The sequence below is a fragment of the Embleya sp. L77 genome (assembly GCF_055557415.1).
Genome location: NZ_CM145709.1, coordinates 2,009,410 through 2,919,970, shown reverse-complemented (window position 1 = coordinate 2,919,970; position 910,561 = coordinate 2,009,410). Strand labels below are relative to the sequence as shown.

At 70.9% G+C, this 910,561-nt stretch carries 809 protein-coding genes, 15 tRNA genes, 9 pseudogenes and 4 riboswitches (1 of these 837 cut by a window edge); of the genes and pseudogenes, 520 read left to right on the top strand and 313 right to left on the bottom strand.

All coding sequences use genetic code 11. The features are described from left to right. The 3 genes from ACZOOI_RS12260 to ACZOOI_RS12250 form a co-directional block, all read left to right on the top strand. On the top strand, window positions 1-298 hold the final stretch of the coding sequence (locus ACZOOI_RS12260) for a sulfurtransferase (protein ID WP_465280686.1). 542 nt of this gene lie to the left of the window's left edge; the window shows 298 of its 840 coding nt (coding positions 543-840); its start codon lies off the left edge, out of view; its stop codon occupies window positions 296-298. A 42-nt stretch (window positions 299-340) separates the two neighbouring features. Next, entirely contained in the window at window positions 341-634 is a 294-nt protein-coding gene (locus ACZOOI_RS12255) for a DUF1416 domain-containing protein (RefSeq protein ID WP_020552259.1), read from the top strand. Window positions 635-864: 230 nt separating this feature from the next. Next, window positions 865-1,188, top strand: coding sequence for a DMT family transporter (locus tag ACZOOI_RS12250; RefSeq protein ID WP_465280685.1), 324 nt, complete (start codon window positions 865-867; stop codon window positions 1,186-1,188). Between the two features lie 24 nt (window positions 1,189-1,212). On the opposite strand, the gene ACZOOI_RS12245 is transcribed toward ACZOOI_RS12250, so the two are convergent. After that, the gene (locus ACZOOI_RS12245) at window positions 1,213-1,575 is read right to left on the bottom strand and encodes a DsrE family protein (protein ID WP_465280684.1); all 363 of its coding nucleotides are present in this window, start codon (window positions 1,573-1,575) and stop codon (window positions 1,213-1,215) included. A 241-nt stretch (window positions 1,576-1,816) separates the two neighbouring features. On the opposite strand from ACZOOI_RS12245, the gene ACZOOI_RS12240 reads away from it, so the two are divergent. The 3 genes from ACZOOI_RS12240 to ygfZ all read left to right on the top strand — a co-directional run bounded on the left by ACZOOI_RS12240 (window position 1,817) and on the right by ygfZ (window position 3,830). Next, entirely contained in the window at window positions 1,817-2,332 is a 516-nt protein-coding gene (locus tag ACZOOI_RS12240; protein ID WP_465280683.1) for a heme-binding beta-barrel domain-containing protein, read from the top strand. A 75-nt stretch (window positions 2,333-2,407) separates the two neighbouring features. Next, complete coding sequence (locus ACZOOI_RS12235; RefSeq protein WP_465280682.1) at window positions 2,408-2,833, top strand: Fur family transcriptional regulator; 426 nt, start codon at window positions 2,408-2,410, stop codon at window positions 2,831-2,833. Window positions 2,834-2,879: 46 nt separating this feature from the next. Beyond that, complete coding sequence (ygfZ, locus tag ACZOOI_RS12230; RefSeq protein ID WP_465280681.1) at window positions 2,880-3,830, top strand: CAF17-like 4Fe-4S cluster assembly/insertion protein YgfZ; 951 nt, start codon at window positions 2,880-2,882, stop codon at window positions 3,828-3,830. A 23-nt stretch (window positions 3,831-3,853) separates the two neighbouring features. Here ygfZ and ACZOOI_RS12225 read toward each other — a convergent pair whose 3' ends face one another. Together ACZOOI_RS12225 and dtd are read right to left on the bottom strand one after the other, a co-directional pair. Then, window positions 3,854-4,042 carry a hypothetical protein gene (locus tag ACZOOI_RS12225; RefSeq protein ID WP_465280680.1) on the bottom strand — a complete coding sequence of 63 codons (189 nt, stop codon included), beginning with the start codon at window positions 4,040-4,042 and terminating at the stop codon, window positions 3,854-3,856. 121 nt (window positions 4,043-4,163) lie between these two features. Next, the gene (dtd, locus tag ACZOOI_RS12220) at window positions 4,164-4,589 is read right to left on the bottom strand and encodes a D-aminoacyl-tRNA deacylase (protein WP_360319310.1); all 426 of its coding nucleotides are present in this window, start codon (window positions 4,587-4,589) and stop codon (window positions 4,164-4,166) included. Window positions 4,590-4,671: 82 nt separating this feature from the next. On the opposite strand from dtd, the gene ACZOOI_RS12215 reads away from it, so the two are divergent. From ACZOOI_RS12215 to ACZOOI_RS12200, 4 genes are all read left to right on the top strand, one after another. Beyond that, window positions 4,672-5,193, top strand: a complete 522-nt coding sequence (locus tag ACZOOI_RS12215; protein WP_360319312.1) for an RsiG family protein — start codon at window positions 4,672-4,674, stop codon at window positions 5,191-5,193. 192 nt (window positions 5,194-5,385) lie between these two features. Next, window positions 5,386-5,826 carry a helix-turn-helix domain-containing protein gene (locus tag ACZOOI_RS12210; RefSeq protein ID WP_465280679.1) on the top strand — a complete coding sequence of 147 codons (441 nt, stop codon included), beginning with the start codon at window positions 5,386-5,388 and terminating at the stop codon, window positions 5,824-5,826. Between the two features lie 8 nt (window positions 5,827-5,834). Next, entirely contained in the window at window positions 5,835-6,329 is a 495-nt protein-coding gene (locus ACZOOI_RS12205) for a hypothetical protein (protein ID WP_465280678.1), read from the top strand. Window positions 6,330-6,470: 141 nt separating this feature from the next. Beyond that, window positions 6,471-6,794 carry a DUF2516 family protein gene (locus ACZOOI_RS12200; RefSeq protein ID WP_465281171.1) on the top strand — a complete coding sequence of 108 codons (324 nt, stop codon included), beginning with the start codon at window positions 6,471-6,473 and terminating at the stop codon, window positions 6,792-6,794. A gap of 16 nt (window positions 6,795-6,810) precedes the next feature. Here the strand turns inward: ACZOOI_RS12200 and ACZOOI_RS12195 are convergent, their stop codons facing one another. The 4 genes from ACZOOI_RS12195 to ACZOOI_RS12180 all read right to left on the bottom strand — a co-directional run bounded on the left by ACZOOI_RS12195 (window position 6,811) and on the right by ACZOOI_RS12180 (window position 10,826). Next, on the bottom strand, window positions 6,811-7,254 hold the full coding sequence (locus ACZOOI_RS12195) for a response regulator (RefSeq protein ID WP_465280677.1): 444 nt from the start codon (window positions 7,252-7,254) through the stop codon (window positions 6,811-6,813). After that, on the bottom strand, window positions 7,251-8,882 hold the full coding sequence (locus tag ACZOOI_RS12190; protein ID WP_465280676.1) for a sensor histidine kinase: 1,632 nt from the start codon (window positions 8,880-8,882) through the stop codon (window positions 7,251-7,253). The genes ACZOOI_RS12195 and ACZOOI_RS12190 overlap by 4 nt, the downstream gene beginning before the upstream one ends. A gap of 38 nt (window positions 8,883-8,920) precedes the next feature. Further along, window positions 8,921-10,294, bottom strand: coding sequence for a PP2C family protein-serine/threonine phosphatase (locus tag ACZOOI_RS12185; RefSeq protein WP_465280675.1), 1,374 nt, complete (start codon window positions 10,292-10,294; stop codon window positions 8,921-8,923). 67 nt (window positions 10,295-10,361) lie between these two features. Then, the gene (locus tag ACZOOI_RS12180; protein WP_465280674.1) at window positions 10,362-10,826 is read right to left on the bottom strand and encodes a MarR family winged helix-turn-helix transcriptional regulator; all 465 of its coding nucleotides are present in this window, start codon (window positions 10,824-10,826) and stop codon (window positions 10,362-10,364) included. 61 nt (window positions 10,827-10,887) lie between these two features. Here ACZOOI_RS12180 and ACZOOI_RS12175 point away from each other — a divergent pair, with 61 nt between their 5' ends. Further along, window positions 10,888-11,403, top strand: a complete 516-nt coding sequence (locus ACZOOI_RS12175) for an O-acetyl-ADP-ribose deacetylase (RefSeq protein ID WP_465280673.1) — start codon at window positions 10,888-10,890, stop codon at window positions 11,401-11,403. Window positions 11,404-11,464: 61 nt separating this feature from the next. On the opposite strand, the gene ACZOOI_RS12170 is transcribed toward ACZOOI_RS12175, so the two are convergent. Further along, window positions 11,465-12,826, bottom strand: a complete 1,362-nt coding sequence (locus ACZOOI_RS12170) for an NlpC/P60 family protein (protein ID WP_465280672.1) — start codon at window positions 12,824-12,826, stop codon at window positions 11,465-11,467. Between the two features lie 288 nt (window positions 12,827-13,114). Next, window positions 13,115-13,999: a class I SAM-dependent methyltransferase gene (locus tag ACZOOI_RS12165; protein WP_465280671.1), complete on the bottom strand. Its 885-nt coding sequence runs from the start codon at window positions 13,997-13,999 to the stop codon at window positions 13,115-13,117. Between the two features lie 228 nt (window positions 14,000-14,227). On the opposite strand from ACZOOI_RS12165, the gene mshA reads away from it, so the two are divergent. The 5 genes from mshA (at window position 14,228) to ACZOOI_RS12140 (ending at window position 19,106) form a co-directional block, all read left to right on the top strand. Next, window positions 14,228-15,547: a D-inositol-3-phosphate glycosyltransferase gene (gene mshA / locus ACZOOI_RS12160; protein WP_465280670.1), complete on the top strand. Its 1,320-nt coding sequence runs from the start codon at window positions 14,228-14,230 to the stop codon at window positions 15,545-15,547. Window positions 15,548-15,566: 19 nt separating this feature from the next. Beyond that, entirely contained in the window at window positions 15,567-16,094 is a 528-nt protein-coding gene (locus ACZOOI_RS12155) for a type III secretion system chaperone family protein (RefSeq protein WP_465280669.1), read from the top strand. Between the two features lie 34 nt (window positions 16,095-16,128). Further along, window positions 16,129-16,887, top strand: coding sequence for a phosphoglyceromutase (locus ACZOOI_RS12150; protein WP_396008289.1), 759 nt, complete (start codon window positions 16,129-16,131; stop codon window positions 16,885-16,887). Between the two features lie 351 nt (window positions 16,888-17,238). After that, window positions 17,239-18,429 (top strand): sensor histidine kinase, encoded by a 1,191-nt coding sequence (locus ACZOOI_RS12145; protein ID WP_391588171.1) that lies wholly within the window; start codon window positions 17,239-17,241, stop codon window positions 18,427-18,429. Next, window positions 18,426-19,106, top strand: a complete 681-nt coding sequence (locus tag ACZOOI_RS12140) for a response regulator transcription factor (protein WP_020552235.1) — start codon at window positions 18,426-18,428, stop codon at window positions 19,104-19,106. Before ACZOOI_RS12145 ends, ACZOOI_RS12140 begins: the two co-directional genes overlap by 4 nt. A 111-nt stretch (window positions 19,107-19,217) precedes the next feature. Here ACZOOI_RS12140 and ACZOOI_RS12135 read toward each other — a convergent pair whose 3' ends face one another. Continuing rightward, window positions 19,218-19,916 (bottom strand): hypothetical protein, encoded by a 699-nt coding sequence (locus ACZOOI_RS12135; protein ID WP_465280668.1) that lies wholly within the window; start codon window positions 19,914-19,916, stop codon window positions 19,218-19,220. Window positions 19,917-20,303: 387 nt separating this feature from the next. On the opposite strand from ACZOOI_RS12135, the gene ACZOOI_RS12130 reads away from it, so the two are divergent. From ACZOOI_RS12130 to ACZOOI_RS12105, 6 genes are all read left to right on the top strand, one after another. Next, entirely contained in the window at window positions 20,304-20,786 is a 483-nt protein-coding gene (locus ACZOOI_RS12130; protein WP_020552233.1) for a CarD family transcriptional regulator, read from the top strand. Between the two features lie 57 nt (window positions 20,787-20,843). After that, on the top strand, window positions 20,844-21,641 hold the full coding sequence (ispD, locus tag ACZOOI_RS12125) for a 2-C-methyl-D-erythritol 4-phosphate cytidylyltransferase (protein WP_465280667.1): 798 nt from the start codon (window positions 20,844-20,846) through the stop codon (window positions 21,639-21,641). Further along, window positions 21,631-22,140 (top strand): 2-C-methyl-D-erythritol 2,4-cyclodiphosphate synthase, encoded by a 510-nt coding sequence (gene ispF / locus ACZOOI_RS12120; protein ID WP_465280666.1) that lies wholly within the window; start codon window positions 21,631-21,633, stop codon window positions 22,138-22,140. The genes ispD and ispF overlap by 11 nt, the downstream gene beginning before the upstream one ends. Before the next feature lie 67 nt (window positions 22,141-22,207). Next, window positions 22,208-23,617: a cysteine--tRNA ligase gene (gene cysS, locus ACZOOI_RS12115; RefSeq protein ID WP_391588175.1), complete on the top strand. Its 1,410-nt coding sequence runs from the start codon at window positions 22,208-22,210 to the stop codon at window positions 23,615-23,617. Window positions 23,618-23,754: 137 nt separating this feature from the next. Next, window positions 23,755-24,732, top strand: a complete 978-nt coding sequence (gene rlmB, locus ACZOOI_RS12110) for a 23S rRNA (guanosine(2251)-2'-O)-methyltransferase RlmB (protein ID WP_465280665.1) — start codon at window positions 23,755-23,757, stop codon at window positions 24,730-24,732. A gap of 83 nt (window positions 24,733-24,815) precedes the next feature. After that, window positions 24,816-26,099 carry a TQO small subunit DoxD gene (locus ACZOOI_RS12105; RefSeq protein ID WP_465280664.1) on the top strand — a complete coding sequence of 428 codons (1,284 nt, stop codon included), beginning with the start codon at window positions 24,816-24,818 and terminating at the stop codon, window positions 26,097-26,099. A gap of 74 nt (window positions 26,100-26,173) precedes the next feature. Here the strand turns inward: ACZOOI_RS12105 and ACZOOI_RS12100 are convergent, their stop codons facing one another. Together ACZOOI_RS12100 and ACZOOI_RS12095 are read right to left on the bottom strand one after the other, a co-directional pair. Then, on the bottom strand, window positions 26,174-26,602 hold the full coding sequence (locus ACZOOI_RS12100) for a PPOX class F420-dependent oxidoreductase (protein WP_465280663.1): 429 nt from the start codon (window positions 26,600-26,602) through the stop codon (window positions 26,174-26,176). 1,061 nt (window positions 26,603-27,663) lie between these two features. Next, window positions 27,664-28,773, bottom strand: a complete 1,110-nt coding sequence (locus ACZOOI_RS12095) for an ABC transporter ATP-binding protein (RefSeq protein WP_391588179.1) — start codon at window positions 28,771-28,773, stop codon at window positions 27,664-27,666. Between the two features lie 236 nt (window positions 28,774-29,009). Here ACZOOI_RS12095 and ACZOOI_RS12090 point away from each other — a divergent pair, with 236 nt between their 5' ends. Continuing rightward, window positions 29,010-30,035 (top strand): LacI family DNA-binding transcriptional regulator, encoded by a 1,026-nt coding sequence (locus ACZOOI_RS12090; RefSeq protein WP_465280662.1) that lies wholly within the window; start codon window positions 29,010-29,012, stop codon window positions 30,033-30,035. Between the two features lie 165 nt (window positions 30,036-30,200). Here ACZOOI_RS12090 and ACZOOI_RS12085 read toward each other — a convergent pair. Then, window positions 30,201-30,274: transfer RNA gene (locus ACZOOI_RS12085), tRNA-Thr, on the bottom strand. Window positions 30,275-30,445: 171 nt separating this feature from the next. Between ACZOOI_RS12085 and ACZOOI_RS12080 the strand changes: the two genes are divergently transcribed. Both ACZOOI_RS12080 and ACZOOI_RS12075 read left to right on the top strand, forming a co-directional pair. Beyond that, window positions 30,446-30,709: a GlsB/YeaQ/YmgE family stress response membrane protein gene (locus ACZOOI_RS12080; RefSeq protein ID WP_465280661.1), complete on the top strand. Its 264-nt coding sequence runs from the start codon at window positions 30,446-30,448 to the stop codon at window positions 30,707-30,709. Between the two features lie 71 nt (window positions 30,710-30,780). After that, window positions 30,781-31,656, top strand: coding sequence for an acyl-CoA thioesterase (locus tag ACZOOI_RS12075; RefSeq protein ID WP_465280660.1), 876 nt, complete (start codon window positions 30,781-30,783; stop codon window positions 31,654-31,656). A 16-nt stretch (window positions 31,657-31,672) separates the two neighbouring features. Here the strand turns inward: ACZOOI_RS12075 and ACZOOI_RS12070 are convergent, their stop codons facing one another. Further along, on the bottom strand, window positions 31,673-32,152 hold the full coding sequence (locus ACZOOI_RS12070) for a flavin reductase family protein (protein WP_465281170.1): 480 nt from the start codon (window positions 32,150-32,152) through the stop codon (window positions 31,673-31,675). A gap of 164 nt (window positions 32,153-32,316) precedes the next feature. Then, window positions 32,317-33,777, bottom strand: coding sequence for a class I adenylate-forming enzyme family protein (locus ACZOOI_RS12065; RefSeq protein ID WP_465280659.1), 1,461 nt, complete (start codon window positions 33,775-33,777; stop codon window positions 32,317-32,319). A gap of 404 nt (window positions 33,778-34,181) precedes the next feature. Here ACZOOI_RS12065 and ACZOOI_RS12060 point away from each other — a divergent pair, with 404 nt between their 5' ends. Both ACZOOI_RS12060 and ACZOOI_RS12055 read left to right on the top strand, forming a co-directional pair. Beyond that, complete coding sequence (locus tag ACZOOI_RS12060; protein WP_465280658.1) at window positions 34,182-35,825, top strand: diguanylate cyclase domain-containing protein; 1,644 nt, start codon at window positions 34,182-34,184, stop codon at window positions 35,823-35,825. A gap of 415 nt (window positions 35,826-36,240) precedes the next feature. Further along, window positions 36,241-37,008, top strand: a complete 768-nt coding sequence (locus ACZOOI_RS12055) for a carbohydrate-binding protein (RefSeq protein WP_465280657.1) — start codon at window positions 36,241-36,243, stop codon at window positions 37,006-37,008. Here the strand turns inward: ACZOOI_RS12055 and ACZOOI_RS12050 are convergent. The 6 genes from ACZOOI_RS12050 to ACZOOI_RS12025 form a co-directional block, all read right to left on the bottom strand. Then, complete coding sequence (locus tag ACZOOI_RS12050) at window positions 36,992-37,759, bottom strand: SAM hydrolase/SAM-dependent halogenase family protein (RefSeq protein ID WP_465280656.1); 768 nt, start codon at window positions 37,757-37,759, stop codon at window positions 36,992-36,994. The two genes, ACZOOI_RS12055 and ACZOOI_RS12050, sit on opposite strands and share 17 nt — an antisense overlap. 9 nt (window positions 37,760-37,768) lie before the next feature. Further along, on the bottom strand, window positions 37,769-38,116 hold the full coding sequence (gene trxA / locus ACZOOI_RS12045) for a thioredoxin (RefSeq protein ID WP_465280655.1): 348 nt from the start codon (window positions 38,114-38,116) through the stop codon (window positions 37,769-37,771). Then, entirely contained in the window at window positions 38,113-38,595 is a 483-nt protein-coding gene (locus tag ACZOOI_RS12040; protein ID WP_465280654.1) for a MerR family transcriptional regulator, read from the bottom strand. Before ACZOOI_RS12040 ends, trxA begins: the two co-directional genes overlap by 4 nt. A gap of 110 nt (window positions 38,596-38,705) precedes the next feature. Then, complete coding sequence (locus tag ACZOOI_RS12035; protein WP_465280653.1) at window positions 38,706-41,090, bottom strand: glycoside hydrolase family 65 protein; 2,385 nt, start codon at window positions 41,088-41,090, stop codon at window positions 38,706-38,708. After that, complete coding sequence (locus ACZOOI_RS12030) at window positions 41,087-41,866, bottom strand: HAD family hydrolase (RefSeq protein WP_465280652.1); 780 nt, start codon at window positions 41,864-41,866, stop codon at window positions 41,087-41,089. Before ACZOOI_RS12030 ends, ACZOOI_RS12035 begins: the two co-directional genes overlap by 4 nt. A gap of 149 nt (window positions 41,867-42,015) precedes the next feature. After that, complete coding sequence (locus ACZOOI_RS12025; RefSeq protein ID WP_465280651.1) at window positions 42,016-42,798, bottom strand: SDR family oxidoreductase; 783 nt, start codon at window positions 42,796-42,798, stop codon at window positions 42,016-42,018. Window positions 42,799-43,224: 426 nt separating this feature from the next. Here ACZOOI_RS12025 and surE point away from each other — a divergent pair, with 426 nt between their 5' ends. Continuing rightward, entirely contained in the window at window positions 43,225-44,178 is a 954-nt protein-coding gene (surE, locus tag ACZOOI_RS12020) for a 5'/3'-nucleotidase SurE (protein ID WP_465280650.1), read from the top strand. A 377-nt stretch (window positions 44,179-44,555) separates the two neighbouring features. Here surE and ACZOOI_RS12015 read toward each other — a convergent pair whose 3' ends face one another. Then, window positions 44,556-45,287, bottom strand: coding sequence for an acyltransferase (locus ACZOOI_RS12015; protein WP_465280649.1), 732 nt, complete (start codon window positions 45,285-45,287; stop codon window positions 44,556-44,558). A 195-nt stretch (window positions 45,288-45,482) separates the two neighbouring features. On the opposite strand from ACZOOI_RS12015, the gene ACZOOI_RS12010 reads away from it, so the two are divergent. Beyond that, a complete protein-coding gene (locus ACZOOI_RS12010; protein ID WP_465280648.1) occupies window positions 45,483-46,526 on the top strand; it encodes an alcohol dehydrogenase catalytic domain-containing protein in 1,044 nt (347 codons plus the stop codon). A 1,969-nt stretch (window positions 46,527-48,495) separates the two neighbouring features. After that, a complete protein-coding gene (locus tag ACZOOI_RS12005; protein ID WP_465280647.1) occupies window positions 48,496-49,506 on the top strand; it encodes a YidB family protein in 1,011 nt (336 codons plus the stop codon). A gap of 1,218 nt (window positions 49,507-50,724) precedes the next feature. Here ACZOOI_RS12005 and ACZOOI_RS12000 read toward each other — a convergent pair. Further along, window positions 50,725-52,026: a cytochrome P450 gene (locus ACZOOI_RS12000; RefSeq protein ID WP_465280646.1), complete on the bottom strand. Its 1,302-nt coding sequence runs from the start codon at window positions 52,024-52,026 to the stop codon at window positions 50,725-50,727. A gap of 226 nt (window positions 52,027-52,252) precedes the next feature. Further along, entirely contained in the window at window positions 52,253-53,014 is a 762-nt protein-coding gene (locus tag ACZOOI_RS11995; RefSeq protein WP_465280645.1) for an SDR family NAD(P)-dependent oxidoreductase, read from the bottom strand. A gap of 214 nt (window positions 53,015-53,228) precedes the next feature. Between ACZOOI_RS11995 and ACZOOI_RS11990 the strand changes: the two genes are divergently transcribed. From ACZOOI_RS11990 to ACZOOI_RS11980, 3 genes are all read left to right on the top strand, one after another. Next, the gene (locus tag ACZOOI_RS11990) at window positions 53,229-53,738 is read left to right on the top strand and encodes a MarR family winged helix-turn-helix transcriptional regulator (RefSeq protein WP_465280644.1); all 510 of its coding nucleotides are present in this window, start codon (window positions 53,229-53,231) and stop codon (window positions 53,736-53,738) included. Window positions 53,739-54,213: 475 nt separating this feature from the next. Then, window positions 54,214-55,740 carry a putative PEP-binding protein gene (locus ACZOOI_RS11985; protein WP_465280643.1) on the top strand — a complete coding sequence of 509 codons (1,527 nt, stop codon included), beginning with the start codon at window positions 54,214-54,216 and terminating at the stop codon, window positions 55,738-55,740. Window positions 55,741-55,888: 148 nt separating this feature from the next. Continuing rightward, the gene (locus ACZOOI_RS11980; RefSeq protein WP_465280642.1) at window positions 55,889-56,467 is read left to right on the top strand and encodes a pyridoxamine 5'-phosphate oxidase family protein; all 579 of its coding nucleotides are present in this window, start codon (window positions 55,889-55,891) and stop codon (window positions 56,465-56,467) included. Window positions 56,468-56,649: 182 nt separating this feature from the next. Here ACZOOI_RS11980 and ACZOOI_RS11975 read toward each other — a convergent pair whose 3' ends face one another. After that, on the bottom strand, window positions 56,650-57,327 hold the full coding sequence (locus tag ACZOOI_RS11975; protein WP_465280641.1) for a hypothetical protein: 678 nt from the start codon (window positions 57,325-57,327) through the stop codon (window positions 56,650-56,652). 372 nt (window positions 57,328-57,699) lie between these two features. Between ACZOOI_RS11975 and ACZOOI_RS11970 the strand changes: the two genes are divergently transcribed. The 7 genes from ACZOOI_RS11970 to ACZOOI_RS11940 all read left to right on the top strand — a co-directional run bounded on the left by ACZOOI_RS11970 (window position 57,700) and on the right by ACZOOI_RS11940 (window position 63,958). Then, window positions 57,700-58,887 (top strand): thiolase family protein, encoded by a 1,188-nt coding sequence (locus ACZOOI_RS11970; protein ID WP_465280640.1) that lies wholly within the window; start codon window positions 57,700-57,702, stop codon window positions 58,885-58,887. Window positions 58,888-58,897: 10 nt separating this feature from the next. Further along, window positions 58,898-59,776 carry a protocatechuate 3,4-dioxygenase subunit beta gene (gene pcaH, locus ACZOOI_RS11965; RefSeq protein WP_465280639.1) on the top strand — a complete coding sequence of 293 codons (879 nt, stop codon included), beginning with the start codon at window positions 58,898-58,900 and terminating at the stop codon, window positions 59,774-59,776. After that, entirely contained in the window at window positions 59,773-60,357 is a 585-nt protein-coding gene (gene pcaG, locus ACZOOI_RS11960; RefSeq protein WP_465280638.1) for a protocatechuate 3,4-dioxygenase subunit alpha, read from the top strand. The genes pcaH and pcaG overlap by 4 nt, the downstream gene beginning before the upstream one ends. Beyond that, window positions 60,347-61,705 carry a 3-carboxy-cis,cis-muconate cycloisomerase gene (gene pcaB, locus ACZOOI_RS11955; RefSeq protein WP_465280637.1) on the top strand — a complete coding sequence of 453 codons (1,359 nt, stop codon included), beginning with the start codon at window positions 60,347-60,349 and terminating at the stop codon, window positions 61,703-61,705. Before pcaG ends, pcaB begins: the two co-directional genes overlap by 11 nt. Continuing rightward, a complete protein-coding gene (gene pcaD / locus ACZOOI_RS11950; RefSeq protein WP_465280636.1) occupies window positions 61,702-62,502 on the top strand; it encodes a 3-oxoadipate enol-lactonase in 801 nt (266 codons plus the stop codon). Before pcaB ends, pcaD begins: the two co-directional genes overlap by 4 nt. Window positions 62,503-62,548: 46 nt before the next feature. Continuing rightward, window positions 62,549-62,917 (top strand): 4-carboxymuconolactone decarboxylase, encoded by a 369-nt coding sequence (pcaC, locus tag ACZOOI_RS11945; RefSeq protein ID WP_465280635.1) that lies wholly within the window; start codon window positions 62,549-62,551, stop codon window positions 62,915-62,917. 231 nt (window positions 62,918-63,148) lie between these two features. Continuing rightward, window positions 63,149-63,958, top strand: coding sequence for an IclR family transcriptional regulator (locus ACZOOI_RS11940; RefSeq protein ID WP_465280634.1), 810 nt, complete (start codon window positions 63,149-63,151; stop codon window positions 63,956-63,958). 80 nt (window positions 63,959-64,038) lie between these two features. Here the strand turns inward: ACZOOI_RS11940 and ACZOOI_RS11935 are convergent, their stop codons facing one another. Together ACZOOI_RS11935 and ACZOOI_RS11930 are read right to left on the bottom strand one after the other, a co-directional pair. After that, the gene (locus ACZOOI_RS11935; protein ID WP_465280633.1) at window positions 64,039-64,674 is read right to left on the bottom strand and encodes a hypothetical protein; all 636 of its coding nucleotides are present in this window, start codon (window positions 64,672-64,674) and stop codon (window positions 64,039-64,041) included. Window positions 64,675-64,799: 125 nt separating this feature from the next. Continuing rightward, window positions 64,800-65,483 (bottom strand): hypothetical protein, encoded by a 684-nt coding sequence (locus ACZOOI_RS11930; RefSeq protein ID WP_465280632.1) that lies wholly within the window; start codon window positions 65,481-65,483, stop codon window positions 64,800-64,802. Between the two features lie 232 nt (window positions 65,484-65,715). Here ACZOOI_RS11930 and ACZOOI_RS11925 point away from each other — a divergent pair, with 232 nt between their 5' ends. Beyond that, entirely contained in the window at window positions 65,716-66,894 is a 1,179-nt protein-coding gene (locus ACZOOI_RS11925; RefSeq protein ID WP_465280631.1) for a 4-hydroxybenzoate 3-monooxygenase, read from the top strand. 264 nt (window positions 66,895-67,158) lie between these two features. Here the strand turns inward: ACZOOI_RS11925 and ACZOOI_RS11920 are convergent, their stop codons facing one another. Continuing rightward, window positions 67,159-67,734 (bottom strand): TerD family protein, encoded by a 576-nt coding sequence (locus tag ACZOOI_RS11920; RefSeq protein ID WP_465280630.1) that lies wholly within the window; start codon window positions 67,732-67,734, stop codon window positions 67,159-67,161. Window positions 67,735-67,983: 249 nt separating this feature from the next. Here ACZOOI_RS11920 and ACZOOI_RS11915 point away from each other — a divergent pair, with 249 nt between their 5' ends. After that, the gene (locus ACZOOI_RS11915) at window positions 67,984-68,487 is read left to right on the top strand and encodes a flavin reductase family protein (RefSeq protein WP_465280629.1); all 504 of its coding nucleotides are present in this window, start codon (window positions 67,984-67,986) and stop codon (window positions 68,485-68,487) included. A 6-nt stretch (window positions 68,488-68,493) separates the two neighbouring features. On the opposite strand, the gene ACZOOI_RS11910 is transcribed toward ACZOOI_RS11915, so the two are convergent. Beyond that, window positions 68,494-69,126, bottom strand: coding sequence for a response regulator transcription factor (locus ACZOOI_RS11910; RefSeq protein WP_465280628.1), 633 nt, complete (start codon window positions 69,124-69,126; stop codon window positions 68,494-68,496). Further along, window positions 69,123-70,322: a sensor histidine kinase gene (locus ACZOOI_RS11905; protein ID WP_465280627.1), complete on the bottom strand. Its 1,200-nt coding sequence runs from the start codon at window positions 70,320-70,322 to the stop codon at window positions 69,123-69,125. The genes ACZOOI_RS11910 and ACZOOI_RS11905 overlap by 4 nt, the downstream gene beginning before the upstream one ends. A gap of 581 nt (window positions 70,323-70,903) precedes the next feature. Between ACZOOI_RS11905 and ACZOOI_RS11900 the strand changes: the two genes are divergently transcribed. Beyond that, window positions 70,904-71,959 (top strand): cupin, encoded by a 1,056-nt coding sequence (locus ACZOOI_RS11900; RefSeq protein ID WP_465280626.1) that lies wholly within the window; start codon window positions 70,904-70,906, stop codon window positions 71,957-71,959. 87 nt (window positions 71,960-72,046) lie between these two features. On the opposite strand, the gene ACZOOI_RS11895 is transcribed toward ACZOOI_RS11900, so the two are convergent. Continuing rightward, the gene (locus ACZOOI_RS11895) at window positions 72,047-74,314 is read right to left on the bottom strand and encodes an ATP-binding cassette domain-containing protein (protein ID WP_465280625.1); all 2,268 of its coding nucleotides are present in this window, start codon (window positions 74,312-74,314) and stop codon (window positions 72,047-72,049) included. Between the two features lie 394 nt (window positions 74,315-74,708). Between ACZOOI_RS11895 and ACZOOI_RS11890 the strand changes: the two genes are divergently transcribed. Then, entirely contained in the window at window positions 74,709-75,551 is an 843-nt protein-coding gene (locus tag ACZOOI_RS11890) for an AfsR/SARP family transcriptional regulator (RefSeq protein ID WP_465280624.1), read from the top strand. Window positions 75,552-75,691: 140 nt separating this feature from the next. Here ACZOOI_RS11890 and ACZOOI_RS11885 read toward each other — a convergent pair whose 3' ends face one another. Next, window positions 75,692-76,612, bottom strand: coding sequence for an NADP-dependent oxidoreductase (locus ACZOOI_RS11885; protein ID WP_465280623.1), 921 nt, complete (start codon window positions 76,610-76,612; stop codon window positions 75,692-75,694). A gap of 83 nt (window positions 76,613-76,695) precedes the next feature. Between ACZOOI_RS11885 and ACZOOI_RS11880 the strand changes: the two genes are divergently transcribed. After that, window positions 76,696-77,685, top strand: coding sequence for a helix-turn-helix domain-containing protein (locus ACZOOI_RS11880; RefSeq protein ID WP_465280622.1), 990 nt, complete (start codon window positions 76,696-76,698; stop codon window positions 77,683-77,685). A 42-nt stretch (window positions 77,686-77,727) separates the two neighbouring features. On the opposite strand, the gene ACZOOI_RS11875 is transcribed toward ACZOOI_RS11880, so the two are convergent. Together ACZOOI_RS11875 and ACZOOI_RS11870 are read right to left on the bottom strand one after the other, a co-directional pair. Next, on the bottom strand, window positions 77,728-78,921 hold the full coding sequence (locus tag ACZOOI_RS11875) for a UDP-N-acetylglucosamine--N-acetylmuramyl-(pentapeptide) pyrophosphoryl-undecaprenol N-acetylglucosamine transferase (protein WP_465280621.1): 1,194 nt from the start codon (window positions 78,919-78,921) through the stop codon (window positions 77,728-77,730). Between the two features lie 271 nt (window positions 78,922-79,192). Beyond that, the gene (locus ACZOOI_RS11870) at window positions 79,193-80,539 is read right to left on the bottom strand and encodes a helix-turn-helix domain-containing protein (protein WP_465280620.1); all 1,347 of its coding nucleotides are present in this window, start codon (window positions 80,537-80,539) and stop codon (window positions 79,193-79,195) included. Window positions 80,540-80,717: 178 nt separating this feature from the next. Here ACZOOI_RS11870 and amcB point away from each other — a divergent pair, with 178 nt between their 5' ends. Together amcB and amcA are read left to right on the top strand one after the other, a co-directional pair. Next, window positions 80,718-81,830 carry a cyclophane-forming radical SAM peptide maturase AmcB gene (gene amcB, locus ACZOOI_RS11865; protein WP_465280619.1) on the top strand — a complete coding sequence of 371 codons (1,113 nt, stop codon included), beginning with the start codon at window positions 80,718-80,720 and terminating at the stop codon, window positions 81,828-81,830. Beyond that, on the top strand, window positions 81,827-82,036 hold the full coding sequence (gene amcA / locus ACZOOI_RS11860; protein WP_465280618.1) for a multiple cyclophane-containing RiPP AmcA: 210 nt from the start codon (window positions 81,827-81,829) through the stop codon (window positions 82,034-82,036). Before amcB ends, amcA begins: the two co-directional genes overlap by 4 nt. A 30-nt stretch (window positions 82,037-82,066) precedes the next feature. On the opposite strand, the gene ACZOOI_RS11855 is transcribed toward amcA, so the two are convergent. The 3 genes from ACZOOI_RS11855 to ACZOOI_RS11845 form a co-directional block, all read right to left on the bottom strand. After that, on the bottom strand, window positions 82,067-82,726 hold the full coding sequence (locus tag ACZOOI_RS11855; protein ID WP_465280617.1) for a pentapeptide repeat-containing protein: 660 nt from the start codon (window positions 82,724-82,726) through the stop codon (window positions 82,067-82,069). A gap of 76 nt (window positions 82,727-82,802) precedes the next feature. Beyond that, window positions 82,803-82,985 carry a DUF397 domain-containing protein gene (locus tag ACZOOI_RS11850; RefSeq protein WP_465280616.1) on the bottom strand — a complete coding sequence of 61 codons (183 nt, stop codon included), beginning with the start codon at window positions 82,983-82,985 and terminating at the stop codon, window positions 82,803-82,805. Next, on the bottom strand, window positions 82,982-83,809 hold the full coding sequence (locus ACZOOI_RS11845) for a helix-turn-helix domain-containing protein (protein ID WP_465280615.1): 828 nt from the start codon (window positions 83,807-83,809) through the stop codon (window positions 82,982-82,984). The genes ACZOOI_RS11850 and ACZOOI_RS11845 overlap by 4 nt, the downstream gene beginning before the upstream one ends. A 915-nt stretch (window positions 83,810-84,724) precedes the next feature. Here ACZOOI_RS11845 and ACZOOI_RS11840 point away from each other — a divergent pair. Together ACZOOI_RS11840 and ACZOOI_RS11835 are read left to right on the top strand one after the other, a co-directional pair. Continuing rightward, a complete protein-coding gene (locus tag ACZOOI_RS11840) occupies window positions 84,725-85,501 on the top strand; it encodes a phosphotransferase (protein ID WP_465280614.1) in 777 nt (258 codons plus the stop codon). A gap of 346 nt (window positions 85,502-85,847) precedes the next feature. Next, a complete protein-coding gene (locus ACZOOI_RS11835; protein ID WP_465280613.1) occupies window positions 85,848-86,609 on the top strand; it encodes an SDR family oxidoreductase in 762 nt (253 codons plus the stop codon). A gap of 240 nt (window positions 86,610-86,849) precedes the next feature. Here the strand turns inward: ACZOOI_RS11835 and ACZOOI_RS11830 are convergent, their stop codons facing one another. Then, the gene (locus ACZOOI_RS11830; RefSeq protein WP_465280612.1) at window positions 86,850-88,433 is read right to left on the bottom strand and encodes an AMP-binding protein; all 1,584 of its coding nucleotides are present in this window, start codon (window positions 88,431-88,433) and stop codon (window positions 86,850-86,852) included. Between the two features lie 155 nt (window positions 88,434-88,588). Here ACZOOI_RS11830 and ACZOOI_RS11825 point away from each other — a divergent pair, with 155 nt between their 5' ends. The 4 genes from ACZOOI_RS11825 (at window position 88,589) to ACZOOI_RS11810 (ending at window position 93,146) form a co-directional block, all read left to right on the top strand. Then, a complete protein-coding gene (locus ACZOOI_RS11825; RefSeq protein WP_465280611.1) occupies window positions 88,589-89,584 on the top strand; it encodes a Zn-ribbon domain-containing OB-fold protein in 996 nt (331 codons plus the stop codon). After that, window positions 89,584-90,693 (top strand): lipid-transfer protein, encoded by a 1,110-nt coding sequence (locus ACZOOI_RS11820; protein ID WP_465280610.1) that lies wholly within the window; start codon window positions 89,584-89,586, stop codon window positions 90,691-90,693. Before ACZOOI_RS11825 ends, ACZOOI_RS11820 begins: the two co-directional genes overlap by 1 nt. Then, the gene (locus tag ACZOOI_RS11815; RefSeq protein ID WP_465280609.1) at window positions 90,690-91,847 is read left to right on the top strand and encodes a thiolase domain-containing protein; all 1,158 of its coding nucleotides are present in this window, start codon (window positions 90,690-90,692) and stop codon (window positions 91,845-91,847) included. The genes ACZOOI_RS11820 and ACZOOI_RS11815 overlap by 4 nt, the downstream gene beginning before the upstream one ends. Window positions 91,848-92,021: 174 nt before the next feature. Beyond that, the gene (locus tag ACZOOI_RS11810) at window positions 92,022-93,146 is read left to right on the top strand and encodes an NAD(P)H-dependent flavin oxidoreductase (protein WP_465280608.1); all 1,125 of its coding nucleotides are present in this window, start codon (window positions 92,022-92,024) and stop codon (window positions 93,144-93,146) included. Window positions 93,147-93,492: 346 nt separating this feature from the next. Here the strand turns inward: ACZOOI_RS11810 and ACZOOI_RS11805 are convergent, their stop codons facing one another. After that, entirely contained in the window at window positions 93,493-94,623 is a 1,131-nt protein-coding gene (locus ACZOOI_RS11805; protein WP_465280607.1) for an Rv3169 family protein, read from the bottom strand. Window positions 94,624-94,942: 319 nt separating this feature from the next. Here ACZOOI_RS11805 and ACZOOI_RS11800 point away from each other — a divergent pair, with 319 nt between their 5' ends. Next, a complete protein-coding gene (locus ACZOOI_RS11800) occupies window positions 94,943-96,004 on the top strand; it encodes a tetratricopeptide repeat protein (protein ID WP_465280606.1) in 1,062 nt (353 codons plus the stop codon). Between the two features lie 225 nt (window positions 96,005-96,229). On the opposite strand, the gene ACZOOI_RS11795 is transcribed toward ACZOOI_RS11800, so the two are convergent. Beyond that, window positions 96,230-97,198 (bottom strand): MHYT domain-containing protein, encoded by a 969-nt coding sequence (locus tag ACZOOI_RS11795; RefSeq protein ID WP_465280605.1) that lies wholly within the window; start codon window positions 97,196-97,198, stop codon window positions 96,230-96,232. Window positions 97,199-97,242: 44 nt separating this feature from the next. Continuing rightward, window positions 97,243-98,340 (bottom strand): P1 family peptidase, encoded by a 1,098-nt coding sequence (locus tag ACZOOI_RS11790; protein ID WP_465280604.1) that lies wholly within the window; start codon window positions 98,338-98,340, stop codon window positions 97,243-97,245. A 141-nt stretch (window positions 98,341-98,481) separates the two neighbouring features. On the opposite strand from ACZOOI_RS11790, the gene ACZOOI_RS11785 reads away from it, so the two are divergent. After that, window positions 98,482-99,777, top strand: coding sequence for an MFS transporter (locus ACZOOI_RS11785; RefSeq protein WP_465280603.1), 1,296 nt, complete (start codon window positions 98,482-98,484; stop codon window positions 99,775-99,777). Here the strand turns inward: ACZOOI_RS11785 and ACZOOI_RS11780 are convergent. Further along, window positions 99,714-100,451 (bottom strand): annotated as a pseudogene (locus tag ACZOOI_RS11780) (TetR/AcrR family transcriptional regulator); the annotation flags it as partial. The gene ACZOOI_RS11785 and the pseudogene ACZOOI_RS11780 sit on opposite strands and share 64 nt — an antisense overlap. Before the next feature lie 85 nt (window positions 100,452-100,536). Here ACZOOI_RS11780 and ACZOOI_RS11775 point away from each other — a divergent pair. Then, on the top strand, window positions 100,537-102,060 hold the full coding sequence (locus ACZOOI_RS11775) for an MFS transporter (RefSeq protein WP_465280602.1): 1,524 nt from the start codon (window positions 100,537-100,539) through the stop codon (window positions 102,058-102,060). Between the two features lie 240 nt (window positions 102,061-102,300). On the opposite strand, the gene ACZOOI_RS11770 is transcribed toward ACZOOI_RS11775, so the two are convergent. The 4 genes from ACZOOI_RS11770 to ACZOOI_RS11755 form a co-directional block, all read right to left on the bottom strand. Continuing rightward, on the bottom strand, window positions 102,301-102,879 hold the full coding sequence (locus ACZOOI_RS11770) for a DUF4383 domain-containing protein (protein WP_465280601.1): 579 nt from the start codon (window positions 102,877-102,879) through the stop codon (window positions 102,301-102,303). Between the two features lie 100 nt (window positions 102,880-102,979). Next, window positions 102,980-104,185 (bottom strand): cytochrome P450, encoded by a 1,206-nt coding sequence (locus ACZOOI_RS11765; protein WP_465280600.1) that lies wholly within the window; start codon window positions 104,183-104,185, stop codon window positions 102,980-102,982. 665 nt (window positions 104,186-104,850) lie between these two features. Further along, the gene (locus ACZOOI_RS11760; protein WP_465280599.1) at window positions 104,851-105,339 is read right to left on the bottom strand and encodes a Rieske (2Fe-2S) protein; all 489 of its coding nucleotides are present in this window, start codon (window positions 105,337-105,339) and stop codon (window positions 104,851-104,853) included. After that, window positions 105,269-106,783 (bottom strand): sensor histidine kinase, encoded by a 1,515-nt coding sequence (locus tag ACZOOI_RS11755; protein ID WP_465280598.1) that lies wholly within the window; start codon window positions 106,781-106,783, stop codon window positions 105,269-105,271. Before ACZOOI_RS11755 ends, ACZOOI_RS11760 begins: the two co-directional genes overlap by 71 nt. A gap of 558 nt (window positions 106,784-107,341) precedes the next feature. Here ACZOOI_RS11755 and ACZOOI_RS11750 point away from each other — a divergent pair. Then, complete coding sequence (locus ACZOOI_RS11750) at window positions 107,342-108,325, top strand: trypsin-like serine peptidase (RefSeq protein WP_465280597.1); 984 nt, start codon at window positions 107,342-107,344, stop codon at window positions 108,323-108,325. 76 nt (window positions 108,326-108,401) lie between these two features. Here ACZOOI_RS11750 and ACZOOI_RS11745 read toward each other — a convergent pair. Then, a tRNA-Arg gene (locus ACZOOI_RS11745) sits at window positions 108,402-108,474 on the bottom strand. A 72-nt stretch (window positions 108,475-108,546) separates the two neighbouring features. Beyond that, window positions 108,547-108,876, bottom strand: coding sequence for a cupin domain-containing protein (locus ACZOOI_RS11740; protein ID WP_465280596.1), 330 nt, complete (start codon window positions 108,874-108,876; stop codon window positions 108,547-108,549). 240 nt (window positions 108,877-109,116) lie between these two features. Here ACZOOI_RS11740 and ACZOOI_RS11735 point away from each other — a divergent pair, with 240 nt between their 5' ends. The 4 genes from ACZOOI_RS11735 to ACZOOI_RS11720 all read left to right on the top strand — a co-directional run bounded on the left by ACZOOI_RS11735 (window position 109,117) and on the right by ACZOOI_RS11720 (window position 113,214). Continuing rightward, window positions 109,117-109,869 (top strand): GNAT family N-acetyltransferase, encoded by a 753-nt coding sequence (locus tag ACZOOI_RS11735; RefSeq protein ID WP_465280595.1) that lies wholly within the window; start codon window positions 109,117-109,119, stop codon window positions 109,867-109,869. Between the two features lie 165 nt (window positions 109,870-110,034). Beyond that, entirely contained in the window at window positions 110,035-111,564 is a 1,530-nt protein-coding gene (locus tag ACZOOI_RS11730) for an MFS transporter (protein WP_465280594.1), read from the top strand. Window positions 111,565-111,906: 342 nt separating this feature from the next. After that, entirely contained in the window at window positions 111,907-112,884 is a 978-nt protein-coding gene (locus ACZOOI_RS11725; RefSeq protein WP_391588251.1) for a sigma-70 family RNA polymerase sigma factor, read from the top strand. 108 nt (window positions 112,885-112,992) lie between these two features. Beyond that, window positions 112,993-113,214 (top strand): hypothetical protein, encoded by a 222-nt coding sequence (locus tag ACZOOI_RS11720; protein WP_465280593.1) that lies wholly within the window; start codon window positions 112,993-112,995, stop codon window positions 113,212-113,214. Between the two features lie 233 nt (window positions 113,215-113,447). Here ACZOOI_RS11720 and mscL read toward each other — a convergent pair whose 3' ends face one another. The 6 genes from mscL to ACZOOI_RS11690 form a co-directional block, all read right to left on the bottom strand. Then, on the bottom strand, window positions 113,448-113,933 hold the full coding sequence (gene mscL, locus ACZOOI_RS11715) for a large conductance mechanosensitive channel protein MscL (RefSeq protein WP_465280592.1): 486 nt from the start codon (window positions 113,931-113,933) through the stop codon (window positions 113,448-113,450). A 125-nt stretch (window positions 113,934-114,058) separates the two neighbouring features. After that, window positions 114,059-114,772: an SAF domain-containing protein gene (locus tag ACZOOI_RS11710; RefSeq protein WP_465280591.1), complete on the bottom strand. Its 714-nt coding sequence runs from the start codon at window positions 114,770-114,772 to the stop codon at window positions 114,059-114,061. A gap of 361 nt (window positions 114,773-115,133) precedes the next feature. After that, complete coding sequence (locus tag ACZOOI_RS11705; protein WP_465280590.1) at window positions 115,134-115,973, bottom strand: S-methyl-5'-thioadenosine phosphorylase; 840 nt, start codon at window positions 115,971-115,973, stop codon at window positions 115,134-115,136. Window positions 115,974-115,976: 3 nt separating this feature from the next. Beyond that, window positions 115,977-116,339: an FmdB family zinc ribbon protein gene (locus ACZOOI_RS11700; RefSeq protein WP_465280589.1), complete on the bottom strand. Its 363-nt coding sequence runs from the start codon at window positions 116,337-116,339 to the stop codon at window positions 115,977-115,979. 46 nt (window positions 116,340-116,385) lie between these two features. After that, window positions 116,386-117,657 carry an MFS transporter gene (locus tag ACZOOI_RS11695; protein WP_465280588.1) on the bottom strand — a complete coding sequence of 424 codons (1,272 nt, stop codon included), beginning with the start codon at window positions 117,655-117,657 and terminating at the stop codon, window positions 116,386-116,388. A gap of 267 nt (window positions 117,658-117,924) precedes the next feature. Continuing rightward, on the bottom strand, window positions 117,925-119,427 hold the full coding sequence (locus ACZOOI_RS11690) for a potassium/proton antiporter (protein WP_465280587.1): 1,503 nt from the start codon (window positions 119,425-119,427) through the stop codon (window positions 117,925-117,927). 297 nt (window positions 119,428-119,724) lie between these two features. On the opposite strand from ACZOOI_RS11690, the gene ACZOOI_RS11685 reads away from it, so the two are divergent. Next, window positions 119,725-122,901: a penicillin acylase family protein gene (locus ACZOOI_RS11685; protein WP_465280586.1), complete on the top strand. Its 3,177-nt coding sequence runs from the start codon at window positions 119,725-119,727 to the stop codon at window positions 122,899-122,901. A gap of 18 nt (window positions 122,902-122,919) precedes the next feature. Here the strand turns inward: ACZOOI_RS11685 and ACZOOI_RS11680 are convergent, their stop codons facing one another. After that, window positions 122,920-123,507 carry a 5-formyltetrahydrofolate cyclo-ligase gene (locus tag ACZOOI_RS11680; protein WP_465280585.1) on the bottom strand — a complete coding sequence of 196 codons (588 nt, stop codon included), beginning with the start codon at window positions 123,505-123,507 and terminating at the stop codon, window positions 122,920-122,922. 91 nt (window positions 123,508-123,598) lie between these two features. On the opposite strand from ACZOOI_RS11680, the gene ACZOOI_RS11675 reads away from it, so the two are divergent. The 9 genes from ACZOOI_RS11675 to ACZOOI_RS11635 all read left to right on the top strand — a co-directional run bounded on the left by ACZOOI_RS11675 (window position 123,599) and on the right by ACZOOI_RS11635 (window position 131,666). Beyond that, window positions 123,599-124,342, top strand: coding sequence for a GGDEF domain-containing protein (locus ACZOOI_RS11675; protein ID WP_465280584.1), 744 nt, complete (start codon window positions 123,599-123,601; stop codon window positions 124,340-124,342). A 9-nt stretch (window positions 124,343-124,351) separates the two neighbouring features. Next, complete coding sequence (locus ACZOOI_RS11670) at window positions 124,352-125,278, top strand: UTP--glucose-1-phosphate uridylyltransferase (RefSeq protein WP_465280583.1); 927 nt, start codon at window positions 124,352-124,354, stop codon at window positions 125,276-125,278. Beyond that, window positions 125,275-126,495 (top strand): molybdotransferase-like divisome protein Glp, encoded by a 1,221-nt coding sequence (gene glp, locus ACZOOI_RS11665; protein WP_396008212.1) that lies wholly within the window; start codon window positions 125,275-125,277, stop codon window positions 126,493-126,495. Before ACZOOI_RS11670 ends, glp begins: the two co-directional genes overlap by 4 nt. A 252-nt stretch (window positions 126,496-126,747) precedes the next feature. Continuing rightward, window positions 126,748-127,215, top strand: a complete 468-nt coding sequence (gene moaC / locus ACZOOI_RS11660) for a cyclic pyranopterin monophosphate synthase MoaC (protein ID WP_396008357.1) — start codon at window positions 126,748-126,750, stop codon at window positions 127,213-127,215. An 8-nt stretch (window positions 127,216-127,223) separates the two neighbouring features. Further along, window positions 127,224-127,901: a MogA/MoaB family molybdenum cofactor biosynthesis protein gene (locus tag ACZOOI_RS11655; RefSeq protein WP_465280582.1), complete on the top strand. Its 678-nt coding sequence runs from the start codon at window positions 127,224-127,226 to the stop codon at window positions 127,899-127,901. Further along, complete coding sequence (locus ACZOOI_RS11650; protein ID WP_391588265.1) at window positions 127,886-128,515, top strand: GNAT family N-acetyltransferase; 630 nt, start codon at window positions 127,886-127,888, stop codon at window positions 128,513-128,515. Before ACZOOI_RS11655 ends, ACZOOI_RS11650 begins: the two co-directional genes overlap by 16 nt. Before the next feature lie 409 nt (window positions 128,516-128,924). Beyond that, complete coding sequence (sepX, locus tag ACZOOI_RS11645) at window positions 128,925-130,097, top strand: divisome protein SepX/GlpR (protein WP_465280581.1); 1,173 nt, start codon at window positions 128,925-128,927, stop codon at window positions 130,095-130,097. 49 nt (window positions 130,098-130,146) lie between these two features. Further along, a tRNA-Ala gene (locus tag ACZOOI_RS11640) sits at window positions 130,147-130,220 on the top strand. A 600-nt stretch (window positions 130,221-130,820) separates the two neighbouring features. After that, entirely contained in the window at window positions 130,821-131,666 is an 846-nt protein-coding gene (locus ACZOOI_RS11635) for an SGNH/GDSL hydrolase family protein (RefSeq protein ID WP_465280580.1), read from the top strand. 355 nt (window positions 131,667-132,021) lie between these two features. On the opposite strand, the gene ACZOOI_RS11630 is transcribed toward ACZOOI_RS11635, so the two are convergent. Then, window positions 132,022-132,600: a TetR/AcrR family transcriptional regulator gene (locus tag ACZOOI_RS11630; RefSeq protein WP_396008193.1), complete on the bottom strand. Its 579-nt coding sequence runs from the start codon at window positions 132,598-132,600 to the stop codon at window positions 132,022-132,024. Between the two features lie 200 nt (window positions 132,601-132,800). After that, window positions 132,801-134,525: a dolichyl-phosphate-mannose--protein mannosyltransferase gene (locus ACZOOI_RS11625; RefSeq protein WP_465280579.1), complete on the bottom strand. Its 1,725-nt coding sequence runs from the start codon at window positions 134,523-134,525 to the stop codon at window positions 132,801-132,803. A gap of 58 nt (window positions 134,526-134,583) precedes the next feature. Between ACZOOI_RS11625 and rsmI the strand changes: the two genes are divergently transcribed. The 12 genes from rsmI to ACZOOI_RS11565 all read left to right on the top strand — a co-directional run bounded on the left by rsmI (window position 134,584) and on the right by ACZOOI_RS11565 (window position 148,924). Then, the gene (gene rsmI, locus ACZOOI_RS11620) at window positions 134,584-135,459 is read left to right on the top strand and encodes a 16S rRNA (cytidine(1402)-2'-O)-methyltransferase (RefSeq protein WP_465280578.1); all 876 of its coding nucleotides are present in this window, start codon (window positions 134,584-134,586) and stop codon (window positions 135,457-135,459) included. Between the two features lie 302 nt (window positions 135,460-135,761). Next, window positions 135,762-136,154 (top strand): hypothetical protein, encoded by a 393-nt coding sequence (locus ACZOOI_RS11615; protein ID WP_465280577.1) that lies wholly within the window; start codon window positions 135,762-135,764, stop codon window positions 136,152-136,154. A gap of 87 nt (window positions 136,155-136,241) precedes the next feature. Beyond that, entirely contained in the window at window positions 136,242-137,858 is a 1,617-nt protein-coding gene (gene metG, locus ACZOOI_RS11610; protein ID WP_465280576.1) for a methionine--tRNA ligase, read from the top strand. Window positions 137,859-137,862: 4 nt separating this feature from the next. Continuing rightward, a complete protein-coding gene (locus tag ACZOOI_RS11605; RefSeq protein ID WP_465280575.1) occupies window positions 137,863-138,759 on the top strand; it encodes a TatD family hydrolase in 897 nt (298 codons plus the stop codon). A 152-nt stretch (window positions 138,760-138,911) separates the two neighbouring features. Then, window positions 138,912-140,072 carry a ubiquitin-like domain-containing protein gene (locus tag ACZOOI_RS11600; RefSeq protein WP_465280574.1) on the top strand — a complete coding sequence of 387 codons (1,161 nt, stop codon included), beginning with the start codon at window positions 138,912-138,914 and terminating at the stop codon, window positions 140,070-140,072. Beyond that, window positions 140,069-141,067: a 16S rRNA (adenine(1518)-N(6)/adenine(1519)-N(6))-dimethyltransferase RsmA gene (rsmA, locus tag ACZOOI_RS11595; RefSeq protein WP_465280573.1), complete on the top strand. Its 999-nt coding sequence runs from the start codon at window positions 140,069-140,071 to the stop codon at window positions 141,065-141,067. Before ACZOOI_RS11600 ends, rsmA begins: the two co-directional genes overlap by 4 nt. Window positions 141,068-141,169: 102 nt before the next feature. Continuing rightward, on the top strand, window positions 141,170-142,111 hold the full coding sequence (locus ACZOOI_RS11590) for a 4-(cytidine 5'-diphospho)-2-C-methyl-D-erythritol kinase (protein WP_465280572.1): 942 nt from the start codon (window positions 141,170-141,172) through the stop codon (window positions 142,109-142,111). Window positions 142,112-142,163: 52 nt separating this feature from the next. Continuing rightward, window positions 142,164-143,945 (top strand): ABC-F family ATP-binding cassette domain-containing protein, encoded by a 1,782-nt coding sequence (locus tag ACZOOI_RS11585; protein ID WP_465281169.1) that lies wholly within the window; start codon window positions 142,164-142,166, stop codon window positions 143,943-143,945. A 245-nt stretch (window positions 143,946-144,190) separates the two neighbouring features. Continuing rightward, a complete protein-coding gene (locus ACZOOI_RS11580) occupies window positions 144,191-144,613 on the top strand; it encodes a hypothetical protein (RefSeq protein WP_465280571.1) in 423 nt (140 codons plus the stop codon). A 48-nt stretch (window positions 144,614-144,661) separates the two neighbouring features. Then, the gene (locus tag ACZOOI_RS11575) at window positions 144,662-146,098 is read left to right on the top strand and encodes a WXG100 family type VII secretion target (RefSeq protein ID WP_465280570.1); all 1,437 of its coding nucleotides are present in this window, start codon (window positions 144,662-144,664) and stop codon (window positions 146,096-146,098) included. Window positions 146,099-146,698: 600 nt separating this feature from the next. Then, window positions 146,699-148,237 (top strand): polysaccharide biosynthesis protein, encoded by a 1,539-nt coding sequence (locus ACZOOI_RS11570; RefSeq protein WP_465280569.1) that lies wholly within the window; start codon window positions 146,699-146,701, stop codon window positions 148,235-148,237. Between the two features lie 258 nt (window positions 148,238-148,495). Further along, window positions 148,496-148,924 (top strand): pyridoxamine 5'-phosphate oxidase family protein, encoded by a 429-nt coding sequence (locus tag ACZOOI_RS11565; RefSeq protein WP_391585511.1) that lies wholly within the window; start codon window positions 148,496-148,498, stop codon window positions 148,922-148,924. Between the two features lie 83 nt (window positions 148,925-149,007). Here the strand turns inward: ACZOOI_RS11565 and ACZOOI_RS11560 are convergent, their stop codons facing one another. The 4 genes and pseudogenes from ACZOOI_RS11560 to ACZOOI_RS11545 form a co-directional block, all read right to left on the bottom strand. After that, the gene (locus ACZOOI_RS11560; protein ID WP_465280568.1) at window positions 149,008-149,274 is read right to left on the bottom strand and encodes a hypothetical protein; all 267 of its coding nucleotides are present in this window, start codon (window positions 149,272-149,274) and stop codon (window positions 149,008-149,010) included. A 324-nt stretch (window positions 149,275-149,598) separates the two neighbouring features. After that, window positions 149,599-149,781 carry a DUF397 domain-containing protein gene (locus ACZOOI_RS11555; protein WP_465280567.1) on the bottom strand — a complete coding sequence of 61 codons (183 nt, stop codon included), beginning with the start codon at window positions 149,779-149,781 and terminating at the stop codon, window positions 149,599-149,601. A gap of 41 nt (window positions 149,782-149,822) precedes the next feature. Continuing rightward, window positions 149,823-150,371, bottom strand: a pseudogene (locus tag ACZOOI_RS11550) (DUF5753 domain-containing protein); the annotation flags it as partial. 534 nt (window positions 150,372-150,905) lie between these two features. Continuing rightward, window positions 150,906-151,337: an ATP-binding protein gene (locus ACZOOI_RS11545; RefSeq protein ID WP_465280566.1), complete on the bottom strand. Its 432-nt coding sequence runs from the start codon at window positions 151,335-151,337 to the stop codon at window positions 150,906-150,908. Window positions 151,338-151,562: 225 nt separating this feature from the next. Here ACZOOI_RS11545 and ACZOOI_RS11540 point away from each other — a divergent pair, with 225 nt between their 5' ends. Together ACZOOI_RS11540 and ACZOOI_RS11535 are read left to right on the top strand one after the other, a co-directional pair. After that, the gene (locus tag ACZOOI_RS11540) at window positions 151,563-152,402 is read left to right on the top strand and encodes a helix-turn-helix domain-containing protein (RefSeq protein ID WP_465280565.1); all 840 of its coding nucleotides are present in this window, start codon (window positions 151,563-151,565) and stop codon (window positions 152,400-152,402) included. After that, window positions 152,399-152,599: a DUF397 domain-containing protein gene (locus ACZOOI_RS11535; protein ID WP_465280564.1), complete on the top strand. Its 201-nt coding sequence runs from the start codon at window positions 152,399-152,401 to the stop codon at window positions 152,597-152,599. The genes ACZOOI_RS11540 and ACZOOI_RS11535 overlap by 4 nt, the downstream gene beginning before the upstream one ends. A gap of 31 nt (window positions 152,600-152,630) precedes the next feature. On the opposite strand, the gene ACZOOI_RS11530 is transcribed toward ACZOOI_RS11535, so the two are convergent. From ACZOOI_RS11530 to ACZOOI_RS11510, 5 genes are all read right to left on the bottom strand, one after another. Beyond that, window positions 152,631-153,110, bottom strand: a complete 480-nt coding sequence (locus ACZOOI_RS11530) for a hypothetical protein (RefSeq protein ID WP_465280563.1) — start codon at window positions 153,108-153,110, stop codon at window positions 152,631-152,633. Between the two features lie 1,318 nt (window positions 153,111-154,428). Next, on the bottom strand, window positions 154,429-154,938 hold the full coding sequence (locus tag ACZOOI_RS11525) for a hypothetical protein (RefSeq protein WP_465280562.1): 510 nt from the start codon (window positions 154,936-154,938) through the stop codon (window positions 154,429-154,431). Window positions 154,939-154,952: 14 nt separating this feature from the next. Next, complete coding sequence (locus ACZOOI_RS11520) at window positions 154,953-159,368, bottom strand: DUF6531 domain-containing protein (protein WP_465280561.1); 4,416 nt, start codon at window positions 159,366-159,368, stop codon at window positions 154,953-154,955. Between the two features lie 64 nt (window positions 159,369-159,432). Continuing rightward, complete coding sequence (locus ACZOOI_RS11515) at window positions 159,433-159,783, bottom strand: hypothetical protein (protein WP_391585500.1); 351 nt, start codon at window positions 159,781-159,783, stop codon at window positions 159,433-159,435. Beyond that, window positions 159,776-160,150 (bottom strand): SseB family protein, encoded by a 375-nt coding sequence (locus tag ACZOOI_RS11510; protein ID WP_391585499.1) that lies wholly within the window; start codon window positions 160,148-160,150, stop codon window positions 159,776-159,778. Before ACZOOI_RS11510 ends, ACZOOI_RS11515 begins: the two co-directional genes overlap by 8 nt. Before the next feature lie 280 nt (window positions 160,151-160,430). Between ACZOOI_RS11510 and eno the strand changes: the two genes are divergently transcribed. From eno to ACZOOI_RS11490, 4 genes are all read left to right on the top strand, one after another. Then, window positions 160,431-161,711, top strand: coding sequence for a phosphopyruvate hydratase (gene eno, locus ACZOOI_RS11505; RefSeq protein ID WP_391585498.1), 1,281 nt, complete (start codon window positions 160,431-160,433; stop codon window positions 161,709-161,711). Window positions 161,712-161,767: 56 nt separating this feature from the next. Then, on the top strand, window positions 161,768-162,403 hold the full coding sequence (locus tag ACZOOI_RS11500; protein ID WP_465280560.1) for an FtsB family cell division protein: 636 nt from the start codon (window positions 161,768-161,770) through the stop codon (window positions 162,401-162,403). Between the two features lie 115 nt (window positions 162,404-162,518). Further along, entirely contained in the window at window positions 162,519-163,037 is a 519-nt protein-coding gene (locus ACZOOI_RS11495) for a DUF501 domain-containing protein (RefSeq protein WP_391585496.1), read from the top strand. Continuing rightward, entirely contained in the window at window positions 163,034-163,990 is a 957-nt protein-coding gene (locus tag ACZOOI_RS11490) for a Ppx/GppA phosphatase family protein (RefSeq protein ID WP_465280559.1), read from the top strand. The genes ACZOOI_RS11495 and ACZOOI_RS11490 overlap by 4 nt, the downstream gene beginning before the upstream one ends. A 39-nt stretch (window positions 163,991-164,029) precedes the next feature. Here the strand turns inward: ACZOOI_RS11490 and ACZOOI_RS11485 are convergent, their stop codons facing one another. Both ACZOOI_RS11485 and ACZOOI_RS11480 read right to left on the bottom strand, forming a co-directional pair. Continuing rightward, window positions 164,030-164,299: a type II toxin-antitoxin system RelE family toxin gene (locus ACZOOI_RS11485; protein WP_465280558.1), complete on the bottom strand. Its 270-nt coding sequence runs from the start codon at window positions 164,297-164,299 to the stop codon at window positions 164,030-164,032. Next, window positions 164,296-164,568 carry a type II toxin-antitoxin system Phd/YefM family antitoxin gene (locus ACZOOI_RS11480; protein ID WP_391585493.1) on the bottom strand — a complete coding sequence of 91 codons (273 nt, stop codon included), beginning with the start codon at window positions 164,566-164,568 and terminating at the stop codon, window positions 164,296-164,298. The genes ACZOOI_RS11485 and ACZOOI_RS11480 overlap by 4 nt, the downstream gene beginning before the upstream one ends. Window positions 164,569-165,022: 454 nt before the next feature. Between ACZOOI_RS11480 and ACZOOI_RS11475 the strand changes: the two genes are divergently transcribed. Then, window positions 165,023-166,372, top strand: coding sequence for an NAD(P)/FAD-dependent oxidoreductase (locus ACZOOI_RS11475; RefSeq protein ID WP_465280557.1), 1,350 nt, complete (start codon window positions 165,023-165,025; stop codon window positions 166,370-166,372). A gap of 63 nt (window positions 166,373-166,435) precedes the next feature. Here the strand turns inward: ACZOOI_RS11475 and ACZOOI_RS11470 are convergent, their stop codons facing one another. Continuing rightward, window positions 166,436-167,212, bottom strand: a complete 777-nt coding sequence (locus tag ACZOOI_RS11470; RefSeq protein ID WP_465280556.1) for an ABC transporter ATP-binding protein — start codon at window positions 167,210-167,212, stop codon at window positions 166,436-166,438. A 341-nt stretch (window positions 167,213-167,553) separates the two neighbouring features. Between ACZOOI_RS11470 and ACZOOI_RS11465 the strand changes: the two genes are divergently transcribed. After that, window positions 167,554-167,635 (top strand) — tRNA-Leu (locus ACZOOI_RS11465). Window positions 167,636-167,957: 322 nt separating this feature from the next. Next, window positions 167,958-168,812, top strand: a complete 855-nt coding sequence (locus ACZOOI_RS11460) for a Bax inhibitor-1/YccA family protein (protein ID WP_465280555.1) — start codon at window positions 167,958-167,960, stop codon at window positions 168,810-168,812. A gap of 179 nt (window positions 168,813-168,991) precedes the next feature. Here the strand turns inward: ACZOOI_RS11460 and ACZOOI_RS11455 are convergent, their stop codons facing one another. Then, window positions 168,992-169,225, bottom strand: coding sequence for a DUF4287 domain-containing protein (locus ACZOOI_RS11455; RefSeq protein ID WP_161360502.1), 234 nt, complete (start codon window positions 169,223-169,225; stop codon window positions 168,992-168,994). Between the two features lie 169 nt (window positions 169,226-169,394). On the opposite strand from ACZOOI_RS11455, the gene ACZOOI_RS11450 reads away from it, so the two are divergent. Next, window positions 169,395-169,766 carry a hypothetical protein gene (locus ACZOOI_RS11450; protein ID WP_465280554.1) on the top strand — a complete coding sequence of 124 codons (372 nt, stop codon included), beginning with the start codon at window positions 169,395-169,397 and terminating at the stop codon, window positions 169,764-169,766. 92 nt (window positions 169,767-169,858) lie between these two features. Here ACZOOI_RS11450 and ACZOOI_RS11445 read toward each other — a convergent pair whose 3' ends face one another. The 3 genes from ACZOOI_RS11445 to ACZOOI_RS11435 all read right to left on the bottom strand — a co-directional run bounded on the left by ACZOOI_RS11445 (window position 169,859) and on the right by ACZOOI_RS11435 (window position 173,124). Beyond that, window positions 169,859-170,446: a hypothetical protein gene (locus ACZOOI_RS11445; protein ID WP_465280553.1), complete on the bottom strand. Its 588-nt coding sequence runs from the start codon at window positions 170,444-170,446 to the stop codon at window positions 169,859-169,861. Between the two features lie 197 nt (window positions 170,447-170,643). Next, window positions 170,644-171,864 carry an acetyl-CoA C-acetyltransferase gene (locus ACZOOI_RS11440; protein WP_020549366.1) on the bottom strand — a complete coding sequence of 407 codons (1,221 nt, stop codon included), beginning with the start codon at window positions 171,862-171,864 and terminating at the stop codon, window positions 170,644-170,646. Window positions 171,865-172,020: 156 nt separating this feature from the next. Continuing rightward, window positions 172,021-173,124 carry an SGNH/GDSL hydrolase family protein gene (locus tag ACZOOI_RS11435; RefSeq protein ID WP_465280552.1) on the bottom strand — a complete coding sequence of 368 codons (1,104 nt, stop codon included), beginning with the start codon at window positions 173,122-173,124 and terminating at the stop codon, window positions 172,021-172,023. Between the two features lie 252 nt (window positions 173,125-173,376). Here ACZOOI_RS11435 and ACZOOI_RS11430 point away from each other — a divergent pair, with 252 nt between their 5' ends. The 6 genes from ACZOOI_RS11430 (at window position 173,377) to ACZOOI_RS11405 (ending at window position 177,462) form a co-directional block, all read left to right on the top strand. After that, the gene (locus ACZOOI_RS11430; RefSeq protein ID WP_391585485.1) at window positions 173,377-174,753 is read left to right on the top strand and encodes a cystathionine beta-synthase; all 1,377 of its coding nucleotides are present in this window, start codon (window positions 173,377-173,379) and stop codon (window positions 174,751-174,753) included. Window positions 174,754-174,908: 155 nt separating this feature from the next. Next, a complete protein-coding gene (locus tag ACZOOI_RS11425) occupies window positions 174,909-175,472 on the top strand; it encodes a GNAT family N-acetyltransferase (RefSeq protein WP_465280551.1) in 564 nt (187 codons plus the stop codon). A 192-nt stretch (window positions 175,473-175,664) separates the two neighbouring features. Then, complete coding sequence (locus tag ACZOOI_RS11420; protein ID WP_465280550.1) at window positions 175,665-176,294, top strand: helix-turn-helix domain-containing protein; 630 nt, start codon at window positions 175,665-175,667, stop codon at window positions 176,292-176,294. Window positions 176,295-176,366: 72 nt separating this feature from the next. Continuing rightward, window positions 176,367-176,489, top strand: coding sequence for a hypothetical protein (locus tag ACZOOI_RS11415; protein WP_391585482.1), 123 nt, complete (start codon window positions 176,367-176,369; stop codon window positions 176,487-176,489). 55 nt (window positions 176,490-176,544) lie between these two features. Beyond that, complete coding sequence (locus tag ACZOOI_RS11410) at window positions 176,545-176,865, top strand: hypothetical protein (protein ID WP_020549360.1); 321 nt, start codon at window positions 176,545-176,547, stop codon at window positions 176,863-176,865. A 354-nt stretch (window positions 176,866-177,219) separates the two neighbouring features. After that, complete coding sequence (locus tag ACZOOI_RS11405; protein ID WP_465280549.1) at window positions 177,220-177,462, top strand: chaplin; 243 nt, start codon at window positions 177,220-177,222, stop codon at window positions 177,460-177,462. A 299-nt stretch (window positions 177,463-177,761) separates the two neighbouring features. Here the strand turns inward: ACZOOI_RS11405 and ACZOOI_RS11400 are convergent, their stop codons facing one another. Next, window positions 177,762-178,532 carry an SDR family NAD(P)-dependent oxidoreductase gene (locus ACZOOI_RS11400; protein ID WP_391585479.1) on the bottom strand — a complete coding sequence of 257 codons (771 nt, stop codon included), beginning with the start codon at window positions 178,530-178,532 and terminating at the stop codon, window positions 177,762-177,764. Window positions 178,533-178,765: 233 nt separating this feature from the next. On the opposite strand from ACZOOI_RS11400, the gene ACZOOI_RS11395 reads away from it, so the two are divergent. Beyond that, on the top strand, window positions 178,766-179,257 hold the full coding sequence (locus ACZOOI_RS11395) for an Asp23/Gls24 family envelope stress response protein (RefSeq protein ID WP_465280548.1): 492 nt from the start codon (window positions 178,766-178,768) through the stop codon (window positions 179,255-179,257). Between the two features lie 252 nt (window positions 179,258-179,509). Here ACZOOI_RS11395 and ACZOOI_RS11390 read toward each other — a convergent pair whose 3' ends face one another. Continuing rightward, a complete protein-coding gene (locus ACZOOI_RS11390; RefSeq protein ID WP_465280547.1) occupies window positions 179,510-180,562 on the bottom strand; it encodes a hypothetical protein in 1,053 nt (350 codons plus the stop codon). Between the two features lie 211 nt (window positions 180,563-180,773). Here ACZOOI_RS11390 and ACZOOI_RS11385 point away from each other — a divergent pair, with 211 nt between their 5' ends. The 6 genes from ACZOOI_RS11385 to add all read left to right on the top strand — a co-directional run bounded on the left by ACZOOI_RS11385 (window position 180,774) and on the right by add (window position 188,131). Further along, window positions 180,774-181,658 carry a menaquinone biosynthetic enzyme MqnA/MqnD family protein gene (locus ACZOOI_RS11385; protein WP_391585476.1) on the top strand — a complete coding sequence of 295 codons (885 nt, stop codon included), beginning with the start codon at window positions 180,774-180,776 and terminating at the stop codon, window positions 181,656-181,658. 127 nt (window positions 181,659-181,785) lie between these two features. Beyond that, window positions 181,786-182,976: a cyclic dehypoxanthinyl futalosine synthase gene (gene mqnC, locus ACZOOI_RS11380; RefSeq protein ID WP_396009281.1), complete on the top strand. Its 1,191-nt coding sequence runs from the start codon at window positions 181,786-181,788 to the stop codon at window positions 182,974-182,976. Window positions 182,977-182,999: 23 nt separating this feature from the next. Beyond that, window positions 183,000-184,244 (top strand): amidohydrolase family protein, encoded by a 1,245-nt coding sequence (locus ACZOOI_RS11375; protein WP_465280546.1) that lies wholly within the window; start codon window positions 183,000-183,002, stop codon window positions 184,242-184,244. Window positions 184,245-184,761: 517 nt separating this feature from the next. Continuing rightward, window positions 184,762-185,460 (top strand): demethylmenaquinone methyltransferase, encoded by a 699-nt coding sequence (locus ACZOOI_RS11370; RefSeq protein WP_465280545.1) that lies wholly within the window; start codon window positions 184,762-184,764, stop codon window positions 185,458-185,460. 95 nt (window positions 185,461-185,555) lie between these two features. After that, window positions 185,556-186,896 carry a geranylgeranyl reductase family protein gene (locus tag ACZOOI_RS11365; protein ID WP_465281168.1) on the top strand — a complete coding sequence of 447 codons (1,341 nt, stop codon included), beginning with the start codon at window positions 185,556-185,558 and terminating at the stop codon, window positions 186,894-186,896. 209 nt (window positions 186,897-187,105) lie between these two features. Beyond that, window positions 187,106-188,131, top strand: coding sequence for an adenosine deaminase (gene add / locus ACZOOI_RS11360; RefSeq protein WP_465280544.1), 1,026 nt, complete (start codon window positions 187,106-187,108; stop codon window positions 188,129-188,131). A gap of 234 nt (window positions 188,132-188,365) precedes the next feature. Here add and ACZOOI_RS11355 read toward each other — a convergent pair whose 3' ends face one another. Beyond that, the gene (locus ACZOOI_RS11355; protein WP_465280543.1) at window positions 188,366-188,746 is read right to left on the bottom strand and encodes a sigma factor; all 381 of its coding nucleotides are present in this window, start codon (window positions 188,744-188,746) and stop codon (window positions 188,366-188,368) included. 159 nt (window positions 188,747-188,905) lie between these two features. Between ACZOOI_RS11355 and ACZOOI_RS11350 the strand changes: the two genes are divergently transcribed. The 3 genes from ACZOOI_RS11350 (at window position 188,906) to ACZOOI_RS11340 (ending at window position 193,669) form a co-directional block, all read left to right on the top strand. Then, on the top strand, window positions 188,906-189,229 hold the full coding sequence (locus tag ACZOOI_RS11350; protein ID WP_020549346.1) for a PadR family transcriptional regulator: 324 nt from the start codon (window positions 188,906-188,908) through the stop codon (window positions 189,227-189,229). Next, window positions 189,226-190,650: an HAAS signaling domain-containing protein gene (locus tag ACZOOI_RS11345; RefSeq protein ID WP_465280542.1), complete on the top strand. Its 1,425-nt coding sequence runs from the start codon at window positions 189,226-189,228 to the stop codon at window positions 190,648-190,650. The genes ACZOOI_RS11350 and ACZOOI_RS11345 overlap by 4 nt, the downstream gene beginning before the upstream one ends. 571 nt (window positions 190,651-191,221) lie before the next feature. After that, on the top strand, window positions 191,222-193,669 hold the full coding sequence (locus ACZOOI_RS11340) for a BTAD domain-containing putative transcriptional regulator (protein WP_465280541.1): 2,448 nt from the start codon (window positions 191,222-191,224) through the stop codon (window positions 193,667-193,669). 261 nt (window positions 193,670-193,930) lie between these two features. On the opposite strand, the gene ACZOOI_RS11335 is transcribed toward ACZOOI_RS11340, so the two are convergent. Continuing rightward, window positions 193,931-194,872 carry an SGNH/GDSL hydrolase family protein gene (locus ACZOOI_RS11335; protein ID WP_465280540.1) on the bottom strand — a complete coding sequence of 314 codons (942 nt, stop codon included), beginning with the start codon at window positions 194,870-194,872 and terminating at the stop codon, window positions 193,931-193,933. Between the two features lie 411 nt (window positions 194,873-195,283). Between ACZOOI_RS11335 and ACZOOI_RS11330 the strand changes: the two genes are divergently transcribed. Next, window positions 195,284-196,477, top strand: a complete 1,194-nt coding sequence (locus ACZOOI_RS11330; RefSeq protein ID WP_465280539.1) for an RsbRD N-terminal domain-containing protein — start codon at window positions 195,284-195,286, stop codon at window positions 196,475-196,477. A 146-nt stretch (window positions 196,478-196,623) separates the two neighbouring features. Continuing rightward, entirely contained in the window at window positions 196,624-197,454 is an 831-nt protein-coding gene (locus ACZOOI_RS11325) for a MerR family transcriptional regulator (RefSeq protein WP_465280538.1), read from the top strand. Between the two features lie 433 nt (window positions 197,455-197,887). Here ACZOOI_RS11325 and ACZOOI_RS11320 read toward each other — a convergent pair whose 3' ends face one another. Further along, window positions 197,888-198,334 (bottom strand): MarR family winged helix-turn-helix transcriptional regulator, encoded by a 447-nt coding sequence (locus tag ACZOOI_RS11320; protein WP_465280537.1) that lies wholly within the window; start codon window positions 198,332-198,334, stop codon window positions 197,888-197,890. 87 nt (window positions 198,335-198,421) lie between these two features. Here ACZOOI_RS11320 and ACZOOI_RS11315 point away from each other — a divergent pair, with 87 nt between their 5' ends. Then, window positions 198,422-198,793 carry a cupin domain-containing protein gene (locus tag ACZOOI_RS11315; protein WP_465280536.1) on the top strand — a complete coding sequence of 124 codons (372 nt, stop codon included), beginning with the start codon at window positions 198,422-198,424 and terminating at the stop codon, window positions 198,791-198,793. Between the two features lie 127 nt (window positions 198,794-198,920). Beyond that, on the top strand, window positions 198,921-199,295 hold the full coding sequence (locus ACZOOI_RS11310) for a cupin domain-containing protein (protein ID WP_465280535.1): 375 nt from the start codon (window positions 198,921-198,923) through the stop codon (window positions 199,293-199,295). A gap of 604 nt (window positions 199,296-199,899) precedes the next feature. Here the strand turns inward: ACZOOI_RS11310 and erm are convergent. Continuing rightward, on the bottom strand, window positions 199,900-200,703 hold the full coding sequence (gene erm / locus ACZOOI_RS11305; RefSeq protein WP_465280534.1) for a 23S ribosomal RNA methyltransferase Erm: 804 nt from the start codon (window positions 200,701-200,703) through the stop codon (window positions 199,900-199,902). A gap of 984 nt (window positions 200,704-201,687) precedes the next feature. Then, entirely contained in the window at window positions 201,688-202,032 is a 345-nt protein-coding gene (locus ACZOOI_RS11300; RefSeq protein ID WP_465280533.1) for a hypothetical protein, read from the bottom strand. 820 nt (window positions 202,033-202,852) lie between these two features. On the opposite strand from ACZOOI_RS11300, the gene ACZOOI_RS11295 reads away from it, so the two are divergent. The 19 genes from ACZOOI_RS11295 to ACZOOI_RS11205 all read left to right on the top strand — a co-directional run bounded on the left by ACZOOI_RS11295 (window position 202,853) and on the right by ACZOOI_RS11205 (window position 225,227). Continuing rightward, window positions 202,853-203,212 carry an NADH-quinone oxidoreductase subunit A gene (locus ACZOOI_RS11295; protein ID WP_391585460.1) on the top strand — a complete coding sequence of 120 codons (360 nt, stop codon included), beginning with the start codon at window positions 202,853-202,855 and terminating at the stop codon, window positions 203,210-203,212. Between the two features lie 94 nt (window positions 203,213-203,306). After that, entirely contained in the window at window positions 203,307-203,927 is a 621-nt protein-coding gene (locus tag ACZOOI_RS11290; protein ID WP_020549326.1) for a NuoB/complex I 20 kDa subunit family protein, read from the top strand. A 158-nt stretch (window positions 203,928-204,085) separates the two neighbouring features. Then, on the top strand, window positions 204,086-204,808 hold the full coding sequence (locus ACZOOI_RS11285) for an NADH-quinone oxidoreductase subunit C (protein ID WP_391585538.1): 723 nt from the start codon (window positions 204,086-204,088) through the stop codon (window positions 204,806-204,808). Beyond that, window positions 204,808-206,145: an NADH-quinone oxidoreductase subunit D gene (locus tag ACZOOI_RS11280; protein ID WP_391585458.1), complete on the top strand. Its 1,338-nt coding sequence runs from the start codon at window positions 204,808-204,810 to the stop codon at window positions 206,143-206,145. Before ACZOOI_RS11285 ends, ACZOOI_RS11280 begins: the two co-directional genes overlap by 1 nt. Further along, the gene (nuoE, locus tag ACZOOI_RS11275) at window positions 206,142-207,026 is read left to right on the top strand and encodes an NADH-quinone oxidoreductase subunit NuoE (protein WP_465280532.1); all 885 of its coding nucleotides are present in this window, start codon (window positions 206,142-206,144) and stop codon (window positions 207,024-207,026) included. The genes ACZOOI_RS11280 and nuoE overlap by 4 nt, the downstream gene beginning before the upstream one ends. Continuing rightward, on the top strand, window positions 207,023-208,360 hold the full coding sequence (gene nuoF, locus ACZOOI_RS11270; protein WP_396009299.1) for an NADH-quinone oxidoreductase subunit NuoF: 1,338 nt from the start codon (window positions 207,023-207,025) through the stop codon (window positions 208,358-208,360). Before nuoE ends, nuoF begins: the two co-directional genes overlap by 4 nt. A 1-nt stretch (window position 208,361) precedes the next feature. Next, window positions 208,362-210,968: an NADH-quinone oxidoreductase subunit G gene (locus ACZOOI_RS11265; RefSeq protein WP_465280531.1), complete on the top strand. Its 2,607-nt coding sequence runs from the start codon at window positions 208,362-208,364 to the stop codon at window positions 210,966-210,968. A gap of 11 nt (window positions 210,969-210,979) precedes the next feature. After that, window positions 210,980-212,308: an NADH-quinone oxidoreductase subunit NuoH gene (gene nuoH, locus ACZOOI_RS11260; RefSeq protein ID WP_465281167.1), complete on the top strand. Its 1,329-nt coding sequence runs from the start codon at window positions 210,980-210,982 to the stop codon at window positions 212,306-212,308. Window positions 212,309-212,312: 4 nt separating this feature from the next. Next, window positions 212,313-212,897: an NADH-quinone oxidoreductase subunit NuoI gene (gene nuoI, locus ACZOOI_RS11255; RefSeq protein WP_465280530.1), complete on the top strand. Its 585-nt coding sequence runs from the start codon at window positions 212,313-212,315 to the stop codon at window positions 212,895-212,897. Beyond that, complete coding sequence (locus ACZOOI_RS11250) at window positions 212,894-213,898, top strand: NADH-quinone oxidoreductase subunit J (RefSeq protein WP_465280529.1); 1,005 nt, start codon at window positions 212,894-212,896, stop codon at window positions 213,896-213,898. The genes nuoI and ACZOOI_RS11250 overlap by 4 nt, the downstream gene beginning before the upstream one ends. Continuing rightward, complete coding sequence (gene nuoK / locus ACZOOI_RS11245) at window positions 213,895-214,194, top strand: NADH-quinone oxidoreductase subunit NuoK (protein WP_020549317.1); 300 nt, start codon at window positions 213,895-213,897, stop codon at window positions 214,192-214,194. The genes ACZOOI_RS11250 and nuoK (ACZOOI_RS11245) overlap by 4 nt, the downstream gene beginning before the upstream one ends. 70 nt (window positions 214,195-214,264) lie before the next feature. Then, the gene (nuoL, locus tag ACZOOI_RS11240; protein ID WP_465281166.1) at window positions 214,265-216,199 is read left to right on the top strand and encodes an NADH-quinone oxidoreductase subunit L; all 1,935 of its coding nucleotides are present in this window, start codon (window positions 214,265-214,267) and stop codon (window positions 216,197-216,199) included. Between the two features lie 64 nt (window positions 216,200-216,263). Beyond that, window positions 216,264-217,901, top strand: a complete 1,638-nt coding sequence (locus ACZOOI_RS11235; protein ID WP_465280528.1) for an NADH-quinone oxidoreductase subunit M — start codon at window positions 216,264-216,266, stop codon at window positions 217,899-217,901. Between the two features lie 2 nt (window positions 217,902-217,903). Further along, on the top strand, window positions 217,904-219,490 hold the full coding sequence (gene nuoN, locus ACZOOI_RS11230) for an NADH-quinone oxidoreductase subunit NuoN (protein WP_465280527.1): 1,587 nt from the start codon (window positions 217,904-217,906) through the stop codon (window positions 219,488-219,490). A gap of 43 nt (window positions 219,491-219,533) precedes the next feature. Next, complete coding sequence (locus ACZOOI_RS11225; protein ID WP_391585450.1) at window positions 219,534-220,544, top strand: polyprenyl synthetase family protein; 1,011 nt, start codon at window positions 219,534-219,536, stop codon at window positions 220,542-220,544. Window positions 220,545-220,791: 247 nt separating this feature from the next. Next, entirely contained in the window at window positions 220,792-221,862 is a 1,071-nt protein-coding gene (locus ACZOOI_RS11220) for a LolA family protein (RefSeq protein ID WP_465280526.1), read from the top strand. Continuing rightward, complete coding sequence (locus ACZOOI_RS11215) at window positions 221,859-222,812, top strand: ABC transporter ATP-binding protein (protein ID WP_465280525.1); 954 nt, start codon at window positions 221,859-221,861, stop codon at window positions 222,810-222,812. Before ACZOOI_RS11220 ends, ACZOOI_RS11215 begins: the two co-directional genes overlap by 4 nt. Next, window positions 222,799-223,725 carry an ABC transporter permease gene (locus ACZOOI_RS11210; protein ID WP_465280524.1) on the top strand — a complete coding sequence of 309 codons (927 nt, stop codon included), beginning with the start codon at window positions 222,799-222,801 and terminating at the stop codon, window positions 223,723-223,725. The genes ACZOOI_RS11215 and ACZOOI_RS11210 overlap by 14 nt, the downstream gene beginning before the upstream one ends. 89 nt (window positions 223,726-223,814) lie before the next feature. Beyond that, entirely contained in the window at window positions 223,815-225,227 is a 1,413-nt protein-coding gene (locus ACZOOI_RS11205; protein WP_465280523.1) for a S8 family serine peptidase, read from the top strand. Between the two features lie 120 nt (window positions 225,228-225,347). On the opposite strand, the gene ACZOOI_RS11200 is transcribed toward ACZOOI_RS11205, so the two are convergent. Then, window positions 225,348-225,968, bottom strand: coding sequence for a DUF6058 family natural product biosynthesis protein (locus tag ACZOOI_RS11200; protein WP_465280522.1), 621 nt, complete (start codon window positions 225,966-225,968; stop codon window positions 225,348-225,350). Window positions 225,969-226,110: 142 nt separating this feature from the next. Here ACZOOI_RS11200 and ACZOOI_RS11195 point away from each other — a divergent pair, with 142 nt between their 5' ends. Together ACZOOI_RS11195 and ACZOOI_RS11190 are read left to right on the top strand one after the other, a co-directional pair. Continuing rightward, a complete protein-coding gene (locus ACZOOI_RS11195; protein ID WP_465281165.1) occupies window positions 226,111-226,605 on the top strand; it encodes a hypothetical protein in 495 nt (164 codons plus the stop codon). 124 nt (window positions 226,606-226,729) lie between these two features. Beyond that, window positions 226,730-227,203 (top strand): GtrA domain-containing protein, encoded by a 474-nt coding sequence (locus ACZOOI_RS11190; protein WP_465280521.1) that lies wholly within the window; start codon window positions 226,730-226,732, stop codon window positions 227,201-227,203. 96 nt (window positions 227,204-227,299) lie between these two features. Here ACZOOI_RS11190 and ACZOOI_RS11185 read toward each other — a convergent pair whose 3' ends face one another. After that, a complete protein-coding gene (locus tag ACZOOI_RS11185) occupies window positions 227,300-227,641 on the bottom strand; it encodes a VOC family protein (RefSeq protein WP_465280520.1) in 342 nt (113 codons plus the stop codon). A gap of 164 nt (window positions 227,642-227,805) precedes the next feature. Between ACZOOI_RS11185 and ACZOOI_RS11180 the strand changes: the two genes are divergently transcribed. The 4 genes from ACZOOI_RS11180 (at window position 227,806) to zapE (ending at window position 230,525) form a co-directional block, all read left to right on the top strand. After that, entirely contained in the window at window positions 227,806-228,354 is a 549-nt protein-coding gene (locus ACZOOI_RS11180) for a Uma2 family endonuclease (protein ID WP_465280519.1), read from the top strand. Window positions 228,355-228,372: 18 nt separating this feature from the next. Continuing rightward, window positions 228,373-228,651 carry a hypothetical protein gene (locus ACZOOI_RS11175; RefSeq protein WP_465280518.1) on the top strand — a complete coding sequence of 93 codons (279 nt, stop codon included), beginning with the start codon at window positions 228,373-228,375 and terminating at the stop codon, window positions 228,649-228,651. 106 nt (window positions 228,652-228,757) lie between these two features. Beyond that, window positions 228,758-229,261: an ArsR/SmtB family transcription factor gene (locus ACZOOI_RS11170; RefSeq protein WP_465281164.1), complete on the top strand. Its 504-nt coding sequence runs from the start codon at window positions 228,758-228,760 to the stop codon at window positions 229,259-229,261. A 139-nt stretch (window positions 229,262-229,400) separates the two neighbouring features. Beyond that, complete coding sequence (zapE, locus tag ACZOOI_RS11165; RefSeq protein WP_465280517.1) at window positions 229,401-230,525, top strand: cell division protein ZapE; 1,125 nt, start codon at window positions 229,401-229,403, stop codon at window positions 230,523-230,525. A gap of 37 nt (window positions 230,526-230,562) precedes the next feature. Here zapE and ACZOOI_RS11160 read toward each other — a convergent pair. The 5 genes and pseudogenes from ACZOOI_RS11160 to ACZOOI_RS11140 form a co-directional block, all read right to left on the bottom strand. Then, window positions 230,563-230,766: pseudogene (locus ACZOOI_RS11160) on the bottom strand (hypothetical protein); the annotation flags it as partial. A 104-nt stretch (window positions 230,767-230,870) separates the two neighbouring features. Continuing rightward, window positions 230,871-231,863 carry a 2-oxoacid:ferredoxin oxidoreductase subunit beta gene (locus ACZOOI_RS11155; RefSeq protein ID WP_465281163.1) on the bottom strand — a complete coding sequence of 331 codons (993 nt, stop codon included), beginning with the start codon at window positions 231,861-231,863 and terminating at the stop codon, window positions 230,871-230,873. A 67-nt stretch (window positions 231,864-231,930) separates the two neighbouring features. Beyond that, the gene (locus ACZOOI_RS11150) at window positions 231,931-233,793 is read right to left on the bottom strand and encodes a 2-oxoacid:acceptor oxidoreductase subunit alpha (protein ID WP_465280516.1); all 1,863 of its coding nucleotides are present in this window, start codon (window positions 233,791-233,793) and stop codon (window positions 231,931-231,933) included. Between the two features lie 279 nt (window positions 233,794-234,072). After that, window positions 234,073-234,717 carry a response regulator gene (locus tag ACZOOI_RS11145; protein ID WP_465280515.1) on the bottom strand — a complete coding sequence of 215 codons (645 nt, stop codon included), beginning with the start codon at window positions 234,715-234,717 and terminating at the stop codon, window positions 234,073-234,075. A 119-nt stretch (window positions 234,718-234,836) separates the two neighbouring features. Continuing rightward, window positions 234,837-236,171, bottom strand: a complete 1,335-nt coding sequence (locus ACZOOI_RS11140; RefSeq protein WP_465281162.1) for a sensor histidine kinase — start codon at window positions 236,169-236,171, stop codon at window positions 234,837-234,839. 269 nt (window positions 236,172-236,440) lie between these two features. On the opposite strand from ACZOOI_RS11140, the gene ACZOOI_RS11135 reads away from it, so the two are divergent. The 13 genes from ACZOOI_RS11135 (at window position 236,441) to ACZOOI_RS11075 (ending at window position 248,683) form a co-directional block, all read left to right on the top strand. Continuing rightward, a complete protein-coding gene (locus ACZOOI_RS11135) occupies window positions 236,441-236,812 on the top strand; it encodes an NADH-quinone oxidoreductase subunit A (RefSeq protein ID WP_465280514.1) in 372 nt (123 codons plus the stop codon). Beyond that, window positions 236,803-237,405 (top strand): NADH-quinone oxidoreductase subunit B, encoded by a 603-nt coding sequence (locus tag ACZOOI_RS11130; protein WP_465280513.1) that lies wholly within the window; start codon window positions 236,803-236,805, stop codon window positions 237,403-237,405. The genes ACZOOI_RS11135 and ACZOOI_RS11130 overlap by 10 nt, the downstream gene beginning before the upstream one ends. Then, a complete protein-coding gene (locus ACZOOI_RS11125; RefSeq protein ID WP_465280512.1) occupies window positions 237,402-238,349 on the top strand; it encodes an NADH-quinone oxidoreductase subunit C in 948 nt (315 codons plus the stop codon). The genes ACZOOI_RS11130 and ACZOOI_RS11125 overlap by 4 nt, the downstream gene beginning before the upstream one ends. Beyond that, the gene (locus ACZOOI_RS11120; protein ID WP_465280511.1) at window positions 238,346-239,302 is read left to right on the top strand and encodes a complex I subunit 1/NuoH family protein; all 957 of its coding nucleotides are present in this window, start codon (window positions 238,346-238,348) and stop codon (window positions 239,300-239,302) included. The genes ACZOOI_RS11125 and ACZOOI_RS11120 overlap by 4 nt, the downstream gene beginning before the upstream one ends. Then, the gene (locus ACZOOI_RS11115) at window positions 239,302-239,856 is read left to right on the top strand and encodes a NuoI/complex I 23 kDa subunit family protein (protein WP_391585434.1); all 555 of its coding nucleotides are present in this window, start codon (window positions 239,302-239,304) and stop codon (window positions 239,854-239,856) included. Before ACZOOI_RS11120 ends, ACZOOI_RS11115 begins: the two co-directional genes overlap by 1 nt. After that, window positions 239,853-240,413 (top strand): NADH-quinone oxidoreductase subunit J family protein, encoded by a 561-nt coding sequence (locus tag ACZOOI_RS11110; protein ID WP_465280510.1) that lies wholly within the window; start codon window positions 239,853-239,855, stop codon window positions 240,411-240,413. The genes ACZOOI_RS11115 and ACZOOI_RS11110 overlap by 4 nt, the downstream gene beginning before the upstream one ends. 7 nt (window positions 240,414-240,420) lie before the next feature. Continuing rightward, window positions 240,421-240,744: an NADH-quinone oxidoreductase subunit NuoK gene (gene nuoK, locus ACZOOI_RS11105; RefSeq protein WP_391585432.1), complete on the top strand. Its 324-nt coding sequence runs from the start codon at window positions 240,421-240,423 to the stop codon at window positions 240,742-240,744. Beyond that, complete coding sequence (locus ACZOOI_RS11100) at window positions 240,735-242,633, top strand: NADH-quinone oxidoreductase subunit 5 family protein (protein WP_465281161.1); 1,899 nt, start codon at window positions 240,735-240,737, stop codon at window positions 242,631-242,633. The genes nuoK (ACZOOI_RS11105) and ACZOOI_RS11100 overlap by 10 nt, the downstream gene beginning before the upstream one ends. Window positions 242,634-242,685: 52 nt before the next feature. Continuing rightward, window positions 242,686-244,197 (top strand): complex I subunit 4 family protein, encoded by a 1,512-nt coding sequence (locus tag ACZOOI_RS11095; protein WP_465280509.1) that lies wholly within the window; start codon window positions 242,686-242,688, stop codon window positions 244,195-244,197. 1 nt (window position 244,198) lies between these two features. Next, window positions 244,199-245,788 carry an NADH-quinone oxidoreductase subunit N gene (locus tag ACZOOI_RS11090; RefSeq protein ID WP_465280508.1) on the top strand — a complete coding sequence of 530 codons (1,590 nt, stop codon included), beginning with the start codon at window positions 244,199-244,201 and terminating at the stop codon, window positions 245,786-245,788. A 181-nt stretch (window positions 245,789-245,969) separates the two neighbouring features. Further along, complete coding sequence (gene htpX / locus ACZOOI_RS11085; RefSeq protein WP_465280507.1) at window positions 245,970-246,830, top strand: zinc metalloprotease HtpX; 861 nt, start codon at window positions 245,970-245,972, stop codon at window positions 246,828-246,830. Between the two features lie 193 nt (window positions 246,831-247,023). Continuing rightward, the gene (locus tag ACZOOI_RS11080; RefSeq protein ID WP_391585428.1) at window positions 247,024-247,428 is read left to right on the top strand and encodes a YccF domain-containing protein; all 405 of its coding nucleotides are present in this window, start codon (window positions 247,024-247,026) and stop codon (window positions 247,426-247,428) included. 274 nt (window positions 247,429-247,702) lie between these two features. After that, window positions 247,703-248,683 carry a glycosyltransferase family 2 protein gene (locus tag ACZOOI_RS11075; protein ID WP_465280506.1) on the top strand — a complete coding sequence of 327 codons (981 nt, stop codon included), beginning with the start codon at window positions 247,703-247,705 and terminating at the stop codon, window positions 248,681-248,683. Between the two features lie 292 nt (window positions 248,684-248,975). Here the strand turns inward: ACZOOI_RS11075 and ACZOOI_RS11070 are convergent, their stop codons facing one another. Continuing rightward, the gene (locus ACZOOI_RS11070) at window positions 248,976-249,464 is read right to left on the bottom strand and encodes a YajQ family cyclic di-GMP-binding protein (RefSeq protein ID WP_026217952.1); all 489 of its coding nucleotides are present in this window, start codon (window positions 249,462-249,464) and stop codon (window positions 248,976-248,978) included. Between the two features lie 174 nt (window positions 249,465-249,638). Between ACZOOI_RS11070 and ACZOOI_RS11065 the strand changes: the two genes are divergently transcribed. Next, window positions 249,639-249,721: transfer RNA gene (locus ACZOOI_RS11065), tRNA-Tyr, on the top strand. A gap of 194 nt (window positions 249,722-249,915) precedes the next feature. On the opposite strand, the gene ACZOOI_RS11060 is transcribed toward ACZOOI_RS11065, so the two are convergent. The 12 genes from ACZOOI_RS11060 to ACZOOI_RS11005 all read right to left on the bottom strand — a co-directional run bounded on the left by ACZOOI_RS11060 (window position 249,916) and on the right by ACZOOI_RS11005 (window position 259,825). Then, the gene (locus ACZOOI_RS11060; protein ID WP_465280505.1) at window positions 249,916-251,388 is read right to left on the bottom strand and encodes a tyrosine-type recombinase/integrase; all 1,473 of its coding nucleotides are present in this window, start codon (window positions 251,386-251,388) and stop codon (window positions 249,916-249,918) included. Then, window positions 251,367-251,546, bottom strand: coding sequence for a helix-turn-helix transcriptional regulator (locus tag ACZOOI_RS11055; RefSeq protein WP_465280504.1), 180 nt, complete (start codon window positions 251,544-251,546; stop codon window positions 251,367-251,369). Before ACZOOI_RS11055 ends, ACZOOI_RS11060 begins: the two co-directional genes overlap by 22 nt. 286 nt (window positions 251,547-251,832) lie before the next feature. Beyond that, window positions 251,833-253,005 carry a DUF3631 domain-containing protein gene (locus ACZOOI_RS11050; protein WP_465280503.1) on the bottom strand — a complete coding sequence of 391 codons (1,173 nt, stop codon included), beginning with the start codon at window positions 253,003-253,005 and terminating at the stop codon, window positions 251,833-251,835. Further along, window positions 253,002-254,066, bottom strand: a complete 1,065-nt coding sequence (locus ACZOOI_RS11045; RefSeq protein ID WP_465280502.1) for a bifunctional DNA primase/polymerase — start codon at window positions 254,064-254,066, stop codon at window positions 253,002-253,004. The genes ACZOOI_RS11050 and ACZOOI_RS11045 overlap by 4 nt, the downstream gene beginning before the upstream one ends. Before the next feature lie 83 nt (window positions 254,067-254,149). Beyond that, on the bottom strand, window positions 254,150-254,380 hold the full coding sequence (locus ACZOOI_RS11040; RefSeq protein ID WP_465280501.1) for a hypothetical protein: 231 nt from the start codon (window positions 254,378-254,380) through the stop codon (window positions 254,150-254,152). A 16-nt stretch (window positions 254,381-254,396) separates the two neighbouring features. Next, the gene (locus ACZOOI_RS11035; protein WP_465280500.1) at window positions 254,397-254,627 is read right to left on the bottom strand and encodes a hypothetical protein; all 231 of its coding nucleotides are present in this window, start codon (window positions 254,625-254,627) and stop codon (window positions 254,397-254,399) included. Window positions 254,628-254,660: 33 nt separating this feature from the next. Beyond that, window positions 254,661-254,945, bottom strand: a complete 285-nt coding sequence (locus tag ACZOOI_RS11030; RefSeq protein WP_465280499.1) for a hypothetical protein — start codon at window positions 254,943-254,945, stop codon at window positions 254,661-254,663. 141 nt (window positions 254,946-255,086) lie between these two features. After that, window positions 255,087-257,312, bottom strand: a complete 2,226-nt coding sequence (locus tag ACZOOI_RS11025) for a cell division protein FtsK (RefSeq protein ID WP_465280498.1) — start codon at window positions 257,310-257,312, stop codon at window positions 255,087-255,089. 74 nt (window positions 257,313-257,386) lie between these two features. Continuing rightward, the gene (locus tag ACZOOI_RS11020) at window positions 257,387-257,770 is read right to left on the bottom strand and encodes an RRQRL motif-containing zinc-binding protein (RefSeq protein ID WP_465280497.1); all 384 of its coding nucleotides are present in this window, start codon (window positions 257,768-257,770) and stop codon (window positions 257,387-257,389) included. Continuing rightward, window positions 257,770-259,137 carry a hypothetical protein gene (locus ACZOOI_RS11015; protein WP_465280496.1) on the bottom strand — a complete coding sequence of 456 codons (1,368 nt, stop codon included), beginning with the start codon at window positions 259,135-259,137 and terminating at the stop codon, window positions 257,770-257,772. The genes ACZOOI_RS11020 and ACZOOI_RS11015 overlap by 1 nt, the downstream gene beginning before the upstream one ends. Continuing rightward, on the bottom strand, window positions 259,134-259,559 hold the full coding sequence (locus ACZOOI_RS11010) for a DUF3307 domain-containing protein (RefSeq protein ID WP_465280495.1): 426 nt from the start codon (window positions 259,557-259,559) through the stop codon (window positions 259,134-259,136). Before ACZOOI_RS11010 ends, ACZOOI_RS11015 begins: the two co-directional genes overlap by 4 nt. Beyond that, entirely contained in the window at window positions 259,556-259,825 is a 270-nt protein-coding gene (locus ACZOOI_RS11005) for a hypothetical protein (protein WP_465280494.1), read from the bottom strand. Before ACZOOI_RS11005 ends, ACZOOI_RS11010 begins: the two co-directional genes overlap by 4 nt. Before the next feature lie 401 nt (window positions 259,826-260,226). On the opposite strand from ACZOOI_RS11005, the gene ACZOOI_RS11000 reads away from it, so the two are divergent. The 6 genes from ACZOOI_RS11000 to ACZOOI_RS10975 all read left to right on the top strand — a co-directional run bounded on the left by ACZOOI_RS11000 (window position 260,227) and on the right by ACZOOI_RS10975 (window position 266,217). Next, window positions 260,227-260,574, top strand: coding sequence for a GntR family transcriptional regulator (locus ACZOOI_RS11000; RefSeq protein WP_465280493.1), 348 nt, complete (start codon window positions 260,227-260,229; stop codon window positions 260,572-260,574). 280 nt (window positions 260,575-260,854) lie between these two features. Then, entirely contained in the window at window positions 260,855-261,868 is a 1,014-nt protein-coding gene (locus tag ACZOOI_RS10995; RefSeq protein WP_465280492.1) for an AAA family ATPase, read from the top strand. Then, window positions 261,865-262,458: a P-loop NTPase family protein gene (locus ACZOOI_RS10990; RefSeq protein WP_465280491.1), complete on the top strand. Its 594-nt coding sequence runs from the start codon at window positions 261,865-261,867 to the stop codon at window positions 262,456-262,458. The genes ACZOOI_RS10995 and ACZOOI_RS10990 overlap by 4 nt, the downstream gene beginning before the upstream one ends. Continuing rightward, window positions 262,455-263,291: an NAD(P)-dependent oxidoreductase gene (locus tag ACZOOI_RS10985; protein ID WP_465280490.1), complete on the top strand. Its 837-nt coding sequence runs from the start codon at window positions 262,455-262,457 to the stop codon at window positions 263,289-263,291. Before ACZOOI_RS10990 ends, ACZOOI_RS10985 begins: the two co-directional genes overlap by 4 nt. 186 nt (window positions 263,292-263,477) lie before the next feature. Then, on the top strand, window positions 263,478-264,785 hold the full coding sequence (locus tag ACZOOI_RS10980) for a restriction endonuclease (RefSeq protein ID WP_465280489.1): 1,308 nt from the start codon (window positions 263,478-263,480) through the stop codon (window positions 264,783-264,785). Window positions 264,786-265,200: 415 nt separating this feature from the next. Then, on the top strand, window positions 265,201-266,217 hold the full coding sequence (locus ACZOOI_RS10975) for an NUDIX hydrolase (protein ID WP_465280488.1): 1,017 nt from the start codon (window positions 265,201-265,203) through the stop codon (window positions 266,215-266,217). Window positions 266,218-266,648: 431 nt separating this feature from the next. On the opposite strand, the gene ACZOOI_RS10970 is transcribed toward ACZOOI_RS10975, so the two are convergent. From ACZOOI_RS10970 to ACZOOI_RS10950, 5 genes are all read right to left on the bottom strand, one after another. Beyond that, window positions 266,649-267,092, bottom strand: a complete 444-nt coding sequence (locus ACZOOI_RS10970; protein ID WP_465280487.1) for a nuclear transport factor 2 family protein — start codon at window positions 267,090-267,092, stop codon at window positions 266,649-266,651. Window positions 267,093-267,374: 282 nt separating this feature from the next. Continuing rightward, entirely contained in the window at window positions 267,375-269,093 is a 1,719-nt protein-coding gene (locus tag ACZOOI_RS10965; protein ID WP_465280486.1) for a beta-N-acetylhexosaminidase, read from the bottom strand. A gap of 7 nt (window positions 269,094-269,100) precedes the next feature. Beyond that, complete coding sequence (locus tag ACZOOI_RS10960; RefSeq protein ID WP_465280485.1) at window positions 269,101-269,988, bottom strand: carbohydrate ABC transporter permease; 888 nt, start codon at window positions 269,986-269,988, stop codon at window positions 269,101-269,103. A 74-nt stretch (window positions 269,989-270,062) separates the two neighbouring features. Further along, window positions 270,063-270,923 (bottom strand): carbohydrate ABC transporter permease, encoded by an 861-nt coding sequence (locus tag ACZOOI_RS10955; RefSeq protein ID WP_465280484.1) that lies wholly within the window; start codon window positions 270,921-270,923, stop codon window positions 270,063-270,065. Window positions 270,924-270,994: 71 nt separating this feature from the next. After that, complete coding sequence (locus tag ACZOOI_RS10950) at window positions 270,995-272,287, bottom strand: extracellular solute-binding protein (protein WP_465280483.1); 1,293 nt, start codon at window positions 272,285-272,287, stop codon at window positions 270,995-270,997. Window positions 272,288-272,652: 365 nt separating this feature from the next. Here ACZOOI_RS10950 and ACZOOI_RS10945 point away from each other — a divergent pair, with 365 nt between their 5' ends. The 5 genes from ACZOOI_RS10945 to ACZOOI_RS10925 all read left to right on the top strand — a co-directional run bounded on the left by ACZOOI_RS10945 (window position 272,653) and on the right by ACZOOI_RS10925 (window position 277,831). Further along, the gene (locus tag ACZOOI_RS10945; RefSeq protein ID WP_465280482.1) at window positions 272,653-274,200 is read left to right on the top strand and encodes an N-acyl-D-amino-acid deacylase family protein; all 1,548 of its coding nucleotides are present in this window, start codon (window positions 272,653-272,655) and stop codon (window positions 274,198-274,200) included. 10 nt (window positions 274,201-274,210) lie between these two features. Next, entirely contained in the window at window positions 274,211-275,074 is an 864-nt protein-coding gene (locus tag ACZOOI_RS10940) for an IclR family transcriptional regulator (RefSeq protein ID WP_465280481.1), read from the top strand. Continuing rightward, the gene (locus ACZOOI_RS10935) at window positions 275,071-276,267 is read left to right on the top strand and encodes a type III PLP-dependent enzyme domain-containing protein (RefSeq protein ID WP_465280480.1); all 1,197 of its coding nucleotides are present in this window, start codon (window positions 275,071-275,073) and stop codon (window positions 276,265-276,267) included. Before ACZOOI_RS10940 ends, ACZOOI_RS10935 begins: the two co-directional genes overlap by 4 nt. A gap of 149 nt (window positions 276,268-276,416) precedes the next feature. Beyond that, complete coding sequence (locus tag ACZOOI_RS10930) at window positions 276,417-277,391, top strand: sugar kinase (RefSeq protein WP_465280479.1); 975 nt, start codon at window positions 276,417-276,419, stop codon at window positions 277,389-277,391. Window positions 277,392-277,450: 59 nt separating this feature from the next. Continuing rightward, complete coding sequence (locus tag ACZOOI_RS10925; RefSeq protein ID WP_020549267.1) at window positions 277,451-277,831, top strand: RidA family protein; 381 nt, start codon at window positions 277,451-277,453, stop codon at window positions 277,829-277,831. 19 nt (window positions 277,832-277,850) lie between these two features. Here the strand turns inward: ACZOOI_RS10925 and ACZOOI_RS10920 are convergent, their stop codons facing one another. The 3 genes from ACZOOI_RS10920 to ACZOOI_RS10910 all read right to left on the bottom strand — a co-directional run bounded on the left by ACZOOI_RS10920 (window position 277,851) and on the right by ACZOOI_RS10910 (window position 279,058). Beyond that, on the bottom strand, window positions 277,851-278,213 hold the full coding sequence (locus ACZOOI_RS10920; protein WP_391585417.1) for a VOC family protein: 363 nt from the start codon (window positions 278,211-278,213) through the stop codon (window positions 277,851-277,853). A 185-nt stretch (window positions 278,214-278,398) separates the two neighbouring features. Beyond that, the gene (locus ACZOOI_RS10915; RefSeq protein ID WP_465280478.1) at window positions 278,399-278,644 is read right to left on the bottom strand and encodes a chaplin; all 246 of its coding nucleotides are present in this window, start codon (window positions 278,642-278,644) and stop codon (window positions 278,399-278,401) included. A 117-nt stretch (window positions 278,645-278,761) separates the two neighbouring features. Further along, window positions 278,762-279,058 carry a hypothetical protein gene (locus tag ACZOOI_RS10910; protein WP_465280477.1) on the bottom strand — a complete coding sequence of 99 codons (297 nt, stop codon included), beginning with the start codon at window positions 279,056-279,058 and terminating at the stop codon, window positions 278,762-278,764. Window positions 279,059-279,282: 224 nt separating this feature from the next. On the opposite strand from ACZOOI_RS10910, the gene ACZOOI_RS10905 reads away from it, so the two are divergent. The 11 genes from ACZOOI_RS10905 to ACZOOI_RS10855 all read left to right on the top strand — a co-directional run bounded on the left by ACZOOI_RS10905 (window position 279,283) and on the right by ACZOOI_RS10855 (window position 294,431). Continuing rightward, on the top strand, window positions 279,283-280,134 hold the full coding sequence (locus tag ACZOOI_RS10905; protein ID WP_465280476.1) for a DUF4132 domain-containing protein: 852 nt from the start codon (window positions 279,283-279,285) through the stop codon (window positions 280,132-280,134). Continuing rightward, a complete protein-coding gene (locus tag ACZOOI_RS10900; protein ID WP_465280475.1) occupies window positions 280,131-285,017 on the top strand; it encodes a hypothetical protein in 4,887 nt (1,628 codons plus the stop codon). The genes ACZOOI_RS10905 and ACZOOI_RS10900 overlap by 4 nt, the downstream gene beginning before the upstream one ends. Further along, window positions 285,017-286,177 (top strand): ATP-binding protein, encoded by a 1,161-nt coding sequence (locus ACZOOI_RS10895; RefSeq protein WP_465280474.1) that lies wholly within the window; start codon window positions 285,017-285,019, stop codon window positions 286,175-286,177. Before ACZOOI_RS10900 ends, ACZOOI_RS10895 begins: the two co-directional genes overlap by 1 nt. Before the next feature lie 4 nt (window positions 286,178-286,181). Next, window positions 286,182-289,994, top strand: coding sequence for a vWA domain-containing protein (locus ACZOOI_RS10890; RefSeq protein ID WP_465280473.1), 3,813 nt, complete (start codon window positions 286,182-286,184; stop codon window positions 289,992-289,994). Beyond that, window positions 289,991-291,832, top strand: coding sequence for a hypothetical protein (locus ACZOOI_RS10885; RefSeq protein WP_465280472.1), 1,842 nt, complete (start codon window positions 289,991-289,993; stop codon window positions 291,830-291,832). Before ACZOOI_RS10890 ends, ACZOOI_RS10885 begins: the two co-directional genes overlap by 4 nt. Window positions 291,833-291,900: 68 nt before the next feature. After that, window positions 291,901-291,973, top strand: a tRNA-Thr gene (locus ACZOOI_RS10880). Window positions 291,974-292,018: 45 nt separating this feature from the next. Next, a tRNA-Met gene (locus ACZOOI_RS10875) sits at window positions 292,019-292,094 on the top strand. 76 nt (window positions 292,095-292,170) lie between these two features. Then, window positions 292,171-292,335 carry a 50S ribosomal protein L33 gene (gene rpmG / locus ACZOOI_RS10870; RefSeq protein ID WP_004571794.1) on the top strand — a complete coding sequence of 55 codons (165 nt, stop codon included), beginning with the start codon at window positions 292,171-292,173 and terminating at the stop codon, window positions 292,333-292,335. Window positions 292,336-292,450: 115 nt separating this feature from the next. Then, the gene (locus tag ACZOOI_RS10865; protein WP_465280471.1) at window positions 292,451-292,912 is read left to right on the top strand and encodes an FAS1-like dehydratase domain-containing protein; all 462 of its coding nucleotides are present in this window, start codon (window positions 292,451-292,453) and stop codon (window positions 292,910-292,912) included. A gap of 2 nt (window positions 292,913-292,914) precedes the next feature. Then, a complete protein-coding gene (locus ACZOOI_RS10860) occupies window positions 292,915-293,343 on the top strand; it encodes a MaoC family dehydratase (protein ID WP_391585407.1) in 429 nt (142 codons plus the stop codon). Between the two features lie 35 nt (window positions 293,344-293,378). Continuing rightward, the gene (locus ACZOOI_RS10855) at window positions 293,379-294,431 is read left to right on the top strand and encodes a UDP-N-acetylmuramate dehydrogenase (protein ID WP_465280470.1); all 1,053 of its coding nucleotides are present in this window, start codon (window positions 293,379-293,381) and stop codon (window positions 294,429-294,431) included. Between the two features lie 30 nt (window positions 294,432-294,461). Here ACZOOI_RS10855 and ACZOOI_RS10850 read toward each other — a convergent pair whose 3' ends face one another. Together ACZOOI_RS10850 and ACZOOI_RS10845 are read right to left on the bottom strand one after the other, a co-directional pair. Continuing rightward, window positions 294,462-295,535 (bottom strand): adenosine deaminase, encoded by a 1,074-nt coding sequence (locus tag ACZOOI_RS10850; protein WP_465280469.1) that lies wholly within the window; start codon window positions 295,533-295,535, stop codon window positions 294,462-294,464. A 204-nt stretch (window positions 295,536-295,739) separates the two neighbouring features. Further along, complete coding sequence (locus ACZOOI_RS10845; RefSeq protein ID WP_465280468.1) at window positions 295,740-296,990, bottom strand: pyridoxal phosphate-dependent aminotransferase; 1,251 nt, start codon at window positions 296,988-296,990, stop codon at window positions 295,740-295,742. 195 nt (window positions 296,991-297,185) lie between these two features. Here ACZOOI_RS10845 and ACZOOI_RS10840 point away from each other — a divergent pair. From ACZOOI_RS10840 to truA, 49 genes are all read left to right on the top strand, one after another. Then, window positions 297,186-297,258, top strand: a tRNA-Trp gene (locus ACZOOI_RS10840). A gap of 119 nt (window positions 297,259-297,377) precedes the next feature. Beyond that, the gene (gene secE / locus ACZOOI_RS10835) at window positions 297,378-297,704 is read left to right on the top strand and encodes a preprotein translocase subunit SecE (protein ID WP_079026295.1); all 327 of its coding nucleotides are present in this window, start codon (window positions 297,378-297,380) and stop codon (window positions 297,702-297,704) included. Between the two features lie 66 nt (window positions 297,705-297,770). Further along, a complete protein-coding gene (nusG, locus tag ACZOOI_RS10830; protein WP_465280467.1) occupies window positions 297,771-298,625 on the top strand; it encodes a transcription termination/antitermination protein NusG in 855 nt (284 codons plus the stop codon). A gap of 174 nt (window positions 298,626-298,799) precedes the next feature. Further along, window positions 298,800-299,234, top strand: coding sequence for a 50S ribosomal protein L11 (gene rplK, locus ACZOOI_RS10825; protein WP_020549250.1), 435 nt, complete (start codon window positions 298,800-298,802; stop codon window positions 299,232-299,234). A gap of 130 nt (window positions 299,235-299,364) precedes the next feature. Next, complete coding sequence (rplA, locus tag ACZOOI_RS10820) at window positions 299,365-300,081, top strand: 50S ribosomal protein L1 (protein WP_391585402.1); 717 nt, start codon at window positions 299,365-299,367, stop codon at window positions 300,079-300,081. A gap of 188 nt (window positions 300,082-300,269) precedes the next feature. Continuing rightward, window positions 300,270-301,250 carry an SCO4651 family lipoprotein gene (locus ACZOOI_RS10815; protein WP_465280466.1) on the top strand — a complete coding sequence of 327 codons (981 nt, stop codon included), beginning with the start codon at window positions 300,270-300,272 and terminating at the stop codon, window positions 301,248-301,250. A 315-nt stretch (window positions 301,251-301,565) separates the two neighbouring features. Continuing rightward, a complete protein-coding gene (gene rplJ, locus ACZOOI_RS10810) occupies window positions 301,566-302,129 on the top strand; it encodes a 50S ribosomal protein L10 (protein WP_396009330.1) in 564 nt (187 codons plus the stop codon). A gap of 93 nt (window positions 302,130-302,222) precedes the next feature. Further along, window positions 302,223-302,609: a 50S ribosomal protein L7/L12 gene (gene rplL / locus ACZOOI_RS10805; RefSeq protein ID WP_391585400.1), complete on the top strand. Its 387-nt coding sequence runs from the start codon at window positions 302,223-302,225 to the stop codon at window positions 302,607-302,609. A 670-nt stretch (window positions 302,610-303,279) separates the two neighbouring features. Continuing rightward, entirely contained in the window at window positions 303,280-306,759 is a 3,480-nt protein-coding gene (rpoB, locus tag ACZOOI_RS10800) for a DNA-directed RNA polymerase subunit beta (protein WP_391585399.1), read from the top strand. 138 nt (window positions 306,760-306,897) lie between these two features. Next, window positions 306,898-310,773, top strand: coding sequence for a DNA-directed RNA polymerase subunit beta' (locus ACZOOI_RS10795; RefSeq protein WP_391585398.1), 3,876 nt, complete (start codon window positions 306,898-306,900; stop codon window positions 310,771-310,773). A gap of 157 nt (window positions 310,774-310,930) precedes the next feature. Then, window positions 310,931-311,431, top strand: coding sequence for a DUF4190 domain-containing protein (locus ACZOOI_RS10790; RefSeq protein WP_465280465.1), 501 nt, complete (start codon window positions 310,931-310,933; stop codon window positions 311,429-311,431). A 449-nt stretch (window positions 311,432-311,880) separates the two neighbouring features. Continuing rightward, the gene (gene rpsL / locus ACZOOI_RS10785) at window positions 311,881-312,255 is read left to right on the top strand and encodes a 30S ribosomal protein S12 (protein ID WP_020549242.1); all 375 of its coding nucleotides are present in this window, start codon (window positions 311,881-311,883) and stop codon (window positions 312,253-312,255) included. Then, complete coding sequence (rpsG, locus tag ACZOOI_RS10780; RefSeq protein WP_020549241.1) at window positions 312,255-312,725, top strand: 30S ribosomal protein S7; 471 nt, start codon at window positions 312,255-312,257, stop codon at window positions 312,723-312,725. The genes rpsL and rpsG overlap by 1 nt, the downstream gene beginning before the upstream one ends. A gap of 42 nt (window positions 312,726-312,767) precedes the next feature. Next, complete coding sequence (fusA, locus tag ACZOOI_RS10775) at window positions 312,768-314,897, top strand: elongation factor G (protein ID WP_391585396.1); 2,130 nt, start codon at window positions 312,768-312,770, stop codon at window positions 314,895-314,897. A 129-nt stretch (window positions 314,898-315,026) separates the two neighbouring features. Then, on the top strand, window positions 315,027-316,220 hold the full coding sequence (gene tuf / locus ACZOOI_RS10770) for an elongation factor Tu (RefSeq protein WP_391585395.1): 1,194 nt from the start codon (window positions 315,027-315,029) through the stop codon (window positions 316,218-316,220). Window positions 316,221-316,744: 524 nt separating this feature from the next. Beyond that, the gene (rpsJ, locus tag ACZOOI_RS10765; protein ID WP_020549238.1) at window positions 316,745-317,053 is read left to right on the top strand and encodes a 30S ribosomal protein S10; all 309 of its coding nucleotides are present in this window, start codon (window positions 316,745-316,747) and stop codon (window positions 317,051-317,053) included. A gap of 13 nt (window positions 317,054-317,066) precedes the next feature. Continuing rightward, the gene (gene rplC / locus ACZOOI_RS10760; protein ID WP_391585394.1) at window positions 317,067-317,711 is read left to right on the top strand and encodes a 50S ribosomal protein L3; all 645 of its coding nucleotides are present in this window, start codon (window positions 317,067-317,069) and stop codon (window positions 317,709-317,711) included. A gap of 5 nt (window positions 317,712-317,716) precedes the next feature. Continuing rightward, a complete protein-coding gene (gene rplD, locus ACZOOI_RS10755) occupies window positions 317,717-318,394 on the top strand; it encodes a 50S ribosomal protein L4 (RefSeq protein WP_020549236.1) in 678 nt (225 codons plus the stop codon). After that, window positions 318,391-318,732 (top strand): 50S ribosomal protein L23, encoded by a 342-nt coding sequence (rplW, locus tag ACZOOI_RS10750; protein ID WP_020549235.1) that lies wholly within the window; start codon window positions 318,391-318,393, stop codon window positions 318,730-318,732. Before rplD ends, rplW begins: the two co-directional genes overlap by 4 nt. A 34-nt stretch (window positions 318,733-318,766) precedes the next feature. Further along, complete coding sequence (gene rplB / locus ACZOOI_RS10745; protein WP_020549234.1) at window positions 318,767-319,603, top strand: 50S ribosomal protein L2; 837 nt, start codon at window positions 318,767-318,769, stop codon at window positions 319,601-319,603. 11 nt (window positions 319,604-319,614) lie between these two features. Then, window positions 319,615-319,896: a 30S ribosomal protein S19 gene (gene rpsS, locus ACZOOI_RS10740; protein ID WP_020549233.1), complete on the top strand. Its 282-nt coding sequence runs from the start codon at window positions 319,615-319,617 to the stop codon at window positions 319,894-319,896. Window positions 319,897-319,939: 43 nt separating this feature from the next. After that, window positions 319,940-320,284: a 50S ribosomal protein L22 gene (rplV, locus tag ACZOOI_RS10735; protein ID WP_026217944.1), complete on the top strand. Its 345-nt coding sequence runs from the start codon at window positions 319,940-319,942 to the stop codon at window positions 320,282-320,284. Beyond that, on the top strand, window positions 320,284-321,159 hold the full coding sequence (gene rpsC / locus ACZOOI_RS10730) for a 30S ribosomal protein S3 (protein WP_355532993.1): 876 nt from the start codon (window positions 320,284-320,286) through the stop codon (window positions 321,157-321,159). The genes rplV and rpsC overlap by 1 nt, the downstream gene beginning before the upstream one ends. 5 nt (window positions 321,160-321,164) lie before the next feature. Beyond that, window positions 321,165-321,584, top strand: a complete 420-nt coding sequence (gene rplP / locus ACZOOI_RS10725; protein WP_020549230.1) for a 50S ribosomal protein L16 — start codon at window positions 321,165-321,167, stop codon at window positions 321,582-321,584. Further along, window positions 321,584-321,817 carry a 50S ribosomal protein L29 gene (gene rpmC / locus ACZOOI_RS10720; protein ID WP_020549229.1) on the top strand — a complete coding sequence of 78 codons (234 nt, stop codon included), beginning with the start codon at window positions 321,584-321,586 and terminating at the stop codon, window positions 321,815-321,817. The genes rplP and rpmC overlap by 1 nt, the downstream gene beginning before the upstream one ends. Window positions 321,818-321,831: 14 nt before the next feature. Then, window positions 321,832-322,095, top strand: coding sequence for a 30S ribosomal protein S17 (gene rpsQ, locus ACZOOI_RS10715; protein ID WP_406283464.1), 264 nt, complete (start codon window positions 321,832-321,834; stop codon window positions 322,093-322,095). Between the two features lie 62 nt (window positions 322,096-322,157). Beyond that, window positions 322,158-322,526, top strand: a complete 369-nt coding sequence (rplN, locus tag ACZOOI_RS10710) for a 50S ribosomal protein L14 (protein ID WP_078975728.1) — start codon at window positions 322,158-322,160, stop codon at window positions 322,524-322,526. Between the two features lie 15 nt (window positions 322,527-322,541). After that, window positions 322,542-322,865 carry a 50S ribosomal protein L24 gene (rplX, locus tag ACZOOI_RS10705; RefSeq protein ID WP_026217943.1) on the top strand — a complete coding sequence of 108 codons (324 nt, stop codon included), beginning with the start codon at window positions 322,542-322,544 and terminating at the stop codon, window positions 322,863-322,865. Continuing rightward, window positions 322,865-323,434, top strand: a complete 570-nt coding sequence (gene rplE, locus ACZOOI_RS10700) for a 50S ribosomal protein L5 (protein WP_020549225.1) — start codon at window positions 322,865-322,867, stop codon at window positions 323,432-323,434. Before rplX ends, rplE begins: the two co-directional genes overlap by 1 nt. Window positions 323,435-323,478: 44 nt before the next feature. Next, window positions 323,479-323,664 (top strand): type Z 30S ribosomal protein S14, encoded by a 186-nt coding sequence (locus ACZOOI_RS10695; protein ID WP_020549224.1) that lies wholly within the window; start codon window positions 323,479-323,481, stop codon window positions 323,662-323,664. A gap of 188 nt (window positions 323,665-323,852) precedes the next feature. Next, window positions 323,853-324,251, top strand: coding sequence for a 30S ribosomal protein S8 (gene rpsH / locus ACZOOI_RS10690; RefSeq protein WP_020549223.1), 399 nt, complete (start codon window positions 323,853-323,855; stop codon window positions 324,249-324,251). 18 nt (window positions 324,252-324,269) lie between these two features. Beyond that, window positions 324,270-324,809 carry a 50S ribosomal protein L6 gene (gene rplF / locus ACZOOI_RS10685; RefSeq protein WP_020549222.1) on the top strand — a complete coding sequence of 180 codons (540 nt, stop codon included), beginning with the start codon at window positions 324,270-324,272 and terminating at the stop codon, window positions 324,807-324,809. Between the two features lie 2 nt (window positions 324,810-324,811). After that, entirely contained in the window at window positions 324,812-325,195 is a 384-nt protein-coding gene (rplR, locus tag ACZOOI_RS10680) for a 50S ribosomal protein L18 (RefSeq protein ID WP_020549221.1), read from the top strand. Between the two features lie 46 nt (window positions 325,196-325,241). Then, the gene (gene rpsE, locus ACZOOI_RS10675) at window positions 325,242-325,847 is read left to right on the top strand and encodes a 30S ribosomal protein S5 (RefSeq protein ID WP_020549220.1); all 606 of its coding nucleotides are present in this window, start codon (window positions 325,242-325,244) and stop codon (window positions 325,845-325,847) included. Further along, window positions 325,847-326,029, top strand: a complete 183-nt coding sequence (rpmD, locus tag ACZOOI_RS10670) for a 50S ribosomal protein L30 (RefSeq protein ID WP_020549219.1) — start codon at window positions 325,847-325,849, stop codon at window positions 326,027-326,029. The genes rpsE and rpmD overlap by 1 nt, the downstream gene beginning before the upstream one ends. 1 nt (window position 326,030) lies before the next feature. Beyond that, a complete protein-coding gene (gene rplO, locus ACZOOI_RS10665; protein ID WP_391585393.1) occupies window positions 326,031-326,489 on the top strand; it encodes a 50S ribosomal protein L15 in 459 nt (152 codons plus the stop codon). A 350-nt stretch (window positions 326,490-326,839) separates the two neighbouring features. Then, on the top strand, window positions 326,840-328,162 hold the full coding sequence (gene secY / locus ACZOOI_RS10660) for a preprotein translocase subunit SecY (protein ID WP_020549217.1): 1,323 nt from the start codon (window positions 326,840-326,842) through the stop codon (window positions 328,160-328,162). Further along, window positions 328,163-328,816 (top strand): adenylate kinase, encoded by a 654-nt coding sequence (locus ACZOOI_RS10655; protein WP_391585392.1) that lies wholly within the window; start codon window positions 328,163-328,165, stop codon window positions 328,814-328,816. It begins immediately after the preceding gene. Between the two features lie 144 nt (window positions 328,817-328,960). Further along, window positions 328,961-329,752, top strand: a complete 792-nt coding sequence (map, locus tag ACZOOI_RS10650; RefSeq protein ID WP_465280464.1) for a type I methionyl aminopeptidase — start codon at window positions 328,961-328,963, stop codon at window positions 329,750-329,752. Window positions 329,753-329,822: 70 nt separating this feature from the next. Beyond that, window positions 329,823-330,428 carry a DUF1707 SHOCT-like domain-containing protein gene (locus tag ACZOOI_RS10645; RefSeq protein ID WP_465280463.1) on the top strand — a complete coding sequence of 202 codons (606 nt, stop codon included), beginning with the start codon at window positions 329,823-329,825 and terminating at the stop codon, window positions 330,426-330,428. Window positions 330,429-330,463: 35 nt separating this feature from the next. After that, window positions 330,464-330,844 carry a DUF1707 SHOCT-like domain-containing protein gene (locus ACZOOI_RS10640; protein WP_465280462.1) on the top strand — a complete coding sequence of 127 codons (381 nt, stop codon included), beginning with the start codon at window positions 330,464-330,466 and terminating at the stop codon, window positions 330,842-330,844. 197 nt (window positions 330,845-331,041) lie between these two features. Beyond that, the gene (infA, locus tag ACZOOI_RS10635) at window positions 331,042-331,263 is read left to right on the top strand and encodes a translation initiation factor IF-1 (RefSeq protein WP_018382544.1); all 222 of its coding nucleotides are present in this window, start codon (window positions 331,042-331,044) and stop codon (window positions 331,261-331,263) included. Between the two features lie 116 nt (window positions 331,264-331,379). After that, window positions 331,380-331,493, top strand: a complete 114-nt coding sequence (gene rpmJ, locus ACZOOI_RS10630) for a 50S ribosomal protein L36 (RefSeq protein ID WP_009740505.1) — start codon at window positions 331,380-331,382, stop codon at window positions 331,491-331,493. 182 nt (window positions 331,494-331,675) lie between these two features. Continuing rightward, entirely contained in the window at window positions 331,676-332,056 is a 381-nt protein-coding gene (gene rpsM, locus ACZOOI_RS10625; RefSeq protein ID WP_020549212.1) for a 30S ribosomal protein S13, read from the top strand. A 67-nt stretch (window positions 332,057-332,123) separates the two neighbouring features. Continuing rightward, window positions 332,124-332,525, top strand: a complete 402-nt coding sequence (rpsK, locus tag ACZOOI_RS10620) for a 30S ribosomal protein S11 (RefSeq protein ID WP_020549211.1) — start codon at window positions 332,124-332,126, stop codon at window positions 332,523-332,525. Between the two features lie 28 nt (window positions 332,526-332,553). After that, window positions 332,554-333,180 (top strand): 30S ribosomal protein S4, encoded by a 627-nt coding sequence (rpsD, locus tag ACZOOI_RS10615; protein WP_020549210.1) that lies wholly within the window; start codon window positions 332,554-332,556, stop codon window positions 333,178-333,180. Between the two features lie 100 nt (window positions 333,181-333,280). After that, on the top strand, window positions 333,281-334,297 hold the full coding sequence (locus ACZOOI_RS10610; RefSeq protein WP_020549209.1) for a DNA-directed RNA polymerase subunit alpha: 1,017 nt from the start codon (window positions 333,281-333,283) through the stop codon (window positions 334,295-334,297). A gap of 98 nt (window positions 334,298-334,395) precedes the next feature. Then, on the top strand, window positions 334,396-334,917 hold the full coding sequence (rplQ, locus tag ACZOOI_RS10605) for a 50S ribosomal protein L17 (RefSeq protein WP_465280461.1): 522 nt from the start codon (window positions 334,396-334,398) through the stop codon (window positions 334,915-334,917). Between the two features lie 55 nt (window positions 334,918-334,972). Beyond that, complete coding sequence (gene truA / locus ACZOOI_RS10600; RefSeq protein ID WP_465280460.1) at window positions 334,973-335,860, top strand: tRNA pseudouridine(38-40) synthase TruA; 888 nt, start codon at window positions 334,973-334,975, stop codon at window positions 335,858-335,860. A gap of 24 nt (window positions 335,861-335,884) precedes the next feature. On the opposite strand, the gene ACZOOI_RS10595 is transcribed toward truA, so the two are convergent. After that, a complete protein-coding gene (locus tag ACZOOI_RS10595) occupies window positions 335,885-336,757 on the bottom strand; it encodes a hypothetical protein (protein ID WP_465280459.1) in 873 nt (290 codons plus the stop codon). Window positions 336,758-337,297: 540 nt separating this feature from the next. Between ACZOOI_RS10595 and rplM the strand changes: the two genes are divergently transcribed. From rplM to glmM, 3 genes are all read left to right on the top strand, one after another. After that, window positions 337,298-337,741 (top strand): 50S ribosomal protein L13, encoded by a 444-nt coding sequence (gene rplM / locus ACZOOI_RS10590; protein WP_020549205.1) that lies wholly within the window; start codon window positions 337,298-337,300, stop codon window positions 337,739-337,741. A 41-nt stretch (window positions 337,742-337,782) separates the two neighbouring features. Next, window positions 337,783-338,268 carry a 30S ribosomal protein S9 gene (rpsI, locus tag ACZOOI_RS10585; protein ID WP_020549204.1) on the top strand — a complete coding sequence of 162 codons (486 nt, stop codon included), beginning with the start codon at window positions 337,783-337,785 and terminating at the stop codon, window positions 338,266-338,268. A 161-nt stretch (window positions 338,269-338,429) separates the two neighbouring features. Next, window positions 338,430-339,797 (top strand): phosphoglucosamine mutase, encoded by a 1,368-nt coding sequence (gene glmM, locus ACZOOI_RS10580; protein WP_465280458.1) that lies wholly within the window; start codon window positions 338,430-338,432, stop codon window positions 339,795-339,797. A 57-nt stretch (window positions 339,798-339,854) separates the two neighbouring features. Here the strand turns inward: glmM and ACZOOI_RS10575 are convergent, their stop codons facing one another. Both ACZOOI_RS10575 and coaA read right to left on the bottom strand, forming a co-directional pair. Next, window positions 339,855-340,829: a DUF389 domain-containing protein gene (locus tag ACZOOI_RS10575; protein WP_465280457.1), complete on the bottom strand. Its 975-nt coding sequence runs from the start codon at window positions 340,827-340,829 to the stop codon at window positions 339,855-339,857. 19 nt (window positions 340,830-340,848) lie between these two features. After that, window positions 340,849-341,817, bottom strand: coding sequence for a type I pantothenate kinase (gene coaA, locus ACZOOI_RS10570; RefSeq protein ID WP_391585383.1), 969 nt, complete (start codon window positions 341,815-341,817; stop codon window positions 340,849-340,851). A gap of 93 nt (window positions 341,818-341,910) precedes the next feature. Between coaA and glmS the strand changes: the two genes are divergently transcribed. Continuing rightward, complete coding sequence (glmS, locus tag ACZOOI_RS10565) at window positions 341,911-343,761, top strand: glutamine--fructose-6-phosphate transaminase (isomerizing) (protein WP_391585382.1); 1,851 nt, start codon at window positions 341,911-341,913, stop codon at window positions 343,759-343,761. A gap of 99 nt (window positions 343,762-343,860) precedes the next feature. Here the strand turns inward: glmS and ACZOOI_RS10560 are convergent, their stop codons facing one another. Further along, window positions 343,861-344,400 (bottom strand): MarR family winged helix-turn-helix transcriptional regulator, encoded by a 540-nt coding sequence (locus ACZOOI_RS10560; RefSeq protein WP_465280456.1) that lies wholly within the window; start codon window positions 344,398-344,400, stop codon window positions 343,861-343,863. 112 nt (window positions 344,401-344,512) lie between these two features. On the opposite strand from ACZOOI_RS10560, the gene ACZOOI_RS10555 reads away from it, so the two are divergent. The 6 genes from ACZOOI_RS10555 to tsaE all read left to right on the top strand — a co-directional run bounded on the left by ACZOOI_RS10555 (window position 344,513) and on the right by tsaE (window position 350,623). Then, window positions 344,513-345,484 (top strand): EamA family transporter, encoded by a 972-nt coding sequence (locus tag ACZOOI_RS10555; RefSeq protein ID WP_465280455.1) that lies wholly within the window; start codon window positions 344,513-344,515, stop codon window positions 345,482-345,484. A 166-nt stretch (window positions 345,485-345,650) separates the two neighbouring features. Further along, the gene (locus ACZOOI_RS10550) at window positions 345,651-346,019 is read left to right on the top strand and encodes a holo-ACP synthase (RefSeq protein WP_391585379.1); all 369 of its coding nucleotides are present in this window, start codon (window positions 345,651-345,653) and stop codon (window positions 346,017-346,019) included. 12 nt (window positions 346,020-346,031) lie between these two features. Next, window positions 346,032-347,498: an NAD(P)H-hydrate dehydratase gene (locus ACZOOI_RS10545; protein WP_465280454.1), complete on the top strand. Its 1,467-nt coding sequence runs from the start codon at window positions 346,032-346,034 to the stop codon at window positions 347,496-347,498. A 131-nt stretch (window positions 347,499-347,629) separates the two neighbouring features. Continuing rightward, complete coding sequence (alr, locus tag ACZOOI_RS10540) at window positions 347,630-348,805, top strand: alanine racemase (RefSeq protein WP_465280453.1); 1,176 nt, start codon at window positions 347,630-347,632, stop codon at window positions 348,803-348,805. Further along, window positions 348,802-349,944 carry an alpha/beta fold hydrolase gene (locus tag ACZOOI_RS10535; protein ID WP_465280452.1) on the top strand — a complete coding sequence of 381 codons (1,143 nt, stop codon included), beginning with the start codon at window positions 348,802-348,804 and terminating at the stop codon, window positions 349,942-349,944. Before alr ends, ACZOOI_RS10535 begins: the two co-directional genes overlap by 4 nt. 160 nt (window positions 349,945-350,104) lie before the next feature. Continuing rightward, complete coding sequence (gene tsaE / locus ACZOOI_RS10530; RefSeq protein ID WP_465280451.1) at window positions 350,105-350,623, top strand: tRNA (adenosine(37)-N6)-threonylcarbamoyltransferase complex ATPase subunit type 1 TsaE; 519 nt, start codon at window positions 350,105-350,107, stop codon at window positions 350,621-350,623. 54 nt (window positions 350,624-350,677) lie between these two features. Here the strand turns inward: tsaE and ACZOOI_RS10525 are convergent, their stop codons facing one another. Then, window positions 350,678-353,002: a transglycosylase domain-containing protein gene (locus ACZOOI_RS10525; protein WP_465280450.1), complete on the bottom strand. Its 2,325-nt coding sequence runs from the start codon at window positions 353,000-353,002 to the stop codon at window positions 350,678-350,680. A gap of 180 nt (window positions 353,003-353,182) precedes the next feature. Further along, window positions 353,183-353,806, bottom strand: a complete 624-nt coding sequence (locus ACZOOI_RS10520) for a L,D-transpeptidase family protein (protein ID WP_465280449.1) — start codon at window positions 353,804-353,806, stop codon at window positions 353,183-353,185. A gap of 212 nt (window positions 353,807-354,018) precedes the next feature. On the opposite strand from ACZOOI_RS10520, the gene tsaB reads away from it, so the two are divergent. The 5 genes from tsaB (at window position 354,019) to ACZOOI_RS10495 (ending at window position 358,291) form a co-directional block, all read left to right on the top strand. Further along, a complete protein-coding gene (gene tsaB / locus ACZOOI_RS10515; protein WP_465280448.1) occupies window positions 354,019-354,702 on the top strand; it encodes a tRNA (adenosine(37)-N6)-threonylcarbamoyltransferase complex dimerization subunit type 1 TsaB in 684 nt (227 codons plus the stop codon). A 551-nt stretch (window positions 354,703-355,253) separates the two neighbouring features. Next, window positions 355,254-355,742 carry a ribosomal protein S18-alanine N-acetyltransferase gene (gene rimI / locus ACZOOI_RS10510; RefSeq protein WP_465280447.1) on the top strand — a complete coding sequence of 163 codons (489 nt, stop codon included), beginning with the start codon at window positions 355,254-355,256 and terminating at the stop codon, window positions 355,740-355,742. Further along, window positions 355,735-356,778 (top strand): tRNA (adenosine(37)-N6)-threonylcarbamoyltransferase complex transferase subunit TsaD, encoded by a 1,044-nt coding sequence (gene tsaD / locus ACZOOI_RS10505; protein ID WP_391585370.1) that lies wholly within the window; start codon window positions 355,735-355,737, stop codon window positions 356,776-356,778. Before rimI ends, tsaD begins: the two co-directional genes overlap by 8 nt. A 45-nt stretch (window positions 356,779-356,823) precedes the next feature. Then, window positions 356,824-357,099, top strand: a complete 276-nt coding sequence (locus ACZOOI_RS10500; protein ID WP_465280446.1) for a hypothetical protein — start codon at window positions 356,824-356,826, stop codon at window positions 357,097-357,099. 295 nt (window positions 357,100-357,394) lie between these two features. Continuing rightward, window positions 357,395-358,291: a polysaccharide deacetylase family protein gene (locus tag ACZOOI_RS10495; protein WP_465280445.1), complete on the top strand. Its 897-nt coding sequence runs from the start codon at window positions 357,395-357,397 to the stop codon at window positions 358,289-358,291. 105 nt (window positions 358,292-358,396) lie between these two features. Here the strand turns inward: ACZOOI_RS10495 and ACZOOI_RS10490 are convergent, their stop codons facing one another. Continuing rightward, window positions 358,397-359,575, bottom strand: a complete 1,179-nt coding sequence (locus ACZOOI_RS10490; protein WP_465280444.1) for a THUMP-like domain-containing protein — start codon at window positions 359,573-359,575, stop codon at window positions 358,397-358,399. 245 nt (window positions 359,576-359,820) lie between these two features. Here ACZOOI_RS10490 and groES point away from each other — a divergent pair, with 245 nt between their 5' ends. From groES to ACZOOI_RS10475, 3 genes are all read left to right on the top strand, one after another. Next, window positions 359,821-360,129 carry a co-chaperone GroES gene (gene groES / locus ACZOOI_RS10485; protein ID WP_161359282.1) on the top strand — a complete coding sequence of 103 codons (309 nt, stop codon included), beginning with the start codon at window positions 359,821-359,823 and terminating at the stop codon, window positions 360,127-360,129. 134 nt (window positions 360,130-360,263) lie between these two features. Continuing rightward, window positions 360,264-361,892 (top strand): chaperonin GroEL, encoded by a 1,629-nt coding sequence (gene groL / locus ACZOOI_RS10480; protein ID WP_465280443.1) that lies wholly within the window; start codon window positions 360,264-360,266, stop codon window positions 361,890-361,892. 177 nt (window positions 361,893-362,069) lie between these two features. Beyond that, window positions 362,070-362,888: an SDR family oxidoreductase gene (locus tag ACZOOI_RS10475; protein ID WP_465280442.1), complete on the top strand. Its 819-nt coding sequence runs from the start codon at window positions 362,070-362,072 to the stop codon at window positions 362,886-362,888. Window positions 362,889-362,994: 106 nt separating this feature from the next. Here ACZOOI_RS10475 and ACZOOI_RS10470 read toward each other — a convergent pair whose 3' ends face one another. Next, complete coding sequence (locus tag ACZOOI_RS10470; protein ID WP_465280441.1) at window positions 362,995-363,339, bottom strand: WhiB family transcriptional regulator; 345 nt, start codon at window positions 363,337-363,339, stop codon at window positions 362,995-362,997. Window positions 363,340-363,840: 501 nt separating this feature from the next. Here ACZOOI_RS10470 and ACZOOI_RS10465 point away from each other — a divergent pair. From ACZOOI_RS10465 to ACZOOI_RS10415, 11 genes are all read left to right on the top strand, one after another. Beyond that, window positions 363,841-364,452: a response regulator transcription factor gene (locus tag ACZOOI_RS10465; RefSeq protein WP_020549179.1), complete on the top strand. Its 612-nt coding sequence runs from the start codon at window positions 363,841-363,843 to the stop codon at window positions 364,450-364,452. 233 nt (window positions 364,453-364,685) lie between these two features. Further along, window positions 364,686-365,279, top strand: coding sequence for an RNA polymerase sigma factor ShbA (gene shbA, locus ACZOOI_RS10460; RefSeq protein WP_391585530.1), 594 nt, complete (start codon window positions 364,686-364,688; stop codon window positions 365,277-365,279). Further along, window positions 365,276-365,482 (top strand): hypothetical protein, encoded by a 207-nt coding sequence (locus tag ACZOOI_RS10455; RefSeq protein ID WP_020549177.1) that lies wholly within the window; start codon window positions 365,276-365,278, stop codon window positions 365,480-365,482. The genes shbA and ACZOOI_RS10455 overlap by 4 nt, the downstream gene beginning before the upstream one ends. Window positions 365,483-365,705: 223 nt before the next feature. After that, on the top strand, window positions 365,706-367,208 hold the full coding sequence (gene guaB / locus ACZOOI_RS10450) for an IMP dehydrogenase (protein ID WP_465280440.1): 1,503 nt from the start codon (window positions 365,706-365,708) through the stop codon (window positions 367,206-367,208). Between the two features lie 151 nt (window positions 367,209-367,359). Next, window positions 367,360-368,475 carry a GuaB3 family IMP dehydrogenase-related protein gene (locus tag ACZOOI_RS10445; RefSeq protein ID WP_391585362.1) on the top strand — a complete coding sequence of 372 codons (1,116 nt, stop codon included), beginning with the start codon at window positions 367,360-367,362 and terminating at the stop codon, window positions 368,473-368,475. 208 nt (window positions 368,476-368,683) lie between these two features. Beyond that, window positions 368,684-370,390: a glycerol-3-phosphate dehydrogenase/oxidase gene (locus ACZOOI_RS10440; RefSeq protein ID WP_465280439.1), complete on the top strand. Its 1,707-nt coding sequence runs from the start codon at window positions 368,684-368,686 to the stop codon at window positions 370,388-370,390. 266 nt (window positions 370,391-370,656) lie between these two features. After that, the gene (locus ACZOOI_RS10435; RefSeq protein WP_465280438.1) at window positions 370,657-372,501 is read left to right on the top strand and encodes a serine/threonine-protein kinase; all 1,845 of its coding nucleotides are present in this window, start codon (window positions 370,657-370,659) and stop codon (window positions 372,499-372,501) included. 326 nt (window positions 372,502-372,827) lie between these two features. Then, window positions 372,828-374,534, top strand: a complete 1,707-nt coding sequence (locus ACZOOI_RS10430) for a serine/threonine-protein kinase (protein WP_465280437.1) — start codon at window positions 372,828-372,830, stop codon at window positions 374,532-374,534. Between the two features lie 250 nt (window positions 374,535-374,784). Beyond that, the gene (locus ACZOOI_RS10425; protein ID WP_465280436.1) at window positions 374,785-376,635 is read left to right on the top strand and encodes a serine/threonine-protein kinase; all 1,851 of its coding nucleotides are present in this window, start codon (window positions 374,785-374,787) and stop codon (window positions 376,633-376,635) included. 201 nt (window positions 376,636-376,836) lie between these two features. Next, the gene (locus ACZOOI_RS10420; protein ID WP_465280435.1) at window positions 376,837-378,222 is read left to right on the top strand and encodes a dihydrolipoyl dehydrogenase family protein; all 1,386 of its coding nucleotides are present in this window, start codon (window positions 376,837-376,839) and stop codon (window positions 378,220-378,222) included. A 185-nt stretch (window positions 378,223-378,407) separates the two neighbouring features. Then, a complete protein-coding gene (locus ACZOOI_RS10415) occupies window positions 378,408-379,988 on the top strand; it encodes a succinic semialdehyde dehydrogenase (protein ID WP_465280434.1) in 1,581 nt (526 codons plus the stop codon). Between the two features lie 1,016 nt (window positions 379,989-381,004). Here ACZOOI_RS10415 and ACZOOI_RS10410 read toward each other — a convergent pair. Further along, window positions 381,005-381,289: a chorismate mutase gene (locus tag ACZOOI_RS10410; protein ID WP_465280433.1), complete on the bottom strand. Its 285-nt coding sequence runs from the start codon at window positions 381,287-381,289 to the stop codon at window positions 381,005-381,007. A 289-nt stretch (window positions 381,290-381,578) separates the two neighbouring features. On the opposite strand from ACZOOI_RS10410, the gene guaA reads away from it, so the two are divergent. Next, window positions 381,579-383,168 carry a glutamine-hydrolyzing GMP synthase gene (guaA, locus tag ACZOOI_RS10405; protein WP_391585354.1) on the top strand — a complete coding sequence of 530 codons (1,590 nt, stop codon included), beginning with the start codon at window positions 381,579-381,581 and terminating at the stop codon, window positions 383,166-383,168. A gap of 303 nt (window positions 383,169-383,471) precedes the next feature. After that, window positions 383,472-384,668: a hypothetical protein gene (locus ACZOOI_RS10400; RefSeq protein WP_465280432.1), complete on the top strand. Its 1,197-nt coding sequence runs from the start codon at window positions 383,472-383,474 to the stop codon at window positions 384,666-384,668. 105 nt (window positions 384,669-384,773) lie between these two features. Here ACZOOI_RS10400 and pcrA read toward each other — a convergent pair whose 3' ends face one another. Continuing rightward, entirely contained in the window at window positions 384,774-387,290 is a 2,517-nt protein-coding gene (gene pcrA / locus ACZOOI_RS10395) for a DNA helicase PcrA (protein ID WP_465280431.1), read from the bottom strand. Window positions 387,291-387,411: 121 nt separating this feature from the next. On the opposite strand from pcrA, the gene ACZOOI_RS10390 reads away from it, so the two are divergent. Both ACZOOI_RS10390 and ACZOOI_RS10385 read left to right on the top strand, forming a co-directional pair. Next, window positions 387,412-388,131, top strand: coding sequence for a PIG-L deacetylase family protein (locus ACZOOI_RS10390; RefSeq protein ID WP_465280430.1), 720 nt, complete (start codon window positions 387,412-387,414; stop codon window positions 388,129-388,131). A 452-nt stretch (window positions 388,132-388,583) separates the two neighbouring features. After that, window positions 388,584-388,719, top strand: a riboswitch (cyclic di-AMP (ydaO/yuaA leader). Window positions 388,720-388,728: 9 nt separating this feature from the next. Then, on the top strand, window positions 388,729-389,811 hold the full coding sequence (locus tag ACZOOI_RS10385; protein ID WP_465280429.1) for a C40 family peptidase: 1,083 nt from the start codon (window positions 388,729-388,731) through the stop codon (window positions 389,809-389,811). Window positions 389,812-389,976: 165 nt separating this feature from the next. Here ACZOOI_RS10385 and ACZOOI_RS10380 read toward each other — a convergent pair whose 3' ends face one another. Beyond that, a complete protein-coding gene (locus tag ACZOOI_RS10380) occupies window positions 389,977-390,333 on the bottom strand; it encodes a hypothetical protein (protein WP_465280428.1) in 357 nt (118 codons plus the stop codon). A gap of 348 nt (window positions 390,334-390,681) precedes the next feature. Further along, a riboswitch (cyclic di-AMP (ydaO/yuaA leader) is annotated at window positions 390,682-390,811 on the top strand. 9 nt (window positions 390,812-390,820) lie between these two features. Here ACZOOI_RS10380 and ACZOOI_RS10375 point away from each other — a divergent pair. Beyond that, window positions 390,821-391,942, top strand: a complete 1,122-nt coding sequence (locus tag ACZOOI_RS10375; protein ID WP_465280427.1) for a C40 family peptidase — start codon at window positions 390,821-390,823, stop codon at window positions 391,940-391,942. Window positions 391,943-392,053: 111 nt separating this feature from the next. Here the strand turns inward: ACZOOI_RS10375 and ACZOOI_RS10370 are convergent, their stop codons facing one another. Both ACZOOI_RS10370 and ACZOOI_RS10365 read right to left on the bottom strand, forming a co-directional pair. Further along, on the bottom strand, window positions 392,054-392,734 hold the full coding sequence (locus ACZOOI_RS10370) for a LuxR C-terminal-related transcriptional regulator (protein ID WP_465280426.1): 681 nt from the start codon (window positions 392,732-392,734) through the stop codon (window positions 392,054-392,056). Next, on the bottom strand, window positions 392,731-393,993 hold the full coding sequence (locus ACZOOI_RS10365) for an ATP-binding protein (RefSeq protein ID WP_465280425.1): 1,263 nt from the start codon (window positions 393,991-393,993) through the stop codon (window positions 392,731-392,733). The genes ACZOOI_RS10370 and ACZOOI_RS10365 overlap by 4 nt, the downstream gene beginning before the upstream one ends. Before the next feature lie 133 nt (window positions 393,994-394,126). Here ACZOOI_RS10365 and ACZOOI_RS10360 point away from each other — a divergent pair, with 133 nt between their 5' ends. Then, window positions 394,127-395,413 carry a PspC domain-containing protein gene (locus tag ACZOOI_RS10360; RefSeq protein WP_465280424.1) on the top strand — a complete coding sequence of 429 codons (1,287 nt, stop codon included), beginning with the start codon at window positions 394,127-394,129 and terminating at the stop codon, window positions 395,411-395,413. Between the two features lie 64 nt (window positions 395,414-395,477). Beyond that, a complete protein-coding gene (locus tag ACZOOI_RS10355) occupies window positions 395,478-396,035 on the top strand; it encodes a hypothetical protein (RefSeq protein WP_465280423.1) in 558 nt (185 codons plus the stop codon). Window positions 396,036-396,099: 64 nt separating this feature from the next. Here the strand turns inward: ACZOOI_RS10355 and ACZOOI_RS10350 are convergent, their stop codons facing one another. Next, a complete protein-coding gene (locus ACZOOI_RS10350; protein WP_465280422.1) occupies window positions 396,100-397,017 on the bottom strand; it encodes a glutathione S-transferase family protein in 918 nt (305 codons plus the stop codon). Window positions 397,018-397,087: 70 nt separating this feature from the next. Beyond that, window positions 397,088-398,743 (bottom strand): M23 family metallopeptidase, encoded by a 1,656-nt coding sequence (locus tag ACZOOI_RS10345; RefSeq protein WP_465280421.1) that lies wholly within the window; start codon window positions 398,741-398,743, stop codon window positions 397,088-397,090. Between the two features lie 375 nt (window positions 398,744-399,118). Here ACZOOI_RS10345 and ACZOOI_RS10340 point away from each other — a divergent pair, with 375 nt between their 5' ends. The 3 genes from ACZOOI_RS10340 (at window position 399,119) to ACZOOI_RS10330 (ending at window position 402,581) form a co-directional block, all read left to right on the top strand. Continuing rightward, window positions 399,119-399,529 carry a cobalamin B12-binding domain-containing protein gene (locus ACZOOI_RS10340; protein ID WP_391585341.1) on the top strand — a complete coding sequence of 137 codons (411 nt, stop codon included), beginning with the start codon at window positions 399,119-399,121 and terminating at the stop codon, window positions 399,527-399,529. Window positions 399,530-399,618: 89 nt separating this feature from the next. After that, window positions 399,619-400,971: an SWIM zinc finger family protein gene (locus ACZOOI_RS10335; RefSeq protein WP_465280420.1), complete on the top strand. Its 1,353-nt coding sequence runs from the start codon at window positions 399,619-399,621 to the stop codon at window positions 400,969-400,971. Window positions 400,972-401,102: 131 nt separating this feature from the next. Continuing rightward, window positions 401,103-402,581 (top strand): DUF5691 domain-containing protein, encoded by a 1,479-nt coding sequence (locus ACZOOI_RS10330; protein WP_465280419.1) that lies wholly within the window; start codon window positions 401,103-401,105, stop codon window positions 402,579-402,581. A 25-nt stretch (window positions 402,582-402,606) separates the two neighbouring features. Here ACZOOI_RS10330 and ACZOOI_RS10325 read toward each other — a convergent pair whose 3' ends face one another. Continuing rightward, the gene (locus ACZOOI_RS10325; RefSeq protein ID WP_465280418.1) at window positions 402,607-403,185 is read right to left on the bottom strand and encodes a Uma2 family endonuclease; all 579 of its coding nucleotides are present in this window, start codon (window positions 403,183-403,185) and stop codon (window positions 402,607-402,609) included. Between the two features lie 220 nt (window positions 403,186-403,405). Here ACZOOI_RS10325 and ACZOOI_RS10320 point away from each other — a divergent pair, with 220 nt between their 5' ends. The 7 genes from ACZOOI_RS10320 (at window position 403,406) to sucD (ending at window position 410,990) form a co-directional block, all read left to right on the top strand. After that, window positions 403,406-404,482, top strand: coding sequence for an ATP-binding protein (locus ACZOOI_RS10320; RefSeq protein WP_465281160.1), 1,077 nt, complete (start codon window positions 403,406-403,408; stop codon window positions 404,480-404,482). Next, window positions 404,482-406,785 carry a DUF5682 family protein gene (locus tag ACZOOI_RS10315; RefSeq protein ID WP_465280417.1) on the top strand — a complete coding sequence of 768 codons (2,304 nt, stop codon included), beginning with the start codon at window positions 404,482-404,484 and terminating at the stop codon, window positions 406,783-406,785. The genes ACZOOI_RS10320 and ACZOOI_RS10315 overlap by 1 nt, the downstream gene beginning before the upstream one ends. Beyond that, a complete protein-coding gene (locus tag ACZOOI_RS10310; RefSeq protein ID WP_465280416.1) occupies window positions 406,782-407,945 on the top strand; it encodes a VWA domain-containing protein in 1,164 nt (387 codons plus the stop codon). The genes ACZOOI_RS10315 and ACZOOI_RS10310 overlap by 4 nt, the downstream gene beginning before the upstream one ends. A 40-nt stretch (window positions 407,946-407,985) precedes the next feature. Further along, on the top strand, window positions 407,986-408,240 hold the full coding sequence (locus ACZOOI_RS10305; RefSeq protein ID WP_391585335.1) for a hypothetical protein: 255 nt from the start codon (window positions 407,986-407,988) through the stop codon (window positions 408,238-408,240). Further along, window positions 408,237-408,587, top strand: a complete 351-nt coding sequence (locus ACZOOI_RS10300) for a type II toxin-antitoxin system PemK/MazF family toxin (RefSeq protein ID WP_465280415.1) — start codon at window positions 408,237-408,239, stop codon at window positions 408,585-408,587. The genes ACZOOI_RS10305 and ACZOOI_RS10300 overlap by 4 nt, the downstream gene beginning before the upstream one ends. Window positions 408,588-408,913: 326 nt before the next feature. Next, window positions 408,914-410,089 carry an ADP-forming succinate--CoA ligase subunit beta gene (gene sucC, locus ACZOOI_RS10295; RefSeq protein WP_360307845.1) on the top strand — a complete coding sequence of 392 codons (1,176 nt, stop codon included), beginning with the start codon at window positions 408,914-408,916 and terminating at the stop codon, window positions 410,087-410,089. Window positions 410,090-410,105: 16 nt separating this feature from the next. After that, window positions 410,106-410,990, top strand: a complete 885-nt coding sequence (sucD, locus tag ACZOOI_RS10290; protein WP_078975663.1) for a succinate--CoA ligase subunit alpha — start codon at window positions 410,106-410,108, stop codon at window positions 410,988-410,990. Window positions 410,991-411,093: 103 nt separating this feature from the next. Here the strand turns inward: sucD and ACZOOI_RS10285 are convergent, their stop codons facing one another. Further along, window positions 411,094-412,245 carry an RNA polymerase sigma factor gene (locus tag ACZOOI_RS10285; RefSeq protein ID WP_465280414.1) on the bottom strand — a complete coding sequence of 384 codons (1,152 nt, stop codon included), beginning with the start codon at window positions 412,243-412,245 and terminating at the stop codon, window positions 411,094-411,096. Between the two features lie 130 nt (window positions 412,246-412,375). On the opposite strand from ACZOOI_RS10285, the gene ACZOOI_RS10280 reads away from it, so the two are divergent. Continuing rightward, complete coding sequence (locus tag ACZOOI_RS10280; protein WP_465280413.1) at window positions 412,376-414,253, top strand: cell division protein PerM; 1,878 nt, start codon at window positions 412,376-412,378, stop codon at window positions 414,251-414,253. Window positions 414,254-414,535: 282 nt separating this feature from the next. On the opposite strand, the gene ACZOOI_RS10275 is transcribed toward ACZOOI_RS10280, so the two are convergent. Further along, window positions 414,536-415,198, bottom strand: coding sequence for a hypothetical protein (locus ACZOOI_RS10275; RefSeq protein WP_465280412.1), 663 nt, complete (start codon window positions 415,196-415,198; stop codon window positions 414,536-414,538). A gap of 311 nt (window positions 415,199-415,509) precedes the next feature. Between ACZOOI_RS10275 and purN the strand changes: the two genes are divergently transcribed. Together purN and purH are read left to right on the top strand one after the other, a co-directional pair. Then, window positions 415,510-416,154 carry a phosphoribosylglycinamide formyltransferase gene (purN, locus tag ACZOOI_RS10270; protein WP_465280411.1) on the top strand — a complete coding sequence of 215 codons (645 nt, stop codon included), beginning with the start codon at window positions 415,510-415,512 and terminating at the stop codon, window positions 416,152-416,154. Next, complete coding sequence (purH, locus tag ACZOOI_RS10265) at window positions 416,151-417,740, top strand: bifunctional phosphoribosylaminoimidazolecarboxamide formyltransferase/IMP cyclohydrolase (RefSeq protein ID WP_465280410.1); 1,590 nt, start codon at window positions 416,151-416,153, stop codon at window positions 417,738-417,740. Before purN ends, purH begins: the two co-directional genes overlap by 4 nt. A 100-nt stretch (window positions 417,741-417,840) precedes the next feature. On the opposite strand, the gene ACZOOI_RS10260 is transcribed toward purH, so the two are convergent. Beyond that, window positions 417,841-418,458, bottom strand: a complete 618-nt coding sequence (locus ACZOOI_RS10260; protein ID WP_465280409.1) for an RDD family protein — start codon at window positions 418,456-418,458, stop codon at window positions 417,841-417,843. A gap of 235 nt (window positions 418,459-418,693) precedes the next feature. On the opposite strand from ACZOOI_RS10260, the gene ACZOOI_RS10255 reads away from it, so the two are divergent. The 3 genes from ACZOOI_RS10255 to ACZOOI_RS10245 all read left to right on the top strand — a co-directional run bounded on the left by ACZOOI_RS10255 (window position 418,694) and on the right by ACZOOI_RS10245 (window position 422,257). Beyond that, window positions 418,694-420,883 (top strand): FUSC family protein, encoded by a 2,190-nt coding sequence (locus tag ACZOOI_RS10255; protein WP_465280408.1) that lies wholly within the window; start codon window positions 418,694-418,696, stop codon window positions 420,881-420,883. Beyond that, window positions 420,880-421,737 (top strand): bifunctional methylenetetrahydrofolate dehydrogenase/methenyltetrahydrofolate cyclohydrolase, encoded by an 858-nt coding sequence (locus ACZOOI_RS10250; RefSeq protein ID WP_465280407.1) that lies wholly within the window; start codon window positions 420,880-420,882, stop codon window positions 421,735-421,737. The genes ACZOOI_RS10255 and ACZOOI_RS10250 overlap by 4 nt, the downstream gene beginning before the upstream one ends. Before the next feature lie 121 nt (window positions 421,738-421,858). Further along, a complete protein-coding gene (locus ACZOOI_RS10245; RefSeq protein WP_465280406.1) occupies window positions 421,859-422,257 on the top strand; it encodes a DUF3017 domain-containing protein in 399 nt (132 codons plus the stop codon). 132 nt (window positions 422,258-422,389) lie between these two features. Here the strand turns inward: ACZOOI_RS10245 and ACZOOI_RS10240 are convergent, their stop codons facing one another. Continuing rightward, a complete protein-coding gene (locus ACZOOI_RS10240) occupies window positions 422,390-423,769 on the bottom strand; it encodes a type I glutamate--ammonia ligase (protein ID WP_465280405.1) in 1,380 nt (459 codons plus the stop codon). A gap of 232 nt (window positions 423,770-424,001) precedes the next feature. Between ACZOOI_RS10240 and ACZOOI_RS10235 the strand changes: the two genes are divergently transcribed. Next, window positions 424,002-424,991, top strand: a complete 990-nt coding sequence (locus tag ACZOOI_RS10235) for a malate dehydrogenase (protein ID WP_465280404.1) — start codon at window positions 424,002-424,004, stop codon at window positions 424,989-424,991. A gap of 213 nt (window positions 424,992-425,204) precedes the next feature. On the opposite strand, the gene ACZOOI_RS10230 is transcribed toward ACZOOI_RS10235, so the two are convergent. Next, a complete protein-coding gene (locus ACZOOI_RS10230; RefSeq protein ID WP_465280403.1) occupies window positions 425,205-426,164 on the bottom strand; it encodes an ADP-ribosylglycohydrolase family protein in 960 nt (319 codons plus the stop codon). Between the two features lie 179 nt (window positions 426,165-426,343). Here ACZOOI_RS10230 and ACZOOI_RS10225 point away from each other — a divergent pair, with 179 nt between their 5' ends. Next, complete coding sequence (locus ACZOOI_RS10225; RefSeq protein WP_465280402.1) at window positions 426,344-426,838, top strand: MarR family winged helix-turn-helix transcriptional regulator; 495 nt, start codon at window positions 426,344-426,346, stop codon at window positions 426,836-426,838. A 690-nt stretch (window positions 426,839-427,528) separates the two neighbouring features. On the opposite strand, the gene ACZOOI_RS10220 is transcribed toward ACZOOI_RS10225, so the two are convergent. Next, on the bottom strand, window positions 427,529-428,833 hold the full coding sequence (locus ACZOOI_RS10220) for a cytochrome P450 family protein (RefSeq protein ID WP_465280401.1): 1,305 nt from the start codon (window positions 428,831-428,833) through the stop codon (window positions 427,529-427,531). Continuing rightward, window positions 428,830-429,063, bottom strand: a complete 234-nt coding sequence (locus ACZOOI_RS10215) for an SCO4848 family membrane protein (RefSeq protein WP_465280400.1) — start codon at window positions 429,061-429,063, stop codon at window positions 428,830-428,832. Before ACZOOI_RS10215 ends, ACZOOI_RS10220 begins: the two co-directional genes overlap by 4 nt. 106 nt (window positions 429,064-429,169) lie before the next feature. On the opposite strand from ACZOOI_RS10215, the gene ACZOOI_RS10210 reads away from it, so the two are divergent. Further along, a complete protein-coding gene (locus ACZOOI_RS10210) occupies window positions 429,170-430,378 on the top strand; it encodes a D-alanyl-D-alanine carboxypeptidase family protein (protein ID WP_465280399.1) in 1,209 nt (402 codons plus the stop codon). Window positions 430,379-430,474: 96 nt separating this feature from the next. On the opposite strand, the gene ACZOOI_RS10205 is transcribed toward ACZOOI_RS10210, so the two are convergent. Genes ACZOOI_RS10205 through trpS form a run of 3 tightly spaced genes read right to left on the bottom strand, consistent with a single transcriptional unit; the run spans window position 430,475 to window position 433,139 of the window. After that, the gene (locus tag ACZOOI_RS10205; RefSeq protein ID WP_465280398.1) at window positions 430,475-431,515 is read right to left on the bottom strand and encodes a YihY/virulence factor BrkB family protein; all 1,041 of its coding nucleotides are present in this window, start codon (window positions 431,513-431,515) and stop codon (window positions 430,475-430,477) included. Between the two features lie 42 nt (window positions 431,516-431,557). Beyond that, window positions 431,558-432,100 (bottom strand): 2'-5' RNA ligase family protein, encoded by a 543-nt coding sequence (locus tag ACZOOI_RS10200; RefSeq protein WP_391585317.1) that lies wholly within the window; start codon window positions 432,098-432,100, stop codon window positions 431,558-431,560. 10 nt (window positions 432,101-432,110) lie between these two features. Next, complete coding sequence (gene trpS / locus ACZOOI_RS10195; protein ID WP_465280397.1) at window positions 432,111-433,139, bottom strand: tryptophan--tRNA ligase; 1,029 nt, start codon at window positions 433,137-433,139, stop codon at window positions 432,111-432,113. A 467-nt stretch (window positions 433,140-433,606) separates the two neighbouring features. Between trpS and ACZOOI_RS10190 the strand changes: the two genes are divergently transcribed. Together ACZOOI_RS10190 and rocD are read left to right on the top strand one after the other, a co-directional pair. Beyond that, window positions 433,607-434,428 (top strand): dimethylarginine dimethylaminohydrolase family protein, encoded by an 822-nt coding sequence (locus tag ACZOOI_RS10190; protein ID WP_465280396.1) that lies wholly within the window; start codon window positions 433,607-433,609, stop codon window positions 434,426-434,428. Between the two features lie 186 nt (window positions 434,429-434,614). Next, entirely contained in the window at window positions 434,615-435,883 is a 1,269-nt protein-coding gene (rocD, locus tag ACZOOI_RS10185) for an ornithine--oxo-acid transaminase (protein ID WP_465280395.1), read from the top strand. Window positions 435,884-436,127: 244 nt separating this feature from the next. Here rocD and ACZOOI_RS10180 read toward each other — a convergent pair whose 3' ends face one another. Next, the gene (locus tag ACZOOI_RS10180; RefSeq protein WP_465280394.1) at window positions 436,128-436,325 is read right to left on the bottom strand and encodes a DUF397 domain-containing protein; all 198 of its coding nucleotides are present in this window, start codon (window positions 436,323-436,325) and stop codon (window positions 436,128-436,130) included. Between the two features lie 83 nt (window positions 436,326-436,408). Beyond that, window positions 436,409-437,080, bottom strand: a pseudogene (locus ACZOOI_RS10175) (Scr1 family TA system antitoxin-like transcriptional regulator); the annotation flags it as partial. A 309-nt stretch (window positions 437,081-437,389) separates the two neighbouring features. On the opposite strand from ACZOOI_RS10175, the gene ACZOOI_RS10170 reads away from it, so the two are divergent. Further along, window positions 437,390-437,968 (top strand): hypothetical protein, encoded by a 579-nt coding sequence (locus tag ACZOOI_RS10170; RefSeq protein ID WP_465280393.1) that lies wholly within the window; start codon window positions 437,390-437,392, stop codon window positions 437,966-437,968. A gap of 58 nt (window positions 437,969-438,026) precedes the next feature. Here the strand turns inward: ACZOOI_RS10170 and ACZOOI_RS10165 are convergent, their stop codons facing one another. Both ACZOOI_RS10165 and ACZOOI_RS10160 read right to left on the bottom strand, forming a co-directional pair. Beyond that, window positions 438,027-438,629, bottom strand: coding sequence for a TetR family transcriptional regulator (locus tag ACZOOI_RS10165; protein WP_391585312.1), 603 nt, complete (start codon window positions 438,627-438,629; stop codon window positions 438,027-438,029). Between the two features lie 58 nt (window positions 438,630-438,687). Continuing rightward, on the bottom strand, window positions 438,688-439,653 hold the full coding sequence (locus ACZOOI_RS10160) for an acyl-CoA desaturase (protein WP_465280392.1): 966 nt from the start codon (window positions 439,651-439,653) through the stop codon (window positions 438,688-438,690). 344 nt (window positions 439,654-439,997) lie between these two features. Between ACZOOI_RS10160 and ACZOOI_RS10155 the strand changes: the two genes are divergently transcribed. From ACZOOI_RS10155 to pth, 5 genes are all read left to right on the top strand, one after another. Next, window positions 439,998-440,070: transfer RNA gene (locus ACZOOI_RS10155), tRNA-Gln, on the top strand. A gap of 172 nt (window positions 440,071-440,242) precedes the next feature. After that, window positions 440,243-441,781, top strand: coding sequence for a bifunctional UDP-N-acetylglucosamine diphosphorylase/glucosamine-1-phosphate N-acetyltransferase GlmU (gene glmU / locus ACZOOI_RS10150; RefSeq protein WP_465280391.1), 1,539 nt, complete (start codon window positions 440,243-440,245; stop codon window positions 441,779-441,781). Beyond that, window positions 441,778-442,755 (top strand): ribose-phosphate diphosphokinase, encoded by a 978-nt coding sequence (locus tag ACZOOI_RS10145; RefSeq protein ID WP_020554595.1) that lies wholly within the window; start codon window positions 441,778-441,780, stop codon window positions 442,753-442,755. Before glmU ends, ACZOOI_RS10145 begins: the two co-directional genes overlap by 4 nt. A 410-nt stretch (window positions 442,756-443,165) precedes the next feature. Beyond that, window positions 443,166-443,747: a 50S ribosomal protein L25/general stress protein Ctc gene (locus ACZOOI_RS10140; protein ID WP_465280390.1), complete on the top strand. Its 582-nt coding sequence runs from the start codon at window positions 443,166-443,168 to the stop codon at window positions 443,745-443,747. A 43-nt stretch (window positions 443,748-443,790) separates the two neighbouring features. Beyond that, complete coding sequence (gene pth / locus ACZOOI_RS10135; protein WP_465280389.1) at window positions 443,791-444,387, top strand: aminoacyl-tRNA hydrolase; 597 nt, start codon at window positions 443,791-443,793, stop codon at window positions 444,385-444,387. A gap of 76 nt (window positions 444,388-444,463) precedes the next feature. On the opposite strand, the gene ACZOOI_RS10130 is transcribed toward pth, so the two are convergent. Both ACZOOI_RS10130 and ACZOOI_RS10125 read right to left on the bottom strand, forming a co-directional pair. Next, a complete protein-coding gene (locus tag ACZOOI_RS10130) occupies window positions 444,464-444,946 on the bottom strand; it encodes an SUKH-3 domain-containing protein (protein WP_465280388.1) in 483 nt (160 codons plus the stop codon). 1 nt (window position 444,947) lies between these two features. Further along, window positions 444,948-445,418, bottom strand: a complete 471-nt coding sequence (locus tag ACZOOI_RS10125) for a YwqJ-related putative deaminase (RefSeq protein ID WP_396005086.1) — start codon at window positions 445,416-445,418, stop codon at window positions 444,948-444,950. A 334-nt stretch (window positions 445,419-445,752) separates the two neighbouring features. On the opposite strand from ACZOOI_RS10125, the gene ACZOOI_RS10120 reads away from it, so the two are divergent. The 7 genes from ACZOOI_RS10120 (at window position 445,753) to ACZOOI_RS10090 (ending at window position 452,919) form a co-directional block, all read left to right on the top strand. Then, window positions 445,753-446,811 (top strand): Gfo/Idh/MocA family protein, encoded by a 1,059-nt coding sequence (locus tag ACZOOI_RS10120; protein WP_465280387.1) that lies wholly within the window; start codon window positions 445,753-445,755, stop codon window positions 446,809-446,811. Beyond that, entirely contained in the window at window positions 446,811-447,776 is a 966-nt protein-coding gene (locus tag ACZOOI_RS10115) for an NAD-dependent epimerase/dehydratase family protein (RefSeq protein ID WP_465280386.1), read from the top strand. Before ACZOOI_RS10120 ends, ACZOOI_RS10115 begins: the two co-directional genes overlap by 1 nt. A gap of 97 nt (window positions 447,777-447,873) precedes the next feature. Continuing rightward, complete coding sequence (locus tag ACZOOI_RS10110) at window positions 447,874-449,037, top strand: DegT/DnrJ/EryC1/StrS family aminotransferase (RefSeq protein ID WP_465280385.1); 1,164 nt, start codon at window positions 447,874-447,876, stop codon at window positions 449,035-449,037. Then, a complete protein-coding gene (locus ACZOOI_RS10105; protein WP_396005082.1) occupies window positions 449,037-449,747 on the top strand; it encodes an acetyltransferase in 711 nt (236 codons plus the stop codon). The genes ACZOOI_RS10110 and ACZOOI_RS10105 overlap by 1 nt, the downstream gene beginning before the upstream one ends. Next, the gene (locus tag ACZOOI_RS10100; protein ID WP_465280384.1) at window positions 449,737-450,873 is read left to right on the top strand and encodes a DegT/DnrJ/EryC1/StrS family aminotransferase; all 1,137 of its coding nucleotides are present in this window, start codon (window positions 449,737-449,739) and stop codon (window positions 450,871-450,873) included. Before ACZOOI_RS10105 ends, ACZOOI_RS10100 begins: the two co-directional genes overlap by 11 nt. Next, window positions 450,870-452,393, top strand: a complete 1,524-nt coding sequence (locus ACZOOI_RS10095) for an MBL fold metallo-hydrolase (protein ID WP_465280383.1) — start codon at window positions 450,870-450,872, stop codon at window positions 452,391-452,393. Before ACZOOI_RS10100 ends, ACZOOI_RS10095 begins: the two co-directional genes overlap by 4 nt. A 370-nt stretch (window positions 452,394-452,763) precedes the next feature. After that, window positions 452,764-452,919: a hypothetical protein gene (locus tag ACZOOI_RS10090; RefSeq protein WP_391585299.1), complete on the top strand. Its 156-nt coding sequence runs from the start codon at window positions 452,764-452,766 to the stop codon at window positions 452,917-452,919. Between the two features lie 193 nt (window positions 452,920-453,112). On the opposite strand, the gene ACZOOI_RS10085 is transcribed toward ACZOOI_RS10090, so the two are convergent. The 3 genes from ACZOOI_RS10085 to ACZOOI_RS10075 form a co-directional block, all read right to left on the bottom strand. After that, complete coding sequence (locus ACZOOI_RS10085) at window positions 453,113-454,369, bottom strand: nucleotide sugar dehydrogenase (protein WP_391585298.1); 1,257 nt, start codon at window positions 454,367-454,369, stop codon at window positions 453,113-453,115. Window positions 454,370-454,425: 56 nt separating this feature from the next. Then, window positions 454,426-455,055 (bottom strand): hypothetical protein, encoded by a 630-nt coding sequence (locus ACZOOI_RS10080; RefSeq protein ID WP_465280382.1) that lies wholly within the window; start codon window positions 455,053-455,055, stop codon window positions 454,426-454,428. 201 nt (window positions 455,056-455,256) lie between these two features. Further along, window positions 455,257-456,723, bottom strand: a complete 1,467-nt coding sequence (locus ACZOOI_RS10075) for an aldehyde dehydrogenase family protein (protein WP_465280381.1) — start codon at window positions 456,721-456,723, stop codon at window positions 455,257-455,259. 264 nt (window positions 456,724-456,987) lie between these two features. Here ACZOOI_RS10075 and mfd point away from each other — a divergent pair, with 264 nt between their 5' ends. From mfd to ACZOOI_RS10060, 3 genes are all read left to right on the top strand, one after another. Then, window positions 456,988-460,545: a transcription-repair coupling factor gene (gene mfd, locus ACZOOI_RS10070; protein WP_465280380.1), complete on the top strand. Its 3,558-nt coding sequence runs from the start codon at window positions 456,988-456,990 to the stop codon at window positions 460,543-460,545. 195 nt (window positions 460,546-460,740) lie between these two features. Then, on the top strand, window positions 460,741-461,460 hold the full coding sequence (locus ACZOOI_RS10065) for a SurA N-terminal domain-containing protein (RefSeq protein WP_465280379.1): 720 nt from the start codon (window positions 460,741-460,743) through the stop codon (window positions 461,458-461,460). A 21-nt stretch (window positions 461,461-461,481) separates the two neighbouring features. Beyond that, window positions 461,482-462,534 (top strand): nucleoside triphosphate pyrophosphohydrolase, encoded by a 1,053-nt coding sequence (locus tag ACZOOI_RS10060; protein ID WP_465280378.1) that lies wholly within the window; start codon window positions 461,482-461,484, stop codon window positions 462,532-462,534. 79 nt (window positions 462,535-462,613) lie between these two features. Here ACZOOI_RS10060 and ACZOOI_RS10055 read toward each other — a convergent pair whose 3' ends face one another. The 4 genes from ACZOOI_RS10055 to sdhC are packed head-to-tail and all read right to left on the bottom strand — an operon-like array spanning window position 462,614 to window position 466,006. Beyond that, a complete protein-coding gene (locus ACZOOI_RS10055) occupies window positions 462,614-463,396 on the bottom strand; it encodes a succinate dehydrogenase iron-sulfur subunit (protein WP_391585528.1) in 783 nt (260 codons plus the stop codon). Beyond that, a complete protein-coding gene (gene sdhA, locus ACZOOI_RS10050; protein WP_465280377.1) occupies window positions 463,393-465,150 on the bottom strand; it encodes a succinate dehydrogenase flavoprotein subunit in 1,758 nt (585 codons plus the stop codon). Before sdhA ends, ACZOOI_RS10055 begins: the two co-directional genes overlap by 4 nt. 27 nt (window positions 465,151-465,177) lie before the next feature. Next, window positions 465,178-465,624, bottom strand: coding sequence for a succinate dehydrogenase hydrophobic membrane anchor subunit (locus tag ACZOOI_RS10045; protein ID WP_465280376.1), 447 nt, complete (start codon window positions 465,622-465,624; stop codon window positions 465,178-465,180). Between the two features lies 1 nt (window position 465,625). Further along, window positions 465,626-466,006: a succinate dehydrogenase, cytochrome b556 subunit gene (gene sdhC / locus ACZOOI_RS10040; RefSeq protein WP_355542205.1), complete on the bottom strand. Its 381-nt coding sequence runs from the start codon at window positions 466,004-466,006 to the stop codon at window positions 465,626-465,628. A gap of 394 nt (window positions 466,007-466,400) precedes the next feature. Here sdhC and ACZOOI_RS10035 point away from each other — a divergent pair, with 394 nt between their 5' ends. From ACZOOI_RS10035 to ACZOOI_RS09990, 10 genes are all read left to right on the top strand, one after another. Continuing rightward, window positions 466,401-468,308: a methylmalonyl-CoA mutase subunit beta gene (locus ACZOOI_RS10035; RefSeq protein WP_465280375.1), complete on the top strand. Its 1,908-nt coding sequence runs from the start codon at window positions 466,401-466,403 to the stop codon at window positions 468,306-468,308. Then, on the top strand, window positions 468,305-470,521 hold the full coding sequence (gene scpA / locus ACZOOI_RS10030) for a methylmalonyl-CoA mutase (RefSeq protein ID WP_465280374.1): 2,217 nt from the start codon (window positions 468,305-468,307) through the stop codon (window positions 470,519-470,521). Before ACZOOI_RS10035 ends, scpA begins: the two co-directional genes overlap by 4 nt. Continuing rightward, window positions 470,521-471,519: a methylmalonyl Co-A mutase-associated GTPase MeaB gene (meaB, locus tag ACZOOI_RS10025; RefSeq protein WP_465280373.1), complete on the top strand. Its 999-nt coding sequence runs from the start codon at window positions 470,521-470,523 to the stop codon at window positions 471,517-471,519. The genes scpA and meaB (ACZOOI_RS10025) overlap by 1 nt, the downstream gene beginning before the upstream one ends. Window positions 471,520-471,682: 163 nt before the next feature. Further along, window positions 471,683-472,912, top strand: a complete 1,230-nt coding sequence (locus tag ACZOOI_RS10020; protein ID WP_465280372.1) for an amidohydrolase — start codon at window positions 471,683-471,685, stop codon at window positions 472,910-472,912. 400 nt (window positions 472,913-473,312) lie between these two features. Continuing rightward, window positions 473,313-474,425, top strand: a complete 1,113-nt coding sequence (locus tag ACZOOI_RS10015) for a BMP family lipoprotein (protein ID WP_465280371.1) — start codon at window positions 473,313-473,315, stop codon at window positions 474,423-474,425. A 128-nt stretch (window positions 474,426-474,553) separates the two neighbouring features. After that, window positions 474,554-476,176, top strand: a complete 1,623-nt coding sequence (locus ACZOOI_RS10010) for an ABC transporter ATP-binding protein (protein ID WP_465280370.1) — start codon at window positions 474,554-474,556, stop codon at window positions 476,174-476,176. Then, window positions 476,173-477,501 carry an ABC transporter permease gene (locus tag ACZOOI_RS10005; RefSeq protein WP_465280369.1) on the top strand — a complete coding sequence of 443 codons (1,329 nt, stop codon included), beginning with the start codon at window positions 476,173-476,175 and terminating at the stop codon, window positions 477,499-477,501. The genes ACZOOI_RS10010 and ACZOOI_RS10005 overlap by 4 nt, the downstream gene beginning before the upstream one ends. Before the next feature lie 29 nt (window positions 477,502-477,530). Beyond that, on the top strand, window positions 477,531-478,847 hold the full coding sequence (locus tag ACZOOI_RS10000; protein WP_465280368.1) for an ABC transporter permease: 1,317 nt from the start codon (window positions 477,531-477,533) through the stop codon (window positions 478,845-478,847). Window positions 478,848-478,851: 4 nt separating this feature from the next. Next, complete coding sequence (locus ACZOOI_RS09995; protein ID WP_465280367.1) at window positions 478,852-479,241, top strand: cytidine deaminase; 390 nt, start codon at window positions 478,852-478,854, stop codon at window positions 479,239-479,241. A 131-nt stretch (window positions 479,242-479,372) separates the two neighbouring features. Beyond that, window positions 479,373-480,659: a thymidine phosphorylase gene (locus ACZOOI_RS09990; protein WP_465280366.1), complete on the top strand. Its 1,287-nt coding sequence runs from the start codon at window positions 479,373-479,375 to the stop codon at window positions 480,657-480,659. A gap of 84 nt (window positions 480,660-480,743) precedes the next feature. Here the strand turns inward: ACZOOI_RS09990 and ACZOOI_RS09985 are convergent, their stop codons facing one another. Next, window positions 480,744-481,100, bottom strand: a complete 357-nt coding sequence (locus ACZOOI_RS09985; RefSeq protein ID WP_465280365.1) for a putative quinol monooxygenase — start codon at window positions 481,098-481,100, stop codon at window positions 480,744-480,746. A gap of 59 nt (window positions 481,101-481,159) precedes the next feature. Here ACZOOI_RS09985 and ACZOOI_RS09980 point away from each other — a divergent pair, with 59 nt between their 5' ends. Beyond that, the gene (locus ACZOOI_RS09980) at window positions 481,160-481,525 is read left to right on the top strand and encodes a MerR family transcriptional regulator (protein WP_465280364.1); all 366 of its coding nucleotides are present in this window, start codon (window positions 481,160-481,162) and stop codon (window positions 481,523-481,525) included. A 33-nt stretch (window positions 481,526-481,558) separates the two neighbouring features. On the opposite strand, the gene ACZOOI_RS09975 is transcribed toward ACZOOI_RS09980, so the two are convergent. Beyond that, window positions 481,559-481,729: a hypothetical protein gene (locus ACZOOI_RS09975; protein WP_465280363.1), complete on the bottom strand. Its 171-nt coding sequence runs from the start codon at window positions 481,727-481,729 to the stop codon at window positions 481,559-481,561. A gap of 64 nt (window positions 481,730-481,793) precedes the next feature. Next, window positions 481,794-483,023 (bottom strand): MFS transporter, encoded by a 1,230-nt coding sequence (locus ACZOOI_RS09970; RefSeq protein ID WP_465280362.1) that lies wholly within the window; start codon window positions 483,021-483,023, stop codon window positions 481,794-481,796. A gap of 135 nt (window positions 483,024-483,158) precedes the next feature. On the opposite strand from ACZOOI_RS09970, the gene ACZOOI_RS09965 reads away from it, so the two are divergent. The 3 genes from ACZOOI_RS09965 (at window position 483,159) to ACZOOI_RS09955 (ending at window position 486,108) form a co-directional block, all read left to right on the top strand. After that, window positions 483,159-484,097 (top strand): LysR family transcriptional regulator, encoded by a 939-nt coding sequence (locus ACZOOI_RS09965; protein WP_391585276.1) that lies wholly within the window; start codon window positions 483,159-483,161, stop codon window positions 484,095-484,097. A 237-nt stretch (window positions 484,098-484,334) separates the two neighbouring features. Continuing rightward, a complete protein-coding gene (locus tag ACZOOI_RS09960) occupies window positions 484,335-485,468 on the top strand; it encodes an adenosine deaminase (protein ID WP_396005060.1) in 1,134 nt (377 codons plus the stop codon). Window positions 485,469-485,667: 199 nt separating this feature from the next. Continuing rightward, window positions 485,668-486,108: a hypothetical protein gene (locus ACZOOI_RS09955; RefSeq protein WP_465280361.1), complete on the top strand. Its 441-nt coding sequence runs from the start codon at window positions 485,668-485,670 to the stop codon at window positions 486,106-486,108. 223 nt (window positions 486,109-486,331) lie between these two features. Here ACZOOI_RS09955 and ACZOOI_RS09950 read toward each other — a convergent pair whose 3' ends face one another. The 5 genes from ACZOOI_RS09950 to ACZOOI_RS09930 all read right to left on the bottom strand — a co-directional run bounded on the left by ACZOOI_RS09950 (window position 486,332) and on the right by ACZOOI_RS09930 (window position 490,822). Further along, window positions 486,332-487,366, bottom strand: coding sequence for a trypsin-like serine peptidase (locus ACZOOI_RS09950; protein WP_465280360.1), 1,035 nt, complete (start codon window positions 487,364-487,366; stop codon window positions 486,332-486,334). A gap of 133 nt (window positions 487,367-487,499) precedes the next feature. Next, entirely contained in the window at window positions 487,500-487,691 is a 192-nt protein-coding gene (locus tag ACZOOI_RS09945) for a PspC domain-containing protein (protein ID WP_391585272.1), read from the bottom strand. Window positions 487,692-487,791: 100 nt separating this feature from the next. Beyond that, window positions 487,792-488,289, bottom strand: coding sequence for a hypothetical protein (locus tag ACZOOI_RS09940; RefSeq protein ID WP_465280359.1), 498 nt, complete (start codon window positions 488,287-488,289; stop codon window positions 487,792-487,794). Window positions 488,290-488,465: 176 nt separating this feature from the next. Further along, window positions 488,466-490,148, bottom strand: coding sequence for an ATP-binding protein (locus ACZOOI_RS09935; RefSeq protein ID WP_465280358.1), 1,683 nt, complete (start codon window positions 490,146-490,148; stop codon window positions 488,466-488,468). Then, window positions 490,145-490,822, bottom strand: a complete 678-nt coding sequence (locus tag ACZOOI_RS09930) for a response regulator transcription factor (protein ID WP_174861367.1) — start codon at window positions 490,820-490,822, stop codon at window positions 490,145-490,147. Before ACZOOI_RS09930 ends, ACZOOI_RS09935 begins: the two co-directional genes overlap by 4 nt. Before the next feature lie 166 nt (window positions 490,823-490,988). On the opposite strand from ACZOOI_RS09930, the gene ACZOOI_RS09925 reads away from it, so the two are divergent. The 5 genes from ACZOOI_RS09925 to ACZOOI_RS09905 all read left to right on the top strand — a co-directional run bounded on the left by ACZOOI_RS09925 (window position 490,989) and on the right by ACZOOI_RS09905 (window position 494,505). After that, the gene (locus tag ACZOOI_RS09925; RefSeq protein ID WP_391585269.1) at window positions 490,989-491,612 is read left to right on the top strand and encodes a SigE family RNA polymerase sigma factor; all 624 of its coding nucleotides are present in this window, start codon (window positions 490,989-490,991) and stop codon (window positions 491,610-491,612) included. 273 nt (window positions 491,613-491,885) lie between these two features. After that, window positions 491,886-492,218, top strand: coding sequence for a hypothetical protein (locus ACZOOI_RS09920; protein WP_465280357.1), 333 nt, complete (start codon window positions 491,886-491,888; stop codon window positions 492,216-492,218). 97 nt (window positions 492,219-492,315) lie between these two features. After that, window positions 492,316-493,182: a hypothetical protein gene (locus ACZOOI_RS09915; protein WP_465280356.1), complete on the top strand. Its 867-nt coding sequence runs from the start codon at window positions 492,316-492,318 to the stop codon at window positions 493,180-493,182. Further along, entirely contained in the window at window positions 493,179-494,201 is a 1,023-nt protein-coding gene (locus ACZOOI_RS09910; protein ID WP_465280355.1) for an endonuclease/exonuclease/phosphatase family protein, read from the top strand. Before ACZOOI_RS09915 ends, ACZOOI_RS09910 begins: the two co-directional genes overlap by 4 nt. 148 nt (window positions 494,202-494,349) lie before the next feature. Further along, on the top strand, window positions 494,350-494,505 hold the full coding sequence (locus ACZOOI_RS09905) for a hypothetical protein (RefSeq protein ID WP_465280354.1): 156 nt from the start codon (window positions 494,350-494,352) through the stop codon (window positions 494,503-494,505). 106 nt (window positions 494,506-494,611) lie between these two features. On the opposite strand, the gene ACZOOI_RS09900 is transcribed toward ACZOOI_RS09905, so the two are convergent. The 3 genes from ACZOOI_RS09900 to deoC are packed head-to-tail and all read right to left on the bottom strand — an operon-like array spanning window position 494,612 to window position 497,899. After that, a complete protein-coding gene (locus ACZOOI_RS09900) occupies window positions 494,612-495,490 on the bottom strand; it encodes an aldehyde dehydrogenase family protein (protein WP_391585264.1) in 879 nt (292 codons plus the stop codon). After that, complete coding sequence (locus ACZOOI_RS09895) at window positions 495,483-496,919, bottom strand: aldehyde dehydrogenase family protein (RefSeq protein ID WP_465280353.1); 1,437 nt, start codon at window positions 496,917-496,919, stop codon at window positions 495,483-495,485. The genes ACZOOI_RS09900 and ACZOOI_RS09895 overlap by 8 nt, the downstream gene beginning before the upstream one ends. A 5-nt stretch (window positions 496,920-496,924) precedes the next feature. Next, window positions 496,925-497,899 (bottom strand): deoxyribose-phosphate aldolase, encoded by a 975-nt coding sequence (gene deoC / locus ACZOOI_RS09890; RefSeq protein ID WP_465280352.1) that lies wholly within the window; start codon window positions 497,897-497,899, stop codon window positions 496,925-496,927. 94 nt (window positions 497,900-497,993) lie between these two features. Between deoC and ACZOOI_RS09885 the strand changes: the two genes are divergently transcribed. Further along, window positions 497,994-498,578, top strand: a complete 585-nt coding sequence (locus ACZOOI_RS09885; RefSeq protein ID WP_465280351.1) for a PH domain-containing protein — start codon at window positions 497,994-497,996, stop codon at window positions 498,576-498,578. 269 nt (window positions 498,579-498,847) lie between these two features. On the opposite strand, the gene ACZOOI_RS09880 is transcribed toward ACZOOI_RS09885, so the two are convergent. The 5 genes from ACZOOI_RS09880 to ACZOOI_RS09860 all read right to left on the bottom strand — a co-directional run bounded on the left by ACZOOI_RS09880 (window position 498,848) and on the right by ACZOOI_RS09860 (window position 503,149). Then, window positions 498,848-499,189 carry a hypothetical protein gene (locus ACZOOI_RS09880; protein ID WP_465280350.1) on the bottom strand — a complete coding sequence of 114 codons (342 nt, stop codon included), beginning with the start codon at window positions 499,187-499,189 and terminating at the stop codon, window positions 498,848-498,850. A gap of 227 nt (window positions 499,190-499,416) precedes the next feature. Continuing rightward, window positions 499,417-501,111, bottom strand: coding sequence for a phospho-sugar mutase (locus ACZOOI_RS09875; RefSeq protein WP_465280349.1), 1,695 nt, complete (start codon window positions 501,109-501,111; stop codon window positions 499,417-499,419). A 48-nt stretch (window positions 501,112-501,159) separates the two neighbouring features. After that, a complete protein-coding gene (locus ACZOOI_RS09870) occupies window positions 501,160-501,969 on the bottom strand; it encodes a purine-nucleoside phosphorylase (RefSeq protein WP_465280348.1) in 810 nt (269 codons plus the stop codon). A 171-nt stretch (window positions 501,970-502,140) separates the two neighbouring features. Further along, window positions 502,141-502,632, bottom strand: a complete 492-nt coding sequence (locus tag ACZOOI_RS09865; RefSeq protein ID WP_465280347.1) for a hypothetical protein — start codon at window positions 502,630-502,632, stop codon at window positions 502,141-502,143. 76 nt (window positions 502,633-502,708) lie between these two features. Next, window positions 502,709-503,149 (bottom strand): gamma-glutamylcyclotransferase family protein, encoded by a 441-nt coding sequence (locus ACZOOI_RS09860; RefSeq protein ID WP_020552649.1) that lies wholly within the window; start codon window positions 503,147-503,149, stop codon window positions 502,709-502,711. 36 nt (window positions 503,150-503,185) lie between these two features. On the opposite strand from ACZOOI_RS09860, the gene ACZOOI_RS09855 reads away from it, so the two are divergent. Continuing rightward, window positions 503,186-504,604 carry an NAD(P)H-quinone dehydrogenase gene (locus ACZOOI_RS09855; RefSeq protein ID WP_465280346.1) on the top strand — a complete coding sequence of 473 codons (1,419 nt, stop codon included), beginning with the start codon at window positions 503,186-503,188 and terminating at the stop codon, window positions 504,602-504,604. Window positions 504,605-505,284: 680 nt separating this feature from the next. Continuing rightward, window positions 505,285-506,103, top strand: a complete 819-nt coding sequence (locus ACZOOI_RS09850; RefSeq protein ID WP_020552647.1) for a DeoR/GlpR family DNA-binding transcription regulator — start codon at window positions 505,285-505,287, stop codon at window positions 506,101-506,103. A 21-nt stretch (window positions 506,104-506,124) separates the two neighbouring features. Here the strand turns inward: ACZOOI_RS09850 and ACZOOI_RS09845 are convergent, their stop codons facing one another. The 3 genes from ACZOOI_RS09845 to ACZOOI_RS09835 form a co-directional block, all read right to left on the bottom strand. Next, window positions 506,125-506,901: a hypothetical protein gene (locus tag ACZOOI_RS09845; protein WP_465280345.1), complete on the bottom strand. Its 777-nt coding sequence runs from the start codon at window positions 506,899-506,901 to the stop codon at window positions 506,125-506,127. A 165-nt stretch (window positions 506,902-507,066) separates the two neighbouring features. Next, window positions 507,067-508,833 carry an acetyl/propionyl/methylcrotonyl-CoA carboxylase subunit alpha gene (locus ACZOOI_RS09840; RefSeq protein WP_465280344.1) on the bottom strand — a complete coding sequence of 589 codons (1,767 nt, stop codon included), beginning with the start codon at window positions 508,831-508,833 and terminating at the stop codon, window positions 507,067-507,069. A gap of 214 nt (window positions 508,834-509,047) precedes the next feature. After that, the gene (locus ACZOOI_RS09835) at window positions 509,048-509,260 is read right to left on the bottom strand and encodes a hypothetical protein (RefSeq protein WP_465280343.1); all 213 of its coding nucleotides are present in this window, start codon (window positions 509,258-509,260) and stop codon (window positions 509,048-509,050) included. Window positions 509,261-510,004: 744 nt separating this feature from the next. Here ACZOOI_RS09835 and ACZOOI_RS09830 point away from each other — a divergent pair. After that, the gene (locus ACZOOI_RS09830; RefSeq protein ID WP_465280342.1) at window positions 510,005-510,538 is read left to right on the top strand and encodes a GNAT family N-acetyltransferase; all 534 of its coding nucleotides are present in this window, start codon (window positions 510,005-510,007) and stop codon (window positions 510,536-510,538) included. Between the two features lie 552 nt (window positions 510,539-511,090). Here the strand turns inward: ACZOOI_RS09830 and ACZOOI_RS09825 are convergent. Continuing rightward, complete coding sequence (locus ACZOOI_RS09825; RefSeq protein WP_465280341.1) at window positions 511,091-511,921, bottom strand: helix-turn-helix domain-containing protein; 831 nt, start codon at window positions 511,919-511,921, stop codon at window positions 511,091-511,093. Between the two features lie 77 nt (window positions 511,922-511,998). Further along, entirely contained in the window at window positions 511,999-512,454 is a 456-nt protein-coding gene (locus ACZOOI_RS09820) for a hypothetical protein (RefSeq protein ID WP_465280340.1), read from the bottom strand. A 426-nt stretch (window positions 512,455-512,880) separates the two neighbouring features. Here ACZOOI_RS09820 and ACZOOI_RS09815 point away from each other — a divergent pair, with 426 nt between their 5' ends. Continuing rightward, window positions 512,881-514,557: a hypothetical protein gene (locus tag ACZOOI_RS09815; protein WP_465280339.1), complete on the top strand. Its 1,677-nt coding sequence runs from the start codon at window positions 512,881-512,883 to the stop codon at window positions 514,555-514,557. Between the two features lie 33 nt (window positions 514,558-514,590). Here the strand turns inward: ACZOOI_RS09815 and ACZOOI_RS09810 are convergent, their stop codons facing one another. The 4 genes from ACZOOI_RS09810 to ACZOOI_RS09795 form a co-directional block, all read right to left on the bottom strand. Then, window positions 514,591-515,199: a nucleoside triphosphate pyrophosphatase gene (locus ACZOOI_RS09810; protein ID WP_465280338.1), complete on the bottom strand. Its 609-nt coding sequence runs from the start codon at window positions 515,197-515,199 to the stop codon at window positions 514,591-514,593. A gap of 43 nt (window positions 515,200-515,242) precedes the next feature. Beyond that, window positions 515,243-515,359 carry a morphogenic membrane protein MmpB gene (mmpB, locus tag ACZOOI_RS09805; protein ID WP_379990984.1) on the bottom strand — a complete coding sequence of 39 codons (117 nt, stop codon included), beginning with the start codon at window positions 515,357-515,359 and terminating at the stop codon, window positions 515,243-515,245. 223 nt (window positions 515,360-515,582) lie between these two features. Further along, window positions 515,583-515,780, bottom strand: a complete 198-nt coding sequence (locus ACZOOI_RS09800) for an acyl-CoA carboxylase subunit epsilon (RefSeq protein WP_355538307.1) — start codon at window positions 515,778-515,780, stop codon at window positions 515,583-515,585. A gap of 91 nt (window positions 515,781-515,871) precedes the next feature. Continuing rightward, window positions 515,872-517,458 carry an acyl-CoA carboxylase subunit beta gene (locus tag ACZOOI_RS09795; protein WP_391585245.1) on the bottom strand — a complete coding sequence of 529 codons (1,587 nt, stop codon included), beginning with the start codon at window positions 517,456-517,458 and terminating at the stop codon, window positions 515,872-515,874. Between the two features lie 103 nt (window positions 517,459-517,561). Between ACZOOI_RS09795 and ACZOOI_RS09790 the strand changes: the two genes are divergently transcribed. After that, window positions 517,562-518,380, top strand: coding sequence for a biotin--[acetyl-CoA-carboxylase] ligase (locus tag ACZOOI_RS09790; protein WP_391585244.1), 819 nt, complete (start codon window positions 517,562-517,564; stop codon window positions 518,378-518,380). An 11-nt stretch (window positions 518,381-518,391) separates the two neighbouring features. On the opposite strand, the gene ACZOOI_RS09785 is transcribed toward ACZOOI_RS09790, so the two are convergent. Together ACZOOI_RS09785 and ACZOOI_RS09780 are read right to left on the bottom strand one after the other, a co-directional pair. Next, on the bottom strand, window positions 518,392-518,943 hold the full coding sequence (locus ACZOOI_RS09785) for a transposase (protein WP_465280337.1): 552 nt from the start codon (window positions 518,941-518,943) through the stop codon (window positions 518,392-518,394). Next, window positions 518,916-519,509: a helix-turn-helix domain-containing protein gene (locus ACZOOI_RS09780; RefSeq protein ID WP_465280336.1), complete on the bottom strand. Its 594-nt coding sequence runs from the start codon at window positions 519,507-519,509 to the stop codon at window positions 518,916-518,918. Before ACZOOI_RS09780 ends, ACZOOI_RS09785 begins: the two co-directional genes overlap by 28 nt. Before the next feature lie 364 nt (window positions 519,510-519,873). Here ACZOOI_RS09780 and ACZOOI_RS09775 point away from each other — a divergent pair, with 364 nt between their 5' ends. Together ACZOOI_RS09775 and ACZOOI_RS09770 are read left to right on the top strand one after the other, a co-directional pair. Next, the gene (locus ACZOOI_RS09775; RefSeq protein ID WP_465280335.1) at window positions 519,874-520,404 is read left to right on the top strand and encodes a PH domain-containing protein; all 531 of its coding nucleotides are present in this window, start codon (window positions 519,874-519,876) and stop codon (window positions 520,402-520,404) included. A 58-nt stretch (window positions 520,405-520,462) separates the two neighbouring features. After that, window positions 520,463-521,554, top strand: coding sequence for an adenylate/guanylate cyclase domain-containing protein (locus ACZOOI_RS09770; protein WP_391585242.1), 1,092 nt, complete (start codon window positions 520,463-520,465; stop codon window positions 521,552-521,554). 28 nt (window positions 521,555-521,582) lie between these two features. Here ACZOOI_RS09770 and ACZOOI_RS09765 read toward each other — a convergent pair whose 3' ends face one another. Beyond that, complete coding sequence (locus ACZOOI_RS09765) at window positions 521,583-521,978, bottom strand: SRPBCC family protein (protein WP_391585241.1); 396 nt, start codon at window positions 521,976-521,978, stop codon at window positions 521,583-521,585. A gap of 459 nt (window positions 521,979-522,437) precedes the next feature. On the opposite strand from ACZOOI_RS09765, the gene ACZOOI_RS09760 reads away from it, so the two are divergent. Next, a complete protein-coding gene (locus tag ACZOOI_RS09760) occupies window positions 522,438-524,153 on the top strand; it encodes a sensor domain-containing diguanylate cyclase (RefSeq protein WP_465280334.1) in 1,716 nt (571 codons plus the stop codon). 54 nt (window positions 524,154-524,207) lie between these two features. On the opposite strand, the gene fdhD is transcribed toward ACZOOI_RS09760, so the two are convergent. Beyond that, window positions 524,208-525,053, bottom strand: coding sequence for a formate dehydrogenase accessory sulfurtransferase FdhD (fdhD, locus tag ACZOOI_RS09755; RefSeq protein ID WP_465280333.1), 846 nt, complete (start codon window positions 525,051-525,053; stop codon window positions 524,208-524,210). Window positions 525,054-525,254: 201 nt separating this feature from the next. Here fdhD and hutH point away from each other — a divergent pair, with 201 nt between their 5' ends. Together hutH and ACZOOI_RS09745 are read left to right on the top strand one after the other, a co-directional pair. Beyond that, the gene (hutH, locus tag ACZOOI_RS09750) at window positions 525,255-526,787 is read left to right on the top strand and encodes a histidine ammonia-lyase (RefSeq protein WP_465281159.1); all 1,533 of its coding nucleotides are present in this window, start codon (window positions 525,255-525,257) and stop codon (window positions 526,785-526,787) included. A gap of 153 nt (window positions 526,788-526,940) precedes the next feature. Further along, the gene (locus ACZOOI_RS09745; RefSeq protein ID WP_465280332.1) at window positions 526,941-527,801 is read left to right on the top strand and encodes a MurR/RpiR family transcriptional regulator; all 861 of its coding nucleotides are present in this window, start codon (window positions 526,941-526,943) and stop codon (window positions 527,799-527,801) included. 73 nt (window positions 527,802-527,874) lie between these two features. Here the strand turns inward: ACZOOI_RS09745 and ACZOOI_RS09740 are convergent, their stop codons facing one another. Beyond that, a complete protein-coding gene (locus ACZOOI_RS09740) occupies window positions 527,875-528,201 on the bottom strand; it encodes a hypothetical protein (RefSeq protein WP_465280331.1) in 327 nt (108 codons plus the stop codon). A gap of 207 nt (window positions 528,202-528,408) precedes the next feature. Here ACZOOI_RS09740 and hutU point away from each other — a divergent pair, with 207 nt between their 5' ends. The 7 genes from hutU (at window position 528,409) to ACZOOI_RS09705 (ending at window position 537,034) form a co-directional block, all read left to right on the top strand. Further along, window positions 528,409-530,082, top strand: a complete 1,674-nt coding sequence (hutU, locus tag ACZOOI_RS09735; protein ID WP_396005032.1) for a urocanate hydratase — start codon at window positions 528,409-528,411, stop codon at window positions 530,080-530,082. Window positions 530,083-530,099: 17 nt separating this feature from the next. After that, on the top strand, window positions 530,100-531,287 hold the full coding sequence (locus tag ACZOOI_RS09730; RefSeq protein WP_465281158.1) for an allantoate amidohydrolase: 1,188 nt from the start codon (window positions 530,100-530,102) through the stop codon (window positions 531,285-531,287). Continuing rightward, complete coding sequence (locus ACZOOI_RS09725) at window positions 531,284-532,621, top strand: formimidoylglutamate deiminase (RefSeq protein WP_465280330.1); 1,338 nt, start codon at window positions 531,284-531,286, stop codon at window positions 532,619-532,621. Before ACZOOI_RS09730 ends, ACZOOI_RS09725 begins: the two co-directional genes overlap by 4 nt. Window positions 532,622-532,682: 61 nt before the next feature. Next, entirely contained in the window at window positions 532,683-533,849 is a 1,167-nt protein-coding gene (gene hutI / locus ACZOOI_RS09720; RefSeq protein WP_465280329.1) for an imidazolonepropionase, read from the top strand. 248 nt (window positions 533,850-534,097) lie between these two features. Beyond that, a complete protein-coding gene (locus tag ACZOOI_RS09715) occupies window positions 534,098-535,294 on the top strand; it encodes an acyl-CoA dehydrogenase family protein (RefSeq protein WP_465280328.1) in 1,197 nt (398 codons plus the stop codon). 200 nt (window positions 535,295-535,494) lie between these two features. Beyond that, window positions 535,495-536,379 (top strand): alpha/beta fold hydrolase, encoded by an 885-nt coding sequence (locus tag ACZOOI_RS09710; protein WP_465280327.1) that lies wholly within the window; start codon window positions 535,495-535,497, stop codon window positions 536,377-536,379. A gap of 154 nt (window positions 536,380-536,533) precedes the next feature. Further along, window positions 536,534-537,034 (top strand): YflT domain-containing protein, encoded by a 501-nt coding sequence (locus ACZOOI_RS09705; protein WP_465280326.1) that lies wholly within the window; start codon window positions 536,534-536,536, stop codon window positions 537,032-537,034. Window positions 537,035-537,262: 228 nt separating this feature from the next. On the opposite strand, the gene corA is transcribed toward ACZOOI_RS09705, so the two are convergent. Beyond that, the gene (gene corA / locus ACZOOI_RS09700; protein ID WP_465280325.1) at window positions 537,263-538,339 is read right to left on the bottom strand and encodes a magnesium/cobalt transporter CorA; all 1,077 of its coding nucleotides are present in this window, start codon (window positions 538,337-538,339) and stop codon (window positions 537,263-537,265) included. Between the two features lie 478 nt (window positions 538,340-538,817). Between corA and ACZOOI_RS09695 the strand changes: the two genes are divergently transcribed. Beyond that, the gene (locus ACZOOI_RS09695; protein ID WP_465280324.1) at window positions 538,818-539,426 is read left to right on the top strand and encodes a suppressor of fused domain protein; all 609 of its coding nucleotides are present in this window, start codon (window positions 538,818-538,820) and stop codon (window positions 539,424-539,426) included. Window positions 539,427-539,580: 154 nt separating this feature from the next. On the opposite strand, the gene ACZOOI_RS09690 is transcribed toward ACZOOI_RS09695, so the two are convergent. The 5 genes and pseudogenes from ACZOOI_RS09690 to ACZOOI_RS09670 all read right to left on the bottom strand — a co-directional run. Continuing rightward, window positions 539,581-540,009 carry a universal stress protein gene (locus ACZOOI_RS09690; protein WP_465280323.1) on the bottom strand — a complete coding sequence of 143 codons (429 nt, stop codon included), beginning with the start codon at window positions 540,007-540,009 and terminating at the stop codon, window positions 539,581-539,583. A gap of 105 nt (window positions 540,010-540,114) precedes the next feature. Next, window positions 540,115-541,290, bottom strand: a complete 1,176-nt coding sequence (locus ACZOOI_RS09685; protein WP_465281157.1) for an MFS transporter — start codon at window positions 541,288-541,290, stop codon at window positions 540,115-540,117. A gap of 412 nt (window positions 541,291-541,702) precedes the next feature. Then, window positions 541,703-542,149, bottom strand: coding sequence for an NUDIX domain-containing protein (locus tag ACZOOI_RS09680; protein WP_465280322.1), 447 nt, complete (start codon window positions 542,147-542,149; stop codon window positions 541,703-541,705). A gap of 65 nt (window positions 542,150-542,214) precedes the next feature. Then, a pseudogene (locus ACZOOI_RS09675) lies at window positions 542,215-542,295 on the bottom strand (DUF397 domain-containing protein); the annotation flags it as partial. Beyond that, window positions 542,274-543,072, bottom strand: a pseudogene (locus tag ACZOOI_RS09670) (hypothetical protein); the annotation flags it as partial. The pseudogenes ACZOOI_RS09670 and ACZOOI_RS09675, both read right to left, overlap by 22 nt. Before the next feature lie 377 nt (window positions 543,073-543,449). Here ACZOOI_RS09670 and ACZOOI_RS09665 point away from each other — a divergent pair. Beyond that, entirely contained in the window at window positions 543,450-543,956 is a 507-nt protein-coding gene (locus ACZOOI_RS09665) for a MaoC family dehydratase (protein ID WP_020552598.1), read from the top strand. A 272-nt stretch (window positions 543,957-544,228) separates the two neighbouring features. Here ACZOOI_RS09665 and ACZOOI_RS09660 read toward each other — a convergent pair whose 3' ends face one another. Both ACZOOI_RS09660 and ACZOOI_RS09655 read right to left on the bottom strand, forming a co-directional pair. Next, the gene (locus ACZOOI_RS09660) at window positions 544,229-545,158 is read right to left on the bottom strand and encodes a ribokinase (protein WP_465280321.1); all 930 of its coding nucleotides are present in this window, start codon (window positions 545,156-545,158) and stop codon (window positions 544,229-544,231) included. 41 nt (window positions 545,159-545,199) lie between these two features. Further along, window positions 545,200-545,601, bottom strand: coding sequence for an NUDIX hydrolase (locus tag ACZOOI_RS09655; protein ID WP_465280320.1), 402 nt, complete (start codon window positions 545,599-545,601; stop codon window positions 545,200-545,202). A 189-nt stretch (window positions 545,602-545,790) separates the two neighbouring features. On the opposite strand from ACZOOI_RS09655, the gene ACZOOI_RS09650 reads away from it, so the two are divergent. From ACZOOI_RS09650 to ACZOOI_RS09635, 4 genes are all read left to right on the top strand, one after another. Continuing rightward, window positions 545,791-546,426 carry a DUF6758 family protein gene (locus tag ACZOOI_RS09650; protein WP_391585219.1) on the top strand — a complete coding sequence of 212 codons (636 nt, stop codon included), beginning with the start codon at window positions 545,791-545,793 and terminating at the stop codon, window positions 546,424-546,426. Between the two features lie 255 nt (window positions 546,427-546,681). After that, entirely contained in the window at window positions 546,682-547,530 is an 849-nt protein-coding gene (locus ACZOOI_RS09645; RefSeq protein ID WP_465280319.1) for a PHP domain-containing protein, read from the top strand. A gap of 181 nt (window positions 547,531-547,711) precedes the next feature. Next, complete coding sequence (locus ACZOOI_RS09640) at window positions 547,712-548,797, top strand: S-(hydroxymethyl)mycothiol dehydrogenase (RefSeq protein WP_465280318.1); 1,086 nt, start codon at window positions 547,712-547,714, stop codon at window positions 548,795-548,797. Beyond that, window positions 548,797-549,420, top strand: a complete 624-nt coding sequence (locus tag ACZOOI_RS09635) for an MBL fold metallo-hydrolase (protein ID WP_465280317.1) — start codon at window positions 548,797-548,799, stop codon at window positions 549,418-549,420. Before ACZOOI_RS09640 ends, ACZOOI_RS09635 begins: the two co-directional genes overlap by 1 nt. A gap of 115 nt (window positions 549,421-549,535) precedes the next feature. On the opposite strand, the gene ACZOOI_RS09630 is transcribed toward ACZOOI_RS09635, so the two are convergent. Further along, window positions 549,536-549,700 carry a hypothetical protein gene (locus ACZOOI_RS09630; RefSeq protein WP_391585215.1) on the bottom strand — a complete coding sequence of 55 codons (165 nt, stop codon included), beginning with the start codon at window positions 549,698-549,700 and terminating at the stop codon, window positions 549,536-549,538. Between the two features lie 312 nt (window positions 549,701-550,012). Here ACZOOI_RS09630 and ACZOOI_RS09625 point away from each other — a divergent pair, with 312 nt between their 5' ends. Then, window positions 550,013-551,101, top strand: coding sequence for an NYN domain-containing protein (locus tag ACZOOI_RS09625; RefSeq protein ID WP_465280316.1), 1,089 nt, complete (start codon window positions 550,013-550,015; stop codon window positions 551,099-551,101). 9 nt (window positions 551,102-551,110) lie between these two features. Here ACZOOI_RS09625 and ACZOOI_RS09620 read toward each other — a convergent pair whose 3' ends face one another. From ACZOOI_RS09620 to ACZOOI_RS09610, 3 genes are all read right to left on the bottom strand, one after another. After that, window positions 551,111-552,178 (bottom strand): class I SAM-dependent methyltransferase, encoded by a 1,068-nt coding sequence (locus ACZOOI_RS09620; RefSeq protein ID WP_465280315.1) that lies wholly within the window; start codon window positions 552,176-552,178, stop codon window positions 551,111-551,113. Window positions 552,179-552,449: 271 nt separating this feature from the next. After that, window positions 552,450-553,343 carry an alpha/beta fold hydrolase gene (locus tag ACZOOI_RS09615; protein ID WP_465280314.1) on the bottom strand — a complete coding sequence of 298 codons (894 nt, stop codon included), beginning with the start codon at window positions 553,341-553,343 and terminating at the stop codon, window positions 552,450-552,452. Window positions 553,344-553,450: 107 nt separating this feature from the next. Further along, entirely contained in the window at window positions 553,451-555,040 is a 1,590-nt protein-coding gene (locus ACZOOI_RS09610; RefSeq protein ID WP_465280313.1) for a DEAD/DEAH box helicase, read from the bottom strand. A gap of 437 nt (window positions 555,041-555,477) precedes the next feature. Between ACZOOI_RS09610 and ACZOOI_RS09605 the strand changes: the two genes are divergently transcribed. Beyond that, on the top strand, window positions 555,478-556,158 hold the full coding sequence (locus ACZOOI_RS09605; protein WP_465280312.1) for a ferritin-like fold-containing protein: 681 nt from the start codon (window positions 555,478-555,480) through the stop codon (window positions 556,156-556,158). Between the two features lie 157 nt (window positions 556,159-556,315). On the opposite strand, the gene ACZOOI_RS09600 is transcribed toward ACZOOI_RS09605, so the two are convergent. From ACZOOI_RS09600 to ACZOOI_RS09590, 3 genes are all read right to left on the bottom strand, one after another. Continuing rightward, a complete protein-coding gene (locus ACZOOI_RS09600) occupies window positions 556,316-556,546 on the bottom strand; it encodes a DUF3107 domain-containing protein (protein ID WP_465280311.1) in 231 nt (76 codons plus the stop codon). A gap of 187 nt (window positions 556,547-556,733) precedes the next feature. Next, a complete protein-coding gene (locus ACZOOI_RS09595; protein WP_465280310.1) occupies window positions 556,734-557,372 on the bottom strand; it encodes a TetR/AcrR family transcriptional regulator in 639 nt (212 codons plus the stop codon). Between the two features lie 219 nt (window positions 557,373-557,591). Further along, complete coding sequence (locus ACZOOI_RS09590; RefSeq protein ID WP_465280309.1) at window positions 557,592-557,837, bottom strand: hypothetical protein; 246 nt, start codon at window positions 557,835-557,837, stop codon at window positions 557,592-557,594. A gap of 311 nt (window positions 557,838-558,148) precedes the next feature. On the opposite strand from ACZOOI_RS09590, the gene ACZOOI_RS09585 reads away from it, so the two are divergent. The 3 genes from ACZOOI_RS09585 (at window position 558,149) to moeZ (ending at window position 562,277) form a co-directional block, all read left to right on the top strand. Beyond that, window positions 558,149-559,006, top strand: coding sequence for an alpha/beta fold hydrolase (locus ACZOOI_RS09585; protein ID WP_465281156.1), 858 nt, complete (start codon window positions 558,149-558,151; stop codon window positions 559,004-559,006). Window positions 559,007-559,016: 10 nt separating this feature from the next. Next, window positions 559,017-560,939, top strand: coding sequence for a DUF3152 domain-containing protein (locus ACZOOI_RS09580; RefSeq protein WP_465280308.1), 1,923 nt, complete (start codon window positions 559,017-559,019; stop codon window positions 560,937-560,939). A gap of 156 nt (window positions 560,940-561,095) precedes the next feature. Further along, window positions 561,096-562,277, top strand: a complete 1,182-nt coding sequence (gene moeZ / locus ACZOOI_RS09575) for an adenylyltransferase/sulfurtransferase MoeZ (protein ID WP_465280307.1) — start codon at window positions 561,096-561,098, stop codon at window positions 562,275-562,277. Window positions 562,278-562,467: 190 nt separating this feature from the next. On the opposite strand, the gene ACZOOI_RS09570 is transcribed toward moeZ, so the two are convergent. Then, entirely contained in the window at window positions 562,468-564,810 is a 2,343-nt protein-coding gene (locus ACZOOI_RS09570) for a lysylphosphatidylglycerol synthase transmembrane domain-containing protein (protein WP_465280306.1), read from the bottom strand. 214 nt (window positions 564,811-565,024) lie between these two features. Here ACZOOI_RS09570 and ACZOOI_RS09565 point away from each other — a divergent pair, with 214 nt between their 5' ends. The 5 genes from ACZOOI_RS09565 (at window position 565,025) to ACZOOI_RS09545 (ending at window position 574,755) form a co-directional block, all read left to right on the top strand. Beyond that, on the top strand, window positions 565,025-565,369 hold the full coding sequence (locus ACZOOI_RS09565; RefSeq protein ID WP_465280305.1) for an MGMT family protein: 345 nt from the start codon (window positions 565,025-565,027) through the stop codon (window positions 565,367-565,369). Between the two features lie 236 nt (window positions 565,370-565,605). Beyond that, window positions 565,606-568,851, top strand: coding sequence for an ATP-dependent helicase (locus ACZOOI_RS09560; protein ID WP_465280304.1), 3,246 nt, complete (start codon window positions 565,606-565,608; stop codon window positions 568,849-568,851). A 144-nt stretch (window positions 568,852-568,995) separates the two neighbouring features. Then, window positions 568,996-569,709, top strand: a complete 714-nt coding sequence (locus ACZOOI_RS09555; protein WP_465280303.1) for a hypothetical protein — start codon at window positions 568,996-568,998, stop codon at window positions 569,707-569,709. 109 nt (window positions 569,710-569,818) lie between these two features. Further along, on the top strand, window positions 569,819-573,478 hold the full coding sequence (locus ACZOOI_RS09550) for an ATP-dependent helicase (protein ID WP_465280302.1): 3,660 nt from the start codon (window positions 569,819-569,821) through the stop codon (window positions 573,476-573,478). A 188-nt stretch (window positions 573,479-573,666) separates the two neighbouring features. Next, on the top strand, window positions 573,667-574,755 hold the full coding sequence (locus ACZOOI_RS09545; RefSeq protein ID WP_465280301.1) for a PP2C family protein-serine/threonine phosphatase: 1,089 nt from the start codon (window positions 573,667-573,669) through the stop codon (window positions 574,753-574,755). 15 nt (window positions 574,756-574,770) lie between these two features. Here the strand turns inward: ACZOOI_RS09545 and ACZOOI_RS09540 are convergent, their stop codons facing one another. Continuing rightward, window positions 574,771-575,619 carry an endonuclease/exonuclease/phosphatase family protein gene (locus ACZOOI_RS09540; RefSeq protein WP_465280300.1) on the bottom strand — a complete coding sequence of 283 codons (849 nt, stop codon included), beginning with the start codon at window positions 575,617-575,619 and terminating at the stop codon, window positions 574,771-574,773. Window positions 575,620-575,716: 97 nt separating this feature from the next. On the opposite strand from ACZOOI_RS09540, the gene ACZOOI_RS09535 reads away from it, so the two are divergent. After that, the gene (locus ACZOOI_RS09535; RefSeq protein WP_465280299.1) at window positions 575,717-577,168 is read left to right on the top strand and encodes a dipeptidase; all 1,452 of its coding nucleotides are present in this window, start codon (window positions 575,717-575,719) and stop codon (window positions 577,166-577,168) included. 126 nt (window positions 577,169-577,294) lie between these two features. Next, window positions 577,295-578,215, top strand: a complete 921-nt coding sequence (nudC, locus tag ACZOOI_RS09530) for an NAD(+) diphosphatase (protein WP_465280298.1) — start codon at window positions 577,295-577,297, stop codon at window positions 578,213-578,215. A 73-nt stretch (window positions 578,216-578,288) separates the two neighbouring features. Here the strand turns inward: nudC and ACZOOI_RS09525 are convergent, their stop codons facing one another. Continuing rightward, window positions 578,289-578,558: a mycoredoxin gene (locus tag ACZOOI_RS09525; protein ID WP_465280297.1), complete on the bottom strand. Its 270-nt coding sequence runs from the start codon at window positions 578,556-578,558 to the stop codon at window positions 578,289-578,291. A gap of 150 nt (window positions 578,559-578,708) precedes the next feature. Here ACZOOI_RS09525 and ACZOOI_RS09520 point away from each other — a divergent pair, with 150 nt between their 5' ends. The 4 genes from ACZOOI_RS09520 (at window position 578,709) to ACZOOI_RS09505 (ending at window position 582,263) form a co-directional block, all read left to right on the top strand. Then, on the top strand, window positions 578,709-580,907 hold the full coding sequence (locus ACZOOI_RS09520) for an ATP-dependent DNA helicase UvrD2 (protein ID WP_465280296.1): 2,199 nt from the start codon (window positions 578,709-578,711) through the stop codon (window positions 580,905-580,907). Window positions 580,908-581,082: 175 nt separating this feature from the next. After that, window positions 581,083-581,505, top strand: a complete 423-nt coding sequence (locus tag ACZOOI_RS09515; RefSeq protein ID WP_465280295.1) for a hypothetical protein — start codon at window positions 581,083-581,085, stop codon at window positions 581,503-581,505. Window positions 581,506-581,580: 75 nt separating this feature from the next. Continuing rightward, window positions 581,581-581,982: a WhiB family transcriptional regulator gene (locus ACZOOI_RS09510; RefSeq protein ID WP_465281155.1), complete on the top strand. Its 402-nt coding sequence runs from the start codon at window positions 581,581-581,583 to the stop codon at window positions 581,980-581,982. A 59-nt stretch (window positions 581,983-582,041) separates the two neighbouring features. Further along, the gene (locus tag ACZOOI_RS09505) at window positions 582,042-582,263 is read left to right on the top strand and encodes a hypothetical protein (protein WP_355541032.1); all 222 of its coding nucleotides are present in this window, start codon (window positions 582,042-582,044) and stop codon (window positions 582,261-582,263) included. 115 nt (window positions 582,264-582,378) lie between these two features. Here the strand turns inward: ACZOOI_RS09505 and ACZOOI_RS09500 are convergent, their stop codons facing one another. Beyond that, on the bottom strand, window positions 582,379-583,746 hold the full coding sequence (locus tag ACZOOI_RS09500; RefSeq protein ID WP_465280294.1) for an ABC1 kinase family protein: 1,368 nt from the start codon (window positions 583,744-583,746) through the stop codon (window positions 582,379-582,381). Further along, window positions 583,743-584,849, bottom strand: a complete 1,107-nt coding sequence (locus tag ACZOOI_RS09495; protein WP_465280293.1) for a ThiF family adenylyltransferase — start codon at window positions 584,847-584,849, stop codon at window positions 583,743-583,745. The genes ACZOOI_RS09500 and ACZOOI_RS09495 overlap by 4 nt, the downstream gene beginning before the upstream one ends. 220 nt (window positions 584,850-585,069) lie before the next feature. Between ACZOOI_RS09495 and ACZOOI_RS09490 the strand changes: the two are divergent. The 4 genes and pseudogenes from ACZOOI_RS09490 to ACZOOI_RS09475 form a co-directional block, all read left to right on the top strand. Next, window positions 585,070-585,681, top strand: a pseudogene (locus ACZOOI_RS09490) (M48 metallopeptidase family protein); the annotation flags it as partial. Window positions 585,682-586,114: 433 nt separating this feature from the next. Then, window positions 586,115-587,920 (top strand): TerD family protein, encoded by a 1,806-nt coding sequence (locus ACZOOI_RS09485; protein ID WP_465280292.1) that lies wholly within the window; start codon window positions 586,115-586,117, stop codon window positions 587,918-587,920. Window positions 587,921-587,927: 7 nt separating this feature from the next. After that, complete coding sequence (locus ACZOOI_RS09480; protein ID WP_465280291.1) at window positions 587,928-588,614, top strand: AIM24 family protein; 687 nt, start codon at window positions 587,928-587,930, stop codon at window positions 588,612-588,614. Window positions 588,615-588,636: 22 nt separating this feature from the next. Next, window positions 588,637-589,392 (top strand): AIM24 family protein, encoded by a 756-nt coding sequence (locus ACZOOI_RS09475; protein ID WP_465280290.1) that lies wholly within the window; start codon window positions 588,637-588,639, stop codon window positions 589,390-589,392. A gap of 82 nt (window positions 589,393-589,474) precedes the next feature. Here the strand turns inward: ACZOOI_RS09475 and ACZOOI_RS09470 are convergent, their stop codons facing one another. Together ACZOOI_RS09470 and ACZOOI_RS09465 are read right to left on the bottom strand one after the other, a co-directional pair. Continuing rightward, window positions 589,475-590,005, bottom strand: coding sequence for an NUDIX hydrolase (locus ACZOOI_RS09470; RefSeq protein ID WP_465280289.1), 531 nt, complete (start codon window positions 590,003-590,005; stop codon window positions 589,475-589,477). Beyond that, window positions 590,002-591,495, bottom strand: a complete 1,494-nt coding sequence (locus tag ACZOOI_RS09465; RefSeq protein ID WP_465280288.1) for a zinc-dependent metalloprotease — start codon at window positions 591,493-591,495, stop codon at window positions 590,002-590,004. The genes ACZOOI_RS09470 and ACZOOI_RS09465 overlap by 4 nt, the downstream gene beginning before the upstream one ends. 398 nt (window positions 591,496-591,893) lie before the next feature. Here ACZOOI_RS09465 and ACZOOI_RS09460 point away from each other — a divergent pair, with 398 nt between their 5' ends. The 4 genes from ACZOOI_RS09460 (at window position 591,894) to ACZOOI_RS09445 (ending at window position 595,067) form a co-directional block, all read left to right on the top strand. Then, the gene (locus tag ACZOOI_RS09460) at window positions 591,894-592,961 is read left to right on the top strand and encodes an NAD-dependent epimerase/dehydratase family protein (protein WP_465280287.1); all 1,068 of its coding nucleotides are present in this window, start codon (window positions 591,894-591,896) and stop codon (window positions 592,959-592,961) included. A 214-nt stretch (window positions 592,962-593,175) separates the two neighbouring features. Further along, a complete protein-coding gene (locus ACZOOI_RS09455) occupies window positions 593,176-593,598 on the top strand; it encodes a molybdenum cofactor biosynthesis protein MoaE (RefSeq protein WP_465280286.1) in 423 nt (140 codons plus the stop codon). Between the two features lie 132 nt (window positions 593,599-593,730). Further along, window positions 593,731-593,967: a hypothetical protein gene (locus tag ACZOOI_RS09450; protein ID WP_465280285.1), complete on the top strand. Its 237-nt coding sequence runs from the start codon at window positions 593,731-593,733 to the stop codon at window positions 593,965-593,967. 47 nt (window positions 593,968-594,014) lie between these two features. Next, window positions 594,015-595,067 (top strand): YlbL family protein, encoded by a 1,053-nt coding sequence (locus tag ACZOOI_RS09445; RefSeq protein WP_465280284.1) that lies wholly within the window; start codon window positions 594,015-594,017, stop codon window positions 595,065-595,067. Window positions 595,068-595,095: 28 nt separating this feature from the next. Here the strand turns inward: ACZOOI_RS09445 and ACZOOI_RS09440 are convergent, their stop codons facing one another. Continuing rightward, window positions 595,096-595,638 (bottom strand): PPA1309 family protein, encoded by a 543-nt coding sequence (locus ACZOOI_RS09440; RefSeq protein ID WP_391585181.1) that lies wholly within the window; start codon window positions 595,636-595,638, stop codon window positions 595,096-595,098. A 192-nt stretch (window positions 595,639-595,830) separates the two neighbouring features. On the opposite strand from ACZOOI_RS09440, the gene ACZOOI_RS09435 reads away from it, so the two are divergent. After that, on the top strand, window positions 595,831-598,845 hold the full coding sequence (locus ACZOOI_RS09435; protein ID WP_465280283.1) for a UPF0182 family membrane protein: 3,015 nt from the start codon (window positions 595,831-595,833) through the stop codon (window positions 598,843-598,845). 112 nt (window positions 598,846-598,957) lie between these two features. After that, a tRNA-Met gene (locus tag ACZOOI_RS09430) sits at window positions 598,958-599,031 on the top strand. A gap of 222 nt (window positions 599,032-599,253) precedes the next feature. Here the strand turns inward: ACZOOI_RS09430 and ACZOOI_RS09425 are convergent. Continuing rightward, window positions 599,254-599,526: a hypothetical protein gene (locus tag ACZOOI_RS09425; RefSeq protein ID WP_465280282.1), complete on the bottom strand. Its 273-nt coding sequence runs from the start codon at window positions 599,524-599,526 to the stop codon at window positions 599,254-599,256. 320 nt (window positions 599,527-599,846) lie between these two features. Between ACZOOI_RS09425 and ACZOOI_RS09420 the strand changes: the two genes are divergently transcribed. The 3 genes from ACZOOI_RS09420 (at window position 599,847) to ACZOOI_RS09410 (ending at window position 603,695) form a co-directional block, all read left to right on the top strand. Further along, window positions 599,847-599,923 (top strand) — tRNA-Met (locus tag ACZOOI_RS09420). Window positions 599,924-600,062: 139 nt separating this feature from the next. Then, window positions 600,063-601,988 (top strand): tetratricopeptide repeat protein, encoded by a 1,926-nt coding sequence (locus ACZOOI_RS09415; protein ID WP_465280281.1) that lies wholly within the window; start codon window positions 600,063-600,065, stop codon window positions 601,986-601,988. Between the two features lie 699 nt (window positions 601,989-602,687). Continuing rightward, window positions 602,688-603,695 (top strand): hypothetical protein, encoded by a 1,008-nt coding sequence (locus tag ACZOOI_RS09410; RefSeq protein ID WP_465280280.1) that lies wholly within the window; start codon window positions 602,688-602,690, stop codon window positions 603,693-603,695. A gap of 16 nt (window positions 603,696-603,711) precedes the next feature. Here the strand turns inward: ACZOOI_RS09410 and ACZOOI_RS09405 are convergent, their stop codons facing one another. Continuing rightward, window positions 603,712-604,128 carry a Fur family transcriptional regulator gene (locus tag ACZOOI_RS09405; RefSeq protein WP_465280279.1) on the bottom strand — a complete coding sequence of 139 codons (417 nt, stop codon included), beginning with the start codon at window positions 604,126-604,128 and terminating at the stop codon, window positions 603,712-603,714. 123 nt (window positions 604,129-604,251) lie between these two features. Between ACZOOI_RS09405 and ACZOOI_RS09400 the strand changes: the two genes are divergently transcribed. Further along, window positions 604,252-605,709 (top strand): catalase, encoded by a 1,458-nt coding sequence (locus ACZOOI_RS09400; protein WP_465280278.1) that lies wholly within the window; start codon window positions 604,252-604,254, stop codon window positions 605,707-605,709. Between the two features lie 88 nt (window positions 605,710-605,797). On the opposite strand, the gene ACZOOI_RS09395 is transcribed toward ACZOOI_RS09400, so the two are convergent. Next, entirely contained in the window at window positions 605,798-606,199 is a 402-nt protein-coding gene (locus ACZOOI_RS09395; protein ID WP_391585174.1) for a CBS domain-containing protein, read from the bottom strand. Window positions 606,200-606,439: 240 nt separating this feature from the next. Then, window positions 606,440-607,237 carry a histidinol-phosphatase gene (hisN, locus tag ACZOOI_RS09390; RefSeq protein WP_465280277.1) on the bottom strand — a complete coding sequence of 266 codons (798 nt, stop codon included), beginning with the start codon at window positions 607,235-607,237 and terminating at the stop codon, window positions 606,440-606,442. 194 nt (window positions 607,238-607,431) lie between these two features. Between hisN and ACZOOI_RS09385 the strand changes: the two genes are divergently transcribed. From ACZOOI_RS09385 to ACZOOI_RS09370, 4 genes are all read left to right on the top strand, one after another. Then, window positions 607,432-607,983, top strand: a complete 552-nt coding sequence (locus tag ACZOOI_RS09385) for a hypothetical protein (protein ID WP_465280276.1) — start codon at window positions 607,432-607,434, stop codon at window positions 607,981-607,983. A 105-nt stretch (window positions 607,984-608,088) separates the two neighbouring features. Beyond that, the gene (locus ACZOOI_RS09380) at window positions 608,089-609,198 is read left to right on the top strand and encodes a ferritin-like domain-containing protein (protein ID WP_465280275.1); all 1,110 of its coding nucleotides are present in this window, start codon (window positions 608,089-608,091) and stop codon (window positions 609,196-609,198) included. An 83-nt stretch (window positions 609,199-609,281) separates the two neighbouring features. Beyond that, a complete protein-coding gene (locus tag ACZOOI_RS09375) occupies window positions 609,282-609,971 on the top strand; it encodes an HAD family hydrolase (protein ID WP_395866234.1) in 690 nt (229 codons plus the stop codon). A 73-nt stretch (window positions 609,972-610,044) separates the two neighbouring features. Continuing rightward, entirely contained in the window at window positions 610,045-610,590 is a 546-nt protein-coding gene (locus ACZOOI_RS09370) for a DUF2087 domain-containing protein (RefSeq protein ID WP_391585169.1), read from the top strand. Between the two features lie 65 nt (window positions 610,591-610,655). Here ACZOOI_RS09370 and ACZOOI_RS09365 read toward each other — a convergent pair whose 3' ends face one another. Then, on the bottom strand, window positions 610,656-611,432 hold the full coding sequence (locus tag ACZOOI_RS09365; protein WP_465280274.1) for a DUF4097 family beta strand repeat-containing protein: 777 nt from the start codon (window positions 611,430-611,432) through the stop codon (window positions 610,656-610,658). 234 nt (window positions 611,433-611,666) lie between these two features. Between ACZOOI_RS09365 and ACZOOI_RS09360 the strand changes: the two genes are divergently transcribed. Further along, window positions 611,667-612,182, top strand: a complete 516-nt coding sequence (locus ACZOOI_RS09360; protein ID WP_465280273.1) for a DUF2231 domain-containing protein — start codon at window positions 611,667-611,669, stop codon at window positions 612,180-612,182. An 18-nt stretch (window positions 612,183-612,200) separates the two neighbouring features. Here ACZOOI_RS09360 and rsgA read toward each other — a convergent pair whose 3' ends face one another. Both rsgA and aroA read right to left on the bottom strand, forming a co-directional pair. Continuing rightward, the gene (gene rsgA, locus ACZOOI_RS09355; protein ID WP_391585166.1) at window positions 612,201-613,241 is read right to left on the bottom strand and encodes a ribosome small subunit-dependent GTPase A; all 1,041 of its coding nucleotides are present in this window, start codon (window positions 613,239-613,241) and stop codon (window positions 612,201-612,203) included. Between the two features lie 13 nt (window positions 613,242-613,254). Further along, entirely contained in the window at window positions 613,255-614,532 is a 1,278-nt protein-coding gene (gene aroA, locus ACZOOI_RS09350) for a 3-phosphoshikimate 1-carboxyvinyltransferase (protein ID WP_465281154.1), read from the bottom strand. Window positions 614,533-614,601: 69 nt separating this feature from the next. On the opposite strand from aroA, the gene ACZOOI_RS09345 reads away from it, so the two are divergent. The 5 genes from ACZOOI_RS09345 (at window position 614,602) to ACZOOI_RS09325 (ending at window position 617,927) form a co-directional block, all read left to right on the top strand. Beyond that, window positions 614,602-615,372 (top strand): SOS response-associated peptidase, encoded by a 771-nt coding sequence (locus tag ACZOOI_RS09345; RefSeq protein ID WP_465280272.1) that lies wholly within the window; start codon window positions 614,602-614,604, stop codon window positions 615,370-615,372. Between the two features lie 67 nt (window positions 615,373-615,439). Continuing rightward, window positions 615,440-616,117, top strand: a complete 678-nt coding sequence (locus ACZOOI_RS09340; protein WP_465281153.1) for an alpha/beta hydrolase family protein — start codon at window positions 615,440-615,442, stop codon at window positions 616,115-616,117. Window positions 616,118-616,265: 148 nt separating this feature from the next. Next, on the top strand, window positions 616,266-616,901 hold the full coding sequence (locus tag ACZOOI_RS09335; protein WP_063744985.1) for a sigma-70 family RNA polymerase sigma factor: 636 nt from the start codon (window positions 616,266-616,268) through the stop codon (window positions 616,899-616,901). Continuing rightward, window positions 616,898-617,218, top strand: coding sequence for a mycothiol system anti-sigma-R factor (gene rsrA / locus ACZOOI_RS09330; protein ID WP_465280271.1), 321 nt, complete (start codon window positions 616,898-616,900; stop codon window positions 617,216-617,218). The genes ACZOOI_RS09335 and rsrA overlap by 4 nt, the downstream gene beginning before the upstream one ends. 493 nt (window positions 617,219-617,711) lie before the next feature. Continuing rightward, complete coding sequence (locus ACZOOI_RS09325; RefSeq protein ID WP_355535427.1) at window positions 617,712-617,927, top strand: biotin/lipoyl-binding carrier protein; 216 nt, start codon at window positions 617,712-617,714, stop codon at window positions 617,925-617,927. Window positions 617,928-617,978: 51 nt separating this feature from the next. Here ACZOOI_RS09325 and bsaP read toward each other — a convergent pair whose 3' ends face one another. From bsaP to ACZOOI_RS09295, 6 genes are all read right to left on the bottom strand, one after another. Continuing rightward, on the bottom strand, window positions 617,979-618,173 hold the full coding sequence (bsaP, locus tag ACZOOI_RS09320) for a biotin synthase auxiliary protein BsaP (protein WP_020557291.1): 195 nt from the start codon (window positions 618,171-618,173) through the stop codon (window positions 617,979-617,981). 16 nt (window positions 618,174-618,189) lie between these two features. Then, window positions 618,190-618,756 carry a GNAT family N-acetyltransferase gene (locus ACZOOI_RS09315; RefSeq protein WP_465280270.1) on the bottom strand — a complete coding sequence of 189 codons (567 nt, stop codon included), beginning with the start codon at window positions 618,754-618,756 and terminating at the stop codon, window positions 618,190-618,192. 23 nt (window positions 618,757-618,779) lie between these two features. Continuing rightward, window positions 618,780-620,471: an acetolactate synthase gene (locus ACZOOI_RS09310; protein ID WP_465280269.1), complete on the bottom strand. Its 1,692-nt coding sequence runs from the start codon at window positions 620,469-620,471 to the stop codon at window positions 618,780-618,782. Between the two features lie 148 nt (window positions 620,472-620,619). Next, complete coding sequence (bioB, locus tag ACZOOI_RS09305; RefSeq protein WP_465280268.1) at window positions 620,620-621,654, bottom strand: biotin synthase BioB; 1,035 nt, start codon at window positions 621,652-621,654, stop codon at window positions 620,620-620,622. Between the two features lie 5 nt (window positions 621,655-621,659). Then, entirely contained in the window at window positions 621,660-622,385 is a 726-nt protein-coding gene (gene bioD / locus ACZOOI_RS09300) for a dethiobiotin synthase (protein WP_465280267.1), read from the bottom strand. Window positions 622,386-622,548: 163 nt separating this feature from the next. Beyond that, window positions 622,549-623,334: a GntR family transcriptional regulator gene (locus ACZOOI_RS09295; protein ID WP_391585159.1), complete on the bottom strand. Its 786-nt coding sequence runs from the start codon at window positions 623,332-623,334 to the stop codon at window positions 622,549-622,551. 323 nt (window positions 623,335-623,657) lie between these two features. Between ACZOOI_RS09295 and ACZOOI_RS09290 the strand changes: the two genes are divergently transcribed. From ACZOOI_RS09290 to ACZOOI_RS09270, 5 genes are all read left to right on the top strand, one after another. Continuing rightward, the gene (locus ACZOOI_RS09290; protein WP_465280266.1) at window positions 623,658-624,950 is read left to right on the top strand and encodes an extracellular solute-binding protein; all 1,293 of its coding nucleotides are present in this window, start codon (window positions 623,658-623,660) and stop codon (window positions 624,948-624,950) included. A gap of 244 nt (window positions 624,951-625,194) precedes the next feature. Beyond that, the gene (locus tag ACZOOI_RS09285; protein WP_465280265.1) at window positions 625,195-626,175 is read left to right on the top strand and encodes a carbohydrate ABC transporter permease; all 981 of its coding nucleotides are present in this window, start codon (window positions 625,195-625,197) and stop codon (window positions 626,173-626,175) included. After that, complete coding sequence (locus tag ACZOOI_RS09280; protein ID WP_465280264.1) at window positions 626,172-627,005, top strand: carbohydrate ABC transporter permease; 834 nt, start codon at window positions 626,172-626,174, stop codon at window positions 627,003-627,005. Before ACZOOI_RS09285 ends, ACZOOI_RS09280 begins: the two co-directional genes overlap by 4 nt. A 6-nt stretch (window positions 627,006-627,011) precedes the next feature. Further along, window positions 627,012-628,478, top strand: a complete 1,467-nt coding sequence (locus tag ACZOOI_RS09275) for a glycoside hydrolase family 3 protein (protein WP_465280263.1) — start codon at window positions 627,012-627,014, stop codon at window positions 628,476-628,478. 388 nt (window positions 628,479-628,866) lie between these two features. Further along, window positions 628,867-629,937, top strand: a complete 1,071-nt coding sequence (locus ACZOOI_RS09270) for an SIS domain-containing protein (RefSeq protein WP_465280262.1) — start codon at window positions 628,867-628,869, stop codon at window positions 629,935-629,937. Window positions 629,938-630,941: 1,004 nt separating this feature from the next. Here the strand turns inward: ACZOOI_RS09270 and ACZOOI_RS09265 are convergent. The 3 genes from ACZOOI_RS09265 to ACZOOI_RS09255 form a co-directional block, all read right to left on the bottom strand. Then, window positions 630,942-631,217, bottom strand: a complete 276-nt coding sequence (locus tag ACZOOI_RS09265; protein WP_465280261.1) for a DUF4235 domain-containing protein — start codon at window positions 631,215-631,217, stop codon at window positions 630,942-630,944. A gap of 73 nt (window positions 631,218-631,290) precedes the next feature. Then, window positions 631,291-632,445, bottom strand: coding sequence for an N-acetylglucosamine-6-phosphate deacetylase (nagA, locus tag ACZOOI_RS09260; RefSeq protein ID WP_465280260.1), 1,155 nt, complete (start codon window positions 632,443-632,445; stop codon window positions 631,291-631,293). Window positions 632,446-632,826: 381 nt separating this feature from the next. Then, on the bottom strand, window positions 632,827-634,005 hold the full coding sequence (locus ACZOOI_RS09255) for an 8-amino-7-oxononanoate synthase (protein WP_465280259.1): 1,179 nt from the start codon (window positions 634,003-634,005) through the stop codon (window positions 632,827-632,829). A 78-nt stretch (window positions 634,006-634,083) separates the two neighbouring features. On the opposite strand from ACZOOI_RS09255, the gene ACZOOI_RS09250 reads away from it, so the two are divergent. Next, complete coding sequence (locus ACZOOI_RS09250) at window positions 634,084-635,553, top strand: sensor histidine kinase (RefSeq protein ID WP_465281152.1); 1,470 nt, start codon at window positions 634,084-634,086, stop codon at window positions 635,551-635,553. Between the two features lie 169 nt (window positions 635,554-635,722). Here the strand turns inward: ACZOOI_RS09250 and ACZOOI_RS09245 are convergent, their stop codons facing one another. Together ACZOOI_RS09245 and ACZOOI_RS09240 are read right to left on the bottom strand one after the other, a co-directional pair. Next, on the bottom strand, window positions 635,723-635,977 hold the full coding sequence (locus ACZOOI_RS09245) for a WhiB family transcriptional regulator (RefSeq protein WP_020557388.1): 255 nt from the start codon (window positions 635,975-635,977) through the stop codon (window positions 635,723-635,725). Window positions 635,978-636,292: 315 nt separating this feature from the next. Continuing rightward, window positions 636,293-637,222, bottom strand: a complete 930-nt coding sequence (locus ACZOOI_RS09240) for a diacylglycerol/lipid kinase family protein (protein ID WP_465280258.1) — start codon at window positions 637,220-637,222, stop codon at window positions 636,293-636,295. A gap of 74 nt (window positions 637,223-637,296) precedes the next feature. On the opposite strand from ACZOOI_RS09240, the gene ACZOOI_RS09235 reads away from it, so the two are divergent. Further along, window positions 637,297-637,731 (top strand): hypothetical protein, encoded by a 435-nt coding sequence (locus ACZOOI_RS09235; RefSeq protein WP_465280257.1) that lies wholly within the window; start codon window positions 637,297-637,299, stop codon window positions 637,729-637,731. A 103-nt stretch (window positions 637,732-637,834) separates the two neighbouring features. Here ACZOOI_RS09235 and ACZOOI_RS09230 read toward each other — a convergent pair whose 3' ends face one another. The 3 genes from ACZOOI_RS09230 to ACZOOI_RS09220 all read right to left on the bottom strand — a co-directional run bounded on the left by ACZOOI_RS09230 (window position 637,835) and on the right by ACZOOI_RS09220 (window position 640,094). Then, entirely contained in the window at window positions 637,835-638,728 is an 894-nt protein-coding gene (locus ACZOOI_RS09230) for an RNA polymerase sigma factor SigF (protein WP_465281151.1), read from the bottom strand. Window positions 638,729-638,820: 92 nt separating this feature from the next. Continuing rightward, window positions 638,821-639,264 carry an ATP-binding protein gene (locus ACZOOI_RS09225; RefSeq protein WP_391581152.1) on the bottom strand — a complete coding sequence of 148 codons (444 nt, stop codon included), beginning with the start codon at window positions 639,262-639,264 and terminating at the stop codon, window positions 638,821-638,823. A gap of 263 nt (window positions 639,265-639,527) precedes the next feature. After that, the gene (locus tag ACZOOI_RS09220) at window positions 639,528-640,094 is read right to left on the bottom strand and encodes a CGNR zinc finger domain-containing protein (RefSeq protein ID WP_465280256.1); all 567 of its coding nucleotides are present in this window, start codon (window positions 640,092-640,094) and stop codon (window positions 639,528-639,530) included. Between the two features lie 373 nt (window positions 640,095-640,467). Between ACZOOI_RS09220 and ACZOOI_RS09215 the strand changes: the two genes are divergently transcribed. From ACZOOI_RS09215 to ACZOOI_RS09205, 3 genes are all read left to right on the top strand, one after another. Further along, window positions 640,468-641,661, top strand: a complete 1,194-nt coding sequence (locus ACZOOI_RS09215; RefSeq protein ID WP_465280255.1) for an NAD(P)-dependent malic enzyme — start codon at window positions 640,468-640,470, stop codon at window positions 641,659-641,661. Between the two features lie 171 nt (window positions 641,662-641,832). Beyond that, window positions 641,833-642,795 carry a zinc-binding dehydrogenase gene (locus ACZOOI_RS09210; RefSeq protein ID WP_465280254.1) on the top strand — a complete coding sequence of 321 codons (963 nt, stop codon included), beginning with the start codon at window positions 641,833-641,835 and terminating at the stop codon, window positions 642,793-642,795. A gap of 51 nt (window positions 642,796-642,846) precedes the next feature. Further along, window positions 642,847-644,436, top strand: a complete 1,590-nt coding sequence (locus ACZOOI_RS09205; protein WP_465280253.1) for an ABC transporter substrate-binding protein — start codon at window positions 642,847-642,849, stop codon at window positions 644,434-644,436. 519 nt (window positions 644,437-644,955) lie between these two features. Here ACZOOI_RS09205 and ACZOOI_RS09200 read toward each other — a convergent pair. Together ACZOOI_RS09200 and ACZOOI_RS09195 are read right to left on the bottom strand one after the other, a co-directional pair. Beyond that, entirely contained in the window at window positions 644,956-645,783 is an 828-nt protein-coding gene (locus ACZOOI_RS09200) for a PadR family transcriptional regulator (protein WP_465280252.1), read from the bottom strand. Further along, a complete protein-coding gene (locus ACZOOI_RS09195; protein WP_465280251.1) occupies window positions 645,780-646,646 on the bottom strand; it encodes a DUF4097 family beta strand repeat-containing protein in 867 nt (288 codons plus the stop codon). The genes ACZOOI_RS09200 and ACZOOI_RS09195 overlap by 4 nt, the downstream gene beginning before the upstream one ends. A 214-nt stretch (window positions 646,647-646,860) precedes the next feature. On the opposite strand from ACZOOI_RS09195, the gene ACZOOI_RS09190 reads away from it, so the two are divergent. After that, a complete protein-coding gene (locus ACZOOI_RS09190) occupies window positions 646,861-647,745 on the top strand; it encodes a DUF4184 family protein (protein WP_465280250.1) in 885 nt (294 codons plus the stop codon). A 70-nt stretch (window positions 647,746-647,815) separates the two neighbouring features. Here ACZOOI_RS09190 and ACZOOI_RS09185 read toward each other — a convergent pair whose 3' ends face one another. The 4 genes from ACZOOI_RS09185 to ACZOOI_RS09170 form a co-directional block, all read right to left on the bottom strand. Beyond that, window positions 647,816-647,998, bottom strand: a complete 183-nt coding sequence (locus ACZOOI_RS09185; RefSeq protein ID WP_465280249.1) for a DUF6104 family protein — start codon at window positions 647,996-647,998, stop codon at window positions 647,816-647,818. Between the two features lie 115 nt (window positions 647,999-648,113). After that, a complete protein-coding gene (locus ACZOOI_RS09180; RefSeq protein ID WP_465280248.1) occupies window positions 648,114-651,947 on the bottom strand; it encodes a multifunctional oxoglutarate decarboxylase/oxoglutarate dehydrogenase thiamine pyrophosphate-binding subunit/dihydrolipoyllysine-residue succinyltransferase subunit in 3,834 nt (1,277 codons plus the stop codon). Between the two features lie 239 nt (window positions 651,948-652,186). Then, a complete protein-coding gene (locus ACZOOI_RS09175; RefSeq protein ID WP_465280247.1) occupies window positions 652,187-653,296 on the bottom strand; it encodes a HAMP domain-containing sensor histidine kinase in 1,110 nt (369 codons plus the stop codon). Beyond that, on the bottom strand, window positions 653,245-653,955 hold the full coding sequence (locus ACZOOI_RS09170) for a response regulator transcription factor (protein ID WP_465280246.1): 711 nt from the start codon (window positions 653,953-653,955) through the stop codon (window positions 653,245-653,247). Before ACZOOI_RS09170 ends, ACZOOI_RS09175 begins: the two co-directional genes overlap by 52 nt. Before the next feature lie 416 nt (window positions 653,956-654,371). On the opposite strand from ACZOOI_RS09170, the gene ACZOOI_RS09165 reads away from it, so the two are divergent. The 5 genes from ACZOOI_RS09165 to ACZOOI_RS09145 all read left to right on the top strand — a co-directional run bounded on the left by ACZOOI_RS09165 (window position 654,372) and on the right by ACZOOI_RS09145 (window position 661,470). Further along, window positions 654,372-655,271: a phosphatase PAP2 family protein gene (locus ACZOOI_RS09165; protein ID WP_465280245.1), complete on the top strand. Its 900-nt coding sequence runs from the start codon at window positions 654,372-654,374 to the stop codon at window positions 655,269-655,271. Window positions 655,272-655,449: 178 nt separating this feature from the next. After that, window positions 655,450-656,982, top strand: a complete 1,533-nt coding sequence (locus ACZOOI_RS09160; RefSeq protein ID WP_465280244.1) for an MFS transporter — start codon at window positions 655,450-655,452, stop codon at window positions 656,980-656,982. Between the two features lie 41 nt (window positions 656,983-657,023). Beyond that, window positions 657,024-657,824 carry an enoyl-CoA hydratase/isomerase family protein gene (locus ACZOOI_RS09155; protein ID WP_465280243.1) on the top strand — a complete coding sequence of 267 codons (801 nt, stop codon included), beginning with the start codon at window positions 657,024-657,026 and terminating at the stop codon, window positions 657,822-657,824. Between the two features lie 983 nt (window positions 657,825-658,807). Continuing rightward, window positions 658,808-660,106, top strand: a complete 1,299-nt coding sequence (locus ACZOOI_RS09150; RefSeq protein WP_465280242.1) for a hypothetical protein — start codon at window positions 658,808-658,810, stop codon at window positions 660,104-660,106. A 173-nt stretch (window positions 660,107-660,279) separates the two neighbouring features. Beyond that, a complete protein-coding gene (locus ACZOOI_RS09145; protein ID WP_465280241.1) occupies window positions 660,280-661,470 on the top strand; it encodes an ABC transporter substrate-binding protein in 1,191 nt (396 codons plus the stop codon). Window positions 661,471-661,795: 325 nt separating this feature from the next. Here ACZOOI_RS09145 and ACZOOI_RS09140 read toward each other — a convergent pair whose 3' ends face one another. The 3 genes from ACZOOI_RS09140 to ACZOOI_RS09130 all read right to left on the bottom strand — a co-directional run bounded on the left by ACZOOI_RS09140 (window position 661,796) and on the right by ACZOOI_RS09130 (window position 664,928). Continuing rightward, window positions 661,796-662,938 carry a phosphotransferase family protein gene (locus ACZOOI_RS09140; protein ID WP_465280240.1) on the bottom strand — a complete coding sequence of 381 codons (1,143 nt, stop codon included), beginning with the start codon at window positions 662,936-662,938 and terminating at the stop codon, window positions 661,796-661,798. Further along, window positions 662,935-664,227, bottom strand: coding sequence for an acyl-CoA dehydrogenase family protein (locus tag ACZOOI_RS09135; protein WP_465280239.1), 1,293 nt, complete (start codon window positions 664,225-664,227; stop codon window positions 662,935-662,937). The genes ACZOOI_RS09140 and ACZOOI_RS09135 overlap by 4 nt, the downstream gene beginning before the upstream one ends. A 242-nt stretch (window positions 664,228-664,469) precedes the next feature. Continuing rightward, the gene (locus ACZOOI_RS09130; RefSeq protein ID WP_465280238.1) at window positions 664,470-664,928 is read right to left on the bottom strand and encodes a MarR family winged helix-turn-helix transcriptional regulator; all 459 of its coding nucleotides are present in this window, start codon (window positions 664,926-664,928) and stop codon (window positions 664,470-664,472) included. 403 nt (window positions 664,929-665,331) lie between these two features. Between ACZOOI_RS09130 and ACZOOI_RS09125 the strand changes: the two genes are divergently transcribed. Then, window positions 665,332-665,946 (top strand): hypothetical protein, encoded by a 615-nt coding sequence (locus ACZOOI_RS09125; RefSeq protein ID WP_465280237.1) that lies wholly within the window; start codon window positions 665,332-665,334, stop codon window positions 665,944-665,946. A gap of 59 nt (window positions 665,947-666,005) precedes the next feature. On the opposite strand, the gene ACZOOI_RS09120 is transcribed toward ACZOOI_RS09125, so the two are convergent. From ACZOOI_RS09120 to ACZOOI_RS09085, 8 genes are all read right to left on the bottom strand, one after another. Further along, complete coding sequence (locus ACZOOI_RS09120) at window positions 666,006-667,250, bottom strand: ABC transporter substrate-binding protein (protein ID WP_465280236.1); 1,245 nt, start codon at window positions 667,248-667,250, stop codon at window positions 666,006-666,008. 22 nt (window positions 667,251-667,272) lie between these two features. Then, window positions 667,273-668,412, bottom strand: coding sequence for a branched-chain amino acid ABC transporter permease (locus ACZOOI_RS09115; RefSeq protein ID WP_465281150.1), 1,140 nt, complete (start codon window positions 668,410-668,412; stop codon window positions 667,273-667,275). A gap of 64 nt (window positions 668,413-668,476) precedes the next feature. Further along, entirely contained in the window at window positions 668,477-669,367 is an 891-nt protein-coding gene (locus ACZOOI_RS09110; protein WP_465280235.1) for a branched-chain amino acid ABC transporter permease, read from the bottom strand. Continuing rightward, a complete protein-coding gene (locus ACZOOI_RS09105) occupies window positions 669,364-670,317 on the bottom strand; it encodes an ABC transporter ATP-binding protein (RefSeq protein WP_465280234.1) in 954 nt (317 codons plus the stop codon). The genes ACZOOI_RS09110 and ACZOOI_RS09105 overlap by 4 nt, the downstream gene beginning before the upstream one ends. Continuing rightward, window positions 670,314-671,147 (bottom strand): ABC transporter ATP-binding protein, encoded by an 834-nt coding sequence (locus ACZOOI_RS09100; protein WP_465280233.1) that lies wholly within the window; start codon window positions 671,145-671,147, stop codon window positions 670,314-670,316. The genes ACZOOI_RS09105 and ACZOOI_RS09100 overlap by 4 nt, the downstream gene beginning before the upstream one ends. A gap of 182 nt (window positions 671,148-671,329) precedes the next feature. Beyond that, window positions 671,330-672,529, bottom strand: a complete 1,200-nt coding sequence (locus tag ACZOOI_RS09095; protein ID WP_391581177.1) for a PucR family transcriptional regulator — start codon at window positions 672,527-672,529, stop codon at window positions 671,330-671,332. Between the two features lie 193 nt (window positions 672,530-672,722). Beyond that, on the bottom strand, window positions 672,723-673,514 hold the full coding sequence (locus ACZOOI_RS09090; protein WP_465280232.1) for an SDR family NAD(P)-dependent oxidoreductase: 792 nt from the start codon (window positions 673,512-673,514) through the stop codon (window positions 672,723-672,725). Beyond that, window positions 673,511-674,257, bottom strand: coding sequence for an SDR family NAD(P)-dependent oxidoreductase (locus tag ACZOOI_RS09085; RefSeq protein WP_465280231.1), 747 nt, complete (start codon window positions 674,255-674,257; stop codon window positions 673,511-673,513). Before ACZOOI_RS09085 ends, ACZOOI_RS09090 begins: the two co-directional genes overlap by 4 nt. A 153-nt stretch (window positions 674,258-674,410) precedes the next feature. On the opposite strand from ACZOOI_RS09085, the gene ACZOOI_RS09080 reads away from it, so the two are divergent. The 7 genes from ACZOOI_RS09080 to ACZOOI_RS09050 all read left to right on the top strand — a co-directional run bounded on the left by ACZOOI_RS09080 (window position 674,411) and on the right by ACZOOI_RS09050 (window position 682,805). Then, window positions 674,411-674,686 (top strand): FmdB family zinc ribbon protein, encoded by a 276-nt coding sequence (locus ACZOOI_RS09080; protein WP_465280230.1) that lies wholly within the window; start codon window positions 674,411-674,413, stop codon window positions 674,684-674,686. Between the two features lie 45 nt (window positions 674,687-674,731). Further along, window positions 674,732-675,994 (top strand): formamidase, encoded by a 1,263-nt coding sequence (gene fmdA / locus ACZOOI_RS09075; RefSeq protein WP_465280229.1) that lies wholly within the window; start codon window positions 674,732-674,734, stop codon window positions 675,992-675,994. A 110-nt stretch (window positions 675,995-676,104) separates the two neighbouring features. Further along, a complete protein-coding gene (locus ACZOOI_RS09070; RefSeq protein ID WP_465280228.1) occupies window positions 676,105-677,874 on the top strand; it encodes a hypothetical protein in 1,770 nt (589 codons plus the stop codon). Between the two features lie 58 nt (window positions 677,875-677,932). Then, window positions 677,933-679,690 (top strand): hypothetical protein, encoded by a 1,758-nt coding sequence (locus ACZOOI_RS09065; protein WP_465280227.1) that lies wholly within the window; start codon window positions 677,933-677,935, stop codon window positions 679,688-679,690. Between the two features lie 88 nt (window positions 679,691-679,778). Next, a complete protein-coding gene (locus ACZOOI_RS09060) occupies window positions 679,779-680,336 on the top strand; it encodes a putative glycolipid-binding domain-containing protein (protein ID WP_465280226.1) in 558 nt (185 codons plus the stop codon). A 101-nt stretch (window positions 680,337-680,437) separates the two neighbouring features. Further along, window positions 680,438-681,268, top strand: coding sequence for a sirohydrochlorin chelatase (locus ACZOOI_RS09055; protein ID WP_465280225.1), 831 nt, complete (start codon window positions 680,438-680,440; stop codon window positions 681,266-681,268). 298 nt (window positions 681,269-681,566) lie between these two features. Then, window positions 681,567-682,805: a CapA family protein gene (locus ACZOOI_RS09050; protein ID WP_465280224.1), complete on the top strand. Its 1,239-nt coding sequence runs from the start codon at window positions 681,567-681,569 to the stop codon at window positions 682,803-682,805. 194 nt (window positions 682,806-682,999) lie between these two features. On the opposite strand, the gene ACZOOI_RS09045 is transcribed toward ACZOOI_RS09050, so the two are convergent. Then, window positions 683,000-683,638, bottom strand: coding sequence for a thiaminase II/PqqC family protein (locus ACZOOI_RS09045; RefSeq protein ID WP_465280223.1), 639 nt, complete (start codon window positions 683,636-683,638; stop codon window positions 683,000-683,002). 332 nt (window positions 683,639-683,970) lie between these two features. Between ACZOOI_RS09045 and ACZOOI_RS09040 the strand changes: the two genes are divergently transcribed. The 3 genes from ACZOOI_RS09040 to ACZOOI_RS09030 all read left to right on the top strand — a co-directional run bounded on the left by ACZOOI_RS09040 (window position 683,971) and on the right by ACZOOI_RS09030 (window position 686,400). Then, on the top strand, window positions 683,971-684,615 hold the full coding sequence (locus ACZOOI_RS09040) for a Crp/Fnr family transcriptional regulator (RefSeq protein WP_396006806.1): 645 nt from the start codon (window positions 683,971-683,973) through the stop codon (window positions 684,613-684,615). A 103-nt stretch (window positions 684,616-684,718) separates the two neighbouring features. Continuing rightward, window positions 684,719-685,417, top strand: a complete 699-nt coding sequence (locus tag ACZOOI_RS09035; protein WP_465280222.1) for a hypothetical protein — start codon at window positions 684,719-684,721, stop codon at window positions 685,415-685,417. 452 nt (window positions 685,418-685,869) lie between these two features. Then, a complete protein-coding gene (locus ACZOOI_RS09030; RefSeq protein ID WP_391581194.1) occupies window positions 685,870-686,400 on the top strand; it encodes a F0F1 ATP synthase subunit B family protein in 531 nt (176 codons plus the stop codon). 181 nt (window positions 686,401-686,581) lie between these two features. Here the strand turns inward: ACZOOI_RS09030 and recQ are convergent, their stop codons facing one another. Both recQ and ACZOOI_RS09020 read right to left on the bottom strand, forming a co-directional pair. Then, a complete protein-coding gene (gene recQ, locus ACZOOI_RS09025) occupies window positions 686,582-688,663 on the bottom strand; it encodes a DNA helicase RecQ (RefSeq protein WP_465280221.1) in 2,082 nt (693 codons plus the stop codon). Window positions 688,664-689,421: 758 nt separating this feature from the next. Next, window positions 689,422-690,981, bottom strand: coding sequence for an aldehyde dehydrogenase (NADP(+)) (locus ACZOOI_RS09020; protein ID WP_465280220.1), 1,560 nt, complete (start codon window positions 690,979-690,981; stop codon window positions 689,422-689,424). A gap of 195 nt (window positions 690,982-691,176) precedes the next feature. Between ACZOOI_RS09020 and ACZOOI_RS09015 the strand changes: the two genes are divergently transcribed. Continuing rightward, window positions 691,177-691,632 carry a Uma2 family endonuclease gene (locus tag ACZOOI_RS09015; RefSeq protein ID WP_465280219.1) on the top strand — a complete coding sequence of 152 codons (456 nt, stop codon included), beginning with the start codon at window positions 691,177-691,179 and terminating at the stop codon, window positions 691,630-691,632. Between the two features lie 173 nt (window positions 691,633-691,805). Here the strand turns inward: ACZOOI_RS09015 and ACZOOI_RS09010 are convergent, their stop codons facing one another. After that, window positions 691,806-692,852 carry a LacI family DNA-binding transcriptional regulator gene (locus tag ACZOOI_RS09010; RefSeq protein WP_465280218.1) on the bottom strand — a complete coding sequence of 349 codons (1,047 nt, stop codon included), beginning with the start codon at window positions 692,850-692,852 and terminating at the stop codon, window positions 691,806-691,808. 375 nt (window positions 692,853-693,227) lie between these two features. Here ACZOOI_RS09010 and ACZOOI_RS09005 point away from each other — a divergent pair, with 375 nt between their 5' ends. The 6 genes from ACZOOI_RS09005 (at window position 693,228) to ACZOOI_RS08980 (ending at window position 698,515) form a co-directional block, all read left to right on the top strand. After that, on the top strand, window positions 693,228-694,886 hold the full coding sequence (locus tag ACZOOI_RS09005) for an amidohydrolase (protein ID WP_465280217.1): 1,659 nt from the start codon (window positions 693,228-693,230) through the stop codon (window positions 694,884-694,886). A gap of 338 nt (window positions 694,887-695,224) precedes the next feature. Further along, entirely contained in the window at window positions 695,225-695,659 is a 435-nt protein-coding gene (locus tag ACZOOI_RS09000) for a MarR family winged helix-turn-helix transcriptional regulator (RefSeq protein ID WP_465280216.1), read from the top strand. Between the two features lie 51 nt (window positions 695,660-695,710). Next, entirely contained in the window at window positions 695,711-697,390 is a 1,680-nt protein-coding gene (locus ACZOOI_RS08995) for an SWIM zinc finger family protein (RefSeq protein ID WP_465280215.1), read from the top strand. A 218-nt stretch (window positions 697,391-697,608) separates the two neighbouring features. Next, on the top strand, window positions 697,609-697,947 hold the full coding sequence (locus ACZOOI_RS08990; RefSeq protein ID WP_465280214.1) for a DEAD/DEAH box helicase family protein: 339 nt from the start codon (window positions 697,609-697,611) through the stop codon (window positions 697,945-697,947). Further along, entirely contained in the window at window positions 697,881-698,162 is a 282-nt protein-coding gene (locus ACZOOI_RS08985) for a hypothetical protein (RefSeq protein ID WP_465280213.1), read from the top strand. Before ACZOOI_RS08990 ends, ACZOOI_RS08985 begins: the two co-directional genes overlap by 67 nt. Further along, entirely contained in the window at window positions 698,126-698,515 is a 390-nt protein-coding gene (locus ACZOOI_RS08980; protein ID WP_465280212.1) for a hypothetical protein, read from the top strand. Before ACZOOI_RS08985 ends, ACZOOI_RS08980 begins: the two co-directional genes overlap by 37 nt. A 45-nt stretch (window positions 698,516-698,560) precedes the next feature. Here ACZOOI_RS08980 and ACZOOI_RS08975 read toward each other — a convergent pair whose 3' ends face one another. The 3 genes from ACZOOI_RS08975 to ACZOOI_RS08965 form a co-directional block, all read right to left on the bottom strand. After that, window positions 698,561-699,073 (bottom strand): hypothetical protein, encoded by a 513-nt coding sequence (locus ACZOOI_RS08975; protein ID WP_465280211.1) that lies wholly within the window; start codon window positions 699,071-699,073, stop codon window positions 698,561-698,563. A 42-nt stretch (window positions 699,074-699,115) separates the two neighbouring features. Then, window positions 699,116-699,544, bottom strand: a complete 429-nt coding sequence (locus ACZOOI_RS08970; protein WP_465280210.1) for a hypothetical protein — start codon at window positions 699,542-699,544, stop codon at window positions 699,116-699,118. A gap of 539 nt (window positions 699,545-700,083) precedes the next feature. Beyond that, a tRNA-Arg gene (locus tag ACZOOI_RS08965) sits at window positions 700,084-700,155 on the bottom strand. Window positions 700,156-700,286: 131 nt separating this feature from the next. Between ACZOOI_RS08965 and ACZOOI_RS08960 the strand changes: the two genes are divergently transcribed. The 25 genes from ACZOOI_RS08960 (at window position 700,287) to ACZOOI_RS08840 (ending at window position 727,745) form a co-directional block, all read left to right on the top strand. Further along, window positions 700,287-700,727, top strand: coding sequence for a response regulator (locus ACZOOI_RS08960; RefSeq protein WP_465280209.1), 441 nt, complete (start codon window positions 700,287-700,289; stop codon window positions 700,725-700,727). 618 nt (window positions 700,728-701,345) lie between these two features. Further along, window positions 701,346-702,998: an arginine--tRNA ligase gene (gene argS, locus ACZOOI_RS08955; protein ID WP_465280208.1), complete on the top strand. Its 1,653-nt coding sequence runs from the start codon at window positions 701,346-701,348 to the stop codon at window positions 702,996-702,998. A gap of 224 nt (window positions 702,999-703,222) precedes the next feature. Further along, on the top strand, window positions 703,223-704,611 hold the full coding sequence (gene lysA, locus ACZOOI_RS08950; RefSeq protein ID WP_465280207.1) for a diaminopimelate decarboxylase: 1,389 nt from the start codon (window positions 703,223-703,225) through the stop codon (window positions 704,609-704,611). Between the two features lie 424 nt (window positions 704,612-705,035). Then, on the top strand, window positions 705,036-706,325 hold the full coding sequence (locus ACZOOI_RS08945; protein ID WP_465281149.1) for a homoserine dehydrogenase: 1,290 nt from the start codon (window positions 705,036-705,038) through the stop codon (window positions 706,323-706,325). Window positions 706,326-706,332: 7 nt separating this feature from the next. Further along, window positions 706,333-707,415 carry a threonine synthase gene (thrC, locus tag ACZOOI_RS08940; RefSeq protein WP_465280206.1) on the top strand — a complete coding sequence of 361 codons (1,083 nt, stop codon included), beginning with the start codon at window positions 706,333-706,335 and terminating at the stop codon, window positions 707,413-707,415. Window positions 707,416-708,091: 676 nt separating this feature from the next. Then, window positions 708,092-709,006 (top strand): homoserine kinase, encoded by a 915-nt coding sequence (gene thrB / locus ACZOOI_RS08935; protein ID WP_465280205.1) that lies wholly within the window; start codon window positions 708,092-708,094, stop codon window positions 709,004-709,006. Between the two features lie 574 nt (window positions 709,007-709,580). Continuing rightward, the gene (gene rho / locus ACZOOI_RS08930; protein ID WP_465280204.1) at window positions 709,581-711,689 is read left to right on the top strand and encodes a transcription termination factor Rho; all 2,109 of its coding nucleotides are present in this window, start codon (window positions 709,581-709,583) and stop codon (window positions 711,687-711,689) included. Window positions 711,690-712,052: 363 nt separating this feature from the next. Next, the gene (gene rpmE, locus ACZOOI_RS08925; protein WP_355543038.1) at window positions 712,053-712,277 is read left to right on the top strand and encodes a 50S ribosomal protein L31; all 225 of its coding nucleotides are present in this window, start codon (window positions 712,053-712,055) and stop codon (window positions 712,275-712,277) included. A 156-nt stretch (window positions 712,278-712,433) separates the two neighbouring features. Further along, complete coding sequence (gene prfA, locus ACZOOI_RS08920; protein ID WP_465280203.1) at window positions 712,434-713,501, top strand: peptide chain release factor 1; 1,068 nt, start codon at window positions 712,434-712,436, stop codon at window positions 713,499-713,501. A gap of 10 nt (window positions 713,502-713,511) precedes the next feature. After that, window positions 713,512-714,357, top strand: a complete 846-nt coding sequence (gene prmC / locus ACZOOI_RS08915) for a peptide chain release factor N(5)-glutamine methyltransferase (RefSeq protein ID WP_391581225.1) — start codon at window positions 713,512-713,514, stop codon at window positions 714,355-714,357. Between the two features lie 136 nt (window positions 714,358-714,493). Next, entirely contained in the window at window positions 714,494-715,141 is a 648-nt protein-coding gene (locus ACZOOI_RS08910; protein WP_465280202.1) for an L-threonylcarbamoyladenylate synthase, read from the top strand. Continuing rightward, the gene (locus tag ACZOOI_RS08905; RefSeq protein ID WP_379988075.1) at window positions 715,138-715,788 is read left to right on the top strand and encodes an arsenate reductase/protein-tyrosine-phosphatase family protein; all 651 of its coding nucleotides are present in this window, start codon (window positions 715,138-715,140) and stop codon (window positions 715,786-715,788) included. Before ACZOOI_RS08910 ends, ACZOOI_RS08905 begins: the two co-directional genes overlap by 4 nt. A gap of 141 nt (window positions 715,789-715,929) precedes the next feature. Further along, the gene (locus tag ACZOOI_RS08900) at window positions 715,930-717,213 is read left to right on the top strand and encodes a serine hydroxymethyltransferase (RefSeq protein WP_465280201.1); all 1,284 of its coding nucleotides are present in this window, start codon (window positions 715,930-715,932) and stop codon (window positions 717,211-717,213) included. Window positions 717,214-717,438: 225 nt separating this feature from the next. Further along, entirely contained in the window at window positions 717,439-718,794 is a 1,356-nt protein-coding gene (locus ACZOOI_RS08895) for an MraY family glycosyltransferase (protein WP_465280200.1), read from the top strand. A 236-nt stretch (window positions 718,795-719,030) separates the two neighbouring features. Beyond that, the gene (locus ACZOOI_RS08890) at window positions 719,031-719,396 is read left to right on the top strand and encodes a hypothetical protein (protein ID WP_465280199.1); all 366 of its coding nucleotides are present in this window, start codon (window positions 719,031-719,033) and stop codon (window positions 719,394-719,396) included. Window positions 719,397-719,529: 133 nt separating this feature from the next. Next, window positions 719,530-719,712, top strand: coding sequence for an AtpZ/AtpI family protein (locus ACZOOI_RS08885; RefSeq protein ID WP_020549132.1), 183 nt, complete (start codon window positions 719,530-719,532; stop codon window positions 719,710-719,712). 86 nt (window positions 719,713-719,798) lie between these two features. Next, window positions 719,799-720,614 (top strand): F0F1 ATP synthase subunit A, encoded by an 816-nt coding sequence (gene atpB / locus ACZOOI_RS08880; RefSeq protein ID WP_391581230.1) that lies wholly within the window; start codon window positions 719,799-719,801, stop codon window positions 720,612-720,614. A 79-nt stretch (window positions 720,615-720,693) separates the two neighbouring features. Then, a complete protein-coding gene (gene atpE, locus ACZOOI_RS08875; protein WP_201260819.1) occupies window positions 720,694-720,927 on the top strand; it encodes an ATP synthase F0 subunit C in 234 nt (77 codons plus the stop codon). A 32-nt stretch (window positions 720,928-720,959) separates the two neighbouring features. Continuing rightward, window positions 720,960-721,517: a F0F1 ATP synthase subunit B gene (locus ACZOOI_RS08870; protein WP_465280198.1), complete on the top strand. Its 558-nt coding sequence runs from the start codon at window positions 720,960-720,962 to the stop codon at window positions 721,515-721,517. Beyond that, the gene (locus ACZOOI_RS08865; RefSeq protein ID WP_465280197.1) at window positions 721,517-722,332 is read left to right on the top strand and encodes a F0F1 ATP synthase subunit delta; all 816 of its coding nucleotides are present in this window, start codon (window positions 721,517-721,519) and stop codon (window positions 722,330-722,332) included. The genes ACZOOI_RS08870 and ACZOOI_RS08865 overlap by 1 nt, the downstream gene beginning before the upstream one ends. 145 nt (window positions 722,333-722,477) lie before the next feature. After that, window positions 722,478-724,121 carry a F0F1 ATP synthase subunit alpha gene (gene atpA / locus ACZOOI_RS08860; protein ID WP_465280196.1) on the top strand — a complete coding sequence of 548 codons (1,644 nt, stop codon included), beginning with the start codon at window positions 722,478-722,480 and terminating at the stop codon, window positions 724,119-724,121. Between the two features lie 20 nt (window positions 724,122-724,141). Further along, a complete protein-coding gene (locus ACZOOI_RS08855; RefSeq protein ID WP_355543075.1) occupies window positions 724,142-725,050 on the top strand; it encodes a F0F1 ATP synthase subunit gamma in 909 nt (302 codons plus the stop codon). Window positions 725,051-725,055: 5 nt separating this feature from the next. Beyond that, complete coding sequence (gene atpD, locus ACZOOI_RS08850; protein WP_391581234.1) at window positions 725,056-726,504, top strand: F0F1 ATP synthase subunit beta; 1,449 nt, start codon at window positions 725,056-725,058, stop codon at window positions 726,502-726,504. A 206-nt stretch (window positions 726,505-726,710) separates the two neighbouring features. Further along, complete coding sequence (locus tag ACZOOI_RS08845; RefSeq protein ID WP_360318886.1) at window positions 726,711-727,085, top strand: F0F1 ATP synthase subunit epsilon; 375 nt, start codon at window positions 726,711-726,713, stop codon at window positions 727,083-727,085. 84 nt (window positions 727,086-727,169) lie between these two features. Next, on the top strand, window positions 727,170-727,745 hold the full coding sequence (locus ACZOOI_RS08840) for a DUF2550 domain-containing protein (protein ID WP_465280195.1): 576 nt from the start codon (window positions 727,170-727,172) through the stop codon (window positions 727,743-727,745). Window positions 727,746-727,786: 41 nt separating this feature from the next. Here the strand turns inward: ACZOOI_RS08840 and ACZOOI_RS08835 are convergent, their stop codons facing one another. After that, window positions 727,787-728,359: a cob(I)yrinic acid a,c-diamide adenosyltransferase gene (locus ACZOOI_RS08835; RefSeq protein WP_465280194.1), complete on the bottom strand. Its 573-nt coding sequence runs from the start codon at window positions 728,357-728,359 to the stop codon at window positions 727,787-727,789. A gap of 115 nt (window positions 728,360-728,474) precedes the next feature. Between ACZOOI_RS08835 and murA the strand changes: the two genes are divergently transcribed. The 4 genes from murA (at window position 728,475) to ACZOOI_RS08815 (ending at window position 733,590) form a co-directional block, all read left to right on the top strand. Beyond that, entirely contained in the window at window positions 728,475-729,755 is a 1,281-nt protein-coding gene (gene murA / locus ACZOOI_RS08830; RefSeq protein ID WP_391581237.1) for a UDP-N-acetylglucosamine 1-carboxyvinyltransferase, read from the top strand. Between the two features lie 111 nt (window positions 729,756-729,866). Then, on the top strand, window positions 729,867-730,715 hold the full coding sequence (locus ACZOOI_RS08825) for a 3-hydroxyacyl-CoA dehydrogenase family protein (protein WP_465280193.1): 849 nt from the start codon (window positions 729,867-729,869) through the stop codon (window positions 730,713-730,715). Window positions 730,716-730,944: 229 nt separating this feature from the next. Further along, window positions 730,945-731,250 carry an STAS domain-containing protein gene (locus ACZOOI_RS08820; protein ID WP_465280192.1) on the top strand — a complete coding sequence of 102 codons (306 nt, stop codon included), beginning with the start codon at window positions 730,945-730,947 and terminating at the stop codon, window positions 731,248-731,250. Between the two features lie 351 nt (window positions 731,251-731,601). Next, window positions 731,602-733,590: a protein meaA gene (locus ACZOOI_RS08815; protein ID WP_465280191.1), complete on the top strand. Its 1,989-nt coding sequence runs from the start codon at window positions 731,602-731,604 to the stop codon at window positions 733,588-733,590. Between the two features lie 210 nt (window positions 733,591-733,800). Here the strand turns inward: ACZOOI_RS08815 and ACZOOI_RS08810 are convergent, their stop codons facing one another. Continuing rightward, window positions 733,801-736,821, bottom strand: a complete 3,021-nt coding sequence (locus tag ACZOOI_RS08810; protein ID WP_465280190.1) for a LamG-like jellyroll fold domain-containing protein — start codon at window positions 736,819-736,821, stop codon at window positions 733,801-733,803. 1,044 nt (window positions 736,822-737,865) lie between these two features. On the opposite strand from ACZOOI_RS08810, the gene ACZOOI_RS08805 reads away from it, so the two are divergent. Beyond that, window positions 737,866-739,854 (top strand): hypothetical protein, encoded by a 1,989-nt coding sequence (locus tag ACZOOI_RS08805; protein WP_465280189.1) that lies wholly within the window; start codon window positions 737,866-737,868, stop codon window positions 739,852-739,854. Between the two features lie 54 nt (window positions 739,855-739,908). Here ACZOOI_RS08805 and nucS read toward each other — a convergent pair whose 3' ends face one another. After that, window positions 739,909-740,568 carry an endonuclease NucS gene (gene nucS / locus ACZOOI_RS08800; RefSeq protein WP_465280188.1) on the bottom strand — a complete coding sequence of 220 codons (660 nt, stop codon included), beginning with the start codon at window positions 740,566-740,568 and terminating at the stop codon, window positions 739,909-739,911. Between the two features lie 159 nt (window positions 740,569-740,727). Between nucS and ACZOOI_RS08795 the strand changes: the two genes are divergently transcribed. From ACZOOI_RS08795 to ACZOOI_RS08770, 6 genes are all read left to right on the top strand, one after another. After that, entirely contained in the window at window positions 740,728-741,132 is a 405-nt protein-coding gene (locus ACZOOI_RS08795) for a WXG100 family type VII secretion target (RefSeq protein WP_465280187.1), read from the top strand. Window positions 741,133-741,137: 5 nt separating this feature from the next. After that, complete coding sequence (locus ACZOOI_RS08790; RefSeq protein ID WP_465280186.1) at window positions 741,138-743,276, top strand: hypothetical protein; 2,139 nt, start codon at window positions 741,138-741,140, stop codon at window positions 743,274-743,276. 38 nt (window positions 743,277-743,314) lie between these two features. Further along, window positions 743,315-743,839 (top strand): hypothetical protein, encoded by a 525-nt coding sequence (locus ACZOOI_RS08785; protein ID WP_465280185.1) that lies wholly within the window; start codon window positions 743,315-743,317, stop codon window positions 743,837-743,839. Window positions 743,840-744,030: 191 nt separating this feature from the next. Then, on the top strand, window positions 744,031-744,423 hold the full coding sequence (locus ACZOOI_RS08780; protein WP_465280184.1) for an SCO5389 family protein: 393 nt from the start codon (window positions 744,031-744,033) through the stop codon (window positions 744,421-744,423). A gap of 158 nt (window positions 744,424-744,581) precedes the next feature. Beyond that, the gene (locus tag ACZOOI_RS08775; RefSeq protein WP_465280183.1) at window positions 744,582-746,123 is read left to right on the top strand and encodes a long-chain-fatty-acid--CoA ligase; all 1,542 of its coding nucleotides are present in this window, start codon (window positions 744,582-744,584) and stop codon (window positions 746,121-746,123) included. A gap of 238 nt (window positions 746,124-746,361) precedes the next feature. Then, the gene (locus ACZOOI_RS08770) at window positions 746,362-746,826 is read left to right on the top strand and encodes a hypothetical protein (RefSeq protein WP_465280182.1); all 465 of its coding nucleotides are present in this window, start codon (window positions 746,362-746,364) and stop codon (window positions 746,824-746,826) included. Here the strand turns inward: ACZOOI_RS08770 and ACZOOI_RS08765 are convergent. After that, on the bottom strand, window positions 746,810-747,109 hold the full coding sequence (locus ACZOOI_RS08765) for an ATP/GTP-binding protein (RefSeq protein ID WP_465280181.1): 300 nt from the start codon (window positions 747,107-747,109) through the stop codon (window positions 746,810-746,812). The genes ACZOOI_RS08770 and ACZOOI_RS08765 overlap by 17 nt on opposite strands. Before the next feature lie 142 nt (window positions 747,110-747,251). After that, window positions 747,252-749,027, bottom strand: coding sequence for a 3-hydroxyacyl-CoA dehydrogenase family protein (locus ACZOOI_RS08760; RefSeq protein WP_465280180.1), 1,776 nt, complete (start codon window positions 749,025-749,027; stop codon window positions 747,252-747,254). Window positions 749,028-749,494: 467 nt separating this feature from the next. Between ACZOOI_RS08760 and ACZOOI_RS08755 the strand changes: the two genes are divergently transcribed. After that, complete coding sequence (locus tag ACZOOI_RS08755) at window positions 749,495-750,505, top strand: LLM class flavin-dependent oxidoreductase (RefSeq protein WP_465280179.1); 1,011 nt, start codon at window positions 749,495-749,497, stop codon at window positions 750,503-750,505. Between the two features lie 754 nt (window positions 750,506-751,259). Here ACZOOI_RS08755 and ACZOOI_RS08750 read toward each other — a convergent pair. Continuing rightward, window positions 751,260-752,729 carry an MDR family MFS transporter gene (locus ACZOOI_RS08750; RefSeq protein ID WP_465280178.1) on the bottom strand — a complete coding sequence of 490 codons (1,470 nt, stop codon included), beginning with the start codon at window positions 752,727-752,729 and terminating at the stop codon, window positions 751,260-751,262. Window positions 752,730-752,820: 91 nt separating this feature from the next. Here ACZOOI_RS08750 and ACZOOI_RS08745 point away from each other — a divergent pair, with 91 nt between their 5' ends. After that, window positions 752,821-753,390 (top strand): TetR/AcrR family transcriptional regulator, encoded by a 570-nt coding sequence (locus tag ACZOOI_RS08745; protein ID WP_465280177.1) that lies wholly within the window; start codon window positions 752,821-752,823, stop codon window positions 753,388-753,390. A gap of 362 nt (window positions 753,391-753,752) precedes the next feature. On the opposite strand, the gene ACZOOI_RS08740 is transcribed toward ACZOOI_RS08745, so the two are convergent. From ACZOOI_RS08740 to mce, 13 genes are all read right to left on the bottom strand, one after another. After that, the gene (locus ACZOOI_RS08740; RefSeq protein WP_465280176.1) at window positions 753,753-754,064 is read right to left on the bottom strand and encodes a TrmO family methyltransferase domain-containing protein; all 312 of its coding nucleotides are present in this window, start codon (window positions 754,062-754,064) and stop codon (window positions 753,753-753,755) included. Next, entirely contained in the window at window positions 754,065-754,250 is a 186-nt protein-coding gene (locus tag ACZOOI_RS08735; protein WP_465280175.1) for a hypothetical protein, read from the bottom strand. A 17-nt stretch (window positions 754,251-754,267) separates the two neighbouring features. Continuing rightward, window positions 754,268-754,861 (bottom strand): GTP-binding protein, encoded by a 594-nt coding sequence (locus tag ACZOOI_RS08730; protein ID WP_396007093.1) that lies wholly within the window; start codon window positions 754,859-754,861, stop codon window positions 754,268-754,270. Between the two features lie 40 nt (window positions 754,862-754,901). After that, window positions 754,902-755,222 carry a DUF742 domain-containing protein gene (locus tag ACZOOI_RS08725; protein WP_052174010.1) on the bottom strand — a complete coding sequence of 107 codons (321 nt, stop codon included), beginning with the start codon at window positions 755,220-755,222 and terminating at the stop codon, window positions 754,902-754,904. A gap of 73 nt (window positions 755,223-755,295) precedes the next feature. Next, a complete protein-coding gene (locus tag ACZOOI_RS08720) occupies window positions 755,296-755,751 on the bottom strand; it encodes a roadblock/LC7 domain-containing protein (RefSeq protein ID WP_391581256.1) in 456 nt (151 codons plus the stop codon). Beyond that, window positions 755,748-757,574 carry a sensor histidine kinase gene (locus ACZOOI_RS08715; protein WP_465280174.1) on the bottom strand — a complete coding sequence of 609 codons (1,827 nt, stop codon included), beginning with the start codon at window positions 757,572-757,574 and terminating at the stop codon, window positions 755,748-755,750. Before ACZOOI_RS08715 ends, ACZOOI_RS08720 begins: the two co-directional genes overlap by 4 nt. A gap of 314 nt (window positions 757,575-757,888) precedes the next feature. Next, the gene (locus ACZOOI_RS08710; protein ID WP_465280173.1) at window positions 757,889-758,809 is read right to left on the bottom strand and encodes an ABC transporter permease; all 921 of its coding nucleotides are present in this window, start codon (window positions 758,807-758,809) and stop codon (window positions 757,889-757,891) included. Between the two features lie 27 nt (window positions 758,810-758,836). Continuing rightward, entirely contained in the window at window positions 758,837-759,952 is a 1,116-nt protein-coding gene (locus tag ACZOOI_RS08705) for an ATP-binding cassette domain-containing protein (RefSeq protein ID WP_465280172.1), read from the bottom strand. Window positions 759,953-760,120: 168 nt separating this feature from the next. Next, the gene (locus ACZOOI_RS08700) at window positions 760,121-761,596 is read right to left on the bottom strand and encodes an AI-2E family transporter (RefSeq protein WP_465280171.1); all 1,476 of its coding nucleotides are present in this window, start codon (window positions 761,594-761,596) and stop codon (window positions 760,121-760,123) included. Window positions 761,597-761,782: 186 nt separating this feature from the next. After that, entirely contained in the window at window positions 761,783-762,724 is a 942-nt protein-coding gene (locus tag ACZOOI_RS08695) for a coiled-coil domain-containing protein (RefSeq protein ID WP_020555437.1), read from the bottom strand. Window positions 762,725-762,833: 109 nt separating this feature from the next. Further along, the gene (locus ACZOOI_RS08690; RefSeq protein WP_465280170.1) at window positions 762,834-767,459 is read right to left on the bottom strand and encodes a hypothetical protein; all 4,626 of its coding nucleotides are present in this window, start codon (window positions 767,457-767,459) and stop codon (window positions 762,834-762,836) included. A gap of 139 nt (window positions 767,460-767,598) precedes the next feature. Continuing rightward, the gene (gene ccrA / locus ACZOOI_RS08685) at window positions 767,599-768,936 is read right to left on the bottom strand and encodes a crotonyl-CoA carboxylase/reductase (protein ID WP_391581263.1); all 1,338 of its coding nucleotides are present in this window, start codon (window positions 768,934-768,936) and stop codon (window positions 767,599-767,601) included. 249 nt (window positions 768,937-769,185) lie between these two features. Next, window positions 769,186-769,626, bottom strand: a complete 441-nt coding sequence (gene mce, locus ACZOOI_RS08680; protein ID WP_465281148.1) for a methylmalonyl-CoA epimerase — start codon at window positions 769,624-769,626, stop codon at window positions 769,186-769,188. A 262-nt stretch (window positions 769,627-769,888) separates the two neighbouring features. On the opposite strand from mce, the gene ACZOOI_RS08675 reads away from it, so the two are divergent. Further along, window positions 769,889-771,076, top strand: coding sequence for an acetyl-CoA C-acetyltransferase (locus ACZOOI_RS08675; RefSeq protein ID WP_391581264.1), 1,188 nt, complete (start codon window positions 769,889-769,891; stop codon window positions 771,074-771,076). A gap of 191 nt (window positions 771,077-771,267) precedes the next feature. Next, on the top strand, window positions 771,268-772,218 hold the full coding sequence (meaB, locus tag ACZOOI_RS08670; protein WP_391581265.1) for a methylmalonyl Co-A mutase-associated GTPase MeaB: 951 nt from the start codon (window positions 771,268-771,270) through the stop codon (window positions 772,216-772,218). A 385-nt stretch (window positions 772,219-772,603) separates the two neighbouring features. On the opposite strand, the gene ACZOOI_RS08665 is transcribed toward meaB (ACZOOI_RS08670), so the two are convergent. Next, on the bottom strand, window positions 772,604-773,110 hold the full coding sequence (locus tag ACZOOI_RS08665; RefSeq protein ID WP_465280169.1) for a MarR family winged helix-turn-helix transcriptional regulator: 507 nt from the start codon (window positions 773,108-773,110) through the stop codon (window positions 772,604-772,606). A 184-nt stretch (window positions 773,111-773,294) separates the two neighbouring features. On the opposite strand from ACZOOI_RS08665, the gene ACZOOI_RS08660 reads away from it, so the two are divergent. The 4 genes from ACZOOI_RS08660 (at window position 773,295) to ACZOOI_RS08645 (ending at window position 776,698) form a co-directional block, all read left to right on the top strand. Further along, on the top strand, window positions 773,295-773,870 hold the full coding sequence (locus ACZOOI_RS08660; protein ID WP_465280168.1) for a MarR family winged helix-turn-helix transcriptional regulator: 576 nt from the start codon (window positions 773,295-773,297) through the stop codon (window positions 773,868-773,870). 188 nt (window positions 773,871-774,058) lie between these two features. Further along, window positions 774,059-774,385 carry a DUF3817 domain-containing protein gene (locus ACZOOI_RS08655; protein ID WP_465280167.1) on the top strand — a complete coding sequence of 109 codons (327 nt, stop codon included), beginning with the start codon at window positions 774,059-774,061 and terminating at the stop codon, window positions 774,383-774,385. Window positions 774,386-774,497: 112 nt separating this feature from the next. After that, window positions 774,498-774,815, top strand: a complete 318-nt coding sequence (locus tag ACZOOI_RS08650; protein WP_391581269.1) for a DUF3817 domain-containing protein — start codon at window positions 774,498-774,500, stop codon at window positions 774,813-774,815. Window positions 774,816-775,081: 266 nt separating this feature from the next. Further along, complete coding sequence (locus ACZOOI_RS08645) at window positions 775,082-776,698, top strand: acyl-CoA mutase large subunit family protein (RefSeq protein ID WP_465281147.1); 1,617 nt, start codon at window positions 775,082-775,084, stop codon at window positions 776,696-776,698. Window positions 776,699-776,892: 194 nt separating this feature from the next. Here ACZOOI_RS08645 and ACZOOI_RS08640 read toward each other — a convergent pair whose 3' ends face one another. Beyond that, a complete protein-coding gene (locus ACZOOI_RS08640) occupies window positions 776,893-777,603 on the bottom strand; it encodes a TetR/AcrR family transcriptional regulator (protein WP_465280166.1) in 711 nt (236 codons plus the stop codon). A 291-nt stretch (window positions 777,604-777,894) separates the two neighbouring features. On the opposite strand from ACZOOI_RS08640, the gene ACZOOI_RS08635 reads away from it, so the two are divergent. From ACZOOI_RS08635 to ACZOOI_RS08625, 3 genes are all read left to right on the top strand, one after another. Then, entirely contained in the window at window positions 777,895-778,848 is a 954-nt protein-coding gene (locus tag ACZOOI_RS08635) for a tetratricopeptide repeat protein (RefSeq protein WP_465280165.1), read from the top strand. A gap of 522 nt (window positions 778,849-779,370) precedes the next feature. Next, window positions 779,371-780,006, top strand: coding sequence for a DUF6230 family protein (locus ACZOOI_RS08630; RefSeq protein WP_020555424.1), 636 nt, complete (start codon window positions 779,371-779,373; stop codon window positions 780,004-780,006). Between the two features lie 76 nt (window positions 780,007-780,082). Continuing rightward, window positions 780,083-781,777, top strand: coding sequence for a DUF6114 domain-containing protein (locus ACZOOI_RS08625; RefSeq protein ID WP_465280164.1), 1,695 nt, complete (start codon window positions 780,083-780,085; stop codon window positions 781,775-781,777). 88 nt (window positions 781,778-781,865) lie between these two features. Here the strand turns inward: ACZOOI_RS08625 and ACZOOI_RS08620 are convergent, their stop codons facing one another. The 10 genes from ACZOOI_RS08620 to ACZOOI_RS08575 form a co-directional block, all read right to left on the bottom strand. Further along, window positions 781,866-782,609, bottom strand: coding sequence for an SUKH-3 domain-containing protein (locus ACZOOI_RS08620; protein ID WP_465280163.1), 744 nt, complete (start codon window positions 782,607-782,609; stop codon window positions 781,866-781,868). Next, the gene (locus ACZOOI_RS08615; protein ID WP_465280162.1) at window positions 782,606-783,028 is read right to left on the bottom strand and encodes a YwqJ-related putative deaminase; all 423 of its coding nucleotides are present in this window, start codon (window positions 783,026-783,028) and stop codon (window positions 782,606-782,608) included. The genes ACZOOI_RS08620 and ACZOOI_RS08615 overlap by 4 nt, the downstream gene beginning before the upstream one ends. Before the next feature lie 32 nt (window positions 783,029-783,060). Then, the gene (locus tag ACZOOI_RS08610; protein ID WP_465280161.1) at window positions 783,061-784,068 is read right to left on the bottom strand and encodes an SMI1/KNR4 family protein; all 1,008 of its coding nucleotides are present in this window, start codon (window positions 784,066-784,068) and stop codon (window positions 783,061-783,063) included. Window positions 784,069-784,133: 65 nt separating this feature from the next. Further along, window positions 784,134-784,622: an SMI1/KNR4 family protein gene (locus tag ACZOOI_RS08605; protein WP_391581277.1), complete on the bottom strand. Its 489-nt coding sequence runs from the start codon at window positions 784,620-784,622 to the stop codon at window positions 784,134-784,136. After that, window positions 784,619-790,138 carry a toxin glutamine deamidase domain-containing protein gene (locus tag ACZOOI_RS08600; RefSeq protein WP_465280160.1) on the bottom strand — a complete coding sequence of 1,840 codons (5,520 nt, stop codon included), beginning with the start codon at window positions 790,136-790,138 and terminating at the stop codon, window positions 784,619-784,621. The genes ACZOOI_RS08605 and ACZOOI_RS08600 overlap by 4 nt, the downstream gene beginning before the upstream one ends. Continuing rightward, window positions 790,138-790,464, bottom strand: coding sequence for a WXG100 family type VII secretion target (locus tag ACZOOI_RS08595; RefSeq protein WP_396006874.1), 327 nt, complete (start codon window positions 790,462-790,464; stop codon window positions 790,138-790,140). The genes ACZOOI_RS08600 and ACZOOI_RS08595 overlap by 1 nt, the downstream gene beginning before the upstream one ends. Window positions 790,465-790,643: 179 nt before the next feature. Continuing rightward, window positions 790,644-792,923, bottom strand: coding sequence for a 1,4-alpha-glucan branching protein GlgB (gene glgB, locus ACZOOI_RS08590; RefSeq protein WP_465280159.1), 2,280 nt, complete (start codon window positions 792,921-792,923; stop codon window positions 790,644-790,646). A gap of 47 nt (window positions 792,924-792,970) precedes the next feature. Continuing rightward, window positions 792,971-794,422: a maltokinase N-terminal cap-like domain-containing protein gene (locus ACZOOI_RS08585; protein WP_465280158.1), complete on the bottom strand. Its 1,452-nt coding sequence runs from the start codon at window positions 794,420-794,422 to the stop codon at window positions 792,971-792,973. Beyond that, window positions 794,419-796,113: a maltose alpha-D-glucosyltransferase gene (treS, locus tag ACZOOI_RS08580; protein WP_355532028.1), complete on the bottom strand. Its 1,695-nt coding sequence runs from the start codon at window positions 796,111-796,113 to the stop codon at window positions 794,419-794,421. The genes ACZOOI_RS08585 and treS overlap by 4 nt, the downstream gene beginning before the upstream one ends. Next, window positions 796,110-798,374, bottom strand: a complete 2,265-nt coding sequence (locus ACZOOI_RS08575; protein WP_465280157.1) for an alpha-1,4-glucan--maltose-1-phosphate maltosyltransferase — start codon at window positions 798,372-798,374, stop codon at window positions 796,110-796,112. Before ACZOOI_RS08575 ends, treS begins: the two co-directional genes overlap by 4 nt. A 419-nt stretch (window positions 798,375-798,793) precedes the next feature. On the opposite strand from ACZOOI_RS08575, the gene glgP reads away from it, so the two are divergent. After that, entirely contained in the window at window positions 798,794-801,406 is a 2,613-nt protein-coding gene (glgP, locus tag ACZOOI_RS08570; RefSeq protein WP_465280156.1) for an alpha-glucan family phosphorylase, read from the top strand. A 357-nt stretch (window positions 801,407-801,763) separates the two neighbouring features. After that, window positions 801,764-802,963: a L,D-transpeptidase gene (locus tag ACZOOI_RS08565; RefSeq protein ID WP_465280155.1), complete on the top strand. Its 1,200-nt coding sequence runs from the start codon at window positions 801,764-801,766 to the stop codon at window positions 802,961-802,963. Between the two features lie 118 nt (window positions 802,964-803,081). On the opposite strand, the gene ACZOOI_RS08560 is transcribed toward ACZOOI_RS08565, so the two are convergent. Next, window positions 803,082-805,376, bottom strand: coding sequence for an MMPL family transporter (locus ACZOOI_RS08560; protein WP_465280154.1), 2,295 nt, complete (start codon window positions 805,374-805,376; stop codon window positions 803,082-803,084). 430 nt (window positions 805,377-805,806) lie between these two features. Here ACZOOI_RS08560 and ACZOOI_RS08555 point away from each other — a divergent pair, with 430 nt between their 5' ends. From ACZOOI_RS08555 to ACZOOI_RS08545, 3 genes are read left to right on the top strand one after another with little or no spacing between them, the layout of a single operon-like run. Next, window positions 805,807-807,132: a sensor histidine kinase gene (locus ACZOOI_RS08555; RefSeq protein WP_465280153.1), complete on the top strand. Its 1,326-nt coding sequence runs from the start codon at window positions 805,807-805,809 to the stop codon at window positions 807,130-807,132. Further along, on the top strand, window positions 807,089-807,769 hold the full coding sequence (locus ACZOOI_RS08550) for a response regulator (RefSeq protein WP_465280152.1): 681 nt from the start codon (window positions 807,089-807,091) through the stop codon (window positions 807,767-807,769). Before ACZOOI_RS08555 ends, ACZOOI_RS08550 begins: the two co-directional genes overlap by 44 nt. A 47-nt stretch (window positions 807,770-807,816) precedes the next feature. Then, entirely contained in the window at window positions 807,817-808,956 is a 1,140-nt protein-coding gene (locus tag ACZOOI_RS08545; RefSeq protein ID WP_465280151.1) for a Fic family protein, read from the top strand. A gap of 97 nt (window positions 808,957-809,053) precedes the next feature. Here ACZOOI_RS08545 and ACZOOI_RS08540 read toward each other — a convergent pair whose 3' ends face one another. From ACZOOI_RS08540 to ACZOOI_RS08530, 3 genes are all read right to left on the bottom strand, one after another. After that, window positions 809,054-809,827 carry an enoyl-CoA hydratase/isomerase family protein gene (locus ACZOOI_RS08540; protein WP_465280150.1) on the bottom strand — a complete coding sequence of 258 codons (774 nt, stop codon included), beginning with the start codon at window positions 809,825-809,827 and terminating at the stop codon, window positions 809,054-809,056. A gap of 125 nt (window positions 809,828-809,952) precedes the next feature. Continuing rightward, window positions 809,953-811,230: a L,D-transpeptidase gene (locus ACZOOI_RS08535; protein ID WP_465280149.1), complete on the bottom strand. Its 1,278-nt coding sequence runs from the start codon at window positions 811,228-811,230 to the stop codon at window positions 809,953-809,955. A 197-nt stretch (window positions 811,231-811,427) separates the two neighbouring features. Next, complete coding sequence (locus ACZOOI_RS08530; protein ID WP_465280148.1) at window positions 811,428-811,892, bottom strand: NAD(P)H-binding protein; 465 nt, start codon at window positions 811,890-811,892, stop codon at window positions 811,428-811,430. A 434-nt stretch (window positions 811,893-812,326) separates the two neighbouring features. On the opposite strand from ACZOOI_RS08530, the gene ACZOOI_RS08525 reads away from it, so the two are divergent. From ACZOOI_RS08525 to ACZOOI_RS08515, 3 genes are all read left to right on the top strand, one after another. After that, window positions 812,327-812,674, top strand: coding sequence for a hypothetical protein (locus ACZOOI_RS08525; RefSeq protein ID WP_465280147.1), 348 nt, complete (start codon window positions 812,327-812,329; stop codon window positions 812,672-812,674). A 147-nt stretch (window positions 812,675-812,821) separates the two neighbouring features. Then, window positions 812,822-815,053, top strand: coding sequence for a glycogen debranching protein GlgX (glgX, locus tag ACZOOI_RS08520; protein ID WP_465280146.1), 2,232 nt, complete (start codon window positions 812,822-812,824; stop codon window positions 815,051-815,053). Window positions 815,054-815,264: 211 nt separating this feature from the next. Next, on the top strand, window positions 815,265-816,044 hold the full coding sequence (locus ACZOOI_RS08515; RefSeq protein ID WP_465280145.1) for a tyrosine-protein phosphatase: 780 nt from the start codon (window positions 815,265-815,267) through the stop codon (window positions 816,042-816,044). Between the two features lie 147 nt (window positions 816,045-816,191). On the opposite strand, the gene ACZOOI_RS08510 is transcribed toward ACZOOI_RS08515, so the two are convergent. From ACZOOI_RS08510 to gcvT, 9 genes are all read right to left on the bottom strand, one after another. Further along, the gene (locus ACZOOI_RS08510; RefSeq protein ID WP_465280144.1) at window positions 816,192-817,202 is read right to left on the bottom strand and encodes a hypothetical protein; all 1,011 of its coding nucleotides are present in this window, start codon (window positions 817,200-817,202) and stop codon (window positions 816,192-816,194) included. An 87-nt stretch (window positions 817,203-817,289) separates the two neighbouring features. Next, complete coding sequence (locus ACZOOI_RS08505) at window positions 817,290-817,673, bottom strand: type II toxin-antitoxin system death-on-curing family toxin (protein WP_465280143.1); 384 nt, start codon at window positions 817,671-817,673, stop codon at window positions 817,290-817,292. Continuing rightward, on the bottom strand, window positions 817,670-817,792 hold the full coding sequence (locus tag ACZOOI_RS08500) for a hypothetical protein (protein WP_465280142.1): 123 nt from the start codon (window positions 817,790-817,792) through the stop codon (window positions 817,670-817,672). Before ACZOOI_RS08500 ends, ACZOOI_RS08505 begins: the two co-directional genes overlap by 4 nt. An 85-nt stretch (window positions 817,793-817,877) precedes the next feature. Continuing rightward, a complete protein-coding gene (locus ACZOOI_RS08495) occupies window positions 817,878-818,453 on the bottom strand; it encodes a Uma2 family endonuclease (protein ID WP_465280141.1) in 576 nt (191 codons plus the stop codon). 88 nt (window positions 818,454-818,541) lie between these two features. Continuing rightward, window positions 818,542-819,153: a hypothetical protein gene (locus ACZOOI_RS08490; protein WP_465280140.1), complete on the bottom strand. Its 612-nt coding sequence runs from the start codon at window positions 819,151-819,153 to the stop codon at window positions 818,542-818,544. A gap of 103 nt (window positions 819,154-819,256) precedes the next feature. Beyond that, on the bottom strand, window positions 819,257-819,664 hold the full coding sequence (locus ACZOOI_RS08485) for a hypothetical protein (RefSeq protein WP_465280139.1): 408 nt from the start codon (window positions 819,662-819,664) through the stop codon (window positions 819,257-819,259). Between the two features lie 267 nt (window positions 819,665-819,931). Continuing rightward, window positions 819,932-821,236 (bottom strand): serine hydroxymethyltransferase, encoded by a 1,305-nt coding sequence (locus tag ACZOOI_RS08480; protein ID WP_391581301.1) that lies wholly within the window; start codon window positions 821,234-821,236, stop codon window positions 819,932-819,934. Continuing rightward, window positions 821,233-821,607, bottom strand: coding sequence for a glycine cleavage system protein GcvH (gcvH, locus tag ACZOOI_RS08475; RefSeq protein ID WP_391581302.1), 375 nt, complete (start codon window positions 821,605-821,607; stop codon window positions 821,233-821,235). The genes ACZOOI_RS08480 and gcvH overlap by 4 nt, the downstream gene beginning before the upstream one ends. 130 nt (window positions 821,608-821,737) lie before the next feature. Continuing rightward, on the bottom strand, window positions 821,738-822,838 hold the full coding sequence (gcvT, locus tag ACZOOI_RS08470; RefSeq protein WP_465280138.1) for a glycine cleavage system aminomethyltransferase GcvT: 1,101 nt from the start codon (window positions 822,836-822,838) through the stop codon (window positions 821,738-821,740). Between the two features lie 240 nt (window positions 822,839-823,078). Beyond that, window positions 823,079-823,198, bottom strand: a riboswitch (glycine riboswitch). Next, window positions 823,199-823,292: riboswitch (glycine riboswitch) on the bottom strand. Between the two features lie 223 nt (window positions 823,293-823,515). Between gcvT and ACZOOI_RS08465 the strand changes: the two genes are divergently transcribed. From ACZOOI_RS08465 to ACZOOI_RS08405, 13 genes are all read left to right on the top strand, one after another. Further along, window positions 823,516-824,247 (top strand): AAA family ATPase, encoded by a 732-nt coding sequence (locus ACZOOI_RS08465; RefSeq protein WP_465280137.1) that lies wholly within the window; start codon window positions 823,516-823,518, stop codon window positions 824,245-824,247. A 29-nt stretch (window positions 824,248-824,276) separates the two neighbouring features. Beyond that, window positions 824,277-824,993 carry an enhanced serine sensitivity protein SseB gene (locus ACZOOI_RS08460; RefSeq protein WP_465280136.1) on the top strand — a complete coding sequence of 239 codons (717 nt, stop codon included), beginning with the start codon at window positions 824,277-824,279 and terminating at the stop codon, window positions 824,991-824,993. 236 nt (window positions 824,994-825,229) lie between these two features. Continuing rightward, window positions 825,230-825,958 (top strand): enhanced serine sensitivity protein SseB C-terminal domain-containing protein, encoded by a 729-nt coding sequence (locus tag ACZOOI_RS08455; RefSeq protein ID WP_465280135.1) that lies wholly within the window; start codon window positions 825,230-825,232, stop codon window positions 825,956-825,958. Between the two features lie 309 nt (window positions 825,959-826,267). Further along, the gene (locus tag ACZOOI_RS08450; protein ID WP_465280134.1) at window positions 826,268-827,263 is read left to right on the top strand and encodes an ABC transporter permease; all 996 of its coding nucleotides are present in this window, start codon (window positions 826,268-826,270) and stop codon (window positions 827,261-827,263) included. 37 nt (window positions 827,264-827,300) lie between these two features. Next, a complete protein-coding gene (locus tag ACZOOI_RS08445) occupies window positions 827,301-829,070 on the top strand; it encodes an ABC transporter substrate-binding protein (RefSeq protein WP_465280133.1) in 1,770 nt (589 codons plus the stop codon). Window positions 829,071-829,172: 102 nt separating this feature from the next. Continuing rightward, on the top strand, window positions 829,173-830,180 hold the full coding sequence (locus tag ACZOOI_RS08440) for an ABC transporter permease (RefSeq protein ID WP_465280132.1): 1,008 nt from the start codon (window positions 829,173-829,175) through the stop codon (window positions 830,178-830,180). Next, on the top strand, window positions 830,180-831,280 hold the full coding sequence (locus ACZOOI_RS08435) for an ABC transporter ATP-binding protein (protein WP_465280131.1): 1,101 nt from the start codon (window positions 830,180-830,182) through the stop codon (window positions 831,278-831,280). The genes ACZOOI_RS08440 and ACZOOI_RS08435 overlap by 1 nt, the downstream gene beginning before the upstream one ends. Window positions 831,281-831,423: 143 nt before the next feature. Further along, window positions 831,424-832,770 (top strand): ABC transporter ATP-binding protein, encoded by a 1,347-nt coding sequence (locus ACZOOI_RS08430; RefSeq protein WP_465280130.1) that lies wholly within the window; start codon window positions 831,424-831,426, stop codon window positions 832,768-832,770. Between the two features lie 36 nt (window positions 832,771-832,806). Further along, window positions 832,807-833,481, top strand: a complete 675-nt coding sequence (locus ACZOOI_RS08425) for a trimeric intracellular cation channel family protein (RefSeq protein ID WP_391581312.1) — start codon at window positions 832,807-832,809, stop codon at window positions 833,479-833,481. 118 nt (window positions 833,482-833,599) lie between these two features. Next, window positions 833,600-833,842 (top strand): hypothetical protein, encoded by a 243-nt coding sequence (locus tag ACZOOI_RS08420; protein ID WP_465280129.1) that lies wholly within the window; start codon window positions 833,600-833,602, stop codon window positions 833,840-833,842. Window positions 833,843-833,855: 13 nt separating this feature from the next. Next, window positions 833,856-835,043: a cysteine desulfurase family protein gene (locus tag ACZOOI_RS08415; RefSeq protein WP_465280128.1), complete on the top strand. Its 1,188-nt coding sequence runs from the start codon at window positions 833,856-833,858 to the stop codon at window positions 835,041-835,043. Between the two features lie 160 nt (window positions 835,044-835,203). Then, entirely contained in the window at window positions 835,204-836,316 is a 1,113-nt protein-coding gene (mnmA, locus tag ACZOOI_RS08410; protein WP_465280127.1) for a tRNA 2-thiouridine(34) synthase MnmA, read from the top strand. A gap of 426 nt (window positions 836,317-836,742) precedes the next feature. Then, window positions 836,743-837,933, top strand: coding sequence for a DUF2330 domain-containing protein (locus ACZOOI_RS08405; protein WP_465280126.1), 1,191 nt, complete (start codon window positions 836,743-836,745; stop codon window positions 837,931-837,933). 24 nt (window positions 837,934-837,957) lie between these two features. On the opposite strand, the gene ACZOOI_RS08400 is transcribed toward ACZOOI_RS08405, so the two are convergent. Further along, window positions 837,958-839,148, bottom strand: a complete 1,191-nt coding sequence (locus tag ACZOOI_RS08400) for an amidohydrolase family protein (protein ID WP_465280125.1) — start codon at window positions 839,146-839,148, stop codon at window positions 837,958-837,960. Between the two features lie 453 nt (window positions 839,149-839,601). Between ACZOOI_RS08400 and ACZOOI_RS08395 the strand changes: the two genes are divergently transcribed. After that, entirely contained in the window at window positions 839,602-841,458 is a 1,857-nt protein-coding gene (locus tag ACZOOI_RS08395) for a glycoside hydrolase family 71 protein (protein ID WP_465280124.1), read from the top strand. A gap of 165 nt (window positions 841,459-841,623) precedes the next feature. On the opposite strand, the gene ACZOOI_RS08390 is transcribed toward ACZOOI_RS08395, so the two are convergent. The 5 genes from ACZOOI_RS08390 to ACZOOI_RS08370 form a co-directional block, all read right to left on the bottom strand. Then, the gene (locus ACZOOI_RS08390; protein WP_465280123.1) at window positions 841,624-843,732 is read right to left on the bottom strand and encodes a putative bifunctional diguanylate cyclase/phosphodiesterase; all 2,109 of its coding nucleotides are present in this window, start codon (window positions 843,730-843,732) and stop codon (window positions 841,624-841,626) included. Window positions 843,733-843,863: 131 nt separating this feature from the next. After that, entirely contained in the window at window positions 843,864-846,062 is a 2,199-nt protein-coding gene (gene ligA / locus ACZOOI_RS08385) for an NAD-dependent DNA ligase LigA (RefSeq protein WP_391581323.1), read from the bottom strand. Window positions 846,063-846,144: 82 nt separating this feature from the next. Further along, window positions 846,145-847,149 carry a methionine synthase gene (locus ACZOOI_RS08380; protein WP_465281146.1) on the bottom strand — a complete coding sequence of 335 codons (1,005 nt, stop codon included), beginning with the start codon at window positions 847,147-847,149 and terminating at the stop codon, window positions 846,145-846,147. Between the two features lie 70 nt (window positions 847,150-847,219). Further along, window positions 847,220-848,812, bottom strand: coding sequence for an MDR family MFS transporter (locus ACZOOI_RS08375; protein WP_465280122.1), 1,593 nt, complete (start codon window positions 848,810-848,812; stop codon window positions 847,220-847,222). Window positions 848,813-848,860: 48 nt separating this feature from the next. Continuing rightward, window positions 848,861-849,454 (bottom strand): NADPH-dependent FMN reductase, encoded by a 594-nt coding sequence (locus ACZOOI_RS08370; RefSeq protein ID WP_465280121.1) that lies wholly within the window; start codon window positions 849,452-849,454, stop codon window positions 848,861-848,863. Window positions 849,455-849,614: 160 nt separating this feature from the next. On the opposite strand from ACZOOI_RS08370, the gene ACZOOI_RS08365 reads away from it, so the two are divergent. Continuing rightward, window positions 849,615-850,400 carry a TetR/AcrR family transcriptional regulator gene (locus ACZOOI_RS08365; RefSeq protein WP_465280120.1) on the top strand — a complete coding sequence of 262 codons (786 nt, stop codon included), beginning with the start codon at window positions 849,615-849,617 and terminating at the stop codon, window positions 850,398-850,400. A gap of 99 nt (window positions 850,401-850,499) precedes the next feature. Here ACZOOI_RS08365 and ACZOOI_RS08360 read toward each other — a convergent pair whose 3' ends face one another. Continuing rightward, on the bottom strand, window positions 850,500-851,435 hold the full coding sequence (locus tag ACZOOI_RS08360; protein ID WP_465280119.1) for a serine hydrolase: 936 nt from the start codon (window positions 851,433-851,435) through the stop codon (window positions 850,500-850,502). Beyond that, on the bottom strand, window positions 851,432-852,379 hold the full coding sequence (locus ACZOOI_RS08355) for a LysR family transcriptional regulator (protein ID WP_391581330.1): 948 nt from the start codon (window positions 852,377-852,379) through the stop codon (window positions 851,432-851,434). The genes ACZOOI_RS08360 and ACZOOI_RS08355 overlap by 4 nt, the downstream gene beginning before the upstream one ends. Window positions 852,380-852,489: 110 nt before the next feature. On the opposite strand from ACZOOI_RS08355, the gene ACZOOI_RS08350 reads away from it, so the two are divergent. Beyond that, the gene (locus ACZOOI_RS08350; protein ID WP_465280118.1) at window positions 852,490-854,244 is read left to right on the top strand and encodes a penicillin-binding transpeptidase domain-containing protein; all 1,755 of its coding nucleotides are present in this window, start codon (window positions 852,490-852,492) and stop codon (window positions 854,242-854,244) included. Window positions 854,245-854,472: 228 nt separating this feature from the next. Here the strand turns inward: ACZOOI_RS08350 and ACZOOI_RS08345 are convergent, their stop codons facing one another. Continuing rightward, entirely contained in the window at window positions 854,473-855,393 is a 921-nt protein-coding gene (locus ACZOOI_RS08345) for an alpha/beta fold hydrolase (RefSeq protein WP_396006919.1), read from the bottom strand. A 360-nt stretch (window positions 855,394-855,753) separates the two neighbouring features. On the opposite strand from ACZOOI_RS08345, the gene gatC reads away from it, so the two are divergent. The 6 genes from gatC to ACZOOI_RS08315 all read left to right on the top strand — a co-directional run bounded on the left by gatC (window position 855,754) and on the right by ACZOOI_RS08315 (window position 862,944). Then, a complete protein-coding gene (gene gatC / locus ACZOOI_RS08340; protein WP_355535084.1) occupies window positions 855,754-856,050 on the top strand; it encodes an Asp-tRNA(Asn)/Glu-tRNA(Gln) amidotransferase subunit GatC in 297 nt (98 codons plus the stop codon). Window positions 856,051-856,055: 5 nt separating this feature from the next. Further along, window positions 856,056-857,549: an Asp-tRNA(Asn)/Glu-tRNA(Gln) amidotransferase subunit GatA gene (gatA, locus tag ACZOOI_RS08335; RefSeq protein ID WP_465280117.1), complete on the top strand. Its 1,494-nt coding sequence runs from the start codon at window positions 856,056-856,058 to the stop codon at window positions 857,547-857,549. A 17-nt stretch (window positions 857,550-857,566) separates the two neighbouring features. After that, entirely contained in the window at window positions 857,567-857,803 is a 237-nt protein-coding gene (locus ACZOOI_RS08330) for a hypothetical protein (RefSeq protein ID WP_465280116.1), read from the top strand. Between the two features lie 14 nt (window positions 857,804-857,817). Then, window positions 857,818-859,302, top strand: a complete 1,485-nt coding sequence (gene gatB, locus ACZOOI_RS08325) for an Asp-tRNA(Asn)/Glu-tRNA(Gln) amidotransferase subunit GatB (RefSeq protein WP_465281145.1) — start codon at window positions 857,818-857,820, stop codon at window positions 859,300-859,302. Between the two features lie 370 nt (window positions 859,303-859,672). Next, window positions 859,673-859,897: a hypothetical protein gene (locus tag ACZOOI_RS08320; RefSeq protein ID WP_465280115.1), complete on the top strand. Its 225-nt coding sequence runs from the start codon at window positions 859,673-859,675 to the stop codon at window positions 859,895-859,897. A gap of 101 nt (window positions 859,898-859,998) precedes the next feature. After that, the gene (locus ACZOOI_RS08315) at window positions 859,999-862,944 is read left to right on the top strand and encodes a helix-turn-helix transcriptional regulator (RefSeq protein ID WP_465280114.1); all 2,946 of its coding nucleotides are present in this window, start codon (window positions 859,999-860,001) and stop codon (window positions 862,942-862,944) included. Window positions 862,945-862,961: 17 nt separating this feature from the next. Here the strand turns inward: ACZOOI_RS08315 and ACZOOI_RS08310 are convergent, their stop codons facing one another. After that, the gene (locus tag ACZOOI_RS08310; protein WP_465280113.1) at window positions 862,962-864,794 is read right to left on the bottom strand and encodes a hypothetical protein; all 1,833 of its coding nucleotides are present in this window, start codon (window positions 864,792-864,794) and stop codon (window positions 862,962-862,964) included. A gap of 82 nt (window positions 864,795-864,876) precedes the next feature. After that, window positions 864,877-866,001, bottom strand: coding sequence for a PQQ-dependent sugar dehydrogenase (locus ACZOOI_RS08305; RefSeq protein WP_465281144.1), 1,125 nt, complete (start codon window positions 865,999-866,001; stop codon window positions 864,877-864,879). A gap of 127 nt (window positions 866,002-866,128) precedes the next feature. Here ACZOOI_RS08305 and ACZOOI_RS08300 point away from each other — a divergent pair, with 127 nt between their 5' ends. The 16 genes and pseudogenes from ACZOOI_RS08300 to cimA all read left to right on the top strand — a co-directional run bounded on the left by ACZOOI_RS08300 (window position 866,129) and on the right by cimA (window position 889,443). Beyond that, window positions 866,129-867,100 carry a 2-hydroxyacid dehydrogenase gene (locus ACZOOI_RS08300; RefSeq protein ID WP_465280112.1) on the top strand — a complete coding sequence of 324 codons (972 nt, stop codon included), beginning with the start codon at window positions 866,129-866,131 and terminating at the stop codon, window positions 867,098-867,100. Between the two features lie 164 nt (window positions 867,101-867,264). Continuing rightward, a complete protein-coding gene (locus tag ACZOOI_RS08295; protein ID WP_465280111.1) occupies window positions 867,265-868,728 on the top strand; it encodes a DUF2079 domain-containing protein in 1,464 nt (487 codons plus the stop codon). A gap of 582 nt (window positions 868,729-869,310) precedes the next feature. Continuing rightward, window positions 869,311-872,064, top strand: a complete 2,754-nt coding sequence (locus tag ACZOOI_RS08290; RefSeq protein WP_465280110.1) for a putative bifunctional diguanylate cyclase/phosphodiesterase — start codon at window positions 869,311-869,313, stop codon at window positions 872,062-872,064. Between the two features lie 275 nt (window positions 872,065-872,339). After that, window positions 872,340-874,112 (top strand): annotated as a pseudogene (locus ACZOOI_RS08285) (acetolactate synthase large subunit); the annotation flags it as partial. A gap of 42 nt (window positions 874,113-874,154) precedes the next feature. Continuing rightward, window positions 874,155-874,682: an acetolactate synthase small subunit gene (gene ilvN, locus ACZOOI_RS08280; RefSeq protein ID WP_391581341.1), complete on the top strand. Its 528-nt coding sequence runs from the start codon at window positions 874,155-874,157 to the stop codon at window positions 874,680-874,682. A 140-nt stretch (window positions 874,683-874,822) separates the two neighbouring features. Next, on the top strand, window positions 874,823-875,821 hold the full coding sequence (gene ilvC, locus ACZOOI_RS08275; RefSeq protein ID WP_396007100.1) for a ketol-acid reductoisomerase: 999 nt from the start codon (window positions 874,823-874,825) through the stop codon (window positions 875,819-875,821). 152 nt (window positions 875,822-875,973) lie between these two features. Next, window positions 875,974-876,207, top strand: a complete 234-nt coding sequence (locus ACZOOI_RS08270) for a hypothetical protein (protein ID WP_465280109.1) — start codon at window positions 875,974-875,976, stop codon at window positions 876,205-876,207. Between the two features lie 1,895 nt (window positions 876,208-878,102). After that, window positions 878,103-878,618: a SigE family RNA polymerase sigma factor gene (locus ACZOOI_RS08265; RefSeq protein WP_391581342.1), complete on the top strand. Its 516-nt coding sequence runs from the start codon at window positions 878,103-878,105 to the stop codon at window positions 878,616-878,618. A 175-nt stretch (window positions 878,619-878,793) separates the two neighbouring features. Then, window positions 878,794-880,473: a protein phosphatase 2C domain-containing protein gene (locus ACZOOI_RS08260; protein ID WP_465280108.1), complete on the top strand. Its 1,680-nt coding sequence runs from the start codon at window positions 878,794-878,796 to the stop codon at window positions 880,471-880,473. Between the two features lie 55 nt (window positions 880,474-880,528). Further along, entirely contained in the window at window positions 880,529-881,359 is an 831-nt protein-coding gene (locus ACZOOI_RS08255) for a hypothetical protein (protein WP_020553308.1), read from the top strand. A 31-nt stretch (window positions 881,360-881,390) separates the two neighbouring features. Continuing rightward, complete coding sequence (locus tag ACZOOI_RS08250; RefSeq protein WP_465280107.1) at window positions 881,391-882,212, top strand: FHA domain-containing protein; 822 nt, start codon at window positions 881,391-881,393, stop codon at window positions 882,210-882,212. An 85-nt stretch (window positions 882,213-882,297) separates the two neighbouring features. Further along, the gene (locus tag ACZOOI_RS08245) at window positions 882,298-882,690 is read left to right on the top strand and encodes a hypothetical protein (RefSeq protein WP_465280106.1); all 393 of its coding nucleotides are present in this window, start codon (window positions 882,298-882,300) and stop codon (window positions 882,688-882,690) included. Between the two features lie 249 nt (window positions 882,691-882,939). Then, window positions 882,940-884,529: a phosphoglycerate dehydrogenase gene (gene serA / locus ACZOOI_RS08240; RefSeq protein ID WP_465280105.1), complete on the top strand. Its 1,590-nt coding sequence runs from the start codon at window positions 882,940-882,942 to the stop codon at window positions 884,527-884,529. A 494-nt stretch (window positions 884,530-885,023) separates the two neighbouring features. Further along, window positions 885,024-886,067 (top strand): 3-isopropylmalate dehydrogenase, encoded by a 1,044-nt coding sequence (locus tag ACZOOI_RS08235; RefSeq protein WP_465280104.1) that lies wholly within the window; start codon window positions 885,024-885,026, stop codon window positions 886,065-886,067. Between the two features lie 246 nt (window positions 886,068-886,313). Next, window positions 886,314-887,444, top strand: a complete 1,131-nt coding sequence (locus tag ACZOOI_RS08230) for a branched-chain amino acid aminotransferase (RefSeq protein ID WP_465280103.1) — start codon at window positions 886,314-886,316, stop codon at window positions 887,442-887,444. A gap of 370 nt (window positions 887,445-887,814) precedes the next feature. Beyond that, the gene (cimA, locus tag ACZOOI_RS08225; protein WP_465280102.1) at window positions 887,815-889,443 is read left to right on the top strand and encodes a citramalate synthase; all 1,629 of its coding nucleotides are present in this window, start codon (window positions 887,815-887,817) and stop codon (window positions 889,441-889,443) included. A gap of 18 nt (window positions 889,444-889,461) precedes the next feature. Here the strand turns inward: cimA and ACZOOI_RS08220 are convergent, their stop codons facing one another. The 5 genes from ACZOOI_RS08220 to ACZOOI_RS08200 form a co-directional block, all read right to left on the bottom strand. Further along, the gene (locus ACZOOI_RS08220) at window positions 889,462-889,920 is read right to left on the bottom strand and encodes a hypothetical protein (protein WP_465280101.1); all 459 of its coding nucleotides are present in this window, start codon (window positions 889,918-889,920) and stop codon (window positions 889,462-889,464) included. 310 nt (window positions 889,921-890,230) lie between these two features. Next, entirely contained in the window at window positions 890,231-890,821 is a 591-nt protein-coding gene (locus tag ACZOOI_RS08215; RefSeq protein WP_161364843.1) for an ATP/GTP-binding protein, read from the bottom strand. Beyond that, window positions 890,802-891,281: a DUF742 domain-containing protein gene (locus ACZOOI_RS08210; RefSeq protein WP_391581351.1), complete on the bottom strand. Its 480-nt coding sequence runs from the start codon at window positions 891,279-891,281 to the stop codon at window positions 890,802-890,804. The genes ACZOOI_RS08215 and ACZOOI_RS08210 overlap by 20 nt, the downstream gene beginning before the upstream one ends. After that, window positions 891,173-891,601: a roadblock/LC7 domain-containing protein gene (locus tag ACZOOI_RS08205; RefSeq protein ID WP_020553297.1), complete on the bottom strand. Its 429-nt coding sequence runs from the start codon at window positions 891,599-891,601 to the stop codon at window positions 891,173-891,175. Before ACZOOI_RS08205 ends, ACZOOI_RS08210 begins: the two co-directional genes overlap by 109 nt. Further along, the gene (locus ACZOOI_RS08200; RefSeq protein ID WP_465280100.1) at window positions 891,598-895,506 is read right to left on the bottom strand and encodes a sensor histidine kinase; all 3,909 of its coding nucleotides are present in this window, start codon (window positions 895,504-895,506) and stop codon (window positions 891,598-891,600) included. The genes ACZOOI_RS08205 and ACZOOI_RS08200 overlap by 4 nt, the downstream gene beginning before the upstream one ends. Before the next feature lie 728 nt (window positions 895,507-896,234). On the opposite strand from ACZOOI_RS08200, the gene ACZOOI_RS08195 reads away from it, so the two are divergent. The 5 genes from ACZOOI_RS08195 (at window position 896,235) to ACZOOI_RS08175 (ending at window position 897,813) form a co-directional block, all read left to right on the top strand. After that, complete coding sequence (locus ACZOOI_RS08195; RefSeq protein WP_465280099.1) at window positions 896,235-896,420, top strand: hypothetical protein; 186 nt, start codon at window positions 896,235-896,237, stop codon at window positions 896,418-896,420. Between the two features lie 86 nt (window positions 896,421-896,506). Next, on the top strand, window positions 896,507-897,307 hold the full coding sequence (locus ACZOOI_RS08190) for a fumarylacetoacetate hydrolase family protein (protein WP_465280098.1): 801 nt from the start codon (window positions 896,507-896,509) through the stop codon (window positions 897,305-897,307). 184 nt (window positions 897,308-897,491) lie between these two features. Beyond that, window positions 897,492-897,563 (top strand) — tRNA-Gln (locus ACZOOI_RS08185). 51 nt (window positions 897,564-897,614) lie between these two features. Next, window positions 897,615-897,690, top strand: a tRNA-Glu gene (locus ACZOOI_RS08180). 50 nt (window positions 897,691-897,740) lie between these two features. Further along, a tRNA-Glu gene (locus ACZOOI_RS08175) sits at window positions 897,741-897,813 on the top strand. A gap of 197 nt (window positions 897,814-898,010) precedes the next feature. Here ACZOOI_RS08175 and ACZOOI_RS08170 read toward each other — a convergent pair. Then, window positions 898,011-898,736 carry an IclR family transcriptional regulator gene (locus tag ACZOOI_RS08170; RefSeq protein ID WP_026218813.1) on the bottom strand — a complete coding sequence of 242 codons (726 nt, stop codon included), beginning with the start codon at window positions 898,734-898,736 and terminating at the stop codon, window positions 898,011-898,013. A 219-nt stretch (window positions 898,737-898,955) separates the two neighbouring features. Here ACZOOI_RS08170 and leuC point away from each other — a divergent pair, with 219 nt between their 5' ends. From leuC to ACZOOI_RS08150, 4 genes are all read left to right on the top strand, one after another. Beyond that, a complete protein-coding gene (gene leuC / locus ACZOOI_RS08165) occupies window positions 898,956-900,368 on the top strand; it encodes a 3-isopropylmalate dehydratase large subunit (protein ID WP_465280097.1) in 1,413 nt (470 codons plus the stop codon). 3 nt (window positions 900,369-900,371) lie between these two features. Further along, on the top strand, window positions 900,372-900,968 hold the full coding sequence (gene leuD, locus ACZOOI_RS08160) for a 3-isopropylmalate dehydratase small subunit (protein WP_391581357.1): 597 nt from the start codon (window positions 900,372-900,374) through the stop codon (window positions 900,966-900,968). 122 nt (window positions 900,969-901,090) lie between these two features. Next, window positions 901,091-901,372 carry an SCO5555 family protein gene (locus ACZOOI_RS08155; protein ID WP_052173824.1) on the top strand — a complete coding sequence of 94 codons (282 nt, stop codon included), beginning with the start codon at window positions 901,091-901,093 and terminating at the stop codon, window positions 901,370-901,372. Between the two features lie 116 nt (window positions 901,373-901,488). Then, entirely contained in the window at window positions 901,489-902,295 is an 807-nt protein-coding gene (locus ACZOOI_RS08150; RefSeq protein WP_391581358.1) for an HU family DNA-binding protein, read from the top strand. A gap of 150 nt (window positions 902,296-902,445) precedes the next feature. Here ACZOOI_RS08150 and ACZOOI_RS08145 read toward each other — a convergent pair whose 3' ends face one another. Further along, the gene (locus ACZOOI_RS08145) at window positions 902,446-902,658 is read right to left on the bottom strand and encodes a hypothetical protein (protein WP_360310697.1); all 213 of its coding nucleotides are present in this window, start codon (window positions 902,656-902,658) and stop codon (window positions 902,446-902,448) included. Between the two features lie 47 nt (window positions 902,659-902,705). Beyond that, window positions 902,706-903,425, bottom strand: a complete 720-nt coding sequence (cofC, locus tag ACZOOI_RS08140) for a 2-phospho-L-lactate guanylyltransferase (RefSeq protein WP_465280096.1) — start codon at window positions 903,423-903,425, stop codon at window positions 902,706-902,708. A 253-nt stretch (window positions 903,426-903,678) separates the two neighbouring features. Here cofC and ACZOOI_RS08135 point away from each other — a divergent pair. The 3 genes and pseudogenes from ACZOOI_RS08135 to ACZOOI_RS08125 form a co-directional block, all read left to right on the top strand. Next, a pseudogene (locus ACZOOI_RS08135) lies at window positions 903,679-904,422 on the top strand (lysophospholipid acyltransferase family protein); the annotation flags it as partial. A 233-nt stretch (window positions 904,423-904,655) separates the two neighbouring features. After that, window positions 904,656-905,651 (top strand): NAD(P)H-dependent glycerol-3-phosphate dehydrogenase, encoded by a 996-nt coding sequence (locus tag ACZOOI_RS08130; RefSeq protein ID WP_391581360.1) that lies wholly within the window; start codon window positions 904,656-904,658, stop codon window positions 905,649-905,651. Window positions 905,652-906,153: 502 nt separating this feature from the next. Next, window positions 906,154-907,296: a D-alanine--D-alanine ligase family protein gene (locus tag ACZOOI_RS08125; RefSeq protein ID WP_391581361.1), complete on the top strand. Its 1,143-nt coding sequence runs from the start codon at window positions 906,154-906,156 to the stop codon at window positions 907,294-907,296. Between the two features lie 60 nt (window positions 907,297-907,356). Here ACZOOI_RS08125 and ACZOOI_RS08120 read toward each other — a convergent pair whose 3' ends face one another. Continuing rightward, window positions 907,357-907,860, bottom strand: a complete 504-nt coding sequence (locus ACZOOI_RS08120; RefSeq protein WP_465280095.1) for a DUF3515 family protein — start codon at window positions 907,858-907,860, stop codon at window positions 907,357-907,359. Between the two features lie 44 nt (window positions 907,861-907,904). Continuing rightward, window positions 907,905-908,141, bottom strand: a complete 237-nt coding sequence (locus ACZOOI_RS08115; protein ID WP_391581363.1) for an Lrp/AsnC family transcriptional regulator — start codon at window positions 908,139-908,141, stop codon at window positions 907,905-907,907. A gap of 164 nt (window positions 908,142-908,305) precedes the next feature. Between ACZOOI_RS08115 and ACZOOI_RS08110 the strand changes: the two genes are divergently transcribed. Then, window positions 908,306-909,256: a thiamine-phosphate kinase gene (locus ACZOOI_RS08110; RefSeq protein WP_396006942.1), complete on the top strand. Its 951-nt coding sequence runs from the start codon at window positions 908,306-908,308 to the stop codon at window positions 909,254-909,256. 46 nt (window positions 909,257-909,302) lie between these two features. Beyond that, entirely contained in the window at window positions 909,303-910,103 is an 801-nt protein-coding gene (thiD, locus tag ACZOOI_RS08105; protein ID WP_465280094.1) for a bifunctional hydroxymethylpyrimidine kinase/phosphomethylpyrimidine kinase, read from the top strand. A 127-nt stretch (window positions 910,104-910,230) separates the two neighbouring features. On the opposite strand, the gene rpmB is transcribed toward thiD, so the two are convergent. After that, window positions 910,231-910,416: a 50S ribosomal protein L28 gene (gene rpmB, locus ACZOOI_RS08100; RefSeq protein ID WP_079026714.1), complete on the bottom strand. Its 186-nt coding sequence runs from the start codon at window positions 910,414-910,416 to the stop codon at window positions 910,231-910,233. Window positions 910,417-910,561: the final 145 nt, after the last annotated feature.

Below are 910,561 nucleotides of genomic sequence, written 5' to 3'. Positions count from 1 at the left end.
GGAGCAGTCGCAGAAGGCCGGCCACGTGCCGACCGCGAAGAACATCCCCTGGTCGAAGGCCGCCAACGACGACGGCACCTTCAAGACCAACGAGGAACTCACCGCGCTGTACGAGGGCGAGGGCGTGGACCTGTCGAAGGACACCATCGCCTACTGCCGGATCGGCGAGCGCTCCGCGCACACGTGGTTCGTCCTGCACGAGCTGCTGGAGCAGGGCAACGTCCGCAACTACGACGGTTCGTGGACCGAGTACGGCGCGCTGGTGGGCGTGCCGATCGAGCTCGGCGACGGCAAGTGACCGACGGCTACACCACCTACCCGACTTCAGGGAGCAAGAACGATGTGCGGTGCGAAGGCCGGCGGCCCGGATCTGGCAGGAGTTGACGTGGCGAAGGAAACCATCATCCAGGGGGCGGTGACCAAGGGCGGGCAGCCGATCAACGGCTACGTGCGCCTGCTCGACGCGGGCGGCGACTTCACCGCCGAGGTGCCCACGTCCGCGACCGGCCAGTTCCGGTTCTTCGCGGCGCCGGGCAACTGGACCGTGCGGGCGCTCGTTCCCGGCGCGACCGTGGACCGCAGCGTCGTGGTGTCCGAGAAGGGCACCGTCGCCGAGGTCGAGATCGCGGTCTGACCCCGACGGGGCGGGTCTCCTTCGGACGTACACCCTCGGACCCCGCAACCCGATCGGCGGAAAAACGGCTCCACCCCTCCCCACGTGCTCGGGGGAGGGGTGGAGTCGTTTGGTGTGTGCCCCGGGTCGCCCGGGCAGAAAGGTTTCCGTATCTTCGGTGGATCTGCCGGGGGGCAGATCCTTCGGAGTGCGGGGCACCGAAGGCAACGCGCGACGCCGGGAGGCAACACGTGGCATGGGTGATCGTGATCATCGCGGGGATCCTGGAGACCGGCTTCGCCATCATGCTCAAGCAGAGCCACGGATTCACCCGGTTGTGGCCCACGATCGGCTTCGCCACGTGCGCACTGGGCAGCTTCGGGCTGCTCACCTATGCGCTCAAGTCGCTGGAGGTCGGCCCCGCGTACGCCGTGTGGACCGGAATCGGCGCGGCGGGCACCGCACTCGTGGGCATCTGGCTCCTGAACGAGGGCGCGTCGCCGCTCAAGCTGATCTCGATCGGCCTGGTCCTGCTCGGCGTGATCGGCCTGAACATCTCCGGAATCAGCCACTGATCCCGGACCCGTGCGGGCGCACGGTCAGTACACGAGCGCCTGGGCGTCGTCCGCGAGCGCTTCCTGGACGAACACCTGGGCGCCGGCGATCCGGATCCCGGGCAGCACGTCGTCACCGGTGATCTCCCGGCGCGCCGCACACTGCGTGCACAGGGTCACCCGGCCGCCCGCGATCAGCGCGTCGAGCAGGTCCGGCAGCGGCGCGGCATGCGGCAGTTCGAACGCGGCGGCCCGCCCGGGCAGCGCGAACCAGGAGGACTCGCCGGTGAGCCACAGCGACACGTCCACCCCGGACGCGAGCGCCACCGACGCCACCGTGAACGCCTGGGAGCAGCGCTCCGGTGCGTCCTGACCTGCGGTGACCTTGACCACGAGAGATCGCTTCACGGCCCGCAGCCTATACACTGAGGCCGTTTGGCACCCGGCCGGGACGACCTGGCCCACCCGTTCGAAGCACGAGGAGCACCCGGGCGATGCACATCTTCTTCATTGCACTGCTGGCCGTGGTCGGCGTCCTCGTCGCGTGGTTCGCCGCGCTGACCGTGTCCAAGCTGTACAAGGGCCAGAACTGAGCGCGGGCCCGGTAGGCTGACCCGCCGTACCCGACCCCGGAAGCGGCCGCCCCACCATGATCGAAATCCCGGACGACCTGCACTTCGACGCCGTCCCGCTCGCGTTCCTGCTCGGCACCTGGGAAGGTGCCGGTGTCGGCGACTACCCGACCATCGAGGCGTTCCGCTTCGGCCAGCAGATCACCTTCGGCTACATCGCGAACAAGCCGTTCCTCACCTACACCTCGCGCACCTGGCTGCTCGACGACGCGGGTGAGCGGGTGCGTCCGCTCGCGACCGAGACCGGCTTCTGGCGTTCGAAGCTGGACGGCTCGATCGACGTGACCCTCGCCCACCCCACCGGGATCGTGGAGATCTGGTTGGGCAAGGTGGACGGTCCGCGGCTGGAGATGCGCACCGACGTGGTCGCGCGCACCGAGGACGCGAAGGAGTACACCGCCGGACACCGGCTGTACGGCCTGGTCAAGGGCGAGTTGATGTACGCGTACGACATGGCCGCGATGGGCCGGCCGCTCCAGGCCCACGTTTCGGCCCAACTCAAGCGCGTCGACGCGGACCTCGCGGCCGAATAGCGCCGCGCGGCACCGCACCGGACCCGACCACGACGCGTGGCCCGGGGACCGGTTCGCGCTCGTAGACTTTCGTGCGTGAGCACTGACTGGAAGCACGAACTTCGGGAGAAGGGCTACCGGCTCACGCCGCAGCGCCAACTCGTCCTCGAAGCGGTGAACACCCTGGGCCACGCGACACCGGACGAGATCCTGGTGGAGGTGCACAAGACCGCCGGCGGGATCAACATCTCGACCGTCTACCGCACCCTCGAACTGCTCGAACAACTCGACCTGGTCACGCACACCCACCTGGGCCACGGTGCGCCGACCTACCACCCGGCCGACGTCGGCGGCCATCTGCACCTGGTCTGCCGGGACTGTCGGCGGGTGATCGAGGTGGGCACCGAGGTGGCCGCCGCGATGGGCGAGCGGCTGCGGACCGAGCACGGGTTCGACATCGACCTCGCGCACTTCGCGATCTTCGGTCGCTGTGCCGACTGCACCGCCGCCCGGGTTCGCTGAGACCGCGGCAACGGTGTCGGCCGGGCCGGTCTCGTACTGTGGGGACATGCCCACGAGCCCTTTGTTGTCCCTGCCCGGCGCGGTCGCCGCGGAAGCCCCCGACGCCGGCGTCGCCGCGCATTACGGCGATCCCCTGCGCGAACAACGTCGGCTGGAAGCGGGCGAGGGTTTCGTCGACCTCTCGCACCACGACGTGATCAAGGTGAGCGGCCCGGACCGGCTGAGCTGGCTGCACTCGCTCACCACACAACACCTGACCGACCTGAAGCCGCATGTGGCGACGATGACGCTCGTGCTGAGTCCGCACGGGCACATCGAGCACGCGCTGTACGGCGTGGACGACGGCGAGGCGTTCTGGGCCCACCTGGAGCCCGGCGAGGCGCCGGCCCTGGTCGAGTTCCTGGACCGGATGCGCTTCATGCTGCGGGTCGAGGTCGCGGACGTGTCCGCCGACTTCGCGATCGTGCACGAGGCGGGCGACGGCGGCGACACACCCGCGGACGTGCTGGTGCGCGAGGCCGCCTACGGGCGCGAGTTGTTCCTGCCGCGCGAGCGGCTGGAGCAGTACGGGCGCGAGCACGCGCACCCGGCCGGCATGTGGGCCTACGAGGCGCTGCGGATCGCCGCGTACCGGCCTCGGCTGGGCCTGGAGACCGACCACCGCACGATCGTGCACGAGCTGGGCCTGATCGACACCGCGGTGCACCTGGACAAGGGCTGCTACCGGGGGCAGGAGACGGTCGCGCGCGTGCACAACCTGGGTCGGCCGCCGCGCCGGCTGGTCTTCCTGCACCTGGACGGCACCCCGGAGGCACTGCCCGAGCACGGCGCGCCGGTCGAACTCGCGGGCCGCCAGGTCGGCTTCGTCACCAGCGCGGTGCGCCACCACGAACTCGGCCCGATCGCGCTGGCGCTGATCAAGCGCAACACCGCGGTGGACGCCGAACTCCTGGCCGGCGGCGTGCCGGCGACCCAGGAGGTCGTGGTCCCCGCGTGACCCCAGGCCCGCGGGCCCGGGCCCTAGCGGATCTCGCGGCGGCGGATGCGGTGCAGGCGCCGCCGCTGCGAGCGGTCCAGGGCGAAGTAGGCGACGACCGGAAGGCCGATCGCGACCGCCACGATGGTCCAGGCGATCCACGAGGGCAGCACGATCAGTGCGATGACGGCGACGACGATCCCGGCCGCGATGTACGGCCCGCGGTGCGACATGGTCCAACCCCTTCGGTCGGTGTACCCGACGCCCATTCTCCTTCCCCGTTCCGCCGCGGAACATGGGGAGAACCCCCGGAACCGGTGAATCCCGGACCCGGCCCCGCGCCCACGGCCGAGGTCACATGTCCACGACGAGGGTCATCGGGCCGTCGTTGACGAGTGCGACCTTCATGTCGGCGCCGAACACCCCGGTGGCCACGTCGGCCCCGAGCGCACGCAGCGCCGCGACCACCTCGGCCACCAGCGGTTCGGCGACCGGACCCGGGGCGGCCTCGTTCCAGGTCGGCCGACGACCCTTGCGGGCGTCGCCATAGAGGGTGAACTGGCTGATCACCAGCAGTGGGGCGGACAGGTCCGAACAGGACTTCTCGCCGTCCAGGACGCGCAGGCTCCACAGCTTGGCGGCCAGCCGGCGGGCGATCTCGGGAGTGTCGGTGTGCGTCACGCCGACCAGGACGCACAGCCCGGGGCCCACGATCGAGCCGACCACCTCCCCCTCGACGGTCACGGATGCTTCGGTCACGACCTGCAGGACGGCACGCATGAGCCCATTCTGCACACCCGTCCGGACCGATTCCGTGGCATCTGGCACGCGATGGTCTGCCCGACATGACACGATGCGTCTCATGGTGGATCTTCCCGACGGAGTGGCCCCGGAGGCCATCCGCGCACTCACGCTGAGTCGGGTTCGCGAACTCATGCGTGACGCTCAGCGCGAGGAGAACGATCTGTCCTATCTGCGGAGGCTGCTCCAGGGGCGGATCGACATCCTGCGTGCCGAACTGGCCCGGCGATCCGGCCGGGACGGCGCCGAGCCGACCTCACCGGTGGTGGGCCGGCTGCCCGAGATCCTGTCCGAGTCCAGACCGCCCACCCGCGGCGCGCGGCACGTCAACGTCCAGCCGCCGCGCACCGATCGTTACCGCAGCTGGATCGAGCAACTGCTCGCCGACGTGGGCCTGTCCGACCTCGCCGCGCACACCGACGCGGAACTGGGCGAGGCGCTGGACAAGCTCGGCACCCACGAACAGGAGGTGTCCTCGCGCCGGCACCGCCTCCAGCGCACCGCCGACGACTGCGCCGCCGAGATCACCCGTCGCTATCGCGAGGGCGAGGCGAAGGTGGAGGACCTGCTGTCGGGTCGCTGACCGCCCCGGCGCGGGCCACCCACCCCGAGCGCCCCGCCGCGATCGTCCACCCTGCGCCCCCGTTCGATCGCCGGCCCCGACCCCGTCCCGTTCCGGCGCTCCCGCCCCGACCCGCCGCTCCGATCACCCGTTTGCATGCGACTGCAAGCAGGGTGCTTGCAATAGCAAGCACGGTGTGTGCATGCTGGAGTCATGGCTGGTCTGAACGTCGGCTCGCTGGGTGAGTACATCCGGGAGCAGCGCCGCAACGCGCAGTATTCGCTTCGGCAACTCGCCGAGGCGGCCGGGGTCTCCAACCCCTATCTGAGTCAGATCGAGCGCGGTCTGCGGCGGCCGAGCGCGGAGATCCTGCAGCAGATCGCCAAGGCGCTCCGCATTTCGGCCGAGACGCTCTACGTGCAGGCGGGCATCCTCGACGAACGCGAGGAGGGTGACCGTGAGGTGCGCACCGCGATCATGGCCGATCCGGCGATCAACGACCGCCAGAAGCGGGTCCTCATCGAGATCTACGAGGCATTCCGCAAGGAGAACGCGCAGGACGGCGTCGTGCGGGACGAACGGGGCGCCGCCGACGGAACCGAGAACGGCAAGGCCGGCCGGGCCGTAACCGACCACCTCGATCCCGAGGAGTGAGGAACACCATGGCAATCGCCACGGAACTGAAGAAGACCCTGACCGACACCACCCCGCTGTACGCCGTCGCCGGCGCCGGCGACCTGGTGGTGGAGAAGCTGCGGGAGCTGCCCGAGCGCTTCCGCGCCGAGGTCACCACCGACCCGAAGGTGCTGCGCGAGCGTCTCCAGACGCTCCCCGACCGCACCCAGACCTTCGCCAAGTCCCAGGTGGACCGGGCCAAGGAGCTCTACGACGACCTCGCGGCACGCGGCGAGAAGCTGGTCAAGCGGGTCGACCGGCAGGAGAGCACCAAGCAGGCCAAGACGGCCGTGCGCACGACCGAGAGCAAGGCCAAGGCGACCTCGACCGCGGCCAAGCGCGGCGTCGCCAATGCCAAAACCCAGGCCAAGTCCGCGGCCACCGCCGCCGGCAAGGCCGCGGACGCGGCGGCGGTGGCGGTCGAGCAGGCCGCCCGCAAGGTCGGCGATTCGAACTCCAAGCCCGCCGGCTCGAACGCCTGACCCTCGGCACGCCATCCACCCGATGCCGCCTCGGCAACCCCCGAGGCGGCATCGGGCATGCCAGACTGGAATCCCGCACGACGTGGCGGCACGGGGCGGCCGCGCAGAGGAGGATCGATGGAACTGGCCATGGCCGATGGTCTGCTGACGGCCAAGTTCGACCAGGTGCTGACGTGGCTCTTCCTCGGCATTCTGCTGCTCAAGGTGTTCTGCCTGTTCGACGCCGCCTTCCGGCGCGAGGACGCGTACCGCGCCGCGGACAAGAAGAAGAAGTCCTTCTGGCTGATCCTGTTGGGTCTCGCGGTCGTGGTCGACGTGCTGCCCACCGGCCTGGGCCTGATGCTCATGCTCGCCGGCCTGGTCGCGGCGATCGTCTACCTCGTCGACGTGCGGCCCGCGCTCAAGGAGGTCGCCGGCGGTCGCGGCGGGGGCCGCAACAACATGGGACCGTACGGTCCCTGGTGAACCGCCCCCGCCGCGCTCAGCGTGTGGGCAGCTTGACCACCGAGACGAAGAACTCGTCGATGTGCCGCACCACGTTGATGAACTGCTCGAAGTCCACCGGCTTGGTGACGTAGGCGTTCGCGTGCAGGTGGTAGCTGCGCAGCACGTCCTCCTCGGCCTCGGACGTGGTCAGCACGACCACCGGGATCCGGCGCAGATCCTCGTCCGCCTTGATCTCCTCCAGTACCTCCCGGCCGTCCTTGCGCGGCAGGTTGAGGTCCAACAGGATCAGGTCGGGGCGCGGCGCGCCGGCGTACTCGCCCTCGCGCCGCAGAAATGCCACCGCCTCGACTCCGTCGCTGACCACGTGCAGCGAGTTGCGCACCTTGTTGTCCGCGAACGCCTCGCGCGTCATCAGCACATCGCCCGGGTCGTCCTCGACCAGCAGGACCTCGATGGCTCCCGCGACGGGTTGGGTCATGCGTTGCTCCCTCGTACCGCTTCTTCTTCCGCCGGTCCCTGGGACTGCGGCTCGGACGTCTTCGGTTCCAAATCCGGCGCGGACTCCGACCCGTTGGCCGGGGTGGCCGTCGGTGCGGATTCGCGCGGTTCCGGCAGTTCGGTGGGCGGCGGGCCGGGCAGGGTCCAGCGAATCGTGGTGCCGCCGGTGACCTCGGGGTCCAGCCAGATCCGGCCGCCGTGGTACTCCACGATCTTCTTGCACATCGCCAGGCCGATGCCGGTGCCGCTGTAGGCGTCCTTGGGGTGCAACCGCTGGAAGATCACGAAGATCCGGTCGGCGTACTGCGGTTCGATCCCGATGCCGTTGTCGACGCAGGCGAACTCCCACTGCTCGCCGTCCCAGCGGGCCCCCAGATGTACGCGCGGGACCTCCCGGGCGTGGAACTTGATCGCGTTGCCGACCAGGTTCTGCACCAACTGGCCCAGCAGCACCCCGTCGCCCGGCACCGTGGGCAGCGGGTCGGCAGTGATCTGCGCGCCGCTCTCCTCGCGGGCGACGGCCAGCGCGTGCAGCGCGTGGTCCAGGCACTCGTGCAGGTCGACGTCGCCCTTCTCGGTGTCCAACCGGCCCACCCGAGAGAACGCGAGCAGGTCGTTGATCAGCGTCTGCATGCGTTTGGCGCCGTCCACCGCGAACGCGATGTACTGGTCGGCGCGCTCGTCCAGTTGGCCCTTGTACCGCTTCTCCAAAAGCTGGCAGAAGCTGGCCACCTTGCGCAGCGGCTCCTGCAGGTCGTGCGAGGCCACGTAGGCGAACTGCTCCAACTCGGCGTTGGACCGGCGCAGATCCTCGGCCTGCTCGTCGATCAGTACCCGGGCCGCCTCGGTGCTGTGCAACTCCTCGACGATCCGGTCGCGCATCGAGTTCACGTCGTGGGCGAGCGCGGTGATCTCGGCCGGCCCGCGACCGGTCAACACCTGGCTGTATCGGCCCTCGGTGACCTGGCGGACCTGCTCGCCCAGATGTTCCAGCGGGCGGGTGACCATCCGTCGAAACAGCAGCGCTATCAGCAGGACCAGCGCGGCGAACAGCGCGGCCACCGCGATCAGCGTCGCGGTCAACATGGTCGCGTCGCTTGTGAGCTCGTGCCGGGCGCGGGCCCGCTCGTCGCCCAGGTCGGCCTGCTGGGCCGTGGTCGCCGCACGCACCGCGTCGAACATCTGCTTGCCCTGATCGGGCACCGCGCTCGCGGCCGCCCGGTCGGCGAGCGCGGGTTCCGCATAGGCCGCGCGCCAGACCCGCGCCCGGGTGCCGACCTCGGCCAGGTCGGCCCGCAGCCGGTCGCCCTCCGCCGAATCCGGCAACAACCGCTCCAGGCTCGCGTACGCCCGCTCCTCCTCGGCCCGGCCCTGCGCGTACGGCTCGCGGAAACTCGGGTCGCCGCTGATGATCCAGCCGCGGACGCCGGTCTCCTGGTCGATCAGCGCGTTCTCCAGCCGCAGTGCCGCGTTGGCGGCCGGTTCCAGCCGGTTGAGGACGGTGTGCCGCGAGTCGTTCAGCCTGGATATCGCCAGCGCGCCGACCACCGCGGAGATCACGATCACCAGTGCGAGCAGCCCCAGACCCAGGCCGACGACCTGGCGCATGCGGGGTCCGCCCCGTTGCTCCCGCGTCCGGTCGTTGCTCACGCCGTACCGTCCTCACCCGTCGTCTGGCCCGGCAACACCGGATGTCCGCCCTGCACGCCGTGCAACGGGCGATCCGGGTCGTGCCGCAGCAGCAATACCGCCACGTCGTCGTTGAGACTGCCCCCATGCAGGTCTTCCACCGCGGCGACCGCCGAATCGATCAGGTCGTAGCCGGAATGCCCGGCCGCCAGCAGCCGGCCGATCAGCGGCAACAGGCCGTCGGTGCCCAGCCGCTCCGGGCCCGGGCCGATCCGGCCCTCGATCAACCCGTCGGTGTACAGGAGCAGCGACCAGTCCGTGCCCAGTTCCATCGACTCGTGGCTCCACCGGCCGTCCGGGAACAGGCCCAGGGCCGGGCCGGTGGCGCCGTCGGACAGCGGTGCGATGCCCCTGGGGGTGAGCAGGAGCGGGGCCGGATGACCCGCGAGGTAGACCCGGCCGCGCCGCCGGTCGGGCTCGATGATGGTCATGCACAATGTGGCGAACATCTCGTCCGAGCGCCGCTCGTGTTCGAAGATCCGCTCCAACGTGGTGAGCAACTCGCCGCCGGTGAGGCCGGCGAAGATCAGCGAGCGCCAGGCGATCCGCAGGTTGACCCCGAGCGCCGCCTCGTCCGGACCGTGGCCGCAGACGTCGCCGATCATCACGTGCACGCGCCCGTCGGCGGTCTGCACCGCGTCGTACAGGTCCCCGCCGAGCAGCGCACGCTGTCGCCCGGGCCGGTAGCGCGCGCGGAAGTCCAGCGACGGGTCGCGCAGGATCGGGGCGGGCAGCAGCCCGCGCTCCAGACGCGCGTTCTCCTGCGCGCGCAGCTCCGACTCCACCAGCCGACGCTGCGACTCGTCGGCCCGCTTGCGCTCCAGGGCGTAGCGGATCGCCCGGGACAACAACGAGCCGTCGATCTCCTGCTTGACCAGGTAGTCCTGGGCGCCGGCGGCCACCGCGGCCGAGCCGCGGTGCGCGTCGGACAGACCGGTGAGCACGATCACCGCGGTCCGCGGCGCGAACAGCAGCAGCCGATGCAGCCCGTTGAGCCCCTCGGCGTCCGGCAGGCCCAGGTCCAGCAGGACACAGCCGATGTCCTCGCCGAGCTTGACCATGGCCTCGGCCATCGACCGGGCCCAGACGATGTCCATCGGATCCGGCGAGTCGGCGAGCAGTTCCTCGACCAGGAAGGCGTCCCCCGCGTCGTCCTCGATGAGCAGGACGCGCAGCGGATGCGCGGCGACCGGGTCCGATGCCGAGGAGGCGGGCATCGGTACCGTGCGGTAGTCGGTCCGTTCGACCGCTCCGCCGTCGCCGCCGTACGCGGGGCGCACGCCACCACCTCCGGGATTGATGTCGCCGTACGAATCGTTGTCGTTCGGCAATCGAAAAAGGACGATAGCGCGGCCGGGTGCAAGCGGGTAACCGTAGGCCGTACGGGGCGCGCCGGACTCAATCCCGGCCGCCGGCCCGTTCCGCCGCGTTGCGCAATACCGAGAGGGATCGCACGAGCGAGTCCAGCTCGTCCGCCTCCAGGTGTATCAAGACTTGGGCCAGGGCCTGTCGTCGAGCCGATCGCAGCTCCTCCACGAAGCCCATCCCCTCGGGCGCCAGCCGCAGTACCACCTCCCGGCGGTCGGTCGCGCTCAGCTCGCGTACCAGCAGGCCGGCATCCTCCAAGCGGTCGCACAGCCGGCTCGCCGAGGACGGGATGGCCCGTAGCCGGGCGGCCAACATGTTCAGATTGATGCCGTCGTGGTCGGCGATCACGAGCAGGGCCCGCAGCTGGGACGGCGACACCCGACCGCGCAGGTCGCCGTGTGCGTGGGTGCGTACCGCGGCCATCCACTCGCACAGTGCGTCCACACGATCGAGCAGCTCCGCGGGTAGGTCCCCTTCTCCTCGGGCCACGGACATCCGGCCACTGTGCCGGCTAATGGAGTGGGAGCGCCACGTCCGGGCCGGCAGGCTGATGCACATGACACCGATAACGCTGGTTCGCGGAGACATCACCGAGCAGCACGTGGACGTGATCGTGAACGCCGCGAATTCGTCCCTGATGGGCGGCGGCGGTGTCGACGGCGCGATCCACCGCAGGGGTGGTCCGGAGATCCTGGCCGAGTGCCGGGCGCTGCGTGCGGCGAAGCTGGGGCGCGGCCTGAAGACGGGCGCGGCGGTGGCCACCACCGCGGGCCTGCTCCCGGCGCGGTGGGTCGTGCACACGGTGGGCCCGGTGTACAGCCACGCCGAGGACCGGTCCGCGCTGCTGGCGTCCTGCTACCGCGAGGCGCTGCGGGTGGCGGACGAGCTCGGCGCGACCTCGGCGGCGTTCCCGGCGATCTCCGCGGGTGCGTACGGCTGGCCGCTGGAGGATGCGGCGCGGATCGCGGTCGAGACCGTGCACGCGACGCCGTCCGGGGTGACCGAGGCGCGCTTCGTGCTGTTCGAGGCGCGGGCGTACGTCGCGTTCGAGCGGGCGGTCGCCGCGTTGTAGGCCCCGGACATGCGGGTGGGCCGGACCCGAAGGCCCGGCCCACCCGCATGTCCGGATCCCGTCAGGTGCCGGTTGTGGTGGCCTTGGCACTGCCCGACGGGGAGCCCGACCTCGAGGTGCTCGGCGCACCGGTCGACGGCGGCGTCGACGTGGGCGGCTTCGAACTCGGCGGCGGCGTCGTGGGCGGCTCGGTGCTCGGCGGCGGCGTGACCGGCGGAGTGGTCACCGGCGGCGTGACCGGCGGTGTCGTCACCGGCGGGGTGACCGGCGGCTTGGTCGGCGGCTTGCTCGGCGGCGGAGCCGGGACGTTGGGGATCGCCGGGGCGTTCACCGTGCCCGCGCCCGCATCGGGACGCACCACGCCGAGGATCGGCATCGAGCCGGCATTGGCCACGGTGATCGTGCGGCCCGGTCGCGGCGCGTGCACCATCTTTCCGTTGCCCAGGTACATGCCGATGTGGCTGGCGTCGGAGTAGTAGACGATCAGGTCGCCCGGTCGCATGTCGGCGACCGGCACGCGCGGCAGCGACGCCCACTGCTCCTGGGAGGTGCGCCGGATCGGCACCCCCGCGAACGCCCACGCCTTCGACGTCAGACCGGAGCAGTCGTAGCCCACGGGTCCCACGCCGCCCCAGATGTACGGCTTGCCGATCTTGTCGATCGCGAACGCGATGGCCAACGCGGCCTTGGGGGTGGTCTGTTGGTCCGGCTTGCCGATCAGGGTGTTCAGCTGGGCCTGGCCGGCCTCCGCGGACAGCGCCTCCATCCGGGCCAGTTCGGTGAGCTGCTCGGGGGTCAGGCCGGCGAGTATCTTCTCGGCCTCGGCGATCCGGGCCTGGATGTCGGCCCGCGAGGCGGCGGCCTCCTGCTCCAGCCGACGGCTCTCGGCGAGCTGGGTGTCCGCGCTCTTCTGCATCGCGGTGAGCTGGAGTTCGGCCTGCTTGGCCCGGGTGATGGTGTCCAACTGGGTCTGCGAGATGTGCTCGTACGCCGGCGCGTCGCGCAGGAAGCCCTGCGGGTTCGACGACAACATCAGGGTGAGCAGCGGGTCCATCCCGCGGGTGGTGTACTGCAACCGGGCCAGCCGACCGAGGTCTTCCTTGGCCTTCTCGACGTTCTGCCGGGCCCACACCACGCCCGCGTTCACGTCGTTGACCTTGACCTGCGTGCGGCCGAGCTGTTCGGTGGTGGCGTTGAAGCGCTCGGTGGCCTGCTCGGCCTGGCGGTACAACTCCTGCACCCGGGCCTGGGCGGCCAGCAGGTCCTGCACCGACGTGATCGCGGTGTTCGCCGGCGGCGGCACGGGCGGGACACCCGGGTCCGCCCACGCGTTGCCGCCGAACAGGGCCGCGCACAACAGCGCCACGCCGCAGCTGGTCACAGCCCGGGTTCGCAGGCCGATACGGCCCCCGAGTTTCACCATGCTTTCGCCCTTTCGGAACTCGATGCTCGCCTGCGACGTACGGGCCGATTCCATCCGACGACGTCGATTCGAACCGGAACCGGTGCTCTCGGAAAGGCAGTTACCGAGCACCGACTCAGCGTCGGATCCTTGCATGTTCCGGCGACGATGGGCAGAGGAGAATTCGTGATCGTCCGGTTATCGGAACGGACGAATCCGGCTATTCACGGACGACACGCCGAGCCGAACCGCGGTCAAGTGAACGCGGTGTGCTCAAGATTTCATGTGCCGTTCCGGATCGGACACGAGTCACCGGAATGTATCAACGGCGCCGGCTGATATGTCGGTGCCCGGCGGCGCCACCGCCGACCACGCCACGGTCACCTCGCCCTGCCGCCGCCGCGCCGGCCCGTCGCACACCGGCCAGTCCCGGGCCAGGGTCTCGGTCGCCGCGAGCCAGCGCTGCCGGGCGCCGAACGCGGCCAGCGGCGCGTGCAGATCCCAGGCCCGGTCGAACGCGGCCAGGAACGCGTGCACCGGCTCGCCCGGCACGTTGCGGTGGATCAACGCCTTGGGCAGCCGCTCGGCCAACTCGGACGGGCGCCCGAAGCCGGCCAACCGGGTGGCGAAGGTGACCGTGCGCGGGCGGGCGTCCGACCCGATGCCCAGCCAGACCGCACGCCGGCCCAACTCGTCGCATGTGCCCTCGACGAGCACCCCCTCCGGGGCCAACCGGGCACACATCCGGGTCCAGGCCGCCGGCACCGCGTCCTCGTCGTACTGCCGGAGCACGTTGAACGCCCGGATCGCGGTCGCCGAACGGCCGGCCGGCAGCGGCACCTCGAAGCCGCCGCGGGCGAAGCTCAGCCCGTCCCGGGCATGGGGGAGCGCCGCGGCCACCCGCTCCGGATCGATCTCGAACCCGATCACCTCGACGTCGGCGCGCACCGTGCGCAGCCGGCGGAGCAACTCGAGCGTGGTCACCGGCGACGCGCCGTAGCCGACGTCGACCACCAGCGGATCCACCGCGCCGCGCAGCAGCGACCCGTGCACCCCGGTCAACCACCGGTCCACCCGGCGCAGCCGGTTCGCATTGGTGGTGCCCCGGGTGATCACCCCGCTGGGCCGCGTCCGGGCGGCGGCCCGCAGTCCCGCTCCCGGGGTGCCGATTCCCGACATGCCGCGCGTACCCATGCTCGCAGGGTAGGGGAACGCCTCCGTGCGCCCCCGCGAGCGGTCCGGATCACACTCCGGCGGGGAATCTGCTCCCATCACGATGGGTTGGTTCTTGAGTTGGGCCGCCAACCCATGGACGGGCGGTCCACGATCGGTAGTAGCTCTGTACAACTAGTAGCTCTGTGTACACGTGGTAGCTCTGTACACCGGACAACCCGACACGGGGCCGGCCTGGGAGGTCAACGAGTGAGCCACCACGTCCAGCGCGCGATCACATTGGGAGCGCGCCGGGGGGCACCTCGTCGAATCGCGACGCTGAGCGTTCACACCTCCCCGCTGCACCAACCCGGCACCGGCGATGCCGGGGGCATGAACGTCTACATCGTCGAACTGAGCAAGCGGCTGGCCGCGCTCGGCATCGAGGTGGAGATATTCACCCGCGCCACCGGCAGCGACCTGCCGCCGGTGGTCGAGATGGCACCGGGCGTCCTGGTCCGGCACGTCACCGCCGGGCCGTACGAGGGCCTGTCCAAGGAGGACCTGCCGGCCCAGCTGTGCGCGTTCACCTCCGGGGTGCTGCGCACCGAGGCGATGCGCGATCCCGGGCACTACGACCTCGTGCACTCGCACTACTGGCTCTCCGGCCAGGTCGGCTGGCTGGCCAAGGAACGCTGGGGCGTGCCGCTCGTGCACACCATGCACACGATGGCCAAGGTCAAGAACGCCTCGCTGGCCGGCGGCGACGCCCCCGAGCCCCGGGCCCGGGTGATCGGCGAGTCCCAGGTGGTCGAGGCGGCCGACCGGCTGGTGGCCAACACGATCGAGGAGGCCGATCAACTGATCGACCTCTACGACGCGGCGCCCGATCAGGTCGCGGTGGTCAACCCCGGCGTGGACCTGGAGACGTTCTGCCCCGGTGACATGGCCGACGCGCGTCGCCGGCTGGGGGTGCCGGTGGACGCCACGGTGATCCTGTTCGCCGGTCGCATCCAGCCGCTCAAGGCCCCCGATGTGCTCCTGTACGCGATCGCCCACCTGCTGCAGGCGGATCCCGCGCTGCGCGACTCGCTCGTGGTCGCGGTGGTCGGCGGGCCCAGCGGCAACGGCATGGCGGCGCCCGAGCACCTGCACAAGCTGGCCGCGACGCTGGGCATCCACGACGTGGTCCGGTTCCAGCGACCGGTTCGTCAGGACGTGCTGGCCGACTGGTACCGCGCGGCCACCGTCGCGGTGGTGCCCTCCTACAACGAGTCCTTCGGCCTGGTCGCCATCGAGGCCCAGGCATGCGGGACCCCCGTGGTCGCGGCGGCGGTCGGCGGCCTGCCCACCGCCGTGCGCGACGGCGTCTCCGGCACCCTGGTGCGCGGCCACAACCCGGTGGACTACGGCCTGGCCCTGCGCGACCTGATCCGCGCCCCCCGACTGCGCCAGGACTACTCCGGCGGCGCGGTCCGGCACGCGGCGGCCTTCGGGTGGTCCTCGGCGGCGGCCTCGATGGCCGAGGTCTACGCCGACACACTGGCCCGCAGCGCGGCCCCGCGTGGGCGGGTCGTGGGCGGGCAGTAGCGTCGAGGCGTCGAGACGAATGGGGTGGGTCGTGGGAGCCGAACAGGATCGGGCCGCGGAGACCGTCCGCGCGGCCCTGAAGGACGCCGGCATCGAATGGGAGCAGTCCGCGCCGACCACGTTCGTCGCGGTGCTGCCGGGCACCCGCAAGCTCAAGACGGCGGTCTCGCTCACGGTGGGCGCACACACCCTGGCGGTGAGCGCGTTCGTGATCCGGCACGCGGACGAGAACCACGCGGCCTTCTACCGCTGGCTCCTGGAGCGCAACGTGCGGATGTACGGCGTGGCCTTCGCCGTCGACAAGCTCGGCGACGTCTACCTCAACGGCCGGCTGCCGCTGGCCGCGGTGAGCGTCGACGAGGTGGACCGGATCCTGGGCGTCGTGCTCCAGGCCGCCGACGACAGCTTCAACACCCTCCTGGAGATCGGCTTCGCGACCTCGATCCGGCGCGAATGGGACTGGCGCGTCGAACGCGGCGAATCCCTGAAGAACCTGGAAGCCTTCGCCCGCTTCGCCGCCCCGGAGAACCGCGAACAGGCGCCGTGACGGCGGCTCGATCGGCTCGATTAGGCTCCTGGGCATGGCTGATGCTCTCTACAAACTGATCCTTCTGCGGCATGGCGAAAGCAAGTGGAACGAAGCCGGACTTTTCACCGGCTGGGTCGATGTCGACCTGACCGACAAGGGTGAGAAGGAGGCCGCGCGCGGCGGGCAACTGCTGCTCGACGCGGGCGTGCTCCCGGACGTCCTGCACACCTCGCTCCAGCGCCGCGCGATCCGCACCGCCCAGCTCGCACTGGACGTGGCCGACCTGAACTGGCTGCCCGTGCGTCGCTCGTGGCGGCTCAACGAGCGGCACTACGGCGCGCTCCAGGGCAAGGACAAGAAGCAGACCCTGGAGGAGTTCGGCGAGGAGCAGTTCATGCTCTGGCGCCGCTCCTACGACACGCCGCCGCCGCCGCTCGCGGACGACGACGAGTACTCGCAGTTCGCCGACCGCCGGTACGCGTCGCTGCCGGAGGAGATCCGACCGCGCACCGAGTGCCTCAAGGACGTCGTCGAGCGCATGCTCCCGTACTGGTACGACGCGATCGTGCCGGACCTGCTCGGCGGCGACACCGTGCTGGTCGCCGCGCACGGCAACTCGCTGCGCGCGCTGGTCAAGCACCTGGACAAGATCTCGGACGCCGACATCGCGGGCCTGAACATCCCCACCGGCATCCCGCTGCTGTACGAGCTGGACGCGAACCTGCGTCCGCTCACCCCGGGCGGGCGCTACCTCGACCCCGAGGCCGCCGCGGCGGCGATCGAGGCGGTCAAGAACCAGGGCCGCAAGTAGACCCGAACATCGGGTGAACATCGATCGGCTTCGCGCGGGGCGCCCACCTGTCACGGAAGGGGTCGGGCGCCCCGCACGCGCCGGGCTGTGGGCCCGAGCGCCGGTTCAGCGACCGCAACTGCCCCCACAATTGCATGCGGAACCGGACTTGCATCCACAGCCGCAGCTTGCCGGGCAGTTGCAGCCCGGCGTGGGGGCCTGCGGCTGGGGCGGGGTCTGCGGGTCGGACATGACGACCTCCGAACGATCACCGGTGACAGGCGTGGCGCACGGATGAACGACACATGAAGATCTGCACGAAGGACCCTCTGGACGGTTTCACCCGTTCGGAGCAGCTCTACCCTGGAACGTGTGGACGTGAACGTTGCTGCTGCCGCTTTGGCCGCCGTATCCGGATTGGCCGTGGGTGTGGCCGGCACCCTGGCCTTCCGCTGGAGTGAGCGCGCCCAGGGCAGAGGCACGGCCGTGGCGCCCGCCACGGGCCCGTCGCTGCCGCCCGGAGTGGCCACGGTGTTGTCCGTGTTGCGCTCCTCGGCGGTGGTCCTGGACGAGTTCGACACCGTCGTGAAGGCGAGTTCGGCCGCCTACAAGTTCGGCCTGGTCCGCGGGGACCAGCTGGTGCCCGACGATCTGCTCGCGATGGCGAAGGAGACCAGACGCGACGGCGAGATAAGGCAGCGGGACCTGTTGTTGGCCCGCGCCGACGGCGAGGCGCACGAGTTCGAGGTGTCCGCCCGGGTCGCGCCGTTGGGCTCGCGGCTGGTGCTGCTGCTGGTCGAGGACCGTACCGAGGCCCGCCGGGTGGACGCGGTGCGCCGCGACTTCGTGGCCAACGTGAGCCACGAACTCAAGACCCCGGTCGGTGCGCTGTCGTTGCTGGCCGAGGCGGTCATGGACGCCAGCGACGACCCCGAGGCGATCATCCGTTTCGCGGGGCGCATGCAGATCGAGTCGGCCCGGCTGACCAATCTGGTGCAGGAGCTGATCGACCTGTCCCGGGTGCAGAACGACCATCCGCTGCATCACGTGGGCCCGGTGCCGCTGGACGAGTTGGTGGCCGAGGCCGCCGACCGCTGCCGCCAGGCCGCCGAATCCAAGCAGATCACGCTGGCGATCGGCGGGGATCGCGAGCTGATCGTGCCGGGGGACCACAATCAACTGGTGATGGCACTGGGCAACCTCGTCGAGAACGCGGTCAATTACAGTCCGGCACGGACGAGGGTCGACATCGAGGTCAGAGCCGAGGCACGGATGGCCGTCATCACCGTTTCCGACCAGGGGCTGGGCATTCCCCAGCGCGACCTGGATCGCATTTTCGAGCGGTTCTACCGCGTCGATCCGGCCCGTTCGCGGGCCACCGGCGGTACCGGCTTGGGTCTGTCCATCGTCAAGCACATCGCGGCGGGCCACGGGGGAGAGGTAACCGTGCGCAGCCTGGAGGGTGTGGGATCCACCTTCACCCTGGTGCTGCCTTTCAAGTCCAGTACCTCTCAATCGATGTCGATGACATCGTCGACCCCATCCATGGAGGCTTCACGATGACCCGTGTGCTCGTCGTCGAAGATGAAGAGTCCTTCAGCGACGCGCTGTCGTACATGCTTCGCAAGGAAGGCTTCGAGGTGGCCGTCGCCGCCACCGGACCCGAGGCCCTGGAGCTGTTCGACCAGGGCGGCGCCGACCTGGTGCTGCTCGACCTGATGCTGCCCGGGCTGCCCGGCACGGAGGTGTTCCGCGGGCTCAGGGCCAAGTCCAACGTGCCGGTCATCATGGTGACGGCCAAGGACAGCGAGGTGGACAAGGTCGTCGGCTTGGAGATCGGCGCCGACGACTACGTCACCAAGCCCTATTCCACGCGCGAGCTGATCGCCCGGATCCGCGCCGTGCTGCGGCGTCAGGGCGGCGAACCCACCGACGAGCCCCGGGCGATCGAGGCCGGGCCGGTGCGGCTCGACGTGGAGGCACACCGGGTCACCGTGGAGGGTCGGCGGATCGACCTCCCGCTCAAGGAGTTCGACCTGCTCGAAGTGCTGCTGCGCAACGCCGGCCGGGTGCTGACCCGGATGCAGCTGATCGACCGGGTGTGGGGCGTCGGCTACGTCGGCGACACCAAGACGCTCGACGTGCACGTGAAGCGGCTGCGCGCCAAGATCGAGCCGGACCCGGGCGCCCCGCGCTACCTGGTCACGGTGCGCGGTCTCGGGTACAAGTTCGAGCCCTGACCGGGCCGGGGGCCACCCCCCTTCCCTACGACGGCGCCCGCGCCGCCCACCGTTGACCGGGGGCGGCGCGGGCGCCGTCGTATGTACCCGTCGTGCGGGTGCCGGGTGCGATCAGCCGCCGGCCGGGGCCGACGAGCTGTTGCGCGGGGTGCCGGTCGTGCCGGTGTTGCCCGTCGCGGGCGCCGTGGCGTTGCCCGTGCTGTTGACGGGAGCCCCCGTGGCGGGAGCACCCGTGGCGGGCGCCGTCTGGGTCGGCGGCGCGGGCGGGGCCGGCGGCGGCGGGGTGAACGCCGGGGTCGGCTTGAGCTGCGCGTAGTAGCTCGTGGGCGCGTGCACCGACACGTCCAGCGAGGTCTCGCCGGCGGTGCCGAACACGAACGTCACCCGACGGAACGAGCCGGCCTGCACCTTGGCGGCGTCCGGGAAGACCAGCGGGCCGAGGTAGGTCTTGCCCAGCGGGCTGTTCGCGGCCACCTCCTTGGGCGGGTCGACCATGTACACGGCGCCGCCGGCCGGGATGGTCAGCGGACCGCCCAGGGCCTGACCCGCGCCGTCGACCGTCACCTTGGTGATCGTCTCGGGCTTGGTGCCCTCGTTGAACAGCGCACCACCGAGCGCGACCAGGTTCTTGCCCGGATCGCCCGTCACCAACTGGACGTTCTGGATCTTGAGCGAGCCGAACGCCGTATTGGCGGTGTCGGGCTTGATCTCGTTGGTCTCGGCGTCCTTGCCACTGGCGCAGCCCGCGGCCAGGGGAAGGACGACGGCGACGGTGGCGGCGAGGGCGCCGCGTCGAAGGCTGCGGCTCACGGCGGCGGCATCTCCTTGAAGATCTTGGATCGAGGACCGGTCAGGACGACCGGGGACAGCGTACTCAGGCCGGGCGGACGACTTGTACGCGGCTCACCGCCCCGCCGCCCCGGCGGCGACCGGGACGAGCCCGCTCGATGATCTCGAACACGGGGCCGACACCGGTGGGACCCGTGTGACATATGGGTCGCGCGAGAGTGGCCGGCTCGCGACCGGGAGGGGCTGTTTGTCGGTTTTGTTCGAGTCCTGCGGGTGTGGGGTTCCCTGTCCCAGCACGGCCACAGGCCCGTTGTCAAGCCCCGACTAAGGCTCTGACCTGCGCAAACGTCATTCAGTAGGGGCGTGTCCCGTGTTACCCTAGAAAGCCACGGAAGGGGTACCTGTCACATGACGTTCAAGGTTGGCGACACCGTGGTCTACCCCCATCACGGGGCCGCGCTGATCGAGGCGATCGAGCAGCGCACGATCAAGGGTGTGGACAAGACCTATCTGGTGTTGAAGGTCGCCCAGGGTGATTTGACCGTCCGCGTGCCTGCGGACAACGCGGAGTTCGTCGGTGTTCGGGACGTGGTGGGCCAGGAAGGGCTCGACCGCGTCTTCGAGGTGCTGCGCGCTCCGCACACCGAGGAACCGACGAACTGGTCACGACGTTACAAGGCGAACTTGGAAAAGCTCGCTTCCGGTGACGTTATCAAGGTCGCGGAGGTCGTGCGCGATCTATGGCGCCGCGAGCGTGACCGCGGCCTGTCGGCAGGCGAAAAGCGCATGCTGGCAAAGGCTCGGCAGATCTTGGTGAGCGAGTTGGCGCTCGCCGAGAACACGAACGAGGACAAGGCCGAGGCCATCCTCGACGAGGTTCTGGCTTCCTGAGCCGTAGGATCCGCCCGTCGATGACGGACGGATCCGCCGGTGCGGTGTCGACGCCACATGGCGTCGGCGCCCGGGTGGTTTGAGGGGACTTCGTTGAACGCTGCGGTCCTTGTGCCCGCTGCAGGGCGTGGTGAACGGCTCGGTCCCGGTGCGCCCAAGGCGTTGCGTGAGCTTGGGGACATCCCGATGCTGGTGCACGCCGTCCGGTCGCTGTTGGCTGCCCGCGGGGTAACCGCGGTCGTGGTCGCCGCACCGCCGGACGGTGTCGCCGGTGTCCGGGACATTTTGCGTGCGCATTTGCCTGCGGAATCACCCGTACGGGTGGTCGCAGGCGGTGCGACACGCCAGGAATCGGTGCGATTGGCGCTGGCTGCCGTGGCGCCCGAGCACGATGTCGTGCTCGTGCACGACGCTGCGCGGCCGTTCGTGCCGGCCCGGGTGGTGGAGGCGGTGATCGCCGCCGTCGCCGACGGGGCCGACGCGGTGGTGCCCGCCATGCCCGTGGTGGACACGGTCAAAGAGGTTTCCTCGGTCGACGGCGCGGAGACGGTGGTGCGCACGGTCGACCGGTCGCTGCTGCGCGCCGTACAGACCCCACAGGGTTTTCGGCGGGCCGTGTTGGCGCGCGCGCACGCCGAGGCCGGCGGATTCGGCGGGGAAGGTGCCACCGACGACGCGGGCATGGTCGAACGCCTCGGCGGCACGGTCGTGGTGGTGCCCGGTTCGGAAGAGGCGTTCAAGGTGACCCGCCCATTCGACCTGCTGCTCGCCGGCGCGCTGTTGGCGCGCCGCGCGGCGGCGGCGGACGGGCCGGCGATCGGCGCGGAGAGTACGGAGATCGACGTTGTCCGGTGAACACACCGCCCCGGTCGGGCTGCCCCGCACCGGGATCGGGGTGGACGTGCACGCCTTCGAAGAGGGCCGCGAGTTGTGGGTGGCCGGTCTGCACTGGCCCGGCGAGACCGGGCTGGCCGGACACTCGGACGCCGACGTGGTCGCGCACGCCGCGTGCGACGCGTTGTTCTCGGCGGCCGGAATCGGCGACTTGGGCGCGCACTTCGGCACCTCGCGGCCACAGTGGTCGGGAGCGTCCGGGGTGACGCTGTTGACCGAGGCGGCGCGACTGGTGCGGGCGGCCGGGTTCGAGATCGGCAACGTCGCCGTCCAGGTGATCGGGGTGCGGCCGAAGGTGGGCCGGCGCCGGGCCGAGGCCGAGGCCGCGCTGTCGGCCGCGGTCGGTGCGCCGGTGTCGGTGTCGGGCACGACCACCGACGGGCTCGGTCTGACCGGGCGAGCCGAGGGGGTGGCCGCGATCGCCACCGCGCTCGTGGTGGCGACCGGAGTCCACCGGTGACGATCGTTGTTCGAACCGAGGGATAACGGGGAACGCCGCGCCGCTCCGACGCTCTAAGCTTGCGCGTGTGAGCATGCGCCTGTACGACACCAGCACCCGCACGGTCCGGGACTTCGTGCCGCTTGTCGAGGGACAGGTCTCGATCTACTTGTGTGGTGCCACCGTGCAGGCACCGCCGCACATCGGGCACATCCGATCGGGGCTGAACTTCGACGTGCTGCGCCGGTGGTTCGCCCACCGCGGCAACAACGTCGTGTTCTGCCGCAACGTCACCGACATCGACGACAAGATCATCGCGAAGTCGTGCATGCAGGAGATTCCGCACTGGCAGCTCGCCCAGACCAACGAGCGTGCCTTCGCGGACGCCTACACCGCGCTCGGCTGCCTGCCCTCGACGGTGGAGCCGCGGGCGACCGGGCACATCCCCGAGATGATCGCGATGATGGAGCGGCTGATCGCCACGGGGCACGCCTACCCGTCCGGCGGCGACGTCTACTTCGACGTGTCCTCGTTCCCCGCCTACGGCGCGCTTTCGGGTCAGAAGCCGGACGCGATGCGCGAGGCGGAGGACGCGGGCGCGGGGGCGGCCGGCAAGCGGGATCGGCGCGACTTCGCGCTGTGGAAGTCGGCCAAGCCCGGCGAGCCCTCGTGGGAGACGCCGTGGGGGCAGGGTCGTCCGGGCTGGCACCTGGAGTGCTCCGCGATGGCGCACAAGTACCTGGGGCCCGCGTTCGACATCCACGGCGGCGGGCTCGACCTGGTGTTCCCGCACCACGAGAACGAGATCGCCCAGTCCAAGGCGGCGGGCGACCCGTTCGCCAACTACTGGATGCACAACGCATGGGTCACCCTCAGCGGTGAGAAGATGAGCAAGTCGCTCGGCAACTCCGTGCTCGTGACGGAGATGCTCAAGCGCTGGTCGCCGCTGGTCCTGCGGTACTACCTGGCCACCCCGCACTACCGGTCGATGATCGAGTACAGCGAGGAGGCCCTGCGCGAGGCCGAGGTCTCGTTCGGGCGGATCGAGGGTTTCCTCGAGCGCGCGGGCGAGCAGACCGGGGTGATCGAACCGGCGGCGCAGGTGCCGGCGGTGTTCGCGGCGGCGATGGACGACGACCTGGGCGTGCCGCAGGCGATGGCGATCGTGCACAACACCGTGCGCGACGGCAACACCGCACTGGCGGCGGGCGACAAGGACGCCGTCGTGCGGCATGCGGCGGACATCCGGGCGATGCTGGGCGTGCTCGGCATGGACCCGCTGTCGGAGCAGTGGACGGCGGGCGCCTCGGCCGGTCGTTCGGACGAGCTGCGCGGGGTGGTCGACCACCTGGTCAAGCTCGCGCTCCAGCAGCGCGAGGCCGCGCGGGCCCGCAAGGACTACGCCGCGGCGGACGCGGTCCGGGACAGCCTCACGGCCGCCGGGGTCGTGGTCGAGGACACCCCCGACGGCCCCCGGTGGACGCTGCACCGGGACTGAGCCGACAAGGGCCCGCCGGGCCCGACGAGAACGTGCCGTACGGCCGGATCGCCACGAGGTGGCGGGCCGGCCGTACGGTTGTAGTGGCGGTCGCCCTCCGGAGCGGCCGGGGATCGCAACGAAGGGATGTACCCGTCATGGCCGGCAACACGGAGCGCCGTAACAAGCGCAACGAGGGAAGCAAGAAGGGGCCCTCGGTCGGTACTGGTGGGCACAGCCGCCGGGCGCTCAAGGGCAAGGGGCCGACGCCGCCCGCGGAGATGCGCAAGGGGCACGCCAAGCAGCGCGCCGCCAACGCCGCCGCCAAGCGCAAGGCCGCGGCGCCGGCCGCCCGCCGGGCTCCCGGCGGTCGTCCCGGACGTGGCGGCAAGAGCTCGAACGAGCTGGTCGCGGGTCGCAACTCGGTGCTCGAGGTGCTGCGCGCCGACGCACCGGCCACGTCGCTGTTCATCGCGCAGTACATCGACAGCGACGACCGGGTGCGCGAGGCGATGAAGATCGCCAACGTCCGGGGCATCCCGCTGATGGAGATCCCGCGTCCCGAGCTGGACCGGATGACCGACGGCGCGATCCACCAGGGCCTGGTGCTCCAGATGCCGCCGTACGAGTACGCGCACCCGGACGACCTGGTGGTCGAGGCGCACGAGCGCGGCGAGACGCCGATCATCGTCGCGCTCGACAGCGTCACCGACCCGCGCAACCTCGGTGCGGTGATCCGCTCCGCGGCGGCCTTCGGCGGCCACGGCGTGGTCGTGCCGGAGCGGCGGGCGGCCGGGATGACCGCGGGCGCCTGGAAGTCCTCGGCGGGGGCGGCCACCCGGGTGCCGGTGGCCCGCGCGGCCAACCTGACCCGCGCCCTGGAGGCGTACAAGAAGGCGGGCCTGACCGTGGTCGGCCTCGCCGCCGACGGGGACATCTCGCTGGAGGAACTGGCCGCGGCGACCGACCCGATCGTGGTGGTCGTCGGTTCCGAGGGCAAGGGCCTGGGCCGGCTGGTCCAGGAGACCTGCGACATCACCGTGCGGATCCCGATGGCGGGCGGCAACGAGTCGCTCAACGCCGGTGTCGCGGCGAGCATCGTGCTCTACGAGGTGGCCAGGCGGCGCGCAGTGTAGCGCTGCACGGGGGCGGTATGGGCCCACATCGGGTAATACGCGAAGGGCCGCATCCTCGGGGGACCTCGCGCGGTTATTGATGCGTGGACACCAGAACGGAAGGCAGCTTCGGCGGTGCTGTCGGGCTGTTGCCCTCGCCCTCGGCGGTGCGCGACCCCGGCGATCCGGCGTCGCTCGCCACTCCCACGAAGACCTTGCGGGTGGTGATCGGCGGTCCCCGGACCGGCGGCGCCGGCAAGCCCGCGCCCGGAGCGGGTGGAGCGGCGGACGACGCCACCACACGGCTGCCGGTGATCCGGGACGACGCCCCCCGGCGGCGGGTGCCGCCGGCGCGTCGCGAGCCGGGCGCCGGGCGTGAGCGGGACGGCACCGCGACGCCGGTGCCCGCGCACGCGCGCCGGGCGACCCTCCAAAGCGGCACGGTGCTGTTGCCGCTGCGACTGTTCCTGGGCGGGGCGTTCCTCGTCGAGGGGCTGCGCAAGCTCTACGCACCGGGCTTCCTGGACCCGAGCTCGACCGACTCGTTCGGGCATCGGATCGGAGTGCTGCGCGAGGGCAGCCTGTCGCCGTCGGTGATGGACCTGGCCGCCGACCACGCGATCGCGGCCGGCCTGCTGTTCGCGTTCGGGCAGGTGGTAGTCGGCTTCGCGGTCATGCTGGGGTTGTGGACCCGGCTCGCGGGCCTGCTCGGCATGCTCCTGTCGCTGGGCGTGCTGATCGCGGTGGGCACCGGCTCCTCGCCCTATCACGCGCCCTACGTGGTCTTCCTGGCCGCGTTCAGCCCACTGGCGCTGGCGGGAGCGCCGATGTACTCGGCGGACGCGTGGTTGTCGCTGCGCACCTGGCGCGGCCCGATCATCACTCCCGTGCGGGCCCGGCGGCGCAAGCTCGGCTACGGCTCGATGCTCGCCTGCGCGGGGGTCGGCGCGACGCTGCTCGCCGGGTCGTTGCTCGGCGGCGGTCACCGGCAACTCGACGAGTCGGACACCGGCAGGGTCGGCGACCAAGAGGGACCCGCCGCCTCCATGGCCCCGGCCGCTCCCGCGACCGGGCAGCCCGGCGGTGCGGTGGCGACCCAACCGCGGCCGCCGGTGACCGAGCCCTCGGCGGCGCCCGCGCCGGGCGGCCGGGAGAACGCGCAGCCGCAGAACACGCCGCGCGCGACGAACACCCCGCCGCCCACCATCAGGACCGGCACGGGCACGGCCAAGTCGGCCTCCCCCGAGGGCGGTACGGAGAAGAAGTCGGCCCGGCCCTCGACGCCGGCCGCCGGGCCGGCCGGCTCCACGGGCTCGACCGCGGGTTCCTCCGGCGTGGGCGCCCCCGGCCCCGGCGCCGGCAAACCGCTGGGCGGCCTGCTCGGCTGACCCCCGAAAGCACGACACGGCGCCGGGGCCCGCACACGATGCGGGCCCCGGCGCCGTGTCCTGTCCGGTCGCGGTCAGCCGGTGATGTTCCGGTCCGCGACCACGTGGTGGATGTGCACATGGACGACCTGTTCGCCGTCGACCGGCTCCCGGTCGACCACCTTGTCCGCGCCCATGTACCGCGCGGCGATGCGACTCGGCCAGATCCGCAGGTCGGCCGGATCCGCCGAGATCCGAGCCTCACCCTCGACCACGACGTACGCATACGGCGGCCGGTCGTCGTCCACACACAGGCTCACCCGCGGGTCGTTGGCGAGGTTACGACCCTTGACCGAGGACGCGAACGTGGTGAAGACGAGTTCGACGGTGTCGCCCCGATCGTCGAGATCGAACCAGATCGGCGCCACGTGCGGTCGTCCGTCGACCCGTACGGTGGCCAGCTTCCCGGTACGCGGCCCGGCCAACAAAAAGGCCCGCCATTGGCTCTCGGTCATCCGCTCCATCCCCCGAGTCTGCCCGCTCCCACCCCGAATCCGATCCAACGCCACCAGCCCCGACCGCCCGGGACCGGCGCAAGGCCGCGGTTCGAGGCCCAAACCCGCCAATGCCCCAAGCCGAGCCCCACCCCCGAGCCCCACCCCCGACCCCCGACCCGCCTCCCCACTCCTCCAAACCCCCGGCGCGTCAGCGCCCCCGACCCGCGCCCCCCACGCGATCGACGCGCGAAGCGCGGAGAGCGGCGGAGCCGCAAAACCAAGACTTCGTGACCCGGAGCGAAGCGCAGGGACACGAAGTCACGAGCGAGGGGCCACTTTTTTCTCGGAGGAGCGAAGCGGGGGAGAGAAAAAAGTGGTGCCTCGCGAGCCGGCGCCGAAGGCGCCCAACAAGCAGCAACGCCGCACCCCCGACTCCGGCCGCCCGGTTTCGCAGTGCCCTCGACGTCGGTGGGCCAGGCTCGCCGCACCCGCGACTCCGGCCGCCCGGTTTCGCGGCACCCTCGACTCCGGTGGGCCGGGCTCGCCGCACCCCCGACTCCATCACCCAGGCTCGTTGCGCCCGTGACTTCGGTTGCCGGGGTTCGTGATGCCCCCGACTCCGGTCGCCCGGATTCGTGGCGCCCGCGACTTCGGTGGGCCGGGTTCGTGATGCCCCCGACTCTGGTCGGCCCGGGTTCGTGGCGCCTCTAGTCGGCCCGGGTTCGTGGCGCGCACGCCCCGTGGACCGGGCTCGTTGCGCCCACGACTCCGGCCGACCCGGTTCGTGGCGCGCACGCCCGGTTCGTGGCGCCCGCGACTCCGGTAGGGCGGGTTCGTGCTCCATCCCCGCTCGACCAGGTTCGTGGTGCCCGCGTCTCCGGTCGCCCGAGTTCGCCGTCCATCCCCCCGGCCGACCAGGCTCGTGACGCCCCGACTCCGGTCACCCTGGTTCGTGACGCCCCGACTCCGGTCGACCGGGTTCGTGGCGCACACGCCCCGGTCGACCGCCCTCGTCAGATCCGCGCCCCGCGCACCCGCGCAGGACCCGCGCCCCGCGCAGACCCGCGACCAATCCCCCAACAATCCAATCAGTCGTGCAGTCGCTCGCCGGTCTTCGTCGAGAACAGGTGCGTCTCGCCGCCGGTCGGGACGACGTGCAGGACGCCGCCCTTCTCCGGCACGTCACGGCCGGGCACGCGGACGACCAGGGGCTTGGTCTCGCCGTCGATGGTGACCGAGCCGTAGACGAAGGCGTCCGAGCCGAGTTCCTCGACCACGTCCACCGAGACCGCGAGGCCCTTGCTGTCCTTGGACAGGCCCTCGGCCGAGTTGATCTTCAGGTGCTCGGGGCGCACGCCCAGGGTGACCTTCTTCGCGCCTTCGGCGACGGCCGCCTCGCGGGCCTCGCGGGAGACCGGTACGACCGCGTCGCCGAAGCGGATGCCGTCCTCGGCGAGGTCGACCTCGATCAGGTTCATCGCGGGCGAGCCGATGAAGCCGGCCACGAACACGTTGGCCGGGCGGTCGTACATGTTGCGCGGGGTGTCCACCTGCTGGAGCAGACCGTCCTTGAGCACCGCGACGCGGTCGCCCATGGTCATCGCCTCGACCTGGTCGTGCGTGACGTACACGGTGGTGATGCCCAGGCGGCGCTGCAGGCCGGCGATCTGGGTACGGGTCTGCACGCGGAGCTTGGCGTCCAGGTTGGACAGCGGCTCGTCCATCAGGAAGACCTGCGGCTCGCGGACGATCGCGCGGCCCATCGCGACGCGCTGGCGCTGACCGCCGGAGAGCGCCTTCGGCTTGCGGTCCAGGTACTCGGTGAGGTCGAGGATCTTCGCGGCCTCTTCGACCTTCGCGCGGATCTGCTTCTTGTCGATGCCGGCGATCTTGAGCGCGAAGCCCATGTTCTCGGCGACCGTCATGTGCGGGTACAGCGCGTAGTTCTGGAACACCATCGCGATGTCGCGGTCCTTGGGCTCCAGGTTGGTGACCTCGCGGTCGCCGATGTGGATCGAGCCGCCGGTGACCTCCTCGAGACCCGCGAGCATGCGCAGGGAGGTGGACTTTCCGCAGCCGGAGGGACCGACCAGAACCAGGAACTCGCCGTCCGCGATCTCCAGGTCCAGCGCGTTGACGGACGGGCGCTCGGCGCCCTTGTAGGTACAGGTCGCCTGCTTGTAGCTGACCGTGGCCATGGTGATGTGTCCTTCCACCGGCAGGAACGTGCCGGACGATCCGAGTGGAGGGTGAAGTACCCGGTGCTGATTGCCCGTGTGTCGCGCTGGGCAAGTGGTCTAGTCCATTCTTGACGGACTGCGATCACCGTACCCGGGCGCACGGGATCTGTCAGCAGTCGGGATCGCCGGAAATGTTTTGCGTGACCCGCAAAGCCCTGCGAAATCCTGCTGAAAGTCTCACTAGGCTGCGGGGCATGAAGGCTCGGCTGGCGGACATCGCAACGCAGGCAGGGGTCAGCGAGGCGACCGTGAGCCGGGTGCTCAACAGCAAACCCGGAGTCGCGGACGACACTCGGCGGGCCGTCCTGACCGCACTCGACGTGCTCGGATACGAACGGCCCGCCCGGCTTCGGCGCCGCAGCGCCGGCCTGGTCGGGTTGATGCTCCCGGAGTTGGACAACCCGATCTTCCCGGCGTTCGCGCAGGTCATCGAGCGGGCGTTGGCGCATCACGGGTACACGCCGGTGTTGTGCACGCAGACCCCGGGCGGGGTCACCGAGGACGACTACACCGAACTGCTCCTGGAACGCGGGGTGTCCGGGATCGTGTTCGTCTCCGGTCTGCACTCGGACTCCGGCGCGGACCTGTCCCGCTACCTGCGCCTGGTCGAGCGCGGCCTGCCGATGGTGTTCGTCAACGGCTTCGCGCCGGGCGTGGACGCGCCGTTCATCTCCAGCGACGAGGCGGTCGCGGTGGAGTTGGCGATAGGGCACCTGGCCTCGCTGCGGCACACCGCGATCGGGCTCGCCGTCGGACCGGAGCGGTACGTGCCCACCGCGCGCAAGATCGCCGGCTTTCGGCGCGGGCTCGCCGAGCGGTTCGGGGTCGAGGACGCGGACGGCTGGATCGAGCGGTCGCTGTTCTCGGTCGAAGGTGGGCAGGCGGCAGCCGGCGCGCTGTGGGAGCGGGGGGCGACGGCCATCGTGTGCGGCAGCGACCTGATGGCACTCGGCGCCGTGCGGGCGGCGCGCGAGCGCGGCCTGCGGGTGCCGCAGGACGTCTCGGTGGTGGGCTACGACGACTCTCCGCTGGTGGCGTTCACCGATCCGCCGCTGACCACGGTGCGCCAGGCGGTGCAGGCGATGGGTGCGGCGGCGGTGCGAGCGCTGCTCGACGAGATCGGCGGGGGCCGGGCGCCGCGTACCGAACTGATCTACCGCCCGGAACTGGTCGTCCGGGCCTCCACCGGGCCGGCGCCGGACATCCTCCGCCGAACGTAGGCGCATTCGCAGGCGAAATCGTCGGCGGCATCGGGGCCGGCACGTGGTTCGTGGCCGGCTCCATGTCCGGGGGGCACAACACCCGCCCGGCGCGTGCCGTTACACCCAGGCGGCCGAAACGAAAACCGGCCACCGACCGCGTTTCCGCAGGCCGGTGGCCACGTGAGCCCCGAGTCGGGTTCGAACCGACGACCCCGCGCTTACAAGGCGCGTGCTCTGGCCAACTGAGCTATCGGGGCGTGTACTGGACCATTTTGCACCGTGGCCACCCGGCAGGCGCAACCACCTTAGGGCTTTGTGGCTCGGGTGTGTTCGCGTTAACGCGTGGTGATCGTGGGGAACAGGAGACACCTGCCCGGAAAAGTCCGGGTCGAGGTGTTTTGTTCGACTGCCGCCGGCTGGAGGAACCCGTGACGTTCGTTGGTTTGATCATCGCCGGCATCATCATCGGCGCGCTGGGGCGGCTCTTTCTCCCCGGCAAACAGAAGATCGGCTTCCTGGCCACGATGGCGGTGGGCATCGCGGGCACGCTGATCGGCTACGGCATCGCCGCCGGGCTCGGTGTCGAGGAAACCAGGGGAATCGACTGGCTCCGGTGGATCATCAGCATCGCGGTGGCCGCGTTCCTGGTGTCGCTGGTCGTGAAGTTCACCGGAAGGGGTGCGCGACACTGACCCCGATCCGGAACTGACGATCCGTCAGGGGTGCTGCCGGCCGCGGCCCGACGGGCTGCGATCATGCGCGCATGGCTGGTGGAGTGTCGATGTGGCCGAGCATCGCGACGGACGACCTGGTGGACGCGCTGGAGTTGGCTCCGGTGGGGCCCGCGGACCCGGGCGGGCCCGGCGCGGTGGTCACCTTCCGGGCGCGCAACATCGTGACCCCGATCCCGCGCACGCTGGGCGCGCAGGTGCTGGCGCAGACGGTGGTGGCGGCCGAACGGGTGGTTCCGCACATGGCGGTGCACACGCTCCAGGGCGTGTTCCCCCGGGCGGGCGATCCGGCCGAGCCGGTCGAGGTGCGGGTCGAGCGACTGCACCAGGGCCGGTCGGCGGCGATGCTCCAGGTCGGCTTTCGCCAGGGCGCGCACGAGCACTACCGGGCGTTCGTGACGCTCGGCGTGCGCGGCCCCGAACTGGTCCGGCACGCCGACCCGTTGCCGGTGCAGGTGCCGGGGCCCGAGGAGTGCGCCGAGTTGCCGGTGCCGATGTTGCCGTGGGAGGTGCGCACGGCCGGCGGGTCGGCCGCCTTGGCCCCGGAACTGGCCGGGCCGCCGCGGCTGGACCTGTGGACGCGCTGCGCGCGGGTCGAGGACACCGCGACCATGGCCCGGGCGATTCTGGCCTGGACGACCGAGGGCTTCCTGGGTCCGGTGGCGCTGCGGCCGTATCCGCGCGCCGAGATCGAGCGGCGCGGCGGGCGGTCGATGTCGGTGGCGCTGGCCCAGAACATCACCTTCCACGAGGAGTTCTCGGCGCACGAGTGGCTGCTGCTGCGATGCGCGAGCGAGTACGCGGGCGACGGGCGCATGCACGGGCGGATCCGGGTGTTCACCCGGGCCGGACGCCTGGTGGCCTCGGTGACGGCGGACGGCCTGATGCGGCCGGGCCCGCGGCCCTGAGGATGCTGCGCCGGGCTCAGCCCAGGCTCTGGTAGCGGCCCCGGAAGTGCAGCAGCGGCGGGCCCTCCGGGCTGGGCAACTCCACGTCGAGCACCGTGCCGACGTACAGGATGTGGTCGCCGGCCTCGACCACCTCGTGGGTGCGGCATTCCAGGGTGGCCAGGGCGCCGCCGACCAGCGCGGCGCCGGAGATCGGGCCGCGGCGGTGCGGGATGTCGGCGAACATCAGTCGGTCGCTGATCCGACCGGGGATCGCGAAGCGGCCGGCGATGTGCCGTTGGCTCTGCGAGAGCAGCGACACCGCCCACAGCGGCTGCTCGTCCAGCACGTCACGCATCCGGGCCTCGCGGCGCAGGCTGATCAGCACCAGCGGCGGGTCCAGGGACACCGACATGAACGCGGTCGCGGTCATTCCCACGTCGTCCACGGGACCGCCGTCGTCGGGGTCGCCCTCGACGGCGGTGATCAGCACCACGCCGGCGGCGAATCGGGACATTGCGGCCCTGAAGGCGGCTTCGTCGACGGGCGGCGGCAATGGCTGGGACACGGGTCCAGGGTAGGCGGCCCGGCCGCCGGGTCCGGGATCGACCTCGCCGGTGGCGTGCAATCGCCCGGCGGCGGGCGGGTCCACGCGGGTCCACGCGGTGCAGCCGGCCCCGGTCAGCGGCCTGCGGTGATCTCCCGGGTCAGGTCCTCGCGGCGGCCGGCTCCGGAGGGCAGTTCGTCGGCGTAGAAGACGCGTGCCGGGTGCTTGTGCTCGGCCAGGCCGGCCTCGGCGCAGGCGGTGCGCAGGGCGCCGGGGCCCGGCACCCGGGCGGGGTCCTCGGCGACCACCACGGCGCCGAGCACGTGGCCGTCGGTGGGGTGCGGCAGGCCGATCACCGCCACGTCGCGGACGTCCGGGTGGGCCTTGAGGACCCGCTCCACCTCGCCCGGGCCCACCGTCCGGGTGCCGACCCGGATCAGCTCGGCCGCCCGGCCGGTCACGGTCAGGACGCCGGAGGTCTCGTCGAGCACGGCCAGGTCGCCGGTGCGGTACCAGCCCTCGGCGAGCACCTCGGCCGTGGCCGCCGGGTCGTCGGCGTAGCCGTCGAACAGCAGCGGTCCGCGCACGCACATCTCGCCGTCCGGGTCGAGCGCGACGTAGTGCAGCGGGCCGGGGATCCCGCAGGCGCCGGGGTGGGCGAACGCCTCCGGGCCGGTCAGCGCGGTGAGCGGGCCGGTCTCGGGCGTGTCGTGCACGACCCGCACGCTCGCGTTCGGCGCGATCCGGGCGATGTCCGCGAGCACGGCGGCCTCGGTCGGCTCGGTGTCGGCGTAGCGCAGCGTGTCCAGCACCTCGTCGGCGGTGGGCTGCTCGGCCTCGGTCTCGGCCAGGGCACGCCACACGGCGGGGCCGGCGGTGAGCCGGGTCGCGGCGTGTTCGCGCACCGCCGCGCGCAGGGCCGTCGGATCGCCGCCGGGTACCAGGACCAGGGTGTCCCGGGCGTGCCATTGGGCGAGTGCGAGCGTCCAGGTCCGGCCGTCGGCCAGGTCGGCCGCGAGCACGTGTGTCCCGCGCGACTCGGCGAGGGCGCCCGGGTGCGAGCGCAGCACCAGCACCCGGTGCGACAGCAGCACGCCGCGTCGGCCGGCCGGCGCGATCAGGCACGGGTCGGTCTCGGCCGGTTCGACGTCCGGCGGCTCCGGCAGGTCCTCGGGGTCCTCGTCGTCGAGGTCGGCGATCAGCGCGTCGGCCTGTTCGGCCGTGGCCAGGACCAGGGCGGGCGCGAATGCGTCGGGGTGTCCGGGGTCGGCGGGCACCAGCACCGCGCCCAGCCGGGCGAGCGCGGCGAACAGCGGCACCGCCGCGATGCCCGCACCGGTGGAGATTGGGCCGCAGCCGACCCGGTCACCGGCCGCGAGGCCCAGGGCGAGCAACCGGCGCAGGCCGAGTTCGGCCGCCGCGTCCAGTTCGGCGAAGGTCAGCGAGCGCTCGCCGAGCACGACCGCGGGCCGGTCCGGGACGGCCCGGGCCGCGGTCGCGAAGACCTCCCCGACGACCAGTCCGGTCATCGCCCCACCCCCGTCGTTCGACGCGCCGTTGTATTCGTCGTACCGGCCTTCGCGACGTGCGCGCAAGATCGTACGGAAACCTGACGGACGTACCGTAGGGACTTCGTATGCCCACTGGGAAGAGCCGCCCGTGATCTTGCTCCGGATCGACTGTGCCTCAGCTCGCTGACGCATAGCGAAGCACCCGTTCGGAATCTGATTGGTCGTCAGGTGGACTCGGCGAACACTGGGGTTAGTGCCCGAAAATGGGCCCCCGCCTCGTACGATGCCCGGTGGATGCCGGCGGAGGGAGCGATTCCGGGGCGGCTCGGCGGTCCGACTCGATACGGTATGAAGCGTGAGGTGGCTCACAGTGACAGTCTGATCGATGACGGAACGTCGCCAATTCGAAGCCCGCTGTGATTCAGTTTCTCTGGTAAACGGACGATATCTGTTCAGAAGACACCGGCGTCGACCCCTGGGGGAGACCCATGACAGCCGAGACGGAGACCCACGTCCGGTTGGCGACTTTGCGCCTTTTGAACCGCGTCGTCGCCGACCTGAACGCCACGCGCGACCTCAAGGACACCCTCCAAGCCGTCGTCGACGGCGTGGTTTCGGGCCTCGGGTTCGGGGTCGCTGCGGTCAATCTCGTCCGCGCCGACGGCGACCTGGAGGTCGCGGCGGTGGCCGGCAACGACGAGCTGCGCAAGGCGATGGCCGGCCAGATCGGTTCGCGGGAGGGCTGGGATCGCATCCTGGCCGCCGCGGAGCCGTGGGGACCGCTGCGCTTCCTCGGGCACCGCTCGGGGCTGGCCGACGTGGGGGACGTCCCGAGTTGGATCCCCGACCTGCCGATCGGCGACCACCCCGAGGCGTGGCATCCGCGCGATGCGTTGCTCGCGCCGTTGCACACGCCCGAGGGAGACCTGGTCGGCGTGTTGTCGGTGGACCTGCCGGTGGACGGCCTGCGGCCGGCTCCCTGGCGGCGCGAGGTGCTGGGGATGTTCGCCGCACAGGCGGCGATCGCGGTGGACAACGCGCGGCTGCGCAGCGACATGCAGCGCGCGGTGGCCCGACTGGAGCGCGAGCAGTTGGCGCTGCGGGCCAGCGAGGAGAGTTTTCGGCAGGCCTTCGAATATGCGCCCAGCGGCATGGTGATGACCGGGGTGCGCGGGCACGAACAGGGCCAACTGCTGCGTGCCAACGACGCGCTGTGTCGGATGCTGGGCTACCCCGCGCCGGTGCTCAAGCGGCTCGGGCTCGGCGCGTTGGCGCACCCGGAGGATCGCCCGCTGCTCGCCGGGCACCTGGGCGGGACGGTCCCGGTGGCGGGCTGTACCGAGCTGCGTCTGGCACGCAGCGACGGTACGTATCGGTGGGTCTCGCTGCGCACCTCGCAGGTCGCGGACGGGCTCGGCGACCTGCGGTTCGGGTTGACCCACGTGGAGGACATCGAGGACCGCAAGCAGCGCGAACAGGCGCTCGTGCACGAGGCCAGCCACGACCCGCTCACCGGCCTGCCGAACGGGCGGGAGTTGCGGGCCAGGCTGGCCGCGCGATTCGGCCCGGGTGCCGCGCTGCCCGACACCGCGCCGGTCCCGGCCGGGTCGGTCGGGTCGGTCGGCGAGGTGCGCGAGCCGTACGCGGACGAGTGGGCGATGCCCGCCGGCGCGATCCTGAGCATCCCCGAGGGTGCGGTCGTGGTCGTGGACGAACCGCCCGCCGCCGAGCGCCGGGGCGTCGCGCTGCTGTTCTGCGACTTGGACGGGTTCAAGCACATCAACGACAACTTCGGCCACCACATCGGCGACGTGGTGCTCAAGGCGGTCGCCGAGCGGCTCACCGCCGCGGTGCGCGAGGGCGACACGGTGGCTCGGCTGGGCGGCGACGAGTTCGTCGTGCTCGCCGACGGGATAGGGCGCGAGGAGGCGGAGGAGATGGCGGTGCGGCTGCGCCGCGCGCTGTCCGTGCCGATACCGGCCGAGGGCCTGGCGGTGCCGCTGGAGGGCGCGAGCTTCGGGATCGGCTGGGCGGAGGAGGCCGCCGAGCCCGAGGACCTGCTGCGGATCGCGGACGAGCACATGTACGCGAACAAGCGTCGCCGGGACCGGGCCCAGCGTCGGGCGGGCTGAGCGGGGCCGACGGGCGGGGAACGGCCCTGGCGCGGGCCACCTTGACAGTGGCGGACGTCTTGGGCGTCCCGGGTGAATTCGGTCACCGAATGGATGGATGGTTCGGGTCGTGCGCCGGTGGTGCGGACGGGCCGCAGGCGGGTGTGCGCCCGGCCGCCATACGCATCAGTAGGGCCTTTTCGTGACAGTCCCGTCACGCGGACAACGCCACTTGCCCCGCCCGTCGCCCGTTAGTGTGATGCCTGGTATTGACAAAGATTGGCCTGGCGAACGTAGGGAGGACTACCCGATGACGGCGGGTACCAACGGTGAACCTGAAGACCCGTACGGGTACCTCTATCGGCCGGCGCCGGGTGAGGAAGCGGCCGAGGGGACAGGGACGACCGGTGCGTACGGTTCTTCCGCCAATCGCATGATGCCGCAATACGTGCAGGTCGGGCAGATGAATTACGCGCAGCCCCCCGCGCATACGCAGCCCCAGGCGGCGATTCCGGCGCAGCACGAACACGGTGGCGCACAACCGCCGCCACAGTCCCCGCCGCACGGCGGTGGGAGCGGTGGCGGCGGGCGTGGCGCGGTGATCGGTGCGGGTGTGGCGATCGTGCTCGTGATCGCGGTGATCGCGGGCGTGATGTTCATGCGTGGCAACGACGACAAGGACAAGAAGGCGTCGCCGACCACGCCCGGTGCGGGACAGACCAGCGCGGCCCCGTCGCAGACGGCGCCGCCGTCCTCGGCGCCCTCGACGGCTCCCGGTGGCAAGTTCGCGGTGCAGGAGGCGGAGGACGCCTCGCCCAGCGGTGGCGCGGTGGCGGTGGCGGGGGTGACCAACTCGACCGGCAGCGGCATGGTCGACATGCAGGCGCCCGGTTCGACCGTGACGGTGAAGCTGACCGCACCCAAGGCCGGCACGTACTACCTGGCGGTGCGCTACGTCAACGCCGCGGCCAAGGACGACATCCAGAGTCTGTCGATCCTGGTCAACGGGACCGATTCGAAGAAGAAGTCCAACCTCAAGTCCTGGGGCACGCCGAACAGCGTCACCGGCACCTGGAACAACGTGACCCTGGTCGACGGGGCCAACGAGGTCGCGCTCACCTGCGCCGCCGGCGACAAGTGCAAGGTCTCGCTGGACCAGATCTGGCTGTCCGACCAGAAGCCGGACTTCAACAAGAAGGACTGACCCGGACCCGGTCGCCGGCCCGTACGCCCAGCAGTTCGGCCGCGTCGCCGCCGTTGACCGAGACGGCCAGCAGACCGTCGGAGTCCTCGTAGCCGACGAGTTCCCCGGCGGGCACCTCGCCGAAGGTGTTCCGCAGGGGAACCCGGTACGCGCGATCTCCCACCTCGACCCGCAGCAGGTCGGCGCCGGCGAAGTCGGCGACCGCGTGCGCGAGTTGCACGTTGCCGAAGTGGTCCACCACGAGCACCTCGCCGGGCACCGGGGCGGGCAGCTCGACCGGGTCGCTCGCGGGCGGGCCGACCTCGGCGAGCGGTGTGCCGAGCGCGAGGTGGGCGGCGACCGGCGCGAACACGTCCCGGCCGTGGAAGGTCCGGGAGACCCGGGCCAGGGTGAGCGCGGGATTGGTGATCTCGCGGATCTCCTCGATCCCGCCCAACGCGTGCGCGGCCCACGGGAGCAGGCCGTTGTCCGGCCCGACCAACAGGTGGCCGCCCGCGCGCAGCACGATCGCCCGCCGCGCGGTGCCCACGCCGGGGTCCACCACCGCGACGTGCACGCTGCCCGCCGGAAACCACGGCACGGTCCGGGCCAGCACCAGCGCACCGCGGCGCACGTCGCCGGGCGGCACGAGGTGGGTCACGTCCACGACCGGTACGGCGGGCGCGAGGCCGGCGATCACGCCGTGGCACGCGGCGACGAAGCCGTCGAGGAGCCCGTAGTCGGTGGTGAAGGTGATCCGGTGAGCGGCCATTCCCGGAAGCTACCCGGTGACGGCCGGGTTCTCCCCGAGCACCTCGGCGAGTTCGGCCAGGATCCGACGCTTGGGACGGGCGCCGACGAACTGCCGGACCGGTTCGCCGTCACGGAAGACCATGAAGGTCGGCATGGACAACACGCCGTAGCGGGCGGCGGTGCCGGGGTTGCGGTCGACGTCGAGCTTGGCCACCGCCAGGCCCGGTTCCTCGATCGCGATCTGCTCCAGCACCGGCGCCATCTGGCGGCACGGACCGCACCATTCGGCGGTGAACTCGACCAGGGTCGGGCGGTCGGCGCGCAGCACGGCGGCCTCGAAGTCGGCGTCGGTGGCTTCGTGGACGTTCGTGGTCATCGGGACTCCTTGGTGAGCGGGCTTGCCGTTGGGCCCAGCGCGCAGCGGGGCTCCGGCGGGTCGGGCAGGACGGCGGCGGCCGAGGCGGCGGGCGTGGCGGGCCGGTCGGCGCGCTCGCCGGTGGCGTGCGCGCGCTCGGTCTGGTCGAGTTGGGCGATCAGGTGGGCCCGGATGCCCTGCATGCGGTCGATGCAGGCGTCCAACTCGGCGAGTTTGCGTCGGTAGACCGCGACCGAAGCGGGGCACTCGTCGCCCGCGTCGTGCCCGGCGCGCAGGCACTCCACGAACGGACGGGTCTCCTCCAGATCGAAGCCGATGCCCAGGAGCGCTCGGATCTCGCGGACCAGCCGGGCGTCGTCCTCGTCGTAGTCGCGGTACCCGCTGCTGTTGCGCCGAGCGGACAGCAGACCGCGTTCCTCGTAGTAGCGCAGGGTTCGGGTGCTGGTCCCCGCGCGCTCCGCCAGTTCTCCGATGCGCATGTCCGAAACGGTAGACCTTGACGTTGACGTGAAGGCCAGAGGCGTCGGCGGGGCACCGCTCGCGGCGCGCCGGCCGAGTGCGGATGCCCGGCCGGCGGGTGGGGCGGCCGTCAGCCCGGGGTCGGGCCCGTGGGGTGGGTGTCGGGGGCGCTCTGGCGGCGCACCGGGGCGCGGCCGGTGGGCTGGCCGGGCGGGGTGTCTCGGGTGAGCGACGGGATGGCCAGGGTTATCGGCTTGCCCGGGATCAGCACGTGCCGCTCGCCGTGGTGCAGGATCGGCATTTCGTCGCCCTCGCGCAGCGTGTACGTGGCGTGCTCGTGGGTGGTCTCCACCCGCAGCCGGGCGCCGCGCACCGACAGTGAGAACGCCAGGCCGGTCAGGCCGACCGGCAGACGCGGCTTGAACGCCATGCACTCGCCGTGGTCGCGCAGCCCGCCGAAGCCCGCGACCAGTGCCACGCAGGTGCCCGCGAGGGAGGCCATGTGCAGGCCGTCCTTGGTGTTCTTGGCCAGGTCGTGCAGGTCCATCAAGGCGGCTTCGGCGGTGTAGTCCAGGGCCAGTTCGAGGTGGCCGACCTCGGCCGCCATGACCGCCTGCGTGCAGGCCGACAGGGACGAGTCGCGGACGGTCAGCGTCTCGTAGTAGTCGAAGTTGCGGCGCTTCTGCTCGTCGGTGAACGCGTCGCCGCGCACCTGCATGGCCAGGACCAGGTCGGCCTGCTTGACCACCTGCTTGCGGTAGATGTCGAAGTACGGGTAGTGCAGCATCAGCGGATAGTGGTCGGGCGGGGTGTTCTCGAAGTCCCAGATCCGGTGCTTGGTGAAGCCGTCGGCCTGCGGGTGTACGCCCAGGTCCTCGTCGTAGGGGATGTACATCGCGTGAGCCGCGTCGCGCCAGCTCGCGGTCTCCTCGGAGTTCACCTCCAGCGCGCGGGCCTCGTGCGGGTGGCGTGCCACCGCGTCGGCCGCCGCCAGCAGGTTGGACTGCGCCATCAGGTTCGTGAACACGTTGTTGTCGGCGAGCGCGCTGTACTCGTCCGGGCCGGTCACGCCGTTGATCCGGAACAGGCCGGCCGCGTCGTGGTGGCCGAGCGAGCGCCACATCCGTGCCGTCTCGACCAGGATCTCCAGGCCGAAGTCGCGTTCGAAGTCCCGGTCGCCGGTGGCCCGGACGTAGCGCGCGACGGCGACCGCGATGTCCGCGCCGATGTGGAACGCCGCGGTGCCCGCCGGCCAGTAGCCCGAGCACTCCTCGCCGCGGATCGTCCGCCACGGGAACAGGGCGCCCTTGAGCCCGAGTTGGGCGGCGCGCTCGCGGGCCAACGGCAGGGTCGAGTGTCGCCAGCGCAGCGCCTGCGCGACCGCGTGCGGCAGCCCGTACGTGAGCACCGGCAGCACGAAGACCTCGGTGTCCCAGAAGCAGTGCCCGTCGTATCCGGGCCCGGTCAGACCCTTCGCCGGGATGGCCCGCTCCTCGGCCCGGGCGCCGGCCTGGAGCACGTGGAACATCGCGAACCGCACGGCCTGTTGCAGCTCGACGTCGCCCTCGACCTCGATGTCGGAGTTGTCCCAGAACCGCTTGAGATAGCCGCGCTGCTCGTCGACCAGACCGTGCCAGCCGGTGTACCGCGCGGCGGTCAGGGCCGCGGCGACCTGGTCGCGCAGCGCGGGCAGCGAGCGGGTGGAGGACCAGCCGTAGGCGATGTACTTCACGATCCGCAACTTCTGCCCGCGGTCGAGCACCGTGGTCACGCTGAACCGGGCCAGGTCGGCGGTGCTCTCGGTCTCCACGTACATGCTCTCGGGACCGTCGATCTCGTGGTCCATGCCGACCGCGACGCGCAGTCCGCTGTGCTCGGTGCGGTGCACCAGGATCGCCTTGGTGCCGTTGTGCGTGTGCTCCTCGGCGCGCAGCGGCGCCTCCAGCACGGCGGCGGCGCGTGGGTCGGCGTTCGGCAGCGGGAGTTCCTCGTTGGTGACCAGCTCCGACTGGAGCACGATCCGGGCCGGGCCGTCTATCGGTTCGATCTCGTACTCGATCGCGGCGATCGAGCGCTGGGTGAGCGAGACCAGCCGCTTGGAGGTGACCCGGACGGTGCGACCGGCCGGTGAGGTCCACAACGCGCGGCGGTGCAGGACGCCCTCGCGGAAGTCGATCGTGCGCTCGTGGTCCTGGGTCTGGCCGTAGCGCAGGTCGAACGGCTCGTCGTCGACCAGGAGCCGGATGATCTTGCCGTTGGTGACGTTGATGACGCTCTGGCCCGACTCGGGGTAGCCGTATCCGGCTTCGGCGTAGGGCAGCGGGCGCAGTTCGAAGACGCCGTTGAGGTAGGTGCCGGGCAGGCCGTGCGGCTCGCCCTCGTCGAGGTTGGCGCGCAGGCCGATGTGGCCGTTGGAGAGTGCGAACACCGACTCGGACTGGGGCAGGTGATCCAGGTCCAGGGTCTGTTCGGTGATTCCCCACGGCTCGACCGTGTAGGGGTGTCCGATGCTCATGCCGTGCCTTCCGCCGCGGTCCGCCCGCTCGCCGGGTCGTCGGGTGCGTCGTCCAGGAGTTCGTCGAGATCCGCCACGACCACATCCGCGCCGTGTCTGCGCAGTTCCTCGGCCTGACCGACCCGGTCCACGCCGATCACGTGGCCGAAGTCGCCGGCCCGGCCGGCCGCGACGCCGGCCAGTGCGTCCTCGAACACGGCCGCGTTCGCGGGGGCCACGCCCAGGGTTTTCGCACCGGCCAGGAAGGTGTCCGGCGCGGGCTTGCCCGACAGGCCGTCGCGTTTTGCCACCACGCCGTCCACGATCGCATCGAACAGGTCGTGGATGCCCGCCGCGCGCAGCACGTCCTCGCAGTTCGCGCTGGAGGACACCACGGCACAGGGCAGCTTCGCGGCGCGGGCGGCGTGCACGTAGCGCACCGAGCCGGGATACACCTCCACGCCCCGGTCGTGGATCAGTTGCAACACCAGGTCGTTCTTGGCGTTGCTGAGCCCGTGCAGGGTGGACGACCCGGGCGGGTCGTCCTCGTCGCCCACCGGCAGCTCGATGCCGCGCGACTCCAGGAAGGAGCGGGTGCCGTCCAGGCGGGGCTTGCCGTCCACGAAGGTGTCGTAGTCCCGTCTTGGGTCGAACGGGGTGAAGTCGGCGCCGTCGCGTTCGCGCAGGAAGTGATCGAACATCTCCTTCCAGGCGACGCCGTGCACCTTGGCGGTCTGGGTCAAGACCCCGTCGAGGTCGAAGAGAAGCGCGTGGATGGTGTTCGGCAGCCCCAACATGGCGGGTTTACTGCCCCCGATGCGGGCTGGTTATCCGTGCGGTGATCTTTTCGGCTGACACCCGGGACGAAATGGCGTGTCACGTGTGGTGCTTGAGCACGTTTTGACCGAAATAAGGTTGAATTCCAGAAGTGGCACGCGTGGGGCGGCTACCGGACCACATGGCCCGCATTGACCAGAAGCATCTGGCCGGTGATGGCCCTGGCACGGTCCGAGAGGAAGAAGACGACGGCCTCGGCCACGTCGGCGTCGGTGGCCATTTCGGGCAGGGCCATCGGCGCCACGAGGCCGGCGAGGACTTCCGCGGCCGGCACCCCCGAGGCCTGCGCCTGGTAGTTCACGAAACCCTCCACCGGCGGTCCCCACATCCAGCCCGGGGCCACCGAGTTGACCCGGATCCGGTACGGACCCAATTCGTGCGCGAGGGCGTAGGTGGCGGAGGTGAGCCCGCCCTTGGAGGCGGCATAGGCCATCTGCGGCGCCTGCGGCGGCGGGACCAACTGGGACTGGGTGGCGATGAAGACCACCGCGCCGCCGCCGGCCTTGAGCGCGGGCAGGGCGGCCTTGGTCATCGCCAGGCTGCCGACCAGGTTGACCTCGACCACCCGGCGCAACTCGGCGAAATCGGTCGCCTCCAGGCCGCCGAACACGGTGTCCAGCGCCGCGCAGTTGACCAGCCCGTCCACCGCGCCGAAGCGCTCCACGGCCAGCTCGACCAGGGCCCGACAGGTCTCGTGCTCGGTGATGTCGGTCACGGCCCAGGCGACCCGCTTGCCGGTGGGATCGACCTCCTCGGCGGCCTTGACCAGATTGGCCTCGGTCCGTGCGCCGAGCACCACGTTGGCGCCGTCGCGTGCGGCGGCCAGGGCCACCCGGCGGCCGAGACCCGGGCCCACGCCCGAGACGATCACGGTTTTGCCGTCCAGGATCATGGCAGCTCCGCCCACTGGTGCCGGCCGAGCCGGTCGACTTGGCTGATGATCCGTCAGATTACGTTCGGGGCAAGGGCTTTGGCCAGACCCGGGCGACGGGGGTGGCGGCGCGGTGGCGGACCGCGCATCCGGACGAAACACCCGGCTCCGCCCATTGCAATGTCCGACCGATGACCCTATTTTCGCTATCCGCCGGCTGACACGTGTCGAATCGCAGGGTGCATTCCGTCCGATTCACCCCTCCGTACACGTTGTTCGACCCGAATTTCACTCGACCGTCCCGGTCGGGTCGGTAACGGGTTTCGTGCGGCCGGCTGCGCTTCACGCATTCACGCATTCACGCGTTCACGCACGAGACCCGAGTCGTCGAGCCCCACGGTGCGACGCTCCTCGGACGTGCGGACCTTCTTGCCTACGGAGGACGAGATGGCCAGTTTCGGCAGGAAACACGTGTTCACCCTCGCGGCGGGCGCCACCGCCGGCGCGCTGCTCGCGGCGAGCGCGCCCGTCGCCCTGGCGAGCGACGACGCGCGCGGCACCCAGGCGCCGCGCCGGCTCGGCATCCTGATCAGCAACGACGACGGGCAGCAGGGCCCGTTCATCCGCGCGTTGCAGCGGGCGCTCAAGGCGGCCGGCCACGACGCGGTGATCGTCGCACCCGCCACCGACCAGTCCGGCAAGGGCACCGGGATCAATGCGACCCCCGGGTCGATCGTCAAGGCCGCCGAGGTCGAGCCGGGCATCTGGTCGGTCGAGGGCACCCCCGCCGACTCGGTCTCCTTCGCCCTTGCGAACGTGTTCCGGGACAAGAAACCCGACCTGGTGGTCACCGGCATCAACCCGGGCCAGAACATCGGCGCGACCACGAACCACTCGGGCACGGTCGGCGCCTCGATCACGGCCGCGGAGAAGGGCATCCCGGCGGTCGCGTTCAGCGCCGAGTACAACATCGCCGATCCGCGCAACCCGTTCCCGCAGATGGCCCAGGCGACGGCGTTCGCGACCCGGTTGGTGGACCGGCTCGCGGCCACCGCGAAGCGGACCGGGCCGGTGCTGCCCGTGCACACCACGCTCAACGTGAACTACCCGGCCAAGCCGACCGGCCGGGTGGAGACGACCAACGTGGGCGAGGCCGACGCGCTCAAGGTGAGCTACGTCAAGGACCCGTCCTGCGACACGTGCTACAAGCTCGATCTGGGCCTGGCCCCGGGAGCGACCGAGCCGGTGCGCAACGCGGACACCACCGCGATCGCCCGGGGGTCGGTGTCGATCTCGATGCTGGACGCGGACTGGACGGTGCCGGGTTGGCAGTGGGGGCAGCAGACGCGCGTGTTGGACGCGGTGGGCGTGCAGCTGCGGCTGTCCGGTCTGAAGGCGTGACTTCGCGCTCGTGACTTCAGCGCTCGTGACTTCGCGCTGATGGGGGCGGGGCCGGATCGGCGGCCCCGCCTGGGGTGGTGGGGTGGCGGGCCGTGGTGCCTGGCTTGGTGGGGGCGGCTCGGGTTCGGCGGGCCGTGGTGCCTGGTTTGGTGGGGCGGCCGGGCCGGGGGGTTGCGGTGCCGAGTTGGGTGGGCCGGCCCCGGTCGGCGGGGATCGGTGCCTGGCTCGGTCGGCCGGGCCGGGGTCGGCGGGTTGCGGTGTCCGGCTCGGTTGCCCGGTCCGGGTCGGTGGGCTGTGGTTTCGGGCTCGGCCGGGGTTTCGCGTGGAACTCGGGCGATGGGCCGTCGCGGGGCCGGCGGGGGTTTCCGGGGCGGGGTCTACTGGCCGCCGGAGGCGTCGTACTCGGTCAGCAGGGCGACCAGTTCGTCGTGGGTGATTCCGTCCGGGAGTGGTGTGGGGGTGTGCCGCAGCGGCGGGTCCCAGCCGGATTCGGTGCGTCGGCGGACCACCTTCGCGGGCACGCCCGCCACCACGCAGTGGTCGGGGACCGTGCCGCGGACCACCGAACCGGCGGCGACCACCACGTTCCGGCCGAGTTTGGCGCCGGGCAGGATGATCGCGCCCGCGCCGATCCAACTGCCCGGGCCGATTTCCACGGTGTCGTTGATCGGCCACTGGGTGCCGATCGGTCGGTCCGGGTCGGCGTAGCTGTGGTTCTGGTCGGTGATGTAGATGTACGGCCCGGTCCACACGTCGTCCGCGATGGTGATCGAGCGGTGTCCGACGATGTGGCTGCCGCGCCCGATCGTGCACCGGTCGCCGATGGTGACCACCGCCGCCGTGCCCAGGTCGTGGCCCGGGGCCAGCCCCGCGGACAGCGTGACGTGTTCGCCGATGATGCAGCCGGCGCCCACCGTGATCCACTGCTCGCCGAAGACCGAGCCGACCGGGAAGGCGAGCTTGCTGCGCGCGCCCAACTCCCGGAAGCGATACGGGCCGGGCTGCTCCGGGGTGATCGAGGCGGCGCGTTGCAGCGCACGCCAGCCTCGGTGCGCGGCGCGCGCGAGAGCGCCCCGGGCGTGCCCGCGCAGGGCTTGCGACAGCGACATGGCGATCACGGTACCGACGCTCGCGCGAGGGTCGGCCGGACGTGGGACGAACGTCACGCCGGGCCGATCCCAGCCGGTCCGGGGTTGGCTTCCGAGGGCTTCTGTAACAGTGTTACTGCCGCAGGGAACAGCGTTACTGCCTGCCGAGTCCGGGTTTTCCGGCCTCGGGTGAGTGAACCGGTCAGGGGAGTGGACATGCGTGCCGTCGTCATCAACGGAACCCGGGACGTGAGCGTCGAGAAGGTCGCGGACCCGGTGCTCACCGGTCCGGACGGGGCGATCGTGCGGGTCGAGGCGAGTGCGGTGTGCGGCTCGGATCTGCACTTCTACGAGGGCGAGTTCCCGGCCGCCGGGTTGCGGCCGGGGCACGAGGTGGTGGGCACGGTGATCGAGACCGGCGCCGAGGTGGGCCGGATCGCGGTGGGCGATCGGGTCCTGGTGTCGCCGGTGCTCGGCTGCGGGCGGTGTGCGGGCTGCCGGGCGGGCAATCCGATCGACTGTGTCGGCGGCGGCATGCGGGTGCTCGGCGGCGACCTCGGGCTGCCCGGCGGCCATGCCGAGGCGGTGGCGATCCCGGCGGCCGACGCGTGGTTGCTACCGGTGCCCGAGGACGTCGCGGTGGACCACGCGGTGCTGCTCACCGACGCGTTGCCGACCGGCTGGACGGCGGCGACCCGGGCCGACATCACGCCCGGCGCGACGGTGCTGGTGATCGGGCTCGGACCGGTCGGCCTGTACGCCCTCCAGGCGGCCCAGGTGCTCGGCGCGGGCCGGATCCTGGCCGCCGACCGGGTGCCGGAGCGGCTTGCGATGGCCGAACGCCTCGGCGCGGAGCCGATCGACGCGGGTTCGGGCGACCTGGTCCAGCAGGTCATGGCGGCCACCGGCGGCCGAGGCGCGGACGCGGTGATCGAGGCGGTCGGGCAGGACGCGACGCTGGCCGCGGCGATCGCCTCGGTGCGCACGTCGCGCACCGTCTCGGTGGTCGGCGTGGACGCGAACTTCGCATTCCCGCTCGCGGTTCCACTGCTGATCATCCGCAACGTGACGCTGCGCTTCAGCACGGCGCCGGTGGCCTCCACCTGGCCGACGCTGATCCCGCTGATCCGGCACGGCCGACTCGTCCCGGTGGACGTCTTCACCCACCGGCTGCCACTGACCGAGGCCGCGCACGGCTACCGCACCTTCGCCGACCGCGCGGACGGCTGCCTCAAGGTGCTGTTCGACCCGACCTGCTGACGGTCTTGGTGGGCGCTTCGTCGCGCCGGGGCGCGAGGGGCCAGGGAGTCCATGCTTGCGGCTTCGCGGGTTGGCCACTGGGGTGGAGTGGAGTGGGGTGGGGGTGGGCGTGGGTCGGGGCGCTGGGCTGCGTTGGGGGAGTGGGGTGGTTGTCGCGGTCGTGGGTGGGGCGGGTTTGTTTGGGCGGGTTGTGGGCGGGTTGTGGGCGAGGTGAGTTGGGCCTGCCGGGGTTTTGGGGGAAGCGGGTCGGGGGGCCGGGGCGCGGGTGTGGTGGGCCGGGGGTTGGCGTGGTGGGTGTGGTGGGCCGAGCCTGGTCGACGGGGGTCGGGGGTGCCACGGGCCGGGCCGACCGGGGTCGAGGGCGCGGGGGAGGGGGCGGGCCGGGCTTGGGGGTGCGGCGGTGTAAGCCCGCCAGAGTCGGGGATGCGGCGGAGTGGGTGCGCCAGGGTCGAGAGCGCGGCGAAGCAAGCCAGCCAGAGTCGCGGGCGCAGCGTTGCTGCTTGTTGGGCGCCTTCGGCGCCGGCTCGCGAGGCACCACTTTTTCTTTCCTCCGCTTCGCTCCTCCAAGAAAAAGTGGCCCCTCGCTCGGGACGGTGTGTCCCTCCGCTTCGCTCCGGGCCACACCGTCCACAATTTGCGGCTCCGCCGCTCTCCGCGCTTCGCGCGTCGATCACTGTGGGTGGCCCGGGTCGGGGGCGCTGACGCGCCGGGGGTGGGTGGGGTGGTGGGCCGGGGTCGCGCGTGTGGCCCGCGCGACGGACCGGGGTCGGGGAGGGGAGCCCTCGTTGCGGGCCGAAGTCGGGGACGCCGACGTGGCGGGGTGGGCGTCGGGTGTGGGGCGGGTTCGCGGGTCGGCGGCCGGGATGCGTGGGTCGGGGCGCCGAACCGCGGCTGAACTCGGCGGCCCCGGGCCCGCCACGAATCGGCACCCGAAGCGGCTCACCAAAACCGGGCAACGCCACCCTCCCGACTCGGGCATCCCACCCCGCCGTCCCCACGACCCCCCTCTCCCCGACCCCCCACCCCCCGGCGCGTCAGCGCCCCCGAGGCGGGCCGCCCACAGTGATCGACGCGCGAAGCGCGGAGAGCGGCGGAGCCGCGAAACCAAGACTTCGTGGCCCGGAGCGAAGCGGAGGGACACGAAGTCACGAGCGAGGGGCCGCTTTTTTCTCGGAGGAGCGAAGCGGGGGAGAGAAAAAAGTGGTGCCTCGCGAGCCGGCGCCGAAGGCGCCCAACAAGCAGCAACGCCGCGCCCCCGACTCTGGCGGGCTTGCTTCACTGCGCTCTCGACTCTGGCTGGCTTGCTTCGCCACGCCCCGACTCTGGCGCACCCGCAGTGGTGCCTCGCGAGCCGGCGCCGAAGGCGCCCAACAAGAAGCAACGCCGCGCCCCCGACTCTGGCGGGCTTGCTTCACTGCGCTCTCGACTCTGGCTGGCTTGCTTCGCCACGCCCCGACTCTGGCGCACCCGCAGTGGTGCCTCGCGAGCCGGCGCCGAAGGCGCCCAACTAAGAAGCAACGTTGCGCCCCGACTCTGGCTGGCTTGCTCCACCGCACCCCCGACTCTGACGCACCCGCTTCGCCGCGCCCCCGACCCCGGCACACCCGCTCCGCCGCACCCCCGACCCCGGCGCGCCGAAAGGACGTCGGGGTCGGCCGGGGCAAAGGTCGTTGTCGTGCCGGGGGCGTAGGGATCCGGGATAGGGGCCGGTGTGCGGCTCAGGCGGTCTGGCCGCCGGTGGCCCCGCACTCCGTTCGTCAAGCGGTGGGCGGGTCTGTCGTCGGGGCGGGCGGGCGTCGAGGTGGCGGGGGGAGTGCTCTGACGCTCGGCCGGTGCGCACCGCGGACCCGTCAGAGAGGGGCTGCTTAGTCGCCCGATGGGCCTACTGTCGACGTGCCCACCGCAAAGTACTGTCCTATTTACCCCACTATGGGAGCCGGATATGGCGACCTGCGCAGGGAGAAGACGGATGAGCAGCGGCGGAATGGGCCTTCCCGGTGGACTCGGCGGCCTGCTGGGCGGCCTTCTCGGTGGGCGGGGCGGCAGCGGGGATCAGGGGCTGGTTCGGGTGGTGCTGGGCATGCTGACCAAGCAGGGCGACTCCGGCGGGCTGGGTACGTTGTTGCACACGCTCCGAGCCGGCGGCCTGGGGGAGCAGGTCGAGTCATGGGTGGAAACCGGTCGCAATCAGCCCGTGAGTGGCAAGGAGATCACCGACGCGCTCGGTGAGGAGGAGATGGTCCGCCTGGCCGGCCAGGCCGGGATGACCAAGGAGGAGACTGCCGCGGCGCTCGCGGCGACGTTGCCGCGGGTGGTGGACGCGGTGACGCCCGAGGGCGAGGTACCGGCCCCCGAGCAGATCGATGCGCTGATCGACCCGGCGGCGGCCCCGGGCGGGCCGGCGGAGCGAGCCGGGGCCGAGGCGCCCACCGAAGGCGCGCCCCCGACCACCCCGGGCGGGCCCAAGGCCCGGGAGGTAGAGGAGGCCGAAGCGCCCAGCGAGGCCGAGGCCAAGCCCGTATCCGGTGAATCCGAGGCCAAGGCCAAGGCGAAGGCCAAGGCCGGGTCCGCGTCCGGGACCGACGCCAAGCCCCGCTCCGCATCCGCCGTCGAAGCTGAGCCCGGTCCCGCATCCGGGGCCAAGCCCAAGCCCGGCCCCCCGTCCGGGAGCAAGCCCAAGCCCGGTCCTCCGTCCGAGGCCAAGTCCGGGTCCGAATCCGGCGCCGAGCCCAAGCCTGGGTCCCCGTCCGGAGCCGAGGCCAAGCCCGAGCCCCCGTCCGGGAGCAAGCCCAAGCCCAAGCCCGGTCCTGCGTCCGGGGCCAAGTCCGGGTCGGCGTCCGGGACCGAGGCCAAGCCTGGTCCCGCGTCCGCGCCCAGGCCGGCGTCCAACACCGAAGCCAAGCCCGGGCCTGCGTCCAAGTCCGGGACCGAGTCCGCATCCGACGCCAAGCCCGGTCCCGCACCCGGGACCAAGCCCTAGCCTGCGCTCGCGTCCCGGGCCAAGCCCGCACCCCGTGAGGCCAAGCCGTCCCCATCCGACACCGCGCCCGCGCCCGGCCCACCCCCCGGCGCGTCAGCGCCCCCGAGGCGGGCCACCCACAGTGATCGACGCGCGCAGCGCGGAGAGCGGCGGAGCCGCAAAGTGTGGACGGTGTGGCCCGGAGCGAAGCGGAGGGACACACCGTCCCGAGCGAGGGGCCGCTTTTTCTTGGAGGAGCGAAGCGGGGGAAAGAAAAAGTGGTGCCTCGCGAGCCGGCGCCGAAGGCGCCCAACAAGCAGCAACGCCGCACCCCCGACCCCGGCACACCACCCCGCCCCACCCGCGAAGCAGATACACCCCACACCCACATCCCACGCCCAACGCCACCCACCACCCGACGTCGCCCCCGCCGCCCCCGACCCGCCGCCCCCGGCCCCGGCAGGCTCGACTCGCCGTTCCCGTCCCGTTCCCGTTCCCGGCCCCGGCGCCCGGCGTCGGTGTCCGCGTGCGCCTCGGCGCCCCAGTCGGCCTGCCTCCCCTGGCAGGGCTCGACTCCGCGCACCCCCGACTCCGGCACACCACCCCGCCCCACCCGCGAAGCAGATACACCCCACGCCCGACGGCGACCCCGGCGCCCCCGACCCGCCGCCCCGGCCCGGCAGGCGCGACTCGCCGCACCGCGAGTCCGGCGCCGAGCGTCGGTGTCCGCGTGCGCCTTTGGCGCCCGACTCGGCCTGCCACTCCTGGCAGGGCTCGATTTGCCGCACCCCGCCCCCGGCGCCCAGCGTTGGCTTCCGCGTGCGCCTTGGCGTCCGACGTCGGCCTTCGGTGTGCGCCTTCGTGCCCGGCGTCGGCCTTCCGCGTGCGCCTTCGTGCCCGGCGTCGGCCTTCCGCGTGCGCCTTCGTGCCCGGCGTCGGACTTCGTACGTGGCTTCGTGCCCGGCGTCGGACTTCGTGCGCGCCTTCGTGCCCGGCGTCGGACTTCGCGTGCGCCTTCGCGCCCCGCGTCGGCTTCCGCGTGCGCCTTCGTCCGGGCGCCGGCCTTCGCGCGCGCCTTCGCGCCCGACGCCGGACTCTGCGTGTGCCTTCGCGCCGGCGTCAGTCTTCGCCGCGCCTTCGCGCCCCCGCGCCACACCCAGGCGAGCCTGCGTGCGTCTTCGCGCCCCGCCCCCGCGCCCCCCGTCCCGCGCCCCCGCCCCCGCCCAGTCGAACCCGACGTCAGGTTCGGTGGGTTGGGGTGAATTCGCAGGTCATGTGTTTGATGCCGTTGATGAAGCTGGAGCGCAGGCGTTGGGGTTCGCCGATTACCCGGATGTCCGGGAGTCGGGCCAGCAACTCTCGGAACAGCAGGGTGATTTCGCGGCGGGCCAGGTGTGCGCCGAGGCAGAAGTGCGGGCCGCGGGCGCCGAAGCCGACGTGTGGGTTCGGGTCGCGGGTGAGGTCGAACCGTCCCGGGTCGGCGAACACCGCCTCGTCCCGGTTCGCCGACCAGTAGAACAGCAGCAGCTTGTCGCCGTCGCGCACCTGCTTGCCGTTCAGGTCGGTGTCCCGGGTGGCGGTGCGCCGCATCCACACCACGGGGGACGCGAGTCGGACGATCTCCTCCACGGCGGTCGGTGCGTAACGCTCGAAGTCGGAGAGCCAGAGCAAGCGTTGGTCGGGATTCTCGGTCAGCAGCCACAGTCCGTGCGAGATCGCGTTGCGGGTGGTCTCGTTGCCCGCGGCCAGCAACAGGATGAAGAACGAGGCGAGTTCGTCCGCCGTCAGGTTCTCCCCGTCGATCTCGGCGTTCACCAGCGCCGAGGTGACGTCCTCGGTGGGGGTGCCGCGCCGGAACTCGGCCAGGTCCTTCATCAGTTCGGCGAGTTCGGCGCCCGCGGTGAGCAGTGCCTCGATGTGGCCGCCGCCCTCCTGGGGCACGTACTCCGGGTCCGCGACACCGAGGATCACGTTCGAGCGGTCGAAGACGAAACGATGATCCTTCTCCGGTACGCCCATCATGTCGCAGATGACCCGGAGCGGCAGCCGGGCCGCGACGTCGGTGACGAAGTCGCACGAGCCGCGCTCGGCCACCTCGTCGACGATCGTCCTGGCGGTGCGGTCCACGTCGTCCGAGAACTTCTTGATCATTCTGGGCGTGAACGTGCGGGCGACGATCCGGCGCAGCCGCTGGTGTCGGGGGTCGTCCATTTCGATCATCGAGCCGAAGAACTCACCGAACCCCGGGGGGAAGTCGGGGATGTGGGTCGCACCGCGACCCGAGCAGAAGTCCTCGGGTCGGCGGGTGGCCTCCGCGACGTCCGCGTGCCGGGTCAGCGCCCAGAAGCCGGGGCCGGGCTCCAGTGGGCTCTCCGGCTCCGGGTAGTACGGCATCGGCCACGTCTCGCGCAGGTGCGCGAAGCCTGCCTCGCGGGCGGCCAGGGGTCCCGACCAGAAGTCCAGGTCGGCGAGCGGGACCTGCGCGGGCCAGGTCCGGGGATTGGGGTCGGTGGTGCTCGGTCCAGCCGTCTCGGCCGTCATGCCGGTCACTCCGATCGCGCGTTGTTACTCGCGGGTTCGGTATCAGTGCAGCACACATGCGTTCGCCGATCCAGGGCTCCCGGGTGATCCGCGGCCTCCCGGGTGATTCGAACTCCCAGGTGGTCCGGCCCAGTCAGTCCGGCCCCCAGACGGTCCGACCCCGGACGGTCCGCCCCCAGGCGATCCGGGCGCTCAGCTGATCCGAGCGCTGAGCTGATCCGGCCTCTCAGGTGGTGATCGCGCCGCCGTTGACCTGGATGGTCTGGCCGGTGATCCACGCGGCCTCGTCGGAGGCGAGGAAGACGCAGGCCGCGCCCGCGTCCTCGGGGGTGCCGAGCCGGCCGACCGGGATGTGCTTGGCCTGGTCCGCGGTGTGCGCGAGTTCGCGGCCGCTGGGACGGGGATCCATCAGGCCCAGGGCGACGGTGTTCGCGGTGACGCCGTCGCGGGCGCTCTCCATCGCGAGGTGGCGCATGAACGCGATGGCGCCGCCCTTCGCGGCTCCGTACAGCGAGATGCCGAACGACTGACCGCTGACCCCCGCGGCCGATGCGATGGTGATCACCCGCCCGAAACGGCGCGCACACATCCCGTCCAGCACCGCCTTCGTGCAGGCCATCACGCCGAACAGGTTGACGTCGGCGAAGCGTTGCCAGTCCTCGGGCACGCTCCGGCGGAATGTGGTCGGGCGAAAGCCCTCGGCGCCGCCGTTGCCCGCGTTGTTGACCAGGATGTCGATCGGGGCGACGGTGCGTTCGAAGGTGCGTACGGCCAGGAGTGCGGCCTGCGGGTCGGTCACGTCGAACGCGGCGGTGAACGCCCGGCCGCCGGCGTCGCGGATCGTGGCGCACGTGTGTTCGGCGCGCTCGGGGTCGAGGTCGTTCACGGCGACGACCGCGCCCTGCGCGGCGAGCAGGCGGGCGATGCCCGCGCCGACGCCCTGGCCCGCGCCGGTGACCATTGCCGACCTGCCGTCGAGTGCGAACACGCGGGCCCCCCGGGGTGATCGATGAGCTCGACGGCGGCGCTCACGCACGGCGTCGATCTTGACGCGCGCAGCCAACCACCGGCCTCTACACGTGTCAATGCTGGACTCCATCAATTACCTTCTGTGGGGTCGGGACGCACACCTAGACTGTGGAACGCCCGCCTCCGCCATACGAAACCGTATGGCGTTGCTTCCCCTCCGGAGGACTCGCCCAGTGCCCCCGTCAGCCGAGTTGCCCACCCCCTCCTCGGAACGACACGAGTCGCGGCATCACGTCCAGACCGCGCTCGAACGCCTGATCCGACTCCAGCAGAGCCGCCGCGTGCACGGCGAACTCACCAGCGCCTCGCGCGCACAGGTCTCGCAGCCCGCGGTGGTGTTGCTGACCCGGTTGCAGGCGGGCGGCGGCGGGCTGGCCATCGGCGATCTGGCCAAGCTCGCCCGGATGGACATGTCGCTGGTCAGCCGGGAGTTGCGCAAGCTGGAGACGGACGAACTGGTCACCCGGACCACCGACGCGCGCGACGGCCGGATCACCCGGGTGGGACTGACCCCCAAGGGCCGAGGCGTGGTCCGCCGGTTGCGCCGGGTGCGCGACCGGCACTTCGAGGAGGCGCTGTCCGGCTGGACGGACGACGACCTGGCCACGCTCGGTGCGCTGATGGGCCGCTTCGTGGACGACCTGTCCGCGGTCCGCTATCGCGAGGCCGACGAGCCCGGCTGAGCCGCTGGCCCATCCGAGCGGGCCCGCCGGCCGGGCCCGACGATTCGTGCCCGAAGAGTCCGGCCGAGTCGGCGCGCCCGAGCGCACCCGAGCAAGCCCGAGCGCACCCGGCCGAGTTCGCGCACCCGAGCAAGCCCGAGTACACCCGAGCGCACCCGAGCAAGCGGGCCCGACGACTCCGGCCGAGTCCGCGCCCGCGTCCCCCACTTCCCCCTCCGTGCGCCCCACCGTCCCCATCCGCCCCCTTTGCGTGCGGCCGGGCTGGACACGGTCCGTGTGTCCACCAGACTGTGTCGCGAGACCGGGCGGTTGTCTTGCGCCGGGTCGAACCGGTGTCGTGCCGGCAACCGTTACCGGTCGCGGCGCCCGCGCGCCCACCGGCGCGCGTCGACGTGCGGCGGTTGGACGACGTGGGAAGAAGGGGACGCACCGTGGGAGAGCTGCACTGGACCGGTCGCGACCGTGCCCGGGTCGCATGAGCGCGGTACTGCGCGGCACGGGGGCCGCACCGGGTTCCGCGGTCGGCCGGCTCGTGGTGGCCCGGGTCGGTGCGGGCGGTGTGCCGACCCCGGCGGCGCCGGCCGACATCCCGGAGGCGCTGGACACCGTGGCCCGGCACATGGACGACCTGGCCGGCGCGCTGCGTACCCGCGGGCGGCCGGCGGAGGCGGACATCGTCGAGTTCGCCGCCCTGATCGCACGGGATCGGGAACTGCGTGACGGCGCCGCGCGACACCTGGCGGCGGGCCTGGCGCCGATCGACGCGCTGGCCGCGGCCGTACACGACTTCGCCGACCTGCTGGCCGGCTTCGACGACGAACTGATCGCCGAGCGTGCGGTGGACGTGCGCGACGTGGGCCGACAGGCCGAGGCGCTGCTGCGCGGCGAGGACCCGACCGGCGGGCAACTCCCGGGCGGCGCACCCGCGGTGCTGGTCGGCGCGGAGCTTGCGGCGGTGGACCTGCTGCGCGGCCCGCAGCCGGCCGCGGCAGTCTCCGAGCGGGGCGGACCGACCGGGCATCTGGCCATCGTGGCAAGGTCGTTGGGGATACCGCTGGTCCTGGGCATCCCGGTGGCCGCGCTGGCCGAGCTGGCCGAGGACCTGATCCTGGTGGACGGCGAGGCGGGCACGGTCGAGGCCAACGCCGGCGCGCGGGTGCGCACCATCCCGGCGCCTCGGCGGGTGCCCGGTGGCGGTGCGGGGCAGGCGATGACCCGGGACGGGCGGCGGATCCGGGTCCGGGCGAACGTGGCCACCGTCTCGGACGCGCTCGCGGCGACCGAGGCGGGCTCCGAGGGGGTCGGCCTGCTGCGGACCGAACTTCCGTTCCTCACCGAGGAGTCGGGCTGGCCGGACGAGGAGCGACAGGTGGCCGTGCTGGCACCGGTGCTGGCCGCGGTGCCGCCGGGGCCGGTCGTGGTGCGCACCCTGGACTTCACCGGCGACAAACGGCCGCCGTTCCTGCGCGACCGGCGTATCACGCTGCCCGGATCGGACGCGTTGACCGCGCAGTTGCGCGGCATCATGCGCGCGGCGGCGGAGACGGGCGTCGAGGTCGCGCTGTTGTTGCCGATGGTCGACCATCCCCGGCGGATCAAGCATGTCCGGGGGTTGCTCGCCGCCGCCTGTGCGGAACTGGGGCTGGCCCCACCACCGTTGGGCGCGATGGTGGAACTGCCCCAGGTGCTCGACCAGGTGGACGACCTCGCCGAGCACGCCGACTTCCTGTCGCTGGGCACCAACGACCTGACCTCCCGGCTGCTCGGGCTGAGCCGGGACGACCCGCGGCTGACCCCCGCCTCGGCGGCGCATCCGCGGGTGTTGGACGCCATCGCGCAGACCATCCGGGCCGGGCACGCGCGCGGTCGCGCGGTGTCGCTGTGTGGGGACGCCGCGGCGGATCCGGCGGTGCTGCCGCATCTGGTCCGGCTCGGCTGCGATGCGGTGTCGGTCGCGCCCACCGCGCTGTCCCGGGTGCGAGCGGCGGTGCGGGCGTACTGAGACGCGCCGTCCGGGACGGAGGCGGGGCGGCCGGGGACGCGCGGGACGGCCGGACGGGCCGGCTTCCGAGATCGGGCGGGGTGTCCGTGGTTCGAGACCATCGGACGATTCGATGGGGTCGATCGGGGCCGGCCCGGATAATGCGGACATGGGAAAGACGTATGCGCACATAGACGGCCGCCTGCGAGCGTTCATCGAGGCCCAGCCGGTCTTCTTCGTGGCGAGCGCGCCGCTCGCCGAGGACGGGCACGTCAACGTGTCGCCGAAGGGCCGTTCCGGCACGCTCGCCGTGCTGGACGACACGACGGTGGCCTACCTGGACTTCGGCGGCAGCCACGCCGAGACCATCGCGCACCTGCGGGAGAACGGCCGGATCACGCTGATGTGGTGCGCGTTCGAGGGCCCGCCGAAGATCGTTCGGGTGCACGGGGTCGGCGAGGCGGTCTTCCGCGACGATCCGCGCTTTCCCGACCTGGTGGCCCGGTTCGGCGACGCGGACGGGGACGGACTGCGGGCGGTCGTGGTGGTGCGCGCGACGCTGATCAGCGACACCTGCGGCTACGCGGTCCCGTTCATGGACTACCGCGAGGAGCGCACGCTGCACGAGGAGTTCATGTCCCGCAGGACCGACGCGGAATTCGTCGAGTACACCGGCAACAAGCCCTACAACGCAGCCAGTATCGACGGCCTGCCCGCCGTCCCGCTGCCCCTTCCGCTGCGCGGCTAGGCCGTATCCGCCGGACACGGCCTACGGCCTACGGCCTGCGTGGCCGGGTCCTGTCCGGCATCCGCCCGCCACGCCGGCGGGTCGGCGCCGGGGCGTGGGTGGGTCGTCCTTCGTCGTCGGGACGTCGGGTTCGCCGGATCGACGCCTGCCGCCGGGGGCGTGAGCAGGCGGGGTGGGTTGGGTCAGCCGGTATGCGGGCCGCCCTGTTGGGGGTATTGCGCGTACGGGTTCGGGGCCTGGGGCGGGTAGCCGGCGGGAGGCTGCGGCGGCCCGACCGGGTACGGGTTCGCGGCCTGCGGCACCTGGGGGGTCTGGCCCGGGTACTGGTTCGGCGGCTGCGTCGGCTGCGGACCCTGGCCCGGGTACTGATTCTGCTGGGGTGCGTGCTGGTTGGGGACCTGGGCGCCGTACGGCTGCTGTTGGCCGCCGGAGGCGTTGTACGCATCGATCAGGAAGCGGAAGATCCATTCGCCCTCGGCGCGCCAGGGGCGGGGGAAATTGAGCTTGGCGGGGCGGTCCCGGCCGGGGAACCAGAAGTGCATCCGGCTCCAGGTCCTGTTGATCTTCAATTCGGAGACCAGCGCGCCGGCCTGGGCGTGGGTCAGCGCGTAGGCGACCTCCTTGGGCCTGCTGGAGAGCGCGCTCGCCTTGTGGAACATCACCCCCTGCTGGGTGACCGTCAAGAAGTAGTAGTCGGACATCGACGCCCCGATCAACGCGCCGATCCCACCGAACAGCGCGAACAACATCGGGTTCGGGCCGCGGACCACGAACATCGTGGCGAGCGGCTGATCACCCGGGTTGGCGGCGGCCACCGCCTCCGCGATCTGTCGTTGCATCGTTGCCTTGCGCACCGCCATGTGCGTCGCCTCCCCGTGGAGCCACGCCGCAGTTGCGGCAGGGCGATCAGAGGCTAGCGCCTCGCCCGGCAACGTTCACCCCGTCGCGGCGCCCGGCACGGCACCTCGCCGCCCCGCCGAAACGTCCGAGTACTACGTTCCGGCGGCACGCCGATGCACCGCACCGAACACCGCGACAGGGCAAACGTTGCCGGGCGCGGCACTAGCGGTGCGACCCCGGCCCGGTGGTCGCGGTCGGGCAAAAATCCGGGATCGAACCGGGCGCTCCGGGGCACCGGCTTCCGCTGAGCGGAAGGCGAGCGGCCCGCGGCGGGAGGCGACCGGGCACCGTGTGCGGGAGGGACACCGCCGCCGGCACAGAGGGGAGACCGCATGAACGGGCTCAGGGACGTCTATCTCGTGGACGCCGTACGCACGCCCATCGGCCGCTACGGCGGTGCGCTCGCCGAGGTGCGGCCGGACGACCTGGCCGCGTCCGTGCTGCGCGCGCTGGTCGACCGTACGCCCGGCCTGGACCCCGCGCGGATCGACGACGTGGTGTTCGGCGCCGCCAACGGCGCCGGCGAGGACAACCGGGACGTGGCGCGGATGGCCGTGCTGCTCGCGGGCCTGCCCACCTCGGTGCCCGGCGTGACGGTGAACCGGCTGTGCGGATCCGGCCTGGAGGCGGTGATCCAGGCGGCGCGCGCCGTCGCGGTCGGTGACGCGTCGATCGTGGTCGCGGGCGGCGTCGAGTCGATGTCGCGCGCGCCGTGGGTGCTGGCCAAGCCCGGCAGGGGCTACCCCGCCGGCCACGAGACTCTGCACTCGACCACGCTCGGTTGGCGGCTGGTCAACCCGCGCATGCCCGCCGAGTGGACCGTCGGCCTCGGCGAGGCCACCGAACAACTCGCCGCGAGGTACGGGGTGACCCGGGACGCCCAGGACGCCTACGCGGCTCGCTCGCATGCCAGGGCCGACGCCGCGTGGACCGCCGGCGCGTTCGCCGACGAGGTGGTGCCGGTCGCCGGCGTGGACCCGGCCCGGGACGAGTCGATCCGGCCCGGCAGCACCGTCGAGGTGCTGGCGAAGCTCAAGCCCTCCTTCCGGCCGGACGGCACGATCACCGCCGGCAACGCCTCACCGCTCAACGACGGAGCCGCCGCGCTCCTGGTCACCGATGCGGCGGGTCTGCGCGAACTCGGCCGCGAACCGCTGGCCCGGATCACCGCGAGCGGCGTGCACGGCGTCGAGCCGCAGTACTTCGGGATCGGCCCGGTCGAGGCGGCCCGTCGGGCGCTGGCCAAGGCCGGCCGCGGCTTCGCCGACCTGGACGTGGTCGAGCTCAACGAGGCGTTCGCCGCCCAGGCGCTGGCCTGCCTGGGCGAATGGAGCGACCTGGACCCGGCCGTGGTCAACCCGCTCGGCGGCGCGCTCGCGCTCGGCCACCCGCTCGGCGCTTCCGGCGCCCGGGTGCTCGGCACACTCGCCCACCAACTGCACCGACGCGGCACCGGTTTCGGGATGGCGGCGCTGTGCATCGGGGTTGGCCAGGGCCTGGCCGTCACGCTGGAGAAGTGAGGACTTTCGGATGAGCACTACGAGCAGTACGAGCGGCCCCGGCGGCCCCGGCGGTGCCGCCGGCGCAGGTGGTACCAGCGGTGCTCCCGGGTTCGCCGGCACCAACGGCACCAACGGCGCCGGCGGCACCAACGGCACGAACGGCACGAACGGCCCCGGCGGTGCGACCCGCGCCGGCGCCACGGACGGTGCACAACCGCGCCCGGAGGCCACCCCGCACCGACTCCCCGAGTTCGACTTCGCCCCCTACAAGAGCACCCGACTGCGCAGCCCCCGACAGCCGTTGGTGATCCCGCCGAGCGGTGACACCGAGCTCACCGGCCCGGTGTTCGGCGTCGCCGACGTGCACCCGCTCGACTTCGATCTCACCCGGCAACACGTCGGCGAACCGCTCGGCGAGCGGATCATCGTCACCGGCCGGGTGCTGGACGAGTCCGGCCGCCCGCTGCGCAATCAACTCGTCGAGGTGTGGCAGGCGAACGCGGCCGGCCGCTACCTGCACAAGGGCGACCAGCATCCGGCGCCGACGGACCCCAATTTCACCGGCGCGGGCCGCTGCCTCACCGACGCCGAGGGCCGCTACCGGTTCGTCACGATCAAGCCCGGCGCCTACCCCTGGCGCAATCACCACAACGCCTGGCGACCCGCGCACATCCACTTCTCGCTGTTCGGCACCGCGTTCACCCAGCGTCTGGTCACCCAGATGTACTTTCCGGGCGACCCGCTGTTCGCGTACGACCCGATCTTCAACGCGGTCCGTGACGACCGGGCACGCCGCCGGATGATCGCCGCGTTCGACATGGACACCACCGAGAACGAGTGGGCGCTCGGCTATCGGTGGGACATCGTGCTCGGCGGCGCGAGCGCGACCCCGACGGAGGACCGATGAACACCTGGCCGACCGGCACACAGGGCGCCACGCCGAACCCGGACGGCGGGCTCACCCCGTCCCAGACCGTCGGGCCGTTCTTCGGCTACGCGCTGCCGTACGCCGGCGGCCCGGACCTGGTCCCGGCGCACGCTCCGGGCGCGATCCGGGTGCACGGCACCGTGTACGACGGCGCGGGCGAACCCGTCCCGGACGCCGTCCTGGAGATCTGGCAGGCCGACGCGGCGGGCCGATTCCCGCGTGCGCAGGGTTCGTTCGCGCGCGACGGCGGCACGTTCACCGGGTGGGGCAGGGCGGCGGTGGACCGGCTCGGGAGGTACGCGTTCAACACCGTGCGGCCCGGCGCGCCGAGCGGTGACGCGAACCCGTATCTGGCGATGTCGGTGTTCGCGCGCGGCATGTTGCGCAGGGCGGTCACGCGTGTGTACTTCCCCGAGGACGACCGCCACGCGGACCCGCTCTTCGCACTGGTTCCGCCGAGTCGGCATGAGACGCTGATCGCGGTGCGGGAGGAATCGGGCTCCTACCGCTTCGACGTGCACATCCAGGGCGAGCAGGAGACCGTTTTCCTTGCTGTTTGACGCTGATTCAGCCGATGCGCTCGACGCCGGGCTGCTGGAGCCGGTCCGGGCCGGGACCGCGGTCGAGGCGGTCACGAGCGATGCGGCCCACCTGCGGGCCCTGCTCGACGTCGAGGTCGCGCTGGCCCGGGCCCAGGCTCGGATCGGGCTGATCCCGGCCGCCTCCGCCGCCGCGATCGAGGCCGGCTCCCGGGCCCGGTTCGACGTGCTCGACCTGGCTCGCCGGGCGCGCGGCGCGGGCAACCCGGTCGTACCGCTGGTGCGCGAGTTGACCGCGGCGGTCCGGGCGCTCGACCCGGCCGCCGCCGAGCACGTGCACCTGGGCGCGACCAGCCAGGACGTCGTGGACAGCGCCGCGATGCTGGTGGCCGCCCGCGCGCTGGACGCGACCCTGCCCGACCTGGCCCGGACCGCCGCGGCGCTGGCCGACCTCGCCGAGCGGCACCGGAGCACGGTCATGGCCGGCCGCACACTGACCCAACACGCCGTCCCGACCACCTTCGGGCTCAAGGCCGCCGGGTGGTGCGTCCTGGTCACCGACGCCTACGCCCGCACCCGCGCGGTCCGCGCCGCGCTGCCCGCGCAACTCGGCGGTGCGGCGGGCACCCTGGCCGCGCTCGGCGAGCACGCGATCGCGCTGCTCGCACCGTTCGCCGCCGAACTCGCGCTGGCCGAGCCGGTACTGCCCTGGCACACGCTGCGCACCCCGATCCTGGACCTGGCCGGCGCCTGTGCCCAGGTCACCGGCGCGCTGGGCAAATTCGCCGGCGACGTCGCGCTGCTCGGCCAGACCGAGGTGGGCGAGGTCGCCGAACCGGCCGGCGCGGGTCGAGGCGGCTCGTCCGCGATGCCGCACAAGCGCAATCCGGTGCTCTCGGTGCTGATCGTCTCGGCCGCCCGGCAACTGCCCGGGTACGTGTCTACGCTGGCCGCGTCGATGGCCGGCGCCGAGCACGAGCGGCCGGCCGGCGCGTGGCACGCCGAGTGGCAGCCGCTGCGCGCGGCACTGCGGCTGGCCGGCGGCGCGGCCGAGACGGCGGCCGAACTGGCCGAGGGGCTTGAGGTCCTCCCGGACCGGATGCGGGCCAACCTGGAGCTGACCGGCGGGCGGATCGTGTCCGAGCGGCTGGCCGGCGAGTTGACCGCCGAACTCGGCAAGGAGGCGGCGCAAAGCCTGCTCACCGACGCATCCCGGACCTCGGCGCGGACCGGCCGGCCCCTTCGTGATCTGCTGGGGCGGTTGGACGAGGCGGTTTTCGACCCGGCCGCCTACATCGGCTCGGCCCCGGCTCTGATCGACCGGGCGCTCGCGCACCATCGCACCGTGTTCCAAGAGAAGGACCAATGACGATCGCCACGCTCAACCACCGCTTCGACGGCCCGGCAGACGCCCCGGTGTTGATCCTCGGCCCCTCGCTGGGCACCGAACTGGGTATGTGGGACGCGCAGATCCCGGAGCTGTCCCGGCACCACCGGGTACTGCGCTACGACCTGCGCGGACACGGCACGTCCCACCCGGTACCGGGCACGGCGTCGGTCGGCGACCTGGTCGGCGACGTGCTCACGTTGGCCGACTCGTACGGCATCAAGCGGTTCGCCTATGCCGGTGTCTCGCTCGGCGGCGCGGTCGGCCTGTGGATGGGCGTGCACCATCCCGAGCGGCTGACCGCCCTGATCGCGTGCTGCTCCTCGGCGCGCTTCGGCGAGCCGCAGGCGTGGCTGGACCGGGCTGCGACGGTGCGCTCGCAGGGCATGCGGCAGCTGGCCGACACGGTGATCCAGCGCTGGTTCACGCCCGAGTACGTCAAGCGCGAGCCGGCGGCCGTGCAGCGGATCCTGGACATGTTGTACGCGTGTCCGCCGGAGGGGTATGCGGGCTGCTGCGATGCGCTGGCGCGCTACGACCTGCGTGCGGAGCTGGGCCGGATCGCCGTGCCCACGCTGGTGATCGGCGCGGAGCGGGATCCGTCGACGCCGCTGGAACACGCACGCGAGCTGGCGGCCGGGATTCCCGGCGCGACGCTGGTCGAGGTCCCCGACGCGGCGCACCTGGCGAACATCCAGCAGGCGGAGACGGTCACCTCGGCGATGGGTGCGCACCTGGCGGCGACGCGCTCCCGCTTGGCGGCGGAGGCCCGAGGATGAGCCATTCCGAGGGTGTGCGCTCGCGCCTGGCGGCGGGGGTGGCCGGATGAGCCACGCCGAGGGTATGCGGGTGCGGCGGGAGGTTTTGGGGGACGCGCATGTGGATCGGGCGGTGGCCGGGACCACCGAACTGACGGCCGACTACCAGGATCTGATCACGCGTTACGCGTGGGGCGAGATCTGGACTCGGCCCGGGTTGGATCGGCGCACGCGCAGCTGCATCACGCTCACGGCGCTGGTCGCGCACAACCACATGGACGAGCTCGCGATGCATCTTCGCGCGGCGCGCACGAATGGGTTGAGCTGGGACGAGATCAAGGAGGTCCTGTTGCAGACGGCGATCTATTGCGGGGTGCCGGCGGCGAACAGTGCCTTTGCGGTGGCGCAGCGGGTGCGCACGGAGTTGGGCGAGTAGGCCCTGGCCTGCGGCCGGCCGTTGTCCTCAAGCGCCGGACGGGCTGGGGTTGGTGGGCCTGGTGGGGCGGGCTGCGGTTTGGTGGGCCGGCGGTGGGTTGTGCTCAAACGCCGGACGGGCTGATTTCGGTGGGGTTCGGGGGATCGGCTGTGGCCGGGGTGTGGCGGGGATTTGGTTTGGTGGGGGAGATGGGTTCCACTGAATGGAAGTTCCCGGCACGGAGGTGGGGCTATGACGCCGGTTACGGTTACCGGCAAGGTGATGGCCATCCTCGGTGCGTTCGCGGCCGGGGATGGGCGGTTGAGTCTGACCGAGGTGTGTCGGCGGGCGGATCTCGCGCTGGCCACCGGGCATCGGCTCGTCGCCGAGTTGGTCGGCGGCGGGCTGCTGGAGCGGCTGGACGACGGGTCGTACCGGGTCGGGGTCAAGCTGTGGCACATCGGTGCCCAGGCGCACGCCGCGACCGACCTGCGTGATCTCGCGTTGCCGCACATGGAGGACCTGTACGAGGCGACGCACGAGAACGTGCAGCTCGCGGTGCTGCGCGAGGGGAAGGCGCTCTACCTGGAGCGGCTGCGCGGCACCCGCTCGATGCCGATCGTCACCCGGGTGGGCACCGAACTGCCGCTGCACGCCACCGGCGTCGGCAAGGTGCTGCTCGCGTACGCGCCGAGGCAGTTGCGCGAGCGGGTGCTGACCGAGCCGCTCGCGCCGCACACGACGCGCACCATCACCGACCCGGGCCGGCTGCGCGAGTGCCTGACCGAGATCCGCCGTACGGGCGTGGCCACCACGTCCGGCGAGATGACCGTCGGCGCGCACTCGGTGGCGGCGCCGATCCGGGACCGGCACGACACGGTGGTCGCCGCGCTGTCGTTGGTGACCGGACGCCGTACGGCCGACCTGCGTCGGCTGGTCCCGACCGTGACGACCGCCGCCAGGGCCCTGTCGCGGGATGTGGCGCAGCACTGGACCGGGAGCGGGGACATCGGCGGCGACGCGGACATGCGTGCGGGCGGGGACTGTCACCCACGTGGGTGAAAATCCCCGCCGCTTGGCCCCGAGTGTGCGGTCGTGCCCGCGCCTCGCGCCTCGTGCCTGATGGCTCGTGGCTCGTGTGCTCAGAGCTTGAGCATGCTCTGCAGGAACGTCCGGTACTTGTGCAATGCGAGCCGCAACTGCTCGGTGTCCCCACCGGCAGTGCGCTTGGTCTGCTCCAGTTCGGTGCGTCGGGTCTGAATCGAGTCGGTCACCAGCTTGGTGACCTGGGCCGCGATGTCGTCCGCCTCCGAGACGGCGTCCGCGGGGCTGTCCACGAATCCGGCGAGTGCCTCGCGGAAGCGGTGGTTGAGCTCCTCGGCGGCGGCCCGGTCGAACATGGCCGCATCGTCGTCGTGGACGTCGTCGCCGCCTCGACGGCCGGAGTCGTCCGTCCGGGTCCGGTCCTTGGTGGACCCGGCGCCGGACGTGTCCCGCGGACCGGCCCCGGCCGGCGGGCTCGTCGGCGAGGGCGGCGTGTCGCGGCCGGCCCCGGGTGTCGGGTGCACGGTGGTGCCGTAGGGCTCCGCCTGGTCGTGCTGCTGGTGCGGCATGGCACGGGCGGGCGACTCGGGCGGGCTGTCCACGCTCGGACCGGGGCCGTCGGTGACCCTGGCCTGGCGGGCGGCGCGGTCTCGTTCGTCGCGCTCGACTATGGGTGCGTCGTCCCGGCTGGGACCGGAAGCGCCCGGCCCGTTCGGGAAGTTCTGCTTGCGCATCGGTGTGGTCCTCTCGTCCGGTACGACGGATGTCGCGCCGCTGCGCGAGACGTCCCGGTGAGGACGCCCCGGCGGGTGAATCCCTTGTGGCGGCCCGGCCGACGAGGTGTCGGCCGAGCCGAAGATCAGCGTTGTTCGGGCTTCGAGGCATCCAGACGGGGCGAGTTCGCCTCGCCCGGCGCGGCCTGCCACTGGTCGGTGTGGCCGTCGTGCGTCGTGGGAGCCGAGTCGGCGGAGTCGGATGTCGACGTGGTGCCGGCGCGACGCGGCCGGTAGGGCTGCCCCAGCAGGTCGTCGAACAGGGCGCGGTGGTGGATCATCGCCTGGCGCAGGTCCTCGGTCTGGGCCTCGCCGGCTTCACTGCGCCGGGCGATCTCGTGCGCCTTGCGGTAGTGGTCCAGGGTGTGCCCGTGCTCGACGGACAGCAGTTCCATGCGCTTGTCGTGCGCGCCGGTGGGGTAGCCGCGTTCGTGCATCAGCCGGGTGATCAGTCCGTCCGCCTCCTGCACCGCGTCGTCGGGAGCGTCGACGAACCGCTCCTGGACCGCGGTCCACTCGGTGGCGTACTTCTCCCGCGCGGCGGGGTCCAGCGGCTTGAGCGTGAGTTCGCTGTGCCGACGCTCGCGCTCGACCAGGTTGCGCTCGGCCTCGCGCCGGTCGCCGTACTGCTCGACGGCCCGGTCGTACTCGGGGCCGAATCGAGCCTGAAGGTGCCTGCGCCGCATCATCGGACGGCCCGCGAAGAAGGCCGCGGCGGCGAGGACGACGACGATCACCACGATCAGGATGACGGTCGCTGTCGTGTTCACGGGAACTCCCAGATGGGTTGGGTCTCGGATCGTGCATTTAGGTATAACAGCGGACGCACTCCGTATATCGGGGGTTTCCGCTCATGCTCGACGTCTCATGCCTTGCCGGGTCTGGGCAGACCAAACGCTGCCCACGGATCGGGTTTCCGGCCACCGGAAGGCGATGGGGTGTCGGGAGGGCGGGATGGGCAAGCCTGGGGCGGATCGGTACAGCGGTGTGAGGAGCGGACGGATGCGGACACAGGTCGCGATCATCGGTGCGGGCCCGGCGGGTCTGCTCCTGTCGCAGCTGCTGCACAACCGGGGGATCGACTCGGTCGTGTTGGAGGCGCGCAGCCGCGAGTACTGCGAGCAGCGCCAGCGCGCGGGCATGTTGGAGCAGGCCACCGTCGACGTGCTGCGCGAGGCGGGCGCGGCGGACCGGCTGGATCGTGAGGGCCTTGTGCACCACGGAATCCACCTGCGGTTCGCCGGGCGGGACCGGCACATCGACTTCCCGAGTCGGACCGGCGGTCGGTCGGTGACCGTGTACGGGCAGACCGAGATCGTCAAGGACCTGATCGCCAAGCGCGTGGACGAGGGCGCGCGGCTGTATTTCGACACGCCGGTGACCGCGATCGAGGGCATCGAGGGGGACGCGCCGCGGATCCGGTTCGTCCGGGACGGGGTCGAGGAGACTCTCGAGTGCGACTTGGTCGCGGGATGCGACGGGTTCCACGGGGTGTCCCGGCCGACGATTCCGGCGGATGTGCTGAAGACCTACGAGCGCAGCTATCCGTTCGCGTGGCTGGGCGTGCTGGCGGACGTCGCGCCGTCCACCGACGACCTGATCTATGCGTACAGCGACCGCGGGTTCGCGCTGCACAGCATGCGGTCGGCGCAGGTGAGCCGGTTGTACCTCCAGGTGGACCCGGATGCGAAGCTCGCCGACTGGCCGGACGAGCGGATCTGGGCGGAGCTGCGCGAGCGGCTCGCGGTGCCGGGGTGGACGCTCGACGAGGGGCCGATCAGCGAGCGCGGCATCACCCCGATGCGGAGCTTCGTGGCCGAGCCGATGAGCTTCGGACGGCTGTTCCTGGCCGGGGACGCGGCGCACATCGTGCCGCCCACCGGGGCCAAGGGGTTGAACCTGGCGATGGCGGACGTGCGGCTCCTGGCGGATGCGTGCGGGGAGTGGTTCGGGAGCAGCGGCTCGCGGGACGGGCTGGACGCGTACAGCGATGCGTGTCTGCGGCGGGTGTGGCGGGCCGAGCACTTCTCGTACTGGATGACCACGCTGCTGCACACGGGCGCGGACGCGTCCGAGTTCGATCGGCGGTGCCAGGTGGCGCACCTGGAGTACGTGGCGGACTCCGACGCGGCGATGGCTTCGCTGGCCGAGAACTATGTCGGCTACGCCTGGGGTTCGTGAACACGTCTCCTGTGGCGGCCTCGGTGGCCTCGGTGGCCTGCCGGGCGATGTGGCCTCAAGCGCCGGCCGGGCTGGGTGGCCTCAAACGCCGGCCGGGCTGGACTTGCCTGGCTGAGGGTTTCGGCATGCGGGGTATCGGGGGCGCAGAAACGCCGGCCGGGCTGTGAACAGCCCGGCCGGCGTTTGAGGCCACCGGGGCCGAAGGCGAGGCCGCCCGCAGCCCAAGCCGCGCTTGAGGCCGCCGAGGCCACCCACGGTGCGAAGTCAGACGCTGACGCCGAAGTCCTTGGCGATGCCCGCGAGGCCGGAGGCGTAGCCCTGGCCGAGGGCGCGGAACTTCCAGTCGGTGCCGGCGCGGTACAGCTCGCCGAAGAGCATCGCGGTCTCGGTGGACGCGTCCTCGGAGAGGTCGTAGCGCGCGAGCTCGACGTTGTCGGCGGCGTTCAGCACGCGGATGAAAGCGTTGCGGACCTGGCCGAACGACTGCTTGCGGGTGTCCGCGTCGTAGACCGAGACCGGGAAGACGACCTTGTCGACGTCCGCGGGCAGCTGGGCGAGGTTGACCTTGATCTGCTCGTCGTCGCCCTCGCCCTCGCCGGTGCGGTTGTCGCCGGTGTGCTCGACGGTGCCGTCCGGGGTCTTCATGTTGTTGAAGAACACGAAGTGCTGGTCGGAGTAGACCTTGCCGGCCGCGTTGACCACGATTGCGCTCGCGTCGAGGTCGAAGTCCTCGCCCGTGGTCGTGCGCAGGTCCCAGCCGAGGCCGACGACGACCGCGGTCAGGCCCGGGGCCTCCTTGGTCAGGGAGACGTTTCCGCCCTTGCTCAGGCTCACGGCCATGGGTGTTTCCTTCCGGAGGATGTATGACGTCGCGGACGACGCTACTGCTACTGATCCGGACGTGCAGCAGGCACGCGTAAGTTCCCGAACGCGCCGAAAGGGGCCGTCAAGGTGGCGGTGATCACGGGGCGGAAGCCCGGTCGAGGTTATTGACGGTTCGTCAGTTCCGCCGTTCAATGGCCGAGACAAACAGGCATACGACTATTAGTCATATGCAGGAAATCCAGCTTCGGACCCCTGGGGGCAGCCATGTCCAGCGCCACGACGCCGTCGGCCGGGATCGATCAGGCGCGGATGCGTCAGGTCATGGGCCACTTCGCCACCGGCGTCACGGTGGTCACCGCGATCCACGACGGTGCGCCCGTGGGCATGGCGTGCCAGTCATTCACATCGCTGTCGCTGGAACCGGCGTACATCTCGATCGCCCCGGCGCTCACCTCGACGACCTACCCCCGGGTGCGCGCGGCCGGCCGGTTCGTGGTCAACATCCTCGCCGAGGACCAGCAGGACGTGTGTCGTGCGATGGGCCGCAGCGGCGGCGACAAGTTCGTCGGCGTGGACTGGGCCCCCGCCGGCAACGGCGCTCCGCGGCTGGCCGGGGCGGTGGCCTGGATCGAGTGCGACATCGCGCACGAGTTGCCCGGCGGCGACCACGTGATCGTGATCGGCGCGGTCACCGCCCTGGACCTGCCGCGGGACACCGCGCCGCTGATGTTCCACAAGGGCCGGTATGCGCGCCTGATCGCCGAGTAGCGCGCCTCACCCGCCCGCGCCGGGCAGGAGCCCCTCCGCCATGGCCACCGTGACGGCGGCGGTGCGGTCGTCCACGCCGAGCTTGTTGAAGGTGCGCATCAGGTGCGTCTTGACGGTGGCCTCGCCGATGTACAACTCCCGGCCGATCTCGGCGTTGGTCATCCCGCGCGCGACCAGGCCGAGCACCTGCGTCTCGCGCGGGCTCAGTGCGTCGCGGACCGGTGTCTTCAGCCGGGTGACCAGCTTCGCGGCCACCGGCGGCGCGAGCACCGTCTCGCCCCGGGCGGCGGCGCGGACCGCGGCGGCCAGTTCCACCCGCGGGGTGTCCTTGAGCAGGTAGCCGGTGGCGCCCGCCTCGACGGCGCGCACGATGTCGCCGTCGGTGTCGTACGTGGTCAGGATCAGCACGTGCACCCCGGGCAGCTCGCGCACGATCCGCCGGGTCGCGGCGACGCCGTCGGTGCCCGGCATCCGCAGGTCCATCAACACCACGTCGGGCCGCAGCTCGGCGGCCCTGTCCACAGCCTGTGCACCGTCCTCGACGGAGGCGACCACCTCGAAATCGGCCTCGGCCGCGAGCATGCCCGCCAGGCCCTCGCGCACCACGGGGTGGTCGTCGGCGATGAGCAGACGGATCACTGCGGTACCTCCACCCGTACGGTCGTGCCCCGGCCGGGCGCCGAGACCAACTCGACCTCGCCGCCGACCTGTGCCAGCCGCGCCCGCATTCCCGGAAGACCGTATCCCCCCTTCCCGTTCCCCGGCTCGAAGCCTCGTCCGTCGTCCGCCACGGTCAGCCGGGTGGCGAACGGACGGTAGGCCAACTCCACCGCCACGCACCCGGCGTCGGCGTGTTTGCGGATGTTGGCCAGCGACTCCTGAAGCACCCGCACCAGCACCACCTGGACCGTCGAGGACAGCTCGTGCTCGACGCCGGTGACCGTGAACGTCGCGGCCACCTCCAACTCCTCGCCGAGCCCGGCGACGGTGCGGCCGAGCAATTCGGCGAGCGGCTCGGCGCGGTCCTCGCCGTTCACCGGCCCCTGGGCGGCGACCAGGGCACGTGCCTCGGCGAGGTTGTCCCGGGCCACCCGCTCGGCCAGTTCCAGGCGTTTGCGGGTGGCGGCGGCGTCCGAGTCCACGGTGATCCCGGCCGCCTGGAGCAACATCAGGATGCTGGTGAACCCCTGCGCGAGGGTGTCGTGGATCTCGCGGGCCATGCGCTCGCGCTCGACCCGCACACCCGCCTCGTGGTGCGTCTCGGCCAACTCGGCCCGGGTCGCCTCCAACTCGCGCACCAGCCGGCCGCGCTCCTCCACCTTGTCGGCCAGCCAGTTGATGGTCCAGGCCATCAGAAAGCTGAAGCCGAGCGCGATCACCATCTCGACCAGGATCCTGGCCACCCGATCGTGCGCCCAATGCGCCCCCCGGGCCTGGAGCGCGCCGTTGACGCCGAAGAGATATACGCCCGCCAGCATCGCCGGGAGCATGCGCTCGATGAACGTGAAGGTCAGCGGCATCAACACGTACATCAGCGCGATGCCGCCGGGATCGACCAGACTCAGCGCGGTCACTCCGGCGTACGCGAGCACCAGGTGCACCTGCCCGCGCCGATCCCACACGCTCGGATCCACACCGGGCGGAAGCAGCAGCCAGAACGAGACCGGCAGCAGTACGAGCACCACCGGGCACCACGGCGGTTGGTCCGTGCCGAACTCGGCGGCGGTGGCCGCGGCGAGGATGAGGTATGTATAGCGGTACGCGCCGAGCAGCCTGCTTCCGAAGAGGTGCGCCTCCTCGTCGTCGACCAGGGTGGATCGGGGCGTGATCGGCACACCGGCCGCATCCGCTCCATTCACCGCATTGCTGCCTTTGCCGTGTTCACCGCTCGTTCCCGCTCCAGTCGAAGGTCGTGATCCACACGACCAAGCCGAGCACACCCCACCCGGTGAGCACCAAGGCCACCCGGCCCGACTCCCAGGTGCCGCCGGCTCGACTGCCTGGAACGTGATCCCCGGCAGCTCCGGCGGAACCCGCGCACCGTGATCGCCGATTCGACGCGGGTGCCGGCCGGGTGCGTTCGCCGCGGGGTCATGCCTCGACGATGGCGGGTGCGGGCCGGGTGCCGGGACGTACGAACGACGGACATCGCCTGTCCGTCGATCGGGGGACAGGCGACGCGTGGACGAGTGGGTATGGTCGGCCTCGGCCGGCGCGGGCGGGCTTTTGGCCGGGGCGGGCGTGCGGCGCACCGGCGCGGTGGGCGTCAGGCGGGTCCGCGCGGCGGGCGTGCGGCGTACGATGTCGCGGATGTGAGGCGTACCGCGTGGCGAGTGTGAGACTTCCCGCTCTCCACGGCGACCGGGCCGATGGCACCATGGCAGGACCGGGGGAGTCGCTTGCGAAGGGATTTCGGATGACCGCGCAGCCCGAGGTGACGGCCGATCAGCACCGGTCCGGAGAGCGGGAATCCGCCCTCTTCGACCCCACCGTGGCGGCGCCGCCGCTGGTCGACGTGGCCCGATTCGGCTTCGAGGGACCGCTTGCCGCGACCGCCGCCGCGTGGAGTGAGGACGCGGTCTACTGGGAGTACACGAAGGCGGCCAACCCGATCGGCGCCGGATACACGACGCCCGTTCCGGTGGAGCGTTTCCCGGCCGAACTGCACGCCGGTGGAGCCACCCGGGTGATTCCGCTCGACCTTGCCGGGCCGATGCGGATCGCGGGCGGCCCGGCGACCAGTCCGGCGCTGCTGGCCAACTTCGTCCGGATCAACGCGGGCGACCGGCTCGAGGTGCGGCCGAACGCGACCTCGCAGCTCTACTACGTGATGTACGGCCGGGGCATGTCGTTGGTCGGCGGCCAGGCGGTGGAGTGGGAGAAGGGCGACTTCCTGGTCCTGCCGGATCTGGGCGAGATCACCCACCACGCCGCGCAGGACGCGTTGTTCTACTGGGTGCACGACGAGCCGCTGCTGCGCTACCTCGGGGTCACCCCGAATCGGGCCCGGTTCCGGCCGACCAAGTTCTCCCGGCATCGTGCGGTGGAGGAGCTCACCCGGATCGCCGAGGCGCCCGGCGCCAACGCCAAGAACCGGGTCAGCGTGTTGCTGAACACGATCGACCAGGACCAGACGCTGACCGTCACGCACACCCTGTGGGCGATGTTCGGCCTGCTCCCGGTGGACCAGATCCAGCGTCCGCACCGGCACCAGTCGGTCGCCCTGGACCTGATCCTGGACTGCGAACCGGGCTGCTTCACCCTGCTGGGCGATCGGCTCGACGAGCACGGGGAGATCGTCGACCCGCAGCGGGTGGACTGGCAGCCCGGCGGCGCGTTCGTGACGCCCCCCGGGAAGTGGCACGCGCACCACAACGAGTCCGGCAGTCCCGCGCACCTGATCCCGATTCAGGACGCGGGCCTGCAGACCTATCTGCGCAGCCTGGACATCCGCTTCAGCGACCGGCGCTGAGATCTCGGCGACCGGGCCTGTGCCGAGACGGGCCCGGCCGCCGCTCTCGGCCGCCGGCCCCGCTCGGCTACGGTTCCGCGCTTCCGGCTACCGCCGGTTCGCGTCCCGGTCGAGGTTGCGGTTGAGGTATTCGCCGGTCAACGAGTGTTCGGCGGCCAGGAGTTGCCGGGGCGTGCCCTCGAAGACCACCGTGCCGCCGTGCTTGCCGCCGTCCGGACCCAGGTCGATCACCCAGTCGGCCCGGCCGACCACGTCCAGGTTGTGTTCGATCACCAGGAGCGTGTTTCCGCCGTCCACGAGCCGGTCCATCAGCGCGATCACCGTGTCCACGTCGGACATGTGCAGTCCCGTGGTCGGCTCATCGAGCACGTACACGCTGCCGGTCTTGTGCAACTCACCCGCCAGCTTGAGCCGTTGCCGCTCACCTCCGGAGAGCGTGCCGAGCGGCTGGCCCAGCGTGACGTATCCCAGCCCGACCTCGGCGAGCGCGGCCAGGTGCGGCCGGATGCGCTTCTCGGTGAAGAACTCTTGCGCGTCCTCGACGGTGAGCGCCAGCACGTCGATGATCGACTTGCCGCGCAGCGGGTGCCCCAGCACCTTGTCGTCGAAGCGCCGTCCCTCGCAGCGCTCGCAGATCGTGGTCACCGGGTCCATGAAGGCCATCTCCACGGTGACCGAGCCGCGCCCCTGGCAGGCCGAACAGGCGCCGGCCGAGTTGAAGCTGAACAGGCCCGGCTTCTCGCCGCTCGCCTTGGCGAACAGGGCGCGGATCGGATCCATGATCCCGATGTGACTCGCGGGAGTGGAACGCGAGTTGGCCGTGATCGCGGTCTGGTCGATGACGATCGTGTCGGGATGCGCGGCGGTGAACACCTCGGACACCAGCGTGCTCTTGCCGGAACCGGCGACGCCGGTGAACACGGTCAGCACCCCGGTCGGGATGTCCACGTCGACGTGCCTGAGGTTGTGCAGGCTCGCGCCGCGGATCGGGATGTGCCCGGTGGGCGTGCGGTAGTCGGTCTTGACCACCGTGCCCCGGTTCAGGAAGCGGCCGGTGAGCGTGTCCGACTCGATCAACTCCTTCACCGTGCCGGCGAAGACGAGTTCACCGCCGTGCGAGCCGGCGTGCGGACCCATGTCGATCACGTGGTCGGCGACCGCGATCACGTCCGGATCGTGCTCGACCACGAGCACGCTGTTGCCCTTGTCCCGCAGCGCGACCAGGAGTTCGTTCAACCGGTGTACGTCGCGCGGGTGCAGGCCGACACTGGGCTCGTCGAAGATGTAGGTCATGCCGGTGAGGCTGGAGCCGAGGTGGCGGACCATCTTGAGCCGCTGCCCCTCGCCGCCGGAGAGCGTGGAGGTCTCCCGGTCCAGGCTGAGGTAGGACAGACCGATGTCCACGATTCGGCGCAGGGCGGCCGAGGCGGCCTCGGCCACCGGCCGGCCGATCGGATCGTCGATCGCGGCCAACACCTCGATCAGGTCGCCGACTTCGAGCGCGCAGTAGTCCGCGATGTTGCGCCCGTCGATCCGCGCGGCGAGTACGGCCGGGTTGAGTCGGGCACCGGCGCAGTCCGGGCACGGGCCCTCGGTCAGGTATGCCTCGACCGTCTCCCTGGTCCTGGCGCCGAGCGTGGACACGTCACGGTTGAGGTAGAGCCGGTCGAAGCGGCTGTACAGGCCCTCGAAGGTCACGTTGACCGTGCCGTCCGGGGTGACCCACTTGAACTTGATCACCCGGTCCGGATCGCCTCGGGTGAGCAGCGCGAATTCGGCGTCGGTGTAGTCGGCGATCGGCTTGTCGTTGTCGAACAGCCCGGACGCCTGGTAGATCCCGACCCCGAGCAGGGCGAGCCGGAACGCGCCGTCGTTGAGCGACCTGGACCGATCCAGCAGGCGGGTGTAGTCGGCCCGTACGGTCCGACCGAGGCCGTCGCACGTGGTGCACATGCCGCCGGGGTCGTTGAACCCGTACACCGCGGGGGTGCCGGCCGAGGGTTCGGCGATGCGGGAGAACAGCACGCGCAGGAGTGGATTGATGTCGGTCATCGTGCCGACCGTCGAGCGGGAGTTGGACCCGATCGGCTTCTGGTCCACCACGATGGCGGGCGACACGTTCTCGATCGCGTCGGCGTGCGGGCGCTCGTAGCGCGGCAGGAACTTGCGTTCGAATGCCGAGAAGGTCTCGTTGAGTTGCCGCTTCGACTCGACCGCGACGGTGTCGAAGACGATCGACGATTTGCCGGACCCGGACGGACCGGTGAACACGACGATCCGGTCCTTCGGGATGCGCAGCGACACATCCTTGAGGTTGTTCTCGCGCGCGCCGGTGATGACGATGTCCTTGATCATGCGGCTCCGTTGCTCTTCGATGACGGACCCCGACGGGCCCGGCCCGGGTCGCGCGGCGGCAGGGGCGGGGGCGCGACCGAACCAGCGAGCGTACGGGACGAGGCCGACAACGACGGTGGGACCGGTGCAGGTGCAGGTGTCGGCACCGGGAGCGACCGACACGGCGGTAGCGGCACCGAAACCTGCTTCGGCGGCGCGGCCTGTTCGTGAGCGGAGACGGTGTGGAGCAGCCTGAGGGACCCTCGACTCGGCACGAAAGCGGAACCCCATCCCGGGTTGTGTCGTCACTTCCCATATGACGAGGGGGATTCCGTCGCGCGGGCAGGTTGGGGAGCCACCGCGCAGCGATGAGTCGGGGGGCTTGTCCTTCCAAGTGTTGGGACCTACCCGGGTTTTGGGTCCCGACGGAAGCGAACTGAACATCGGCCCGAGGCGGCAGCGCGAGTTGTTGACGCTGCTGCTGTTGCGGCCCGGGGTCGCGGTACCGGTGGACCGACTGGCCGAGGAACTGTGGAACGGACGCCCGCCGCCCGGCGCGCGATCGACGCTGCACGCCTATCTGTCCGGCCTGCGACGGGTGTTGGAGCCGGGGCGGCGAGCGCCCTATCGGGTATTGACTACGCGCGATGACTCGTACGCCCTGGAGGTGCCGGCCGGGCGGCTGGACACCACGCGGTGGCATGCGTTGGCCGAGGCGGGCCGGGCCGCGGGGGCCGCCGGTGCGCTCGATCGGGCGGACGAACTGCTGCGGGCCGCACTGGCGTTGTGGGTCGGCGACGCGTTCGCGGAGCTGGCCGATCACGATGTGGCGCAGGCCGAGCGGGCGCGGTTGGCCGAGGAGCACACCGGGCTGTTGGAGGAGGCGGCCGAGTGCCGACTCGCGCTGGGCGCACACGCGTCGGTGATCGGGGATCTGATGGCGCTGGTCCGGGAGCATCCGCTGCGGGAGCGGCCTCGGGCGCAACTCGCGCTGGCGCTCTACCGATCGGGGCGGCAGGCGGAGGCGTTGGCGGTACTGGAGGCCGGACGGCGGTTGTGTGCGGAGGAGTTGGGTCTGGATCCGGGTCCGCGGCTGCGTGACCTCCAGGCCGCGATCCTGCGCCAGGATCCGATGCTCACCGCTCCGGATCGGCCGCCGTCTCCGGTGGCCTCCGTGTGCTCGGGCCGCCGGAACATGATGGCGGCTCGTCCGCATCGGCCCTGTCCGCATCGGGGTGCGCCGCACCGGCGCCGGTAACGGGCGGGTCGGCAGCGGAGGCCGTCCGCGGGCCGGTTGTATACGCCGTCGTGTATGCAACCGGCCCGCTCGGCAAGCGGCGATTTCGTGCCGCGGCAGGGCGGAGATCCGCGACCTGTGCGGCCTTGCCCGAGCGTGGGTCAGACCGTCAGGACGATCTTGCCGGCGACCCGGCCGGTCTCCCCGCGCTCGTGTGCCTTGGCCGCGTCCGTCAGGGGGAACACCGAGTCGATCACGGCGCGCAGCCGCCCGACCTCGGCCAGGGCCGCGACCTGCTTCATGGACGCGTGGTCGGCCTCGACGAGCATCTCCGCGGCGCGGACGCCGTACCGCTCGACCTCCAGGTCCGCGACGTTGTTCACGATCGCGACGAGGATGCCGCCCCTGCGCAGCGTCGGCAACGAGCGCGGGCCGTATGCGCCGCCGACGCCGTCCAGCACCACGTCCACGTCCCGCACGGCCTCGGCGAAGTCGGTCGTGGTGTAGTCGATCATCTCGTCGGCGCCCAGCTCGCGGACGAGGTCGTGTTTGGGTGCGCGGGCCGTGCCGATGACGTAGGCGCCGCGTGCCTTGGCGATCTGTACAGCCAGGTGGCCGACCCCACCCGCCGCGGCATGGATCAACACCCGCTGCCCCTTCCGCAGGTCGGCGGTGTCCACCAGAGCCTGCCAGGCGGTGAGCGCGGCCAGCGGCAGTGCCGCGGCCTGTACGTGGTCGAGATTCGCGGGCTTGCGCACCAGGTGACGGGCCGCCGAGACGACGTACTCGGCGTGCGACCCGTTCCCGTACGGGTACTTCAGCATGCCGAACACCTCGTCGCCCGGCCGATGGATCGTCACCCCCAGGCCGACCGCCGCCACCACACCCGACAGCTCCCATCCGAGCACGAAGGGCGGCCGGCCCAGGATCAGGCCCGTGGCCCGGTGTATCCAGTCGGTCGGGTTGACGCCGGCCGCGTGCACCTCGACCAGCACCTCGCTCGGGCCGGGCCGCGGCCGCTCCAGCTCGACCTCCCCGAGCACCTCGGGGCCGCCGAGAACGTCCTGACTGATGGCGCGCATGTCACTTCTCTTCCGGTCCGAAGGATCCCCTCGGACATCGTGACGACCGCTCGGGGATCGGCGCGAGCGTCCGGAACGACACGATGCGTACAATTCCGGACGTGAGCACAGTTGCGATAGCCGTCGCCGACGGGATCCTGCACTTCGAACTGGCCCTTGCCTACGAGCTGTTCGGCACGGCCCCGCCGGTTCCGGTCGAGGACTGGTACGAGCTCGTCATCTGCGGGGCGGGCACCGTGCGGGCCGACGACCGCTTCCTGCTCGAACCCGACTGCGGTCTCGACCGGCTCGTCCTGGCCGACACCGTGATCGTCCCCGGGTGGGCCGACGTCGACACGGACCCGCCGGCGGACCTCGTCGACGCCGTACGCGCGGCTCACGAGGCCGGCGCGCGGGTGGCCTCGCTGTGCACGGGCGCTTTCGTGCTGGCCGCCGCCGGCCTGCTGGAGGGGCGCCGGGCCACCACGCACTGGGCGCACACCGAGGTGTTGGCCGCGCGCTTTCCCGGCGTCGAGGTCGACCCGGACGTGCTCTACGTCGACAACGGCAGCGTGCTCACCTCGGCGGGCAAGGCCGCCGCGATGGACCTGTGCCTGCACCTGGTCCGGCGCGACCACGGCTCGGTGATCGCCAACGCGCTCGCCCGGAGGCTGGTCGTCCAGCCACACCGGCCGGGAGGCCAGGCCCAGTTCGTCGCCACCCCGATGCCCGAACAGCCCGACCACCCGCTCGGCGAACTGCTCGCGTGGGCGACCCGACGACTGGATCAGCCGCTGACGGTGGAGGACTTGGCCCGCCGGGCGAACATGAGTTCGCGCCACCTCGGCCGCCACTTCCGGTCGATGACGGGCACCACCCCGTTGCAGTGGTTGCTGACCCAGCGGATCCACCGGGCCCAGGAGCTGTTGGAGACCACGGACGACAGCGTGGACGCCATCGCGGAGGCCACCGGCATGGGCACCGGCGCCACCCTCCGCCGCCACTTCAACCGCACCGTCGGCGTCCCCCCGGACGCCTACCGCCGCACCTTCCACCGCCGGCGGGCCGACGGCACGGCCGGCGGCCCCGGGTGACCGTCATCGACACCGGGGGCGCACGACACTCCCGGTAGAGCCCTATCGGCCGCCGGCGACGGACAGTACGACGTCGGCCAACTGCTCGGCGGCGTCGGGACGGCCGTGTTTCCGGGCCTGCCTGGCCATTTCGGTGCGCCGGTCGGGGTCGGTGAGCAGGGGTTCCACGGCGTCGCGAAGGGCTTGCGGGGTGGCCTCGCCGAGCAGGGCCGCGGCGGCGCCGGCATCGTGCAGGTGGCGGGCGTTGTGGGCCTGTTCGTTGCCCGCGGAGGTGGCCAGCGGGACGAAGACGGCGGCCTTGCCCAGCGCGGTGAGTTCGGCGAGCGTGCCGGCGCCGCTTCGGGAGATCACCACGTCGGCCAGGGCGAGTACGTCGGGCAGTTCGGGGCCCACGTAGTCGGTCAGCAGGTAGCGGGGGGCGACGTCGGCGGGGAGTGTCGCGGTGTGCTGCCGAAGGTCGGCCAGGTTGGACGGGCCGCACTGGTGGATCACGTTGGCGTGGGACAGCAGCCACGGCAGGATGTCCCGCACCAGGGTGTTGATCTGCTGCGATCCCTGCGCTCCGCCGGTGACGTAGACGGTGGGGCGGCGCCGGTCGAAGCCGTCCAGGCCCAGGACTTGGATCGCCCTGTCCGCCTGCCCGGACAGGACTTCGGGCCGAACCGGGTTGCCGGTGACCACGGCGCTCGCACGGGCCGACTCGGGGAGAAGCGGCAGGGTGGATTCGGAGGACACCGCCACGCGGGTCGCCCGGCGGGCGAGGGAGCGGTTGGCCAGGCCCAGTCGCACCGTCTGCTCGTGGACCACCAGGGGACGACGGGTCAACCGGGCGGCCAGGCCGACCGGGACGGCGACGTAGCCGCCCGTGGCGAGGACGACGTCGGGACGGAAGCCGGCGACGATCCGGCGCGCCTGGGCGATGCCGAGCGGTACGCGGATCATGTCCTTGATGTTGGCCGGGGAGATCATCTTCAGGGGATTGGCGGAGCGCCGGATCTTGCCGGTCGCGACGGAGGCGAACCGGATCCCGGCACCGGCGGCGACCCGGGCTTCCAGGCTGTCGGCCGTCCCGACCCACAGGACATCCAGCGTCCCGCCGGTGGCCGCGAGCCTGGCCTGAAGCGCACGCACGGTGGTGAGCGCCGGGTAGGTGTGGCCCCCGGTCCCGCCTCCCGTGACGATGAGCCGCAGGGTCGAACCGGGACCGCCTGCAAGGCGGTTGACGTCGCTATCCACGAAGGAGCTACCAATCTGACTGCACCGGCCCTCGGCCCGTGCCGCGGGAGTGAACCAGTCGCGGACGATAGCAGCCGCCCGGCTCGGACCCGGGACCTCTTGCTGACGCGAGCGCATCCTGTGGCGGCATCGGAAGGCCCGGCCATCGAGCGCCGATCGAGACGAACGGGCGGGCCGTCGCGGTGCATTCGCCGTTTTGCGAGCAGCCGACCGGTGCGGGCTCACGGCCAAGGTGTATGCGAACCGGCTTGCTCGGTCTACCGGATTCTTGTCAGGCCGCAGCTGTGCAGCGCCCGGCGAGTGCACGGGCCTCGTTGGAGTGAGGGCGAGCGTTTGCGAGTTTGCGGGCAAGGTCACCGACGGAAGCGCGGTGGACTTCCTCGGGCGCGAATCGTTCGGCCTGGAGCAAAGCCGTGACGGCGCCGTCGGGGGAACCCTGGGCGGCCCATGCGCGGGCGATGTCGACCGCGAATCGGGCGCGGCGTTGCGGCGTGGGCAGGCTACGTGCGTCGAGGCGTGCCGCGTGGTCCAGCGCGGATGCGGGATCGAGGTGGGTACGAACGCCGACCTGGTACTGGACAACGAACGCCGCGTCGAAGCCGGGCGTCCCGGTGGGTAGCCGGGTGGCGGCTTGGGCTGCCTCTTTGATCAGCTCCAGGGCCTGAGTCCCCCGATGTGCCTTGGCAGCGGTGTAAGCCGCCGTGGACAACAGTCGGCTGTATACGGCGAGCGTCGCCGATTCGGCCCGGGAGAGGTCGAAGCCGAGGGCGGTGTCGACGAGCAGGTCGATGGCGTCCGCCGTATGGCCGTGGCGGCGTAGGGCGATGCCCAGGCAGCGCGCAGCCTCGGCAAGGAATACCGGGTCGGCGCTGCGCTGGGCGGCGGTGAAGGCGCGGTCGGCGGCGACCCATGCCATGCCGTCCTCGTTGAGCTTGACGGCCAGTTCGGAGGCCAGGGTGTACGCGTTGGACAAGATGCGAAGGCGTCGCTCGCGAGCACCGAGGGCCAGATCGTCGATGCCGGATTCAAGCTGACCGACGAGGGCGGGCAAGCGGCGCGAAAGCATCTCGTAGCTGCACTCGTCGAACGAGGCCCATGCCCGGACCAGGTCCCGACTCAGCACTTCTGTCGGCGCAGAGCCGGACACCGTGCGGGGGAGGAGGAGGGTGCGCAGCGAGGCGGCTCTCGGATCGGCGGAGGGGGAGGCAGTTGCCGTACCGATGCCAAGGGCCAAGGTACCGGTCAGGGCGGAAACACCGGCCAGGAGTTCGCGTCGGTCCACCGCGTCGCCACCACCCTCGGATTCGCCTGCCGATTCCAGGCCCACCCTAGCCGCGACTTCGCCCCGCTCGACCATGCTCGACCCGTTTGGGTCAACGGTGAGCGGGCGTGATCGACACCGGCCGGATGCCAGTCCGAACTGTGCGGCGTCGAGGTCCAAAGCCTCTGTGAACAACCTGATCGTCGGTACGTCCACCAACGGCCGTCGACCACTCTCGATCCGCGAAACGGTGGCGGCGGAGAACCCCGTACGTGCCCCCAACTGGCGTTGGGTCAAGCCCCGGTCGCTGCGAGCCTTGCGGACGATGTTGCCGTGATGGGTGGCGCCGGCAGCCATGGATCCCTCCGGAATGCACACGCGTAGTAACGCAACGTACGCGCAAATGGCATGGCGGGCCATATGGTTTGCGATATTCGCAAATCGCATTCACTCTGCGTAAGACACCTGTACCGGACTTGCGATCGGGCGTTGCCTGGAACACGAGATATCCACCCATCTGCCCAGGGGGAACATCGTGCCGGGTCGGACCGCACCACGGACGTCACCTGCCCCAAAACGCCGGCTTGGGCACGTCCCGGCCGCGGTCGTGATGCAGCCCACGACCTTGTGCCAACTCGACTGCAGCTACTGCTACCTGCCGTTCCGGCGGTCGGACCGACGTATGCCCATCGAGGTCGCAGAGGCCGTCGCCGGCCCGGTCAATGAGTGGGCGGCTTCCTCTGCACGCGCTTTCGAGGTGATTTGGCACGGCGGCGAGCCACTGGCGACCGGCCGCCGGCGGCTCGCCGAACTCATGGGCCCGTTTGTCGGAGTTCAACACAGTCTCCAGACGAACGCCGCCCTCATCGACGACGCATGGTGCAGGTTCTTCCGGGATCACGGCATGCATGTCGGCGTCAGCATCGACGGTCCCGAAGGACTCGATGTCCGACGAGTGGATCGCAGCGGCCGACCCGCCCATGCCCGCATCATGCGCGGTATCGAATGTCTGGTCGCCAACGACATTCCGTTCTCGGTCATCGCGGTGCTGACCGATCCCGCTCCGGACGAGGCGGCACACCTGTACGCCTTCTTCGCCGGTCTTGGCTGCACCACCGTGGGCCTCAATATCGAGGAACGTGAGGGTGTCAACGCCACGGCGATCGAGGCAGACCCGGCTCGCATCGCCGCATTCTGGGCGGCTTGGGCTCGTGCATGGCAGGCCGACCCGGTCATCCGCTCCCGCGATGTCGACCGGGTTCTGGGTTATGTCGGAACGATCCTCGACGGCACCGACTATCTGCCGTCGACGATCGATCCTTTCCCCACCATCGCCCATGACGGCTCGGTGGTCTTGCTCTCCCCCGAACTCGCGGGCTTCCATCACCCCACGTACGGCGACTTCACCACGGGCAACGTCCTCACCACACCGCTGCCCGAACTCCTTTCCCAGGCTCGAAGCCGGACATCATGGGTTGCCGAGTTCGAGGGCGGCGTCGAGGCGTGCCGACGCGCGTGTCCCTACTACGCGTTCTGCGGAGGAGCCCACCCGGCCAACCGGTACTTCGAAAACGGCCGTTTCGACGGCACCGAGACCGCCTACTGCCGAGCCACCAAGATCGCCCTCGTAGAAGGAGTTTTGACGTGACCACATGTGCATTCACCTCGCCCGCCGATCGTGTCATTGCCGAAGCCGGACGGTGGCGCGCTCTTCTGGAAACGGCGCAAGACCCCGAAGGGGCGGCCTATGGCTTCGACAGCCGGCCAACGTGGGACAACGCGACTCCGAAGTTCGACAACCGGCCGACCTGGGACAACTGGTCCAACCGCAACCCGCGGCCCACGAAGAAGTGATCCGTATCTCGACCGTGATCGGGGCGCGGCTCACGACCGTACGTCGAGCCCCGCCTCGCGCGCGAGTGCCACGGCGAGTCGGAGTGCCTGATCCTCGTCGATTCGCGCGCCGTGCAGCGACAACAGGCCGGTGGCCGCGTCCATGTTGCTCGTGCGCAGGTCGAGTCTGCGCGCCGATGTGAGCGCGAAGTCGGTGCCGGTGAAGTCGCAGTCCAGGAAGACTGCGGCGTCCCAGTTGCCGGACAGCCGGGCCTCGCGGAACGAGCAGTTCGAGAACGCCACTTGTCCTTTTGGCCGGCCGAGAGCGAGTTGCGCGTAGTCCAAGCGCGAGCCTTCGACCCATACGTCCGCGGCTTCGGCCAAGTCGAGGACCCAGCCCAACGCCCTGCAACCGATCAGTTCCACCCGGGCGAACGTCGCCGACCACCGCGCGTTGGATACGTCCACGTTGACCATCGCGACGTCCGTCAGGCGCAGTTCGGTGAACGAGGATTCAGACAAGACGACATCGATCAGCCGCGAGCGACCCACCTCGCCCTCACCCGTGACCCCGGTGTGGTTCTCGTTCGTCAAGCGGCGCGAGTGGACGTCGAGTGGCCCTTTGAAGGAGCCGACGTAGGGTTCCAGGTAGTCGTCATCGATCGACGGACGCTGCACGGAACGGTCCTCACCAATGTCACGAAACTCCATGAAGCGACCGTAGCCACCGAAGGCCGTCGACCCGATTCGGCACGCGGCAACACCACGATGCCCACGACGGAGGTGGTCAGCCTTTGAGCCCGCTCACGAGCGCGGTCCAGGCGGTGGGGCTGAGTTCGAGGTGGCCGTGGCTTCGGTTCTTGGTGTCGCGGATACCAGTGGCCGTTGGGAGAGGGGCGACCTCCACGCATGCATCGTTGTGCGCCGACCGCTGACTCTTGCGCCAGGCGTACGTCTCAACCGTGCTCAAAGAACGTCCAATCTCTTCAAGATCATCTGTCGCGATTCGTCCTCGGTTGCGGCGGCGAGTCGAACGTACTCAAGACTGCGGCGGTACCGTTTGATGCTTCGAGCATCCTTGAGCAGTTGTGATCCGCCTTCATACTCCACGTGTGCAACGGTGGAGTCGGCTTCGGGAAGCGTCAGCATGGTGATTGGGCCCAATGACGGGGCGATCAGTGCGTCGAAAGGCACGACGCGGATGCTGACGTTGTCGAGTCGACTGAGTTCCACCAGATGGTGCAACTGCGCTTGCAAGGCTACCGGTCCACAGAAACGTTGCCAAAGGGCCGCTTCGGACAGTGTCACAGTCATCTGTGCACTTCCGTGCGTGATGATCTGGCGGCGTTGAAGCCGCACTTCCAGAAGCATCTCGGCGTCATCGGGATCGGGAACGAACGCCGATCGCATCATTGTCGCTCGCGCATAGCCCTCGCATTGCAGAGGGCCGGGAACGAGCGTGGACGCGACGTCGATGCTTCGTGCCCGAGACTCCAGGTAGATGAGCTCTTCGTACTTGTCACTCAGCACTTCGTGGTACTTCACCCACCATTGGTTTGGCTCGCGCACGATGCCGAGCATCCGCTCCAGGCGCATCTGTGCGACAGGAGTCAGGCGCAGGGGGCCGGCAAGCTCGGCCACATGGCGGGGTTGAACGGGAGTTACGCCTGTTTCCAACCGGGACACGCTGCTCTTGTTCCAGCCGACATCCGAAGCTACGTCTTCGATCCGTCGTCCGGCCTCAAGGCGTAGGCGGCGCAACTCTGCTGCGATGCCATGCGGCGGTTTCCTCATGTCTGCTCCTATGCATCACGCCTGCCACGCTCGGAACTTGCCGGCGCACGCACTGGGTTGCGACGCCTTGATGCAACGATATTTGCGTGCAAGGCTGAATGTGAGCGATTCGCTACATGTGGTGACGTCGTCCCTCTTTGGTTGTACTTCTCCTTGCTCTGACGGGAGGCCATGTCCTGTGGCCGAGATTCCCCAACCAACTGACGCTGCGGGTATTTACGCGCATCTGTGCAACCACCCGGGTGCCTGGATTCGGGATGGCAGATCCGGCTTGTGTGGTACCTGCGTGTCGTCGACGGAGCTGCTCGTGGTCGCTCGAACGCCTGGTGGTACGTGCTTTCGCACCCGGTTGCTCGATGTCGAGATCTTGGCGACGGAGGTAGCTTTCGCCGTCTTGTACACGCCGCCAGTCGGGCCATCGAATTCCCTTTTACCTCGGGCTGATTGAGCCGAGGAGGGCGCGCCGGCATCAACTGCCGGTCGCGTGGCGATCAACTTCGTCGCTCTACTTCCAGACAGCGGCCGGGATTCTCGATTGGACCCGTGAGCCCGGCCGCTGTCTCCATCTATCCACCGTGAGGCAGTGATGGAGATTCAAGAATATCCAGCCGACGGGCGGTTGCCGATCCGTGTCGGGTCGCGGGTTCGGCACGTCGACGAGCATGCGGACTTGCCCGACGGGACGATCGTTGCGCTTCCGGCGGCCTCGGAGCGGGTTGCCGTCGTGCAGCCGTGGCAGGTGGGGCGGTCGCCGTACCTGTGTCCGATCGGGCATCTGGTCGTGGTTGATCCGGATGTCGAATTGGCGGCCGTGACACGTCAGTTGCGGCGCGTGGACGAGTTCGGGTGTGCCGTGGGTCGCCCGGTCTCGGTGCCGATCACGCCCGACGCCGGCGCATCCGTTCGGGAGGCGAAGTGACCAGGCGTTATGCGTGGCGGGAACTACCCTGCCAGGTCATCGAATTCGTGGAGAAGGCCACCGGGCCGGTCCACGCGGTCGAAACCGTTGCCGGTCCACACACCAGTTCCTTCGCCGCGACCGTCACCACCTCCACCGGCCTCGTGTTCGTCAAGGCCGCCGAGGAGGCCACCGCGCCCCTGTCCGCCCGCGCCCAGACCAGCGAAATCGCGGCGAGCGCCGTCACCGGCATCCTGTCTCCGCGCCTGTTGCACCACGGCACGGTCGACGGGTGGCGGGTCCTCGTGTTCGACCACGTCGAGGGCCGGCCCGTGCAGTTGCGGCTCGGCTCGCCCGACCTGGCCCAGGTGGTCGGGGTCGTGGACCGCATCGGGCGTATCCAGCCCGGCCGCAGTGCCGGCCTGCCCACCCTCGTCGGCCGGCTCCGGGAGCATCTCCCGACCGCCCGGACCGGCCCACTGTGCGGCAACCGCCTCCTGCACACCGACCTGACCTCGGCCAACATGATCATCCGGTCCGACGGCCGACTCACCGTCGTGGACTGGGGTCAGGTGGCGCTCGGCCCACGGTGGGCGGAGATCGGCTTCCTCGGTGCGGCGCTGCTCCACGAGGGCCACAACCTCGGTGAGGTACGTCGTTGGATGTGGCGCTTCCCCGACTGGCGCCGCACCTCGCCGACCGCGCGGCGCGTCCTCGCCGAGGCGATGATCGGCCACACCGACGGCCACGACACCTGGTGGATCAGCCTGGTCGAAACACCCATCGCGGGTTGACCCACCGAACCGACCCGGCGAGCGGAGGCCACGTCCTCGGCGGCCTCCGCTCGCCGGATCGAACCGGAACCACAGGCTTCATGCACAGCCTGTGGACAACCCTGGGCACGACTTCGCCGGTCCTGTGGACGGCAACGCGGACGAGGCCGCCCGGCCGGTCCGATAGCCGCCGAGCGGCCTCCCGCAGACCGGCCCCGTGCCCCCGACAGCGCTCGCAAAAATACTTTCCCGTCCGCCCGTCACACTTTTTTCGGCCCGTCCGTCAGGGAAGCAGGAGCCCGGCAAGGGCCCCGCGGAGAGACCGGGAAGCGAATCCGAGACCCGGTCCGAACAACGGGAGCAAGTGATGACGAAGTCGATTCTGGTCACCGGTGGCACGGGCACCCTCGGCCGTCTGGTCGTTCCGATGCTGCGCGACGCGGGCAACAACGTCCGCGTGCTCAGCCGCACCGGCGGTGGTACCCACGAAGGCGTCGAGTACGTGACCGCCGACCTGCTCAAGAACGAGGGCGTCGAAGCCGCCGTCGCCGGGATGGACACCATCCTGCACCTGGCGGGCGGCCCCAAGGGCGACGACGAGGCCACCCGCAACCTGGTCCGGGCCGCGAAGGACGCCGACGTACGGCACCTGGTCTACATCTCGGTGGTCGGCGCCGACCGCGTTCCACTGGGCTACTTCAAGGCCAAGCTGGGCGCGGAACAGGCGGTGGCGGAGTCGGGCCTGCCGTGGACCACGCTGCGCGCCGCCCAGTTCAACCAGTTGATGCTGACCGTGATGGGCAAGATGACGAAAATGCCGGTCGTCCCGGTCCCCGGCGGGGTCCGCCTCCAACCGGTCGACGTGCGCGATGTGGCCGACCGCATGGTCGAGTTGACCCTCGGCGAGCCGGCCGGCCTGGTGCCGGACCTGGTCGGGCCGAAGGTCTACACGATGGGTGAGGCGATCGGCAGCTACCTCACGGCCAACGGCAAGCGCCGCCCGAAGCTGCCGGTCCGCTTCCCGGGGAAGGCCGGCCGCGCCTACCGCGCCGGCGAGAACCTGACCCTGGAAGGCGCCACCGTCGGCACCCGCACCTGGGAGGCCGCCCTCACCGAACTCGTCGGCTGACCCTCCGCGGGCTGCCTCCCCACACCGCAACTCCGGTACGGGGGAAGCACAGACGCCCCCGCGAGCCACCGCCCGAACCGCCATCCCGAGCCACCGCCCCGAACACCGCGACGCGCGCGCGGTGCCCGGCGCGAAAGCTCCGACGCCCCGACCGACCAACGCCGACAACCCCAACGGTGCGATGCCAGGCGGCGATACCGCCACCGCCACCGCCAATGGCCAACCGCCAACCGCCAACCCTCAATTCACCTGCCGTCCACCCTCACCCCAATACCGCGCCCGCAGCGTCTTCTTGTCCGGCTTGCCCAGCGGCGACAGCGGAATCGAGTCGGTGAAGTCGATCGACTTGGGCGCCTGTACCGCGCCCTTGCGCTCCTTCACCAGCGCGATCAGCTCCGCCGGATCCACCTCGTGCCCGGGTCGCAGGACCACGACCGCCTTGACCGCCTCGCCCCACTTGTCGTCCGGCACCCCGACCACCGCGACCGCGGCCACCGCCGGATGGGCCGAGATCACGTCCTCCACCTCACGGGGGAAGACGTTGAAGCCGCCGGTGATGATCATGTCCTTCTTGCGGTCCACGATCGTCAGGAACCCGTCCGGGTCCGCCCGGGCGATGTCGCCGGTGTGCAACCACCCACCACGCAGCGCCTCTTCGGTCTGCTCGGGCTTGTTGAGGTAGCCGGCCATCACCAACGGGCCGCGTACGCAGATCTCGCCCGGCTCGCCCTGCGGCACCTCGTTCAGGTCCTCGTCGAGCAGCTTCACCGTCAGGAACGGCACCGGCCGACCGCACGAGGCAAGCCGCGCCGGGTCGTTCGGGTCGTGCTCGTCCCGGCGCATGACCGTGATCGTCATCGGGCACTCGGCCTGGCCGTAGTACTGGAAGAAAATCGGTCCCAACCGCTCGATGCCCTCCTTCAACCGCGCCGGCGACATCGCGGAGGCGCCGTAGAACACCGTCTCCAGGCTGGACAGGTCGTACTTGTCCAGGTCGGGGTGATCCAGGAGCACATACAACATCGTCGGCACCAGCATCGTCGCGGTGATCCGATACTTCTCGATCGCCGCGAGCACCTGCTTCGGATCGAAGTGCGGCAGCACCACGATCGAACCGCCGCGCAGCAGCGTCGGAATGAACGCCGACATGCCCGCGTGCGACAGCGGCGTGGCGACCAGGAAGCGCACCTCGTCCGGCCAGTCCCACTCGGCGAGTTGCACGGTCGGCAGGGTCACCCCGGAGCGATAGGTGGACATCACGCCCTTGGGCCGACCGGTGGTGCCGCCGGTGTACGCGTAGCCAGAGACTTCCTCGGCGCTCACCTCCGGCGGCGTGAGCACTCCCGGCTCGAACTTCGCGGCCAGCGCGAGCAGATCCACGCCCAGGTCGGCCGAATCCGGGCCGAAGGCCAGCAGCTTCAGGTGCGGCAGCCGCTCCTTCAGCGCCGCCGCCCGCTCGCCGTACGGCCCCGGGTCGTAGATCAGCGCCTCGACCCCGGCGTCGGCCAGAACGTACGCGTGGTCCTCCAGCGAGCCCATCGGATGCAGCGGCGTCGCGCGACAGCCGGTCAACATGTTGCAGCCGGTCGCGAACAGCACCTCGGGCCGGTTCGCGGACAACACCGAGACCATGGTGCCCTTGACCACGCCCAGCGACGCGTACGCCTGCTGGTATCGGCTGATCTCGTCGCGCACCTGACTGGCCGTCAAGACGCGGTCGCCGATGTACATCGCGGGCTTGTCGGCGTGCCTGGTCAGTGCGTGCAGGAGCAGATCGGGGACGAATACCGGGCGGTGCAGCGCGGCGGGCAGGTCGTACGACATCTGCGGCTTCCCCTCGGAGATGGCGGATGGTGGTGGACCGTGGCGCATGCCGAAGGCATCGCCACACGACAACATGTTTTCGCCATCCATTGACCTCGTCAAGGAACCTTACCTATCGTTCGGCCGGTGGCCGACCTCGTTCCCAGGCCGAGAGGATGACCGTGTCGACACAGACCGTCAGTACTATCCAGTTCCCCTACAAGCGCACACTCGGACCGGTCATGGGTCGCTTCTTCTCGGAGCTGACCGCCCGTCGGATCGTCGGGATCCGGTCCGGTGAGCGGGTGATCGTGCCGCCCATGGAGTACGACCCGGAGACCGGGAACGAACTCGCGCACGACTTCGTCGAGGTGGGTCCGGCCGGCACCGTCCGGTCCTGGACGTGGGTCGCCGAACCGATCGAATCGCACCCGCTGGACCGGCCGTTCGCGTTCGTCCTGGTCCGCCTGGACGGCGCCGACACCGACCTCGTGCACGTGCTCGACGCGGGCAGCGAGGACGCGGTGCGGACCGGCATGCGGGTCGCCCCGCGCTGGCGCGACGAGCCGGTCGGCCGGATCGACGACATCGTCTGCTTCGTCCCCGGCGAGCACGCCGAGAGTCCTGCCGGCGAGCCCGGCGAGTCGCAGGACGTGACGACCATGGAGTACTTCTCCAAGATCACCTACACCGACGTGCTCTCGCCCACGCTGGTCCGCTACGCGAGCAACCTGCGGGCCGGCCGACTGACCGGGCAGCGCTGTCCGCAGTGCAACCGGGTCTTCCTGGGCCGGGGCTACTGCTCGGTGGACGCCATCCTGCTCGGGCCCGAGCTGGACGAGGTGCTGCCCGACCGCGGGGTGGTGTCCAACTACACGATCATCACGCCCACGCCGTATCCGGGCCAGAAGGAGACCGAGCCGTTCGCGCGTGCCTCCGTCGTGCTCGAAGGCGACGAGATGGTGATCGCGCAGCAGCAGATCCTGGACCTCCCGGTGTCCGAGATCCGAGTCGGCATGCGGGTCCAGGCGGAGTGGATGCCCGAGGCCGAGCGGGACGCGGCGGAGATCACCAGCAAGGGCTGGGGCACGGTCGCCGGCTTCATCAAGGGCTGGCGGCACACCGGTGAGCCGGACGAGCCCGCCGAGCAGTACATGAACCGGGTGTTCTGATGACGGAGCGTCGAAACGCGGGCGAGACAAGGGAGACGGCAGTGCGGCAGGACAGCGACATCGCGATCGTCGCGACCGCGCAGCTCCCGGCGGTGCGCCGACAGGAGCTCACCGAGACCGAGATGCTGCTGATGGTCGTCGACGAGGTCTTGGATCAGGTCGGGCTCAAGCGCTCCGACATCGGGTTCAGCTGCCAGGGGTCGTGCGACTACATCTCCGGTGGCACGTTCTCGTTCGTGCCCAACCTGGACGCCATGGGCGCGTGGCCGCCGATCCACGAGTCGCACGTCGAGATGGACGGCGCGTGGGCGATGTACGAGGCGTGGGTGCGGCTCAAGCACGGCGACATCGACATCGCGGTCGCGATGGGCTCGGGCAAGTCCTCCACCGGCGACCCGGCCGCGATGTACCCGCTCGAACTGGACCCGTACTACCTTGCGCCGCTCGGCCTGGACCCGGTCTCGCTCGCCGCGCTCCAGGCCCGGCAGTTGATCGAGTCCGGCAAGACCACCGAACGCGAACTCGCCGAGATCGCCGCGCGCTCGCGCCGCGACGCGGCGGGCAACCCGAAGCAGCAGGTACGGAGCGCCGAGCAGGACGTGGACAAGCTGCTCGCCGAGGGCTACCTGCGCAATCCGCTGCGCAAGAGTGACCTGCCGCCGATCTCCGACGGCGCCTGCGCGGTCGTGCTCGCCCGCGGCCCGCGGGCCGCCGAACTGACCGAGCGCCCGGCCTGGATCACCGGCCTCGACCACCGCAGCGAGGTGCACAACCCGGCGCTGCGCGACCTGACCGACTCCGCCTCGACTCGGATCGCCGGGCAGCGCGCGGGCGGCGTGGCGGGTGTCGAAGTGGCCGAGTTGATGGCGCCGTTCACCGCGCAGGAGGTGATCCTGCGGCAGTCGTTGGGCCTGGCCGAGGACGTGGTGATCAACCCGTCCGGTGGCGCGCTCACCGGCAACCCGCTGATGGCCACCGGCCTGGTGCGGATCGCCGCGGCGGCCGACCAGATCCTGAACAACGGGCGCTCGCGCACGCTCGGGCACGCCACGTCGGGCCCGGCACTCCAGCAGAACCTCGTCTGTGTCCTGGAAGGTGACAACCGATGACCCATGAGCGCGTTGCCGTCGTCGGCATCGGCCAGACCAAGCACAAGAAGCGGCGCGACGACCTGTCCATCGCGGGTCTCGTCCGCGAGGCCGCCCAGCGCGCGTTGGACGACGCGCGGATGACCTGGAGCGACATCGACGCGGTGGTGATCGGGAAGGCGCCCGACATCTTCGAGGGCGTGATGAAGCCCGAGCTCTACCTCTCGGACGCACTCGGCGGGGCGGGCAAGCCGGTGTTCCGGGTGCACACCGCGGGCAGCGTGGGCGGATCCACGGCGATCGTCGCCTCGCACCTGATCAGCAGCCGGGTGCACAAGCGCGTGTTGGCCGTCGCGTGGGAGAAGCAGTCCGAGGGCAACGCGCAATTCGGCCTGGGCGGCGGCAAGTCCGGGTCGATCGGCGCGGGTGGCGCGTTCGCGCCATGGATTCGGGCGTACATCCAGAAGTCCGGGGCGCCCGAGCACATCGGCTGGCAGGTGGCGGTCAAGGACCGGCAGAACGCGCTGCGCAACCAGTACGCGCATCTCCAGCTCAAGGACATCTCGATCGACAAGGTCCGCGAGTCGCCGATGATGTGGGACCCGCTGCATTTCCTGGAGTCGTGCCCGTCCTCGGACGGTGCCGGCGCGATCGTGCTGACCGACGAGGCCGGCGGCGACGCGGCGGCGGCCGACGGCCGGGCTCCGGCCTGGATCCTGGGCACGTCGATGCGGTCCGAGCCGTCGTCCTTCAACGGCCGCGACCCGATCCGCCCGCAGGCCGGTGTCGACTGCGCGTGGGACGTGTACAAGCAGGCCGGGATCACCGACCCGCGGCGGCAGATCGACGTGGCCGAGTTGTACGTGCCGTTCTCCTGGTACGAGCCGATGTGGCTGGAGGGTCACGACATCGCGCCCGTGGGCGAGGGCTGGAAGATGGTCGACCGCGGCGAGACCGCCTTCGACGGCGACTTCCCGGTGAACCCGTCGGGCGGCGTGTTGTCCTCCAACCCGATCGGCGCCTCCGGCATGCTGCGCTTCCTGGAGGCGGCGCTCCAGGTCCGGGGTGCGGCCGGGGAGCACCAGGTGGACGGCGCGAAGGTCGCGCTGGCCCAGGCGTACGGCGCGGCGGCGCAGTACTTCGCGATGTGGGCGGTGGGCGCGGACAAGCCGTAGCCGCCGGTCACCACTCGGGACGCCGCTCGGTTCGGCACGCGGTTCGGTACCCGGGGCGGTGCCCGGGTCGGCGCCCGGGTCGGCGCCCGATAAATGGTAAGGCTCCTTGACCTTGATTTGGTCAAGGAGCCTTCCTATTCTGGGGCCTTCACCCGGTGACCGGAGGTTCTGGCGATGAAGCCCCCCATCTGCGTGAAGCTCGGGATCGACTTCCCGATCTTTGCGTTCTCCCACTGCCGCGACGTGGTCGCGGCGGTCAGCCGAGCCGGCGGCTTCGGCGTGCTCGGTGCGCTCGCGTTCGATCCCGAGCAGCTGGAGGTCGAGCTCGCCTGGCTCGACGAGCACACCGACGGCAAGCCGTACGGCGTCGACCTGGCGATCCCGATGGCGTACATCGGCAAGGGCGGTGGCGAGGCCGCACTGCCGAGCAACCTGGAGAAGCTGATCCCGGAGCAGCACTGGAAGTTCGTCGACGAACTCCTGGACAGCCACGGGATTCCGCCGCTGCCCGCCGACCTGGCGGACAAGCCGGTCAAGGCGGCCGGGCTGAACGTGGACCTGGAGTCGCGCGCGCAGATCCAGGTCTCGCTCAAGCACCCGCTGGTCAAGATGTTCGTCAACGCGCTCGGCCCGCCGCCGGCCGACATCATCGACGCGTGCCACGAGGCGGGTGTTCTGGTCGGCGCGCTGTGCGGCAGCCCGCGGCATGCGCAGAAGCAGGTCGAGGCGGGCGTGGACGTGGTGGTCGCCCAGGGCACCGAGGCCGGTGGGCACTGCGGCGAGATCTCCACGATGGTGCTCATCCCGCAGGTCGTGGACACGGTGGGCCCGGACGTCCCGGTGCTCGCGGCCGGCGGCATCGGTGGTGGTCGGCAGATGGCCGCGGCGCTGGCGCTGGGTGCGCAGGGCGTGTGGACCGGCAGCCTGTGGCTGACCGTCGCCGAGGCGGACACCCACGAGGTGTCGGTGCAGAACCTGCTGGAGGCCAAGTCCACCGACACGGTGCGCTCGCGGGCGATGACCGGGAAGCCGGCCCGCCAGCTCAAGAGCGCGTGGACCGAGGCGTGGGAGGACCCGGCCAACCCCGACCCGCTGCCGATGCCGCTCCAGGGCATCATCTTCAACGCGGCGTCCCGGCGCTTCACCCGGACCAAGAACAAGGAGCTCAACGGCTGGCCGGTGGGCCAGGTCGTGGGCATGCTCGACAAGGTCCGGCCGACCCAGGAGGTCGTGCTGTCCCTGGTCGAGGAGTGGATCGAGACCACGGAGCGGCTGAGCGCGCTCCTGGCCGAGGACTGAGCCCACCGGATCGCATCGTCCGGCCGAGACCTGCCGGGCCGGGCACGCGGGAGGACTCGCGTGCACGGCCCGGCGGTCGGCGGGTCACGGGAGTGAGTGACACCGGTCCCGCGTTTATGGGTATCGCGAACTGTCCCGGTATTTCCGCAACCTGCGCGTTCTCGGTATCTCGGCAACGGGTGCCCGGTAAAATCCGCCGGCTCCGCTCGCGATCGGCGCCAGGGGGCGGCCGGCGGCGCTGCGGCGGGCGGCCCGGGGGCCCGGACCAGGATCCGACGCGGTCGTCGGACCAGGGCCCGACGACCGCCGGCCCACGCCCGACGCGCCCGCCCCACGCCCGACCGTCCTACGGGGCGACCGAGTCCCACCCGGTGAAGCCCGACGGATCGTGTCGGCCGAACGTGCCGTGTTCGAAGATGCCCACACCCTCGGCGAGCAGCGCACCGTCGGGCCCGGTGAGTCGGGCGGTCGCGACGTGGTCGATCACGCCGAACGGGATGCGCTTGGCCACCTCGGGGTCCTTCTGCTCGTACACCGCGCCGTCGAGGTAGTCCTCGCCCTTCCACTGGCCGTGGCCCCAGTCCGGGTCGCCGCCGTAGCCCGCACCCACGTTGAGCGCGATGTACCCGTGGTTGTCCAGGTGCAGGGTGAGCGCATTGCGCTTGCGGTCGGTCAGGTGGATCGCGGCACCCTCGGGCAGCCGGGTCCCGGACACGTAGCGCACGTCGAACTCGGGCCAGCCGAGCTGCTCGGGCGCCTTGCCGGTGTCGATCGGGAAGATCCGGATCGCCTCGGTCAGGAAGCGGTGTCCCTCGGCCGACTCCTGGGCGATGATCATCAGCGCCTGGTCGCCGAGGTGGATCGGGATCCAGTTCCACCAGAATCCGGCGGTCTGCGCGGGCCGCCCGGCCGGCGGCACCTCGCCGGAGGGGCGGATGCCCCAGGAGCGGTCGCGCGAGCCGGACCAGGTCTGCGGCGTGACCGCGATCTCCTCGCCGTCCAGGGTCACCGTGCCGGTCCAGTCGCCGATCTGCACGAAGCGCGACGCGTCCAGGAGCGGCTTGAAGTCGCTGCGCTGCACGTGTCGAGGTTCCGGCAGGGGCGCGAACGGCGACGTGAAGGTGAGGTCGATCGAGATGCCCTGGTCCGGCGCGTCGCACACCACTCGCACGCTGGCCAGCGGCTCCAGCACCTCGATGCGGTACGGCCCGACCTCCTGCTTGAGCCGATCCGGGCCGAGCGCACCCGACATCCGCACCGCGTGCTGGCGGCCGTCCCTGCGGATCACCACGTAGGCGTCGATCACGCCCAGGTTCGGATAGACGCCGAGGCCGGTCGCGATCTGGATGCCACCCGCGCGGTCGTAGGCGTGCATGATGCAGCGGTCGTAGAAGTTCCGGTCGGTCGAGCCGACTTCGCTGTGGAACAACGGGACCTGGTGGACCGGGTATTCGTCCAGGGGCACGGGGATCGGCATCGGGTTCCTCCTGACCACGCGCCGACGAGGCGCCGACGCGTAGGCGCTGGTTGAGACGTCGTGCGAGTCTGCGCCAAATCATTGACGCAATCAAGCGTCTCGGCGGACGCCGGCCGCTGGGGGTCTCCCACGCGACCCGCCGTCCATGCGGCCCAATGCACCACTCGGTTGGACCTTCCCGCATCTGAGCGGTTGCCACGCTCCGTGAGACGCGTGTTACTGAAGGTGTCACTGTGAAGGATGTACCGCCGGGCCGCGCCGCTCCCATCCATGGGAGGAACGGGGTCGGGCGGGAGTCCGCGACGCGTCGGGAGAGATCATGAGTCACCAGCAAGACCTCGTCATCTGCCGCGAACTCGGCGACCGCAATGGCGAGGGACGGGCGTTGAACAACCTCGGTACCGCCCTCCAGCAGGTGCGGCGCTTCGACGAGGCCATCGACGCCCACCAGGAGGACCTCGCCCTGTGCCGCGAGCAGGTGGACCACCACGGCGAGGGTCAGGCGCTGGCCAATCTCGGTACCGCCCTCCAGCAGGTGCGGCGCCTCGACGAGTCGATCGAGGCTCATCGCCAGGCGGCCGCCCTGTTCGCGGACCTCGACGACCGCCATCGCGAGGGCCAGGTCCTCAACAACCTGGGCACCGCGCTCCAGGAGGTGCGCCGGTTCGAGGAGGCGATCGACGCCCATCGGCAGGCCGCCGCCCTGTTCGCGGACCTCGACGACTACCACCGCGAGGGCCAGGCCCTGAACAATCTCGGCATCGCCCTCCAGGAGGTGCGCCGGTTCCCCGAGGCGATCGACGTGCACCGGCAGGCGGCCGCCCTGTTCGACGAACTGGACGATCACCACCGCGAGGGCCAGGCTCTGAACAACTTCGGCATCGCCCTTCGGGAGATGCGCCGGTTCCCCGAGGCGATCGAGGCGCACCGGCAGGCGGCCGCCCTGTTCACCGAGCTCGACGACCACCACCGTCAGGGCCAGGCCCTGGACTACCTCGGCGCCGCGCTGCACCAGGTGCGCCGGTTCGAGGAGGCCGCCGCCGCTCACGAGCAGGCCGCGACTCTTTTCGCCAAGTTCGGCGACCTGCACCGCGAAGGTCAGGCCCTCAACAGCCTCGGGGCGGCGCTCCAGCAGGTGCGTCGGTTCGACGAGGCCGCCGAGGCGCACGAGCGGGCCGCGACCCTGTTCGGCAAACTCGGCGACCACGACCGCGAGGACCTGGCTCGCAACAGTCTGGGCAGCGCCCGAAAGCAGGCCGGCGGAGACCGACAGCGCCGACCGGGTCTGCGCCAGCGGCTCGCGGCCAGACGCCGAGAGCGCCGCGAACGCCCCTTCGACGCAGTCGCCGCCCTGGGGCCGGTGCTGGAACCGACGCAGTAGCGAAGACGGGGGTGACGGGAGCGATGGGGGCGCGCCGGCGGGTGCCGGAGCAGGGGCGGTAGCGCGGGCGTGCGGGGCGGGGCACGCGGCAGCCGAGAAATCCGGCGCGCAGCGTCCGGCCCCGCCTTCGGCACCCCGCCTCGGCGCCCTGCCTCCGCTTCCCGCCTTCGTCCGCTTCGCGCTCCTCGCGGCAGCCGACAGGATTCCGGAATTTCAAATTCCGGATCAGCGACCCGAACGGAAGTAATCGCGGGGGTTGTTTTCCGTTCCGAGCCGGTGGGACGGCCGTGCGCCGATCGGCCCGCCGGTCGCTGCCGCACCGAACCGGTTGTCCTCCAAGCGGGCCAACCTGGCGCTGAGTTCGTCTTCTTCCTTGATCTCGTCGGCGGACGGCGACAGCGCGACGATGAACAGCGTGATCACCGTGAAAAGGCTGATCCCGGTGATCAACGGCGCGAGGAATTGGGACGCCTCCACACCGTGCACCATCCCGTGCCGGCCCTCGGTGCGCACGCTCATTGCGGACATTCCCGTGTAATGCATTCCGCTGACCGCCAGTCCCATGATCAACGCGGCACCCGCGGTCGCCGCGAATCCGCTCACGTTGAGTGCGGCCCACAGCGCCGCGGTGGCCGCGACCACCGCGATCAGGATCGACAGGCCGACCCGGAACGAGTCGTATTCGACCGAGCCGTCCAGGCTCATCGCGGCCATGCCCATGTAGTGCATGATCGCCACGCCGCCGCCGGTGATCACCCCGCCGAGCACCAGCCCCACCGGGCCCGCGTTGCGCCGACCGGCGACCGCCATGCCGATGCCGACCACCACCACCGCGAGCACCAGCGAGGTCATCGTCTTGCCCACGTCGTATCGAATCGGGGTCTCGCGCACCGAGAATCCGAGCATGCCGATGAAATGCATGACCCAGATTCCGGTGCCACCGATCGAAGCCGCGCCCAGTACCAACCAACGCGCTCGCACCCAACCGTGTACCGCGCGCGCCCGTGTCGTGCAGAGCAGCCCGAGAGCCGATCCGACGCACGACATGAGGTAGGCGATGCCGGGGGTGACGGCACCATATGCAAAATGATCAACGTGTCCCATGCCGGCAAACCGCTCCGTTAGTCCGGGCCCCTTCGGAAGCGGGGAAACCTCATCGTCGAATCGCCGATGATAGAGCAGTCCGGCCGGCACTCCTCGGGCGGGTTTCCGAATTCGGAAAACGCCGCTCAAGATCGTTACCGCTCGTACGCGGAGCTGGAATTCGGATAAAGATCTCGATAGGCCGGGACTTCACCGCCACCCTTCGCGGCCAGCACGCCGTGCAGTACGGCTCGGGCGAATACGTCCGCCGCCGCCGCGTGGATCAGGGTCAGCGCGGCGGCCTCCGCGTTCACCCCGTACGGCGTGCCGGGATCGGGGGCGGGCAGCGGTACCCGGGCCGTGGACACGGCAAAGATGGTGTCGCCGTCGTAGAGCGTGTGCACCGGCCGGATCGCCCGGGCCAGCCCGTCGTGCGCGACACCGGCCACCTTCTGCGCCTGTGGCCTGGTCAGCACCGCGTCGGTGGCGACGATCCCGATCGTGGTGTTGAGCGTGGGCGGCATCCCGGCCGAGGCCGCGGCGCGGGCCAACGCGGCGGCGTGCTCGGCGTGTTCGGGCGCGGTCAGCGGGAACTCGGCGGGCAGCCCGAGGCCGGCCGCGTACGGCAGACCGCCGATCGGGTCCACCGCCGACCCGGCCGCGTTGACCACCGCGAGCGCGGCGACGGTGACCCCGCCCGGCAACACCACACTCGCCGTGCCCACCCCGCCGCGCAGCCCGCCGACCATCGCACCGGTGCCCGCGCCCACGCTGCCCATCGGCACCGCCGCGTGCTCCGGCTCGGCGTCGGCCGCCGCGATCGCCGCGCGCCCCAGCGCCGCATCGGGTCGGCGCGCCCAGTCGCCGCCGCGGCCGAGGTCGAACAACGACGCGGCCGGCACCACCGGCACCACCTGATACGGTTCCGTGCCCACCGGGAACCCCCGACCCCGCTCGGCCAGCCACGCCACCACGCCGCCCGCCGCGTCCAGGCCGAACGCGCTGCCCCCGCTCAGCACGATCGCCTCGATCCGCGGCACCAGGTTGCGTGGGTCGAGCGCGTCCAACTCCCGGGTGCCCGGCGCGCCGCCGCGCACGTCCACGCCGGCCACGAAGCCGCCGACCGGCCCGAGCAGCACGGTGGTTCCGGTCATCGCACCGGCGTCGGTGTAGGCGGCGTGCCCGACCCGCAGCCCCGCCACGTCGGTGATCGCGTTGCGCGGCCCGATCTTGTACGCCTCGATATCGAACATGTGGCCTCCCGAGTGATGGATCGTGCTGCGGTGGTCCTGTTCCCATGCTGCTCCATGGCCCATGTCTCATGATTCAAGATTTTCGTCTCAGTCCCTGAGAAAGCTTGTAGAGTGCACGGATATCGACGTGGAGGTGGCGCAGTGGGGGAGAGCCGGCGCTGGCTGATGCTGGCCATCGGGATGTGCGCACAGCTGGCGAGCTGCGTGTTCCTGTACGGCCTCGCCTACCTCGTCCCGGTGCTGCGCGCGGACGAGGGCATGTCGCTCGCGCAGGCCGGCACCGTCGTGGCGTGTCCGACGTTCGGCCTGCTGTCGACCCTGGTGTTGTGGGGCGCGGCGGCGGATCGCTGGGGCGAGCGCCGGGTGATGGCGGTGGGCCTGGCCCTGGCCGGCGGCGCGATCGCGGTGGCCCTGGCCGGCGACGGCGCGGTGTGGCTTGGTGGTTGGCTCGCGGTCGCGGGTGCGTGCTCGGCGGCGGTGAACGCGGCCAGCGGGCGGGTCGTGCTGGGCTGGTTCGCGCCCGAGCAGCGCGGACTGGCGATGGGCATGCGGCAGATGGCCCAGCCGCTGGGCATGGTGGCCGGTGCGCTGGTGTTGCCGCCGATCGGCACCCATGCGGGCTTTCGGGCCGCGCTGGTCTTCCCTGCCGTGCTGTGTGTCGTGGGCGCGGCGCTGGTCGCGGTGCTCGTCCGCGATCCGGCCCGACCCGCGCCCGTGGCCGGCGCGGCCCGACCGGCCTCTCCGTACGACTCACCCGTCCTGTACCGGATACACGCGGCCAGCGCGCTGCTGGTGGTGTCCCAGTTCGTCGTGGTGTCCTTCGCCGCGGACTACCTGGTCTCCGAGCACGGGTGGACCGCGACCGGGGCCGGCCGGCTGCTCGCGGCCGTGCAACTGGTCGCGGCGGGCACCCGGATCGCGGTCGGCCGCTGGTCGGACCTGGTCGGCTCCCGGCTGCGGCCGATGCGCACGCTGTGTGTGGTCAACGCCGTGGTGGTCGGCGCGCTCGCGCTGACCTCGGCGATCGGTGGGCCGGTGGCGATCGTCTTCCTGCTGCTTGCGTCGGTGGCCACGGTGAGCTGGAACGGGCTGGCGTTCACGGCGGTCGCCGAACTCGCGGGCAGCGCCTGGGCGGGGAGGGTGATGGGCATCCAGAACACCGGCCAGAACCTGACCGCCGCCGCCGGGCCACCGCTGTTCGGCGTGATCATCGGCGGCCCGGGCGGCTACGTCACCGCGTACACGATCTGCGCGGTGATCCCGGTCGTGGCCGGTTTCCTGACGCCGGGTCAGGATTCCCGTTCGGTGTACGCGATCATGCCGAGCAACAGCACGTCGATGCCGAACGCGAAGCGTTCGTCGCCGTCGCCGGAGGTGAGCGCGTCGCCGAGCGAGGTCAACGTCGGAAAGCGGGCCGCGGGCAACGACGCGAAGTAGTCGTGCACGCGGGTGTAGTAAGCACCCCGCTCCTCGTCGGTCGCTCCGTGCATGGTGTTCTGGCCGCCCATCTCCAGGCCGGACATCACCGTGTACATGGACAGCAGATCGGCCGCGAACGCGCTGACCTTCGCGGACAGTCCGCCCGCGCGCAGGATCGACAGCAGCCGCTCGGTGCAGTCCAGCGAGTTGGGCCCGATCGGCACCGAGCCGATCAGCGCGCGACCGAGGTCGCGGTGTGAGGCGTAGACGTCGCGGATCGCGAACAGCGCCTCGCGCAGCTGCTCGCGCCAGCGTTCGGGATCCGCGGTCGGGATCAGCACCTCCCCGTTGACCCGGTCCACCACCAGTTCCAGGAGCTCTTCCTTGCTCGCGACGTACGCGTACAGGGATGCCGCGCCGGTGTCGAAGCGCTGGGCGACCCGGCGCATGCTCAGCGCGTCCAGACCCTCCGCGTCGACGATCTCCAGCGCGACGGTGACGATCGCCTCCTGGGTCAGCGCCGGTTTGCGCGGCGACCGCTCCTTGGGCGCCGTGCGCCACGGCGGCACGGGTACTTCGGGAACCTCGGACACGGCGCCACCTCCTCGATCAACCCCTCGCCGATCACCCGGCTTTACGAACACTGTACTTGACGCGAACACCGTTCGCGAATAAAACGGTGTTCGAGCCATTAACGCCGTTCGGTGAACGAACATCGTTCGAACGTGCGGTGTTCGACGGCGACGACCGGCAGTGTGCGATCAGCAGGGGGAGACGATGGAAACCGAGATCAGCAAGGCGGCGGCGACCGCGGCGGAGCCGGGAGAGCGCCGCGCGCCCTACCCGCTCCGGTGGATCGGCCTCGCCGTGGTCATGGGCGCCGACATCATGGACCTGCTCGACGCGACCATCGTCAACGTGGCGGGCCCCGGTATCCGGGACGCCCTCGGCGGCAGTTCGACCCACCTCCAGTGGTTCTCGGCCGCGTACACGCTGGCGTTCGCGATGTTCCTGATCACCGGCGCCCGACTGGGCGACATTCTCGGCCGGCGCCGGATGTTCCTCGGTGGAGTGCTCGCCTTCACGCTCACCTCGGCGCTGTGCGGCCTGGCGCAATCACCGGAGATGTTGATCGGCGCCCGCGGCCTCCAGGGCCTGGCCGCCGCGATGATGGTGCCGCAGGCGCTCGGGCTGATCCGGGAGATGTTCGACGAGCGCGAGGTCGGCGCGGCGTTCGCGGTGTTCGGTCCGGCGATGGGCCTGGCCGCGGTGCTCGGTCCGATCCTGGGCGGGGTGGTGATGGACGCCGACGTGTTCGGCCTGGGCTGGCGCGCGGTGTTCCTGGTGAACGTGCCGCTGGGACTGTTCGCCTTCTTCGCCGGTGCCACCGTGGTGCCGCGACCCACCGCCGAGCGGGCCGATGCGCGCCGTCCGGGCCTGGACGTCGTCGGCATGATCCTGGTCACCGCCGCGATGGTGCTGCTCGTCTACCCGCTGGTCCAGGGCCGCGAACAGGGTTGGCCCGGCTGGACGTTCGCCTGCATGGCCGGTTCGCTGCCGGTGCTCGCGCTGTTCGCCTGGTACGAGGTGCGGAGCAGCCGCACGGGTCGGGACGCGCTTGTGGAGGTCAGCCTGTTCCGCAACCGCGCCTTCACCGGTGCCCTCGCCGTCGGCCTGATGATGTTCGGCTCGATGATCGGCCTGATGCTCGTGCTCGGCGTCTACCTCCAGGTCGGCCTGGGCTGGACCGCGACGCACGCGGCGCTCGCGCTGATCCCTTGGTCGCTCGGCTCGACGGTCGGCGCCGGGCTGGCCGGCGCGGTGCTCGCGGCCAAGTACGGGCGCCGGGTCCTGCACGCGGGCCTGCTGGTCGGGCTGCTCGGGGTGGTGGGCATCGGCGGCACCATCGCGGTGCACGACGGCCCGGTGAACGCCTGGATCCTGCTGCCGGCCACGGCGCTCGCGGGCTTCGGCTTCGGCCTGCTGATGGCGCCGTTCTTCGGGATCGCGCTCGCCGGGGTCGACGACCACGAGATCGGCTCGGCCTCGGGCGTGCTCAACGCGGTCCAGCAGCTCGCGGGTGCGCTGGGGGTGGCGCTGTTCGGCACGCTGTTCTTCGGCCATGTGGAGGACCACGTGGGCGCGGCGCACGGTGCGGAGGCAGTGCGCGCGGTGTTCGACGACGCGTTCACGATCGGTCTCACGGCCAGTGCGCTGGCGCTGGCCGCGGCATGGGGGCTCGCGTTCCTGATGCCGCGCTGGGAGCGCCCGCCGGGCGCGGAGGGCGGCGCGGGGCACTGAAGCCGGCGAAGCCGCGGATGCCGCCGGACGGGCAACGGCACGGGAGGGGCAACGGCGCGGGACGGGCAACGGCGCCGGCGCCGGCGGCGGAACAGGACTGGACGCGCGACGGCGCCGGACGCGCCAGGCGCCGGGGGCGCCACGGCACCGGACGCGTGACGGCGCCGGACCGGCTCGACCGAGCCGATCCGGCGCCGTGGCGCGTTCCGACCGCGGGACACGCCCTTCGCCGGACGGTGCCTAGTGGCTGCCGGCGATGCCGTGACGGTGTGGGCCGTCGCCGAGCGCCGATGCCCCGTCGCGGGAGAGCACCGAGGCCCGTTCGCGGAAGGCGTCCTCGCGGGCCGCCGCCTCCGGGTGGCGCGAGCGCCAGTACGGGTTGTCGTGGGGCAGATGGCCGCTGACCCTCCCGTACAGGCCGAACGTCATCACCAGCAGGCCGACCACGAAGCTGAAGATCACGTTCGGCATCTTGAACGACAGGTAGTTGATGTCCGGGCTGCCCATCAGGCCCAGGTTGACGAAACCGCTGATCACGAACAGCGCGCCCACCACGATGTTCACGGTCGAGGCGGTGTTGCCGCCGATGATCGCGCCGATGATCAGGATCGCGCCGACCACGACGGAGATCAGGCTCAGCGCGCCGTTGGTGGACATCCCGGCGACGTCGCGTCCGGTCGTGGAGAAGAAACCGACGTTGTTCGTGAAGCCCAGGACACCGAACGTGATCAGCACGAGGCCCATGAACCCGCCGCCGTACCGATAGACCCGTCCGAGCCGGTGATCGACCGGCAATCCTTCGTCCAACAAGCCCGTCATGGCCGCCTCCCAACACCTATTTTGTACGAATACTCCTCTTCATCCCTTTTCCCGGAAATGCCGGTTCAACGCCGTCGAGCGACCCGGCAGGGCGTGCGACTCAGCCGATCAGCTGCACATGCGCCTCGCGGATCCCGTACACGAACGCGTTCGGCATCTGGACCACCGCGCTGCCGGGGACCGGCCGCAGCTCGCGCACCCGGGCGAGCAACTCCTCGAAGAAGACCCGGATCTCCAACCGGGCCAACGGCGCACCGAGGCAGAAGTGGGTGCCGAAGCCGAAGGTGATGTGGTCGTTGGGCGTGCGCGTCACGTCGAACCGCTCGGGCTCGACGAACACCGCCGGATCGCGATTGGCCGAGCCGTACATCAGCACCACCTGGTGTCCGTCCGGAATCACCGTGTCACCGACGCGCTGGTCCCCGACGGCGACCCGGCACATGTTGTGGATGGGTGTGCTGTACCGGATGAACTCCTCCGTCGCGACCGCGAGGTCGGCGCCCGCGCGCAGCAGGTCCCACTGCTCCGGGTGGTCGAGCAGATACAGGAAGGTGCGCGCGATCACCGTGCGAGTGGTCTCCGCGCCGCCGTCGAGCAGCAGCAGGCAGTCGCTCGCCACGTCGGCCGGTCCCACCGGCTCGCCGTCGATGTGGGCCGTGGTCCACACCGACATCACGTCATCGGCCGGACACGCCTTCTTCGTCTCGTACAGCCCCAGCGCCGACCGGATGAACTCGCCCGCCGCGGCCCGCCCGTCCTCGCTCAGGTAGCGCGGACCGCCGCCGAGCGCGATGGTGCGCTCGGACCAGTCGCGCAGCCGCGGCCAGTCCTCGTCCGGGAAGCCGAGCAGGCGTCCGATCATCTTCGCGGGCAGCACGGACGCGAGATCGCCGACCACCTCCACGGTGCCCTTGGCCACGGCGGCGTCCAGGATCTGTACGCACGTCTCGCGCACGTGCTCCTCCCACTCGCGCACGCCGCGCGGGGTGAACCACTTGCTGACCAGCTTGCGCCGCTTGTTGTGCAGCGGGTTGTCCAGGCCGATGATCGCCGGGTCGGCGGGCAGGTTCGGGCGGTAACCACCCTTGTTGCGGTCGGAGTTGACGAAATGTTCGCTGCGCGCCTCGACGTCCTTGACGTCCGCGTGGCGAAAGATGCCCCACAGTTCGTTGCCCGCGTCCCAGGCGACGGGTTCGTGCTCGCGGAACCACGCGTAGTCCTGATAGGGGCCGTTCGCGTACCAGTCGCCGTCGAGCAGATCCAGACTCGGCCGCGGGGTCGGCGGCGTCTTCGTCACGGACGTCATGGGTGTCATGGGCAGGGTCCTCCGGATCGCGTCCTGGGCCCGGAACGGGCTCGGGTACGCAATCACGAAGCAGGAGCGGAAACCATAGCCGCGCGGACGGTCCGCGTCCGTCCGTCCGCGCGGCGCGGACCGGGCCGGGGGCCTGCCCGGGACCTCGCCCGGCGGATCGGGCGCCGGCCGCGCAGCGGACGCGTGACCCGGTCGGCGTGCCGGGGGTGCATGCCCGCTCCGCGGTCACGGTCGAGCCGTCCGCTACGCGCTCGGGATGCACGTCCGCTACGCGCCCGCCACCCCACACCACACGACCAACCGCCCGCAACGCCCGACCCGGCCCCGGCCGCGCAGCGGACGCGTGACCTGCCCCGTAGGGGCCGGGCAACCCGGCTCGGAGAGACCGGTCCGACCCCGAACCCGTAGGGGGCGCGCAACCGGCCGCGCAGCGGACGCGGGCGACAACCGGTCGGCGTGCCGGGGTTACATGCCCGCTCCGCGGTCACGGTCGAGCCGTCCGCTACGCGCCCGGGATGCACGTCCGCTACGCGCCCGCCACCCCACACCACACGACCAACCGCCCGCAACGCCCGACCCGGCCCCGGCCGCGCAGCGGACGCGCGACCTGCCCCGTAGGGGCCGAGCAACCCGGCTCGGAGAGACGGGCGACCGGCCTACGCGGGCTTCAGCACGACCTGCCCGTTCGTCACCGCGATCTGCTTCGCGGCGAGCGGGCGCGGGGCCGGGCCGCCGAGCACCGCACCCGTGCTCGCGTCGAAACTGCTGCCGTGGCACGGGCAGTCGATCTTGCCGGCGGCGACGCTGCGGACCAGGCACTGCTGGTGTGTGCACACCGCGCTGAACGCCTTGAAGTCGCCGGCGGTGGGCTGGGTGACCACGACCTTGGCGTCGTCGTAGACCTTGCCGCCGCCGACCGGCACATCGGCGACCGGCCCGAGCGTCTTGTCGCCGCCGGCGTCCCCGGGCGTCTTGTCCTTCGAATCGCCGTCGTCGCTGCCGCAGGCCACCAGGCCGACACCGGCGGCGGCCACGACCGCGCCGCAGACCAGGACTCGCCGGGTCGGCTCGGCCCTACCGGTCCGTGCGGCCGTGATCGTCGGTTCGGTGCCGGTCGGTTCGGTGTTCGGGTCGGTCGTGCGCATCGGGTGCCTCCGTCGTGGTGCCCGGCGCCGGCCGGTCACGCGGCGCCGATGCCACGGAAACGTACGCCAGTGGCTCCTGGTTCGACGGATCGGTGAAGCGAACGGGTTCGACGAGCGCGGAGTCGGCGGCGACCGGGTCCGCGGACCCGTCGGGCTCGGCGGCCCCAGCGGCCCCGGCCGGTTCCACCGGATGGCCGGCGGGAGCCGCGGCGGGGTCGAACTCGGCGCCCGGGCCCGGCGCGTCGGGCTCGTCGACGCGGCTCGGCAGGGTGAAGACGAGCCGGGCACCGTCGGTGTGGTCGGTGTCCACGGCGATCCGGCCGCCGTGCTGTTCGACGATCCGCTTGGCCATCGCGAGCCCGATGCCGCTGCCGGTGTAAGTCTCGCGCGGGTGCAGGCGTTGGAAGGCTGCGAACACCCGTTCCGCCGCCTCGGCAGGGATGCCGATCCCGTTGTCGGTCACGGCGATCTGCCACCCGCCCTCGGCGACGGGCTCGGCGTCCATCCGCACCAGCGGTCGCTCGTACGGGCGCTGGAACTTCACCGCGTTCCCGAGCAGATGCCGGATCAGCGTGGCCAGCAGCCCGGGATCGGCCCGGACCACCGGCAGTTGCCCGTGCTCCAGTTCGGCGCCGGTGTCCTCCACCTGGTCCGCCATGTCCAGCCAGGTCTGCCGGACCAGATCGCCCAGGTCGACCTCGACGATCTCCGCGCGCGAGCGGCCCACCTCGGTGAGGGTGACCATCTCGTCGATGAGCATCTGGAGGCGGCGGGCGTTGTCGATGGTGAAGTCGATGTACTGCCGACCGCGCCGATCCAGCACGTCCTCGTAGCGCTCCTGGAGCATCCGGCCGAACGAGACGATCCGGCGCAGCGGGTCCTGCATGTCGTGCGTCGCGGCGTGTGCGAACCGATCCAGGTCGGCCTGGGCGAGTCGGGCCCGGCGGGCGTGCTCCTCGACCCGGGTGCGCAGTTCCGCCAGGTCGCGGACCAGGTCGCGGGCCTGCTCGCGCTCGGCCTCCAGGGCGCGGTCCCGTTCGGCGAGCTGTTCGGTCAGCCGGGTGACCCGGGTGCGGTCGCGCTGCGCCCGGTCCTCGCCGGCCCGGGCCCGCTCGTGCAGGTTCGTCATGGTGGCGGCGATCAGGTCGAACTCACGGCTGTCGAAGCGCCCGCCCCGCGCCGGCTCCCGGCTCGGATCGGCCAGCCGGGCGAGCGGCTTCTCGACCGTGCGTCGCAGCGCGCTCTCGATCAGCACCGTCGACCCGACCACGAGCAGCAGATCGGTGCCGAGCACCAAGAGCAGGCCGCGCGCACGCGCGTCGCCGTCCAGGGTCAGGCCCACCACGAGCGCGGCGACGGTGGCGAGCATGACCGCCACACACGGCACCCAGATCAGCCGCAGCCGAGCACGCACGGTCCACCACGAGTCCTCGGAACCCGCCATCGGTACCCCGCCCTCTCCGGCCGCCCTCGTCCCGCCCTTGCCCGCGCGGATCCCCCCGCCGGCCGCCGATATGCAGAACCCCCTCGTGGAACAAGCAAATTGTGGCAGTGCCGGGCCCGGCGCACGAGGGCATGATCCGGCCGCCTGCATCCGGGGACCCCGGAGCGACGCGTTCCGAATCCCTTTCGCAAGCGTGGTCGGAAGGCGGCCGGACGCCCGCCCGGCAGCACGTTCGCAAGGGGTGCACGCGCCACGGAAGATTCTTAAGGCAGTCATAAATCACCCATACCGGGGTGCCGACGCCGCCGATCCTCGGGATACGGTCCAGGGGTCGGCCGGGCGCGTTTGGAGAGACGGCGCCGAACCGGCATGCGAAGAAGAGCGGGGGATTCCTGCGACCGTCGCCCACCTCCCACCCGTTGGGGCGACGGTCGGAGGAACACTTCGTCACGACCCGGTGACCGTGCGGGTGTCGGCCTGATTCCTCCCCACCGGGGTACCCATCCAGCCGGTAGCGTCCATGGCCCGAGGTGGTAACCCGCTGAGAATGGTGGTCGAGTGTCGCGACGGACTGCGGATGCCGAGGCGAATCCGCGCAGGCGTCGGATGGCGATCGGTACGGCGTTTTGTGTGGTCGCGGTGCTGGCGGTGGTCGGGCTGGCCTCGACCGGGCGGATATCCGGCCATCCTCGAGCGCGCGGCACCGGTGACGCGTCCCGCGGCTACCACCTCATGGACCCGGCCGAGGGCGACCGGATCGCGGCGAGCCTGCTGGGCGCGGCGCCCGCCGTTCCGCCTGCGGAGCCCGCGTTGCCCGTGCCCACGGGGTCCTCGACGGAGGTCGAGCCGCTGCCGGTGTCCGATCCGCTGGAGGCGAGCACGATCGAGGCGACTCCGGCGATCGGCGCGCTGCTGCACGCGGGGGAGGGGAACGACCCGGAACACTTCTGCACCGCAACCGTGGTGCAGTCGCCGAACCGGAACCTGGTGGTCACCGCCGCGCACTGCGTGTACGGCGACGCCTTCACGACCGACCTGGCGTTCGCGCCCGGCTACCACGACGGCGTGATGCCGTACGGCGTGTGGGTCCCGTCCCGGATCGACGTGGACCCGCGCTGGGTCACCGACCGGGACCCGGCCTACGACGTCGCCTTCCTCCAGGTCCGCCGCCCGGGCACGGACGAACGGATCGAGACCGTCACCGGCGCCGAACACCTCGACTTCGGCTCTTCGCCCGCGCGCCCGGCCCGGCTGGTCGGCTACCCGGACGACGCGAACGAGCCGATCGGCTGCCAGAACACCACCGCGGCCTACTCCGAGACCCAACTGCGCTTCGACTGCGCGGGCTTCCCCGCCGGCACCAGCGGCGGCCCGATGCTCACCGACATCGACCCCGCCAACGGCCGCGGCACGGTGATCGGCGTGATCGGCGGCTACCAGGAGGGCGGCGACGACCTCACCTCGTACAGCAGCTACTTCGGCCCCGACATCGCCACCCTCTACGACCGCGCAAGCACCGCCGAGGTAAGCCCCTCAACCTGACCCCCACCCACCCCCACCCACCCCACACACGACGAAACCCCGGCCGAAGCCGGGGTTTTCGCCTGTTCAGGCCGTGTGCCCCCAGCAGGATTTGAACCTGCGACACCCGCTTTAGGAGAGCGGTGCTCTATCCCCTGAGCTATGGAGGCTTCGGGGCCGTGTGGTCCCGCAGGACAGGGTAGCGGAACGGTTGCGGGGGTGGCCGGCGGCTTTGGGGTGGGTCAGGGTTTGCCGACGGTAAGGACGACGGCGGAGTCTTCGAGGGCCTCCAGGGAGTGCGGTGCCCGGGGGATGACCAGGAGGTCGCCGGAGGTGCCCTCGACCGATTCGTCGTCGGCGGTCAGGCGGATGCGGCCGGTCAGCACGATCAGCGAGGCTTCGCCGGGGCTCTCGTGTTCGGCCAGGGAGTTGCCGGCGGTCAGGGCGATCAGGGTCTGGCTCAGGTGGTGGCGGGAGCCGCCGGGCATGCTGACCGAGCTGCGGCCGGACGAGGTGCTGCGGGCCGAGGCGAGTTGCTCCCTGGTGGCCGTCCGGAGCGAGATTTTGTCCATGTATGCCAGTTTCGGGGGCGATCACTCTCCGCGCATGTTCTGGTGTGCCCGGGCGTGCGGGGACCGGTGGGTCGGGTGATGCTGGGCGGATGGGCGTGGCCTGTGCCGGCACGCCCGCGACGGCCGCCGCGGTGCTGCCCGGGGCCGGAATCGAGGCTGGGAACGGGGTCGGAATCGGGGTCGGAATCGGGGCCGCCGAGAGGAGGTAACCACTTGCTCGGGCATCGAAGAATGAAGCTCATGACCACAGACGAAAGCGTCCGCACGCGCGGAACCGTGTTCGATCGGGACGGGGCGCTGGTGGCCGACTACCGGCTGGGCAATCGTTCGGGTCGGCCGGCCGCGCTCGACCTGCGCCTGCACCGACTCCCGGCCGAGCTCGCCGCGCCCGCCATCCTGACCGCGCTGCCCGGGTGGGTCGTGTCGGCCCGCGAGGACGCCGGCGCGGTGCTGCTCGCCGCGGGCGGCCGGCTGCTTCGGCATCTGCATCGGTACACCCGGGAGCTGGGTCCGGACCTGGAGGCCGTCACCTGGGCCGAGCCCGGAATCGAGGTGCGCTCGGCGGCGTCCGTGCCGCCCTCGGAGCTGTACGACACCTGGATCGCCGCGTATCCGCCGGAGCACCCGGACAGCGGTGACGATGCGAGTCCGGAGAACCTGGAGGGGCTGTACGACGGCCGCTCGCTCGGGCCGCTGTTCGGGTTCAGCACGGTGGCGCTCGACGAGGGGCGGGTGGTCGGCGCGGTGCTGGTCAACGACGCCGAACAGCTCGGGCCGTGGATCACCGAGGTCTTTCGCGACCCGGATCCCAAGTACGCGGGGCTCGGCGGCCGGTTGTTGCGGCACACGCTCGGCCTGGCGCTGCTGGACGGGCTGCCCTCGATCGGGCTCGCGGTCACCGAGGGCAACCCGGCCCGGGCGGTGTACGAGCGGCTCGGATTCCGGCAGGGCGAGTCCTTCATGACCATCGTGCTGCCGGGAGGGGAGCGGTAGGCCCCGTTTCGGGGAAGGGCGGTCGGTCCGGCGGGAGCGAGGCGGCGAATCCACCGGGGTGGGAGCGGTACGGATCCCGCCGCAGCGGAGGGGAGCGGTGGACAGCGGTGGACACTCGTTCGATGGCGTGAGACATTTATGTCTCACAAGGATTGAGGATGTCTCATGGCCGGCTCCACCACCCCCCGCCCCACGCCCGACCCGCGGCGCTGGGCCGTGCTCGTGATCCTGTCGGGGAGCCTGCTGATCATCTCGATGGACGCGACCATCCTGAACGTCGCGTTCCCGTCCCTGGTCGCCGATCTGCGGCCCGGTTCGGTCGAGCAGTTGTGGATCATCGACTCGTACGCGCTCGCGCTGTCCGGCCTGTTGGTCACCGCAGGCGCGCTCGGGGACCGCTGGGGGCGCAAGCGGCTGCTGCTCGTCGGCTTTGCCATCTTCGCGCTGGCCTCGTTGCTCGCGGTCGCGGCGACCGCCGCGTGGCACGTGATCGCGGCCCGGGTGCTGCTCGGCGTGGGTGGCGCGGCGATCATGCCGTCCACGCTGACCATCCTGCGCCAGGTGTTCACCGACGCCCGCGAGCGGGCCTTGGCCTACGCCGTCTGGTCGGCGGTCTTCGGCGGCGGCATGGCCCTCGGGCCGGTGGTCGGCGGGCTGCTCGTGGAGTCGCACGGCTGGCAGTCGGCCTTCCTGTTGAACGTGCCGATCGCGGTCGCGGTGATCGGGTTCGGCCTGTGGTTGCTGCCCGAGTCGCGGTCGCCGCGCTCCGGCGCGTGGGACTGGCCCGGCGTCGGCCTGTCGATCGTCGGCATGGGCACCCTCGCGGGCGGCATCAAGCAGCTCGGCAAGGGCGGCGTCGGCGATCCGGCCGCGTGGATCCTGCTCGTGGTGGCCGCGCTCACGCTGACCGTGTTCGTCCGCCGCCAGCTGCGGCTGGCCAATCCGCTGCTCCAGGTCCGGCTGTTCACGAACCGCGCGTTCACCATGGCCGCGACGGCGATCTTCCTGGGCATGCTCGGACTGGGCGCGGCGCTGTTCCTGCTCAGCCAGTGGTTCCAGTACGTGCAGGGATACAGCCCGGTCTCCGCCGGTCTGCACCTGCTGCCCGCGCCGATCGGGCTGATCCTCGCGTCGATGTTCGTGCCCGGGCTGATGCACCGCTTCCCGCCCCGGAACGTGCTGGCGATCGGCCTGGCGCTGATGGCCGTCGGGCTCGCGCTGCCGTGGATCGGGCAACACTTCCGGGACGTGGACTACCCGCTGGTGGGCGCCTCGCTCGCGGTGGTCGGGCTCGGTGTGGGCACCTTGGCCACCGTCGCGTCGGTGGTGCTGATGTCCTCGGTGCCGGTCGCCGAGGCCGGTGGCGCGGCGGCGATCGACGAGACCGCGTACGAACTCGGCGCCGCGCTGGGGGTCGCGATCCTGGGCAGCATGGCATCCGCGCTCTACCGGGCCAACCTGCCCGACCTCGACCTCGACGCGGCCGACACGGCGGCGGTACACGAGTCGATCGGGGACGCCTCCGTGGTCGCGGATCGACTCGGCGCCGGCGGCATCCTGGGCCGGGCGGGCGAGGCGTTCACGTCCGGGATGACGCCGACCTTCCTGGCCGGCGGCGTGGTCGCGCTGATCGCCGCCGTCCTGGCCTGGCGGCTGATCCCGCGCGACCTGGAGCCCGCACCGGACGCGCACTGACGGCCGGCCGAAAGCAATCGATCGGGGTGGGGCACACCTTCGGCCCCGGGGGCCGATCGGGGTGCGCGAGCCGCTGCCCGCCGCACGATCGGGTGCCGCCCGGCGGGGTTCGACCTTGGGCACGCGGGCGCGGCGGGTCCCGGACTTCGGAACATCCGGGCCTCGCCGGCCGTTGACCGAATCGTAGGCACATCGAGTGTGCATGCGGGGCTCGACGCCGGGCAGGCGCTCTCAGGGGCCGCTATCGGCCAACCTTTCAACAGTACATCTCCGGACGGAATATCACAGGCTTCTCGTTCGTTCGAAATATTGACGAACGCGAATGAAAGCGAGGGCTAGAGCATGCCGACTACACGTGGTGTGGCCCGACAGGGCGCCGAGCGAGTGGCGGCTTCCCGCACGCGGAAGGCTGCCGACGTCGAGCGCGACACGGTCGGTGTGTACCTGGACGAGATCAGCCGCACGAAGCTGCTCGACGCGGAGCGCGAAGTCGAGATGTCCAAGGACATCGAAGCAGGGCTGTACGCACAGAAGCTGATCGACGAGGACGCGGTGCCCGAGGGCGTCGACCGGGCCGAGTTGGACCGGCTGATCGCGCGCGGCGCCGCGGCCAAGGAGCTGTTCATCCAGGCCAACCTGCGGCTGGTGGTGTCCGTCGCACGGCGCTACCCGCGTAGCGGGATGCCGTTCCTGGACCTGGTTCAGGAGGGCAACGTGGGCCTGGTCCGCGCGGTCGAGAAGTTCGACTACGCGAAGGGCTTCAAGTTCTCCACCTACGCGACCTGGTGGATTCGACAGGCGATCACCCGGGCGATGGCGGATCAGGCCCGCACCGTGCGGTTGCCCGTGCACCTGGTCGAAGAGCTGAGCAAGATCCGCCGGGTGCAGCGCGAGTTCGCTCGCGATCACGGGCGCGATCCCGAGATGGCGGAGATCGCCGAGGCGGTCGGCTCCACGCCGGAGCGCGTCGTGGACGTGATCGGTTGGGCGCGCGACCCGATCAGCCTGGACACCCCCGTGGGTGACGACGGCGAGACCGAGTTGGGCGAACTGGTCCAGGAGACCGACCCGTTGACGCCGGAGGACATCACCCTGGCGACACTGCGACGCGAGCAGATAGCGGACCTGGTGGGTCGGCTGGACGGTCGCACGGCCACGATCCTGCGGGCGCGTTACGGCATGGCGGACGGCAAGGAGCACACGCTGACCGAGGTCGGCAAGCAGCTCGGGCTCACCCGTGAGCGGATCCGCCAGATCGAGAAGCAGGCCCTGGTCGAGCTGCGCGAGCTGGCTACCGCCCAGGGGCTCGAAGCCGCGTGACGCTGCGCTGTGCCGGGGCGAGCCGGCTACGGCCCGGGCCCGGCCGGGGCCGCCATGCGCGGCTATGGCCGGGCCCGGTGCCGTTCCGGGCGCCGGCACACTGGTGGCATGGCGGAGCGGGCGAGGATCGAGACGACGGAGGCGCACGTGCGCGAGGCGAGTGGGCCGGCCGAGCCCGAGCGACGCGAGCGCGACCGGTTCGGTTGGGACGACCTGCTCCCCGAGGCGAGTTCGGACGAGACGGATGCCGGATGGGGCGAGGCCCGGCCTGCTGCCGACCCGGCGGATCTGCGCCGCTTCCTGGACGACAAGCCGCCGCATCACCTCTGAGCCGACAGGCAAAGGTGACCCGGCCCCCGAGGTGACCCGGCACCGCCAAGGTGACCCGTCACCCCCGAGGTGACCCGGCACCCCCGAGGTGACCGGCACCCCAAGGCGACCCGATACACAAAGGGCGGGTTCGCTCCTTCGTTTCATCCGAAGGAGCGAACCCGCCCTTTACCGTGTGTCCCGTGGCGCGTACCGGTGCGCGGTCGGCGGCTGAGCCGACCGGGGGCGACCGATCAGACGTCGGAGCGTGGGGAGACCAGTCCGGTTGCCCCCTGGCCGGGCGTCCGGCCGCCGTTCGCCGGCGGTTCGAGGCGCGCGGCGAGCAGGTCGCGAATCTCGGTGAGGAGTTCGGTGTCGCTGAGTTCCTTCGCGGCCGTCTGACCCAAGGCCTGCTTGCGCTTTTCCAGCATGTGGTTCAGCGGCAACACGAGCAGGAAGTACACGACCGCCGCGGTGATCAGGAACGTCAGCCCGGCGCCGAGTACGGAGCCCCACAACAGTTGGACGCCGGTCGCCTCGCCCTTCGCGTCGACCCCGCACGGGCCCTTGATGCAGGATGTGTACCCGTCCAGGTTCCTGGTGCCGAACGCACCCACGACCGGGTTGATCATTCCCTTCACGAACGCCGTCACCACCGCCGTGAACGCGGCGCCGATGACCACGGCCACAGCCAGGTCCACGACGTTTCCGCGCATGAGGAACTTCTTGAAGCCGCCCACTGCTGATTCCCATCGATTTCGATCGGTCGGAGCCTCGACGGGGCGGTCCGATCCATGATCAATACGGCCAATCGTAGTAATCGCGGAATACCCCTTGAAGCGGAACAACCCGCACGAGTCTGCTGTCATTCACCGCTCGTCGCAACAGGGTCGCTCACGAACCTGTGGATGGTATAGGTCAGGGCCGGCCCGTTCGCCGCACCGGCGAGTTCGCTCGCCGCCGCTCGTGGGACCTCCAAGATCAGCAGCGCCCCGGTCGACGACGCCCCGGTCGCGGCCGGACGGGCCACGACGAGTGCGGCGGGGACGATCAGCCGTGCCGGACCGGGGTGTTCGGGCGCGGGCGCGGCCAGCACGTCGATCCGGTCGCCGGGGCGCAGTACGGCCACCGCGTCGGCGTCCGCGAAGCGCGCGGGCAGGGCGACCGTGCCCGTGTCGTGCGGGCCGCCGGAGCGGGCCACCCGGACGTCGGTCACCGGCTCGCCCCGGCGCAGCGGGCCGGTCAGCGCGACCCCGGCGGCCTGCCCGACCGCATGCAGAACTCCGGCCGGATGCAGGGCCGTCGGCATCGCGACCAGGGTCAGATCGGCGACCCCGGGGGTGCTGCCCGCGGGCAGATCGCGCGCGGCCACCAGGATCGGGCCGGTCGGCGCGGGTGCGGGGCGGACCGCCACGATCACCGCGAACACCGCGACGGCGGCCGACAGCGCGGCCAGGCCGCGTCGATGGCGGGCCAGGACGCGCCGCCAGGGCCGCCGGGTGAGCGGGGCCGGCGCCGACCGGAACGGCGGGCCGAACGACGGACCGGGCGAGGCTCCGGACGATCTCGAAGCGGACATCACACCTCCAGCGCGGGCAGCGGGTGAGTGCGGCCCGACCCGCGTCGGAACCGGGGCAGGAAACGAGGGCCGAGCCGCGCCTCCACCGTGCCGCGCGGCGTCCCGACCCGGCCGGGCCGCCCCGAAGCCTGTGCACAACTCCGCCCCTGGGGACCACGACTTCCCCCACGTGAGTGACGTCCCCTCCACCACAAAGGCCGCCCCCCGGACTCGGGAAGCGGCCTTCACGACAAACGAACGGAACGAAAACAGGGCCGACGCTCCAGCGGCCGGACCCGCAACAGGCGGCGCCGAGCCGGCCGCAGCGAGCGCGCCGAGCCGGCCGCAGCGACCGACACTCCGCCGGCCGCAGTGAGCGACGCTACGCCGGCCGCTCGACCTCCGCCGTGCCGCACGTACACGAGCGTGTCTCGGGCAGCGCCGCGACCACGTCGAACAGCAGGGTGCGCAGTCGGTCGACGTTGGCCGCGAAGACCTTCATCACCTCGGCGTGGGTGACTCCCTCGCCCGCCTCGACGCCCGCGTCCAGGTCGGTGACCAGCGCGATCGCGGTGCAGCAGAGGCCGAGTTCGCGGGCGAGTACGGCTTCGGGGTGGCCGGTCATGCCGATGATCGACCAGCCCTGTGCCGCATACCACTTGGACTCGGCGCGGGTGGAGAAGCGCGGTCCTTCGATCACCACGAGGGTGCCGCCGTCCACCGGCTCCCAGCCCGAGGCGCGTGCCCGGGCGGCGACCACCGCGCGGCCGTCCGCGCAGTACGGGTCGGCGAACGTGGTGTGCACGACCGGCGGGATGGTCCCGTCGGCGAGCGGCAGCCCGTCGAAGAAGGTCTGGATCCGGCTCGACGTGCGGTCGATCAACTGGTCGGGGATCACGAGCGTGCCCGGGCCGAGTTCGGCGCGCAGGCCGCCGGTCGCGCACGGCGCGAGCACCTGCGTCACCCCTACGGCGCGCAGGGCCCACAGGTTGGCGCGGTAGTTGATCCGGTGCGGCGGGAGCGAGTGGTCGCGGCCGTGCCGGGGCAGGAAGGCGACCCGACGGCCGGCCACCTCGCCCAGGAACAGGGCGTCACTGGGCGCGCCGTACGGCGTGTCCACGCGCACCTCGACCACGTCGTCCAGGAACGCGTAGAACCCGGAGCCGCCGATGACACCGATCTCGGCCGGAGCCACCCCCGCCGGCAGCACGCCGGTCGCCATCGGTCAGGCCGCCGTCGACGTCGTACCGGAGGAGCCGGACGACGAGGAGGACGACGAGCCCGAGGACGACGAACCCGACGACGAGGACGACGAACCCGAGGAACCCGACGAACCCGAGGACGAGGAGCCGTCCGAGGACGACGAGGAAGCGCCGGTGGACGCGGTCGCCGGCGTCGAGGACGTGCTCGAACCGCGGCTGTCGGTGCGGTAGAAGCCGGAGCCCTTGAACACGACGCCCACCGCCGAGAAGACCTTGCGCAGCCTGCCCTGGCAGGCGGGGCACTCGGTCAGCGCGTCGTCCGTGAACTTCTGGACGGCCTCAAGGCCCTCGCCACAGGCGGTGCACTGGTACTGGTACGTCGGCACGGTCTGGTCCTCCTTCGACAGACAGGTCAGCTGGGTACTGGCACTCTCACCTGTCGAGTGCCAATGGTGCAGCATTCACCGGAGATCCGTCCACCACGGTCGCGGTCGACGGTGTAATGGGTGTCACATCCACGCCCGGACGCAGCAGTCGCTGCCCGCCGAGCACCACCAGGAAGCCGATGCCGGCCGCCGCCAGGGTGAGCGCGAAACCGGCGCCCGAACCGCGCGCGTCGGTGAGCATTCCGGAGAAGGTCGAACCGAGTGCGAGGCCCAGGCCGATCGCGCCGGTGAGCCACGTGAACGCCTCGGTCTTGGCCTCGGCCGGGACCAGGGTGTCGACCAAAGTGAACCCGGTGATCAGCGTCGGTGCGATCGCCAGTCCGCACAGCAACGCGACGGGCACCATGATTCCCACGCTGGGGATGGCCCACAGCGGAGCGGTGCCCGTGGCCAGCAGGGCGAACGTCACGAGCATGCGACGGTGCGCCGGCCGCCGCCAGGCGATCGCGCCGTAGACCGCACCGGCGACCAGGCTGCCGCCCGCGAAGACCGCGTACAGCGCGCCGGCGAGGCCGGGCTTGCCGACCTCCTCGGCGAACGCGGTGACCGAGACCTGAACGGTCCCGAAGACCCCGCCGATGCATACGAAGGCCACCACGAGCAGCCGCACGCCGCCGATCCGCAGTGCGGACGCCCGCGGTGCGTCGCCGGCCGCCCGGACCACCCGGCGCGGCGCGGTGCCGCGTTGCAGCGCGAACAACAGCGAGCCGACCACGGTCAGCGCCGCCTCGACGATCAGCCCGGCGGCCGGATGCACGCCGGTGGCCAGGAAGGTGGCCACCACCGGGCCCACCACGAAGGTGAACTCGTCGGTCACCGACTCGAACGCGAACGCGGTCGGCAGCAGCGGCGAGCCATCCAGGTGGGCGGCCCAGCGGGCCCGCACCATGGAGCCGATCTGCGGCACCGTCGCGCCGGAGAGCACCGCGGTGCCGAACAGCAACCACAGTGGCGCGTCGGAGAGGGCGGCCACGATCAGCGCGGACACCGCCGCGCCGTGCAGCAGCGCGCCGGGGACGACCACCGCCGCCTGGCCGAAGCGGTCGGCGAGCCGACCGGTCTGCGGGCCGACGAAGGCGAGCGCGACGGCGGCGGCGGCGGAGACCGCGCCGGCCGTGCCGTACGAGCCGGTCGTGTGCTTGACCAACAGCACGATGCCCAGGCCGAGCATCGCGTAGGGCAGCCGCGCGATGAGCGCGGGTGCCAGGAATCGCCATGCGGACGGGGTCCGCAGCAGCGAGGAGTACGTGGAGATCATGCGCACCGCTCCCCGCGAACGGGTGCGGCGTTCCGATGCGTGGGCATCGTGGCTGTCGCTTCCTGCCACCTGGTGACGCACATGGGAAACCCCGGTGCGCCGAGAGCTGTCCTCGAAAGCGTCCACCGGGGTAGATACCGAAGTCGTGCTTCGGCCGCCGTGCGGTCACGACGCCAGCCCTGCGTCAGGCAGAGTCGGTGTGTGGAGGGGATCGGCGATCGAGGCGCCCGGAGGCGCCCCGATGGCAATCAACCACATGATCGTACCTCAGGTGTCGCCCTTGACGCCGAACCAGCCCGCGAGCTTGCCACCCCGGCTGACCGCGCGCAGCCGATCCTCGGCGTCGTCGCGCACCGTGTCGGTGGCCACCACGAGCAGGTCGTCCCCGCGGCGGAGCACGGTGGTCGGCTCGGGCACGAAGCTCGCGTCGTCGCGCACGATCAGGGTGACCGCGGCCCCGCGTGGCAGGCGCAGCTCGCCGACCTCGACGCCGTGCATGCGCGAGCCCGGCGGCACGCTGACCGACAGCAGGTGCCCTTGGAGCTTCTCCAGCGGTGCGGACTCCACGCCCAGGTCGGTGGGCTCGTTCTCGCCCGCGAAACCGGCCTTGCGGGCTATCCACGGCAGCGTCGGCCCCTGCACCAGGGTGAAGACCACCACCAGCACGAAGGTGATGTTGAACAGCCGCTGGGCGTCCGGGACGTCCTTCACGATCGGGATGGTCGCGAGCACGATCGGCACCGCTCCGCGCAGCCCCGCCCAGGACAGGATCAACTGTTCGCGCCACGGTATCCGGAACGGCGTCGTGGTCACGAGCACCGACAGCGGCCGGGCGACCAGCAGCAGGATGGTGCCGATCACCAGCGCCGGGACCACCGCGCCGGCCAACTCGTGTGGGGTGACCAGCAGTCCCAACAGCACGAACAGGCCGATCTGCGCGATCCAGCCGAGTCCCTCGGCGAAGCCGCGGGTGGCGGGGCCGTGCGGGAGTTGCGAGTTGCCCAGCACGAGTGCGGTCAGGTAGACCGCGAGGAACCCGCTGCCGTGGGCCAGCGCACCGCCGGAGTAGGCGAGCACGCACAGCGCCATCACCGCGATCGGGTACAGCCCGGACGCCGGCAGCGCGACGTGGCGCAGGCCGAACGCGCCGAGCCGACCCACCGCGAGGCCGACCGCCATGCCGATGGTCAACTCCATGCCGATCTCGCCGAGGATCGTGTACCACGGTTCGACGTGACCCACGTGGGCGAACGTGACCACCAGGATCACCACCGGGGCGTCGTTGAAGCCGGACTCGGCCTCCAGCAGACCGGTCAGCCGATGCGGCAGCGGCAGCTTGCGCAGCACCGAGAACACCGCGGCGGCGTCCGTGGAGGAGACGATCGCGCCCATCAGGATCGCGGTCGACCAGTCGACGTCCAGCACTATCCGAGTGGCCAACGCGGTGACCGCGACGCTCACTCCGACCCCTACGGTGGACAGCACCGCAGCCGCCGGCACCGACGGCTTGATCTCCTTCCAACTGGTCGCTATCCCGCCCTCGGCGAGGATTACTATCAGCGCGGCGTAGCCGAGCGTTTGGGTCAGTTCGGCGTTGTCGAAACCTATGCCGAGGCCGTCGTCCCCGATCAGGATCCCGAGTCCGAGGTAGAGCAGCAGGCTCGGCAGTCCGGTTCTGGTCGCCAGGCGCACCGCTATGACGGCGGACAGCATGACGATGGCACCCAGGAGCAGGACCTGGTTGAGCTCGGGCACGGACACGTGCGTCACCTCCGGCGGTCGTCGGTCCGGCCACCCCCCAGGCGGCCGCACGGAGTGCAGAACATGAAGGCAGGCGACGACGGGCAGAGCCGGCGACGCCGCGATGCGCAGGCAATCAGCGAGCCGTGGGAAGGGGGGCCCAGCCGCGCCGGCGAACCGGCGATGAATTACCTACGCCTGGCAAATATTTTACCAAAGCGAAGGATCCATACCCCAGAGGGGTCCCGTCTCGTACCCGTGGCTGTGATGCCGACGACGCTCGGCTTTTAAGGTGTCCCTTGCCGCACCGACCGCATAAGGACCTTGATGCCTCCCTCGAAGACGCCCGACCCGGAGCAGCCCCCCGGTGGCCAGGACGCCTCATCCTCCGGGTGGGACGACTGGCCCACGGGCGAGTGGCCCACATCGCAGTGGGCCGCGGCGGATCCGGTCGCGGCCCAGCGGCGCGCGGAAGAACGCGCGGAGCGTGAGCGCCGGGCCGCGCCCGAGCCGTACGGCGAATCCGAGCCGTACGCGCCGCAAGAGCCGTATGCCGCGCAAGGACCGTACGCACCGCAGGAGTCGCACCCCGCCCAGGAGCCCTACTCGCCCCCCGAGCCGTACGCGGAGCCGCCCGCTCCCGTCGCCATCCCCGCGCCCGCCGCGCCGCCCGCGCCGCGAGCCGCCGAGCCGCCACGGGTCGAACCCGAGCCCGCAGCCGCACCGCAGCCCGCATCCCGGCCCGCACCGGCGCCCGAGCCCGAGCCCGAGGCCGCGGCCGAGGCGCCCGCGCCCGGCGGCACCGCCAAGGTCAAGGAACGACCGACGACCCCCAAGGGACCGTCCAAGGCGTGGCGCCGATTCCGGTTGACGGCCATCGTCCTGGTCGTGGTGCTGGCCATCGCGATCGGCGGACTGGGCTGGTGGGGCTGGCAGTTGTCGCGCGACTCGTTCCCGCAGACGTCCGGCACGGTCCGGGTGCCGGGGCTGACCGGCAAGGTCGAGGTGGTGCGCGACGCCCAGGGCATCCCGCAGGTGTACGCCGACACGTCCGAGGACCTCTTCCGCGGGCAGGGCTACGTGCACGCCCAGGACCGGTTCTGGGAGATGGACGTGCGCCGGCACATGACCTCGGGCCGGCTGTCCGAGATGTTCGGCTCCGGGCAGGTGGACAACGACAAGTTCCTGCGCACGCTGGGCTGGCGCAAGGTGGCGGAGCAGGAGTACGCGGCGCTGCCGCCGGAGTCGCAGAAGTTCCTCCAGGCGTACTCCGAGGGGGTCAACGCCTACCTCAAGGACCACAAGGGCGCCGACGCCTCGTTCGAGTACGCGCTGCTCGGCGTCGTGCACGACGGCTACAAGGCCGAGCCGTGGACCCCGGTCGACTCGGTCGCCTGGCTCAAGGCGATGGCCTGGGACCTGCGCACCAACATGCAGGACGAGATCGACCGGGCGTTGTTGTCCGACAAGTTGACGGTCAACCAGATCGACGAGCTCTACCCGCCGTATCCGTACGAGGTGAACAAGCCGATCGTGCGCGCCGGCGAAATCGTCAAGGACCCCAAGGACGGCAAGACCGAGCGCTTCGTCCAGGACGCGCCGCCCGCGGTGCCCTCGAAGAGCGCGCAGAACGTGCTGGCCGGCCTGTCCGAGTCGCTGGCCAAGCTGCCCTCGCTGTTCAGCGAGAAGTCCTCCGGCGTCGGCTCCAACTCGTGGGTGGTCGCGGGCAGTCGCACCACCACCGGCAAGCCGCTGCTGGCCAACGACCCGCACCTGTCCCCGTCGTTGCCCTCGGTCTGGTACCAGATGGGCCTGCACTGTCGCACGGTCGGGCCGAAGTGCCAGTACGACGTCTCCGGCTACACGTTCTCCGGCATGCCGGGCGTGATCATCGGCCACAACCAGAAGATCTCGTGGGGCTTCACCAACCTCGGCGCCGACGTGACCGACCTGTACCTGGAGAAGGTCCAGGGCGACGGCGTGCTCTACAACAACAAGTACGAGCCGTTCACCGAGGTCCGGCAGGAGACGATCAAGGTGGCCGGCGGCGGCGATCGGCACATCACCGTGCGCAGCACCCGGCACGGGCCGATCCTGACCGACGCGTCCGACGAGTTGGAGGACGTCGGCAAGGACGCGCCGATCCCGGACCTGAGCCCGCAGCGCGAGGAGGGCTACGCGGTCGCGCTGCGCTGGACCGCGCTGGATCCGGGCACCTCGATGGACGCGCTCTTCCAGCTGAACAAGGCGCAGAACTGGAACGACTTCCGGGCCGCGCTGAAGAACTTCGACGCGCCGTCGCAGAACGCGATCTACGCGGACGTCGAAGGGCACATCGGCTACCAGGCGCCGGGCAAGATCCCGGTGCGCCGCACCGGTGACGGCCGCTGGCCGGTGTACGGGTGGGACGCCAAATACGACTGGGCCGGCACCATCCCGTTCGATTCGCTGCCGAACGTGTACGACCCGCCGGAGGGCTACATCGTCACCGCCAACAACGCGGTGACCACGCCGGCGTACCCGTACCTGCTGACCTCGGACTGGGGCTACGGTTCGCGCAGTCAGCGGATCGAGGAGATGATCACCAAGGCGCCGGGCAAGATCGATCCGGCGATGATGCAGAAGATGCAGGCCGACGACCTCAACCCGGTCGCGCAGTTGCTGGTGCCGTACCTGCTCGCGGTCCGGGTCGAGGATCCCTGGGTGCGCGAGGCACAGGACCTGCTCCGGGGCTGGGACATGCGCAACCGGGCCGACTCCAAGTCGGCCGCGTACTTCAACGCGGTGTGGCGCCAGGTGCTGATGCTGGCCTTCGGCGACAAGATGCCGTTCTCGGTCCGGGCCGACAACGACTGTGCGAGCAACTCGTCGAACACCCGCGTGCAGTGCGGCGATCGGGACGACTCGACCGCGCAACCCGACGGCGGCGACCGGTGGAACGAGGTGGCCCGCACGCTGCTGGCCAGCCCGGAGAGCCCGTGGTGGAACATCTCCAAGAACCCGGGCTCGATCACCACTCGCGACGGTCTGCTGCACAAGGCGATGACCGAGGCGAAGAAGGACCTCACCTCCCGGCTCGGCAAGGACATCGACACCTGGTCGTGGGGTCGGCTGCACACGCTGACGCTGCGCAACCAGACGCTGGGCACCGAGGGGCCGGGCCCGGTCAAGTACATGCTCAACCGCGGCCCGTACCGGATGTCCGGCGGTGAGGGCCTGGTCAACGCGACCGGGTGGAACGTCGCGCAGGGCTATGAGGTGACCACCGTGCCGTCGATGCGGATGGTGGTGGACCTGGCCAACCTGGACGAGTCCCGCTGGATCAACCTCACCGGCGCGTCCGGACACGTGTGGCACGACAACTACACCGACCAGACCGACCTGTGGCGCGAGGGCAAGACCCTGCAGTGGGCGTACACGCCCGCGGCGGTGGACAAGGCGGCCAAACACCGGCTGACCCTGGAGCCCGCAGGCCCCGCCGCGCCGGCCCCGGGCGGACCGTGACGGCGGCCCGCGGCGGTGCTACCGGGTGAACCGGTACACCGCCGCGGGCGTCACCGCGATGTCCACGGGCACGTCGTGCGGCTCGGCCGGCACCCGGTCGAGCACCTCGTCGTCGTAGAGCAGCACCACCGTCACGGCCGAGGCCGGCACCCGGGCCAGTGCCCGGTCGTAGGACCCGCCGCCACGCCCGAGCCGCCGTCCGCGGCGATCCACCGCGAGACCGGGCACCACCAGCACGTCCGCCGTACGCACACCCTCGACGCCCAGCCGCGGCCCGATCGGCTCGCGCAGCCCCCGGCCGGCCGGCACCAGCGACGCGGGCCCCTCGTACACCGCCCAGTCCAGGTCGTTGTCCGGCAACAACACCGGCAGCAGCACGCGCCGCGTCGACCCGGCGGCGAGATCCTCGGCCAGATCCCGGCCGCCCGGCTCCGAACCCACCGGCACGTAGGCCGCCACGGTCGCGGCCGCGGCCACCTCGGGGAGCGCGAGGAGCGCGTTGCGGAGCGCGCGACTCGCCGCGACACGCCGATCCGACCCCGTGTGTGACCGTGAGTGCATCAACTGTGACCTCAGCGTGGCCTTGTCGTTGAGGATGTCCTTCATGCTGTTCCCTGAATGACGTGTTTGGACGGGTTATCGAAGGAGTCCGCGCAATCGACACAGTTCGCGCCACCGCACCTGACCCGGACCCCGCATGGGCCTGACTTTCGAACGTCTTCTGATCATCCTGCTCGTCGGCGCGCTCTCGGTCGCGGTCGGCTCGCTGGCCGTTGCCGTGCGCCGGTTGCGCGCGATCGCCGGCAACGAGCTGCCCGAGCTGCGGCACGAGGTCACCCGACTGGAACTCAGCCGCGCCGAACTGGAGCGGCTGTCGGTGACCGACCCGCTGACCGGCGTGTGGAACTACCGCTACCTGCAACTCGTGCTGGATCGCGAGGTGATGCGCGCGACCCGGTTCGGCCGACCGCTCGGGCTGCTCATGCTGGACCTGGACCACTTTCGCGACGTCAACGAGCGACACGGCCATCAGGGCGCGGGTTCGGTGCTGCGCGAGGTGGCCCAGCGGCTGGCCCTGGAGATCCGCCAGGTGGACACCATCGCCCGCTACGGCGGCGAGGAGTTCGTGATCCTGCTGCCCGAGACCGACGCGTCCGGTGCGGCCAAGGTCGCCGAACGCCTGTGCTACGCGGTCCGGCGCGGCAGCTTCGGCGCGACGGCCGACCCGGTGCGGCTGACGATGGCGATCGGCCTGGCCGTACTGCCCGAGGACGGCACGCACGCCGCGACCCTGCTGCGGGCCGCGGACCGGGCGCTGGGTCGGGCCAAACGGGCGGGCGGCGACCGGTTCTGCGGCCCGGATCCGGCCGAGAGCGGACCACCGGCCGACAACAGGCCAATCGCCGGGCTTCCCGGGACCCCCGGTGATCTCACCCGTTAGTGTGCGGCCATGCCTCCGCGTCGCTCGTTCCACATCACGAAGGCCGTCGTACCCGCCGCAGGTCTCGGCACGCGCTTCCTGCCGGCGACGAAGGCGACGCCCAAGGAGATGTTGCCGGTCGTGGACACGCCGGCGATCCAGTACGTGGTCGAGGAGGCGGTCGCCGCCGGGCTGACCGACGTGCTGATGGTCACCGGGCGCAACAAGCGCCCGCTGGAGGACCACTTCGACCGCGCGTACGAACTCGAACACGCGTTGGCCGCCAAGGGCGACCTGGAGCGGCTCAAGCTCGTTCGCGAGTCGAGCGAGCTGGCCGCGATCCACTACGTCCGCCAGGGCGACCCGCGCGGCCTGGGACACGCCGTCTCGTGCGCCCGCCCGCACGTGGGCGACGAGCCGTTCGCGGTGCTGCTCGGCGACGACCTGATCGACCCGCGCGATCCGCTGCTGAGCACGATGTTGCGGGTGCGCCGCGAACTCGGCGGCAGCGTCGTCGCACTGATCGAGGTCGACCCGTCCCAGATCCACCTCTACGGCTGCGCGGCGGTCGAACCCCTCGCCGAGGGCGTCTCCGAGCCCGGCGTGGTGCGGGTGACCGATCTCGTGGAGAAGCCCGAACCCGGCAGCGCGCCCAGCAACTTCGCGGTGATCGGCCGCTACCTGCTCGACCCCTCGGTCTTCGACGTGCTCGAACACACGCCGCCGGGCCGGGGCGACGAGATCCAACTGACCGACGCGCTGCGGGTGCTCGCGGGTCGCGAGTCGGCCGAGGGCGGCACGGTGCACGGCGTGCTGTTCTCCGGCCGCCGGTACGACACGGGCGACCGGGCCGACTATCTGCGTGCCATCGTGAAGCTGGCATGCGAGCGTGATGATCTGGGACCCGAGTTCCGGGCCTGGCTGAGGCAGTACGTGAACGAGGAGATGCAAGCATGAAAAGCGTCGAGGACCACCTGACCGGGATCCTCGGGCGGATCGCACCGCTGGCCCCCCTCGAACTGCAACTGCTCGACGCGCACGGCAGCCTCCTGGTCGACGAGGTCGCCGCGACCGGCGACCTGCCACCGTTCGACAACTCGTCGATGGACGGATACGCGGTCCGCCTCGCGGACGTCGCCGACGCGGGCGAGCGCTATCCGGTGGTACTCGACGTGGTGGACGACATCGCCGCGGGCAACGCGCCCAAGACCGCGATCGGTTCCGGCACCTGCGCCCGGATCATGACCGGCGCGCCGCTGCCGGAGGGCGCCGAGGCGATCGTGCCGGTCGAGTGGACCGACGCGGGCATGCCGACGGTACGGATCACCAAGGCGCCGGAGAGCGGCCAGTACATCCGCCGCCGGGGCAGCGACGTCACCGCCGGGCAGACCGTCCTGGACGCGGGCAGCGCGATCGGCTCGGCGCAGGTCGGCCTGCTCGCCGCGATCGGCCGCGAGCGCATCCGGGTGCGGCCCAAGCCGCGCGTGGTGATCCTGTCCACCGGCAGCGAGCTGACCCAGCCCGGCCGGCCGATCGGCCCCGGCCAGATCCGCGACTCGAACAGCTACATGCTCACCGCCGCCGCACGCGAGGCGGGTGCCATCGCGTACCGGGTCGGCAACGTGCCCGACGACCCGAAGATCCTGATCGACACGATCGAGGACCAGCTGATCCGGGCGGATGTGGTGGTCACCACGGGCGGCGTCAGCGCGGGTGCCTACGACGTGGTCAAGGAGGTGCTCTCCGAGCTGGGCACGGTCGAGTTCGGCAAGGTCGCGATGCAGCCGGGGATGCCTCAGGGCTTCGGCGTGATCGGTCCGGACGAGACGCCGATCTTCACTCTCCCCGGCAATCCGGTCAGTGCGTTCGTGTCCTTCGAGGTGTTCGTGCGTCCGGCGCTGCTGCGGATGCAGGGCGCCGAGGTCACCGAGCGGCCGATCGTCCGGGCCGGCTGCTCGGCGGCGCTGAAGTCGCCCGAGGGCAAGCGCCAGTACCTGCGCGCCTGGTACACCCCGCCGCCCGCGGGGGTCGGCGAGGGCACCGTGGACCCGGTCGGCGGCACCGGCTCCCACCTGCTCGGCAGCCTGGCCAAGGCGAACGCGCTGATCACCCTTCCCGCCGACGTCACCGAGGTCGCCGAGGGCGCCGAGGTGTCCGTGATGCTGCTCGGCTGAGCGCCGCGAACCCCGTCCGGGCGGCCCCGTGCATGCGGGCCGCCCGGTTGTGCCTCTAACGTTGCCCCAGCACGACACACGGCAGTTCGTTGCAGACGGCAGTTCGATACACAGGGCGGTCCGACGCATCGGGCGGTTCGATACACACGGCACTTCGACGCCCCACCGCACGGGGGGCTCACCGTATGGGGTGGAAAGTTGACGCGCGGCGCCAAGAACCTCACGCACCTCGACGAGGCCGGCGCGGCCCGCATGGTGGACGTCACGGCCAAGCAGATCTCGGTCCGCACGGGCTCGGCCTCGGGCCGGGTGCTCGTGTCGCCGCGCGTGGTCGAACTCCTGCGGGGCGAGGGCATGCCCAAGGGTGACGCACTGGCCACGGCCCGGATCGCGGGCATCATGGCGGCCAAGCGCACGCCCGACCTGGTGCCGCTGTGCCACCCGATCGCGCTGCACGGCGTCGCGGTGGACCTGACGGTGCACGACGACGCGGTGGAGATCACCGCGACCGTGCGCACCGCGGACCGAACCGGCGTCGAGATGGAGGCGCTGACCGCGGTCTCCGTCGCGGCGCTCACGGTCGTGGACATGATCAAGGCAGTGGACCCGGGCGCGGTCATCACCGACGTGCGGGTCGAGCGGAAGACGGGCGGCGCCTCCGGGGACTGGGAACGGGACACCGGGGCAGCGACCACACAACGGGACGGAGGGCAAGTCTGATGCGAGCCATGGTGATCACCGTGTCCACGCGGGCGGCGGCAGGGACCTACGGGGACGAGAGCGGTCCGGTGATCGTGCGCGGGCTGCAGGCACTGGGCTTCGAGACGCGGGGCCCGCAGATCGTGCCCGACGGCGAGCCGGTCGGCCAAGCGCTGCGGGACGCGGTCGCGGGCCACTACGACGTGATCATCACCACCGGGGGGACCGGGCTCAACCCGTTCGACCAGACTCCGCAGATGACCAGCCGGGTGATCAGCTACGAGGTGCCGGGCATCGCCGAGGCGATCCGGATGGAGAACTTCGACAAGGTGCCGACCTCGATCCTGTCGCGCGGCATCGCCGGCGTCGCGATCACCCAGGACTCGCACTGGACCTACCGCAGCCTGATCGTCAACCTGCCCGGCTCGCCCGGCGGCGCCCAGGACGGCATCAACGTGCTGGCCAAGGTGCTGCCGCACGTGGTGTCCCAGCTCCAGGGCGGTGACCACCAGCAGGGCGGCGGGTTCGGCGGTGGCGGTGGCGGCGGCGGCTTCGGCGGCGGCGGGCAGCAGCCCGCGCCCGGAGGCGGCGGCTACCAGGGCGGCTTCGGTGGCGGGGGCGGCTACCAGGGCGGCGGCGCGGGCGGTGGGTTCCAGGGCGGCGGGGGCTACGGAGGGGCGCAGCAGCCGCCATGGGGCACGCACTGACCCGCGGGTGGCCGGTGGAGCTCACCGAGGGCCGGGTAACCCTGCGCCCGATCCGCGCCCGGGACGCGGTCGCCTGGCAGGAGGTGCACACCCGCAACCGCGAGTGGCTGCGCCGCTGGGAGGCGACCGTGCCGCCGGGCTCCGCGGCCGGTCGGCGGCCGACGTTCCGGCAGATGGTGCGCTTTCTGCGGGCCGAGGCGGGCGCCGGCCGGATGTTGCCGTTCGTGGTGTTGTACGACGGGCAGTTGGTCGGTCAGGTCACGGTCGCCGGGATCACCTGGGGTTCGATGTGCTCGGCGCACGTCGGCTACTGGGTGGACGAACGGGTCGCCGGGCTGGGCGTGATGCCCACGGCGGTCGCGCTCGCCGCCGACCACTGCTTCTTCCGGCTGGGCGTCCATCGCCTTGAGGTGTGCATCCGCCCGGAGAACCGGGCCAGTCGGCGGGTGGTGGACAAGCTGGGGTTCCGCGAGGAGTGCCTGCGCCCGCGCTACCTGCACATCGACGGCGACTGGCGCGACCACATCGCCTACGCGTTGAACGCCGAGGAGGTCCCCGAAGGTCTCCTGATGCGGTGGCGCGCCTACCGCGAGAGCCGGGGCTTCACCTGGTAGCGGAATCTCTTCGAGATCGATCCCGCCATATCGACACATCGATCTTGCGATTTCGCTACTCTCCCGGAGATATGAGCGGTGTCACCTCGGCAGACCCCGGCGCATCCCGGAGAACGGCTGCCCGAGGGGCCTCGGGGGCCACGGCGGCCCCGGGTATCTCGGGTGTCTCGGCCGTCTCGGGCGTCCTGGTTGCGCCGGTTGCTTCGGTTGTTTCGGCCGGGTCGGGCTTCTCGGTGAATTCGGCCGTGCCGGGCTTCTCGGCTATTTCGGCCGCGCCGGACGGTTCGGTGGATTTGGTCGCCTCGGCAGTCTCGGCAGTCACATTCGTCACATGGGCATCACCGCGGATCGGGCGACACACCGTGCCTAATCCGACGATGCGGTGCCCATCCGGCTTAGCGTGTGAAGCGTGAACGGCAGCGGCCTGATCTACGCAGCGATCGTGGGGGCCTGGGCTGCCTATCTGGTGCCCATGTGGCTTCGCCGACAGGACGAGCTCAACGAGGCCCGGCCGACCGAGCGATTCACCACCGCGATCCGGATCCTCTCCCGTCGCGGCGCCTTCGAGCGCCGCTCCGCCCGTGCGCTCGCGGAGACCCGCGCGCCCGCGGAGGTCCGAACGCCCGCCGAGGACGGCACGGACGCGCCCGAGCGGCGCGGCCCGACCGAACCGCCGCGCGCTCGGCAGCACCCGACCAAGCCCGCCGCGCCGACGACGCCGCAGCAGGCCGTGATCCCCGGGCCGGCGTCCCCGGCCAAGGCCGGCAAGCCCGGCGCGGCCAAGCGCCCCGCCGCGTCGGTGCGCCGGGACAACGGCCGGGCGGCGCTGCTCACCCGGCGCCGTCGGGTCATCGCGACCCTGTTCGCGACCTTCACCGCCGGCGCGATCGTGGCCGGTGTGGCCGGTCTCGCGTGGGTGTGGCTGCCGGCCGTACCCGGCGTCCTGCTGTCCGCCTACATCGTGCACCTGCGTGTGCAGGAGCGGCGGCGCTACGAGGCCGGCCTGCGCCGGCTGGGCCGTCCCGCGGGCGGCAGGTCCGGCACGCCGGCCGACGGCGCCTCGGCCGCCGAATCGCGCCCTCGGGCCAAAACCCGCGAGACGCACGACGCGACGCCGCCCCAACCCCGTTCCGCGACCCCGCCGGCCGGCGGCGACGCGCGGCAGACGCGCACACCACGCTCGGGGTCGACCGGCTCGTCCGGGCCGAACGGCGCCTCGGGAGCCTCGGCGTCGGCCGGCCTCCGAGGCAGGCGCGACCGGGAGGCGGAGGAGCCCGCGCTGGCCGAGTGGATCGCCGAACTGGCCACCGGCGGCGACCCGCACGACCGCGACTCGTGGGACCCGGTCCCGGTCCCGCTGCCCACGTACGTGACCGCACCGGTGGTCCCGCGCGGCGACGTCGAACACGAGCCGGAACGCCCGCAGATCCATGCCGTCCCGGACCCCGTCCCGACCGAGGCACCGCGCCCGTCCACCCCGTTGTTCGACCAATACGCCGAGGACACCCGCGCCGGCTACGGCGCCTCGGTCGACTCGCTGCCCCTGTACGAACACGAGTGGCGCCGGGCCGTCAACGAGTGAATACCCGTGCACGACCCACTTCGCCGAGGTGGTAATGTTTCTCCTCGTTGGGCCTGTGGCGCAGTCTGGTAGCGCACCTCGTTCGCATCGAGGGGGTCTGGGGTTCAAATCCCCACAGGTCCACACAGCACGAAAGCCCCGCCGGTCCCACCCGGCGGGGCTTTCGTCATTTCCGCAGAAGCGCCGGCGGAAGGCTTCCGGCCCTACGGTGTGCCCCCTCGGGCCGCCGCGAGACCCGGGTCGGCGAAGCCTGCCCGGTGCGTGCCGGGAATTGGCCCACGTTGAGTTGTGGGCTGCCTTTGGGCTCGGAGCGCGGAGACCTTGGTCGCCCCGGCGTGGAACTCGCGTGCCTGTTCGGTCTGTATCGCCTGTGGTCACGCTCGACGTGATTCCGGTGTCGGGCCGCGTCCGGTCGGCCGGTATCGGCAACTCCGTTACCCGGGGTGGTAGTTGGCTGTCCTGGGCCGGCGGGATCGGGCACGGGGTGGGTGGGCTGTGGTCCTCGTCACCGCCATCCCGCCGGTCTCCGGATGGCGGGCCGGTGATGCGTGGGTGAACTGTGTCGCATTCTGCTCGGGGCGGGAATGGACGGCGCGGGATCGGCCTTGCCCGAAGAGTGCGCCCGCGATCTGGCATGCGGGTGTGCTGCCGCGTGTAGCGGAGTGTGTTCGGGTGGTTATTACGGTCGCGTAGGCGAGGTGAGCGATGCCAACATCGGGTGACATGGCCGAGGTAGTGAATCCGCGCGGGAACCTGTCCGAAATCAACTCTTATGTGGCCATCGGCGACAGCTTCACCGAAGGGGTGGGCGACCCCGGGCCCGACGGGCATTTTCTCGGATGGGCCGACCGGTTCGCGGCTCGGCTGGCGGTGGAGCGGCCGGGGTTGCGGTACGCGAATCTCGCGGTGCGCGGGAAGTTGTTGCACCAGATCGTCGAGGAGCAGGTGCCGCTGGCCATCGCGGCGCGGCCGGATCTGGTGACGTTGTGTGCGGGTGGCAACGATGTGCTGCGGCCCGGGAGTGATCCGGACAAGTTGGCCGCCGAGTACGAGGAGGCGGTCGCCGCGTTGACGGCGGCGGGCGCGCGGGTCGTGGTGTTCACCGGGTTCGACACGCGCTGGGTGCCGGTGCTCAAGCTGATCCGGGGCAAGGTCGCCACGTACAACGAGCTGTTGCGGGCGGTCGCGGATCGCTACGACTGCCTCGTCGCGGACATGTGGGGACTCACGTCGTTGCACGATCGGCGGGCCTGGAGCGAGGACCGACTGCACCTGTCGCCGGAGGGTCACGACCGGGTGGCGCTCAAGGTCGGGCGGGCGCTCGGGCTGTCCGCCGAGGGCGATCCGGACGCGCCGTGGCCGGCCGAGGAGGTCGAGGTCACTGCGGGTGCGGCGCGGTTGGAGAACGTGCATTGGGCGCGGGAGCACCTGGTGCCTTGGATCGGGCGGAGGCTTCGGGGGCAGTCGTCGGGGGATCACGTGACCGCGAAGCGGCCGGAGTTGGCGCCGCTGGAGATTGTCGCCGCGCCGTCGCCCGTTGGCGTGCCCGTGAGTCGTCAAGCCTCGTAGGGCGGGTCGGGCCCGTCCGGCTGGTCCTCATGCGCCGGACGGGCTGATGGGTTGGTCTGGGTTGGGTTGTCCTCAAGCGCCGGACGGGCTGATGGGGTTGGGTGCCCCGGTGTGCGTTGGTCTTGTGTGGGCTTGGGGTGTCCTCAAACGCCGGACGGGCTGGGTGGGTTGCGGACCCGTCTGTGCGTTGGTCTCGTGGAGGCTTGGGGTGTCCTCAAGCGCCGGACGGGCTGGTTGGGTTGTGTGACCGGCTGGGTGGGTTGCGGACCCGTCTGTGCGTTGGTCTCGTGGAGGCTTGGGTTGTCCTCAAGCGCCGGACGGGCTGTGCGGGGGCGGGGCTGGGGGGTGCGGCCGGCTAGGGGGAGCCTGGTTCGGCGGCGGCGCCGAGGATCAGGAGGCGGGCCGAGCGGGTTACCGTGTGTTCCACGTCGTCCATGGTCATGCGGCCGAAGGCCCAGCTGAACAGGGCGCCTTCCCAGGCTATTCCGAGCAGGTGGACGAACTCGTCGGCGCTTGCGATCTCGTCGGCGATCGCGGTGCGGAACATGTCGTTCATGATCCGGTTGATTTCGCGATGGCAGTCGCCCACGCCGGGGTCGGACGAGCCGAGGGCGTGGATCAGCGCGGCGGTCAGTCGTGGGTGGCGGGCCATCGTTCGGCACGTGTTGTGCAGGATCGCGCAGACCCGCTCGGCGGCGTCGGAGCCGTCCGGCCGGGCCGCGCCGCTGCGTTCCAGCGCGGCGATCCATTCCAGGTGGGTGGCCGCGAGCAGGTGGTCCTTCGAGGAGAAGTGCCGGTAGATGGTCGCCGAGGAGAGCCGGGACAGGCGGACCACATCGCGCATCTGCACGCTGTCGTAGCCGCCCGCCGCGGCCAGGTCGCGAGTCGCGTCGATGGCTCGCCTGCGTATGTCCTGCTCCCGCGCGACGGACACCGGCGCAGCCTCTCTCGGGGTCGACAACGGCGTGGACACGCTAGTGCCGCGCCCGGCAACGTTTGCCCCGTCGCGGTGTTCGGTGCGGTGCATCGGCGTGCCGCCGGAACGTTCTCGTACCGGAGTACTCGGACGTTTCGGCGGGGCGGCGAGGTGCCGTGCCGGGCGCCGCGACGGGGCAAACGTTGCCGGGCACGGCACTAGATCCAGGTGCTGAACCACATGCGATCCAACCATCCGCTGCGGGAGATCGTCTCACCGGTGAAGATCGGATAGAAGTACAGGAAGTTCCACGCGATCAGCGCGATGATCGCGACCACCCCGGCCGTGCCCCACGCGCGCCGCCGCTCGGATGCCCCCGGCGGGCCCAGCAGTGCGCCGAGCATCATGGTCACCGCCAGGCACAGGAACGGGACGAAGGCGACCGCGTAGAACAGGAAGATGGTCCGTTCCTGGTAGACCATCCACGGCAGGTAGGCGGCGGCCAGGCCGCACAGGATCGCCCCCGCGCGCCAGTCCCGTCGGCCGGCCCAGCGGAACAACAGGTAGCCGACCGCGATCACGCCGGTCCACCACAGCAGCGGCGTCCCGATGCCCAACACGGTCTGGTAGCAGTCCTGCTCGTCGCAGCCCGCCGTGCCCTGGTGCACGGTCTCGAAGTAGTAGGCCACCGGGCGACCCAGGACCAGCCAGCTCCACGGATTGGACTGGTACGGGTGCGGGCTGTCCAGGCCGGTATGGAACGACAACATTTCGGCGTGGTAGTGCCACAGGCTGCGCAGCGGCGCGGGCACCCACGACATGCCGAATTGGGGCAGTGGGATGCCGAACACCTCGTCCGGGGACAATCCGGCCCGGTCGTCGGCCCAGTGCCGGAAGTAGCCGCCGTCGGTCATGAACCAGCCGGTCCAGGACCAGATGTAGATCGCCACCGCGATGACCACCGTGGACAGGAACGCGAACAGCACGTCGTGGCGCAGCGCCGCGCGGTACGGCCGGCGTGCCCCGCACGCGCGTCGGGTGCCGGCGTCCCACAGCACGGTCATGACGCCGAATGCGGCCAGGACGTAGATGCCGCTCCACTTGGTGCCGCAGGCCAGGCCCAGACAGATGCCGGCCATGATCCGCCACGGCCGCAGCCCGAACTTCATCGAGGCCGCCCGCGCCGCGTCCGGGCCGGACTTGAACAGCTGGGCCGCGACCCCTCTGCTGTCGTCGCGGTCGATCAGCAGACAGCCGAACGCGGCCAGGATCCAGAACATCAGCACCAGGTCGAGCAGCGATGTGCGGCTCATCACGAAGTGCAGTCCGTCGAGCGCCATCAGCAGACCGGCGACGCAGCCCAGCAGCGTCGAGCGGAACAGGCGGCGGCCGATCCGGCACAACATCAGCACGGACAGCGTGCCGAGCACCGCGAGCGCGAAACGCCACCCGAACGGCGTCAGCCCGAAGAGTTGCTCGCCCAGCGCGATCGTCCACTTCCCGATCGGCGGGTGCACGATGTACGAGCCCTGGGTCTGCAGGGTGTCCGTCTGGCCGGCCAGGATCTGGTCGTTGGCCTCCTTGGGCCAGGTGCCCTCGTAGCCGAGCTTGAGCAGCGACCAGCCGTCCTTGGCGTAGTACGTCTCGTCGAATATCACCGCCCGCGGCTTGCCCAGGTTCCAGAACCGGATGAAGCCGGCCAGCAGCGTCACCAGGATGCAGGGCAGCCAGCCGCCGCCGGTGTACGGGCTGTTGTCGGTGTACGAGGGCACCAACCGCTCGCGCAGCGAGGTCTGCGGTGGCTCCCGGTATCCGAATCGGGCCAGCGACCAGGCCCACCCGCGCGGCTCCGGACGCGTGGTCCCGGTGCCGCCGGGGGACGCCACATCCCCCTCCGGAGGGTGCTTTCGGGTCGGCTGATCGGTCGCCACGTCACTCGTCACCCGAGCATCGTATTGACGCGCGGGCCAACCGGGGCGCGTCAAAGGGGAGGATGGCGCAGTGGAACACGAACAGCAGAGCACTCAGAGCGGCCTACTCGTACTGGCCGGCACCCCCATCGGTGACGTGGGCGACGCGCCCGCGCGGCTCGCCGTCGAACTCGGCGCGGCCCAGGTGGTGGCCGCCGAGGACACCCGCCGGCTGCGCAGACTGGCCGGCGCGCTCGGCGTGGAGGTGCCCGGGCGCGTCGTGTCGTACTTCGAGGGCAACGAGGCGGCGCGCACGCCGGAGCTGGTCCAGGCGCTGCGCGAGGGCAAGCGGGTGCTGCTGGTCACCGACGCCGGCATGCCGTCGGTGTCGGACCCGGGCTACCGGCTGGTCGAGGCGGCGGTGGCCGAGGACATCCGGGTGACCGCCGTACCCGGGCCCTCCGCGGTGTTGACCGCGCTCGCGCTGTCCGGCCTGCCGGTGGACCGGTTCTGCTTCGAGGGATTCCTGCCGCGCAAGGCGGGCGAGCGGGGTCGGCGACTGGCCGAGTTGGCCGCCGAGCCGCGCACGATGGTCTTCTTCGAGGCGCCGCACCGGCTCGCCGAATCGCTGGCCGCGATGGCCGAGGCGCTGGGCGCCGACCGGCGCGGCGCGGTGTGTCGCGAACTCACCAAGACGTACGAGGAGGTCCGCCGGGACACCCTGGCCGCCCTCGCCGAGTGGGCGAAGCCGGGAGTGCGCGGCGAGATCACGGTCGTGGTCGCCGGCGCGCCGCCCGCCGACCCCTCGAAGATCGGCCCCGCCGAGCTGGTCGAGCGGGTGGCCGGGCGCGAGGCCGCCGGGCAACCCCGCAAGGAGGCCATCGCGGCGGTGGCCGCCGAGGTCGGTGTGCCCAAGCGGGTGGTCTTCGACGCGGTGGTGGCGGCCAAGAAGGCCGAGAAGAGCTGACCTGCGGCGGCCGGGGGCCAAGATGTCGGGACGTTCCGTGCGGGCTCGGTGGCGCAACGTGTCCACCCTGCCGGGGCCGGTCCGGACGTACGCGGCTTCGACGGTCAAGCACTCGCAACGGGCAGGTACGGCACAGCACTCGATTGGGTGATGAGTCTTTCCGGTTCTCCATATTCCGTGTTGGCGCCCGTCAAGGAACCGTATGGGCCGATACGGAGGGCCGCCTTCGGGCATTCCATGGATACCGGTCACGGGAAGCCTCCTGAACGAGTCGGTGGGCGCACCCGTGTGAGGAGGTCGTCATGGAGAACCCGACGGTGGTGCACGAGTCCTACGCCTTCGTTTGTATGTCGTGTGGTCGAGGCTGGGAGCGCGACTACGAGATCCACCACGCGACCGATCTGCACGGATTGCGACTTTGCCGTTACTACTCCGAAGGGGCGTTGGTCCCGTCCCCGTTCACCAAGCCCGCATGCGAGCACTGCGACGGCACCCGCCTGCGCATACTCCCGGCCGGCCGGGTCGCCTCGGCGACCGGCACCTCGGGCGCCGGGGCGGTCGAGGCGGTCAAGGCCGGCAAGTCGATCAAGGCGGTGAAGCCGGTCAAGGCCGCGAAGGCCGACAAGCCGGCCGCGGTGCCCGCTCCGCGCGGGGCCTCGCGCTGGCATCTGCCGTCGTTGCACCGCTCCGCCTGAGCCCGCTTCGGGTCGCCCGCACGCCGTCGCCCGCCTCCGCCGATACTCGGGGGCGGGCGCCGTCGCGCCGGCCGTAGGATTCCGGGTATGGCGGCCACTGGAACCACTGACATCACTGCGGGCGAGCGCGAGAAGGCGTTCTATGTCACAACGCCCATTTACTACGTAAATGACGCCCCGCACCTGGGCCACGCCTATACGACCGTCGCAGGCGACGTGCTCACCCGTTGGCACCGCCAGCGCGGCGAGAAGGTGTGGTTCCTCACCGGCACGGACGAGCACGGTCAGAAGATCATGCGCACGGCTGAGGCGAACGGCGTCACTCCGCAGGAGTGGTGCGACAAGCTGGTCACGGAGGCGTGGAAGCCCCTCTGGGAGCACCTCGAGATCGCCAACGACGACTTCATCCGCACCACCGAGAAGCGGCACACCGACCGGGTCCAGGAGTTCGTCCAGGACCTGTACGACAAGGGCGAGATCTACAAGGGCGGCTACGAGGGCCCGTATTGCGTGGCGTGCGAGGAGTACAAGGCGCCGGGCGACCTGCTCGACGGCGAGGACGGGCAGAAGTTGTGCCCGATCCACAAGCGCCCGGTGGAGATGCTCAAGGAGGAGAACTACTTCTTCAAGCTCTCCGAGTACGGTCCCCGGCTGATCGAGTTCTACGAGGCCAACCCGGACTTCATCCAGCCGGCCTCGGCCCGCAACGAGGTCCTCCAGTTCGTCCGCCAGGGCCTGCAGGACCTGTCCATCTCGCGGTCCACGTTCGACTGGGGCATCCCGGTTCCGTGGGACCCCAAGCACGTCATCTACGTGTGGATCGACGCGCTGCTCAACTACGCCACCGCGGTCGGCTACGGCGCGGACGAGGCGAAGTTCGAGGGCACCTTCCCGGCGGACGTGCACCTGGTCGGCAAGGACATCCTGCGCTTTCACGCGGTGATCTGGCCCGCGATGCTGATGGCCAACAGCCTGCCGGTGCCCGGCCGGGTGTTCGCGAACGGCTGGCTGATGGTCGGCGGCGAGAAGATGAGCAAGTCGAACCTGACCGGCATCTCGCCGCAGCAACTCACCGACCACTTCGGTGTGGACGCCTACCGCTACTACTTCCTGCGCGCGATCCAGTTCGGCCAGGACGGGTCCTTCTCGTGGGAGGACTTCTCCGCGCGGTACACCTCGGAGCTGGCCAACGACTTCGGCAACCTCGCCTCGCGCGTGGCGGCCATGGTCGGCAAGTACTTCGACGGCGCGCTGCCCGCCTCCACCGCCGACGGGGACGCCGAGGGCGCGCTGCACAGCGCGCTGATCGAGACCGTGTCGGTCGCCGACGACCGGGTCCGGGCGCTCGACTTCCAGGCCGGTCTGGACGCGGTGTTCGGCTACGTGAAGCTGGTCAACGGCTACATCACGGAGCAGGAGCCGTGGAAGGTGGCCAAGGACGACAGCCCCGAGGGCCGGGCCCGGCTGGCCACGATCCTGTACACCTCGGCCGAGTCGCTGCGTGCGCTCGCCGTGCTGCTGAACCCGGTGATGCCGGCGACCGCACAGAAGTTGTGGGACTCGCTCGGCGCGGAGCCGCACCTGGGCCCGCTGGCCGCGCAGCACGTGCAGGACGCGGGCCGCTGGGGGCAGTTGCCGGCGGGGGCGACGGTCACCAAGGGCGCGGTCCTGTTCCCGCGCCTCGAAGAGAAGAAGGACGCGTGATCCGTTGAGCAAGCGCAAGCGTCGGGACGGCGGGGCCCGGGACACCACCCCGCCGCCCGCGCCCGAGCCGCTGCGGGTGCCCGTCTGGGACGCCCATACGCACCTGGATCTCCAGGAGGCGGGTGTGGCCGACGCGTTGGCGACCGCCGCCGAGGTCGGCGTGGACACGCTGGTCCAGGTCGGCATCGACGTGCCGTCCTCGGTGTGGGCGGCCGAGACGGCCGCCGCACACGAGCGGGTGCACGCGACGGTGGCGCTGCATCCGAACGAGGCGCCGCGGATCGTGCTCGGCGACCCGGACGGCTGGTCCGGGCAGCGCCGTGAACCGGGCGGCGCCGCCGCGCTGGAGGCGGCGCTCGCCGAGATCGACCGGCTGGCCGCACTGCCGCAGGTGCGCGGGATCGGCGAGACCGGCCTGGACTACTTCCGGACCGGCGACGAGGGTGTGGCCACGCAGCAGGAGTCCTTCCGCCGGCACATCGAGATCGCCAAGCGGCACCGCAAGCCGCTGGTGATCCACGACCGCGAGGCGCACGCGGACGTGTTGCGGATCCTGGCGGAGGAGGGCGCACCGGAACGGGTGGTCTTCCACTGCTTCTCGGGTGACGCCGAACTGGCGAAGACGTGCGCCGAACTCGGCTACGTGATGTCCTTCGCGGGCAACGTGACCTACCCGAGCGCACAACCGCTGCGGGACGCGCTCGCGGTCGCGCCGATCGACCTGATCCTGGTCGAGACCGACGCGCCGTTCCTGACCCCGGTGCCGTTCCGCGGCCGACCGAACGCGCCCTACCTGGTGCCGATCACCGTACGGGCGATGGCCGAGGTCAAGGGCCTGGCCGAGGACGAGTTGGCCGGCGCGCTCGCAGCCAACGCCGAACGTACCTTCGCTCCCGCCTAGTTCGCTGTTTGCCGCCCGTCACCCGGACGACCGGGGGACGGGCGGCGCCCGTTCCGCGCCGGTGTACAGTCCGATGCTCGTCGGGCGGAACAGCGCCCCGGCGCCCGGATCACCCCCGGAACCAGCCACTTCGGAATCCCCCAGGAGCACCGTTGAGTCGTTCCGCCGGCTCCGCCCGCAGGCGCAACACCGCCCGGGCGGGCAGGGGCGGCAGTCGCCCCGGACCCTCTCTGCGCACTCTCGTTCCGCAGGCCCTCGTGGTCGCCGTCCTGGTCGGCGGCACCACGGCCTTCGTCGCCTACGACAAGACGGTCAAGCTCGTCGTGGACGGCGAGGAGCGCACCGTGCACACGTTCGCCTCGAACGTCTCCGGGCTGCTCGACCGCCAGGAGGTCAAGGTCGGCGAGCACGACATCGTGGCGCCCGGACGCAAGGCGAGCCTGGAGGACGGCGACCGCGTCGCGGTGCGCTACGGCCGACTGCTGACGCTGACCGTCGACGGCCGACCGCAGCAGGTCTGGGTGACCGCGAAGTCGGTGGCCGAGGCGCTCGAACAGGTCGGCGTGCGGGCGGACGGCGCCTACCTGTCGGTCTCCCGCGACCTGCCGATCGGCCGGCAGGGACTCAACCTGGACGTGCGCACCGAGCGGGCGATCACCTTCCTCGTCGACGGCAAGACGGTGCCGCTGCGGACCAACGCGGCGACCGTGCAGGCCGCGCTGGAACAGGCCGGGATCTCGATAGGGCCGCAGGACCGGATCGACACGCCGACCGACTCGTATCCGCAGCAGGGCCAGACCGTCTCGATCCTGCGGGTCACCGGCACCACGGTGACCAAGGACGAGAAGATCCCGTTCAAGACCACCAAGCAGGACGACCCGACCCAGTACAAGGGCACCGACACGGTCGTCACCAAGGGCGAGACCGGACTGCGCCAGATCACCTACTCGTACGAGACGATCAACGGCGTCAAGCAGGAGCCGCGCAAGATCTCGGAGAAGGTGGTCAAGGAGCCGGTCACCCAAATCGTCAAGGTCGGCACCAAGGAGAAGCCGGACTCGGTGGCCGGGGCCGATCAGCTCAACTGGGGCGCGCTCGCGCAGTGCGAGTCGGGCGGCCGGGCGAACGTGGTGGACGCGTCGGGGACCTATCACGGGCTCTACCAGTTCGACGCGCAGACCTGGCAGTCGATGGGCGGCACCGGGGTGGCGAGTCAGGCACCCGCGTCCGAGCAGACATATCGGGCAAAGCTCATGTATGTCCAGAGGGGGGCGAGTCCGTGGCCGCTGTGCGGCAGTAGGCTCTTCTCGTGAGTGATCTTCCCGCGGGACCGGGACTGCTCGGTGCCGCGGACATCCGTGCGCTCGCCGAGGCCCTGGGTGTGCGCCCGACCAAGCAGCTCGGCCAGAACTTCGTGATCGACGCCAACACGGTGCGGCGCATCGTGCGCACCGCCGGCGTGCGACCCGAGGACGTCGTGGTCGAGATCGGCCCCGGCCTCGGTTCGCTGACCCTGGCCCTGCTGGAGAGCGCCGCACGGGTGGTCGCGGTCGAGATCGACCCGGTGCTCGCCCGCCACCTGCCGACCACCATCGCCGCCCGGATGCCCGAGCGGGCGGCCGACTTCGCGCTCGTGCACGCGGACGCGATGACGGTGACCGAGCTGCCCGGCCCGCCGCCCACCGCGCTGGTGGCGAACCTGCCGTACAACGTGTCCGTGCCGGTGCTGCTGCACATGTTGCAGACCTTCCCGTCGCTGGAGCGGCTCCTGGTGATGGTGCAGTCCGAGGTGGCCGACCGGCTCGCCGCGACGCCCGGCGGCAAGGTGTACGGCGTGCCGTCGGTCAAGGCCGCGTGGTACGCCGACGTCAAGCGTGCGGGCGCGATCGGGCGCAACGTGTTCTGGCCGGCGCCCAACGTCGACTCGGGCCTGGTCTCGTTCGTGCGCCGCGAGCCGCCGAAGACCACGGCGACCCGCCAGGAGGTGTTCGCGGTTGTGGACGCGGCGTTCGCCCAGCGCCGCAAGACGCTGCGGGCGGCCCTGGCGGGATGGGCCGGCTCCCCCGCCGGCGCCGAGCAGGCGCTGCGCGCGGCCGGGATCGATCCGCGCACGCGCGGGGAGGCGCTGGGCGTCGAGGCGTTCGCCAGGATCGCCGAGCACCGCCCCGGGGCGGGCGACCGTGCCGAGGCGGGTGGCGGCCCCGAGGCGGGTGGCGGCCCCGAGACAGGCGACCGTCCCGACCCGGTCGACCGCACGTCGCCGGGTGAAGCCGTACCTCCGGCCGGGTCGAACGAGCCCCGCGACTGAGGGCACGCCGGCGCCGTCGATACCATCGACGACGGTGCCGAGGAGTTCGCACGGCCCCCGTCCGAAGAGGCCCGGCAGGGCCACGAAGGAGTTCCACGAGCCGTGTCTTCCGTCACCGTCAGTGTTCCCGCGAAGGTCAATCTGCAGCTCGCGGTCGGTGGGGTGCGGCCGGACGGCTTCCACGAGCTGGTCAGTGTCTTCCACGCCGTGTCCCTGTACGACGAGGTCACCGTCACGCCCGCGGACCGGCTGAGCCTGGCCTGCGAGGGCGAGGGCATCGACGAGGTCCCGCTGGACCACAGCAACCTGGCCGCGCGCGCGGCGATCCTGCTCGCAGACCGGCTCGGCCGCGAGCCGAACGTGCGCATCCACATCCGCAAGGGCATCCCGGTCGCGGGCGGCATGGCGGGTGGCAGCGCGGACGCGGCGGCGACGCTGCTCGCGTGCGACACGCTGTGGCGCGGCGACACGCCTCGCGAGATGTTGCGCCGACTCGGCGCCGAGCTGGGCAGCGACGTGCCGTTCTCCGACCTGGGCGGTACCGCGATCGGCACCGGGCGCGGCGAGCGGCTGGCCTCGGTGCCGACCACCGCGCGCTTCCACTGGGTGTTCGCGCTGGCCGACGGCGGGCTCTCCACGCCGGCCGTGTACGGCGAGTGCGACCGCCTGCGCGAGGCGGCGGGCGAGGCGGTCGGGCGACCCGCGCCGCGCGAGGAGCTGATCGCCGCGCTGCGCGCGGGCGACGCGTACGCGCTGGGCGCCAACCTGGTCAACGACCTGCAACCGGCGGCGCTGTCGCTGCGGCCCGCGCTGGGCGCGACGCTGGCCGCGGGGATGGCCGCGGGCGCGGTCGGCTCGCTGGTGTCCGGGTCCGGGCCCACCTGTGCGTTCCTGGCGCCGGACCGGGAGACCGCGCATGTGGTGGCCGAGCAGCTGACCGGATCGGGCACCTGCCGGGCCGCGCGGGTCGCGTTCGGTGCGGTGCCCGGGGCCCGGGTGCTGCCGCGCCGAGTCGTTCCGGTGGAGCGCGAGAACACGGTGTAGCGCGGACCGTTAGAGTTGGTCGAATGCGAGCGTTGCGGTACGGCGGTTCGGTCTGATGGCGAACCTGGTCAATCTTGAGTCAGTCGGCAAGGCGTATGTCATGCGCACCCTGCTCGACGAGGTGTCCCTCGGCGTGGCCGAAGGCGACCGGATCGGCGTCGTGGGCCGCAACGGGGACGGCAAGACCACGCTGATCCGGGTGATGGCCCAGCGGGAGCCGGTCGATTCCGGCCGGGTCACCCACGTGGGCGGGCTCAGCCTGGGCATCCTGAGCCAGCAGGACGACCTGGATCCGGCGGCGACCGTGCGCCAGGAGATCGTCGGCGACCGCCCGGAACACGAGTGGGCGGGCGACGCCCGCATCCGCGACGTGCTGACCGGGCTGTTCGGCGGGCTGGGCATGCCCGGCTTCGAGAGCGGCATCGACTCGGTGATCGGCCCGCTGTCCGGCGGCGAGCGACGCCGGATCGCGCTGGCGAAGCTGCTGATCGAAGAGCACGACCTGATCATCCTGGACGAGCCGACCAACCACCTCGACGTCGAGGGCATCGCGTGGCTGGCCGGTCACCTCAAGACCCGGCGCTCCGCGCTGGTCGTGGTCACCCACGACCGCTGGTTCCTGGACGAGGTCTGCACCCGCACGTGGGACGTGCAGGGCGGCAAGGTGCACGACTACGAGGGCGGCTACTCGGCGTACGTGCTGGCCCGGGCCGAGCGCTCGCGGATCGCGAGCACCGAGGAGACCAAGCGGCAGAACCTGGTCCGCAAGGAGCTCGCGTGGCTGCGCCGCGGCGCCCCGGCCCGCACCTCCAAGCCCAAGTTCCGGATCGAGGCGGCGAACGAGCTGATCGCGGACGAGCCGCCGCCGCGCGACACCCTGGCGCTGCGCGGCTTCGCCAACGCGCGGCTGGGCAAGACCGTCTTCGAACTGCTCGACGTGCGGATCGAGGCGGGCCCCAAGACGCTGCTGGAGCACCTGACCTGGAACCTGGGTCCGGGCGACCGGATCGGCCTGGTCGGGGTCAACGGCGCGGGCAAGACCTCGCTGCTGCGCGCGCTCAAGGACGCGGCGTACGAGGAGAAGCAGCCGGCCGCCGGCAAGATCGTGGTCGGTCGTACCGTCAAGCTCGCCTACCTCTCCCAGGAGGTCGCCGAACTCCCGCCCACGCTGCGGGTCCTGGAGGCGGTGTCGCAGATCCGCGAGCGGGTCGAGATCGGCAAGGGCAAGGAGATGACGGCCGGTCAGCTGTGCGAGCAGTTCGGCTTCACCGGCGAGAAGCAGTGGACGCCGGTCTCCGACCTGTCCGGCGGCGAGCGGCGCAGGCTGCAACTGCTGCGGTTGTTGATGGACGAGCCGAACGTGCTGTTCATGGACGAACCGACCAACGACCTGGACATCGAGACGCTGACCCAGCTGGAGGACCTGCTGGACGGCTGGCCGGGTTCGTTGGTGATCGTCAGCCACGACCGGTACTTCATCGAGCGCACCACCGACACCGTGCTCGCGCTGCTGGGCGACCGCACGCTGCGGATGTTGCCGGGCGGCATCGAGGAATACCTCAAGCGTCGCCGGGATGCGGTCGAGGCGGGGGCAACCGCCGCGCCGACCCGGCGCGGTGGCGGCGACACCCGCGCGGCGAAGAAGGAACTCCAGCGGGTGGAGCGCCAGTTGTCCAAGCTGGCCGATCGGGAGAAGAAGGTGCACGACGGCCTGGCCGAGCACGCCACCGACTTCGACAAGGTCTCCGCGCTGGACGCCGAACTGCGGGCGATCCGGGACGAACGCGACGAGTTGGAGATGCGCTGGCTGGAGCTCGCCGAGGAGACCGAGTAGCCGGATCCCGGGCGGATCCTTCCGACAAAGGGTGCGCCGACGGTTCATCGAATCGGTATCCGGAGCGGGGGCGACGTGAGGGTTTCCCCGTACCCATGGGTCACATCCGCTATGTAGTCTGGGGAGACTGATACGGGTGTGCCGCGATGCGGCGCCTCGGAAAACGGGGCAACGTGCGGCGCGTTGGTGACTAGCTGCGTGGTGACGGGTGAGGTATCGGTTCCACGCACGGGGGAGTGTGGCAGATGCTCATCGCGGATATCGGGGACGGTGGGCCCACGGGGGTCTCCTCGTCGGACATGCAGGCGTTGTCCGTCGGGCTGGAATCGATGGTGCAGTTCCAAAAGGACGTCCAGCGCGCGCTGGACGACCTGGACGCATCCGCCGCGGCACCGCACAAGCTGGTCGACAACCGCGTCGAATTGGACGCCTCGGGCAACTTCGGTGAGGCGATCCAGCTGTGGTCGGCGTACGTCGGCGTGCGCCAGGAGCTGATCGATCTGTCGACGCAACTCAAGCGCCAGATCGAGGCGATGCAGATGACCGTCCAGTACGTGCGGGGCACGTACGAGGGCAACGAGGCGGAGTTCACCGCCAAGTACAAGGCTCTGCAAGAGGACTACGCGAACAACGCGCCGGCTCCCGCACCGCCGGCGAAGAAGCCCTGAGTGGCTCGAGATTCGACGTGACGGGAACTACGGGGACGGGGTGACGACATGCTGGATGCCGGCGGTGGCGGCGGCGGGTGGGGTAGTGGACCCACCAACTTCGAGGAGTACTCGCACGAAGCGCTGAAGGGCATGATCGACGGCGCACGGCCTGCCGAACTGACGGCGTCGGGAAAGGCGTTGCTCGATGCCAAGGAGACGTTGGAGACGCTGACGACGGCACTGGAGACGCGGATCAGCCGCCTCGAGTGGACCGGGAAGTCCGCGGAGAGCTTTCGTGAGTGGACCGGCAAGGTCATGGTCGCGACCCGCAAGTTCGCCGAGCACTCGGGCAAGGTCGGCACCGCGATGGACCACGCGGGCAGCGAGCTGAGCTTCGCGCTGCTGACCATGCCGGAGGTGCCCGCGAACGCCAAGATGATCGTGGACAGCAACGGCGAGAAGCGGCTGGTCTGCCAGCCGGGGGACACCCCGGACAAGAAGGCCATGGTGGCCTCGGCCAAGACCGAGTTGGAGAAGGCGCGGCAGGAGGCCATCCGTCGGATGGAGAGCCTGAGCAGCACCTACACGGTGGCCACCGAGACGCTGACCAAGGCACCTGCGATCGACTTCCCGCCACTGCCCGCGTTGCCGACGGTGTCGCACGGCGGCGGCGGTGGGACGTCCAACGGCCCTCGCCGGACCTCGAATTACTCGACGGTCAAGACGACCGTGGGCAAGGACGGCGGGACGCTGATCCCCGGCCACGGCCCTTCGGGCAACGGGGGCGACAACCTGATCGACGGGTCGAACGGTTCGGGCGGCGTCGGTTCGATCGGCGGCGGCATCGACGGCGGCGGGTACGTGCCGCCGAAGGACACCGGTCTGCTCGGCCAGGGGCCGTTCCAGAACGGCCCCGCGACCTTGCCCGATCCCGGTCCGACGGCCCCGGGCCCGATCGGCACCCCGCCCGGCGGCGCCAACCCGCAGGGACCGCCCAACGGTCTGCCGATGTTCCCCGGCGGCAAGACCGGCGGCTTCCCGCCCGGTGGCAAGACGGGTGGCTTCCCGCCCGGCAAGTCCGGCGGTTCGAAGGCGCAGTTGACCTCGAACCCGCCGGCCAACGGGCGCGGTCCGAACATGACCTCCCACGCCGAGGGCCTCACCGGCGGCCGGCCGACCGGGCGTGGTCCGACCGGCGGTGGCGCCGGCCACAACAACCCCGGCGGCGGCACCGGCCCGCGTGGGACCGGAGGCGGTCGGCGGTTCACCGGGCAGAGCGGCGGCGTGGTCGGCGGGACTCCGAGTGCCGCGGGCGCGGGCCAGTTCTCCTCCGGCGGCAGCGGCCTGGCCGGCCGGGGCGCGGCGGGCATGCGCGGCGGCGGTGGGACGGGCCCGGACGACGGGCGCGACCAGCGCAACCGGCGGCAGCGCGCGGACTACCTGCACGAGGAGGAGGAGACGTGGGTGGGCGACCGCACCACGGCTCCGCCGGTGGTCGACTGATCGGAATCCGTTGACCGCGGCCGACCTGGGCCTGGTGGTCGGGGTCGACTCGTCGGGGGCGGCTCATCGGGGTCGACCGGCCGGGTGAGCACGGTCGAACGGCGGTAATACGGCTGGGATTTCGGGTCGGCCCCATTCGCGATTGTCGCGAGTGGGGCCGATCCGTCGTATGTGGGGGCCGATTCCCCCGAGCCCGGGGGGAGTTCGGGCCGGCCGGGCACGCGACACGTGCCCACCTCGGGAGATGCGATGGAGCCGGGCACGGCGGGATGACGGCACGGGAACGGCCCGGGAAAGCCCCGACGATCACGCGGTGATCCTTTCCGGACACGGAAAAGGCGAAGTTGCGGGTGTTTGGGCAAAACCGCGACGGGGGCCGAGGGTGGGCCGTACGCTGAATCCCGAGTGCCGGTGGTTGCCTGCGCGGCTGTTGGTCCATCCGATGCGTCTGGGCCGCAAGTGACGTTGCAGGCTGTGGGGCCACCGGGGTCGTGGGGCAATTGGAGCAGTCGCGTACGACCGCCGGGGTGGGCGTGGTGCGATGGGGGACGCCTATCCGCACCGGCGTGTCGATGCCGCGTGTGGTCGGTGCACGATCCGATGCCGATCACGCTGCACCTGACCGAGGGGGGCTTGATGGGTCGGAGTTCTGCAGCGACGGATATTTCGGGAGCGGGTCTGCGGACCCTGGTCGTGGGGGCCGGGTCGGCGGGCAGCGCGTTGGCGCGAGATCTGTTGCGGACACCCGATTTCGGGTTGCGTCCGATCGGATTTCTCGACGACGACCCCGACAAGGACGGGATCCGGGTCGCCGACGTGGACAACCCGCAACATCTGCTTCCGGTTCTGGGCGGCCTGGCCGCCCTGACCGACGTGGCACTGGAGCATGGCATCGAGGTGGTCGTGCTGGCCATCCCGGGGCTTCCGCACGAGGAGTTTCGCAAAGTGGCCGCCGGGGCCGCCGCGATCGGCGCGGCCGTACGGTATCTGCCGTCCTTCCTGGTCGCGTTGCGACGCGACGTGGTCGGCAGCGACATGCGCATGCTCGACGTCAACCGGCTGATCGGCCGGCAGGAACTGCATGTGGTCTCGGCGTCGGTGCGTGAGGTGATCGCGGGCCGTCGGGTGTTGATCACCGGCGCGGGCGGCTCGATCGGCAGCGAGCTGTGCCGCCAGGTGTACGGCTTCGGGCCGAGCCGGATGTACATGCTCGATCACGACGAGTCCAACTTGCACCGTCTCCAACTGGACGTGTGGGGCGAGGCGTTGCTCGACGACGAGACGCTGGTCATCGCGGACATCCGGGATCGCCCGCGGATCGAGCAGCTCTTCCACGATCTCAAGCCGGAGGTGGTCTTCCACGCCGCCGCGCACAAACACCTGCCGCTGCTGGAGCGGCATCCGTGCGAGGCGGTCAAGTCCAACGTGCTGGGCACGGAGAACCTGGTGCGGGCCGCGCTCGACGTGGGCGTCGAGCGTTTCGTACTGATCTCCACGGACAAGGCGGCCGACCCGGTCTCGGTGCTCGGGGCGACCAAGCGGCTGGCCGAGTTGATCGTGCAGGCGAACACGCAGGCGCCCGGCGTCTTCGCGGGTGTCCGGTTCGGCAACGTGCTGGGCAGCCGGGGCTCACTGCTGTCCGTACTGGCCGAGCAGCTGCGCGCGGGCGGCCCGGTCACCGTCACCCACCCGGACGTCACCCGGTTCTTCATGACGATCGAGGAGGCCGTGGGACTGGTCCTGGAGGCCGGTCGGATGGCCCAGGGCGGCGAGATCTTCGTGCTCGACATGGGCGAGCCGGTGCGGATCGTGGACCTGGTGCACAAGTTCGCCGAGCAGGTGAACCTGCCGAACGTACCGATCCGCTTCACCGGCCTGCGGCCCGGCGAGAAGCTCAACGAGGCGCTGTTCTCGACCACGGAGGAACGCCTGCCCACCGAACACCGGCGGATCCAGGCGACCGTGCCGCCGGGCCAGGCACTGGACGCGGTGGTGCGGCTGCCGGAGCTGTACGACGCGGCGGCGGTCAACGACACGAAGGCGGTGCGGGCGCTGTTGTCCGAACTGCTGCCGGGCTACGTCACGCCCGAGCCGGCCGGGGCCGAGGTGTTGTCGGCGCCGTACCCGGACGACTTCTAGGCTAGAGGCGCTGTACTCGGACGACTTCCGGGGATCCTCGTGCGCCTGTGGGCGGTCTCCGTACACCGGTGGACGGTCTCGGCGCACGTCAAGACGATCTTCACAGACCTCGAGACGATCTCCGGACACCTCGAGACGATCTTCATTCACCTCGAGCCGATCTCCGTTCACCTCGTGGACGGTGATCACGTGACCGGTGGGGTGAAGGGCGCAGTACGGTGGCCATGAGGCCCCTGTGCTGCGAAAGGCGGATCCTCCATGATCGACCCCGAACTGAGGACGGCTCTGGACGCGATGCTCGGCGATCCGGAGCACTGGGTGCACGTGGGCACGGTGACCCCGACGGGGGAACCGCACGTGACGCCCGTGATGCTCGCGTACGACGACGAGTATCTCTACCTCAGCCTCACCGGCCGCACCAAGAAGGCGAATCTCGAGCACGACCCGCGCGTGTGCCTGTCGATGGCGCGGGACGGCGACATCGCGCACGTCATCGTGTGGGGCGAGGTCGCCATGCGCGAGGACGAGTGGGCCCAGGAGCGCTGGGAGTTCGCCATGCGTCACATCCTGGGCGAGGCGGGCCTGGCCCAACAGCGCCGCCCGCTCTCCCGCGAGGGCACGAGCCTGGGCGTGGTGACACCGAAACGCTGGCGGGTCTTCGGACTGGGCTTGGGCCCGGGGTCGTAGGGGGCTGCCGACCTGCCGGGCGTTCGGGGCGGGGGCGTCGCGCCGAGTCGGTCGAGGTGGTCGAGTCGGCCGACTCGGTCGAGTCAGCCGTGGAGGGCCTCGTCGGCTTCCCGGTGGATCTCGGCCTGGGCGAACAACACCGAGGCCACGTAGCACGGCAGGGCGATCAACGCGGCGACGAGCGCGACATCCTCGGCCCGAAACAAACTGGCGGCCACCCCGATCAGCGCGAGCCCGAACGGCAACCACCGCCGCCAGACCGCCAGTTCATACATGCGAGCCACCCGCGCGGCCCGGACGAGCACGCCTCCGCCGATGCCGGACACCAGAACAATCGCCAGCAACTCCACAGCAGTACAGAGCCTTTCCGGCTTCGGAGACGACATGGTCCCCCCAGCAAACCAGAAGTGACCGAATCCTGCGGTCCGTTCAGGCCGCGGATGCTGTCGGTCAACCTCGATCGAGGTCGTCGGCCCAGCCGGCTCGAAAGCAGCGAACCAGACCCGCCTGCCCCACACGAGTGATGTGCACCCGTTGTGCCCGCGACGCCCGTCGGCGGCCGTAACAGCGACGCGGACCCCCGAAGCGCGACCGGCTTGCGGAGCGTGCGCGGCCTGGGTGATAAGGAATGTGGGATGACGCGCGGCCCGGAATCCCGGCCGCGCGCATTGCGTTCAGCGCGGGCGGACTCCGTCGAGGAGCGCACGCCACGCGTCGGGGCGCACCGTGATCACCGGTCCGTCGGTGAGCTTGGAGTCTCGGACCCCGATGGGTCCAAGGTCGGCGACGGAAACGCAGTTCTCATTTCCGGAATGGCTGCTGACTGTCCAACGAACGAGCTTGTCGTCGTAGTCCATGCCTTCATCTCCGCTTCCCGGGCCCTCATGGCGATGAGTTCGATGGACTCGTCGACGCTCAGGGATGCCGCTTGCAGATGATCGTAGGCCAGGGAGTAGGCGGCGAGACAGGTCGGACGGGAAGTCCAGGAGCGGCCGGTGAGCCCCTCCAGATAGACGACGCGATCCTTCCCGAAGTCGTACCAGGTGAACGGTCCGGAGTTGAGCCCCGGATGGGCGCCCACATCGTCGGGAAGCACCTGGAGGCGCACGTCGGGCCGCCGCGAAAGGACGACCAGTATGTGGCCGAGTTGGTCGGCGAGGGTTTGCCGGCCGCCGACCGGATTGCGAAGCGCCGAATCGTGGACGATGAACCACAGCGACCGTCCTACGGGCGAGGACGCTCCGACGCGCCCGAGGCGTTCGATGCGGCGTTGCGTGCGTCGCAACACCTCGTCTTGCGACAGGGTGGGTGACCCGGCGCGGATGACGGCGAAGGCGTACTCGAACGTCTGCAACAGTCCAGGGAGCAGGGTCGGGAGATATTCCCGTACCGCCATGGCCGCCTGTTCCGCTTCAACAAGCCGCGCATAGTGCGCGTTTCCCGCCATCTCATCGGACTCGGTGCGCCACCAACCCGGCTGCTCCCGACCCTTGAGCTCACGGAAAGCCCGGCCCTCGCTCTCGGCCTGCTCGACGTCCACCATGTGCGCGGGGCGGACGAATCCGAGTCGATCGAGAGGCACGCCGAACATGGCCTCCAGCACACGCTCGTAGTCGGGCGTCGGCCAGGGAGGGTTCGCCGACTCCCAGCGCCGGATCTGTCGCACGCTTACGTCCAAACGCAGCCCCAGACTCGCCGCGCACTCCCGGAAAGCGGCCGAGAGATGCCGCTGCGCGAGCCATCCGTGCGCGTGTCGGGCGCGAACCAGCGCCGGATTGCCGGGTTTCGCCTGCATGACGTGCCACCCCCGAGGGCTGCATGGACCAATATCAGCCACGCTATCGACGGTATGGCCACAATTACGCCCGAATCATGATCTGCCCATCCCCGTCCTCAAGATGTCCGCCCCATGTCCGTGACCCGGCATGTCCTCGCCGGCGGGTGGGCAATGCCCGACGACGCCGCATACGGAGACGGCGTGCTATCCCGACGCCTCCGGGACCTTGAGAGCGAACCAGATTCGCTTGCCGCGCACGAGCGACTTGCAGCCGTGCGCCTGGGACAGCTCCTCCAGCAGTGGTACGCCTCGGCCGTGGTCGGCGAGACCACCCATCGGCAACCCGGTCCGTACCGGCAGGGCGCGGCTGCCGTCTTCGACGTCGACCACGATCCGTGCGCCGGGGCGGTCGTAGGACACTCGCACCCGGACCCGCGTCCGCGGGGCGTGCCGCACGGCGTTGGCGAACACCTCGGTGGTGAGCAACTCGCCCAGCCAGAGCAACTCTTCGTCCGCGATCCCGAGGCGAGTCAGTGCCGCCACGACGACCCCGCGCACGGCCGGGGCATACGGCGCGTCCGCCGTACACGTCAGCGAGGCGATCGGCACGCAGCCCTTGAGGATGGATGTGGACATGCGCGTCTCCAATGGGATCGATGCATGTCGCTTCGCGCAGAGTGGATAAGGCTCCACACAGCGTGAGCGGCTTTCGGCGGACGATAGTGCGCGCGCACATGTGCCCGCCAGGTTGCGTAGCTCGATCAGGTGGAACTTTCGTAACCGGACAAATGGAAGCGGACGTCCGGCGTACCCTGCCGCAGGATTCGAGCCCATCGGATTGATCAGTGGGGGTGGTTCGGGATGGCTTTGACGCCTACCTACGCACGTCGGAGACTCGGCGCCGAGCTCCGGCGGCTGCGAGTTCGCGCGGCCTTGACCGGCGAGTCGGTCGCGGAGACATGCGGCTGGAGCCACACCAAGGTCGTCCGGATCGAGACGGCCAAGGTCTCCTTGTCGCGCCACGACCTCAGCCGGTTGTGCGGACTGTACGAGGCAACCGAGGATGAGGCGGCACGTTTGGAGGGCTGGCGCGAGGACACTCGCGGCTCGCGCTGGTGGTTGGAGTACGAATCGATCCTCAGTGCCCGACTTCAGGAGTACATCTCGCTGGAGGCTCAGGCATCCTCCATTCACGCCGCAGGGTCGAGCGTGATGCCCGGATTGCTTCAGTCGAGAGGCTATGCACAGGCGCTGTTCGACACCGCCCCGTTGGTGCCCGATCCCGATGAAGCCGACGTCCTTCTCGAAGTGCGGATGCGCCGCCAGAAACTACTGGCGGGAGATGTGACAGTCTCCGTAACGATTGCCGCGGCACTGCTCTACGTGTACACCGGTGGGCGGGAGGTCTTGCGCGGGCAACTCGAACACCTGCTGAAGATCGGTAAGTTGCCGAACGTCGAACTTCACGTCGTTCCGTTCGAGTCCGCGTCTCGACCGATCGAAGGAGGGATCACACTCTTCGACTTCGCAAGCGCTCACGAACCGAGCGTTGCCGTATCGGAGCACCAAGGCGGTCTCGTGATTCGTGACGGCGACATCGAAGTCAGACGCTTCCGTCGCATTCTCGACCACCTGAAGATGCATGCCTTGTCGGCGGAGGCCACCGAGAGCTTGATCCGCCGACGACTGGAGGAACTGTGAGCAACGAGATCACCGGACCCTGGCGGACTTCGTCCCACTCGGCCGCCAGTAACGAGAACTCATGTGTGGAGGTGGCCCCGGCGCCCCTGGCCACCGCCGTACGGGACACCAAGTGCCGTGAGCGCGGCCATTTCTGCGTCCCCGCGGCGTCCTGGGAGATGCTCGTGCGAACCCTCAAGGGTGCGCGCGGCCGCTGAGCAGCGCACTTCGCTCGCAGCCGGGTCGTGGTCAGAACGGCGGTGCCAGTGTGCCGCCGTAGCGCGGTTTGCAGGTCGTGCACGGGATCGGGCGGCCCTCGTGGTCCTCGCCGCGCCAACCGCCCTTGCAGTCGCAAGGGGGTGGTGCCGCCGAGGTGGGTGTCGGGTCTCCGCCCAGGGATCGGCGGAAGGTCTCGCGCATCGTGGCGTGTATCGCGATCGCCTCGTCGAGGCGGTACAGCAGGACGGCCAGTGGTGAGCGGATTCCGGGGCCGGTGAGTGGTCCGCGGGTGCGGATGGTGTCGGCGAGATCGTGGATCAGGACGTCCCGGTCGGTGCGTTGGGCGAGCTTGAGCGCGACGCGGTGCAGGCCGGGCATCAGGAATTCGTGCGACTCGGGCGGGAGTTGTTCGACCAGGGCCTTCGCCGCTCGGAACGACGCGTTGTCCGGCGGGCTCCCGCGGGAGGGAGTGGGGGGAGACCCCGTTCCTTCCTCGATAGAGGTAACCACAGGGAGCGGCTCATCCGGGTGAACCGTTGAGGCGCCGTGGTGAGCGCTTGAGCGCCTGTGGGTGGTGTCGGGTGAAGGGCTCAACGGCTCATCTCCGTGGGCAGTTGAGTCGACGCTCAACGGTCCGTCCGGATGATCCGTTGAGGGAATAAGCAGGGCGTACTCGCTGAGCGACGAGTTGCCGTTCCCGAGCCGATGGCCGCGGTGGACCTGTAGCAGGAGCCCGCGTCGCTGCAACGTGTCGAGGGCGCGACGAACAGTGGAGAGATGGAAGCCACCGTCGTCGGCGAGTATGGCGTGCGTGACGCGGATGCCGGTGCCGTCGGACTTCGCGTAGGAAGCGAGCAACAGCGCGAACAACAGCAGCGTGCGCTTGACCTCCGGATCACGGCGCACGGTACCCAGCCACACGGCGCGACGCGCATTCGGGGGAATCCTGGCCGGATCGGTGGTCGAAGAGGGGTAGTTCAGGCATGCTTGTGGCTGAGGATGCGCCGGGAGCACGGCGTTGCCTTTCGGTTGGTCCGCTGCGTTGTACAGCGGGTTGACTAGCGGCGATCACCTTCTGAGGGGTGATCGCCGCTTTCCGTAGTCGAACCGTAACGGCCGCTTAATCGCCGATGCCCAACTTTCACCCGATCGAGCGACCAACCATTTTTTGACACCCCGTCACCGGCAAGACCGACGAACACGCACGAGCTAACGCGCCCTCCTCAGAGAACCGCATTCCCAAGGCGTCGAGTACGAGCGTTCAGCCGTTCATCACCGCAGGCCAAGCGAGCCTGTGCTCGACACCGTGACAGCGCGTCAGGCCAGGGTGCCGATTGCCGGGCTCGGCTCAAGGCGACGGGCACCTGCACCCTGGGCCGCGCATAGGGGCCCGTAGCGTGGCGCGGCTGACCATGAACGGACTGCGGCCAAGTTCGGCGGCGATCGTCCGGACTGCGGTGCCGTCCCTGAATCAACCCAAATGTGGAGGAGTTCGGCCTCCGACAGGTACCAGGAGGCCGAAGGCGCCCGCGGATCACACGCAAACGCCCTCGGCTGCTTCTTGCGACCGTCCGGCCGTCCAAGAAGCCATCTCCGGGCGGTCCGCTCCTTGATGGCGACGCGTTGACTCAGTTCGCGGATGGCGGCACCGTTCGCAACGGCGGGCCGCTGCCATGGACGGCGTGACTCCAACTCCCTCCAGCGACATCCTGTTTCTGGACGAGATGAACTCCAAAAATGCTCAACCTCTGAGCCTTGGGCGAGCCGTCGGTGTACTGCGAGGGCCACCGCGCAAGCTGTGAACGAGCATGGTGGCCTTGTCGCAGGATCAGCTGTAGACGAACCTGAATCCCCCGGCGTCGCTTCCTTCTTGATATCCCATGGCTTGGATCCGGCGAGAATTAGGAGGACGCTGGCTGAAAGCCATCAGAGGGTCGTCGATTTCGTTCACCTGCAATTCAGTCGGTGCTCGAAAAGAGACGCTTCGGTCGGCCAGCAACTCCCATGCGCGGTAGAGGAGGCTCAAAGTTGGGAGAACTTCACGCTGATCGTCGGTTGACTTCATCGCGACCAGAGCGGCGATGAGTCCTCTCTGCAGCGCTTGGGAATCTCGATTGCGGACAGCGAGCGAAGCCATTCGGGCAGCGTAGGTATCGAGAACCCCCCATCTCCCTTTCTCTTTTCCGAGTTCAATCGCATAGATCAGATCTTTGCTGTTCCCGACGAGATCGATGAAGGAACCGATAAGTCGATCCTTCTTGCTTTCCAGTGGACTGTCCCCGTAGTCGCGACTTTCGCGCGACTCCAAAGCCGAAAGTTGGGCGTTCGTTGGATCCATCGGTGATCTCTTTTCTAACGTTGTGGGGGCCTGAGGTAATTTCCGTCCCAAGTGTACCCCGCCTCGGTCAGCATTCTCACTTCTCGCGCAGTGACCGTTTCCCGTCCTCTTTCGGGCCGCCATAGGTTTTCGTGTGTGAGAGGTGACCCCAAATACACGTCTTGACGTCTGGCGATAATATCTTGAATCCATTGATCATTCAGTTCGATCGTCCAATTCGGATTATTAAGTACGTTATGATTCTCCCAGTCCTCCGCGGCAGCAGTGTCATCTCTACGTCCGATTACTGCGCAATTCTCGAGTCCTAGCGGGTCGAAATCGACCAGCGGATTGGTAGCGTATCCTCGTTCGTGTGGCGAAGGACCCAAGCCCAAGGGGTCAGGCGATAGATAGCTTGCTAAATGGTAGTTGTAGATGCGGAAATAGTTATAGTTCGCCTCGATTTCCGGGTCGAAGTATTGGCCCGGGAATCGCAGAGGGCACTGAACCTTCGGTTCGGCTTCGGCGAAGTATTCGCCCCATAGACTTGCTTGCCTTCGCAGTGCGATGTTTCCATCGTGAGTGACAAGTTCCGTCGGCGCACCGACGGAATCCGTTCGAATCCCGTAGGTCGTGCGGGCACGACCCTTCCTTTCGATGGTCTGAGTAACGGGGGTACCAGTGCTTGCCTGATACTCCCAGGTGAGGATCAAATCCATACTGCTCTGCGCGACGAGTCGACTCATGTCCCAGTCGAACTTGACCCTTTGTAGAACGCTGGAATCCTCCGCCAGTTCGTTTTTTTCCGTACGCCGCGATAGGCCGTCGTATAAATAGATCCATCGCCGATTTTCGGGTGTCAATATTCCGACGAGCCGGTCGTCGGGATCCCACTCGTAGATCCACCTTTTGATCTTCCCGGACAACGTCCTGCGCGATTGGCGGACCATCCGGCCTTGAGCGTCGTAGTAGTAGGTCGTACGGCCGGCGCGACGGACGAGCGTTCCGGTTATTTCGCGTCTTCCCTGGGTTTCGTTCTCCAGAGCTGGCCATGTAGCCTCCGTCTGATTTCCCGAGACGTCGTAGGCGTAGCTCTCCCTCCAGTGGTGCCCGCGAACCGCTGTGACGCGCCCAAAGCTATCCAGGTCGTAGTCTTTGGAGCCGGTCACACTGTCATGGATTGCGAGTATGAAGCCGTCTGCCCGGTAGGAGTAAGATCGACTTTCACCGTCCACGAATGCCGAGCTCGGATCGAGAATCGCAGCAAGCGGGCTGACTATTCTGTTAATCTCGATCGACTGCTCGATTATTCGATCGATGCGATCCCACTTCTGACTGAATGAAACGTTGCCAAACTTTCGTGACGTCTCTCGTCCCATGGAATCGAATTCGAATTCGATAACGAGATCGTCGGTGCTTAGCTTGGTTGGTTGGTCGGCGGGATCGTAAATCCATTTGCTGACATGACCGGAGGGGGTTTGCCGGCGTATTCGACGCCCCAATGCATCGTAGGCGCTGGTTAGGGTGCGGCCGTTGGCGGTTTCGCAGGTAACACGCCCTAAAGCATCGCGTGTCAACTCCAGATCCACATCGGGGCTAGTGATCCGAATTGGCCGCCCGATGGCGTCATAGCAATAGGTGGTTTCGCTCCCTGGCGCAACATGGCGCTGGGCGATGACTCGCCCCAAGGCATCGCGAACGTATGTGACCACTTCTCCGGCGCCGTTGATGCGCTGGGTCAGTCGACCGGCCGCATCGTGGCGATAGGTAAGTTCGCGTCCGTTGAAGTCGGTCTCGGCGATCGGCCGGCCGGCCTGGTCGTATTCGTATTGCCAGGTCAGGCCCATGGGGTTGGTGACCTTGGTGAGGCGGAGTTCGGGGTCGTAGGTGAACTCCAGCCTGGCGCCGTCGGGGCCGGTTTGGGCGGCCGGGAGGTCGAAGTGGGTTGATTCGTAACTGGTGGTGTAGCCGGCCGGGTTCACGTGGTGGCGGAGGTTGCCTTCGGCGTCCCAGGTCCAGGATTCGTGGGTGCCGTCGGGGCGTTGGCGCCAGGCGGGCTTGCCTTCCACGGTCCAGGCGGTTTTGGTGGTGCTGCCCATCGGGTCGGTCAGGGTTGTGGCTCGGCCGAAGGCGTTGCGGGTGAGGCTTGTGGTGGCGCCGAGGGGGTCGGTTACCGACACCAGGAGGCCGGCGGTATCCGAGGTGACCTCGGTGGTGTGGCCCAGGGCGTTGGTGGTGGCCGTCAGGTGGCCGGCCGGGTCGTAGGCGTAGGACGTGACGGCGCCGAGTTCGTCGGTGGCGGTGAGGAGGTTGGCGCGCTCGTCGTAGGTGTAGCGGCGCCGGCCGCCGTCCAGGCCGGTGACGAGGGTGGGGCGGCAGAGCAGCGGGTCGAAGTCGGCGACGGTGAAGGTGCCGTTGGGGAGGACGATGCCGACTGTGTTGCCCAGGGCGTCGTACGAGTACCGCGTGGTGTGGCCGAGTTCGTCGGTGACGGCCACTCGACGGTTGTAGGAGTCCCATTCCGTGGACCGGGTGCCGCCGAGGGGGTCGGTCTCGCGGACGACCTGGGACCAGTCGTTGTATTCGTATTCGCGGACCGCGCCGAGGGCGTCGGTCATCCGGGTTGTTCGGGCCGCGTCGTCGTACTCGAACGAGTTGTCCATAACGCCGTCGATGCCGGAGCCGCGTACGCAGCGACCCGCCTCGTCGTATTCGTACTGGTACCAGGTCCCGTTGCGGTCGGTCCAGGACGTCATGCGGTGGTGGTCGTCGTAGGTGAAGCGGAGTGGGCGGCCGGAGGAGTTGACGACCTCCGACAGGTCGCCGGACTCGCCGTAGGCGAAGGTGACCAGGGGGATCGAGGCCGTCGGGTTGTCGGATCTCATGTGGGTGACGGGGTCCGCGCCCAGCAACCGAAACCCCGTGATCAGCCCGCCCGCCGTGTCCACCGCGACCCGATACCCACCCGAGTGGGTGACCTCGCACGGCACGCCCGCGTCGTCGTACAGATAGTCGATCCGACTCCCGTTGCGATCGACCAGGGAGCGCACCGGTATTCGCCGCGAGAGCACCTCCGGCAGCGCCGCGAACGACCAACTCCGCCCCCGCTGCGGATCGGTCACCGTGAACGTCCCGTTCGGCGCCCCGTCCCAGACCAACGGCCACCGATAGCCGCCCATCGGCATGACCGGCTCGCCCGGCCGAGGCACCGGATACCGCAGCACCATCCCGTCGGCGGCCGTGAACGTGACCCGGTCCGCGCCCAGTTGCAGGTACTGGTCGAACGTCGACGCCCACCGCTCGCCGAACCACCGCCCGCCGCCGAACGCCGTCCGGTGATGCCGCTCCAAGACCAACGGCAGTGCCCCCGCGAGCGTCACATCGGTCTGCGGCAGCACCATCTCGCCGGTGACCACGTCGATCGGCTCGCCCTCGCGCGTACACGCATCCGCACCGCGGCAGCGCGGGTTGTCCCGCTTGGCGATGGCCTTCTCGGCCTGCTCGGCGGGCGTCAACGCCTTGTTGCCGCCGCGCGTCGCCAGCGTCAACGCCAGGTCGGGGGCGAGGTGGCCGAGGAAGCGCGCCGGGTTCTTCTTGAAGTCCTCCCACGAGGTGACGACGGTGTCCTGCGCGAACCCGATCGGGTCTCGGGCGATGCCGAGCATGCCTCCTGCGATGCCCTTCAGGTCCGTGGCGTAGGCGATCGGGTCCACGAAGATCCGGCCCGGGTCGAGCGTCCACGCGAAGCTCGCGAGTTCGAAGACCCCGGCACCGGCGCCCTTGACGAAGTCGATGCCCGCATTGCTGAGCGTCTTCCGGATGTCCGGGTCCAGGTCCAGCACACCGACCGACTTCCGCAGCTCCAACATCGCGTGCGCGTCGGCCTTTTCCACCCGCTCCCGGACCCGCCGCAACTGCTCCTGCGCCTCGCGCAACAGGTCGGCGCCCGGGTTTCCCTCGGGCTTGTGCGGTAGTTGCGGCAGGCACTCCTTGCCGACGCCGTTGGCCTTCTGTACGTCCTGGTTGCGCTTGGCGAGGTCGTACGACTCCTGCTCCCTCGCCTGCGCCTCGATCAGCCAGAACGCCTGCTTGGCCTTGGGGATGATCTCGTTGGCGCACTCGCCCTGGGCGAATCGCAGCACCTCGGCGAACTCGCGCAGCTTCTTGGCGACGCTCGGGTATTCCTTGCCGTGCAGCTTCAGGACGTCGGTGACCAGCTTCAGATCCTTGCGGAACCCGTCGGCGGCATCGCCCCGCCAGAGGTCCTTGCCGTCGACCTTGCCCAGCCGGTCCTCGGCCTCCAGCGCCTGGACCGAGAACCGGGTGAACACGTCCGCGACGGTGTGCAGTACTTCCCAGTCACCCGGTATCAGCCCCCGAGGCTGCGAATCGGGCGTGAGTGGTTCACCTGACACCAACACCGTGCAACCCCCGTCAGTCGGTCGATCCATCAGCCGGTCGGTCGGTCCGAGCAGTTCTTCAGCCGTCAGCCGTCAGCCGTCAGCCGTCAGTTCGTCAATCCGTCGTGCTCATGTCGTCGCCCGCGTGGATCGAGGCCGCGCCACCCGGCGTGAAGAACCTGGCCTCGGCGTCCCGTTCCGCCGCCTCGTACTGCTGTGCGGCCATCTCCAGCGAGATCGCGATGCTCTCGCCGAGGCTGACCAGCGCGGCCATTGCCTGGGCGGACTTGAGTACGATCTCGCCGGCCTGGTACGGCGAGGTGTAGTGCTTTTGCAGCGCCGCCAGTTGCCCCTGCAACGGCTGCTGCTTCTGGGCGATTTCCCGGGCGATCAGCAGCGCGTCGATCAATTCGGTACTCGCCCCGCGCACGAACGCGCTGTCGACCTTGAATCCGTCGTCACCCACCCGTGGCCTCCGTCTCCGGCTCGCCGTTCCACAGACTCGCCCGCAGCCGCACCGGTTGCGGGCCGGCCAGGTCCACCGCGATGTCGTAGCCCGCAGGCAGCAGCCGCACCAGGTCCCCGCCCTCCGTGGCGAACCAGTCGCACGCCCCGCCGACGAACAGCGCCAACTGCTCCTCGGAGGTGAAGACCGGTACGACCCCGCCACCGGGCGGCCCGATCGCGGCAAAGCCCACCTGCTCCAACCGCTCGCAGTACAACCGGGCCGCGAGCAACGCGGCCAGCAACGCGGGCGGATCGCCGTCCCCCGCGAGCAACCGGGCAATCTCCCGCTCCAGCGGCGAAGCAGCGCCGGCGCCTGACGCGCCCAACCCACCCGACGCCTCCGGCCCGCCCGATCCGCCCGACCGGTCCGACGTACCCAACCCGCCCGGCCCACGCGAAGCCTCCGGCCCGCCCGAAGCGCCCCCGCCCCCCGGTTCGATCATGTGTGCGCCCCCGCCCCTCGACCGAGCGTCACCCTAGCGAATGCGTTCACATCCGCGTCACCGATCGGTTGCCCACAGCTACCCGTTCCCGGGCGAACCGCACCGCAGGCTGCTACTAGGCTGGCCGAGCAGACCAGCGTGCCCCTTGATCAAGGAGAAACTCGTGCCGTCCATCGACGTCATCCACGCCCGGGAGATCCTGGACTCCCGAGGGAACCCCACGGTTGAGGTCGAGGTCGTCCTCGACGACGGCAGCTCGGGCCGTGCCGCCGTACCGTCCGGCGCTTCCACCGGTGCCTTCGAGGCCGTCGAACTGCGGGACGGCGACGAGGCCCGGTACGGCGGCAAGGGTGTGCAGAAGGCCGTCGACGCGGTCAACGAGCGCATCTACGAGGAGATCGCCGGCACCGAGGCCGACGACCAGCGGCTGATCGACCAGGCGATGATCGACCTGGACGGCACCGAGAACAAGGCCGAGCTCGGCGCCAACGCGATCCTGGGCGTCTCGCTCGCCGTCGCGCACGCCGCCGCCGAATCGGTGAACCTGCCGCTGTTCCGCTACCTCGGCGGCCCGAACGCGCACGTGCTCCCGGTGCCGATGATGAACATCCTCAACGGTGGTGCGCACGCCGACACCAACGTGGACATCCAGGAGTTCATGATCGCGCCGATCGGCGCGGAGACCTTCGCCGAGGCGGTGCGCTGGGGCACCGAGGTCTACCACTGCCTCAAGTCCGTGCTCAAGGCCCGCGGCCTGGCCACCAGCGTCGGCGACGAGGGCGGCTTCGCGCCGAACCTGGAGAGCAACCGCGCCGCGCTCGACCTGATCGTCGAGGCGATCGAGATGGCCGGCTACACCCCGGGTTCGGACATCGCGCTGGCCCTGGACGTGGCCGCGAGCGAGTTCCACTCGGACGGCGCGTACGTGTTCGAGGGCGCCAAGAAGACCTCCGCCGAGATGTCGGCGTACTACGCCGAGCTGGTCCAGGCGTACCCGCTGGTGTCGATCGAGGACCCGCTGGACGAGAGCGACTGGGAGGGCTGGGTCGCGCTGACCGCGCAGCTCGGCGACAAGGTCCAGCTGGTCGGCGACGACCTGTTCGTGACCAACCCGGAGCGGCTCGCGCGCGGCATCGAGGAGAAGGCGGGCAACGCGCTCCTGGTGAAGGTCAACCAGATCGGCACCCTGACCGAGACCCTGGACGCCGTGTCGCTCGCCCACCGCAACGGCTACCGGTGCATGATGAGTCACCGGTCCGGCGAGACCGAGGACACCACGATCGCGGACCTCGCGGTGGCCACGGACTGCGGCCAGATCAAGACGGGCGCCCCGGCGCGTTCGGAGCGGGTGGCGAAGTACAACCAGCTGCTGCGCATCGAGGAGATCCTCGACGACGCGGCGGAGTACGCCGGCCGTGGCGCGTTCCCGCGCTTCGACGGCTGACACCGGGTCGAGCGGAACATCGCCGGCGCCGAATCGACGGAACGGCGGGAGGACGCGTGAGCGAGCAGCGCGAGGGCGGCCGCAGGACGACCGCTCCGATCGGGGCCGCCCGCGCGTCCCGGGCCGTCGCACCGCCGCGTCAGGCGCGCGGTGACCGTCCGGCACGCGGAGAGCGTCCGGCGGCACCGGCCAAGCCGAAGGTCGTCGCCGCGGTCGGGTCCATCAAGGACTCGGCCGCGGCGGCGCGCCTGGGTCGGCTGCGCCGGCGCGGCGGTGGCAAGTGGATCGTGCTGACCCTGGTGGTGCTGAGCCTGGCCGTCGCGCTGGTGTACCCGCTGCGGCAATACCTGGACCAGCGGGCCGAGGTGGACGACCTGCGCGAGAGCACCCGCAAGCAGCAGGCCGAGACCGAACGCATGCGGTCCGACCTGGAGCGCTGGAACGACCCGGCGTACGTACGCCAACAGGCGCGCGAGCGGCTGCACTTCGTCTACCCGGGGGACACCGCCTACCTGGTGGTGCCGCAGCCGGGCGATCCGGGCAACCCGGCGCCGCCCACGCCCGCCCGGGCCGGTTCGCCGCCGTGGTACCGCAACCTGTGGGACTCCACGCGCGACGCGGACGGGGCCGGCATGCCGACCGCGAGCGCGACGCCCACACCCACCAGGACGCCGGCCGCCTCGATCGGGTAGCCCGCCGATTCCCGCGTCCAGCGGGACCGGGACTGCGCGCGCCGAGCGGGTCCGGGACGGCATCCGGATCGAACGTCGGTCCGAGTCACTCAGCGAAGCAGGAATACTTCCCTTCATGGATCAGCACGACATCGACGCCGTCAAGGCGCAGCTCGGCCGTACCCCGCGTGGTCTGCGCGGCGTCGCACACCGGTGCCCGTGCGGGCTGCCCGACGTCGTGGAGACCGCTCCGCGCCTGGAGGACGGCTCGCCGTTCCCGACGCTGTACTACCTGACCTGCCCGCGGGCGGCCTCCGCGATCGGCACGTTGGAGGCGAACAACGTCATGCGCGAGATGAGCGCGCGCCTGGCCGAGGACGAGGACCTCGCGGCCCGCTACGCCGCCGCACACGAGGACTACATCGCCCGCCGGGACGCGATCGAGGTGCTGGAGGGCTTCCCGTCGGCCGGCGGCATGCCGGATCGGGTCAAGTGCCTGCACGTGCTGGCCGGCCACGCGCTGGCCGCCGGGCGCGGCGTCAACCCGCTCGGCGACGAGACGTTGGACGCGCTGCCCGACTGGTGGGCCAAGGGCCCGTGCGTGTGTGTGGACGAGCCGGCCGACGCCGCAGCCCCGGAGGACGAGACCCGATGACCCGACGCGTCGCCGCGATCGACTGCGGCACCAACTCCATCCGCCTGCTCGTCGCCGACCTGGACCCGGCCGCCGGGACGCTGGTCGATCTGGACCGCCGGATGCGGATCGTCCGGCTCGGCCAGGGCGTCGACCGGACCGGCCGGCTGGCTCCCGAGGCGCTGGAGCGCACCTTCGCCGCGTGTCGCGAGTACGCCAAGGCGATCGGCGAACTGGGCGCCGAACGGGTGCGTTTCGTGGCCACCAGCGCGAGTCGTGACGCGGAGAACCGGGAGGTGTTCCGGGCCGGCGTGCGCGAGATCCTGGGCGTCGAGCCCGAGGTGATCTCCGGCGACGAGGAGGCCGCGCTGTCCTTCGCCGGGGCCACCCGGGAACTCGCCGGGACCGGCGCCGTCGAGACGCCGTACCTGGTGGTCGACATCGGCGGTGGGTCCACCGAGTTCGTCCTGGGCGTCGATCGGCCCGAGGCGGCGAGGTCGGTGGACATCGGCTGCGTCCGGATGACCGAGCGGCACCTGCGCGCGGACCCGCCGACGCAGGACCGGATCGCCGCCGCGACCGCCGACATCGAGGCCGCGATCGCCCGGGCCGCGGAGGTGGTCCCGATGGAGCGTGCCCGAACCCTGGTCGGCCTGGCGGGCTCGGTGACCACGGTCGCGGGCATCGCGCTGGACTTGCCCGAGTACGACTCGACGGCCATCCACCACTCGCGTCTGACCCTCGACCAGGTCCGTACGGTGACCGCCCGCCTCCTGGCGAGCACGCACGCCGAACGGGCGGCCATCCCGGTGCTGCATCCGGGTCGGGTGGACGTGATCGGCGCGGGTGCACTGGTGCTGCGCACGATCATGGAACGCACCGGCCTGACCGAGGTCGTGGTCAGCGAGCACGACATCTTGGACGGCATTGCCTGGTCTTCGGTGGAAGTCCCCGGTGCGGTGGGTGACCGGTAGCCGTGCCCCGAGCGCGCTGCCACGGGCCGGTCCGAGGGGTCAGAGATTTCGGTAGACGTCGCGGCGGTTGCCGACCTTGACCACGAGAATGACCAGCTCACCGTCTCGAACCTGGTAAGCGATTCGGTAGTTGCCGACTCGAAGCCGATACAGGCCGGACGGGCCGGTGAGCTTCTTGATGTCGGCATCCTCGCGATAGGGGTCGTCGCCGAGTGCGGTCAGCGCAGCCAGAATCCGCATTGCCGCAGGCCGGTCGATGGCTCGCAGTTGGCGTTGCGCGGCGGTGGTGAATCGGAACGCGTACTTCATGCGCTGCTTTCGCCGCGCTCGGTGAAAAGATCCGCCAGCAACTCGGCCATCGTCACGCTCGGGCCGCCCTCGGCCAGGACCGCCTCGGCCTCGCGCGCCAGCATTTCGTCGGCGGCTTCCTCCAGCGCGTCGAAGTCCGCGATCGGTACCAGCGCGGCCACCGGAGTCCCATTGCGGGTAATGACCGTCGAGGTGCCGTTTTCGGCACGATTGATGTGGTCCGCGAGGTGTGCGCGGGCTTCGCGTATGGTCACTGCGCTTTCGGTCATACCTCGCAGTGTACGCACGAGTGTGTACACGCGCTTCGCCGTCATCCGGGGTTTTTTGGCCGGCGGGGAACCAAGGGGTCGTGTCCAACGTTCGGACACTCGAAAAAGTTTGTGAATCCCTTCACATGGTCGGGGCGGCAAAACTTGGCCATGTGAGGCCGTTTTCCCCTTGTCGGACCGGTCGGGCGGCGGTATCGCCTTCGAATGCGGGGGTCGGCACCGGTTCGAGGTGGAGATCACATTGCGCCGTCCCCGGGGTCCTCGGGCAGGATCGACGCAGGTCATCGGGACCGGGTCGGCGGACGGGCCGGCCGAAAACGGTCGAGTGGATCTTCCTCGACGGCACACCGTGCACAAATGCACAAGCAAAAGGACGAAGGGTACCAGACGACCCCTTCGGTACTGCGCGCGGCCTCAAGGCACCGGTGGGTTCGATCGGTGGATACTTCCAAACATGAGCAACACGGATCGCCCTCGCATCCTTATCGTCGGCGGCGGCTACGTTGGTCTGTACGCCGCGCAGCGCATCCTCAAGAAGATGCGCTACGGCGAAGCGACCGTCACGGTCGTCGACCCGCGGTCGTACATGACCTACCAGCCCTTCCTCCCGGAAGCGGCCGCCGGCAGCATCTCACCGCGCCATGTCGTGGTGCCGCTGCGCCGTGTCCTGCCCAAGGCCGAGATCGTCAACGGCCGGGTCACCTCCGTCGACCACGACCGCAAGGTCGCGCTGGTCGAGCCGCTCGCGGGCGATTCCTACGAGCTCGGCTTCGACTACATCGTCATCGCACTCGGCTCGATCTCGCGGACCTTCCCGATTCCCGGCCTGGCCGAGAACGGCATCGGTCTGAAGACCATCGAAGAAGCCATCGCGCTGCGCAACCACGTGCTCGGGCAGCTCGACCTGGCCGACTCCACCACCGACGAGGAGATCCGCCGCAAGGCGTTGACCTTCTGCTTCGTCGGCGGCGGGTTCGCGGGGATCGAGGCGCTGGCCGAGGTCGAGGACATGGCGCGCGACGCGGTGCGCTACTACAAGAACCTCAAGCGCGAGGACATGCGCTTCGTGATGGTGGAGGCGGCCAACCGCATCCTCCCCGAGGTCGGTCCGGAACTCGGCGCCTGGACGCTGGAGCGCCTCAAGGCCCGGGACATCGAGTTCCACCTGGAGACGTCGCTCAAGTCCTGCGTCGACAAGCACTGTGTGCTCTCCAACGACATCGAGTTCGACGCCTCCACGATCCTGTGGACGGCCGGCGTCAAGCCGAACCCGGTGTTGTCGGAGTACGGCCTGCCGCTCGGCCCGCGCGGCCACGTCGACACCCGCACCACCCTCCAGGTGGTCGGCATGGACAACGTGTTCGCCGCCGGCGACAACGCGCAGGTGCCGGACCTCGCCGCGGGTGAGGGTGCCTGGTGCCCGCCGAACGCGCAGCACGCGGTGCGGCAGGCGCGGGTCCTGGGCGACAACGTCGTCTCGGTGATGCGTGGGTTCCCGCCGAAGGAGTACAAGCACAAGAACCTCGGCGCGGTGGCGGGTCTGGGCCTGCACAAGGGCGTTGCGGTGATGTTCGGCAAGTTCAAGCTCAAGGGGCTGCCGGCCTGGTTGTTCCACCGCACGTACCACGGGGCGATGGTGCCGACGTTCAACCGGAAGTTCCGGGTGTTCGCCGACTGGACGCTGTCGGCCTTCTTCCGCCGGGAGATCGTCTCGCTCGGGGCGATGGAGCACCCGCGGGACGAGTTCGCCGAGGCGGCACTGCCGGTGCCGCGACCCGCGGTCGAGCCTGCCGCGAAGGCCTAGTTTTCGGAAGGGGCCCGGCACACGCACGAAGTGCGTGTGCCGGGCCCCTTCGCGTTCGTGTGCTCAGACGGTTCGGGTGGCTTCGAAGCGTTTCATGCGTTCGAGGACGAGGTCCGAGGTGGGGGAGAGCATTTCGTCGACGATCTTGCCGTCGGCGAGGAAGAGCACCCGGTCCGCGTAGGACGCCGCGTTGGGATCGTGGGTGACCATCACGATGGTCTGGCCGCTTTCGCGTACCGAGGTGCGGAGGAAGGCCAATACCTCGGCGCCCGAGCGCGAGTCCAGGTTGCCGGTCGGCTCGTCGGCGAAGATGATCTCCGGCTTGCTCGCCATCGCGCGGGCACACGCCACGCGCTGCTGCTGACCACCGGACAGTTCACTCGGGCGATGCTTGAGCCGGTTCCGGAGGTCGACCGTCTCGATCACGTGGTCCAGCCATGCCTGATCGGGCTTCACGCCCGCGATGTCCATCGGCAGGGTGATGTTCTCCAGCGCGGTCAGCGTCGGCAGCAGATTGAACGACTGGAACACGAAGCCGACCTTCTCCCTCCGCAGCAGGGTCAACTGCTTGTCGTTCAGGGAGGACAACTCCACGTCGCCCAACCGGACCGAGCCCCCCGAGATCGAGTCCAGGCCCGCCATGCAGTGCATCAGCGTGGACTTGCCCGACCCGGACGGGCCCATGATCGCGGTGTACTCGGCCCGCCGGAATCCGACCGAGACGCCGTCGAGCGCTATCACCTGCGTCTCGCCCGTGCCGTAGACCTTGGTCAGGTCGGTGGCGACGGCGGCGGGCGCGCCGTTCGTCCCGACGCCCCTGTTGGGTTCGGTGGCGGTCACAGGAGACCTCTTTCGTCGCGATCGGATCCGATGCGGGGGGCGCGTACGCACTCCGTTGTTGCCGGACGACGAAGGTCCGGATCCGGACGATGGTGATCACCCAATGACGGTCGACCCGAGCGGACCCTCGACCCGGTGGTCCTACCCGGGTTCGGCGGCCGAATGCGGGATGTCCCCTGCTCAGCCGCCCCAAAACGCTCATTCGGCATCATCCGTATTGCATGCGGACGGGTCGCCTTCCGTCGCTCTCCGCGATCGAACAGGCCGACGACGGGGGTCCGCGGGGCCTCGAAACGCTTGGGGCACACCCGGTGCGCCGGGGCCGCTACGCTCAGCATCGCCCCCGGGTGGTGGAACGCAGACACGAGGAGCTTAAACCTCCTTGGCCGCAAGGCCGTGCGGGTTCGAGTCCCGCTCCGGGGACAACTCGAAGTAGCGGTTGACCTGCAAGAACGCCGTTTCGTCGCGGAGTTGCGACAGTGGGCCTCGGTGGTCTGGACCACCAACCGGATGCTTTCCCGGGCCCGCGGGCCACCCTCACTCGCGCATAGCGCAGGGTGTTCCCGTGCTGACAGCGATCGGGTTCACGATGGATACCATCCGACTTTTTATGACCGGACAGTGACCGCGGGCACAAAACGCGTGTCCGGACACGTTGTAGGGGAAAGATGGAAGCCCCGAGCGCTTTACTCGGGGATTACTCTCTTGAGCCAGGACCCCCACCCGGGGGCATGGAGGAGATGACATGAGGAGCAGCAACCCGGTGCTCACGCGGCGGGGGGCGTTCGAGACCGGCCGGCAGGAGCAGGCCGGTTACGGAGCGCCGCAGCCCGGGCCGCAGGGCGCCCCGTACGGCGCGCCGCAGCAGCCGCCGATGCAGCCGATGACCCCCGAGCAGCTTCAGGAGATGTACCGGGCGCAGTCCGCCGGTCCGCTCCAGACCGGCCGGATGACCATCGACGACGTGGTCGCGCGTACCGCGATGACGCTGTTGACGGTCGTCGTCACCGGTGCGCTGTCGTGGGCTTTCCTGCCGTTCGAGAACTTCGGCTGGGCGGTCGGCGCCGCGCTCGCCGCGTTCGTCGTCGCGATGGTCGTGACCTTCAAGCGTGAAGTCAGCCCCGCGCTGGTGCTGACCTACGCCGCGCTCGAAGGTGTGTTCCTCGGCGCGATCAGCCACGCGTTCGAGCAGCAGTACAGCGGCATCGTGGTGCAGGCGGTGCTCGGCACGGCCTCGGTCTTCGTCGGTGTGCTGGTGGCGTACAAGTCCGGCTGGATCAAGGTGACGAGCCGGTACGTGCGGATCGGCATGGCGATCGCGATCGGCTTCCTGATCCTCACCGTCGTCAACCTCCTGGCGATCCTGATCGCCGGTGGCGACGGCCTCGGCCTGCGCAGCGGTCCGCTCGGTATCGTGATGGGCATCCTCGGCATCCTCATCGGCGCCTTCTTCCTGTCGCTCGACTTCAACGAGATCGAGCAGCTGGTCGCCCAGGGCGTGCCGCAGCAGGAGTCGTGGCGGGCCGCGTTCGGTCTGACCGTGACCCTGGTGTGGATCTACCTGGAGGTGCTGCGCCTGCTGTCGATCCTGCGGGACTGACGCAGCGCCGCATGACGGCCCGACGTACGAAGTGGCGGTGCCCCCGGGAAGGGGCACCGCCACTTTCGCGTATGCGGAGATGCGCGCGGCTCTGCGGAGTCGACAGCGGTCGGCGAGTGGTCAGCGTGGCAGGGGTCTTCGACGGTGGATCGGCGGCGCGGCGGCCTCGAGGCGGGGAATCAGCTGACCCCGCCCGGCGCGTGCCGGCGGCGGTCGTGCTCGCGGACGATGGCGAGGGCGTGCCCGTGTCCGAGGTTGTGCTCGCCCTGGAGCCAGGAGACCCGGTCCTCGAATCGGGAGAAGGCCGGACCGGCCTCGATTTCCTTGAACCAGTCGGGAAGTTCGCGGCCGGTGCAGGCGGGCACCCGGGCCACGAGGTTCCGGTGGGTCTCTTCGGAGAAGTGCAAGGACATAAGCGCCTCCGGTGAGCGTTCCGTTACCCGAGCGTGCATGACGGGCGAACGGTTGGCAAGCGGTCGAAGCCGACCCGCACGCGGTGTGCGCACTGGGTACGCTCCGGTTATGTCGTCCCGCATCCCCATCCCCCCGGTCGGGAAACCGTCCGTTTCCCTCACGGTTGACGTGGGCCCCTTCGTGAAGGAGTCCGGCGCGGTCGCCGACCGACTCCGGCACCTGTCCGAGGCCCGGTTGAAGGCGCCGCTGACCGCCCGTCAGGAGACTTCGCCGAGCCGGGCGGGCGCGGCCCTCGCGCTGGCCCAGTGTCTGGCCGACCTGGCGGCCGCGGTCGAGGGCGAGCCGCTGCGCGAGATCCCGGATCTGGGCGTGTTCGTGGTGGGCGATCAGGTCGCGGTCACCTCCGGCGATCTCGCCTCGGCGCTGGGGCCGTTGGCCGAGGAGCACCCGCTGATCCTGCAGGACGGCGAGCCGACGACAGCCGGTGACGTGCTGCGTCGGGCGCGGGAGATGGTGCGCGAGTTGTCGGCGGCGATCTGAGCGACGCGGGGTGCGCCCGGTGTCCGCCGGACAGAGCCGGCGCCCTTCGTCGATCCCGCTTCGTGGTGCTCGGCGCGGGATCGTAGACGGACCTAGGCCGGCGGGCGGACGTACAGGCGGTCGGCCAGTGCGTACGTGGTGTCCTCGTCCATGCCGAAGGTCAGGGTCCAGCCGCCGCCGATCTCGGAGGTGCCGAGCAGGCGCACCGGCCGGCCCAGGGACAGTGCGACGTCGATCAGCGAGGCCGCCTCCGGGTCGCCCGGCATCACCACCAGCGAGCTGCCGTCGGCGAAGTCGAGCACGGCCGGCCCGCCGGCGCCGGGCGAGCCGGTGCGCACGCGGGTGATCGGGGTCGCGCCCGCGACCAGGCCGGTGAGGTACTCGCCGGTGAGGTGGGTGGGCAGCAGCGGGGTCAGGTTCTCCGACGGGTGTGGACGGCGGCCGGTCGCGTCGTCGTCCGGGTCGAGCCGGTCGGGGAAGTCGTCGCGCCCGGGCCCCGGGACGGTCAGCGGTGGTCGCTCGGCGTCCCGGCTGCGGAAGAGATGATCGAGGAACGCCTGGTCCCGGATCTCCGTGGTGGCGCGGGCGCGGAGCCGCCGGGACAGTCGGCGCACGAGGGTGGTCACCGCGACGGCGCATGCGGCGGTGATCAGGACGGGGACGATGTAAGCGTTCGGCATGACGTGATCCGCAACCCTTGGCCAACCCGAGGAAGAGCTTGTTCCTCCAGGGTCGCGCCGTCCGTGGCCGGCCGCCAGAGCGTGACGCCCCGAGTGGGTGGCATCCTGGGCCGACCCGGTCGGGTGGTGAGCGGCGAAGCCCGCCCGGGTTGTCCGGACGGGCTTCGCGCGGGTGTCGAATCGGGTCGGTGCTCGGGTCAGCTCAGGCGTTCGAGGACCATGGCCATGCCCATGCCGCCGCCGACGCACATGGTCTCCAGGCCCCACTGCTTGTCGTGCCACCGCAGGGAGTTGATCAGCGTGCTGGTGATCCGTGCGCCGGTCATCCCGAACGGGTGGCCGATCGCGATCGCGCCGCCGTTGACGTTGACCTTGTCCAGGTCGAAGCCCAGGTCCCGGTAGGAGGGGATGACCTGTGCTGCGAACGCCTCGTTGATCTCCACCAGGTCGATGTCCGCCGAGGTCAGGCCGGCGCGGGCCATCGCGATCCGGGAGGCCTCGACCGGGCCGTAGCCCATGATCTCCGGCGACAGGCCGGACACGGCGGTGGAGACGATCCGGGCGAGCGGGGTCAGGCCCAGCTCGCGTGCCTTGGTGTCCGACATCACGATGACCGCGGCGGCGCCGTCGTTGAGCGGGCACGCGTTGCCCGCCGTCACCGTGCCGTCCGGGCGGAAGACCGGCTTGAGCCCGGAGATGCCCTCCAGCGTGGTGCCCGCACGCGGGCCGTCGTCCTTGCTCACCACGGTGCCGTCGGCGAGCGTGACCGGGGTGATGTCCTCGGCCCAGAAGCCGTCGGCGATCGCCTGCTCGGTGCGGTTCTGCGAGCGGACCGCGAACTCGTCCTGCTCGGCCCGGGAGATGCCCTTGTGCTGGGCCAGGTTCTCGGCGGTGAAGCCCATCCCGATGTAGACGTCCGGGAGCAGACCCTGCTCGCGCGGGTCGGCCCAGGTCGAGCCCTTCTCGACGGCCTCGGTGGTACGGGTCGCGGCCTCGGCGAAGAGCGGGTTCCTGGTGTCCGGGATCGAGTCGCTGCTGCCCTTGCCGCGGGTGCTGGTGACCATTTCGACGCCGGCCGAGATGTACGCGTCGCCCTCGCCCGCGCGGATCGCGTGCATCGCCATCCGGGTGGTCTGCAGCGACGACGAACAGTAGCGGGTGATGGTGGTTCCGGGCAGGTGGTCGTAGCCCAGCATGACCGCGACGTTGCGGCCCATGTTGAAGCCCTGCTCGCCACCGGGCAGACCGCAGCCCAGCATCAGGTCGTCGATGTCCTTGGGGTCCAGCGCCGGGACCTTGTCCAGGGCGGCGCGGACCATGAGCGCGGTCAGGTCGTCCGACCGCAGGTCCTTCAGGGAACCCTTGAAGGCGCGACCGATCGGGGAGCGGGCGGTGGCGACGATGACTGCTTCGGGCATCGGGACTCCTTGTTGGTCTTTGCGGCCGTCGGTACGAGGACCCCGAAGGGACTCTCGTCGGTGCGGAAGCGCAACTGACGCTGAAGTTACTGCCTGGTAGTCAAAAATGGGAGGGGTGGATCATGCGACCTGCCCCACGCCATAACTGACGCCCAGTCAGATTTCTTCCGCCACATTACCCCGGGCGTCCCCGAACGGGGTTGGCGCAGTCCGCTCGACCTTCGCATCACCCTCGGCGGCGGGATCCGGTTCGGCATCCGACTCGGCGTCCGGATCCACCGTCGCGGGGGTGGGGATCTGCTGCCTGCGGCGGTGGCGCAGCAGCGCCCACCGGCCGCGCGGGCCGCGCTCGCGCCCGCCGACGTCGGTGCCGGTCACCTCGGTGCCGCCCTCGGCGGCGGCCTCGATCGCGGCCTGCGCGATCGGCAGCACGCCCTCGCCGCGGAAGCTGTCCGGGCTCACCTCGTCCAGCGGCCACAGGTCCAACGCGGCGCACAGGGACGGCAACGAGGCCATCGCGGCGGTCGCGTAGCCCTCGACCGAGGGGTGGAAACGGTCCGGCCCGAACATCGCCTTGGGCCGGGCCAGGAACTCGGGCCCGAGCAGCGAGCCGAGCGAGACGGTACGGCCGCCCGCCTCGACCACGGCGATGGTCTGCGCGGCGGCGAGGTTGCGGCTCCACTGCCGGGCCAGGTAGCGCAGCGGCTGTGCGATCGGCTCGATCGTGCCCAGGTCGGGACACGTGGCCACGACCACCTCCACGCCGGAGGCGATCAGTCGGCGGGTGGCCTGTTCGAGGTGGCGCACCGACTCGGCCGGGCGCATCCGGTGGGTGACGTCGTTCGCGCCGATCATGATCATCGCCACGTCGAGTTCGTGCCGCAGGGCGAGGGTGACCTGACGCTCCAGGTCCGAGGACTGGGCGCCGGAGAGGGCGACGTTGACCAGTCGTACCGGCACCTCGGCGACGGCGGCCAAGCCGGAGGCGAGCAACGCGCCGGGGGTCTGCATCGGGTCCTCGACGCCGAGGCCGGCGGCGGTGGAGTCGCCGATCATCGCGAACGTGATCGGCTCGCCGGGCAGGTCGCCGTACATCCCGTCGGCGCTCGGCGGATCGCCGTCGGGTTCGCCCACCGTGCGGCGGGCCATCTTCGCCTCGGTGTACAACACCGCGAACATCGCACCGGTCAGCACTCCCACGCCGCCGCCACCGAAGGCCGCGGCCGCCGCCACCCGGCGGGCCATCCGAGTGCGCATCATCGCCGGGCACCGCGGCCGGCCGTCGTGTACAAGACCTCGGGCTCCTCCCCGTCGCGGACTCCACGCCGACCCTAACCGACCGTCAGGTTCGTCGGCGGACAGCGGGGCGCGGTGCGGCGCGCGGCGTGGGCGTGGTCGAGGCCACAGCGCCCGGTCCGGCGGGAAGCGCCGACTAGGCTGGGAGAAGTTAGCGCAATGTGAGGATTTTGGGCCATCCGGCCCCGGCTGATGCGCACTCATGGCGGAGGTTCCGTGCGGTACCACGAATCCATGCTCGACCTGATCGGGGACACCCCCCTCGTCAAGCTCAACTCCGTCACCTCGGGGTTGTCGGCGACGGTGCTGGCGAAGGTCGAGTACTTCAACCCGGGCGGCTCGGTCAAGGACCGGATCGCCGTGCGGATGATCGACGCGGCCGAACAGTCGGGCGCACTGCGTCCGGGCGGCACGATCGTCGAGCCCACCTCCGGCAACACCGGAGTCGGGCTGGCGATGGTGGCGCAGCGACGTGGATACAAGTGCATCTTCGTCTGCCCGGACAAGGTCAGCATGGACAAGATCAATGTCATGCGGGCCTACGGGGCCGAGGTGGTGGTCTGCCCGACCGCGGTCGACCCCGAGCACCCCGACTCCTACTACAACGTCTCGGACCGGCTGGTGCGCGAGACGCCCGGCGCGTGGAAGCCCGACCAGTACTCCAACCCGGAGAACCCGCAGTCGCACTACCTCTCCACGGGTCCCGAGTTGTGGGAGCAGACCGACGGTCGCATCACGTGCTTCGTGGCCGGCGTCGGCACCGGCGGCACCATCTCCGGGACCGGACGCTTCCTCAAGGAGGTCTCCAACGGCGGCGTGCGCGTGGTCGGCGCCGACCCGGAGGGCTCGGTGTACTCCGGCGGCAGCGGCCGGCCGTACCTGGTCGAGGGCGTCGGTGAGGACTTCTGGCCGACCGCGTACGACAGCGCGGTGCCGGACGAGATCATCGCGGTGTCCGACCGCGACTCGTTCCTGATGACGCGCCGGCTCGCCCGCGAGGAGGGTCTCCTGGTCGGCGGCTCGTGCGGGATGGCCGTGGTCGCGGCGCTGCGTGCGGCCGAGCGGCTCGGGCCGGACGACGTGGTCGTGGTGTTGTTGCCGGACTCCGGGCGCGGCTACCTCAGCAAGATCTTCAACGACGAGTGGATGGCCGACTACGGCTTCCTGGACGCGGACCCGAACGAGGCCACCGTGGCCGACATCATGGCCCGCAAGCAGGGCGACCTGCCCGCCCTGGTGCACGTTCATCCGGAGGAAAGCGTCGGCGACTCGATCGCGATCCTGCGCGAGTTCGGGGTCAGCCAGATGCCGGTGGTCAAGCCCGGGGCGGGTCACCCGGACGTGATGGCCGCCGAGGTGGTCGGCTCGATCGCCGAGCGCGACCTGCTGGACGCGCTGGTGTCCGGTCGCGCGTCGGCGGGCGACCCGCTGGAGAAGTTCATGTCGGCACCGCTGCCCGTGGTCGGCTCCGGTGAGCCGATCGCACGGTTGGCGCGGGTGCTGGAACAGGCCGACGCGGCGCTGGTGCTGGTGCACGGCAAGCCGCAGGGCGTGGTCACCCGGCAGGACCTGCTGGGTCACCTGGCGGGCTGAGTCGGCCGTGTTTCGCCACCGGGGCGGCGACGTCACCGGATCGGTTCACCCCGGACACGTCCACGTAGTCGATGCGTAACACCGCCTCGACACCGTGGGGGTTCGGCGGGGAGGACCGCGAGGGGACCGCTCCGGTGGCGAGAGGCGGTAGGGACATGACGGCGATGTCGATGCGGGGCCGGGCCCGGCTCACCGTGGTGAGCTCGGTCGGCGCGGGCGAGTGGCCGTCGCACGTACGGGTGCGCGTGGCCCGTGCCGAGGATGCCGCGCAGGTGCGGGCGATGCACGAGCGGTGCTCTCCGGAGACCCGCCGATTGCGCTACTTCACCTCGGCGCCCCGGCTGCCGGAGAGCGCGCTGAGCCGGTTGCTGGTGCCGGAGCACGGGGTGAGCCTGGTGGCGGTCGCGCCCGACGGTGCGATCGGCGCGCTGGCCACCCTGTTCCACCCGGTGCCCGAGCCGGTCGCCGAAGTGGCGCTGCTGGTCGAGGACGGGTGGCAGCGGCAGGGGCTCGGTACCACGATGCTGCGTTCGCTGGTCGAGCACGCGGCCGTGCGCGGGGCGAGCGACCTGCGGGCGCACGTGTTGCCGTGGAACCGGCGCATGCTCGCCCTGTTCGATCGGGCCGGGCTGGTCAGTCGGCGCGGCTACGAGGACGGCGTGGTGCTGGTGGAGGCCGAGGTGCCGCCGGGGGTGCTCGCGCCGGGGCGTTGTGCGTGAGGGCCGCGGCCGGCTCGGTGTGGGTGACCGGGCGCGCTTGGCCCTGGCGTGGGTGAGGCCGGCGCGGCGTGGGTTTCCGGACGTGCCCGGCCGGCGCGGGGGATTTCGGGCCGAATATCCGATTTGCGGCGCGATATTTGCCTCTGAGGCAAGTTAATTGCCTCGGTGGTCGGGTCTGCCTAGCCTCGAAGCATGGTCGCCTCTCCAAGCTACGACACCGACGAGCCGGATTCGACACCCGCCGAGGCGGTACCGACCGGGCTCGGTGATCGGTTGCGTGCGGCCCGTCGGGCGAACGGCTTCAAGCTCGACGAGGCCGCGCAGCTGACCAAGCTCTCCGTCGCCTATCTCTCCCGGCTCGAACACGAGCGCCGACAACCGTCGTTGCCCGCCCTGTTGACGTTGGCCCGGGCCTACAACACCACCGTCTCCGAACTGCTCGGCGAGGACAGCGCGTCGGCCGAGCCGGTGGTCCGCGCCCGCGCGGCCGAGCCGGTCGAGGCACACGGCTGGACCTACTGGCGCGTGGGCAGTCCGCGCCGCGGCATGCAGGCGCTGCGGGTGCGGGTGCCGGCGGGCCGGGCGGACGGGCCCGGGCGGGTGCATCCGGGCGAGGAATGGCTGTACGTGCTGACCGGTCAGCTCCGGTTGACCCTGGACGGGGCCACCCATCTGCTCGCGCCCGGCGACGTGGCGCACTTCGACTCGGGTCTGGCGCATCGGATGGAGTCCGCCGACGCGTACCTGCCCGTCGAGTTCCTGATGGTCCATGCGGCGCCGGCGCTGGTCGCGTTCTCGCCGTGCCTGCCCGCTCATGTCTGAGCCGCTCGCCGGTGAGCCGCCCGCGGGTGAGCCGACCCGGGGCCGAGCCCGCCCAAGTCTGAGGAGTTCGCCGTGATGGAGAGTGAGAAGAGCCGGGCGAACGGGATGTGGATCCGGATCGCGATCTACATTCTCGGATTCTCCGTCGTGTTCGGGGCGCTGATGTTCACCGCGGTGACCTACGGCCACCGCTGAGCGCGCGGCGCGTCAGCGCGCGGGCGGCCGGTCGCGGGCCCGTAGGCTCGCGCTCATGGAAAACGCGACTTCCTCGGACTCCACGACCCGCTACATCCGGCTCAACCTCGAAATCGTGCTGGAGGTCACCGACGCCGACGCGCTGCGGGCCGCAGCGCTGGACAGTGTCAAGGCGGACGAGGAGCTGTCACCGGGCGACCGGGCCGACGCGACCGCCGCCATCGAGAGCGACCTGGCCGAGTCGGTCTCGTACCTGATCGACCCGTTCAGCCTCGTCGAGGACATCGCCGGCACGGAACTGAGCGAGGCGGGCTGGCAGTCCGAGGGCGCCGAGTACCTGCCCGAGGACGACGACGAGGACGACGAGGACGCCTGACGTCCCGACGGTTCGTGCCCCGGTCGACCGGGCGCGGCCTCGACCTCCGCAGACCGCACGCAGACCCCTTCGTCCCCCACGCCCCGCGAAGCCTCGGCTTTGCGGGGCGTCGATCGTTGGGGGCGGGGTCGGTCCGGGTCGGTCGGTCCGGGACGCGGGCGGGTCGGGGGCAGGTCGGTCGGGTTCGGTGGCGCGGGTGGTGCGCGGGCGCCTGCCACCGGCGTACGGCGCAAGTGTGCGTCCCCGCAGGGGTGAATCGGCGGCCAACCGGACGGTGGCACGTTGCTCATCGCCGCGGGCTTCGTTGTCCCACGTGCCGCATCCGTTCGTGCGGCACTGTGACATGGAGGAAGAATGAACACGGTCAAGAAGGCGGCCATCATCACCGCCGCCGCCGGTGGCATCCTTGCCGCGGGCATGGGTGCTGCAAACGCCAGCTCCGAGGCGGACGGCGCTGCCGTCGGCTCGCCGGGTGTCGCCTCGGGCAACAACATCCAGGTTCCGGTGCACATTCCGGTGAACCTGTGCGGCAACAGCATCAACGTGATCGGTCTGGTGAACCCGGCGTTCGGGAACGTCTGCATCAACCACGGCTGAGCTTGAAGCTTTTGGTGGGCGCTGTGCTGGGGGACCGGTACGGCGCCCTCTGTCGTGTTTGGTTCGCCACATGCGCACTCGGGCCTGGCGGCGCAAGGTTGGCCTCAAGCGCCGGCCGGGCTGTTTGGCCTCAGGCGCCGGCCGGGCTGGTTCGCCTCAAGCGCCGGCGGGGCTGGGTGGCCTCAAACGCCGGCCCGGGTGATTTGTCGCCGGTCGGGCTGGTTGTGCGGCGGTTGGGTTGGTGGGTGGGGGTGGGCCGCCGGCCGGGCCGGGCTGGGGTGGCTCGGCCGGCGGGTGGGTCAGGCGTGGGTGCCGCCGTCTATGCGGAGGGATGTGCCGGTGACGAATTTGCCGTCGTCGGAGGCGAGGGCGGCGATCATGCCGGCGATGACGTCGGGGTGGGCCATGCCCTCGCCGATGATCGGCATCAGCTTGCCGAAGAGTTCCCAGTCGGCGTCGTCGGGGACCTGGTTGGGGGTGTCGTCGACGATGCCGCTGGAGATGCTGCCGGGGGCGACGTTGACCGCGCGCAGGCCCTGACGGCTGTATTCGAGGGCGATCGCGTGGGTGAAGGCGTCGATCGCGCCCTTGCTGGCCGCGTAGGCCGCCATGTACGGGTGGGCGAAGCTCGCCGACGTGGAACTGAAGTTGATCACGACGCCGTTGCCGGTCTCCAGGAGCGGGGGCAGCGCGGCGCGGGTCATCAGGAACGTGCCCGTCAGGTTGACGGTGATGATCTGGTTCCACTTGTCGAGCGGGAACGTGTGGGTGTGTCCGGCGCGCAGGATCCCCGCCGCGTTCACCAGCACGTCCAGGCCGCCCAGGCGCTCGACCACCTCGGCCACGCCGGCGCCGACCGCGTCCTCGTCGGAGACGTCCAGGACGCCTGTGCTCAGCCGGGCGTCCACGCCCTTCTCCGCCGCCATCGCGCGGGTCTTCTCCAGCCCGTCGGCGTTGACGTCCGCCGCGTGTACCGTGCCCGCCTCGCTCAGCAGCCGCAGCACCGTGGCCTGGCCTATGCCCGAACCGCCACCGGTGACGATGATGCGCCGATCCTGGAACCGCTCCACAGTGTTTCCTCCTTGGACGGGGTGTACGGGTCCCATCACAAGCGGTTCCGATGCGCGGGAGCAAGCCTCCTGAACGGTTGGCCGGGAGTGAAATGAAACATGTTCCAGTTCACTTTCGCGGCCGATCGGATTAATTCGCCCGGATTGCGTGACGAATCGATCGGGAAGGGGTCACACCTCATGTGAGGGGAGCCCCCACCTCTCACGAAGCGGCGAAAGACGAGGTTCCAGCCATGGCAGACTCACCCGTCCGCACACCCGACAAGACCACCGTCCGTCCGGAACGGACCGAGCGATCGACGTCCGGCTCCGGACATCTCACCGAGGTGACCGCGCTGGCCACGGACCGAGGGCGGACCTCGATCGCCGACGGAGTGGTGGCCAAGGTCGCCGGGCTGGCGGCGCGCGAGATCCCGGGCGTGTACGCGCTCGGCAGCGGGGTCTCCCGGGCCTTCGCCGCGATGCGCAAGGCGGTACCGGGCGGTCGTCCGGACGTGGCCCGCGGAGTCAGCGTCGAGGTCGGCGAGAAGCAGTGCGCGGTCGACCTGAGCCTGGTGGTCGAGTACGGCGCACCGATCGCCGAGGTCGCCGCGGCGGTGCGCGAACACGTGATCGAGTCGATCGAGCGGATGACCGGCCTGGAGGTGGTCGAGGTGGACATCTCCGTGGACGACATCCACATCGAGCAGGACGACGAGGACACGTCCACGCGCAACCTGGAGTGAAACCCGGGCGGGCTTTGGAATGAGCCCGGCCCCGGGCGGGTCCGGGTGGGTCCGGGTGGGCTTCCGGGCCGACGGCGCCGAGGATACGCACGAAGGGCGGGACCGGATTACCCCCGGCCCGCCCTTTTGTGTGCACGCATTGTGAGTGCGCAGCAGGGTCGCGCCGTCCGGGGCGATGCCGTCCGGGGCGTATGCCGTCCGGGCCGTGTCCCTCGCGGTCGCCGCCCGCGCCCCCGCTGCTCGGCGCAGCCGTCAGCGTCGGCGGCCGCGCAGGCTCAGGCCGACCGCGCCCAGCACGATCGCCACGAGCGAGGCTGCGAACACCGACCAGGCCATCGTGGTCAGCGAGTCGGTGAACACGTCGTAGACGGCCTCGATGCCGTCCCGGTTCAGGGTGTTGCGGGTGGCCAGGTCGTCGGCGACCGGCCCGCGCGCGGCGGAGACCAGGAGCAGCAGCAGGCCGCTGGTGAGGAACAGGCCGACGCCGGTCATGATCAGCGCGCGGAACCGGTTCACCGCGACCGCCAGGCCGACCAGCAGCAGCACCACGGTCAGAATCGGCAGCCACTTGCCCGCGTCGTCGACGGCCTGGAACGCGTCCCGGCCCTGTTTGGCCTCGGAGGCGTGCGGCAGTTGGGCCAGGTCGATCGGGATGCTGGTGGGCAGGGCCGCCTTCGACACCGGGATGCCGGCCTGGTTCAGCCGGGGCACGATCGCGTCGAGCGGGCTCTTGAGGTTGACCACCACCCGGTCGCCGTCCGTCGTGACGTTCTTGCTGTCCCGGCCGAGGATGGACGACATCACCACGTCGTGCGCGGTGGCGATGCCGTCCTTCCAGACCGCCTTGAACGAGGGCTTGCCGATCTCCTCGGCCACCGCGCTCTGCACCACGCCGCGCGGCACCTGGCCGCGTACGCCCGGCGGCAGTTGCTTGATCACCTCGTCGGTCATCAGCCGGGCGACCTCGCTGCGGATCGCCGACTCGTCGATCAGCGCGACCGCGTTGTCGGTGAACCCCTGCTCGGAGACCACCTCCCAGCGCAGCCACAGCGCGGACAGCGCCGGGATCGTCAGCAGCACCGCCAGGACCAGGCTGATCCCGGCGACGGTGCCGCGCAGCGCGCCGTACGCGGGTCCCGAGGGCGGCCGAGGCGGAGGGTTGTGGGAGCCGCCGCCCGGACCGCCCGGCTGATACGGACCACCCGGGGCGTAGGCGGGGGGTGGGGCGGGCGTGGACGCATAGGGCGGGGGCGGGGGCGGGTAGCCGCCACCCTGGCCCGGATACGAGCCCGGGGACGAGTGCATCGCGCTTCCTCCGTCGTTGTAGTCGAACCGCCGTGGTCGAACCGCCGTGGAATCGGCCCGGCACCCGAGAATCTCACCCGTACACCGCTGCCACTGCCCCGCGTGCGGTGTTGTACCTGTTCGGTGACACCGTCCCGGGTCGGTACCGGTGATCCGCACGTCGGCCCGGGTCGGTAGGGGCGACCCACACACCCGGGCATAGCCTGCGGGGATGGACACTGTGGACAACGCGCCGCAAGCCGGCCGCCGGCGACCCCGGGTAGGCCATATCCAGTACCTCAATTGCCTGCCCATCTACTGGGGCCTGGCCCGCACGGGCTCGTTGGTGGATCTGGACCTGACCAAGGACACTCCGGACAACCTCAACGACGCCCTGGTGCGCGGCGACCTCGACATCGCGCCGATCAGCGTGGTCGAGTACCTGCGCCATGCGGACGACCTGGTGGTGCTCCCGGACATCGCGGTGGCCGCCGACGGACCGGTGATGTCGGTGATGCTGGTCAGCCAGGTGCCGATCGACCGGCTCGACGGTGCGCGGGTCGCGCTCGGTTCGCAAAGTCGCACCGGGGTTCGGCTGGCCCGGCTGCTGCTGGAGGAGAAGTACGGCGTACGGCCAGAGTTCTTCACCTCGGCCCCCGACCTGGGCCTGATGATGCAGGAGGCGGACGCCGCGGTGGTGATCGGCGACGTCGCACTGCGCGCGACGCTGTACGACGCGCCGCGGCTGGGCCTGCTGGTCTACGACCTCGCGTACGAGTGGAAGCAGTGGACCGGGCTGCCGTTCGTGTTCGCGGTGTGGGCCGCGCGTCGCGACTTCCTGGAGGCGTACCCGGCCGAGGTGCACGCCGTGCATCAGGCCTTCCTGGAGTCGCGCGACCTGTGCATGCAGGAGGTGGACAAGGTCTGCGAGCACGTGGCCCGGTGGGAGGCGTTCGACGCGGCCACGCTGGAGCGCTACTACACCGAGGCGCTGGACTACTCGCTCGGTGAGCGACACCTGCGGGGGATGGCCGAGTTCGCCCGGCGCACCGCGCACGACACCGGGTATCCGGCCGACGTGCGGGTGCGGCTGCTCGACGCCCCGCAGGTTTCGTGAGCGCGCCGGATAGGCTCGTTCACGAGCATTCGTGCCGCGCCCACCCGCTCGGCGCTCATCCGCTCGACGCGCACTCGTCGTACGCGCGACCGTTCCACTCGTATTCGTTCCATGCGGAGGCTTCCCCGTGATCAGCGATCTCCAGCCGGTCCTGGACCGGGCCGCCGGCGGTGGGCGGATCACGCCCGACGAGGCACTCGCCCTGTACGTGCACGCCCCGCTGCATGCGCTCGGCCGGGCCGCCGACGCCGCGCGGCGCATGCGCTACGCGGACACCGTCGACATCGCGACGTACATCATCGAGCGCAACATCAACTACACGAACGTGTGCGTCACCGCGTGCAAGTTCTGCGCGTTCTACGCTCCGCCCAAGAGCGAGAAGGGCTGGGTCCGGGAGATCGACGACATCCTGCGCCGGTGCGCGGAGACGGTCGAACTCGGCGGTACGCAGATCATGTTCCAGGGCGGGCACCACCCCGACTTCGGCGTCGAGTACTACGAGCGCTCGTTCGCCGCGATCAAGGCCGAGTTCCCGCAGCTGGTCATCCACTCGCTCGGGGCCTCCGAGGTCGCGCACATGGCCAAGGTCTCCGGAGTGGGCATCGAGGAGGCCATCACGCGCATCCACGCGGCCGGCCTGGACTCGTTCGCGGGCGCCGGCGCGGAGCTGCTCCCGGAGCGCCCGCGCAAGGCGATCGCGCCGCTCAAGGAGTCCGGCGAACGCTGGCTGGAGATCATGGAGACCGCGCACGGGCTGGGCGTGGAGTCCACCTCGACGATGCTGATGGGCACCGGCGAGACCAACGCCGAGCGGATCGAGCACCTGCGGATGATCCGCGACGTGCAGGACCGCACGGGCGGTTTCCGGGCCTTCATCCCGTACACCTACCAGCCGGAGAACAACCACCTGAAGGGGCAGACGCAGGCCACCCTGCTCGAATACCTGCGCCTGATCGCGGTGGCCCGCCTGTTCCTGCACAACGTCGCGCACATCCAGGGCTCGTGGCTGACCACGGGCAAGGAGGCCGGTCAGCTCACCCTGCACTACGGCGCGGACGACCTGGGCTCGGTCATGCTGGAGGAGAACGTGGTCTCCTCCGCGGGCGCCAAGCACCGCTCCAACCGGATGGAGCTGCTGCACCTGATCCGTGCCGCCGGCCGGATCCCGGCCCAGCGCGACACCACGTACAACCACCTGATCGTGCACGACGACCCGGCGAACGACCCGGTCGACGACAAGGTGATCTCGCACTTCTCCTCCACGGCCCTCGCCGGCGGCACCGCCCGCACCGAACTCAAGGTCGTCGACGCCCGCTGAAACCGGCTTGGGATGATGGGCGCATGTCTTTGACGCTGCATGTTGCGCCCGTTGTCCTGTCGATGGTCGATGCGGAGCCCATTCGCGACGGCGCCGTGCTCGTGGAGGACGGTCGGATCGTCGCGGTGGGTCCGCGGGGCGAGTTGGGCTCGGCGGGGGCGCGTGAGCGGGTGTGGCGCGGGGTGCTGATGCCGGGGCTGGTGAATGCGCACGCGCATCTGCAGTACACCGACTTCGGCGATCTCGCGCTGTCCGGGCTGGCCTTCCCGGAGTGGATTCGCACGTTGATCGAGCGGCGGGCCGACTTCTCCGAGGTGATGTGGCAGGAGAGCGCGCGCCGCGGGGTGCACCACATGTTGCGGTCGGGGACCACGGCGGTGGCGGACGTGGTCACCGACCCGTGCGTGCTCGTGCCGGTGGGCCGGTCGGGGCTGCGCGGGATCAGTTACGTCGAGGTGATCGCGGACGACGCGATGTGGGCCGCCGGGCGGCGGGCGGCCTTCCTGGACACGCTGGACGGGGCGAGCGGCGGGCGTGTGTTGGGCGTGTCGCCGCACACCCCGTTCACGGTCGGCACGGCGGTGTTCAAGGAGTGCGTCACGATCGCGCGCGAGCGCGGGCTGCGGCTGCACCCGCACCTGGCGGAGACCGCGCACGAGGCCGAGTTCATCCGGCACGGCACCGGTCGGTTCGCCGAACTGAACCGGGCCTCCGGGATGGCCCTGGAACTGCTCGACGGCGGCAGCGGCGGCGGCCCGGCGGCCTACCTGGCCGGGTTCGACGGGCTTGGCCCGGACGTCCACGTCGCGCACGGCGTGCACCTGGCCGCCGACGATCGCGCGCTGCTGCGCGAGCAGGGCACGGCGGTCGCGCTGTGCGTGCGCTCCAACACGATCCTGGCGGCGGGCGAGCCGCCGGTCGCCGACTATCTGGCCGAGGGCGCGCCGCTCGCGCTGGGCACCGACTCGCTCGCCTCCTCGCCGTCCCTGGACATGTGGGAAGAGGCGGCGGCGGCCCGGGAACTGGCGATCCGGCAGGGCTACCGCTCGGACGACCTGGACCGGCGCCTGGTCGAGGCGGTCACGGTCGGCGGCGCGGCGGCGATGGGCGGCCTCGACGGCGCCGGCACGCTGCGCCCGGGCGGCCCTGCCGACCTCGCGGTGTTCGACGTGCCGACGCAGGGCGACCCGTACGCGGCGCTGCTCGCCCACGGCACCGGGTCGTGCGTGGCCACGGTGCTCGGCGGGCGGCTCGTGCATCGGCGCTGAAGGCGCGTCGGCGGGTCGGCGGGTGGCGGGGCTCTGCGGGGCAAGGTGTCGGGGCGACCGGCGGCGGGTCTGCGGGCCGTGCGGCGACGGGGCGCACGATCGTTTTTGCACGACCACGCATAGCCGGGCGGACCCCGGGCAGGCGCCTGGTCGGAACGACACGGTCCCACAACTCACCTTTCCGACCCGGGCCCTGCCTGCTCGGGATGATTGAGGAGGCACACCATGTCCGTCGGTACCCGAATTCGCTCCATCGTCCATGCCGTGACGCCGCGTCGTCGGCGGGGCCGCCGCTCCGGTGGCGGCGGTGGTGGTGTGGGCATCGGCGCCCGCATCGGCCGCGTCGGCGGCGGTGTCGGAGCCAACAAGCGTGGCGTCGGCGGTGGCGTCGGGCGTCGGTGATCGCACCGCGCCGGCACGGCGCACACCGGGCGGGTCGCATGCGGTACGCGACCCGCCCGGTGCGTTGCGTGCCCCCAGGGCCCGGGGGCGGGCCCGGGCGCGAGATGATGGCCGGGTGACCCGAGCCTCCCTGGACAAGCAACCGCGTGAAGTCGCGTCGATGTTCGACGCGGTCGCGGCGCGCTACGACCTGACCAACACCGTGCTGTCGATGGGCCAGGACCGGTCCTGGCGCAAGGCCGTCGCACGCGCCGTGGACGCCCGCCCGGGAGAGCGTGTGCTCGACCTCGCGGCCGGCACCGGCACCTCCTCGCTGCCCTTCCGGGACGCGGGCGCGCAGGTCGTGCCGTGCGACTTCTCCGTGGGCATGCTGCGCGAGGGCAAGCGCAAGCACCCGGAGTTGCCCTTCACCGCGGGCGACGCGACCAGGCTTCCGTTCAAGGACGCCACGTTCGACGCGGTGACCATCTCGTTCGGCCTGCGCAACGTCAGCGACACCGAGGGCGCGCTGCGCGAGATGTTGCGGGTGACCCGGCCGGGCGGGCGACTGGTGGTCTGCGAGTTCAGCCGGCCCACCTGGCGCCCGTTCGAGACGGTGTACGTGGAGTATCTGATGCGCGCGCTGCCGGCGGTGGCCACCGCGGTCAGCAGCAACCCCGACGCGTACGTCTACCTGGCCGAGTCGATCCGCGCGTGGCCCGATCAGGCGGGCCTGGCGGCGCTGGTCGGCAAGGCGGGCTGGGCGCACCCGGCCTGGCGCAACCTCACCGGCGGGGTCGTCGCGCTGCACCGGGGTTTCCGGCCGTCCGAGTGAGCCACGGGCCGGTCCCCGCCCGGCGAGTGGCCACGGGCCGGCCGCCCACCCGCTCCTCATAGACTTGTCCGGCCGGAACCGTCCCGGTTTCGGCACTGCCGCAGAGACTTCCAGGGGAGTCGTCCGTGACCGACCAAGCGCCCGTCACAACCACCAAGCGCGCCGACTCGACGCATGAGGCCGACGTCATCGTGGTCGGGGCCGGTCCGGCCGGATCGACCACGGCGTATCACCTGGCCAAGTCCGGCGTCAGCGTGATCCTGCTGGAGAAGACCGAGTTCCCCCGGGAGAAGGTCTGCGGCGACGGGCTCACCCCGCGCGCCACCAAGCAGCTGATCGCGATGGGCGTGGACACCTCGGTCGAGGCCGGCTGGTTGCCGAACAAGGGTCTGCGGATCCTCGGCGGCGGCATGCGCCTGGAACTGGACTGGCCCGACCTGGCCAGCTACCCCGCGCACGGCCTGGTTCGCAAGCGGGCCGACTTCGACGAGATCCTGGCCCGCCAGGCGGCCTCCGCCGGCGCCAAGCTGTACGAGCGCGCCAACGTCACCGGTCCGATCCTGGACGAGCGCACCGGCCGGATCGTCGGCGTCAACGTGCGGATGAACGGCGCCAAGGAGGAGACAGTCTTCCGCGCGCCGATCGTGGTCGCCGCCGACGGCAACTCGACCCGGCTCTCGCTCGCGATGGGCCTGCACCGCCGCGAGGACCGCCCGATGGGCGTCGCGGTGCGCACCTACTTCAAGTCCCCGCGCAGCGACGACGACTACCTGGAGTCGTGGCTGGAGCTGTGGGACCGGCGCGACGGCCAGGAGAAGCTGCTGCCCGGCTACGGCTGGGTGTTCGGCATGGGCGACGGCACCTCGAACGTGGGCCTGGGCCTGCTGAACACCTCCTCCGCGTTCAAGGACATCGACTACCGCGACCTGCTCAAGGGCTGGGTCGCGGGGATGCCCGAGGAGTGGGGCTACACCGACGAGAACCAGGAGGGCCCGATCCGGGGCGCCGCGCTCCCGATGGGCTTCAACCGCCAACCGCACTACACCAAGGGCCTGTTGCTGGTCGGCGACGCGGGCGGGATGGTCAACCCGTTCAACGGCGAGGGCATCGCCTACGCGATGGAGTCCGGCGAGATCGCGGCCCAGGTGATCACCCAGGCGGTGGCCCGACTCACGCCCGAGGGCCGCGAGCGCGCGTTGCACGACTATCCGCGCATTCTCAAGCAGACCTACGGCGGCTACTACACGCTCGGTCGGGTGTTCGTGAAGCTGATCGGCGACCCGCGGGTGATGAACTTCGCCACCAAGCACGGCCTGCCGCACCCGATGTTGATGAAGTTCGTGCTCAAGATGCTGGCCAACCTGACCGACCCGCGCGGCGGCGACGCGATGGACCGGATCATCAACGGCATGGTGCGGATCGCGCCCGCGGCGTGATGCGGGGCGGGCATGCGGGCGCGGGCATGCGGGTGCGCGCGTGACGCCCGTGCGCGCGTGACGCCCGTGCCCGTGTGACGCCCGTGCCCGTGTGACGCGCACGTAGGGGCGGGCGGGACGCGCACGTGGTGTCGGTGTGGTGCGCGCGCGGTGGTGGTGTGCTTGGCTCGGCGGGCGCACCATCACTACGACTTCGGAGGACTGCTCCCATGCAAGACGCCCGCGACATGCGCGACTTCATCGCCGGACTGCCCAAGTGCGAGCTGCATCTGCACATCGAGGGCACGTTGGAGCCCGAGCTGAAGTTCGCGCTGGCCGAGCGCAACGGGATCGAACTGCCGTACTCCTCGGTCGAGGAGATGCGTGCCTCGTATCGGTTCGACAGCCTCGCATCCTTCCTGACGGTCTACTACGAGGGCATGCAGGTCCTGGTGCACGAGCCGGACTTCTACGATCTGGCCATGGCGTACCTGCGCAAGGCCGCCGCGCAGAACGTGCGGTACGTGGAGATGTTCTTCGACCCGCAGGCGCACACCGGACGCGGCGTGCCGTTCGACGTGGTCGTACGCGGGCTCACCCGGGCGATCGGGGACGCGCGCCGCGAACTGGGCATCCGGGCCCAGTTGATCATGTGCTTCCTGCGCGACTTCCAGGCCGAGTACGCGATGGCCACGCTGGTGCAGTCGCTGGCGTACCGGGAGTGGATCGTGGGAATCGGGCTCGACTCCGACGAGCGCGGCAACCCGCCGGCCAAGTTCGCCACGGTGTACGCGCGGGCGCGGGCCGAGGGCTTCCGGCTCACCATGCACTGCGACGTCGACCAGGAGAACAGCGTCGAGCACATCCGCCAGGCGATCGAGGACATCGGCGTGGACCGGATCGACCACGGCTCCAACGCCCTGGAAGACCCGAAGCTGGTCGCGGCGATCAAGGAACGCGGGCTCGGCCTGACGGTGTGTCCGGTCTCCAACTCCTTCGTGGTGGACGGGATCAAGGAGCAGGAGATCCGGCGGATGCTGGACGAGGGCATCCTGGTCACGATCAACTCGGACGACCCGGCGTACATGGACGCGTACGTGCAGGAGAACCTCGAACGCACCCAGGCCGTCCTGGGCCTGAGTCGGGCCGAGGTGGCCCGCTTCGAGTACAACGCGTTCGCGATCGCGTGGCTGCCGGAGGACCTGCGGGACGGGTATGTGGCGGAGTTGGACGCCTGGGTGGCGGCGGCGGGCTGACGCTGGAAGTGGGCTGACGGCGAAGGTGGGGTGGCCGATACCGGAAACGGGCGCAACCCCCTTGCTCGGCAAGGGAGTACGCCCGTCCCGTCCGGATGTGGTGTTCAGTTGAGCGGAGTTGTCGAGGTGTCCGGGCCGCGCAGTTTCCGAAGGTCGTCGAGGAGAACATCTCCCGGAGTGTCGAATAGGGCACCAGGTCGGTGTCGGTCACGCTCATCAGCACCTCGCAACCGTTCACCTTCGCGACCATGGTCGCGCCGCCGACGGGTGGCAGCACTCCGGCATCGGGGCGCGTGAAATACCAGGTGTCGTGCCCGGCGAGCACCGTGGCCGGAGCACTCTGCCCGATCCGGCCAAGGTGGCCGCTGTCCCCGGACATGAACCGGATGCGCGGCGCGCCCCGTTCCATCGGGGCCGCCAGAACTCGTTGGTGACCATCGTGCGGACGTAGGCGTCCGGTCGGTCCACCAGGGAACCGATGCGTTTCCAGCGCACGAGCGCCTTCGTCAGGGCTTCCTGGACGAGGTCGCGCGCCGACTCCCGATCCCCGCACAGCAGTGCGGCATAGCGCAGCAAGGCCGGCAGTCGAGCCGCCGCGAAGTCCTCGAACCGCATTCCGTCGCTCGTCTCCTTGCTCGAAGGCTTCCCTACTACAAATGCGAGTCCGGGCCGATCCGCTGTGCGGGCTGCGCCCGATATCGCGGGCGGCGGGTTCGGCCCGACCACTACTACGCATTGCGTGGTACCGTGCAACGCACAAGAGCTGGAGGGGTCATGGATCCGAGTCAGTTGCTCAAGGGAGTGCTGGACCTCGCGGTGCTTGCCGTGCTGCGCGAGGAGGACGGCTACGGCTACGACGTACTGCGCAGGTTGCGCAAGGCCGGCCTCGACGACGTCGGCGACGCGTCGGTCTACGGCACGTTGCGGCGGCTGTACAACGCCGGGCTCCTCACGTCCTACGTGGTGGCCAGCGACGAAGGCCCGAACCGCAAGTACTACGCCTTGAACGAGCCCGGCCGAGAGCGGTTCCGGGAGTCCACCGACACGTGGAACTCGTTCGCCCGGACGATGTCGGAACTGGTGGGGGAGACCCGATGAAGGACACCGCACTGCACCCCGTCGCGGAGGACTACCGCGTCGAGGTCGCCCGCATTCTGGCCGACCTGCCGGCCGCCGAGGCAGAGGAGATCCTGGACGACGTCGAGGTGAACCTGAGCGAGGTGGTCGCCGAACTCGACGGCGCGGTCTCCTCCGAGTCGCTGCGCGCACGTCTGGGCACCCCGCACGAGTACGCGGCCGAACTGCGCGCAGCGGCAGGCTATCCGCCGCTGACGCCGACCGGGTCGGGCCGCCTGTCCGGCTTCGGCAAGGTCGAACTCCTGTGCCTGGGACTGCTCGTCGCGCTCGGCGCGGCGTTCTTGACCGGGATCGCCATCGGTTCCGAGAAGGAGGAGGCGAACCGGTGGTGGATCTTTCCGTGTCTGCTGGGCCTGGCTGTGGAAGCGCTGAACGCACTGTGGTTGCGCGGCCGTGATGCGGGGCTGCCCGAGGTCGCCGCGCTGTCGGTCACCCGACGCGCGAGGGCTCTCGGGGAGTCCTTGCGCACCGGCCGATGGGCGGAGCCGGTGCGCTTCCTGATGGGTCTGCAAAGTGCCTGGTGGGTGGCGCGGGCGCTGATCGTGGCCGCGCTCGTGTGGGTCGTGGCGGGCGGCGTGTGGTGGCCGGTGGTTGCCGGCTTCCTGACGCTGGTCGGGTCGTTGTGGCTGGGCCCGCGCGCGGCGCGCGATCGGCGACTGGTGTGGGTGGCGGTGCCGATCAACGCGTTCCTGATCGGGGCCGGGATCGGGATGCTCGCCGCCGGGCAACTGAAGCCGGACGACCGCTCGATGCAGTCCGTGAATTATGGCCCGCCGCCGTACGAGCCGAGTTACCACAACATAGAGGGCCGCCAACTGGACGCCGGCACCCTGCTGGGCACGCTGGACGGGAAACGACTGCAGAACATCTATCCCTTCGACGCGCAGGGTCGTCCGCTCAAGGACGTATTGCTCTTCGACCAGGACGGCAAGCAACTCGGGCTCGCCCCCGCCGACTACGACTATCGGTGTGGGCCCGCGGGACCGAACCTGGTGCGCAACCGCGACAGCCTGCCGTTCCCGCAGCCGCGAGTGGTCGTGGAACCGGGCGCGGCCGGTTGCCGCGTCGAGGAGGGCACGGCGCCCTTCACGATCGCGATCCCGGTGCGACCGGGGGCACAGCCCTCGGCGAACCCGGTGCCGGGTGGGGGGACGCAGCCTGGCGGGACACCGCAGCCGGGCGGGGCGACGCAGCCTGGTGGGCAACTGCCGCAGGGGGCGCCGTCGTCGGGTGCGTCGGGTGCGCCGAGCGCGGTGAGCCCTCCGGTGGGTCCGGTGAATCCGACCACCCCGCCGGTGCCGCCGAACTCGGGTCCGCCTGCCTCGCCGGCGAGCCCGAAGACCGGGGAATCGGCGACCGCGCCTGCGCAGGGCGGGAGTTGAGGATCGGGACGCGTTGGACTGACTCGGGGCTTGGATCGGGTCCCGGCGCGGGGGTCCCGAGTCGGGCTCCGAGTCGGGCTCCCAGTCGGGCCCGGCTCAGGTGGGGGCCTCGTGACGTGGACTTCGGGTGCCGGGGCCGACTTGGTTCGGACGCGGGCTCCGAGTCGGGTCTCGGGATCGGCAGTCGTCGGCCGCTCGGGCTCGGGCTCGGGCGGTTGGGTGCGGTGCCGGTCGGTGATGTGCGGGCCGGGTGTCCGGGTCGGCCGGCTGTACGTCCGGGCGGATCGTACGTCCGGGCGACCGTACCTCCCGGCGACCGTACCTCCGGGCCGGGCGGTGTGCTTGGTCTCGGTTTGCGCTCGGCGGATCGGTACCGGGCGGCCCGGGGCGGGTGGATGGCGAGTGGGTGGCAGGACGACGGCAGGACGACGGCAGGACGACGGCAGGATGGCGGCAAGGGCGTTCATCGAGCGTCGAGTGGGCGTTGAACGCACCATGGGAGAAAGGCCGGACGACTTCAGCCCCGGCCGCCGCTCGGTAGCTCGTGACGCATCAGTAAGGTCTCTTATCCATGCTGACGTTTCGTGTTCTGGGAGCGCTCGAGGCGTGGGACGGTGACCGGCCGGCCGACCTGCGCGGCCCGCGCCATCGGGCCGTTCTCGCACGGCTCGTCCTGGCGCGGGGGCACGTCGTACCGGTCGACCGGTTGATCGAGGACCTGTGGCACGGCGAGTCGCCGCACCGCGCGCTCGGCTCCGTACAGACCTTCGTGTCGCACCTGCGCCGTGCGCTCGAACCCGACCGCGCGCCGCGTACGCCCTCGACGGTGCTGGTGACCGCGCCGCCGGGCTACGCCTTCCGGGTCGGCACGGACGAGGTCGACGCGTGGCGCTTCGAGGCGTTGGTACACCGGGCCGGCGGCCTGCTGGCGGCCGGCGCCGCCGCGGAGGCGCTGCGTGAGTTGACCGCGGCGCTGGACCTGTGGCGCGGGCCGGCATACGCGCAGTTCGCCGACGAGCCGTGGGCGCGGCCGGAGGCGGCCCGGCTGGAGGAGTTGCGTCTGGTCGCGGTCGAACGCCGGGCCGAGGCCGGTCTCGCGATCGGGCAGGCGTCCGGGATCGTGCCGGGTCTGGAGGCGCACGCGGCCGCGCACCCGCTGCGCGAGGAGAGTTGGCGACTGCTCGCGCTGGCGATGTACCGATGTGCGCGCCAGGGCGATGCGTTGGCGGTGCTGCGCCGGGTACGGACCGCGCTGCGGGAGGAGTTGGGGGTCGAGCCGGGGGCTCGATTGCAGCGCCTGGAGGCGGACATCCTGGCGCACGCCGCGGAGTTGGATGCGCCGGTGGCGGTGCCGGGCGCGGCCGGGGTCGGGGCGGGGATCACGGCGGGGGCCACGGCAGGGGCCGCGGTGGGGGCTGCGGTGGGGGTCGCGGTACCGCCGCTTCGGGAGGCGCCGGGGGCGGCGTGGATCGACCGCTCGGCTTCGTCCGACCCGGTTGGCGGGCAGGTTTCCGCGGATGGGCCCGACCTGGTGTACGGGCAGGTTTCCGCGGATGGGTCCGACCGGGCCTACGGCCGGGTTCCCGTGGATGGGTCCGACCCGGCCTTCGGTCGGGTCCACGGCCAGGTTCCCGAGCATGTTTCCGGTGCTGCGACGGGAGGCGGATTCGTGGCGCGTACGACCACCTTGATCGGCCGGGCCGAGGAGACCGCGACGCTGTTGGCCGCGGCGAAGCGCGCCGACGGGCGGCTCGCGGTCGCCTTGGTCAGCGGCGATCCGGGCGAGGGCAAGACCGCGTTGACCGAGCACGTACGGGAGTTGCTGGCCGCCGAGGGTTGGCGGGCCGCGTGGGGACGCTGCCCCGAGTCCGGCGGCGCGCCGGCCGGGTGGCCGTGGACCCAGATGTTGCGCACGCTCGCGGCGGTGAGCCCGCCGGACGAGGAGACCGCCCGGGTGCTGGCCCCGCTGCTCGCCGACTCGTTCGTCCCGGTGGGCGATCAGGCGGCGGCGAAGCTGAGGCTGCATCAGGCGGTGGTGGGCTACCTGGCCCGAGCCGGCGCCGAGACGCCATGGCTGCTGGTCCTGGACGACGTGCACCGCGCGGACGAGGAGACGTTGGCGCTGCTGTGCCACCTGGCCACCGACCGGGACGCGGCCGGGCGGGTGCTGCTCGTGGTCACCTACCGGCACAACGAGGTCGGCGACCTGCTCGCCGACGCACTCGCCCGGTTGGCGCGCTGCGGCCCGGAACGCATCGAACTCACCGGCCTGGCCCCGGAGGCGGTCGCCGACCTGGTGCGCGGCGCGGTCTCGGCGCCGATCGACGCGGACACCGTGCGGGCGATCGTGGACCGCACGGCGGGCAATCCGTTCTACGTCCTGGAGACGGCGCGGGTGCTCGCGGCGGAGGGGGCGCACGCGGCGGTGTCCGAGGTCCCGGTCGGGGTGCGGGACGTGATCCGGCGGCACGTCGCGGGATTGCCGAAGGCCGCCCAGGAGGTGCTCAAGCAGGCGTGCGTACTGGGTCGGGACATCGACGTCGACGTGCTGCTGGCGCAGGGCGGCACGGACGAGGACACGGTGCTCGACGCGGTCGAATCGGCGCTGCTGACCGGCCTGCTCGTCGAGCCGGATGCGGGCCAACTGCGGTTCACCCACGCGCTGGTCCGGGACACGCTCTACGAGGACCTGTCCCAGCTGCGCCGAGCCCGGATGCACGCCCGCACGGCCGAGGCGATCGAGGCCGTGCGGCCGCGGGACGTGGCGGCGCTGGCCCACCACTACCTGGCGTCGGCATCGCGCGCCACGGCGGCGAAGGCCACCCACTTCGCGCGTCTTGCCGCACTCGACGCGGAGATCCACTTCGCGTACCGCGAGGCGGCCGAGTTGTGGCGCGGCGCACTCGTGGCCTTCGACCGCTCGGGCGTCGCGGACGAGGCGGCCCGCAAGGAGATGGAGGCGGGAGTGGAACGCTCCCTCGCCCAGTCGGGCGACCACGGGTACGAGGCGGGCGCGTAGCGGGGGTGGGGGGTTGCGTGGTGGGTGATTGCGCGGTGTGTGGGGTGCGGGGGTGGGTGTGGTGCCTGCCTGGGTGAGGGTGGTGCGTCGTCGGTAGGTGTGGCTCGGGTGGGCGGTCGCTCGGGTGGGTGTGGCGCGCCGGTGGTGTGTGGTTCGGCGCGGGATTCGTGGGGCTTTCGGGTTGGCCGCCGGATCGCAGGGGTCGGCCGCGCGCCTCCGGAGGTCGGGTGGCGCGCGGCGTGGGTGTGCCGGGGCGGTCGGTTACGCGGGGATGTGGGTGGCGATGATCGTGGCGTAGTTGGCTTCGCCGCGGCGGTTGGGGTGCAGGGGGGCGGCCAGGTCGGTGGGGACGTAGCCCTCCACCCACTTGGCGGCGGGGGCCTGGCACGCATCGTGGCCGGCGCTGGGGCCCGCCACGTCCACGTAGTCGGCGCCATGTGCCGCGGCCTGGGCGGCGATTGTCGCGTTGAGGCGGTTCACGCTGCCCTGGAGGTAGTCCGCGTCGACCCCGAGGACCGGCTGGTACGGCCAGCAGCCGCCGGGCTTGATGTACAGGCCGTAGCCGGTGACCACGACCCGGGCGTGCGGGGCGCGCTGGTGGATGCCGGTCAGGACCGCGCCGAGTTTGGGCGCGAACGCATCGATGCGCTGGGCGATTCGGTCGACCCCGCCGGCCGTCCACTCGTCCCGGCACGGGGTCGCGAACGGGTTGAGCGTCGCACAGCCCTGGGCTACGCCCACCAGGCCCACGTCGTTGCCGCCGATGGTCAGGGTGACGAGCGTGGTGTCCGTACCGAGCGCGTCGAACTGCGGCGGCGCCTCACCCATGTCGACGCCGGCCAGGGACAGGTGTTGCGGCGACGTCATGTCGTTGCTGTCCGCGCCGCTGCACGTCACGTCCCGCAACTCGGCGACGTTCAGGCGCGCCGCGAGTAGGTGTGCGTAGTTGTTGGTGGACCGGCCGCACGCAAGCGGCCCGGTGATGTCCGGGATCAGCGGGCCCGAGGCCATCGAGTCGCCGAGCGCGACGTAGACCTGGCGATCCGCCGCGCCCGCCGGCGCACTTCCGGCGACCAGGCCGGCCAGGGCCAGTGCGCCGGCCGCGATCGCCGCCGCGGCGGCACGGGCGAACCCGCGCAGACGACGGCTTGGCTTCCGGGGACTGCTGTGCAGCCGACTCCTCGTGCGTGCAGAAGAGTTCATGACGACTCCCGCCGGTCGTGGAATGTCCCACGCGTCATCATGCAGACTCGGACAGAGCGGCTTAACTGGTGAGTAACACAGACTTTCCGGAGGGTCCCTGTGACACGTGACAACTCGCCGCGTGACCGGACGCCCACCACACACGGCGCAGGGGCCGCGGATGGGGCAAGGAACGTGGTCGGCGCAAGGACCGTGGCCGGCACGGCTGATGGGGCCGGTGAAGCCAGTGGAGCCGGTACGGCCGGTGGGCCCGGTGCGGCCCAAGTTCTTGGCGCAGCGGGCGCAGCCGGTGCTTCGGCCGCTTCGGCCGCGTCCGCCGCGTCCGCCGCGTTCGCCGCTTCCGGCGCGCCCGCCGTGCGATCGTGCTCGGATCGAACGCGCCCCGTTCCGCTGCGGATCGGCGGGCGGCCGGTGGCGGCCCGATTGCGGGCCGGCGCGCCCCGGTTGACCAGGGAGGTGCTGGATCGGCTGCCCGCCGAGTTGCCCGCGTACGCGGCGCTGCCCGCCGAGGAACTGGCCGGGGACATCGCCGAGATCGTGCAGCACACGGTGCGGCTGTTCGCCGACGTGGTCGAGGGCCGGCTGGCGGCGGGCGAGGCGAACCTCGCGCCGCAGCGCGCCTCGGCGGCCCAGCGGGCGGAGGAGGGCGTACCGCTCGACGCGATCCTGACCGCGTATCAGATCGGCGTCGAGATGTGCTGGCGAGAGACCACCGGACAGGCTCGTCCCGAGGAACTCGCCGACGTACTGGCCCTGTTCGCGGATCTGCTCGGCCTCCAGCGCGCCATCGTCGCAGCGGTCAGTTCGGCCTACCTGGAGGCCCGCCGACTGCTGGAGGGGCCGGAACAGAGCGGCCGACACGCGCTGTTGGCCGCCCTGCTCGCCGGCGAATCCGCGGACACGGTCGCCGGCCGGACGGGGGTGCGGCCGGCCGCCCGCTACCTGGTCCTGACCCTCGTCCTGGCCGCGCATCCGGACGAGGCCCGCCCGGGCCCGTGCGCCGCCATCGCCGCGCGGCGCAAGCTGCGCCGGATCCGGCAGGCCCTGGACGGCTTCACCGGCCGCCCCGCGCTGACCGCGCTCGACCCCGGCGGCGGGACCGCGCTGCTGCCGGTGGACGCCGCGCCCGACTGGCCGGACGTACGCGCCCTGATCGCGCACGCCGCCGACGCGGCCGACACCCCGATCACCGCCTCCGCCGCGCTCACCGAGCCGACCGGCATCCCGGACGCCGTGGACCGCAACACCGAGGTGCTCCGACTGATCCGCAGCACTGGCCGCGGCCCCGGCCTGTACCTGCTCGCCGACGTGCTGCTCGACTACCAACTCAGCCGCCCCAGCGCCGCGTTGGCCGGCCTGGCCGGTCTCCTCGCGCCGCTCGATCGCAGACCCGAGCTACTGCTGACGCTGGAGACGTACCTCACCCACGGCCGCGACCGCCGGGCCACCGCCGCCACCCTGCACCTGCACCCGAACTCCGTCGACTACCGCATCCGCCGAGTGACGGGCCTCACCGGCCTGTCCCCGAACCGCGCCGAAGACCTGCATCGACTGAACGCGGCCTTGGTGGCGCGGCGGACGTTGGCACCGGGGCCGGTGGCCTGAGGGGGAGTTGGGTGGGGGCGGGTCGCCGCGCCGCGCCGCGCCTCAGCCCACTCCGCTCGGTCGTCGGCTCCACCGGCTCACCCCGCCCGGCGTCGCCCCCCCCGGTTGACCCTGACACCGTGTCAGGCTCTGCACTGGGAGGCGTCATGTTCAGCATCGGAGACTTCGCCAGGCACGGTCGCGTATCGGTTCGCATGTTGCGGCACTACGACGCGATCGGGCTGCTGCGGCCCGCCCGAGTCGACCCGGACAGCGGCTATCGCTTCTACGAGGCCGGCCAACTCGCCCGGCTCAACCGGGTGATCGCGCTGAAGGACCTTGGCTTCACCCTTCACCAGGTGCGGAGCATCCTGGACGAGCGGGTGAGCGCCGAGGAATTGCGCGGGATGTTGCGTCTGCGGCAGGCCGAACTCGCCGCCACGGTGGCGGCGGACGCCCTGCGGCTGGCTCGGGTCGAGGCGAGGCTCCGGACGATCGAGGCCGAGGGACGAATGTCTGCCGACGACATCGTGGTCAAGCGCATCCCCGCAGTCCGGATTGCCGAGTTGACCGCCACCACCACCGCCAATGCGGACGGGCCGGAGGGGATCGGGCCGATCATCGGCCCGCTGTACGACGAACTGTGTCGCCGATTGGAGGCTGCGGGAGTGGCTCCGAACGGGCCGGGCATCGCCTACTACGAGGCCGCGCCGGACCAGGACGACACCGTCGTCATCCACGCCGGCATGACGGTCGCGACGGGGCCCCGAGCCGAATTCGGCTTTGCGATCGTGGACCTGCCCGAGATCGAGTGTGCCGCGACGTACGTCCATCGCGGCTCCATGGACAACGTGATGACCGGCGTCCAGGCGTTGGCCAGGTGGATCGATGCCAGCGGGTATCGCTCCCTGGGTTACGCCCGGGAGCTTTACCTCGAATGCCCGGACGATCCGGAAGAGTGGGTTACGGAACTCCAGGAGCCGATCGCCGCCGGCTGAACCGGGATGCCGGCCGGGTGATCGCACGCGGGCGGTGGTTGCGCGAGTGGCGAGTGATGCCGGCGCGTGGCGCGTACCGCTCGGTCTGCTCGGCCATGGGTACGCCCGGCGATGGGTGGTTCGTCAGGTCCCGATCGGGACCTGACGAGCCGGTCGCGCACGCACGCGCCCACGCATCCGCAGGTCCGTACATCGGGCCGCCCGGACGCCTGCCCGTCCGCCGGTCGGTCCGTCCGTTCGTCCGTACGCCCGTCTTCCCGTCAGTCCGCAGGCTGTCCTCCCGCCCGCGCGCACGCACGCCCGTCGGTTCGTCCGCCCGTCCGCCCGCACGTCCCCCCTCCCGCACGCCTGCCTGCCCGCACGTCCGCTTGCCCGCCCGCCCCGACGCCTGCCCGTGGGGCCGGTCGTTGCCGGCACGCCCAGCCGGGTCGCCTCACAGGGGCCGGAACAGGCGGGCCAGGTCCGGCCCGGTGGATGTGGTGACCATCGCGGCCAATACTCGGCGTACGGCGGCTACTTCGTCTGCGCCGACTTCGTGCTTCAACCTGGCTTCGTACTCGGCGTGGAACTCGCGTACCACCGCCAACATCGCAACCCCGCCCGGCGCCAGGTGCAATTGCTTCGCGCGCTTGTCCGCCGGGTCCGGGCGGCGTTCGACGTAGCCGAGGGCGACCATCTCGTCGATTACCTTCGCCGCGCCCTGTGCGGTGATTCCGAGTCGTTCGCCGAGCTGCGTCGCGGTCACTGCCTCCCGGTCCAGTGTGCGGAGCACGAAGCCGTACGACGACCCCACCGCCGGGAATCCGCGTTCCGCCAAGTGTGCGTGCAGCTCTTGAACGAAGGCCTGGTAGGCGTGCCCCAACAGCAGTCCGAAATCCATGCTTGACGCTCTCCCGTCAGATATGCTCAACTCTGGTTGCACACTTTAGTTGTACACCTTGGTTGAGCACTCTAACGGAGGAACCTCATGCCTCTCATCAAAGCGGCCGACGCGCCGGTCTTCGAAGCCCCGCTGATGACCGCCGTCGGACTCGCCGCCCCAAGTCGCGGCTCGAAGGAGAACAGCGTCTGGCGCTTCACCATGCAGCCGGGCAACCCCGGCCGCGAACACGCCGTTACCCGCGAGGAGATCTTCATCGCGATCAGTGGCAAGGCCGTCGTCACTCTCGACGGCGAAACCCGCGACTTCCACGCGGGAGACGCCCTCGTCGTCCCGGCACACGTGCTCTTCGGCATCGCCGTCCCGGGCGACGAGCCGTTCGAGGCGGTCGCGATCCTGCCGGTCGGTGGTCGGGCGGAGGTGGGCGGCGACCTGATCGATCCGCCGTGGGCCCAGTAGGGCCGGGCGTCTGGATCCACCCCGTCGTGGGCCCGGGAGAGCCGTCACGTCTGGATTCGCCGTAGGTCCGGTAGACCGCACACCTGCTTCTTTTCCGCCTTTGCTCTGCCTCCAGGAGACGATTGCCATGCCGTTCATCGCCGCCGCCGAAGCGCCTGTCTTCGACAACCCGCACGCGACCTTCGTCGGCCTCGCCGCCCCGAGCCGTGGTTCCACCGAGAACGCCGCATGGCGGCTGACCCTCAAACCGGGTACGTCGTCCCCGCCGCATGCGCTCACGCGCGAAGAGATCTTCGTCGCGTTGTCGGGTCGGCTCACCGTCACCATGGACGGCGACACGTTCGAGGTCGAACCGGGCGATGCGCTGATCGTCCCGGCCGACACTTCGTTCGCCCTGGCCAACCACGGCACCGACCCGTTCGAGGCCGTCGTGGTCCTTCCGGTCGGCGGCCAGGGACTCATTCCGGGCCAGGAGCCGTTCGTCGCCCCGTGGGCCCGGTAGCGCCGTGCGGATCCCCGGGGATCGACCGGGCCGGGGACGCCGATTACGAGGCCGCCGGACGAGGACGAGGGCGAGGACGGGACGGCGCCACCGTCATCCCCGCCGGCGTGAGCCGATTACGCCGACCTGAGCCGGCCGGCCGGGCGGGTGGTCGGCCGGGCGGGCGCGCGTTTCGTCGGACGGTGGTCGTGGGGCGCTGTGCCCCAGTTCCTTCCGCCGGTGGAATTCGCCAAGCGCAGCAATCGAGTTCGAGCGCCTCGATCCCTTGACGTCTCGATCGCGCGCCCGGAACGCCGACTCGGGGGAACGGTCCCTCCCAGAGAACAGACCCGTCCAGGGAACAGACCCGTCCAGGGAACGGACCCGTCCAAGGAACGGACCCGTCCAGGAACAGTTTTGCCCGTGCCTCCGGCTGCCGAACGCCGACATCGCGCCGGCCGACGGGCCGATGGACCCACAGGCCGACGGGTCGGCGAAAACGCCGATCCGCCGACCTCGACCCTCAGCCCCGGGTCCGGCCCCGCAGCCCATCGCACCGACACTCAGCCGCGACCCGTACGTAAGTGCACACCCACGCGCGTGAGAGCCATCGGGACGATCGTGCTCACCCGAGCCGGCCGCCTCGTTCTCGTCCCCGCGTACCGGTCAAACGCCACAGTGCGGCCCACTGGGTCGCCGTCAGATCCTTGGGCAGCGCGTGTGCCGGGACGCGCTGCTCCCGGAACCACCCGCGCAGCGCCGGACCTGCGAAGTGCCCCGTCCGGGGCAGGATTTCGCGCAGACCCCGACCCGGGCCGGTGAACACCTTTCGCACCAACTCCTGGTACGAGTCCCGGCGTTCCTCGATCAATGGCGCATCTCGGCGGGTCATCGACAGCAGCCCGCCGTCCACCGACGGCATCGGTCGGAACGCCCGAGCCGGTACCCGTGCGTGCAGCGTGAACTCGTACCAGGGCCACCAGGCCGCCGTCAGCATCGTGGCCCCGCCCACCCCCGCCCGCCGCCGAGCCACCTCCCACTGCACCAGCAATACCGCGTGCTGCCAATGGTCGGTCTCCAACAACCGCCGCAGTACCGGCGTGGTCAGGTGAAACGGCAGATTGCCCACCACGGTGTGCCGCTTGCGCGGAAACCGAAACCGCAGCACATCGGCGGCCACGACGTCGACATGCGCGGGCACCCGTCGCGCCAGCCGCCGGGCCCGCTGCGGATCGAGTTCGACCGCGGTGATGGGTCGCCCGGCTCGGCTCAGCGGCAAGGTGATGGCACCATCCCCGGGGCCGATCTCGACGATCGGCCCGGTGGTACGGGCGACGAGGTCCTCGAAGAGTGCGATCACCGCACGATCGACGAGGAAGTTCTGACCGAGCTCATGACGTCCACCATGAGTGGGATTGGGATAAGGCACGAGGGGGCTCCGCAAAGGCAGTTCGGAGCCGGGCAGCACGAAGGGGCCGCACCGGCGAAGGGACCCGAAGTGCGGCGGAACCAGGAGAGAAGAGGTTCTCGGCCCGCCGCTAGAAGCGGCGAGTCCTCGTGAAAGCGGAAGCGAACATCCCGCCACCCTAGCCGGCCCACCCGGCTCCCTTCACCCCATTTCCTCTCCGACGACGCCACCCGCCACGGCGCCATGGCACTACGTACCGACGTCACCGAAACCCCCACCCGAGCCCACGCCCCGTCCCGTGCCCTGACCCCACGCGCACGGCGCCACGGCCTTGGCAACCACGCCCCGTGCACCCCGCCCGCGGTGCGACGAATGCCCACGATCCCCGCAGCCCCGGCCGATACTCGACGTCGTCGAGCCGGTGATCGAGGATCCGGCGATCGGACGATCCGGGAAGCCGGCGCCGGCGGCCGTCGATGCGCCGCGCAGGCGCGAATCCCCAACCTGTGGGTAGCCGCGGGTCGGGGCGCGAGATCCTCCCGGCGGCCCGGCTGTTCGGCCGGCCGGCGCCGCTGGCCGGGTGACGCGGAGTGATCGCCGAGCTTTGGGCGCCCCGGTTCGAGATGCTCGTGCGCCCCGTGGACGGCAGACCCGCGAGGCTTTCCGCCGGAGAACGGAGAGCGGTGCTCCGCACAGGTTGGGGCGTTCGATGGTGTGACGGGCTCGCCTGATTCCGCTTCGGCGGTGGGATGTCCTCGCGCCGGGGCCGGCATCCCCATGAGCTCGGGATCGTGTCGGCGCCGCGTGGTGGGCGGGGAGGTCCCTGCGCTGGGGCGTTCACGGCGAGTGGGGGTTTTGCACGGCCGTGGGACGGAACGGAACCCGGGCCGGTTCCCATGGCATCCACGGCCCCACGGTTCCGAGACGGCGAGGACGAGCCAGGGGGTTCGGTTCCGCTCCAGGGGTGAGCGGGACTCGGATGAGTCGACCTGCCGGGCGCTCCGATCAGGATGCGCCGACCAACGCCACGGACTGGAGGACGACGCCGATGGCCAGGACGGGGAGGCCGACTCGCCAACGGACGTGGCGGGGGAGGATCGCGGTGAGGAAGAGGCTCAGGAGGGCTGCGGCGCCGCTGAGTTTGGCCAGGAGGACCAAGCGGTCGCTGCGGGCGGTGGTGTCGGTCGGGCACGAGTGGTCGCAGGTGTCGGCGTCGACGGCGAGGGTCAACAGTACGAACGCGTCCACCACGGCCATGGTGAGGATCGCGGCGACGACCAGGACGACGAACGCGACGATCGGGCCGCGGCCCGCCTTGTGGTCTTCGTTTGCGGCTGTGGCTTGGGACATGGCTCGACGTTATGGAGGGACGGGCTGCGCCGGCATGAGTGCTGGTACTCATTTCGCCGGGATGAGTAGCGCAGACGGCCATGGTGGAGGTGTCCATCGGTTGACCGCGTGGGTGGCCGGACTCCGGTATAAGGTGCCCCCCTTCCGGGGTCATGGCGCCGCCTGCACGACACGCGTGCGAGTGGTGTGGTGGATGGGGGAGTTGGTGCGGATGACCGAGACAGGACGCCACCCCACCTCGACTCGGGCCGCACGAACCGGAACCCACGATCGCGACCCCGTTTCCCGGCCGCCCCGACCCCGACCTCACCCCGATCCTGATCCCACCCTGCCCCTTCGCGGCCGCTGCGCACTCGGCGACACCCGGCGCGTCAGCGCCCACGACTTGATCGTCGACCAGTGATCGACGAGCGGCAGCGAGGAGAGCGGCCGGAGGCCGCCGGCGGCGTAGCCGCCACCGCGCGAAGCGCGGTTCCATCCGTGACGCTCCGTGTGCAACCAGGCGGATCGATTATCACAACCGATCACGCTCGACCAAATTTGATACCCCTCCGGAACGGGTGGTATAGGCGGATCCCATGATCAACATCGTCCGTGAGCGGCGGATCGTTTAGTCGGCCAAATTTCTCACCCTGTGTGATTTTTGTCTGCACGCAACCGTTTCTGATCGATCATCAGGTGGGGAAGATCACACCATGATCGTTCCCTACCCGTGTCGCAGATCACATCGGAAGGGGCCTAGGATGGGCGCCGTTCCGGCAGCTTGTGAACCCGGTCACATGCGTGACTTCGGGGGACTGAGAAGGGAGATGGGAGCGCGGTGAACCTGTACGCGCCGATCCTCGTGCTCGGGGGCATTGCCCTGGCCTTCGGAGTGGTCTCCCTCGTAATGGGGGCGCTCACCGGGCCCAAGCGCTACAACCGGGCCAAGCTCGAAGCCTACGAATGCGGCATCGAGCCGACGCCGCAGCCGATCGGCGGCGGGCGATTCCCGGTCAAGTACTACCTGACGGCGATGCTCTTCATCGTCTTCGACATCGAGATCGTCTTCCTCTACCCGTGGGCCGTGTACTTCGACTCCCTCGGGATGTTCGGTCTCGTCGAGATGGTCATGTTCGTTGCCGCGGTCTTTGTCGCCTACGCCTACCTGTGGCGGCGCGGCGGCCTGGAGTGGGACTGACATGGGACCGATCAACACCGTGGGACCGATGAGCCGAGACGCCCAGGCTTCCCCACAGGCTTCCCCCAACGACTGACGGAGAGAGGGCATCCGCGTGGGTATCGAGGAGAAGCTGCCCAGCGGCTTCCTGCTGAGCACCGTGGAAGGGCTGGCCGGCTACTTCCGCAAGGGATCCTTCTGGCCGGCCACGTTCGGACTCGCGTGCTGCGCGATCGAGATGATGGCGACCGGCGCAGGCCGCTACGACCTGGCCCGGTTCGGCATGGAGGTGTTCCGGGCCTCGCCCCGCCAGGCGGACCTGATGATCGTCGCCGGCCGGGTCAGCCAGAAGATGGCGCCGGTCCTGCGGCAGATCTACGACCAGATGCCCAACCCCAAGTGGGTGCTGTCGATGGGCGTGTGCGCGTCCTCGGGCGGCATGTTCAACAACTACGCGATCGTCCAGGGCGTCGACCACGTGGTGCCGGTGGACATCTACCTCCCCGGCTGCCCGCCCCGGCCCGAGATGCTGATGGACGCGATCATCAAGCTCCGCGAGGAGATCCAGGCGATGCCGCTGGGCGTCAACCGCGAGAAGGCGGCCCGCGCCGCCGAACAGGCCGCCATGAAGGCGCTGCCCACCATCGAGATGCTGCCCGCGAGCGCACGCCGAGGCGCGCACGAGCTCAACCCCGGCATCCCGGTCGGCCACGCACCCGAGGGAGGCGCCCGGTGACCACCCCCGGCAACGGCACCCCGAGCCCCAAGCCCGACTCGGGCCCGACGGCCACCCCGAGCCCCACGCCCGACTCGAGCCCCAAGCCCGACCCGGGTCCCACGGCCACCCCGAGCCCCAAGCCCACCCCGAGCCCCACGCCCGAGGAGAAGGCGCAACTGCCCGCCCCGCGCGACACGCACGGCGAACCGAGCGGCGAACCCATCGAGGTCCGGCACGGCATGTTCGGTGCGAGCGGATCGGGCGACACCTCCGGCTACGGCAAGCTGGTCCGCACCATCGCCTTCCCCGGCGCCGCCACCCGCCCGTACGGCGGCCCGCGCGGAACCGCGGAGGGCGAGGGCGAATTCGACCTGGTCGCCGACGAACTCTCCGGCGCCCTCGCGGAAGCCGGTATCGAGTTCGACGAGGCGATCGAGAAGGTCGTGGTCGACCGCGGCGAAATCACCTTCCACGTGCGACGCGAGTCGTTGCCGCGGATCGCGTTGACCCTGCGCAACGACCCGGCACTGCGCTTCGAGCTGTGCACCGGCGTCTCCGGCACGCACTACCCCCAGGAGACCGGCCGCGAGCTGCACGCGGTCTACCACCTGCGCTCGATCACCCACAATCGGGCGGTCCGGCTCGAAGTCTCGGTCCCGGACGCGGATCCGCACCTGCCGTCCCTGGTGAGTGTGTATCCCGCGCTGGACTGGCACGAGCGGGAGACCTACGACTTCTTCGGCCTCGTCTTCGACGGCCACCCCGCGCTCACGCGCATCCTCATGCCGGACGACTGGCCCGGCCACCCGCAGCGGAAGGACTACCCGCTCGGCGGCGTGCCCGTCGAGTACAAGGGCGCCCAGATCCCGCCGCCCGACCAGCGGAGGTCGTACAACTGATGAGCGATCAGACAACGACACCCCCATCCGCCGCGCACGCGCGGGAGACCACCGAGGGCCGGGTCTACACGGTCACCGGCTCCGACTGGGACGAAGTGGTCCAGGCCGCGGCGGACGCCGAAGAGCGCATCGTCGTCAACATGGGCCCGCAACACCCGTCCACGCACGGTGTGTTGCGGCTGATCCTGGAGATCGACGGGGAAAGCGTCACCGAGGCCCGGTGCGGAATCGGTTACCTGCACACCGGCATCGAGAAGAACCTGGAGTTCCGCAACTGGACCCAGGGCGTCACCTTCGTGACGCGCATGGACTACCTGATGCCGCTGCACAACGAGACCGCGTACTGCCTCGCGGTGGAGAAGCTGCTCGGCATCACCGACGACATCCCCGAGCGCGCGCAGGTGATCCGGGTCCTGCTGATGGAGCTCAACCGGATCTCCTCGCACATGGTCTGCCTGGCCACCGGCGGCATGGAGATCGGCGCGCTCACCGTGATGACCTTCGGGTTCCGCGACCGCGAACTGATCCTCGACGTGTTCGAGATGATCACCGGGCTCCGGATGAACCACGCCTACATCCGCCCGGGCGGTCTGGCCCAGGACCTCCCGCCGGGCGCCGTGGACAAGATCCGCGATCTGGTGAACATCCTGCCCGGCCGGATCCGCGAGTACGAGCTGCTGCTCAACGACAACGCGATCTTCAAGGGCCGCACCCAGGGCATCGGCTACCTCGACCTGGCCGGCTGCATGGCGCTGGGCCTGACCGGCCCGGTGCTGCGCTCCACCGGGCTGCCGCACGACCTGCGCAAGACGCAGCCCTACTGCGGCTACGAGAACTACGAGTTCGACGTCGCCGTCGCCGACTCGTGCGACTCCTGGGGTCGGTACCTGATCCGCATCGAGGAGATGAAGCAGTCGCTGCGGATCGTCGAACAGTGCCTGGACCGACTGGCCCCCGGGCCGGTCATGGTCGGCGACAAGAAGATCGCCTGGCCTGCACAGCTCGCGCTCGGCTCGGACGGTCTGGGTAACTCGCCCGTCCACATCGCGAACATCATGGGCACCTCGATGGAGTCGCTCATCCACCACTTCAAGCTGGTCACCGAGGGCTTTCGGGTACCGCCGGGCCAGGTGTACAGCGCGATCGAATCGCCCCGCGGCGAACTGGGCGTACACGCGGTCAGCGACGGTGGCACCCGCCCCTACCGCGTGCACTTCCGCGACCCCTCGTTCAACAACCTGCAGGCCATGGCCGCGATGTGCGAAGGCGGTCAGGTGGCCGACGTGATCGTGGCAGTGGCGGGCATCGACCCCGTCATGGGAGGTGTCGACCGATGAGTACGGACCTGGGCATGCCGATGCCCCCGCCCAAGCCGGCTCCGCCGTTCCCGCCCGAGGTGCGCGCCCGGCTGGAGGTGGACGCGAAGGAAGTGATCGGGCGCTACCCGCAGGCCCGCTCGGCGCTGCTGCCGCTGCTGCACCTGGTGCAGGCCGAAGAGGGCTACGTGACCGGCACCGGCATCGAGTTCTGTGCCGACATGCTGGGCCTGACCACGGCGGAGGTCTCCGCGGTCTCCACCTTCTACACGATGTACCGACGCCGTCAGGGCGGCGACTTCCACGTCGGCGTCTGTACCAACACGCTGTGCGCGGTGATGGGCGGCGACGAGATCTTCGCGAGCCTGAAGGACCACCTCGGGATCGGCAACAAGGAGACCACCGCCGACGGCGTGATCACCCTGGAGCACATCGAGTGCAACGCCGCGTGCGACTACGCGCCCGTGGTGATGGTCAACTGGGAGTTCTTCGACGACGCGACCCCGCAGTCGGCCAAGGAACTCGTGGACGACCTGCGCGCGGGCAAGGACGCGGTGCCCACGCGCGGCGCACGCCTGTGCACCTTCCGGGACACCTCGCGGATCCTGGCCGGCTTCCCGGACGAGCGGCCCGGCGCGGTCGACGAGGGCGGCGCCGGCGGCGTCGCCAGCCTGGTCGGCCTGCGGATCGCCAACGGCACGCACACCGACGGGGCGCCGCGCACCGACGAGGTGCCTCCGCCGCGCACCGCGCCCGCCCCCCGAGGCGCGGCCGGACGCGACGAGCAGCCGCCCGCGCCCAGTTCGCACGACGCCCCGGCGCGCACCGCCGAGTCCGACCCGGCCCACCCCGCGCCGCCCACCGGGGCCGCGACCGACCAGGACGGGGACCAAGCGCCGTGACCGAGCCCTCCCTCCTCACCCCCGTGCTCTCCGCGAACTGGGACGAGCACCAGCCGTGGACGCTGGACACCTACCGGCGCGGCGGCGGCTACGACGGCCTGCGCAAGGCGCTGGCGATGCACCCCGACGAGGTGATCCAGACCGTCAAGGACTCCGGTCTGCGCGGTCGCGGCGGCGCGGGCTTCCCCACCGGCATGAAGTGGGGATTCATTCCGCAAAACGACGGCAAGCCGCACTACCTCGTGGTCAACGCGGACGAATCCGAGCCGGGAACCTGCAAGGACATCCCGCTCATGTACGCCAACCCGCACGTGCTGATCGAGGGTGTGATCATCGCGTCCTACGCGATCCGCTCCGAGCACGCGTTCATCTACGTGCGCGGCGAGGTGGTCCCGGTACTGCGCCGACTGCACAACGCGGTCCGCGAGGCGTACGCCGCCGGCTACCTCGGCAAGAACGTGCTCGGCTCGGGCTTCGACCTCGAACTCACCGTGCACGCGGGCGCCGGCGCGTACATCTGCGGCGAGGAGACCGCGCTGCTCGACTCGCTGGAGGGCCGCCGGGGTCAGCCCCGACTGCGCCCGCCGTTCCCCGCGGTGGCCGGCCTGTACGCCTCGCCGACCTGCGTGAACAACGTCGAGTCGATCGCGTCGGTGCCGCCGATCCTGAACAAGGGCGTCGAGTGGTTCCGCTCGATGGGCTCGGAGAAGTCGCCCGGCTTCACGCTGTACTCGCTGTCCGGACACGTCAAGCGGCCCGGTCAGTACGAGGCACCGCTCGGGGTGACCCTGCGCCAACTGCTGGACCTGGCGGGCGGGGTGCGCGAAGGGCACCGGATCAAGTTCTGGACGCCCGGCGGCTCGTCCACACCGATGTTCACCGACGAACACCTGGACGTACCACTCGACTACGAGGGCGTCGGCGCGGCCGGATCCATGCTCGGCACCAAAGCGCTGCAGATCTTCGACGAGACCGTGTGCGTGGTGCGTGCGGTGCTGCGCTGGACCGAGTTCTACGAGCACGAGTCCTGCGGCAAGTGCACCCCGTGCCGCGAGGGCACCTACTGGCTCACCCAGTTGCTCACCCGGCTGGAGCGCGGCGAGGGCACCGAGGAGGACCTGGAGACGTTGCTCGACGTCGCCGACAACATCCTCGGCAAGTCGTTCTGCGCGCTGGGCGACGGTGCCGCGAGCCCGATCCAGTCCTCGCTCAAGTACTTCCGCGACGAATACCTGGCGCACTTCGAGCACGGCGGCTGTCCGTTCGACACCGCGGCATCCACCGCGTGGGCGAGCACAGCCCCCGCTTCAACCGGGGCAGGAGCGCACAGCTGACATGACAGTCACGACCAACACCCCCGCGGGTGGGCCGCCGGCCCCCAAGCCGGAGGACCTCGTCACCATCTCGGTGGACGGGATCGACGTCTCCGTGCCCAAGGGCACCCTGGTGATCCGGGCCGCCGAGCTGATCGGCATCCAGATCCCCAGGTTCTGCGACCACCCGCTGCTCGACCCGGTCGGCGCGTGCCGGCAGTGCCTGGTCGACGTCGAGGGCCAGCGCAAACCGCTCGCATCGTGCACCACCACCGTCACCGACGGCATGGTCGTACGCACCCAACTCACCTCCCCGGTCGCGAAGAAGTCGCAGGACGGGGTGATGGAACTGCTGCTGATCAACCACCCCCTGGACTGCCCCGTCTGCGACAAGGGCGGCGAGTGCCCGCTGCAGAACCAGGCGATGAGCGCGGGACGTTCCACCTCGCGCTTCGCCGAGGTCAAGCGGACCTTCCCCAAGCCGCTGCGGATCTCCTCCGAGGTGCTGCTGGACCGCGAGCGCTGCGTCTTGTGCGCACGCTGCACCCGCTTCTCCGAGCAGGTCGCGGGCGATCCGTTCATCGCGCTGATCGAACGCGGCGCACTCCAGCAGGTCGGGATCTACGAGAAGCAGCCCTTCGAGTCCTACTTCTCCGGCAACACGATCCAGATCTGCCCGGTCGGCGCCCTCACCTCGACCGCGTACCGCTTCCGGGCCCGGCCCTTCGACCTGGTGTCCTCCCCGACCACGTGCGAGCACTGCGCGTCCGGGTGCTCGCTGCGCGCGGACCACCGGCGGGGCAAGGTGCTGCGCCGGCTCGCCGGCGACGAGCCCGAGGTCAACGAGGAATGGAACTGCGACAAGGGTCGCTTCGCGTTCCGTTACGCCACGCAGCAGGACCGGCTCACCTCCCCACTGATTCGGGACGAGGAGAGCGGCGAACTGGTTCCGGCGTCCTGGTCCGAGGCGCTGAGCGTGGCCGCGCGCGGGCTCGCCGCCGCACGCGGCAACGCCGGCGTCCTGGTCGGTGGCCGGGCCACGCTGGAGGACGCCTACGCCTACGGCAAGTTCGCCCGGGTCGCGCTCGACAGCAACGACATCGACTTCCGGGCCCGGGAGCACTCCGCCGAGGAGGCCGAGTTCCTCTCCGCCAAGGTGGCCGGCACCGGACTCGGCGTGACCTACGCCGACCTGGAGAAGGCCCCCGGCGTGCTCCTGGTCGGATTCGAGCCCGAGGACGAATCGCCGATCGTGTTCCTGCGGCTGCGCAAGGCCGCCCGCAAGGGCCTGAAGGTCTACGGCATCGCGCCGTTCGCCTCGGCCGGCCTGGTTCGGATGAAGGGCACCCTGCTGCGCGCGGCCCCCGGCACCGAGACCGAGTGGCTCTCCGCGCTCGGCGACCCGGCGGTCGAGGGCGAACTCGCCCGCGGCGCCGCCGACCTGCTGCGCACACCGGGCACCATCGTGCTCGTGGGCGAGCGCCTGGCGGGCGTGCCCGGCGCACTGGCCGAGGTCACCGCACTGGCCGCGAGCACCGGCGCCCGCCTCGCCTGGATCCCGCGCCGGGCCGGCGAGCGCGGCGCACTCGACGCGGGTGCGCTGTACAACCTGCTTCCGGGCGGGCGACCGGTCAGCGACCCGGCGGCCCGAGCCGAGGTGGCCGCGGCCTGGGCGGTCGCCGACCTGCCCGGCGGCTACGGCCTGGACACCACCTCGATGCTCACCGCGGTCCGCGAACAGCGCCTGGCCGCCCTCGTGGTCGGCGGCGTCGACGTGGACGACCTGCCCGACCCGGCCGGCGCGATCGCCGCGCTGGACGCGGCCCGCTTCGTGGTCAGCCTGGAACTGCGGCACAGCGCGGTCACCGAACGCGCCGACGTGGTCTTCCCGGTCGCCGCGCCCGCCGAGAAGCCGGGCACCTTCGTCGACTGGGAGGGCCGGGAACGCCCGTTCGCCACCGTGCTGAAGAAGGACCAGCTCACCGGCGACCTGGCCGCGGTGATGTCCGACCTGCGGGTGCTCGACGCGATCGCCGAGGCGATGGCCGAGGAGCGCGAGGGCACCCCGATCGACCTGCCCTCGCTGACCGCCGCCCGCCGCGAACTGCGCCGGCTGGGCCGGTGGAGCGGCGACCGGGGGCCCGCCCCCGAGGGCCTGGCCCGCGAACTCCCGCGCCCCGGTGCGGGCGAAGCCGTACTCGCCACCTGGCGGCTGCTCCTGGACGAGGGCCGCGGGCAGGACGGCGAACCGCATCTGGCGGGCACCCGGCGTGCGCCGGTGGTCCGGCTGAGTGCGTCCACGGCCGCCGAGATCGGCGCCGAGGACGGGGGCGGCGTCACCGTGACCTCGTTGCACGGGGAGGTCACGTTGCCGCTGCGCATCACCGACATGACCGAGCGCGTGGTCTTCCTGCCCGCGAACTCGCCCGGCTCCTCGGTGCGGCGCGCACTGCGGGTGGGCGCGGGCGAGGTGGTCAAGATCCGGCCGGCCGTGGTCGATCTCGCCCAGGCGGAGGGCCCCAACGGAAAGGGGCACGAAGTGCTTCCGAACAAGGGTGACGACGGGCGACGGGCGGGCGTCCCCGGCCTCAACGGTCGGACCGCACACGTTCATGAGGAGGAGCGGTGACGGACAGCGGCATGCAGCTCGCCGCGGTCGGGTTCGGTACCGACGTCTGGTGGCTGATCCTGCTCAAGGCGGTGCTCATCTTCGCGTTCTGCGTCGTCATGACGCTGTTCGCGATCTGGTGGGAACGCAAGGTCGTGGCCTGGATGCAGATGCGCATCGGGCCCAAGTACACCGGCCCGCAGGGCCTGCTCCAGTCCCTCGCGGACGGCGTGAAGCTCGCGCTCAAGGAGGACATCACCGTCAAGGGCGCCGACAAGGCCGTCTACATCATCGCCCCGATCGTGGCGATGGTCCCGGCGTTCATGGCGTTCGCGGTGATCCCCTTCGGGCCCGAGGTCTCCATCTTCGGGCACCGCACGCACCTGCAGCTGACCGACCTGCCGGTCGCGGTCCTCTACATCCTCGCGGTCGCGTCCGTGGGCATCTACGGCATCGTGCTCGCGGGCTGGTCCTCCGGCTCGACCTACCCGCTGCTCGGCGGGCTGCGCAGCTCGGCGCAGATGATCTCGTACGAGATCGCGATGGGCCTGTCGTTCGCGGCGGTGTTCCTCTACTCCGGCTCGATGTCCACCTCGGAGATCGTCGCCGCCCAGCAGGACACCTGGTACGCGGTGCTGCTGCCGGTCTCGTTCATCATCTACGTCGTCGCGATGATCGGTGAGACCAACCGCGCGCCGTTCGACCTTCCCGAGGCCGAGGGCGAGCTGGTCGGCGGATTCCACACCGAGTACTCCTCGCTGAAGTTCGCGCTGTTCTTCCTCGCCGAGTACGTGAACATGGTGGTGGTCAGCTCGCTGGCGACCACGCTCTTCCTCGGCGGCTACCTCGCGCCGTGGCCGATCACCGCGGTCTGGGAAGGCGCCAACTCCGGCTGGTGGCCGTTCCTTTGGTACTTCCTCAAGGTCCAGGCCTTCATCTTCGTGTTCATCTGGCTGCGCGGCACGCTGCCGCGGTTCCGCTACGACCAGTTCATGAAGATCGGCTGGAAGGTGCTGATCCCGCTCTCGCTGGTGTGGCTGATGCTGGTGGCCACCGTGCGCGCGCTCAAGAACGAGGGCTACGAGCAGTCCCGGATCGTGCTGTGGGTCGCCGGCGGCGTGGTCGCCCTGCTCCTGCTGTCGATCCTGTGGGACGCGGTCACGCCGAACCGGGACGAGGAGGCGGACGCGAAGGCGGCCGGACCCGAACCGTTCGACCCGATGGCGGGCGGGTTCCCCGTACCGCCGATGCCGGGGCAACAGCTCCCGCCGGTGCCGCGCCGCAACGTGCGCAAACCCGAGCCGGTCGGGGTGCCGGCCGCGGCGGAGCCTCCGGCCGACCGCACTGAAGGAGAGGCATAGACCCGTGCCCAAGTTCCTCGGACCGGTCGCGGGGTTCGGTGTCACCTTCGCGACGATGTTCAAGAAGGCGAACACCGAGTACTACCCGTACGAAAAGAAGGTCACCGCACCGCGATTCCACGGCCGGCACCAGCTCAACCGGTACGCCGACGGCCTGGAGAAGTGCATCGGCTGCGAGTTGTGCGCGTGGGCGTGTCCCGCCGACGCGATCTTCGTGGAGGGTGCCGACAACACCGACGAGGAGCGTTTCTCGCCCGGTGAGCGGTACGGCCGCAACTACCAGATCAACTACCTGCGCTGCATCTTCTGCGGCCTGTGCATCGAGGCGTGCCCGACCCGGGCGCTGACCATGACCAACGAGTTCGAGCTCGCGGACACCAGCCGGGCGAGCCTGATCTTCACCAAGGAACAGCTGCTCGCGCCGCTGCACGAGGGCATGGTCCCGGCGCCGCACGAGATGTACCCGGGCACCACCGACACCGACTACTACCTGGGCAAGGTCACCGCGGCCGCGCCCGGCACGGTGACCCAGGGGCAGCCCCGCGAGGCGGCCGAGGCGCACGAGCAGGGGACGGAGGCGGGCCGATGAGTCCCGGAATCGACTTCGCGGCCGAGGTCACCAAGACCTCCACCGGCGAGGCGCTGCAGTTCTGGGTGCTCGCCACCGTCGCGCTGATCGGCGCCCTGGCCACCGTCTTCATGAAGAAGGCGGTGCACAGCGCGCTCGCGCTGGTCACCACGATGATGTGCCTGGCGATCTTCTACCTGGCCCAGGGCGCGGTGTTCCTGGGCATCGTGCAGATCGTGGTCTACACCGGCGCGATCATGATGTTGTTCCTGTTCGTGCTGATGCTGGTCGGCGTCTCCTCGGTGGACTCGCTCAAGGAGACGCTGAAGGGTCAGCGGATCGCCGCCGCCGGGCTGGGCCTGGGCTTCGGCATCCTGCTGGTGTCGGCCATCGCCAACGCGTCCATCACGCACTTCACCGCGCTGGCCACCAAGACGCCGGGCAGCCGGCCGGTGTACCCGGCCGAGACGAACGACGAGGCGGTGCGCGCGGCGGCCGAGGGCAACGTCCAGGGCCTGGCGCACCAGATCTTCACCAAGTACATCTGGGCCTTCGAGATGACCAGCGCGCTGCTGATCACCGCGGCGGTCGGCGCGATGGTGCTCGCGCACCGCGAACGCCTGGTGCCGCGCAAGACCCAGCGCGAGTTGTCCGAGCAGCGGGTGCGCGAGAACAAGCAGGTCGCGCCGCTGCCCACGCCCGGGGTGTACGCCCGGCACAACGCCGTGGACGTGGCCGCGCTGCTGCCGGACGGCAGCGTCTCGCAGTTGTCGATCAACGACACGCTGCGCGCACGCGGCCAGATCCGCGACGTCAGCGCCGAAGCGGTGCACAGCGTCGCCGAATTGGAGACCGCCGGCGCGGACACCGACGACGAGGCGTGGCCGGACGAGTCGGACGGTCCCGCGTCCGCACCGGTGCCCACCGCCCGGCAGGAACACGACGACGCCGACTCTTCGTCGGGCGACGGCTCGGGCAACGAGGTTGCCGCCGGCGCAGGCTCCAAGGAGGGGCGCCCGTGAACCCGGTGAACTACCTGTACCTGTCCGCGCTGTTGTTCACCATCGGCGCGGCCGGGGTTCTGCTCCGGCGCAACGCGATCGTCGTGTTCATGTGCGTCGAACTGATGCTGAACGCGTGCAACCTCGCGTTCGTCACGTTCGGCCGCATGCACGACAACCTCGACGGCCAGATCATCGCGTTCTTCACGATGGTCGTCGCCGCATGCGAGGTCGTGGTCGGACTGTCCATCATCATCGCCATCTTCCGCAGCCGCCGTTCGGCCTCGGTCGACGACGCCAGCCTCATGAAGTGGTAGGTCGGAACCGGTGATCGAAACCTCCTCCCTGGCCTCCGGCGTCGTGCTCGCCAACGAGGGTGGCGGCGGGCTGCACTCCGTCGCGGCAAGTGGCGCGTTCTCGGCGCTGTGGCTGGTCGTCGGCCTGCCGCTGCTCGGTGCGCTGCTGCTGCTCGTCGGTGGCAAGCGCACCAACGCCTTCGGCCACATCCTCGGCACCGCGATGGCCCTCGGGGCGTTCGTGGTCGGCGTGCTGATGTTCGTGACCATGCTCGGCAAGGACGACGCGGACCGCTCGGTCGACCAGCACCTGTGGACCTGGGCGCCGGTCAACGAGTTCCAGGCCGACATCGGCCTGCACCTCGACCAGTTGTCCATCGTGTTCGTGCTGCTGATCACCGGTGTGGGCTCGCTGATCCACATCTACTCGATCGGCTACATGGCGCACGACGAGAACCGTCGGCGCTTCTTCGCCTACCTGAACCTGTTCGTCGCGGCGATGCTGCTGCTGGTGCTGGCGAACAACTACCTTCTGCTGTACGCCGGTTGGGAGGGTGTGGGGCTTGCCTCCTACCTGCTGATCGGCTTCTGGCAGCACAAGCCCAGCGCTGCGACGGCCGCCAAGAAGGCGTTCATCATGAACCGCGTCGGCGACTTCGGTCTGGCCGTGGCGATCTTCCTGATGTTCACCACGTTCGGCACCTTCGACTTCGCCGACGTGCTCGGCGGCAGCGCGAGCGCGAGCGACGGCACGATGACCGCGATCGGCCTGATGTTGCTGCTCGCCGCGTGCGGCAAGTCGGCCCAGTTCCCGCTCCAGGCCTGGCTCGGCGACGCGATGGAGGGTCCGACCCCGGTCTCCGCGCTGATCCACGCGGCGACCATGGTCACCGCCGGCGTGTACCTGATCACCCGGTCCGCGGAGATCTTCAACGCCTCGCCGGACGCACAATTGGCGGTCACCGTCGTCGGCGCGATCACCGTGCTGTTCGGGGCGATCGTGGGTTGCGCCAAGGACGACATCAAGAAGGCGCTGGCCGCCTCCACGATGAGCCAGATCGGCTACATGATCCTGGCCGCGGGCCTGGGTCCGATCGGCTACGCGTTCGCGATCATGCACCTGGTCACGCACGGCTTCTTCAAGGCCGGGCTGTTCCTGGGCGCGGGTTCGGTCATGCACGGCATGAACGACGAGGTCGACATGCGCCGCTACGGCGGCCTGCGCAAGTACATGCCGATCACCTTCGTCACCTTCGGCCTGGGCTATCTGGCGATCATCGGATTCCCGCTGCTGTCCGGGTTCTTCTCCAAGGACAAGATCATCGAGGCGGCGTTCGCCAAGGGCGGCACCTCGGGGTGGATCCTGGGCGCGGTCACCCTGGTGGCGGCCGGACTCACCGCGTACTACATGACGCGCGTGATGCTCATGACCTTCTTCGGCAAGGAACGCTGGAAGGAGGCGCCCGCCGGCGCCCCGGCCGACTGGCACGAGCCGCACCCGCACGAGTCGCCGGTCTCGATGACCGGCCCGATGATCCTGCTCGCGTTCGGATCGGTGTTCGCGGGTGGCCTGTTCGTGCTCAACGAGTCCTTCGTGAAATGGCTGACGCCGGTCACCGGCTTCTCGCACGGCGACCTGCCGATGAGCGAGTGGGCGGTCACCGGTCTGGCGCTCTCGATGGTCGCGCTCGGCTCGGTGGTGGCCTACGTGCAGTACGCCCGCCGGGACGTGCCCGCGGTGGCGCCGGCCGCGAGCCTGGTCACCGTCGCGGCGCGGCGGGACCTGTACCAGGACGCGGTCAACGAGGGCCTGGTGATGCGGCCCGGCCAGTACCTGACCCGCCTGCTCGTGTGGTTCGACAACCGCGGCGTGGACGGATTCGTGGGCGGACTCGCGGCGTTCTTCGGCGGCACCTCGGCGCGCGTGCGCAAGGTGCAGACCGGATTCGTGCGTTCGTACGCGCTGTCCATGTTCGGCGGCACGCTGCTGGTCGTGGCCTGCACGCTGATGGCTCGGATGGCCTGAACATGACCATCCGGACACGACCCCAGATCGCCCACCCCGTAGGCGCCTTGGCGGAGGGACTTCGATGAACGGCCACTTTCCCTGGCTGACGACGCTCGCGGCGCTGCCGTTCGTCGGCGGGCTGTGCGTCGCCGCCGTGCCGGCCGGCAAGCGCAAGCTCGCCAAGAACGTGGCGCTGCTGTTCAGCCTGCTCACACTCGCCGTCGCGATCGTGGTCGCGACCAAGTTCGACAATCACGGCGACCGCTTCCAGATCACCGAGAGCTACAGCTGGGTCTCCTCGTTCGGGGTGCGCTGGTCGCTGGGCGTGGACGGGATCGGCCTGGTGCTGATCCTGCTCACCGCGGTGCTGATGCCGCTGCTGATCCTGGCCTCGTGGCACGACGCGGACGACGCCCCGGTGGGCGCCGACGGCGTGGTCGGCGCCGGCAAGGCCGCGCCGCGCAGCACGCACGCGTTCTTCGCGCTGATGCTGCTGGTCGAGGCCATGGTGGTGGTGTCCTTCGCGGCCACCGACGTGTTCATGTTCTACGTCTTCTTCGAAGCCATGCTGATCCCGATGTACTTCCTGATCGGCGGCTACGGCGGCGCGCAACGCTCGTACGCGGCAGTGAAGTTCCTGCTCTACAACCTGCTCGGCGGCCTGGTCATGCTGGCCGCCGTGGTCGGTCTGTACGTGGCCACCGCGAACCAGGGCATCGGGATCGACGGGAACGGCACCTTCGACTTCGTGAAGATCTCGCAGGCCGTGGCCACCGGTCAGCTGGACATCGACCCGACCGCGGAGAAGGCGCTGTTCCTGGGCTTCATGTTCGCGTTCGCGGTCAAGGCCCCGCTGTGGCCGTTCCACACCTGGCTGCCGGACACCATGACCGAGGCCACGCCCGGCATCGCGGTGCTGGTCACCGCGATGGTGGACAAGGTCGGCACGTTCGCGATGTTGCGGTTCTGCCTGGAGATCTTCCCGAACGCCTCGAAGTTCTTCGCTCCCGTGGTGATCACACTCGCGGTGATCGGGATCATCTACGGCGCGCTGCTCGCGGTCGGCCAGACCGACATCAAGCGGCTGATCGCGTACACGTCCATCTCGCACTTCGGCTTCATCATCCTGGGCATCTTCGTGATGACCAGTCAGGGCCAGTCGGGCGCGACGCTGTACATGGTCAACCACGGCTTCTCCACCGCGGCCCTGCTGCTGATCGCGGGCTTCCTGATCACCCGCCGCGGCAGCAGGACGATCGCCGACTTCGGCGGCGTGCAAAAGGTCGCCCCCGTTCTCGCGGGTACGTTCCTGGTGGCCGGACTCGCGACCCTCTCGATGCCGGGGCTCGCCCCGTTCGTGAGCGAATTCCTGGTGCTGGTGGGCGCGTTCGCGAAGTACAAGGTGGCCGCGATCTTCGCCACCACCGGCATCGTGCTCGCCGCCCTGTACGTGCTGGTGCTGTACCAACGCACGATGACCGGCCCACTGCGGCCGGGCAATGAAAAGCTCCGCGACCTGGTGCCACGCGAACTGGCGGTCGTGGTACCGCTGATCGCGTTCCTGCTCGTGCTCGGCGTCTATCCCAAGCCGGTGCTCGACGCGGTGAACCCGGCCGTGGACCACACGCTCAGCCGGGTGGAGCAGAAGGACCCGGCGCCCACCAAGCCCATCGAACAGGCCGCGGGCACCGAGGCGCACACCACTGGAGGCTCCAAGTGAGCATGAGCACCGCCGCAACGGCAACGCTCGCCGTGACGAAGGTGGACGCGCCCACCATCGAGTACGGCAAGCTCTCGCCGATCCTGATCATCGCGGGCGTCGCCGTGGTGGGCGTGCTGATCGAGGCGTTCCTGCCCCGACCGGCCCGCTACCGCGCGCAGCTCACGGTGGCCCTGGTCGGCATGATCGCCGCGTTCGGCGCGGTCGTCTGGCTCGCCCGGGACCTGCCGGACGACCACCGCGGCAGCATCACCGCGATGGGCGCGGTCGCCGTGGACGGCCCGTCGCTGTTCCTCCAGGGCACGCTGCTGCTGATCGGCATCGCCTCGGTGCTGCTGATCGGTGAGCGCAGGCTGGAACCGGCCGGCGGCGACGCGTTCGCCCCGCAGGCCGCGGCGGCGCCCGGCAGTCAGCAGGAGAAGGACGCGGCGGCGGCGGGCTGGACGCAGACCGAGGTCTACCCGCTGACCATGTTCTCGCTGGTGGGCATGCTGCTCTTCCCGGCGGCGAACGACCTGCTGATGATGTTCGTCGCGCTGGAGATCCTGTCCCTGCCGCTGTACCTGCTGTGCGGGCTGGCCCGGCGTAACCGGCTGCTCTCCCAGGAGGCCGCGCTCAAGTACTTCCTGCTCGGCGCGTTCTCCTCGGCGTTCTTCCTGTTCGGCGTGGCCATGCTGTACGGCTACTCGGGCAGCGTCTCGCTGGACAAGATCGGGGTCGCCTCGGCCGGTGCGATGGACAACGACGCGCTGCTGCTGATCGGGCTCGCGATGGTGGCCGTCGGCCTGCTCTTCAAGGTCGGCGCGGTGCCGTTCCACTCCTGGACGCCGGACGTGTACCAGGGCGCGCCGACCCCGATCACCGGGTTCATGGCGGCGGCCACCAAGGTCGCCGCGTTCGGCGCGATGATGCGCTTCTTCTACGTCGCGCTGCCGGGCATGCGCTGGGACTGGCGGCCGGTGATGATCGGCGTCGCGATCGCGACCATGGTCGCCGGCGCGATCATCGCGATCACCCAGACCGACGTGAAGCGGCTCCTCGCCTACTCCTCGATTGCCCACGCGGGTTTCATCCTGACCGGAATGATCGCGATGAACGACGCGGGCGTGTCGTCCACGATGTTCTACCTTGTGGCCTATGGGTTCGTCACCCTGGGTGCATTCGCGGTCGTCACATTGGTCCGCGACGCCCGCGGCGAGGCGACCCACCTGTCCCACTGGGCGGGTCTGGGCAGGCGTTCCCCGCTGGTCGCAGGAGTGTTCGCACTGTTCCTGCTCGCCTTCGCCGGCATCCCGCTGACCAGCGGTTTCGCCGGAAAGTTCGCGGTCTTCCAGGCGGCGGCGCGAGGCGGCGCGGGCAGCCTCGTGGTGGTCGGTGTGCTGTGCAGCGCGATCGCCGCGTTCTTCTACGTGCGGGTGATCGTGTTGATGTTCTTCTCGGAGCCCAAGGCCGACGGTCCGACGGTTGTCGTACCGAGCGTGATGACCACCGCTGCCATCGCGCTCGGGGTAGCCGTTACCGTGGTCCTTGGCATCCTCCCGCAGCCGGTACTGGACCTCGCGGACAAGGCAGCCTTGTTCGTCCATTAAGCAAGACGCAGAGACTCTGCGTGATCGACAGGAGAGAACCGTCATGGCGATCGTGGGGCCCTTCGGGCTGAGCGTCACGGACGAGACTCTCGACGCCGAGATCAGGGCGGGGATGGCCGCCGTGGAGCAGGAGCTCCTGGCGGCCACCAAGAGCGAGTTCCCCTACCTGACGCAGACCTCGCGGCATCTGGTCGAGGCGGGCGGCAAGCGGTTCCGGCCTCTGCTGGTGCTGCTCGCCGCCCAATTCGGCGACTGGCAGGCGCCGGGCGTGGTGCCGGCGGCGGTGGTGTGCGAACTGACCCACCTGGCCACGCTGTACCACGACGACGTGATGGACGAGGCCCCGCTGCGGCGCGGCGCACCCAGCGCCAACTCCCGGTGGGACAACTCGGTGGCGATCCTGACCGGCGACTTCCTGTTCGCCCGGGCCTCGGAGATCGTCGCCGACCTGGGCAACGAGGCGGTGCGGATCCAGGCTCGGGCGTTCGCCCGGCTGGTGACCGGGCAGATCCGCGAGACGGTCGGCCCGGGCCCGGGCGACGACCCGGTCGAGCACTACCTGTCGGTGATGGCGGACAAGACCGGCTCGCTGATCGCGGCATCCGGCCAGTTCGGCGCGATGTTCGCGGGTGCGGACGAGCACGTGGTGGACATCCTGACCCGGTACGGCGAGCGGTTCGGCGTCGCGTTCCAACTGGCCGACGACGTGCTCGACATCGCCAGCGAGGCGACCGAGTCCGGCAAGACGCCGGGGACCGACCTGCGCGAGGGCGTGCCCACGCTGCCGGTGCTGCACCTGCGGGCGGGGGTGACCGGTTCGTCGCCGGCGGCCGACCGGCACCTGCTCGAACTCCTGGACGGGCCGATCACGGACGACGACGAGCACGCGGAGGCGCTTTCGCTGCTGCGCGGGCATCCGGCGCTGGCGAAGGCCCGCGAGGACACGCGGCGCTATGCCGAAGCTGCTCGGGAGGTTCTGGCGCCGCTGCCGGAGTGCAGTGCCAAGCAGGCGTTGGCCTCGCTGTGCGAGTTGGTCGTGGAGCGTAGCGCGTAGTTTTTCGGTGCGGCCCGCCCACCCGTGACGTCGGGTGGGCGGGCTGCGGTCTTCTGCGGGAGTGCTCGGCGGCTGCTCCCTCGGGAGTAGCGCGTGGGGTGGCGAGTCAGCATCAAGTCCTGTGCTCGGGCGTACCGCACGTCTTGAGGTGGACGTTTTCCGGTGACGTTCGGCGGACGCCGAGTGGCCGGTCCCGATGATCCCCTTGTGGTGTCGCATTCGACACTCGAATCAGGGGGCAAGCTCCATGACTCGCACCACCCGCCGTTCCGTTCCGTGGCGCTTCGCGGTGCCGGCCGCGATCGCGGCGGCAACCGTCGGTGCCGTGACCTTCGGCCCGACCGCATTCGCCGACGACTCGCATCCGGGGCTACCGGAGCAGACCGCCGACCAACTCGTCGCCAAGGTGGCCGCCGCCCGGGCCGACGCGCTCACCGGCACCGTCCGCATCGACACCGACCTGGGCCTGCCCGCCCTGCCCGGCAAGGCCGGCGGCAACGGCCCGCAGGCACTGCTGTCCGGCACCAACAGGCTCCAGGTGGCCCTGGACGGCCCGGACCGGCAGCGCATCGGCATCATGTCCGACCTGGCCGAGTACAACGTCATCCACAACGGCCGCGACGTGTGGACCTACGACAGCCGCGCGCACGCGGTGACGCACGGCACGGTCGACCAGGGCCGGCCCGACGTCGCGTCGCTGGTGCCGACCACGCCGCAGGACGTGGCCCGGCAACTGCTCGACCTGGTCGGCCCGACCACCGACGTCCGGGCCGACGGGACCGGCCGGGTCGCCGGGCACGACGTGTACAAGCTGCGCTTCGCGCCCAAGGCCCAGGGCAGCCTGATCGCCGCCGCGACGGTGTTCGTGGACGCGAAGACCGGGGTGCCGCTGCGGGTGACGGTGGACACCGTCAAGGGCGGCAAGCCCGCGATCGACATCGGCTTCGAGCAGATCTCGTACGACAAGCCCGCGGCCGGCACCTTCGACTTCAAGCCGCCGGCCGGGGCGCAGGTCAAGGAGGTCGCACCGAACGAGGCACGGCCCCAGGCACCCGGCACGCCGAGCACGCCGGCGGCGCCGACCGGGGGGCATGCCGACCCGGGCCTGCTCGGTGCGGGCTGGGCGACCGTGGTCGAGCTGCCCGCCGGCGGCGACGCCAAGGAGGCCACCCGGCTGTTGGGCAAGCTGGGCAAGCCGGTTCCGGGCGGGACGCTGATCAACACGCGTCTGGTGAACGTGCTGAGCACCGACTCGGGCCGGGTCTTCGCCGGCGCGGTCGACGCCGACACGCTCCAGCGGATCGCGGCACAGCGATGACCGCGTCCACGGCGGCCGGCACCGCCGCGATCCGTACCGAGGGGCTGTCCAAGCGCTACGGCCGGGACCGGCTCGCCGTGGACGGACTCGACCTGACCGTGCCGGCCGGCTCCGTCTTCGGGTTCCTCGGGCCCAACGGTTCCGGCAAGACCACGACCATCCGGATGCTGCTCGGCCTGATCCGGCCGACCGGCGGTTCGGTCACCCTGCTCGACGGCCCCATGCCCGGGGCCGTCGGGCAGGTGTTGCCCAGGGTCGGCGCGCTGATCGAAGGCCCGGCCCACTACGGCTTCCTGACGGGCCGGCAGAACCTGGACCGACTGGACGCCGCCGACCCCACCTCAAACCCGCGCACGCGCGCCGCCCGGGTGGACCAGGCGCTGGCCAAGGTCGGCCTGACGGCGGTGGCCGGGCGCAAGGCGCGGGCCTACTCGCTGGGCATGAAGCAGCGGCTGGGCATCGCGTCCGCGCTGCTGCGACCGCGCGACCTGCTGGTGCTCGACGAGCCGACCAACGGCCTGGACCCGCAGGGGATGCGTGAGATCCGGGCGCTGATCCGCGGGTTGGCCGCGGACGGTACGACGGTGTTCCTGTCCTCGCACCTGTTGGACGAGATCGAGCAGGTGTGCACGGACGTGGCGGTGATGAGCCACGGCAGGCTGATCACGCAGGGCACGGTGGAATCCCTGCGCGCCGGCACCCGGGCCCGGCTGGTCGTCACGACTCCCGACGCGGAGGCGGCGGTCGTGGTGCTGGACAGGCTCGGCGCGACGGACATCGTCACCACCCGCGACGGCGTCGAGGCCGATCCGGCGCCGCTGGAGCCCGACGAGGTCTGCGCGGCGCTGGTCCGCGCCGACGTGCGCGTACGTTCGTTCACCCTGGCGCGACCGTCCCTGGAGGACGCGTTCGTCGCCCTGACCGGAGAAGGCTTCGATGTCACCGACTGACGCACTGCCCAAGACGGGTGTCCTGTCGCCCGCGTTCCGGTACTCGACGGCGAGCGAGACGTTCGGGTCCGAGCGGGCGCCGCGGCTGCGCGGGCTGATGCGCAGCGAGTTGCGCCTGGTCTTCCTGCGCCCGCGCACAGCCGCGATGCTGGGCTTCCTGGCCGTCGTACCGGTCATCCTCGGGGTCGCGTTGCGCTACTTCCACGACGGCCGCTCCTCGGGCGGGGGCGGTGGCGGCGGGTCGATGGACTTCGTGAACCAGGTGACCGGCAACGGGTTGTTCCTGGTGTTCGCGTCCCTGGCCGCCGCGCTGCCGTTCTTCCTGCCGATGACGGTCGGCGTGGTGGCGGGCGACTCGATCGCGGGCGAGGCGCACGCGGGGACGCTGCGTTATCTGCTGGTCGCGCCGGCCGGTCGCACCCGGTTGCTGGTGGTCAAGTTCGCCGGTGTGCTGGCGTTCTGCCTGGCCGCGACGCTCACGGTCGCGCTGTCCGCGCTGGTGGTGGGCGCCGCGCTGTTCCCGATGGGCGACGTGCCGCTGCTGACCGGCGACACCATCTCGATGGGCGAGGCGTCCTGGCGGGCGTTGCTGATCGCGCTGTGCGTGGCGGCCTCGCTGGTGGGCCTCGCGGCGATCGGGTTGTTCGTCTCGACGCTGACCACGGTGCCGGTGGCGGCGATGGCCACCACGGTCGGCGTGGTCATCGTGACCGCGATCCTGACCGGCATCCCGCAATTGTCGGCGCTGCACCCGTGGTTGTTCACCGACGGCTGGATGAGCTTCGGCGACCTGCTGCGGAATCCGATCCCGACCGACGAGATCATCCGCAACCTCGGTATCCAGACGGCGTACACGGCCATCTTCGGTGCGGCGGCCTGGGCCCGGATGACCGAGCGCGACATCACCACGTGAGCCGGACCGGGCCGGCCGAGGGCGGCGACTCGTCCGGGTGAATGTCCGGTTGGCCCGAGTGTCTCGTGTGCAAGTACGGCGATATGAGGATGCGCACGGCGATCGCGATGCTGTCGGCGGCCGCGGCCGCGGTGTTCGGGTCGGTGCCCGCAGCGGCATCGGCCGACGCCGCGTCGGCGCAGAGCTACTCGTACCTGGTGTTGACGCCCGCGGTCGGGACGGCCGGGACGGCGCTCGCCGAGTCGGCGGTGCGTCGGGCCGGGGGTGTGGTGGTGCAGGCGTACGGGCGGGTCGGTGTTGTGGTGGCGCACGGCGGGCCGGGGTTCGCGGCGGCGGTGCGTGGGCGGCCGGGGGTGGCGCGGGTGGGGGCCACGCGCACGGTGCCGCTGCGGACCGGGGCGGGCGCGGGGGAGCAGGAGCGGGGGCGGGCGGAGGCGCGGGCCGGCGGGGCCGTTTCGGATCCGGCCGAGGCGGCGCAGTGGAATCTGGCGATGGTGCGCGCGTACGAGGCGCAGCGGATCACCGAGGGCAGTGCGGACGTGGTGGTCGCGGTGGCCGACTCGGGTGTGGACGATCGGCATCCGGATCTGGCACCGAACTTCGATGCCGCACTGTCCGTGGACTGCTCGACGGGCCGGCCGATCCGGGCGGACGCGGCCTGGCGGGCACCGCGTTCGGATCACGGCACCCACGTGGCCGGCACCATCGCCGCGGCGCGGGACGGGAGCGGCGTGTTGGGGGTGGCGCCGAGGGTGCGGATCGCGGCGCTGCGGATCGGCGACGCGGACACGCTGTTCCACGGCGAGGCGAGCGTATGCGGGTTCGTCTGGCTGGCCGAACATGCGGACCGGGGGCTGCGGATCGCCAACCACAGCTACTACAACGATCCGTGGTGGCTGCTGTGTCCGGACGACGAGGACCAGGCGGTGATCCACGAGGCGGTGCGGCGGGCGGCGGCGTACGCGGCGGAGCGGGGCGTGTTGTCGATCGCGGCGGCCGGCAACGACGCCTACGACCTCGCCCACAAGACGGTGGACCCGCACAGCCCGAACGACGCGCCCACCGGCCCGCCGGCGCAACCGCGGCCGGTGACCGACGCGTGCCGCGAGCTGCCCGCCGAACTCCCGGGCGTGATCACGGTCGCCGCGGTCGGCGCGAACGGCCGGCGGGCCGGCTATTCGAACACGGGCCTGGGCGTGGTGGATCTGGCCGGACCCGGCGGCGACGTCGCGGCGGGCGGCGAAGGTGTGTTGTCCACGTCGGACGAGGGCGGCTGGGCCCGGAAGCAGGGCACGTCGATGGCCGCGCCGGCGGTGACCGGGGTGGCCGCGCTGATCGCCTCCACGCATCCGACGTGGGGGCCGGGGGCGATCACGGCCCGGTTGTACGCAACGGCGACCAGGCCGCCGTGCACGGCTCCGTGTGTCGCCGCGGGCGACGTCGACTCGTTCCACGGCCACGGCCTGGTCGACGCGTTGCGCGCGGTGCAGCCGGTGAGCTGACCGGGTCGTCGAGGCCGGTCCCGGTCGCCGGACGGAAGTGGGCCATGCTTTCGCGCACACACGCTCGCCGTGTGCGGCTTCTCGGGTGCGTCGAGGACCGTCGTCGACGCACTCCGGTCGTCACTGCGCGCCGACCGGCGGCCGGTGGGTGCGCAGGGCGGTGATGTGGGTGTCGCGGGAGACGGGGCCGCCGAAGCGGAGGCGGTCGTAGTCGGTGAAGTCCGGCTCCAGGGCGTCGAGTTCGTCGACCAGGGCAGACAGCGCGGCGGCCGGTGCGGGGGAGTTCGCGTCGGCTGCGGCCAGGGCGGCCTCGATCGCGGCGACCAGTTCGCCCTTGCGGCGGATCGTGGCCGGGGACACCGTGTGCAGGCAGACGTATCGGCCGCTGAGGTAGGCGTCCCACTCCTGTTCGCCCTCGTCCGCATCGGACCAGTGCCCAACGAACCAGGCCCGCAGCCGATCCGGGCCGCCGGCCGCGTCGGCGAGGGCGAACAGGTCGGCGGGCACCATCTCGGCGCCGTCCGAGCGCAGATAGGAGGGCAGCGGCAACGACCGGGCCAACATCAGTTCGCGTACCTCGTCCGGATCGCGCCCGACCTGCCTGCATAGCGCGCCCAGCTCGACGAACTGCCGATTCACGTACGCGTCGTCCGCCGGCGTCATCGCGTGGTCCCCGTTGACCTCCCGAAACCGCGCCGCCACGGCCCGCGCCGCCGCCCCCTCGCCACGCTGCCCCGCCATCGCCCACCTCCCACTCCGCCTCCGTCGCCGAAGGCCCTCCGTCGTACGCCCCGGACGCTAGACCCCCAACCCTTCGCCGCACGCCGAAGCATCCGAGTGCTACCCGGGGCCGACCTGCCACAGTGGTGAGGTGAGTGCCTCCATGCGCGACTACGGGTATGTCGGACCGGCGGACATCCGGGCCGAGGTCGTGCGGGCCGATTCCGCGGGCCGGCCGATCCGATCGGCGGCCGAATTCGCGACCTGGGTCGAGGCGCAGGAGCACGACGAGCCCTTCACGTATGTGGTGGGGCTGGACGGGCTGTTGCGGCTCGCGCCGCGGCGCAGTGAGCACGTGGCCTGCGCGGGTGGCGAGCGGGTGCTCGGCGCGGGGGAGATCGCGTTCGGGATCGAGGGTGGGGCGTGGGCGGTGGTCGAGGTCGGCAACCAGTCGACCGGCTACTGCCCGGAGCCGGGCTCGTGGCCGGCGGTGGCCGCGGCACTCGCGCGGATCGGGGTGGCGCACCCCGAGGGCTTCACTCACGAGTTCGTCTTCCGTCGGTGCCCGGATTGCGGCGAGCGCAACGTGGTCAAGGAGGGCGACTTCGTCTGTGCGTGTTGCGCGACGGAGCTGCCGGCAGACTGGAACTTCGGGTGAATGCCCAGGTCACAGGCGTGCGCTGACAGGCTGACGGGAGTCGGGGTCGGCGCTGACAGCGGGTTGTGGGGGTGGTCAGCGGTCTGTGCGGGGGCTGCCGGCGGTGCGGCGGATGCTCTTGGACATGGACACCACGAGCACCACCACCGCCAAGGCACCCGGAGTGATCGGCTCCTTCGTCCGCTTCGTCGTCTTCGGCGGCGGTGTCGGCCTCGCGAGCAGCGCGACGCTGGTCCTGCTGTCCGGCCACGTGCCGTTCGCCGCCGCCAACGCGCTGGTGACGGTCGGCTCGACGCTGATCGCGACCGAGCTGCACAGCCGGTTCACCTTCGGCCGGGACAAGCCCGGCAAGAGCGACCACGTCAAGGCGGCGCTGACGGTGTTGGTCTGCTACCTGTTCACCACCGCCGCGATGCTGATCCTGCGCGCGATCGAGCCGAACGCCGGCGTCCTGGTCGAGCAGGCGGTCTACCTCTCGGCCTCCGGCCTCGCCGGCATCGGCCGGTTCGCCTTCATGCGACTGGTGATCTTCGCGAAGAAGAGCCCGCAGGCCACGCCGCGCGTGCTCGCCCGCGAAGCGGTCGTGACGGCCGCCTGACCGGCCCGGCGACAACCGCGACGACCGACGGGTCGGCTCGCGGGGAACGGCGACTGTGTCCCGCCGACTCCCCGTTCGAGCCGACCCGTCGTCGCGTCAGCCGACGAAGCAGAACTCGTTGCCCTCCGGATCGAGCATCACCCGGAACGACCCCTGCTCGTCGGTGACCACGGGTCCGCGCGCACTCGCCCCGAGGGAGATCGCCAGCGCCACCGCCGCGTCCAGATCGGCCACCCGCAGGTCCAGATGCAGCCGGTTCTTCCCGGCCTTGTCCTCCGACACCGGCTGGAACGCCATCCGCGCCGAGCCGGGCGGTTCGACGTGCGACCAACCCCGCTCCCGATCCACCGGCTCCCCACCCAACAACCCGGCCCAGAACCGGACCAACACCCCCGGCTCCCGGGCATCCACAACGATCTGATGCAGGTCTATGCGCATACGCGAGAGCCTAGGACGTGTCTTCGATCCCCCACCGCTGCCCGATCGGGTGAACCGGATCGGGAAGGGTACTGCGGGGTCGGACCCGTAACTACGCTGAAGACGTTGCCTGGGGGAGAGGAGGGCCGGGTGTGATGACCGCCGGATCGGTGTATCCCCATCATGTGGAAATCGATGAGGAGCCGACGCCGCCGTTGTTGGCCGAGTTCTTCGCGCTGTCCGAGCGGCTGACGAACGATCGTGTGGAGTTCATCGGCGGGAACATCAACGTGGCACCACCGCCGGACGGAGACCACGAGACGATCGTCGATCAGCTGCGGCTGCAGATGTTGGGCTCCGCGATCGCGTTGAGCGCATCCGGCAACAAGGGACTCGCGCTGCCCAGCGGCGATTTCGTCGTTCCGGACGCGACCTACGTGGCGCACGGCGGACTACGACACGCGCCGTCGTGGATGCCGCCGGACGACGTGCTGCTCGTGGTCGAGGTGACGTCCTCCGACCCGACTCGCGATCGCATGAAGAAGTACCGCGCCTACGCCCTCGCCGGCATCCCCTTCTACCTCCTCGTCGATCGCCAAAACGGCAAGGTGATCCTCTTCTCCGACCCGGAGCGGGACGCCTACGCCGGCCGCAACGAGGTCGCCTTCGGTAAGAAGCTGACCCTCCCACCCCCGTTCTCCCTGACCATCGACACCGCCGACCTGGTCGACTGAGTGCCGGAAGGTGACGCCGTGACGGATGGGCCGGAGGGCGCCGACCAGGGCCTCAGCCCGTTGGCTCGGCGGGTGCTTGCGTGCATGTTGGCGGTGCCGGAGGGGATCAGGTTCACAGGCAAGGACGTGGCCGACGTGATGCCCGAGGGGCCGTATCGGGTGCAGAAGGCGCTGCGCGAGCTCGGCGCCACGGGGCATCGGACCGTGCGGCGGCTGAAGCGGGCCAACGGCCAGTTCTATGTCGAGGTCGAGTACCACGCGATACCCGTCCGGGCCGACGACACGTCGCTGGATTGAAGTGATTACGTAACTGCGTAACAATCGCGACGTGCCGAACCGAGTGCCGAATCGACCGGACGATCACGATGACGACGCTGCCGAGCGAGCCGCCTTGGCCGCGCGGGTGGATGCCTTGACCGAGCGGGTCGCGGCGCTGGAGGCCGCAGCCGACGCCGACGCCCGGGCACGGACCGGACCGGCCGACCCGCCCGCTGCGGGCCGGGACGAGCAGATGTTCTGGGCGCTGGAAGGGCTCAAGCAGCACTACGGGATCGGTTCGCTGCTCTACACCGGCGCACTGCAACTACCCAAGGGCACCCCTATCGAGTGGCAACTGGCCGCCGACGCGGACGAGTTGCTCGCCGAGGACTGGGCCCCCTTCGCGGAACACCTGGCCGCGCTCGGCCACCCCGTACGGCTGTCCCTGCTGCGCGAGATCCTGCGCGGCACCGACACCGCGGCCGAACTCGGCGCCCTGGAAGGCATGGGCACCAGCGGGCAGGTCTACCACCACCTGCGCCAACTGGTCGCCGCGGGCTGGCTGCGTACCGTCGGCCGGGGCCACTACGAGGTGCCCGCGATGCGGGTCGTACCGCTCCTGGTCGTCCTGTTCGCGGCCCGCCCCTGACCCGCACCACCCGCCCCGATCACGACGCCACGCCCGACGCGACCACGGCCCGACGCCACCTGACCCCACGCCACCCGTCCCCGGTCCCGGTCTCGACCAGGCGGCGAGGCCCGCGAACACGCGCCCTAGGATCCCGATCATGGGGCGAACGACGGTCGAGACGATGCGAGGCCACTTCCACGAAGCTGCGAACACGCGCGGCTTCGTGCTCGATTCGGCCCAGGAAGAGGCCGTCGATCGGCTCGCCGAACTCGGCGTCGCACTGAGCCGAGGGCGCAGGCACGGCCCGTTCCGCCGCCGGCCGGCCGCGGGGCTCTACCTGTGGGGCCCGGTCGGCCGGGGCAAGACCTGGCTGCTCGACGCGTTCTTCGCGGCCGTACCGCTGCCCGCCGAGCGTCGCACCAGGGTGCACTTCCACGCCTTCTTCCGCCGTCTGCACGAGGCGGTCGACCGGCACCGCGACGACCACGGCCACGAGCACAGCGCCGTCGACGCGGCGGTCTCCGAATTGGTCGGCGACGTGGACCTGTTGTGCTTCGACGAGTTCCACGTGCACGACCCGGGCGACGCGATGCTGGTGACCCGGCTGCTGCGGGAGTTGCACGCACGCGGCGTCGTCCTGGTCTGCACGTCCAACTATCCGCCCGCCGGACTGCTGCCCAATCCGCTCCACCACCACCTGTTCGAGCCGACGATCCGCGAGATCGAGGAGCGGATGGCCGTGGTCACCGTGGCCGGTCCGCAGGACTATCGGGCCCTGCCCCGGGGCGGGACCGTGGTCACCGGGTTCGGCCGGGGCGCGGTGTTGTGGCCCGGCGACCCCGAGCAGTTGCGCGGCCAGGGTCTGCTGCCGCCCACCCCCGACGAGGCGGTCACGCTACGGGTGAACCGCCGCGACCTGGCGGTCGAGGCGGCCCGGTCGGGGGAGCTGTGGGGCGGGTTCGCCGCGCTGTGCGAGGGCCGGACCTCGCCGCTCGACTATCTCGTGCTCGCCGAGACGTACCCGACGTGGGTGATCGGCGCGCTGCCGCCGCTGAAGACCGCGACCGCCGACGCCCGGCAGCGCTTCGTGAACCTGGTCGACGTCTGCTGCGACGCCGACGTGCGACTCTTCCTGTGCAGCGACCGCCCCCTGGCCGAACTCCTCGCCGGCGACGACCTGCCGACCGACATCGCCCGTACCGCCAGCCGACTCGGCCTGCTCCGTCGCGTGGGCCGGTCCGACGCTCCCGAGAGCACGTCGCAGGCGTCGAGCATGCCCTGATCCCGGCTGTCGAGTCGTCCGCAGGCGACCTCACCCGCAGCACCGCGAGGATCGCGTGGCTGACCGGCAGCAGCAGGGTGAAGGCGGCGATGCCGAGGTAGGGCACCAGCGCACGCGACATCTGCTCGGTGCCGTACGCCTCGGTCCCGCCGTACGCCTCGGTGCCGTACGCCGAGGAGGAGATGCAGTCCGAGGCCGGCACGCCCAGCGTGGTCGGATTGCACAACTTCTCGGCGCGCAGTCGCGAGCTGCGCTCGGCCGAACAGGGGCCGCAACGCGCGTGGGGCCCGACGGGCTGTCCGCCGGGCCCCACGCGCTGTCGCGGTCTCCGGACCGCTGTCCGACCTAGTTGATCGTCCAGGTGTCGTTGCCCCGGATCAGCGAGGACAGGTCACCGGCGCCGCTGCTCGCCGCCTCGGCCATCTGCGCCGACATCAACCGGTCGTAGACCGGGCGCTCGATGTCGCGGAAGACGCCGATGGGGGTGTGCGTGTTGCTGGTCAGGTCACCCAGCCGGGTCAGCGCGAACGCCAACTCCGGGTTGTCCGCGTGCGCGTCGTGCACCAGCAGCGCGTCCTCGCCGACCTGGGCGACCTCGGCCACGTCCAGCGAGCCGCGCGCGCCGCGGATGACGCCGAACTGGCCCTCCGAGCCGAACCGGATCGGCTGCCCGTGCTCCAGCCGGATGGTCACGTCGTCGCGCTTGTCGGGGTCCTTGAGCAGTTCGAACGCGCCGTCGTTGAAGATGTTGCAGTTCTGGTAGATCTCCACCAGCGCGGTGCCCTCGTGGGCCGCCGCGGCGCGCAGCACCGAGGTCAGGTGCTTGCGGTCGGAGTCGATCGACCGGGCCACGAACGACGCCTCGGCGCCGATGGCCACCGACAGCGGGTTGAACGGGTGGTCGAGCGAGCCCATCGGGGTGGACTTGGTGATCTTGCCGGTCTCGGAGGTCGGCGAGTACTGACCCTTGGTCAGGCCGTAGATCCGGTTGTTGAACAGCAGGATCTTCAGGTTGACGTTGCGCCGCAGCGCGTGGATCAGGTGGTTGCCGCCGATCGAGAGCGCGTCGCCGTCACCGGTGACCACCCACACCGACAGGTCCTCGCGCGAGGTGGCCAGACCGGTCGCGATCGCCGGGGCACGTCCGTGGATCGAGTGCATGCCGTACGTGTTCATGTAGTACGGGAAGCGGCTGGAGCAGCCGATGCCCGACACCCACACGATGTTCTCCTTGCGGAGACCGAGCTCGGGCATGAAGCCCTGCACCGCCGCCAGGATCGCGTAGTCCCCGCAACCCGGGCACCAGCGCACCTCCTGGTCCGACTTGAAGTCCTTCATGGACTGCTTGCCGTCGGCCTTCGGGATCAGCGACAGCGAGGGGAAGCCGCCGGCGCCGTTCGCAGACTCAAACACTCTCGATCACTTCCTGGATCACGTGAGCCAGCTCCTCGGACTTGAACGGCAGGCCGCGAACCTGGTTGTACGACATGGCATCCACGAGGAACTTCCCGCGCAGGAGCAGGGCGAGCTGTCCCAGGTTCATCTCCGGGACGATCACCTTGTCGTACGACTTGAGCACCTCGGCCGTGTTGGCCGGGAACGGGTTGAGGTGGCGCAGGTGGGCCTGCGCGACCTTGCCGCCCGCGGCCCGGACCCGACGCACGCCGGCGGCGATCGGACCGTAGGTGGAACCCCACCCGATCACGAGCACCTTGGCGTCACCGGTCGCGTCGTCGACCCACAGCGGCTCGATGTCGTTCGCGATGCCGTCCACCTTGGCCTGCCGGGTGCGCACCATCAGGTCGTGGTTGGCCGGGTCGTAGGAGATCGAACCGATCCCGTCGGCCTTCTCGATCCCGCCGATGCGGTGTTCCAGACCCGGCGTGCCGGGCACCGCCCACGGGCGGGCCAGCGTCTCGGGGTCGCGCTTGTACGGCCAGAACTCCTTGGTTCCGTCCGGCATCTCCTGGTTCGGCTCGGTCGCGAACTCGACCCGCAGGTCCGGCAGTTCGGACGTCTCCGGGAGCCGCCAGGGCTCCGAGCCGTTGGCCAGGTAGCCGTCGGACAGCAGGAAGACCGGGGTGCGGTACTTCAGCGCGATCCGGGCCGCCTCGATGGTGGCCGCGAAGCAGTCGGACGGGGTCTGCGGGGCCACGATCGGCACCGGTGCCTCGCCGTTGCGGCCGAACATGGCCTGGAGCAGGTCGGACTGCTCGGTCTTGGTCGGCAGACCGGTCGAGGGTCCGCCGCGCTGCACGTCGATGATCAGCAGCGGCAGCTCCAGGGAGACCGCGAGGCCGATCGTCTCGGACTTGAGCGCGACACCCGGGCCCGAGGTGGTGGTCACGCCGAGCGCGCCGCCGAAGGACGCGCCGAGCGCGGCGCCGATGCCCGCGATCTCGTCCTCGGCCTGGAACGTGCGCACGCCGAAGTTCTTGTGCTTGGCCAGCTCGTGCAGGATGTCCGAGGCCGGGGTGATCGGGTACGACCCGAGGTAGACCGGCAGCTCGGACAGCTGCCCGGCGGCCACCAGGCCGTAGGACAGCGCGAGGTTGCCGGTGATGTTGCGGTACGTCCCGGCCGGCAGCTTGGCCGGGGCCACCTCGTAGGAGACCGCGAAGTCGTCGGTGGTCTCGCCGAAGTTCCAACCCGCCTTGAACGCCGCCACGTTCGCCTCGGCGATCACCGGCAGCTTGGCGAACTTCTTGCGCAGGAACGCGATGGTCGCGTCGGTCGGCCGGTGGTACAGCCAGGACAGCAGACCGAGCGCGAACATGTTCTTCGCCCGCTCGGCGTCCTTCTTGGAGATCTCGAACTCGGCCAGCGAGCCGACCGTCAGCGTGGTCAGCGGGATCGCGTGCACGTTGTAGGCGTCCAGCGAGCCGTCGTCCAGCGGACTGGTCGCGTAGCCGACCTTGGCCATCGCGCGCTTGGAGAACTCGTCGGTGTTGACGATGATCTCGGCCCCGCGCGGCAGGTCGCGGATGTTGGCCTTGAGCGCGGCCGGGTTCATCGCGACCAGGACGGTCGGGGCGTCGCCCGGCGTCAGGATGTCGTGGTCGGCGAAGTGGAGTTGGAAACTCGACACACCCGGCAGGGTGCCCGCGGGTGCCCGAATCTCGGCGGGGAAGTTGGGAAGGGTCGACAGATCGTTTCCGAACGTCGCCGTCTCGGACGTGAAACGGTCGCCCGTCAGCTGCATTCCGTCACCGGAATCGCCGGCGAACCGGATCACTACCCGGTCGAGCTGCTTGACCTGCTTGGTCACGGGGAAGGACCTCCTCGGCGCTGCGGCGGTTGGTCCGCGCACCGCGCGGATGTCGCAGTTTTCATCGTACGGCGGTACAGATGGGGGCCGTGGCGCCCCCCGGAGCGGGCGAGGATCCGCCCTGGCGCGCGACGTGAGCGGCGTCACGCTTTTGACATGGCCCCTAGGGGGGCGCATATCCGGCTGTATCCGAGCAAAACGACAGCCCGCCCAGGTAGGGGACGGCTGCTCCGATCGACCGGATGATTGCATGGGTCCAGTAATTCGATCCCTACGATGTCAGGATCCGAGATACGCGAGTACCGCGAGGACCCGTCTGTGATCGGTGTCACTGGGCGCGAGACCGAGCTTCCCGAAGATGTTGCTGACGTGCTTCTCCACCGCGCCGTCCGACACCACCAGGGCCTGTGCGACCGCCGCATTCGTGCGTCCCTCGGCCATCAGGCCGAGCACTTCGCGCTCGCGCGGTGTGAGTTTTTCCACCACGTCGCGCTTGCGGGAACGGCCGAGCAGCTGGGAGACCACCTCGGGGTCGAGCGCGGTGCCGCCGCTCGCGACCCGCTCGACCGCCGCGACGAAGTCGCCGACGTCGGCGACCCGGTCCTTGAGCAGATAGCCGACGCCGCTGGTGTTGCCCGCGAGCAGTTCCGTCGCGTACTGCTCCTCGACGTACTGTGACAGGACAAGCACGCCCACCTCGGTCAGGGTCGCCCGCATCCGCACCGCCGCCCGGATGCCCTCGTCGGTGTGCGTGGGCGGCATCCGCACGTCCACCACGCAGACGTCGGGACGCAGGCGCCCCGCGACGGCGACCAGTTGCTCGGCGTCCCCGACCTCGCCCACGACCTCGTGGCCGCGAGCGGTCAACAGGCGGGACAAACCGTCTCTAAGTAGTACGGAATCCTCAGCGATGACGACGCGCACAGCGTTCACATCCCCCAAATCCGGTAGCCGCACCCGGAGAGCGGGTGCGGCTACAGTCTTCCGGATTCGAGCCGATGCGGCGTACCGCGGGCGGGTCGGATCTCAGGTCCGGCGGATCCTCACAGCGGCAGCCACACGGTGACCCGGGTGGGCCCGCCCTCGGGGCTGTCCACGGTGAGCGTGCCGTCCACTCCGCGCACCCGCTCGATCAGGCCGGCCAGGCCGGACCCCTTGCCCGTCGAGGCACCGCCCGCACCGTCGTCGGCGACGATCAGGTACATCCGGCCGTCCTGCCGGCCCACCGTGACCCACGCGTGCGAGGCGCGCGCGTGCTTGGAGACGTTGGTCAGCAGCTCGGACGCGCAGAAGTAGGCGACCGACTCGATCGGGGCGGGCGGGCGATCGGGCAGGTCCACCTCGACCCGGACCGGGACCGTGCAGCGCGCCGCGATCGAGGACAGCGCCGCGTCCAGACCCCGGTCGGTGAGCACCGCGGGGTGGATGCCCCGGGCCAGGTCGCGCAACTCCTGGAGGGCGAGCTTGACCTCGTCGTGCGCGGAGGAGACCATCCGCGCGGTCTCGGTGTCCCGACTCGTGCTCAGGTTCTCCTTCGCCATGCCCAGGTCCATCGCCAGCGCCACCAGTCGGGCCTGCGCACCGTCGTGCAGGTCGCGCTCGATCCGGCGCAGGTCGGACGCGGCGGTGTCGACGGCGGCACCCCGGGACACGGTCAGGTCGCGCACCTGCTCGGACAGCAAGGCCGGACCGAGCAGGCCGCGCACCATCACCCGATCCACGTTGGCCATCCCGCGGACCAGCCACGGGGTCGCGAAGAACAGCACCACCCCCAACGCCATGGTCAGCGACACCGGCCCCGGGCCGGCCAGATAGTGGTCCGCGCCGCTCTCGTGCGGCCCGTCGCCGGAGAGCATCGCGCCCGGCATGTCGGCCCGGCGATACAGCGGCTGGATGAGCGGATAGGTGATCGCGCTCAGCGAGGTCGCCCACAGCGCCGTCGTGACGGCGAAGGTGAAGACACCCCAGGGCAGTTGCAGGAACAGGTAGAGACTGGCCCGCCACCCGATCCGGTCGGTCAGGCCGGACCGGATCCACCCGGTGGGCCCGGGCCGGCGCCGAAGCGGCGCGGGCGCCCGTACGTGCTCGTCCAGCAGCGCACTCGCCCGGGCCCGCTCCACCCGGCCGAACGCCCGGCTGCCCATCAGGGTCAGCGCCAGCAGCGGCAACCCCAGCAGGCACAGCGGGGTCAGGCCGACGCCGAGCGCGATGAACACCGCGACATAGGTGAAGCCGACGATGCCGATGGGCAGGTTGAGTACCAGATGGATCGTGTCGGTCCACGTGCGCACCGTGAACGGCGCGCGCAGGATGCCCGGCCGCGTTCGGGCCGGGACATCACCTGTGGACCCGTCGTAGGCAGTCGCGGGTGAGGGCATGGACATGGAGTTGCCTCGCTGGGAGAGAAGCCGATCCGTTGGGTCAACTCTGCCGGGTGACCCGGGCGGGTCCCATGGCGCGGGTCGGTGTCTTGGGGGTGGGGTTGTCCCTACCACCTCCGGCTCGGGAGCGGTATCGCCGATCCGGCCGGTCGACCGGACTGGACACCGGGGACAGGTCCGGCGCAACCCCCCTAGACTCCCGTGCCACAAACGTACGCAACGACCACGCAACGTTCGGGCAATGTCGATCAGGAGGCGGGCGCCGGGTGGAGGGCTACTACGGAACGTACGCGCTCGTGGGTCTGGTGCTTCTCGTCGCGTCGGCCTTCGTCGCGGTGGCGTTCGTCGGCGGGCGACTGCTGCGACCGAGCGTACCCACGCACGAGAAGCTCACGACCTACGAGTGCGGCGTCGATCCGGTGGGGGTGGGGTGGGCGCAGGTCCACATCCGCTACTACCTCTACGCCTATCTGTACGTCATCTTCGCGGTCGACGTGATCTACCTGTTCCCCTGGGCGACGGTGTTCGACGCGCCGGGCTTCGGCGCCACGACCCTGGTGGAGATGTTCGTGTTCGTCGGCTTCCTGGCCACCGGACTGCTGTACGCGCGGCGGAAGGGCGTGCTCGCATGGACCTGACACCTGCACCGGTGGAGCGCACACCGGTCGACCTCCCACCGCCCCGACTCGGGGTGCTCTCCCGGCTCGCGCCGGACCCGGTGCGGCTGGTGCTGAACTGGGGACGCCGCTACTCCCTCTGGGTATTCAATTTCGGCCTGGCCTGTTGCGCGATCGAGTTCATCGCGTCCTCGATGGCCAAGCACGACTTCATCCGGCTCGGCGTGATCCCGTTCGCCCCCGGCCCCCGGCAGGCCGACCTGATGGTGGTGTCCGGGACGGTCAGCGACAAGATGGCGCCCGCGATCAAGCGGCTGTACGAGCAGATGCCCGAGCCCAAGTACGTGATCTCGTTCGGGTCCTGCGCGAACTGCGGCGGGCCGTACTGGGATTCGTACTGCGTGACCAAGGGCGTGGACCAGATCGTGCCGGTGGACGTGTACGTGCCCGGCTGCCCGCCGCGGCCGGAGGCGCTGCTCCAGGGGATCCTCAAGCTCCAGGAGCGGATCGCGGTGGAGAACCCGGCCACGCGCTACGCCCGCAAGCTGCCCGCCGCCGCGCTCGGCCGGCCGCTGGTGGCACCGCCCACGCCTCCCGCGGGGGATACCCGATGACGCCGGAGGAGATCCGTGCGGGCCTGGGCGAGGACCTGGTGCTCGCCGTGTCGGACGCGTACGGGTTGGTCACCGTCGACGTCGCGCCGGAGCACTGGGTCGCCGCGCTGACCGCCGCGCGGGACGGGCTCGGCTGCGCGTTCTTCGACTGGCTCACCGGGGTGGACGAACTCGCCGACGGGTTCGACGTGGTCGCGCACGTGTGCGCGATCCCGACCGGGCCCAGGTTGTTGCTGCGCACGCGCGTGCCGCGCGAGGTCGCGGTGCTCGCGACCGCGACCGGGGTGTACGCCGGGGCTCGCTGGCACGAGCGCGAGACGCACGAGATGTTCGGCATCGACTTCACCGACCACCCGGGCCTGGATCCGCTGTTGTTGCCGGACGGCTTCGAGGGACACCCGCTGCGCAAGGAGTTCGTGCTGGCCTCGCGGGTGGCCAAGGCATGGCCGGGTGCGAAGGAGCCGGGCGAGTCCGATCACGGCGCCGGGCCGGGCCGCGCCCCCGGCCGCCGCCGCACCCTGCCTCCCGGGGTGCCGGATCCGGCGACGTGGGGCCCGCACAAGGAGGAGGCGGCGGCCGAGGCCGCAGCCGCCGCCGAGGAACGCCCGCGCCGCGCCCGCGGCGCCGCGGCCGGCTCGGCAGGCCGGGCCGCGACCGACGGACCACCGGCCCGCCGCACCCGCAGCGCCTCCGCCGGCTCGGCGAGCCAGGCCGCCGAGGGCGCACCGCCCGCGCGCCGCACCCGCAGCGCGTCCCAGGGGTCGGCGAGCCAAACGCCGGCGACCCCTGCGGTCGAGCCCGAATCGCCCGCGCATCCCGAGCCGGTGCCCCCCGCCGGATCACCCGAGGATCCCGAGTCCGCCGCGTCGGCTTCGCCGCCCGAGGCGCCCACGCCCCGCGAAAGCGGTCCGCCCGACCCGTCCACCGAAGGGGACACCCCGTGAGTCTCCTCGACGTGTGCCTCCGGCTCGTTCTCGTGCTCGGGGCGTTCCTCGTGCTGCCCCTGCTGATCGGGCAGACCGAGCACAAGGTGATGGCGCACATGCAGGCGCGGGTCGGCCCGATCTACGCGGGCGCCTTCCACGGCTGGGCCCAGCTGGTCGCCGACGGGGTCAAGTTCGCGCAGAAGGAGGACATCGTCCCGGCCGGGGCCGACCGCAAGGTCTTCAAGCTCGCCCCGGCCGTCGCGCTGATCCCGTACTTCGTGGTGCTGATCGCCATCCCGATCGGGCCGAACGGCCTGATCGGCCGCACCGTCGACGCCGGCATCGTGTTCGTGCTCGCGGTGATGGGCGTCGGCGTGCTCGGCTCGCTGATGGGCGGCTGGGCCTCGGCCAACAAGTACTCGCTGCTCGGCGGCATCCGCTCGGCCGCCCAGTTGATGGCGTACGAACTGCCGATGCTGCTGGCCGCGGCCTCGGTGGCGATGGCCGCCGGGACCGTGTCGCTGACCGGGATCGTCGAGGGCTTCGAGTGGTGGTGGCTGCCCTGGCAGGCGATCGGCGGCGTGGTGTTCTTCACCGCCGGCCTGGCCGAGATCCAGCGCCCGCCGTTCGACATGCCGGTCGCCGACTCGGAGATCATCTTCGGCGCCTACACCGAGTACTCCGGCCTGCGCTTCGCGCTGTTCCTGCTGTCCGAGTACGCCGGGATCCTGATCGTGTGCGCGCTGACCACCGTGCTGTTCCTGGGCGGTTGGCACGGACCGTGGTCGGACTCGGTCGGCTGGTTGTGGACCCTGCTCAAGACCGGCGTGCTCGCGTTCGTGGTGATCTGGCTGCGGGTCAGCTACCCGCGACTGCGCGAGGACCAACTGCAAAAGCTCGCGTGGACGGTGCTCGTCCCGCTCGCGCTCGGCCAACTCGTCCTGACCGGCGTGGTAAAGGTGGCGACCTGATGAAGGGCCTGGCCAAGGGCCTCGCGGTGACCCTGAGGACGCTCACCAAGAGGTCCGTCACACAGTCGTATCCGGAGGTCCTGCCGGAGCTGCCGCCCCGCTCGCGCGGGGTGATCGCGCTGTTCGAGGAGAACTGCACGGTCTGCATGTTGTGCGCGCGCGAATGCCCGGACTGGTGCATCTACATCGACTCGCACAAGGAGGTCGTGCCCGCCCGCGAACCCGGCGCGCGCGACCGCACCCGCAACGTGCTCGACCGCTTCGCGATCGACTTCGCGCTGTGCATGTACTGCGGGATCTGCGTCGAGGTGTGCCCGTTCGACGCGCTGTTCTGGTCGCCGGAGTTCGAGTACGCGACCGGCGACATCCACGAACTCACGCACGAGAAGGACAAGCTGCGCGAGTGGATGTGGACCGTCCCGCCGCCCCCCGCGCTGGACGAGCACGCCGAGGACCCCAAGGAACTGATCCAGGCCCGCAAGGCCGTCGAGAAGGCAGAGAAGGCCGCGGCCGCGGCCAGGGCCGCCGCAGCGGAAGCGGAGGAGACCCCGTGAACCTCGCCGCCACCGAGCACGGCTTCCTCTCGCCCACCGGCGCCGAGATCGCCTTCGTGCTGATCGGCCTGGTCGTGCTCGGCTCCGCGCTGCTCGTGGTGAGCACCCGCCAGGTCGTGCACGCCGCGCTGTGGCTGGTGGTCACGCTCGGCGGCCTGGCCGCCGAGTACCTGCTGCTCACCGCCGAGTTCATCGCCTGGGTCCAGGTGCTGATCTACGTCGGCGCGGTCGTGGTGCTGCTGCTGTTCGGCCTGATGCTGACCAAGGCGCCGATCGGCTACTCCGAACCGCCCGACCCCGCCGCCCGGATCCCGGCCGCCGTGGTCGCGCTGGGCGCCACCGCGACCCTGCTCACCGTGATCGTGGACGCGTTCCGCACCGCCTACCTGCACCTGGGCGACGACACCGTGGGCAGCACCGAGGTCACCGGGCAGAGCCTGTTCAAGGTGTGGGTGTTGCCGTTCGAGGTGTTGTCCGTGCTGCTCCTGGCCGCACTGATCGGCGCCATCGTGCTGTCCCGTTCCCGCTCGCGCGCGCACTCGGGCCGGAAGGACTGACCCCGCGATGCATCTGGTCTATCCGCTCGTCCTCGCCGTCCTGTTGTTCGGCATCGGGCTCTACGGGGTGATCGCGCGCCGCAACGCGATCCTCGTACTGATGTCGATCGAGCTGATGCTCAACGCGGTCAACATCAACCTGGTCGCGTTCGACATGTACCTGCGCGACACGCTGCACGCCGGTCAGGCGCTGACCCTGTTCGTGATCACCATCGCCGCCGCCGAGATCGGCCTGGGCCTGGCGATCGTGCTGATGGTGTTCCGCAACCGGGCCACCACCGACATCCCCGAACTGCACGAGCTCGCCGAGCACAAGGAGGGATCGGTATGACGGTCGCCGCCGCGACGGCCACCGGCCTGCCCGCGCTCGCCGCCCTGCTCGGGCTGTTCCTCGGCCGCCGGGTGCGCCCGGTCCTGATCGCCGTGCCCGCCGCCCTGGTGGCTACCGGGCTCGCGATCGCCGTGGCCGTCGGCATCGGCGACGACGTACGCGAGTCGGCGGTGCGGCTGACCCCCACCGGCGCCCTGGACATCACGCTGGGACTGCGGGTGGACGGACTCGCCGCGCTGTCCGCGGTGCTGGTCACCGTGGTCGCGCTGCTGGTGCAGATCTACTCGGCCGCCTACCTGCGCGAGGATCCGCGCTACTCGTCCTACGCCGCGCTGGTGTCGCTGTTCACCGCCGCGATGTTGCTCGTCGTGTACACCGGCGACCTGATCGTGCTCCTGGTCGGCTGGGAGGTGATGGGCGTCTGCTCGTACTTCCTGATCGGCCACCACTGGGAGACCGAGGCCGCCCGCTCGGCCTCGATCAAGGCGTTCGTGGTCACCAAGTTCGGCGACGTGCCGTTCCTGATCGGCATCCTCGTGCTCGCCGCGGGCGCCGACTCGTTCCGGATCCGCGACGTGCTCGCCGCGGTGCCCGAGGGCGGCGCCGGGTGGGTCACCGCGGGCACCCTGCTGCTGCTCGGCGGCGTCGCGGGCAAGTCCGCGCAGGTACCGCTGCAGACCTGGTTGCCGGACGCGATGGCCGGCCCGACCCCGGTGTCCGCGCTGATCCACGCGGCCACCATGGTCGCCGCCGGCGCCTACCTGGTGGCCCGCCTGTATCCGGCCTTCCTGGCCGCGCACGCGACGCTGATCGTGCTCGCGGTGCTGGCCGCGGCGACCATGATCGGCTCGGCCCTGGCCGCGCTCGCCCAGGAGGACCTCAAGCGGGTGCTCGCGTGGTCGACGGTCGGCCAGCTCGCCTACATGACCGGCGGGCTCGCGGTCGGCGGACGCGACGCGGCGGTGTTCCACCTGCTCTCGCACGGCGCGTTCAAGGCGTTGCTCTTCCTCGGCGCCGGGGTGGCCATCCACGTCGCCGGCACCGGCGCACTGGCCGGCATGGGCGGACTGCGGCACCGCGCGCCGATCGCGTTCTGGACGATGACCGCCGGACTCGCCGCACTCGCGGGTGTGCCGCCGTTCGCCGGCTTCTTCAGCAAGGAGGCGGTGCTCGGCGCGGCCGAGCACACCGCCGCCGGGCACGGCCCGGTACCGCAGTCGGCCGGCTGGCTGGTCCTGGTGGCCGGGCTGCTCACCGCCGCGTTGACCGCGGCCTACGCGACCCGGGTGTGGCTGCGGGTGTTCCTCGGACCGGCGCGCGAGAGCGCGCCCGGCGCGGAGGTGCCCGCGCACGCGGACGCGGCGGACTACGGTAAGCCCGCGCACACGGGCGAGGCGCCCGCCGCGATGGTGTGGCCGCTGATCGTGCTCGCGGTGCCCACGGTGGCGTTCGGCTTCGTGGCCTTCCCGGGTCTGCCGTCCCTCGGCGGAGACTCGGGCTACGCCGAACTGACCCCTCACCTGCTGACCACGGTGCTCGCACTGGCCGCGTTCGCGCTCGGAGCCGGCGTGGTCGGCGCGCTGTGGCGGCGCGACCCGGCCGGCGATCCGGCCCGGGTACTGGGTCCGCTCCGCGGCCCGGCGCTGCGCGGATTCGATGTGGACGGGCTGTACGCCGCGCTGGTCCTGACTCCCGTGCGACTCGCCGCCAAGGCAAGTCGGTTCAGCGACGGCGCCGTCGTCGACACCTACGTCAAGGGCGCCGCGCAGAGCGCGTGGCTGCTCGGCGGCGGGATCCGCCGGGGCCAGAACGGCAACGCCCGGCTCTACCTGACCGGCCTGTTCGCGGGCGTGGTCGTGCTCGCCGTCGCCGTGGCGGTGGGCTCGTGACCCGCCGTCGAGTGTCGCCCCCGACGCCCTCTCATGCCCAGGAGACCTTGCGGTGAGCGTCGTGCTGATCCTCGTCGTGGCCGCGCCGCTGCTCGGCGCCGCCCTGCTCCTGCTGCCCGGGATGGCGGATCGCACGGCCCGGCTGGTCGGCGTCGGCGCGAGCGCGGCGACCCTGGTCGGTGCCGTGGTGCTCGCGTGCGGTTTCGACCGCGGACGCGGGATGCAGTTCGAGACCGACGCGTCCTGGGCGCCCTCGCTGGGCCTGCGCTTCCACCTCGGCATCGACGGCATCTCGCTGCCGTTGCTGCTGCTCACCGCGCTGCTCACGCTGCTGGTCGCCGTGCACAGCCTGTGGAACATTCCGCCCGGCGGCGACTCGCGCGCGTTCGTCGCGCTGTTCCTGCTCCTGGAGACCGGCACGCTGGGCACCTTCGCGGCGCTCGACCTGATCCTGTTCTTCCTCTTCTTCGAGGTCGTACTGGTCCCGATGTACTTCCTCATCAACCGCTGGGGGAGTCCGGGCGAACGCGGCCCGGCCTCGTACAAGTTCATCCTGTACACGCTGCTCGGCTCGGCCGTGATGCTGCTCGGTTTCCTGCTGATCCAGGCGAAGACCGGCACCTTCGACATGGTCGAACTCGCCGACCGGCACGGCGCGGGCATGTCGCACGGCGTCCAGGTGCTGGCGTTCCTGGCGATCGGCCTGGGCCTGGCGGTCAAGGTGCCGATGTGGCCGCTGCACACCTGGCTGCCGGACGCGCACACCGCCGCGCCGACGGCCGGCTCCGTGCTGCTGGCCGGCGTCCTGCTCAAGATGGGCACGTACGGCCTGATCCGGATCGCGGTGCCGATGTTGCCGGAGGGCGCCGAGACGTTCGCGCCGTATCTGGCCGCGTTCGGCGTGGTCGGCATCGTGTACGGCTCGCTGGTGTGCCTGGCGCTGCTGCGCGACCCGGACGGCGACCTCAAGCGCATCATCGCCTACTCCTCGGTGGGCCACATGGGCTTCGCCCTCCTGGGCATCGCGACGCTGACCCCGCAGGGCATCAACGGCGCGCTGTTCGTCAACATCGGCCACGGCCTGATCACCGGCCTGCTGTTCTTCCTGGCCGGCGCGGTCAAGGACCGGCACGGCACCGCCCTGCTCGGCCGACTCGGCGGCGGGATGTACGGACGCACACCCCGCCTCGGCGCGCTCGTCGCGTTCGGCGCGGTGGCCGGACTCGGGCTGCCCGGACTGGCCGGCTTCTGGGGCGAACTGCTCGCGATGTACGGCGCGTACGAGCCCGCGGCCGGGTTGTCCACCGGCGGCTACCGGACCTTCCTGGCCCTGGCCGGCCTGGGCACCGTGCTGACCGCGGCCTACATGCTCGGCCTGGTCCGCCGGTTGTGCATGGGCCCCGCGGGAGAGGCCCCGACCGGTCGCCCGGAGGTCGACGTGACCGGCCGCGAAGTCGTGGTGTGGACCCCGCTCGTCGCGCTGACCCTGCTCGCCGGACTGTGGCCGGCCACCGTGCTCGCGATCACCGACCCGGCCGTGCGTGCCCTCATGGGAGGCAGCTGACATGCCGTTCGACGTCCAGTCGATCGACTGGCTCGCGATCGGGCCGGTGGTCGCCGTCGCGGTCGCCGCGCTCGTGGTGCTGCTCGCGGACCTGTTCCTGGAGGGCCCGCGCAAGGCCGTGCTGCCCTGGCTCACGCTGGCCGGACTCGGCACGGCACTGGTGCTGTTGGTGCCGCTGCGCACGGACGACTCCGACGCGCGCGGCACGTTCTGCTCGCCGTCGGGCTGCTCGTACGTGGTCACCGACCTGACCCTGGTGCTCCAGTTGGTGCTGCTCGGCTCGGCGGTCGTGGTCGTGCTGTTGTCGATGCCGATGTTGTCGACGCCGAGGACCGGGCCGACCGAGGACGGCGAGGAGGGCGCCGAGAGCGACGAGAGCGAGGTGCCCGGCGGCGAGTACCAGTTCCTGCTGCTGTCCTCGGTGACCGGCGCGGTCGCCCTGGCCGGCGCGCGTGACCTGCTGACCCTGGTGGTCGCCCTGGAGACGTTGTCGCTGCCCGCGTTCGCGCTGGTGGGCCTGCGTCGGGACGGCCCGGGCGGCGAGGCCGCACTGAAGTTCTTCCTGCTGTCCGTGGCCGCCACGGCGGTGATGTTGTTCGGCGTGAGCCTGGTCTACGGCAGCACCGGCAGCGTGCACCTGGCCAGGATCGCGGGCGACCTGGAGCACCTGGACCCGCGGTTGACCACGGTCGCCGCGACCGGCGCGGTGCTGACCATGGTCGGATTCGCCTTCAAGGTCGCGGCGGTGCCGTTCCATTTCTGGGTGCCGGACACCTATCGCGGCGCGCCGATCCCGGTCGCCGCCTACCTCTCCGTGGTCTCCAAGACCGCCGGATTCGCCGGACTGCTGCTGGTCGCCGGCATCGCGTTCCGGCCGTACGCGCACATCTGGGGTCCGGCGCTCGCGGTACTCGCCGCGGTGACGATGACCGCCGGCAACGTGGCGGCACTGCGACAGACCGACGCGGTGCGCCTGTTGGCGTGGTCCTCGATCGCCCAGTCGGGTTACGTGCTGGTCCCGTTCGGGACCGCCGCCGGGCACGGCGAGGACCTGGCCGACACGCTGCCCGCGTCGGTCGCCTACCTCGCGGTGTACGCGGTGATGAACCTGGGCGCGTTCGCGGTGGTGACCCTGGTGACGCGCGAGCGCGGCGGCCTGGTCTCGGATCACCGCGCGCTGTTCCGCTCGCGTCCGGTCGGCGCCGCGGCGATGGCCTTCTTCCTGCTGTGCCTGGCCGGCATCCCGCCGGGTCTGGCCGGACTGTTCGCGAAGGTGACCGTGTTCCAGGCGGTGATCGACTCCGGCACCGGCTGGCTGGCGGTGGTGATGGCGGTCAACGTGGTGATCGCCCTGTACTACTACCTGGCCTGGACCGCGCAGCTGTTCGCCCCCGCCGTGCCGGGGTTGCCGAGCCCGTCCGGCGGCGCGTCCGGCCCGGGCGGCGGGCCGGACGGTGGTCTCCTCGGCGCCGCCCGGACACCGGCTCCGGTGGTTGCCGCGCTGGTGCTCACCGGGGCGCTCGGGGTGCTGCTCTCGGTCGCTCCGCAGGTGGTGCTGCACGTGCTCACGGTGCCGGGTCTGCTCGGCTGACCTGCGGTTCCGGTCCCGGGGCGGGGGTTGCGGCGGGGGGTTACGCCCGCTCCGGGAGGGAACTCTGCGAGGCGTTGTCCCGTTGCGAAAGAAGAGACAACGGGCAGAGGGCGACAACCCGGCGGATACCCCGCACGGGCCCGCATTGTCACCCCTGGGACGCTTGCGAGAGGACTCTGCCGTGCACGGCCAGCACAACGGACTGAAGACCGCCGTACTGCTCGGCGGCATGTCGGCGCTCATCCTGGTCGTCGGCAGCTTCTTCGGTCGGACCGGGTTGATCATCGCCCTGTTCGTGGCCCTGGCCACGAACGGCTACGCCTACTTCAACAGCGACAAGATCGCGCTGCGCTCGATGCGCGCGCGCCCGGTCAGCGAGGCGGAGAACCCCGAGCTGTACCGGATCGTGCGCGAGCTCTCCAACGACGCCCGGCAGCCGATGCCGCGCCTGTACATCTCGCCCACCGAGGCCCCCAACGCGTTCGCCACCGGCCGCAACCCGCGCAACGCGGCGGTGTGCTGCACGACCGGCATCCTGCGCATCCTGGACGCGCGCGAGCTGCGCGGGGTGATCGGACACGAGCTGTCGCACGTCTACAACCGGGACATCCTGATCTCGTCGGTGGCCGGTGCGCTGGCGAGCGTGATCATGTTCCTGGTCAACTTCGCGTGGCTGATCCCGTTCGGCCGCAGCAACGACGACGACGGCCCGGGCCTGTTCGGCATGCTGGCCATCATGATCCTGGGGCCGTTGGCGGCGGGTGTCATCCAGTTGGCGGTCAGTCGTTCGCGTGAATACCAGGCGGACGCCTCCGGGGCCCGGCTCACCGGCGACCCGATGGCGTTGGCAAGCGCGCTGCGCAAGCTGGACGCGGGCACCCAGGCGCTGCCGCTGCCGCCGGAGCCGAAGTTGCAGACCACGAGCTCGCTGATGATCGCCAACCCGTTCCGGCGCGGCGCGGGCGGGATGAGCAAGCTGTTCTCGACGCACCCGCCGATGGCGGACCGGATCGCCCGGCTCGAGGCGATGGCGGGGCACTGAGGCTCGGGGTGGGTCGGTCCGGTTCCGGGCGGCCCGTGCGGCTCGGGGTGGGTCGGTCCGGTTCCGGGCGGCCCGTGCGGCTCGGGGTGGGCCGGCGCGTTTGGGACCGGCGTGGTTCGGCCAGGTGGGTTTTGCTCCCGCCGTCAGTCCTGCGGGGGACGTCATCGGGCGCGGGGCGGGGTAGAACGAGTCCGTGAAAACTGTCCTGAACATCATTTGGCTCGTGTTCTCCGGCCTGTGGCTGGCCATCGGCTACGCCATCGCCGGCATCGTCTGCTTTCTGTTGTTCTTCCTCGTCGTGACCATCCCGCTGGGCATCGCATCATGGCGGATCGCGGTCTACGCCCTGTGGCCGTTCGGCCGCCGGGTGGAGTGGCGGCGCGACGCGGGTGCCGGGTCGATGCTCGGCAACATCCTGTGGATCGTGCTGTTCGGCTGGTGGCTGGCGCTCGCGCACCTGGTCACCGGCCTGATCCTGTGCATCACCATCATCGGCATCCCGCTGGGGCTGGCGAACTTCAAGCTCATCCCGGTCTCGCTCACCCCGCTGGGCCGCGAGATCGTCTCGACCGACGACCCGATGCACGTGGGCGTCTGAGCAGGCGGACGGAGCGACGGGCTCGGTGCCGGTCGGTCGGGTGCCGGTCGGTCGGGATGCTCGCCGGTCGAGGTGCTCGCCGGTCGGGATCACGGCCGCCCAGCGGCCGGCCGCTGGGCCCGGACAGGCCAATCGCGTGATCTCGTACGAGGGAGACCCGGGCCAACCGCTGTAGCCGCGCTCCCGGTGTGTCGATATGTCCCGGTAGGCCCGGGTAGAGGCACTACACCCCATACCGGGAAGCAGACCCACACCGGGAAGCGCGGAGGTTGCCGTGGCGGCGACGGTCAGTGTCATCGTTCCGACCCGCGACCGCACGGCCCTGCTGGCCGATGCCCTGCGCAGCGTGGCCCTCCAGGGCATGCGGGACATCGAGGTCGTCGTGGTCAACGACGGCGGCGCGGACGTCGCGGGCGTGCTGCCGCTGGGCGTCCGGGGGATGACCGTGCGGCTGCTCTCCTTCCCGCGCTCGCGCGGCCCGGCGGCGGCGCGCAACGCCGGCCTGGAGATCGCCACCGGGCGATTCGTCGCCTTCCTCGACGACGACGACATGTACCTGCCCGGCCACCTGGACCGGGCCCTGGCCGCGCTGGAGAGCACCGGCTCGGACGCGATCTACGCGGACTGCATCCTCAGCGGCGACCGGGCGAAGCCGGGTGAGACACCGGGCAGCCCGTACCACTACGACTTCCCCTACGACCCGGACATGCTCTCGGTGGCCAACTTCGTACCCACCACCGCCGTGGTCGCGCGCAATCCCGCGCACACCGCGCCCGCGTCCTGGTTCCGCTTCGACCCCGAATTGCCGCTCCTGGTCGACTGGTCGTTGTGGCTGCGCCTGGTGCACGACCGGGGCTGGTCGTTCGCCCGGTTGTCCCAGCCCGGCGTGGTCTACCACCGGGAACCCGTCGACTCGCGCCTGTCCGGCGGCGCGGCGGCCCAACTCGACTCGCTGGACCGGTACGAGGACACCTACCGCACGATCGTCGCCCGCTGGCCCGTGCCGCCCACCGGCCGCGTGGCGCGCTTCCGCCGACACGCCCTGACCATGTTCGCGATCGCCCGGGAACAACTCTCCACCGGCGCCCACCTGGCCCCGTTCGCCTACGAGGACGCCCTCCGCGTCCTGCACGCGGGCTTCACCGGCCGCCTGGAGGAGGACACCGTCCCCACTCGCCTGTCCGCAGCCCTGACCGGCGCCGACACCCCGACCATCGACGCCTGCGGACCACTGGTGGAGCGGGTGCAGCAGTAGGGCCCGGCGGCCCGGTGGTCGGGCGGCCGCGTGGTCGGGGGTACGTGGCCGGTCGCGGGCCCGGCCGTCCTCGGGAGCGGCCGTCGGTGGCCGTGGTGGCCGTCGCGGCCGGCGGCGGAACGCGGCATGCACAGCCGGGCAGCGGCATACCCGCACGGCATACCCGAAGGGCACAGCGAGGACCCTGGACCACCGTCGCCGGCGATCCGTCCTCGCTGTGCCCTCGAACCCGGGTACCCCCGAGCCCGCCGCCGCCGCGCCGCCGCGCGTGGCCGCAGGCCGACGGCCTCGGTCAGCGGTAGTTCACGAACTGGAGCGCGAAGTCCAGGTCCTTGCCCTTGAGCAACGCGATGACCTCCTGGAGGTCGTCCCGGTTCTTGGACGAGACCCGCAGCTCCTCGCCCTGGATCTGCGCCTTGACGCCCTTGGGCCCCTCGTCGCGGATGATCTTGGAGACCTTCTTCGCGTTCTCCTGGGAGATCCCCTCCTGGATCGACGCGAAGATCTTGTACTCCTTGCCGGACGCCTTCGGCTCACCGGCGTCGAGCGACTTGAGCGAGATGCTGCGCTTGATCAGCTTGCCCTGGAACACGTCGAGGATCGCGTTCACACGCTCCTCGGAGTTGGCGCGCATCTCGATCTGCTCGCCGGTCCAGCCGATGTGCGCGCCGACGTTCTTGAAGTCGAACCGCTGCGCGATCTCCTTCGAGGTCTGGTTCAGCGCGTTGTCGACCTCCTGACGGTCGACCTTGGACACGATGTCGAAAGAGGAGTCAGCCAAGGCTCGGAATCGCTTTCTGTGGGAACTGAGTGGGAGGGAAGGCAACCCCTCCAGCCTAGAGCGTCCCCCATCACCCCGACTCCGACCGCGCCCCACCCACCCGATCCGATACCGAGTGGCGAAGCACCCCGGGTGGTCCGCTATTGTTGTCCCGTCGCGCCGCAAGGCGCACACGGCGGGTTGCCCGAGTGGCCAAAGGGAGCAGACTGTAAATCTGCCGGTGTATGCCTACGTTGGTTCGAACCCAACACCCGCCACATCGAAACAAGAGCCCCTGACCAGCGGAAACGCGGTCAGGGGCTCTTGTCATTCGAGCGGTCGGGTCGATGCTCGAAAAGTACGGCTTGTCTCACTTTGTACCAGCATGTTGCGGGTGTGGATCAGCCGCTGAGGAACATGCGTGGAATTTTCTCCGGCCTCCAGAGGGCCGGACTGGGTTATCCGTGGCGTGTCACGACTCGTCTGTCCGCCACCTCCTCATGGCTTCCGAGATGCTCCGATTGGCCTGTTCGGCGACCCCCGGCAGGCACTTCGCGTACACGCGCAGCAGCACGTTCACGCTGTGCCCCGCCCGCCGGGCGACTTCCGTCGGGTCGACGCCGGAGTTGAGCCACAGCGACACGCATGCGTGTCGCAGGTCGTACGGCCGCTTCGCGAGCGGCGAGTCCACCTGTTCGGGCTTGAGGGTGGCCACACGAGCCCGTCGCCACACCTCGCCGTACCCGCTTTCCTGGACCATGCCGCCGCGGGCGGTCCGGAACAGGCGCCCGTCCGGGGCGGTGCCGTAGGCGTAGACGTGCCACCGGAGCATGGCGACCAGCTCCGGTGGTATCGGGACCGGGCGCGTTGCGTTCTTTGCACGGCCCTTGAGCGTGCGCTTGTCGTGGGTCTTCCCGTCGTCGGTCCACGCGGACCCCACCCGAGGGCGCGACTCCCGCAGGTTCAGGACGCCCCATCCGCGCTTGGGCAGCTTGCAATCCTTCTTCATCAGCCACACGACTTCCGCCGGGCGCATTCCGGCGTGATACATGCACCCGAAGAAAGCGGCCAGGTGCCTTCCGCGGGCGCTCTCCCCATACACGGCCGCGAGCAGCACATCGGCCTGGCGTGGGTTGACGACGCTCTCGGGCTCGACCTGCTCGGAGTTCTTCGGGGCGGTCCACTGGATGGTGTCGAGCGGGTTGGCCGGCAGGCGCCGGGTCTCGACGGCGAAGCCCAAGGCGTTGTGGAAGATTGCCCGTTTGCGCTGAACGGTGGAGGGAGCGGTGGAGCCACCGTCGAGCCGCTTCGTAAACGCGGCCAGCACCTTGCGCATGACGATCGCGTCATCCAGGGCGCTCATCGGAAGCGCGTGCTTCTTCACCCATCGCAGGGTCTCGACCACCTCGGCCGGAGCGTCCTCGCTCCACCGGTTCACGTTGAACGCCCACCCGTAAAGCGCGAGCCGTAGCGCTTCCGGCGTCGGCTTGCGCCTGGCGGTGGAGACGAGTACCGGTGTTGCGGTTGCGAGAGCATCCGCCAACGTCGTTCGCGTCTTCGCAGGCGACCCGGTCCACTTCATCTCGATGTAGTCGCGAGCGTGGGCGTACCAGGTGACGTCATCCAGGGCCCGAGCCTCGGGCATCGGCAGTCCGCTGATCTCATCGAACGCCGTGCCGTTCTGGACGAAAGTCATGAGCTGGGCACGCCTGTTGTCCGCGAGTCCCTTGCTCTTGTAGGTCTTGGAGCAGGGGTTGCCGCCGACCTTCCAGCGGACCTCGTACGTTGTGCCTTTAGCGCGCTCATGGACGCGCAGTTCCCAGATGCGAACCTTGAATGATGGCTTGAGCAAGCTGACATCCTCATGGAAGGACCCGGCCCGGTAACCCGGACCGGGCCGCAGCGATGGTGGGGGTCGGTCGATTAGTCGTTCAGGGACGCCCACCAGGCGTCCACGTCCGCGCGGCGGAACCTGAGCTGACCATTCGGGAGCTTCTTGGACTTCGGCGCTTCTCCCTTGGCGCGCATCCGATAGAACGAGGCGCGCGAGATCTCCAGCTCCTTCAGGACAGCGGGCAACTTCAACGTCGTCGGTCGACTCACCGGTGCACTCCTGTGGCTACTGACTCCGGCGGCACTCCTGATCACGGGCTCGCCGGTGGGTGACGGTCTCGGCGTCCCCACCCGGGAGTCCGCTACATCCGCTACATCCGCTACAGCGCAGGTCAGGGCCCTGTTTTCTGTAGCGGATGTGCTCGATGTAGCGGATGCGTGCCGCTACATCCGCCGGTCGGGGCTGTAGCGCGTAGCGGCTGAGTAGCAGAGATGTAGCGGCTGATTTCGAGCTATCCGCTACCGCGTTTCCGCAGGTCGGGTGGGGTTTTGAAGATCATGTAGCGGATGTAGCGGACTTTTCGGGGGGTGGGGGGCAGTACCGCGTCCATGCGTCCTGGAGATCGGCTGCGTAGTAGCCCTTCACGACCGTGCCGGACGCAGTCCTGATGTTCCGCGCGACGATGGGCGTGTTGTCGGCCGTTACGTAGTCGCGCAGCCACTTGGCGAGGCTGCGCGAGTCCAGGGGACGGCCGTTGACGTCGCCCCAGGGAGCGTCGTCCTTGGCGACGAGTTCAGCGAGGACGGCGACGGTGGGCACGCGGTCCGCGCCGTTGAACACGTGGTCGCGCAGGTCGGTCAGCAGCCGGATTCCGAGGGAACCCTTGTCGTTGGCCTTGGACGCTTCGACCAGTTCGACGCATGCCTTGCGGGCGCGTTCGGGCCAGTGACCACCGACGGCATCGGCGACGGCGAGCAGGGGTTCCCACACGTCCGCAGGCCGGTCGGTGACCCCTTCCGGCAGGTCGGGCCATGCTCCGGCGACGCGTTCGCGCACGGTGTCGGCCCACTTGGCGAGGCGGTCGCGCAGCGCGTTGCCCTCGGGGGTGTGGATGCGGGCGCGGAATGGGGTTACGTGCTCGTTCGGTGCGCGGCGGCGCATGCGCACGATGACCGAGCGGGTCAGGATCGTGTCCGGCAGGGAGCCGAGCCCGGCGACGGCGACGGCGCAGTACGAGGGGAATGCGACCACGGTTTGGTTCGATCCGTCGCCGACGCACCGGTAGGTGACGCCGGAGCGGCGGTGTCCTGCGTTGATCCAGCCGCGTAGTTCCTCGTTGTCCCCGGCCTTGGGGCCGAACACGGTGTCGATCTCGTCGAAGAGGATGGTCGGCGTGCTCTCCCCGGCCGAGACGGCGCGGAACAGCGCGGCAGCGGACGCGTTGACCGCGGGCATCGGGTTGGGCACCAGGGTTTCCACGATCTCCAGCGCGCGGGTCTTGCCGCTGCCCGGTTCGGGCGACAGGAACGCCATGCGGGGTGTGGAGTCGAAGCAGTCGAGCAGGTGCGCGTGAGCGTCCCACAACGCCACGGCGACGAAAGCCGATTCGACCGGGAAGACGTTGAAGCGCCGGTGGAATGCTTCGACTTCGTCCAGCAGCGCCGCGCCTTCCCCTCCCGGTTCGGGGACGGAGGGGCTGCTCTTAAGGGTGGAGGTCCGGATGCTCATGCGGCCCTCGTGACGTTGTGGGCGATCGACCAGTTCAGTGCGCTGGTGATGGCCGGGACGCTCTCTCGCTCAGTCAGGCCGGCCACCGATGCCCCCGCCTTAAGAGCGTCTTCGACCTCGCCGCGCGGCAGGTCGCCGGATGCCACGAACCGGCCCAGCGCCCGCGCGGCCCGTACGAGAGTTGCGTTACGCATGCCTTCCGGGGCACCGGTGACGTTCGCGGTCTCGTTGCGCAACGCGGCAGCGGCGTACCCGGACGCGTGGTGGGCGAGCGGGATCGCCACCGGGCCGCGCACGATCGGCGCGGGCCGCAGACGTTCGAGCAGCCATGAGGGGAGCGGCGCCGGTGGGGTGTCGTTGACGACGCGGTACGAGGAAGTGCCCGTGACGCTGCCGGGGGCGACGACGTATCCGCCGTGCGCGCGGGTGTCGATCTTCCACCCCAGCTTGCCGGTGCTGTTGCGCAGCTCGATTGCGTCGGGTGCGAGGAAGTACAGGTGTTGGCCGCCGCTCGCGGTGGCGACGGTGAACGTGTCGCCGGGGTAGGGCTGTTCGGCCTGGGCGGCGAGCAGGTAGAGCACGTCGAACCCGTCGGCGGCCTCCTGCTCGGCCCACTCGGCGGGCGGGACGTCGGTGTCGGACTTGGGCTTGTCGAGGTCGACCACGACCAGCCCGGACGGGCCGGTGGCGATGCCGACGTTGTACCGGCCGTGGTCCCAGCAGCGTGCGATGCGGTCCGGGTCGGTGGTTGCCCGGTGCTCCCAGTCGCGCACCATGGGCGGCTTCTTGCTGCCGGGCGTGATGGGGAAGACGCTCCAACCGCGCGCGGCGAGCGTGAGCGCGGTGGCCTTCAACGGGTTGTCGACGGTCACCGACGGCCGGGCATCCTGCCGGGCCGGGCCGGACAGGGAGGTGGGTGCGTGGGTGGGGCAGAAGTAGCCGTGCATGTAGCGGCGCATCCCCTCGGTCGCCGGGCACGGGTCGGCCGACCAGCGCGAGCAGACCGCGGCGCGCTTGGTCGGCGGGTTCGGGAGGGAGCGGTTCGAGTGGGCATGGGTCATGCTGGTTGTCTCCTGCTTCCTGATCGGTGCGGGAGCCCGGGGCGACCGGCGACTTGGCGGTAGACGGTCGCCCCGGGGCGGGTCTAGAACGGCGGTTCGTTGCTGTACTCGGTGTGCGGGCGGCGCCCGTACGGGATGCGGATGCGCGGCCCGTCGTTGCACGAGCAGGCGACCATGTCGGGGTCTTCCGGGTGGGTGGCGCTGCGTTCCCACCAGCCGCCTTCGCCGAAGCAGTCGGGGCAGTTGGGGTTCGCGCCCCGTTCGATATGGACGGCGCGGCGCTCGCGGTAGATGAACCAGCGGCGGATGCGCATGCGGTGTGGTCTCCGTTCAGCCGATGGCGGAGGCGAACGCGTCGACGGCGCCCGCGACGAACGTTCCGGTGGAGTTGCTGAGCGAGGCGGCGAACGCGGTCCCGGAGAGGTTGACTCCGGCGACGAACAAGCAGAACCCGGCGAGCTTGGGCGCCTTGTTCGAGGCAAGCAGGGCGAACGCGGCGGCGAGCAGGATGATCGGCAGGCCGATGGTCACGGTGGATCCACCGGCGGCGAGAGTGGTCATGGTCGGTCTCCTGACGGGTGGTCGGAGCGCGGTTCAGCGGGTGCCGTCGGCGCGGAGCCGACGTGCGTGGTTGTGGATGCGGCGGCCGATCCGCAGCCGGGCACCGGTGCCCTTGCAGCGGCGGCACGGCTTGCGGATGCTGCGGCGCTTGGGCCTGCTCGGCGTGCCGTTCGCGGCGCGGCGCTTGTCCAGCCAAGAGATGTGGTTACCGGTGCCGTCGCAGCGTCGGCACGGGCCGAACGGCGAGACGAAGCACAACAGGCTGTAACCGAGAGCGAAGGCGGCGATGGCCGCTGCGACGAGCATCGTGAGGGTCACGAGGTGCCTCCCAGAGGTGTTTTCGCTGGTTCCGGGCATGGCGGTGCTAGGGACTAGTGCTCTGGTCAGTGCGGGGATGGGTCGCTAGCGGGGTCGCTAGGTCTAGCAGGCGCGCCCGCTAGACCTAGCGACGAATCCGGGTCAGTCTCCGGCGCGATTTCCGTCACGCTTCGTGACAGCGGCGGCGATGTCGTCGCGGGTGATGCCGCGCCGGTTCGCGCCCTTGCCGCCCTCGGTCGTGGTGCCCCAGACCTGACCGGTGGCGACGCCGAACGGCTTGAGTGCGGTGGTCAGTTGCGCGGGCTTGGCCTTGACGTCGAGCGTGGCCCACGGACCGTAGACGTCGGGCCGCAGCTCGGCGAGCCGGTCGACCACCACGTCGTTCCACACCTTCGACTCGTGCGGTCCGACGACGGCGAGGATGTCGCCGAGCAGGTCGTGAGCCGGTACGCGTTCGGTGTCGCCGGTCTCTCCGATGGCGTGCCCGGCGAGGGTTCCGGCGGTGATGCGTGCGGCGCGGGCGCGTTCGCAGATCAGCTCTGCGGCCGGTCCGTCGATGTAGAACGAACGCGTGATCTGGGCTTCGGTGGCGTGGCCCACCAGGTAGCCGATGCCCTTGTCGTTCGCGGTGAACGTCGTCGCCCGAAGCCCGTTCTTGTAGGCCGACGTGCCCAACACCATGTCGTTCTCGGTCTGGCCCATGACCCGCAGGCAGAACCGGATGCCGACGTTCGCCGACACCCCGGTCGGCAGCGAGTCCTTGTCCGGGCGCTGAGTGGCGAGCACGAGCATCACGCCGAGCGCCGGGCCGCGCTTGATGATCGCGACCGACAGCGTCTCGGCTTCCCCACCGAACTTCGGGTGAGAGAACAGCTCTTGGCACTCGTCAATGGAGAACACCAACGGGTGCAACCGGAGCGACTTCCGCGCGGAGAGTTCGGGCGTGACCTTGTTCTCGGGGCACACGTCCTTGGGCAGGCCCCGGATCACCTTCGCCCGGCGCTCAAGCTCCTTGTACACGTACCGCAGGTTCTCCACGCACCGTTCAAGGGTCTCGTCGTCCGGGCCCGACCCGTAGGTCTGGGCGACCTTCTCCAGCGCGGACAGGTCGCCGGTGCCCTTGAGTTCCCACACGTGCAGCTCGGCGAGCACGTCCAGCGCGGCGGCGAGCAGCACGACCCGCAGCGCGAACGTCTTCCCGAACCGGGGCATCGCGCCGATGAGCAGGTTGGCGAACATCAGCGTGAACGCGATCGTGCGCCCGCGCTGGTCCGCGCCGAACGGGATCGACTTGAACAACGAAGTCGCGCCCGACGCTGCGAGCGGCCACACGGCGGGCGGGGCCTGCGACATGTCCTGATCGCCGACCCACAACACCAGCCGTCCGGCGTGCTGGTCGTGCGCGGGTTCGGGCCACACGCAGCCCATCGGGCGGCGCAGGCCGGACGCGAGCCGGTCGCGGCGCTCGATGATGTCGACGGCGGTCACGCCGTACGGCAGGTCGATGTCCGCGCGCCACCCGGGCCCGTCGCGGGTGATCGGGGCGACGAACGCGCGCGGACCCCAGCCCTTGGCCACGGCCTTGTTGATCTCGGCGATGCCGAGCGCGCCGAGCGCCCGCAGCACCATCCCACTGGACAGCTTCTCGGCTTGCGGCTTGACCACCGCCGGACCGATCACCGGCCGATCCTCCGGCGCGCCGGCCCACCCCAACCCGGCGACCACGCCGAGCAGGGTGACCACCAGGGCCCACGTGGGTCCGGCGAGCAGCAGTGCGGTGAACAGCAATCCTGCGGAGAGGACGGCCGCGGTGAGGATGGTGCCGCGCAGCTTCACTTTTCCGTCGCGGTGCTTGGCGAGCTTGAGGTACTCGGCGGCGTCCGCCTTGCGGACCGCTTCGGCGCGGACCGGGCGCCCGTCGGCGTCGGACACCCACCGCAGCGCGCCACCCACCAGACGCGCGGCGCCGAGCGGGGAGCGCAGCGCGAGCGTCCCGGCGTACACCGGGGTGCGCACCGCGTGGAACGCCAGCACGTGCTTGTAGTGAGCGAGCACCCACCGCGTCTGCTCACGCAACGCTTCACGCGAGCGCAGCCACGCGGGCAGGACGTCCCGGCGCTGTTCGCCCCGGACCGATTCGCTCCACGTGGGCTGCGACCGGCCCGGCGGGTCGACCGGCACCAGGTCGCCATTGTCGTCGTCGTGCTCGGCGTCGGTTTCCTCGGTGCGGTCGCGGTGGATCTCGGCGTCGGGGTCGACGGCGGTCTCACGCGGGAACGGGATCACCTCGCCGCCGGGCGGGGTGTCGTCGTCGCGGTCGGGTTCGTGGTCCTCGAAGTCGGGACCGTCGAAGGTGTCGTGCGTCATGCTGAACCTCTCCTCTTAAGAGTGGAGAGCGGGCACCGGCGAAAGCTGCCAGGCGAGAGCCGGTGCCCGCACGATCAAGCGGTGGCGCTGTACTCGAAGCCGTCCGCGCACGGCACGCACGCGCCGAGCCGGACGGAAATCACGTAGGTCTGCTCGATGCGGCAGGCGGGGCAGGTGCGGCGGGCGCGCATCGCGGCGGCAAGCGCCCGGTAACGGCCGACGGTCATCGGCCGGACCGGTCGGGCGCGGTCGACGCGGTACAGGTACGCGACCCGCAGGCCACGCGCCCGGGACTGCCACATCAGTTGTGCGGTCGGTTCCTGACCGCCGGGCCGCAGCCCTTCGGCGCGCAGCTGACGGCGCGTCATCAGCCCGTCCGGTGCTGCCCGCCACGGGTAGGTGGGTGTGCCGTAGCGGGCGCCGGTCGGGTCCCAGAACCGCGCCCGGAACCGGGCCATCAGCTCTCGGCCGCAGCGCCGGGGTCGACCACCAGGTGCAGCCCGGCAGCCGTGCGCTCGGCGAGCAGCGCATCCCGCAACGTCCGACCGTTCGCCGACGACGTGCGCACCGCCTTGCGGACCGCCTCACCCGTCAGTCGGTCGACCGGCCACCCGGCCGTCAACTTCCTCGCCTGTGCGAGTAGTTCGTCAGTCGAGCGGGTGCGGCTGGTCGACTTCGCGGCAGCCGGGACTTTGCCGGTTGCCCTGCGCGAACGCGCACCGGTCGACCGACTCGCACCCGACTCGGCCGTGTCTTTTTGCGTAGAAATGTGCTGATCAGGGGTCGACTGCTCTCCCTGAGTCGGCTCGGTCGAGTGGACCTTGCCGAGCAGTTCGGCGACCGGCCGAGCCGAGTCGAACGCGAGGATCAGCGCATCCCGAACCGCCTGATCGGAGTCGAGCACCGACCCGCCCGGCGCCATGTCGGCAAGCGTCGCGGTCGGGATCTGGACCACCGACAACGCGACCGGTTCACCACCCGACTCGGGCGCGGCGGCGAGCAGTTCGCCCACTCGCCGAACCGCCTTGTGGTGACGCTTGAGCGTTCGTCGGGTCACCCCCGGGTCGGCCCCGTGTACGGCCCTCCACGCGATGATCCACGCCGCGTCCTCTGTGAGACCGGGCACGGACGCGAGCAGGTCGCGCATGCGTCGGCTCACCCGACGGAACCGCGTCTTGCGGTACAACTCGGCGCGCAACTGGGCTCCGGTCTTGCCGCCCGTGTGCTCGGTCCGGCTGTGTGCGTAGGACTCCCAGAGCAGTACGCCGAGCATGGACGCGATGCCGAGCACGATCGCGAGCGGAACGCTCCGGTGGATCGTATGGGCGACGTTCAGAGCAGCGGCGGCGAGCGCCGAGCCCCACGTGATCGCTCGGTAGAGCCCGGTGGGACGACCGTCCTCGATCGCCCGGGAAGCCATCGCCGCGCCTGCCCACGCCGCGCCCTCGGACATCGCCGTCACCAGCACCGCGAGCGCCGGGTGCATGCCGAGAGCGAGATAGAACGACATCTGCGCGGGCCACGCCGTGCCCACCGACGCGACCATGATGGCGGTGACCATCACGAAGTCGCGCCGGGTGAGCACCGCCTCGAACCGCTTGCGCCACCGGCGGTTGCGCTCCGCGCGGGCGGACGCTTTGTCCTGCTCGGCGCCCGCACGCTCGGCCCGCTCGGCGTCGCGCTGAACCGCGGCGATCCGCGCTGCGGCTTCCGCCTGCTTGAGCGCCGATTCGGCCTGAACTGCCTGCGCTCCGGCCTGCGCTTCGGCGACCTTGGCCTTGTCGAGCTGACGGCCGGCGCGCATCGAGTAGACGGTGTCGGTCACGACGTCACCCCCGTGACGATCAGGGCGGCGACGAACAGCCACCCGATGTGCCAGGACTGATCGAGCAGGTACGGCGCCTGCGGATCGCGCTCCCACCACGTGCCCTTGCCGACCCGACGGGCCAGCTTGGCGAGGGTGTGCCTGCGGTCCGCCCACCAGTGCGACAACGCGTCGACCACCAGGCCGACGACCACCGCGAACGGGTTCAACGGCAACGCGAACACCAGCCACACCGCGGCGAGGAACACCACCTTGACCAGCGTCAACGACACGACGTGTCGCGCGGCCCAGTAGCGGCCCGACCAACCGGCCGCACCCTTGCCCAGCGCTTCCCGATCCGTCTGCACCCAGTGGTCACCCACCATGTGCGCGGCGTGCAGCGCGAACCCGACGGCGGCGAACGTGCCCGGATCGGCGCTCACGCGGCCCACCGCCGAGCCACGAAACGACGACTCGGCATGACCAGCACCCGCGCCGACTCGCACAACAGCCGCTCGGCGTACTCGGCCAACTCGGGCTCCTCGCGCCGCAGCGCGGTCAGGATGTCGCACGCGGCGTCGACCCGGGCCGCCCGCTCCTCGGCGGACTCCCCGTCGACTCCGAGGAACAGTTCCGGGTCGACGCCCAGCGCCAACTCGGTGAACTCGAAGCTCGTCACGGCCAAACGGCCGTTCACAATGGTTCTCACGGTCGTACTCCCCACATCGGAGTTGCGACCCACGGGGCGCCCGCCTTCCGCCAAGTCCGCGGGCGCCCCGGCACACATCGGTGTGCCCCGTCTTGAGAGACGAGTGGCCGTGACCCCCGACGCGCGTGTTCGTACCGCGCATCGAGGACCAAAAGCACTCGTTTCGATCCATTCGTCACACTGTTGAGTTCTCAAGGACCGAGCTGTCCCGGCACTTACGGGCGTACGGGCCGAAGCCGTCTTCCCTGGCAGGTCGCGAGGTTGATCGGTGGAACAGGTCCGGGCTTGCGCCCGTTCTCAGAGAGTGCTCTTAGAGCACTAAGAGCGTCAAGTAGTTCTCTGAAGATTCTTTGACGGGTGTGGTGGACTTGGAGCTACAGGTACCTACAAGGGGGACTGACGTGTCCGGAAGCGACGAAGCCGCCTACAGGCGGATCGCCACGGAGCTGAGCGCTCGTATCGCTCGCGGAACGTACCGGCCGGACGACCGGCTGCCGTCGCTCGCGGAACTTCAGACCGAGTTCCAGGTGAGCAACACCGTGATCAAGAACGCGCTTGCGATCTTGCGCAACGAGAACCTGATCGTGGGTCGACAGGGCAAGGGCGTTTTCGTTCGATCTGATGTCGTTCCCGGAGCGGTTCCGATGCCGGTCGACGTGACCGTGCTGGCTGCCCAGGTCGCGCAGTTGCAAGAGCAGGTCGGCATCCTGGCGGCGCGGGTCGCCGTCCTCGAAGACTCGGCTTCCTGACGTCTACGGCTGGGATGAGCCGCATCCCGAGCACATGCGCCCGCTGCTTGTCGTGATCGGGGGGAGGCTACTACCGCAGTTGCCGCACATCGGGCTTCTCCTTGAGTCGCTCTCGGCTGACATCACCAATACAACCGCTACTTACGGCAACTCTCCATCACTCATAGCTAATCGAGCGGACTAAACGAGCTTTCAACGAGTAGCTACACGGTTAGTTCGGCGATCTCCATCGGCCGATCATGCTTCTTATGATCGGTCTGACTGAAGCCTAGGAGGGGCAGTGACTCGGGGTCGAGAAGGCTGGAATTCTGAAGCCTTACGCAAAGCGCGGGAAGCATTGGGCCTGACTCAGGAAGATGTCGGCCAGGAGATACGCGATATCTCCGAGCGCAACCGCTGGAACTTGGCAGCCAACTTCCAGACCCTCTCGGCTCATGAAACGGGCCGATCGTACCCAGGGCCGCATTATCGGCGTGCCTACTGTCTCCTCTACAAGGCGACTGAACCGCAGCTCGGGTTCAGGAATCCACTGCCGATGGAGGAAGCACCGATGCCGGACTCGCGGCATGAAATCCCGCCCACGGATCCTGATGAACGGGCGATTGAGTCAGCGCTGAGCATGGTTAAGGCTGGTGTTCCGGAAGTATCCCTGTCCGAGCTAAGAGGTCACGTGCTCGGCTCGTGGCGGCGGCGGAGAGGGCTTTCGACGCAGGAACGGTCCACGACTCTGACCATGGTCGGCGGCTATGCAGGTTCAGGGAAATCGGAGCTGGCCAGATTTCTCGGCACGCTCACGGGTTGGTCGATTCTCGACAAGGATTCGCTTACGCGGCCGATGGTCGAGCAGTTGCTAACGGCCCTCGGTGCCGATCCGTACGATAGGCATTCGAGCCTTTACGCCGAGCGAGTCAAGCCACACGAGTATCGGTGCCTCATGGAATCTGCTTGGGATAACCTGGACTGCGGGATATCGGTGATCCTGGATGCGCCATTCGTGGCGCAATTCTCGGACCCGGATTGGATGCGGCGGGTTTTCAACAAGTGCCGATCCAAGCGTGTCACACCGCTGATTATCTGGGTTGAGTGTGATCCCGACTCGATGTACGAGTACGTCCAGTTCAGGGATGCGCCCCGGGATGCGTGGAAGCTTCAGAACTGGGATGTCTACTCTGCGGGAGTCGATCCGGAAATGCGTCCCGCCGGCCCGCACTTCCTTGTGGACAACCGGCATGGGGCGGCTGTTTCGCTTGCGGATCGTGCCCGCGACGCTCTCATGGGAGGAGGTCGGTGGTGAACCCGTCCGCCGTGGTCCTCTACGGCCCGCCCGCATCCGGCAAGGACACGGTCACGGCAGCCCTGTCCCGAGCGGACGCGTCGTTCGTCCACTTCCGGCGGCTGAAAGCCGGACCGGGCAGGTCGTCCGGATACCGCATGACGGACCCGCAAACATTGGCTGACCTGCGGCGGGATGGACTGATCGTCCACAGCAACCGGCGCTATGAGGCCGAGTACGCGACGGATACACCCGAGCTTGACCGACTCACGGTGCAGGGGCGGATTCCCGTGGTTCACGTGGGGCAGGTCGAGGCGCTCTCTGCGCTCGCGGCGTACCCAGCCCACTGGACCCGGGTTCTGCTTTGGTGCCCTCAAGAGGTCACGGCCAAGCGTTCTGCCAACCGGGGTGATGCCGATAGCGACGCTCGACTGAAGGTATGGGCGGAGACCTACGTGGACCTCGAAGCGCACCGCAACGTGCTGTGGTCTGTGATCGTGCGGACCGACCGCACAACGCCGGACGAATCCGCCGCACTGATTCGGCAGGCCGTGAGTGACAAGGCGCCGGACCGGTTCACCTCTGCCCACCTGCTCCAAGAGGCCACATGACCACGATCGGAGTTCTTCACCCAGGCAGCATGGGTGCGGCGGTTGCGGGAGAGCTGAGCAGCCGCGGGATTACCGTCCTGTGGTGTCCCACGGACCGTAGCGCGGCGACCAAAGCTCGGGCGGCCAAGTTCGGTCTTGAGCCCGTGGAGGAACTCGGCGAGTTGCTCGACCGCAGCACATACGTGATCTCACTTTGCCCACCCGGAGCGGCGGAAGCCGTGGCCCACTCGGTCGCCGAACGGCGGTACATCGGGCTGTACGTAGAGGCGAACGCAGTGAGCCCAGGCCGCATGGAGCGCATGGCCGCACTCCTCACCGCGGGAGGAGCCACCGTGGTAGATGGGGGCGTCGTTGGGTCACCGCCGTCCGAGACCCGATCGCCGCGCCTCTACTTGTCCGGTGCAGGGGAGAACGTGGCTCGCGTCGTGGGGCTGTTCGTCGATACCCGGGTGCAGGCGAAGAGTCTTCCCGGCGGGATCGGCCAGGCGTCCGGCTTGAAGCTGTCGTTCGCGAGCTACCAGAAGGCGAGCAGGGCTCTAGCCGCCGTGGCCCACGCGTTGGCAGACGAATACGGGGTCGGGGCTGAGCTTCTGGACATCGCCGAGCACCACTCGGGGCGGCACCTTGCCGACCTCGATTACACCGCCGACGTGGCCGCCAAGGCATGGCGGTGGGAGACGGAGATGAGAGAGGTTGCCGCAGCTCTAACCGCGGTTGGCCTGCCTGCCGAGATGGCACTTGGCGCCGCTGAGGTTCTCTCCCGATGGGCAACAGCGAAAGGTGCCGAACTTGACCCGGTCGAGGCGATCAAGCAGCTACGGAGCATCCCGTAGGGTTCACGCGTCAGCGCTCACAGCTGTGCAGTAGTCGGTGTCGAACTCCGCGGAAAGCTGATGAGAAGCCCCCTGTTGCGAACGACGGCGAGCAGGTTGTCCGAACATGGGCGGCTCACAGACTTGTGGGTCCCCCATGGGAGGGTGGGCTCAGCGTGTGATCCTCTTGGGGAAGTAGGTTCGCGAATGGGCGCGTTGCTGCGTGTTGGCCAAGTCTTTCGGTACGCATCTGGGAAGGACGCTTCAGAGCCGGTCGTTGGAGGCTTTCCGAATTTCTGGAATGCCACCACGACGATCGGAGCCAAAGGAGCGCAGCTGGAAAAGGGCATCAACCCCATCGCGGAGGTGCGTACCCAGGGTGCAATGCGCCGACCGGCAGTCCTCATCAGGGCCAGTCCATGGAAGGCCGGTAGCAACCAAACTCCTTGGCACGATGTGTTGGACCTTGAACACGGTCACGTTCGCTACTTCGGCGACCACAAGCATGGGCTGACTCAACCGACCGGTACCACACAGGGCAACGCAGCCCTGCTGAAGGCGTTTGACCGGCACCGGGCACCGACGAGAGATCAGCGCGTGTCGGCCGAACCGCTGCTGGTCTTCCAGAGCGTCACACGCGGCAAGAGCCCAAAGGGCCACGTCGAGTTTTGCGGTTTGGGACTCATCGAACGCGTGGAACGCGTCGTCCAGTGGGGCGGCGCCGACCGTGAAACGTTCGTGAACTACGTCTACGACTTGGCCATGCTCGACCTATGCGACGAAGGGGATCAGCTCGACTGGGCCTGGATAGACGCGCGTCGTGATCCCACGCAGTCGCCCGAGGAGACGTTGACTGCCGCTCCGCGGGCGTGGCGCGACTGGGTCAGAGACGGTCATGCAGCTCTACCGAAGCTTCGACGTCGCGTTGCTCGGTCGCGGGTCGTCAAGGTGAAGGATCAAAAGCCACGGCCAGGCACCTCTGAGGCCAAGGATCTAGACACGATCTACCACCACTTCGACGGGCGAAAGCATGACTTCGAGGCTGTCGCATCTGCCGTGGCAGCGCGTGTCCTCGGTGTTGGCGCGTCCTATCGGCAGGGATGGCTCACCCGCCGATCGGGCGATGGAGGCGCCGACTTCGTTGGCCGACTCGATGTAGGCCGAGGACTTGCAGGTACAAGCCTCGTAGTCCTCGGTCAGGCGAAGTGCATCAAGCCGGACAGCTCCGTCAGCGCTGACCAGATCGCCCGGGTCGTCGCTCGTTTGCGTCGCGGGTGGATCGGCGTTTTCGTCACAACCGGATCCTTCTCGGACGCAGCTCAACTTGAGATGGTCGAGGATCAGTACCCGATTGCGCTTGTCAACGGGCTTGATCTTGCTCGTGAGATTCGGACGATGGCCAACGAGGACCATCACAGCGATCTGGTTGCCTGCTTGGAGCACATCCTCCAGATGCAGGGAGCGGGCGGCGCGGTCATAACGGAACGGCGGCCTGAGGAGATTCTCCTCCTGTAACCGTGCTCCATGCCGCCGCGGCAGCATGCTTGCTGATCATGTGGAACGGCTGCGGAATGGATTGCCATTTTCGTCGTTCGCAGCATGCCCTTGGCTGGTCACGTGGGTGCAGACGTGGCCCGTTGGTCTCGCTGTAAATCTGCCGGTGTATGCCTACGTTGGTTCGAACCCAACACCCGCCACACCGTGAAAGACGGCTTCTGACCAGAGGTTTTGGTCAGGGGCCGTTTTTTGTTGCGTGGATTCGGGTGTGCGGCGTTGGGCTTCTCGGGGTGCTTGGGGCGGGGCGGCGCCTCGTAGGTGTGTCCCGGGGCCCGGAGGGTCGCGGGTCGTCGGGCCGCGCATCCGGTGCGTCCGACCGGTCGGCCAGGATGGAACCACGACTACCGGCGGATGTACGGGGGAGCGGATGAGCGTGAGCGGCGACGACGAACCGGTATCGCAGGAGCTGATCGACTATTGCGCGAACCTGCCGGGAGTACTGGTGGGCGCCTCGGTGCTGCTGCGGGATCGGCACGGCGGGCTCGTGGTGGTGGAGCCCAACTACAAGCCCGGCCTGGATCTGCCCGGCGGGATGGCCGAGCCGGGGGAGGCCCCGCACGAGGCCGCCGGGCGCGAGCTGCGGGAGGAGTTGGGCCTCGAACTCACCGTCGGCCGGCTGCTCGCGGTGTCCGCGACGACGTCCGGGACGTGGGGGCGGGTCGTACTGGATTTCCTCTTCGACGGGCCGACGCTGACCGACGAGCAGGTCGCGGCGCTGGCCCCGGCCGATGCGGAACTGGACGCGGTGTACGTGCTCACCCCCGACCAGGCGCTGCCGCGCTTTCCGGGGCGGACTCGGCGGCGGGTCTCGGTGGCGTTGGAGGCGTATGCGTCGGGGGCCTGCCTGTACATGGTCGACGGGCGTGAGTACCGGCCGGCGAAGAAGCGGGTGTGGCACGAGGACGAGCCGATCCCGGCCGGCACTCCGGTGGGTCGGGCGGCGGGATGGCTGTTCGATCCCGAGGGGCGGGTCCTGCTGGTCGGTGACCCGGACGGCGGGTACGCGCTGCCCGGCGGCGGCGCCGAGCCCGAGGACGCGGACGCGCTGGCGACCCTGACGCGCGAGGTCGCGGAGGAGGCCAACGCGGTGCTCGGGAAGACCACCCACGTGGGCTATCTGTCCGACCCGGACGGCGGCGACGTCAGGTCCCGCAGCGCCGCGCGGATCGCCGCACTCGGCCCGCTCGCCCCCGACCCGGCCACGGGCTGGTCGTGGAGCCGTGTCCTGGTCACCCCGCGCCGGGCCGTCGAGCTCCTCGGCGACGGCTACCAAGCGCGTCTGCCGCAGGCACTCGCCGCCCAGCGGATCGCCCACGAGCGCCTCGGCGTCCCGATCCTCGACGACGACAGCCGAGTCGACGTTCCCCCGGAAGGCGTCACCTTCGAGTAGCCGAGCGAGTGGGCCCCGAACGTACGGCGGCCGACACGCGATTCGAGCCGGACCCGACCCACCACCGCCCGAAGGGGCACCACCCGAAGCCGCCGAGCCCACCGCACGGACGACCACGAATCCGCAAGGTCCGGGAGGCGGAGGCCGGCGGCCGAGCCTCACGAACCCGGCCGCGGCGTGCGGTGCGCGAGCCCGGTGGCCCGAGGACCGAACCGGTCGCCTCGGAGGGAGTGCGAGTTCGCCGCCCGGGACCGGCAACCGGGCGACGGCGCCCAGCCGCGCGGCGTGCGGCCCGTCCGGTGTCGGCCGCTCGCGCTTCGTGGAGGCGAGCAGCACAACCGGACTCGCGGACCACCCCAAACGACGGCGAGCCCTTTGCCCGTGCTCGCCGCGCTCGCCGTGCTCGCCGTAGGGGTCGTTCGGCTTGCGTGCTAGAGCGGGTGGTTCAGGTGGTGGGTCAGGTTTCCGACGTAGTCGGTGATCATGTGGCGTCGGGTGAACCGCCATGTTCCGTCGGCCCGTTCGAAGGTGTCGTGGTAGCGGCCGGTGAAGATCGGCTGGAGGGGGAAGTCGGGCAGGGATTGGAAGACCGTCACGTAGCTGCGGCACGTGCCGGTGCCCGCTTCGTCGTCCACATCCAGGACCAGGTTCGTGGTCACGTGCCGGGTGTGCGGTGTGCCGTTGTCGGGATAGCGGCGCGTCCACGCCTCGAACATCGCGCGTGCCGCCGCCGCGCCGGCCACCTCCGGACCCTGGCCCTCGGAGGTGATCACCGCGTGTGCGAACAACTCGCCCACGCCCACGTAGTCGCCGGCGTCGATGCGCTCGGCGTACAGCCCGATCAGATTCGGAATCGCGTGGTAACCGGACGGCATGAAGGTGGCCTCCCGACCTCTCGACGGAGCGCCCCCGCGGCACGGCCGGCCGGCGGCCTCCGCGAAGCAAGCAACGAAGCAAGCAATGCAGGACCGGCCGACGGTAACTGACATGGCGTCAGATGTCTTCGGCGCAGACGGCCGATCCCCCGATGCCCACCCCGGCCGCGCCCGTCACCGCCGCCGACCGCCCGTAACCCCGGCGGGGAGCGCGCCTGTCACCACCGCCGACTGCCCGTAACCCCGGCGGGGAGCGCACCCGTCACCCTTGCCGACGTCCCCTCACTCCCCGCCGTCCACCCCGACCGCGCCCCGGATGTCCTTCGTCAACTCCAGCAACTCCGCCTCGCGGTCCGCCCGCTCCCGCGGCCACCCCGCCGCGTCCGGTCGGGTCTGCCACGGATGCGGCCCGTGCAACGGCCGGTACTCCACGCCCAACGCGTCCAGCCGAGCCAGATGCCCCGACGTCAATCGCGCCACGAAGTCGGCGAAGTCACCCGACCCAGGCCCAGACTCCGATTCCGACTCCGACCGCGACCCAGGCCCCGACTCCGACCCCGACCACACCGCCTCCGCGAACGCGCACAATCTCGGAAAGGCCATGTAGTCGATCCGCCGCACCGAGTCCATGTGCTCGGTCCAGATCTGCGCCTGCCCACCCAGCACCCGCGCGCCATCCTCGGCGGACAACGCCGACGGCACCGGCCGGAACGCGTACACGTCCGCCAGCGTCAGCAGCGGCCCGACCGGAATCGGCTCGTCCGCGCCCTCGTCCTGGCGGTAGTCGAGGTACACCGAGGTGTCCGGACACGCCACCACGTCGAACCCGGCCCGGGCCGCCGCGATCGTGCCGTGCTCTCCGCGCCAGCCGCCGATCAGCGCATTCGAGGGCACCGCCGCGCCGCCCGCCAACACCTCGTCCCAGCCGAACAGCACCCGCCCGTGCGCGGCCAGCATCCCGGCCAACTCGGCCACGAACCAGCCGCCGAGCGAGCTCGGGTCGGGATGACCCATCCGCTCCCACGGCCCGGTCGGCACCTCGTCGCCGCCCACGCACACATACCGGGACGGGAAGATCGCGCACACCTCGGCCAGCACGTCGCGGCAGAAGCCCAGCGCCTCCTCGGTCGGCGCGAGCACCCCGTCGGACAACCCGCCCCACCGGGTGCGCACCCCCTCCACCGGCACCGCGCCGAGCGACGGGTAGGCCGCCACCGCCGCCTGCACGTGTGCCGGCAGGTCGATCTCGGGCACCACGGTGATGTGCCGATCCGCCGCGTACGCGACGATCTCGCGCAGGTCGTCGCCCGTGTAGTAGCCGCCGTGCGGTCGCTCGTCGAACGTCTCGTGTTGCCGCGATCCGCGCATGCTGCCCGTGCGCCACGCGCCCACCGAGGTCAGCCGGGGCCACCCCGGCACCTCGATCCGCCAGCCCTGGTCATCGGTCAGGTGCAGGTGCAGCACGTTCAACCGGTGCACCGCCATCAGGTCCACGAAGCGCAGCACGTCCTGCTTGGGCAGGAAGTGCCGGGCCACGTCCAGCATCACGCCGCGCCAGCCGAAGGCCGGCTCGTCCTCGATCACGCACACCGGCAGCGACCACTCGGCCGTGCGCACCCGCGCGCGCCGGAACGCGTCCGCCGGCAGCAGTTGGCGCAGCGTCTGCAGGCCGGCGAACACCCCGGCCGCCGAGCCGCCGCGCAGTTCGACCGCCGAGGTGGTGACCTCCAACCGGTACCCCTCGGCCGGCAGCGCGTCCGGGTCGAGCAGCAGCGCGATGCCCGGACCGGGAGCCAGGAGGCATCCGGTCGCCGGGCCGAGCGCGCCGCGCAGCCACGCGGCCTCGGCGGCCAGCTCCGGCGGATGGGTCACCCCCGTGGCCGCCGTCAGCACGAACGCGCCCGCCCCCGGGACGACCCGAGCGGGCCGCGGCACCACGGACACCGCCGCCGCCGAGGCCGAGGACAACGAGGACGAGGAGGACGACGAGGAGGTGGTCATCAGGGAATCAGTCCTTCACCGCTCCGCCGAGCCCCGAGACCAGGTGCCGCTGTACCAGCACGAAGAAGATCAGGACCGGAATGGTCATCAGGGTGGACGCGGCCATGATGCCGCCCCAGTCGTTCTCGTCCGGCTTGAAGAACACCATCAGCGCCGCCGGCAACGTCTGGTGGTCGGTGTCCAGGATGAACGTCTTCGCGAACACGAAGTCGTTCCACGCGGTGATGAACGAGAACACCGACGTGGCCGCGAGCCCGGGCGCCACCAGCGGGAACAGGATCCGCCACAGGATGGTGAACCGGTTCGCGCCGTCGATCCGGGCGGCCTCCTCCAGCGATTCGGGGATCGCCTTGACGAAGCCGCGCAACATCCAGATCGCGAACGGCAGCGAGAACGCCAGGTTGACCAGCATCAGCGAGCCGAGCGTGCTGAGCCCGAACCCGGGCGCGACCGAGCCGATGTCGCGGACCAGGAAGAACAGCGGGATGGTCAGCGCCTCGACCGGCACCATCTGGGCCACCAGGAACATCACCAGGATCGTGGTGCGGAACTTGAAGTCGAACCGGGTCAGCGCCACCGCGGCCAGGAACGAGACCAGGCCGGAGAGCACGACCACCACGGTCGCCACGATCAGGCTGTTGAGGAAGTAGCCACCGAAGCCGCTGACCCCGAACGCGTCGCGGAAGTTGTCCAGCGTCGGATGCCACGTCCACGGCCGCGGATCGACCGAGTTGATCTCGCCGTCCGGCTTGAGCGCGGAGAGCACCATCCAGTACAGCGGGAACACGGTCAGCAGCGCGATCACGATCGCGGTGGTGTTGGCGATCCGCCGGGACACCTTCCGGTTGCCCCGGGTGCGACGGATCCCGGCCGAACGACCGGTGGCGGCTGCCACCGGCTTCGAGACGGAAGCGCTTCCGACGCCGGGGCCGGCCCCCGAGGAAGCGGGCGAAGAGGCGGACACAGTGCTCACAGCTCCTCCCCGGAGCGACGCAGCGCGCGGATGTAGAAGACCGTGACCACGAGCAGGATCAGCGTCATCAGCACGCCGATCGCCGCGCCCAGGCTGTAGTCCGAGGACGCGAACGCCTTTTGGTAGGCGTACACGTTGAGGACCAGGTTCTGGCCGGCGATGCCGCCGCCCCCGGTCATCACGTAGATCTGGGTGAAGACCTTGAAGTCCCAGATGATCGACTGGATCACCACGATGGTCAGGATCGGCCGCAGGATCGGCAACATCACGTGCCGGAACGTGGTCCACGTGGACGCGCCGTCCAGTCGGGCCGCCTCCAGGACCGAGACCGGGATCGACTCGATGCCCGCGTACAGCGAGATCATCACGAACGGGAACGAGTGCCATACGACCACGACGCCGACCAGCGCGAACGCGGACCACTTCTCGTAGAACCAGTTGTGGCCCTGCATGCCCAGGACCTCGTTGACCAGGCCCAGGTTGGTGTCGAACAGGAACATCCACACCGTCGAGCCGGTCATCGCCGGAGCCGCCCACGCGCCGAGCGCGGCGAACAGCAGCAGCAGCCGCGGCCACTTGCCGACCCGGGTCAGCAACACCGCGAGGGCCGCGCCCACCGCGAGGGTGGCCACCACGCAGGCCGCCGCGAAGATCACGGTCTGGAGCAGCACGTCCCAGAACTGGTCGTCGCCCAGCAGGGTCGAGTAGTTGTCGAAACCGACGAACTCGGCGACCTCGCCCGCCGACGCCTGCGGCTGGCCGAACTCGAGGAAGGAGAGCAGGCCGAGCTGGTAGAGCGGGTAGCCGAACAGCGGGATCAGGATGACCGCGGACGGCAGCAGCAGCCAGAACGGCATCCACGAACGGCGCCGCCCGGTCTTGGTCTTGTTCGTGCCGCCGCGCGGGCGTGGTGGTCGTGGTCACCGTGCTACTTCCCGGCGAACGCGTTGTCGATCGCGGTCTTGGCCTCGCCCGTCGCACCCGAGACGTCGGACTTGCCGGTGACCACCTTCTGGAACATGGTCGGCACCACGGACTGCGAGTCGATCTTGGCCCACGCGGCGTCCTTGGGCACGAACTTGGTGCCCGCGTTCAGGGTGTCGATGAACGGCTTGAGCCACGGGTCCCTGGCGACCACGTCACCACGTGCCGAGGCGAGCGTGGGCAGGTTGCCCATCGCGTCGAACATCTGGAGCTGGTACTTCTTGCCGCCCAGGATCTTCATGAAGTCGACCGCGAGCGAGCGGTGCTGCGAGGACTTCATCACGCCGAGGTCGTTGCCACCGGAGAAGGCGGGCGCGATCGAACCCGGGGTGTTGCCCGGCAGCGGGACGACCGCGTACTTGCCCTTGGCCACGCCCGACTCGACCGCGCTGCGCGAGGAGTTGGGCAGGATCGCCATGCCGGCGGTGCCGGCCGCGAAGGCCTCCACCGTCTTGCCGCCGGTCAGGTCGGCGCACTGCTGCGGCGGACAGATGTCCTTGGCGAACAGGTCGGTGTACGCCTTGACGCCCGCCTGCGACTGCGCCGAGTCGATCGTGGAGACGTACTTGCCGCCCTGCTGGGTGGCGATGTCGCCGCCTCCCGCCCACAGGAACGGCAGGCCGCCGAAGGTGTACTTGCCGCCGACCGCGATGCCGAGCATGTCCGGCTTGGCCGCACGCACCTTCTTCGCGGCCTCGACCAGCTCGGCGTACGAGGTCGGCGGCTTGATGCCGAGCTCGGTGAACACGTCCGTGCGGTAGTACAGCGAGCGCAGGCCCAGCCACCACGGCAGACCGTAGGTCTTGCCGTCGACCAGCGTGGTGTCCTTGAGGTCCTTGGGCAGGTCGCCCGCCTCGGACCAGCTGCCCAGATCGGCGGAGATGTCCGCGAGACCGCCGGCCGCCACGTAGCCGAACAGGTCGGTGTTGCCGAACTCGACCACGTCCGGCGCGCTGTTCGGGTCGTTGAACGCGCCCTTCATCTTCTCCGCGCGCGGGCCCGCGTCGGTCGGTATGTAGCCGATCTCGACGTTCACCTTCGGGTGCGCGGCCTTGAAGTCGGCCACGGCCGCATTGACGACCTTTTCCTTGGGCGCGCGGTTCGCCTCGTCGTACAGCCACACCTTGAGCGTGCCGGTCTGTTCGTCGGCGGACTTCGACTTGGACGCCGTGCCCGGCGCGCACGCCGCCAGCGCGATGCCGGCCACTGCGACGGCGGCCAAACTCCGGATCTTCACGACAATTCCTCCTGCGGCGAGGCAGGCCGGAGCGATCGCGGGCGATCCCGCGACCCGAGGGTCGGCCTGTACGTCTGGACGTCTGCATCAATCGACACGAACGGGCCGCAAGGGAGGAAACATCCGGTGCGGCGTGAGCGGGACGTTAGAAAGCGGCGCCGCGTTCCGACAAGGCGTCCCGGCGAACGTTGTGCACTGCAAAACTGTGTGCTGCGAAAGTGGCACCGGGCGCTCACGGACACGTAACGTCCGTGCTCGGTCGACCCGGCGACCGCCGCACCCGGCGGTCGCCGACACCCACCGCCCTCGGCAACCGGGCGGAGACCGGCGGATACGAGCGGACACGAAGGGTAGGGAGGGCGCGCATGTACGACGTACTGCTGCGCGGCGGGCAGGTGCTCGACGGCACCGGCGCACCCGCCTTCCGGGCCGACGTCGCGATCACCGGCGACCGGATCGCCGCGATCGGCCGACTGGACGGCGCACGGGCCCACACCGAGCTCGACGCGAGCGGCCGGTACGTGGCACCCGGCTTCGTGGACGCCCACGTGCACGGGGACGCCGCCGTGCTCGACCCCGAGGTCCAGCTCGCCGCCCTGCGCCAGGGCGTGACCACCTTCGTACTCGGCCAGGACGGCCTGTCCTACGCCCCGGCGACCCCCGCCGCGCTGGCCTACGTCACCCGCTACTTCGCCGCGATCAACGGCACCCACCCCGGCCTGGGCGAGGGCCCGGTCTCGGTCGCCGACCTGCTCGCGAGCTACGACCGCACCACCGCGGTGAACACCGCCTACCTCGTCCCGCACGGCACCGTCCGGCACAGCGCACTCGGCCCCACCGCACGCGCCGCGGACGCCGCCGAACTGGCCGCGATGACCAAGGCGGTCGAACAGGGCCTGAACGAGGGCGCGTGCGGGTTGTCCACCGGCCTGGAGTACGTGCCCGGCCGCTACGCCGACACCGCCGAGCTCGCCGCCCTGCTCGCCCCGGTCGCGGCCCGCGGCCTGCCGCACGTCTCGCACATGCGCGGCTACGAGGCCGCCGCCGGCCCGGCCATGCGCGAAATGCTCGACGTGGCCCGCGCGGCCGGGGTGGCCACCCACGTCTCGCACTACCACGGCCCGGCCGAGGAACTGATCGCGATGGTGGACGCGGCCCGGGCCGAGGGCCTGGACCTCACCTACGACGCGTACCCCTACCTGCGCGGCTGCAGCATCCTGGCGATGGTCGCGCTGCCGCGCGCGCTGGACGATCCCGACCCCGACAAGGTGGTCGCCGCGCTGGCCCGACCGGCCACCCGACGGCTCCTGGCCGACGAGGTGGACCCGGCCCTGTGGCCCCGGATCACCCTCGCCCACGTGCCCGCCGCCGACTTCCGCTGGGCCGAGGGCCGGCGACTCGTGGACGCCGCCGCCGAGGTCGGCGCGAGCCCGGCCGAGTTCTGCGCCGACCTGCTGATCGCCACCGACCTGGTGGCGAGCGCCGTGTTCGACCAGCCGCCGACCAACAGCGACGAGTCGGTCCGCGCGCTGCTGCGCCACCCCGCGCACATCGGCGGCTCGGACGGCATCTACATCGGCGGCAGCCCGCACCCGCGCGGCTGGGGCGCATTCGCCCGACTGCTCGCCCGGCACGTGGTCGAACTCGGCGACTGGACCTGGGAGCAGGCCGCGGTGCACCTCGCGTCGCACCCGGCCCGCCGCTTCGGGCTGAACGACCGGGGCCTGCTCCGGGTCGGCCTGGCCGCCGACATCGCGGTGATCGACCCGACCCGGGTGGCCGACCTCGCCGACTACGGCGACGCCCGCCGGCCCGCCGCCGGCATCGACGACGTGCTGGTGGCCGGCGTCCCCGTACTCTCGTCCGGAGCCCTGACGGGTCACACGCCCGGGCGCCCGGTCGGGCCGTCCTGAGGACATGCCAGTGAACACCCACGAGCACGAGCGCGGCGCCGACGAGGCGCCCGGCGAATCGCGCGGCGAGACCCGTGCCGGAGCACGCGCCGAGGGCCCGTCGACGCCGCCGCGCAACCAGTCGGCATCCCTGCGCCGCGCCCTCGCCGTCCTGGAACAGGTCCGCGACCACGCCGGTGCCGAGGGCCTGAACCTGACCGAACTCGCCGACGCGCTCGGCCTGTCCAAGAGCACCGTGCTGCGCCTGGCCCAGCCGCTCCTGGACACCGGGCTGCTCGCCCGCGACCGCCGGCACGGCCACTTCCGGCTCGGCCCCGGCGCGCTCGCGCTCGGCCAGGCGTACCTGGCCGGCATCGACCTGCGCACCGCCGCCGCCGAGGAGGCGCACCGGCTCATGCGCGAGGCCGGCGGCACCGTGCACCTGTGCGTGCCGGACGCGCCGCACATCGTCTACATCGACAAGGTCGAGAACGAGACCGCCGTGCGGATGGCCTCGCGGATCGGCAGCCGCGCGCCGATGTACTGCACGGCCGTCGGCAAGGCGATGCTCGCCTGGCTGCCCGAGGACGTGTTCGCCCAGGTGGTGGACGCGGGCCTGCCCATCGTCACCGCCCGCACCCTCACCGATCCCGTGCTGCTGCGCACCGAACTGGCCCGGATCCGCAACCGGGGCTACTCGGTGGACGACCGGGAGAACGAGCCCGAGGTGCGCTGCGTGGCAGCGCCTATCTTCGATCACAACGACGTCGTGGTCGGAGCCCTGTCGGTCTCCGGTCTCACGTCCCGCGTCACCGCCGCGCGGGTCCGCGAGCTGGGACCTGCGGTCGCGGCGGCGGCCCTCCGTGTATCGCGCACCCTGGGAGCGACCCGATGATCCTCGACTCGTACACCAAAGGCACCTGGCTGCCGTATGAGGAACTCACCGACGACGAACTCGGCGCCGCCGAACACAGCCTGTTCGACGGCCCGTTCACGTGGCCTGTGATGGTCGCGCGCAAGTCCGCGCTGATCGCGAACGTGGCCACGATGGCCGAATACACCGCGCGCCACGGCGTGTTGTTCGCGCCACACGGCAAGACCACCATGTCGCCCGAGTTGTTCGCCGAGCAACTGGCCGCGGGCGCCTGGGGGATCACCGTGGCGACCGCGAACCAGGCGCTGGCCGCACACCGGTTCAAGGTGCCGCGGATCATTTTGGCCAACGAGGTGCTGGACGAGAAGGTGCTGCGCTGGGCCGCGACCCGACCCGACCTGCTGTTCTACGTGGACTCGCAGGCGGGTGTGCAGGTGGCCGCCCGGGCGCTGGCGGCGGTGCCCGGCGGGAAGTTGTCGGTACTGATCGAACTGGGCCGCACGGGTGGGCGGACCGGCTGCCGCGGCATCGCCGAGGGCGTCGCGCTGGCCCGGGCCGCGGCCGAGGTGCCGGGGCTGACCGTGGCGGGCGTGGCCGGCTACGAGGGCGGCCTGCCGGACGCCGCGGCGGTGTCCGGGTGGTTGCGCGAACTGGCCGCCCTGGCCGACGGGATCGCCGACCTGGTGCCGGGCACGCCGATCGTCTCGGCGGGCGGCAGTGCGTGGTTCGACGCGGTCGTGGACGTGCTCGCGCCGGACGGCAAGCCGCTCGCGGACCGCACGATCATCCTGCGAAGCGGCGCCTACGTCACGCACGACGACGGCCTGTATGCCCGGGTGACCCCGTTCGTGCGGCACCCCGAGGAGGGCTCGCTCGCGGGCGCCCTGGAGGTGTGGGCGCAGGTGGTCTCCGCGCCCGAGCCGGGTCTGGCCGTGCTCGGCGCGGGTCGTCGCGACGTGCCCTTCGATCAGGACCTGCCGATCCCGTTGCGGGTGCGCGCGCTGGACGGGACACTGCGCGAAGCGGGGCCGGCACGCGTGGTCAAGCTCGACGACCAGCACGCGTACGTCGACCTCGGCGACAGCACGATGACCCCGGGCGAGCTGGTCTGCCTGGGGATCTCGCACCCCTGTACGGCCTTCGACAAGTGGCGCGCGGTGCCGGTGGTGGACGACGACCACCGCGTCGTGGACGTGCTGAACACCCACTTCTGAGCCGGGGGCGGGCGCGAACTCCGGCTCTCGGCCCAGGATCCGCCGCCCGACCCGAACTCGACCCGATCCGGACCGACCCGACCCGACCCGATCCCGGGGCGAGCCCGAATCCGATGCCACCGACGACGCGAACCAGGCGAGAGGACATCATGACCGCCGAACCCCGGGAAGCCCCGGACGTGGTCACGCTCGGCGAGACCATGGTGCTGCTCACCGCGCCGCACATCGGCCCGCTGCGGCACGCCCGCACGCTCGACGTCGCCACCGGCGGGGCCGAGACCAACCTGGCCATCGGGATCACCCGACTGGGCAGGCGGGCCGCCTGGATCGGTCGGGTCGGTGACGACGAGTTCGGCCGGCTCGTACTGGCCGTGCTCGGCGGCGAAGGACTGGACACGCGCGGCGCGGTGGTCGACCCGGACGCGCCCACCGGGCTGATGGTCAAGGCCCGGCGGACCAGCGCGGCCACCGACGTGCGCTACTACCGTGCGGGCAGCGCCGGTTCCCGGCTCTGTCCCGAGGACGTGGACCCCGCGCTGGTGCGCTCCGCCCGGATCCTGCACGTCACCGGCATCACGCCCGCGCTGTCGGCGACCGCGCGTGCGGCGGTGCGCGCGGCCGTGGCCGAGGCGAACGCGGCCGGCGTAACGGTCTCGCTCGACCTGAACTACCGGCAGGCGCTGTGGTCGGCCGAGGACGCGGCGACCGAGTTGCGGACGCTGGCCGCCGGTGCGGACATCCTGTTCGCCACCGAGGACGAGGCCCGCCTCGTGCTCAAGGCGCCGGCGCACGCCCCGGTGCTCGACCTCGCCCGCGAACTCGGCGCGCTCGGCCCCACCCAGGTGCTGCTCAAGCAGGGTTCGCGTGGCGCCGTGGCGATCGTCGACGGCCGCGTGCACGAGGTGCCGCTGCACCGGGTACACGCGGTCGACCCGGTGGGCGCGGGCGACGCGTTCGCCGCCGGCTACCTCGCCGAGCTGCTCGAGGGCGGGACGGTGGCGGCCCGGGTGGCCACCGCCGCCGCGGCCGGCGCGTTCGCGGTCACCGTGCCCGGCGACTGGGAGGGACTGCCCCGCCGGGACGAACTGCGGCTGCTCCAACAGGACGACGCGGTCGCCCGCTGAACCCTCGGCCCACATACCGTCCGGAACACCCGAGAAACCGATCAAGGAAGTGAACCACCATGGCCCACAAGGAAATCCGCACCGACGCCGCGCCCAAGCCCGGTGGCACGTACTCGCAGGGCATCGATGCCGGCGACTTCGTCTACACCGCGGGCATGGGCCCGATCGACCCGGCCACCGGGGCGACCGTCGGCGACGACGTGGCGACCCAGACCCGCCAGGTACTGGACAACCTCAAGGCCGTGCTGGCCGAGGCCGGTCTCGACTTCAGCCACGTGGTGAAGGTGACGACCCACCTGGAGCACCTCAAGCGCGACTTCGCCGGCTACGACGAGGTCTACCGCGAGTACTTCACCGCGCCGTACCCGGTGCGCACGACGGTCGGCTCGGACCTGATGAACATCCTGGTCGAGATCGACGTGGTGGCCCGCCGCCCCTGACCTCGGCGGGAGCGGTCGGTCACAGCGGCTGGAGGAATTCCAGCCGGTTGCCCACCGCGTCCTGTGCGTAGCACCGGCGGTGGCCGGGGAACTCCCCGTCGGGGACGACCTCGGTGCCGTTCGCGGTGAGCCGGGCGATCACCTCGTCCAGGTCGGAGACCAGGATGCCGGGATGCGCCTTGCGGGCGGGCCGGAAGTCGGCCTCGACGCCGAGGTGGATCTCCAGCGTGCCGGCGCGCACCCACAGGCCGCCGCGTGCGGCCAGGACCGGCGGCTTGGCCACCTCGGTCATCCCCAGGACGTCGAGGTAGAAGGCACGGCACGCATCCTCGCTGCCGGCCGGGATGGCGAGTTGTACGTGGTGCAGGGCGAAGGAAGTCATGCGTGCATGACTACTCCACCGCCGAACCGCTGCCAACCCCGTTTCCGGCCGGGCGCCGGGCTCCGGGTGATCCGCCGTCCGGCCCGGCATTCCGACCCGGCACACGGCCCGGCCCCGCTCGATGCGTGGAAGAACGCATCGAGCGGGGCCGTGGATGCTTTTCGCGGTGTTTTCCGGGGATTTCCTCAGCCGGCGTTGACGCAGGTGTTGCCGAAGGTCGGGTTGAGTACTCCGATGAGGATGTTCACGGTGTTGCCGCAGATGTTGACCGGGATGTGAACCGGAACCTGGATGTTGTTGCCGGAGAGCACGCCGGGCGAGCCGACGGCCGCGCCGTCCGCCTCGGCACTGGCCATGGCGGGGCCGGCAGCGCCCGCGAGAGCGGCGCCCACAGTGGCGGTCAGGACGGCGGCCTTGGCGATACGCGACATCTTGTGTCGGTCCTTTCGGTTCGTACAGTCCCACCCGCGGCGGGTGGACCCTGCACAACGCGCCAGAATGCGGTCGGATACGGCGAGGCGCCCGAACGAGCGGTTGCACCGGCGAAGTTACGCCGGATGGGCGGCGGCATGCAGCCGCAGGGCCAGTTCGCGAGCCACCTGTGCGAGTTCCGCGGGTGCGGTCGCGGCCAGTGCGCCCAGCACCTCCGCCGTCGCCTCGACGACCGCGCGCGGCACCGTCACCGGGGCCAGCCCCTCCAGCACCGAACGGGTCCGCGCCGCGACCGGCGCCGGCTCGAAGGCCGGCGCCGAAGTGGCCGAACCGGCCGTGTCGATCGGGTCCCCGTCCGGCCCGGGGCCGGGAATCAGGCTGCGCAGACCTCTGGGCACGGCGGGCACTGTCATTCCACGGAAGTTAGTGCAACCGCCGCCGCGAGTTTCCCCACCGGGCGCGATTTTCGGCCATCGCCCGTAGTTTCCCTCGGGGTTTCATCCTGTCGGGTGACGGCACTGTCGGATTCGGCGGCTAACGTTCCCGCCAACCTGGTCACCGGCGCCGAGCGCCTTGTGCCGCTTGGCATTTGACGAGGTGTCACCGACATTCGCGGACAGCAGTGGAGGGAACGATCGTGGGATGGATCCGGGCGGGCGACTATGAGGTCGCCCTGCAGGACGGCAAGGTGGTGTGCCGCAATGCCAAGGGGCGGCAACTGAAGTCGGTGCCCGGAAAACTCGCCGAGGACCCGGCCGTCGTGGGCCTGCGGCAGCTCGTCGAGTGGCTGGAGCGGCACGACCGCTCGTGCCTGGACGCGGTCGAGCGTTGGATGGTCGGCTCGCTCCCGGTCCCGGTCGCGCTGCTCTCCCGAGTGTGGCCGGATCCCTCCTGGCAGCGGGTCCTGCGCGACCTGGTGGTCACCGCCGACGGCGCCGACGTGGCCGGATTCCTGCGCGGCGCGGACCCCGAGCGCGGCGTCGGCATCGTCGACCCCGACGGCGACACCGTCTACCTCGACGCACAGACCGTCCGAATCCCGCATCCGGTACTGCTGGAGGACCTGGAGGACCTGCGCGAGTTCGCCGTCGAACTGGGCGTCGAGCAGCGGGTGCAGCAGCTCTACCGCGAGGTGTGGCACCGTCCCGCGGACCTGGACGGCTCCCGCAGCGCCGTCGAGGAGTTCGCCGGCGGGCGCTACGACCAGTTGCGCTTCTTGATCGGCCGGGCCACCCAGCTGGGCTACCAGGTGCGCGGCGGCCAGGCCGTGTGCGCGGTGCTCGACGGAGACCGCGAGGTCGAGGCCCGGATGTGGCTGGGCGACTACGACGGCTACGAGTCGACCGAGACCGGCTCGGTCTCCTGGACCGAGGGCGGCAGCACGCTGACCCTGGACCGGGTCCCTCCGGTGGCCTGGTCGGAAGGCATGCGCATGGGCGCCGCGCTGTACGCGGGCCGCACGATCGAGAGCACGGAGGACGCGGCATGAACAACACCGGCACGAGCACCACCCCCGACGCCTCGCGCGGCCTGCTGGACGCGGGCGGCATCCTGCCCGTGGGCACCCTGACCGGCGACGACATCGACACGCTCACCGTGCGCACCTACCTGCACCCCGCGTTCGAGGACCGCCCGATCGTGCGGCTGGTCCCGGCGACCCTGGGCGAGGCCGAGGACCTGGCACTGGGCTTCCTGGGGCTGACCCGCGAACCGGACGCCCCCGAGGTCGGCCAGGTCCGCCGCGAGGCGCTCGGCTTCCCGGCCTGGGCCCTGGTCAACGACCCGGCCAACGGACACCACGCACTGGCCCTGGTCCGCGACATCGAGCGGCTGGACCGCCAGGCCAAGACCAGGCCCGGCGCGGCCAAGGACGGCTTCGCCGAACTGGCCGTGCGACTGGGCCGGGCCGTACCGCACTTCCTGCCCACCTTCCACGAGCAGGCCGCGCGGATCTTCCTCAAGCACGACAACAAGACCTACGCGTCCGCCTTCTTCGGCAAGGCCCGCGAGGCCGAGCAGGTGCACAACCTGCCGATCGAGGAGGAGCGGCTGCGCGCGGTCTTCCTGGAGTTCGCCTTCGCCGGCGCGCTGACCGCCAAGGCGCTCAAGGAGCACGCCAAGGCGCTGTCCGCCCGGCTGGGCCCCGAGCAGGCGTGGGTACAGTTCCGCCAACTCGCGGTCGAGCGCTGCACGGCGGGCATGCCGCCGTACGCCGGCCTGGCCGAGGACGCCCGCGCGCTGATCCGCGCGGCCGGCGGCGACCACACCGCCGAGGAGTTCGCGCTGCTGCGCGAACTGCTGGCCACCCCGGCGATCGGCCGCGCGCCGCTGTCCTTCTGGAAGGTCAACCGCAAGTCGCTGGCGACCCTGGCCGCCGCCGAGCCCGACACGCAGGCCCGCCTGCTGGAGATCCTGCCCACCCCCGGCGGCTCCACCCCGGACGCCGAACTCGACGACTTCTGGCTCGACCTGCTCGCCGAGGCCGGCGCGCTCGATCTGCTGGTCGACGGCGACCTCGCGGCCGGCGTCCGCGCCCAGTGGCTCACCCGCTGGGCCGCACACTGCCGACGCGGCTGGCGGTACAGCCCGCGCAGCGAGCGCACCGCCGACCTGGTCGCGCGGATGGCCGCCGCGCTGCGCGCCGAGTCGGTGCCGGTGTCCCTGTTCAACGGCAGCGGTTGGCATGCCGGCGTGGACATCGATCTGCTCGACGTGGCGCTGGCCGAGGGCATACCGCTGACCGACCCGGACCCCGAGGGCTCGTTCGACCTCGGCGAGTGGTGGAGCGACCAGGCCGCGGGCCGCCGCGAGCTGGCCGCGATCGCCGCCGACGAGCGTCACCTCCCACTGCTGTACCGGGGGATCGGCAGGCTCAAGGGTTCCCACCACGCGGCCACCGCCGCGCATCCCGTGCTGCGCGACGTGCTCGCGAACTGGTTGACCGAGCAGGGCGCCAAGGTCACCGCCGCGGCCGGACTGCCCGACGTCGAGCGCGAGTTCGCGGCGCTCAACGAGTTCCGTGACGTGGTCCTGGAAGTGGCCCCGGACGTGGTGAGCCGGGTCCGCGCGTTCGACGCGGTCGCGCTGCTGGCCGACACGCTGCGCGCCGGCGTCTACGACGAACTGGGCTGGCCCGCGCTGGACGAGGCGATCGAACGCTTCGGCCGCAAGAGCGAGATCCGGCTCGACGAGGCTTGGCCCGCGCTGGTGCTCTCCACCGACAAGCGCGCCATCGTGGTCGGCCCCGAGGGCATCCTGCTCGAACACGAGCTGCGCCTGCCCAAGGAACGCACCACGTGGCATCGCCCCAGCTTCCGCTACGTCGGCGGACAACTCCTGGTCGCCTGGTACAACAAGGAATACGACTGGGAGGGCTACTGGTCCGGGCGCCCGAACGAGACCTTCATGCTCACCGGCGAGAGCCCGAACGGCGGCTCGGACGCCAACCCGATGCTCTCCCTCGCGCTGCCCGACGGCGGTCGCACCACCGGCGCCCGCCCGCTGTACGCCGGCGACACCAAGCTGCCGCCGCGCCGGGGCGTGCTCACCGACGGCACCACGCACTGGTCGCTCGACTTCGACCGCAGCGAACGCAAGTGGACCGAGTACGACCCGGCCACCGGCATCCACGGCCGGGCCTCGCTGCCCGCTCCGTTCGCCGCCGCGGTCGCCGACGGTGGCTCGCTGGTGCCCGACCGGTGCGAGTTGCTGCCGCTGCTGCCCGGCCTGGAGCAGAGCCCGTTCGGCACCGACGGCACGCTGCTGGGCCGCTGGGTTCGGGTCGACGGCGACACCATCACCACGGGTTCGATGGACGGGCACACCGTCAGTGCTCCCGTGCGCACCCGGCGGCACTGGGACAAGATGCCGCTACAGGTCCCGATCGGCGCGCTGCGCCTGCCCGGCGGCGCGGCTCCCACCGTCGTCGTGGACAACGGCAACGTGTCGTTGTGGGCCGGCGATGTGCTGCTGGGCCACTGTGTCGGCAACAAGGGCGGCGTCGACGTGGCCCTGGGCAGCCGGATCGTCCCGCCGCTCGCGTTCTGGCACGCGCTGCGACCGCGCGACGAGGCCGGCTCGCTGGCACTGCGTGCGATCACCCACGAGCGGGCCGGCGAACTGGTCGCCGAGGTGCACGCCGACCACGAGCGCGCGATGGCCGAGTATGCGATCGCCAAGAAGTCCTCGGACAAGGCGGTCCGACCCGACACGCTGCGGATCGACCCGGTGCACCGGTTGCTGCCCGAGCTGGGCCACGCCGGCCTGGTGCGCTGCGTCGCCGGGCTGGCCCGGGACACCGCCCGACTGGCCCGGCGCCTACGCGACTTCGGCAAGGTCACCGTCAAGGAGCAGAAGGCCCGCGCGGTGCCCACCGGTCCCGCCCACGGCCAGGACTCCGAACTGCGCGAGGCGCTCGCCGGGATCGCGGGCACCGGCCGGTACAGCTACTACGGCAACTCGGGCGCACCCGCGTGGACCACGGTGAACCACATCGCCGCGGTGACCGAGGCCCTGGCCCGTACCGACGGCCCGGCCGAGTGGACCACCGAGTCCGGTCGGCTGGCCGATCCGCACGTCTCGTGGCACGAACTGCTCGACCACCGGGCCGCGATGCTCGCCCGCGCGCTGTCCCCGTTCACCTCCGGGGAGCACCGCGCGTCGCTGCTCGTGGTGCTGGAGGCGCTCGCCGCCGGCCCGCTGGGCACGCCCGCCGGCACGCTGCGCAAGGTCGTCCTGTGCGAGCCGAGCGCCAAGAAGGGCAAGGACCGCAAGCGCCAGGGCCGGACGATCCGTCGCGGCGACCGTACGGTGTTCATCCTGGACAGCCAGTACACCTACGGCGACAAGGACCACTGGGTCGCGCTCGACCACGACCCCTCGGGGCGATTCGAGGCGATCGACGGCTTCACCACGCACGAGGAACACCGCTACGTCGAGCCGATGTCCCCCGAGCGGGTCGCCGCGGTGGTGCGCGGGATCCGCGAACACGGCCCCGTGGCATGGCGGCCGGAGGCGGTGCAGACCCTGGTCGAGGGCACCGGCCTCGGTCGCGCCGAGGCGAGCGTGTTGCTGGCCGGCCTGATCGCCGGCGACCTCGACAAGGACCAGCGGGCCGTGCTCGGGCTCAAGGCCGCGGAGGCGACGAGCGCCCGCGAACAACTGGACCGGCTCGACGGCACCGCGCGGGCCGGCGTCCTGGGCGCGCTGATACCCGAGCGGGCCGAGGATGTCCCCACCCTGTGGACGACGGGCCACGACCTCGCGGCCGGCTGCCGGGCGTGGGACGCGGCGTTCGGCCGGGTGTTGCGGCTGCCCGAGGAGGTCGCGGCGGACGTTCGCGGCATCTCCGCCGCCGCGTTCGAGTACGTGCTCTCACCGGAATCGTGCAGGTGGATCACCGGCACCTCCACCCACACGTTGGACAAGGACGGCCGGCTGCGTGCCTCCGACAGCGAGGCGGTGCCCAGCGGCCACGGCCTGAACGCCATGGTGACCGCGCTCGCCTGGCTCGCCTACCGGCTGCCCTACGGCGATCCGCTGCGCGCGCACCTGCCGCACGTGCTCGGCCTGCTGCGCACCCGCATGGCCGACCCGGGCCTGGTGTTCGACCTGGACATCGAGTACGCGGAGCGCGGCAACACCGCGACCCTGCTGCGCGAGGCGGTCGGACTGCCCGCCACCGGCGGCGCCGATCCGGACGGCATCCTCCGGATCGAGGACCGCTTCTGGCTCCGGCCCTGGTACGGCGAGAGCGAGTTCGCCGAGGTCCGGCCGGCCGGCTTCACCGGCGCCGACGACCCGTGGTTCGACCGGGTGATCGCGCTCCGCGGCGCCGCGCCTTCGACCAACTTCGAGTCCTTCCGCCGGATCCTGGACCCGGCCTTCGAGGAACTCCTGCGCGCCGACGGCCCGCCCGGCATCCAGCAGGACCCGGCGTACGCGGTGCCCGACCTGGTCGGCGAGGTGGCCAAGACGCACGGCATCGGCGAGGACGCGGCGGTCCTCTACCTCCAGTTGCTCGCCCTGCCGGACCCCACGGACCGTCAGGTCGCCCGCTGGACCGGCTGGAAGCCCGCGCGGCTGAAGAAGGCCCGCACCGAACTCGCGGCCGGCGGCCTGGTCGTCGAGGCCAAGCGCTCGCGCGCCGGCCGCACGCTGTTCCTGCCCGGCGGCTGGTCCGCGCTGAAGAACCCGGCGCTGCCGCTGGAGACCTGGAAGGAAGGGCTCTACGCACAGCCCACGCACACCGCGGTCGTGCCCGACTGCCCGGTGCCCGAACTGTTCCGCCGGGCCTGGCAGCGGGTCCTGGACGGCGATGCGCCAGGCTTCGAACAACTCGTCACCCGCACCACCCGGAAGGGCCGCCGCTGATGGCAACCGCAACCGAACCCGCCGCGGGCGCGCGCCAGGTACAACCGCCCGAGGACCTGTACGCCCTCGAACTCGCCTTCCTGGCCGCCCACGACCGCGGCCCGCGCCCGCCGGCCTGGCGGCTGACCCCGCGCGCGGTGGTCACCTTCGTGATGGGCAGCGGCGACGAACTCAAGCTGCCGGAACCGGTCGACGGTCTCCCGCGCACGCTGACCATCGGCGCCAAGTTCGTCGGCGAACGAGCCCTCGTCGAGCGCTGCGTGGTCACCCTCGCCGGCGAACGCGGCCTGCTCCTGGTGGGCGAGCCCGGCACCGCCAAGTCGATGTTGTCCGAACTGCTGGCCGCCGCCGTGTGCGGCACCAGCGGGCTCACCGTGCAGGGCACCGCGGGCACCACCGAGGACCAGCTCAAGTACGGCTGGAACTACGCGCTGCTGCTCGCCCAGGGCCCCAGCCGCGGCGCCCTGGTGCCCTCGCCGGTGCTCACCGCGATGACCACCGGCGCGGTGGCCCGGATCGAAGAGGTCACCCGCTGCCTGCCCGAGGTGCAGGACGCGCTGGTCTCGCTGCTGTCCGAGCGCCGGATCGCCGTGCCGGAACTCGCGGGCGGCGCCGACGCACAAGTGCACGCCGCACCCGGCTTCACCCTGATCGCCACCGCGAACCTGCGCGACCGGGGCGTCTCGGAGATGTCCGCCGCCCTCAAGCGCCGGTTCAACTTCGAGACGGTCGGCCCGATCGGCGACCACGACGCGGAGATCGCGCTGGTCCGTCGCCAGGCCAGGGCCGCGGTGGAACGCACCGGGACCGCATATGGCGTCGACGACACGGTCCTGGAGGTGCTGGTCACCGCGTTCCGCGACCTGCGCACCGGCCGCTCCGCCGAGGGCTGGGAGATCGAACGCCCCTCCACCGTGCTGAGCACCGCCGAGGCGGTCGCGGTGGCGTCCTCGCTCGCGCTGGCCGCCGCCTACTTCCCGGGTGACCGGGACGTGCTGAGCCTGCTTCCGGGACACCTGCTCGGCGTCGCGAAGAAGGACGACCCGGCCGACGCCGCCCGGCTCCTGTCCTACTGGGACGCCGCGGTGCGCCGCCGCGCGGAACACGGCTCGGCCACCTGGCGCACCCTGTGGGACCTGCGCGGAGTCCTGGAGGGCTGACGAGGTGTCGACCACACGTACGGACGGGCCCATCGACGAGGCCCGTCCGGCCGCCGCGCGCCTGGCCGCGTCCCGGCAGCCGTACCTGATCGGCGTGCGCCACCACGCCCCCTCGCTCGCCGCCGCGGTGCCGGCCCTGCTGGACGCGGCCCGTCCCGACGTGCTCCTCGTCGAACTGCCGCACGAGGCCGCGCCCTGGCTCGAATGGCTCGCACACGAGGACACCCGCGCACCGATCGCCCTGGCCGGCACCGGTCCGAACGGCCTCGGCTTCTACCCGTTCGCCGACTTCTCGCCGGAGTTGGCGGCACTGCGCTGGGCCGCCCGCAACGGCGTCCCGGCGATCCCGTGCGACCTCCCGCTGGGCCACCCCGGCTGGGACCGCACCGACCACGCGCCCGACGGCGCCGGCGACGGGGAGCGCGACGACGAGGGTGCGGTGGCCGATGCGGGCGGGCTGCGCGCCGCGCTGCGCGACCGGCTCACCGGCCGGGCGGGCGACGACCTGTGGGACCGGCTGGTCGAGGCCACCGCACCCGGCTCCACCGCCGAGGCGATCCGTCGGGCCGCGCTCACCGTCGGCTGGGCCCTGCGCCGCGACGCGGGCACCATGGACCCGGTCGACCTGCGCCGTGAGGCATGGATGCGCGCCACGCTGCACGAGGCGACCACAGCCGGTGCGCGTGCCGCGGTGGTGCTCGGCGCATTCCACGCGCCGGCCCTGCTGGAGCAGGACACCACCGCACCCGCCGCCGAGATCGCCGACGTCACGATGTCGCTGATCCCGTACACCTACCCGCTCCTGGACGCACGTTCCGGCTATCCGGCCGGCATCCGCGACCCGGAGTGGCAGCAGAGCGTGCTGGAATCCGGCGGCGACCCGGCCGCGCTGCACGAGGCGCTGATCGCCGCGGCCGTGCGGATCTGCACCGACCTGCGCGGCCAGGGCCACCCCAGCGGCCCGGCCGACGCCCGGGAGATCGTGCGCCTCGCGGGCGACCTGGCCAACCTGCGCGGACTGCCCGCGGCGGGCCGCGGCGAACTGCTCGAAGCGGTCCAGACCGTGCTCACCCACGGCGAGCCGCTGGGCCGGGGTCGATCGGTGGCCCGCGCGCTCGAACGTGTCCTGGTCGGCAAGCGGGCCGGCCGCCCCGCACCGGCCGCACCGCGCAGCGGCCTGGGCCCCGAGGTGGAGCGCCGGATCGCCGAACTGGGCCTGCCCGGCCCCGCCGACCCGGCCGAACGCGACCTGCGCCTGGACCCGCTGCGCAGCGACCTGGACCGGCGCCGCGAACTGCTCCTGCAACAACTGACGACCTGTCGGATCCCGTACGCCGAACCGGTCGCGGTGGTCGGCGCCGGCGGCGCGGACGCGGTCACCACCCGCTGGCGGGTGCGCTGGACCCCGTCCGCGGCGGCCCTGTTGGACGCGGCCGGCATGAAGGGCGTGACCCCGGAACAGGCCGCCGAGGGCACCCTGCGCGCGCAGCACCGAGCCGAACTCGACGAGGGCGGCCCCACCGCGGAACAGATCCTCACCGGCCTGGAACGCGCCGCCGCCTGCGGCCTGACCGAGCTCACCGCCGCCAGGATGACCGAGGCCGGCACCATCCTGCCGACCATCGCCACCCTCCCGAACCTGCTCACCGCCCTGACCTTGACCGACCGCATCCGCGCAGGCCACCTGGGCATCGAACGCCCGCCCACCCCGAACCGGTCCACCGCCGACGCCGCTCCCACTCCGGAGTCGGCCACGCGCCCGGGAACCACCGCGGCCGTCCCGGAGTCGGCCACGCGCCCGCGCACCGACGCCGCTGCTCCCGACCCGGAGTCGGCCGCACCCCCCGGCACCGCCGCGACCGAACCCGACCCGAAGTCGGCCGTGCTCACCGACGCCGGCGAGGACATCACCCAGACCCTGCTCACCGCCGCCGTGCGCCACCTCGACGGCCTGACCGGATCCGACGACCCGGCCGACGCCCGGGCCCTGGCCGATCTGGCCGAGCGCGCCGATACGTTCGGCGGGATCCGACTGCACTCGGGCCTGGCCCGGCTGGCCGCCGACGGCTCGCCGCTGATGTCCGCCGCGGCCGGTGCGGTCCGGGTCCTGCTCGGCCACGAGGATGCGGCCGCCCTCGGCGACCGGATCGGCTCCTGGATCGACACCGCGACCACCCCGCCCGCCCGGGCCGACCTGACCCGCCGACTCACCGGACTGCTCACCGCGGCCGGCCCGCTCCTGCAGACCGGCGGCCCGGTCCTGACGGCGCTCCTGAACCGCGTCGACACCCTGGCCGACCGCCCGTTCCTGGACCGACTGCCGGCCCTGCGCGGCGGCTTCGACACCCTCAGCCCCGCGGCCCGCGATCGGGTACTCGACGCGGTGGCCGACCACCTGGGCGACCGGGTGGACACCGACGCCGACCCGATCGACCTGGCCCGCTGGACCACCGCCGACCTGACCGCCCGAGAAGCCCTCACCCACCGCGGCCTGCTACCCACCCCCACCGCCCACCCCACCCCCGAAACCGAGCCCACCTCGGGATCCGAGCCCGCCCTCGAAACCGCCCCCGGCACCAGGCCGCGAGGCCCCGTCGGCTCGCCCGGCGCCCTGATCCCGCAGCCCTCGAATCCCGCGCAACGGGTGAGCGAGTGGGCACAGGCACCAACCCCACCCGACCAAACCGCGACCGCGGCCCCGCCCCCCACCCACGACCTCCCCGGCGCCCACCGCTGGAAGCTGATCCTCGGCCGCCGCTCCGACCGCCTCCGGGGCAACGCCGGCAAGATGGCCACCGCGCTCGACGAGCTCTACGGCACCGGCCGAGGCGAAGGCTCCCGCAGCGACCTCGGCGACGGCAACGGTGGCGGCCGGGAAGCCCCCTACCCCGGCGTCCGGGAATGGTCCGAGGAGCTGATCACCCTCTTCGGCTCCGAGATCCGCGAGGAGGTCCTGGCCGCCGCCGCGGCAGCCGGCCGTACCGACGTCCTCACCCACCTCGACCCCGCCGCGGCCCGCCCCTCCGTGGACCTGCTCAAGACCGTGTTGGCCCACGCCGGCGGCCTCCCGGAGGCCAAACTCGCGCTGCTGCGCCCGCTGATCGCCCGGATCGTCGCCGAACTCACCCGCGAACTCGCCACCCGGCTGCGGCCCGCCCTCACCGGCATCACCACCCCACGGCCCACCCGGCGCCCCGGCGGCGCACTCGACCTGCCGCGCACCCTGCGGGCCAACCTCACCACCGCCCGCCGCGCGGCGGACGGCACCGTGGCCGTCGTCCCGGAGCGGCCGATCTTCCGCACCCGGTCGGGCCGCAGCAACGACTGGCGGCTGATCCTGGTCGTGGACGTGTCCGGCTCGATGGAGGCGTCGACCATCTGGTCCGCGCTCACCGCGTCGATCCTGGCCGGCGTCCCGTCGCTGAGCACGCACTTCCTGGCGTTCTCCACCGAGGTGATCGACCTCACCGAGCACGTCCACGACCCGCTCGGCCTGCTCCTGGAGGTCGAGGTCGGCGGCGGCACGCACATCGCCGCCGGTCTGCGCGCCGCCCGCGAACTGGTCACCGTGCCCTCACGCACGCTGATCACCGTGATCAGCGACTTCGAGGAGGGCTACCCCCTGGGCGGCCTGCTCGGCGAGGTGCGCACCCTGGCCTCGGCCGGCTGCCACATCCTGGGCTGCGCGAGCCTGGACGACTCGGGCCGCCCGCGCTACTCCGCCGCCGTCGCCGGCAGCCTCGTCGCCGCCGGCATGCCGGTCGCCGCCCTGAGCCCCACCGAACTGGCCCGCTGGGTCGGAGAGAAGGTCCGATGAGCACGCAGGGCCTGCCACCCGTCGCGCCGGACGTCACCGCCGACATCATCGAGGCACTCACCCCGCGCCTGCGCAAACGCCTGGACGCCGCGATCGGCAAACTCGCCGCCTGCCCGATCGCCCGCGACGGCGACACCGTGCGGATCACCGTCGGCGAGGACGCCGAACTGACCCTGTCCATCCCGAGCGGATCGGTCACCCGCGCCGAAGACCTGCGCTGCTCGTGCCTGTTGGCCCCGGCGTGCGTACACCGCGCCGCGGCCGCCGCCGCGGCCCCGGTCGCCGACAGTGCACCCCCACCCGCACCGGACACCTCGAACGCCCCGGACACCTCGGCCACTTCCACCGAGGCCGCCGACCCCGACACCGCCGCGGAACGGGACCAAACCCCCGGACTCACCGAAGCCGAACCCACCGCGGCCGAACGCGCCGCCGCCGACGCGCTGTGGAGCGCCGGCGCCGCGATCGTGGACGCCGGCGTGGACACCGCGGGCGCCGTGCTCCAGGCCGGCCTGTTGCGCGCCGCGCACACCGCACGCCTGGCCGGGCTGCACCGCGCGTCCGCCGCCGCCGTCGCGGTGGCCACCGGCCTGCGAGCCGCCCGGACCGGCGATCCCGCCTACCGACTCGCCGAGCTGGTCGCCGCGCTGCGCGAACTGCTCGACGTGGCACACACCCTGCGCACCTCGACCGGGGGGTCGGCGCAGGCCCTCGACGTGTTGCGCGGCACCTCCCGCCGGGCCTACGCACCGGCCGGGTCGTTGCGGCTGTACGGGCTGTTCACCGAACCCGTGCTGACCGCCCGCGGTTTCGCGGGCGCGGTGACCACCACCGTCGATTCGACCGGCACCCTGCGCACCATCGGCGACGTCGCCCCCGGCGGCGCCGATCGCGCGGTCGGCGCCGCGACCCGGGCGATCCGGGTCGGCGACACCTCCATCGACCCGGCCGCGCTCACCCGCGCCGGTCTGGTCGTCTCCGGCGCCACCGCGTCCGCGGGCGGGCGGCTCGGCGCCGGCCAGGGGGTGCGCGCCGCCCGGGCGAGCGGTGCCGCCTGGACCGACGAGCCGCTCGGCGCGCTGTGGGACGTCCCACCGGCCACCCAGGTCGACCGCGTGGTGAGCCACCGCGATCTCCCCCCGGACGATCGCCCCGCGGGCGCCGACCTGCTCTTCCTCGACGTCACCGTGCTCGGCCCGACCCCCGGCGCCCGGGACCGGGTCCGTGCCGTCTGCGCCGACCTGGACGTGCACCTGCTCGTCGCGCACGCCGACCCGGCCTTCGCCTACCGCGACAACCTGCGGCTGCTGGCGACCTGCCCGGGACTGCGGCTGCGACTGATCGGCCGACTCGAACCCGGCGCGGACCGGGCGGTCCGGGTGCTCGCGGTCGGCATCCCGCCGGGCGAGGGACCGACCCTGCGGCTGGTCGAGGACCGCCTGGGCCGGGTCGACCTGGGCCTGGACCGCCTGCACCGCGCCGACCTCCCGGCCGCCGCGGCACCCCCCACCGCGGCCGTCGCGACCGAGGAACTCCCGGCCGGCCCGCTGTACCTGATGCACCGTCACGTAGAGCGAGCGATCAGCGGTGGTCGGCCGGTGCTCGCGCTGGCCGGTTCCACCGCCGCCGACACCGCCCGACTGCGCCGGGTCGGGCTGAGCACGGGAGCGAGCCTGGTCGAGCGGCTCACGCACGTCGCGGCGGGCCGCGAACGGGATGTTTTCGGGCGTCTTCGCGCGGGTGACAACGACCTTTTGTCCGCTGCGTGGCTGGCCGCCGCCGTCTACGCGCAAACCGTCGAAGGCGCTCTGACCAGGGCTGTTTGGTCCGCCGAGTAGTCGAGCCGAGGGCGTTGCGCCAATCGATTTCCGATCGGTGACAGGCAGCGTGTATGGTTTTCCTGCTCGCCCCAATAGCTCAGTCGGTAGAGCGTCTCCATGGTAAGGAGAAGGTCTACGGTTCGATTCCGTATTGGGGCTCAGACGATGGGATCCCCGCCTGGGAACAGGCGGGGGCCTCGTTGAGGCGGCGTAGCTCAGTCGGTAGAGCAAGCGGCTCATAATCGCTGTGTCACCGGTTCAAGTCCGGTCGCCGCTACCAAGCGAGCCGATTCGGGGGAGACTCCGCATCGGCTGCTTTTGCTGTATTCACCCCTGACCGCAAGGAAGGCACTCCAGTGGCTGCCACCGACGTCCGCCCGAAGATCACGCTGGCCTGCGTGGAGTGCAAGGAGCGGAACTACATCACCAAGAAGAACCGGCGTAACGACCCGGACCGTCTTGAGATGAAGAAGCACTGCCCCCGCTGCAACGCGCACACCGCGCACCGCGAAACCCGCTAGGCGGTTCGCACCACGACACCGACGAGGCCACTCCCCGCGAGGGGGGTGGCCTCGTTGCCGTATTCTCCGCAGCGTTGCCCACACCGGCCCGCCACCCACCAGGGAGAACCGCTTCATGCCGCTGGACACGAAGTTCATCGGGCGGACGTATCCGCCCACCGAGCCGTACGAGGTGGGCCGGGAGAAGATCCGCGAGTTCGCCGCCGCGATCGGTGACGCCGATCCCGCGTACAACGACCCGGAGGCGGCCAAGGCGCTCGGCCACCCGGACGTGATCGCGCCGCCGACGTTCGCGATCGTGGTCACCATGCGCGCCGCCGACCAGGTGGTCTACGACCCCGAACTCGGCCTCGACTACTCGCGCGTCGTGCACGGCGACCAGAAGTTCACCTACACGCGCCCGGTCCGCGCGGGTGACCGGCTGACCGTGGTGACCACCGTGGACAACATCAAGTCCCTCGCGGGCAACGACATCCTCACCACCCGCGCCGAAGTGACCACCGTGGAGGGCGAACACATCGTCACCGCGCTCTCGACCCTGGTGGCCCGCGGCGCGGCCGACGACTCGGAGGCCTGATCATGACCGCCAAGATCTCCTTCGACGACGTCGCGGTCGGCACCGAACTGCCCGCGCGTAGCTTCCCGGTCACCCGGGAGACCCTGGTCCGCTACGCGGGCGCGTCGGGTGACTTCAACCCGATCCACTGGAACGGCCGGTTCGCCACCGAGGTCGGCCTGCCGGACGTGATCGCGCACGGCATGTTCACCATGGCCGAGGCCGCGCGGGTGGTCACCGACTGGCTCGGCGACCCGGGCGCGCTGATCGAGTTCGGCGTGCGCTTCACCAAGCCGGTCGTGGTTCCGGACACCGCCGAGGGCGCGACCATCGAGGTCACCGGCAAGGTCGCGGTGCTCCTGGACGACCGCCGGGCCCGGGTGGACCTGCTGGTCACCGCCGGTGGCGCCAAGGTCCTGGGCGTGCCCCGGGCCGTGGTCCAGCTGGCCTGAGCACCGGCCCGATCGCGGGATGCGAGAATCCAACGGTGCAGCCTGAAACCGACGCGCCTCTCGCCTCCCTGACCACCCTCCGCCTCGGCGGTCCGGCCCGTCGGCTCCACACGGCCACGACCACCGACGCGGTGCTGGCGACCGTCCGCGCCGCCGACGAGCAGGGCACCCCGTTGCTCGTGCTCGGCGGCGGCAGCAACCTGGTCGTCGGCGACGACGGCTTCCCGGGCGACGTGCTGCGAATCGCCACCACCGGACTGCACATGGACGGCACCGACCTGAGCGTCGAGGCCGGCGTGCCGTGGGACGACGTGGTCACCGCCGCCGTCGCCGCGGGTCTGTCCGGCATCGAATGCCTCGCCGGCATCCCGGGCAGCACCGGCGCCACCCCGGTGCAGAACGTCGGCGCCTACGGCCAGGAGGTCGCCGAGACGATCACCTCGGTCGAGGTCTACGACCGGACCGAGCGCGGCCCGCGCACGCTGACCGCCGCCGAGTGCCGCTTCACCTACCGGCACAGCGTCTTCAAGGGCGATGACCGCTTCGTGGTGCTGCGCGTGTGCTTTCGCCTGCGCGACGACGCGGGCCGCTCGGCACCGATCCGGTACGCCGAACTGGCACGTACGCTCGGCGTCGAGCCGGGCGAGCGGGTCCCGGTCGCGGCGGCCCGCGCGGCGGTGCTGGACCTGCGGCGCGGCAAGGGCATGGTGCTGGACCCGGCCGACCACGACACCTGGAGCGCGGGCTCCTTCTTCACCAACCCGATCCTGACCCACGACGCCTTCGCCGAACTGACCGCGCGGACCGCGCGGCACCTGGGCCCCGACGTCGCCCCGCCGTGCTACCCGTCCGGCGCCGACCACGTGAAGACCTCCGCGGCCTGGCTGATCGAACGGGCCGGCTTCACCAAGGGCTACGGACAGGGCCGGGCGCGGATCTCCACCAAGCACACACTGGCGCTGACCAACCGCGGTCGGGCCAGCACCGAGGACCTGCTCACCCTGGCCCGCGAGGTCCGCGACGGCGTCCACGAAACCTTCGGCGTGACCCTGATCAACGAACCGGTCCTGATCAACGCCAAGCTCTGACCCGATCCCAGGGCCCGCAGCCTGCCCACCTCACTCGACGGGTGGGCGGGCGGGCACCAAATCCTGCTCGACCGAAGCACCGGGTGTCGCCAACCACCCGTCCACCCCGTCCAGCAGCGCCTGCTGCACGGGCGTAGGCGCCACCGAGCCCAGGATCGACTGCCGGGCGAGCTCGGCCAACTCCGTGTCGTCGAACCCGAGCTCGTCCCGGGCCAGCTCGTACTGCGCGGCCAGCCGGGAGCCGAACAACAACGGATCGTCGGCGCCCAGCGCGATCGGCACCCCCGCGTCGAACAGCTTTCGCAGCGGCACGTCCGATGCCTTGTCGTAGACGCCGAGCGCGACGTTGGACGCCGGGCACACCTCGCACACGATCCGCCGCCGTGCGAGCAGCGCCATCAACTCGGGATCCTCCACCACCCGGATCCCGTGCCCGAGCCGGCGCGCGCCCAGCACGTCCACGCATTCGCGGATGCTGCGCGGCCCGTCCAACTCGCCGCCGTGCGGGTTCGCGAACAACCCGGCATGCCGGGCGATCTCGAAGGCCCGCTCGAACGCGGGCGCCCGCCCCCGCCGCTCGTCGTTGGACAGCCCGAAGCCGACCACACCGCGATCGGTGTACTGCGCGGCGAGCCGGGCCAGCGTGCGCGCCTCCAACTGGTGCTTGGTGCGATTCGCCGCGATCACCACGGCGATCCCGATCCCGGTCGCCTCCCGGGCGGCCTCCACCGCGTCCAGCACGACCTCGACCGCCGGCGTCAACCCGCCCAGACGGGGCGCGTACGAGGTCGGGTCCACCTGGATCTCCAGCCAGCCCGAACCCTCGGCCCGGTCGTCCTCCGCCGCCTCACGGACCAGTCGATGCATGTCGTCCGGGGTGCGCACACACGAGCGGGCGATGTCGTACAACCGCTGGAACCGGAACCAGCCCCGCTCGTCGGTGGCCCGCAATCGGGGTGGTCGACCGGAGGTCAGCGAGTCGGGCAGCCGCACTCCGTGCAGATCCGCCAGTTCCAACAGGGTTTCCGGCCGCATGGATCCCGTGAAGTGCAGGTGGAGATGAGCCTTCGGGAGGGTGCGGACATCGCGTGCGGGACGATCCATCCACAGATCATGGACCACCGGCCGCGCGCACGTGAGGGGTACCGCGGATGATCCCCTGAAGGAGAGCCGAAACTTCGGGGGCCGGCACGTGAACGACCCCGCCGGGGTCCGCGCCGAGGGCCGGAACGCGCCGGGACCGCCGCCCGGTCACCCGCGCAACGGCCCCGGACCCGTACCGACTGCTTCGTCCGTCCCGACCGCCGACTACTTCGCCTCGCCCAACAACCGGGCGATCCGGCCGACACCCTCCACCAGGTCCTCGTCGCCGAGCGCGTAGGACAGCCGCAGGTAGCCCTGGGTGCCGAAGGCCTCGCCCGGCACCACGGCCACCTCGACCTCGTCCAGGATCAGGTTCGCCAACTCGGCCGAGGTCGCGGGACGCACGCCCCGGATCTCCTTGCCCAGCACCGCCTTGACCGACGGGTACACGTAGAACGCGCCCTTGGGTTCGGGGCAGTGCACCCCCGGGATCTCGTTCAGCATCCGCACGATCGTGCGGCGGCGACGGTCGAAGGCCACCTTCATCGTGTCCACCGCGGCCAGATCGCCGGTCAGCGCGGTGAGCGCGGCGGCCTGGGCGACGTTGCACACGTTGGAGGTGGCGTGCGACTGGAGGTTCGCGGCGGCCTTGATCACGTCCTTGGGGCCGATGATCCAGCCGACCCGCCAGCCGGTCATCGCGTACGTCTTGGCGACCCCGTTGACGATCAGGCAGCGGTCCGCCAGTTCCGGCACCACCACGGGCATCGACACGAATTCGGCGTCGTCGTAGACCAGGTGCTCGTAGATCTCGTCGGTCAGCACCCACAGCCCGTGCTCGACCGCCCAGCGCCCGATCGCCTCGGTCTGCTCCCGCGAGTACACCGCGCCGGTCGGGTTCGAGGGCGAGACGAACACCAGCACCTTGGTGCGCTCGGTGCGCGCCGCCTCCAACTGCTCGACGGACACCAGGTAACCGGTGCTCTCGTCGGCGACCACATCCACCGGGACACCGCCCGCGAGCTTGATCGACTCCGGATAGGTGGTCCAGTACGGCGCGGGCACGAGCACCTCGTCGCCCGGATCCAGGACGGCCGCGAACGCCTCGTAGATGGCCTGCTTGCCACCGTTGGTCACGAGCACCTGGGCCGGATCCACCGCCAGGCCCGAGTCGCGCAGCGTCTTGGCGACGATCGCGGCCTTCAACTCGGGAAGCCCACCTGCCGGCGTGTAGCGGTGGAACCTCGGCTCGCGACACGCGGCGACCGCCGCGTCCACGATGTAGTCGGGCGTCGGGAAGTCCGGCTCGCCGGCGCCGAAGCCGACCACGGGCCGACCGGCGGCCTTGAGCGCCTTCGCCTTGGCGTCGACCGCGAGCGTCGCGGACTCGGCGATGGCACCGACACGGGTCGAGATCCGGCGCTTCGGCGCGGGCACGGACGGGGAGCTGGGGGTGGGAGCCGTCATGCCGGCCATGGTCGCATTTCCGCCCCGGCGCGGGCATGTCGATTCCGCGCGGGTGCGCCGAAGCGCCGGCCTGCGCGCCACGGGTTCGACCTGACGCACTCGACCCCGTACACTCGACGCTTGGCGGTCCCAACCTGCATGCTGCCGCGCCCGAAAATGTTGTGTTCTCGGGTCGGCGACTCCGCTAGGTTGATGACCACGTGAAGGGCACTAGCTCAATTGGCAGAGCACCGGTCTCCAAAACCGGGGGTTGGGGGTTCAAGTCCCTCGTGCCCTGCGATGTGCGACTGCGGTCGATCCCCGGATCGACCGTGACTCGTACGCAGTCAGCGCAAACTGTCGGCGCCGACAACCCCGTCGGTGATCCACGGTCGGACCGGATCAGGTGAGGACGAGTTGACGGAGGCCCACGGCTCCACGGCTACGCCTGAGCACAGCAGCTCTGATGGCCGCGGCTCCGACGACGAGCCCCCCGGCGGTCGCCGGGCGAACCGCCCGAAGGGTTCTTCGGGCAAGCCGGAGCAGAAGAAGAAGAACCTGTTCGCACGGGCGGCTCTTTTCTACCGGCAAATCATCGCCGAGCTGCGCAAGGTCGTTTGGCCGACCCGCAACGAGCTGAGCACGTACACCACCGTGGTCATCGTGTTCTGTCTGATGATCATCGGAATCGTCTACGGACTCGACCTCGGCTTCGCGAAGGCCGCGCTCGCCATCTTCGGCTGAGCCCCATCCCTTTCGTAGCGCGCCTGCAACGACCGTTCGACCCCCAGCCAGGAAGAAGCACCCAACGTGTCTGACCCGAACCTGTCCGCCGACAACTCCGCCGACGAGACGGTGGCCCTGTCGGAGCAGGCGGAGGCCGCAGCTCTCGAGGACGCAGCTCTCGAGGACGCGGCCGAGGCCCCGGCCGTCTCCACCGATGACGAAGTGGAAGACACCGAGGCCACCGAGGACGACGCCGAGGGCGCGGACGACGAGTTCGAGGACGACGACGCCGAAGCCGCCGAGGCCGAGGACGACGACGCCGAACTCGAGGACGCCCCCGAGGGCGACCCGACCGAGGACTTCAAGGACGCGCTCCGTCGCGCCCCGGGCGAGTGGTACGTCATCCACTCGTACGCGGGCTATGAGAACCGCGTGAAGGCCAACCTCGAGTCCCGCACCACCTCGCTCAACATGGAGGACTACATCTTCCAGGTCGAGGTGCCGCAGGAAGAGGTCGTCGAGATCAAGAACGGCCAGCGCAAGACCGTCAAGCGCAACAAGTTCCCCGGCTACGTGCTGGTCCGGATGGACCTGACGAACGAGTCGTGGGGCGCCGTCCGGAACACCCCCGGTGTCACCGGCTTCGTCGGCAACGCGCACGAGCCCTTCCCGCTCACCCTCGACGAGGTCGTCAAGATCCTCGCTCCCGAGGAGGAGAAGGCGACCGGCGGCGGCACTGGCGCCAAGAGCACGACCGAGGTCAAGGTGCTCGACTTCGAGGTCGGCGACTCGGTCACCGTCATCGACGGCCCCTTCGCGACGCTGCAGGCGACGATCAACGAGATCAACGCCGACTCGCAGAAGGTCAAGGGCCTGGTGGAGATCTTCGGGCGCGAGACGCCGGTCGAGCTCTCGTTCAACCAGATCCAGAAGAACTGATACTTCCCCCAGGTGGGACCCCGTTTCGCCGGGGTCGCATCCGGGTGGTGGACAAGGCGCCCTCACAACGGTGGTTATCGTTGAGTGGGCGCCGCACCGCGTGGCGGGCCCGAACACGTCCGCGCTCCGCGTGGTGATCGGGACGTACATCTCGTCGAAGGACCCGGAAAAAAAATGCCTCCCAAGAAGAAGAAGCTGTCAGCGATCATCAAGCTGCAGATCAAGGCCGGCGCAGCCACGCCGGCCCCGCCGGTCGGTCCCGCTCTGGGCCAGCACGGCGTCAACATCATGGAGTTCTGCAAGGCGTACAACGCGGCGACCGAGTCGCAGCGTGGCGACATCGTCCCGGTGGAGATCTCGGTCTACGAAGACCGTTCCTTCACCTTCGTGACGAAGACGCCGCCGGCCGCGCGCCTGATCCTCAAGGCCGCCGGTGTCGAGAAGGGCTCGGGCGAGCCGCACAAGACCAAGGTCGCCAAGGTCACCCGCGAGCAGATCCGCGGCATCGCGCAGACCAAGATGGCCGACCTGAACGCCAACGACATCGACGCCGCGGAGAAGATCATCTCCGGCACCGCGCGTTCGATGGGCATCACGGTCGAGGGCTGATCGAGCCCCGCAGTCCGGCAGTACCAGAACCGACGCGAGGACGTGTGCGCAAGCCCACGACCCCGCGGAGTGGAAGGGTCCGCGCGACCCGCTCCCACCACAACTCCTTTCGGAATTCCAGGAGCTTTCAGTGAAGCGCAGCAAGTCCTACCGCGAGGCCGACACCAAGATCGACCACGAGCGGCTCTACTCGCCGCTCGAGGCCGTTCGACTGGCCAAGGAGACCTCGCCCACCAAGTTCGCCGGCACCGTCGAGGTGGCCATGCGTCTGGGCGTCGACCCGCGCAAGGCCGACCAGATGGTCCGCAGCACCGTCATCCTCCCGCACGGCACCGGCAAGACCGCCCGGGTCCTGGTCTTCGCGACCGGTGACCGTGCCGAGGCTGCCAAGGCTGCCGGCGCCGACATCGTCGGTTCCGACGAGCTCATCGACGAGGTTGCGAAGGGCCGGCTCGACTTCGACGCCGTCGTCGCCACCCCGGACCTGATGGGCAAGGTCGGCCGCCTGGGCCGCGTGCTCGGCCCGCGTGGCCTCATGCCCAACCCGAAGACCGGCACGGTCACGCCCGACGTGGCGAAGGCCGTGAACGAGATCAAGGGCGGCAAGATCGAGTTCCGCGTCGACAAGCACTCGAACCTGCACTTCATCATCGGCAAGACGACGTTCGACGACACCCAGCTCGTCGAGAACTACGCCGCCGCCCTCGAAGAGGTGCTCCGCGCGAAGCCGTCGGCCGCCAAGGGTCGCTACATCAAGAAGGTCGGCGTCTCGACCACGATGGGCCCCGGCATCCAGGTCGACCCCAACCGCGTCCGCAACCTCCTGGTGGAGGAAGAGGCGGTCTGATCCGCCCCGCACGCGAAACGAGGCCCGGCGCACCGCACGGTGTGCCGGGCCTCGGCACGTCCGGGCACCACACGTCCGGCCGCTCGCCGCCGCCGGAGAAGCGGAGGGAGAAACCTCCTGACGCCCGGCACCGCCGTCGGTAGGGTCGCGACGTTCGTCGAACGACGCCTTGCCACGGGGAGAGCACCATGCGTACGCGACCACACCCGACCCATCTCACCGCCGCCGTCACCGCGGCCCTGCTCGCACTGGGCGGACTGACCGCGTGCGGCGGCGACGACGGCGAGGGCACACCGAAGAAGGGTGGGGGAGGAGCCAAGAGCGCCGCGGGCGCCTTCCTGGACGACGTGGAGAAGGCCACCGCGGAGAAGCAGTCGGTGCAGTTCTCCGGCACCACCTCGGTCCCCGGTTTCGCCGCGGGCGGGCAACCCCCGAGCGGGCAGCCCGCCATCCCGAAGCCGTCGAGCGGTGCGCAGATGCCCGGCGGCGGCAGGTTCGAGGGTCGGATGTCGTGGGTGGGCGGCACCAACCTCAGCGAGGTCACCATGGGCGAGCTGAAGTGTGTGCTGACCAAGGACGCCGCCTACATCAACATGAAGACGCCCATGATGGGCGGCAAGACCTGGATGAAGTCGAGCACGGCGGGGATGGCCGGCCGCGATGCCATGGGCAAGTTCATGGCCGACGTGCTCGCGACCGGGAACCCGGCCAAGAGCGTGGCACTGCTGCTCCAGGCGGGCGACCTCAAGGAGGTCGGCACGGAGGACCGCGCAGGCGTCCGCACCCGACACTTCGCCGGCACCGTCGAATTCGGCAAGCTGGTCGCGGACATCGACGCGAACCTCACCGAGGCGGACATCGAGACCCTGCGCCAACAGCAGGCGGCGCTGGGCGTGACCACCGAGAAGATCGACCTGTGGATCGGCCCGGACAAGCTGGTCACCCACGTGGAGAACCACACCCAGAGCAACCAGGGTCCGATGGTCTTCGTGGGCGACTACACGAACTGGGGTGCGAAGTTCGACATCGCGCCGCCGCCGGCCGACCAGGTTTTCGACATGGGCGACCTGACCAAGGGCCTCCCGAACCTGCCGGGCATGCCGTCGATGCCGTCGATGCCGGGGAGGCCGTCGTTGCCCGGGATGCCGTCGCTGCCCGTCCCGCGGTAACCGATTTGCTCCGAACGAGTGCCGTCGCGTACCTTGGCACCAAGCCAAAGACCGTCGGTCGTTGTCGTCGTGCCGTAAGGCAGGGTCGGCAAACGAAGGTTCCGCATCGCGGACGACCTGCGCAGGTGTGAACGTGAGACGTTGCCCCCGAAGCACGCGGATTCCGCGTGATTCGAGGATGTACGCCCCGTGCGCCTGCGCCGGGGCGTTTTTCGTATGTGGACCCCTTCCGCCCTGCGGACCGGCGTATTCATCCGGCACACGGTCGACCGCCACGGTCGATCGGCAATCGCATCGCGGAAGGAGGCCAGCCCTATGGCGAGGCCCGACAAGGCGGCCGCGGTCGCCGAGCTCACGGAGCAGTTCCGTGACTCGAACGCCGCAGTGCTGACCGAGTACCGCGGGCTCACCGTCGCGCAGCTCAAGGAGCTGCGTCGTTCGCTCGGTGAGAACGCGCAGTACGCCGTGGTGAAGAACACGCTGACCAAGATCGCCGCCAACGAGGCGGGCATCGATCAGCTGGACGACCTCCTCGAGGGCCCGTCCGCGATCGCGTTCGTCACGGGTGACCCCGTGGAGGCCGCGAAGAGCCTGCGTGACTTCGCCAAGGCGAACCCCCTTCTCGTCATCAAGGGCGGCGTCCTTGAGGGCAAGGCGCTCAGCGCCGACGAGATCAAGAAGCTCGCGGACCTCGAGTCCCGCGAGGTGCTGCTTGCCAAGCTGGCGGGCGCCATGAAGGGATCCATGGCCAAGGCCGCGGCGACCTTCCAGGCACCGCTGTCGCAGTTCGCCCGCACCGCGGACGCACTGCGCGCGAAGGTCGAGCAGGGCGGTGCCGGCGAGCCGGCTCCCGCCGCCGAGGCCGAGACCGCCGAGTAGTTCGGCAGTCGCGACCTTGGTCGCCGGGGGCAGCGCCCCCGCCATCCCACACCACCCGGCACCAGCCGAATTGATCAGGAAGGACCGCCGATCATGGCGAAGCTCAGCAACGACGAGCTGCTTGCGTCGTTCAAGGAAATGACCCTCATCGAGCTCTCGGACTTCGTGAAGCTCTTCGAGGAGACCTTCGACGTCAAGGCTGCCGCCCCGGTCGCCGTCGCGGCCGGCCCGGCGGGCGGCGGCGCCGCTGCCGAGGCCGTCGAGGAGCAGGACGAGTTCGACGTCATCCTCACGGGTGCCGGCGACAAGAAGATCCAGGTCATCAAGGAGGTGCGCGCGCTCACGAGCCTCGGTCTGAAGGAGGCCAAGGACCTCGTGGACTCCGCCCCCAAGGCGCTCCTGGAGAAGGTCTCGAAGGAGGCCGCCGAGAAGGCGAAGGCCGCCCTCGAAGGCGCCGGCGCCTCGGTCGAGGTCAAGTAATTCGACGCCGCCCTCCGGGTGGCATCACCGAAGGCGATCGCCCGTCAGGGCGGTCGCCTTCGGGCTTTTCCGGAGCGGATCACCGACGGCCCGACGGCGCCGGGCGACCCCGCGACGAGTGGCACAGAGTCGGACATACCTCTCTCGGCCTCGCTCGAAAGGGTGATACTCCCAACACTCTGAGCGCCCGCCGAACCCCCTCGCACCAGCCCCGTCGTAGCTCGCCGAGGGCGCGCGCCAGGGCGCGCGGGTCGCCCTGCGAGCGCCGGATCCGGGCGTTGTCGGAGCGGCGGTCTACCGTGTTTTCCAGGCTTCCCGAGGTTCCGCGCGAACCCGGTCGGCCGATGTGACGAGACTCTCGTCGCAGGCCGCGGGATCGGGACCTACGTCCGGTTTTCTCGGGGCGCGGAAGGGTTCCGTCGGCTCTGAGGGGGAAAGCAACCCCTTGACGAACGGATCGGGGCGCGCAATTCTTCGGACGCACCCCTGAAGCACGGTTGCCGGATGGTTTCTGAATCCGGGTGGTGGACCGGCCCTTCAATAGGGGCTGGACAGCGGTGTGCCTTGTGGCTACACTGACCCTTTGCGCTGCCTATTGACTCCTCCCGGTGTATGAACCCGGGCCGTCCAGTATGCGCATAGTGAGTCCGAGCCCTCGGAAGGACCCCTCTTGGCCGCCTCGCGCACCGCCTCCGCTACCAACCCCGGCGCCGCCACTGCCCCGCTCCGCATCTCCTTCGCCAAGATCAGGGAACCCCTGGAGGTTCCGAACCTTCTCGCGTTGCAGACCGAGAGCTTCGACTGGCTGCTCGGCAACAGTGCGTGGAAGGCACGGGTCGAGGCCGCCCTCGCGGGCGGACAGGATGTGCCCACCAAGTCCGGCCTCGAAGAGATCTTCGAAGAGATCTCCCCGATCGAGGACTTCTCCGGTTCGATGTCCCTGACGTTCCGGGATCACCGGTTCGAGCCTCCGAAGAACTCCATCGAGGAGTGCAAGGAGCGCGACTTCACGTACTCGGCGCCGCTGTTCGTCACGGCCGAGTTCACCAACAACGAGACCGGCGAGATCAAGAGCCAGACGGTCTTCATGGGCGACTTCCCGCTCATGACGAACAAGGGCACCTTCATCATCAACGGCACCGAGCGTGTCGTGGTGTCCCAGCTGGTTCGCTCCCCGGGTGTCTACTTCGACAGCCAGGTCGACAAGACGTCCGACAAGGACATCTTCAGCGCGAAGGTGATTCCCTCGCGTGGCGCCTGGCTCGAGCTGGAGATCGACAAGCGCGACACCGTCGGTGTCCGCATCGACCGCAAGCGCAAGCAGAGCGTCACCGTGCTGCTGAAGGCGCTCGGCTGGACCGACTCCCAGATCCTGGAGGAGTTCGGCCAGTACGAGTCGATGCGGCAGACCCTGGAGAAGGACCACACCCAGGGCCAGGACGACGCGCTGCTCGACATCTACCGCAAGCTGCGTCCGGGGGAGCCGCCGACCCGCGAGGCCGCGCAGACTCTGCTCGAGAACCTCTACTTCAACCCGAAGCGTTACGACCTCGCCAAGGTCGGCCGCTACAAGGTGAACAAGAAGCTCGGTGTGGAGCAGGCGCTGGACGCCGGCGTGATGACCGTCGAGGACGTCATCGCCACCATCAAGTACCTGGTCAAGCTGCACGCCGGCGAGACCGAGATGGAAGGCGCCTCCGGCCAGGAGATCGTGGTCGAGGTCGACGACATCGACCACTTCGGCAACCGTCGTCTGCGCAACGTCGGCGAGCTCATCCAGAACCAGGTCCGTACCGGCCTGGCCCGGATGGAGCGCGTCGTCCGCGAGCGCATGACCACCCAGGACGTCGAGGCGATCACGCCGCAGACCCTGATCAACATCCGGCCGGTCGTCGCCTCCATCAAGGAGTTCTTCGGCACCAGCCAGCTGTCCCAGTTCATGGACCAGACGAACCCGCTGTCGGGCCTGACCCACAAGCGTCGTCTGTCCGCGCTGGGCCCCGGCGGTCTCTCCCGTGAGCGGGCCGGCTTCGAGGTCCGTGACGTGCACCCGTCGCACTACGGCCGGATGTGCCCGATCGAGACCCCCGAAGGCCCGAACATCGGCCTGATCGGCTCGCTCGCGTCCTACGGTCGGGTCAACGCGTTCGGTTTCGTGGAGACCCCGTACCGCAAGGTGATCGAGGGCCGGGTCACCGACGGCATCGACTACCTGACGGCCGACGAGGAAGACCGCTTCGTCATCGCCCAGGCGAACGCGCCGCTGAACGAGGACGACTCGTTCGCCGAGGCCCGTGTGCTCGTGCGTCGCCGCGGCGGCGAGATCGACTACATCCCCGGCGACGAAGTCGACTACATGGACGTCTCGCCGCGCCAGATGGTGTCGGTCGCGACCGCGATGATCCCGTTCCTCGAGCACGACGACGCGAACCGCGCGCTCATGGGCTCGAACATGATGCGCCAGGCCGTGCCGCTGCTGAAGGCGGAGTCCCCGCTGGTGGGCACCGGCATGGAGTACCGCGCCGCGGTCGACGCCGCCGATGTGATCACCGCCGAGAAGCCCGGTGTGGTCCAGGACGTCTCGGCCGACTACATCACCGTGATGAACGACGACGCGACGTACACCACGTACCGCGTGCAGAAGTTCATGCGCTCGAACCAGGGCACGTCCTTCAACCAGAAGGTCGTCGTCGACGAGGGCGCGCGGGTCGAGGCCGGCCAGGTGCTGGCCGACGGTCCGTGCACCGAAGAGGGCGAGATGGCCCTCGGCAAGAACCTGCTCGTGGCGTTCATGCCGTGGGAGGGCCACAACTACGAAGACGCGATCATCCTGTCGCAGCGTCTGGTGCAGGACGACGTCCTCTCCTCGATCCACATCGAGGAGCACGAGGTCGACGCCCGCGACACCAAGCTCGGCCCGGAGGAGATCACCCGGGACATCCCGAACGTCTCCGAAGAGGTCCTCGCGGACCTGGACGAGCGCGGCATCATCCGGATCGGCGCCGACGTCGTACCCGGCGACATCCTGGTCGGCAAGGTCACGCCCAAGGGCGAGACCGAGCTGACCCCGGAGGAGCGCCTGCTCCGTGCGATCTTCGGCGAGAAGGCGCGCGAGGTGCGCGACACCTCGCTCAAGGTCCCGCACGGCGAGTCGGGCAAGGTCATCGGCGTCCGCGTCTTCGACCGCGAGGCCGGCGACGAGCTGCCGCCGGGCGTGAACCAGCTGGTCCGCGTCTACGTCGCGCAGAAGCGCAAGATCACCGACGGTGACAAGCTCGCCGGTCGGCACGGCAACAAGGGCGTCATCTCGAAGATCCTGCCGGTCGAGGACATGCCGTTCCTGGAGGACGGCACCCCGGTCGACATCATCCTCAACCCGCTCGGTGTCCCGTCCCGAATGAACCCGGGTCAGGTCCTGGAGACGCACCTCGGCTGGATCGCCAAGACCGGCTGGAGCGTCGAGGGCGACGACGAGGACTGGAAGGGTCGCCTCCGGGCGATCGCGGCCGACCAGGGTGCCCCCGGCACCAACGTCGCCACCCCGGTCTTCGACGGTGCGCGCGAGGAGGAGATCACCGGTCTCCTCGACTCGACCAACAAGACCCGCGACGGCGTCCGTCTGATCGACGGCACCGGCAAGGCGAAGATGTACGACGGCCGCTCCGGCGAGCCGTTCCCGCACCCGGTATCGGTCGGGTACATGTACATCCTCAAGCTGCACCACCTGGTCGACGACAAGCTGCACGCCCGGTCGACCGGTCCCTACTCGATGATCACCCAGCAGCCGCTGGGTGGTAAGGCCCAGTTCGGTGGCCAGCGCTTCGGTGAGATGGAGGTGTGGGCACTCGAGGCATACGGTGCCGCCTACGCGCTCCAGGAACTGCTGACTATCAAGTCCGACGACGTCCTCGGCCGCGTGAAGGTGTACGAGGCGATCGTCAAGGGCGAGAACATCCCGGAGCCGGGCATCCCCGAGTCCTTCAAGGTGCTCATCAAGGAGATGCAGTCGCTCTGCCTCAACGTGGAGGTCCTCTCCAGCGACGGTATGTCGATCGAGATGCGCGACACCGACGAGGACGTCTTCCGCGCTGCGGAGGAGCTCGGTATCGACCTGTCGCGGCGTGAGCCGAGCAGCGTCGAAGAGGTCTGAGGCTCCCTCCCGGGTCCGGCCGTGAGGCCGGCCCCGGGATTTCGACCCCAGTCCTGATGAAGACACACACTGGTGAGCACGGCACAGCCCCCGCCGTGACCGCCGGGACCAAACCCCGAAAGAGGGATTGACGAAACAGTGCTCGACGTCAACTTCTTCGACGAGCTGCGTATCGGCCTCGCTACCGCAGACGACATTCGCCAGTGGTCGCACGGTGAAGTCAAGAAGCCCGAAACCATCAACTACCGCACCCTGAAGCCGGAAAAGGACGGGCTCTTCTGCGAGAAGATCTTCGGTCCGACCCGGGACTGGGAGTGCTACTGCGGCAAGTACAAGCGCGTCCGCTTCAAGGGCATCATTTGTGAGCGCTGCGGCGTCGAGGTCACTCGCGCCAAGGTGCGTCGTGAGCGCATGGGCCACATCGAGCTCGCCGCGCCGGTCACGCACATCTGGTACTTCAAGGGCGTGCCCAGCCGCCTCGGCTACCTGCTCGACCTCGCCCCGAAGGACCTCGAGAAGGTCATCTACTTCGCGGCGTACATGATCACGTACGTCGACGACGAGCGTCGCCAGCGCGACCTGCCGTCTCTCGACGCCAAGATCTCGGTCGAGCGTCAGCAGATCGAGCAGCGTCGTGACGCCAGCGTCGAAGAGCGCCAGAAGAAGCTCGAGACCGACCTCGCCGAGTTGGAGGCCGAGGGCGCCAAGTCCGACGTCCGCCGCAAGGTGCGCGAAGGTGCCGAGCGCGAGATGAAGCAGCTGCGCGACCGCAACCAGCGCGAGCTCGACCGCCTCGACGACGTCTGGACCCGGTTCAAGAACCTCAAGGTCCAGGACCTCGAAGGCGACGAGATCCTCTTCCGTGAGATGCGTGACCGCTTCGGCACGTACTTCATGGGCGGCATGGGCGCGCAGGCGCTCCAGCGTCGGCTGGAGTCCTTCGACCTCGACGCCGAGGCCGAGAAGCTGCGCGAGATCATCCGCACCGGCAAGGGCCAGAAGAAGACCCGGGCGCTCAAGCGCCTCAAGGTCGTCTCCGCGTTCCAGCAGACCCGGAACAGCCCCAATGGCATGGTCCTGGACTGCGTCCCGGTGATCCCGCCGGACCTGCGTCCGATGGTGCAGCTGGACGGTGGCCGCTTCGCGACCTCCGACCTGAACGACCTGTACCGCCGCGTGATCAACCGCAACAACCGGTTGAAGCGTCTGCTCGACCTCGGTGCCCCCGAGATCATCGTGAACAACGAGAAGCGGATGCTCCAGGAGGCCGTCGACGCGCTGTTCGACAACGGCCGCCGCGGTCGTCCGGTGACCGGCCCGGGCAACCGGCCGCTCAAGTCGCTGTCCGACATGCTCAAGGGCAAGCAGGGTCGTTTCCGGCAGAACCTGCTCGGCAAGCGCGTGGACTACTCCGCGCGTTCGGTCATCGTCGTCGGCCCGCAGCTCAAGCTGCACCAGTGCGGTCTGCCGAAGGCCATGGCGCTCGAGCTGTTCAAGCCGTTCGTGATGAAGCGCCTGGTGGACCTCAACCACGCGCAGAACATCAAGTCGGCCAAGCGCATGGTCGAGCGCGCCCGCCCCGTGGTGTGGGACGTGCTCGAAGAGGTCATCGCCGAGCACCCGGTGCTGCTCAACCGTGCACCGACGCTGCACCGTCTGGGCATCCAGGCGTTCGAGCCGCAGCTCGTCGAGGGCAAGGCCATCCAGATTCACCCGCTCGTGTGCACCGCGTTCAACGCGGACTTCGACGGTGACCAGATGGCCGTTCACCTGCCGCTCTCCGCGGAGGCGCAGGCCGAGGCCCGCATCCTGATGCTGTCGAGCAACAACATCCTGAAGCCGGCCGACGGTCGCCCCGTCACCATGCCGACCCAGGACATGGTGCTCGGGCTGTTCTTCCTGACCTCCGAGCGGGAGAACACCAAGGGCGACGGGCGTGTCTTCGCGTCCACGGCCGAGGCGATCATGGCGTTCGACGCCCGTGAGCTCGACCTGCAGGCGAAGATCGAGCTGCGACTGCCGGCGGGCACCGTCCCGTCGCGCGGTTGGGTCGCGCCGGAGGGCTGGGAGCCGGGTTCGCCGCTGCGCGTGCGCACCTCGCTCGGTCGCGCGCTGTTCAACGAGCTCCTGCCGGCGGACTACCCGTTCGTCGACGAGGAGATCGGCAAGAAGACGCTGTCGATCATCGTGAACGACCTGGCGGAGCGGTACCCGAAGGTGGTCGTGGCGGCAACGCTGGACAACCTGAAGGAGGCCGGCTTCCACTGGGCCACCCGTTCCGGTGTCACCGTGTCGATCTCCGACGTCGTCGTTCCGCCGGCGAAGAAGGAGATCCTGGAGCGCTTCGAGGCCCAGGCCGAGAAGGTCCAGAAGCAGTACGAGCGCGGCCTGATCACCAAGGACGAGCGTCAGCAGGAGCAGATTCAGATCTGGACCAAGGCGACCAACGAGGTTGCCGAGGCGATGAACCTGAACTTCCCCAAGACGAACCCCATCTTCATGATGGTCGACTCGGGTGCTCGCGGAAACATGATGCAGATGCGTCAGATCGCGGGTATGCGTGGTCTGGTGTCGAACGCCAAGAACGAGACGATTCCCCGTCCCATCAAGGCGTCCTTCCGCGAGGGTCTGTCCGTCCTCGAGTACTTCATCTCGACGCACGGTGCCCGTAAGGGTCTGGCCGACACCGCGCTGCGTACCGCCGACTCGGGTTACCTGACCCGTCGTCTGGTGGACGTCTCGCAGGACGTGATCGTGCGCGAGGAGGACTGCGGCACCGACCGCGGTCTGGTCCTGTCGATCGCCACCCGCGGCGCCGACGGCGTGCTCCGCAAGGACGACGACGTCGAGACCAGCGTGTACGCCCGCAACCTGGCCGAGGACGTCGTCGTCGACGGCAAGGTGCTGGCCCCGGCCAACGCCGACCTCGGCGACGTGATCATCAACCACCTCGTCGCCGAAGGCGTCGAGTCGGTGAAGACGCGTTCGGTGCTGACCTGCGAGTCCAAGGTCGGTACGTGCGCCATGTGCTACGGCCGCTCGCTGGCGACCGGCAAGCTCGTGGACATCGGCGAGGCGGTCGGCATCATCGCCGCCCAGTCGATCGGTGAGCCCGGCACCCAGCTGACGATGCGTACCTTCCACACCGGTGGTGTGGCGGGTGACGACATCACGCAGGGTCTGCCGCGTGTCGTCGAGCTCTTCGAGGCGCGCACCCCCAAGGGTGTCGCCCCGATCAGCGAGGCGGCCGGTCGGGTGCGCATCGAGGACACCGAGAAGACCCGCAAGGTCGTGGTGGTCCCGGACGACGGTTCCGAGGAACTGGCGTACGCGGTCAGCAAGCGCTCGCGCCTGCTGGTCGACGAGGGCGACCACGTCGACGTCGGTCAGAAGATGCTCGTCGGTGCGGTCAACCCGCACGACGTGCTGCGCATCCTCGGCCAGCGTGCGGTGCAGATCCACCTCGTGGCGGAGGTCCAGCAGGTCTACCGCTCGCAGGGTGTGTCGATCCACGACAAGCACATCGAGATCATCATTCGGCAGATGCTCCGCCGCGTGACGATCATCGAGTCGGGCGACGCCGAGCTGCTTCCGGGCGAGCTCGTCGAGCGCGGCCGGTTCGAGACCGAGAACCGTCGGGTGATGTCCGAGAGCGGGCACCCGGCCTCGGGTCGTCCGCAGCTCATGGGCATCACGAAGGCGTCGCTGGCCACCGAGTCGTGGCTGTCGGCGGCCTCCTTCCAGGAGACGACCCGAGTGCTGACCGACGCGGCGATCCACGCCAAGTCGGACCCGCTGCTGGGCCTGAAGGAGAACGTGATCCTCGGCAAGCTCATCCCGGCCGGTACGGGCATGCCCCGCTACCGCAACATCCGGGTCGAGCCCACCGAAGAGGCCAAGGCGGCGATGTACTCGATGTCCGGGTACGACGAGGCCGACTACTCCGCGTTCGGTTCGGGCTCCGGCCAGGCCGTCCCGCTGGAGGAGTACGACTTCGGCGGCTACCAGGGCTGATCCGCCCGTAGCGGAGCCGTGCCAGGGACAGGGCCGTCACCCTTCGGGGTGGCGGCCCTGTCCCATGTCCGCACCTCTGTGCCCGCAGACCCCTCCACCCCGGCCCCGATCGGTGCGACGATGCTTCCAACGCGCCGTCCCACTCCGGGAGAACCCCATGAGCACCCCTGGCGGGTCCGAGTACGGCCCCTACCACGAGCAGCCGCACGGCGACGCGCAGAGCCCGTACGGCGAGCCCTACCCGCCCTATGGCTACGGCTACGGGCCGGGGGAGTCGCCCGCACCGTACGGCTACGGCCAGGCGCCCCAGTACGGGCAGCAGCCGCCGTACGGATACGGCTACCACCAATACCCCGGCTACGGCGGCTACCTGCCCCAGCCGGGCACCAACGGCCTGGCCATCGCGTCGATGATCCTGGGCATCGTCTGGCTGTACTGGCTGGGCAGCCTGCTCGCGGTGATCTTCGGGCACATAGCGCTGGCCCAGACCGCGCGCACCGGGCAGCAGGGTCGTGGCATGGCGATCGCCGGCGTGGTCCTGGGCTGGATCGGACTGGCCCTGCTGGCACTGGCCATCGTGGTGCTCGTGCTGGACTCCGACGGCCACGAGTATTCGGAGTACCTGAATCTGTTCGGCGCGCTCCGCGCGGTGTGCTGAGTCACGTTCCCGCCCTCCGGTGGGCGCGGGGTGCGCGCTCGTTCGCCTCAGGCCACAATGCCGGGTACGGTGGGGCTCGGAGGGTGATGTACCGCCCTGAACGATTCGGTGCTCCACCAAGGTGAGAGCGCCGAATTCCATGTCGTGGCGGGGGTCTTTCTTTTCGCTTTGACCTCTGCTGCTGTGGTAGGTAGTCTCTCTCCTTGTGCCTGGGGTGTCCCCGGGCTCTTGTGCCTGCGCTCACCGCAATCCCCACGGGATGCGTGCGTGAGAGGGCGCGAGAGACCGACCCACAGCCTCCTAAGCAAGCACACTCCCAAGACCGGGCGACACGCCCGACCGCGGGGGTCGGACTTGCGGTTGGCTCCGGCGTCGACCGGGATGCAGGCCGATTCAGACATTGCAGTCGCTTCAAAAAGACCGCTCGGCACGAAGAAGACGGAGACGCGGTGCCCACGATCCAGCAGCTGGTCCGAAAGGGCCGCCAGGACAAGGTCGACAAGGCCAAGACTCCGGCGCTCAAGGGGAGCCCGCAGCGTCGCGGCGTGTGCACCCGTGTTTACACGACGACGCCGAAGAAGCCGAACTCGGCGCTTCGCAAGGTCGCGCGTGTGCGCCTCACGAGTGGCATCGAGGTGACGGCCTATATCCCCGGTGAGGGTCACAACCTCCAGGAGCACTCGATCGTGCTCGTTCGCGGTGGTCGTGTGAAGGACCTCCCCGGTGTCCGCTACAAGATCATTCGTGGTTCGCTCGACACCCAGGGTGTCAAGAACCGCAAGCAGGCGCGCAGCCGCTACGGCGCGAAGAAGGAGAAGAGCTAATGCCGCGTAAGGGCCCTGCCCCCAAGCGACCGGTCATCATCGACCCGGTTTACAACTCGCCGTTGGTCACCTCGCTGGTGAACAAGGTCCTGATGAGCGGCAAGCGCTCCGTCGCCGAGAAGATCGTCTACGGCGCACTCGAAGGTTGCCGCGAGAAGACCGGTACCGACCCGGTCATCACGCTCAAGCGCGCCCTCGAGAACGTGAAGCCGACCCTCGAGGTCCGCAGCCGCCGTGTCGGTGGCGCGACCTACCAGGTGCCGGTCGAGGTCCGTCCGGGCCGCTCCACGACCCTCGCTCTCCGCTGGCTCGTCGGCTACTCCCGCGCCCGTCGCGAGAAGACGATGACCGAGCGTCTGATGAACGAGCTCCTGGACGCGAGCAACGGTCTGGGTGCCGCGGTCAAGCGCCGCGAGGACACCCACAAGATGGCCGAGTCCAACAAGGCCTTCGCGCACTACCGCTGGTAGTTCCACCCGCAACGACGAGAAGCCGAGAGAAGACAAGCCACGATGGCTACCACTGCTCTTGATCTGGCCAAGGTCCGAAACATCGGCATCATGGCCCACATCGACGCGGGCAAGACCACCACCACCGAGCGGATCCTGTTCTACACCGGGGTCAACTACAAGATCGGTGAGGTTCATGAGGGCGCTGCCACCATGGACTGGATGGAACAGGAGCAGGAGCGCGGCATCACCATCACGTCTGCCGCGACGACCTGTCACTGGACGCTCGACGACGTCGATCACACGATCAACATCATCGACACCCCCGGCCACGTCGACTTCACCGTCGAGGTGGAGCGTTCGCTGCGTGTGCTCGACGGCGCCGTCACCGTCTTCGACGGTGTCGCCGGCGTGGAGCCGCAGTCCGAGACCGTTTGGCGTCAGGCCGACCGGTACGGCGTGCCGCGCATCTGCTTCGTGAACAAGCTCGACCGCACCGGCGCCGAGTTCCACCGCTGCGTCGACATGATCGACGCGCGACTGGGCGCGGTTCCGCTGGTCATGCAGCTGCCGATCGGCACCGAGATGGACTTCCAGGGTGTTGTCGACCTGGTCGCCATGAAGGCGCTGGTCTGGTCGGCCGAGGCGGCCAAGGGCGAGATGTACGACGTCGTCGACATCCCGGCCACGCACACCGAGGCCGCCGCCGAGTACCGCGGCAAGCTGCTCGAGACGATCGCCGAGTACGACGACGAGATGATGGAGCTGTACCTGGAGGGCCAGGAGCCCACCACGGAGCAGTTGATCGCCGCGATCCGTCGCGCGACCATCGCCTCGACCAAGGGTGAGAACAAGGGCAAGCCGACGTTCACTCCGGTGTTCTGCGGTACCGCGTTCAAGAACAAGGGTGTTCAGCCCCTGCTCGACGCGGTCGTCCGTTACCTGCCGTCGCCGCTCGACATCGAGGGCATCCAGGGCCACGCGGTGAACAAGGAAGAAGAGGTCATCGTTCGCCAGCCGCGCGATGACGAGCCCTTCGCGGGCCTCGCCTTCAAGATCATGCGTGACCCGCACCTGGGCAAGCTCACCTTCGTCCGGGTCTACTCGGGTGTCCTGGAAGCCGGCAGCTCCGTGCTGAACTCGGTGAAGGGGCGCAAGGAGCGCATCGGCAAGATCTACCGGATGCACGCGAACAAGCGTGAGGAGATCCCGTCGGTCGGCGCGGGCGACATCATCGCGGTGATGGGTCTCAAGGACACCACCACCGGTGAGACGCTCTGCGACCCGGCGAACCCGGTGATCCTCGAGTCGATGACGTTCCCGGCCCCGGTCATCGAGGTCGCGATCGAGCCGAAGTCCAAGGGCGACCAGGAGAAGCTGGGTGTCGCCATCCAGTCCCTCGCCGCCGAGGACCCCTCGTTCCAGGTGCACTCGGACGAGGAGACCGGCCAGACGATCATCGGCGGCATGGGCGAGCTGCACCTCGAGGTGCTGGTCGACCGGATGAAGCGCGAATTCCGCGTGGAGGCCAACGTCGGCAAGCCGCAGGTGGCCTACCGTGAGACGATCCGCAAGGTCGTCGAGCGCGTGGACTACACGCACAAGAAGCAGACCGGTGGTACCGGTCAGTTCGCCAAGGTGCAGATCGCGCTCGAGCCGCTCGAGGGTGACGCGTACGAGTTCGTCAACAAGGTCACCGGTGGCCGTATCCCCAGGGAGTACATCCCCTCGGTGGACGCGGGTGCGCAGGAGGCCATGCAGTACGGCGTTCTCGCCGGCTACCCGATGGTCGGCGTGCGTCTGACGCTGATCGACGGTGGCTACCACGAGGTCGACTCGTCCGAACTCGCGTTCAAGATCGCCGGTTCGCAGGCGTTCAAGGAAGCGGCTCGGCAGGCCAGCCCGGCTCTTCTGGAGCCGATGATGGCCGTCGAGGTCACCACGCCCGAGGACTACATGGGCGATGTGATCGGCGACCTCAACTCGCGTCGCGGCCAGATCCAGGCCATGGACGAGCGCTTTGGTGCGCGCGTCGTCAAGGCTTTGGTCCCGCTGTCGGAGATGTTCGGCTATGTCGGCGACCTCCGCAGCAAGACCTCGGGTCGCGCGAGCTACTCCATGCAGTTCGACTCCTACGCCGAGGTTCCGAGGAACGTCGCCGAGGAGATCATCGCCAAGTCGCGCGGCGAGTAATCACCGCCACCGCGGCATCAGCGATACCAGGGGGACCCGGGGTCCACAGGACTCCGGTGCCCCCGCCCCGGCTCACCCCCGATACCCGACGTCGTACGGCGTAAAGAACCAGTCCACAGGAGGACCCCAGTGGCGAAGGCTAAGTTCGAGCGGACTAAGCCGCACGTCAACATCGGCACCATTGGTCACATCGACCACGGTAAGACGACGCTGACCGCGGCGATTACCAAGGTGCTGCACGACGCGTACCCGGACCTGAACCCCTTCACGCCGTTCGACCAGATCGACAAGGCGCCGGAGGAGCGGCAGCGCGGTATCACGATCTCGATCGCGCACGTCGAGTACCAGACGGAGAACCGTCACTACGCGCACGTCGACTGCCCCGGGCACGCCGACTACATCAAGAACATGATCACCGGTGCCGCGCAGATGGACGGCGCGATCCTCGTGGTCGCCGCCACCGACGGCCCGATGCCGCAGACCAAGGAGCACGTGCTCCTGGCCCGCCAGGTCGGTGTTCCGTACATCGTGGTCGCGCTGAACAAGGCCGACATGGTGGACGACGAGGAGATCCTGGAGCTCGTCGAGCTCGAGGTGCGCGAGCTCCTCTCCGAGTACGAGTTCCCGGGCGACGACCTTCCGGTCGTGCGGGTCTCGGCGCTCAAGGCGCTCGAGGGCGACAAGGAGTGGGGCGAGAAGCTCCTCGGCCTCATGGCCGCCGTCGACGAGGCGATCCCGACCCCGCCGCGTGACACCGACAAGCCGTTCCTCATGCCCGTCGAGGACGTCTTCACGATCACCGGTCGTGGCACGGTCGTCACCGGCCGCATCGAGCGTGGCATCGTCAAGGTCAACGAGACTGTCGACATCGTCGGCATCAAGGAGACCAAGACCACCACCACGGTCACCGGCATCGAGATGTTCCGCAAGCTGCTCGACGAGGGCCAGGCGGGCGAGAACGTCGGTCTGCTCCTCCGTGGCATCAAGCGCGAGGACGTCGAGCGCGGCCAGGTCATCATCAAGCCCGGTTCGGTCACGCCGCACACCGAGTTCGAGGCCCAGGTCTACATCCTGTCGAAGGACGAGGGTGGCCGTCACACCCCCTTCTTCAACAACTACCGGCCGCAGTTCTACTTCCGTACGACGGACGTGACCGGCGTGGTGACCCTCCCCGAGGGCACCGAGATGGTCATGCCGGGTGACAACACCGGCATGGACGTCGCGCTGATCCAGCCGATCGCCATGGAAGAGGGCCTGCGTTTCGCCATCCGCGAGGGTGGTCGCACCGTGGGCGCCGGTCAGGTCGTCAAGATCAAGAAGTGATGAAATCCCGCCCGCCGGTCCACCTGGGTCGGCGGGCGGGGCTTTGTCCGGATCGATTCCACCCCCTAGGTGGGACCGGATATCCATCGCTCGGGGGCTCTCTCAAACCTGGGAGAGTCGCTCGATTGGCCAAGGCCGCCATTCGTGGGGCATACTAGCCAAGTTGCTCGGATAGACAACGGGCTGCGCCGTGCCTGTCGCACAGACGGAATCGGGCGCGGGCCTCGTTGACTCCGAACAATCGGTGGACTTCTGTCCTGCCACCCATGCAGCCGGCGTCGTCGCTTAGCGACCTCGTGTCGTCCTTTCGCTTGCCGCAGCGAAGGTGACGCCGAGAGTACGTTGCCCAGGCCCCCAGGCCGCCCGTAAGGGTTTCCAAGGGGTGCTTGTGAGCAACAGAGCGACACGCCCGACCGCGGGGGTCGGCGGGGAAGGGAAACCCCAAGGGGTTTTCAGCCCAAGTCTTCTCCCCGTGTCAGCGGGGGTGATCCGCAGCGGTACGAGAGAAGGAATTCGAAGCAGCCATGGCGGGACAGAAGATCCGCATCAGGCTCAAGGCCTACGACCACGAGGTCATCGACAGTTCGGCGAAGAAGATCGTCGAGACGGTGACGCGTACTGGTGCGCAGGTTGCGGGACCGGTGCCGCTGCCGACCGAGAAGAACGTGTACTGCGTCATCCGCTCGCCGCACAAGTACAAGGACTCGCGCGAGCACTTCGAGATGCGCACTCACAAGCGGCTCATCGACATCCTCGACCCCACGCCGAAGACGGTCGACTCGCTTATGCGTCTCGACCTGCCGGCCGGCGTCGACATCGAGATCAAGCTCTGAGGACGCACCGACGATGACGAAGCAGATGAAGGGCATTCTGGGCAAGAAGCTCGGCATGACCCAGGTCTGGGACGAGAACAACCGCGTCGTTCCAGTGACTGTGGTCGAAGCCGGGCCCTGCGTCGTGACCCAGGTCCGCAACGCCGAGGTCGACGGCTACTCCGCCGTCCAGATCGCGTTCGGCGCGATCGACCCGCGCAAGGTGAACAAGCCGCTCGCCGGCCACTTCGCCAAGGCCGGGGTGACCCCGCGTCGCCACCTGGTCGAGCTCCGCACCTCCGACGCCGGCGAGTACACGCTGGCGCAGGAGATCACCGCCGAGGTGTTCGAGGCCGGCCAGAAGGTCGACGTCATGGGCACCTCGAAGGGCAAGGGCACGGCGGGTGTCATGAAGCGACACGGCTTCAAGGGTCTCGGCAGCTCGCACGGTACGCAGCGCAAGCACCGCTCGCCCGGCTCGATCGGTGGCTGCGCCACCCCGGGTCGTGTGTTCAAGGGCGTGCGCATGGCAGGCCGCATGGGTAACGAGCGCGTCTCCACCCAGAACCTGACCGTTCACGCCGTCGACGCCGAGAAGGGTCTGCTCCTGATCAAGGGCGCGGTCCCCGGTCCGAACGGCGGCCTGGTTCTGGTGCGCACTGCTGCGAAGGGTGTGTGAATTTCATGACCAGCATTGACGTTCTTTCGCCCGCCGGCGAGAAGTCCGGGACGATCGACCTCCCCGCGGAGCTGTTCGACGTCCAGGTGAGCATCCCGACGATCCACCAGGTCGTCGTGGCCCAGCTCGCCGCGGCTCGTCAGGGCACGCACAAGACCAAGACTCGTGGCGAGGTCCGCGGTGGTGGGCGCAAGCCGTATCGCCAGAAGGGCACCGGCCGCGCCCGTCAGGGCTCGACCCGCGCGCCGCAGTTCGCCGGTGGTGGCGTCGTGCACGGTCCCGTGCCGCGTGACTACGAGCAGCGGACCCCGAAGAAGATGAAGGCGTCCGCCCTGCGCGGTGCTCTCTCCGACCGGGCGCGTCACGAGCGCATCCACTGCGTTTCCGCGCTGATCGAGGGCGACAAGCCGTCGGTCAAGGCGGCGAAGACGCTGCTCGGCAAGATCAGTGAGCGCAAGAACGTGCTCCTGGTCGTCGAGAAGTCCGACACCACTGCCTGGCTGAGCGCCCGCAACCTTCCGCAGGTGCACTTGCTCGAGGTCGGGCAGCTGAACACCTACGACGTGCTCGTCTCCGACGACGTGGTCTTCACGAAGGCCGCTCTGGAGCGCTTCATCGCCGGACCGGCGCAGGCCGCCTCGGCGGTCGCGAGCTCCGACGAGCTCGAAGGGAGCCACGCGTGAGCACCGACACCGTCGAGAGCACGACGAAGGTCACCAGCAAGACCTACACCGACCCGCGCGACGTGCTGCTGAAGCCGGTGATCTCGGAGAAGAGCTACGGGCTCATCGACGAGAACAAGTACACGTTCATCGTGCACCCCGACGCCAACAAGACCCAGATCAAGCAGGCCGTCATCGCGGTCTTCGGAGTCAAGGTCGAGAGCGTCAACACGATCAACCGCGTTGGTAAGCGCAAGCGCACCAAGACCGGTTTCGGCAAGCGCAAGGACACGAAGCGCGCGATCGTCACCCTTGCAGAGGGCGAGCGGATCGACATCTTCGGTGGACCCGTCGGCTGACGGCCGCTGATACGGACGAGGACTAAGAGAAGCCATGGGCATCCGCAAGTACAAGCCGACGACGCCGGGCCGTCGTGGCGCCAGCGTCGCCGACTTCGTCGAGATCACGCGGTCCGAGCCGGAGAAGTCGCTGGTCCGCCCTCTGCACAGCAAGGGTGGTCGTAACAACCACGGCCGTGTGACTGCTCGCCACCAGGGTGGCGGCCACAAGCGCGCGTACCGACTGATCGACTTCCGGCGCAACGACAAGGACGGCGTTCCGGCGAAGGTCGCTCACATCGAGTACGACCCGAACCGCACCGCGCGCATCGCTCTTCTGCACTACGCGGACGGCGAGAAGCGCTACATCCTGTGCCCGAACAAGCTGAAGCAGGGCGACCGGATCGAAAACGGTCCGGGCGCCGACATCAAGCCGGGCAACAACATGCCGCTCCGGAACATCCCGGTCGGTACGGTCATCCACGCCATCGAGCTTCGGCCCGGTGGCGGCGCGAAGATCGCCCGTTCCGCGGGTGTCAGCGTGCAGCTGCTGGCGAAGGAGGGCGCCCACGCGACCCTCCGCATGCCGTCGGGCGAAATTCGCCTGGTCGACGTGCGCTGCCGGGCGACGGTCGGCGAGATCGGCAATGCCGAGCAGTCGAACATCAACTGGGGCAAGGCCGGTCGCATGCGCTGGAAGGGCAAGCGCCCGACCGTCCGCGGTGTGGCGATGAACCCCATCGACCACCCGCACGGTGGTGGTGAGGGTAAGACCTCTGGTGGTCGCCACCCGGTGAGCCCCTGGGGTAAGCCCGAGGGTCGTACTCGCCGGCCGAAGAAGGCCAGCGACAAGCTCATCATCCGCCGCCGCAAGACGAACAAGAAGCGCTAGGAGCAGTCTCGATGCCGCGCAGTCTCAAGAAGGGACCCTTCGTCGACGGCCACCTCATCAAGAAGGTGGACGTACAGAACGACAAGGGAACCAAGAACGTCATCAAGACCTGGTCCCGCCGCTCGATGATCGTCCCGGCGATGCTGGGCCACACGATCGCGGTGCACGACGGCCGTAAGCACGTCCCGGTGTTCGTGACCGAGTCGATGGTCGGCCACAAGCTCGGCGAGTTCGCGCCGACTCGGACCTTCCGCGGTCACGAGAAGGACGACCGGAAGTCGCGTCGTCGCTGACGCGGCGAATCGCATGGATATCGAGATGAGCAAGGGGACGTCGATGGAAGCCAGGGCTCAGGCGCGGTACATCCGCGTCACGCCCATGAAGGCCCGCCGTGTGGTGGACCTCATCCGTGGCATGAACGCCGCGGAGGCCCAGGCGGTCCTGCGATTCGCTCCGCAGGCCGCGAGTGAGCCGGTCGGCAAGGTGCTGGACAGCGCCATTGCCAACGCCGGTCACAACCACAACTTGGACACGAACATCCTGTACGTGTCCGCCGCCTACGTGGACGAGGGTCCGACCCTCAAGCGTTTCCGTCCGCGGGCACAGGGCCGGGCGTACCGCATCCGCAAGCGCACCAGCCACATCACCGTGGTTGTCGCCGAGAAGGAGAGGACCCGCTAGTGGGCCAGAAGGTTAACCCGCACGGGTTCCGTCTCGGCATCACCACGGACTTCAAGTCCCGGTGGTACGCCGACAAGCTGTACAAGGACTACGTCGGCGAGGACGTCAAGATTCGTCAGATGATGACGAAGGGCATGGAGCGCGCCGGGATCTCGAAGGTAGAGATCGAGCGCACCCGTGAGCGCGTCCGCGTCGACATCCACACCGCCCGGCCGGGCATCGTCATCGGCCGTCGTGGTGCGGAGGCCGACCGCATCCGCGGTGAGCTGGAGAAGCTCACCGGCAAGCAGGTTCAGCTGAACATCCTCGAGGTCAAGAACCCCGAGGTCGACGCTCAGCTTGTGGCGCAGGGTGTGGCCGAGCAGCTCTCGAGCCGCGTGTCCTTCCGCCGCGCGATGCGCAAGGCGATGCAGAGCTCCATGAAGGCCGGGGCCAAGGGCATCAAGATCCAGTGCGGTGGTCGTCTGGGTGGGGCCGAAATGTCCCGCTCGGAGTTCTACCGTGAGGGTCGCGTGCCGCTGCACACGCTGCGCGCCAACGTCGACTACGGCTTCTTCGAGGCCCGTACGACGTTCGGTCGCATCGGCGTGAAGGTGTGGATCTACAAGGGCGACGTCAAGAACATCGCCGAGGTCCGCGCCGAGAACGCCGCGGCTCGTGCCAGCAACCGTCCCGCCCGCGGCGGCGCTCCCGAGCGTCCCCGTCGTGGTGGCGAGGGTGGCGGCGGCGGTCGTGGCGGCGAGCGCGGTGGCCGTGGTGGCCGCGGCGGACGTCCGCAGCAGAACGACGCGCAGGCCACCGGTTCCTCGGACACCGGCTCCGCGCCGGCGGCCGAGGCTGTGAACTCGGCGCCCGAATCCGGATCGGAGGCCTGACCCCGATGCTGATCCCCCGCAGGGTCAAGCACCGCAAGCAGCACCACCCCAAGCGTGGTGGCCGTGCCAAGGGTGGTACGGAACTGGCGTTCGGCGAGTACGGCATCCAGGCCCTCGGCCAGGCGTACGTGACCAACCGTCAGATCGAGTCCGCTCGTATTGCCATCACCCGGCACATTCGCCGTGGTGGCAAGGTGTGGATCAACATCTACCCCGACCGTCCGCTGACCAAGAAGCCTGCCGAGACCCGCATGGGTTCCGGTAAGGGCTCGCCCGAGTGGTGGGTCGCGAACGTCAAGCCCGGTCGGGTGATGTTCGAACTGTCGTACCCGAACGAGAAGGTGGCTCGTGAGGCGCTTACCCGCGCCGTGCACAAGCTGCCGATGAAGTGCCGGATCGTCCGGCGCGAGGCTGGTGAGGCGTGATGGCGGCCGTTACCAAGGCGTCCGAGCTCCGCGAACTCGGTGACGAGGAAATCGTCGCCAAGCTCCGCGAAGCCAAGGAGGAGCTGTTCAACCTCCGTTTCCAGGCGGCGACCGGGCAGCTCGAAAACCACGGGCGGCTCAAGGCTGTCCGTAAGGACATCGCCCGGATCTACACGCTGATGCGCGAGCGCGAGCTGGGCATCGACGTGCAGGAGACCGGAGGCGCGGCGTGAGTGAGAAGACTGAGATGACTGAAGCAACCCGGGGTTTCCGCAAGACCCGTGAGGGCCTCGTCGTCAGCGACAAGATGGACAAGACCGTCGTCGTCGCCGTCGAGGACCGCGTGAAGCACCCGATGTACGGCAAGGTCATCCGCCGCACGAACAAGCTGAAGGCTCACGACGAGCAGAACGCCTGTGGCGTCGGTGACCGTGTCGTCCTCATGGAGACTCGGCCGCTGTCCGCCAGCAAGCGCTGGCGCATCGTCGAGATCCTCGAAAAGGCCAAGTAGCGAGCGCCGGTCGCCCCACCATCCGTGGGTCGTGACCGCGACGTGACGATCAGGAGTTAGACGTGATCCAGCAGGAGTCGCGACTGCGAGTCGCCGACAACACGGGTGCGAAGGAGATTCTCTGCATCCGTGTGCTCGGTGGCTCCGGCCGGCGCTACGCGGGCATCGGGGACGTCATCGTTGCCACCGTCAAGGACGCGATCCCCGGTGGCAACGTGAAGAAGGGCGACGTCATCAAGGCAGTCGTCGTGCGGACGGTCAAGGAGCGCCGGCGTGTCGACGGCTCCTACATCCGCTTCGACGAGAACGCCGCCGTTGTCCTGAAGAACGATGGCGAACCCCGAGGCACCCGTATTTTCGGTCCGGTCGGCCGTGAGCTTCGTGAGAAGAAGTTCATGAAGATCATCTCGCTCGCGCCGGAGGTGCTCTAACCAATGGCGAAGGCGATGAAGATCAAGAAGGGTGACCTGGTACAGGTCATCACGGGCAAGGACAAGGGCAAGCAGGGCAAGGTCATCGCGGCCTACCCGCCGAAGGAGCGCGTCCTGGTCGAGGGCGTCAACCGGATCAAGAAGCACACCAAGGTCGGTCAGTCCGCCAAGGGTGCCAAGACCGGTGGCATCATCACCCAGGAAGCCTCCATCCACGTCAGCAACGTGATGCTGGTGGTGGAGAAGGACGGTAAGAAGGTCCCGACGCGGACCGGCTTCCGGTTCGATGACGAGGGCAACAAGATCCGGTACGCCAAGCGGACCGGTGAGGACATCTGATGACGGTCACCACTGAGGCGCGCGAACTGCCGCGTCTGAAGCAGCGTTACCGCGAGGAGATCCTCGGCAAGCTGCGTGAGGAGTTCTCGTTCGAGAACGTCATGCAGGTTCCGGGCGTCACCAAGATCGTGGTCAACATGGGTGTGGGCGACGCCGCCCGCGACTCGAAGCTGATCGACGGCGCGATCAAGGACCTGATGGCCATCACCGGCCAGAAGCCCCAGGTCACGAAGGCCCGCAAGTCCATCGCGCAGTTCAAGCTGCGTGAGGGTCAGCCGATCGGCGCGCACGTTACACTGCGCGGCGACCGCATGTGGGAGTTCCTCGACCGTCTGCTGTCGATCGCGCTGCCGCGTATCCGCGACTTCCGCGGTCTCTCGCCGAAGCAGTTCGACGGCCGCGGCAACTACACCTTCGGTCTCACGGAGCAGTCGATGTTCCACGAGATCGACCAGGACAAGATCGACCGCGTTCGCGGCATGGACATCACTGTGGTGACCAGCGCCAAGAACGACGACGAGGGCCGCGCTCTGCTGCGTCTCCTCGGCTTCCCGTTCAAGGAAGCGTGAGCAGTCGGCTCGCCGACTGAGGAACGCAACAAGGAGACTGAGACGTGGCGAAGAAGGCCCTGATCGCAAAGGCCGCCCGCAAGCCGAAGTTCGAGGTTCGTGGCTACACGCGCTGCCAGCGCTGTGGCCGTCCTCACTCGGTGTACCGCAAGTTCGGCCTGTGCCGCGTGTGCCTGCGCACGATGGCGCACGCCGGCGAGCTGCCGGGCGTCACCAAGAGCAGCTGGTAGTTCGCGACGGTCGCCTCGGCGACCGACGCGGCACCCGCACATCGATCGTCCCGTGGGGACGAACGAGAACAGTAACGACGTCGTAGGTCCCGCACCGCAGTCGTCGCTTCGCCGCTCTCCCTCGGGAGGGCGGCGGGGCGAGGGATCGCACGCCGGGAAACCACGGCGAGAAAGGCCTTGAGGCCGTCATGACCATGACCGACCCCATCGCAGACATGCTGACTCGTCTGCGGAACGCCAACTCGGCTTATCACGATGACGTCGTGATGCCGTTCAGCAAGATCAAGTCGCACATCGCGGAGATCCTCCAGCAGGAGGGTTACATCCAGGGCTGGCGCGTCGAGGACGCGGAGGTGGGCAAGAAGCTCACCGTCGTCCTCAAGTACGGCCCGAACCGCGAGCGCTCGATCGCCGGCGTCCGCCGCGTGTCGAAGCCCGGTCTGCGGGTGTACGCAAAGTCCACGAACCTGCCGAAGGTGCTCGGTGGCCTCGGCGTCGCGATTATCTCGACGTCGACCGGTCTCCTCACCGACAAGCAGGCGGCCAAGAAGGGCGTGGGCGGGGAAGTCCTCGCCTTCGTCTGGTAAGGGAAGGGAAGGAGAGCAATGTCGCGCATCGGACGTCTCCCCATCCCGGTTCCCACCGGTGTGGACGTCACCATCAATGGCCGCGAGGTTGTCGTGAAGGGCCCCAAGGGTTCCCTGTCGCACACCATCGCCGCCCCGATCGAGATCGCAAAGTCGGATGACGGCACCCTCGCGGTGACCCGTCCCGACGACGAGCGTCGCTCGAAGGCCCTGCACGGGCTGTCCCGGACGCTGGTGGCGAACATGATCACTGGTGTGACCCAGGGATACATCAAGAAGCTCGAGATCAGCGGTGTCGGTTACCGAGTCCAGGCGAAGGGCTCCTCGCTGGAGTTCGCGCTCGGATTCAGCCACCCCGTCGTCGTCGAGGCCCCGGAGGGCATCACCTTCGTGGTCGAGGCCCCGACCCGTTTCTCGGTCGAAGGCATCGACAAGCAGAAGGTCGGTGAAATCGCCGCGAACATCCGCAAGCTGCGGAAGCCCGACCCGTACAAGGCCAAGGGCGTCAAGTACGCCGGCGAGGTCATCCGCCGCAAGGTCGGAAAGGCTGGTAAGTAGGCATGGCTGTCGGCGTGAAGACCGGCAAGGGCGTTGCGAAGAAGTCTGTCGCACGCAAGCGCCGGCACATTCGGGTGCGGAAGAAGGTTTCCGGCACCCCGCTGCGGCCCCGTCTCGTCGTGAGCCGCTCCACCCGTCACATGGTGGCGCAGGTTATCGACGACATCGCCGGCCACACTCTCGCTTCGGCCTCCACGATGGACCCGTCCATCCGTGGTGGTGAGGGCGACAAGACCGCTCAGGCTCGCAAGGTCGGCGAATTGGTCGCCGAGCGCGCGAAGGCTGCCGGTGTAGAGGCTGTCGTGTTCGACCGCGGTGGTAACAAGTACCACGGTCGTATCGCCGCCCTCGCGGATGCCGCACGCGGAAACGGGCTCACCTTCTGAGCCCGCTGCTCCGGACAAGCTTCGAACGACAGATGAGGACATTCTGATGGCTGGACCCCAGCGCCGCGGTGGCGGCGCCGGCGGCGGCGAGCGGCGGGACCGGCGGGATCGACGTGATGGTGGCGCAGCCGCCGAGAAGACCGCTTACGTCGAGCGCGTCGTCGCGATCAATCGCGTCGCCAAGGTCGTGAAGGGTGGTCGTCGCTTCAGCTTCACCGCGCTGGTCGTGGTTGGCGATGGCGATGGCACCGTAGGTGTCGGTTACGGCAAGGCCAAGGAGGTGCCGGCCGCGATCGCCAAGGGTGTTGAAGAGGCCAAGAAGCACTTCTTCAAGGTCCCCCGTATCCAGGGCACCATTCCGCACCCGATCCAGGGTGAGAAGGCTGCCGGCGTCGTGCTCCTGAAGCCGGCCTCGCCGGGTACCGGTGTCATCGCCGGTGGCCCCGTGCGCGCCGTGCTCGAGTGCGCCGGCATCCACGACGTGCTGAGCAAGTCGCTCGGCTCGTCGAACCCGATCAACATCGTGCACGCGACCGTCGCGGCGCTCCAGGGGCTCGTTCGCCCCGAGGAGATCGCGGCTCGTCGTGGCCTGCCTCTGGAGGACGTGGCCCCGGCCGCGCTTCTGCGGGCCCGCGCGGGGGTTGGTGCGTAATGGCACGTCTCAAGGTCACGCAGACCCGATCCAAGATCGGTGGCAGGCAGAACCAGCGGGACACTCTCCGTTCGCTCGGTCTCAAGCGCGTCCACGACGTGGTCGTCAAGGAAGACCGCCCGGAGATCCGCGGCATGATCGCGACGGTGTCGCACCTCGTCACCGTCGAGGAGGTCGACTGACATGGGTGCTGACAACCCGCTGAAGGTGCACCACCTGCGGCCCGCCCCGGGCGCCAAGACCGCCAAGACCCGCGTGGGTCGTGGCGAGGGCTCCAAGGGCAAGACCGCCGGTCGTGGCACCAAGGGCACCAAGGCTCGTTACCAGGTGCCGGCCCGCTTCGAGGGTGGGCAGATGCCGCTGCACATGCGGCTGCCCAAGCTCAAGGGCTTCAAGAACCCGTTCCGGGTCGAGTTCCAGGTCGTGAACCTGGACAAGATCGAGTCCCTGTACCCCGAGGGTGGCGAAGTCACCGTCGAGGGTCTGATCGAGAAGGGCGCGGTTCGCAAGAACCTGCCCGTCAAGATCCTGGGCACCGGCGAGATCTCGGTTGCCGTCCAGGTGAAGGTGCACGCCTTCTCCGGCTCGGCGAAGACCAAGATCGCCGCCGCGGGCGGTTCGACCGACGAACTGTCGGTCTGACCGTAGGCGCGGACAAGGTTTGACCGTCATGGCCCGTTCGGATCGGTACCGAACGGGCCTTGACGTCGTTGGAGGCTGTAGCGCAGGGGTGTCACGCCGGTAAGGTGGTGACGCCCCTGTGGTTTGCTGTGTCGTGGGGGCGGATCCATTGCCACACCCCACACATGACCTGCTCTGTTTTTGCCGTGTGTTGTGTCATGTCGCAGGAACGTCGGACCGGGGCGATACTTCCGGGCCGTCGGCGCTGTTATTGTCCGTGAGGTTCCCTGTGCGGGACCTGACCAGTGGTCCTATCCGGACCGACGACTCGATCGACTCGCCCCTAAGACGGGCGGGGCGCAGGAGGCAGTGTGCTCACCGCGTTCGCCAGGGCGTTCCGCACGCCCGACCTGCGCAAGAAGCTGCTGTTCACGTTGGCGATCATCGTCCTCTTCCGGATCGGGTCGCATATCCCGGTACCGGGCGTCTCGTTCGAGATGGTGCGCTCTTGCGTAGAGGACTCCAACCGGAACAGCCTGTTCGGCCTCGTGAACATGTTCAGCGGCGGCGCGCTGCTGCAACTCACGATCTTCGCGCTGGGGATCATGCCGTACATCACGGCGAGCATCATCCTGCAGCTGCTGACCGTGGTGATCCCGCGGCTGGAGGCCCTCAAGAAGGAGGGCCAGTCCGGGACCGCGAAGATCACCCAGTACACCCGGTACCTCACCATCGCGCTGTCGATTCTGCAGTCGACCGCGCTGATCGCCACCGCCCGCAGCGGCGCGCTGTTCTCCAGCGCCCGCAGCGCGACCTGCGACCCGCAGGGCATCGTTCCCGACGACTCGCTCTTCCGGGTGATCGTCATGGTCGCCGTGATGACCGCCGGCACCTCGACGATCATGTGGCTCGGTGAGCTGATCACCGACCGCGGCATCGGCAACGGCATGTCGATCCTGATGTTCGTCTCGGTCGCCGCCGGCTTCCCGGCCGCGCTGTGGACGATCAAGGAGCAGGGCACCATCGGTGGCGGCTGGGTGCCGTTCTTCACCGTCATCGCCATCGGCCTCGTGATGGTCGGCCTGGTGGTCTTCGTGGAACAGGCGCAGCGCCGGATCCCGGTGCAGTACGCCAAGCGCATGATCGGGCGTCGCGCCTACGGCGGGACCTCGACCTACATCCCGCTCAAGGTGAACCAGGCGGGCATCATCCCCGTCATCTTCGCCTCGTCGCTGCTGTACATCCCGGCCCTCATCGCTCAGTTCAGCGGTGGGAAATCGGACTGGGCGGTGTGGATCGAACGCCACTTCGTCAAGGGCGACCACCCGCTGTACATGATCACGTACTTCCTGCTGATCGTCTTCTTCGCGTTCTTCTACGTGGCCATCACGTTCAACCCCGAAGAAGTAGCCGACAACATGAAGAAGTATGGTGGCTTCATTCCGGGGATCCGCGCCGGCAGACCGACTGCGGAATACCTGAACTACATCCTCACCAGGATCACGTGGCCCGGATCGTTGTACCTGGGCATGATCGCGCTGGTACCCAGCATCGCGCTCGTGCTCTTCAACGCCAACCAGAACTTCCCGTTCGGCGGCACGAGCATCCTGATCATCGTGGGAGTGGGTCTGGAAACCGTGAAGCAGATCGAGAGTCAGCTCCAGCAGCGCAACTACGAAGGCTTCCTCCGCTAAATGCGTATCGTTCTCGTGGGGCCTCCCGGCGCGGGTAAGGGAACCCAGGCCCAGTACATCGCCGCCAACCTGTCGATTCCCGCCGTCTCGACCGGTGACATCTTCCGCGCCAACGTGAGTCAGGGCACCCCGCTCGGCCGCGAGGCGAAGACCTACATGGACGCGGGCAACCTCGTGCCCGACGAGGTGACCATAGGCATGGTCCGGGAGCGCCTCGCGCAGCCGGACGTCGCCGCCGGTTTCCTCCTCGACGGGTTCCCGCGCAACACCGCTCAGGCGAAGGTGCTCGACGAGATCCTCGCCGAGAACGACACCGAGCTCGACGTGGTGCTCGAGCTCAAGGTCGACGACTCGGAGATCATCCAGCGCATCTCCGGCCGCCGGCAGTGCCGCGCGAACGGGCACGTCTGCCACATCCTGACCGACCCGCCGAAGGTGCCGGGCGTCTGCGACGAGTGCGGCAGCGAGTTGTACCAGCGCGACGACGACCGCGAGGAGACCGTCCGGCACCGCCTGGACGTGTACAAGGAGCAGACCGAACCCTTGGTCGGCTATTACTCCGAGCGCAACCTCCTGCTGCCCATCCAGGCGACGGGTCCGGTCAAGGAGGTCACCGGGCGCGCGATGACCGCGCTCCGGGAGTTCGGCGCCTGATCGGGCGCCGGCCGCGACAGACATCACACATGGGCGATCCGGGGAAACCCCGGATCGCCCATCGTGTTTTTCAGCCGAGATCATTCGGCCGGGACAATGCCTCGGCCGAGACGAGGCTTCGGCGATACACAGACGAGGACGGCCATGCCGGTGTTCAGGAAGCGGCACATGCGAATCGAGCGCAAGACGCCCGAGCAGATCGAGAAGATGCGTCGTGCCGGGGCTGTCGTGGCGAACACGCTGGAGCTGCTGCGCGAGGCGGCGAAGCCCGGGGTGACCACGGCCGATCTGGACTCGATCGCCGAGCGGTCGATCCGTGCGGCGGGCGCGATTCCCTCGTTCAAGGGCTATCACGGCTTCCCGGCGTCGATCTGCGCGTCGGTCAACGACGTGGTGGTGCACGGGATTCCGGACGAGACGCCGCTGCGGGACGGGGACATCATCTCGATCGACTGCGGCGCGATCCTGGACGGCTGGCACGGCGACTCGGCGATCACCGTGCCGATCGGCACGGTGCGGCCCGAGGTGCTCGAACTGAGCCGGGTGTGCGAGCAGTCCATGTGGGCGGGCATCGAGGCCGCGGTGGCCGGCGGGCGGCTGACCGACATCAGCCACGCGGTGGAGAAGTCGATCCGGGCCAACCGACTGCCGGGCGGCGCCAAGTACGGCATCGTCGAGGACTACGGCGGCCACGGCATCGGCACCGAGATGCACCAGGACCCGCACGTGCTCAACTACGGCCCCGGCGGCCGGGGTCCGCGCCTGGAGGTCGGCGTGTGCCTGGCGATCGAGCCGATGGTCACCCTCGGCAAGCCGGACACGTACACGCTGCCCGACGAGTGGACGGTCAAGACCACCGCGGGCGGCCACGCGGCGCACTGGGAACACTCGATCGCGATCACCGAGAACGGGCCCGTGGTACTGACCCGTCCCTGATGCCAGGCCCCCGTCGATGGTGGGGCTGGCACCATGTACGACGCCTCGGTGTCTGCCTACTGTCGAAGGCATGGTGAGGCATCCGACCATGCGGGCATCCGACGTCGACCGTGAAGCGGCGGTGACGCTTCTGCGCGACCACCATGCGGTCGGACGGTTGACGCTCGCAGAGTTCAACGAACGTATGGGGGCCGCCTTCGGGGCGGTCACGCTGGGGGAGTTGGCCCGGCTGATCTGCGATCTGCCGCCGCCCGAACACCTGGAGGCGGACGTCGAGGTGATCCGCGCGCGGATGGCCTACGAGGCGGCGCGCACCCGGTCCGCCCTGGCCCGTCCGGTCGCGCCGGAGGTGCCGGTGTTTCCGATGCCGCCGCCGGCGTCGACGACGTGGCCGACACCCAGACCGGCCCCGCCACCGGCCCGGGACCGGGCGTACCGGGACGCGGGCCCGGTGCCGCGGGAGCGGGACGGCTGGGCCGCCGGGGCGCGGGCCCTGCGGGCGGCGTGGACCACGCTGAACGCGATCACCGCGTTGAACGTGGTGATCTGGCTGCTGGTCGCGGTGGCCGGTACCGGCGTCGTGTACTTCTGGCCGGTGTGGGTCTACGGCCCGGCCGCGGCGGTGCTGGGCTCGATCCAGATGTGCTTCTGGCGACACGGGCGCCCCGCGCCCTGATGACCGGGCTCCGGAACAGGGCCTACGCTCGTGGTATGGACCGTGATCCGAACGCCCTCGCGACCCCCGCGGACCGCGAACGTGTGACCGCCGAGCTGCGCGAACACCTCGCGTCCGGCCGGCTCGCGCTGTCCGAATACCGGGCGCGCCTGGACGCGGTCCGCCGAGCGGGTACGGTGGGGGAGCTCGACGCGGTCTCGGCGCAGTTGCCGGGCCGCGAGGATCGGGACGACGCGGCGGGTGCGACGCCGCCGCGGGAGTACCACCCATACGTCGATGCGCCTCCACGAGCCGGTGCCTACGGTCCGGCGGAGGGGCGGCGTCAGCGGGTTTCCAACGCGACGTTGAACAAGGTCTGGTTGGTCGTGATGTCGCTCGGCGTGCTGGCATGGGCGCTGGTCTACTTCGTGAAGTAGACCCGCTGGCGCCCCGGCGGGAACGGAACCGATGGTTCCGGGCCCGGTTTCGCTTTCACCGGCCGAGTGCCTTAGACTGACTCGTCGGCTCACATGTAGCCAGGTTTGGCGCGCCCGTCATCTGGGCGCCGAAAATTTGAGCTTCGTCATGTGGCCGGGTAACGGTAGCTGATCCCGAGATACGAAGCGCGGAGGACATGCCCAAGAAGCAAGGGGCCATCGAAATCGAGGGCACCGTCATCGAGTCGCTCCCCAACGCCATGTTTCGCGTGGAGCTTCAGAACGGGCACAAAGTCCTCGCGCACATCAGTGGGAAGATGCGGATGCACTACATCCGTATTCTTCCGGACGACCGGGTTGTCGTGGAGCTGAGCCCTTACGACCTGACCCGCGGCCGGATCGTCTACCGCTACAAGTAGGCGAGCCCCGGCCCTGCCCACGCCGTGCGTGGTGTGCGGGGCTTGGACGCAAACCGATAACCGACTCGGCGACGGCGGCGTGCCCGCACGCCCTCGTCACACGTACCGGAGAAATCATGAAGGTCAAGCCGAGCGTCAAGAAGATCTGCGACAAGTGCAAGGTGATCCGCCGTCACGGCCGGGTCATGGTGATCTGCGAGAACCTGCGCCACAAGCAGCGCCAGGGCTGAGCAGCAACCCCCTCGCACAACGAGCGATCGACGCGCGACGCACCCCGTAAGAGCCGCAGCACCCGACCCCCGCCTCGTGCGGGACGCCACCCTCGGCCGGAGGCCGAGGACCGAGGACATCTCCAGAAGATGTGCCGGACCGGTGCTGGGCCAGACCTCCGACTAAACCAGGAGCCACACATATGGCACGCCTCGTCGGCGTCGACCTCCCCCGTGAGAAGCGGGTCGAGGTCGCTCTGACCTACATCTTCGGCGTCGGGCGCACTCGTGCGCTGGACACGCTGAAGAACACCGGTGTCAACCCTGACACCCGCGTCCGCGATCTCGCCGAGGACGACCTGATCAAGCTTCGCGACTGGATCGAGTCGAACTACCGCGTCGAGGGTGACCTCCGCCGCGAAGTTCAGGCCGACATCCGCCGCAAGGTCGAGATCGGTTGCTACGAAGGTCTGCGTCACCGTCGCGGTCTTCCCGTCCGCGGTCAGCGCACCCACACCAACGCGCGTACCCGCAAGGGCCCGCGTCGCGCGATCGCCGGCAAGAAGAAGCCGGGCAAGAAGTAGTCCGCGTACGACGGATCACGCGGTCCTCAATTCGTAGCGGACCGACGACCTCAGGAGTTTCCAGCAGATGCCTCCCAAGAGCCGCGCGGGCGCCAAGAAGGTGCGCCGCAAGGAAAAGAAGAACGTCGCTCACGGGCACGCCCACATCAAGAGCACGTTCAACAACACCATCGTTTCGATCACGGACCCCAGCGGCAACGTGATCTCGTGGGCCTCCGCGGGCCACGTCGGCTTCAAGGGCTCGCGCAAGTCGACCCCCTTCGCCGCGCAGATGGCCGCCGAGTCCGCCGCGCGTCGTGCCCAGGAGCACGGCATGCGCAAGGTCGACGTTTTCGTCAAGGGCCCGGGTTCCGGTCGTGAGACCGCCATTCGTTCGCTGCAGGCCACCGGCCTGGAGGTGGGTTCCATTCAGGACGTCACCCCCGTGCCGCACAACGGCTGCCGCCCCCCCAAGCGCCGCCGCGTCTGACCAGCAGCTGACTAGGAGTTAAAGAACAATGGCGCGTTACACCGGCGCGGACTGCAAGCGCTGCCGTCGCGAGAAGATGAAGCTGTTCCTCAAGGGCAGCAAGTGCGAGGGCCCGAAGTGCCCGATCGAGATTCGGCCTTACCCGCCGGGTGAGCACGGTCGTGGCCGTACCAAGGACAGCGAGTACCTGCTGCAGATGCGCGAGAAGCAGAAGTGCGCGCGCATCTACGGTGTGCTCGAGAAGCAGTTCAAGGGCTACTACGAGGAAGCGAACCGTCGCCAGGGCAAGACCGGCGAGAACCTGCTTCGCATCCTCGAGTCGCGCCTGGACAACGTGGTCTACCGCGCGGGCTTCGCCAAGTCGCGTGACCACGCCCGTCAGCTGGTTCGCCACGGTCACATCGTGGTCAACGGCGTCAAGACGGACATCCCGTCGTTCCGGGTCTCCGACAACGACATCATCGAGGTCCGCAAGGACTCGGTCGAGCTGACCCCGTTCGTGGTCGCCCGTGCCGAGGCCGGCGAGCGCACCGTCCCGGCCTGGCTCGAGGTCATCCCGGGCAAGATGCGCATCCTCGTGCACTCCCTCCCGGCGCGTCAGGTCATCGACACGCAGGTGCAGGAGCAGCTCATCGTCGAGCTCTACTCCAAGTAAGAGCTCCACGGGATCGGGCGGACCGGGATTGTGCCGGTCCGCCCGTATCCTTGTTTCCACTGGCGTCAAATAGCGGGCGTCATCATCAGGAGGCATCCCCATGCTTATCGCTCAGCGGCCGACCCTCACCGAGGACGTCGTCGACGAATACCGTTCGCGGTTCGTCATCGAGCCCCTCGAGCCCGGCTTCGGCTACACGCTCGGCAACTCGCTCCGTCGTACGCTCCTCTCCTCGATCCCGGGCGCGGCTGTCACCAGCATCCGGATCGACGGCGTCCTGCACGAGTTCACCACCGTGCCGGGTGTCAAGGAGGACGTCACCGACCTCATCCTGAACATCAAGCAGCTGGTCGTCTCCTCGGAGCACGACGAGCCGGTCGTGATGTACCTGCGCAAGCAGGGCCCGGGTGTGGTCACCGCCGGCGACATCGCGCCGCCGGCCGGTGTCGAGGTGCACAACCCCGACCTGGTCCTGGCGACGCTGAACGCCAAGGGCAAGCTGGAGATGGAGCTGACCGTCGAGCGCGGTCGCGGCTACGTCTCCGCGGTGCAGAACAAGCAGGCGGGCCAGGAGATCGGCCGCGTGCCGGTCGACTCGATCTACTCGCCGGTGCTCAAGGTCACGTACAAGGTCGAGGCCACCCGTGTCGAGCAGCGCACGGACTTCGACAAGCTGATCGTCGACGTCGAGACCAAGCAGTCCATGCGTCCGCGTGACGCGATGGCCTCCGCGGGCAAGACGCTGGTCGAGCTGTTCGGTCTCGCGCGCGAGCTGAACATCGACGCCGAGGGCATCGACATGGGCCCGTCGCCGACCGATGCCGCGCTCGCGGCCGATCTGGCGCTGCCGATCGAGGAGCTCGAGCTCACGGTCCGCTCGTACAACTGCCTCAAGCGCGAGGGCATCCACACCGTGGGTGAACTGGTCGCGCGCAGCGAGGCCGACCTGCTGGACATCCGCAACTTCGGTGCGAAGTCCATCGACGAGGTCAAGGCGAAGCTCAACGGGATGGGTCTGGCCCTCAAGGACAGCCCGCCCGGGTTCGACCCGACCGCCGCCGCGGACAGCTTCGGCGACGAGGACGACCACGGCTTCGCGGAGACCGAGCAGTACTGAACAACGCCTTCGGGTGTTGTCACCACCCGGGCCGACCGGCCCGGGTGGACTGACGTCGGTACCTGACACGGCCGGCGCAGGAATATCTAGGAGAGAACATGCCCAGGCCCACCAAGGGTCCGCGCCTCGGCGGCGGCCCGTCCCACGAGCGGCTGATCCTGGCCGGTCTCGCGACGGCGCTGTTCGAGCACGGTCGGATCACCACGACCGAGGCCAAGGCGCGTCGGCTGCGTCCCGTCGCCGAGCGACTGATCACCAAGGCGAAGAAGGGCGACCTGCACAACCGTCGCCAGGTGCTCACGATCGTTCGGGACAAGAGCGTCGTGCACTCGCTGTTCGAGGAGATCGCTCCCCGGTACGAGAACCGCCCGGGCGGTTACACGCGCATCACCAAGATCGGCAACCGCAAGGGCGACAACGCGCCCATGGCGGTCATCGAGCTGGTCGAGGCGCTGACCGTGGCGCAGACCGCGGTCGGCGAGGCCGAGGCCGCCACGAAGCGCTCGGTCAAGGAGCAGGAGACCGCCAAGGTCGAGACGACGAAGGTCGCCGAGACCGAGGAGGCGCCCGCCGCCGAGGCCGAGCAGGCCGAAGAGGGCAAGGACGCCGACAAGGCCTGACGGTCTCGTCGCATGCTCCACGCGTTCTGATTCACAGTGCGAGCCCGTTCCCCGTATGCGTACGGGGGACGGGCTCGCGCCATGCCCGGAGGTGGTTGACGTGGTGCGCTTGCGCATCGATCTGTCGTACGACGGCACCGAGTTCGCGGGCTGGGCCCGCCAGCGCGCGTTGCGCACCGTGCAGGGCACGTTGGAGAGCGCCCTGACCACCGTGCTGCGGCTGGCCGAGCCGGCCCAGCTGACCGTGGCCGGGCGGACCGACGCGGGGGTGCACGCGCGCGGTCAGGTGGCGCATCTGGACGTGCCGGACGAGGTCTGGGCCGCGCTGGGCGACGTGGCCCTGCGGCGGGTCACCGGGGCACTGCCGCGGGACCTGCGGGTGCGGGAGATCACCGTGGCGCCCGAGGGCTTCGACGCGCGGTTCGGCGCGATCTGGCGGCGCTACGCGTACCGGGTGTGCGACGCGCCGGGTGGGGTGGATCCGCTGCGGCGGGGCAACGTGGTGTGGCACGACCGGCCGCTGGACGAGACCCGGATGAACGCGGCGGCGCGGCGGTTGTTGGGCGAGCACGACTTCGCGTCGTTCTGCCGCAAGCGCGAGGGTGCCACGACGGTGCGCTGTCTCCAGGACTTCTCCTGGGCGCGCGAGACGCCGACCGGGGCCGATGTGGGTCCCGCGTTTCGGCCGGTGATCGTGGCCACCGTGCGGGCGGACGCGTTCTGCCACAACATGGTGCGCTCGCTGGTCGGCGCCATGTTGGCGGTGGGTACCGGGCGCAAGCCGGTGGACTGGCCGCTGGAGGTGCTCGGGCGCGCGGTGCGCGACTCGGGCGTACATGTCGCGCCCGCGCACGGGCTCACCCTGGAGGAGGTGGCCTACCCGGCGGACGAGCTGCTCGCCGATCGGGTCACCGCGACCCGGCGGCGTCGGGACGGCAGCTGAGTCGGGGCGGCGATCGGGACCGGGTCAGCCCTGGATCTGCTCCAGGGCCTTGCGCCTGTTCTCCTCGTCGATCTGCTTGGACCTCGCCTCACCGCGCGCGGTGAGCGAGTTCCACAGGAACTTGTCCACGTCGTCCTGGGCCTGGGCCATCGGCTTGTCGTCGCCGACCGGTTCCTTGCCGTCGGCGTACCAGTCGAGGGTGAACAGGGCGTAGCGACCGACCGAGTTCCGCAGCTTGCCGTGCTTTTGCTTCTTGGCGTCCAAGACCTTGACGCCGGGGCCGGCCAGCGGCAGGAGTTCGCCGCCGTCCTTGCCGTTCTTGACCGCGGTCGCCTTGTCCGCGGACGGGAACGAGCCCACCGCGGCGGTGGAGACGATGCCGTCCGGGCCGATCACCGCGAGTCGGATGAGCTGGGTGCACTGCTGATTGCGCGCGGCCGAGCCGAGCTTGGTGTCGGTGCCGTCCGAACAGGTGTTGTCCAGCTTGCTCGCGACCACCGAGTACTGCCGCCCGTTGACGGTGAACTTCGAGCTGGGGAACAACGATTCGACCGTGAACGGCGCGGTGTCCAGGGTCGGGTCGGCGAGCACGGCCTGGGCCGGGGGCGGCGGCGGGACGGTGGGTGCGGGGCGGAAGGTCGGCTTGGCCGGGGCGAAGGACGCGGCGGAGGGACCGGTCGAGGCGCCGGGGCCGGCGCTCTTCTCGTCGTCGCCGCCGGACATCGCCATGGCCGCGGCGACCACACCGCCGACCAGCGCGAGGCCGAGCACGGAGCCGCCGACGGTGAACAGCAGTCGGCGGCGACGGGCCGCCGCGTCCCGCTGCTCCGCCAGCGCGTCCCAGTCGGGCCCGGTGGAGCCGGCGAACTGCGGTTGCTGCGTTGGCTGTTCGGGCACGGGCCGGGATTGCGCGAAGGGCTGCTGGGGCTGCTGATGCGGTTGTTGCCCGTGCGGGTCGTGCGCGTGCGAGGGGAACGGGTCCCACGTGTGTTGTGGCTGCCCCGGCGTGCCGGGCCCGCCCGGGCGCACGCTCCACGGCTGCTGCCCGTCGTCTCCCGGTGGTGTACCGACCCCCGACATTTGCGCCCCCTGCAAACGGTGACCCGCCTCGGCTCCCCATACGCCGAAGCTCCAGTCGTTCGGCGCATCGTACCTACCCGCCGATCCGGTGACGGCCGGCGTGGCATGGTAGGAGCACCCGCCTCGATGGCTTACGCTGGGGAGGGGCATGAGCAGATCATTGCCCCATTGCTCGTTTTGACCGGCACCCCCTTGACCCGGTATTGTGCCGGTTCGTTGTGCGTATTGGCTTGCTTGAGTGGAGTCGGTACGCCGGGCCGCCGGCCACCGGAGTCCGCATTCGGTTCGGAATCATCTCCCGGACAGCCAGTCGGCATCCGTCAGCACACACTCACGAAGAAGCGAAGGCTATCGACCGTGCGCACGTACAGCCCCAAGCCCGGCGACGTCCAGCGTCAGTGGCACGTCATCGACGCGACCGATGTCGTGCTCGGCCGTCTGTCCACCCAGGCTGCTGCCCTGCTCCGGGGTAAGCACAAGCCGGTGTACGCGCCGCACGTCGACACCGGCGATTTCGTCATCATTGTGAACGCCGACAAGGTGCACCTGTCGGGTAACAAGCGCAGCCAGAAGATGGCGTACCGCCACTCCGGCTACCCGGGTGGCCTCCGCGCCGTCCGCTACGACGAGCTGCTGGAGAAGAACCCCGAGAAGGCCGTGGAGAAGGCCATCAAGGGCATGCTCCCGAAGAACACCCTGGGCCGGCAGATGTTGTCGAAGCTCAAGGTGTACCGCGGTTCCGAGCACCCGCACTCGGCGCAGCAGCCGGTTCCGTTCGAGATCACCCAGGTCGCGCAGTAGTCACGGCCACCGCCTGACGAACGAATAGTTTGAGGAGAACAGTGGCCGAGACCATTGCAGAAACCCCGATCGAGGAGACCGAGGGTCTTCCGCTCGAGAGCTACACGTCCGAGTCGCTCGCCTCGCGCTTCAGCGAGCCGCAGGCGGGTTCGGCCACCGGCCGCCGCAAGGAAGCCGTCGCGCGCGTCCGCATCGTGCCGGGCACGGGCAAGTGGAAGATCAACGGGCGCACGCTCGAGGAGTACTTCCCGAACAAGGTGCACCAGCAGCTGGTCAACGAGCCCTTCAAGGTGCTCGAGCTGGACGACCGCTACGACGTGCACGCCCGCATCCACGGTGGCGGCGTCTCCGGCCAGGCCGGCGCGCTGCGTCTGGGTGTGGCCCGTTCGCTGAACGAGGCCGACGTCGAGGCGAACCGCCCGGCGCTCAAGAAGGCCGGCTTCCTGACCCGTGACCCGCGTGCCACGGAGCGCAAGAAGTACGGTCTGAAGAAGGCGCGCAAGGCGCCTCAGTACAGCAAGCGCTAAACAGCCTCGCAGCACCCTCTGCGGCTGTTTGCAGCGTCATCAGGCCCCGGGGGCACGGTTCGTGCCCCCGGGGCCTGATGCGTTTTCCGGCGGCACTCCTGCGGGGGTGGCGTCGCGAGGTAGTGTCCGAGACATCCGGAATGTATGCGGGAGATCCAACTGTGGGACGACTCTTCGGTACGGACGGCGTGCGTGGCCTGGCGAATGGCCGGCTGACCGCGGAACTGGCGCTCGATCTCGCGGTCGCCGCCGCGCGGGTGCTGGGCTCACGCGGTCGGGACGGGATTCCGCAATCAGGGCACGGTCGCAGGCCGTTCGCCGTGGTGGGTCGTGACCCTCGGGCGTCCGGAGAGTTCCTGGAGGCCGCCGTGGTCGCGGGTCTGGCGGGGGCGGGCGTGGACGTGTACCGCGCCGGGGTGCTGCCGACGCCGGCGATCGCCTATCTGACCGGGCTGCTCGGCGCGGACATGGGCGTGATGCTCTCGGCGAGCCACAACGCGATGCCGGACAACGGGATCAAGTTCTTCGCGCGCGGCGGGCACAAGCTGCCGGACGAGGTGGAGAACGAGATCGAGGCGCTGTTGGGCACCGCGTGGGAGCGGCCCACCGGTTCCGGGGTCGGCCGGGTGCAGGACCACCCCGAGGGCCACGAGCGTTACGTAGAGCACCTGTTGTCCTCGCTGCCGCACCGCCTGGACGGGCTCAAGATCGTGGTGGACTGCGCGAACGGCGCGTCCTCGGCGGTGGCACCGGACGCGCTGCGCCGGGCCGGGGCCGAGGTGATCGCGATCCACGCGGAGCCGGACGGCCTGAACATCAACGACAACTGCGGTTCCACGCACATGGACGCGCTCGCGGCCGCGGTGGTCGAGCACGGTGCGGACGCGGGCATCGCGCACGACGGCGACGCGGACCGGTGCCTGGCGGTGGACGCGCGCGGCGAGTTGGTCGACGGCGACGCGATCCTGGCGGTGCTCGCGCTGGCGATGCGCGACGGCGGGCAGCTCGTGGAGAACACGCTGGTGGCCACCGTGATGTCCAACCTCGGGCTCAAGCTGGCCATGCAGGCCGCGGGCATCAAGATGGTGGAGACCGCGGTCGGCGACCGCTACGTGCTGGAGGCCATGCAGGCCTCGGGGCTGTCGCTGGGCGGCGAACAGTCCGGCCACGTGGTGCTGTTGGACCACGCGACCACGGGCGACGGCACGCTGACCGCGCTGCGCCTGCTGGCCCGCGTCGCGGAGACCGGCAAGCCGCTGCACGAGCTGACCTCGGTGATGACCCGGCTGCCGCAGATGTTGGTCAACGTCGCCGGGGTGGACCGCACCCGGGTGCACACCACGCCCGAACTGGCCCGGGCCGTCGCACTGGTGGAGGAGCGCCTGGGCGACACCGGTCGGGTGCTGTTGCGCCCCTCGGGTACCGAGGCGTTGGTCCGGGTGATGGTCGAGGCGCAGACGCACGACCAGGCACACGACGAGGCGACCGGCCTGGCCGAGGTCGTGCGGACCCTGCTCGCGCTCGAATAGGTCTTGTCCAAAGTCCCGTCCGGCGAACAGGGCCGGGTCGGCCGAACTCCCGTGGCGTCAGGAAGACTTGGCGAGCCCCGTCGATGCCGGCGGGGGTCGCCGCTTGCCGTGTGCGGCCTGGAGGCTCCACAAGCCGCGCTGGACGAGCAGGGTGAGGGTGCCCGCGAGCACGATGCCGGCCAGGTTCAGGCCGAGTTGGCCCATCGAGCCGGCCGCCTGCGCGTAGTCGGAGTACCGGATCGCCACCGCGGCGTTGGCCGCGGCGGGCACGGTGGTGACCGAGATCAGCACGCCGATCAGCGCGCCGGACTTGGCGCTGGTCAGCGAGAGCATGCCCGCGACGCCGGCGAGCAGCGCGACCCAGAACGAGAGCCAGTCCGGCTGGAAGATGAACTCGGTGAGCGGGCGCGGGCGTTCGAGCATGTCGCGATCGAACAGGCCGAGGACGTCCAGCAGTGCGGTGAACGCCATGGTGGCCGCCATCGCCACCGGGAAGCCGACCAGCAGGGCGAGCGCGCTGCGGCCGGCGAGCCGGGGCCGGCGCTGTACCGCGGCCACGCACAGTCCGGCGAGCGGGCCGAACTCCGGTCCCACCACCATCGCGCCGACGATCAGGATCGGGTTGTCGAGCAGGACACCGCACGCGGCGATCATGGTGGCCAGGGCCAGGAAGGCCAGGAACGTCACGGAGAGCACGGACTCCTCCGAGGTGGCCTCCTCGATCTCCTCCCACACTACGGCGTCGGCGCTGTCGCCCGGCGCGTCCTGCTCGGCGCGGTCCGCGGACCGGGACAACATCACGTCCAGGTCCTCGAGCGCGATCGAGCCGTCCTCGTGCAGGTCCAGCGCACGCAGTTCGGCGAGCACCGTGCTGGTGGCCTCGCGGGCGAGATCGCAGGCGATCACGTCGCCCGCGGGTTGCACCGCGGCGCCCGGCCACACCACCAGGTGGGTGGCGCCGGGTTCGGTGAGCAGCAGGTCGCGGACCGCGGCGCTGCGGTCGGCGGGCACGATCAGGCGTAGATGAAACATCCCGTGAAGGTACTCGGGCTCACAGCTTGCGCAGCCGCAGTCGGCTCACCGAGTGGTCCGCGTCCTTCTGTAGGACCAGGGTGGCCCGGGCGCGAGTGGGGCGGATGTTCTGCACCAGGTTGGCCTCGTTGATGGTGGCCCAGGTGTTCTCCGCGTAGCGCAGCGCGTCCTCGGGGGTCATCACCGCGTACTTGCGGAAGTACGAGGCCGGGTCGCGGAACGCGGTCTGGCGCAGCTTGACGAAGCGTTCCAGGTACCAGCGGCGGATGTCCTGGGTGCGGGCGTCCACGTACACGCTGAAGTCGAAGAAGTCGGACAGCGCGAGCCGGGGCCGGCCGTCCGCGGTGGGCGACGCGGGTTGCAGCACGTTGAGGCCCTCGACGATGAGGATGTCGGGCCGGTGGATGGTCAGTCGCTCGTTCGGCACGATGTTGTAGGTCAGGTGCGAGTACACCGGCGCGGTGACCTCGGGCTTGCCCGCCTTGACGTCGGCGACGAAGCGGACCAGGGCGCGTCGGTCGTAGGACTCCGGGAAGCCCTTGCGGTGCATGATCCCGCGCCGTTCCAACTCCTCGTTGGGGTAGAGGAAGCCGTCGGTGGTCAGCAGTTCGACGTGCGGGTGGTCGGGCCAGCGGGCGAGCAGTTCGCGCAGGATGCGCGCGGTGGTGCTCTTGCCCACGGCGACGCTGCCCGCGACGCCGATCACGAACGGTATCCCCGGGTTGTCGCCGTTGCCCAGGAAGGTGGTCAGCGCGCGGCCGAGGCCCCGGGTGGCGCCGACGTAGAGGTTCAACAGCCGGGACAGCGGCAGGTAGACGTCGGAGACCTCGTCGAGATCGACCACGTCGCCCAGGCCGCGCAGGCGCTCGAGTTCGTCGGCGGTCAGCGGGAGCGGCGTCCCGGCCCGAAGCCGGGTCCAGGCGGCGCGGTCGAGTTCGACGAAGGGGGACAGGTCGCGAGCCGGCCCCTGAGCCGCGAAGGAGTGCACGTGTCCATTGTCCCGAGTGCGCGCCCGCGACCCGTCGCCGGGCCGTCGAACGTGTTTCCGCCGGCCCGATGCAGACCCCGTAGGCTGGCCCCCATGTGCGGGATTGTGGGATATGTGGGCGCTCAATCGGCGCTGGATGTGGTCATCGGCGGGCTCAAGCGGCTGGAGTACCGCGGCTACGACTCGGCCGGGGTGGCCGTGCTCTCCGACGGTGCCCTGGTGAGCGAGAAACGCGCAGGGAAGCTGGCGAACCTGGTGGGCGCGCTGGCCGAAGCGCCGCTCCCGGTGGGGACGTGTGGCATCGGCCACACGCGGTGGGCCACGCACGGTGCGCCCAACGATGCGAACGCGCATCCGCACCTGGACAACGCGAGCCGGGTCGCCGTCGTACACAACGGGATCATCGAGAACTTCGCGGCGCTGCGGGCCGAACTGGCCGAGCGCGGGCACAAGCTGAGTTCCGAGACGGACACCGAGGTGGTCGCGCACCTGCTGGCCGAGGAGTTCCCGGGCGCGGGCCGGGATCTGGCCGAGGCGATGCGCCGGGTGTGTCGCCGCCTGGAGGGCGCGTTCACCCTGGTCGCCGCGCACGCGGACGCCCCGGACGTGGTGGTCGGCGCGCGCCGCAACTCGCCGCTGGTGGTCGGTCGCGGAGTGGGCGAGAACTTCCTCGCCTCGGACGTGGCCGCGTTCATCGAGCACACGCGCGAGGCGATCGAGCTGGGCCAGGACCAGGTGGTCGAGCTGCGCCGGGACACCATCACGGTGACCGACTTCGACGGTGCGCCGGCGGTGTTTCGCGAGTACCACGTGGACTGGGACGTGTCGGCCGCCGAGAAGGACGGCTACGACTACTTCATGCTCAAGGAGATCGCCGAGCAGCCCAAGGCGGTCGCCGACACGCTGCTCGGCCGGATCGGCACCGACGGGCGCCTGGTGCTCGACGAGGTGCGGATCGCGGACGAGGTGCTGCGCGAGATCGACAAGGTCGTGATCATCGCCTGCGGCACGTCCTTCCACGCCGGGCTGATCGCCAAGTACGCGATCGAGCACTGGACCCGGGTGCCCTGCGAGGTCGAGCTGGCCAGCGAGTTCCGCTACCGCGACCCGATCCTGGACCGGCAGACGCTGGTGGTGACCATCTCGCAGTCCGGCGAGACGATGGACACCCTGATGGCCCAGCGGCACGCCCGCGAGCAGGGCGCCAAGGTGCTGGTCATCTGCAACACCAACGGCTCGACGATGCCGCGCGAGGCGGACGCCGTGCTGTACACGCACGCCGGTCCCGAGGTCGCGGTCGCCTCGACCAAGGCGTTCCTGACCCAGCTGGTCGCGTGCTACCTGGTTGCCCTGTACCTGGGTCAGGTGCGCGGCACCAAGTGGGGCGACGAGATCACCGAGGTGATCGAGCAGCTCGCGGCGATGCCGGAGATGGTGGAGAAGGTCCTGGACACGATGGAGCCGGTGCGCGAGCTGGCCCGTTCGCTCAAGGACGCCGGTTCGGTGCTGTTCCTGGGTCGGCACGTGGGCTACCCGGTGGCCCTGGAGGGTGCGCTCAAGCTCAAGGAGCTGGCGTACATGCACGCCGAGGGCTTCGCGGCGGGCGAGCTCAAGCACGGCCCGATCGCGCTGATCGAGGAGGGCCTGCCGGTGGTGGTGGTGGTTCCGTCGCCGCGCGGGCGCTCGGTGCTGCACGACAAGATCGTGTCCAACATCCAGGAGATCCGGGCGCGCGGCGCGCGCACCATCGTGATCGCCGAGGAGGGCGACGAGGCGGTCGTGCCGTACGCCGACCACCTGGTGCGCATCCCGGTCACGCCGGTGCTGCTCCAGCCGCTGGTGTCCACCGTGCCGCTGCAGGTGTTCGCGTGTGAGCTGGCCACGGCCAAGGGCCACGAGGTGGACCAGCCGCGCAACCTGGCGAAGTCGGTCACGGTCGAGTAGTTCGACCCGGCCCGCCGGCCGCCCCGTGCCTCCTCGTTCGAGGAAGCGCGGGGCGGCTTTTGCGTGGTGGGGCGGGACTTGTCGGGGCGCTCGTCCGGATCAGCCCAGGTGGGTGTCGCCCTGGGCGATCAGGAGCTTGCGCAGCAGGCCGTTGAGCTGGTCGCGCTCGGCCTCGTCGAGCACGGCGAGGAAACGCCCCTCGTTCTCCAGGTGGCCGAGCAGGATGTCGTCCACGAGCCGGACCCCCTCGGGAGTCAGCTTGACCAGGACCGAGCGGCGGTCCTCCGCGCTGACCGAGCGCTCCACCAGCCCCTTCTTGGTGAGCTTGTCCACCCGGTTGGTGATCGCGCCCGAGGTCACCATCGCCGAGCGCAGCAGGGAGCCGGCGCTGACCCCCTCGACGCCGCCGGAGCGGCGCAGGGTGGCCAGGACGTCGAACTCGGAGAAGTCGAGCCCGTACCGGGCGAAGTAGGTGCGCAACGTCTGGTCGATGTGCCGGCGCAGCCGGTTCATCCGACCGACGGCCGCCATCACGTCCAGGCTGCTCGGATCGATGTCGGGGCGCTCGCGGTGCCATTGGTCCCACACGTCGTCGATGGCGTCGCGGGTGTCCACGTCGTGTGTGTCGCGTTCGGTCATGCCACCAATTTATCTCAACGCTCATCTACTTGACGCTCGCAGATCCAGGGTATTTACTTATCTCAACGTTCAGATAGTCACTGCTCGCAAAGCTAACGTTGAGGTGAAAGTCATGGCGGTTCAGGGTGGTAGCAAGGGACTCGGTCGGGTGGGAATGCTCCTGGCGACGGCCGTGGCCCCGGCCACGTGGGGGACCACCTACCTCGTGACCACGGAGATGCTTCCGGCGGACCGCCCGCTGCTCGCCGCCGGCGTGCGGGCGCTGCCCGCGGGCCTGCTCCTGGTCGCCCTGTCCAGAAGGCTGCCGACCGGGGTGTGGTGGTGGCGGTCGTTCGTCCTGGGCATGCTCAACGTGGGGCTGTTCTTCCCGCTGATCTTCGCCGGCGCCTACCGGCTGCCCGGCGGGGTCGCGGCCACGATCGGCGCGGTGTCGCCGCTGATCGTCGCGGGCCTGTCGTTCCTGATCCTCAAGGTCCGACCGCAGGCGCGGGTGCTGCTCGCCGGCGTCGGCGGCGTGGTCGGGGTCGCCCTGCTCGTGCTCAGCTCGCAGGCGAGGATCGACCCGATCGGCGTCGGACTGATGTTGCTGGCCACCACCTTGATGGCGATGGGCGTGGTGATGTCGGCACGCTGGGGCCGGCCCGAGGGTGTCTCGCTGCTCGCCACCACCGGTTGGCAGCTGACCGTCGGCGGCATGGTGATCGTCCCGCTGATGTTCGCCCTCGAGGGCGTGCCGCCGGTGCCCACCGGCCGCAACCTGCTCGGCTTCGGCTACCTGGTCCTGATCGGCACCGCTCTCGCCTACGTGCTGTGGTTCCGTGGCATCGAGCGCCTCGGCGCCGGCGTGGCGTCCTTCCTCGGCCTGGTCAACCCGGTGGTCGCCACCCTCGCCGGCCTGGTTGTGCTGAGCCAGACGCTGACCCTGCTCCAGGTGCTCGGACTGGTGATCGCCCTGGGCGCGATGCTGCTCGGTCAGCGGCAGCCCAAGCGCCGCACCGAGGTGCGGATCGACCTGCCGGTCACGCGGGTCGCGGATGTCGAGACGAAGGAGCGGAACCGCGCCGAGGTCGTCGAGGCCTCGTGACCCGACGACACCACCACACGGCGAGCCCACCGGGCCGCATCCCCTGCGGGATGCGGCCCGGATTCGTGTGTGCCCGGACCCGGGTGGGCTCGCCCGGGCGGCTCCGCGGTGTTCGCAGGCGGTGTTCGCAAGCGGTGCGTGTAGGCGGTGTTTGTAGGCTCTGGGCGTGATCATCGGTGTGGGTATCGACGTGGCGGACATCGCGCGGTTCGGGCAGTCGCTGGAACGGACCCCGGGGTTGGCCGATCGGCTCTTCACCGAGGGCGAGCGCTGGGTGCGGCCCGGACAGGAACGCGGCGTCGCGTCGCTGGCCGCCCGGTTCGCCGCCAAGGAGGCACTGGCCAAGGCGCTCGGCGCGCCCGGCGGGCTGCACTGGTGCGATGCCGAGGTGACCACCGGGGAATCCGGCCGGCCACTGCTCGCGGTCCGTGGCACCGTGGCCGCGCGGGCGGCCGAACTGGGCGTGCGGCACTGGCATGTGTCGCTCAGCCACGACGCGGGCATTGCTTCCGCTGTCGTGATCGCCGAGGGCTGAGGGGGCGTCCGCATGCGGGCAGCGCACGAAGTGGGACAGGTACGGGCCGCGGAGGCCGCGCTGCTGGCCACGCTGCCCGAGGGCACGCTGATGCGGCGCGCCGCGGCGGGCCTGGCGAACACGTGCGTACGAGTGCTCGGCCGGGTCTACGGCGCGCGGGTCGCACTGCTGGTGGGTAGCGGCGACAACGGCGGGGACACCCTGTACGCGGGCGGCCTGCTGGCCCGACGCGGGGCACGGGTGGACGCGCTGCTGCTCGCGCCGGAGCGGGCCCACCCGGGCGGCCTGGCCGCGGCGCGGCGGGCCGGGGTGCGGGTGTGGGACGCGCGCGAGCCGGCCCGGTCCGACCTGATCGACCTGCTCGGACGGGCCGACCTGGTGCTGGACGGGATCGTCGGGATCGGCGGCCGCGGTGCGCTGCGCCCGCCCGCGCCCGAGCTGCTCGCGCACGTACGGGATGCGATCGTGGTCGCCGTCGACGTGCCCAGCGGGGTGGACGCGGACACCGGGCGGGTCGAGGGCGCCGCGGTGCGCGCCGAGGTGACGGTCACGTTCGGCACCTACAAGCCCGGCCTGCTGGTCGACCCCGGCGCCGGACACGCCGGGGTGCGGCACCTGGTCGACATCGGGCTCGACCCGCACCTGCCGGACCCGCGACTGACCGTCCTGCAACACGCGGACGTGGCCCGACTGTTGCCCGAGCCCTCGACCGAGAGCGACAAGTACTCCCGCGGGGTGCTCGGCGTGGTCGCCGGCTCGCCCAGATATCCCGGCGCGGCGGTGCTCGTGGTCGGCGCGGCCGTGCGCGGCGGCGTGGGCGCGGTCCGCTGCGCCGGCCCCGCAGACGTGCTGGGCCCGGTGCTCGCGGCCTGGCCGGAGACGCTGGCCACCACCGCGGCGCCCGCCGACGCGGGCCGGGTGCAGGCGTGGGTGGTGGGTCCGGGACTGGACACCGATCCGGACGCCGAGGCGCGCTGGACGAACGTGCTGCGCTCGCGGGTGCCCGTGCTGGTGGACGCGGACGGGCTGACCCTGCTGGCCCGGACGAAGCCCGGCACCTGGTCGGCCCCCGCCCTGCTGACCCCGCACGCGGGCGAGGCGGTGCGCCTGTTCGCCGCCGCCGGCATCAAGACGACCCGCGAGCGGATCGAGGCCGAGCGGCTGGAGCACGCACGTCGACTCGCCGCGATCCACGACTGCGTGGTGCTGCTCAAGGGCACCACGACGGTGGTCGCCGCGCCCGACGGCCGAGCCCGGATCAATCCCACCGGCACGCCGTGGCTGGCCACCGCGGGTAGCGGCGATGTGCTCTCCGGCCTGGCCGGCGCGCTGCTCGCGGCGGGCCTGGATGCGCTGGACGCGGGCTCGGTGGCCGCCTATCTGCACGGCCTGGCCGCCCGTGCGCTGCCCGGCCCGGTGACCGCTCCGGACCTGATCAGGGCGCTGCCCACGGTGTGGGCGGACGTCACAGGCACGTGACAGGGACGCCGGCCCGGCACGGGCCTGCCACACTGGGACTCTCGAACTTCGGGACGCCCGGTCCCGGATCCGTCCCCGGACCACGGTCCGGACTCTCGTCGCTGACCGTCGTCGGAAGGACCACCAGCCACATGCGTGCCGAGGCGCGGATCGATCTCGATGCGATTCGGGGCAACATCGCGGCCGTGCGCGCGCGAGTGGGCTCGGCGGCGGTGATGACCGTGGTCAAATCGGACGCCTACGGGCACGGCATGGTCCCGTGCGCGCGAGCGGCCCGCGAGGCCGGCGCCACGTGGTTGGGCACGGCGGTGGTCGAGGAGGCACTCGCCCTGCGCGCGGCGGGCGACACCGGCCGGGTGCTCACCTGGCTGTGGGCCCCCGGGGACAGGTTCGAGGACGCGGTGCGCGCGGACGTGGACATCTCGGTGAGCGGGCTGTGGGCGATGCGCGAGGTGGTGGAGGCCGCCCGTGCGGCCGGCCGGACCGCGCGCGTGCACCTCAAGGCCGACACCGGCCTGGGACGCAACGGCTGCACGCCCGCCGACTGGCCGGCCCTGGTGGACGCCGGGCTCAAGGCGCAGGCCGACGGCTCCGTCGAGGTGGTCGGCCTGTGGTCGCACTTCGCCTGTGCGGACGAGCCCGGGCACCCGTCGGTCCCGGCCCAGTTGGCCGAGTTCACCGCGATGCTGGCGCACGCCGAGGGCTGCGGGGTCACTCCCGAGGTGCGGCACATGGCCAACTCGCCCGCGACCCTGCTGCTGCCGCAGGCGCACTTCGACCTGGTCCGGGTGGGCCTGGTCAGCTACGGCCTCTCGCCCGTGCCGGAGGTCGGCGGCCCCGCCGACTTCGGGCTGCGCCCCGCGATGACGCTGGCGGCGAGACTGGCCGGGGTCAAGCGGGTGCCCGCCGGGCACGGCGTGTCCTACGGGCATTCGTGGATCGCGCAGCGGGACACCACCCTCGCGCTGGTGCCCACCGGCTACGCGGACGGCATCCCCAGACACGCGAGCAACGTCGGCCCGGTCCTGGTGGCCGGCCGCCGGCGCACCATCGTGGGCCGGGTCGCGATGGACCAGTTCGTGGTCGACCTCGGTGACGACGACGCCGCCGCGGGCGACGAGGCGATCCTGTTCGGCCCGGGCGACCGGGGCGAGCCCACCGCCGAGGACTGGGCCCGGGCGATCGACACGATCAGCTACGAGATCGTCACCCGGATCGGCGCACGGGTGCCCCGCGTCTACAGCGGAACGGCCGGCAGCGGAACGGCCGCCGGCGGACCGGCCGACACCGGGACGGCCGCGCCGTGACCACCCCCGTGCCGAGTGGCTCCGGTGGCGGCCGGGCGCTGGGCCGCCGGGCCGGCATCCTGGGCGCCGCGGTCGGCGTGCTCGCGGCCGGTGCCGCCGCGGGCGTGGCGATCGAGCGGATGACCGTCGGGCGGGCGTTCCGCCGGCGTACGGAGGCCCAGTTGGACGCGCTGGCCGAGTTCGGCACGCTGCGCGGCGAGTCGCGGGTGGTCACCACCGCCGACGGCGTCGAGCTGTACGCCGAAGTGGACGGCAGACTCGACGCCGCGGTGACCGTGGTGCTGTGCCACGGCTACTGCCTGGACATGGACTGCTGGCACTACCAGCGGGCCGAACTGCGCGAGGAATACCGGCTGGTCCTGTACGACCAGCGCAGCCACGGCCGGTCCGGCCGCGGCGCGCCGGAGACCTCGACGATCGACCACCTCGGCGCGGACCTGTACACGGTGCTGACCGAACTGGCGCCCGAGGGACCGCTGGTGCTGCTCGGCCACTCGATGGGCGGGATGACCATCATGGCGCTGGCCGATCAACATCCCGAACTGTTCGGGGACCGGGTGATCGGCGTCGCGCTGATGAACACCTCGGCGGGCCGCTGGGCGACCGTGACGCTGGGCATCCCGGCGGCCGGCGCCCGGCTGGTGCACCGCGTCGCGCCGGGATTGTTGCGCACGCTCGGCCGCCGGGCCGCACTGGTGGAGGCGGGCCGGCGGGCCGCCCGGGATCTGGTCTACCTGTTCACCGAGCGGTACGCGTTCGACTCCGAGGTGGACGCGACCCTGGTGCGCTTCACCGACCGGATGATCTCCGGCACCCCGATCGACGTGATCGCCGAGTTCTTCCCGGCCTTCGAGACGCACGACAAGCTGGCCGCCCTGCCCGCGCTGGCGGATGTGCCGACGCTCGTGGTGGCCGGCGAGGGGGACCTGATCGCGCCGGCCTCGCACAGCGAGGCGATCAAGGAGGCGCTGCCGGACGCCGAGTTGCTGGTCGTGCCGCAGTCGGGACACCTGACCCCGCTGGAGCATCCGGAGGTGGTGAACGCGGCGCTGCGCGAGCTTCTCGCGCGCGCCGTGCGGGCACCGAAGCGGCGCGTCGGGCGATCCGGTGGGCACACGTGCGACGAATCGTCGGCATAGGTGGGAATCGACGGAGACCGGGATCCTGATGGACAGTGATCCCGAGCGGTGATCCCGAGTCGCGACCCCAGCACGATCGGGGCCGGCCCGGGGACGGCGGACCCGAGGCGGTTCGGGCCCGCGAGTTCGGTCTGGTGGGAGTGCTGAAGTGGTGCGAAGTGTGACGGTGACGGTCGGCGGCGGTGCGGACACGCGCGCGCTCGGCACACGCCTGGCGAAGTTGCTGCGGGCCGGCGACCTGATCGTGTTGTCCGGCGGGCTCGGCGCGGGCAAGACCACGCTGACCCAGGGCATCGGGGTCGGCCTCGGCGTGCGCGGGGCGGTGACCTCGCCGACGTTCGTGATCGCCCGGGTACACCCGTCCGAGGTCGGCGGGCCGGCCCTGGTGCACGCGGACGCCTACCGGCTCGGCGGGTCGGCCGACGTCACCGCCGAGATCGACGGCCTGGACCTGGACGCGTCGATGGAGGAGTCGGTGACCGTGGTCGAGTGGGGCGAGGGCATGGTCGAGGATCTGACCGAGGACCGCCTGGAGATCGCCATCGCGCGCGATCAGGCCGGCGCGGACGCGCTCGCGGGGAGCCCGACCGACTTCGCCGGCGACGAGGTGCGCACGATCGTGGTGACCGGGGTCGGCACCCGCTGGGCGAGCGCCGACCTGGACGCGCTGAACGGCTGATCCGCCGACCGGCCGAGCGCCCGCCCGGCCGACCGGTTTTCCGGGGGCCACGGATCAGGGGCCGGGCGCCGCCGGCGACTCGGGTGCGGTCGGGACATCGGGCGAGTTCGGGGCCCGGCTGGGCGGGCGGCTGGTCGCTGCGCCGCCGGAGCCGGTCGGCCCGGCCGAGCCGGCCGGCGGACGGGTGCCGGTCGCCGGGGGTGTGGTCGGCGGCGCGGTGGTGCCGGTGTCGCCGCCGGCCGGCGGGCTGCTGCTCGCGGTGGCCGGGGCGCTGGGCGTGGCGCTGGAGGTGTCCGGCGGCACCAGGCTGGTGTCCGGGCCGCCGAGGCCGCCCGAGGTGTCCTCCGGGAACTCGGCGACCGGATGCCCGGCGAGCGCGGCCCGCATGTAGGTCGTCCACATCCGGGTCGGCAGGTTGCCGCCGTCCACCCGGGCCAGCCCGGCCACCCCGGACATGGACAGGAACGCGTGCGTGTTCGCGTCCTCGCGGAACATCCCCACCGAGGTGGCCAGGTCCGGGGTGTACCCGACGAACCACGCCGAGCGGTTGTCGTCGGTGGTGCCGGTCTTGCCCGCCGCCGGGCGGTTCAGCGCCTGCGCGCGAGAACCGGTGCCACCGTCCACGACGCCGCGCAGGACCTGGGTGACGGCGTTCGCCTGCCGGTCGTCGTAGGGGTCCCGCACGTCGTGCTCGGGCAGGTCGATCGAGTCGCCGGAACGGGTCAGCTTGTCCACCGGGTAGGCGTCGCGCTGCTTGCCCTCGGCCGCGAAGGTGGCGTACGCCGAGGCCATGTCCAGCGCACTGGGGGTGGAGGTGCCCAGCGAGACGGAGGGCACCGGTTGCAGGCCCGGCGTGCTCGCGGGCAGTCCCGCGTCCACCGCGGCCCGCACCACCCGGTCGGGGCCGACGTCCATGCCGAGTTGGGTGTAGACGGTGTTCACCGATCTGTCCATCGCCCGGGCCAGGGTGATCTGCCCGTAGCTGACGCCGTCCTCGTTGCCGGGTTGCCACGGCACGCCGTCCTGGAGCACGGGCCTGCCGTTCGGGTAGCGGATCACCACGTTGTCGTTGCCGTTGTACATCGTGCGCGAGCTGATCCGGTCGCGCCTGCCGTCGCCGTCCTGCACCCCGTCGCGCAGCCCCGCCGCGAGCACGAACGGCTTGAACGTGGAGCCGACCTGCACGTCGCGGCGGGTGGCGTCGTTGACGAACTGCCTGACGTAGTTCGGGCCGCCGTAGACCGCGACGATCCGCCCGGTACCCGGCTCCACGGACGCGGCGGCGACCCGCACGCCGACGTCGGCCGAGCGCTCGGCCGGGTCCAGCGACTGGGCGAGTTGGTCCTGCACGGTCCGGTACAGCGCCTCGGTCCTGCCCTTGTCGAACGTGGTGGTGATCGCATAGCCGCCCGCGTCGAGGCGGTCCTCGTCGACCACCTTGTGGTCGAGCAGATAGCGCTTGCCCATCTCCACCAGGTAGCCGTTGACGCCGGCCAGGTTGGCCGCCGGGCGCGGGTCGACGGGTTCGGGGAAGACCATGCCGGCGCGTTGTTCGGGAGCGAGCCACTTCTCCTTGACCATGCCGTCCAGCACGTAGTTCCAGCGCGCGAGCACCCGCCGGCGGCCCGCCTCGGTGCTGTTGCGCACGTCGTTGGCGCTGGGCGCGTTCAGCAGCACCGCGAGGTAGGCGCCCTGCTCGACGGTGAGTTGCCCGACGTCGACGCCGTAGTACGCCTGTGCGGCGGCCTCGATCCCGTACGTGCCGCGGCCGAAGTACACGCTGTTGAGATAGCCGGCGAGAATGTCGTCCTTGGAGACGGTGCGATCGAGCTTGACCGAGATGATCGCCTCCTTGAACTTGCGCGCCAGCGTCTGTTCCTGGGTGAGGTAGACGTTCTTGACGTACTGCTGGGTGATCGTCGAGCCGCCCTGGAGCCCGCCCCCGCCGCCCGCCGCGTTGCGCAGCAGGGCACGCACGGTGCCGGTGATCGAGACACCGGAGTTGGAGTAGAACGAACGGTCCTCGGCGGCCAGCACCGCGTGCTGCACGTCGATCGGGATCGCGGACAGCGGCACGGTCTGCCGGTTGGTGGCACCGGTGCGGGTGATCTCGGTGCCGTCGCTCCAGTACCAGACGTTGCTCTGTTGCCGGGCCTGGGCGTTGACGGCGTGCGGGACCGGGGTGACCGCGTAGATCAGACCGACGGCGGCGAACAGGCCGGAGAGCACCAGCAGGACGAAGGTGAGCAGATGCTTGAACGAGGGCAGCCAGCGCCGGAGTCCCCGCCGATTGCTGCGCGGATAGTCGAAGAGCCTGCGCCGGGGAGCCGGCCCCTGGACGTCGCCGGGACTGCTCGGGCCGGAGGAGTCGTGCGCCACGCCGCCACCATTTCCTCGGTGCCATTGCCCTGACGGGCCCCTGTCCGGTCGGTCGCGTGTGCCCGTGGGGCGGGTGTGACCGGAGGGATCATCGTCCCGATGATATGGGGGCAAAGCCTGGAAACAGTCGCAGGGCGGGGCAATGGTGGGCGTGGCGTGGCATATCGGACAGGGTGTGGGTCAGGGCACCACGATGACCGGCGTGCCGACCGGGGCGAAGGCCCACAGGGCGGCGCCGTCCTCGGTGTTGGAGCGGATGCCCGCGCTCTGCTTGGCGGGCGGTGCGGAGGTCCGCGGGCGGGCGGTGCCGCTGGGGGAGGGGCTGGGTTTGCTGCCGGTGTCGATCTTGTCCAGCGGGGTGTCGGTGGCCGCGAAACCCAGCGGGATGCCCTGTACCGCCCCGAAGCGCACGGAGTGGGTGATCCGCAGGCTGTCGCTGCCGGTCTGCGCCTCCTCCTTCTTCAGGGTCACCTGGTAAGAGCCCGGCTGCGGCTTGACCGGCGCGTTCACGACCCGGTACTCGCGCAGCATGCGCTCGGCCTCGTCGACCAGCCAGACGTGGCTGTCCTTGAGCGAGTAGACGACCCGCTTGCCGGTGCCGGAGTTGGCGGGCACGGGCGGCGGGACGTAGACCGGAGGTGCGGGTGCGCCGGACACGGCGGACGGCGTCGGCGTGCTCGTGCGCGCTATCCCCCGGTTGTCCGGCGCCGAGTTCGCGGCCTGCGCCGCGAGGAATCCGACGCCGACCAGCGCGGCGATGGTGATGCCCGCGACGGCCACGCCCGGGTTGAGCCGCTTCGCCATTGCCTTGGGTCCCTCTTCCGCCGTGTGGTGGCCTCCATGGTGCCGGCAGGTGCCGCCCGCGCGTTGGAGCCGGGTCCATTTTTCGTTCGCCGCCGGGGCCGACGCGCACCGCGGACGCGGAAGGACGGTTGCCCGGTGCGGGAGTTGTGCCCTTTTGGGCGCTCGCGGTCGGTCGTGGTCGGAGGGCCGGGTGTGGTCGGTAGCCTGGTGCGGTGCTGCTGCTTGCCTTCGACACCGCGACCCCGGCCGTTACGGTCGCCCTCCACGACGATTCCGGCGTACTCGCCGACTCCACCCGGGTCGACGCACGTCGCCAGGGCGAACTGCTCGCGCCCGGCATCGTCGACGTGCTGCGGGCGGCGGGTCGAACCCGCGCCGAGCTCACCGACATCGCGGTCGGGGTGGGCCCCGGGCCGTACACGGGCCTGCGGGTGGGCATCGTGACCGCGCTCGCGCTGGGCGACGCGCTCGGCATCCCGGTGCACGGCGTGTGCACCCTGGACGCGCTCGCGTACGCGGCGGGTCGGGACGGCACGGTCACCGGGCCGTTCGTGGCGGCGACCGACGCGCGGCGCAAGGAGGTCTACTGGGCGCGGTACGACGCGGCGGGTGCGCGCGTGGCGGGCCCGGCGGTGGATCGGGCGGGGGACCTGGGCGAGGAGGTCCGGGGATTGCCGGCGGTGGGTGCGGGTGCCGCGCTGTACGCCTCGGCGTTCGGTGACGTGCGGTTGCCGGAGCACCCGGATGCGGCGGCGCTGGCGGCGTTCGCCGTGGAACGGTTGGTGGGGGGTGGCGAGTTGCTTGCTCCCGAGCCGTTGTATCTGCGTCGACCCGATGCGCAGGTTCCCGTGGGGTACAAGGTTGTTACGCCCGGTGGGCCGGGGGGACGGGGCTAGCGGTCGGGCTGCTTGGCCTCAAGCGCCGGCCGGGCTATTTGGCCTCAAGCGCCGGCCGGGCTGGTTCGCCTCATGCGCCGGCGGGGCTGAGTGGCCTCATGCGCCGGCCGGGCTGCTTGGCCTCAAGCGCCGGCCGGGCTGGTTCGCCTCAAGCGCCGGCGGGGCTGAGTGGCCTCAAACGCCGGCCGGGCTATTTGGCCTCAAACGCCGGCCGGGCTGTTCGCCTCAAACGCCGGCGGGGCTGTTTGGCCTCATGCGCCGGCGGGGCTGAGTGGCCTCATGCGCCGGCCGGGCTGGTTCGCCTCAAGCGCCGGCGGGGCTGAGTGGCCTCATGCGCCGGCCGGGCTGGTTCGCCTCATGCGCCGGCGGGGCTGAGTGGCCTCAAGCGCCGGCCGGGCTGTTTGGCCTCAAGTGCCCGTGGGGCTGGGTGGCTTCAGGTGTCGGTTGGGTTGAGTGGTTGGTTGGGTTGTTGGGTTCGGTCTTTGGTCGGGGTGGGTGGGCTTGGGTTGGATGCGGTGAGGGCTTGGTTGGGCTGTCGATAGACTTCGGGCATGGAGACCGGGCCTCGGCTGCGGCGGATGCGGTGGTGGGACATCGAGGACGTCATGCGACTCGAGCATGAGCTGTTCGTCGAGGACGCGTGGTCGGCCGGGATGTTCTGGTCCGAGTTGTCCGAGCCCGAGTTGCGCCATTACGTGGTCGCCGAGGACGACGCCGGGGGGCTGGCCGGGTATGCCGGGCTCGCGGTGATCGGGGACGAGGGCGACGTGCAGACGATCGGGGTGCGCCGCGATCGGTGGGGCAAGGGCCTGGGCGCGGTGCTGTTGACCGAGCTGCTCGACCTGGCGGTCGAACGCGGCTGTCGGGACGTACTGCTGGAGGTGCGCGTGGACAACTCCCGCGCACAGGCGCTCTATGAGCGCTTCGGATTCAAGGGGATCGGCGTGCGGCGGGGCTACTACCAGCCCGCCAACGTGGATGCGCTGGTGATGCGCTGCGATCTTCAGGAACGTCGGGAAGGAACGGCCACCGGTGGCTGACGAACCACTCGTCCTGGGCATCGAGACCTCGTGCGACGAGACGGGCATCGGCATCGTGCGCGGCACCACGCTGCTCGCCGACGCGGTCGCCTCCAGCGTCGACGAACACGCCAGGTTCGGCGGTGTCGTCCCCGAGGTGGCCAGTCGTGCGCACCTGGAGGCGATGGTGCCGACGGTGCGTCGGGCACTCGCCGACGCCGGCGTCACGATGCACGACATCGACGCGATCGCGGTGACCTCGGGTCCCGGCCTGGCGGGTGCGCTGCTGGTCGGCGTCGCGGCGGCGAAGGGCTATGCGGTCGCGCTGGACAAGCCGCTGTACGGCGTCAACCACCTGGCCTCGCACGTGTGCGTGGACCAGCTGGAGCACGGCAAGCTGCCCGAGCCGTGCATGGCGCTGCTGGTCTCCGGGGGGCACTCCTCGCTGCTTCTGGTCCCGGACATCACCGCCGACGTGCGGCCGCTCGGCTCGACCATCGACGACGCGGCCGGCGAGGCGTTCGACAAGGTCGCGCGCGTGCTCGGGCTCGGTTTCCCGGGCGGACCGGTGATCGACCGGTGGGCGCGCGAGGGCGACCGCTCGGCGATCGCGTTCCCGCGTGGGCTGACCGGCCCGCGGGACGCACCCTTCGACTTCTCCTTCTCCGGCCTCAAGACCTCGGTCGCGCGCTGGGTCGAGGCCCGGCAGCGGGCCGGCGAGACGGTGCCGGTGGCGGACGTCGCAGCCTCCTTCCAGGAGGCGGTCGTGGACGTGCTGACCCGCAAGGCGATCCGAGCCTGCAAGGAGAACGGCGTCGAGCACCTGATGATGGGCGGCGGCGTCTCCGCCAACTCCCGCCTGCGCGCGCTGGCGCAGGAGCGCTGCGACGCGGCCGGGATCGTCCTGCGGGTGCCGCGGCCGGGCCTGTGCACCGACAACGGCGCGATGGTCGCCGCGCTCGGCGCCGAGATGGTCGCCCGGGACCGGGCGCCCTCCACGCTGTCCATCCCGGCCGACTCCTCGATGCCGGTCACGGTGTCGCAGGCACTGTCGTAGCGGCGCCGCCGCACACGAGACGTCCGAGCGAACGGAAGGGACCGGATGGCGACCGCGGCGATGTGGGAGGCCAGGACCGAGGTCGGTCGGGGGGCGGCGCTGGCCGAGTGGGTGCATGCCTCGGCCCTGCCGGCCGTGGTCGGCGCGCCGGGTCTGGAACGGGTCGAGGTATTCGCCGCCACGGACGAACAGGGCGGCGATCGGGTGGTGGTGATCGCGCTGTGGACCGGTTCGCCGGTGCCGCTGCCCGACCCGCCGGCCGCCCTGGTCGCCCGACCGCCGCACGAGTGGAGCTTCGAACGGCTCAGCGTCGGCCCGTGACCGGCGGAGTCGGCCCCCGACCGGCACCGGGTCCGGACGTGCTCCCGGTCCGCGCAACACTCGACCCGCATCCGACGAGGAGGCCATTCGCAAGCCGGACGCGGGTCGAGTGCCTTGGCTGATGGCTGCGTGCCGCCGCACGTGCCATTGGCCTTGCCGGGAGTGTGCCCAGCTCATCGGCTGCTCAACAGTCCTTCGACAGTCCCTTGAACAGGGCTTGTCCGGACCGTGACAGGCCGCCGCGGCGCGTAACGTGGGCCGGATCCGACCAGGCGAGCGAAAGGCCCCGGCGACAGTGGTGCATCGAACGGTACAAACGCGGCGGCGTGCGGCCCTCGCCTCGATCCGGGTCGGCGTGGCCGGCCTGCTGCTGGTCGCGCTGACCGGCTGCGGCTCCGATGACACCGCGTCGGTCAAGGCGATCGGGCGACCCTCCGACGGCGCGGTCACCGCTCCGGGCCCGGCCAAGCCCACCCCCGCCGCGAAGCCGGACACCCCGGGCGCCGACTCGGCCGTGCTCGCCGCCAAGTGGAACCTGAAGCCGTTCGCGCCGCCGCCCGCACCGCCCGCGGTCAAGCCGATCAAGGCCGGCGGGGCCAAGCCGCCGGTGGTGGACAAGATTCCCACCCAGGAGAAGATCGTGTTCATCACGATCGACGACGGGGCCGAGAAGGCCCCCGAGTTCCTGGACATGATGCGGGACCTGCGGATCCCGGTGTCGATGTTCCTCAACGACACCTACGTGCGGCAGGACCCGGAATACTTCCGCAAGCTCCAGGCGCTGGGCGCCACGGTGCAGAACCACACGCTGTCCCACCCCGACCTCAAGACCCTGAGCGCGGACGCGCAGAAGCACCAGATCTGCGGACAGCAGGACCGGCTCGCCGAGATCTACGGCAAGCGTCCGACGCTGTTCCGCCCGCCCTACGGCAACTGGAACGCGACCACGCAGACGGTGGCCGGCGGCTGCGGCGGGATCGACGCCATCGTGAAGTGGCAGGAGTCGATGCAGATCAACGACATGCAGTACGTCGGGGAGAAGAAGCTGCACCCGGGCGACATCATCCTGGCCCACTTCCGCGGGCCGAGTGAACTCAAGGGCACCACGATGACCGAGATGTTCGGCAACATGCTGCGCAAGATCCAGGCCCAGGGCTACACGATCGCGCGCCTGGAGGACTACATCGGCTAGCTGGGTCTGGCCCGGCGGTCCCGGCGTTCCCGGCGGTCCCGGGTGATCCAGCGCGATCCCGGGCGGATCCCGGTGGGGCCGCAGGACGGGCGGAAGGCCGCCCGCTCATCCCGTCGCCACCGGTTGCCCGATCAGCATCGTGGGAGCGCCCGCCACCCGGGTCAGCAGCACCGTGGCCGCGTTCGGGCCGGTCGGCCTGACCCGGCGGCGGACCTCCTCCGGCTCGACCGCCGAGCCGCGCTTCTTGACCGTGAGGTTGCCGACGCCGCGCTCACGCAACAGCGCCTTGAGCCGCTTCAGGTTGAACGGCAGCACGTCGGTGATCTCGTACACGCTCGCGAACTCCGTGCCCACCAGCCGGTCCGAGGTCAGGTACGCGATCGTCTCGTCCACCAGGTTGCCGTCCACCAACTCGCCGACCTCGGACACCAGGTGCGCCCGGATCACCGCGCCGTCCGGCTCGTAGAGGTAACGGCGGATCGGGCCCACCGGCGCCGGGCGGGCCCGGCCCGAGGTCAGCGCCGCGCCGCCGGGCAGCACGGTGGCGCGCAGGGCGGTGTGCGCGAGCCGGCCCCACCACAGCACCGCCTCCTTGACGTCGCCGCGATCGGAGACCCATTCGGCCTCCATGCCCGCGGGCACGATCTCGTGCGGGATGCCCGGCGCGACCTTGGCCGCGCCGCAGGGCACCCGGGCGGCGAGGGTGGTCAGGAACGAGAACGGCGGCGAGTAGGCCTCCGGGTCGAAGGTGCGTCCGCGTGCGGTGCGCCGGGCCGGGTCGATCAGGGCCGCGTCGTAACCGTCGAGGTCCACCTCGGTCACGTCCGCGCACTCGACCGTGAGCAGCCGCGCCAGGCCCAGCGCCTCGGCGTTGGCCCGGGCCACCGCGCAGGTCAGCGGGTCCAGGTCGACCGCGTGTACGGCGATCCCGGCGCGGGCCAGCGCGAGCGCGTCGCCGCCGATGCCGCAGCACAGGTCCACCGCCCGGTCGATGCCGCCGGCCGCGACCAGCCGGGCGGCCCGGTGCTCGGCCACCGAGGTACGGGTGGACTGTTCCAGCCCGTTGGGGGTGAAGTACATCCGCGCCGCGTCCGCGCCGAACTTGGCCCGCCCGCGCTGCCGCAGCCGGGACTGGGTGAGCGCGGCGGCCACCAGCTCGGGCGGGTGTTCCCGACGCAGCCGGGTGGCCAGCGCCAACTCGTCGCCGACCGCGTGGTCGGCGAGCAGATCCAGCAGCGAACGGCCCTCGTCGGTGAGCAGCGCGGTGAAAGCTTCGGTGTGCACGCGGTCATTCTCGCCGAGCACGTCGGCCCGCCGATTCGATGGCCACCGGTATGAACAATGCGATCCGACGCGCTGAATCTGGCACTCTGGTTGACGGAGTGCTAACCGCCACCTAGTGTCTGTGCTGGCACTCTCCCCATGAGTGTGCCAGTGCGATACGAGCAGGTCCGGCACCCGCGACGACGGATCTGTCCCATCGCCGACAGACATTTTTCCGTGAGATCTCCGAAGGGGGAGGTCGCATCGTGACGACCGCCAACACCAAGGTTGCCATCAAGCCGCTCGAGGACCGCATCGTGGTTCAGACGCTTGAGGCCGAGCAGACCACCGCGTCGGGTCTCGTGATCCCGGACACCGCCAAGGAGAAGCCCCAGGAGGGCGTCGTCCTGGCCGTGGGCCCGGGTCGTTTCGAGGACGGTCAGCGTCTGCCGCTCGACGTGAGCGTCGGTGACACCGTGCTGTACAGCAAGTACGGCGGCACCGAGGTGAAGTACAACGGCGAGGAATACCTCGTTCTCTCGGCCCGCGACGTGCTCGCGATCATCGAGAAGTGACATCGCGCTGACGCGCCGGAACCGGTGACGGTTCGACGACCCCGCCCCGGATCGCCCTGCCCTCGCGGCCGGTGGACCCGGGGCGGAGTCGGTTGTACGACGTCGACTAGCAACCTTTAAGGACGAAGACCCTCATGGCGAAGATCCTCCAGTTCGACGAGAAGGCCCGACGGTCGCTGGAGCGCGGCGTCAACGCGCTGGCCGACACCGTCAAGGTCACGCTCGGCCCGAAGGGCCGCAACGTCGTGATCGACAAGAAGTTCGGTGCCCCGACCATCACCAACGACGGCGTGACGATCGCCCGTGAGGTGGAGCTCGAGGACCCGTACGAGAACCTCGGCGCGCAGCTGGCCAAGGAAGTCGCGACCAAGACCAACGACATCGCGGGTGACGGCACCACCACCGCGACGGTGCTCGCCCAGGCGCTGGTGCGCGAGGGTCTGCGCAACGTGGCCGCCGGTGCGGCCCCGATGGACCTGAAGAAGGGCATCGACCTCGCCGTTGCCGCGGTGTCCGAGCAGCTGCTCAAGACCGCCCGCGCGATCGACGGCAAGGACGACATCGCCGCCGTCGCCGCGCTCTCGGCGCAGGACAAGCAGATCGGCGAGCTGATCGCCGAGGCCATGGACAAGGTCGGCAAGGACGGTGTGATCACCGTCGAGGAGGCCCAGACCATGGGTCTGGAGCTGGAGTTCGCCGAGGGTCTCCAGTTCGACAAGGGCTACCTGTCGCCGTACATGGTCACCGACCAGGAGCGTATGGAGGCCGTCCTCGACGACCCGTACATCCTGATCCACCAGGGCAAGATCTCGGCCATCGCCGAGCTGCTCCCGCTGCTCGAGAAGATCATCCAGGCCGGCGCGTCCAAGCCGCTGCTGATCGTCGCCGAGGACGTCGACGGCGAGGCACTGTCGACCCTGGTCGTGAACAAGATCCGCGGCACGTTCAACGCCGTCGCGGTCAAGGCCCCGGGCTTCGGCGACCGCCGCAAGGCGATGCTGGAGGACATGGCGATCCTGACCGGCGGTCAGGTCATCGCCCCCGAGGTCGGCCTCAAGCTCGACCAGGTCGGCCTGGAGGTGCTGGGCAGCGCCCGTCGCATCACCATCACCAAGGACGCGACCACCCTGGTGGACGGCGCCGGCGACGCCGCCGCGATCGCCGACCGGGTCAAGCAGATCAAGCGCGAGATCGACGACACCGACTCCGACTGGGACCGCGAGAAGCTCCAAGAGCGCCTCGCGAAGCTGGCCGGCGGCGTGTGCGTGATCCGCGTGGGCGCGGCCACCGAGGTCGAGCTCAAGGAGAAGAAGCACCGTCTCGAGGACGCGGTCTCCGCGACCCGCGCGGCCATCGAGGAGGGCATCGTCGCCGGCGGCGGCACCGCCCTGGTGCACGCCGTCTCCGTGCTCGCCGACAACCTCGGCCAGACCGGCGACATCGCGACCGGCGTCTCGGTCGTGCGCCGCGCCGCGGTCGAGCCGCTGCGCTGGATCGCCGAGAACGCGGGCCTCGAGGGCTACGTGATCGTCAACAAGGTGCAGGAGCTCGGCGTCGGGCACGGCTTCAACGCCGCCACCGGCGAGTACGGCAACCTGGTCGACTCGGGCGTCATCGACCCGGTCAAGGTGACCCGTTCCGCGCTGCAGAACGCCGCGTCGATCGCGTCGCTGCTGCTCACGACCGAGACCCTGGTCGTCGAGAAGCCGGCCGAGGAGGAGCCCGCCGCGCACAGCCACGGCGGCCACGGCCACTCGCACTAGTTTCATCCGCGACACCCCCGACGGGCCCGACCGCTTTTCAGCGGTCGGGCCCGTCGGCCTTTCCGGTGCCGGCCCGATCTGCGAGAGTGCCCGGAGCCGTTAACTGACGGTCCGTCAGAAGCCTGGTCGGGCGACTGTCGTCGAGCGCCGTCGGTCGAGCACCATCGAAGGAGAAGCATGGGTACCTACGCGATCACCGGCGCGGCCTCGGGCCTGGGCGCCGCCACCAAGGCCCGGCTGGAGGCGGACGGTCACCGGGTGATCGGCGTCGACCTGCACGACGCCGACGTCGAGGTGGACCTGAGCACCGCCGAGGGCCGCACCGAGGCGATCACGAAGGTCACCGAGCTGTCCGGCGGCGTGCTCGACGGCTTCGTGCCGTTCGCCGGGCTGGCGGCGGCCACCGGGCGCTCGGGCGGCCTGCTGGTGGCGGTGAACTACTTCGGCGCGATCGCCCTGCTGGAGGGGCTGCGCCCGCTGCTGGCGGCCGGGACGAACGCGTCCGTCGTGCTGATCAGCTCCAACTCCACGACGGCCCAGCCGAACTGGCCGGTCGAGGTGGCCGAGCTGTGTCTGGCGGGCGACGAGGCCGGCGCGGCGAAGGCCACCGAGGCGTTCGGCGAACTCGCCGCGCTGCAGGCCTATCCGGCGAGCAAGGCCGCGCTCGCGTGGTACGCGCGGACCAGGTGCGCCGAGTACATCGCGGACGGGATCCGGCTGAACGCCATCGCGCCGGGCCTGATCGAGACCCCGATGACGGCCGAGGGGCGCAAGGACCCGCTGACGGCCGAGGGCATGGAGATGTTCCTGAGCACGATCCCGGCCGGCCGGGGCGGCCGACCCGAGGAGATCGCCGCGCTGGTGGCGTTCCTGCTCGGCGGCGAATCGACGTTCTTCGTCGGCTCGGTGGTCTTCTGCGACGGCGGCACCGACGCGGCGTTCCGCGGCAAGGACTGGCCGAAGGTGTGGGAGATGGACATGTCCGCGTTCGGGTAGCCGACCGGCCGGCCGCACCTGGTGACACGTGCGTGACGAAGCTCGGCGGCCGGCCCCCGATCGGGGGCCGGCCGCCGAGCTTCGTTCGGTGGTGGCCTTCGATGTCTCAGTGCCTCAGCGCCTCGGTCCCGCGGTGCGCCCCGGCTGCCGCCGCCCGCTCCGCGGCGACCCCGTGCCGGCGGTCGCTGTCGAGTTCGACCCGTTCGTCCTCGGTGAGCCCGCCCCATACGCCATACGGCTCGCGCACCTTGAGGGCGTGCGTGGCGCACTGGCGACGGACCGGGCACCGCATGCAAACTTCCTTGGCCGAAGCCTCTCGGGCGACCCTGGCGGCGCCTCGCTCGCCTTCGGGATGGAAGAACAGTGCGCTGTCGACTCCGCGACAGGCTGCCGAGAGCTGCCAGTCCCACAGATCGGCGTTGGGGCCGGGGAGTCGCGAGAAATCAGCCATGACTCGTCCCTCTTGCTTATCGCGTACGAGTTGTCGGTGAGCAGGGTTGCCACCTCGGGTGCAGACCGTGCAGAACAGTCGTGATCAAGCGATCAGAAGTAGGTGCGACTGTGTCACGAATTGATCAGTTCCAATCCTAATTCCCACTTATGCACCTAAAGCAGAAAAAATTACTCACTCTGGTGGCGTAGAGGGGCATAGGGGGGCGTGAGTGGGCGCAAAACGGCGGGATTCGGAGCGGGGACGCCGTGGAATGTGACGGTGGGTGCGCGAGGGATCACCCCTGCGTGTCCTCGGGGTTGGTCGTGTCGTTGTCGTAACGGCGGAGCGGAACTCCCCCCGTAACCCTTTCGAGTGATGCTCGTTGGGGTGGGTGAAGCGGTTGGCGACGAAGGCGGTCGGGGTCGAACCCCGTGCACCGTCCTTCGGGCCGCCGCAAAGGAAACGGTACGTACAGGCGTGGAGGCTCAACGTGACGCGGATCCACTGCGGAGGCCGGCGATGACGACCGTCCTGGTCTGCGACGATTCCCCGCTGGTCCGGGAGACCCTGCGGCGGGCGGTGGCCACGGTCCCCGGCGTCGAGAGGGTGACGACGGCCACGAGCGGCGAGGAGGTACTGCGGCGCTGGGGCGCGGAGCGGTCCGATCTCGTCCTCATGGACGTGCGGATGCCCGGGCTCGGCGGCGTCGAGGCGGTGCGCCGCCTCCTGGCCGGCGACCCCGGCGCACGGGTGATCATGCTGACGATGGCCGAGGACCTGGACGGTGTGGCCCTCGCGGTCGCCGCCGGGGCTCGGGGATATCTGCACAAGGACGCGTCGCGCGCGGAACTGCGCGCGACCGTCTCCCAGGCGCTCGCCGATCCGACCTGGCGGCTCGCACCCCGGCGACTGCGCTCGCCGGACATGGGCGTGGCGCCGACCCTGACGGCACGTGAGATCCAGGTGCTCGAAGGCATGAGCCACGGGCGCAGCAACGCCGAGATCGGGCGTGAGCTGTTTCTGTCCGAGGACACGGTCAAGACCCACGCACGCCGGCTGTTCAAGAAGCTGGGCGCATCCGACCGGGCCCATGCGGTCGCGCTCGGATTCCGGTGGGGACTCGTGCGATGACGCACGCACGCGAGGACTCCTCCGGCCGTGGGGGCCCGGGGGGTTGCTCCCCGGGTGGGCACGGTCGGTGGGGACTTGTGCGATGACGCGCGTGCCGGCGGGCCCCGACGGGCGAGGGTCCGTGCGGTGATTGCCGTTGCCCGGGGGGCCGGATGAGTCCCCCGGGTCGGCATGGCCGCGATTCGGTCGCCGATCCCTGCATACTGAATGGCATGGGTGGGACCCCCGAGCGAATGCCGGACGAGCCGTACGAAGCACACGCGCAGGCCGACGACGGCATGCGTGCCGTCGTGGTTCGCGCGGTCCGAGGGGACGTGCAGGCGACCGACGAACTGCTCGCGTACGTCCGACCACTGGTGTTGCGCTACTGCCGGGCCCGGCTGGGTCGGGTCTCCGGCGCCGAACACGCGGCGGACGACGCCGCGCAGGAGGTCTGCCTGGCGGTGCTGTCGGCACTGCCGCGCTATCGCGACGAGGGCCGTCCGTTCGAGGCGTTCGTGTTCGGCATCGCGGCACACAAGGTGGTCGACGTGCAGCGCGCCGCGATGCGCGGCGCGGTGCCCACGTGCGATCTGCCCGAGGCGGTGGACGACCATCCGGGCCCCGAGGATCAGGTGGTGCGGCGCAGTGACGCCGCCCACGCCCGGGCGCTGCTCGGTCGGCTGCCCGACAACCTGCGCGAACTGCTCGTGCTGCGGGTCGCCGTCGGGCTCTCCGCCGAGGAGACCGGGCGGGCGATGGGCATGTCGCCCGGCGCGGTGCGGGTCGCGCAGCATCGTGCGCTGACTCGCCTGAGGGCGTTGGCGGGCGAGGAGAAGACCGCGTGAGCGGCGGCGGTGTGCGGCTCGGCGGCCGATCCGGCACCGCCGACCTGGGCCTGCTGCGCCAGGACGACGAACTCGTCGAGCAGTTGCGGCGGCGCCGCCCCACCCCCGCCCAGGACCGGGTCGCGCGGCTGTTCGGTGCGCTGCTCGCCGAGGTCGACGGCACCGCGGCGAACCGCCGTCGGGCGGTGCCCGACCGCTGTTGAGGCGGGCCGGGAATGGCGCGGACCCGGTGGGAGGTTGTGCTCACCATCGGCAAGCGGGCTCGAAGCACCGCGCGGGGCCAGTAGCATGAACCCTCAATCCACCCATCCGCTTGCCGAGAGCGCGTTCCGCCGTACCCGGGGACCCGCCCCCGTCTTTTCGAGGAGCGGGCCGGCGGGGAGCGGGCCGGCGGAGCGGTCCATCGGAATACCTTCGGAAGGTGTCATGAGTCTCACGGCCGACGGCGTACCCGAGAAGTTCGCGATGCTCGGGCTGACGTACGACGATGTCCTGCTGTTGCCGGGCGCGTCCGACGTCGTGCCGAGCGAGGTGGACACCTCCGCCCGGGTCACCCGCAACATTCGCGTCCGGATCCCGCTGCTGTCCTCCGCCATGGACACCGTGACCGAGGCCCGGATGGCGATCGCCATGGCCCGTCAGGGCGGCGTCGGCGTGCTGCACCGCAACCTCTCGGTCGAGGACCAGGCCGCGCAGGCGGACAGGGTCAAGCGCTCCGAGGCCGGCATGGTGCTGGACCCGATCACCATCGGCGCGGACGCCACGCTCCAGGAAGTCGACGCGCTGTGCGCGCGGTTCCGGATCAGCGGCGTCCCGGTCACCGACGACAACGGTCGCCTGCTGGGCATCGTGACCAACCGCGACCTGCGCTTCGAGGTCGACCACTCGCGCCGGGTGCGCGACATCATGACCCCGATGCCGCTGGTCACCGGCAAGGTCGGCACCACCGGTGACCAGGCGATGGAGCTGCTGCGCCGGCACAAGGTGGAGAAGCTGCCGCTGATCGACGACGCGGGCAAGCTGCGCGGGCTCATCACGGTCAAGGACTTCGTCAAGAGCGAGCAGTACCCGCACGCGACCAAGGACGCGGACGGCCGGCTCGTGGTCGGCGCCGCGATCGGCACCGGCGACGACAGCTACCGCCGGGCGCAGGCGCTGGTCGAGGCCGGCGTCGACTTCATCGTGGTGGACAGCGCGCACGGCCACTCGCGCAACGTCCTGGAGATGATCGCCAAGGTCAAGGCGAACACCAAGGTCGAGGTGATCGGCGGCAACATCGCCACCCGCGACGGCGCGCAGGCCCTGATCGACGCGGGCGTGGACGGCGTCAAGGTCGGTGTCGGCCCGGGCTCGATCTGCACCACCCGAGTGATCGCGGGCGTGGGCGCGCCGCAGGTCACCGCGATCTACGAGGCGGCCCAGGCGGCCCGCGCGGCGGGCGTGCCGGTGATCGGCGACGGCGGCCTGCAGTACTCCGGCGACATCGCCAAGGCGATCGCGGCCGGCGCCGACACGGTGATGCTCGGCAGCCTGCTCGCGGGCTGCGAGGAGAGCCCCGGCGACCTGATCTTCATCAACGGCAAGCAGTTCAAGTCCTACCGGGGCATGGGCTCGCTCGGCGCGATGCAGTCGCGCGGCCAGGCCAAGTCCTTCTCCAAGGACCGCTACTTCCAGGACGACGTGCTCTCCGAGGACAAGCTGGTCCCCGAGGGCATCGAGGGCCAGGTCCCCTACCGGGGCCCGCTCTCCGCCGTCGCGCACCAGCTGATCGGCGGCCTGCGCGCGTCGATGGGCTACGCCGGCGCCGCCACCGTCGCCGAGCTCCAGGACAAGGGCCGCTTCGTGCGGATCACCTCGGCCGGGCTCAAGGAGTCGCACCCGCACGACATCCACATGACCCAGGAAGCACCGAACTACCACTCGCGCTAGTCCGGGTGCGATCCGCCGGACCGGGCCTGGATCGCACCGCACCCCGAGGGGCTTCGTCCGTACCGCGGGCGGGGCCTCTCGGCGGTTTGCCCGCCCCGTACCCTGGGATACGGGTTTTCCCATCCACCGATTCCAGCAGGAGAGGCGCAACGTGACTGAGGTCGAAATCGGCCGGGGCAAGCGTGGCCGGCGTGCCTATCACTTCGACGACGTCGCCATCGTCCCCAGCCGGCGGACCCGGGACCCCGAAGAGGTCTCGATCGCGTGGCAGATCGACGCGTACCGGTTCGAGTTGCCGTTCCTGACGGCGCCGATGGACAGCGTCGTGTCGCCGCAGACCGCGATCGAGGTCGGTCGCATGGGCGGCCTGGGCGTGCTCAACCTCGAAGGGCTGTGGACGCGCTACGAGGACCCGACGCCGCTGATCGAGGAGATCGGCGCGCTGGACGAGGACGCGGCCACCCGGCGGATGCAGGAGATCTACGCCGAGCCGATCAAGGAAGAGCTGATCGGCGCGCGGATCAAGCAGATCCGCGACTCGGGCGTGGTCACCGCCGCCGCGCTGTCGCCGCAGCGCACCGCGCAGTACCACAAGGCCGTGATCGACGCGGGCGTGGACGTGTTCGTGATCCGCGGCACCACGGTCTCGGCCGAGCACGTGTCCGGGCGGGCCGAGCCGCTGAACCTCAAGCAGTTCATCTACGACCTCGACGTGCCGGTGATCGTCGGCGGTTGTGCGACCTACCAGGGCGCCCTGCACCTGATGCGGGCCGGCGCGGCCGGTGTCCTGGTCGGCTTCGGCGGCGGCGCGGCGCACACCACCCGCCGCGTGCTCGGCGTCGCGGTGCCGATGGCGACCGCGGTGGCCGACGTGGCCGAGGCGCGCCGCGACTACCTCGACGAGTCGGGTGGTCGGTACGTGCACGTGGTCGCCGACGGCAGCGTGGGCCGCAGCGGCGACATCGCCAAGGCCGTCGCGTGCGGCGCGGACGCGGTGATGATCGGCTCGGCGCTGGCCCGGGCGAGCGACGCCCCCGGCGCCGGCCACCACTGGGGCTCGGAGGCGCACCACCCCGAGCTGCCGCGCGGTCGGCGGATGAACCTGGGCGCGGTGGGCACGCTGGAGGAGATCCTGCTCGGCCCCTCGCACGTGTCCGACGGCTCGATGAACCTGTTCGGCGCGCTGCGTCGGGCGATGGCCACCACGGGTTACTCGGAGCTGAAGAAGTTCCAGCAGGTCGAGGTCACGGTCTCGCCCGCGCACTGACCGAAGTTGTCGAACGGCCCCGAACGCCCTTGGTGTTCGGGGCCGTTCGCGGTTGTGGCGGGGATCCCGGTGGGCCGGCATCGGCGCCCGGATGCACTCGGGACGACGGGGCGCGTGGTCCGGCCGACGGGCATTGGGTAGACGGGGGAGGGGCGAGTCGCCCGATCGGTGTGGTCCGGTAGGTGGGGATCGGTTTCGGAGGTGGCTGATGCGGACCACGGCGATGGGACCCGCGGCGCGTACGCGGGCGCTGCGACGGATGGCCGAACGCGAGTCGGACGTGGTCGTGGTGGGCGGCGGCGTGGTCGGTGCGGGTACCGCCCTCGACGCGGCCACGCGCGGCCTCTCGGTGGGCCTGCTGGAGGCGCGCGACTGGGCGTCCGGCACCTCCAGCCGGTCCAGCAAGCTGATCCACGGCGGCCTGCGCTACCTGGAGATGCTCGACTTCGCGCTCGTGCGCGAGGCGTTGCGCGAGCGCGGGCTGCTGCTGCAGACGCTCGCGCCGCACCTGGTCAAGCCGGTGTCGTTCCTGTATCCGCTGCGCGGGCGGGGCTGGGAACGGCCGTACGTCACCGCCGGGGTGACGCTCTACGACGCGATGGCGGCCTCCGCCGGCCGCAGCCGCGGGCTGCCCCGGCACCGGCAGCTGACTCGCCGTCAGGCGCTGCGCCTGGCCCCGGCGCTGCGCAAGGACTCGCTGGTGGGCGCGGTGCAGTACCACGACGCGCAGATGGACGACGCGCGCTACACGATGACCCTCGTGCGCACCGCCGCCGGCTACGGCGCGCAGGTGGCCTCGCGCGCCGCGGTGACCGGTTTCCTGCGCGAGGGCGAGCGGGTGGTCGGCGTGCACGTGCGCGACATGGAGACCGGCGGCACGTACGACATCCGGGCCGGGCAGGTGGTGAACGCGACCGGGGTGTGGACGGACGAGACGCAGGCGATGGTCGGCGAGCGCGGGCAGTTCCACGTGCGCGCGTCCAAGGGCATCCACCTGGTGGTGCCCAAGGATCGGATCCACTCCTCGACCGGCCTGATCCTGCGCACCGAGAAGAGCGTGCTGTTCGTGATCCCGTGGGGCCGGCACTGGATCGTAGGCACCACGGACACCCGTTGGGACCTGGACAAGGAGCACCCCGCGGCGAGCCGGGCGGACATCGAATACCTGCTGGAGCACGTGAATCGGGTGCTGGCGGTGCCGCTCACCCGCGAGGACGTCGAGGGTGTGTACGCGGGCCTGCGCCCGCTGCTGGCGGGCGAGTCGGACGCCACGTCGCAACTCTCGCGCGAGCACACCGTGGCACACCCGGTGCCCGGCCTGGTGGTGGTCGCGGGCGGCAAGTACACGACGTATCGGGTGATGGCCTCGGACGCGGTGGACGCGGCCGTACACGGGTTGGACCGCAAGGTCCCGCCGAGTTGCACCGAGACGGTGCCGCTGGCGGGTGCGGAGGGATATCCCGCGCTGTGGAACGCGCGGGCCTCGATCGCGGCCCGGGCCGGGTTGCACGTGGCCCGGGTGGAGCACCTGCTGAACCGGTACGGGTCGATGATCGAGGAACTGATCGCGCTGATCGCGGACGAGCCGGAGTTGGGGTATCCGCTGGACGGCGCGGACGACTATCTGGCCGCCGAGGTGGTCTACGCGTGCACCCACGAAGGCGCGCTGCACCTGGACGACGTGCTGGATCGGCGGACCCGGGTGTCGATCGAGATGTTCGACCGCGGCGCCCGGGCCGCGCGCGCGTGTGCCGCGCTGATGGCCCGGGTGCTCGGGTGGGAGGAGGAGCAGCAGCGGCGGGAGGTGGACTACTACCTCAAGCGGATCGAGGCGGAACGCTCCTCGCAGGAGCAGATGGACGACCACACGGCGGACGCGGTGCGGCTGGGCGCGGAGGACATCGTGCCCGGGTGAGGGTGCCGCTGCGGTCCGGAACCGCCCCGGCCGGAGCCGGGCCCGGCCGCGCTGCGGATCCGGGCGGTCGGGCCCGCCGCGGTTGATCGTCCGGCGGTGTGGGCACCTTCCCGGGCGTCGCCGCGTTCCACCGATACGCCGGCCAGGTGTCTTTCGGCGATGTTCGTCCCCGAACCGGTGGACCCCACCAGCCGCCGGACTGGAGTATGGGAAAGGCAACCACCCGATTGCGCGGCGGGGCCGCGGCTGCATGGGGAGCGAGAGATTTGACCGACCCGGAGGCACCGGAGCGTTTGGTCGCGGGGCGATACCGCCTGGGTGATCAACTGGGCCGGGGCGGGATGGGCACGGTCTGGCGGGCCGTGGACACCATGCTCGATCGCGACGTGGCGGTCAAGGAGATGCGGCTGCCCCGCTATGTGGACGACGACGACCGCAGCACGCTGAGCGCGCGGATGTTGCGCGAGGCCCGGGCGGCGGCCCGGATCGACCACCCCAATGTGGTGACCATCTTCGACGTGGCCGAGGAGGACGGGCGGCCGTTGATCGTGATGGAGCTGGTCCGCGGTCTCTCGTTGGCCCAGGAGTTGGACAAGGAGGGGCCGATCCCGCCCGAGCAGGTCGCCGAGCTGGGCCTGCGGCTGCTCGCCGCCCTGGAGGCCGCGCACGAGGCCGGTGTGCTGCACCGCGACGTCAAGCCCGCCAACGTGCTGCTCGCCCGCAACGGCCGGGTCGTGCTCACCGACTTCGGGGTCGCCTCGGTCGAGGACAGCGCGACCCTCACCCAGGCCGGCGCGATGGTGGGATCGCCCGAATATCTGGCACCCGAGCAGATCGCCGGCGAGCCGCCCGGACCGCAGGCCGACCTGTGGTCGCTGGGCGCGACCCTGTTCGAGGCGGTCGAGGGCCGTCCGGCCTTTCGCCGCAACACGCACGCGGCCACCCTCGCCGCGGTCGCCGCGGGCCGCTTTCCGGAGGTCTTCCTGGCCGGTCCGCTGACCCCGGTGCTCCGGGCGCTGATGGTCAAGAACCCCGCTCGTCGCGCGTCCCCGGAGCACGTGCGCGATCTGCTCGCGGAGGTCGCCGAGGGCGCGCCCACACCGGCCGGCGGCCTGATCGCGGAGCGCTTCGTACCGGACCGCTCCCGGCCCGGCCCGGTCCGTCGGCACGGCGTGCGGGTGTCCGGCCGGCCGCAGACGGCGGTTCGCTCGCGGACCCCCCGGCCGCCGGGCAAGGTCGGCACCGGTGCCTCTCGGCCGCACCGGGGCAGCCTGCACGAGACCTCGCCCAACGTGCGACTGCCCCGCGAGGGCGGCGTCTTCCGGGCCCGCTACCGGCGCTGGCCGCGCTGGTGGTTCCGGCACTGGACGACCATCCTGACCTCGGTGGGCATCGCCACCGCCGCCGGCGCACGCTGGCTGGCCGCGTTCGGCAGCTGGACCGGGATGTACACGATCGTGCTGCTCGCGCTCGCGTTGAGCGTGTGGCTGGTGCTGCCGCACCGGCGGATCTCCCGGTCCGTGCCGATCGCGATGCTGCTCGGAGTGATCGCCGGTGGTGCCCTGGAGGCGGCGAAAATCAATCCGAATCCGATCGTCGTGGGCGCCCTGATCGGCGGCTGCCTGGTGGTCGGCCCGCTCGTGGACAACAAGGTGATACCGCGACTGCGCCGTCGGCGACGCACCGATCTGGGCTTCGCGCTGCCCGTCCCGGAGGGCTGGACCTGCACGGACAGCCCCAGCGGCCTGACGGTGGCCGATCCGGACCGGCTGATCTCGGTGACCGTCACCGTCGACCGGGGCATCGTGATGGCCCCCGAGGAGTCGGTCGCGCACCGCGAACACGGCAATATCGGCGGCCAAAAACGGTTGGACGGCGAGGACTACGAACGCCTGCTCCTGCGGGCCACCGACTACCGCGGGCACGAGGCCGCGGAGTGGGAGTACGTCTGGCGCGGACAGGACCTGACCACCTATCACGGCAAGGACCTGGTGGTCCGCACCACGTCCGGTGTGCGCTACTGGCTGACCGTGCGCGGACGGGACGACCTGTGGGGCACCGCCGGTGCGTACTACGAGCACGCGCGCGGACACCTGTCGATCGCGGGTTGATCCGGGGCGACCCGGGAAGGAGCGTGTCGGCACGCGCGATCGGGCGACCGTCGTCCGGGCCGGCCGCCGACCCCGGGGAGCACGCACCGCACGATCGACACATGCGCTTCGTCCGGGCCGGACCCGGGACTTCCGGATCGTTGGCCCGGACTCCGGTTCGACGCCGGTGCGTTCGGTTCTCGACACGGCCCGGAGGGATTTCGCCGGGTGGCCGAACGCAACCCCTCGGGCGGAACCTTCGGAGCACGCCGGACGTCCTACACGTGACGCCAATGACGCGCCGACAAGGCGGATCGGGAGATGTCCACGGTCTTGGGGAGGACCACGTGGCACACGACAGCGACACGCACGGTCGCTTGGTGGACGGGCGCTATCGGTTGGGCGAACCGCTCGGTCGGGGCGGGATGGGCACGGTCTGGCTGGCCTTCGACGAGCTGCTGCGCCGGGACGTCGCGGTCAAGGAGGTCCGGATACCGGACGACCTGGACGAGATGGAGACCCAGGGGCGCTGCGAGCGCGCACTGCGCGAGGCCCGCGCGGCGGCCCGGATCACCCACCCGAACGTGGTCACCATCTTCGACGTCGCCGAGGACGACGGGCGCCCGTGGATCGTGATGGAGCTGGTCCGCGCCCCCTCGCTCACCGACGTGCTGGACGAGGGCCGGATGGCCCCGCACGAGGCGGCCGAGGTCGGCCTGGCGGTGCTTGCCGCGCTGCGCGCCGCGCGGGCCGCCGACGTGCTGCACCGGGACGTGAAGCCCAGCAACATCCTGATGGCGCCCGGCGGTCGGATCGTGCTGACCGACTTCGGCATCGCCACCGTGGCCGGTTCGGTCACCCTCACCGCGACCGGGATGCTGGTCGGATCGCCCGAATACCTCGCACCGGAACGTGTGCTCGGCCGTCGGCCCGGACCCGCCTCGGACCTGTGGTCGCTCGGGGTGACGCTGTATCAGGCGGTGGAGGGCTTCTCGCCGTTCCGGCGCACCGGCGCGATGGACACGCTCACCGCCGTGCTCACCGACGAGCCCGCGCCGCCGCGCCGGTCCGGCGCGTTGTGGCCGGCGATCGAGGGGCTGCTGCGCAAGGACCCGCTGGAGCGCGCCGACGAGGACGAGACCGAACGACTGCTGATGGCGGCTCTGGTCAGCGGCGGTGTGCCGGCCTCCGAGGCGCCGGGGGTGGGCCTGCCGATTCCGCCGGGCACCGCGACGGTGGAGGACCCTGGCGGTGTGCGGGGCGTCACGCACTCGTCCCGGCAGCCCGCGCCGCAGCCGACGCCCACCCCGCAGACGCCGCAGGTGCCGCCCCCGCCGGTGTGGCAGCAGGAGCCGCCGGTGACCCCGGCGCCGCCGTTCGGCGCGGTGAGTCGGGCCGATCCGGACGGGCCGACCGGCGGCTACCCGATGACCGGGGAGCACGCGTACTCGCCCGCCGACGCGCTGCACGGTTCGGCCACCGCCGACGACCGGCCGAACCCGGTGTTGATCGGGGCGCCCGCCGGGTCCGGCGGTTCCTCGGCGCCGAACGCTGCGGCCAAGAAGCGGCGCCGGACCGTTGCGCTCGGTGCCATGGTCGTCGCCGCCGTGACCGCATTGGCGATCTGGGTGCCGCCGGCGCTGGGTAGGCAGGGCGACGGCGAAACCGGCTCGGACTCGCCCAAGAACGGCGGCGTGTCGCAGGGCGCCTCGGTCGCCCCGAACGCGCCGGGCAGCCAGGGCCGCAGCGACGTCCTGCACACCACCGGGACCTCGGGCGGCGCCGGGCAGAACGACACCGGGACCTCGGGCAACAGCAGCCAGGGCGGTGGATCGACCCGCACCGCGCGGCCGACCCACACCACCGACCCGGGCACGGCCCGCCCGTCCACCACGGCCCCGACCACGTCGCGCCCGCCGACCACCAGCCGACCGCCGACCACCAGCCGGCCGCCGGTGACCACGCGTCCGCCGACCGACGCGTCCAAGGGCGGCAGCGGTGGCGCGCAGAGCGGTGCGCCGCGCAACGAGGGCGGTGCGGACACCACGAACTGACCCGGGAGCCGCGCAACGAGGGCGGTGCGGACACCACGAACCGACCCGGGAAAGGAACGTGCGTACCGCCTGTCGGCCGACCCCCGGCTGTCGTGGGCCGGGTCGGCGCTTTGCCGACGCGCACCCGTGCGGGCGATCGGCGCCCCCGAGGTTGCGATCCGCCCGCCGCACCCGGGGCCGTCGCATCTAATGTGACGGGTTCTAGTCTGGAGATGGCCGGCGGGACAGTCGGTTGACGCGGGGAGGGTAAGTGGCACAGACCGGGGGCACGCGCGGCCGGATCGTCGGCGGGCGCTACCGGTTGGGCACCATGCTCGGCCGAGGCGGCATGGGCACGGTGTGGCGTGCCGTCGACGAGATGCTGCACCGAGACGTCGCGATCAAGGAGTTGCGGCTGCCGGACCACCTCGACGACGAGGAGAAGGAACTCGCCCGCGAGCGCACGCTGCGCGAGGCGCGCGCGGCCGCCCGGATCGGTCACCCCAACGTGATCACCATCCACGACGTGGTCGAGGACGGCGGCATCCCGTGGATCGTGATGGAGCTGGTCGAGGCCCAGTCGCTCGCCGAGATTTTGGAGACCCAGGGCACGCTGACCCCGGCGGATGCCGCCGAACTCGGTCTCAAGGTGCTCGACGCGCTGCTCGCCGCCGACGCGAAGGGCGTGGTGCACCGCGACGTCAAGCCCGCGAACATCCTGGTCACCACGCACGGGCGGGTGGTGCTCACCGACTTCGGCATCGCCACCGCGACCGGCACCGCCACGCTCACCACGACCGGCATGCTGGTCGGCTCACCGGACTTCCTGGCGCCCGAACGGGCCGAGGGCAGACGGCCGTTGCTCGCCGCCGACCTTTGGTCGTTGGCGGTCGTGCTCTACATGGCGGTGGAGGGCCGGAACCCGTTCCGCCGGGGCACGATGATCAGCACGTTGAACGCGATCCTGACCGACCAGGCCGATCCGCCCCGGCACGCGGGCGCGCTCGAAGCGGTGATCGACGGCTGGCTGATCAAGGACCCGGACCAGCGGATGGGCGCCGAGGAGGGGGCCCGGATCCTGCGCGAGGTGGCCGCCTCGACGCCGTCCCGGCAGTTCGACGCGGTACCGCCGCCGCCCACGCACAGCCTCGGGGCGCCGGAGCAGCCGACCACGCTGGCCGGGGCGTACGACCCGCACCAGCACGCGCAGCCGGGATCCGAGAGTGGCGCGGCCCAGCACCCGGGCGGCAACACCCCTCCCAGCGCGTGGTCGCAGCCGGGGTATTCGCCCGCCGACGCGGGAGCGTCGGCGACCCGCACCGCCTCGATGGCCGGCGCGCCGCCGCATCCGCCGCAGACCCCGCCGGAGCCGTATCGTCCGGTGCCCGAACCCCGTCGCCGCGACACCGGTCGCGTCGTCGCGGTCGTGGCGCTCGTGGTCGCGCTGATCGTGGGCGGGGTCGTGGTGGGGATCCTGGTCACCAAGGACGACGGCAAGGACGACACGGCCGCGAATCCGACCGCGCCGCAGACGGGCGCGCCGATCCCGCCGGGCCAGTCGTCCGGCCCCACCACGTCCACCGGCGCGTCCGTGGTGCCGCCGGCCCAGCCGCCGTCGCCGGGCAGTTCGAGCGGCGGCACGGCCGCGCCGGCCGCACTGCCGGGCTATGTGTGGACCAGGGACCAGATGGGCTTCAGCCTGTTCGTGCCGACCGGCGCCAAGCGTGAGGTGACCGGGGTGGAGAAGGACCAGATCGACTACCGCACCGCCGACGGCAAGGTGTTGATCCGGATCGGCCTGACCAAGGTCGGCGGGAACCCGCTCGCCAACTTCCGCACCAACGAGAAGAACTTCAAGTCCGTCTACTCGACGAGCTACAACCAGATCCAGCTCAAGGACTACGCCGGATATCGGCCGGGCTGGCAGGCGGCGGTCTGGGAGTTCACCTGGACCGGCGACCCGCTCGCCACCGGCACCAAGAAGCCGGCGCACGCGATGGACCTGGGCATCGTCACCGACAAGAACACCGACTACGCGATCTATGTCGCGTCGTACGAGACCGACTGGACCAAGGCCCACGAGGCGTTCCAGAACGTCGCGAGCTACTTCCAGCAGAACTGAGCCGTTTCCGGCAGACCGAGCGGCCTGCCGGCGGACCCGAGCCGGCGATCCGCACGAGCGGTGGACGGGATTGATGGATCGACCCGGACGGGAGATCGGCGGAATCGGACGGTCGCCGGCATCCCGCGCGCGGCGCCGATCGCCGAATCATCGGATCCGGCGGGGTACCGTGCGAACTACCCGACCCACCCGGAGGTACCCGTGAGCCCGCAGTTCCCCGACCCCATCGACGTCGACGTGATCGTGCTCGGTCTCGGCGTCGGCGGGGAGGCCGTCGCCGGCAACCTGGCCGAGGCCGGGCTGGAGGTCGTGGGCATCGAGGACGGCCTGGTCGGCGGCGAGTGTCCGTACTGGGGCTGCATCCCGTCCAAGGCGATGGTGCACGCGGCCGATCTGGCCCGGTTCGAGGCGCGGCCGGACTGGTCGAAGGTCGCCGCGCGGGTGCGCGAGCTCACCGCCGACTGGAATGACCAGGCCGCCGTGGACCGGCTCGTGGACAAGGGCATGACATTCGTGCGCGGCGCCGGCCGGATCACCGACGTGGACACGGTCGAGGCGACCGGCGCCGACGGCGTCGTGCGGCGCTTCCGGGCCCGGCACGCGATCGTGGTCGGCACCGGCACGAAGGCGTTCGTCCCGCCGATCGAGGGCCTGGCGGACACCCCGCTGTGGACCAATCGCGAGGCGATCGAGGCGGATGCGGCACCGCGTTCGCTCGCGGTGCTCGGCGGCGGCGCGATCGGTCTGGAACTGGCCCAGGTGTTCGTCCGGTTCGGCACGGACGTGACGATCGTGGAGAACGGCGACCGGGTGCTGGCCGTCGAGGATCCCGAATCCTCGGACCTGGCCGCGTGGGCGCTGACCGAGGACGGCGTGCGGATCCACCTGGGGGTGCGGGCCGAGCAGGTCGCGCACGACGGCAAGATGTTCACGCTCTCGCTGTCCGACGGGCGCACGATCGAGGCGGAGAAGCTGCTCGTGGCCACCGGCCGCCGGGTGGACCTGGTCGCCCTCGGCGCCGAGGCGCTCGGCGTCGACCCGCACGCGCACGCGCTGCCGGTGGACGGGCAGTTGCGGGTGCGGCCCGGTGGCGAGCCGCCGGCGGTCTGGGCGGTCGGCGACGTCACCGGACAGGGGGCGTTCACCCACGTGGCGATGTACCAGTCGGCCATCGTGACCAAGGCGATCCTGCACAAGACCGGCCGCGGTGCGGCGGGTCCCGACGCGGACCACAGCGCGCTGCCGCGGGTGACGTTCGTCGACCCGGAGATCGGCGCGGTGGGCCTGACGGAGCATCAGGCCCGGGCCGCCGGCCTCACCGTGCGGGTCGGCATCGCCGATCTGGCCGCCTCCTCACGCGGGCACATCACCGGTGCGCGGGGTTTCGTGAAGGTGATCGAGGACGTCGACCGGGGTGTGCTCGTCGGCGCGACCGCCGCGGGTCCGGCCGGCGGCGAGATCCTGGGCGCGCTCGTGGTGGCCGTGCGCGCGGCGGTCCCGGTGGCCACGCTGCGGGACATGATGTACGCGTATCCGACCTACCACCGCACGATCGAATCGGCGCTGGCGGATCTCGCCACGGACTGAGCACGGCGGGGCGGGCGGGGGCTTTCGGCGGGTCCTTGTTACCGGAAGCGGGCGTCCTTGTAGCCGGAAACAGGCGGCCTTTGCTACCGGAAGCGGGAGGTCCTTGTAGCCGGAAACAGGCGGTCCTTGCTACCGGAAACGGGCGGTTCTTGTTACCGGAAAGTAGTGCTGTCTACGCTGGCGCCATGACGGACATCGCAGCGCCCGCAGCAGCAGCACCCATCGACCTGCCGAGCCTGCCCGTCGAGCGGCTCGCCCGGCGCGTGGTGACCGGCCCCGTGCCGACCATGGTGACCACCAGGAGTCCGTTCGACGGGTCGCCGATCGCCGAGCTTCCCGAGTCCACGCCGGAGAACGTCACCTCCGCGTTCGCCCGCGCGCGGCTCGCGCAGACCGCGTGGGCCAAACGTTCCGTGCGTGAGCGGACGGCGGTGTTCCTGCGCTTCCACGACAGGGTCCTGGAGCGTCAGTCGGAGATCCTGGACATCATCCAGACCGAGACCGGCAAGGCGCGCAAGCACGCGTTCGAGGAGGTCCTGGACGTCGCGCTGTGCTCGCGGCACTACGGCCGGCGGGCCGTGGGCTATCTGCGCGAGCGCCGTCGCGCCGGGGCACTGCCGGTGCTGACGAAGGCGATCGAGGTGCGGCACCCCAAAGGCGTGGTCGGCCTGGTCTCGCCGTGGAACTACCCGCTGGCGCTGTCCATCGGCGACGCGATTCCGGCGTTCATCGCGGGCAACGCGGTGGTGATGAAGCCGGACACGCAGACCGCGCTGACCGCGCTGTGGGCCCAGGACGTGCTGATCGAGTGTGGCCTGCCCGAGGACCTGTGGCAGATCGTGCTCGGCGACGGCCCGGTGGTCGGCACCGCGGTGGTCGAGGGCGCGGACTACGTCGGCTTCACCGGCTCCACCCGCACCGGCCGCGAGGTGGCCCAGCGGGCCGCCGCCCGCCTGGTCGGCGCGTCGCTGGAACTGGGCGGCAAGAACGCGATGATCGTGCTGGCGGACGCTGATCTGGACCGGGCCGCGGAGGGCGCGGTGCGCGCGTGCTTCTCCTCGGCCGGCCAACTGTGCATCTCGATCGAGCGGATGTACGTGCACGCCGACATCCACGACGCGTTCCTGGACCGCTTCCTGGCCCGGATCCAGACCATGCGGCTCGCGGCCGGCTACGCGTGGGACACCGACATGGGCTCGCTGGTCTCGCGCCGCCAGCTGCAGGCGGTCACGCGCCATGTGGACGAGGCCCGGGCGGCGGGTGCGCGAGTGCTGATCGGCGGCACCGCGCGACCGGACCTGGGGCCGCTGTTCTACGAGCCGACGGTGCTCGCGGACGTCACGCCCGAGATGGCGGTCTGCGCCGAGGAGACGTTCGGCCCGGTGGTGTCGGTGTACCGGTTCACCGAGGAGGAAGAGGTCGTCACCCGCGCGAACGAGACCGCGTACGGGCTCAACGCGAGCGTGTGGACGCGGAACACCCGACACGGCGGCGCGCTCGCGCGGCGGCTGCGTGCGGGCACGGTGAACGTCAACGAGGGCTACGCGGCGGCCTACGGCAGTGCGGGTGCGCCGATGGGTGGCATGGGCGACTCCGGGCTCGGTCGGCGGCACGGCGCCGAGGGCATCATGAAGTTCACCGAGGCACAGACCGTTGCGACCCAGCGGCTGTTGCCGATCGCGGCGCCGTTCGGGATGAGCGACGAACAGTGGGCGCGGTCGCTGACCCTGTCGCTGCGGGTGATGAAGGTGCTCGGGGTGCGGTAGCGCTTCGCTTGGGGTGGGGTTTTGTGCCCGCCCACCCGCCCGTTGCGTGAGGTGGGAGGGTTGCGGATTTCGGGCGGGGGTGGGCGGACCGGGGCCTCGTGGCCAGGGGCGGGGGTGCCTGTCCCCTTCGGGGCCACGGTCGGACGGCTGCTCCGCGCCGGGGTGCCTGGCCCCTACGGGGCCACGGTCGGATGGCTGTTTCGGGCCCCGTAGGGGCCAAGCAGCCCGGTGCGGAGCAGCCGTCCACCCGTGGCCCCGAAGGGGACAGGCACCCCGACGCGAGCGGCCGCCCAAGCACCCGGGTGCGGAGTCGCCGCCCCAACCGTGGCCCGCAGGGGACAGGCAACCCGGACGTGCGTACGCCACCTTGGGAGTCACGGTCGGCAGGCTGTTTCGTGCCCGGGTGTCTGTCCGCTGGGGGTCACGGGTCGGCCCGTTGCGTCGTGCCAGGCTGGGCGTTTCCTTGGGGTCGGGTGCTTGTGTTGTGGGCGGTTCGGTGTTTGGGGGCGTGGGGGGCGGCTCGCGGGGCGTGGGGGTGCGGAAGGGTGAATTCCGGGCCGTGGGCGGGGGTGAAGTGGGTGATGCCAAGTCGGGACAAAGTGACATTTATCGACCGGTTAATGATCATCATTTGCGCTAACCGGACGCCTTTGGCTCGGGTTCGCGGTTCGGCGGAACCGCCGATGCGGGGCGGGAATCCCGCTACTCTTGGCGCTGCCGGCGGCAATGGCGTGAAAGATCCGCTTCGCGGGGAATGAGGCACGTCGGAGGTCGGTGCGTTCGGGGGCGATCCACGGATCGGCCCAAGGCGCGGCGGCCGGTGTCGAGCGTCCTCGACACCGGCCGCCGGCGGGGTTGTGACCGGTTGCTGTCCCCTGCGTCCCGGTCACGACACCAACGCGAGGTCCCACGGCGCACTGGTTGAGCGCGCCTCATCGCGTCGGCGGCCTTGCGTTGCCCGGCCCGCGCATCAAGCGGGCCGGCCATCAGTCACAACGACCGCCGACGCGGTGAGGTTACGCCTGGGGGCGGACCCGGCCGCGACACAGCTCCAGAAGCGTCAGCGCCACGGTCGTCCCGGGCTTGCCCAACCCCTCGCGGTAGCGGGCGATGACCTCCATCTCGCGGGTCAACTGCACGCGCGCGCCGCCGGACGCGACGCGGACCCGCTGGATCTCCGCGGAGGTGTCCACCCGCTCGGTGATCAGCGCGATGATCCGTCGGTCGAGATCGTCGATGCGGGCCCGGCCGGCGCCGATCACGTCGTCGGGGGTCTGCGGGTTCGTGGTGGTGTCTTTCATCGATGGCCTGCTCTCCGGAGGGGGTCCGTGCTCCGGGGCGCCGAAGGGAAACGCGAAGACGCCCCGGGTACGGACCCGGGGCGTCTTCGTCTGCCTGTGGCTGTGCTCGTTCAGGCGGTGACGGTGGCGCCGGGGATCCCGGTGCCATAGCTAAAGCTGCGCGTCACGTCGAACGAGGACATGGCGCCAGTATGCCGAACCCGCCGGCGCGGACACCAGCCGGGGTCACCCGCGCGACGCCGGTAGAATCGGCATCCACCCCTTTTTTCGCTTCGCCGGAAGGCCCCTCGTGACCTTTGCCAGCCCGGACGGGGGCGGCACCGAGACCGTCCTCGTCGTCGACTTCGGTGCCCAGTACGCCCAGCTCATCGCCCGCCGGGTGCGCGAGGCGCGCGTGTACAGCGAGATCGTGCCGCACAGCATGCCCGTGGCGGACATGCTCGCGAAGCGGCCGGCCGCGATCATCCTGTCCGGCGGCCCCTCCTCGGTGTACGCGGACGAGGCGCCCAGCATCGACCCGGCGCTGTTCGAGGCCGGCGTCCCGGTGCTCGGGATCTGTTACGGCTTCCAGGCCATGGCGCAGGGTCTGGGCGGCGTGGTCGAGAAGACCGGTCTCGCCGAGTTCGGCGCGACGCCGCTGACGGTGACCGGCACGACGAGCACGTTGTTCGACGGGCTGCCCGCGGACCTGTCGGTGTGGATGTCGCACGGCGACTCGGTCTCCGGTGCGCCGGCCGGCTTCGCGGTCACCGCGACCAGCGCGGGTGCGCCGGTCGCCGCGATCGAGAACGACCGGGCGCGGCTGTACGGCGTGCAGTACCACCCCGAGGTGATGCACAGCGAGCACGGCCAGGCCATCCTGGAGCGCTTCCTGAAGGTGGGCGCCGGGCTCGCGGCGAACTGGACGATGGTCAACATCGTCGAGGAGCAGATCGAGCTGATCCGCGAGCAGGTCGGCGACAAGCACGTGATCTGCGGTCTGTCCGGCGGGGTGGACTCCGCGGTCGCCGCGGCGCTGGTGCAGCGCGCGGTCGGGGACAAGCTCACCTGCGTGTTCGTGGACCACGGTCTGCTGCGCAAGGACGAGCCCGAGCAGGTCGAGCGCGACTACGTCGCGGCCACCGGCGTCTCGCTCAAGGTGGTGAACGCGCAGGAGCGGTTCCTGACCGCGCTCGCCGGGGTCACCGACCCCGAGGAGAAGCGCAAGATCATCGGGCGCGAGTTCATCCGGGTGTTCGAGCAGGCCGCGGCCGAGGTGGTCGCCGAGGCCGGCGCGCACGGCGAAGAGGTCGAGTTCCTGGTCCAGGGCACGCTGTACCCGGACGTGGTGGAGTCCGGCGGCGGCACCGGCACCGCGAACATCAAGTCGCACCACAACGTCGGCGGACTGCCCGAGGACCTGCAGTTCAAGCTGATCGAGCCGCTGCGCAAGCTGTTCAAGGACGAGGTGCGCGCGGTCGGCGAGCAACTGGGCCTGCCGTCCGAGATCGTCTGGCGCCAGCCGTTCCCGGGCCCGGGGTTGGGCATCCGGATCATCGGCGAGGTCACCGCCGACCGGCTGGAGATCCTGCGCGAGGCGGACGCGATCGCTCGTGAGGAGTTGTCCCGCGCGGGCATGGACCGGGAGATCTGGCAGTGCCCGGTCGTGCTGCTCGCGGACGTGCGCTCGGTGGGTGTGCAGGGTGACGGCCGCACCTACGGTCATCCGATCGTGTTGCGCCCGGTGTCCTCCGAGGACGCCATGACGGCCGACTGGTCGCGCCTGCCCTACGACCTGCTGGCCCGGATCTCCAACCGGATCACCAACGAGGTCCGGGAGATCAATCGGGTCACGCTGGACGTCACCAGCAAGCCCCCGGGCACCATCGAGTGGGAGTAGTCCCACCGTCGGATCGCACGTGTTCGCCGCCGGCCCCCGCCCGATCCCGGGCAGGGGCCGGCGGCGTTCGCGGGGTTCGCCGAGACCCTGCCGAGGAGCCGGCGGGACGCCTTGTGCGGCACCGGGGTTGACGCCGCATCAGGTGTTCGATCGACAAACCGTGCGATCCCTCGACCGGGCCCGTGCGACCCCCCTCGGATGCGGCACAATGTGCCGCTGAACGAGCTCGTTCGTATGTGGTGGTGGGGAGGGCGTGGCGAAGTGGCGCACGGTGTCGGTGTGCACGGACCGGACTGTCATTGCGTGGTCCGGGAGGAATACCGCAGGACCGTCGCCGATTTCGAGACGCTGAGGCGGGCCCTGGCCCGCAAGGAGGGCGTGCCCTCGGCCGTCGCCCACTCCGACGGCGGCGCACGCCAGTGGATCTCCGACGAACTGCGCGGCAAGGCCCAGGAGTTGGCCGCCGCACGCCGGGCCCAGGGGCGGGCGTGGCTGCAAGTGCTGGGCGGGCGCGCGCTGATCGTGCTGTGGCTCCTGGTCGCCGTGCTGGTCCTGGTCCAGGCGCTCACCGCGATCGGCGCCGGTTGGACCGGCGCGCGCACCGCCGGGATCGTGGCCGCCGTGGTGGTGGCGGGAGCGCTCAGCGTGGTCGGGTGGGCCGCCCGGACGAGCGGTGGCGTGTTCGCGCCCGTACGCGGCCTGGACGGCCGCCTGTCCACCTCCAAGGCGGTCGCGGCGCTGTGGATGGTGGCGCTGATGTACTGCTTCGCCTTCCTGGGCATGCGGCTCGCCTCGGCCTCCGGGGACGGCGAGCGGGACCGACTGCTGGATCGACTCGGCAACGTCGCCCTGGACCAGATCACCCTGGTGGCCGCGCCGCTGCTGGCCGCGGTCGCGGTCCGGCGCATCGTCGGCGACAAGGTCGGCCGGCGGGTGCTGCAGAAGCTGCGCGCCGACCAGGCCTCGCTGCGCGACCTGGTCACCGACGACGCGGGCCGGGCCTCCTTCGTGGACGCGCAGTACGTCCTGGTCAACCTGGTCGCGGTGGGCTTCGTGGTGGTCGGCCTGGCCCGCGACCCGGACCGGCTCCCGGACATCCCGGCCACGCTGGTCGCGCTCGCCGTGGTCTCGGTGGTCACCTACCTCGCGGGCAAGCTGGCGGAGAACGACCGCCCGGTGATCCTGTCCGTGGTCCGCGTCCGCTCCCGCGGCGACCTGGACTCCGCCGTCCGCCAGGGCGACGACATCGAGGTGCGCGGGATCAACCTCGCCGCGGGCGGCTCGCACGAGGCGGACCTGCTCGCGCGGGTGGTGGTCAAGTTCGGCGCGGTGCACGTACACGTCCCGCTGATTCCGGCCGACATCGGCTTCGCCAACCCGTCCGACGCGTGCGTGGTCGTCCCGGTCCCGGTCGACGTCGAGCCCGGTCGGGTGGAGCTGTGCGTGGTCTCGGCATCCGGGGTGGAATCGGCGCCCTACGAGATCCAGATCACGGCCTGAATCCGCCGGACCGGGCAGGCCCGGTTTCGTGCCGACCGGATGCGCGTGCGGGCCGGGCCGAGTGCATCGGCCCGGCCCGCACGCGCATTCGACGGGGTCTCGCCGCTACAACTTCTGCACCGGCGCGTACCGCAGCAGCAGGGTCTTCTCGCCGCCGGCGCCGAAGTCGATCGTGGCCTTGGCCTTGTCGCCGGCCTCGGCGGTGGAGACCACCGTGCCCAGGCCGAACTTGTCGTGGGTGACCCGGTCGCCGGGGGACAGCGCGACGATCGGCCGTTCCTTGATCTGCGCGCCCTTGCCGAAGCCGCCGCGCGAGCCGACGGTCGACTTGGTCGCGGACAGCGCCTTGGCCGCCGACGGGGACGTGCCGCGCCAGTCGACCAGCTTCTCGGGCAACTCGCCCAGGAAGCGCGACGGCGGGTTGTACGACGGCGCGCCCCACGCGCTGCGCATCTTCGCGAGCGTGACGTAGAGCCGCTCACGGGCGCGGGTGATGCCGACATAGGCGAGCCGGCGCTCCTCCTCCAACTCCTTCGCGTCGCCCAGCGAGCGCATGTGCGGGAAGACGCCGTCCTCCAGGCCGGTCAGGAACACCGTGGGGAACTCCAGGCCCTTGGCGGTGTGCAGGGTCATCAACGTGACCACACCGCCGTCGTCGCCATCGGTGGGGATCTGGTCGGAGTCCGCCACCAGGGAGACCCGCTCCAGGAAGTCGGCCAGCGTGCCGCCGCCGCCCTCCTGGGCCTGGGCCTGTTCGAACTCCAGTGCAACCGCCGCGAGTTCCTGGAGGTTCTCGATTCGGGTCTCGTCCTGCGGATCGCTGGACGCCTGCAACTCGGCCAGGTAGCCGGTCTGTTCCAGGATCGCCTCCAGCACGGTGGCCGGACCCGCGCCGCCGTCCACGACCGCGGTGAGGTCGTCCAACAGCTGGACGAAGCCCTTGACCGCGTTGGCGGAACGCTTGGCCAGGCCCGGCGCGTCCTCCGCGCGACGCAGCGCCTGGGCGAACGGGACCCGGTCGCGGGCGGCGAGCACGTCCAGGCACGCCTCGGCCCGATCCCCGATGCCGCGCTTGGGCACGTTCAGGATCCGCCGCAGCGAGACCGTGTCGTCCGGGTTGGCCAGCAGTCGCAGGTAGGCGAGCACGTCGCGGACCTCGCGGCGCTCGTAGAAGCGCACGCCGCCGACGACCTTGTACGGCAGCCCGACCCGGATGAAGACTTCCTCGAACACCCGGGACTGGGCGTTGGTCCGGTAGAACACCGCGACCTGCCCCGGCCTGGTCTTGCCCGCGTCGGTGAGCCGGTCCACCTCGTCCGCGACGAACTGGGCCTCGTCGTGCTCGTCGTCCGCGACGTAGCCGACGATCGGGGTGCCCGCGCCGGCGTCCGTCCACAGGTTCTTCGCGCGCCGGTTGCTGTTGCGCTCGATCACCGCGTTGGCCGCGCTCAGGATGGTCTGCGTGGAGCGGTAGTTCTGCTCCAGCAGGATGGTCTTGGCGTTCGGGTAATCGGCCTCGAAGTCGAGGATGTTGCGGATGGTCGCGCCGCGGAACGCGTAGATCGACTGGTCCGCGTCACCCACCACGCACAACTCGGCCGGTTCGATCTCGGCGAGACCGGCCTCGGCCGGGTTGACCAGGTCGCCGTCGATCGTGCGCCGCGGACCGCTGCCCGCCGCGCCGCCGACCAGCTCACGGACGAGCATGTACTGCGCGTGGTTGGTGTCCTGGTACTCGTCGACCAGCACGTGCCGAAAGCGCCGCCGGTAGTGCTCCGCGACGTCCGGGAACGCCTGGAGCAGGTGCACCGTGGTCATGATCAGGTCGTCGAAGTCCAGGGCGTTGGCCTGGCGCAGCCGCTCCTGGTACATGGTGTACGCCTGCGCCAGTATGCGCTCGGTCTCGTTGATCGCCTTCGCGGCGAAGTCCTCGTGATCGATCAGCTCGTTCTTGAGGTTGGAGACCTGCGCGTTGAACTTGCGCGGCGGGAACTTCTTCGGGTCCAGGTCCAGGTCGCGACAGACCATCGCCATCAGCCGCTGCTGATCGGCCGAGTCGTAGATCGAGAACGACGAGCTCATGCCGAGTTTCTTGTACTGCTGCCGCAGGATGCGCACGCACGCCGAGTGGAACGTGGACACCCACATGGCCTTGGTACGCGGCCCGACCAACGCCTCGACCCGCTCGCGCATCTCGGCGGCGGCCTTGTTGGTGAAGGTGATCGCCAGGATCTCGCCGGGATGCGCACCGCGGGCCGCGAGCAGGTGGGCGATCCGATGGGTCAGCACGCGGGTCTTGCCGGAGCCCGCGCCGGCCACGATGAGCAGCGGGGACCCTTCGTGCACGACCGCGGCGCGTTGTTGCGGGTTCATCCCGTCGAGCAGCCGCGCCGGATCCACGACCGGGCGCGGGGCGCCGTTGCGGTAGTAGGCGTCGCGCGGTTCGGGGGGCGGCGCGTACTGCCCCTCGTACAGGTCGTCCGGATAGTCCTCCGGCAGGCCGTACACGTGGTTGTCGTCCGGCTCGGGCGGCAGCGGGATGTCGTCCGCGGGGCCCGTGGGGGACTTCTTGGCCGCGGTCTCGAAACCGGGCAGGGGGATGTCGTCGAAGAGGCTGCTCATCGTTCCCCGAGTCTAGGTGGGTAACAAGCGAGTCGTGCTCGGCCCTTTGTACGGAGCGGAGATCATGGCGCCGGCGACGGGTTGTCCCGCCGTCGGATCGATCGGACCAAGGGAGTACATCGTGCTGGACGATCGCGACGTGGAGCGGGTCCTGGTGCTGGCCGCGCATCCGGACGACATCGACTACGGGGCGGCGGGGACGGTGGCGACCTGGACCGAGGCCGGCATCGAGGTGAGCTATTGCCTGGTCACCGACGGGGACGCGGGCGGCTTTGACCCGGCGGTGCCGCGATCCGAGATCGGCGGGATCCGGCGGGCCGAGCAGAGCGCGGCGGCGGCGCACGTGGGAGTGCGGCAGCTGTACTGGCTCGGTTACCCGGACGGGCGGCTGGCCGCGACCTTCGAGCTGCGGCGCGACATCACCCGGGTGATCCGGCAGGTGCGTCCGCAGCGCATGGTGATCCCGAGTCCGGAGCGGGACTGGGCCCGGCTCGCGCCCAGTCACCCGGATCATCTGGAGGCGGGCGAGGCGGCGATGCGGGCGATCTATCCGGACGCCCGGAACCCGTTCGCGCACCCCGAGCTGCTGGACGTGGAGGGGCTGAAGGAGTGGACCGTGCCGGAGACGTGGTTGTCGCCGACACCGGCGCCGGACCACGCGGTCGAGGTGAGTGCGGTGTTCGAGCGCAAGATGGCGGCCCTGCTGTCGCACGCGAGTCAGACGAGCCATCTGTCCGGGCTGCGTGCGGAGGTCACGACGATGCTCACCCGCAATGCCGAGCGGTTCGGCTTGGGCGCGGGACGGATGGCCGAGGTGTTCCGGGTGATCGACACCCGTTAGGGCGGGTCGGCTGGGTTCCCCGGGCTTGGCGGGGTCTCGGGTCCAGATGAGCGCGACGGCGAGGTTCGGCGCGGTCGACAGGCCGAGTGCGCCGAGCATCCTCGGGACACCCGTGCCGCGGCGGCCCGCCTCGGACCGACAGCAGAATGACCGGTTGACGTCGATCCTGGCGTTGTCCGTGTCCTTGTCCGGGACTACTCGGACAGGTCACATACGAATAATTGCTGGCAAATCTCCCCAAGATCGACTTTCGGGAATCCGCGCGCTTTTCCCGTGATACGCGGAGAAGGAAACGGTGGTTTCGGTAAAGTTTTGGCAATGCGGCGGCTGATGATGATGGTCCTGACACGCCTGTGACTAGTGTTCTGCGACAGGCGATCGGCTCGACGTCGGCCACCCGGTCGACACGATCACCTCCGCCGAATTCGGGGACGCGTTCAGGTGACGGTGGGTAACCATCGTTGACGATGCGAAGCCGGAACCGGGGACCCTTGCAGTCCCTGGGGTGAATCGGTGCTCCGGCACCGTAGGGCGCCTTCTTCCGCCCGAACCCGTCAGCTAACCCGGTAGGCGGCCGAGGAAGGAGACTCGCCACCAGTGGCGTCCCAACGTCGACCCGGGCAGCACCGCAAGCCCAAGCCGCGCACCGCCGCGCGTACCGCAGCGACCGTAGTGACGGCCGCCGCGACGATGACCGGCGTGATGACCTTTGCCGGCACCGCGAGCGCGGACCCCGCCGCATCCTTCGAGCAGGTCAAGCAGCAGGTCAACCAGCTGCACAGTGACGTGGTCAAGGTCACCGACGTCGCCAACGGCGTCGAAGATCAGCTGGAAAAGAAGCAGGTCACCGCGAACCAGACGCAGGCTCGCGTCACCGAGGAACAGGTCGCGCTGAACGCTCTGCGTGACCAGATCGGTGTCCTGGCGGCGAACCAGTACCGCAGCGGCGGCCTGCCGCCGTCGTTGTCACTGGCGCTCAGCGGCGACCCCGAGGGTTACCTGCAGAAGTCGCAGATGATGTCCCAGCTCGACGGTCAGCAGGCCGCCAAGCTGAAGCAGATCGCGGCGCAGGCCCGGGTTCTCCAGCAGGACCGCACCGAGGCCTCCTCGCAGCTGGCCGAGCTGGAGAAGCTGCGGACCGAGCTGAACAAGAACAAGACCGAGATCCAGGCCAAGCTCGCCGAGGCTCAGCGGCTGCTGAACACGCTCACCGAGCAGCAGAAGAAGGAAGTCCTCGACTCGGACGAGCACGAGGGCGACACCACGCGCGGCAACGACCGCAGCTCGCGGGACAAGGAGGACACGCCGCCGGCGACCAACGTCCCCGCGTCCGGCCGGGCCGCGGCCGCGATCGCGTTCGCGCGGGCCCAGATCGGCAAGGCGTACGTGTCGGGCGCCGAGGGGCCCAGCTCCTACGACTGCTCGGGGCTGACCCAGGCGTCGTGGAAGGCCGCAGGCGTCAGGTTGACCCGCACCACCTGGACCCAGGTCAACGACGGTCCACGGATCGCCAAGGGCTCGCTCCAGCCGGGCGACCTGGTGTTCTTCTACTCGGACAACCGGCACGTGGGCCTCTACATCGGCGGCGGCAAGATCATCCACGCCCCGCGTCCCGGCAAGACCGTGACCGAGGCGCCGCTCGACTCGATGCCGTTCTACGCGGCGATTCGACCCGGGTAAATCCACCGGCCGCCCGAAAACCTCAACGGCGCCCTCCCGCGGATTCGTTCCGCGTGGAGGGCGCCGTCGTGTGTGTCGGGTGCGGCGGTCGCTCGGACCACCCACCTGCGGTCGCTCGCCTCGGCGGGTCGGCTCGTGCCGACGGTGGGCGGAGTCGGCGGGGTCTCAGGTCCACATGACCGCGATGGCGATGTTCGCCACGGTCAGCAGGCCGATCGCGCCGAGCACTTTGGAGGACACCCGGTCCGCGGCGCGGTTGCCCCAGACCAGCAGCAGGATGGCCAGCAGAATGACCAGCTTGGTGCCGATCTTGGCGTTGTCCACGTCCTTGTCCAGACCCGCCTGGACCACGCCGACCAGGGCCAGGCCGGTGACCAGCATGGTCAGCGCGCCGTGCGTCATCGCGGGCACGATCCGCCCGTCGCCGGTGCGCAGCGCGGATGTCTGGGTGAGGAAGCCACCGAGCAGGGACGCGATGCCCACGATGTGCAGGACCAGCAGGATCTGCCGCAGAACGTCCACGTCGTACAACTCCTCGTCGACCGTCGCGCGGCACCGGGACGCCGCGATTGTTGCCCGGCAGCCTAGCCGGCGCGGGTCGCTTGCTCTCCGACGGGTTATACGCGATCAATGGTCATCAAATCGGAACAAGACCGACTTTCGGGAATTCGGACGCCTATCCCGTGATACACGGAAAAGGAAACGGCGATATTGGTAAAGATTTGGCAATGCGAAGGTTGGTGGTGATGATCGTGATACTTCTGTGACTAGTGTTCTGCGACAGGCGATCGGCTCGACGTCGGCCACCCGGTCGACACGATCGCCTCCGCCGAATTCGGGGACGTATTTCGGTGACAGTGGGTGACCGCGGTCATTGTGATGCGAAGCCGGAACCGGGGACCCTCGCAGTCCCTGGGGTGAATCGGTGCCTCGGCACCGTAGGGCGCCTTCTTCCGCCCGAACCCGTCAGCTAACCCGGTAGGCGGCCGAGGAAGGAGACTCGCCACCAGTGGCGTCCCAACGTCGACCCGGGCAGCACCGCAAGCCCAAGCCGCGCACCGCCGTGCGTACCGCAGCGACCGTGGTCACGGCCGCCGCGACGATGACCGGCGTGATGACCTTTGCCGGCACCGCGAGCGCGGACCCCGCGCAGTCGTTCCAGCAGACCAAGGAACGCGTCAACCAGCTGCACCGTGACGTGATCAAGGCCACCGACGCCGCCAACGGCGTCGAGGAGCAGATCACCAAGCAGCAGGGCACCGCGAACCAGACGCAGGCCCGGATCACCGAGGAACAAGCCGCTCTGAACGCTCTGCGTGACCAGATCGGTGTCCTGGCGGCGAATCAGTACCGCAGCGGCGGCCTGCCGCCGTCGTTGTCGCTCGCGCTCAGCGGCGACCCCGAGGGCTTCCTGCAGAAGTCGCAGATGATGTCCCAGCTCGACGGTCAGCAGGCCGCCAAGCTGAAGCAGATCGCGGCGCAGGCCCGGGTTCTCCAGCAGGACCGCACCGAGGCCTCCTCGCAGCTCGCCGAGCTGGAGAAGCTGCGGACCGAGCTGAACAAGAACAAGACCGAGATCCAGGCCAAGCTCGCCGAGGCCCAGCGGCTGCTGAACACCCTTACCGAGCAGCAGAAGAAGGAAGTGCTCGACTCCGACGAGCACATCGGCAACACGGGCAACACGGGCGACACGGGCAACACGGACCCGACGCGGGCCGGCAACGACCGCAGTTCGCGGGACAAGCCGGACACACCGCCGCCGGCGACCAACGTCCCCGTGTCCGGCCGGGCCGCGGCCGCGGTCGCGTTCGCGAAGGCCCAGATCGGCAAGCCGTACTCGCCTCGGGCCGTGGGCCCCGACTCCTACGACTGCTCGGGCCTGACCATGGCGTCGTGGAAGGCCGCGAACGTCAAGCTGACCCGCACCACCTGGACCCAGGTCAACGACGGCCCGCGGATCTCCAAGGACGCGCTCCAGCCGGGCGACCTGGTGTTCTACTACCCGGACAACTCACACGTGGGCATCTACGTCGGCGGCGGGCAGATCGTGCACGCCCCGCGGCCGGGCAAGAACGTGACCTACGCACCGGTGGGCTCGATGCCGTTCTACGCGGCCGTTCGACCCGGTTAAATCCATCGGTCGCGCCTGGAGACCTCGACAGCGCCCTCTTCCGGACCCGTTCCGGAGGAGGGCGCTGTCGTCGTTGCGTGCTCTGCCTGCGTGCCCTGCGCGCGACCGGGGTCAGACCAGTCGCCGGTCGGTCGCCCAGCGGGTCAGCTCGTGCCGGTTGGACAACTGCAACTTGCGCAGTACGGCGGACACATGGGTCTCCACGGTCTTGACCGAGATGACCAGGCGCCGGGCGATCTCCTTGTACGCGTAGCCGCGTGCGATCAGCCGCAGCACCTCACGCTCGCGCTGGGTGAGTCGATCCAGATCCTCGTCGATCGGCGGCACATCGGTGGCCGCGAACGCGTCCAGCACGAAGCCCGCCAGGCGCGGCGAGAACACCGCGTCGCCCTCGCCGACCCGGCCGATCGCCCGGATCAGCTCGTCGCCGGTGATCGACTTGGTCACGTAGCCCCGGGCCCCGCCGCGGATCACCCCGATCACGTCCTCGGCGGCGTCCGACACCGACAACGCGAGGAAGCGCACGGCCGGGATCAGCGACGCGCACTGGCGCAGCACCTCGACCCCGCCGCCACCGGGCAGGTGCACGTCCAGGAGCACCACCTCGGGGCGGGTCTCGGTGACCACCGCCACCGCGCTCGCGACGTCGTCGGCCTCGCCGACCACCTCGACCGCCTCGCCGATCTCGGCGCGCACGCCGGTCCGGAACATCCGGTGGTCGTCGACCAGGACCACCCGGGTACGGGCGGCCGTCCCCTCGGGATGCTCCGTGCTGCTCTCGGTGGCGTTCACGTGTTCGTCCTTCCCACAGCGGCCCGGCCGGCGTCGGCGCGGCGCATCTCCAGCTCGACCTCGGTGCCCTCACCGGGTTCGCTGCGGATGTGCGCGGCGCCCCCGTTGCGGCGCATGCGCCCGATCACGGACTCTCGCACACCCAGCCGGTCGGCGGGCACCGTCTCCGGGTCGAAACCGGGTCCGCGGTCGCGGACGAAGACCGTGACCGTGTCCTCGTCGGCCTCGCCGAACACCGCGATCGCCGCTCCGCCCGCGTACTTCGCCGCGTTGACCATCGCCTCGCGGGCGGCGGCCACCAGCGCGGCCAGCTTGTCGTCCACCGGGCAATCGCCCACGCACACCACCTCGATCGACACCCCGTGCGCGTCCTCGACCTCGGCTGCGGTCGAGCGCAGGGCGGCGGCGAAGGTGCGATCCGGCTCCTCGCCGTCGGGGCGGTACAACCACGCGCGCAGCTCGCGCTCCTGGGCGCGGGCCAACCGGGCCACCTCGCGCGGGTCCTCGACGTGGCGCTGGATCAGGGTCAGCGTGTGCAGCACCGAGTCGTGCACGTGCGCGGCCACCTCGGCCCGCTCCTGGGCCCGGATCCGGGCCCGGCGCTCGACGCCCAGTTCGCGGGTCTGCCGGAGCAGATACGGGCCGAAGATGACCAGCAGGCCGACCAGGAGCAGCCCGGCCCCGCGCATCGCCGCCAGCGCGTCGCCGATGCCGCCCCGGCCGAACGAGAAGAACACCAGGCCGGCCAGTACCAGCAGGGCGCCGACGACGGTGCGCAGCGCGCCGGCCACCCGGCTGCGGCCGTCGAGCGAGAACCACCGGTTGCGCTGCGACTCGTCGGCCTGACGCCACAGCAGGATCACACCGGGACCGGCCACCAGCAGCGGCCAGATCCAGTCGCCGACCTTGGTCCCGCTCGTGGTCGCGCCCACGCCGGTGAGCATGGTCGCCGCGATCAGCACGATGATCATCGCGAGCGCCTGGTGCCGTTCCCGCCCGCGTTCGCGCACGGCCGGCGCGGGAGCCGCGCCGCCCTGCGGTACGAACACCCAGAACGCCGCGTAGAGCGCGATCCCCATTCCCGCGAAGAAGGCCAGCGCGACGAAGGCGATCCGCAGCAGCAGCACCTCGACGCCGAGGTGCTCGGCCAGGCCGCGCGCGACGCCGCCGGCGAGCCGGTGGGAGGAGGCGCGGCGGAGCCGGGGAATCGGTGGCGCGGGCCGGACGGGCGCGGCGGGCGGGGGGTAGACGGCGGTCACACGACCGATCGTCACACGCCCGCAAGCGCGTACGCATCAGGGCCCGACCCTGATTCGTCCTCAGGGTCGAACCAGGGGTGCGCCAGGGCGGAGCCCGATGGGAAGCGGGCTCCGCGGGCGCCACGATGGACCCATGAACGACGACATGAAACCCGGTATCTCGGCCGGCGACCGGGCCGGCGGCGCCCCGGGCGGCCCTGCGGGGTCGTCCGCGGCGCCCACGACGACGATTCGCCCCCCACTGCTGCGCAGCACCGAGGACCGGATGGTCTCGGGCGTGTGCGGCGGCCTCGGCGAACACTTCGGCCTCGACCCCGTGATCTTCCGCATCGTGTTCGCGGTGCTCTCGCTCTTCGGCGGGGTGGGCGTACTGGTGTACAGCCTGGGCTGGCTGTTGATCCCGGCCCGCGGGGAGGAGCAGCCGATGCTGCGTCGAATCCTCTCCGGGAAGTTCGACTACGGGGCATCGGCAGCCACCGTGGTCGCCGTCATGGGGGTCGCCTTGTTCTTCACCTACCTGGACTCGGGCTTCGGCCGGTCCGTCCCGTTGTTGATGATCACCGCCGTGGTGCTGTTCATGGTGTGGTCCGACACGAAGAAGAAGCAGCAGGCCGCCGTCGGCGCGGCCGGAGCTGCGGCGATGGCGGCGGCACCGGCCCAGGCGGACGTCCGGCCGGACGGCGCGACGGTGCCCGGGCCGCCGATGTGGTGGCAGGTGCCGGGTGCCGGTGCGGCGGCGCCCGGGGGCGAGGACCGGCCCGTGCCGCCGCCGGCGCCGCAGCGGTCCAGGCGTCCGCGCTCGTACGTGTCCCTGGCCACGCTGTCGGTGGCCACGATGGCGGGCGGTCTGCTGTGGGTGCTCGACCACACCGGCGCCGTGGACGTGACGTTCACCGTCGCGCTTGCGATCCTGCTCGGCATCGTGGGCCTGGGTCTGCTCGCGGGCAGCTGGTTCGGCCGGGCGCGGTTGCTGATCCTGCCCGCGCTCGCCCTCACCGCGATGCTGGCCGCGATCACCGCGATCAGCGTGCCGTTGACCGGTCCGTCGGGCGAGCGCACCTACCGGCCCACCACGGTCGCCGCGCTGCCGGCCTCGTACCACCTGGGCATGGGCGCGATGGACATCGACCTGCGCCGGCTCGACCTCGGGCCGGGCGGCAGCGCGACGGTGAAGGCCCGGATCGGCGCCGGACAGATCCAGGTCTGGGTGCCGGACGACGTCACGGTGGTGTTCAAGGGCGGCGTCGACCTCGGTCAGGTGCGCACGCCGACCGGCCGGGACGACGGCTACCGGCCGGAGCGCGTCGAGACCACCGCCCCGCAGGTCGGGCCCGGCCGCGGCACGATCACGCTCGACCTGAAGGTCGGCGTCGGCGAGGTCGAGGTGCTGGACGGGGACGACGGGCGGGAACCGCGATGAGCGCGTCGATCGACACCCGAACGACCCGGCGGACGACCGTGACCCGAATGGAGGGCGATTCCCGATGAGGCTGAACAGGTACCGCTTCGACCCGATGGCGCTGATCGCGGGCACAGTCTTCGCCGGCATCGCGATCGCCTACCTGCTGCGCGCGTCCGGCACGCTGACGGTGCGCCCCGAGTGGACACTGGCCACCGCGGCGATCGGCGTGGGCGTGGCCGGCCTCGCGGGAGCGCTGTGGGCGATGTTGCCGTTGCGTGGACCCGCGCCGGCGGCGACGGGTCGGTCGGCGTCCGCGACCACGTTCGCGCCGACCGCGCCCTATGCGGCGGGGGAGGCCGTGGTCGAGTCGTACCCGGGCGGCGGTGCGGCGGGCGAGGACCAGCCCCGTCCGGGCGCGTCGGGCGGGGGCGAAGACGAAACCCACCCGGGTGCGCCGGGTGCGGCCGGGGACGAGCCGTACGCGGTTGCGGCGGTCGAGGCCGAGGACGGCGTCGTCGCCGACCCGGTGGTCGAAGCCGACCGGGTGGGCGAGGCCGAGGACCGCGTCGTGCCCGCCCCGGTGGTCGAGGACGAGCGCCCGGAGGACCCGGGGCCGCCGACCGTGGACCTGACCAAGTAGCCGCCGGGCGACGCACGGAGCGGGGGTGGGCCGTCGGCCCACCCCCGCTCCGTGTCGTGCTCGCTCAGCCGCGCCCGTGCGGCGTGTGCCACAGCGCCGGGTCCGGCCCCTTGGGCACGATGCCGGTCGGATTGATCCGGTCGTGCGTGACGTAGTAGTGCCGCTTGATGTGGTCGAAGTCGACGGTGTCGCCGAAGCCTTCGGTCTGGAACAGGTCGCGGGCGTAGGCCCACAGGACCGGGTACTCGGTCAGCTTGCGCAGGTTGGTCTTGAAGTGGCCGTGGTAGACCGCGTCGAACCGGACCAGCGTGGTGAACAGCCGGATGTCCGCCTCGGTGATCGTGTCGCCGACCAGGTAGCGCTGCCCGGCCAGCCGCTCCTCCAGCGCGTCCAGACGGGCGAACAGCGCGTCGAACGCGGCCTCGTACGCCTCCTGCGTGGTGGCGAACCCGCAGCGGTACACGCCGTTGTTCACGTCCCGGAACACGTCCGCGTTGATCGCGTCGATCTCGGCGCGCAGCCGCTCCGGGTACAGGTCCGGCGCGCCGGCCCGGTGCAGCGCGGTCCAGCGGGTGGAGAGGTCGAGGGTGATCTGCGGATAGTCGTTGGTGACGACGTGGCCGGAGTGCAGGTCGATGATCGCAGGCACCGTCACCCGGCCGCTGTAGGTCGGGTCACTGGCCCGATAGGCGTCGGCCAGGAATGCCAGGCCGGTGGCCGGATCGCGCCCGTCGGGGTGATTGCTGAACCGCCACCCGGACTCGTCCCGGATCGGATCCACGATCGACAACCCGAGCGCCTCCTCCAGCCCGAGCAGACGCCGCACGATCACCGCCCGATGCGCCCACGGACACGCCAACGACACGACGAGCCGATACCGCCCGGCCTCCGGCTCGGGACGCCCGGTGAACCGATTGGCCTGCCGGACGAACTCTCCGCCCTTGCCCGACTCGGCCGTGAACTGCGCATCGGAAGTGGTCATGCGTCCACGGTAGATCGCCGAGCCCCGGATCGGGGGCCTCCGATCCGACACCGGCCCGATGCGCCCGCCGTCAGGTCGGGTCCAGGCCGTTTGCTCGGAGCCAGGGGAGGGGGTTGATCGGGGCGCCGCCGCCCGGGCGGACCTCGAAGTGCAGGTGCGGGCCGGTGCTGTTGCCGGTGTCGCCGCTGTAGGCGATCACGTCGCCCGCCTTGACCGGGCCGGAGCGGACCTTGGCCCGGGTCAGGTGGCAGTACCAGGTTTCGGTGCCGTCCTTGCCGGTCAGGATCACCATGTTGCCGTAGGCGGTGTTGAACTGGGTGCGGACCACGCCGTCCATCACCGCGACCACCGGCGTGTTCAGGTCGACCGGGAAGTCGATGCCGGTGTGCGTGTGTGCCCAGCGGGAGCCGGACGAGCCGAAATAGGCGCTGAGGCCGCGCTGAGCGACCGGAAGCACGTACTTGGGCCTGAGGGACTCCCGGCGCTTGCGCTCGACTTCCTGGGCCCGTTGTGTCTCTTCCTGGCGCTCCTGGAGCGAGATCCGGGTCTGCGCCCGGCTGGCGCGCTCGGCGAAGTCCTCGGCGCCGACCTGAAGGTCCATCAACTGCTTGTCCATCGGCGACATCAGCGGCAGGTCCTCGCCGCCCGCCACCGGATCCGCGTCCTTGGTCTCGGCGCCCGCGGTGTGCAGGCCGCCGACCGCGGCGACGGCCATCGCGGCCGCGCCCATCACCGCGAGCGGTGCGCCGGCGGTCAGCGGGAAGGCGCGTTTGCGCTTGATCCGGGCCTTGTCGGCGGTTTCCTTCGGCTTCGCGTCCTTGGCCGGCTTCTCCCGCCGCTCGACCCGCTCGACCCGTACGGCCGGCTCGACCCGTGCGTCGTCCGGCTCGGCCCCGTTGTCGGTCGGGGCCGGCACGCTGTCGTCATGGTCACCGGGATCGAACGCGGGCTCGACCGGCGCGCGGGTCGCGCCGTCGTCGAACAGGTCCGTCGTCGAGCGGTTGCCACCGGACCACATGTCGGCGTCGTCGCGCGCCGGCACGGGGGAGAACCAGGTGTCGGATTCCCACGCGGCGGTGTCCGAAGCGGCGTACCACATACCGGTGTTCGAGCCGCCGTCCCAGGACGGGTCGACGTACGGCGTGGCCGGCGCGGTCTGCACCGCGGTGTCGGTGCCCGCCCAGCTCCGGGTCTGCGTGCCGGTGCCGTAGGCGTCGTACGCGCCGCTGTCGGCCACCGCCGCGTAGCCGTACGTGCCGGTGGCGTCGTAGCCGGTGCCGGTGTCGTAATCGCCCGTGACCGCGGTGTGCGCACCGCTGTCGTACGCGTCGTAGGCCGGGACCGCGGTGTATCCCGAGGAGTCGTAGGCGGGTTGGTACCCGGAGGCGTCGTGGCCCGAGGAGCCGTAGGCCACGGAGTCGTAGCCCGGCGCGTCGTAGCCGACGGGGGCCTGGTTCGAGGAGGCGTAGTCGACGGCGGCGTAGGTCCCGCTCGTGTCGTACCCGTCGTACGTCGGGGTCGGCACGCCCCAACCGCCCGATGAGTCGACCGCCTGGTAGCCGGAACCGGTCGCATACGCGTTCGCGTCGTAACCGGCTACCGGTCCGTACCCCTGGTCATAGCCGCCCTGCGTCGAACCGGACGGGCCGTAAGGGGAGTACGCACCCTCGGCGTCCGGGACGTAGCGACCCTGCTGATCCTCGCTCGGATAGCGAACGTCCGTCACCTACGTCGCCTTCGTCTCGGGGGCTGGTCGGAATCGGACTGTAGTGCTCTTGACGTTCACAGGACAATCCTCGCGATAAGAACCGCAGGTCAGACCGCCGAGCGGGTGACGCGATCCGGCACGGCCGAACCCGCTCGGGCGGGCTGCGGACCGGCGCCGCGGCCGACCGGCGACACCGTCCCGGCCGCCCGATCGAGGTGTCGTCCCGGCGGTGCGGCGCCGCCCGCCGCGTCGGCGCGGACCGGGGCGGGGTCGATCGGGCGTACGTGCGGGCGGGACTTCCCGGCGCGCGGCCGGCCGGGGACCCTTCGGCAGGCCGTCCCGGCAGCGGGTTACGCTCCGGGCGAGGGCTTCGCTACGTACATGGAGGCAGTGATGGGTGTTCCCGGACCGATCAGGATCGTGGTGGCCAAGCCCGGACTCGACGGGCACGATCGGGGCGTCAAGGTGGTCGCCCGCGCACTGCGCGACGCGGGCTTCGAGGTGGTGTACACCGGCTTGCACCAGACCCCGATCCAGATCGTCGAGACGGCCATCCAGGAGGACGCCGACGCGATCGGCCTGTCGGTGCTCTCCGGCGCGCACATGACGCTCTTCGCGAAGGTCATCGAACTGCTCAAGGAGCGCGAGGCCGAGGACATCCTGGTGTTCGGTGGCGGGATCATCCCGGAGGAGGACGTCCCGGAGCTGAAGCGGATCGGCGTCGCGGCGGTCTTCACCCCCGGCGCGCCGACCACGGACATCGTCGACTGGGTACGCGCACACGTGGCGACCACCGCTGCCTGACCGGGCACTTCACCCGGATCCGGACAACCGGCCGGCTCGTTCTCCCGGCCGGTGCACACGTGTCGGTGCGGGCCCGTACCGTGACCGTCATGCTGGAACGGTGGACCGCAGAACAGGTGCTGGCACTCGCGCCTGACGCCGCGTCACGCAAGGCCGGGAGCGGATTGGCGGTGCCGCGGCCATGGTCGGCCGCGGGCGCCGCGGAGTTCGCCGGGGGGACCGGCGCGGTCTGGGGCGAGTGCGCGGGAAGCGGCGCGACGCCGTACCGCACCGTGGTCGATCTCGGCGGCCCGGCGTCGCAATGCTCGTGTCCCAGCCGCAAGTTCCCCTGCAAGCACGTACTCGGCCTGCTGCTCCTGTGGGCGGCCGACCCGGTGGCCGTGCCGGCCGACGCGACCGCGCCCGACTGGGCCGACGCGTGGCTGACCGGGCGCCGGGAGCGGGCCGGGAAGAGCGCGTCGGCCGGGTCCGCACCGGCCGACCCCGCCGCGGCCCGACGACGGGCCGACCAGCGCGCGGCCCAGGTCGCCGAGGGCGCCGAGCGGTTGCGCCGCTGGCTGGCCGACCGGGTCCATCAGGGCCTGGCGGGCAGCGAACGCGAGGGATACGCCATGTGGGACGGCATCGCCGAACGCATGGTCGACGCCAAGGCGCCGGGGTTGGCGGCCCGGCTGCGGGCGGCCGGGGCGATACCGGCGTCCGGGGCGGAGGGTTGGCCCGGCCGACTCCTGGAGGACTACGCCGAGTTGTGGCTGCTCCTGCGCGCCCACGAACACGCCGACGACCTGGACCCGTCCCTGGTGGCCGGGCTGCGGGCGCGGATCGGCTGGACTGTGGACGCGGAGGACGTGCTGCGCAGGGCGCGCGACGCGGGCACGGTGGTGCACGACCGGTGGCTGGTGCTGGGCAGCCGGGACAGTACGGACGGCAATCTGACGGAGCGTCGGATCTGGCTGCGCGGCGAGCGGTCCGGCCGGCCGGCGCTCGTGCTGGCCTTCGGGCCGCAGGGGCGCGCGCCGCAACTGGCCCTGCCGGTGGGCCGATTGATCGAGGCCGACGCGGCCTTCCACGACGACGCGGTGCCGCTGCGGGCCGCGCTCGGCGAGCGCGGCGGCGCGCCGGTCGCGGGCGCGGAGCCGGCGGGGGTCGGGCCGGAGGAGGCCACCCTGGGCTACGCCGAGGCGTTGCGCAGCGAACCGTGGCTGGAGGCATGGCCGGTGGTGCTGGCCGACGTGGTCGCCGTGCCGGAGCCGATGGGGTGGCGGATCGCGGGCGCGGACGGGTTCTGGCTGCCGGTGGATCGGGCGCGCACCGGCGAGCAGGCGTTGTGGCGGTTGTCCGCGATGTCCGGAGGCGCCGGGCTGACCGTGTTCGGCGAGTACGGCGCGCGCGGATTCGTCCCGGTGACCGCGTGGCACGAGGGGCAGGCCGTGCAGCTGTAGTCGGCCGCGCGTCATGGCCGTGTGCCGCGTGCCGCACGCCATGGCGCGGGGAGCCGGCCGTGGAGGGCCCGCAAAACCATCACCGGAGTCGGTCGGCACCGTCGATCGGCCTGTGCGGAAGGGGAGTTCGGATGCGGGTGGCGGATCCGGTGTGGGACGACCTGGTGTCGGCGGCGTTGGTGGGCACCGGACGGCGGCCGGCCGCGGAGTTGCCCGCGCAGGACGCGCTCGGGGCGCTGGCCGCGCAGGTGGACCGGGCGGACGAGGCGGTGCGGCTGCTCGACCTGGCCGCGATCGTGATGGTGCACCGGCGTGCGGGCCGGCGGGCCCCGGCGGGTGCGCCGCCGGCGCCGTGCGCCGAGGTGGACACGCGGCCGTCGGTGCCGGAACGGGCCCGGGTGCGGCTGCGGATCCTGCTCGAGGGCGACGGCATGGACTTCCTGCCCGAATGGCTCACGCTGGCCCGCGCGGCCGGACTGCGCGCGCCCGAGTCCGAGTTGCCCGCGCTGTTGACGGCGGCGCGCTCGCGGACCGATCTGCGCGAGATCGTGGCCGACCTGGCCGGACCGCGCGGCCGCTGGCTGGCCGGGCTCAACCCGGAGTGGGCGTGGCTGACCCGGGTCGCGGTGCCGGACCCGGACGATCCGATCGAGCTGTGGCGGCACGGGCGCTTCGGCGAGCGGCTCGCCGCGTTCGAGGCACTGCGCACCGGTGACCCGGATGCCGCCCGGGGGCTGCTGGCCCGGGTCTGGAGCGCCGAGCCCGCGGAGGATCGGGCGGTGTGGGTGGCGGCGCTGCGCACCGGGTTGTCGGCGCGGGACGAGCCGTTCCTGGAGGAGGCGCTGGACGATCGGGCCAAGGTGGTTCGGGTGGCCGCCGCGCGATTGCTCACCGAATTGCCCGGCTCGGCCTTCGCCGCCCGGATGCGCGAGCGCGCGCTGGCCTGCCTGCGGCCCGGCGGCGCGGGGCGGGTGCTGGTGGTGCCGCCGAGCGGCTGCGATGCGGCGATGCGGCGGGACGGCATCGCGGAGACGTCGCCGACCGGGCGCGAGGACCACTCGTGGTGGTTGGGCGAGATCGTCGCCGCCACGCCGCTCGCGGTGTGGCGGGAGGTGTTCGGGGCGAGCCCCGAGGAGATCGTGGCGCGGGCGCTGCCGCGTCGGTTCGCGGAGGACGTCCGGGAGGGGTGGGCCCGTGCTGCAGTGCTCCAGCGCGACGTCGAGTGGGCCCGGGCGCTGGCCGGGCGCGGTGCGCCCACCCGGCTGCTGACCGTGCTGCCGGCGGCCGAGTGCGCCGAACACGTGGCCCGGCACATCGCCGCGCACGGGCTGTCCGAGGCGCTGCAACTGCTGACCAACTGCCCGACGCCGTGGCCGGCGGTGCTGGGTGACGCGGTCCTGGACGCGCTCGCGAGCGCGGCCGGGAGCGGCGGCTATCCGTGGAGCTTCAGCGGCGCCCGGGACGTGGCCGGCCGCGGCCTGGACCCGGCCGTGGTCGACCGCGTGGAGCACCTGGCCGCGGGGGAGGGCGAATGGCCCAAGGCCTTCCGCGCCCTGGCCGACACCCTGCACTACCGGGCCACGATGCGCGCGGAACTCCTGGGCGGCTGAACCGCGAGTGCGCCCGCCGGATCGTTCAGCGGGTCAGCGCGCCCACATCGAGCACAAGCGGGAACGGCACGTCGAGCTTCATGGTCCCGCGGTGCACCCCGGTCGCGACATACGCCTGCGTCGCGGGGTCGAGTTCGTAGACGTAGACCACGGCGCTACCCATGTCCTTCTCGATGCGCCAGAAGTGCGGGATGCCGCTCTTCGCGTAGAGCGCGGGCTTGATCTCCCGATCGCGATCCTCCGACTCGGGAGACACGACCTCGACGACCAGGCGAACATCGGCGGGCTGGAAGGCGGTCAGCTCCGGGTTTTGCGCGGCGGTGGCGTCCACCACTGTCATGTCGGGCTCCGGACGCGACCTGCGTCCCAGGCGAACCGTCATCTCTCGGGCGATGAAGAGGTTCGGCGGCGCCTGAGCTTCCAGTGTGGCGTTGAGCCGGTTCAGGACCCGCATGTGGAAGAGGGACTGTGGCGACATCACGATGAGGGCTCCGTGGATCAGCTCTATCCGACGCGGAGCCTCGGGCGGAAGCCGATCGAGATCCTCGGCGGTCCAACCGTCCTCGGGACCGGGGTAGAACCATTCCGGTAGTGCCTGCGTCATCACCGGCGGCCTCCCAGCGTCGTCAATGGACCCTGGGACGATAGTAGGCAGATTTCCCCGCAGGGCCCGAGATCGGCGCGAGGTCGCTCATGTGAGTGATCAGGCGAACATCGGCAGCCCCGAAGGTGTCGGACCCGGGCGGCAGGATGGGTTCTGTTCGGGTTTGTTCGAGCCTTGGGGGAGCGCCGTGACTGTGTCCGCTGAACCGGTTGAGCAGAGTGTGCTTCGGGCCCATGCCGAGGACGCGTTCGCCGACGAACTGGCCGCGCTCGACGCCGCCGACGAACGGCCCCGGCCGCCGCGCTGGAAGCTTTCGCCGTGGGCGGTGGCGACCTACCTGCTCGGCGGCACGCTGCCGGACGGGACGGTGATCTCGCCCAAGTACATCGGACCCCGGCGGATCATCGAGGTCGCCGTCACCACCTTGGCCACCGACCGCGCGCTGCTGCTCCTGGGCGTGCCGGGCACGGCCAAGACGTGGGTGTCCGAGCACCTGGCCGCCGCCGTGTGCGGCGACTCCACGCTGCTGGTCCAGGGCACCGCCGGCACCCCCGAGGAGGCCATCCGGTACGGGTGGAACTATGCCCGATTGCTTGCCCACGGGCCCAGTCGCGCGGCCATGGTGGCCGGTCCGGTGATGCGGGCGATGAGTCACGGACTGGTCGCCCGGGTCGAGGAGTTGACCCGCATCCCGGCCGACGTTCAGGACTCGCTGATCACCATCCTGTCCGAAAAGACGCTGCCGGTACCGGAGTTGAACGACGAGGTGCAGGCCGTGCGCGGGTTCAACCTGATCGCCACCGCCAACGACCGCGACCGCGGGGTCAACGACCTGTCCTCCGCGCTGCGCCGCCGATTCAACACCGTGGTGCTCCCGCTGCCGGCGACCGCCGACGCCGAGGTGGACATCGTCAGTCGCCGGGTGGCCCAGCTCGGCTCCTCGCTCGACCTGCCGCCGGTGGCCGCCGCCGAGGCCGAACTGCGGCGCGTGGTCACGGTGTTCCGCGAACTGCGGGCCGGCCTCACCGAGGACGGGCGGACCAAACTGAAGACCCCGTCCGGGACGTTGTCCACCGCGGAGGCGATCTCCGTGGTCACCGGCGGCCTCGCGCTGGCCGCACACTTCGGCGACGGCGTGCTGCGTTCGGCGGACGTGGCCGCGGGCATCCTGGGTGCGGTGGTCAAGGACCCGGCGGCGGACACCCTGGTCTGGCGCGAATACCTGGAGACGGCGGTGCGTCCGCGCGCCGACTGGCAGGACTTCTACCGGGCCTGCCGCGACGCGGACCGGGCCTGATGGCGAACCCACCGGTCGACCCGCCGATCCTGCTCGGCGTGCGGCACCACGGGCCGGGTTCGGCCCGGGCGGTGGCCGCCGCGCTCGCTCAGGTCGAGCCCGACATCGTGCTGATCGAGGGCCCGCCCGAGGCGGACGTGCTGCTGTCCTTCGCCGCCGACCCCGACATGCGCCCGCCCGTCGCACTGCTCGCGCACGCGGCCGACGATCCCGCGCAGGCGGGCTTTTGGCCGTACGCCGACTTCAGCCCCGAGTGGGTGGCGATCCGGTACGCCGGCGCCCACGGCGTCCCGATCCGCTTCGTCGACCTGCCGGTCGCGGTGTCCTTCACGCTCGACCGGGCCCGCAAGGAGCGCGCCGCGACCGCTTCGCCCGAGAACGAGGAGGCCACGCCCGCGCCGCCGCGCGTCGACCCGATCGCGGAACTCGCCCGGCTGGCCGGCCAGGACGACCCGGAGCGCTGGTGGGAGGACGTGATCGAGCACCGGCTGCCCACCGGCGGCGATGCGCTGACCCCGTTCGCGGCGCTCGCCGACGCGATGGCCGCGCTGCGCGAGGACGAGCCCGAGCCCGACCCGACGGCGGCACCGGACGTCGAGCCCGACGTCGAACGGCTGCGCGAGGCGCACATGCGCCAGTGCATCCGGTCCGCTCGCCGTGCCGGCCACCGGCGGATCGTCGTGGTGTGCGGCGCCTGGCACCTGCCCGCGCTCGCCCGGCTCCCCTCGGCCGCCGCCGACCGGGCGCTGCTGGCGCCGCACCGGGCCAAGGTCAAGGTCGAGACCACCTGGGTGCCCTGGACGCACCGCCGGCTGGCGCAGAGCTCCGGCTACGGCGCGGGCGTCGCCTCGCCCGGGTGGTACCGACACCTGTACGCGAACACCGACGAACGCGAACTGTTGCCCCGCTGGTTCGTCCGGATCGCCTCGCTGCTGCGCGACGCGGGCCATCCGGTGTCCTCCGCACACGTGATCGAGGCCACCCGGCACGCGAGCGCCCTGGCCGCGCTGCGCGGTCGCCCGCTGGCCGGCCTGGACGAGACGATCGAGGCGGTCCGCGCGGTGATGTGCGACGGCGTCACCGGGCCGCTCGCACTGGTGCATGACGCCCTCGTGGTGGGCGACGTGATCGGCGAGGTGCCCGCCACGGTGCCCGCCGTACCGCTCCAGCGCGACCTGTCCCGCGAGCAGCGCCGACTGCGCCTGAAGCCCGAGCCCTCGGCCCGCGAACTGGAACTCGACCTGCGCAAGGAGTCGCACGCCGACCGCAGCCGACTGCTCAACCGACTCGCGCTGCTGGACATCCCGTGGGGTGTGCCGGCCCGGGCCCGGGAGAGCAAGGGCACCTTCCGCGAGACCTGGCGCCTGGACTGGCAGCCCGAGTTGGCCATCCGGGTCGCCGAGGCCGGGGTGTGGGGGACCACCGTGCTCGCCGCCGCCGCGGCACGCACGGCCGATCTGGCGATCCGGGCCGAATCGCTCGCCGACGTCACCGACGTGGCCGAGCGCTGCCTGCGCGCCGACCTGCCCGACGCGCTGCCGCTGATCATGCGGGTCCTGGACCAGCGCGCCGCGCTGGACACCGACGTGGGCAAACTCGCCGAGGCGCTGCCGGGGCTGGTGCGCGCGCTGCGCTACGGCGACGTGCGCGGCACCGACACCTCCGCGCTGGGCACCGTGGTGGCCGGCCTGGTGGTCCGGATCTGCGTCGGGCTGCTGCCGGCCTGCGCGGGCCTGGACGACGACGGCGCCAAGGCGATGCGCCGACACCTGGACGCCGTGCACGCGGCCGTACAACTGCTCGGCGACGAGCAACAGCAGGACTGGTACGCGACCTTGGACCGGCTCGCCGACCGGGAGAACCTGCCCGGCCTGCTCACCGGCCGGGCCACCCGACTGCTGCTCGACCTGGGCCGACTCGACCCGCAGACGGCCGCTCCGCGCCTGGCTCGGGCGCTGACCAGGGGTGTTCCGCATCGCGAATCGGCCGCCTGGATCGAGGGCTTCCTGGCCGGCGGCGGCATGCTGCTCGTGCACGACGAGCGGCTGATGGCCCTGGTCGACGAGTGGATCACCGACACCCCGGCCGATCTGTTCACCGAGATCCTGCCGCTGCTGCGGCGCACCTTCGCCACCTTCGCGGCGGCCGAGCGGCGCATGCTCGGCGAGCGGGTGCGCACCCCGGCACACCGCGCCGCCCCGGCCGCGAGCGCCGAGCTGTTCGACGCCGGGCGCGCGGACGCCACGCTGCCGTTGTTGGCCGAGATCCTCGGCCTCGAACGCCGAAAGGTGACCACCCGATGAGCGAGAGCACGGCCGACGAACGCCTGCGCCGCTGGCGTCTGGTACTCGGCGGCGACGCGGACGGCACCGGCTACGGGCCCACCGGCGACGACATCCGGATCGACCGGGCCCTGGCCGCGCTGTACCGCCCGGAGACCCCGGCCCCGCGCGGCAGCAGACGCGGCAGCGGCCCGCGCGCGGCCGGCCTGGGTGCCTCCGCGCCGTCGGTGGCCCGGTGGCTCGGCGACATCCGCGAGCACTTCCCGGCGGGCGTCGTACAGATCCTCCAACAGGACGCGATCGAGCGGCTCGACCTGACCCGGCTGCTGCTGGAGCCGGAGATGCTGGCCGCCGTCGAACCCGACGTACACCTGGTCGGCACCCTGCTCGCGCTCAACAAGCTGATGCCCGAGGCCACCAAGGAGGCCGCCCGCGCGGTGGTCCGCACGGTCGTCGACGACCTGGAGCGCCGGGTCGCGCAGCGCACCACGAGCCTGGTCCAGGGCGCGCTGGACCGGGCGACCCGGATCAACCGCCCGCGTCACCACGACATCGACTGGAACGCCACGATCAAGGCCAACCTCAAGCACTACCAGGCCGAGCACCGCACGATCGTGCCGGAGCGCCTGGTCGGCTACGGCCGGCAGCGGCACGGGGTGCAGAAGGACGTGATCCTGTGCATCGACCAGTCCGGTTCGATGGCGGCCTCGGTGGTCTACGCGTCGGTCTTCGGCGCGGTGCTGGGCTCGATGCGCTCGCTCAAGACCTCGCTGGTCGTCTTCGACACGAACGTGGTCGACCTGACCGAACGACTGAGCGATCCGGTGGACGTGCTGTTCGGCACCCAGCTCGGCGGCGGCACCGACATCAACCGCGCGCTCGCCTACTGCCAATCGTTGATCACTCGCCCGGCGGAGACGGTCGTGGTGCTGATCAGCGACCTGTACGAGGGCGGCGTGCGGGACGAGATGTTGCGCCGCGCGGCGAGCATGCAGGCCGCCGGAACCTCGTTCGTCACCCTGCTGGCCCTCTCCGACGAGGGCGCCCCCGCGTACGACCACACCAACGCCGCGGCACTGGCCGCTCTCGGCAGCCCGGCCTTCGCCTGCACCCCCGACCTGTTCCCGGAGGTGATGGCAGCGGCGATCCAGGGTCTGCCGCTTCCGGTGCCGGAGCCGTAATGGTGTCCTGATCGGTAGACCGAGGAGTATGCTCTTTGGTATGCAGACAACGGTGAAGATAGACGCCAAACTGCGAGACCGGATCGCGCGCCTGGCGGAGCAACGGGAGATGTCGATGGGCGCGGTCATCGCCGCCGCCATAGAGCGCGAGGAACGGGCCGAACGATTCGCGGCGATCGAAGCGGCCATGGCCCGCTTGGAGGCGGATCCCGACGAGTGGCGCTCCTACCGGGCGGAGCAGGGCGAATGGGAAGCCACTCTGGCCGACGGTCTGGATGACGAGGCATCCGAGTGAGCCCTGCTCTTCGACCGCGCCAAGGCGACGTGTGGATGGTCGACCTGGAGCCCGTGGCCGGGCACGAACAGGGGCGGCGGCGGCCTTGCGTTGTCGTTTCGAGTGACGAGTACAACCGCGTGATGCGCGGGATGGCGATCGTGGTGCCGTTGACCAGTCGGGACCGCGGGTTGCCCCAGCAGGTGAAGGTGTCAAGTTCGGCGTCCGGGCTCGGCAACGTGAGCTTCGCCAGGCCCGAGGATGTGCGAGCGGTCTCACACCTTCGGTTCGGCCGCCGTCTGGGTTTTGCGAGCGAGCTCGAGATGGCTGACATCCATGGTTGGTTGTCCGACTTCCTCGGCATGTGAGCAGCACTCCGCCGGCGGCGTCGGGTGGGATCGGCCACATCCACGCTGTCACGGTCCGTTTCGATGTGTTCCCTGTGTCACGGTGGAACAGGCGTAAACGGGCGGATCTCGACGTGCGTCCGGGCCCTGGGTGGGGGTCTCCCGAGCGGCGTGCCCAAGACCCCGTTTCGGACCTAGCACTCCTGCCCGATAACCTGCAAGGCGGATCAGCTACGCGTGCGGACGCCGTCCACCAGAACTGGGGGCGAGCCTGCCGGACCTGTGCGACGACGGACGCGGCTGCGCATGTTCCGCATATCCGATCGCGATCACAAGGACGGACCCGCGTGGACCTGTTCGAGTACCAGGCGAGGGATCTCTTCGCTAAGCACGGTGTGCCGGTTCTGCCCGGTGAAGTCGTCTTCACGCCGGAGGAGGCACGGGCCGCCGCCGAGCGCATGGGCGGCAAGGCCGTCGTCAAGGCTCAGGTGAAGGTCGGTGGCCGCGGCAAGGCCGGCGGCGTGAAGCTGGCCTTCAGCACCGACGAGGTCGTCGAGAAGACCGAGCAGATCCTCGGTCTCGACATCAAGGGCCACATCGTCAAGAAGGTCATGCTGGCCGGTCTGGCCAAGCCGGTGGACGAGTACTACGTCTCGTTCCTGCTCGACCGCACCAACCGCACCTTCCTCGCGATGGCGTCCGTCGAGGGCGGCGTCGAGATCGAGGTCGTCGCGGAGGAGAACCCCGACGCGCTCGCCAAGATCCCGGTCGATGCGATCGAGGGTGTGACCGAGGCCAAGGCCCGCGAGATCGTCGAGGCGGCGAAGTTCCCCGCCGAGCTGCACGACCAGATCGTCGCGACCCTCAAGACGCTGTGGACCGTCTTCGTCGAAGAGGACGCCACGCTCGTCGAGGTCAACCCGCTGATCAAGTCCGAAGAGGGCAAGATCATCGCGCTGGACGGCAAGGTCTCGCTGGACGAGAACGCCGACTTCCGGCACCCCGACCACGCGGAGCTCGAGGACAAGGACGCGGCCGACCCGCTGGAGGCGGCGGCCAAGGCCAAGGGGCTCAACTACGTCAAGCTCGACGGCTCGGTCGGCATCATCGGCAACGGCGCGGGTCTGGTCATGTCCACGCTCGACGTGGTCGCGTACGCCGGGGAGAACCACGGCGGCGTGAAGCCGGCCAACTTCCTCGACATCGGCGGCGGCGCGTCCGCCGAGGTGATGGCGAACGGCCTGGAGATCATCCTGGGCGACGCCGACGTCAAGTCGGTGTTCGTCAACGTCTTCGGCGGCATCACCGCGTGCGACGCGGTCGCGAACGGCATCGTGCAGGCGCTCGAACTGCTGAAGCAGAAGGGCGAGGCGGTCACCAAGCCGCTCGTCGTGCGTCTGGACGGGAACAACGCGGAGCTGGGTCGTCAGATCCTCACCGACGCGAACCACCCGCTGGTCCAGCAGGTGGACACCATGGATGGCGCGGCCGAGCGGGCCGCCGAGCTCGCTGCCGCGAAGTAAGGGAGACCGACCCAACATGGCTATCTTCCTGACCAAGGACAGCAAGGTCATCGTCCAGGGCATGACCGGCTCCGAGGGGATGAAGCACACCCACCGGATGCTCGCCTCCGGGACGAACATCGTCGGTGGCGTGAACCCGCGCAAGGCCGGCACCACGGTCGACGTGGACGGCACCGAGGTACCGGTATTCGGCACCGTGGCCGAGGCGATGGAGGCCACGGGTGCGGACGTCACGGTGGTCTTCGTGCCGCCGAAGTTCACCAAGGACGCCGTGGTCGAGGCCATCGAGGCCGAGATCGGCCTCGCGGTGGTCATCACCGAGGGCGTGCCGGTGCACGACACCGCGCAGTTCTGGGCGCTCGCCGGCGCCAAGGGCAACAAGACCCGGATCATCGGCCCGAACTGTCCCGGCCTGATCACCCCCGGCCAGTCCAACGCGGGCATCATCCCGGCGAGCATCACCAAGCCGGGCCGGATCGGTCTGGTGTCCAAGTCGGGCACGCTGACCTACCAGATGATGTACGAGCTGGCCGACATCGGCTTCTCGACCGCCGTCGGCATCGGTGGCGACCCGATCATCGGCACCACGCACATCGACTGCCTCCAGGCGTTCCAGGACGACCCGGACACCGACGCGATCGTGATGATCGGCGAGATCGGCGGCGACGCCGAGGAGCGTGCCGCGGCCTACATCGCCGAGCACATCACCAAGCCGGTCGTCGGCTACGTCGCGGGCTTCACCGCCCCCGAGGGCAAGACCATGGGCCACGCCGGCGCCATCGTCTCGGGCTCCTCGGGCACCGCGCAGGCCAAGCAGGACGCGCTCGAGGCCGTCGGCGTCAAGGTCGGCAAGACGCCGTCCGAGACGGCGCGCCTGATGCGCGAGATCATGGCGGGCTGACCCACCCGGTCACCCGTGACCCACGACGCCCCGCGAGCCGCCTTCCAGGCGGTGCGCGGGGCGTCGTGGTTTCCGGACGGGTGCGACCGCACGCGTCGTCCGGTCAGTGCTGCGGTGTACGTCGCAGCCCGTTGTCCACGCAGCTCGTGTCCAGGGTGAACCCGGTCTCCGGAGCCAGCAGCGCGGCCGGGCCGCGCGAGGGCGGGGCGGGCGCGGACACCCGGGTCGAGGCCGGGCCGGCCTGCCGCCCTGCGGTGGGCACCACGAGCTGCAACCGCGGGGTGGTCGGTTCGGCCGCGCCGGCGGGCTCGGGCGCGGGCGACTGCTCGGCGGGGGTCGGCTCCGGTTCCGGTGCCGCGGGCGTGGTTGTGGCGGGCTCCGGGGTGTCGGCCTCCGGGGCGGGCGGGGCGGCGGCCGGCGGCCGTGGGGCCGCCAGATCGGCGGGCACCGGCGGCAGTCTGCGGGCCGCCGCGGAGCCGGTGATCGCCGGGACCCGGTAGCCGCCCCGCGAGTCGCGTGAGGTGCCCGGAGCGAGCAGTCGCGGCAGCGAGGCGATCAGCAGGGCGAGGATCGCCGCCGCGACCACCGCGACGAGCAGCGAGGCCCGGGCCCTGCTGCCCACCCGGGACGCGTGCGGACCGGGTACCCGGGGTTCGTGGCGAGCCGCGAGGTCACGGGTGATCGTGGTCAGGAAGTCGTGGGCCTCGGGGCAGTTCGGCGACGGGCCGGTCAGCGCGGGCACCAGCTCGGCGAGGTCCTCGTGCGCGTGCAGGAGCCGGATCCGGGTGGCCTCGGTGGTCGCCTCCGTCTCGACCGCGACCTGCTCCGGCGACATCCCGTACAGGTGGCGCAGCACGAACACCCGCCGACGGTGGCTGGGCACCCGCTGGAGCGCGCGCAGGAGCGCGATGTCCTGGTCGCGATGCGCGTCGTCCTCGGCGTGCGGGACGACCCGGTCGGTGCGGTCCGGATGCGGTACCAGTCGCCAGAGGGCGCGCCGCAGCAGGAACCGGCGACCGAGCGCGAGGTCACCCGCGAGAGTGCGTACATGGGCGGCATCGGCGGGGGTGTTCTCGACGTCCGGCAGGTCCCGCCAGACCCGGGCGAACACGTTCCGGGTCACGTGCGCGGCCCGGGTGGGGCTCGCGGTCAGCAGATATGCGTACCGCGCGATGTCGGGTGCGATCGCCGCATGCAGGGCGTCGAAGCCCGAGGCGCGCTCGTGCGGCACGGTCCGCTCGTCGTCGATGCCCATGGGGGCGTGAGGTACCCGAGGGTCGATCGATAATGCATATTAACCAACTCAATCGATCAAATGGGGTGTTCTGTCATGCCTCGTGGTCATATGCGGCTCGGATCGTAGCGGCGTGGGCAGCATGGGGGGCGTGACCGAAACGCCGGAAACCGAGCACGGCCCGTCGGCGCCTTGGACGGTGGCCGGCTCCACGTCGTGGGCGGGCGTCGAGCACCTTTCGGCTCCGCCGCCCGGGTCCCTCGGGGAGGCGCTCGGCCGGACACCCGAACCGACACCCGAACCGACACCGGACCCGACCCCCGAGCCGCTGCCGGAACCGCTCCCGGAAGGGGCGCCGGGCCCGACGCCGGAAACGGCACCGGCCGTGGGGCCCGGGCCGCCCGACGAGCCCGCGCGGGCATCCGAACCGCCGGAGCGGTCGGAAGCGGCCGCGCCGCCCGAAGCCGCCGCGCACCCCGAAGCAGCCGACCCGCCGGCCCCGCCGGGCCTGTCGGAGCTGCCCGAGCCCGCCGAGGCCACCGATTCACTCGAGGCAGCCGAGCCCACGGAGGCCCCCGGGCCCACCGAGGCCCCCGCGTCGTTGCCCCCGCCGCCCCGTCCCCAGGCACCGCCGATCGTCGCCCCGCCCAGGCCCGACCGTCCGCCCGGCGCGCTGCCGGTGTCGAGCCCCGTCGAGGCGCCCGGCGAGCCCGCGCCGTTCGGAGCGCAGCCGTGGGGTCCGCCGCCGCCCGGTCGTCCGCCGACCGCCGTCCTCCTCGGCCTGCCGGGCGTGGCCGCGGTGGCCGGCTTAGCCCGCCGCCGCCCCGACACCGCCCGGATCGCGCAGGCCCTCGCCCGCGGGGTGGTGTCCGCGCTGCTCGCGGTCGGGGCGGGGCTCGGCACGGTGGCGGTGCTCGTGCTGATCGTGGCCACGTGCGGGGCCACCTCCGGCAGCTTCGATCACCCGCAGGCGCTGCTGCGCGTGATCGGCGGAATCTGGCTCGCGGCGCATCACGTCGGCTTCGAGTTCGTCGAGATCAGCCACACGGCGACCGGCTCGGTCGAACCGATCGTGACCGTCGTACCGCTGCGGCTGGCCCCGCTCGGCCTGACCGTGCCGCTGATCTGGCTGCTGTGTCGGCTCGGCCGCCGGCTCGCGGACGGCCTCGCCGGCACCGCGATCGTGCTGGCGTCCCAGGCGCTGGTGTACACCGGGTTGCTGTACGCGGTCGCCGCCGGCGTGGGTACGCCGAGCGTGCGGCCGGAGTCCGGCACCGTCGCGGTGGCCGCACTCGGCGTCCTGGCGGCCGGAGTGCTGGGCGCGTTCGGGCCCGCGCTGGTGCGGGTGCCGGCCGTGCGCGCCGGCCTGGCCTCGGCCGCCGTGCTCGCGGCGGGCGGCGCGCTCCTGGTGCTCGCGTGCCTGTTCGCGCACGCCGGCCAGGTCCGGATCGCGTTGGCGCTGACCACGCACGACGCGGTCGGCTTCGCGGCGCTGGCCGTGTTGTGCGCCGTGCTGGTGCCCAACGCGATCGTGTGGGCGGTGTCTTATGCGGCCGGCACCGGGTTCGCGCTCGGCGCGGCCACCACGCTCGCGCCCACCGGCAGCACCTTCGGCCCGCTGCCCACGCTGCCCCTGTTCGCCGCGCTGCCCGGCCCCACCACGGTGCCCTCCACCGCCTGGGCGCCCGCGGTGCTTCCGCTGCTCGCAGGCGTCGTGGCGGGCCTTTTCGCGGCCCGCGCCGAACCACCGCGGGCCTGGCTCGCGGTCACCTCGCACGCTGCCGGGGCGGCCCTGGGCGTCGGCCTGCTCACCCTCGCCTCGACCCGACTGGCCTCCGGCACCGCGGGCCTGGCCAACCTCGCCGAACTGGGCCCGAACGTATGGCGCACCGCGGCCGCGCTGACCGTCGAGATCGCGCTGGTCGCCGCCCCGACCGCACTGGTCACGACCTGGTGGCGCGGCCGGGAGAACCCGAAGGCCGCCCCCGCCGAAGCGGAGACGGCCTTCGGCACCGGCGGCCCGTCGTAGACCCGCCGAACAGCCCTGCGGGACGGCACGCCCCGGGTCGCACCCGGGCCGGGCGGCGCGGCCCGATCAAGGTTCGCCGGACAGGGCAACCGCCTAGGCCGTGTCCGGCGGATCTTGGTGGGGCCGCGCCGCCCGGCATCCGCCCTTCGGGCTCCTCGCTGCGCTCGTCTCGCCGCACCGGAGAAACAGCCGAAGAGAACCACTATGCGGCTGCTTCTCCGGCACGCCGAGCCACGGCACCGGACGACGCGACCTCATCCACCAAGATCCACCGGACACGGCCTAGATCGTGCCGTCCACGAGGAAGTGGTAGCGCTCCGGCAGCTTGTCCAGGCAGCGCTGCTCGCCGGTCTTGGTGAGCGCGCTGTCCATGCAGTCGTAGTAGTCCTTGTTGACCGCCTCGAACGTCCACACGCCCAGCACGTAGACCACCGCGATCGCGCCGGTGACCAGGCCCGCGAGCGCGGCGCCGGAGCGGCTGCCCGCCGGTCGGCGCACCCGCGGCCGATGGGCGGGCCCGCCCGGAGCGTGCCCCGGGTGCCGAGCGGTGCCGCCCGGGCCCTCCTCGATCCGCGGCCCGGCCGTGGCCGGCGTCGTCCCGCGCACCGTCCGGATGCCGAGCACCAGGGCGACCACGCCCAGCACCACGCCGAGCACCAGACCCAGGTCGGACGGCAGGAAAAGCGCGAAGAACACCGCCCACACCCCCGACCACAGCGCCAGTCGGCCATTGCGGACCCGGATGTCCTTGGGGTCGGGCTGCTCGCGCGGTTCGCGCGGCGCCCGCTGCGGCCGGTCCTCGCGGCCGTGCCGATCGCCCCCGTTGCCGCCGTCCCCTCGCCCGTTGCCGGGCACGTTCCACGGGGCGGCCGGCGGGCGATCGGGCGCACCCTCCGGCGGCGGGGCGTAGGGATCCCGCTCGTCGGTCTCGTTGCCGGTACTCATCCTCTGCCTGCCCTCGTCGTGCCGGATCGCGGGATTCCCTTCCCAGGATCGTACGTGTGCGGGGTGCACCGTAGCCGGGCGGCGGCGCCGAGTGGCCCCAAGGCCCCGTCCCCGGCCCCGTCGTCGGCATCCCACCCCGCCGGTTCGGTACTGCCTACCCCCTGACGCTATCGTTGCGGACGTACGGGCGCCGCTCCGTGTTCCCGCCTTCTGTCGGGGAACGCCCGCCGGACCCGTGCGAGATCCCGGCGAGAGCCCGAATCCATTTGGTGCCCCTCCCGCCCTTCCCTTCCGGAAAGAGCCGAAAAGCAGTGGCCGTTCACGCCCCGCGCATCCCCGGGCCGGCCCGGCTCGTCGTTCTGGTCTCCGGCTCCGGCACCAACCTCCAGGCCCTGCTCGACGCGTGCGCGGATCCCGCGTACGGGGCGAGCGTGGTGGCCGTGGGCGCCGACCGCGAACACATCGCGGGGCTGACCCGAGCCGAGCGGGCGGGCGTGCCCACCTTCGTCGAACGCGTCGCCGATCACCCGGACCGGGCAGCCTGGGACGCCGCGCTCACCGACGCGGTCGCCGCCTACGAACCCGATCTGGTGGTCTCGGCAGGCTTCATGAAGATCCTGGGCCCGCGCTTCCTGGCCCGCTTCGAGGGACGCACCGTCAACACCCACCCCGCACTGCTGCCCTCGTTCCCCGGCGCGCACGGCGTCCGGGACGCACTCGCGTACGGCGCCAAGGTGACCGGTTGCACGGTCCACCTCGTGGACGCCGGCGTGGACACCGGGCCGATCATCGCTCAGGGCGTCGTCGCGGTCGAGGACGGCGATCACGCCGACGGCGGCGAGGCGTTGCACGAGCGCATCAAGACTGTCGAGCGCACCCTGCTCGTCGAGGTCGTGGGCCGGCTGGCCCGCGAGGGCTACCGCATCGAAGGAAGAAAGGTCCGGATCCCCGCATGACTTCCGCCGCCCCCACCCCCACCGCCGGCACCGAGGACGAGGCACGCCGCCCGATCCGTCGCGCGTTGATCAGCGTGTACGACAAGACCGGTCTGGAGGAACTGGCCCAGGGCCTGCACGCGGCCGGCGTCGAACTGGTCTCCACCGGCTCCACCGCCGCCCGAATCGCCGCCGCGGGCGTGCCCGTGACCAAGGTCGAGGAACTGACCGGCTTCCCGGAGTGCCTGGACGGCCGGGTCAAGACACTGCACCCGCGCGTGCACGCCGGCATCCTGGCCGACCTGCGCCTGGAGTCGCACCGCGCGCAGCTCGAAGAGTTGGACGTACGGCCGTTCGACCTGGTCGTGGTCAACCTGTACCCGTTCACGCAGACCGTCGAGTCGGGCGCGACCGCGGACGAGTGCGTCGAGCAGATCGACATCGGCGGCCCGTCGATGGTCCGCGCCGCGGCCAAGAACCACCCCTCCGTCGCGGTGGTGACCAGCCCGGACCGCTACGCCGACGTGCTCGCCGCGCTCGGGGCGGGCGGCTTCGACCTCGCGCAGCGCAAGCGGCTCGCGGGCGAGGCGTTCGGGCACACCGCCGCGTACGACGTCGCGGTCGCCTCCTGGTTCTCGAACGGCTACGCGCCGGCCGACGAGGAGAGCTTCCCGGCCTTCCTCGGCTCGGTCCGCCGCCGGGAGAACGTGCTGCGCTACGGCGAGAACCCGCACCAGGCCGCGGCCCTGTACGTGGACGGCACCGGCGGCCTCGCGGGCGCCGAGCAGTTCCACGGCAAGGAGATGTCCTACAACAACTACATGGACACCGACGCGGCCCGGCGCGCCGCGTACGACCACGAGCAGCCCTGCGTGGCGATCATCAAGCACGCCAACCCGTGCGGGATCGCGATCGGCGAGAACGTCGCCGAGGCGCACCTGAAGGCGCACGCGAGCGACCCGGTGTCCGCCTACGGCGGCGTGATCGCGATCAACCGCCCGGTGAGCGTGGCGATGGCCGAGCAGGTCGCGGAGATCTTCACCGAGGTGATCGTCGCGCCGGACTACGAGGACGGCGCGGTCGAGGTGCTCGCCCGCAAGAAGAACATCCGGGTGCTGCGCGCCCCCGAGGCACCGCGCACGCCGGCCGAGTTCCGCCAGATCGACGGCGGGCTGCTGCTGCAGAACGCCGACCGTTACCAGGCGCCCGGCGACGACGCGGCGGCCTGGACGCTGGCCACCGGCGAGCCCGCCGACGCCGAGACGCTGCGCGACCTGGTGTTCGCCTGGCGTTCGGTGCGCGCGGTCAAGTCCAACGCGATCCTGCTCGCCTCCGGCGGCGCGACCGTGGGCGTGGGCATGGGTCAGGTCAACCGGGTCGACTCGGCCAAGCTGGCGGTGCGGCGGGCCGGGGAGCGGGCGGCCGGCTCGGTGGCCGCGTCCGACGCGTTCTTCCCGTTCGCCGACGGCCTGGAGGTGCTGATCGCGGGCGGGGTGCGGGCGGTGGTCCAGCCCGGTGGCTCGGTCCGCGACGAACAGGTGGTCGAGGCGGCGCGTGCGGCCGGGATCACCATGTACTTCACCGGTACCCGGCACTTCTTCCACTGAGCCGGCGGCACCGACCGGCCGAGACACACACGAGGCGCGACCCCGGCGGGGGTCGCGCCTCGTGCGCTCGATGTGGACGCCGCCCACACCTTGCTCCTGCTCAGACCTTGACCACGACCGTCGAGCAGACCTTGTCCGCGAACGTCTGCTTCTTGTCGTCCCACAGCGGCCACAACCAGCCGATGTAGCACGCGATCGAGTCCAGGAAGTGTGCTATCTGGCGGACGAAGGCCATCCCGAAGCCGGTGGGCATCCCGTCGCTCTCGCGCAGCACCTTGATCCCGACGGCGCCCTTGCCGATGGTCTGGCCGGTCTTGCCCTGGCGGTAGAGCTGCCAGAGCCCGAAGCCGAGCAGCGCCAGGCCGCCGACGACCATCAGCACGATCGGGCCGGGCCCGCCGTCGTAGGTGGTCGTCTCGGTACCGTCGAGGTGTTCGGTCACGGTGCTCTCGCTCCCGAACCACAGGAACCCGCCGAGCATCGGGATCGCGACCAGTGCCCCGACCAGGCCGTCGAGCAGGGTCGCGCCCACGCGGCGGCCCCAACTCGCGCAGTAGTCGCCGATGTTCGGCGGTGGGCCGTAGCCGTAGGGCTGGCCGTAGCCGGCCTGCGGGCCGGGCTGACCGTACGCCGGTTGACCGTAGGCGGGCTGACCATAGCCCTGGCCTTCGGCGCCATAGCCGGGCGTCGGGCCGTACGGACCCGGAGGTTGGGACATGCGTAACTCTCCCCTGAGAACGCGCGCACTCGCGGTACGCGACGCCGATGGCCCCGAGGTCGTCGACGCGCGAGCGCCGTAACGGGCCCGGCGTCGCCCCCACCACCCGGGAGCCTGTTGGAGGCGGCACGTTACACCGGGGCGGTTGGCGCCCGGTAGGTCTTTGTCGGCTCCGGTGATCGGGATCATGCGGTGGGACTTGGCATTCCCGGAGAAAGGTGCGTTGCATAGGAGGATGCAGGATCAGGCGACCCCGGGACCCCAGCCGCAACGCACACCACTCGCGTTGCCGCCCGGGCCCTCGGCGGCCTCCTCCGACCCGCCCACGCTGCCGCCGTTCCCGGCGCTGCACCCGCCCGAACTCGGCCCACAAAACCAGATCAAGCCCCTCGTCACGCTCACCGGCAAAGGCTTCACCTGGGCGGCCGGGGCGCGCGCCGCGCTCGGCGTGGGCATCCCGTTCGCGATCGTCACCGCCGCCCTGGGGGTCGGCTACGGCACGTTCGCCGCGCTGGGCGGCTACACCGTGCTGTACGCGGCCAAGGAGCCGTATGCGCGCCGGGCGATCACCCTGGCATTGGTCGGCCTGGGCTTGGCCCTGTCGCTGACCCTGGGCTCGCTCGCGGCCGGCACCGCGCTCCTGTACGTCCCGGTGATCACCCTGGTCGCCACCGTCGCCACCTTCCTGTGCGGCGCATTGCAGGTGGACCGCCCGGGCGGCTACATGTTCACCCTGGTCTGCGCGATGGGCGCCTTCCTGCCGCACCAACCCGACATGGTCCCCGAGCGGGCCGCACTGGTGCTCGTGGGCGCCGCCGGGGCATGGCTGGTGTCGATGTCCGGCTGGCTGGTCCGTCCGCGCCACCCCGAGCACATGGCGCTCGCGGCCTGCTTCGACGCGCTCGCCGACTTCTTCGCCTCGATCGGCGACCAGCCCAGCGACGCCGCCCGACATCGCGCGTCCGAGACCGTGCACAGCGCGTGGGTGAGCGTGTTGCGCGCCGACACCAAGCGCAATCGGCGCACCGGCGAGGCCCGTCGACTGCGGGTGTTGTGCCGGCGCGCGCTCGACCTGTTCCAGGCCGCCCAACTGCTCGCCGTCGAGCGCACCCGGCCGCTGCCGCCGGAGATCACGGACACCGTGCGCGCACTGGCCGGCGCGGTCGGGCAGCCCAAGCTGGTCCCGGTGATGCCCGCGGTGCTCGCCGACACCGAGACCGCCGCCGAACGCTACCTGCGCACGGTGCTCCGGGCGGCCGCCGCCGCGGCCGGCCAACCGGCGGTCAAGGAGGGCGAGATCATCCCCGGCCGGCGGCCCACCGCCGGCGAGCGCATGCGCGCCGCGTTCGACCGCGCGTCCCTGGTCCCGCCGACCGCGCTGCGCACCGGACTGGGCGTCGGCTCGGCGACGCTGGCCGCCGCGCTGCTGCCGGTGGTGCACCCGGTGTGGGTGGCCATCGCGGCCGGCGCCGCGCTCCAGGGCGGCAACGTCGTGCTGGACTTCGGCCGGGTGCTGCAACGGGCGATCGGCACGCTCGTGGGCGTCGCGGTGATCGCGCTGTTCTTCCACGACCTGATGCCCAACCGCTGGCTCGTGGTGATCGCCGTCGCGCTGCTGTTCGGCGCGACGCAGACCGTGATCGCCCGCAACCTGGCCGTGGGCGCCGCGTGCGTGACCCCCGTCGGCCTCTTCCTGGCCGCCACCGGCCAACCCGACGCGCACGTGGGCGACCTGGCCGCCACCCGGGTCATCGACACCGTCCTGGGCCTGGCCGTCGGCCTGACCGCGAGCCTGGTGTTGTGGCCGCGCGCGTCGGCGACCCGACTGCCGCGCCAACTCGGCCGGACCATCCGGGCCGAGTCGATGCTGCTGCGGGCCACGGTCACCGGGCAGATCGTGGACGATCGTGCCTGGGGCAGCACCCGGCGGGCGGCCCGGCGCGAACTGCTCGACCTGTGGAGCGTGTACGAGGCGGCACTGGGCGAGTTCACCGGCCGCCGGCTGGACGTCGAGCGGTTGTGGCCCGCGATCGTGACCGCCCAACGGCTCGGCTATCGACTGATGACCGCACCCGAGACCTACCGCACCGAGCCACCCGAGCCGATCCCCGCCGACGACCTCGACCGGCTGGACGCCTACCTGGCCGAACTGGCCTCCGCCGCCGAGGAGCGGCGCCCCCCGACGCTGCCCGACCAGCCGGATCTGTGGGGGTATCCGGTGCTGCGCCAACACCTGAAACGACTGGGTCGCACCATCGCCCGGGCGAACGAACCACTGCCCGCCCGGCAGCTGCCCGAGTTCGTCCAGCGACGCATTCTGGCCCCGCCCGCCCGGCTCCTGCACGGGGCCCGCCGCGCGACCGACGCGGATACGGGACAATCGCAGCGACCGGCCCCAAACCGCGGACCAGGAGACAGAACTTGAAGGCGCAGATCCTCGACGGCAAGGCCACCGCCACCGCCATCAAAGCCGAACTGGCCGTTCGGGCCGAGGCACTGAAGGCCCGAGGCATCACGCCGGGTCTGGGCACCGTGCTCGTGGGTGACGACCCCGGCAGCCACTCGTACGTGCGCGGCAAGCACCGCGACTGCGCCCAGGTGGGCATCGCCAGCATCCAGCGCAACCTGCCCGCGGACGCGACGCAGGAGCAGGTCGAGGACGTGATCCGCGAGCTCAACGCGGATCCGGCCTGTACCGGCTACATCGTGCAACTCCCGCTGCCCAGGCACCTGGACGCCAACCGGGTCCTGGAGCTGATGGACCCGGACAAGGACGCCGACGGCCTGCACCCGACGAACCTGGGCCGGCTGGTGCTGGGCCAGGAGGCGCCGCTGCCGTGCACCCCGCGCGGCATCGTCGAACTGCTGCGCCGGCACGACATCGAGATCAACGGCGCCGAGGTGTGCGTGATCGGCCGCGGCGTCACCGTCGGCCGCCCGATCGGCCTGCTGCTCACCCGACGCACCGAGAACGCCACGGTGACCCTGTGCCACACCGGCACCAAGGAGCTGCCGTTCCACGTGCTCCAGGCGGACGTCGTCGTCGCCGCGGCCGGCGTGCCCGGCCTGATCAGCGCGGACATGGTCAAGCCCGGCGCGGTGCTGCTGGACGTGGGCATCACCCGCACCGACCAGGGTCTGGTCGGCGACGTGCACCCGGAGGCCTACGAGAAGGCCGCCTGGGTGGCCCCGATGCCCGGCGGGGTGGGCCCGATGACCCGCGCGATGTTGCTCACCAACGTCATCGAGGCCGCCGAGCGGCAGGTCACCAGCCTGTGATCGAACCGCGTCGGACCCTCGCCCCGGGCCGCGCGATCGTGGGCGCCCGCCCGCGGCCGGCGGGTGCGGGGTGCGGGTCCGACGCGGTGTCGCGCACGCTCAGCGAGGAGAGGTGGGACCTGTGGCAACCGCTCGGGGGCGGCGCAAGGACGGCAGGAAGAAGGAGCCGGGCACCTACCTGCCCGAGGGTGGTGCCTCGCCGGCCGGACCCGGACCGCTGCGGGAGTGGCCCGCGATGGTGGTCTTCGGCTGCCTGATCGCAGCGCTGCTGACCGCCGCGCTCGACGGCTTCCGGATCGCCGCGATCCTGATCGCGGGCACCTTCCTGGTCGCCGCGATACTGCGGCTGTTCGTATCCGACGTGGGAGTCCTGGCGATTCGCAGCCGGTTCACCGACGTGGGTGTGCTGCTGTTCTTCGGCGCCGCGGTACTGCTCCTGGGGTTGAGCATCCCCGAGCCGCTCGTCGATCTGCCGTGGGTACCCAAACGCACCGGTTCGAAGGGCCTGGGCCGCCTGTAGACCACCCGCGGGCCCGGTGGTCTCGCGACCGTGGACGCAACGGACCTTGTGGGCGCCCGAACCCGATGGGACCCGCGGACGTCGGGTCGAGCGGAGGGAGACCCCCGCTCGACCCGACGGCACGTCAGTACGTCAGTACAGCCGGCGCGCCTCGCCGGCGATCTCGCTCGGGGTCATCCCGGTGGAGCGGACGATCTCGGCCCGGCGGACCGCGGTGACCGCGTCGAACAGGGTCTCGCCCAGTGCCTCGCGCAGCACGGCGCTCGCCTCCAGGGCGGCCAGTGCGGCGGCCGGCGACTCCGGCAGCCGGGGCACGCCATCCGCGGCCGACGGATCGCCGGGCACCTCCACCGGCAGTCGCAGCCCGTCCTCGATGCCGGCCAGCCCGGCCGCGATCACCGTGCCTACCACCAGATACGGATTGGCCGTCGCGTCGAAGCACTTGAGCTCCGCGTTCGCCGTGTGCCGGCGCTCGCCCGCCATCCCGGTGACCAGCCGCAGCGCCGCCTCCCGATTCTCCAGACCCCAGCAGCGGTACACGCCCGCCCACTGCGCGGGCACCAGCCGCAGATGGCTGGCCGCGCTCGGGGCGCCGATCGCCAGCAGCGCGGGCAACTCGCGCAGGACGCCCGCCAGGAACGCCTCGCCCTCGCGGGTCAGGCCCTGTGGCCCCTCGCCGCCGTGGCACAGGTTCATCCCGTCGCGCCACGGCGAGAAGTGCAGGTGGGCGCCGTTGCCCACCTCGCCGGGCAGCACGCACGGCGCGAAGGTGACCGTGTGCCCGTGCCGGGCGGCGACCGCGCGGATCGTCTCGCGCACCAGCACCGTGGTGTCCGCCGCGCCGACCGGACCCTCCGGTGCCACGGAGACCTCCAATTGGCCCGCCGCGTACTCCGGGTGCACCTGCAACACGCGCACGTCCTGGGCGGCGAGCGCGCGGATCAGCTCGCGCAGTTGGCCGGAGACCCGGACCACCCGGGTCATCCCGTACGCCGCCTTGTGGAAGGCGGGCGCGAAGCGGCCGGCCGCGTCCTCGGTGCCGGTGACCCACTCGACCTCGAAGCCCATCCGCAGCGACAATCCGCGCAGCCCGGCGCGGGCGGCCATCCGCCGGGCGAAGGTGCGCTGGCAGCCCGCGTAGGGCACGCCGTCCTGGGTGTAGCGGTCGCCGGGCGCCCAAGCCCAGCCGGGTTGCGCGGCCAGCGGGCGCAGCGCCGCCAGGTCGGGGATCAGCCGGAGGTCGCCGGTCGGCCCGCCGACCAGCTTGCCGGCGGTGATCGAGTCGTCGGCGAGGAACACGTCGAACACGGGGGAGAAGCCCACTCCGTGCGTGGCGACCGCGTCCAGGCGGGCGTAGGGGATCGTCTTGACCCGGGTGATGCCGGCGTTGTCCACCCAGCCGAGGGCGACCACGTCGATCGGGTCCGGCGCGGCGGCATCGGCCGGCACCGATGCGCCCGGGAGACCGGAGGCGGGTCCGCCGGCCGGCTCGGATGGGTCCGACGCGGACATGTGTCACTCTCCGGGATCGACCGACTCCGACGGGTGATGAACCTACCGGTCGGTTCCGTGGAATCGAAAACGCGGCGGGCGGAAATCGGTTCGGGGCGAACCTCACACCGGTGGTTGGCGGAGCGGCCCCGGGGTCCGGAGTAATGTGGCGGCGAAAAGTATCTCGATGCCGAGCTACCGGCGGACTGCCATCGGCGTCGGATCCCGCCGCAGCAGAGGAGACCCGCGCGCAATGTCCCGTACCCCCGTCAACGTCACCGTCACGGGCGCGGCCGGTCAGATCGGCTATGCGCTGCTGTTCCGCATCGCCTCCGGTCACCTGCTCGGCCCCGACACCCCCGTGCGCCTGCGCCTCCTGGAGATTCCGCAGGCGGTCAAGGCCGCCGAGGGCACCGCGATGGAGCTGGACGACTGTGCGTTCCCGCTGCTCGACGGGATCGACATCTTCGACAACCCGACCGACGGCTTCGCCGGTGCGAACGTGGCCCTGCTGGTCGGCGCCCGCCCGCGGACCAAGGGCATGGAGCGCGGCGACCTGCTGGCCGCCAACGGTGGCATCTTCAAGCCGCAGGGCGAGGCGATCAACGCCGGTGCCGCGGACGACATCAAGGTGCTCGTGGTCGGTAACCCGGCCAACACCAACGCGCTGATCGCGCAGCAGCACGCGCCGGACGTACCGGCCGAGCGCTTCACCGCGATGACCCGCCTGGACCACAACCGCGCGCTGACCCAGCTCGCGAAGAAGACCGGCGTCGCGGTCACCGACATCGCGAAGCTGACCATCTGGGGCAACCACTCGGCCACCCAGTACCCGGACGTCTTCCACGCGCAGATCGCCGGCAAGAACGCCGCCGAGGTGGTCGACGACCAGACCTGGCTCGCGGACACCTTCATCCCGACCGTCGCCAAGCGCGGCGCGGCGATCATCGAGGCGCGCGGCGCCTCCTCGGCGGCGTCCGCGGCCAACGCGGCGATCGACCACGTGCACACCTGGGTCAACGGCACCGCCGACGGCGACTGGACCTCGATGGGTGTCGTCTCGGACGGCTCCTACGGGGTGCCCGAGGGCCTCATCTCGTCCTTCCCGGTCGTCTGCAAGGACGGCAAGTGGGAGATCGTCCAGGGCCTGGACATCAACGAGTTCTCCCGCGGCCGGATCGACGCGTCGGTGCAGGAACTGGCCGAGGAGCGCGACGCGGTGCGCGAGCTGGGCCTGATCTGACCCCGAGCCGGGGCCGGGAACCGCCCGTCGGTTTCGTCGGCCCCGGCGGCTGGTCGGTGGTGACCGAGGGCGGGCCGAACGGCCCGCCCTCGGTGTGTTCCGGGAGCCTGCTCGGCACGGTCGTGGTGCGGATGCCGAGCACCGGGGATTCGTCCCGGAGCCGGCTCGGCACCGGTGGGCCCGCCGACCTCGAACGAGGTCGGCGGGCCCATTTCACGTCCGGCCCGGCGACGTCGCGCCGCCCGTGTCGACCCAACCCGGGATGGGCTCGCGGGCCGTGAGCCAGAAGCTGTGGATGTCGGCCGAACCGGTGCGCGACGCCACCACGCCCGCCGTGATCGCGCACGTCGTGTCGACGTCGCCCATGCCCCGGGCCGTCTCCCACAGGGCGTCGTCCAGGGCGTCCAGGTGGTGGGCCGCCGTCCACAGGGCGAACGGGACCGTGTCGGGGGCGCTGATCCGGGTGCCGTTGCCCAGCACGCTCACCGCGTTGCGGACCGAGGAGCCGGCCGGCAGTCGGGATGCGGTGCGGACGCCGGAGGCCACGTCGCTCTCCGGCGTGTGCCGGGCCACCTCGGTCAGGAACGCGACCGGATCCGGGGCCGGTTCGTCCCGCCCGCGGGTCGCCAGGGCCGCCGCGATCGCCACCGCGACCGCGCCCGCCGCCGCCTCCGGGTGGGCGTGCGTGGTCGCGGCGGAGCGCTCGGCCTCGGCCGCGACGTGGGAGAGGTCCTCGTCCGCATGCCATGCGCCCAGCGGTGCGACCCGCATCGCGGCGCCGTTGCCCCACGAGCCCTGGCCCTCGAATTGACGGCGCGTCACCTCGCGCCACGACTCGCCCTCGTGGATCGCGCGCAGCACGCCGTGCATCGACGGGCCGTAGCCGCGATGCGGGTCGGCCGCGTAGGACGCGGCGAAGTGCGCGGCCAGTGCGTCCTGGTCGACGTCCTCGTACAGGTGCAGGATGCGCAGTACGGACAGCGCCATCGCGGTGTCGTCGGTCCAGTGCCAGAACTCGGCCTCCGGTGCGATCCGGCGGGCCTGACGCTCGGTTGCCTCGGTGCCCCGGTAAGAGAACCATTGTTGGCCGAAGGCGTCGCCGAGGGCGAGCCCGTGCAGGGCGCGAGCGGCGTTGGCGACGCGTCGGGTACGGTCCGGACGGCTGGGGTTCATGCGCCTCACCCTGCCGGCCGGGTCCGACCCGGGCCAGGGATTTCCCGGGCGCTACAAGTCGCTCGAAGTCGCTCGAAGCCGGTCGGACTCGCTCGGATCCGAGGGAAAGTGTCGGATATTGCTCAGTCTTATCTCGATATCAAGAGGCTTGGCGTCGAACGACTCGCTAGAATGATCCCATGAAAGACGAGGTCGACCGGCTTGTCGCGGCATGGAAGCGGGAGCGCCCGGACCTCGACGTCGAACCCCTCGAAGTACTGAGCCGGGTCACCCGACTGGCGAGGCATCTGGACCGCGCCCGGCGTACCGCGTTCTCCGCGCGCGACCTCGAACCGTGGGAGTTCGACGTGCTCTCCGCGCTGCGCCGGGACGGCGCGCCGTATCAGCTCTCGCCCGGCCAGTTGCTCACCCAGACGCTGGTGACCTCCGGGACGATGACCAACCGGATCGACCGACTCGCCGCCAAGGGCCTGGTGTTGCGACTGCCCGATCCGGACGACCGACGCGGCGTGCTGGTCCGGTTGACCGACGACGGTCGTGATCGGGTCGATGCGGCGATGGCCGAGCTGCTCGGCCAGGAGCGAGCCATCCTGGCGGGCCTGACGGTCGATCAGCAGGCGGTTCTCGCCGGGCTTTTGCGTTCCCTGGTCGCGCCGTTCGACAACCACGCCTGAAACAAACCTCTTTGGCCATTTCGTGACCATGATTCACTCTTGGTGATCAAATGTGTCAAGCACCCGTTGTGTGTCGGGAACGCCTGCCTGTAGACAAGTCTCTGTTGGGAGCGGAACCGCAAGGGTTCGCCTCGGGGAACAGGAGCAGGGCATGAGGTGCAGCACTCGTCCGGTTGGCGGCACGCGTCGGGAGGGGCGCGTGGCATGCGCACGGAGCGACCGACCCACCCCCGCCGAACTCGCCGCATTGACCGGGCACGACTAGCCCCGTCCCTCGGGGGAGGGGGAATCGACCCCGCTCACGATCCGCGAAGGCGTCTTGGGGAAGTAACGCCGGAGCGCGGTCGGAAGGCGGCGGCCGAGGAGTGACACGCCGGGGGCGTGGGGGCAGGAAAGCAGGGGGACAGGTGGGGGGAATCGCGGGGGGAGGCGGGGGGAACGCGGGACGAGCACAGGGGAAGCGGGGAGGGACGCGGGGGCCGCGGGGGCCCGCGGGGCGGGGAAGCGCGCAGGGGGCGATGAAACGAGGGGGTCGGGGGGCGACTCGGGGAGAAGGATGGAGGGGCGGGTCGCGGCGGCGGGCCGGTGGATTACGATCCACCGGCCCGCCGTCGCGTTCGTGTGCGGGGCCGCGGAATTCGGCCCGGCCGCCCGGTCCCGAGCCGTCATCGATCCGGCGGGTGGGCCGGCTCAGTTCGTCGGCGATCCCGTCGCCGCGGATCCCGCGTCCGGGGTGCGGGCCTCCGGCGTGAACGTCACCGGCAGCCGCTGCAACCCCCGCATGATCAGCCCGCCGCGCCACCGCAGTTCGTCCCTGGGCAGCGCCAGTCGTACGTCCGGCAGCCGACTCAGCAGTGTGCCGATGGCGATCTGGCCTTCGAGCCGAGCCAGCGGTGCGCCGATGCAATAGTGGATGCCGTGTCCGAACGCGAGGTGCTGGTTGTCCGCGCGGGCCGGATCGAGCAGATCGGGCTCGGCGAACCTGCGCGGGTCCCGGTCGGCCGCCGCGAGCACCACCAGCACCGGTTCGCCCGCCGGGACGCGCGTGCCGCCGATCTCCAGCTCGGTGGTGCTGAACCGCCACGTGGCCACCTCGACCGGCCCGTCGTAGCGCAGCAGTTCCTCGACCGTGGGGGCGAGCAGCGCCGGGTCGGCCTGCACCGCGAGCCGCTCGGCGTCGTGCGTGAGCAGCGTGAGCAGACCGTTGCCGATCAGGTTGACGGTCGTCTCGAAGCCGGCGAAGAGCAGGATGAAGGCCATCGCCGCGGCCTCGTCCTCGGTCAGGTGCTCGCCGTGGTCGCTCGCCCGGATCAGCCCCGAGATCAGGTCGTCGTCCGCGTCGGTGAGGGTCGCGCGCTTGCGATGGATCAACTCGGCCAGGTACGTACGCATGTGCCGCACCGCCCGGGCCACCCCGCCGCGCGGACCCGAGCCGTGCCGGATCATCATCCCGGCCCAGGTGCGGAAGTCCGCCTGGTCCTCCTCGGGCACGCCGAGCAGGTCGCAGATCGCGTAGATGGGCAGCGGGAACGCGAAGTCGTGGATCAGGTCGGCCTCGCCGGTGCGCGCGAAGTCGTCGAGAAGCCGGTCCGTCAGGGCCTGGATCCGAGGTCGGAACTCCTCGGCCCGGCGCGGCGTGAACGCCTTCGAGACCAGCCGGCGCAGCCGGGTGTGGTCCGGTGGGTCGAGGTTGAGCAGGTGCGCGCCGACGCCGGAGCGCTGTTCGCCGGGCACTCCGACCTTGCCCTGCTTCCAGGCCGCCTCCGAGCGCCGCGGGTCCTTGCTCAGCCGCTGGTCGGCGAGCGCCTGCTTGGCATCGGCGTACCGGGTGACCAGCCATGCCTCGACGCCGCTGGGCAGCGTGGTGCGGTGCACGGGCGCGTGCTCGCGCAGGTGTGCGTAGGCCGGATACGGATCGGCGATGAACTCGCGGGAGAACAACTCGGGTCCGGCGGGCACCGCGTGCGCCGGGCACCGGGCGGGGTCGTCGGTCACGGCTGCGGGGTCCGCGCCGCCCGCAGGCCCTTGATGCCGAGCCAACCGATCGCGTTGCCCGCCACGAACGAGACGATCGTCAGCGCCAGATGGATCAGGAAGAACGTCGTCGCACCGTCGTTCCAGGACCGGTCGTCGGCCCAGATGTTCTTGAGGAAGTTCGGCCACAGGATCCAGCTCCAGATGCCGAACAACACCAGACAGGTGGAAACACCTCGGCCGATCCTCAACGTGAAGCACCCGTTCCTCGGTCGAACCCCAGCAAATTTGTCCCGGTTCAGTATGCGGCGGCGCGGTCGACGAACCGCAGCCGGGGGCCGCCAGTACGCTCATCACATGTCTGATTGGTTCCGGGCTTCTCGGAAGCCGGCCGTGTTCTGTGCTGCCTCGCTCGTTTTCGCGTTCGGTCTTGCCCCGGCCGCCCGGGCGGCCGGCCCCACCCCGGAACCGCAGCCGCCCACGCCGATGTCCGATCTCGGCGGAGCGCGCCTGGCCCAGCCCGGCGTACAGAGCGATCTGCCGCCCGGCGCACCGCCGTTGCCCGCCGTCGAGGGCTGGGCCTGGGTGGTCGCGGACGCGGACACCGGCAAGATCCTGGCGGCGAAGAACCCGCACTGGAAGTTGCCGCCGGCCAGCACGCTCAAGATGTTGTTCGCCGACACGGTGCTGCCCAAGATCGACCGGAACACCACCCACCAGGTGACGCTCGCCGATCTACAGGACCTGGGCGCGGGCAGCAGCCTGGTCGGGATAAAGGAGAACGAGACCTACAAGGTCGAGGACCTGTGGCGGGGCGTTTTCCTGCGCTCGGGCAACGACGCGGTGCGCGTGTTGTGCGCGATGAACGGCGGCGTGCCCACCACGGTGCAGCAGATGAACGAGCGGGCCAAGCAGCTTCAGGCGGGCGACACGAACGTGGTCTCGCCGGACGGGTACGACGCGCCCGGGCAGGTCTCCAGCGCCTACGACCTCGCGCTGTTCGCGCGCGAGGGGCTCAAGAACAACGACTTCCGGTCGTACGCGAGTACGAAGGTGGCCGACTTCCCGGGTGTGGCGGGGGCCAAGTTCCAGATCCAGAACACCAATACGATGCTCGGCCAGTATCCCGGCATGATCGGCGTCAAGAACGGCTACACCACCAACGCGGGCAACACCTTCGTCGGTGGCGCGCAACGCGGCGGCCACACGCTGCTGGTGAGCCTGATGCACGTCGAGGGCAAGGGCAAGACCTACGAGGACACCGGGAAGCTGCTCGACTGGGGCTTCGCGGCGCTTGGCCAGGCGAAGCCGATCGGCACACTCGTCGAGCCGCTCTCCTCGCCGGGCGAGAAGAAGGACAAGGGCTCGAAGCCGACCGACGCCAAGTCGGGCGAGTCCAAGACCGCGCAGGCGGCGTCCTCTTCGGAGGACAAGGGCTTCAACTGGGGGCTGTGGGCGGGGCTCGGTGTGCCGGCGGCGCTCGTGTTGGGGGGTGGCGTGCTGTTCGCCCTTCGGCGGCGCGAGGGGGATTCGGGGGTTCGGTTCGAGGACGACATCCTGCCGTAGGGGGCCGGCCGGCTGGGTTGGCCTCATGCGCCGGCCGGGCTGAGAGGTGGCCTCAAGCGCCGCCTGGGCTGAGCGGTGGCCTCAAGCGCCGGCTGGTCAGAGGCGGTTTCGGGTGAAGCGTTCCAGGAGGATGCCCAGGGTGGCGGTGCCGGCGATGGCCAGGCCGTAGGTGCGGGCCGGGTGGGAGCGTTTCGCGGGGTAGCGGGACAGGTCCAGCGGTGGTTCGGCCGCCGCCTTCTCGGCTGCCGCCTCGGCGTTCTCCTCGACCTCCGCGGCCTCCTGCGCGTTGGCCGTCCACGACGCGCAGAACAGCAGCAGCCGGATCACGAAGTAGATCCACAGGAGCAGTGCGACCGGCACGCCGAATGCGCCGTACGCGCTCTTCCCCGCGACACCCGCGATGTATCCGGACACCAACAGCTTGAGCACCTCGAAGCCGACCGCGCCGATCAGCGCGCCCTTGACCGCGACCGCGCGGTGCATGGTCAGCCGAGGCAGGCCGACCAGCAGATAGAGGAACAGCACCACGCTCGCGCCGACCGCGACCGCGAACGCGGCGACCTGGAGCAGGATCCGGCCGACCGGCTGGTGTTCGAGCCCGATCGAGTCGGAGATCTCGCGGATCACGATGGTCGCGAACGCGGACGCGCCCACCGACAACATGAGTGCGAGGCCGAGACCGATCAGCACACCCACGTCGGCGATCTTGCGCACGACCACATTGCCCGGCTCCTCCTCCACGTCCCAGATCGCCCGGATGGACGAGCGGGTCGCGTCCACCCATCCGGTCCCGGACATCAGCAGCAGCACGCCGCCGATCGCGCCCACCGCGCCCGCGTTGCGCACCAGCGCGTCCAGGTCGAGCTTGTCCGCGATGCCGGGGATCTGTTCGGAGATCTTGTTCTGCATGCGTTGGACCTGGGACGCGTCCAGCGCCGCGGCCACCAGCGCCGCCGCGAGCGTGATCAGCGGGAACATCGACAGGAAGCCGTAGTAGGTCACCGCCGCGGCGAGCCGATTGCCCTGTCGGTCGCCGTACCGCGAATACGCCCGCCACGTGGGGCCGATGACCGGGATCCTCGCCAGTCGTTCCTTGATCGCCACGGGTGACTGCTGCCCCTCCGAGGTCCGGCCCACACGCGACTCCACTCTGTGACCTCCCGGGTGGCCACGACGGCGTCACACGGGCAGGGGACCTGGCAACGACTGGCCGAACGCGAAGTCACGTTGCGGACGCCACACTCCGTCCGCGCCGTGCTCGTACAGACTGAAGCCCCAGATCGGGAAGACCGCGTCGTAGTCCACGAGTTCGGCGAACGCGAGGTCGAGCATATGGTCCGGCAGGTGGTGCGCGACGGTCACATGCGGGTGGTACGGGAAGTGCAACTCGCGCTCCAGCGGCCCGGATCGCACCGCGGCCTCGATCCGCTCACACTCCGGGATGCCGCGCGCGACCTGGACGAAGACCACCGGCGAGGTCGGCCGGAAGGTGCCGGTGCTGCGCAGGTGTATGTCGAACGGCGCCTCGCCGGCGGCGACCGCGCGTAGATGTTCCTCGACCTCGGCCATCGCCTCGTCGGCCACCTCGGTGGGTGGCAGGAGGGTCACGTGGGTCGGGATGGCGTTCGCGAGCGGATCCCCGAACCCGGCGCGACGAGCCTGGAGCTCACTGCCGTAGGGCTCTGGGATCGCAATCGACACCCCGATGGTGCGCTTCGCCATGTGTTGCGCCTCAGACTCCCGTCCGGCCGGTCACCGGGGGCAGGAAGCCGACACGGTCGTACGTCTTGGCCAGCGTCTCGGACGCCACCGCGCGGGCCTTCTCCGCGCCTCGGGCGAGCACCCTGTCCAGCTCGTCCGGGTCGTCCAGGTAGGTGCGCACGCGGTCCTGGAAGGGCTCCACGAATTCGACGAGCACCTCGGCCACCTCCTTCTTCAGGTCGCCGTAGCCCCTGCCCGCGAATCGCTCCTCCAACGCGGCGATCGAGGTGCCGGACAGTGCCGAATGGATGGTGAGCAGGTTGGACACGCCCGGCTTGTCGGTCTCGTCGAAGCGCACCTCGGTGCCGGTGTCGGTGACCGCGCTGCGGATCTTCTTCGCGCTGACCTTGGGGTCGTCGAGCAGATTGACGATGCCCTTGGGCGCCGAGGCCGACTTGCTCATCTTGATCGTCGGGTCCTGGAGGTCGACGATCTTGGCCGTCTCCTTGACGATGAACGGCTTGGGGATGACGTAGGTCTCACCGAAGGTGGAGTTGAAGCGCTGCGCGATGTCGCGGGTCAGCTCCAGATGCTGGCGCTGGTCCTCGCCGACCGGCACCGCGTCCGCCTGGTAGAGCAGGATGTCCGCGACCTGGAGCACCGGGTAGGTGAACAGGCCGACCGTGGTGCGGTCGCTGCCCTGCTTCGCCGACTTGTCCTTGAACTGGGTCATCCGCGCGGCCTCGCCGAAGCCGGTCACGCAGTTCATGATCCAGGCGAGCTGCGCGTGCTCGGGCACGTGGCTCTGCACGAACAGGGTGCAGCGTTCGGGGTCCAGGCCGGCCGCGAGCAGCTGCGCGGCGGACGTCCGGGTGCGGGTGCGCAGTTCCTTCGGATCCTGCGGAACCGTGATCGCGTGCAGGTCGACCACACAGTAGAAGGCATCGTGGCTGTCCTGGAGCGGCATCCACTGGCGGATCGCACCCAGGTAGTTGCCCAGGTGGAACGAATCCGCGGTGGGCTGGATTCCGGACAGAACACGGGGACGCGTCGATGCCATGACGCCATTCTCTCAGGCGTGTGGGGCGGATCCGGTCAGGGGAGCCACGCGACCCCCGCGCCGGGCGCACAACAAAGCGCGTGGGCGCCCCGGGGAAGACGCAACGATCGTGCGGCAGTGCACAACACAGGCGCCTTTACCGCCCCTTCGAACGCAACCTAGGCTGTGCAGGGCCGATACTCAGGGTCGTCGACCGCATATCCACGGTGACGACCGCATGCGGCCCCCGGCCTGCCGCCATGCACGGCTACACCAACGGCACGGCAGATCGATGTGGGTGCGCGGAAATCCCGTGCGCCCGTGCGCTGCCGCCGTCCGCGAGAAGGGGATATCGCGTGCGCCTCACCTCGTGCTGCGGTCGATCGGGCCGAGCCGCGCCGCGGTCGGAGCGCATATCGCCCGGAGTCGAGCGGGCGCGGGCGCCCCGGCAGCGGCGCCGGGGGTTCGTTGCGCCGCGGGCGGCCGAGGTGCGGCACTACGTGATGTGCCCGCCGGTGTTCCTGGACGCACCCGCGGCCGACGGTTCACCGGCCCGGCCGGATGCGCGGCTGACGGCGGAGACCGGGTTCGCGGCGCGGACGAGCGCGGCGATGGGTCAGTGGGAGCGGCTGCGCGGGACGCTGATCGCGCTGGGGCATCGGGTGAGTCTGGTGTCCGGGCGACCGGGGCTGCCCGGCATGGTGTTCGCCGCGCGGGCCGCGACCGTGGTGGGTGGACGGGTGCTGGGCGCGCGGCATCGTGCGGCGGATCGCTCCGCCGAGACGCCGGTCTACCTGGAGTGGTTCGACCGGCACGGCTTCCGGACGAGCCTGGAACCGGTGTTCGCGCACGAGGGTGAGAGCGACCTGATCCCGGCCGGACCGCGACTGCTGGCCGCGGCGGGACCGCTGACCGAGCCGGCCGCGCATGCCGAGGCGGAGGCGTTCTTCGGCCTGCCGGTGCTCCCGCTCGAACTCGCCGACCCGCGCTTCGGCCGGCTCGGCTCGGCGCTGACCGTGCTCGGCGAGCACACCGCGGCCTACTACCCCGGGGCGTTCACGCCGCGGGCGCAGCGCCGGCTGGCCCGGGTCTTCCCGGAGCGGATCGAGGTCGACGAGGCGGACGCGCTCGCGCTCGGCCTGGACGCGGTCTCCGACGGACGCAGCGTGCTGCTGGGCGATGCGACACCCGCGCTGGCGGCCCGGCTCGCGGGCCGGGGGTTCCGTACGATCGAACTGGACATGTCGGCATTTGCGGCCCACGGCGCGAGCGTGCGCAGTTGCGTACTGGAACTGCGCGCCGATCGTTGATCCCACGTCTTCGCGGGGTATCCCGTCTGTGCGCACTCGGGTGAGTTTCATCCCTCTCGCCGTTGTTGTGCGCTTTCCTCTTTTCGTACCTTCATCCGCCTTCGTTCCGCCCCCCGCCTTCGTACCCATCCCACTGATCCACCGATCCGCACCGCGTTTCGAATTCCACCGTTACGAAAGGACGTCATGAGCACGCAGCACTCGCCCGTCCCCTCCTCCGAGCACACGTCCGGTGTCGGCCGCACCGCCGGTCCGGGAGCCGAGAGCACCCGACTGATCGAGCTGGCCGAGGACGTCAGCGCGCACAACTACCACCCGCTGCCGATCGTGGTGGCCGAGGCGCACGGTGCGTGGATGACCGATGTCGAGGGCCGGCGCTACCTGGACATGCTGGCCGGGTACTCCGCACTCAACTTCGGGCACGGCAACGCCCGCCTGATCGACGCGGCCAAGCGCCAGCTGGACCGGGTCACGCTGACCAGCCGCGCGTTCCACAACGACCGCTTCGCGCCGTTCTGCGAGCAGCTCGCGCAGCTGGCCGGCATGGAGATGGTGCTGGTGATGAACACCGGCGCGGAGGCGGTGGAGACCGCGGTCAAGACGGCGCGCAAGTGGGGCTACGAGGTCAAGGGCGTGCCGGACGGGCAGGCGCGGATCGTGGTCGCCGCCGGCAACTTCCACGGCCGCACCACCACGATCGTGAGCTTCTCCACCGACGAGGAGGCGCGTCGGCACTTCGGCCCGTACACCCCGGGCTTCGACGTGGTGCCCTACGGCGACGCGGCGGCGCTGCGCGCGGCGATCACCGACGACACGGTGGCGGTGTTGATCGAGCCGATCCAGGGCGAGGCCGGCGTGCTGGTCCCGCCGCCCGGCTACCTGGCCGAGGTGCGCCGGGTCACCGCGGAGCGCGACGTCCTGTTCGTCGCCGACGAGATCCAGTCCGGGCTCGGGCGCACCGGCCGCACCTTCGCGTGCGAGCACGAGGGCGTGGTGCCGGACATGTACATCCTGGGCAAGGCGCTCGGCGGTGGCATCCTGCCGATCTCGGCCGTGGTGTCCTCGCGTGCGGTGCTCGGCGTCTTCGCGCCCGGCGAGCACGGCTCGACCTTCGGCGGGAATCCGCTGGCGTGCGCGGTGGGCCTGGAGGTGCTGGAGATCCTGCGCTCCGGCGAGTTCCAGCAGCGCTCCGCCGACCTCGGCGACCACCTGCACCGCGAACTCGCCACCCTGGTCGGCCACTCGGTGACCGCCGTCCGCGGTCGCGGCCTGTGGGCGGGCGTCGACATCGACCCGGCACACGGCACCGCCCGCGAGGTCTCCCAGGCCCTGATGGACCGCGGCGTCCTGGTCAAGGACACCCACGGCCAGACCATCCGCATCGCCCCGCCCCTGGTCATCTCCAAGGACGACCTGGACTGGTCCTTGGACCGGCTGAGGGCGGTGCTGAGGTAGCAGCGGGGCCCAGAGGACGAACGGCCGCGGGTCTTCGGGACGGCGCGGCCGTTCGTCTCACGAGTGTGGATCGGGCGAGTCGGCGGTGCGCGGGTGCCCACGGATCGACTTTTCGAAAGGATCGTCCGGGCCGAGACCGGACGGTTCTCCGGAAGTCACCCTGTGCCCCTGTAAGCGCGCCGGAACGACTGTCCTGGCAGGCGCCCCGGCGCCCCGGATGGCCCCTGCCCTGCCGACGACGGTGTCAGGTGCGGAGCGCGCGCGTGAGCGCCGTCCAGGAGGTTGCCGTGATGGTCAGGTGTCCGATGCTCGGGTCCTTCGAGTCGCGGACCGGGACGAGGCCCGGGAAATCATCGCTGACCTCGACACACGCCCCGCCGTTGCCGTTGCTGTGCGAACTCTTGCGCCACGTCGTCGGGCTCGCGTCGTAGATGGTCCCCATGTTTCGAACTCCTTGATTGCAGCTGTGATCAACACTGCCGAGTCCCTGGGTGGGAGAGCGTGCGAGCGCAGCGAGGCGAAAGCCCGGGCGCGTGCCGTAACGCTTGGCAGGTCTTCGATCAAGTGGCCTGAATCGCTGCCTTCAAGGTAAACGATAGTGAGCTCGTCCGGCAGTGTCAGCAGGATGAGCGATCCCCCAAGGGCAGGGTGCGCGCCATGGGAGTAGGGCAGCACCTGGACCGTGGTGTGATTCGCATCCATAAGTGGTAGCAACAAACTGAGTTGCTCGCACATGACCTCCGCGCCACCGATGGGTCGCCGTACGGCGGCCTCGTCCAAGATGACGGACAGCCGTGGTCGGTCGGGGGTTCGAAGGCGCCCCTGCCGACTCAGTCGCGCGGCGACCAGTTTGTCGATTTCGGCGGGTTCAGCGTCCGGATCGAACGCGGACAGGAACGCCTTTGCGTAGGCCGGTGTTTGGAGCAGTCCCGGGATCGTGGCAGCCGCGTACTCTTCGATGGCGCTCGCTTCGGCCTCAAGACGCATGTACCGGCGGTATTGACCGGGATGAATGTCGAACCTCACGAAGCCGAACATCCTCGTGAACATGACGCCGGTGCCCAGGGCAATGTCGAGCTTGGGTCCCAGAGTTTCGTGCAGGTGCTCCCCGTTTTCGAACTTCGACATCTGAGATTTGTTGAACCCGAGGATTCCGGCCAGCGCGGTAACGCTGAGACCGGCTCGCTCGCGCTCCATCCGGATTTCGGCGCCGTAGCGGTGACTTGGGGACAGGTCCGGGTCGAGTCGTCGTTGTCGGAACGTCACGTGCGGCCTCCCGTGTTGCGTGATCCGTCGCGCAACAGGGCGGGTCATCGAATCGGTGCACTGTGCGCCATTCCTTCGATACACAAGGTAGTGGCGCGAATTCGTCCATGAGAGGCGAATCGGCCGATACGCCTGCCACGAAGGCCGGTTGACCGCCATGTGACGGGAGCAGGGGGCGAGCACACGCCTTGGACAGCAGCTCGCCCCCTACGTGCCCCCAACGGAGAGGACAACAACACGATGCCAGAAGCCAATGGAGCCGACGTCGTTTCGCCGGCCGACGCCACCGCTGCCGACGCGATCCAGAACGCCAGACTCGCCTATCTCGTCCGCCAAGCCGCGCTCGTGATGCGCCGTCAGGAGGCGGCTCGGCCTCGCCGCGAAGTGATCGCGCACTCTGCCGAGGATCTCGACGTGGGCAGTGCGTTCTTCGAACGTTACCGGCACGCACCGTGCCGCGACGCCGTCTCGTCGCGGGACGGGACGCTCATGGACGTGATCGGGACCAGCGTCTACCTGCGCGGTCACGACGGCCTCGAATTCCTGTGTCGAATCCACGACTTGGTGATCCTCGCCCCGCCGCCGCCGGTCCTCTACCGGCGTGTGCGCTACGTCGGCCCGGAGGACCCCGCCCTGCGTCCCGACGGTGAACTCACCGAGTTGTGGGCCGTCGACCAGGGCAAGCTCGCGACTGTGCAACCCGCCAACGGACACGCCTGGTTCGCGTTGACATCCGACCTGGAGCGAACCGACTACACGCTGGGACCCGTCGCCGACTGGCCGACGCCGCCGTTCCGACCGGACCGGAACGGTCGGTGACGCCGGTGAGGGGCCGGCCCCACCGGGCCGGCCCCTCACCGAATTGCCGAAATCGTGCTCACGAGCTGCGGCGGCCCACCAGCCTCGGCTTCGGTTCTATGCCGGAGAGGCCGTTCCAGGCCAGGTTGACCAGGTGCGCCGCGACGTCGGCCTTCTTCGGGCGGCGGACGTCCAGCCACCACTGCCCGGTCAGGGCGACCATGCCGACCAGCATCTGGGCGTACATCGGGGCCAGCTTCGGGTCGTAGCCGCGCGACTTGAACTCCAGCCCGAGAACGTCCTCGACCTGGGAGGCGATGTCGCTGATCAGCGACGCGAAGGTGCCGGTGGATTGGGCCACCGGCGAGTCCCGGACCAGGATCCGGAAGCCGTCGGTGTTCTGGTCGATGTAGTCGAGGAGGGCGAAGGCCGCCTGCTCCAAGAGCTCACGAGGGTGCCCGCCGGTCAGGGCGCCGGTCACCATGTCCAACAATGCGCTGGTCTCCCGGTCCACGACGACGGCGTACAGACCTTCCTTGCCCCCGAAGTGTTCGTAGACCACCGGCTTCGAGACGCCCGCCTTGTGGGCGATCTCCTCGACACTCGTCGCGTCGTAGCCACGCTCCGCGAACAGTGTCCGACCGATGTCGATCAACTGCTCGCGGCGCTCTTTCCCGGTCATGCGCACACGACCGCCGCCGCGCGGTGCACTCCGCCTGCTGCTCTCGGTCACTGGCCCATCATGCCGCGCGGCGAGCCGCGACCCGTTCCCGGTCCGGCCAACGTACGTCCCAGACCCAGCCGAGCTTCTCCATCCAGCGGATCGCCCGGGCGCTGCTGTCGAGCTGGCCGCGCAGTACGCCGTGCCGTGCGCTGGTCTGATCCGCGTGGTGCAGGTTGTGCCAGGACTCGCCCATCGAGGGGATCGCGAGCCACCACACGTTGCCCGAACGGTCGCGGGACTTGAACGGGTGGTCGCCGACCGCGTGGCAGATCGAGTTGATCGACCAGGTCACGTGGTGCAGCAGCGCGACCCGGACCAGGCCGGCCCAGAAGAACGCGGTCAGCGCGCCCTGCCACGACCACGCCCACAGGCCGCCGACCAGCGCGGGAGCGGCCAGCGAGACCGCGACCCACAGCGGGAACTGGCGGGAGACGCGGATCATGTCGCGGTCCTTGAGCAGGTCGGGCGCGTACTTCTCCTGCGAGGTCTGCTCGATGTCGAACAGCCACCCCATGTGCGCCCACCACAGGCCCTTGGCCAGCGCGCCCACACCGGTGCCGTAGCGCCACGGCGAGTGCGGGTCGCCCTCCTTGTCGGAGAACCTGTGGTGCTTGCGGTGGTCGGCGACCCACCGCACCAGCGGCCCCTGCACGGCCATGTTGCCCGCGATCGCGAGGGCGATCCGGACCGGGCGCTTGGCCTTGAACGATCCGTGGGTGAAGTAGCGATGGAATCCGATGGTGATCCCGTGGCCGGTGATGGCGTACATCACCACCGCGATCACCACGTCGTGCCAGGACAGGCCCCACCCCCAGGCCACCGGCACCGCTGCCACCAGCGCGAGGAACGGGATGCCGATGAAGAGCGCCAGGGCGACCTGCTCGGCGAAGTGCTTGCGCTCGCCGCCGAGCGTGCCGCGCAGGGCGGAGTCGGCGGCGGACTTCCGTTCTTCGAGCACGCTGGTGCCGGGGGAAGGGGTCATAGGGATTCCCTCAGGTCGGGGGCGGCGATGCTACGGCGACGTAACCTACGGAGCCGTAAGTTCCGCCAGTATGGCAGGTCATGAGCGGAAAGTGAGGTGTCTGTCCGACCTCCGATTTTTCCGCCGCGCGGATGGCAAAACCCTTGTATCGGACGGCTTCCCGATCCGGCCGCAGGCATGCGTGAGGCGCCGGAGCGGCTTGTCGGGCCAGTCGCGCCGCGGTCTTGCGAGATGTTCCGTCGGGTCTACGGGGGGTTATTCGCGCACGAAGCGCCGAGGGGCCGGCATAGTGGGTGCCGTGAAAACGGGATGAGCCCGCCTGCCAAGCGGAATGCCCGATTCATTCCGCTATGGTGTAACTCGGCAGCACACGGGGTTTTGGTCCCCATGGTCCAGGTTCAAATCCTGGTAGCGGAGCCTCTCGGCAGTGCCGGCCGCAGCGGCGCGTGGAGCCTTCTCCCGACGGCGCTATCCTCATAGGGCCCGGTTTGTTCGGCTCGGCTTCGTCGTGCCGTCATTTCGTTTCTCCGAAGTCGGCCTTCGGAGTCGTCGGGCATCCCCCGCCAGCGATGCCGAGGAGCCTTGCTCTGTGAGCCCCATCCGCCCGGCTGCCGTCGTCGTACTTGCTGCGGGTGAGGGCACCCGCATGCGTTCCAAGACCACTCCGAAGGTGTTGCACGCCCTGGCCGGTCGGGCCATGGTCGGGCATGTGGTCGAGGCCGCTCGACGGCTGGATCCCGAAGACCTGATCGTCGTCGTCGGCCACGGCCGCGACAAGGTCGCGAGCTACCTGTCCGCGTTGGACCCGGCCGCCCGGGTGGTCGTCCAGGAACAGCAGAACGGCACCGGACACGCCGTGCGCGTCGCCCTGGACGGGCTCGCCGAGAGCAACCGGGAGCCGGACGGCGTGGTCCTGGTCACGTGCGGGGACACCCCGCTGCTGACCACGGACAGCCTGGCCGCACTGGTCGCGACCCACGAGAGCGAGGGCAACGCCGTCACCGTGCTCTCCGCGGTCGTGCCCGACCCGACCGGCTACGGCCGGATCGTCCGGGAGAACACCCCCGACGGGCGCGGTGCCGTCACCGCGATCGTCGAGCACAAGGACGCCTCCGCCGCCCAGCGCGCGATCGCCGAGATCAACTCCGGCGTGTACGCGTTCGACGGCAAGCTGTTGCGCGAGGCGCTCGGCCAGATCACCCCGCACAACAGCCAGGGTGAGGAATACCTCACCGACACGCTGCACGTGCTGCGCGAGGCCGGGCATCGGGTGGGCGCCGCCGCGGCCGTGGACCACCGGGAGATCCTGGGCGTCAACGACCGGGTGCAGCTCGCCGAGGCACGGCGGGTGTTCAACGACCGCCTGCTCGAAGCCGCGATGCGTGCCGGGGTCACCGTGGTCGATCCCGCGACCACCTGGATCGACGTGGACGTCACGTTCGAACCGGATGCCGTACTCCACCCCAACACCCAGCTGCACGGCGCGACCGCCATCGCCGCCGAGGCCGTGGTGGGCCCCAACTGCACGCTGCGCGACACCGTCGTCGGCGAGCGGGCCCACGTGTACAACGCCACGAGCGACGGCGCCGAGATCGGCCCCGAGGCCACCGTGGGTCCGTACACCTACCTGCGACCGGGCACCCGGCTCGCGCAGGGGGCCAAGGTCGGCGGCTTCGTGGAGATGAAGAACGCCGTGGTGGGCCCCGGATCCAAGGTGCCGCATCTGTCCTATGTCGGAGATGCGACCATCGGGGTGGGCACCAATATCGGTGCGGCCACGATCTTCGTGAACTACGACGGCGTGAACAAGCACCACACGGTGGTCGGGGACCACGTGCGGGTGGGCAGCGACACCATGCTGGTCGCCCCGATCGAGATCGGCGACGGTGCCTACACGGCCGCCGGATCGGTGATCACAGAAGATGTCCCGCCCGGTGCGATGGCGGTGGCGCGGGGGCGCCAGCGCAACATCGACGGGTGGGTTGCACGCAAACGCGCGGATACGGCCTCGGCGCAGGCCGCCGAACGCGCGCTCGCGGCCACGCAGGGGGACGCGGGCGACGTGCACACAACGGCCGGGCCGAACGACGGTTCTGCCGAGGCGAATGGCAAGGAGACGGTGCTGTGAGCGGGATCAAGGTGACGCCTGAGCGCAAGCTCATGCTCTTCACGGGCAGGGCCCACCCCGAACTTGCGAAGGAGGTGGCCTCGGAGCTCGGTGCGGATCTCGTTCCCACCAAGGCCTTCGAGTTCGCCAACGGGGAGATCTACGTACGTTTCGAGGATTCCGTACGAGGTGCCGACGCGTTCGTGATCCAGAGCCACACGGCTCCGATCAACACGTGGATCATGGAACAGCTGATCATGATCGACGCGCTCAAGCGGGCCTCCGCCAAGCGCATCACGGTCATCGTGCCGTTCTACGGCTACGCCCGTCAGGACAAGAAGCACCGCGGTCGCGAGCCGATCTCGGCTCGCCTGATGGCGGACCTGTTCAAGACCGCGGGCGCCGATCGGCTGATGGCCGTGGACCTGCACACGTCGCAGATCCAGGGCTTCTTCGACGGTCCGGTGGACCACCTGTTCGCGCTGCCGCTGCTGGCCGACCACGTCGGCAAGCGGGTGGACCGCGAGCGGCTGACCGTGGTCTCGCCGGACGCCGGCCGGGTCCGGGTGGCCGACCAGTGGACGGATCGCCTCGGCGCGCCGCTGGCGATCATCCACAAGCGTCGCGACCCCAACATCGCCAACGAGGTCACCGTGCACGAGGTGGTCGGTGACGTCACCGGCCGCACGTGTGTGCTGGTCGACGACATGATCGACACCGGTGGCACGATCTGCGCCGCCGCCGACGCGCTGTACGAGAACGGCGCCGCCGACGTGATCGTGGCCGCCACCCACGCGGTGCTGTCCGGTCCGGCCGTGGACCGGCTGAAGAACTCGCGGATCAGCGAGGTCATCGTGACCAACTCGCTGCCGATCGAGGAGGGGCGTCAGTTCGACAAGCTGACCATCCTGTCGATCGCCCCGATGGTGGGTCGGGCGATCCGCGAGGTGTTCGAGGACGGTTCGGTCACGAGCCTGTTCGACGGCCACAGCTGACCCACGGCACCGTCAAACCCGGCCCGAATGGGCCGTTTGAGCTGCAACTCGCGTACGCCGCCCGGTCGTTCGGCCGGGCGGCGTACGTGTGCCCATCTGCTTTTCGAGGTATCTTGCGTCGAATGGGGGGCGCGCTGTCACTCGTTCGAGTGGCGTTCGTCGCGACCCGATTTCGGGGTGACCGAGAAGAGCGGGTAGGCTAACGGGGTTGCCCGGCGAGGGATGCGCGCTACTTGCTCCGTGATCGACGCGGTAGTTGTGTGTCGTGTACTCCTCCAAGGCTTTTGCAGGGGACCCGGTGCCACTCGGGCACCTACGAACCGACTCCGGCCATCACCGTCCGCAGTCGATCCGCACCATGGGGACCCCGCCCCGCCATCCGCCACCGCGTCGTTCGAGGAGTACCCGTCGTGTCCGAGGTCCGTATCGTCGCCGAGCCGCGTTCCGAGTTCGGCAAGGGTGCCGCCCGTCGCGCCCGTCGCGCGGGTAAGGTGCCGGCCGTCCTCTACGGTCACGGCTCCGCTCCGCTCCACCTTGCGCTTCCGGGCCACGAGCTCATGCTCGCGCTCAAGACCCCCAACGTCCTGTTCTCGCTGGACATCGACGGCAAGGCGCAGCTGGCCCTGCCCAAGGACGTTCAGCGTCACCCGATCAAGCGTCACCTGGAGCACGTCGACCTCCTGATCGTCCAGAAGGGCGAGACGGTCACGGTCGAGGTTCCGGTCAGCACGGTCGGCGAGATCGCCCCGGGCGGTCTGCTCGAGACCGTCGTCCCGGCGCTTCCCGTCGAGGCCGACGCCACCGCCCTCCCCGGCACCATCGAGATCGACGTGACCGGCCTGGAGCCGGGCGCCTCGGTGCACGCCAAGGACATCAAGCTGCCGAAGGGCACCGCGCTCGCGGGCGACCCCGAAGCGGTCATCCTGCACATCCTCACCCCGTCGGCTCCGGAGCCGACCGCCGAGGAGACCGCGGCGGCCGACGAGGCCTGATCCGGTCTCGTTGTCGTAGGACGAACGCGGGGACGACAACATCATGAGTGAGTCGCAGGCCCACGCCGGCACGGAGAACAGTCCGTGGTTGGTCGTGGGCCTCGGCAATCCCGGGCCCGAGTACGCCGGGAATCGCCACAACGTCGGGTTCATGGTCGTCGATCTGCTCGCCGAGCGGGATCGGTCGAGGTTCAAGGCGCACAAGTCGCGCGCCCAGGTGGTGGAGACCCGGATCGGCCCGCATCGGGTGGTGCTGGCCAAGCCGATGTCGTTCATGAACCTGTCCGGCGGTCCGGTGACCGCGCTGCGTGACTTCTACAAGATCCCGGTCGCGAACATCATCGCGGTCCACGACGAGTTGGACGTCGACTTCGGCGTGCTGCGGCTCAAGCGCGGTGGCGGCGACAATGGGCACAACGGCCTGAAGTCGATCACCAAGTCGCTCGGACCCGACTACCTGCGGGTGCGGTTCGGCATCGGCCGCCCGCCCGGGCGGATGGACGTCGCGGCGTTCGTGCTCAAGGACTTCTCCGCGACCGAGCGCAAGGAACTCGCGTTCGAGGTGGACCGGGCGGCCGACGCGTGCGAGGCACTGGTGCGCGAGGGCCTGGAGCGGGCGCAGAACGAGTTCCACACCTGACCGTGGCGGGTCGCAGGACAGGCGCCGGCGAGGGCGGGGCCCGCACGGGGACCCGCCCTCGGCCGTACCCGGGTGGCTACCAGCGGCCGTCGTCGCGGATGCGCACCGGCGCCAGCCCCAGGACCAGCGTGCTGATCGCGGCGTCCATCGACGAGCCGATGAACCATTCGCCGGTGTGGTCCAGGCCGAACACCCGACCGATCGGATCGATCGCCAGGTAGCTGCTGCCGTCGTCCTCGTCGCCCAGCGGGGCCAGCGGGGTGCCCAGCGCGCGACCCACGTCGGTGAGCGTGCGCGGCAGGTGCAGCCCGCGGGTGGGGTCGATGGTGAACGGGCGGCGGAGGACGTCCTTGCCCGCGCCGCCGATGGCGAAGTGCAGCGAACCGAACTCGGCCCAGGCCACCAGCGCCGCCGGGAACACGCTGTGCCGGTGCCCGTCGGGCGACTCGTGGTCGCTGATCTGCCGGGCCCACGTCTCGGCCTGGGTCAGCCGGCGCCGACCCACCGTCCAGCCGGCCCGCTTGAGTTCGTGCACCACGTCGGTGGAGAAGCGGGACACGTCAGCCGCTTTCCGTCGACGCGACGCCGAAGTGTTCGAGCATCGGTGCGCAGGACCGGCACGGCGGTTGATACGTGTCGTGTCGTGGGTCGCCGTCCTCACGGATCCGGCGCAGGGTCAGCTTGGCCCCCTTGAGCGAGCGTCGTGCCTCCTGCACGGTGAACGGTCGCCGAGCCGCCCGCTTGGTGCGCGCCGCCTCGGCCTCGAAGAGATGCTCGGACACCAGCTCGACCTCGGGACAGCGGCCCCGCCAGCGCTCGCGTGCCTCGACCGGGAGGGCCATCAGGAAGTCCCGGACCAGCGGATGCGCCGTCGGCACGGTGTCGCCCTTGGCGCCGGCCCGGGTGCGGATGCGCTTGCCGACGAACAGCGCCGCCGCCACGGCCGGCAGGATGCTCTCCCGGGTGCCCCCCGGGGCGACCCGCTCGCGCGGGTCGGGATCCACCGGTTCGAGCTCCGGATCAACTTCCACCGTACGTTCCTTCGCCAGTGTCGTCGTCGGAGTACCCGCGGCCACGTGGCGTTCCCTTCTCGTTCATGTGCTGCTTCGGCCGAGGCGGCTTGTGTCGACGGATCGATCATGCCGGCGCCCGGATCGGTGACTGTGCGTGCAACAGCGTGCCAAACGTATCGGCGACCCGTGTAACCGGGACTCCCGGAAAGATCTTTGCAGTTCGGTCCGACCCGCGGATTTCCCGGTTGACCCGCGGCGGAGCGGATCGGGCGCTAGCTTCGTTCGGGTGGGGGTGCCGTGCGGCGGCTGGGCCCGCGCGGCCGGGGGGTTGCAGGGGAGTTGACGTTCCGTCATGTCGAATTCCGGGTCTGGGCGAGCCATCGGGCTCGCCGTCATAGGGGCCGGCTATTGGGGGCCCAATCTGGTGCGCAACGCGCAGGCCACACCGGCTCTGCGGCTGGAATGGCTGTGTGATCTGGACGAGGCGCGGGCCCGTGCGGTCCTGGGGGATTACAGCACGGTTCGGGTGAGCACGTCGTATCAGGAAGTGCTGGCCGACCCCGCGGTACACGCGGTGGCGATCGCGACGCCGGCCGCGACGCACTTCGAGCTGGTCGCGGCGGCGCTGGAGGCGGGCAAGCACGTCCTGGTCGAGAAGCCGATCACGGCCGATCACTCGGACGCGGTCAAACTCGTCGAACTGGCCGAGCGCAACGGGCTGACGCTGATGTGCGATCACACGTTCTGCTACATGCCGGTGGTCCGACACATCCGCGATCTGATCCACAGCGGCGAACTGGGCGACATCCGCTTCTTCGACTCGGTGCGGATCAATCTGGGCCTGGTCCAGCCGGACGTGGACGTGGTGTGGGATCTCGCACCGCACGATCTGTCCATCCTGGACTTCATCCTGCCGCCGGGGGTGCGCCCGGTGTCGGTGGCGGCCCACGGCGCGGACCCGCTCGGCACCGGCCGGGCCTGCCTGGCCTACCTGGTGGTGCGGCTGAGCAACGAGGCGATCGCACACGTGCATGTGAACTGGCTCTCGCCGACCAAGGTGCGCACCACCATCATCGGCGGCTCCCGACGCACCCTGGTGTGGGACGACACCAATCCCGCGGCCCGACTCCAGGTGCACGACAAGGGCATCGACCTGGCCGAGGACGCCGCGCTCAGCCGGGAGGCCCGGCGGGAGAAGCTGATCTCCTACCGGGTGGGCGACGTGGTCTCGCCCGCGTTGCCCGAGCGGGAGGCGCTGCGCGCGGTGATGGCCGAATTCGCCGACGCGATCGGCACGTCCCGGCCGGCGCTGACCGACGGTCGCGCGGGTCTGCGGGTCCTGGAACTACTGGAGGCGGCCTCGCGCAGCCTGGAACTGGGCGGCGTCACCGTCGCGCTGGGAGAACTCTGATGGCTGTCGAAATCGCCGGTTCGCGCTGCGTGGTCACCGGCGGCGCGGGGACCATCGGGTCCACGATCGTCGACCGGCTGCTCGCCGCCGGGGCCGCGCAGGTGGTCGTGCTGGACAACCTGACCCGCGGGCACCGGGGCAATCTGGCCGGTGCGCTGACCGACGAGCGGGTCGAGCTGGTCGAGGGCGACATCCGCGACCGGCCGCTGCTGGCCCGGCTGATGCCCGGCACCGACGTGCTGTTCCACCTCGCCGCCATCCGGATCACGCAGTGCGTGGAGGAACCCCGGCTCGCGCTGGAGGTCCTCGTGGACGGCACCTACGACGTCATGGAGGCGGCGATCGCCGCCGACGTGCGCAAGGTGGTCACCTCCTCCTCGGCGTCGGTCTACGGGCTCGCCGAGGAGTTCCCGACCACCGAGCTGCACCACCCGTACGACAACGACACGCTCTACGGCGCGGCCAAGCTGTTCAACGAGGGTCTGCTGCGCAGCTTCCGGACGATGTACGGCCTGGACTACGTGGCGCTGCGCTACTTCAACGTCTACGGTCCGCGCATGGACGTGCACGGCCTGTACACCGAGGTGCTGATCCGCTGGATGGAGCGGATCGGCAAGGGGGAACCCCCGTTGATCTTCGGCGACGGCCTGCAGACCATGGACTTCGTGTACACCGAGGACATCGCTCGCGCCAACCTCCTTGCCGCGCAAGCCGATGCCGCGGGTGAGGTGTTCAACATCGCGTCCGGGAGCGAGACTTCGCTGCGCGGACTGGCCGAGCGACTGCTGGCGGTGATGGGTGCGGAGGAGCTGGGCATCGAGTACGGCCCGGCCCGATCGACCGGCGGGGTGACCCGGCGGCTGGCCGATACCACCAAGGCCGCACGGGAGTTGGGCTTCACCGCGGAGGTGGACATCGACGAGGGACTGCGCCGACTGGTGGCGTGGTGGCGGGACGCGGTCTGATCCGACCGGGGCACCGAGGGGGTTCGGTGGACACCGGGTGCGGGGCGGACGCGGCTGGGACGGGCATGGGCGGGCGACCGGGCTGGGGGAAGGCACGATGAGCATGGAACGAATTCCGGTGATGCGGCCCTGGATGGGCGAGGAAGAGGCCGCCGCCGCGGCGGACGCGGTGCGCTCCGGGTGGGTGGCCCAGGGACCTCGGGTGGCCGCCTTCGAGCGGGCGTTCGCGGAGTACGTCGAGGTGCCCGCGGCGATCGCGGTGTCCTCGTGCACCACTGCGCTGCACCTGGCGCTGATCAACGCCGGGGTGGGGCCGGGCGACGAGGTCGTGGTGCCCTCGCTGTCCTTCGTGGCCACCGCCAACGCGGTGCGCTACGTGGGCGCGCGCCCGGTGTTCGCCGATGTCGAACTCGCCACCGGGAACCTGACCCCGGAGACGATCGAACCGGTGCTCACCGCCGCGACGCGCGCGGTGATCCTGGTCGATCAGGGCGGCATTCCGGCCGATCTGGACGGGGTACGGGCGCTGGTGGACGCCTGCGGCATCGTGGTGGTGGAGGACGCGGCGTGCGCGGCGGGCTCGACCTACAAGGGCCGACCGGTGGGCGCCGGCGCGATGTCCGCGACGTTCTCCTTCCATCCGCGCAAGCTGCTGACCACCGGCGAGGGCGGCATGCTCACGCTCGCGCGCGAGAGCGCGGCACCGCGGTTGCGCCGGTTGCGCGAGCACGGGATGAGCGTCAGCGCGGCCGACCGGGACGCCGCGGACCGCGCGGGCGGGGCGCCGGTGGTGGAGAGCTACGACGAACTCGGCTTCAACTACCGGATGACCGACATCCAGGCGGCGGTCGGCCTGGTGCAGCTGGGCCGACTGCCCGCGATGGTCGCCCGGCGTCGGGAACTGGCGGCCCGCTACCGGGAGTTGCTCGCCGGGGTGGACGGGCTGGAGACGGCGGCCGATCCGGCGTACGGGCTGACCAACTATCAGGCGTTCTGGGTGCTGCTGCCCGAGGACTTCCCCGTGTCGCGCGACGACCTGCTCGGGGAACTCGCCCGGGCCGGCATCTCGGCGCGGCGCGGGATCATGGCCGCGCATCTGGAACCGGCGTACGCGGACGTCGAACACGTACCGCTGCCCGCCACCGAGCGGTTGACCCGGGACTCGCTGATCCTGCCGCTGTTCCACGACCTGACCGAGGACGGGCAGGACCGGGTGGTGGCCGCGGTGCGGGCGGCGGCCGGCGTCCGGGCGGCGGTCTAGTGTCCTTTCGCGATCTGCTGTTGGTCGGCGCCGGCGGGTTCGCCCGCGAGGTCGCCGCGGCGATCCCGGACTTCCGTGCCCCGCGCGGGAGTTCGGGGTGGCGGCTGCTCGGCTTCCTGGACGACGATCCGGCCCGCCTGGACACCGAGGTGGACGGCTTCCCGGTGCTCGGCGGTGCGGACGCGGTGCACAAGTGGTCGGATGCGCTGGTGGTGGTGTGCGTCGGGAGTCCGACGAACTGGTGGAGTCGCTCGCGGGTGGTGGCCCGGCTGGGCCTGCCGGACTCCCGCTGGGCCACGCTCGTGCACGTGAGTGCGGTGGTCCCGCGTACGTGCGAGGTCGGGCCGGGCGCGGTGCTGATGGCACAGACGGTGCTGACCACCTCGGTCCGGGTGGGCGCCCACGCGCACACCATGCCGCACGTGGTGCTGACCCACGACGACGACGTGGGCGAGTTCGCCACGCTGGCCGCGGGAGTGCGGTTGGCGGGCGCGGTGACGGTGGGCCGGGAGGCGTACCTGGGAGCCGGTGCGCTGGTGCGCGAGCGGCGCACCATCGGTGCCCGGTCGCTGGTGGGGATGGGCTCGGTCGTGACGCGGGACGTGCCGCCGGCCGAGGTGTGGGCGGGGGTGCCGGCCCGCCGACTGCGGTCGGCGCCGACCCCCGCCGCCGTGGGGATTTCACGAGGGGGAGATGCGAATGAGTGCTGACCTGGACCGGATTCCGTTGGTGGACCTGGCCGCCGCGCACGCCGAGGTGGCCGGCGAGGTCGAGGCCGGCATCGCCCGGGTGCTGGCCACGTGCGCGTTCGTGGGCGGCCCGGACGTCGCGGGCTTCGAGGCCGAGTACGCCGAGTTCACCGGCGTCGCGCACTGCGTCGGGGTGGCCAACGGCACGGACGCCGTGGAACTGGCGCTGCGGGTGCTGGAGGTGGGCGCGGGAGCGGGCGTGGTGATGCCCGCGAACACCTTCGTGGCGACCGCGGAGGCCGCGGTCCGGGCGGGCGCCCGGCCGGTGTTCGCGGACGTGGACGACGAGTTCCTGCTGCTGGATCCGCAGCGGGCCGCCGAGGCGCTCGGCGGCCCGGTCGAGGCCCGCGCCGTGGTCCCGGTACACCTGAACGGGCAACTGGCGCCGATGGGCGCGTTGCGGGCGCTGGCGCAGGCCCGCGGGGTGTTCCTGGTCGAGGATGCCGCGCAGTGCCAGGGCGCGACCCAGGACGGCACCGCACCCGGCGGGTGGGGGCCCGACTCCATCGCGGCGACCAGCTTCTACCCGGGCAAGAACCTGGGCGCCTACGGCGACGGCGGTGCGGTGGTGACCGGCAACGAGGCATATGCGGCCGCGCTGCGCGAGATGCGCGACCACGGGTCGTCGCGCAAGTACGTGCACACGCGCCTGGGCTTCAACTCGCGCCTGGACACCATCCAGGCCGTGGTGCTGCGCGCCAAGCTGCGCCGACTCGCCGACTGGAACGTGCGGCGGCGGGCGGCGGCGGCCCGCTACGACGCGCTGCTCGCCGGGGTCGAGGGCGTGCGGGTGCCGGGCACCGCGCCGGGCAACGAGCACGTGTGGCACCTGTACGCGGTCCGGGTGCCCGAGCGGGACAAGGTGCTCGCGCTGCTGAACGAGGCGGGCGTGGGCGCCGGCGTGCACTATCCGGTGCCGGTGCACCTGCAACCCGCCTTCGCCGAACTGGGCTACGCACGTGGCGACTTCCCGGTGGCCGAGCGGGCCGCCGAGCAGATCCTGACGCTGCCGCTGTACCCGCAGTTGACCGCGGCGCAGCAGGAGCGCGTCGTGGAGGTGCTCGCGGGAGCGCTGAGCCGGCTGTGAGGCCCGGGCCCGACGACGGGCCGGCGTGCCTGCCCGCGCCCGGCACGATCCGCCATCTCGGCCACGCCGGTTTCGTGGTCGCCCACGCGGGCGTCTCGCTGCTGATCGACCCGTGGTTTCACCCCGCGTTCCTCGGCGCGTGGTTCCCGTTCCCGGACAATCGCGCGTTGTTGCCCGAGGTGCTCGCCGGCGGATACGACCTGCTCTATCTCTCGCACCTGCACGAGGACCACTTCGACGAACGGGTGCTCGAGCAACTCGATCGCGGCATCACCGTGGTGTTGCCGAGGTACCGGTCCAAGTCCCTGGTCCGGCGGATGAGTGCGCTGGGTTTCCACGAGCAGGTCGTGCTCGGCCATCGCGAGTCGTTCACGCCCGCGCCGGGACTGACCCTGACCATGCTGCTGGACACCAGCCACAAGGAGGACAGCGGCCTGCTCGTCAACCTGGACGGCTACCGCTTCCTGGACCTCAACGACTGCAACACCCCGCTCGGCGAACTCCCGAGCGACGTCGATCTGTTGTCCGCGCAGTTCTCCGGCGCGATGTGGTACCCGAACGCGTACGCGTATCCGGAGGAGACCCAGCGCAAGAAGACCGCCGAGGTGCGCTCGGACCTGTTCGACACGCTGGTGCGCAAGGTGCGCCTGACCGGCGCGCGCGCCTACCTGCCGTCGGCCGGGCCGCCGGTGTTCCTGGATCCCGAACTCGCCCGGTACAACGACCGGGACGAGACGATCTTCCCGCTGTGGGACGCGTTCGCCGACGACTTCGCGGCGGCCTGTCCGCAGGTGCGGGTGATCGAGGCGGCGCCGGGCGACGACCTGGCCGCACCGACCGGCCCGGTGGCGCACTGGCGCACCGAGGCGTACCTGAGCGCCTATCGGGACCGCCGCGAGGCCGAGTGGCGGGCCTATGCCGAGCCGGCGTTCGAGCCGGTCGCGCCGGCCGAACTGGACGCCTACCTGGCCCGGTTGCAGAGCTGGAACAAGCGCTTCCTGGGCGATTGGCGCAAGGACGTGCGGTTGACCTCGGACGGCGGTTCCTGGTCGGTACGGCTGGGCCGGATCGCGGGTGACATCGTGTTCGAGGAGGAGCCGGTCGACCCCGCCTACACGATCGAGGTCCCGCAGCGGGTGTTGCGCGCGATCGTGGACGGTGCGGTGGGGTGGGAGGAGGCGCTGCTGTCCATGCGCCTGGGCCTGGCCCGTGATCCGGACGTGTTCGACCTGACCCTGATGAGCCTGCTGCGCTACGGCGAGCACCCGGCGCAGACCATGCAGATGGTCCGCGAGCGCGAATCGGCCGCGCACGGCGAGTCGATCGAGCGGTGCGGGGTGCGGATGCAGCGGTTTTGTCCGCACGCCGGCGAGGACCTGTCGCACGCGGACATCGCGGCCGGCGTGCTGGAGTGCCCGCGCCATCACTGGAAGTGGCGCCTGGACACCGGCGAGTGCGTGGCGGGCGGGACCGTGCCGCTGCGGGTCGAGCCGATCGCCGACGGCGTCCCGGATCGGTGACGGTCGCCGCCGCTCGCTCGGGACATGCGTTCGAGCGTGCGGCGGTTGACATAACGTCCTGCACCGAATCGACAGTCGCCCTGCTCGCCCGGTGTGCCGTCACCCCTGCGAGCGAGTCCGCGCCACTCGTTCGCCCTATTCGTCAGAAAAGATAATTGATCGCGGTATTGCATCCTTTGTATGTCGGTAACGACGCGTTAGGCATTCGAAAGGAAAACGTTTTTCTCCGAAACGTCCGGGTTCCGTCACGAGCGTGTCATGGCGCGTCGAGTGTCGACCACGCGGCGGCCGCAAGTGCTGCGGTGTGGCCGTCCAGGTCATTCGTGTCCCTCGGGACGGGAGTGGCGCCCGTGATGTCTGGAGGTTGTCCATGAGCACCTGGGGATGGGTCTGCCAGGAGAACGCTTGTCCGTCGAAGTCCGACGGCGCCCGCCAGCGGTACCGGTCGAAGGACGCGGCACAGGTGGCGGCCAAGGCGCACACGAAGGCCACCGGGCACAAGACGAGGATCATCGAGTACAGGTAGCCGGCGGGTCACGGCCGCCCGGGGGCACGCGGGAGACAGGCGGGCACGAGTGGGAACGGGCGCACACGCGTAGGAACGGGTGGGCACGAGTGGGAACAGGCCGGCCCGAGTAGGAACGGGTGGGCACGGGTGGAAGCCGCGCCCGGTGGTCGGCACTCACGACCACCGGGCGCCCGAAGGAGCCGGAACGGCCCTACAACACCTCGATGTTGGGCCCCGCGCCGAGCACCCGTCGGCAGTCGAGCACGTAGTCGGCGGTGCGCAGCAGATCCAGATCGACATCGTCGTGGTCGACGAGCAGCACCACCGCGTCCGCGGCGGCCACCGTCTGCGCGGTCAACTCCACCCGTCGCAACCGGGCGTCCACGACCTGGGCGAGGTCCACGTGCGGGTCCGCGGCGGTGACCTCCGCACCCAGGTTCAGCAACAACCGGGCCACGTGCGTGGACGGCGACTCCCGGGCGTCGCCGGTGTTCTTCTTGTACGCGAGTCCCACCAGCAACACCCGGGAGCCGTTGACCGATCGGCGCCGGGTGTTGAACGCGGCGGTGAGCCGGCGGATCACGTAGTCCGGCATGTGGTTGTTGACGTCGTTGGCCAACTCCACGAAACGAAAGCTCTGGCCGAGCGCACGCTGCACCCGCCAGGACAGGTACGACGGGTCGATCGGCAGGCAGTGCCCGCCGACACCCGGCCCCGGGGTGAAGCGCAGGAAGCCGAACGGCTTGGTCGAGCAGGCATCGATCGCCTCCCACACGTCGATGCCCAGGTCGTGGGCGAACATCGCGACCTCGTTGACGAGCGCGATGTTCACGTGCCGGAAGGTGTTCTCGATCAACTTGACCAACTCGGCCTCCTTCGGCGAGGAGACCGGCACGACGCGGTCGATCAGCGAACCGTAGAAACCCTCCACGACCGCCAACGAGGCGGCGTCCACCCCGGAGACCACCTTGGGCGTGTTGACCAGGTTCCAGGTCGGGTTGCCCGGGTCGATCCGCTCCGGGCTGTAGCCCAGGTGGAAGTCCCGGCCCACGGTCAGACCCGAGCCCTCCTCCAGGATCGGGCCGACCAGTTCCTCGGTGGTGCCCGGATAGGTGGTCGATTCGAGCACCACGCACGCGCCGGGCCGCAGATAGCGGGCCAGGGTGCGGGCGCACTCCTCGATGTAGCTCAGATCCGGGACGCCCTCGCGCAGCGGCGTGGGCACGGTGATCACCGCGATGTCGTAGCCGCCCAGATCACGCGGCTCGGCGGTGGCGCGGTAGCTGCCCGCGTCCAGGATCGCCCGCACGTGTGCGGACGGGATGTCCTCGACGTACGACTCGCCCGCCGCGAGCCGCTTGATCCGCCCCTCGTCGACGTCGTAGCCGACCACCTCGTGACCCACCTGTGCGGCCCGAACCGCCAGCGGCAGCCCCACATAACCCTGACCGGCGATGACAACACGCATCCGAGACTCCCCCTCCTCGCGCAACCGCCCACCCCCGAGCGGCTGGTGATGCAACGTCAGAGGCGGCCGGGCACGTGATCGGCACGCGGCTTGGCCACCACCCACGACGACACGAGCCCGGCCACGCGTTCGCCGCGCACCACCGCTCCGGGAAAGCGCGAGACCAACTCGGTACGCCGGGCCGGGAACACCCGAGGCTCCGATCCGGCGATCCGCGACCGCAGGTGACCGGGCATCAGATGCAGCGCGGGCAACGAGGTCTGCGGATCGAGCGGATGCTCCCGGGCGGCGGTGCGCAGCCAGTAGCGCTCCGCCGAGGCGTGCACGACATCGGCCAGCCGGGCCCGGGCGGTCGGCGCGGCCAACCGATCGAGCAGCCCGTCGCACACCACCAGGTCGCAACTCCCGGACCACTCCAGCGGATCGGCCGCCTCATGGACCAACCACGAGGCCGACCCGGCGGATCCGCTCGCGGCCTCGACCACGCGCACGTGCGCGGGCCGCACCGGGGCGTGCCACCAGAACTCGGCCGAGCCGCCCAGGTCCACCACCCGCAGCCGCTCGATGTCCGGGAACGCCTCGCGAAACCACAACCATCGTCGTGCCCGCGCCCCGGCCTCCACCTGGGTGCGCGCGGCAGCCGCGCGCCCCGACCAGGCCCGGACCAGGCGTTGCGGTTGTGCCATCGTGCGTGATCCCCCCTGACGAGCCCGCGGCCGAGCGCCGCGGACCGCCCATCAGGCTATGGGCACAACCGCACTCCCATGCGGGAAACCGGCGAACCCGAGGCGTCCCGGATCCGAACATGCGAACGGCCCCGGGGAAGGATCCCGGGGCCGTCCGCGGTCGTGGGCGAGCCGGCCGGGCGCCGGCCCGGACCGGTTCGGTCAGGCGCTGGGCCAGACGATGCTCTGGATCTCGCTGTAGGCGGCCAGCCCGTACGAGCCGCCGTCCCGGCCGACACCGGACTGCTTGAAGCCGCCGAACGCAGCCTCCATGTTGCGGCCCACGGTGTTCACCCCGACACCGCCCGAGCGCAACCGGCGGGCGATGCCGTAGGCGCGCGTGGTGTCGCCCGCGAACACGTAGGAGAGCAGGCCGTAGTCCGAGTCGTTGGCGAGCCGGATCGCCTCCTCCTCGTCCCCGTCGAACGGAATCACCGTGACCACGGGGCCGAAGAACTCCTCGCGCGCGATGGTCATCTCGTTGGTCGCGTCCGCGAACAGCGTGGGCGCGACGTAGAAGCCCTTCTCGAAGTCGGGACGCTCGCCGCCGACCACCAGCCGGGCGCCCTCCTCGCGGCCCTTGGCGATCAGCGCCTCCACCCGGCCGCGCTGCACCGCCGAGATGACCGGGGTGACCTGCGTCGCCGGGTCCAGCGGGCTGCCCACCTTCAGGCCGCGCGCGTGCTCCGCGAGCCGCTCCACCAGCCGGTCGTAGATGCCGCGCTGGGCGATCACCCGGGTCGGCGCGGTGCAGATCTGGCCCGCGTAGAAGCTCCACACCGTGCCGATGCCGTGCACGGCCGCGTCCAGGTCCGCGTCGTCGAGCACGATGCACGCGCCCTTGCCGCCGAGCTCCATCAGCTGGCGCTTGAACGTGCGGCCCGCGACCTCGGCGATCCGCGAGCCGACCAGCGTCGAACCGGTGAAGCTGATCATGTCCACGTGCGGCGAGGCCACCGTGGCCTCGGAGACGTCCACTCCCGAGCCGGTGATGATGTTCAGCACGCCGGCGGGCAGCCCGGCCTCGGCCAGCGCCTCGGCCATCCGGTACACCGCCAGCGGGTCCTGCGGCGCGGGCTTGACCACGACCGTGTTGCCCATCGCCAGGGCCGGCGCGACCTTGCCCGCGCTGTTCGCGAGCGGGTTGTTGTACGACGTGATGCAGGTGACCACGCCGACCGGCTGGCGGATCTCCTGCGCCCCGAAGATGCCCGCCCGGCTCAGCGCGGTCTCCGGGGTCGCCTGCGGGTTGAGGGCGAACTCGGTCGGCTCCAGCGCGCCCTTGGCGTAGCGCTTGAAGCGCGAGTACGTGGTGCCCAGCTGCATCATGCCCGCGACCGCCAAGGTCGCGCCGGTCTCGGCGGAGGCGAGCGGGACCACTTCGCCGCCCATCTTCAGGAACAGGTCCGCGGCCCGGTCCAGGATGCCGGCGCGCTCCTCGGGCGTGGTCCGCGACCAGGTGCCGAACGCCTCCGCCGCCGCCGCCGTGGCCGCGTTCGCCTGCTCCACCGACGCCTCGGGCGCCAGGCCCACGACCTCCTCGGTCGCCGGGTTGATCACTTCGTAGTGACCGCGCTCCGGCTCGACCCATTCGCCGCCGATGTAGAGCTTCTGCTGCGCGCTGCTCATCGTGTCCGTCGTCTCCCCTGGTCCAGCCGCTGCCCCGGACTCCCGACGGCCCGCCGGAAATCCGACGACCCGTCAGATTCCTCTTCGCAGGCCATTGGACCCCCTAACAGTCGCATTGCCAAGAGGGAGAGGTGGGCGGTACTGGTCACAGTCACACGTTGTCATCACGGGCGACACCGACGTCTTCGGGCGTAGGGTTGTCGGGGAACCCCGGTCCTTTTCCAAGGTCGGGGCCGTTCGCGTTGCGGAGGATCCAACCGGCCCATGAGTCTGACCGGTCTGCTAGACATCGTCGTCCAGGACCCCGCCGTCGCCGAGGCGGTGCGGGCCGCGTCCGAGGGCCGCGGTACCGCCCTCGACCTCGTCGGACCACCGGCACTGCGCCCGTTCGTGGTGGCCGCCATCGCGGCCCGCGCGGACCGGCCGGTGCTCGCGGTCACCGCCACCACCCGCGAGTGCGAGGACCTGGTGGCCGCGCTCGGGTCGCTGCTGCCCGAGGACTCCGTCGTGGAGTACCCCTCGTGGGAGACGCTGCCGCACGAGCGGCTCTCCCCGCGCTCGGACACCGTCGGGCGCCGGCTCGCGGTGCTGCGCAGACTCGCGCACCCGACCTCGGGTGGCCTCGCCGACTCCGGCACCGGCACCCTCAAGGTCGTCGTCGCCCCGATTCGCAGCGTGCTCCAACCCCAGGTCAAGGGGCTCGGCGACCTGGAGCCGGTGGCGCTGACCGCCGGGCAGGACATCGCCCTGGACACCGTCGTCGAACAGCTCGCCGCGGCTGCCTACTCCCGGGTCGACCTGGTGGAGAAGCGCGGCGAGTTCGCGGTGCGCGGCGGGATCCTGGACGTCTTCCCGCCGACCGAGGAGCACCCGCTCCGGGTCGAGTTCTGGGGCGACCAGGTCGAGGAGATCCGCTGGTTCAAGGTCGCCGACCAGCGTTCCCTGGAGACCGCCGAGCACGGCCTGTGGGCACCGCCCTGCCGCGAACTGCTGCTCACCGACCAGGTGCGCGAGCGGGCCCGCGAGCTGCTCGTGGAGCACCCCGGGCTGGTCGAGATGCTCGGCCGGATCGCCGAGGGCATCGCCGTCGAGGGCATGGAGTCGCTCGCGCCCGCCCTGGTGGACGACATGGAGCTGCTCCTGGACGTGCTGCCGGCCGGGAGCCACGTGCTGGTCTGCGACCCGGAGCGGGTGCGTACCCGCTCGGCGGACCTGGTGGCCACCAGCCGCGAGTTCCTGGACGCCTCCTGGGCCGCCGCGGCGGGCGGCGGGGAGAGCCCGATCGACCTGGGCGCCGCATCCCTGTGGAGCCTGGCGGACGTACGCGAGCACGCCGCCGAGATCGGCGTGCCGTGGTGGTCGCTCAGCCCGTTCAGCGCGGACGCCGACGACACGGGCACCGGGATCGGCGCGGTCGAGGCCGAGGCCTACCGCGGCGACGCGCAGCGGGTGCTGGCCGAGATCAAGGGCCGGCTCGCCGAGGACTGGCGGGTGGTGCTGGTCACCGAGGGCCACGGCCCGGCGGCACGATTCGTCGAGACGTTGTCCGGTGAGGGAGTCGCCGCCCGGCTGGACGCCGACCTGGCGCAGGTGCCGGACACCGGCATCGTGCACGTGACCACGGGCTGCATCGGCCACGGCTTCAGCTCCGAGCCGCTGCGCACCCTCGTGCTCACCGAGGAGGACGTCTCCGGCCAGCGCACCTCCACCAAGGACATGCGCCGGCTGCCCAGCCGGCGGCGCAACATGGTCGACCCGCTCCAGCTCAAGCCCGGCGACTTCGTCGTGCACGAGTCGCACGGCGTGGGCCGCTACGTCGAGATGCTCCAGCGCACCGTGCAGGGCGCGCAGCGCGAGTACCTGGTCCTGGAGTACGCGCCGGCCAAGCGCGGCCAACCCGGCGACCGCCTGTTCGTGCCCACCGACCAGCTGGAACAGGTGACCAAGTACGTCGGCGGCGAGAGCCCGTCGCTGCACCGGCTCGGCGGCGCCGACTGGGCCAAGACCAAGGCCAAGGCGAAGAAGGCGATCAAGGAGATCGCCGGCGACCTGATCAAGCTCTACTCGGCCCGGATGGCCGCGCCCGGACACGCGTTCGGACCGGACACCCCGTGGCAGCGCGAGCTGGAGGACGCCTTCCCCTACATCGAGACGCCCGACCAGCTCTCCTCGATCGAGGAGGTCAAGGGCGACATGGAGAAGCCGATCCCGATGGACCGGCTGATCTGTGGCGACGTCGGCTACGGCAAGACCGAGATCGCCGTGCGCGCGGCCTTCAAGGCGGTGCAGGACGGCAAGCAGGTGGCCGTCCTGGTGCCCACCACGCTGCTCGTCCAGCAGCACTTCTCCACGTTCTCCGAGCGCTACGCGCAGTTCCCGGTCGTGGTGAAGTCGCTGTCCCGGTTCCAGACCGAGACCGAGGCCAAGGCGGTCCTGGAGGGCCTGCGCGAAGGCTCGATCGACATCGTGATCGGCACCCACCGGCTGTTCTCGGCCGAGACGAAGTTCAAGGACCTGGGCCTGGTCATCGTCGACGAGGAGCAGCGCTTCGGCGTCGAACACAAGGAGCAGCTGAAGAAGTTGCGGGCGAACGTGGACGTGCTCACCATGTCCGCGACGCCGATCCCGCGCACCCTGGAGATGGCGGTCACCGGCATCCGCGAGATGTCCACGATCACCACGCCGCCCGAGGAGCGGCATCCGGTGCTGACCTTCGTCGGGCCGTACGAGGAGAAGCAGATGGGCGCCGCGATCCGGCGCGAGCTGCTGCGCGAGGGCCAGGTCTTCTACATCCACAACCGGGTCGAGTCGATCGACCGCGCGGCCGCGCGGATCCGCGAGCTGGTGCCCGAGGCCCGGGTGGCGATCGCGCACGGACAGATGCACGAGAACGCGCTCGAACAGGTGGTCGTGGACTTCTGGGAGAAGGAGTTCGACGTCCTGGTCTGCACCACGATCGTCGAGTCCGGGATCGACATCTCCAACGCGAACACGCTGATCGTCGAGCGGGCCGACAACTTCGGCCTGTCCCAGCTGCACCAGCTGCGCGGCCGGGTCGGCCGCGGGCGCGAACGCGCGTACGCGTACTTCCTGTATCCGCCGGAGAAGCCGCTGACCGAGACCGCGCACGAGCGGCTCGCCACCATCGCCCAGCACACCGAGATGGGCGCGGGCATGTTCGTGGCGATGAAGGACCTGGAGATCCGCGGCGCGGGCAACCTGCTCGGTGGCGAGCAGTCCGGGCACATCGCGGGCGTCGGATTCGACCTGTACGTGCGGATGGTCGGGGAGGCGGTCAACCAGTACAAGGAGCTCGCGGCGGGCGGCGAGGGCGCCGAGGAGATCTCGGAGATCCGGGTCGAGCTGCCCATCGACGCGCACGTCCCGCACGACTACGTGCCCGGGGAACGGCTGCGCCTGGAGGCGTACCGGCGGATCGCGGCGATCACCTGCGAAGCGGACATCGACGCGGTGCGGGCCGAACTGGTGGACCGCTACGGGCCGTTGCCGCAGCCGGTGGAGAACCTGCTGGAGGTGGCCCGATTCCGCGCGCACGTGCGCGGCGCGGGCCTGGCCGACGTCACCCTCCAGGGCAACTTCGTCCGGTTCGGACCGGTCGATCTGCGCGAGTCGCAGCAGTTGCGGCTCCAGCGGCTCTACCCGAAGACCCTGGTCAAGACGGCCACCCACCAGATTCTGGTGCCCAAGCCGATGACCGCCCGGATCGGCGGCCAACCGCTGCGCGACGTCGCGCTGCTGGCCTGGGCGCGCGACCTGGTGGACGCGATCCTGCTGGAGCCGATCGGCGCGGCGAAGAAGTAGCCGCGGTTCCCGGGCCGGCGCGGTGCGCCGGCCCGGGAAAGCCGAGGCGGTCCGCCGATCGGCCCGGATGATCTTGCCGAATGTGCGGACTTCGAGCGTGCCCACCCGTATCTTTGATCGTTGGTCATGGGTCGCACGCCTGCCGTGGCCGACAGTCGTACCGCCGTACAGCGCCATCGAGCCCCGGGAGTTCGTGTGAGTCGCACGTCGCGTTCCGTCCCTGTCGATTCCGCGCACCGCCGGCGGCGATCCGCGGCCCGGACCCGGGTGGCCGCGGCGGGCCTGGTGCTCGTCACCGGCTTCGCGCTCGCCGGCTGCTCGGATTCCAAGGCCGGCGCCGCCGCCACGGTCGGCGGGGACCGGATCGAGATCTCCACCCTGAATGCCAAGGTCGACAAGCTCGAGCAGGCGTTCAGCCGAAACAACCTGTCGCTGGCCGGTACGAGCGCACAACTGGAGGCCAACCAGGCCGAGTTGGTGCAGCTGATCGCGCGTCGGGTGGTCGACGAGGCGGCCCGGCGCAACCACGTCGCGCTGAACGCGACCCAGGTGCTCCAGGCCCGGCGGGCGCTGGAGACGAGGCTCGGCAGCCCGGAGGCGCTCCAGGTCCGGCTGCTGCAGACGGGGGTGCTGCCCGGCGAGGTGGACGAATTCGTACGCACCGAGGCGCTCAAGCGGGAGATCGCCAAGGCACGGGGGATCCAGCTCGACTCGGCCGAGGCCCAGGCCCAGCTGAACGGCTACCTGAGCGACGTGGCGAGCTCGATGAAGATCACCGTGAACCCGCGCTACGGTGCCTGGGACTCGGCGAAGCTGAGCACGACGCCCGCCACGTACTCGTGGCTCGCCGCGGGCACCCAGCCCGCCGCACCCGGCCTCGTGGAGGTCCCGCCCGGCGCGGAGAGCGGCACCTGACCCGGACCGTAGGCTGGCCGGGTGAGTGACTCGCCTGCTTCCGCGCCGCCCGCCCGCCTCGTCCTGCTCGCCGGGACCCATCGGGTCGCACCCGGTCTGCTGAGCTGGCCCGCGTGGCACACGCTGCGCGAGGCGGCCGGTACGCCGACCGGGTGCGTGCTGACCGCGGACGCCGACCATCCGCAGCTGCCGTATCTGCGCGAGGCGGGCGTCGAGGTCGAGACGGTGGACCTCGAAGCGGGCCCGCGCGCGCTCGCCCGCCGGTTGCTGGAGCGGGCCCGGACCGGCCTGGTGGTCTGGCTCGCGGCCATTGACGACGACCCGGGCCTGGGTCCGGCGCTCGCACAGGTCGCCGCGGGCGGCGAGGACGCCGAGCCGATCCCGGAGATCGAACTGCTGCCCGGCGCGTGGGACCTGCCGGGTGCGCGACTGCTCGACCTGGTCGCGGTGATGGACCGGCTGCGCTCGCCGGGGGGTTGTCCCTGGGACGCGAAGCAGACCCACGAGTCGCTCGCGCGGTACCTGGTCGAGGAGACCTACGAGCTGGTCGACGCGATCGACTCGGGGGACCGGGACCACCTGCGCGAGGAACTCGGCGACGTGCTGATGCAGGTGTTCTTCCACGCCCGGGTGGCCGAGGAGGACGAGGCCGACCCGTTCTCGATCGACGACGTGGCCGGCGGCATCGTGGACAAGCTGATCAGCCGCCACCCGCACGTGTTCGCCGACGTCGAGGCGGACACCCCCGAGGCGGTCGAGGCGAACTGGGATTCGCTCAAGGCGGCGGAGAAGAGCGATCGGGCCTCGGCGCTGGACGGCATCGCGATGAGCCAGCCGGCACTGGCGCTGGCGGCGAAGCACCTGTCCCGCACCCGCAAGGCGGGGCTGAGCGTGCCCACACCCGCGCTGCCGACGGGCTTCGAGGACGACGACTACGTCGGCCCCGAGGCGATCGGCGACCTGCTGCTCGCCGTGACCGAACTGGCCGCCCGCCGGGGCGTCGACGCCGAGACCGCGCTGCGCGCCGCGACCCTGCGGCACGGCGACCGGGTGCGCGAGGTCGAAGGACGATAGCCGAAACGCACGAGGGCCCGGAACCGATCGGTTCCGGGCCCTCGTCGCGTCCATCGATCACACGCGTCGCGTCAAACGATCACACGCGGCGGAAGATCAGCGCGCGCTTGACCTCCTGGATCGCCTTGGTGACCTCGATGCCACGCGGGCACGCCTCGGTGCAGTTGAAGGTCGTGCGGCAGCGCCACACGCCCTCCTTCTCGTTGAGGATCTCCAGGCGCTCCTCGGCGCCCTCGTCCCGCGAGTCGAAGATGAACCGGTGCGCGTTGACGATCGCGGCCGGGCCGAAGTACTGCCCGTCGCTCCAGAACACCGGGCACGACGTGGTGCACGCCGCGCACAGGATGCACTTGGTGGTGTCGTCGAAACGCTCGCGGTCCTCGGGCGACTGCAACCTCTCGCGCGTCGGCTCGTTGCCGGACGTGATCAGGAACGGCATCACGTCCTTGTACGCCTGCATGAACGGGTCCATGTCGACGACGAGGTCCTTCTCCAGCTTCAGGCCCTTGATCGCCTCGACCGTGATCGGCTTGGCCATGTCCAGGTCCTTGACCAGGGTCTTGCAGGCCAGCCGGTTGCGGCCGTTGATCCGCATCGCGTCCGAGCCGCAGATGCCGTGCGCGCACGAGCGCCGGAAGGTCAGCGAACCGTCCTGCTCCGCCTTGATCTTCATCATCGCGGTCAGGATGCGCTCGGTCGGGTCGGCCTCGACCTTGAAGTCCTGCCAGTACGGCTCCGCGTCGGTCTCCGGGTCGAACCGGCGGATCCGCAGCGTGATCGTGATCAGGGTGTGGTCACGTTCGGCGGCCGTGGCTCCGTGCCCCTTGCCGGGCGCGGTCTCTTCCACTACGGCAGTCATCAGTACTTACGCTCCATCGGCTGGTAGCGGGTGACCACGACCGGCTTGTAGCCCAGGCGGATCGAGTGCTCGCCCTTCGCGTCGACCTCGCGGTACGCCATCGTGTGCTTCATGTAGTTCTCGTCGTCGCGCGCCTGGAAGTCCTCGCGGGCGTGACCGCCGCGGGACTCCTTGCGGTTCTGCGCGCCGACCACCAGGACCTCGGCGAGGTCGAGCAGGAAGCCCAACTCGATCGCCTCCAGCAGGTCGGTGTTGTACCGCTTGCCCTTGTCCTGGATGGAGACGTCCAGGTAGCGCTTCTGCAGGCCCTTGATGTCGGAGAGCGCCTGCTTGAGCGTCTCCTCGGTGCGGTAGACGCCGGCGTTGGCGTCCATCGTCTCCTGCATCTCGGCGCGGATCCGACCGACCCGCTCGGTGCCGGCGCTGTCGCGCAGCCGCTCGATCATTTCCACCACGGTGGCCGCCGGAGCCTCCGGCAACTCGACGAAGTCGTGCGACGTGGCGTACTCGGCGGCGGCGATGCCGGCCCGCCGGCCGAACACGTTGATGTCGAGCAGCGAGTTGGTGCCCAGCCGGTTGGAGCCGTGCACGGACACGCAGGCGACCTCGCCGGCCGCGTACAGACCGGGCACCACCGTGGTGTTGTCCGCGAGCACCTCGGCCTCGACGTTGGTCGGGATGCCGCCCATCGCGTAGTGCGCGGTGGGGTACACCGGGACCAGCTCGGTGGTCGGCTCGACGCCCAGGTAGGTGCGAGCGAACTCGGTGATGTCGGGCAGCTTCTCCTCGATCTGCTCCGCCGGCAGGTGGGTCAGGTCGAGGTAGACGTAGTCCTTGTTCGGACCCGCGCCGCGGCCTTCGAGCACCTCCAGGACCATCGAGCGCGCGACGATGTCACGCGGCGCGAGGTCCTTGATGGTGGGCGCGTAGCGCTCCATGAAGCGCTCGCCGTCCGCGTTGCGCAGGATGCCGCCCTCGCCGCGGGCGCCCTCGGTGAGCAGGATGCCCAGGCCCGCGAGACCGGTCGGGTGGAACTGGTAGAACTCCATGTCCTCCAGCGGCAGTCCCCGGCGCCACGCGATGCCCATGCCGTCGCCGGTGAGGGTGTGCGCGTTCGAGGTGGTCTTGAAGACCTTGCCGAAGCCGCCGGTCGCGAAGATCACCGACTTGGCCTGGAAGACGTGGATCTCGCCGGTGGCCAGCTCGTAGGCGACGACGCCCGACGTGGTCTTGTTGCCCGCCTCGTCCTCGACCAGGAGCAGGTCGAGCACGTAGAACTCGTTGTAGAACTCGACGTTCTGCTTGACGCAGTTCTGGAACAGCGTCTGCAGGATCATGTGGCCGGTGCGGTCCGCCGCGTAGCAGGAGCGGCGCACGGCCGCCTTGCCGTGGTCGCGGGTGTGTCCGCCGAAGCGGCGCTGGTCGATCCGGCCCTCGGGGGTCCGGGAGAAGGGGAGGCCCATCTTCTCCAGGTCCAGGACGGCGTCGATCGCCTCCTTGCACATGATCTCCGCGGCGTCCTGGTCGGTGAGGTAGTCACCACCCTTGACCGTGTCGAACGTGTGCCACTCCCAGTTGTCCTCCTCGACGTTCGCGAGGGCGGCACACATGCCGCCCTGTGCGGCGCCGGTGTGCGAACGCGTGGGGTACAGCTTGGTCAGTACGGCGGTACGGCTGCGCTTGCTCGACTCCAGGGCCGCGCGCATGCCGGCGCCGCCCGCGCCGACGATGACGGTGTCGTACTTGTGGGTCTGCATGATGCTCGTTCAGTCCTCGGGTACTGGTCAGCTGCCGATGTTCGGGTCGAAGGTGAAGATCACCAAGGTCCCCAGGAAAAGCACGATCAGCGCGGACGTGTAGAGCAGCGCCTTGAGCCAGAACCGGGTCTGGTCCCGCTCCGCGTAGTCGTTGATGATCGTGCGCAGACCGTTGACACCGTGCAGCTCGGCGAGCCACAGCATGATGAGGTCCCACGACTGCCAGAACGGCGAGGACCAGCGGCCCGCGACGAACGCGAAGCCGATCTTGGACACACCGCCGTCCAGGACGAGCTGAATGATCAGGTGGCCGATGACCAGGACGACCAGCAGGACGCCCGACAGCCGCATGAACAGCCAGCTGTAGAGCTCGAAGTTGGTCTTGGTCGAACGCGGTGAACGCTTGCTGCGCGGAGACTCGATCGACGGACCGCCGCCGTGGATCTTGGGCGCGTTTTCGATGGTGGCGGACACTTCAGCTCCCGAAGATGGTCTTGATCGAGTGCTGCAGGATCGGGTAGGCACTCCCGGCCATCAGCACGACCCAGACGCCGACGACAGTCCAGAGCATCTGCTTCTGGTAGCGCGGGCCCTTCTCCCAGAAGTCCACCGCGATGATCCGCAGACCATTGAGTGCGTGGAACAGGATGGCCGCGACGAGTCCGTACTCGAGCAGGTTGACGAACGGGTTCTTGTAGATGTCGATCGTCTGGTCGTACGCCTCGGGCGATACGCGAACGAGTGCGGTGTCGAGGACGTGCGCGAACAGGAAGAAGAAGATGAGGACGCCGGTGACTCGATGAGCCACCCAGGACCACATGCCTTCCCGGCCGCGGTAGAGCGTTCCAGCCGGCACGGAAACTACCCTCCGGGTGCGGTACAAGGGGGACGCGGCCGGCTGGGAGGGTGTCCGCATTCCGTGTCGGACCCTCTGGTTGTCGGTCGGCCCGGCCGGGTATCGGTCGCCCGGCCCCGGCCATGGTAGCCACCGATCGGGTGCCCCCTTGTGGCAGGGCGCGCGATGTGATCCATTCCGCATGGCGCGGGGGAACCATCCGGGTGACCGGGACGTCACGGGTCACGAAATACTGACGCCCCGTCAGCACCCGTACGGGTGAAAGCGCCACGCTTGGGGACGAAAGATCGGGGCAAGCGCGAAGCCCCTGCTCACAGACGTGACCGATGGGTAGGGCCGGCATCACATCGGCAGTGCGTATTCATCGGCCCCGTCGGTCCCTACGATGCGACCCATGACGGAGGCTACTGTCGATGGCGGCACGTCTACCGGGTCCACCTTCGCGAGCCAGTTCCCGCAGCCCACGCGGGAACAATGGCAGCGCCTCGTGGCCGGCGTGCTCCGCAAATCGAAGGTGCTGGGCGAGAACGACGCGCCCGAGCGCCCCGAAGACCTGCTCGCGACCACTACCTACGACGGCATCAAGCTGTCCCCGCTGTACACGGAGGCGGCCGCCCGGCCGGGCGTACCCGGGCTGAGCCCGTTCGTCCGGGGCTCGCGCGCGGCCGGACACGCCGCGGACGGTTGGGACGTGCGCCAGTTGCACGCCGACCGCGATCCGGCCCGGGCCAACGAGAGCGTGCTCGCCGATCTGGAGAACGGGGTCACCTCGGTCTTCCTGCAGGTGGGTGACGGCGCGTTGGCGCCGGAAGACCTGGCCCGCGCGCTCGACGGGGTACTGCTCGACCTGGCGCCGGTGGCCCTGGCCACCGGCGCCGACTTCGTCGCGGCCGGCGACGCACTGCTCGCGGTGTTCCGGGCGAGCGGCGTCGCTCCCGGCGAACTGCGCGGCAACGCGGGCGCCGACCCGATCTCGCACCACGCGCGTACCGGGGCGGGCGCCGATGTGGCAGCCGCCGCCGACCTCGCGACCCGGGTGCACGCGCGGTTCCCGGCGCTGCAGGCGATCGCCGTGGACGGGCAGCCATACCACGAGGCGGGTGGCTCGGACGGCCAGGAACTGGGCGCCGCCACCGCGGCCGGCGTCGCGTACCTGCGCGCGCTGACCGATGCCGGACTCGACGTGGACACCGCGCTGGGCCTGCTCGAATTCCGCTTCGCGGCCACCGCCGAACAGTTCCCGACCATCGCCAAGCTGCGCGCGGCCCGCCGGTTGTGGGCCCGGGTGGCCCAGGTGTCCGGCGCCTCGGCGGCGGCCGGTGCCCAGCGCCAGCACGCGCTGACCTCGTGGGCGATGACCACCCGGCGCGACCCCTGGGTCAACATGCTGCGCACCACGGTCGCCTCCTTCGCGGCCGGCGTCGGCGGCGCCGACGCGATCACCGTGCGCGCCTTCGACGCCGCGATCGGCCTGTCCGACCCGTTCTCCCGGCGGATCGCCCGCAATACGCAGGCACTGCTCCTGGAGGAGTCGCACCTCGCACAGGTGATCGACCCGGCCGGCGGCTCGTGGTTCGTCGAACAGCTCACCGACGACCTCGCGCGCACCGGCTGGGCGTTCTTCCAGGAGATCGAGCGGCGCGGCGGGATCGTCGCGGTGCTCGACTCGGGCTGGCTGGCCGGGCAACTGGCCGAGGTGCGGGCCAAGCGGGACAAGGACATCGCCGATCGCACCGACCCGATCACCGGCGTCAGCGAGTTCCCCAACCTGACCGAGGTGCCCGTCGTGCGCGAACCCGCGCCCGACGTCCCGGTCTCCGCGGCCGGGCTGCCCCGGGTGCGCTACGCCGAGCCGTACGAGTCGCTGCGCGACCGCTCGGACGCGCTGCTCGCCGCCTCCGGTGCGCGTCCGAGTGTGTTCCTGGCCACGCTGGGTCCGCTCGCGCAGTACACCGCGCGGGCCGGCTTCGCCGGCAACCTGTTCGCCGCCGGCGGTATCGCCGCCGTCGAAGCGGGCATCACCGCGGTGGACGAGGGTGCGGTCGAGCAGATCCTGGAGCGGTGGACGGCGGCCGGCCGGCCGGCGACCGTCGTGCTCGCCTCCTCGGAGAAGGTGTACGCGACCCTGGCGGCACCGGTCGCCGCGGCACTGCGCGCGGCCGGCGCCCGCCGGATCCTGCTCGCGGGCCAAAAGGCGCACGGAGCCGACCTGGACGGGTACGTGTACACCGGGTGCGACGCGCTCGCCGTCCTGCACGCCACGTACGAGACCCTGGCGGAATCCCCGGAGGGGGCGAAATGAGCATTCCCGACTTCACCCAGGTCGAGCTCGACGCGCCCGCGTCCGGTGACCTCGACGCGTGGCGGGACGCCGTGCGCGAGGAGACCGGCAAGGACGCGGACGCGCTGACCCACGACACTCCCGAGGGCATCCCGCTCAAGGCGCTGTACACCGAGGAGGACCTGGAGGGGCTCGACTTCCTGGGCACCTACCCGGGCATCACGCCGTTCCTGCGCGGTCCGTACCCGACGATGTACGTCAACCAGCCGTGGACGATCCGCCAGTACGCGGGTTTCTCCACCGCGGAGGAGTCGAACGCCTTCTACCGGCGCAACCTGGCGGCCGGGCAGAAGGGCCTGTCGATCGCGTTCGACCTGGCCACGCACCGCGGCTACGACTCGGACCATCCGCGGGTGACCGGCGACGTGGGCATGGCGGGTGTCGCGATCGACTCGATCTACGACATGCGCCAACTCTTCGACGGCATCCCGCTGGACCGGATGTCGGTCTCGATGACGATGAACGGCGCGGTGCTGCCCGTGCTCGCGCTCTACATCGTCGCGGCCGAGGAGCAGGGGGTGGCACCGGAACACCTGACGGGGACGATCCAAAACGACGTCCTCAAGGAGTTCATGGTCCGCAACACCTACATCTATCCGCCCAAGCCCTCGATGTCGATCATCTCCGACATCTTCGCGTACACGTCGCAGAAGATGCCGAAGTTCAACTCGATCTCGATCTCCGGCTACCACATCCAGGAGGCCGGGGCCACGGCCGACCTGGAGCTGGCGTACACGCTCGCGGACGGCATCGAGTACCTGCGCGCCGGGGTCGCGGCGGGCCTGGACATCGACGCCTTCGCGCCGCGCCTGTCGTTCTTCTGGGCGATCGGGATGAACTTCTTCATGGAGGTCGCCAAGCTGCGCGCCGCGCGCCTGCTGTGGGCCGACATCGTGAAGTCGTTCGGCGCGAAGAACCCCAAGTCCTTCTCGCTGCGCACGCACTCGCAGACCTCGGGCTGGTCGCTGACCGCGCAGGACGTGTTCAACAACGTGGTGCGCACCTGCCTGGAGGCGATGGCCTCGACCCAGGGGCACACCCAGTCGCTGCACACCAACGCGCTGGACGAGGCGCTCGCGCTGCCGACCGACTTCTCCGCCCGGATCGCGCGCAACACCCAGCTGCTGCTCCAGCAGGAGTCCGGCACGTGCGACGTGATCGACCCATGGGGTGGTTCGGCCTACATCGAGCGGCTCACCCACGACCTCGCGGTGCGCGCCCGCGAGCACATCGCCGAGGCCGAGCGGGCCGGCGGCATGGCGTCGGCGATCGCCGAGGGCCTGCCCAAGCTGCGGATCGAGGAGGCGGCGGCGCGGACCCAGGCCCGGATCGACTCGGGCCGGCAGTCGGTGATCGGCGTGAACAAGTACCTGGTCGCCAGCGACGAGGCGATCGACGTGCTCAAGATCGACAACAAGGCGGTCCGCGAGGGCCAGTTGGACAAGCTGCGCAGGTTGCGCGAGGAACGCGACGACGACGCGGTGCGCCGCGCGCTGGCCGCGCTCTCCGGCGCGGCGCAGGCCGACGTCGAGGGCACCCGGCCGCGCGATCTCGAACACAACCTGCTCGCGCTCGCCGTGGACGCCGCGCGGGCCAAGGCCACCGTCGGGGAGATCTCCGACGCGCTGGAGTCGGCGTACGGGCGTCACCAGGCGCAGATCCGCACGCTGACCGGGGTCTACCGGGAAGAGGTGGGCATGTCGCCGAACGTGGAGACGGCCCGTTCGCTGGTCGCCCGGTTCGAGGAATCGGAGGGTCGCCGGCCGCGCATCCTGGTGGCCAAGATGGGCCAGGACGGCCACGACCGGGGGCAGAAGGTGATCGCCACCGCCTTTGCCGACCTCGGCTTCGACGTGGACGTGGGCGCGCTGTTCCAGACGCCGGGCGAGGTGGCCCGACAGGCGGTCGAGGCGGACGTGCACGTGGTCGGCGTGTCCTCGCTCGCGGCCGGTCACCTCACCCTGGTGCCGGCGCTGCGTCAGGAGCTCGCCGCGCTGGACGCCGAGGAGATCATGGTCGTGGTCGGCGGGGTGATCCCGCCCGCCGACGTGCAGCCGCTGCTCGACATGGGCGCCACGGCGGTCTTCCCGCCCGGCACGGTGATCGCGGATGCCGCGGTGGACCTGCTCAAGGGCCTGTACAAGCAGTTGGACCACGAGCTGCCGGTCGACTGATGGCACGCGTGATCGACGTCGGCGCGTACGCCGAGGGCGTGCTCGCGGGCAACCGGACGATCCTGGCCCGGGCGGTCACGCTGGTCGAGTCCACCCGGGCCGACCACCGCGACCTCGCGCAGGAGCTGCTGGTCAAGCTGTTGCCGCACGCCGGCGGTGCCCACCGGGTGGGCATCACCGGCGTGCCCGGTGTGGGCAAGTCCACGTTCATCGAGACGCTGGGCACCCGGCTGACCGGCGAGGGGCACCGGGTGGCGGTGCTCGCGGTGGACCCGTCCTCCTCCCGGCACGGCGGCAGCATTCTGGGCGACAAGACCCGGATGGGTCGGCTCGCCGTGGACGACAACGCGTTCGTCCGTCCCTCGCCGACCGCGGGCACGCTGGGCGGCGTGGCGCGGGCGACCCGCGAGTCGATCGTGTTGATGGAGGCGGCCGGCCACGACGTGGTGCTCGTGGAGACGGTCGGCGTGGGTCAGTCCGAGACCACCGTGGCGAACATGGTCGACTGCTTCCTGTTCCTGACCCTCGCGCGCACCGGCGACCAGCTCCAGGGCATCAAGAAGGGCGTCCTGGAGCTGGCCGACGTGGTCGCGGTGAACAAGGCGGACGGCGAGTACGCGCTCGCCGCCCGCCGGGCGGCCCGCGAACTGGCGGGCGCGCTGCGGCTGATGCGCCGGGCCGGAGAGTCCTGGACGACGCCGGTGCTGACCTGCTCCGGCCTGTCCGGGGAGGGCCTGGACGAGGTCTGGGACACCATCCTCAAGCATCGGCGGACCCTGGAGACGACCGGCGAGTTGGCCGAACTCCGGCGTCGACAGCAGGTCGACTGGACGTGGGCGACGGTGCACGACTCGCTGCTGGCCGAGTTGCGCGGGCACCCCGCGGTGCGGGCTATCGTGCCCGGCCTCGAACGCGACGTCCGGGAGGGCAGTCTCACCGCGACGCTCGCCGCGTCTCGCATCCTGGACGCGTTCCATGGGCGGCAAGGGGAGTCCTGATCAATCGGACGCTTGGTTGATACGGGGCCGAGCGCGCGGAAGTCGTCCATTGCGGGAACGAGCGCACAGTCATACCCCTACCGGCCGTAGCGCATGCGCCGGCGGGGGGCTTTTTTCTCACCCGAACGGGGGTAATTCGCTCCCTACCACGTCGCGAAGACCGATGCAACGTACTCTTGCGTGGGTGAGCGAATCCCTCCACGCCCAGGCCGCCGCCAAAGCCGCGGCTTTCGCCGACGAGCTGGTCGCCTTTCGGCGCGACCTGCACATGCACCCAGAGCTGGGTCGGGAGGAGTTCCGTACCACCGGGCTCATCCGGGAACGGCTGGTGCGTGCGGGTCTGCGCCCGCGGCTACTGCCCGGGACGGGTCTGGTGTGCGACATCAGACCCGAGCGGGCGTCGCCCGGCGGCCGGAACGCCGGCGACGACCTGATCGCGTTCCGCGGCGACATCGACGCGCTGCCGGTGGACGACGTCAAGGACGTGCCCTACCGCTCGACCGTGCCCGGCCGCGCGCATGCCTGCGGCCACGACGTGCACACCTCGATCGTGCTGGGCACGGCTCTGGTGCTGGCCGAATTCGCGCGCGAGGGGCTGCTGTCGCGGCCGGTCCGGCTGATCTTCCAGCCCGCCGAGGAGAAGTTGCCCGGCGGCGCGCTGGACGTGATCAAGGCCGGCGGGCTGGCCGGCGTCGGCGAGATCCACGCCATCCACTGCGATCCCAAGGTCGAGGTCGGCCGGGTCGGGCTGCGGGCCGGCGCGATCACCTCGGCCTGCGACCGGGTGGTGATCACGCTCACCGGTGCGGGTGGCCACACCGCCCGGCCGCACCGCACCACCGACCTGGTCACCGCGCTGGCCAAGGTCGCCTCGGAGCTGCCCTCGGCGTTCTCCCGGCGGATCGACCCGCGCTCGGGCGCCAGCCTGGTGTGGGGGCGGATCCAGTCCGGCTCCGCGCCGAACGTGATCCCGCAGTACGGCGAGCTGGAGGGCACGCTGCGCTGCCTGGACCTGGAGGCGTGGCGGCAGGCCCCGGATCTGATGCACGAGTTGGTGGACGCGATCGCCTCGACCTACGGCGCCAAGTGGGAGCTCGAGCACCACCGCGGCGTTCCGCCCGTGGTCAACGACCCGGACGCGGTCGCCGGGATGCGCACGATCGCGACCGACGTGTTGGGTGCGAGTGCGGTCGAGAGCACCGAGCAGAGCCTGGGCGGCGAGGACTTCTCGTGGTTCCTGGACCAGGTCCCCGGCGAGCTCACCCGGCTCGGCGTGCGACCCGTCGGACACCCCGTATACGACTTGCACCAGGGGCAGTTCGACGTGGACGAGCGGTCGATCGGAATCGGCGTCGAGCTGTTCGTCGGGTTGGCGCTGCGGCCCTATCGCTGACCCCGGTCGGGCCCGGTGCGTGCCGTGCGGGTGGGGACGCCGAGATGGGACGTATGCGGAACTGTTAACCATCGCGACCCCGGTCCCCGTTCCTCACACGTTCGTGAGTCTGTAATGTTCCGACCCGGTGCCGTTCGATCTCGTGCGGCACCGGGTCTTTTCCGTCTTGTCATGTCGCGGACTGCCCGGTTCCGCGCCGACCCGTCTCGGCTCCGGCTACTCGGCCGGGCTAACGGGGCGTGTTGCGGTGGCGATTCACGGTTTTTGTCGCTCATATTCTTTTACTAGGTATGCTCTCCGACGGCTAGCAGGTCTACGCGCGTTTACCAGGGAACCAAGCGCGTCAGAGTCTGCATCTGGGAGCAGCGCCCGAAGGGGCGCTCATCGGAAGGAGACACCCGTGCGCCGGGTATCCAAGGTGACCGCAGCTGCGGTCGGCGTCACTCTCGCCCTTACTGCCACCGCCGCGTGCGGTAGCAAGCCCAAGGACGACGACAAGAAGTCGGATTCGGGCAGCAGTGCCACACCGGGCGGCTCGCAGGCTGCCAAGATCGACTTCAAGGCCTGCATGGTGACGGACACCGGCGGCATCGACGACCGTTCCTTCAACGCCTCCTCGTGGGCGGGCCTGCAGCAGGCCAAGTCGGAGCTCGGTGTCGACGTGAAGTACATCACCTCGAAGACCGAGAACGACTACGTTCCGAACCTCAACAGCCTCGTGAACGACAAGTGCGGTCTGATCATCGCGGTCGGCGGCCTGATGGCGGACGCGACCAAGGCCGCCGCGTCGGCGCACAAGGACCAGAAGTTCGCGATCGTCGACTCCTCCAGCATCGAGCCGAACGTGCAGGGCCTGCAGTTCAACACGGCAGAGGCGGGCTTCCTCGGCGGCTACCTCGCCGCGGGCTACTCCAAGAGCGGCAAGGTCGCCACCTTCGGCGCGCTGCCGATCCCGCCGGTCACCGTGTTCATGGACGGCTACGTTCAGGGCGTCAAGTACTACAACCAGGCCAAGGGCAAGAACGTCCAGGTCATCGGTTGGGACGACGTCAAGGGCGACGGCTCGCTCGCGGGCAAGTTCGACTCGCCGGCCGACGGTGAGCGGATCGCCAACGACTTCATCGCCCAGGGCGCCGACGTGATCATGCCGGTCGCCGGTCAGACCGGTCTCGGTGCGGCCTCCGCCGTGCAGAAGAGCGGCGGCAAGGCCAGCGTCATCTGGGTCGACCAGGACGGCTACGAGAGCGCCGCGCAGTACAAGACGGTGTTCCTGTCCACGGTGACCAAGGACATCAAGGCCCAGGTGTTCAACGCGGTCAAGGCCGCGGCGAACAACCAGTTCACCACCAAGTCCACGATCGGCACGCTGGCCAACAACGGGGTCGGCCTGGCGCCGTTCCACGACTTCGACTCGAAGGTCCCCGCCGACCTGAAGTCCGAGCTGACCGCGGTCAAGGCCGACATCGTCAGCGGCAAGATCAAGATCACCTCGAAGAACCAGCCGAAGAGCTGACCCAGCCGATCGGGCGCCGTGGAAGCAGATTCCACGGCGCCCGTGTCCGTACCGCCCGGGCCCCGCGGGGACCCGGGTCGAACCCGTAGCGGCCCCTTGCGGGGGGCGTAGCCGAGGAGGTCTCCGCGTTGAAGCTCGAACTGCGCGGAATCACGAAACGGTTCGGGTCGCTGGTCGCCAACGACCACATCGACCTGACCGTCGAGCCGGGGGAGATCCACTGCCTTCTCGGTGAGAACGGTGCCGGCAAGTCGACGCTGATGAACGTGCTCTACGGGCTCTACGAGCCCAGCGAGGGCGAGATCGTCGTCGACGGCACCCCCCGCAAGTTCCGGACCGCCGGTGACGCGATCGACGCGGGCATCGGCATGGTCCACCAACACTTCATGCTGGTCCCGGTCTTCACCGTCGCCGAGAACGTCATGCTCGGGCACGAGGAGACCAAGCCGCTGGGCTGGCTGGACCGCCGTCGGGCCCGCAAGAAGGTGCTCGACCTCGTGGACGAGTACGGCCTCAAGGTCGACCCGGACATGCTGGTCGAGGACCTCCCCGTCGGTCTGCAACAGCGGGTGGAGATCCTCAAGGCGCTGGTGCGCGACGCCAAGGTGCTGATCCTGGACGAGCCCACCGCGGTGCTCACCCCGCAGGAGACCGAGGAACTGTTCCGGGTGATGCGTGCGCTGCGCGCCTCCGGCCACTCCATCGTGTTCATCACGCACAAGCTCAAAGAGGTCAAGGCCGTCGCCGACCGGATCACCGTGATCCGGCGCGGCAAGGTGGTCGGCACCGCGGACCCGGCCTCCACGGAGAAGGAGCTCGCGTCGCTGATGGTCGGCCGGCCGGTCAAGCTGGTGGTCGACAAGAACGAGGCGCGGCCGGGCGAGGTCCGGCTGGCGATCGAGGACCTGACCGTGCTCGACGGCAACGGCCAGGCCGTGGTGGACCGGGTCGACCTGCACCTGCGCGAGGGCGAGATCCTGGGCATCGCGGGTGTGGACGGCAACGGCCAGAGCGAGCTGACCCAGGCCATCCTGGGCCTGCGCACGCCGGCCGCCGGAAAGATCAGCCTGGACGGACAGGACCTCGCGGGTCGGACCCCGCGGCAGATCCTCACCTCCGGCGTGGGCTTCGTGCCCGAGGACCGCCAACACGACGGCATCGTCGGCGACTTCACGGTGGCCGAGAACCTGGTCCTGGACATGGTCACGCAGGCGCCGTTCGGGCGGCGCGGGTCGATCGACCCGGGGGCGGTGCGCGACAACGCGCGGCAACGGGTCGAGGAATTCGACATCCGCACGCAGACCATCGAGTCGCCGGCCGGCACGCTGTCCGGCGGCAATCAGCAAAAGGTCGTCGTGGCGCGCGAACTCTCGCGCCCGCTGCGGCTGTTCATCGCCTCACAGCCCACCCGAGGGGTGGACGTGGGCGCGATGGAGTTCATCCACAAGCGGATCGTGGCCGAGCGCGACGTCGGCACCCCGGTGATCATCGTGTCCACCGAACTGGACGAGGTGGTCGCGCTGGCCGACCGGATCGCGGTGATGTACCGGGGCCGGATCGTGGACATCGTGCCGCCCACCACATCCCGGGGCGACCTGGGTCTGCTGATGGCCGGCGTGATCCCGGGCAAGGACCCGGCCGAGGCGAAGCCGGCCGCCGGGCCGGACGCGGCGAAGACCGCGACCGGGACGACGGCCGAGACCGCGACCATCGACAGCGACGCAACCCCGGGGGAGGAGGACCCAGCGTGACCGAGGACAACAAGAGCACGCCCGGTGAGCCGAGCGAGGCGAAGCCGGCCCCGACCAGGACGACCGCGGCCGGGGCGAGCGCCTCGGAGCCGCACAAGCCCTCGCTCGGCCGAGCCATGCTCGACGCGATCATCACCGGCAACTCGGCCGTGGTGACCTTCCTGGCGATCGTGCTCGCGCTGGTGGTCGGCGGCATCCTGATGATCCTCGCGGATCAGGATGTGCTCGACGAGTACAAGTACTTCTTCGCGGCCCCGGGCGAGGCGCTCTCCAGCTCCTGGACGCTGGTCTCGGACGCCTACACGGCGATGTTCAAGGGTTCGATCGTGAACCCGGACAGCTTCTCCGAAGGTTCGATCGAGGACGTCTTCCGGCCGATCTCGGAGACCATCACCCAGGCCACGCCGCTGATCTTCGGCGGTCTCGCGGTCTCGATCGCGTTCCGCACCGGGCTGTTCAACATCGGTGCGCAGGGCCAGATCATCGCCGGCGCGGTATTCGCGTCGTGGATAGGGTTCGTCGTCGATCTGCCGCCGGTGATCCACCTGGTGTTCGTGATCCTGGCCGGTGTGATCGGCGGCGGTCTGTACGCGGGCATCGCCGGTGTCCTCAAGGCCCGCTACGGCGCGCACGAGGTGATCGTGACGATCATGCTCAACCACATCGCGGTGCTCATGCTCGGCTGGTTGTTGACCACCGACACCTTCCGCCGCGGCGGCCAGGCGCAGCCGATCGGCAAGGACGCGCACGACAACGCGGTATTGCCGAACCTGTTCGGCGACAACCTGCGGATCCACTTCGGCATCGTCCTGGCGCTGCTGGCGGCCGGGATCTACTGGTGGCTGCTCAACCGCTCCACGCTCGGCTTCGAGCTGCGCGCGGTGGGCTCCAACCCGGCCGCGGCGCGTACGGCGGGCATGAGCGTGGCCCGGGCGCAGATCCTGGCCATGGTGATCGCCGGTGCGATGGCCGGCCTCGCCGGTGTCTCGCAGGTGATGAGCTCGACCAACCCGGCGCACACGCTGACCCCGAGCATCGACGCCGGCATCGGCTTCGACGCGATCACCGTGGCGTTGCTCGGCCGGACCAAGCCGCTGGGCACGGTGCTGGCCGCACTGCTGTTCGGGGCGCTGCGCGCGGGCGGTTCGGTGATGCAGGCGTCCGCGAACGTGTCGGTCGACATCGTCATCGTCATCCAGGCCGTGATCGTGCTGTTCGTCGCGGCGCCGCCGCTGGTGCGCTCGATCTTCCGGCTGCGCGGTGCCCGCAAGGGTGCCGAGGGCGGGCCGTTGGCCGCCAAGGAGACCGTGGGGGTCCAGGCATGAGCGAGCGGAACCCTGAAGGAGGCACGCAGGTGGCGGACACCGTGATCGCCCCCGACGTGGAGGCCCCGGTGAACCCCACCGGCGAAGCCGCCGACGTGGTGCGGGCCGCGGCCCGCAAGAAGGCCCTGATCACGGGCATCGGCTTCGTCCTGGTCGGGCTGTACGCGCTGTGGGCGTTCGGCCTCGGCACCAAGAGCGGCGTCGACGCGGTCTTCGGCATGAACGTGCCCAACCGGGACACCACCGAGGTCGGCGACCTGTCGTTGCCCGCGCGGGCCGTCGCGATCGCGATGTCCGTGCTGTGCATGGTCGCGGGCGGGCTGCGGATCGTGTTGGACCGGTCGCGTCTGGCAATCCGGCTGAGCATCGCGCTGTTTCTGATCGCGTTCGTGATCGCGTTCCTGGTGTGGGCGGTCGCGGGCAAGCAGATGTCCTTCGCGGGCGCCCTGCAGAACACCGTGCTGGCCGCCGTGCCGCTCGTGCTCGGCGCGCTCGCGGGCGTGATCGGCGAGCGCTCCGGCGTGGTCAACATCGCCATCGACGGTCAGTTCCTGTTCGGCGCGTTCGCCGCCGCGCTCACCGGCTCGGTCACCGGGTCGTTGTGGGCGGGGCTGGCCGCGGGCGCGGTCGCGGGTGCGCTGATCGGCGGGCTGCTCGCGGTCTTCGCGGTGCGCTACCTGGTCGAGCAGGTCGTCCTGGGTGTGGTGATCAACCTGCTGGTCACCGGCATCACCGGCTTCCTGTACACGCAGCTGTTGCAGAAGGACCCCGAGGCGTACAACAACCCGGGCGTGTTCGAGAACATCCGGATCCCGGGTTTCGCGGACATCCCGGTGATCGGCCCGGTGCTGTTCGACGTGAACATCATCGTGTACCTGATGTACGCGCTGATCGTGCTCGTGCACCTCGGCCTGTTCCACACCCGCTGGGGCCTGCGCGCCCGGGCGGTGGGCGAGCACCCGACGGCGGCGGACACGGTCGGCATCAAGGTCAACGCGACCCGGTACCGCAACGTGATCATGGCGGGCGCGATCGCCGGCATCGGCGGCGCGTTCCTGACCATCGGCACGGTGGGTACCTTCTCGAAGGACATGACCTCGGGCGCGGGCTACATCGCGCTCGCGGCGGTCATCTTCGGGCGCTGGCGTCCGCTGGGCGCGGTGGCCGCGGCGCTGCTGTTCGGCTTCACCAGTGCGCTGGCCACGTCGCTGCAGCCGCTGAACACCTCGATCCCGAGCCAGTTCCTGCAGATGATGCCGTACGTCGTGACGATCTTCGCGGTGGCCGGTCTGGTCGGCAAGGTGCGCGCGCCGGCCGCGGCCAACAAGCCCTACACGAAGGGCTGACGGCGTGTCGGAGATCGATTGGCCGGCGCTGCGGGATGCGGCGACGGCGGCGATGCGGGGGGCGTACGCGCCGTACTCGAAGTATCCGGTCGGCGCCTCGGCGCTGGTGGACGACGGTCGGATCGTGTCCGGGTGCAACGTGGAGAACGCGTCGTACGGCCTCACGCTGTGCGCGGAGTGCGGCCTGGTGTCCGCACTGCACGCGAGCGGAGGCGGCCGGCTCGTGGCGTTTTGCTGCGTGGACCGTGAGGGTGCGGTACTGATGCCGTGTGGGCGCTGCCGACAACTGCTGTGGGAACACGGCGGCGCCGAGATGTTGCTGGAAACCAAGCACGGGGTACGGCCGTTGCGGGAGATCCTGCCGGATGCCTTCGGGCCCGAGGATCTTCGCTAGGGCGTGTCCTCGCATCCCGCGTCGGGTGCTTGGTGGGGGATGGAAGACGGTGCCCCGATCCGCCGGACCGGGCCCGGCAATTGCTCGTGACCCGAACAGGTCGCCACGGCGGCCGAGAGAGAACGGACAGCATGGACGCGATTTCGGTCATCCGTACGAAGCGGGACCGCGGTGAACTGACGGCGGCTCAGATCGACTGGGTGGTCGATGCGTACACGCGCGGTGTGGTCGCGGACGAACAGATGTCCGCGCTCGCGATGGCCATCCTGCTCAACGGCATGACCGCGACCGAGATCAACCGCTGGACCGACGCGATGATAGCTTCGGGCGAGCGGATGGACTTCTCGACGCTGTCCCGGCCGACCGCGGACAAGCACTCGACCGGTGGCGTCGGCGACAAGATCACCCTGCCGCTCGCGCCGCTGGTCGCCGCGTGCGGTGTGGCCGTTCCGCAGTTGTCCGGCCGCGGCCTGGGCCACACCGGCGGCACGCTCGACAAGCTGGAGGCCATCCCCGGGTGGCAGGCGGCGCTGTCCAACGACGCGATGATGCGGGTGCTGGAGGACGTCGGCGCGGTGATCTGCGCGGCGGGTGACGGCCTCGCGCCGGCGGACAAGAAGTTGTACGCACTGCGCGATGTGACCGGCACGGTCGAGGCGATACCGCTGATCGCCAGCTCGATCATGAGCAAGAAGATCGCCGAGGGCACCGGCGCGCTGGTGCTCGACGTCAAGGTCGGCTCCGGCGCGTTCATGAAGGACCTGGCGAACGCGCGCGAACTGGCTCGCACCATGGTCCGGTTGGGTGTGGACCACGGGGTCAAGACGGTCGCGCTGCTGACCGACATGTCCACGCCGCTGGGGCTGACGGCGGGCAACGCGCTGGAGGTCCGCGAGTCGGTCGAGGTGCTCGCGGGCGGCGGCCCGGCGGACGTGGTCGAGCTGACCGTCGCACTCGCGCGCGAGATGCTCGCGGCGGCCGGGCAGACCCGGATCGACCCGGCGGACGCGCTGCGCGACGGCTCCGCGATGGACGTGTGGCGCCGGATGATCCAGGCCCAGGGCGGCGACCCGGACGCGAAGCTGCCGGTGGCGCGCGAGACCCAGGTGGTCACGGCGTCGTTGTCCGGCGTGCTGACCCGCGTGGACGCGTACGCGGTCGGCGTCTCGGCCTGGCGCCTGGGCGCGGGCCGGGCCCGCAAGGAGGAGCAGGTCCAGGCCGGCGCGGGCGTCGAACTGCACGCCAAGCCGGGCGACACGGTCACCGCCGGGCAGCCGCTGATGACCCTGCACACCGACACCCCGGAGCGGTTCGACTACGCGAGCGAGATCCTCGCCGACGCGGTCACCATCGCCCCGGCCGGCACCGCCTTCGAGCCCACCCCGATCCTGATCGACCGGATCGGCCCGACGGCCTGACGGCCCGACCCACGCACCGAGGCCCTCGACTCCCGACCGGGAGTCGAGGGCCTGTCCGTGTGCCCGGCGAGGTCGGCGGTCGGCCTATTGCTCGGGGTACGGGCTGAACATGGTGCCCGTGTGGGCGTCCGGGTCGCGTTCGAGCCAGTCCATCCGGTGGTCGAGGACGGTCGACACGAACTCCCGCATGTGCGGGGTCCGCATGTGCCGTTCGAGGTCGTTCGCCGAGCGCCAGACCTCGTACAGGAACAGCGTGCCGTCGGCCTCCTCGTGCAGGTGGTACTGGAGCGAGCCGGGTTCGGCGCGGGTGGGCTCGACCAGGGCCAGGAGCAGCGCCTTGAGTTCGGCGGCGCGGTGCGGCCTGGGGTGGAGCGAGCCGTAGACGGTGTGGGTGGTGGTCGGGGTCGCGGTGGTCGGCGTGGCCGGCAGCGTGTTCGTCATGCCGGCAACGCTAAGATCTCACATCCATGTGAGGTTCAAGAGCCTGTGAGGCGGGTCACGTGAAGATCGGCGAACTGGCCCGGTTGACGGGCGTGAGCGTGCGGCTGCTCCGGTACTACGAGGAACAGGGCCTGCTCGCTTCCGAGCGCACCCCCGGCGGCCACCGCACCTACCCGGCCGACGCGCCCGCGATGGTCGGGCGGATCCGGGTCCTGCTCGCGGCCGGTCTCACCAGCCGGGTGATCCGCGAGCTGTTGCCGTGCATCGAGGGCCCCGGAGTGGACTTCGACCCGTGCGTGATCGGCTACCTGCGCGACGAACTGCACGGAATCGACGCCCGGATCGCCGGACTCCAGGACGCCCGATCGTCCCTGGCCGACATCCTCGCGGCCACCGAACGCGGCACACCGGTCGCCGCGGGATGACGGGTCGAGCCGAGTCGGCAGGCGCCGCACTGCTCACAGGGCCCGCCAGACCAGTGCGGTGATCAGCACGGCCGCGGCCAGGATCACGAGGAGGCAGCCGAGCAGCGCGCAACCGGCGCGCACGGTTTGCGGGCGGTGGACCCGGCCGAAGTCGTCGCGATCGCCCGGGCGTGGCCCCGGAGCCGGGTCGTGCTGCTCGTCCATGGGCCCAGCATGCCAAGGCCGGCCGGGTTCCCGATCGGGAACCCGGCCGGCCTCGGCGCGCGACTCAGGCGGTCGAGCGCACGTGTGCGCGAGGGTGCCGCCGGATCGGTGCGGGCGCCGGCGCGCCCGTCATCCGGCCGCCGAGGCCGTGGGCCACCGCGCCCGCCGCGGCCATCAGCACCAGCACGAGCAGCACCGCGCCCGCCCAGCCCCGGCCGTGGAAGGCGACGCCGCCGACCGGCCCGCCGACGCTCGCGCCGAGGTAGTAGGCCGCCAGGTACAGCGCGGACGCCTGCGCGCGGCCCTCGGTGACCCGCAGACCGACCGCCGAACTGGCCGCCGAGTGCCCCGCGAAGAAGCCCGCCGTGAGCACGATCAGGCCGACCACGACCAGCGCCAGATTGTCCGGCAGGGTCAGCAGCGCGCCCGCGGCGGTGATCGCCGCGGCGGCCCACAATGTGGCGCGGTGCCCGAGCCGGCCGACCAGCCGGCCCGAGGCGGCCGAACTGAACGTGCCCGCCAGGTAGATCACGAAGATCGCGCCGACCACCGTCTGCGGCAGCCCGAACGGCTCGGCGAGCAGCCGGTAGCCGAGGTAGTTGTAGACCGTGCCGAATGCCGCCATGAACACCATGCCGAGCAGGTACAACCGGCGCAGCACCGGATCCGCGAGGTGCGAGCGCAGCACGCCGGTGAGTTGCCGGGTGGTCATGGTCGAGGGGGTGAAGTTGCGCGACGGCGGCAGCAGTACTCGGAATACGACCGCCGACCCGAGCGCCGACAGGCCGACCGCCACCAAGGCGACCCGCCATCCGCCCAGATCCGAGGCCAGGCCGGTGACCAACCGGCCGCCCATGCCGCCGATGCTGTTGCCCGCCACGTACAGCCCCATCGCCGAGCCCAGCGAGGGCCCGTCGACCTCCTCGGCAAGGTAGGCCATCGCGGTCGCGGGCAGCCCGGCCAGCGCGACGCCCTGCACCGTGCGCAGCACCACGAGGGTGCCGAAGTCCGGGGCGAACGCGGCGAGTACGCCCAGCAGGGCGGCGCTGAACACGGAGATCGTCATCACCCGCGAGCGGCCCCACCGCTCGGACAACATGCTCACCGGGATCACCGCCAGGGCCAGTGCGCCGGTGGTCACCGAGACCGAGAGGCTGGCGGTGGCGGGGGACAGGTGGAACCCGTCGGACAACTCCGGCAGCAGCGTCTGCGTCGCGTAGAGCATCGCGAAGGTCGAACAGCCCGCGGCGAACAGCGCCAGGTTCACCCGGCGATACGCGCGCGAACCACGCATGTACCGCAGCGGCGGAGCAACGGTCGGGTCGGTGCTTGGGGCGGGGTCCGATGGGCTGTTCGAGGCGGGCATGGACACGAAGCTAGGCCGGGTTTTTTCATGCGTCCAATGCATGTTTGGGCAAGAATCCATGCTATGTCGTATGACAGCAGATCAGCAGAGGTTTCCGCGGCCATCGTTCCGCTCCTGACGCAGTTCGCGGCGGTCGCGCGGGAGGAGCACATCACCCGGGCCGCGGCCGGCCTGGGCATCCCGCAGCCCACGCTCAGCCGCACGATGGCCCGCCTGGAGGCGGACGTGGGCGTTCCGCTGCTGGCCCGCACCGGGCGCGGCGTGGCGCTCACCCGGCAGGGCCACACCCTGCTCGGCTACGTGGAACAGGCGCTCGCGCTGCTGGAGCGCGGCCTGGACGAGGTGATCGAGGACGTGGGCGGGGCGCGCGGCAAGGTCGCGTTCGGATTCCTGCACACGATGGGGCCCGAGGCGGTGCCCGGCCTGCTGCGTGCCTTTCGGGTGCACCACCCCGGCATCCGCTTCCAACTCGTCCAGGCCTCGGCCTCGGCGATGCTGGAGCGCATGCGGGCCGGCGAACTCGACCTGTGCCTGACCGCGCCGCTGCCGGACGCGCCGGACCTGGCCGTGCGCGCGCTCGACGACCAGCGGCTCTACCTGGTGGTGCCGGCCGATCACCGGCTCGCGCACCGCCGTCGGGTGCGGTTGGCCGAGGCGGCCGAGGACGTGTTCGTGTGCATGGAGCCGGGCTACGGGCTGCGCCGGATCACCGATGCGCTGTTCGCCGAGGCTGGGTTCGAGCCCAGGATCGCGTTCGAGGGCGAGGAGGCCGAGACGCTGCGCGGCCTGGTCGCGGCGGGCCTGGGCGTCGCGCTGCTGCCCGCGCCCGAGGTGCCCCGCCCGGGCACCGTGCACCTGGCCGTCACCGCGCCCCGGGCCTTTCGCACCATCGGGCTGGCCTGGGTGCCGGGCCGACCGGAGACCGCGCCCGTGCGCCTGTTCCGCGAATTCGTGCTCGGCCGCCGCGGCAACCTCCTGCACCCGGACCGACCCGAGGACTGAACCGACAACCTGCCATCGGCCGCACACCGCGCACCCGGCGACGCCGGAGCCCGCCCCCACGCACCGCGCCCGCGTGCCCTCCCGCGTCGAAGCGCCCTGCCCCGCAAGGTGGTTCCGGCACGTAGGCCCCGCTCGGGGCCGGCTCCGGGACGGCGATCACGCCCCCGGCGTGCACACATGGCCGAATCTTCATGCCATCGGCAGATGATCTACGCGCGTAGGCGGTAAAGTCCTTTCATGTACAGCAGCCACCCGAACACGCCCGCTGCCTCGCCCACGGTCGAGCAGATCCGGCGAGCCCCCAAAGTCCTGCTCCACGACCACCTCGACGGTGGGCTGCGTCCCGCCACGATCATCGAACTCGCCGGGGCGGTCGGCTACGACCTCCTGCCCACCACCGACCCCGAAGCGCTCGGTACCTGGTTCCGCGAGGCCGCCGACTCCGGCTCGCTGGAGCGCTACCTGGAGACCTTCGACCACACGGTGGCGGTGATGCAGACCCGCGAGGGCCTGTTCCGCGTCGCCGCCGAATGCGCCGAGGACCTCGCCGCCGACGGCGTGGTCTACGCCGAGATCCGCTACGCGCCCGAGCAGCACCTGGCCGCCGGGCTGACCCTGGACCAGGTGGTCGAGGCGGTCGACGAGGGCTTCCGTGAGGGCGAGCGCCGCGCGGCCGAGGCGGGCAACCGGATCAGGGTCGGCGCGCTCCTCACCGCGATGCGGCACGCGGCCCGCTCGCTGGAGATCGCCGAACTCGCCAACCGACACCGCGACTTGGGCGTGGTCGGCTTCGACATCGCCGGCGCCGAGGCGGGCTTCCCGCCCACGCGTCACCTGGACGCCTTCGAGTACCTCAAGCGGGAGAACAACCACTTCACCATCCACGCCGGCGAGGCGTTCGGCCTCCCGTCGATCTGGCAGGCGCTCCAGTGGTGCGGCGCGGACCGGCTCGGACACGGCGTGCGGATCATCGACGACATCACGGTCAAGGACGACGGCAGCGTCGAACTCGGCCGGCTCGCGGCGTACGTGCGCGACAAGCGCATCCCGCTGGAGATGTGCCCGACCTCGAACCTGCAGACCGGCGCCGCCACGTCCTACGCCGATCACCCGATCGGCCTACTGCGCCGACTCTATTTTCGGGTGACCGTGAACACTGACAACCGTTTGATGAGCGGCACGTCGATGACGCGGGAGTTCGAGCACCTCGTCGAGGCGTTCGGCTACGGCCTGGACGACCTGCAGTGGTTCACCGTGAACGCGATGAAGAGCGCCTTCCTGCCCTTCGACGAGCGGCTCGCGATGATCAACGAGGTGATCAAGCCCGGCTACGCCGCGCTCAAGTCGGAATGGCTGTTCGGTCGGAACTGACCTCTCGTGGGTGCGCCCGGCAAAATCGGATCGATCCGGATTTCGCGGGCGCACCCCGAGCCCCTTCCGTGCGGGCGAAACGGTCCGGCCCGACCCGAAGGGGCGTTTTGCGTATTCCGCGTCCGATTCGCTACGTTGCGGTCTCACTTCGTTACGGGGTGTGTCTTGCCCCGCCCGAATCGAGAACCCGAGGATGCACATGCGATCGGTAACGCGTAAGGCGGCCATCACGGCCGGACTCGGTGCGGCACTGGCAGCGGGAGCCGCGGGCTCCGCGAGCGCGACGCCGGTGACCGACCTGGTCGACGGGCTCACCCCGACCGCCTCGACGACCCAGGCGGCCATGCCGGACGCCGCCGCGCCGTTCCCGGTGAGCCAGGTCGCCGACACGCTGCCCGTCGGCAAGGTGCTCACCCCGGGCCAGTCGCCGCTCGACAGCCTGGCCGTGAACGTGGCCGAGGGCACGGCCCACAGCATGGAGCAGAGCATGGGCGACATGGCGGAGAAGGGCGGCCAGGCCAAGGGCGGCCTGGGCTCGCCGCTCAGCGCGCTGCCCACCGACCAGCTGCCGACCGGCGAATCCTCGCCGCTGGGCGCGTCGCCGCTCGGGAACCTGCCGTTGGCGGGCCTGCCCCTCTAGGCCGGACACAACCTAGGTCGGACACGGCCCGGTCCGGGCCCTGGCTCCGCACCGGGTTCCGCCCCTGTCGCCGAGCCGGGTCGTCGGCGCGGAACCGGTCGGTCCTGCCGCGGTACGAGCCGTGTCCATCGCGTGTCGATCCTGCGCGTGGGCACGGCTTGGTCATGTCCCGGCGCCGTCGGCCCCGGCTCCCGCCGGCCGGCCGAGCGTGGGCGCGCGACCGCTACAGCGAGTCGTACATGTCCTTCGCCACGTCCCCCAGATAGGGCCCGGTCATGGTGCGCGACGTCGGCGAGGTCACCCCGAGCGAGACGTTGCTGACCAGGAAACTTCGCCCGTCCACCTCGGCGAACCAGCCCCCGCCGGAGGAGCCGCCGGTCATCGTGCAGCCCATCCACAACATGTCCGGCTGCGGCCAGCCGTCCTCGCGGAAGTCCGTGGTCGGCGACGAGCACGAGTAGAGCGTGGTGCCGTCGTAGGGTGTGTCGCCCGGGTAGCCGAAGGACTGCACGCGCAGGTGTCGGGGCGCGTTCCAGTACACGTCCGCACCCGGCCCCACCGCGTCCTCCAGCGTGCGACCGTTGCGCGAGTCGACGATGAAGGCGCCGTAGTCGAACGGCGACGCGCTGGCGTCCTTGCCGCCCGGATCGGCGTTCTGCGCCCACTGGTTGCTCACCGTGGTCCGCCGGGCCGGCCAGCGTCCGTACGGTTCGCGCTCCGCCGGCGTGCGACCCGCGCCGTTGTAGCCGGGCACGAAGGTGACCCGGTCGTAGAAGCTCCCGTTCCGACCCCCGTGCAGGCAGTGGCCCGCCGTCCACACCATGTTTCCGCTGGAGTGGTGCACGACGGTGCCGCTGCACTCGGCGACGCCTTCCGGCATCCGGAAGAAGATCTTGCCCCGGATCGCCACGTCCGGCGCGGTGTACGGCGCGGCCACCCGACGTGCCTGGATCGTCGGCGGTTGGCGGAAGTCCGCCTCGGGGCGCTGCTGCTCCTGCTCGGGCAGTTGCGGCTGCTCCTGGCCGGGGGAGATCTCGTTGCCCCGAGGCTTGGCCTCGTCCTGCCGGTTCTGGTCCCAGAACCCGCGGGTGTCCTCGACGTCGCGGTCGCTGTACTGCTTCGAGTTCATCGCCTGGGTGCGCCCGGCCTCGACCGCCAGGGTCCCGCTCAGCACCAGCCCGACCAGGGTCACCAGCACGCCGGCGAACACCGACATGGTGACGATGAGGTTCTTGTTGTGCGTGCTTCCCGGTTGCATGTCCCCGCCCCCCGACCGAGCGCACGGCCCGGAACTTTCCGGTCCCGCGAGACCACTCGATCGACCCGCCTACCCATCCGTTGATCGGATGATAGGCGCCGGGGCGGTCGGGCCGTGCCGGCTCCCCACCGGATCAGTCCTGGGGCAGCAGGATCCACAGCGCGATGTACAGCAGGAACTGCGGGCCCGGCAGCAGGCAGGACAGCACGAACACCACTCGGACGGTGCCGACGGACCAGCCGTAGCGGCGGGCGATGCCGGCGCAGACGCCGGCGATCCGGCGGCCGTGACGCGGGCGACTGAGAGTCGCGGTGCTCATGGTCATGGCGGTTCCTCCTCGGTGCGACGGCACCGGATACGGCGTCGTCGTACTTCGAAGGTAGGTGGATCCCCGTCGGGATACATCCGCCCCAGGGCCCGACCGATCATCCGCCTTGGGGAGTAAGGGTCTTCCCGGAGGGGCGGGCCTGCGGCCAGTCCTTCTCGAACGCCGAGGGCGAGCCGCCGGGGCGGGTGCCCGGGCTCGGCGTGGCCGCGTTCTTGCGGCTGATGTCGAGATAGCTCTCGCACCGGTAGCTCTCCGGCGCGGTACGCCGGCCGGCGAGCAGCACCATGTCCCCGCCGGACGCGCTCTGCAGCGTGCAGACCACCTGACCGAGCGCGATCGTGGCCAGCGCCGACAGCGGCGCGTCCAGCCGGAACAGGGCGGGCGGGTCGCCCTCGCGCCGATCCGCGGCGGCCAGGCCGCCGGCGGGCAGCGCGGTGGTGTACCCGTCCAGCGCCTCGGCGTCGTTGGGGCCCAGGTGCAGCTCCTCCAGGAGCTGGTTGACCTGGTCGGTGCGCGCCTTGTCCGGGGCCGTCTCGCTGGGCCGCAGCAGCAGCCGGCCGCCCCGGGGCAGCGCCTGCAGTCGGTTGTCCTTCACCAGATACACGATGTGCCGTTCCGAACCGGGCAGGTGACTCTGCGCGGACGGCGCCGTGCGGTTGGCCGGTTTCCCGGCCCCCACCGGTCCCTCGGTCGGCCGGATCCCGCACGACGTGAGCGCGGCGAGCACGCCCGTCGTCGCGAAAATCGCGATCGGAAGCCGCCGCCGAGGTCTCAACGCCTTCCTCCTCGCTCGTCGTGCCTGCCGGAGTGGATGCCGCCCGAGCCGTCGAGCTCCGGCTCGACCTGCCCCGCAGGTCCGGCGTGCTCGGCGAATTCGGCGTTCTCCGCGTCGAGGTCGGCGTGTACGCCGTCGTCCTCGACCCCCTCGTCCGGGTCGATTATCTCTTCGAGTTCGGGCGGCACCAACGGCAGGCGCAGGGTGAACTTGGCGCCGCCGCCGGGCATGTTCGAGGCGAACGCGGTACCGCCGTGGATGCGCGCGTTCTCCATCACGATGGACAGGCCCAGGCCGCTGCCCTCGGAACGGGCCCGCGAGCTGTCCGCCTTGTAGAAACGGTCGAACACGTGCGGCAGCACGTCCTCGGGGATGCCGGGACCGGTGTCGGAGACCTCGATCACCAGGTCCTCCTCGCCCGGAGCGGCGAGCATTCCGGGCACCGCCGCGCGCGGCTCGTGGTGGATCTCGACGGTCACCGGCGAGCCGCCGTGCCGCAGCGCGTTGCCGACCAGATTGGAGACCATGACGTCCAGTCTGCGCGGGTCCACCTTGGCCAGGATGCCCCGGGGTGCCCGCAGGTCCACCGCGTCCATCCAGGCGCGGGCGTCCAGGCACGCGGTGACCAGGTCGGTGATGTCCACCTCGTCGGCCACCAGCGCCGCGGTGCCCGCGTCGAAGCGGGACACCTCCATCAGGTCCTCGACCAGGGTGGCCAGCCGCTCGATCTCGGCGACCACCAGCCGCGCGGCGGGCGCGCCCTGCTCGCCGAGGCTGTCCGCCTCCTCCTCGAGCAGCTCGCTGACCGCGGTCATCGCCGCCAGCGGGGTGCGCAGCTCGTGCGAGACGTCCGCGACGAACCGGCGCGAGGAGGACTCCAGCGCACGCAACTCGGCGACGCTGCGCTCCAGTTTCTCCGCCGCGTCGTTGAAGGTACGGGACAGGTCGGCGAGTTCGTCCGAGCCGCGCACGTCCAGCCGGGTGTCCAGCCGCCCCGCGCCCAGTTCGCGGGCGGCGAAGCCGAGTCGGCGCACCGGGCGCAGGATGTGCCGCGCGGCGAACAGCGCGACCACCGCCGCCGCGCCGAGCGCGAGCAGGGTGCCCACGATCAGGTAGCGGGCCAGCGAGTTGAGGTCGGCCTGCTCGTCCTTGAGCGACTTGAACATGTAGCCGGTGGGCCCGTCGGGCACCACCCGGGTGCCGCCGACGAGATAGGGCTGCCCGTCGATGTCGATCCGCTGGAAGTACATGTGGAAGCCGCCGTTGTTGTCGGCGGTCTGCACCACGCGCTGCAGCTTCGCGGGCACCCGTTCCAGCGGGAACCGGGTCGGGTTGGAGGCGACCGGACGGCCGTCCGCGCCGACCAGGACCACGGAGTAACCGAAGCTGCTTTCCCGCATCTGGTCGACGGCGGGCCCCAGGTCGGCCTGGTCCGGCTTCTCCGGCAGGTTCGCCGAGACCCTACCGAGGTTGTCCCGGAACTCGGTGAGCACCGAGTCCTGCGCACGCTCCAGAACGGCGGTACGGGTCAGCCAGTAGGCGATCCCGGACGCGGCGACCGCGGAGATCAGCGCGACCAGCGCGAAGGCGACGAGCACCCGAAACCGCAACGAGCGCAGCTTCAGGGTCGGGGCGATCCGGCGGACGATGCGGCGTACCAGCGGCGGCCGGCCCGTCACTGGGGCGGGTCGAGGCGGTAGCCGACGCCCCGGACGGTGCGGATCAGTGTCGGAGCGGACGGAGTCTGCTCCACCTTGGCGCGCAGCCGCTGGACGCACGCGTCCACCAGCCGCGAGTCGCCGAGGTAGTCGTGTTCCCACACCAGGCGCAACAACTGCTGCCGGGACAGCGCCTGGCCGGGGCGCCGGCTCAGTTCGACCAGGAGCCGCAACTCGGTCGGGGTGAGCTGGAGTTCCTCGCCGGCCTTGGTCACCGTCATCGCGTTGCGATCGACCACCAGGTCGCCGAACACCGACGCGTCGGACACCTCGCGCTCGCCGCGGCGCAGCACCGCGCGGATCCGGGCGTCCAGCACGCGCGGCTGGACCGGCTTGACCACGTAGTCGTCGGCGCCGGACTCCAGCCCGACCACCACGTCGATGTCGTCGTTGCGCGCGGTGAGCAGGATGATCGGCAGCGAGTCGGTGCGGCGGATGCGGCGGCACACCTCGAATCCGTCGATGCCCGGCAGCATCACGTCCAGCACGATCAGGTCGGGGCGCTGCTCGCGCCACCGCTCCAGGCCGGCTTCACCGGTGGCAGCGGTGACCACGCGATGGCCCTGGCGCCCCAGGGCGAGTTCGAGTCCGGTTCGTACGGACTCGTCATCCTCGATAAGCAGCAGGTAGGGCACGCAGGCCATTGTGTCTGACGTCACGGCTGGGAAGAACATCGGGCGGCCCCTTCCGGTTCGCCGCCCGAGGCCGCTGTTGCATACCTGTGACAGCTCGCCGACCTGACGATGAAGCCCGCCCAGCAGGCTGTACATCGTGAACGAGCGCCGAACCGGGGGAGAAGTCATGCAGTCCCAGACGCAGTCGCAGGGCATCCGCAAGGACAACCGCCGTACCGTCGTCGCCCTCGCCCCGCTGAACGGCCACGCGCGTAGCGTTCCGTGCACGGACAGTGTCGACGACGAATTCACCGCGTACGTCCGGGAGCGCCGGTCGGCCCTGTTCGCCACCGCGTACCACCTCACCGGCGACCGCAACGAGGCCGAGGACCTGTTGCAGAGCGCGCTGATGAGCACGTACCAGGCGTGGGGTCGGATCCAGGACAAGGCCGCACTGGGCGGCTACCTGCGCCGCACGATGACCAACCTGCACATATCGGCCTGGCGCCGGCGTCGGATCAACGAGTACCCGTCGGAGGAACTGCCCGAGCGTCCGGACGGTTCGGACTCGATGGGCGACACCGAGCTGCGCGCGGTGTTGTGGCGGGCGCTGGCCAAGCTGCCCGAGCCGCAGCGCACCATGCTGGTGCTGCGCTACTACGAGGGTCGTACCGACCCCGAGGTGGCCGAGGTGCTCGGTTGCAGCGTCGGCACGGTCAAGTCGAGCATCTGGCGCGCGCTGCGCCGGCTGCGCGAGGACGACGCGCTGAGCTTCGGTGCCGACGAGGCGTTCGCCGAACTCGTCGCCTGACCAGTGCGGTTCGTGCTCGTCCGTCCGCCTTCTCGCGGCGTTCCCGGGCCGGCTTCGTGCCGCCGGCTTCCGCTGTGCAGTTGTGGTGATCGATGGTGATGTGTCCCGGCCGGTGTGTCTCATCGGCAGGGACGGCGGATGGGGCTGTGACGGTTCCGTCGAATTTCGAGCGGATTCGGGACATCGGCGCACGGGGCGCCGAATTGCGCTTGCCGTAGCCGAGTGGCTACGTTGCGTGGTCAATCCTCTGGTCGACAGGGAAGGGCCACCGTTATGTCCTCCGTTCTTCGCACCGTGCTCGCCGCCACGTCCCTCGGCGCCGCCGCCACGTTCGGCATCGCCGGCAGCGCCGCGGCCGCGCCCGCCGCACCCGACGGGATCTCCCGCCCCGATGTACCCGCCGCCGGCCGGGGTGCCGCCGCCGCGACCGGGGCCGTGCTCGGCGTCGTGGAGCGCACGCAACTCAACCCGATGAACGGCGGCGGTCTGAACCCGCTGTCCAACAGCGTCGGTACCGAGGTCGGCGACGCGCCGGTCGGCACCGACCTGGTCACCGGCGACGTCGCCGACGGGATGACCGTGCAGGACGCCCTCGATCGGCTCTGAGTCGACCCCCCACCGCGCCGGCCGCGACGCCGCCCCTGCCGCGGCGCCCGGGCCCGTCTACCCTGAGCCGCGGACGTGGCCACGGGGAGGCAGTCGGATGCGGCAGGAAACGGATCGTTTGCGGGAGCCGGCGGCATGGGCGCTGGTCGGCTTTCTGGCGTTGCAACTCGCGGTCGACGTGCTGCGCGTCGTGTTCGGCGTGGGGTCGGGGGTGCACGGCTTCCGGGCCCGGGCCTACGGCGGCCAGTCCGCACTGCTCGACGTGCTCACGCCGGTGCTGCTCGCGGGCGCGGTGCTGCTGGTGACCCATGCGGGGCGGCCCACGCCGAGGGCCCGGGTGATCACCCGGGCGGCGCTGGGGGTGCTCGCCGTGCAGGGGATCGCGGGGGTCGCCGTGGCGCTGGGCGGTCTCGCCTACGACGGCGGCGGGTTCGCCGACATCCCGGCCGGGGCCCGGGTCGAACAAAGTGCGGTCAACGTCGGCGTGCTGGTCCTGTTCGCGCTGTGCGCGTACTTCCTGATCGTGGTCCTGGGCGCACCGAGCCCGCCGACGGTCACGCGCGGCAAGTCGCTGCCGCATCAGGAATGGCCCACATACGGGCGCGATGCCACGGCCGCGGGTCGTCCGGTCGCGCCGTCCGGAGCCCACCCCGCGCACGAGCACACCGGGACCGGGACGCAGGCCGCGGTGCCGTACGCGCACGCCACCGCCGAGCACACCGCGCCGACCGGCGCGGGCGGTTCGCAGGCGGGCGGCCGGCAGGGGGCCGGCGGGCCCGCCCCCGCCCCTGCGCCCGCTTCCGCGCCTTCGCCGGCCGCCTCGCCCGACCCGCGTACCGCCTCCCCCGCTTCCGCGCCGGGCACCGCGACCGGCCCGACGAACGCCCCGACGCCCGGTGCCGGCGTACCGCCTCGGCCGACCGCGCCACCGCCGGCGCAGACCTACGGGGGGACCCGGCCGTGACGGCCGAGGTCGAGGCACAGCAGGCGGAGGAGATTCCGCCGCCGCCTCGGCTGTGGCGCCTGCGGCGCCGGGCGCGCACGGTCGGCCGCAGTGTGGTCGGCCTGGTGTTCGCGGGCGCGGTGTTGGTCACCGGCGCCCGGCTGCTCGTGTTCGACGCGATGTGGCCGGTCGCGATCGTGACCGTCTTCGCGCCCTACGCGGCGGCCGCCTCGGTGCTCGTGCTGCTCGGTGCCGCGCTGTTGCGGATGCGTTTGACCCTGCTCGTCGCGCTGGGCCTGGTGGTCGTGCACACCGTGTGGATGTTGCCGCGGCTGAGCGCCGCCGACGGTCCCGTGCCCGGCGGGGTGCGGTTGCGGGTGATGACCGCCAACGCCTACTTCGGCAAGGCGGATCCGGTCCGGATCACCGAATTGGTGCGGCGCGAGCGGGTGGACGTGTTGGCCGTGGAGGAGTTGACGCCGGAACTGGCGACCGCTCTGGAGCAGGCCGGCCTCTCCCGGGAACTCCCGTACACGACCGGTCACGCCGAACCCGGCGCCGCCGGGTTGGCCGTCTACGCCCGCCGACCGCCGACCGAGGAGCGGTTGTTGCCCGAACGGACCACGATGCCGATGCCCGGCGCCACCGTGGAGGTGGACGGGCGCCGGGTGCGGATCCAGGGCGTGCACACCATCCCGCCGATGCGCGGGCAGGCCGGCCAGTGGGCGCACGACATGGACGCACTGCGCCGCGAGGCGGAGCGGCGCACGCTGCCGGTGATCTTCCTCGGCGACTTCAACGCGACCTCGGACAACGCCTCGTTCCGAGCGCTCACCGGCGCCGGCTTGCGGGACGCGCACGAGGAGCGCGGCCGGGTCCTGGTGCGCACCTGGCCGATGGCGTACTTCCACGGCCTGCCCGCGCTGTTCGGGATCGACCACGTCCTGGTGGCCGGTGGGATCGATGTGGTGTCGGTGTCCGAACACCGTGTGCCGCGCACCGATCACGCCGCGGTGATCGCCGAACTGTCGCTGCGCTGACCACCGTCAAGGTCCCGTCAGGAACGCCCTCACCTGCGTCGATGCCGCGTCAAGAGGCCCGAGCCGGCCGCCGCGCGCGGCTAGCGTCGAGTCCGCAAGGCAGTTCGCCCCGGCGACTGCACTCAGGCAACTCCGAGGATCTGATCGCATGTCCGCTCTGTTCGTGCTCTTCGCCGTCGTCGTGATCGCCCGCGTCCTGGCCACCTGGAAGCTCTCCACCCGGCGGGTTGCCGACTCGACGGGCCCGGCGACCGGGACCGGCACGGCGCCCGGGACCCGCGCCGACCGTGTGCTCGCGGCCTGATCGGATCGCGGACCTGCTCGGGTGGTGCCACCACGTGCCGCCGGCCCGTCACCCACGCGGGTGACGGGCCGGCGGCACGTCATGGTGAATCGCACACGCGGGGCGATCAGTATCCGGTCGGGTGCCAGACCGTCCGGATCTCGGTGAACGCCAGCATCCGACCCGTTCCCGGGTCCGCCGACCAGTCCGGCTCCCTGGCCTCGGGGCGCAACACCCGCTTGAGGTTGTCCGCCGCGGCGATCTCCAGGTCGCGCGCCGACGCGACGCCCGCGTCCGGCGCCACGCCGGTCAGGTCGATCGCGTTGACGTCCTGGTGGGATGCGAGCGTCGGGGCGATCTCGGCCGGGTGACCGGTCAGGATGTTGATCACGCCGCCCGGCAGGTCGGACACCGCGAGCACCTCGGCGAAGGACAACGCGGGCAGCGCCGAGGCACCGGCCGCGAGCACGACGGCGGTGTTGCCGGTGGCGATCACCGGCGCGACCGCACTCGTCAGGCCCAGCAGCGACGAGCGCTGTGAGGCGATCACCGCGACCACGCCGGTGGGTTCGGGCGTCGACCAGTTCGCGAACGGACCCGCGACCGGGTTGGCGCCGCCCGCGACCTGGGCGAGCTTGTCGGTCCACCCGGCGTACCAGACCCAGCGGTCCACCGCCGCGTCCACCGCCGCGAGTGCCTTGCCGCGATTGATCCCCTCGGCCGCGGCGACCTCGGTCGCGAACTGCTCGCGCCGGCCCTCCAGCATCTCGGCGATCCGGTACAGGATCTGGCCCCGGTTGTAGGCGGTGGCGCCCGACCAACCCGGGAACGCCTTGCGCGCCGCGACGACCGCGTCGCGGGCGTCCTTGCGACTCCCGCGCGGCGCGTTCGCCAGGGTCCGGCCCTTGCTGTCGGTCACCGCGTACACCCGCCCGCTCTCGGACCGGGGGAACTTGCCCCCGACGTACAGCTTGTAGGTCTTCAACACCTCAAGGCGCTCAGACATCGAGGTAGGCCTCCAGCCCGTGGCGGCCACCCTCGCGGCCGAAGCCCGACTCCTTGAACCCGCCGAACGGCGAGGCCGGGTCGAACTTGTTGAACGTGTTGGTCCACACGACGCCGGCCCGCAGCCGCTGCGCGGTCCACAGGGCCTTGGCGCCCTTCTCCGTCCACACTCCGGCGGACAGGCCGTACGCGGTGTTGTTCGCCTTCTCCACCGCCTCGGCGGGGGTGCGGAAGGTCTGTACGGTCAGCACCGGGCCGAAGATCTCGTCCCGGGCGATCCGGTGGGCCTGGGTGACGCCGGTGAACACCGTCGGCGGGAACCAGAAGCCCTTGCCGGGCAGTTCGCCGGCCAGTGACCAGCGCTCGGCGCCCTCGGCCTCGCCCGCCTCGACCAGTTCCCGGATCCGGGAGAGCTGGGCGGCCGAGTTGATCGCGCCGACGTCGGTGTTCTTGTCGAGCGGGTCGCCCACGCGCAGCGTCTTGATCCGCCGGGTCAGGCTCGCCAGCAACTCGTCGGCCACCGACTCCTGCACGAGCAGACGCGAGCCGGCGCAGCACACCTGGCCGCCGTTGAAGAAGATGCCCTCGACGATGCCGTCCACGGCGGAGTCGATCGCGGCGTCGTCGTAGACGATGTTCGCGGCCTTGCCGCCGAGTTCGAGGGTGACCCGCTTGCGGGTGCCCGCGATGGTGCGGGCGATCTCCTTGCCCACGGCGGTCGAGCCGGTGAACGCGACCTTGTCCACGTCCGGGTGCGCGATCAGCGCACGACCGGTCTCGCCGGCGCCGGTGACGATGTTGAGCACACCGTCCGGCAGTCCGGCCTCGACGCAGATCTCGGCGAACCGCAGCGCGGTCAGCGGGGTGGTCTCGGCCGGCTTGAGCACCACGGTGTTGCCGCCCGCGAGGGCCGGCGCCACCTTCCAGGCCAGCATCAGCAGCGGGAAGTTCCACGGAATGACCTGACCGGCCACGCCGATCGGCTTCGGCGCCGGACCGAACCCGGCGTGGGCCAGCTTGTCCGCCCACCCGGCGTAGTGGAAGAAGTGCGCCGCGACCAGCGGGATGTCCACGTCGCGCGACTCGCGGATCGGCTTGCCGTTGTCGATCGACTCCAGCACCGCGAGCTCGCGCCCGTGCTCCTGGATCAGCCGGGCGATCCGGAACAGGTACTTGGCCCGCTCCGCACCGGGCAGCGCCGACCACGACTTGAACGCCTTGCGCGCGGCCTTGACCGCACGGTCCACGTCCGCCTCGCCACCGACCGCGATTTCGGCCAGCACCTCCTCGGTGGCCGGGTTCACGGTCTTGAGCCGGCCGCCGTCCGCCGCGTCGGTGAACTTTCCGTCGATGAACAGCCCGTACGCCGGGGCGATGTCGACGATCGCACGCGACTCGGGCGCGGGCGCGTACTCGAATGGGTTGCCCATGGGTGTCAGTCCACCGTCACGTAGTCGGGGCCGGAGTAGCGGCCCGTGGCCAGCTTCTGGCGCTGCATCAGGAGGTCGTTGAGCAGGCTGGAGGCGCCGAGCCGGAACCAGTCCGGGTCCAGCCAGTCCGCGCCGACCGTCTCGTTGACCAGCACGAGGTACTTCATCGCGTCCTTGGTGGTGCGGATCCCGCCGGCCGGCTTGACACCGACCTGACGACCCGTGGCCTCGCGGAAGTCGCGGACCGCCTGGAGCATGACCAGGGTCACCGGCAGTGTCGCGTTGACCGCGACCTTGCCCGTGGACGTCTTGATGAAGTCGGCACCCGCGAGCATCGCGAGCCACGACGCGCGGCGCACGTTGTCGTACGTCGACAGTTCACCGGTCTCCAGGATCACCTTGAGGTGGGCGCTCCCGCCGCCGGCGGCGGCGCTGCGCGCACAGGCGGCCTTGACCGCGACGATCTCGTCGAAGACGGCCCGGTAGCGCCCGGAGAGGAACGCACCCCGGTCGATCACCATGTCGATCTCGTCGGCGCCGGCGGCGACCGCATAGGCGACATCGGCCAGCTTGACGTCGAGCGAGGCGCGCCCGGACGGGAACGCGGTCGCGACGGCGGCGACGTGCACGCCGGAGTCGCCGAGTGCGGCCTTGGCCTCGGCGACCAGGTCGCCGTAGACGCAGATCGCGGCGGGCCGGGGCGAGTCCGGGGCGCCCGGGTCCGGGTGCAGCGCCTTCGCGCACAGGGCCCGGACCTTGCCCGGGGTATCGGCACCTTCCAAGGTGGTCAGGTCGATCATCTTGATGGCGAGGTCGATTGCGGCGACCTTGGCATCGGTTTTGATCGAGCGTGTCGCGAGCATTGCTGCCCGCGCTTCGGTACCGACCCTGTCGACGCCGGGAAGACCGTGCAGAAAGCGTCGAAGGGCCGCTTCGGACGAGGTGACCTCGGCCGGGTCGGCGAGAATTGCAGACGGCATGCTCACAAGACGAGCATATCTACTCGCGTAGCGTCGGGCCCAGCGGTCCGGTCGAGCCAAACCCGAGCGGTGCCGTGCGGCACAATCACCGGTCATGAGCAGCGACGAGGACATCACCACGTATCGCTCCCGGCCGGCGATGGCCGTCGGGGTGCTTCTGATCGCCGTCGGGGTCTGGATGGTGATCGACACGCTGATCCGCGGGGAAGGTCGGACCAAATGGCTGGCCGTCGCCGTCGTGATCTTCTTCGCGATCCTGGTGGTCGCGCTCACGCTGCGCTCGGCCGTGCTGGTCGGGCCGGAGCGGCTGGTGATCCGCAACCCGTTCCGCACCATCGTGGTGCCGTGGGCCGCGGTGGAGCGGGTCCGGGCCGAGTACTCGATCGAGGTGCGCGCGGACGAGAAGTCGTTCCACATCTGGGCCATCCCGGTCTCGCTGCGCGAACGCAAGCGGGCACTGCGGCAACAGGGCCGCACGGCGGCGGAGGACCCGTACGGCCACGGCGTCCACGACCTGCCCCAACTCTCCCGCGCCGACCAGGTCGTGGACGACCTGCGCGGGATGAGCGAGCAGTTCGCCAAGAAGTCCACCGGCCCGGTCCAGGTCCACTGGTCCCCGGAAATCCTCGGCGGATTGGCCCTCTCCGGAGCAGCCTCCCTGCTCCTGGGTCTGCTCTAGCACGCCCGCAGACCAAACGCCGACCCGGCCGAAACCTCCGGGCCGCGCTGCTGTTCGAGATCCCCGAGCGGGAGGTCGGGCCTGATCCGGCCGCAGACCGATCGCCGATCGCCCGGCCGGTATTCGAGGCCGTCTCGGCCGAAGGCCGGTTCTCATCCGGCCGCAATCCGAACGCCGGCGGGGCCGGAATCAGCCCGGCCGGCGCTTGAGGCCACCTCGGCCGAAGGCCGGGTCGGATTCAGCCCGACCGGCGCCCCGGGCCGGCCGGTTCACCGCGCGCCCCGCCGCACCACCCGCAGGACGCTGTACAGGACGATCAGCGCGCCGCTCACCGCGAGTGCGGCGACCGTGACGTGGCCGCCCCACGGACCGCCGATGTCGGGTCCACCCCACGCGGCGATGTCCTGCGCGGAGGAGTGGAAGAGCGTGTCGGCGGAGCCGGAGAGCAGCGGGTAGGCCACGCCGAACGCGAGCACCGGCAGGACCAGCACGCCGCCGAGGAAGGTCGCGAGCGCCGGGATCGAGCGCCCGGCCTTCGCCCACTGCCAGACGTGCCGCAGGCGAGCGCGCAGGGGAGTGTTCCGGACGGAGAAGTGGGTCAGGGTGCTCATGGCGTCCTTTCGGAGCCGAGGGTCGACTGGACCCTTCCACGATCCGCCGGCGGACCCGCTCGACACATCCGCCCGGAGGGCCACGTCGACCCCGTACGCAGGTACCGACGATCGCCGAAACCGACCCTCCGCAGGGTGAGACGACGGTGGGGTGGCGCGGCCGATCGGCCACACCACCCCACTCGTTCGCCGGTCCGCGTCGACCGCGGTGCGCTACATGCCCGGCGTCACATGCCCAGCGTCGCGGCCAGATCCCGCTTCAGCCGCTCCAGCGCCGCGTGGCCCGCCGCGCGGGCGGCGTCGATGCCGACCTCGGCGATCCGCTTCGGGTCGACCACGACCTCCAGGTAGGCCTTGAGCTTGGGTTCGGTCCCGGACGGCCGCACCACGACCCGGCCCGCGAGCAGGTCCGCGCCGTCGCCGGCCAGCGTGTAGCGCAGGCCGTCGGTGGGCGGCAGGCCGTCGGCCGCCGGGTGCAGCAGGTCCTCGGCGGTTGCCACGGCCAGGTCGCCGAGGGTCTTCGGGGTCCGCTCGCGCAGCCCCCGCATGGCGTTCGCGATCAGTTCGAGTCGGTCCACCCGCACCGAATACTGGTCGGTCGCGTACAGCCCGTATCGACCCGCGATGTCGTCCAGCAGGCCGGGCAGCGTACGGCCGTCCCGCTTGGCGCCGGCCGCGAGTTCGGCCAGCATCAGCGCGGCGGTGACGCCGTCCTTGTCGCACACCCCGGCCGGGTCCACGCAGTAGCCCAGCGCCTCCTCGAACGCGAAGGCCAGGTTCGGCACCCGGGCGAGCCACTTGAAGCCGGTCAAAGTCTGCGTGTAGGCGATGCCGTGCGCCGCCGCGATCGAGCCCAACAGCGAGGAGGACACGATCGTGGTGGCCAGCACGCCGTCGGTGCCCCGACGGGCCACCTCGGCGCCGAGCAGCGCGCCGACCTCGTCGCCGCGCAACATCCGCCACCCGCCCGCGACGGCCGGATCCGGCACCGCGACCGCACACCGGTCGGCGTCCGGGTCGTTGGCGATCACCACGTCCGCGTCCTCGGCGAGTGCCGTGCGAAACGCGAGGTCCATCGCGCCGGGCTCCTCCGGGTTGGGGAACGCCACGGTCGGGAAGTCGGGGTCCGGGTCCGCCTGTTCGGGGACCGGTCGGACGTCCGCGAAGCCCGCGCGGTCGAATGCGCCGAGCATCACGGTGGTGCCCACGCCGTGCATCGCGGTGTGCACGATCCGCACGTCGCGCGGCCCGGCCGGGTCGACGACGGTCAGGGCGCGGTCGAGGTAGGAGTCGATCAGCGCCTCGCCGAGCGTCTCCCAGCCGTCCTCGGCCATCGGCACGTCCGCGAGCGAGCGGACCGCCGCGATGTGCCCGGCGATCTCCGTGTCGGCGGGCGGCACGATCTGCGACCCGTCGTCGAGGTAGACCTTGTAGCCGTTGTCGCGCGGCGGGTTGTGGCTCGCGGTGACCATCACCCCCGCGACGCAGCCCAGATGCCGGATCGCGAAGGCGAGCACCGGCGTGGGCAACGGCCGGGGCAGCAGCAATGCGTGCAGCCCGGCCGCCTCCATGACGGCGGCGGTGTCCCGGGCGAACACGTCGGACTTGTGCCGCGCGTCGAACCCGATCACCACCGCGTTGCGCGTCGCGGCGGGCGCCGCCGTGTCGGTGACGTACGCGGTCTTGAGATACGCGGCCAGGCCCGCCGCCGCACGGATCACCACCGCGCGGTTCATCCGGTTGGGTCCCGCCCCCAACTCGCCGCGCAGCCCGGCGGTACCGAACTGGAGCAGCCCGGCGAAACGATCCGCGAGGCCCTCCCGGTCGTCCGCTTCGAGCAACGCCTCGAGTTCGGCCCGGGTGTCCGGGTCCGGGTCCTCGGCCAACCAGGCACGCGCGGTCTCGATGACGTCGCTCAACACGGACTCCTCGGTACGGAAGGGATCGGAGGCGGGACGGCCTGCGGACGCTCAGATGCGCGGCAGGACCTGGGTCAGCAGTCGGCCCATGCGCTCGGCGGACGCGCGTCCGGCGGCCAGGACCTCTTCGTGGTTGAGCGGCTCGCCGGTCATGCCCGCGGCGAGGTTGGTGACCAGCGAGATGCCCAGGATCTCGGCGCCGGCCTCGCGCGCGGCGATGGCCTCGATGGTCGTGGACATGCCGACGAGGTGCCCGCCGATCGCGCGGACCATGCCGATCTCGGCCGGGGTCTCGTAGTGCGGGCCGGGGAATTGCACGTATACGCCCTCTTCGAGGTCGGGCTCGACCTCGCGGCACAACGCGCGTAGCCGCGGCGAATAAAGGTCGGTCAGGTCGACGAAGTTGGCCCCGACGATGGGCGACGCGGCGGTGAGGTTGATGTGGTCGCTGATCAGCACCGGCTGACCGGGCACGAAGGACGGCCGCAGGCCGCCGCAACCGTTGGTCAGCACGACGGCCTTGCAGCCGGCCGCGACCGCGGTGCGCACGCCGTGTGCGACGGACGCGACGCCGTGCCCCTCGTAGAGGTGGGTGCGACCGAGGAAGACCAGCGCGCGGCGGTCGCCGATGACCAGCGAGCGGACCGTGCCCGCGTGGCCCTCGACGGCGGGCGGCGGGAAGCCGGGCAGCTCGGTGACCGGGAACTCGTGCTCCGGCTCGCCCAGCATGTCGGCGGCGGGCACCCAGCCAGAGCCCATGACGAGCGCGATGTCGTGCGTGGCGGCACCGGTGAGCCGCTGAAGGCTTTCGGCGGCCTCGGCGGCGGCCGTGTACGGGTCGTGGCTATCCAATACGTTCACATCGATGAGCGTAAATGCTGCACCTGAGAACGGCGCGGGCGGGGTCTATGCGCGTAGAAGACTGTGATACGACCGCAATGACAGCGGGGGACGATTGGTGCGGACAAGTGGCGATATGTCCGTTCAGTCGATCCGCGTCGATCGACCGGGCGGCAGGGTCGGCGGGGCCGGTCAGCCTCCGAGGCGCTTGACCGATTCGCCGGGGGCCTGGGCCCGCCAGTGCTCCGGGGCGTCGGGGCCGGGGACGTACGCACCGCGGCCGGTTGCGCCGATCCACGCGTTCCACAGGGTCGCGAGCTTGTCGTCGAACTCCCGATCACGCTGGAACAACGCGTCCACCGGAGCCGCGAGGTTGCACACCTTGCCGTCGGCGAGCCCGAGTTGCACGGAACGGCTGCCCAGCAGGCGTCGCTCCCGCACGTTCGTGACCTCGGACCAGTCCAGCCGCCGGGTGCCGTAGCGGCGCCAGGTGATGCCCTGCGGGGTCAGCCGTGTCTCGAAGCGGGAGAAGAGGACGAAGTTCAGCAGGAACAACGAGGCCACGAACATCGGGTAGCGGCCGTCGGCGGAGAACCGCAGCGCGGATACCGCGACGAAGATCGCGGCGGGCAGGAGGTGGAACCAACGCTGCCGGAAGCTCAGGGTGTAACGGATCTCCGGCACGGTGCACTCCCCACTCGGCACGACCTGACAAGCCGAGTGTGGCAGCGCACCGGGCGAGCGTGGCCGGAGGGCGGGTCTACGAACACGGGCGGTTGCGGAGTTCCTTGACGTAGTCGTCGGGGGCGCCGGCGGACTCGGCCGACTCGGCGACCATGCCGAGGTAGCGCGCCGAGGGCAGGCCGCCCTCGTAGTCGTTGAGCACGTACAGCCACGCCAACTGCTCGCCGAACAGGGATTCCACCCGGACCCGGACCTTGCGGTACAGGCCGAGCGGCATGCCCTCCCAGCGGTCGAGGTCGGGCTCGTCCATCTCGGCCAGGTCGTACAGCGCGACGAATACCTGGGACAACTCGTCCTCGACGACCGTGGCCAGCGATCCGTCCCACCCCAACTGCTCGCCGCCGAAGGTCAGCCGCCAGCCGGGCAGCCAACCGGTGTGGCGCAGAGGGGAGTGTGGGGCACGCCGAGCCATCTGCCGCGCGTCGAGGTTGCTTGCGTACGCGGCGTAGAGGGGCATGGCCGCAGCCTACGCGACGCGCGGGCATGGGAGAGAATGACACCCGTGACTCGGATTGTGATCGTAGGCGGAGGACCCGGCGGGTACGAGGCGGCTTTGGTCGCGGCACAGCTCGGAGCCGAGGTGACGGTGGTAGAGCGCGAAGGTGTGGGTGGTGCGGCTGTACTGACGGACTGTGTCCCGTCCAAGACCCTGATCGCCACGGCCGAGGTCATGACGAACTTCGCCGACTCGCACCACGAGCTCGGCATCTACGTGGACGACGGCACGCCCGGCACGCTGGATCGCCCGATCGTGGGCGTGGACCTGGGCGTGGTCAACCGGCGCGTGCTGCAACTGGCCAAGGCCCAGTCCAACGACATCGCGCAGAGCGTCACGCGCGCCGGCGTTCGGGTGCTGCGCGGCACCGCCCGCCTCGACGGGCCGCGCCGTGTGGTGGCCGATCTGGCCGACGGCACCGAGCGCACGCTGGACGCGGACGCCATCCTGATCTCGACCGGGGCCCACCCGCGGGAGATCCCGGGCGCGGAGCCGGACGGCGAGCGGATCCTGAACTGGAAGCAGATGTACGGCCTGTCCGAGCTGCCGCGCGAGCTGATCGTGGTCGGCTCCGGCGTCACCGGCGCCGAGTTCGCCGGCGCGTACCAGGCGCTCGGCTCGAAGGTGACCCTGGTCTCCAGCCGTGACCGGGTGCTGCCGGGCGAGGACCCGGATGCGGCCGAGGTGCTCGAAGGAGTGTTCCGTCGGCGCGGCATGCGGGTGATGTCGCGCTCGCGGGCGGAGAGCGTCAAGCGGGACGGGGACAGCGTCATCGTCACGCTGACCGACGGTCAGATCATCGAGGGCAGCCACTGCCTGGTCGCCGTCGGCGCGATCCCGAACACCGCGGGCATCGGTCTGGAGGAGGCGGGCGTCTTCCTCAAGGACACCGGACACGTGCGGGTGGACCGGGTCTCGCGCACCACCGCGAACGGGGTGTACTCGGCGGGCGACTGCACCGGCGTGTTCGCGCTCGCGTCGGTCGCGGCGATGCAGGGCCGGATCGCGATGTACCACATGCTGGGCGACGCGGTGGCCCCGCTGAACCTCAAGGCCGTGTCCTCGAACGTGTTCACCGATCCCGAGATCGCCACCGTGGGATATACCCAGGCCGCGATCGACGCCGGCGAGATGGACGCACGCGGGGTGAAGTTGCCGCTGTCGCGCAACCCGCGCGCGAAGATGCAGGGCATTCACGACGGGTTCGTGAAGCTGTTCTGCCGTCCGGGTACCGGGATCGTGGTCGGCGGTGTGATCGTGGCGCCGCGCGCGAGCGAGTTGATCCACACCGTCGCACTCGCCGTGGACCTGCACTTGACGGTCGACCAGATCGCCAGCGGATTCACCGTCTACCCCTCGCTTTCCGGCTCGATCGCGGAAGCCGCCCGGCAATTGCACCGGCGCGAGCGTTCCTGACCGGTCCCGGACGAATCGGCCGGGACGCTCCGGGGATGCGGGCGATCCCGGCGAGACGATCGCGTCGTGATCGATGCCGCTCTGCCGATGCGCCGCTGTGCCGAAGCGCCGCTGCACCGCTGTGCCGATGTCGCAGTGGCCGGCACGCCGAGCGGGTGGCGCCGTGATGATCGCGCCGGGTCGGCCCCTGTCGACGCGGCCGGCCCCCGGGGTGACCCCGTCTGCGAGAGCAATGCGGCCGCAAGATCAATACGGCTTCAAGATCATTCCGCCGGGGGTGGTGGCCTCCGGCGTGCGAGGGGCGCGCGGAATTCGGATTCCGCGCTCCCGGGGACTCCACTTATGGGTGGCTTTTCTCGAACATCCGCTGTGCTCCCGGGCCGCCGCGCATACTCGAATCGGACCGGGTGTGATCGCCGCCTCGCGGTGTGTTCCGCATCCGTCGAGCTCGGCTGACGCGGAATCAAAATCGGTGCACAGCAGCGGTATCCGGCTCCGGGTGAGCAGCGTTATGGTTGGCCCTTCCGAACGCTGCGGCTTCGCTGCGCCCGGAAACCGAAGCGGTCTTATCACTTTGATGAACAAGTTCGGGTAAGAGTCGCAAGCGGCTGATAAGAGCCGGTCGTTCGCGTTACCTTCGTCACGTGTTCGCAGCAGAGCGTCGTCAACTGATTCTTGAAATGGTGCGGGCCAACGGAGCGGTGTCCCTGAGGGAACTCGCCCGGGTGGTCCAGACGTCCGAGGTGACGGTTCGGCGGGACGTGCGGGCCCTGGAAGCCGAAGGGCTGCTCGACCGTCGGCACGGCGGAGCGGTGCTGCCCGGTGGGCTGTCCCGTGAGCCGAGCTATTCGCAGAAGACCCACCTCGCGGCGGCGGAGAAGGCGGCCATGGCCGACCTCGCGGTCTCCCTCGTCGACGAGGGGGATGCGATCGTCGTGGGCGCCGGCACCACCACGCAGGAGTTGGCCCGCAGGCTGGCCCGGATCCCGGGCCTGACCGTGGTCACCAACTCCCTCCTCGTCGCGCAGGTCCTCGCCCACGCCAATCGGGTCGAGGTCGTGATGACCGGCGGCACGCTGCGCGGGTCGTCCTACGCGTTGGTCGGCAGCGGAGCCGAGCAGGCCCTGGCGGGTCTGCGCGTGCGCCGCGCGTTCGTGTCCGGCAACGGGCTGACCGCCGAGCGTGGCCTGTCCACCCCCAACATGCTGTCCGCGAGTGTGGACCGCGCCCTGATCCAGGCCGCCCACGAGGTCGTCGTCATGGTCGACCACACCAAGATCGGTGTGGACACCATGTTCCAGACGGTGGCCCCCGAGCGCATCACCCACCTCGTCACCGACGAGGACGCTCCCGGCCCGGAGAGCGAGGCCCTGGCCGAACTGGGCGCACAGGTGCACATCGCCCCCCTCCCGCAGCGGGCCGTTCCCGGCGCCCGCGCGGAATTCAACGGGGAGCGGATGCGGGACATGCGCGTCCCGGGGGTGATGCCCGACCAGTGATCACGTGCGACCGATCAGGGATCACTCGCCGCCTGCCCGGCGCCCCCCGGGCAACGCGCTTCGCACGTGTTCGACCAGGTCGCCGCCGAAGGCCCCGAAGCCCGTCGCCGACCACACGCTTCGATCCGCCGAGACCTCGTAGTAGGCCAGGTACGCGCCGTCCGCCACCCGCTGGGTGAGTACGTCCGCCATGGTGCGCTCGCTCGCGGCGATCACGCACGCGTGGCACGCGGGCACGGACAGTCGGGTCCGGCCGCGGATCGCCCAGTTCAGCCGGCCGACCGCGGTCCCGTGCAGGGGGTTGAGCAGGCAGACCGCCACGCGGAACGGGTCGTCGTCCGCGTCCTCCTCGTGCGCGTCGTCCGACAGCGCTTGCTCGGCTCGACGCGCGGCCACCTCCAACGCCCGGACACCGTGTTGCACCAGCACCAGCACCCCCGCGAGATCGGGGAGATCGTCGGCATCGCGCCACACCCACGCCGCGGCCTCACACGCATCCAGAGCCCGAAGCTGCGCCGCGAGCGCGGCCGGATGCGTCGCCGGTACGAGTGCCTGGGTCCGCGCCGCGAGGTCCGCGAGGCGGGCGGCGGCCTCGGTGCGCAACGCCGTGACCGACTCGGCCCGAGCCCGTTCGTACAGCGCGGTGGGAATCGTGCACGTCGCCGCTCCGCCGCGCTCGGCGGGTAAGGCCGCCTCGGCGGGCGAGGTCGCACGTCGACGACTCGACCACCGCATACCCAGGGCGGCTCCGGTGCCGCCGGCTGCGAGTGCCGTGGCGATCATGATCCAGGCTTCCATGCCGCCCCCTTCGGCCCGGTCCGCGCTACGCGAACGCCCCCGCGCGGAGAATTCTCGGGCGGGGGCGTTCGTTGTTTCCTCGGGCTCGGCGATCGATCCCGGTCAGGGCTCGATCGCGGTCATTCCTCGATCCCGATCAGTCCTCGATCTCGATCCCGATCCCGATCAGTCCTTGATCTCGCAGAGCACCGCGCCCGACGTAACCGTCGCGCCGACCTCGGCGACCAGGCCCTTGACGGTACCGGACCGGTGGGCGTTGAGCGGCTGTTCCATCTTCATCGCTTCGAGGACCACGATCAGCTCGCCCTCGGCCACCCGCTGGCCCTCCTCGACCGCGACCTTGACGATGGTGCCCTGCATCGGGCTGGCCAGCGAGTCGCCGCTCGCCGCGGAGCCGGCCTTCTTGGCACCGCCGCGCTTGGGCGCCTTCTTCCCCGCGGCCGGGGCCGCACCGGATGCGCCGAGGCCCGCCGGGAGGGTGACCTCGAAGCGCCGACCGTTGACCTCGACCACGACGGTCTCGCGCTCGCCGGCCTCCTCGGCCGGGTCCGCGCCGCCGCCGAACGGGGCGATCGTGTTCTCGAACTCGGTCTCGATCCACCGGGTGTGCACCGTGAACGGATCGGTCGAGTCGTCGAGCTCGGGCGCGAACGCCGGGTCCACCACCACCTCGCGGTGGAAGGTGAGCGCGGTCGCCATGCCGTCCACGACGAACTCGTCCAGTGCGCGCTTGGCCCGCTGGAGCGCCTGCTTGCGGTCGCGACCGGTGACGATCAGCTTCGCGAGCAGCGAATCCCACGCCGGACCGATCACCGAGCCCTGCTCGACACCCGAGTCCAGGCGTACGCCCGGGCCGGACGGCGGCAGCCACTGGGTGACCTCGCCGGGAGCGGGCAGGAAGCCGCGCCCCGGGTCCTCGCCGTTGATCCGGAACTCGAACGCGTGGCCGCGCAGCGGCGGGTCGTCGTAGCCGAGTTCCTCGCCGTCGGCGATCCGGAACATCTCGCGCACCAGGTCTATGCCGGTGACCTCTTCGGTGACCGGGTGCTCGACCTGGAGACGGGTGTTGACCTCGAGGAAGGAGATGGTGCCGTCCTGGCCCACCAGGAACTCGCAGGTCCCGGCGCCGACGTAGCCGGCCTCCTTGAGGATGGCCTTCGACGCGCGATACAGCTCGGCGTTCTGCTCCTCGCTCAGGAACGGCGCGGGCGCCTCCTCGACGAGCTTCTGGTGCCGGCGCTGGAGCGAACAGTCACGGGTGGACACGACCACCACGTTGCCGTGGGTGTCGGCCAGGCACTGGGTCTCGACGTGCCGCGGCTTGTCCAGGTAACGCTCGACGAAGCACTCGCCGCGGCCGAACGCGGCCACCGCCTCGCGCACCGCCGAGTCGTACAGCTCGGGCACCTCTTCGAGGGTGCGGGCCACCTTGAGGCCGCGCCCGCCACCGCCGAAGGCGGCCTTGATGGCGATCGGCAGGCCGTTGGCCTTCGCGAACTCCACCACTTCCTCGGCACCCGAGACCGGGTCCGGGGTGCCGGCGACCAGGGGCGCGCCGGCCCGCTGGGCGATGTGCCGGGCGGCCACCTTGTCACCGAGATCGCGGATCGCCTGCGGCGGCGGTCCGATCCAGGTCAGGCCCGCGTCCAGCACGGCCTGGGCGAATTCCGCGTTCTCCGACAGGAATCCGTATCCGGGGTGGATGGCGTCCGCGCCGGAGTCCCGGGCGGCCTGCAAAACCTTGGCCACGTCCAGGTAGCTCTCGGCCGGAGTGTTCCCGCCGAGCGCGTGGGCCTCGTCGGCCACCCGCACGTGCAGAGCATCCCGGTCCGGCTCGGCGTAGACGGCCACACTGGCGATGCCGGCATCCCGGCATGCTCGGGCGACGCGGACCGCGATTTCCCCACGGTTGGCGATGAGTACCTTGCGCACGATCTGGCTCCCTCCTCAACTGCGGAGAGTCTAGGGATTCGAAGGCGGGCACAATTCGCCGCCCCACCTCGTCATGGGTACGGCAACCCGCCATGTTCATGGCCTGCGGTGGAGCTGCCGGCCACGTTGCCGGTGGGGTCAACGTACTCCGAAGGTGATGGGCACCGATGCTCGGGTACAGCTGAAACGTGTTCCAGTTTTTTGTCGGGTTCCGTCAACCGCCGAGACAGTCGCCTGCGGCGGAGCGTCCGAGCAGCCCGGTTTCGGGCACGTTCGCGCCCGCCATCTTCCCGCAGTGCTTGCAGGCCTTGGCCCACGGCTTGCCGGTCGGCCCGGCCGGCCCGTACTGATACACCCACTCGTGCTCGTCGTGACCCTCGGCACACATGTCCCACGCACTACCCGGTTCCCACACGTCGCGCACCATCAACCCTTTCCTCGCCCTACCCCGTGCGCAGGCTACGAGCCCCCGCTCCCGAGAGTGGGCGAAACACACAAACCGCCTGAGACGGGGCCGGCCACGCGGGTCGCCTGCGGCGGGCTGGGGGTGGGGTCGCCTGGTGGCGGGCCGGGGTTGGGTGAGTGGGGTTGCCTGGTGCCGGCAAAGAGTGGGCGCGCGGGTCGTCGGGCGGCGGAGTCCGGGGTGTGGGGTGTGAGCGCATGCGGGGGGAGTCGGGGCATGCGGACACCGGGCGGGGCGGAGGGGGTTCGGGTCGGTTGGCGGCGGGCCCGGGGTGGGGTGAGTGGGGTTGCTGTGGGTGGGCTGGTGGGATGGGTGTGGGCTGTCCCGGTGTGGGCCGGGTGTGGGTTGCTTGGTGGCGGGGCCTGGGTGTGGGGTGCGAGCGCATTCGGGGGAGCCGCGGCATGCGGGACAGCCGGCGCGGGCCGGGGGTGGGGTGGGTGCGGGTTGCCTTGAGGGCGGGCCCGGGTGGGTGGTTTGTGGGTCGCCTGCGGTAGGCCCGGCGTGGGTGGGCGCGGGTCGCCCGGCGGTGGGCCGGGGGTGGGTGGGAGGGCGGGGCGTGTGGGTTGCTCGGGTGGGTGGGCTGCGGCGTGTGGGGGCGTTGGTGGCTGCCCGAGCGGGCGGTAATCGGCTCGTGGTGTTTCCCCTGGACGGGGCGGGCTGCCACGATGTGAACGTCTACGGCATCCCATGCCTGGGCAGGAGGTACTGGTGGCAGAGGTGTTCTTGCGCCGGCTGACTCGTTGGCAGGCCGACCAACAGCGGGAATCCGTCGCGGATACGTACGTCAAGACCTACGGCGAAGACCCGCCGGGCCGCCCCGATTTCCTGCGGCGCTTTGCCGAGGACATCCAACAGCCCGGGTTCGAGATGGTGGTCGCGAACGGGGCCGGCGAGGCGGCGGGCTGCACGTACGGCTTCCCGCCTCGGCGGGCGAGTGGCTGGTGGACCGGCTTCCACGGCGAGTTGCCCGAGGACGTGGCCGAACTGGCCGCGGCCGGCAAGGTGTTCGTGATCGTGGACCTGATGGTCGTACCCCAGCACCGGCGCCGGGGGTTGGCCACCCGGATGCGGGAGAGGCTGCTCGCGGGCACCGATGCCACGTTCGCCGCGGTGCGGGTGCCCCGGGACAACCATGCCGCGCTCGCGGCGTTCCGATCCTGGGACTGGGCCCGCCTCGGCGAGTGGCGACCCGACCCGGCGACCGAGCCCGCCGAGGTGTGGGGCCACCGGCTCCGGACCTGACCCCGACTTGCCCCCGAGCCGGGCCCACCGAGCCCGGCCCGACCGAGCCGGCTCCGAATCGAACCCGGACCCGATCACGTCGTCCGGCGCTGGGCCACGTCGCCCGCCCGGTTCGGCTCCGTCAGCCGCCGTGCAGGTCCTGCTTGTGCCCGGCTCTGCACCCGAGTTCGGGTCTCCGGCCGGGTCTGGCTGGGGGCCGGGCCGTCGCCGGGCCCGGTCACGTCGTTCGGGGCTCGGTCACGCCGTGCGTCGGGCCGGCTCCGTCTGTCGCCGTGCAGTAAGCCCGGCTTCGCATCCGAGTCCGGGTCTGTCGGCTGGGCATGGCCGCGGACGGGCCTGGTTCGTCCCGGGGCGAACGGGTCGTCCGGGGTTCGGCTACGTCGTTCGCCCGGCTCGGTTCCGTCCGGCGCCGGTGCAGCTCGCGCTTGTGCCTGGCTTTGCATCCGAGTTCGGGTCTGTCGGTCGGTCCGGGTGCGGGCGGGGCCCGGTGCGGCTCCGGGGCCGATGAGGGCGTTGGGTGCTCGGCCACGCCGGACGCCCGGTTCGGCTGTGTCAGTCGCCGTGCAGTTCGTGCAGGATTCGGCTGGTGCGCTTGTCCGCGGGGTAGAACGACTCGATCGAGATTTCCGCCACGGTGATGTCCACCGCGGTGCCGAACGTGGCCACCGTGCTCACGAAGGAGAGCACCTCGCCGCCGAACCGGATGCCCAGCGGGATGGCCGGCGCGCCGGGGCCGGCCGCGTTCGGCGGTTCGCCGCCCGGGTAGCCGCTCACCTCGTCGTACAGCTCCTGGACCAGCGGGTCCGCGGTGATCGCGGCCTGCCGACGCAGCCGGTGCAGCAGGTGTGCGCGCCACTGCGGGAGGTTGACGATCCGTGGCGCCATGCCCTCGGGGTGCAGGCTCACCCGGTATGCGTTCAGCGGATCGGTGAGCAGTTCGGGCGCCACGCCTTCGGTGAACAGCGCGATGCTCGGCGTCGCGTCGACGATGTTCCAGGCCCGGTCCACGATCACCGCCGGGTACGGACCGTGTCCGACCAGGATCTGCCGCATCGCGGACATCACCGCGTCCAGTTCCGGTGCGTCCAGGCGGCTCTCGTTGTAGGCCGGGGCATGACCCGCGGCCAGGAGCATCCGGTTGCGTTCGCGCAGGGGGACCTCCAGGTATTCGGCCAGCCGCAGCACCATGTCCCGACTGGGCACCGCACGGCCGGTCTCGATGAAGCTCAGGTGTCGGGTGGACACCTCGACCTCCACGGACAACTCCAGCTGGCTCAGCCGCCGGTGCTGCCGCCAGTGCCGGATCAACTCGCCGCCCGATCGCCGGCCGGCGGTGTGGCCGGCGGGCCGCTCGGTGACGACACTCCTGGATCCCGAACTCATGGCACCCGACCGTACGCGGTGTTCCACGAACTCGGCACGGTGCGTCCACACCGGCCCGCCGGTTCCTTTGTGAACGGTCATCGCACGGACTTGTTCGCCTTGCGCAGGGCGAAGATCTGTACATCGGCGAAGCCGAGCACCGCGATCGCCTGGAGCACGATGAGCGTGGTGCCCAGACCGGTGGGGTCCAACCAGCCCGCGAGGGCGGTCAGCACGCTGTCCGCGAACCACAGCAGGTTGAGTCCGATCACCACGCGCACGGCGGTGCGATGCGGTGCGGACCGCGCGGCCACCCGCCAGACGCCGAGCGCGTACAGCACCAGAAACGCGCCGAGGCCGGCCAGGAACGCGGTGGGCAGGCCGAGGGCGCCGTCGAAGGCGGCACAACCGGCCAGCGCGAGCAGGCCCACCGCGCCGGTGGCGATCGCGTCGAGCCGCAGGGCGATGCGCAGCAGGCCGGTGTCGCCGCGGACGGCGCGGTCGCCGGGTCCAGCGGCCGCCGCGTACGTGGAGTGCAAAGACTGGGCGCTCATGGGGTCCTCCAGGGTTGATTGCCGACAACGACGACTGTGCTCGACACCCGGTGTGGTGGTCGATTCCCTCCGAGGTAATGGCCGCGCGATCCGGAGGTAATGGCCGCGCGCTCCGCAGGTATCGGTCGCGCGGTCCCGAGGTGATGGCCCTGCCGTCCCGAGGTATCGGCCCTGCCGTCCCGAGGTGATGCCGGGCCTCTCGGGGAGGGCGTGCCCGGATCCGTCGAGCGATGCCCGAGGGCCGGACGGTCCGGCGATGTCCGAGCGGCGATCGGGGGGCGGTCGCGCGGGATCGAGCAGCAGCCGAGGGAGGGTCGAGGGACTTCCGGCAGATCCGAATCGGCCGGGCCCGCGTCTTCCGCTTCGGGAGCGGACGACCACCGTTCTTCCCTAAGCTGCCTGTAAAACGACCCGGGGGAGACGGCCATGGCCGGCGGAGTGGTACGCAAGGCCTACGAGGCCGGCGCCGGATTCGCGGAGGGCCGCGCGCGGCGCCCCGAACCGGTGGGCCGGCTGTCCCTGGAATGGGTGCCCGGTGCGCTGCTGGTCGTGCTCGGCACGGCCGCCGCGCTGGTGCTGCTCCGGGCGGGCGTCGATCCCTCCGCACCGGCTCCGGCTGCCGCGGATCCGGCCGCCTACGGCTCGGTCCCGGCGCCGACGAGCCCCGGTGCCGGCGACTGGTCGGTGTGGGATCTGATCGCGGTGCTGCTGCCGTGGGCGGTGCCGCTGGTGATCGGCGGTGTCGGGCTCACCGACAGCGTCTTCACCCACCGCCGCGGCGCGGTCGGCGGCGTGCTGGTGATCGGTCTGGCCGGTGCCGCGCTGACCACCGCACTCGACCCGATCGCCACGCACTACGACGGCTCGGGCGACGCGCGCTGGCTCGGTTTCGTCTACCTGCTGCGGTTCGGCTTCGCGGTCCAGGTGCTGGTCGGCGTGGTGTTGTGGATCCATCTCGCGGTGCCCCGACACCAGGCGCCGCTGAACGCCGCGTTCGCGGCGACGCTGGCGGCGGCCGTACCGCTGCTGTTCGTGCTCGGCGGGCGGGACGTGCTCGACCCGATGTGGGAGTCCGGGGCCGGACTCCAGACCTGGCTGCCGCTCGCCGCGTTCGGCTACCTGTTGATCCTGCTGCCCACCGGTCGGGTCCTGGTGCCGCCGGGCCGGGGCTGGCAGGAGTCGGAAGTGGGCGCCTTCGGCGGGGTGTTCCTGCTCGGGCTGGCCGGCGTCGGGGTGTCCGCGGCGACCATCGTGATGGGCGACGACAAGCCCAGGCTGCTCGGCCTGTGGCCGATCGTCGCGTTGGCGGGCTGCCTGGTCGCCGCGGTGCTGACCTACCGGGTGGACGGGGTGCGCTCGGTCGCGGGCGCGCTGCTGGCGATGGCGGTCGGGCTGGCCGCGTTCCCGGCCGCGCTGTTCGCCTGGGACCGCACCGAGGGCAACCCGGGGCTGGGCCTGGACGGGCCGGGCGAATACGTGCCGTGGCTGCTCGGGCTCGCCGTCGCGGGCATCCTGGGCGCGGTCGCGGCCCGGATGCTCGGGGCGTACGCGATCGGCCTGGCCGCGCTCGCGCTGGTACTGGCCGAGTTCATCGGCCCGGCGGCCGGCTCCGGCCATCAGCTCGCGGTGCGCTGCGCGGGTGCGGCGGCGATCGGCGTGGTGGTCGGCGGGCTGCGCCCGGAGGCCGCGATCGCGGCGTTCGGACTGGGCGCGGCATGCGGACCGGTGTGGCCGGACCTCCAGGCCGCGTCGGCGGACTACGACTGGGTGGAGTGGCTGACCAAAAAGCCCGGCGGCGTACCGCTGCCGCTGCTCGTGCTCGCCGCGATCGCCCTGCCGCTCGCGCTGCTGGCCGCACTGCGCGGCAGCCCCACGCCGCCGCCGCGTGGTCCCGGGCGCGGCCCCGACCCGGTCGGCGCACCGGTCCCCGGCGGCGGTCCGTGGGCTCCGAACGCCTACGCCGAACCCGCCCCGCAGCCCTACGTGCCGCAGCAGCAGCCGGGCGCCGGCTCGTACCGACCGCAACCGCCGGCCGGGCTGCCCAACCTCGGCCCCGGCCCGGTCCGCCGCGACCTGAACCGACCGGACGGGCCCGCCTCCTGACGGTGCGTCAGCGCCGGCGGCGGGCCTGCCGGGTCAGGTCCACAGGTCGACGATCCGCACGCCCACGCCGTCCAGGAGCCGGCGCAGCAGCGGCAGCGACAGGCCGATCACGTTGCCCGGGTCGCCGTCGATGCCGTCCACGAACGGCGACGCGTAGCCGTCCAGGGTGAACGCACCCGCCACGTGCAGCGGTTCACCGGTGGCGATGTACGCGGCGACCTCGTCGTCGGACGGCGACCCGAACCGCACCGTGGTGGCCGCCACGTCGGACACCCGCAGTCCGCTGCGGCGGTCGATCACGCAGTGCCCGGTCAGCAACACCCCGGCGCGCCCGCGCATCGACTGCCAGCGCTGCCACGCCTCGGCCGCGTCGGCCGGCTTGCCCAGCGCGCGGCCGTCCAGTTCCAGGACCGAGTCGCAGCCCACGACCAGTTCGTCGGCCGTGAGCCCGGCGGCCACCGCGTCGGCCTTGGCCTCGGCCAGGAGCAGGGCGAGTTCGCGCGGCGTGGCGGCGGTGAGCGCGTCCTCGTCGACGCCGCTGACCACGACCTCGGGGTCCAGCCCGGCGTCGCGCAGCAGCTTCAGGCGCGCGGGAGAGGCCGAGGCGAGCACGAGGGAACGGGAGGGGGAGCGGTCGGTCATGCCGCCAACGTACCGGGCGCCGGCCCGGGCCCGGACGGCCCGGTCACAGGCCGAGTACCAGCAGGCCGAGGATCACCACCACGGGCAGGATCCACACGGCGCGCCGCAGCTGGGCCACGGCGCGCCGGGTTTCCTCGGAGAACTCGTCACGGTCACGCATGCATCCATCGTGCGGGGTGCACGACCGTGCGATCTTGAGTACGAGTACTCAAGTCGGTTCGTGCGATATGCCGACAACCGATCTGCCGACAGTCGGCGAAGCCGACCTTCCGTCGGAGAACCGCCACCCGCCGGGCATGCAGCCACCCGCCGGGCAGGTCGGCCCTCCGTCCGGGAGCCGGCTCCCCGACGGGCAGGCCCGCCTCGGTCGGAGCGGCCGGCTCTCAGGACGGCCAGGCGCTCGCACGCCAGGCGCCGGGCCCGGGCCGCAACTGCCGGCGCACCAGCCGGGCCGGCGCATTCCACTGCGAGGGCGCCGCCGGCTCCGGCGCCACGGTGCCGCCGCTCGCCTTGGCCGCCACGACCGTGACGATCACGGCCAATTCCTCCGGGGTGGGTTCACCCCGCACCACCTTGATCATGGGGACCTCCAGGCCCTGACCGAGCCGGCCCGCGACGCACGCGCCGGGGACCGACTCGGTGTGGTCCGACTTGCCGAGGGATGTTGCCGTCCTACAGCGGGATGTTGCCGTGCTTCTTCGGCGGCAGCGTCTCGCGCTTGCCGCGCAGCGCCCGCAGCGCCTTGACCACGTGCGCCCGGGTCGAGGACGGCCGGATGACCGCGTCCACGTAGCCGCGCTCGGCGGCCACGTACGGGTTGCACAGCGTGTCCTCGTACTCCTGGATCAGCCGCGCGCGGGTCGCCTCGGGATCGTCGGCGGCGGCGATCGTGCGCCGGTGCAGGATGTTGGCCGCGCCCTGCGCGCCCATCACCGCGATCTGCGCGGTCGGCCAGGCCAGGTTGACGTCCGCGCCCAGGTGCTTGGAGCCCATCACGTCGTACGCGCCGCCGTACGCCTTGCGGGTGATGATGGTGACCAGCGGCACGGTGGCCTCGGCGTACGCGTAGATCAGCTTCGCGCCGCGGCGGATGATGCCGTTCCACTCCTGGTCGGTGCCGGGAAGGAAGCCGGGCACGTCCACGAAGGTCAACACCGGGATGTTGAACGCGTCGCAGGTGCGCACGAAGCGGGCGGCCTTCTCGGACGCGTCGATGTCCAGCGTGCCGGCGAACTGCATCGGCTGGTTCGCCACGATGCCCACGGACCGACCCTCGACCCGGCCGAAGCCGACCACGATGTTCGGCGCGAACAGCGGCTGGACCTCCAGGAAGTCCGCGTCGTCCAGGACGTGCTCGATCACCGTGTGGATGTCGTACGGCTGGTTCGCCGAGTCCGGGATCAGCGTGTCCAGGTCGCGGTCGAAGTCCGTGGTCTCCAGGTCGGCGGCCTCGTCGAAGGACGGGGCCTCCTCCAGGTTGTTGCTCGGCAGGTAGGACAGCAGGCCCTTGACGTAGTCCAGCGCGTCCTTCTCGTCCGCGCCCATGTAGTGCGCGTTGCCGGACTTGCTGTTGTGCGTGCGGGCGCCGCCGAGGTCCTCCATCGTGACGTCCTCGCCGGTGACCGTCTTGATCACGTCGGGACCGGTGATGAACATCTGCGAGGTCTGGTCGACCATCACGACGAAGTCGGTGAGCGCGGGCGAGTAGACGTGGCCGCCGGCCGCGGCGCCCATGATCAGCGAGATCTGCGGGATGACGCCGGAGGCGATCACGTTGCGGCGGAAGATCTCGCCGTACAGGCCGAGCGAGACGACACCCTCCTGGATGCGCGCGCCGCCGCCCTCGTTGATGCCCACCAGCGGGACACCGGTCTTGATCGCGAGGTCCTGGATCTTGACGATCTTCTCGCCGTACACCTCGCCCAGGCTGCCCCCGAACACGGTGACGTCCTGCGAGAACACGCACACGTGGCGACCGTCGACCGTGCCGGAACCGGTCACCACACCGTCCCCGTAGGGGCGGTTGCTCTCCAGGCCGAAGTTGGTGGAGCGGTGCCGGGCGAACTCGTCGAGTTCGACGAACGAGCCCTCGTCGAGCAGATACTCGATCCGCTCACGCGCGGTCATCTTGCCCTTGGCGTGCTGCTTCTCGACCGCCCGGGCGCTTCCCGCGTGTACCGCCTCGTCGATACGACGCTCGAGGTCGGCCAGCTTCCCGGCGGTGGTGTGGATGTCGGGCTCGCCCTGTACTGGGTCCATCGTGCTGGCTCCTGTCACGTCGAACGGCGGCGATCGGTAGCGTATCCGCGCCACGCCGGCGACCATCACCGCCCTGCCTCGCAGTGCCTTCTAGGGTGATCGGATGGACTCTCCTTTCACGGACCTGGACCGCCCTCCGCTGCGTGAGGCGGCGCTGCGCCGGGCCCTGCTGGTACCCGGCGGGCTGTGGCGCGAGGTCGACGTCGTGCCCGAGACCGGATCGACCAACGCCGACCTCGCCCGGCGGGCCGACGAGGCGGAGGGGCTGGTACTGGTCGCCGAGTCGCAGCTGGCCGGCAAGGGCCGGCTGGACCGGCGCTGGAGCGCGCCGCCGCGTTCGGGCATCGCGATGTCGGTGACGCTGGCGCCGGACGAGGTGCCGGTCGCGCGCTGGGGCTGGTTGCCGCTGCTCGCCGGGGTCGCCGCGGCCTCGGCGGTGTCCCGGGTGACCGGCGTGGACGCACGGCTGAAGTGGCCCAACGACCTGCTGGTGGGCGAACGCAAGCTGGCCGGGATCCTGGCCGAGCGGGCCGGCGCCGGGGTGGTCCTGGGGATCGGTCTGAACGTCTCGCTGCGCGAGGAGGAACTGCCGGTCCCGACCGCGACCTCGCTCGCGCTGGCCGGCGCCGAGAGCACCGATCGGGATCCGATCCTGCGCGCGATCCTGCGCGAGTTGGAGGAGTGGTACACCCGCTGGCGGCTGGCCGGCGGCGACGCGCGCACGAGCGGCCTGCTCACCGCCTACACCGACGCGTGCGCCACGATCGGCCGCCGGGTGCGGGTCGAACTGCCCGCCGACCGCACCCTGGAGGGCCCGGCCACCGGCATCGACGAGGACGGCCGCCTCCTGGTCACCACCTCGGAAGGCCCCACCGCGGTGGGCGCCGGCGACGTCGTCCACGTCCGCCCGACCGCCGACTAGTGCTGCGTTCCTCAAAGGGTGTACTCGAACCGGCGCCGTAGCGTGCGGGTCGGTGGGGCCGGTCTGCCCCAGATCCAAGGTCTGGCACGGGCGTTGAGTTGGAACGTCGCGAGGGTCGTGGCCTGCGCGATGTCGGAGGGGTTGGAAAACGAGCGGCCTGCCAGTGCCGCCTTGCGGAAGATGCGCCACCACCCCTCCTGCAGGTTCAACCAACAGGCTCCGACCGGCACGAAGACATGTTGGATCCTGGGATGATCAAGGAGCCATTCCCGGGTGGAAAAGCTGTTGTGGGAGGAGAGGTTGTCCGTGACGACCACGATGTCGCCGGTGGGGTTGGCGTCCTCGACGAGTTGGAGGAACCGCTGGTAGAAGACGCTGTTGCGCGAGGATGCGGTCATCGTGACCTCGGTTCCGTCGCGGACCCGCAGGCCGCCGTAGACCCAGGTCTTCTCCGGCCCGCGGCCGTAGTCGAGTTCGTTCTTGATGCGGTGTCCGTCCGGCGACCAACCCGGCGCCGGTGGGAACGCGCGCGGGATCACCGGGCCGAGTTCGTCGGCGCACACGACCGTGACGCCTTCGGGCGGGTTGGTGTAGAGCTCGACGATCCGCGTCCTTTTCCCGCGAAGTCCGGGTCCCTCGACCGGACCCACGACCGCGTGCGGCGCCACCGAACCCCCTCGGCGAGCAGGATCCTGCGGACCTGGGAACGGCTCACCGCAATGCCCATCCTCCCGGCCTCGGCGGCCAGGGCGTCCAACGTCCACTCCGGCGGCCCCGACTCGTCCGCCGCCCACATGTCACCGCACGGCTGCATCTCCAAGCGGCCGGGCGGGATCAGCCCGACCAAGGCGACGATCCGGGACCGCTCGGCCTCGGTGATCCGCCGTTTGCGGCCGCACCCGGGCCGGTTGCCGAGGCCGTCCAGGCCCTGTTCGTAGAAGCGGTGCAGCCACCGCCGCACGGTCTTCGCATCGCACCCCACCCGAGCGGCAACCTGCGGCACGCGCAGGCCTTCCCAGCTCAGCGTGACGATCCTCGCCCGCAGGATCCAGTCGCCCGGCGCGTGACGCGCACCTGCCAACCGCCGGACCCTCTTCTCCTCGTCCCCGTCCACGGGTTGACGGGCCATCAGAAACTTCGGCACCACACTCGCCCCCGAGCAGCCGAAATACCACTGTTTGACCACTACTTACCCGCCCAAAGCGGAACCTAGCACTAGGCCCTGCCCGGCGGAACCCGGTGGGCCGCGCCGCCGGCCCGTCGGGCTGCCGGCTGCGCCCGTCTCGCCGTACCGGGAACAGCCGAATCAGTCCGCCCGTCTCCCCGACCCGGCGTCGCGAGGCCGTCCCGGCCCGCCCCTCGCCCGAATCCCGCAGCCTTCCCACCTCGCGCAACCGGTGGGCGGGTGGGCGCAAAAACCCGTGCCTTCGGCACGCCTCCCGGCCTCCTGCCCAAGGGACCCGCACAATCGTGGTGACTCACCAGGAGGCCCGGTGTTCACAACCACAGCCGAGGTCGACGACGACACACTCTTCGTCGTGCGCCCGCACTGGAAGCACCTCGTTCGCCCCGCCCTGGCCCTGTTCGCCACCGTCGCCGTCACCGGCTTCCTCGCCGCGCTGACCCCGCCGGACGCCGCCCGCGGCTGGATCCAACCCGCCGTGCTCCTGGCCGGACTCGCGGTCCTGGTCCGCTGGAGCGTCGCGCCGTGGCTGGCCTGGCTGGGCACGCTGTACTCGGTCGCGGCCGATCGTCTGACGGTGCGTACCGGCACGCTCACCCGGGAGATCCGGGTGGTGCCGTTCGCCCGCGTGGAGGACGTACTGATCGAGCACGAGTCGTTCGTGGACCGGATGCTCGGCGCGGGCACCGTCGTACTGGTCCCCGTCGGTGACCGGGAACAGCTCGAACTGCCGGGCCTGCCCCACGTGGTGCGGTTGCAGAGCGAGCTTCTCGTGCTCGTGGAGCGGGCCGCCGACGGGCGGAGGAAGCAGCTGGCACCGCCCGACCCCGAACCTTTGTGACCCCCGACACGTAGTGTGGCTCCGACGAGACCATCCTTCGCACACCCGGTGGAGCCACATGCCCGAGGAACGGACCCGCGTGGAGCCCGGCGCGGGCGCCGGGGCCGACGCGGCCGATCAGCACCCCCTGCCCGACCTTTCCGACCTGGAGGCGGTCAACAACACGATCGCCGACGTCGAGCAGGTCGTGCTGGGCGCCCCCCGGCGATACACCTCCGGCCAGGTCGCCGACCTGGTCGGGGTGCCCCTCGACGAGGCCCGCAGGTTGTGGCGCGGCCTGGGCTTCGCCGATTTCGGCCCGGCTCGCGCGTTCACCGACGCCGACGTCGCGGCGCTCAAGCACCTGCGCGAGCTGACCGAGTCCGGGCTGTTGCCGGCCACCGTCGCGGCCCAGTTCGTGCGCTCGGTGGGCCAGACCATGGCCCGCTTCGCCGAATGGCAGACCGAGGCGTGGGTGGAGTACATCGGCAACGAGCTCACCGGCAGCCGCTCCGAGCAGGTGGTCACCACCGCCGGCGACGTGATGCTCGAACTCGAACCGCTGGTCATCTACGCCTGGCGGCGTCACCTGGCCGCGGCCAGCTCGCGGGCGATGCAGGGGCTGACCGATCCGCAGACGGTGGGCCAGTCGCTGGCCGTCGGCTTCGCCGACCTGGTCGGCTTCACCCGGCTGTCGCGCAATCTGGAGGAGGCCGAGCTCGGCCGGCTCGTGCAGACCTTCGAGGACACCGCCGTCGACGTGATCGCCGAACAGGGCGGCCGGCTGGTCAAGACGCTGGGCGACGAGGTGTTGTTCGTGACCTTCTCGCCGGACTCGGCGGTCGAACTGGGTCTGCGCCTGGTCGAGGCGATGGCCCAGGAGGAGATCCTGCCCGCGCTGCGGGTGGGCATCGCGTACGGCCATGTGCTCTCCCGGATGGGCGACGTGTTCGGCACCACGGTCAATCTGGCCAGCCGGTTGACCGCGCTCAGCCCCAAGGACGCGGTGGTGGTCGATCGCGAGCTGGCCGCGGCCCTGGAGGGCGACAACCGCTACGAGCTGCACCCGATGTGGCGCCGGCCGGTGCGCGGCCTGGGCCTGGTCGAACCCTGGACGGTGTGCCGCCCGGGCACCCCGCTGCCCGACCCGCTCGGCGCGACCGGCGGTTGAGGCCGGCGTCCGACCCCTCGCGGTGCGATCAGTCGAACGTTTCGCGCAGCGTGCGCAGCGCGGGCCGCATCACCTGGTGTTCGAGTTCGCGCAGCACCGCGAGTTGTTCGGTCGGTGTGCTCTCGAACCGTACCGACCACACCACCAGGCACATCGTGCCGCCCGCGATCGACTCCAGCGCGAGCCGGCCCAGCAGCGGCAGACCGTCGAGTGCCCGGTAGGTATAGGTGTGTGCGCCCGGGTCGTGCGAGATCAGCCGCTCGCGCACGGTCGAGCCGTCGGGCCTGCGTACGCATCGCTCGCCCCGGGAGTGTTCGTCGACCGGCCAGGGGTACCAGCCGGACGGATCCTCGAAGTCTCCTACTGCCTCCCAGATCCGGACGGCCGGTATGTCGATCGCGGCGATGACGGAAAGCGTGGGCACGCGTCGCTCCTTCGGACTGTGCCCGCGACCGTACTCTTTCGGCCGCGATCCCGGGAGCCCTCCACGCTCTCTTCACAACCACGTGTCCTTGTCCCCACAGCTGCGCTACGGAGCGGACACGGGGCGTTGCGGGCACGAGGCACAGGAGTAATGTGCGCAGGACGCGAAGCCGGGTATACAAGCGCTTCGCTCGCATCGGAGCGAGCCCCCGGGCTCGCGCGCGGGTGTCTCGGCACGAATACCGGCGCCGACCGGCACCGGCAACAGGAACGCACGCGAACGGCGACCCGTCGAGGTGGCGGCATGACGCGGGTGCACGTTGCCGTAAATCGGGCAATACATGACATATCCTCTGGTCTCGGTGCTGGTGGATTGGGGGTGAGGACAGTAGCTTCGCGACCCGATTCGAGCGCTCCCGAAACGGAGGGCTCGGGCGGCACATCCGACGATCTGCCCGGCATGCCGGGCGACACGTGTCCGGAACCCATCGCCTTGGTCGAAGGTCCGGACGCGGCCCGCAGGCTGCACGCGATCATCCATCTGGCCAAGACGCTCGCCACGACCCACCACTTCTCCGAGGTGGTCCGGGTGTCCGCGACCCAGGCCCGATTGGCGATGGGGGCCGCCCACGCCTCGATCTCGGTCTGGGAGCGGGACACCGGGCGCCTGCGGGTACTGGTCAACGACGGCGAACTCGCCGAGGGCGAGGAGCCGCTGCCCGCCGCGGAGACGTATCCGGTCACCGACTTCCCGGACATCATCGAGTCCAAGGCGTGGCCGACCACGTGGTCGCGCTGTGTGGACGATCCCGAGCACGCGCGCGATCGGGAGCGGGTCGCGGCGATGCTCCGCCGGGGCCGGCACGACTGCATGGTCGCGCCGATCATGGTCGAGGGTCGGGTGTGGGGCGAGCTGTATCTGGCCCGGCGCTGCGACCAGCCGCGCTTCGAGCCGGTGGACGCCGAGTTCGCCGGGGTGCTGGCCGCGCAGATCTCGGCCGGCCTCGCCCAGGCCGAACACTTCGAGCGGATCGAGAAGCTGGCCTTCACCGATCCGCTGACCGGGCTGGCCAACCGGCGTGCGATCGACGCCCGGCTGGACGAGGCGATGGCCCGGCACTACCGCGACGGCGTGGTGGTCAGCCTGATCGTCTGCGACGTCAACGGCCTCAAGCGACTCAACGACGAACGTGGTCACGACGTCGGCGACCGGCTCCTGGAGCGGTTCGCCGACCAGCTCTCCGCGTGCGGCGCGATGTTGCCCGGGGCGATGGCCGCCCGGCTCGGCGGCGACGAGTTCTGCGTGCTCGCCGAGGGCTATCCGCCGGACGACGTGGTCGCGGTCGCCGAGGAACTGTGTCGACGCGCGCTGCGGATGCACGACGGCGAGGGCGTGGCCTGCGGCGTGGCCTCCACCGGCGACCCGGTGGGCCCGGTGACCAGCGCGGATCGCCTGTTCCGGCTAGCCGACGCGGCGCAGTACCGGGCCAAGGGCTCGCGCTCGACCCGGCCGGTGGTCGCCGGACGCGGCCAGCAACCCGACCTGACCCTGTCGCTGGCGAGCGAGGCGCAGGAGGAGGCGGAGACCGAGGGCCCCGGCCCGCACCGCGACCGGCGCCGTTTCCGCGGCGCGCTGCACAACGCCGAACCCGGCCGACTGCTCGCGGCGGTACTCGCCGTCCTGGACGAGCGCGAGCCCAAGAGCGTGCACCGCGCGGACACGCTGGGCCGGCTGGAAATCGTCGCCGACACCTTCGCGCGGATGCTGGACGGCGTCGCGTGGTGGGTGTCCTACCTGCCGCCGGGCGGCCGGGTGCTGCGCACGGTGCGCTATTCGATCCACCGACTCACCGGAGTGCAGAGCGAATCGGGGTCGCGCTACGACGCGGTCGCCGCCGAATACGACCTGGCGCACTACCCGGCCACGGCGCACGCGGTGCAGGGCGGCAGCTTCGTCGCCGAACTGGGCGACCCGGGCACCGACCCGGCCGAGGAGGACCTGCTCCTGGTCGGCGGCTACAAGGCGATGGTCGCCGCCGGCGGCAGCAACGCGGCGGGCGGCTGGCTGGTCGAGATCTACGCCGACGACCTGAGCCTGAGCGTCACCGGGCTGGCCCCGGTGCTGCGCGCGCTGGTCGCGGTCGCGCTGACCGGGGGCGCCTCGCTCCCGGAGTGACCGAAGCGACCGAAGCGACCGGGCCGCGGTCGGTCCCGGCCGGGCTTCGGACGATCAGGCCGACGCCTCGCGCCGCGCCGTCACCCGATCCGGACGGCTGTACACGTTGGCCGAGCGCCCGCGCAGGAAGCCGACCAGGGTCACCCCCGCGTCCGCGGCCAGGTCCACCGCCAGTCCGGACGGGGCGGACACCGCCGCCATCACCGGCACCCCCGCCATCGCGGCCTTCTGGGTCAGCTCGAAGGAGGCCCGACCGCTCACCATCAGCACCTGCCCGGCCAGCGGCAACCGCCCCTCGCGCAGCGCCCAGCCGACCACCTTGTCCACCGCGTTGTGCCGACCCACGTCCTCGCGCACGCACACCATCTCGCCGGCTGCCGTGAACAGGCCGGCCGCGTGCAGGCCGCCGGTGCTGGCGAACACCTTCTGCGCCGCGCGCAGCCGATCCGGCAGCGCGTACAGCACCTCCGCGTCCACCCGCACCTCGTCCGCGTGCACGTCGAAGCGGGACATCTTGCGCAGGCCGTCGATGCCGGTGCTGCCGCAGATCCCGCACGAGCTGGACGTCCACACGCCGCGCATCAGACCCGGGTCCGGGGCGGGCACGTGCGGCGCGAGCACCGCGTCGACCACGTTGTAGGTGTTGTGGCCGTCCTCGTCGGTGCCCGCGCAGTAGCGCATCGCGGTCAGATCCTCGGCCGCGCCGATCACGCCCTCGGCCGCCAGGAATCCGGCGACCAGGTCGAAGTCGTCGCCCGGGGTGCGCATGGTCACCGTGATGGTGCGCCCGCCGATCCGGATGTCGAGCGGCTCCTCGGCGACGAGCGTGTCGGTGCGCGTAACGGCCGGTGCGTCGCCGCCCAGCCGCAGGACCTTGTGGCGAGAGGTGACCCGACCCACGGCACTGCCTTTCCTCGATCCGTTCCGGGCGGGCGGATCCGCTCCGGAGGGCACACGCAGCGAACGCCCACCACGAGCGGAACGTGCCGTACGCCTCCCGGAACGGTAGTCGGCCCTGGCGTTGTCGTGATCCATGCACATAATGATCGAGTGAATAACGATCTGCACAGCGCCCCCGAAACCGCCCCCGCCACCGTCTCGATCGGCGAGGCCGGGATGTCCCCGCAGGACGTCCTCGCGGTCGCCCGCGCCGGCGCACGCGTCGAACTCACCGAACGTGCGATCAAGGCGATGGCCACCTCCCGCGCGGTGGTCGAGGGACTCGCCGCGCGCACCGAACCCGTGTACGGGGTGTCCACCGGCTTCGGCGCGCTCGCCGTCCGGCACATCAGCCCGGAACTGCGCACCCGGCTCCAGCACTCGCTGGTGCGCTCGCACGCTGCCGGAATGGGCCCGCGGGTGGAGGACGAGGTGGTCCGCGCGCTCATGCTGCTGCGGCTCAAGACCTTGTGCTCGGGCCGCACCGGGGTGCGGCCGATCGTCGCGCAGACCATGGCCGGGCTGCTCAACGCGGGCATCACACCGGTGGTCCGCGAGTTCGGCTCGCTCGGTTGCAGCGGCGACCTGGCCCCGCTGGCGCACTGCGCACTCGTGCTCACCGGCGAGGGCGAGGCGTCCGGCCCCGACGGCGTGGTGCGGCCCGCCGCCGAACTGCTCGCCGCCGCCGGCCTGGAGCCGATCGAGCTCAAGGAGAAGGAGGGCCTGGCCCTGATCAACGGCACCGACGGCATGCTCGGCATGTTGTTGATGGCCGGGGCCGACCTCGCCCGCCTGTTCACCACCGCCGACATCACCGCGGCGATGACCATGGAGGCGCTGCTGGGCACCTCCCGCGTGCTCGACCCGGCGCTGCACGCCATCCGCCCGCACCCGGGCCAGGCGGCCAGCGCGGCCAACATGCTGCGCGTGCTCGACGGTTCGGCGCTGACCGGGCACCACCAGGACGCGGCGCCGCGCGTACAGGACGCCTACTCGGTGCGCTGCGCGCCGCAGGTCGCGGGCGCCGGCCGGGACACCCTCGCACACGCGCTGCTGGTCGCCGACCGCGAACTCGCCGCCGCCGTGGACAACCCGGTGATCCTGGAGGACGGCCGGATCGAGTCGAACGGCAACTTCCACGGCGCCCCGGTCGGCTACGTGCTCGACTTCCTCGCCGTCGCGGTCGCCGACCTCGGCTCGATCGCCGAACGCCGCACCGACCGCCTGCTCGACCCCTCCCGCTCGCACGGGCTGCCCGCGTTCCTGGCCGACGACCCCGGCGTCGACTCCGGCCTGATGATCGCCCAGTACACCCAGGCCGCGTTGGTCTCCGAGTGCAAGCGGCTGGCGATGCCCGCCTCGGCCGACTCGATCCCCAGCTCGGCGATGCAGGAGGACCACGTCTCGATGGGCTGGAGCGCGGCCCGCAAGCTGCGCCGTGCGATCGACAACCTCAACCGCATCCTCGCCATCGAGCTCACCACCGCCGCCCGCGCCCTGGACATGCGGGTGGCCGCCGGCCTGGGCGCCCCCGCACCCGCCACCGCCGCAGTGATCGCCGCGCTGCGGGCGAGCGGCGGCGAAGGGGTGGGCCCGGACCGCTTCCTGGCCCCCGACCTGGAGGCCGCCGACGCCTTCGTCCGGGCCGGCAAGGTGATCGAGGCCGCCGCGGCTGCGGTCGGCGAGCTGAACTGACCCGAGCGGGCTGAACTGACCTCACGTCAGATCAGGCAGGATTACCTGACGCGGACCGCCGCCCCGGGCGGCGGTCCGTGCCTTTCAGCAGTGCCCGAGCCACCTCCGCCACCCGGTGGGCGCGGCCGAGCGACGCCCCAGCAGCGAGGAGACATGTCGGTGGCCGACGACGACGCGAGCCCTTCCGCCCGCCTGCTCGCCCTCTTCGAGCGCCACCGGCTCACCCCCACCCAGCGTCGGATCGCCCACTGCCTGGTCCGGCACGCGGGCGAGGCGGTGTTCCTCTCCAGCGTCGAGGTGGCCCAGCTCGCCGGGGTCAGCCAGCCGTCGGTGACCCGGTTCGCGGTCGCGCTCGGCTTCGACGGCTATCCGGCGCTGCGCCGGCACCTGCGCGAACTCGGGCTGCCCACCACGCCCGAGTCCTCCGCCGAGGTGGACCGCAACGAGTACGTCGGCGCCGTGCACGCCGAGATCGCCAACCTGACCCGACTCGCCGACCAACTCGCCGACCCGGGCCCGATCGCGCACGCCGCCGCACTGCTCGCGCCCTCGCGCCCGCTGGTGGTGCTCGGCCTGCGCACCGGAATGGCGCCCGCGCGCGGCTTCGGCTACTTCGCGGCCAAGGTGTTGCCCGAGGTGCGCGTGCTGGACGAGGGCGGCTCGCTCCTGGTGGACCGGCTCGACCAGGCCCGCGCGGCGGGTGCGACCGGCCTGCTGTGCTTCGCGCTGCCGCGGTATCCGCGCGAGCTGGCCGAGGGCCTGCGGGTCGCGCGCGAACTGGGCATGCGGATCGTCACCGTCACCGACAGCCCGTTCGCGCCGGCGGCGGCACTGTCCGACGCGGTGCTGATCGCGGGGGTCGGCTCGCAACTGGTCTTCGACTCGTACGGCGCGCCGATCCTGATGGGGCAGATCCTGCTCCAGGCGATGTGCGACATCGAGCCCGCGCGGGCGCAGGCTCGTTTGGAGGAGTTCGAGCGGCAGGCGGGCGAGCGCGGGTTGTTCGACGTGTGAGTGGCCCGGGGCGCCGGTCGGGGCCGCGAGCCTCGGCCGCGGCCGGCCCGTCGTCGCACGCCGGTCGGGCCGTTCAGCGCTGCCCGGTCCGCTTGCGGAGCGAGACGTGTTGCTCCGGCGTCGGCCGCCGGGTCGGTCCGCGCTGCGCCGGCATGAGCGAGATCGCGCCCAGCATGGCCAGCACGCCGACGATCGCCGCGCCGCCCGCGATCAGCGCGGTGTCCCGATAGCGCGGGATGCTGAGCAGGAAGCCGCCGGTGCACAGCAGCGCACCGGTCATCACCACCAGCGCCACCACGCCCGGCTCGCGCCCGCGGCCCCGCACCAGCATCACCAGGCCCGCGAACGCCACGAACGCGCCCAATGCGGTGATCGCCCAGAGCACCTCCTGCAGATCCATGCCGTCCGGCTACCCGGCGCCGGTCCGCGCCGACCACCGATCGCATGAAGTGGCACCGAATGGGTCAAGTCCCCCGATGTCGCGGTGCTCACGTCGCCGGCTCGGCCGGCTCTCTTGGCGACGCCTTGCAGAACAGATAGATTCACTCTCGAAGCGACTGAATGTTTTCATACAGAAATCGTGCACAGGGACAGAAGGGGCGCCGCCATGTCGGACCACACCGCAGGACCGCGCGAGGTGCGTGCACCACGCGGGAGCACGCTCACCACCCGCGGCTGGCAGCAGGAAGGCGCCCTGCGGATGTTGCTCAACAACCTCGACCCCGAGGTCGCCGAACACCCCGACAAGCTGGTCGTCTACGGCGGCACCGGCAAGGCGGCGCGGGACTGGCGCTCCTTCGAGGCGATCACCCGCACGCTGACCACGCTCAAGCAGGACGAGACGCTGCTCGTGCAGTCGGGCCGTCCGGTCGGCGTGATGCAGACCCACGAGTGGGCCCCGCGCGTCCTGATCGCCAACTCCAACCTGGTGCCCGACTGGGCCAACTGGGAGGAGTTCCGCCGGCTGGAGTCGGCCGGGCTGACCATGTACGGCCAGATGACCGCCGGCTCGTGGATCTACATCGGCACCCAGGGCATCCTCCAGGGCACCTACGAGACGTTCGCCGCGGTCGCGGCCAAGCGCTTCAACGGCACCCTCGAAGGCACCATCACGCTGACCGCCGGCCTCGGCGGCATGGGCGGCGCGCAGCCGCTGGCCGTGACCATGAACGGCGGCGTGGTCATCTGTATCGACTGCGACCCCTCGCGGATCGACCGCCGGATCGAGCACGGCTACTGCGACACCCGGGTCGAGACGCTGGACGCCGCGCTGCAGCTGGCGGTCGAGGCGCGCGACGCCCGCCGTCCGCTGTCCATCGGCCTGCTGGGCAACGCCGCCGAGCTGGTTCCGCAACTGCTCGCGATGGACGCGCCGATCGACATCGTCACCGACCAGACCTCGGCCCACGACCCGCTCGCCTACCTGCCGGTCGGCGTCGCGTTCGAGGACATGGCCGAGTACGCGCGCACCAAGCCCGCCGAGTTCACCGACCGCGCCCGCGAGTCGATGGCCCGCCACGTCGAGGCGATGGTCGGCTTCCAGGACAAGGGCGCCGAGGTCTTCGACTACGGCAACTCGATCCGCGGCGAGGCGCAACTGGCGGGCTACACCCGCGCGTTCGACTTCCCCGGCTTCGTCCCGGCGTACATCCGGCCGCTGTTCTGCGAGGGCAAGGGCCCGTTCCGCTGGGCCGCGCTCTCCGGCGACGCGCGCGACATCGCCAAGACCGACAAGGCCGTGCTGGAGCTGTTCCCGGAGAACGAGTCGCTGGCCCGCTGGATCAAGCTCGCCCAGGAGAAGGTGCACTTCCAGGGCCTGCCCGCGCGGATCTGCTGGCTGGGCTACGGCGAGCGGGACAAGGCCGGCGAGCGGTTCAACGACATGGTCGCCTCGGGCGAACTGGCCGCGCCGATCGTGATCGGCCGCGACCACCTCGACTGCGGCTCGGTGGCCAGCCCGTACCGGGAGACCGAGGGCATGCTCGACGGCTCCGACGCGATCGCCGACTGGCCGCTGCTGAACGCGATGGTCAACGTGGCCTCGGGCGCCTCGTGGGTGTCCATCCACCACGGCGGCGGGGTCGGCATCGGCCGCTCGATCCACGCCGGCCAGGTCACCGTCGCGGACGGCACGCCGCTGGCGGGCGAGAAGATCCGCCGGGTGCTCACCAACGACCCCGGCATGGGCGTGATCCGGCACGTGGACGCCGGCTACGACCACGCCGTCGACGTCGCGGACGAGCGCGGCGTGCGGGTGCCGATGCGCGAAGGCGACGCGTGAGCACCGGCTTCGAGGCCATGTGGCGCGACCTGCTTCCGGTGGGTCGCGCCACGACCGGCGGCTACCGCCGGTACGCGTGGACCGGCGCGGACGCGGAGTGCCGCGCCTGGTTTCGCGAACAGGCCGAGAACCGGAACCTGATCTACGAACAGGACCGCAACGGCAACCAGTGGGCGTGGACCGCGCCCGGCGCCGACGCGATCGTGATCGGCAGCCACCTGGACTCGGTGCCGGACGGCGGTGCCTACGACGGACCGCTCGGCGTGGTCTCCTCGTTCGCCGCACTGGACCTGCTGCGCGAGCGCGGCGCGGACTCGGCGCGCCCGCTGGGCATCGTCAACTTCGCCGACGAGGAGGGCGCCAGGTTCAACGTCGCCTGCGTCGGATCCCGGCTGTCCGCCGGGGTGCTGACGCCGGATCAGGCACGCGCGCTGAAGGACGCCGACGGGGTCTTCCTGGGCGATGCGATGGAGCGCGCCGGATTCGATCCGGCCGGGATCGGTGCCGACCCGGAACGACTGGGGCGGATCGCCGCATTCGTCGAACTGCACGTCGAGCAGGGCCGCGACCTGGTGCACCGCGACCGCGCGGTGGGCGTGGCCTCGGCGATCTGGCCGCACGGACGCTGGCGGTTCGACTTCCGCGGCGAGGCCAACCACGCGGGCACCACCCGCCTGGAGGACCGGCGCGACCCGATGCTGACCTACGCCAACACCGTGCTCGCGGCCCGCAAGAAGGCCCACCTCTCCGGAGCACTGGCCACCTTCGGCAAGGTCGACGCGCTGCCCGGTGCGGCCAACGCGATCGCCTCCGAGGTGCGCGGCTGGCTCGACTCGCGGGCCGCCGACGAGGACACCCTGGACGAACTGGTCGCGGAGATCATCCGGGCCGCAACCGAGCGCGGCGACCGGGACGGGGTCGACGTGCAGGTCACCCGCGAGTCGTTCACGCCGGTCGTCGAGTTCGAGGGCGCGCTGCGCGACCGGATCGCCAAGCAGCTCGGCGGCGCGCCGATCCTGCCCACCGGCGCCGGTCACGACGCGGGCATCCTGTCCGCGCACCTGCCCACCGCGATGTTGTTCGTGCGCAACCCGACCGGCGTGTCGCACTCGCCCGCGGAGAGCGCCGAGATGGTGGACTGCCTCGCGGGCGTCACGGCGCTCGCCGACGTGGTGACCGACCTGATGAGCGAGGACCTCGGGTGAGCGAGTACTGGTGTGAGCTGGTGCAGACCCGCACCGGCATCGAACGCGACGTGGTGCTGTCCATCGTGGACGGCCGGATCACCTCGGTCACCCCCGACCGTCCGGCGCCCCCGGGCGCCTCGGTGCTGCCCGGACTGACCCTCCCGGGCCTGGCCAACGCCCACTCGCACGCCTTCCACCGGGCGCTGCGCGGGCGTACCCAGACCGGCACCGGCACGTTCTGGACCTGGCGCGACCAGATGTACCAGGCCGCGGGCCGGCTGGACCCGGACAGCTACCTCGCGCTCGCGCGGGCGGTGTACGCCGAGATGGCACTCGCCGGGATCACCTCGGTCGGCGAGTTCCACTACCTGCACCACGGCCCGGACGGCACGCCCTACGCCGACCCCAACGCGATGGGCCACGCGCTGATCGAGGCGGCCCGCCAGGCCGGCATCCGGATCACCCTGCTGGACACCTGCTACCTGCACGGCGGCCTCACCGCCGACGGCTACCGGCCGTTGGAGGGCGTGCAGCGCCGATTCGGCGACGGCAGCTCGGACGCCTGGTATGAGCGCTGGGGCGCGCTGCGCGGCGACGACAACACCCGGATCGGCGCGGCCATCCACTCGGTTCGCGCCTTCGCCGCCAAGGACGACTACGCGACCTGGGCCGCCCGTACCGAAGGCGTCCCGGTGCATGTGCACCTGTCCGAGCAGCCCGCCGAGAACGCGGCGTGCGTCGCGCATCACGGGCTGACCCCCACCGGGCTCCTGGACGCGCACGGCTTCTGGAGCGCGAACGCGACGGCGGTGCACGCGACCCACCTCACCGACGCCGACATCGCCGCGCTGGCCCGGGCCGAGGCCGGCGTGTGCTTCTGCCCGACCACCGAGCGCGACCTCGCCGACGGCATCGGCCCGGCCGGCGAGCTGGCCCGGGCCGGGGTGCCGCTGTCCCTGGGCAGCGACAGCCAGGCGGTGATCGACCTGTTCGAGGAGGCCCGCGGGGTCGAGCTCGACGAGCGACTGCGCACCGGGCGGCGCGGCCACTTCACCTCCGCCGCCCTGCTCGCCTACGCCACCGCCACCGGCCACCGGGCGCTCGGCTGGGCCGACGCCGGCCGGATCGAGCCCGGCGCCCTCGCCGACCTGACCACGATCGGTCTGGACTCGGTACGCCTGGCCGGCACCGTCCCGCGCCTGGCCACCGAGGCGGCGGTGTTCGCGGCGACCGCGAGCGACGTCACGCACGTCATGGTCGGCGGACGCACCATCGTCCGCGACGGCGTGCACCAACTCGTGGACGCGGTCCCGCAGGCGCTGACCACGGCCGTGCACGGGCTGTTCGGCTGATCCACGGCCGCTCCGCCCCGGAGCGGCCGTTCCACCCCGGACCGGAAGGGACCACTCGCGCGTGGCCACCACCCTCATCACCAACATCGGCTCGCTGGTCACCAACGACCCGGACCTCGGCGCGGGCCCGCTCGGCCTGCTCCGGGACGCGGCCCTCGTGCTCGACGGCGACCGGGTCGCGTGGGTGGGGGCCGCCGCGAGTGCTCCCGACGCCGACATCCGGCACGACGCCGACGGGCGCGCGGTGCACCCGGGCTTCGTCGACTCGCACGCGCACCTGGTGTTCGCGGGCGACCGCACCGCCGAGTTCGACGCCCGGATGTCCGGACAGGCCTACCGGGCCGGCGGCATCCGCACCACGGTCGCCGCGACCCGCGCCGCGAGCGACGAGGACCTGGCCGCGAACGCCGCGCGACTGGTCGAGGAGGCGGCCCGCCAGGGCACCACCACGATCGAGATCAAGTCCGGCTACGGCCTCACCGTCGCGGACGAGGAACGTGCGCTGCGGATCGCGTCCGCGTTCACCCCCGAGACCACTTACCTGGGCGCGCACATCGTCGCGCCGGAGTTCGCGGACGACGTGGCCGGCTACGTCGACCTGGTCACCGGTCCGATGCTCGACGCCTGCGCGCCGCACGCCCGCTGGGTGGACGTGTTCTGCGAACGCGGCGCCTTCGACGGGGACCAGGCCCGGGCCGTCCTGAAGGCCGGCGCCGCCCGGGGCCTGACCCCGCGCGTGCACGCCAACCAGCTCGGACACGGACCCGGCGTACAACTCGCCGTCGAACTCGGCGCGGCCTCGGCCGACCACTGCACCCACCTCACCGACGCCGACGTGGACGCGCTGGCCGCCGGCGACACGGTGGCCACGCTGCTCCCGGGCGCCGAGTTCTCCACCCGCGCGGTCTACCCCGACGCCCGCCGGCTGTTCGCCGCAGGCGTGGACATCGCGCTGTCCACCGACTGCAACCCCGGTTCGAGCTACACCACGTCGATGCCGTTCTGCATCGCGCTCGCGGTCCGCGACATGGGCATGACACCGGACCAGGCGCTGCACGCCGCGACCGCCGGCGGCGCCCGCGCGCTGCGCCGCGCGGACGTGGGAGTGCTGCGCCCGGGCGCGCGGGCCGACGTGGTCGAACTCGACGCGCCCTCGCACGTGCACCTGGCCTACCGGCCCGGGGTGCCGCTGGTGCGCGGGGTGTGGCGCGCCGGGGTGCGGGTCTGACCGGCCGACCTTCCGGCCGCCCGACCTTCCGTCCTGCCGGCCGCCCGGCCGTCCGCCCCTCTGACCGGGGGTAATCGTCCGGGCACGGGTCCGACAGAGCGTTCGAAATCGACGTGCCCGCGTTACGGACCCCCTCTGTCGCGACCCGCCGCGCTCGTGGATACTCCCCGGTAACTCTCTCAACCAGAAGCGTGGCCGGGACCCCGGTGGTGGGGCCCGGACATGCGCAGACGGAAGGAGCGCCGCCCATGGGCCGCCTCGCACAGACCGACGGACTCACCGATGTCCAGCGGGAGATCCTCGCCACCGTGCGCACCTTCGTGGACAAGGAGATCATTCCGGTCGCCACGGAGCTGGAGCACCGGGACGAGTATCCGGCGGAGATCGTCGAGGGCATGAAGGCCATGGGCCTGTTCGGCCTGATGATTCCGGAGGAGTACGGCGGCCTCGGCGAGTCGCTGCTGACCTACGCGCTCGTGGTCGAGGAGATCGCGCGCGGCTGGATGAGCGTGTCCGGCATCATCAACACGCACTTCATCGTCGCGTACATGATCAAGCAGCACGGCACCGACGAGCAGAAGGCCCACTACCTGCCGAAGATGGCCGAGGGCGAGATCCGCGGCGCGTTCTCGATGTCCGAGCCGCACTGCGGATCGGACGTCTCGGCGATCCGCACCAAGGCGGTGCCGGACGGTGAGTTCTACGTGCTCAACGGCCAGAAGATGTGGCTCACCAACGGCGGCACCGCCAACCTGGTCGCGGTGCTCACCAAGACCGAGCTGGGCGAGGCGTCGGTCTACCGGAACATGACCACGTTCCTGGTGGACAAGGAGTCCGGCTTCGGCGAGACCCGGCCGGGCCTGACCATCCCCGGCAAGATCGACAAGATGGGCTACAAGGGCGTCGACACCACCGAGATGGTGCTCGACAACTGTCGGGTGCCGGCCGACCGGATCCTGGGCGGGGTGCCCGGCAAGGGCTTCTACCAGATGATGGACGGCGTCGAGGTCGGCCGGGTGAACGTGGCCGCACGCGGCTGCGGGGTCGCCCAGCGCGCGTTCGAGCTGGGCATCCGGTACGCGCAGCAGCGGGAGACCTTCGGCAAGCCGCTGACCGGCCACCAGGCGATCCAGTTCAAGCTGGCCGAGATGGCCACCAAGGTCGAGGCCGCGCACGCGATGATGGTCAACGCGGCGCGCAAGAAGGACGCCGGCGAGCGCAACGACCTCGAAGCGGGGATGGCCAAGTACCTGGCCTCCGAGTACTGCAAGGAGGTCGTCGAGGACGCCTTCCGGATCCACGGTGGGTACGGCTTCTCGAAGGAGTTCGAGATCGAGCGCCTCTACCGCGAGGCCCCGATGTTGCTGATCGGCGAGGGCACGGCCGAGATCCAGAAGATGATCATCGGCCGGCGTCTGCTGGAGGACTACAAGCTCAAGGGCTGATGCCCGAGCGCCGTCGTGCCCCGCCCATGGATCCTCGGGCGGGGCGCGACGCATGCCCGGTCGGAGGTGCGGGATCGGTGCGACCAACCGGGTCCGGTATCGGCTCGGTCGGCGTAGTCGTCGCGTCGTTGCGGGGTCGGGCCGAGCCGGCGGCCGATGATGGCGAAACGTGTAACCGCCAGTGATCGGGGAGCACAACAATGGTCGCGAGACGCCCGGTTCCGGTACCGCCCGGCGCATTCGTCCGGATCGACGGGATCGCCCTGCACGTGCTCCGCGAGGGTTCCGGGCCCGTGGTGATCGCCACCAGCGGGCTCGGCGGCGCGTGGTTCGACTGGGATCCGGTGGCGCCGCTGCTGACCGCCGACTGCACGGTGGTCCGGTTCGACCGCCCGGGCCTGGGCTACTCCGAGCCGGACCCGCGACCACCCACCCTGACGCACGAGGCGGACCGGATCGCCGCGCTGGCCGACGCGCTCGAACTGCCCGGCCCGTACGTCCTGCTGGCCCACTCGCTCGGCGCGTTCCATGTCGAGGGCTTCGCCCGGATGTATCCCGAGCGCACCGCGGGCCTGGTGCTGGTGGACCCGAGCAACGAGGAGCGACCCAGGGTGCGACCCGCCCGCCGGACCCGGGTCCGAGCCGCGCGGGTGGTCGGGGGAGCGATGCGGGTCAGCGGGCTGGCCCGGGCGGTGGGGCCCGCGGCGCGCCGCTCGATCCTGTTCACCCAGTCACGCCGACACCGCGACGTGGCGGACGCGCGCTGGGTACGCGGCGCGTACGGGTCGGGCCGATTCTTCGCGACCGCGCTGACCGAGAACGCCACCTATTTCGACGTCGCCGCCGAACTCGTCGACCTGCGCCGGGTCGCACCGCTGCCGGACGTGCCGTTGCGGGTGCTGGCCGCCGCCGGCGGATACGAGAGCCTGGCCGCCCGGGCCCGCTGGGTGCGCGCGCTGCGCACCCTGGCGAACCTGTCCCCGCGCGGGCGCTGCGACGTGCTGGACGACTCCGCGCACTTCGTGATGTCGGACCGACCGGACGCGGTGGCGGACGCGGTGCACGAGGTGCTGTCGGGCCAGTAGGCCGTGGCCGGGCGTTGAGGTCGGCTTTATGGGCGAATGTCACGTGTTGTCGCGAATTTCGTCGGGTACACGTTCCGGGTCGAAGCAGTACACGGCCACACGGCCACACGGCCACACGGCCCACCACCCGGCATCCAGGCGAGGCGGCACACCCATGTTCGGTCAGCAGAACCTCCCCCCGGGCGCCGGCGCGCCCGGCCCCGACCTCGCCAACACCGGCCAGGTGATCGCGTCGTACACGAACTACGCGGGTGCCCAGCGGGCGGTCGACTACCTGTCCGACAACGAGTTCCCGGTGGAGAACACCGCGATCGTCGGTGCCGACCTGCGGATGGTGGAGAACGTGCTCGGCCGGCTCACCGCGGGCAAGGCGGCGGCGTCCGGCGCGGCCAGTGGTGCGTGGTTCGGCCTGATGATCGGGCTGTTCCTGGGCATCTTCGCGGTCCGCGCGCACGGTTGGCTCTGGCTGGTGCTGATGGGCCTGGTCTGGGGCATCGCGGCGGGCGCCCTATTCGGCTGGCTGGGCTACAAGGCGCTGGGCGGGCGTCGGGACTTCGTCTCCACGAGTCAGATCGTCGCCTCGCGCTACGACGTGGTGGTGCGCCCGGACCTGGCCGAGCGGGCCCGCAACATGGTGGGCCGGCTCGACCTTTAGGGCGCGTCCGTACGGGTGGCGGCCGCGGCCGCGCGCGTCGCCTCCGCGGCCGCGCGCGTCGCCTCCGCGGCCGCGCGCGTCGGGACTGCGGAACCGCGCGTCACGAGTGCGGATGCACACGTCGGGACCGCCGGACGCGCGCGTCGCGACCGCGGAAGCGCCCGTCGCGACTGCGGAAGCGCCCGCCACGACTGTGGCCGCACGCGTCAGGGACCGCGGACGCGCGCGTCACAACCACCCGTTGCGGCGGAAGCCCCGGTGCATGAGCGTGCACGCGACGGCGATCACGCACAGCGTCATCGGGTAGCCGTACCGCCACTTCAGTTCCGGCATGTGTTCGAAGTTCATCCCGTACACGCCGGCCAGCATCGTGGGTACCGCGAAGATCGCCACCCAGGCGGAGATCTTGCGCATGTCCTCGTTCTGCGCGACGGTCACCTGGGCGAGGTTGGCCTGCAGGATCGAGGTCAGCAACTCGTCGAACGAGGCCACCTGTTCGCCGACGCGCGACAGGTGGTCCTCGACGTCGCGGAAGTACTCGCGGATGTCCGGGTGCACCTGGCGCATCGGGCGTTCGGCCAGCGAGTGCAGCGGACGGGCCAGCGGCGCGACCGCGCGCTTGAGTTCCAGCAGTTCGCGCTTGAGCTGGTAGATCCGGCCCGCGTCGCCCGCACCGCCGCCGCCGAACACGTCGTTCTCGACCTCGTCGATGTCGTCCTGGATGAGCTGCGCGACGTCGAGGTAGGTGTCCACCACCCGGTCGGCCACCGCGTGCAGGACCGCCGAGGGCCCGGCGGCGAGCAGTTCGCCACCGTCCTCCAGGCGACAGCGCAGGTCGGCGAGCGCACCGTGCCGGCCGTGCCGCACGGTGACCACGAAGTCGTTGCCGAGGAAGACCATGATCTCGCCGGTCTCGACGATCTCGCTGGTCGCCGAGAGCTGCTCGTGCTCGACGTAGGTGACCGTCTTGAACACCGCGAACAGGGTGTCGTCGTAGCGCTCCAGCTTGGGTCGCTGGTGGGCGTGCACCGCGTCCTCGACGGCGAGTGGGTGCAGCCCGAACCGCTCGGCGATACCGGACAGTTCGAGCGCGCTCGGCTCGTGCAGGCCGATCCAGACGAAGCCGCCGCCGGTGCGCACCTCGTGGATCGCCGAGTCGGGATTCGCGTAGCCGTCCAGGCGTCGACCGTCGCGGTACACGGCGCAATCCACCACACAGTTCCCGTTCGTCACGGGCGTGATCGACGGCAGTGGGGTGCGGCGGAGCGGACGGACTACGGCACGGAGGTCGCGAATCATCGACATGACGGGGCTCCTGCACTGACGGCACGCGCAAACGCCACAGCGCCGCGGCGGCGGGCCGCGGAGAGCGTCGCACGTGCAAGCGGAACGAATCACCGAAAGAACGGCAAAAGATCCAGACGCCCCGTCGCGGAGGAAATTCGGAGATCGGGTACCGGGCCGGGAAGCGGTGGCCGGAACTCGGCGAAAGTCTCGGAAACCCTCAGAAAGGGCGGGGCGTGCGACTGGATCGGGGAAGATCGGGTGAGCCGCCGGTACTGCACGGTGTGCTGGTATGCACCACGATCACCTCCCACGGCCGGTCCCCGCTGGGGGAAAGCCTTCGCTCGTCGACCGGGCGGGTCGGGGCGAGGGCGAGTCCGTCATCCGATGGCGCGCGAGGATGTTCACATCCGGCGGGCCGACTATGCAGAGTACACCAGAGTGCGTGCCGCAAAGGCCGGTACGCGAACGGCTCCTGACGGCGAATTAGCATGCGGGCATGTTCGACTTCACGCCGGGACCCGAGCCGGTCGACCCCACTCCGCAGGTCGAGGCACATCTGACGGCCGCGTTCGGCGATCCGACCGGCCGGGCCGGCGTCACCTTCGTGGGCGCCGATCGCATCGAGGTACTGCGCTTCGGGCCGGACGCCGGCGGCGTGGTCCGGTACGCGACGCTGGGCATGTCCCGGGCCCCGATGGCCGATCCGGCGGCACTGCTGGCCGATCCGGTGGCGGGGCCGCGGGCGGAACTGGTGCTCTCGGTGCGCGGCGGGCACGACTCGGTACTGCGTCCGTTGGCCGTGCTGGGCGCGACTCCGCAGGTGGAGGGCCTGGTGATCGCGCCGGGCGCGTCGCTCGACCTGGGCGGGCCGTTGTGGGACGACGCCGCCTTCCATGCGGTGCTGGTCGCCGAGCCCGGTGGCCTGCTCGCCGACCTGCCGCTGCCGGAGCCGGCCGATCCGGTCCGGTTCTTCCCGTTGCTTCCGATGACGCCCGCAGAGGCCGCCTGGAAGCGGGCGCAGGGCGCGGAGGCGCTCCAGGAGAAGTGGCTGCGGCACGGGACCGACCTTCGCGACCCCAACCGCCGTGCGGTGCCGCTGGGTTGAGGGGGCGGGTTGCGCTCGGGCCGCCGGCCCCGGAGATCCTGCGTGGGGTGTCCGGGGCCGGCGGCCTCTTGTGTGCGGGTGCGGCGGGTTACCGGATCAGGTTGTGTGCGGGTGCGGCGGATTACGGGATCAGGTTGTCTGCGGGTGCGGCGGACTACGGGATCAGGAGTACGGGGCATGCCGAACGGTGGGCGACCGAGTCGCTGACGCTGCCCAGGAACAGGCTTGCCACGCCGCCGCGTCGGCGGGCGCCCAGGACGACCAGGTCGGCGTCGAAGCTGCGGGCCTGGTCCAGGACCGCGTTGGGCACGTCGCTGCGGACGGTTTCCTCGGTCCAGCCCTCGACGTTGGTCACGCCGCCCGCCTTGAGCGTGTCGACGGCGGAGGTGACCACCTTGACCGCGGCGTCGGCGGTCTCGTCCTCGACGACGCCGCCCACTCCGCCGCCGTCCACCACGTCCAGGGTCTGCACGTGCAGGACGCGGACCGCGGCCCCGCCGGCGACGGCCAGTCGAGCGGTGTGCGCCAGGACCTCGTCGGCCTCGGGCGTTGAGTCCACTGCGACCAGAATCCGCTCGTACATGTCGTGCACTTCCTTTTCCGCAGTTCTTGCAGTTCTTATGGATATCGAACTATTTGTACTCGGGAACTATTTGTACTCGCCCGCCCGGCCCGGGTGGCGGCCGGGTCAGGCCGCGGCCGGGACGGGCTGCGGCGTACATGCCGTCGGGGTGTCGTGGTGGTCGACCACGGACAACGTGCGTCGCGTGCCGAACAGGACGGCGGCGGCGATCAGGCAGGTCACGGTCGCGACCAGGAACGGCACGTGCACATCGAAGTGCTCCTCCAGCTTGGGCGCCAGGAACGGCGCTGCCGCGGCGGCGAACCAGCGGACGAAGTTGTACCCCGCGCTCGCCACGGGTCGCGGCGAGTCCGAGACTTCGAGCGCCATCTCGGTGAACACCGTGTTATTGATACCGATGAAGGCTCCCGAAACGATGACACCGGTCACAATGACGGCCTTCGAGCCGTACGCGATCACGCCGAGGTCGGCGGCGAACAGGAGCAGGCTCACGGCGGCCACGTTCGCGGAGCCGAAGCGGGCCTGGAGCCGCGGGGCGACCAGGACCGAGCAGACGGCGAGCAGGACGCCCCAGCCGAAGAACACCGCGCCGCTGCGGTAGGGGCTCATGTTCAGCACGAACGGGGTGAACGCGAGCACGGTGAAGAAGCCGTAGTTGTAGAAGAAGGCGCCGGCGGCGGTGGTCGCCAGGCCCCTGTGGCCGAGTGCCTTGAGCGGGTCGAGCAGGCCGACCTTGCGGGCGGGCCTGGGCTGTTCCTTGAGCAGCGCCACGATCAGCGCGAAGCCGATCGCCATCAGCGCGGCCGTGCCGTAGAACGGGTAGCGCCAACTGGCGTCGCCGAGCACCGCGCCCAGCAGCGGCCCGCAGGCCATGCCGAGGCCGAGTGCCGATTCGTAGAGCAGGATCGCGGCGGACGAACCGCCGCTCGCGGCGCCGACGATCACGGCCAGGGACGTGGACACGAACAGCGCGTTGCCCAGCCCCCAGCCGGCCCGGAAGCCGACCAGTTCGCCGACCGATCCGGAGGTGCCGGCGAGTCCGGCGAAGATCACGACGAGCGCGAGGCCGAGCAGGAGCGTACGTCGGCCGCCGATCCGGCTGGAGACGAAGCCGGTGACGAGCATGGCCACGGCGGTGATCAGGAAGTAGCTGGTGAACAGCAATGACACCTGGCTCGGCGACGCGTCCAGCCCCTTGGCGATCGAGGGCAGGATCGGGTCGACCAGGCCGATCCCCATGAACGCGACCACGGCCGCGAACGCGGTGGCCCACACGGCCATCGGCTGCTTGAGGATGCTGCCCTGCTGGGGCGCGTGCTCGGCCTGGGCGTCGCCCCGGGTCTGCCCGCCGCCGGAATGGGACCGCATGCGAGACCTCCGCACTCTTGGTTCGGCTTGCTCTTGTTAGTTAGCTTCGCTAATAAGTGTAGTATACATGTATATGAGCGGCAAGGGTGCGCTCGCGGGCCGGGGGGAGCGGGGGGAGGGGGTGTGGGTGCCGGTCAGGTCGGCGGAGGAGGCTCGCATGAGCCGGCAGGGTTGCCGGGGCGGCCCGCACGTCGGGCCGGTCGCTCCGCGCCGGGGCGCCCGTCCGCTACGCGGCCGACACCTCTATCGGTCTGGCGTGGGTGCGGTGTGGGCGGTGCACGGGGTGCGGGTCGGTCGGGTTGGGGGAGTGGGCAAGTGAACGGGTCTATGCGCCGTCCCAACCGTCGATGGCCACCTCGGGGCGCTCACCCGCGAGGTACCGCTCCAGCGAATGCAGGGTCGACGGAACGAAGTCGTTCGGCAGGTCGTCGGTGTCGACCCAGGCCACGGCCGAGTGGTTGCCGGGCTCGGCGTTGATCGGTTCGCCGTCCCACGTTTCAGCAGCGAAGACCAGCACGACGAACCCCTCCGGCGCCTCCGGGCTGTGCGCGCTGTGCGTCACATGAGCGAGACGCAACGCTTGCGGCTCGACCACCAGGCCCGTCTCTTCGCGGAGTTCGCGAACTGCCGTGTGCGTGACGGGTTCACCGGGCGCAACTTTGCCGGTGGGCAGGCTCCACATCCCGGGCGCGAACGCTCTGTCCTTGCCCCGACGCAGGAGCACGACCCGTCCGTTGGCGCGGTCGTGGACGATGACGGAGGCGACGAGCATGACCATCAGCCTTGTTTCACAGCTGACTTCCTCGTGCACGGGCGCCTCTTACTCGTGGCCTCGGATCACTGTTTGACGGACTGCGTCAGAGCCGCCCAGGCGATGGGCGAGATGGCCAGATGGCCGCGGGCTGTGTCCTTGGAGTCGCGGGCGCCAACGACGCCGCCGAGGGGTGCCACCTCGACGCATTCCATCACCCGGCCCTCCGTACTCTCCAGATCCGCCCGACGTTCACGGCGTACGCGCTCGGCCAAATCCGGAAGGGCAAGCGAGGTTCCCCAAAGGGTGGCGGCATCCAGGCCACGGGGGGCCATGCCCCAGTCTTCCCAGCCCAGAATCCAGCACTTGCTCGACGACGTCACGTTGGCCCAGTGGAAATCGGCGTGCGCTGGCAACCAAGTGCGTACTGTCGTGTCGATGGGCTGCGGACATGTTTCTCGGATCGTCCGCGATACCAGGTCCTGGGTGATCGTCACCGTGTCCGGCGTCGCCACCCGTGTTGTCTTTTGCTCGGCCAGGGCATCGAGTGACGTGTTGAGCGACACCCACCATTCATCCGGCAACAGCGGATTGCGTAGAAGTCTCCCACCCGGTTTCACCGGCCGAGCGGTCACCAACTCGGTCTCGTCCGCCCGCCACATTGCCCGTGCTTCGTCATCCCTCCAGGACATGCCGGCAATCCATCTCGGTTGGAGAACGCCGCTCAAGACCGCGGCGGCCTCGATCCCGTTCCAGCCCTGGCCTTCGCTCCGGGACAAGGGGCGACGCTCGATGCGCACCCACGTGCCCCGGTCGGTGGCTCCGCCGACGGACCTCCGCTTGCGGACCACGGTGGTCATATCGAGGCGCGTCTCCAAGCCGCGTGCGACACGATCGAGGACTCCTTCGATGGCCTCGGTACGCAAGTCCCCTGCACCGCTCATACAGCGAACTTAACGCTTACAGGCCCGGGCCGAGTCCTAGCTCGCCCGGCGGCGACCCCGTCCGAGATGCTTTGCTCCGAAGGGAGTGGAACAGAGGCGCAGGTCGCATGCGGCTCATGATCTACGTCACGGGGAACCCTCTACTGCGCCCACCCGGAACGTCCCTATCCTCGAACCCTCACGTCGGCCCGGGCATCGATCGATCGATCGAGTCATGGGCCGCGTGTACGGGCACATCGTGGGGTTCGCACTCGACCGTCGTCGGCGGGTGCCGGATTGCGCGCTGGGCCCTGGTGTCGGGTAGGTCGAAGCCGGGCCGAAGCGGTGCCGGCCTCAGGCTGTGGATATGACGTTTTCGCAGGTGAGAGGGGACCGAAATGCAGTTCGGCCGCTACTACGAGGAGTTCGAGGTCGGTGCGATCTACAAGCACTGGCCCGGGAAGACCGTGACGGAGTACGACGATCACCTGTTCTGTCTGCTCACGATGAACCACCACCCGCTGCACATGGATGCCAACTACGCCGAGAACACCACCGATTTCGGCAAGAACGTGGTGGTGGGCAACTACATCTACTCGCTGCTGCTCGGCATGTCGGTGCCGGACGTCTCCGGCAAGGCGATCGCCAACCTGGAGATCGAGTCGTTGCGACACGTGGCACCCACGTTCCACGGGGACACCATCTATGGACAGACCCTGGTGCTGGACAAGTGGGAGTCGAAGTCCAAGGACGACCGCGGGGTGGTGTACGTCGAGACCAAGGGGTACAAGCAGGACGGCACGCTCGTGTGCGTGTTCAAGCGCAAGGTCATGGTGCCCAAGGAGAGCTACGGCGAGAAGCGTGGCGGCGAGCAGCCCGGACGCCCCGAGTTGATCGAGGGTTGATCGGGCGCTGATCGGGCGCTGATCGAGTGCCGACCGGGGCTTCGACCTCCGGGAGGCCGACCGGGGGTCCCGCCCCGGAATCGAGCGCGGGCGGGTCGCCCAGGGACGGCGCGGCCCGCCCGTTTTTTCGCGTCCCGGGGCAGTTGGCATGCCCTGTGGGAGGATGCCTGTCCTACGTCGGACCGACTGCCCTACGCCGCTCCGCCTGCCCCGCGACAGTCCGCCGGCCCGAGGCCGGCCCGCCTGCCCCGCCCCGCGTCGGCCCGCCCGGACTACGGCAGTTCGTCCGCCGTCGGGTACGACGACTGGGCACCCGCGCGCCGGACCGCCGCGGCGCCCACCCGGACCGCGTACCGGGTCGCCGTGACCGGGTCGTCGCCGGCCGCCAGGCGCCACGCGAGCGCGCCGGTGAAGGCGTCGCCCGCGCCCGTGGTGTCGACCGCGGCCACCTTCGGCGCGGTGACGTGCACCACCTCGGCGTCGCCCTCGGCGACCAACGCGCCGCCGCTGCCCAGCGTGAGCACGATCGAGCGGGGACGCGCGTCGAGTGAGCGCCATCCCTTCAGCGCCTCGTGTGCGTCGCCGCCGCCCGCCGTCGCGCTCGCCTCGTGCTCGTTGAGCACCAACGGGTCGCACGCTCGCAGCACCGACGTGGACATCGACACGGCCTTCGGCACGACCGGCGACAAATTCAACACCACCCGGGTATCCGCCGCGTGGCAGCGCCGGACCACCTCCCACACCGTGTCGAGCGGGATCTCCAACTGGAGCGAGACCACCGCGGCGGCCTCGATCGCCGGTGCCAGGTCGGCCACGTCCGCCGGCCCGAATCGCCCGTTCGCCCCGGGCGCCACCGTGATGGTGTTCTCGCCCGCGTCGTCCACGGTGATCAGTGCCACGCCCGAGGCGCCCGGCACGGTCCGCATCGCGTCGGTGCGTACGCCCTCCTGACGCAGCGTTGCGAGCAACATCCGGCCGTGGTCGTCGTCGCCGACCCGCCCGGCCAGCGCGACGTCGGCGCCCAGTCGGGCCGCCGCGACCGCCTGATTGGCGCCCTTGCCACCCGGGTGCACGGCCAGATCGCCGCCCAGGACCGTCTCGCCCGGCCGCGGATGCGCCGGCACCCGGACCACCAGATCGGCATTGATCGACCCGACCACGAGCAACCGCGCGCGGCTCCCGCCCGAGCCGGCCTCGCCCACGCCGGCCTCCCGCACGCCGGTCCCGTGCCCGCCGGTCCCCCTCACGACACCCCCGGCACGTTCCACTCGCGCAGTGCGTCGAGCAGACCGTCGACCAGGTCGAGTCGACTCAGTTCGCCGGTGGCCACCCACCGCACCGCGTCCGCGTCGTCGCCCGCGCGCAACGCCCCGCCGTGCGGCGTGCATGCGTAGTCCCTGATCTCGTACGTCCCACCCCCGGGCGCGGGTCGCAACACCGAACCGACGAGCGGTCCGACGGTCACCTGCAGCCCGGTCTCCTCGACCATTTCGCGAGCGAGTGCGACCGCGTCGGTCTCGCCCTCCTCGACCCGCCCGCCGGGCAGCGACCACCGTCCCTCGCCCGGCATTTTCGCGCGTTGCACCAAGAGCACCCGACCCTCGGAGTCGAGGACGATCGCACCGACGCAGGGAATGAGCCGCATGCCTCCGGAGCCTAGTACTCGGTGCCGACGTGCAGCGGGAGATCGCCCGTGGACCGTGCGGCGCCTGGCAGCGCAAGGGCGCGCAGTCCCGGCGCGGTGCGCGCTCCCGTACGCCGGTCGGCGGTGTGAACGAACCGAAGGGGTGATCGTCCTTGACGTGGAGCCCTGGGCGGTGGACCGTCTTGTCCTATGAAGGGCGAGCCGAGCTGCCCCCGCTGCGGCGGCCGGGTCCGCGCTCCGGGTCTGTTCTCACAGACGTGGGAGTGCGAGATCCATGCAGCCGTTCCTCCGCTGCAACCCGTCGTGCCGCCCAGTGTCGAGGCGCTGGACGCGGTGGTGCGCCGCTCGCGGGTTCCGGTCTGGTTGCCCTGGCCGCTGCCGGTCGGCTGGTTGTACACCGGCGTCGCGCACGCGGGCGACGATCGGGACGGCTCGCGGGCCGTCGCGGTGGCGTGTACGGGCCCCGCACCGCTGGGCGGACGCGGCGAACTGCTGTTGGTCGCCGAGGAGGTGGGCGTCGGACTCGGCGCCCGGTACGCCGGTTTGCCCGGGCACGACCCGGGCGGCGACTTCGTCAAGTCCGCGCCGGCCAAGGTGATGGCGGCCGGCCGGCCGACCCCGCTGTGGTGCGTGATCGACGCGCCGCCCGACCGCGCGGTATACGCGGGCGAGGCAATGGGCCTGTGGTTGTGGGCGATCTTGTGGCCGGGCAAGGCCGGCCATCTCGTCTACGACGACGTGGTGCTCACCGATCTGCGGGACGCCGGGGCCGAGTTGCAGTTGTTGCCGTGCGGCGCGCTGTCCCCGCAACTGCTGGCGTTCTGACCGACCCGGAGCCGGATGCGGACCGGGCGGATCGGAAGCCGACCCGAACCGGGCCGACCGTAACCGCTCTCGGGCGACTCGCAACCGAACCCGCCGGACTCGAACCCGCCCCCCGGCAGCCCACCCGGCAGCCCACCCGGCAGGCACCCCGGCCGGACGACCCGCGCACGACCCGACGGCCGCCCCGCGAAGCCGCTCGATCAGGGTCGTTAGGGTCGAGAGCGTCCATCGACCCTCCCGGCAGACGAGGTCAGCGTGCGCATCGACCTGCACACCCACAGCACCGCATCCGACGGCACCGACACGCCCGCCGAACTGGTCGTCAAGGCGCGTGCGGCCGGTCTCGACGTGGTCGCGCTCACCGACCACGACACCACCGCCGGCTGGACGGCCGCGGCCCAGGCGCTGCCGTCCGGGCTGACCCTGGTCCCAGGCGCGGAGATCTCGTGCGTGGCCGAGGGCGGGATCAGCCTGCACATGCTGGGCTACCTGTTCGACCCGGCGGAGCCGGAGTTCGCCCGGGCCCGCGAACTGGTCCGCACCGACCGGATCCGCCGAGCGGAGGCGATGGTCGAGCGCTGCCGCGAACTCGGCGCCCCGATCACCTGGGCCCGAGTCCTGGAGATCGCGGACGGCGGTGCGGTGGGTCGGCCGCACGTGGCCACCGCGCTGGTCGAGGCGGGCGTGGTCGCCGACGTGTCGGGGGCGTTCACCGCGGAGTGGCTCAAGGACGGCGGGCGGGCGTTCGTCGAGAAGTACGAGATCCACGCGGTCGACGCCGTCCGGCTGATCGGCGGCGCGGGCGGGGTCGCGGTGTTCGCCCACCCGGGCGCGGTCAAGCGCGGCCGGACCGTCTCGGACGCCACCATCGCCGAACTGGCCGAAGCCGGCCTGGCCGGGGTCGAGGTGGACCACATGGACCACGACGACGCGATGCGGGCGCACCTGCGCGGTCTCGCCGGTGAGCTGCGGCTGATCACCACCGGTGCGAGTGACTACCACGGCACCCGCAAAACCATCGATCTCGGAGAAAACACCACGGATCCGCAGTCGTACGAGGCGATAGCGGAACTGGCGACAGGAGCAGCACCCATCACCGCGTGAACCGGTTCGACGTCACCATGCTCGGCTCGTCCTGCGTCACGCTCTTCGTTGATCGGACCCGCCCGGCATCATCCCGCCGTGCCCGAGCCACAGCGGTGCGCGGGCGGCGTCCGGGGGTTCATCGAGATGAAGCCATAAGGTGCGAAGCGGAGCATCCAGCGGTTGGGGAGAGGCGGAGGACATGAGCAAGTCGGTACGCGGCGTCGTCGCGCGCAGCAAGGGCGCACCGGTCTCGATCGAGACCATCGTGGTGCCGGACCCGGGTCCGGGCGAGGCGCGTGTGCAGGTCCGGGCGTGCGGCGTCTGCCACACGGACCTGCACTACCGCGAGGGCGGCATCGGTGACGAGTACCCGTACCTGCTCGGCCACGAGGCCGCCGGTGTCGTCGAGTCGGTCGGCGAGGGCGTCACCGAGGTGGCCGTCGGCGACTTCGTGATCCTGAACTGGCGTGCGGTGTGCGGTGATTGCCGGGCGTGTCGACGCGGCCGTCCGCAGTACTGCTTCGCGACGCACAACGCGAAGCAGAAGATGACCCTGGAGGACGGCACCGAACTGAGTCCCGCGCTCGGCATCGGCGCGTTCGCCGAACTGACCCTGGTCGCCGCCGGACAGTGCACCAAGGTCGACCCCGAGGCGGACCCCGCCGCGGCCGGCCTGCTCGGCTGCGGCGTGATGGCCGGCCTCGGTGCGGCGGTGAACACCGGCAACGTCGGGCGCGGCGACACGGTCGCGGTGATCGGGTGCGGCGGCGTCGGCGACGCGGCCATCGCCGGTGCCCGGCTCGCCGGTGCGGCGAAGATCATCGCCGTCGACCTGGACGACCGGAAGCTGGAGTGGGCACGTCGGGCCGGCGCCACCCACACGGTGAACTCGAAGGCGGGCGACCCGGTCGAGGCGATCCGCGAACTGACCGGCGGTTTCGGCGCCGACGTGGTGATCGACGCGGTCGGGCGCCCGGAGACCTACAAGCAGGCGTTCTACGCCCGCGACTTGGCCGGGACCGTGGTCCTGGTGGGTGTGCCGACCCCGGAGATGACCATCGAGCTGCCGCTGCTGGACGTGTTCGGCCGCGGCGGTGCGCTCAAGTCGTCCTGGTACGGCGACTGCCTGCCCTCGCGCGACTTCCCGATGCTGATCGACCTGTACCGCCAGGGGCGCTTCGACCTGGACGCGTTCGTCAGCGAGCGGATCACGCTGGAGGACGTCGAGGCCGCGTTCGAGAAGATGCACCACGGCGACGTGCTGCGCTCGGTGGTGATCCTGTGATGCGGATCGACCATGTGGTCACCTCGGGCGTCTTCTCGCTCGACGGCCAGGACTTCGACGTGGACAACAACGTGTGGATCGTCGGCGACGGCCGCGAGGTGGTGGTCGTGGACGCCGCGCACGACGCGGCGGCCATCGCGGCCGGGGTCGGCGACCGTACGGTGACCGGCATCGTGCTCACCCACGGCCACAACGACCACATCAACGCCGCCGCGGAGTTGGCCGAACTCACCGGCGCGCCGATCCACCTGCACCCGCAGGACCGGATGTTGTGGGACGCGGTGTACCCGGACCGCGCGCCGGACGTCGCGCTGGCCGACGGCGAGGTGCTCACCGTCGCGGGCACCGAGCTGCGGGTGCTGCACACGCCGGGCCACGCGCCCGGCGCGGTGTGCCTGTACGCGCCGGAGGCCGCCGTGCTCTTCTCCGGCGACACGCTGTTCAAGGGCGGCCCCGGTGCCACCGGGCGCTCGTTCTCGTCGTTCCCGCTGATCCTCGACTCGATCCGGGAGCGCCTGCTGGCGCTGCCCGAGCCCACGCGGGTGCTCACCGGGCACGGCGACGAGACGACGATCGGCGCCGAGGCGAAGGACTACGACGCCTGGGTGGCGCGAGGGCACTGAGCCGTCGGGCCCCGGGGCGCCGAGCCGGGCCGCAGGGCCCCGCGCCGCCCGGGTGTCCGCGGACATGCCGAGGGCGCTTCCCCCAAGCGGGGAAGCGCCCTCGGTTCATTCGTTATCAGCCGGCGTCCGCCACCTTGACGGGGCGGATGTACAGGCGCTCGCCGAATGCTTCGGCGCGTTTCAGGGCAGCCTGCACGGTGTCGATGTCGACGGCGCAGTTGACCGGGTTGGACCCGGTCTTTTCCTGGGCTCGGCTGAGGTTGGTGATTCGGTAACGCATACGCGTCTCCCTTCCCTCCGGTCCGAAGTCGTACGGAGCCGCATGGTGCCGCGACCCCGTCTACAAGGATTGGGTGCCGGGATCCGTAAGGATCAGCCTGACCCGGCAGGGGTCACAACCGGCACCGCCCTGAACAACAGCAGTCACACCGATATCATTCCCGTGACTGAAATGTTCCTTTCCTGACTTTCCTCGCCTTACACGTGACGCATGACGCGACATTGCCCGCGAGGCAAGCGAGGACGCGACGGCGACCGGCATAGGACAATGCGGGTCCGAGCACATCGACCGGGCGCCGTACGCGCAGCCGCCATGGGAGGACGAGAGACTTTGCACGATCCGGGAGAGGACGACGTCCGGACGGGCGCGACGGCCGCCTTCGGCGCTGTGGTGCACGAATCCGGCGGGGACCTCGGCGCCGAGCAGGCAGGCCCGCTCGAGGACCACCCCGTCGCGGGCTTCGAAGACACACCCGGAGCACTGCCCGACCTGACGGAGTCGTTCACCCGTCCGGCCGTACTGGTCCAGTCCGTCTCTCCGCCCCTGCACTTCGGCACCCACGCGCTGTTCGTCGACGTCGGCTACGTGTACGCGGCGATGGGCCTGCTGGTGGCCGGCTCGGCCGAGCGCAGGGCCTTCCGGGTGGATGCCGAGCAACTGATCACCGGCCTGATCGACGAGGCCCGCCGGGTCTTCCCGGAGGGTCGACTGCTGCGGGTGTACTGGTACGACGGCGCGCGCGAGCGGGTGCACACCGTGGAGCAGCGGCAGATCGCCGAGCTGCCCGACGTCAAGGTCCGGCTCGGCAACCTCAACGCGCACAACCAGCAGAAGGGCGTCGACTCGCTGATCCGCAGCGACCTCGAATCGCTCGCGCGCAACCACGCGATCGACGACGCGGTCGTGATCAGCGGCGACGAGGACCTGGTCTCGGCGGTCGAGGCGGCCCAGTCCTACGGCGTACGGGTGCACCTGTGGGGCGTGGAGCCCGCCTACGGCACCAACCAGGCCGACCCGCTGGTGTGGGAGGCCGACGTCACCCGGATGTTGCACCGCGAGTTCTGCGAGACCTGCGTGACGCCGGTGATGTTGCCGCCGTCGCACGCCGGCGCGCTCGCGGTCCAGCCGGGCGGCCCGCCGACCGCCGACCAGGCGTGGCGGATCGGCCAGGAGATCGCCAAGCGCTGGCTGGTGGTGCGCGGCCGGGAGAACCTGGCCGACCTGATGCCGGGACCGATGTTGCCGCAGGCGATCGATCGGGGCCTGCTCGTGGACGCGGAGAGCGTGCTGCAATATTCGCTCCGCCCGCACGAGGACCTGCGGCGTGCACTGCGCAACGGCTTCTGGGACCGCCTCAACCAGGAATTCGGCCTTCCGGGTACGGAACTGACGGAGGGCTGAGCGGGCCGGTCAGTCCTTGCGGGCCACGTAGTACAGGTTCAGGAAGTCGCCCTCCAGTGAATGCGTCCGGACGTCGGTGAAGCCGGCCTCCGCGAGCGCGGCGCGGGCGGCCTGTTCGCCCCAGACGGTGCCCAGGCCCGCGCCGCCCTCGCTCAGCGAGACGGTCATGCAGTAGAAGATCGAGAACGCGTACAGCGCGGGCCCCAGCGGGTGGTCCAGGTTTTCCTCCAGCTTGCTGGAGGCGGCGATCTCGCCCATCAGGAACACCCCACCCGGGCGCAGCGCGGCGGAGACGGCGGCCAGCGTGCGACCGGGCCGGGCCAGGTCGTGGATCACGTCGAATGCGGTGATCAGGTCGTACGCGCCGAGCGGCTCGGCCGCGTCTACCACGGCGAAGTCCACGTTCTCCAGGCCCAGTTCCTCGGCCTCGCGACGTGCGGCGGCGATTCCCTGGGTGGAGATGTCCACGCCGCGGATCCGGCTGCGCGGGAATGCCTTGGCCAGCACGTTCATCGCGTGCCCCTGGCCCGTGCCGACGTCCAGCACGTCGATCCCGGCGGTCAGCCGCTCGGTCAGCCCGGGTGCCAGTGGCAAGACGCCGTCCACCAGCGCCGCGTCCCAGACCCGGCCGGACTCCTCGGCCTGGAGCGCCTGGAAGCGCGGATAGGCCGAGTACGGCACGCCGCCGCCCTGCCGGAACGCGTTCACGACGGGCTGCTCGACCTCGCCCATCAGCGCCAGGTACTGGGTGATGCCGGCCAGGTTCTCCGGTCCGGCCGCGCGGGTCAGCGAGGCCGCGTGTTCGCGCGGCAGCAGGTAGGTGGCGGAGTCGGGGGAGTATTCCACGATTTTGCCGGTGACCATGCCGCCCAGCCACTCGCGCACGTAGCGCTCGGTCAACCCCGAGGCGCGGGCGATCTCCTCGCTCGTCGACGGTGGCAGCCCGCCCATCGTGTCGAACAGCCCGGTCTGGTGGCCGACGCTGATCATGAAGGCCAGACAGCCGTCGTCGATGATGTTGATCATGCGTCCCGCGAAGGCTTCCTGCCGCGCGGAATCGACTTCGATGAGCGTCATGGCAACTCCCGGTCGGTCGGCTCGACGGGAGCCGCCGTGGGTGCGCGGGCCTCGCGCCGGGGGGGCCGCCCCGGACGTTCCGACACACCGGAAACACGGGCGACGCCCGCGGTGAAGACGTGTCTCCTAGTCACGCTACGCCCGATCCGTGCGCTCCGGGAGCCGACACCGGCCCGCGGCGGCGAGCCCGGTGCGACCGGCCGGGCCGACCGGTCGACGCCGAGCCGGGCCCCGGCCCGCGACCCGGCGAGGGCGGATGTCCCGCCGCCGCTCAGGCCCGATCCGCGTACGCCACGACGCTCGCCCAGAAGTCGGCCAACGCCGCGGCCGTGGCGTCCGGCGACTCCACGTTCGGGGAGTGGTGGGTGTCCGGGATCACCACGTGCGGTACGCCCAGCCGGTCGGCCATCGCGGCCTGCCAGGGCAGCGGCCACGCGTAGTCCTCGACACCGGAGATCACGAGCGCGGGCAGGCCGGCCGCCACGAGTGCGGCGAGTTCGTCCACCCGGTCGGGTTCGGTGCGCAGTTGTTCGGCCATGGCGAGCAGTCCCTCGGGCGTGGTGCTCAGCCAGCGGGCGTGCACGAACGCGGCGATCGCCGGGTCGGCGGGCGGCAGCAGGCCGGACTCCAGTTCCACGGCCTGCATCGCCTCCCACACCTCCTGGCGGGTGAGCACCGGGAGCACCTCTTCGAGCATCAGCAGCCGGGTGACCTCCTCCGGGCAGATCCCCGCCGGGCCGGTGCTCATCAGGGTCAGCGAGGCCAGCCGGTCCGGCGCACGCAGCGCCACCGAGCGGCACACCAGGCCGCCGAAGGAGTGCCCCAGCAGGTGGATCGGCTCGCCCGGGGCCACCGCGTCGGCGATCGCGAGCACGTCCGCCACGAGCGCTTCGCGGGTGTACGCCGCCGGATCCGCCGGGCCCGCGGTCTCGTACTGGCCGCGCTGGTCCACCGACACGGTGTGGAAACCACGTCGCGCCAGCGGGTCGCCGAGCGCGATGAAGTCCTCCTTGCTGCCGGTGAAGCCCGGTACCAGCACGGCGGTGCCCAGGCGCGGTGCGCCGCTCGGCGGGGTGGCCTCCAGGACGGCGAATCGTCCGCGCCCGGTCGCCAGGCGACGGGAGCGGACGGTCCCGGGCAAGGTCAGAAAGCGTGGCGTACTCACGCCTTCGAGCCTACTTACCCGCAGGTACGACAACGGCCCCCGGCGCGAAGCCCGGACGTGATCGTCCACACTCCACACCGGGGGCCGTCGGGCCGATGGTGCGACCGTCAGCCCTCGTCGGTCGCGACGGCGCCGGCCTCGGCACCCTCGGGACGGCGACGGGTGCGCCGGCGGCGACGGCGCGGTGCGCGCTCGCCGTCCGCGTCCGCGTCCCCGGCCACGGCCGGGCCGTCCGCGGGAGCCGCCTGGGCGGGCACGGTCGGCGGTTCGACGAAGGCCGCGGCGGTCGCGCCGGTCGGGGCGATCACGACGGCCTCGCCGGTCTCACCGTTCACCCGACGACGGCGCCGCGAGCCCGGTGCCCGACGGCGGCTGGGGTCGCTCGCCTCGGCGTCGGCCGACTCCGGGCTCGGGCCGGAGGCGGCCGGCCCGGACGCGGCGGGGCCGCTGCGGCTGCGGCCGTTCGCGCCCTTGCGACCCGAGTTGCCCCGGCTGTTCTTGCCGGTCTCGCCCAGGTCCTCGACGTCCTCCGCGCCCAGGCCCGCACGGGTGCGGTCGGCGCGCGGCAGCACGCTGCCCACGGTGGTGGGGATGTCCAGGTCGGTGAACAGGTGCGGCGAGGTCGAGTAGGTCTCGACCGGGTCCGCGAAGCCCAGGTCCAGGGCCTTGTTGATCAGGCTCCAGCGCGGGATGTCCTCCCAGTCCACCAGCGTCACCGCGGTGCCCGAGGCGCCCGCGCGGCCGGTCCGGCCGATCCGGTGCAGGTAGGTCTTCTCGTCGTCGGGGCACTGGTAGTTCACCACGTGGGTGACACCCTCGACGTCGATTCCGCGGGCCGCGACGTCGGTGGCCACGAGCACGTCCACCTTGCCGTTGCGGAACGCCCGCAGCGCCTGCTCGCGCGCGCCCTGGCCGAGGTCGCCGTGCACGGCGGCGGAGGCGAAGCCGCGCTCGGCCAGGCCCTGGGCCAGGTCGGCGGCGGTGCGCTTGGTCCGGCAGAACACCATCACCAGGCCGCGCCCGTTGGCCTGGAGCACCCGGGCCATCAGCTCGGGCTTGTCCAGGCCGTGCGCGCGGTAGACGCGCTGCTGGACCGACTTGACGGTGGCGCCCAGGTCGTCCGGCTCGGAGGCGCGGATGTGCGTGGGGCGGCTCATGTAGCGGCGCGCCAGGGTGATGATCTGACCCGGCATGGTGGCCGAGAAGAGCATCGTCTGGCGACGCGCCGGGAGGCGCTCGACGATCTTCTCGACGTCGGGCAGGAAGCCCAGGTCGAGCATCTCGTCGGCCTCGTCCAGGACGAGCATCTTGACTTCGGACAGGTTCACGTGACCCTGGCCGACCAGGTCGAGGAGCCGGCCCGGGGTGCCGACGACGACGTCGACGCCCTTCTTGAGGGTGTCGATCTGCGGTTCGTAGGCCCGGCCGCCGTACACGGCCAGCACGCGCACGTTGCGCAGCTTGCCCGCGGCCTGGAGGTCGTTGGTGACCTGCACGCACAGCTCACGGGTGGGGACGACGACCAGGGCCTGCGGCATGCGGCCGGCGACCGTGCCCGCGGGAGCGCGGCCGGCCTCGATGTCGGCTGCGACGGTGATCCGCTGCAGCAGGGGGATGCCGAAGCCGAGGGTCTTGCCCGTTCCGGTCTTGGCCTGGCCGATCACGTCGTTGCCGGACAGGGCGACCGGAAGGGTCATCTCCTGGACGGGAAAGGCCTCGATGATGCCGAGTGCCTCGAGTGCCTCGGCTGTCTCCGAAAGTACTCCGAGTTCGCGAAAAGTTGTCAGGGGTCCAGCCTCTTCTGTGTGGTTGGGGGCCGTCCGTACCGAAAGCGGGTCGAGACCGTGGCGCCCACCGAAATTGCGGGGCGCTGCACGGGACCTCTCGCCTTCGGGCGGCCACCCGAGCGGGTCGGTCGGAGCCAGTCGTCCTCCGACCGGGCATCCGCGTTCACTACCACTGTACCCGGCGACGTGCGGCCGGTGGGGTGATGCTCATTACTGCTTGTCCGGAGATGGGCGACTCCGCCCGGAGGTGGCGCCCCCGTGGGCGCGGTGCGCTCACTACGCTGCGTACTTGTGAACACCGTGGCACTAGGGCACGGTGCGGCGGCGGGACGAACGAAGGGGTGGACATGGGCGAGGGTGCGCAGCCGACCGGGGAGATGCGGGCCGCCGTGATCGAACTGCTCGGCGTACTCGCGTACGGCGAGATCACCGCCTTCGAGCGGCTCGCCGAGGATGCCAAGATGGCGCCGACGGTGGACGACAAAGCCGCGCTGGCCGCGATGGCGGTGGCCGAGTTCCATCACTACACGCTCCTGCGCGACCGGATCGCCGCGCTGGGCGCGGATCCGGCCGCGGCGATGGACCCGTTCATCGCGCCGCTGGACGAGTTCCACGTGCACACCGCGCCCGCCGACTGGCTGGAGGGCCTGGTCAAGGCGTACGTGGGCGACGGGATCGCGGCCGACTTCTACCGCGAGGTGGCCGCGCATCTGGACGAGGTCAGCCGGGATCTGATCGTCGAGGTGCAGCGCGACACCGGGCACGCGGCCTTCGTGGTCGACGCGGTGCGCTCGGCGATCGAGCGCGACCCCAAGGTGGCGGGCCGGCTCGCGCTGTGGGGCCGGCGGCTGATGGGCGAGGCGCTCAGCCAGGCCCAGCGGGTCGCCGCGGAGCGGGACGCGTTGTCCACGATGCTCATCGGCGGCGGCGCCGGCCCCGGTTTCGACCTGGCCGAGATCGGGCGCATGTTCAACCGGATCACCGAGGCGCACCAGCAGCGGATGGCCGCCCTCGGACTCGCCTCCTGACCGCGGCGGCCGCGGAAGAGGCCGTTCCCGGCGGAGGGACCGCCGGAAGCAGGACCGAAACGGCGAAAACCCGAGGGCGGGTGGATCCGGATGCGGATCCACCCGCCCTCGGGTGTGCGGTGCCGACGTCGGCCACCGTCGTTCGGGTGTCGGCTGCTCAGGCGGTGGCGCCGAAGCCGACCTTGCGCGCCGACGACTCGCCGATCTCGACGTAGGCGAGTCGGTCGGCGGGCACGAGCACCCGGCGGCCCTTCTCGTCCGTCAGGGACAGCAGCTTGGACGTGCCCGACAGCGCGTCGGCGATGGCCCGCTCGACGTCCTCCGGGTTGTCCGTGCTCTCCAGCACCAGCTCCCGAGCGGCGTGCTGTACGCCGATCTTGATCTCCACGGCTGTCCCTCCGGCCTTGAAATTCTGGAGATCGGCGCCGCGACGACCGCGGGCCGTACCTACCCCAGCAGGCTAGTCGAGAGCCGGGGTCACCGAACGCCATGACGGGTACGCCCAACGCGAACGCCGGACGGGAACAAGATCGCCCCCGCTCTCGTACGCGCAGGTCGTCGCGGCCCCGAGCGGGTCAGTGCGGCGGGTCGTCCTTGCGCGGGAAGCGGGAGATGCCGCGCCAGGACAGCGACGAGACCAGCAGCGAGGCGGCGTCGCGCGGGATGGTCGCGCCGCGGGCGATCCAGTAGCGCGCGGTGACCTGCGCCATGCCGGTCAGGCCGATCGCCAGCAGCATCGATTCCTCCTCTCCCAGCCCGGTGTCCTCGGCGATGATCTTGCTGACCGCCTCGGCGCACATCTCGCTGACCCGCTCCACGCGTTCGCGTACGGCGCTCTCGTTGGTCAGGTCGGACTCGAAGACCAGCCGGAAGGCACCGCCGTCGTCGTCCACGAAGGCGAAGTAGGCGTCGACCGTGGCGGCCACCCGGAACTTGTTGTCGTGCGTCGACTCCAGCGCCCGCTGCACCGCCGCGAACAGGGCCTCGCAGTGCTGGTCGAGCAGCGCCAGATACAGCTCCAGCTTGCCGGGGAAGTGCTGGTACAGCACGGGCTTGCTGACACCGGCGCATTCGGCGATGTCGTCCATCGCGGCCGCGTGGTAGCCCTGCTTGACGAAGACTTCCTGGGCGGCGCCGAGGAGTTGCGTCCTGCGCGCGAGCCGGGGCAGCCGGGTACCGCGAGGACGGGGATCCGCATCCTGGATGGCTGTCACGGGGCTCCTCAAGGTGTCGCTCAACGTGTCGCGGACGCCGGATGATCGGGTGATCCGGCGGGTTTCTCCACCACGTCATCCTACTTTCGGGTAACCCAGGGCGTAAGTTTCGTGGCGCAACGAAACAGGATCCCGCGCTTCCGGTAATCCTCGCAAGGGGGCGCGTGAGGTGCACGGAAGGCGGTCGCAAGCCCTGCGGGGCCGCTTCCGAAGCGGGGCTCAGCGATAGTCGTCGTCCTGCGAGTGTCCGACCCCGCGGCGCTGCTCGGTCGCGTCCGCGGGATCCACGCCGTCGGGCACCGACTCCCACACCGGGTCGCCCTCACCGTCGTCCGCCTCCACCGGGGTGTGTTGTTCCACCACGTCGGGCACCGGAATCTCGGGGTCTTCGGTCGGGTCGTCGGGAACCGCGACGTCACCGAGGGTGACGTCTTCGAACTCGGGGGTCTCGTCGATTCCGTCCATACCGCCTCCCTGCCCGTGCGGTGCGCCGCCATGCGGCGTTCCCGCAAGTCCATGATCCGCCTCGGTCCCGTTGCCGCACTTTCGGGATCGATGTCGAAACGTGATGTGGGAAGCGTTTACAGTGACGTCATGAACCAGGGCATAAGAGCCGAGACCACCCCGCGTGACGAAGTCGGTCGAGGCATCCGCCCTTCCGTCCCAGTGATCATCTCGTAATATTGCCCACCGTGACGACCCTCAGCCCCGCAAGCGACGCCGACGCAACGCCTTGGCCTGCGCGTACGGTCGAAGTCGCCACCGGCAGTGAGGTCGTGGTGCGCCGCGACGCGCTCCACGATTCCGATCTGCCGCCCGCGATGATGATCCACGGCCTCGGCGGATCCTCGCTGAACTGGACGGAACTGGCCGCCGAACTGCGGTCGGATCTTTCCGTGGAGATGATCGACCTGCCCGGCTTCGGGCACTCGCCGCCGCCGCGGAACGGGGACTACTCGATCTCCGCGCACTGTCGAGCGGTCGAGGGCGCGATCCTGTCGCTGCGCAAGGGCCCGGTGCACCTGTTCGGCAATTCGATGGGCGGCGCGGTGGCCACTCGGCTCGCCTCCCGCCGGCCGGACCTGGTCCGCACGCTGACACTGATCTCGCCCGCGCTGCCGGACCTGCGGGTGCGCCCGTCGGTGTTGCCGACGGCGGTTCTGGGGGTGCCCGGTGTGGGCCGCGCGCTGCTGCGGCTCAGCCGCAACATGACGCCCGAGGATCGCACTCGGATGTCGATCGCGATGATGTACGGGAACCCGGACGCGGTCGGCGATAAGGCCTTCACGGATGCCGCGGCCGAGTACCGGCGCCGGCTCGAACTCCCGTACATGATGGACGCGTTCTCGCAGTCGACCCGGTCGGTCATCGGGGCCTACCTGGAGCGCGGCGAGCGGGCGCTGTGGCGGCAGGCGGCCGACGTGCGGGCGTCGACGCTGCTCGTCTACGGACGCCGGGACAGGCTGGTCGACGCGCGCATGGCCAAGCGCGCGACCGAGACCTTCCCGGACGCCCGACTGCTGGTGGTGCCCGACTCCGGGCACGTGGCCATGCTCGAACACCCCCGCGTGGTGGCCCGGGGTTTCCGCGAACTTCTCGACGGGGCCCTCTCGCCGTCGAACGTGGTGGGGTGAACGCAGACTCATGGGACGTCACTCGGGAACGCAGACGAGCGTGCAGTACGACGGTGAGGGCCTGCCGGACGACGCGCTCTCCGGCGGTTACGCGGCGGTGCCGCAACAGGTCGCGTACGGGCAGGTCCACCAGGACGGCCAGGGCGGCGATTGGACCGGCACCTCGTACGGCGGCGGCTATTCCGAGCAGGACACCGGCTACCACGGCTACCCCGTGGACCCCGGCTACGGCGGTTACCCGGCCACGCAGCAGCACAATGCCGGCTACGGGTACGACGGCGGGCAGCAGCACGGCTGGGAGCACCCCGCCCCCGAGACCGGCTCCGGCACCTGGGCGGCGACCGGCACGATGCCGGGCGAGCCCGCGCACTGGGACGACCCGCTGGAGCCGTACGGCGCGCAGACCGGCTCGGTCGGCTACGCCCCGGACGTGTTCCGCACCGACGGCCCGGGCAGCGACACGTTCGGCGTCGACGCCTTCGGCAACGGCGCCCTGCACACCGGCTCGTTCGTCACCAACACGTTCGGCACGGACAGCTTCGGCACGGATACCTTCGGGGCCGATGCCTTCGGCGCCGATGCCTACTCCGGCGGCTACCCGGCGGTGAACCCCGCGCACGACCCGTACGCCGCGAACGGCCGTCCCGACGCGATGCACGCGATCGCCGAGGCGCCCGCCGCGCCGTCGTACGACACCACCACGTTCGAGCCGCAGAGCTTCGTCGGCTACGGCTACGACGCCTCGGGCGGCTACCCGGCGGTGGTGCCGGTCGAGGATCCGCTCGCGGACGCGCTGTACGAGCTGCCCGCCGAGCCGGAGCCGGCGATCGGTCCCGGCGCGGGGCAGTATCCGATGGAGTCCGAGCCGTGGGCCGCGTCGGCCCCCGAACTCGACCTGGAACAGCTCTCGTTCGCCACCGAGCCGACCGACGACATCCCGGGGCCCCGGCACTCGGCCGAGGAGTCGGAGCACGGTTTCGAGCCGGACACCGGGGGCGTCCCGCCCAGGGGCCGCGCGCAGACCCGGAAGGCGAACCGGCCCGCGCCGCGCAAGGGGCGGCGCACCCTGGTCGCGGCGAGCGGCGCGGTCGTCACCGGTGCGGTACTCGCCGGCGCGGTCGTGCTCCAGATGCCCGACGAAGGCTCCTCCAGCCAGGCGACCGGCGACGACCAGGCCGCACCGGGCGGGGCCACCAGGCCCACCAGGCCCACCGACCAGGCCGTGTCGCGGGGCTCGGAACGGGACCCGGTCACCCAGGGCGGCGCCTCCTCGCTGCCGCTGCCCACACCCGCGTCGCCGGTCACCACCGACCAGCTGACCGTGCGCTTCCCGCTCGACCCCAAGCTCGGCCTGAGCGGCAGTTTCGAGACCGTGCCCGGCAAGGAGGCCGCGCCCGGCCCCGGCCGCAAGTACACCTACGCGGTCCAGATCGAGCAGGGTCTGCAACTGGACGGCGAGTTGTTCGCGACGACCGTGCAGAAGACGCTGAACGACAAGCGCAGTTGGTCGAGTGGGGGGCTGACCTTCGAGCGCACCGACGCGTCCAAGGCGGACTTCGTGGTGCGGCTGGCGAGCCCGCAGTCGGTCCACAAGGCGTGCACCCCGATCGTGGGCGACACCAGCGCGGACAACGTCTCGTGCGACGCGTACGGCACCCCGTACGTGATGATCAACGCGTGGCGCTGGGCCCAGGGTTCGACCGCCTACGGTGACGACATCGTCGGCTACCGACAGATGTTGATCAACCACGAGGTCGGCCACCGGCTCGGCCACAACCACGAGAAGTCCTGCGGCGCGGGCGGCATCGGGGACGGCCTCGCCCCGGTGATGATGCAGCAGACCAAGACCCGGGTCGCGAGCGAGGGCGCGATGAAGGGCGAGACCTGCGAGGCCAACCCGTGGCCGTACCCGTCGGGCAAGTTCACCAAGTAGCGCGATTCGCACCCGCCGGGCCGCCTGGAAGGCGCCCGGCGGCCCCGTCGTGCGGGAATCTCACGGACCGGACCCGATGCCCGGGAATCGGGACGAGCGTGGCACTGTTGCGGTAGGAAAAGAGCCGAGATAGACAGTCCGACCATCGGAGTTTCCGTGTCGCAGCTACCACCCCTGGTCGAGCCGGCCCCCGAGCTGACCGTCGACGAGGTCCGTCGTTATTCGCGCCACCTGATCATCCCCGACGTCGGGATGGACGGGCAGAAGCGGCTGAAGAACGCCAAGGTGCTCTGTGTGGGCGCCGGTGGCCTGGGGTCCCCGGCGCTGATGTACCTCGCCGCGGCAGGCGTCGGCACGCTCGGCATCGTCGAGTTCGACACCGTGGACGAGTCGAACCTGCAGCGTCAGATCATCCACGGACAGAGCGACATCGGGCGCTCCAAGGCGGAGTCCGCGCGTGACTCGGTCAAGGAGATCAACCCGTACACCGAGGTCGTCCTGCACGAAGAGCGGCTCGAGGCCGACAACGTGATGGAGATCTTCGGGCAGTACGACCTGATCGTCGACGGCACGGACAACTTCGCCACCCGGTATCTGGTCAACGACGCCTGCGTGCTGCTGAACAAGCCGTACGTGTGGGGTTCGATCTACCGCTTCGACGGCCAGGCCAGCGTGTTCTGGTCCGAGCACGGCCCGTGCTACCGCTGCCTGTACCCGGAGCCCCCGCCGCCCGGGATGGTCCCCTCGTGCGCCGAGGGCGGCGTGCTCGGCGTGCTGTGCGCGTCGATCGGGTCGATCCAGGTCAACGAGGCGATCAAGCTGCTGATGGGCATCGGCGAGCCGCTGGTCGGTCGGCTGATGATCTACGACGCGCTGGAGATGACATACCGCACGGTCAAGGTCCGCAAGGACCCCGAGTGCGCGGTCTGCGGGAAGAACCCGACGGTCACCGAGCTGATCGACTACGAGGCGTTCTGCGGTGTGGTCTCCGAGGAGGCCCAGGAGGCCGCGCTCGGTTCGACCATCACCCCGCGGCAGCTCAAGGAGTGGCTGGACGCCGGCGAGAACATCGACCTGATCGACGTTCGCGAGCCGGGCGAGTACGAGATCGTCAAGATCCCGGGTTCGCGGCTGATCCCCAAGAACGAGTTCCTGATGGGCCGTGCCCTGGAGGACCTGCCGCAGGACCGGCGCATCGTGCTCAACTGCAAGACGGGCGTGCGCTCGGCCGAGGTGCTGGCGGTGCTCAAGAGCGCGGGGTTCGCCGACGCGGTCCACGTCGGCGGCGGCGTGATCGGATGGGTCAACCAGATCGAGCCGGAGAAGCCGGTCTACTAGATCCGCTGGATCCTCGGGGCCGGACGGCCGGGCATCGACCCGGCCTTCGGTCGAGGTGTCCTCGAACGCCGGGCGGGCCGATTTTCGGCCCGCCCGGCGTTTTTGCCTGCTTCGGCTGCCTTACCTGCTTCGGCCGGTTCGCCCGCTTCGGTTGCGGAAACGGCGCTGTCCTGTGCGGGCGGGACGGTGCTCAGATCGCCTGTTTGCGCTGCAGGTGGGCGAAGGCGAGCCAGCCCGGCAGGACCGGGAGCCAGAAGGTCAGGAAGCGGTAGAGCAGGACGGCCGCCGTCGCGGTCTCGAACGGCAGGCGTGCGGTGCTGGTCAGGCCCGCGATCAGGGCCGCCTCGACCGCGCCGATGCCGCCCGGGGTGGGTGCGGCCGAGCCGATCGCGTTGCCGGCCAGGAAGACCACCGCGATCGCGGCGAAGTTGGCCGAGCCGCCGAAGGCCCGCACGCTGGCGTCCAGGCACAGGATGAAGGACAGCGTGAGCAACACCGTGCCGCCCAGCCCGGCCGCGAGCTTGGTCGGCGTCTGGAGCACGTCCAGCAGCCGCGGCACGATGCCGGAGAACAGCTGCCGCAGTTGCTTGACGATCCAGCGCCGCAGCGGCGGTACGGCCATCACCAACAGGCTCACCAGGGCCAGGATCAACAGGCCCGCGATCACCGCGCCGGACGGCGCGAAGGACGGCGTCTCGGCGGTGCCGGCGATGTAGCCGAAGAAGGCCAGCAGGCCGACGTGGAAGACCAGGCCGCCCAACTGCGACACGCCCACGCTCGCGGCGGCCAGGGTGGGCGGGATGCCCGCCTTCTGCAGATAGCGCGTGTTCAGCGCGACACCGCTGACCGCCGGAGGCGCGACCAGCTTCACGAACGAACCGGCGAGCTGGACCATGGTCGTGCGAAACAGCGACAGCCGTTCCGGGACGAAGCCGAGCAACATCAGCGCCGCACACACGTAGCTCAGCGAGGAGGCCAGCAGGCCGATCGCCGCCCAGCCCCAGTTCGCGCTGTTGAAGATCTCGCCCAGGTCGACGTGGCTGAGCTGGGACAGCAGGAAGTAGCCCGCGAACGCACTGGCGACCACGGTGACCAGGGTGCGGGCGCGGACCCGCTCCAGCCGGACCGGCTCGACCTCGGCCTGCGGGCGCAGCTCCAGGATCTGTTCGCGGATCCGGGAGAGCAGGTTCTTGTCCTTGCGCAGCACCGAGCGGGTGCTGCGGCTGAGCGCGACCTTTTGCAACAGCGGCAGGCAGGCCGCGACGGTGTCCGCGCCGAGCACCTCCGCGGCGGTGTGCACGGCGCGCTCCTCGCCCACCCGCAGGGCGATGGTGGTGAGCAGTTGCGCGGTGTCGATCCGCAGCGCCAGATCGCTCGACGCGATCTCGCCGGCCCGCAGGTCCACCAGCCACGGCTGGCCGGTGCCGTCCACCAGGATGCTCTCGGCCACCAGCCGCCGATGGGTGAGCCGATGCGCCTGGAGCAGGCCGAGCAGCTCCCACAGCCGGGCCAGGAGCTCGTCGGTGAGTTCGTCGTCGTCGAGGGTGTCGAGGGTGCGGCCGGGCACGTGCGCGTAGGCGAGCAGCGCGGCGTCCGGGCCGACCTCGGTGGTGGCCACCAGGCGCGGCGCACGCACTCCCGCATCCGCGCACGCGTACGCCATCAGCGACTCCTGCTCCAGCGCGCGGCGCGTGGACAGCACGGTGCGGCGCTGGGTGACCCCGCGCAGCACCAGTCGACGATAGAAGCGATAGATCGCACCGGAAGCCTGCTGGTCCCGGTCGAGCACGGTCACGTCCAGCAGCCGCTCGTCGGCCAACCGGACCGCGTAGCGGCGGGTCTCCTCGGGGCCGTCGTCGGTGCGTACGCAGGACAGCGCGACCAGGCCGAACCGGCGCAGCGCGGCGACCACCGACTCGGCCGGCGGCCGGGTGTTGGGCAGTCCGACCGCGTACAGCGTGGCGTAGGCGATGGTGCGGCCGAACAGCACGCTGGTGAGCAGCGCGACGGGCGTGGTGTAGCCGCCGACCAGCACGGTCGCCGCGTTCAGCAGGAGCAGCGTCCACACCACGAGTTGCCAGCGGGGCCGGCGGACCAGGCCGACCGCGGTGACGTAGGCGACGATCGGTGCGAGGTAGCCGTGCACCGGGTCGGTCCAGCCGCTCCGCGGCAGCGGCAGCGGGCGGGTCAGCGCGTCGCGCAGCGCCTCGGGGCCGGGGCCGGTGATCCACCAGTCCAGGCCGAGCGAGGCCAGGTAGGTCACCGCGGCGGCGATCACCCCGTCGGCGACCCGCAACCCATCCCGGCTGACCAGGCGTTCGATGCCGTAGGCCACCGGCACCACGAGCACCGCGACCGCGAACACCCCGCCGGAGAGGTTGAGCAGCAGGTGCGGTGTGCTGTTCTGGGCACCGCGGACGATGTCCGACTCCAGGCCGGAGGTGGTCTGGCGGGCGATGCTGGCGAGGAAGAAGACGACGCCGAGGGCGATCACACCGAGCAGGACTCGGATCAAATCGGACGATCGGTGCACGCGCAGCGGTTGTGAGGGCTCGACTACGAGGGCGCGCCCGTTCCCGGGGGCACCCGCTGCGATCGTTCCGTCATGCTCTCGTATCACCCGTCACCACCGCGTCGATGGTGCCACGACCCGCGCCCGGGATTGCGCCCGGCCGCGCCGAAGTGTGACCGAAAGGGGTTCGGCCCCGCGCCCGTCCCTTGTCCGAGCACTCTGTCACCATGTGCGGATGAGTGACCCTAACCCCTTCGCCGAGCGGGTTCTCGACCTGGTCGAGCGCATCCCGCCCGGACGGGTGATGGCCTACGGGGACGTCGCCGAGGCCCTCCAGGAAGGCGGCCCCCGACAGGTCGGCCGAGTGATGGCCCTGTACGGCGGTGGGGTCCCGTGGTGGCGGGTGGTGCGCGCGGACGGCTCGCTGCCGCCGAGCCACGCGGTGCGCGCGCCCGGGCACTACCGGGCCGAGGGCACGCCGCTGCGTTCCGGCGGCGAGCGGGTGGACATGGGGCGGGCGCGCTGGGTGCCGGAGTCCCACGAAGTGCCCGCCGACCGGGAACTTCCGCCGATCTCCTGACCGTCGGGCGCGGCTCGGGCCACAGTGGTCGCGCCCTGATACGGCAGTGCGCTCCCGTGCACTTCCGGGGCGATCGGGCCGGGTGTGATCTGATGGGCTTCGGCCGCGCCCTGCCGACCGGGGCGCGGCCGACCCACCCGGACCCACCGCGACCGGGTCTGCGATCCGCTCGTCGCCGGCCCGGCCCCCATGCACACACCAGGATTCGACGGCGACCCGAAGGCACTTTCGGCCAGATGACCACCCCGACCCCGGCATACCGGCTGCGGCGCACCCCCGTGGCCCCGCCCGCGCCCGTGATCCCCGACGACTACCAGCGCGCCGTCGTCGAGCACCGGGGCGGCCCGCTGCTCGTGCTGGCCGGTCCCGGCACGGGCAAGACCACCGTGCTCGTGGAGGCGGTCGCCGCCCGGGTGGCGCGCGGGATCCGGCCGGAGGAGATCCTGGTCCTGACCTTCGGCCGCAAGGCGGCGGGCGAACTGCGCGACCGGCTGACCGCGCGGCTGCGCGCCGCCGGGGCGCGGACCGCGGCGGTGCCGACCGCGACCACGTTCCACTCGTTCTGCTACGCGCTGGTGCGCGAGCATCAGCCGGCCGAGCTGTTCAGCTATCCGCTGCGCCTGCTCACCGGTCCCGAGCAGGACGTGTTCGTCCGCGAACTGCTCGCGGGCGGGGTTGAGGAGGGCAGCCAGAGCTGGCCCGCCGAGTTGCGCGCGGCGGTCGGTACCCGCGGGTTCGCGGACGAGGTGCGCGCGGTGATCGCCCGCAGCCGCGAACTCGGCCTCGACCCGGACGCGCTGGCCCGATTCGCCCAGGACACCGGGCGCCGGGACTGGCGGGCGGCGGCCGACTTCCTCGCCGAGTACCTGGACGTGATCGACGCGCAGGGCGTGGTCGACTACGCCGAGCTGGTGCACCGCGCGGTGCTGCTCGCCGAACAACCGGAGACCGCGCAGGTATTGCGCGGGCGCTACAAGGCGGTGTTGGTCGACGAGTACCAGGACACCGACCCGGCGCAGGTGCGGCTGCTGGCGGCGCTGGCCGGGGACGGCCGGGACCTGATCGCGGTGGGTGACCCGGACCAGTCCATCTACGCGTTCCGCGGCGCCGACGTGAACGGCATCCTCGACTTCCCGCACCGCTTCCCGCGGGCCGACGGCGAGCCCGCCGACATCGTCGTGCTGCGCACCTCGCGCCGGGCGCCCGCCGGGTTGCTGGCCGCGTCGCGGGTGGTCACCCAGCGCATGCCGCTGAGCCGGCTGCCCGGCGACCGGGTACGCGCGCACCGCGAGTTGATCCCGTCGGTGTCGGGGGCCGAGGACCCGAGCCGGGTCGAGGTGTACACGTACCCCACGCCCGGCGCCGAGTTGGACAACACCGCCGACATCCTGCGCCGCGCGCACCTGGAGGACGGGGTGCCGTGGGGGCAGATGGCCGTGCTGGTGCGCTCCGGTGCCCGCTCGATCCCGGGCCTGCGGCGGGCGCTGTCGGCCGCCGGGGTGCCGTTGGAGATCGCCGGCGACGAGTTGCCGATCGCGGCCGAGCAGGCGGTGTCGCCGCTGCTCACCGCGCTGCACGTGGCGGCGGAGCCGAGCGTGCTGGACGCGGAGACCGCACGCGCGTTGTTGCAGTCCCCGCTGGGTGGCCTGGACGCGGGCGATCTGCGGCTGCTGGGGCGGGCGTTGCGGGCCGAGGAGCGGGCCGCCTCCGGCGCCGCGGTGACCGGCACCCGGCCCTCGGCCGAGCTGATCCGGGACGCGCTGGCCGAGCCCGGGCAACTGGTCGGGATAGAACAGCGGGTCGGCGGCGGGGCGTTGCGGCTGGGCATGCTGATCCGCAAGGCGCGCGAGGTGCTGGCGGGCGGTGGGAGCACCGAGGACGCGCTGTGGGAGTTGTGGCAGGGCACGCCGTGGCCGGGACGGCTGGAGCGGGCGGTGCTGCGCGGCGGTACCGCCGGGCGCAATGCGGACCGCGACCTGGACGCGGTGGTGGCGCTGTTCGAGGTGGCCGCCAAGGCCGAGGAGCGGGCCGGCCACCGGGGCGCGCTGAACTTCCTGGCCGAACTCAAGGCCCAGCAGATCCCGGGCGACCGGCTCGACGACAGCGCGCTGCGCGGCGAGTCGGTGCGGTTGCTGACCGCGCACCGGGCCAAGGGCCTGCAGTGGCGCCTGGTGGTGGTGCACGGGGTGCAGGAGGGGTTGTGGCCGGACCTGCGCCGCCGCGGCTCGCTGCTGGAGGCGGACCGGATCGGCTCGGACGGGCTGGCCGAGCCGCTGTCGCCGGGGGCGCTGCTGGCCGAGGAGCGGCGGCTGTTCTACGTCGCGGTCACCCGGGCCAGGGAGCGGCTGGTGGTGACCGCGGTCGACTCCAGCTACGACGACGGCGATCAGCCCTCGCGGTTCCTGGAGGAGCTGGGCGTGCCGCCGGTGGAGGTCAAGGAGCGGCCCAGGCGTCCGCTGTCCACCTCCGCGCTGGTGGCCGAGCTGCGTTCGGCGGCGGTGGATCCGCTGGCCCCGGCCGTGCTGCGCCGGGCCGCCGCGCGCCGGTTGGCCGCGCTCGCGGATCTGCGGGACGACGAGGGGCATCTGCTGGTCCCGGCGGCGCATCCGGACCGGTGGTGGGGGTTGGTGGAGCCGACCGACCCCGGGGTGCCGATCCGGGATCCGGGCAGCGCGGTGCGGTTGTCCGGCAGTTCGGTGGCCAAGGTGCGCGACTGCGCGCTGAGCTGGTTCCTGGGCAGCGAGGTGCACGCGGACTCGCCGCGCTCGGCGGCGCTGGGCTTCGGCAACGTGGTGCACGCGCTCGCGGACGAGGTGGGCACGGGCGCCACCTCGGCGGAGCTGCCGGTGCTGATGGACCGGCTCGATCGGGTCTGGGACGCGTTGGCGTTCGATGCGCCGTGGCAGTCCGAGCAGCAGAAGGACGAGGCCAGGACCGCGCTGGAGCGGTTCCTGTCCTGGCACACCCACGAGCGGCACCGGGTGGTCGCGGCGACCGAGCACGGCTTCGAGGTCGAGCTCACCGCGGGCGAGTACCGGGTGGTCATCCGGGGGTCGATGGACCGGGTCGAGCGGGGCGAGGACGGGCTCGCCTACGTGGTGGACTTCAAGACCGGGCGCCGGCCGCCGACGCGGAGCGAGATCGAGGAGCATCCCCAGCTCGCGGTGTACCAGGTCGCGGTGGCGGCCGGTGCGCTCGACGAGGTGCCCGGTTTCGAGGGCGCCAGGCCGGCGTCCGGCGGTGCCGAGTTGATCCAGTTGCGTTCGCCCGACAAGGGCGACACCGAGCAGCCGCTGGTGCTGGCCCAGGACCCGCCGCTGCCCGGACCGGACGGCGGTACGTGGGTGGGCGGCCTGCTCGCCGACGTGGCCGGCCGGATCCTCGGCGAGCGGTTCACCCCGAGCACGGGCTCGCACTGCGACCGGTGCGACTTCCGCAGGTGTTGCAGCGCACGTCCGGAAGGACGGATGACGGTCGACTAGCCGGTGTCCACGGCCGGTTTCGATGCACCCATCCCTTGGCATTTCCTGGCGAAACCCCCCATATCGGGGCGGCTGATCATGCTTTTTTTGCCATAGCCATACTCGTGCTGAAGCAACTCCAGTCCCCGAATCGCAAGGAGTTTCGTGCGCACTTCACGCATGGCCATGATCGTTCCCGTCGTTGCCCTCGCCTTCGCCGGCCTGACCGCCTGTGGCGGCTCGGAGGAGAAGTCGAACGCCGGCACCGACGCCAAGGTGTTGGCCGACGAGGCGCAGAAGCTGCTCAAGTCGGTCGCCGACTACAAGATGGTCGGCGGCGGGCAGGACGAGGAGACCAGGATCGAGTGGGACCTGTGCATCCGCAACGGTGCGGACGTGCAGGGCAAGATGGTCATCGACGGCAACCCGGTCGAGATGATCATCGTCGGCAAGGACCAATACATGAAGGCCGACGCCGCGTTCTGGAAGAAGTCGCTGGGCGAGAGCGTCCCGCCCGCCGTCCTGGACGGGGTCGTGGCGAAGCTGGCCGGCAAGTACATGAAGACCCCGGTCGAGGACGACGACTCGTTCGCGAACATGACCGACTTCTTCGACGGCTCCACCGACGGGGTGACCAAGGGCGAGCCGGTCAAGATCGACGGCGCCAAGGTGATCCCGCTCAGCAAGAAGGACGACGAGGGCGAGACGACCACCCTCTACGTCCAGGAGAAGGGCAAGCCCTACCCGTTCATGGTCAAGTCGGACGGCAAGGGCAACGCCACGATGAAGTTCACCAAGGGCAAGAGCAAGTGCGAGCCCACCGCGCCCGCCGAGTCGGTGACCAAGGAAGACTTCAAGCGGTTGTCCCAGGACGCCTGATCGATCGCGCGAACGCGGCCCCATCCGGCGACCGTCCCTGTCGCCGGGTGGGGCCGATGCCGTGGCCGGCCACCCCCGGGTGTCCGGCCACGGCACTACTGTTCCTCCGGTGCACGCCGTACTGACCGACCCGGACGACCTGTGTCGCCTCCTCGGGATCCCCTTCACGCCCGAGCAGCTGGACGCCGTGCTCGCACCGTTGGCGCCCGGGGTGATCGTGGCCGGCGCCGGATCCGGCAAGACCACGGTGATGACCGCCCGCGTGGTGTGGCTGGTGGGAACCGGCGCGGTGCGCCCCGACCAGGTGCTCGGCCTCACCTTCACCAACAAGGCGGCCGGCGAGCTGGCACAGCGGGTGCGCAAGGCGATCGGACAACTGCGCGGCGGCGAGATCCCGGCCGACGAGGACGCGGGCGAACCGACCGTGTCCACCTACCACGCGTTCGCGGGCCGGCTGCTCCAGGAGCACGGCCTGCGGATCGGGCTGGAGCCCTCGGCCCGGCTGCTCGCCGACGCGACCCGCTACCAGCTCGCGGCCCGGGCCGCGCGTACCGCCCGCGGACCCTTCCCCACCCTGACCGGCCGGCTGCCGGACGTGGTGGCCTCGGTGCTGCACCTGGGCGGCGAACTCGCCGAACACCTGGTGTCCCCCGAGCGGCTCCAGGAATGGGACCGGGCCTTCATCGCCGATGTCGAGGCCGCCGCCAAACCCTCCGCCGCCGCGCGCAAGGCCGCCGACGCGGCCCGGAACCGGCTCGACCTGACCCGCCTGGTGGACGCGTACGGGCACGCCAAGAGCAGCCGCGACCTGCTCGACTTCGGCGACCAGATCGCCTACGCGGCCCGGATCGCGGGGGAGCGGCCCGAGGTCGGCGAGATCCTGCGGGACACCTACCGGGTCGTGCTCCTGGACGAGTACCAGGACACCTCGGTGGCCCAACGCGTGCTGTTGCAGGGGCTGTTCGGGCACGGCCACCCGGTCACCGCGGTCGGCGACCCGTGCCAGGCCATCTACGGCTGGCGCGGTGCCTCGGTCGCCAACATCCACGACTTCCCGGTGCACTTCCCGAACCGCGACGGCACCCCCGCGGCCCGCTACGCGCTGTCCGAGAACCGGCGCAGCGGTGGCCGGATCCTGACCTTCGCCAACGACCTCTCCGCGCCGCTGCGCACCCCGGAGAGCGGGGTGGAGGCGCTGCGCCCGGGCCCCGGCGCGGAACACGAGGGGTGGGCGGTCGCCGCGCTGCTGCCCACCCACGGTGCGGAGATCGACTGGCTCGCGGACCGGATCAAGACCGCGATCGGCACCGTCCTGGACAAGGACGGCGATCCGATCACCCCCGGCGACGTCGCCGTGCTCGCCCGCACCGCGGCCGACTTCGCGGACATCCACGCGGCCCTGGTGCGGCGGGACATCCCGGTCGAGGTGGTCGGCCTGTCCGGGCTGCTGCACCTGCCCGAGGTGGCCGACCTGGTGGCCGTGTGCGAGGTGCTCGACGAGCCCACCGCCAACTCCGCGCTGGTGCGCCTGCTGACCGGACCGCGCTGGCGGATCGGCCCGCGCGACCTGGCCCTGCTGGGTCGCCGGGCGGCGGAACTGGTTCGGGTCGAGCGGGCCGGTGCCGACGACGCGGACGCGCGCCTGGAGGAGGCGGTGGCCGGAATCGACCCCACCGAGGTGGTCTCGCTCTCCGACGCGCTCGCCGACCCGGGCGAGGAGTACGCGTTCTCGGCCGAGGCGCGCCGCCGGTTCGCCCGGTTGGCCACCGAGATCCGCGACCTGCGCCGGCACCTGGGCGAACCGCTGATGGACCTGCTGCACCGGGTGCTCGCCGGGACCGGTCTGGAGGTCGAGCTGTCCGCGTCTCCCGGCGCACTGGCCGCCCGCCGCCGGGAGACCCTGCACGCCTTCCTGGACGTCGCGGCCGGTTTCGCCGACCTGGACGGCGATCCCTCGCTCACCGCGTTCCTCGCCTTCCTGCGCACCGCCGCCGAACACGACAAGGGCCTGGACGGGAGCCTGCCCACGGCCGGCGACTCGGTGAAGGTGCTCACCGCGCACAAGTCCAAGGGCCTGGAGTGGGAGGTGGTCGCGGTTCCCGGGCTGATCGAGGGCGTCTTCCCGAGCGTGCGCACGCAGAGCAAGTGGATCACCAACGGCAAGGCGCTGCCGCACCCGCTGCGCGGCGACGCGGACGCGCTCGCGGTGTTGCCCGACCTGACGCCCAAGGGCTTCAAGGCGTTCGACGCCTCGATGCGCGAGCATCAGGCGACCGAGGAACTGCGGCTGGGCTACGTGACCTTCACCCGGCCCAAGCAGTTGCTGATCGCGTCCGGGCACTGGTGGGGGCCCACCCAGAAGAAGCCGCGCGGGCCGTCCGAGTTCCTCACCCGCCTGCACGAGCATTGCCTGGCCGGCAACGGCACCGTCGAGGTCTGGACACCCGAGCCCGCCGAACCGGTCAATCCGTATCTCGCGGACACCGTCGAGCACGCCTGGCCGCTGCCGCTGGACGCGACCGCGCTGGTGGAGCGCCGCCGGGCGGCCGACGCGGTACTCGCCGAGCTCGCCCGGCGCGAGGCGGCCCGGCGGGTCGATCACGCGGTGCAACATCCGTCGGTCGAGCCGGAAGCGGGATCGGGGGCCGGGCGCGAGTCGGGGGCCGAGCCCTTGCCCGTGCCCGTGCCCGAGCCCGAGCACGGGTCCGGGTCCGGGTCCGCGCACGAGTACGAGTCCGGCTTCGGATCGGTCGACGACGAGCAGGTGCCGGTCGAGGTCTACGACACCTACGTCCCGGCGGACCCGGAGCAGGACGCGCCGCCGCCCGAGGACGACCCCGGGCCGCCCGAGCACGAGCAGCCCGCGCGCGAGCCCGAGGACGCGCGCGGCCACGACGACGTACGCGAACCCGAGGACGTGCGCGAGCCCGAGGACGTCCGCGGGCACGACGACGCGCGTGCGCCCGCGGATCCGCGTGGGCACTCGGCCGAGGGCCGCGGCCGCTCCGACGAGGTGCGCGCCGGGCACCCCCCGGTCGAGGGTCCCGCGGCCGGCGCCGCTGCCTTCGAGCCCACGCCGGACGAGCTGGCCCTGATCGAGTCGTGGGATCGCGACCTGGTCCGGTTGGCCGAGGAACTGCGCCGCGGCCGATCGGGGGTGCGCGAGGTGCCGCTGCCCGCGACGTTGTCCGCGTCCCAGATGTTGCGCCTGTCCAACGACCCGGACGGGCTCGCGCGCGAGCTGGCCCGGCCGATGCCGCGTCCGCCCGCCCCGGCGGCGCGGCGCGGCACCCGCTTCCACGCGTGGGTCGAGTCGCTGTTCGGCGAGCGCCCGCTGCTCGAACCCGACGACCTGCCGGGCGCGGCCGACGAGGAGATCACCGACGAGGCCGACCTGCTCGCGCTCCAGGAGGCGTTCCTGCGCACGCCCTACGCGCAGCGCGCCCCGTACCGGGTGGAGGCACCCTTTCAGCTCTTTCTCGGCGGTCGGATCGTGCGCGGTCGGATCGACGCGGTCTACCGCGAGGGCGAGGGCTTCGAGGTGGTCGACTGGAAGACCAACCGGGTGCAGAACGCGGACCCGCTCCAGCTCGCGGTCTACCGGCTGGCCTGGGCCGAATACGCCGACGTGCCGATCGAGGACGTCTCGGCCGCGTTCCTGTACGTGCGTACCGGGGAACTCGTCCGGCCCAGGGGCCTGCCGGGCCGCGACGAATTGGAACAGTTGTTCACGGAAGCCGACGAATCGGGTCGGGACCAAGGTCCTTGATCCGCGCGAAACCCGGATCGGGGGACGATGGGCCCGATGCGGCCGGTTTCCGACGCTCGTATGGTTTATGGAAATCGGCAGTACGGCGAACTTCGACGGGACGGGAAACGGCACCGGTGCGCGGAACAGCACAGACGAGACGGGCACTGCGGCTCGTCGGCGTTGCGGGCGACCGTCCCCTGCTGCCGGTGATCGGCCTGTTCTTGCGCCTGTTGCCGTCCCTGGTGATCCTCGCCGTCGTGGTGCTGGCCGCCGCGACGCCGGAGGACGTACACGTGGGACCGCTGCTCGCGGTCGCGCCCGCGCTGTCCGGGCTCACCCAGACGGTGCCGCGCGGACCGTTGATCACCGGCGCGGTGGCGGCCGTGGTGGCGGTGGCGCTGGCCGCCCTCGGCCAGGGCCGAGGCGGCGGCGAGCCCTTCATCACGCTCGTCTCGATCGCGCTGGTGACCACCACCGCGTGGGCCGGTGTGCATGTGCGGATGCGCCAGGAACGCACCATCGAGGAGGTGCGCAGCGTCGCCGAGGCGGCCCAGGAGGTGCTGCTGCCCCAGGTTCCCAGGAGCATGGGCCGGCTCACCGTCGGCGTGCGCTACCGCGCGGCGGCGGCCGAGGCGCGGATCGGCGGGGACCTGTACGAGGTGGTGCCGACCCCGTTCGGCGTCCGGGTCGCGATCGGGGACGTGCGGGGCAAGGGACTCGGCGCGGTGCGGACCGCCGCGGCGGTGCTCAGCGCGTTCCGCGAGGCCGCGTACGAGGAGCCGGACCTGCCGGGCGTGGCCCGACGGCTCTCGGCCAGCCTGGAGCGTCGACTCGGCGAGGACGACGAGGAGTTCGTCACGCTGATTTTGCTCGGCTTCCCGGGCGACGGCGCCTGCGTGGACATCCTCAACTGCGGCCACCCCGCGCCGCTGCTGCTGCGCGGCGTGCACGCCGAGCCGCTGGACCCGCCGGCCCCGATCCCGCCGCTGGGCATCCTGGACCTGCGCGAGCTGGAGCTGCCCGTGCTGCGGGTGCCGCTGCTGCCCGAGGACCGGCTGCTGCTCTACACGGACGGGATCATCGAGGCGCGCAACCCGGCCGGCGAGTTCTACCCGCTCCCGGACCGCGCGCCGGACAGCCTGCCCGGAGTCGAGGACACCCTGGACCGGCTGGAGGCCGACGTGCAGCGGCACGTGGGCCATCCGCTCCAGGACGACGCGGCGATGGTGCTGCTGCGCTACCGGCCCGTGGTCGCCCGACAGGACGGGCTGCGCGGGGAGCGGCTGACCGCCTGAGCGCCGCCGGGCCGCTCAGCCGACCTCAAGCTCCACCACGAGCGCGCAGTGGTCCGACACGCCCAACCGGACCGCCTCGGTGCGCCGGACCGCCTCGGGGCCGATGCCGTGCCCGAGCACGTGGTCGAACTGCACCCGCGGGTGATACGAGGGATACGTGGGCACCCGGGCCAGCGAGCGCCAGCGCACCGCACCCGCACCGCGCCCGCGCCGGCCCACCACCGCCTGCGGGATGCGCCCGGGCAGGTTGAAGTCGCCGAGCAGCAGTTGCGGACCGGGCAGGTCGGCGGTGGAGCGGCGGATCCGGGCGAGCTGCGAGATGTTCCAGCCGGGTACGAAGGACAGGTGCGCCGCCAGCACCGTGAACGGTCCGTGCGGCCCCTCCACGACCGCCGCGAGCACGCCTCGGGGCTCGTCCGGGACGCGGGTCAGGCCCGGCCGGCCCTGGACCCGCAGCGGCAGGCTCAGCGGTGCCGCCGGGAAGCGCCGGACCCGCCAGCGCGAGACCGGCAGCCGGGACAGCAGGGCGACGCCGTACCCGGGCCCGCCCTCGCCGCGCTCGCCATCCGCGTACACCCGACGCTCGCCCGGCACCGGTTCGTCCTCGGTCCACCCCGACACCGGTGCGGGCACGCCGTGCACCGACGCCAGGAAGCGCCACTGCGACATGCCCAGCGCGTCGGCCGCGATCGCCGCCTGGTCCGCGCCACCCGAGCGCTGTTGATGCCGGTCCACCTCTTGAAGGGCCACGATGTCGGCGTCGAGGTCGGCCAGCGCGGCGCGCAGCCGCTCCGGATCGGACTCGCCGTCGGCCAGATCCATACCGTGCAGGAGATTGAAGGTCGCGATCCGCAGCGTCGTCATCGACCGACGGTAACCCCGGCGGGTTCACGAGCGTGGGCCGACCACCGCCCCGACGCCACACGCCGCCCGTCCGCGCGGCAGGCATATGGTCGGATCCATGAGCATCCCCGACCACGACATCTCCGTCTACGTGCACGCGCACGCGGCCGACTTCTTCGCCGATCTGCGCGCCTGGCTGGCCATTCCCTCGATCTCCGGCGACCCGGCCGCGGCGGCCGACGTCGAACGCAGCGCGTGGTGGCTGGGCGGTGCGTTGCGCGATGCCGGCTTCCCCACCGTCGAGGTGTGGGAGACCGCCGGGTTGCCGGCGGTGTTCGCCGAGTGGCCCTCGGCCGACCCGGACGCACCCACCGTGCTGGTGTACGGGCACCACGACGTGCAGCCCGCGGCGCTCGCCGACGGCTGGAGCACGCCGCCGTTCGAGCCGACCGATCGAGGCGACCGGCTGTACGCACGCGGCGCGGCGGACGACAAGGGTCAGGTGCTCTTCCACCTGCTCGGCGTGCGGGCGCATCTGGCCGCGACCGGACGGGACACGCCCGCGGTCCACCTCAAGCTGATCGTCGAGGGCGAGGAGGAGTCCGGCTCGGAGCACCTGCCGGGGCTGCTGCGCGAGCGCCGGGACCGGCTGGCGTGCGACGTCGTGGTGGTCTCCGACACCGGCATGTGGGGCGCGGACACGCCCAGCACCTGCACCGGCATGCGCGGTCTGGCCGAGGTGCAGATCGACTTCTTCGGCCCCACCTCGGACATCCACTCCGGCTCCTTCGGCGGCGCGGTGCCCAACCCGGCCACCGCGCTCGCCCGGCTGATCGCCGCGCTGCACGACGACGACGGCCACGTCACGATTCCCGGCTTCTACGACGGCGTCGGCGAACTGACGGACCGCGAGCGGGAGTTGTTCGGCAAGCTGCCGTTCGACGAGGCGGCGTGGCTGGCCAACGCGAAGTCCGCCGCGACGAGCGGCGAGGCCGGATACACCACCCTGGAACGGGTCTGGGCGCGTCCGACCGCCGAGGTCAACGGCATCTGGGGCGGCTACACCGGCCCCGGCCGCAAGACGATCGTGCCCGCCTCCGCCCACGCCAAGCTCTCCTTCCGGCTGGTGGACCGCCAGGACCCGGAGCACATCGAGCGGATCGTGCGCGCGTGGGTGGCCGAGCGGGTGCCCGCCGGGATCCGCTGCGAACTCGACTTCGGCACCGGTGTCCGGCCGTGCCTGACCCCGTTGGACCATCCCGCGCTGCGCTCGGTGGTGAGTGCGCTCGGCCGCGCGTTCGATACGGAGATCCTGTACACCCGCGAGGGCGGCTCCGGGCCGGAGGCCGACCTCCAGGAGGTGCTGGGCGCGCCGGTGGTCTTCCTGGGCGTCTCGCTGCCCGACGACGGCTGGCATTCGGTCGATGAGAAGGTGGAGAAGCCGCTGCTCCTCAAGGGCGCGGAGGCCGCCGCACACCTTTGGCACGATCTGGCGCGTGCCTTGAGCCCCTCGTCGGAGACCACGACGCCCGGCACCGCCCCTCGGCGCACCGGCGAAACGGTCGAATAGAACCACCACGCAACCGCTTCGCCGGTACGCCGACGCCCGGCGCCGAACGCCGCGGAGCCCGACGAGGGACTCGAGGCACGCCCTGGTGGCGACCCGGCACGAAGCACGATCCGGAAGGGACGTCAGTTGATCCACCCCAAGCCTGTCGCCGGACAGGCACTGGCCCGAGCCACCCTCGACCGGGCGGCCGAACACCGCCTGGACCAGGCCTGGTTGGACCAGGCGTGGCGCACGCCCGAAACCCGCGTCCTGGTCCTGGCGCAGGGCCGGTCGCACTGGACGGGCGACTCGGGCGCGCCGCGCCTGGTCCTGGTCGAGCCGGCCCACGCACCCGCGGGCGAGCGGTATCTGCTCGGCGTCGACGCGGACGGCGTGCGCTACTTCGCGGTCACGGTGGAGGAGTTGGCGGAGCCCGCGGCGGACGTGCGCGCGGGCACCCTGCGCGAACTCGGCACGCTCCTGGACGATCGGGACGCCGGGCTGCTCGTGCACGCCACCGGGCTGCACCACTGGCACCGCACCCACCGGTTCTGCGCACGCTGCGGGCAGCCGACCGAGATCGCCGCGGCCGGCCACGTGCGCCGCTGTCCGGCCTGCGAGGCCGAGCACTACCCGCGCACCGACCCGGCGGTGATCATGCTGGTGCTGGACCGGGACGACCGGTGCCTGCTCGGCCGGCAGGCGAGTTGGCCGGACCGGCGGTTCTCCACCTTCGCCGGCTTCGTCGAGCCCGGCGAGTCGCTGGAGCAGGCCGTCGCGCGCGAACTGCACGAGGAGGTCGGCGTCCGCACCGCGTCCACCGAGTACCTGGCCAGCCAGCCGTGGCCGTTTCCCTCCAGCCTGATGCTGGGCTTCATCGCCTATGCCGAGGACGACCGGGTGCGGGTGGACGGCGAGGAGATCTCCGAGGCCCACTGGTACTCGCGGGCACAGCTCAAGGAGGCGATCGACGCGGGCGAGGTGCTGCTGCCCGGGACGCTCTCCATCGCCCGATACCTGATCGAGAAGTGGTACGGCGAAGCCTTGGACGAGGGCAACCACTGGTAGTCCCCGTCCGCACGTGCCGCGGCCCGCGACGGGAATCCGTCGCGGGCCGCGGCATTCGTCGGGTTGTTCGCGCTCAGGCGGCGAGTTCCGCGACGGCGGCCTTGACCTGGGCGAGGCTGGGGTTGGTCGCGGTCCACAGCGGGTCCCCGCCGTCCGGCGGCAGGATCACCAGCGTCGGCACCGTCTGGTTGCCGCCGTTCACACTCATCACGAAGTCGGCGGCGGCGGGGTCGTGCTCGATGTTCACCTCGGTGTAGGCGATGCCCTCGCGCTCCATCTGGCTCTTGAGCCGGCGGCAGTAGCCGCACCACGTCGTGCTGTACATCGTCACGGGGGCCGACATCGTCATGCACTCCTTTGTTCGCCCGGTCCGGGAACGGCTTCCGACATCGGCAACGTGTGTGCGACCGGTTTGATTCCACGCCTGTGCACAACCCGGGCGCCTGTGCACAACCGGGCTTCGCGTGGTCGGGATGCCTGAGAGGATGGGCCGATGATCGCTTCCCCCGACGACGTCCTGGACGCGCTCGATCCCGAGCAGCGCAGGGTGGCCAAGGCCGTCGACGGCGCCGTGTGCGTGCTGGCGGGCGCGGGCACCGGCAAGACCCGGGCGATCACCCATCGGATCGCCTACGGCGTGCTGACCGGCGCGATGCAGCCCGGCCAGACCCTGGCGGTCACCTTCACCGCGCGCGCCGCGGGGGAGATGCGCGGCCGGCTGCGCGACCTGGGCGTGCCCGGCGTGCAGGCGCGCACGTTCCACGCGGCGGCGCTGCGCCAGTTGTCCTACTTCTGGCCGAAGGTCTTCGGCGGCGCACCGCCCCAGCTGGTGGAGACCAAGATCATGCTGGTCCGCGACGCGGTGCAGCACTGCCGACTGCGGGCCGATCGGGCCGAGCTGCGCGACATCACCGGCGAGATCGAGTGGGCCAAGGCGACCCAGACCGCGCCGGACGACTATCCGGGCGCGGTGCTCGCGGCGAACCGCAAGCCGCCGCGTGCGGCGGCCGAGATCGCACACGTCTACGCGGCCTACGAGAAGATCAAGTCCGGCAAGGGCCGGATGGACTTCGAGGATGTGTTGCTGCTCACCATCGGACTGCTGGACGAGCGCCCCGAGGTGCGCGAGGCGGTCCAGGCGCAGTACCGGCACTTCACCGTGGACGAGTACCAGGACGTCAACCCGCTCCAGCAGCGGCTGCTGGACCTGTGGGCGAACGAGGCCCGCAGCCTGTGCGTGGTCGGCGACGCGAGCCAGACGATCTACTCGTTCACCGGCGCGACGCCCGCCTACCTGCTCGGCTTCCGCCGCCGGTATCCGGACGCCGAGGTGGTCGAGCTGGTCCGCGACTACCGCTCCACCCCCCAGGTGGTGGGCCTGGCCAACCGGCTGCTCGCACACGCCTCGGGCGAGGCGGCGAAGCACCGGCTGAAACTGATCTCGCAGCGCGGCGAGGGCCCGGCCCCGCGCTTCGTCGAGCACGCCGACGAACAGGCCGAGGCGGAGAGCACCGCGAAGCAGATCCGCGCGCTGATCGAGGACGGTGTGCGGCCCGCCGAGATCGCCGTGCTGTTCCGGACCAACTCGCAGTCCGAGGCGTACGAGCAGGCGCTCGCCGAGCAGTCCGTGGCGTATCTGCTCAAGGGCGCCGAGCGCTTCTTCGAGCGAGCCGAGGTGCGCCAGGCGGTGGGCTTCCTGCGCGCGCACGCCATCTCGGGTGGATCCGAGTCCGAGTCGGAGGCCGGCTCACTGCCGGGCGAGGTGCGTGCGGTGCTGGGCAACACCGGATGGAGCGCGGAGCCGCCCGCCGGATCCGGTCAGGCGCGGGAGAAGTGGGAGTCGCTGGCCGCGTTGTTGCGGCTCGCCGAGGAGTTCGCGGCCAAGCGGCCGGAGGCGACGCTGCGCGACTTCAACGTCGAACTGGCCGAGCGGGCGAGCGCGCAACACGCGCCGACGGTGGAGGGGGTCACGCTCGCGTCGCTGCACGCGGCCAAGGGCCTGGAGTGGGACGCGGTGTTCCTGGTCGGCCTCAACGAGGGCATGATGCCGATCGCCTACGCGGACACCCCGGACAAGATCGAGGAGGAGCGCCGGCTGCTCTATGTCGGGGTGACCCGCGCCCGCGAGCGGTTGACCCTGTCCTGGGCGCTGGCCCGCACTCCCGGTGGGCGGCCGCGCAAGGCATCCCGGTTCCTGGACGGCCTGCGCGGTGTGGGCGGCTCGTCCGGCACCGGCTTCGGGCAGCCCGAGGCGTTCCGCGCCCCGGGCTCGGTCCGCGGTCCGGACGGTACGACCCGGCCCCGGCGCAAGGTGGGACCGGTGCGCTGCCGGGTCTGCGCGCGGGCGCTCCAGGACGCCGCCGAGCGCAAGATCGGCCGCTGCCTGGACTGCCCCTCGGACATCGACGCGTTCCTGTTCGAGCAACTGTGCGCGTGGCGGCTGGAGCAGGCGCAGGAACACAGCCAGCCCGCGTTCGTCATCTTCACCGACGCGACGCTGACCGCGATCGCCGAGGCCCGGCCGCTCAACGAGCGCCAACTCGCCGCGATTCCGGGGGTGAGCCGGACCAAGCTGGACCGATTCGGTGACGACGTGCTCGCGCTGTGTGCCGGCCACGACCCGACGATCGAGCCCGCGCCGGACGACTTCGGGCACATCCCGGTGGACGAGGATGCCCCCGACGGGGTGTGAGGTGTGAGGGGTTTCCCTCAAGTGACGAGGACCATGCAATAAATCGTTTGCGTCTCGCTCCGAACCGCATCTACGCTCACGAGCACGGTCGGAACGTTCGACCGTGCTCGTCCATGAAACTTGGAAGCACCCCTGCGGTGTTGCCCCGAAACCCTCTCGAAAGGAGGTGAACGTCGTGATTACCAGGAACTTGAAAGCCCAGCGTCAGGCGTTCACCGCCGCTTCGGTCGTGGTGTCGGTGGGCTCCGCCAAGCTGTCGCATGCCGATCTCTCCCTGCCCAAGTCCGGCCTGGCCGGGCTCCCCCTGGATCTGTCCTATGCCGGGACCGATGCCCTGATCACCGCCTCCGCGCGACTGCGCGGCAACGGCAGTGGTGTGTCCGCAGCAGCGGGTGCCTCAGGTCTCGTCGGTCTGGCGGGCAGCGCCGAGGGTCCGTGGCAAGGCGAGCAGGCAGCCACGACGCGTCGCAACGAGCGACCGTCGAGCGCGGCGGCTTGCGAGCAGGCGCAGAAGCAGGAAACGCAGCAGGCCAATGGCATGACCATGGCCGGCTTTGCCGGTAACAACGGGTATCCGTCCTGGAGGAACAGGACCTGACGAGACGTCAGGTCGGCACCCTCCAGGGCCGCGGAATCCCGAACACCGGGATCCGCGGCCCTTGTCTTTTGTCGGCTGTCAGCAGCACCGAGTAGCGACCACCGGGGACACGAGTCCCACGAATCACAGGAGCACCACGTGCCCCACGTCAAACCCCCCGCACCCGGCAGCACAGCCACAGCGACACCGGAGGTAGACCTGATGACCCTCACCGCTTTCGAGGACGTCGAGCAGCTCGAGTCGACGATCCCCTGCCGTTCCTACGACCCCGAGGTCTTCTTCGCCGAGTCCCCCGAGGACGTCGAGTACGCGAAGGCCCTCTGCCGTGAGTGCCCCGTGCGCGAGATGTGCCTCCAGGGTGCGCTCGAGCGCCGCGAGCCCTGGGGCGTCTGGGGTGGCGAGCTCTTCGTGCAGGGCGTCGTCGTCGCCCGCAAGCGCCCCCGTGGCCGTCCGCGCAAGACGGAGGTCGCCGCGTGACCCCGCCCGCAGGACCCCGACGCACGAGCACCCGACGCACCACGTACGCGCAGGAACCCATGAAGCACATCCACGACACGAACGCCGTTTTGCCCAATGACAGGAGCAGGGAGTTGCATCTCATCAACGAAGCCCTCGCGAGGGCTCAGATGGATCAACAGCTCCGTGAAGCGGAGCTCCAACGCAGGGCGTACCACGTCCGGATGGCGCGCAGGATGCGCCGTCGGGCGGAGGTCGCCTCCATGCGCGCCCGCCGGGCCCTCGCCATCGCGGTGATGTAGCCGAGCCGGTGCGCAACACGCCGAAGGGCGGGCACTCCCCGAGGGGAGTGCCCGCCCTTCGGCGTGCGTGGGGCCAACGCCCGGTGATGTCCTCGCAGTTCTCGACCCCGTCGATCTACTCGACGTCTTCGGCGTCCTCGACGGAGAAGTCGAACTCCTCGGCCTCGTAGTCCTCTTCGGCGAACCCGGGCAACCACGTGACCAGTTCGTCGCGGAACGGCGCGGTCGCACCGAGCTGGCACAACACGCCGATCGTGCTCAATGTGACCCGGTGGATCAGCAGGTAGCTCGGCGGCAGATTCAACTGCCGGGCCAGCGCGGACGCGGGATTGCGCGGGTCGCCGACCCGCGCCCCCTGTTCGCGCATCCAGGCCCGGGTGAAGGTGAACTCCTCGGCCTCGGCCGGTTCCAGGAACGGCAGCAGGTAGTCCAGGACTTCGGCCGCATCCAGCCGGATCGACGGCTTGACGAAGCCCTCGGTGCGGAGCACCTGCATCACGCTCTCCGCGTCGCCGTCGAGCGCGAGCCGAAACGCCCGGCCGATCGGCTCCGGCAGCCCCTCGGGCAGTCGGTTGACCGTGCCGAAGTCCAGGACGCCCAGCCGCCCGTCGTCGAGCAGGCGGAAGTTGCCCGGGTGCGAGTCGGCGTGCAGCATGCCGGTGCGCGCGGGGCCGGAGAACAGGAAGCGGCTGAGCATGTGCCCGGCCCGGTCGCGCTCTTCCTGGCTGCCCTTGTCGATCACCTGGGACAGCGGCTTGCCGTCCATCCACTCGGTGATCAGCACCCGCTCGGTCTGGTGCACCACGTGCGGCACGTAGATGTCCGGGTCGCCGTCGAACTCCACGGCGTGCGCGGTCTGCGCCTCCGCTTCGAGCTGGTAGTCCAGTTCCTCCGCCACCCGGGCCTTGAGCTCGGCGATCAGCGGCTTGACGTCGATGCCCGGGATCAGCGCGCCGGCGAAGCGGGCGACGTGCCCGAGCTGATTGAGGTCGGAGATCAGCGCGTCGCCGGCCCCGGGGTACTGGATCTTGACCGCGACGGCGCGCCCGTCGTGCCAGACCGCCCGGTGCACCTGGCCGATCGAGGCGGCCGCGGCGGGGGTCTCGGAGAACTCCTCGAACAGCGAACGCCAGTCGCCGCCGAGATTGTCGGCGAGCGCCTTGTGCACGGTACGCGCCGGCATCGGCGGAGCCGCGTCCTGGAGTTTGGTCAGCGCCGAGCGATAGGGCCCGGCCACCTCCTCGGGCAGCGCCGCCTCGAACACCGACAGGGCCTGCCCGAGTTTCATCGCGCCGCCCTTCAACTCGCCGAGCACCTTGAAGAGTTGTTGCGCGGTGCGCTGCTGGAGTTCGGCGGCGACGATCTCGGCCGGTCTGCCCCCGATGCGCCTGCCCAGGCCCAGTGTCGCCCGGCCGGCCACCCCCAACGGGAGGGACGCGAGCTTGGCGGTGCGGGTCACGGCCCTACGCGGAAGATCGCTCACGCGACCCATTGTGTCCGACTCGACGCTTCGGCATGTGCGATGGGCCCCACCTCTTGCGCCGGGTGGGTGGCCCGACAGTCGCAGCGGGGGTGCGGCGACCAGCTCCGGCGCCGGGTCAGGCCGTCCGGCAGCTCGATCTCCACGGTGCCGTCCACGGTCGTGGGCAGCGCGCCGTCGAGGAAGGTCAGCACCTGCAGGCACGCCCGGGTCGCGACCTCGGTGGCGAGCACCACATCGCACGGGGCGTCGCCGGGCGCGGGCGCCGCCGCGAGTTGGGCGAGCAGGCGCGGCCAACCGGGATCGCGGTCGCTGCGGGCCAGATCCAGGCAGCGCCCGCACGCCGATCGCCCCACCAGCACGAACGGCCCGATCACCCCGGTCGTCTCGCGGATGTCCGCGTACAGATGCGGCACCCGCTGCCGGACCAGCCGGGCGCCCGGCGCCGGATCCGGGCGGCCCTCCGGCACGAGCACCGCGACGTCGGGGGTGCCGCGTCCGGCGGGCAGCGCACACCGCACGCCCGGGGCCAGTCGGCGCAGCGCGGCCCGCACCGTGGTCTCCCGACGCGGGCGCTCCTCGTCCCAGCCGAACGCCACCGGTCCCGCATCGCCAGGGCGCACCGGCCGGCGGTCCGCGGGCACCACGTGGCCCACGCCGGCGGCGGCGAGCAGCCCGGCCACCGCCGCGCCCACCCGGCCGGCGCCGTGCACCGCCACCACCGCCCGGGCGCGTCGGTCCAGCGCGGCCAGGCCGGCGTCGCCGCTGCCGTGCACCAGGGCGAGCGAGGTCAGGTCGGGACCCAGTCGGGCCCGCTCGCGCGGCAGCGCGGGCACCGGGGTGGGTCGCCCCGAGGCGTCCTCCAGGACGCCCTCGCGGGCCAGCAGGTCGAGCACCGCCTCGGCGCGGTCGCGACCCAGCCCCACCCGTTCGGCCAGCTCCCAGGTCCGGTCCAGGTCGCGGGTGCCGTCCAACTGCTCGACGAAGCGTGTGGTGGTCGGATCCAGCCCGCCGAGCAGCACCGCCCGGCGCGGATCCAGGCCCAGTTGCAGGGTCTGTCGATCGCGCCACAACCGACGCAGGGCGGGCTTGAGGAGCGGGCGCATGGTCGGCCTCCGAGCAGCGATACACCGGGAAAGGGGAGGGGGACCGAGATCCGTGGGACGGCTCGGCCGACCCAGCGTGCCCGACCGCGGACCGCCGGGTATTTCGTCGTCCACAGCCCGCGTATGAATATGCTATTTGGAAATATTAGGCACAGAGGAATGGAATGGGAGATATCTAACGAATAGCGCTTATGGCCGCGCTGCGCCATGCGATCGGGCGATGTCGAATATCCCCCGGCCGGCCCGAAGTGCGGGCGCCCTGTCGGTGCGGTCGGTTAACGTCCTGGTTGTGGTCGCCGATCCCGGGGCAGGACACGACACGTCGTCCGGAGCCCCCTACCAGGGTGCCGTCGAGGTGCGTCGCAGCGCCCGACGGAAACGAACCGTGTCGGCCTACCGGGACGGGGATCGGACCGTGGTCCTGCTCCCCGGCCGGATGACGCAAACCGAGGAGAAACGCTGGGTCGGCGTGATGCTGGAGCGACTGGCCGCCCAGGAGCGCCGCCGACGGCCCAGCGACGATGACCTCGCCGTCCGGGCCCGGGAGCTCTCCGCCCGCTATTTGGGCGGACGGGCGCAGCCGGTGAGCGTGCGCTGGGTGGGCAACCAGAACACCCGCTGGGGTTCGTGCACGCCGGTCGACGGCACGATCCGACTCTCCACCCGGCTGCGCGGCATGCCGACGCATGTCGTCGACTACGTATTGCTGCACGAACTCGCGCATTTGCTGGTGCCCGGTCACGGGCCGCGCTTTTGGACCCTGCTCGCCGCATATCCGCGCACCGAACGCGCGCGGGGATATCTGGAGGGTGTCGCGGCCGCGAGCGGACTGGCGATGAGCGACGACAAGGACGATGTGGAAACCACGGCCGCCCCGCAGGCGGTGCCGCCGGAAGCGGCGCCGACCACCCGCGGCCGAGGCGCCTCGCCGGGCCCGCGCGCGGCCCGCAAGGGCACCGCCGCTGCGGACGGTACGCGCACCGGGACTGCGCGCGATCGCACCGCCCGCAAGCCCCGCGGCTGACCCGGATCCGGCCCCAGCGAGTCGTCGCGGCGCCGGATTCGGGCGTATAGCGTGAGGCGCGTACGCAACCGGGAACCGGTCGTGGGAAATCGCTCGTCGGCGCTACGAGAGCGCCGTCGGGCGTTGTGCCGTACCCGGACCGGGGCGGATCCGATGTTGTAGCGTGCCGAGCGCGGCGGGGACCCAGGTGGTGGGCGCCCGCACCGCCGGTGGGCGGAAAAGCGGGGAAGGGAGCCACACAGTGGTCGAGTTCAGGAAGGGACAGAAGTCGAAGCTGTCCGACCTGACCGCGGGGACCGATCTGTATGTCGGGGTGCAGCTGGAAAGCCCCGGGCTGACGTTCGACATCGCGTGCTTCGGGTTGGACGCGGGCGAGCGGCTGTCCGACGATCGGTACTTCATCTTCTTCAACCAGCCCAAGTCGCCCGAGGAATCGATCCAACTCCTCGGTGCCCAGGCCGGTGACACCGAGTCCTTCCGGGTGACGCTCGACCGAGTCCCGCCGAACGTCAACAAGCTTGCGTTCACCGCGACCGTGGACGGCGACGGCGTGATGTCCCAGGTCGCCTCCGGCTACCTGCGGATCGTCGCGGGCGGCCAGGAGGTCGCGCGCTACTCGTTCACCGGGCGCGAGTTCAGCACCGAGCGTGCCGTGATGATCGCGGACATCTACAAGAAGGACGTCTGGCGCTTCTCCGCCGTCGGACAGGGCTTCGACGGCGGGCTGCGCGCGCTCTTGGAGAACTTCGGCGGCGAGGTCGCCGAGGACGAGCCGGACGAGGCGCCCAAGCCGAACCCGGTGCCCTCCGGCGCCGCCCCCGGATTCGCTCCGCCCGGCGCCGGCGGCATGCCGCCGCAGCAGCCCGCGCCCTCGTTCGGCCCGCCCGGAGGCGGCCCGCCGCCCGCCCCGACCCCGAACTTCGGCCCGCCGCCCGGCGCACCCCAGCCGGTCGGCGCGATGCCGGCGCACGGCGGTCCGCCGCCCGGCCCGCCGCAGTACAACCAGCCTCAGGGCACACCGCCGCACGGCGCCCCCGGCGGGTATCCGCCGCCGCCCGGCCCGCCGCAGTACCACCAGCCCCAGGGCACGCCGCCGCACGGCGCGCCGGGAGGCTACCCGCCGCCGCCCGGCCCGCCCGGTCCCGGCGGCTTCCCGAACCAGACGCCGCACCAGGGCCACATGGCGCCGCCCGCCCCGCCCGGTGGCTACCCGCCTCCGTCCGGCCCCGGGGGCTACCCGCCGCCCGGCCCGCCCGGACCCGGCGGCTACCCGGGAGCGGGTCAGCCCGGCCAGATGCAGCCCACGCTGCAGATGCCGGTGCCCGGCGGCCCGCCCGGCCCGCCCGCACCGCCGCCCGGCATGCAGGGAGTGGGCGTCGCCTCGTCCGAGCCCGCCTTCCAGTACGGCATCGAGCAGTACCGCGAGGTGGCCGCCGGCGGTCGCTGGACCCAGCAGAACGCCAAGATGGTCCGAGTCGACGTCTCCGGCGGCAAGGTGATCGCCCGCCAGGGCGTGATGGTGGCCTACCAGGGCGACGTGAAGTTCAAGTTCCAGGGGCAGAGCCTGCGCAGCCGCTACGACAACCGGCAGACCGGCCAGTCGCTCGAACTGATGCGCTGTGAGGGCAACGGCGAGGTGTTCTTCGCCGAGGACGCCGCCCACCTGCACCTGGTCGAGCTCCAGGGCAACAAGCTGTTCGTCAACGTGGCCAACGTGCTCGCCTTCGACGAGGGCCTGACCATCGAGCCGGCCCGGGTGGAGGGCGTGGGCATCCCCGGCGGCGCGCTGTTCGCGCAGACCTTCAGCGGCCAGGGCACGGTGGTGGTCAAGACCCAGGGCATCCCGCTGGTGCTCCCGGTCCAGGGGCCCACCTTCGCGGACAGCAACGCGATCGTGGCGTGGACCGACATGGACGTCTCCACCACGACCCAGATGCGGCTGCGCCGGACCGCCTTCCCCGGGCACAGCGGCGAGACGGTCAACCTGCAGTTCCGCTGCCCGCCCGGCAGCAACAACTTCATCGTCGTCCAGCCCTACGAGGTGTGAGGGGAACATGGATCAGCAACTGATCGCCGCGTACGGGCAGACCGCCCCTCAGGCTCGGATGAGCGCACACGGCAACAAGATCTGCCGGGTCAACATCCAGCCCGGCGCACCCGGCGTGTTGGCCAAGCAGGGCGCGATGATCGCCTACGAGGGCTACATCCGGTTCGCCGGTCACGGCCAGGGCGCGCAGCGCCGGGTGACCGGCGGCATCACCGGCGAGCGCATGCACCTGATGAGCTGCACCGGCCAGGGCGACGTGTACTTCGCCGACTACGGCGCGGACGTGGCCATCATGCAGCTCAACCAGGGCGAGGGGCTGTCGGTCAACGCGAGCAACATCCTCGCGTTCGACGAGAACCTGGAACACCGGATCAAGATGGTGAGCGGGGTCACCGCGAAGTTCAGCGGCAACGGCCTGTTCAACATGGAGCTGTCCGGCCAGGGCTGGGTCGCGATCACCACCCGCGGCACGCCCGTCGTGCTCAACCCGTCCGAGCGCGAGACCTACGTCGACCCGGACGCGCTGGTCGCCTGGAGCACCAGCCTCAAGGTCGGCACCAAGCGCTCGATGCGGCTCGGCGGCATCGTCGGGCGTGGTTCCGGCGAGGCGATGCAGGTGTCCTTCAAGGGCAACGGCTTCGTCGTCGTGCAGCCGGCCGAGGACGCCACCGACCGTTTCCACGTGCGCGGCTGACCGCGAGCGAAGGAGGAATACCGTGCAAAGCTCGCTTTTCGGTCACGCACCCACGCAGACGCCCGAGCGGTTCAGTCTGCAGAACGCGCACATGCTCAAGGTCCAGCTCGGCAACGGACTGCCGGACCACTGCCTGGCCCGGGTCGGCTCGATGGTCGCCTACCAGGGCGCGATCGACTTCGACGGGAACATGCGCACCGGCGCCGAGCAGCAGGCCGCCGCGGCGACCGGCGAACAGCTCAACCTGATGCGCGCCCACGGCACGGGCACCATGTGGCTGGCCAACATGGCCCAGTCGATCCACGTGCTCGACCTCGACTTCGAGGGCCTGACCGTGGACGGGCAATACGTCCTGGCCCTGGACAGCACGCTCAGCTGGAACGTGGTCGCGATCGAGAGTGCGCAGTCGGTCGCCGGTGCCGGTTCCTACAACCTGGACATCAGCGGCAACGGCAAGATCGCGCTGATGACCTCGGGCAAGCCGCTGATCATGCGGGTCACCCAGGGCGCCGAGGTGTTCGCGGACGCCGACGCGGTGATCGCGTGGAGCACCCGGCTGTCGATCAGCATGCAGGCGCAGACCAACTCGGCGCGGATCTACCGCCGCCGCCGGGGCACCGGCGAGGGCTGGAACATGGCCTTCATGGGCGAGGGCTACGTCGTGGTCCAGCCCAGCGAGATGTTGCCGCCCGTCGAGTTCATCTCGGCCGGCGGTTACCTGGCCAACCGGGGCCTGGGACAGGACGGCGGCGTCCGGGGCAACACCTGGGGCCAGTAGGCGGCCGTACATCGGACGAGGGGCGCCCGACCGGCGATCGGTCGGGCGCCCCTCGCGGTGTCGCGTCGTGCTCTCGCGGCGCTCAGAGCACCTCGCGGGCCCGGGCCACCAGCGCCCGGACCGAGTCGTCCGTCTCGGTGGGCAGCGCATCGAACGCGAACCACTGCAGATCCAGCGACTCCTCGCTGATCAGTTCGGTCGAGCCGGGCGGGGCCAGCGCGACGTACTGCACGTCCAGGTGCACCGCGCACGGCGTGTGATGCCGGTCCAGACCGACCGGCGCGCCGCCGGCGAGCAGGGTCAGGCCTGTGATCCCGGACTCCTCGCGCGCCTCGCGCAGCGCCGCCTCGGCCACCGTGCGGTCCACCGGCTCGCAGTGTCCGCCGGTCTGCAACCACTTGCGGACCTTCGCATGCAGGGTCAGCAGCACCTGCCCCCGGGCGGGGTCCACGATCGCCGCGCTCGCCGTCACGTGGGCGTCCGGGCAGGACTTGAGCATGCCGTCCTCGTGCGCGGCCAGGTGCGTCAGGTAGGCCCGACGCAGCCGGTCCGCCCGGTCGTCGGGCGCGTCCCACTTGGACAACACGTCGACCGCGTCGAGCCGTAGGCTCACGCGTCGGACCCCTTCCCGCCGTCCTTGCCCTCCGACTCGTCACCGCGGCCGGACTCGCCGGCGGGCGCCTCGCCGGTGGACTCGTCGGCACCGCGCTTGTCCAGGCTCGGCTTGTCACCGCTCGGTTTGTCGTCGCTCGGCTTGTCGTCGGTCGACTCCAGCCGGTCCAGGTCCGCATCCAGCTCGGCGTCCAGGCCGGACAGGTCCAGCTCGGCGTGGTGCACGAAGCCGTCCGGGTCGTCCAGGTCGTCGGCGGTCGGCAGCATGTCCGGGTGCTGCCACACCGCGTCCCGGCCGTCCACACCGCGCGCGTCCGCGAGCGAGGCCCACAGGCGCGCCGCGTCGCGCAGCCGGCGCGGGCGCAGCTCCAGCCCGACCAGCGTGGCGAACGTCTGCTCGGCCGGTCCGCCGGTCGCCCGTCGCCGGCGCAGCGTCTCGCGCAGCGCACCCGCCGAGGGCAGCCGGGGCTCGGCGGCGCTGTGCACGACCGCGTCCACCCAGCCCTCCACGAGCGCCAGCGCCGTCTCCAGGCGGGACAGCGCGGTCTTTTGCTCCGGGGTCTCCTCGGGCTCGAACAGACCCTGCGAGAAGGCCTCCTGGAGCGCCTCGGGGTTGCTCGGGTCGATCCGCCCCGCGGCCTCCTCCAGCCGGCTCATGTCCACCTTGATGCCGCGCGCGTAAGCCTCGACCGCGCCGAACAGGTGCTGCCGCAGCCACGGCACGTGCGCGAACAACCGCTGGTGCGCCGCCTCGCGCAGGGCCAGATACAGCCGGACCTCGTCCTGCGGCAGCGACAGCCCCTCGCCGAACGCGGTCAGGTTGGCCGGCAGCAGCGCCGCCTTGCCCGCGGGCCCGATCGGCAGCCCGACGTCGGTCGAACCGACCACCTCGCCGGCCAGCGCGCCCAGCGCCTGCCCGACCTGGGCGCCGAACATCGCGCCGCCCATGCCGCGCATCATGCCGAGCAGCGGCCCGGCCATGCTCTGCATCTCCTCGGGCATCATCTCGCCCATGGCCGCGACCACCCGGGTCGCCAGCGGCTCGACCAGCGCGCGCCACTGCGGCAGCGTCGCCTCGATCCACTCGGAGCGACTCCACGCCGCGGTGGTGCTCACCCCGGAGGGCAGCGAGGTGGCCTCGTCCAGCCACAGTTCGGCCAGCCGCACGGCCTCCTCGACACCCGCGCGCTCGACCGCGCCGATCGACGCGTCGCCCTGCTGGGCCACGGTCTGCCGGGCGATGTCCCGAGCCAGGTCCCAGTTGACCGGGCCGCCCTCGTACGACAGCAGCTTGCCCAGCTGCTGGAACGCGGCGCCCAGGTCGGCCTGGTTCATCTGCCCGAACAGCGCGCCGAACGGATTGTTGGGGTCACCGCCGGCCGTGCCGAAGCCGAACGGATCGTTGGGATTCGAGCCGCCGGAACCGCCGCCGGGACGATCGGGGTCGTCGTCGCCCGAGGGCTTGCCGAAGCCGAAGGGGAAGTCAGCCATGGTTGGGCCCCTCTACGTTGTCCACGTGTGCGGCGCCCTCGGGCCCGACCACTCGATGCTGACTCACGGTTACCTCGTCTCGCTCGGCCTGTCCGCCGTTCCGGCCGGAGGCAACGCCGCAGGAGCGCCGATTCGCGCCTGGCGTGAAGATCACAACAACACCTCCGGCAGGATGGATCGCGGACACTGACAGGAAAGGCAAGCAGTCGCGCGTACCTTTCTTGACGAACCGCTCGTACCAAACTAACCACGGGAGACCGCCAGTGAGTTCCCAGCCCCCACGCGTTCGCTCTGGGCGGAGCGGGCGGGAGAGCACGAGCGATGGCACCGGGACCGATGCCTCGGAGACCGCTCCGGAGCCCAACGCCTCGGCCTCGGCCCACCCCTCGGACAAGAGTGTGCCCCGGGTGCGCCCGGTCGTCGCGGTCACCGGCGCCGCGGCCGGGCTGGGACATCGCGTCGCCTCGCTTCTGGCCGCGAACGACCAGGTCAAACGTCTGATCGCGATCGACGAGCGGCGCGGTGAGATTCCCGGCGCCCAGTGGCGGATCATGGACGTCCGCGACCCCGCCCTGGCCGGTCGGCTGGAGGGCGTGGACGTGGTGGTGCACCTCGCGCTCGACATGTCGCTCGACTCCGAACCCCGCGCCCGCGGCGCACGCAACGTGCGCGGCACGCAGACCGTGCTGACCGCGGCCGCCGCGGCCCGGGTGCCCCGGGTCGTGTTGTGCACCTCGGCGATGGTCTACGGAGCGTTGCCGGACAACGCCGTACCGCTCGCCGAGGACGCGCCACTGCGTGCGACGGCGGACGCCTCGCTGGTCGGCGACCTGCTGGAGATCGAGGAACTGGCCGAGCGCACCCCGCGCGCCCACCCGCACGTCAAGGTCACCGTGGTCCGCCCGGCGACCCTGGTCGGCGGGCCCGAGGCGGACAGCGTGATGACCCGGCACTTCGAGGCGCCGCGCCTGCTGGTGGTCTCCGGCGGGCAGCCCCGCTGGCAGTTCTGCCACTTGGACGACCTCGCCTCCGCGCTCGAGTTCGCCGCGCTGGGCCGGGTCGAGGGTGTGGTCACCGTCGGCTCCGAGGGCTGGCTGGAACAGCAGGAGATCGAGGAGCTGTCCGGGATGCGCCGGATGGAGCTGCCCGCGTCGCTGGCGCTGGGCACCGCCGAGCGGCTGCACCGGCTGGGCATCACCCCCGCCCCGGCCGGCGACCTGGCGTACACGATGCACGGCTGGGTGGTCTCCTCCGAGCGGCTGCGCGCGGCGGGCTGGCGCCCGGTGTGGACCAACGAGGCGGCCTTCGCGGTGCTCCTGGAGGACGTCGACGGACGGCATGCGCTGGTGGCCCGCCGACTGGGCCGCAAGGACGCCACCACGCTCGGTGCGGCGGGTGCGACCGTGGCCCTGGTGGGCACGGCCGCGATCGTGCGCAAGGTCCGGCGCCGGCGGCGCGGCTTCTGAGGCGCCGCCCGGCGGGCATCCGGCGCCGGCGGCGGGCACCGGCGGACCCGTACGGCACCGGCGGCGCGCGGGACCGCGGCGCACGGCGTTCGTGGGCCCGGCGCGCCCGTGGATCGGCGCGCCTCGCGGACCCGTGCGCCTCGCCGGACCGGACCCGCGTGAAAACGGGACCGGGATGGTCGGTGTCGATCCATCGCGCGCGATACTGCCCGTTATGGACGTCATCCGCATCGCCGAGATCCGCGACACGCCGTTGTCCGTCGAGGAGGTTTTCGCCGCCGTCGGCGACCCGTCCGCGGGCGGCACGGACCTGTTCGTGGGCACGGTCCGTAACGCCGACAGCGGGCGCACGGTCACCGCGCTGGAGTATTCCGCCCACCCCTCGGCACAGGCCGAGCTGTATCGGGTGATGGAGAAGATCGCGGCCGATCTGCCCGTGCGCGCGATGGCGGCGGTGCACCGGGTCGGCCGGCTGGAGATCGGCGACCTCGCGGTCGTGGTCGCGGTCTCGTGCCCGCACCGCGCGGAGGCGTTCACCGCGTGCCGGCGGCTGATCGACGAGCTCAAGCACGAGGTGCCGATCTGGAAGCTCCAGCACTTCGTGGACGGCGACTCGGACTGGGTCGGCGCCTGCTGAGATCTCCCCCACGGCCCGAGTCCCGTGCGTCACTTGGGCCACACCCGGCTCGGAGCAGCAGAAATGCACCATCGGCACCACATACATATGATTTAAGCCATCAGCCTCCCCCTCCTGTGGACGGAGTACGTCATGGCGTCTGTCGCATGGTGGTGGGCGATCCCGGGGGTTGCGCTCGTGATCGCGGTGATCTGGGCCGCGTGGGTTCGCCGGTCGTTTCGCACCCCGAGCATGCACGACTCGATGTCCGAATTCGCGGAATGGAACGCGGTCCTGGACCGGGTCCGCGCGGCGACCCCGGTGCGGCCCGAGCCGACCCCCGGCGTCACCGTCGAGAAGGCCCCGGATCCGGGCTTCGACAGCCCGTGACGGCCCGGGCCGCACCGGGAAATCCCCGGTGCCGTAGGGTCGGGCGCATGTCGCGCCGCACCGCCACACTGGTCGTCTCGGGGCTGTTGCTGCTGGCCCTGGCCTGCGCCGTCCTGTTCGCGCCGGTGCCCTACGCCGAGCTGAGCCCCGGGCCCACGTACAACACGCTCGGCGACGAAGGCGGCAAGCCGGTCATCGAGATCTCGGGCCACGAGACCTATCCCACGAGCGGTCACCTGAACATGACCACCGTGTCGGTGACCAACAAGTCCTACGACATGCCGCTGCTCGACGCGCTCGCCGGCTGGGTCAAGGGCGACGCGGACGTCGTGCTCAAGAAGTCGTTGTACCCCGACGACAAGTCCGCGGCCGAGGTGGAGCGGGAGAACGCCGAGGAGTTCAGCTCGTCGCAGGAGCACGCCAAGGTGGCGGCGTTCGCGGCTCTCGGCATCCCGATCGAGAAGCAGGTGATCGTGGCCACGGTGGCCAAGGACGCGCCCGCGCTCGGCAAGCTGCACGCCGGAGACATCATCCTGGCCGTGGACGGCACGCCGATCGGCAAGCCCCAGGACGTCGCCGCGGCGATCACCAAGCACCGCGCCGGCGAGAGCGTCACGCTCACCGTCGACCCCGCGGACGCCCGCGGCACCCGGCGCGACGTACAGGTGGTCACCGGGAAGGCCGAGGACGACGGCCGGGCCCTGGTCGGCATCACGCCGGGCATCCTGCCCAAGTTCCCGTTCAAGGTGGAGATCCACCTGGAGGACGTCGGCGGTCCCAGCGCGGGGATGATGTTCGCGCTCGGCATCGTGGACAAGCTCAGCCCGGGCGACCTGACCGGCGGCAAGTTCGTGGCCGGCACCGGCACCATCGACGACGAGGGCAAGGTCGGCGCGATCGGCGGCATCCAGATGAAGACCATCGGGGCCCGCCGCCAGGGCGCCAAGTACTTCCTCACGCCCAAGGCCAACTGCGCCTCCGCCGCGCAGACCAAGCCGGGCGGGCTGACCCTGGTCCAGGTGGAGACGCTGGACGAGGCGCTCAAGGCGCTGGAGACGATCCGCACCGGCCAGGGCACTTTGACGGAATGTCATGCGTGACCGGTGCGGACCCGCTCGGGGAAGCCGACTAGTCCTCGTCACCCTCGCCGAACGTGGCCAGCAGCGCCTCGGCCAGCCCCGGCACCAGATCCGCGCCGGAGAGCACCTCGGAGTCGTCGTCCTTGTCCCGCAGCCGCACGGCCGACTCGCGCGAACCGTCGCGCAGCACGCCCACGGCGAGGCGGACCTCCTGGCGCTGCGGGTGCGACGCGACCCAGTCGTGGATCTCGCGATCACTGCCCACCGCGGGCATGGTCGCCTCGGCGGACGGCGGCAACATCAGCCGCTCGACCACCAGCGCACAGCCGAGCACGGCCTCGGGCCAGGCGATACTCGCCAGGAATTCGTCGATCGCGACGTTCTCGGGGACTTCCTCCTGCTCGATCGGAGTGAGGGTATCGATGGGCGCGTCGCGGTCGGCGGACAAGCCGAGCTGCGCCGCGAGGTCGGGTTCGGTACGGGCCAATTCCGCGGTGTCCACGAGCGCGTAGAGGCGGGCCTGCTGGTCCCAGCCGTACGCCGCCACGTGGCGTTCGATCTCGACGAGGGCCTGGGTGAGTGCAACGGTCATGACCCCATCCTCTCGTCTTCGCCCCACGGCGGATCACGAGCCTGTATCGGCCGTGTCGGTGGGGAACCACGTCCTGTCTCGGTAAGTTGACCCATCGAGCGCCGACCGGGCGCGTCCAGGTAATGATCGAGGTGCGCACCCTTGGTTTTTCAGATGCCCGAACGAGGCGGCTCAGGTGGCCGTCGGATCAGAATGGGAGCTCCGTCCCGCAGGTCCAGAACCCTGCTCCTGACGCTGGCCATCCTCGTGGTGATCGTTGTCGCGTGGGTGCTGTTCGCGAATTTCTGGACGGATTGGCTCTGGTACAAGTCGGTCGGCTACGGAAACGTATTCACGACCAAGTTGTGGACGCGCATCGGGTTGTTCCTGGTGTTCGGTCTGCTCATGGCCGTGGCCGTCGGCGCGAACGTGTATGTCGCCTATCGGTTGCGACCCGCGTTCCGGGGGATGTCGCTGGAGCAGCAGAGTCTCGACCGCTACCGGTCGGCCATCACCCCCTTCCGCACGTGGTTGCTGATCGGCCTCTCGGTCGTCATCGGCATCATCGCCGGCACCTCGGCGTCGGGGCAGTGGAAGACGTGGCTGCAGTTCGTGAACGGCGTCTCGTTCGGAACCAAGGACCCGCAGTTCCACAAGGACGTGTCGTTCTACGCGTTCGACCTGCCGTTCTATCGATTCCTGATCAATTTCGCGTTCGTCGCGGTCGTCGTCGGCCTCGTCCTCGCGGTGATCACGCACTACCTCTACGGCGGGCTTCGGGTCCAGAGTCCGGGGTCGCGGGCGACACCGGCCGCACAGGCGCACCTTTCGCTGCTGCTCGGCCTTTTCGTGTTGTTCAAGGCCGTCGCGTACTGGCTGGACCGCTATTCGCTGGCGGTCTCGTCCGGTGATTTCAAGCAGGCGTCGCAATTCACCGGCCTGCGCTACACCGACGCGCACGCGGTATTGCCGGCCAAGACGATCCTGTTCATCGTCGCGCTGATCTGCGCGACGTTGTTCTTCGTCAACGTCTTCCGCCGCACCTGGGCACTGCCGATCGTCGGCTTCGGCCTGATGGTGCTGTCCGCGGTGCTCATCGGCGGGCTCTACCCGGCGATCGTCGAGCGCTTCCAGGTCAAGCCGAACCAGCAGGCCAAGGAAGCCAAGTACATCGAACGCAACATCGCGGCGACGCGGGACGCGTACGGCATCGACGACGTCAAGCCCGAGGCGTACGCGGGCAACGTCGACGCCCGGCCCGAACTCAAGGACGAGGCGTCCGCCACCGCCAGCATTCGGCTGCTCGACCCGAACATCGTCTCGCCGACGTTCAACGTGCTCCAGCAACTGCGCCAGTACTACGGCTTCCCGGCCACTCTCGACGTCGATCGCTACATGATCGGCGGCAAGATGCAGGACACCGTCATCGCGCTGCGCGAGTTGAACCCGAAGGGCAACCAGAGCCACAACTGGGTCAACGACCACACCAAGTACACCCACGGGTACGGCGTGGTCGCGGCCGAGGGCACCGCTCGCGACCCCGAGGGCAAGCCGGTCTTCATCGAGAAGGACATCCGGACCGACACCCAGGAGAAGACGAGCCCGAGTCCGCTCGGCCCGTACGAACCGCGGATCTACTTCGGCGAGCAGACGACCGAGTACTCGATCGTCGGGGCCCCGAAGAAGGCCGCGGCGACCGAGGTGGACTATCCGCTCGACAACAGCCCGACGGGTCAGCAGACCTATACGTATCAGGGCAAGGGCGGCGTTCCGATCGGCGGCACGTTCAACAAGCTGCTGTACGCGACGAAGTTCCAGGAGGGCAACATCCTGCTCTCCGACTCGATCAACAAGGATTCCCGGATCCTGTACAACCGCACGCCCAAGGAGCGGGTCGAGGCGGTCGCCCCGTGGCTGACCATCGACGGTGACCCGTATCCGGCCGTGATAGACGGCAAGGTGCAGTGGATCGTGGACGCGTACACGACCAGCAACGGCTATCCGTACGCGACCCGCACCACGCTCGGTGACGCCACCGCCGACTCGCTCAACGCCGAGGACCGGGCCCGCGGCGCGGTCGGCAACACGGGCAACGTCAACTACATCCGCAACTCGGTGAAGGCGACGGTCGACGCCTACGACGGCTCGGTCAAGCTCTACCAGTGGGACGAGAAGGACCCGGTCCTCAAGACCTGGATGAAGGCCTTCCCGAACACGGTCAAGAAGAAGACCGCGATCCCGCCCACCCTGATGGAGCACCTGCGCTACCCGCAGGACCTGTTCAAGGTGCAGCGCGATCTGCTGACCCGGTACCACGTGACCGACCCGCGGACGTTCTTCAACGGCTCGGACTTCTGGAAGGTCCCCAAGGACCCGACGGGCACCGGGGTCGGCGGAGCCGACCAGCCGCCGTACTACCTGTCCATGAAGCTGCCGCCGGCTCCCGGCGACGCCCAGGCGCAGCAGGCGAAGGATCAGTCGTTCCAGTTGACGACCACCTTCGTGCCACGAGAACGGCAGAACCTCGCGGCGTTCATGGCGGTCAACTCGGAACCGGGACCGGACTACGGCAAGGTCAGACTGCTCACGCTGCCATCGGCGACGGCGATCAACGGGCCGGACCTGATGCAGAGCCAGTTCAAATCCGACTCGTCCGTGATCGGACTGCTGAACGTCTTCCAGATCGGTAACTCGAAGGTCGTCTTCGGCAACCTGCTGAGTCTTCCGGTCGGCGGCGGCATCCTCTACGTCGAACCGGTATACCTCCAGGCCAATGCGGCCGGGTCGTATCCGGTGCTGCAGAAGGTGCTGGTGTCGTTCGGCGGCAAGATCGCGTTGCAGAACACGCTGCCGGAGGCATTGGCGGCGGTGTTCAACGGCGAGACGACACCGGCTCCGCCACCGACGGGGACCACACCCCCGAACACGGGCAACACCACGCCACCGCCCACCACGGGTGGGACCGGCACGCCGCCGGCCCAGAACCCGACGGTCAAGCAGGCGCTGGACGAGGCCAACCAGGCCCTCAAGGACGCCGACGCGGCGCTGAAGGCCGGTGACTTCGCCAAGTACGGCGAGGCACAGAAGCGCCTTCAGGCGGCCGTGGACCGGGCCTTGGCGGCCGAGCAGGCGGCGAAGAACCCGGCGGCCACTGCCTCGACGCCGCCGGCGAACGGGACGCCACCGGCGAACGGGACGCCGCCGGCGACCGGGGCGCCCAAGCCGTGATCGACGGCGCGTGACCAACGCGACGGGCCCGTTTCCCCTTCGGGAGGCGGGCCCGTCGCGTTATCGATTTGGTGTGCGGCCTCGGGTCACGTAAGCTCAAGACACAACGCATCGCGGGGTGGAGCAGTTCGGTAGCTCGCTGGGCTCATAACCCAGAGGTCGCAGGTTCAAATCCTGTCCCCGCTACTCGGAAATACGTGAGAGGCCCGGTTCTTCGGAACCGGGCCTCTTGCGTATTGCCTTCTCTTGCGTATTGCCATTTCTTTGCTTCGCGTGGTTCCGCCTCGTGGTGTGGCGTTTCGCCCCGGTCGGTGTGGTCGCCCCGGATGTCGTGCGGCTCGGGGCGTGACCCGACTCGATGAGTCGGGTGGTGGCGCACGAGCTGAGGGCGCGGCGGACCGCGGCGGACTAGAGCGCGATCTGGCGGCGGCGCTTGGCGCGCAGCGGAGCCATCAGGGTCACGCGCGCCAGCCGGTGGGTGCCGCGCGATTCGCTGCGCGGGGCCACGCTCTGGATGATGGCGGCCGATTCGAGGCTGTTCGCCGTCTCCTGCGTGGAGGCGCGGCCGATGAGGGCGAGGTGCCTCTCCAGGCGCTCGCCCACGCCGCTTCGACCGACGTCCATCGGTGGAACCGGGACTCGGCGCGGCATGCTCGGATGGTCCATTCCTGATATGACCACGACGCAGACCGTACCCCATCGGAGCCACGCCGTGACGGCTTCCGGCCCCATGTCGAGACCCGATCGTGTCCCCGATTGGCCGGGAATCCCGTTGTGGCGCAAACGAACTGCCGGGCAAGCGGGGGTAATTGGGGTCAAAGGTGGATCGATTCGGGATCGGGGCCGAGTCGAACAGGTTCACTCCATGGTCTGAATTCGGCCGCTCTCCCGAGTGGTACGCGCGCGGGGTGCGCGTCCGCGGACGCGGCGCGGCCGTACCGGGCGGGAGCCGAGGGGATTTGCCTGCCCCCGGGACGCTGCCGTACAGTTGTGTCTACCGACGCGGGGTGGAGCAGCTCGGTAGCTCGCTGGGCTCATAACCCAGAGGTCGCAGGTTCAAATCCTGTCCCCGCTACCACATCGAAGGGCCCGGTCTTGCGACCGGGCCCTTCGTGCATGCCCCGACAGGGTGCGTACCACGACAATACGGCCGGAGTCGGGCTGTCGTTGCCGAATCGCGACTGCATGGATGTGGCCCGAGATGCCACGATGGACCCATGGGGGCGTGGAAGGGACATCGCGGACGGCGGGGGGACGACCCACCGCCGGAGGCCGACGTCTTCGAAGCGGTACCGGAAGGCCCCGACACGGTGGTCCTGGACCGCGGTCGGGCCGCCGCCGCCACGGCTCCCGCGCATCCCGACGACTATGCGGTCCTGGTCCCGTTCCGGCCGCGTCGGCGCAGCCCGAGCGGGAGCGTCGAGGGACACGAGGCGCTGGATCGGCACGAGGCGGCCGAACTCGAACGGCGCTATCGCGAGCGGGCCGGCCGCAGCCCCTCCGCGGCGAACAGCCTCGCGCTGATGTTGCTGGAGCGCGGCGAACAGGACGAGGCCGCCGAGCTGTTGCAGCGGGCCGCCGAGGCGGGACACCGGGGCGCGGCGACCAACCTCGGGGTATTGATGCACCGTCAGGGGCGGGACGACGCCGCGTCGTTGTGGTGGCATCGTGCGGCGGAGGCGGGCAGTCGGATCGCCGCCTTCTCGCTCGGCGCGCTGCTGCTGGATCAGGCCGACGCGGCGCGTGCGGGTGCCGGCGCGAGCATGGGCGCGTACCACGACCTGTCCGGGCAGGGCGTCTATTGGCTGCGCAACGCGGCCGAGTCGGGGCATGTGCGGGCCGCGCTCACGTTGGGCGAGTTCTTCGAGTTGACCGGGCGCCCCGGCGCCGAGCGGTGGTATCGCCGGGCGGCCGAGGCGGGGCACCCCGAGGCGGCCTATCGGCTCGGCCGGATGGGACAGGAGCGGGACGACGAACGTGCCGCGTCGACGTGGTTCCTGCGCGCGGCCTCGTGCGGCCACGTGCGGGCCGCGGTACGGCTCGCGACCTCGCTGGAGCGGGCGGGGGACACCGCCGAGGCGATCGGGTGGTACCGGCTCGCGGCCGAGGAGGGCGACGCCGAGGGCGCGCGTGCGCTCGGGTTCCTGTTGCAGGACGCGGGCGATGTCGAGGGCGCGGCGCGGTGGTGGCAGGTCGCGGCGGAGGCCGGGGACGGGACGGCGGCCAATGCGCTCGGGGCGTGGTTCGCCGCCTGCGGGCGATCGAGCGAGGCGGCCGGGTGGTACGAGCGGGCCGCGGCGGCCGGCGAGTGCAACGGGGCCTTCAACCTCGGCCTGTTGCACGCCGAGCACGAGGACGCGTCGGGCGCCGAGCGCTGGTTCCGGATGGCCGCCTACGCGGGTCACGGGGACGCGGCCAACGCGCTGGCGGGGCTGCTTCTGGAGCGCGGAGACGACGAGGAGGCGCGGATATGGTTCGCGCGGGCCGCCGAGGCGGGCAGCGTGGACGGCTCGTACAACCTGGGCATCCTGCACGCGCGGGGCGGTCTGGACGACGCCGCCGAGACGTGCTGGCGGCGCGCCGCGGAGGCCGGGCACGCGGACGCGGCCTTGCAGATGGGGCTGTTGCTGGAGCGCCGGGGGGATGCCGAGGGGGCGGCGCGTGCCTACGAGACGGCGGCGCGGGCGGATCGGCCGACGGCGGCGTTTCGGCTCGGTGCGATGCTTGCGGACGCGGGGGCGGCCGAGCAAGCGGAGCGCTGGTACGCGGTGGCCGCGGACGCGGGGCACGTGACGGCGGCACTGCGGTGCGGGGTGTTGTGCGCGCGGCGTGGTGAGGACAAGTCGGCGGCGCGGCGGTTCAAGGTCGCGGCCGAGGCGGGCAGCGTGTCCGGGGCGTGGAATCTGGCGCTGCTGCATCTGCGGCACGAGGATCCGGACGGTGCGGAGCCGTGGTTGACGGTGGCCGCGCGCGGTGGGCACGGGCGGGCGGCTCTGCGGCTCGTGGTGCTGGCGTTGCGGCGCGGGGATCTGGCCGATGCGGAGCATTGGTGTGGGCCGGCGGTTGCGCATGGTCCTGCGGATGTCGCGGCCAAGGCGCAACGGTTGCTGGACGCGTTCCGGGCGGAGTCGCTGGCGAGTTGAGGACCGGGCTCGGTCGACATGGTCCTCGGGCGGACGGGCCGACGGGCGGGTCGGCCGACGGGCGGGTGGCCTTGGCCGGTTGTCCTCAGGCGCCGGACGGGCTGAATGTGCCGCGGGCGGGCTGGGTTGGTTGCGGTTGTGCTTAGGGCTGCGTGGGGGTGTCCTCAAGCGCCGGACGGGCTGAAATCGGGCTGGTGGCGGGTGTGATGCTGCGCCGGAGTGGCCTTGGGTGTCCGGTGCGCTGACTTGGTGGCGGTCGTGCCCGGGCTGCGCTGCCGGACGGGCTGAATGTGCTGCGGGCGGGTTGGGTTGGTTGCGGTTGTGTTTGGGCTGCGTGGGGGTGTCCTCAAGCGCCGGACGGGCTGAAATCGGGCTGGTGGCAGGTGTGATGCTGCGCCGGAGTGGCCTTGGGCGTCGGACGGGCTGGACTTGGGCTGGGGGCGGGTGTGATGTTGCGCCGGGTGTCCTCGGGTGCCGGGCGGTGTGTTGGCTGGGGTGTTGTCGGGCGTCGGGTGGGCTGGGTTTGGTTGGGTTGTAGGGGGGTGCCGGGTTTGTTGGTGGGTGTGGGGGGTTTGGGTGGGGGGTCGTTAGGGTTCGGGGGATGGAGGTGGCGGGATGGGGCGGTTTTGGAGGGGGCGCGGGGTCGGGGCCGTTGTCGTGGGGGAATGGCCCGGTGACGACGGGTCGCGGGAGCAGGCGGTGCGGTTGGTGGCGTACCTGCGCGGCGTCGTGCAGGCCGGGGACGGTGACGCGGACGCGGTTGCGGCGCGGGTGATCGGGCTGTCCGCGGCCACGCTCGTGCGGATGGATCGGGCCGCTCGGCAGCAGGCGGCGGGTGCGCCGGGTGGTCCGGGGGCGGCCAGGGTGCTGCTGCGTACCCGCCGGCACCCGTTGGTTGCCGCGGTGACGAGCCTGGACGCGAACGGCGGGCTGCGCGAGGAGGCGGTGGTTCGGCTGGCGGCCGAACCCGGGCCGCTGGCCTCGGTCTTCCTCGCACTGCGGACCGACGACTGGGTGGACTCGGTGCGCGAGCGGGCGCTCGCCGCGCTGCGCTGGCACGACGAGCCGGACGAGGTGCGGGCGGCGGTGCCCGTGCTCGACGCGTTGCGCGGGCGGATCCGGTCCAAGGGTGCGTTGGACGCCTATCGTGAGGTGCTGCTCGCGAAGCCGCGTCAGCAGGCCCGAGGCCGCGCGGCGGCCACCGAGGAGCAGCCGAGCGTGCGTCGCCTGGGCATGGAACTGCTGGACGAGGACGCGCTGTTGGCGATGGCGCTGCGCGACTCGGACCATGCCTGCCGGACCGCCGCCGGACATGCCCTGCTGGCCCGACTGCGCGGCCGGGACCGGCAGCACGTCGCGTTGCGGCTGCTGCGGGTGCCCGATCCGCGGGTGCGCGAGCGGGCGGTGGAGGTATTGCCGGCCGGGATCGAACCGGCCGTTCTCGCGGGCGCGTTGGCGGATCGGTCGGCCAAGGTGCGGGACGCCGCACGGCGCCGACTGCAGGCCGGCGGCACCGATCCGGCCGCCGCCTACCGGGCCTTCCTGCGCACCCGGCCCTCGCCGGGCATGCTGCTCGGGCTCGCCGAATGCGGCGAGGACGCGGATCTGGACATCCTGCACGCGCACCTGGACGCGGAGCGGTCCGCGCTGCGTCGGGCGGCCCGCGCGGGCGCGGTCCACCTGGTCCGGCGGACCACGCCCTCGTAACGGGCCGGGCGCGGGTTCAGCCCCCCGCGCAGTCCGGGCAGACGCCGCGGAAGGTGACCTCGACGGCGGAGATGTCGAAGCCGAAGCGCTCCGCCTCGGCGAGGCCGGCGATCGGGTCGCCGTCCGGATGTACGTCGCGGATCGTCCCGCACACGCGGCACACCAGATGTTGGTGCGCGGTGCGGGCGTTGGGGTCGTACCGCTTGGCCCGCCCGTCGGTGCCCACCTCCAGCACCTCGCCGAGTGTGACGAGTTCCTTCAGCGTGTTGTAGACGGTCGCCCGGCTGATCTCCGGCAGGCGCCGGCCCGCACGTGCGTGTACCTCGTCGGCGGTCAGATGTACGTGGTCGCCGTTCAGGACCTCGGCGACGACGCGACGCTGCGCGGTCAGGCGCCATCCCCGCTCACGCAGTCGTTCCAGAAGGTCGCTCATGTACACGACGATACACGTACCTGGATTGGAACTGGTCTAAATATCGTTCTGGACAAAGTCCAAACTTGGCTCTAGGTTGAGTGCCGGACCTCAGCACGAGCAACGCCAGGGGAGACGCAGACCATGTCGCAGCAGCCGAACACGTTGACCACCGAATCCGGCGCACCGGTGGCCGACAACCAGAACAGCCAGACCGCGGGCCCCGGCGGGCCGTTGTTGCTCCAGGACCAGTACCTGATCGAGAAGTTGGCCCGGTTCAACCGGGAGCGCATCCCGGAGCGGGTGGTGCACGCCCGCGGCTCGGGAGCGTTCGGCTATTTCGAGGTCACCGCGGACGTGTCCAGGTTCACCAGGGCACACTTCCTCGGCGAACCGGGCCGGCGTACCGAGGTGTTCACCCGCTTCTCCACCGTCGCCGGCAACCTCGGCTCGGCGGACGCGGTGCGCGATCCGCGCGGATTCGCGGTGAAGTTCTACACCGAGGAGGGCAACTACGACCTCGTCGGCAACAACACCCCGGTGTTCTTCATCAAGGACCCGCTGAAGTTCCCGGACTTCATCCACACCCAGAAGCGCGACCCGTACACCGGCAGCCAGGAGGCGGACAACGTCTGGGACTTCTGGTCGCACTCGCCCGAGGCCATCCACCAGGTCACCTGGCTGTTCGGCGACCGCGGCATCCCCGCCTCGTACCGGCACATGGACGGCTTCTCATCGCACACCTACCAGTGGGTCAACGCCCAGGGCGAGGCGTTCTGGGTCAAGTACCACTTCAAGACCGACCAGGGCATCCGGAACCTGACCGCCGAGGCCGCCGCCGCCCTCGCGGGTGCCGACGCCGACTCGCATCAGCGCGACCTGCTCACCGCGATCGACGCGGGCTCGGCGCCGTCGTGGACGCTCAAGGTGCAGATCATGCCGGTCGCGGAGGCCGCGACCTACCGGTTCAACCCGTTCGACCTGACCAAGGTGTGGCCGCACGCCGACTACCCGCTGATCGAGGTCGGTCGGCTGGTGCTCGACCGCAACCCGGAGAACGTGTTCGCCGACGTCGAGCAGGCCGCGTTCAACCCGGCCAACTTCGTGCCGGGCATCGGCCCCAGCCCGGACAAGATGCTCCAGGGACGGCTGTTCGCCTACGCCGACGCGCACCGCTACCGGGTCGGCGTCAACCACACCCAACTCCCGGTCAACGCACCGCACGCCACGGTCGCCCGCAATCACGGGCGGGACGGCCACATGGCGACCAACCCGGGCGGTCGGGCCAAGAACTACGAGCCGAACAGCTTCGGGGGCCCGTACGAGAGCGGCGTGCCGCTGTGGGCCTCGACCGCGGTGACCGGCCTCACCGGAACGCACGAGGCTCCCGCACACGCTCAGGACGACGACTACGTGCAGGCCGGCGACCTGTACCGGCTGATGGCGGCGGACGAGCAGGCCCGACTGGTGGCCAACATCTCCGGCTTCCTGGCCCAGGTCTCCCGCGACGACATCATCGACCGCGTCGTCGGCCACTTCCGGGCCGCCGACCAGGACTACGGCGACCGCATCGCGGCCGCCGTGAAGGACCTGCGCGGCTGACCCCCCGAGAACCGCCGCCCGGTACCTGAGCCGCGAATCGGTACCGGGCGGCGTTCACCCTGTCCGGCATCCGGTGTCGCGGACGCGGTCAGCCGACCAACTCCTCGGCGCGTTGTGCCTCGCGGATCTGGCAACGCACGATGTCGCGGACCGAGATGATGCCGAGCACGTCGCCGCCGTCGAGCACGATCAGGTGGCGGAAGCCGCCGCGCGTCATGGCCGCCGCGGCGTCCGCCAGCGTCCAGGACGGGGTCGCGAAGACCACGTTCGAGGTGAGGTGGTCGCCGGCGTACTCGGTGTCGGGATTCTGGCCGGCACCGATCGACATCAGGATGTCCCGCTCGGTGAGAATGCCCAGACCGGACGTGTCCGGGTCGATCACCACCGCCGCGCCGATCTGGCGGGCGGACATCAGGCGCGCCGCGGCGCGGAGCGTGTGGGCCGGGCCGATGGTCAGAACGATCGTGCTCATGCCGTCGCGGACGAGCATGTGACACCACCTCCGTCGGGGCGTGGATGTCAGGGCGGGGGGTGCGCTCGAGAAAGATTTCACAAGTTCACAAGCCCTGTTTTCACATGGTCACATGCTCGGGAAGGTCAAGGGAAGGTATAACGGGCAACTCACTCGAAGGGAGTAGCCAAGCGAGAGTCGGACGGTTCTTCCGAATGCGCTGAAACCCGCCGAAATTCACCGAAGAACGCCGGGGTATTCGCCAAACCCGTCAATTCGTCAGGCCTGCTCGTGCGGATCGCCGAGCCGGTCCAGCAACTCGTCGTGCAGGAGGCCGTTGGACGCGGCCGCGGTGCCGCCGGCCGGGCCGGGGGTGCCGCCGAGCGAAGTGAACCGTCCGCCCGCCTCCTCGACGATCACCGCCAGCGGCGCGAGGTCCCACAGGTTGACCTCGGGCTCCGCGCAGATGTCCACCGCGCCCTCCGCGACCAGCATGTACGACCAGAAGTCGCCGTAGGCACGGGTGCGCCAGCAGGCGCGGGTCAGGTCGAGGAAGTCGTCCATCCGGCCGCGCTCCTCCCAACCGCCCATGCTGGAGTACGCGAACGAGGCGTCCTCGATCGCGCCGACCTTCGACACCCGGCAGCGCGAGGCCTGGGACAGGCTGCGGCCGGTCCACGCGCCGGCGCCCTTGGCAGCCCACCAGCGACGGCCCAGGGCGGGCGCGGAGACCACGCCCATGACCGACTCGTCGCCGTCCATCAGCGCGATCAGCGTCGCCCACACCGGGACGCCGCGGACGAAGTTCTTGGTGCCGTCGATCGGGTCGATCACCCAGCGCCGGGGCCCGTGGCCGGACGAGCCGAACTCCTCGCCCAACACCGCGTCACGCGGGCGACCGCGCCCGAGCTGGTGCCGGATGATCTCCTCGGCGGCCTTGTCCGCGTCGCTGACCGGAGTCATGTCCGGCTTCGTCTCGACCTGGAGGTCGAGCGCCTTGAAGCGGTCCATGGTGGTCGCGTCGGCGGCGTCCGCGAGGACGTGGGCGAAGCGCAGATCGTCGTCATAGCCGGGCATGACACGAACAGTACTGGCGGCTCGGACGCGTTCGCGCACGCCCCGCGCGCACGGACACACTTACGCGCCGTCGCCGCGGCCTCGTACGCTCGTTATGCAGACAAGGAAGCGCGAGCAGCGACAGTCGACAACCGTTCATCGGTCGTACGCGTGTTACGGGTACGAGTCGATGGCGGAGGGGGTGCGGGACCGCGATGGCACTGTTCGGGGTCGGGCGCAGGACAACACACGGCAAAGAGGCCGTACCGGGACCCGGTCTCGTCCAACCGCGTCGAAGTCTGGACGGTTGGACGCTGGAGGGCACTCCGCTCGCGGACCGATTGGAGCGCGAGGAACTACGCGAACTGGGCACCCTGCTGCACGGCGTCGGGGCCGAGATGCGTACCGCGTGGACCTACGAACGCGCCGCCGACCTGCTGGAGCGGGCCGGCGAGCGACCCCAGGCGCTTGCCGTCGTGGAGGCGTGGTTCGCACTGCCCGAGGAGGTGCGCCGGGCCAGCCCGGCCGCGACCCGCTCGCTGGGTCGGCGCCGGCAGCGGCTGCGCAGCCGACTGGGCACCCCGGCCGGATCGGCGGCGGCCATCCCGCAGGCCAGGACCGGCGTGTCGATGCCGCCCGAGCCGAGCGCGCCGCCCGCGACTCCGGGCGAGAGCGGGAGCGGGAGCGGGACCGCGTCCCGGCGCACGTCGGCCAAGGGAGTGCCGGCCGAGGGAACGCCGAGGACGGAGCAGGCTACCCGCTGGTAATCGATGGCCCCGCGGGGGTTCCGGTCGGCGCGCCGAGGGCGTAGGACAGCGGGTACACGGCTACCGCCGACCGCACGTCACACGTCTCTCGCGAGGAGAACGCCCGTGTCGACGCACGATTTGTACGCGCTGCCCGCCGACATGACCGTCTGGGAGGTCCCCGCGTCGGGGGCGGCCCGGTTCAACTGGGAGTACGACGAGGGCCGGGACCGGCTTCTCGCCCTGTACGCCAAGGGCAAGGACAAGCAGTGGGACGCCGCCCGGCGGATCGAGTGGGACCTGCCGGTGGACCCGACGAACCCGCTGGGCATGCCCGAGGAACTGCACACGCTGTACGGCACGCGCAGCTGGAACATGATGTCGCAGCGCGAGCGCGACGAACTGGGCCGGCACGCCATCGCCTGGCAGTTCAGCCAGTTCCTGCACGGCGAACAGGGCGCCCTGATCTGTAGCGCGCGGATCGCGGAGTCGGTACCGGACCTGGACGCGAAGTTCTATGCGGCCACCCAGGTGATGGACGAGGCCCGGCACGCCGAGGTGTACGCGCGGTTCCTCAAGGACAAGGTCGGCCTGTACTACCCGATCAACCCGAGCCTGAAGTCGCTGCTCGACGACACGCTGTCGGATGCCCGCTGGGACATGCCCTACCTGGGCATGCAGGTGCTGATCGAGGGGCTGGCCCTGGCCGCCTTCGGGATGTTGCGCGATCTGACCACGGTCGCGCTGCCCAAGCAGATCCTGGCCTACGTGATGCAGGACGAGGCCCGGCACGTGGCCTTCGGGCGGATGGCGCTGCGCGACTACTACCGCCAGCTGACCGATGCCGAACGCGGCGAGCGCGAGGAGTTCGTGATCGAGGGCTGCCATCTGATGCGCGACCGGCTGCGCGACGAGGAGGTGTGGGAGAACTTCGAGATCGACAAGGTCGAGGCGCGCGAGGCCACCGAGAACTCCGAATACCTGCGCGAGTTCCGCCGGTTGCTGTTCAGCCGGATCGTCCCGTGCATCAAGGACATCGGGCTGTGGGGACCGAAGGTGCGCGCCACCTTCGCCGAGATGGGCGTGCTGGACATGGGCGATTCGAACGTCGAGCACATGATGCGCGACGACGAGGACCAGGCCGAGGCGCTGGACCGGGACCGGCGCATCCGCGCGGAGGAACGGGCCCGGGCCGCCGAGGTCGCCGACATGGTGGAGCTGGGCTCGGACGGATGAAGCGGTGCATCGGGGCGCGGACGCGGTGTCCGTGATCCGGCACGGGAGGGCCGCCCGCGCGGGAACGGGCTAGATTTTTCGGCATGACCGATCTTGTACGCAGCCGTCCGCCCGCTTTCGTCTTCGACCTCGACGGAACCCTCGTCGACAGCGTCTACCACCACGTCATGTCGTGGCAGGAGGCGCTCAGCGAGGCCGGCATCGACCTGGCGATGTGGCGGATCCACCGCAAGGTCGGGATGAGCGGCGGATTGTTCGTCAAGGGCATCCAGCGCGAGACGGGCATCGACCTCTCGCCCGAGCAGGTGGAGGCGCTCACCGACGCGCACGGGCGCAACTACGCCGCCCGGGTGCCGTTCGTGGAGCCGCTGCCCGGGGCCCCGGAACTGCTGCGCCACCTCACCCGGGTGGGCATCCCGTGGACCATCGCCACCAGTGGGCGGCGGGCCGGCGCCGAGCCGATGCTGGCCAAGCTCGGCGCGCCCGCCGACCTGGCGATGGTCACCCGCGACGAGGTCGCCCGGGCCAAGCCGGATCCCGACCTGTTCCTGGCCGGCGCGGCCAAGCTCGGGGTGGACCCGGCGCAGTGCGTGGTGGTCGGGGACAGCATCTGGGACCTGCTGGCCGCGCGCCGGGCGGGCTCGCTGGGCGTGGGACTGCTCTCCGGTGGCTACGGTGCGGACGAACTCGAACGCGCGCACGCCTTCCGGGTCTACGACGAGCCGGGCGACCTGCTGGCGCACATCGACGAACTGGGCGTACGCGGCGACTGAGATCGCGCATGCATCCGGGTGATCCTGCTCGGCAAGCCGTCCCGGGCGGCGTCGAAAGTCCTACCCTTGAGCCATGGGTCCGGCCGACGAACCTGCGGAACTGCTCCGTCTCCTCGCCGACGACGCCCGATTGAAGGTGTTCGCCGCGCTGGTCCTGGAGGCACATCTCAGCTCCGAGATCGCCGATCGGGCCGGGCTGCCGCTGCGGGACACGATCAAGGTGCTGGCCCGGCTGGAGTCCGTCGGTCTGGCCGCGCGGGCCGGCGACGGCTGGCATGCGTGCCCCGAGGCGCTGGCCCAGGCCGCAGCGGGCATGGGCGAGGAGCCGGACGACGCGTTCGCCGACCGCGGCCCGGCCGAGGCGGCCGTGTTGCGCACCTACCTCACTCGGGGCCGGGTCCGGCAGTTGCCGGTACAGCGGGCCAAGCGGCTGGTCGTGCTGGATCACGTCGCGGGCAGCTTCGAACCCGGTGTGCGCTACGACGAGGCCGAGATCGAGGAGACGCTGCGCCGGTTCATGGACGACCATGCCGCCCTGCGCAGACACCTCGTGGACGAGGGCTTCCTGGGCCGCGAGGGCGGGATGTACTGGCGTACGGGCGGGTCGTTCGTGGTCTGAACGACCCGCCGAGGTGCGTCGGACGCTTCCCACGCACCGGACACTTCCCACGCACCGGACACTTCCTAGCGGACCGGCGCCCGGTCCATGTCGATGCCGCCGTTGTCCGTGCGGACGTCGATCTCGCGGTTCGAGCGCGTGTCGTTGCCGATCTCGTTGCGCACACCGCCGTTGTCGGTGGCGGTGGACACTCGATAGCTGTTCTCGTCGTCCGGAACGCTGATCCGGACCCCGCCGTTGTCGGTGCGCACCTTCACGTTCGTGGGCGGGGTGTCGAAACGCAGCCGGACGCCGCCGTTGTCGGTTTGCACCAAGACCCGGTCGGCGCTGACCCGGGACACGCCGATGCCGCCGTTGTCGGTGCTCAGGCTCAGATTTCCGACGCTGTCGTCGACGCCGATGTGCCCGTTGTTGGTGCTGAACTCCATGTCCTGGCGCAGCCCGCTCGCGTTGATCGAGCCGTTGTCCGCGGAGACCTTGAGCGGGATGTCGAGCGGGATCTTGATCTTGTACGACCCGCCGCAGGCGATGCCGAAGATGCCCGGGCAGTTCAGCCGCAGCTTGAGCCGGTCGCCCTCCAGCGTCCAGCTCGGCTCGGGGCCGTTGACGCTGTCGGTGATCCGTCGGTCCACGGTGATCTTCCCCGGTTCGCCCCGTTCGAGGGTGACCCCGCCGTTGTCGGTGTCGATGACCAGGTTGGCGGAGCCGATGGTGAAGACCTTCGTGGCGTGCACATCGTGGGCGGAGAGCAGGGTGATCCCGGTCCACGCCGCCAGCAGGATCCCTCCGAGGGTGAACACCCCACCGAAGAAGATCAGTGACGTCCGTAGCGGCCTTTTCATGACACTCTCCCCGACAGGTGATCCGAAGCTGCCCAAACTGTATGAGCGGCCGCCCCGGGGACGGCATCCGGCGGTCACCCGAACCGGAGGTAGGGCTGTCCCCCCTGAACGGACCGTGACCGAGCCGGCGGCGCGGGTGTTCGGCGCGCACTGAACCCGGGCAGGGGGAGAGCCGTTCCCCTGTGCGAGGGTCGTGTTTCCCCTCGGGCCCCGACCGTTTAGGAGAACCGCTTCATGTTCGACACCGTCTCCGGCCTGCCCCTCCACGTCCTGGTCGTGCACTTGGCGGTGGTCGTCGTGCCGGCGGCGGCGATCGCGAGCGTGCTCGTGGCGGCCCGTCGTCCGTGGCTGCTGCGCGCCGGGTGGTGGGTGGTCGGCCTGGACGCCGTCGCGGCGCTGACCACCTTCGTCGCGAAGGAGAGCGGCGAGAAGCTGCTCGCCCGGCTGGACCGGCTCACCGAGGGCCAACGGGCCGCCGCGGTACAGACCCACGTGGATCGGGGCGCGGACATGCTCTGGTACACGCTCGGCCTGCTCGGCATCACGCTCGTGCTGCTGCTGGTCGCCCGGCATCGGGCCGCCGCGACCTTCCGGCCGCGGACGATACCGCCGATCGTGGTTCCGATCGTGGCCGTGCTGACCGTGGTGGCCGCGGTGTTCGCGGTCGTCCAGGTGGTGCGGGTGGGCGAATCCGGATCCAAGGCGGTCTGGCACGACACGGTGGAGAACAGCCTCGCGGCACCGCGCTGACCCGAACGGCGCCGGTCGTCAGTCGCCCTCGTCGCGCTCGCGAGTGCTCAGCAACCGGCGCAGCGAGTACAGCCGGGCCGGGTCCGCGTGGCCGGCCTCGACCCACGCGTCGAGTGCGCAGTCCGGTTCGTCGTGCGAACACGCGCGCGGACACTCCTCGGTGCCCGCGGCGAGGTCGGGGAAGGCGTTGATCACCCGGCTGAGGTCGACGTGGTTGAGGCCGAACGAGCGCACCCCCGGGGTGTCCACGACCCAGCCCTGGTCCTCGCCGGCCTCGAAGACCGGCAGCCGCAGGGTCAGCGCCGACGTGGTGGTGTGCCGGCCACGGCCGGTCACCTCGTTGACGTGACCGACCGCCCGCTGGTGGTCCGGCACCAACTCGTTGACCAGGGTGGTCTTGCCGACGCCGCTGTGTCCGACGAAGACGGTGATCTTGCCGGCCAGGCGGGCGCGGATCGGGTCGAGGTCCCAGTTCGACTCGCTCCTGGTGACCACGTACTCGACGCCGAGCGCGCCGTACATCTCCAACAGGTCGTCGGGCGAGGCGAGATCGGCCTTGGTCAGCACGAGCAGCGGTTCCAGGCCCGCGTCGTAGGCGGCGACCAGGCAGCGGTCGATCAGGCGCGGACGCGGCTCCGGATCGGCCAACGCGGTGACGATCGCGAGCTGGTCGGCGTTGGCCACGATGATCCGCTCGTACGGGTCGTCGTCGTCCGCGGTGCGGCGCAGCGTGCTGCGGCGCTCCTCGACCCGGACGATCCGGGCCAGCGAGCCGTCCTCGCCGCTGAGATCGCCGACGATGGCGACCCGGTCGCCGACCACGACGCCCTTGCGGCCCAGTTCGCGGGCCTTCATCGCGGTGATCGAGCGGTCCGGGGCGTCCTCGTCCTCCAGCAGGCACGTGTATCGGCCGCGGTCGACGGTCAGCACACGGCCCTCGCGGGCGTCCTCGTGCTTGGGCCGGGTCCGGGTGCGCGGACGCGAACCGCGCTTGCCCGGACGGATCCGGATGTCGTCCTCGTCCAGGTCCTTGCGTCGGTTGGAGCCGAGTCCCGCCATCGTCCCGGGCCCCTCAGCCGCGTCGCGCGGTCAGCATGCGCGTCCACATGCCGGTGAAGTCGGGCAGGGTCTTCGCGGTGGTCTCCACGTTCTCCACTTCCACGCCCGGGACCAGCAGGCCCAGTACGGCGGCCGCGGTGGCCAGCCGGTGGTCGTCGTAGGTGTGGAACACTCCGCCGTGCAGCGGACGGGGCCGGATCTCCAGGCCGTCCTCGATCTCGTTCACGTCGCCGCCGAGGTCGTTGATCTCCTTGACCAGCGCGGCCAGCCGGTCGGTCTCGTGCAGGCGCAGGTGGGCCACGCCGGTCAGCCGGCTGGGGCCGTCGGCCAGGGCCGCGACCGCCGCGATCACCGGGGTCAACTCGCCGACGTCGTGCAGGTCCGCCTCGATGCCGTGCACCGCGCCGCTCCCGGTCAGGGTCAGGCCGGCCGGGGTGAGCGCGCACGAGCCGCCCATCGCGGTGAAGATCGAGCGCAACCGGTCACCGGGCTGCGTGGTGTACTCCGGCCAGTCCCGCACGGTCACCGAACCGCCGGTGACCAGCGCGGCGGCCAGGAACGGACCGGCGTTGGACAGGTCCGGCTCGACCACCATGTCGCGGCCGAGCAGCGCGCCCGGGGCGACCCGCCACACGTTCGGCTCGGCGTCGTCCACCCGGGCACCGGCCGCCCGCAGCATGTCCACGGTCATCGCGATGTGCGTCATCGACGGCACCGAACTGCCGGTGTGCCGGACCTCGACGCCGAGATTGAAGCGCGGCCCGGACAGCAGCAGCGCGCTGACGAACTGCGACGAGGAGGACGCGTCGATGTGCACCACGCCGCCCTCGACCCCGCCGCCGCCGAGCACGGTCATCGGCAGCCGGGCCTCGCCCTCGTCGTCGATCCGGGTGCCCAGGTCGCGCAGCGCGTTGATCACGCCGTCCAGCGGGCGCTCGTACGAGCGCGGGTCGCCGTCGAAGCGCACCGGCCCCTCGGCGAGCGCGGCCACCGGCGGCAGGAAGCGCATCACGGTGCCCGCGTTGCCGCAGTCCACGGTCGCGGGGCCGGTCAGCCCGCCGGGCAGCACGTACCAGTCCGCGCCGCGGTCCTCGATCACCACACCGAGCGCACGCAGGCCGGCCACCATCAGCAGCGAGTCGCGGCTGCGCAGCGGGCGGCGGACATAGCCGGGGCCGTCGGCGAGCGCGGCCAGCACGAGGGCGCGGTTGGTCACCGACTTGGACCCGGGCACCTCGACGGTGGCGGTCACGGGAGCGGAGGCGACAGGGGCAGACCACAACGCAGACATCACGTCCCAAGCCTAGTCGTTCGCGGCCCCGCCCCCGATTTTCCTTCCGTACGTGGCACCCTGGACGCCATGTGTGGCCGGTATGCGTCCAGCAAGAGTCCCGATGACCTCGTCGAGATCTTCGAGGTCGATCGGTTCGACCCCGCGGACGAGCTTCCTCCCGACTGGAACATCGCGCCGACCAAGCAGGTGTACGCCGTCCTGGAACGCCCGGTCGAGTCCGGCGGCGCGCCCGCCCGGCAACTGCGCCCGGTCAAGTGGGGCCTGGTGCCGTCCTGGGCCAAGGATCCCGGCATGGGCGCCAAGATGATCAACGCACGGTCGGAGACCGTGCACGAGAAGCCGGCCTACCGCAAGGCGTTCGCCGCCCGGCGGTGTCTGCTGCCGGCCGACGGCTACTTCGAATGGCACACCCCGGAGACCGCGCCGGACGGCCCCAAGGGCGCCTCGCGCAAGCAGCCGTATTGGATCCACCCGGCGGACGGCACCGAGGTGGCCTTCGCCGGGCTGTACGAATGGTGGCGCGACCGCAGCCGGGCCGACGACGACCCGCTGGGCTGGTTGTGGACCTGCACGATCCTCACCCTGGACGCCGATCCCGAGCTGGCCCGGATCCACCACCGGATGCCGCTGGTGCTGACCCGGGACAAGTGGGACGGGTGGCTGGACCCGGCGTGGACCGAGCCGGAGGAGGTCCGCGGGCTGCTGGTGCCCCCGCCCACCGGGTTCATGACGGCGCACCCGGTCTCGACGGACGTCAACAACGTCCGCAACAACGCACCGCACCTGCTCGAAGCGATCCCCGAGGACGAGGTCACCGTTGACGCGACGCTCTTCTGACCGAGCCGACGGGGCCGGCGGGGTCGGCCCGGTCGCCGAGGCTGCCGCGGACCCGGCGGCCGCCGCGGTGGGGCCGGATGCCGCCGGGCCGCCGGAGGTGTTCGAGGTGGCGACGCCGGTCGGCGTCGCGCGGGTGACCCTGCGGCGCGCGACGACGGTGTCGGCCCGGGCGTGGTTCGTGGCGAGCCACGGCGCGGGCGGCGGGATCGAGGCGCGCGACCTGGCCGCGCTCGCCGCGGCGCTGCCCGCGCGCGGCATGCATGTCGCCCTGGTCGAGCAGCCGTGGCGGGTGGCCGGTCGGCGACTGGCCCCCGCGCCCAAGACCCTGGACGCGGGCTGGCTTCCGGTGCTCGCCGAGATCGCCGGGCGCAACCCGCAGGGTCTGCCGGTGTTCGGGTCCGGCCGCAGCGCCGGCGCCCGGGTCGCGTGCCGCACCGCAGGTGAGACGGAAGTGGCGGGTGTGGTCGCGCTGGCCTTCCCGCTGCATCCACCCGGACGGCCGGAGCGTTCGCGCTTGGCTGAACTGCTCGGCGCCGGCGTGCCGACCCTGGTCGTCCAGGGCGAGCGGGACGCCTTCGGCGGGCCGGACGAGTTTCCGGCGGACGGTCCGACCGTGCTGCGGGTGCCGTTCGCGGACCACGGATTCGCCGTCCCCAAACGCGCCGAGATCACCCAGGAAGCGGCGTTGTCCCTGATCACAGCGGGTGTCGGCGATTGGCTGGTGGCCGCGAGCACGCGGGAATGATCCGTGTCGGCGACGTGTTCCCCCAACTGTCAAGCGTCGACGAGTGGAGGTCGCTCCCATGCTCAAGGCCGCCGGTTCGGTTGTCCGAAACGAGGCACCGTTTCTCGCCTGGCCCGAGTGGGGTGCGGGCACCGACCAGCCTCGGGCGATATCGTCGACTCCTGGCTTGAAGGAGGTGGGTCTCGTACCGGAGACCTTGGAGCAGCAAGACGCGCGGTTCGAGCGGGACGCCCTGCCGTTCCTCGATCAGTTGTATTCGGCGGCGTTGCGGATGACCCGCAACCCGGCGGATGCCGAGGACCTGGTCCAGGAGACGTTCGCCAAGGCGTACGCGTCGTTCCACCAGTTCAAAGAGGGCACCAACCTCAAGGCCTGGCTGTACCGCATCCTGACCAACACCTTCATCAACTCCTATCGCAAGAAGCAGCGGCAGCCGCTGGAATCGCATGCGGAGGAGATCGAGGACTGGCAGCTGCACCGCGCCGAGTCGCACATGTCCACCGGACTGCGCTCGGCCGAGGCGCAGGCGCTCGACCACCTGCCCGACTCCGACGTGAAGACGGCTCTGCAGGCGATCCCGGAGGAGTTCCGGATCGCGGTGTATCTCGCCGACGTCGAGGGCTTCGCGTACAAGGAGATCGCGGACATCATGGGTACTCCCATCGGGACCGTGATGTCGCGCCTGCACCGCGGGCGGCGCCAGCTTCGCGATCTGCTGGCCGACTACGCACGTGAGCGCGGCCTCGTCCCCGCAGGCACCGACCGGAAAGGCTCGGACTCATGAGCTGCGGTGACCACCACGAGGTGGATTGCTCCGAGATCCTCGGGCACCTGTACGAGTACATCGACAACGAGCTGGCGGACGCGGACTGCACCAGCATCCGCACGCACCTCGACGAATGCTCGCCGTGCCTGGACAAGTACGGCCTGGAGCAGCAGGTGAAGGAGCTGGTGCACCGCTGCTGCGGGCGCGACGAGGTCCCCTCGGAGCTGCGTAACAAGGTGCTGGAGCGGATCAAACTGGTGCGCGTCGAGGTGGACGCGCAGCGGGCCTCGGTCGAGGAGAGCGTGGTCGAGATAGAGCGCCCGGGTCGCACCTGACGCGATCGGTGGGGCCCGAGCCGATCCGGCCGGGGCCTCGATCGCCGGGCGGATTCGAACGCCGCGCCGACGTCGGCGGGCTGCTGACCCGAACGAGCTGAAACAGGGGCGCATGGCCGGGAAGACCCGGGCATGCGCCCCTTCGCCGTTCCCGGCGCGGCCTGTTTTCGGTGGTCCGAGCGCCCAGCCGAGGAGTCGTATGCGCACGCTGCCGCCGGGCACCCGGAACCACGCGTGATCGTGCCGGCCGGGTCCGCGCCCGCGCGGTTCCTGCTGCCGTGGTCGGGCGTGGACATCGATCGACCGGGCGCGTCGGCGGTGTCGTTCGTCGCCTTGGCGGTCCGGTGGGTCGGTCGGGACGGGGAGCGCGGGAGGGCCCTGTCCGGCGGGACGGCCGCCGGGGACGGTTTCTCGTGATTGGATTTCGGGCGGGGCGCCATCGCGCCCGCGATACGTCGCAACGGCCCGACCCGGGCCCGAAGGAGGAACGACGATGGCCGAACAGGTCCTGGCGGAGATGGTGGCCAACGTGGCCAAGGTCGTCGCCCACGAGGGGGACACGGTCGAGGCCGGCAGCACCCTGGTCATCCTGGAGTCGATGAAGATGGAGATCCCGGTGCTCAACGAGTTTCCGGGCACCATCGCACGCATCACCGTCGCCGAGGGCGACGTGATCCAGGAGGGCGACCCGATCGCGGTGATCGAGTAGCAGCCCGGCGAAGCGCCCTGCCGGGGTAGCCGCGTCGGCCGACCGCGGGGGTCAGATCGACGTGAGCACGCCGTGCTCGACGCATTTGGCGGTCCAGCCGCGCGGGGTCACCTGAACGGTCATCCGTCGCCGGCACCGACCGCAATAGCGGGGTGGTTCGAGTTCGCGGCGCCGCACACAGTCGTCGTGCGCGGCGCCGGCAAGCTGTTCGCCGCAGTGGTCGCAGAAGGCTGCATCGGTGGTCACGGCCGTAGATTACGGCCTACTGGAGCTGCGGGGCCTCGCGCAGGTCCTTGAGGTAGCAGATCAGTTCCACCTCGGGCACCGGCCACCAGTCGCGCTCGGGTGCGCGGTGGAAGCCCATCCGCGCGTAGAGCCGGTGTGCGGCGCGCATGTCCCACACGGTGGAGATCGCGACGGCGGTGAAGTGGTACTTGCGGGCCCGCTCCAGGCACGCCTCCACCAGCGCCTCGCCGATGCCGCGACCGCGGGCGGCCGGGCTGACCGCGAGCATCCGGAACTCGCCCTCGCCCTCCCGGGAGACCTCCGCGTACGCACTGCCGGGCAGCACGAACGCCACGGTGCCCAGGATCTCGCCGCTGTTCTCGTCCACCGCCACGAGCAGTTCGGAGTTCTCCGCCCGGTGCGCGGCCTTGCGCAGATCGTTGACGTACTCCTGGTCGGCGGCGACGAGGCCCGCGTAGCCCGCGACGGTCACCTCTCCCACCGCTTCGTACTCCTCCGCACGTGCCTGGCGGATGCGGACGCCGGCCGGTGCGGGGTGGTGGTCGTGCGCTCGGGCCGCGGCGGCGGAAGGGGGAGGACTCATAGCCGTCCAGTTTACGCTGTGCATCACACGCCCATGGTCGTGCGCGGATAGACCGCCTCCGGATCGGTGAGCACGTTCAGCAGGTACGGCACGCCGGAGTCGAACGCCCGACGCAGTGCCGGGCCGATCCGCTCGGAGCGGGTGATCGTCTCGCCCGCGCCGCCCAGGGCGCGCACCACGTCGTCGTAGCGGGTGCCCGGGGTCAGGTCGGCGGCCACGTCGTGCCCGGACAACATGCGCGTCGGGTGCTTCTCCAGCGCCCAGCAGCCGTTGTTGCCGACGATCAGCACCACCGGCAGGCGGTGTCGGACCAGGGTGTCCACGTCCATCAGCGAGAAACCCGCCGCACCGTCCCCGAGCAGCAGCACGACCTGCGCCGAGGGGCGGGCCAGCCGGGCGCCCAGCGCGTAGCCCAGGCCGGTGCCCAGGCAGCCGTACGGGCCCGCGTCGAGCCAGCCGCCCGGGCGGGCGGGTTCGATGTACTTGCCCGCGAAGGAGACGAAGTCGCCGCCGTCGCCGATCACCACGGCGTCCTCGTCGAGCCGGCGGAGCAACTCCCCGTGCACCCGCGCCGGATGGATCGGCCGGCCGGCGCTGCCCAGAAGCGGTGCGTCGGACTGCGCGGCGGTGCGTGCCGCATCGCGCACGTGCGCGGCCCAGATCCGGTACATGCCGACCCGGCCGACCCGCTCCCACGCGGCGGTGAGCGCGTCGAACAGCGCGGTCAGGTCGGCGGCGAGCGTCATCGCGCAGTGTGCGTGCGCGGTCGGCCCCGCGGGTGCGTCGGTCAGGTGCACCACGCGGGCGGGGGCTCCGCCGCCCCGGCCGCCGAAGGTGCCGTAACCCAACCGGAAGTCCAGTGGCGCGCCCGCGACCAGCACCAGGTCGGCGCCGCCGAGGGCGGTCAGCCGGGCCCGACCGGCGAGCAGCGGGTGGCCGGCGGGCAGCACGCCGCGGCCCATCCCGTTGGCCACCACCGGTATCCCCATGGTCTCGGCGGCCCGGCGTGCGGCGTGCTCGGCGCCGCCGATCCACACGTCCTGGCCGAGCACCAGCACCGGTCGTGCCGCGCGGGCGAGCAGGTCGGCGACCTCGGCGACCGGATCCGGGTCCGGCAGCACCGGCGCCGGCGGCGTGGGATCCGGCAGCGACACCTCGGCGCGGTCGTAGAGCACGTCCATCGGCACGTCCAGGAAGACCGGACCCCGGTGCGGACTGTTCGCCAGGGTCAGCGCGGCGTCCACCTCGGCGGTGATCCGGTCGGTGTCGTGCACGGTCGCCGCACGCTTGGTGATCGGCGCCAGCAACGGCGGATGGTCGAGCTCCTGGAGTGCCCCCGAGCCCCAGCGGAACGCGGGTGCACGTCCGCCCAGCACCAGCATCGGCGAGCCGTTGAACCAGGCGGTGGCCACCGCGCTGATCCCGTTGGTGACGCCGGGACCCGCGGTCAGCACGGCCAGGCCGGGCCGGCGGGTGAGCTTGGCGGTCGCCTCGGCGGCGAACACGGCGGTCTGCTCGTGTCGTACGTCCACCACCCGCATCGGCGGCGCGGCGCCGGCCGCGGCGTCGTAGAGCGGGAGGACGTGCCCTCCCGAGAGCGTGAACATCGTGTCGATGCCGTGCGCCCGGGCGGCGGCGACGGCCAGCGTGCCGCCGTGCCCCTCGACCGTGCGGTCGGCGTGATCTCGTTCCTCGGCCCCTCGTCGTGTGCGCATGCCCGACCTCCGTCGCCGTGGACACGGCGGGCCCCGTGCCGCAGGGAAACCTATCCGCGTGCGCTACCGGTCAGTAAGAGGCGACCGCCGACGGCCCCGGATCGGTGCGGGCCGTCGGCGGGTCGGGGCGGCCTTCGCCGCGCCGGCACTACAACGTCTGGTTGAGCGCCTTGACCGGCATGCTCAGTTCCTTGAGCAGCTCCAGGTCGGCGTCCGCGGCGCGGCCCAGGGTGGTGAGGTAGTTGCCGACGATCACCGCATTGATCCCGCCGAGCAGGCCCTCGCGGGTGCCCAGGTCGCCGAGCGCGATCTCCCGGCCGCCCGCGTAGCGCAGGATGGTCCGGGGGAGGGCGAGCCGGAAGGCGCCGATGATCTTGAGCGCCTCGCGCGGCTCCAGCACCTCCTGGTCGGCGAACGGGGTGCCCGGGCGCGGGTTGAGGAAGTTCAGCGGCACCTCGTCCGGCTCCAGCTCGGCCAGCTGACCGGCGAACTCGGCGCGCTGTTCGGCGGACTCGCCCATGCCGACGATGCCGCCGCAGCACACCTCCATGCCCGCCGCGCGCACCATCCGCAGGGTGTCCCAGCGCTCCTCCCACGTGTGCGTGGTGACCACGTTGGTGAAGTACGACTTCGCCGTCTCCAGGTTGTGGTTGTAGCGGTGGATGCCCATCTCGGCGAGCTCGTCGACCTGCTCCTGGGTGAGCATGCCCAGCGACGCGGCGATGTTGATGTCGACGGCCTCGCGGATCGCCGCGACGCCCTCGCGCATCTGCTTCATCAGGCGCTCGTCCGGGCCGCGCACCGCGGCCACGATGCAGAACTCGGTGGCACCGGTCGCGGCGGTCTCCTTGGCGGCCTCCACCAGCGAGGGGATGTCCAGCCACGCGGCGCGCACGGGAGAGGGGAACAGACCCGACTGGGAGCAGAAGTGGCAGTCCTCGGGGCAGCCGCCGGTCTTGACCGACACGATGCCCTCGACCTCGACCTCGGGCCCGCAGTGCCGGACCCGGACCTCGTGGGCGAGTTGGAGCAGCTCTTCGAGGCGGTCGTCCGGAAGTTCGAGCACGGCCAGCACCTGATCGGCGCTCAGGCCCTGTCCCCGGTCGAGGACTTGGCGCCGGGCCACGGCCAGGATGTCGTCGTTCACGGTCTGCGTACGGTCACTGTCGAGGGTTTCCGTCATGTCGCTCACCTTGCGGTCGGATCCTGTATGGCGCGGAACGCGGCCGGGTCGAAGGTACCGCCCAGGGCCGGCGACAAACTCGCGCGGGCGGTGAGCAGGAAGTCGGCGGGGTGCAGCGCACCCGCGCCGGCGGGCAGCACACCGGCCAGCGGCCGGGCGGCCAGGGTCTCCAGATCCCGGACGTTGCACCGCATCGCCAGGTCGGGCTCCGCGGGCCAGGAGCCGATCACCACGCCGACCAGATCCACACCCCGATGGGCCATCGACTCCAGGGTGAGCGCGGTGTGGTTGAGCGTGCCCAGGTCGGGCCGGGCCACCACCAGCGCGCCGGCCTTCAGCTCGTGGGCGAGGTCGGCGATCGTGGTGCCCTCGTCGTCGAAGCGCACGAGCAGGCCGCCCGCGCCCTCGACGACGACCAGGTCGGTCTCCTTGGCGAGTGCGCGGACCCGGTCGGCCACGCCGTACAGATCCACCGGCGGCAGGCCGGAGACCCGGGAGGCGGCGGCGGGGGAGAGCGGGTCGGGATAGCGCGAGTACTCGTGCAGATCGGTCACCCCGGCCAGGCGCCGCACGTCGGCGAGGTCGCCCGCCTCGTTCGGCCCCACACCCGTCTGCGAGGCCTTGACCACGGCCACCGTGCCGCCCCGCACCGCCGCGATCGCCGCGACGGCCGCCGTGACGATCGTCTTGCCCACCCCGGTGTCGGTACCGGTCACCACGAGAACGCTCATGGCGTGAGCCTAGGGCGTGGCTTCGATCCCCCGCCGAGCACCACGACGCCCGGCACCGCACCTCGCCACCCCGGGGAAACACCCGAATGGAACCGCGGCCGGGCGGCCCGGGTGGAACCGGGCCGTCCGGCCGATGGCATGCGCACGGGCGCGGTGCCCGGTCTCACTCCTGCGGGCGGCGCAACCGGGCGACGAACTTGTACCGATCCCCCCGGTACACGGAACGGACCCACTCGACCGGCTCGCCGTCGGTGTCGAAGCTGTGTCGGGACAGCAGCAACAGCGGCAGACCCACGTCGGTGCCCAGCAGCCCCGCCTCGCGCGGGGTGGCCATCGCGGTCTCGATCGTCTCCTCGGCCTCGGCCAGGTGCACGTCGAAGCCGGCCGACAGGGCCCGGTACAGCGAGTTGTGCTTGGCCAGGTGCTTGCGCAGGCCCGGGAAACGTTTGGTGGACAGGTGCGTGGTCTCGATCGCCATCGGCTCGGAGTTGGCCAGCCGCAGGCGCTCTATCCGCAGCACCCGGTTGCCGGGCCGGATCGCGAGCCGCTCCGCGAGGTGGTCGTCGCACGTGATGTAACCGATCTCGATCAACCGAGAGGTCGGCTCCAGGCCCTGGGCCTGCATGTCCTCGGTATAGGAGGTCAGCTGGAGGCTCTGCGCGACCTTCGGCTTGGCCACGAAGGTGCCCCGGCCCTGGGCGCGCTCCAGCCGGCCCTCGATGACCAGTTCCTGAAGGGCCTGTCGCACCGTGGTGCGGGAGATGTCGAACTGCGCCGCGAGGGTGCGTTCCGGCGGCACGGGCGTGCCCGGTGGCTGGGTGTTCGTCAGCTCCTGAAGATGGCGCTTGAGGCGGTAGTACTTCGGCACGCGCGCGCTCGGCTCGAGACCGGGGTCGCCTCCTGCCGTCACACTGTCCGCCGCGGTTGTGATCGCGTGTTCCGCCGTCACCGGTGCCCTCCTGACACGTCCGGTCCCCATCGTGGCACGACCACCGATCCCCCCAGGACCAGGAGCGCGGATGTCGGTCCGATAACGGCGCGGGTTCGCCGTCTACGGAACCTTGACACCCCAATTGGTCTATGCCAACCTCCGAAATGGTCTAAACCATTGATGGTCACCGCGCAACCCTCGTCCCTGGTGCGTCAGTGTTTTCCCATTCGAGTCCCCTCCCCAGTGGGGGACTCGGTCGGTCCGCGCACCACACGGATCCGACGGGGGACATCGGCAACTCCATACCGAACTGCGGTGCCCGACATCCTGAGGAGGATGTAGTGAAGCGTCGTCTTCTCGTCGCGGCCGGTGTCGCGGCGGCGCTGACCGGTGTTGCCGCTTGTGGATCCGACAGCAGCGATGACAAAAAGGACAACAAGCCGGCGGCTTCCAACGCGCCTGCTGCGGCCAACGGCAAGACCGTTCGGGTCTGGCTGATGAAGGGCTCCGCACCCGACGACTACATCGCCGCACTCAAGGCGAAGTTCGAGGCGGACCACCCGGGCGCCAAGCTGGACGTGCAGATCCAGCAGTGGAACGGCATCGGCCAGAAGATCACCGGTGCGCTCGCCAGCAACGACGCCCCCGACGTGATCGAGGCCGGCAACACCCAGATCGCCCAGTACGGCGCCTCGGGCGGTCTGAAGGACCTCAGCTCCAAGGTCACCGAGCTCGGCGGCAAGGACTGGCTGACCGGCCTGTCCGAGCCCAGCAAGGTCGACGGCAAGACCTACGGCATCCCGTTCTACGCCGCCAACCGCGTCGTGATCTACAACAAGGAGCTCTTCGCCAAGGCCGGCGTGCAGCCGCCGAAGACTCGCGCCGAGTGGATCGAGACCACCAAGAAGCTCAACACCGGCGACCAGCAGGGCATTTACCTGCCGGGCCAGAACTGGTACTTCTACGCGGGCCTGCTCAAGGACGAGGGCGCGGACATCGCGACCAAGTCCGGCAGCGCGTGGAAGGCCAACCTGGACGGCGCGCCGGCCACCGCAGCGTCCGCCTTCTACAAGGAGCTCCAGGCGCTCGGCAAGGCCGCCAAGGACGGCGACGAGAAGACCCAGCCCGAGGTCGTCGCGGCCGACGGCGGCAAGATCGCCCAGTTCATCGCCGTTCCGGCCGAGGCCGAGACGATCATCAAGTCGAACCCGGCCCTGAAGGACAAGTTCGGCTTCTTCCCGATCCCGGGCAAGGACGCGAGCAAGGCCGGTGCCGCGCTGACCGGCGGTTCCGACCTGACGGTCCCCGAGGCGTCGAAGAACCAGGACCTGGCCTACGACGTCATCAAGCTGATGAACAGCGACGAGTGGCAGACCAAGCTCGCGCAGGCGACCAAGCAGCTCCCGAACAAGACCACCCTCGCCGGCGCCGTCACGGCCGACCCGGGCGGCGCAGCGATGATGGAGGGCGCGAAGAACGGCTTCGCCACCCCCAACTCGCCGAACTGGGCCTCGGTCGAGGACAACAACCCGATCAAGGCGTACCTGACCAAGGTGATGACCGGCACCGACCCGGCCGCGGCCGGCAAGGAAGCCAACGCGTCGATCGAGAAGACGCTGAACACCAAGAACTGACGTGACGCGTGCACCCGAACCGCCGAGCGGATCGGGTGAAGCGCAGTCGGGCCGAACGGTCGGTTCCCGCCGCGGGGCACTCCCCCGGGGCGGGACCGGCCCGGCCCACCCGGCGCGGCTCGCCGGCGGACCCCCGTCGCCGGCTCCGCGCTCTCGCCACGTCCCGCCACCGGGCCGGACGGGCCGGAGACCCCCGACACCGAACAACGGGAAGGCAGCTGTGTCAGCCTCCAAGGCAGATGCGGTGGTCGCGACACCTACGCAGCCCCCGCGCAACCAGGCGCCCTCCGGCGCCAGACGCGCAACGAAGCCCCCACGCAAGCCGTCGGGGATCGTCAAGTCGGTCACCCCATACCTTCTTGTCGCGCCCGCGATCCTCGGGATCGTCTTCCTGCTGTTCTATCCGGTGGTCCGGAACGTCATGTTGTCGTTCCAGCATTACCGCTTCAAGCAGCTGATCTCACGATCGGCCGACTACGTCGGCTGGGAGAACTACCAGGAGATCCTCAAGGACAGCGAATTCTGGGAAGTCACCCGCCGTACGTTCTACTTCACCGCGGTCAACGTCGTGGCGATCATGGTGATCTCCACGCTGTGCGCGCTGATGCTGATGAAGCTCGGCAAGTCCATGCGCATCGTGGTGCTGATCGGCCTGGTCGCCGCCTGGGCGACCCCGGTCATCGCCGCGACCACGATCTTCAAGTGGCTCTTCCGCTCCGACAACGGCGTGGTCAACTGGGCGCTGGTCAAGCTCGGCTTCGACTACGAGGGCTACACGTGGTTCGGGCACGCCGGATCCACCCTGACGGTGGTCACCCTGCTCATCGTGTGGCAGTCGATCCCCTTCGCGACGCTGACCCTGTACGCCGGTCTGACCACGGTCTCCACCGACATCTACGAGTCGGCCCGCCTCGACGGCGCAGGCCCGGTGCGGATCTTCAGCTCGATCACCTTCCCGATCCTGCGCCCGATCTTCGCGCTGGTGGCCTCGCTCGAAGTGATCTGGATCTTCAAGTCCTTCGCCCAGATCTGGGCGATCGCGGGTGAGAACGGTCCGATCAATGAGGTGCGCACGCTGCCCGTGTACGCCTACCAGCAGGGCATGTCGGCCAAATTGTTCGACATGGCCGGGGCGATCTCCACGATCACCGTGGTGATCCTCGCCGTAATGCTCGTCTTCTACTTCCGTCAGATGTTCAAGCAGGAACGGGAGGCCGACAAGTGAAGGCGCGCACCCTGAAGCGGATTCCGCTCAACATCGCGGCGCTGCTGGTATTCGCCGTGTCGATCTTCCCGGTCTACTGGATGATCCTCACCGCGTTCAAGCCGGCCAAGGACATCCAGTCGGCGACGCCGAAGTTCCTGCCCAGCTCGATCTCGTTCCACAACTTCGACACCGCGACCAGCGAGCCGCACTTCTGGGACTACTGGCGCAACAGCCTGTTGGTCGCGGGCGTGGGCGTGCTCCTGGCCCTGGTCGTCGCGTGCTTCGCCGCGTTCGCGGTGGCCCGGATGCAGTGGAAGGGCCGGGCGCCCTTCATCCTGATGGTGTTCATCGCGCAGATGGCGCCGTGGGAAGCGCTGATGATCCCGATGTACCTGATCGCGCGCGACAACGACCTGCTCGACTCGCTGCCGATGCTCACCGCGATCTACTTCGTGATGACGCTGCCGTTCTCGATCGTGACCCTGCGCGGCTTCCTCGGCGGCATTCCGGTCGAGCTGGAAGAGGCCGCACGGGTGGACGGCTGTTCGCGGTTCACCGCGTTCCGCAAGATCGTCTTCCCGCTGCTGGCTCCGGGTCTGCTGTCCACGTCGCTGTTCGGCTTCATCACCGCGTGGAACGAGTTCGCGTTCGCCAACGCGCTGCTGCTGAACAAGCCGGAGCAGCGCACGCTGCCGACCTGGCTCAACTCGTTCAGCAACGGAATCACCATCGACTGGGGCGCCATCATGGCCGCCTCCACCCTGTTCATGCTTCCGGTTCTTGCGATTTTCCTGGTCCTGCAGGGCAAGGTCACCGGCGGTCTCACCTCCGGCGCGGTAAAGGGCTGATCGACCATGTCCGAACGTCTCGAGCGCCTCGCGCTCGCCGTCCTGCAGCCCGGGTTCGACGGCCTGACCGCGCCCGGGTGGCTGCGGCACCACATCGCCGGCGGACTGGGTTCGGTGGGCCTGTTCGGTCGCAACATCGCGACCCCCGAGCAGGTCACCGCCCTGACCGAGGAACTGCGCCGGGAGAACCCCGACCTCGTCGTCGCGATCGACGAGGAGGGCGGCGACGTCACCCGCATCCACGTGAACACCGGCAGCCGTTGGCCGGGCAACCTGGCGCTCGGCGTGGTGGACGACACCGCGACCACCGAGGCGGTCGCCCGCGGGCTGGGCCGTGAGCTGGCCGCGTGCGGCGTCAACCTCAACTGGGCGCCGTCGGCCGACGTCAACTCCAACCCGGACAACCCGATCATCGGCGTGCGGTCCTTCGGGTCCGACCCCGAGCTGGTCGCCCGGCACACCGCCGCGTACGTGACCGGCCTGCAGGCCGCCGGCGTGGCCGCGTGCGTCAAGCACTTCCCCGGCCACGGCGACACCGCGATGGACTCGCACCACGGGCTGCCGCGCGTGGACGCCTCGCGCGAGACGCTGGCCGCGCGCGAGCTGGTCCCGTTCCACGCGAGCATCGCGGCGGGCAGCAAGGCGATCATGAGCGCGCACATCGTGCTGCCCGCCTACGACACCGAGCTTCCCGCGACGTTGTCCCGGAAGATCATGACCGGGCTGCTGCGCGAGGAACTGGGCTACACCGGCCTGATCGTCACCGACGCGATCGAGATGGGCGCGATAGCCGACACCTACGGCATCGCCGACGGCACCGTGCGGGCGATCGCGGCCGGCGTCGACGCGGTGTGCGTGGGCGGCGGGCTGTGCGACGAGGAAACCGTGCTGCACCTGCGCGATGCGCTGGTGAACGCGGTCCGCGAGGGCCGGCTCGCCGAGGAGCGCCTGGCCGACGCGGCCACCCGGGTCCACGAGCTGGCCACGTGGGCCAAGGTCGGCGCGGCCGAATCGGTCGACTACGCGCTCGGCCTGGACGCGGCCCGCCGCGCGGTCCGGGTGACCGGCACGGTGACGCCGATCAGCACCCCCGCACACGTGGTCGAGCTGTCGCCCACCGCCAACATCGCGGTCGGCGAGCAGACCCCGTGGGGCATCGCCCCGGTCCTGACCGAGGCCCTGCCCGGCACCACCGTCACCCGGGCCCGGACCGCCGAGCCGCAGCTGATCGACGACGTGCTGCGCGCGGCGACCGACCGCCCCCTGATCCTGGTGGTCCGCAACCTGGACCACCACGAGTGGGCCGGCGAAATCGTGGCGAGCCTGCTCGCCGCGCGGCCGGACGCCGTCGTGGTCGAGATGGGCATCCCCGGAGCTGCCACTCCGGGCACCGCCCACCTCGCCACGCACGGCGCCGCCACGGTCTGCGGCATCGCCGCCGCCGAGATCCTGACCGGCCGCCGGCTGGGCTGACGGCCCGGATCGACCCGGAGCGTCGACTGGCACGATGCGTCCGGACGCTGTGAACCCGTTCGACACGATGCGTCCGGACGCCGTGAACCGGCGCGACACCGGCGGGCCGGAGACTGGGGGTCGGGCATCGGGGCCGGGCCCTCCGGGGCTGGGCATCGGGAGTCGGCAGCCAGGGGCTGGGTAGACGGAGCCTGGGCGGGGAGCCGGGCGCCAGGCGAGGCCGGGCACCAAGGGCCTGCGTGTGTGCGTGGATTGTCCGGAGCCATCCGGGTTGTCGTGCCGGGCTGAGCGAAGCCCGCGCGGCGCCGCGAAAAATACTGCAAACACTCATGCACCACAGCAAGCAACCACCGCAAAGCACCACATGAAACCAACGGAAGGCCGCACCATGTCCGCCACCGACGACCGTGACGCCCTGGGACCCGACCGGGGCACCATCATGTCCGCCGAGATGGCGGAGCAGCCTGCCGTCCTGCGCCGGATCCTGGCCGAGGGCGCTCCGACGATCCGGGCCATCGCCGCCGAGATCGCCGCGCGCAACCCGCGCTTCGTGCTGCTGACGGCGCGCGGGACCAGCGACAACGCCGCGCTGTACGCGAAGTACCTGATCGAGGTGCTGCTGGGCAAGCCGGCCGGGCTCACCTCGATGTCCACGACCACCGCCTACGGCGCGGAGCCGGACCTGACCGACTGCCTGGTGATCACGGTCTCCCAGTCGGGCGGCTCGCCCGACCTGGTCGCCTCCACCGAGGCGGCCCGCAAGGCCGGCGCGATCACCCTCGCGGTGACCAACAACCCGGACTCGGCCCTGGCCGCCGTCTCCGAGTTCCACATCGACGTGCTCGCCGGCCCGGAGAAGGCGCTGCCGGCGACGAAGACGTACACCGCGGAACTGCTCGCGCTGTACCTGTTCGTCGAGGGCCTGCGCGGTGGCGACACCTCGCCGGCCGACCTGCTGCCCACGCTGGCCCAGGACGTCCTGGACCGCCGGCACGAGGTCGCCGAACTGGCCCAGCGCTACCGCTTCGCGCAGCGCCTGGTGATCACCTCGCGCGGCTACGGCTATCCGACGGCGCGGGAGGCCGCGCTCAAGATCATGGAGACCAGCTACATCCCGGCCCAGCCCTTCTCCGGCGCGGACCTGCTGCACGGGCCGCTGGCCATGGTCGACAACGTCAGCCCGGTGATCGCGGTCGTCCCCGACGGCAAGGGCGGCGACGCGCTCCAGCCGGTCCTGGAGCGACTGCGCGGCCGCGGTGCGGACCTGATGGTGATCGGTACGGCCGACCAGGTCGCCCGGGCCTCGGCCGGCTTCGTCCTCCCCGGGGGCGTGGCCGAGGAGGTCCAGCCGATCCTGGAGATCATCCCCCTCCAACTCCTGGCCTACGAGGTCACCATGGCCCGAGGCCTCGACCCGGACGCCCCCCGCGCACTCGCGAAGGTGACGGAGACCCACTGAGCTCGTGGCCACATGGCCCTGATGGGCCCGCCCGACCCGGGTTCGGCGGTTGCGGTGCTCGTGGCCACGTGGCCCTGATGGGTCTGCCCGGTCCGGGCCCGGCGGTTGCGGTTGCGATGTGGGTGGCTTGGGTTGTGTACCCACCCGCTCCACCCGTTGCGTTTGGTGCGGAGGTTGGGGTTTCAGGGGCGTCGAGGGGGCCTGCTCTGGCCCGGCGGCCCCCGGTGTGGTGAACGGTCGTTGGGTGGATTGGCTGCGGGGAGCGACCGGGCTTCCCCGGGGCCGCCGAGCTTGGTGGACTCCTGGCGCGTCAGCGCCCCCGACTCGGGTGAGACCTCGTGATCGACGCGCGAAGTGCGGAGAGCGGCGGAGCCGCGAAACCAAGACTTCGTGGCCCGGAGCGAAGCGGAGGGACACGAAGTCACGAGCGAGGGGCCGCTTTTTTCTCGGAGGAGCGAAGCGGGGGAGAGAAAAAAGTGGTGCCTCGGGAGCCGGCGCCGAAGGCGCCCAACAAGCAGCAACGCCGCACCCCCGACTCCGGCCCGCCCGCTTCGCCGCGCCCGCGATCCGGGTCGGCCCGCTTCGTCGCGCCTGCGACTCCCGCCCGCCCGCTTCGTCGCGCCTGCGACTCCCGCCCGCCCGCTTCGCCGCGCCCGCGATCCGGGTCGGCCCGCTTCGTCGCGCCTGTGACTCCCGCCCGCCCGCTTCGCCGCGCCCGCGATCCGGGTCGGCCCGCTTCGTCGCGCCCGCGATCCGGGCCGCGCCCGCTTCGCTCTGCCCGCGCCTCGGGTCGCCTGGTTCGCCGACCCGCGTCTCGAGCAGGCCCGCGTCGTCGCGCGCACGTCCCGAGCAGGCCCGCTTCGCTGCGCCCGCGTCCCAGGCCGCGCCTGCTTCCCCGTGCCCCCGACCCCGGTCGGGGCCCGGCTCCTCGTGCCCGTGATCCGGGCGCGCCGGCCTCGTAGCGCTTCCGCCGCCCGCCGCCCGCCGCCGCCGCCCCGCCTGTGTTACTTCCTCGGCCAAGACCCCGTTGCGTGTTCGAAGCCGAGGGCGCTTGCTCGTTGTACTGCGGTGCGGGTGACGGCGAAGATGGCGCCCTCGATGGCGGCGGCGAGGAGGATTTCGGGCCAGCCCTGGTCGCGTTCCCAGGCGTCGGGTGGGTTGTCCCGGCCGGTGATGGTCGTCCATGCCCGGTCGACGAGCTTTCCGGCGAGCAGGCCCGCGCCGATGCCGGCGAGTAGGCCGAGCGGGCGATAGGGCAGCGCTTTGGCGGTCTTGTTCATGTCCTGCGGCTGCCCTGGGAGGGACGGTCCACGCCGGTGGGTTGTCGGCGAGGGGTGTGCGGGAGCGGAGCGGTCAGATGTCCGCTTCGTACGCCACCACGCCGCCGACCCAGGTCTTGAGGACCCGCCAGTCGTCGCTCCACCAGACCAGGTCGGCGGCGGCGCCCGGGGCGAGGCGGCCCAGGTCGGTGCGGCCGAGGGCGTCGGCGGGGACTCGGGTGGCGCAGGTGAGGACGCGGGCCGGGGGATTGCCCAGGGCGATCAGGTTGCGGACGGCGAGGTCCAGGGTCAGCGCGGAGCCGGCGATCGTGCCGTCGGGGTTGCGCGGGACGTCGCCCTCGACCAGGGTCACGTCGACGTCGCCGAGGCGGTAGCGGCCCGGCGGCATGCCCGCGGCGGCCATCGCGTCGGTGACCAGCGCGGTGCGCTCGCCGGCCACGCGCAGGACCAGCGAGCAGACCGGGCCCACCACGTGGTGCAGGTCCGCGATCAGGCCGGGGGTCAGCCGCGGGTCGCTCAGCGCCGCGCCGACCACGCCCGGTTCGCGGTGGCCCAGGCCGCGTTGTGCGTTGAACAGGTGGGTGACCATGGTCGCGCCCGCGTCCGCGGCGGCGGACATCTCGGCGGCGGTCGCGTCCGTGTGTCCGGCCGAGACTCGGATCCCCGTGGCGACGATGCGTCGAATGGCCTCGAGCGCACCGGGAAGTTCGGGCGCCAGGGTGATCATGGTCAGCGCCTCGCGGACGGTGTCGTCCAAGAGCAGGCGGTCGACCAGTTCGGGGGTGGGCTCGCGCAGGTACTGCGGCGGGTGGGTGCCGGCCCGGGCCGGGGACAGGAACGGCCCCTCCAGGTGCACTCCCAGGTCGCGCGAGATGGGCTCCAGGGCGAACTTGGCGCGCAGTTCGGCGGCCCGCACGAGCGCCGCGGTGAGCGTGTCCAGGTCGCCGGTGATGAAGGTCGGGCAGAACGCGGTGACCCCGGTGGACGGGAGCTTCGCGGCGACCTCGCGCCACGCGGTCGCGTCGGCGGCCACGAAGTCGTGCCCGAACGCGCCGTTGAGCTGGATGTCGACCAGGCCCGGAGTGAGCACGCCGTGCGGCAGTCGGATGGCGTCGGGGCCGCCGGGGCCCTCGGTCACGCCGGTGATCCGACCCTGCTCCAGACCCACCTCGGCGGGGCCGACGAGCGTCCCGTCCACAAGCACGCGAGGTGCCCCAATGCCGGCCACGCGTGCCTTCCTTCCCTGCGGGACCGCTACGCGGCCGAACGTTCGGCGGCCTCCCGGTGCGGGCCGGGAGGCCGTCGCCCATTTTGGTTCAGACCAATCCTAGTTGTCTAGACCAATGTCGAGGGACATGCCACGTATATGGGCGGTTATCGGGTCACGGGATGGCAAACCGCAGTACTCATGCAGTGGCAGGCTGCGGCGCCCCCCAGAAGCCGGCGATCACCGCGCCCACGAGACGGCGACCGCGGTGCGCCTACGAGCCCCGGCGCCCCCGAGCCCCGACACGTACGAGCCCCGGCGTCCCCGAGCCCCGGCGCCCCCAAGTCCCGGCACCCACGAGCCCCCGACCGCGGCGCCCCCCGATCCGCCCTACCGCGACGCTCACGTGGTGGCCGACCGCAGCGCCGCCACCGCGCGCGACACGTCGGCCGGCGTCAGGTCCGCGCGCGCGGCGAGGCGCAGTCGGGAGATGCCGTCCGGGACGGACGGCGGTCGGAAGCAGCCGACCAGGACTCCGGCCTCGGCGCAGCGCGCCGCGGTGTCGAAGGCGAGTTGCGCCTCGCCGATGAGCACGGACGCCACCGCGCCCTCGGGTTCGGTCACCCGCAGACCCGCCTCCCGGGCGCCCGTCGAGAGCGCACGTGCGTTCGCCCGTACCGCGTCGGCCAACCCCGGTTGCGCGCGCAGGATCCGCAGCGCCGCCAGCGCCGCCGCCACACACGCCGGCGCCAGCCCGGTGTCGAAGATGAACGGCCGTGCCGCGTCGATCAGGTGCTCGATCACCCGGGCGGGCCCGAGCACCGCACCGCCCTGTGAGCCCAGCGCCTTGGACAGCGTCGCGGTCAGCACCACGTCGTCGGCCCCCGCGAGCCCGGCCGCGTGTACCGCGCCCCGGCCGCCCGGGCCCACCACGCCGAGCCCGTGCGCCTCGTCCACGAGCAGAACGGCGCCATATCGCCGTGTGACGGCCGCAAGCTCGGCGAGGGGGGCGATGTCCCCGTCCACCGAGAAAATCGCGTCCACGACCACCAGGGCGCGTTCCTCGGCCCGTTCCGCGAGTACCCGAGCCACTGCCGGCACGTCCCGGTGCCCGGTGATCGCCACCCGGGCCCGGGAGAGCCGGCACGCGTCCACGATCGACGCGTGGTTGATCGCGTCCGAGACGACCAGGCCGCCCTTGCCGACCAGCCCGGCGATCACCCCGAGGTTGGCCAGGTATCCGGAGGAGAACACCAGCGCCGCCTCGGCGCCCATGTGGTCCGCGAGCTCGGCCTCCAACTCGGCGTGCAGCACGGTGGACCCGGTCACCAGCCGCGACCCGGTCGACCCGCCGCCCCACGTGCGCACCGCCCGCACCGTCGCCTCGACCACCCGTTCGTCGCGGGACAGGCCCAGGTAGTCGTTTCCGGCCAGATCCAACCCGCTCGCCGTCGCCTCGCGCGGCCGCAGCCGGCGGCGCAGACCCGCCTCGACCCGGTCCTTCGCGCGGATGTCCAGCCAGTCGAGCGGGTGACCGCCGCCGCCGAGCGGCTGCCGGGGAGTGGGCGATTCGGTGGACATCGATACCTCACAGGTGCGGCGACGTGGGGCGGCCAGGATCGCAGGCCCGATGGAAAGTACGCTGCGCGTGTGCCCTCCATGAACGATCTCGTCCGCCGCCACGGCGCGCTGCCCGCCGCCGACCTGGAGTGGCTGCACCTGCTCGTGTCCGAGTGGCAACTGCTCGCGGACCTGTCCTTCGCCGACCTGGTGTTGTGGGTGCCCACCAGCGACGGGCAGTACGTCGCGGTCGCGCAGATGCGGCCGAACACCGGCGCCACCTCGCATCAGGACGACCTGGTCGGCGACTTCGTCCCGCGCGGGCGGCGGCCGATGCTCGACGCGGCGCTGGACGAGGGCCGGATCGTGCGCGAGGGCGACCCGGAGTGGCGCGACGACGTGCCGGTGCGGGTCGAGGCGATCCCGGTCTCCCGGGAGGGCCGGGTGATCGGCGTCATCGCGCGCAACACCAACCTGCTCACCGCGCGCACGCCCAGCCGGCTGGAACTGACCTACCTCCAGAGCGCCGCGGATCTCGCGCAGATGATCGCCGCAGGGACGTTTCCGCACGCCGGTGAACTGCTCGACATGGACGCGTCGCCGCGCGTGGGCGACGGTTTGATCCGCCTCGACGCGGACGGCATCGTGCAGTACGCCAGCCCGAACGCACTCTCCGCCTACCACCGGCTCGGCCTGACCACCGACCTGGTCGGCTGCCACCTCGGCCGGATCACCGCCGAACTCGCGCCGCACGAGGGACCGGTGGACGAGGCCATCTCCGCGGTCGCCAGCGGCTGGGCCCCGCGCGAGACCGAGGTGGAGACACCCGCCGCGGTGGTGCAGCTGCGCGCCATCCCGCTCAAGCCGCGCGGGCAGCGGATCGGCGCGATCATGCTCCTGCGCGACGTGACCGAGCTGCGCCGGCGCGAGCGCGAGCTGATCACCAAGGACGCCACCATCCGGGAGATCCACCACCGGGTGAAGAACAACCTGCAGACGGTGGCCGCGCTGCTGCGCCTGCAGGCCCGGCGGATGGACGCGCCGCAGGCCCGGGCCGCGCTGGAGGAGGCGGTCCGCCGGGTCGGTTCGATCGCGATCGTGCACGAGACGTTGTCCCAGACGCTGGACGAGCGGGTGGACTTCGACGAGATCGCCGACCGGGTGTTGTCCATGGTCACCGAGGTCGCCGCGTCCTCGGTGCGGGTACGCACCGCCCGGCACGGGAACTTCGGCGAACTGATCGCCGAGACCGCGACGCCGCTGGCGATGGTGCTGACCGAGTTGTTGCAGAACGCCCTGGAGCACGCGTTCGAGGATCCCCGCTACACCGACCGCACCGGCACCCTGGAGGTGCACGCGGAACGGCGCGCGGAGCGCCTGCTGATCACCGTCACCGACGACGGGATCGGGTTGCCGGCGGATTTCGATCCGCAGGTCTCCGGCAACCTCGGTCTGCAGATCGTCCGCACCCTGGTCGGCAGCGAACTCGCGGGCCGTTTCGACATGGTGCCCAATCCGGCCGGCGGCACGATCGTCACGTTGGACCTGCAAATCCGGCAGCGCCGCTGAGCCCGGCCGCATTCGGCCGGCCGATGAATTCCCCGGCGCCGGGAAACGTCCGTACCACCAAAAGCAGTTGCCCCGCCCTGGTCCGACCGGACCCTGGCGGGGCAACTGCTGGCAATGCTTTGGTGTTTCCGGTGATCAAGTCCCCGGAGTGTTCAGCCTGTCGTACTGATCAGGCGGAGGCGCGTGCGCGGTTGCGGGCGGCGCGGCGCTTGAGAGCGCGACGCTCGTCCTCACTCAGACCGCCCCACACACCCGCGTCCTGACCGGACTCGAGAGCCCAGCCCAGGCACTGCTCCATCACGGGGCAACGGCGGCAGACCGCCTTCGCCTCCTCGATCTGAAGCAGAGCGGGACCGGTGTTGCCGATCGGGAAGAACAGCTCCGGGTCTTCGTCACGGCAGGCAGCAACGTGGCGCCAGTCCATGCGGTCCAACTCCTCGTGGGTCAGCGGGGGCTTCCGGCCCCGCTGTGGCTTGTGAATGTGAACGCTTTCACGAACCCCCCGACAAGCAAGGGGCCGACGGAGTCGGTCCCCAGGTTTGGCAGTGGATTCGGGCGGTGAAGATGACCTTTCGGCCACGTCCCTGCCGCCTCGTAGAGCCTTACAAACCTCGGCCGCCGATACAACCCCCTTGGGCCAGGATTTTTTAAATCATCGGTGTCGACTAGGTCACACCACTACATCGAAGGGGTGAACCCGGTATTTGCGTTCGAGTGAAAGGCCAAAAGGCCCTTCCACTCACACAATCACACGCAGTGCACGGGGAACCCCCCGGAAGGTCACACTCCGATGTTCTCCCAGATGGTCCCCATCGACCTGAAGAGAAACAGGTTCTTCAGTCCGAAGAGTGAACGCATCGCAGTCGTGCAGGGACACGACGTGACGCCCATGTGGAGCATTACCCGTGGAGCCCAGCATCCGGGCCAGATGGCGCAATGTGGGCAGTGTTGACATCCGAGTGAGCGCGAAGAGGTCCAATCCGGTGTCATATGACGCTTGTGGACACGGATTCACCGGCCGGTTGCGCAAAAACGTCCACGGCACCGTGTTCTGCACTATCCCCAGGCAGATTCCCTCGATCGGCTCCGCGCCGGGCACCTCCAGCGTCAGCGGCCCGTGCCTGCGCTCGGCCCGCCCGCCGTAGAAGCGGCGCAGCGCCGAGCGCACGTACAGCCCGGGCGTCGCGCGCCGGCCGCCGGCCCGACGCTCCTCCACCCTGCCGACCACCTCCGCGTCGAAGCCGAGGCCGGCGCAGAACAGGAACCAGCGCTCGTCGGCCAGGCCCAGGCCGATCTCCCGGCTGCGACTCGCGCGCAGCGCCTCCAGTAGGAGGCCGGTCGCCTCGACCGGGTCGTTGGGCATGCCGAGCGAGCGCGCGAACACGTTGGTGCTGCCGCCCGGGACCACGGCCATCGCCGGCAGCGACGGCGCCGGGCCGGACGCCAGCAGGCCGTTGGCCACCTCGTTGATCGTGCCGTCGCCGCCCAGGGCGATCACCAGGTCGATGCCGTCGTCCGCGGCCTGCCGAGCCAGTTCGCTCGCGTGGCCGCGGTGCTCGGTGCCGATCACGTCGAGCTTGAGGTCGCCGGCGAGCGCGTGGGCCAGGACGTCCCTGGTTCGCTCGCTGGTGGTCGTGGCCTTTGGGTTCACGACGAGAAGGGCGCGCATGTACACCAGCGTATCTACCGGCGGGTAGGGCTCCCGTGAGTCGCCGGGACGCCGGCCCCGGTTACAGTCGTGGGGTGACCGAGAGCCCTTCCGCCCAGGATCAGTCGGGCCCCGCCGGAGCCCTCCCCCTCACCTGGCGCATCTGCACCGCGGTGGTCGGTGTCGAGGCGTTCGCACTCCTCGGATACTCCCTCTACCTGACCTTCCGCAGCGAGTTCGGCCATCCGAGCAACGCCTCCGAGGGGGTCGCGATCGGCATCTACCTGCTGATCCTGGCCGCCGGGATAGTCGCCGCGTTCGTGGGCATGCTGCGCGGCCGGCGCTGGAGCCGATCGCCGGCGATCACCGCCAACCTGATCGTGGTCGGCATGGGGTGGTACCTGATCAAGGCCGATCAGCTGGTGATCGGCATCCTGACCATGATCGTGGGCGTGGGCACCATCGCCGCCCTCGCGACACCCGGCATGTACAACGCGCTCGAAGCGCGCCACCAGGCCCACCGGGCCTGAGCCGGCCGCCGCCCGCGGATCCGGCGGCGCCCCGCCACGCACCACCGGAACGACAGCGGCCCCGGACCGGGATCGGTCCGGGGCCGTCGTCGTGGCCTCGGTGCTACTCCTCGACGAGCAGCCGCTCGCGCAGCTGCGCGAGGGTGCGCGCGAGCAGTCGCGAGACGTGCATCTGCGAGATGCCGACCTCCTGCGCGATCTGGGACTGCGTCATGTTGCCGAAGAAGCGCAACAGCAGGATCTTCTTCTCCCGCGGCGGCAGCTGCTCCAGGAGCGGCTTGAGCGATTCGCGGTATTCGACGCCTTCGAGGGCGTCGTCCTCGGCGCCCAGTGTGTCGGCGACGGCCGGGGAGTCGTCGTCGGTGTCCGGTACGTCCAGCGAGAGTGTGCTGTAGGCGTTGGCCGATTCGAGCCCTTCGAGCACTTCCTCCTCGGAGATCCCCAATTGCACGGCGAGCTCGGCCACAGTGGGGGAGCGGCCGTTGCGCTGGGAGAGCTCGGCGGTGGCCGAGGTCAGCGCGAGGCGCAGCTCCTGGAGCCGGCGCGGCACCCGCACCGCCCAGCCCTTGTCCCGGAAGTGCCGCTTGATCTCGCCGACGATGGTCGGCGTCGCGTAGGTCGAGAACTCGACCCCACGATCCGAGTCGAACCGGTCCACCGACTTGATCAGGCCGATGGTGGCGACCTGGATCAGGTCGTCCAACGGCTCGCCGCGGTTGCGGAACCGGCGGGCGAGGTGCTCGACCAGCGGCAGATGCATCTCCACCAGCCGATCGCGCACCGCGGCCCGCGCGGGCGGATCCGATTCGAGCACCGCGAGCTGCGCGAACAGGCCGCGCGCGATCTCCCGGTCGTGGGCGTGGCGTTCGGAACCGGCGCGTCGCCGGTTCGGCACCGCCGGCCCCGTGGGCCCGGCGGATCCGGCCGGTTGTTCCGGTCCGTCCGGTCCGGCCGCCTCGATGCCACCATCCATCGTCATGCTCGCGTCGCTCACCATGCCCTCACCCTCCCCTCGGCCGCGCCCGGCGGCCTCGTCGGGTGAGGCCGCGCTCGGCTGCGGTTCGTTGGCCGCGCCTTCGACACCACTGCTCACGTCTGCTCCGGCCCGCCACCGCGCTTCTTGTGCAGGCTGATGCTGACCACCTTGTCCTCGCTCACCGTCGCGTCCACCTCGCCGGCCAGAGCCGACAGGACGGTCCAGGCGAACGTGTCGCGCGCGGGTGTTCGGCCGTCCGTGGTCGGCGCGGACACGGTCACGTGCAACGCGTCGCCCACCAGGTTGAACACGCAGGAGAGGACTCCGCCGGCCACCGCCTGGTCGAGCAGCATCGCGCATGCCTCGTCGACCGCGATGCGCAGGTCTTCGATCTCGTCCAGGGTGAAGTCGAGGCGGGCCGCGAGGCCCGCCGTCGCGGTGCGCAGGACGGAGAGATAGGCACCTTCGGCAGGCAGTCGGACCTCGACGAAGTCACGCTGTCCGGTGCCGGCTTCGTCCGCCGTGTATGCGGATCGCTGGGACACCCTCACCTCCAAGGTGCTGCTGTGGGTGGCCGCCGCCGGGCGGTCACCACCGATGTCGGGGGGAACCCCAGCGACGCTACCGCGCCGGCCGACAACTGTCGTCACCGATGCGGGAACGGGTGCGGGAACGAACGAGGCCGCTGCCTACTCGAACGGTACGTCACGATATGTGATTTGACGAGTACGTAGTGTACCCGACTTTGGTAATTTCGCACTGCGGGATCACGCCGTCGATGTACATGTGCCACAGTCCACCACTCGCCAACCCGCAAATGTCAGGTATGTCGCTCCGGCTGCGGGTCGCGGGCCCGGCGTCGGGCCCGATACAGCGCCACGTTGGTGCGCGAGGTGCACCGATCCGAGCAGTGCCGGCGGGAGCGATTTGTGGACAGGTCCAGAAAGACGTTCCGGCACGGCGGCGCCTGGCACACGCCCAGCCGGTCGATGCCGTGTGCGGTCAGCTGGACGGCCAGGCCCATGCCGGCTATCGCGGCGAAGCCCTCGGCCGCGCCCACCGCGTCGCCCGCCAGATGCAGATGCCACGGGCTCGCGTCGTGGCCGGTCAGCCGCGGGTGCACGGGGAATTCGGCGAGCAGGCCGTTGAGGGTGGCGACGGCGTCCGCCTCGCGGCCCGCCGCGGCGTCCGTGAAGACCGCCCGCAGGCGGGTGCGCACCGAGCGCAGCCGGGTCACGTCGGCATCCGTCACCCGGGGCGGGATGCGCCGAACGGGTGCGATCAGCGCCAGCACGTCCTCGGGTGAGCGCAACAGGTCCTCGCCGCGCGCCGGTTGCTCGGTGTTGACCAAGTGGACCGCGTGCTCGGCGTAGGAGGAGAGATCCAACGACTGCCCTTCGGTCGCGCGTGCCGGCCCGACCTCGGGCGGGATGCCTTCCGGATGCCTTCGCGCCCGTGTTCGCACGGGTCGGTGGGGCCGGATGTGGCGGCGGTTACTGTCAGCCTACTGCGCGTGGCGCTAGCGTCTGGACCAGTTGCGAGAAGGGGTCTGGCGCGCCATCACAAAAAGGTGGTAATCGGTTCATCGCCCCGGCGTACCCCCATTCGGGGGGTGTGCCAAAATCGGCGTCACGGGTGACCCCCGTAACCTCAGCCGGATCATGTGCGCTGCACGAAGCGCCGATGTCGCTGAGGCATGCAGCCTGCGATCGCGCTTCGAGAGCTGCACTTCTACTGACAATGTCGACAAAGGGGTCACTGTGGCAGCGGAGATCATCCCGACGGACAGCACGGCGACGGACGAACTCGATCCGGTCTTCGCCCTGCACCGGGGCGGGAAAATGGAAGTTCGCTCGACCGTCCCGGTGCGCAACCGGGACGACCTGTCCCTCGCCTATACGCCCGGCGTGGCCCGGGTGTGCACGGCCATCGCCGAGAACCCGGAACTCGTCCACGACTACACGTGGGTGTCCAACACGGTCGCGGTGGTCACCGACGGCACCGCCGTGCTCGGCCTGGGCGACATCGGGCCCGCCGCGTCCCTGCCGGTGATGGAGGGCAAGGCGATCCTGTTCAAGGAGTTCGCCGGCATCGACGCCGTGCCGCTCGCGCTCTCCTGCACCGACGTGGACGAGCTGGTGGACACCATCGCCCGGCTCGCGCCCTCCTTCGGCGGCATCAACCTGGAGGACATCAGCGCCCCGCGCTGCTTCGAGGTGGAGCGCCGGCTCCAGGAGCGGCTGGACATCCCGGTCTTCCACGACGACCAGCACGGCACCGCGATCGTCGCGCTGGCCGCGCTGCGCAACGCGGCGACGGTGACCGGTCGTCGGCTCGCCGATCTGCGCGCGGTCATCTCCGGCGCGGGCGCGGCCGGCATCGCGATCGCCAAGATCCTGATCGAGGCGGGCATCGGCGACCTCTGCGTCGTGGACAGCCGGGGCATCGTGGACGAGGGTCGGGACGACCTCACGCCGATCAAGCGGATGATCGCCGAGCTGACCAACCGGGCCAAGCTCAGGGGCGGCATCGAAGAGGCCATGAAGGGCGCCGACGTCTTCCTCGGGGTGTCCGCGGGCAAGGTGCCCGAGGAGGTCGTGGCGACCATGGCGCCCGAGGCGATCATCTTCGCGATGGCCAACCCGAACCCGGAGATCGACCCGGATCTCGCGCACAAGTACGCGGCCGTGGTGGCCACCGGGCGCAGCGACTACCCGAACCAGATCAACAACGTGCTCGCCTTCCCGGGCGTGTTCGCCGGTGCCCTGTCGGTGCGCGCCAAGCGCATCACCGAGGGGATGAAGGTGGCCGCCGCCGAGGCGCTGGCCGCGGTCGTCGCCGACGAACTCGCGCCGGACAAGGTGATCCCCTCGCCGTTCGACGAGCGGGTGGCGCCGGCGGTGACCAAGGCCGTGGCCGAGGCCGCGCGCCGGGACGGCGTCGCACGCATCTGAGCCGCGGCCCGTGGATCGACGATCATCCGACGGCTCCTCGCCGACCGTTCGACGATCGATGCGCATCCACGGCGACCCGTGGACGTGTGCGGCGCGCCCGCTCGGGCGCGCCGCACACGTCGTCACCGGGGCGTGCCCGGCGGCGTTGGGCACGGCGCTAGGGTTCCTTCCATGTTTGCCGTCACCGCCGTGAGCATCGATGCCCAGGACCCGCTGACCGGCCTCCGCCTCGGGGAACGCCCCGAGCCCGGGCACGACGGCGGCCTGCCGCCGGGCTGGACGACCGTGACCGTCAAGGCCGCGTCGCTCAACCACCACGACCTGTGGACCCTCAAGGGTGTGGGCATCACCCAGGAACGCCTGCCGATGATCCTGGGCTGCGATGCGGCCGGGATCGACGAGGACGGCAACGAGGTCGTCGTGCACTCGGTGATCGGCGGCCTCGGCACCGACGAGCCCCGGTCGATCCTGACCGAACGCTACGACGGCACGTTCGCCGAGAAGGTCGCGGTACCGCGCTGGAACCTGCTGCCCAAGCCCGCCGAGCTCTCCTTCGAGCAGGCCTGCTGCCTGCCCACCGCCTGGCTGACCGCGTACCGGATGTTGTTCACCAACTCCGGCGTGCGCCCGGGCGGCACCGTGCTCGTGCAGGGCGCCGGCGGCGGGGTGGCCACCGCGCTGGTGGTGCTCGGCAAGGCGGCCGGATACCGGATGTGGGTGACCAGTCGGGACGAGGCCAAGGGCGCCCGTGCGATCGAGCTCGGCGCCGACGCGGCCTTCGCCTCCGGCGCGCGACTGCCCGAGCGGGTGGACGCGGTGATGGAGACCGTCGGCGCCGCGACCTGGTCGCACTCGGTCAAGAGCCTCAAGCCCGGCGGCAGCGTCGTGATCTCCGGCGCCACCTCAGGCGACCGGCCCAAGGCTGCCGAACTGACCCGGATCTTCTTCCAGGAACTGCGTGTGGTCGGCTCCACGATGGGCGACAAGGACGAACTCGCCGGTCTGCTGCGGCTGTGCGCGAACAGCGGGGTGCGGCCGGTGATCGACACCGTGTTGCCGCTGACCGAGGCGCGCGAGGGCTTCCGCCGATTGGCCGAGGGCGACCTGTTCGGCAAGATCGTCCTCACCGCCTGATCGCCACATGTCGGTCCGGCATCGCCCGGGTCGTCTCGGAAGGACCGCCGGATGCCGTTGTCCCGTCGCCGCGTACTCGCCCTCGGGGCCGGTACGGGCGTGGTCGTGGCCTCCGCCGGCCTGCTCACCGCGTGCTCCGGCAACAAACTGCGCACCGGCGGCACGCTCGCCGTGGGCCTGCCGCGCCTGCCGGACGTGCTCAACCCCGTGCACTCCACGGCCGAGCCGGTGCGGTGGATCTCGGATCCCGTGGTCGAGGCGCTGTACACCTACCGGGACGACACCACGATCGGACCGGTGCTGGCCGGGGCCGATCCGCAGATCGCGCCGGACGGGCTGAGCTGGACCATCCGGCTGCGCGCGGGGGTGCGCTTCCACGGTGGGGACCCGTTCACCGCGGAGCACGTGGTGGACTGCCTGCGCCGGGTCGGCGATCCGGCGACGGCCGGGGACTGGGCGCCGTGGCTGGCGGGTCGGCTCGGCACGATCGAGGCGCCGGACGCGCAGACGGTACGGATCGGGCTGCCCAGGCCGTTCGGCGCGCTGCGGGCCGTCCTGGCCTGCCTGCCGATCCCGCATCGGGCGACGCTGGGTGATCCGCGGGCCCTGGTCGGCACCGGGCCGTTCCGGCTCGCGAGCGCGGACGGGGGAACGGTCGTGCTGCGGCGCGATCCCGACCACCGGGGCAAGGCCGTGCCGCTGGAGGGCATCGAGTTCCGTGCCGTCGCCGACGGGCCGGCCGAGCTGAGGGCGCACCGGGTGGCGGTGTTCCCGCGGCCCACGCCCGACCAGGTGCGCCGGTTGCGCAAGGGCGACGACACGTACGTGCAGACCGCGAGCGGGCCCGCGGACCTGGTGGTGCTGCCGAACCTGCGCCGGCCGCCGTTCGACAACGTCGCGGTGCGGCGGGCGCTGGCGTACGGGATGGACCGGACCCGGGTGTCGCAGGAGGTGTACCGGGGCGACGCGGTGATCGGGCAGGGGCCGCTGGGACCGGGCAACGAGGGGTGGGACCCGGAGTACACCCCGTACGGTCGGGGGGTTTCGCCGACCACGTCCCCCAAGCCGAGTCCGAGTGCGACCGCGGGGCCGACGGTGGAGCCGGAGCGGGTGACCGCGATGTTCGGCGAGGCGCCGGTGCCTGCCGGCGTGCGGTTCACGCTGCTTGCGGTGGTCGGGGATGCCGCGGAAGTGCGGGATGTGGCAAGGGTGTTGGCCGAGGGGTGGAATCGGGTCGGATTCACCGTCACGGTCGAGAACGTGGACCCGGCGACATGGGCGGCGCGGCGCCGGACCGGGGACTTCGACGTGGCGCTCGTCGATCTGCGCGGGTCGGCGTACGCGGTCGGGCGGACCGGGCTCGCGGTGTTGTCGCCGGCGGTGTCGACGAGTGCGGACAACACGGGGTACGCGAACCCGGAGCTGGATCGGTTGGTCGAGCAGGTTCGGGGGACGGCGGATACGGCTCGGCGGGCGACGCTCACGCGGGTGGCGGGGGAGATTGTTGCTCGCGATGCGGTGGTGTTGCCGCCGGTGTATCCGAAGTCGGCGGTGGGGCGGAGTGGGCGGGTCGAGTCGGTTTCGACGCGGCAGCTTGGGGTTGGGCGCCTGGGGTTGGCGGAGCTGCACCTTCGGGGTTAGGGGGTTTGGCCTCATGCGCCGGCCGGGCTGGTTCGCCTCAAGCGCCGGCGGGGCTGAGTGGCCTCAAGCGCCGGCCGGGCTGCTTGGCCTCAAGCGCCGGCCGGGCTGGTTCGCCTCAAACGCCGGCGGGGCTGAGTGGCCTCAAGCGCCGGCGGGGCTGCTTGGCCTCAAGCGCCGGCCGGGCTGGTTCGCCTCAAACGCCGGCGGGGCTGAGTGGCCTCAAGCGCCGGCCGGGCTGGTTCGCCTCAAGCGCCGGCGGGGCTGAGTGGCCTCAAGCGCCGGCCGGGCTATTTGGCCTCAAGCGCCGGCCGGGCTGGTTCGCCTCAAACGCCGGCGGGGCTGGGTGGCCTCATGCGCCGGCCGGGCTGGTTCGCCTCAAGCGCCGGCGGGGCTGGGTGGCCTCAAGCGCCGGCCGGGCTATTTGGCCTCAAGCGCCGGCCCGGCTGGTTCGGCTCAAGCGCCGGCCGGGCTGGGGGTTTCAGGGGGCGGCCGGCGCTTGAGGGGTTGGGGGGTGGGTGGTCAGGTTGGGGGGTCTTCGGTGAAGACCTCTCGGAGGTCGTTCAGGGCCGTGACGATGATGTGGCGGGCTCGGTCGAATTGGTCGGGGGTGATGCCGGCTCGGCGGGCCAGGGGGGCTACCTCGGTGCGGATCGTGTCGAGGATGGCGTCCAGGTCGAAGGAGTCGGTGGCGCGGCCGGTTCGGTCGGTTTCCTTGGCCCAGGCGTCGGTTGCCCGGTCGCGGGCCGTGGGGGGTTCGGGGTCGGCGCCGCCGAACCGGCGCCGCAGCTCGCGCTCCAGGTCGTGCAGGCCGGGCTTGCCGGCCAGGTCGACCAGGTTGTGCGCCAGGCCCTCGGCGAGGTCGGCCATCTTCTGCGAGAAGATCGGTTCCCAACCCTCGCCCGCCGGCCGCCGCTTGCCCTCGGGCTCCGTGCGCTCCCCGGTCGAGGCACGCGGCGCCTTGCGCACCTCGCGGGCGGCACGGCCCAGTTCCTCCCGCAGGTTCTGCGCCGAGCTGCGCACCTCGTCCCGGATCTCCCGGGCCCGCTCGTAGACCGATTCCCGGATCTGTGCCTCCAACTGGGCCAATTCCTCCTGCCGCGCCGCCAGTTCGGCCCGCCCGGCGGCGGTGATCCGGTAGACCTTCCGGCCGCCCTCGACGTCGTGCTCGACCAGGCCCTCCTGTTCGAGCTTGGTCAGGCGCGGGTAGACCGTGCCCGCCGAGGGGGCGTACAGGCCCAGGAAGCGGTCCTGGAGCAGCCGGATGACCTCGTAGCCGTGTCGGGGGCTCTCGTCGAGCAGCTTGAGCAGGTACAGCCGCAGGCGGCCGTGACCGAAGACCGGGGTCATGCGATCACCTTTCCCTCCGGGGCGCGACGCAGCAGCGTCACGTCGCCCGCGATCGAGTTGATCCGAAGCCGCCCCGAGCCCTCGCCCAGCTTGCCGCTCACGTGGCTGGTGCCGAATTTGGCGCTCGTGGTCAGCTCGTCGAACACCGAGTCGACCGAGCCGGTCGCGCTGCGCACGTCCACGTGCATGTCGCCCTCGTGCGGCAGCCGTACCGTCAGATCGCCGGACACGGTGCTCAATTGCACGTGGCTGCGGCCGACCGCGTCCAGGTCCAGGGTCATCGGGCCGGATACCGAGTTGGCCCGGACCCGGCCGCCGGTGCCTTCGATCACGGTGAGCGAACCGGCCACGGTGGCCACGCCGAGGTCGCCGGCCATCGACTCGGCGTCCACCGAGCCGTAAACGGTGTTCGCGTCGACCGTGCCGGTCAGACCGACCAGGGTCACGTCGCCGCCGATGCTGCGCACGGCGGTGTCACCGTGCATACCGGAGACGGTCGCGTGTGCGGACACCACGACGATCTCCACCGTGCAGTCCCACGGCACGGCCAGCGAGACCTCGGCGTGCCGTCGGCCGAGCGCGCGGCCGTCCGCCATGAAGGTCTTGAAGTCGGCCCGGCGTCGGGCGTTCTGGAACCAGCTCTTCAGGTGCTTGCCGGTCAGGTCCGGATAGGAGACGACCAGTTCGCCGCTCACCTCGTCGTGGGTCACCTGGAGCGGCGGCCCCTCGACGGCGTGCACCTCCAGGCGCGGCGGCCCGTCCGTGCCCACCACGTCGACCAGTCCGCCGATCGTGCGCACGCGGAGCACGCGCACGGAGTCGAGTGTGAGGTCTCGTGGTGCGTCGATCGTCCATTGGGACATGGACCCTCCCCTTCGGGTCGGAGTGCCGAACGCGATATATCGCGAAGCTCTTCATTCACGATATATCGCGTCTGCCGAACGTCAAGGGAACCATCGGGTCTGGTTTCGACGTTTCTCGAAGCCGAGGGACTTCGCTCATCCGCGCGTCGTGCCCGTGACGCGCGTGCGCGAGCGGGCACGCGGGCCGACGGCACCACCACCGGGGGCACCACGCATGCCATTCACGCTCAGCCACATCGTGGCGGTGCTGCCGCTTCAGGGCGCCACCCGTACCGGCACCACGGCCGGGGACGGGGCGGGCCGGCACGGCCCGTTGATCGCGTCCGCGCTGGCCTTCGGCGCGATGGCGCCGGACGTGATCCTGTTCGTGCACCTGGACTTCCTGCCGACGCGCGCCGACCGGCAGGCCACCCACGAACTCTGGCCGGGCGTCCTGGGCCTGGACATCGCGCTCACCGTGCTGCTCGTGCTGGCCTTCCACCTGCTCGCGAGACCGTTGCTCGTGCTGCTCCCGGACCGGATCCGGGGCGCGCTGGAGGAGCCACTGCGACCACGCCTGCCGGGCCGGCTGTACGCCGCCGCGCGGGCCCGCCGGCCGTTCCTGCGGGAGAGCGTCTCGGTCTGCGTCTGGTTCGTGGTCTCGGCGGTCCTGGGCGGCCTCACGCACATCGGCTGGGACGCCTGGACGCACCACGACGACCCGGGCGTCGCCCACGTACTGCCCGAGCTGCGCCGGGAGTTCTTCGGCCTGCGGCCGGGCTATGTGCTGCTCCAACACGTCAGCACCGTGGTCGGGCTGACCGTGGGCGCGGTGTGGACGTGGCGCTGGATAGGCCGGCTGCCGGTGCGGCCGATCACCGGCCTGCGGATGCCCGCCGCGGGGCGCTGGGCGGTACTGGGCGCGCTGGTGCTGGTCGGTGCGCTCGGCGCGGCCCGGGCGCTGCTGCCGTTCCCGGACGGGCGGGTGCCGGCCTTCGAGGTGCTCGGTTTCGACGCGGCGACCGGATTCGGCCGCGGCCTGGCGGTCGGGCTGGTGCTGTACGGCCTCTGCTGGGCCCTGTGGCACACCCGCACACTGCGACGCTCCGGCGACGCCTGAACCGCGCCAGGACACCGCGCGGGCCCGGGCGAGCCGCGCGGGCCGGGAGTCGGCCCGCGCTCGGGATCGGCTATGCGTCGTCCTCGTCGTCGTCCAGCCGGGCGAGCCAGGTCGCGAGCCGTTCGACGGGGGTCTCGAACTCGGGGTTCAGGTCCACGAACGTGCGCAGCTGTTCGGCGAGCCAGGCCAGGGACACCTCCTCCTCGCCGCGTCGCTTCTCCAGCTCCTCGATGCCACGGTCCGTGAAATACATGCTCTCCGACTCCGGTGTGTGTGAGGGTGCGCGGCACCCGGGTGCACGCGCCTCCGCCCCGGCGCGCATCGTACGCGGGCCGGGGCGGAGGCGGTGGTTCGGCGAAAGCCGTGGATCAGCTCATCGCTTCCTCGACCAGACCCTGCTGCTCGGCCTCGTGCCGCTTGGCCGAACCGACCGCGGGCGACGAGGACGACGGACGGGCGATCCGGCGCGGGGCCGGCAGGCCGTACTCGACCAGGTTGAGCGCGATGAACGGCCACGCGCCCTGGTTGGTCGGTTCCTCCTGGGCCCAGACCAGCTCCAGGTCCTTGCCGTAGCGGTCCAGACCGTACCGCTCCAGTTCGGCCTTGAGCTCGGCCACGGGCAGCGGGTAGAGCCGCTCCACGCGCACCAGGGCGACGTCGTCGCGGCCCGACTTGGCCCGGCCGGCGGCCAGGTCGTAGTGGAACTTGCCGGAGGACATGACCACCCGCTTGACCTTGCTCGGGTCCACCGTGGTGTCCCCGATCACCGGCCGGAACTGCCCGCTGGTGAACTCCTCGATCTTCGACGCGGCGGCCTTCAGGCGCAGCATCGACTTCGGGGTGAACACCACCAGCGGCTTGTGGTGCGGGTTGAGCGCCTGCCAGCGCAACAGGTGGAAGTAGTTGCTGGGCAGGGTCGGCGCGGCCACCGTCATGTTGTTCTGCGCGCACATCTGCAGGTAACGCTCGATGCGTGCGGACGAGTGGTCCGGGCCCTGGCCCTCGTAGCCGTGCGGAAGCAGCAGGACCACACCGGAGTGCTGGTGCCACTTCTGCTCGGCGGAGGAGATGAACTCGTCCATGATCGACTGCGCGCCGTTGGCGAAGTCGCCGAACTGCGCCTCCCACAACACCAGCGACTGCGGCCGGGCCAGCGAGTAGCCGTACTCGAAGCCCATCGCGGCGAACTCGCTGAGCAGCGAGTCGTACACGGTGAACTTGGCCTGGTCGTCGGACAGGTGCGCGAGCGGGGTGTACTCGGCGCCGGACGTGCGGTCCACCAGGACCGAGTGCCGCTGGCCGAAGGTGCCGCGTCGGCTGTCCTGGCCGGCGAGCCGCACCGGGCGACCCTCCATCAGGAGCGAGCCGAACGCGAGCGTCTCGCCCATCGCCCAGTCGATCGTGCCGTCCTCGACCATCGCCGCACGGCGCTGCAACTGCGGCTGCAGGCGCGGGTGCACGGCGAAGTCCTCGGGCAGCGAGACCTGCGACTCGACGATCCGCTTGACCGTCTCGTGCGCGATGCCGGTCGGGTCGATCCGCGGGAACGCGACGTCCGCCGCGGGTGCGGCCGGGGTCGCCTGCGGGGCCTGCGGGGCGGTGGCCTGGCGGACCTCGGAGAAGACCTTCTCCAGCTGGTCCTGGTAGTCCTTGAGCGCCTGCTCGGCCTCTTCGACGGTGATGTCGCCACGACCGATCAGGGCCTCGGTGTAGAGCTTGCGCACCGAGCGCTTCTTGTCGATCAGGTCGTACATCAGCGGCTGCGTGAAGGACGGGTTGTCGGCCTCGTTGTGACCCCGGCGCCGGTAGCAGATGAGGTCGATCACCACGTCCTTGTGGAACGTCTGCCGGTATTCGAACGCGAGCTGCGCGATCCGCACGCACTGCTCGGGGTCGTCGCCGTTGACGTGGAAGATCGGCGCCTCGATCATCCGCGCGACGTCGGTCGCGTAGATGGACGAGCGGGACGCGGCCGGGGAGGCGGTGAAGCCCACCTGGTTGTTGATCACCACATGGATCGTGCCGCCGGTGCGGTAGCCGCGCAGCTGCGACATGTTGAGCGTCTCGGCGACCACGCCCTGGCCCGCGAACGCGGCGTCGCCGTGCAGCAGCAGGGGCAGCACCGGGAAGTCGGCGCCCTCCATGTCGATGATGTCCTGCTTGGCGCGCACGACGCCTTCCAGGACCGGGTCGACCGCCTCCAGGTGCGAGGGGTTCGCCACCAGGGAGACCTTGACCTGCGCGCCGTCCTCGGAGGAGAACGTGCCCTCGGCGCCGAGGTGGTACTTCACGTCGCCCGAGCCGTGCATCGACTTGGGGTCGATGTTGCCCTCGAACTCGCGGAAGACCTGCGCGTAGGACTTGCCGACGATGTTGGTCAGCACGTTCAGCCGGCCGCGGTGCGCCATGCCGATCGCGACCTCGTCGAGACCGTCCTCGGCCGCGGCCGAGATGATCGCGTCGAGCAGCGGGATGGTGGTCTCGCCGCCTTCCAGCGAGAAGCGCTTCTGGCCGACGTACTTGGTGGCCAGGAAGGTCTCGAACGCCTCGGCCGCGTTCAGCCGGCGCAGGATGCGCAGCTGGTCCTCGCGGTCCGGCTTGGCGTGCGGCACCTCGACCCGCTCCTGGATCCAACGGCGCTGGTCCGGGTCCTGGATGTGCATGTACTCGATGCCGACGGTGCGGCAGTAGGTGTCCCGCAGCACGCCGAGCACGTCGCGCAGGGTCATCAGCGCCTGGCCGGCGAAGCCGCCGACGGCGAACTCGCGCTCGAGGTCCCACAGCGTCAGCCCGTGCTCGACCACGTCGAGGTCCGGGTGCCGGCGCTGCTTGTACTCCAGCGGGTCGGTGTCGGCCATCAGGTGACCGCGGACCCGGTAGGAGTGGATGAGCTCCTGCACACGTGCCGTCTTGTTGACGTCGTCCTCGTGTGTCGCGGAGATGTCCTGCACCCAGCGCACGGGCTCGTACGGGATGCGCAGCGAACGGAAGATCTCCTCGAAGAAGCAGTCCTCACCGAGCAGCAGCTGGTTCATCCGGCGCAGGAATTCGCCCGACTGGGCGCCCTGGATGATGCGGTGGTCGTACGTGCTGGTCAGCGTGAGCGTCTTGCTGACCGCGAGCCGGGACAGGGTGTCCGCGGACGCCCCCGCGAACTCCGCCGGGTAGTCCATCGCGCCCACGCCGACGATCGTGCCCTGACCGGGCATCAGGCGCGGCACCGAGTGCACGGTGCCGATGCCGCCCGGGTTGGTCAGCGAGATCGTCACTCCGGCGAAGTCGTCCACCGTGAGCTTGTTCGAGCGGGCTCGCCGGACGATGTCCTCGTAGGCCTGCCAGAAGGCGAAGAAGTCCATCTCGTCGGCCTTCTTGATGGCCGCCACCACGAGCTGGCGGTCACCGTTGGCCTTCGTCAGGTCGATCGCGAGGCCGAGGTTGACGTTCGCGGGCTTGACCAGGAACGGCTTGCCCTCGCGCTCCTCGTAGGAGTGGTTCATCGACGGCATCGACTTGGCCGCCTGGACGAGCGCGTAGCCGATGAGGTGGGTGAACGAGACCTTGCCACCGCGAGCGCGCTTGAGGTGGTTGTTGATCACGATCCGGTTGTCGATCAGCAGCTTGGCCGGAACGGCCCGCACGCTGGTCGCGGTGGGAATCGCGAGCGACGAGTCCATGTTGATCGCGACACGTGCCGCCGGGCCCTTGAGCTGGACGGCCTCGGGGGACGCGGCGGGCTGCTTCTTCGCGGGCGCGGCGGGTGCCTTGGCGGCGGGTGCCTGTGCGGGCGTCGCAGGTGTGGCGACCTTGGCAGGCGCGGCTTGGGCCGGAGCCGGAGTGTCGGCCGGGAGCGGAGTCGGCGAAGGGGCCGCGTCCTGTACACCGGTCGTCATTATCGGGTGGCTCGAGGCCGGGGCCGGAGTCGTCGTCCCCACTGCGCTCGACGGCATCGCCGTCGTCACGGGGGGTTGCGCCGGACTCGGCGCGGGGATGCTTCCAGAGTTGTTCGTGGTACTGCTCACTGGTGTGGGGCCGCTCGGGCTTGCCACGGTGGCTGGGCCGGCGGACGTCGACGGCGTCGACGGCTCGCTGGGCTTGTAATCGGCGAAGAAGTCCCACCAAGCACGATCCACCGAGTTGGGATCTTGCAAATATTGCTGGTAAATCTCGTCGACGAGCCACTCGTTGGGGCCGAAGCTGGCCATCGGGTTGCTAGGGGACTGTGACGACACGGCGGCAACCGCCCTCTTCCGCTTCCTGGGGTGGTGGACAGCGGGAAACAAGGCTACGCCCTTTGACCGGTGTCGCGCAGGCCCCTCGGCCTCCGCGTCGCGTAGATCACAAACGGTTGACCGTTTAGTCGCGTTTGTTGCTTCCCGCCGTATTGGTGGTCACGGAACGTCATGTCGGGATCGTCCCGTGCAGTAAGTGGCCGATCACCCGGTTACGTCGGGTCACCGGGCAGGAGCACTCGGATACGGCACCCATGGCTCGATTCGGCTACGGAAATATCACCCCCATGCAGATCCACGGCCCAGCGGGCGATCGCGAGGCCCAGTCCGGTTCCCCCGTCGGTGGACGAACTTCCGCCGCCACGGGTGAACCGCTCGAAGACCCGACCGCGCTCGCCGTACGGGATCCCGGGCCCCTCGTCCTGGACTTCCAGGCGCAGACTGCCCGGGCCCTCGTCGCGTCGTGCGTGCAGACTCACGGTGCCACCGAAGGGGCTGTGTCGGCAGGCATTGGCCACCAGATTGGTAACAACCTGATGCAGCCGTTCGGGGTCGGCCAGCGCGGTGAGATCGGCCGGCTGCACGTCGACCCGGAACCTGACGTCGCTGCTCAGCGCCCCGTTCTCGGCGGTGAGCGCGGTCAGGAACGGGCGCACCGCGAACTCGCGCGCCTGCAGCGGCACGGCCCCCGAATCCAACCGGGAAAGGTCGAGAAGTTGTGACACGAGTCGCCCCAGTCGCGCGGTCTGATGGAGCGCCAGCTCCAGCGTGTCGGCATCGGGTTCCTGCACGCCGTCCACGAGATTCTCGAGCACCGCATGCAGTGCGGAGATGGGCGTGCGCAGTTCGTGCGAGACGTTGGCGACCAGTTCGCGGCGATGTCGGTCCACCGCCTCCAGGTCGGCGGCCATCCGGTTGAACGCGCCGGCGAGGCGGCCCACCTCGTCGCGCGAGGTGGCGCGTACCCGGCGCGAGTAGTCGCCGCGGGCCATCGCCTGCGCGGCGGCGGTCATCTCGCGCAGCGGCGAGGTCATCCCGTGCGCGAGCACCAGGGTGACCGCCAGGCACGCCAGCGAGGTGAACACGAGCATGTACCGGAACCGCACCTCGGCCCGCAGCCCCAGGATGATCAGCAGCGTCGAGACGAACACGGACGCGATCACGAGCACGCCGAGCTTGGCCTTGATCGAGCGCAGCCGATCGAGCGGCCGCAGGTTGCCGCGGCTCAGCCGCAGGCGCCGCAGCCGCGCGGGGCGGGGATCGGCGAGGTTCAGGACGGTGCCTCCAACGCGTAGCCCACGCCGTGCACGGTCCGGATCCACTCGGCGCCGAGTTTGCGGCGCAGAGCCTTGACGTGGCTGTCCACGGTACGGGTGCCGGAGGCGTCGACCCAATCCCACACCTCGGCGAGCAACTGCTCGCGCGAGAGCACGGCGCGCGGACGGGACGCGAGGCACACCAGCAGGTCGAACTCGGTCGGGGTCAGGTGCACCTCGTCCACCCCCAGCCGGACCCGGCGCTGGGTGCGGTCGATCCGCAACCGGCCCAGGTTCAGCGCGGCCTCGGGGGAGACGGCCCGGGCGGCCGCCTCGGCCCGCTCCATCCGGCGCAACAGCACGTGCACCCGGGCGACCAACTCGCGCATCGAGAACGGCTTGGTCATGTAGTCGTCGGCGCCCACGGCCAGGCCGACCAGCAGATCGGTCTCGTCGTCGCGCGCGGTCAGCATGATCACCGGCAGACCCGGGTGTATCGCCTGAAGCCGCCGGCACACCTCCAGACCGTCCAGGCCGGGCAGCATCACGTCGAGGACGACCAGGTCGGGTCGGGTGGTCGCGGCCGCGGTCAGCGCCGCGGGGCCGTCGGACGCGATGAGCGCGCCGAAGCCCTCCGCCCGCAGCCGGGCCGCCACCGCGTCGGCGATCATCGGCTCGTCCTCGACCACGAGTACGAGCCGCTTTTCCCCCGTCGGGTCGGTCATACCCGCAGCCTACGTATCGTCGGCGGGCCTTGTGGGGGACTTGGTGAGCTTCCCCTGAGCGCAGGCGGCGGTCGGCGGATTCGGGGGCGGCCGAGGGCCCGGGACGAGGTGGCCGGCAGGTTCGGGGGAGGCGGCGGCTGCGGGTGTGCGGGGTGGGTGACCACGACGTCCGGGGGAGCGATATGGGACTCGGGTACCCCGTGCGAGCCGGCCCCGATTGATACCTCAGGGGGAGGATCGGTCTAACCTGATCCGTCTACCCTGGCTGAAGCGTTGCCGCCGTACACCGCACCCCGCGATCCGGGATGCGCGATCGGGGAGTGGTCCACGACCCGGGTGGCGACCGATCCGACGGTATCGGTCGACGGTACGACCGATACCGACGGCACGACCGATTCAACCGACAGCATGGGGGCGTGGTGCGGCGCAACGTCACGGAGGATCCCTCCCACGAGGTCGATCGGCGCGACCAGGCGTCGCCGACCACGCAGGCGGCTTCGGTGACGAAGGCCGGCGAGCCGGCCGGGCGGCCGGGGGCCGAGCCGGATCCGGCAGCGGTCAAGGCCCGCCGGATGCGCACCTTCAAGGACGCGGCCCGCGAGCTGGTCCTGGTCGCGCTGCTGTTCGGGGTGTACAAGCTCGGGCGTGGTCTGGCCTCGGGCGAGACCTCCACCGCGTTCTCCAATGCCAAGCAACTGCTGACCATGCAGAAGGACCTGCGGCTGCCGGACGAGGCGGCGATCCAGGACTGGTTCATGCAGTCGCATGCGGCTGTGACCTTCTGCAACAAGTACTACGCCTATGTGCACTTCCCGGCCACGGTCGGGTTCCTGCTGTGGTTGTGGATCCGCCATCGCGACCACTACAAGTGGGTCCGCAACATCCTGGCGATGATGACCGGCGCCGCGTTGATCATCCACATCCTGGTTCCGCTGGCACCGCCGCGGAAGATGCCGGGCTTCACCGACACGGGCATGGACGCGGGCGACTCGCCGTACTCCGGTGCGGGCGCCAAGATCGCGAACCAGTTCGCCGCGATGCCGTCGTTGCACGTGGGTTGGGCGGTGGTGGTCGCACTCGGGATCGCCTCGGTGTGGCACGCGGCCGGCACGGGCCGGCGGGTGGCGAGCTGGGCGGTCTGGCTGCATCCGGCGATAACCCTGATGGTGGTCGTGGTGACCGCGAACCACTACTGGATGGACGCCGTGGTGGCGGTGCTGCTGATGATCTTCGCGCTGGCGGTGCTGCCCGGACCCGACCGGAACCTGCAGCGGGGGCTGATCCGGCCGATCCCGGCACCACGGATAGCACGCTAGGCGGCTGCCACGAACGGGTGGATGGCCGGGCGGGGTTTCCGGGCCGCCGGGCAGGGTCTGCCGGATCGGGGTCGGCGTGCGGCCGGGTCGATCCGTCCTGCGTGGGTGATCGAGCCTGGGCGCGCGTCCGAACGATCAGGATCGAATTTCGGACGCTCGGGCCGGGCATGATGCACGAATGCCCGTCTCCTTCCCCTCCGGGGGCATTCGCGCCAAGACCCCGGCCGGCCGGTGGGTGCTGCTGGCCACCGTGCTCGGCTCCGGCATGGCCATGCTCGACTCGACCGTCGTCAACGTCGCGCTGCCCAGCATCGGGCGCTCCTTCGACACGTCGCTCGCGGCATTGCAGTGGACCGTCAACGCCTACACCCTCACGCTGGCCGGACTGATCCTGCTCGGTGGCGCGCTCGGGGACCGGTACGGGCGGCGCCGGGTGTTCGTGATCGGCGTGGCCTGGTTCGCGGTGGCCTCGCTGCTGTGCGGGATCGCCCCCGACGTGCAGACGCTGATCGCCGCCCGGGCCCTCCAGGGCATCGGCGGCGCGCTGCTCACCCCCGGCTCGCTGGCGATCATCCAGGCCACGTTCCACGCCGACGACCGGGCTCGTGCGGTGGGCACGTGGTCCGGCCTGGGCGGCGTGGCGAGTGCGATCGGCCCGTTCCTGGGCGGCTGGCTCGTGGACGCGGTCAGCTGGCGCTGGGTCTTCCTGATCAACCTGCCGCTCGCTGCGGTGACCATCGTGGTCGCGCTGCGCACCGTTCCGGAGACGTTCGACCCGCAGCCCCGGGGCCGCTTCGACGTCAGCGGCGCGGCGCTGGCCGCGCTGGCGCTCGCGGGCGTGACCTGGGGCCTGGTGGAGGCACAGACCAGCCCCGTGCCGGCCGTGATCGCGGGCGCGGCCGGGGTGGCGGCGGCCGTGGCGTTCGTATTCGTGGAGAAGCGCTCGCGCGAACCGATGTTGCCGCTGGACATCTTCCGGGTCCGGCTGTTCACCTCGGTCAACATCGTGACGCTGTTCGTCTACGGCGCACTGGGTGCGTTCATGCTGCTGCTGGTCCTCGAACTCCAGACGGTGGCGGGCTACTCGGCGCAGCAGGCCGGCCTGGCACTGCTTCCGATCACCATGGTCATGCTGCTGCTCTCGGCGAGGTCGGGCGACCTGGCCCGGCGGATCGGCCCGCGCCTGCAACTGACCGCGGGCCCCCTGGTGTGCGCGGGCGGGCTGCTGACGCTGCTGGGGATCGGCTCCGACGCCTCCTTTTCCTCCTATGCGACCGACGTGCTGCCCGGTGTGCTGATCTTCGGGCTGGGCCTGGCCGTCCTGGTCGCTCCGCTGACGGCGACCGTGCTGGCCTCGGTGGACGTCAGCCGGGCCGGCATCGCCAGCGGCGTCAACAACGCGGCGGCCCGCGCGGCGGGCCTGCTCACCGTCGCCGGACTCCCGGCACTGGTCGGCCTGTCGGGCGACGGCTACCGGGACCCGGGCGTGGTCGACACGGGCTTCGACCGCGCGCTGTGGATCTGCGCGGGACTGCTGGTCACGGGCTCCGCGGTGGCCTGGTTCACCATCTCGGCCAAGGCCCTCACACCCACCGAGACGGGGGTCGAGTGCGCCAAGCCGTGCGTACGGATGGGCTGCGATGTGGCGGGGCCGCCGCTGGATCCGGGAGACGAGGGGGCGGGGGTGGGAGCGGGCCGGGGTGGCACGTAGCGTGGCTCGGGACGTGGGTTGGTGAGCGAGAGGGCGGCGGGATGGATACCGGGGTCGACGGTCTTGTGGTCAAGGTCGAGGGTGGGGTCGCGACGCTGCGCATCGATCGGCCGCAGGCTCGTGGGGCGCTGACCGCCGCGATGTGGGGGGCCTTGCCGGGGATCCTGGCGGCGCTGGAAGCCGATCGCGCCGTGAGCGTGTTGGTGCTGACCGGTAGTGGTGGCGTGTTCTCGGCGGGCGCGGACATCCGCGAGTTGCAGGGGCACTACGCGACGGCCGAGGCGGCGGACGCCTATCACGCGCTGAACTCGGCCGCGGAGCAGGCGTTGGCGACGTTCGGCAAGCCGACGATCGCGTACGTGCAGGGGCCGTGCGTGGGCGGCGGGTGTCAGCTGGCGGTGGCGTGCGATCTGCGCTTCGCGGACACGACGGCGCGGTTCGGAGTGACGCCGGCCAAGCTCGGGATCGTCTACGACGCGGGATCCACCGCACGGCTGGCCGCGCTGGTGGGGGTGTCGATGGCCAAATACCTGCTGTTCTCGGCCGAACTGATCGACGCGGCACACGCGTTGCGGGTGGGTCTGGTCGACGACGTGTTCGATCCGACCGAGGCCGACGAGCGGGTCCACGCCTTCGCCGACACGATCGCGTCCCGCTCGCAGCTGACCATCCGGGCCGCGAAGGACCTGCTGACCACGAATCCCTCGACCACCCCCGAACCCGCCCACCTCGCAACATGGCGAGCCGAATGGGAAACCGAATCCCGCACCTCGGCCGACGTCCAAGAGGGCCTGGCCGCCTTCACGGAACGCCGCACCCCCCACTTCACGTGGCACCCCTGAGATGCTCGTGGCCGCATGGCCCTGATGGGCCCGCCCGACCCGGGTTCGGCGGTTGCGGTGCTCGTGGCCGCATGGCCCTGATGGGTCTGCCCGGTCCGGGCCCGGCGGTTGCGGTTGCGATGTGGGTGGCTTGGGTTGTGTTCCCGCCCGCTCCACCCGTTGCGTTTGGTGCGGAGGTTGGGGTTTCAGGGGCGTCGAGGGGGCCTGCTCTGGCCCGGCGGCCCCCGGTGTGGTGAGTCGCCGTTGGGTGGGTTGGTTGCGGTGAGGAATCGGGCTTTCCCTGGGTCGCCGGGTTGGGCTGCGGTTCGGCGCGTCAGCGCCCCCGAGGTGGGTGAGACCTCGTGATCGACGCGCGGAGCGCGGAGAGCGGCGGAGCCGCGAAACCAAGACTTCGTGGCCCGGAGCGAAGCGGAGGGACACGAAGTCACGAGCGAGGGGCCGCTTTTTTCTCGGAGGAGCGAAGCGGGGGAGAGAAAAAAGTGGTGCCTCGGGAGCCGGCGCCGAAGGCGCCCAACAAGCAGCAACGTTGCGCCTGCGACTCTGGCGTGCTCGCTTCGCCGCGCTCGCGACTCGCCCCGCCCCCCTTCCCCGCGCCCCCCGCCCCCACTTCCCCGCCCCCCGACTCCGGCCGCCCCGCCCCCCCACCCCCACCCCCCGTCGCGCAATCGAGCCCCCAATTGCCCCAATTCGCCCGAAATCCTGCCTACCTAGCATGACGGTGGCTATCTCCACAAGGGAGAACACCGTGTGGTAACCGGTCGGTCACGCGTCTAGCCTGACCGGGTTGCCGAGCGGAACGAGGGGGCGCCCGTTCCATGTCACGCACCACAGCACCGATGTCCGGAAGTGCAGCACGGTCGGCCGCAAGTTCAGTCGGATCGGCCGGAGCCATTGCGTCGTCGGCTCGGTCCGGCGGCGGGGTGGGTGTGCGTCGGCGGGTGAGGGCTCGGCCGCGGTTGCCCTCGTCCACGCCGGGGCGATTGGTGGCGTTGGCGTTGCTGGTGGTCCTGACCCTGGTTCCCGTGTTCACCCTGTCGGTGTTGATCGCCGACCGTTCCGAGGCGACCGCGGCCGAGTTGAAGGACCGGCGGATCCCGGGTGTGCTCGCGCTCGATCAGGCCGCTGCCGCGTTGACCGAGGCCGATCGGGCGACCGCCACGAGCCTGGTGTCCGGCGCGTTCTCGTTGACCGGACCGGGTCAGGACTATCAGGACGCGGTCAAGCGGGCGAACCAGTTCCTCACCCTGGCCGCCGATCTGCACCGCGACGACCCCGCCGCCCGGACCCGGCTCACCGGCGTCAACGCGCTCATGGTCGAGTACACGATCATGGTCGGCCTGGCCCAGACCGGTGGCGACGGTCCGCTGTCCCTGGCCAACGTGTTCTACGCCTCCGATCTGCGGCGCTCGATCGTGACCAACCTGTACGTGCAGCGCCAGGCGGATCTGGCGGACATCCGTGCGGCCCGCTCCACGTGGTGGGTGGGCACGTACGTGGCGGTCCCGTTCGGCGCGACCGCGTTCGTGGCGCTGTTGCTCGTGCTGTTCGCGCATGCCTATCTGCGTCGTCGCTTCCGCCGTCGGACCAGTCCGCCGCTGTTGCTCGCCGCCGCCGCGTTGGCCGCGCTGATCGCCTGGACCGTGCTGCACGCGCAGAGCACGCACGACCGGCTGGCCGAGGGCGCCGGGCGGCGGGTCGTCGAGCAGTCCGCGCTGTGGCAGGCCCGGACCGCCGTGCACGAGGTGGTCGGCACCGCGGCCCTGGACATCGCCTCCGGTGGCGTCCGGCGCGCGACCGACGTCAAGGCCGGCCTCACGCTTCGGGATCTGGTCGACCCGCTTCCGTCGGCGGCGGAGATCGACGTCATGCGGAGCGGAGCGGATCCCAGGTTCGGCGGCCTGATCGCCACCGCCCTGGCCGAGGACCGCTCGTGGGCCCTGCGCGAGGCGGGTGCTCGGGCGCTGACCGCGGTGACCGCGCTGCGTACCGCCGCGGAGCGGGTCACGGCCCAGGCTCCGCCGGGTGGCACCCGGGACGGCGGGCCCGAGACCGAGCTGCTGACCGGTCGGGCTCCCGATCGCATGTCCGGCGCGGCCGACGACGCACAGACGGCGTTGACCGACGCGCTGATCGTGGTTCGCCGGGCGGGCGACGCGGCGCTGGCGGAGGCCGCCGACGACGGCGGGCTCACCCTGGGCGGTCCGGTGACGTGTGTGGCCGTGCTCGTACTGACCCTCGCGGGTCTGCTGATCCGCCGCTTCGAATACGGGAGGCTTCGGTGACCGAATCCGGCAGGCCGACACGGGAGTCCGAGGTGGTCGGGCCCGGCGGGCCGACCCGGGAGTCTGCCGCGACCAGGCCCGGCAGGCCGTCGCGCAAGTCCCCCCTGACCGGACGCGGCAGGTTGAGGTCTGTGTTCGGCGCTCTGCTCCTGGTCGGCGCGGGGTGTCTTCCGGTGGCATGTTCGACCGGTGAGCCGGACCGGGTGGTGGATGTGCTGGGCACCTGGGAGGGCAACGAACAGGATGTGTTCGAGGACGTGGTGGCGCCGTTCGAGGAGGACACCGGGATCGACGTGCGCTTCAAGGGCACCCGTGATGTCGCGGCGGTGTTGGCCGGCCTGGTGGACGAGGGCGATCCGCCGGAGATCGCGGTGCTCAGTTCGCCCGGCGACCTGTTGCACTACGCCAAGACGAACAAGCTCGCGCCGCTGGACGGACTTCGCCCGGGATACGCGCCGGAGTGGTTGGCGCCGGGCCGGGTGAACGGGCGGCAGTTGGCGGTTGTGCTGAAGGCAGCGCTCAAGAGCACCATCTGGTTCAACCCGACCAAACTTGCCCGGGTAGGCGATCCGAAGCCGACCACGTGGGCACAACTCCAGGCCACCACCGCCAAGTTGCGGGCCGCCGGGATCACCCCGTGGTGCATGGGACTGGCCTCCAGCACCACGTCCGGCTGGCCGGGCACCGACTGGATCGAGGATTTCGTGCTGGCCCGCTCGGGTTCGGACATCTACGACGCCTGGACGAGTGGCAAACTGTCCTGGCAGGCCAAGGAGATCCGGGCCGCGTGGCAGGCCTGGGGCGAGTTGTCGACCACCCCGGACACCGTCCCGGGCGGGTCGATCGGCACCCTGCTGACCGGGTTCGACAAGTCGGCCGAGCTGCTGGACCCGCGCGGCGGCTGTGTGTTCGACCACCAGGGCTCGTTCGTGTCCGGCAACTACGCGGACCGAACCCCGTCCGGTACCCGGCGCGACTACGACACGTTCGCCTTCCCCGGTTTCGGCACCCCGTCCCCGCGCGAGGTGGCGGGTGACGTCGCGGCGATGTTCCATGCGACCCCGGCCGCCCGGGACCTGCTCAACTACCTGATCGGTACGCAGGCGCAGGAACGGTGGGTCCGGTCGGGTACCGCGCTGTCCCCGGATCGCAACGTGTCGCCGAAGGCCTACCGGGACGAGGTGACCCAGGCCTTGGGCGCCGAGTTGGCCGGTGCGCCGGCGATCCGCTTCGATGCGTCCGACCTGATGCCGACCACGATGCGCAGCGCGTTCCAACGCGCGGTGTCGGCCTACGTGTCCGCCCCCGCGGACCTGGATCGCATCCTCGACGACCTGGATCGGGTGCAAGCCACCGCGTACTGATCGGCCCGGGTCGGGAGCGGAGTCGGCCGCCGGGCGAGCACATCGGAGGCGGTCGGCGGTCGTGCCGGCGAGGTCGTCGGGTCGATCGATCGAGGGCGGCGGACACACGCCCCGGCGGCCCGGGAAAGGGACGACGCGGGCCCGCCCCGGCCGGGCCCGCCTCGTCTCGAAGTGTTCGCCACGCTCCCTGGCGAACACCTGCAATCTTGGCCCCTCAACCGGCTACTCATGCGTATCCGGAGTGAAGTTCTTGAGAATTTTACCTTTCCCCGCACAACCGTCGAGGTATTTGCCCCGATATTCGGGGTTCGTTCCAGGCGGAACCTCACTCCTCCAGCGTGTCCCGGGCAATGTCCGCCAAACCGGATACCAGGGCTACGATCCGTGCTCGACGCGCACCCGACGCATTCGTCCCGCGACGCAGTGCACCCGCACAGACGATCGCCAGCTTGATCACCGCGAACGCTTCCCAGAACGGGATATGACGGATGCTCAGCTCGGCGGCCCGACCGGCGGCCCGATCGAGGGCCTGACCGAGGGCCTGCCCGGTGCCCGATTCGGCGGTTGCGGCGCGGTATTCGGCGACCAGTTCGCGTGCCGTGGGCAACCCCGGGTTGGCGTCCGGCAGATGCCCGCCCCGCTCGGCGAACAACAACCGGCCCGCCGGCCCCCAGTACGCGAGCAACTGGCCGAGATCCGCCTCCGGCGGCCCGAGCGTGGCCATCTCCCAGTCGAGCACCGCCAGCACCCGGTCGGGACGGGCCCGTTCGTACATCACGTTCGCCAGGTTGTAGTCGCCGTGCACGATCCGCTGCGGACCCGCCGTCGGCGTCCGGGCGGACAGTGCGGCCAGCACCTCGTCGACCGCGGGCACCGGATCCGCGCCGGACGCCGCCCACTGCCGCCGCCAGCGGCGCAACTGGCGTACCGGGTACGGCTCCGGCCGGGCGTACTCGGCCAGGCCCACCGCGCCCGGGTCCACCGCGTGCAGCACGGCCAGGGTCCGAGCCAGCGCGCGCCCGGCCGCCGCGGCGGTGGACGCGGGCAACTCCCGCACCGCATCGGCCCGCGCGTGCACGACCCCGTCCAGCCGAGCCATCAGATAGAACGGCCTACCGATCACCGCCGGGTCCGAACACAGCGCGACCATCGGTGCGATCGGCACCGCGCTGCCCGCCAACGCGGCCTGGAACCGGTATTCGCGGTCCATGTCGTGCGCGGTGGGCAGTCCGCCGCGCGCCGGTGGCGTGCGCAGCACCAGGTCGGCGCCGCCGCCCCGGACCCGGTAGGTGGGATTGGACGATCCGCCCGCCAGCGGCTCGATCCGCGGCTCGACCCCGGGCGCCAGCACGCCGTGCGCCACCGACCACGCGGTGAACGCGCGCAGTTGCGTCGCGTCCAGGGTTGTGCGGCCAGGTGTCGCCCCGCCCGATGACGTCCGGCCCGGGGCCGTCGGCTCCGCCGTCACGGCAGGTCCAGCCAGGTCGCGTAGCGCTGTTCCGCGACCGCGCGCCGGGTCGGGATGTGCTCACTCGGCCACCCCTCGACCGCGGTGTGGCCGCGCAGCGCGAGCTTGGCGACCTGCGCGACGTGCACCTCGTCCGCTCCGTCGGACAACCGGAAGTTGCGCGCGAGGCGGTACATCTCCTCCAGCGGCAGGTCGGTCGAGTAACCCAGCGCACCGTGCACCTGGATCGCCCGGTCCACCACGTCGTGCAGAACCTGTGCACCCCAGTACTTGACCTCGGAGACCGCCTGCCGGGCCGCCTTGGGGCCCTCGTGGTCCCAGGTCCAGGCGGCCTTGAGGGTCATCAGGCGCAGCGCCTCGATCTCGATCGTGGACTTGGTCACCATCTGCTGGACGAGTTGGTGCTCGGCCAGCAACCGGCCGTGCGAGCGCCGGGACAGGGCCCGTTCGCAGAGCATGTCGAAGGCCCGGCGGCACTGGCCGATCCAGCGCATCGTGTGGTGGATCCGGCCGCCGTTGAGCCGCTTCTGGGCGAGCGTGAACGCATCACCGGGGGCGCCGATCAGGTGAGTCCCCGGCACCCGGCAACCCTCGAAGCGGATCTCCGCGTGGCCGCCCAGGTTTGCCGTCGCGGCGCCGTCGTACGGGTGGTGCATGGTGTGCACGTCCCGCACGATCCGCATCCCCGGGGTGTCCCGTTCGACCACGAACATCGAGGCCCGGCGGTGCGGTTCGGCCTCGGGATCGGTGACCGCGAAGACCAGGACGAAGTCCGCCCGACGTGCGTTGGAGGCGAACCACTTGTGTCCGTCGAGCACCCAGTCGTCACCGTCCCGCACCGCCCGGGTCCGGATGCCGGTCGGGTCGGAGCCGGCCGTATGCGGCTCGGTCAGCGAGAACGAACTGGTCAGCCGGCCCGCCAGGAGCGGCCACAACCAGCGCTCCTTCTGGGCCTCGGTCGCGCCCACCGCGAGCAGTTCGCTGTTGCCCGAGTCCGGCGCCTGGTTGCCGAAGATCGCCGGTGCGGAGGGGGTCCGGCCGAGGATCTCGTGCATCAGGGCCAGTCGTAGCTGGCCGAAACCGCCGCCGCCCAGCGCCGGATCCAGGTGCGCGGCCCACAGGCCGCGGTCCTTGACCGCCTGCTTGAGCGGTTCGGTGACGGCCCGCCAGTTCTCCGCGCTCATCCGGGTTCGGACCAGGTCGAGTGGTTCGATCTCGTCGACCACGAGCCGGCGGATCCAGTCGAGTTCGGCCGCGACGTCCGGGTCGGTGCTGAAGTCCCATGCCATGGCCGGACGTTAACCCGGTTAATTAACAAGGTCAATCATCTCGCCGGGCCGGACGCACCGCGCGGCCCGCCGGGCGACCGAGACCCCAGCCGCGCCGGGCCCACGGAGCCCCGAGCCACCGGCCCGCCCCGCGCTGTCCGGCCGACGCGAGTAGGGCGGACGCGAATAGGACCGACGGGAGTAGGGCCGACGGGAGTAGGGCCGATCCGACTCGGGCTGTCCCGAGTCGACCCGCCCGACCGTCACTCCGCGTCGAGCGGGCCGCGCAGATCCGCGACCAAGCGCTGCATCCGGTCGGCCAGATCGGTGAGTTCCGCGGCCGTCCAGCCGGCCAACTGCCGGGCCAGCATCGCGTCGTTGGCCGCCACGAACAGCCGGTACGCCTCGCGCCCGTGTTCGGTGGCCTCCAGCAGCGCCACTCGGCCGTCGTCGGGGGCGGTGACCCGGACCGTGTAGCCGCCCTCCTCCAGGATCCGGATCTGCCTGCTCAGCGCGGCCGGTTGGATGTCGGCGCGCTCGGCCAACTCGGTCGGTCGGATCGGGCCGAAGTCGATGATGCGATGCAGCACGCCGATCGCGACCAGGCTGAGCGGCACGCCGGAGCGCTCGACGTGCAGGGCGTCCAGCCGGCGACTGCTCATCAGTCTGCGGATCGAGCTGATCGCCTCGTTGATCCTGCGTCGGCTCTCCACGTCGGTCATGGGCGTCAGCGTACGGGGCTGCCTGTGGGGCTACTTCGTCGCCGGCTCACGAGGGCTGTGTGTTGGGCGCCTTCGGCGCCGGCTCGCGAGGCACCACTTTTTCTTTCCCCCGCTTCGCTCCTCCAAGAAAAAGCGGCCCCTCGCTCGGGACTTCGTGTCCCTGCGCTTCGCTCCGGGCCACGAAGTCCACGCTTGCGGCTCCGCCGCTCTCCGCGCTGCGCGCGTCGATCACTGGGGGCGGGCTGGGTCGGGGGCGCTGACGCGCCTGGGGAGTGGCGGGTCGGGGCGGGGGTGGGCGGAGGGGAGGTGCCGGGCAGTGGGTGCCGGTGCGCCGGCCACACCTTCGAGCCAATCGGCGCCGTACCCCTGTCCGGACGGCCCTTCGTCCTCAACACTGATCTTCGTGCATGCCGAGGTGGTCGTCGTCGACCCGCGAAACGATTCCGGAGAGCGCGCGTTCGCGCTCACCACGCCCGAGGCCGCCGTTGTGGTGGCCGCCGCGTCGACCGTGCCGGTGGGTGGGTGTGGGCACGGCATGGACTGGTTCCTGCGTCGACTGGGCGTGCACCTGCTGGCCCGGTTGACCGACCGGCCGGACCGGGGGATAGCCGACTGTCTGGCCGACACCATCGCCGAGACCGCCGCGCTGCACGGGGCCCGCTGCGACCTCGCGCACGACGCCACCCCGGCCGCGTCGGTGGTCGCGTGCCGGGTGCTGGCGCACGACCTGCAATACCTGGTGCTGGGCCCCGGGGTGGTGAAACTGCACCACCCCGGGGGCCCGACCAGCCGGATGACCGGCCCCGACGGCCCGCTGGCGGCGGTCCGGGCCCGCCCGAGCATCGCCGCACACGCCACCACCGGCACCGCGCGCCTGCACACCCTCACCGGCGCATCACTGGCGGCGGACGCCACCGGCCACCCGGGCGCCCGGATCACCCTGACCTTCCGGCCCGGCCCGATCCCACCCGCCCCGTCCTCCGGCCGCCGATTCGGCCGCGGCACCCACGAGCCCTGAGGCCGGGGCCGCCCCGGGTGCCTTGAGCCCCGGGGCCCGGGCACCGGGCCCCCAGGCGACTAACCCGCCGCAGGCAGCTTGTACTCGTGCGTCGACGGCACCTCGAAGGCGTCCTTGGCCACCACCAGGTTGCCGGGTGCGGTCTTGCTCGGCTTGAGGATGTACGACTTGTAGGACGCCGGCTTGGCCGGGTCGGAGAAGTCCTGTGGCGCGCCGAGTCCGGTGTCCATCTGCTTCTGCTTCCGGTGCGCGGCGATGATCCCGGCGTGCGACAGGTCCTTGTCGGCGCACGCCGCCTTGAGGTCCTCACCGAAGATCTTCATCGAGTTGTACCCGGAGATCACCCCTTGATCGAGCGTCCCGTCCGGGTACTTGGCCTTGTAGTCCGCGGCCAGCTTCTTCACGGCCGGCGTGTCGGCACCGATCGCGGGCGCCGCACTGACCACGTACAGGAGTTGTTCCAGCGCACCCGCCGCGGTACTGGCCATCACCTGGGGGTGGAAGCCCGGCGCGCTGGTGAGCACCGGCACCCGAAGGCCCGCCACCGCGCCGAAGCCGACCAGGGTCGCGGTCTGGGTCGGCCCGGCGCTGATCAGGATCGCCTTGACGCCGGCACCGCGCATCGCGGCGATCTGCGCGGTCAGATCGGTGTCGGTCGCCTTGATCTTCTGCTCGACGATCTGCACGCCGAGCTTCCCGGCCGCGAACTTCGCGCCCGCCAGGGCGTTCTCGCCGTACTCTCCCTCGAAGTAGACGTGTCCGACCTTGTCCCCGGACTTGAGCTGGGCGGCCTGGCCCAGGAAGTCCATCGCGTTGATCATGTCGATGTCGTACGTGGTCCCGATGATCTGGATCTCGCGCCGATCGAGCAGCGTCGCGGCCCACGCCTGCGGGAAGGTCAGGATCTGATCCTGTTTCAGACCGTCCTGCAACGCGGTGACCACGGCCGAGCCGATCACCTGCGGGAAGCCCGCGACGCCGCCCTTGATCTCGGTGTAGGCGGCCACTGCCTTCTGGACGTCGTAGCCGTGATCGCGCACCGTGATGGCGAGCTTGCGCCCGCAGATTCCGCCCTGCGCGTTGATCTCGTCCACGTACAGCTGTTGTGCGTTGACGATGCTCTTGCCCAGCGGCGCGTACGGACCGGACAGGTCGGTCAGCGCGCCGAGCGTGATGGTGGTGTCGGTGATCCCGGGTCCGGTCTTGACCCCACCGGACTGCTTGTCCTTCTTGTCGTCGTCACCTTTGGTACTGCACGCCGTCGCGGCCAGCACGAGCGCCGCGAGCGCCGCCCCCACACGCACGCCATTCCGGAGCCTCACTGTGTTACCCCTTCGAGCCGGTACGGATGGAGCCCTTGGTACGTCCGAGTCGTTCGGTGCGGCCCCCGATGGGGGTGCCGCCGGGCCGACCGCGCAGCAGGCCCACCAGCCCGCCGGGCGCGAACAGCAGGACGAGCACGATCGCCGCGCCGTACAGATAGCGCGCGGCCTCGCCGGGTCCCACCCCGGAATCCGGGCTGCCCGGCGCCACCACCAGCGGCAGCGTGTCGGCGTACTTGCTCAGCACCTGCGGCAACATCGTCACGAACACCGCGCCCACCACGGCGCCGGTGACCGAGCCGAGACCGCCGATCACGATCATCGCGAGGTAGTCGATGGACAGCGCGAGCCCGAAGTAGTCCGGCACCACGCGGTTGAAGATCATCGCGATCAGCGCGCCCGCCAGACCCGCGTACATCGACGACACCACGAACGCCGCCGAGCGGTAGCGGGCCACCGGAACTCCCATGACGGAAGCGGCGATCTCGCTGTCGCGCACCGCGCCGAGCGCCCGGCCGGGGCGCCCGCGCAGCAGGTTGCGCGCGGTCAGCGCGGCGACCAGGACCAGCACCAGCGCGAAGTACCACAGCCGCTCCAGTTGTCCGAACGGGATGCCGAGTACTTCCAGGCCGTCCGGGTCGCCGTCGGTGAGCGTGAAGCCGCCGAACTCCATCGGGGTGACCGAGCGTCCGTTGAAGCCGCCGGTCACCGACTTCGCGTTGAGCATGACGTGGTGCCCGATGAACACCAGGGCCAGCGTGGCCACGCCGAGGTACATCCCGCGCAGCCGGCCGGAGATCGGGCTGAACAGGCCGCCCACGATGCCGGTCAGCAGCACCGCCAGCACCAGTGCGAGCAGCGGCGGCAGGCCCGGCCCGCTCAACTGCTGCACGCCGACCTTGCCGGAGTCGCCCGCGAACCACACGTAGCCGTAGGCACCGCACGCGAGGAAGAAGGCGTGCCCGAGCGAGAGTTGGCCGGTGGTACCGGACAGCAGGTTCAGCCCGATCGCGCCGATCGCGGCGGCCATCGCGAACAGGCCGGTCTGCATCCAGAACGCGGTCACGTAGAAGGGCAACACCAGCAGGACCAGCACCACCGCCGTCACCGCCCCGGGCGCGGCCCACCTGCGCAGCCCCGGCAGCGCGGGCGAGGCGTGCCGCGCGGGCGGTGTCGGTGCGGGTCTGGGCACCGTCGAGGACACGCGGTCAGACACGAGCACGCTCCTTCGAGCCGAGCAGGCCGGTCGGCCGCCAGATGAGCACGAGCAACATCACGACGTAGGGGGCGACATCGCCGAGGTTGGCGCCGAGCCAGGTCATGTCGCTCTGGTAGCCCGCCATCAGCGCCGCGGTCAGCCCCACCACGAGGCTGCCGAGCAGCGCGCCGGCGGCCGAGTCCATCCCGCCCAGGATCGCCGCCGGGAACGCGGCGAGCGCGATCTGTCCGGTGGAGCGGTCCAGGCCGGCGGAGGGGAACGCGGCCAGGAACACCGCCGCGACGGCGGCCAGGGCACCCGCGACGCACCACGCGGTGAACTGGATCCGGCCCAGCCGGATGCCCATCAGCGCGGCGGCCTCCCGGTCCTCGGCCGCGGCGCGCATCGACAGGCCCCAGGCGGTGAACCGGAACGCCGCGAAGAACGCGCCGATCAACAGCACCGCCACCACGATGCACGCGATCCGCGCGTCGGCGATGTGCACACCGCCCCAGTCCCGCACGCCGGCCTTCCACGGATCTCCCAGGCTCAGGACGTCGGACCCGATTCGGCGGGTGAGTTCGGTGGTGAGCAGGATGTCCACGCCGATGGTGAGGATGGTCAGGGTGTGTACCTCGGTGCGCCCCAGGCCGCGGATGAACAACACCTCGACCAGGCCCGCCACGGCAGCCGTCACCAGCACCGCGGCAAGCAGCGCGAGCGCGAAGCCGAGGTCGTCGTGCAGCTTGGCGACGGTGAATCCGCCGAGCAGCAACAGGGACGCGTGCGCGAAGTTGATCACTCCGGACGCCTTGAAGATGACCACGAAGCCCAGCGCGATCAGGGCGTATACGGATCCGAGGGCAAAGCCGTTGAGGATGATCTCGGCGAGCTTGGTCATGTCGGGACCTCTCGGTCGGTGGCCGCCGGATCGGGATGGTGGGGGTGGGCGGTGGTGCCGGTCGGGGTGTCGGTGGCGGGGGCTGTGGTCGGGTCGGGCCGGCGCGCGGGGCCGTCCTGGTTCTCGGCGGAGTCCGCGTCCGAGTCCTCGCCGGTCCCGAGGTAGGCCCGGATCACCGCCGGGTCGCGCTGGATGTCGGCCGGCGCGCCGCTTGCGATCCGGCGGCCGAAGTCCAGCACCGTCACCTCGTCCGCGATCCGCATCACCAGGCCCATGTCGTGCTCGACCAGCACGATCGAGATGCCCAGCGAGTCGCGGATCGAGGCGATCGCATCCGAGGTCTCGGCCCGTTCCTCGGCGTTCATCCCGGCGACCGGCTCGTCGAGCAGCAGCACCTTGGGTTCCATGCACAACGCGCGGGCCATCTCGACCCGTTTGCGCATGCCGTACGGCAACAACCCCACGGGAGCGTCGAAGACCGGGCCCAGGTGCATGAACTCGGCGATTTCCCGGGCTCGTTCGCGATGTCGTCGCTGCTCGCGGACCGCCCGGGGCAGGTGCAGCGCGGTGGCCGCGAACCCGGAGGTGGTCAGCACATGCCGACCCAGCAGCAGGTTGTCCGCGACGGTGCCCCGGGTGAGCACGATGTTCTGGAAGGTACGGGCCAAGCCGAGTGCGGCGATGCGATGCGGCGGCAGCCGGGTGAGTTCGTGCTCGCCCAGGTGCACCGTGCCGCGATCGGCCCGGTACACGCCGGAAAGTACGTTGAAGCAGGTCGACTTGCCCGCGCCGTTCGGACCGATCACCGCGTGGATCGAGCCCGGCGCGACGGTGAAGCCGACCGCGTCCAGCGCGACCAGGCCGGCGAAGCGCACGGTGACCGCGCGTACGGTCAGTTCGGGTACGTCGAACTCCCGCACCTGGGTGGTCTCGGTCGGGCCGACGGTCATTCCACCCACCTCCGGAGCGGCTTGCGCGGGGCCGGCGGGGCCGGCGTGGCAGTGGCGTCCGCGCCGGCCGCCTCCTCCTCGCCCAGGTACAACCGGCGTACCTCGTCGGTGCGTGCGAGGTCGGCCGAGGAGCCGGCGAGTCGCACCTCGCCGACGTCGAGCACAAAGGCCTTGTCGGCGAGGTCGAGCGCGACCGTCACGTTCTGCTCGACGAGCAGCACGGCCACACCCTGTGCGGCGATCTCCCGGATCACGCCCGCGATCCGACCCACCATCATCGGCGCCAGGCCCAACGACGGTTCGTCGAGCAGCAGCAGCCGCGGTGCGGCCATCAACGCCCTTCCGATCGCCAGCATTTGCTGTTCGCCGCCGGACAACAGCCCGGCCCGCTGGGTGCGCCGTTCGGCCAGGACCGGGAAGAGTTCGAAGACCCGGTCGCGGTTGGCCCGGGCCTTCGCCGTGCCGGGCTTGCCCTGCCGCAGCCCACGCGTACTCAACGCGCCGGCCTGGAGGTTCTCGTCCACCGAGAGATTGGCGAACACCCGCCGGCCCTCCGGGACCTGGACCACGCCGGCCCGGACGATCAGGGCCGGATCGCGACCCGCGAGTCGTGCGCCGCCGTAGTGGATCGTGCCGGCGGTGACCGCGCCCCGATGCAGGGACAGCGTGCCGGACACGGCTCGGAGCAACGTGCTCTTGCCGGCTCCGTTCGCCCCGAGGACCGCCACCACGCCGTTCGCCGGGACATCGAGCGAAATACCGCGCAGGGCCCGAACCGACCGCCCGTAGACGACTTCGAGCCCCGCCACGAGGAGCGCTCCCGATTCCACCGCACCCCTCCCCGCTGTTGGAGTGACCGCGATCACAGCACGGGGTGCGACCGGAGTCCAGATCTCCGGACCACATCGGGGCATCCGACCAACGCGGTGCGTGAGCCGCTGTGCAGCGGCACAGGAGGGGTCGGTGGGGCTCGGGCGCGGGGCGAGGCGGCGGGTGTGGGCCGCGGGGCGGGTCAGGTGCGCAGGCGGTGTGCGTCCAGGGCCAGGGCGAGTTCGACGAGGTCGCGGGGGAGGCCGAGTTCGCGGCCGGTCAGTTGTTCCAGCCGGCGCAAGCGGTTGAGCACGGTGTTGCGGTGGCAGAAGAGGCGCCGGCCCGCGCGCACCGCCGAGCCGCCGGAGTCGAGCCACGCGCCGAGCGTGCCGAGCAACAGATCGCGGTCCACCGGGTCGAGTGCCAGGATCGGCCCGAGCACGCGCGCCGCGAGATCGTGCGCAAGATCGGGCTGCGAGGCGACCAGTGCGGCGGGCAACCGCTCGTCCAGTCGGGCGCATTCGCCGTCGGCGGTACACGTTCGCAGGGCGATCTCGGCGAGCCGCCGAGCCCGGCCGAGTGCGGCGAGCCCGTCGACGATCGCACTGATGCCGGCCCGGGACCCGGCCGCTGGGCCGAACGTTTCGGCAACCTCGTCCAACCCCGCCGTGCCGAGCAGTACGACCGCGAACTCCCCCTCCATTCGGGCCCGCCACACCACCCGCACGCCGTCCGGCGCCGCCCGCCGCGGCGCGTCGTGCACCCCTGTGCCGGGCAAGGGATGGCGCAACGCGACCACGGCATACCGGCCCCGCTCGGGCAGGTCGAGCACCGCCGCCGCGGCGGCGAGGTCGGCCGCCGGCGCCCGGCCGTCCAAAAGCGTGTCCAACAGGGCGTGCACCCGTTCGTCATGACGATTCGTCAGCTCCGCCTCGACCCGCCGATACGCATCGGCGATCGCCGCGGCATGTCCGTCGACGAAGTTCCACACGTCGGTGGCCACGTGCACCAACAGCCGCACCTCGTCCGGCTCCTGCTCCGCGGCGACCTCGACCAGGGTCTGCCACAGGAGCACTCCGCCGAGTCGGTAGGCGTGCAACAGGGCCTCCAGCGGCACGCCTTGCTCGGCCCGCCGCCGGGCAAGCCGACCGGAGGCCCACCGGCTGCCCTCCAATTCGCGGGGCCACACCGCGAGCGCTCCCACCCCGACGCGCAACGCCTCGTGCGCACTCTGCCAGAGCTCGTCCGGCGGCACGCCGCCGTCCAGATAGGCGGGTTCGAGCGCCTGGAGCTCCGCCACGAGCCGATCCGTCAACTCCGGCAACCGCGCCGGCAACACCCGAGCCGCCCGCCGCAACAACGCGGTGTGCGCCGACCCCCCGGACAACTCCGCTTCGACCATCGTTCCCCCACCCCCGCAAGGCCAAGGACGCCGTCCGGGGCCACACTGACAGATCGGGGGCCCGGGTAGACAGGAGATGATCGAGCCGGGACCCAGATGTGACGTGTGGGCGAGGACGCGCCGAACGAGGTCGGATGCCGGGGCGGTCCGGTCGGGCGCGCCGGCGCACCGGGCCGGCGTGGTGATGTTCGGCTTACAGGAAGGTGTCGCGGCCGCCGTTGACGATCAGGGTTTGGCCGGTGATGTAGCGGGAGCCGGCGGTGCACAGGAATGTGGCGGGGGCGCCGATGTCGGTTTCCGGGTCGCCGACTCGGTGCATCGGGACCTTGTCTGCGATCCGGGACTCCATGGTCGGGTCGGCCTCGAAGGCGGCTGCCAGTGCGGGGGTGACGGCCAGGGGAGCGAGTCCGTTGACCCGCACCCCGCTGGGGCCCCATTCGCGGGCCAGGGCCTTGACGAAGCCGCGCTGGGCGCCCTTGACGCCCGCGTAGAAGGACAGGTTGGCGCTGCCCCGCATGCCGGCGGGCGAGGTCAGCAGCAGCAACGCTCCCCGGGTCTCCCGCAGGTGCGGGTAGGCCGCGTGGGCCACCGTGAACGAGCCGGTCAGCGAGACGTCCGCGTGCTCGCGCCACAACTGCGGTCCGGCCCGCTCGAAGTCCACCGGTTCGCTGGAGCGACGCGAGGTCGCGTTGTGCACCACCGCGTCCAGTCGGCCGAACCTGGCCACGGTCGCCTCGATCGCGGCGCGTACCGACTCCGCCGAGGTGACATCGCACTCGGTTGCCCATCCGGCGCCGCCGCGCGCGGTGATCTCCTCGACCACCTCGGCGCCGGCGGCGCGTCGGCGGGCGGTCACCACGACGGTGGAACCCGCCGCCGCCAGGGCCAGGGCGATGCCCTTGCCGAGGCCGGCCGCCGCGCCCGTCACCAGGGCGACATGCGCGGTCGTGGTGTCTTCGGCGCCCGCTGCCGCGTTCTCGGTCATGGCGTCATCAGCGCTCCTCCGTCGACGATCAGGGTGGTCCCGGTCATTCGGGCCGCCGCCGGCGCGAGCAGCAGCGATATCGCGTCCACCACGTCCGGCACGGTGCCGGCGCCGGGCAGGACCGCTTCGCCGCGGTCCACGTCGGTGCCGCGCAGGTGTTCGGCGCCGTAGGCGAACACGTCCGGGGTGACGATGTTGACGGTGACCCCGTCGGCCGCCCAGCGCCGGGCCGCCGACTTGGCCAACGCGCGCAGCGTCTCGGCGGCGGTGGCCAGCGGGACCAACTCGGCGGCACCCTCGAGCGCGACCGCGGGCACGACCAGTACGAACCGGCCCCGACGCGGCGCCAGCACCTCGTGCGCGGCCTGAAGCACCGTCAGGCCGTGCCGGATCGGATCCTCGGCGAGCCGCTGCCACTCGGCACCGGTCAGCGTGGCCAGCGGACGCGGCGTGAACGCCTCGGCGGCCACCAGGGTGTACACGAGCACATCCACCGCGTCGTGACCGGCGTCGCGCAGCGTCGTGCCGAGGGCGGTGCGGAAGGCGTCCGGGTCGTCGAGCGGAGCACACAGGGTCACCACGCGGGCACCGGCCTGTTCCTCGGCCTCGGCGATTCGGGCGGCGGCCGGGTCGGGGTCGTGCGGATCGCACAGGATCAGCTCGCAACCGTCCCGGACGAGCCGGTGCGCGACGGCCTCGCCGAGGTCTGCCGCACCCACGACGAGGGCAACACGTTTGCTCACGAGACCTCCGAAGGTGGTGATCGACAGCGCGATGGAACCACGGAGCTCGCGAATTGACCATGCGTCAGTCCAACCCGCGTGTCGGCCGTTTTCTTTTGCCCGGTGCTGTGTTGTGCTTCCAGGCACACCCGGTGATCAGGCGAGGGAGCGGTCGTGGCGACCTACGTGTACCGATGTGCCGACTGCGGCGACTTCGAGCTGGTCCGCCCGCTCGGCGAGGCCGGCGCGGACGAGCGATGCCCCGGCTGCGCGGCGCCCGGCCGACGGGTGTGGACCGCACCCCGGCTCGGCAACAGCGGCGTCGGCATGCGCACGGCCGCCGCCGAGGAGCGCTCGGCGCACGCGCCCGCGGTGACCTCGGGACCGCCGCCCCGACCGGGTGTGCGCGGTTCGGGCGACCCCCGACACGCGCGTCTGCCCCGGCCCTGACGCATCGTCAACGGCCGCCCTTCCGCCCAGTCTTCGAGGAGTCACATGCCCGAGGTCGTGTTCGGTGTCGACCAGTCCCGCCCGTTCCGGGAGCAGAAGGCGCTCGGCCACAACCGGTGGCACCCGGACGTACCCCCGGTGACCGTGGTCAAGCCCGGTGCCGAGTTCCGGATCGAGTGCCGCGAGTGGTTCGACGGCACGATCGGCAACAACGACAGCGCCGACGACGTGCGCGACGCGGATCTGACGATGGTGCATCAGCTGAGTGGGCCGATCGGGGTGGAGGGCGCTCGGCCGGGCGACCTGCTGATCGTGGACATCCTCGACGTCGGCGCCTGTCCGCAGGACGAGACCTTCCCGGTGACCGGCCCGGTAGCCGGCCAAGGGTGGGGCTACACCGGCCTGTTCGCGAGGGAGAACGGCGGCGGCTTCCTCACCGACCACTTCCCCGGTGCGTACAAGGCGGTGTGGGACTTCCACGGACAGCGGGCCACCTCCCGGCACATTCCCGGGGTCGAGCTGACCGGCATGATCCACCCCGGCCTGATGGGTACCGCCCCGTCCGCGCGGCTGCTCGCCGAGTGGAACGCCCGCGAGGGGGCGCTGCGCGCGACCGACCCGGACCGGGTGCCGCCGCTGGCGCTGCCGCCCGAGCCGATCGCGGCCGTGCTGGGCTCGATGGATGCCGCCCGGGCCGCGTCCGCCGCCCGCGAGGCCGCGCGGACCGCGCCGCCGCGCGAGAACGGCGGCAACCAGGACATCAAGAACCTGACCGCCGGTTCGCGGATCTTCTACCCGGTGTTCGTCGACGGCGCCAAGCTGTCGGTGGGCGACCTGCACTTCTGCCAGGGCGACGGGGAGATCACCTTCTGCGGCGCGATCGAGATGGGCGGGTTCATCGACCTGCGGGTGGACGTGCTCAAGGGCGGGATGCAGACGTACGGCGTCACCACCAACCCGATCTTCATGCCGGGGCGGTCCGTACCGCAGTACTCGGAGTACCTGACCTTCACCGGATTCTCGGTCACCGAGGACGGCGAACAGCGCTACCTGGACTCGACCCTGGCCTATCGGCGGGCATGTCTGAACGCGATCACCTACCTGACCAAGTTCGGCTACACGCCCGAGCAGGCCTACCTGATCCTGGGGGCGGCGCCGATCGAGGGTCGGTTCTCCGGCGTGGTGGACATCCCCAACGCGTGCGCGACGCTGTACGTGCCGACGGAGATCTTCGACTTCGACATCCGCCCGTCGGCCTCGGGACCGGCCTTCGCCGACCGCGGGCAGTGCGCGACGACGAGCGCCTGAGTCGACCGAGAGGTGCACCCCGCGAGCGGGGTGTGTGGGTGCACCTCGGCCGAGTGGTTGTCGGCCGGACCCCGTAGCTTCCGGGTGAGGACGCCACGGAGGGTGCACGAGTGTCGAAGACCGCCATGATCGCGCTGCTGGCCGAAATGAACGATGCCGACGGAGTGATCTTCGCACGGATCCGGAACGAGATGCCGGCGGCCCTGCGCGACACCGAGGTGCTGCCGCCCGCCGTGGTGCGCACCGCGCTCCATCTGGACGACGCCGCCGCGCTGTTCGCGATCGCGGGCAACCTGGGCGTGCCGCGCGGTGCGATCGCCGAGCTGTACAGCGGCCCCGCACTGCGGATGTTGCGCGCTCTGCGCGCGCTCGGCCCCAAGAACCCCCGCGCGTATACCGAGGCAACGCGTGGCGTCGGCGAGTTGATGGATCGTCACCTCGGCGGCTCGGCCGCGGCCTGGGGCCGACTGCTTGCGTTGTTGCCGACCTACGAGGGGCCGCTGCACGCGGCGATCGAGGCCGCGGGCACGGGCGATGACGAATCGGGACCGGCCGACCCCGCCGAACTCCTGTCGGTGCCATCCGAGTTGCGCACGGAGTTCCGGCAGTTGGCGCTGCTTGCACCGGCGGATTCGATCGCGCGGCTGTTGCCCACGCTGCGTCCGCACATCGTGCGCGACCTGGTCCGCTTCGGCGTCGAGGTGCCGCCCGCCGTGCTCGCCGACACGATCGCCCGGGCGACGCCCGCGCAGCGCCGCTCGCTGGCTCGGGCCAGGCGGGCGCTGCCCGAGGTGGGCGCCGCACTGATCGGCCTCGACGACCCCGCCCTGAACGCGCTGGTCTACCTCAATCCGCACACCGGCGAGGCGATTCGGGCCCGCATCATGGCCTCCTCGACGCCGCTGCACCCGACCCTGGTGGAACGGCTGTGCGACAACTGGTCGATCCCGACCCGGCTGCCCGCGCTGTGGTCCGGCGATCCGCTCCTGGTGCGCGCGGCGATGCTCAAGCAGCGCACGATGACGATCACGCTCGCCGAGAGCCTGGCGATCTGGCAGGACAGCGGCATCGAGGGACTGCGCCCGCACGCCCGACACGAGGTGGCGATGCCGGCCGGCGCGGAACCTCGGCCGTTCCGGGCCCCGCGCTATCGCCTGCTGTTCATGATCACCCTGTTGCGTCTGTGCGATTGCGCCGGCCCCCGGGCCGCGCTCGACCTGCTCGACGAGGTGACCGTGGCCGAGTCGGAGGAGCGGCGCTATCGCGAACTGCTCTCCTCGCCCGCCGGGATCGCTCGACTGCGTGCCGAGATCGACACCGCCGGCGGCACCCGCCGGCTGATTCGGCGACTGCGAGCCGACCTGCCGCGGTTCGGCTGGCCGATGCTGGAGACCACCTCCGTGGACTGGGCCGAGATCACCCGGGCACATCGCCGCAAGCCGTTCTCCGACCCGGCGTTGGCGCTGTTGGCCACACAGGACGGCTGCCCGGCCGAACTGCGGCGCGAGGCCGGGTGGGCGCCGACCGGCGGGCGTTGGCCGGTGCCGATCGGTTGGAGCGACCCGAGGACAGGCCGGGGACTCGCCGCAGCCGAACGCGCGACGGCCGCCGACGTGGCGGCGGGGCGGATGCCGATCGGCGAGCTGCTGACCGGTCCGCGTGCGGCCTCGGCCTGCGAACTGCTCGCGCTGCGCGACACGATCGCCCCCGACGGCCGCTCCGCGCACGAACTCCGCGACGGATTCCACGAGTTGCTCGAACGCCGGGTCGCCCCCGCGGACCGCGTGGCATTCGCCGTGGTCGCGCTGCGCCTGCTCCCCGAGTTCGAGGGCAGCCTGGCCCAACTGATCGACACCGCGGCTGCCGCCGTACGCGGCTGACCGACCCCCTTCCCACCGTCGGCCCGAGCGGGCCCGACTCCCGAGAGGGCTACCCGACATGCAGTATGGCTCCGCGTTCGCGCTGCTCGCCGCGCTGGACAACGCCGAGGGCGAGGTGTTCGCCCGGGTGCGCGGCTCGTACGCACCGCACCTGGGCGAGGCACGCGACCTCCCGGTCGCGCTGATCACCTCGGCGATCCGATACGGCACCGGCGCCGACCTGGTCAAGATCGCGGCCCGGACCCGAAACGTCCGGATGACCACCGAAGTCCTCGCCGAGGCCCGACCCGCCGTCGCCGTACTGCGCTTCCTCCGGCATTGCGGCGCGAGCGACGGCTTCTCCTACCTGCGCCCGATCACCGAGGTGAGCGCGCTGCTGGACGCGCGGCTCGGCGCCGACCCGCGCGCCTGGTCGCGGCTGCTGACGCTGCTGCCCGACCACCAGGGCACCGTGACCGAACTCGTCGAGGCGGCAGCCGCCGGCGAGGGCGGCACCGAGGCGATCCCGACGCCGCCGCGCACGGTGACCACCGAATGGCGGCAACTGCTCCTGCTGGCCCACCCCAAGCACCTGAGCGCCCTCGTCCCGCACCTGCGCCCCCGCACCGTGATCGACCTGGTGCACTTCGGCGCCCGACTGCCCGCGCCGCTCGTCGCCGACGCGGTGCGCCGCGCGACGCCGACGCAGCGCCGGGCACTGGCCGCGGCCGAGCACCTGCGTCCCGAGGGGTACGACGCGCTGATCGACCTGGGCGACCCGGCGCTGAACGCGGTCGTCTACGCCAATTCTCGGGCCGGCGACCGGGAGCGGAACCGGATCATGGCCGCCGCGGGCGAGGTCCCGCTCGACCCGGCCACGATCGAGCGGGTGATCCGCTCGGACAACGCCCGCTACCGGCGCCCCGCGGTGTGGTCCGGCGATCCGGCGCTGGTGCGCGCCGCGCTGCTGCGGGTGCGACACATGAGCGTGAGTGTCGCCGAGTGCGTCGAGACGTGGGAGCACGGCGGCGTCGAGGCGCTGCGCCCGCGGTTCCACAACGCCTATCAGCGCAAGCAGTACGAGCCCTTCGTGGTGCCGCTGCATCGGGCGGTCCTGCTCGGCGCGTTGCTCGCCCTGTGGGATCGGCACGGCGTGGCGCAGGCGGAGCTTCTGGTCGCCGATCTGCCGCTGCGCGATGCCTCGGCGGCCAAGCTGCGCACGATGTTCGCGGCCGGCGACGCGGGACACGCGCGGATGCGGGCCGAGTACGAGCGCGAACTCGGCCGGCGGGCGCCTCGGTCCGAGCACCCGCGCGTGCCGCAGGGCTTCCGGGTGGCCGCGCCCTGGGATCCGCGGGCCGGCTGGGACACGCTCGTGGCCGCACACGCGCAGGAGCCGCTGCCCGGGGCGAGCGCGCGCTTTTTGACCGCGTTCCCGCACTGCCCGACCCCGATCGCCGAGGCGGCCGAGGACGGCGAGATGTTGCGCGGGCAGTGGCCCGCGACCGACGGGTGGTATCGAACGTTTCCGCACGAGCCGGTCTACACGAAAGAGGTGCGTCGACTGCGCACCGAATGGGGGAGGATTCCGGGGCTGGCGGAGCAGGTGTTCACCGGCACCACGCCCGCCGAGCAGGCGCTGGAGCTCTACGACCGGATCCAACGGTACGCGCCCGACCCGCAGTCGGCGGCGGAGCAGCGGGTGCGGATGGCCGAGTACATCCGCGAACACCTGGGGGCGGACCTGGAGGCGCGGGTGATCGCCGCCCGGATGGCCCCCTCGTTCGTCGGGACGCTGCCCGAGTTGTTCGCGACCGCGGCCGCCGCGGCCGGCTGAGCGGGGCCGGCCCGGAGGATCGCGCGGGGGCGCGTGGCGGCCGGAAAAGCGTTGGTGTGGAGGGCCGATTCGGGGTACCGATGCACACGTGACGGATGAGCGCGTACTGACGTGGCAGGTGACCGAGAGCGGCGGGCAGGAGACCTCGTGGGTCGAGTTGGGGCAGTCGCGGCTCTCCGCGCGTGGTGAGGCCCTGGGCACGACGCCTCGGTCCTATCGACTCACCTACGAGTTGGAGACCGCCGAGGACTACGTGACCACACGGTTGCGCGTGGTCGCCCAGGGTGCGGGCGAGACCAGGCGGCTGGATCTGCGGCGCACCGCCGACGGCTGGACCGTGGACGGTGTGCCGCGGCCGGACCTGGCCGACGCACTCGACTGCGACCTGGGCCTGTGTCCGCTCACCAACACCATGCCGATCCTGCGGCACGGGCTGCACGAGGAGGCCGGCCGACACCGCTTCCTGATGGCCTTCGTGGCCGTGCCGGAGCTGGTGGTGGAGCCGTCCTGGCAGACGTACACGCACCTGGGGGTGGAGCCCGACGGGGCTCGGGTACGCTACGAATCCGGTGACTTCCGCAGTGACCTGCTCGTGGATCACGAGGGATTGGTGCTGGACTATCCGCAGTTGGCGACCCGGATCTGAGCCGTCCGGCCGACGGTGCCGCCGATCATGGCCGTAACAGTCCTGTTGCTCTTGTCGTCCCGCTGTGAAGGCTTTGGCCGGATTCCATAAAATTCGGTCCCATGAGCTCCTCCTCGGACGCAGCGTCCCCGCTGCCCGCCCGCACTCCAGGTCTGCCCACCCGGGTGCCGCAACCCCGTCAGGGCGGACGGCACCGTCGGCCCGATTCCCATGAACTCCCGGAGGCCGCCAAACCGTTGATTCTTGCCGTGCCCGGTCCCGCGAACGCCGACCTGCTCGCCCTGGTGAGCGAGGTCGCGTTGCTGGCCGGCGCGGATCTGCCCGGCCTGGACATCAGGCCGGTGGTGATAGAGGAGGAAGAGACCGACCTCGCCGCCGTGTTGCGCGGCGCGCCGTCGGCGGTCGTCGTCCCGCTTCTGCTCGGTCCCCATGCCGAGTCCGCGGCCCGGATCGAGGCGGTGTTCGCCGGCGTGGAGGGCGAGTTCCTGCGCTGCGGCGTGCTCGGTCCGCACCCGCTGCTCGCCGAGGTGCTGCACGAGCGGCTCTCCGAGGCCGGCCTGGCTCGCGCCGACCGGGCGCGCCTGTTCAGTGTCGCGACCGCCGCCGAGGGGATCGTGCTGGTCACCGACGGTGGCCCGGAGGCCGTCGCCGCGGCCGAGGTGACCGGGGTGCTGCTCGCCGCCCGCCTTGCGCTGCCGGTGATGACCGCCGACCTGGGCGATCCGAAGACGGTACTCGCCGCGGCCGAGCGGCTGCGCGAGATGGGCGCGGCCTCGATAGCACTCGCGCCGCACGTGCTCGGTCCCGACGTCGAGACCGGCCGGATCGCGGAGGTCGCGGCCCAGGCCGGCTGTACGGCGGCCGAGCCGATCGGCGCGCACACCTCGGTGGCGAAGCTGATCCTGCACAAGTATCTGGAGGCTTGCGGCTAGCCGCACACCCCACCACCGGGATGCGGCCGACCGCACGGACCCGGCCAGGCGGCGCATGGCTCCCCCCGTGCCATGCGCCGCCGAAACGTGCCCGAGACCACCCGGACGGGTGACTCGTGGGTGACTCGTGCGCAGGCTGCGGCCGAGTCGCGGGTGAGTCCCCGGATCGGGCGGCGCCGCCCGAGGACGGGTGCCGAGCCGGGCGAATTCGGGGTTCCGTGAACCCGGGTGCGCTGGGAGAGTTCCGCCAAACGGCGGCTCTTCGGCTGCGGTGCCGGGGTGGGGGGAACACGGGGCCATGGACACGTCACGCAAGAAATACGGTTTTGCCATCGCGCTGGTGGCGATCGGCCTGCTGGCCGGCCTGATCACCCTGGTCTGGGAGTCGGATCGGAGCCGGGACACCCCGCACAAGGATTCGGCGGCCTCGGTGCCCACCGCATCCGCACCCGCCCCCGCGGCGTCCGGGAATCGGCCGACCACCCTCACCCTGACCACCACGGGGGATGTGCTCGCCTATCCGACGATCATCGCCCAGTCCGAGCGCGACGCGGCCGGCGGCTCGGGTGGCGCGAGCGGCTCCGGCGGTTCGGGAAACGACTTCCACAAGATCTTCGCGGACGTGGTGCCGCTGGTGCAGAAGGCCGATCTGGCGTTGTGCCACATGGAGACGCCGTACGCCCCGCCCGAGGGGCCGTTCACCGGGTACCCGCTCTTCGCCGCGCCGCCGCAGATCGCCCGTACGCTCGCGGACACCGGCTACGACGGCTGCTCGACCGCGTCCAACCACACGCTCGACGGCGGCTTCACCGGCCTGCGGCGCACGCTGGACACGCTGGACGCGGCGGGCGTACGGCACGCGGGCAGCGCCCGCACCGAGCAGGAGGCGGCGCCGACGATCCTGGACGTCAAGGGCGTCAAGGTCGCGCACCTGTCCTGGACCTACGACACCAACGGCATCCCGCTGCCGGAGGGCAAGCCGTGGTCGGTCAACGTGATCGACAAGGACCGGATGATCGCGCAGGCCCGGGCCGCGCGCGCCGCCGGCGCCGAACTGGTTCTGCTCAGCGTGCACTGGGGTACCGAGTGGCAGCGCGAGCCGGACGCCCAACAGCGCGCACTGGCCAAGGAGTTGACCGCCTCGACGAACAACGGCGTCAAGGACGTAGACCTGATCATCGGCACGCACAACCACGTGCCGCAGGCATATGAGAAGGTCAACGGCACCTGGGTGATCTACGGCATGGGCGACGAGTTGGCCAACTTCCCGGACAAGCCGCGCGGAAACTACAGCTCCGCCGGGCTGTTCACGTTCTCCCGGGACGCGGCGGGGAAGTGGAGCGTGACCGACGCGCAGTTCCGCCCGCTGTACTCGCACCCGGGTCCGCCGTTTCGGATCCTGGACGTGAACAAGGCGTTGGCCGACCCGGCCACCCCCGCCGACACCCGGGCGCTGTTGGAGACCGCGCGCTCGACGGTGGTCGATGCGGTGCTCTCCGAGGGTGCGGCCGGGGCGGGGCTCACCGAGTCGAAGTAGGACGCGTTGCGGGGCCGGGGCCGGGGCGATGGTTGGCGCTTGGCTGCGGGTGCGGGGCGCGTGGGGCGGGGGCGGGGGTGGTCAGGGCCCCGGGCGGGCGCCCGTGCGCTCCCGGCCTCGCGAGGCGCCCCGGGCGGTCTCGGCCTCGCGAGGTGTGCTGTGCGGTCCCGGCGTCGGGAGGATGTCCCGTGCCGTCACGGCGTCGGGAGGGCGTCCCAGAAAGCCAGTTCGTAGCTCTGCATCAGGCGGGCGGCGGTCTTGGCGCTCTCCTGGTCGTCGCCCGCGTCCAACCCGGTCTGCAACAGCGTCAGTGCCGCGTCCTCGAAGCCCGGCGGCAACGACGCGAAGAAGGTGAAGAACGCGACCTGGTCCTCGGTCAACTCGTGGTGGGTACGCAGCGCCTGCGCGAAGCGCTCGCAATACCCGCCCCAGAAGCCGAAGTTGGCCAACAGCGCCAGCGAGACCTCGGCGCGCGAGCCGTACAGGGCCAGCCAGGCCAGGTGATGCGGGTAGCTCTGCGCGGCGGCGTTCGGGGCGTAACCGAGCAGGTCGGCGGCGCTCATCCCGATCGCCTCCGCGTACGGCATCAACAACTGCAACGCCTGGCCCTCACCACTGGCCAACGCCAGGAACAACTGGGCCGACTCCGGGAATCGCGACGCGAGCAGGGCGAACGAGCGCCGATCGCTCAGGACGATCCGGTATTCCTCACCGGCGATCCGACGCAGCGCGGCCGGCTCCACCGGACCCGCCTCGGCACGGTCCACGAACCGGTTCGTCGATCCTGCGGTCAGGTCCTGTACGACCTGGGCGTAGAGCATCCGTGCGTCCATGGTGCCACCGTTCGTTCGACGTGTTGATTGCGCCGCCGGCGGCCGGCCGCGTGTCGTGGCCGGCTCGTCGGACGTCCCGCGCCGCCGTGCTTCGGCCTTCGTGCGCGAGTCCTATGTCTCCCCGGGAAGAGGGCGCTCCACGCCTGCGGGGGCGGGTCGGATAGGCCGGGTGGGGCGGGAGGGGCGGGTGCCGAGTCCGGCCGAGCGCCACGCGCTCGGGTTGCCGCTCCGTTGCGTGGCCGGGGCGGGGCCGTCGGCGGGATCCGCGAACGCCTGCCGAATCGGAATTCGCCTGATTAAGCTCTGGCGGCACGGGCGACGGAGGAGCGGGAGTGGCCGAGGACGACAGGGCGCTGCCCCAGCAACTTCGGGACGTCCTGCGCAAGTCCGGCCGGCGACTGGGCTACGACCGGGGCGACGCGCTGTTCATGGAGGGCGACCACCCGCGCCACGTGGTGTTGATCGAGCACGGGCAGGTCAAGATCGAGCGGGCGACCTCGGACGGCTCGGCGGTCACCATCGCGGTTCGGGGACCCGGCGAGCTGGTCGGCGAGCTGGCCTGTATCGACGGGCGCGGCCGGTCCGCGACCGTGGTTGCCCTGGGGCCGGTGGTGGCCGTACTGGTCCCGCTGTCCCGCTTTCGCGAGTTGCTCAACACGAACGCGCCGCTGGTGTACGCGGTGCTGATCCGCACGGTGTCGCGGATCCGCGAGTCGGACCGGTGGCGCGTCGAGTACGGCGCACTGGCGACCGGGCGTCGGGTGGCCCGGGCGCTGGCCGATCGCACGCTGGGCAGTGCCGAGGGGCCGTACGTGATCCGCACCACGCAGCAGGAACTCGGCGACGCGATCGGCATCTCGCGGGAATCCGTGGTCCGCGCGCTGCGGGTGCTGCACGAGTCGGGGTTGGTGCAGACCCGGCGCGGCAGCATCGTCGTGCCCGATCCGCCGGCTTTGCGGGAATGGGCCGACGGATAACGCGTTGTGTGTCATCTGACGCGTACAACCGGCCGCCGCCGGAGTACTCCTTGAGGGGCAGGGAGCGAGGGCGCGCAAGCGCACGGTGCGGTAGGGGGATTCCGTGGGAGCCAAGTCGCGATACGTGTCGATCCTCGTGCTCGACGTCGAGCGATTCGGCCGACGTTCGGACGTGACGCAGGAGTGGGTGCGCGGGCGGCTGTACGAACTGCTGCACTCCGCACTCGAATCGGCGGGTATCGCCTGGGACGCGTGTGTGGTCGAGGACCGCGGCGACGGGGCGATCCTGCTGATCCCGGCGAACGTGCCCAAGGAGGACCTGACCGATCTGTTCATCGATCGACTGCACGCCGGACTGCGCAACCACGATCGGCACGCGAGCGACGAGGCACGGATCCGGCTGCGGGTGTCGCTGCACGCGGGCGACGTGGTGCAGGACACCCGGGGCTGGTCGGGCAGTGCGATCAACACCGCGTGTCGGCTGGTCAACGCCGACCCGCTGCGCGACGTGCTGGCGGCGGCCGAGCGCGCGTGTCTCGCGCTGATCGTGTCCCGGTCCTGGCACGAGGCGGTCGTCGCCCCGGAGCGCGGCGGCTTGGAGAGTTCGGCGTACGGGGAGGTGCACGTGCTGGCCAAGGAGGTCGACGAGACCGCATGGGTGTACGTGCCCGGATATCAACGTCCACCCGCCACGGGCACCGACCATGTGGCGACTCCGCCTCGGGTGCGGAAGACGACTGTCCGGCGCGGGGGGCTGGACAGGGGCTTCAGCTTCGACGGTGAGGTTCGCCAACCTCGGTGACGTGGTGGGTGGGGACGTACTCGGTGCGCCGGGTCGAGCGTGGCCGACCGATGGGGCGGTCTCGACCGGCGCACGGCGGCCGGCACCGGCGGGCCTGGGAGGGAGAGGTCCGGCGGCGCACGGCACACCCGCGGACGGGTCGTGTCCCCACGCACGGGGATACGACCCGTCCGTCGGTCGGTGGGGGGTGGGTGGAGTGGGGGCGGCGGCGGCGTTCGGTCGAGTCGGTGGGCCGAGTCGGTGGAGTGCGGCGAGGGGTCGGTCGAGACGCTCGGTCGAGTGCGGCGACGGGTCGGTCCGTGTTGGGCGTACGGATGTGCGGGCGCGCGGGTCTGCGGGCGTCCGGGGTGCGGCGTCGGGGGTGCGCAGTGGAGTTCGGTGGTTACGCGGGGTGCCCGCGGAGGGTGATCGGAACTTGATTTGTGCTCGCGTGTGTTCGAGGATTTCGAGCCATGGGACCTCTCAAGCCGGATATCGCCGAACTGATCTTTGGATTCATCACCTTCCTGGTGGTCTTGGCGGTGTTCGCGAAGGTGTTGTTGCCGCGCATCGCTCGCACGATCGCCGAGCGGCACGACGCGCTCGAAGGCGGTTTCGACCGGGCGACGGACCTCCAGGCGGAGAGTGAAGCGGCGCTGGCCGAGCTGCGGGCGCAGATGAACGAGACGCGCAAGGAAGCCGCGCTGGTTCGGCAGCAGGCGGCCGAGGAGGGGGCCCGGCTGATGGCCGAGGCGCGCGCGGAGGGACAGCGGATCAAGGACGAGCTCGTCACGTCCGGCCACGAGCGGCTGGACGCGGACCTCGCCCTGGCGAGCGCGTCGCTGCACGCGGAACTGGGCCTGATCGCGACGGAGCTGGCGGGCAAGGTGCTCGGCGAGCCGGTGGGCCCGCTGGTGGCCGACAGCGATGTGATCGAGCGCTTCCTGGCCGAGTTGGACCAGTTGGACACGGAGCAGGGCGGCGGTTCGGCCGACAAGGGCTGACCGACGGGCAGCACGGGTGGCCGGGTCCGGGGATCGTCTCCTCGGGGCCGGTCACTTTTGCGTTCGGTGGCCGTGACGGTTCAGGACGACTGGGACTGGGACTAGGGCCGGGGCCGGACAGGCCGGGGCCGGGGCGGGCCTGTGCCTGCGTCCCGTGCCCCGGCCTGTCCGGCTCGACGGGTCAGCCTCGGTAGTCCGGGTCCGGCTCGAACTCCGGGTAGAACTCCGGCTCCGGTTCGAAGTCGGGTTCGTAGTCGTTCTGGTAGTCGGGCTGGTAGTCCGGCAGGGGTTCGCGGATGAGTTCGGGCACCGGCTCGCGGGTGAGCTCGGCGGCGGGTGCCGAGGTGGGCGGCGCCGGGGTGGGGGTCGCTCCGGGTGCAGGCGCGGGCGTGGCGGGGCCGCCGGGCGTCGAGCCGGCCAGCGTGTCCAGGATCGACTGGCCGTACTTGGCCAGCTTGTTCTCGCCGATGCCGCTGATCGTGCCGAGTTCGGCCAGGGTGCCGGGCCCGGTGGTGGCGATTTCGCGCAGCGTCGCGTCGTGGAAGATCACGTACGCCGGCACGCCCTGTTCCTTCGCGGTCGCCGCGCGCCACGCGCGCAACGCCTCGAAGATCGGCGCAGCCGCCGCGGGCAGCTCGATCGGTGCGGCCTTGCCCTTGCCGGACTTGGCCGCCCGGTCGGCCTTGGCCGCGCGCGCCGGCCGCTCCGGCTCACGGCGCAGCATCACCTCGCGTCGCCGGCCGAGCACCTCCTCGCTCGCCTCGGTGAGCACGAGCGCGTTGAACGAGGGCTCGACGGCGATCAGCTTCATGGCCAGCAACTGCCGCACCACGCTCATCCATTCGGTTCGACTCAGCTCGGTGCCGATCCCGAACACGCGAAGCGTGTCGTGGTCGAACTGGATGACCTTGGCCGTCTTGGCGCCCAGCAGGATGTCCACGATCTGGCCCGCGCCGAACTTCTGCCCGCGCCGCTCGTGCTTGAGCCGCCACACGGTCGACAACACCTTCTGGGCCGCGATCGTGCCGTCCCAGGACGCGGGCGGCGACAGGCACGTGTCGCAGTTGCCGCACGCGGTGCTCTCCTGGCCGAAGTAGGCGAGCAGGCGTACGCGTCGACACTCGACCGTCTCGCACAGCGCCAACATCGCGTCGAGGTGCGTGCCCAGTCGGCGGCGGTGGGCCTGGTCGCCCTCCGAGCCGTCGATCATCTTGCGCTGCTGCACCACGTCCTGGAGCCCGTACGCGAGCCACGCGGTGGACGGCAGCCCGTCGCGCCCGGCGCGGCCGGTCTCCTGGTAGTAGCCCTCGACCGACTTGGGCAGGTCCAGATGCGCGACGAAGCGCACGTCGGGCTTGTCGATGCCCATCCCGAACGCGATGGTGGCGACCATCACCATGCCGTCCTCGCGCAGGAAGCGGGACTGGTTGGCGGCGCGCACGCGCGAGTCCAGGCCGGCGTGGTACGGCAGCGCGTCGATGCCGTTGTCGACCAGGAACGCGGCGGTCTTCTCCACCGAGGCCCGGGACAGGCAGTAGACGATGCCCGCGTCGCCGGCGTGTTCGGCACGGAGCAGGTCGAGCAGCTGCTTCTGCGGCTTGTCCTTGTGCACGATCCGGTACTGGATGTTGGGCCGGTCGAAGCTGGCCACGAAGTGCCGGGCCTGTTGCAGGTTCAGCCGGGAGGCGATCTCGGCGTGGGTGGCCTCGGTCGCGGTCGCGGTGAGTGCCACGCGCGGCACGTCCGGCCAGCGCTCGTGCAACTGGGAGAGGGTGAGGTAGTCGGGCCGGAAGTCGTGACCCCACTGCGCCACGCAGTGTGCCTCGTCGATCGCGAACAGCGAGACGATGCCCCGGTCCAGGAGTCGCAGGGTCGCGTCGACCTTCAGCCGCTCCGGTGCCAGGTAGAGCAGATCCAATTCGCCGGCCAGGAACTCCGACTCGACCATTCGTCGCTCGTCGGGGTTCTGCGTCGAGTTGAGGAACCCGGCGCGCACTCCCAGCGCGGTGAGGGCGTCCACCTGGTCCTGCATGAGCGCGATCAGCGGGGAGATGACCACGCCGACGCCCTTTCGCACCAGCGCGGGGATCTGGTAGCAGAGCGACTTGCCGCCGCCGGTGGGCATCAGGACGAGTGCGTCGCCGCCCTCGATCACATGGTCGATGATCTCCTGCTGGCTCCCGCGAAACGAGTCGTAACCGAAGACGCGATGCAGAACCTGCAGCGCTTCGCTGATCTGGGGACCGTCGTCGAGCGCTGTCATCCGAGCAGTCTAAGAGCTGCCGGCGACACCCGAGGCCGGTCTGTGGACAACGCGGACCGACCGTGCGCGGCACGGTTGTGGACAACCCCGAAGGACCTGGCCATAACGCTGCGCGGCCGGGCGCGGGGGCTTCCGGGTGGGCTTCCGGGTGGACTTCCGGAAGCCGGCTGGGTGGTATGTCGGGCGCTTGGCGGTGTGATTGGGGCGGGCCGGGGTCGGGGGTGCGGCGAAGCGGGGGCGGGCCGAGTCGCGGGGCGCGGCGAAGCGGGCGGGCCGGGGTCGGGGGTGCGGCGTTGCTGTTTGTTGGGCGCCTTCGGCGCCGGCTCGCGAGGCACCACTTTTTTCTCTCCCCCGCTTCGCTCCTCCGAGAAAAAAGTGGCCCCTCGCTCGTGACTTCGTGTCCCTCCGCTTCGCTCCGGGCCACGAAGTCTTGGGTTTGCGGCTCCGCCGCTCTCCGCGCTTCGCGCGTCGATCACCGGGGTGGGCTGGGTCGGGGGCGCTGACGCGCCGGGGGGGGGGCGCCGGGCGCGGGCGGGGTGTCGGATGGGGTTGGCTTGGCCTTGCGGGGTGCGGGCATGGCCCGGGACGTGGGCCCAGGCTGGGGCTTGGCCCCGGGTGTGGGGCGGGCCTTGCTGGGGGTGGGGTGCGGGTGCGGATTGCTTACGGTGGGGCGTGGGTGCGGTGCGAGCCTGCTCGGGACGGGTGTGGGTGGGGTGCGGGCCTGCCCGGGGGTGGGGTGCGGGCGCGGCGCGGATTGCTTACGGCTGGGTGCGGCGCGGGACGCCCAGCGGGTTGGCGTCCCGCAGTTCCGCGGGGAGCAGCGCGTCCGGCCAGTCCTGGTACGCGGTCGGCACCAACCAGCGCTCCAGGGCGGTGCCGCCGACCGAGGTGTGGCCCGGGGCGGTGGTCGCGGGCCAGGGGCCGCCGTGATGCATCGCCCAGCACACCGCGACGCCGGTGGGCCAGCCATTGTGGATCAGCCGGCCGACGCGCGGACGCAGGGCGGCGCCGACCCGGGCGGCGAGCGGGTGGTCGGCCTCGACCGTGTGTACCGAGCCGGTGAGGCTGCCCGGGAGCCGGTCGAGTGCGGCGAGCAGGGCGTCCTCGTCGGCGTAGGTGACCACCAGGCCGGCCGGACCGAAGGTCTCCTCGGTCAGCTCGGCCGCGTGCGCGACGAATTCGGCGAGGTCGACATGCCACACCACCGGCGCCACCGACCAGGCCCCCTCGGCGGCGGTGCCCCGGGCGAGTTCGCGTCCCGCGCGCGCCGACGTGCCGTCCTGGTACGCGTCACGGATGCGTTCGGACAACATCGGGCCGCCGGTCGCGGTGCGGGCGTGCGTGGCAATGGCGTCCAAGAGCTCGGTGCCCTCCGGCACGAACAGCAGCCCCGGGTTGGTACAGAACTGGCCGGTGCCGAGGGTGAGTGAGCCGAGGTAGCCGGTGGCCAGTTCCTCGGCGCGTTCGGCCGCCGCGCCGGGCAGCACCACGACCGGATTGACGCTGCCCAGTTCGCCGAAGAACGGGATCGGGTCGGGGCGGCCGGCAGCGAGGTCGAACAGGGCCCGCCCGCCCGCGAGCGAGCCGGTGAAGCCGACGGCGGCGATCCCGGGGTGGGTGACCAGCGGGCCGCCCGCGGCACGGCCGACGACCAGGCCGAGCAGGTCCTCGGACGCGCCGGCGGCGGTCAACGCGGTACGCACCACCCGGGCCACCGCGAGCGACGTGGCCGGATGCGCCTCGTGTGCCTTGACCACGACCGGACATCCGGCCGCCCACGCGGACGCGGTGTCGCCGCCGGCGACCGAGAAGGCGAACGGGAAGTTGCTCGCGGCGAACACCGCGACCACACCGATCGGGTGCAACATCCGCCGCACGTCGGGCCGACCGAGCGCCGGATCGGCCGGGCTGAGCACCGCGCCCACGTGCGCGCCGTCCCGGAGCAGGCCGGCGAACATCCGCAGTTGGCCGGACGTACGGGCGACCTCGCCGGTGAGCCGCGCCTCGCCCAGCGCGGTCTCCGCGTCCGCGACGGCGACCAACTCGGCACGCGCGGCGTCGAGCGCGTCGGCGACGGCCTCCAGCACCTTGGCCCGCTCGGGACCGGAACGCCCGGCCCACGCCGGCGCGGCGGCCCGGGCGGCGGCGACGACGCGATCGACGTCGGCCTCGGTGCTGCCGGCCACCGGATCACCGACCGGCGCTCCGGTGCGGGGGCTGCGCCCCTGTACGGCGGCCGGTGGTACTGCGGGCGGCTGTTCGACGGCCGGCTGTACGACGGTCGGCTCGGCGGTGGGAGTCGGGGTCGACTCGATCACGGCGATTCCTCCGGGTCGGACGAACGAAGCCTGAGGGGTGGTCAGGCGCGGTGGGGCGCGGTCGATGATCCGGAAACCATCGAATCATGCTTCGGTGGGTGGTTCGACAGGCGTCGAGTCGAGCGCCTCGCGGATACCGTGCCGAACGGGCCGAACAGGCCGAACGGGTCGAACGCGCCGAGGAGGTGAGGAAGCATGTCGGCACTACCCGCCTGGATGTATCCGCCGAACGGCACCCATTGGACCGCCGACGACATGGACAGGTTGCCGCCGGAGGCGCCGCGTCATGTGGAACCCATCGATGGGGCCCTGATCTTCAGGATGGCGCCGCAACGGATCTTCCATTCCCGGGTCAAGCGCAACCTGACGTCGGCACTGGCCGCGCAGGCACCGGTCGAGATCGGCGTCGACGAGGAGATGACCGTCCGCCTCGACGACCGCACGCGACCCGAACCCGACATCGTTGCCTATCCGAACACGAGCGACTTCAGCCGGACCTGGTTCGACGCGTCCGAAATGCGCCTGGCCGTCGAGGTCGTCTCGGTGGAGTCCGAGCGGCGCGATCGAAAGCTCAAGCCCGCCCGTTATGCCGAGGCGGGGATCCCGCACTTCTGGCGAATCGAGGAGGAGGCGAAACTGCCGGTCGTGTAGGTCTTCGAACTCGAACCCGCCACCGGCAGCCATGTCCCGACCGGGATCCATCGGACCCGGTTGCAGGTTGCGGTGCCCTTCCCGATCGACATCGATCTCGCGGCTCTGATGGGGTGAGTCGGACCGCCGCCGGACGGTGTTGCTCTGTGCCGTCCCGGGGGCGTCGGGTCGGCTCAGCCGTCTCGGCGTGAGGTGCCCCGGATCTCCAGGTGGGTCGGTACGAGGCGGCCGGTGGGCGTGGGGTCGCCGGATTCCAGTGCCTTGAGCAGCAACTCGACTCCCACGGAGGCAATTTCGGCCGGGTTCAGGCTCAGGGTGGTGATCGGCGGGTCGGTCTGGGTAGCGGTCGGGTCGTCGCTGACGCACACGATCAGCAGGTCCTCCGGGACGCTCAGGCCGTGGGCGCGGACGGTTTCCAGGATCAGTGGCGGGCTCGCCTCGGTGAGTACGAAGAGCGCGTCCGGGCGATCGGGTCGCGCCAGCATGTGATCGACCACGGCGCGGGTGACCTGGTTGCCGGGACGTGCGGTCAGTTCCACGAGGGGAGCGAATCCCCGTTCCAGACACCATGCGTGATACGTCGTCAGGGCTTCCTCGTAGAACAGCGAGGTGGAGTGCGCGGCCACCAGGCCGATCCGCCGTGCGCCGCCCGCGGCCAGATGATCGAGCACGCCGCGCACGGCGGCCACATGGTCGATGTCCACCCAGTGCGCACCGGTCATGCCCTCCAGCCGCCGGTCGGAGACGACCGGGATGCGGGCCGCCAGGAAGTCCTCGACCAACGGGTCGTCCGCGAGCGGGTCGGCCACCACGGCCGCGTCCAGCGGCAGGTCCGCCCACTCGTCCCTGGCCGAGTGGGTGGGCAGCAGGACCAGCGCGTATCCGTGGGCGAGCGCGGCCTGCGCGGTGGCGCTGGTGAGCTGGGCGAAATAGGGCGATTCCATGTACGACCACGGCGTGTCCACGTACTCGCGCACCGCGTAGCCGATCAGCCGGGCGTGCCCCGCCCGCAGCAGTCGCGCGGTCGCGTTGGGCCGGTAGCCGAGTCGGCGCGCGGTCTCCTGCGCATGCAGCCGGACCGCGTCGGACAGCCGGCCGGTGCCGTTCAGGGCGGCCGAGACGGTGGTCTTGGACAGCCCCGCCTCGCGCGCCACGTCGACGAGTCGGACCCGGGGCACGGAGGCGGGACGCCTGCCCCCGTCGCGAGGTGAGGTGGTCATGTCACCACATGCTGCCGGCTGCCGAGTTCCCAGTCACGTGCGGTCCGTGGTGCGGTGACCTTCGGAAAACCGTTCCCGCATGTGCTTGTGCGGGAACGTTCCCGCGTCGATACTCCACACAGCTTCGGCGGCGGGTGGTGAGCTCGGGCGTCTCGGTGCCCCCGTATCGGCGTCGGCTTCCTGGGGCTTCCTGGGGTTCCGCGGGCTTCCTTGGGCTTCCGCGGGCGCCCTTGGGCTTCCTCGGGTGCCTTCGGCTTCCTTCGGGGTGCCTTTGCTCCGGTCGTCCGCTTCCCGTTCGCAGCCCTATCCGTTTTGCAGCCCCATCCGCCGCCTTCGCCCGTTGCTTCCTTTCCCGTCGTCTGCGCAAGGAGTCTCATGTCCACCCCTGCCGATGTCGTTTTCCGAGGTGGGCCGGTCCACACGATCGACGCCGCTCGTCGCCGGGCCACGGCGGTTGCCGTGCGTGACGGGCGGATCGTGGTCGTCGGGCACGACCCGGACGTACGTGACCTGATCGGCCCGCGTACCGACGTGATCGACCTGGCCGGACGGGCATTGGTGCCCGGCTTCCAGGACTCGCACGTCCACCCCGCCCTGGCGGGGATGACGCTGATCCGCTGCGACCTCTCCGAAGCGCGGGACGCCGAGGCGACGTTCGCGCTGATCCGCACGTACGCGGCCGACCGGCCCGAGGAGGCGTGGATCAGCGGCGGCGGTTGGAACATGGAGGCGTTCGCGGGTGGTACGCCGAGCCGGCACCAACTCGACGCGATCGTGCCGGACCGCCCGGCGTTCCTGATCAACGCGGACGGCCACGGCGCGTGGGTCAACACGCGCGCCCTCGAACTCGCCGGCGTCACCCGGGACACCCCGGACCCGGCCGACGGACGGATCGAGCGCGAGGCCGACGGCACCCCGCAGGGCACCCTGCACGAGGGCGCGACCGCCCTGGTCGGCGACCTCGTACCGGGCCTGGACGCGGCGGACGCCCTGCGTGCGCTGCTCGCCGGCCAGGCGCGCATGCACTCGGTCGGTGTGACGTCCTGGCAGGACGCGATGGTCGGCTCGGCCCACCCGGGGCTGGACCCGCTGGAGTCCTACCTCACGGCGGCCCGTTCGGGGCAACTCACCGCCCGGGTCGTGGGCGCGCTGTGGTGGGAACGCGACCGCGGCGCCGAGCAGTTGGAACGGCTGCTCGACCTGCGGGCGTCCTCGTCGGTCGGGCGCTTCGCGGCGACCAGCGTGAAGATCATGCAGGACGGCGTCGCGGAGAACTTCACCGCCGCCCTGAACGAGCCCTACTTCGACGGTTGCGGCTGCCACACCGGCAACAGCGGCCTGAGCTTCGTCGACCCGATCGCGCTGCGCGAGCACGTCACGCTGCTGGACGCGCACGGCTTCCAGGTACACGTGCACGCGGTCGGCGACCGGGCGGCCCGCGAGGCGCTGAACGGCTTCGCCCAGGCACTCGCGACCAACGGCCGCGGCGACCACCGGCACCACATCGCGCATCTCCAGGTGATCCACCCCGATGACGTACCGCGCTTCGCCGCACTGGGCGTGACCGCCAACCTGCAACCCCTGTGGGCCGCCCACGAGGCCCAGATGGACGAACTCACCATCCCGTTCCTGGGCGACGAACGCGCCGCGTGGCAATACCCGTTCGGCGACCTGCTCCGCTCCGGCGCCACGCTGGCGGCGGGCAGCGACTGGCCGGTGAGCGCACCGGATCCGATGTGGGGCATCCACACGGCGGTCAACCGCGTACTGCCGTCCTTCGCCGACCCGTCCGACACCGTCTTCCTCCCCGAGCAGCGCATCGACCTCACCGCGGCCCTGGCCGCCTACACGGTGGGCACGGCGTACGTGAACCACCGCGACCACGACACGGGCACCATCGAGCCCGGCAAGCTCGCCGACGTGGTGGTCCTCGACCGCGACCCGTACGCGGGCCCGGCCACGGAGATCGGCGAGACGGGAGTGCTCGGGACGTACGTGGAGGGCACGGCCGTGTACGCGGCGCGGGGGCTGTGAGGGCTGCGGGGTGGGGGTGGCCGGCGGGGTGCGCGGCGCAAGTTGTGAGGCCTGCGGGGTAGATGGGGCCGGCCGGCTGCGCGGCGCAGGGCCTGTGAGTCCCGCCGGGTGAATGCGGCGGGTCCGGCCGGCTCCCCGAAGCATGGGGTGGGCGTCCTCCGCGGAGGAGGGGACGCCCACCCCAGAGCCCATGAAAGCATGATCCTTGGGGAGACAATCCGTGTGGAGATAATCTGCGCGGGGCGAAACTTGACCGGGTCTCTCTCGAGTCTCTCGTCGCTACCCTGTCGTCCCTGCGTCCTCTCCACCTCCTACGCACGTCGAAAGCGGCGCCCCACATGCCTCTGCGCCCCCAAGACAGCCCCGGCTTCCTGCTCTGGCACACCACCCTGCGCTGGCAACGCGCCATGGCCGCGACCCTGACCCCCCTCGACCTGACCCACCCTCAATTCGTACTTCTGGCGAGCCTGCACTGGCTCGACACCCAGGGTGCCCACCCCAACCAACTCGCCCTGGCCACGCACGCCGGCGTGGACGTCAAAACCGTCAGTCAAGTCCTGCGCCGCCTCGAAGCCAAGGGCTACCTGACCCGCGAGACCGACCCGACCGACACCAGGGCCAAGCTTCTTCGCATCACCGAACCCGGCACGACACTTGCGAAGCGAGCCATGCACGACGTCGAGGCGGCCGACGCAACCTTCTTCGCCGAAGTCCCGGAATACGCAGGCCTCCTGACCTCTCTCCGTCACCTCTCCGGCACCCTCGCCAAGTAGGGAAAGAGCACTTCCGGCACCGGGGCGTGCGTCCCAAGGACGTACGGTTTGATGGAAGCCATGCCGGTACCACCACCGTTCACCGAACAAGATCTCCTCGACGCAGCCGGCGACAGGTCTTACGGCCGCGGGGAGGGCTACCTCGGCGCGGTCGCGAACCTCACCGAGGAGGCTCCGGGCTACGTCACCGCCGTCGTATACGGAAACGACACCTACGCGGTGGCCCTCGGATACGGAGCGGACGGTCTCACCGGCGACTGCGATTGCCCCTACGGCGAGCGGGGCTCCTTCTGCAAGCACTGCGTCGCCGTCGGCCTCGTCTTCCTCCGCTCCATCACGGCCCAGCCGATCGAGGAAGCCCAAGCCACCGCGTTCGACCTCCGCGCCTACCTGGCCTCACTCGATCCCCACGAACTCGTCGATCTCCTCGACGAGGCGGCCCGCAGCGACCCCGACCTGCGCCGGCGGCTCACCCTGCGCGCGGCCCGCACCGGCGGCGGCGCCGGCCCGGACATCACGTCGATTCGCGAGCACCTGGGCCGCGCGCTCCGCACCTACGGTTACCTGGATCGGCGCGGCGCCCACACCTACGCCGAGGCGGTCGCCGACATTTCCGAGACCCTGCGAGAGCTGTACGAGGGCGGCCATCACACAGCCGTCATGGACCTCTCCGGCCGCGCCCTGGCCCTGATCGGCTCAGCGCTCGGCGAGATCGACGACTCCGACGGCGGCATCACCGACGAAGGCGAAGCCCTGGTGGGACTGCACGCCGAAGCGTGCGCCGCCGCCTCGCCCGACCCGGCCGAACTCGCCGACTGGCTCCTCGCCTTCCAACTCGCGAACCACGATTGGCCGGAGCTGGCGCTCCAGGACTACACCGAGCCACTCGGGGAAACCGGGATCACGCACTACGCCGCCCGACTGCGCGCCGTACAAGAAGACCGTGCCGGCCGCGACGACCACCGGTGGTTGATCCAGCACCTCCGTGAGGACCTCGCCAAAGTACGAAAAGACACGGACGCGCAGGTCGAGGCCCTCGCGGACCACCTCACCCACGGCTACGTCTACCTCCGCATCGCCGAGGTCCTCACCGCTGCCGACCGCAAGGACGAAGCCCTCACCTGGGCCGAACGCGGCTTCGCCGAACACCCGAACGAATCCAGACTCGCCGACTACCTGACGCAGCAATACAGCGTCGCCGGTCGCGACGCCGACACCCTCAAAATCCGCTGGGAACAATTCCGCCACCAGCCAAGCGTCGCGCTCCACGCCGAAGTCCTCGAAGCCGCCCGGGTGATCGGCAAACTCGACCACTACCGCGCCGAGACCCTGCGACTACTACGCGACGCAGCCGGCGAAACGCTCACCAGTATCCGGGCGTCCCGGGTCCTGATCGACGTCCTGCTCGCCGAGAAGAACTTCGACCAGGCATGGAAGGCAGCCGAAACCTTCGGCGCCAATCGCGACCACTGGCTGCGCCTCGCCGAAGCCTGCCAAACCACCCGCCCCGCCGAAACCCTGGCCATTTACCTCCGAGAGGCCGCAGCCCTCATCAAGGAAACAGGCAACAGCGCCTACGCCCGCGCCGCCGACCTGCTCACCCGCGCCCGCGACCTCTCCCGAGCCACCAACCGCGAGCCCCAATGGCAGGAACAATTCACCAAGCTGCGCACCGAACACCACCGCAAACGAAACCTGACCGCCGAACTCACCCGCCGCGGCCTCATCTGATCAGTACGAGACCGGGACCATGACAAGCTCGCTGCTCTTCGCGGTGACGAGCCCCAGCCCGGCAAGGCGCGCAGCGGCCCTCGGCACCGGTGGCGCGAACGCATTCGATGCACCTCGTCGCGCGCCCAGACTGTCCAGCGCGGATGTACTGGAGCCCGACAAGACCCCCACCTGGTCGTCGACTCCTCCCCGTACTTTCGGCGCAGCCGCTGGAAGCGGTGCTGCGCAAGACACCCCTGCCTCAGTCCGAGCGGGGTCTCGCCCGCGCGGACCGCTTCCTGCCGGATCCCCTCCCCTACCAGCAGCGACCCGCCGAACCAGCGCTTTCGATGCGCAACCTGCGCCCGCGCGTTTTGATCGCCGATGTCGTCGGACTCGCCAAGGCCCTGGCGATCGGCCTGACCCTGGCCGAGCTGATCAGGCGGGGCCGCGGCGAGCGCATCCTCGTGTTCACTCCACGACACGTCCTGGAGAAGTTCCAACACGAATTGTGGACCCGATTCGCGATTCCGCTCGCACGCCGCACAACGGTGCCAAGCGATCGTTCGCCGACCTGATCAGCCTGCTCGACCCGGCCGCCATTGTCGATCCGGACGACTACGATCCGGAGCGCGATCTCGGGCACCTGTTCATCCGGCGCACCAAGGTCAGCCCGGAGGTCCGCAACGAGATGGGCGACGCGTGGGCGGACCGTGGCCCCACCCCCGAGGCCGAGAAGGTGTCCACGTCGGCACGATGTATCGCTTCAAAGGTCTGGAATACCGCCGGATAATCATCGCCGGCGTCACCGAGGGTTTGGTCCCGCGCTCGTCCGTCGACACCTGGGCCGACACCGACACATCCCGCCACCATCGGGAGCTCCGACACGCCCGCTCGCTCCCTTTCGTCGCGGCCACCCCCGCCCGCGACGCGTTGGCCATCACGTGGCGTGGCACGCGGAGCCAAGCCGATTCCTCGCCGCATTGGGCATCCGCTGAGCCGAAAATGTGCCAACGCGGCCGGATCTCCGGGGCGTTGTCGGGCCGGCCGCGCTCGACTTCGAGAACACCGAGTCGTCGGGGCTCTTGCCTTTGCCGGCATGCCCCGCGGGGCGCCCTCTGCGTGGGAGGGCGTCCCAGTTCGTAGCGCTCGGCAAGTCCGTACCGGGTTGGGTACGTTGCAGTACAGGTCCTATGTCGTTGCTGCCAAGTAGAGTGGAAGAGCCGCCCGATACGGCTTGAGCATCGGCTGGAGTTCGCGCCGGATGAGGTCGGCATCCTTCCGGGGCATCTCCAGGAACGGGCGACGCAGCCGGCCGCCCCAGGCATCCTTGTTGGGGAACACGTCGAGGTTGGGGACCAGATCGCGTAGCCTCACACCTTCGCGATAGCTCGCCAGGCCGTGCATGCGTAACGAACAGCCCTCATGGAAGGTGCGATCGCCGAATGAGACCGGGGTCTCCATGGCTTCGACCTTGCTGGTGATCGTTGCGTGGCCCATGACCCGTCCTTCACCACGGTTCGGGTTCCGGAAGCAACCACTGGTCGCGTAGATCAACAATTCGTCCCCCGTTTCAAGGGCCCGCGCGGCTCGCACGCGCCCCGTCGGGAACGCCATGCGCTGCTGGGACACCACCCAGCTGAGCGGCCTTCCAGCGTTGACGATGAGCAGGTATGTGGACGAAGTAGCGAAGGCCGGTGTCATCAGAGATGCCCCTTCCGTTCGTACGGGTGACGGCGGGCGGGCCTACGGGGTCGCCGAGTGACGAATGCTCTGGAGCTCCGCTCCGTTCGAATCGAGTCGCCAGAACCGCCATCCGTTGGTGTTGGGGTTGCGCTCGGGCTTGACGATCTTGAGTACGGCTCCGGCGGCGGCACTCGGCGCAGTGTGCGAAGTCCCCGCACCTGGACCCGCGGTAATCCTGAGAGTGCGCGTGCCGGGGTCGAAGATGCCTTCGACGCGCACCCCCTGATACACGGCGTGTACGGGCAGGGTGGTGCCCGACGAGAGAGGTGCAGCCGGTGCAGCCGGTGGTGACGGGGTATCAGGGGGGACGATCCCCCGGCTCCATTCCTCGATGAGCCGTCGCACTACCTCGGTCGGTGAGCAGTTCATCATTCGGGCGGCGAAGACGATTTTGCCGTAGCTGTCCTCATCGAGGGGGATATCAGGCATGACAAGAGTCTAGTACAATGGAACTGATAGTCGCAATAGTGCTATGCGCGCTATGTGTGCTGTCGCCCGACTGGTGAGCGGAACGGGTGAAGCGGAGGCGCGGGCGGCTCGGATGCCGACCTGCGGTACCCGTGTACGTGGCGCTCGCCGAAACCTGAATCGCCGGCCAGGTACGTGGCCGAACCGGCCCGGGCACTCGGTGGCTGTCTTGCCCGGGATTCGTGCCGAGTTCATCGACTGGGCAGCGCGACTCGACCAACGACGTATCGCGGACGGCCTCGATAGCGAGATCTGAACGACCGCCGGGCGGCAGGAGACCCCGGACCACTCCGGGGCCTTCGGCCGCGCGCACATACGCCAAGATGCGTACTGTGACCTGCGAAATGTCCTCAAGTTGGTTGCACGTATATGGCACAGCTGCCGTCCTACGCCTGCTGTCTCCAGCGCGGCGTGACACGCATCGTGACGACGAAAAAGAGGCCGAAAACAAAAACAGCAGCTCACGTGGCTTCGTGGCTGCTGATCCTGCTGACGCTGCGTGCCCCTGGCAGGATTCGAACCTGCGCACACGGCTCCGGAGGCCGTTGCTCTATCCCCTGAGCTACAGGGGCTCGGGTGATGTGAACATTACCAGCTCTGGGGAGTGGGTTGCGAAGGGGTTGGGGGTTGGGGCGGGGGGAGGTGGGGGTGAGATGTGCGGATCGGGCCCGCGGGTGGGTGTGGGGGGCCTAACCTCACTGGCGTGGGCGGGATTGGTGGTGAGGCGGCGCGGGTGCTTGTCGTGGATGACGACGAGGTGATTCGGCAGCTGATCGCGGTCAATCTGCGGCTGGAGGGGTTCGTGGTGAGTACCGCGTGTGATGGTGAGGAGTGTCTGCGGCTCGTGCACGAGGTGCGGCCGGATCTGGTCACGTTGGATGTGGTGATGCCGCATTTGGATGGGATCGGGACCGCTGCGCGGTTGCGGGCGGATCCGCGGACCAGTGGGTTGAAGATATTGATGATCAGTGCCTGTGCGCAGGATGAGGATTTTTCTCGGGCGCGGGCGGTTGGGGTGGATGGGTATCTGACCAAGCCGTTTCATCCCGAGCAGCTCATTCGGCTCGTGCGGGAGTTGTCGCCGGGGCCGTTGTCGGCCGATCCCCTGGCGGACCTCTCGACCGATCCCGCGCCGGACGCCTAGGCCCGCCTAGGTCGAGTTCGCGGCCGTTCCCGCGCGGGATGCCTCGGCCGGCCCGTTGACCGACCCCGCGCTGATTTCTTGACCGACCTCGCAGCGCACCTCTTGGTCGCGCCCTCGCGCCGATCCCCTGTCGGAGTCGCGCCGGACCACCGCGAACCCTGGACCCCGCCGACCCCGGGCCCGCGCCCACCTCGCGCCTGACCCCCGTGCCTGCGGCCATCTCGCGCCGGCCCCCGGCCCCGGCCGACCCCGCCTCCGCAGCCGATCCCGCGCCGGACCCCCGGTCCACTCCGCGCCCGCGCCGGCCCCCGGCCGGCCCCGCGCCCTGGCCGATCCCCTGCCGGACTCCCGGCCGACCCCGCGTGCCCACCCGTGCCCGCGGCCATCTCGCGCCGGCCCCCGGCCCCAGCCCCGGCCGACCCCGTGCCCGCCTCCGCAGCCGATCCCGCGCCGGACCCCCGGCCAGCTCTCCCCGGCCCCCAGGCCCACCCCGCGCCCGACCCCCACCCACCCCGCCCCCGCGCTTCCCCCCGCTTCCTCCCCGGGAGTGTCACTCGCTCGAATGACCTACCCCGCCCGCCGGGCGGGTTGGTCGGCGGGTCGCCTACGCTTGTCCCCGTGACCCCCGCAGAGCTTTCGCAGTCAGTGTTGTCCGCGGTTCGTGCCGCCGTCGAGGCGGGCGAGCTCGCCGTTGCCGTGCCCGAGAGCACGACGGTGGAGCGACCCAAGAACCGCGAGCACGGGGACTACGCGACGAACATCGCGTTGCAGCTCGCGAAGCCGGCCAAGCGACCGCCGCAGGAGATCGCCGAGTTGCTGGCCGCGCGGATCGCGCAGGCGCCCGGCGTGGCCAAGGTCGACATCGCCGGTCCGGGCTTCCTGAACATCACGTTCGACACGGCCACCCAGGGCGAGTTGGCCCGCACCATCGTCGAGGCCGGCGCCGAGTACGGCAGCAACAACGCGTTCGACGGGCTGAAGATCAACCTGGAGTTCGTCTCGGCGAACCCGACCGGGCCGATCCACATCGGCGGCGTGCGGTGGGCCGCCGTCGGCGACTCGCTCGGGCGGATCCTGCGTGCGTCCGGTGCGGATGTGACCACCGAGTACTACATCAACGACGCCGGCGTGCAGATCGACAAGTTCGGCAAGTCGCTGATGGCGGCGGCCAACGGGCGGCCCGTCCCCGAGGACGGCTACGTCGGCGCGTACATCAACGACATCGCCGCCGACATCGTCGCCGAGCACCCCGACGTGTCCGGCCTGGCCGAGGCCGAGCAGGAGAAGGTCTTCCGGGCCACCGGGCTCAAGCTGATGGTCGCCGAGATCCAGCGCTCGATGGAGAACTTCGGCGCGCACTTCGACGTGTGGTTCTCCGAGACCACGCTGCACGAGTCCGGCGCGGTGGAGAAGGCGATCGAGCGGCTGCGCGAGCAGGGCCACGTCTACGACGACAACGGCGCGATCTGGCTGCGCACCACGGACTACGGGGACGACAAGGACCGGGTCCTGGTCAAGTCCGACGGCGAGAAGACCTATTTCGCCTCCGACGCCGCGTACTACCTGAACAAGCGCGACCGCGGCAACGAGGTCGCCGTCTACATGCTCGGCGCCGACCACCACGGCTACGTCGGGCGGCTCAAGGCGATCGCGGCGTGTGCGGGCGACGACCCCGAGCGCAACATCGAGATCATCGTCGGCCAGTTCGTGAAGATGATGCGCGCCGGCGAAGAGGTCCGGATGTCCAAGCGCGCGGGCAACATCATCACCATCGACGACGTCGTCGAGTGGATCGGCGTCGACGCCGCGCGGTACTCGCTGGCGCGCTCGTCCACCGACTCCACCATCACGCTGGACATCGACATCCTCACGTCGCACAAGAACGAGAACCCCGTGTTCTACGTTCAGTACGCGCATGCGCGGATGTCCGCCGTCGAGCGCAAGGCGGCCGAACGCGGCATCGTCAAGGGCGAGTTCAAGCCCGAGCTGCTGTCCACCGAGTGGGAGTCCGACCTGCTCGGCATGCTCGGCGAGTTCCCGCGCGTGGTGGCCAAGGCCGGCGAGATGCGCGAGCCGCACCACGTCGCGCGTTACCTGGAGCAGTTGGCCGGCACGTACCACCGCTTCTACGACCACTGTCAGATCCTGCCCAAGGGCGAGGAAGAGGTCACCGACCTGACGCACGCCCGAATGTGGTTGGCCGAAGCCACGAAAACCGTGGTGGCCAACGGCCTCGCCCTGCTCGGGGTGTCCGCCCCCGAGCGCATGTGACGGATCGTCACAACGCAGGCGACAGGCCGAAGGCCGGGCACATGCCCGGCCTTCGGCCGTTCCGGGCCACCGGGCCACCGGCCACCGGCCGACAACCCCGGGCCACCGGCCACCGTTCACCCACCGGGCGCCACCCCGCCGGCGCCCACCCCCGCGAGCGGCCCACCACCCCGCACGCAACCCACCCCACACCGACGCCCTCACCCCACGGGGAGCACCACGACATGAGCCGCTCCGCCCACCCCGCCGGTCCCCGCCACGCGGACGTCCTGCCCGACGGCGCGCCGCCGATCGCGCCCGAGGACCTGACCCTGCTCGACCCGAAGATCTGGCCCGCGGGCGCCGAGCGCGGCGCCGACGGTGTGGTCACCATCGCCGGCCTGGACGTGCGCGAACTCGCCCGCGAGTTCGGCACCCCCGCCTACATCCTCGACGAGGCGGACTTCCGGGCCCGCTGCCGTGCCTGGCGCGAGGCGTTCGAGGGCGCCGACGTGTTCTATGCGGGCAAGGCCTTCCTGTGCCGTGCGCTGGTGCGCTGGATCGCCGAGGAGGGGCTGAACCTGGACGTGTGTACGGCCGGCGAGCTTGCGGTCGCGCTGTCCGCGGGCATGGACCCGGCCCGGATCGCCTTCCACGGCAACAACAAGTCCGCCGCCGAGCTGGAGCGTGCGCTGGAGGTCGGCGTCGGCCGGATCGTGGTCGACTCGTTCGAGGAGATCAGCCGGCTCGCCTTCCTGGCCGACCGGCACGGCGTCACCCAGAAGGTGCTGGTCCGGATCACCGTCGGGGTCGAGGCGCACACCCACGAGTTCATCGCCACCGCGCACGAGGACCAGAAGTTCGGCTTCTCGCTGGCCGACGGCCAGGCGGCCGAGGCGGTCCGTCGGATCCGCAAGCTCGAATCGCTCGAACTGATCGGCCTGCACTCGCACATCGGCTCGCAGATCTTCGACACGGCCGGCTTCGAGGTGGCCGCACGCCGAGTGGTCGGCCTGCTGGTCGCGGTCCGCGACGAGCACGGCGTCGAACTGCCCGAGATCGACCTCGGCGGCGGTCTGGGCATCGCCTACACCTCCGCCGACGATCCGCAGTCGCCCGCGGTGATCGCCGCCTCGCTGCTGGACATCGTGCGCCGCGAGTGCGCCGCCGCCGGTCTGGCCGCACCCCGCCTGTCGGTCGAACCCGGCCGCGCGATCGCCGGGCCGGGCACCTTCACGCTGTACGAGGTGGGCACGATCAAGCCGCTGGAAGGCCTGCGCACCTACGTCAGCGTCGACGGCGGGATGTCGGACAACATCCGCACCTCGCTCTACGACGCCGAGTACACCGTGACGCTCGTCTCACGTGCGAGCGATGCGGCGCCCATGCTCTCCCGCGTGGTGGGCCGGCACTGCGAGTCCGGCGACATCATCGTCAAGGACGCCTACCTGCCCGCCGACCTGGCCCCCGGCGACCTGCTCGCGGTGCCCGCCACCGGCGCCTACTGCCGCTCGATGGCGAGCAACTACAACCACGTGACCCGCCCGCCGGTGATCGCGGTCCACGACGGCACCGCACGCGTCATCGTGCGACGCGAAACCGAAGAAGACCTGCTGCGCCTCGACATCGGCTGAGAGCAGGACCCGACCGGCTGAGCAGGACCCGAGCGGCTGAGAGCGACCCGACCGGCTGGGCAAACCCCGCGCCGGCGGGCCGCCGACAGCGGCAGGGTGCACTCGCCGGCCCCGGCCGGACACCCGGCCCCCGCCGAACACCCGGCCCCGGCCGGATACACCCGGCACGGTCCGGGCGACAGCAAAAAAGAGAACAACGAAACAAGAACCATGGAACGACCGGGGGTCGCCGCGTGGCGGCCCCCGGACTCGGGAGAAAATCCCGTTGCCTGCATGTGAGGCCGCAAGAATTGTCGTCTCGGATCCTGGACCGGCCCCGGTTCGGCCAATGATCCGAGCGACACTTGTCGGCACTGCCTGTCTCCGGAAATCCCCCGGACGGCAGACTCGGACAACCTTTGTCTTCGAGAAGTGAGGTCGGATGATGCGTACGCAGCCGCTGAAGGTGGCGCTGCTCGGTTGTGGTGTGGTCGGCTCCGAAGTGGCCCGCATCATGACGACGCACGCGACCGACCTCGCCGCCCGAATCGGGGCCCCGATCGAGCTCGCCGGCGTGGCCGTACGCCGCGCCGGGCGCGAACGCGCGGGCATCGACCCCGCGCTGATCACCACCGACGCGGTGGAACTGGTCAAACGCGACGACATCGACGTGGTGATCGAGGTGATCGGCGGCATCGAGCCCGCCCGCGGCCTGATGTTGTCCGCGATGGAACACGGCGCCTCGGTGGTCTCCGCCAACAAGGCGCTGCTGGCCGAGGACGGCTCCACACTGCATGCCGCCGCCGCGAAACACGGCGTGGACCTCTACTACGAGGCCGCCGTCGCCGGCGCGATCCCGCTGCTGCGTCCGCTGCGCGAGTCGCTCGCCGGGGACAAGGTGGAGCGGGTCCTGGGCATCGTCAACGGCACCACCAACTTCATCCTGGATCGGATGGACTCGACCGGTGCGGGCTTTGCCGAGGCGCTCGACGAGGCGACCGCGCTGGGCTATGCCGAGGCCGACCCCACCGCCGACATCGAGGGCTTCGACGCCGCCGCCAAGGCCGCGATCCTGGCCGGTCTGGCGTTCCACACCCGGGTGACCGCCGCCGACGTGTACCGCGAGGGCATCACCGAGGTCAGCGCCGCCGACGTGGCCAGTGCCAAGGCGATGGACTGCGTGGTCAAGCTGCTGGCGATCTGCGAGCGCGGCGCCGACGGGCAGAGCGTCAGCGCCCGCGTGCACCCGGCGATGATCCCGCGTACCCACCCGCTGGCGTCGGTACGCGAGGCGTACAACGCGGTCTTCGTCGAGTCCGAGGCGGCGGGCCAGCTGATGTTCTACGGCCCCGGAGCGGGTGGCGCGCCGACCGCGAGCGCGGTGCTCGGCGACCTGGTCGCGGTCTGCCGCAACAAGCTCTCCGGTGCCACCGGGCCCGGTGAATCGGCCTACGCCCAGCTGACCCCGCAGCCGGTGGGCATCGCCCGCACCCGCTACCACCTCAGCCTGGACGTGGCCGACCGGGCCGGCGTGCTGGCCCAGGTGGCCGCGGTGTTCGCCCAGCACGACGTGTCCATCGACACGGTCCGTCAGCAGGGCCGGGACGGGGATGCCACACTCGTGATCGTCACCCATACCGCCACCGACGCCGCGCTCGCGGCGACCGTCGCCGATCTGCGCGGTATGGACATCGTCCGTGACATCGCCGGCATCATGCGGGTCGAAGGGGAGTAGAGGGACCGTGAGCGCGCTCAAGGAAGGCGTCCGCACCACTCAATGGCGCGGGGTCATCGAGGAATACCGCGACCGTCTGCCGGTCTCGGCGAACACACCTGTGGTCACCCTGCGTGAGGGTGGTACGCCGCTGGTCCCCGCCCAGGTGCTCTCCGAGCGCACGGGATGTGAGGTTCACCTCAAGGTCGAGGGCGCCAACCCGACCGGGTCCTTCAAGGACCGCGGCATGACGATGGCGATCTCCAAGGCCAAGGAGGAGGGCGCGCAGGCGGTCATCTGCGCATCCACCGGCAACACCTCGGCCTCCGCCGCCGCTTATGCGGTGCGCGCCGGGATGGTCTGCGCCGTACTGGTCCCGCAGGGCAAGATCGCGCTGGGCAAGATGGGCCAGGCGCTCGTGCACGGCGCGCGCATCCTCCAGGTCGACGGCAACTTCGACGACTGCCTCACGCTCGCCCGTGATCTGGCCGAAAAGTATCCGGTCGCGCTGGTGAACTCGGTCAACCCGGTCCGCATCGAGGGCCAGAAGACCGCCGCCTTCGAGGTCGTCGACATGCTCGGCGACGCGCCCGACATCCACGTGCTTCCGGTGGGCAACGCGGGCAACATCACCGCGTACTGGAAGGGCTACAACGAGTACGCCGCCGACGGCCTGGCCGGCCGCCGGCCGCGCATGTGGGGCTATCAGGCGGCCGGTTCGGCGCCGCTGGTCAACGGCGCGCCGGTGCTCTCGCCGCAGACGATCGCCACCGCGATCCGGATCGGCAACCCCGCCTCGTGGGACTTCGCGATCGCCGCGCGGGACGAATCGGGGGGTCACATCGAATCGGTGACCGACCGTCAGATCCTCTCGGCGTATCGGCTGCTGGCCGCGCAGGAGGGCGTCTTCGTGGAGCCGGCGTCCGCCGCGAGTGTGGCCGGATTGCTCCAGGCGGCCGAACAGGGTCGCGTCGATCCCGGCCAGCGGATCGTCTGCACGGTCACCGGCAACGGCCTCAAGGACCCCGACTGGGCGGTGGCCGGCGCGCCCAAGCCGGTCGTCGTCCCGATCGACGCGTCCGCCGCCGCCGCCCAGCTGGGCCTCGGCTGACCCGCGGCACACCACCCGCAGCACGCGTCGGCGGCTCGGACCACCGCTCCCGGCACCCGCCGGGGGCGACCCGCGCCGCCGACCCGCGCCGCGACCCGGAAGAACGCCGCGTCGCGGCAGTCGCGGCACCGGGGGCGCAAGCCGGCCGGCCCCGCCGGGAAAATTGCCACTCCGGCCGGGAAAGCCGAGCCCGCTCCGGAATGTCGGCCCCCCATCGGGGGAAAGCTTCCTATGCCGGGGAAAGCTGCCCCGACCAGGGAAAGTCGCCTCGCCCAGGGGAGTCGCCCCGCCCGGGAAAGCCACATCCCGCGGAGAAAGTGACTCCGCCCGGCCAAAGCGACCCGACCCGGGAAAGCAGACCCCGCAACCGGGGTGGAAAGCGCTCGGAACAGACCGGGCAGCCGACGATCCCCTCGTCGACAACAGCTCCCGCCCCCTTTCGATCCCATTTCCGGTACCAATCCCACGACGCGGTGGTTACGGTGTCCCGCGAGGGAACGCACCTTCGGTAGGCTGATCACCGGACGCGACCTTGCACTCGTTCCGCGGCGCATGCCGCCCGAGTCTCGCGTCTGTTCCTGCCGTTCCGCAGCACCCGCGATTTCCCGAATGCGCCACTGGTTCGGACCGTCCCGTGAAGGTGCCCGGAACTCCACGAGGAGGAGTGTCCACGCGTATGGCCGGCCCCGCATTCCGTGCCGCCCCCGTCCGGGTTCGCATCCCGGCCACGAGCGCCAACCTGGGTCCCGGGTTCGACGCGTTCGGACTCGCGCTCGGACTGTACGACGACGTCGCCGTCCGGGTCGCGGACGAGGGCTTGTCGATCGACATCGCAGGTGAGGGCGCCGACGACCTGTCCCGGGACGAGAACCACCTGGTCGTGCGCGCGGCCTACGCCGCGTTCGAGGCGATGGGCGGCCGACCGCCCGGCCTGGACGTGGTGTGCGCCAATCGCATCCCGCACGGGCGCGGACTGGGCTCGTCCGCCGCGGCCATCTGCGCCGGCGTGATCGCGGCCCGGGCGCTGACGATAGGCGGCGCGGACCGTCTCGACGACGACGCCACCCTGGCCCTGGCCACCGAGCTCGAAGGCCACCCGGACAACGTCGCCGCGTGTCTGCTCGGCGGTTTCACCATCGCCTGGACCGACGAGGACGGCCCCCGGGCGGTGCGATCGACCCCCGTCCGGGGTATATCTCCCGTCGTGTTCGTACCCTCCGTTCCGCTGTCCACCGAGGTCGCCCGCGGCCTGCTGCCGGCCAAGGTGACGCATCGCGACGCCTCGGCGAACGCGGGGCGCGCCGGCCTGCTGGTCACCGCGCTGACCTCGCGTCCGGACCTGCTGTTGGCCGCGACCGAGGACCGGCTGCACCAGACCTACCGTGCGCCCGCGATGCCCGCGAGCGCCGAATTGATCGACAAGCTACGCGCACAGGGGATGGCCGCGGTCGTCTCCGGCGCGGGGCCGACCGTGCTCGCCCTGGTCACGCACGACCGCGTGGACGAGGCGATCGGCAGCGCCGGGCCCGATTGGGTGGTTCGGCAATTGCACGTGGACGGGGCCGGAGCAAGCGTCATGCCACTGGCGTGACCTGCGTACTCGCCGTTCGTTGGCAGTACGCCCGGTAGGCGGGAGCCGGCCGACCGTGGACCCGGTGCGGCCGGGCGAGTGGTCGGCGACGGTGGTGGATCCGTTCACTCCACTGCACTACCGCAGGAAAAAAAGGGCTGCGCCGGGGGAGCGATGGGGTGGGGGAATGTCTCTTGGGTCCGGTAGTGTTAGCGTCATCACCGCACCAGATCCCCCGCCCGCATAGGGTTGGGCGCGTTCGGTGCTCTGTGGCCACGATCCTTTGGGAGTCTCCCCTCCTGCCTGTCCTTCGTGACGAACGTGGCTCCCCGATACAGACCGGCGGAACCACCGCGCCGCGTCGAGCTCATCCCGGGGACACGAGGGCTGTTCCTTCACAGGAAATCGAGCCCCTACAGGAATACGAGCCCCCACAGGCATACATGAGCCCGATCCTCGCAGTACTGGGCACATTTTCGACGATTCCCGCCATCCGGCGGACCACCGCACCGGACCGCACTGGAAGCGGGACGGACAGCACAACCGGTCGCCGAGCCCCCTCAAGGCCGACGCCCGCTCCAGGGAAGGACCCTTCGTGAGCGACACCACCGAACTCATGGACGCAACGCCGCAGGCCGCGTCCGCCTCGGGTGACGCGGTTGCCACCGCGGACGCCCCCGCTCCCGCCACGCGGCGCCGCCGCTCGACGGGTACCGGCCTCAACGGCATGGTGCTGGCGGAGCTGCAGCAGGTCGCCACCGGGCTGGGCATCAGCGGCACCGGCCGCATGCGCAAGAGCCAGCTGATCGAGGCCATCCAGGCAAAGCAGGGTGGATCGGACGCCGCTCCCGCTGCCGCCGCCGCCACGAAGCCGGCCCGCGCGACCAGGGCCAAGGCCGCGGCTGCCGCCGCGGACAACGGCGCGGCGCCCGCCGCTGCCGCCGCGGAGGCGCCCGCCGAGGCGCCGGTCGCGGAGGCGCCCACCCGGGCCCGCCGGGCCGCCCGGACGCGGGTCGCGGTCGAGGCACAGCAGATCGAGATTCCGGAGCAGGCAGCTGCCGAGGCGCCCACCAACGGCCGCACCCGGCGCGAGCAGGGCGAGCTGGCGGCCGAGGCCGTCGAGGCCCCGACGCGCCGTCGTGGCGAGCGGGCCGAGCGCGCCGAGCGCACCGGCGACGACCAGGGCGAGCAGCGCGAAGGCGGCGAGCGGGAAGGCCGTCGCGAGCGTCGCGAGCGCGGCCAGAACCGGCGCGACCGCGGCGAGCGCAACAACGAGCGCGGCGGCGAGCGCGCCGAGCGCCCGGAGCGCGGCGAGCGGGCCGAGCGCGGCGACCGCAACAACAACGAGCGCGGCGACCGCGGCGAGCGCGGCAACGACCGCGCCGAGCGGGCCGACCGCGGCGGTGAGCGTGGCAAGCAGCAGCAACAGCAGCAGGACAACGACCCGATGGGTCCGGACGACGACTTCGAGGGTGGCGGCCGTCGGCGCCGTGGCCGTTACCGCGACCGCAACCGTCGCCGCGGCGGCCGCGAGGGCTTCGAGACCAACGAGCCCGTGCTGGCCGACGACGACGTCCTGGTCCCCGTCGCGGGCATCCTGGACATCCTCGACAACTACGCCTTCGTGCGGACCTCGGGCTACCTGCCCGGCTCCAACGACGTGTACGTCTCGCTCGCCCAGGTCCGCAAGAACGGCCTGCGCAAGGGTGACGCGATCGTCGGCGCGGTGCGTCAGCCGCGTGACGGCGAGCGTCGGGAGAAGTTCAACGCGCTCGTGCGCCTGGACACGGTCAACGGCATGGAGCCGGAACAGGCGCGGCAGCGCTCCGACTTCAACAAGCTGACCCCGCTGTACCCGCAGGACCGGCTCCGCCTGGAGACCGACTCCAGCGCGCTGACCACGCGGATCATCGACCTCGTGTCGCCGATCGGCAAGGGCCAGCGTGGCCTGATCGTCGCGCCGCCCAAGGCGGGCAAGACGATGGTGCTCCAGGCGATCGCCAACGCGATCACCGTGAACAACCCCGAGTGCCACCTGATGGTCGTGCTCGTGGACGAGCGCCCCGAAGAGGTCACCGACATGCAGCGCTCGGTCAAGGGCGAGGTCATCTCCTCGACCTTCGACCGGCCCGCCGAGGACCACACGATCGTCGCCGAGCTGGCCATCGAGCGCGCCAAGCGCCTGGTCGAGCTGGGCCACGACGTGGTCGTGCTGCTCGACTCGATCACCCGCCTGGGCCGCGCGTACAACCTCGCGGCGCCCGCCTCCGGCCGCATCCTGTCCGGTGGTGTCGACTCGACCGCGCTGTACCCGCCGAAGAAGTTCTTCGGCGCGGCGCGCAACATCGAGAACGGCGGCTCGCTGACCATCCTCGCCACCGCGCTCGTCGAGACCGGCTCGCGGATGGACGAGGTGATCTTCGAGGAGTTCAAGGGCACCGGCAACATGGAGCTCAAGCTCGACCGCAAGCTCGCCGACAAGCGGATCTTCCCGGCGGTGGACGTGGACGCGTCCAGCACCCGCAAGGAAGAGATCCTGATGGCCTCGGACGAACTCGCGGTCGTCTGGAAGCTGCGGCGGGTGCTGCACGCACTCGACCAGCAGCAGGCGATCGAGCTGCTTCTGGACAAGATGAAGAAGACCAAGAGCAACGGCGAGTTCCTGATGCAAATTCAGAAGACGACGCCGATGCCGAACGACTAGTCGGGGTCGGGCGTGGGGTCCGGGGGTCGCCCCCGGATCAGCACAGCCGGAAGACGACGCCGATGCCGAACGACTGGTCGGGGTCGGGCTTGGGTCCGGGGGTCGCCCCGGACCGGCACGGCCGAAGGACGACGCCGGTGCCGAGGAGCGGATCCTCGGGTCGGTCGTACCCAACGCAAGACGCGATGACAAGACACGGCGTCGGCCGGGAGGGAATGTCACGACCTCGGTCGTGGTTGGGCGGTACAGACCCTGATTTGGGTCCGGTCGCCCCCTCCTGGCAGACTGCTCTGTCGGCCCCGGTTCACGTGACGCCCACTCGGGCGTACGACCCGGCGCCCTCCCGAACCCAAGGAGACTCCTGTGAAGCCCGACATCCACCCCGAGTACGTGGAGACCACCGTCACTTGTGGCTGTGGCTCGACGTTCACCACGCACAGCACCGCGACCAGCGGCCAGATCCGCGTCGAGGTCTGTTCGCAGTGTCACCCGTTCTACACGGGCAAGCAGAAGATCCTCGACACGGGTGGCCGTGTGGCGCGCTTCGAGAAGCGCTTCGGCAAGCAGCCGGTGGCCGGCAACAAGTAGCGACCCTGCGGCGCCGGAGGAGCGGTGGGCCTTGTCCAAGGTCCGTCCCGCCCCTCCGGCGCCGTTCGTTTGTCCTCCCGTCCGGCGTCCCGCCGATCCCGCCACCGCGTTACCGATCCCGCCGAGTTCGCGGCCATACCCCAGAGGAGCCCCCCAGTGTTCGAGGCGATGGACGACCTGCTCGCCGAGCACGCCGACCTGGAGCGGCAGCTCGCCGATCCGGCCGTGCACACGGACCAGACGCGCGCGCGCAATCTCGGGCGGCGCTACGCCGAACTGGGGCCGATCGTGGACGCCTACCGGCAGTGGTCCAGTGCCGCCGACGACGTCGAGGCCGCACACGAACTGGTCGCCGAGGACCCGGACTTCGCCGCCGAGGCGGAGGAGGCCGAGCAGCGCCGCGAGGAGTGCGCGGAGAAGCTGCGCCGGCTGCTCGTGCCGCGCGACCCGGCCGACGACAAGGACGTGATCCTGGAGGTCAAGGCGGGCGAGGGCGGCGAGGAATCCGCCCTGTTCGCCGGCGACCTGCTGCGGATGTACCTGCGCTACGCCGAGCGGGCCGGCTGGAAGACCGAGATCCTCGAATCCAACGAGTCCGATCTCGGCGGCTACAAGGACGTCCAGGTCGCGGTCAAGACCAAGGGCAACCCCGCGCCCGGCGAGGGCGTCTACGCCCGGCTGAAGTTCGAGGGCGGCGTGCACCGTGTCCAGCGGGTGCCCGCCACCGAGTCGCAGGGCCGCATCCACACCTCCGCGGCCGGCGTCCTGGTGCTGCCCGAGGCCGAGGACGTCGAGGTCGAGATCAACGCCAACGACCTGCGCATCGACGTGTACCGCTCGTCCGGCCCCGGCGGCCAGTCGGTCAACACCACCGACTCCGCGGTGCGCATCACGCACCTGCCGACCGGAATCGTGGTCTCCTGCCAGAACGAGAAGAGCCAGCTCCAGAACAAGGAGTCGGCGATGCGCATCCTGCGCGCCAGGATGCTCGCCGCGGCCCAGGAGGAGGCCGACAAGGAGGCCTCCGACGTGCGTCGCAGCCAGGTCCGCACGGTGGACCGCTCCGAGCGCATCCGCACGTACAACTTCGCGGAAAACCGGATTTCCGACCACCGCGTGGGCTACAAGGCGTACAACCTGGACCAGGTGCTCGACGGCGATCTCGATCCGGTCATCCAGGCGTGTGTGGACGCCGACATGGCCGCCCGGCTCGCCCACCAATAACGGAGACGAGATGAATCTGCTGCTCGCCGAGGTGGCCCAGGCCACCCTGCGACTGGCCGACGCGGGCGTTCCCTCTCCGCGCTTCGATGCCGAGGAACTCGCGGCGTTCGTGCACGGCGTCAAGCGTGGCGCCCTGCACACCGTCGCCGACGGCGACTTCGACGCGCGGTTCTGGGAGGCCATCGCGCGCCGGGAGGCCCGTGAGCCGTTGCAGCACATCACCGGGCGCGCGTTCTTCCGATACCTCGAACTCCAGGTGGGCCCGGGGGTGTTCGTGCCTCGCCCGGAGACCGAGGTGGTGGTCGGCTGGGCGATAGACGCGCTGCGCGCGATGGACGTGGCCGAACCGCTCGTGGTCGACCTGTGCACCGGCTCCGGCGCGATCGCGCTCGCCGTCGCCCAGGAGGTGCCGCGCTCGGTCGTGCACGCGGTCGAGCTGGACCCTGACGCGTACCGCTACGCCGCGCGCAACGCGAGCGGCTCGCGGGTGGTCCTGCACCGGGGCGACGCGCTCGCCGCGCTGCCGGAGCTGGACGGCACGGTCGACCTGGTGATCAGCAATCCGCCCTACGTCCCGCTGGACGAGCGGGACGAGATGGCGCCCGAGGCCCGCGACCACGACCCCGAACTGGCGCTGTTCTCCGGGCCGGACGGGCTCGACTTCATCCGGATCCTGTCCAAGACCGCCTACCGACTGCTGCGCCCCGGTGGTCTGGTGGTGGTCGAGCACGCCGACACCCAGGGCGGCGCGGTGCCGTGGATCTTCAACGAGGAAGCCGGTTGGGTGGACGCGGCCGACCACCGCGACCTGACCAATCGCCCGCGCTTCACCACCGCACGCAAGGAAGGCGCGTGAACCGCGCGCCCCGCACACTCGCAGCACCCGCACCACCGGCACCACCCGCACCGCCTGTGTCGCCCGCACCGCCCGTACTGCCCGCAGTGTCTGTACCGCCAGTACCGCCCGTACCGCTTCAGGAGGTAAGTGCCCGATGAGCCGACGCTACGACTGCTCCGACGCGATGGACCGTGGGCTCGGGCTGCGTGAGGCGACCGGGGCGATCAAGCGCGGCGACCTGGTCGTGCTGCCGACGGACACCCTGTACGGCATCGGCGCGGACGCGTTCACCCCGCATGCGGTGCACGCGTTGCTGGACGCCAAGGGCCGGGGCCGCAACATGCCCTCGCCCGTGCTCGTCGGCTCGCCGAACACGCTGCACGGGCTGGTCACCGGCTTTCCCGAGGTGGGCTGGGAACTGGTCGACGCGTTCTGGCCGGGCGCGCTCACCATCGTCGCGTTCCACCAACCGTCGCTGATGTGGGACCTGGGCGATACGCGCGGCACGGTCGCGGTGCGCATGCCGCTGCACCCCGTCGCGATCGAGTTGCTCACCGAGACCGGACCGATGGCGGTCAGCAGCGCGAACCGGTCCGGCAATCCGGCGGCGACCACGGTCGACGAGGCCGAGGCCCAGCTCGGCGACTCGGTGTCGGTGTACCTGGACGGCGGCACGTGCCCCTCCACCGCACCGTCCTCGATCGTCGATCTGACCGCCGGCCGTCCCCGGTTGCTGCGTGAGGGTGCCCTGTCGCTGGACACGTTGCGCGAGGTCGTTCCCGACCTGGAGGGCGTGAATTGACCCCGCCACCACCCGTGGGGCACTCCTACGGGCCGTACGGGTCCGCGGCCGACTCGTTTCGGATCCTGTTCGTGTGCACGGGGAGCATCTGTCGCTCGCCGATCGCCGAGCGGCTCGCCCGGCTCGGCCTGGAGCGCCGGCTGGCCGCCGACGACGCGGTCCGGCTCAGCGTGCAGAGCGCCGGGACGTGGGGGCACGAGGGTGCGCCGATGGAGCCGCACGCGGCCGAGGTGCTGCTCGAATACGGCGCCGATCCGGGCGACTTCCACGGCCGCGAGCTGCTCGACGAGCACGTCGCCGAGGCGGACCTGGTGCTCACCGCGACGCTGGACCACCGTGCGCACGTGGTGTCCATGGGGCATGCCTCGGGCCTGCGCACGTTCACGCTCAAGGAGTTCACCCGGCTGGTCGCGGTGCTGGAGCGGGCGCCCTACCCCGAACGCGATCTGGTCCAGCGCGGTCGCTCGTTGGTGCGCGCCGCCGCGGCGCTGCGCGGCCGGTTGGCCGCGCCCGATCCCGAGTGGGACGAGGTGGCCGACCCGTACGGCGCGCCGCTGAGCGTCTTCCGGGCCTGTGCCTCCGACATCGGCTCGGCCCTGGACCCGGTGCTCACCGCGCTCACCGGACACCCCGCGCACAGCCTCTGACCGACGGGTCGGCGCGCGGGTCGCGAGCAGGTGCGCCGCGCGGTCGGCAACGGGCCGGAATCGACCCGGGAAGAGCCTGTCCGTGTCCGGACCCCCGGCATATGGTGGAGGCGTCCCTGCGGCCCGGTGAGGAGCAGTCCCATGGGCACTCCCGACTCCACGTCGACTCCCTTCTGGGGACCGGACTTCGCCGCCCTCCACGAGGCGGATCCGGAGATCGCCGAGGTGCTCCTGGGCGAGTTGGCCCGGCAGCGCGGCGGCCTGCAACTGATCGCCGGCGAGAACTTCACCTCCCCGGCGGTGCTGGCCGCGCTCGGCAGCACGCTCGCGAACAAGTACGCCGAGGGTTACCCCGGGCGGCGTTACTACGGCGGTTGCGCCGAGGTGGACCGTGCCGAGGAACTGGCCGTGCACCGGGCCCGCGCCCTGTTCGGCGCCGGACACGCCAACGTGCAGCCGCATTCGGGTACCGCCGCGAACCTGGCGGCGTACGCGGCGGTGCTGGCACCGGGCGACACGATCCTGGCCATGTCGCTGCCGCACGGCGGGCACCTCACCCACGGTTCCCGGGTGAACTTCTCCGGCCGCTGGTTCCACGCGGTCGCCTACGGGGTCCGGGAGAGCGACGAACGCATCGACTACGACCAGGTCCGGGACCTGGCCCTGGAGCACCGGCCGCGATTGATCGTGTGCGGCGCCACCGCATATCCCCGACTTGTCGATTTCGCGGCATTTCGACAGATCGCCGACGAGGTGGGCGCCTACCTGATGGTGGACGCGGCCCACTTCATCGGCCTGGTCGCGGGCGACGCGGTGCCCTCGCCGATCCCGTTCGCGGACATCGTCACGTGCACCACCCACAAGGTGCTGCGCGGTCCGCGCGGCGGGTTGATCCTGTGCCGGGAGGAACTCGCCGACCGGATCGACCGGGCGGTGTTCCCGTTCAGCCAGGGCGGCCCGCACATGCACGCGGTGGCCGCCAAGGCGGTCGCGCTCGGCGAGGCGGCGACCCCCGCGTACCGGGTGTACGCACGTCGTGTGGTGGCCAATGCGCAGGCCCTGACGCAGGGGCTGCAGGCCGAGGGTCTGCGGGCGGTCTCCGGGGGCACCGACACCCACCTCGCGCTGTTGGATCTGCGGCCGATCGGGGTCAGCGGCAGCGACGCGGAACGCCGCTGCGAGCGGGCGGGCATCACGCTGAACAAGAACGCGGTCCCGTTCGACCCGGCCAAGCCGATGATCGCGTCCGGGATCCGGGTGGGCACGGCAGCGGTGACCACGCAGGGCATGACCGAGACGGACATGAAGGAGATCGCCCTGCTGATCGGCCGGGCGGTGCGCGAGGACGACGAGGGTGTGCTCCGCGAGGTGCGCGCGGCGGTGGGCGAACTCGTCGCGACCCGCCCGGCGTACCCGCGCCGGTGAGGCACGGATTTCGGCGGACCCGGTTCCGCCAAACCCGCCCCGGGGTGGCTGGGACCGGGGGGACTGTGGTTACGTGTGGGGCGACGGGCCGGTGGCGGCGCCACCGAGCATTGTGCGATCGTCCCTCGCCGGTGAAGATTGGTGATTCTCCCGGGGAGCGGCGGCACCTCTAGTCTGATGCCCGTGCTGCCGCTGGGATGTGCCGAAGCCGGGGACGGTTGAGTCTTGCGCGAATACCTGCTCACGCTGTTCGTCGCCGCTGCGGTGACCTACCTGCTGACGGGCGCGGTCCGCCGGTTCGCCATCGCCGCGGGTGCGATGCCCGAGATCCGCGCGCGCGACGTGCACAAGGAGCCGACACCGCGGCTCGGCGGGTTGGCGATGTTCGGCGGCCTGTGTGCGGGTCTGTTGTTCGCGCGGCATCTGCCGGTGCTCCAGGACGTGTTCATCTCCTCGACCGACGTACAGGCGCTGCTGTCCGGCTGCACGCTGATCTCGGTGCTCGGGGTGATCGACGACAAGTGGGGCGTCGACGCGATCATCAAGCTGCTCGGTCAGGCGCTCGCCGCGGGCGTGATGGTCTGGCAGGGCATCGTGATCCTGTGGCTGCCCATCCCCGGTTACGGCACGGTCGGGTTGACGCCGACCCAGGGCACGCTGCTGACCATCGGGATAGTGGTCATCACGATCAACGCGGTGAACTTCGTGGACGGCCTGGACGGCCTCGCGGCCGGCATGGTGTGCATCGCCGCGCTCGCCTTCTTCGGCTACTCCTACCGGCTCTGGTTCGGCTACGGCGTCTCCGGCGCCGCCGCACCGACGCTGTTCACCGCGCTGCTGATCGGGATGTGTCTGGGCTTCCTGCCGCACAACCTGCACCCCGCGCGGATCTTCATGGGCGACTCCGGCTCGATGCTGATCGGCCTGATGCTGGCCGCCGCGGCGGTCACCGTCACCGGTCGGATCGACCCGGGCGCGATCATGGCGCAGAACGACGGCTCGCTGACCTTCACCACGCACAAGCTGGTGCCGGTCTACATCCCGCTGGTGCTGCCGTTCGCGGTGCTGGTGGTGCCGCTGATGGACCTGGTGATGGCGGTCGGCCGGCGCGGTTGGGCGGGTCGCTCGCCGTTCGCCGCGGACAAGGGCCACCTGCACCACCGGCTCCTGGAGATCGGCCACTCGCACAGCCGTGCGGTGCTGATCATGTACTTCTGGTCCGGCCTGATCGCGTCGTTCACCGTGCTCATCTCGGTCCGCCCGGAACGGCGTCCGATCGTCTACGTGGGCCTGGGTCTGATCGCCCTGGGACTGGTGATCCTGATGTTGCCGCGGTTCAAGCCGCACGTGCCCACCGAGCTGCACAACGTGGTTCCGCCGCGCTATCGCCGGCTCCGTCGGCGCGGGCGCGGCGCGAACGTTCCGGTCGACCGGATGGTTCCCGGCGAATCAGACGGCGTACGGCTGAACGGAGCATCCGCCACACCCGCCACAGGCTCCACAGGAAATCCCGAAGATCCCTCCCGACCTGCGGATTTGCCGGTGGGTAGAGGGTCGCGAAAGGGTGGTGGAAGGCTGTGAGCTTGTACACACGAACGGGTAAAGCTCTGCTCAAATAGTTTGTGATATCGTTCACGAACCAGGATCAACGGCCGATGAACCCCCAGCAACGAGGGTTCTGACCCCCCACGGCCATTCCCGAGCGTTGCGTCGTCCCGAGCGCGTGTTCGGGCGGCTGATCCACAACCTTGCCCCCCACTGATGCCGGAGTCACCGACATGCAGGCCAATGACGTCCGCCTTCTCCGTGGTTCGGTCGTGTGCACGACCGCAGCCGGAGTAATCGCGGCCATCGCGGCCTTCTTCGCGGCCGGTGGCAAAGGACTGCTCGGCGCGGTGTTCGCCACCGTCGTCGTCCTGGCCTTCTTCGCGATCGGCCAGTTGGCGATCGGGCGTATCTCGCGCAACAACCCCCTCATGATGATGAACATGGCGCTCTTCACGTACATCGTGCAGATCCTGCTGTTGGGGTTGGTTTTGTTCCTGTTCAAGGACACCGAGGCGTTCGACACGAAGGTGTTCGGACTCACGATTCTCGGGGCCACGCTCGTCTGGGTCGCCTCGCAGGTCTGGGTCTTCACCCGACTGAAGATCGCCTATGTCGAACCGGACGGAGAGCGATGACATACGAACGTCGTCGGTCGAGAGCGGCACGGGGTTCGCGGACCGGGTATGTAGACGCGACGCAGGTACTGCTAATGTCCGGGGCGTCATGAGCGAGAGAGGCCCCCGTCCACCGGACCGAGAGAATCGGGCGATGGACGGTGCCGCATGGTCGAGTGTCGGTTACCTGCTGAGCGGCATGCTGTTCTACGGCGGCATCGGCTGGCTGATCGACCGGTGGACGGGCCACTCCGCCCTGTTCCTGCCGATCGGCCTGGTCGTCGGAATCGCTCTGTCCCTGGTTCTTGTCTTTGTCCGCCACGGCAGGTCCTCCTGACCGGGCCCTGTTGCGTGCCGCTCCGTGGCCCTCGCCACGCCGACACATCGAGGTAGCCGAAATCATGCTTCACGACGAAGGAGTCGGTGGTGACTGCTGACGTCCAGACGCTCGCCAGCGAGAGCGGATGTCACCTGTTCTCCGGGTGCGGCTTCCCCTCGCCCGGGCTGAACGTCTTCGAGTTCAAGCCGATCTTCTCCATCGGGGCCTTCGACTTCACGAAGCCGATGTTGCTCGCGCTCATCTCGATGCTGCTGGTGATCGGCTTCTTCTGGAGCGCGTTCGCCAAGCCCAAGATGGTGCCGCGCGGCGCGCAGAACGTCGGCGAGTTGGGCTACCTGTTCGTTCGCGACAACATCTCGCGGGAGACGATGGGCAAGAAGGGCGACCCCTACGTCCCCTTCCTGTTCTCGATCTTCTTCTTCGTGTGGATCATGAACGTGATGGCGATCATCCCGTTCGCCCAGTTCCCCGCGACTTCGCGGATCGCCTTCCCGGCATCGATCGTCGGCATCGTGTACGTGACCTACCTGGTCCTGGGCATCAAGAACCAGGGCTTCGTCGGTTACTTCAAGAACATGATGTTCCCGCCCGGTCTGCCGAAGGCGATCTACTTCCTCCTCGCGCCGATCGAGCTGCTGCAGGGTCTGATCACCCGGCCGTTCACCATGGCGGTCCGACTGTTCGCGAACATGTTCGCCGGACACATGCTGATCGTCACCTTCAGCGTCGGTGCCTGGTACCTGCTCGGCTTCCACGTCGGGGCGCTCTTCTCGGCGACCTCGTTCCTCGTGGTCGTCATCCTGACCGCCTTCGAGCTGATGATCCAGGCGCTGCAGGCGTACATCATCACGCTGCTCGCGGCCTCCTACATCTCCAGCTCGCTCGAAGCCGAGCACTGAGAGAACCCGCAGACCCCTTTCCCTCCTCGACCGTCGTCCGGTGGATCGTCCATCGGCCTCGAAAAAAGGATCAGTTCCCATGATGAACCTCGCCGCCGAAGGCGTTTCGGGCAGCCTCGGTTCCATCGGTTACGGCCTCGCCGCCATCGGCCCCGGTATCGGTATCGGCATCATCTTCGGTAACGGTGTCCAGGCCATGGCCCGTCAGCCCGAGGCTGCCGGTCTGGTCCGCCAGAACATGCTGCTGGGCTTCGCCCTCGCCGAGGCGCTCGCCCTCATCGGCGTTGTCATGCCGTTCGTCTACGGCACCTGATTCATCCGCTACGGACGGAAGGTCCTCACACCGTGATTTTCCTCGCCAACAGCGAAGAGAAGATGAACCCTCTTCTCCCGCCGCTCGACGAGATCATCATCGGTGGCGTGGCGTTCCTCATCGTCTTCGGCTTCCTGTGGAAGATGCTCCTTCCCAAGATCGCCAAGACGCTGGCGGACCGTACGGACGCCATCGAGGGCGGTCTCAAGCGTGCCGAAGAGGCGCAGGCCGAGGCCCAGGCCGAGCTGGAGCGTTACCGCGACCAGCTCGCCGAAGCCCGTCGTGAGGCCGGCCGCCTCACGGAGGACGCCCGCGAACAGGGTGCCGTCGCCATCGCCGAGATGCGCGCCGAGGGTCTGCGGATCAAGGACGAGATCGTCACCGCCGGCCACACCCAGATCGAGGCCGACCGCAATCAGGCCCAGAACGCGCTGCGTCAGGACGTCGGCCGGCTGGCCGTCGACCTCGCGTCGCGCATCGTCGGGGAGTCGCTCGAGGACGAGGCGCGTCAGCGTCGGGTCGTCGACCGCTTCCTCGAGGAGCTGGAGGCCAAGGCTTCCGCAACGGCGACCTCGGAGAAGGTGCGCTGATGCAGGGCGCCAGCAGGGAATCCCTCGCCGCGGCTCGTGAGCGCCTCGACGCGCTCGCGACCGCGACCGGTACCGACATGGTCCAGTTGGCCCAGGAGCTCGACTCCGTGGTCATCCTGCTCGACCAGACGGTGTCGCTGCGTCGAGTCCTCACCGACTCGACGCGCTCCGGGGAGGCCCGCGCGGCCTTCCTGGCGCAGCTCCTCTCCGGTCAGATCTCCGGTACCACGGCGGACCTGCTCGGCGGACTCGTCCGCACGCGTTGGTCGAGCCCGCGCGACCTGGTCGACGCGATCGACGAACTCTCGGTGTCCGCCGAGCTGATCGCCGCCGAGCGCGACGGGAAGCTCGACGACCTGGAGGACGAGCTGTTCCGTTTCGGTCGGATCGTGATCGGCGAGCGCGAACTGCGCTCGGCGCTCAGCGACCCGAGCGTGGCGAACGCGCGCAAGGCGGAACTGGTTTTCGGACTGCTGGACGGCCGGGCCCAGCCCGTCACCCGGCGGCTGATCACCAGGCTTGTCGCACACCCGCGCAGCCGTAACCTTGAACACGGGCTGGAGTCGTACGCGCGCCTCGCCGCCGATCGTCGGCGTCGCATGGTCGCGTTGGTCACGGTCGCACTGCCCCTCACCGAGGAGCAGCGCACTCGCTTGGCCGCGGCGCTGGGCCGGATGTACGGCCGCGAGGTCCACCTGAACGTGGAAATCGATGCCGACGTCATCGGCGGGGTCCGCGTGGAGATCGGTGACGACGTCATCGACGGCACCGTGACCACACGTCTCGAAGAAGCGGGCCGACGGCTCGCCGGCTGAGACACCGGACGACAGGGGCGTCGTCGTCCGCCCGGGGAAAACCCCCGAGCGGCACAGCGGCCCCCACAGCAGCACCGCGGTTCCGTACGACAAGCGACGGACAGCGGACCGTTAACCCCACCACCTAGGAGAGCAGGGACACCAGATGGCGGAGCTCACGATCCGGCCGGAGGAGATCCGGGACGCGCTGGAGCGCTTCGTCGCCTCGTACGAGCCGGAGACGGCCGCGCGCGAAGAGGTCGGTACCGTCACCGAGGCGTACGACGGTATCGCCAAGGTCGAGGGCCTGCCCTCGGTCATGACGAACGAGCTGCTCAAGTTCGAGGACGGCACCCTCGGTCTGGCGCAGAACCTCGACGTCCGCGAGATCGGTGTCGTCATCCTCGGTGACTTCAGCGGCATCGAAGAGGGCCAGAAGGTCCGTCGTACGGGCGAGGTTTTGTCGGTTCCGATCGGTGACGGCTACCTGGGTCGCGTCGTCGACCCGCTGGGCCAGCCGATCGACGGCCGGGGCGAGATCGCGTCCGAGGGCCGTCGCGCCCTCGAACTGCAGGCCCCCGGCGTCATGATGCGCAAGTCGGTGCACGAGCCGATGCAGACCGGCATCAAGGCGATCGACGCGATGACCCCGATCGGCCGCGGCCAGCGTCAGCTGATCATCGGCGACCGGCAGACCGGCAAGACCGCGGTCTGCCTGGACACGATCATCAACCAGCGCGACAACTGGCGCTCGGGCGACCCGAAGAAGCAGGTTCGCTGCATCTACGTCGCGATCGGCCAGAAGGGCACGACCATCGCGTCCGTGCGCCGCTCGCTCGAAGAGGCCGGCGCGCTGGAGTACACGACGATCGTCGCCGCCCCGGCGTCCGACCCGGCCGGCTTCAAGTACCTGGCCCCGTACACCGGTTCGGCCATCGGCCAGCACTGGATGTACCAGGGCAAGCACGTGCTCATCGTGTTCGACGACCTGTCGAAGCAGGCCGAGGCGTACCGCGCCGTGTCCCTGCTGCTGCGTCGTCCGCCGGGGCGCGAGGCGTACCCCGGTGACGTCTTCTACCTGCACTCGCGTCTGCTCGAGCGTTGCGCGAAGTTGTCGGACGAGCTCGGCGGCGGTTCGATGACGGGTCTCCCGATCATCGAGACCAAGGCGAACGACGTGTCGGCGTACATTCCGACCAACGTCATCTCGATCACCGACGGCCAGTGCTTCCTGGAGTCCGACCTGTTCCTGCAGGGCGTGCGCCCCGCGGTCAACGTCGGTATCTCGGTCTCGCGAGTCGGTGGCTCCGCGCAGATCAAGGCGATGAAGAGTGTCGCGGGTCGACTTCGCGTCGACCTGGCCCAGTACCGCGAGCTGGAGGCGTTCGCGTCCTTCGGTTCCGACCTGGACGCCACCTCCAAGGCCTCGCTCCAGCGCGGTGCGCGCATGGTCGAGCTGCTCAAGCAGGGGCAGTTCGAGCCGTTCGCGATCGAACTCCAGGTCGTCTCGATCTGGGCCGGCACCACCGGCAAGCTGGACGACGTGCCGGTGCAGGACATCCGCCGCTTCGAGAAGGAGCTGCACGAGTACGTGCAGCACAAGCACGCGGCCCTGCTGACCGGGATCGTCGAGACCGGCAAGCTGGAAGACGACACCGTGATGGCGCTCACCGACGCGGTGGATGCCTTCAAGCAGACGTTCACCAAGTTCGACGGCGAGCCGTTGATCCAGGACGTGACGCCTGCCGGGCTGACGAAGGAAGACGTCGGCCAGGAGAAGATCACCCGTCACGTGGCCAAGTCCGAGTAAAGAACGGAGAACCCTGACCAATGGGAGCCCAACTTCGGGTCTACCGGCGTCGGATCCGTTCCGTGTCGGCGACCAAGAAGATCACGCGCGCCCAGGAGCTCATCGCGGCGTCGCGGATCGTGAAGGCGCAGCAGCGCGTCGCGGCCTCCAAGCCGTACGCCGACGAGCTGACGCGCGCCGTTTCCGCGGTCGCCACCTTCTCCAGCACGCAGCACCCGTTGACCACCTCGGTGGAGCGGCCCACCCGGGCCGCGGTGCTGTTGGTAACCAGTGACCGCGGTTTCGCGGGCGGCTACAACTCGAATGCCATCAAGGCCGCCGAGCAGCTCACCAAGCTGCTCGAGGACGAGGGCAAGACGGTCAGCCGCTACGTGATCGGGTCCAAGGGCATCGGGTTTTTCCAGTTCCGCGACGTGGACCTGGCCGGGCAGTGGAAGGGATTCTCCGACCGCCCCGAGTACTCCGACGCCAAGAAGGTGGCAGGTGAGCTGATCGACGCGTTCGTGACGCCCACCGACGAGGGCGGTGTGGACGAGATTCACCTCGTCAGCACCGAGTTCGTCTCCATGCTCACGCAGAGCCCGGTCGCGGTGCGGGTGCTCCCGTTGGCGGTCGAGGAGACGGACGAGCCGCCGGCCGGCGGCCCCTTCCCGCTCTACGACTTCGAGCCCTCGGCCGAGGGTGTTCTCGACGCACTGCTGCCGCGGTACGTCGAAAGCCGCATCTTCAACGCCCTGCTGCAGTCCGCCGCTTCCGAGCACGCGGCCCGCCGGCGGGCGATGAAGTCGGCGACCGAGAACGCCGAAGACCTCATCCGGACCCTCTCTCGCCTGGCGAACAATGCTCGCCAGTCCGAGATCACCCAGGAAATCAGCGAGATCGTCGGTGGCGCCAACGCCTTGGCCGACGCGACCGCGGGGAGTGATTAGACATCATGACTGCCACTGTTGAGACGGCCGCTGCCACGGGCCGCGTCGCCCGCGTCATCGGCCCGGTCGTCGACGTGGAGTTCCCCGTCGACGCGATGCCGGAGATGTACAACGCGCTGCACGTCGACCTGGACCTCTCGGGCCAGGGCGAGGGGGAGGGCAAGACCACGCTCACCCTCGAGGTCGAGCAGCACCTTGCCGACGGCATCGTGCGTGCGATCTCGATGCAGCCCACCGACGGCCTCGTTCGCGGCGCCATCGTCACGAACACCGGCTCGCAGATCTCCGTGCCCGTGGGCGACGTCACCAAGGGCCACGTGTTCAACGCCCTCGGTGAGGTCCTCGACACGGACGCGGCGACCTTCGAGGTCACCGAGCGCTGGCCGATCCACCGGCAGGCGCCGGCCTTCGACCAGCTCGACTCGAAGACCGAGATGTTCGAGACCGGCATCAAGGTCATCGACCTGCTCACCCCGTACGTCAAGGGTGGCAAGATCGGTCTGTTCGGTGGTGCGGGCGTCGGCAAGACGGTGCTCATCCAGGAGATGATCGTCCGTGTCGCCCGTCTGCACGAGGGTGTGTCGGTGTTCGCCGGCGTCGGCGAGCGCACTCGTGAGGGCAACGACCTGATCGAGGAAATGAAGGAAGCGGGCGTCTTCGAGCAGACGGCGCTCGTCTTCGGGCAGATGGACGAGCCCCCGGGCACCCGTCTGCGCGTGGCCCTGTCCGGCCTGACCATGGCGGAGTACTTCCGCGATGTGCAGAAGCAGGACGTGCTGCTCTTCATCGACAACATCTTCCGGTTCACCCAGGCCGGTTCCGAGGTGTCGACGCTGCTCGGCCGGATGCCCTCCGCGGTGGGTTACCAGCCGACGCTCGCCGACGAGATGGGCACCCTCCAGGAGCGCATCACCTCGACCCGCGGTCACTCGATCACCTCGATGCAGGCGATCTACGTCCCTGCGGACGACCTGACCGACCCGGCCCCGGCCACGACGTTCGCGCACCTCGACGCCACGACGGTGCTCTCGCGTCCGATCTCCGAGCTGGGCATCTACCCGGCCGTGGACCCGCTGGACTCGACGTCCCGGATCCTGGACCCGCGCTACGTCGCGCAGGACCACTACGACTGCGCGATGCGGGTCAAGAGCATCCTGCAGAAGTACAAGGACCTCCAGGACATCATCGCGATTCTGGGTATGGACGAGCTGTCCGAAGAGGACAAGCTCACCGTGCACCGCGCGCGTCGCATCCAGCGGTTCCTGTCGCAGAACACCCACGTGGCGAAGCAGTTCACGGGGCTCGACGGCTCGGACGTTCCGCTGTCCGAGACCATCGAGGCGTTCAACGCGATCGCCGACGGCAAGTACGACCACGCTCCCGAGCAGGCATTCTTCATGCTCGGTGGGCTGGACGACCTCGAGAAGAAGATCGCCGAGCTCAACAAGGGCTGACGATCGCCTGATCGACGAGGGGCGGTCCCGAACGGGTCCGCCCCTCGTGTCGGTTCCCGGCAGGGCCCTGCGGCCCTTCCGGAAACCCGCCGGCGTTTGAGTCGGTTGGAGCCAGGCCCGTCCGGGCCACTATCCTTGAACACCACCCGTCCCGTGAGGGCGGAGGCGAAGACCAGCGTGTCTTCGACCCGACATGAGGAGCCACGTTGGCTGAGCTGCACGTCGAGCTGGTCGCGGCCGACCGCAAGGTGTGGTCCGGCGAGGCCACCATCGTCATCGCCCGCACCGCGGACGGCGACATCGGCATCCAGGCCGGTCACCAGCCGGTTCTCGGAGTGCTCGAATCCGGCCCGGTGACGATCCGTCAGGCCGACGGTTCGGTCGTCATCGCGGCGGTCCACGGCGGGTTCATCTCGTTCGCGGACAACAACCTCTCGCTGCTCGCCGAGATCACCGAGCTGGCCGACGAGATCGATGTCGCCCGCGCGGAGCGGGCGCTCGAGCGCGCCGGCGCGGCGAAGGACTCCAGCGCCGAGCGGCGCGCGGAGACGCGGCTGCTCGCCGCCCAGCGGCGGGACTAGCCAGAAGCCAGTCGCAGCACCAGAGCCCGGACCGACACACGGCCGGGACCACTGCTCAACGCGCGAACGAGGAGGTCGATCCGGATGGTCCTCGTCGTGCTGAGCGTGATTCTGGCCGTTGTCGTCGTATTGGTGGTCGGCGTCGCGGCATTCGCGCTGCGTCGCCGGCTGATCCAGCGACCCGGTGGCACCTTCGATTGTTCGCTTCGCATGCGGCCACCGGTATCGCAGGCCGGCGAAGCCGGATCGAACACCGCGGCGTCACCCGGGCAACAGGCCCCGGGGGGCGCCGCGTCGTCGTCCCCGGAGACGGCCGAGCACGGTTCCACGGCGGATCCGGCCGCGCCCTCGGCCGATCCCGACCACGGCAAGGGCTGGGTCTTCGGGATCGCCCGATACAGCGGCGACCGGATCGAATGGTTCCGCGTGTTCAGTTACGCGCCGCGCCCGCGACGGGTGTTGCAGCGCGGCGCGATCCACGTGATCGGTCGCCGGGAACCGGCCGGCCAGGAGGAGTTGGCGCTGCTTGCGGGCGCGGTCATCCTGGTCTGCGAACACGACGGCGCGCGGATCGAACTCGCCCTCAGCGACGACGCGTTGACCGGCTTCCTGGCCTGGCTGGAAGCAGCGCCGCCGGGGCAACGGGTCAACGTCGCCTAGCGGCGCCTCTTCCAGCGGCGCCTCTTCGACGGTGCGAGCGCTCAGCGGTTGGCGCCCGGCACCCACAGCACGTCGCCGACCTCGCGGTTCGCGTGCCTGGCCAGGATGAACAGCAGGTCGGACAGGCGGTTGAGGTACTTCACCGTCAGCGGGTTCATCGAGTCGCCGTGCACCTCCAGGGCGCCCCACGTGGTGCGCTCGGCGCGACGGGCCACGGTGCGGGCCTGGTGCAGCAGCGCGGCACCGGGAGTGCCGCCGTTGAGGATGAAGCTGCGCAGCTTCTCCAGGTTCTCGTTGTATGCGTCGCAGGCCGCCTCCAGCGCGTCGATGTAGCTCTGCTCCACCCGCAGCGGCGGGTACTTCGGGTCCTCGACCACCGGGGTGGACAGGTCGGCGCCCAGGTCGAACAGGTCGTTCTGGATGCGGGTCAGCAGCTTGACCACATCCTCGTCCAGGTTGCCGAGCGAGAGCGCGACGCCGATCACCGCGTTGGTCTCGTCCACGTCGGCGTATGCCGCGAGTCGCGGATCGGTCTTGGCGGTGCGCGACATGTCCCCGAGCGCGGTGGTGCCGTCGTCGCCGGTGCGGGTGTAAATCCGGGTGAGGTTGACCATGACGGCAAGATTAGGGCGTGTGGCCTGCGGATCGTCCGGAACAGGCCCCGGGCACGCGCTTTGTCCGTGCTTGGCGTGGTCCGTGGCCGGGTCCGGGAATCAGTACGATTCTCCGATGGACAGGTTCCGGGTGACAGGTGGTCAGCGACTCGTCGGCGAGGTGCGGATCACGGGCGCGAAGAACAGCGCGCTCAAATTGATGGCTGCCGCACTGCTCGCGGAGGGCACCACGGTACTCGAGGAGGCACCCCGGATCCTCGACGTGGAGATCATGAGCGAGCTGCTGCGGCGGCTCGGTTGTGAGGTCGAGGGGGAGACCACCGGGACGGTGCGGATCGGGGTGCCGGCGGCGCCGCGCTTCGAGGCGGACTACGACCTGGTGCGCAGCATGCGGGCGTCGATCTGTGTGCTGGGCCCGCTGCTCGCGCGCTGCGGCGAGGTGCACGTCGCGTACCCGGGTGGGGACGCGATCGGTTCGCGCGGTCTCGACATGCACATCGAGGGCCTGGTCAAGCTCGGCGCGACCGTGGAGAACTCGCACGGAGTGCTGATCGCCAAGGCGCCGAACGGTCTGAAGGGCACCACCGTCTGGCTGGACTTCCCGAGCGTGGGTGCGACCGAGAACATCCTGATGGCCGCGGTGCTCGCCGAGGGCCACACGGTGATCGACAACGCGGCACGCGAGCCGGAGATCGTGGACATCTGCTCGATGCTCACCGAGATGGGCGCGCGGATCGAGGGCGCCGGCTCGTCCACGATCGAGATCGAGGGCGTCGAGGGGCTCAAGCCGGTGCGCCACCGCACGGTGCCGGACCGGATCGTGGCCTGCACGTTCGCGGTCGCGGCCGCGATGACGCTCGGCGACGTGACGGTACGCAACGCGCACCCCGAGCATCTGGAGATCGCGCTCGACAAGCTGACGTTGGCCGGCGCCGAGGTGTCGCACGTGCGGGACGGCTTCCGGGTGGTGATGGACCGACGGCCCAGGGCCGTGGACGTGGTCACCCTGCCCTATCCCGGATTCGCCACCGACATGCAGCCGTTCTTCGCCGCGATGAACTCGATCGCCGAGGGCTCCGCGATGATCACCGAGAACCTCTTCGAGGCGCGGTTCGTGTTCCTTCAGGAACTGCTCCGGCTGGGTGCCTCGATTCGCACCGACGGACACCACGCGATCGTGCGCGGGGTCGAACAGCTCTCCGGCGCCCCGGTGTTGACCGCGGACATCCGGGCCGGGGCGGGACTGGTGCTGGCCGGCCTGGTGGCCGACGGGGACACCACGGTCAGCGGGGTGCACCACATCGACCGCGGCTACACCGGCCTGGAGGTGCAGCTCCAGTCGCTCGGCGCGAAGATCGTCCGGGAGCCGGAGCCGGAGAGTACCTCGCGTTTCTGACGGGCCGTCAGGTAGGGGTGCGTCGGCGCCTTCGAGGGCCCGGCTACGCTCCCGAGAGCACCGGCGTCCGCGGGACGTCGGTTCGGGATCGTGTACTGGAGAGGTAGCGCAGTGACCAACAAGATCGCCGTCATCGGGGCCGGGCTCATGGGGTCGGGCATCGCCCAGGTCGCCGCGCAGGCCGGCTACGACGTCGTCCTGCGCGATGTCACCGACGCCGCCCTGGAGCGCGGGCTGAGCGGGATCGCGGCCTCGTACGACAAGTTCGTCGCCAAGGGCAGGCTGACCGCCGAGGACGCCTCGGCGGCACTGGCCCGGATCACCACCACCACCGACCTGGAAGACGTCGCGGACGCGGACGTCGTGGTCGAGGCGGTGTTCGAGAAGGTCGAGGTCAAGCAGGCGGTCTTCCGCGAGCTGGACCGGATCTGCAAGCCCGGCGCGGTACTTGCCAGCAACACCTCGGCGATCCCGATCACCGAGATCGCCGCCGTCACCGGCCGGCCCGAGTCGGTCGTGGGCATGCACTTCTTCTCGCCGGTGCCGCTGATGAGCCTGTGCGAGCTGGTTCGCGGCTTCAAGACCTCGGACGCCACGCTGGCCGCCGCGCGCGAACTGGCCGAGGCGATGGGCAAGACGTGCATCGTGGTCAACCGGGACGTGGCCGGCTTCGTGACCACTCGGCTGATCACCGCGCTCACGGTCGAGGCGGTGAAGCTGTACGAGGCGGGGGTGGCCACCGCCGAGGACATCGACATCGCCTGCAAGCTGGGCTTCGGGCACGCGATGGGCCCGTTGGCCACGGCCGACCTGACCGGCGTGGACATCATGCGCAACGCGACGAACAACATCTACACCGAGAGCAAGGACGAGAAGTTCGCCCCGCCGGAGCTGCTCAACCGCATGGTCGCGGCGGGCGACCTGGGTCGCAAGACCGGCAAGGGCTTCTACGACTACTGAGTCGTCGATCGAGTAGTGCCCGACGGCCGCTCCGCGACCGGGCTTCGAGGGGCTCCGGAGGCACGGGGTGGCCGTCGGTCCGATGGGCCGGGGGCAACCGGTGCATCATCTGATGATTCCTCACCTGTACGAGTGAAGTCCGATGTGATGAGTGAGGATTATCGGGTTTTGGGTGTTCTTCTGGGAAGCCGAACCGTCATCCAACGGACGGATTCCCCAGGAGGAGACGATGCGCGTTTGGGGCGACCCACGCGAAATGCACCTGGACGGTGTGCTCGACGTGCGGGCCACCGCCGACGTCCGACTGGCGCTGCACGATGCGCTGGACCACGGTGACGGCGACCTGATCCTCAACCTCACCCGGGTGCCCGCCCTGGACACCACCGGCCTGGGCCTGATCGTCGGCGCACATCGGCGTGCGGGTCGGCGCGAGCGTCGCCTCGTGCTGACCGGGGTCGGTCCGGACGTGTACCGGGTGCTCGTGCTGACTCGATTGCACCGCATCCTCACGCTCCGCCAGCTTGCCGCGGTCTGATCCGGCCGATCGGGTGGACCCGGGCGACACAGTGTCAGGCCGACCGGGCAACGACTTGCGTGCTGTGGCCGAGCACACCCTGTCCGGAGCAGTTACCCGTCAGTACACTCCGTGGTAAGCAGGGCCGCACCAGGCGCGGTGACAGCGGACCAGCGGGACAGCCCAGGCCGGTAGTCGCCGAGCATCGGTCGGTCCGGAACCCTCCGGAGGTATTCCGTGGCGAGCCAGACGCCCTCAGCTCAGCCCTCGCAGCCGGCCACGCCGTCCCCGGCCGGTCGGCCCACCACTTCTCCGAACGAGCAGGTCTCGCCGACCGGGCGGGCCTCGGCCACGCGTGACCGTCCGTGGGTCATGCGCACCTACGCCGGTCACTCCTCGGCCACCGCCTCCAACGCGCTCTACCGGCGCAACCTCGCCAAGGGCCAGACCGGCCTGTCGGTGGCCTTCGACCTGCCGACCCAGACCGGCTACGACCCCGACCACGTGCTCTCGCGCGGCGAGGTCGGCAAGGTCGGCGTGCCGATCTCGCACATCGGCGACATGCGGCAGCTTCTCGACGGCATCCCCGTCGAGGAGATGAACACCTCGATGACGATCAACGCGACCGCGCTGTGGATGCTCGCGCTCTACCAGGTCGTCGCCGAGGAGCAGGGCGCGGACATCGCCAAGCTCACCGGCACCACGCAGAACGACATCATCAAGGAATACCTGTCGCGCGGGACCTACGTCTTCCCGCCCGGGCCCTCGCTCAAGTTGATCACCGACACCGTCGCGTACACGGTCTCGCACATCCCCAAGTGGAACCCGACCAACATCTGCAGCTACCACCTCCAGGAGGCGGGCGCGACGCCGGTGCAGGAGATCGCGTACGCGATGTGCACCGCGATCGCCGTGCTGGATGCGGTCCGCGACTCGGGGCAGGTGCCGGCGGACCGGATGGGCGAGGTGGTCCAGCGGATCTCCTTCTTCGTCAACGCCGGGGTGCGGTTCGTCGAAGAGATGTGCAAGATGCGGGCGTTCGTGCAGCTGTGGGACGAGCTGACGCTGGAGCGCTACGGCGTACAGGACGCCAAGCAGCGCCGGTTCCGCTACGGCGTGCAGGTCAACTCGCTCGGCCTGACCGAGGCGCAGCCGGAGAACAACGTCCAGCGCATCGTGCTGGAGATGCTGGCCGTGACGCTGTCCAAGGACGCGCGGGCGCGGGCGGTGCAACTGCCCGCCTGGAACGAGGCGCTGGGCCTGCCTCGGCCGTGGGACCAGCAGTGGTCGTTGCGGATCCAGCAGGTCCTGGCCTACGAGTCGGACCTGCTCGAATACGGCGACATCTTCAACGGTTCACACGTGATCGAGGCCAAGGTCGCCGATCTGGTGGCGGGCGCGCGCGAGGAGATCGACCGGGTCCAGGCGATGGGCGGCGCGGTTTCGGCGATCGAGTCGGGCTACATGAAGTCGCAGCTGGTCGGCTCGCACGCGGCCCGGCGGGCCCGGATCGAGGCGGGCGACGAGGTGGTGGTCGGGGTGAACCGGTTCGAGACCACCGAGGAGAACCCGCTCACCGCCGACCTGGACGCGGCGATCATGAGCGCCGACCCGGACGCCGAGCGCTCGGCGATCGAGAAGATCAAGGCATGGCGCACGGACCGCGACCCGGAGGCGGTGGACGCGGCGATGGCCCGGCTGCGCGACGACGCGCGGTCGTGGAAGGCCGCCTCGGCGGTCAACCTGATGCCGGCCACGCTGGCGTGCGTGCGGGCCGGGGTGACCACGGGGGAGTGGTCGCAGGCGCTGCGCGAGGAGTTCGGCGAGTACCGGGCGCCGACCGGGGTGTCCGGGGTGGTCGGCGTGCAGGATGGCGCGGGGCTCACCGAGGTGCGCGGGGCCGTGCGGCGGACCGGCGAGGAACTGGGCGGCCGGTTGCGGCTGCTGGTCGGCAAGCCGGGGCTGGACGGGCACTCGAACGGGGCCGAGCAGATCGCGGTGCGGGCGCGCGATGTCGGCTTCGAGGTGGTCTACCAGGGGATTCGGCTCACTCCGGAGCAGATCGTCGCGGCGGCGGTCGAGGAGGATGTGCACTGCGTGGGGCTGTCCATCCTGTCGGGGTCGCACCTGGAGCTGATCCCGGACGTGCTCTCGCGCATGCGCTCCGCGGGGATCGGGGATGTGCCGGTGATCGTGGGCGGGATCATTCCGTCTGCCGACGCGGTGGTGTTGCGGTCGCAGGGGGTGGCTGCCGTTTTCACGCCGAAGGACTTCGGGATCACGGACATCATGGGGCGGATCGTGGAGGTTATTCGCGAGGCGAATGGCCTGGCGGCGGAGTCTGCGGTGTCGGTGGGCTGAGCACTCGCGCCTGGGCTGCGGCCGGGGCTTTTGTCCTCAAACGCCGGACGGGCTGGAGTTGGCGTGGACGGGCTGGGTTGGCTCGTCCGGCGGTTGAGCGATGTGGCTCGGGTTGCGGGTTGGGTGGCTTTGCGGTGTCCTCAAACGCCGGACGGGCTGGAGTTGGCGTGACGGGCTTTTCGGCCCGTCCGGCGGTTGGGGTGGGCTTGGTCAGGGGACCGGGTGGCCCATGTCGGTGGTGATTTCGGTGGGGGTCAGGGGGCGGTTGTAGATGCGAACGTCGTCGATCAGGCCGGCGAAGTATTCGCCCCAGACGCTGTTGCCGCCGATCCGGAGTGCGCCGCCCGCGTCCACGATCGGGCCGGTGTGTGCGGTGGCTCCGACCTGGACGCCGTTGACGTACAGGCGCAGTGTGGTGCCGTCGTAGGTGGCCGCGATGTGCGCCCACGCGCCGGTGACCAGCGGTGCGGTGCCGTCGGCGTAGGTGTCGTTGTTGGTGCCGGTCGTGTTGATGGACGTGTTGGGCGCGGCGGTGCCGTTCGCGTACAGCGCGTAGGACAGGCCGCCGCCGCGTTCCTTGAGCAGGACGGTGCGCCAGTTCGTGATCGCCGTGGGTTTGACCCATGCCTCCAGGGTCATTCCGGTGGTGAGCGTGAGGCGGGCGCTGTGCGGCACCGTCACCATCGATGAAGTGCCGTTGAAGGAAAGCGCGTTGCCGGAATGGCCGGTGACCCAGGTGCCGCCGGTGACGGTGCCGTTGTTGCCCTGGCCGGCGTCGTCCGTGACGATCGTGCCGCTCGTGGCGTTGAAGCCGTACGCGGCCATCAGACCGGCCGGTGGTCCGTCGACCTCGCGATAGGTGGCGGTCAACGTGATCGGCGTCGCGGGTGCGGTGATGTTGTGCGCGGCGGTGCCGCCGTCCGACCAGGAGACGAATTCGTAGTTCTTGCCGTTCAGGGTCTGGGTCGTCGGCGCGGCGATCGAGGATGTGCCGCCCACGATCACCGTGCTGGTGAACGGTGCCGGGCGTTGCGAGGAGAACAGGCCCAGGGTCAGGCCCGGCGGGTCGGAGGCGAGCGTGATGTCCACGGTCTTCGGGTTCAGGCGCACGCTGGTGGTGCCGGTCAGGCCGCCGGAATCGGTGGCGGTCAGCCGCAGTTCGAGCCACGACGGATACTCGTGGTCGACCGCCGTGAAGGTGCCCGAGGCGCCGCCCTGGCCGGTGATCTGGTGCTCGTGGCAGTTGGTGGGCGTGGTGCAGTGATGCATGATGATCTGCCAGTTCAGCCCGGTGGCCGGGATGGTGCCGTCCTGCGGGTCGCTCGCGTGTCCGCTGAAGGCGATCGGGTCGCCCACCTTCCAGGTCAGCGTCGCGGTCGGGGTGTCGATCACCGGCGTCGGTGGTGCGTTGCCCGCCGAGATGGTGATCGGCGCGGAAACCCCGGTCAGGCCCACCGGATCGGTGACCCGCAGTCTGACGGTGTAACTGCCGGGCGTGGTGTACGTGTACGACGGGTTCGCCGCGGTCGAGTCGTCGAACGCGCCGTCGCCGTCCAGATCCCAGGCGTGGGTGAGGGTCTCGCCCGGGTCCGGATCGGTCGAGGCCGAGCCGGTGAACGCCACGGTCAGCGGCGTCGTACCGGTGGTGGGGGTGGCCGAGGCGACCGCGTTGGGCGCGCTGCCGGTGTAGCGGATCCGGTGGATCGCGCCGTCCTCGAAGCCGATGTAGTACACGTCGCCGTCAGGGCCGGTGGTCAGCTGGACCGGGTTCGCGTTGCTCACGAACACCTGGCGCGTGGACGGGTCGGGGAGTCCGTCGGGACCGGCCAGCATGCTCCACACGCAGCGCCGACTGTGGTCGGCGAAGAACATCGCGTTGCGGTAGGCCGCCGGGTAGCGCTGCCCCGAGTAGAAGGTCACCCCGGAGATCGCCGAGCCGTTGCCGGTCGGGCAGCCCTCGCCCGGGACCACCACGGCGCCGTGCCGGTAGGCGTAGTAGGGCGTCTTCACCGCGCCCGGACCCTCGGCGTACAGGTTGTTGCACAGGTTCAGGCCGATCGACTCGTAGCCACCCTGGCGGGCCGAGCCCTCGTAGCAGGGCCATCCGAAGTTGGCCACGGCGCCGGCGGAGGGCGTGAGCCGGTTGATCTCCTCCCAGGTGCCCCAGCCGACGTCGCCCACCCACAGCTCGTTCGTGCCGGGCCGGAAGCCGAACCGGAACGGGTTGCGCAGGCCGGCCGCCACCAGGCGGCGGGCGTTGGCGTCGGCGTTGCCCGCGAGCGGGTTGCCGGGTGCGCCCGCACCGGTGTTCGGGTCGATCCGGATGATGCTGCCGTTGAGCGCGAACGGGTCACTCGTGGTGCGGAAGTCCTGTGCGCGCAGCGCGCCGCCCTCGGCGGTCGGCGCGGTCAGTACGGTGCCGACCGCGCTGGTGCCGTCGGCACACGGGTTCGCCGGGATCGGATCCTTGCCCGGGATCGGGCCGCTCGCGGTGCTCTGGCCGTAGTCCGCCCAGTCGAAGCTGGCGCCGTCCCCGGCGGATGCGTAGAGATAGCCGTCCGGGCCGAAGGCGAGGCTGCCGGTGGCGTGCGACGGGAACTGCTGGCACCAGCCCTCGACCAGCACCTGCTCGGGGCCCGCGGTGTCGCCGGTCGCGGTCAGTTTGGCGATCCGACCGGTGATCAGACAGCCCTTGGCCTGCGCGCCGGGCGGGTCCGGGCAACCGTCGTCCAGACCGGTGGCGGTGCCCCAGTAGGGAGCCGAGCCGCCGGGGCGTGCGTCGTGCGCGTACATCACGTAGACCGACGGATCGGTCGGGAAGTTCGGGGCCAGGGCCAGGCCGAGCAGGCCGCGGTCCCAGAAGTTGTGCACCTTCGCCCGCAGGTCGGTGAACACCGTGGGCGTGGGATCGGTGAGCGAGTCGAACACCTTGACGACGCCGGATTTCTCGGCGACGAAGACCCGTCCGTCCCGGGCGAAGGCCACGTCGACCGGCTGGGTCAGGCCGGTGATCACCGAATCGTCGGAGAACTTCGGCGGCACCGTGGTGGCCTGCGCGGAGGCGGCACGCGCGGTCGGTGTCGAGCCGAACAGTTCCGGACCGGGTGGGCGGGACGAGGTGTCGGAGACGATTGCGGACGAGGCCGGCGATGCGCCGGCCGAGGGTATCGACAGTGCCAGTGAGGCGAGCAGCGCGGCGGCGCAGGCGAACCGGGTCCGGTGCCGGTTCACCCGCCGTCCCGTGCGTCGCAATCCTATGGAGCCGGACGTGATGGAACCGGACATGTATGTCCCCCTGTTCCCCCTGGACGCCCCACTGTTGTGGCGCCCCTTGTGCACCATAGGGCGACTCGGCGGGCATGCACCGACTTTTCGGTAAGCCCATGGCGCCCCCGGGACCGGCTCGGCAGGATCGTCCCGTGACCACTCGAAGGCGCGCGCGTTGTTGTGAAGAGGGAGCGAAGGTCGGCCCGGACCCGGTCCGCTCGACGGCAGGAGGTGGCAAGGTGGGACGCGGTACGGCGGGGGTATGCGCGGCCCATGGTCGGCCGCCCCGCCGCTCGACGCGTCGGTGCTCAACGATCTTGTCACGAACCCGGCGCCGGGTATCGGTGTGCCGGCCGCGCCCGGCACACTGATCACCGGTTTCCGCCCCCGAGTGCCCGGGCTTCGTCCCCGGCCGCACCGGTGCGTCGAGGAACCACGACGGGGAGCACAGGGAGTGGCATGAACGGCGGCGGCAGGCAACGGCCGGATGAAGACGGCGAAAAGCACGTCGAGGACGACCCGCTCGCGCCCCCGGCCGGTGCGCCGACGGACTCCGTCGGCGACTCGATGGACGCCTACGGCGATTCGATGGACTCCGTCGGCGGTTCGTGGGGTGACGACGCCTATTTGGACGAGCTGTTCGGGCCGCGTCCGGGCGCGGGTGCGCAGGGCGGGTCGCGGGGGACCGGGTCGGGTGGGGCCGGGTTCGAGCCGTCGGCGTCTGAGTCGGCGGAGTCGTCTGAGTCGGCGGCCGAGTTCGGTGCCGGGGGTGCGGCCGGGCCGCCCGCGTCGGGGGCCGCAGACGGGTTTCCGCCTTCGTTCGGGGAGTTCCCCGCGGCCTCGTTCGGATCCTCCTCCGCGCCTTTCCCCGCACACGCTTCCGCGCCTTCCTCCGCATCCTCCTCCGCACCGCGGCTCGGTCGGGGCGAGCCGATTCGGATCGACGACGACTGGTCGGACCCGGTTTCCGAGGCCGATCGGGGCGGGGCCGGGGAGACCACGCCGGGGGTGCTCCAGCTGATCGCGGGCGACCTGTTGCTCACCTTCGGCGGGGTGGACGGCACCGACGTCGGGCCGATGCCCGCCGGAGCCCGGTCGCCGCGCCCGTCCAGGCTGCCCGGTTCGGTGCCCTCGAGCGATCTGCCGCCGCTGGGACGCGGCGTCGAGATCGCCGAGCTGACCGGTCTCTTGCAGCGCGGCACGTCGGTCCGGATCGGTGGACCGTCGTCGAGCGGGCGCAGCACGCTGCTGCGCCACCTCGCCGCGCTCGATCCCGCGGGTGCACCGGACGGGGTGATCCTGCTCGACGGCCGGCGCCGCGGCCTGGACGACCTGTTGCAGCAGCTGCACGACGCGTGCTTCGCCGGGCCGGCGTACCGACCCACCCGCGAGCAACTCGTCGGGATCCTGGCCGGCGTGGCCGCGCTCGTGGTCGTGGACGACCTGGAGCTGGGCCAGGAGGACGTGGTCGAACTCCTGCGGATGGCACCCGAATGCGCGTTTCTGGTGGCCGGCCCGGAGGTGGTCGATCCGATCGTGCGCCGGGATTCGCCGCTGCACGAGATCACCCTGGGCGGGCTCCCGCAGGAGGCGTCCTTCGACCTGCTGCGGCGCACCGCCGGGCGCGAACTCGACGACGAGGAACTCGCCTGGGCCTCCGCGCTGTGGTTCCAGGTCGGCGGCCATCCGGGGCGGTTCGTCCAGGCCGGGGCGTTGCTCGCCCGGCGTGAGCGCGGGCGGGCCGGCTACGGGCTGCTCGACGACGGCGCGGCGGACAGCTCGGGCGAGTTGCCCTCGCCCGGCGAACCGAGGCAGTTCGTACCGCGCCTGGTCCCGCTGGTGTCCGCGTCGGCACAGCAGGTGTTGCGGCTGGCCTCGGCCCTGGAGGGCGAACTGCCGGACCCGGTACACCTGCCCGCCCTGACCGGCGCGGTGGACGCGGTGGGGGCCGCCGACGAACTGGTCGAAGCCGGGCTGGCGGCACACGAGTTCGGCCGGTATCGGCTCACCGGGGGCACCGCCGAGGCGGTCGCCGCGATCGTGCGCGGGCCGTCCTCGTGGGCGGTCGCGGCGATACAGCACTTCACCTGGTGGGTCTCGCACCCGTCGGTCACCCCCGCCGAGATCGCCCGTGAGGCGGATACGATCCTGGCCTGCCTGCGCGAGTCCGAGCGGCTGGGCAAGGCCGGTTCGGCGCGCGCGTTGGCCCGGGCCTCGGCGCCCGCGTTCGGCGCCTCGGCGCGCTGGGACGCGTGGGGCGAGGTGCTCGATCTGGGACTGTCCTCGGCGCGCGACGCGGGGGCCTCGGCGGCATCCGATCACGCCTGGTTCCGGCACGAGTTGGCCATCCTGGCGCTGTGCACGGGTGATCCGCAGGGCGCGCGCGAGGAGGCCGCCGCCGCGACCCGGATGCGCGACGTCGGCTCGGACAAGCGTGGACTCGCGGCGGACCGCCGGGTGTTGGCCCTGGCCGGCGGCGACCGGACGGTGGTCGCGGCGACCACGGAGGGCGGAGCCGGCGCGTCGCGCGGCGGGATCGGCCGGCGCGGCGTGCTGATGACGGCGGGTGCGGCGGTGGTCCTGGTGGCCACCCTGGCCGCGGTGGTCGCGATGGGCTCGGACTCGCCGGACAAGGGCGACCACCGCAGGCCGGTGGGCTCCACCGGCTCGGCGGCCTTCGACCCGAACACGCCCAACCGAGGCGCCGAGGTCGACCCCAAGGCCGACCGGGACAAGCCGGCTCCGCCGACCGGCAGCCACAAACCGGGCGCGACCGGGACGACGGCCACGACCACCACGACGGCACGGGAGACGACCTCGGCCACGACCTCGGCGCCGGCGAGCCCGCCGCGATCGTCGAGTCCGGCCAACTCCACGTCCCAGGGCAGCACTTCGGCCCCGGCAACATCGACGTCGGCACCACCGCCGACGGCGACCACGCCCCCGCCCACCTCGTCGGCCCCGGCCCTGCCACCGGCAGGCGTCGATCCGTTGTGACCCGGGCCGCCGATCGTCGTCGGATCCCGCGCCCGGGATCCGACGACGATCGGATCAGAACAGCTTGAGCTTGTCGTCCTCGGTGCCGCGCAGCGCGTTGTAGTCCAGCGTCACGCACGCGATGCCCCGGTCCACCGCGAGCACGCGGGCCTGGGGCTTGATCTCCTGCGCGGCGAAGACGCCCTTGACCGGGGCGATCAGGGTGTCCCGGTTGAGCAGCTCCAGATAGCGGGTGAGCTGCTCGACGCCGTCGATCTCGCCGCGGCGCTTGATCTCGACCGCGACGGTGGTGCCGTCGGCGTCCCGGCACAGGATGTCCACCGGGCCGATCGGTGTCGGGTATTCGCGCCGGATCAGCGTCCAGCCGGCACCGAGCGCGTCGAGCCGGTCGGCCAGCAGTTCCTGGAGGTGCGCCTCCACACCGTCCTTGACCAGGCCGGGGTCGACGCCCAGTTCGTGCGACGTGTCGTGCAGCACTTCCTCGATCGTGATGATCAGCTTCTCGCCGGCCTTGTTGATCACTGTCCACACACCGTCCCCCTCCTTGAGGGTGCACGGCGGACTCATCCAGTTCAACGGCTTGTACGCGCGGTCGTCGGCGTGCACGGACACGCTTCCGTCCCGCTTGACGAGGATGAGCCTGGGGGCGGACGGCAGGTGGGCGGTGAGTCGCCCGACGTAGTCCACGGAGCAATGGGCGATGACGAGACGCATACCCCCGACGCTACCGCCTCCGAAGCCCCTCCCTCCGCCATCCCCGAGCCCCGGGCCCGGCTCGTGTGACGCACCTCATCAACCACCCGACCGACTCGAAAGCGACGCATGGTTTAGCGTCGCGAACGCAGCGCGACGATGAATGGGGGCAGCGGCCGCATGAAGGACGACATACTGCGCGCGTTGGATCCGGGACGGGATCCGCAGACAGCCCGGGATCCCGTGTCGCCGCCGGCACCCGCGACCAGGACGAGCATTACGGCGGGCAAACCACTCCGGGTCACGCCCGAGCTGGTGCAGGCCGCGGCCACCGCGCTGGAGGGGCTGCGCGGCGAGTTCTCCACGGTCGCGACGCAGCCCGGCGAATCGGCCGAGAGCGCCGCGAGCGGCCTGCCGGGCTGGGAGACCGCGGCCGCCCTGCTGTATGTCGCGCAGCGCTGGCGCAGCCAGTCGGGCGACCTGGGCGCCGTGTTGTCCGCCGGAGCGGCGAAGCTCGCCGAGGGCGCGCGTACGTACAAGGAAGTCGACGAGCGGTCGGCCGACGAGTTCGCGGATTGGTGGTGACCGGCATGCCGACGATCGACCAAGTGCTGGACGCCAGGTTGGCCGGTCTGGAGCAGGCCGCGCTGACCTGGGAGCGGGTGGGCCGAGTGGTGAGCGACCTGGGCGAGCGATTGGCCGGGGACGTCACCCGCCAGGTCTCGGGCGCGTGGCGCGGGGGCACCGCCGCACCGTTGGCCCAGCGCGAGATCGGCCGCTCCGGCGAGCAGTTCGACGCCGCCGGTGCGGAGATCCACGCCGTGGCCCGGACCATGAGCACGGCGGCCGACCGGCTCCGCGACCTGCAGCGCAGGCTCGACGGCGTGCTTCAGGACGCCGCCGCCCGGAAGTTGGCAGTCTCGCGGGAGACCGGCGCGGTGACCTGGGGACCGTTGGAGCCCGTAGGCGGCGCACCGGCCACCCCCGAAGCGGTCGTCGCCTACCAGGCGGAGCGGACTCGGGCCGCCGCCGACCTCACCGCCGACATCACTCGGATCCTCCAGGAAGCGGCTCGAATAGACACGGAAACCGCCGCCGCGCTGCGGATGAACGTCGGAGGCGACCCGAAGGACTTCAACGCGACACCCGACCGGAGCATCGCGCCGGACATCGCCCGGGCCACGACGCTACTGCGCAAGCCCGACCTGGATGCCGCCGAATTGGAGCAACTCACCACGCTCTTGGCCACATACGACGGCGACGAGGTGTTCGCCGAGACGCTCGTGCGTGACCTGGGTCCCGAGCGGCTGCTCGGCGCGCAGACGACCCTGGTCTCCTGGCCCACCGGTGAGAGCTCCAGCATGGCCCAGAGTCTGCTCGGCAGCACACTCGCCACCGCGAGTCCGGCGCTGGCCAAGGACCCGGACTGGATGCACAGGCTGCTCGCCGCCGGTCGTGGCACGATCGCCGGGCCCACCGCCGGGCCGTTCGGGCGGTCCGGCGGTCCGGTCTTCGGCTACCAGAGCCTGGGGGTGCTGTTGCGGAGCGGTGTGTACGACCGGTCCTTCCTCGAACAGGTCGGCACGGACATGCTCCGGATGGACAAGGAAGGCGACCGAGGCAAGATCTGGATGCGTGTCCTCGCCCCGCCGGGTGGACCCCACTTCGAGGGGGCGTGGGCCTCGGACGGCACGATCAAGCTGCAAGGACTGGGCAACGAGGACGTCGGGTACGACCCGATCACCGGCCTGATGAAGGCATTGGCCAACAACCCGGACGCCGCGTCCTCGTTCTTCGCCACGGGCGGCGACGAGCGCATGCGGTATCTCCTCACCGAACGCGACCCCGCGGCCGACTCGGTCGCTCGCGACGGTTCCGGCAAGCCGTGGCGGTCCTCGGTCACGGCCACCGGCGACGCGCTCATCGCGGCGACCGGCGGCAGGCCGGTGACGGAGGAGATGGCCAAGGTGTTCGCAAGTTCGGTGCACGTGCTCGGAGAGCACGTGCCGCCGAAGAGCCTTGCACCGGAACTCGAAGCCGGCGTCGTCGAGATGGTGGGCAACAACATCCAGTCGGTGCACGCGACGATGAGCAATCCGACGGATAGGCGACAACCGATCCACGACCCGCTGTTTCCCGGTGCCCCTGATTACCTCGCTCCCGTGGACCGAAGCGATTTGGCCCGCGTCATCTCGGAGATCGCAAAGGACCCGGGCAGCCTGGCGGAACTGGTCGAGAGGGAGAGCGCGTTCACCGGGCTCGGCCTGCGGGCGATCGCGGAGCAGCATCCACCCGGTGTCACCGCGGAGGGCTTCCTCGGCGATTCCGCCAAGGTTTTCGGACTCTTCGACGCGGCGACGGCGCACAACATCAGCATCGATCAGATCACCGGCGACAAGGCTGCCAACGACAAGTTCGCGCTCTACACCAAGACCGCCGGGTCCATCTTCGGTGGTGTGGTTTCGCTCGTCGGCGACAACGCCGGTGACGTCATCGAACGCGGCGTCAATATCGGAGTCGAGTGGCTCGTGGCCAAGCATCAAACCGACACCTCGGATCAGGCTCGACGGCAGATCGCCCAGGTCTTCGGCAACGGACGCGAGTATGTGTTCGGTTTGTCGGACCAGTGGCTCAACGCCACCGGCACGAGGATCCCGGTATATCAGGTGGATTCCTCCTATTCGTCGGGCGGCGAGATCCTGCGCAGTGCCCTCGGATTGGAGCCTTGATGCCACCGATCGGTCGCTGCGTCCTTGCAGTGGTGGGGGTGATCGTCCTGAGCGGGTGTTCCTCGGACGGCGCATCATCCGTCGTGGGGACCCGGAGTTGTAAGGGACTGGTCGATACCAAGGTCGTCCGGGACCTGCTGGGGTCCGGTGAGATACAGCGCGAAGGAGGGGGAAAACTGCTGTTTCCTCAATTCGGCGACCAATGCAGCGTGCGCATGAAAGACGGCGATCGAGAGAAGTCCTTCACCTTCACCTTCGGTCCCAGGACGATTCGATCGGAGCCGACGGGGGAGGAAATCGAGGCTGAGCATGCCGTCCCGCTCGGACGCGGATTGGTGGGATTTGCCGGCGACCGCTGGGCATGGGTGCAGATGCCGCCGTGTCTCGAGGGCGGCCCGATGACCCAGGGCGCCTTGACCGCCACACTGATCCCGCGAGCCGACGAACCGGTGGCACCCGCCAGACCCGGAAACCGTGCTCTCCTCGTCGACACCCTCGTCCGGATCGCCAACGCGGCCCTGGACAAGGCCGGTTGTACCGCCGGGCGGCTGACCGGGTCGTAGGTGGGTTCGGCGACCGTTCGCTCTGGAGCAACGTGTGTCGGATGTCCTACGGTGAGTCGGGAGACGGTGCGGGCCGAGCGGATGGGCGTTCGGGCGTGTCGTGATCGCTGCATGGGCGCCATCTGCCAGGTACGAGACACGACCCGAACCGCCGGGCGAACTTGCTTATGCCCCGGCCGGAAGGAGCACCGATGTCGCTCGATGTGCCCGCGAAGCTGTTGGAACAGGCCGAACGCGGTGACGTGGACGAGGCCGAGTTCGTCGACTGTGTGCGCACCTCGCTGCCCTACGCCTGGAATCTCGTCTCCTCGCTGGTGACGCAACTCCAGGTGGATGGCGGCCCGTTCGCGGACAATCAAGTGCCGCCCAGCACCGAGACCGAGCGCGGGCAACTGCTGCGCGCGTTGGCCTCGGATGCCATTCGCGGCTCGATGGAACGGCATTTCGGCGTCAAGCTGGCGTTCCAGAACTGCCACCGCGTGGCGGTCTTCCCGGTCGAGGGTCTGGACGCGGACCGGTACGCCAAGTTCACCTCCATCCGGGGGCAACTGCTCAACCAGTCACCGACGTTGCGCGACTGCTGAGACCGCGGCGAAACCCTTCGGCGGCGCGGGCGGGCCTGGACGGCGTGCCCGCGTCTCCGCATACCCGCTCTTCTCGCGCCCGCCGGAGCCCCGGCCGGCTGCCGGCCGGTCTCGGCCATCCCGCACGCCCGCACCCCCTCCCACGCGAGGAGCAGTCCATGGGCATCACCCAGCCGGTGCACCGATGGGCCCAACAGACGCCGGAGCGCACGGCCGTGATCGACGGCGCCGCGGGTACCACATTCCGCGAACTGCGCGAGCGGGTGGCCGGGTTCGCCGGCGCGCTGCGCGGGCTGGGGGTCGGGCCGGACGACCGGGTCGCGATCCTGGCCCTGAACTCGTCCCGCTACCTGGAGTGTCTGAGCGCGATCCCGTGGGCCGGTGGCGTGCCGAACCCGGTGAACATCCGCTGGAGCGCGGCCGAGGTCGCCTTCTCGTTGGACGACTCGCAGACCTCGGTACTGATCGTCGACGACACGTTCGCCGGTCTGGTCCCCGGGCTGCGCGCCGCCTCGTCGAGCGTGCGCGAGGTCGTGCACATGGGCAACGCGCCGACCGGACCCGGGATGCACGACTACGAGGCGCTGCTCGCCGCGGCCGAGCCGATCCCGGACGCGAACCGCGGCGGCGACGACCTCGCCGGGATCTTCTACACCGGCGGCACCACCGGATTCCCCAAGGGCGTGATGCTCTCGCACGACAACGTACTCGCCTCCGCGATGGGCGGCCTGATCGTCACCGCGGCCTACCGGCTCGCCCCGGACGCCCGCGTCCTGCACGCGGCCCCGCTGTTCCACATCGCCGGGTTCGGCGTCTCGCTGATGACCTCGATCGTCGGCATACCGCAGGTGGTGCTGCCCTTCTTCGACCCCGAACAGGTCGCCGCGACCATCGAGCGCGAACGCATCACCGAGGTCTTCCTGGCCCCGACGATGCTGCAAATGATGCTGGAGCACCCGAAGTTCGCCGACCACGACCTGTCCTCACTGCGACTGCTCACCTACGGTGCGTCCCCGATCACCGCCGCGCTGCTCGACCGGGTGCTCGCGGCACTGCCCGGCACCGCTCTGATCCAGGCCTACGGACAGACCGAACTCTCCCCGCTGGCAACCCTGTTGTTGCCACGCGACCATCTGGACGCGGATCCGGCGAAGCTGCGCTCGGCGGGCCGCCCGTGCTTCCACGCGGAGGTGCGGATCGTCGGCCCGGACGAGCGGGAACTCGCCCGCGGTGAGGTCGGCGAGATCGTCTCGCGCGGGGACCACGTGATGCGGGGGTACTGGAATCGGCCGGAGGAGACCCGCCAGGCGTTGCGCGGCGGCTGGATGCACACCGGCGACCTGGGCTTCATGGACGCCGAGGGCTACGTCACCGTGGTCGACCGGCTCAAGGACATGATCGTCACCGGCGCGGAGAACGTGTACAGCGCCGAGGTCGAGAACGCGGTCAACGCGCACCCGGACGTCGCGGGCTGCGCCGTGATCGGCCTGCCCGACCCCGAGTGGGGCGAGCGTGTGCACGCCGTCGTGGTCCTGCACCCGGGCCGCGAGCTCACGGCCGAGCTGCTGCGGGCCCACGTGAAGACGTTGATCGCCGGTTACAAGGCGCCCAGGAGCGTCGAGTTCGTCGACGCGCTGCCGCTGACGGCGGCCGGCAAGGTGCAGAAGTCCGTGCTGCGCGCACGAACGAACCAGCCGTGATCACGACCATGGAGGGAGACCTCCGCGTCGTTCGATCCGGCCACCGGCAAGGAGCCGGCCCGCCACCCGATCCACGACGCCGAGCACGTGTGCGCGGCGGTGGACCGGGCCGGCGCGCCGGACGGACCCGACCGGACACCTCCGGGCCGTCCGCCCCGCCATGCCCGGCCGGTATCACTCGCGCCCGACTCGAACGAACTCTCGACAAACCCGCGCCCAGCGGGCACGATCGCGGCTTATGACGTTGACCCGGGGCATCGTGACGTACGCGGCCATCGTGACCTTGTGCGCCGAGGCGGTGGCGGCGGTCGCCTGTTGCGGCGTGGTCGCGCCGATGCTGGTCCTGCGCGTCACCCGGGACCGGGAAGTGGACAGCCGGCCCCTGGTGAGCGGCCTCGGCATCGCCTTCTTCGCCCTGCTCGGCCTGGTGATCGTGATCTGGTCGGTGTGGGCGGTGAACAATCTGCGGGAACGGCTGCACACCGGCTCGTCCTCCCGGGTCGGCCTGATCGGCGCGGCCGGCCTGCACGTGGCGGGCTCGGCGGTCGCGCTGCTCGTCCCGCTCGTGCTCGCGGTGACCCTGCCGGCGCTGGCGCTGCTGCTCGCGGCGACCTTCGTGACCCGCTCCCGGCGCCCGACCGGTCGGCGGATGGCCACGGGTCGGGACGCGGCCGCCGCGCGCGGCTCTACCGTCGCCGGGTGATCCGCCGTTGCCCGCGGCTGTTCCAGCACGGGCGATGCCAGTGCCGACGCTCCTCGACCCGCCCGTCCGCGGACCACGCGACCACGTGCGGGACGCCCGGCGGGATCTCGTGGTCGCATCCGGGACATCGATAGGTCTTGGTCGCCGCCTGACCGCTGATCGGACGCACCAGCCATTCCCCGTCGGCCCCCGACTCGCGCTCCTCGAAGCCGAGGCTGGGGTCGCGGGGCTCGTCCCGGTCGACGGTCCGGGCGCGGCTGGTGGGCTTGTTACGACGCGGCACACAAAAAGGGTACGGGTGCACGCGGTGCGTACGCCCGTACCCCTCTCGTACTACTTACTTCCGGCGTTCCGGCGTTCCGACGTCCCTGCCTCCGGACGTTCCGACGTCCCGGCCTCCCGGCGCCTGCGCCGGTCCGGCCGCCCTACCGCTTCGCGTAGTCCCGGAAGCCGCGACCGGTCTTGCGGCCGAGATAGCCCGCCGTCACCAGGTGCTCCAGCAGCGGCACCGGCGACCAGCCCGGCTCGCGGAACTCGGCGAACAGCACCTTCTGGATGGCCAGCGAGACGTCCAGCCCGACCACGTCGAGCAGTTCGAACGGACCCATCGGGTAACCGGCGCCCAGCTTGATCGCGGTGTCGATGTCCTCGGCCGTCGCGTAGTTGGCCTGGAGCATGCGCACCGCGTCGTTCAGGTAGGGGAACAACAGCGCGTTGACGATGAAGCCCGCGCGGTCGCCGCAGTCCACCGCGTGCTTCCGGGTCCGGCGACAGACCTCGTGGATGGTGGCCACCACGTCGTCCGTGGTGGCGACCGTGCGCACCACCTCGACCAGCTTCATCACCGGCGCCGGGTTGAAGAAGTGCATGCCGACCACGTCGCCGGGCCGCGAGGTGGCCACCGCGCAGTCGATCACCGGCAGCGAGGAGGTGGTGGTGGCCAGGATCGCGCCGGGCTTGCAGATCTCGTCGAAGTTCTCGAACAGGGCCTGCTTGACCGACAGTTCCTCGACCACGGCCTCCACCACCAGGTCCGCGAAGGCGAGGTCGTCGAGCCGGGTCGAGCCGATCACCCGGGCCAGCGCCTCGGCCTTGGCCTCCTCGGTCAGCCGGCCGCGCTGGATCTGCTTGTCCAGCGAGCGGACCAGCGCCGTACGCACCCGCTCGACCTTCTCCTGGCTGCGCGCGACGTAGACCACGTCGTAGCCGGACTTGGCGAACACCTCGACGATGCCCGTGGCCATCGTCCCGGTGCCCACCACGCCCACCGCGCGCACCTCGCGCGCAGTACCGGCGACCGCCGCGGACTCGCCGGCCTCGGCGACCACGACCGGCGAGCCGGCCTGCTCGTAGGTGTAGAAGCCGCGACCGCTCTTGCGCCCGAGCAGGCCCGCGGTACGCATCTGCTTGAGGATCGGCGCGGGCGCGTGCAGGCGATCGCGCGACTGCCGATACATCTGCTCCAGGATCTCGTACGCGGTGTCGATCCCGACCAGGTCGAGCACCGCGAGCGGGCCCATCGGCAGACCGCAGCCGAAGCGCATCGCGGCGTCGATGTCCTCGCGCGTGGCGTACTTTTGCTCGTACATCGACGCCGCGTGGTTGAGGTACGCGAACAGCAGCCCGTTGGCGATGAACCCGGCCCGGTCGCCGGCCACCACCGGCGACTTGCCCAGCCGCTCGGCGAGGGCGACGACGTCGGCGAGCACCTCGGGTTCGGTGACCACCGTGCGCACCACCTCGACCAGCTTCATCACCGGTGCGGGGTTGAAGAAGTGCAGTCCCACGACGCGCGAGGAACGCGCGGTGGACACCGAGAGCTCGGTGACCGACAGCGAGGAGGTGTTGGTGGCCAGGATGGTCTCCGGGCCACAGATCTTGTCGAGCCGGGCGAAAAGCTCCTGCTTCTGCTCCAGCTGCTCGGGTATCGCCTCCAGGACCAGGTCCGCCGCGGCGACCGCGTTCAGGTCGGTGCCGAGGGTGATGCGATCGAAGATGTCTCGCTGCTGGTCCTCGGTCAGCTTCCCGCGCGCCGTGGCGCGGGCGGTCGACTCGGCGATCCGGGCCCGGCCGCGCGCGACGGCCTCGTCCGAGACGTCCACTCCCACGACGGTGATTCCCGCCCGGGCCAGAACCTCGACGATGCCGGCGCCCATGGTGCCCAGGCCGACCACGCCGACCGTGCTGATGTCACGGGTCATCTGCTGTGCTCCTCGCTGCTGAAATGGCGTCTCCCGAGCGGGAGTACGCCTTGGTTACTGCGAAGTAGTACCGCGGGGTTCCAGGAGTATGGCAGCCCCTGTCGGACAGGCACAGGCCGGTGGGATGTGCCGTTCGCCTCGGTCCGTCCCGAATGGGTGTTCGGGTGTGCGCTCGGGCATTCCGGTCGACGGTCGTCGGTCGGCGGTGGGTGTGATCGTCGGCCCTCGACCCTCGGCCCTCGGTCGTCGATCGGTACGTGGTGGCCGCCCGTCGGTGGTCGTCGGTCGGCCGCCGGTGTGCCCTGCCGATAGCCGCCCGGTCGGGCGGAAAACCATCAGCGGTGAAGGATTACCTCCGAGGTCCTTCGAGCGTTGTGTTGTCGTGGGCGCCCCGCCCCACGTCCCGTTCCGCCGCCGTCGGCCTCGTCCGGCCGCTGGGCCGACGGGGACACGACGAGGAGGACGCGATGAAGTTGGGCATCTTCCTGCTGGCGGCACAGTTCGACGCGGGCGATCACGGTGAGGTGCTCACCGCTGCCATGGACGCGGGAATCGCCGCGGAGGAGGCCGGGTTCGACGAGGCGTGGATCGCCGAACACCATTTTGTGCCGTATGGGTTGTGCCCGTCGGCGGTCACCTTCGCCTCCATGCTACTGGGGCGTACGCACCGAATCGGGGTGGGGACGGCCATCAGCGTGCTGTCGAACCAGCATCCGGTCGCTCTCGGTGAGCAGGCCGCCCTGCTGGACCAACTGTCCGGAGGCCGATTCACCCTGGGCGTCGGGCGCGGCGGGCCGTGGGTGGACCTGGAGGTCTTCGGCACGGGTCTGCGCCGGCACGAGGAGGCCTTCCCGGAATCGCTGGACCTGCTGATGCGCTGGCTCACCCACCAGCGGGTGGGCGCGGAGGGCGAGCACTTCGCGTTCCGCAAGGTGCCGGTGGTGCCGCGCCCGCACACCTACCCGCACCCGCCGGTGATCGTCGCCTGCACCTCGCGGGAGAGCGCCTCGCTGGCCGCCCGACACGGTCTGCCGATGCTCCTGGGCATGCACGCCGACGACGCGGAGAAGGCCGCGATGGTCCGCACGTACGAATGCGCCGCATCCGCGTGCGGCCGGGACCCCAAGGCGGTCGAACACGCCGCCGCGAGCGTCGCCTACGTCGCGGACACCCACCGCGAGGCCGCCGACACCCTGCGCCACGCGATGCCCCGGTGGCTGCGCCGGGGCCTGTCCGCACACGTGACCGTGGACGACCGCCAGCGCCACATGCGCGACCCCGCCGAGTACACCGACTTCCTGTGCCGCATCCACCCGGTCGGCTCCCCGACCGACTGCGTCCGCAGCCTCTCCCGCACTGCCGAACGCACGGGCATCACCCGCTTCCTCCTGTTCACCGAGGGCGCGGGCGTGCCGTCGACGACATTGGAGAACGTGAACCGCTTGGGGAAGGAGGTACTGCCGGAACTGGCGCGCTGAGCTCTCGGCCCCGAGGTGAGTATCCGGCCCCGCGGGGAGTGCTCGGCTCCGCGGTGAGTACTCGGCTCCGAGCCGAGTTCGCGGCTCCGAGGGGAGCGGGGGCGACAGAGCCCTGGCCTGCACGTCGCGGCTTCGCTCGCCCTGAGCTCAGGGAGTCCGCCCGGCACCGGGCCCTGCCGAGACGCCACCTTCCCCTTCGGGCAGTCGCTCCAGACAGGGGCTGGAAACCATGATCCGCGCCGATCACAAATTTGGTCCGATTGCTGAGGCTTTCACTCCCGGGATTCCAGTACGCACTATGGCCGTGTGCGTCCCCGCGCATGGTGTCGGCGCCGAAAGCTGTGTCCGGCGTCCGGTTGTGGCGCGATCGGGGGCTTGGCGGCGTCGATTGGAACGGCGTGAAACACGCTATGGATCGGTTGGTGGGCAGCACAAGCCGATCCGGAGCGACGGCGGGAGTTCGATGGCGGTCCGGAATCATGGGCTCCGATGGGTGCCCGACGATAGGCTGACAAATTGTTGCGGAATTCTGGATTCCGCAACAGCCCATCGCCCAGGAAAGCCAGGGTTCGGTGGGGTTGTTGCGTGCTCTGCCCCGATTGGCCTGCGGTCGAGATTCCGGCAGGGCCCATGCCTGACCCTCGACCCGCGCGGCGACCTCCGGTGGGCTCGAATCGCGTGCGTGCCCGATTCCGGTGGGCGGTCCGCCCTGCGACGGGGTCCTGTCTCGGGTGGGTGCGGTCGGGGCGGGTGGTCAGGCTTCGGTGGGCTCCTTGGTGGGTGCGGTGTCTCGGTTCCGGGGTTGTGGGGCGGGGCGGCCCGGGAGGAGGAGGCAGAGTGGGATGGCGGCGGCGGTGGAGGCGGTGGCCCACCAGAAGGCGTTGCCGAATCCCGAGGCCAGGGTGGCTGGTGTGTGGGCGCCGGTGGTGGTGCGCTGCAGGATCACGGCGAGCAGGGCGGTGCCCGCCGAGCCGCCGATCTGCTGGGCGACGCGGCTGATGCCGGAGCCCTGGGGGATTTCCTCGGGCTCCAGTCCGACGAAGGCCGCGCCCATGATGGTGATCATGGCGGCGCCCAGTCCGATGCCGCGCACGAACAGCACGGCCATCAGTGCGGTGTTGTCGGTGGAGGCGGTGACGAAGCCGAACGGCACGGTGGCCGCGCAGGTGAGGGCGAAGGCGGCGATGGCGACCGGGCGCGGTCCGAAGCGGTCCATGTACCGGCCGGCGAGCGAGCGGGAGAGCAGCGTGCCCACACCCTGCGGGATGAGGAGCAGGGCGGCGCCGAGGGCGTCCTCGCCGCGTACCTGCTGCCAGTACAGCGGCAGCAGCATCATGGTGCCGTACAGGGCCGCGCCGGACAGGAAGACCAGCACCGACGAGGAGGCGAGGGCGCGGTGGCGGAACAGCCTCACGTCGATCAGGGCGTCCGGTCCGCGCCGCAGCGCCCAGCCGAGGTAGCCGAGCAGGAGGGCGAGCCCGGCGGCGAGGGGCAGCCCCACGGTGAGGCTGTTCGGCCCCTCGGAGCCGCCGATCCGGGTCAGGGCGTAGATGACGGCGGCGATGCCGGGTGAGAGCAGCAGCACCCCGACGACGTCGAGGCGAGGGCGGGGACCGGGCTGGTCCCGGGGCAGGTTGCGGGCGGCGAGGTAGGCGCCGACCACGCAGAAGGGCACGTTGAACAGGAAGATCCAGCGCCAGTCGCCCAGGCGCAGGATGACGCCGCCGATCACCGGGCCGAGGACCGGGCCGAGGGCGGTGGGCACGGTGATCAAGGACATGACCCTGCCGATGTTGCGGCCCTTGGCCGCCTGCATGATCAGCGAGGTCATCAGCACCATCATGATGCCGCCGCCGAAGCCCTGGACCACCCGGAAGACGATCAGGCTCGGGGCGTTCCAGGCCATCGCGCACAGCAGTGACCCGACGAGGAACAGGCCCAGCGCCGCGATCCACAGGCGTTTGCCGCCCAGGGCGGCCTGAAGCCGGCCGACCGTGGGCATCACGGTGGCCAGGGCCAGCAGGTAGGCGGTGCTCACCCACTGGACGGTGGCCAGGGAGGCGTGCATCCGCCCGGCGAGGTCGTCGATGGCGACGCTCATGATCGTGGTGTCGAAGATGACCGCGAGCGCGCCGATGATCAGGGTGAAGGTCATGCGCCGCAGGGCCGGGTCGATGCGGTCGGGGTCTGCGGCAACGAAAGGCCGAGCGCTGTCGGCGTTCATGAATGCTCCTTAAGATAACGTGTCTATCTTATGGAGGTCAGGGTAGGGCGCTAGAATAAGATAGGCAAATCTATCCAAGGGAAGGTTGCGGATGACGGAGCGGCGCCGCGGGGCGGCACTGGAGAAGGCTCTCCTCGATGCGGCCTGGGAAGAGCTGACCATCCACGGCTACGCCAAGTTCACGATGGACGCCGTCGTCAAGCGCGCGGGTACCAGCCCGCCCGTCCTGTACCGCCGCTGGTCCGACCGCGACGAACTCGTCCGGGCCGCCATCGCGCACACCCTGAAGGAGTCCCGCCTGGAGATTCCCGACACGGGAAGTCTGCGTGGGGACGTCCTCACCCTCATGCGGGCGATCAACGCCACCCGCGTCCAGCTCGCGACCGTGATGATCGCGCACCTGGCCGCCTACTACCAGGCGACCGGAACTCGCCCCAGCGACCTGACCGATCCGCTCACGACCGGGCGCAAGGAAGCTGTGGACACGCTCTTCGACCGAGCCGTCGAGCGCGGTGAGGTCGACCCGGAACGTCTCACCGAGCGCATCAAGTCCCTCCCCTTCGACCTGTTGCGGCACGAATTTTTGACGACCTTCGCCCCTGCGGACGATCGTGACCTCGAGGAGATCGTGGACGGGATCTTTCTGCCTTTGGTGCGGTGATGCGCTCGGCTGGGTTGGGCTGGTTCGCCTCATGCGCCGGCGGGGCTGGGTGGCCTCATGCGCCGGCCGGGCTGTTTCGCCTCATGCGCCGGCGGGGCTGGGTGGCCTCATGCGCCGGCCGGGCTGGTTCGCCTCAAGCGCTGGCGGGGCTGTTTGGCCTCAAGCGCCGGCGGGGCTGTTTCGCCTCAAGCGCCGGCGGGGCTGAGTGGCCTCAAACGCCGGCCGGGCTGTTTCGCCTCAAGCGCCGGCGAGGCTGAGTGGCCTCAAGCGCCGGCCGGGCTGTTTCGCCTCAGGCGCCGGCGAGGCTGGGTGGCCTCAAGCGTCTGCCTCGCTGGGTGGTTGGGTTTTGGCTTGTGGGTGGGTCAGTTCGTGTAGTAGTTGGTCATCAGGGCCGTTGACCATGCCGGCTGGTGGAGGTTGCCTCGGGGGGCGAATTCGGTCAGGTAGGGCTTGAGGTCGAGGACGGGGGTGTTGTCGATGGCGTCCAGGCCGCGGACGTGGATGGTGAGGTTGTCGACCTGTTCGATGGAGCATCTCGATACCGCCAGGCGGTTGGGGCGGTTCTTGCCGCGTTGGGCGAAGATGCCGACCCGTGGCCAGTCCGGGTTGCCGCGGGGGTGGCGGGCGCCGGTTTCGATGGCCTCGTCCGGTACCCGGGCGAAGTGGAAGACCACCTACAAGTGGGAGAAGTCGGACAGGACGGCCGGCGCCTCCGGGCCGAAGCGGTCGGCGTCCAGGTGGATCACCGAGGGCACGTCTCCCCAGTGGTCGTCGAGGGGTTCCACGCGCGGGCAGGACACCCACCCGATCGGGCGCAGGGTGATCTCCGCCGCCGGCCCCGTCGGCTCCGGCTGCTCCATCGGTGCCATCCTCCGTCCTACGGCGTGAGCTCCAGTGCGTGCACGACCAGTTCGGCCAGTGCGCCGACCGCGCTTTCCCGAACTCGGGCGTCGCATTCGGTCATCGGGGTGCGCGGGCTGATCGACAGGGCGTCGCGCAGATCCTCCTCGGGATAGCGCGGTGCGTCGTCGAAGAGGTTGACCGCGACCACGAACGGGATGCCGGAGCGCTCGAAGTAGTCCACCGCCGGGAAACTGTCCTCCAGCCGCCGGGTGTCCACCAGGACGATCGCGCCCACCGCACCGCGCACCAGGTCGTCCCACATGAACCAGAACCGGTTCTGCCCCGGGGTGCCGAACAGGTACAGGACCAGGTCGGATTCCAGGGTGATCCGGCCGAAGTCCATCGCGACCGTCGTGGTGCGCTTCTCCGGCAGGCCGGACAGGTCGTCGACGTCCTCGCTCAGCACCGTCATGACCGATTCGGTGGTCAGCGGCGGGATTTCCGAGACGGCTGCCACCAGCGTGGTCTTGCCGACCCCGAAGCCGCCCGCGACGACGATCTTCGTCGAGGTGATCGGCGGCCCCTCGCCGATCCGCCGACCGCCGGCACCCGCGGCGGGCAGCGGGATGGCCGGGACCTCGTCGCCGAGTCCGGCGAGTCCGCCGAGATCAAATCTTGCGTAGTCCACCGAGCACCCTCTCCAGCAGCGCGCGATCGGGTCGGCCGGCCTCGTGCTCGGCCTGGTACACGCTGATTCGGCCCTGCGAGGCCAGGTCGCTGATCAGTACCCGCACCACGCCGAGCGGCATGTGCAGGATCGCGGCCACCTCGGCCACCGACCGAACTCCTCGGCACAGGTGCACGATCCGGGCGACCTCCGGCATGTCGCCGGTCTCGTCCTGGGGGCAGTCCAGCGTGGTGACCAGCGTCTCCACGAGCAAGACGTGGCCGTACCGGGTGCGGCCCCGGGTCAGCGTGTAGGGGCGCACGCGCGAGGTACGGCCGCCCGTGTCGGGTCGGGACGCGTACCCCCGCTCTGCGTCGTAGTCGGAATAACCGCCGTCAGGAGCCAACGCGACCACCTCCACGGTCCTGGTGCATCTGTGCGCGCAGGGCCGGCGTCAGGACGTGGCCGGCGCGCCGTACGAACGAGGTCATCTGGTACGCGATCACGCCCAAGTCGGCGGATCCGCCCGCGTGTACGCCCAGGCAGGAGCCGTCGCTGATGGACATCGCCACGACGTAGCCCTCGGCCATCGTGACGATCTCCTGGCGGACCGCGCCCATGTCGAGCACGCGCGAGGTGCCCTCGGCCAGGGCGACCAGGCCGCTGACGATCGCGCCGAGTTGTTCCTCCGCGTCCGCCGCGGCGGCGGTCGCGTCCGGGCCGCGCGCGCTGGCCAGCATCAGGCCGTCGGAGGAGACCAGGACGACCTCGCGGACCCCCGGGACATCCCCGGCCAGGCCGGCCACCAGCCAGTCGACGTCGCGTGCCGTGGTGCCATTCGACCCGGTCACCGGTCTCCACCTCCTGTCTCCTCCCGCGCGGGCGGCGGGAAGGTGGGTTCTTCGTCGGACGGGGCGACCGGGTCGGTTGCCTCGCCCTCCCGGCGGGCCGCCTCCAGACCTTCCTGGAAGCCGGTCAGCCGCTTGCGCAGTTCGGCGGCGGAGAGCGCGCCGGTGTCGCGGGACGTGTCCGCGGCGGGTACCACGCGCACCGCACCGCTGTTGTCGCCCACCACGAGGCGCTTGGGCAGCCCGCGCCGGGTGCGGCCGATCGCGGAGACGGCGGGCCCCGTGCCGTCCCCGCCGGCGGCCGTATGCGGCTTCGCGGGAGCGGCCGGCTGCGGCTTCGGCGCCGCGGTACGCCGGGCCGGCGGGGTGACGGCGGCGGCCGGCGCGGCGGTCGGCGGCGTACCGGCCCGGGTCGCGTCGGCGGACTCCGCCGCCGCGGCCTCGCCCGCTTCGGCGTCCGCGAACAGCGCGTCCGGGGCGAGCAGCTTCGCCGCCGCCTCCTCCGGCACCGGCGCGGGGTTGGCGGCCGGCGTGCGCTTGGGCAGCCCCTTGGGCGTCCGGGCGGGCGGCGCGGCATCCTCGCGCGGCACCACCGGACCGCGCGACGCGGCGGACGGGGCCCGAGTGGGCGCGGCGGCCTCGACCGCGGCGGCCTCGACCGCGACGGCGGGCGTCGGAGCGGCCTCGGCGGGCCGAGCCGCCGGCAGCGCCAGGCGGGCGGCGCCGGGCGGGATGGCCCGTGCGCCGGGGGCCACGCCCGGGATGGCCATCCGGTCCCGCTCGCGCTCCTGTTCCCGGTCACGCTCGGCGGAGAACTCGGCGGGCGAGGGGCCCAGGCCGTTGAACGCCGTCGCCGGGATCACCACGACCGCGCTCAGGCCGCCCTGCGGGCGCGGGCGCAGTTGCACCCTGATGCCGTGTCGGCGCGCCAGCCGGCCGACCACGAACACGCCCAGGCCGCCCGCGCCGCCGGCGGCCTCCTCCTCGGTGCTGTCCCGTTCGATCTGCGAGTTCAACTCGGTGAGCCGGTCCGCCGGTACGCCGATCCCGTTGTCGTCCACCGACAACACGACCTCGCCGTTCTCCAGCGTCCAGCCGCCGATCTCCACCCGGGACTCGGGCGCCGAGTAGGCCGCGGCGTTCTCCAGGAGTTCGGCGAGCAGGTGGCCGACGTCGTCGGCGGCGCGGCCGAGTACCTCGGCGCGCGGAACGTGGCCGACGTCGATCCGCTCGTAGCGCTCGATCTCGGAGACACCGGCGCGGACCACGTCCAGCAGCGGGATCGGTGGGCGTCGGCCGCGTCGCTCGTCCGCGTCCGCGAGCACGAGCAGGTTCTCGCTGTTGCGGCGCATCCGGGTGGCGAGGTGGTCGAGCCGGAACAGGTCCTGGAGCCGCTGGGGTTCGTCCTCACCGTGTTCGAGCTTTTCGATCAGGTCCAGTTGCCGCTCGACCAGGGTCAGTGTGCGCATCGACAGGTTCACGAACACGTCGTGCACCCGGCCGCGCATCAGGGTCTCCTCGTCGGCGAGTGCGGCGCGTCCGCGCAACAGCTCGTCGTGTTCCGCCTCCAGGCGGGCGCGTTCGGCCTCCAGCCGGGCGCCTTCCGCGGCCTGACGCACGGTCAGCTCACGCAGTCGGGCGATGCGCCGCTCGGAGACCCGGTGCCGCAACCACGCGGCGATCGAGGACAGCGCGACGGCGGTGGTGAGCAGCGTGCCGGCGAGTACCGACTGCCATACGGTGTCCGAATCGCCCAGCAGGACGACGGCGGTCGCGATCCCCGCCAACGCGAAGACGGCCGCCGCGGAACCGAGTCCCGCAGCCACTCCGCCCCCCGAGCGCCGGCTCTGGTGAACGGGAGCGGGAACGCGCACAGGTGCCGCGTCCGCTGCGTTGGGTGTTCCTGGATCCCCCTGCCCATACATGAGACGTGAGCATATCGTCGGACCATCTTTCGATGTGCCCTCAGTGGCTGTGCGAGTCGCCCCGAAAACGGCCGAAAGGCCCCGCCCGACGACTGTCGAGCGAGACCTTTTCGGTATACGGACCAACATTTTGACGAACGGTCAGCCGATCGCCACGACAAGCGGTCGGCCGATCGCCCCGCCGAGTGGCCGGGCGAACCGCCGGACCGAGCCGGTCACACGTCGCGCGAACGCAGCCGGATCCCGCCCGCGATCAGCGCGATCGACGCGTACACCGCGATCAGCAGCAACGAGGGCCACGGGCCCGGGCCGCCGTCGTCGCCACCGCCACCGATCAGCTTTCCGAGCGCGAACATCGGCGAGTACTGCATGACCTTCTCGCCGACCGAGTGCGGCAGGAACGGGCCGATGATCATCGGCAGCAGGATCACGCCCATCAGCGCGGTGATCGCACCCGCCGAATGCCGCAACAACACGCCCAGGCCGAGGCCGAACAGACCGATCACGGCCAGGTAGAGCGAGCCGCCGACGATGCTGCGGAGCAGGTCGACGTCGGCGCTGGACTCGCCGATCCGCGAGGTCAGCATCGACTTGCCGATCACGGCGGTCAGGCCCATCGTGACCACACCGACCGCGAACATCAGGCCCGCGAAGACCACGCCCTTGGCGACCAACACCTGGAGCCGGCGCGGGTACGCGGTCAGCGTGGTGCGGATCATGCCCGTCGTGTACTCGGCGGAGATGGTCAGCACGCCCAGCGTCGCGGCGGCGAGCTGGGCGATGATCACGCCGATCAGCGCGATGCTCACGTAGTCGTCGTCGGTGTCCGGCGTGACCGTGCCGGCCAGCAGCACACCCAGACCCAGGATCAGCAGCACCATCACGGCCAGCGTCCACATGGTCGAGCGGACCGTGCGGATCTTGGTCCACTCGGACAGCAGCACCCGACCGAAGCCCGCGTTGCCGCCGCCGACCTGACCGCCGAGCTGCACCTGCTGCACCGGCGGGTACGGCGCCTGTTGCGCGGGCGACGCGAACTGCGCGCCCGGCTGCTGGAGTGCCTGCTGCGGAGGGGCCATGTGCGCGGGCGCCATCACGTGCGGCTGCTGCGGCACGTGCGGTTGGTTGTGCGGCATGGGGGGCGGAGTGTTCTGTGCCATCGCTCAGCCCTCGCTTCCGTTGGACTGCGGCTTGGACAGGTTCGGGGCGCCGGTGCCCGGGGCCCCGACGGGGGCTCCCCACGGCGCACCGGGCGCACCCTGCTGCGGGTATCCCGGCGGCGGACCGGCGAACTGTGGACCGCCCTGCTGGGGATAGCCGGGCGGCGGTGCCATCCCGGGTGCCCCCCATCCGGGCGGCGGGCCGCCCGGCAACCCGGCGCGGTACTCCACGCTGTGCTGGGTCATCCGCATGTAGACCTCTTCGAGCGAGTCGAAGCGCGGCGAGAGTTCGTGCAGCGCGATGCCGTGCTCGGCGGCGAGGTCGCCGATCGTCGCCGGCGGCAACTCGTGCACGCGAAAGGCGCCCGGCACCGTCTGGTCCGGGGTGATCGTCGCGCCCTTGCCCTGGAGCAGCGTGTTGAGCTTCTCCACCTGCGGCGAGCGCACCACCGTGAACGACTGCGAGTTCGTCTCGATGAAGTCGCGCATCGAGGTGTCGGCGATCATCCGCCCCTGACCGATCACGATCAGGTGGTCGGCGGTCACCTCCATCTCGCTCATCAGGTGGCTGGAGACGAAGACGGTGCGACCCTCGGAAGCGAGCTGCTTCATCAGGTTGCGGATCCACAGGATGCCCTCGGGGTCGAGCCCGTTGACCGGCTCGTCGAACATCAGGATGCCGGGGTCGCCCAACAGCGCGGAGGCGATGCCCAGCCGCTGGCCCATGCCGAGCGAGAAGCCTCCCGCGCGCTTCTTGGCGACCTGGGTCAGGCCGACCATCCCGAGCACCTCGTCCACCCGGCGGTTGGGGATGCCGTTGCTCTGCGCGAGGCACAGCAGATGGTTGTACGCGGTCCGGCCGCCGTGCATCGCCTTGGCGTCCAGCAGCGCGCCCATCTCCCGCAGCGGGGCCTGGACATGGTCGTACGGGCGGCCGTTGACCGTGACATTGCCGCCGGTCGGTGCGTCCAACCCGAGGATCATCCGCATGGTGGTCGATTTACCGGCGCCGTTGGGGCCGAGGAAGCCGGTCACCGAGCCCGGACGCACCTGGAAGGAAAGCTGATCCACCGCCAGCTTGTTTCCGTAGCGTTTGGTGAGCCCTCTCGCTTCGATCATCTGTTGCCGCACTCCCAGGATGGTTTCGGTGCATGAGCCGATTGAGTTGTTGAGGTTTCGAGCTTAGGGCCGAAAGGTCGCTGCCGACGGCAGCCGCACGGCGGGCCCTGGTCCGGTCACAGGTTCGAGGGAAGTCCCGCGAATCATCCCGCAGGATGATTGACAAGATCAGGCTTGATCCTGGCGAGGCGTGACCACTTCGCGGAGTATGAGCAATACGGCGGCTGCGATGGGAATTGCGAGCAATGCCCCCGTCACGCCGAGCAGGGCGCCACCGACCAGCGCCGCGATCACCGTGATCGCGGGCGGCACGTTCACCGCGCGGTTCATCACCCGCGGATAGATCAGGTAGTTCTCGAACTGCTGGTAGGCCAGGAAGAAGATCACGCACGTGAGCGCCTTGCCGGGGGAGTCGAAGAAGACCACGACCGACACCACCGCGGCGCCGATGGTGGCGCCGATCATCGGGATCAGGTCGGTGAACGCGATCACCAGCGCCAGCGGCAGCGCGTAGTCGTTGCCCAGGACCATCAGGAAGATGAACGAGGACAGGCCCGCGCAGGTCGCCACGATCAGCGCGCCGTTCACGTAGCCGCCGATCCCGGACAGGATCTCGTCGCCGAGCAGCCGCACCCGCGCCCGGCGCGACTTCGGGAACAGGTTGTACAGGTGGTCCTTGATGCTGGGCAGCGCGCCCAGGAAGTAGAGCGTCAACACGATCACGGTGAGCGTGTCGAACACCGAGGTCAGCACCATCTTGCCGAAGCCCCACAGGCCGCCCGCCACGTTCTGCGCGGTATTGGCGTCCGCGGCCCACTCCTTGGCCCGGGTGACGATGTCGTACTTCTCGTCGAGCTTGCGGAACCTCTCGTTGTTGCGCAGTTCGGTGAGGCTGTCCGGGATGGAGTTGATCAGGCTCGACGTCTGCTCGACCAGCGGTTGTGCGATCGCGGTGGCGAAGCCGGCGGTCGCCACCACGAAGCCCAGGGCGACCGTGCACACCGCCCAGCGCCGGGTCATGCCCCGACGCTCCAGCCGCTCCACGAACGGGTTCAGACCCGCGGCCAGGAAGAACGAGATCAGGATGACGATCAGGACGTGCTGGATGCCCATCACGGCCTGGGCCAGGAACCACGCGGTGATCAGCCCGAGGCCGCCGATGAAGCCGATGTAGAACGGCGACGAACGCCGCAGCGGTTGACCGGGGTCGCCGAACCGCGAGCCGACGCCGGTCCACGGCCGGACCGAGGCCGGGGTCGAGGCGGAGGTCTCGGTCGAGGCCGGGTCCTTGCCGTCGGCCTGCGCCGGGACCACCGTGCCCGCGTCGACGGGCGCGCCGGCGGTGCCGTCGGCGGGATCGGCCGCGGTACCGGCCGGGTCCGGCTGCGGCGGCGCGTCGGCCGCGCCCGCCGGATCGGGATCGGCCGTGCCGACCAGGGCCGGCACGGGCACCGGCGCCGGATCGGCCGAAGTCCCCGGCGCGGCCCCCGGTTTGCCCGGCGCCGGCGGGCCGACCGCGGCCGGGTCCGCGGGCTGCGCGGGTGCGCCGGCCCCGTCCGCCGCCGTGCCCGCATCCGGGGCGCCGCCGTTGCCGGTGGGCGCCCCCGATCTGCGGCGCGGCCAGAAGTTGCCGAGTCGACCCATGCCCCGTTGCTCCTCGTTCACCCTGCTCGGATCCGACGATTCGACACGAACCGCATCCCGCCGACGGGCCCGAGACTGCGTCATGAAAATGCGGCCGGGCGGCGGGCGGGTCCTCGTGGAACCCGCCCGCCGCCCGGCCGCGGAAATCGGCCGCTACGGCCCGTGCCGAAACTCCCCGCGGGAGCGTCAGCGGCTCTGCTGCGCCGGCACACCCGGCATCTTGTCGTCGTCGTCATCGATGCTCACACCCGCGGCGGCGACGGCCGCGCCGGTGAGGGTGGCCAACATCTCGCGCACGTTGGTCAGCTGCGCGTTGATGCTGTCCCGACGGTGGGTCAGCGCGGCCAGCTCGCGCTCGGACTCCGAGCGGATCCGGTCGGCCTTGGCCCGCGCGTCGGCGACGATGTCGTCGGCCTGGCGCTGCGCGGTCTCGATCGTCTGACGCGAGCGGCGCTCGGCGTCGGTACGCAGCTTCTCGGCTTCCAGGCGCAGTTGCTCGGCCCGGTGCTCGACCTCGGACAGGCGCTTTTCGGCCTTGGCCTGACGAGCCGCCAGGTCGCGCTCGGACTGCTCGCGGCGCTTGGCCAGGTTGGTCTCGAAGTCGGCGGCGGCCTGGGCGGCCTTGGCCCGGGTCTCCTCGAAGAGGGCCTCGGCCTCCTCGCGCTTGGCCGACGCGTCCTTGGCCGCCTCGCCGCGCAGCTGGGCCGCGTCGCTCTTGGCCTTGTCGAGGATCCGCGAACCCTCGTCCTCGGCCTTGGCCTTGCGCTCCTTGCCGTACTGCTCGGCGTCGGAACGGACCTGCTGCGCGGCCGCCTCGGCCAACTCGCGGTGCTGATCGGCGGCGCGGCGGGCCTCCTCGCGCAGGTCCTTGGCCTCTTCCTCGGCAAGGCGGAGGATCTTCTCCACCCGGGCGCCGAGACCCGCGTAGGACGGTTCGGCGTCGGCGAGTTGGGCCTGCGCGTTCTGGCTTTCGAGGTGCAGTTCCTCGATCCGCTTCTCCAGCGCCGAGATCCTCGCGAGCGCGCTGTCACGGTCCGACACGAGCTTCGTGATGCGGTCGTCGACCTGCGAACGCTCGTACCCACGGCGGACGATGTCGAAGCCGTGCGGAGAGTTAGTGTCGCTCATGGGGTTCCTGTCGTATGACGGGTGCGGTGAATGAGGTGACGGGTGGAATCCTGGCACGAATCGGGCGGAGCATCGACCTGACCGGGGGATAAGAACCGGCCGGCATCGCTCAATCGGATGACGACGAACCGGCACCCTTCGCCGCGGGGCCCTTCCCCGACGAGGAGTTGCCCTTGCCGGAGGACAGACCCGCGGGAGCGGCGAGCGCGTCCAACACGCCCTGCACGCGCGACATCTCGGCGGTGATGTCCTTGCGTCTGCGGTTCAACTCGTCGAGTTTGCGCTGTCCGTCGGCACGATGACGGTCCGCGTCCTTGCGCGCCTCGGTGCGCAGTCGCTCCGCCTCCTTCCGCGCCTCGTCGAGAACCTTCTCGGCGTCCGCGGCGGTCTTGCGACGGACCGCCTGCGCCTCCCGCTGGGCGGCGGCCACCTGTTCGGCCACCTTCGCCCGCAGGTCGTCCGCGCCCTTCTGGGCGTCGGCCAGGCGCTGTTCCGCTTCCGAGAGCAACGCCTCGGCCTTCTTCACCGCGGCAATCCGTACCCTATCCGCCTCGGAACCGGCCTTGTCACGAATTCGCTCGGCTTCCTCCGCCGCGGCCACCTTCATCTTCTCGGCGTCCACGCGGGCCTCGCTCACCTGTTCCTCCGCGGCGGCGACCAGGTCGTCGACCCGCTTCCCGGCCTGCTTCAGGCCCTCCGCGGCCTGCCGGCGGGCGCGTTCGACGAGCTGTTCGGCCTCCTTGTCCGAGCGCTCGCGGGTGGCGGTGGTGTCCCGGCGCGTCTCGCTGATCATCGCGTCCGAGTCCTTGCGCGCCTTCTCTATCACCGCCGTCGCCTCGGCGCGCAGCCGCTCGTCCTCCGCCTCGGCCTCGGCGATCAACCGGTTCGCCGCGTCGTTGGCCTCGTTGAGGCGCTGTTCGGCCTTGTGCTCGGCCGTGCCGACGATCTCGGTGGCCCGACCCTTCGCCCGAATCAGCAGCTCCTCGGCCTCGTTGGCGGCCCGCTCCAGCTCCGCGCGGGCCTGGTCGCGCAGTTCGGTCGCGGCCTCCTCGGCCTCGCGCAGCTCCTTGTTCGCCGCCTCCCGTCCGGCCGTTCGGGTCTTCTCGGCCTCCCGGTCGGAATCGGACTTCATCCGCTCGGCGTGCTTGCGCGCCGCGGTGACCGTGGCGTCCGCCTCCGCGCGGGCCCGGACCAGCGTGGTCTCGGCGTCGTCGCGGGCCTTGGCCAGGTCGCGTTCGGCGAGCGCGGTGAGCCGGTCCGACTCCTCGCGGGCGGCATCCTCGATGCCCACCACCGCGGCCCGTACGGCCTCCGCCTCGGCCTGCGCCTCGGCGACCGCGCGAGCCGCGTCCTCCTTGGCCAACCGGGCCTGGGTGGTCGCACTCTCGAGCAGATCGGTGCCGCGCGCCTCGGCCTTCTCCAGCAGTTCGCGGGCCCGCGCCTTGGTGCGGTCGCGCAACTCGGCGGCCTCGTCGCGGGCCTCCTCCAGCGCCTGGGCGCCCTGGGTCCGCAGCCGGGTCGCCTCGGCCTCGGCCTCCTCGCGCATCCGGGTGGCGTCGGCGTCCGCCTGTTCGAGCTGGGTCAGCGCGGCCGTCTCGGCCTCGCCGCGCAGCCGCTCGGACTCCGCCGTCGCCTCCGCCAGCGCCGTGGCGGCCTCCTCGCGCAGCGTGCTCGCGTCGTGGTTGGCCGCGGCCAGCGTCGCGGTCGCCTCGGCGTGCAGCCGCTCGGCCTCGGTGCGCGCGGCCTCCAGTGCGGCGGCGGCTTCCTGCCGCAGCGTGCGGGCGGCGGTCTCGGCGTCGGTGCGCACCTGCTCGGCGTCGCGCTCGGCCCGCTCCAGAAGCGCCCGGGCGGCGGTCTGCGCCTCGGACCTGGCCCGGTCCGCGTCGGTCTCGCCCTGCGCCCGCGCCGCGTCCGCGTCGGCGTTGGCCGCGGCCAGCGCCGCGGTCGCCTCCTGGCGCAGGCTGCGAGCCTCGCCGTCGGCCTGTTCGAGGATGCCGAGCGCGGTCTCCTCGCCCTCCGCGCGCATCCGCGCGGCGTCCTTCTCCGCCTTGTCCAACGCGGCACGCACGGTCGCCGCCGTCTCGGTGCGCAGCGTACGGGCGGCATCCTCCGCCTCGGTACGCATGCGCTCCGCCTCGGCATGCGCCTGCTCCAGCACCGAACGTGCGGTCTCGGTGGTCTCCTCGCGCAGCGTGCGGGCGGCCGTCTCGGCTTCCGTGCGCATGCGCTCGGCCTCAGCGTCGGCCTGTTCCAGCACCGAACGGGCCGTCTCGGTGGTCTTCTCGCGCAGCGCCTGCGCGGCGGCCTCGGCCTCGGTCCGCATTCGGGTCGCGTCCGCCTCCGCGCCGGCCAGCAGCGTGCGGGCCGTCTCGGTGCTCTCCTCGCGCAGCGTCAGCGCCGCGCTCTCGGCGGCCTCGCGCACCGAACGTGCGGTGCTTTCGGTCTCCTCGCGCAGCGCGCGCGCCTCGGTCTCCGCCTCCTCGCGCATCGAGGCGGCATCCCGGCGGGCGGCCGAGCGCATCCCGTCCGCCTCCTCACGGGAGTCGGTGAGGACCTTCTCGGCCTCCTCGCGGGCCTTGCCGATCAGCTCGTCCGCCTTGACTGCGGCCGACTGGGTACGCGCGCCGGCCTCGGCACGGGCCTGCTCCATGGTGGCCTGGGCATCCGCCCGGGCCACGTCCAGCGCGGCCTCGGCCTCGCCGGCGGACTGCTCGGCGCGGGCGCGCAGTTCCTCGGTACGGGCACGCAGCTCGGCCGCCTGCCGCTCGGCCTCCGCGCGCACCGCCTCGGCCTGCGCCACCGCCTGCTCGCGCAGCTCGATGGCGGCCTGCTCGGCGGAACGCATCATTTCCTCGGCCGCACGGGACGCGTCGGTCGCGGCCTTGTGCGCCTCGGTCCGGGCCTTGGCCACCAGCTCCTCGGCCTCGGCGTGCGAACGACCGGCGCTCTCGGCGGCCTCGGTGCGCACCCGCTCCGCCTCGGCCCGGGCCGCCTCGATCCGCTCCGCGGCCTGCGCGGCCGATTCCTCGCGCAGTTGCTCGGCGGCCCTCGCGGCCTCCTCGCGCAGGCTCTGCGCCTCGTCCTGGGCGCGCTGCAACTCCTCGACGGCTTCCGCCTGTTGGCGCTGCGTGAGCTCGCGCAGGCGGTGCGTGTCGGCAACCGCCTTCTCGCGCAGCTTGCCGGTCTCGGCGCGGGCAGTCTCCAGCAGCTCCTCGGCGCTCTGCGCGGCCTTGGCGCGCACCTGGTCCGCGTACTCGCGGGCCTCGTTGGCCAGTCGATCGCTCGACTCGCGGGTGCGCACCTCGACCGCCTCGGCGTCGGCCTGTGCGCGGGCCCGCAACTCGTCCGCCTCGGTGCGGGCTTCGCTCTGCAGCCGCTCCGCCTCGGACCGGGACTTGGCCATCAGGTCGTCCGCGGCCCGTGCGGCGGTCTCCAGGCGCTCGGCGGCGCCGGCCTCGGCGTTGGTGAGCAACTGCTGCGCCTCGGCCCGCAGTCGGTCCACCTCCTGCCGGCGACGCTCGATCTCCGCGCGCGCCCCGGCCTCCAACTCGTCGACCCGGGCCAGGGTTTCCTCGCGGGCGGTGTCCAACTCGGCGCGGGTGTCGGTACGCAGCGACTCGACTTCGGTGCGGGCCTCGTCGCGCAGCCGGTCCGCCTCGGCGAGTGCCTCGGCGCGCAGCCGCTCGGCCGCGGCGCGGGCCTCGGCGGTGACCTTGTCCGCCTCCGCGCGGGCCTTGGCCAGGTACGCCTCGGCGTCGCCGGCGGCCTTGCCGAGCTTCTCGCTCGCCTCGACCTCGGCGCTCTGGAGCAGGCGCTGGGCCTCGGCCTGGCGGCGGTCCGCCTCGCCGGCCGCCTCGGCACGCAGTCGCTCGATCTCCAACTGGGCGGATTCGAGCAGCTTCGCGGTGTTCTCGGAGGCGCCCTGTGCGCGGGCGCCGGCCTCGCCGGTGACCCGCTCGGCCTCGGACCGCGCCTCGCCGATGATCCGGGCGGCCTCGACCCGGGCGTCGCCCACCAGACTCTCCGCACGGGTGCGGGTCTCGGTGCGCAGTTGTTCGGACTGGTCCACGGCCGCGCTCGCCCGGGCCTTGGCCTCGGCGATCACCCGGTCCGCGTCGCTCTGCGCCCGGGAGAGCAACGACTCGACCTCGGCGCGGGTGCTCTCGCTGGTGCCGACGGCCTGTTCGCGCGCGGCGGCGGCGATCCGTTCGGCCTCGGCGCGGGCGTTGTCCAGGAGTTGGCGCGAACGCTCCTCGGCCTGGGCACGCAACTGCTCGGCCCACGCGACGTTCTCGTTGACCCGGGCCTCGGTGGCCTGGCGGGCCTGGGCCAATTCCTCGTCCAGGCGCCGGCGGCGCTCCATCACCTCGGCCTGCCAGTCGGCCTCCAGCCGGGCGGAGCGCGCGGCGGCCTCCTGGAGCAGGCGCTGCGTGGTCGCGCGCGACTCCTGGAGTTCGCGCTCGGCGTCCGCGCGGACCTGATCGGCCTGCAACTGGGCATTGCGCAGCATCTGCTCGGCCTGGCCGCCGATGCTGTCGAATCGGGGCGTGGCGAGCTGGCGGCGAAGGTCATGCAGCTTCGCGCGGAGAACCTCGACCTGATAGCCGAGGTCCTCCGCGTGTGCGACGGTGTCGTCGCGCTCCTTCTTCAGCCGCTTGATCTCGTCGTCGAGCAGTTCGAGGTGCTCGTCAACTTGGTAGCGGTCGTAGCCCCGCACTGTGGGGTCCCACTCCATCCCCTGGCCGCGTACGTTTCAGTACTGCAAATCGGCCGTTTCCGACCGGTTGGTGACGACACGACCCCGTATGTACATCCGGAACCGCCCGTACCGCATTGACTACCAGGGAGAATGGTCTCAGATCCAGGGACCGCCGTCAGACGTTACGAAAGCGGTTGATGGCGTCGATATGCCGCGCTCGCATCTCGGCGTCCCGAACCCCCAGGCCCTCCTCCGGTGCAAGACACAGTACGCCCACCTTGCCCTGGTGCAGGTTCCGGTGGACGTCTCGGGCCGCCTGGCCGGTGTCTTCCAGAGCGTAGGTGCGCGACAACGTCGGGTGAATCTTACCCTTCGCCACCAGACGGTTCGCCTCCCACGCCTCCCGGTAGTTGGCGAAGTGCGAGCCGACGATGCGCTTCAGGCTCATCCACAGGTAACGGTTGTCGTACTCGTGCATGTAACCCGACGTCGATGCGCAGGTCACGATGGTGCCGCCCTTGCGGGTGACGTACACGGAGGCGCCGAACGTCTCGCGACCGGGGTGCTCGAAGACGATGTCCACGTCCTCGCCGCCGGTGAGTTCGCGGATGCGCTTGCCGAACCGGTTCCACTCGCGCGGGTCCTGGGTGCGCTCGTCCTTCCAGAAGCGGAAGTCCTCGGCCCGGCGGTCGATCACCAACTCGGCGCCCATGTCCCGACACAGTTGCGCCTTGTCCTCGGAGGACACCACGCAGATCGGCGTCGCGCCGCCGGCGAGGGCGAACTGGGTCGCGTACGAGCCCAGGCCGCCGGAGGCGCCCCAGATCAGCACGTTGTCGCCCTGCTTCATGCCGGCGCCGTTGCGCGAGACGAGCTGGCGGTACGCCGTCGAGTTGACCAGGCCCGGCGAGGCGGCCTCTTCCCACGACAGGTGTGCCGGCTTGGGCATCAGCTGGTTGCTCTTGACCAGGGCGATGTGCGCGAGACCGCCGAAGTTGGTCTCGAAGCCCCAGATGCGCTGCTCGGGGTCGAGCATCGTGTCCGCGTGCCCGTCCGCGCTCTCCAGCTCGACCGACAGGCAGTGCGCGACCACCTCGTCGCCGGGCTTCCAGGCGTTGACCCCCGCGCCGGTGCGCAGGACGACGCCCGCGAGGTCGGAGCCGACCACGTGGTAGGGCAGGTCGTGCCGCTTGGTCAGCTCCGAGTTGCGGCCGTACTTCTCCAGGAAGCGGAAGGTGGAGACCGGCTCGAAGAGCGAGGTCCACACGGTGTTGTAGTTGATTGCACTGGCCATCACGGCGACGAGGGCTTCGCCGGGGCCGAGTTCGGGCAGCGGCACGTCTTCGACGTGCAGCGACTGACGCGGATCCTTGTCCCGCGATTCCATGCCCTCGAACATCGTCTCCTCGTCCTTGTGGACGGTGACGGCGCGGTACGAGTCGGGAAGCGGGAGCGCTGCGTACGCCTCCTTGGGGGTGTCCCCCGCGAGGATGGCGTCGAGGATCTCCTTCATCGTCGGCCTCCATGGGTCGGCGTTTGAAGCATGGGACAACATGAGGGTTTGTCGAACTTCGCTGAACTTACCCGCTGGTAACGCTAGGCGGTCCGCACAAACCCGACAAGAGGCGGAGTCGCAGGAACTGCGCCGCTCGCTTGACGGGTTGTCGGGGCCGGGCGGGGCAAGGTCGGGGCCGGCGCCGCGTGCGGGATGTCGCGGGCGGTCGCCGGAATGCCGCGCGCCGGCGCGGGTCGAGAGCTCGGCTCAGTGCTCCGCGTCGGGGTTCGCGGCCGAGGTCACCAGCTCGGTGAGCACACCGTGGCAGTCCTTGGGGTGCAGGAAAGTGATGCGCGAGCCCATGGAACCACGACGCGGCTCGTCGTACAGCACCCGCACGCCCTTGTCCTTGATCGCGGCCGAGTCCGCATCGACGTCGGCGGTGCCGAAGGCGATGTGGTGCACGCCCTCGCCGTTCTTGGCGAGCCACTTGGCGACGGTGGAGTCGTCCCGGATGGGCTCCAGCAACTGGAGGTAGGAGGCGCCGCCGTCCGAGGTCTCGTTGATCTTGAGCATCGCCTCGCGGACGCCCTGCTCCTCGTTGACCTCGGTGTGGAACACCTCGAAACCGTAGGTCGTTGTGTAGAACGCCACCGTCGCGTCGAGGTCGTGGCAGGCGATGCCGATGTGGTCGATACGTGTGAGCACCATGGCCTCCAAAGGCCTCTGGGAAACACCCGGGTTACCTGCGAGTAGATACCCGGGTCCGTCGAAACGAGACTATGGGTGAGAGCCCACTCGATTTGGGCGGCCCGACATGGTGGGTTCCGTCACATCGGAGCCCCCTGCCACGGTCGCGGCCCTTCCGGGTAGGTTCCGGAACAACCTCACGTCCGTCGCGGGGATGCCGCACGTCGTCCGGACCGCCTGGCGATGGCACCCCGACCATAAAGTTGTGGAGGCCACCCTCATGGCCGGTTCTGTCATCGTCGCCGGGGCCCGCACGCCCATGGGTCGTCTGCTCGGATCCCTCAAGGGCTTCTCCGGCACCGACCTCGGCGCCATCGCGATCAAGTCCGCGCTGGAGCGCGCGGGCATCACCGGAGACCAGGTCCAGTACGTGATCATGGGCCAGGTGCTCCAGGCCGGTGCCGGGCAGATGCCCGCCCGCCAGGCGTCGGTCAAGGCCGGCATCCCGATGAACGTGCCCTCCCTCACCGTCAACAAGGTCTGTCTCTCCGGCCTGGACGCGATCGCGCTGGCCGACCAGCTGATCCGCGCGGGCGAGTTCGACATCGTGGTCGCGGGCGGCATGGAGTCCATGACCAACGCCCCGCACCTGCTGCCGAAATCCCGCGAGGGCTTCAAGTACGGCGCGGTCGAGATGCTCGACGCGATGGCCTACGACGGGCTGACCGACGCGTTCGAGAACATCCCGATGGGCGAGTCGACCGAGCACCACAACGGCAAGCTGAACATCTCGCGCGCGGAGCAGGACGAGGTGGCGGCGCTGTCGCACCAGCGGGCCGCCGCCGCCGCGAAGAACGGCGTCTTCGACGCCGAGATCGTGCCGGTGCAGATCCCGCAGCGGCGCGGCGAGCCGATCGCGTTCGCCACCGACGAGGGTGTGCGTCCGGACACCACCGCGGAGTCCCTGGGCAAGCTGCGCCCGGCGTTCACCAAGGACGGCACGATCACCGCGGGTTCGGCCTCGCAGATCTCCGACGGCGCCGCCGCCGTCGTGGTGATGAGCAAGGCCAAGGCCGAGGAACTGGGCCTGGAGTGGCTGGCCGAGATCGGCGCGCACGGCAACGTCGCGGGCCCGGACAACTCGCTCCAGTCGCAGCCCTCGAACGCGATCAAGCACGCGCTGGGCAAGCAGGGCCTGACCGTCGAGGACTTGGACCTGATCGAGATCAACGAGGCGTTCGCGGCGGTGGCCGTGCAGTCGATGCGCGACCTCGGGGTCGGCACCGACAAGGTCAACGTCAACGGCGGCGCGATCGCCCTGGGTCACCCGATCGGGATGTCCGGCGCCCGAGTGGTGCTGCACCTGGCGCTCGAACTCAAGCGGCGCGGCGGCGGCACCGGCGCGGCGGCGCTGTGCGGTGGCGGTGGCCAGGGCGACGCGCTGATCATCACGGTCCCGGGCAACTGAGCCGATCCGGTCGCCGCGCACCCGGGCCCGCGCCCGGACCCGGCGGGTGGTGCCGACCGGGCGGTTCCCGGTGATACACCCACCTGAAACGATCTCGGAGTCGCGCGGCGCACACCTCGGTGTGTGTCGCGCCGACTGCGGGGTCGTTTCGGCATATCCGAGCAGGGAAGCGGTGGCGCATGAGGTCGGGGATGGATGTCGCGACGTTGGTGGCCCAGGCCCGGGAGGGCAGGCCGAGGGCGGTCGCCCGGTTGATCTCGCTGGTCGAGGACGCGTCGCCGAAACTGCGCGAGGTGATGGCCGCGCTCGCGCCGTTGGCCGGCAACGCGTACGTGGTCGGGCTGACCGGATCACCCGGTGTGGGCAAGTCGACCTCCACCACCGCACTGGTGAGCGCCTATCGCAGGCTGGGCCGGCGGGTGGGCGTGCTCGCGGTGGACCCGTCCTCGCCGTTCTCCGGCGGTGCGCTGCTCGGCGACCGGGTGCGGATGCAGGACCACGCGACCGACCCCGGGGTGTACATCCGCTCGATGGCCTCGCGCGGGCACCTGGGCGGCCTGTCCTGGTCCACCCCGCAGGCCCTGCGGGTGCTGGATGCGGCGGGCTGTGACGTGGTGATCGTGGAGACCGTCGGGGTGGGCCAGTCCGAGGTGGAGATCGCCTCGATGGCGGACAGCACGGTGGTGCTGCTCGCGCCCGGGATGGGGGACGGGATCCAGGCGGCCAAGGCCGGGATCCTGGAGATCGGCGATCTGTACGTGGTCAACAAGGCGGACCGGGACGGCGCGGCGACCACCGCGCGCGAACTCGGCCACATGCTCTCGCTGGGCGAGGCGCGCGGGCCGGGGGACTGGCGTCCGCCGATCGTCAAGACGGTGGCCTCGCGCGGCGAGGGGGTCGACGAGGTGGTCGAGGCGCTGGAGAAGCACCGGGCCTGGATGGAGGCCGGCGGCGAGCTCACCCGGCGGCGCCGGCGGCGGGTGGCCGACGAGGTCGAGGCGATCGCGGTCACCGCGTTGCGGGCGCGGATCGGCGACCTGCGGGGTGGCCTGCGGCTCGATGCGCTTGCTGCGCGGGTGCTTTCGGGGGATCTGGATCCGTATGCGGCTGCGGACGAGCTGATCGCGGGGCTGGGGGGCTAGGCGGGCGGTTGTTGCCGCCGCCCCCGATCCGAGTCGGCGCTGCCCGGTCGCGGGGGCGACGTCGGTCTGCTCTGTCGTCCTCAAGCGCCGGACGGGCTGACGGCTCGGCCCCGGTCGTTTGGCCGGCCCGGTTCGGATTGGGGCGTCCTCAAACGCCGGACGGGCTGGGTTTGGTGCGGTTCGGGGTGAGGCTGCGGTGTCGGGTGGGCCGGGCTCGGTTTCGCGGTCTTACGCGCCGGACGGGCTGGTTTGGTGCGGTTCGGGGTGAGGCTGCGGTGTCGGGTGGGCCGGGCTCGGCTTCGCGTCGTCAAGCGGCGGGCGGGTTGGGTTTGGTGCGGTTCGGGTGAGGCTGCGGTGCCGGTGGGCCGGGCTCGGTTTCGCGGTCTTACGCGCCGGACGGGCTGGGTTTGGGGCAGGACGTGGGGCGGGTGGGTGGGCGGAGGTTTTCGGCCACTGCGCCGAAGGCTTCGCCGACGACCTGCTTCTGGGCGGGTGTCATCACGTCCATCAGGTGCTCGCGGACGCCCTCCACGTGTGTGGGTGCCGCGGCCTCGAGCACTCGCCAACCCTCCTCGGTGAGCACCGCGAAGGCACCGCGCCGGTCGGTGGGACAGTTGCGGCGCGCCACCAGGCCGGCGTTCTCCATCCGGGTCATCTGGTGTGAGAGTCGGCTCTTGGACTGCTGGGTCGCCTCGGCGAGATCGCTCAGCCGTACCTCCCGATCCGGGTGCTCGGAGAGCCGGACCAGGATCTGGTAGTCGTGCAGGGACAACCCGTGCGCGCGCTGGAGTTCACGCTCCAATCGCGGCGGCAGCATGTTGATCACGGCGATGATCTGGCGCCAGACCCACTGGTCTTCATCGCTCAGCCACCTGGGCTCGGCTTCGGTCATGTACAGAGAATACCGAAAATAGTTGAAGCTTGAATGACCTCTGGGTCGAGGCAGGCCACCGGCGCGTCGCGGCCCGGAGACCGCGGCCGACCGGGCGCCATGCGCGCACGGTACGCGCGCGGGGGCATGCGCGAGCGGTGAGACGGCCACGTGACCGATCGGTAACCTCCACTACGCTCGGCCCGTGCCGAAGCCACTGAATCTCCCCTTCGATCCGATCACGCGTGCCGACGAGCACTGGCGAGAGCACTGGGGGGAGTGCCCGCCGATGGTCGCCATCACCTCGATCATGCGTGCCCAGCAGATCCTGCTCGCGGGCGCCGACGCGGTGCTCAAGCCGTACGGGCTGACCTTCGCCCGCTACGAGGCACTGGTGCTGCTCACCTTCAGCCGGACCGGATCGTTGCCGCTGTCCCGGATCGGCGAGCGGCTGATGGTCCACCCGACGAGTGTGACCAACACGATCGACCGCCTGGAGCAGGCCGAACTGGTCGCCCGCCGGCCGAACCCGCGGGACGGGCGGGGCGTGCTCGCGGTGATCACCGACAAGGGGCGCGACGTCACCGAGCGGGCCACCCGCGACCTGACCGCGCGCGAGTTCGGGCTCGGCGCGTACACCCCGGAGCAGTGTGCCCAGCTGTTCGACCTGCTGCGGGTCTTGCGGGTGGACGCGGGCGACTTCCGGATCGAGGAGCCCGCGGCGCAGGACGCCTCGGCACGCACGCCGATCGTTGCAGAGCGCGACTCGGCCGACGCGTAGGCGGACGGCGACCCGAGCGACTTGCGGCCCGCCGTACGGCCGACGCGGCGCCCGGCATGTCCCGGCCGGCACATAACGGTGGGAGGGGGCGGATTCGGGGACCCCGGTGGCGGCGACGTAAGCTGCATGCGCCATTGTGAAAAGCGGTCGACGAGGTCGTCGAAGCCGCCGTTACCGAAGGTGCTGCCGTGAAGCCTGTCGTATTGACCCGCTACCGGGTGATGGCCTGGATCACCGGGTGCATGCTCCTGGTCCTGTGCCTGTGCATGGTCCTCAAGTACGGGTTCGACACGGGCGAGAAGGCGACGCTCTACGTCAGCCAGGCACACGGTCTGCTCTTCATGATCTACCTGGTCGTCACCTTCGATCTCAGCAGCAAGATGAAGTGGAAGTTCGAGCGCATGCTGCTGATGATGGTCGCCGGCACGATCCCGCTCGCGTCGTTCTTCGCCGAGCGCAAGGCCGTCGAGGCGGTCCGGGAGCGCGGGCTCGACACCGCCGGCGCCACCGCCTGAGGCGTCCACTCCCGCCGCACCGTCTGCCCGACCGGTGGCCGCTCGGCCCGCTCGGCACGCGTCATCGGCTCGCAGTCAGCCCGTTTCGTATCCGCTTCCCCCGAGGATCCCCATGCTTTCCACCGCTGTCGGCCGCTTCAAGGTGATCTCGATCGCCGAGGGCACTTCGTTCCTGCTCCTGCTCGTCTTCGGCTCGCTGCTGAGCCGGATCTCGGACATCAACCTGGTCATGCCGCTGGGCCTGCTGCACGCGGTCATGTTCATCCTGTACCTGCTGGCCATGATGGACGTGCGCACCAAGCTGTCCTGGGACAACAAGACCACGCTGCTCGCCTTCATCGCGGCGATCCCGCCGTTCGGCCCGTTCGTCTTCGACTACAAGATGAAGCACAAGCTGGTCGAGCCGACCGCCGCGCCGGCTGCCGCCTGAGCGGTCGCCGGTCGGGGCCGTGCCCCGGCTCCCGGTGTTTTCGAAGCCTCCGACGTTCCGTCGGGGGCTTCGGTGTTCTCGGGGCCGTTCGCGGAGTCGGTTCCGGGGTCGTGGACATTTACTAGGACGTCCTAGTAATTTTCTCGTGCCGCGCGGGAATGGGTCCTACGACGACGGCAGCGGACAGGAGCCACGTGAACACCGAGGACATCGAAGAGGGTCGGCGGCGCTGGCAGGACCGGTACGACAAGGTCCGCAACGAGGGCATGCGCCGCACCACGCTCTCCGAACTTGAGGTCGAACCGGTCTACGGGCCGCCCGCCGATCAGCCCTACGAGGGCTTCGAACGGATCGGCTGGCCGGGCGAATTTCCCTACACCCGCGGTCTGTACGCGACCGGCTATCGCGGCCGGGCGTGGACCATCCGGCAGTTCGCCGGATTCGGCAACGCCGAACAGACCAACGAGCGCTACCGGATGATCCTGGCGAACGGCGGCGGCGGCCTCTCGGTCGCGTTCGACATGCCCACGCTGATGGGCCGCGACAGCGACGACGAGCGCTCGCTCGGCGAGGTGGGGCACTGCGGGGTCGCGGTGGACTCGGCGGCCGACATGGACGTGCTCTTCCGCGACATCCCGCTCGGCGACGTGACCACGTCGATGACCATCTCGGGGCCGGCCGTGCCGGCGTTCTGCATGTACCTGGTCGCGGCCGAACGGCAGGGCGTGGACATCGGCACGCTCAACGGCACGCTGCAGACCGACATCTTCAAGGAGTACATCGCGCAGAAGGAGTGGCTGTTCGCTCCCGAGCCGCATCTGCGCCTGATCGGCGACCTGATGGAGTACTGCGCGGCCGAGATCCCGGCGTACAAGCCGCTCTCGGTGTCGGGTTACCACATCCGCGAGGCCGGGGCGACGGCCGCGCAGGAACTCGCGTACACGCTGGCCAACGGCTTCGGCTATGTCGAGCTGGGGCTGTCGCGCGGGATGGACGTCGACGTCTTCGCGCCCGGGCTGTCGTTCTTCTTCGACGCGCACGTGGACTTCTTCGAGGAGATCGCCAAGTTCCGCGCGGCGCGTCGAATCTGGGCGCGGTGGATGCGCGACGTGTACGGCGCCAAGACCGCGAAGGCGCAGTGGTTGCGCTTCCACACCCAGACGGCCGGTGTCTCGCTGACCGCGCAGCAGCCGTACAACAACGTGGTGCGCACCGCGGTCGAGGCGCTCGCGGCGGTGCTCGGCGGCACCAACTCGCTGCACACGAACGCGCTGGACGAGACGTTGGCGCTGCCGAGTGAGCAGGCCGCGGAGATCGCGCTGCGCACCCAGCAGGTGCTGATGGAGGAGACCGGGGTCGCGGCGGTGGCCGACCCGCTGGGCGGGTCCTGGTACGTCGAGGCGCTGACGGATCGGCTGGAGGCCGAGGCGGAGGCGACGTTCGCGCGGATCCGTGAGCTGGGCGAGACGTCGCCGCACCCGATCGGGCCGATGACGTCCGGCATCCTGCGCGGCATCGAGGACGGGTGGTTCACCGGGGAGATCGCCGAGTCGGCGTTCCGCTACCAGCGGGCCGTGGAGAAGGGCGACAAGCGGGTGGTGGGGGTCAACTGCCACGAGGGCTCGGTGACCGGTGACCTGGAGATCATGCGGGTCAGCCACGAGGTCGAGCGGGACCAGGTGTCGGCGCTTGCCGTGCGGCGGGGCGGGCGGGATCAGGCGGCGGTGACTGCGGCGTTGGCCGCGATGCGGGACGTTGCACGGGGCTCGGGGAATTTGGTGCCGCCGATGTTGGCGGCGGCTCGGGTGGAGGCGACGCTCGGGGAGATTTGCGATGTCCTTCGGGAGGAGTGGGGCACATATACGGAGCCGGCGCGGTTCTGACGGGGTCGGGGGTGGCCTCGCCTGCGGCATCGGTGGCCTCAAGCGCCGGCCGGGCTGCTTGGCCTCAAGCGCCGGCCGGGCTGGTTCGCCTCAAACGCCGGCGGGGCTGAGTGGCCTCAAGCGCCGGCCGGGCTATTTGGCCTCAAGCGCCGGCCGGGCTGGTTCGCCTCAAGCGCCGGCGGGGCTGCTTGGTCTCATGCGCCGGCTGGGCTGCTTGGTCTCGTGTTGGGGTGGCGGGTTTTGTGTGCCGGCTCGGGTGGGTGGGCTCGTGGTGGGGTGGGTGGGGGGAGCATGCCGGTTACTACGAACGTGGTGAAGCGTTGGACCCAGGCGTCCGAGGCGGGTTCGGCGCTTACCAGGATGTGTTGGACCACCGTGCCGGCGATGATGTCGAAGACGAGGTCGACGTCTATGTCACCCGGGGAGGTGATTTCGCCTCGGGTTTCGGCGCGGGCGCGGCCCTCGACGACGAGGCGTTTTTGCGGGTCGACGACCTCTTCGCGGATGCGTCGGCGCAGGACCGGGTCGCTGGTGGAGTCGGCGACCAGGCCCATCAGGGCCGTGCGCATGTCCGGGCGGCCCAGGAGTGCGGCGAAGCGGCGGACCACGTCCTCGATGTCCGCGCGTAGATCCGGACCCTGATCCGGCAGTGCGAGGGTGCCGAGCATTTCCGCGACCGCGGCGATGGCCAGGTCGTGCTTGGAGTGCCAGCGGCGGTAGAGCGTGGTCTTGGCCACGCCCGCTCGTGTGGCGACGTCCCCCATGGTCAGCCCGGCCCATCCGCCGTCGGCCAGCAACGAGCGCGCCGCGTCCAGGATCGCGTCGTCCGCGGTGGTGCTGCGCGGGCGTCCCTTGCGCTGCACGGGCGGGTCGTGCGGATGGTCTCCGGCCGATTCGTCGTACACGGTCGGTCATGTTACCGATTGGTAAGGTGGGCGGCGGTGGTGCAACTCACATCCACCATTGCGGATCCTACGGTCGCGTTCCCCCCGGCGCGCCCCTTACGCTACGAGCCGTAGCGAATCGCGGTGCCTGGATGGGGATTCGAGCACACGATCGCGACTGACGACCCGTCAAGGGTCGTCGTCCGTCCCGGGGCCCGCATCCTGCGGGGACCGGGACGCGACGAGGCTTCGGCATGCGCCGGTGGGTCGCCCCGTGCATCGTTCGGCTTGCTCTCGGGGGAAGATGTCTACATGCAGCCACGGAACATGTCCATGCGCGGAGTAGTCGACCTCGGTGCGGTCAAGGCCGCCGCCGACAACGCCGCCAAGCGTGCGGCCGCGCCGGCCGGGAAGCCCGCCGCCGCGTCCGGTGCCCAACGGGTCGTCATCGACGTCACCGAGGCCACCTTCGAGACCGATGTGCTCGCGCTCTCCCAACAGGCCCCCGTCGTGATCGACTTCTGGGCCGAGTGGTGCCAGCCGTGCAAACAGCTGAGCCCGCTGCTGGAGCGCCTGGCCGAGGAATACGCCGGCCGCTTCGTGCTCGCCAAGATCGACGTCGACGCCAACCCGCGTATCGCCCAGGAGTTCGGTATCCAGGGCATCCCCGCCGTGATGGCGGTCCTGGGTGGCCAACTCGCTCCGCTGTTCCAGGGTGTGGTGCCCGAGCAGCAGGCCCGGCAGGTGCTGGACCAGCTCGTCCAGCTCGGTGAGGAGCGCTTCGGCCTGACCGGCGTCGTGGTCGACGGCGGGCCCGCCGACGCGCCCGCCGAGGCCGAGGAGGAGCCCGCCGGCGACCCGCTGCTGGCGGCCGCCGACGAGGCGCTGGAGGCGGGCGATCTGGACGGCGCGGCCCAGGCGTTCCGCAACGTGCTCTCCGACCACCCGGCGCACGCCGAGGCCAAGCTCGGCCTGATCAACACCGAACTCCTGCTGCGCACCCAGGGCGTGGACGCGGACAAGGCCCGCGTGGACGCCGCCGAGCGCCCGGACGACGTCGCGGCGCAGACGCTCGCGGCCGACCTGGACGTCCTGGACGGTCGCGCGGACGAGGCATTCGCCCGGCTCGTGGAGACCGTGCGCCGGACGGCGGGCGACGAGCGGAACAAGGCGCGCCTGCACCTGCTCGACCTGTTCGAGATCGTCGGCGCGGACGACCCGAGGGTGCCCAAGGCGCGCATGGCGCTGGCCGGCGTGCTCTTCTGATCCTGCACCTTCGATCCTTCGATCCTGCGATTCTTCGCTTGTGCACCTCCGGTCCTGTGCCTTCCGATCCTGCGCAGGCACTCGGTTCGTGATGAAGCCCCGGTCGTTCTCGTGCTCGAGAGCGGTCGGGGCTTGGTCTTTACCCATCTTTGACTATGGGTCATTTCCCTTGCCCTGCGTGGCATTTGGTGACTTACGGGTAACCCCGTAGCGGACTTATCCGGCCAAACCGCACCACCCGATACCGGTGTCGATGCCGCGCTGTGACCCGGCCGTGAGTGCCGTCCCGGAGTCGGCGTTACTCGCCGGTAACGAACCTCTTGTGTGCCGACCCGGTCGTGAAAGATGATCGGGCCGCTCGATCCGTGTCCCATTCGCCCCGGCAGCCGGTCGGTGGCTCGGGCGCGGACCTCCCCATCCAGGCCGTGCCGGTCCGTCCCAGGACAGGCAGGCCCTCCCTCCATGCCCCGCCACGTGCGGCCCTGGTCCGCACGAGGAGGGGATTCTGTCCCGAGGAGGACCATGGACAAGAAGGTTCAGGCGGGTAGCGGCAAGACTCGCTGGAAGCGGTTCGGCATCACCCTCATACCGGTCGCGGCAATGACCGTCGGTGTGTTCGCGGGGGTCGCCAACGGTGTCGTGCCGGTCAACATCACGGTGTCCGGTGGCAACTTCAAGGTGCACGCGGACGAGATGGACGCCACCGACTTCTCGCAGTACGGCGAGGCGCTCAAGCGCAAGAACGGCGCCGACGTGCCGGTGGCCACGGCGGCACTCGGCACCGCGCAGATCACCAACATGTGTCAGTCGGTGCGCGTGCCCGGTACTCCGCTCGTCATGCAGATCAAGGCGGGCGGGAACGGTCGGCCCGCGAAGGCCGAGAACATGACGCTCTCGATGGATTCGCTCGACGGCGACGCCTACTTCGAGAACATCGACATCGGCGTGGACGCGTCGACCATGGGCAAGGACAACGGCGTTCCGTGGGCCAAGGGTCCCAAGGACATCGGCAACGGTGCCCCGAACATGTTCGGCCAACAGGCCACCAAGGCGAAGTTCACCAACGTGAACCAGTCCGCGTGGATGGTCCAGGCAGGCAAGTTCTGGCTCAATGACCTGCACCTGAAGGTCGGCGGCCCGAGCCTGGAGTGCTTCTGACGCATCGTCGGCTGCGGGGGGCAGGTCCGCCCGCAGCCGGTCCGCGGTACCGCAGCAACACTCCAGGGAGTCGAGAGTGACCGCAGAACAGCGGCAACCCAGCGCGCTGGGACGTGGATGGCAGGCGTTTCGGAGTTGGCGCAAGGAACGGCCCTTCTGGGCCGGGCTCTTCACGATCCTGGGTTCCGGCCCGATCCTGTGGGCGCCCTACGCGACACTCAGCGCCGGTGACATCACCTTCAAGATCACCCAGATGGGCGGCGTCTCGGCGATCTTCATCGGCGCGATCCTGATCCTGTCCGGGATTGCGATCTGGCTGAACCCCAAGGCCAGGGTGTACATCGGGATCTTCGTGATCCTCGTGTCCCTCGTGTCGTTCATCGTCGCCACCTTCGGTGGGTTCTTCGTCGGGATGTTGTGCGGCTTGATCGGCGGCACGCTCGCGATCTCGTGGGTGTACCTGCCGGCGGGAGAGGAAGCCGGCGAGGACCGCTCGGATGACGACGACCAGGGCGGCAGCGGGGACGAACGAGTTCCCGACGAAACGTTGGTCGAGGACGGCTTCCTCGCGCAGGCTCTGAACGGAAAGGCCCCTGATGCCTCGGGGGAAGCATCGACCGGGTCGGAGACCGACCGGCCCGGTGACGGTGCCCGAGGGGCGGCCTCGCCGCGCGTGGCGCTGGCGACGATCGCGACGGCCATGATCGGCGTCGTGGGTGTCGTCGGCATCGCCCAGGCGTCGCCCAGCGATGAACTGCCGAGCAACCCGTACGCGGACGGTCCGTGCGTTTCGGCGAGTCCCACGACTTCGTCGAGCACGTCGGCGCCGCCGAGCACGGCGAGCACGGCGCCGAGCACGACCCCCGCCAAGTCGGTGGCCTCCACGCCGGCCGGCAAGGCGGGGCAACCCGCTGCGGCGGCGTCCCTCCCGGCGGCCGAAACCAGGGCGTCGGAGTCGAAGTCGCCGCAAGCGGGGACACCAGCACCGAAGTTGCCCGAACTCAAGCTGCCCGAGCTGAAATTGCCCGAGTTGTCCCTGCCCGGACTCCCGGGGCTCGGGTTGCCCGGGATCAAGCTCCCGCCCAAGGCATCGACCGCACCGGCGGTACCCGTCGCGCCGGTCGCTCCGGTGGAAGCTGCGCCGTCGGCACTCGCGACGACCACGCCGCCCGCGACGGTGGCGGCCACGCCTTCCGGCAAGGCTGCGCCCCGGTCCGCCACGACATCGGCGAAACCGTCCGCCACGTCGTCCCCGGCCAAGCCGACGAACGGCAAGACGCCGTTTCCGTGCCCGATCGAGGGCCCGGTGGAGGCCAAGGCCGGATCCGGCGAACCGCCGGTCGCGGTCGATCCGTTCGTGCTCAGATCCAATCTGCTGGCGATGGCGGGTCTGAACTACGAGGGTGTGGTGAAGGTGAAGACCCTCCAAGGGGCCGAGGAACCGGCGCTGAAGTTCACCGTCTCGAAGGGGATCGACATCTGGAACCTGTCGATGACGGTGAAGGAAGCGTCGGGCAAGGACGTCGCCATCACGGCCCGAGAGGGCAGCAAGTCCTGGATGGAAGCGGATACGAAGACGACGATGTACGTCAAGTACCTCAAGGGCAACATCTTCGGAGTCGTTCCGATCACCTTCACCCCGGACAGTCCGCCGCCGATCAACGTTCCCGTCGTGTTCTTCACCAACGTGGAGTCCGCGATGTACACACAGTTGGGTGGTCGGATGCACATACCCGGGTATGGGATCAACAAGGATCACATTCGACAGTGACTCGGCTCCGCCGATTGCCGTCATGCGATGCGCCCCGGAACCCACCCGGTTCCGGGGCGCATCGGCGTGCGTGGCCGGCGTGTGCGGGCTACGCGTCCACGTAGCGTTCGCGGAACATGGCCAGGACGTTTGCGGACGGCAGGCTCGGCCACAGCGTCACGCGGCCGTTGCGGCGGTCCACGATCCACTGGCCGGCGCCGACGTTGGCCATCGGGTCGGGGTCCGGGTAGATCGCCTGGACCAGCCAGCCGTACTCGAACTCGGTCATCACGAAGTCGGTCGGCGCGTTCGGACCGCCGCCGACCACGTGCCGGCGGGCCTTGTCCCGGGCCTCGCGCTCGTCGATCGGCCGCGGCGACAGCGGCGCGTCGGCCGGTGCCAGGTCCAGGCGGGTCGGACGGCGGCCCTCGATCAGCGCGATCAGCGCGTCGTCGAAGGTGTCGGCCACATGCCACAGATCGCCCCACCACAGGTACACCGCACCGCGCGGGTCCATCGCCAACCGGCCGCGGCCCAGGTCGTATTCGCCGACCGGGGTGAGCGGCCGACCCAGCGCCGCGCCGTATGCGGCGAGCACGTCGCCCGCGTACAGCCCGACCATCGGGTCGATCCGGAACGGCATCCGGGACATGTCCACGCCGGGACCGTACTGATGCACCGTCATCCCGCCGAACTCCCACAGCGCCTTGATCGCGCTCGGCGGGACGTCGATGCCGGCCGTGCCCAACGCCCGGTACCAGCGCAGGAGTTCCTCTTCCGGGATGTGGATGCCGGGCTGCCAGCCGGTGGCCGTGAGGGCCTGGGCCACGGCCTCGGGGAAGCGGTTGCTCATGAGGCGGGCACCTCCAGGATCGTGACCCCGAGGGCCGCCAGCGCGGGCGCGCAGGACGAGCAGGGCGGGATCGGCCGTTCGTGCGCGGGGTCGTTCGGCTCGCGCAGCAGGATCGCGGCGATCGTCGCACCGCGCAGCAGGTGTCGCATCCGGTCGAGCACGACCTCGTGATCGGGGTCGTGCGTGCCCTCGGCGGCCAACGAGGCCTCCGCCTCGACCGCGACCTGGGACATCAACAGGGCGTCGGGGCACCGGCCGTGGAACACCGAGCGCATCGCGGGCTCGGTGCGGTCCAGCAGCGCGGTCACGGCCGGGTGCAGGTCCACGCTCGTGGTGTGTGCGCCGACCGCCGTCATCGGCTCCATGCCCGGGCGTTGCAGCGCCGCACCGACGCCGGGCGGCAGCAGATTGTCGAACATCAGTCCTCGTCCGTTCCCTTCGTGATGCCGCGTCAGGGACGCAGGTCGGCGGGCAGGCCCGCGCCCGCGTGCTCGGCGAGGACCGGTCGGTAGTGCCCGCCGGCGACCGCGGTGCGGGCGATCTCGTCGAGTTCGCTCGGTACTTGGATCAGCTCGTCGGCCAGCAGCGTGGTCACGTCGTCGGCGAGCCGGGACAGCAGGGCGACCGTCGCCTCGGGGGAGTCGCCCCGGCGGGCGTACCGGTCGTCGTTGTCCCAGTACCAGACCGAACCCGCGTCCGCCCCCTGCGTCTTGAGCACCAGGGCACCGCCCTGGACCCACGCGACGGCCAGGAAATCGCCAGTCAGCCGATCGGTGAGGCGCGCCGCGACGTCGAGCAGATCGTAGGGGTCGTACTCGCCGTAGAGGTTGAAGAACTGCTGGTCCAGCACGAATCCGTGGCGCATGTGCACCGCGGGCCGGGCCGGCGGACCGCCGCCGTTGTCGATCAGCAACGCGCGGTACGCCTGCGGGAGTCGGTACTTGAGGTACTTGTTCTCCAGGTGGGTCAGGTCGACGTCGGTGAGCGGCCGGCCCACGTGCAGACCGGCCGGCACCCGGGGCTGTTCGGCCGGGCTCCACAGGCCGGTGCGCTCGCGGTCGACCGTCATCGTGGCCACGCCGCCGTGGTGCCGCAGCGCGTTCTTGACGTCGACCGGGACCAGGTAGAGCCGGCGTACGTGCGGAGCGTGGTGCCAGGTCCACCCGCGCGGGGTCGCGGTCTCGACCGTGTCGGCATACAGCGGGTCGCCGGTGCCGGCCGCCGCGAGGTTGGCGGCGAGCACGTCGGTGACCCGCGCCTCGTCGATACCCAGACCCGGCGGTACCGGGCCGGTCTCGATCATCACCCGCGCATACGGCAGGAAGTCCGGGAATCCGTACAGGTCGACGAAGATACCGTCCGGGTATACCCGGCTGCGCGACGTGCGGCCGAAATCGACGATCGAACCCGCGAATTCGGCGGCCGGAGAGTCGCCGTGCTCGGTGCCGGTGTCGGTCATGCCGCGGTCCTCTCCTTCATGTCCGGTATTTCATCGGGGCGGGGCGGTGTGTCATCGCTCCCACCTCAGGACTCGGAATCCAGGAACGGGGAGGTCGGATCGATCTCCCACAGCTCCAGGAATTGGGCGAACGTATCGGCCACCTTGCGCAGGTTGTTGGCCGAGATGTATTCCGGGGTGTATTCCTCGTCGGTGTCGAGCGTCGATTCGCTCCAATACCAGAGCGACCCGGATTCCGGTTCGGTGACCTTGATCGCCACGATTCCGGTGGTGAGTCGGGTGACCGGCAGATAATCCAGGGTGAGGACGTCCCGGCAATAGCCGTGGGCGTAGAGCAACTCGGTGTGCGGATCGCCGCCCGTGCGGTAGCCGTAGAGGTCGTCCTCGGGATCCAGGCCACGTGGCATGAGCTGGGCCGCGACCGGGAAATCGGCGCCGTTGGTCGCGGCCAGCCAGGCGCGATACTCGGCCGGCAGGGCGAACCCGAGTTTCCCTTCGAGTTCGCGCAGGGCTTCTTCCGAGAGTGTCCCTCGCGGCGTCAATTCGACGGTCACTGCTGAGCTCCTGGGTTGCCGTTCGAGGTGCCGGTCGAGCCATTGGCCGAGGGATCGGGGGCCATGGCACTGGCGATCCCGCCGTGATGTTTCACCGCGTAGTGTACTGCGAACGGTATGAGCATCATGGTTCGTGTGCCCTCGACGTGATGCCAGACGTAACCCGGTGCGCTACGACCCGGCCGGACGCCCGCCCACATCGGATCGTTCCGGAATTCCGCATTGCCCTGGCGGATATCCAGCTTGCGCTGGTCGTCGTTCGCTTCCGCGCGGGCTTCCTTGAATTTCTTGGTGCCGTCCGGCCCCGGCGGGAAGTCGCTGCGTTCGGGCGGGGCGATGACGGTATGCGGAAGATTGATCGTGCGGACCGCGTAGGGCGTGAAGTCCGGATATCCCTGGAGATTGATGTAGACGCCGTCGGGAAAATGGTTGTCCAGCGTCGCGGCGGCGAAGTGCACGATCTGGCCCGCGTACCCGGAGTTGATCGGGTAGCGCCGGGCACCGGTCATGTCCCGGCCGCGCGCGGCCAACTCGGCGCGGCGCGCGTCCAGGTCGGGGCCGGTCAGCAGTTCGCCGTCGTCCCCGCGCAACAGCCGGTCGAACTCGTCCCGGGCCTGCCGCTCGGCGCTGGTGAGGTCCTCGGGGTTCGGGTGGTCGACCAGCGCGTCGATGCCGTCGGCATCGAACATGCGCAGGAGCTTCGCCCGGTTGAGGTTGGTTCGCGGCGGTGCGCCGGTGTCCGGGTGCGGGTCGTCGGAGCGTGCGCTCTGCGGCATCTCGAACTCGGCGTCGCCGCGGTGGGTGTCCCACGTCAGGTTCGAGCGGTCCGCCATGAACGACGGATCGCGGGTGGCGTGCAGGTCGTACGGGGACTGGCCACCGCGGACGTCGTCCGGCTTCGGCGGGTTCGGATTGCTCGGGGCGGTGCCGTTGGGGTTGGGCGCGGGGGTGGGGTTCGTCGCGGCGTTGGGGTCGAAGTTCTCCGCCGCCGGACGGGTCGCCATGAACGCCGCGACCTCGCGCTCGATGTCGTCGCGCCGACCGTCGTGCGCGGTCGGCCGATCGCCGGTCGGGCTCGCCGTGGTCGCGGGCTCGCCCAGCGGCCTCGGGTTGGGCCGCATCGGCGACGCCAGCGGCGGCGTCGTGTCGATCGGAGCGGGCGGATTGCTCTGGGCGTGCCTCGGCGGCGGCGGGGTGGCCGGCGTCGGGTTCGGGCTGCTGCCGGGCGTGATGCCCCCGGTCGGATTCGGCGCGGAGCCGGGCATCGGACCCGTGACGTTGTCCGGCAGATCACCGGGCGCCGGGTTGTGCGGCGCGGGGTGGACCGGGCCGGTCTGGAACGGCTGCTGCTGGTGCGGCGCGGGCTGCACCGGCGGCGGGTTGTGCGGTGCGGGCTGGACCGGCTGCTGGTTGTACGGGTTGTTTTGTACCGGCTGTTGCTGGTGCGGGGTGGGCTGGTTGTAGGGCCCGGGATCCTGCGGTGGCTGGTGATACGGGCCCGGCTGTTGCTGCTGGTTGTGCGGGCCGGGCTGCACCGGGGCCTGGTGGTGGGGAGCAGGCTGCGCGTACGGCGGTTGCTGCTGCTGTTGCGTGTACGGATTCGGCTGGACCGGCTGCTGGTTGTACGGGTTGTTTTGTACCGGCTGCTGGTGGTGCGGCTGGGCGTGCGGGGGCTGCTGCTGGTTGTACGGGCCTGGTTGTTGGTGCCCGTTGTACGGGCTCGGTTGGAGCGGCGGCTGCTGCTGGTGGTGCGGAGCGGGCTGCACCGGCGGCGGTTGTGGCTGCTGGTGGTGCGGCTGCGCGTACGGCGGCGGCTGCTGGTTGTACGGGGTGGGCTGCACCGGCTGTTGGTTGTACGGGTTGATCGGCGGCTGGTGCTGGTGCTGGTGGTGCGGCAGCGGAGGCGGAGGTGGTGGTGTTGCGACGGGCTGGGTGACCGGCGGGGGCGACATGGATACCGGTTGGGCGTCCGGGCCCAGCGTGATGGCGTAGACGCTTGTCGCGTTCGGCTGCGGAGTGGTTGCGATCTGGTTCGTCTGCGGGTCGACGTAGAGGATGTCGCCGCCCACGTTGACCGCGGCCCAGGCGTGCGAGCTGTGCACGACCTTGACCGAGCCGTCCGGTTGCACCACATTCCGCGGCGGCCACTCGGTGACGATGTAGGAGATCGAGCCGGGCCCCGAGGCCCGCAGCGCCGCTTCCAACCGAGCGAAGCCGGCACCCGGGTTGTTGCTGCCGTCCGGGTTGACGCCGAGTCGGTTCCACGGCGCGTTCGCCTCCTGCGCCGCGCGGGCCATGCCGTTGGTTTCACCGGTGTTCTCGCCCGGCATGCGGGCGGCGGACACCTCCGGACGGCCGAACCAGGTGCGGCCGAAGGCCAGTACGCCGTCCAGGCAGTTGATGTTTCGGCCGGGGACCTGGAGGCCGCCGTCGTTTTGCAGCCGGAACCATCGGCCCAGTCGGGGGTCCGGATGCACCACGGGAGTGCCGTCGGGATTGCGCGGGACCGCGTTGTTCAGCGCCGCCGCGTCGCTCCAGTTGGGCGGGAGCAGGCCGCCGGGCTGGTTGAGCGGACGCGATGCGGACAGCGGTGGGCGGTTCGCGATCGGACTGCCGGGCGCGGGCGGCGGGGCGTGCTGCGGCATGGGTTGCGCGTACGGGTTGTTCGCGACCGGGCCATTGCCGTATGGCGTCCCGTTGTAGGGGGAGGGCGCGTTGTTGTTCTGGTGGTACGGGCCGGGCTGATGCGGCGGGGGAGCGGCCGGGGTGGCGTGGTTCGGGGTGGTCGCGACGTTCGGGCCCTGGCCGAAGAGACCGCGCATGCGGTCGCCGAGGCGTTGGATCGTGTCGTGGAACGGGCCCGCCTGATTCGGCCGCACCGGCGCGCCGGGCGGCGTCGTGGTCAGCGGTCCGCCCGGCTGCGGAGTCGCGTCGACCGTGGTGTCGCCGTTGCCGTCCCGGACCGGGGTGGGCGTCGGGTCCCCGGTCGGATGGGAGGCCAGGTCCGGCCGACCGGCGGGGTCGTCGGGGGTCGGATCCGTGTCCCGGTCCGGATCGCGGTTCGGATCCCGGTTCGGGTCCTTGCCGGGGTCCTGGCTCGGGTCGTGATTCGGATTCTGGTGGGTGTCCCGAAGCGAGTCCGGTCGTGCATCCGGGGTCGGGGTCGGGTCCGTCGTCGGGTCCGGCCGGTGTCCGGTGTCCGGCGCGGTGTCGGGCGTGACGTTCGAATTCGCGTCCGTCGTCGGCCCCGACGTCGGGTCCGGACCGCTCTCCGTCGGGTCGGTCGCGGGGGCGGGGGTGTTGTCGGCCGGGCTGTCCTGTCGCTGACCCGGAATGTGGTTCGCGTCCGGAGAAGTGCCGTTCGGCGTACCGGTGGACGGCGAAGTGCCGTTCGAAGTCGCCGAGTTCGGATCGGCCGAGTTCGAGGTGGACGAGTTCGACGTGATCGAACTCGGCGTCGCGCCGTTCGGGGTGCCGGTGGTCGGGGCACCCGTGGTCGGGCTTCCGGTCGTCGGCGTCGCGCCACCCGCGGGGCGGGTCGCAGTCGGCGTGCCGGCGGAGTTCGCCGTGCCCGAAGTGCCGTTGTTGGCAGCGGAGTTGTGTGACGAACCGGTACTCGCACCCGAGCCCGTACCCGTACCCGTACTTGCACCCGTGCTCGCAACCGGGGTCGTCGCAGCCGCTGTGCTCGTCGTCGACACGTTGGTGGTCGTGCTCGGACCGGACGCCGAGGACGGCGTCGTGGACGACGTCGAACCGATCGGGGACGAACTGCTCGTGGTGGGCGCGGTACTCGCGGAGGCACTCGTGGTCTGGACGCCGCCGCCCGCGTGGCCGGTGCTCGCCGGGCCGCCCACGGACGGCGAACCGCCGCTCGGACCGGAGGAGCCGGTCACGGACGGCGAGCCGCCCATCGCAGGGGAATTGCCGGCGCCCGGTGTACCGCCGGTGCCGGGCATGCCACCAGGCTGCTGGCCGCCGCTCGGCGGCGCCTGCACGAATGTGTTGTTCTGCGACGAGCCGCCGTCGTGGCTCGGCACGCCGCGTGGCACGTCGTTGCCGTGGCCGGTCACCCCGCCCGGTGCGTCCGTCGCGGGAGGCGCCGCGGCCGAGGCGCTCTGGGTCGCGACCGGAGCGTGTGAGGGCCTGTGGTCCCCGCCCGGGCTACCCCCGGAATTCCCGCCCGAGTTGCCACCGGAATTGCCACCCGAGTTTCCTGAATTTCCGCCGGAGTTCCCGGAGTTGCCGCCCGTATTCCCGGAGTGCCCGCCCGAGTTGCCCGAGTTACCGCCGGAGTTCCCCTCGTCCCCGCCCGAATGACCCCCGGAATTCCCCGAGTTCCCGCCCGAGTTACCCGAGTTCCCGGACGCGTTGTGCGACGAGCCGCCGTTCCCGCTCCCGTTCCCGCTCCCGTTCCCGATCCCGTTCCCGTTGCCGTTCGACCCGCCGTTCCCGGAACCGTTCCCGTTCGACCCGCCCGAGCCGTTCGACCCTCCGCCGTTCGCTCCGCCGTTGCCGGAGTTCCCGCCGTTCGGGTTGAGTGTCGAATCGATTCTGTTGCCGCCGTTCACCGGCCTGTTGTTGCCGCCCGGGTTCGGCCCGCCCAGGTTCGGCGGGTCGAGGCCGGGGGTGTTGAACGCGTTGCTCACCCGGTCGCCGAGCTTGGACGCGCCGTGGTCGGTCGCGCCGCCCAGGCCACCACTGGCGAAGGTCTCCCAGTTCACCGGACCGCCGGTGGCCACCGTGCCGGCGACCTCGGCGCTCACGTTGGAGGCCAGCGAGGTGGTGACGCCCTTGACGCCCAGTTCGGCGCCCTCGCCGAAGACCTTCTTGCCGAGGCCGTTCACGCCGATCGCGGCCAGGCCACCGGCCGCGCCGCCGCCCGCGGCCAGCGCGGTCTGCTTGATCGAGTAGCCGTCCTGCGAGCCCCAGGTCATGTGGATGAACTGGGAGATGATGTCGTCGCGCACCTCGGAGAGTGCTTCGAGGGCGACGTTCTTGAGCAGTCGGCGCACCATCGACGCCTCGATCCGCCCGAGCATCCGGCGCAGCACCTGCATGAAGGAGAAGCGCAGCGCGGCGGTCGAGGCCGCGGCGGTTCCGGCGGTGATGCCCAGGGTGATCGGAGCCGCGGCGATCTGGGCCAGGATGGCCGCGCCCTGGATGGTCGCCATCGTGACGAACTCGATCTTGGTGGCGTAGATCGTGTCACTCGTGTCGTCCGCCGCGCCGCCGAGCGCCTTGGAGGCGGCTTCCAGGGCCGGGAAGAACGCCTTGTCGCCCTTGCTCAGCTTGTCCCACATCCGAAGGAAGGCTTCCATGCCCTTGCCCTCGTTGGCGGCGTTGAGCTTGTTGACGGCCGCGGCAAGGTCCCCCGCGACCTTGGCGAGTTCACCGCCGGCGTGCTCCCAAGCCTTGCCCAGTGCCTCGCACTTGTCCTCGTCGCCTTCCGGCCAGTCGACACCGACCAGGAGTTCGAGGACCTTCTCGACGATCTCCCCCGCTTCGACCGCCATCAGGCCTTGCCGCCGAAGGTCTCGCGGTTGTGGTCCTCGGTCTTCTGGTAGTTGGCGGCGGACGTGTCCAGGCCCTTGCCGATCTCGCCGAGACCCTTGGCGAGCGCTTCGAGCGCGTCGAGCACCTTGTCCCGGGCGGGCTTGTACTCCTTCGCGAACCCGTTGCCGAGATCGTCGTCGCCCCAGCACTCGCCGAGGCCCTCGATGGACGTCTTGAGCGTCGCCCGTATCTCACCGACGCGCCTTCCCGCGTCGGTGAAGGCCTTGCCCGCCGTCTTGAAGTCCGAGGGAAGGGCCTTGTATCCCGTACCCGCGTCCGCCGTCATGTGAGAACACCCCCGTGTTCCGTGTCTCTCTGGCTGTCGCACGGTCCCCGGCAGTTTCCGGACAGGACCTCTCCCGGGGGCATGAAGGCAAGACACTAATTCACGATTCGCCGGAGTGTCACGTTTCCGGGGGCCGACGTTCCGGATCGAACGTCGGCCCCCGGAGGGGGTATCGCCTGCTATTCGGGGACAAACCAGACGGTGGCCAGCGGGGGCAGCGTCATCAGCGCGGAGGCGGGTCGACCCTGCCATTCCACGTCCTCGGCCAGGATCCCGTCCCGGTTGCCCACGTCGGCACCGCCGTACTCGCCGGCGTCGGTGTTGAGCACCTCACGCCAGCGGCCCGGGTGCGGCAGGCCGACCCGGAAGTCCTCGCGAACCACCGGTGAGAAGTTGCACACGCTGACCAGTTGTTCGCCGGCCGCGCCGTGTCGGATGAAGGACAGGACGTTGGACGCCGCGTCGCCGCCGTCGATCCAGGAGAAGCCCTCGGGGCGGGTGTCCTGCGTCCACAGCGCGGGCTTGCCGCGATAGGTCGCGTTGAGGTTGCGGACCAGGCGCTGGATGCCCCGGTGCTCCTCGTGGTCCAGCAACCACCAGTCCAGGCCGCGCGCCTCCGACCACTCGGCGCCGTGGCCGAACTCTGAGCCCATGAACAACAACTGCTTGCCCGGATGGGCCCACATGAAGGCGAGGTAGGCGCGCACGTTCGCCATCTGCTGCCAGCGGTCGCCCGGCATCTTGTCCACCAGCGAGCGTTTGCCGTGCACCACCTCGTCGTGGCTGATCGGCAGGATGTAGTTCTCGCTCCAGGCGTACATCAGCGAGAAGGTGATCTCGTTGTGGTGGTACTGCCGGTGGATCGGCTCCTTCTGGATATACTCCAACGAGTCGTGCATCCAGCCCATGTTCCACTTGAAGCCGAAGCCGAGACCGCCGCTCTCGGTGGTGCGGGTCACCCCGTCCCACGCGGTGGACTCCTCGGCGATGGTCAGCACGCCGGGCACCCGCCGGTACAGCGTCGCGTTCATCTCCTGGAGGAACGCCACCGCGTCCAGGTTCTCCCGGCCGCCGTGCTGGTTCGGTGCCCACTGGCCGTGTTCGCGCGAGTAGTCCAGGTAGAGCATCGAGGCGACCGCGTCCACCCGGAGCCCGTCGATGTGGAACTCCTCGCACCAGTAGACCGCGTTGGCGACCAGGAAGTTGCGCACCTCGTTGCGGCCGTAGTCGAAGACCAGCGTGCCCCAGTCGGGATGTTCGCCCCGGCGCGGATCCGGGTGCTCGTACAGCGGCGTGCCGTCGAACCGAGCCAGTGCCCAGGCATCCTTGGGGAAGTGCGCCGGCACCCAGTCGACCAGGACGCCGATGCCCGCGCGGTGCAGCGCGTCGACGAGTCGGCGGAAGTCGTCGGGACTGCCGAACCGCGACGTGGGCGCGTAGTACGAGGACACCTGGTAGCCCCAGGACGGCCCGTACGGGTGTTCGGCCACCGGCAGCAGCTCCACGTGGGTGAAGCCCATCTCGGTGACGTAGGCGGGCAACTGCTCGGCGAGTTCGAGGTAGCTCAGGCCCGGTCGCCACGAGCCGAGATGGATCTCGTACACGCTCATCGCCGAGGTGTGGTGGGTGGTCTCGGCGCGCTTTTCCAGCCACTCCTTGTCCGTCCACGAGTGGGTCGAGGTGTGGACGACCGACGCGGTGGAGGGCGGCTGCTCGGTCGCGAAGGCCAGCGGGTCGGCCTTTTGCCGGGACACCCCGTCCCGGCCGAGGATCTCGTACTTGTACTTGGTGCCGTCGCCGACGTCGGGGACGAACAGCTCCCACACCCCGGACGAGCCGAGCGAGCGCATCGGGTGTCCCATGCCGTCCCAGTAGTTGAAGTCGCCGACCACCCGCACGCCCTGCGCGTTCGGCGCCCAGACCGCGAACGAGGTGCCGGTGACCGGCCCGTTCGGGGTCTCGTACGAGCGCACGTGCGCGCCGAGCACGTCCCACAGCCGCTCGTGCCGGCCCTCGGAGATCAGGTGTATGTCGAGTTCGCCCAGGGTGGGCAGGAACCGGTACGGGTCGTCCGTGTGCAGTTCGCTGCCCTCGTAGCGGACCTCCAGGCGATAGTCGGGCACCTCCGTGCCCGGCAGTACGCCGGTGAACAGGCCCTCCGCCTCGTGGGTCAGCTCGACCCGGCGCTCGCCGGTGACCACGATCACCTCGCGGGCCCACGGCCGCAACACCCGCACCACCACGCCGTCGACGCCGGGCACGTTCGGGTGCGGGCCGAGCAGTGCGTGCGGATCGTGATGACCGCCGTCCACCAGGCGGCGCACCTCGTCGGCGGCCAACGGAGGCACGAGCGGGATGTCGGTCGGGCGGGATCGGGGGCGCCTGTCCCGACGCGGGGTGGGGCGGCCGGTGACTCCGCCGCCCTCGGGTGACGCGCTGGTGTCCTGACGGGCCGTCACGGATGGACCTCCTGGGACGTTGGTGCTGAACGGGAATCGGCGGATCGTCAGTGCGGCTGCGGCGCACGCTCGGCCAGGCGCCGGATCGCCGACATCGGAACCGGCAGCCACGAGGGTCGGTTGCCCGACTCGTACATGACCTCGTACACGGCCTTGTCGGTCTCGAAGGCCCGCAGCAGCACGGGCTCGGAATGGGGGTCGAACGAGCCCGCCTCGGCGTACCCCGCACAGAAGGCTTCCCGGTTGCGGGTCGCCCATTCCTCCGCACGGCGTACCAGGTGCGGCGCGGGCGCCCCGCGACCCCAGAACCCGCCGCCCCCGGCCAGCAGATGCCGGGCCGCGTAGTCGAACGAGCGCAACATCGCCGCGATGTCGCGCAGCGGCGAGTGCAGCGAGCGCCGTTCGCTCAGCGGCCGGGCCGGTTCGCCCTCGAAGTCGAGCAACACCCACCGGGTGGCGGTGCGCATCACCTGGCCGAGGTGGAAGTCGCCGTGGATGCGTTGCAACGGGACCGGATGCCCGTCCCGGCCCAGCGTCTCCAGGTCCTGGTATGCCTCGCGCAACCGGTCGGTGAACGGCGCCAGTTCCGGCACCGCCTCGGCGGCCGTGTGCAAGCGGCGCTCCATGTCCCGGGCGATCGCGGCCAGCTCCGCGCGCCCCGCCACCGCGGTGGGCAGCGAACGGGCCAGGTCGGCGTGCACCTCGGCGGTGGCGGCGCCGAGCCGGAAGGACTCGCCGGCGAAGTCGCCACCGGTCTCGTGCGCGTGCGGACCGGCGCCGCGCACCTCCTGGCCGGCGTACAGGTCGCGGACCGAGGTCTTGGCGAGTTCCCAGCCGTCGGTGCCGGTGCGCAGGTATTCCTGGAGCATGCCGAGCGTGGTCGGCTCCGCGTCCGCGTCCGGGAACGGCATGTCGAACCAGGCGATCGGCGCGGGGATCCGCCGCGAACCCGCGCCCGCCAGCGCGAGCGAGACCTCCAGGTCGGGATTGACCCCGGGCACCACGCGCCGGAACAGCTTGAGGATCACGTCGTCGCCGAAGATGATCGACGTGTTCGACTGCTCGGCGCCGATCACCAGGCCGACGTGCTCGGGGTCGGGGGCCTGTGCGCCGGGGCGGTGGAAGGCCAACGGGCCCACGGTGTCCGCCGCGACGAACCGTTCCGGCAACCACCGGGTCAGTTCGGCGTCGTGCACCGCGTCGTAGAGGCTGTGGCCGTTGGGCAGCCGGCCGATCAGCGCGTGGGTGAGCCGGGGCGGCAGGGTCTCGCGGACCCCCAGCAGGAGTTGATAGTGCTCGGGTGTGCCGCCGTGCTCGACCCGCAGCAACATGTGGTGCAGCGCGGGATCGCCGGAGACCACTTCGAGACTGTGGACCACGCCGGCCCCACGAAGAGGCCGGCCCTTGCCGGCGAACCATCTCTGCTGCGGCAGCCAGTCGCGCAGCAGAGCGATCACCGCGGAGGCAGTCGGATCGTGGGGTCGGGTGGAATCCGTCACAGCGTCATTTCTCCACGGGTGAGGCGGAACCAATAGAAACCGTGCCCCGCGAGGGTGAGCAGATACGGCAGCTCACCGATCGCCGGGAACGTCACCCCCCCGAGCAGCTCGACCGGTTCGTACGTCTCGAACTGACGCAGATCCAGCTCGGTGGGCTGGGCGAAGCGCGAGAAGTTGTGAACACACAGCACGATGTCGTCCTCGTATTCGCGAAGGAACGCCAGCACGCTGGGATTGGACGAGGTCAGCTCGTTGTACACACCGAGCCCGAAGGCCGGGTTCTGCTTGCGGACCTCGATCATCCGGCGGGTCCAGTGCAGCAGCGAGGAGGCGTTGGACATCTGTGCCTCGACGTTGGTGACCTGGTAGCCGTAGACCGGGTCCATGATGTTCGGCAGGTACAGCCGACCCGGGTCGCACGTGGAGAAGCCCGCGTTGCGATCCGGGGTCCACTGCATCGGCGTGCGCACACCGTCGCGGTCGCCGAGCCAGATGTTGTCCCCCATGCCGATCTCGTCGCCGTAGTACAGGACGGGCGAGCCCGGCAGCGACAGCAGCAGCGCCGTGAACAGCTCGATCTGGTTGCGGTCGTTGTCCAGCAACGGCGCGAGCCGACGGCGGATGCCCACGTTGGCCCGCATCCGCGGGTCCTTCGCGTACTCCTTGTACATGTAGTCGCGTTCTTCGTCCGTGACCATCTCGAGGGTGAGCTCGTCGTGGTTGCGGAGGAAGATGCCCCACTGGCAGTTGTCCGGGATGGACGGCGTGCCGGCCAGGATCTCCGAGACCGGGTAGCGCGACTCGCGGCGCACCGCCATGAAGATGCGCGGCATCACCGGGAAGTGGAACGCCATGTGGCATTCGTCGCCGTCGCCGAAGTAGTCCACCACGTCCTCGGGCCACTGGTTGGCCTCGGCCAGGAGCACGGTGTCCGGATACTTGTCGTCGATCTCCTTGCGCACCCGCTTGAGGAATTCGTGGGTCGCGGGCAGGTTCTCGCAGTTGGTGCCCTCCTGGGCGAACAGGTACGGCACCGCGTCCAGCCGGAATCCGTCGATGCCCAGGTCCAGCCAGAAGCGCAGCCCGGCGAGCATCTCCTCCTGTACGCGCGGGTTCTCGTAGTTGAGATCCGGCTGGTGGCTGAAGAAACGGTGGAAGAAGTACTGCTTGCGCACCGGGTCGTAGGTCCAGTTGGAGGACTCGGTGTCGACGAAGATGATCCGGGCGTCGCCGTACGCCTTGTCGTCGTCGGCCCACATGTAGTAGTCGCCGTAGGGTCCGTCCGGGTTGTTCCGCGACTCCTGGAACCACATGTGTTGATCGCTCGTATGGTTCATCACGAAGTCGATCACCACCCGCATGCCGCGTTTGTGCGCCGAGTCGACGAACTCGACGAAGTCGGCGAGGTCGCCGAACTCGGGCAGCACGGCGGTGTAGTCCGCCACGTCGTAGCCGCCGTCGCGCAGCGGCGAGGCGAAGAACGGCGGCAACCACAGGCAGTCGACGCCGAGCCACTGGAGATAGTCCAGCTTCTGGGTCAGGCCCTTCAGGTCGCCCACCCCGTCCCCGTTGCTGTCCTGGAAGGACCGCACGAGGACTTCGTAGAAGACGGCTCGCTTGAACCACAGGGGATCGCGATCCCGCGACGGGGTGTCGTCGAAGGTGTCGCGGACGGGTTCGTTGACGATCACGGGCTGTTCCTCCGGACCGAGAAGAGATGCGCGGGCTCGTGCGCGGGATCCAGCCGCACGTAGTTGTGCCGACCCCAGCGATAACCGGCTCCGGTGAACTCGTCCTGCACCGCGAAGGTGTCCTGCCAGTCCGCCCCGAGGGCGGGCAGGTCCAGGGCGACGGTCGCCTCGTGCGTGTTGTGCGGATCCAGGTTCACCACGACCAGGACCAGGTCGTCTACGTCACCCACACGGGTGCGCTTGGAGAAGGCCATGACCGCATCGTCGTCCACGTGATGGAAGGTCAGGTTTCGCAGACGTTGCAGGCTCGGGTGGCGTCGGCGCATCCGATTCAACGTGGTGATGTACGGCGCCAGCGAGCGTCCCTCGCGTTCGGCACCGGCCCAGTCGCGCGGGCGCAGCTGGTACTTCTCCGAGTCGTGGTACTCCTCGCTGCCCGCCTTGACGGCCAGGTGCTCGTACAGCTCGTAGCCCGAGTAGACGCCCCACGACGGGGACAGCGTGGCGGCGAGCAGGGCCCGGATCTTGAACGCGGCCGGCCCGCCGTACTGCAGATAGGCGTGCAGGATGTCGGGCGTGTTCACGAAGAAGTTCGGCCGCATGTAGGCGGACGCCTCGCCGGTGGTCAACTCGGTGAGGTATTCCTGAAGTTCGTGCTTGCCGTTGCGCCAGGTGAAGTACGTGTAGGACTGCTGGAAGCCGACCTTGGCCAGCGTGCGCATCATCGCCGGTCGGGTGAACGCCTCGGCCAGGAAGATCACGTCCGGGTCGGTCGCGTTGATCGTGGCGATCACCTGCTCCCAGAACATCACCGGCTTGGTGTGCGGGTTGTCCACCCGGAAGATCCGCACCCCGTGCGCCATCCAGTACCGCAGCACCCGCAGCGTCTCGGCGACCAGGCCCTCGAAGTCGGCGTCGAAGTCGATCGGGTAGATGTCCTGGTACTTCTTCGGCGGATTCTCCGCGAAGGCGATGGTGCCGTCGGCGCGGTGCCGGAACCACTCCGGGTGCTTGCCCACCCACGGGTGGTCGGGGGAGACCTGGAGCGCGAAGTCCAGCGCCACCTCCATCCGCAGTTCGCCGGCCCTGGCCACGAACGCGTCGAAGTCCTCGATCGTGCCCAGGTCGGGGTGGATCGCGTCGTGCCCGCCCTCGGGCGAGCCGATCGCCCACGGCGAGCCGGGATCGTGCTCGCCCGCTTCGAGCGTGTTGTTGGGCCCCTTGCGAAATGCTCGGCCGATCGGGTGGATCGGCGGCAGGTAGACCACGTCGAAGCCCATCGCGGCGATCTGCGGCAGGCGTTCCATCGCGGTACGGAAGGTGCCGCTGCGCGGCGGGCGGTTGCCGGTGGGGTCCACGACCGCGCCCTCGGAGCGCGGGAAGAACTCGTACCAGGACCCGTACAGCGCCCGCTCCCGCTCGACCCGCAGCGGGTAGCGGGCCGAGGTGGTGAGCAATTCGCGCAGCGGATGCCCGGCCAACACCTCCTCCAGTGCGGCCGAGTTCGCCGCCGCCAGCCGCTCGGCGGGGCTGCGCGTCTCGTCCCGGACCGCGTCCACCGCGGCCAGTACGACCGCCCGCAGGCCGTCCTTCTTGGGCACGCCGGCGGCGGCCCGCTCCAGCAACTGCGCGCCCTCCTCCAGCATCAGCTCGACCTCCAGGCCGGCCGGGACCTTGATGCCGGCGGCATGCCGCCACGTGGCGATCGGGTCGCCCCACGCCTCGATCGCGTAGGACCACAGGCCCTCGGTGGTCGGGGTGATGCTCGCGTGCATCCGGTCGGTCCCGGGCGCGCCCGGGAGCATCGGGGTGAACGCGCCCGCCCGGCCGCGCGGATCGCGCAACACCACGTTGGCGGACACCGCGTCGTGGCCCTCGCGAAAGACCGTGGCAGCCACGTGGAACGTCTCGCCCGGGACGGCCCGGGCCGGCCGGGTGCCGCCGTCGACGGCCGGTTCGACGTCGAGGATCGGGATGCGCCCGATGCGTGGTGTCACCGGTTTGGCCGATTTTCCGGCGCGCACCGGCGACTTGGCGGCAGCGGTGGTCGGCGCGGCGGCGCGGTTCGCCGACTCCGCCCGCACCTCGCCCGCCCCGGTCGTGGTCGGGCCGGCCGCCGATGCTCCGGCCGACGCGGGCGCGGGCCCGGCGGCCCGCGGCCTTTTGGCGGTCGTCTTCCGTGCCGCGGCCTCGCCGGCCGCGACCTGCCCCGCCCGGGGTGCGCGGGCGCCCCCGGGGTCCTTCTCAGCCGAACTGGTCATGCCGAACTCCTGTACCCACGGACGGGCATCCCGTGCGCGTCGCGCGCGATGCACCCGTACGGAAACCCACTCGATACCCCGATTGCCGGACCCGGGAGTGGCGGAAAACCGACCCGGCGGCGACCGGTGGGATCGCTCGGGTCCACCTCTCACCGCTGCGCGGCGGCCATTGCTCGTGACGCGACCACCAGGCGGGGACCGGGTGGGGCCCGGCCCGCGACCGTGGACGGTGGATGTCTGGTGTGTCCGCGGTACGGCGGGACGGAAGGACCCGGCTGTTCAACGATCATCGAGTCGCTCGGGGCACGGTCCATATGGTGTAAAAACGCCCCCAGACCCATCCGCAAGATCTTGCCGGCTTTGCAAGCGCACTGCATCCACTGTCGCAAGTTCTGCCGCCTTCCGGCTAGGGTCGCAGCGTGAGAGCAATCCGCAGATTCACCGTGCGTACGGTTCTGCCCGCTCCGCTGGAGCCACTGGGTGAACTGGCGATGAACCTCCGCTGGTCCTGGCACGCGGAGACCCGCGACCTGTTCGAGTCGATCGATCCGGACACCTGGGCCTCGGTCGGCCGAGACCCCGTCCGCCTGCTCGGCACCGTGCCGAACGACAAACTCGGCGCCCTCGCCGACGACCGCCGCTTCCTCGCCCGATTGCGGGTGGCGGCCGAAGACCTGCACGAATACCTGACCGGACCTCGTTGGTACCAAACCCTGTCGGAGCCGGGCACAAGTCCGGATTCGCCGCCGGCGGCGATCGCGTACTTCTCGCCGGAGTACGGCATCACCGCGGCACTTCCGCAATACAGCGGCGGTTTGGGCATCCTCGCGGGCGACCATCTCAAGGCCGCCAGCGACCTGGGTGTGCCGATCGTCGGAGTCGGCCTGATGTACCGCCACGGGTACTTCCGGCAGTCGTTGTCCCGAGACGGCTGGCAACAGGAGCGCTACCCCCTGCTGGACCCCAACGAGTTGCCATTGACCCTCCTTCGGGGCGCCGACGGTGCACCCGCACGGGTGGTCATCGGACTCCCGACGGGTGAGTTGCACGCGCGGATCTGGAAGGCCCAGGTCGGCCGGGTGCCACTGCTGCTGCTGGACTCGGACATCGAGGAGAACGAGCCCGCCGAACGCGAGGTGACCGACCGGTTGTACGGCGGCACGAGCGAACACCGCTTGCATCAGGAGATGCTCCTGGGCATCGGCGGGGTGCGGGCTTTGCGGGCTTTTTGCGAGATCACCGGTCATCCGGCACCCGAGGTGTTCCACACCAACGAGGGCCACGCCGGGTTCCTGGGCATCGAGCGCATCCGCGAGTTCACCCAGAGCGAGGGGCTGGACTTCGACGCGGCCCTGGAAGCCGCCCGGGCGGGCACGGTGTTCACCACGCACACGCCCGTCCCCGCCGGCATCGACCGGTTCGGGCGCGACCAGATCCAGCGGCATTTCGGCGGCGACCTCGCTTGTCCGGGGGTTCCGGTGGACCGGGTCCTCGCGCTGGGTGCGGAGACCTACCCGGACGGCGATCCGGGCGTGTTCAACATGGCCGTGATGGGCCTGCGGCTCGCCCAACGGGCCAATGGCGTGAGCAAGTTGCACGGACGGGTCAGCCGGGGCATGTTCGACGGCCTGTGGCCGGGCTTCGACACCACCGAGGTACCGATTACCTCGATCACGAACGGCGTACACGCGCCCACGTGGGTGGATGCCGACGTGCTCGACCTGGCCGGCCGCGAAGCGGGCGTCGAACTCGCCGAGGATCCCTCGGCCTGGGCGGCGATCGAGCGGCTGCCCGCGGGCTCGGTGTGGGAGCTGCGCCGGGCGCTGCGCGCGAAGCTGGTCACCGAGGCCCGGCTGCGGCTGCGCGCGTCCTGGAAGCAACGTGGTGCGGGCGACGCGGAATTGGGCTGGATCGAGAACGTGCTCGATCCGGACGTGCTGACCATCGGGTTCGCCCGACGGGTTCCGTCCTACAAGCGGCTCACCCTGATGCTGCGGGATCCGGCCAGACTGCGCGGGATGTTGCTGCACCCGGAGCGGCCGGTGCAGATCGTGATCGCGGGCAAGGCGCACCCGGCCGACGAGGGCGGCAAGCGGCTGATCCAGGAGCTGGTGCGGTTCGCCGACCGCGAGGACGTACGACACCGGATCGTGTTCCTGCCGGACTACGACATCGCGATGGCCCAGCACCTGTACCCCGGGTGCGACGTGTGGCTGAACAACCCGCTGCGTCCGCTGGAGGCGTGCGGCACCTCCGGGATGAAGGCCGCGCTGAACGGCTGCCTGAACCTGTCCATCCTGGACGGGTGGTGGGACGAGTGGTACGACGGCTCGAACGGGTGGGCGATTCCGACCGCCGACGGGATCACCGACGTCGACCGCCGGGACGACCTGGAGGCGGCGGCGCTGTACGACCTGATCGAGAACTCGGTCGCGGCCCGGTTCTACGACCGGGGGCCCGAGGGCCTGCCGACCCGATGGCTGGAAATGGTCCGGCACACGCTGGCCACGCTCGGCCCGAAGGTGCTCGCGGATCGCATGGTCAAGGACTACGTCGACGTGCTGTACGCACCGGCGGCGCTGTCCGGCCGGGCGATCACCGGGTCGGCCGCGCGGGAGTTGGCCGAGTGGAAGGCGCACGTGCGGCGGTCCTGGGCCGGCGTGCGGGTCGATCACGTGGAGTCGGGCGGGATAGGGGACGCGCCCGAGGTCGGCAACACGCTGAACCTGCGGGTCTTCGTCTCGCTGGGCGAACTCGCGCCCGCCGACGTCGAGGTCCAGGTCGTGCACGGTCGGGTCGACGACGCGGACCGGATCATCGAGGGCACGGTGGCCCCGCTCAAGGCGGGCCACCGGGACGAGCACGGTCGCCGGTTCTACGAGGGCACTCTCGCCCTGGACCGGACCGGTCCGTTCGGCTACACCGTCCGGGTGATGCCGACCCACCCGCTGCTCGCGGGCCCGGCCGAACTGGGCCTGATCGCGGCCCCTCCGGAGAGCGAGGGCTTCGCGGAGGGCATGCCGCTGCGCTGACGCGGTGACCGGATCGCCCGCGGGCCCCACCGTCCTTCCAGGCGGTGGGGCCCGCGGCGTCCCACCGGCGGGCCGGCCGAACGAGTCGCCGCCGCATGTGCGTCGGGACCTCGTGATCCACCCCTCGAGCCGCCTCGCGGACGGCCGACCCCCGGGTACGGTTCCGCGCCGGGGTGGGTGATCCACCTCATACCGCCGGGTCGTAACGGCGAGGGTGGGAAATGTCGTCATCTCCTCTGGTAGCGCAGCGACTTAGGGAGATCCATGCCGACGACGGCAGCAGGGGCGACATCCGGTCCGGACGCACGGAGACCTCGCTCGCGACGACGGATACGCGGGGCCCTGCCGGCGCTCGCCGTGTGCGTCGCGCTCCTGGGAGCGGGAGCGTGCAGCGGGAGTGACGAGAAGAAGACCGGGAAGGACGACAAGGTCGAGCCGATCGCCGGGACCAAGTCACCCGGCGGCGACGGTGCGCCCAAGACCTCCCAGGCGGTGGTCACCATCACCCCCAAGGACGGCGCGACCGGGGTGGCCACCGACGGCGTGTTGAAGGTGAGCGCGAGCGCCGGGAAGCTGACCCGGGTCACCGTGACCGGCTCCGAGGGCGGCAAGCCGGTCGAGGGCACGATCGCGCCGGACGGGGCCAGTTGGGTGCCTTCGTCGGCGCTGCAGACCGGCACCAAGTACGCGGTGTCCGCGACCGCGACCGACGCCGCCGGCCTGGTCTCGGCGCTGCAGTCCTCGTTCACCACGTTGACCCCGGCGAACACCAACTACGGCGTGTTCAACATCGAAGCGAACGAAACGTACGGCGTCGGCATGATCGTGTCGCTGGAGTTCACCAAGCCGGTCAGGGACAAGGCGGTGGTGAACCAGGCGGTCACCGTCACCTCGGAGCCCGCGGTCGACGTCAAGGGTCACTGGTTCGGCAACCAGCGGCTGGACTTTCGCCCGGAGAAGTACTGGACGCCCGGCACCAAGGTGACCCTGCACCTGGACCTGGACGGCAAGCAGACCTCCCCGGGTGTCTACGGCAAGCAGAAGAAGGACGTCACCTTCACCGTCGGCCGCGCGCAGACCAGCGTCGCCGACAACACCGCGCACACGCTGACCGTCACCCGCGACGGCGCGGTGCTCAAGAAGCTGCCGGCCAGCCTGGGCGACCCGGAGAACACCACGTACAACGGCAAGATGACCATCATGTCCAAAGAGCCCACGGTGCACATGAACTCCCAGTCGGTGGGCCTGGCCAAGGGCGTGTACGACATCCCGGACGTTCCGCACGGCATGCGGCTCAGCGTCACCGGCACCTACGTGCACGGCAACTACTGGCGCGACCCGCCGCCGTTCGGCAAGGAGAACACCAGCCACGGCTGCGTGAGCCTGCAGGACGTCAAGGGCGGCGGCGACCCGAACATGGCCGCCGCGTGGTTCTACAAGGAATCGCTGATCGGCGACGTGGTCGAGGTGATCCACTCGCCCGACAAGGTGATCGCCCCGGACAACGGCTGGAGCGGCTGGTCGATGGACTGGGCCGGCTGGACGGCGGCGAGCTGAGCGATCCGACCGTTCGACCGCGCCGAATATTCGCATGGCGCGTACGCCCGAAGGGGGCGGTGCCGGGTCACCGGCGCCGCCCCCTTCGGGGATTTCGTAGGGTTTCCGCCCCACCCGGTCAGCCGTGCGGCTGGTCCGGGCGGTACTGCTGCGGGTACGGCTGCCCCGGGTAGGGCTGCTGCCCCGGGTAGGGCTGCTGTGCCTGGTAGGGCTGCTGTCCCTGGTACGGCGCGGGCCCGTAGCCGCCGACCATCTGCGGCTCGGTCACGAGCGTGCGGTCCGCGTCCCGGTGGTCGTACGCCTCGGGCGTGCCCTCCCCGCCGTGCCCTTTGGCCTTGCCGCCCCGGCGCGGCCACCACAGGCCCCGGCCCAGGATCGCGGCGATCGCGGGCACCAGCACGATGGAGAGCAGCATCGAGGAGAGCAGGATGCCGACGGCGGTGGCGAAGCCGATCTCGGCGGTCGCGGGGCTGGCCGCCAGGCTGGCGAAGGAGCCGGCCAGGACGAGACCGGCCGTGGCGATCGCGGGTGCGGTGTGCTCGACGGCCTTGGCCACGGCCTTGCGGGCCGGGATGGGCTTGTCCATCTCCTCCCGGAGCCGGTCGCTCATCAGGATGTTGTAGTCGGTGCCCAGCGCGACCACGAACAGGAACAACACCAGCGGCAGGGTGAAGGAGACCCCGGGTCGGTCGAGCATGTGCTGGAAGACCAGCGTGCCGGCGCCGAGGGTGGCCACGAAGCCCAAGCCGACCGCGAGCATCAGCACCAGCGGCGCCAGCAGTGAGCGCAGCAGCAGGAACAGGATCAACGCGATCAGGATCGCGGCGACCGGGAAGACCAGCTTGAGGTCCTTGTTCACCGCGGTCGACACGTCGGCGAAGATGGCCGCCGTTCCGGTGATGTGCGCCTCGGCGCCGTTCGGGGTGTTCTTCGCGATGGTGCCCCGGACCGGGCCGGTGATCAGGTCACGCGCCTTCTGGGTGTCGGCCTTCGCGGCCAGGAACACATCGATCCGAGCGGCCGAACCGTCCGGGTTGAGGACCGGTTCGGCAACCTGGCCGACGCCCTCGACCTTGCCCAGTGCGCCGGTCAGCCCGGTGAGCGAGCGCTGGTCGAGCTTGCCGCCCGCCTTGGTCTGCACGTACACCGTGTGCGGGTCCGACACGCCCGCCGGGAGCGAGCGGGAGATCTCCTCGGCGGTCCGGGTCGCGTTGGTGGTGGGCTGACCATGCTGGTCGTAGCTCATCTTGACGCCGACCGCACCGGCGCCGAGCGCGCCCAGCAGGACCAGGCTGCCGACCAGGTAGCGCACCGGACGGGCGCTGACCTTCTCGCCCAGACGGGCGGCGAAGCCCGCCGGACGCTCCTTCTTCCACGCACGGGCCGGCCAGAACATCCCGCGACCGGTGACCGCGAGCAGTGCGGGCATCAGGGTCAGGCTGCCGAGCAGGGCCACCAGCACCGAGATCGCGATGGCCGGGCCGAGCACCTTGAACTGACCGAAGCTGGCGATGCCCAGCGTGGCGAACGCCGCCACGATGGTCAGGGCCGCGCAGGTGATCGCGTTGCCCACCCGACCCGCGGTGATCGCGGCGGCCTCGCGCTTGTCCATGTCCGGGTTGGCGCGCAGCACCTCACGGAAGCGGAACATCAGGAACAGGAAGTAGTCGATGCCGATGCCGAGCAGGACCACGGTGATCAGCGACGGCACGGACGGGTCGAGCTTGATGTCCAGCAGCTTCGCGCTGCCCGCCACCGCCCCGGCGGCCACACCGCCGATGAGCGTCACCGCGAGCAGCGGCAGCAGGGCGGCCAGGACACTGCGGAAGACCAATACGTTCAGCAGGACGATGAGACCCATCGTCAACATGCCGACGAGAGCCTCGGTGTCCTTCTCCTCGTCCAGGTTGTCGACCGTGTTCGCGATACCACCGGTGAACCCGACCCGGAATCCGGCGGCCTCGTAATCGGTCTTCGCCAGATCACGGGCATCCCGATAGACGTCCTGGAGACCGACGTCGTTCATATTGCCGCTCAGCGACAGCGAGACCAGTTGGAACGTCCCGTCCGGCGCGACCAACCCGACGGTGTAGCGCGGCGTCTGCGAGAAGTCCTTCGCGAACTGCTCCGGCTCCACCTTGATCGGCTTCTTGGCCAGGGCGGCCGAGGTGTCGGCGATCTTCCGCTGGTCCGCCGGCCCGATCTTGGCGCCGTCCGCGCGGGCCACCAAAACGGTCACCAGGTTCGGATCGGGCTTTTCGTCGAACTTCTTCTCGGCTATTTGCAGAGCCGCCGCCGAGTCGTATTTCTTCGGCAGGAAGTCGCCCGTCGAAGAATCGGTGACGCTGTTCATCAACGGTTGCCCGACGGCGGTCAGGGCGAGACCGAAAACCGCCCAGACGATGATGGTCATCCATCGATGACGAGTGGCGAACGCGGTTGTTCTACGGATCATTTTCCTTCTCCGCCGTCGGGTCGAAACGCGGGAGCTCGATACGGGAACTCCGGATTGACTCAAGGTGATCACGCGCGCCCCCCTTCGGGCATCGACCGGGGGAACGGCTGCGGACCGGGACCTCGGTCCGGGAGTACCGCGCAACCAGGACTCCGGTCCGGGGCCGGGGATCGTCGCTGATGGGGTTCAGGAACAGGGGCGGAGAGGATGGAATGGGTCGATCAGCCGCGTGTCGCCGCGGGCCGCGTCCGCGACCGGGACGACGGTCGCTGCGCCGGCGCCGAGTGCCCGGGGGAGGCGCCGGGCGGGCGGCGGGTGAACGAAGCGCGCCGGCGCCGGGCCGGCTGCGGCCGAACGAACCGCACGAAATCATGAAGGAGGCCCGCGGATGGGTGCCGACCATCGCTCAGCGGCCCGAGGCGGCGCGCCGGCCGTCATCGAGCCGGGCGCCGCGGCGCCGTCGGCCGCCGGTGGATCCCCGCCGGCCGCCCCGGGTGCGCAGGCCGGCCTCCTGGGGATGGCCGAACGCCGGGTCCGGGCCTTCCCGTGGCGACGCGACGACCTGCTGATCGCGCTCGGCTGCGCCGCGGCCGATGCCGTCTCGTTCGCGTTGTCCGAACACGGCGGCGGGCCGCACCGGTACGTGGTCGGCGTGCTCCTGCTCGTGGCGGGCGCCGCCTCGACGGTGGTCCGCCGCCGGTATCCGGTGCACGTGCTCGGCGTGGTGGCCGCGCTGAACCTGGCGGCGGTCCTGATCGCCACGCCGACCGAGTACAACTTCGGCGTGTCGCTCACCGTCGGGCTGTACTCGGTGGGCCGCTACCGCTGCCGGCGCGTGGTCGCCCTCACCGGGGTCGCGGTGCTGGCGAGTCAGGTGGTGTGCGGCGTCCGGATCGGATGGTCGCTTCCGATGGCGGTGCTCGCCGATCTGTCCGCGATCTGTGTGGCGAGCGCGGCCGGGATCGGGGTGCGCGGATGGCAGGAGCAGGTGGAGCTGAACCGGCAACTGCTGGCGGATCGGGCGGTGGCCGAGGAGCGTCGGCGGATCGCGCGCGAACTGCACGACATCGTGGCGCACCACATCACCACGATGTACCTGATGTCCGGCGGTGCGCGGTACACCCTCGACCGCGATCCGGACACCGCCCGGGCCGCGCTGGTCACCCTGGAGTCCTCCGGCCGCACGGCGCTGCGCGAGATGCGCCAACTGCTCGGTATCCTGCGCAGCTCGGACGTCGCCGAGGAAGCGCCCTCGGAACCCCAGCCGGGGATCGACGAGATCGACCGGCTGATCGCCGAGTCGCGCGCGGCCGGTCTGCCGGTCGAATACGAGGAACTCGGCGAGCCGCGGGCGCTGCCGCCGGCGACCGCGCTCACCCTGTATCGGATCGCGCAGGAGGCGCTCACGAACGCGCGCAAGCACGCGGGCAACGCGCGCGCCTTCGTGCGCCTCGAATACGGCCCGGACCGGGTCACCGTGGAGATCTGCGACGACGGCGACGGCGGTGGGTCGACGATGGTGGGCGGCGGGTACGGTCTCCTGGGTATGCGCGAGCGCGTCGCCGTGCACGGCGGCACGCTGGAGGCGGGCAGGCGACCCGAAGGCGGGTATCGCGTCGCCGCGCTCGTGCCGCTGCCGCCGATGGAGCCAGGAGAGGACCGGAACCGAGATGAGCGTGGACGCACCCCCGATCACCGTGCTGCTCGCGGATGATCAACCACTCGTGCGTCGGGGCCTGGCCATGATCCTGCGCTCCGATCCCGGCATCGACGTGATCGGCGAGGTGGGCGACGGCGCCCAGGCCGTCGAGGCGGCCCACCGACTGCACCCGAACGTGATCCTGATGGACATCCGGATGCCCGTGCTCGACGGCGTCAAGGCCACCGCCCGGCTGACCGAGGAGCTGCCCGAGAGCCGGGTGCTCGCGCTGAGCACGTTCGACATGGACGAGTACGTGGTCGGCGCGCTGCGCGCGGGCGCGATCGGCTTCCTGCCCAAGGACGTGTCCCCCGAGGAGTTGATCGCGGCGGTCTACACCGTGCACCTCGGCGAGGCGGCGGTCGCGCCGCGGCTGTTGACCCGGCTGATCGAATCCTTCGTCAAGGCCCCCTCGGCCCCACAGCCCTCGACGACCGCTCTGCGCGACCTGACCCCGCGCGAGGTGGAGGTGCTCCGGCTGATCGCCGCGGGTCTGGACAACGCCGAGATCGCCCAGGCGATGAGCATCGGCGTGCAGACCGTCAAGAACCACGCCACGGGCCTCTTCGCCAAGCTCGGCGTGCGCGACCGCGCCCAGGCGGTCGTCTTCGCCTACGAATCCGGCCTGGTCCAGGCGGGACGGACGGCGTAGGGGGCGACACCACCTCTCCGACCCTACGTGTGTCGTAGTATCGAAGGGTGTTGTACGCGACCCCGCCCCTGACTCCCGCAGATTTCCGGGTGATCGAGGAAATCGAGGCGTTCCGAGCCGAATTCCGCCACCGCCTGGCCGAGCCGCGTCGATGGGAGGGGCGGCTCCGGCGCTCCCTCACCGCCGCCGCGGTGCGCGGTTCCACGCACATCGAGGGCTACTCGATCACCGCGCAGGACGCCGAGACCCTGGTGGCCGGCGGCGAGATCTCCCCCGAGACCGACGACGCCACCCGGGGCGCGGTCACCGGCTATCGCGACGCGCTCGCCTACATCCAGCGAGCGTCCGGGTTCCGGATCTTCTCCTGGGACCACACCCTGCTGTCCGCCCTGCACTTCATGATGACCAGGACGGACGAGGAGACCAGGCCCGGTGAATACCGCACCGGCGCGGTGTGGGTCTCCGGCGGGCCCAACCGACCGCCCGTGTACACCGCCCCCGACCCGGAACAGGTCCCCGACCTGATGGCCGAGTTCCTGACCCGACTCGAGCACGACGAACCGGACGTCCCCGCCCTCGTCCGCGCCTCGATGGCCCACCTCAACCTGGTCTCCATCCACCCCTGGCGCGACGGCAACGGACGCATGTCCCGTGCCGTGCATACCCTCGTCCTCGCCCGCGAGGGAGTCCTCGCCCCGGAGTTCTCGAGCATCGAGGAATGGCTCGGCGCCGACGACTTCAACACCCGGGAGTACTACGCCGCGCTGCGCTCCGTGCAGCACGGATCCTGGCAACCACGACACGACGCACACTCCTGGATCCGGTTCTGCCTCACCGCCCACCATCTCCAGGCCCAAGAGGTGCAGCGTCGCTTCGAAACCGCCGCCCGCCTGTGGTTCCGGCTCGAAGCCATCGCCCGCCGGCACGGCCTCGACGAGCGCACGGTCTCCGCCCTGTACGCCGCGACCAACGGCACCCTGCGCCGCACCACCTACCAGGCCGAGGAAGCCCTTACCCGCGACCAGGCTCTCGGCGACCTGCGCGCCCTGCGCCGACTGAACCTCGTCGAAGCCGTCGGCCATGCCCGCACCCAGCACTACCTCGCCGGTGCCGAAGTGCGCCGGGCTTCGATCGAAATCCACAACGAAGTCCACGCGGACCTCTACCGCGAGCCCTATCCGGACTGAACGATGCGGCTCCTGCGAGGCTGCGCGGCGCAGCCATACGGACAGCGGAGCCCACGGGCCACACTCCCCGGGCTCCGCCGCCGTTGCGGGCTCGCGATCAGCGTCCCGTGAACTTCGGCTTCTCCTTGGCCACGAAGGCGCGCATGCCGGTGCCGCGGTCCTCGGTGGCGAACAGGGCGGTGAACTGGAGGCGTTCGATCTCCAGGCCGGTGTCCAGGTCGACGTCGAGACCGCGGTCGATCGCCTCCTTGGCCGCGCGCAACGCGTAGGCCGGCCCGTTGGCGAACCGGGCGGCCCACTGCACGGCCTCGGTGTAGACGTCCTCGGCCGGGACGACCCGGTCGACCAGGCCGATGGCCAGGGCCTCGTCGGCGGCCACGAAGCGGCCGGTGAAGATCAGGTCCTTGGCCTTGGCCGGGCCGATCAGGCGGGGGAGGCGCTGGGTGCCGCCCGCGCCGGGGATGATGCCCAGGGTGATTTCCGGTTGGCCGAGTTTCGCGGTGTCGGCGCAGATGCGGACGTCCGCGCACAGCGCGAGTTCGCAGCCGCCGCCGAGCGCGAAGCCGGTGATCGCGGCGACCACCGGCTTGGGGATTTCGGCGACCGCGGTGAAGGAGGACTGGAGGGCGGCACCCCGGTCGGCCATGTCGGTGTAGGACATGTCGGCCATCTCCTTGATGTCCGCGCCCGCCGCGAACACCTTCTCGCCGCCGTAGAGCACGACCGCGCGCACGTCGGCCCGTTCGCCTGCCTCCTGCGCCGTCGCCCGCAGCTCCTCCTGGAGTTGCCGGTTCAGCGCGTTCATCGGCGGCCGGCTCAGCCGGATCGTGCCGACGCCGTCGGCCACTTCCAGGTTGACGAATTCGCCCATGACGCTCTCCTTTGGTCAGCCCTGATGTGCTGATCCGACCTTAGGTGCCCACACCCCGCGCAGCCGCGAGCGGGGCCGTCGGCGGCGGTGTTCGGCCCCGGCGCCCGGGTGACGCCGTCCGGCCCTCAGTGCGTGGGCGTCGTGGTCGTCGGCGCGCCGCTGCCCGGCGTGCTGCTTGCGATCCACTTGTCCCAGGGCAGGTTCCAGTCGGCGAAGCCGTTGTCCGGGTCCACGGTGCGCTCGTCGGAGCCGGAGATGTCCACGACGTCGCCCGGGATCACCCGGTCGTACAGCCACTTGGCGTTCTCCTTCGTCATCGAGACGCAGCCGTGGCTGGTGTTCTCGCTGCCGAAGACACTCGGGTCGGCCCAGTAGTTGCCGTGCACGAAGGTGCCCGACGTGGTGATCCGCATCGCGAACGGGACGTCGTCGATGTCGTATTCGCTGCCCAGGCCCACGGTCTGCGAGTTCATCCGGGTCTTCTCGAACTTCTCGGTGATCGCCATCTTCCCGTTCCACGTGCTGTACTTCGGCGACTTGCCGGCCGTGATCGGGATGGTCTTGATCAACTGGTCGTTCTCGTACACCTTCATGGTGTGCGCCTTCACGTCCACCATGGCGATCCGCTTGGTGGCGGCCACCTTGAAGCTGTAGCTCTTGAACTGGTTGGCGATCGCGCCGTTGCCCACGTCGACCCCGCGCAGGTTGAGGTTGACCTTGACGCTCGTGCCGGGCGCCCAGTAGTCCTTCGGTCGGTAGTCCACCCGGTTGTTGTCGAACCAGTGCCAGGCGCCCTCCACCTTGGGCTCGACGTCGACGGACAGCGCCTTCTCCACGGCGGCGCGATTGCGGACCGGGTAGTCGAAGGTCAGCGACACCGGGTAGCCGACGCCGACGGTGGCGCCGTCCTCGGGGCTGAACCTCGCGGTGACCTTCTTGTCGCCGGACAACGTGCCGAACGTCGCGCGGGCGGTGGTGGGCGTGTTGTCGGCGTTGGTCGCGGTCGCGGTGACCGTGTACTTGCCGCCGAGGGTGAAGGCGACCTTGGGCTTCCAGGTCTTGCCGTCGGGGTCGAGTGCGCCGTCGACCGGTTCGTTCTGCGCGTTGACGACCTTGACCTCGCCGAGCCTGCCACCGTTGACCGCGATCGTGATCGGCGCCTGCGGGTCGATCGCGGTCGCGCCGTCCGCCGGGGTCAGCGTGATCGCGGCCGGATCGGCGCCCTTCTTCCCGTCGCCCTTGGTCGTGGCGGTGTTCCCGCCCTCGGGCTTCCTGCCGTCGTCCTTGCCGTCGTCGGAGCTACAGCCCGACACGAGCAGGAGCGCGCCGAGCATCAGTGCGGGCACCACGCGCCATCGAGCCGGTGACCACTTCGACGAGAGCGCCTTCGATCCTGCTGACATGTACGGGTAGTCCCTTCATCCGGAGCCGAGTCGTGACCCGGCCTGAGCCGAAAGCCACATCTCCCAACCCATATGACGAATCGAACATCAACCGCTGTTCCGAAGTCCCGGTCCCTCGCGGGCAAATGCGGTCATCCCGGCCATCCTCTCGGACAACGGGCGGCCGGTTGACCGCGATTGCGCCGCGTCGACGCGCCTCACTCGGCTCGCCGATCGGCCTCGACCAGCTCGTGGACCAGCGCCGGATCCGGGTACCCCGGCCGACCGGAACCACCGGCCGGCAACTGACGGATGATCAATTCGTACTCCCGTTCGCCCTCTCGGGCCAAAGGAAGGGTCGTCGGCTGTGGCAGGACCGTGACGATCCGCTGGAGATCCGTACCCTCCGCGGCCTCCAGCAACCACTCCCAGGTGTCGCCCGGCGAACCGTCCCCGTCCTCGCCGCGATCGAGGTGCACCACGGTGTGCGCGCCCTCCAGCACCGCGCCCAGGCGCCCCGGGTCGCACAGGTCGCTCACCGCGACCCGGATGCCGGCCGCACGCAGCGCGCCGACCGCGCCGCGGTCGCGGACGGTGGCCCGCACCTCCCCGTCCGAGGCCGCGAGTTCGAGCGCGACGGCGCGACCGAGAGGTTGGTCGGCTCCGGTGACTACGACGGGCATACCGGCAACCTTACTCAAACCCGGCATTCGTGAAGCTCGCGTGAAGACGGGAGCACGCGCCCCCCGGTGCGGTCGCACGGAGTGAATCGACGTGCTTTTCCGCGCTCGGCCGGTAGGGAACGACGCCGTGGTCACTCACCGTTCATCGACAAAGCCATGAAATCCGGCCACAATGGCCGAAACTCTAGGCCGAATCGGCGGAAATCCCGCCTCGGCCGCAACCCTCCGTGTCGGCGCTCGTTGGGGGTTCGGGGCTCCCATGTCACTCTCCCGAGGGAAGCCGGGCCATGTGACTGGATTTGTTGTCACTGTTTGCGACAGCTTGGTCACACGAAGTCGCTTCGGAGGTCGGATCGTTCGCCCCCCGCAGCGGCCCGTGCACCTGATGGGATGCCCCGGGCCCAGCCCGGATCCGCGACACACGGAGGATCCACATGAACCGCAAGCTCGGCACTCTCGCCGTCGCCCCGCTCGCCGCCGGCCTGCTCTTCCTGGGCGCCGGCGCCGCCTGCGCCGACGGTGGCAACGGCACCGTCGGCGACAACGGCTCGAACGCGTCGACCACGACCTCCACCACCACCAACAGTGGCAGCGGGAACGTGCTCGGCGGCGTGGACGGCAACTACAACGCGACGCAGCAGAGTGCGACCGGCGCCGGGGCCTCGAATCAGAACAACACCGCGGGCGTCAACGGCAACTCGGGTGTCGTGGTGATCGATCAGGGCAACGCCGACATCGCCGAGACCTCCACGGCGATCCACCACTGGCATCCCTGGTTCTGAGCAGACCCGATCGGCCGCACCGACCCGGCCGATCGTCACTCCGCTGCGGCGTACCGGGACGGGCTCTCGTCCGGGGGATCCGGGCGCGGGCGTGTAGGCGTGGGCGCCCGGCGGGAACATCCTGGGGACCGGGATGGGAGGCGGGCCGTGACGCTCGAATGGGAATCGACGGAGCCCGAGGTCGATGCGCGTGGCGTGCTCGGCGGATACGCCACGCCCAACGGCCGGGTGCCGCCGCCCTGGCCGGGTCGCCGACTGCCGCTCGGTGCGCGCTTCGACGGCGCGGGCACCAACTTCGCGCTGTGGGCGGGCGACGCGGAGGCGGTGGACCTGTGCCTGTTCGAGGACGGACCGGACGGGACGCTGCGCGAGAGTCGGCTGCCGCTGCGCGAGCAGACGTTCCGGGTGTGGCACGGCTACGTGCCCGGCGTGCGCCCCGGACAGCGGTACGGCTACCGCGTGCACGGGCGCTGGGAGCCGGGTCGGGGCGCCCGCTGGAACCCGGCCAAGCTGCTCCTGGACCCCTACGCGCGAGCCGTGGACGGCGATTTCGTACTGCACGACGCGGTGTTCGGGCACGTGCGCGGCCGGGACGACACGGTGCGCGACGATCGCGACTCGGCCGCCTACGTCCCCAAGTCGGTGGTCGTGGCGGACGACAGCGACTGGTCGCAGGACCGGCGGCCGAAGATCCCGTGGGCCGAGAGTGTCATCTACGAACTGCACGTCAAGGGCTTCACCGCACGCCACCCGCGCATCCCGGACCACCTGCGCGGCACCTACGCGGGCCTGGCCCACCCGGCCGCGATCGACCACCTGGTCCGGCTCGGGGTGACCGCGGTCGAGTTGTTGCCGGTGCATCAGTTCGTGTCCGAGGAACACCTGTTGCGCGGCGGGCGGACCAACCACTGGGGCTACAACACGGTGGGCTTCTTCGCGCCGCACGCCGGCTACAGTTCGGCGGGCGGGCGCGGCGGTCAGGTGCACGAGTTCCGGGACATGGTGCACGCGTTGCACGCGGCCGGACTCGAAGTGATCCTGGATGTGGTCTACAACCACACCGGCGAGGGCGGACCGGCCGGGCCCACGCTGTGCTTTCGGGGCATCGACAACGGCGGCTACTACCGGTTGGCCGACGGTGGCCGGCACTACACCGACTACAGCGGCTGTGGGAACACGCTCAACGTGGTGCAGCCGCACGTACTGCAACTGATCACCGACTCGCTGCGCTACTGGGTGATCGAGATGGGCGTGGACGGCTTCCGGTTCGACCTGGCGGCGGCCCTGGCCCGGTCGACGCACGACGTGGACATGCTGTCCTCGTTCCTGACCGTGATCGCCCAGGACCCGGTGTTGTCCCGGGTCAAGCTGATCGCCGAGCCGTGGGACCTGGGCGCCGGCGGCTATCAGGTGGGCGCGTTTCCGCCGCTGTGGACGGAGTGGAACGACCAGTATCGGGACGCGGTCCGCGACTTCTGGCGAGGTGCCCACCCGGACGTGCGCGGGCTGGCCTACCGGCTGTCCGGCTCGTCCGACCTGTACCAGCGCGACGGGCGCAACCCGTACGCCTCGATCAACTTCGTCACCGCGCACGACGGCTTCACGATGCGCGACCTGGTCACCTACGAGCGCAAGCGCAACGAGGCGAACGGCGAGGACAACCGGGACGGCACCGACAACAACCGGTCGTGGAACCACGGCTACGAGGGCGAGACGTCGGACCCGAACGTGGTCTCGCTGCGCAAGCGGCAGATCCGCAATCTGATGACCACCCTGCTGCTGTCCACGGGTGTCCCGATGATCACCTCCGGCGACGAGATGGGCCGCACCCAGGCGGGCAACAACAACGCCTACTGCCAGGACAACGAGTTGTCCTGGCTGGACTGGTCGGCGCTGGACTCGCCGCAGTGGCGGCCGCTGCTCGATCTGACCGCGCGGCTGATCCGGCTGCGGCGGGCGCATCCGGTGCTGTGCCGGCGGGCGTTCTACTCGGGTCGCCCGGTGGCGCCGGACGGGTTGCGCGATCTGGCCTGGTTCACGCCCGGCGGGCGCGAGATGACCCGCAAGGACTGGTTCGCGCCGACGGCGACGCTGGGCATGTACCTGTCCGGCCTGGACATCGACCGCCGGGGCCCGCACGGCGAACGGATCCTGGACGACAGCTTCCTGTTCATCCTGCACGCGTCCTCGCAGCCGATGCGCTTCACCCTGCCGGACGAGCCGTGGGCGCACAGTTACGAGGTGGTCCTGGACACGGCGCTGGAGGGCGACCCGATGGCGCGCTACAGCGAGCCGGTCGCGGGCGGCAGCGGACTGCGGCTGGCCGGGCGCTCGGCGATGTTGTTGCGGGTCGAGCACGCGGTGTGGGCACCCACGTAGCGGCGGGGCGCGGTTCGGGCGCCGCCCCGGGGGTCTCGGGATGGCCGTGCGCAGACGTCCGGACTGCCGGGGGCGATCCTCGACATTGCCGGATACGGGTAGTGACATCCTCCGCCGTACGCTCACGTAGGGTGGAAGCACTCGTCCACCGGCAGCCGCCCGTCCGGCATCCGCTCGCCCGGCATCTCCTCGAAGCGAAGGACCGCGCACCATGACGTCCCCGACGCCGATCCTGGTCACCGCCCCGAACTTTCGTGACGCGGGTGGGCATGCCACCGCGGACGGTCGCAAGGTGCGCACGGGTCTCGTGTACCGCTCCGACGGCCTGGGCGAGGTGGATGCCACGGACGCCGCGACGCTGCTGCGACTGGGCATCGGTCTGGTGATCGACCTGCGCTCGGACACCGAGCGCGACCGCGAGCCGGACCGGGTGCCGGACGGCGCCGAGCTGTTGATCGCGGACGTGATGGGGCGCCAGAACGACGAGCTGTTCGGCGAGGTGTTCGCCGACCCGGACCGCGCGGGCGAACTGCTCGGCGGCACCGCCGGTCGCGACCTGATGTGCGAGGTGTACCGGCGCTTCGTGACCACCGAGGGCGCCCGGACCGCCTACCGCGACGTGTTCGCGCGGATGGCGGCCGTGGACGCGCCGACGGTGTTCCACTGCTCGCAGGGCAAGGACCGGACCGGATGGACCTCGGCGGTGCTGCTCACCCTGCTCGGGGTGCCGCGTGCGACCGTCGTCGAGGACTATCTGGCCAGCGCGAAGCACCTCGCGGACAAGAACGGCGAGATCCTCAGGCACATCGCCGAGCGCGGCTTCGACCCCGCCCACCTCAAGCCGGTCTTCGACGTGCACGAGGACTACCTGAACACGGCGTTCGACACGGCGGAGGAGCGGTACGGGTCGGTCGAGGGCTACGTGCGGGACGGGCTGGGGCTGACCGATGCGGAGGTCGCGCGGTTGCGGGAGCGGTTGTTGACGCAGTAGGGGTGCGACGCGTCGGCGGTGGGCGGTGCGCCGCCGGATGTCGATGCGGCGCCGTCGTCGGCGTGCCGAGGCATCCGTCGCCGCGCGGACATGCATGCCGGCCGCCGGGGGCGGGCCGGACCGCCCCATCCCCGGCGGCACACGGGGTCAGCCGCGCGGCGGGCCCCACGGCGGCGGGGGCTGGTGGTACCCGGAGTGCGGCTGCTGCCAGGCCGGATGTTGTTGCGGGTTGGACGCCTGGTGCGGCGGGGCGGGTGGGAAGGGCCCCGGTGGGAAGAATCCCTGCGGTGGTGCGGGCTGCGGCTGCCACGGGTTGGCCTGGTTCGGGAACAGCGGCATCGGCGGCGGGACCGGCTCCGGCCGGCGGGTCGGGTGCGGTCCGCCGCGGAAGGTGACGCCGTAGCGGCTGCGTACCCGGCGGATCTCCCACAGCGACATCAGCGTGATGGTGATCGGACCGCCGAGGGTGCCGACCAGCCGTACGCCGGTCGGCAGCGCACCCTTGCCGCCGTCGTCACCCAGGTCGACCAGCGCGCCACACCACGAGAGCCAGGGCGCGATCACCGCGGGCAGCAGCGGGTGTCCGTCCACGGCGCGGAACAGGTGCTGGGGGATCGCCCGGACCGCGAGGAACCAGAAGCGCAGCACCCACAGCGACACGATCAGACCGAGCAGCGTGATGAAGAACGAGCCCACGTCGGCGCCCGCGTTGACCTTTCGGGATCCGTAGGCCAGCGAGGTCAGGCCGCCGAGCGTGGCCGCCGAGACGACCACGAACAGGCCGAGCGAACGCAGCGGCAACATCAGGCTCTTGCGCGTCTCGGTCCGTACGTCCGAGCGGGTCAGGGCGACGATGATGCCCACCGCGATCGGGCACGCGATGATCGCCACGAAGACGGACGCGACGAAGCTTGTCATCCAGCCCTGCGCGGCGTCCTCGCCGCCGCCGTAGGTGATCGCGATCCAGACCAGCACACCGAGGCCGAGCCAGGACCGGATCGCGCGTACCCGCTCCAGGGTCACATCGCGCCCGATCAGCCGATAGTCGGGCACGAAGTACCGCTCGGCGACTCGCTTCGGCAGTGGAATCCAGCCGAAGGCGAACATCGCCTTGCGATCGGTTCCGGCGGCTCCGGGCGGATGGAAGGACTGCGTCACAAGTACGCCTTTCTCGACGACGCGCCCCCGTGCAGGCGCCGACTCGCCCCGATGTTAGGGGGTGTCGGCGGGGGCTTCGTCGCCGGTTCAGGCGCGCAGCGCGGCGCGCAACGCGTCCGCGATCGGCCGGATTTCGCTCAGCGAACCGTCCGCCACGGCCATGATCAGGTCGAACGTCGCGTCCTCGTCCAGGTGTTCGACGTCGATCCCGTTGCATTCGAGAAAGACCACGGCGGCCACCAGGCCGGTCCGCTTGTTGCCGTCCAGGAACGGGTGATTGGCCACGATCGAGTGCAACAGCGCGGCGGCCTTGGTCCAGGGGTCGGGATAGGCGTCGACGCCGAACGCGGACGCGCCGGGGCGGGCCACGCCCGACTCGATCAGGGCGTGGTCGCGGATCCCGGGATTCCCGGTGGTCTCCTCGGCGACGGCGATCGCGTCGGCGGCGGTGAGCAGGTACACGTCGCTCACGCCTCCTTCAACCGCCGCAACAACTCGGGATGCCGCTCGGCAAACCTCCGCGCCAACTCCCGGACCCGCGCCGCGGCTTCCTGCTGCACATCGGCTTCCCGCCGCGCATCCTCGGACATGCGCCAACCCTACGACCCCCGCCCCCGACCCCGCCCGCCCGTTTCCCGGAGCGCAACGACGCGGGCCCCGGCCCGAATCCGCCCCTCAGCGCAGCCGGCGCAACTCGTCGGGGCGGACCGTCACCGGAAACGGCGCGGGCGGCATCGCCGCATGGGCTCCTTCGACTCGGGTCACCGAGGCATACGCCCCGTTGCGCAGTTCGAAGCCCTCGAGCACGGAATCGTTCGGCTCCAGGACCCAGTAGAACTCGATCCCCCACGACGCGTACTTCTCGAGCTTGTCCACACCGTCTCGCCCCGCCTGTCCCGGCGAAACGATCTCGACCGCGAGCAGAACGTGCTCCGGGTCGAGCCAGATGTCGTCCTCGCCGGACTCCTCACCCGCCCGGGCGGCGGCCCCGTCGATCACCACGACGTCCGGTTGGGTGAAGTCGTTGTCGTGTCGCACGTTGATGTTCTCGTACACGACACAGTCGATCCGAGCATCGAGAGCGGCGGCTTCGAGCAGCATGGCCAAGCGCCGAGACACCATTTGGTGCCGGCGCGAGGGAGCCGGGGACATCATGAGCGCACCGTCCAGCAATTCGACACGCCAACCGTCGGCGTGGATCTCCAGAACGTCTTCGGGCGTCCACACGCGATCGAATGCGGGAAGGCTCACGGCTCTCCTTCGATTGACCGGACATGTCTGATTCTATCGGGCGGAGATGTCCACTCCGCGGATGACCGGACGCCGCCCGTTGCTTGCTCTACTTTCTCGACCAGTCGTGCTGTGGGAGTTCGGCGCGGCCCTGGGGGGTGTCGGCGTTGGCGCGGAGGAGGATCGCGGTGGGGGAGACGCCCTTGGGGAGGTCGAACCACAGGTCCTCGACCAGGGTGTCGGAGGCGCCGAGGGTGAACTCGCGGAGCTGGCGCTTGATCTCCATCGATTCCAGGTCCATGCCGAGTCGGCTGTCGTCCGGCAGGACCAGGCGCTGCTCCAGGTTGGCGATGTGCACGGTGGCCAGCGAGGTGTTGGCGATGGAGACCTTGACCCGACACAGCCGGCCCTGGGCGAAGTGCTCGGCGTGGGTGCCGGTGATCCATTCGATCCCGCAGGTGAGGCCCTGCACGGTGAACGTGGCCGGCCCGCTGAGCACGGCCGGAGCCTTGACCGGTATCTCCCACTCGCGCATGGTCATCTTCAGCGGCTTGTCCTTCTCCGGCCAGTACAGCGCCGCCGCGCCCGCGGCCAGGCCCGCGCCGATCAGCAGCCCGAGCACGAACCCGATCGCGATCCACTGCCGGATCCGCCGCCGACATCGGAGATGCCCGACCACCTCGCCCCGTAACTCCTCGACCTTGCGCCCCACCACACCCATCCGCCGCCCCCGTCTCCGGACCGAAGCCCGCATCGTATGGGCGCGCTCCCACCGCCGGCGAGAGCTTCCGGGACGCCCCTCCGGCCCGGTTGCCGGGGCCGGCTCACCCGTTCGGGGTGTGGCCGTGATCGATCAGGTCCGCCGCCGCGCGGGCGATGGCGGCGTCGAGCGCGGCGAGCGGGGTGGGGATGGGGTTCTCGGTGGGTGGGACGAACCACACCAGGGGCCCGGCCTCGCTGCGGGGCGGGGGAAAGGTGACCCATGCGCCGCTGCCGTGCCGACTGGGGCCGCGCAGGTCGCGAAGGCGGGTGCGGGCCGGGGAGGTGACCGGGACCAGGAAGCCCATCTTGGCGCAACGCCGGTCGTGGATCACCGGCCCGACCCGAACTCCCGCGGCACGCAGGTGCTTGACCACCTCGCGGCCCAACCGCGCGTCGACCTCGATCACGTCGAAGGTCTGGCCGGCGGCGACCAGGCGCGGAGCATAGGGATTGCCGGACGAGTCACTCATGGGACGGCACCTTGGCCAATCGGGTCGGACCGGACCCCCGCAAGCTCCATCCCAGCCTGCCGAACCCGACCGCGTGGGCAATATCCACAAGTTGATGCATTTCCGTCACCTGTTCGGCCCACGGCAACGGCAGCCCGAACCCGACCGGACCCGCGGGAAGCCCGGCCGAGGGGGTCGGCCCGAGCGCGGAACGGCCGCGGGGCCGGTGGGGATTTCGCCCCACCGGCCCCGCGGCCGTCCTGGTGAACGTGGATCCGCGAGGTGGGATCAGAGGTTCGGGTACAGCGGGTGCTTCTTCGCCAGGGCCGTGACGCGGCCGGCCAGGGCTGCCTTGCGGGTGTCGTCGAAGCCGGGGAGGAGGGCCTCGGCGATGATGTCGGCGACCTCCTCGAAGTCGGCCGCGTCGAAGCCGCGGGTGGCCAGGGCCGGCGTGCCGATCCGCAGGCCGGAGGTGACCATGGCCGGGCGCGGGTCGAACGGGACCGCGTTGCGGTTGACCGTGATGCCGATCTCGTGCAGGCGGTCCTCGCCCTGCTGACCGTTGAGTTCCGAGTCGCGCAGGTCGACCAGGACCAGGTGCACGTCGGTGCCGCCGGTGAGCACGGTGATGCCCGCGTCGGTGACGTCCTTGCGGGTGAGCCGCTCGGCGAGGATGACCGAGCCCTCCAGGGTGCGCCGCTGGCGGTCCTTGAAGTCGTCGGAGGCGGCGATCTTGAAGGCCACCGCCTTGCCCGCGATCACGTGCTCCAGGGGACCACCCTGCTGGCCCGGGAAGACCGCCGAGTTGATCTTCTTGGCGTACTCCGCCTTGGACAGGATGACGCCGCCGCGCGGGCCGCCCAGGGTCTTGTGCGTCGTGGTGGTGACCACGTCCGCGTACGGCACGGGGCTGGGGTGCAGACCCGCGGCGACCAGGCCCGCGAAGTGCGCCATGTCCACCATCAGGTACGCGCCGATCTCGTCGGCGATCCGGCGGAACCCGGCGAAGTCGAGCTGCCTCGGGTAGGCCGACCAGCCGGCGATGATCAGCTTCGGTCGGTGCTCCTTGGCCAGGCGCTCGACCTCCTCCATGTCGACCCGGTGGGTCTTCTCGTCGACGTGGTAGGCGACCACGTTGTAGAGCTTGCCGGAGAAGTTGATCTTCATGCCGTGGGTGAGGTGGCCGCCGTGGGCCAGGTCCAGGCCGAGGATCGTGTCGCCGGGCGTGAGCAGCGCGACCATCGCGGCGGCGTTCGCGGACGCGCCCGAGTGCGGCTGCACGTTGGCGGCCTCGGCGCCGAAGAGCTCCTTGACCCGGTCGATGGCGAGCTGTTCGACGACGTCGACGTGCTCGCAGCCGCCGTAGTAGCGCCGGCCGGGGTAGCCCTCGGCGTACTTGTTGGTCAGGACGGAACCCTGTGCCTCCAACACCGCCACGGGGGCGAAGTTCTCGGAGGCGATCATCTCCAGGGTATTCTGCTGGCGGTGCAGCTCGTCGGTGACGGCGGCGGCGACCTGCGGGTCCACCTCGCTCAGCGGACGGTCCAGGATCGTCACGGTTGTCAGCTCCTCGATCGGGTCGATCTCGATCATTCGCCGCAGAACGCGGCGTACTCGTCGGCCGACAGCAGGCCCTCGGCCTCGCCGTCGATGCGCACCTTGAACAGCCAGCCCGTCCCGAAGGGGTCGGAGTTCACCAGGGCGGGGTCCTCGGCGACCGCGTCGTTGATCTCGACGATCTCGCCGGAGACGGGCGCGTACATGTCGCTGACCGACTTGGTGGACTCCAACTCGCCGCAGGGCTCGCCGGCGACGACCGTCTGGCCGACCTCGGGGAGCTGGACGAACACCACGTCGCCGAGCGCGTCGGCCGCGTGTTGGGTGATGCCGACGAGGGCGGGGGAGGCCGCCTCGTCGAGCCACTCGTGTTCCTTGCTGTAGCGCAGGTGCTGGGGTGCGTGCACGGGTCCATTCTCCATTCGATCGAGGGGGGTCTGTCCCTCAGGTGGGTTTGTAATGGTTTGTACCGCCGGGCCGAGGGGCCCGCGCCGGCCGCGACCGCAGAACTCGGGTCGGGCCGCCCTGCCGCCTCGGTCAGGCCCGCTTGTAGAACGGCAGCGCGACGACCTCGACCGGCTCCGTCTTGCCGCGGATGTCCACGGCCAGCCGGGTGCCCGGTTCGGCGCGCTCCTTGGCCACGTACGCCATCGCGATCGGCACGCCCAGTGTCGGCGAGGGCGCGCCGGAGGTGACCTCGCCGACCCGCTCGCCGGTCTCCGCGTCCACCACGGGGTATCCCGCACGCGGGACCCGCTTGCCCGGCGAGGTGAGCCCGACCAGGGTCCGGCGCACATCGTCCTGCGCCGCGGCCAGTGCCTCGCGTCCGACGAAGTCCTCGGGCTTGTCCAGCCGGACCACCCGACCCAGGTTGGCCTCGTACGGCGTGGTGTCCCGGGTCAGCTCGTGCCCGTACAGCGGCATGCCCGCCTCCAGGCGCAGCGTGTCGCGGCAGGAGAGCCCGGCGGGCACCAGGCCGTGCGGCTTGCCGGCCGCGAGCAGCGCCTCCCACAGCGCGACCGCGTGGTCGGGCGCGGCGAACAGCTCGAAGCCGTCCTCGCCGGTGTAGCCGGTGCGCGCGAGCAGCACCGGAACGCCGGCGACCTCGGTGCGCAGGATCGCGTAGTACTTGAGTGCGGGCAGGTCGGCGTCGGTGAGCGAACCGACGATCGCGGTCGACGCGGGGCCCTGCACGGCGAGCAGCGTGTACTCCTCGGACGCGTCACGCACCACGGCGTCGAAGTTCTCCGAGCGGTGCTTCAGGCTGCCCGCGACCACGTCCGCGTTGGAGGCGTTGGCCACCACCACGAAGTGCTCGTCGCCCAGCCGGTAGACGATCAGGTCGTCGACGATGCCGCCCTCTTCGGTGCAGATCATCGTGTACCGGGCGCGGTCGATCCCGATCTTCGAAACGAAACCGACCAGGGCGTGGTCGAGCGCGCGGGCGGCGTCCGGACCGGTGATCTCGATCTCGCCCATGTGGGTGAGGTCGAACAGGCCGGCCGTGGTGCGCACCGCGGTGTGCTCGTCACGCTCGCTTCCGTACCGGAGCGGCATCCGCCAACCGGCGAAGTCGGTCATCGTGGCCCCGAGCGCGTCGTGCACGGCGTCGAGCGGGGTCCGGCGGTCGGTGGTCATGCGAAGGCTCCTTCGAGGGGGCGCCGGCGGGAACACCCCAGGGGCGCGGGCCGGTCGGGGGCATGGCGTACGGCCGCGCGCTCGGTCGGCGCGCACGAGGCACCACGCGCGGACGAGGAGCGGGTGCCGGCGCGCAGTGCGGCGAATGACGACGGGCGATGCGGTGAATACGACAACAAAGGGGGCTCCCTGCCATGGCTTTCAGCCCTTCTCGATCGGAGTCGATCGAAAAGTGGGGTGCCCTCCCCTTCTGTCATCGGAACCTGAGAGCTTCATCGCTTCCGGGCGCATCCGCGCGCGGAACGGCGATTTGCACCGTGGGTGAACCACACCAGCGGTGCGGTTGCTTTCCAGAAGTGCCTGACCCATGCGGTATCGGTGCCTGAGAGATTCCGGGGAGGAGTTGCTCCTTCGGCGCCCCGCTCGTGGGCGAGGACTCTTCCGCGTGGGGTCGACGGCCGATATGAGGTTGTGCCCGGCATGCTAGCGCGTGTCGTCAATCCCCCGCCGGGGCCGGGACCCCGCCGAGTCCGAGGACTGCCGACTTCCGGCGCCGGCGACTGCGGAGGCTGCCTACTTCGAGGGATGACCGACACGCGCTCGCGCGCGAGGGTGCGAGGGTGCGAGGGTGCGACACCATGCGCAAGGCAGGACGGTTCGGGACAAGGGGAGGACTCGTGGAGACGGACTCGGCGGGGGCGCATACCGGCGCCGCGACGAGCGGCGTGTTGATGCCCCGGGCCGTGCACGACCTCCGGGAGGAGCGCGATCGCCCGGGGGAGCGGATCGGCGACCGGGTGGTGGACGTGCTGGCCTATCCGGCCTCGTGCGTGCTCGTGGTGACCGGCCTGCCCGGGGCCGGCAAGAGCACGCTGCTCGCGCGCGTGGTCACCCCCGGGCCCACCGTGGCCGTGCTGGACGCGGACCTGGTCCGGGCGCGCTGGGCGGTGCGCGCCGGGCGCATCCCGTACCGGGCCTATCGGCCGCTGGTGCGGCTCTCGCACTACGGCGAGGTGGCCCGGGCTCTGCGCGGCCCCGGCGCGGTGGTCGTGCACGACAGCGGCCGCAACCCGATCCTGCGCCGGGTGCTGGTGCTCGCCGCCCGGCGGCGCGGCAGTTCGGTGCACGCACTGCTGTTGGACGTGAGCGCCCATCAGGCCCTTGCCGGCCAACGCGCCCGCGGTCGCGGAGTGTCCACGCCGGTGTTCGCCCGGCACCACCGCGAGTGGCGCGAACTGCTCGCCCGACTGACGCCGTGGCTGGACGCGGGCCCCACCCTGGCGTCCGCGCCCGGCGGCTTCACCTCGTGCGTACTGCTCGACCGGTCGGCCGCCCGGGCGCTCAGCCGGATCGTTTTCGCAGACCCCGTGCCCGGACAGTCCCGACGGCGGCGGCCGACCGAGTCGTAAACTGCGGCGGACACCAGAGGAGCACCACCATGCCGTTTCCGGCCAATCCCGTGGAGAGCGCGCTCGTCGCGGCGATGCGCGACCCGTCCCGGGCCGAGGCTCTCTTCGAGGCCCTGGCCGAGTCGGACGTGTGGGTGCCGCTGCCCGAGGGCGGCGACCCGACGGACAGCGAACTGACGCTGCCGACCACCGAGATCGACGGCCGGCCGTACGTGCCGGTGTTCTCCTCGGAGGAGGAGTTCCGGCGGGTCGCCGGCCCGATGGCGTGCACGGTCGCGCCGATGCGCGAGTTCGCCCGCGGGCTGCCGGCGCACGTGGGCATCGCGGTCAACCCGGGCGGCGAGGTGGGCATCCCGATCCCGCCGCCGGGGGTGCTGGAACTGGCCCGGCTGCCCGGCGCGGGCGTCCGCGGCGCGCGGGTGCGGCTGTACGAGCCGGACGAGGAGCCGATGGAGTTCCTGATCGCGGCCGCCGCCGAGTTCACCCACCTGCCGGTGGTGCTGAGTGCGCGTCGCGGCCTGGGTGAGATCGAGTCCGACCCGCCGTGCCTGTTCATCGGTGTCGAACTGGACCGCTGGCAGGAGGAGGACCGGTTGGCCGCGGTCGGCGCCCTGGAGCGCGCGCTCGGCCGGGCCGCATGTCCGTGGCCGGTGAACGTGGTGCTGTTGGACGTTGCGCAGGATCCTGTGGGGGACTGGATGCTGGAACGGGCCGAGCCGTTCTACCTGCGGGCCGACCAGCGCTGAGCCCGCGGGCCCGGCACACCCGTGCGCCCACGCGCGCGATTCGCGCCGGCGCGCTCCGGTGCGGGGCGTTCGCACCGCGGCACTCGTCGCAATGACTTCATCCGTCCGGCGGGACGGCGGGACAGTGGTCCGGCGGGAAGGCGGTTCGGCGGGACGGCGGTTCGGGGGTTGGCGGGACGGCGGTTCGGCGGGACATCGCAACATCGGGACATCGGTTCGGGTTCGGGGAGGACGTCGTGAACCAGGTCGAGCAGGCATTGAGCCAGGTGGCACCCGGGCGTTACGAAGCCTACGAGCGGTTGCTCGAAGCGCTCACCGGCGCTCACGTGTGGATGCTGCTGTGGCAGGGGCAACCGGGCAGCCCGGACGCGCAGTACGGGAACATGGACGTGGCCGGATGGCGCTACGCCCCGGCGTTCACGTCCGAGGAGCAGCTGCGTCTCAGTGGCTGGGATCGCTCCTTCGAGGTCTGTCCGGTCACCGAGATCGCCTCCTCCCTGTACACCGACCACTGGGGCCTGTGGCTGAATCCGCACGCTCAGGGCGGCGGTGTCGGCGTTCCCTACCTCGACCTCCGGCGGATCGTCGGCGGCCTGGACCGGTTGATGGCCGGCCCCCTGGAAGTGGGCGAACCGACGTTGTGGGACCCGGCGTTCTACGCCCTGCTCGGCGGCCAACTGTTCCAGACCCAGGTGGTGCGAGCCGCGCACCGGGCCTGGGTGCGACCCACCGTCGGACCCGAACGCCTCGTCATCGGCCTGCGCCTGACGGACAATCAGCCCGCCACGATGCAACGGATGCGGGACGCGATGGCGCGCGCCTCGGCCGCCGCGCCGGCCGGCCTGACGTTGTCCTCGGTCGCCCTGGACGATCCGTTCGACCCGGTCGCCGCGTGGATGCGCGAGCACACCCGGCCGTTCATCGGCATCGACATGCTCGACGAGGCCGCCCGCAACTCGCAGTGAACGAAGATCGGCACACAGTGCCGGGAGCGGGGCAACAGGCACTGATGCCCCCAATAAACTGACGTCACGTCATCAACCGCTGCCTTGTTGTGATTTCGTGACCGATCTACGCGGATCAACCGGTGAATCGTGTCGCCGTAATCACGGTTCAGTAAAGGTATTCCTCGACCCCTGTTGGTGACCCCCGTCACGGAGGAGTCTCACCCGGACGACAGATCCCGAAGATCATCGGGATCGCAATGCCGGGTATGGCGACGGGATCGGCGATCCCGAGCCGCCGTCGCATCCGTGAGCGGGGAGGGTCGATCCATGACGGCACCGATCGAGACCACCGGTGTGGCCCGAGAGGCGCACCCCGAAGCGATCGCCGAGTCCGCCGGCGTACGCATCGAGGGTCGTTCCCTCGGCCAGATCGCGTGGGCCCGATTCCGTCGCGACAAGGTCGCGATGGCCGGTGGCGTGGTGATCATCTTCATGATACTCGTGGCGATCTTCGCACCGGTGATCACCTCCTTCGTCGGAGGCGACCCCGCCGAGTACCACGACGATCTGCTCGACCCGGTGTTGAACATCCCCAACGGCAGCTTCGGCGGCGCCAGTTGGGACCATCCGCTGGGTCTGGAGCCGGTCAACGGCCGGGACATCTTCTCGCGCATCGTCTACGGCGCCCGCATCTCGATGCTCGTGGCGTTTCTCGCCACGCTCCTGTCGGTGGTCATCGGCGTCGTACTGGGCACCGTGGCGGGCTACTTCGGCGGCTGGGTCGACGCGCTGATCAGCCGCGCGATGGACGTCTTCCTGGCCTTCCCGCTCCTCCTGTTCGCGATCGCGATCGGCAGCAGCCTCCAAGGCGAGGCGTTCGGCCTGAAGGGCGACACGCTCCGGGTCACCGTACTGATCTTCGTGATCGGCTTCTTCAGCTGGCCCTACATCGCCCGCATCGTGCGCGGCCAGACGTTGTCGCTGCGCGAGCGGGAGTTCGTCGAGGCGGCCCGCAGCCTCGGGGCCACCGACCGGCACATCATCTTCAAGGAACTGCTGCCGAACCTGGTCGGTCCGATCCTGGTGTATTCCACGCTGCTGATCCCGACCAACATCCTGTTCGAGGCCGCCCTTTCCTACCTGGGGGTCGGCGTGCAGGAACCCACCGCCTCGTGGGGTGGCATGCTCGCGCGCGCCACCTCCCGGTACGAGGACGCACCGATGTTCATGGTCGTCCCCGGAGTCACGATCTTCATCACCGTGCTCGCGTTCAACCTGCTCGGCGACGGGCTTCGAGACGCCCTCGACCCACGCAGCCGCTGAATATCCCGCAAGTCCCCACGAGGAGGCACGACCAGCGATGAAACACCCGGTAACTCGCAGGCGCAGGGCCCAGGCGCTGATCGGCATCGTTGCGGTCACCGCGCTGGCCGCAACCGCGTGTGGCGGTGGTGGCGGCGGCTCGAAGAAGAAGTACTCGCCGAGCAACAAGGCCATCACCGAGGTCGTCAACCAATCGCCCAAGAAGGGTGGGACGCTCAAGCTGGTCAGCTCGGACAAGTTCGACTCGCTCGACCCGGGCGACATGTACTACGCCTCGGCCTGGAACTTCTCCCGGCTGATGGCCCGTCCGCTGCTGACCTTCAAGCCCGCCCCGGGCAACGCGAGCTACGAGTTCGCGCCGGACCTGGCCACCGACGTGGGCAAGACCGAGGACGGCGGCAAGACCTGGACGTACCACCTGCGCAAGGGCGTCAAGTACGAGGACGGGACCGAAGTCAAGGCCTCGGACGTCAAGTACGCGGTCGAGCGGTCCTTCGACAAGGAGATCCTGCCCAACGGCCCGGCGTACTTCAGCCAGTACCTGGACCCGGACGGCACCTACAAGGGCCCGTACAAGGACAGCGCGCCGGACAAGCTGGGCCTGAACGCGATCGAGACGCCGGACGACTACACCATCATCTTCAAGATGAAGGAGCCGTTCGCGGACTTCAACTACCTCGCCGCGCTCCCGCAGACCGCGCCGGTTCCGCCCGCCAAGGACACCGGCAAGGAGTACGTCAAGCACCCCCTCGCCACCGGCGCGTACATGGTCGACGGCCAGTACGAGCCCGGCAAGGCGGTCAACCTGATCCGCAACCCGCACTGGGACCCGAACACCGACCCGCTGCGCAAGGCGCTGCCGGACCGGATCGAACTCCTGGAGAAGCAGGACGCGAACGACGTCGACAACCGGCTCTTCGCCGGCACGGCGCAGCTCGACGTGGTCGGCACCGGTGTCCAGGCCGCCGCCCAGAACAAGATCCTGACCGACGAGAAGCTGGCCGCGAACTCGGACGACGCGGTCTCCGGTGCGCTGGCGTACCTCGCGATCAGCTCGAAGACCCCGCCGTTCGACAACGTGCACTGCCGGCGCGCCGTGCAGTACGCGGTGAACAAGGCGCAGATGCAGCGCGCGGTCGGCGGTGAGGTCGGCGCCGACATCGCGACGAACCTGATGCCGCCGACGCTGGCCGGTTCCAAGGTCGCCGACATGTACCCGAACGGCGAAAAGCACACGGGTGACGTGGCCAAGGCCAAGGACGAACTCAAGCAGTGCGGCAAGCCGGACGGCTTCAGCACCGTGCTCACCGCGCGCAGCAACCGGCCCAAGGAGGTCGCGGGCGCCACGTCGGTGCAGAACGCGCTCGCCAAGGTCGGCATCAAGATCGAGATCCGCCAGTACCCCTCGGGTGACTACTTCACCCAGTTCGCCGGTGTGCCCAAGTGGGTGGCGGACAACAAGGTCGGCATCATGTTCATGCAGTGGGGCCCCGACTTCCCGACCCAGTTCGGCTTCTTCCAGCAGATCGTGGACGGCCGGGCGATCAAGCCCGCCGGTGGCACGAACCTGTCCGAGCTGAACGACCCCGCGGTCAACGGTCTCATCGACCAGGCCACCCGCACGATCGACCAGAACGCGAGCGCGGCCATCTGGCAGCAGTTGGACCAGAAGGTCATGGAGACCGCGGTGATGGTTCCGTTCGCGTGGACCAAGTCGCTGCTCTACCGCCCGCCGAACGTGACCAACCTGGTCGTCACTCCCGCGTACTCCGGGATGTACGACTACCTCAACATCGGTATCCAGTAAGCCTGCGACGAGGTCAGTAGCCCGAAGGAGAGGTGAAGGCCCGTCAGTTCCGGTGCGGGGAGTGGTGATCCCGCTCCCCGCACCGGACCGGGTCGCCGGCTCATGATTTTCTATCTGCTCAGGCGACTGGCGGGAGCGGTGGTGCTCCTGTTGATCGTCACCATGGCGGTCTTCGCCATCTTCTTCCTCATTCCGCGTCTGGGAGGCGCCACAAGCGACCAACTCGCCGCGCGGTACGTCGGCAAATCGCCCAGCCCACAGGCGATTGCGCAGGTCAAGCACAGCCTCGGGCTGGACAAGTCGGTGCCCGAGCAGTACGGCAAGTTCGTCAAGGGCATGATCGCCGGCAAGGACTACGACACCGGCGTACGCAAGGTGCACTGCGCGCCGCCGTGCCTGGGCTTCTCCTTCCGCAACAACCTGGAGGTGTGGCCGCGGCTCCAGGACCGGATCCCGGTCACGTTGTCGCTGGCCGCGGGCGCCGCGGTGATCTGGCTGCTCGCGGGCGTCTCGATCGGGGTGATCTCGGCGCTCAAACGCGGCAGCCTCTGGGACCGCTTCTCGATGGGCTTCGCGCTCGCGGGCGTGTCCCTGCCACCGTTCTTCACCGGCCTGGTGGCACTGGCGTTGTTCAGTTATCAATGGCCGATCTTCAAGGGCGTGCACTACGTGCCGTTCTTCGACAATCCCGGCAGCTGGGCCTGGAACCTGGTGCTGCCCTGGCTGACCCTGGCGTTCCTGTACGCGGCGTTGTACGCCCGGCTCACCCGCGCAGGCATGCTCGAAACGATGGGCGAGGACTACATCCGCACCGCGCGGGCCAAGGGTCTGCGGGAGCGGGACGTCATCGTCAAACACGGGCTGCGCGCGGCGCTCACGCCGATCCTGACCATCTTCGGCATGGACGTCGGGCTGCTCCTGGGCGGCGCGATCCTGACCGAACAGGTTTATTCGCTCGACGGAATCGGCAAGTTCGCCGTCGAGGCGATCACGCAACAGGATCTGCCCGAAGTGCTCGGCGTGACGATGATCGCCGCCATCTTCGTGATCCTGGCCAACCTCGTCGTGGACCTGCTCTACGCGGTCGTCGATCCCCGGGTGAGGACCTGATGCCCCGACTGCTACCGCGCCGCAAGCGGGACACCGCGGCCGAGACACCCAAGCTCGCCCCGGCCGGCCCGCCGCCGGCCGCCGAAAACTTCCTCGAAGTGCGCGGCCTGACCGTGCACTTCCCCACCGACGACGGCCTGGTGCGCAGCGTCGATGGAGTGGACTTCGCGCTCCAACGCGGTCGTACTCTGGGCATCGTCGGCGAATCCGGCTCCGGCAAGAGCGTCACCTCGCTGGCGATCATGGGCCTGCACGGCAACACCGGCGCCCGGATCGGCGGCGAGATCTGGCTGGACGGCCGGGAGTTGGTGCGCTCGACCCCCGAGCAGGTCCGGCTGATGCGCGGTCGCCGGATGGCGATGATCTTCCAGGACCCGATGTCCTCGATGCACCCGTACTACACGGTGGGCCACCAGATCATCGAGGCCTACCAGGTGCACAACGAGGTCTCCGCCAAGCAGGCCCGCACGCATGCGATCGACCTGCTGGGCCGGGTCGGCATCCCGCGTCCGGACCGGCGCGTGGACGACTACCCGCACCAGTTCTCCGGCGGCATGCGCCAGCGCGCGATGATCGCGATGGCGCTCAGCTGCGACCCGGAACTGCTGATCGCGGACGAGCCGACGACCGCGCTGGACGTCACCGTCCAGGCCCAGATCCTGGACCTGATCCGGGACCTGCAAAGGGAGTTCAACTCCGCGGTGGTGATGATCACGCACGACCTGGGCGTGGTCGCCGAACTCGCCGACGACGTGCTGGTGATGTATGCCGGCCGCGCGGTCGAGCACGGCCCCTCGCGGACCCTGTTCGAGCAGCCCCGACACCCGTACACCTGGGGCCTGTTGGGCTCGCTGACCCGGCTCGACCGGGAGCGCCAGGAACGGCTGATGCCGATCAAGGGCAGCCCGCCGAGCCTGATCTCGCTGCCCTCGGGCTGTGCGTTCCGTACCCGCTGCCCGTACGCGGACCACAACGACGGGCGCGAGAAGACCGAGGTCCCCCGGCTGCTCGAAATCGAGCCGGGCCACCGGACCGCCTGCCACCTGGACATCCGGGAGCGCGAGCGGATCTGGACCGAGGACATCAGGCCGCGCCTGTGAGCGAGACGGCGAACGTGAAAGCGGACGGGCACGGGGCCGGGCACACGGACGGCCGCGCGGCCGGTCGTACGGCTGGTCGTAGGGCCGGAAACAAAGGGAACGGGAACGCTGAAGTGACCGAGGGCGCCCGAGCGGGAGACGACGTGAAAGCTGCGCAGGCCGCCGAGGCGGCCGCCGATTCCCCGAACGCGCGGGAGCGGGACGTGCTGGTGCGCGTGCGCGGGCTGCGCAAACACTTCCCGATCCGGTCCGGGGTGACCCGGCGCCGGGCCGGCGCGGTCAAGGCCGTGGACGGGCTGGACTTCGACATTCGCGAGGGCGAGACGCTCGGTCTGGTGGGCGAGTCGGGCTGCGGCAAGTCGACCACCGGGCGGATGGTGATGCGGCTGCTGGATCCCACCGAGGGCACCATCGAGTTCGGCGGGCGTGACATCACCGGGCTCTCCCGCGGGCAACTGCGGCCGCTGCGGCGCGACTTCCAGATGATCTTCCAGGACCCGCAGTCCTCGCTGAACCCGCGGCACACCGTCGGCACCATCGTCGGGCTGCCGTTTCGGCTACAGAAGGTCACCCCCGAGGGCGGCATCAAGAAGGCCGTGCAGGAGCTGTTGGAACTGGTCGGTCTCAGCCCCGAGCACTACAACCGCTACCCGCACGAATTCTCCGGCGGCCAGCGGCAGCGGATCGGCATCGCCCGCGCGCTGGCACTGCGGCCCAAGCTGGTGGTCGCCGACGAACCGGTGTCCGCGCTGGACGTGTCGATCCAGGCGCAGGTGGTCAACCTGCTGGACGACCTGCAGAGCGAGTTCGGGCTGACCTACCTGATCATCGCGCACGACCTGTCCGTGGTTCGGCACACCAGCGACCGGGTCGCGGTGATGTACCTCGGCAAGATCGTCGAGATCGCGGACCGCGAGGACCTCTACACCTCGCCCAAGCACCCGTACACGGTCGCCCTGATGTCCGCCGTCCCGGTTCCGGACCCGGCCCGGCGTGAGACCCGCGAGCGCATCCTGCTCAAGGGCGACGTGCCCAGCCCGATGGACCCGCCGCCGGCCTGCCGCTTCCACACCCGGTGCTGGAAGGTGCAGGACATCTGCAAGACCCGGGAACCGCCGCTGGCCGAGATCGCCGGACGGCATCAGGTGGCCTGCCACTTCCCGGAGAACGTGCCGGCGGGGGATGGCGCGGGTGAGGTGGTGGAGTTGGTGAAGCCGAGGGCGGCGTCGCCGGGCGAGACGGCCACGAAGGATGCGGCTGTGCCGGATGGGGCCGCCGGGGACGCGCCTGGCGTGGCTGCGCCCACGACGGATGCTCCCGTGGCGCACGCACCGGCGCCGGACGCGGCTTCGACGGACGCCGACCCCGAGGCTGCGGGGGCCGCACCGGAGCCGGCACCAAAGGCCGTCGGAAAAGCCGAGGGCAAGGCCGACGGGAAGCCCGGCGGAAAGCCCGACGGGGAGGACACACCGCCCACACCGGCCCCATGAGTAACGGACCGTACCCGGCGGTGTAGAACATCCGTTATGTCGCCCGAGGTGCCGCCCGAGATCTTCCACCACACGCTCCAGCAGGTCCTGGACCTGATCGGCATCTTCGTCTTCGCGGCGGCCGGCGCGCTGATGGCCGTGCGGAAGAACTTCGACGTCATCGGGATCACCCTGCTCGCCGAGGTCACCGCCCTAGGCGGCGGGGTGATGCGCGATGTGATCATCGGGTCGGTGCCACCGGCGGCCTTCACCGACCTCGGCTACTTCACCACGCCGCTGCTCGCCGCCGGCCTGGTCTTCTTCCTGCATCCCCAGGTCGAACGCATCATGTCCGCGATCGACGTACTGGACGCCGCCGGGCTCGGCCTGTTCTGCGTGACCGGCACCGCGAAGGCGTACGCGTACGGCCTGAATCCGATCCCGGCCGCCGCGCTCGGGGTGACCACCGCCGTCGGCGGCGGCGCGATGCGCGACGTGCTGGCGCGCGAAGTGCCCACGCTGCTGCGCTGGGACCGGGAGATCTACACCTTCCCGGCCCTGCTCGGCGCCGGCATCACCGCCGCGCTGATCGAGTTCGACCTGTTCGGGCCGGTCACCGCGACGGCGGCGGTGACCTTCGCGTTCCTGCTTCGCGTGCTCGCGCTCCGGCGCGGGTGGCGGGCGCCGCGCGCGTGGCGCCGTAATTCGGGCACCAGCGCCGAGGAGCAGTAGCCGGCGGCGGCCCGCGACCGCTCGTGCCGCCCCGGATCGGGCGTTCTCGCCGGGCCCGCGGCCCCGGGCTGCGCCGCTCGGCCGGCAGGCGCAATGCCTCCACTCATAAGGGTGGACCGTGCCCAATTTGCCTCGGCGGACGTTGCACCAGGATGTGTGGGAGATCCAGCAGCCGTTGACCTACGACCACCGGCCGAGACAACCAGATCCGAAGGACGCGCGCCTGCGCCGGCGACTCGTCGCGTACACGACCGCGATGCTGCCGTCCTGGCGCCTGTGGCTCGGCCGATTCCTGCCCGGAGGGCCGCGATACGGACGGGTGTACGGCCGCCCGCGCCGGCGCCCGCGGGTACCCGACTAAGCTGCGCAGTGCGATGGCCTACTTCGATCACGCGGCGACCACCCCGATGCGCCTTTCGGCAATCCGGGCGATGACCGTACAGCTTGCCCGACTCGGGAATCCGTCCTCGCTGCACGCGTCCGGGCGACGCGCACGCCGCACGGTGGAGGAGTCCCGCGAGTCGCTGGCCCATGCGCTGGGCGCGCGACCGAGCGAGATCGTCTTCACCGCGGGCGGCACCGAGGCCGACAACCTCGCGGTCAAGGGGATCTACTGGTCGCGCGTCGCGGCGGACCCGGCGCGGCGACGGATACTCGTCAGTCCGGTGGAGCACCACGCCGTGCTCGACCCCGTGCTGTGGCTGGAGTCGGCCGAGGGCGCGGAGGTCGAGTGGCTGGACGTGGACGCCGACGGGCGGGTGCAACCGGACACCCTGCGGGCGGCGATCGAACGCGATCCGGCGTCGGTGGCCCTGGTGTCGGTGATGTGGGCCAACAACGAGGTCGGCACGGTCGAGCCGATCGCCGAGCTGGTGGAGATCGCGCACGAGTTCGGCATCCCGTTCCACTCCGACGCGGTCCAGGCGGTCGGCCAGGTCCCGGTGGACTTCGCGGCGACCGGTCTGGACGCGATGACCGTCACCGGACACAAGCTGGGCGGGCCGGGCAACTGCGGCGCGCTCGTGCTCGGCCGCGGCATCACGCCGGTGCCGGTGCTGCACGGCGGCGGCCAGGAGCGCGACGTGCGCTCGGGCACGCTGGACACCGCGTCGATCGCGGCGCTTGCCGTGGCGGCCGAGGAGTCGGTCCGCGAACAGGCACAGTACGCGCGGCGGGTGGGCGCACTGCGAGACGAACTGGTGCGGCGGATCGTGGCGGCGGTACCGGACGCGCAACTCAACGGCGATCGGCGGCTGGACCCGGCACACCGGTTGCCGGGCAACGCGCACTTCTCCTTCCCGGGCTGCGAGGGCGACTCGCTGCTGCTGCTGCTCGACGCGCGCGGGATCGAGTGCTCGACCGGTTCGGCCTGCTCGGCGGGCGTCGCCCAGCCGAGCCACGTACTGCTCGCGATGGGCGCGGACAGCGCCCGGGCCCGCGGTTCGCTGCGGTTCAGCCTGGGACACACCACCACCGAGGCCGAGGTCACCGAACTGGCCGAGGCGATCCTGCCGGTGGTCACCCGCGCCCGATCCGCGGGGTCGGTGGCGGCGCGCCGGTAGGACCGGCTTCGGGTGGGGCCGGTGTTGGTCAGGGCTGGACGTCGGTCGGGGCCGGGTGTCGGTCGGGGCGGCTCGGGTTCGGGTGATTCGCTCGGGGGCGGCTTCGGCTCGGGTAATCCCCTCGGGGGTCGGCGGGGTGACCACGTACTCTTGAGGCGCTATGTCTGATCACACGCTTCCTCCTGCCAACGGCCGCCGCCTCCGGGTGCTCGCCGCCATGTCCGGCGGGGTCGACTCCGCCGTTGCCGCCGCGCGAGCGGTCGAGGCCGGACACGACGTGGTCGGTGTCCACCTCGCGCTCTCGGCGAAACCCGCGACGCTGCGCGAGGGCGCCCGGGGTTGTTGCACGATCGAGGATTCCCGGGACGCGCGGCGGGCCGCGGACGTGATCGGCATCCCGTTCTACGTATGGGACATGGCCGAGCGTTTCCGCGAGGACGTCATGGACGACTTCGTGGCCGAGTACAAGGCCGGACGCACGCCGAACCCGTGCCTGCGCTGCAACGAGAAGATCAAGTTCGCGGCGCTGCTCGACAAGGCGCTCGGGCTCGGCTTCGACGCGGTGTGCACCGGGCACTACGCGCAGATCGTCGAGCACCCGGACGGCTCGCGCGAGCTGCACCGCTCGGTCGACATGAGCAAGGACCAGTCGTACGTGCTGGGCGTACTCGACACCGACCAGCTCGCGCACGCGATGTTCCCGCTCGGCGGCGACACCAAGGGCGACGTGCGACTGGAGGCCGAGCGACGGGACCTCGCGGTCGCGCAGAAGCCGGACAGCCACGACATCTGCTTCATCGCCGACGGCGACACCCAGGGCTTCCTGGCCAAGCACCTGGGCACCGAGCGCGGCGACATCGTGGATGCGACCGGCACCAAGCTCGGCGAGCACGACGGCGCGTACGCGTACACGATCGGCCAGCGCAAGGGCCTGCGAATCGGCCACCCGGCGGCGGACGGCAAGCCGCGGTACGTGCTGGACATCTCGCCGGTGAGCAACACCGTCACGGTCGGCCCGGTCGAGGCGCTGGACGTGGACCGCCTGGTCGGCATCCGGCCGAGGTGGTGCGGCCCGGCCCCGGTCGGCGAGGTGGCCTGCACGGCCCAGGTCCGAGCCCACGGCGAGGAAACCCCGGCGATCGCCGAGGCGGTCGGCGCCGAGGTCCGCGTGCGACTGGCCGAGCCGATCCGGGGCATCGCCCGAGGCCAGGCGGTGGTCCTCTACGACGGGACACGCGTCATCGGCTCGGCGACGATCGACGGGACGGCGTAGGGGCAGAGTCGGGATTCGCAGTCGGCCATGGGGAATCGGCCCCCGGGCCGGGGATGTACCCGGGGGCCGATGGGTGCCCGCACGACGTGCCCGCACCGCCTTCGACGCCGTGCGGGCTGTCTGGGTAGCCCTGACGATGCCGGCCCCCGACACGGGTGCGGGAGCAACGAAAGTTGATCGTGGGCGTCCGAAGGTTGTCGAATACACGCCCACGGTCCCGGTCCGCGAGCCCGCCTCCGCGCTCCCGCGAGTCCACGCCGCCCGTCCCCGCCTTCGCGCGCGCCCACCCCTGCCATCGTGCGAGTCGCTTCGTGGCCGCGCCCGGGCGTGCCCCCGCTGCGAGGGGGTGCCGTTCGTGTGGGGAACCGGGGCGGGGTGGGGTGCGTCGCAGGGGTGTTCGCTGTGCGGCTATGGGGATGGTGCGTGATGGGTGTACGGGGGGCCTGGTGGGATCGGGTGCTGCGGTTGGTGTTGGCGGTGGTGTCGATCCAGGTGCTGATGGTGGCGCAGCCCGCATGGGCTTGCGGGTGTGGGGCGGCGGTGCCGGCCGGCGGGCGGACGCTGACGGTGGGTCAGGAGACCTCGGTGGTGCGCTGGGACGGGCGCGTCGAGGAGATCGACATGCAGCTGACCGTGTCCGGGGACGCGGAACAGGCGGCCTGGATCATGCCGGTGCCGTCGCGGGCGAGCGTGACGCTCGGGAACAGCGCGCTGTTCGGTGAGTTGGAGCGGGTGGTGGCACCTGTCGAGCGGGTTCGGCACTACTTCTGGCCGAGGTCGGGTGACTGGCCCCTCTCCGACGATTCGGGCGGCGGGGACAGGTCTCCTCGTTCCGGTGCGGCGCCGGGTGGCGGTGGGGTCGAGGTGGTCGGGCGCGAGCGGTTGGGCCCGTTCGACGTCGCACGCCTCGCGGCCGACGACCCGCAGGCGTTGGGGAGTTGGCTCACGCAGAACGGCTTCCACCTGCCTCCCGCGCTCGCGACCGCGCTGGAGCCGTACGTGCGGCAGCACTGGGAGTACGTGGCGATCCGGCTCGCGCCCGAGGCGCCCGCCGGCAGCGGCGCCCGGCCGGCCACGCTGCGCGGCAGCCTGGATCCGTTGCACCTGAGCTTCGCCTCGGATCGGCTGGTCTATCCGATGCGCCTGTCCCGACTGGCCAAGGTGCCGCAGCACTTGCGGCTGTACGTGGTCGCCGCACACCGCATGCAGCCGCGCTCGGACATCGGCGGCGCGCCCCCGAACGTGCTGTACGCGGGCAAGCCGGACGCCGCACGATCGGCGTCCGCCGGGCAGTCGGCCGGTATCGCGGACCGGTTGGCGCCGATCGACGGCAAGCCGGCCTTCCTGACCGCGTTCGACCAGAACTTCCCGACCCCGGCAAGCATCGTCGACGACCACGAACTGCGCCCGGCCGCACACGACAGCGGCTATCAACGGGCCACCTACCGCGACGAGTTGCTGACCGTCGTCGGGATCCCGGCCTGGCTCCTGTCGGTACTCGGCGCGCTCGTCGTGCTGCTCGCGGCCGGCCTGGTGTGGCGCCGCCGCCGCATCACCCGCAGGCCACCGACCGCACCCGGTCCGGTCCCGCCGCGCCCGACGTACGCGCCGAGCTGATCCACCGTCCACGGCACCGAGGGTTCAGGCGAGGTCCGCCCACGAGCCGCCGACCATGACCGCCGTGACGGAGGTGAGTGCTTCGATGCGGTCGAGGGGGTCGCCGGCGCACAGCAGGAGGTCGGCGTCGTGGCCGGCGCGGAGGCGGCCCTTGCGCCCGCCGAGGCCGACGGTGTCGGCGGCGACGGAGGTGGCCGACGCGAGCGCCTCGGCTGCCTGGATGCCGCCCGCGACCAGGTCGGCGATGGCGGCCGGCAGGCTCCCGTGCGGCTTGGCGGCGCTGATTCCCGAGTCGGCTCCGGAGACGACGCGGACCCCGGCCCGGTGTGCGCGCGCCACCAGGGCGAGCCGGACCTCCCGGGTCAGTCCGATGCGCTCCAGCAACTCCCGTACCGCCGGCGGCGGGAGCGCGTCCGGGTCGGTACCGAGCGTGGGACACACGGCGACCTGCCGCGCCGCGAGCCGGTGCAGCAGGTCGTCGGAGATCCGCACGCCCCGGTCGGTCAGGCAGGTGCAGTGTTCGATGCCGTCGGCGCCTGCGGCGAGGGCCTGTTCGACGGCGGGCAGGTTGTGTGCGTGCACGGTGACCGGCAGTCCGGCGGCGTGCGCCTCGTCCACGATCAGGCGCAGTTCCGTCGAGGTGAACTGACAGCGCATCAGGTCGGTGCCCGGGGTCATCGTGCCGCCGGTGCCCATCACCTTGACCACGTTCACGCCGCGCTCGGCCCGCTCCCGAACGGCCGCACGCAGTCGATCGGGCCCGACGGCCTCGCTGCCGAATCGCCAACAGTGCCCCTTGGCACTGGTGATCGGCGGTCCGGCGGCCAGGATCGTCGGCGCGGGCAGGCCGTCGCCCGCCCGATCGCGCCGGTGCAGCACCGACCAGTCACGGTCGCCGAGATCGCGTACCACGGTTACCCCGACGGCCAGTTCGCGGCGTAACGAGTCGGTGATCACCGCGTCGAGTTGTTCGGGGGAGTACTCGGGCAGCCGGTCGAGCGCGCCGTCGCGACTGTCGCCGCCGAGGTGGCTGTGCAGGTCGAACAGGCCGGGCAGGACGGTCGCCGTGGGATGTTCGACCAGGTTCCAGCCGTCCGGTACGAGAGCTTCGCCCGACTCCAGCCCGACGATTCGCCCGTCCGCCACGAAGACGGATACCGGCCCGGGATGCGCCCGTTCGCCGTCGAAGGCGCGTGCTGCTCGGATCACCAACATCTCGTTCCCCCATTCCTCGGGTTCGTCCCTCGAACAGCACCATAATCCGGAGGATCCCGGAATCCGGCGATTGCGAAATCACAGAGGGAACCACAGACGGAACCACAGACGGAATCGCAGACGGGATCCGGGACGGGTCCATATTCCGCACGTGGACTTTCCGAGACGGACGACTTCGAGCCATTCGTTGTCCGAACTTCGCCGGTCCCCTAATCTTCACGCGACCGCGTGCGGAGCCGAGACGGCTCCCGGCGAGCGGTGCTCGGCAGCCGTGAAGGTGTCCCGCACCGGTGCGACCGAAGAGGTCGGAACAACACGTCGCAACCCTCGGAGGGTTCATTGCGGGTTCGTCTACGAAAGCGAATTCTGCCCGTCTTCCTCGCGGTCGGCATTGCCGCGACGGTCGGGGTGGCGGTGGGCCGGCAGGACGACGGCCCATCCGCGACGATCCGAATGGAGGACAGCTACGTCAGTCAGGCCGGACCGGCCAAACCGCACGCCGATGTCACGTGGTTGTCGGTGTGTACGGCCACCTGTGACGGCCAAGTCAACGCCGAGAAACGCGCGTTCGTCCGCGTCGACGTGTCGGGTGTGCCGGCGGGCGCGCGTGATGTGAAGCTCGCCCTGGAGTTCACCCCGGCCCGCACGGTGGACACGACCGTGCGGGTGCACAAGGTCACCGCACCCTGGCAGGCCGACAAGCTCACCTGGAACAACCAACCGGCGCTCGGCGCACAGGTCGGGACGCGACAGGGCTTCACCGCCTGGCAGCGCGCACCGATCGACGTCTCCGGAGCGTTCACCGGCAACGGCAGTTACTCCTTCGCGGTGACCTCGGCCGGCGGTGCGCATGCCGTCTTCCAGTCGTCCCGCGGCAAACCCGAGGAAGCGCCGCGCGCGACCGTGACCTGGACCGAGGGATCCGACCCGGCGCCCGCCCCCTCCGCCGGGCCGCTTCCGTTCGCGATGCCGTCCACGGCGGCGCTGCGCGCGAGCACCAAGAAGGTGTACGCGCACTACTTCACCCCCTATCCCGCCTCGTTCGAGAACGCGCCGGCGGATCGGGACTACTACGCCCGCAACTACCTCGATCCGAACGGAGAGAGCGGAAAGCACGCCGCCTACGGCGGACTCCTGCGCGACCGGCCCAAGCCGCGCGATGTGCGCACCGGCGACTGGACGTTGCAGGACATGCAGCAGGAGGTGCGCGAGGCGACCGCGGCCGGCATCGACGGCTTCACGGTGGACGTGCTGTCCACCACGAGCGCGCACTGGACCCGGTTGAAGACGTTGATCAAGGCGGCGGAGACGGTCGATCCGGAGTTCGACATCGTGGTGATGCCGGACATGACCGCGCTCAAGGACATCACACCCGCCGCGCTGGCGGCGTCGATGAACGAACTGGCCGCGTCCAAGGTGGTGCAGCGGTTGGCGGACGGGCGGGTCGTGGTGTCGCCGTTCAAGGCCGAGCAGGTTTCGCCGCAGTGGTGGGCGGACTTCAACGCGATCATGGCGAACACGTACAAGACCAAGGTCGCGCTCGTGCCGGTGTTCCTCAACTTCGGTGCGAACGCCGACAAGTACGCGGCCGTCAGCTACGGCTTCTCCAACTGGGGCAATCGCAGCCCCAATCGGCAGGGCAACATCAAGCAGGACATCGCCAAGGCACACAGCCTCGGCAAGATCTGGATGCAGCCGGTGGCGGTCCAGGACGAGCGGCCCAACCAGGGCATCTACGACGAGGCGAACAACACCGAGAACCTGCGCACCACGTGGACCAATGCGATCGACGGCGGTACGGACTGGGTGCAGTTGACCACCTGGAACGACTACTCGGAGGGCACCCAGTTCGCGCCGTCCGCCAACTCGGGGCACACGTGGGTGGACATCTCGGCGTACTACCTGGCCCGGCTCAAGACCGGCGCCTGGCCGGTGATCACCCGGGACACGGTCTATCTGACCCATCGGGTGCAATTCGCCGCGGCTCGGCCCACCTCCGGCGGGCAGACCAGGTTGATGAACCCCAGGAGCGGGACGAACAGCCCGCGCGACACGGTGGAGGTGCTCTCGTTCCTGACCGCGCCTGCGACGGTGAACGCGTCCATCGGCGGAAAGGCGCAGCCCTATCAGGCCACCGCCGGCCTCCAGGCGAAGCTGTTCCCGCTGGCCTACGGCAGCAATTCCGCCGCAGTGGTCCGAGCCGGCAGGACGACCGCGACGATCACGTCACCACACGCCGTGGTGAAGGACTTCGTCCGGCAGGACCTCGGCTACCGAGGCTCGAGTAGCGGACGCGGCCCGACGGGCTGACCCGGGCACCCGGAGCCGACCCGACCCGGCCCGGCCGCCGACCGACTGCGGGGCGGAACCCCTGTGTTCCGTTCCGCACTCGGCGGCCGTCGGGCCGTTCGGGCCGTCGGCGCTCGCGCGAGTGGCACCCGGGTCGGGGTGCCGCCAGGAGGGCACCCGTCGTGTTCAGCCGACGTCCGCTCGGCGGTGGTGGTGGAGTTCCATCGGGGCCGCGGGGGTTGCGTGGGCGCCTGCGCCGTGGCGGAGGAGCCATGCGGTGGCCTCGTCGCCCGGGAGCGCCTTGGACATCAACCAGCCCTGGGCCGCGTCGCAACCCAGTTCGCGCAGCCGCTGGTAGGTGGCCTCGTTCTCGACACCCTCGGCGACCACGCGCAGGCCCAGCGAGTGGGCCAGTTGCACGATCGAGCAGACGATCGCGGCGTCCTCCTCGTTCATGGTCAGGCGGGCCACGAACGAGCGGTCGATCTTGATCTCGCTCACCGGGATGTGCCGCAGGTGCACGAGCGAGGAGTAGCCGGTACCGAAGTCGTCCAGGGACAGCCGCACGCCCAACCGACGCAGTGCGTCCAGAGATTCGGCGGCCCGCTGCGGTTCCTCCAGCAGCACCCGCTCGGTGATCTCCAGTTGCAACGCGCCCGCCGCCACGTTGTGTTCGCGCAGTCCCGCGGCCACCGAGTCGGCGAACGAGGGCACATGGATGTCGCGTGCGGAGATGTTCACCGCGACCGGGACGTCGATGCCCTCCGCGTGCCAGCGGGCCACCTGGTCCAGCGCGACGTCCACCACGTAACGGGTGAGTCGGGGCATCAGCCCGGTCTGTTCGGCCAGAAGGACGAACTCCTCGGGCGAGACCTGCCCCCGGGTCGGATGCCGCCAGCGCACCAGTGCCTCGCAGCCGTCCACCCGGCCGTCCACGAGCCGAACCTTCGGCTGATAGTGCAGTTCGACCTCGTGGTTGTCCAACGCCCGGCGCAGATCGCCGAGCAGCAGCAGCTTGTCCCGGGTGTTCACGTCGCGCGAGTCGTCGTAGAGTTCCACGCCGCTGCGCGAGCGTTTGGCCAAGTACATGGCCACATCGGCGAATTGCAGGAGGCCCAGGACATCGCTGGCGTGGTCCGGGAAGATCGCCACGCCGACGCTGGCCTCCACGTCCAGGGTCAAGTCGTCCAGGTCGAACGGCTCGCCGAGCCGGTCCACGATGCGATGTGCGAGGCCCAGGACCAGTTCCTGCGCGGTCTGTCGATCCGAGCCCATGTCCAACCCCGGTAACAGCAGCGCGAATTCGTCGCCGCCGAGCCGGGCCACCGTGTCCCCCGGGCGGACCAGTGTCTCCAGCCGCGCGCCGACCTGCTGCAACAGCCGATCGCCCGCGACGTGTCCGAGGGTGTCGTTGACCTCGTGGAAGCGGTGCAGGTCGAGCAGCAACAGCGCGACCCGGCCGCCACGACCGCCGGCCCGACCCAGTGCCTCCTCACCCCGCTCCAACAACAACCGCCGGTTCGGCAGACCGGTGAGCGCGTCGTGCCGCGACTCCTGCTCGCGGTCGAAGCGAACCATCGTGCTGCGGTACAGCGCGTGCAGCGGGAGTACGAACAGCGGGAGCAGCCAAGGTTGTTCGGCGGTCACCACGGCGATCAGCGGGGACAGGCCGATCAGCGCGCCGTGCGAGACCAGCCGCGCCCGCACCTCGGCCCGCATCAGCGTGAACACACTCGTCCCGCGCCAACTCGCCCGCGCCAGCCACCCGGACGTCTGGGACACGGCCGCCATCGCAAGCCCGGCCAGCGCGACCACCGGGAAGTCCACCACACGCAGCCCGCGGGCCTGGTCCGGGCCCGGCTCGATGTCGAACAACCCGAGCACCGCGTCGGCGGCGACGAAGGCGAGTACGTAGTGGCCCATCGTGTAGCCGATCCGCCACCACGAATCGCCTCTGAGCAGGCCGGACACCAGGACCGGGACGGTCTGCCACAGCGCGGCGACCTGCCAGCCGTGCACGAGCAGCAGGCCGAACGTGATGGCGATCGACGGCATCGCGCCGGGGATGTACAACCCCCGGCGCGTGAGCGCCGTGTACACGCCGTCGATCGACACCAGCGCGAGCATGATCCACACGCCGGGGGTCAGCGGGACCGGACAACGACCGTCGGCCACGGCGATCGCCGGTGGCACGACGAGCGCGAAAACGCCGGCCAGCGCCACTATCCCGGTGTGGATGAAGAACGCGCGCGGTCGCGCCAGTCGCGACAGGTCCGTCCTGCCGATCCGACCCATGCGCCTGCTCCCTGCGGCCTCGTCGGGCGGCATCCCGGGCGCCGGGACGGGTACGCCTGTGGGGCACCGAGCCGCCGGATGGGCAGGCTCCCGCCCAGGGTAGGTCGTTCCGGCGGTGCGAGGGAGCGCTTTCAGCCGGCGCGCTCGGCCACCCACGCACGGGCCGCCTCGGGCCCCTCGTCCAGGAGTACGGCGAAGCCCTCGTCGTCGAGGATCGGCAGGCCCAGTTGCACGGCCTTGTCGTATTTGGAGCCGGGATTGTCGCCCACGACCACGAAGTCGGTCTTCTTCGAGACCGAACCCGTCACCTTGGCACCGCGCTGTTCCAAGGCCTCCTTGGAACTGTCCCGGGTGTACCCGGTGAGAGTTCCGGTGACGACCGTCACAATTCCGTCAAGCGGGCCGGGTGGCTTCTCCTCGTCGGCGCCCTCCTCGGCGAGTCGCACACCGGCCGCGCGCCACTTCTCGATGATCTCGCGGTGCCAGTCCTCGGCGAACCACTCGGTGACCGCCTTGGCGATGATCGGGCCGACGCCGTCGACCGCGGCGATCTCCTCCTCGGAGGCCGCGGCGAGCCGGTCGAGGTCGTGGAAGCCGCTCGTGATGGCCCGTGCGGTGGTGTCGCTGACGTGTCGGATGGAGAGCGCGGTCAGGATCCGCCACAGCGGCTGGGTCTTGGCCTTCTCCAGGCCCTCCAGCAGCGTGGCGACGGTCTGCTTGGCTTCGCCCTTCTGGTTGGCGAAGAACGACACGACCTTCGGCTCGCCGGTCTTCTCGTCGATCTTGGGCATGCCGGTCCGCTGTTCGCGCACGACCACCTTGATCGGCAGCAACTGCTCCACCGTCAGCGAGAACAGGTCGCCTTCGTTGACCACGGGCGGTTCGGCCGGCTCCAACGGCTGGGTCAGCGCGGTCGCCGCGACGTAACCCATGCCGTCGATGTCGAGTGCCTTGCGGCCGGCGAGATAGAACAACCGCTCGCGCAGCTGTGCGGGACACGACCGGGCGTTGGGGCAACGTACGTCGACGTCGCCCTCCTTCATCGCCCGCAACTCGGTGCCGCACTCCGGACACTCGGTCGGCATCACGAACTCACGGGCGTCCGCGGGGCGCAGGTCGGCGACCGGGCCGAGGATCTCCGGGATCACGTCACCGGCCTTGCGCAGCACGACGGTGTCGCCGATCCAGACACCCTTGGCCTTGACCACGTTCTGGTTGTGCAGCGTCGCGTAGGCCACCACCGACCCCGCCACCGTCACCGGCTCCATCACCGCATACGGCGTCACCCGACCCGTACGCCCGACGCCCACCTCGATGTCGAGCAGCTTGGTGTTGACCTCCTGCGGCGGATACTTGAACGCGATCGCCCACCGAGGCGCCTTCGAGGTCGCGCCGAGCCGGCCCTGGATCGGGATCTCGTCGACCTTGATCACGATGCCGTCGATCTCGTGCTCGACCGAGTTGCGGTGCTCGCCGTAATAGCGGACGAACTCCTTCACCTCGTCGATCGTGTCGACCACCTTGTTGTGCTGCGCGGTCGGCAGCCCCCACGCGTGCAGGCGCTCGTACGCGTGCGACTGGCAGTCGATGTCGAAGCCCCGGCGAGCGCCGATGCCGTGCACGATCATGTGCAGCGGCCGCGACGCGGTCACCCGCGGGTCCTTCTGCCGCAACGATCCGGCAGCGGCGTTGCGCGGGTTGGCGAACGGCTTCTCGCCGGCCTCGACCAGTCGCGCGTTCAGTTCGTCGAACTTCTCGATCGGGAAGAACACCTCACCGCGGATCTCGACCAGCTCGGGCACGTCGTGCCCGCCGTCGTCGCGCAGCCGGGTCGGGATCTCGGCGATCGTGCGGATGTTCGGCGTGACGTCCTCGCCGGTCCGGCCGTCTCCGCGCGTCAACGCGCGCACCAGCCGGCCGTTCTCGTACAGCAGGTTGATCGCCAGACCGTCGATCTTGAGCTCGCACAGGTAGTGGAACGACCCCGTGCCCAGTTCGCGGGTGAGTCGGTCGTCCCACTCGTCGAGTTCGTCCTCGTTCATCGCGTTGTCGAGGCTGAGCAGGCGCTCCAGGTGGTCCACCGAGGCGAAGTCGGTCGAGTACGTGCCGCCGACCTTCTGGGTCGGCGAATCCGGCGTGCGCAACGCCGGGTATTCCTCCTCGATCGCCTCCAGCTCCCGCATCAGCGCGTCGAACTCGCCGTCGCTGACGACCGGCGCGTCCTTCACGTAGTAGCGGAAGCGGTGCTCCTCCAGCTCACGGGCGAGGGTCGCGGCGCGTTCGCGCACCTCGGCCGGGATCTCGTCCACTCCGGTCGTCGCACCAGCCACGTCGTCGCCCTCCAGCGCCACCAGTTCGATTGGGTTCGCGGCGTCCCGCGGGCGGGCCGCCCAGGCGCGCCGCCGCGATTCGCTACATGGCGCCTTCGGGGTCGTCCCGAAGCACCCGGCCGGCAGCCACACTGTGGGACAGAGCGGCTCGGGCATGCGCCGGAGAGGCACCGGCGAGGCCACACGTGGGGGTCACCACGACGGCTTCGGCCAGGGACTCCGGCGGAAAACCGAGCCTGTTCCACAACGTTCCGACAGACCTGACGGTACCGGGCGGGTCGGACAGTGGCCGCGCTCCCACACCGGGCTCGACCTCGGACGCCGCGCTCTCCGGGGGCAGCGCGGGCACCACCCCGGCGAAGAAGCGGAAGCCGGCCTCGACCGCCTCGCCGATCGATTCGTCCTGGGACTGTTGCAGCAGCGAGAAGTCGAGCGAGACGCCCGCCGCACCTGCCTGGCGCAGCAGCGTGACCGGCGTACCCGGTGCGCAGCAGTGCACGACGGTCGGTACGCCCGCCACCGCGATCACGTCCCGCAACGTGTCCCGGACCACCGCCTTGTCCACCGCACGCAGCCGGCCGAAGCCGCTGGCGGTGGGCACGTCGCCGGCGATCACGCCGGGCAGCGCGGGCTCGTCCAACTGGAGCACCAGGTCGGCGCCCGGGATCCGCCGGCCCACCTCGGCCACGTGCAGCCGGATGCCCTCGGCGAGCGAGACGGCCAGGTCCCGGCATGCGCCCGGGTCGGCCAACGCCTTGTCGCCGTAGGTCAGTTCGATCGTGGCGGCGAGCGTCCACGGACCGGCGACCTGGATTTTGAGCGGACCGGTGTAGCCCTGGGTGAACTCCTCCAGGGCGTCCAGGTCCTGGCCCAGGTACGAGCGGGCCCGGCGGTGGTCGCGTCCGGGGCGGTCCACGAAGCGCCACCCGGAGGGCTGCACGTCGGTGTAGAGGTCGACCAGCATCCCGGCCGAGCGGCCGGTCAGGTCGGCACCGGGCCCGCGGGCGGGCAACTCGGGCAGGTGCGGCAGGTCGGTCAGCAGGCCGAGCACCATCTTGACGGTCTCGCGGATGTCCTCACCGGGCATGGAACCGACCCCGGTGGCGCTGCCGGGTGACCAGGGAGAAGTACGTTCTGGGGTGTCCACGCTCGGAAGCTTAGTTCGACCCGGCGCGCACCCCCGCGGGTGCCGGAGCGGTGTCGGCCGCGACTTCGGACGCGGTGTCGGCCGCGGGTTCCGACGCGGCGGGTCCATCCGGTGCGCCGGGGGCCGAGCGCAGCGGGACCTCGCGGACGAACCAGGACAACCCGAACGCGAGCACGGACAGGATCGCCAGCCCGATCACCACGCCGTGCAGGCCGCTGGTGACCGCCGTGTGGAAGGCGTCCCGCGTGGCGGCGGGCAACTCGCGCAGCGCGGCCGGGGTCAGGTCGGCCCCGGCGGAGCCCGGCCGGCCGTCCTGCGACCCCAGGCTGCCTTCGAAGCGGTGCGCGTACACCGCGCCCAGCAGCGCGACGCCGAGCGAGCCGCCGATCGTGCGGGTGAGCGTTGCGGTGCCGCTCGCCGCACCGAGGTCGCGGGGGTCGGCGCTGTTCATCGTGATCAGCATGGTGCTCTGCATCACGAAGCCCACACCGACGCCGATCACCAGGGTCAGTGCCGAGGCCGCGGCCGTGGGAGTGTGCACACCGAGGCCGAGCAGCACGAGCGCTCCGACGATCATCAGCGCGCCGCCCAGGATGGGGTAGACCCGGTAGCGACCGGTCCGGCTGATCAGTCGGCCACTGGTGATCTGTACGCCGAGCATGCCGAACATCAGCGGCAGGAGCAGCAGGCCACCCGCGGTGGGCGAGGCGCCCCGGACGAACTGCATGTACTGCGGGAGGTAGTTGGTCGCGGCCATCATCACCGCGCCGACCAGAAAGCTCAGCACCTGCGCCACGGCGAAGTTGCGGTCGGCGAACAGCCGGGGCGGGATGATCGGTTCGACCGCGCGCCGCTCGACCGGGACGAACGCGGCCAGCGCCACGACGGTGAGCCCGGCCAGGCCGAGGATCTGCGGCGAGGTCCACGCGTAGGTGGTGCCCGCCCAGCCGGCGAACAGGGTCAGTGCGACGATGCCGGTGGTGAGCAGGGCGGCGCCGGCGTAGTCGATCCGGGCCTTGATCCGCACGGTGTCGAGCCGGATGCCGACGCCGACGATGCCGAGCGCCAGCAGGCCGACCGGCACGTTGACGTAGAACGCCCAGCGCCAGTTCAGGTGATCGGTGAGGAAGCCGCCGAGCAGTGGTCCACCGACCAGCGCGATCGGCATGATCGCGCCGAACAGCGCCTGCACCCGGCCGCTGTCGCGCGGCGGCACGAGCGCGCCGATCAGCGCGAAGGCGCCGACCATCAGGCCGCCCGCGCCCAGTCCCTGGACGGCGCGGAAGAGGATCAGCTCGTTCATGTCCCGGGCCGTCCCGGAGAACATCGAGCCGACCAGGAACACGCCGATCGAGGCCATGAACACACCCTTGCGACCGTAGAGGTCGCCGAGCTTGCCCCAGATCGGGGTGGTCGCGGCGGCGGCGAGCAGGTAGGCGGTGACCACCCAGGACAGCCGGTCCAGCCCGCCGAGGTCGCCGACGATGGTGGGCAGTGCGGTGCCCACGATGGTGCCGTCGAGCATGCCCAGGAACATGCCGAGGACCAGGCCGACGATGCCGAAGGGGATCCTGGTGGGTGGGGTGTCGGTTTCGTGTGACATGGCGCTGCCCCCGTGGTGGGTGGTGGGGTTCGGACGGGTGAGCAGGCGTCAGGCCGCGTACGGGCGCACGGCCTTGGCGTCGCGCAGGGCGTGCGCCCACCACACGAGCCGATCGAGCATGGTCTTCGCGGCGGCGTCCGAGGCCGGGTCGACCGCGTCGCCCTCGGCGTCGAACCTGTCCCAGTGCCCGTGGAAGCTGACCGTGTCCCGGATGGTGACCGTGTGCAGCTCGGCGAGCACGACCCGCAACTGCTCGACCGCACGCAGACCGCCGGACACCCCGCCGTAGGACACGAAGCCGACCGGCTTGGCGTGCCATTCCGGGTTGTGCCAGTCGATCGCGTTCTTCAGCGCGGCCGGGAAGCTGTGGTTGTACTCCGGCGTGACGATCACGAACGCGTCGGCGGCGGCCAGTCGGGGCGAGACCTCGGCGAGCAGTTCGGCGGTGCCGGGCGCCGGCGGCTGCCCGAAGGCGGGGAACACCGTGGGCAGCGGGGTCTCGACCAGGTCGACCACGTCCACGGTCAGGTCGTCGCGTTCGGCGGCACGGGCGCGGATCCAGGTGCCGACGACGGGCGCGAAGCGGCCCTCCCGGGTGCTGCCGACGATGATCGCGAGGCGCAGGGGAGTGGTGGCGGGCATGGTGACTCCTCGATGTTCGTGTACAGCGTATCCATCGGAATACAACGTACACAGTGGCGTGTACGACGTCTACTCTTGATACGTTGTACGCAGAACCCCCGACGTATCCGGGGCATGCGCCGTATCGCCGCACCCATCGCCCTTCGGAAGGACCGCACTCATGGCCGGCCAGAAGAAGAAGTCGTCACCGGCAGAGGCAGGGGAGGCGGCGGCGGGGCCGGATGCGGGCGGCGAACGTCGGGTCTCGCTGTGGGAGCGGCTGGAGAACCCGACTCCCGCTCCGCGTACCGTGCTCACCTCGGGCCGGATCGCCGAGGTCGCGGTCGCGATCGCCGACGCCGAGGGCATCGACGCGGTGACGATGCGGCGGCTGGCGACCGAGTTGGGCGTCGCGCCGATGGCGGCCTATCGGTACGTGTCGGGCAAGGACGACCTGTTGGAGCTGATGGTCGACCGGGTCTACGGCGAGCTGACCGCGCCCGAGACCGGCGCGGGCTGGCGGGCCACGTTGCGCACGCTCGCGACGAGCACGCGCGAGATCGTGCTGCGGCATCCGTGGCTGGTGCAACTGCCGTCGGCGCGGGCGGCGATCTCGCTCACGCCGAACCGACTGGCGACGGTGGAGTGGGGGATGGCTGCGCTGGCCGAACTCGACCTACCGCCCGACGAGTTGATGGTCGCCGTGGACACGGTCGGCGCGTACGTGCAGGGCCGTACCGCCGCCGAGGTGGCCACCCTGCGGCTGATGGAGGTGCGGGGCGCGGCCGACAACCACGCACTGCGAACGCACCTGGCCCCGGAGATGACCTACCTGATGAGCACGGGCCGATACCCCACCTTCCACGCGTACCTCGGGGCCGCCCGGCGCAAGGACGATCCGCGCTGGCAATTCGAGACCGCCCTCGACTGCATCCTCGACGGCCTCGCCACCCGCCTGGGCATCTGACCTGCGAGGCAACGGGATCCCAATCGCCGCGACGTCTACCGCAACCGGTAGGGCCCGCACGGCGGGGATCCGGTACGCGCGGCGCCGGCCGGCCGGCGGTCAGCGGCCGGTGGCGGTGGTTGCGCGCTCCACGAGTCGGAGTGCGTCGACCGCCATTCTGGCCGCCGTTCCGATCACCGCGTCGGCGGCCGGCAGGGCCGCTGCGGTGTCGGCCGCGCGGGTGCAGATCGCGATCGCGTAGCGGCCGCCGTCCGGATACTCGACCACTCCCGCCTCGTGCCGCATCGTCGGCAGCGTCCCGGTCTTCCCGGACACCCGCACGTCGTCGAACGGGAATCCGGACGCCAGCCGATGCGACCACGCCTGGAGGCCGAGCACCCGCCGCAGTCCGACCCCGTACTCGCCGGCACACGCCTCGTCCCGCCAGATCGCGCCCAGGAGTCGGGTCAGGTCGCGCGGGGTGCCCCGGTTGGAGCGGAGCGGATCCAGCGCCCGCAGTCGGGCCACGACCGCCGGGTCGACCAGCCCGGCCGGCCCCGCCGGCCCGGCGTCCTCCCGCATTCCCGCGTACATCTCGCGCAGCGGCTCGATCGCCACCGTGCGGGTCAGCCCCAACTCGGCCATGGTCGTGTTGACCGTGTCCAGGCCCAGTTCGTCCCACAGCGCGTCGGCCGCCGCGTTGTCGCTCACCGCGATCGCGAGCGACGCGAGGTCGCGCAGCGACATGGCGACCGGGTCGAGCATCGCGGCCACACCCGTGCCCCCGGGGCTGCGTTCCGCGCCCGCCGGCAGTTCGACGCGCCGGGTCAGCTCGACCCGGCCGGCCGCCGCCTCCCGGAACAGCGTGGCCACCAGGCACAGTTTGTGCAGGCTCGCCGTGCTGTGCAAGGTGTCCGCGCCCAGGTCGACTTCGGTGCCCGCGTCGATGTCGACCGCGTGCAGCACACCGCTCACCCCCGCGTCGGCGAACGCGTCGGCGATCCGGCTCCGAACGGCACGTCGGACGCCGCCACGCGGGGCACCGGACCCGGTCACAGCGGGAACTCCGAAGCCGGACGAGGGAAGACCGGCCGCCCCGGTCGCTCGCCGAGCACCCCGGCATGCCGCCGAAGGGCCGCATGCGCGGTCTCGGTGAATGCGCGTACGGCCGGCCCGTCGGCGCCGCGCGGCCAGGCGGTCGACGTTCGCCAGGCCAGCGGCGTGCCCGCCAGCGGGCGCCACACCGTGCCCGGGTCGGGCGTGGTCGGCGGCGCCAGTGCCACCGCCGCGCCGGACAACACCAGTGCCCGGGCGAAGTCGCCGCCGGCCACATCGTGCACGAGCGCCGGCGTACAGCCGTGCCGGGCGCACGCGGTCAGCGTCTCGTCGTACAGCGCCGGGGCGAACTCCCGGGGAAACAGCACCAGCTCACACCCAGTCAGATCGGCGAGCGCGACCTCGGCCGAGGCCGCGAGCGGATCCCCGGCCGCCAGCAGCACTCCCAGCGGCTGATGCAGCATCGGACCCACCTCCAGATCGGCCACCGCGCACGGATGCCGGAGCAGGCCGACGTCCAGCGTGCCGGCCGCCAACTCGCGCAGTTGCCGAGCGGTGGTCAGCTCGCGCAATTCCAGGGCGCCGCCCGGCGAGCGCTCCCGAAAGCCGGTCAGGATCGCCGCGACCGCCGCGCCGCCCAGATCGGGCGGCACCGCCGCGCGGATCGCGCCGGTGCTGCCGCCGCGCAGCCCCGCCACCGCGCCGCCGAGCCGGTCGGCGGCGGCGAGCAGCTCGGCCGCCTCGGCCAGGACGACCCGGCCGGCCGGGGTGAGGGCGACCCCGCGGCTGTTGCGGTCGAACAGCCGCACGCCGAGTTCGCGTTCCAGTCGCTGGATGCGCTGGGACAACGACGGCTGGGCGATCCGCAGCCGCTCGGCGGCCCGACCGACATGTCCCTCCTCCGCAACGGTCCGGAAGTACCGGAGGTGCCGGAGCAGGTCCATGACCGGCAATGATAGTCGTCCGCCTATCGGATCCGTTGCGATAACGGTCTTGGACCGTCCGGCCGAATCCCTGTTCTCCTGGCAGCACGCGGAGATCGGGAGGGCCGGAGATGACGGCAGACAGGTCGTACGGGGTGGGCGGGTCGGCGGGAGCGGATCGGGCCGAACGGGCGCGGGCGGGGGCGGGCTCGGACCGGCCGTCGCCGCTCGGGCCGAACACGCTCCGGGAGGGGCGGCGGCCCGGACGGTCCCGGCGGGCCGGCAGGCGGCGACGGGCCTGGCCGGCGCTCCTGGTGGCCGGGACGCTGGTGCTGGGCGGCGGCGGTTGGGCCGCGGCCGATCGCTGGTTCGGCGACTCGGACGAGGACCGGGCCGGGCCGGCGCGAGCAGGCGGCGCCGAGGCGGATCGGGCGGCGCGGGTCTTCCTCGACCACTGGGCGGCCGGGCGCTGGGCGGACGCGGCCGCGCTGACCGACAACCCGCAGTCCGCCGAGACCACGCTGCGCAGCTTCACCGTCGGCTTGGAGATAGCCGCGCCCACCTTCACCCCGGGGCCGGCCAAGGCGGCGACCGGCGGCGAGGTGGCGGTGCCGTTCGGCGCGGCGATGCCGGTCGGCGGGCTGGGCACCTGGAACTACGCCTCGACGCTGGCGCTGACCAAGGGCGGCGGGCCGGGCGGGTGGCTGGTGAAGTGGCAGCCGTCGCTGGTGCATCCCAAACTCGGCGCGGCGGCCAAGTTCCGGCTGACCAAGGGCGCGGCGGGCGGCTCGACGGTGAAGGTGCTGGACCGCGACGGAGGCGTGTTGTCGCCGGCCGACCACCCGTCGCTGACCCCGATCTTCGGCGCGACCGGCGGCGCGGGCGGATCGGCCGGCGGGTCGGTACAACTGATCAACCGTCAGACCGGCGCGGTCGAGTCCACCGAGGCCGAGTTCGGTGCGCCGAAGCCGGCCGCCGGCGGTGGCCCGGTGGCCACCACGATCGACCCGCGGCTCCAACGCGCGGCGGACACGGCGGTGGCCAGGCATGCGAAGGGCCGGCTGGTCGGCCTGGTGGCGCTGAGCATCGACAAGGGCGAGGTGCTCGCCCTTGCGAACGCGCCGACCACCGGCATGAATCGGGCCTTCATGGGGCGGTACGCGCCGGGCTCGACGATGAAGGTGATCACCACGGCCGCCCTGCTCGACAAGGGCGCGGTCAAGCCGAGCGATGTCGTCGACTGCCCCAAATACCTCACCGTGGGCAAGCAGTTCCACAACGTGGAGACCTCGGAGATCCGCGGCGCCACGTTCCGCGAGGACTTCATGCACTCGTGCAACACGGCGTTCGTCAGCCTGCGCGGCAAGCTCGGCACCGACGAACTGAGCCGGTTCGCGAGCGAGCACTTCGGCATCGGCCGGGAGTGGAAGACGGGCATCGCGTCCTTCGACGGCAAGGTCCCGCTGCCGGTGGACGAAACCGACAAGTCGGCCGCGATGTTCGGCCAGGGCACGGTGCAGGCGAACCCGCTGGTGATGGCTTCGGCGACGGCCACCGCGGTTTCGGGCAAGTTCCGCCAGCCGGTGGTGATCAAGGGACAGCGGCCCACGGCCGAGGCCCGCGGCCTGAGCGCACCGGTGGTGGCCGACCTGCGCAAGCTGATGCGGGCCACGGTGACCGACGGCTCGGCCAAGGTGCTGGCCGACCTACCCGGCGACGTCGGCGCCAAGACCGGCACCGCGGAGGTGACCGAGGACGGCCCGAACAACGGCTGGCTGGTCGCCTACCGAGGCAACGTCGCGATCGCCTGCCTGGTCGAGGCGGGCATCACCGGCAGCGGCTCGGCAGGCCCGATAGTCCACGACATCCTGTCCACCCTCCCCTGACCCGAAAGCCCACTTTCACCGCGCCGATACGGCAACCTCAAACGCCGACCGGGCCGAAAATCCAGCCCGGCCGGCGTTTGAGGCCAAGTAGCCCGTCCGGCGCTTGAGGACAGCGGGCCGCAGGCCGGCCTGCCCGAGGTCGTTGCCCCGGTCGGCCGCACGGCCCGAGCGCAGGCCGGCCCGCCCGAGGCCCTGCCCCGGTCGGCCGCACGGCTCGTGCGTACGGCGCTATGTCCCGAAGGCCAACCCCACGCTCCGACCTATCTCGCGCCGCTGAAGGTAGAAACAGGCCTTGTGCGGCTCCGCCCCATGCTCGCCGGTGTAACCACCCCGCAGCACCGGCCCGCCGTCCGCGGGGACCGGGAACATCCGCGACAGAGTGGGATCGGCGGCCACGAGGTCGTCGCGATCGGCCAGGTTCACCCAGTTCTCGACGAAGGCCGGCGGCTGCGCGGGCTGCGGTCGCACCCACGAGTCGACGACGGTGTCCGGCCCGAGCGGCGACCCGAGCGTGATCAACAGCGGCAGTGGTCGGCGCAGCCGGTGGGCGAGTTCGTACGCGACCACCGCACCGAGCGAATGCCCGATCACCACCTTGGTGTCGAAGCCGATCTCGGCACCGACCCGATCGAGCACCCGATTTCTGGTCTGATCATCCGTCAGATATCGGGTCAGCTGGGTCAGCGCCTTGTTCACGAAGCCGCCGGCCGAGCCCGGCCCGTCGGCGGCGAACCAGCGCAGCCCGGCGAGCCCGCACGTGGGGGAGAGCACGACGGTGCGACCCGTCTCCCCCGGACCGCCCTCCAGTCGGGCTATCTCCCTTGCCGCGCGCTGCCGTTCCGGCGGAACCGAACCGCGGACCGCGGCACGATCCAGCCATTCGCGACCGATGCGCGCGGTCACCTCGTGCTGGATGGTCTCGTCGATCATCTCGCCCTGCGACGGGTGTCGGCGGAGCAGGTCACCATAGAACGCCATCCGCGCGTCGATCCCGCGACGGGTGTGGCGGTACTTCCACAGACGATCCGCGACCTCGGGAAACCCCGCGGCCTTCACTCCCCGGGCCAGCCGTGGGACCCACTCCTCCTCGAGCGTGTGGGCCGACCTGTATTCCTGCGCGATCCCGTGTACCAGCACGATGGCGGCCATCGTGTCCCCTCCCAAGCCCCGAGTCCTTGACGAGCGCGCTCTCGGACGCCGGGCCCAAGAGTTGTGCGAAGGGCCGATCGACGCGGGGGGACGCAGACCGGAGAGTGGCTTCGCAAGGTTCTCTTACCCAGTCGGTAACGGAAGTTGGCATTTGAGTGAAGTTACTTCCGGGTTGTTCGACGAGATGTGCCATCCGGCCGGAAATATTCGCACCTGGGCGGCGGCGCGGTGCCGTCGCGAGGGCCGACGAACCGTCCGCGGCCGGGTGCGGTGCGGACGGGTCGGTCCGTCACGGAATCCGTTCCGGCTTCGCAATAGACTTGGCGCCCACACCCGACGAAACCGAAGGAACCCGCCTGCATGCCTGGCATCACGCGCGAGGAGGTCGCCCACCTCGCCCGGCTGTCGCGGCTGGAGCTCGGGGCCGAGGAGCTTGATCACCTCGCCGCGCAGCTCGACGACATCATCGGCGCGGTCGCCCGCGTCGCCGAGGTCGCAGCCGACGACATCCCGCCGACCTCGCACCCGCTGCCGCTGACGAACGTCATGCGGCCGGACGTCATCCGCCCCGGGCTCACCCCCGAGGAGGCGCTGTCCGGAGCGCCGGCCGCCGAAGAGCAGCGTTTCCGGGTGCCCCGCATCCTGGGAGAGGAGTGACGGCCATGACCGAGACCATCCGCTGGACCGCGGCCGAGACCGCCTCCGCCATCGCCGACGGCAAGGTCACCGCCGTCGAGGTCGCCCGGGCCCACCTGGACCGCATCGAGGCCGTCGACGCCAAGGTGCACGCCTTCCTGCACGTGGACGCGGACGGCGCGTTGGCCGCGGCCAAGGCCGTCGACGACGCCCGCGCGCGCGGCGACCGGCTCGGCCCGCTGGCCGGCGTGCCGCTCGCGCTCAAGGACGTGTTCACCACCAAGGGCGTGCCGACCACGTGCGGGTCGAGGATGCTCGAAGGCTGGAAGCCGCCGTACGACGCGACGCTGACCCGCCGGCTCAAGGACGCGGGCGTGGTCATCCTCGGCAAGACCAACATGGACGAGTTCGCCATGGGGTCCTCGACCGAGAACTCCGCCTACGGCCCGACCGGCAACCCGTGGGACCCGAGCCGGGTCCCGGGCGGCTCCGGCGGCGGTTCGGCCGCCGCCATCGCGTCCTTCCAGGCGCCGCTGGCGATCGGCACCGACACCGGTGGCTCGATCCGCCAGCCCGCCGCGCTCACCGGCACGGTCGGCGTCAAGCCCACCTACGGCGGCGTCTCCCGCTACGGCCTGGTCGCCTTCTCCTCCTCGCTCGACCAGGGCGGCCCGTGCGCACGTACGGTGCTCGACGCCGCACTCCTGCACGAGGCGATCGCCGGGCACGACCCGCTCGACTCGACCTCGATCGACGCCCCGGTGCCGAACGTGGTCGAGGCCGCGCGCAGCGGCAGCGTCAAGGGCCTGCGGATCGGCGTGGTCAAGGAGTTCGGCGGCGAGGGCTACCAGGCGGGCGTGTTGGCACGGTTCGCCGAGGCGGTCGAGTTGCTGCGCGAGCTGGGCGCCGAGATCGTCGAGATCTCCTGCCCGAACTTCACCTACGCGATGCCGGCGTACTACCTGATCGCGCCCTCGGAGGCGTCGTCCAACCTCGCCCGCTTCGACGCGATGCGCTACGGGCTGCGGGTCGGCGACGACGGCGAGCACTCGGCCGAGGAGGTCATGTCGCTGACCCGCGAGGCCGGCTTCGGCGCCGAGGTCAAGCGCCGGATCATGCTCGGCACGTACGCGCTGTCCTCGGGCTACTACGACGCGTACTACGGGCAGGCCCAGAAGGTCCGCACGCTCATCACGCGCGACTTCGAGGCCGCCTTCGGGCAGGTGGACGTGCTGGTCTCGCCGACCACGCCGACCACCGCGTTTCCGATCGGGGAACGTGCGGACGACCCGATGGCGATGTACCTCGCGGACCTGTGCACCATCCCGTCCAACCTCGCGGGCAACGCCGCGATGTCGCTGCCGTGCGGCCTCGCGGACGAGGACGGCCTGCCGGTCGGCCTGCAGATCATCGCGCCGGCCATGGCCGACGACCGGTTGTACCGGGTGGGTGCCGCCGTCGAGGCCGCCTACCTGTCCCGCTGGGGTGCCCCACTGCTCGACCGCGCACCCGCGCTCTGACTTTTCGAGGAGTCGATATGGCCAAGAAGAAGAAAGCCCCCAAGAGCAACGTCGCCAAGGTCTTCAGCGTCGGCATGCAGCTGTTCGGTGCGATCGGCGTGCTCAAGCAGATCAAGGAGGCCCGCGGCAAGAACGACAAGCTGGAGCTGGCCGACGCGGTGATCAGCGCCGCCGCCGTGATCACCGGCTTCGCGCTGCTGATCCGGGCGATGCGCGAGGTCGAGGAAGAGCTGACGGAGGCCGACGTCCTGTGAGTACCACCAGCCTGATGTCCTACGAGGACGCGCTGGAGACCTACGACCCGGTGATGGGCCTGGAGGTCCACGTCGAACTGGGCACCGCGACCAAGATGTTCTGCGGCTGCTCGACCGAGTTCGGCGCGGAGCCCAACAGCCAGGTCTGCCCGACCTGTCTGGGCATGCCCGGCGCGCTGCCCGTGGTCAACGCGCTCGCGGTCGAGTCGGCGATCCGGATCGGCCTCGCGCTCAACTGCAACATCGCCGAGTGGTGCCGCTTCGCCCGGAAGAACTACTTCTATCCGGACATGCCGAAGAACTTCCAGACCTCGCAGTACGACGAGCCGATCGCGTTCGACGGGTACCTCGACGTCCAGGTCGAGGGCAAGACCTGGCGGGTGGAGATCGAGCGCGCGCACATGGAGGAGGACACCGGCAAGTCGCTGCACATGGGCGGCGCGACCGGTCGCATCCACGGCGCGGACTACTCGCTGCTCGACTACAACCGGTGCGGTATCCCGCTGATCGAGATCGTCACCAAGCCGATCGAGGGCGCGGGCGAACTGGCCCCGCTGGTGGCGAAGGCGTACGTGGCCGAGCTGCGCGAGCTGATCCGCGCACTCGGGGTGTCCGAGGCCCGGATGGAACTCGGCCAGATGCGCTGCGACGCGAACCTGTCGCTGCGCCCCAAGGGCCGGGAGAAGTTCGGCACCCGCAGCGAGACCAAGAACGTCAACTCGCTGCGTTCGGTCGAGCGGGCCATCCGGTTCGAGATCCAGCGGCACGCCACCGTCCTGACCGACGGCGGCACCATCGTGCAGGAGACCCGGCACTTCCACGAGGAGGACGGCAGCACCACCGCCGGCCGGATCAAGGAAGAGGCCGAGGACTACCGCTACTTCCCGGAGCCCGACCTGGTGCCCGTCGCGCCCGCGCGCGAGTGGGTCGAGGAACTGCGCGCCACGCTGCCCGAGCTGCCGTCGCTGCGGCGTGCCCGGCTCCAGGCCGAGTGGGGCGTCAACGACTTCGAGATGCAGTCGATGGTCAACGCCGGCGTGCTCGACGTGATCCTGGCCACGATCGATGCCGGGGCCGACGCGGACGCGGCGCGCAAGTGGTGGCTGGGCGAGCTGTCCCGGCGAGCCAACGAGCGCGGCGTCGAGGTGGCCACGCTGCCGATCACGGCGGCCCAGGTCGCGCGGGTGTCGGCGCTGGTCAAGAGCGGCGAGCTGAACGACAAGCTGGCCCGCCAGGTGATCGACGGCGTGCTCGCCGGCGAGGGTGAGCCGGACGCGGTGGTCGAGGCGCGCGGGCTCAAGGTCGTCTCCGACGACTCCGCGCTCGGCGCGGCCGTGGACGAGGCGATCGCGGCCAACGCGGGCATCGCCGACAAGATCCGCGGCGGCAAGGTGCAGGCGGTCGGGGCCCTGGTCGGCGCGGTCATGAAGACCACGCGCGGGCAGGCCGACGCGGCCCGGGTGCGCGAACTGATCCTGGAGCGCCTGGGCGTGTCCTGACACCGGACCGCTCGGTGGAACCGAGCAGGGCCCTCGGTCGCAACGCGACCGAGGGCCCTTCGTCGTCTCGCCGCGTGTGCTCCGGATGCGGGCCGCGGGTAAGCCTTACGCAGCCCTGCGCAGACGCTTTACGTAGGCCCGGCGTATGCCCGGTGTACGCCCACGAACCGGCACGACGTGATGTTCGACCGGGGTTCTCCTCAGGTCTGTTCGACCCCCTTATCGGGTTCTCCCCAGGCGCCTTAGATCGATCCAGGACGAGTCGAGCACCTCGGATGCGGCATCCGACCGATGCCCGCAGGCCCCCTGGGACGCGAGGCTCGTACCACGAGCCGGAGCGACCGGCTCGGGTGACCAGGAGGTCGACACCATGTTGGAGTACGAACTGTTTCGGGCCCGTGAGCGCGAGCTGCAGGCGACCGCCGACCAGGACCGGGTGGTCCGCGAGGCGCTGCGGGCGGGCCGGGCCGCGGCCAAGGCGGCCCGGGTGGCCCGGCGCGAGGAGCGGCGAACCGGCCAAGGTGCCGGGGGGCTCAGTTCCGATCGCGGCCTGATCGGGTGGCGGGTATCCGGCCTGCACCAGCACGCGCGGTGAGCACGTGATGCCCGCCACGCTCGCCGAAACCCCGTGGTTGACCTGCGCAAACGGGTTTCGCCGGGGGTGAAAACCCCGGCTGCGAAGCGAAGGAACATGACATGCTCGGCACTGTGGCGAGTACTTCTGTTTCTCCCGTGTTCGTAGGCCGGTCATTGGAAATGGCGCGGTTCCTCACGGCTTTGCGCGATGCCGACGAGGGCACGCCGGGCGTCGTGCTCGTCGGGGGCGAGGCCGGCGTCGGCAAGACCCGCCTGCTCCAGGAGTTCCTGGAGCGGGCCGAGGCACAGGGCGCGGTGACCGCCGTCGGCGGCTGTCTGGAGCTGGGCGCGGAGAGTCTGCCGTTCGCGCCGATCTCGGCGGCACTGCGCACCCTGTCCCGCCGCCTCGGCCCCGAGCTGGCCGAGGCGGTCGCCGGGCGCGAGCGCGACCTCGCATGGCTGCTGCCCGACCTGGCGCCGGGCACGATCGCGCGCGACGGCGAGTTCGACCGGGTCCGGCTGTTCGAGCTGATGCTCGGCCTGCTGGAGCGCCTCGGCGGCGACCGCACACTCGTGATCGCGATCGAGGACCTGCACTGGGCCGACTCGTCCACCCGCGAGCTGCTCGGCTTCCTGTTCCGGCTGCTGCGCACCGGCCGGATCCTGATCGTCGGAACGTATCGGGCGGACGCGGTCGGCCGGCGGCATCCGCTGCGATCCTTCCTGGCCGAGCTGGACCGGGTGCACAACGTTTCCCGGATCGACCTGGCCCGACTCACCCGGTCCCAGGTGGGCGACCAGTTGCGCGGCATCCTGCGCGAGGACCCGCCGCGCCGGCTGATTCGTCAGATCTTTCAGAAGTCCGAGGGGAACGCGTTCTTCGTCGAGGAACTCGCGTGCAGCATCCGGGACGGCCAACTCACCGGCATCTCGGACACGTTGCGCGATCTGCTGCTGATCCGGATCGAGGAGTTGTCCGAGGACACCCAGAAGGTGATCCGACTGGCGGCGATAGGCGGGGTCACCGTCGGCCACCGGCTGCTCACCGAAGTCTCCTGGCTGGACCCGGATCGCCTGGAGGAGGCGCTGCGCACGGCGGTGTCCGCGCACGTGCTGGTGCCGGTCGGCGAGGAGTTCCAGTTCCGCCACGCGCTGGTGCGCACGGCGATCCGCGAGGACCTGATGCCGGGTGAGCGGGTCCGGCTCTACGCCACCTTCGCCGAGGCACTCGAACGCTGCCCGGACCTGGTCGCCGCCGACGAGCTGCGCGGTCGGATCGCGACCTACTGGTTCCACGCCGGCAAGGCGGTCAAGGCGCTGCCGGCGGTGCTCGCCGCAGCCGAGGCGGCACGCGAGCGGTATGCCTTCGACGAGCGCACCAGACTGCTGGAGCGGGCGCTGCTGCTGTGGGAGCAGGTGCCCGATCCGGAGCAGCTGAGCGGTCGCCGACTGCTCGACATCTACATGGAGGCGGTCACCGCGGCCCGACTGGGCAGCGAGCGCGAGTTGGCCATCCACTTCTGCAAGCGCGCGATCGAATTGGTGGACCCGGTCGCCGAACCCGAGTTGGCCGCGTTCCTGTGGCGGGAGAAGGCCCGCAGCCTGCGCAACCTGTGCCGCTCGTCGGGCAGGCCGGAGCTGCGCCGGGCACAGCAGATCCTGGAGGGCCTGCCGCCGTCGATGGAACAGGCCCGGGTGCTCGCGCACATCGCCCGGGACCGCATGCTCGACGGCGAGGGCGACGAGGCGATCGCCGAGGCCCTGCTCGCGCTGGAGCGTGCGCGCACCGTGGACAGCCCCGACATCGAGGCGGAGGCGCGCAAGACGCTCGCGTGCGGCCTGGTGCAGATCGGCCGGATCGAGGAGGGGATGGCGCAACTCGCGCTGGCCGAGGAGAACGCGATCAGCAGCAGCGAGCCGGACAGCCTGGTGCACATCCTGAGCAACAAGGCGTCCTTGCTGGAGGGCCTGGGCCGCCACCGGGAGAGCGCGGTGGCCGCGCGGCGCGCGATGGACATCGCCGCCGAGCGCGGACTCACCCGCACCTCGGGCTCGTTCGCGCTGGGCAACCTCGCCGAGTCGCTGCTCTCGGCCGGCGACTGGGCCGACCTGGAGACGCTGGTGGAGAAGACCCTCGACCTGGACCCCGGGCCGCAGACCACCCGCCACCTGGAACTGCAACTGGTCGACCTGTGTCTGGCCCGCGGCGACGTGCGAGGTGCGACCGCGCATCTCAAGCGCTCCCGACTGGCCGCCGGCTCGCGCTACGTCGAGGCGCAGTACGGGATCCCGCTGGCGCGCGCCGAGATCCGGGTGGCCGAGGCGCAGGGCCGGCTGGACGAGTCCCGCGAGGCGCTGATCGCGGCCCTGGAGGGGGTCGGCTGCCCGCCGGGCCACCAGCGCTACATGTGGCAACTGCTCGCGGACGCGGCGGCGAACGAGGCGGACGCGCGCACCTCGACCGTGCGTCCGCGCGAGTCCGAGCTGAAGACCCGCCAGGACATCGCCGACCGGATCGCGGCCATGGCCGAGTCGCTCTCGGTGGACTGCGCCTTGGACGCGGCGTACGCATCGCTGGTCAAGGCCGAGCTGGCCCGGGCGGCCGGCACCGACGACGCCGAGTTGTGGGGGCGGGTGGTCTGCGCCTGGGAGCTGACCGAGCAGCCGTACCGCACGGCCTGGGCCCGATTCCGGCACGCGGAGACGCTCCTGGCCGCCGGCGACCGCGACGCCGCCGCGGCCCCGCTGGCCGCCGCCGCGGAGGTGGCCGTCCACCTGGACGCCAAGACCCTGCGTGAACTCATCGACCTGCTCACCCGCCGCGCCCGGATGGCCCCCACCGCCCAGGGCGACACCGGCACGCCGCTGCCGACCCTGACGCCGCGCGAGATCGACGTGCTGCGGCTGGTCGCCGACGGCCGCAGCAACCGACAGATCGCCGAGGAGCTGTACATCAGCGTCAAGACCGCCAGCGTCCACGTGTCCAACATCCTGGCCAAACTGGAGGTGACCGGTCGCGGCGAAGCAGCGGCGGTGGCCCACCGGTTGCACCTGGTCGACGGCTGACCCGAGGCCGGAGCGCGCTACCCCGCCGCGGCGCAGGACAGGTCGGCGAGTTCGCCGAGTGTGCCCTCGAAGTCGGCGGCCAGCCCGGCCAGGACGACCCACGCCTCCGGGTTGGCGCCGATCCGCTTCGCGAGTCGGGCGAGCGCCGGACGCGGGTCGCCCGGGGCCCACTGATAGGCGTCGATCGAGACCAGCGCCTCGAACGCGTGCCGGGCCGGGCGCGCGTGCCGGACGACCTCCTCGGTGTCCAACTCGCCCGCGGTGACCGCGGCGGTGAGCCAGGAGTGCCACTGGTCCAGGGGCGTGTCGCGGATGCGGTCGGCGGGCGGCCGACGATGTTCGGGTATGGGCGGTTCGGCGCGCGGCCCCCGATCCCAGCGGGCCCGCAACTCGCGCAGCGGCGTGGGGTCGTCGGCGGCCAACGCGGCCCGGGCCGTGCTGCGGATCCGGTCCGGGAACAGCGCGCCGTGCCGGTCGAGGATGTCGCCGGTCACGCTCGGATCGGCCCGCTCCCACAGGCTCAGCACGATGTCGATCCAGTCGATCCGGCGCAGCTTGCGCGCCTCGCACCGGGGCAGCGCGTGGTCCACCAGCGCCGGGTCGCCGGACAGCGCGTACGCCTCGGGCTCGCTCCCGAAGGGTGGTTCCGCGATCAACTTGGCCCGCAGGTCCGGGTGCATCGGGACGCGGGGTCGGTCGGCCCGCCGGCCGGCGTAGATCTCGCGCCGCACCTCGGCGGTGACGCCGGAACGGTTGTCCACCAGGAGGCCGTCCAGGTGATCGTCGCCGAGGTCCTTGAGTCGGCCGGCGTAGTGCCGCCCGATGCTCTGGTGCTGGGCGAGCGCTTCGAGCAGCACGGGGTGTCCGCAACGCAGCGCCGCCTCCGCGACGTTGGGCAACGGCGGCACGTTGCCCGGGAGCAGTGCGGCGGCCGCCGCGTGGTCGAGATGCGGTATGAGGGCGGTCAGTTCGTCGGTGTTCAACCGGCGGAGCAGGAAGACCACGGACGGCCGGATGGCGGCGGGCACCTCGATCGTGGCCTCGCCCCGGTGCGCCGAGGCGGCGGCGAACAACTCCGGCAGGGTGCCGGTGAAGCGGCCGAGCGTGCGGGCCAGGTGCGCCCATGCGGCCGGATTCGCGCCGAGGGTGGTCACGATGCCGGGTCTGAGCAACTCGTGGATCGTCACCTCGCCGGTGACGTAGGAGTGTTCCCGCGAGACCACCGCGAGCACCTGGGCGGCGACGCGCGCAGGCCGCATCCGCACCAGGATCTCGCGCGGCGCCAGCACCCCGGCCCGCAGCGCGGGGCCCACCTGGTCGAGCGCCTCGGTCCGGGTCACCGGCGCATCCGGGGTGTGCAGCACACCTGCGGGTCCGCCCCGGCGGGCGGTGTGCGCCAGCAAGGGATGCGCACGCAGCAGCGCGAGCGCCCGCTCGGCGGCGACTCCCGGCCGGCGCAACTCTTCTCGCCCTCGATCGAGGTCGTGGTCCGCCTCGCCGGCGGCACCCTCGGGAGGGGTGGGCCCGGCTTCCGCATCGCCGGCTTCGGCGTCGGGGGCCTCCGCGTCCGGGGCGTCCGCGTCCGGGGGAAAGGCCCCCGCCACCACCGGGTCGCCGCCGGCCTCGATCAACAAGCACAGCTGGCTCGGCGTCAGCCGCGGATTGGCGGCGGCCCGTACGACGGCCCCGGCACTGCCGTGCACGGCGAGTGCCTCGACCAAAGCGTCCGACACGCGCATCTCGTCCGCGATCATCGCGTGGATCCCGCGCAATCCCGCCAACCGTACGAACACGCGCTCCACGTCGGCTTCGGAAAGCTCGCTGAGCAGCAACAGCAGGCCCTTGTTCATGAATCCCCTCCCTCGGGCCCCACGCTAACGTCCGCCTCGGACGTCGTCCGAACCGGACGGGAACCGGCGCCCGCGCCGGGACTCAGCCCGAAACCAGGCGCAGGATCCGGTCGTCCCCCTTGCGCGGCGTCCCCCGGCCGTCGGTGTTGTTGGTGACCAGCCACAGTTCGTTCGAGCCGACGGCCACGACCGCGCGCAGCCGGCCGTACCGGCCCTGGAACAGGGCCCTGGGTTCGCTCACGGTGGAGCCGACGATCGGGGCCTGCCACAGGCGTTCGCCCTTGAGGCCGGCCAGGTACACCACGTCGCCCAGGATCGCGATGCCGCTCGGCGAGGCGTCGTCGGTGGCCCACTGGGCGACCGGGTTCATGTACTCGGGGTTGTCGCTGCTGCCTTCGACCGCCGGCCAGCCGTAGTTGGCGCCGGAGCGGATCAGGTTCAGCTCGTCCCAGGTGTCCTGGCCGAACTCGCTCGCCCACAACCGCCCCGTGGAATCCCACGCCAGGCCCTGGACGTTGCGATGGCCCAGGCTCCACACCGGGGAGTTCGGGAACGGGTTGCCGGGCGCCGGGCGGCCATCGGGGGTGAGCCGCAGGATCTTGCCGCCGAGCGAGGACCTGTCCTGGGCCGACGGCTTCTGTCCGGCCTCGCCGGTGCCCGCGTACAACATGCCGTCCGGGCCGAACGCGATCCGGCCGCCGTTGTGGTTCGAGCCGGCCGGGATCCCGGCGAGCAGCACCTCGGGTTGTCCCAGCGGTTGCCCCGGCACATAGGTCATCCGCACGATCCGGTTGTCCTGCGCCGTGGTGAGGTACGCGTACAGGAAGTGGTCGGTCGCGAACGTCGGCGACACCGCGATCCCGAGCAGGCCACCCTCCCCGCGATGCACCGAACCCGGCACCGTGCCGACCACCACCGGCGGCACCGTGCCCGGGCCGAGACGGGTGATCGTGCCCGTGTCGCGCGAGGACACCAGCGCGTCTCGATCCGGCAGCATCGCCACGCCCCACGGCGTGTTCAGGTCCCGGGCGATCTCGCCGGCGACGACCGGCTCGACGACCCCGGTCGCGGTCGGCCCCGCCGGCACGTTCGGCGGCTGCGTCGCGGCCACCGGCGCGGTGGGTCGGGGCGTGGCCCTGCCGGATGACGAGTCGTCGTCGGAACTGCACGCGGCGAGTCCGGCAGCCAGCGCGACGGCGAGCACCAGGGAGGGCCAACGGGGCTTCGGACGGCGTGCGCGCACCGGAGAACACCACCTTTCGCAGATCTCTCGACCATAGGCCGTGTCCGAGCCCGCGAGAGCGGAGCCCGGCACGACATCTAGAGTTCCCGTCATGGTCACCGAAGGCAGGATCTGGGTCCCGTACACCCTGGAGCAACTCGCGCCGCTCCCCGGCGGACTCGGCGACGGCTCGATCGTCGACGTCTACGACGGCTTCGGCGGCCCGGTTCCCGACACCGCCGCCGACGTGGAGTTCTACGTCCTGCCCTATACGTTCGACCGCGTGCCGTTGACCCGGATCGCCGAGATGCCCCGGCTCCGGGTGATCCAGGCCCTGACCGCCGGCTACGAACACGTACTGCCCTACCTGCCGCCCGGCGTGGTGCTGTGCAACGGCCGCGGCATCCACGAGACGAGTACCGCCGAACTCGCGCTCGCCCTCACCCTCGCCGCGCTGCGCGACATCCCGACGTTCGTACGCGGCCAGGACGCGGGGGAGTGGCGGTCCGGGTTCTATCCCGCGCTGGCCGACAAGCGGGTGCTGATCGTCGGATACGGGGCGATCGGCGAGGCGGTGGACCGCCGGCTCCAGGGCTTCGAGGTGGACGTGGTCCGGGTCGCCCGCAGCGCCCGTTCCGGGCCGCACGGACCGATCCGGGCGATGGCCGACCTGCCCGGGTTGCTCCCGCACGCGGATGTGGTGATCCTCACCGTCCCGCTCACCGAGGACACCCGGGGTCTCGTCGACGCCGACTTCCTGGCCCGGCTGCCGGACGGCGCGCTCGTGGTCAACGTCGCACGCGGACCGGTCGTGGACACCGACGCACTGCTCGCCGAACTGCGCGCGGGCCGGGTGCGCGCGGCGTTGGACGTCACCGATCCCGAGCCGCTGCCGGCCGACCACCCGCTGCGCTTCGCGCCCGGTGTGTTGATCAGCCCGCACGTCGGCGGCAGTTCGTCCGCCTTCCTGCCGCGCGCCCTGCGACTGATTCGCGAGCAGCTCGCACGCTGGTCCGAAGGAGTGACTCCGGCCAACATCGTGCGTGATCGAGCAACCAAAACCGTCCGGCCGCGCTCTGCTTGAGGACAGGGCCGACACCGGTACGGTGTGCCCGCGCACGCCGACCCGGACGGAGAGACATGGAAGACAGGGGGACGGCGCACGGCGCTGTTCACGAGCGGCTCGAGGCATCGGGCAGTGTCGATACGGTCGGGGCCCCGGCCGCCTCGAAGGTCGTGGAACCGGCGGTGGTCGCCCCCCGAACGGGTGAACACGACCTCAAACTGCGCACAGTGGTCGAGCGGGCCCGACGGCGGATCGGCCCCGGCGCGCTGCCGTATCTGCTCGCCGCATGCTTCTTCCTGGTCTACACCACGCACTCCCTACTGCGGCATCGCCGGATGGAGACGCACGCCTACGACCTGGGTCTGTTCGAACAGGTGGTCAAGGCGTACTCGAACTTCGAGGCGCCGGTATCGGACATCCGGGGACCCGACTTCAACGTGCTCGGCGAGCACTTCCACCCGATCCTGGCGTTGCTCGGCCCGATCTACCGGATCTTTCCCGGCCCGAGCACCCTGCTGGTCGCCCAGGCATTCCTGGTCGCCGCCTCGGTGGTACCGATCACCCGGATCGCCGCACGCGCGTTCGGCACACTCGGCGCCGCCGGACTCGGCATCGCGTACGGGCTGTCCTGGGGCATCCAGTCGGCCGTCTCGTTCGACTTCCACGAGATCGCGTTCGCGGTACCGCTGCTGGCCTTCGGTCTCGACCGATTCCTGCTCGGCCGGTATCTGCAGGCGCTGGCCTGGTGGTTGCCGCTGATCCTGGTCAAGGAGGACCTCGGGCTCACGCTGGCCGCCGCGGCCGTGCCGCTGGTGCTGGTGCGCCGCTGGAAACTGGCCGCCGTGCACGTGCTGATCGGGGTCTCCGCGTTCGCGCTGGCGATCTTCGTGCTGCTGCCGGCAGTCAACCCGAACGACACGTACGCGTTCTGGGGCAACCTCGACTCGTCCCAGCGCTCCGGCAACGCGGATCCCAAGACGTCGCTGAGCCAGGTGCCGATCGCCGAACTGGTCGTCGAACTGCCCAAGTCGATGGTGTTGCCCAGTGCGAAGTGGATGACGCTGTTCACGCTGCTGCTGCCCACCGGGTTCATCGCGCTGCGCTCGCCGATCCTGGCGATGATCGTGCCGACGATGTTGTGGCGGTTCACCTCCAGCAACGAGTTCTACTGGGGCACCTACTTCCACTACAGCGCGGTGCTGATGCCGATCGTGTTCGCGGCCTTCGTGGACGGCGTGGTCAGGTTGCGCGCGTCGCGGGTGGACTGGTTGCGTCGGTACGCGGCCAAGGCCGCCATCGTCCCGCTCGCGGTGTCCCTGGCGTTCGCGCGCGACTTCCCGCTGATGGACCTGCTGCACAAGCGCACCTGGATGGTCCAAGACCGGGTGCACTCGGCGCACAAGGTGCTCGACCAAGTCCCGGACGACGCGACGGTGTCGGCCACGATGAGCTTCTCGCCGCAACTGGTCGCGCGGGCGGGACGGGTGACCGACTTCCCGACCATCCTGCCCGGCCCCGGTTACGCGGCGATCGAGGTGTGGGGCGACAACAAGGACTGGGCCCGCTACTGGATCGCGCATCTGATCGGGCAGGGCTTCACCGAGGTCGCCCGCGAACCGGGCGCGGTCCTGCTCAAGCGCGACTGATCCCGGACGCCCCTCCGCGACCCCTCCCGAGCGACCCGCCCGCTCCCCTCCGCGCCGCTCCCGCGCTCGGCCGTCCGAGTTCTTCGGGTCCCTTCCGCTCGCCGCGGCCGGGTCGGGCATGCGTCGCCGGGTGCCGCCCGGCCCACCCCGCCGAGTCCCCCCAGTGCCCCCCGCCGAGGCCCCGGCGCGGCTCCCGAATGCCTCCGAGCCTGCCGCGAGGCTGCCCGACGACCGCTGAAACTCCCAGATTTGCCCTGATCAGGGCCCCTTTTTCCGCCCTGTGTCGGGAGTTTGTCACAAATGCGCGGGAAGGGACTCCCATGCCAGGCATCATTAGTTACTCTGTGTTGAGTAAGACAAGCTCACAGTGACGGGTTGGTGTATCGTCCGAGTCGTGGGGCGTTGAGAGACGTGCGCGGTCGGGTGTTGCACCCCCGTCGCGCCGGCGCCGACCGCCCCGCCTCACGGCTGGGGTGTGAGGGCCGGTGCAGTGCCATGAAGCGTCGTGAAGGCGACTTCGGGCAGAGGGGAGTGCGAAATGCCGGGGGACCACTGCCGGAGTGGCCGAGCCATGACGACCCGGTGCGGCTGCTGATCTTGGCCGACACCCCAACCCAGCGGCAGCTGAAGTACCTGATCGTGCCGCTGTGTCTCGTGTATGCGATCGGTGCGCTCCAGGGCTGGGGCAATCCGACGCTGTCGCTTGCGATGGGCGACTTCGGTCTGGCGGCCGCGGCTGCCGTGGCGGCCGTCTCGTGCGCGCTCAAATCCGTGCATGAATCCGGACGGGCCCGGTTGTCCTGGGCGCTGTTCGCCTTCTCGGCCACGATGGTCTCGCTCGGCAACGGGATCTGGGGCTGGTACGAGGTCGTCCTCGACGTCCCGGTGCCCACGCCCGGTCCCACCGACGTGATCTTCCTGCTGTTCGCGCCGCCCACCATCGTCGGCCTGGTCCTGGTGGCCCAGCGCCCGCGGGGCATCGCGGCGTGGACCTGCATGGCGCTGGACGGTTGGCTGATCGCGGGCTCGCTGTTCACGCTCGGGTGGAGCCTCGCGCTGGCCCGCAATACCAACGGGGACCGCTCGGACATCATCAAGATCGTGCTCACCCTCGCCTACCCGGTGCTCGACATCCTGATGATCAGCATGGTCCTCGGCCTGCGTTTTCGGGCCGGTTCGGGAGATCGCGCGGCACTGAATCTCGCGCTGGTCGGCCTCGCGGTCACCGTGATGAGCGATGCGTTGTGGACCACACCCGGGTTGAACAGCGGATATCGCTCCGGCGGCCTGCTGGACGCGGGCTGGTTCGCGGGCAGTCTGCTGCTCGCCATCGCGCCGTGGACCGGCGAGCGGGTCGAGGCGCACGAGCGACCGCGGCACCGCACCATCTCGATGTTGTCCGCGCTCACCCCCTACATCGCCGCCGCCGTGTGTACCGCGGGCGTGCTCGGCGGCGCGGTGGCCGGGCACGCCCCGGACAAGGTGGTGCTCGGGGTCGGCGCGACCGTACTGGTCACGCTGGTGCTGCGGCAGGGCATCACGCTCGTCGACAACGTCTTCATGGCCCAGGAACTGTCCGCCAAGGAAAGCCACTTCCGGTCCCTGGTGCAGGGCTCCAGCGATGTGATCATGATCGCGGCCGGCGACGGCGTGCTCCAGTACGTCAGCCACGCGGTGCGCCGGGTGTACGGCTTCGAGCCGGAGGAGTTGGTCGGCACCCGGCTGGAACTGCTCATCCATCCCGAGGAGAGCGCACGTGTCCAACGCGAGCTGCGCGCGTTCTTGGACGGTGCGGTGCCGGTGGGCGGGGGGGACACCGCGATGGTGCGGGTCGAGTGCCGGATCCGCTCGGCCGGTGGCACGTGGTTGCACACCGAATCCGCGGTCAACCGCTACGGCGACGGGCTGATCTTCAACAGCCGCGACGTCACCGACCGGATCAAGCTGCAGACCCAGCTGGAGCACGACGCCTTCCACGATCGGCTCACCGACCTGCCCAATCGGGCCCTGTTCGAGGACCGGATCCAGCACGCGCTGGCCCAGCGGCGCGGGATCACCCCCACGGTCGCGGTGCTGTTCGTGGACCTGGACGGGTTCAAGGCGGTCAACGACAACTACGGGCACACCGCGGGCGACGAACTGCTCGTGCAGGCGGCGCGCCGGCTCGAACACGCGGTCCGGATCGGCGACACGGTGGCCCGATTCGGCGGCGACGAGTTCGCCGCACTCCTGGTCGGCGACCCCAGCCCGCGCGCGATCCGGGAGATCGCCGAGCGGTTGTTGACCACGCTGTCCGCGCCGTACCGGATCGCGGACGGGGAGGTGCGGGTCGCGGCCAGCATCGGCATCGCCTTCTCCGCGCCGGGGATCGCCCCGGCCGAGCTGATGCGGCACGCGGACGCCGCGATGTACCGGGCCAAGGACGGCGGCAAGGGCCGGGTGGAGGTCTACACCCCGGACATGGACGCGGACGTGGAGCGCCGCGCGGCCCGGGCCGCGGGCCTGCGCCGGATGGACCGGGACGGACGCCTGGCCGTCTCGTACCAGCCGGTGGTGGACCTGGACACGGGCCGGGTGCGCGACGTGGAGGCCGCGCTGTGCCGGGCCGAGGACGGTGTGGTACCCGGCCGGGTGGACCACGTGCGGCTGACCGCGGGCGCCGAGGGCCGACTCTCGCCGGTGGGCCGCAGGCTGCTGGAGGAGAGCGCGCTGGCCGCCGCGACCTGGCGCGCGGCCGGTCACGACATCGGGGTCACGGTCGGCCTGGCCGCACGCCAGCTCACCGGGCCGGGCTTCCTGGACGTGCTGGAGGAGACGCTGCGCAGGGCCGACCTGCCCGCCGCGGCGCTCACCCTGGAGATCACCGACAACGTGCTGCCGGACGGCGACGAACTGCTGCTCGGCCGGATCGCGGTGCTGCGCCGACTGGGCGTGCGGTTGTCCCTGGACGACTTCGGCACCGGGCACTCCTCGCTCACGTACCTGCGCCGGCTGCCGGTGGACGCGCTCAAGATCGACCGTTCGTTCGTGGCCGAGGTCGGCACGTGTCCACATCTGACCGTGCTCACCTCGACCATCGTCCGGCTCGGGCTGGATTCCGGGCTGACCCTGGTGGCGGCCGGCATCGACAGCCACGCGCAGGTGGACATACTCCGGGAGATGGGATGTCAGCGCGGGCAGGGCAGTTGGTTCCATCCGGCGGTGTCCGGGGATGCGATCTTCGATGTGCTCGGTCAGATGCCGCTGGGCAACAGCGCCGTCCGCGGCCCGCGGCCCGAGCCGCTCCCGGAGGCCCGCCCGGCCCTGCCGGTCCAGGTGCCCAGACCGCAGGTGTGACGGGTGGCACGCCGATCCGAGGGCCGGCCGAAACCATGACGTCCCGTCAGTCCTGGACAAAGAATCCCGAATACTGAGACGCGTGAAGAGTCGGCTTGACACGTACACGGGCGCGGAGGGAGAGTCGCGGGCATGCAGACCCGCATCCTCGTACTTGAGAAGCGCGTGCACTGACCACCGAGTCGGTTCGCGCGCCCCCTCCGCTTGCCTAACGGCACGGGGGGTTTTTTGTTGCAGTCCGACGGGTCCGGGCCTCGCGCCCCACTCGATATGCCGACTTCAGATCGAGAAGAGACGAAAGCATGACCGATCAGGTGACAGGAGCCCAAGCGCTGATCCGCTCCCTGGAAGCCGCAGGGGTGGACACGGTCTTCGGCATTCCCGGGGGCGCGATTCTTCCCGCCTACGATCCGATGATGGACTCGACGAAGGTGCGCCACATCCTCGTCCGGCACGAGCAGGGCGCGGGTCACGCCGCGGAGGGATACGCGCAGGCCACCGGCAAGGTCGGGGTGTGCATGGCCACGTCGGGCCCCGGCGCGACCAACCTGGTGACGCCGATCGCCGACGCGCACATGGACTCGGTGCCGATCGTCGCGATCACCGGCCAGGTGGCCAGTGCCGCGATCGGTACGGACGCCTTCCAGGAGGCGGACATCTGCGGCATCACGATGCCGATCACCAAGCACAACTTCCTGGTCACCGACCCGGCCGAGATCGCGCCCACGATCGCCGCGGCGTTCCACATCGCCGCCACCGGCCGGCCCGGCCCGGTCCTGGTCGACATCTCCAAGGACGCGCTCCAGGCGACCACCGAGTTCATCTGGAACGGCACCCCCGAACTGCCCGGCTACCGCCCCGTCACCCGGCCGCACGCGAAGCAGATCCGCGAGGCCGCCCGGCTGCTCAGCGAGGCCAAGCGTCCGGTCCTGTACGTCGGCGGCGGGGTGCTCAAGGCGCACGCGTCGGCCGAGCTGAAGATCCTCGCCGAGCTGACCGGCGCTCCGGTGGTCACCACGCTGATGGCGCTCGGCGCGTTCCCGGACAGCCACCCGCAACACCTGGGCATGCCGGGCATGCACGGCACGGTGGCCGCGGTCACCGCGTTGCAGAAGTCGGACCTGATCTTCGCGCTCGGCGCCCGCTTCGACGACCGGGTCACCGGCAGGTTGGACACGTTCGCGCCGCACGCCAAGATCGTGCACGCGGACATCGACCCCGCCGAGATCTCCAAGAACCGCACCGCGGACGTGCCGATCGTCGGCGACGCCCGCGAGGTGATCGCCGACCTGGTGGTCGCGGTCCAGGCCGAGCACGAGGCCGGCCGGTTCGGCGACTACCAGGAGTGGTGGACCGCGCTCAACCGCTGGCGCGACACCTACCCGCTGGGCTACGACGTGCCGGCGGACGGCTCGCTGTCGCCGCAGCTGGTGATCGAGCGGCTCGGCGCGATCTCGGGCCCGGACACGATCTTCGCCTCCGGCGTCGGTCAGCACCAGATGTGGGCCTCGCAGTTCATCCGCTACGAGAAGCCCTACACCTGGCTCAACTCCGGCGGCGCCGGGACGATGGGCTACTCGGTGCCGGCCGCGATGGGCGCCAAGGCCGGCATGCCGGACACCACGGTGTGGGCGATCGACGGCGACGGCTGTTTCCAGATGACCAATCAGGAACTGGTCACCTGCGCGGTCAACGACATCCCGATCAAGGTCGCCATCATCAACAACGGCACCCTGGGCATGGTCCGCCAGTGGCAGACGCTCTTCTACAACGAGCGCTACTCCAACACCGACCTGCAGAGCCGCCGGCTGCCGGACTTCGTCAAGCTCGCCGAGGCGATGGGCTGCGTCGGGCTGCGCTGCGAGAGCCCGGACCAGCTGGACGAGATCATCCACAAGGCGATGTCGATCAACGACGCGCCCGTGGTCATCGACTTCGTCGTGCACCAGGACGCGATGGTGTGGCCGATGGTCGCGGCGGGCTCGTCCAACGACGAGGTGATGGCCGCACGCGACGTGCGTCCCGACTTCGGCGACTCGGACGACTGACAGGCCGACAGGGCATCAGGAAGGCATAGGAGTCCAGCGATCATGTCCAAGCACACCCTCTCGGTCCTCGTCGAGAACAAGCCCGGTGTCCTCGCCCGGATCACCGCACTGTTCTCGCGTCGGGGCTTCAACATCGACTCGCTCGCCGTCGGCACCACCGAGCATCCGGACATCTCGCGGATCACCATCGTGGTCAGCGTGGTCGAGGAACTGCCGCTGGAGCAGGTGACCAAGCAGCTGAACAAGCTGGTCAACGTGCTCAAGATCGTCGAGCTCGACCCGCCCGCGTCGGTGCAGCGCCAACTGCTGCTGGTCAAGGTGCGCGCCGATCACGAGACGCGGTCCCAGGTGGTCGAGATCGTCCAGCTCTTCCGCGCCAAGACGGTCGACGTCTCGCCGGAGGCGGTCACCATCGAGGCCACCGGCGGTCCCGACAAGCTGGCCGCGATGCTCCGCATGTTGGAGCCGTTCGGGGTCAAGGAACTCGTCCAGTCCGGCGTCGTGGCGATCGGCCGCGGCGGCCGCTCGATCACCGACCGTTCGCTGCGGTCTGTCGAGCGCTCGGCCTGACGGATATGTCCGGACCTCGGTCCTGACGGACCGTCACGGTCCACATTTCAAACCAGCGGCACGCGCCGCGCTCGTGATTTGCGAAGATGACGAGCGGGGCGTGGCCCCTGAAACACCCTGTCTTGAAGGAGAACCCCGAAGTGGCCGAGCTGTTCTACGACGACGACGCCGACCTGTCCATCATCCAGAACCGCAAGGTCGCGGTGCTCGGCTACGGCAGCCAGGGCCACGCCCACGCGCTGTCGCTGCGGGACTCCGGCGTCGACGTGCGGGTCGGTCTGCTGGAGGGCTCGAAGAGCCGCGCCAAGGCCGAGGAGGCCGGCCTGCGGGTCGTCACTCCCGCCGAGGCCGCGGCCGAGGCCAGTGTCATCATGATCCTCACCCCCGACCCGGTCCAGGCGAAGGTCTACGCCGAGGCCGTGGAGCCGAACCTCAAGGACGGCGACGCGCTGTTCTTCGGGCACGGCTTCAACATCCGGTTCGGCTTCATCAAGCCGCCGGCCAACGTCGACGTGTGCATGGTCGCGCCCAAGGGCCCGGGTCACCTGGTCCGCCGGCAGTACGAAGAGGGTCGCGGCGTGCCGTGCATCGTCGCGGTCGAGCAGGACGCGTCGGGCCAGGGCCTGGCGCTCGCGCTCTCCTACGCGAAGGGCATCGGCGGCACCCGCGCCGGCGTCATCAAGACCACCTTCACCGAGGAGACCGAGACCGACCTGTTCGGTGAGCAGGCCGTGCTCTGCGGCGGCGCCTCGGCGCTGGTCAAGGCGGGCTTCGAGACCCTGGTCGAGGCCGGCTACCAGCCGGAGATCGCCTACTTCGAGTGCATGCACGAGCTCAAGCTCATCGTCGACCTCATGTACGAGGGCGGCCTGGAGAAGATGCGCTGGTCCATCTCGGAGACCGCCGAGTGGGGCGACTACATCACCGGCCCGCGGATCATCACGGCCGACACCAAGGCCGAGATGAAGAAGGTGCTCGCCGAGATCCAGGACGGTTCGTTCGCGACCGCGTGGATGGCGGAGTACGAGGCGGGTCTGCCCAAGTACAAGGAGTACGTGAAGGCGGACTCCGAGCACAAGCTGGAGACCACCGGCAAGGAACTCCGCAAGATGATGAGCTGGGTGACCAACGAGGCCTGATCCTCGACGAGTTGCCCGTCTTGCAGGCGGTGTGAGTGCCCCGGACCGGATCGGTCCGGGGCACTTTCCGGATCGGGCCACGGCCGTTGACGCGGGATTCACCACGCGTCGGTATCGATCGCCACCACAAGATCGCTTGAGGCTCGGCGATCATGAGCGACCCCTCGCGGATCCACGCGATTCCCAACCCCGATATGCCCCGGAGCGCGATACCGCCCGGGAACGCCGGCGGCCCGACGAATCACACCAGGGTCGAGTCACACCAACTGCGCACCTCGGCCAAGACGTTGGCGACCACCGGCGGCGAGACCAATACCGAACCGCCGGTATGGATGCCCTCGACGCCGAGGCGGCGTTCGGCGGTGGGCAGTTGCCCGGCCCGGTGAACGAGGGCCGCTGAACGAGGGCCGCTGGAAGGACCGGACCGGACCGCTCGGCTGCGGCGCGATCTTGAAGCGGGTGCGCTGGAGTCGTGGGCGCGGGGAAGCGGGCGGCCGGAGTCGCGGACGCGGGGAAGCGGGCGCGCCGGAGTCGCGAAGGCAGCGAAGTGGGTGCGCCGGAGTCGTGGGCGCGGCGAAGCGGGCGCGCGCCGGAGTCGCGAGGGCAGCGATGCGGGTGCGCCGGAGTCGTGGGCGCGGCGAAGCGGGTGCGCCGGAGTCGTGGGCGCGGCGAAGCGGGGGCGCCGGAGTCGCGAAGGCAGCGATGCGGGTGCGCCGGAGTCGTGGGCGCGGCGAAGCGGGGGCGCCGGAGTCGCGAAGGCAGCGAAGCGGGTGCGCCGGAGTCGCGGGCGCAACGTTGCTTCCTGTTGGGCGACTTCGTCGCCGGCTCGCGAGGCACCACTTTTTCTTTCCCCCGCTGCGCTCCTCCAAGAAAAAGCGGCCCCTCGCTCGTGACTTCGTGTCCCTCCGCTTCGCTCCGGGCCACGAAGTCTTGGTTTTGCGGCTCCGCCGCTCTCCGCGCTGCGCGCGTCGATCGCGTGGGGGGCGCGGGTCGTGGGCGCTGACGCGCCGGGGGCGGGTTCGCGGGTCGGCCATGGAGGGGTGGATGTGGCCGCCCGGCTTGGCTGCGGCCGAGACCACCCACTCCGGCCTCTCGCCCCCGGCGTGGCGAACCGCCGTTGGGTGGGTTGGCTGCGGCGAGGAATCAGGCTTTCCCTGGGTCGCCGAGTTGGGCCGCGGTTCGGCGCGTCAGCGCCCCCGAGGTGGGTGAGACCTCGTGATCGACGCGCGAAGCGCGGAGAGCGGCGGAGCCGCAAACCTAAGACTTCGTGGCCCGGAGCGAAGCGGAGGGACACGAAGTCACGAGCGAGGGGCCGCTTTTTTCTCGGAGGAGCGAAGCGGGGGAGAGAAAAAAGTGGTGCCTCGGGAGCCGGCGACGAAGTCGCCCAACAAGAAGCAACGTTGCGCCTGCGACTCTGGCGTGCTCGCTTCGTTGCGCCTGCGACTCCGGTGTGCTCGCTTCGTTGCGCCTGCGACTCCGGTGTGCTCGCTTCGTTGCGCCTGCGACTCCGGTGTGCTCGCTTCGTTGCGCCTGCGACTCCGGTGTGCTCGCTTCGCTGCGCCCGCGACTCCGGTGTGCTCGCTTCGCTGCGCCCCCGACTCCAGCACCCCCACGCCCCCACCCGTGGTGCCCCATCGCCCCCGCAACCCACCTCCATCCCCCGACCCCCGCTGCGCCGCATCGCCCCCCGCGCCCCCGCCCCCCGCGCCGCATCGCCCCCCGCGCCCCCGGCCCCCCGCGCCCCCGCCCCCCCCGCGCCGCATCGCCCTTCCCGCCCCGGCGCGTTCCTTAGCCGCCCCCTCGACCCAGCCCGCCCCCTCTGCCCCACCCCGTCCCAGGTCTCGCGCAACCTTCCCTCCGTGGTGGGCGTGTGGACCGTACCGGGCGTGTCATGCGGGTCGGGTCGGGGAGTGGTGGGGGGCGTTCGGCGATGGTGGATGAGGAGGTGCTTGCCGTTGCGTTCGGTGCGCTCGAACGTGATGTCGGTCGCGTTCTCGGTGGGCGGTCCGGTGGTGGGGGGAAGCCGATTCGGGTGGTGATCGCTCGGCGTCGGCGGCGGCGTGGCCTGGTCGGGGTCGGGTTTGCGCTCTTGCCGGCGCTGTTTGCGGCCTATCGCTTGGCCGCCGGCCGGAACCGATCACCCGGTCGTGTGCGTGGGTGGGGGAGAGACGCCACAGGCGGGTATTCCGGGACCCGAACCGACATCGGGTCCGCGTCTCGGGCCGGATAAGGTACCGGGTCACGGCAGGACGAACACGCCGCGACGGGACGCGGGGGAACGATGGGACGGGACACGGGCGGTCGCGCCGACTTCGACGTGTTCTACGCGGAGAGCCACGGCGCACTCGTCGCACACCTGTACGCGCTGACCGGCGATCTCGGCGAGGCCCAGGAGGCCGCGCAGGAGACGTACATCCGGGCCTGGAAGGACTGGGACCGGATCAGCGACTACGAGAACCCCGTCGCGTGGATCCGACTCGTCGGCCAACGCATCGCGGTGAGCCGCTGGCGGCGCACCCGTACCGCGCTCAAGAGCTGGATCCGGCACGGCCCCGACGGTGACCTGCCCGCGCCGGGCCCCGAATCCGTTGCCCTGGTCACCGCGTTGCGACAAATTCCCGAGGCCCAGCGGCGAGCGGTGGTGATGCACCACATGGGCGGCCTGTCGGTCGCCGAGATCGCCGCGCACGAGGGCGCGCCCGAGGGAACCATCAAAGCCCGCCTGTCCCGGGGGCGCAGCGCGCTCGCCGGGCTGCTCGCGGACGGTTCGGAGGCGGTCCGGACCGGACGGGGTTAGGCTCCGGCGCGGTCGATTCGGGTGTGCTTCGGCGGCCGTGTGTCGAGAAACCCGAAGGAATTGGCCTTCGGGTTCACATGCCAGGGCCGCATCCGAGGCAGCATGCTTGAACGAGGCAGTGCTATCGCCGCACCGGACTTGCCGTTCCGGTCCGACATCGTGGAGCGTGAGACACATGAGGGGCAGAGGGGACTCGGGTCGGGAGACGACCGTGCCGGCTCGCGGTGGCTTCCCGGAACGGACGCTGCGGCAGGACGAATTGCGCGCCGAACGGCCACCGGCGGCGGACGACGACATCTTCGGCGACCTCTATCTCGACTTCGAGGACGCGCCGACCCGCGAGCCGGTGGAGCGGATCGAACCGGCACCGCAGCGACCCGCCCACCCGCCCGCGCCGACCACGTTCGACGACGAGTACGCGGCGGCCGAAGCCGAGCCGGAGCCGGAAGGGGCCTACGAGCCCGAGCCGCGACGGGCCCACGAACCCGACCCGCAGCCGGAACGGGCCGACGAACCCGCCGCGGACCGAGTCCACGAGCCGGACCCCGACCACGCCGCCGACCCGCCGCCCGCACCGGATCCCGGCCCCGCGCCGCAGGCGGCCCCGGCACCCCGGGTCGCGTCGGGATCGCCGTGGGACCAGGCCCCCCGGCCCGCCGAGACGTTCGCGACCGAGCCGCAGGCGAACGGTGTGCCCGACCCGGTTCCGCACACGGTGACCCCGCGCGCGGTCCGACCCGACGCCCGGACTCCGGCACCACCGCCGCCGGTTCCCGCCCCGCCCACGGTCGCCGGCGGCTCCGCCGACACCACGTTCGCCGCCGGCCACGCGGTGCCGCCGCCGCCCACGGTGCCGCCGATGCCCACCTCTCCGCCGCCGGTGCCCGCGCCGCAGACCGAAATGCTGCCGGCCGCCGTGCCGGTGCCCGAGCCGGTCGAGGACGCGGACGAGTTGGACGTGCCGACCACCTCGCGCAGCGACAGCCTGCGCCGGGCCGAGGCGGCCGAGGAGGACCCCCAGGCCCACAGCGGCCCCCCGCTGGGCGTCCAGGCATCCGCGTGGTCGACCTCCTCGCACCCCGGCCGCCGCCGCGCCGCCCGGCGTGAACGGCGCGGCCTGGGCCCGGAGCTGACCGCCCGGGACAACGACGACCGGTATGCCGCGACGGGCGAGGTGTTCATCGTCGCCGACGGCCTCGGCGGCCACCCCGCGGGTTGGTACGCGGCCGACGTGGCGGTGCGCACGCTGGTGGCCGAACTGGCCGCCGCCGACCTGTCCGCGGGCTGGAGCGACCGCCTCAGCGCCGCGATCGCGGTGGCCGACCTCGCGGTGCGCCGGCACGGCGTCGCGCAGTACGAGGGCATGCGTACCACCGTGGTGGCGGCCGTCCTCCAGCACGGCAGGCTGCATTTGGCCGGATGCGGCGACAGCGTGTGCTGGCTGGTGCGCGGCGGGCGGGCGTTCCGGCTGACCGAGCAGGGCAATGCCGCCGAGTTCGGCCGACCGTGGCTGCTCACCTCCACCCCGTTGGGCGGCTCGCAGGCGCCCGAACCGGAACTGCAACGGATCGAATTGCACCCGGGCGACCGTGTGGTCCTCGCCACGGACGGTGTCGGCCATCTGCCCGACGAGACGGTGGCCGACCTGGTACACGGCGATCCCTTCCACGCGGCAACGACCTTGACCAGGACGGCTGTCGAGAGCGGTGACGACGACGCGACGGCAGTCGTGGTCGAATGCGACGCACTGCCCGTACCCGAGGGTCATCGCTCCGGCGCCGACCCTCGGGAACAACCGGAGGATGCGTCGGGTGCCCCCGGGGCCCTACGGTCGGACGGCGGAACGGCCTGGTGACGGTTCACCGGGCGAAGATGGGCGATGCCCCAGGGCGGGGCACGAGACCGGACGGATGGCGATGCTCGAACTGATCCTCACCGTGGCGACGTCGGACGACGCCGACCAGCAGGAGTCGGACCTGGCCCGGCCGCGCACGGTGAAGGTGCAAAGCGAGCCCGGCAAGAAGATCGCGATCGGCCGGGACCCGTCGCGATGCGGCCTGGTCACGCCGAAGGACTGGCGCTTCGTGTCGCGTGTGCACCTGGAGTTCGTCTACTCCCTGGAGCGCGGCTGGAGCGTGGAGTGGCTCCAGGGCTCACACCCGCGCCCGGTCGCACTGGTGCAGATCGATCGCGAGGGTGTGTCCGAACCGGTGCCCTACGGCGCCACGCTGCCGCTGGGCTCGCTGCGCCCGGGCCGGGTCGTGGTCACCGACCTGGCCCGACGTCGGCGGGTTTTGGTGGAGTGGCGGGTGTCGTTGCCGCAACGCCCGGGCGAGGAGCCCACCGAGCCGGACGTCGGTGTGCCCGAGACTCAGGACGTCGCGCCGTTCGTGCTGCAGAACCGCCTCTCCGAGACGGAGATGGAGGTGCTGGCCGCGCTGTCCTGCGACTGGGTGCACGGCCGCCCGGTCAAGCGCGCCAAGTCCACCAAGGAACTGTGCGAGTTGTTGCACCTGTCGGCGGCCACGGTCGAGCGGTACAAGACCAAGCTGCGCCGCGAGTTCTACAGCTCGGGCCTGTGCCCGGAGCTGAACGCCCTGCTCGGTCCGAACTACCTCGACACCGTGCGGCACGTACACGGCGGCTGGGACCTGATAGCGCAGACCGCGGTCACCCACGGCATAACGGGGCGCGGTCCCTGCCCGTGTGGTGCGGATGCGCCGCACGCGGGTACCAGGTGAGCGGTAGGACCGGGGAGGGGGCGAGGGGATCATGCTCGAACTGAACATGTCGTTCGTCGCGATCGAGGACGGTCGCGAGGCGGAGCGGGACCCGCTGCCGAGCCCCAAGAGCGTGCGTGAGCCCGGCGTGGTCGGCACGCGGGTGTTCGTGGGCCGCGATCCCAGCGTGTGCCGCCCGCTGCTGACGCCGCACGACTGGCTTTTCGTCTCGCGCAAGCACCTGGTGTTCGAGTACAGCGAGGACCGGGGCTGGACGGTGGAATGGCCGCGCGGACAGCGGGACACCCCGGTGGCGATCGTGCGGATCAAGCGCGGCGAGACCTCGCAGGACATGCCGTACGGGGCGATCCTGCCGCTGCCCGCGCGCACCGCCGGCAACATCCTGATCAGCGATCTGGCCCGGCGGCGCAGCGTGGTGCTCGCGTGGCGGGCGATGCAGCCGATCCGGCCCAGCACGTCCTCCTCGTTGGACGGGAACGCGCCGCCGACCATCGACGTCGGACCGGAGGAACTGCGCAACAAGCTGCACGGGGTTCGGCTGGAGGTGCTCGCGGCGATGTCCTGCGACTGGATCCACGGCCGCGCCACCAAGCGGCCCAGGACCACCGACGAGCTGTGCGAGATGCTCTACATGGCCAAGGCCACGGTCGAGCGCTGCAAGACCGAGCTGCGTCGCGACTTCTACAGTTCGCTGCTCTGCCCGGAATTGAATCTTCTGCTGGGGCCCGACTACCTGGACACGACCCCGCACGTGCACGGAGGGTGGGACCTGATCGCCCAGACGGCGGTCACCTGCGGCATTGTGGGACGCGAACCGTGTCCGTGTGCTCGTCGCGGCGGATCGATCGACTGAGACGACACGAAACGGCCGGGCCGCGGTGGCGGCACGGTCGGGGCGCGGCATTGACTGACGGCCAGGAGCGTGGGGGAGGAAACCGGTGCTCGATCTCAACATGGCGTCGACTTCGGGGGCGGACGACGCGGCGACGGTCGCCATGCTGATGGCAAGCGCGCCGAGTCGGCCTGGGGCGACGCTGGCGGTCGGTCGCGACGCGACCCGCTGTCATCTCGTGACGCCGGCCGACTGGCTGTTCGTCTCCCGGGTGCACCTGGAGTTCCAGTGCGGGGACGACACGACGTGGTGGGTGACCTGGCGGCGCGGATCGCAGGACGCGCCGGTGGCCGAGGTCCAGGTCGACGACGGCGAAGCGCGCACGCTGCCCTACGGCGGCACCGCGCCGCTGCCCAGTCCCGGCTCCGGCGAGGTGGTCATCCTCGACCTGAACGGGCAGCGTCGGGTCACCATCGGGTGGTTCGTGGCCGCCGACTGATCGCCGAGTGGTAGCCGATCCGCCCTCCGTCGGGCGGATCCGTTCGATCGTCCGGCCGATCCGCTCGACACCGGTCCACCCGGTGACCTGACGATGAGTCAGAACCGTTGCCCCGCGCGTCCGGAGTCCACACATCGGACATCTGTGAAGTCCTTCACAAGGGCGGCGGTAGGATCGGCCACGCGTCAGGCCACCCCGTCGTGCGTCTTCCACGCGGCCACCCGTCATCGCAGCACGCGAAGGAAAACCGTGAGCAAGCCCGTCGTTCTCATCGCCGAAGAGCTGTCCCCGGCCACCGTCGATGCCCTCGGACCCGATTTCGAGATCCGCCACTGCGATGGTGCGAACCGCGGTGAGTTGTTGTCCGCGATCGCCGACGTCGACGCCATCCTGATCCGCAGCGCGACCAAGGTGGACGCCGAGGCCATCGCCGCGGCCGGCCGCCTCAAGGTGGTCGCGCGCGCCGGTGTGGGGCTGGACAACGTCGACGTCCCCGCCGCCACCAAGGCCGGTGTCATGGTCGTCAACGCGCCGACCTCGAACATCGTCACCGCCGCGGAACTCGCCTGCGGCCTGATCATCTCGGTCGCGCGCAACATCCCGCAGGGCAGCGCCGCACTCAAGAACGGCGAGTGGAAGCGCAGCAAGTACACCGGTGTCGAACTCTCCGAGAAGACCCTCGGCGTGGTCGGCCTGGGCCGGATCGGCGTCCTGGTCGCGCAGCGGATGTCCGCGTTCGGGATGAACATCGTTGCCTACGACCCCTACGTGCAGCCGGCCCGCGCCGCGCAGATGGGCGTGCGCCTGCTCACCCTGGACGAGGTGCTGGAGCAGTCCGACTTCATCACCGTGCACCTGCCGAAGACCCCGGAGACGCTGGGCCTGATCGGCGACGAGGCGTTGCGCAAGGTCAAGCCGACGGTGCGCATCGTCAACGCCGCCCGCGGTGGGATCGTCGACGAGGTCGCGCTCGCGTCCGCGCTCAAGGAGGGTCGGGTCGCCGCCGCCGGCCTGGACGTGTTCTCGAAGGAGCCGTGCACGGACAGCCCGCTGTTCGAGTTCGACAACGTCGTGGCCACGCCGCACCTGGGCGCGAGCACCGACGAGGCGCAGGAGAAGGCCGGCGTGGCGGTGGCCAGGTCGGTGCGGCTCGCACTCGCCGGCGAACTGGTGCCGGACGCGGTCAACGTGCAGGGCGGCGTGATCGCCGAGGACGTACGTCCGGGCCTGCCGCTGGCCGAGAAGCTGGGTCGGATCTTCACCGCCCTCGCGGGCGGCGTCGCGGTCCGCCTGGACGTCGAGGTGCGTGGCGAGATCACCCAGCACGACGTCAAGGTGCTCGAACTCGCGGCGCTCAAGGGCGTGTTCGCGGACGTCGTGGAGGAGTCGGTCTCCTACGTGAACGCTCCGCTGCTGGCCCAGGAGCGCGGCGTGGAGATCCGGCTGACCACGAGCTCGGAGAGCCCGGACCACCGCAACCTGGTCACCGTGCGCGGCACCCTCGCCGACGGCGGCGAGATCTCGGTCTCCGGCACGCTCGCCGGCCCCAAGAACATCGAGAAGATCGTCGAGGTGGACGGCTTCGACGTGGACCTGGTGCTCACCGCGCACATGGTCTTCCTGCGCTACGCGGACAAGCCGGGCGTGGTCGGCGTGATCGGCCGGCACCTCGGCGAGGCGGGCGTCAACATCGCCGGCATGCAGGTGGCCCGCGCCGCCAAGGGTGGTCAGGCGCTGGTCGCGCTCACCGTCGACACCACGGTCGAGCCGGCCATCCTCAACGCCATCGCCGAGGAAATCGGCGCGACGTTCGTGCGCTCGGTGAACCTGGACGACTGACCGCGCTTCGCGCGGCCGGACACGGCCCGGTTGCCCAGGAGGCCCGGGAACCCCACGGTTCCCGGGCCTTCGGCATGCCCGCCCGCACCCGCGCGTTTCGGGCCCGATTACGCCGGTCGGTGGGTCGGCGATCTCAGATAGTAGGAACTCCGAGTAAATTGCAGACAGCGGTGCGATCCGTCGCCTACCGTGAAGGAAGACGGTCCCTTCCGTACCCGGAAATCCCCGTACGGCAGGAAATTTCAGCACGCCCACAAGGCCCCTGCACGTGTCCGTCACACACCGTGTAGAAACCCCGCCTTGTGAAGGAAGTGCCACCATGGACGAAACCACGCGCCGCAACGCCGCCCGTGCCCTCCAGCGCGCTCTCGACCGTCGCGACAACGGCGGCAGCCCCGCCGACGAGGAACGCTGACAGCCCCGATTCGCACCACTGCGTCCCACCATCCGGACTGCACATGTCAGCCCCTGGGACGGAAGGTATGGTCCCCCGTATGTCTCGCAGCATTCGTCTCGCAGTGGTTCCCGGTGACGGCATCGGCCAGGAAGTGGTCGCAGAGGGCCTGAAGGTCCTCGGCGCCGTACTTCCCCCGGACGTCAAGGTCGAGACCACCGAGTACGACCTCGGTGCCCGTCTGTACCACCGCACCGGAGAGACGCTGCCCGACAGCGTGCTCGACGAGCTGCGCGGCCGGGACGCGATCCTGCTCGGCGCGATCGGCGACCCCAGCGTGCCCTCGGGGGTCCTGGAGCGCGGTCTGCTGCTCAAGCTCCGCTTCGCGTTCGACCACCACGTCAACCTGCGTCCGGCCCGGCTCGCGCCGGGCGTGGTCTCGCCGCTGGGCGCGGACGCGAAGATCGACTTCGTGGTCGTCCGCGAGGGCACCGAAGGCCCGTACACCGGCAACGGCGGCACGCTGCGCACCGGCACCGAGCACGAGGTGGCCACCGAGGTCAGCGTGAACACCGCGTTCGGCATCGAGCGGGTCGTACGGGACGCGTTCACCCGGGCCCAGGCCCGGCCGCGCAAGAAGCTGACCCTGGTGCACAAGAACAACGTGCTGGTGTACGCGGGCCACCTGTGGACCCGGGTGTTCGACGCGGTCGCGGCCGAGTTCCCCGACGTCACCACCGACTACCTGCACGTGGACGCGGCGACCATCTTCATGGTCACCCAGCCCGAGCGCTTCGACGTGATCGTCACCGACAACCTGTTCGGTGACATCATCACCGACCTCGCCGCCGCCATCGCGGGCGGCATCGGCCTCGCGGCCAGCGGCAACATCAACCCGTCCCGCGAGTTCCCGTCCATGTTCGAGCCGGTGCACGGCTCCGCGCCGGACATCGCGGGCCAGGGCAAGGCCGACCCCACCGCCACCGTGCTCTCGGTCGCGATGCTCCTGGAGCACCTGGGCCTGACCGACGAGGCCCGCCGCGTCGAGGCCGCGGTCGACGCCGACCTCGCCGAGCGCGGCACCCTCGGCACGCGCAGCACGTCGCAGATCGGCGACGCGCTCGCCGCCCGAGTAGCCGGCTGATTCGCCGGCACCACCACGTCCGTCGACCGGGACCGTCGACGCGTGCCCCCTGCCGGACCGGCGAGTCGGTCGTTCGGCGGGTCGGGGGCCGCGCCTGTCGGGATCCCGGTCGACTGCGTTAACGTCTCACCGGGTGGAACGCGGGTGCGGTTCCCGGGAACACTTCCAGTACGTCCAGGTACGGGAAACCGGGTCCCAGCAGCACCCAGCCCCGCCATACTCCACGGTGAAGGACGAGAACCAGCCATGACGACTGCCGCCCCGCAGGAGCCCGCCCTCCAGGCTTCCCTGACGATCGACCTCAAGCCCTCCGCACACCCGCTGAGCGATGCCGAGCGCGCCACGCGCCTGGAGAACCCGGGCTTCGGCCGCGTGTTCACCGAGCACATGGTCGGCATCAAGTGGAGTGCGGGACGTGGCTGGTACGACGCGCAACTCACGCCCTACGCGTCCCTCGACATCGACCCCGCGAACATGACGCTGCACTACGCGCAGTCGATCTTCGAGGGCCTCAAGGCATACCGCCGCCCCGACGGCAGCGTGGCCACCTTCCGGCCCTACGCGAACGCGGCGCGCTTCCAGAACTCCGCTCGCCGGCTCGCCATGCCCGAGCTGCCGCAGGACCTGTTCGTGGCCGCGGTGGACGCGCTGATCCGCCAGGACGCCGCGTGGGTGCCCAGCGCGCCCGAGGAGAGCCTGTACATCCGGCCCTTCATGTTCGCCACCGAGGTCGGTCTCGGCGTGCGTCCCGCGAACGAGTTCCTCTTCCTGGTCATCGCGTCGCCGGCCGGTCCCTACTTCGCGGGCGGCGTGCGGCCGGTCTCGGTGTGGTTGTCCCAGGAGTACGTGCGCGCGGTGCCCGGCGGCACCGGCGAGGCCAAGTGCGCCGGCAACTACGCCGCATCGCTGGTCGCCCAGGCCCAGGCCATCGAGCAGGGCTGCGACCAGGTGGTCTGGCTGGACGCGATCGAGCGTCGCTGGATCGAGGAGATGGGCGGCATGAACCTGTACTTCGTGTACGGGGAGGGCAAGGACGCGCGGATCGTCACACCGCGCCTGACCGGCTCGCTGCTGCCCGGCATCACCCGCGACTCGCTGCTCCAACTCGCCGCGGATCGTGGTTACGCCACCGAGGAGGCGCTGATCTCGGTCGACGACTGGCGCGAGGGCAACGCGAACGGCACCCTCACCGAGGTCTTCGCGTGCGGCACCGCCGCGGTGATCACCCCCGTCGGCTCGGTCAAGTCCAGCACCGCGAACTGGACCGTCGGCTCCGGCGAGGCGGGCCCGATCACGATGGAACTGCGCAAGGCCCTGGTCGACATCCAAACCGGCCGAGCGGAAGACCCCCACGGCTGGACGCACACGATCGAATAGTCCGCCGGGTGGCCCACGCCGCGCGCGGTGGCGGCCGTCCCGGGGGTCCGACTCCGGGGGGTACACCGCAGCCCGCCCACCCGTCGTGACGGGTGGGCGGGTGGTGCACACCAAAACCTGCCCGACCACATTGTGAGACCGCACGGCCACGCGCCGAGCGGATGTGCCAGACTCGGCAACATGCAGCAGTGGCTCATTATTAGCCGCAGCGTGCCGGCAACGGGTTGATCCCCCCACAAGGGGTGCTTATCGCCCAACGCCCGCACGCAGACCTCTCGCGACCGCGAGGGGTCTTTTTGTTTGGCCGCGCCACCCCTGCGGCAGCGAGTGTGGGCCCGCCATTTGTTGATCGACGGGAGAACCGAGGCCAATGCACCCCACGACGACCGATCCGAGCGCCTTCCACGTCTTCGACACCACCCTCCGGGACGGTTCGCAGCGCGAGGGCATCAACCTGACGGTGTCCGACAAGCTCACCGTGGCCCGCCACCTGGACGACTTCGGCGTGGGCTTCATCGAGGGCGGCTGGCCCGGTGCCGTACCGCGCGACACCGAGTTCTTCCGCCGCGCCAAGGAGGAGCTGCAGCTCGCCCACGCGGTCCTGGTCGCGTTCGGCTCGACCCGCAAGGCGGGTACCACGGCCGCCGCGGATCCCCAGGTGCAGGCGCTGCTCGACGCCGAGGCGCCGGTCGTGTGCCTGGTGGCCAAGTCGCACGACAAGCACGTCTCGCTGGCGCTGCGCACCACGCTGGACGAGAACCTGGAGATGGTCCGGGACACCGTCGCCCACCTGCGGGCGCAGGGCCGACGGGTGTTCGTCGACTGCGAGCACTTCTTCGACGGCTACCGGGCCAACCCGCAGTACGCGCTGAGCGTGGTCGCCGCCGCGCACGACGCGGGCGCCGAGGTGGTCGTGCTGTGCGACACCAACGGCGGGATGTTGCCCAGCGGGGTCCGCGAGATCGTCACCGCCGTGCATGCGAGCACCGGAGCCCGCCTGGGCATCCACGCACAGGACGACACCGGCTGCGCGGTGGCCAACACCATCGCGGCCGTCGAGGGCGGCGCCACACACGTCCAGTGCACCGCCAACGGCTACGGCGAACGGGTGGGCAACGCCAACCTGTTCCAGGTGGTGGGCAACCTCGAACTCAAGCAGGGCATGCGGGTGCTGCCCGAGGGCAAGCTGCGCGAGATGACCCGGATCTCGCACGCGATCGCCGAGGTGGTCAACCTCGCCCCCTCCACCCACCTGCCCTACGTGGGCGTGTCCGCGTTCGCGCACAAGGCCGGGCTGCACGCGTCCGCGATCAAGGTCGACCCCGACCTGTACCAGCACATCGACCCCGCGCTGGTCGGCAACGACATGCGGATGCTGATCTCGGACATGGCCGGGCGCGCCTCGATCGAGCTCAAGGGCAAGGAACTGGGCTACGACCTCTCGAACGACAAGGACCTGGTCGGCCGGGTGGTCAACCAGGTCAAGGAGCGCGAGGCGGCCGGCTACACGTACGAGGCCGCGGACGCGTCCTTCGAACTGCTGCTGCGCGACGAGAGCCTGGGCCGCGCGCGGTTCTTCACGCTGGAGTCGTGGCGTGCGATCAGCGAACAGCGCGGCGACGGCGTGCCGGTGAACGAGGCCACCGTGAAGCTGCACGCCAAGGGGGAGCGGATCGTCGCGACCGGCGAGGGCAACGGCCCGGTCAACGCGCTCGACCGCGCGCTGCGGCTGGCCCTGGAGCGGATCTACCCGCAGCTCGCGGCGTTCGAGCTGATGGACTACAAGGTGCGGCTGTTGGAGGGCCGACACGGGACCGACGCGATCACGCGCGTGCTGGTGGAGACCACCGACGGCAAGCAGGAGTGGAGCACCGTCGGGGTCGCGGAGAACGTGATCGCGGCGTCGTGGCAGGCCCTGGAGGACGCGTACACCTACGGCCTGCTCAAGGCGGGCCTGACCCCCGGCGCCCAGGACACCGAGGGTTCGGACCGCGCGTAGACCGAAGGTGATGAACCGTCAGGGGCGGCCGGGGCGGAACGACCGCCACCCGTCGCCCCACGGTTCGTCCCAGCCCGCCGGCAGCGGTGACAGGGACCCCGGCGGCGGCGACGGCAGCGCGGGTTGCACGGGCGCCGCGGCCCGCGGTTGCAGCGGCGCCGGTGCGGGCGCCGGAGCGGGCGGACGGACGGGTGCGGAGGCCAGCGGGCTGGCCGCGGTCATCGGGTTGGGCGGCAGCAGCGGTTCGCTCTCTTCGAGACGTGCCAACTCGCGTCCGACGGCGAAACGTTCGAGCCGCCCTCGGACCTCTTCCGGTTCCCGCGACACGGGTAGTTCCCGGTCGAGGCCGAACTCCTCGGCCGCCGCGCCCGGCAGCAGATTCGCCTGCGGGGGCCTGCGCGGCAGCCCCGACTCGGTCGTGCCGTCGACCATCGGAAGGCGAGCCGCTTGCGCCGCGCGCCTGCTGTTGTCGTCCACCGAACCCCACCTCGGTTCGTTGTTGGGCCTGCGCCTCAAAACGTTCTGATATCAATTGGGCAACAGATGACTATGGGAGGACCTTAGCAATGTGCGGGTCGAGGCGGGCACTCGGCCGGGCATGTCGCCGAGTCCTGTCACACATTTGTCGAATTTCTCGAACGCCCTTGGGAATCCCACCACTCGGACCTCGCGACCACAACACCTCAGGCGAACCCCGCAATGGGATTCGCCTGAGGTGTTGTGGTGCGCAATACGAAAAAAACAGGTTCGAGCAGTTACCGAAGGCCGGCGCGAGCGAGCCCGACGGTCAGCGCAGGCGGGCCATCAGTGCGTGCTCCACCAGCGTGATCAGGGTCGACTTGGCCGATTCGCGACGCCGTGCGTCACAACTCACGATCGGGGTGTCGGGCCCTATTTGCAATGCCTCGCGGACATCCTCCGCGTGGTGGGTCTGCAATCCGTCGAAGCAGTTCAACGCGACGATGAACGGCAACCCGCTGTTCTCGAAGTAGTCGATCGCGGGGAAGCAATCGGCGAGTCGGCGCGTGTCCACCAGGACCACGGCGCCGATCGCGCCGCGGACCAGGTCGTCCCACATGAACCAGAATCGGTGCTGACCCGGCGTACCGAAGAGGTACAGGATCAGATCCTCGTCCAGCGTGATGCGACCGAAGTCCATCGCGACCGTCGTCGTCTGCTTGTCCGGCGTCGCCGACAGGTCGTCGACTCCGGCGCTGGCGGACGTCATGACCGCTTCGGTACGCAGCGGAGCGATCTCCGAGACGGCACCGACGAGCGTGGTCTTGCCCACGCCGAATCCGCCGGCGACGACGATTTTCGCCGACGTGGTGGAGGACCTGGCGGGAGCCGGGCCCGGGCTAGAGCTTGCGAAGTCCACTGAGCACCCTTTCGAGCAGCGTGACGTCCGGCTGCCCCTGGTCGTTCCCGGGCTGGTGGATGACCACCAGCCCGGCTTCGGCGAGGTCCGCGACGAGTACGCGGGCGACGCCGAGCGGGATGGTGAGCAGAGCCGAGATCTCGGCTACCGACTTGACCTCCCGACACAGCGCACAGATGCGCTGGTGCTCGGGCAACAGGCCGGGTGGGTTGGCCACCTGAGGTGTCGTGGTGACCAGGGCCTCCAGCGCGAGCTGATAGCGAGGCCGGGTGCGACCACCGGTCATGGCGTACGGGCGGACCAGGGTCTCGTGAAACTCCTGGTCCCCGTGATCGGACATATCCGGAGGTGTCATCGCGGCAGTGCACCTTGGAGTTCGGCGCGCAAGGCCGGCGTGAGCACGGCGCCCGCGCGGTCGACGAGCAGGGCCATCTCGTAGCCGATCAGGCCGATGTCGCACTCCGGCGATGCCAGCACGGCCAGCGAGGAGCCGTCCGAAATCGACATGATAAAGAGGAAACCCCGTTCCATTTCCACGACCGTCTGGGTCACGTGCCCGCCCTCGAAGATACGGGACGCACCCTGGGTCAGGCTGGTCAAACCCGATGCGACGGCGGCGAGCTGATCCGCCCGGTCGCGAGGGAAGCCCTCGGACAGGGCGAGCAGCAGGCCGTCCGCGGAGACCACGACCGTGTGCGACACCCCGGGGGTGTTGTCCACGAAGTTCGTGATCAGCCAGTTCAGGTTCTGCGCGGCCTGGCTCAACGACTTCTCAGTCATGCCTGCTCCTGGTTGTTCTCGTCACGAGGCCGAGGGGCGGATCCCCCGGACCCGGCGGTGCGACCCTGCTGGATGCCCCGGCGGAAGTTGGTCAGTCGCCCGCGAACCTCGTCGGGCGACCGGGACAGGCCCGGAGCGCCCGGCGTGGGCCGGCCCGACTGCTCCTGACGGGTGCCGGGTGCGGCAGGACCCGCACCCGGGTGGCCCGGGGCCTGAGCCCCGCCGGACTGCTCGACGCCGCCCGGCACCAGGTTGGCGCGGGGCACACGGCGAGGCAGGCCCGCTCCGGTGGTGCCACCCGAGGACGGCTCGCGAGCGGCCTCCGCCGCGCGCCAACCGTCGTCACCGGCCGAGTACCAGCCGGACTGCTGACCCTGAGGGCCGACGGCGGGTGCGACCGCGGGGGACTGCTCGACAATCTCGTCCGGTTCCGTCGGCGTCCCGAACATGTCGGTGACGGGCTGCTGACGCCCACCACCGAACGCCGGGGCCTGCTCGACCGGTGCCGGTGCCTGCGGCGGGTTGGTCGCCATCGGCACCCGACGGTCGAGGTTGCCGAGCGGACTCGCCTCGGCTGCCTCCTGCTCGCGCTCCGGCGCGGCCTGCTCCCCGCCTCGCGGCGTGGAACGGACCTGCGCTGCTCGCATCCGGCCGCCACGGTTGCCCTGGCGGTGGAACCAGTCGGATTCGAGCGTGTCGAAGATCGGCAGCCTACCGTCGTCGCCGGTGCTCGGCGGCGCGCTCATGTCCAACTCGGACGGAGCGGGCAGGTGTTCGGCGTTTTCCGGCGTACCGACCGGCGCGAAGGGCGAGCCCTCCGAGCGGCCGGATCCCACCGGTGCGAACGGCGAGGCCGCCGGTCGCACATCGCCCTGCGGGCCGCGTACCTGCTCGGCCCGGGTGTGCTCGTCCTGCTCCTGCCGCGCGGGCTCGGGGCGAGCCTGCGGGGCGAGACCGCGCAGCACCGGCAGCGAGTCCCCGGTGGGGGGCTGCTCGCCGTCGCGAGGAGCGCGACCGCGTTGCGGCAGGTCCTCCCGACGGGTCAGTTCCTCGCGGCGCGGCGTGTCGTAGCCGGTCGGCACCTCGGCCGGCGGCGCGACGGGCTCGACCGGCAGCGGTGCCACCGGCGTGAGTTCGTCGTATTCGGTGCCCCACGGAGCGGGCGCGCGCTCGTCCTGCCGGGGCGCGAGCTCCGCACCCGGGCGGCCGAACGGCTGCGCGGGCTGCTCGTAGCCGCCCCGGTCGATCTCGGCCCCCGGCCGCGGCTCGTCCGCGTACGGCGAACCGAACGGTGACGCGAACTGCGAGGTGTCACCCCCGCGTCCGGATCCGTCCACGGGCTGCGGCGCGGTCGGGAACGAACCGGTGTCCTGCCCGTACTGCGGCTGCAGCGACTCGGCCTCGCGGACGTCGTCGTTGCCGGTGCCGAACATCGGCGCCGAGGGTGCGGCCGGGAAGGCCCCGGTACGCGGGTCGTCCGCGTGCGGCTGGTGCTGCGGCGGCTGCGGCAGCACCGGCGCGAACGGGTTGTCGTCCCGACCCGGCGTGGCCGGCGGCGGCGAACTCGGCGCGCGGTGCGCACCCGTGCTGGTGACGCCCGGCTCGCTCGCGAACGGGTTCACCGTGCCCGGGTAGGGCGTGTCCGTCCCGACCGAGCCGTCCTGGAAGGACGGGGCCGCGAAGGACTGCGTGCTGCCGTACGACGGCTCCTGCTGAACCGGCGGCTGTGCGGGCCGGTTGGTCGGGATCCGAGTCGGCTGCGGGGCCTGGTTGACCGGCTGGGCCGGTGCCTCGGTGCTCCGCTGCGGCAGTTCGCGTCGCCGGTTGCGCTCCTCGGCCCGGCTGCCCACCCGGGGCCCGGGCAGGGCCTGGGCGGCAGGTGCGGCCGCGGGCAGTTCCTCGGTCCAGCCGGAGACGGCCGCCGCGGTCTTGTCGCCGCCCTTGCTCCACCCGTCGCCGCCACCGGGGCGGTCGCCCTGGATGAGTTCGATCGGGAGCATGACCAGCGCGGTGGTACCGCCACCCTCGCCCGGCCGGAGCTGGACGCGGATGCCGTGCCGGGTGGCCAGGCGGCCGACCACGAACAGACCCATGCGGCGCGAGATGGACACGTCCACCACCGGCGGGCGAGCCAGCCGCTGGTTGGCGTCGGCGAGGTCGTCGCCGGTGAGCCCGATGCCGTTGTCGTGGATCTCGATCAGCGCGCGACCGTCCGGCAGGATGTGGCCGGTGACGCGCACCTTGGTGTGCGGGCTGGAGAACGTGGTCGAGTTCTCCAGCAACTCGGCGAGCAGGTGCACGAGGTCGTTGACCGCGCGGCCGGCGATGTCGGTGGTGGGCAGTGCGCCCAACTCGACCCGCTCGTACTGCTCCACCTCGGAGGCCGCGGCGCGCAGCACGTCGACCAGCGGAACCGGTCGGGTCCAGCGGCGGCCGGGCTCCTCACCCGCGAGCACCAGGAGGTTCTCACCGTTGCGGCGCATACGCGTCGCGAGGTGGTCGAGCTTGAACAGGTTGGCCAGCTGGTCCGGGTCCGCCTCGCGGTTCTCCAGGTCGGAGATGAGCGCGAGCTGACGCTGGATCAGGCTCTGGCTGCGCCGCGAGAGGTTGACGAACATCGCGTTGACGTTGCCTCGCAGCAGGGCCTGCTCGGCGGCGAGTCGCACGGCCTCGGCGTGCACCGCGTCGAACGCGCGGGCCACCTGGCCGATCTCGTCCCGGGACAACACGCCGATCGGCTCGATCGCCAGATCCACGTCGCCGGGATCGGACTCGGAGAGCCGGCGCACCGTCTCGGGCAGTCGCTCCTCGGCGACCTCCAGCGCGGAGCGCCGCAGCGTGTTCAGCGAACGCACCAGCGACCGCGCCACGATCACACCGAGCAGGATGGTGATCAACAGCGCGCCGACGACGAGGATCGTGTTGATCAACGCGTCGGTACGAGCCTCGTCCCGCAGCTCCTTCGCGGTGGCGGTCAGCTTGAGGCCGAGTTGGGCCTCGACCTGGCCGAGCGCGCTGATCTTGTCGGTGGACAGCGTCCACCACTCCTGCGTGGTGAAGTCGTTCGCGTTCTCCAGCCGGGCCGCGCCGTTCGGCTTGTTGTTGGAGGCCAGCGCGGTGGTGACCATGCTCTTGAAGAGCTGGAACCGCTCCTCGACCGCGGTGATCTTGTCCCGACTGACGCCGGCCTTGTAGACCGTGTTCCAGTCGGCGGGCGCGACGCTGGTGAATCCGCGAATCGCGTTCTGCTCGGACTCGTTCAGGCGGGCGAGGGTCTCGCTCGCCTCCAGCGGGATCTCGTTCGGCTTGAGGCCGTACGCGATCACCGCGGCGCGCTGCGAGGACGCGTACGCCTTCGACTCACCGAACGAACCCAGGGCGCGGGCGCCCTGGATCAGGTCGGGGTCGCGGGTGACCTCGGGCGCCTCCTGGTTGATCTGCAGCAGCTGCAGAATCATCTTGTTGTAGGCGTCGACCGTGCTGCGGGTGCTGGTGCGGAAGGCGTCCTGACGGGTGCGGTTGAGCTCCGTCAGCGAGTGGCCGATGTCCTTGAGCGTGGCACCGAGCACCGGCATCGAGTCGGTGTTCATCTTCGCGACGGTCGCGTTGTAGACGGTGACCTGGTCGTCGGTGGTCTTCTTGGCCTTGTTGACCTCGGCCGTCAGATCCGACGAGGGAGCCACACTCGCCTGCGCGAGCAGGTCGCGTTCCTGCTCCAGCCACGTGGCCAGCGTCGACGCCTGGTCGATGATGGCCGCGGCCTTTTGCACCGTGTCCATCTCTTGCGTCTTGTCGATCGACGACTGGATGCGCAGGCCACCGAGCAACGCGGCGACCACGACCGGGAGCAGGAGCAGCGCGGTGATCCGGGTACGGATGCGCCAGTTCCCGATTGAGAACAGCAACTTGAACCGGGACGGTGCCGCCCCGGTGGGCCGGGCCGCCCCGGCGCCGGCTATGGAGTCCCCGACGGAGTCGGAGGGCTCGTTGGCGTCCTGGGGTCCGCTGGCTTGCTGCGGGGCTCGCACCTCCGGCGTGGAGGGACCGGCCGTGGCCGGGGCCCCTGCGGAGTCGTGCTGCTTCTTCCGACGTCCCTGCACTAGCGTCGCAACCTCTTGTGACCAGTCGTTAGACCCGCCGGTAAGGCGAGGCTCGTGTGCGTAAATCCCTGGATTCGCGTTCTTCCCAGGGCACCTCGGCTGCGTTCGCGCGCCGAGGTGAAGGAACTCCGCTTGTTGGGAACCACCCCCGTGGTCGCAGGCATTTCAGCACAGCCACGGGGCCGCAACAAGATAGCGGGGTCCGGACATAGAGCCATTGCAACCGGTCTTGGCGATTAACCCGCTTCGAGGGGTTAACAACCGGTATTAAGGGACGATAGAGGGCAAAATGCCACACGTTTGTCGAGGTTCCGGGGAGGTGAAAATCACATATTGATGTCCCGGTTCGAACACCTGGTGTAAACCGTGATGTGCAGTCGGTGACCAGCCCATCGGGGTGACCCGTGACCACCCCTGACGTAACCACGGGTAATCTTGAAGAACAAGGCTGCACCCTGCATGCAGTTGTGACCGCGCTCAGCATGCGGCACGAAACAATGCGGCACGATCGAGAAAGAGCGAGACCGGGAACCGTGGACAACATCAGTACGCACCGCCCCAGCACGGCCAACCCCAGGCGCACCCGGGTGGACGTGGTCCTGCCCCACCAGCGCGTGGTCGAGACGGCGGTCGGGCAATCGGTCATCGCCGAGGTGCGGACCGCGAACCCCAGGCGCACCAACCTGATGGACACCCCGCCGGTGGACACGCACGCCTGACCCGCGACACCACCCGCCGAGGCGCATCGCGCCCGCGTAGCCTTGGGCTCGTCTCGTTCGTGTCTCTTCGGCAAGGGTGACCCATCTTGCGCATCGCCAGGTTCTCCACCGACGACTCCGTCTCCTTCGGGGTGGTGACCGGCGACACCGACCGGCCCGAGTCGCTGGTGGTGCACGCCCTCGCCGGCCACCCGTTCGGCGAACTACAGCCCACCGGCGCCCAGTACCCGCTGTCCTCGGTCCGCCTGCTCGCGCCCGTGTTGCCGAGCAAGGTCGTCGCGATCGGCAAGAACTACGCCGCGCACGCCGCCGAGATGGGCTCGGCCGTCCCCGACGTGCCGATCACCTTCCTCAAGCCGTCCACGTCGGTGATCGGGCACGGCGACGGCATCGCGTACCCGCAGATCTCCGACGACGTGCACCACGAGGCCGAACTGGCCGTGGTGATCGGCCGGATGTGCCGGGACGTGCCGGCCGAGCGGGCGGCCGAGGTGATCTTCGGCTTCACCTGCGCCAACGACGTGACCGCGCGCGACCTGCAGCGGACCGAGGGCCAGTGGGGTCGGGCCAAGGGCATGGACACCTTCTGCCCGCTGGGCCCGTGGGTGGAGACCGACATCACGCTCGCCCAGGTCGACGAGGGCGAGGGGCTGACCGTGGCGTGCACCGTCAACGGCGAGGTGCGCCAGGCGGGCGGCACGGGGCAGATGATCCGCACCGTCACCGAGTTGATCGTGCACGTCACCCAGGCGATGACGCTGCTGCCCGGCGACGTGCTGTTGACCGGCACTCCGGCGGGCGTCGGCCCGCTGCACGTGGGCGACCGCGTCTCGGTCACCGTCGGTGGTGTCGGCACCCTGACCAATACCGTGATCAAGCGCGGCTGATCCGGCGCGCGCGGACAATCATGGGCGGGACAGCCGGACTTGTGACGGTTCGAACGAGGGTCCGGTAACCCGTTTTGGTCACGCGCGCCTCATCGGGTAAAGTTCTTCTCGTGCCGCCCCGCAAGGGAGCGGCACGGAGCGAAGTCCTCGCAAAAACCCCCGGGTACCGCGAAGGACGGAGCATTGGGGTATGGGGTAATTGGCAGCCCGACGGTTTCTGGTTCCGTTAGTCTAGGTTCGAGTCCTGGTACCCCAGCTGCATCGTCTTCGGGCGATGTCGCTGGAAGAAGTTCATGATTGATGATCTGGCCCCGTTGTGTAGTGGCCTAGCACGTCGCCCTCTCAAGGCGGTAGCGCGGGTTCGAATCCCGTCGGGGCTACCAGATCAGCCGTTCGCGGCTTCCACGGCAGCGAGCACCACCCAGCAGTACGAGGCCCCGTTGTGTAGTGGCCTAGCACGCCGCCCTCTCAAGGCGGTAGCGCGGGTTCGAATCCCGTCGGGGCTACCTCGAAGAAGAAGACCTCCCGCAGTCGCGGGAGGTCTTCTTCGTTTCCGGAGCGGACACCGGTGCCGATGGCTGTGTGTCACGGCCGCCCGCACGCCCTGCGCGGGCCGCCTGCGTGGGATGCCGGGGTGCCGGTGGCCAATCGCCGTACGCGGCATGGCTCCCCGGACGCCGGCCGGCGCCCGGGGACCGGGCGGTCAGACCTCCACCTGCGCCCGGCGCAGCGCGTCGGACAGCTTGGCGGCGGCCTCCATCACGGCCTGCGCGTGCAGCCGGCCCGGGTGCCGGGTCAGCCGCTCGATCGGACCGGAGACGGACACGGCGGCCACCACGCGGTTGCTCGGGCCGCGCACGGCGGCCGAGACGGAGGCGACGCCCGGTTCGCGCTCGCCGATGCTCTGCGCCCAGCCGCGGCGGCGCACGCCGGAGAGCGTGGTCGCGGTGAACCGCGCGCCCTGCAGGCCCCGGTGCAGGCGCTCGGGCTCCTCCCAGGCGAGCAGGCACTGGGCGGCCGAACCGGCCTTCATCGGCAGCGTGCTGCCCACCGGGACGGTGTCGCGCAGACCGGAGAGCCGCTCGGCCGCGGCGACGCACACGCGCATGTCGCCCTGGCGCCGGTACAGCTGCGCGCTCTCGCCGGTGATGTCGCGCATGTGCGCGAGCACCGGGTGCGCGGCGGCCAGCAGGCGGTCCTCGCCGGCCGCGGCGGCCAGCTCGGCCAGGCGCGGGCCGAGCACGAAGCGCCCCTGCATGTCGCGCGCGACCAGACGGTGGTGTTCCAGGGCCACCGCGAGTCGATGCGCGGTGGGCCGGGCAAGACCGGTTATGGCGACGAGTCCCGCCAGCGTGGCAGGACCGGCTTCGAGCGCGGCCAGCACGACAGCGGCCTTGTCGAGAACGCCGACTCCGCTAGAATTGTCCATGCCTTGATATTGCCGTCTCGGATTACGAGACGCAAGTCCGCGACCGAGGCCGGTGCCGGCACAGTGGCGCAACGCGCCGAGCCGAGCACCGGAACACCACCGGGAAGCGTCGGGACGTGGGCACGCGTCAGGGGCGTCGACCGCGGATGCGGAATCAGCCGCACCCGCGCGACATGAGGACACACAGCGCCGGCAATGGCGCCGGCCGGAGGGACAGCGATGGGACGGACACTCGCGGAGAAGGTCTGGGACGCACATGTGGTGCGTCGTGCGGAGGGCGAGCCGGACCTGCTCTACATCGACCTGCACCTGCTGCACGAGGTGACCAGTCCGCAGGCGTTCGACGGTCTGCGTCAGGCCGGTCGGCGGGTTCGCCGGACCGATCTGACGATCGCGACCGAGGACCACAACACGCCGACGCTCGACGTCGACAAACCCATCGCGGATCCGGTTTCGCGCGCCCAGATCGAGACGCTCCGCAAGAACGCCGCCGAATTCGGGGTCCGGATCCACTCGCTGGGCGACGTCGAGCAGGGCATCGTGCACGTGGTCGGTCCGCAGCTGGGACTGACCCAGCCCGGTATGACGGTGGTCTGCGGTGACAGCCACACCGCCACCCACGGTGCCTTCGGCGCGCTGGCGTTCGGGATCGGCACCAGCCAGGTCGAACATGTGCTGGCCACCCAGACGCTGCCGATGGCGCCGTTCAAGACGATGGCGGTCACCGTCGAGGGCGACCTGCCCGAGGGCGTGGGTGCCAAGGACCTGATCCTCGCGGTGATCGCGCGGATCGGCACCGGCGGCGGCCAAGGCTACGTCATCGAGTATCGCGGCCAGGCGATCCGGAACCTCTCGATGGAGGGCCGGATGACCGTGTGCAACATGTCGATCGAGGCCGGCGCCCGGGCGGGCATGATCGCGCCCGACGAGACCACGTTCGAGTATCTGAACGGCCGTCCGCACGCGCCGCAGGGCGCGGACTGGGACGCGGCCGTGGCGTACTGGAAGGGCCTGGCCACCGAGGCGGACGCGGTGTTCGACAAGGAGGTCGTCATCGACGCGGCCGAACTGTCGCCGTTCGTCACGTGGGGCACCAACCCCGGCCAGGGTGCGCCGCTGGGCGAATCCGTGCCGGACCCGGTCGCGATCGAGGACCCGGTCGAGCGCGCGGCAGCCGAGAAGGCGATCGCGTACATGGGCCTGACGGCCGGCCAGAAGCTGCGCGACATCGCGGTGGACACGGTCTTCGTCGGCTCGTGCACCAACGGTCGGATCGAGGACCTGCGCGAGGTGGCCGGCATCATCAAGGGCCGCAAGGTCGCCGACGGCGTGCGCATGCTGGTCGTTCCCGGTTCGGTGCGGGTCTCGCTGCAGGCCGTGTCCGAGGGCCTGGACAAGGTGTTCACCGACTTCGGTGCCGAATGGCGCTACGCGGGCTGCTCGATGTGCCTGGGCATGAACCCCGACCAACTCGCCCCCGGCGAGCGCAGCGCGTCCACCTCCAACCGCAACTTCGAGGGGCGGCAGGGCAAGGGCGGCCGCACCCACCTGGTCTCGCCGCAGGTCGCGGCCGCGACCGCCGTGCTGGGCCACCTGGCCGCACCCGCCGACCTGAGCACCGCAGGAGTCTGAGCGATGGAAGCCTTCACCACCCACACCGGAACGGCCGTCCCGCTGCGCGAGAGCAACGTGGACACCGACCAGATCATCCCCGCGCACTGGCTCAAGAAGGTCACGCGCGACGGCTTCGAGGACGGACTGTTCGAAGCCTGGCGCAAGAACCCGGAGTTCGTGCTGAACCAGCCGGAGCGCGCGGGCGCCACCGTCCTGGTGGCCGGTCCCGACTTCGGCACCGGGTCCTCGCGTGAGCACGCGGTGTGGGCCCTGCAGAACTACGGGTTCAAGACCGTCATCTCGGCCCGCTTCGCGGACATCTTCCGGGGCAACTCGCAAAAGGGCGGTCTGCTGACCGTCGTGCTGCCGCAGGAGACGGTCGAACGCCTGTGGGCACTGACCGAAGCCGACCCGACCGCGCGCATCACCGTGGATCTGGTGGACCGTCAGGTCCGCGCGGGCGAGCTCGTCGCCGATTTCGAGATCGACGACTACACGCGTTGGCGGCTGCTCGAAGGGCTGGACGACATCGGTCTGACCCTGCGTCACGAGGAGGACATCACCTCCTTCGAGACGACCCGGCCGAGTTGGCTGCCGCGCACCCAACCGGTGGGCTGATCACCAACTCCCTTACAGGGCAGGAAAATCTGCCAGGATCGAACGGCGGGGCGCGGATGCGTCCCGCCGTTCGCATGTTCGGTGTCCACCCCCAATGGCCGCCCCGTTGTGCCCATAGCCGGATGAGCTGTCACAATTGCGGTGTGGAGCACCAAGGCCGACACGTGAACGAGTTCGAAGAAGTGGAACTCTTCGCCGAACTGGCCACCCGGTTGAAGGTCGCCCACGCCCGGGTGCGTAGGCTCCGACTACCGAACGAGGCTAAAGTGGCGCTAATCCGCCGCTTGTTGGTCATCACCGACGCGGCAAAGCATGATTTGGCGGACGCCTCGCGGCGACTGACCAAGCTCATGGACGAGTTGGACGCGGGACCCGCGAGTTCGCGGGACACCGCCGAAGCCTGAATCCGTTGCGACACAAGGGTGATTCGCCCGTTCGGTAATTGCTTCGGCACTTTTGGATGCTTAGCGTGCCCAATGCCGGCTGAACTGTCCCGGCATCGGTTTCCGAAGGGGAAGACGTGAACAAGGCGCAGCTCGTCGAGGCGGTCGCTGACCGACTGGGTGGCCGCAAGGCCGCCGCAGAGGCAGTCGATGCCGTCCTCGACACCATCGTTCGTGCGGTCACGGCGGGAGACCGGGTGTCCATCACGGGCTTCGGCTCGTTCGAGAAGGTGGACCGCCCGGCTCGATACGCCCGCAACCCGCAGACCGGTGAGCGGGTGCGCGTCAAGAAGACCTCGGTGCCGCGCTTCCGCGCGGGCCAGGGCTTCAAGGACTACACCAGCGGGACGAAGAAGCTCCCGAAGCCCAACGTGAAGAGCGCGGCCGCCAAGAGCAGCCCGACTCCGCGCGTGGTCGCGACGGACGCCACGGCGCCCGCCGCGAAGGCGACGACCCGCAAGGCAACCGCGGCGAAGAAGGCGCCGGCGAAGCCGGCGACCTCGCGCGCCGCGGCGGTCAAGACCCCGGCTGCCACGACGCGCAAGACCGCGGCCGCGGCCAAGACGACGGCGGTCGCCAAGCCCGCCGCCAAGAAGGCGACCAAGGCGCCCGCGACCAAGGCACCCGCGACGAAGGCCGCGAGCAAGCCGGCCGCGGCGAAGAAGGTCACGGCCAAGGCCGCGACCAGCACGGTCAAGGCCACCACCACCAAGGCCGTCAAGAGCACGCCGGCGGCGGCGAAGGCTCCGGCGACCAAGGCGAAGGCGACCAAGGCCGCGCCGAAGACCGCGACCGCCAAGCCGGCCGCGGCCAAGCCCGCCGCTGCCGCCAAGGCGCCGGCGGCGAAGAAGCCCGCTACCAAGCGCGCGGCCAAGAAGGCCTGACGCAGCGGATTTCCCGAGCCGGCGACATGCCGGACGGCGGCGACGGGCCGGAACCCACACGCGTGGGTTCCGGCCCGTCGCCGTATCGCGACTGCGATTTCCCGACCGCCGCGTGCGGGTCGCCGGTCGCCGGCCCGGTCGACGTGCGGCTCAGCGCAGCGGATCCGGCAACGTGTACAGCGTCACCAGCACCACCCGATCACCCGTCGCGTCCATGGTCATCCGTACGCGTTGACCGGGCCGCAGGAAGCGCATTCCGCCGGCGTCGAACGCCGCCGCGTCGAAGGGCACGGGAGAGCCGTCGTCGAGCAGCACGACGCCCTCTCGCGAGTCGGTCTCGAAGGTGTACACGGTGCCCTGCATGCCCCCATTGTGACCGCTGTCGCGACCACCGCGGATCCGACGCGGCGTCAGGAAGCGGCGGCACGCGGCAGAAACGGCACGGACGGGAGTACCGCGGCGGTGGCCGCGCCGACCCCGAGCACGATCGCGGCCCGCAGATCCTCCCCGGTGTCCACGTCCCGGCGCACCGAATCCACGTCGTGGGGCGTGAGTTCGACCGCCCCCGAGGCCAGGTGCCGAGCCCGGGAACGGCCCTCGAAGCCGGGTGCCAACGGCACGCCCGCCGCGGCGGTGAGCAACGTGGTGCCCACTCCCGCCGCATCCGCCAGGAAGGCCCGTCGGGCGAACGCCGCGGCGGCGAGCACTCGATCCAACTCCTCGGCGCGCAGCGCCGGAAGATCGGCGGACAGCGCGGCCACCCCGGTCCGCGGCCGCTCGGCGCCGGCCGACCGGGCCCCGTGTGCGAGCGCGGCGTTCAGGCCGCCGCCGACGTCGGCCACCACGTCCGCACCGAGCGCCCGGATCTCCCGCGCGACCCGGACGTCGTCGGTGACCACGAGCACCCCGTGTACGCGCGTGCAGGTCAGCGCCGCCCGCACGGTGTCGAGCGCGAACGCGAGGGCGAGTTCGGGGCGATGGCCGGGGCCGATCGTGCCCGCGAGCCGGCTCTTGGCGATCGACAACGGCTTCACCGGCACCACGAGTCGCCATGCGCGTGTGCCGGAGGATGCGGTGCGACCGTTGCCGGCGGGCCGGCGCCGGCCGGCGGAATCCGTGGCGGGGGACATCGGCAAGATCCTCGCATCCGTACCGTAAGCCCATATCCTCGTCGGTCGACGAGGACGTTTCTCGACAATGCGGAAGGCCCAGGGGAAACTGTGGGGTCCGCGTGTACAGAATCGATGTTCCGCCAGAATCGATGCTCCGCGCTTCTCGCGGGGAGCGTCGATTGTGTGAGGAGCGACACGGCGGCGGAACACCGCAGCGGGACTTCCGCGCCGACACGCACAGATCCGAAACACATGAACGGGAGGAACGCCGGTGGCCCGCCGAAGGATCGGTTTCTGGTACCGCCTGGCGGTCGTGGTGATCAAGCCCCTGTTGTTGCTGTTCACCAAGCGTGACTGGCGGGGCACCGAGAACATCCCGACGTCGGGCGGGTTCGTCACGGCGGTGAACCACATCTCCTATGTCGACCCGCTGACCTACGCGCACTATCAGTACGACAGCGGCCGGGTGCCGCGCTTCCTGGCCAAATCCGGCCTGTTCAAAATTCCCTTCGTCGGCCGGGTGCTGGCCGGCGCCGGCCAGATTCCGGTCTACCGGGACTCCGCCGATGCCGCGCTGGCGTTCCGCGCCGCGGTGGCGGCCGTGGAGAAGGGCGAGTGCGTCGCGGTCTACCCGGAGGGCACCATCACCCGGGACAAGGACCTGTGGCCGATGCCGGGCAAGACCGGCGCGGCCCGGATCGCGCTCACCACCGGTGCCCCGGTGATCCCGGTCGCCCAGTGGGGCGCGCACGAGTTGTTGCCGCCGTACGGGAAGCGGCCGCGCCTGCTGCCGCGCAAGACGATGCACGTACTGGCCGGACCGCCGGTGGACCTGGACGAGTTCCGCGGCCGCGAACTGACCGCGGACGTGTTGCGCGGGGCGACCGACCGGATCATGGAGTCGGTGACCGAATTGCTGGCCGAACTGCGCGAAGAGGCCGCCCCGCCGGATGCCGGCGTACGCCGGGTGCCCGGCCGCCGGGCTGAGGCCGACATCGAGGCGAGCGGACCGGAGCCGAGCACGCCGGACCCGGTCGAGAAGGTCCCGGTGGAGAAGCTCCCGGCCGGGCAGGACCCGGCCGAGAAGACCCCGGTGGAGCAGGTCACAGCGCCGGAGCGGATCCCCGCCGAGCCGATCCACGCCGAGCCGGTCCACACCGCGCCCGCGCGCAACAGCACCGCGAAGGCCGAGACCGAGCACCCGGTGGCCGAGCCCGCCGGGACCGAGCACACCGAGGATGGCCGCGCATGACGCGCTGCGCGGTATTCGGCATGGGTTCCTGGGGCACCGCCTTCTCGATCGTGCTCGCCGAGGCGGGTTGCGACGTGGTGATGTGGGGTCGGCGCCCGGAGATGGCCGACGCGATCAACGCCCGGCACGAGAACCCCGAGTACCTGCCCGGAATCGCCCTGCCGACCGGGATCCAGGCCACCACCGACGCGGCGAAGGCGGCCGAGGGCGCGGAGTTCGTGGTGCTCTCGGTGCCGTCGCAGACGCTGCGCGGCAACCTCACCGCGTGGGCGCCGCTGCTCTCCGACGACGCGATCCTGGTCAGCCTGATGAAGGGCGTCGAACTGGGCACCGCGAACCGGATGAGCGAGGTGATCCGCGAGGTCACCGGCGTGTCCGAGGGCCGGATCGCGGTGGTCAGCGGGCCCAACCTGGCCCCCGAGATCGCCCAGCGCCAGCCCGCCGCGAGCGTGGTGGCGTGCGTCGACGAGGAGGTCGCCCGGCGGCTCCAGGCGGCCTGCCACACGTCCTACTTCCGCCCGTACACCAACACCGACGTGGTCGGCGCCGAACTCGGCGGCGCGGTCAAGAACGTGATCGCGCTCGCCGTCGGGATGGCCGACGGCATGGGCATGGGCGACAACACCAAGGCCACGCTGATCACCCGAGGGCTGGCCGAGACCGCCCGGCTGGGTGCGGCGATGGGCGCCGACGCCCACACCTTCGCGGGTCTGGCCGGCCTCGGCGACCTGGTGGCCACGTGCACCTCGCCGCTGTCGCGCAACCGCACGTTCGGCGAGAAGATCGGCCGCGGCATGCCGATCGAGGAGGCCGTACGGGACAGCCGGCAGATCGCCGAGGGCTTCAAGTCGTGCGAGTCCGTGCAGCTGCTCGCCCGGCGGTACGGCGTGGAGATGCCGATCACCGACGTCGTCGTCTCGATCATGCACGACGGCAAGCCCCCGTCGGTGGGCATGGCCCTGCTCTCGCGCTCGGCCAAGCCGGAGCGGTAGGAAGGCCGCGTTGCGCGCGGCCCTCTTGTCGCCGCGCTGCGCGCGGGGCGGTTGCGCCGCCGCGGCCTCCGGCCGCTCCGGGAAAGCGCGCTGCGCGCGGGGCGGCTGCGCCGCCGCGGCCTCCGGCCGCTCCGGGAAAGCGCGCTGCGCGCGGGGCGGCTGCGCCGCCGCGGCCTCCGGCCGCTCTCCTCGCAAGCTCGTCGATCACTGGTCGACGATCAAGTCGTGGGCGCTGACGCGCCGAAGGGGGCGGCCGGGTGGCGTCGCGGTGCCCGGCGCCGCCGACCGGCCGGACTCGTGCGCGCCGGCCGGATTCGCGCCCCTGCGGCACCCGCGTCGCGGGCGACCCGCACCCCCGGTCGGACCCGCCCCGGTGAGACCCGTAGCCCGGCCGGACCCGCGTGCCGGTCCGGCCCGCGCTCTCGGTCGGTTGCGACGCAACACCGCGCGCTCGGCGGGCAATACCGCGTTCGAACAACGATGGGGATAGGGTCGTCCGACCATGAACGACGTTTCCGGCACCCCCCACTCCACCTCGCGCCCCCGCGTCGCGGTCGTCTTCGGCGGCCGCAGCTCCGAGCACGCGATCTCCTGCGTCACCGCAGGGAGCGTGCTGGCCGCGATCGACCGCTCCAAGTACGACGTGCTGCCGATCGGCATCGGCACCGACGGGCGCTGGTTGCTCGTCGGCGACGACCCGGAACGGCTGGCGATCCGCGGTGACCGGCTGCCCGCGGTGTCCGACATCGCGGAGTCCTCCGCGGCCGTCGTGCTTGCCGCCGACCCCACGTCACGCGAGATCACCGTGCTCGAACCCGGCGCGCTGCCCAAGCTGCTCGGCGAGATCGACGTGGTCTTCCCGCTCCTGCACGGCCCCTACGGCGAGGACGGCACGTTCCAGGGCTTCCTGGAACTGGCCCAGGTCCCCTACGTCGGGTCCGGCGTGCTCGCCAGTGCGGCGAGCATGGACAAGGAGTACATGAAGGCCCTGTTCACCGGCTTCGGCCTGCCGTCGGGCCCGTACGCCACGGTGCGCCCGCGCGAATGGGAGCGCGACCCGGCCGCCGTGCGCGAAGCGGTGTCCTCGCTCGGCTTCCCGGTGTTCGTCAAGCCGGCCCGGGCCGGCTCCAGCATGGGCATCACCAAGGTGCACCGGATCGAGGATCTGGACGCGGCGATCGAGGAAGCCCGCCGGCACGACCCCAAGGTGATCGTCGAAGGCATGCTGATCGGTCGTGAGATCGAGTGCGGCGTCCTGGAGTTCGAGGACGGACCGCGGGCGAGCCTGCCGGCCGAGGTACGGGTCGGCGGCGAGCACGAGTTCTACGACTTCGCCGCGAAGTACCTGCCGGACAACGGCACCGAGCTGGACGTGCCGGCGTCGCTGACCAAGGAGCAGACCGCCGAGGTGCAGCGGCTCGCGGTGACCGCCTTCGAGGCGCTGTCCTGCGAGGGCCTGGCCCGGGTGGACTTCTTCCTGCTGGAGAACGGCCACTTCGTGATCAACGAGGTCAACACCATGCCGGGCTTCACCCCGGTGTCGATGTTCCCGAGCATGTGGCAGGCGACCGGGGTGGACTACGCCGACCTGGTCGACCGGCTGATCCAGGCCGCACTGCGCCGGCCCAACACGCTGCTGCGCTAGGTATCCGCCGGGCCGTGCCCGGGAGGCGCGAACGAGGGGCGGGCGACGCGTCGCCCGCCCTCACGCGTTGCTCAGGTCCAGTGTGGCCGGCACCGTGCGGGCGACCGCGTCGGCGACGTCGACGAGCGGCGCGGCCGGCTCGGTGAACTTCTTCGGCACGGTCATCTCGACGTTGGCCCGGCGATAGACCGTGGTGAACCGCACGCCGCCGGCGTACTTCGCGAAGCTCCAGGTCACGCCGTTGACCTCGACCGAGTCGATCGGTTCGGAACCGGCCTTGGTCGGATCCACCACCCGCAACGACGCGGGCAGCCCCACACCGCAGCGCAGCACGATCGCCGGATCGCCCCACGCCGCGGTCAGCGTCGACTCGGGCGAGGTCTTGCGCACCCCGGCGTCCATCACCTTCGCCGGGAGCGCGTCGTGCAACGCGCGGCAGGCCTCGGCCGCGGCGCCCGCCGGCGGAGTCGGCGCCGCGACCTCGACGTGGCCCGAACCGCCGCACCCCGTCGCGGTGAGCACGGTGATCGGGAGCAGCCAGGCGAGAAGTCGAGTCGGGCGCACGGCCCCGATCCTAGACGCGCGACGCTCCGGGGCACTCTCGCGGGTCACCCCAGGTTGACCACCGGACACGTCAGGGTGCGGGTGATGCCGTCGATGCGTTGCACCTCGGCGACCACCATGCGACCCAGCTGGTCGACGTCGGCGGCCTCGGCTCGCACGATCACGTCGTAGGGACCCGTGACGTCGTCCGCCCGGGTCACCCCCGGCAACTCGGCGATGGCTCGGGCCACCGAAGCCGAACGGCCGACCTCGGTCTGGATCAGGATGTATGCCTGTACCACCACGGCCTCCCGGCGCGCAGGATGATGGGATCTTGACGTGACCCCCGCTGCTGCGACCATTGTCGGCCCGGCGGGCCTCGGCGACCACAGCGGGAGCCGATGGATCACAGTGAACACGGTGAACGAGGCGGATCAGGGCTGATGGGCATGGCAGGAGAGCGGCGATGAGCGGGACGCTGGGCGATCTCGGCGAGTTCGGCCTGATCGGGGCACTGGTAGCCCGCGTGCCGACGGGGCCGCACGTGTCCCTGGGCCCGGGCGACGATGCCGCCGTGGTCGCCGCCGCCGACGGGCGGGTGGTGGCCACCATGGATCTGCTCGTCGAGGGGCGGCACTTCCGACGGGACTGGTCCACCGCGTACGACGTCGGTCGCAAGGCCGCCGCGCAGAACCTGGCCGACGTCGCGGCGATGGGCGCCGTGCCCACCGCGCTGTTGATCGGCCTGTGCGGCCCGCAGGACCTGCCCACGGGGTGGGCGCTGGAGCTGTACGACGGCCTGCGCGACGAATGCGCGGTGGTCGGCGCGGGCGTCGCGGGCGGCGACGTGGTCGGCAGCGACACCGTCACCGTCGCGGTGACCGCACTGGGCGACCTCCAGGGTCGGGCCCCGGTGGTGCGCTCCGGCGCCCGACCCGGCGACGTGCTCGCGGTCGCGGGCTGGCTGGGCTGGTCCGCCGCGGGTCTGGCGATCCTGGGCCACGGGCACCGCGCACCGCGCGCGTTCGTGGAGGCGCACCGCAGGCCCGAACCGCCCTACGACGCCGGCCCCGGCGCGGCGATCCTCGGCGCGACCTCGATGATCGACGTCAGCGACGGCCTGCTCGCCGACATGGGCCACGTCTCGCGCGCCTCCGACGTACGGATCGACATCCTCTCCGCCCGGCTGGACGTGCCCGCCCAGATGCGCGACGTGGCCCGCGCGCTGGGCGCCGACCCGCTCAACTGGGTGCTCACCGGCGGCGAGGATCACGCCCTGGTCGCCACCTTCCCGGCGGGAACCGCGCTGCCCGCGCGCTGGCGCGTGATCGGCCGCGTGCATCCCGGCGCCGGCGTCACCGTGGACGGGCGGGACCCGGGCCTGGCGGGTGGGTGGGATCACTTCGGCCGCGGCTGAGGGGCGCACACGTCGGGCGCACGGTCGGCGTGGATAGGCTGCCGGCATGGTGCAGACTCCTCCGCGCGTGCTCACGGTGGCCGGCTCCGACTCCGGCGGCGGCGCCGGGATCCAGGCCGACCTCAAGACGATGCTGGCCCACGGCGTACACGGGATGAGCGTGATCGCCGCGGTGACCGCGCAGAACTCGCTCGGCGTGCAGGGCTATTGGGAACTGCCCGCGGAAGCCGTGCGGGCGCAGTTCCGCAGTGTCGTGGACGACATCGGCGTGCAGGCGATCAAGACCGGGATGCTCGCGTCGCCGAACCTGGTGGCGGTGGTCGCCGCACTGCTGGCCGAGGTGTCCGTACCGGTGGTGGTCGACCCGGTGGCCTCCTCCAAGCACGGCGACACCCTCCTGGCCAACGAGGCGCTGGAGACGCTGCGCACCCGACTGCTCCCGGTGGCCACCGTCGTCACCCCGAACCTGTACGAGGTCGAACTGCTCACCGGCCACAAGGTGCGCGAGCGGGCCGACATGCGCGGCGCGGCCGAGGCGGTGCTGGCCTTCGGTCCGCGCTGGGCCCTGGTCAAGGGTGGTCATCTCGAAGGCGAGGCCGCCGACCTGCTCTTCGACGGCACCCGCGAGTACTGGTTCACCAGTCCGCGCCACGACAATCGGCACACCCACGGCACCGGCTGCACACTGGCGAGCGCGATCGCCTCGCGGCTGGCCGTCGGCGACACCGTGCCGGACGCGGTCGCCGCGGCCAAGGAGTACGTCACCGGGGCGATCCGGGCCGGCTTCGCGCTGGGCGAGGGGATCGGACCGGTCGACCACGCGTGGCGGTGGCGGGACGGGTTCTGAACCCGAGCGGGCCGGGCCCGCGCCCACGGCGTGTGCGTCCCGGCCCGCTCGGCACGGACCCCGGACACGCAGAAGGGCCGGTTCACCCTGGGGTGAACCGGCCCTTCGAAGTCGTGCGGTCGAGCAACTAGCGGGAAACCTTGCCCGCCTTGATGCAAGAGGTGCAGACATTGAGGCGCTTCGGCGTGGCACCAACCATCGCGCGCACCGTCTGGATGTTGGGGTTCCAGCGACGGGGCGTCCGGCGGTGAGAGTGCGAAATGCTGTTGCCGAAGCCCGGCCCCTTGCCGCAGACGTCGCAGTTGGCAGCCACGGGAACACTCCAAAGACGAATGGGAATTGCGTACGAACACGTGCCGGCCGAATGCCGGACAACCGCAGAAGAGTAACCGACGAACCATGCGCTGCGCGAACCCGGGATGATCCGGGCATACGCAATCAGCTGATCTCGTCATGCT

What these genes read in the sequence shown, in the direction of transcription:
- ACZOOI_RS09255 (WP_465280259.1), bottom strand. Translation starts at nt 634,005, where the DNA reads ATGTCCACCGAATCGCCCACTCCCCGGCAGCCGCTCGGCGGCGGCGGT.
- ACZOOI_RS08450 (WP_465280134.1), top strand. Translation starts at nt 826,268, where the DNA reads ATGACGGCACCGATCGAGACCACCGGTGTGGCCCGAGAGGCGCACCCC.
- leuC (WP_465280097.1), top strand. Translation starts at nt 898,956, where the DNA reads ATGGGACGGACACTCGCGGAGAAGGTCTGGGACGCACATGTGGTGCGT.
- glp (WP_396008212.1), top strand. Translation starts at nt 125,275, where the DNA reads ATGAAAAGCGTCGAGGACCACCTGACCGGGATCCTCGGGCGGATCGCA.
- pcaH (WP_465280639.1), top strand. Translation starts at nt 58,898, where the DNA reads ATGAGCACTACGAGCAGTACGAGCGGCCCCGGCGGCCCCGGCGGTGCC.
- ACZOOI_RS09970 (WP_465280362.1), bottom strand. Translation starts at nt 483,023, where the DNA reads ATGCGTGGTTCGCGCGCGTATCGCCGGGTGAACCTGGCGCTGTTCGCC.
- ACZOOI_RS10230 (WP_465280403.1), bottom strand. Translation starts at nt 426,164, where the DNA reads ATGAACCCCAGCCGTCCGGACCGTACCCGACGCGTCGCCAACGCCGCT.
- ACZOOI_RS11035 (WP_465280500.1), bottom strand. Translation starts at nt 254,627, where the DNA reads ATGACCACTCTCGCCGCCGGTGGATCCACCGTGACCATCGGCCTGCCG.
- ACZOOI_RS11545 (WP_465280566.1), bottom strand. Translation starts at nt 151,337, where the DNA reads ATGTCCACATCCATCCTCAAGGGCTGCGTGCCGATCGCCTCGCTGACG.
- ACZOOI_RS11320 (WP_465280537.1), bottom strand. Translation starts at nt 198,334, where the DNA reads ATGGATTTCGGACTGCTGTTGGGGCACGCCTACCAGGCCTTCGTTCAA.
- ACZOOI_RS08945 (WP_465281149.1), top strand. Translation starts at nt 705,036, where the DNA reads ATGCGTACGCAGCCGCTGAAGGTGGCGCTGCTCGGTTGTGGTGTGGTC.
- ACZOOI_RS08600 (WP_465280160.1), bottom strand. Translation starts at nt 790,138, where the DNA reads ATGGCGGTCGAAGCGGGGGAGATCGTCGAGAAGGTCCTCGAACTCCTG.
- ACZOOI_RS09850 (WP_020552647.1), top strand. Translation starts at nt 505,285, where the DNA reads ATGGTGCGGGCCAACGGAGCGGTGTCCCTGAGGGAACTCGCCCGGGTG.
- ACZOOI_RS11825 (WP_465280611.1), top strand. Translation starts at nt 88,589, where the DNA reads ATGACCGTGTCGACACAGACCGTCAGTACTATCCAGTTCCCCTACAAG.
- ACZOOI_RS09230 (WP_465281151.1), bottom strand. Translation starts at nt 638,728, where the DNA reads ATGGTGAGCGACGCGAGCATGACGATGGATGGTGGCATCGAGGCGGCC.
- ACZOOI_RS12075 (WP_465280660.1), top strand. Translation starts at nt 30,781, where the DNA reads ATGGCTGGTGGAGTGTCGATGTGGCCGAGCATCGCGACGGACGACCTG.
- ACZOOI_RS11300 (WP_465280533.1), bottom strand. Translation starts at nt 202,032, where the DNA reads ATGTCCCAAGCCACAGCCGCAAACGAAGACCACAAGGCGGGCCGCGGC.
- pcrA (WP_465280431.1), bottom strand. Translation starts at nt 387,290, where the DNA reads ATGAGCAGCCTCTTCGACGACATCCCCCTGCCCGGTTTCGAGACCGCG.
- surE (WP_465280650.1), top strand. Translation starts at nt 43,225, where the DNA reads ATGGCCAGTTTCGGCAGGAAACACGTGTTCACCCTCGCGGCGGGCGCC.
- ACZOOI_RS09880 (WP_465280350.1), bottom strand. Translation starts at nt 499,189, where the DNA reads ATGAGCACCCTGACCCACTTCTCCGTCCGGAACACTCCCCTGCGCGCT.
- ACZOOI_RS11405 (WP_465280549.1), top strand. Translation starts at nt 177,220, where the DNA reads ATGAACACGGTCAAGAAGGCGGCCATCATCACCGCCGCCGCCGGTGGC.
- thiD (WP_465280094.1), top strand. Translation starts at nt 909,303, where the DNA reads ATGGTGCAGACTCCTCCGCGCGTGCTCACGGTGGCCGGCTCCGACTCC.
- ACZOOI_RS09770 (WP_391585242.1), top strand. Translation starts at nt 520,463, where the DNA reads ATGCCCGAGGAACGGACCCGCGTGGAGCCCGGCGCGGGCGCCGGGGCC.
- ACZOOI_RS09270 (WP_465280262.1), top strand. Translation starts at nt 628,867, where the DNA reads ATGTCCGCCACCGACGACCGTGACGCCCTGGGACCCGACCGGGGCACC.
- ACZOOI_RS08435 (WP_465280131.1), top strand. Translation starts at nt 830,180, where the DNA reads ATGCCCCGACTGCTACCGCGCCGCAAGCGGGACACCGCGGCCGAGACA.
- ACZOOI_RS09955 (WP_465280361.1), top strand. Translation starts at nt 485,668, where the DNA reads ATGCGATCGGTAACGCGTAAGGCGGCCATCACGGCCGGACTCGGTGCG.
- ACZOOI_RS09695 (WP_465280324.1), top strand. Translation starts at nt 538,818, where the DNA reads ATGTTCGACTTCACGCCGGGACCCGAGCCGGTCGACCCCACTCCGCAG.
- ACZOOI_RS11310 (WP_465280535.1), top strand. Translation starts at nt 198,921, where the DNA reads ATGCCGTTCATCGCCGCCGCCGAAGCGCCTGTCTTCGACAACCCGCAC.
- ACZOOI_RS11205 (WP_465280523.1), top strand. Translation starts at nt 223,815, where the DNA reads ATGCGCACGGCGATCGCGATGCTGTCGGCGGCCGCGGCCGCGGTGTTC.
- ACZOOI_RS08775 (WP_465280183.1), top strand. Translation starts at nt 744,582, where the DNA reads ATGGGCATCACCCAGCCGGTGCACCGATGGGCCCAACAGACGCCGGAG.
- ACZOOI_RS09455 (WP_465280286.1), top strand. Translation starts at nt 593,176, where the DNA reads ATGGACGTCATCCGCATCGCCGAGATCCGCGACACGCCGTTGTCCGTC.
- ACZOOI_RS11980 (WP_465280642.1), top strand. Translation starts at nt 55,889, where the DNA reads ATGGGAAAGACGTATGCGCACATAGACGGCCGCCTGCGAGCGTTCATC.
- ACZOOI_RS09180 (WP_465280248.1), bottom strand. Translation starts at nt 651,947, where the DNA reads ATGGCCAGCTTCGGCCCCAACGAGTGGCTCGTCGACGAGATTTACCAG.
- ACZOOI_RS10075 (WP_465280381.1), bottom strand. Translation starts at nt 456,723, where the DNA reads ATGAGCAGCGCGCAGCAGAAGCTCTACATCGGCGGCGAATGGGTCGAG.
- ACZOOI_RS10240 (WP_465280405.1), bottom strand. Translation starts at nt 423,769, where the DNA reads ATGTCCGCGTCGGACCCATCCGAGCCGGCCGGCGGACCCGCCTCCGGT.
- ACZOOI_RS11565 (WP_391585511.1), top strand. Translation starts at nt 148,496, where the DNA reads ATGATCGACCCCGAACTGAGGACGGCTCTGGACGCGATGCTCGGCGAT.
- ACZOOI_RS10410 (WP_465280433.1), bottom strand. Translation starts at nt 381,289, where the DNA reads ATGAAAGACACCACCACGAACCCGCAGACCCCCGACGACGTGATCGGC.
- ACZOOI_RS08695 (WP_020555437.1), bottom strand. Translation starts at nt 762,724, where the DNA reads ATGAGCGACACTAACTCTCCGCACGGCTTCGACATCGTCCGCCGTGGG.
- ACZOOI_RS09245 (WP_020557388.1), bottom strand. Translation starts at nt 635,977, where the DNA reads ATGGACTGGCGCCACGTTGCTGCCTGCCGTGACGAAGACCCGGAGCTG.
- ACZOOI_RS11200 (WP_465280522.1), bottom strand. Translation starts at nt 225,968, where the DNA reads ATGGCGGGGCAGCGTGGCGAGGGGGCGGCGGCGCGGGCCGTGGCGGCG.
- rplJ (WP_396009330.1), top strand. Translation starts at nt 301,566, where the DNA reads ATGGCGAGGCCCGACAAGGCGGCCGCGGTCGCCGAGCTCACGGAGCAG.
- ACZOOI_RS10475 (WP_465280442.1), top strand. Translation starts at nt 362,070, where the DNA reads ATGGGTACCTACGCGATCACCGGCGCGGCCTCGGGCCTGGGCGCCGCC.
- ACZOOI_RS08745 (WP_465280177.1), top strand. Translation starts at nt 752,821, where the DNA reads ATGACGGAGCGGCGCCGCGGGGCGGCACTGGAGAAGGCTCTCCTCGAT.
- purH (WP_465280410.1), top strand. Translation starts at nt 416,151, where the DNA reads ATGACTTCCGCCGCCCCCACCCCCACCGCCGGCACCGAGGACGAGGCA.
- zapE (WP_465280517.1), top strand. Translation starts at nt 229,401, where the DNA reads ATGGGGCGAACGACGGTCGAGACGATGCGAGGCCACTTCCACGAAGCT.
- gcvT (WP_465280138.1), bottom strand. Translation starts at nt 822,838, where the DNA reads ATGACCACCGACCGCCGGACCCCGCTCGACGCCGTGCACGACGCGCTC.
- ACZOOI_RS12240 (WP_465280683.1), top strand. Translation starts at nt 1,817, where the DNA reads ATGATCGAAATCCCGGACGACCTGCACTTCGACGCCGTCCCGCTCGCG.
- ACZOOI_RS09760 (WP_465280334.1), top strand. Translation starts at nt 522,438, where the DNA reads ATGCCGGGCGACACGTGTCCGGAACCCATCGCCTTGGTCGAAGGTCCG.
- ACZOOI_RS08155 (WP_052173824.1), top strand. Translation starts at nt 901,091, where the DNA reads ATGAGCTGTCACAATTGCGGTGTGGAGCACCAAGGCCGACACGTGAAC.
- hutU (WP_396005032.1), top strand. Translation starts at nt 528,409, where the DNA reads ATGTCGGACCACACCGCAGGACCGCGCGAGGTGCGTGCACCACGCGGG.
- ACZOOI_RS08840 (WP_465280195.1), top strand. Translation starts at nt 727,170, where the DNA reads ATGGTCCTCGTCGTGCTGAGCGTGATTCTGGCCGTTGTCGTCGTATTG.
- ACZOOI_RS12055 (WP_465280657.1), top strand. Translation starts at nt 36,241, where the DNA reads ATGCCGCAATACGTGCAGGTCGGGCAGATGAATTACGCGCAGCCCCCC.
- ACZOOI_RS10350 (WP_465280422.1), bottom strand. Translation starts at nt 397,017, where the DNA reads ATGACCACTTCCGATGCGCAGTTCACGGCCGAGTCGGGCAAGGGCGGA.
- ACZOOI_RS12035 (WP_465280653.1), bottom strand. Translation starts at nt 41,090, where the DNA reads ATGAGCATCGGACACCCCTACACGGTCGAGCCGTGGGGAATCACCGAA.
- ACZOOI_RS08425 (WP_391581312.1), top strand. Translation starts at nt 832,807, where the DNA reads ATGTCGCCCGAGGTGCCGCCCGAGATCTTCCACCACACGCTCCAGCAG.
- truA (WP_465280460.1), top strand. Translation starts at nt 334,973, where the DNA reads ATGCGTACGGGGGACGGGCTCGCGCCATGCCCGGAGGTGGTTGACGTG.
- ACZOOI_RS11810 (WP_465280608.1), top strand. Translation starts at nt 92,022, where the DNA reads ATGAAGCCCCCCATCTGCGTGAAGCTCGGGATCGACTTCCCGATCTTT.
- ACZOOI_RS09525 (WP_465280297.1), bottom strand. Translation starts at nt 578,558, where the DNA reads ATGTCGGCCCCCGTGACGATGTACAGCACGACGTGGTGCGGCTACTGC.
- nuoN (WP_465280527.1), top strand. Translation starts at nt 217,904, where the DNA reads ATGAGCACCGCCGCAACGGCAACGCTCGCCGTGACGAAGGTGGACGCG.
- ACZOOI_RS11900 (WP_465280626.1), top strand. Translation starts at nt 70,904, where the DNA reads ATGACCGCGCAGCCCGAGGTGACGGCCGATCAGCACCGGTCCGGAGAG.
- ACZOOI_RS11695 (WP_465280588.1), bottom strand. Translation starts at nt 117,657, where the DNA reads ATGATCTCCACGTACTCCTCGCTGCTGCGGACCCCGTCCGCATGGCGA.
- ACZOOI_RS11805 (WP_465280607.1), bottom strand. Translation starts at nt 94,623, where the DNA reads ATGCCGATCCCCGTGCCCCTGGACGAATACCCGGTCCACCAGGTCCCG.
- ACZOOI_RS08970 (WP_465280210.1), bottom strand. Translation starts at nt 699,544, where the DNA reads ATGCCTGATATCCCCCTCGATGAGGACAGCTACGGCAAAATCGTCTTC.
- ACZOOI_RS08250 (WP_465280107.1), top strand. Translation starts at nt 881,391, where the DNA reads ATGCTCGAACTGAACATGTCGTTCGTCGCGATCGAGGACGGTCGCGAG.
- ACZOOI_RS09200 (WP_465280252.1), bottom strand. Translation starts at nt 645,783, where the DNA reads ATGACCCCGGTCTTCGGTCACGGCCGCCTGCGGCTGTACCTGCTCAAG.
- ACZOOI_RS11880 (WP_465280622.1), top strand. Translation starts at nt 76,696, where the DNA reads ATGCGTACAATTCCGGACGTGAGCACAGTTGCGATAGCCGTCGCCGAC.
- ACZOOI_RS10170 (WP_465280393.1), top strand. Translation starts at nt 437,390, where the DNA reads ATGCCAGAAGCCAATGGAGCCGACGTCGTTTCGCCGGCCGACGCCACC.
- ACZOOI_RS09835 (WP_465280343.1), bottom strand. Translation starts at nt 509,260, where the DNA reads ATGGTGCGCGACGTGTGGGAACCGGGTAGTGCGTGGGACATGTGTGCC.
- lysA (WP_465280207.1), top strand. Translation starts at nt 703,223, where the DNA reads ATGAGCCGCTCCGCCCACCCCGCCGGTCCCCGCCACGCGGACGTCCTG.
- ACZOOI_RS11250 (WP_465280529.1), top strand. Translation starts at nt 212,894, where the DNA reads ATGAGTCCCGGAATCGACTTCGCGGCCGAGGTCACCAAGACCTCCACC.
- ACZOOI_RS11410 (WP_020549360.1), top strand. Translation starts at nt 176,545, where the DNA reads ATGGAAAACGCGACTTCCTCGGACTCCACGACCCGCTACATCCGGCTC.
- ACZOOI_RS08820 (WP_465280192.1), top strand. Translation starts at nt 730,945, where the DNA reads ATGCGCGTTTGGGGCGACCCACGCGAAATGCACCTGGACGGTGTGCTC.
- ACZOOI_RS10885 (WP_465280472.1), top strand. Translation starts at nt 289,991, where the DNA reads ATGAGCACGCAGGGCCTGCCACCCGTCGCGCCGGACGTCACCGCCGAC.
- ACZOOI_RS08310 (WP_465280113.1), bottom strand. Translation starts at nt 864,794, where the DNA reads ATGAACAAGGGCCTGCTGTTGCTGCTCAGCGAGCTTTCCGAAGCCGAC.
- scpA (WP_465280374.1), top strand. Translation starts at nt 468,305, where the DNA reads ATGAGCATTCCCGACTTCACCCAGGTCGAGCTCGACGCGCCCGCGTCC.
- ACZOOI_RS11830 (WP_465280612.1), bottom strand. Translation starts at nt 88,433, where the DNA reads ATGTCGTACGACCTGCCCGCCGCGCTGCACCGCCCGGTATTCGTCCCC.
- ACZOOI_RS10815 (WP_465280466.1), top strand. Translation starts at nt 300,270, where the DNA reads ATGCGTACGCGACCACACCCGACCCATCTCACCGCCGCCGTCACCGCG.
- rsgA (WP_391585166.1), bottom strand. Translation starts at nt 613,241, where the DNA reads ATGGCGGGACTCGGCTCCAACCGACGCAAGGACCTGGACGAGGACGAC.
- ACZOOI_RS09130 (WP_465280238.1), bottom strand. Translation starts at nt 664,928, where the DNA reads ATGACCGACGTGGAGAGCCGACGCAGGATCAACGAGGCGATCAGCTCG.
- ACZOOI_RS12140 (WP_020552235.1), top strand. Translation starts at nt 18,426, where the DNA reads ATGACCCGTGTGCTCGTCGTCGAAGATGAAGAGTCCTTCAGCGACGCG.
- ACZOOI_RS08500 (WP_465280142.1), bottom strand. Translation starts at nt 817,792, where the DNA reads ATGTCCGAGGATGCGCGGCGGGAAGCCGATGTGCAGCAGGAAGCCGCG.
- ACZOOI_RS11885 (WP_465280623.1), bottom strand. Translation starts at nt 76,612, where the DNA reads ATGCGCGCCATCAGTCAGGACGTTCTCGGCGGCCCCGAGGTGCTCGGG.
- ACZOOI_RS09325 (WP_355535427.1), top strand. Translation starts at nt 617,712, where the DNA reads ATGGCCGAACAGGTCCTGGCGGAGATGGTGGCCAACGTGGCCAAGGTC.
- ACZOOI_RS09965 (WP_391585276.1), top strand. Translation starts at nt 483,159, where the DNA reads ATGTCGTATGACAGCAGATCAGCAGAGGTTTCCGCGGCCATCGTTCCG.
- ACZOOI_RS08540 (WP_465280150.1), bottom strand. Translation starts at nt 809,827, where the DNA reads ATGGGCGAATTCGTCAACCTGGAAGTGGCCGACGGCGTCGGCACGATC.
- rpsQ (WP_406283464.1), top strand. Translation starts at nt 321,832, where the DNA reads ATGACTGAAGCAACCCGGGGTTTCCGCAAGACCCGTGAGGGCCTCGTC.
- ACZOOI_RS09815 (WP_465280339.1), top strand. Translation starts at nt 512,881, where the DNA reads ATGGCCGGCGGAGTGGTACGCAAGGCCTACGAGGCCGGCGCCGGATTC.
- ACZOOI_RS08355 (WP_391581330.1), bottom strand. Translation starts at nt 852,379, where the DNA reads ATGGACCTGCTCCGGCACCTCCGGTACTTCCGGACCGTTGCGGAGGAG.
- ACZOOI_RS11740 (WP_465280596.1), bottom strand. Translation starts at nt 108,876, where the DNA reads ATGGACAAAATCTCGCTCCGGACGGCCACCAGGGAGCAACTCGCCTCG.
- fmdA (WP_465280229.1), top strand. Translation starts at nt 674,732, where the DNA reads ATGCCCGAGGTCGTGTTCGGTGTCGACCAGTCCCGCCCGTTCCGGGAG.
- atpA (WP_465280196.1), top strand. Translation starts at nt 722,478, where the DNA reads ATGGCGGAGCTCACGATCCGGCCGGAGGAGATCCGGGACGCGCTGGAG.
- ACZOOI_RS10895 (WP_465280474.1), top strand. Translation starts at nt 285,017, where the DNA reads ATGGCAACCGCAACCGAACCCGCCGCGGGCGCGCGCCAGGTACAACCG.
- sdhA (WP_465280377.1), bottom strand. Translation starts at nt 465,150, where the DNA reads ATGCAGACCCACAAGTACGACACCGTCATCGTCGGCGCGGGCGGCGCC.
- ACZOOI_RS12070 (WP_465281170.1), bottom strand. Translation starts at nt 32,152, where the DNA reads ATGTCCCGATTCGCCGCCGGCGTGGTGCTGATCACCGCCGTCGAGGGC.
- ACZOOI_RS12255 (WP_020552259.1), top strand. Translation starts at nt 341, where the DNA reads ATGTGCGGTGCGAAGGCCGGCGGCCCGGATCTGGCAGGAGTTGACGTG.
- rpsD (WP_020549210.1), top strand. Translation starts at nt 332,554, where the DNA reads ATGGCGCGTTACACCGGCGCGGACTGCAAGCGCTGCCGTCGCGAGAAG.
- ACZOOI_RS11140 (WP_465281162.1), bottom strand. Translation starts at nt 236,171, where the DNA reads ATGCCCTCACCCGCGACTGCCTACGACGGGTCCACAGGTGATGTCCCG.
- ACZOOI_RS10900 (WP_465280475.1), top strand. Translation starts at nt 280,131, where the DNA reads ATGAACAACACCGGCACGAGCACCACCCCCGACGCCTCGCGCGGCCTG.
- ACZOOI_RS11090 (WP_465280508.1), top strand. Translation starts at nt 244,199, where the DNA reads ATGCCGTTCGACGTCCAGTCGATCGACTGGCTCGCGATCGGGCCGGTG.
- ACZOOI_RS08145 (WP_360310697.1), bottom strand. Translation starts at nt 902,658, where the DNA reads ATGCAGGGCACCGTGTACACCTTCGAGACCGACTCGCGAGAGGGCGTC.
- ACZOOI_RS08235 (WP_465280104.1), top strand. Translation starts at nt 885,024, where the DNA reads ATGTCTCGCAGCATTCGTCTCGCAGTGGTTCCCGGTGACGGCATCGGC.
- ACZOOI_RS08705 (WP_465280172.1), bottom strand. Translation starts at nt 759,952, where the DNA reads ATGATCGAAGCGAGAGGGCTCACCAAACGCTACGGAAACAAGCTGGCG.
- ACZOOI_RS09345 (WP_465280272.1), top strand. Translation starts at nt 614,602, where the DNA reads ATGTGTGGCCGGTATGCGTCCAGCAAGAGTCCCGATGACCTCGTCGAG.
- ACZOOI_RS08515 (WP_465280145.1), top strand. Translation starts at nt 815,265, where the DNA reads ATGACGTCCCCGACGCCGATCCTGGTCACCGCCCCGAACTTTCGTGAC.
- corA (WP_465280325.1), bottom strand. Translation starts at nt 538,339, where the DNA reads ATGTCGATGATTCGCGACCTCCGTGCCGTAGTCCGTCCGCTCCGCCGC.
- ACZOOI_RS08700 (WP_465280171.1), bottom strand. Translation starts at nt 761,596, where the DNA reads ATGGGTCGACTCGGCAACTTCTGGCCGCGCCGCAGATCGGGGGCGCCC.
- ACZOOI_RS08770 (WP_465280182.1), top strand. Translation starts at nt 746,362, where the DNA reads ATGACGTTGACCCGGGGCATCGTGACGTACGCGGCCATCGTGACCTTG.
- ACZOOI_RS11210 (WP_465280524.1), top strand. Translation starts at nt 222,799, where the DNA reads ATGTCACCGACTGACGCACTGCCCAAGACGGGTGTCCTGTCGCCCGCG.
- ACZOOI_RS11775 (WP_465280602.1), top strand. Translation starts at nt 100,537, where the DNA reads ATGGAAACCGAGATCAGCAAGGCGGCGGCGACCGCGGCGGAGCCGGGA.
- rplR (WP_020549221.1), top strand. Translation starts at nt 324,812, where the DNA reads ATGGCTGTCGGCGTGAAGACCGGCAAGGGCGTTGCGAAGAAGTCTGTC.
- ACZOOI_RS10610 (WP_020549209.1), top strand. Translation starts at nt 333,281, where the DNA reads ATGCTTATCGCTCAGCGGCCGACCCTCACCGAGGACGTCGTCGACGAA.
- ACZOOI_RS09375 (WP_395866234.1), top strand. Translation starts at nt 609,282, where the DNA reads ATGACCGATCTTGTACGCAGCCGTCCGCCCGCTTTCGTCTTCGACCTC.
- ACZOOI_RS08525 (WP_465280147.1), top strand. Translation starts at nt 812,327, where the DNA reads ATGAACCGCAAGCTCGGCACTCTCGCCGTCGCCCCGCTCGCCGCCGGC.
- rpsG (WP_020549241.1), top strand. Translation starts at nt 312,255, where the DNA reads ATGCCGCGTAAGGGCCCTGCCCCCAAGCGACCGGTCATCATCGACCCG.
- ACZOOI_RS09535 (WP_465280299.1), top strand. Translation starts at nt 575,717, where the DNA reads ATGAGCATCCCCGACCACGACATCTCCGTCTACGTGCACGCGCACGCG.
- ACZOOI_RS08460 (WP_465280136.1), top strand. Translation starts at nt 824,277, where the DNA reads ATGCCGTTTCCGGCCAATCCCGTGGAGAGCGCGCTCGTCGCGGCGATG.
- ACZOOI_RS10920 (WP_391585417.1), bottom strand. Translation starts at nt 278,213, where the DNA reads ATGACTTCCTTCGCCCTGCACCACGTACAACTCGCCATCCCGGCCGGC.
- ACZOOI_RS12190 (WP_465280676.1), bottom strand. Translation starts at nt 8,882, where the DNA reads ATGCGCCAGGTCGTCGGCCTGGGTCTGGGGCTGCTCGCACTGGTGATC.
- ACZOOI_RS08230 (WP_465280103.1), top strand. Translation starts at nt 886,314, where the DNA reads ATGACGACTGCCGCCCCGCAGGAGCCCGCCCTCCAGGCTTCCCTGACG.
- ACZOOI_RS08620 (WP_465280163.1), bottom strand. Translation starts at nt 782,609, where the DNA reads ATGAGCAACCGCTTCCCCGAGGCCGTGGCCCAGGCCCTCACGGCCACC.
- ACZOOI_RS08885 (WP_020549132.1), top strand. Translation starts at nt 719,530, where the DNA reads ATGGACGGTGCCGCATGGTCGAGTGTCGGTTACCTGCTGAGCGGCATG.
- ACZOOI_RS09440 (WP_391585181.1), bottom strand. Translation starts at nt 595,638, where the DNA reads ATGACCGTTGCACTCACCCAGGCCCTCGTCGAGATCGAACGCCACGTG.
- ACZOOI_RS09780 (WP_465280336.1), bottom strand. Translation starts at nt 519,509, where the DNA reads ATGGCCCGTCAACCCGTGGACGGGGACGAGGAGAAGAGGGTCCGGCGG.
- moaC (WP_396008357.1), top strand. Translation starts at nt 126,748, where the DNA reads ATGGTGGACGTCACGGCCAAGCAGATCTCGGTCCGCACGGGCTCGGCC.
- ACZOOI_RS10925 (WP_020549267.1), top strand. Translation starts at nt 277,451, where the DNA reads ATGGCCCACAAGGAAATCCGCACCGACGCCGCGCCCAAGCCCGGTGGC.
- ACZOOI_RS09045 (WP_465280223.1), bottom strand. Translation starts at nt 683,638, where the DNA reads ATGGACGCACGGATGCTCTACGCCCAGGTCGTACAGGACCTGACCGCA.
- ACZOOI_RS09565 (WP_465280305.1), top strand. Translation starts at nt 565,025, where the DNA reads ATGAGTGACCCTAACCCCTTCGCCGAGCGGGTTCTCGACCTGGTCGAG.
- ACZOOI_RS08650 (WP_391581269.1), top strand. Translation starts at nt 774,498, where the DNA reads ATGCTTTCCACCGCTGTCGGCCGCTTCAAGGTGATCTCGATCGCCGAG.
- ACZOOI_RS11635 (WP_465280580.1), top strand. Translation starts at nt 130,821, where the DNA reads ATGGCCGAGGTAGTGAATCCGCGCGGGAACCTGTCCGAAATCAACTCT.
- ACZOOI_RS09825 (WP_465280341.1), bottom strand. Translation starts at nt 511,921, where the DNA reads ATGAGTTCGGGATCCAGGAGTGTCGTCACCGAGCGGCCCGCCGGCCAC.
- ACZOOI_RS09740 (WP_465280331.1), bottom strand. Translation starts at nt 528,201, where the DNA reads ATGGATCTGCAGGAGGTGCTCTGGGCGATCACCGCATTGGGCGCGTTC.
- ACZOOI_RS10655 (WP_391585392.1), top strand. Translation starts at nt 328,163, where the DNA reads ATGCGTATCGTTCTCGTGGGGCCTCCCGGCGCGGGTAAGGGAACCCAG.
- ACZOOI_RS08265 (WP_391581342.1), top strand. Translation starts at nt 878,103, where the DNA reads ATGGGACGGGACACGGGCGGTCGCGCCGACTTCGACGTGTTCTACGCG.
- rplD (WP_020549236.1), top strand. Translation starts at nt 317,717, where the DNA reads ATGACCAGCATTGACGTTCTTTCGCCCGCCGGCGAGAAGTCCGGGACG.
- ACZOOI_RS10560 (WP_465280456.1), bottom strand. Translation starts at nt 344,400, where the DNA reads ATGACCGAACGCGACACACACGACGTGGACACCCGCGACGCCATCGAC.
- ACZOOI_RS08795 (WP_465280187.1), top strand. Translation starts at nt 740,728, where the DNA reads ATGAAGGACGACATACTGCGCGCGTTGGATCCGGGACGGGATCCGCAG.
- ACZOOI_RS10970 (WP_465280487.1), bottom strand. Translation starts at nt 267,092, where the DNA reads ATGCCGTCCGGTTACCACGCGATTCCGAATCTGATCGGGCTGTACGCC.
- ACZOOI_RS11390 (WP_465280547.1), bottom strand. Translation starts at nt 180,562, where the DNA reads ATGCACTCGTCCCCGGGCTCGTATCCGGGCCAGGGTGGCGGCTACCCG.
- ACZOOI_RS09590 (WP_465280309.1), bottom strand. Translation starts at nt 557,837, where the DNA reads ATGGACGGAATCGACGAGACCCCCGAGTTCGAAGACGTCACCCTCGGT.
- ACZOOI_RS10910 (WP_465280477.1), bottom strand. Translation starts at nt 279,058, where the DNA reads ATGACAGTGCCCGCCGTGCCCAGAGGTCTGCGCAGCCTGATTCCCGGC.
- ACZOOI_RS10470 (WP_465280441.1), bottom strand. Translation starts at nt 363,339, where the DNA reads ATGGCTGATTTCTCGCGACTCCCCGGCCCCAACGCCGATCTGTGGGAC.
- ACZOOI_RS09665 (WP_020552598.1), top strand. Translation starts at nt 543,450, where the DNA reads ATGCAGTTCGGCCGCTACTACGAGGAGTTCGAGGTCGGTGCGATCTAC.
- meaB (WP_465280373.1), top strand. Translation starts at nt 470,521, where the DNA reads ATGGCACGCGTGATCGACGTCGGCGCGTACGCCGAGGGCGTGCTCGCG.
- ACZOOI_RS11925 (WP_465280631.1), top strand. Translation starts at nt 65,716, where the DNA reads ATGCGGACACAGGTCGCGATCATCGGTGCGGGCCCGGCGGGTCTGCTC.
- meaB (WP_391581265.1), top strand. Translation starts at nt 771,268, where the DNA reads ATGGATGTCGCGACGTTGGTGGCCCAGGCCCGGGAGGGCAGGCCGAGG.
- ACZOOI_RS10255 (WP_465280408.1), top strand. Translation starts at nt 418,694, where the DNA reads ATGCAGGATCAGGCGACCCCGGGACCCCAGCCGCAACGCACACCACTC.
- ACZOOI_RS08835 (WP_465280194.1), bottom strand. Translation starts at nt 728,359, where the DNA reads ATGGTCAACCTCACCCGGATTTACACCCGCACCGGCGACGACGGCACC.
- ACZOOI_RS09185 (WP_465280249.1), bottom strand. Translation starts at nt 647,998, where the DNA reads ATGTATTTCACGGACCGTGGCATCGAGGAGCTGGAGAAGCGACGCGGC.
- ACZOOI_RS09845 (WP_465280345.1), bottom strand. Translation starts at nt 506,901, where the DNA reads ATGGAAGCCTGGATCATGATCGCCACGGCACTCGCAGCCGGCGGCACC.
- ACZOOI_RS11670 (WP_465280583.1), top strand. Translation starts at nt 124,352, where the DNA reads ATGCCTCCGCGTCGCTCGTTCCACATCACGAAGGCCGTCGTACCCGCC.
- rplP (WP_020549230.1), top strand. Translation starts at nt 321,165, where the DNA reads ATGCTGATCCCCCGCAGGGTCAAGCACCGCAAGCAGCACCACCCCAAG.
- murA (WP_391581237.1), top strand. Translation starts at nt 728,475, where the DNA reads ATGGACAGGTTCCGGGTGACAGGTGGTCAGCGACTCGTCGGCGAGGTG.
- glmS (WP_391585382.1), top strand. Translation starts at nt 341,911, where the DNA reads ATGTGCGGGATTGTGGGATATGTGGGCGCTCAATCGGCGCTGGATGTG.
- ACZOOI_RS08675 (WP_391581264.1), top strand. Translation starts at nt 769,889, where the DNA reads ATGGCCGGTTCTGTCATCGTCGCCGGGGCCCGCACGCCCATGGGTCGT.
- ACZOOI_RS10465 (WP_020549179.1), top strand. Translation starts at nt 363,841, where the DNA reads ATGACGACCGTCCTGGTCTGCGACGATTCCCCGCTGGTCCGGGAGACC.
- ACZOOI_RS09710 (WP_465280327.1), top strand. Translation starts at nt 535,495, where the DNA reads ATGGTCGCGAGACGCCCGGTTCCGGTACCGCCCGGCGCATTCGTCCGG.
- ACZOOI_RS10945 (WP_465280482.1), top strand. Translation starts at nt 272,653, where the DNA reads ATGTACGACGTACTGCTGCGCGGCGGGCAGGTGCTCGACGGCACCGGC.
- ACZOOI_RS12215 (WP_360319312.1), top strand. Translation starts at nt 4,672, where the DNA reads ATGGTGGATCTTCCCGACGGAGTGGCCCCGGAGGCCATCCGCGCACTC.
- ACZOOI_RS10180 (WP_465280394.1), bottom strand. Translation starts at nt 436,325, where the DNA reads ATGGGGACCATCTACGACGCGAGCCCGACGACGTGGCGCAAGAGTTCG.
- ACZOOI_RS11155 (WP_465281163.1), bottom strand. Translation starts at nt 231,863, where the DNA reads ATGAAGGACTTCAAGTCGGACCAGGAGGTGCGCTGGTGCCCGGGTTGC.
- ACZOOI_RS11735 (WP_465280595.1), top strand. Translation starts at nt 109,117, where the DNA reads ATGACCACAGACGAAAGCGTCCGCACGCGCGGAACCGTGTTCGATCGG.
- atpE (WP_201260819.1), top strand. Translation starts at nt 720,694, where the DNA reads ATGATGAACCTCGCCGCCGAAGGCGTTTCGGGCAGCCTCGGTTCCATC.
- ACZOOI_RS09160 (WP_465280244.1), top strand. Translation starts at nt 655,450, where the DNA reads ATGCCCGTCTCCTTCCCCTCCGGGGGCATTCGCGCCAAGACCCCGGCC.
- ACZOOI_RS11655 (WP_465280582.1), top strand. Translation starts at nt 127,224, where the DNA reads ATGGTGATCACCGTGTCCACGCGGGCGGCGGCAGGGACCTACGGGGAC.
- ACZOOI_RS09190 (WP_465280250.1), top strand. Translation starts at nt 646,861, where the DNA reads ATGCCATTCACGCTCAGCCACATCGTGGCGGTGCTGCCGCTTCAGGGC.
- ACZOOI_RS11705 (WP_465280590.1), bottom strand. Translation starts at nt 115,973, where the DNA reads ATGGCGACCGGCGTGCTGCCGGCGGGGGTGGCTCCGGCCGAGATCGGT.
- ACZOOI_RS10415 (WP_465280434.1), top strand. Translation starts at nt 378,408, where the DNA reads ATGACGGACATCGCAGCGCCCGCAGCAGCAGCACCCATCGACCTGCCG.
- ACZOOI_RS10020 (WP_465280372.1), top strand. Translation starts at nt 471,683, where the DNA reads ATGCAACGTACTCTTGCGTGGGTGAGCGAATCCCTCCACGCCCAGGCC.
- ACZOOI_RS12175 (WP_465280673.1), top strand. Translation starts at nt 10,888, where the DNA reads ATGACACCGATAACGCTGGTTCGCGGAGACATCACCGAGCAGCACGTG.
- rpmD (WP_020549219.1), top strand. Translation starts at nt 325,847, where the DNA reads ATGGCACGTCTCAAGGTCACGCAGACCCGATCCAAGATCGGTGGCAGG.
- ACZOOI_RS10500 (WP_465280446.1), top strand. Translation starts at nt 356,824, where the DNA reads ATGGCGACCGCGGCGATGTGGGAGGCCAGGACCGAGGTCGGTCGGGGG.
- ACZOOI_RS09505 (WP_355541032.1), top strand. Translation starts at nt 582,042, where the DNA reads ATGAAGCACATCCACGACACGAACGCCGTTTTGCCCAATGACAGGAGC.
- trxA (WP_465280655.1), bottom strand. Translation starts at nt 38,116, where the DNA reads ATGACCACGAACGTCCACGAAGCCACCGACGCCGACTTCGAGGCCGCC.
- ACZOOI_RS08330 (WP_465280116.1), top strand. Translation starts at nt 857,567, where the DNA reads ATGGCCAAGAAGAAGAAAGCCCCCAAGAGCAACGTCGCCAAGGTCTTC.
- ACZOOI_RS08575 (WP_465280157.1), bottom strand. Translation starts at nt 798,374, where the DNA reads ATGACCAGTTCGGCTGAGAAGGACCCCGGGGGCGCCCGCGCACCCCGG.
- ACZOOI_RS10235 (WP_465280404.1), top strand. Translation starts at nt 424,002, where the DNA reads ATGTCCCGTACCCCCGTCAACGTCACCGTCACGGGCGCGGCCGGTCAG.
- ACZOOI_RS09450 (WP_465280285.1), top strand. Translation starts at nt 593,731, where the DNA reads ATGGCGTCTGTCGCATGGTGGTGGGCGATCCCGGGGGTTGCGCTCGTG.
- ACZOOI_RS11445 (WP_465280553.1), bottom strand. Translation starts at nt 170,446, where the DNA reads ATGCCGAACGCTTACATCGTCCCCGTCCTGATCACCGCCGCATGCGCC.
- ACZOOI_RS08865 (WP_465280197.1), top strand. Translation starts at nt 721,517, where the DNA reads ATGCAGGGCGCCAGCAGGGAATCCCTCGCCGCGGCTCGTGAGCGCCTC.
- ACZOOI_RS08490 (WP_465280140.1), bottom strand. Translation starts at nt 819,153, where the DNA reads ATGGGTGTGGTGGGGCGCAAGGTCGAGGAGTTACGGGGCGAGGTGGTC.
- rplO (WP_391585393.1), top strand. Translation starts at nt 326,031, where the DNA reads ATGGGTGCTGACAACCCGCTGAAGGTGCACCACCTGCGGCCCGCCCCG.
- ACZOOI_RS10080 (WP_465280382.1), bottom strand. Translation starts at nt 455,055, where the DNA reads ATGGCACAACCGCAACGCCTGGTCCGGGCCTGGTCGGGGCGCGCGGCT.
- ACZOOI_RS10310 (WP_465280416.1), top strand. Translation starts at nt 406,782, where the DNA reads ATGAGCGAGAGCACGGCCGACGAACGCCTGCGCCGCTGGCGTCTGGTA.
- ACZOOI_RS09610 (WP_465280313.1), bottom strand. Translation starts at nt 555,040, where the DNA reads ATGACCCTTCCGGTCGCCCTGTCCGGCAACGACGTGATCGGCCAGGCC.
- ACZOOI_RS11815 (WP_465280609.1), top strand. Translation starts at nt 90,690, where the DNA reads ATGACCCATGAGCGCGTTGCCGTCGTCGGCATCGGCCAGACCAAGCAC.
- ACZOOI_RS10860 (WP_391585407.1), top strand. Translation starts at nt 292,915, where the DNA reads ATGACCGCCAAGATCTCCTTCGACGACGTCGCGGTCGGCACCGAACTG.
- ccrA (WP_391581263.1), bottom strand. Translation starts at nt 768,936, where the DNA reads ATGAAGGAGATCCTCGACGCCATCCTCGCGGGGGACACCCCCAAGGAG.
- bioD (WP_465280267.1), bottom strand. Translation starts at nt 622,385, where the DNA reads ATGAGCGTTCTCGTGGTGACCGGTACCGACACCGGGGTGGGCAAGACG.
- ACZOOI_RS10955 (WP_465280484.1), bottom strand. Translation starts at nt 270,923, where the DNA reads ATGCCGTTCTGGCTGCTGCTGCCGTCCGCGGTCATCCTGATCCCGCTG.
- ACZOOI_RS09205 (WP_465280253.1), top strand. Translation starts at nt 642,847, where the DNA reads ATGCCGTTGTCCCGTCGCCGCGTACTCGCCCTCGGGGCCGGTACGGGC.
- ACZOOI_RS12210 (WP_465280679.1), top strand. Translation starts at nt 5,386, where the DNA reads ATGGCTGGTCTGAACGTCGGCTCGCTGGGTGAGTACATCCGGGAGCAG.
- rplX (WP_026217943.1), top strand. Translation starts at nt 322,542, where the DNA reads ATGAAGATCAAGAAGGGTGACCTGGTACAGGTCATCACGGGCAAGGAC.
- rimI (WP_465280447.1), top strand. Translation starts at nt 355,254, where the DNA reads ATGGAGACCGGGCCTCGGCTGCGGCGGATGCGGTGGTGGGACATCGAG.
- ACZOOI_RS11355 (WP_465280543.1), bottom strand. Translation starts at nt 188,746, where the DNA reads ATGCGGTTCGAGGACTTCGCGGCGGCTCGACTGCCGGCCTTGCTGCGC.
- ACZOOI_RS08710 (WP_465280173.1), bottom strand. Translation starts at nt 758,809, where the DNA reads ATGCCGCACAACCAACCGCACGTGCCGCAGCAGCCGCACGTGATGGCG.
- ACZOOI_RS11280 (WP_391585458.1), top strand. Translation starts at nt 204,808, where the DNA reads ATGAGCGATCAGACAACGACACCCCCATCCGCCGCGCACGCGCGGGAG.
- ACZOOI_RS11385 (WP_391585476.1), top strand. Translation starts at nt 180,774, where the DNA reads ATGGACACTGTGGACAACGCGCCGCAAGCCGGCCGCCGGCGACCCCGG.
- ACZOOI_RS09705 (WP_465280326.1), top strand. Translation starts at nt 536,534, where the DNA reads ATGTTCGGTCAGCAGAACCTCCCCCCGGGCGCCGGCGCGCCCGGCCCC.
- cofC (WP_465280096.1), bottom strand. Translation starts at nt 903,425, where the DNA reads ATGTCCCCCGCCACGGATTCCGCCGGCCGGCGCCGGCCCGCCGGCAAC.
- ACZOOI_RS12095 (WP_391588179.1), bottom strand. Translation starts at nt 28,773, where the DNA reads ATGGCCACGGTCAGCTACAAGCAGGCGACCTGTACCTACAAGGGCGCC.
- ACZOOI_RS11420 (WP_465280550.1), top strand. Translation starts at nt 175,665, where the DNA reads ATGGTCGCCTCTCCAAGCTACGACACCGACGAGCCGGATTCGACACCC.
- ACZOOI_RS10850 (WP_465280469.1), bottom strand. Translation starts at nt 295,535, where the DNA reads ATGGATCGTCCCGCACGCGATGTCCGCACCCTCCCGAAGGCTCATCTC.
- hisN (WP_465280277.1), bottom strand. Translation starts at nt 607,237, where the DNA reads ATGCCCGGCTATGACGACGATCTGCGCTTCGCCCACGTCCTCGCGGAC.
- ACZOOI_RS12165 (WP_465280671.1), bottom strand. Translation starts at nt 13,999, where the DNA reads ATGGGTACGCGCGGCATGTCGGGAATCGGCACCCCGGGAGCGGGACTG.
- ACZOOI_RS10440 (WP_465280439.1), top strand. Translation starts at nt 368,684, where the DNA reads ATGCGGACCACGGCGATGGGACCCGCGGCGCGTACGCGGGCGCTGCGA.
- ACZOOI_RS08380 (WP_465281146.1), bottom strand. Translation starts at nt 847,149, where the DNA reads ATGCCCGGTGAGGACATCCGCGAGACCGTCAAGATGGTGCTCGGCCTG.
- nuoE (WP_465280532.1), top strand. Translation starts at nt 206,142, where the DNA reads ATGAGTACGGACCTGGGCATGCCGATGCCCCCGCCCAAGCCGGCTCCG.
- ygfZ (WP_465280681.1), top strand. Translation starts at nt 2,880, where the DNA reads ATGCCCACGAGCCCTTTGTTGTCCCTGCCCGGCGCGGTCGCCGCGGAA.
- ACZOOI_RS11835 (WP_465280613.1), top strand. Translation starts at nt 85,848, where the DNA reads ATGACGAAGTCGATTCTGGTCACCGGTGGCACGGGCACCCTCGGCCGT.
- ACZOOI_RS11345 (WP_465280542.1), top strand. Translation starts at nt 189,226, where the DNA reads ATGAAGGACACCGCACTGCACCCCGTCGCGGAGGACTACCGCGTCGAG.
- ACZOOI_RS10845 (WP_465280468.1), bottom strand. Translation starts at nt 296,990, where the DNA reads ATGGCCGGCATGACGGCTCCCACCCCCAGCTCCCCGTCCGTGCCCGCG.
- ACZOOI_RS10165 (WP_391585312.1), bottom strand. Translation starts at nt 438,629, where the DNA reads ATGACCGGGAAAGAGCGCCGCGAGCAGTTGATCGACATCGGTCGGACA.
- ACZOOI_RS11820 (WP_465280610.1), top strand. Translation starts at nt 89,584, where the DNA reads ATGACGGAGCGTCGAAACGCGGGCGAGACAAGGGAGACGGCAGTGCGG.
- mnmA (WP_465280127.1), top strand. Translation starts at nt 835,204, where the DNA reads ATGTCTGATCACACGCTTCCTCCTGCCAACGGCCGCCGCCTCCGGGTG.
- ACZOOI_RS11770 (WP_465280601.1), bottom strand. Translation starts at nt 102,879, where the DNA reads ATGACGGGCTTGTTGGACGAAGGATTGCCGGTCGATCACCGGCTCGGA.
- ispD (WP_465280667.1), top strand. Translation starts at nt 20,844, where the DNA reads ATGGCGTCGGCGCCCGGGTGGTTTGAGGGGACTTCGTTGAACGCTGCG.
- ACZOOI_RS11350 (WP_020549346.1), top strand. Translation starts at nt 188,906, where the DNA reads ATGGATCCGAGTCAGTTGCTCAAGGGAGTGCTGGACCTCGCGGTGCTT.
- ACZOOI_RS10865 (WP_465280471.1), top strand. Translation starts at nt 292,451, where the DNA reads ATGCCGCTGGACACGAAGTTCATCGGGCGGACGTATCCGCCCACCGAG.
- ACZOOI_RS08130 (WP_391581360.1), top strand. Translation starts at nt 904,656, where the DNA reads ATGACGCGCTGCGCGGTATTCGGCATGGGTTCCTGGGGCACCGCCTTC.
- ACZOOI_RS10120 (WP_465280387.1), top strand. Translation starts at nt 445,753, where the DNA reads ATGTCGAATTCCGGGTCTGGGCGAGCCATCGGGCTCGCCGTCATAGGG.
- ACZOOI_RS11480 (WP_391585493.1), bottom strand. Translation starts at nt 164,568, where the DNA reads ATGACCGAAAGCGCAGTGACCATACGCGAAGCCCGCGCACACCTCGCG.
- ACZOOI_RS09620 (WP_465280315.1), bottom strand. Translation starts at nt 552,178, where the DNA reads ATGACGCTCATCGAAGTCGATTCCGCGCGGCAGGAAGCCTTCGCGGGA.
- ACZOOI_RS09090 (WP_465280232.1), bottom strand. Translation starts at nt 673,514, where the DNA reads ATGACCGAGAACGCGGCAGCGGGCGCCGAAGACACCACGACCGCGCAT.
- ACZOOI_RS08260 (WP_465280108.1), top strand. Translation starts at nt 878,794, where the DNA reads ATGAGGGGCAGAGGGGACTCGGGTCGGGAGACGACCGTGCCGGCTCGC.
- ACZOOI_RS12225 (WP_465280680.1), bottom strand. Translation starts at nt 4,042, where the DNA reads ATGTCGCACCGCGGGCCGTACATCGCGGCCGGGATCGTCGTCGCCGTC.
- ACZOOI_RS11845 (WP_465280615.1), bottom strand. Translation starts at nt 83,809, where the DNA reads ATGAGGAAACCGCCGCATGGCATCGCAGCAGAGTTGCGCCGCCTACGC.
- ACZOOI_RS11975 (WP_465280641.1), bottom strand. Translation starts at nt 57,327, where the DNA reads ATGGCGGTGCGCAAGGCAACGATGCAACGACAGATCGCGGAGGCGGTG.
- ACZOOI_RS08300 (WP_465280112.1), top strand. Translation starts at nt 866,129, where the DNA reads ATGGTCACCGAAGGCAGGATCTGGGTCCCGTACACCCTGGAGCAACTC.
- ACZOOI_RS11340 (WP_465280541.1), top strand. Translation starts at nt 191,222, where the DNA reads ATGCTGACGTTTCGTGTTCTGGGAGCGCTCGAGGCGTGGGACGGTGAC.
- ACZOOI_RS12090 (WP_465280662.1), top strand. Translation starts at nt 29,010, where the DNA reads ATGAAGGCTCGGCTGGCGGACATCGCAACGCAGGCAGGGGTCAGCGAG.
- ACZOOI_RS11125 (WP_465280512.1), top strand. Translation starts at nt 237,402, where the DNA reads ATGACGCCGGAGGAGATCCGTGCGGGCCTGGGCGAGGACCTGGTGCTC.
- ACZOOI_RS08270 (WP_465280109.1), top strand. Translation starts at nt 875,974, where the DNA reads ATGAGCGACCCCTCGCGGATCCACGCGATTCCCAACCCCGATATGCCC.
- rpsJ (WP_020549238.1), top strand. Translation starts at nt 316,745, where the DNA reads ATGGCGGGACAGAAGATCCGCATCAGGCTCAAGGCCTACGACCACGAG.
- ACZOOI_RS08690 (WP_465280170.1), bottom strand. Translation starts at nt 767,459, where the DNA reads ATGGAGTGGGACCCCACAGTGCGGGGCTACGACCGCTACCAAGTTGAC.
- ACZOOI_RS11455 (WP_161360502.1), bottom strand. Translation starts at nt 169,225, where the DNA reads ATGTCCTTGCACTTCTCCGAAGAGACCCACCGGAACCTCGTGGCCCGG.
- ACZOOI_RS10355 (WP_465280423.1), top strand. Translation starts at nt 395,478, where the DNA reads ATGAGGCTGAACAGGTACCGCTTCGACCCGATGGCGCTGATCGCGGGC.
- ACZOOI_RS10790 (WP_465280465.1), top strand. Translation starts at nt 310,931, where the DNA reads ATGAGCACCCCTGGCGGGTCCGAGTACGGCCCCTACCACGAGCAGCCG.
- ACZOOI_RS11225 (WP_391585450.1), top strand. Translation starts at nt 219,534, where the DNA reads ATGGCGATCGTGGGGCCCTTCGGGCTGAGCGTCACGGACGAGACTCTC.
- ACZOOI_RS10285 (WP_465280414.1), bottom strand. Translation starts at nt 412,245, where the DNA reads ATGGGCATCGACGACGAGCGGACCGTGCCGCACGAGCGCGCCTCGGGC.
- ACZOOI_RS11940 (WP_465280634.1), top strand. Translation starts at nt 63,149, where the DNA reads ATGACGCCGGTTACGGTTACCGGCAAGGTGATGGCCATCCTCGGTGCG.
- ACZOOI_RS09580 (WP_465280308.1), top strand. Translation starts at nt 559,017, where the DNA reads ATGGGACGTCACTCGGGAACGCAGACGAGCGTGCAGTACGACGGTGAG.
- ACZOOI_RS11755 (WP_465280598.1), bottom strand. Translation starts at nt 106,783, where the DNA reads ATGGCGGGTTCCGAGGACTCGTGGTGGACCGTGCGTGCTCGGCTGCGG.
- ACZOOI_RS08440 (WP_465280132.1), top strand. Translation starts at nt 829,173, where the DNA reads ATGATTTTCTATCTGCTCAGGCGACTGGCGGGAGCGGTGGTGCTCCTG.
- ACZOOI_RS10915 (WP_465280478.1), bottom strand. Translation starts at nt 278,644, where the DNA reads ATGTCGCGTATCGCCAAGGCCGCCGTCCTGACCGCCACTGTGGGCGCC.
- ACZOOI_RS08365 (WP_465280120.1), top strand. Translation starts at nt 849,615, where the DNA reads ATGGCCGGCCAGAAGAAGAAGTCGTCACCGGCAGAGGCAGGGGAGGCG.
- ACZOOI_RS09240 (WP_465280258.1), bottom strand. Translation starts at nt 637,222, where the DNA reads ATGCGCGCCCTTCTCGTCGTGAACCCAAAGGCCACGACCACCAGCGAG.
- trpS (WP_465280397.1), bottom strand. Translation starts at nt 433,139, where the DNA reads ATGGCATCGACGCGTCCCCGTGTTCTGTCCGGAATCCAGCCCACCGCG.
- ACZOOI_RS08815 (WP_465280191.1), top strand. Translation starts at nt 731,602, where the DNA reads ATGCGCACCTACGCCGGTCACTCCTCGGCCACCGCCTCCAACGCGCTC.
- thrB (WP_465280205.1), top strand. Translation starts at nt 708,092, where the DNA reads ATGGCCGGCCCCGCATTCCGTGCCGCCCCCGTCCGGGTTCGCATCCCG.
- ACZOOI_RS08560 (WP_465280154.1), bottom strand. Translation starts at nt 805,376, where the DNA reads ATGACCATCATCGTCTGGGCGGTTTTCGGTCTCGCCCTGACCGCCGTC.
- ACZOOI_RS09050 (WP_465280224.1), top strand. Translation starts at nt 681,567, where the DNA reads ATGGACACGTCACGCAAGAAATACGGTTTTGCCATCGCGCTGGTGGCG.
- guaB (WP_465280440.1), top strand. Translation starts at nt 365,706, where the DNA reads ATGAGTCTCACGGCCGACGGCGTACCCGAGAAGTTCGCGATGCTCGGG.
- ACZOOI_RS08595 (WP_396006874.1), bottom strand. Translation starts at nt 790,464, where the DNA reads ATGACGGCGGACGCGGGTACGGGATACAAGGCCCTTCCCTCGGACTTC.
- ACZOOI_RS11185 (WP_465280520.1), bottom strand. Translation starts at nt 227,641, where the DNA reads ATGCGCATAGACCTGCATCAGATCGTTGTGGATGCCCGGGAGCCGGGG.
- ACZOOI_RS11790 (WP_465280604.1), bottom strand. Translation starts at nt 98,340, where the DNA reads ATGTTCGATATCGAGGCGTACAAGATCGGGCCGCGCAACGCGATCACC.
- ACZOOI_RS09690 (WP_465280323.1), bottom strand. Translation starts at nt 540,009, where the DNA reads ATGTACGAGCGGATTCTGGTCGCAGTGGACTCAACGCCCGAGGCCGAC.
- ACZOOI_RS09730 (WP_465281158.1), top strand. Translation starts at nt 530,100, where the DNA reads ATGTGGCGCGACCTGCTTCCGGTGGGTCGCGCCACGACCGGCGGCTAC.
- nuoH (WP_465281167.1), top strand. Translation starts at nt 210,980, where the DNA reads ATGCAGCTCGCCGCGGTCGGGTTCGGTACCGACGTCTGGTGGCTGATC.
- pcaD (WP_465280636.1), top strand. Translation starts at nt 61,702, where the DNA reads ATGACGATCGCCACGCTCAACCACCGCTTCGACGGCCCGGCAGACGCC.
- ACZOOI_RS09010 (WP_465280218.1), bottom strand. Translation starts at nt 692,852, where the DNA reads ATGACCACCTCACCTCGCGACGGGGGCAGGCGTCCCGCCTCCGTGCCC.
- fusA (WP_391585396.1), top strand. Translation starts at nt 312,768, where the DNA reads ATGGCTACCACTGCTCTTGATCTGGCCAAGGTCCGAAACATCGGCATC.
- ACZOOI_RS11435 (WP_465280552.1), bottom strand. Translation starts at nt 173,124, where the DNA reads ATGATGCGCACTCGGATGGCCCGCCGGGTGGCGGCGGCCGCGGCCTTC.
- ACZOOI_RS10980 (WP_465280489.1), top strand. Translation starts at nt 263,478, where the DNA reads ATGGGCGCGTTGCTGCGTGTTGGCCAAGTCTTTCGGTACGCATCTGGG.
- ACZOOI_RS09195 (WP_465280251.1), bottom strand. Translation starts at nt 646,646, where the DNA reads ATGTCCCAATGGACGATCGACGCACCACGAGACCTCACACTCGACTCC.
- ACZOOI_RS09900 (WP_391585264.1), bottom strand. Translation starts at nt 495,490, where the DNA reads ATGTCTGAGCGCCTTGAGGTGTTGAAGACCTACAAGCTGTACGTCGGG.
- ACZOOI_RS08780 (WP_465280184.1), top strand. Translation starts at nt 744,031, where the DNA reads ATGTCGCTCGATGTGCCCGCGAAGCTGTTGGAACAGGCCGAACGCGGT.
- ACZOOI_RS11895 (WP_465280625.1), bottom strand. Translation starts at nt 74,314, where the DNA reads ATGATCAAGGACATCGTCATCACCGGCGCGCGCGAGAACAACCTCAAG.
- ACZOOI_RS11985 (WP_465280643.1), top strand. Translation starts at nt 54,214, where the DNA reads ATGAGCGCGGTACTGCGCGGCACGGGGGCCGCACCGGGTTCCGCGGTC.
- rpsS (WP_020549233.1), top strand. Translation starts at nt 319,615, where the DNA reads ATGCCGCGCAGTCTCAAGAAGGGACCCTTCGTCGACGGCCACCTCATC.
- rpmC (WP_020549229.1), top strand. Translation starts at nt 321,584, where the DNA reads ATGGCGGCCGTTACCAAGGCGTCCGAGCTCCGCGAACTCGGTGACGAG.
- ACZOOI_RS11870 (WP_465280620.1), bottom strand. Translation starts at nt 80,539, where the DNA reads ATGGCTGCCGGCGCCACCCATCACGGCAACATCGTCCGCAAGGCTCGC.
- ACZOOI_RS09275 (WP_465280263.1), top strand. Translation starts at nt 627,012, where the DNA reads ATGTCCGAACGTCTCGAGCGCCTCGCGCTCGCCGTCCTGCAGCCCGGG.
- ACZOOI_RS08170 (WP_026218813.1), bottom strand. Translation starts at nt 898,736, where the DNA reads ATGGACAATTCTAGCGGAGTCGGCGTTCTCGACAAGGCCGCTGTCGTG.
- ACZOOI_RS08610 (WP_465280161.1), bottom strand. Translation starts at nt 784,068, where the DNA reads ATGACCGACACCGGCACCGAGCACGGCGACTCTCCGGCCGCCGAATTC.
- ACZOOI_RS10315 (WP_465280417.1), top strand. Translation starts at nt 404,482, where the DNA reads ATGGCGAACCCACCGGTCGACCCGCCGATCCTGCTCGGCGTGCGGCAC.
- ACZOOI_RS09495 (WP_465280293.1), bottom strand. Translation starts at nt 584,849, where the DNA reads ATGCGCCCGCTCCTCAAGCCCGCCCTGCGTCGGTTGTGGCGCGATCGA.
- ACZOOI_RS09680 (WP_465280322.1), bottom strand. Translation starts at nt 542,149, where the DNA reads ATGCTCGTCGCCTCCGTCATCGTCCACGACCGCGCCAACGGACGGGTC.
- ACZOOI_RS09635 (WP_465280317.1), top strand. Translation starts at nt 548,797, where the DNA reads ATGCGGATCGACCATGTGGTCACCTCGGGCGTCTTCTCGCTCGACGGC.
- ACZOOI_RS10965 (WP_465280486.1), bottom strand. Translation starts at nt 269,093, where the DNA reads ATGACCACCTCCTCGTCGTCCTCCTCGTCCTCGTTGTCCTCGGCCTCG.
- ACZOOI_RS12030 (WP_465280652.1), bottom strand. Translation starts at nt 41,866, where the DNA reads ATGTTGGGGCTGCCGAACACCATCCACGCGCTTCTCTTCGACCTCGAC.
- ACZOOI_RS08485 (WP_465280139.1), bottom strand. Translation starts at nt 819,664, where the DNA reads ATGAGTGACTCGTCCGGCAATCCCTATGCTCCGCGCCTGGTCGCCGCC.
- ACZOOI_RS09105 (WP_465280234.1), bottom strand. Translation starts at nt 670,317, where the DNA reads ATGACCGTCGGCCCGACCGAGACCACCCAGGTGCGGGAGTTCGACGTA.
- ACZOOI_RS09210 (WP_465280254.1), top strand. Translation starts at nt 641,833, where the DNA reads ATGTTTGCCGTCACCGCCGTGAGCATCGATGCCCAGGACCCGCTGACC.
- ACZOOI_RS09415 (WP_465280281.1), top strand. Translation starts at nt 600,063, where the DNA reads ATGGGGGCGTGGAAGGGACATCGCGGACGGCGGGGGGACGACCCACCG.
- ACZOOI_RS09480 (WP_465280291.1), top strand. Translation starts at nt 587,928, where the DNA reads ATGGATCAGCAACTGATCGCCGCGTACGGGCAGACCGCCCCTCAGGCT.
- ACZOOI_RS10335 (WP_465280420.1), top strand. Translation starts at nt 399,619, where the DNA reads ATGCTGGAACGGTGGACCGCAGAACAGGTGCTGGCACTCGCGCCTGAC.
- ACZOOI_RS09640 (WP_465280318.1), top strand. Translation starts at nt 547,712, where the DNA reads ATGAGCAAGTCGGTACGCGGCGTCGTCGCGCGCAGCAAGGGCGCACCG.
- rplB (WP_020549234.1), top strand. Translation starts at nt 318,767, where the DNA reads ATGGGCATCCGCAAGTACAAGCCGACGACGCCGGGCCGTCGTGGCGCC.
- rplE (WP_020549225.1), top strand. Translation starts at nt 322,865, where the DNA reads ATGACGGTCACCACTGAGGCGCGCGAACTGCCGCGTCTGAAGCAGCGT.
- ACZOOI_RS11040 (WP_465280501.1), bottom strand. Translation starts at nt 254,380, where the DNA reads ATGCGCATCCGCCGCTGGTTCATCTACCGCGAGCGCCGCGCCGTCCAT.
- ACZOOI_RS10260 (WP_465280409.1), bottom strand. Translation starts at nt 418,458, where the DNA reads ATGTCCCAACCTCCGGGTCCGTACGGCCCGACGCCCGGCTATGGCGCC.
- ACZOOI_RS11460 (WP_465280555.1), top strand. Translation starts at nt 167,958, where the DNA reads ATGAGGAGCAGCAACCCGGTGCTCACGCGGCGGGGGGCGTTCGAGACC.
- ACZOOI_RS11215 (WP_465280525.1), top strand. Translation starts at nt 221,859, where the DNA reads ATGACCGCGTCCACGGCGGCCGGCACCGCCGCGATCCGTACCGAGGGG.
- ACZOOI_RS09905 (WP_465280354.1), top strand. Translation starts at nt 494,350, where the DNA reads ATGTCCGCTCTGTTCGTGCTCTTCGCCGTCGTCGTGATCGCCCGCGTC.
- ACZOOI_RS08530 (WP_465280148.1), bottom strand. Translation starts at nt 811,892, where the DNA reads ATGCCCGTCGTAGTCACCGGAGCCGACCAACCTCTCGGTCGCGCCGTC.
- ACZOOI_RS11855 (WP_465280617.1), bottom strand. Translation starts at nt 82,726, where the DNA reads ATGGAGTTTCGTGACATTGGTGAGGACCGTTCCGTGCAGCGTCCGTCG.
- ACZOOI_RS08550 (WP_465280152.1), top strand. Translation starts at nt 807,089, where the DNA reads ATGAGCGTGGACGCACCCCCGATCACCGTGCTGCTCGCGGATGATCAA.
- ACZOOI_RS09385 (WP_465280276.1), top strand. Translation starts at nt 607,432, where the DNA reads ATGGCACTGTTCGGGGTCGGGCGCAGGACAACACACGGCAAAGAGGCC.
- ACZOOI_RS09950 (WP_465280360.1), bottom strand. Translation starts at nt 487,366, where the DNA reads ATGCAACCGGGAAGCACGCACAACAAGAACCTCATCGTCACCATGTCG.
- ACZOOI_RS11555 (WP_465280567.1), bottom strand. Translation starts at nt 149,781, where the DNA reads ATGGACTACGACGACAAGCTCGTTCGTTGGACAGTCAGCAGCCATTCC.
- bioB (WP_465280268.1), bottom strand. Translation starts at nt 621,654, where the DNA reads ATGACGGAAACCCTCGACAGTGACCGTACGCAGACCGTGAACGACGAC.
- ACZOOI_RS09015 (WP_465280219.1), top strand. Translation starts at nt 691,177, where the DNA reads ATGTCGGCACTACCCGCCTGGATGTATCCGCCGAACGGCACCCATTGG.
- ACZOOI_RS09055 (WP_465280225.1), top strand. Translation starts at nt 680,438, where the DNA reads ATGAGCTCCTCCTCGGACGCAGCGTCCCCGCTGCCCGCCCGCACTCCA.
- pth (WP_465280389.1), top strand. Translation starts at nt 443,791, where the DNA reads ATGAGTGAGTCGCAGGCCCACGCCGGCACGGAGAACAGTCCGTGGTTG.
- ACZOOI_RS09790 (WP_391585244.1), top strand. Translation starts at nt 517,562, where the DNA reads ATGGACTCTCCTTTCACGGACCTGGACCGCCCTCCGCTGCGTGAGGCG.
- pcaG (WP_465280638.1), top strand. Translation starts at nt 59,773, where the DNA reads ATGAACACCTGGCCGACCGGCACACAGGGCGCCACGCCGAACCCGGAC.
- rpsM (WP_020549212.1), top strand. Translation starts at nt 331,676, where the DNA reads ATGGCACGCCTCGTCGGCGTCGACCTCCCCCGTGAGAAGCGGGTCGAG.
- ACZOOI_RS11025 (WP_465280498.1), bottom strand. Translation starts at nt 257,312, where the DNA reads ATGACGCACGACACCTTCGACGGTCCCGACTTCGAGGACCACGAACCC.
- ACZOOI_RS08400 (WP_465280125.1), bottom strand. Translation starts at nt 839,148, where the DNA reads ATGTTGGTGATCCGAGCAGCACGCGCCTTCGACGGCGAACGGGCGCAT.
- ACZOOI_RS09855 (WP_465280346.1), top strand. Translation starts at nt 503,186, where the DNA reads ATGACACCCGTGACTCGGATTGTGATCGTAGGCGGAGGACCCGGCGGG.
- ACZOOI_RS12205 (WP_465280678.1), top strand. Translation starts at nt 5,835, where the DNA reads ATGGCAATCGCCACGGAACTGAAGAAGACCCTGACCGACACCACCCCG.
- ACZOOI_RS10640 (WP_465280462.1), top strand. Translation starts at nt 330,464, where the DNA reads ATGGACCGTGATCCGAACGCCCTCGCGACCCCCGCGGACCGCGAACGT.
- mfd (WP_465280380.1), top strand. Translation starts at nt 456,988, where the DNA reads ATGAGTCTGACCGGTCTGCTAGACATCGTCGTCCAGGACCCCGCCGTC.
- ACZOOI_RS09605 (WP_465280312.1), top strand. Translation starts at nt 555,478, where the DNA reads ATGGGCGAGGGTGCGCAGCCGACCGGGGAGATGCGGGCCGCCGTGATC.
- ACZOOI_RS10645 (WP_465280463.1), top strand. Translation starts at nt 329,823, where the DNA reads ATGGTGAGGCATCCGACCATGCGGGCATCCGACGTCGACCGTGAAGCG.
- gatC (WP_355535084.1), top strand. Translation starts at nt 855,754, where the DNA reads ATGCCTGGCATCACGCGCGAGGAGGTCGCCCACCTCGCCCGGCTGTCG.
- ACZOOI_RS12170 (WP_465280672.1), bottom strand. Translation starts at nt 12,826, where the DNA reads ATGGTGAAACTCGGGGGCCGTATCGGCCTGCGAACCCGGGCTGTGACC.
- ACZOOI_RS08750 (WP_465280178.1), bottom strand. Translation starts at nt 752,729, where the DNA reads ATGAACGCCGACAGCGCTCGGCCTTTCGTTGCCGCAGACCCCGACCGC.
- rsrA (WP_465280271.1), top strand. Translation starts at nt 616,898, where the DNA reads ATGAGCTGCGGTGACCACCACGAGGTGGATTGCTCCGAGATCCTCGGG.
- recQ (WP_465280221.1), bottom strand. Translation starts at nt 688,663, where the DNA reads ATGACAGCGCTCGACGACGGTCCCCAGATCAGCGAAGCGCTGCAGGTT.
- ACZOOI_RS11395 (WP_465280548.1), top strand. Translation starts at nt 178,766, where the DNA reads ATGGCAGACTCACCCGTCCGCACACCCGACAAGACCACCGTCCGTCCG.
- rplK (WP_020549250.1), top strand. Translation starts at nt 298,800, where the DNA reads ATGCCTCCCAAGAAGAAGAAGCTGTCAGCGATCATCAAGCTGCAGATC.
- ACZOOI_RS11685 (WP_465280586.1), top strand. Translation starts at nt 119,725, where the DNA reads ATGCCTCCCTCGAAGACGCCCGACCCGGAGCAGCCCCCCGGTGGCCAG.
- ACZOOI_RS09920 (WP_465280357.1), top strand. Translation starts at nt 491,886, where the DNA reads ATGTCCTCCGTTCTTCGCACCGTGCTCGCCGCCACGTCCCTCGGCGCC.
- ACZOOI_RS10305 (WP_391585335.1), top strand. Translation starts at nt 407,986, where the DNA reads ATGCAGACAACGGTGAAGATAGACGCCAAACTGCGAGACCGGATCGCG.
- rplL (WP_391585400.1), top strand. Translation starts at nt 302,223, where the DNA reads ATGGCGAAGCTCAGCAACGACGAGCTGCTTGCGTCGTTCAAGGAAATG.
- ACZOOI_RS08975 (WP_465280211.1), bottom strand. Translation starts at nt 699,073, where the DNA reads ATGACACCGGCCTTCGCTACTTCGTCCACATACCTGCTCATCGTCAAC.
- ACZOOI_RS10520 (WP_465280449.1), bottom strand. Translation starts at nt 353,806, where the DNA reads ATGGCGAAGCGGCTCAACCCGGGCGTGGCCGTCGCGGGCATCACCATC.
- ACZOOI_RS11190 (WP_465280521.1), top strand. Translation starts at nt 226,730, where the DNA reads ATGGACACCACGAGCACCACCACCGCCAAGGCACCCGGAGTGATCGGC.
- ACZOOI_RS09005 (WP_465280217.1), top strand. Translation starts at nt 693,228, where the DNA reads ATGTCCACCCCTGCCGATGTCGTTTTCCGAGGTGGGCCGGTCCACACG.
- ACZOOI_RS09650 (WP_391585219.1), top strand. Translation starts at nt 545,791, where the DNA reads ATGAAGGGCGAGCCGAGCTGCCCCCGCTGCGGCGGCCGGGTCCGCGCT.
- rplQ (WP_465280461.1), top strand. Translation starts at nt 334,396, where the DNA reads ATGCCCAGGCCCACCAAGGGTCCGCGCCTCGGCGGCGGCCCGTCCCAC.
- ACZOOI_RS08980 (WP_465280212.1), top strand. Translation starts at nt 698,126, where the DNA reads ATGTATCGCTTCAAAGGTCTGGAATACCGCCGGATAATCATCGCCGGC.
- ACZOOI_RS12195 (WP_465280677.1), bottom strand. Translation starts at nt 7,254, where the DNA reads ATGACCCAACCCGTCGCGGGAGCCATCGAGGTCCTGCTGGTCGAGGAC.
- ACZOOI_RS11325 (WP_465280538.1), top strand. Translation starts at nt 196,624, where the DNA reads ATGTTCAGCATCGGAGACTTCGCCAGGCACGGTCGCGTATCGGTTCGC.
- ACZOOI_RS12155 (WP_465280669.1), top strand. Translation starts at nt 15,567, where the DNA reads ATGGGGTGGGTCGTGGGAGCCGAACAGGATCGGGCCGCGGAGACCGTC.
- aroA (WP_465281154.1), bottom strand. Translation starts at nt 614,532, where the DNA reads ATGTCTGCGTTGTGGTCTGCCCCTGTCGCCTCCGCTCCCGTGACCGCC.
- ACZOOI_RS10555 (WP_465280455.1), top strand. Translation starts at nt 344,513, where the DNA reads ATGGCGGTTCAGGGTGGTAGCAAGGGACTCGGTCGGGTGGGAATGCTC.
- ACZOOI_RS09655 (WP_465280320.1), bottom strand. Translation starts at nt 545,601, where the DNA reads ATGCGGCTCATTCCCTGCGTCGGTGCGATCGTCCTCGACTCCGAGGGT.
- ACZOOI_RS08615 (WP_465280162.1), bottom strand. Translation starts at nt 783,028, where the DNA reads ATGTTCGACAATCTGCTGCCGCCCGGCGTCGGTGCGGCGCTGCAACGC.
- ACZOOI_RS08445 (WP_465280133.1), top strand. Translation starts at nt 827,301, where the DNA reads ATGAAACACCCGGTAACTCGCAGGCGCAGGGCCCAGGCGCTGATCGGC.
- ACZOOI_RS11520 (WP_465280561.1), bottom strand. Translation starts at nt 159,368, where the DNA reads ATGGATCGACCGACTGACGGGGGTTGCACGGTGTTGGTGTCAGGTGAA.
- ACZOOI_RS11915 (WP_465280629.1), top strand. Translation starts at nt 67,984, where the DNA reads ATGTCCAGCGCCACGACGCCGTCGGCCGGGATCGATCAGGCGCGGATG.
- ACZOOI_RS11730 (WP_465280594.1), top strand. Translation starts at nt 110,035, where the DNA reads ATGGCCGGCTCCACCACCCCCCGCCCCACGCCCGACCCGCGGCGCTGG.
- ACZOOI_RS09810 (WP_465280338.1), bottom strand. Translation starts at nt 515,199, where the DNA reads ATGACCGACCGCTCCCCCTCCCGTTCCCTCGTGCTCGCCTCGGCCTCT.
- ACZOOI_RS11920 (WP_465280630.1), bottom strand. Translation starts at nt 67,734, where the DNA reads ATGGCCGTGAGCCTGAGCAAGGGCGGAAACGTCTCCCTGACCAAGGAG.
- ACZOOI_RS11575 (WP_465280570.1), top strand. Translation starts at nt 144,662, where the DNA reads ATGCTGGATGCCGGCGGTGGCGGCGGCGGGTGGGGTAGTGGACCCACC.
- ACZOOI_RS10340 (WP_391585341.1), top strand. Translation starts at nt 399,119, where the DNA reads ATGGGTGTTCCCGGACCGATCAGGATCGTGGTGGCCAAGCCCGGACTC.
- ACZOOI_RS11720 (WP_465280593.1), top strand. Translation starts at nt 112,993, where the DNA reads ATGGCGGAGCGGGCGAGGATCGAGACGACGGAGGCGCACGTGCGCGAG.
- ACZOOI_RS09465 (WP_465280288.1), bottom strand. Translation starts at nt 591,495, where the DNA reads ATGGCTGACTTCCCCTTCGGCTTCGGCAAGCCCTCGGGCGACGACGAC.
- ACZOOI_RS10200 (WP_391585317.1), bottom strand. Translation starts at nt 432,100, where the DNA reads ATGGCGAAGCGCACCATCGGGGTGTCGATTGCGATCCCAGAGCCCTAC.
- gatA (WP_465280117.1), top strand. Translation starts at nt 856,056, where the DNA reads ATGACCGAGACCATCCGCTGGACCGCGGCCGAGACCGCCTCCGCCATC.
- ACZOOI_RS11580 (WP_465280571.1), top strand. Translation starts at nt 144,191, where the DNA reads ATGCTCATCGCGGATATCGGGGACGGTGGGCCCACGGGGGTCTCCTCG.
- ACZOOI_RS09745 (WP_465280332.1), top strand. Translation starts at nt 526,941, where the DNA reads ATGTCGGTGGCCGACGACGACGCGAGCCCTTCCGCCCGCCTGCTCGCC.
- ACZOOI_RS09405 (WP_465280279.1), bottom strand. Translation starts at nt 604,128, where the DNA reads ATGAGCGACCTTCTGGAACGACTGCGTGAGCGGGGATGGCGCCTGACC.
- ACZOOI_RS09885 (WP_465280351.1), top strand. Translation starts at nt 497,994, where the DNA reads ATGAGCAGCGACGAGGACATCACCACGTATCGCTCCCGGCCGGCGATG.
- ACZOOI_RS10935 (WP_465280480.1), top strand. Translation starts at nt 275,071, where the DNA reads ATGATCCTCGACTCGTACACCAAAGGCACCTGGCTGCCGTATGAGGAA.
- ACZOOI_RS11570 (WP_465280569.1), top strand. Translation starts at nt 146,699, where the DNA reads ATGCCGATCACGCTGCACCTGACCGAGGGGGGCTTGATGGGTCGGAGT.
- ACZOOI_RS09895 (WP_465280353.1), bottom strand. Translation starts at nt 496,919, where the DNA reads ATGGGCAACCCATTCGAGTACGCGCCCGCGCCCGAGTCGCGTGCGATC.
- ACZOOI_RS08350 (WP_465280118.1), top strand. Translation starts at nt 852,490, where the DNA reads ATGACGGCAGACAGGTCGTACGGGGTGGGCGGGTCGGCGGGAGCGGAT.
- ACZOOI_RS11115 (WP_391585434.1), top strand. Translation starts at nt 239,302, where the DNA reads ATGAAGGGCCTGGCCAAGGGCCTCGCGGTGACCCTGAGGACGCTCACC.
- ACZOOI_RS10275 (WP_465280412.1), bottom strand. Translation starts at nt 415,198, where the DNA reads ATGAGTACCGGCAACGAGACCGACGAGCGGGATCCCTACGCCCCGCCG.
- ACZOOI_RS08665 (WP_465280169.1), bottom strand. Translation starts at nt 773,110, where the DNA reads ATGACCGAAGCCGAGCCCAGGTGGCTGAGCGATGAAGACCAGTGGGTC.
- deoC (WP_465280352.1), bottom strand. Translation starts at nt 497,899, where the DNA reads ATGCCGTCTGCAATTCTCGCCGACCCGGCCGAGGTCACCTCGTCCGAA.
- ACZOOI_RS10210 (WP_465280399.1), top strand. Translation starts at nt 429,170, where the DNA reads ATGTCTGATTGGTTCCGGGCTTCTCGGAAGCCGGCCGTGTTCTGTGCT.
- ACZOOI_RS09265 (WP_465280261.1), bottom strand. Translation starts at nt 631,217, where the DNA reads ATGAACAAGACCGCCAAAGCGCTGCCCTATCGCCCGCTCGGCCTACTC.
- ACZOOI_RS11725 (WP_391588251.1), top strand. Translation starts at nt 111,907, where the DNA reads ATGCCGACTACACGTGGTGTGGCCCGACAGGGCGCCGAGCGAGTGGCG.
- ACZOOI_RS09000 (WP_465280216.1), top strand. Translation starts at nt 695,225, where the DNA reads ATGCCTCTGCGCCCCCAAGACAGCCCCGGCTTCCTGCTCTGGCACACC.
- ACZOOI_RS09820 (WP_465280340.1), bottom strand. Translation starts at nt 512,454, where the DNA reads ATGAGCGCCCAGTCTTTGCACTCCACGTACGCGGCGGCCGCTGGACCC.
- ACZOOI_RS08375 (WP_465280122.1), bottom strand. Translation starts at nt 848,812, where the DNA reads ATGTCACACGAAACCGACACCCCACCCACCAGGATCCCCTTCGGCATC.
- ACZOOI_RS09985 (WP_465280365.1), bottom strand. Translation starts at nt 481,100, where the DNA reads ATGACGAACACGCTGCCGGCCACGCCGACCACCGCGACCCCGACCACC.
- ACZOOI_RS10360 (WP_465280424.1), top strand. Translation starts at nt 394,127, where the DNA reads ATGAACGACGACATGAAACCCGGTATCTCGGCCGGCGACCGGGCCGGC.
- ilvN (WP_391581341.1), top strand. Translation starts at nt 874,155, where the DNA reads ATGTCCAAGCACACCCTCTCGGTCCTCGTCGAGAACAAGCCCGGTGTC.
- ACZOOI_RS11680 (WP_465280585.1), bottom strand. Translation starts at nt 123,507, where the DNA reads ATGAAGGACATCCTCAACGACAAGGCCACGCTGAGGTCACAGTTGATG.
- ACZOOI_RS08315 (WP_465280114.1), top strand. Translation starts at nt 859,999, where the DNA reads ATGCTCGGCACTGTGGCGAGTACTTCTGTTTCTCCCGTGTTCGTAGGC.
- ACZOOI_RS11970 (WP_465280640.1), top strand. Translation starts at nt 57,700, where the DNA reads ATGAACGGGCTCAGGGACGTCTATCTCGTGGACGCCGTACGCACGCCC.
- ACZOOI_RS08370 (WP_465280121.1), bottom strand. Translation starts at nt 849,454, where the DNA reads ATGCCCGCCACCACTCCCCTGCGCCTCGCGATCATCGTCGGCAGCACC.
- ACZOOI_RS08480 (WP_391581301.1), bottom strand. Translation starts at nt 821,236, where the DNA reads ATGATCGAGATCGACCCGATCGAGGAGCTGACAACCGTGACGATCCTG.
- ACZOOI_RS09860 (WP_020552649.1), bottom strand. Translation starts at nt 503,149, where the DNA reads ATGCCCCTCTACGCCGCGTACGCAAGCAACCTCGACGCGCGGCAGATG.
- ACZOOI_RS11765 (WP_465280600.1), bottom strand. Translation starts at nt 104,185, where the DNA reads ATGACGTCCGTGACGAAGACGCCGCCGACCCCGCGGCCGAGTCTGGAT.
- ACZOOI_RS11525 (WP_465280562.1), bottom strand. Translation starts at nt 154,938, where the DNA reads ATGGATCCAACGAACGCCCAACTTTCGGCTTTGGAGTCGCGCGAAAGT.
- rplC (WP_391585394.1), top strand. Translation starts at nt 317,067, where the DNA reads ATGACGAAGCAGATGAAGGGCATTCTGGGCAAGAAGCTCGGCATGACC.
- ACZOOI_RS08755 (WP_465280179.1), top strand. Translation starts at nt 749,495, where the DNA reads ATGAAGTTGGGCATCTTCCTGCTGGCGGCACAGTTCGACGCGGGCGAT.
- ACZOOI_RS12010 (WP_465280648.1), top strand. Translation starts at nt 45,483, where the DNA reads ATGCGTGCCGTCGTCATCAACGGAACCCGGGACGTGAGCGTCGAGAAG.
- infA (WP_018382544.1), top strand. Translation starts at nt 331,042, where the DNA reads ATGCCCAAGAAGCAAGGGGCCATCGAAATCGAGGGCACCGTCATCGAG.
- metG (WP_465280576.1), top strand. Translation starts at nt 136,242, where the DNA reads ATGGCGGCCACTGGAACCACTGACATCACTGCGGGCGAGCGCGAGAAG.
- ACZOOI_RS10100 (WP_465280384.1), top strand. Translation starts at nt 449,737, where the DNA reads ATGAGTGCTGACCTGGACCGGATTCCGTTGGTGGACCTGGCCGCCGCG.
- ACZOOI_RS12060 (WP_465280658.1), top strand. Translation starts at nt 34,182, where the DNA reads ATGACAGCCGAGACGGAGACCCACGTCCGGTTGGCGACTTTGCGCCTT.
- ACZOOI_RS11675 (WP_465280584.1), top strand. Translation starts at nt 123,599, where the DNA reads ATGGGCCTGACTTTCGAACGTCTTCTGATCATCCTGCTCGTCGGCGCG.
- ACZOOI_RS12150 (WP_396008289.1), top strand. Translation starts at nt 16,129, where the DNA reads ATGGCTGATGCTCTCTACAAACTGATCCTTCTGCGGCATGGCGAAAGC.
- prmC (WP_391581225.1), top strand. Translation starts at nt 713,512, where the DNA reads ATGAATCTGCTGCTCGCCGAGGTGGCCCAGGCCACCCTGCGACTGGCC.
- ACZOOI_RS08345 (WP_396006919.1), bottom strand. Translation starts at nt 855,393, where the DNA reads ATGGCCGCCATCGTGCTGGTACACGGGATCGCGCAGGAATACAGGTCG.
- ACZOOI_RS08760 (WP_465280180.1), bottom strand. Translation starts at nt 749,027, where the DNA reads ATGACCCGTGACATCAGCACGGTCGGCGTGGTCGGCCTGGGCACCATG.
- ACZOOI_RS08900 (WP_465280201.1), top strand. Translation starts at nt 715,930, where the DNA reads ATGGGCACTCCCGACTCCACGTCGACTCCCTTCTGGGGACCGGACTTC.
- ACZOOI_RS12025 (WP_465280651.1), bottom strand. Translation starts at nt 42,798, where the DNA reads ATGATCCTGGACGGCAAAACCGTGATCGTCTCGGGCGTGGGCCCGGGT.
- ACZOOI_RS08630 (WP_020555424.1), top strand. Translation starts at nt 779,371, where the DNA reads ATGGACAAGAAGGTTCAGGCGGGTAGCGGCAAGACTCGCTGGAAGCGG.
- ACZOOI_RS08910 (WP_465280202.1), top strand. Translation starts at nt 714,494, where the DNA reads ATGAGCCGACGCTACGACTGCTCCGACGCGATGGACCGTGGGCTCGGG.
- ACZOOI_RS09365 (WP_465280274.1), bottom strand. Translation starts at nt 611,432, where the DNA reads ATGAAAAGGCCGCTACGGACGTCACTGATCTTCTTCGGTGGGGTGTTC.
- rocD (WP_465280395.1), top strand. Translation starts at nt 434,615, where the DNA reads ATGAGCACGCAGCACTCGCCCGTCCCCTCCTCCGAGCACACGTCCGGT.
- ACZOOI_RS08535 (WP_465280149.1), bottom strand. Translation starts at nt 811,230, where the DNA reads ATGTCAGCAGGATCGAAGGCGCTCTCGTCGAAGTGGTCACCGGCTCGA.
- ACZOOI_RS08255 (WP_020553308.1), top strand. Translation starts at nt 880,529, where the DNA reads ATGGCGATGCTCGAACTGATCCTCACCGTGGCGACGTCGGACGACGCC.
- nucS (WP_465280188.1), bottom strand. Translation starts at nt 740,568, where the DNA reads ATGCGTCTCGTCATCGCCCATTGCTCCGTGGACTACGTCGGGCGACTC.
- leuD (WP_391581357.1), top strand. Translation starts at nt 900,372, where the DNA reads ATGGAAGCCTTCACCACCCACACCGGAACGGCCGTCCCGCTGCGCGAG.
- ACZOOI_RS10090 (WP_391585299.1), top strand. Translation starts at nt 452,764, where the DNA reads ATGAGCACCTGGGGATGGGTCTGCCAGGAGAACGCTTGTCCGTCGAAG.
- ACZOOI_RS09110 (WP_465280235.1), bottom strand. Translation starts at nt 669,367, where the DNA reads ATGACCAAGCTCGCCGAGATCATCCTCAACGGCTTTGCCCTCGGATCC.
- ACZOOI_RS11195 (WP_465281165.1), top strand. Translation starts at nt 226,111, where the DNA reads ATGCGCGACTACGGGTATGTCGGACCGGCGGACATCCGGGCCGAGGTC.
- ACZOOI_RS12000 (WP_465280646.1), bottom strand. Translation starts at nt 52,026, where the DNA reads ATGACGGCCGAGACGGCTGGACCGAGCACCACCGACCCCAATCCCCGG.
- ACZOOI_RS11375 (WP_465280546.1), top strand. Translation starts at nt 183,000, where the DNA reads ATGTCTTTGACGCTGCATGTTGCGCCCGTTGTCCTGTCGATGGTCGAT.
- nuoK (WP_391585432.1), top strand. Translation starts at nt 240,421, where the DNA reads ATGCATCTGGTCTATCCGCTCGTCCTCGCCGTCCTGTTGTTCGGCATC.
- ACZOOI_RS09925 (WP_391585269.1), top strand. Translation starts at nt 490,989, where the DNA reads ATGCAGTCCCAGACGCAGTCGCAGGGCATCCGCAAGGACAACCGCCGT.
- ACZOOI_RS10160 (WP_465280392.1), bottom strand. Translation starts at nt 439,653, where the DNA reads ATGACCCCTTCCCCCGGCACCAGCGTGCTCGAAGAACGGAAGTCCGCC.
- ACZOOI_RS09560 (WP_465280304.1), top strand. Translation starts at nt 565,606, where the DNA reads ATGACCACCCCGACCCCGGCATACCGGCTGCGGCGCACCCCCGTGGCC.
- ACZOOI_RS09945 (WP_391585272.1), bottom strand. Translation starts at nt 487,691, where the DNA reads ATGACCATGAGCACCGCGACTCTCAGTCGCCCGCGTCACGGCCGCCGG.
- add (WP_465280544.1), top strand. Translation starts at nt 187,106, where the DNA reads ATGCAAGACGCCCGCGACATGCGCGACTTCATCGCCGGACTGCCCAAG.
- shbA (WP_391585530.1), top strand. Translation starts at nt 364,686, where the DNA reads ATGCCGGACGAGCCGTACGAAGCACACGCGCAGGCCGACGACGGCATG.
- ACZOOI_RS10110 (WP_465280385.1), top strand. Translation starts at nt 447,874, where the DNA reads ATGAGCATGGAACGAATTCCGGTGATGCGGCCCTGGATGGGCGAGGAA.
- ACZOOI_RS10325 (WP_465280418.1), bottom strand. Translation starts at nt 403,185, where the DNA reads ATGACGCAGGCACTACCGGAATGGTTCTACCCCGGTCCCGAGGACGGT.
- rplV (WP_026217944.1), top strand. Translation starts at nt 319,940, where the DNA reads ATGGAAGCCAGGGCTCAGGCGCGGTACATCCGCGTCACGCCCATGAAG.
- ACZOOI_RS09990 (WP_465280366.1), top strand. Translation starts at nt 479,373, where the DNA reads ATGGACGCGATTTCGGTCATCCGTACGAAGCGGGACCGCGGTGAACTG.
- ACZOOI_RS12130 (WP_020552233.1), top strand. Translation starts at nt 20,304, where the DNA reads ATGACGTTCAAGGTTGGCGACACCGTGGTCTACCCCCATCACGGGGCC.
- ACZOOI_RS10930 (WP_465280479.1), top strand. Translation starts at nt 276,417, where the DNA reads ATGACCGCCGAACCCCGGGAAGCCCCGGACGTGGTCACGCTCGGCGAG.
- ACZOOI_RS09360 (WP_465280273.1), top strand. Translation starts at nt 611,667, where the DNA reads ATGTTCGACACCGTCTCCGGCCTGCCCCTCCACGTCCTGGTCGTGCAC.
- ACZOOI_RS11020 (WP_465280497.1), bottom strand. Translation starts at nt 257,770, where the DNA reads ATGGCCCGGTTCCGGGCGCGGTTCTGGGACCCGACCGGCGCCCGCTAC.
- ACZOOI_RS11650 (WP_391588265.1), top strand. Translation starts at nt 127,886, where the DNA reads ATGGGGCACGCACTGACCCGCGGGTGGCCGGTGGAGCTCACCGAGGGC.
- ACZOOI_RS09715 (WP_465280328.1), top strand. Translation starts at nt 534,098, where the DNA reads ATGGGCCGCCTCGCACAGACCGACGGACTCACCGATGTCCAGCGGGAG.
- map (WP_465280464.1), top strand. Translation starts at nt 328,961, where the DNA reads ATGCCGGTGTTCAGGAAGCGGCACATGCGAATCGAGCGCAAGACGCCC.
- ACZOOI_RS09155 (WP_465280243.1), top strand. Translation starts at nt 657,024, where the DNA reads ATGGATACCGGGGTCGACGGTCTTGTGGTCAAGGTCGAGGGTGGGGTC.
- ACZOOI_RS09975 (WP_465280363.1), bottom strand. Translation starts at nt 481,729, where the DNA reads ATGGACGAGCAGCACGACCCGGCTCCGGGGCCACGCCCGGGCGATCGC.
- gatB (WP_465281145.1), top strand. Translation starts at nt 857,818, where the DNA reads ATGTCCTACGAGGACGCGCTGGAGACCTACGACCCGGTGATGGGCCTG.
- ACZOOI_RS09095 (WP_391581177.1), bottom strand. Translation starts at nt 672,529, where the DNA reads ATGGTCGAAGCGGAGTTGTCCGGGGGGTCGGCGCACACCGCGTTGTTG.
- ACZOOI_RS09250 (WP_465281152.1), top strand. Translation starts at nt 634,084, where the DNA reads ATGAACGATCTCGTCCGCCGCCACGGCGCGCTGCCCGCCGCCGACCTG.
- rplF (WP_020549222.1), top strand. Translation starts at nt 324,270, where the DNA reads ATGTCGCGCATCGGACGTCTCCCCATCCCGGTTCCCACCGGTGTGGAC.
- ACZOOI_RS10575 (WP_465280457.1), bottom strand. Translation starts at nt 340,829, where the DNA reads ATGTTTCATCTACGCCTGATCGTGCCCGCCGACCGCAGCGCCGCGGTC.
- ACZOOI_RS09135 (WP_465280239.1), bottom strand. Translation starts at nt 664,227, where the DNA reads ATGGCATGGGACTTCAGCACCGACCCGGACGTCGCGGCCGAACTCGAC.
- cimA (WP_465280102.1), top strand. Translation starts at nt 887,815, where the DNA reads ATGCACCCCACGACGACCGATCCGAGCGCCTTCCACGTCTTCGACACC.
- ACZOOI_RS08415 (WP_465280128.1), top strand. Translation starts at nt 833,856, where the DNA reads ATGGCCTACTTCGATCACGCGGCGACCACCCCGATGCGCCTTTCGGCA.
- ACZOOI_RS08790 (WP_465280186.1), top strand. Translation starts at nt 741,138, where the DNA reads ATGCCGACGATCGACCAAGTGCTGGACGCCAGGTTGGCCGGTCTGGAG.
- ACZOOI_RS11490 (WP_465280559.1), top strand. Translation starts at nt 163,034, where the DNA reads ATGACCCGACGCGTCGCCGCGATCGACTGCGGCACCAACTCCATCCGC.
- pcaC (WP_465280635.1), top strand. Translation starts at nt 62,549, where the DNA reads ATGAGCCACGCCGAGGGTATGCGGGTGCGGCGGGAGGTTTTGGGGGAC.
- ACZOOI_RS11485 (WP_465280558.1), bottom strand. Translation starts at nt 164,299, where the DNA reads ATGAAGTACGCGTTCCGATTCACCACCGCCGCGCAACGCCAACTGCGA.
- ACZOOI_RS09795 (WP_391585245.1), bottom strand. Translation starts at nt 517,458, where the DNA reads ATGGACCCAGTACAGGGCGAGCCCGACATCCACACCACCGCCGGGAAG.
- dtd (WP_360319310.1), bottom strand. Translation starts at nt 4,589, where the DNA reads ATGCGTGCCGTCCTGCAGGTCGTGACCGAAGCATCCGTGACCGTCGAG.
- ACZOOI_RS11540 (WP_465280565.1), top strand. Translation starts at nt 151,563, where the DNA reads ATGGCTTTGACGCCTACCTACGCACGTCGGAGACTCGGCGCCGAGCTC.
- ACZOOI_RS09435 (WP_465280283.1), top strand. Translation starts at nt 595,831, where the DNA reads ATGGGAGCTCCGTCCCGCAGGTCCAGAACCCTGCTCCTGACGCTGGCC.
- atpD (WP_391581234.1), top strand. Translation starts at nt 725,056, where the DNA reads ATGACTGCCACTGTTGAGACGGCCGCTGCCACGGGCCGCGTCGCCCGC.
- ACZOOI_RS08205 (WP_020553297.1), bottom strand. Translation starts at nt 891,601, where the DNA reads ATGACTGAGAAGTCGTTGAGCCAGGCCGCGCAGAACCTGAACTGGCTG.
- ACZOOI_RS11315 (WP_465280536.1), top strand. Translation starts at nt 198,422, where the DNA reads ATGCCTCTCATCAAAGCGGCCGACGCGCCGGTCTTCGAAGCCCCGCTG.
- ACZOOI_RS11710 (WP_465280591.1), bottom strand. Translation starts at nt 114,772, where the DNA reads ATGTCCGCTTCGAGATCGTCCGGAGCCTCGCCCGGTCCGTCGTTCGGC.
- ACZOOI_RS08735 (WP_465280175.1), bottom strand. Translation starts at nt 754,250, where the DNA reads ATGGAGCAGCCGGAGCCGACGGGGCCGGCGGCGGAGATCACCCTGCGC.
- ACZOOI_RS12005 (WP_465280647.1), top strand. Translation starts at nt 48,496, where the DNA reads ATGAGCAGCGGCGGAATGGGCCTTCCCGGTGGACTCGGCGGCCTGCTG.
- ACZOOI_RS09395 (WP_391585174.1), bottom strand. Translation starts at nt 606,199, where the DNA reads ATGCTCGTCCGCGACGGCATGAGCACGATCGTTCTGACCATCGGCCCG.
- ACZOOI_RS09685 (WP_465281157.1), bottom strand. Translation starts at nt 541,290, where the DNA reads ATGGCCGTGTGGGCCACCGCGTTCGCGGCCGTGGTCGCGTTCATGGGG.
- ACZOOI_RS10035 (WP_465280375.1), top strand. Translation starts at nt 466,401, where the DNA reads ATGACGGAGGCTACTGTCGATGGCGGCACGTCTACCGGGTCCACCTTC.
- ACZOOI_RS08320 (WP_465280115.1), top strand. Translation starts at nt 859,673, where the DNA reads ATGTTGGAGTACGAACTGTTTCGGGCCCGTGAGCGCGAGCTGCAGGCG.
- ACZOOI_RS12050 (WP_465280656.1), bottom strand. Translation starts at nt 37,759, where the DNA reads ATGGCCGCTCACCGGATCACCTTCACCACCGACTACGGGCTCCTCGAC.
- ACZOOI_RS10225 (WP_465280402.1), top strand. Translation starts at nt 426,344, where the DNA reads ATGAAAGACGAGGTCGACCGGCTTGTCGCGGCATGGAAGCGGGAGCGC.
- ACZOOI_RS09915 (WP_465280356.1), top strand. Translation starts at nt 492,316, where the DNA reads ATGCGGCAGGAAACGGATCGTTTGCGGGAGCCGGCGGCATGGGCGCTG.
- ACZOOI_RS12040 (WP_465280654.1), bottom strand. Translation starts at nt 38,595, where the DNA reads ATGCGCATCGGAGAACTGGCGGAGCGCGCGGGGACCAGCACCCGAACC.
- ACZOOI_RS08995 (WP_465280215.1), top strand. Translation starts at nt 695,711, where the DNA reads ATGGAAGCCATGCCGGTACCACCACCGTTCACCGAACAAGATCTCCTC.
- ACZOOI_RS11495 (WP_391585496.1), top strand. Translation starts at nt 162,519, where the DNA reads ATGGATCAGCACGACATCGACGCCGTCAAGGCGCAGCTCGGCCGTACC.
- ACZOOI_RS09520 (WP_465280296.1), top strand. Translation starts at nt 578,709, where the DNA reads ATGATCGCTTCCCCCGACGACGTCCTGGACGCGCTCGATCCCGAGCAG.
- ACZOOI_RS11440 (WP_020549366.1), bottom strand. Translation starts at nt 171,864, where the DNA reads ATGCCCGAAGCAGTCATCGTCGCCACCGCCCGCTCCCCGATCGGTCGC.
- ACZOOI_RS08555 (WP_465280153.1), top strand. Translation starts at nt 805,807, where the DNA reads ATGGGTGCCGACCATCGCTCAGCGGCCCGAGGCGGCGCGCCGGCCGTC.
- ACZOOI_RS08125 (WP_391581361.1), top strand. Translation starts at nt 906,154, where the DNA reads ATGAACGACGTTTCCGGCACCCCCCACTCCACCTCGCGCCCCCGCGTC.
- ACZOOI_RS11235 (WP_465280528.1), top strand. Translation starts at nt 216,264, where the DNA reads ATGAACGGCCACTTTCCCTGGCTGACGACGCTCGCGGCGCTGCCGTTC.
- ACZOOI_RS09960 (WP_396005060.1), top strand. Translation starts at nt 484,335, where the DNA reads ATGTACAGCAGCCACCCGAACACGCCCGCTGCCTCGCCCACGGTCGAG.
- ACZOOI_RS08395 (WP_465280124.1), top strand. Translation starts at nt 839,602, where the DNA reads ATGGAGGACAGCTACGTCAGTCAGGCCGGACCGGCCAAACCGCACGCC.
- ACZOOI_RS09625 (WP_465280316.1), top strand. Translation starts at nt 550,013, where the DNA reads ATGGGAGGACGAGAGACTTTGCACGATCCGGGAGAGGACGACGTCCGG.
- ACZOOI_RS08110 (WP_396006942.1), top strand. Translation starts at nt 908,306, where the DNA reads ATGAGCGGGACGCTGGGCGATCTCGGCGAGTTCGGCCTGATCGGGGCA.
- ACZOOI_RS11265 (WP_465280531.1), top strand. Translation starts at nt 208,362, where the DNA reads ATGACAGTCACGACCAACACCCCCGCGGGTGGGCCGCCGGCCCCCAAG.
- ACZOOI_RS09170 (WP_465280246.1), bottom strand. Translation starts at nt 653,955, where the DNA reads ATGACCGACCCGACGGGGGAAAAGCGGCTCGTACTCGTGGTCGAGGAC.
- ACZOOI_RS11760 (WP_465280599.1), bottom strand. Translation starts at nt 105,339, where the DNA reads ATGCGCACGACCGACCCGAACACCGAACCGACCGGCACCGAACCGACG.
- ACZOOI_RS09370 (WP_391585169.1), top strand. Translation starts at nt 610,045, where the DNA reads ATGGGTCCGGCCGACGAACCTGCGGAACTGCTCCGTCTCCTCGCCGAC.
- rpsH (WP_020549223.1), top strand. Translation starts at nt 323,853, where the DNA reads ATGACCATGACCGACCCCATCGCAGACATGCTGACTCGTCTGCGGAAC.
- ACZOOI_RS08390 (WP_465280123.1), bottom strand. Translation starts at nt 843,732, where the DNA reads ATGGGTCGGATCGGCAGGACGGACCTGTCGCGACTGGCGCGACCGCGC.
- ACZOOI_RS09315 (WP_465280270.1), bottom strand. Translation starts at nt 618,756, where the DNA reads ATGAGTCCTCCCCCTTCCGCCGCCGCGGCCCGAGCGCACGACCACCAC.
- ACZOOI_RS09540 (WP_465280300.1), bottom strand. Translation starts at nt 575,619, where the DNA reads ATGACGACGCTGCGGATCGCGACCTTCAATCTCCTGCACGGTATGGAT.
- ACZOOI_RS09630 (WP_391585215.1), bottom strand. Translation starts at nt 549,700, where the DNA reads ATGCGTTACCGAATCACCAACCTCAGCCGAGCCCAGGAAAAGACCGGG.
- ACZOOI_RS12015 (WP_465280649.1), bottom strand. Translation starts at nt 45,287, where the DNA reads ATGTCGCTGTCGCAAGCCCTGCGCGGGCACGCCCGGGGCGCTCTCGCG.
- ACZOOI_RS10985 (WP_465280490.1), top strand. Translation starts at nt 262,455, where the DNA reads ATGACCACGATCGGAGTTCTTCACCCAGGCAGCATGGGTGCGGCGGTT.
- alr (WP_465280453.1), top strand. Translation starts at nt 347,630, where the DNA reads ATGCGTGCCGAGGCGCGGATCGATCTCGATGCGATTCGGGGCAACATC.
- ACZOOI_RS11800 (WP_465280606.1), top strand. Translation starts at nt 94,943, where the DNA reads ATGAGTCACCAGCAAGACCTCGTCATCTGCCGCGAACTCGGCGACCGC.
- ACZOOI_RS11045 (WP_465280502.1), bottom strand. Translation starts at nt 254,066, where the DNA reads ATGACCCATGCCCACTCGAACCGCTCCCTCCCGAACCCGCCGACCAAG.
- ACZOOI_RS12180 (WP_465280674.1), bottom strand. Translation starts at nt 10,826, where the DNA reads ATGTCCGTGGCCCGAGGAGAAGGGGACCTACCCGCGGAGCTGCTCGAT.
- ACZOOI_RS10115 (WP_465280386.1), top strand. Translation starts at nt 446,811, where the DNA reads ATGGCTGTCGAAATCGCCGGTTCGCGCTGCGTGGTCACCGGCGGCGCG.
- ACZOOI_RS11050 (WP_465280503.1), bottom strand. Translation starts at nt 253,005, where the DNA reads ATGAGCATCCGGACCTCCACCCTTAAGAGCAGCCCCTCCGTCCCCGAA.
- ACZOOI_RS10330 (WP_465280419.1), top strand. Translation starts at nt 401,103, where the DNA reads ATGCGGGTGGCGGATCCGGTGTGGGACGACCTGGTGTCGGCGGCGTTG.
- ACZOOI_RS09065 (WP_465280227.1), top strand. Translation starts at nt 677,933, where the DNA reads ATGCAGTATGGCTCCGCGTTCGCGCTGCTCGCCGCGCTGGACAACGCC.
- rpsK (WP_020549211.1), top strand. Translation starts at nt 332,124, where the DNA reads ATGCCTCCCAAGAGCCGCGCGGGCGCCAAGAAGGTGCGCCGCAAGGAA.
- ACZOOI_RS11615 (WP_465280577.1), top strand. Translation starts at nt 135,762, where the DNA reads ATGGAGAACCCGACGGTGGTGCACGAGTCCTACGCCTTCGTTTGTATG.
- ACZOOI_RS11130 (WP_465280513.1), top strand. Translation starts at nt 236,803, where the DNA reads ATGGACCTGACACCTGCACCGGTGGAGCGCACACCGGTCGACCTCCCA.
- ACZOOI_RS09800 (WP_355538307.1), bottom strand. Translation starts at nt 515,780, where the DNA reads ATGATCAAGGTGGTGCGGGGTGAACCCACCCCGGAGGAATTGGCCGTG.
- ACZOOI_RS11335 (WP_465280540.1), bottom strand. Translation starts at nt 194,872, where the DNA reads ATGAACTCTTCTGCACGCACGAGGAGTCGGCTGCACAGCAGTCCCCGG.
- ACZOOI_RS08635 (WP_465280165.1), top strand. Translation starts at nt 777,895, where the DNA reads ATGCAGCCACGGAACATGTCCATGCGCGGAGTAGTCGACCTCGGTGCG.
- rlmB (WP_465280665.1), top strand. Translation starts at nt 23,755, where the DNA reads ATGGCCGGCAACACGGAGCGCCGTAACAAGCGCAACGAGGGAAGCAAG.
- sucD (WP_078975663.1), top strand. Translation starts at nt 410,106, where the DNA reads ATGGCTATCTTCCTGACCAAGGACAGCAAGGTCATCGTCCAGGGCATG.
- rpsE (WP_020549220.1), top strand. Translation starts at nt 325,242, where the DNA reads ATGGCTGGACCCCAGCGCCGCGGTGGCGGCGCCGGCGGCGGCGAGCGG.
- ACZOOI_RS08405 (WP_465280126.1), top strand. Translation starts at nt 836,743, where the DNA reads ATGGGTGTACGGGGGGCCTGGTGGGATCGGGTGCTGCGGTTGGTGTTG.
- ACZOOI_RS11475 (WP_465280557.1), top strand. Translation starts at nt 165,023, where the DNA reads ATGAGCAACACGGATCGCCCTCGCATCCTTATCGTCGGCGGCGGCTAC.
- ACZOOI_RS09030 (WP_391581194.1), top strand. Translation starts at nt 685,870, where the DNA reads ATGGGACCTCTCAAGCCGGATATCGCCGAACTGATCTTTGGATTCATC.
- ACZOOI_RS11220 (WP_465280526.1), top strand. Translation starts at nt 220,792, where the DNA reads ATGACTCGCACCACCCGCCGTTCCGTTCCGTGGCGCTTCGCGGTGCCG.
- ACZOOI_RS11935 (WP_465280633.1), bottom strand. Translation starts at nt 64,674, where the DNA reads ATGCGCAAGCAGAACTTCCCGAACGGGCCGGGCGCTTCCGGTCCCAGC.
- ACZOOI_RS09310 (WP_465280269.1), bottom strand. Translation starts at nt 620,471, where the DNA reads ATGCGCACACGACGAGGGGCCGAGGAACGAGATCACGCCGACCGCACG.
- rpmJ (WP_009740505.1), top strand. Translation starts at nt 331,380, where the DNA reads ATGAAGGTCAAGCCGAGCGTCAAGAAGATCTGCGACAAGTGCAAGGTG.
- ACZOOI_RS09400 (WP_465280278.1), top strand. Translation starts at nt 604,252, where the DNA reads ATGTCGCAGCAGCCGAACACGTTGACCACCGAATCCGGCGCACCGGTG.
- ACZOOI_RS11425 (WP_465280551.1), top strand. Translation starts at nt 174,909, where the DNA reads ATGACGGCGATGTCGATGCGGGGCCGGGCCCGGCTCACCGTGGTGAGC.
- ACZOOI_RS08855 (WP_355543075.1), top strand. Translation starts at nt 724,142, where the DNA reads ATGGGAGCCCAACTTCGGGTCTACCGGCGTCGGATCCGTTCCGTGTCG.
- ACZOOI_RS12100 (WP_465280663.1), bottom strand. Translation starts at nt 26,602, where the DNA reads ATGGAGCGGATGACCGAGAGCCAATGGCGGGCCTTTTTGTTGGCCGGG.
- groL (WP_465280443.1), top strand. Translation starts at nt 360,264, where the DNA reads ATGGCGAAGATCCTCCAGTTCGACGAGAAGGCCCGACGGTCGCTGGAG.
- ACZOOI_RS09445 (WP_465280284.1), top strand. Translation starts at nt 594,015, where the DNA reads ATGTCGCGCCGCACCGCCACACTGGTCGTCTCGGGGCTGTTGCTGCTG.
- ACZOOI_RS10085 (WP_391585298.1), bottom strand. Translation starts at nt 454,369, where the DNA reads ATGCGTGTTGTCATCGCCGGTCAGGGTTATGTGGGGCTGCCGCTGGCG.
- ACZOOI_RS10545 (WP_465280454.1), top strand. Translation starts at nt 346,032, where the DNA reads ATGCGGGCAGCGCACGAAGTGGGACAGGTACGGGCCGCGGAGGCCGCG.
- mmpB (WP_379990984.1), bottom strand. Translation starts at nt 515,359, where the DNA reads ATGCGTGACCGTGACGAGTTCTCCGAGGAAACCCGGCGCGCCGTGGCC.
- ACZOOI_RS08645 (WP_465281147.1), top strand. Translation starts at nt 775,082, where the DNA reads ATGCGCCGCACCACGCTCTCCGAACTTGAGGTCGAACCGGTCTACGGG.